Source organism: Aestuariimicrobium kwangyangense DSM 21549 (assembly GCF_000421525.1).
GTDB lineage: Bacteria > Actinomycetota > Actinomycetes > Propionibacteriales > Propionibacteriaceae > Aestuariimicrobium > Aestuariimicrobium kwangyangense.
Genome location: NZ_ATXE01000001.1, coordinates 227,047 through 1,149,792 on the forward strand (window position 1 = coordinate 227,047; position 922,746 = coordinate 1,149,792).

General features: G+C 68.8%; 777 protein-coding genes, 14 tRNA genes, 2 other RNA genes, 6 pseudogenes and 8 riboswitches (2 of these 807 cut by a window edge). Of the genes and pseudogenes, 406 read left to right on the forward strand and 393 right to left on the reverse strand.

The window, feature by feature from the left end; translation table 11 throughout:
- A protein-coding gene (locus H507_RS0101070; protein WP_157438835.1) for a GNAT family N-acetyltransferase crosses the window boundary here: on the reverse strand, positions 1–477 show its 5' portion. It extends 210 nt beyond the left edge of the window; only the first 477 of its 687 coding nucleotides appear in the window; it begins with the start codon at positions 475–477; the stop codon falls past the left edge of the window.
- Between H507_RS0101070 and H507_RS0101075 the strand changes: the two genes are divergently transcribed.
- The 4 genes from H507_RS0101075 to H507_RS18135 all read left to right on the forward strand — a co-directional run bounded on the left by H507_RS0101075 (position 476) and on the right by H507_RS18135 (position 4,169).
- On the forward strand, positions 476–1,855 hold the full coding sequence (locus tag H507_RS0101075) for an aminotransferase-like domain-containing protein (RefSeq protein ID WP_084707579.1): 1,380 nt from the start codon (positions 476–478) through the stop codon (positions 1,853–1,855). The two genes, H507_RS0101070 and H507_RS0101075, sit on opposite strands and share 2 nt — an antisense overlap.
- Positions 1,856–1,881: 26 nt before the next feature.
- The gene (locus H507_RS0101080; protein ID WP_245558800.1) at positions 1,882–2,847 is read left to right on the forward strand and encodes a D-alanine--D-alanine ligase family protein; all 966 of its coding nucleotides are present in this window, start codon (positions 1,882–1,884) and stop codon (positions 2,845–2,847) included.
- Positions 2,844–3,593: an SURF1 family protein gene (locus tag H507_RS13825; RefSeq protein ID WP_051139593.1), complete on the forward strand. Its 750-nt coding sequence runs from the start codon at positions 2,844–2,846 to the stop codon at positions 3,591–3,593. The genes H507_RS0101080 and H507_RS13825 overlap by 4 nt, the downstream gene beginning before the upstream one ends.
- Before the next feature lie 75 nt (positions 3,594–3,668).
- Positions 3,669–4,169, forward strand: coding sequence for a DUF3817 domain-containing protein (locus H507_RS18135; protein ID WP_245558801.1), 501 nt, complete (start codon positions 3,669–3,671; stop codon positions 4,167–4,169).
- A gap of 65 nt (positions 4,170–4,234) precedes the next feature.
- Here H507_RS18135 and H507_RS0101095 read toward each other — a convergent pair whose 3' ends face one another.
- The 8 genes from H507_RS0101095 to rpmH form a co-directional block, all read right to left on the reverse strand.
- On the reverse strand, positions 4,235–5,164 hold the full coding sequence (locus tag H507_RS0101095) for a ParB/RepB/Spo0J family partition protein (RefSeq protein ID WP_022908876.1): 930 nt from the start codon (positions 5,162–5,164) through the stop codon (positions 4,235–4,237).
- Between the two features lie 28 nt (positions 5,165–5,192).
- Positions 5,193–6,050: a ParA family protein gene (locus H507_RS13835; RefSeq protein ID WP_022908877.1), complete on the reverse strand. Its 858-nt coding sequence runs from the start codon at positions 6,048–6,050 to the stop codon at positions 5,193–5,195.
- A 273-nt stretch (positions 6,051–6,323) separates the two neighbouring features.
- Positions 6,324–6,980 carry a 16S rRNA (guanine(527)-N(7))-methyltransferase RsmG gene (gene rsmG, locus H507_RS0101105; RefSeq protein ID WP_022908878.1) on the reverse strand — a complete coding sequence of 219 codons (657 nt, stop codon included), beginning with the start codon at positions 6,978–6,980 and terminating at the stop codon, positions 6,324–6,326.
- A 37-nt stretch (positions 6,981–7,017) separates the two neighbouring features.
- On the reverse strand, positions 7,018–7,530 hold the full coding sequence (locus tag H507_RS0101110; RefSeq protein ID WP_026377600.1) for a Jag family protein: 513 nt from the start codon (positions 7,528–7,530) through the stop codon (positions 7,018–7,020).
- Between the two features lie 364 nt (positions 7,531–7,894).
- Positions 7,895–8,989 (reverse strand): membrane protein insertase YidC, encoded by a 1,095-nt coding sequence (gene yidC / locus H507_RS0101115; RefSeq protein WP_026377601.1) that lies wholly within the window; start codon positions 8,987–8,989, stop codon positions 7,895–7,897.
- Positions 8,990–8,994: 5 nt separating this feature from the next.
- Positions 8,995–9,405, reverse strand: a complete 411-nt coding sequence (gene yidD / locus H507_RS18400) for a membrane protein insertion efficiency factor YidD (RefSeq protein WP_425393299.1) — start codon at positions 9,403–9,405, stop codon at positions 8,995–8,997.
- Positions 9,406–9,410: 5 nt separating this feature from the next.
- A complete protein-coding gene (gene rnpA, locus H507_RS17550; RefSeq protein WP_022908882.1) occupies positions 9,411–9,791 on the reverse strand; it encodes a ribonuclease P protein component in 381 nt (126 codons plus the stop codon).
- An 8-nt stretch (positions 9,792–9,799) separates the two neighbouring features.
- Positions 9,800–9,937 carry a 50S ribosomal protein L34 gene (rpmH, locus tag H507_RS0101125; protein WP_022908883.1) on the reverse strand — a complete coding sequence of 46 codons (138 nt, stop codon included), beginning with the start codon at positions 9,935–9,937 and terminating at the stop codon, positions 9,800–9,802.
- Positions 9,938–10,435: 498 nt separating this feature from the next.
- Between rpmH and dnaA the strand changes: the two genes are divergently transcribed.
- On the forward strand, positions 10,436–11,896 hold the full coding sequence (dnaA, locus tag H507_RS0101130; RefSeq protein ID WP_022908884.1) for a chromosomal replication initiator protein DnaA: 1,461 nt from the start codon (positions 10,436–10,438) through the stop codon (positions 11,894–11,896).
- Positions 11,897–12,317: 421 nt separating this feature from the next.
- On the opposite strand, the gene H507_RS13845 is transcribed toward dnaA, so the two are convergent.
- Positions 12,318–14,657: a RecQ family ATP-dependent DNA helicase gene (locus tag H507_RS13845; protein ID WP_022908885.1), complete on the reverse strand. Its 2,340-nt coding sequence runs from the start codon at positions 14,655–14,657 to the stop codon at positions 12,318–12,320.
- Between the two features lie 233 nt (positions 14,658–14,890).
- Here H507_RS13845 and dnaN point away from each other — a divergent pair, with 233 nt between their 5' ends.
- From dnaN to H507_RS0101170, 7 genes are all read left to right on the forward strand, one after another.
- Positions 14,891–16,048: a DNA polymerase III subunit beta gene (gene dnaN / locus H507_RS0101140; protein ID WP_022908886.1), complete on the forward strand. Its 1,158-nt coding sequence runs from the start codon at positions 14,891–14,893 to the stop codon at positions 16,046–16,048.
- Positions 16,049–16,202: 154 nt separating this feature from the next.
- Complete coding sequence (gnd, locus tag H507_RS0101145) at positions 16,203–17,114, forward strand: phosphogluconate dehydrogenase (NAD(+)-dependent, decarboxylating) (protein WP_026377602.1); 912 nt, start codon at positions 16,203–16,205, stop codon at positions 17,112–17,114.
- 90 nt (positions 17,115–17,204) lie between these two features.
- On the forward strand, positions 17,205–18,362 hold the full coding sequence (recF, locus tag H507_RS0101150; RefSeq protein WP_022908888.1) for a DNA replication/repair protein RecF: 1,158 nt from the start codon (positions 17,205–17,207) through the stop codon (positions 18,360–18,362).
- Entirely contained in the window at positions 18,359–18,970 is a 612-nt protein-coding gene (locus H507_RS0101155) for a DciA family protein (RefSeq protein WP_022908889.1), read from the forward strand. Before recF ends, H507_RS0101155 begins: the two co-directional genes overlap by 4 nt.
- Positions 18,971–19,040: 70 nt before the next feature.
- Positions 19,041–20,453, forward strand: a complete 1,413-nt coding sequence (locus H507_RS0101160; RefSeq protein ID WP_022908890.1) for a hypothetical protein — start codon at positions 19,041–19,043, stop codon at positions 20,451–20,453.
- Positions 20,450–21,031 (forward strand): hypothetical protein, encoded by a 582-nt coding sequence (locus H507_RS0101165; protein ID WP_022908891.1) that lies wholly within the window; start codon positions 20,450–20,452, stop codon positions 21,029–21,031. The genes H507_RS0101160 and H507_RS0101165 overlap by 4 nt, the downstream gene beginning before the upstream one ends.
- Positions 21,028–21,615 carry a hypothetical protein gene (locus tag H507_RS0101170; RefSeq protein WP_022908892.1) on the forward strand — a complete coding sequence of 196 codons (588 nt, stop codon included), beginning with the start codon at positions 21,028–21,030 and terminating at the stop codon, positions 21,613–21,615. The genes H507_RS0101165 and H507_RS0101170 overlap by 4 nt, the downstream gene beginning before the upstream one ends.
- Before the next feature lie 223 nt (positions 21,616–21,838).
- On the opposite strand, the gene H507_RS0101175 is transcribed toward H507_RS0101170, so the two are convergent.
- A complete protein-coding gene (locus H507_RS0101175; RefSeq protein WP_022908893.1) occupies positions 21,839–22,558 on the reverse strand; it encodes a hypothetical protein in 720 nt (239 codons plus the stop codon).
- 262 nt (positions 22,559–22,820) lie between these two features.
- Between H507_RS0101175 and gyrB the strand changes: the two genes are divergently transcribed.
- The 7 genes from gyrB to H507_RS0101210 all read left to right on the forward strand — a co-directional run bounded on the left by gyrB (position 22,821) and on the right by H507_RS0101210 (position 30,168).
- Positions 22,821–24,806, forward strand: coding sequence for a DNA topoisomerase (ATP-hydrolyzing) subunit B (gyrB, locus tag H507_RS0101180; RefSeq protein ID WP_157438898.1), 1,986 nt, complete (start codon positions 22,821–22,823; stop codon positions 24,804–24,806).
- Between the two features lie 179 nt (positions 24,807–24,985).
- Complete coding sequence (locus H507_RS0101185; RefSeq protein ID WP_022908895.1) at positions 24,986–25,297, forward strand: DUF2853 family protein; 312 nt, start codon at positions 24,986–24,988, stop codon at positions 25,295–25,297.
- A 379-nt stretch (positions 25,298–25,676) separates the two neighbouring features.
- Positions 25,677–28,424, forward strand: coding sequence for a DNA gyrase subunit A (gyrA, locus tag H507_RS13850; protein ID WP_022908896.1), 2,748 nt, complete (start codon positions 25,677–25,679; stop codon positions 28,422–28,424).
- Positions 28,421–29,182: a DUF3566 domain-containing protein gene (locus H507_RS18405; protein WP_022908897.1), complete on the forward strand. Its 762-nt coding sequence runs from the start codon at positions 28,421–28,423 to the stop codon at positions 29,180–29,182. The genes gyrA and H507_RS18405 overlap by 4 nt, the downstream gene beginning before the upstream one ends.
- 135 nt (positions 29,183–29,317) lie before the next feature.
- Positions 29,318–29,391: transfer RNA gene (locus tag H507_RS0101200), tRNA-Ile, on the forward strand.
- Positions 29,392–29,495: 104 nt separating this feature from the next.
- A complete protein-coding gene (locus H507_RS0101205) occupies positions 29,496–29,696 on the forward strand; it encodes a hypothetical protein (RefSeq protein WP_022908898.1) in 201 nt (66 codons plus the stop codon).
- A gap of 1 nt (position 29,697) precedes the next feature.
- Entirely contained in the window at positions 29,698–30,168 is a 471-nt protein-coding gene (locus tag H507_RS0101210) for a hypothetical protein (RefSeq protein ID WP_040437345.1), read from the forward strand.
- Between the two features lie 741 nt (positions 30,169–30,909).
- Here H507_RS0101210 and cobN read toward each other — a convergent pair.
- Positions 30,910–34,524 (reverse strand): cobaltochelatase subunit CobN, encoded by a 3,615-nt coding sequence (gene cobN, locus H507_RS0101225; protein ID WP_022908902.1) that lies wholly within the window; start codon positions 34,522–34,524, stop codon positions 30,910–30,912.
- Between the two features lie 34 nt (positions 34,525–34,558).
- A riboswitch (cobalamin riboswitch) is annotated at positions 34,559–34,669 on the reverse strand.
- 76 nt (positions 34,670–34,745) lie between these two features.
- A riboswitch (cobalamin riboswitch) is annotated at positions 34,746–34,935 on the forward strand.
- A 54-nt stretch (positions 34,936–34,989) separates the two neighbouring features.
- Here cobN and H507_RS0101235 point away from each other — a divergent pair.
- Genes H507_RS0101235 through cobM (H507_RS0101250) form a run of 4 tightly spaced genes read left to right on the forward strand, consistent with a single transcriptional unit; the run spans position 34,990 to position 38,753 of the window.
- Positions 34,990–35,844 carry a nitrite reductase gene (locus H507_RS0101235; protein WP_022908904.1) on the forward strand — a complete coding sequence of 285 codons (855 nt, stop codon included), beginning with the start codon at positions 34,990–34,992 and terminating at the stop codon, positions 35,842–35,844.
- Entirely contained in the window at positions 35,837–36,502 is a 666-nt protein-coding gene (locus tag H507_RS0101240; protein ID WP_022908905.1) for a precorrin-8X methylmutase, read from the forward strand. Before H507_RS0101235 ends, H507_RS0101240 begins: the two co-directional genes overlap by 8 nt.
- Complete coding sequence (locus H507_RS0101245; protein ID WP_022908906.1) at positions 36,499–37,998, forward strand: precorrin-2 C(20)-methyltransferase; 1,500 nt, start codon at positions 36,499–36,501, stop codon at positions 37,996–37,998. The genes H507_RS0101240 and H507_RS0101245 overlap by 4 nt, the downstream gene beginning before the upstream one ends.
- Complete coding sequence (cobM, locus tag H507_RS0101250) at positions 37,995–38,753, forward strand: precorrin-4 C(11)-methyltransferase (protein ID WP_040437348.1); 759 nt, start codon at positions 37,995–37,997, stop codon at positions 38,751–38,753. The genes H507_RS0101245 and cobM (H507_RS0101250) overlap by 4 nt, the downstream gene beginning before the upstream one ends.
- On the opposite strand, the gene H507_RS0101255 is transcribed toward cobM (H507_RS0101250), so the two are convergent.
- A complete protein-coding gene (locus tag H507_RS0101255; RefSeq protein WP_022908908.1) occupies positions 38,737–39,960 on the reverse strand; it encodes a bifunctional cobalt-precorrin-7 (C(5))-methyltransferase/cobalt-precorrin-6B (C(15))-methyltransferase in 1,224 nt (407 codons plus the stop codon). The genes cobM (H507_RS0101250) and H507_RS0101255 overlap by 17 nt on opposite strands.
- A 50-nt stretch (positions 39,961–40,010) precedes the next feature.
- A riboswitch (cobalamin riboswitch) is annotated at positions 40,011–40,146 on the forward strand.
- 25 nt (positions 40,147–40,171) lie between these two features.
- On the opposite strand from H507_RS0101255, the gene H507_RS0101260 reads away from it, so the two are divergent.
- A complete protein-coding gene (locus H507_RS0101260) occupies positions 40,172–42,199 on the forward strand; it encodes a magnesium chelatase subunit D family protein (RefSeq protein ID WP_022908909.1) in 2,028 nt (675 codons plus the stop codon).
- Positions 42,199–42,813 (forward strand): cob(I)yrinic acid a,c-diamide adenosyltransferase, encoded by a 615-nt coding sequence (gene cobO / locus H507_RS0101265; protein WP_022908910.1) that lies wholly within the window; start codon positions 42,199–42,201, stop codon positions 42,811–42,813. The genes H507_RS0101260 and cobO overlap by 1 nt, the downstream gene beginning before the upstream one ends.
- A 28-nt stretch (positions 42,814–42,841) precedes the next feature.
- Here the strand turns inward: cobO and cobT are convergent, their stop codons facing one another.
- The 8 genes and pseudogenes from cobT to H507_RS0101305 all read right to left on the reverse strand — a co-directional run bounded on the left by cobT (position 42,842) and on the right by H507_RS0101305 (position 53,249).
- The gene (cobT, locus tag H507_RS18145; protein WP_084707659.1) at positions 42,842–44,611 is read right to left on the reverse strand and encodes a nicotinate-nucleotide--dimethylbenzimidazole phosphoribosyltransferase; all 1,770 of its coding nucleotides are present in this window, start codon (positions 44,609–44,611) and stop codon (positions 42,842–42,844) included.
- 40 nt (positions 44,612–44,651) lie between these two features.
- Positions 44,652–44,821: riboswitch (cobalamin riboswitch) on the reverse strand.
- A 573-nt stretch (positions 44,822–45,394) separates the two neighbouring features.
- The gene (locus H507_RS13865) at positions 45,395–46,729 is read right to left on the reverse strand and encodes a purine-cytosine permease family protein (protein WP_157438837.1); all 1,335 of its coding nucleotides are present in this window, start codon (positions 46,727–46,729) and stop codon (positions 45,395–45,397) included.
- Positions 46,630–46,854 (reverse strand): annotated as a pseudogene (locus H507_RS18435) (cytosine permease); the annotation flags it as partial. The gene H507_RS13865 and the pseudogene H507_RS18435, both read right to left, overlap by 100 nt.
- A gap of 117 nt (positions 46,855–46,971) precedes the next feature.
- A complete protein-coding gene (locus tag H507_RS0101280) occupies positions 46,972–47,742 on the reverse strand; it encodes an adenosylcobinamide-GDP ribazoletransferase (RefSeq protein ID WP_022908913.1) in 771 nt (256 codons plus the stop codon).
- A gap of 36 nt (positions 47,743–47,778) precedes the next feature.
- A complete protein-coding gene (locus H507_RS17555; RefSeq protein WP_245558803.1) occupies positions 47,779–48,174 on the reverse strand; it encodes a bifunctional adenosylcobinamide kinase/adenosylcobinamide-phosphate guanylyltransferase in 396 nt (131 codons plus the stop codon).
- Between the two features lie 160 nt (positions 48,175–48,334).
- A complete protein-coding gene (gene cobBC / locus H507_RS13870) occupies positions 48,335–50,860 on the reverse strand; it encodes a bifunctional hydrogenobyrinic acid a,c-diamide synthase/histidinol phosphate aminotransferase CobBC (protein WP_022908916.1) in 2,526 nt (841 codons plus the stop codon).
- The gene (locus tag H507_RS0101300; protein WP_022908917.1) at positions 50,857–52,329 is read right to left on the reverse strand and encodes a cobyric acid synthase; all 1,473 of its coding nucleotides are present in this window, start codon (positions 52,327–52,329) and stop codon (positions 50,857–50,859) included. Before H507_RS0101300 ends, cobBC begins: the two co-directional genes overlap by 4 nt.
- Entirely contained in the window at positions 52,326–53,249 is a 924-nt protein-coding gene (locus tag H507_RS0101305; protein ID WP_245558804.1) for a CobD/CbiB family cobalamin biosynthesis protein, read from the reverse strand. Before H507_RS0101305 ends, H507_RS0101300 begins: the two co-directional genes overlap by 4 nt.
- A gap of 45 nt (positions 53,250–53,294) precedes the next feature.
- Between H507_RS0101305 and H507_RS0101310 the strand changes: the two genes are divergently transcribed.
- Positions 53,295–53,870, forward strand: a complete 576-nt coding sequence (locus H507_RS0101310; RefSeq protein WP_026377608.1) for a histidine phosphatase family protein — start codon at positions 53,295–53,297, stop codon at positions 53,868–53,870.
- A 53-nt stretch (positions 53,871–53,923) separates the two neighbouring features.
- Here the strand turns inward: H507_RS0101310 and nicT are convergent, their stop codons facing one another.
- The 8 genes and pseudogenes from nicT to cobI form a co-directional block, all read right to left on the reverse strand.
- A complete protein-coding gene (nicT, locus tag H507_RS13875; protein ID WP_022908920.1) occupies positions 53,924–55,009 on the reverse strand; it encodes a Nickel transporter NicT in 1,086 nt (361 codons plus the stop codon).
- A 259-nt stretch (positions 55,010–55,268) separates the two neighbouring features.
- Complete coding sequence (gene cobA, locus H507_RS13880) at positions 55,269–56,087, reverse strand: uroporphyrinogen-III C-methyltransferase (protein WP_022908921.1); 819 nt, start codon at positions 56,085–56,087, stop codon at positions 55,269–55,271.
- On the reverse strand, positions 56,080–56,727 hold the full coding sequence (locus H507_RS0101325) for a precorrin-8X methylmutase (RefSeq protein ID WP_022908922.1): 648 nt from the start codon (positions 56,725–56,727) through the stop codon (positions 56,080–56,082). Before H507_RS0101325 ends, cobA begins: the two co-directional genes overlap by 8 nt.
- Positions 56,714–57,979, reverse strand: coding sequence for a CbiX/SirB N-terminal domain-containing protein (locus tag H507_RS0101330; protein WP_022908923.1), 1,266 nt, complete (start codon positions 57,977–57,979; stop codon positions 56,714–56,716). The genes H507_RS0101325 and H507_RS0101330 overlap by 14 nt, the downstream gene beginning before the upstream one ends.
- A pseudogene (gene cobJ, locus H507_RS13885) lies at positions 57,976–59,709 on the reverse strand (precorrin-3B C(17)-methyltransferase); the annotation flags it as partial. The pseudogene cobJ and the gene H507_RS0101330, both read right to left, overlap by 4 nt.
- A complete protein-coding gene (locus H507_RS17920; protein WP_022908925.1) occupies positions 59,691–59,834 on the reverse strand; it encodes a hypothetical protein in 144 nt (47 codons plus the stop codon). The pseudogene cobJ and the gene H507_RS17920, both read right to left, overlap by 19 nt.
- Positions 59,831–60,643: a precorrin-4 C(11)-methyltransferase gene (gene cobM / locus H507_RS13890; protein ID WP_022908926.1), complete on the reverse strand. Its 813-nt coding sequence runs from the start codon at positions 60,641–60,643 to the stop codon at positions 59,831–59,833. Before cobM (H507_RS13890) ends, H507_RS17920 begins: the two co-directional genes overlap by 4 nt.
- Positions 60,640–61,377, reverse strand: a complete 738-nt coding sequence (cobI, locus tag H507_RS0101350; protein WP_022908927.1) for a precorrin-2 C(20)-methyltransferase — start codon at positions 61,375–61,377, stop codon at positions 60,640–60,642. Before cobI ends, cobM (H507_RS13890) begins: the two co-directional genes overlap by 4 nt.
- A 53-nt stretch (positions 61,378–61,430) precedes the next feature.
- Positions 61,431–61,547, reverse strand: a riboswitch (cobalamin riboswitch).
- Between the two features lie 43 nt (positions 61,548–61,590).
- On the opposite strand from cobI, the gene H507_RS13895 reads away from it, so the two are divergent.
- On the forward strand, positions 61,591–62,373 hold the full coding sequence (locus tag H507_RS13895; protein WP_022908928.1) for a cobalt-precorrin-6A reductase: 783 nt from the start codon (positions 61,591–61,593) through the stop codon (positions 62,371–62,373).
- A 34-nt stretch (positions 62,374–62,407) separates the two neighbouring features.
- Here H507_RS13895 and cobF read toward each other — a convergent pair whose 3' ends face one another.
- Positions 62,408–63,175: a precorrin-6A synthase (deacetylating) gene (gene cobF, locus H507_RS0101360; protein WP_022908929.1), complete on the reverse strand. Its 768-nt coding sequence runs from the start codon at positions 63,173–63,175 to the stop codon at positions 62,408–62,410.
- Positions 63,176–63,356: 181 nt separating this feature from the next.
- Positions 63,357–64,166 carry a bifunctional hydroxymethylpyrimidine kinase/phosphomethylpyrimidine kinase gene (gene thiD / locus H507_RS0101365; protein ID WP_022908930.1) on the reverse strand — a complete coding sequence of 270 codons (810 nt, stop codon included), beginning with the start codon at positions 64,164–64,166 and terminating at the stop codon, positions 63,357–63,359.
- 82 nt (positions 64,167–64,248) lie between these two features.
- Positions 64,249–64,356, forward strand: a riboswitch (TPP riboswitch).
- Between thiD and thiC the strand changes: the two genes are divergently transcribed.
- The 4 genes from thiC (at position 64,351) to H507_RS0101385 (ending at position 68,871) form a co-directional block, all read left to right on the forward strand.
- The gene (gene thiC, locus H507_RS13900) at positions 64,351–66,075 is read left to right on the forward strand and encodes a phosphomethylpyrimidine synthase ThiC (RefSeq protein WP_022908931.1); all 1,725 of its coding nucleotides are present in this window, start codon (positions 64,351–64,353) and stop codon (positions 66,073–66,075) included. Its footprint overlaps the riboswitch before it by 6 nt.
- Positions 66,072–67,418, forward strand: coding sequence for an MFS transporter (locus tag H507_RS0101375; RefSeq protein ID WP_022908932.1), 1,347 nt, complete (start codon positions 66,072–66,074; stop codon positions 67,416–67,418). The genes thiC and H507_RS0101375 overlap by 4 nt, the downstream gene beginning before the upstream one ends.
- Positions 67,415–68,197 carry a hydroxyethylthiazole kinase gene (gene thiM, locus H507_RS13905; protein ID WP_022908933.1) on the forward strand — a complete coding sequence of 261 codons (783 nt, stop codon included), beginning with the start codon at positions 67,415–67,417 and terminating at the stop codon, positions 68,195–68,197. Before H507_RS0101375 ends, thiM begins: the two co-directional genes overlap by 4 nt.
- A 5-nt stretch (positions 68,198–68,202) precedes the next feature.
- Positions 68,203–68,871, forward strand: coding sequence for a thiamine phosphate synthase (locus H507_RS0101385; RefSeq protein ID WP_022908934.1), 669 nt, complete (start codon positions 68,203–68,205; stop codon positions 68,869–68,871).
- Between the two features lie 663 nt (positions 68,872–69,534).
- Here the strand turns inward: H507_RS0101385 and H507_RS13910 are convergent.
- Complete coding sequence (locus H507_RS13910) at positions 69,535–70,011, reverse strand: COG4705 family protein (RefSeq protein ID WP_169512670.1); 477 nt, start codon at positions 70,009–70,011, stop codon at positions 69,535–69,537.
- A 92-nt stretch (positions 70,012–70,103) separates the two neighbouring features.
- Here H507_RS13910 and H507_RS18025 point away from each other — a divergent pair, with 92 nt between their 5' ends.
- Together H507_RS18025 and H507_RS18030 are read left to right on the forward strand one after the other, a co-directional pair.
- The gene (locus H507_RS18025; RefSeq protein ID WP_211217279.1) at positions 70,104–70,547 is read left to right on the forward strand and encodes a DUF1294 domain-containing protein; all 444 of its coding nucleotides are present in this window, start codon (positions 70,104–70,106) and stop codon (positions 70,545–70,547) included.
- On the forward strand, positions 70,532–70,672 hold the full coding sequence (locus H507_RS18030; protein WP_211217280.1) for a DUF1294 domain-containing protein: 141 nt from the start codon (positions 70,532–70,534) through the stop codon (positions 70,670–70,672). Before H507_RS18025 ends, H507_RS18030 begins: the two co-directional genes overlap by 16 nt.
- 12 nt (positions 70,673–70,684) lie before the next feature.
- Here the strand turns inward: H507_RS18030 and H507_RS0101400 are convergent, their stop codons facing one another.
- Positions 70,685–71,248, reverse strand: a complete 564-nt coding sequence (locus H507_RS0101400) for a dihydrofolate reductase family protein (RefSeq protein WP_022908936.1) — start codon at positions 71,246–71,248, stop codon at positions 70,685–70,687.
- A 113-nt stretch (positions 71,249–71,361) separates the two neighbouring features.
- The gene (locus tag H507_RS0101405) at positions 71,362–72,354 is read right to left on the reverse strand and encodes an aldo/keto reductase (RefSeq protein ID WP_022908937.1); all 993 of its coding nucleotides are present in this window, start codon (positions 72,352–72,354) and stop codon (positions 71,362–71,364) included.
- Positions 72,355–72,536: 182 nt separating this feature from the next.
- On the opposite strand from H507_RS0101405, the gene H507_RS0101410 reads away from it, so the two are divergent.
- Positions 72,537–72,947, forward strand: coding sequence for a (R)-mandelonitrile lyase (locus H507_RS0101410; RefSeq protein WP_022908938.1), 411 nt, complete (start codon positions 72,537–72,539; stop codon positions 72,945–72,947).
- Positions 72,948–72,957: 10 nt separating this feature from the next.
- On the opposite strand, the gene H507_RS13920 is transcribed toward H507_RS0101410, so the two are convergent.
- Both H507_RS13920 and H507_RS13925 read right to left on the reverse strand, forming a co-directional pair.
- On the reverse strand, positions 72,958–73,506 hold the full coding sequence (locus H507_RS13920) for a YceI family protein (RefSeq protein ID WP_022908939.1): 549 nt from the start codon (positions 73,504–73,506) through the stop codon (positions 72,958–72,960).
- Positions 73,503–73,838 carry a hypothetical protein gene (locus tag H507_RS13925; protein ID WP_022908940.1) on the reverse strand — a complete coding sequence of 112 codons (336 nt, stop codon included), beginning with the start codon at positions 73,836–73,838 and terminating at the stop codon, positions 73,503–73,505. Before H507_RS13925 ends, H507_RS13920 begins: the two co-directional genes overlap by 4 nt.
- A 207-nt stretch (positions 73,839–74,045) precedes the next feature.
- On the opposite strand from H507_RS13925, the gene H507_RS0101430 reads away from it, so the two are divergent.
- Both H507_RS0101430 and H507_RS0101435 read left to right on the forward strand, forming a co-directional pair.
- Positions 74,046–76,850, forward strand: a complete 2,805-nt coding sequence (locus H507_RS0101430; RefSeq protein WP_245558827.1) for a helix-turn-helix transcriptional regulator — start codon at positions 74,046–74,048, stop codon at positions 76,848–76,850.
- Between the two features lie 20 nt (positions 76,851–76,870).
- On the forward strand, positions 76,871–77,464 hold the full coding sequence (locus H507_RS0101435) for a YdeI/OmpD-associated family protein (protein ID WP_022908943.1): 594 nt from the start codon (positions 76,871–76,873) through the stop codon (positions 77,462–77,464).
- Between the two features lie 104 nt (positions 77,465–77,568).
- Here the strand turns inward: H507_RS0101435 and H507_RS0101440 are convergent, their stop codons facing one another.
- Together H507_RS0101440 and H507_RS18035 are read right to left on the reverse strand one after the other, a co-directional pair.
- A complete protein-coding gene (locus H507_RS0101440) occupies positions 77,569–78,066 on the reverse strand; it encodes a DUF2231 domain-containing protein (protein ID WP_022908944.1) in 498 nt (165 codons plus the stop codon).
- Between the two features lie 3 nt (positions 78,067–78,069).
- The gene (locus H507_RS18035) at positions 78,070–78,399 is read right to left on the reverse strand and encodes a COG4315 family predicted lipoprotein (protein WP_051139597.1); all 330 of its coding nucleotides are present in this window, start codon (positions 78,397–78,399) and stop codon (positions 78,070–78,072) included.
- 513 nt (positions 78,400–78,912) lie between these two features.
- On the opposite strand from H507_RS18035, the gene H507_RS0101450 reads away from it, so the two are divergent.
- From H507_RS0101450 to H507_RS0101465, 4 genes are all read left to right on the forward strand, one after another.
- Positions 78,913–79,497, forward strand: a complete 585-nt coding sequence (locus tag H507_RS0101450; RefSeq protein ID WP_022908946.1) for an RNA polymerase sigma factor — start codon at positions 78,913–78,915, stop codon at positions 79,495–79,497.
- Positions 79,490–80,194: a zf-HC2 domain-containing protein gene (locus tag H507_RS0101455; RefSeq protein WP_022908947.1), complete on the forward strand. Its 705-nt coding sequence runs from the start codon at positions 79,490–79,492 to the stop codon at positions 80,192–80,194. The genes H507_RS0101450 and H507_RS0101455 overlap by 8 nt, the downstream gene beginning before the upstream one ends.
- A gap of 113 nt (positions 80,195–80,307) precedes the next feature.
- Entirely contained in the window at positions 80,308–80,949 is a 642-nt protein-coding gene (locus H507_RS0101460; protein ID WP_022908948.1) for a dihydrofolate reductase family protein, read from the forward strand.
- Positions 80,950–81,232: 283 nt separating this feature from the next.
- Positions 81,233–81,880: an NADPH-dependent F420 reductase gene (locus H507_RS0101465; RefSeq protein ID WP_022908949.1), complete on the forward strand. Its 648-nt coding sequence runs from the start codon at positions 81,233–81,235 to the stop codon at positions 81,878–81,880.
- Between the two features lie 84 nt (positions 81,881–81,964).
- On the opposite strand, the gene H507_RS17765 is transcribed toward H507_RS0101465, so the two are convergent.
- Entirely contained in the window at positions 81,965–82,621 is a 657-nt protein-coding gene (locus tag H507_RS17765; RefSeq protein WP_157438841.1) for a hypothetical protein, read from the reverse strand.
- Between the two features lie 691 nt (positions 82,622–83,312).
- Between H507_RS17765 and H507_RS0101475 the strand changes: the two genes are divergently transcribed.
- Positions 83,313–84,566, forward strand: coding sequence for an anaerobic sulfatase maturase (locus tag H507_RS0101475; protein WP_022908951.1), 1,254 nt, complete (start codon positions 83,313–83,315; stop codon positions 84,564–84,566).
- A 10-nt stretch (positions 84,567–84,576) separates the two neighbouring features.
- On the opposite strand, the gene H507_RS0101480 is transcribed toward H507_RS0101475, so the two are convergent.
- A complete protein-coding gene (locus tag H507_RS0101480; protein WP_022908952.1) occupies positions 84,577–85,479 on the reverse strand; it encodes an undecaprenyl-diphosphate phosphatase in 903 nt (300 codons plus the stop codon).
- Between the two features lie 146 nt (positions 85,480–85,625).
- Here H507_RS0101480 and H507_RS13935 point away from each other — a divergent pair, with 146 nt between their 5' ends.
- Both H507_RS13935 and H507_RS0101490 read left to right on the forward strand, forming a co-directional pair.
- Positions 85,626–86,867, forward strand: a complete 1,242-nt coding sequence (locus H507_RS13935; protein ID WP_022908953.1) for an MFS transporter — start codon at positions 85,626–85,628, stop codon at positions 86,865–86,867.
- Between the two features lie 52 nt (positions 86,868–86,919).
- Entirely contained in the window at positions 86,920–87,741 is an 822-nt protein-coding gene (locus H507_RS0101490) for an aldo/keto reductase (protein ID WP_022908954.1), read from the forward strand.
- 106 nt (positions 87,742–87,847) lie between these two features.
- Here the strand turns inward: H507_RS0101490 and H507_RS0101495 are convergent, their stop codons facing one another.
- On the reverse strand, positions 87,848–88,723 hold the full coding sequence (locus H507_RS0101495) for an aldo/keto reductase (protein ID WP_022908955.1): 876 nt from the start codon (positions 88,721–88,723) through the stop codon (positions 87,848–87,850).
- A gap of 247 nt (positions 88,724–88,970) precedes the next feature.
- Here H507_RS0101495 and H507_RS0101500 point away from each other — a divergent pair, with 247 nt between their 5' ends.
- Positions 88,971–89,429, forward strand: a complete 459-nt coding sequence (locus H507_RS0101500; protein WP_022908956.1) for an SRPBCC family protein — start codon at positions 88,971–88,973, stop codon at positions 89,427–89,429.
- A 47-nt stretch (positions 89,430–89,476) separates the two neighbouring features.
- Here H507_RS0101500 and H507_RS13940 read toward each other — a convergent pair whose 3' ends face one another.
- On the reverse strand, positions 89,477–90,442 hold the full coding sequence (locus H507_RS13940; protein WP_022908957.1) for a diacylglycerol/lipid kinase family protein: 966 nt from the start codon (positions 90,440–90,442) through the stop codon (positions 89,477–89,479).
- A gap of 104 nt (positions 90,443–90,546) precedes the next feature.
- Here H507_RS13940 and H507_RS0101510 point away from each other — a divergent pair, with 104 nt between their 5' ends.
- The gene (locus H507_RS0101510) at positions 90,547–91,872 is read left to right on the forward strand and encodes an MATE family efflux transporter (protein ID WP_022908958.1); all 1,326 of its coding nucleotides are present in this window, start codon (positions 90,547–90,549) and stop codon (positions 91,870–91,872) included.
- Positions 91,873–91,880: 8 nt separating this feature from the next.
- Here the strand turns inward: H507_RS0101510 and H507_RS0101515 are convergent, their stop codons facing one another.
- Both H507_RS0101515 and H507_RS13945 read right to left on the reverse strand, forming a co-directional pair.
- Positions 91,881–92,387 (reverse strand): glycine cleavage system transcriptional repressor, encoded by a 507-nt coding sequence (locus H507_RS0101515; protein WP_022908959.1) that lies wholly within the window; start codon positions 92,385–92,387, stop codon positions 91,881–91,883.
- A 47-nt stretch (positions 92,388–92,434) separates the two neighbouring features.
- Positions 92,435–93,097: a DedA family protein gene (locus H507_RS13945; RefSeq protein ID WP_022908960.1), complete on the reverse strand. Its 663-nt coding sequence runs from the start codon at positions 93,095–93,097 to the stop codon at positions 92,435–92,437.
- A gap of 162 nt (positions 93,098–93,259) precedes the next feature.
- On the opposite strand from H507_RS13945, the gene H507_RS0101525 reads away from it, so the two are divergent.
- Entirely contained in the window at positions 93,260–94,120 is an 861-nt protein-coding gene (locus H507_RS0101525; protein ID WP_022908961.1) for an inositol oxygenase family protein, read from the forward strand.
- A 147-nt stretch (positions 94,121–94,267) separates the two neighbouring features.
- Positions 94,268–96,064 carry an NAD-dependent malic enzyme gene (locus H507_RS0101530; RefSeq protein ID WP_022908962.1) on the forward strand — a complete coding sequence of 599 codons (1,797 nt, stop codon included), beginning with the start codon at positions 94,268–94,270 and terminating at the stop codon, positions 96,062–96,064.
- Positions 96,065–96,119: 55 nt separating this feature from the next.
- On the opposite strand, the gene H507_RS13950 is transcribed toward H507_RS0101530, so the two are convergent.
- Both H507_RS13950 and H507_RS13955 read right to left on the reverse strand, forming a co-directional pair.
- Positions 96,120–98,492 (reverse strand): sodium-translocating pyrophosphatase, encoded by a 2,373-nt coding sequence (locus tag H507_RS13950; RefSeq protein ID WP_022908963.1) that lies wholly within the window; start codon positions 98,490–98,492, stop codon positions 96,120–96,122.
- Between the two features lie 124 nt (positions 98,493–98,616).
- Positions 98,617–99,672, reverse strand: a complete 1,056-nt coding sequence (locus H507_RS13955) for a DUF2332 domain-containing protein (RefSeq protein ID WP_022908964.1) — start codon at positions 99,670–99,672, stop codon at positions 98,617–98,619.
- 101 nt (positions 99,673–99,773) lie between these two features.
- Here H507_RS13955 and H507_RS13960 point away from each other — a divergent pair, with 101 nt between their 5' ends.
- Positions 99,774–101,072, forward strand: coding sequence for an alpha-L-fucosidase (locus H507_RS13960; protein WP_211217281.1), 1,299 nt, complete (start codon positions 99,774–99,776; stop codon positions 101,070–101,072).
- A 41-nt stretch (positions 101,073–101,113) separates the two neighbouring features.
- Positions 101,114–101,887, forward strand: coding sequence for a sugar phosphate isomerase/epimerase family protein (locus H507_RS0101550; protein WP_022908966.1), 774 nt, complete (start codon positions 101,114–101,116; stop codon positions 101,885–101,887).
- Positions 101,888–101,933: 46 nt separating this feature from the next.
- On the opposite strand, the gene H507_RS0101555 is transcribed toward H507_RS0101550, so the two are convergent.
- Positions 101,934–102,977 carry a LacI family DNA-binding transcriptional regulator gene (locus tag H507_RS0101555; protein WP_022908967.1) on the reverse strand — a complete coding sequence of 348 codons (1,044 nt, stop codon included), beginning with the start codon at positions 102,975–102,977 and terminating at the stop codon, positions 101,934–101,936.
- Between the two features lie 235 nt (positions 102,978–103,212).
- Between H507_RS0101555 and H507_RS0101560 the strand changes: the two genes are divergently transcribed.
- Positions 103,213–104,280 carry a glycoside hydrolase family 43 protein gene (locus H507_RS0101560; RefSeq protein WP_022908968.1) on the forward strand — a complete coding sequence of 356 codons (1,068 nt, stop codon included), beginning with the start codon at positions 103,213–103,215 and terminating at the stop codon, positions 104,278–104,280.
- A gap of 82 nt (positions 104,281–104,362) precedes the next feature.
- Here the strand turns inward: H507_RS0101560 and H507_RS17075 are convergent, their stop codons facing one another.
- Positions 104,363–105,274, reverse strand: coding sequence for an aminoglycoside phosphotransferase family protein (locus H507_RS17075; protein WP_022908969.1), 912 nt, complete (start codon positions 105,272–105,274; stop codon positions 104,363–104,365).
- A 153-nt stretch (positions 105,275–105,427) separates the two neighbouring features.
- On the opposite strand from H507_RS17075, the gene H507_RS0101570 reads away from it, so the two are divergent.
- A complete protein-coding gene (locus H507_RS0101570; RefSeq protein ID WP_022908970.1) occupies positions 105,428–108,955 on the forward strand; it encodes a hypothetical protein in 3,528 nt (1,175 codons plus the stop codon).
- 63 nt (positions 108,956–109,018) lie between these two features.
- Here the strand turns inward: H507_RS0101570 and H507_RS0101575 are convergent, their stop codons facing one another.
- The 5 genes from H507_RS0101575 to H507_RS0101595 all read right to left on the reverse strand — a co-directional run bounded on the left by H507_RS0101575 (position 109,019) and on the right by H507_RS0101595 (position 113,498).
- Positions 109,019–110,221 (reverse strand): TIGR04053 family radical SAM/SPASM domain-containing protein, encoded by a 1,203-nt coding sequence (locus H507_RS0101575; RefSeq protein ID WP_022908971.1) that lies wholly within the window; start codon positions 110,219–110,221, stop codon positions 109,019–109,021.
- 189 nt (positions 110,222–110,410) lie between these two features.
- The gene (locus H507_RS0101580) at positions 110,411–111,178 is read right to left on the reverse strand and encodes an anti-sigma factor (RefSeq protein ID WP_022908972.1); all 768 of its coding nucleotides are present in this window, start codon (positions 111,176–111,178) and stop codon (positions 110,411–110,413) included.
- Positions 111,175–111,771, reverse strand: coding sequence for an ECF RNA polymerase sigma factor SigK (gene sigK / locus H507_RS0101585; protein WP_026377617.1), 597 nt, complete (start codon positions 111,769–111,771; stop codon positions 111,175–111,177). Before sigK ends, H507_RS0101580 begins: the two co-directional genes overlap by 4 nt.
- A gap of 69 nt (positions 111,772–111,840) precedes the next feature.
- The gene (locus H507_RS17575; RefSeq protein WP_022908974.1) at positions 111,841–112,590 is read right to left on the reverse strand and encodes a class F sortase; all 750 of its coding nucleotides are present in this window, start codon (positions 112,588–112,590) and stop codon (positions 111,841–111,843) included.
- 83 nt (positions 112,591–112,673) lie between these two features.
- Positions 112,674–113,498: a hypothetical protein gene (locus H507_RS0101595; protein WP_022908975.1), complete on the reverse strand. Its 825-nt coding sequence runs from the start codon at positions 113,496–113,498 to the stop codon at positions 112,674–112,676.
- Between the two features lie 305 nt (positions 113,499–113,803).
- Here H507_RS0101595 and H507_RS0101600 point away from each other — a divergent pair, with 305 nt between their 5' ends.
- The 9 genes from H507_RS0101600 (at position 113,804) to H507_RS13990 (ending at position 122,439) form a co-directional block, all read left to right on the forward strand.
- Positions 113,804–114,403 (forward strand): SAF domain-containing protein, encoded by a 600-nt coding sequence (locus H507_RS0101600; RefSeq protein ID WP_022908976.1) that lies wholly within the window; start codon positions 113,804–113,806, stop codon positions 114,401–114,403.
- Positions 114,404–114,444: 41 nt separating this feature from the next.
- Entirely contained in the window at positions 114,445–115,254 is an 810-nt protein-coding gene (locus H507_RS13975; protein ID WP_157438843.1) for a hypothetical protein, read from the forward strand.
- 26 nt (positions 115,255–115,280) lie between these two features.
- A complete protein-coding gene (locus H507_RS13980; protein WP_051139665.1) occupies positions 115,281–116,765 on the forward strand; it encodes a TadA family conjugal transfer-associated ATPase in 1,485 nt (494 codons plus the stop codon).
- Complete coding sequence (locus H507_RS0101615; protein ID WP_022908979.1) at positions 116,762–117,628, forward strand: type II secretion system F family protein; 867 nt, start codon at positions 116,762–116,764, stop codon at positions 117,626–117,628. The genes H507_RS13980 and H507_RS0101615 overlap by 4 nt, the downstream gene beginning before the upstream one ends.
- The gene (locus H507_RS0101620) at positions 117,625–118,533 is read left to right on the forward strand and encodes a type II secretion system F family protein (RefSeq protein WP_022908980.1); all 909 of its coding nucleotides are present in this window, start codon (positions 117,625–117,627) and stop codon (positions 118,531–118,533) included. Before H507_RS0101615 ends, H507_RS0101620 begins: the two co-directional genes overlap by 4 nt.
- Positions 118,534–118,636: 103 nt before the next feature.
- The gene (locus tag H507_RS13985) at positions 118,637–118,885 is read left to right on the forward strand and encodes a hypothetical protein (protein ID WP_157438845.1); all 249 of its coding nucleotides are present in this window, start codon (positions 118,637–118,639) and stop codon (positions 118,883–118,885) included.
- A gap of 28 nt (positions 118,886–118,913) precedes the next feature.
- Positions 118,914–119,288: a TadE/TadG family type IV pilus assembly protein gene (locus tag H507_RS0101630; RefSeq protein WP_022908982.1), complete on the forward strand. Its 375-nt coding sequence runs from the start codon at positions 118,914–118,916 to the stop codon at positions 119,286–119,288.
- A complete protein-coding gene (locus tag H507_RS0101635; protein WP_022908983.1) occupies positions 119,285–119,719 on the forward strand; it encodes a TadE/TadG family type IV pilus assembly protein in 435 nt (144 codons plus the stop codon). The genes H507_RS0101630 and H507_RS0101635 overlap by 4 nt, the downstream gene beginning before the upstream one ends.
- A complete protein-coding gene (locus H507_RS13990; RefSeq protein ID WP_022908984.1) occupies positions 119,716–122,439 on the forward strand; it encodes a LysM peptidoglycan-binding domain-containing protein in 2,724 nt (907 codons plus the stop codon). The genes H507_RS0101635 and H507_RS13990 overlap by 4 nt, the downstream gene beginning before the upstream one ends.
- A 103-nt stretch (positions 122,440–122,542) precedes the next feature.
- On the opposite strand, the gene H507_RS13995 is transcribed toward H507_RS13990, so the two are convergent.
- Positions 122,543–123,928 (reverse strand): MFS transporter, encoded by a 1,386-nt coding sequence (locus tag H507_RS13995; RefSeq protein WP_157438847.1) that lies wholly within the window; start codon positions 123,926–123,928, stop codon positions 122,543–122,545.
- A gap of 175 nt (positions 123,929–124,103) precedes the next feature.
- Here H507_RS13995 and H507_RS0101650 point away from each other — a divergent pair, with 175 nt between their 5' ends.
- Positions 124,104–124,493 (forward strand): hypothetical protein, encoded by a 390-nt coding sequence (locus H507_RS0101650; RefSeq protein ID WP_022908986.1) that lies wholly within the window; start codon positions 124,104–124,106, stop codon positions 124,491–124,493.
- Positions 124,494–124,821: 328 nt separating this feature from the next.
- On the opposite strand, the gene H507_RS0101655 is transcribed toward H507_RS0101650, so the two are convergent.
- On the reverse strand, positions 124,822–125,634 hold the full coding sequence (locus H507_RS0101655) for a DUF4397 domain-containing protein (protein ID WP_022908987.1): 813 nt from the start codon (positions 125,632–125,634) through the stop codon (positions 124,822–124,824).
- Positions 125,635–125,842: 208 nt separating this feature from the next.
- Between H507_RS0101655 and H507_RS14000 the strand changes: the two genes are divergently transcribed.
- Positions 125,843–126,685 (forward strand): MerR family transcriptional regulator, encoded by an 843-nt coding sequence (locus H507_RS14000; protein WP_022908988.1) that lies wholly within the window; start codon positions 125,843–125,845, stop codon positions 126,683–126,685.
- Between the two features lie 47 nt (positions 126,686–126,732).
- Here the strand turns inward: H507_RS14000 and H507_RS0101665 are convergent, their stop codons facing one another.
- The 5 genes and pseudogenes from H507_RS0101665 to H507_RS14005 form a co-directional block, all read right to left on the reverse strand.
- Positions 126,733–129,231: an ABC transporter permease gene (locus tag H507_RS0101665; RefSeq protein ID WP_022908989.1), complete on the reverse strand. Its 2,499-nt coding sequence runs from the start codon at positions 129,229–129,231 to the stop codon at positions 126,733–126,735.
- Positions 129,231–130,118 (reverse strand): annotated as a pseudogene (locus H507_RS0101670) (ABC transporter ATP-binding protein); the annotation flags it as partial. The gene H507_RS0101665 and the pseudogene H507_RS0101670, both read right to left, overlap by 1 nt.
- A gap of 162 nt (positions 130,119–130,280) precedes the next feature.
- A complete protein-coding gene (locus tag H507_RS0101675; RefSeq protein WP_022908991.1) occupies positions 130,281–131,432 on the reverse strand; it encodes a Gfo/Idh/MocA family protein in 1,152 nt (383 codons plus the stop codon).
- 143 nt (positions 131,433–131,575) lie between these two features.
- Entirely contained in the window at positions 131,576–132,238 is a 663-nt protein-coding gene (locus H507_RS0101680) for a response regulator transcription factor (RefSeq protein ID WP_022908992.1), read from the reverse strand.
- A complete protein-coding gene (locus H507_RS14005) occupies positions 132,235–133,587 on the reverse strand; it encodes a sensor histidine kinase (RefSeq protein WP_051139603.1) in 1,353 nt (450 codons plus the stop codon). Before H507_RS14005 ends, H507_RS0101680 begins: the two co-directional genes overlap by 4 nt.
- A 212-nt stretch (positions 133,588–133,799) precedes the next feature.
- Here H507_RS14005 and H507_RS0101690 point away from each other — a divergent pair, with 212 nt between their 5' ends.
- Positions 133,800–135,674 carry a hypothetical protein gene (locus tag H507_RS0101690; protein WP_022908993.1) on the forward strand — a complete coding sequence of 625 codons (1,875 nt, stop codon included), beginning with the start codon at positions 133,800–133,802 and terminating at the stop codon, positions 135,672–135,674.
- Between the two features lie 129 nt (positions 135,675–135,803).
- On the opposite strand, the gene H507_RS18040 is transcribed toward H507_RS0101690, so the two are convergent.
- Both H507_RS18040 and galE read right to left on the reverse strand, forming a co-directional pair.
- Positions 135,804–135,932 (reverse strand): DLW-39 family protein, encoded by a 129-nt coding sequence (locus H507_RS18040; protein ID WP_022908994.1) that lies wholly within the window; start codon positions 135,930–135,932, stop codon positions 135,804–135,806.
- Between the two features lie 58 nt (positions 135,933–135,990).
- Positions 135,991–136,980: a UDP-glucose 4-epimerase GalE gene (gene galE / locus H507_RS0101700; RefSeq protein WP_022908995.1), complete on the reverse strand. Its 990-nt coding sequence runs from the start codon at positions 136,978–136,980 to the stop codon at positions 135,991–135,993.
- 164 nt (positions 136,981–137,144) lie between these two features.
- On the opposite strand from galE, the gene H507_RS14010 reads away from it, so the two are divergent.
- The 3 genes from H507_RS14010 (at position 137,145) to H507_RS0101715 (ending at position 140,352) form a co-directional block, all read left to right on the forward strand.
- Positions 137,145–138,155 carry a Gfo/Idh/MocA family protein gene (locus H507_RS14010; RefSeq protein ID WP_040437351.1) on the forward strand — a complete coding sequence of 337 codons (1,011 nt, stop codon included), beginning with the start codon at positions 137,145–137,147 and terminating at the stop codon, positions 138,153–138,155.
- Positions 138,156–138,266: 111 nt separating this feature from the next.
- On the forward strand, positions 138,267–139,451 hold the full coding sequence (locus tag H507_RS0101710; RefSeq protein ID WP_022908997.1) for a Gfo/Idh/MocA family protein: 1,185 nt from the start codon (positions 138,267–138,269) through the stop codon (positions 139,449–139,451).
- A 46-nt stretch (positions 139,452–139,497) separates the two neighbouring features.
- Entirely contained in the window at positions 139,498–140,352 is an 855-nt protein-coding gene (locus tag H507_RS0101715; RefSeq protein WP_022908998.1) for a sugar phosphate isomerase/epimerase family protein, read from the forward strand.
- Positions 140,353–140,434: 82 nt separating this feature from the next.
- Here the strand turns inward: H507_RS0101715 and H507_RS18045 are convergent, their stop codons facing one another.
- Complete coding sequence (locus tag H507_RS18045) at positions 140,435–141,049, reverse strand: TetR/AcrR family transcriptional regulator (protein WP_022908999.1); 615 nt, start codon at positions 141,047–141,049, stop codon at positions 140,435–140,437.
- A gap of 118 nt (positions 141,050–141,167) precedes the next feature.
- Between H507_RS18045 and H507_RS14020 the strand changes: the two genes are divergently transcribed.
- Positions 141,168–144,077, forward strand: coding sequence for an MMPL family transporter (locus tag H507_RS14020; protein ID WP_245558829.1), 2,910 nt, complete (start codon positions 141,168–141,170; stop codon positions 144,075–144,077).
- Complete coding sequence (locus H507_RS0101730) at positions 144,074–146,452, forward strand: YhgE/Pip domain-containing protein (protein WP_022909001.1); 2,379 nt, start codon at positions 144,074–144,076, stop codon at positions 146,450–146,452. The genes H507_RS14020 and H507_RS0101730 overlap by 4 nt, the downstream gene beginning before the upstream one ends.
- Before the next feature lie 40 nt (positions 146,453–146,492).
- On the opposite strand, the gene H507_RS0101735 is transcribed toward H507_RS0101730, so the two are convergent.
- Complete coding sequence (locus H507_RS0101735; RefSeq protein WP_026377622.1) at positions 146,493–149,168, reverse strand: multicopper oxidase domain-containing protein; 2,676 nt, start codon at positions 149,166–149,168, stop codon at positions 146,493–146,495.
- Between the two features lie 183 nt (positions 149,169–149,351).
- Positions 149,352–149,726 (reverse strand): hypothetical protein, encoded by a 375-nt coding sequence (locus tag H507_RS0101740; RefSeq protein ID WP_022909003.1) that lies wholly within the window; start codon positions 149,724–149,726, stop codon positions 149,352–149,354.
- Between the two features lie 148 nt (positions 149,727–149,874).
- Between H507_RS0101740 and H507_RS14025 the strand changes: the two genes are divergently transcribed.
- The 5 genes from H507_RS14025 to H507_RS0101765 all read left to right on the forward strand — a co-directional run bounded on the left by H507_RS14025 (position 149,875) and on the right by H507_RS0101765 (position 154,837).
- Positions 149,875–150,381: a GNAT family N-acetyltransferase gene (locus H507_RS14025; protein WP_022909004.1), complete on the forward strand. Its 507-nt coding sequence runs from the start codon at positions 149,875–149,877 to the stop codon at positions 150,379–150,381.
- Between the two features lie 104 nt (positions 150,382–150,485).
- Positions 150,486–151,865: an alpha-L-fucosidase gene (locus H507_RS0101750; protein ID WP_022909005.1), complete on the forward strand. Its 1,380-nt coding sequence runs from the start codon at positions 150,486–150,488 to the stop codon at positions 151,863–151,865.
- A gap of 257 nt (positions 151,866–152,122) precedes the next feature.
- Positions 152,123–152,347, forward strand: coding sequence for a hypothetical protein (locus tag H507_RS0101755; RefSeq protein WP_022909006.1), 225 nt, complete (start codon positions 152,123–152,125; stop codon positions 152,345–152,347).
- 70 nt (positions 152,348–152,417) lie between these two features.
- Positions 152,418–152,636 (forward strand): hypothetical protein, encoded by a 219-nt coding sequence (locus H507_RS0101760; protein ID WP_022909007.1) that lies wholly within the window; start codon positions 152,418–152,420, stop codon positions 152,634–152,636.
- A 290-nt stretch (positions 152,637–152,926) separates the two neighbouring features.
- Positions 152,927–154,837 (forward strand): glycoside hydrolase family 127 protein, encoded by a 1,911-nt coding sequence (locus H507_RS0101765; RefSeq protein WP_040437581.1) that lies wholly within the window; start codon positions 152,927–152,929, stop codon positions 154,835–154,837.
- A 31-nt stretch (positions 154,838–154,868) separates the two neighbouring features.
- On the opposite strand, the gene H507_RS0101770 is transcribed toward H507_RS0101765, so the two are convergent.
- Positions 154,869–155,828: an aldo/keto reductase gene (locus H507_RS0101770; protein ID WP_022909009.1), complete on the reverse strand. Its 960-nt coding sequence runs from the start codon at positions 155,826–155,828 to the stop codon at positions 154,869–154,871.
- Between the two features lie 168 nt (positions 155,829–155,996).
- Here H507_RS0101770 and H507_RS0101775 point away from each other — a divergent pair, with 168 nt between their 5' ends.
- Positions 155,997–156,986 carry a hypothetical protein gene (locus H507_RS0101775; protein WP_022909010.1) on the forward strand — a complete coding sequence of 330 codons (990 nt, stop codon included), beginning with the start codon at positions 155,997–155,999 and terminating at the stop codon, positions 156,984–156,986.
- Positions 156,987–157,185: 199 nt separating this feature from the next.
- On the opposite strand, the gene H507_RS0101780 is transcribed toward H507_RS0101775, so the two are convergent.
- The 4 genes from H507_RS0101780 to H507_RS0101795 form a co-directional block, all read right to left on the reverse strand.
- Positions 157,186–158,406: a PQQ-dependent sugar dehydrogenase gene (locus tag H507_RS0101780; RefSeq protein WP_022909011.1), complete on the reverse strand. Its 1,221-nt coding sequence runs from the start codon at positions 158,404–158,406 to the stop codon at positions 157,186–157,188.
- Between the two features lie 63 nt (positions 158,407–158,469).
- A complete protein-coding gene (locus H507_RS0101785; RefSeq protein ID WP_022909012.1) occupies positions 158,470–159,492 on the reverse strand; it encodes an L-idonate 5-dehydrogenase in 1,023 nt (340 codons plus the stop codon).
- Positions 159,489–160,958 (reverse strand): mannitol dehydrogenase family protein, encoded by a 1,470-nt coding sequence (locus tag H507_RS0101790; protein WP_022909013.1) that lies wholly within the window; start codon positions 160,956–160,958, stop codon positions 159,489–159,491. The genes H507_RS0101785 and H507_RS0101790 overlap by 4 nt, the downstream gene beginning before the upstream one ends.
- Positions 160,959–161,001: 43 nt before the next feature.
- Positions 161,002–161,829: an SDR family oxidoreductase gene (locus H507_RS0101795; RefSeq protein WP_022909014.1), complete on the reverse strand. Its 828-nt coding sequence runs from the start codon at positions 161,827–161,829 to the stop codon at positions 161,002–161,004.
- An 82-nt stretch (positions 161,830–161,911) separates the two neighbouring features.
- Between H507_RS0101795 and H507_RS0101800 the strand changes: the two genes are divergently transcribed.
- Positions 161,912–162,460 (forward strand): TetR/AcrR family transcriptional regulator, encoded by a 549-nt coding sequence (locus H507_RS0101800; protein ID WP_026377626.1) that lies wholly within the window; start codon positions 161,912–161,914, stop codon positions 162,458–162,460.
- A 240-nt stretch (positions 162,461–162,700) separates the two neighbouring features.
- Positions 162,701–163,135 carry an OsmC family peroxiredoxin gene (locus H507_RS0101805; protein ID WP_022909016.1) on the forward strand — a complete coding sequence of 145 codons (435 nt, stop codon included), beginning with the start codon at positions 162,701–162,703 and terminating at the stop codon, positions 163,133–163,135.
- Positions 163,136–163,191: 56 nt separating this feature from the next.
- Here H507_RS0101805 and H507_RS14030 read toward each other — a convergent pair whose 3' ends face one another.
- Positions 163,192–164,679: a mannitol dehydrogenase family protein gene (locus H507_RS14030; RefSeq protein WP_022909017.1), complete on the reverse strand. Its 1,488-nt coding sequence runs from the start codon at positions 164,677–164,679 to the stop codon at positions 163,192–163,194.
- A 126-nt stretch (positions 164,680–164,805) separates the two neighbouring features.
- Complete coding sequence (locus H507_RS0101815; RefSeq protein WP_022909018.1) at positions 164,806–165,285, reverse strand: MarR family winged helix-turn-helix transcriptional regulator; 480 nt, start codon at positions 165,283–165,285, stop codon at positions 164,806–164,808.
- Between the two features lie 88 nt (positions 165,286–165,373).
- Here H507_RS0101815 and H507_RS0101820 point away from each other — a divergent pair, with 88 nt between their 5' ends.
- Both H507_RS0101820 and H507_RS14035 read left to right on the forward strand, forming a co-directional pair.
- A complete protein-coding gene (locus tag H507_RS0101820) occupies positions 165,374–165,997 on the forward strand; it encodes an NADPH-dependent F420 reductase (protein ID WP_022909019.1) in 624 nt (207 codons plus the stop codon).
- An 87-nt stretch (positions 165,998–166,084) separates the two neighbouring features.
- Positions 166,085–166,381, forward strand: coding sequence for a hypothetical protein (locus H507_RS14035; protein WP_022909020.1), 297 nt, complete (start codon positions 166,085–166,087; stop codon positions 166,379–166,381).
- A gap of 10 nt (positions 166,382–166,391) precedes the next feature.
- Here the strand turns inward: H507_RS14035 and H507_RS14040 are convergent, their stop codons facing one another.
- Together H507_RS14040 and H507_RS0101835 are read right to left on the reverse strand one after the other, a co-directional pair.
- The gene (locus H507_RS14040; protein WP_022909021.1) at positions 166,392–167,558 is read right to left on the reverse strand and encodes a cation diffusion facilitator family transporter; all 1,167 of its coding nucleotides are present in this window, start codon (positions 167,556–167,558) and stop codon (positions 166,392–166,394) included.
- The gene (locus H507_RS0101835) at positions 167,555–167,932 is read right to left on the reverse strand and encodes an ArsR/SmtB family transcription factor (protein WP_211217282.1); all 378 of its coding nucleotides are present in this window, start codon (positions 167,930–167,932) and stop codon (positions 167,555–167,557) included. Before H507_RS0101835 ends, H507_RS14040 begins: the two co-directional genes overlap by 4 nt.
- 122 nt (positions 167,933–168,054) lie before the next feature.
- On the opposite strand from H507_RS0101835, the gene bioB reads away from it, so the two are divergent.
- Entirely contained in the window at positions 168,055–169,146 is a 1,092-nt protein-coding gene (gene bioB / locus H507_RS0101840; RefSeq protein ID WP_022909023.1) for a biotin synthase BioB, read from the forward strand.
- A gap of 112 nt (positions 169,147–169,258) precedes the next feature.
- On the opposite strand, the gene ribH is transcribed toward bioB, so the two are convergent.
- From ribH to ribD, 4 genes are read right to left on the reverse strand one after another with little or no spacing between them, the layout of a single operon-like run.
- The gene (gene ribH / locus H507_RS0101845) at positions 169,259–169,726 is read right to left on the reverse strand and encodes a 6,7-dimethyl-8-ribityllumazine synthase (protein WP_022909024.1); all 468 of its coding nucleotides are present in this window, start codon (positions 169,724–169,726) and stop codon (positions 169,259–169,261) included.
- Positions 169,723–171,000, reverse strand: a complete 1,278-nt coding sequence (locus H507_RS0101850; RefSeq protein ID WP_022909025.1) for a bifunctional 3,4-dihydroxy-2-butanone-4-phosphate synthase/GTP cyclohydrolase II — start codon at positions 170,998–171,000, stop codon at positions 169,723–169,725. Before H507_RS0101850 ends, ribH begins: the two co-directional genes overlap by 4 nt.
- The gene (locus H507_RS0101855; RefSeq protein WP_022909026.1) at positions 170,997–171,605 is read right to left on the reverse strand and encodes a riboflavin synthase; all 609 of its coding nucleotides are present in this window, start codon (positions 171,603–171,605) and stop codon (positions 170,997–170,999) included. The genes H507_RS0101850 and H507_RS0101855 overlap by 4 nt, the downstream gene beginning before the upstream one ends.
- Before the next feature lie 52 nt (positions 171,606–171,657).
- The gene (ribD, locus tag H507_RS14050) at positions 171,658–172,662 is read right to left on the reverse strand and encodes a bifunctional diaminohydroxyphosphoribosylaminopyrimidine deaminase/5-amino-6-(5-phosphoribosylamino)uracil reductase RibD (protein WP_051139667.1); all 1,005 of its coding nucleotides are present in this window, start codon (positions 172,660–172,662) and stop codon (positions 171,658–171,660) included.
- Between the two features lie 173 nt (positions 172,663–172,835).
- A riboswitch (FMN riboswitch) is annotated at positions 172,836–172,963 on the reverse strand.
- Positions 172,964–173,079: 116 nt separating this feature from the next.
- On the opposite strand from ribD, the gene H507_RS0101865 reads away from it, so the two are divergent.
- A complete protein-coding gene (locus tag H507_RS0101865) occupies positions 173,080–174,261 on the forward strand; it encodes an MFS transporter (protein ID WP_026377631.1) in 1,182 nt (393 codons plus the stop codon).
- A 125-nt stretch (positions 174,262–174,386) separates the two neighbouring features.
- On the opposite strand, the gene H507_RS0101870 is transcribed toward H507_RS0101865, so the two are convergent.
- Both H507_RS0101870 and H507_RS0101875 read right to left on the reverse strand, forming a co-directional pair.
- Entirely contained in the window at positions 174,387–174,896 is a 510-nt protein-coding gene (locus H507_RS0101870; protein WP_022909031.1) for a YciE/YciF ferroxidase family protein, read from the reverse strand.
- A 244-nt stretch (positions 174,897–175,140) separates the two neighbouring features.
- Positions 175,141–175,216: transfer RNA gene (locus tag H507_RS0101875), tRNA-Ala, on the reverse strand.
- A gap of 259 nt (positions 175,217–175,475) precedes the next feature.
- Between H507_RS0101875 and H507_RS0101880 the strand changes: the two genes are divergently transcribed.
- The gene (locus H507_RS0101880) at positions 175,476–176,090 is read left to right on the forward strand and encodes an NAD(P)-dependent oxidoreductase (protein ID WP_026377632.1); all 615 of its coding nucleotides are present in this window, start codon (positions 175,476–175,478) and stop codon (positions 176,088–176,090) included.
- A gap of 76 nt (positions 176,091–176,166) precedes the next feature.
- Here H507_RS0101880 and H507_RS0101885 read toward each other — a convergent pair whose 3' ends face one another.
- Positions 176,167–176,781 (reverse strand): LysE/ArgO family amino acid transporter, encoded by a 615-nt coding sequence (locus H507_RS0101885; RefSeq protein ID WP_022909033.1) that lies wholly within the window; start codon positions 176,779–176,781, stop codon positions 176,167–176,169.
- 366 nt (positions 176,782–177,147) lie between these two features.
- Here H507_RS0101885 and H507_RS0101890 point away from each other — a divergent pair, with 366 nt between their 5' ends.
- The 6 genes from H507_RS0101890 to H507_RS14060 all read left to right on the forward strand — a co-directional run bounded on the left by H507_RS0101890 (position 177,148) and on the right by H507_RS14060 (position 184,836).
- Entirely contained in the window at positions 177,148–177,567 is a 420-nt protein-coding gene (locus H507_RS0101890; protein ID WP_026377633.1) for a DUF5318 family protein, read from the forward strand.
- Entirely contained in the window at positions 177,560–179,803 is a 2,244-nt protein-coding gene (locus H507_RS17095) for a transglycosylase domain-containing protein (RefSeq protein ID WP_084707593.1), read from the forward strand. Before H507_RS0101890 ends, H507_RS17095 begins: the two co-directional genes overlap by 8 nt.
- A gap of 87 nt (positions 179,804–179,890) precedes the next feature.
- Positions 179,891–181,159, forward strand: coding sequence for a hypothetical protein (locus H507_RS0101900; RefSeq protein ID WP_022909036.1), 1,269 nt, complete (start codon positions 179,891–179,893; stop codon positions 181,157–181,159).
- Positions 181,156–182,286 carry a glycosyltransferase family protein gene (locus tag H507_RS0101905; protein ID WP_022909037.1) on the forward strand — a complete coding sequence of 377 codons (1,131 nt, stop codon included), beginning with the start codon at positions 181,156–181,158 and terminating at the stop codon, positions 182,284–182,286. The genes H507_RS0101900 and H507_RS0101905 overlap by 4 nt, the downstream gene beginning before the upstream one ends.
- A 33-nt stretch (positions 182,287–182,319) precedes the next feature.
- Positions 182,320–183,417 (forward strand): SLC13 family permease, encoded by a 1,098-nt coding sequence (locus H507_RS0101910; RefSeq protein WP_022909038.1) that lies wholly within the window; start codon positions 182,320–182,322, stop codon positions 183,415–183,417.
- 78 nt (positions 183,418–183,495) lie between these two features.
- Entirely contained in the window at positions 183,496–184,836 is a 1,341-nt protein-coding gene (locus H507_RS14060; RefSeq protein ID WP_022909039.1) for an O-antigen ligase family protein, read from the forward strand.
- Here H507_RS14060 and H507_RS0101920 read toward each other — a convergent pair.
- The gene (locus tag H507_RS0101920) at positions 184,817–185,911 is read right to left on the reverse strand and encodes a glycosyltransferase (RefSeq protein WP_022909040.1); all 1,095 of its coding nucleotides are present in this window, start codon (positions 185,909–185,911) and stop codon (positions 184,817–184,819) included. The two genes, H507_RS14060 and H507_RS0101920, sit on opposite strands and share 20 nt — an antisense overlap.
- Positions 185,912–185,965: 54 nt before the next feature.
- Between H507_RS0101920 and H507_RS0101925 the strand changes: the two genes are divergently transcribed.
- Both H507_RS0101925 and H507_RS0101930 read left to right on the forward strand, forming a co-directional pair.
- Positions 185,966–187,258 (forward strand): glycosyltransferase, encoded by a 1,293-nt coding sequence (locus H507_RS0101925; protein WP_022909041.1) that lies wholly within the window; start codon positions 185,966–185,968, stop codon positions 187,256–187,258.
- Positions 187,255–188,592: a glycosyltransferase gene (locus H507_RS0101930; RefSeq protein WP_022909042.1), complete on the forward strand. Its 1,338-nt coding sequence runs from the start codon at positions 187,255–187,257 to the stop codon at positions 188,590–188,592. The genes H507_RS0101925 and H507_RS0101930 overlap by 4 nt, the downstream gene beginning before the upstream one ends.
- Position 188,593: 1 nt before the next feature.
- On the opposite strand, the gene H507_RS0101935 is transcribed toward H507_RS0101930, so the two are convergent.
- Positions 188,594–190,054: a lipopolysaccharide biosynthesis protein gene (locus H507_RS0101935; RefSeq protein WP_157438849.1), complete on the reverse strand. Its 1,461-nt coding sequence runs from the start codon at positions 190,052–190,054 to the stop codon at positions 188,594–188,596.
- Positions 190,055–190,208: 154 nt separating this feature from the next.
- Here H507_RS0101935 and H507_RS0101940 point away from each other — a divergent pair, with 154 nt between their 5' ends.
- A complete protein-coding gene (locus H507_RS0101940; protein WP_022909044.1) occupies positions 190,209–191,525 on the forward strand; it encodes an O-antigen ligase family protein in 1,317 nt (438 codons plus the stop codon).
- Positions 191,526–191,553: 28 nt separating this feature from the next.
- Here the strand turns inward: H507_RS0101940 and H507_RS0101945 are convergent, their stop codons facing one another.
- Complete coding sequence (locus tag H507_RS0101945; protein ID WP_022909045.1) at positions 191,554–192,375, reverse strand: YveK family protein; 822 nt, start codon at positions 192,373–192,375, stop codon at positions 191,554–191,556.
- 8 nt (positions 192,376–192,383) lie between these two features.
- Here H507_RS0101945 and H507_RS0101950 point away from each other — a divergent pair, with 8 nt between their 5' ends.
- The 4 genes from H507_RS0101950 to H507_RS0101965 all read left to right on the forward strand — a co-directional run bounded on the left by H507_RS0101950 (position 192,384) and on the right by H507_RS0101965 (position 196,608).
- Positions 192,384–193,847 carry an O-antigen ligase family protein gene (locus H507_RS0101950; RefSeq protein WP_022909046.1) on the forward strand — a complete coding sequence of 488 codons (1,464 nt, stop codon included), beginning with the start codon at positions 192,384–192,386 and terminating at the stop codon, positions 193,845–193,847.
- A 61-nt stretch (positions 193,848–193,908) separates the two neighbouring features.
- Positions 193,909–194,514 (forward strand): acyltransferase, encoded by a 606-nt coding sequence (locus tag H507_RS0101955; protein WP_022909047.1) that lies wholly within the window; start codon positions 193,909–193,911, stop codon positions 194,512–194,514.
- Entirely contained in the window at positions 194,514–195,605 is a 1,092-nt protein-coding gene (locus H507_RS0101960; RefSeq protein ID WP_022909048.1) for a DegT/DnrJ/EryC1/StrS family aminotransferase, read from the forward strand. Before H507_RS0101955 ends, H507_RS0101960 begins: the two co-directional genes overlap by 1 nt.
- 1 nt (position 195,606) lies before the next feature.
- Positions 195,607–196,608 carry a Gfo/Idh/MocA family protein gene (locus H507_RS0101965; protein WP_026377637.1) on the forward strand — a complete coding sequence of 334 codons (1,002 nt, stop codon included), beginning with the start codon at positions 195,607–195,609 and terminating at the stop codon, positions 196,606–196,608.
- A 108-nt stretch (positions 196,609–196,716) separates the two neighbouring features.
- Here the strand turns inward: H507_RS0101965 and H507_RS0101970 are convergent, their stop codons facing one another.
- The gene (locus H507_RS0101970) at positions 196,717–198,141 is read right to left on the reverse strand and encodes a ricin-type beta-trefoil lectin domain protein (RefSeq protein WP_084707595.1); all 1,425 of its coding nucleotides are present in this window, start codon (positions 198,139–198,141) and stop codon (positions 196,717–196,719) included.
- A 248-nt stretch (positions 198,142–198,389) separates the two neighbouring features.
- Between H507_RS0101970 and H507_RS0101975 the strand changes: the two genes are divergently transcribed.
- Positions 198,390–200,180, forward strand: a complete 1,791-nt coding sequence (locus H507_RS0101975; protein WP_022909051.1) for a glycoside hydrolase family 2 protein — start codon at positions 198,390–198,392, stop codon at positions 200,178–200,180.
- A gap of 55 nt (positions 200,181–200,235) precedes the next feature.
- Here the strand turns inward: H507_RS0101975 and H507_RS0101980 are convergent, their stop codons facing one another.
- Entirely contained in the window at positions 200,236–201,405 is a 1,170-nt protein-coding gene (locus H507_RS0101980; protein ID WP_022909052.1) for a cation:proton antiporter, read from the reverse strand.
- 86 nt (positions 201,406–201,491) lie between these two features.
- Here H507_RS0101980 and H507_RS0101985 point away from each other — a divergent pair, with 86 nt between their 5' ends.
- Positions 201,492–202,799: a nucleotide sugar dehydrogenase gene (locus H507_RS0101985; RefSeq protein WP_026377639.1), complete on the forward strand. Its 1,308-nt coding sequence runs from the start codon at positions 201,492–201,494 to the stop codon at positions 202,797–202,799.
- A 208-nt stretch (positions 202,800–203,007) separates the two neighbouring features.
- Here the strand turns inward: H507_RS0101985 and H507_RS0101990 are convergent, their stop codons facing one another.
- Positions 203,008–203,862 carry a fumarylacetoacetate hydrolase family protein gene (locus H507_RS0101990; RefSeq protein ID WP_022909054.1) on the reverse strand — a complete coding sequence of 285 codons (855 nt, stop codon included), beginning with the start codon at positions 203,860–203,862 and terminating at the stop codon, positions 203,008–203,010.
- A gap of 119 nt (positions 203,863–203,981) precedes the next feature.
- Complete coding sequence (locus H507_RS17100; protein ID WP_022909055.1) at positions 203,982–205,184, reverse strand: GNAT family N-acetyltransferase; 1,203 nt, start codon at positions 205,182–205,184, stop codon at positions 203,982–203,984.
- Positions 205,185–205,356: 172 nt separating this feature from the next.
- Here H507_RS17100 and wecB point away from each other — a divergent pair, with 172 nt between their 5' ends.
- Positions 205,357–206,424: a non-hydrolyzing UDP-N-acetylglucosamine 2-epimerase gene (gene wecB, locus H507_RS0102000; RefSeq protein WP_022909056.1), complete on the forward strand. Its 1,068-nt coding sequence runs from the start codon at positions 205,357–205,359 to the stop codon at positions 206,422–206,424.
- 4 nt (positions 206,425–206,428) lie between these two features.
- A complete protein-coding gene (locus tag H507_RS0102005) occupies positions 206,429–207,514 on the forward strand; it encodes a glycosyltransferase family 4 protein (protein ID WP_022909057.1) in 1,086 nt (361 codons plus the stop codon).
- Between the two features lie 35 nt (positions 207,515–207,549).
- On the opposite strand, the gene H507_RS0102010 is transcribed toward H507_RS0102005, so the two are convergent.
- The 4 genes from H507_RS0102010 to H507_RS0102025 form a co-directional block, all read right to left on the reverse strand.
- On the reverse strand, positions 207,550–208,899 hold the full coding sequence (locus tag H507_RS0102010) for an exopolysaccharide biosynthesis polyprenyl glycosylphosphotransferase (protein WP_051139668.1): 1,350 nt from the start codon (positions 208,897–208,899) through the stop codon (positions 207,550–207,552).
- Between the two features lie 85 nt (positions 208,900–208,984).
- Complete coding sequence (locus H507_RS0102015; RefSeq protein ID WP_022909059.1) at positions 208,985–210,196, reverse strand: glycosyltransferase family 4 protein; 1,212 nt, start codon at positions 210,194–210,196, stop codon at positions 208,985–208,987.
- Complete coding sequence (locus H507_RS14070) at positions 210,193–211,314, reverse strand: alanine racemase (protein ID WP_022909060.1); 1,122 nt, start codon at positions 211,312–211,314, stop codon at positions 210,193–210,195. The genes H507_RS0102015 and H507_RS14070 overlap by 4 nt, the downstream gene beginning before the upstream one ends.
- Positions 211,311–212,513 (reverse strand): lipid II:glycine glycyltransferase FemX, encoded by a 1,203-nt coding sequence (locus tag H507_RS0102025; RefSeq protein ID WP_022909061.1) that lies wholly within the window; start codon positions 212,511–212,513, stop codon positions 211,311–211,313. Before H507_RS0102025 ends, H507_RS14070 begins: the two co-directional genes overlap by 4 nt.
- Before the next feature lie 206 nt (positions 212,514–212,719).
- On the opposite strand from H507_RS0102025, the gene H507_RS17105 reads away from it, so the two are divergent.
- Positions 212,720–213,523 carry an endonuclease/exonuclease/phosphatase family protein gene (locus H507_RS17105; RefSeq protein WP_157438851.1) on the forward strand — a complete coding sequence of 268 codons (804 nt, stop codon included), beginning with the start codon at positions 212,720–212,722 and terminating at the stop codon, positions 213,521–213,523.
- A gap of 32 nt (positions 213,524–213,555) precedes the next feature.
- Here the strand turns inward: H507_RS17105 and H507_RS14080 are convergent, their stop codons facing one another.
- The 8 genes from H507_RS14080 to H507_RS14095 form a co-directional block, all read right to left on the reverse strand.
- Positions 213,556–214,086 (reverse strand): GyrI-like domain-containing protein, encoded by a 531-nt coding sequence (locus H507_RS14080; RefSeq protein WP_022909063.1) that lies wholly within the window; start codon positions 214,084–214,086, stop codon positions 213,556–213,558.
- A complete protein-coding gene (locus H507_RS14085; protein ID WP_022909064.1) occupies positions 214,083–215,840 on the reverse strand; it encodes an FAD-binding oxidoreductase in 1,758 nt (585 codons plus the stop codon). The genes H507_RS14080 and H507_RS14085 overlap by 4 nt, the downstream gene beginning before the upstream one ends.
- A gap of 11 nt (positions 215,841–215,851) precedes the next feature.
- The gene (locus tag H507_RS14090) at positions 215,852–216,625 is read right to left on the reverse strand and encodes a lysophospholipid acyltransferase family protein (protein ID WP_051139669.1); all 774 of its coding nucleotides are present in this window, start codon (positions 216,623–216,625) and stop codon (positions 215,852–215,854) included.
- A 62-nt stretch (positions 216,626–216,687) separates the two neighbouring features.
- Complete coding sequence (locus H507_RS0102050) at positions 216,688–217,467, reverse strand: SDR family NAD(P)-dependent oxidoreductase (RefSeq protein ID WP_022909066.1); 780 nt, start codon at positions 217,465–217,467, stop codon at positions 216,688–216,690.
- A gap of 123 nt (positions 217,468–217,590) precedes the next feature.
- A complete protein-coding gene (locus tag H507_RS0102055) occupies positions 217,591–218,874 on the reverse strand; it encodes an RNA polymerase sigma factor (RefSeq protein ID WP_026377642.1) in 1,284 nt (427 codons plus the stop codon).
- Positions 218,875–219,104: 230 nt separating this feature from the next.
- Positions 219,105–220,292 (reverse strand): acetate/propionate family kinase, encoded by a 1,188-nt coding sequence (locus H507_RS0102060; protein WP_022909068.1) that lies wholly within the window; start codon positions 220,290–220,292, stop codon positions 219,105–219,107.
- A gap of 56 nt (positions 220,293–220,348) precedes the next feature.
- Positions 220,349–222,436 (reverse strand): phosphate acetyltransferase, encoded by a 2,088-nt coding sequence (gene pta / locus H507_RS0102065; protein WP_022909069.1) that lies wholly within the window; start codon positions 222,434–222,436, stop codon positions 220,349–220,351.
- A 10-nt stretch (positions 222,437–222,446) separates the two neighbouring features.
- Positions 222,447–223,412: a HoxN/HupN/NixA family nickel/cobalt transporter gene (locus H507_RS14095; RefSeq protein ID WP_169512671.1), complete on the reverse strand. Its 966-nt coding sequence runs from the start codon at positions 223,410–223,412 to the stop codon at positions 222,447–222,449.
- Positions 223,413–223,610: 198 nt separating this feature from the next.
- On the opposite strand from H507_RS14095, the gene H507_RS0102075 reads away from it, so the two are divergent.
- Both H507_RS0102075 and H507_RS0102080 read left to right on the forward strand, forming a co-directional pair.
- Positions 223,611–224,411, forward strand: coding sequence for a deoxyribonuclease IV (locus H507_RS0102075; RefSeq protein WP_022909071.1), 801 nt, complete (start codon positions 223,611–223,613; stop codon positions 224,409–224,411).
- A 125-nt stretch (positions 224,412–224,536) separates the two neighbouring features.
- Entirely contained in the window at positions 224,537–226,375 is a 1,839-nt protein-coding gene (locus H507_RS0102080; RefSeq protein WP_022909072.1) for an AMP-dependent synthetase/ligase, read from the forward strand.
- A gap of 54 nt (positions 226,376–226,429) precedes the next feature.
- Here H507_RS0102080 and H507_RS0102085 read toward each other — a convergent pair whose 3' ends face one another.
- The 3 genes from H507_RS0102085 to H507_RS18150 all read right to left on the reverse strand — a co-directional run bounded on the left by H507_RS0102085 (position 226,430) and on the right by H507_RS18150 (position 230,484).
- On the reverse strand, positions 226,430–228,154 hold the full coding sequence (locus H507_RS0102085; RefSeq protein WP_026377645.1) for a glycoside hydrolase family 3 protein: 1,725 nt from the start codon (positions 228,152–228,154) through the stop codon (positions 226,430–226,432).
- A gap of 2 nt (positions 228,155–228,156) precedes the next feature.
- Complete coding sequence (locus H507_RS0102090; RefSeq protein WP_026377646.1) at positions 228,157–229,095, reverse strand: HAD family hydrolase; 939 nt, start codon at positions 229,093–229,095, stop codon at positions 228,157–228,159.
- Between the two features lie 213 nt (positions 229,096–229,308).
- Entirely contained in the window at positions 229,309–230,484 is a 1,176-nt protein-coding gene (locus tag H507_RS18150) for a TM2 domain-containing protein (RefSeq protein ID WP_022909075.1), read from the reverse strand.
- A 116-nt stretch (positions 230,485–230,600) separates the two neighbouring features.
- Between H507_RS18150 and H507_RS0102100 the strand changes: the two genes are divergently transcribed.
- From H507_RS0102100 to H507_RS0102145, 10 genes are all read left to right on the forward strand, one after another.
- Complete coding sequence (locus H507_RS0102100) at positions 230,601–230,981, forward strand: rhodanese-like domain-containing protein (RefSeq protein ID WP_022909076.1); 381 nt, start codon at positions 230,601–230,603, stop codon at positions 230,979–230,981.
- A 60-nt stretch (positions 230,982–231,041) separates the two neighbouring features.
- On the forward strand, positions 231,042–232,469 hold the full coding sequence (thrC, locus tag H507_RS0102105; protein ID WP_022909077.1) for a threonine synthase: 1,428 nt from the start codon (positions 231,042–231,044) through the stop codon (positions 232,467–232,469).
- Positions 232,470–232,595: 126 nt separating this feature from the next.
- The gene (gene rpsF / locus H507_RS0102110) at positions 232,596–232,883 is read left to right on the forward strand and encodes a 30S ribosomal protein S6 (RefSeq protein WP_022909078.1); all 288 of its coding nucleotides are present in this window, start codon (positions 232,596–232,598) and stop codon (positions 232,881–232,883) included.
- A 99-nt stretch (positions 232,884–232,982) separates the two neighbouring features.
- Positions 232,983–233,525, forward strand: coding sequence for a single-stranded DNA-binding protein (locus tag H507_RS0102115; protein WP_022909079.1), 543 nt, complete (start codon positions 232,983–232,985; stop codon positions 233,523–233,525).
- Between the two features lie 132 nt (positions 233,526–233,657).
- Entirely contained in the window at positions 233,658–233,897 is a 240-nt protein-coding gene (gene rpsR / locus H507_RS0102120; RefSeq protein ID WP_022909080.1) for a 30S ribosomal protein S18, read from the forward strand.
- 17 nt (positions 233,898–233,914) lie between these two features.
- Positions 233,915–234,364, forward strand: coding sequence for a 50S ribosomal protein L9 (gene rplI / locus H507_RS0102125; RefSeq protein ID WP_022909081.1), 450 nt, complete (start codon positions 233,915–233,917; stop codon positions 234,362–234,364).
- Between the two features lie 384 nt (positions 234,365–234,748).
- Positions 234,749–236,056 (forward strand): extracellular solute-binding protein, encoded by a 1,308-nt coding sequence (locus H507_RS0102130; protein WP_022909082.1) that lies wholly within the window; start codon positions 234,749–234,751, stop codon positions 236,054–236,056.
- Positions 236,053–236,979, forward strand: a complete 927-nt coding sequence (locus tag H507_RS0102135; protein ID WP_022909083.1) for a carbohydrate ABC transporter permease — start codon at positions 236,053–236,055, stop codon at positions 236,977–236,979. The genes H507_RS0102130 and H507_RS0102135 overlap by 4 nt, the downstream gene beginning before the upstream one ends.
- Positions 236,969–237,931 (forward strand): carbohydrate ABC transporter permease, encoded by a 963-nt coding sequence (locus H507_RS0102140; RefSeq protein WP_022909084.1) that lies wholly within the window; start codon positions 236,969–236,971, stop codon positions 237,929–237,931. The genes H507_RS0102135 and H507_RS0102140 overlap by 11 nt, the downstream gene beginning before the upstream one ends.
- An 85-nt stretch (positions 237,932–238,016) precedes the next feature.
- Positions 238,017–238,727 (forward strand): hypothetical protein, encoded by a 711-nt coding sequence (locus H507_RS0102145; protein ID WP_022909085.1) that lies wholly within the window; start codon positions 238,017–238,019, stop codon positions 238,725–238,727.
- A 9-nt stretch (positions 238,728–238,736) separates the two neighbouring features.
- Here H507_RS0102145 and H507_RS0102150 read toward each other — a convergent pair whose 3' ends face one another.
- Both H507_RS0102150 and H507_RS0102155 read right to left on the reverse strand, forming a co-directional pair.
- Positions 238,737–239,285 carry an NUDIX hydrolase gene (locus H507_RS0102150; protein ID WP_022909086.1) on the reverse strand — a complete coding sequence of 183 codons (549 nt, stop codon included), beginning with the start codon at positions 239,283–239,285 and terminating at the stop codon, positions 238,737–238,739.
- Positions 239,286–239,431: 146 nt separating this feature from the next.
- On the reverse strand, positions 239,432–239,716 hold the full coding sequence (locus H507_RS0102155) for a GNAT family N-acetyltransferase (RefSeq protein ID WP_022909087.1): 285 nt from the start codon (positions 239,714–239,716) through the stop codon (positions 239,432–239,434).
- A gap of 62 nt (positions 239,717–239,778) precedes the next feature.
- Between H507_RS0102155 and H507_RS0102160 the strand changes: the two genes are divergently transcribed.
- Positions 239,779–240,654, forward strand: a complete 876-nt coding sequence (locus H507_RS0102160; protein WP_022909088.1) for a phosphotransferase enzyme family protein — start codon at positions 239,779–239,781, stop codon at positions 240,652–240,654.
- A gap of 50 nt (positions 240,655–240,704) precedes the next feature.
- Here H507_RS0102160 and H507_RS0102165 read toward each other — a convergent pair whose 3' ends face one another.
- Entirely contained in the window at positions 240,705–241,499 is a 795-nt protein-coding gene (locus tag H507_RS0102165; RefSeq protein ID WP_022909089.1) for a siderophore-interacting protein, read from the reverse strand.
- 45 nt (positions 241,500–241,544) lie between these two features.
- On the reverse strand, positions 241,545–243,011 hold the full coding sequence (locus H507_RS14105) for a YibE/F family protein (protein ID WP_051139605.1): 1,467 nt from the start codon (positions 243,009–243,011) through the stop codon (positions 241,545–241,547).
- 91 nt (positions 243,012–243,102) lie between these two features.
- Between H507_RS14105 and H507_RS0102175 the strand changes: the two genes are divergently transcribed.
- On the forward strand, positions 243,103–244,083 hold the full coding sequence (locus H507_RS0102175; protein ID WP_022909091.1) for a DNA-3-methyladenine glycosylase family protein: 981 nt from the start codon (positions 243,103–243,105) through the stop codon (positions 244,081–244,083).
- Between the two features lie 82 nt (positions 244,084–244,165).
- On the opposite strand, the gene H507_RS14110 is transcribed toward H507_RS0102175, so the two are convergent.
- The 4 genes from H507_RS14110 to H507_RS17110 all read right to left on the reverse strand — a co-directional run bounded on the left by H507_RS14110 (position 244,166) and on the right by H507_RS17110 (position 249,827).
- The gene (locus H507_RS14110) at positions 244,166–246,676 is read right to left on the reverse strand and encodes a sodium-translocating pyrophosphatase (RefSeq protein WP_051139606.1); all 2,511 of its coding nucleotides are present in this window, start codon (positions 246,674–246,676) and stop codon (positions 244,166–244,168) included.
- A gap of 117 nt (positions 246,677–246,793) precedes the next feature.
- Positions 246,794–248,137: a sensor histidine kinase gene (locus H507_RS0102185; RefSeq protein ID WP_040437623.1), complete on the reverse strand. Its 1,344-nt coding sequence runs from the start codon at positions 248,135–248,137 to the stop codon at positions 246,794–246,796.
- Between the two features lie 68 nt (positions 248,138–248,205).
- Positions 248,206–248,892: a response regulator transcription factor gene (locus H507_RS0102190; RefSeq protein WP_022909094.1), complete on the reverse strand. Its 687-nt coding sequence runs from the start codon at positions 248,890–248,892 to the stop codon at positions 248,206–248,208.
- Between the two features lie 50 nt (positions 248,893–248,942).
- Positions 248,943–249,827 (reverse strand): Type 1 glutamine amidotransferase-like domain-containing protein, encoded by an 885-nt coding sequence (locus H507_RS17110; protein WP_022909095.1) that lies wholly within the window; start codon positions 249,825–249,827, stop codon positions 248,943–248,945.
- Positions 249,828–250,585: 758 nt separating this feature from the next.
- On the opposite strand from H507_RS17110, the gene H507_RS0102205 reads away from it, so the two are divergent.
- The 7 genes from H507_RS0102205 (at position 250,586) to H507_RS14130 (ending at position 257,685) form a co-directional block, all read left to right on the forward strand.
- On the forward strand, positions 250,586–252,316 hold the full coding sequence (locus H507_RS0102205; protein ID WP_022909097.1) for a nitrite/sulfite reductase: 1,731 nt from the start codon (positions 250,586–250,588) through the stop codon (positions 252,314–252,316).
- Complete coding sequence (locus H507_RS0102210; RefSeq protein WP_022909098.1) at positions 252,313–253,188, forward strand: phosphoadenylyl-sulfate reductase; 876 nt, start codon at positions 252,313–252,315, stop codon at positions 253,186–253,188. Before H507_RS0102205 ends, H507_RS0102210 begins: the two co-directional genes overlap by 4 nt.
- A 123-nt stretch (positions 253,189–253,311) precedes the next feature.
- Positions 253,312–254,166: a sulfate adenylyltransferase subunit CysD gene (cysD, locus tag H507_RS0102215; RefSeq protein WP_245558831.1), complete on the forward strand. Its 855-nt coding sequence runs from the start codon at positions 253,312–253,314 to the stop codon at positions 254,164–254,166.
- A complete protein-coding gene (locus H507_RS14120; RefSeq protein ID WP_022909100.1) occupies positions 254,166–255,512 on the forward strand; it encodes a sulfate adenylyltransferase subunit 1 in 1,347 nt (448 codons plus the stop codon). Before cysD ends, H507_RS14120 begins: the two co-directional genes overlap by 1 nt.
- Positions 255,512–256,045 carry a precorrin-2 dehydrogenase/sirohydrochlorin ferrochelatase family protein gene (locus H507_RS0102225; protein WP_022909101.1) on the forward strand — a complete coding sequence of 178 codons (534 nt, stop codon included), beginning with the start codon at positions 255,512–255,514 and terminating at the stop codon, positions 256,043–256,045. The genes H507_RS14120 and H507_RS0102225 overlap by 1 nt, the downstream gene beginning before the upstream one ends.
- A gap of 39 nt (positions 256,046–256,084) precedes the next feature.
- On the forward strand, positions 256,085–257,029 hold the full coding sequence (locus tag H507_RS14125) for a sulfite exporter TauE/SafE family protein (protein ID WP_022909102.1): 945 nt from the start codon (positions 256,085–256,087) through the stop codon (positions 257,027–257,029).
- Positions 257,029–257,685, forward strand: a complete 657-nt coding sequence (locus H507_RS14130) for a sirohydrochlorin chelatase (RefSeq protein WP_022909103.1) — start codon at positions 257,029–257,031, stop codon at positions 257,683–257,685. Before H507_RS14125 ends, H507_RS14130 begins: the two co-directional genes overlap by 1 nt.
- A 4-nt stretch (positions 257,686–257,689) precedes the next feature.
- Here the strand turns inward: H507_RS14130 and H507_RS0102240 are convergent, their stop codons facing one another.
- From H507_RS0102240 to H507_RS14135, 3 genes are all read right to left on the reverse strand, one after another.
- Positions 257,690–258,619 (reverse strand): LysR family transcriptional regulator, encoded by a 930-nt coding sequence (locus H507_RS0102240; protein ID WP_022909104.1) that lies wholly within the window; start codon positions 258,617–258,619, stop codon positions 257,690–257,692.
- An 85-nt stretch (positions 258,620–258,704) separates the two neighbouring features.
- Positions 258,705–260,150: a sugar porter family MFS transporter gene (locus tag H507_RS0102245; protein ID WP_022909105.1), complete on the reverse strand. Its 1,446-nt coding sequence runs from the start codon at positions 260,148–260,150 to the stop codon at positions 258,705–258,707.
- A 77-nt stretch (positions 260,151–260,227) separates the two neighbouring features.
- Complete coding sequence (locus H507_RS14135; RefSeq protein WP_022909106.1) at positions 260,228–262,894, reverse strand: UvrD-helicase domain-containing protein; 2,667 nt, start codon at positions 262,892–262,894, stop codon at positions 260,228–260,230.
- Between the two features lie 390 nt (positions 262,895–263,284).
- Here H507_RS14135 and H507_RS0102255 point away from each other — a divergent pair, with 390 nt between their 5' ends.
- The 5 genes from H507_RS0102255 to H507_RS0102275 all read left to right on the forward strand — a co-directional run bounded on the left by H507_RS0102255 (position 263,285) and on the right by H507_RS0102275 (position 280,186).
- Positions 263,285–263,986 carry a nuclease-related domain-containing protein gene (locus tag H507_RS0102255; protein WP_245558806.1) on the forward strand — a complete coding sequence of 234 codons (702 nt, stop codon included), beginning with the start codon at positions 263,285–263,287 and terminating at the stop codon, positions 263,984–263,986.
- 112 nt (positions 263,987–264,098) lie between these two features.
- On the forward strand, positions 264,099–266,948 hold the full coding sequence (locus tag H507_RS18410) for a helicase-related protein (protein WP_022909108.1): 2,850 nt from the start codon (positions 264,099–264,101) through the stop codon (positions 266,946–266,948).
- Complete coding sequence (locus H507_RS0102265; RefSeq protein ID WP_022909109.1) at positions 266,945–271,558, forward strand: restriction endonuclease subunit M; 4,614 nt, start codon at positions 266,945–266,947, stop codon at positions 271,556–271,558. The genes H507_RS18410 and H507_RS0102265 overlap by 4 nt, the downstream gene beginning before the upstream one ends.
- Positions 271,559–271,634: 76 nt before the next feature.
- Positions 271,635–277,973, forward strand: coding sequence for a DEAD/DEAH box helicase (locus tag H507_RS0102270; protein WP_022909110.1), 6,339 nt, complete (start codon positions 271,635–271,637; stop codon positions 277,971–277,973).
- Positions 277,973–280,186, forward strand: coding sequence for a 3'-5' exonuclease (locus H507_RS0102275; RefSeq protein ID WP_022909111.1), 2,214 nt, complete (start codon positions 277,973–277,975; stop codon positions 280,184–280,186). Before H507_RS0102270 ends, H507_RS0102275 begins: the two co-directional genes overlap by 1 nt.
- Before the next feature lie 17 nt (positions 280,187–280,203).
- Here H507_RS0102275 and H507_RS0102280 read toward each other — a convergent pair whose 3' ends face one another.
- On the reverse strand, positions 280,204–281,100 hold the full coding sequence (locus H507_RS0102280; RefSeq protein WP_022909112.1) for a GIY-YIG nuclease family protein: 897 nt from the start codon (positions 281,098–281,100) through the stop codon (positions 280,204–280,206).
- A 186-nt stretch (positions 281,101–281,286) separates the two neighbouring features.
- On the opposite strand from H507_RS0102280, the gene H507_RS17115 reads away from it, so the two are divergent.
- Together H507_RS17115 and H507_RS0102295 are read left to right on the forward strand one after the other, a co-directional pair.
- Complete coding sequence (locus tag H507_RS17115) at positions 281,287–284,016, forward strand: sigma-70 family RNA polymerase sigma factor (RefSeq protein WP_051139607.1); 2,730 nt, start codon at positions 281,287–281,289, stop codon at positions 284,014–284,016.
- A gap of 86 nt (positions 284,017–284,102) precedes the next feature.
- Positions 284,103–285,959: a DUF262 domain-containing protein gene (locus H507_RS0102295; RefSeq protein WP_022909113.1), complete on the forward strand. Its 1,857-nt coding sequence runs from the start codon at positions 284,103–284,105 to the stop codon at positions 285,957–285,959.
- 133 nt (positions 285,960–286,092) lie between these two features.
- On the opposite strand, the gene H507_RS0102300 is transcribed toward H507_RS0102295, so the two are convergent.
- Both H507_RS0102300 and H507_RS0102305 read right to left on the reverse strand, forming a co-directional pair.
- Positions 286,093–286,389, reverse strand: a complete 297-nt coding sequence (locus H507_RS0102300) for a HigA family addiction module antitoxin (protein WP_026377654.1) — start codon at positions 286,387–286,389, stop codon at positions 286,093–286,095.
- A gap of 1,259 nt (positions 286,390–287,648) precedes the next feature.
- Positions 287,649–288,026: a phage holin family protein gene (locus H507_RS0102305; protein ID WP_022909115.1), complete on the reverse strand. Its 378-nt coding sequence runs from the start codon at positions 288,024–288,026 to the stop codon at positions 287,649–287,651.
- A gap of 151 nt (positions 288,027–288,177) precedes the next feature.
- On the opposite strand from H507_RS0102305, the gene H507_RS14150 reads away from it, so the two are divergent.
- On the forward strand, positions 288,178–288,492 hold the full coding sequence (locus H507_RS14150) for a putative quinol monooxygenase (protein WP_022909116.1): 315 nt from the start codon (positions 288,178–288,180) through the stop codon (positions 288,490–288,492).
- 16 nt (positions 288,493–288,508) lie between these two features.
- Positions 288,509–289,915, forward strand: coding sequence for a class II fumarate hydratase (gene fumC, locus H507_RS0102315; RefSeq protein WP_022909117.1), 1,407 nt, complete (start codon positions 288,509–288,511; stop codon positions 289,913–289,915).
- Between the two features lie 63 nt (positions 289,916–289,978).
- Here fumC and H507_RS0102320 read toward each other — a convergent pair whose 3' ends face one another.
- Entirely contained in the window at positions 289,979–291,835 is a 1,857-nt protein-coding gene (locus H507_RS0102320; protein ID WP_022909118.1) for a bifunctional metallophosphatase/5'-nucleotidase, read from the reverse strand.
- Positions 291,836–292,077: 242 nt separating this feature from the next.
- Between H507_RS0102320 and argF the strand changes: the two genes are divergently transcribed.
- The 3 genes from argF to H507_RS0102335 all read left to right on the forward strand — a co-directional run bounded on the left by argF (position 292,078) and on the right by H507_RS0102335 (position 297,221).
- Positions 292,078–293,073 carry an ornithine carbamoyltransferase gene (argF, locus tag H507_RS0102325; protein ID WP_022909119.1) on the forward strand — a complete coding sequence of 332 codons (996 nt, stop codon included), beginning with the start codon at positions 292,078–292,080 and terminating at the stop codon, positions 293,071–293,073.
- Positions 293,074–293,316: 243 nt separating this feature from the next.
- On the forward strand, positions 293,317–295,281 hold the full coding sequence (locus tag H507_RS14155) for an ABC transporter ATP-binding protein (RefSeq protein WP_022909120.1): 1,965 nt from the start codon (positions 293,317–293,319) through the stop codon (positions 295,279–295,281).
- Positions 295,278–297,221 carry an ABC transporter ATP-binding protein gene (locus tag H507_RS0102335; protein ID WP_022909121.1) on the forward strand — a complete coding sequence of 648 codons (1,944 nt, stop codon included), beginning with the start codon at positions 295,278–295,280 and terminating at the stop codon, positions 297,219–297,221. Before H507_RS14155 ends, H507_RS0102335 begins: the two co-directional genes overlap by 4 nt.
- Here the strand turns inward: H507_RS0102335 and H507_RS0102340 are convergent.
- The 5 genes from H507_RS0102340 to H507_RS0102360 form a co-directional block, all read right to left on the reverse strand.
- Positions 297,194–298,267 carry a MauE/DoxX family redox-associated membrane protein gene (locus H507_RS0102340; RefSeq protein ID WP_026377656.1) on the reverse strand — a complete coding sequence of 358 codons (1,074 nt, stop codon included), beginning with the start codon at positions 298,265–298,267 and terminating at the stop codon, positions 297,194–297,196. The two genes, H507_RS0102335 and H507_RS0102340, sit on opposite strands and share 28 nt — an antisense overlap.
- A 100-nt stretch (positions 298,268–298,367) precedes the next feature.
- Positions 298,368–301,142: a 5'-nucleotidase C-terminal domain-containing protein gene (locus H507_RS14160; protein ID WP_022909123.1), complete on the reverse strand. Its 2,775-nt coding sequence runs from the start codon at positions 301,140–301,142 to the stop codon at positions 298,368–298,370.
- Positions 301,143–301,473: 331 nt separating this feature from the next.
- Complete coding sequence (locus tag H507_RS14165) at positions 301,474–302,070, reverse strand: HAD family hydrolase (protein WP_022909124.1); 597 nt, start codon at positions 302,068–302,070, stop codon at positions 301,474–301,476.
- Positions 302,067–303,554 carry a protoporphyrinogen oxidase gene (hemG, locus tag H507_RS0102355; RefSeq protein WP_022909125.1) on the reverse strand — a complete coding sequence of 496 codons (1,488 nt, stop codon included), beginning with the start codon at positions 303,552–303,554 and terminating at the stop codon, positions 302,067–302,069. The genes H507_RS14165 and hemG overlap by 4 nt, the downstream gene beginning before the upstream one ends.
- 66 nt (positions 303,555–303,620) lie before the next feature.
- Positions 303,621–304,316: a response regulator transcription factor gene (locus H507_RS0102360; RefSeq protein ID WP_026377657.1), complete on the reverse strand. Its 696-nt coding sequence runs from the start codon at positions 304,314–304,316 to the stop codon at positions 303,621–303,623.
- Between the two features lie 182 nt (positions 304,317–304,498).
- Between H507_RS0102360 and pdhA the strand changes: the two genes are divergently transcribed.
- The 3 genes from pdhA to H507_RS0102375 are packed head-to-tail and all read left to right on the forward strand — an operon-like array spanning position 304,499 to position 308,219.
- Complete coding sequence (gene pdhA, locus H507_RS14170; protein ID WP_022909127.1) at positions 304,499–305,635, forward strand: pyruvate dehydrogenase (acetyl-transferring) E1 component subunit alpha; 1,137 nt, start codon at positions 304,499–304,501, stop codon at positions 305,633–305,635.
- Positions 305,605–306,612 carry an alpha-ketoacid dehydrogenase subunit beta gene (locus H507_RS0102370; protein ID WP_425393300.1) on the forward strand — a complete coding sequence of 336 codons (1,008 nt, stop codon included), beginning with the start codon at positions 305,605–305,607 and terminating at the stop codon, positions 306,610–306,612. The genes pdhA and H507_RS0102370 overlap by 31 nt, the downstream gene beginning before the upstream one ends.
- Before the next feature lie 41 nt (positions 306,613–306,653).
- Positions 306,654–308,219 (forward strand): dihydrolipoamide acetyltransferase family protein, encoded by a 1,566-nt coding sequence (locus tag H507_RS0102375; protein ID WP_022909129.1) that lies wholly within the window; start codon positions 306,654–306,656, stop codon positions 308,217–308,219.
- Positions 308,220–308,231: 12 nt separating this feature from the next.
- Here H507_RS0102375 and H507_RS0102380 read toward each other — a convergent pair whose 3' ends face one another.
- From H507_RS0102380 to H507_RS0102390, 3 genes are read right to left on the reverse strand one after another with little or no spacing between them, the layout of a single operon-like run.
- A complete protein-coding gene (locus H507_RS0102380; protein ID WP_022909130.1) occupies positions 308,232–308,996 on the reverse strand; it encodes a DUF4282 domain-containing protein in 765 nt (254 codons plus the stop codon).
- Positions 308,997–309,000: 4 nt separating this feature from the next.
- The gene (gene alr / locus H507_RS0102385) at positions 309,001–310,137 is read right to left on the reverse strand and encodes an alanine racemase (RefSeq protein ID WP_022909131.1); all 1,137 of its coding nucleotides are present in this window, start codon (positions 310,135–310,137) and stop codon (positions 309,001–309,003) included.
- 58 nt (positions 310,138–310,195) lie between these two features.
- Positions 310,196–310,870, reverse strand: coding sequence for an EcsC family protein (locus tag H507_RS0102390; RefSeq protein ID WP_022909132.1), 675 nt, complete (start codon positions 310,868–310,870; stop codon positions 310,196–310,198).
- 172 nt (positions 310,871–311,042) lie between these two features.
- Here H507_RS0102390 and aat point away from each other — a divergent pair, with 172 nt between their 5' ends.
- Both aat and H507_RS0102400 read left to right on the forward strand, forming a co-directional pair.
- Positions 311,043–311,780, forward strand: coding sequence for a leucyl/phenylalanyl-tRNA--protein transferase (gene aat, locus H507_RS14175; protein ID WP_022909133.1), 738 nt, complete (start codon positions 311,043–311,045; stop codon positions 311,778–311,780).
- Complete coding sequence (locus H507_RS0102400; protein ID WP_022909134.1) at positions 311,773–312,636, forward strand: Fpg/Nei family DNA glycosylase; 864 nt, start codon at positions 311,773–311,775, stop codon at positions 312,634–312,636. The genes aat and H507_RS0102400 overlap by 8 nt, the downstream gene beginning before the upstream one ends.
- A 126-nt stretch (positions 312,637–312,762) precedes the next feature.
- Here H507_RS0102400 and H507_RS0102405 read toward each other — a convergent pair whose 3' ends face one another.
- The 3 genes from H507_RS0102405 to eccB form a co-directional block, all read right to left on the reverse strand.
- Positions 312,763–313,053, reverse strand: a complete 291-nt coding sequence (locus H507_RS0102405; RefSeq protein ID WP_022909135.1) for a WXG100 family type VII secretion target — start codon at positions 313,051–313,053, stop codon at positions 312,763–312,765.
- 39 nt (positions 313,054–313,092) lie between these two features.
- Positions 313,093–313,401, reverse strand: coding sequence for a WXG100 family type VII secretion target (locus H507_RS0102410; protein ID WP_022909136.1), 309 nt, complete (start codon positions 313,399–313,401; stop codon positions 313,093–313,095).
- Between the two features lie 219 nt (positions 313,402–313,620).
- Positions 313,621–315,015 carry a type VII secretion protein EccB gene (gene eccB / locus H507_RS0102415; RefSeq protein WP_022909137.1) on the reverse strand — a complete coding sequence of 465 codons (1,395 nt, stop codon included), beginning with the start codon at positions 315,013–315,015 and terminating at the stop codon, positions 313,621–313,623.
- Positions 315,016–315,252: 237 nt separating this feature from the next.
- Between eccB and H507_RS0102420 the strand changes: the two genes are divergently transcribed.
- From H507_RS0102420 to H507_RS0102430, 3 genes are read left to right on the forward strand one after another with little or no spacing between them, the layout of a single operon-like run.
- Positions 315,253–316,416, forward strand: a complete 1,164-nt coding sequence (locus H507_RS0102420; protein ID WP_022909138.1) for a type VII secretion protein EccE — start codon at positions 315,253–315,255, stop codon at positions 316,414–316,416.
- Positions 316,413–317,078: a hypothetical protein gene (locus tag H507_RS0102425; protein WP_022909139.1), complete on the forward strand. Its 666-nt coding sequence runs from the start codon at positions 316,413–316,415 to the stop codon at positions 317,076–317,078. Before H507_RS0102420 ends, H507_RS0102425 begins: the two co-directional genes overlap by 4 nt.
- Before the next feature lie 25 nt (positions 317,079–317,103).
- Positions 317,104–317,832, forward strand: coding sequence for a class I SAM-dependent methyltransferase (locus H507_RS0102430; protein WP_022909140.1), 729 nt, complete (start codon positions 317,104–317,106; stop codon positions 317,830–317,832).
- On the opposite strand, the gene H507_RS18440 is transcribed toward H507_RS0102430, so the two are convergent.
- Positions 317,810–318,367 carry a DUF3995 domain-containing protein gene (locus tag H507_RS18440; protein WP_022909141.1) on the reverse strand — a complete coding sequence of 186 codons (558 nt, stop codon included), beginning with the start codon at positions 318,365–318,367 and terminating at the stop codon, positions 317,810–317,812. The two genes, H507_RS0102430 and H507_RS18440, sit on opposite strands and share 23 nt — an antisense overlap.
- 46 nt (positions 318,368–318,413) lie before the next feature.
- Complete coding sequence (eccD, locus tag H507_RS17125; protein ID WP_169512672.1) at positions 318,414–319,811, reverse strand: type VII secretion integral membrane protein EccD; 1,398 nt, start codon at positions 319,809–319,811, stop codon at positions 318,414–318,416.
- An 82-nt stretch (positions 319,812–319,893) separates the two neighbouring features.
- On the opposite strand from eccD, the gene eccCa reads away from it, so the two are divergent.
- A complete protein-coding gene (gene eccCa, locus H507_RS14200; protein WP_245558807.1) occupies positions 319,894–323,715 on the forward strand; it encodes a type VII secretion protein EccCa in 3,822 nt (1,273 codons plus the stop codon).
- On the forward strand, positions 323,664–324,014 hold the full coding sequence (locus H507_RS17930; protein WP_169512673.1) for a hypothetical protein: 351 nt from the start codon (positions 323,664–323,666) through the stop codon (positions 324,012–324,014). Before eccCa ends, H507_RS17930 begins: the two co-directional genes overlap by 52 nt.
- 7 nt (positions 324,015–324,021) lie before the next feature.
- Here the strand turns inward: H507_RS17930 and H507_RS0102450 are convergent, their stop codons facing one another.
- Complete coding sequence (locus H507_RS0102450) at positions 324,022–325,404, reverse strand: S8 family peptidase (RefSeq protein WP_026377660.1); 1,383 nt, start codon at positions 325,402–325,404, stop codon at positions 324,022–324,024.
- A gap of 92 nt (positions 325,405–325,496) precedes the next feature.
- Here H507_RS0102450 and H507_RS0102455 point away from each other — a divergent pair, with 92 nt between their 5' ends.
- Together H507_RS0102455 and pheA are read left to right on the forward strand one after the other, a co-directional pair.
- Positions 325,497–326,432 carry a DUF2510 domain-containing protein gene (locus H507_RS0102455; protein WP_022909144.1) on the forward strand — a complete coding sequence of 312 codons (936 nt, stop codon included), beginning with the start codon at positions 325,497–325,499 and terminating at the stop codon, positions 326,430–326,432.
- A 65-nt stretch (positions 326,433–326,497) separates the two neighbouring features.
- On the forward strand, positions 326,498–327,400 hold the full coding sequence (gene pheA / locus H507_RS0102460; protein ID WP_022909145.1) for a prephenate dehydratase: 903 nt from the start codon (positions 326,498–326,500) through the stop codon (positions 327,398–327,400).
- 120 nt (positions 327,401–327,520) lie between these two features.
- Here pheA and H507_RS0102465 read toward each other — a convergent pair whose 3' ends face one another.
- Positions 327,521–329,080, reverse strand: coding sequence for a bifunctional phosphatase PAP2/diacylglycerol kinase family protein (locus H507_RS0102465; RefSeq protein WP_022909146.1), 1,560 nt, complete (start codon positions 329,078–329,080; stop codon positions 327,521–327,523).
- A gap of 108 nt (positions 329,081–329,188) precedes the next feature.
- On the opposite strand from H507_RS0102465, the gene H507_RS0102470 reads away from it, so the two are divergent.
- Both H507_RS0102470 and serS read left to right on the forward strand, forming a co-directional pair.
- Complete coding sequence (locus H507_RS0102470; protein WP_022909147.1) at positions 329,189–329,542, forward strand: YciI family protein; 354 nt, start codon at positions 329,189–329,191, stop codon at positions 329,540–329,542.
- A gap of 23 nt (positions 329,543–329,565) precedes the next feature.
- Positions 329,566–330,840 carry a serine--tRNA ligase gene (gene serS / locus H507_RS0102475; protein ID WP_022909148.1) on the forward strand — a complete coding sequence of 425 codons (1,275 nt, stop codon included), beginning with the start codon at positions 329,566–329,568 and terminating at the stop codon, positions 330,838–330,840.
- A 3-nt stretch (positions 330,841–330,843) separates the two neighbouring features.
- On the opposite strand, the gene H507_RS0102480 is transcribed toward serS, so the two are convergent.
- The 3 genes from H507_RS0102480 to H507_RS14205 all read right to left on the reverse strand — a co-directional run bounded on the left by H507_RS0102480 (position 330,844) and on the right by H507_RS14205 (position 337,970).
- Entirely contained in the window at positions 330,844–331,629 is a 786-nt protein-coding gene (locus tag H507_RS0102480) for a Cof-type HAD-IIB family hydrolase (protein ID WP_022909149.1), read from the reverse strand.
- A gap of 97 nt (positions 331,630–331,726) precedes the next feature.
- The gene (locus tag H507_RS0102485; RefSeq protein WP_022909150.1) at positions 331,727–337,282 is read right to left on the reverse strand and encodes an ATP-binding protein; all 5,556 of its coding nucleotides are present in this window, start codon (positions 337,280–337,282) and stop codon (positions 331,727–331,729) included.
- Between the two features lie 124 nt (positions 337,283–337,406).
- Positions 337,407–337,970, reverse strand: a complete 564-nt coding sequence (locus H507_RS14205; RefSeq protein WP_022909151.1) for a WhiB family transcriptional regulator — start codon at positions 337,968–337,970, stop codon at positions 337,407–337,409.
- A 791-nt stretch (positions 337,971–338,761) separates the two neighbouring features.
- Here H507_RS14205 and H507_RS14210 point away from each other — a divergent pair.
- From H507_RS14210 to H507_RS18050, 7 genes are all read left to right on the forward strand, one after another.
- A complete protein-coding gene (locus H507_RS14210; protein WP_084707663.1) occupies positions 338,762–340,879 on the forward strand; it encodes a GxGYxYP domain-containing protein in 2,118 nt (705 codons plus the stop codon).
- A 133-nt stretch (positions 340,880–341,012) separates the two neighbouring features.
- Positions 341,013–342,986 carry an ABC transporter ATP-binding protein gene (locus H507_RS14215; protein ID WP_022909153.1) on the forward strand — a complete coding sequence of 658 codons (1,974 nt, stop codon included), beginning with the start codon at positions 341,013–341,015 and terminating at the stop codon, positions 342,984–342,986.
- The gene (locus H507_RS0102505; RefSeq protein WP_022909154.1) at positions 342,983–344,947 is read left to right on the forward strand and encodes an ABC transporter ATP-binding protein; all 1,965 of its coding nucleotides are present in this window, start codon (positions 342,983–342,985) and stop codon (positions 344,945–344,947) included. Before H507_RS14215 ends, H507_RS0102505 begins: the two co-directional genes overlap by 4 nt.
- Complete coding sequence (locus H507_RS0102510; RefSeq protein WP_022909155.1) at positions 344,935–345,939, forward strand: ABC transporter ATP-binding protein; 1,005 nt, start codon at positions 344,935–344,937, stop codon at positions 345,937–345,939. The genes H507_RS0102505 and H507_RS0102510 overlap by 13 nt, the downstream gene beginning before the upstream one ends.
- A 44-nt stretch (positions 345,940–345,983) precedes the next feature.
- On the forward strand, positions 345,984–346,772 hold the full coding sequence (locus tag H507_RS14220) for an ABC transporter permease (protein ID WP_169512674.1): 789 nt from the start codon (positions 345,984–345,986) through the stop codon (positions 346,770–346,772).
- Positions 346,765–347,568 carry an ABC transporter permease gene (locus tag H507_RS0102520; RefSeq protein WP_022909157.1) on the forward strand — a complete coding sequence of 268 codons (804 nt, stop codon included), beginning with the start codon at positions 346,765–346,767 and terminating at the stop codon, positions 347,566–347,568. Before H507_RS14220 ends, H507_RS0102520 begins: the two co-directional genes overlap by 8 nt.
- Positions 347,569–347,742: 174 nt before the next feature.
- Positions 347,743–348,975 (forward strand): M23 family metallopeptidase, encoded by a 1,233-nt coding sequence (locus H507_RS18050; protein WP_211217284.1) that lies wholly within the window; start codon positions 347,743–347,745, stop codon positions 348,973–348,975.
- Between the two features lie 10 nt (positions 348,976–348,985).
- Here H507_RS18050 and H507_RS14230 read toward each other — a convergent pair whose 3' ends face one another.
- The 4 genes from H507_RS14230 to H507_RS0102545 form a co-directional block, all read right to left on the reverse strand.
- Positions 348,986–350,725, reverse strand: coding sequence for a DUF2264 domain-containing protein (locus tag H507_RS14230; protein WP_051139609.1), 1,740 nt, complete (start codon positions 350,723–350,725; stop codon positions 348,986–348,988).
- A 12-nt stretch (positions 350,726–350,737) separates the two neighbouring features.
- Positions 350,738–352,156, reverse strand: coding sequence for an argininosuccinate synthase (gene argG, locus H507_RS0102535; protein WP_022909159.1), 1,419 nt, complete (start codon positions 352,154–352,156; stop codon positions 350,738–350,740).
- Between the two features lie 93 nt (positions 352,157–352,249).
- Positions 352,250–353,449 (reverse strand): MFS transporter, encoded by a 1,200-nt coding sequence (locus tag H507_RS14235; protein ID WP_022909160.1) that lies wholly within the window; start codon positions 353,447–353,449, stop codon positions 352,250–352,252.
- A 286-nt stretch (positions 353,450–353,735) separates the two neighbouring features.
- Positions 353,736–354,515 carry an HAD-IIA family hydrolase gene (locus H507_RS0102545; RefSeq protein ID WP_022909161.1) on the reverse strand — a complete coding sequence of 260 codons (780 nt, stop codon included), beginning with the start codon at positions 354,513–354,515 and terminating at the stop codon, positions 353,736–353,738.
- A gap of 88 nt (positions 354,516–354,603) precedes the next feature.
- On the opposite strand from H507_RS0102545, the gene H507_RS0102550 reads away from it, so the two are divergent.
- Positions 354,604–355,209 carry a DUF2461 domain-containing protein gene (locus H507_RS0102550; protein WP_022909162.1) on the forward strand — a complete coding sequence of 202 codons (606 nt, stop codon included), beginning with the start codon at positions 354,604–354,606 and terminating at the stop codon, positions 355,207–355,209.
- 68 nt (positions 355,210–355,277) lie between these two features.
- Here H507_RS0102550 and H507_RS0102555 read toward each other — a convergent pair whose 3' ends face one another.
- Entirely contained in the window at positions 355,278–356,294 is a 1,017-nt protein-coding gene (locus tag H507_RS0102555) for an NAD(P)H-quinone oxidoreductase (RefSeq protein WP_022909163.1), read from the reverse strand.
- Positions 356,295–356,348: 54 nt separating this feature from the next.
- Between H507_RS0102555 and H507_RS0102560 the strand changes: the two genes are divergently transcribed.
- Positions 356,349–356,431: transfer RNA gene (locus H507_RS0102560), tRNA-Ser, on the forward strand.
- Between the two features lie 87 nt (positions 356,432–356,518).
- A complete protein-coding gene (locus H507_RS0102565) occupies positions 356,519–356,986 on the forward strand; it encodes a hypothetical protein (protein WP_022909164.1) in 468 nt (155 codons plus the stop codon).
- Positions 356,987–357,101: 115 nt separating this feature from the next.
- Here the strand turns inward: H507_RS0102565 and H507_RS14240 are convergent, their stop codons facing one another.
- Complete coding sequence (locus tag H507_RS14240; RefSeq protein WP_022909165.1) at positions 357,102–359,060, reverse strand: LCP family glycopolymer transferase; 1,959 nt, start codon at positions 359,058–359,060, stop codon at positions 357,102–357,104.
- A gap of 151 nt (positions 359,061–359,211) precedes the next feature.
- Here H507_RS14240 and H507_RS0102575 point away from each other — a divergent pair.
- A tRNA-Ser gene (locus tag H507_RS0102575) sits at positions 359,212–359,304 on the forward strand.
- 47 nt (positions 359,305–359,351) lie between these two features.
- On the opposite strand, the gene H507_RS0102580 is transcribed toward H507_RS0102575, so the two are convergent.
- The gene (locus H507_RS0102580) at positions 359,352–361,265 is read right to left on the reverse strand and encodes a phosphoenolpyruvate carboxykinase (GTP) (RefSeq protein WP_022909166.1); all 1,914 of its coding nucleotides are present in this window, start codon (positions 361,263–361,265) and stop codon (positions 359,352–359,354) included.
- Between the two features lie 245 nt (positions 361,266–361,510).
- On the opposite strand from H507_RS0102580, the gene H507_RS0102590 reads away from it, so the two are divergent.
- From H507_RS0102590 to H507_RS0102610, 5 genes are all read left to right on the forward strand, one after another.
- Positions 361,511–361,583 (forward strand) — tRNA-Arg (locus tag H507_RS0102590).
- Positions 361,584–361,753: 170 nt separating this feature from the next.
- Complete coding sequence (locus H507_RS0102595; protein WP_022909167.1) at positions 361,754–361,999, forward strand: hypothetical protein; 246 nt, start codon at positions 361,754–361,756, stop codon at positions 361,997–361,999.
- A gap of 446 nt (positions 362,000–362,445) precedes the next feature.
- A complete protein-coding gene (locus tag H507_RS17780; protein ID WP_157438861.1) occupies positions 362,446–362,844 on the forward strand; it encodes a DUF4190 domain-containing protein in 399 nt (132 codons plus the stop codon).
- Positions 362,845–363,006: 162 nt separating this feature from the next.
- On the forward strand, positions 363,007–363,225 hold the full coding sequence (locus H507_RS0102605; protein ID WP_022909168.1) for a hypothetical protein: 219 nt from the start codon (positions 363,007–363,009) through the stop codon (positions 363,223–363,225).
- A gap of 97 nt (positions 363,226–363,322) precedes the next feature.
- Positions 363,323–364,045, forward strand: a complete 723-nt coding sequence (locus H507_RS0102610; RefSeq protein ID WP_022909169.1) for a glycerophosphodiester phosphodiesterase — start codon at positions 363,323–363,325, stop codon at positions 364,043–364,045.
- Positions 364,046–364,199: 154 nt separating this feature from the next.
- On the opposite strand, the gene H507_RS14250 is transcribed toward H507_RS0102610, so the two are convergent.
- The 6 genes from H507_RS14250 to H507_RS0102640 form a co-directional block, all read right to left on the reverse strand.
- Positions 364,200–366,260 carry a M3 family metallopeptidase gene (locus tag H507_RS14250; RefSeq protein WP_022909170.1) on the reverse strand — a complete coding sequence of 687 codons (2,061 nt, stop codon included), beginning with the start codon at positions 366,258–366,260 and terminating at the stop codon, positions 364,200–364,202.
- A 108-nt stretch (positions 366,261–366,368) separates the two neighbouring features.
- On the reverse strand, positions 366,369–368,411 hold the full coding sequence (locus tag H507_RS0102620; RefSeq protein WP_022909171.1) for a S9 family peptidase: 2,043 nt from the start codon (positions 368,409–368,411) through the stop codon (positions 366,369–366,371).
- Between the two features lie 9 nt (positions 368,412–368,420).
- Entirely contained in the window at positions 368,421–369,107 is a 687-nt protein-coding gene (locus H507_RS14255; RefSeq protein ID WP_022909172.1) for an ATP-binding cassette domain-containing protein, read from the reverse strand.
- Positions 369,100–369,891 carry an ABC transporter permease gene (locus H507_RS0102630; RefSeq protein ID WP_022909173.1) on the reverse strand — a complete coding sequence of 264 codons (792 nt, stop codon included), beginning with the start codon at positions 369,889–369,891 and terminating at the stop codon, positions 369,100–369,102. The genes H507_RS14255 and H507_RS0102630 overlap by 8 nt, the downstream gene beginning before the upstream one ends.
- Positions 369,884–370,585, reverse strand: a complete 702-nt coding sequence (gene modA / locus H507_RS14260; RefSeq protein ID WP_022909174.1) for a molybdate ABC transporter substrate-binding protein — start codon at positions 370,583–370,585, stop codon at positions 369,884–369,886. The genes H507_RS0102630 and modA overlap by 8 nt, the downstream gene beginning before the upstream one ends.
- 137 nt (positions 370,586–370,722) lie before the next feature.
- A complete protein-coding gene (locus H507_RS0102640; protein ID WP_022909175.1) occupies positions 370,723–371,133 on the reverse strand; it encodes a TOBE domain-containing protein in 411 nt (136 codons plus the stop codon).
- 131 nt (positions 371,134–371,264) lie between these two features.
- Between H507_RS0102640 and H507_RS0102645 the strand changes: the two genes are divergently transcribed.
- Positions 371,265–371,768 carry a MogA/MoaB family molybdenum cofactor biosynthesis protein gene (locus tag H507_RS0102645; protein WP_022909176.1) on the forward strand — a complete coding sequence of 168 codons (504 nt, stop codon included), beginning with the start codon at positions 371,265–371,267 and terminating at the stop codon, positions 371,766–371,768.
- 72 nt (positions 371,769–371,840) lie between these two features.
- Here the strand turns inward: H507_RS0102645 and moaC are convergent, their stop codons facing one another.
- Genes moaC through moaA form a run of 13 tightly spaced genes read right to left on the reverse strand, consistent with a single transcriptional unit; the run spans position 371,841 to position 386,189 of the window.
- Complete coding sequence (moaC, locus tag H507_RS0102650; RefSeq protein ID WP_022909177.1) at positions 371,841–372,326, reverse strand: cyclic pyranopterin monophosphate synthase MoaC; 486 nt, start codon at positions 372,324–372,326, stop codon at positions 371,841–371,843.
- A complete protein-coding gene (locus tag H507_RS0102655; RefSeq protein ID WP_022909178.1) occupies positions 372,323–373,585 on the reverse strand; it encodes a molybdopterin molybdotransferase MoeA in 1,263 nt (420 codons plus the stop codon). Before H507_RS0102655 ends, moaC begins: the two co-directional genes overlap by 4 nt.
- Positions 373,582–374,346: a HesA/MoeB/ThiF family protein gene (locus H507_RS14265; protein ID WP_022909179.1), complete on the reverse strand. Its 765-nt coding sequence runs from the start codon at positions 374,344–374,346 to the stop codon at positions 373,582–373,584. The genes H507_RS0102655 and H507_RS14265 overlap by 4 nt, the downstream gene beginning before the upstream one ends.
- Complete coding sequence (locus H507_RS0102665) at positions 374,337–374,777, reverse strand: molybdenum cofactor biosynthesis protein MoaE (RefSeq protein WP_022909180.1); 441 nt, start codon at positions 374,775–374,777, stop codon at positions 374,337–374,339. The genes H507_RS14265 and H507_RS0102665 overlap by 10 nt, the downstream gene beginning before the upstream one ends.
- On the reverse strand, positions 374,777–376,177 hold the full coding sequence (locus H507_RS0102670) for an MFS transporter (protein ID WP_022909181.1): 1,401 nt from the start codon (positions 376,175–376,177) through the stop codon (positions 374,777–374,779). The genes H507_RS0102665 and H507_RS0102670 overlap by 1 nt, the downstream gene beginning before the upstream one ends.
- Before the next feature lie 34 nt (positions 376,178–376,211).
- Entirely contained in the window at positions 376,212–377,522 is a 1,311-nt protein-coding gene (locus H507_RS14270; protein WP_040437374.1) for an MFS transporter, read from the reverse strand.
- 1 nt (position 377,523) lies between these two features.
- Entirely contained in the window at positions 377,524–378,279 is a 756-nt protein-coding gene (narI, locus tag H507_RS17785) for a respiratory nitrate reductase subunit gamma (RefSeq protein WP_022909183.1), read from the reverse strand.
- A 3-nt stretch (positions 378,280–378,282) separates the two neighbouring features.
- On the reverse strand, positions 378,283–378,933 hold the full coding sequence (narJ, locus tag H507_RS17790) for a nitrate reductase molybdenum cofactor assembly chaperone (protein WP_022909184.1): 651 nt from the start codon (positions 378,931–378,933) through the stop codon (positions 378,283–378,285).
- On the reverse strand, positions 378,933–380,516 hold the full coding sequence (narH, locus tag H507_RS14280) for a nitrate reductase subunit beta (protein WP_022909185.1): 1,584 nt from the start codon (positions 380,514–380,516) through the stop codon (positions 378,933–378,935). Before narH ends, narJ begins: the two co-directional genes overlap by 1 nt.
- A complete protein-coding gene (locus tag H507_RS0102695) occupies positions 380,516–384,226 on the reverse strand; it encodes a nitrate reductase subunit alpha (RefSeq protein WP_022909186.1) in 3,711 nt (1,236 codons plus the stop codon). Before H507_RS0102695 ends, narH begins: the two co-directional genes overlap by 1 nt.
- A 53-nt stretch (positions 384,227–384,279) precedes the next feature.
- Positions 384,280–384,882: a molybdenum cofactor guanylyltransferase gene (gene mobA / locus H507_RS14285; protein ID WP_022909187.1), complete on the reverse strand. Its 603-nt coding sequence runs from the start codon at positions 384,880–384,882 to the stop codon at positions 384,280–384,282.
- A 3-nt stretch (positions 384,883–384,885) separates the two neighbouring features.
- On the reverse strand, positions 384,886–385,140 hold the full coding sequence (locus H507_RS0102705; protein ID WP_022909188.1) for a MoaD/ThiS family protein: 255 nt from the start codon (positions 385,138–385,140) through the stop codon (positions 384,886–384,888).
- 23 nt (positions 385,141–385,163) lie between these two features.
- Positions 385,164–386,189 (reverse strand): GTP 3',8-cyclase MoaA, encoded by a 1,026-nt coding sequence (gene moaA / locus H507_RS0102710; RefSeq protein WP_022909189.1) that lies wholly within the window; start codon positions 386,187–386,189, stop codon positions 385,164–385,166.
- Positions 386,190–386,291: 102 nt separating this feature from the next.
- On the opposite strand from moaA, the gene H507_RS0102715 reads away from it, so the two are divergent.
- Positions 386,292–386,924: a helix-turn-helix transcriptional regulator gene (locus tag H507_RS0102715; RefSeq protein ID WP_022909190.1), complete on the forward strand. Its 633-nt coding sequence runs from the start codon at positions 386,292–386,294 to the stop codon at positions 386,922–386,924.
- A 67-nt stretch (positions 386,925–386,991) separates the two neighbouring features.
- Positions 386,992–387,516, forward strand: coding sequence for a 2'-5' RNA ligase family protein (locus tag H507_RS0102720; RefSeq protein WP_022909191.1), 525 nt, complete (start codon positions 386,992–386,994; stop codon positions 387,514–387,516).
- 21 nt (positions 387,517–387,537) lie between these two features.
- Here the strand turns inward: H507_RS0102720 and H507_RS0102725 are convergent, their stop codons facing one another.
- Positions 387,538–389,538 carry an alpha-amylase family glycosyl hydrolase gene (locus H507_RS0102725; protein WP_245558808.1) on the reverse strand — a complete coding sequence of 667 codons (2,001 nt, stop codon included), beginning with the start codon at positions 389,536–389,538 and terminating at the stop codon, positions 387,538–387,540.
- A 65-nt stretch (positions 389,539–389,603) separates the two neighbouring features.
- Here H507_RS0102725 and H507_RS0102730 point away from each other — a divergent pair, with 65 nt between their 5' ends.
- The 4 genes from H507_RS0102730 to H507_RS0102745 all read left to right on the forward strand — a co-directional run bounded on the left by H507_RS0102730 (position 389,604) and on the right by H507_RS0102745 (position 396,850).
- The gene (locus tag H507_RS0102730; protein WP_245558835.1) at positions 389,604–392,630 is read left to right on the forward strand and encodes a glycine--tRNA ligase; all 3,027 of its coding nucleotides are present in this window, start codon (positions 389,604–389,606) and stop codon (positions 392,628–392,630) included.
- A 66-nt stretch (positions 392,631–392,696) separates the two neighbouring features.
- Complete coding sequence (locus tag H507_RS0102735; protein WP_022909194.1) at positions 392,697–393,632, forward strand: 1,4-dihydroxy-2-naphthoyl-CoA synthase; 936 nt, start codon at positions 392,697–392,699, stop codon at positions 393,630–393,632.
- 291 nt (positions 393,633–393,923) lie between these two features.
- A complete protein-coding gene (locus tag H507_RS0102740) occupies positions 393,924–395,540 on the forward strand; it encodes a molybdopterin-dependent oxidoreductase (RefSeq protein WP_157438862.1) in 1,617 nt (538 codons plus the stop codon).
- Between the two features lie 107 nt (positions 395,541–395,647).
- Positions 395,648–396,850 carry an MFS transporter gene (locus H507_RS0102745; RefSeq protein WP_026377672.1) on the forward strand — a complete coding sequence of 401 codons (1,203 nt, stop codon included), beginning with the start codon at positions 395,648–395,650 and terminating at the stop codon, positions 396,848–396,850.
- A gap of 20 nt (positions 396,851–396,870) precedes the next feature.
- Here the strand turns inward: H507_RS0102745 and H507_RS0102750 are convergent, their stop codons facing one another.
- The 9 genes from H507_RS0102750 to H507_RS0102790 form a co-directional block, all read right to left on the reverse strand.
- Positions 396,871–397,977, reverse strand: a complete 1,107-nt coding sequence (locus tag H507_RS0102750; RefSeq protein WP_022909197.1) for a glycoside hydrolase family 172 protein — start codon at positions 397,975–397,977, stop codon at positions 396,871–396,873.
- Between the two features lie 280 nt (positions 397,978–398,257).
- Complete coding sequence (locus H507_RS0102755; protein WP_022909198.1) at positions 398,258–398,503, reverse strand: DUF6457 domain-containing protein; 246 nt, start codon at positions 398,501–398,503, stop codon at positions 398,258–398,260.
- Positions 398,504–398,542: 39 nt separating this feature from the next.
- Complete coding sequence (locus H507_RS0102760; RefSeq protein WP_022909199.1) at positions 398,543–399,655, reverse strand: uroporphyrinogen-III synthase; 1,113 nt, start codon at positions 399,653–399,655, stop codon at positions 398,543–398,545.
- A gap of 63 nt (positions 399,656–399,718) precedes the next feature.
- Entirely contained in the window at positions 399,719–400,177 is a 459-nt protein-coding gene (locus H507_RS0102765) for a precorrin-2 dehydrogenase/sirohydrochlorin ferrochelatase family protein (protein WP_022909200.1), read from the reverse strand.
- The gene (gene nirD / locus H507_RS14290; RefSeq protein WP_022909201.1) at positions 400,174–400,638 is read right to left on the reverse strand and encodes a nitrite reductase small subunit NirD; all 465 of its coding nucleotides are present in this window, start codon (positions 400,636–400,638) and stop codon (positions 400,174–400,176) included. The genes H507_RS0102765 and nirD overlap by 4 nt, the downstream gene beginning before the upstream one ends.
- Positions 400,635–403,205, reverse strand: coding sequence for a nitrite reductase large subunit NirB (nirB, locus tag H507_RS18165; RefSeq protein WP_022909202.1), 2,571 nt, complete (start codon positions 403,203–403,205; stop codon positions 400,635–400,637). Before nirB ends, nirD begins: the two co-directional genes overlap by 4 nt.
- Before the next feature lie 3 nt (positions 403,206–403,208).
- Complete coding sequence (locus H507_RS18170; RefSeq protein WP_022909203.1) at positions 403,209–404,723, reverse strand: FAD-dependent oxidoreductase; 1,515 nt, start codon at positions 404,721–404,723, stop codon at positions 403,209–403,211.
- Entirely contained in the window at positions 404,720–406,876 is a 2,157-nt protein-coding gene (locus tag H507_RS0102785; RefSeq protein ID WP_022909204.1) for a molybdopterin oxidoreductase family protein, read from the reverse strand. Before H507_RS0102785 ends, H507_RS18170 begins: the two co-directional genes overlap by 4 nt.
- Before the next feature lie 2 nt (positions 406,877–406,878).
- Positions 406,879–408,360, reverse strand: coding sequence for an MFS transporter (locus tag H507_RS0102790; RefSeq protein ID WP_022909205.1), 1,482 nt, complete (start codon positions 408,358–408,360; stop codon positions 406,879–406,881).
- Positions 408,361–408,529: 169 nt separating this feature from the next.
- On the opposite strand from H507_RS0102790, the gene H507_RS0102795 reads away from it, so the two are divergent.
- A complete protein-coding gene (locus tag H507_RS0102795; protein WP_022909206.1) occupies positions 408,530–409,069 on the forward strand; it encodes a YbaK/EbsC family protein in 540 nt (179 codons plus the stop codon).
- Between the two features lie 4 nt (positions 409,070–409,073).
- Complete coding sequence (locus H507_RS0102800; RefSeq protein WP_022909207.1) at positions 409,074–410,615, forward strand: GMC oxidoreductase; 1,542 nt, start codon at positions 409,074–409,076, stop codon at positions 410,613–410,615.
- On the opposite strand, the gene H507_RS14300 is transcribed toward H507_RS0102800, so the two are convergent.
- Positions 410,560–411,261, reverse strand: coding sequence for a GNAT family N-acetyltransferase (locus H507_RS14300; protein WP_022909208.1), 702 nt, complete (start codon positions 411,259–411,261; stop codon positions 410,560–410,562). The genes H507_RS0102800 and H507_RS14300 overlap by 56 nt on opposite strands.
- A gap of 184 nt (positions 411,262–411,445) precedes the next feature.
- On the opposite strand from H507_RS14300, the gene H507_RS0102810 reads away from it, so the two are divergent.
- Complete coding sequence (locus H507_RS0102810) at positions 411,446–412,018, forward strand: CueP family metal-binding protein (RefSeq protein WP_022909209.1); 573 nt, start codon at positions 411,446–411,448, stop codon at positions 412,016–412,018.
- Positions 412,019–412,035: 17 nt separating this feature from the next.
- Here the strand turns inward: H507_RS0102810 and upp are convergent, their stop codons facing one another.
- Positions 412,036–412,662 (reverse strand): uracil phosphoribosyltransferase, encoded by a 627-nt coding sequence (upp, locus tag H507_RS0102815; protein ID WP_026377677.1) that lies wholly within the window; start codon positions 412,660–412,662, stop codon positions 412,036–412,038.
- A 242-nt stretch (positions 412,663–412,904) separates the two neighbouring features.
- On the opposite strand from upp, the gene H507_RS0102820 reads away from it, so the two are divergent.
- The 9 genes from H507_RS0102820 to H507_RS0102865 all read left to right on the forward strand — a co-directional run bounded on the left by H507_RS0102820 (position 412,905) and on the right by H507_RS0102865 (position 426,670).
- On the forward strand, positions 412,905–413,618 hold the full coding sequence (locus tag H507_RS0102820) for a tRNA adenosine deaminase-associated protein (RefSeq protein WP_022909211.1): 714 nt from the start codon (positions 412,905–412,907) through the stop codon (positions 413,616–413,618).
- A gap of 88 nt (positions 413,619–413,706) precedes the next feature.
- The gene (tadA, locus tag H507_RS0102825; protein WP_026377679.1) at positions 413,707–414,141 is read left to right on the forward strand and encodes a tRNA adenosine(34) deaminase TadA; all 435 of its coding nucleotides are present in this window, start codon (positions 413,707–413,709) and stop codon (positions 414,139–414,141) included.
- A 62-nt stretch (positions 414,142–414,203) separates the two neighbouring features.
- Positions 414,204–414,291, forward strand: a tRNA-Ser gene (locus H507_RS0102830).
- Between the two features lie 944 nt (positions 414,292–415,235).
- The gene (locus H507_RS17795; protein WP_022909213.1) at positions 415,236–415,394 is read left to right on the forward strand and encodes a hypothetical protein; all 159 of its coding nucleotides are present in this window, start codon (positions 415,236–415,238) and stop codon (positions 415,392–415,394) included.
- A gap of 631 nt (positions 415,395–416,025) precedes the next feature.
- A complete protein-coding gene (locus H507_RS0102840) occupies positions 416,026–418,071 on the forward strand; it encodes a hypothetical protein (RefSeq protein WP_026377680.1) in 2,046 nt (681 codons plus the stop codon).
- A 322-nt stretch (positions 418,072–418,393) separates the two neighbouring features.
- Positions 418,394–419,914 (forward strand): hypothetical protein, encoded by a 1,521-nt coding sequence (locus H507_RS14310; protein ID WP_157438863.1) that lies wholly within the window; start codon positions 418,394–418,396, stop codon positions 419,912–419,914.
- Between the two features lie 962 nt (positions 419,915–420,876).
- Positions 420,877–422,913 (forward strand): cytochrome c oxidase assembly protein, encoded by a 2,037-nt coding sequence (locus H507_RS0102855; RefSeq protein WP_022909217.1) that lies wholly within the window; start codon positions 420,877–420,879, stop codon positions 422,911–422,913.
- On the forward strand, positions 422,910–425,177 hold the full coding sequence (locus H507_RS0102860; RefSeq protein ID WP_022909218.1) for a heavy metal translocating P-type ATPase: 2,268 nt from the start codon (positions 422,910–422,912) through the stop codon (positions 425,175–425,177). The genes H507_RS0102855 and H507_RS0102860 overlap by 4 nt, the downstream gene beginning before the upstream one ends.
- A complete protein-coding gene (locus H507_RS0102865; RefSeq protein WP_022909219.1) occupies positions 425,174–426,670 on the forward strand; it encodes a potassium/proton antiporter in 1,497 nt (498 codons plus the stop codon). Before H507_RS0102860 ends, H507_RS0102865 begins: the two co-directional genes overlap by 4 nt.
- On the opposite strand, the gene H507_RS0102870 is transcribed toward H507_RS0102865, so the two are convergent.
- Together H507_RS0102870 and H507_RS0102875 are read right to left on the reverse strand one after the other, a co-directional pair.
- Positions 426,667–427,221, reverse strand: coding sequence for a LytR C-terminal domain-containing protein (locus tag H507_RS0102870; RefSeq protein WP_022909220.1), 555 nt, complete (start codon positions 427,219–427,221; stop codon positions 426,667–426,669). The two genes, H507_RS0102865 and H507_RS0102870, sit on opposite strands and share 4 nt — an antisense overlap.
- 28 nt (positions 427,222–427,249) lie before the next feature.
- Complete coding sequence (locus H507_RS0102875; RefSeq protein WP_022909221.1) at positions 427,250–427,543, reverse strand: type II toxin-antitoxin system VapB family antitoxin; 294 nt, start codon at positions 427,541–427,543, stop codon at positions 427,250–427,252.
- A gap of 121 nt (positions 427,544–427,664) precedes the next feature.
- On the opposite strand from H507_RS0102875, the gene H507_RS0102880 reads away from it, so the two are divergent.
- From H507_RS0102880 to H507_RS0102910, 7 genes are all read left to right on the forward strand, one after another.
- Complete coding sequence (locus H507_RS0102880) at positions 427,665–429,359, forward strand: helicase HerA-like domain-containing protein (RefSeq protein ID WP_084707604.1); 1,695 nt, start codon at positions 427,665–427,667, stop codon at positions 429,357–429,359.
- Positions 429,360–429,378: 19 nt separating this feature from the next.
- Positions 429,379–430,608, forward strand: a complete 1,230-nt coding sequence (locus tag H507_RS14320) for a multidrug effflux MFS transporter (RefSeq protein WP_022909224.1) — start codon at positions 429,379–429,381, stop codon at positions 430,606–430,608.
- A complete protein-coding gene (locus H507_RS14325) occupies positions 430,605–431,576 on the forward strand; it encodes an N-acetylglucosamine kinase (RefSeq protein ID WP_022909225.1) in 972 nt (323 codons plus the stop codon). The genes H507_RS14320 and H507_RS14325 overlap by 4 nt, the downstream gene beginning before the upstream one ends.
- 137 nt (positions 431,577–431,713) lie before the next feature.
- Positions 431,714–432,430, forward strand: coding sequence for an EcsC family protein (locus tag H507_RS0102895; RefSeq protein ID WP_022909226.1), 717 nt, complete (start codon positions 431,714–431,716; stop codon positions 432,428–432,430).
- Positions 432,431–432,605: 175 nt separating this feature from the next.
- Positions 432,606–433,751: a LolA family protein gene (locus H507_RS0102900; RefSeq protein ID WP_157438864.1), complete on the forward strand. Its 1,146-nt coding sequence runs from the start codon at positions 432,606–432,608 to the stop codon at positions 433,749–433,751.
- Positions 433,748–434,698: an ABC transporter ATP-binding protein gene (locus H507_RS0102905; RefSeq protein WP_022909228.1), complete on the forward strand. Its 951-nt coding sequence runs from the start codon at positions 433,748–433,750 to the stop codon at positions 434,696–434,698. Before H507_RS0102900 ends, H507_RS0102905 begins: the two co-directional genes overlap by 4 nt.
- A complete protein-coding gene (locus H507_RS0102910) occupies positions 434,688–435,512 on the forward strand; it encodes an ABC transporter permease (RefSeq protein WP_022909229.1) in 825 nt (274 codons plus the stop codon). Before H507_RS0102905 ends, H507_RS0102910 begins: the two co-directional genes overlap by 11 nt.
- A 76-nt stretch (positions 435,513–435,588) precedes the next feature.
- On the opposite strand, the gene H507_RS14330 is transcribed toward H507_RS0102910, so the two are convergent.
- A complete protein-coding gene (locus H507_RS14330; protein ID WP_022909230.1) occupies positions 435,589–436,821 on the reverse strand; it encodes an MFS transporter in 1,233 nt (410 codons plus the stop codon).
- Between the two features lie 166 nt (positions 436,822–436,987).
- Here H507_RS14330 and H507_RS14335 point away from each other — a divergent pair, with 166 nt between their 5' ends.
- From H507_RS14335 to H507_RS0102940, 5 genes are all read left to right on the forward strand, one after another.
- Positions 436,988–437,842 (forward strand): phytanoyl-CoA dioxygenase family protein, encoded by an 855-nt coding sequence (locus H507_RS14335; protein WP_022909231.1) that lies wholly within the window; start codon positions 436,988–436,990, stop codon positions 437,840–437,842.
- Positions 437,839–438,741 (forward strand): helix-turn-helix domain-containing protein, encoded by a 903-nt coding sequence (locus H507_RS0102925; protein ID WP_022909232.1) that lies wholly within the window; start codon positions 437,839–437,841, stop codon positions 438,739–438,741. Before H507_RS14335 ends, H507_RS0102925 begins: the two co-directional genes overlap by 4 nt.
- Positions 438,742–438,843: 102 nt before the next feature.
- Positions 438,844–441,042 carry a sialate O-acetylesterase gene (locus H507_RS0102930; protein WP_022909233.1) on the forward strand — a complete coding sequence of 733 codons (2,199 nt, stop codon included), beginning with the start codon at positions 438,844–438,846 and terminating at the stop codon, positions 441,040–441,042.
- 53 nt (positions 441,043–441,095) lie between these two features.
- Positions 441,096–442,145 (forward strand): Gfo/Idh/MocA family protein, encoded by a 1,050-nt coding sequence (locus H507_RS0102935; protein ID WP_022909234.1) that lies wholly within the window; start codon positions 441,096–441,098, stop codon positions 442,143–442,145.
- Positions 442,146–442,195: 50 nt separating this feature from the next.
- Positions 442,196–443,869, forward strand: coding sequence for a glycoside hydrolase family 13 protein (locus tag H507_RS0102940; protein WP_026377683.1), 1,674 nt, complete (start codon positions 442,196–442,198; stop codon positions 443,867–443,869).
- Between the two features lie 342 nt (positions 443,870–444,211).
- On the opposite strand, the gene H507_RS0102945 is transcribed toward H507_RS0102940, so the two are convergent.
- The 3 genes from H507_RS0102945 to H507_RS0102955 all read right to left on the reverse strand — a co-directional run bounded on the left by H507_RS0102945 (position 444,212) and on the right by H507_RS0102955 (position 444,986).
- A tRNA-Ser gene (locus H507_RS0102945) sits at positions 444,212–444,299 on the reverse strand.
- Positions 444,300–444,360: 61 nt separating this feature from the next.
- Positions 444,361–444,603, reverse strand: a complete 243-nt coding sequence (locus H507_RS0102950; RefSeq protein ID WP_022909236.1) for an SHOCT domain-containing protein — start codon at positions 444,601–444,603, stop codon at positions 444,361–444,363.
- Positions 444,600–444,986: an SHOCT domain-containing protein gene (locus H507_RS0102955; protein ID WP_026377684.1), complete on the reverse strand. Its 387-nt coding sequence runs from the start codon at positions 444,984–444,986 to the stop codon at positions 444,600–444,602. The genes H507_RS0102950 and H507_RS0102955 overlap by 4 nt, the downstream gene beginning before the upstream one ends.
- 154 nt (positions 444,987–445,140) lie before the next feature.
- Between H507_RS0102955 and H507_RS17130 the strand changes: the two genes are divergently transcribed.
- Both H507_RS17130 and H507_RS17135 read left to right on the forward strand, forming a co-directional pair.
- Complete coding sequence (locus H507_RS17130; protein ID WP_022909238.1) at positions 445,141–446,397, forward strand: sensor histidine kinase; 1,257 nt, start codon at positions 445,141–445,143, stop codon at positions 446,395–446,397.
- Positions 446,394–447,050: a response regulator gene (locus H507_RS17135; RefSeq protein WP_022909239.1), complete on the forward strand. Its 657-nt coding sequence runs from the start codon at positions 446,394–446,396 to the stop codon at positions 447,048–447,050. Before H507_RS17130 ends, H507_RS17135 begins: the two co-directional genes overlap by 4 nt.
- A 4-nt stretch (positions 447,051–447,054) precedes the next feature.
- Here H507_RS17135 and H507_RS0102970 read toward each other — a convergent pair whose 3' ends face one another.
- Positions 447,055–447,939 carry an oxygenase MpaB family protein gene (locus H507_RS0102970; protein ID WP_022909240.1) on the reverse strand — a complete coding sequence of 295 codons (885 nt, stop codon included), beginning with the start codon at positions 447,937–447,939 and terminating at the stop codon, positions 447,055–447,057.
- 104 nt (positions 447,940–448,043) lie between these two features.
- Here H507_RS0102970 and ffs point away from each other — a divergent pair.
- From ffs to recR, 5 genes are all read left to right on the forward strand, one after another.
- Positions 448,044–448,134: signal recognition particle sRNA small type (ffs, locus tag H507_RS17595), an RNA gene on the forward strand.
- Between the two features lies 1 nt (position 448,135).
- Positions 448,136–450,832: a DNA polymerase III subunit gamma and tau gene (locus H507_RS0102975; protein ID WP_084707606.1), complete on the forward strand. Its 2,697-nt coding sequence runs from the start codon at positions 448,136–448,138 to the stop codon at positions 450,830–450,832.
- A gap of 23 nt (positions 450,833–450,855) precedes the next feature.
- A complete protein-coding gene (locus tag H507_RS0102980; RefSeq protein WP_022909242.1) occupies positions 450,856–452,943 on the forward strand; it encodes an NAD(+) synthase in 2,088 nt (695 codons plus the stop codon).
- Between the two features lie 85 nt (positions 452,944–453,028).
- Positions 453,029–453,340 carry a YbaB/EbfC family nucleoid-associated protein gene (locus H507_RS0102985; protein WP_022909243.1) on the forward strand — a complete coding sequence of 104 codons (312 nt, stop codon included), beginning with the start codon at positions 453,029–453,031 and terminating at the stop codon, positions 453,338–453,340.
- Position 453,341: 1 nt separating this feature from the next.
- Entirely contained in the window at positions 453,342–453,959 is a 618-nt protein-coding gene (recR, locus tag H507_RS0102990; protein WP_022909244.1) for a recombination mediator RecR, read from the forward strand.
- Between the two features lie 51 nt (positions 453,960–454,010).
- On the opposite strand, the gene H507_RS14355 is transcribed toward recR, so the two are convergent.
- Positions 454,011–455,444 (reverse strand): threonine/serine exporter family protein, encoded by a 1,434-nt coding sequence (locus H507_RS14355; RefSeq protein WP_022909245.1) that lies wholly within the window; start codon positions 455,442–455,444, stop codon positions 454,011–454,013.
- 136 nt (positions 455,445–455,580) lie between these two features.
- On the opposite strand from H507_RS14355, the gene H507_RS0103000 reads away from it, so the two are divergent.
- Entirely contained in the window at positions 455,581–456,357 is a 777-nt protein-coding gene (locus H507_RS0103000) for an alpha/beta hydrolase (RefSeq protein WP_022909246.1), read from the forward strand.
- Positions 456,358–456,474: 117 nt separating this feature from the next.
- Positions 456,475–458,124, forward strand: a complete 1,650-nt coding sequence (locus H507_RS0103005; RefSeq protein WP_022909247.1) for a glycoside hydrolase family 10-like protein — start codon at positions 456,475–456,477, stop codon at positions 458,122–458,124.
- A 131-nt stretch (positions 458,125–458,255) separates the two neighbouring features.
- Here H507_RS0103005 and H507_RS0103010 read toward each other — a convergent pair whose 3' ends face one another.
- The 5 genes from H507_RS0103010 to H507_RS0103030 all read right to left on the reverse strand — a co-directional run bounded on the left by H507_RS0103010 (position 458,256) and on the right by H507_RS0103030 (position 465,179).
- Positions 458,256–460,667, reverse strand: coding sequence for a glycoside hydrolase family 2 TIM barrel-domain containing protein (locus tag H507_RS0103010; RefSeq protein ID WP_022909248.1), 2,412 nt, complete (start codon positions 460,665–460,667; stop codon positions 458,256–458,258).
- On the reverse strand, positions 460,648–461,361 hold the full coding sequence (locus H507_RS0103015) for a YesL family protein (RefSeq protein WP_026377688.1): 714 nt from the start codon (positions 461,359–461,361) through the stop codon (positions 460,648–460,650). Before H507_RS0103015 ends, H507_RS0103010 begins: the two co-directional genes overlap by 20 nt.
- 123 nt (positions 461,362–461,484) lie before the next feature.
- On the reverse strand, positions 461,485–463,056 hold the full coding sequence (locus tag H507_RS14360) for an ABC transporter substrate-binding protein (protein WP_022909250.1): 1,572 nt from the start codon (positions 463,054–463,056) through the stop codon (positions 461,485–461,487).
- A gap of 91 nt (positions 463,057–463,147) precedes the next feature.
- A complete protein-coding gene (locus tag H507_RS0103025; protein ID WP_022909251.1) occupies positions 463,148–464,176 on the reverse strand; it encodes a carbohydrate ABC transporter permease in 1,029 nt (342 codons plus the stop codon).
- Between the two features lie 28 nt (positions 464,177–464,204).
- A complete protein-coding gene (locus tag H507_RS0103030) occupies positions 464,205–465,179 on the reverse strand; it encodes an ABC transporter permease (RefSeq protein ID WP_022909252.1) in 975 nt (324 codons plus the stop codon).
- A gap of 506 nt (positions 465,180–465,685) precedes the next feature.
- Here H507_RS0103030 and H507_RS0103035 point away from each other — a divergent pair.
- Complete coding sequence (locus tag H507_RS0103035; RefSeq protein ID WP_022909253.1) at positions 465,686–465,979, forward strand: DUF2249 domain-containing protein; 294 nt, start codon at positions 465,686–465,688, stop codon at positions 465,977–465,979.
- Positions 465,979–466,464 carry a hemerythrin domain-containing protein gene (locus tag H507_RS14365; RefSeq protein WP_022909254.1) on the forward strand — a complete coding sequence of 162 codons (486 nt, stop codon included), beginning with the start codon at positions 465,979–465,981 and terminating at the stop codon, positions 466,462–466,464. The genes H507_RS0103035 and H507_RS14365 overlap by 1 nt, the downstream gene beginning before the upstream one ends.
- A gap of 117 nt (positions 466,465–466,581) precedes the next feature.
- Here the strand turns inward: H507_RS14365 and H507_RS14370 are convergent, their stop codons facing one another.
- Entirely contained in the window at positions 466,582–467,478 is an 897-nt protein-coding gene (locus H507_RS14370) for a MerR family transcriptional regulator (RefSeq protein WP_022909255.1), read from the reverse strand.
- Between the two features lie 137 nt (positions 467,479–467,615).
- On the opposite strand from H507_RS14370, the gene idi reads away from it, so the two are divergent.
- The 3 genes from idi to H507_RS14375 are packed head-to-tail and all read left to right on the forward strand — an operon-like array spanning position 467,616 to position 471,630.
- Positions 467,616–469,265 (forward strand): isopentenyl-diphosphate Delta-isomerase, encoded by a 1,650-nt coding sequence (idi, locus tag H507_RS0103050; protein ID WP_022909256.1) that lies wholly within the window; start codon positions 467,616–467,618, stop codon positions 469,263–469,265.
- Positions 469,250–470,740: a phytoene desaturase family protein gene (gene crtI / locus H507_RS0103055; RefSeq protein WP_022909257.1), complete on the forward strand. Its 1,491-nt coding sequence runs from the start codon at positions 469,250–469,252 to the stop codon at positions 470,738–470,740. Before idi ends, crtI begins: the two co-directional genes overlap by 16 nt.
- Positions 470,737–471,630: a phytoene/squalene synthase family protein gene (locus H507_RS14375; RefSeq protein WP_022909258.1), complete on the forward strand. Its 894-nt coding sequence runs from the start codon at positions 470,737–470,739 to the stop codon at positions 471,628–471,630. Before crtI ends, H507_RS14375 begins: the two co-directional genes overlap by 4 nt.
- On the opposite strand, the gene H507_RS18340 is transcribed toward H507_RS14375, so the two are convergent.
- The 4 genes from H507_RS18340 to H507_RS14385 are packed head-to-tail and all read right to left on the reverse strand — an operon-like array spanning position 471,583 to position 475,265.
- Positions 471,583–473,277, reverse strand: coding sequence for an FAD-dependent oxidoreductase (locus H507_RS18340; RefSeq protein ID WP_022909259.1), 1,695 nt, complete (start codon positions 473,275–473,277; stop codon positions 471,583–471,585). The two genes, H507_RS14375 and H507_RS18340, sit on opposite strands and share 48 nt — an antisense overlap.
- Complete coding sequence (locus H507_RS0103070) at positions 473,274–473,624, reverse strand: lycopene cyclase domain-containing protein (protein WP_022909260.1); 351 nt, start codon at positions 473,622–473,624, stop codon at positions 473,274–473,276. The genes H507_RS18340 and H507_RS0103070 overlap by 4 nt, the downstream gene beginning before the upstream one ends.
- A complete protein-coding gene (locus H507_RS0103075; RefSeq protein ID WP_022909261.1) occupies positions 473,617–474,003 on the reverse strand; it encodes a lycopene cyclase domain-containing protein in 387 nt (128 codons plus the stop codon). Before H507_RS0103075 ends, H507_RS0103070 begins: the two co-directional genes overlap by 8 nt.
- Complete coding sequence (locus H507_RS14385) at positions 474,000–475,265, reverse strand: cytochrome P450 (protein WP_022909262.1); 1,266 nt, start codon at positions 475,263–475,265, stop codon at positions 474,000–474,002. Before H507_RS14385 ends, H507_RS0103075 begins: the two co-directional genes overlap by 4 nt.
- A 104-nt stretch (positions 475,266–475,369) precedes the next feature.
- On the opposite strand from H507_RS14385, the gene H507_RS0103085 reads away from it, so the two are divergent.
- The 5 genes from H507_RS0103085 (at position 475,370) to ileS (ending at position 482,743) form a co-directional block, all read left to right on the forward strand.
- Positions 475,370–476,785, forward strand: a complete 1,416-nt coding sequence (locus H507_RS0103085; protein WP_245558809.1) for a cryptochrome/photolyase family protein — start codon at positions 475,370–475,372, stop codon at positions 476,783–476,785.
- Positions 476,778–477,539 carry a CPBP family intramembrane glutamic endopeptidase gene (locus H507_RS0103090; protein ID WP_022909264.1) on the forward strand — a complete coding sequence of 254 codons (762 nt, stop codon included), beginning with the start codon at positions 476,778–476,780 and terminating at the stop codon, positions 477,537–477,539. Before H507_RS0103085 ends, H507_RS0103090 begins: the two co-directional genes overlap by 8 nt.
- A gap of 1 nt (position 477,540) precedes the next feature.
- The gene (locus tag H507_RS0103095) at positions 477,541–478,470 is read left to right on the forward strand and encodes an NAD(P)H-binding protein (protein ID WP_026377692.1); all 930 of its coding nucleotides are present in this window, start codon (positions 477,541–477,543) and stop codon (positions 478,468–478,470) included.
- Positions 478,467–479,273, forward strand: coding sequence for a tryptophan-rich sensory protein (locus tag H507_RS14390; protein ID WP_040437388.1), 807 nt, complete (start codon positions 478,467–478,469; stop codon positions 479,271–479,273). Before H507_RS0103095 ends, H507_RS14390 begins: the two co-directional genes overlap by 4 nt.
- A 215-nt stretch (positions 479,274–479,488) precedes the next feature.
- The gene (gene ileS, locus H507_RS0103105; protein WP_022909265.1) at positions 479,489–482,743 is read left to right on the forward strand and encodes an isoleucine--tRNA ligase; all 3,255 of its coding nucleotides are present in this window, start codon (positions 479,489–479,491) and stop codon (positions 482,741–482,743) included.
- Here the strand turns inward: ileS and H507_RS0103110 are convergent.
- Positions 482,724–483,746 carry a Gfo/Idh/MocA family protein gene (locus H507_RS0103110; RefSeq protein WP_169512675.1) on the reverse strand — a complete coding sequence of 341 codons (1,023 nt, stop codon included), beginning with the start codon at positions 483,744–483,746 and terminating at the stop codon, positions 482,724–482,726. The genes ileS and H507_RS0103110 overlap by 20 nt on opposite strands.
- 26 nt (positions 483,747–483,772) lie before the next feature.
- The gene (locus tag H507_RS14395; RefSeq protein WP_022909267.1) at positions 483,773–484,255 is read right to left on the reverse strand and encodes a DUF1707 SHOCT-like domain-containing protein; all 483 of its coding nucleotides are present in this window, start codon (positions 484,253–484,255) and stop codon (positions 483,773–483,775) included.
- Between the two features lie 504 nt (positions 484,256–484,759).
- Between H507_RS14395 and H507_RS0103120 the strand changes: the two genes are divergently transcribed.
- Genes H507_RS0103120 through H507_RS0103130 form a run of 3 tightly spaced genes read left to right on the forward strand, consistent with a single transcriptional unit; the run spans position 484,760 to position 488,796 of the window.
- Positions 484,760–486,040, forward strand: a complete 1,281-nt coding sequence (locus tag H507_RS0103120) for an aspartate kinase (RefSeq protein ID WP_022909268.1) — start codon at positions 484,760–484,762, stop codon at positions 486,038–486,040.
- Positions 486,041–486,094: 54 nt separating this feature from the next.
- Positions 486,095–487,834 (forward strand): murein biosynthesis integral membrane protein MurJ, encoded by a 1,740-nt coding sequence (gene murJ / locus H507_RS14400; protein ID WP_022909269.1) that lies wholly within the window; start codon positions 486,095–486,097, stop codon positions 487,832–487,834.
- Positions 487,834–488,796 (forward strand): DUF1648 domain-containing protein, encoded by a 963-nt coding sequence (locus H507_RS0103130; protein ID WP_022909270.1) that lies wholly within the window; start codon positions 487,834–487,836, stop codon positions 488,794–488,796. Before murJ ends, H507_RS0103130 begins: the two co-directional genes overlap by 1 nt.
- On the opposite strand, the gene H507_RS0103135 is transcribed toward H507_RS0103130, so the two are convergent.
- The 4 genes from H507_RS0103135 to H507_RS0103150 form a co-directional block, all read right to left on the reverse strand.
- The gene (locus H507_RS0103135; RefSeq protein WP_026377695.1) at positions 488,771–490,195 is read right to left on the reverse strand and encodes a sugar nucleotide-binding protein; all 1,425 of its coding nucleotides are present in this window, start codon (positions 490,193–490,195) and stop codon (positions 488,771–488,773) included. The genes H507_RS0103130 and H507_RS0103135 overlap by 26 nt on opposite strands.
- A gap of 165 nt (positions 490,196–490,360) precedes the next feature.
- Positions 490,361–491,017 carry a DUF6320 domain-containing protein gene (locus H507_RS0103140; protein ID WP_022909272.1) on the reverse strand — a complete coding sequence of 219 codons (657 nt, stop codon included), beginning with the start codon at positions 491,015–491,017 and terminating at the stop codon, positions 490,361–490,363.
- Positions 491,014–492,429, reverse strand: coding sequence for a hypothetical protein (locus H507_RS0103145; protein ID WP_022909273.1), 1,416 nt, complete (start codon positions 492,427–492,429; stop codon positions 491,014–491,016). Before H507_RS0103145 ends, H507_RS0103140 begins: the two co-directional genes overlap by 4 nt.
- A complete protein-coding gene (locus tag H507_RS0103150) occupies positions 492,426–493,412 on the reverse strand; it encodes an alpha/beta hydrolase (protein WP_022909274.1) in 987 nt (328 codons plus the stop codon). The genes H507_RS0103145 and H507_RS0103150 overlap by 4 nt, the downstream gene beginning before the upstream one ends.
- A 102-nt stretch (positions 493,413–493,514) precedes the next feature.
- Here H507_RS0103150 and H507_RS0103155 point away from each other — a divergent pair, with 102 nt between their 5' ends.
- The 6 genes from H507_RS0103155 (at position 493,515) to H507_RS0103180 (ending at position 497,940) form a co-directional block, all read left to right on the forward strand.
- Entirely contained in the window at positions 493,515–494,051 is a 537-nt protein-coding gene (locus H507_RS0103155) for a PadR family transcriptional regulator (RefSeq protein WP_022909275.1), read from the forward strand.
- Positions 494,048–495,052, forward strand: a complete 1,005-nt coding sequence (locus H507_RS18185; RefSeq protein WP_026377697.1) for a zinc-binding alcohol dehydrogenase family protein — start codon at positions 494,048–494,050, stop codon at positions 495,050–495,052. The genes H507_RS0103155 and H507_RS18185 overlap by 4 nt, the downstream gene beginning before the upstream one ends.
- On the forward strand, positions 495,049–495,231 hold the full coding sequence (locus H507_RS0103165) for a hypothetical protein (RefSeq protein ID WP_022909277.1): 183 nt from the start codon (positions 495,049–495,051) through the stop codon (positions 495,229–495,231). Before H507_RS18185 ends, H507_RS0103165 begins: the two co-directional genes overlap by 4 nt.
- On the forward strand, positions 495,221–495,880 hold the full coding sequence (locus H507_RS0103170; protein ID WP_022909278.1) for a LamG domain-containing protein: 660 nt from the start codon (positions 495,221–495,223) through the stop codon (positions 495,878–495,880). The genes H507_RS0103165 and H507_RS0103170 overlap by 11 nt, the downstream gene beginning before the upstream one ends.
- Positions 495,881–495,980: 100 nt before the next feature.
- Complete coding sequence (locus H507_RS0103175; protein ID WP_157438866.1) at positions 495,981–496,811, forward strand: hypothetical protein; 831 nt, start codon at positions 495,981–495,983, stop codon at positions 496,809–496,811.
- Positions 496,812–497,205: 394 nt separating this feature from the next.
- Positions 497,206–497,940 carry a DUF72 domain-containing protein gene (locus H507_RS0103180; protein WP_022909280.1) on the forward strand — a complete coding sequence of 245 codons (735 nt, stop codon included), beginning with the start codon at positions 497,206–497,208 and terminating at the stop codon, positions 497,938–497,940.
- 384 nt (positions 497,941–498,324) lie between these two features.
- Here the strand turns inward: H507_RS0103180 and H507_RS0103185 are convergent.
- The 10 genes from H507_RS0103185 to H507_RS0103230 all read right to left on the reverse strand — a co-directional run bounded on the left by H507_RS0103185 (position 498,325) and on the right by H507_RS0103230 (position 507,980).
- Positions 498,325–498,407, reverse strand: a tRNA-Leu gene (locus H507_RS0103185).
- A gap of 90 nt (positions 498,408–498,497) precedes the next feature.
- Positions 498,498–499,127 carry a histidine phosphatase family protein gene (locus H507_RS0103190; protein ID WP_022909281.1) on the reverse strand — a complete coding sequence of 210 codons (630 nt, stop codon included), beginning with the start codon at positions 499,125–499,127 and terminating at the stop codon, positions 498,498–498,500.
- A gap of 68 nt (positions 499,128–499,195) precedes the next feature.
- On the reverse strand, positions 499,196–500,440 hold the full coding sequence (locus H507_RS0103195) for an MFS transporter (protein WP_022909282.1): 1,245 nt from the start codon (positions 500,438–500,440) through the stop codon (positions 499,196–499,198).
- Positions 500,441–500,517: 77 nt separating this feature from the next.
- The gene (locus H507_RS14405; protein ID WP_022909283.1) at positions 500,518–501,585 is read right to left on the reverse strand and encodes an ABC transporter ATP-binding protein; all 1,068 of its coding nucleotides are present in this window, start codon (positions 501,583–501,585) and stop codon (positions 500,518–500,520) included.
- Positions 501,582–502,409 (reverse strand): ABC transporter permease, encoded by an 828-nt coding sequence (locus H507_RS0103205; protein ID WP_022909284.1) that lies wholly within the window; start codon positions 502,407–502,409, stop codon positions 501,582–501,584. The genes H507_RS14405 and H507_RS0103205 overlap by 4 nt, the downstream gene beginning before the upstream one ends.
- Complete coding sequence (locus H507_RS0103210) at positions 502,406–503,326, reverse strand: ABC transporter permease (RefSeq protein WP_022909285.1); 921 nt, start codon at positions 503,324–503,326, stop codon at positions 502,406–502,408. Before H507_RS0103210 ends, H507_RS0103205 begins: the two co-directional genes overlap by 4 nt.
- Positions 503,327–503,343: 17 nt before the next feature.
- A complete protein-coding gene (locus tag H507_RS0103215) occupies positions 503,344–504,513 on the reverse strand; it encodes an extracellular solute-binding protein (RefSeq protein ID WP_022909286.1) in 1,170 nt (389 codons plus the stop codon).
- Positions 504,514–504,584: 71 nt separating this feature from the next.
- The gene (locus H507_RS14410) at positions 504,585–505,805 is read right to left on the reverse strand and encodes a cutinase family protein (protein ID WP_051139615.1); all 1,221 of its coding nucleotides are present in this window, start codon (positions 505,803–505,805) and stop codon (positions 504,585–504,587) included.
- 89 nt (positions 505,806–505,894) lie between these two features.
- Positions 505,895–506,359 (reverse strand): YbhB/YbcL family Raf kinase inhibitor-like protein, encoded by a 465-nt coding sequence (locus H507_RS0103225; protein ID WP_022909288.1) that lies wholly within the window; start codon positions 506,357–506,359, stop codon positions 505,895–505,897.
- Positions 506,360–506,483: 124 nt separating this feature from the next.
- Entirely contained in the window at positions 506,484–507,980 is a 1,497-nt protein-coding gene (locus H507_RS0103230; protein WP_022909289.1) for an aminotransferase-like domain-containing protein, read from the reverse strand.
- Positions 507,981–508,074: 94 nt separating this feature from the next.
- On the opposite strand from H507_RS0103230, the gene pdxS reads away from it, so the two are divergent.
- The 3 genes and pseudogenes from pdxS to H507_RS0103245 all read left to right on the forward strand — a co-directional run bounded on the left by pdxS (position 508,075) and on the right by H507_RS0103245 (position 510,311).
- Positions 508,075–508,980 carry a pyridoxal 5'-phosphate synthase lyase subunit PdxS gene (gene pdxS, locus H507_RS0103235; RefSeq protein ID WP_022909290.1) on the forward strand — a complete coding sequence of 302 codons (906 nt, stop codon included), beginning with the start codon at positions 508,075–508,077 and terminating at the stop codon, positions 508,978–508,980.
- A pseudogene (gene pdxT / locus H507_RS0103240) lies at positions 508,955–509,582 on the forward strand (pyridoxal 5'-phosphate synthase glutaminase subunit PdxT); the annotation flags it as partial. The gene pdxS and the pseudogene pdxT, both read left to right, overlap by 26 nt.
- 81 nt (positions 509,583–509,663) lie before the next feature.
- On the forward strand, positions 509,664–510,311 hold the full coding sequence (locus H507_RS0103245) for a beta/alpha barrel domain-containing protein (RefSeq protein ID WP_022909292.1): 648 nt from the start codon (positions 509,664–509,666) through the stop codon (positions 510,309–510,311).
- Between the two features lie 21 nt (positions 510,312–510,332).
- Here H507_RS0103245 and H507_RS14415 read toward each other — a convergent pair whose 3' ends face one another.
- From H507_RS14415 to H507_RS0103265, 4 genes are all read right to left on the reverse strand, one after another.
- Complete coding sequence (locus H507_RS14415) at positions 510,333–511,418, reverse strand: ABC transporter ATP-binding protein (protein WP_022909293.1); 1,086 nt, start codon at positions 511,416–511,418, stop codon at positions 510,333–510,335.
- On the reverse strand, positions 511,415–512,899 hold the full coding sequence (locus H507_RS0103255; RefSeq protein ID WP_026377704.1) for an ABC transporter permease: 1,485 nt from the start codon (positions 512,897–512,899) through the stop codon (positions 511,415–511,417). Before H507_RS0103255 ends, H507_RS14415 begins: the two co-directional genes overlap by 4 nt.
- A gap of 83 nt (positions 512,900–512,982) precedes the next feature.
- Positions 512,983–514,029, reverse strand: a complete 1,047-nt coding sequence (locus tag H507_RS0103260; RefSeq protein ID WP_022909295.1) for an iron ABC transporter substrate-binding protein — start codon at positions 514,027–514,029, stop codon at positions 512,983–512,985.
- Positions 514,030–514,158: 129 nt separating this feature from the next.
- Positions 514,159–514,965, reverse strand: a complete 807-nt coding sequence (locus tag H507_RS0103265) for a hypothetical protein (protein ID WP_169512676.1) — start codon at positions 514,963–514,965, stop codon at positions 514,159–514,161.
- A 169-nt stretch (positions 514,966–515,134) separates the two neighbouring features.
- Between H507_RS0103265 and H507_RS17140 the strand changes: the two genes are divergently transcribed.
- Together H507_RS17140 and pgi are read left to right on the forward strand one after the other, a co-directional pair.
- On the forward strand, positions 515,135–516,226 hold the full coding sequence (locus tag H507_RS17140) for a VldE C-terminal domain-containing protein (RefSeq protein ID WP_157438867.1): 1,092 nt from the start codon (positions 515,135–515,137) through the stop codon (positions 516,224–516,226).
- A 120-nt stretch (positions 516,227–516,346) separates the two neighbouring features.
- The gene (gene pgi / locus H507_RS0103275) at positions 516,347–518,023 is read left to right on the forward strand and encodes a glucose-6-phosphate isomerase (protein ID WP_022909298.1); all 1,677 of its coding nucleotides are present in this window, start codon (positions 516,347–516,349) and stop codon (positions 518,021–518,023) included.
- 154 nt (positions 518,024–518,177) lie between these two features.
- On the opposite strand, the gene H507_RS0103280 is transcribed toward pgi, so the two are convergent.
- Positions 518,178–518,603 carry a MarR family winged helix-turn-helix transcriptional regulator gene (locus tag H507_RS0103280; protein ID WP_022909299.1) on the reverse strand — a complete coding sequence of 142 codons (426 nt, stop codon included), beginning with the start codon at positions 518,601–518,603 and terminating at the stop codon, positions 518,178–518,180.
- A 125-nt stretch (positions 518,604–518,728) separates the two neighbouring features.
- On the opposite strand from H507_RS0103280, the gene H507_RS0103285 reads away from it, so the two are divergent.
- Entirely contained in the window at positions 518,729–520,561 is a 1,833-nt protein-coding gene (locus H507_RS0103285) for an ABC transporter ATP-binding protein (protein ID WP_026377705.1), read from the forward strand.
- A gap of 66 nt (positions 520,562–520,627) precedes the next feature.
- On the opposite strand, the gene H507_RS0103290 is transcribed toward H507_RS0103285, so the two are convergent.
- From H507_RS0103290 to H507_RS0103300, 3 genes are all read right to left on the reverse strand, one after another.
- Entirely contained in the window at positions 520,628–521,794 is a 1,167-nt protein-coding gene (locus H507_RS0103290; RefSeq protein WP_022909301.1) for a nucleotide sugar dehydrogenase, read from the reverse strand.
- A gap of 47 nt (positions 521,795–521,841) precedes the next feature.
- On the reverse strand, positions 521,842–522,762 hold the full coding sequence (locus H507_RS0103295) for a protein kinase family protein (protein WP_022909302.1): 921 nt from the start codon (positions 522,760–522,762) through the stop codon (positions 521,842–521,844).
- Between the two features lie 105 nt (positions 522,763–522,867).
- Positions 522,868–523,710: an aldo/keto reductase gene (locus H507_RS0103300; RefSeq protein ID WP_026377706.1), complete on the reverse strand. Its 843-nt coding sequence runs from the start codon at positions 523,708–523,710 to the stop codon at positions 522,868–522,870.
- A 121-nt stretch (positions 523,711–523,831) separates the two neighbouring features.
- On the opposite strand from H507_RS0103300, the gene argS reads away from it, so the two are divergent.
- A complete protein-coding gene (argS, locus tag H507_RS0103305) occupies positions 523,832–525,499 on the forward strand; it encodes an arginine--tRNA ligase (protein WP_022909304.1) in 1,668 nt (555 codons plus the stop codon).
- Between the two features lie 109 nt (positions 525,500–525,608).
- Here argS and ppgK read toward each other — a convergent pair.
- From ppgK to H507_RS0103335, 6 genes and pseudogenes are all read right to left on the reverse strand, one after another.
- Positions 525,609–526,501, reverse strand: a pseudogene (gene ppgK / locus H507_RS0103310) (polyphosphate--glucose phosphotransferase).
- A gap of 236 nt (positions 526,502–526,737) precedes the next feature.
- Positions 526,738–528,180 carry a PH domain-containing protein gene (locus tag H507_RS0103315; RefSeq protein ID WP_022909306.1) on the reverse strand — a complete coding sequence of 481 codons (1,443 nt, stop codon included), beginning with the start codon at positions 528,178–528,180 and terminating at the stop codon, positions 526,738–526,740.
- Positions 528,177–528,665 (reverse strand): PH domain-containing protein, encoded by a 489-nt coding sequence (locus tag H507_RS0103320; RefSeq protein WP_022909307.1) that lies wholly within the window; start codon positions 528,663–528,665, stop codon positions 528,177–528,179. Before H507_RS0103320 ends, H507_RS0103315 begins: the two co-directional genes overlap by 4 nt.
- Positions 528,666–528,708: 43 nt before the next feature.
- A complete protein-coding gene (locus H507_RS0103325) occupies positions 528,709–529,440 on the reverse strand; it encodes a DUF1707 SHOCT-like domain-containing protein (protein ID WP_022909308.1) in 732 nt (243 codons plus the stop codon).
- 124 nt (positions 529,441–529,564) lie between these two features.
- Positions 529,565–531,376, reverse strand: coding sequence for a hypothetical protein (locus H507_RS17600; RefSeq protein ID WP_022909309.1), 1,812 nt, complete (start codon positions 531,374–531,376; stop codon positions 529,565–529,567).
- On the reverse strand, positions 531,373–531,924 hold the full coding sequence (locus H507_RS0103335) for a SigE family RNA polymerase sigma factor (RefSeq protein ID WP_040437725.1): 552 nt from the start codon (positions 531,922–531,924) through the stop codon (positions 531,373–531,375). Before H507_RS0103335 ends, H507_RS17600 begins: the two co-directional genes overlap by 4 nt.
- 321 nt (positions 531,925–532,245) lie before the next feature.
- Here H507_RS0103335 and H507_RS0103340 point away from each other — a divergent pair, with 321 nt between their 5' ends.
- From H507_RS0103340 to H507_RS0103350, 3 genes are all read left to right on the forward strand, one after another.
- Positions 532,246–533,859: a PxKF domain-containing protein gene (locus H507_RS0103340; protein ID WP_157438868.1), complete on the forward strand. Its 1,614-nt coding sequence runs from the start codon at positions 532,246–532,248 to the stop codon at positions 533,857–533,859.
- Between the two features lie 377 nt (positions 533,860–534,236).
- Entirely contained in the window at positions 534,237–535,124 is an 888-nt protein-coding gene (locus H507_RS14425) for a serine/threonine-protein kinase (protein ID WP_022909312.1), read from the forward strand.
- Between the two features lie 57 nt (positions 535,125–535,181).
- Positions 535,182–535,667: a MarR family winged helix-turn-helix transcriptional regulator gene (locus H507_RS0103350; protein ID WP_022909313.1), complete on the forward strand. Its 486-nt coding sequence runs from the start codon at positions 535,182–535,184 to the stop codon at positions 535,665–535,667.
- A gap of 1 nt (position 535,668) precedes the next feature.
- Here H507_RS0103350 and H507_RS14430 read toward each other — a convergent pair whose 3' ends face one another.
- Entirely contained in the window at positions 535,669–535,983 is a 315-nt protein-coding gene (locus H507_RS14430; protein WP_022909314.1) for a hypothetical protein, read from the reverse strand.
- Positions 535,980–536,996: an SDR family oxidoreductase gene (locus tag H507_RS0103360; protein ID WP_022909315.1), complete on the reverse strand. Its 1,017-nt coding sequence runs from the start codon at positions 536,994–536,996 to the stop codon at positions 535,980–535,982. Before H507_RS0103360 ends, H507_RS14430 begins: the two co-directional genes overlap by 4 nt.
- A 128-nt stretch (positions 536,997–537,124) precedes the next feature.
- Between H507_RS0103360 and H507_RS14435 the strand changes: the two genes are divergently transcribed.
- Positions 537,125–538,891, forward strand: coding sequence for a glycoside hydrolase family 15 protein (locus H507_RS14435; RefSeq protein WP_022909316.1), 1,767 nt, complete (start codon positions 537,125–537,127; stop codon positions 538,889–538,891).
- A 570-nt stretch (positions 538,892–539,461) separates the two neighbouring features.
- Here H507_RS14435 and H507_RS0103370 read toward each other — a convergent pair.
- From H507_RS0103370 to H507_RS14455, 11 genes are all read right to left on the reverse strand, one after another.
- On the reverse strand, positions 539,462–541,726 hold the full coding sequence (locus H507_RS0103370; RefSeq protein ID WP_169512677.1) for an Ig-like domain-containing protein: 2,265 nt from the start codon (positions 541,724–541,726) through the stop codon (positions 539,462–539,464).
- A gap of 723 nt (positions 541,727–542,449) precedes the next feature.
- Positions 542,450–542,520 (reverse strand) — tRNA-Gly (locus H507_RS0103380).
- Positions 542,521–542,585: 65 nt separating this feature from the next.
- A complete protein-coding gene (locus H507_RS14440) occupies positions 542,586–543,185 on the reverse strand; it encodes a type II toxin-antitoxin system PemK/MazF family toxin (protein WP_022909318.1) in 600 nt (199 codons plus the stop codon).
- Between the two features lie 39 nt (positions 543,186–543,224).
- Positions 543,225–543,911: a hypothetical protein gene (locus H507_RS14445; protein WP_022909319.1), complete on the reverse strand. Its 687-nt coding sequence runs from the start codon at positions 543,909–543,911 to the stop codon at positions 543,225–543,227.
- A 203-nt stretch (positions 543,912–544,114) separates the two neighbouring features.
- Positions 544,115–544,783 carry an MFS transporter gene (locus tag H507_RS18190; protein WP_342662651.1) on the reverse strand — a complete coding sequence of 223 codons (669 nt, stop codon included), beginning with the start codon at positions 544,781–544,783 and terminating at the stop codon, positions 544,115–544,117.
- Complete coding sequence (locus tag H507_RS18195; protein WP_245558810.1) at positions 544,732–545,427, reverse strand: MFS transporter; 696 nt, start codon at positions 545,425–545,427, stop codon at positions 544,732–544,734. Before H507_RS18195 ends, H507_RS18190 begins: the two co-directional genes overlap by 52 nt.
- A gap of 49 nt (positions 545,428–545,476) precedes the next feature.
- Positions 545,477–546,694 carry a M20 metallopeptidase family protein gene (locus tag H507_RS0103400; protein ID WP_022909320.1) on the reverse strand — a complete coding sequence of 406 codons (1,218 nt, stop codon included), beginning with the start codon at positions 546,692–546,694 and terminating at the stop codon, positions 545,477–545,479.
- A 184-nt stretch (positions 546,695–546,878) separates the two neighbouring features.
- Positions 546,879–548,393, reverse strand: coding sequence for a succinyl-CoA:acetate CoA-transferase ScpC (scpC, locus tag H507_RS0103405; protein WP_022909321.1), 1,515 nt, complete (start codon positions 548,391–548,393; stop codon positions 546,879–546,881).
- A 278-nt stretch (positions 548,394–548,671) separates the two neighbouring features.
- Positions 548,672–549,502, reverse strand: a complete 831-nt coding sequence (locus H507_RS0103410) for an aldose epimerase family protein (protein WP_022909322.1) — start codon at positions 549,500–549,502, stop codon at positions 548,672–548,674.
- Between the two features lie 41 nt (positions 549,503–549,543).
- A complete protein-coding gene (serB, locus tag H507_RS0103415) occupies positions 549,544–550,458 on the reverse strand; it encodes a phosphoserine phosphatase SerB (RefSeq protein WP_245558811.1) in 915 nt (304 codons plus the stop codon).
- Between the two features lie 2 nt (positions 550,459–550,460).
- The gene (locus H507_RS14455; protein WP_022909324.1) at positions 550,461–551,579 is read right to left on the reverse strand and encodes a class I SAM-dependent methyltransferase; all 1,119 of its coding nucleotides are present in this window, start codon (positions 551,577–551,579) and stop codon (positions 550,461–550,463) included.
- A gap of 164 nt (positions 551,580–551,743) precedes the next feature.
- Between H507_RS14455 and H507_RS17145 the strand changes: the two genes are divergently transcribed.
- The 6 genes from H507_RS17145 to H507_RS17150 all read left to right on the forward strand — a co-directional run bounded on the left by H507_RS17145 (position 551,744) and on the right by H507_RS17150 (position 565,422).
- A complete protein-coding gene (locus tag H507_RS17145; RefSeq protein ID WP_022909325.1) occupies positions 551,744–553,168 on the forward strand; it encodes an FHA domain-containing protein in 1,425 nt (474 codons plus the stop codon).
- Positions 553,169–553,194: 26 nt separating this feature from the next.
- On the forward strand, positions 553,195–559,332 hold the full coding sequence (locus tag H507_RS0103430; RefSeq protein WP_022909326.1) for an Ig-like domain-containing protein: 6,138 nt from the start codon (positions 553,195–553,197) through the stop codon (positions 559,330–559,332).
- Between the two features lie 73 nt (positions 559,333–559,405).
- On the forward strand, positions 559,406–560,377 hold the full coding sequence (locus H507_RS0103435) for an AAA family ATPase (protein WP_022909327.1): 972 nt from the start codon (positions 559,406–559,408) through the stop codon (positions 560,375–560,377).
- A 5-nt stretch (positions 560,378–560,382) separates the two neighbouring features.
- Positions 560,383–561,702, forward strand: a complete 1,320-nt coding sequence (locus H507_RS0103440) for a DUF58 domain-containing protein (protein WP_022909328.1) — start codon at positions 560,383–560,385, stop codon at positions 561,700–561,702.
- On the forward strand, positions 561,699–564,062 hold the full coding sequence (locus tag H507_RS0103445) for a transglutaminase TgpA family protein (protein WP_026377712.1): 2,364 nt from the start codon (positions 561,699–561,701) through the stop codon (positions 564,060–564,062). Before H507_RS0103440 ends, H507_RS0103445 begins: the two co-directional genes overlap by 4 nt.
- Positions 564,063–564,168: 106 nt before the next feature.
- The gene (locus H507_RS17150) at positions 564,169–565,422 is read left to right on the forward strand and encodes an RDD family protein (protein WP_022909331.1); all 1,254 of its coding nucleotides are present in this window, start codon (positions 564,169–564,171) and stop codon (positions 565,420–565,422) included.
- A gap of 62 nt (positions 565,423–565,484) precedes the next feature.
- Here the strand turns inward: H507_RS17150 and nifJ are convergent, their stop codons facing one another.
- The 8 genes from nifJ to H507_RS0103495 form a co-directional block, all read right to left on the reverse strand.
- Entirely contained in the window at positions 565,485–569,054 is a 3,570-nt protein-coding gene (nifJ, locus tag H507_RS0103460; protein ID WP_022909332.1) for a pyruvate:ferredoxin (flavodoxin) oxidoreductase, read from the reverse strand.
- A gap of 12 nt (positions 569,055–569,066) precedes the next feature.
- On the reverse strand, positions 569,067–570,713 hold the full coding sequence (locus H507_RS14470; RefSeq protein ID WP_022909333.1) for an NAD(P)-binding protein: 1,647 nt from the start codon (positions 570,711–570,713) through the stop codon (positions 569,067–569,069).
- Positions 570,714–570,803: 90 nt separating this feature from the next.
- The gene (dcd, locus tag H507_RS0103470; protein WP_022909334.1) at positions 570,804–571,379 is read right to left on the reverse strand and encodes a dCTP deaminase; all 576 of its coding nucleotides are present in this window, start codon (positions 571,377–571,379) and stop codon (positions 570,804–570,806) included.
- Positions 571,380–571,388: 9 nt separating this feature from the next.
- Complete coding sequence (gene deoC, locus H507_RS0103475) at positions 571,389–572,072, reverse strand: deoxyribose-phosphate aldolase (protein ID WP_022909335.1); 684 nt, start codon at positions 572,070–572,072, stop codon at positions 571,389–571,391.
- 105 nt (positions 572,073–572,177) lie between these two features.
- A complete protein-coding gene (locus H507_RS17155; protein ID WP_051139616.1) occupies positions 572,178–573,242 on the reverse strand; it encodes a glucosaminidase domain-containing protein in 1,065 nt (354 codons plus the stop codon).
- Positions 573,243–573,542: 300 nt separating this feature from the next.
- Positions 573,543–574,934, reverse strand: coding sequence for a sensor histidine kinase (locus tag H507_RS0103485; protein ID WP_245558812.1), 1,392 nt, complete (start codon positions 574,932–574,934; stop codon positions 573,543–573,545).
- Positions 574,935–575,074: 140 nt separating this feature from the next.
- The gene (locus tag H507_RS0103490) at positions 575,075–575,797 is read right to left on the reverse strand and encodes a response regulator transcription factor (protein ID WP_022909338.1); all 723 of its coding nucleotides are present in this window, start codon (positions 575,795–575,797) and stop codon (positions 575,075–575,077) included.
- Positions 575,798–575,883: 86 nt separating this feature from the next.
- Positions 575,884–576,339 (reverse strand): DoxX family protein, encoded by a 456-nt coding sequence (locus H507_RS0103495; RefSeq protein ID WP_022909339.1) that lies wholly within the window; start codon positions 576,337–576,339, stop codon positions 575,884–575,886.
- A gap of 227 nt (positions 576,340–576,566) precedes the next feature.
- On the opposite strand from H507_RS0103495, the gene H507_RS14480 reads away from it, so the two are divergent.
- A complete protein-coding gene (locus tag H507_RS14480; RefSeq protein ID WP_022909340.1) occupies positions 576,567–577,298 on the forward strand; it encodes a YaaA family protein in 732 nt (243 codons plus the stop codon).
- A 25-nt stretch (positions 577,299–577,323) separates the two neighbouring features.
- On the opposite strand, the gene H507_RS0103505 is transcribed toward H507_RS14480, so the two are convergent.
- The 5 genes from H507_RS0103505 to H507_RS0103525 all read right to left on the reverse strand — a co-directional run bounded on the left by H507_RS0103505 (position 577,324) and on the right by H507_RS0103525 (position 584,170).
- On the reverse strand, positions 577,324–578,232 hold the full coding sequence (locus H507_RS0103505; protein ID WP_022909341.1) for a siderophore-interacting protein: 909 nt from the start codon (positions 578,230–578,232) through the stop codon (positions 577,324–577,326).
- A gap of 46 nt (positions 578,233–578,278) precedes the next feature.
- On the reverse strand, positions 578,279–580,336 hold the full coding sequence (locus H507_RS14485) for an iron ABC transporter permease (protein WP_051139617.1): 2,058 nt from the start codon (positions 580,334–580,336) through the stop codon (positions 578,279–578,281).
- A gap of 21 nt (positions 580,337–580,357) precedes the next feature.
- Positions 580,358–581,377: an ABC transporter substrate-binding protein gene (locus H507_RS14490; RefSeq protein ID WP_022909343.1), complete on the reverse strand. Its 1,020-nt coding sequence runs from the start codon at positions 581,375–581,377 to the stop codon at positions 580,358–580,360.
- Between the two features lie 55 nt (positions 581,378–581,432).
- Complete coding sequence (locus tag H507_RS0103520; RefSeq protein ID WP_022909344.1) at positions 581,433–582,329, reverse strand: ABC transporter ATP-binding protein; 897 nt, start codon at positions 582,327–582,329, stop codon at positions 581,433–581,435.
- 155 nt (positions 582,330–582,484) lie between these two features.
- Positions 582,485–584,170: an FAD-dependent oxidoreductase gene (locus tag H507_RS0103525; protein WP_040437397.1), complete on the reverse strand. Its 1,686-nt coding sequence runs from the start codon at positions 584,168–584,170 to the stop codon at positions 582,485–582,487.
- Between the two features lie 300 nt (positions 584,171–584,470).
- Here H507_RS0103525 and H507_RS0103535 point away from each other — a divergent pair, with 300 nt between their 5' ends.
- The 8 genes from H507_RS0103535 (at position 584,471) to H507_RS0103570 (ending at position 592,388) form a co-directional block, all read left to right on the forward strand.
- Positions 584,471–584,737, forward strand: coding sequence for a metal-sensitive transcriptional regulator (locus H507_RS0103535; protein ID WP_022909347.1), 267 nt, complete (start codon positions 584,471–584,473; stop codon positions 584,735–584,737).
- A 34-nt stretch (positions 584,738–584,771) separates the two neighbouring features.
- Positions 584,772–585,644 carry an aldo/keto reductase gene (locus H507_RS0103540; RefSeq protein WP_022909348.1) on the forward strand — a complete coding sequence of 291 codons (873 nt, stop codon included), beginning with the start codon at positions 584,772–584,774 and terminating at the stop codon, positions 585,642–585,644.
- Positions 585,645–585,845: 201 nt separating this feature from the next.
- Positions 585,846–587,708 (forward strand): molecular chaperone DnaK, encoded by a 1,863-nt coding sequence (gene dnaK / locus H507_RS0103545; protein ID WP_022909349.1) that lies wholly within the window; start codon positions 585,846–585,848, stop codon positions 587,706–587,708.
- 319 nt (positions 587,709–588,027) lie between these two features.
- Positions 588,028–588,489: a nucleotide exchange factor GrpE gene (gene grpE / locus H507_RS14500; protein ID WP_084707671.1), complete on the forward strand. Its 462-nt coding sequence runs from the start codon at positions 588,028–588,030 to the stop codon at positions 588,487–588,489.
- Positions 588,490–588,520: 31 nt separating this feature from the next.
- Positions 588,521–589,678: a molecular chaperone DnaJ gene (gene dnaJ / locus H507_RS0103555; protein ID WP_022909351.1), complete on the forward strand. Its 1,158-nt coding sequence runs from the start codon at positions 588,521–588,523 to the stop codon at positions 589,676–589,678.
- Between the two features lies 1 nt (position 589,679).
- On the forward strand, positions 589,680–590,099 hold the full coding sequence (locus H507_RS0103560) for a heat shock protein transcriptional repressor HspR (RefSeq protein ID WP_022909352.1): 420 nt from the start codon (positions 589,680–589,682) through the stop codon (positions 590,097–590,099).
- Between the two features lie 272 nt (positions 590,100–590,371).
- Entirely contained in the window at positions 590,372–591,622 is a 1,251-nt protein-coding gene (locus H507_RS0103565; protein WP_211217286.1) for a prolyl oligopeptidase family serine peptidase, read from the forward strand.
- Positions 591,623–591,776: 154 nt separating this feature from the next.
- Positions 591,777–592,388 (forward strand): DUF1349 domain-containing protein, encoded by a 612-nt coding sequence (locus tag H507_RS0103570; RefSeq protein WP_026377717.1) that lies wholly within the window; start codon positions 591,777–591,779, stop codon positions 592,386–592,388.
- Positions 592,389–592,392: 4 nt separating this feature from the next.
- Here H507_RS0103570 and H507_RS0103575 read toward each other — a convergent pair whose 3' ends face one another.
- Together H507_RS0103575 and H507_RS0103580 are read right to left on the reverse strand one after the other, a co-directional pair.
- Positions 592,393–592,620 (reverse strand): RNA-binding S4 domain-containing protein, encoded by a 228-nt coding sequence (locus tag H507_RS0103575; protein ID WP_022909355.1) that lies wholly within the window; start codon positions 592,618–592,620, stop codon positions 592,393–592,395.
- Between the two features lie 44 nt (positions 592,621–592,664).
- On the reverse strand, positions 592,665–593,084 hold the full coding sequence (locus H507_RS0103580) for a CBS domain-containing protein (protein WP_022909356.1): 420 nt from the start codon (positions 593,082–593,084) through the stop codon (positions 592,665–592,667).
- A 129-nt stretch (positions 593,085–593,213) separates the two neighbouring features.
- Between H507_RS0103580 and H507_RS0103585 the strand changes: the two genes are divergently transcribed.
- On the forward strand, positions 593,214–594,260 hold the full coding sequence (locus H507_RS0103585) for an LLM class flavin-dependent oxidoreductase (protein WP_022909357.1): 1,047 nt from the start codon (positions 593,214–593,216) through the stop codon (positions 594,258–594,260).
- Between the two features lie 191 nt (positions 594,261–594,451).
- Positions 594,452–594,973 (forward strand): dihydrofolate reductase family protein, encoded by a 522-nt coding sequence (locus tag H507_RS0103590; RefSeq protein WP_022909358.1) that lies wholly within the window; start codon positions 594,452–594,454, stop codon positions 594,971–594,973.
- 6 nt (positions 594,974–594,979) lie between these two features.
- On the opposite strand, the gene H507_RS0103595 is transcribed toward H507_RS0103590, so the two are convergent.
- From H507_RS0103595 to dgoD, 3 genes are read right to left on the reverse strand one after another with little or no spacing between them, the layout of a single operon-like run.
- Positions 594,980–595,909, reverse strand: coding sequence for a sugar kinase (locus tag H507_RS0103595; protein ID WP_022909359.1), 930 nt, complete (start codon positions 595,907–595,909; stop codon positions 594,980–594,982).
- The gene (locus tag H507_RS0103600; protein ID WP_040437743.1) at positions 595,906–596,529 is read right to left on the reverse strand and encodes a bifunctional 4-hydroxy-2-oxoglutarate aldolase/2-dehydro-3-deoxy-phosphogluconate aldolase; all 624 of its coding nucleotides are present in this window, start codon (positions 596,527–596,529) and stop codon (positions 595,906–595,908) included. Before H507_RS0103600 ends, H507_RS0103595 begins: the two co-directional genes overlap by 4 nt.
- A gap of 2 nt (positions 596,530–596,531) precedes the next feature.
- The gene (gene dgoD, locus H507_RS0103605) at positions 596,532–597,683 is read right to left on the reverse strand and encodes a galactonate dehydratase (RefSeq protein ID WP_022909361.1); all 1,152 of its coding nucleotides are present in this window, start codon (positions 597,681–597,683) and stop codon (positions 596,532–596,534) included.
- Positions 597,684–597,850: 167 nt separating this feature from the next.
- Here dgoD and H507_RS0103610 point away from each other — a divergent pair, with 167 nt between their 5' ends.
- Positions 597,851–598,879: a LacI family DNA-binding transcriptional regulator gene (locus tag H507_RS0103610; protein ID WP_026377720.1), complete on the forward strand. Its 1,029-nt coding sequence runs from the start codon at positions 597,851–597,853 to the stop codon at positions 598,877–598,879.
- Between the two features lie 36 nt (positions 598,880–598,915).
- Positions 598,916–599,842, forward strand: a complete 927-nt coding sequence (locus tag H507_RS0103615) for a carbohydrate kinase family protein (RefSeq protein WP_026377721.1) — start codon at positions 598,916–598,918, stop codon at positions 599,840–599,842.
- A 31-nt stretch (positions 599,843–599,873) separates the two neighbouring features.
- On the opposite strand, the gene H507_RS0103620 is transcribed toward H507_RS0103615, so the two are convergent.
- Complete coding sequence (locus tag H507_RS0103620; protein WP_022909364.1) at positions 599,874–600,644, reverse strand: VOC family protein; 771 nt, start codon at positions 600,642–600,644, stop codon at positions 599,874–599,876.
- Positions 600,645–600,830: 186 nt separating this feature from the next.
- Between H507_RS0103620 and H507_RS0103625 the strand changes: the two genes are divergently transcribed.
- Positions 600,831–602,498, forward strand: a complete 1,668-nt coding sequence (locus H507_RS0103625; RefSeq protein ID WP_022909365.1) for a sensor histidine kinase — start codon at positions 600,831–600,833, stop codon at positions 602,496–602,498.
- Positions 602,495–604,330 carry a glycosyltransferase gene (locus H507_RS0103630; RefSeq protein ID WP_051139618.1) on the forward strand — a complete coding sequence of 612 codons (1,836 nt, stop codon included), beginning with the start codon at positions 602,495–602,497 and terminating at the stop codon, positions 604,328–604,330. Before H507_RS0103625 ends, H507_RS0103630 begins: the two co-directional genes overlap by 4 nt.
- 46 nt (positions 604,331–604,376) lie before the next feature.
- Here H507_RS0103630 and H507_RS14505 read toward each other — a convergent pair whose 3' ends face one another.
- Complete coding sequence (locus H507_RS14505; protein WP_040437401.1) at positions 604,377–604,775, reverse strand: response regulator transcription factor; 399 nt, start codon at positions 604,773–604,775, stop codon at positions 604,377–604,379.
- A 278-nt stretch (positions 604,776–605,053) separates the two neighbouring features.
- Between H507_RS14505 and clpB the strand changes: the two genes are divergently transcribed.
- Entirely contained in the window at positions 605,054–607,654 is a 2,601-nt protein-coding gene (gene clpB / locus H507_RS14510) for an ATP-dependent chaperone ClpB (RefSeq protein WP_425393301.1), read from the forward strand.
- Between the two features lie 78 nt (positions 607,655–607,732).
- Here clpB and H507_RS14515 read toward each other — a convergent pair whose 3' ends face one another.
- The gene (locus tag H507_RS14515) at positions 607,733–608,584 is read right to left on the reverse strand and encodes a DUF4097 family beta strand repeat-containing protein (RefSeq protein WP_022909367.1); all 852 of its coding nucleotides are present in this window, start codon (positions 608,582–608,584) and stop codon (positions 607,733–607,735) included.
- A gap of 11 nt (positions 608,585–608,595) precedes the next feature.
- The gene (locus tag H507_RS14520) at positions 608,596–609,048 is read right to left on the reverse strand and encodes a toxin-antitoxin system HicB family antitoxin (protein ID WP_022909368.1); all 453 of its coding nucleotides are present in this window, start codon (positions 609,046–609,048) and stop codon (positions 608,596–608,598) included.
- 139 nt (positions 609,049–609,187) lie between these two features.
- On the opposite strand from H507_RS14520, the gene H507_RS0103655 reads away from it, so the two are divergent.
- A complete protein-coding gene (locus H507_RS0103655) occupies positions 609,188–609,940 on the forward strand; it encodes a spermidine synthase (RefSeq protein WP_051139686.1) in 753 nt (250 codons plus the stop codon).
- Positions 609,941–610,069: 129 nt separating this feature from the next.
- Positions 610,070–610,705, forward strand: a complete 636-nt coding sequence (locus H507_RS0103660) for a class E sortase (protein ID WP_051139619.1) — start codon at positions 610,070–610,072, stop codon at positions 610,703–610,705.
- 4 nt (positions 610,706–610,709) lie between these two features.
- On the opposite strand, the gene pyrE is transcribed toward H507_RS0103660, so the two are convergent.
- On the reverse strand, positions 610,710–611,240 hold the full coding sequence (pyrE, locus tag H507_RS0103665) for an orotate phosphoribosyltransferase (RefSeq protein ID WP_022909371.1): 531 nt from the start codon (positions 611,238–611,240) through the stop codon (positions 610,710–610,712).
- 118 nt (positions 611,241–611,358) lie between these two features.
- On the opposite strand from pyrE, the gene H507_RS0103670 reads away from it, so the two are divergent.
- On the forward strand, positions 611,359–612,195 hold the full coding sequence (locus H507_RS0103670) for a LemA family protein (RefSeq protein ID WP_026377723.1): 837 nt from the start codon (positions 611,359–611,361) through the stop codon (positions 612,193–612,195).
- Positions 612,196–612,259: 64 nt separating this feature from the next.
- On the opposite strand, the gene H507_RS0103675 is transcribed toward H507_RS0103670, so the two are convergent.
- A complete protein-coding gene (locus H507_RS0103675; RefSeq protein ID WP_425393304.1) occupies positions 612,260–612,952 on the reverse strand; it encodes a DedA family protein in 693 nt (230 codons plus the stop codon).
- 98 nt (positions 612,953–613,050) lie between these two features.
- Between H507_RS0103675 and H507_RS0103680 the strand changes: the two genes are divergently transcribed.
- The 6 genes from H507_RS0103680 to H507_RS0103705 all read left to right on the forward strand — a co-directional run bounded on the left by H507_RS0103680 (position 613,051) and on the right by H507_RS0103705 (position 619,655).
- A complete protein-coding gene (locus H507_RS0103680) occupies positions 613,051–613,641 on the forward strand; it encodes a TrmH family RNA methyltransferase (protein WP_211217307.1) in 591 nt (196 codons plus the stop codon).
- Positions 613,642–613,679: 38 nt separating this feature from the next.
- Positions 613,680–614,222, forward strand: coding sequence for a hypothetical protein (locus H507_RS0103685; RefSeq protein ID WP_022909374.1), 543 nt, complete (start codon positions 613,680–613,682; stop codon positions 614,220–614,222).
- 149 nt (positions 614,223–614,371) lie between these two features.
- Positions 614,372–615,397, forward strand: coding sequence for a class II fructose-bisphosphate aldolase (fbaA, locus tag H507_RS0103690; protein WP_022909375.1), 1,026 nt, complete (start codon positions 614,372–614,374; stop codon positions 615,395–615,397).
- 206 nt (positions 615,398–615,603) lie between these two features.
- Complete coding sequence (locus H507_RS18345; protein WP_022909376.1) at positions 615,604–617,652, forward strand: glycosyltransferase family 39 protein; 2,049 nt, start codon at positions 615,604–615,606, stop codon at positions 617,650–617,652.
- Positions 617,653–617,878: 226 nt separating this feature from the next.
- The gene (locus H507_RS0103700) at positions 617,879–618,622 is read left to right on the forward strand and encodes a dienelactone hydrolase family protein (RefSeq protein ID WP_022909377.1); all 744 of its coding nucleotides are present in this window, start codon (positions 617,879–617,881) and stop codon (positions 618,620–618,622) included.
- Positions 618,623–618,716: 94 nt separating this feature from the next.
- The gene (locus H507_RS0103705) at positions 618,717–619,655 is read left to right on the forward strand and encodes an aminoglycoside phosphotransferase family protein (protein ID WP_040437404.1); all 939 of its coding nucleotides are present in this window, start codon (positions 618,717–618,719) and stop codon (positions 619,653–619,655) included.
- A 54-nt stretch (positions 619,656–619,709) separates the two neighbouring features.
- Here the strand turns inward: H507_RS0103705 and H507_RS0103710 are convergent, their stop codons facing one another.
- The 10 genes from H507_RS0103710 to H507_RS0103755 all read right to left on the reverse strand — a co-directional run bounded on the left by H507_RS0103710 (position 619,710) and on the right by H507_RS0103755 (position 634,928).
- Positions 619,710–619,925, reverse strand: coding sequence for a hypothetical protein (locus tag H507_RS0103710; RefSeq protein ID WP_022909379.1), 216 nt, complete (start codon positions 619,923–619,925; stop codon positions 619,710–619,712).
- 12 nt (positions 619,926–619,937) lie between these two features.
- The gene (locus H507_RS0103715) at positions 619,938–621,803 is read right to left on the reverse strand and encodes a gamma-glutamyltransferase family protein (protein WP_022909380.1); all 1,866 of its coding nucleotides are present in this window, start codon (positions 621,801–621,803) and stop codon (positions 619,938–619,940) included.
- A 163-nt stretch (positions 621,804–621,966) separates the two neighbouring features.
- Entirely contained in the window at positions 621,967–623,697 is a 1,731-nt protein-coding gene (locus H507_RS18350; RefSeq protein WP_022909381.1) for a peptidoglycan-binding protein, read from the reverse strand.
- 110 nt (positions 623,698–623,807) lie between these two features.
- Entirely contained in the window at positions 623,808–626,438 is a 2,631-nt protein-coding gene (locus H507_RS0103725; protein ID WP_026377727.1) for a hypothetical protein, read from the reverse strand.
- Positions 626,439–626,446: 8 nt separating this feature from the next.
- The gene (locus tag H507_RS14530) at positions 626,447–628,687 is read right to left on the reverse strand and encodes a hypothetical protein (protein ID WP_022909383.1); all 2,241 of its coding nucleotides are present in this window, start codon (positions 628,685–628,687) and stop codon (positions 626,447–626,449) included.
- A 217-nt stretch (positions 628,688–628,904) separates the two neighbouring features.
- Complete coding sequence (locus tag H507_RS0103735; RefSeq protein WP_022909384.1) at positions 628,905–631,331, reverse strand: CHAT domain-containing protein; 2,427 nt, start codon at positions 631,329–631,331, stop codon at positions 628,905–628,907.
- Positions 631,332–631,814, reverse strand: coding sequence for a hypothetical protein (locus H507_RS17160; protein WP_022909385.1), 483 nt, complete (start codon positions 631,812–631,814; stop codon positions 631,332–631,334).
- Positions 631,815–631,818: 4 nt separating this feature from the next.
- Positions 631,819–632,388: an RNA polymerase sigma factor gene (locus tag H507_RS14540; protein WP_022909386.1), complete on the reverse strand. Its 570-nt coding sequence runs from the start codon at positions 632,386–632,388 to the stop codon at positions 631,819–631,821.
- The gene (locus H507_RS14545; protein ID WP_022909387.1) at positions 632,385–634,043 is read right to left on the reverse strand and encodes a S8 family serine peptidase; all 1,659 of its coding nucleotides are present in this window, start codon (positions 634,041–634,043) and stop codon (positions 632,385–632,387) included. The genes H507_RS14540 and H507_RS14545 overlap by 4 nt, the downstream gene beginning before the upstream one ends.
- A 177-nt stretch (positions 634,044–634,220) precedes the next feature.
- Positions 634,221–634,928, reverse strand: a complete 708-nt coding sequence (locus H507_RS0103755; protein ID WP_022909388.1) for an N-acetylmannosamine-6-phosphate 2-epimerase — start codon at positions 634,926–634,928, stop codon at positions 634,221–634,223.
- A 118-nt stretch (positions 634,929–635,046) separates the two neighbouring features.
- Between H507_RS0103755 and H507_RS0103760 the strand changes: the two genes are divergently transcribed.
- From H507_RS0103760 to H507_RS0103775, 4 genes are all read left to right on the forward strand, one after another.
- A complete protein-coding gene (locus H507_RS0103760; protein WP_022909389.1) occupies positions 635,047–636,540 on the forward strand; it encodes a methylmalonyl-CoA carboxytransferase subunit 5S in 1,494 nt (497 codons plus the stop codon).
- 64 nt (positions 636,541–636,604) lie between these two features.
- On the forward strand, positions 636,605–638,152 hold the full coding sequence (locus H507_RS0103765; RefSeq protein ID WP_022909390.1) for an acyl-CoA carboxylase subunit beta: 1,548 nt from the start codon (positions 636,605–636,607) through the stop codon (positions 638,150–638,152).
- A gap of 13 nt (positions 638,153–638,165) precedes the next feature.
- Positions 638,166–638,489, forward strand: a complete 324-nt coding sequence (locus tag H507_RS17165; RefSeq protein ID WP_051139622.1) for a hypothetical protein — start codon at positions 638,166–638,168, stop codon at positions 638,487–638,489.
- A gap of 26 nt (positions 638,490–638,515) precedes the next feature.
- Complete coding sequence (locus tag H507_RS0103775; RefSeq protein ID WP_022909392.1) at positions 638,516–638,878, forward strand: biotin/lipoyl-containing protein; 363 nt, start codon at positions 638,516–638,518, stop codon at positions 638,876–638,878.
- A gap of 274 nt (positions 638,879–639,152) precedes the next feature.
- Here H507_RS0103775 and H507_RS0103780 read toward each other — a convergent pair whose 3' ends face one another.
- The 4 genes from H507_RS0103780 to H507_RS0103795 all read right to left on the reverse strand — a co-directional run bounded on the left by H507_RS0103780 (position 639,153) and on the right by H507_RS0103795 (position 645,937).
- Positions 639,153–641,168, reverse strand: coding sequence for a PhoX family protein (locus H507_RS0103780; RefSeq protein WP_026377729.1), 2,016 nt, complete (start codon positions 641,166–641,168; stop codon positions 639,153–639,155).
- Positions 641,169–641,479: 311 nt separating this feature from the next.
- On the reverse strand, positions 641,480–643,153 hold the full coding sequence (locus H507_RS14560; protein WP_022909394.1) for an NAD(P)/FAD-dependent oxidoreductase: 1,674 nt from the start codon (positions 643,151–643,153) through the stop codon (positions 641,480–641,482).
- A gap of 75 nt (positions 643,154–643,228) precedes the next feature.
- The gene (locus H507_RS0103790) at positions 643,229–645,091 is read right to left on the reverse strand and encodes a Na+/H+ antiporter (RefSeq protein ID WP_022909395.1); all 1,863 of its coding nucleotides are present in this window, start codon (positions 645,089–645,091) and stop codon (positions 643,229–643,231) included.
- A gap of 75 nt (positions 645,092–645,166) precedes the next feature.
- The gene (locus H507_RS0103795) at positions 645,167–645,937 is read right to left on the reverse strand and encodes an SDR family NAD(P)-dependent oxidoreductase (RefSeq protein WP_022909396.1); all 771 of its coding nucleotides are present in this window, start codon (positions 645,935–645,937) and stop codon (positions 645,167–645,169) included.
- Between the two features lie 45 nt (positions 645,938–645,982).
- On the opposite strand from H507_RS0103795, the gene H507_RS0103800 reads away from it, so the two are divergent.
- Complete coding sequence (locus tag H507_RS0103800) at positions 645,983–646,285, forward strand: Dabb family protein (RefSeq protein ID WP_022909397.1); 303 nt, start codon at positions 645,983–645,985, stop codon at positions 646,283–646,285.
- Between the two features lie 64 nt (positions 646,286–646,349).
- Positions 646,350–647,099, forward strand: a complete 750-nt coding sequence (locus H507_RS0103805; protein WP_022909398.1) for a phosphoglyceromutase — start codon at positions 646,350–646,352, stop codon at positions 647,097–647,099.
- 167 nt (positions 647,100–647,266) lie between these two features.
- Here the strand turns inward: H507_RS0103805 and phoU are convergent, their stop codons facing one another.
- On the reverse strand, positions 647,267–647,935 hold the full coding sequence (gene phoU, locus H507_RS0103810; RefSeq protein ID WP_022909399.1) for a phosphate signaling complex protein PhoU: 669 nt from the start codon (positions 647,933–647,935) through the stop codon (positions 647,267–647,269).
- A gap of 302 nt (positions 647,936–648,237) precedes the next feature.
- Between phoU and H507_RS14565 the strand changes: the two genes are divergently transcribed.
- Entirely contained in the window at positions 648,238–649,407 is a 1,170-nt protein-coding gene (locus tag H507_RS14565; RefSeq protein WP_084707673.1) for a sensor histidine kinase, read from the forward strand.
- A gap of 3 nt (positions 649,408–649,410) precedes the next feature.
- Entirely contained in the window at positions 649,411–650,088 is a 678-nt protein-coding gene (locus tag H507_RS0103820; RefSeq protein ID WP_022909401.1) for a response regulator transcription factor, read from the forward strand.
- Between the two features lie 107 nt (positions 650,089–650,195).
- On the opposite strand, the gene H507_RS0103825 is transcribed toward H507_RS0103820, so the two are convergent.
- The gene (locus H507_RS0103825) at positions 650,196–650,684 is read right to left on the reverse strand and encodes a hypothetical protein (RefSeq protein WP_022909402.1); all 489 of its coding nucleotides are present in this window, start codon (positions 650,682–650,684) and stop codon (positions 650,196–650,198) included.
- 246 nt (positions 650,685–650,930) lie between these two features.
- Between H507_RS0103825 and H507_RS0103830 the strand changes: the two genes are divergently transcribed.
- The 3 genes from H507_RS0103830 to ispF are packed head-to-tail and all read left to right on the forward strand — an operon-like array spanning position 650,931 to position 652,622.
- Positions 650,931–651,416 carry a CarD family transcriptional regulator gene (locus tag H507_RS0103830; RefSeq protein ID WP_022909403.1) on the forward strand — a complete coding sequence of 162 codons (486 nt, stop codon included), beginning with the start codon at positions 650,931–650,933 and terminating at the stop codon, positions 651,414–651,416.
- 13 nt (positions 651,417–651,429) lie between these two features.
- Positions 651,430–652,152, forward strand: coding sequence for a 2-C-methyl-D-erythritol 4-phosphate cytidylyltransferase (gene ispD, locus H507_RS0103835; protein ID WP_022909404.1), 723 nt, complete (start codon positions 651,430–651,432; stop codon positions 652,150–652,152).
- Positions 652,149–652,622 carry a 2-C-methyl-D-erythritol 2,4-cyclodiphosphate synthase gene (gene ispF / locus H507_RS0103840; RefSeq protein WP_022909405.1) on the forward strand — a complete coding sequence of 158 codons (474 nt, stop codon included), beginning with the start codon at positions 652,149–652,151 and terminating at the stop codon, positions 652,620–652,622. The genes ispD and ispF overlap by 4 nt, the downstream gene beginning before the upstream one ends.
- Before the next feature lie 55 nt (positions 652,623–652,677).
- Here the strand turns inward: ispF and H507_RS0103845 are convergent, their stop codons facing one another.
- Positions 652,678–653,820, reverse strand: coding sequence for a neutral zinc metallopeptidase (locus tag H507_RS0103845; RefSeq protein ID WP_157438871.1), 1,143 nt, complete (start codon positions 653,818–653,820; stop codon positions 652,678–652,680).
- A 159-nt stretch (positions 653,821–653,979) separates the two neighbouring features.
- On the opposite strand from H507_RS0103845, the gene H507_RS17170 reads away from it, so the two are divergent.
- Entirely contained in the window at positions 653,980–655,740 is a 1,761-nt protein-coding gene (locus H507_RS17170; RefSeq protein WP_157438872.1) for a DUF2207 domain-containing protein, read from the forward strand.
- 63 nt (positions 655,741–655,803) lie between these two features.
- Here the strand turns inward: H507_RS17170 and H507_RS0103855 are convergent, their stop codons facing one another.
- Positions 655,804–657,243: a glycine hydroxymethyltransferase gene (locus H507_RS0103855; RefSeq protein WP_022909408.1), complete on the reverse strand. Its 1,440-nt coding sequence runs from the start codon at positions 657,241–657,243 to the stop codon at positions 655,804–655,806.
- 279 nt (positions 657,244–657,522) lie between these two features.
- Here H507_RS0103855 and H507_RS17175 point away from each other — a divergent pair, with 279 nt between their 5' ends.
- On the forward strand, positions 657,523–658,365 hold the full coding sequence (locus H507_RS17175) for a DUF559 domain-containing protein (protein WP_022909409.1): 843 nt from the start codon (positions 657,523–657,525) through the stop codon (positions 658,363–658,365).
- Positions 658,366–658,482: 117 nt separating this feature from the next.
- Here H507_RS17175 and rlmB read toward each other — a convergent pair whose 3' ends face one another.
- Positions 658,483–659,427: a 23S rRNA (guanosine(2251)-2'-O)-methyltransferase RlmB gene (rlmB, locus tag H507_RS0103865; RefSeq protein WP_022909410.1), complete on the reverse strand. Its 945-nt coding sequence runs from the start codon at positions 659,425–659,427 to the stop codon at positions 658,483–658,485.
- Positions 659,427–660,905 (reverse strand): cysteine--tRNA ligase, encoded by a 1,479-nt coding sequence (cysS, locus tag H507_RS0103870; RefSeq protein ID WP_022909411.1) that lies wholly within the window; start codon positions 660,903–660,905, stop codon positions 659,427–659,429. The genes rlmB and cysS overlap by 1 nt, the downstream gene beginning before the upstream one ends.
- Positions 660,906–661,017: 112 nt before the next feature.
- Between cysS and H507_RS0103875 the strand changes: the two genes are divergently transcribed.
- Positions 661,018–661,458, forward strand: a complete 441-nt coding sequence (locus H507_RS0103875; RefSeq protein ID WP_022909412.1) for an RbsD/FucU family protein — start codon at positions 661,018–661,020, stop codon at positions 661,456–661,458.
- 4 nt (positions 661,459–661,462) lie between these two features.
- Here the strand turns inward: H507_RS0103875 and H507_RS0103880 are convergent, their stop codons facing one another.
- The gene (locus tag H507_RS0103880; RefSeq protein WP_425393302.1) at positions 661,463–662,872 is read right to left on the reverse strand and encodes a DUF4032 domain-containing protein; all 1,410 of its coding nucleotides are present in this window, start codon (positions 662,870–662,872) and stop codon (positions 661,463–661,465) included.
- 14 nt (positions 662,873–662,886) lie between these two features.
- Complete coding sequence (locus tag H507_RS0103885; RefSeq protein ID WP_022909414.1) at positions 662,887–664,053, reverse strand: trans-sulfuration enzyme family protein; 1,167 nt, start codon at positions 664,051–664,053, stop codon at positions 662,887–662,889.
- A gap of 179 nt (positions 664,054–664,232) precedes the next feature.
- On the opposite strand from H507_RS0103885, the gene H507_RS0103890 reads away from it, so the two are divergent.
- Positions 664,233–664,814: a GNAT family N-acetyltransferase gene (locus H507_RS0103890; protein WP_022909415.1), complete on the forward strand. Its 582-nt coding sequence runs from the start codon at positions 664,233–664,235 to the stop codon at positions 664,812–664,814.
- A gap of 130 nt (positions 664,815–664,944) precedes the next feature.
- Here H507_RS0103890 and H507_RS0103895 read toward each other — a convergent pair whose 3' ends face one another.
- Both H507_RS0103895 and H507_RS0103900 read right to left on the reverse strand, forming a co-directional pair.
- Positions 664,945–666,060 (reverse strand): ABC transporter ATP-binding protein, encoded by a 1,116-nt coding sequence (locus H507_RS0103895; protein WP_022909416.1) that lies wholly within the window; start codon positions 666,058–666,060, stop codon positions 664,945–664,947.
- Between the two features lie 225 nt (positions 666,061–666,285).
- Positions 666,286–667,731 carry an L-serine ammonia-lyase gene (locus tag H507_RS0103900; protein WP_084707615.1) on the reverse strand — a complete coding sequence of 482 codons (1,446 nt, stop codon included), beginning with the start codon at positions 667,729–667,731 and terminating at the stop codon, positions 666,286–666,288.
- A gap of 119 nt (positions 667,732–667,850) precedes the next feature.
- Here H507_RS0103900 and tdh point away from each other — a divergent pair, with 119 nt between their 5' ends.
- The 7 genes from tdh (at position 667,851) to H507_RS14585 (ending at position 677,874) form a co-directional block, all read left to right on the forward strand.
- The gene (gene tdh, locus H507_RS0103905) at positions 667,851–668,879 is read left to right on the forward strand and encodes an L-threonine 3-dehydrogenase (RefSeq protein WP_022909418.1); all 1,029 of its coding nucleotides are present in this window, start codon (positions 667,851–667,853) and stop codon (positions 668,877–668,879) included.
- Between the two features lie 2 nt (positions 668,880–668,881).
- Complete coding sequence (locus H507_RS0103910; RefSeq protein WP_022909419.1) at positions 668,882–670,114, forward strand: glycine C-acetyltransferase; 1,233 nt, start codon at positions 668,882–668,884, stop codon at positions 670,112–670,114.
- Positions 670,115–670,343: 229 nt separating this feature from the next.
- On the forward strand, positions 670,344–671,705 hold the full coding sequence (locus tag H507_RS14580; RefSeq protein WP_022909420.1) for a hemolysin family protein: 1,362 nt from the start codon (positions 670,344–670,346) through the stop codon (positions 671,703–671,705).
- Positions 671,698–672,753 (forward strand): hemolysin family protein, encoded by a 1,056-nt coding sequence (locus H507_RS0103920; protein WP_022909421.1) that lies wholly within the window; start codon positions 671,698–671,700, stop codon positions 672,751–672,753. The genes H507_RS14580 and H507_RS0103920 overlap by 8 nt, the downstream gene beginning before the upstream one ends.
- Before the next feature lie 100 nt (positions 672,754–672,853).
- Positions 672,854–673,077: riboswitch (cobalamin riboswitch) on the forward strand.
- A 119-nt stretch (positions 673,078–673,196) separates the two neighbouring features.
- Positions 673,197–675,815: a ribonucleoside-diphosphate reductase subunit alpha gene (locus H507_RS0103925; RefSeq protein ID WP_022909422.1), complete on the forward strand. Its 2,619-nt coding sequence runs from the start codon at positions 673,197–673,199 to the stop codon at positions 675,813–675,815.
- A 44-nt stretch (positions 675,816–675,859) separates the two neighbouring features.
- Positions 675,860–677,008, forward strand: a complete 1,149-nt coding sequence (locus H507_RS0103930; RefSeq protein WP_084707674.1) for a ribonucleotide-diphosphate reductase subunit beta — start codon at positions 675,860–675,862, stop codon at positions 677,006–677,008.
- Between the two features lie 89 nt (positions 677,009–677,097).
- Entirely contained in the window at positions 677,098–677,874 is a 777-nt protein-coding gene (locus H507_RS14585; RefSeq protein WP_022909424.1) for a DedA family protein, read from the forward strand.
- Positions 677,875–677,900: 26 nt separating this feature from the next.
- Here the strand turns inward: H507_RS14585 and H507_RS0103940 are convergent, their stop codons facing one another.
- Entirely contained in the window at positions 677,901–678,797 is an 897-nt protein-coding gene (locus tag H507_RS0103940) for an ABC transporter permease (RefSeq protein WP_022909425.1), read from the reverse strand.
- Positions 678,794–679,516, reverse strand: coding sequence for an ABC transporter ATP-binding protein (locus H507_RS0103945; protein WP_040437771.1), 723 nt, complete (start codon positions 679,514–679,516; stop codon positions 678,794–678,796). The genes H507_RS0103940 and H507_RS0103945 overlap by 4 nt, the downstream gene beginning before the upstream one ends.
- Positions 679,517–679,689: 173 nt before the next feature.
- On the opposite strand from H507_RS0103945, the gene H507_RS0103950 reads away from it, so the two are divergent.
- Together H507_RS0103950 and H507_RS0103955 are read left to right on the forward strand one after the other, a co-directional pair.
- Positions 679,690–680,925 (forward strand): sensor histidine kinase, encoded by a 1,236-nt coding sequence (locus tag H507_RS0103950; protein ID WP_026377737.1) that lies wholly within the window; start codon positions 679,690–679,692, stop codon positions 680,923–680,925.
- Entirely contained in the window at positions 680,919–681,584 is a 666-nt protein-coding gene (locus H507_RS0103955) for a response regulator (protein WP_022909428.1), read from the forward strand. The genes H507_RS0103950 and H507_RS0103955 overlap by 7 nt, the downstream gene beginning before the upstream one ends.
- 110 nt (positions 681,585–681,694) lie before the next feature.
- On the opposite strand, the gene H507_RS14590 is transcribed toward H507_RS0103955, so the two are convergent.
- The 7 genes from H507_RS14590 to H507_RS0103990 form a co-directional block, all read right to left on the reverse strand.
- Entirely contained in the window at positions 681,695–682,771 is a 1,077-nt protein-coding gene (locus tag H507_RS14590; RefSeq protein WP_245558813.1) for an ABC transporter ATP-binding protein, read from the reverse strand.
- The gene (locus tag H507_RS14595) at positions 682,758–683,777 is read right to left on the reverse strand and encodes an ABC transporter ATP-binding protein (RefSeq protein WP_051139623.1); all 1,020 of its coding nucleotides are present in this window, start codon (positions 683,775–683,777) and stop codon (positions 682,758–682,760) included. The genes H507_RS14590 and H507_RS14595 overlap by 14 nt, the downstream gene beginning before the upstream one ends.
- Entirely contained in the window at positions 683,774–684,694 is a 921-nt protein-coding gene (locus H507_RS0103970; RefSeq protein WP_026377739.1) for an ABC transporter permease, read from the reverse strand. Before H507_RS0103970 ends, H507_RS14595 begins: the two co-directional genes overlap by 4 nt.
- A 10-nt stretch (positions 684,695–684,704) precedes the next feature.
- Positions 684,705–685,691: an ABC transporter permease gene (locus H507_RS0103975; RefSeq protein ID WP_022909430.1), complete on the reverse strand. Its 987-nt coding sequence runs from the start codon at positions 685,689–685,691 to the stop codon at positions 684,705–684,707.
- Positions 685,692–685,738: 47 nt separating this feature from the next.
- Complete coding sequence (locus H507_RS0103980) at positions 685,739–687,385, reverse strand: ABC transporter substrate-binding protein (protein WP_026377740.1); 1,647 nt, start codon at positions 687,383–687,385, stop codon at positions 685,739–685,741.
- 49 nt (positions 687,386–687,434) lie between these two features.
- Positions 687,435–688,580, reverse strand: a complete 1,146-nt coding sequence (locus H507_RS0103985) for an ROK family transcriptional regulator (RefSeq protein WP_026377741.1) — start codon at positions 688,578–688,580, stop codon at positions 687,435–687,437.
- 146 nt (positions 688,581–688,726) lie between these two features.
- Positions 688,727–689,311, reverse strand: coding sequence for a class I SAM-dependent methyltransferase (locus H507_RS0103990; protein ID WP_026377742.1), 585 nt, complete (start codon positions 689,309–689,311; stop codon positions 688,727–688,729).
- A 381-nt stretch (positions 689,312–689,692) separates the two neighbouring features.
- Here H507_RS0103990 and H507_RS0103995 point away from each other — a divergent pair.
- Positions 689,693–689,765, forward strand: a tRNA-Thr gene (locus H507_RS0103995).
- Between the two features lie 518 nt (positions 689,766–690,283).
- On the opposite strand, the gene manA is transcribed toward H507_RS0103995, so the two are convergent.
- Together manA and H507_RS0104005 are read right to left on the reverse strand one after the other, a co-directional pair.
- A complete protein-coding gene (gene manA, locus H507_RS0104000) occupies positions 690,284–691,468 on the reverse strand; it encodes a mannose-6-phosphate isomerase, class I (RefSeq protein WP_026377743.1) in 1,185 nt (394 codons plus the stop codon).
- On the reverse strand, positions 691,465–692,529 hold the full coding sequence (locus tag H507_RS0104005) for a Gfo/Idh/MocA family protein (RefSeq protein WP_022909434.1): 1,065 nt from the start codon (positions 692,527–692,529) through the stop codon (positions 691,465–691,467). Before H507_RS0104005 ends, manA begins: the two co-directional genes overlap by 4 nt.
- Positions 692,530–692,694: 165 nt before the next feature.
- Here H507_RS0104005 and H507_RS0104010 point away from each other — a divergent pair, with 165 nt between their 5' ends.
- Positions 692,695–692,988 (forward strand): DUF3263 domain-containing protein, encoded by a 294-nt coding sequence (locus H507_RS0104010; protein ID WP_022909435.1) that lies wholly within the window; start codon positions 692,695–692,697, stop codon positions 692,986–692,988.
- Here H507_RS0104010 and H507_RS17610 read toward each other — a convergent pair.
- Complete coding sequence (locus tag H507_RS17610) at positions 692,915–693,466, reverse strand: hypothetical protein (RefSeq protein ID WP_211217287.1); 552 nt, start codon at positions 693,464–693,466, stop codon at positions 692,915–692,917. The two genes, H507_RS0104010 and H507_RS17610, sit on opposite strands and share 74 nt — an antisense overlap.
- Positions 693,467–693,679: 213 nt before the next feature.
- Here H507_RS17610 and groL point away from each other — a divergent pair, with 213 nt between their 5' ends.
- A complete protein-coding gene (gene groL / locus H507_RS0104015) occupies positions 693,680–695,305 on the forward strand; it encodes a chaperonin GroEL (protein ID WP_022909436.1) in 1,626 nt (541 codons plus the stop codon).
- 138 nt (positions 695,306–695,443) lie between these two features.
- On the forward strand, positions 695,444–696,145 hold the full coding sequence (locus H507_RS0104020; protein WP_022909437.1) for a copper homeostasis protein CutC: 702 nt from the start codon (positions 695,444–695,446) through the stop codon (positions 696,143–696,145).
- A gap of 185 nt (positions 696,146–696,330) precedes the next feature.
- On the opposite strand, the gene H507_RS14600 is transcribed toward H507_RS0104020, so the two are convergent.
- Positions 696,331–697,476 carry a glycoside hydrolase family 27 protein gene (locus tag H507_RS14600; RefSeq protein WP_022909438.1) on the reverse strand — a complete coding sequence of 382 codons (1,146 nt, stop codon included), beginning with the start codon at positions 697,474–697,476 and terminating at the stop codon, positions 696,331–696,333.
- Positions 697,477–697,543: 67 nt separating this feature from the next.
- On the opposite strand from H507_RS14600, the gene H507_RS0104030 reads away from it, so the two are divergent.
- Positions 697,544–698,485 (forward strand): aminoglycoside phosphotransferase family protein, encoded by a 942-nt coding sequence (locus H507_RS0104030; protein ID WP_026377746.1) that lies wholly within the window; start codon positions 697,544–697,546, stop codon positions 698,483–698,485.
- Here H507_RS0104030 and H507_RS0104035 read toward each other — a convergent pair.
- From H507_RS0104035 to H507_RS0104045, 3 genes are all read right to left on the reverse strand, one after another.
- Positions 698,463–699,377, reverse strand: coding sequence for an oxidoreductase (locus H507_RS0104035; protein WP_022909440.1), 915 nt, complete (start codon positions 699,375–699,377; stop codon positions 698,463–698,465). The two genes, H507_RS0104030 and H507_RS0104035, sit on opposite strands and share 23 nt — an antisense overlap.
- Positions 699,378–699,553: 176 nt before the next feature.
- On the reverse strand, positions 699,554–701,644 hold the full coding sequence (locus H507_RS0104040) for a HelD family protein (RefSeq protein ID WP_022909441.1): 2,091 nt from the start codon (positions 701,642–701,644) through the stop codon (positions 699,554–699,556).
- Positions 701,645–701,833: 189 nt separating this feature from the next.
- Positions 701,834–704,023 (reverse strand): beta-galactosidase, encoded by a 2,190-nt coding sequence (locus H507_RS0104045; RefSeq protein ID WP_022909442.1) that lies wholly within the window; start codon positions 704,021–704,023, stop codon positions 701,834–701,836.
- A gap of 257 nt (positions 704,024–704,280) precedes the next feature.
- On the opposite strand from H507_RS0104045, the gene H507_RS0104050 reads away from it, so the two are divergent.
- Positions 704,281–705,540, forward strand: a complete 1,260-nt coding sequence (locus H507_RS0104050) for an MFS transporter (RefSeq protein WP_022909443.1) — start codon at positions 704,281–704,283, stop codon at positions 705,538–705,540.
- Between the two features lie 40 nt (positions 705,541–705,580).
- Here the strand turns inward: H507_RS0104050 and H507_RS0104055 are convergent, their stop codons facing one another.
- The 3 genes from H507_RS0104055 to H507_RS0104065 form a co-directional block, all read right to left on the reverse strand.
- Entirely contained in the window at positions 705,581–707,245 is a 1,665-nt protein-coding gene (locus H507_RS0104055; protein ID WP_022909444.1) for a DNA repair helicase XPB, read from the reverse strand.
- 96 nt (positions 707,246–707,341) lie between these two features.
- Positions 707,342–709,435, reverse strand: a complete 2,094-nt coding sequence (locus H507_RS14605) for a helicase-associated domain-containing protein (protein ID WP_022909445.1) — start codon at positions 709,433–709,435, stop codon at positions 707,342–707,344.
- Positions 709,436–709,482: 47 nt separating this feature from the next.
- On the reverse strand, positions 709,483–710,370 hold the full coding sequence (locus tag H507_RS0104065; protein WP_157438873.1) for a hypothetical protein: 888 nt from the start codon (positions 710,368–710,370) through the stop codon (positions 709,483–709,485).
- Between the two features lie 118 nt (positions 710,371–710,488).
- Between H507_RS0104065 and nagB the strand changes: the two genes are divergently transcribed.
- Positions 710,489–711,280: a glucosamine-6-phosphate deaminase gene (gene nagB / locus H507_RS0104070; RefSeq protein ID WP_022909447.1), complete on the forward strand. Its 792-nt coding sequence runs from the start codon at positions 710,489–710,491 to the stop codon at positions 711,278–711,280.
- Positions 711,281–711,369: 89 nt separating this feature from the next.
- On the opposite strand, the gene H507_RS0104075 is transcribed toward nagB, so the two are convergent.
- Positions 711,370–712,761 (reverse strand): MFS transporter, encoded by a 1,392-nt coding sequence (locus tag H507_RS0104075; RefSeq protein ID WP_022909448.1) that lies wholly within the window; start codon positions 712,759–712,761, stop codon positions 711,370–711,372.
- Positions 712,762–712,993: 232 nt separating this feature from the next.
- Between H507_RS0104075 and H507_RS0104080 the strand changes: the two genes are divergently transcribed.
- Both H507_RS0104080 and H507_RS0104085 read left to right on the forward strand, forming a co-directional pair.
- Positions 712,994–713,377, forward strand: a complete 384-nt coding sequence (locus H507_RS0104080; RefSeq protein ID WP_022909449.1) for a cold-shock protein — start codon at positions 712,994–712,996, stop codon at positions 713,375–713,377.
- An 8-nt stretch (positions 713,378–713,385) separates the two neighbouring features.
- Complete coding sequence (locus tag H507_RS0104085; RefSeq protein ID WP_026377750.1) at positions 713,386–714,204, forward strand: DUF3027 domain-containing protein; 819 nt, start codon at positions 713,386–713,388, stop codon at positions 714,202–714,204.
- Here the strand turns inward: H507_RS0104085 and H507_RS0104090 are convergent.
- Positions 714,186–714,488, reverse strand: coding sequence for a DUF2530 domain-containing protein (locus tag H507_RS0104090; protein WP_157438875.1), 303 nt, complete (start codon positions 714,486–714,488; stop codon positions 714,186–714,188). The genes H507_RS0104085 and H507_RS0104090 overlap by 19 nt on opposite strands.
- 202 nt (positions 714,489–714,690) lie before the next feature.
- Here H507_RS0104090 and H507_RS0104095 point away from each other — a divergent pair, with 202 nt between their 5' ends.
- Entirely contained in the window at positions 714,691–716,088 is a 1,398-nt protein-coding gene (locus H507_RS0104095) for an NCS2 family permease (RefSeq protein ID WP_026377751.1), read from the forward strand.
- A gap of 269 nt (positions 716,089–716,357) precedes the next feature.
- Positions 716,358–719,759, forward strand: a complete 3,402-nt coding sequence (locus H507_RS0104100; RefSeq protein WP_022909453.1) for a pyruvate carboxylase — start codon at positions 716,358–716,360, stop codon at positions 719,757–719,759.
- A gap of 22 nt (positions 719,760–719,781) precedes the next feature.
- Here H507_RS0104100 and H507_RS0104105 read toward each other — a convergent pair whose 3' ends face one another.
- Positions 719,782–720,462, reverse strand: a complete 681-nt coding sequence (locus H507_RS0104105) for a hypothetical protein (RefSeq protein ID WP_022909454.1) — start codon at positions 720,460–720,462, stop codon at positions 719,782–719,784.
- Between the two features lie 126 nt (positions 720,463–720,588).
- Between H507_RS0104105 and H507_RS0104115 the strand changes: the two genes are divergently transcribed.
- The gene (locus H507_RS0104115; protein WP_022909455.1) at positions 720,589–721,644 is read left to right on the forward strand and encodes a hypothetical protein; all 1,056 of its coding nucleotides are present in this window, start codon (positions 720,589–720,591) and stop codon (positions 721,642–721,644) included.
- 40 nt (positions 721,645–721,684) lie between these two features.
- On the opposite strand, the gene serC is transcribed toward H507_RS0104115, so the two are convergent.
- The gene (serC, locus tag H507_RS0104120) at positions 721,685–722,800 is read right to left on the reverse strand and encodes a phosphoserine transaminase (protein ID WP_022909456.1); all 1,116 of its coding nucleotides are present in this window, start codon (positions 722,798–722,800) and stop codon (positions 721,685–721,687) included.
- A 64-nt stretch (positions 722,801–722,864) separates the two neighbouring features.
- Between serC and pdxH the strand changes: the two genes are divergently transcribed.
- The gene (gene pdxH / locus H507_RS14610) at positions 722,865–723,617 is read left to right on the forward strand and encodes a pyridoxamine 5'-phosphate oxidase (RefSeq protein ID WP_022909457.1); all 753 of its coding nucleotides are present in this window, start codon (positions 722,865–722,867) and stop codon (positions 723,615–723,617) included.
- Between the two features lie 174 nt (positions 723,618–723,791).
- Here pdxH and H507_RS17180 read toward each other — a convergent pair whose 3' ends face one another.
- Both H507_RS17180 and H507_RS0104135 read right to left on the reverse strand, forming a co-directional pair.
- A complete protein-coding gene (locus H507_RS17180) occupies positions 723,792–724,709 on the reverse strand; it encodes an endonuclease domain-containing protein (RefSeq protein WP_022909458.1) in 918 nt (305 codons plus the stop codon).
- Positions 724,710–724,993: 284 nt separating this feature from the next.
- The gene (locus tag H507_RS0104135; RefSeq protein WP_026377752.1) at positions 724,994–725,626 is read right to left on the reverse strand and encodes an acVLRF1 family peptidyl-tRNA hydrolase; all 633 of its coding nucleotides are present in this window, start codon (positions 725,624–725,626) and stop codon (positions 724,994–724,996) included.
- 125 nt (positions 725,627–725,751) lie between these two features.
- On the opposite strand from H507_RS0104135, the gene H507_RS14620 reads away from it, so the two are divergent.
- The 3 genes from H507_RS14620 to trxA all read left to right on the forward strand — a co-directional run bounded on the left by H507_RS14620 (position 725,752) and on the right by trxA (position 728,086).
- A complete protein-coding gene (locus H507_RS14620; RefSeq protein WP_022909460.1) occupies positions 725,752–726,930 on the forward strand; it encodes an N-acetylglucosamine-6-phosphate deacetylase in 1,179 nt (392 codons plus the stop codon).
- Entirely contained in the window at positions 726,927–727,616 is a 690-nt protein-coding gene (locus H507_RS0104145; RefSeq protein WP_022909461.1) for an iron-dependent transcriptional repressor DtxR, read from the forward strand. The genes H507_RS14620 and H507_RS0104145 overlap by 4 nt, the downstream gene beginning before the upstream one ends.
- Positions 727,617–727,717: 101 nt before the next feature.
- Positions 727,718–728,086, forward strand: coding sequence for a thioredoxin (gene trxA / locus H507_RS0104150; RefSeq protein ID WP_022909462.1), 369 nt, complete (start codon positions 727,718–727,720; stop codon positions 728,084–728,086).
- Positions 728,087–728,183: 97 nt separating this feature from the next.
- Here the strand turns inward: trxA and H507_RS0104155 are convergent.
- Positions 728,184–728,256 (reverse strand) — tRNA-Arg (locus H507_RS0104155).
- Positions 728,257–728,383: 127 nt separating this feature from the next.
- Here H507_RS0104155 and H507_RS0104160 point away from each other — a divergent pair.
- On the forward strand, positions 728,384–729,772 hold the full coding sequence (locus H507_RS0104160) for a UTP--glucose-1-phosphate uridylyltransferase (RefSeq protein WP_022909463.1): 1,389 nt from the start codon (positions 728,384–728,386) through the stop codon (positions 729,770–729,772).
- Entirely contained in the window at positions 729,769–730,161 is a 393-nt protein-coding gene (locus H507_RS0104165) for a hypothetical protein (RefSeq protein WP_022909464.1), read from the forward strand. The genes H507_RS0104160 and H507_RS0104165 overlap by 4 nt, the downstream gene beginning before the upstream one ends.
- A gap of 408 nt (positions 730,162–730,569) precedes the next feature.
- Here H507_RS0104165 and H507_RS0104170 read toward each other — a convergent pair whose 3' ends face one another.
- The 4 genes from H507_RS0104170 to H507_RS0104185 all read right to left on the reverse strand — a co-directional run bounded on the left by H507_RS0104170 (position 730,570) and on the right by H507_RS0104185 (position 732,996).
- Positions 730,570–730,935 (reverse strand): MscL family protein, encoded by a 366-nt coding sequence (locus H507_RS0104170; protein ID WP_022909465.1) that lies wholly within the window; start codon positions 730,933–730,935, stop codon positions 730,570–730,572.
- A 186-nt stretch (positions 730,936–731,121) separates the two neighbouring features.
- On the reverse strand, positions 731,122–731,772 hold the full coding sequence (locus H507_RS14625; RefSeq protein WP_022909466.1) for an SAF domain-containing protein: 651 nt from the start codon (positions 731,770–731,772) through the stop codon (positions 731,122–731,124).
- A gap of 58 nt (positions 731,773–731,830) precedes the next feature.
- Positions 731,831–732,217 carry an FmdB family zinc ribbon protein gene (locus H507_RS0104180; protein ID WP_022909467.1) on the reverse strand — a complete coding sequence of 129 codons (387 nt, stop codon included), beginning with the start codon at positions 732,215–732,217 and terminating at the stop codon, positions 731,831–731,833.
- Positions 732,218–732,369: 152 nt separating this feature from the next.
- Positions 732,370–732,996, reverse strand: coding sequence for a 5-formyltetrahydrofolate cyclo-ligase (locus tag H507_RS0104185; RefSeq protein WP_051139625.1), 627 nt, complete (start codon positions 732,994–732,996; stop codon positions 732,370–732,372).
- A gap of 18 nt (positions 732,997–733,014) precedes the next feature.
- On the opposite strand from H507_RS0104185, the gene H507_RS0104190 reads away from it, so the two are divergent.
- The 4 genes from H507_RS0104190 (at position 733,015) to H507_RS14635 (ending at position 736,336) form a co-directional block, all read left to right on the forward strand.
- On the forward strand, positions 733,015–734,307 hold the full coding sequence (locus H507_RS0104190; RefSeq protein ID WP_026377755.1) for a molybdopterin molybdotransferase MoeA: 1,293 nt from the start codon (positions 733,015–733,017) through the stop codon (positions 734,305–734,307).
- A 132-nt stretch (positions 734,308–734,439) separates the two neighbouring features.
- A complete protein-coding gene (locus H507_RS17185) occupies positions 734,440–735,207 on the forward strand; it encodes a hypothetical protein (RefSeq protein WP_022909470.1) in 768 nt (255 codons plus the stop codon).
- Positions 735,208–735,346: 139 nt separating this feature from the next.
- Positions 735,347–736,114, forward strand: a complete 768-nt coding sequence (locus tag H507_RS0104200; RefSeq protein WP_022909471.1) for a COG4280 domain-containing protein — start codon at positions 735,347–735,349, stop codon at positions 736,112–736,114.
- A gap of 12 nt (positions 736,115–736,126) precedes the next feature.
- Positions 736,127–736,336 carry a hypothetical protein gene (locus H507_RS14635; protein WP_022909472.1) on the forward strand — a complete coding sequence of 70 codons (210 nt, stop codon included), beginning with the start codon at positions 736,127–736,129 and terminating at the stop codon, positions 736,334–736,336.
- A gap of 53 nt (positions 736,337–736,389) precedes the next feature.
- Here H507_RS14635 and H507_RS0104210 read toward each other — a convergent pair whose 3' ends face one another.
- From H507_RS0104210 to H507_RS0104240, 7 genes are all read right to left on the reverse strand, one after another.
- On the reverse strand, positions 736,390–736,752 hold the full coding sequence (locus tag H507_RS0104210; RefSeq protein ID WP_022909473.1) for a cupin domain-containing protein: 363 nt from the start codon (positions 736,750–736,752) through the stop codon (positions 736,390–736,392).
- 58 nt (positions 736,753–736,810) lie between these two features.
- Positions 736,811–737,581 (reverse strand): IclR family transcriptional regulator, encoded by a 771-nt coding sequence (locus H507_RS0104215; RefSeq protein ID WP_022909474.1) that lies wholly within the window; start codon positions 737,579–737,581, stop codon positions 736,811–736,813.
- Positions 737,578–739,308: a glycoside hydrolase family 36 protein gene (locus H507_RS14640; RefSeq protein WP_051139627.1), complete on the reverse strand. Its 1,731-nt coding sequence runs from the start codon at positions 739,306–739,308 to the stop codon at positions 737,578–737,580. The genes H507_RS0104215 and H507_RS14640 overlap by 4 nt, the downstream gene beginning before the upstream one ends.
- Before the next feature lie 16 nt (positions 739,309–739,324).
- Entirely contained in the window at positions 739,325–740,665 is a 1,341-nt protein-coding gene (locus tag H507_RS0104225; protein ID WP_022909476.1) for an ABC transporter substrate-binding protein, read from the reverse strand.
- Between the two features lie 20 nt (positions 740,666–740,685).
- A complete protein-coding gene (locus H507_RS14645) occupies positions 740,686–741,531 on the reverse strand; it encodes a carbohydrate ABC transporter permease (RefSeq protein WP_022909477.1) in 846 nt (281 codons plus the stop codon).
- A complete protein-coding gene (locus H507_RS0104235) occupies positions 741,531–742,379 on the reverse strand; it encodes a carbohydrate ABC transporter permease (RefSeq protein WP_051139628.1) in 849 nt (282 codons plus the stop codon). The genes H507_RS14645 and H507_RS0104235 overlap by 1 nt, the downstream gene beginning before the upstream one ends.
- Positions 742,380–742,561: 182 nt before the next feature.
- Entirely contained in the window at positions 742,562–743,338 is a 777-nt protein-coding gene (locus tag H507_RS0104240) for an SDR family NAD(P)-dependent oxidoreductase (protein WP_022909479.1), read from the reverse strand.
- Between the two features lie 94 nt (positions 743,339–743,432).
- Between H507_RS0104240 and H507_RS0104245 the strand changes: the two genes are divergently transcribed.
- From H507_RS0104245 to H507_RS0104255, 3 genes are read left to right on the forward strand one after another with little or no spacing between them, the layout of a single operon-like run.
- Positions 743,433–744,392, forward strand: coding sequence for an aldose epimerase family protein (locus tag H507_RS0104245; RefSeq protein WP_022909480.1), 960 nt, complete (start codon positions 743,433–743,435; stop codon positions 744,390–744,392).
- On the forward strand, positions 744,389–745,576 hold the full coding sequence (locus tag H507_RS0104250) for a mandelate racemase/muconate lactonizing enzyme family protein (protein ID WP_022909481.1): 1,188 nt from the start codon (positions 744,389–744,391) through the stop codon (positions 745,574–745,576). The genes H507_RS0104245 and H507_RS0104250 overlap by 4 nt, the downstream gene beginning before the upstream one ends.
- Before the next feature lie 11 nt (positions 745,577–745,587).
- A complete protein-coding gene (locus H507_RS0104255) occupies positions 745,588–746,265 on the forward strand; it encodes an SDR family NAD(P)-dependent oxidoreductase (RefSeq protein WP_022909482.1) in 678 nt (225 codons plus the stop codon).
- Between the two features lie 36 nt (positions 746,266–746,301).
- On the opposite strand, the gene H507_RS0104260 is transcribed toward H507_RS0104255, so the two are convergent.
- Positions 746,302–748,548 (reverse strand): heavy metal translocating P-type ATPase, encoded by a 2,247-nt coding sequence (locus tag H507_RS0104260; protein ID WP_022909483.1) that lies wholly within the window; start codon positions 748,546–748,548, stop codon positions 746,302–746,304.
- An 86-nt stretch (positions 748,549–748,634) separates the two neighbouring features.
- Here H507_RS0104260 and H507_RS0104265 point away from each other — a divergent pair, with 86 nt between their 5' ends.
- Positions 748,635–749,000 carry a UBP-type zinc finger domain-containing protein gene (locus H507_RS0104265; protein WP_022909484.1) on the forward strand — a complete coding sequence of 122 codons (366 nt, stop codon included), beginning with the start codon at positions 748,635–748,637 and terminating at the stop codon, positions 748,998–749,000.
- 60 nt (positions 749,001–749,060) lie between these two features.
- Here the strand turns inward: H507_RS0104265 and H507_RS17190 are convergent, their stop codons facing one another.
- The 4 genes from H507_RS17190 to H507_RS0104285 form a co-directional block, all read right to left on the reverse strand.
- Positions 749,061–750,023, reverse strand: coding sequence for a polysaccharide deacetylase family protein (locus tag H507_RS17190; RefSeq protein WP_022909485.1), 963 nt, complete (start codon positions 750,021–750,023; stop codon positions 749,061–749,063).
- A 177-nt stretch (positions 750,024–750,200) separates the two neighbouring features.
- A tRNA-Ala gene (locus H507_RS0104275) sits at positions 750,201–750,273 on the reverse strand.
- A gap of 69 nt (positions 750,274–750,342) precedes the next feature.
- Positions 750,343–750,801, reverse strand: a complete 459-nt coding sequence (locus tag H507_RS0104280) for a VOC family protein (RefSeq protein ID WP_022909486.1) — start codon at positions 750,799–750,801, stop codon at positions 750,343–750,345.
- A 17-nt stretch (positions 750,802–750,818) separates the two neighbouring features.
- Positions 750,819–751,436: a DNA-3-methyladenine glycosylase I gene (locus H507_RS0104285; RefSeq protein WP_022909487.1), complete on the reverse strand. Its 618-nt coding sequence runs from the start codon at positions 751,434–751,436 to the stop codon at positions 750,819–750,821.
- Between the two features lie 194 nt (positions 751,437–751,630).
- Between H507_RS0104285 and H507_RS0104290 the strand changes: the two genes are divergently transcribed.
- Together H507_RS0104290 and H507_RS14655 are read left to right on the forward strand one after the other, a co-directional pair.
- A complete protein-coding gene (locus tag H507_RS0104290; RefSeq protein ID WP_022909488.1) occupies positions 751,631–752,227 on the forward strand; it encodes a mycothiol transferase in 597 nt (198 codons plus the stop codon).
- Between the two features lie 77 nt (positions 752,228–752,304).
- Positions 752,305–753,582, forward strand: a complete 1,278-nt coding sequence (locus H507_RS14655) for a serine/threonine-protein kinase (RefSeq protein ID WP_169512678.1) — start codon at positions 752,305–752,307, stop codon at positions 753,580–753,582.
- A gap of 49 nt (positions 753,583–753,631) precedes the next feature.
- On the opposite strand, the gene H507_RS0104300 is transcribed toward H507_RS14655, so the two are convergent.
- Positions 753,632–755,107 carry a uracil-xanthine permease family protein gene (locus H507_RS0104300; protein WP_022909490.1) on the reverse strand — a complete coding sequence of 492 codons (1,476 nt, stop codon included), beginning with the start codon at positions 755,105–755,107 and terminating at the stop codon, positions 753,632–753,634.
- A 306-nt stretch (positions 755,108–755,413) separates the two neighbouring features.
- A complete protein-coding gene (locus H507_RS0104305; RefSeq protein ID WP_026377760.1) occupies positions 755,414–756,970 on the reverse strand; it encodes a dolichyl-phosphate-mannose--protein mannosyltransferase in 1,557 nt (518 codons plus the stop codon).
- Between the two features lie 270 nt (positions 756,971–757,240).
- Between H507_RS0104305 and rsmI the strand changes: the two genes are divergently transcribed.
- Genes rsmI through H507_RS0104330 form a run of 5 tightly spaced genes read left to right on the forward strand, consistent with a single transcriptional unit; the run spans position 757,241 to position 761,380 of the window.
- On the forward strand, positions 757,241–758,137 hold the full coding sequence (gene rsmI / locus H507_RS0104310; protein WP_051139692.1) for a 16S rRNA (cytidine(1402)-2'-O)-methyltransferase: 897 nt from the start codon (positions 757,241–757,243) through the stop codon (positions 758,135–758,137).
- Entirely contained in the window at positions 758,134–759,009 is an 876-nt protein-coding gene (locus tag H507_RS0104315; RefSeq protein WP_022909493.1) for a TatD family hydrolase, read from the forward strand. Before rsmI ends, H507_RS0104315 begins: the two co-directional genes overlap by 4 nt.
- Positions 759,006–759,893: a 16S rRNA (adenine(1518)-N(6)/adenine(1519)-N(6))-dimethyltransferase RsmA gene (rsmA, locus tag H507_RS0104320; protein WP_022909494.1), complete on the forward strand. Its 888-nt coding sequence runs from the start codon at positions 759,006–759,008 to the stop codon at positions 759,891–759,893. The genes H507_RS0104315 and rsmA overlap by 4 nt, the downstream gene beginning before the upstream one ends.
- A complete protein-coding gene (locus tag H507_RS0104325; protein WP_022909495.1) occupies positions 759,890–760,837 on the forward strand; it encodes a 4-(cytidine 5'-diphospho)-2-C-methyl-D-erythritol kinase in 948 nt (315 codons plus the stop codon). The genes rsmA and H507_RS0104325 overlap by 4 nt, the downstream gene beginning before the upstream one ends.
- Positions 760,838–760,894: 57 nt before the next feature.
- Positions 760,895–761,380 (forward strand): MarR family winged helix-turn-helix transcriptional regulator, encoded by a 486-nt coding sequence (locus tag H507_RS0104330; protein WP_026377765.1) that lies wholly within the window; start codon positions 760,895–760,897, stop codon positions 761,378–761,380.
- Between the two features lie 27 nt (positions 761,381–761,407).
- On the opposite strand, the gene H507_RS0104335 is transcribed toward H507_RS0104330, so the two are convergent.
- A complete protein-coding gene (locus H507_RS0104335) occupies positions 761,408–762,046 on the reverse strand; it encodes a TetR/AcrR family transcriptional regulator (protein ID WP_051139629.1) in 639 nt (212 codons plus the stop codon).
- 194 nt (positions 762,047–762,240) lie between these two features.
- On the opposite strand from H507_RS0104335, the gene H507_RS0104340 reads away from it, so the two are divergent.
- Positions 762,241–762,319, forward strand: a tRNA-Gln gene (locus tag H507_RS0104340).
- Positions 762,320–762,421: 102 nt separating this feature from the next.
- Here the strand turns inward: H507_RS0104340 and H507_RS0104345 are convergent.
- The 3 genes from H507_RS0104345 to H507_RS17935 form a co-directional block, all read right to left on the reverse strand.
- A complete protein-coding gene (locus H507_RS0104345; protein WP_245558814.1) occupies positions 762,422–763,279 on the reverse strand; it encodes an aldo/keto reductase in 858 nt (285 codons plus the stop codon).
- 213 nt (positions 763,280–763,492) lie between these two features.
- The gene (locus H507_RS14660) at positions 763,493–765,022 is read right to left on the reverse strand and encodes a CYTH and CHAD domain-containing protein (protein ID WP_022909497.1); all 1,530 of its coding nucleotides are present in this window, start codon (positions 765,020–765,022) and stop codon (positions 763,493–763,495) included.
- A gap of 76 nt (positions 765,023–765,098) precedes the next feature.
- Complete coding sequence (locus tag H507_RS17935; RefSeq protein WP_281166928.1) at positions 765,099–765,611, reverse strand: DUF4232 domain-containing protein; 513 nt, start codon at positions 765,609–765,611, stop codon at positions 765,099–765,101.
- On the opposite strand from H507_RS17935, the gene H507_RS17940 reads away from it, so the two are divergent.
- Positions 765,532–765,741: a hypothetical protein gene (locus H507_RS17940; RefSeq protein WP_026377768.1), complete on the forward strand. Its 210-nt coding sequence runs from the start codon at positions 765,532–765,534 to the stop codon at positions 765,739–765,741. The two genes, H507_RS17935 and H507_RS17940, sit on opposite strands and share 80 nt — an antisense overlap.
- A gap of 229 nt (positions 765,742–765,970) precedes the next feature.
- Here the strand turns inward: H507_RS17940 and H507_RS14670 are convergent, their stop codons facing one another.
- Entirely contained in the window at positions 765,971–766,540 is a 570-nt protein-coding gene (locus H507_RS14670) for a SigE family RNA polymerase sigma factor (RefSeq protein ID WP_245558815.1), read from the reverse strand.
- A gap of 203 nt (positions 766,541–766,743) precedes the next feature.
- On the opposite strand from H507_RS14670, the gene H507_RS0104370 reads away from it, so the two are divergent.
- Positions 766,744–767,100, forward strand: a complete 357-nt coding sequence (locus H507_RS0104370) for a VOC family protein (RefSeq protein WP_022909500.1) — start codon at positions 766,744–766,746, stop codon at positions 767,098–767,100.
- A gap of 114 nt (positions 767,101–767,214) precedes the next feature.
- Here H507_RS0104370 and H507_RS14675 read toward each other — a convergent pair whose 3' ends face one another.
- Positions 767,215–767,874: a LysM peptidoglycan-binding domain-containing protein gene (locus H507_RS14675; protein WP_022909501.1), complete on the reverse strand. Its 660-nt coding sequence runs from the start codon at positions 767,872–767,874 to the stop codon at positions 767,215–767,217.
- Positions 767,875–768,242: 368 nt separating this feature from the next.
- Between H507_RS14675 and H507_RS0104390 the strand changes: the two genes are divergently transcribed.
- The 16 genes from H507_RS0104390 to H507_RS0104465 all read left to right on the forward strand — a co-directional run bounded on the left by H507_RS0104390 (position 768,243) and on the right by H507_RS0104465 (position 787,208).
- Positions 768,243–769,709 (forward strand): D-glucuronyl C5-epimerase family protein, encoded by a 1,467-nt coding sequence (locus H507_RS0104390; protein WP_022909502.1) that lies wholly within the window; start codon positions 768,243–768,245, stop codon positions 769,707–769,709.
- A 9-nt stretch (positions 769,710–769,718) separates the two neighbouring features.
- Positions 769,719–771,953 carry an FG-GAP-like repeat-containing protein gene (locus H507_RS0104395; protein WP_022909503.1) on the forward strand — a complete coding sequence of 745 codons (2,235 nt, stop codon included), beginning with the start codon at positions 769,719–769,721 and terminating at the stop codon, positions 771,951–771,953.
- Positions 771,954–772,043: 90 nt separating this feature from the next.
- The gene (gene glmU, locus H507_RS14680; protein ID WP_022909504.1) at positions 772,044–773,561 is read left to right on the forward strand and encodes a bifunctional UDP-N-acetylglucosamine diphosphorylase/glucosamine-1-phosphate N-acetyltransferase GlmU; all 1,518 of its coding nucleotides are present in this window, start codon (positions 772,044–772,046) and stop codon (positions 773,559–773,561) included.
- Positions 773,558–774,535 carry a ribose-phosphate diphosphokinase gene (locus tag H507_RS0104405; RefSeq protein WP_022909505.1) on the forward strand — a complete coding sequence of 326 codons (978 nt, stop codon included), beginning with the start codon at positions 773,558–773,560 and terminating at the stop codon, positions 774,533–774,535. The genes glmU and H507_RS0104405 overlap by 4 nt, the downstream gene beginning before the upstream one ends.
- Before the next feature lie 124 nt (positions 774,536–774,659).
- Complete coding sequence (locus H507_RS0104410; RefSeq protein WP_022909506.1) at positions 774,660–775,721, forward strand: glycoside hydrolase family 130 protein; 1,062 nt, start codon at positions 774,660–774,662, stop codon at positions 775,719–775,721.
- A gap of 252 nt (positions 775,722–775,973) precedes the next feature.
- The gene (locus tag H507_RS0104415) at positions 775,974–776,639 is read left to right on the forward strand and encodes a 50S ribosomal protein L25/general stress protein Ctc (RefSeq protein ID WP_026377772.1); all 666 of its coding nucleotides are present in this window, start codon (positions 775,974–775,976) and stop codon (positions 776,637–776,639) included.
- 38 nt (positions 776,640–776,677) lie between these two features.
- Entirely contained in the window at positions 776,678–777,283 is a 606-nt protein-coding gene (gene pth, locus H507_RS0104420; protein WP_022909508.1) for an aminoacyl-tRNA hydrolase, read from the forward strand.
- Between the two features lie 28 nt (positions 777,284–777,311).
- Positions 777,312–780,971, forward strand: a complete 3,660-nt coding sequence (mfd, locus tag H507_RS14685; RefSeq protein WP_022909509.1) for a transcription-repair coupling factor — start codon at positions 777,312–777,314, stop codon at positions 780,969–780,971.
- Between the two features lie 82 nt (positions 780,972–781,053).
- Positions 781,054–781,587, forward strand: a complete 534-nt coding sequence (locus tag H507_RS0104430) for a hypothetical protein (RefSeq protein ID WP_169512680.1) — start codon at positions 781,054–781,056, stop codon at positions 781,585–781,587.
- A gap of 13 nt (positions 781,588–781,600) precedes the next feature.
- On the forward strand, positions 781,601–782,224 hold the full coding sequence (locus tag H507_RS0104435; RefSeq protein WP_022909511.1) for a nucleoside triphosphate pyrophosphohydrolase: 624 nt from the start codon (positions 781,601–781,603) through the stop codon (positions 782,222–782,224).
- A gap of 61 nt (positions 782,225–782,285) precedes the next feature.
- Positions 782,286–783,296, forward strand: coding sequence for an LLM class flavin-dependent oxidoreductase (locus H507_RS0104440; protein WP_022909512.1), 1,011 nt, complete (start codon positions 782,286–782,288; stop codon positions 783,294–783,296).
- Positions 783,297–783,392: 96 nt separating this feature from the next.
- On the forward strand, positions 783,393–784,673 hold the full coding sequence (gene eno, locus H507_RS0104445; protein ID WP_022909513.1) for a phosphopyruvate hydratase: 1,281 nt from the start codon (positions 783,393–783,395) through the stop codon (positions 784,671–784,673).
- Positions 784,674–784,903: 230 nt separating this feature from the next.
- The gene (locus H507_RS0104450; protein WP_169512681.1) at positions 784,904–785,587 is read left to right on the forward strand and encodes an FtsB family cell division protein; all 684 of its coding nucleotides are present in this window, start codon (positions 784,904–784,906) and stop codon (positions 785,585–785,587) included.
- Between the two features lie 87 nt (positions 785,588–785,674).
- Positions 785,675–786,217: a DUF501 domain-containing protein gene (locus tag H507_RS14690; protein WP_051139693.1), complete on the forward strand. Its 543-nt coding sequence runs from the start codon at positions 785,675–785,677 to the stop codon at positions 786,215–786,217.
- On the forward strand, positions 786,214–787,122 hold the full coding sequence (locus H507_RS0104460) for a Ppx/GppA phosphatase family protein (RefSeq protein ID WP_022909516.1): 909 nt from the start codon (positions 786,214–786,216) through the stop codon (positions 787,120–787,122). Before H507_RS14690 ends, H507_RS0104460 begins: the two co-directional genes overlap by 4 nt.
- 12 nt (positions 787,123–787,134) lie before the next feature.
- Positions 787,135–787,208 (forward strand) — tRNA-Leu (locus tag H507_RS0104465).
- A gap of 43 nt (positions 787,209–787,251) precedes the next feature.
- Here H507_RS0104465 and H507_RS0104470 read toward each other — a convergent pair.
- Complete coding sequence (locus H507_RS0104470; protein ID WP_022909517.1) at positions 787,252–787,857, reverse strand: TetR/AcrR family transcriptional regulator; 606 nt, start codon at positions 787,855–787,857, stop codon at positions 787,252–787,254.
- A gap of 245 nt (positions 787,858–788,102) precedes the next feature.
- Between H507_RS0104470 and H507_RS0104475 the strand changes: the two genes are divergently transcribed.
- Both H507_RS0104475 and H507_RS0104480 read left to right on the forward strand, forming a co-directional pair.
- Positions 788,103–789,125 (forward strand): NADP-dependent oxidoreductase, encoded by a 1,023-nt coding sequence (locus H507_RS0104475; protein ID WP_022909518.1) that lies wholly within the window; start codon positions 788,103–788,105, stop codon positions 789,123–789,125.
- A gap of 218 nt (positions 789,126–789,343) precedes the next feature.
- Positions 789,344–790,231 (forward strand): Bax inhibitor-1/YccA family protein, encoded by an 888-nt coding sequence (locus H507_RS0104480; protein WP_022909519.1) that lies wholly within the window; start codon positions 789,344–789,346, stop codon positions 790,229–790,231.
- 71 nt (positions 790,232–790,302) lie between these two features.
- Here the strand turns inward: H507_RS0104480 and H507_RS0104485 are convergent, their stop codons facing one another.
- Both H507_RS0104485 and H507_RS17620 read right to left on the reverse strand, forming a co-directional pair.
- Positions 790,303–790,665, reverse strand: coding sequence for an iron chaperone (locus H507_RS0104485; RefSeq protein WP_022909520.1), 363 nt, complete (start codon positions 790,663–790,665; stop codon positions 790,303–790,305).
- A 21-nt stretch (positions 790,666–790,686) separates the two neighbouring features.
- Positions 790,687–791,316, reverse strand: a complete 630-nt coding sequence (locus H507_RS17620; RefSeq protein WP_084707682.1) for an NUDIX hydrolase — start codon at positions 791,314–791,316, stop codon at positions 790,687–790,689.
- Positions 791,317–791,587: 271 nt separating this feature from the next.
- On the opposite strand from H507_RS17620, the gene ypfJ reads away from it, so the two are divergent.
- Positions 791,588–792,451, forward strand: coding sequence for a KPN_02809 family neutral zinc metallopeptidase (ypfJ, locus tag H507_RS0104500; RefSeq protein WP_022909522.1), 864 nt, complete (start codon positions 791,588–791,590; stop codon positions 792,449–792,451).
- A gap of 344 nt (positions 792,452–792,795) precedes the next feature.
- On the opposite strand, the gene H507_RS0104505 is transcribed toward ypfJ, so the two are convergent.
- Positions 792,796–793,770, reverse strand: coding sequence for a hypothetical protein (locus H507_RS0104505; RefSeq protein WP_022909523.1), 975 nt, complete (start codon positions 793,768–793,770; stop codon positions 792,796–792,798).
- Between the two features lie 336 nt (positions 793,771–794,106).
- Here H507_RS0104505 and H507_RS0104510 point away from each other — a divergent pair, with 336 nt between their 5' ends.
- Complete coding sequence (locus H507_RS0104510) at positions 794,107–795,351, forward strand: FAD-binding protein (RefSeq protein WP_022909524.1); 1,245 nt, start codon at positions 794,107–794,109, stop codon at positions 795,349–795,351.
- Positions 795,352–795,517: 166 nt separating this feature from the next.
- Here H507_RS0104510 and gndA read toward each other — a convergent pair whose 3' ends face one another.
- Positions 795,518–796,963 carry an NADP-dependent phosphogluconate dehydrogenase gene (gene gndA / locus H507_RS0104515; protein ID WP_022909525.1) on the reverse strand — a complete coding sequence of 482 codons (1,446 nt, stop codon included), beginning with the start codon at positions 796,961–796,963 and terminating at the stop codon, positions 795,518–795,520.
- A gap of 226 nt (positions 796,964–797,189) precedes the next feature.
- Here gndA and H507_RS14700 point away from each other — a divergent pair, with 226 nt between their 5' ends.
- The 4 genes from H507_RS14700 (at position 797,190) to H507_RS0104535 (ending at position 801,176) form a co-directional block, all read left to right on the forward strand.
- Positions 797,190–798,656, forward strand: a complete 1,467-nt coding sequence (locus H507_RS14700; RefSeq protein WP_245558816.1) for a mannitol dehydrogenase family protein — start codon at positions 797,190–797,192, stop codon at positions 798,654–798,656.
- Between the two features lie 70 nt (positions 798,657–798,726).
- Positions 798,727–799,455: an ABC transporter ATP-binding protein gene (locus H507_RS0104525; protein ID WP_022909527.1), complete on the forward strand. Its 729-nt coding sequence runs from the start codon at positions 798,727–798,729 to the stop codon at positions 799,453–799,455.
- Entirely contained in the window at positions 799,452–800,189 is a 738-nt protein-coding gene (locus tag H507_RS0104530; RefSeq protein ID WP_022909528.1) for an ABC transporter permease, read from the forward strand. The genes H507_RS0104525 and H507_RS0104530 overlap by 4 nt, the downstream gene beginning before the upstream one ends.
- A gap of 87 nt (positions 800,190–800,276) precedes the next feature.
- Entirely contained in the window at positions 800,277–801,176 is a 900-nt protein-coding gene (locus H507_RS0104535; protein ID WP_022909529.1) for a TolB family protein, read from the forward strand.
- On the opposite strand, the gene H507_RS14705 is transcribed toward H507_RS0104535, so the two are convergent.
- Together H507_RS14705 and msrA are read right to left on the reverse strand one after the other, a co-directional pair.
- Positions 801,161–801,592: a VOC family protein gene (locus H507_RS14705; RefSeq protein WP_022909530.1), complete on the reverse strand. Its 432-nt coding sequence runs from the start codon at positions 801,590–801,592 to the stop codon at positions 801,161–801,163. The genes H507_RS0104535 and H507_RS14705 overlap by 16 nt on opposite strands.
- An 84-nt stretch (positions 801,593–801,676) precedes the next feature.
- Positions 801,677–802,309, reverse strand: a complete 633-nt coding sequence (msrA, locus tag H507_RS0104545; protein WP_022909531.1) for a peptide-methionine (S)-S-oxide reductase MsrA — start codon at positions 802,307–802,309, stop codon at positions 801,677–801,679.
- A gap of 151 nt (positions 802,310–802,460) precedes the next feature.
- Between msrA and H507_RS14710 the strand changes: the two are divergent.
- Positions 802,461–802,916 (forward strand): annotated as a pseudogene (locus tag H507_RS14710) (GtrA family protein); the annotation flags it as partial.
- Positions 802,917–802,978: 62 nt separating this feature from the next.
- Here the strand turns inward: H507_RS14710 and H507_RS17625 are convergent.
- Positions 802,979–803,695, reverse strand: coding sequence for a uracil-DNA glycosylase (locus tag H507_RS17625; RefSeq protein WP_022909533.1), 717 nt, complete (start codon positions 803,693–803,695; stop codon positions 802,979–802,981).
- Positions 803,696–803,803: 108 nt separating this feature from the next.
- Here H507_RS17625 and H507_RS0104555 point away from each other — a divergent pair, with 108 nt between their 5' ends.
- Positions 803,804–804,817 (forward strand): prolipoprotein diacylglyceryl transferase, encoded by a 1,014-nt coding sequence (locus tag H507_RS0104555; RefSeq protein WP_022909534.1) that lies wholly within the window; start codon positions 803,804–803,806, stop codon positions 804,815–804,817.
- Between the two features lie 2 nt (positions 804,818–804,819).
- Positions 804,820–805,260: a DUF2089 domain-containing protein gene (locus tag H507_RS0104560; RefSeq protein ID WP_245558817.1), complete on the forward strand. Its 441-nt coding sequence runs from the start codon at positions 804,820–804,822 to the stop codon at positions 805,258–805,260.
- Between the two features lie 80 nt (positions 805,261–805,340).
- Here H507_RS0104560 and greA read toward each other — a convergent pair whose 3' ends face one another.
- Together greA and H507_RS0104570 are read right to left on the reverse strand one after the other, a co-directional pair.
- On the reverse strand, positions 805,341–805,853 hold the full coding sequence (gene greA / locus H507_RS0104565) for a transcription elongation factor GreA (protein WP_022909536.1): 513 nt from the start codon (positions 805,851–805,853) through the stop codon (positions 805,341–805,343).
- A gap of 40 nt (positions 805,854–805,893) precedes the next feature.
- Positions 805,894–806,328 (reverse strand): DUF4307 domain-containing protein, encoded by a 435-nt coding sequence (locus H507_RS0104570; RefSeq protein WP_022909537.1) that lies wholly within the window; start codon positions 806,326–806,328, stop codon positions 805,894–805,896.
- A 96-nt stretch (positions 806,329–806,424) separates the two neighbouring features.
- On the opposite strand from H507_RS0104570, the gene mca reads away from it, so the two are divergent.
- Positions 806,425–807,333, forward strand: a complete 909-nt coding sequence (mca, locus tag H507_RS14715) for a mycothiol conjugate amidase Mca (protein WP_022909538.1) — start codon at positions 806,425–806,427, stop codon at positions 807,331–807,333.
- Between the two features lie 18 nt (positions 807,334–807,351).
- A complete protein-coding gene (locus H507_RS14720) occupies positions 807,352–807,543 on the forward strand; it encodes a hypothetical protein (protein ID WP_022909539.1) in 192 nt (63 codons plus the stop codon).
- Here the strand turns inward: H507_RS14720 and H507_RS14725 are convergent.
- Positions 807,518–808,471 carry a phosphotransferase gene (locus H507_RS14725; protein ID WP_022909540.1) on the reverse strand — a complete coding sequence of 318 codons (954 nt, stop codon included), beginning with the start codon at positions 808,469–808,471 and terminating at the stop codon, positions 807,518–807,520. The two genes, H507_RS14720 and H507_RS14725, sit on opposite strands and share 26 nt — an antisense overlap.
- 214 nt (positions 808,472–808,685) lie before the next feature.
- Here H507_RS14725 and H507_RS0104590 point away from each other — a divergent pair, with 214 nt between their 5' ends.
- The 5 genes from H507_RS0104590 (at position 808,686) to H507_RS0104610 (ending at position 814,919) form a co-directional block, all read left to right on the forward strand.
- Positions 808,686–809,015, forward strand: coding sequence for a rhodanese-like domain-containing protein (locus H507_RS0104590; RefSeq protein WP_022909541.1), 330 nt, complete (start codon positions 808,686–808,688; stop codon positions 809,013–809,015).
- Positions 809,016–809,075: 60 nt separating this feature from the next.
- Positions 809,076–810,485: an MBL fold metallo-hydrolase gene (locus H507_RS14730; protein ID WP_022909542.1), complete on the forward strand. Its 1,410-nt coding sequence runs from the start codon at positions 809,076–809,078 to the stop codon at positions 810,483–810,485.
- Positions 810,482–811,315, forward strand: coding sequence for a sulfite exporter TauE/SafE family protein (locus H507_RS0104600; protein ID WP_022909543.1), 834 nt, complete (start codon positions 810,482–810,484; stop codon positions 811,313–811,315). Before H507_RS14730 ends, H507_RS0104600 begins: the two co-directional genes overlap by 4 nt.
- A gap of 27 nt (positions 811,316–811,342) precedes the next feature.
- Positions 811,343–812,662, forward strand: a complete 1,320-nt coding sequence (locus tag H507_RS14735) for an MFS transporter (RefSeq protein ID WP_022909544.1) — start codon at positions 811,343–811,345, stop codon at positions 812,660–812,662.
- Positions 812,663–812,888: 226 nt separating this feature from the next.
- Positions 812,889–814,919: a thioredoxin domain-containing protein gene (locus H507_RS0104610; RefSeq protein ID WP_022909545.1), complete on the forward strand. Its 2,031-nt coding sequence runs from the start codon at positions 812,889–812,891 to the stop codon at positions 814,917–814,919.
- Positions 814,920–814,958: 39 nt separating this feature from the next.
- On the opposite strand, the gene H507_RS0104615 is transcribed toward H507_RS0104610, so the two are convergent.
- A complete protein-coding gene (locus H507_RS0104615) occupies positions 814,959–815,768 on the reverse strand; it encodes an isoprenyl transferase (protein WP_022909546.1) in 810 nt (269 codons plus the stop codon).
- A 117-nt stretch (positions 815,769–815,885) separates the two neighbouring features.
- On the opposite strand from H507_RS0104615, the gene trhA reads away from it, so the two are divergent.
- The 4 genes from trhA to H507_RS0104635 all read left to right on the forward strand — a co-directional run bounded on the left by trhA (position 815,886) and on the right by H507_RS0104635 (position 819,391).
- Positions 815,886–816,620 (forward strand): PAQR family membrane homeostasis protein TrhA, encoded by a 735-nt coding sequence (gene trhA, locus H507_RS0104620; RefSeq protein WP_022909547.1) that lies wholly within the window; start codon positions 815,886–815,888, stop codon positions 816,618–816,620.
- A gap of 386 nt (positions 816,621–817,006) precedes the next feature.
- Positions 817,007–818,311 carry an RNA 5'-3' helicase PhoH2 gene (phoH2, locus tag H507_RS0104625; RefSeq protein WP_026377778.1) on the forward strand — a complete coding sequence of 435 codons (1,305 nt, stop codon included), beginning with the start codon at positions 817,007–817,009 and terminating at the stop codon, positions 818,309–818,311.
- A 96-nt stretch (positions 818,312–818,407) separates the two neighbouring features.
- Complete coding sequence (locus tag H507_RS0104630; RefSeq protein ID WP_022909549.1) at positions 818,408–818,761, forward strand: metallopeptidase family protein; 354 nt, start codon at positions 818,408–818,410, stop codon at positions 818,759–818,761.
- A 90-nt stretch (positions 818,762–818,851) separates the two neighbouring features.
- Positions 818,852–819,391 (forward strand): DUF4245 domain-containing protein, encoded by a 540-nt coding sequence (locus H507_RS0104635; RefSeq protein WP_051139631.1) that lies wholly within the window; start codon positions 818,852–818,854, stop codon positions 819,389–819,391.
- Positions 819,392–819,458: 67 nt separating this feature from the next.
- Here H507_RS0104635 and H507_RS0104640 read toward each other — a convergent pair whose 3' ends face one another.
- The gene (locus H507_RS0104640) at positions 819,459–819,707 is read right to left on the reverse strand and encodes an exodeoxyribonuclease VII small subunit (RefSeq protein ID WP_022909551.1); all 249 of its coding nucleotides are present in this window, start codon (positions 819,705–819,707) and stop codon (positions 819,459–819,461) included.
- Complete coding sequence (gene xseA, locus H507_RS14740; protein WP_022909552.1) at positions 819,700–820,977, reverse strand: exodeoxyribonuclease VII large subunit; 1,278 nt, start codon at positions 820,975–820,977, stop codon at positions 819,700–819,702. Before xseA ends, H507_RS0104640 begins: the two co-directional genes overlap by 8 nt.
- A 51-nt stretch (positions 820,978–821,028) precedes the next feature.
- Here xseA and H507_RS14745 point away from each other — a divergent pair, with 51 nt between their 5' ends.
- Entirely contained in the window at positions 821,029–822,045 is a 1,017-nt protein-coding gene (locus H507_RS14745) for a 4-hydroxy-3-methylbut-2-enyl diphosphate reductase (RefSeq protein WP_022909553.1), read from the forward strand.
- Between the two features lie 59 nt (positions 822,046–822,104).
- On the opposite strand, the gene ilvA is transcribed toward H507_RS14745, so the two are convergent.
- Both ilvA and H507_RS14750 read right to left on the reverse strand, forming a co-directional pair.
- Positions 822,105–823,385 carry a threonine ammonia-lyase IlvA gene (gene ilvA / locus H507_RS0104655; protein WP_022909554.1) on the reverse strand — a complete coding sequence of 427 codons (1,281 nt, stop codon included), beginning with the start codon at positions 823,383–823,385 and terminating at the stop codon, positions 822,105–822,107.
- 100 nt (positions 823,386–823,485) lie between these two features.
- Positions 823,486–825,135 (reverse strand): DNA recombination protein RmuC, encoded by a 1,650-nt coding sequence (locus H507_RS14750; protein WP_022909555.1) that lies wholly within the window; start codon positions 825,133–825,135, stop codon positions 823,486–823,488.
- Between the two features lie 93 nt (positions 825,136–825,228).
- On the opposite strand from H507_RS14750, the gene H507_RS0104665 reads away from it, so the two are divergent.
- Entirely contained in the window at positions 825,229–826,494 is a 1,266-nt protein-coding gene (locus H507_RS0104665) for a M18 family aminopeptidase (protein ID WP_022909556.1), read from the forward strand.
- 80 nt (positions 826,495–826,574) lie between these two features.
- Here H507_RS0104665 and H507_RS0104670 read toward each other — a convergent pair whose 3' ends face one another.
- A complete protein-coding gene (locus tag H507_RS0104670) occupies positions 826,575–826,877 on the reverse strand; it encodes a hypothetical protein (RefSeq protein WP_022909557.1) in 303 nt (100 codons plus the stop codon).
- 162 nt (positions 826,878–827,039) lie between these two features.
- Here H507_RS0104670 and ychF point away from each other — a divergent pair, with 162 nt between their 5' ends.
- On the forward strand, positions 827,040–828,113 hold the full coding sequence (ychF, locus tag H507_RS0104675; RefSeq protein WP_022909558.1) for a redox-regulated ATPase YchF: 1,074 nt from the start codon (positions 827,040–827,042) through the stop codon (positions 828,111–828,113).
- A gap of 216 nt (positions 828,114–828,329) precedes the next feature.
- Here ychF and H507_RS0104680 read toward each other — a convergent pair whose 3' ends face one another.
- Positions 828,330–828,596, reverse strand: coding sequence for a hypothetical protein (locus H507_RS0104680; RefSeq protein ID WP_157438876.1), 267 nt, complete (start codon positions 828,594–828,596; stop codon positions 828,330–828,332).
- 343 nt (positions 828,597–828,939) lie between these two features.
- Between H507_RS0104680 and H507_RS0104685 the strand changes: the two genes are divergently transcribed.
- Positions 828,940–829,914: a phosphotransferase family protein gene (locus tag H507_RS0104685; protein ID WP_245558818.1), complete on the forward strand. Its 975-nt coding sequence runs from the start codon at positions 828,940–828,942 to the stop codon at positions 829,912–829,914.
- Between the two features lie 139 nt (positions 829,915–830,053).
- Here H507_RS0104685 and H507_RS14755 read toward each other — a convergent pair whose 3' ends face one another.
- Entirely contained in the window at positions 830,054–831,241 is a 1,188-nt protein-coding gene (locus tag H507_RS14755; protein WP_022909561.1) for a glycoside hydrolase family 26 protein, read from the reverse strand.
- Between the two features lie 120 nt (positions 831,242–831,361).
- Here H507_RS14755 and H507_RS0104695 point away from each other — a divergent pair, with 120 nt between their 5' ends.
- Positions 831,362–831,775, forward strand: a complete 414-nt coding sequence (locus tag H507_RS0104695; protein ID WP_040437425.1) for a hypothetical protein — start codon at positions 831,362–831,364, stop codon at positions 831,773–831,775.
- Between the two features lie 88 nt (positions 831,776–831,863).
- Here the strand turns inward: H507_RS0104695 and H507_RS17945 are convergent, their stop codons facing one another.
- Positions 831,864–832,037, reverse strand: coding sequence for a hypothetical protein (locus H507_RS17945; protein WP_022909563.1), 174 nt, complete (start codon positions 832,035–832,037; stop codon positions 831,864–831,866).
- 147 nt (positions 832,038–832,184) lie between these two features.
- On the opposite strand from H507_RS17945, the gene H507_RS0104705 reads away from it, so the two are divergent.
- The gene (locus H507_RS0104705; protein ID WP_022909564.1) at positions 832,185–832,583 is read left to right on the forward strand and encodes a YchJ family protein; all 399 of its coding nucleotides are present in this window, start codon (positions 832,185–832,187) and stop codon (positions 832,581–832,583) included.
- A 39-nt stretch (positions 832,584–832,622) separates the two neighbouring features.
- A complete protein-coding gene (locus tag H507_RS0104710; protein ID WP_022909565.1) occupies positions 832,623–833,015 on the forward strand; it encodes an SRPBCC family protein in 393 nt (130 codons plus the stop codon).
- Between the two features lie 138 nt (positions 833,016–833,153).
- Here the strand turns inward: H507_RS0104710 and H507_RS0104715 are convergent, their stop codons facing one another.
- Positions 833,154–834,185, reverse strand: a complete 1,032-nt coding sequence (locus tag H507_RS0104715; RefSeq protein ID WP_022909566.1) for an aldo/keto reductase — start codon at positions 834,183–834,185, stop codon at positions 833,154–833,156.
- A 130-nt stretch (positions 834,186–834,315) separates the two neighbouring features.
- Here H507_RS0104715 and H507_RS0104720 point away from each other — a divergent pair, with 130 nt between their 5' ends.
- Positions 834,316–834,675 carry a GatB/YqeY domain-containing protein gene (locus H507_RS0104720; RefSeq protein ID WP_022909567.1) on the forward strand — a complete coding sequence of 120 codons (360 nt, stop codon included), beginning with the start codon at positions 834,316–834,318 and terminating at the stop codon, positions 834,673–834,675.
- Between the two features lie 57 nt (positions 834,676–834,732).
- Here H507_RS0104720 and ppk2 read toward each other — a convergent pair whose 3' ends face one another.
- The gene (gene ppk2 / locus H507_RS0104725; RefSeq protein WP_026377782.1) at positions 834,733–835,629 is read right to left on the reverse strand and encodes a polyphosphate kinase 2; all 897 of its coding nucleotides are present in this window, start codon (positions 835,627–835,629) and stop codon (positions 834,733–834,735) included.
- 226 nt (positions 835,630–835,855) lie between these two features.
- On the opposite strand from ppk2, the gene H507_RS14760 reads away from it, so the two are divergent.
- Positions 835,856–838,381 (forward strand): glycogen/starch/alpha-glucan phosphorylase, encoded by a 2,526-nt coding sequence (locus H507_RS14760; protein WP_022909569.1) that lies wholly within the window; start codon positions 835,856–835,858, stop codon positions 838,379–838,381.
- A 149-nt stretch (positions 838,382–838,530) separates the two neighbouring features.
- On the opposite strand, the gene trpB is transcribed toward H507_RS14760, so the two are convergent.
- Complete coding sequence (trpB, locus tag H507_RS0104735; RefSeq protein ID WP_022909570.1) at positions 838,531–839,733, reverse strand: tryptophan synthase subunit beta; 1,203 nt, start codon at positions 839,731–839,733, stop codon at positions 838,531–838,533.
- 181 nt (positions 839,734–839,914) lie between these two features.
- On the opposite strand from trpB, the gene H507_RS14765 reads away from it, so the two are divergent.
- Complete coding sequence (locus tag H507_RS14765; protein ID WP_051139633.1) at positions 839,915–840,910, forward strand: alpha/beta hydrolase; 996 nt, start codon at positions 839,915–839,917, stop codon at positions 840,908–840,910.
- A gap of 9 nt (positions 840,911–840,919) precedes the next feature.
- Here H507_RS14765 and H507_RS0104745 read toward each other — a convergent pair whose 3' ends face one another.
- Positions 840,920–841,834, reverse strand: a complete 915-nt coding sequence (locus H507_RS0104745; RefSeq protein WP_022909572.1) for a helix-turn-helix domain-containing protein — start codon at positions 841,832–841,834, stop codon at positions 840,920–840,922.
- Positions 841,835–841,925: 91 nt separating this feature from the next.
- On the opposite strand from H507_RS0104745, the gene melA reads away from it, so the two are divergent.
- On the forward strand, positions 841,926–843,314 hold the full coding sequence (gene melA / locus H507_RS0104750; RefSeq protein WP_022909573.1) for an alpha-galactosidase: 1,389 nt from the start codon (positions 841,926–841,928) through the stop codon (positions 843,312–843,314).
- 240 nt (positions 843,315–843,554) lie between these two features.
- On the opposite strand, the gene H507_RS0104755 is transcribed toward melA, so the two are convergent.
- From H507_RS0104755 to H507_RS0104770, 4 genes are all read right to left on the reverse strand, one after another.
- Positions 843,555–844,463 carry a metal ABC transporter permease gene (locus H507_RS0104755; RefSeq protein ID WP_022909574.1) on the reverse strand — a complete coding sequence of 303 codons (909 nt, stop codon included), beginning with the start codon at positions 844,461–844,463 and terminating at the stop codon, positions 843,555–843,557.
- Positions 844,460–845,305, reverse strand: a complete 846-nt coding sequence (locus tag H507_RS0104760) for a metal ABC transporter ATP-binding protein (protein ID WP_022909575.1) — start codon at positions 845,303–845,305, stop codon at positions 844,460–844,462. The genes H507_RS0104755 and H507_RS0104760 overlap by 4 nt, the downstream gene beginning before the upstream one ends.
- Positions 845,302–846,186, reverse strand: a complete 885-nt coding sequence (locus H507_RS0104765; RefSeq protein ID WP_022909576.1) for a metal ABC transporter solute-binding protein, Zn/Mn family — start codon at positions 846,184–846,186, stop codon at positions 845,302–845,304. The genes H507_RS0104760 and H507_RS0104765 overlap by 4 nt, the downstream gene beginning before the upstream one ends.
- 101 nt (positions 846,187–846,287) lie before the next feature.
- Complete coding sequence (locus tag H507_RS0104770; protein WP_022909577.1) at positions 846,288–847,058, reverse strand: sulfite exporter TauE/SafE family protein; 771 nt, start codon at positions 847,056–847,058, stop codon at positions 846,288–846,290.
- A 71-nt stretch (positions 847,059–847,129) separates the two neighbouring features.
- Here H507_RS0104770 and H507_RS14770 point away from each other — a divergent pair, with 71 nt between their 5' ends.
- The gene (locus H507_RS14770) at positions 847,130–847,906 is read left to right on the forward strand and encodes a gamma-glutamyl-gamma-aminobutyrate hydrolase family protein (RefSeq protein WP_022909578.1); all 777 of its coding nucleotides are present in this window, start codon (positions 847,130–847,132) and stop codon (positions 847,904–847,906) included.
- Positions 847,907–847,947: 41 nt separating this feature from the next.
- Here the strand turns inward: H507_RS14770 and H507_RS0104780 are convergent, their stop codons facing one another.
- The 3 genes from H507_RS0104780 to H507_RS0104790 form a co-directional block, all read right to left on the reverse strand.
- Positions 847,948–848,481 carry a cysteine hydrolase family protein gene (locus H507_RS0104780; RefSeq protein ID WP_022909579.1) on the reverse strand — a complete coding sequence of 178 codons (534 nt, stop codon included), beginning with the start codon at positions 848,479–848,481 and terminating at the stop codon, positions 847,948–847,950.
- Complete coding sequence (locus H507_RS14775) at positions 848,478–850,109, reverse strand: purine-cytosine permease family protein (RefSeq protein WP_022909580.1); 1,632 nt, start codon at positions 850,107–850,109, stop codon at positions 848,478–848,480. Before H507_RS14775 ends, H507_RS0104780 begins: the two co-directional genes overlap by 4 nt.
- An 88-nt stretch (positions 850,110–850,197) precedes the next feature.
- Positions 850,198–850,710 (reverse strand): GNAT family N-acetyltransferase, encoded by a 513-nt coding sequence (locus H507_RS0104790; RefSeq protein WP_022909581.1) that lies wholly within the window; start codon positions 850,708–850,710, stop codon positions 850,198–850,200.
- A 140-nt stretch (positions 850,711–850,850) separates the two neighbouring features.
- Between H507_RS0104790 and H507_RS0104795 the strand changes: the two genes are divergently transcribed.
- The 4 genes from H507_RS0104795 to H507_RS0104810 all read left to right on the forward strand — a co-directional run bounded on the left by H507_RS0104795 (position 850,851) and on the right by H507_RS0104810 (position 855,940).
- The gene (locus H507_RS0104795; protein WP_022909582.1) at positions 850,851–852,182 is read left to right on the forward strand and encodes an MFS transporter; all 1,332 of its coding nucleotides are present in this window, start codon (positions 850,851–850,853) and stop codon (positions 852,180–852,182) included.
- 201 nt (positions 852,183–852,383) lie between these two features.
- A complete protein-coding gene (gene tkt, locus H507_RS0104800) occupies positions 852,384–854,447 on the forward strand; it encodes a transketolase (RefSeq protein ID WP_022909583.1) in 2,064 nt (687 codons plus the stop codon).
- A 53-nt stretch (positions 854,448–854,500) separates the two neighbouring features.
- Positions 854,501–855,361 carry an EamA family transporter RarD gene (gene rarD, locus H507_RS14780; RefSeq protein ID WP_040437428.1) on the forward strand — a complete coding sequence of 287 codons (861 nt, stop codon included), beginning with the start codon at positions 854,501–854,503 and terminating at the stop codon, positions 855,359–855,361.
- 186 nt (positions 855,362–855,547) lie between these two features.
- Complete coding sequence (locus tag H507_RS0104810; protein WP_022909585.1) at positions 855,548–855,940, forward strand: hypothetical protein; 393 nt, start codon at positions 855,548–855,550, stop codon at positions 855,938–855,940.
- A 56-nt stretch (positions 855,941–855,996) separates the two neighbouring features.
- Here the strand turns inward: H507_RS0104810 and H507_RS0104815 are convergent, their stop codons facing one another.
- Positions 855,997–857,289: an anthranilate synthase component I family protein gene (locus H507_RS0104815; RefSeq protein WP_022909586.1), complete on the reverse strand. Its 1,293-nt coding sequence runs from the start codon at positions 857,287–857,289 to the stop codon at positions 855,997–855,999.
- Positions 857,290–857,301: 12 nt separating this feature from the next.
- Between H507_RS0104815 and H507_RS14785 the strand changes: the two genes are divergently transcribed.
- From H507_RS14785 to sppA, 3 genes are all read left to right on the forward strand, one after another.
- Entirely contained in the window at positions 857,302–858,015 is a 714-nt protein-coding gene (locus H507_RS14785; RefSeq protein WP_022909587.1) for an aminotransferase class IV, read from the forward strand.
- Positions 858,016–858,136: 121 nt separating this feature from the next.
- Positions 858,137–859,459, forward strand: coding sequence for an MFS transporter (locus H507_RS14790; RefSeq protein WP_022909588.1), 1,323 nt, complete (start codon positions 858,137–858,139; stop codon positions 859,457–859,459).
- Between the two features lie 90 nt (positions 859,460–859,549).
- Positions 859,550–861,265, forward strand: a complete 1,716-nt coding sequence (gene sppA, locus H507_RS14795) for a signal peptide peptidase SppA (RefSeq protein ID WP_022909589.1) — start codon at positions 859,550–859,552, stop codon at positions 861,263–861,265.
- 39 nt (positions 861,266–861,304) lie between these two features.
- Here sppA and H507_RS0104835 read toward each other — a convergent pair whose 3' ends face one another.
- The gene (locus H507_RS0104835) at positions 861,305–862,654 is read right to left on the reverse strand and encodes a 6-phospho-beta-glucosidase (protein ID WP_022909590.1); all 1,350 of its coding nucleotides are present in this window, start codon (positions 862,652–862,654) and stop codon (positions 861,305–861,307) included.
- Positions 862,655–862,754: 100 nt separating this feature from the next.
- Between H507_RS0104835 and H507_RS14800 the strand changes: the two genes are divergently transcribed.
- The gene (locus H507_RS14800) at positions 862,755–863,756 is read left to right on the forward strand and encodes a carbohydrate kinase family protein (protein WP_022909591.1); all 1,002 of its coding nucleotides are present in this window, start codon (positions 862,755–862,757) and stop codon (positions 863,754–863,756) included.
- Between the two features lie 92 nt (positions 863,757–863,848).
- On the opposite strand, the gene H507_RS0104845 is transcribed toward H507_RS14800, so the two are convergent.
- Complete coding sequence (locus H507_RS0104845; RefSeq protein WP_022909592.1) at positions 863,849–865,054, reverse strand: GNAT family N-acetyltransferase; 1,206 nt, start codon at positions 865,052–865,054, stop codon at positions 863,849–863,851.
- A gap of 128 nt (positions 865,055–865,182) precedes the next feature.
- Here H507_RS0104845 and H507_RS14805 point away from each other — a divergent pair, with 128 nt between their 5' ends.
- The 3 genes from H507_RS14805 to dapC all read left to right on the forward strand — a co-directional run bounded on the left by H507_RS14805 (position 865,183) and on the right by dapC (position 868,469).
- A complete protein-coding gene (locus H507_RS14805) occupies positions 865,183–866,928 on the forward strand; it encodes a VanW family protein (protein ID WP_157438878.1) in 1,746 nt (581 codons plus the stop codon).
- Between the two features lie 96 nt (positions 866,929–867,024).
- Complete coding sequence (gene fdxA / locus H507_RS0104855) at positions 867,025–867,345, forward strand: ferredoxin (RefSeq protein ID WP_022909594.1); 321 nt, start codon at positions 867,025–867,027, stop codon at positions 867,343–867,345.
- Positions 867,342–868,469, forward strand: a complete 1,128-nt coding sequence (dapC, locus tag H507_RS0104860) for a succinyldiaminopimelate transaminase (RefSeq protein WP_022909595.1) — start codon at positions 867,342–867,344, stop codon at positions 868,467–868,469. Before fdxA ends, dapC begins: the two co-directional genes overlap by 4 nt.
- 102 nt (positions 868,470–868,571) lie before the next feature.
- Here the strand turns inward: dapC and H507_RS0104865 are convergent, their stop codons facing one another.
- The 4 genes from H507_RS0104865 to dapD all read right to left on the reverse strand — a co-directional run bounded on the left by H507_RS0104865 (position 868,572) and on the right by dapD (position 872,728).
- Positions 868,572–869,702 carry a Gfo/Idh/MocA family protein gene (locus tag H507_RS0104865; RefSeq protein ID WP_022909596.1) on the reverse strand — a complete coding sequence of 377 codons (1,131 nt, stop codon included), beginning with the start codon at positions 869,700–869,702 and terminating at the stop codon, positions 868,572–868,574.
- On the reverse strand, positions 869,699–870,712 hold the full coding sequence (locus tag H507_RS0104870; RefSeq protein WP_022909597.1) for a Gfo/Idh/MocA family protein: 1,014 nt from the start codon (positions 870,710–870,712) through the stop codon (positions 869,699–869,701). The genes H507_RS0104865 and H507_RS0104870 overlap by 4 nt, the downstream gene beginning before the upstream one ends.
- A gap of 121 nt (positions 870,713–870,833) precedes the next feature.
- Positions 870,834–871,769, reverse strand: coding sequence for a hypothetical protein (locus H507_RS14810; RefSeq protein WP_022909598.1), 936 nt, complete (start codon positions 871,767–871,769; stop codon positions 870,834–870,836).
- Complete coding sequence (dapD, locus tag H507_RS0104880) at positions 871,769–872,728, reverse strand: 2,3,4,5-tetrahydropyridine-2,6-dicarboxylate N-succinyltransferase (protein ID WP_026377792.1); 960 nt, start codon at positions 872,726–872,728, stop codon at positions 871,769–871,771. The genes H507_RS14810 and dapD overlap by 1 nt, the downstream gene beginning before the upstream one ends.
- A 55-nt stretch (positions 872,729–872,783) precedes the next feature.
- Here dapD and dapE point away from each other — a divergent pair, with 55 nt between their 5' ends.
- From dapE to H507_RS17630, 4 genes are read left to right on the forward strand one after another with little or no spacing between them, the layout of a single operon-like run.
- Positions 872,784–873,917: a succinyl-diaminopimelate desuccinylase gene (dapE, locus tag H507_RS0104885; protein WP_022909600.1), complete on the forward strand. Its 1,134-nt coding sequence runs from the start codon at positions 872,784–872,786 to the stop codon at positions 873,915–873,917.
- Positions 873,914–874,693, forward strand: a complete 780-nt coding sequence (locus tag H507_RS0104890; protein ID WP_026377794.1) for an LOG family protein — start codon at positions 873,914–873,916, stop codon at positions 874,691–874,693. Before dapE ends, H507_RS0104890 begins: the two co-directional genes overlap by 4 nt.
- Positions 874,693–875,184, forward strand: coding sequence for a DivIVA domain-containing protein (locus H507_RS17195; RefSeq protein ID WP_022909602.1), 492 nt, complete (start codon positions 874,693–874,695; stop codon positions 875,182–875,184). Before H507_RS0104890 ends, H507_RS17195 begins: the two co-directional genes overlap by 1 nt.
- The gene (locus H507_RS17630; protein WP_022909603.1) at positions 875,172–875,339 is read left to right on the forward strand and encodes a DUF3117 domain-containing protein; all 168 of its coding nucleotides are present in this window, start codon (positions 875,172–875,174) and stop codon (positions 875,337–875,339) included. Before H507_RS17195 ends, H507_RS17630 begins: the two co-directional genes overlap by 13 nt.
- A 179-nt stretch (positions 875,340–875,518) precedes the next feature.
- On the opposite strand, the gene glgA is transcribed toward H507_RS17630, so the two are convergent.
- On the reverse strand, positions 875,519–876,712 hold the full coding sequence (glgA, locus tag H507_RS0104905) for a glycogen synthase (protein WP_022909604.1): 1,194 nt from the start codon (positions 876,710–876,712) through the stop codon (positions 875,519–875,521).
- A 118-nt stretch (positions 876,713–876,830) separates the two neighbouring features.
- On the opposite strand from glgA, the gene glgC reads away from it, so the two are divergent.
- Positions 876,831–878,063 (forward strand): glucose-1-phosphate adenylyltransferase, encoded by a 1,233-nt coding sequence (glgC, locus tag H507_RS0104910; protein WP_022909605.1) that lies wholly within the window; start codon positions 876,831–876,833, stop codon positions 878,061–878,063.
- Between the two features lie 42 nt (positions 878,064–878,105).
- On the opposite strand, the gene H507_RS0104915 is transcribed toward glgC, so the two are convergent.
- Positions 878,106–878,765, reverse strand: a complete 660-nt coding sequence (locus tag H507_RS0104915; RefSeq protein ID WP_022909606.1) for an O-methyltransferase — start codon at positions 878,763–878,765, stop codon at positions 878,106–878,108.
- 28 nt (positions 878,766–878,793) lie between these two features.
- On the opposite strand from H507_RS0104915, the gene dapA reads away from it, so the two are divergent.
- The 4 genes from dapA (at position 878,794) to H507_RS14825 (ending at position 882,621) form a co-directional block, all read left to right on the forward strand.
- Positions 878,794–879,702, forward strand: coding sequence for a 4-hydroxy-tetrahydrodipicolinate synthase (gene dapA, locus H507_RS0104920; RefSeq protein ID WP_022909607.1), 909 nt, complete (start codon positions 878,794–878,796; stop codon positions 879,700–879,702).
- A 174-nt stretch (positions 879,703–879,876) separates the two neighbouring features.
- Positions 879,877–880,716 (forward strand): sigma-70 family RNA polymerase sigma factor, encoded by an 840-nt coding sequence (locus H507_RS18355; protein WP_022909608.1) that lies wholly within the window; start codon positions 879,877–879,879, stop codon positions 880,714–880,716.
- Entirely contained in the window at positions 880,713–882,143 is a 1,431-nt protein-coding gene (locus H507_RS0104930; protein WP_022909609.1) for a zf-HC2 domain-containing protein, read from the forward strand. Before H507_RS18355 ends, H507_RS0104930 begins: the two co-directional genes overlap by 4 nt.
- A gap of 55 nt (positions 882,144–882,198) precedes the next feature.
- Positions 882,199–882,621 (forward strand): sec-independent translocase, encoded by a 423-nt coding sequence (locus H507_RS14825; protein ID WP_022909610.1) that lies wholly within the window; start codon positions 882,199–882,201, stop codon positions 882,619–882,621.
- Between the two features lie 24 nt (positions 882,622–882,645).
- Here the strand turns inward: H507_RS14825 and H507_RS0104940 are convergent, their stop codons facing one another.
- Genes H507_RS0104940 through H507_RS14830 form a run of 4 tightly spaced genes read right to left on the reverse strand, consistent with a single transcriptional unit; the run spans position 882,646 to position 887,536 of the window.
- The gene (locus H507_RS0104940) at positions 882,646–883,803 is read right to left on the reverse strand and encodes an Mrp/NBP35 family ATP-binding protein (protein WP_022909611.1); all 1,158 of its coding nucleotides are present in this window, start codon (positions 883,801–883,803) and stop codon (positions 882,646–882,648) included.
- Complete coding sequence (locus H507_RS0104945; RefSeq protein ID WP_022909612.1) at positions 883,800–885,698, reverse strand: heavy metal translocating P-type ATPase; 1,899 nt, start codon at positions 885,696–885,698, stop codon at positions 883,800–883,802. Before H507_RS0104945 ends, H507_RS0104940 begins: the two co-directional genes overlap by 4 nt.
- 28 nt (positions 885,699–885,726) lie before the next feature.
- On the reverse strand, positions 885,727–886,233 hold the full coding sequence (locus tag H507_RS0104950) for a DUF1003 domain-containing protein (RefSeq protein WP_022909613.1): 507 nt from the start codon (positions 886,231–886,233) through the stop codon (positions 885,727–885,729).
- Positions 886,226–887,536: a magnesium transporter MgtE N-terminal domain-containing protein gene (locus tag H507_RS14830; protein WP_022909614.1), complete on the reverse strand. Its 1,311-nt coding sequence runs from the start codon at positions 887,534–887,536 to the stop codon at positions 886,226–886,228. Before H507_RS14830 ends, H507_RS0104950 begins: the two co-directional genes overlap by 8 nt.
- Before the next feature lie 99 nt (positions 887,537–887,635).
- On the opposite strand from H507_RS14830, the gene H507_RS0104960 reads away from it, so the two are divergent.
- From H507_RS0104960 to H507_RS0104970, 3 genes are read left to right on the forward strand one after another with little or no spacing between them, the layout of a single operon-like run.
- Positions 887,636–888,136, forward strand: a complete 501-nt coding sequence (locus tag H507_RS0104960) for a YflT domain-containing protein (protein WP_022909615.1) — start codon at positions 887,636–887,638, stop codon at positions 888,134–888,136.
- A gap of 7 nt (positions 888,137–888,143) precedes the next feature.
- On the forward strand, positions 888,144–888,773 hold the full coding sequence (locus H507_RS0104965) for an SAM-dependent methyltransferase (protein WP_022909616.1): 630 nt from the start codon (positions 888,144–888,146) through the stop codon (positions 888,771–888,773).
- Between the two features lie 53 nt (positions 888,774–888,826).
- Positions 888,827–889,315: a hypothetical protein gene (locus tag H507_RS0104970; protein ID WP_026377796.1), complete on the forward strand. Its 489-nt coding sequence runs from the start codon at positions 888,827–888,829 to the stop codon at positions 889,313–889,315.
- Positions 889,316–889,412: 97 nt separating this feature from the next.
- Here H507_RS0104970 and corA read toward each other — a convergent pair whose 3' ends face one another.
- Positions 889,413–890,396 (reverse strand): magnesium/cobalt transporter CorA, encoded by a 984-nt coding sequence (corA, locus tag H507_RS0104975; RefSeq protein WP_022909618.1) that lies wholly within the window; start codon positions 890,394–890,396, stop codon positions 889,413–889,415.
- A 193-nt stretch (positions 890,397–890,589) separates the two neighbouring features.
- Entirely contained in the window at positions 890,590–892,062 is a 1,473-nt protein-coding gene (locus H507_RS0104980; protein WP_026377798.1) for an aminopeptidase P family protein, read from the reverse strand.
- 101 nt (positions 892,063–892,163) lie between these two features.
- Here H507_RS0104980 and H507_RS17200 point away from each other — a divergent pair, with 101 nt between their 5' ends.
- Positions 892,164–893,132, forward strand: coding sequence for an acyltransferase domain-containing protein (locus tag H507_RS17200; protein WP_051139635.1), 969 nt, complete (start codon positions 892,164–892,166; stop codon positions 893,130–893,132).
- Positions 893,133–893,185: 53 nt separating this feature from the next.
- Here the strand turns inward: H507_RS17200 and H507_RS0104990 are convergent, their stop codons facing one another.
- Both H507_RS0104990 and H507_RS14840 read right to left on the reverse strand, forming a co-directional pair.
- Positions 893,186–895,072, reverse strand: coding sequence for an alpha-amylase family protein (locus tag H507_RS0104990; protein WP_026377799.1), 1,887 nt, complete (start codon positions 895,070–895,072; stop codon positions 893,186–893,188).
- 98 nt (positions 895,073–895,170) lie between these two features.
- Complete coding sequence (locus H507_RS14840) at positions 895,171–896,466, reverse strand: MFS transporter (RefSeq protein WP_022909622.1); 1,296 nt, start codon at positions 896,464–896,466, stop codon at positions 895,171–895,173.
- 125 nt (positions 896,467–896,591) lie between these two features.
- Between H507_RS14840 and H507_RS0105000 the strand changes: the two genes are divergently transcribed.
- The 4 genes from H507_RS0105000 (at position 896,592) to rnpB (ending at position 900,841) form a co-directional block, all read left to right on the forward strand.
- The gene (locus H507_RS0105000) at positions 896,592–897,332 is read left to right on the forward strand and encodes a zinc ribbon domain-containing protein (RefSeq protein ID WP_022909623.1); all 741 of its coding nucleotides are present in this window, start codon (positions 896,592–896,594) and stop codon (positions 897,330–897,332) included.
- A gap of 374 nt (positions 897,333–897,706) precedes the next feature.
- Positions 897,707–898,678, forward strand: coding sequence for an endonuclease domain-containing protein (locus H507_RS0105005; protein ID WP_157438879.1), 972 nt, complete (start codon positions 897,707–897,709; stop codon positions 898,676–898,678).
- Between the two features lie 252 nt (positions 898,679–898,930).
- Positions 898,931–900,376 (forward strand): RNB domain-containing ribonuclease, encoded by a 1,446-nt coding sequence (locus H507_RS0105010; protein WP_022909626.1) that lies wholly within the window; start codon positions 898,931–898,933, stop codon positions 900,374–900,376.
- Positions 900,377–900,481: 105 nt separating this feature from the next.
- Positions 900,482–900,841: RNase P RNA component class A (gene rnpB / locus H507_RS17260), an RNA gene on the forward strand.
- Positions 900,842–901,185: 344 nt separating this feature from the next.
- Here the strand turns inward: rnpB and map are convergent.
- The gene (gene map / locus H507_RS14845) at positions 901,186–902,082 is read right to left on the reverse strand and encodes a type I methionyl aminopeptidase (protein WP_084707628.1); all 897 of its coding nucleotides are present in this window, start codon (positions 902,080–902,082) and stop codon (positions 901,186–901,188) included.
- A 53-nt stretch (positions 902,083–902,135) separates the two neighbouring features.
- Between map and H507_RS0105020 the strand changes: the two genes are divergently transcribed.
- Positions 902,136–902,360 (forward strand): hypothetical protein, encoded by a 225-nt coding sequence (locus H507_RS0105020; protein ID WP_022909628.1) that lies wholly within the window; start codon positions 902,136–902,138, stop codon positions 902,358–902,360.
- A 50-nt stretch (positions 902,361–902,410) separates the two neighbouring features.
- On the opposite strand, the gene H507_RS18065 is transcribed toward H507_RS0105020, so the two are convergent.
- A complete protein-coding gene (locus H507_RS18065) occupies positions 902,411–903,292 on the reverse strand; it encodes a DUF2510 domain-containing protein (protein WP_022909629.1) in 882 nt (293 codons plus the stop codon).
- Between the two features lie 35 nt (positions 903,293–903,327).
- Entirely contained in the window at positions 903,328–904,221 is an 894-nt protein-coding gene (locus tag H507_RS0105030; RefSeq protein ID WP_022909630.1) for a DUF2510 domain-containing protein, read from the reverse strand.
- Positions 904,222–904,362: 141 nt separating this feature from the next.
- Between H507_RS0105030 and H507_RS0105035 the strand changes: the two genes are divergently transcribed.
- On the forward strand, positions 904,363–905,664 hold the full coding sequence (locus tag H507_RS0105035) for a glutamine synthetase family protein (protein WP_026377802.1): 1,302 nt from the start codon (positions 904,363–904,365) through the stop codon (positions 905,662–905,664).
- A 15-nt stretch (positions 905,665–905,679) separates the two neighbouring features.
- Here the strand turns inward: H507_RS0105035 and H507_RS0105040 are convergent, their stop codons facing one another.
- Positions 905,680–906,462, reverse strand: coding sequence for a sterol carrier family protein (locus H507_RS0105040; RefSeq protein WP_157438880.1), 783 nt, complete (start codon positions 906,460–906,462; stop codon positions 905,680–905,682).
- Between the two features lie 103 nt (positions 906,463–906,565).
- Here H507_RS0105040 and H507_RS0105045 point away from each other — a divergent pair, with 103 nt between their 5' ends.
- Positions 906,566–909,529 (forward strand): bifunctional [glutamine synthetase] adenylyltransferase/[glutamine synthetase]-adenylyl-L-tyrosine phosphorylase, encoded by a 2,964-nt coding sequence (locus H507_RS0105045; protein ID WP_022909633.1) that lies wholly within the window; start codon positions 906,566–906,568, stop codon positions 909,527–909,529.
- A gap of 250 nt (positions 909,530–909,779) precedes the next feature.
- Here H507_RS0105045 and H507_RS0105050 read toward each other — a convergent pair whose 3' ends face one another.
- The 4 genes from H507_RS0105050 to H507_RS14855 form a co-directional block, all read right to left on the reverse strand.
- On the reverse strand, positions 909,780–911,654 hold the full coding sequence (locus H507_RS0105050) for a patatin-like phospholipase domain-containing protein (protein ID WP_022909634.1): 1,875 nt from the start codon (positions 911,652–911,654) through the stop codon (positions 909,780–909,782).
- Positions 911,651–912,544, reverse strand: coding sequence for an HNH endonuclease family protein (locus H507_RS17205; protein WP_157438881.1), 894 nt, complete (start codon positions 912,542–912,544; stop codon positions 911,651–911,653). The genes H507_RS0105050 and H507_RS17205 overlap by 4 nt, the downstream gene beginning before the upstream one ends.
- Positions 912,541–914,637 carry an AAA family ATPase gene (locus H507_RS0105060; RefSeq protein ID WP_022909636.1) on the reverse strand — a complete coding sequence of 699 codons (2,097 nt, stop codon included), beginning with the start codon at positions 914,635–914,637 and terminating at the stop codon, positions 912,541–912,543. Before H507_RS0105060 ends, H507_RS17205 begins: the two co-directional genes overlap by 4 nt.
- Before the next feature lie 141 nt (positions 914,638–914,778).
- Positions 914,779–918,060: a GH92 family glycosyl hydrolase gene (locus H507_RS14855; RefSeq protein WP_022909637.1), complete on the reverse strand. Its 3,282-nt coding sequence runs from the start codon at positions 918,058–918,060 to the stop codon at positions 914,779–914,781.
- A gap of 37 nt (positions 918,061–918,097) precedes the next feature.
- Here H507_RS14855 and H507_RS0105070 point away from each other — a divergent pair, with 37 nt between their 5' ends.
- Entirely contained in the window at positions 918,098–918,817 is a 720-nt protein-coding gene (locus H507_RS0105070; protein WP_026377803.1) for a class I SAM-dependent DNA methyltransferase, read from the forward strand.
- Positions 918,818–918,844: 27 nt separating this feature from the next.
- Here H507_RS0105070 and larB read toward each other — a convergent pair whose 3' ends face one another.
- Genes larB through larC form a run of 3 tightly spaced genes read right to left on the reverse strand, consistent with a single transcriptional unit; the run spans position 918,845 to position 921,931 of the window.
- Positions 918,845–919,543 carry a nickel pincer cofactor biosynthesis protein LarB gene (gene larB / locus H507_RS0105075; RefSeq protein WP_022909639.1) on the reverse strand — a complete coding sequence of 233 codons (699 nt, stop codon included), beginning with the start codon at positions 919,541–919,543 and terminating at the stop codon, positions 918,845–918,847.
- On the reverse strand, positions 919,536–920,375 hold the full coding sequence (gene larE, locus H507_RS14860; RefSeq protein ID WP_022909640.1) for an ATP-dependent sacrificial sulfur transferase LarE: 840 nt from the start codon (positions 920,373–920,375) through the stop codon (positions 919,536–919,538). Before larE ends, larB begins: the two co-directional genes overlap by 8 nt.
- Positions 920,372–921,931, reverse strand: coding sequence for a nickel pincer cofactor biosynthesis protein LarC (gene larC / locus H507_RS14865; protein ID WP_022909641.1), 1,560 nt, complete (start codon positions 921,929–921,931; stop codon positions 920,372–920,374). The genes larE and larC overlap by 4 nt, the downstream gene beginning before the upstream one ends.
- Before the next feature lie 100 nt (positions 921,932–922,031).
- Between larC and H507_RS0105090 the strand changes: the two genes are divergently transcribed.
- Entirely contained in the window at positions 922,032–922,712 is a 681-nt protein-coding gene (locus H507_RS0105090) for a maleylpyruvate isomerase family mycothiol-dependent enzyme (RefSeq protein WP_022909642.1), read from the forward strand.
- A 4-nt stretch (positions 922,713–922,716) separates the two neighbouring features.
- Here the strand turns inward: H507_RS0105090 and H507_RS0105095 are convergent, their stop codons facing one another.
- A protein-coding gene (locus tag H507_RS0105095; protein WP_022909643.1) for a hypothetical protein crosses the window boundary here: on the reverse strand, positions 922,717–922,746 show its final stretch. Its footprint extends 399 nt past the window's final position; 30 of the gene's 429 nt are visible here — the last part of the coding sequence; the start codon falls outside the window, past its right edge — the gene reads right to left on this strand; it ends in the stop codon at positions 922,717–922,719.

Sequence of the window (922,746 nt, forward strand, 5' to 3'; positions counted from 1 at the left end):
ACAGGTGGGCGCCGTGCGTGCCGCGGACGCCTCGATGCAACGCACCTGCCCGGTCAGGCGCGCGGTCAGCGCCTGCACCAGGTGCCGTCCCCAGCCCAGCCGCGCATAGGAGTCGTCCACCCACAGCGCCAACAACGCCGCCGCGTCGGCAGTGCGGGGCGGAGCCGCCAGGGGATGACCCTCGGGGACGGCGAAACTGGGAGCCACCAGGGCATACGCGACCACCTCACCCGACTGGTGGGCTGCCACCCCGCACATGCCCAACCGATCCATCGCCAGCCGGGGCCAGCTGAGCTCCGCCACGGTCACGTCGAGGTGATCACCCGGGCACGAGGGGAGATCGGCCAGATCTGCGGGTGTGAGCGTGCTGATCCGCCTGACCATGTGCCTCCCGTTCCAACCATCTGCGGGCCCCTCCGACGGCGGGACGGTTCCTCGTCCCAAGCCCGCGAGGCCCATCGTATGTCGCTCACTCATGCGGCAGAGTGGACATGTGACTGACGACGACCTGACGACCCTGCCCGCGTCGACCCCTCGTGGGGGCGCCGCCGCAGCCGCCGGGCGTCGCCAGGACACCCGTCTCGACAACTATGTCGACAAGTACGCCGACCGCACCCACAGCATGCAGGCCTCGGCCGTCAGGGCCCTGTTCGCCGTCGCCAACCGCCCCGAGGTGGTCTCGCTGGCCGGGGGGATGCCCAACATCGCAGACCTGCCCCTCGACGTGGTGGCACGCTCGATGTCGAACCTGGTCATGACCAAGGGCGCCCAGGCCATGCAGTACGGCTCAGGGCAGGGTGAGCCCGTCATCCGTGAGGCGATCACCGAGGTGATGGCGCTGGAGGGAATCCGCGCCCATCCCGACGACGTGGTGGTGACCTGCGGCTCCCAGCAGGCCCTCGACCTGGTGACGAGGATCTTCTGCAACCCCGGAGACGTTGTCATCGTCGAGGCACCCAGCTACGTGGGGGCACTGACCACCTTCCGCAGTTACCAGGTCGAGGTCGTGCATGTCGCGATGGACGACGACGGTCTGCAGCCCGACGCCCTCGAGGCGGCGGTCGCGAGTGTGCGGGCCGCGGGCAAGGAGCCGAAGTTCCTCTACACGATCCCCAACTACAACAACCCCTCGGGCATCACCCAGACCTGGGAGCGTCGCACGGAACTGGTCGACCTCGCCCGGCGACTCGACCTGCTGATCGTGGAGGACAACCCCTACGGCCTGCTGTCACTCGACGCGGAGCCGATCCCCGCCATCCGGTCCATCGAGGACGAGCGGGTGCTCTACCTCGGCTCGTTCTCCAAGACCTTCGCACCGGGCTTCCGCGTGGGCTGGGTGCTCGCTCCCCATGCGGTCCGCGAGAAGATCACCCTCGCCCAGGAGTCGGCGACGCTGTGCCCGCCGGTGTTCAGCCAGTTGGCCATCGCGGCCTACCTGAACGACCATGACTGGCAACAGCAGATCGTCAGCTTCAAGGACATGTACCGCGCCCGGCGGGACGCCCTGCTCGCTGCGCTGGAGGAGTACATGCCCGAGGGCACCTCGTGGACGCACCCGGCCGGAGGGTTCTTCGTCTGGGTGACCCTGCCCGATGGTCTCGACTCGCAGGCGATGCTGCCGCGGGCGGTCACCGCGAGGGTGGCCTACACACCGGGAACCGCGTTCTACGCCGACGGGTTCGGGTCGGGTCACATGCGCCTGTCGTTCTGCTACCCGACCCCGGCCGACATCCGCGAGGGGGTGCGCCGCCTCGCCGAGGTGATGAACCGTGAACTCGACCTGCAGCGCACGTTCGGCGTCCATCGCCCGGCGCGGCACGGCATCGATCCCGGTCCGGCACCGGACCTCGCGTGAGCGACCACCAACCGTCAGGAAGCACCATGAGTGGAGGAACCATGACCGATCGTCCCGATGTGATCGTGTTGGCCGGCGGACTGAGCCACGAACGGGACGTCTCGCAGCGGTCGGGGCGTCGGGTCGCGATCGCGCTGCGCCAAGCCGGTCACACGGTGATCGAGTCCGACGTCAACGCCGGGGTGGTCGACCTGGTGCGCTCACACCCGGGCGCCGTGGTCTTCCCCCTGCTGCACGGCGGTGTCGGTGAGGACGGGGCCCTGCGCGAGGTCTTCCAGCTGCTGGGGGTGCCGTTCGTCGGAGCCACGGCCTCCTCATCCCGGGTGACGTTCGACAAGTCGATCGCCACCCCCGTGGTTGCAGCACACGGCGTTCGGACCCCGCGCCAGGTGGCCCTCCCCCACGAGATCTTCCGGGAACTCGGCGCCGCTGCCCTGGTCGACGCCATCGGCGAGACCTTGGGCCTCCCGGTGATGGTGAAGCCCGCTCGCAGCGGGTCCGCCCTGGGCGCTTCCAAGGTCGAGCTGATCGACGACCTGCCCTCGGCGATGGTGTCGGCCTATGCCTACGGCTCGGTCGCCGTCGTCGAGGAGTTCATCGAGGGAACCGAGGTGACCGTGACCGTGCTCGGAGAGGGCGACGAGGCGGAGGCGCTGCCTGCCGTCGAGATCCGTCCGGACTCGGGTGTCTATGACTACGCCTCGCGCTACACGGCCGGGTCGACCCGCTTCGTCACACCTGCCGAGGTGCCGGACGAGGTGGCAGCTGCCTGCGCGGAGCTCGCCCTGTCGGCGTACCGGGCCCTCGGGCTTCGTGATCTTGGTCGCATCGACATCATGATCAACTCCGCTGGCGAGCCCGTCTTCATCGAGGGCAATGTGGCTCCCGGCATGACCGAGACCTCTGCCGTGCCACTGGCTCTGAGCGCCGCTGGACGAGACCTGGGCGAGGTGTGCAGCGCGCTCGTCCGAGGTGCGGCGGCGCGCGGATGAGCGCGGTGGTCCCGTCAACCGGCGTGTCGACGCTCCTCAAGCGGACCATGATCATCCTGGTGGGGCTGGTGGTCGCCGGGGTGATGGTGGTGTTGGGGGTCTGGCAGATGGACACTGCCCGGCTCCACGGCAAGCAGGCGCTCGAGGCCCGCGCCGCGCAACCGGCGGTACCCCTGGAGAGCGAGGCCACCGGCACCAACGTCGACGCGCTCTACGGACGGCAGGTCACCCTGACCGGCTCGTACGTGCCCTCGTTGCAGGTCTACGTCGGGACGAAGTACCCGCTGCGCGTCCTGACGGCCTTCAAGACCTCCGACGGCCGCATCGTGGCCGTGGCCCGGGGTTCCGTGGCCTCGCCCTCGATGGTCGTTCCTGCGCCCCCGACGGGGACCATCAAGCAGACGGGCCTCGTCCTTCCCTCCGAATCCGCGGTGAGAGGGTCGTTGCCCCTGCAGGACGCACGCCACTCCCCCATCGTCGCCGCCGTCCGTGTTCCAGACCTCGTGCAGACCTGGCCCACCCCGATGGTCAACGGCTTCGTGAGCCTCGGAGAAGCCGACGCACGCCTCAACGGCCTACCCACCCCCGCGGTCACGCTGCCGGATGGTGAGGAGTCGACCCGAAACGCCGGCTACGCGCTGCAGTGGTGGGTGTTCGCTGGAGTCGCTGTGATCGGCTCAGTGGTGATCGCACGTTCGGTCGATCGTGCCCCCGCGAAGGCCGGAGCCCGCCGTACGGGCCTCTGATCGGCGCGTCCCTCGCGTGTCGTGGCCACGGATGAGCCTCCAGCCCGCTTCGTCTGGCTGGGTACGCTGTCGGACGTGAGCAATCCTTCGCACGAAGCCCCCGACCAGATCGAAGAGCAGTTGCAGACCCACACCGGTGACGAGGACTTCGTCCCCGGTTCGGCCTCCTCCGGGGGGCGGGCGGTCTACGTGGACGACCTGGACGACGACTCCATCCACCCGGACGACGTCTCGGCGATCAGGAAGTCGCTGCTCTTCTACCGAGTGATGGCCTACGTCGTCGGTGTGTTGTTGGTCGTGCTCGTCTGTGTGGGTGTTCCGCTGAAGTACCTGGCCGACGACGCCCGCGTGGTGACCTGGACCGGGGTGCCCCATGGGTGGCTGTACATGATCCTGATCATCTCCGCCGTGAATGTCGGCCGCCGCGTTCGTTGGTCGTGGACCCGTCTCATCCTGATCGCCCTGGCGGGCACGGTGCCGTTCCTGTCGTTCGTCGCAGAGCACTACGCGACCAAGAACGTTCGGGCAAAGCTGGCGCTGGTCCCACGGAGCGACGGGCTGAACGCGCTCGATTGATCGGCTTGTCATCCAACCGGTAAAGCACTAAGTGTTTTTGTCGACATGAAGACGAGTCGCTTCCCTCAGTCGCGTTCGATGATTCGCATGACCCGCTCCAAGTCATCCTCGCTCGCGAACTCGATGGTGATCTTCCCGCGGTTCTTGCCGATGTCGACCTTCACCCGGGTGTCGAAGTGATCGCTCAGCTCACGCGACAGCTCAAGCGCCTTCGCAGACGGTTCGCGTGATCCTCGCGGACGGCTCGACCTGGTGCCCTTGCCCTCCCCCACAGTCACCAATTCCTCGGTGCTGCGCACAGACAGCCCCTCCGAGACGATGCGCTGGGCCAGCCTCTCCTGGGTTGACGCGTCGTCCACCATCAGCAGAGCGCGGGCATGACCCGCGGAGAGCACACCCGCCGCCACTCGGCGCTGCACTCCTGACGGGAGCCTCAGCAAACGGATCGTGTTGGAGATCTGCGGGCGAGATCGTTTGATGCGGCGGGAGAGCTCATCCTGGGTGCAATTGAAGTCCTCCAGCATCTGCTGGTAGGCGGCAGCCTCTTCGAGCGGGTTCAGCTGTGCACGATGGAGGTTCTCCAGGAGAGCGTCTCGCAGCAGGTCCGTGTCGTCGGTCCCGCGAACGATGACCGGGATCGACTCCCGCCCGGCAAGCTTCGATGCCCGCAGGCGTCGCTCCCCCATGATCAGCTCGTAGCCGTCTCCCACGTGGCGGACGACGACTGGCTGCAGCACGCCGACCTCTCCGATCGAGTCGGCCAACTCGCGCAACATCTCCTCGTCGAAGACGCTGCGCGGCTGCTTGGGATTGGGAACGATCGACTCGATCGGAACCTCCAGGTACCGCGAACCGTCCGCCAGCGCCGCGCTCTCGCCGTTCTCTCCGGTATCAGTGACCCTGTCGCCGCGCGTTTCACGTGAAACAGCGTCGTCAGTGGGGCGGAACAACTCCCCCAGGCCCCGTCCGAGGCCTGTCTGCTTGGGCTTCGCCATGGTGGTCTCCTCGTGTGGTTGGTCGCCGTCAGGCGGAAAGACGTTCTGCCAGCTCGCGCGCAGCGCGCTTGTACGCTTCCGCGCCCGCGGAGCTCGGATCATAGGTGAGCACCGAACTGCCGAAGCTCGGCGCCTCCGCGACCCGAACCGAGCGCGGAATCGGAGTGTGAATGATCTGCTCCCCGAAGTGCTTCATGACTTCATCCGCGACCTGCTGCGAGAGTTTCGTACGGGAGTCGTACATCGTGAGCAGCACGGCCCCCAGGCGGAGATGGTCGTTCAGACCCAACTTGACCCGCTCGATGGTCCTCATCAACTGGGTCAGACCCTCGAGTGCGTAGTACTCCGTCTGGATGGGGACGATGATCTGGTCCGCTGCCACCAACGCGTTCAGCGTGAGCAGACCGAGCGACGGCGGGCAGTCGAAGAAGACCACATCGATCTCATGCGTCGCCAGGTAGGCATCGAGAGCGCGCTTCAGGCGGCGTTCCCGACCGTGCAGGTTGACCAGTTCCAGTTCGGCCGCGGCGAGGTCGATGGTGGCCGGGATGACCATGAGGTGGCCCTCCTCGGTCGAGGGGACCGCATGCGAGGCGATGTCGTCGCCGTCCAGCAGTACTTCGTATGTTCCCGGTGTCCCGGAGGAGTGCTCAACGCCCAGAGCCGTGGACGCGTTGCCCTGGGGGTCCACGTCGATCACCAGGACGCGCAATCCGCCGGCCGCGAAGGCCGATGCGAGGTTCACCGTCGTGGTGGTCTTCCCGACTCCGCCCTTCTGGTTGGCGACCACGAACCGCACGGTCTTGGTGGGGCGGGGGAGTGGTGCATGTTCAACCGGGAGGGCGCGGCGTGGGGTCGTGGTTTCACGTGAAACATCAGCGGACACGCGACAACTCCTGCGATAGGGAAGGGGGCCCACCCAGACTAGCGTGATCGTGCAGAGGTTCCGTGGACCGCAACCCCGACAGGCGAAGGGCAACGCGCCTCAGGAAGTCGGCTTGCGCAATCCGCCACGCTTGGTGGAGCGGACAGCCACGGAGTGGCTCGAGACCGAGGGTCTCGACACGCGCCCCGTTCCTCGCCACTACTCAACCCACGTGCAACAGCACGTCGCTGGAAGGGCGAGCGCGCGAGCGTGTCGAGACCACGCCGCGTGACGTCAGCGGTGGACGACCAGCGCCGTCGTTGATTCGGCTGCGGGATGGGCCCGCACATCCAGCACCTCTGCTGTCAGGTGCAGGCGCTCGAGCAGTCGGCTGGCCTCATCCACCTCGTCTGCGACCGAGGATCCCTTGAGCGCGACCAGGCGGCCCTGGGGGAGCCAGAGATGTTTCGTCCAGGCCAACAGCTTCGGTAGGGGAGCGACGGCCCTGCAGGTGACGACGTCGACGGTCACCTTCCAGTCCTCGGCCCGGCTGCGCACAACCGTGACCCTGTCGCGAAGGCCCAGTTCGTCCACGGCCAGTTCGAGGAAGTTCGCTCGTCTCAGGAGCGACTCCACGAGGACGACCTCAAGGTCGGGGCGCAAGATGGCCAAGGGGATGCCGGGCAGCCCAGCCCCGGACCCGACATCCGCCATGGACACACCTTGGGCGATCACCGAACTCAGCGCCGCAGAATTGAGCACATGCCGGTCCCAGAGGCGGTCGACCTCACGCGGACCCAGCAGCCCCCACTCGATTCCACGACTTCTCAATATGTCTACATAAAGCTTTATGTATTTGTATCGATCTCCGAACACGGACTGCGCCACTTGCTCAGCAGACAGCCCCGACGCTGACGCATCGGGGCTGCTGCCATCGAACTGCTCGCTCATCGCAGGCTGGTCCGGGAACGCTGCACGAGGGTCCGTCTCACGCTGGCTGGATGACGACGCAGCGCTTGGGCTCGACGCCCTCGGACTCGCTGGTCAGACCGGCGGCCGCCACGGCGTCGTGCACCACCTTGCGTTCGAACGGGTTCATCGGCTGGAGACGCACCTTCTCACCGCTCTGCTTCACCTCGGCGATGGCGTCCTGGGCAATGTCATTGAGCTGCTTGACTCGCTTCTCGCGGTGCCCCGCAATGTCGAGCATCAGGCGTGAACGGTGACCGGTCTCGGTCATGACCGCCAAGCGTGAGAGCTCCTGGAGAGCCGCCAGCACCTCTCCGTCCTTGCCGACCAGCACCTCGGCCTCGGTCACGATCGACACGTGGGCGCGACCGCCCTCGGTGTAGGTGTCGATGTCACCGTCCAGATCGGCGATGTCGAGCAGCTCCTCGAGGTAATCGGCGGCGATGTCGCCCTCCTGGTCGAGTTCATCGCCCGACTCCTCGTCGTCCTCGTCCTCGTCCCCGTCCCCGTCCTTGTCCCCAGGAGCGGCCACTGCGGCTTCCTGGCCGACAACGGCCTCGTCCGCTTGGTCATCCCCTTGGGCACGGTCAGCGGCGTCCGGGTCGGCGTCGGTGGTCTGGGCGACAGCGTCCTCGTCCGGGACTGGGGCAGAGTCAGGGGACGCGGGCGAGTCAGGGGACGCGGGCGAGTCAGGGGACGCGGGCGAGTCAGGGGACGCGGGCGAAGCCGGCGACTCCACCGGCTCGGCGGACCCCGCCTCGACGGGCTCGACCCGATCACTCTCGAACGGGCTCGGCTGCTCTGTCATGTGGTTCTCCTGTTCAGCACCTCGGCCGACTGTCCGTGGCCTCGGAAGGATCCTCGACACGGACGGCCCGTGTCGGTGGGGGAGTGGTTCAGTTCTTGCGCTTCGAGCGCGAAGCGCGGTTCGGCTGCTGGCGGGTGACGACGGTTCGTCCCTGACCGTCGGTGCGGGTCGTCTGACGCACAGTCTGACGCGTCACACCCTGGCGTGCCACCGCTGCCGTCTCGGTTCCGTCCTCGCCGACCTTGATGGCCATGTCGGCCACCTTGGGCTTGCCGAGACGCTTCTCACGGCGCTCACGCTCGATCTGGTCGGGGTCGAGCCCCTTGGCGCGCATGCGCTCCTGCCAGTCGACGTAGGCGGGCGTGTTCGGGGAGGGGTTGCGGTGGATCAGCAGCCACTGCTGCACGTAGGTCCACAGGTTGCTCGTCAACCAGTAGATGAGCACGCCGATCGGGATGTAGACACCACCGAAGGCGTACATCACCGGGAACATGTAGAGCATCATTCGCTGCTGTTGCGCCATCGGACCGGTGAGGGCCTCGGGCGGCATGTTCTTGCGCATGAGCTGCAGCTGGGTGAGGAAGAGCACGGCGGTCATCGCCACGATCAGCACCAGGCAGAGGATCTGGGTGGCGCCGAACCCGTTGCTGATCGGCCAGAACCGGCCAGCCAACTGGGCGCCAAAGATGTTGGCGTGCTGCAGCGAGTCCATCAGACCGGGGTTGTCGCGGAAGAACTGACCGCGAGGGACGCCGCGGGAGGCGCCGTCGAGCACGCGGAACAGTGCGAGGAAGATGGGCATCTGCAACAGCAGCGGCAGGCAGGAGGCGGCGGGGTTGATGCCCTCCTCCTTGTACAGCTTCATCATCTCCTGGCCGGCACGCTCGCGGTCGTTGCCGTACTTCTCCTGGAGCGCCTTCACCTTGGGCTGGATCAGCTGCATGTTGCGGGAGGAGTTGATCTGGCGCACGAACAGGGGGATCAGCGCCAGTCTGATCACCACGGTCAGGCTGATGATGGCGAGCGTCCAGGCCCAGCCCTCGTGCTGGCCGACGACCGGGAGCCACAGGCGATGGAACAGGGTCACCAGACCCGACACGGCCCAGTAGAGGGGCTGCATCATGGCGCTGATGATGTCGCGCAGGCTGCTCCAGATCGAGAGCAGAATCACCATGTTGATCAACGACGTCACAGAGTCACCTCAGGTTGTGCAGTGGTGGTGGGGCGTGGTGCCCCTGATGGTTCGGTGGTGGGCTCGGCGTCCGAGTGCCCTGGGATCGTGGCTTCAGCGGGTTCGCGCGATGCTTCGGCGGGGTGCGGCGTCGGGCCGTGGTCGGCCTTCTGCTGCTGTTCAAGATTCCATTGTGCCGCCTCAGGAGTGCCCGGCACGGGGTCGTATCCCCCCGCCGACCACGGATTGCACCGCAGCAGGCGCCAGATGATGAGGCCTGACCCCTTCAGGACACCGTGCACCTCGACGGCCCTCAACCCGTAGGCCGAGCACGACGGGTGGTACTTGCAGACATTGCCGTAGAGCGGCGAGATGAGCAGCCGCCACAGCTTGATGAAGCCGAGCAGCAACCAGGTGATCGGCCGCACGCGCCTCACGGTGCCGTCCCCCGCGCGGGCGTTGAGGTGGAGAGTCGTCTCACGGTGGCCTGCCAGGCGCCGGCGAGGTCTGAGGCGAGAGTGTCGGACGAAGCGGATGCGGCTGCCGGGAGCGCCCGCACCACGACGTGCAGATCGCTCGACGACTCGACGAGAGGACGACTCAGGTGCCTCAGTCGGCGCTTGACGCGATTGCGGACCACGGCCCCGCCCACGGACTTGGACACAACAAAGCCCACCTGGGTCGAAGGAACTCCAGGAGGGCTGTGATGCGTGCGTGCATGCACGACAAGCGTGGGACGCGCGACCCGAACACCTTGGCGCACCGTGCGGCGGAAGTCGTCCGACGCCCGCAGGCGCGCGGCAACCGCCAACACCGGACGACTCAGGCGGACAGTTCGGCGCGGCCCTTGCGGCGGCGAGCGGCCAGGATGGCGCGGCCGGCACGAGTCCGCATCCGGGTGCGGAAGCCGTGGGTGCGGCTGCGGCGACGGTTGCTGGGCTGGAAGGTGCGCTTGCTCACGGGATTGCTCCGTAGGTGTGTCGTGGAACCTCGCCCGGACGGGCGCAGGGGGAAGAGGCCGCTGCTCGGCAGCGACTGGTCAACGATACGCAATCGGCTGGGCGCGGAGCAAACCGACCGGACCACCTCGAACCACCAGCAAAGAATTACACGCATGTAGTCCAGTCGACACGCCGTGGAAACGGGAAATGTTCGCGTCTCGCCTTGCAGCCGGGCAGTCCAGTCACTAGCGTTCACGGAACCAGCCCGTGTCTGCCATGGGCTCAACCCCCAGGTGCGACCGAGTGTGTACTCGCCAGCGCCTTCAAGGGTCACAACCACGGGTGTGACAGATCACCCCGCAGTTGTGGACAATGTCTGTGGACAACGTGTGGTGACCCCTCTGATCCGATGGGGTGACCGCGGGTCCCCAGTTGTTGTCCGCAGGCCGCGCACCCCCCGGGCGGTCGGTACGCAACGTGACAGCGGTCCGAACCGCGGAAGGAGTCACCCGTGTCAATGGAGGCGCGTTTCGGTCTGGACGACACGCCTCCGCAGGCACCGACTCTCGACAGTGCCTGGGCCGCCATCCTGGCCGGCTTCGACAAGGGTGGGCGGGCGTGGCTTCGCAGCGCGAAACCCCTGACCATTCACGATTCAACTGTCGTCATCGCCGTCCCCAGCGAGTTCCTGCGCGAGCGGCTCGAGTCGAACTACCGCTCCCAACTGGAGGAGAACCTCTCCGACCAGTTCCGGCGCGAGATGCGCATCGCCGTCACCATCGAACCCGACCTTGAGCTGAGCCTGGAGCCCGCCGAGGTCGACACCGGTGACGGTGACGTCGAGGTGACTCCCGGGATCGATGCGGAGCCTCGTCCACAGGCAACCGAGGCTGGGGACAGCCTTGTGGACAAGCAGGTGTTCGGGCCCTCGTCCTCGGGGGAGGAACTGCGGCTGAATCCCAAGTACACCTTCGAGACCTTCGTGATCGGGCCCTCGAACCGATTCGCCCACGCCGCCGCCGCCGCCGTGGCCGAGGCGCCGGGCAAGTCGTACAACCCGCTGATGATCTACGGCGAGTCAGGGCTGGGCAAGACGCACCTGCTGCATGCGATCGGGCACTACGTCAGCAAGTACTACCAACGCGTGCGGGTGAAGTACGTCAGCACCGAGGAGTTGACCAACGACTTCATCAACGCGATTGCCGAGAACCGCGGCTCACAGTTCCGCCGCACCTACCGCGACGTCGACGTGTTGCTGATCGACGACATCCAGTTCCTGCAATCGAAGATCCAGACGCAGGAGGAGTTCTTCCACACGTTCAACACCCTGCACAACGCGCAGAAGCAGATCGTGATGACCTCCGACCGTCCGCCGAAGCTGCTGGACGCCCTGGAGCCACGCCTGCGCAGCCGGTTCGAGTGGGGCCTGATCACCGACATCCAGCCCCCGGACCTGGAGACCCGCTACGCCATCCTCAAGAAGAAGGCGGCGGCAGAGGGTTTGATGGCACCCGGCGAGGTGCTCGAACTGATCGCATCCCGGGTCACTACCAACATCCGTGAACTCGAGGGTGCCCTGATCCGCGTCACCGCGTTCGCGAGCCTGAACCGGCAGAAGGTCGACCTGCCCTTGGCCGAGAAGGTCCTGTCTGACCTGATCCCCGAGGGAGGGGAGGGCCAGGTGACCCCGGATCTGATCATGTCGGAGTCCGCCGCGTACTTCGGTGTCAGCGTCGAGGAACTGATGGGCACCTCTCGCACCCAGGCGCTCGTGACCGCCCGCCAGATCGCCATGTACCTGTGCCGCGAGCTGACCGACCTGTCGTTGCCCAAGATCGGGGCTCAGTTCGGTGGCAAGGACCACACCACCGTGATGCATGCGGAGCGCAAGATCCGCGAACTCCTCTCGGAGCGTCGCGCCGTGTACAACCAGGTGACGGAGCTCACCAACCGCATCAAGTCCGCCGGGGCTCGCTGACTCCTGCCCTCGTCCCGCCCTTCCTGCCCTCGTCCCGCCCTTCCTGCCCTCGTCCCGCGCAGTTGCCCTGGGACTGGGGTGGGGCAGGTGCGCCCCATGCGGGCAACTGGTGCCGGACTGGGGCAACCGTGCTGCGTCGGGACGAGCTTGCCGAGAGATTCCAGTTGTCCACACCCTCGCGCACCCCAACTGTGGATGGCGGGGGACACGCGTCCCCATGCGGCCGCCCTCCACAGGTCAGGGCTCGTCGTCCCGTGCTCGTCCACAGGCCACCAACAGGACGAAACCCCGTCCGGTCACGCCGAACGGGGGTTGTCCACAGGTTCCACAGCAGAGAAGACGAAGACGACAACACATACATCTCCATCTGGAGTAAAGGTCAGTGGGCGGGTGGATGTGGGAAACCGCAGCGATGCACCGATCAGCCGACCGCAGCCAAGGCCAGGGGGAGCACCGCATCTGCTCCGGCCCGCCGCAGCAGTCGTCCGGCGATGGTGAGCGTCCAGCGCGAGTCGACCAGGTCGTCCACCAACAACACCGGACCATCGAGCGTCGCCAACTCCCGGGCCATCGCCTCAGGAACCGAGAACCGATCCCAGAGGTCCCGCACCCGGTAGGCGGAGTTGGTCGAGCCGCGCAACGCCTCGGCGTGCGGGGACAGCTCCAGCGGCCCGAGCAGTCGGAGCCGTCCGGCCTGGGCCACACCCTCCGCCAGCGACTGCACCAGACGCGGACGAGTCACGCTGGGGACCCAGACCACGGCGACGGGACGTTCGTCCCACTCCCATCCCGCCAGCACCCGGATGACCCCCTTGGCGAGTTCGGGCGGAACCTGGGCGTCCAGGGGTCGTCCGTCGGCGTCGGTCGCGAAGACCTCACGCAATCGAGCGCCCCAGCCGAGGTCGGACAGCCGGGCCACCACTCGTCCCGGTGCAACCTGGTCATCGGGGGAGAGCTTGCCCTTGACCGGCTTGCCCCCCTCCCTCACGCCCAGGCTGTCCAAGCCCGTCGGCCACAGGGCTCGGGGCGCCAGTTCGACCCCGACCCGGTCCAAGGAGTCCTGCGCCCGCTCGAGGGTCGGAACGGTGATTTCCGTGGGGTACCAGGGACCGGCGCACAGATCGCATCGTCCACACGGTTGGGTGTGGGGGTCATCCAGTTGGCCGGTGATGAACGCCATCCGACAACCAGGTTCCACGTCGGGACGAAGATCCTCGTAGGCCAGCATCGCGTCCTGCTCGGCGACCCTCGCTGCCGCGATCCGGTCGTAGCGTTCGGCGTCATAGGTCCACGGGTGACCCGTCGTCGTCCACCCACCCGTGACGTTCTCGACGGCCCCGTCGACAGCCAGCACCTTGAGCAACAGTTCGAGGGGACCGCGTTTGAGGTCGACCCTTGCCTCGAGGGCAGCGACCGACAGCGGACGACCGGCGTCGGCGAGGGCCCCGACCACCGCGTCGGCCTTGGCCTGGGTGGGCATGGCGTTGGTGGCGAACCAGTGCCAGATCTCGCGATCCTCCACACCGGGTAGGAGCAGCACGTCGGCGCTCTCGGTGGCGCGGCCGGCTCGTCCGACCTGCTGGTAGTAGGCGACCGGCGAACTCGGGGCTCCGAGGTGGACGACGAAACCGAGGTCAGGCTTGTCGAAACCCATCCCGAGTGCCGACGTGGCCACGAGCGCCTTCACCTCGTTGGCCTTGAGCGCCGCTTCGGCGGCCTCCCGTTCGGCCCCGTCGGTGCGGCCGGTGTAGGCGAGTACCCGGTGACCGCGTTCAGCCAGGAACTGCGCGGTCTCCTCTGCGGCAGCGACAGTGAGGCAGTACACGATCCCGCTACCGGGCAGTGCCTCGAGGTGCTCGGCCAGCCACGCCAGGCGTCGAGCCGGCAGACCCACATCGAGCACCCCGAGCCGCAGTGACTGGCGAGCCAGGGCGCCGCGCAGGGTGAAGACCTCGTGCCCACCCGCCGCCATCTGCTCGGCCACGTCGGCCACGACCCGTTCGTTGGCGGTCGCGGTCGTGGCCAGGATGGGAACCTCGGAGGGGAGCGCCGCGATCAGGTCTCGGATGCGCCGGTAGTCGGGACGGAAATCGTGTCCCCAGTCGCTGATGCAGTGGGCCTCGTCGATGACGAGCAGTCCGCAGCCGGCCACCAGACGGGGGAGTTGCTCGTCCCGGAAACGTGGGTTGACCAGCCGCTCGGGGGAGACGAAGAGCACGTCGACCTCGTCGGCGTCGAGCGCCCGCTCGACCTGGGACCACTCGGTGGTGTTGGCCGAGTTGATCATCGCCGCCCGCACACCTGCGCGCTCGGCCGCTGCCACCTGGTCGCGCATGAGGGCCAACAGGGGCGACACGATCAGCGCCGGGCCGGCACCTGCCCGCCTCTGCAGCAGGGCCGAGATGAAGTACACCGCCGACTTCCCCCAGCCGGTGCGCTGCACCACCAGGGCCCTGCGGTGGTCGGCAACCAATGCCTCGATCGCCTCGAACTGCCCGGGGTGGAAGTGGGCATCCGCGCGGCCGGTGAGTGCAGCGAGCGCCGCTCGGGCCTCGTCGGCGAGACCCTGCCTCCCGCGCTGGGCGACCCGCGGTGATGGTGTCGCCCTGTTCGTCGAACGGGAGCGTCCCGGTGCGGGTACGGCCAGTTGCCAGTCCTCCGGCGGCGTGGTGTCGCCGAATTCGTCCGGTGGGGCGTCGAAGGGTTCGTCCGGTGGCGTCGGGAAGTCCAGGGGCTGGTCGTTCCCGTTCGTCGGAGTCATGGCCCCACTCTGACAGCCGACCCTGACATTTCCGGGCGAGCCTTCGGTCCGACCTGCCCGAGCACGTGCCGGAGCCTCCGTCTGCCACCAGAGCTCGACCCTCAGGTACCACTGGAGCGGCGAGTCGTGCCCGACCCACCCGGCTCGATATGCTCGGACGGCGCCTCTGGGCGCTCTCCTCCGTGGCACGGCTCTCCACAGCAGCAGGCCACTTCCACCGCTAAGGGGTTGCAGTGAAGATTCGACTGGATCGCGATGTCATGGCCGAGGCCGTCGCGTGGGCTGCGCGCAGCCTGCCGTCTCGTCCGTCCGCCCCGATTCTCGCCGGCCTGCTGATCAAGGCCGAGTCGTCCGGTGTGACCATGTCGAGCTTCGACACCGAGACCTCGGCGCAGATCCAGGTGAAGGCCAACGTCGTCGAGGAGGGTGAGGCGCTCGTCTCGGGCAAGTTGCTCGCCGACATCGCCCGCTCGCTGCCCAACAAGCCGGTCGAGCTGACCGCCGAGGGTTCCCGGATGGAACTCGTGTGCGGGTCTGCTCGGTTCACCCTGCAGACGCTGCCCGTGGCCGACTACCCCAATCTTCCCGAGATGCCCGCCGCCACCGGGAACGTCGAGTCGGACGTCTTCAGTCAGGCCGTCGGCCAGGTGGTCGTCGCTGCCGGCCGCGACGAACTGCTGCCCGTCTTCACGGGGGTGCGCGTCGAGATCGAGGGCGAGACCCTGTCGCTGCTCGCCACCGACCGCTACCGGATGGCGCTCAAGGAGCTGCCGTGGAGCCCGGTGGGGTCGACCGCCGACGGCGCCGCGCTGGTTCCTGCGAAGGTGCTGGCCGAGACCTCCAAGTCGATGACCTCCGGCGAGTCGGTGACCCTGTCCCTTGCGAACTCCGGAGTCGGCGACGGCATGATCGGGTTCGAGGGCGACGGAGCAGGCGGCACCCGCCAGATCACCACCCGCCTGCTGAACGGCGAGTTCCCCAAGGTGCGCCACCTGATGAACGTCAACGCTGCGGTGAGCGTGCGTGCGACCACCGCCGACGTGATCGCCTCGGTCAAGCGCGTCGCCCTGGTGGCGGAGCGGAACACCCCGCTGCGGATGATCATCGGCGACGGTCAGATCGCGCTGGATGCGGCCACTGGTGACCAGGCCCAAGCCACTGAGGCCATCGAGGCCGTCGTCGAGAACCATGCCGGCGGCGAGATGATGGCCGCGGTCGGGTTCAACCCGCAGTACCTGGCCGATGCCCTGGGCGCGCTCGACACCCCCTACGTGTACTTCGCCTTCACCGCCCCGGCGAAGCCCTGCCTCATCCAGGGCCTGGAGCAGTTGGACGGTGACCCCTTGGGCGACTACCGCCACGTCATCATGTTGATGCGCCTGCCCAACTGATCCTCGGCGTCCCCCGGTCAGGAACGATGCCCAGCGGGGCACCGACGCAACTCCGGTCGCCGTCCGGACCGTGTGGAACACTGAACAGGGCAGTGCAGCCCAGGGGCGCCAGCGCTCCTGAGTGCTCGACTCGTGACGACTGGAGGTCGTGGACATGCAACTCGGACTGATTGGCCTGGGCAAGATGGGCGGCAACATGCGCGACCGCCTGCGCGAGAAGGGTCACACGGTGGTCGGGTACGACCGCAACCAGGACCTGTCCGACTCCAAGGACCTCGCCGACCTGGTCGGTCAACTGACCGAGTCGCCCAAGGTGATCTGGGTGATGGTGCCCGAGCAGGTGGTGAAGTCGGTCGTCACCGAGCTGAAGCCGCTGCTGGGTGAGGGTGACATCGTCATCGACGGCGGCAACTCCAAGTGGCTCAACGACAAGGTGCACGGCGCCGACCTGGCCGAGTCCGGCATCCATTACCTCGACGTCGGTGTCTCCGGAGGTGTGTGGGGCAAGCAGAACGGCTACGCCCTGATGGTCGGCGGCGAGAAGGCCGATGTCGACCACGTGATGCCCATCTTCGAGGCCCTCAAGCCCGACGGGGAGTACGGCTTCGTCCATGCCGGAACGCTGGGTGCCGGCCACTTCACGAAGATGGTGCACAACGGCATCGAGTACGCCATCATGCAGGCCTACGCCGAGGGCTGGGAGGTGCTCCGCAAGGCCGAGGAGGTCACCGACGTCAACGCTGCCTTCGAGTCGTGGAAGGAGGGCACCGTCATCCGTTCGTGGCTGCTCGACCTGATGGTCAACGCGCTCAAGGCCGACCCCAACCTCGACGACATCGCCGGTGTCGCCCACGACTCGGGCGAGGGACGCTGGACCGTGCAGGCCGCCATCGACCTGGGGGTTCCCACGCCCGCCATCTCGGCCGCCCTCTACGCCCGTTTCGTCTCCCAGCAGGACGACTCGCCAGCCATGAAGGCTGTGGCCGCCATGCGCAACCAGTTCGGTGGCCACGCCGTCGAGCAGGGACGACCCACCCAGACCAAGCCGACCCCGCCGACCCAGTGAACGACCCGGTGGACGATCCGGCACTTGGGCCGTCCCCCGCACCCGTCGTGGAGATCACGCGGTCGGCACAGTAGAGACCCGGGAGGGGAGATGTACGTCGAGCACCTCTCCCTCGCCGACTTCCGCAGCTACACCTCCGCCGAGGTCCCGCTCGCTCCCGGTGTGACCGTCTTCGTCGGCGCGAACGGCCAGGGCAAGACCAATCTGGTCGAGGCCGTGGAGTACCTGAGCAGGCTGGGGTCGCACCGGGTTTCGTCCGACGCCCCGCTGGTCAGGCTGGATGCCGAACAGGCCATCGTCCGGGGGCGCGTGAAGGCCGGTCCTGCCGACGGACGCAGCCTGCTGCTCGAGGTCGAGATCAACCCCGGACGAGCCAACCGCGCCCGCATCAACAAGGCCCCCCTGGCCCGCACCCGGGAGTTGTTGGGGGTGCTGCGGACCGTCGTCTTCTCACCCGAGGACCTGGCGATCGTCAAGGGGGACCCCAGTGATCGTCGGGCCTTCATCGATGCGGTGGTGACCACTCGTTGGCCGCGGATGGCGGGTGTACGGGCCGACTACGACCGGGTCGTGAAACAGCGCAACAGCCTGCTGAAGGCGATGTCGGGCAGGTCGTTGCACCAGGCGGACGCCGAGGCGGTGGCGACCCTTGAGATCTGGGACGACCAGGTCGCCACCATCGGTGCTGAGTTGCTGCTGGCCAGGCTCGACACCCTGGCCGAACTGATGCCCATCGCGACCGAGGCCTACGCCGACATCGCGCCCCAGAACAACGTGGTCACGGCCGACTACAAGACCGCGCTCGACCTCAGCCGCCCCGAGGGGGTCGACGTGCTCACCCGGGACAACCTGGCCGACCGCCTGCGGCAGGCGATGGCCGAACGGCGCCGTGACGAGATCGCCCGCGGGGTCTCGTTGGTCGGACCGCACCGCGACGACGTCGTGTTCAACATCGGACGGCTGCCCGCCAAGGGGTACGCCAGCCACGGTGAGTCCTGGTCGCTGGCGCTGGCCCTTCGCCTGGGGACGTTCGGACTGCTGCAGGCCGATGGCATCGAACCCGTGCTGGTGCTCGATGACGTCTTCGCCGAACTGGATGCCACCCGCCGTGAGCGGTTGGCCGAGTCGGTGTTGCGCGCCGAACAGGTGCTGGTCACAGCTGCGGTCGGCGCCGACGTCCCGGAGGCCCTGGCCGGACGACGGTTCCGCGTCCGACACGGACTGGTAGAACCCGAGGACGAGTCATGACCGACCTGCCCGATCCCGGCCTCGAACCGGACCTCGATCCCGACGTGGTGGCCGAACGCCGGGCCGAACAGGCAGCCGAGGACGAACAGGCGTGGCGTGAGCACGACGAGCTCGGAACCGACCTGGCCAGCCAGATCGCCCATCGGGTCGCCGCCGGGGGAGCGGTGAACCTGCCTCCCAGCCGCGGCATCCGCAAACGCCGCCGACGCGCCGACCCCGTCAACCTGCGCTCCGGCTCCCACCCGGACGACCGCGACCCCCAGGAGGTGGGAGCCCTGCTGGGCCACCTGGTGAAGCAGCGTGGGTGGGGCAAACAACTGAGCGTCCGCACGCTGCTGACCAGCTGGCCGGCCCTGGTGGGCGAGGTCAACGCGGCCCACTCCGCCCCCGAGGGCTATGACGCGGGGGTGCTCACGGTGCGGGCGGAGTCGTCCACCTGGGCCACGTCCCTGCGTTCGATCGCCCCCCAACTGGTGGCCGAACTGAACCGACGACTCGGCGACGGGACCGTCGTCCGCATCACCGTCGTCGGCCCGACCGCGCCCAGCTGGAAGCACGGGCCCCGAGCCGTGCGCGACGGACGAGGGCCTCGCGACACCTACGGCTGAGCCGCCGGGGGAGTGCGGGGGACTGGATCGTGGGCGAAGGGGTGGCACGCGCGCTGGCTACGATGCCCGCATGAAGGACGTCGCCGCGTGGGGGAACCATGTCAGCGCGATGGTCTTCGGTGCCCTGCGGGTCTGGTGGACCCTGCTGCCCCAACTGTTGGCCGTCAACGCCCTGGGCTATCTCGGCCTCGAGGCGGCGCTGGTGGTGGCACCGTCCATCTCGAGCCAGCACGCCTGGTTGGCGGTGGTCGTGCTCGCGTTCGGTCTGGTGCTGCAGTTGTCGGCGGTGATCGTCTCGTTGCGGCTGATCGGTCGGGCCCTGAACGTCAGCGCCCTGCTGCCGGACGACGCGGTCACCGACGACAGGGACACGTCTGCGGCGCACCTGCTGGCCATCACCCTGCTGCCCTTCCTCGGCATCTACTCGGTCTTCGGACGAGTGCAGGACGTCGTCAACTCGCTGATCGCCAATGAGGTGGTGATCCGAGGACTGGGCGAGCGCTCCGTGATGTCGACCCTCAGCCCGCGCACGGCCCACCAGTTGATGGTGGTCTCGATCGTGGTCGTGGTCGCCTACGTGGTACGCCGCGGAGTCGACCTGCTGCACGAGAAGACGGACTTCCGCCCCCTGGGGCTGCTCGCGGCGATGATCGAGGCCTTCTTCATGCTGGTCTTCCTGCTGTCGGGCACGAGCCTGCTGCTGCGGCTGTGGTCGTGGTTGGGCGACCGGGTCTTCGCCGCGTGGTGGCGCACGGTGGCCGAGGGGTGGCGCACCTCCGCAGCCGAGGTCTCGCACCTGCTGCCCAGGGTTGTCTCGTGGCTGTGGCACCAACTGGTCGACCTGCTGTGGCCGCTGTTCAAGTCGGGGCTGGCCGAGCCGCTGCTGTGGCTGGCCGTGGCAGCCCTGGTCTACGGCAGTCACGTGCTCAGCCTCGCTGAGGTGTGGCGCCAAGGCGAGCCCCTGAGTGCCCATCTCGACCGGGAACACCGCATCGACCTGCGCCGACGCGCCAAGCGGGAACACGTGCAGGGATCCAACCTGGCCCGCCGCACGTGGCTCGAGGTGCAGGAGGCGTTCTTCGGCGACGTCGACGACAAGTACCTGCCCACCTTCCAGTCACTGCGGCTGGTGCTCGGCACCGGCCTGCCCTTCCTGGGGGCCTACGTGCTCTGCTATGCCCTGTTCAACTCCGTGGAGGAATCGCTGCTCCGGCTGGTGCTGGGCTGGATCGGCACCCGCGACAGCGTGTTCTGGGTGGCCTGGCTGAGCCTGATCAACCTGTTCACCAGTGTGGTGGGCGACTCGCTCAAGTACGCGCTGCTGGGCGTTGCCTTCGTCCGCACGCTGCAGGCCTTCCGGACCCGCGCCGATCCCAGCGCCCTCTCGGGTGACCCCGAGGTGGGGGTCCCGGTCGAGCAGGAGCAGCGGCCGGTTGCTGCGGGCTCGGTGGGTGCGCCGGCTGCCGTCGGGGGCCGATCATGAGGACCGGACGACGTGTCTCCCTGCTGGGGCTGGTCGTGGTGTTGGCGGCACTCCTGGCCGCTGGCTGGATCACCCAGTGGACGAAGCAGGACCCGCCGGTGGAGCAGCTCACGGCTCGTCCCGACCAGGAGGTGGTGATCAACGCCGACGGTCAGTCGGTGCGTTTCATGGAACTCACCGTCGGCCAGCTCTACAGCGACGGACGACGGGCCCAGGCCACCGGGGCCCGCTACCTGCTCGTGACCGTGCGGCTGACCACGCCCAGGCAGCGCTCGATGATCTCGTTCGACTGTGAGGCCCAGCAGGGCGGCGACAAGTACCGGCCGATCGGGCTCGGCCGCACCAACTTCCCCGAACCGGGGCAGCGCACCTCGTCGGCGATTGCCTTCGAGTTCGACCCCGATCGTGCCGCCGAGCTGCGCATCGTCTGCAAGGAGAGCACCACGATCATCTTCCGCGACAGCACCGTCACCTTCGACCCCGGCCTGGGACGGGAGTCCGGACGAGCGCTGCTGCGGGCCTCGTCCGGGCGAGTCGTCGAAGAGGTCGACGCCACCACGGAGCCGATCCGCCCATGAGCCATTTCCCGCCCCCGGACCAGTTCCCGCCCCCCGAGCAGGTCTCGTCGTGGGCGCCGCCGGCCCCACTCCCCGCGGTGCGCCGGTTCCGGGACTGGTGCTTCGCCGTTGCCGTGCTGACCGTGGCTGCCGTGCTGTGCACCGGCTGGGCGGTCTGGGTCGAGACCCGCACGGGCACCTATCCGGTCGGCGTGCAGCAGGGCGGCACCTTCACCGACCAGACCACAGGCATGGAGTTGTCGGTGCTGTCCTGGCGGGTCAGCCGATGGCTGCCGGACGGCGACAAGGTGCAGGTGGCACCGCAGGGCATGGTCTACCTGACGGTCGTGGCCCGGTGGCGTTCGGTGGGGGGCGAGGGTGGCTGTTCACTCGATGTGGTCGGTCGAGGGCAGGAGACCTGGGACGAGACCGAGTACGTCGACGACCTTCCCTACTCGTGCACCAGCGAGGAACGGGCGCTCGGTTCGGGTGTCGTCTACCAGAACTTCGTGCTGCCCGAGGCGAAGCTGGGTGAGGTGCGCGGAGTGCGGGCGCCGCAGTCGATGCGCGGGAACCAGGGTCCGCTGCTTCGTCCCCCCGCCTGAGATTCCTCCGGCTGAGATTCCCCCGCCTGGCAGTCCACCGAACTGAGAGTCCCCGGCCTGTAAGTCCCCTACAGCGGCGCTTGCTGCAGTCGTCCGATCCGAAGCCGTGCGCTGGCGCAGGATCTGGCTCGCCACGGGCCACAATCGGCGTGGAGGAACGGTTCTGGATCGCGAGGGTCCCGCGACGACAGCCGTCGACCACGCGCGAGGTGGCCCGGACGGGTCAGGGGTCGGTCGTCTTCGGGTCGCGGACGACAGCGGGCACGCGCATGACGGTGGTGCGGGTGCCGAGCTTCCATCCGGACCCTCCCTGCTGGCTGAGGTCCTCGGCGCGGTAGCGCAGGTCGGCGACCAGCAGCACCACCTCCGACTCCACCGGTGTGCCGGGGTCGTCGAACTCGAAGCTCAGGAAGCACGGGACCGGCGGTGCTCCCGGGGTCAGCGAGGAGTACTGCGTGGACGAACCCAACTGCCTGGCCTCGCCGAAGTAGACCAGCGTCTGGGTACTGACCTGTCGGGTGTTGGGGCGTGCGGCGAGGATCGCGTCGTCCAGTTCGTGGCCGGCGGTCTCGGGAGCGTTGACGACGGGGGAGTGGTGGCACGACCCCGAGATGGCCAGCTTCCACACCTTGCCGTACCTGTCGTTGCTCCACTCGGCGAAGCGTGGCGTGATGGCGACGGTGCCGGTGGTGATGGTGCTGCCGAAGGCCACGCGGGTCTGGGTGTCGCGTGCCTCGTCGAACCCGTGCAGCGACCACACGAGCGCCACGACGATCGTCAGGGCCAGCACCGGGGCGACCACCTTCACCCACCTGGGTGCCAGGCTCCACGATCGTGGAGGTCGCCAGTCGGGGTCGAGGTCGTCCGGATCGGCCCAGATGCTGCCGTCGACCACGGGGGACGAGGCGCCCGCTGCCGCCCGCGACCACTCGTCCTCGTCCATGCGCGGCAGTCTAGGTCGCGACCGTGCCATCGACCCCCTGCACGGGCCTCTGGCTTCGATGTTCGGGCGTGTGAGTGGGGTAGAATGGACGAGTTGTGCGATGCGCCGTCAGGCACTCCCTGAGCGGCGCTCGCTGTGCCAAGCAGAGGAGCACGTGCGCGTGAGCCAGAACCATCAGTTCGATGCCAACATCGATGAGGCCGCACTCAAGGCCCAGCTCGACACTGACGAGCAGCCCATCGAACTCGACGACACCGAACGGATGGAGGGGCTCATCGAGCACGGTGACACCTCGGTCGCCGCGGGCTCCTACGACGCCTCGTCCATCCAGGTGCTGGAGGGTCTCGAGGCGGTGCGCAAGCGTCCGGGCATGTACATCGGATCCACCGGTGAGCGCGGTCTGCACCACCTGGTCAGCGAGATCGTCGACAACGCCGTCGATGAGTTCATGGCCGGCTACGGGGACCGGATTCGGGTCGAACTGCTCGACGGCGGAGGTATCCGGGTCGTCGACAACGGGCGCGGTATCCCGGTCGACGTGCACCCCATCGAGGGCATCCCCACCGTCACCCTCGTCCTCACCAAGCTCCATGCCGGTGGCAAGTTCGGTTCCGGCGGCTACAAGGTCTCCGGCGGTCTGCACGGCGTCGGTTCGTCCGTCGTGAACGCGCTCTCGTCGACGCTGACCGTCGAGGTCGAGCGTGACGGGTCCCGCTACGCCCAGACCTTCCACCTGGGTGTGCCCGAGGCGCCGCTGGAGAAGGTGGGCACCTCGGACGCGACCGGCACCACGGTCACGTTCTACGCGAGCGATGAGATCTTCGAGACCACCCAGTACTCCTACGAGACGCTGGCCACCAGGTTCCGCGAGATGGCCTTCCTGAACAAGGGGCTGGCCATCGAGATCATCGACCTGCGCGAGGGCCACGTCGACGACCAGGGCGCCCCGATCCGCGAGGAGTTCCTCTACCTCAACGGGCTGATCGACTACGTCACCTACCTGACCGGCAAGAAGGACGTCGTGCACCCGTCGGTGATCGCCGTCGAGGCGCACAAGCCCGAGGCGGGCATGGGCGTCGAAGTGGCACTGCAGTGGAACACCTCGTTCCAGAACTCGGTGCACACCTTCGCCAACGCCATCAACACTCACGAGGGCGGTACCCACGAAGAGGGCTTCCGCGCCGCGCTGACCAACACGGTCAACAAGTGGGGCGAGGCCTGGGGAATGATCAAGAAGCGCGAGGACCGCGTCTCGGGTGACGACGTGCGCGAGGGCCTGACCGCCATCGTGTCGATCAAGCTGTCCGAGCCCCAGTTCGAGGGCCAGACCAAGACCAAGCTGGGCAACACCGAGGCCCGGTCCTTCGTCCAGCGTGTCGTGAACGACCGTCTGGGCGACTGGTTCGAGCGCAACCCGGCCGAGGGACGAGAGATCGTCCGCAAGTCGCAGGCCGCGGCGCTGGCCCGCATCGCCGCCCGCAAGGCCCGCGACATGGCCCGCAACCGCAAGGGGCTGCTCGGTGGTGGGGGACTGCCCGGCAAGTTGGCCGACTGCTCCTCGACCAATCCGGCCGAGTGTGAGGTCTTCATCGTCGAGGGTGACTCCGCCGGCGGTTCCGCCAAGGGTGGACGCGACCCGCGCACCCAGGCGATCCTGCCGATCCGCGGGAAGATCCTGAACGTCGAGAAGGCTCGACTCGACCGCATCCTGCAGAACAAGGAGGTCGAGGCGATCATCAACGCCCTCGGCACCGGTGTGCAGGAGGACTTCGACCTGGCCAAGCTCCGCTACCACAAGATCGTGCTGATGGCCGATGCGGACGTCGACGGGTCGCACATCCGCACCCTGCTGCTGACGCTGCTGTTCCGGTTCATGAGCCCGCTGATCGATGCCGGCCACGTCTACCTGGCCCAGCCGCCGCTGTTCCGGTTGCGCTGGACGAACTCGCCCCACGAGTTGGCCTACACCGACCACGAACGTGACGTGCTGCGCGAGGCGGGCATCGCCGCCGGCAAGAAGTTGCCGACCGTGAACCCGATCCAGCGCTACAAGGGTCTGGGTGAGATGGACGCCTCCGACCTGTGGGAGACCACCATGGATCCCGACGGTCGCATCCTGCTTCAGGTGACCCTCGAGGACGCTGCCCGCGCCTCGGAGATGTTCGCGATCCTGATGGGTGAGGACGTCGAGTCGCGGCGCGCGTTCATCCAGCGAAACGCTCGCGACGTGCGCTTCCTCGACATCTGAGGCCTGTTCAGCAGCCGCCAACGCGGCCGGCTGTGCTTTGCGAGCTGACAACCCCGGACGCCATCGTCCGGGGTTGTCCGTCTCGTTGTCGAATGTTGCCCGAACCGGTCACATGGACGACGAATTCGGCCGAAGATGGGGGTGCGTCCAACGAGGGGCGCACACCTGAAAGGTCTTCGATGGACTACCTGGCAGACATCAAGAAGTACTCCGCGCAGGCGAACGAGGCAGTGGTGGCGAAGATGGCGCGCACCTACGCCCTGGCGCTGCAGAAGCAGGACTCCCGCACGGTGTCGTTCTCCGACCCGGCCGAGCTCGAGCGGGTGCGCACCAACTACGTCAAGAAGAAGTTGGGAGTCGCCGACTCGGACGAGTCCATCGATGCCGCCATCAAGAAGGTCGGGGCGGGCATCCATGGCCAGAAGAACCGGCTGACGGTGTACTACCTGCTGGCCGAGCACTACGGGAAGCTGTCGGTCTTCGGGGGCTGAGGCTCGTCCGGGGCTGCCCGCGTTCGTCCCAGTTGCCCTCATCAGGCGCACCTGCCCTACCCCTGAACGGGGGCAACGGCGCCGAACGAGGGCAGCTGGTCGCTTGCGGGGGGCAACCGGACGACGGTGGCCGCCAGCACCGCGCCGGACGTGGGCAGCTGGCCCGGTATGGGAGCAACGCCATGAGTGGCCAGCCGGCACAGGCGGCACCCACGGCCAGCGCTGACCATCGTCCGACCACACCCCCTACTACGCGCGGGCGCGCGCGGAACAAGGTGTCGTCACGGGGGGTGCGGTAGGCTGGACGAGATCAGCGCGCCCGGGCCTTTCGCCATTGGTGGGCGCGCATTCGTCCAACACGTGAGGACCTCCCACCCACATGACTGACACTCCCGACGAGCCCACCCCCGGCACCGACGACATCCGCGACGAGGCGTCAGGCACCGCACCGGGGCAGGCAGCCGAGACGCAGTCCTTGGTCGATGACATCGAGGCCCCCAACCACGGCCGCATCGAGCCGATCGACCTGCGCGACGAGATCCAGAAGAGCTACCTCGACTACGCGATGAGCGTGATCGTGGGACGAGCGCTGCCCGACGTCCGCGACGGTCTCAAGCCCGTGCACCGCCGCGTGCTCTACGCGATGTACGACGGCGGCTACCGTCCCGACCGCGGGTGGAACAAGTGCTCCCGCGTCGTCGGTGAGGTGATGGGTCTCTACCACCCCCACGGTGACTCGGCGATCTACGACACCTTGGTGCGCCTGGCGCAGCCGTGGGTGATGCGCGCGCCGCTGGTCTCGGGGCAGGGCAACTTCGGTTCGCCCGGCAACGACAAGGCCGCCGCCATGCGGTACACCGAGTGCAAGATGGCTCCGCTCGCCATGGAGATGGTGCGCGACATCGACCAGCAGACGGTCGACTTCAAGCCCAACTACGACAACCGCGAGCAGGAACCCACCGTGCTCCCGGCACGGTTCCCCAACCTGCTGGTCAACGGGTCGACGGGCATCGCGGTCGGCATGGCCACGAACATCCCCACCCACAACCTGCGTGAGGTGTCCGAGGCCGTGCTCTGGTCGCTGGCCCACCCCGAGGCCAGCGAGGAGGAACTGCTCGAGGCCGCCATGGCCCGCATCCAGGGCCCCGACTTCCCCCAGGGCGCCCTGATCGTCGGCCGCAAGGGCATCGAGGACGCCTACCGCACCGGCCGGGGCCTGGTCACCATGCGCGCGGTGATCAAGGTCGAGGAGGACAAGAACGGACGACAGCTCCTGGTCGTCACCGAGCTGCCCTACATGTGCAACCCCGACAACCTGGCGCTGAAGATCGCCGAGCTGGTCAACGCCGGCAAGCTGTCGGGCATCGCCAACCTGGTGGACGAGACCTCCGCTCGCACCGGCCAGCGGCTCGTGATCGTGCTCAAGCGGGACGCCCAGCCCCGCGTGGTGATGAACAACCTGTTCAAGCACACCCAGCTGCAGGACACCTTCGGCTGCAACATGCTGGCCCTGGTCGACGACGTGCCCCGCACGCTGCGGCTCGACCAGTTCATCAGCCACTGGGTGACCCACCAGCTCGAGGTCATCCGCCGCCGCACCGCCTTCCAGCTGCAGGAGGCCGAGGCTCGCGCCCACATCCAGCGCGGTCTGGTGAAGGCGCTCGACAAGCTGGACGACGTCATCGCCCTGATCCGGGCGTCCCGCACCACCGAGGCCGCCCGTGAGGGCCTGAAGGACCTGCTCGACATCGACGATGACCAGGCCAACGCCATCCTCGAGATGCAGCTGCGCCGCCTGGCCGCCCTGGAGCGGGAGCGCATCGTCTCCCGCCTGGCCGAGCTCGAGGCCCAGATCGCCGACCTGGCCGACATCCTCGCCCGCGAGGAGCGCCAGCGCGAGATCATCTCGACCGAGCTGACCGAGATCGTCGACAAGTACGGCGACGAGCGCCGCACCCAGATCGTCGCGGCCGACGGCGACTTCTCCGACGAGGACTTCATCCCCGACGAGGACGTGGTCATCACCCTCACCCGCGGCGGCTACATCAAGCGCACCAACACCGACCAGTACCGCGTGCAGCGTCGCGGTGGCAAGGGAGTCCGCGGAGCGAAGCTGCGCGCCGAGGACGAGGTCGACGCCGTCTTCACCACCACCAACCACCACTGGATCCTGTTCTTCACCACCATGGGTCGGGTCTACCGGATCAAGGCGTGGCAGGTGCCCGAGGGTGGCCGTGACGCCAAGGGCGGACACGTCGCAGGACTGCTGAGCTTCCTGCCCGACGAGCGGATCGCCCAGGGCATCCAGATCCGCACCTACGACGACGCCCAGTACCTGCTGCTGGCCACCCGGAAGGGTCTGGTCAAGAAGACCGAACTGGCCGCGTACGACACCCCGCGCCAGGCCGGCGTCATCGCCATCAACTTCCGCGACGAGGACGACGAACTGATCGGTGCCGACATCGTCGGCCCTGAGGACGACGTGCTGCTCATCTCGAAGAAGGGCCAGGCGATCCGTTTCTCGGCGGCGGACGACCAGGTTCGTCCGATGGGGCGTGCGACCTCCGGCGTGACCGGCATGAAGTTCCGCTCCGACGACGAGTTGTTGTCGATGGCGGTGATCCGCTCCGACGCCGACGAGGACTCGCTGTTCGTCTTCACGGTCACCGACGGTGGCTTCGCCAAGCGGACCGCTGTCTCGGAGTATCGCCGCCAAGGTCGCGGCGGCCTGGGCATCAAGGCCATGCGCCTCAACGAGGACCGCGGGTCGCTGGTCGGTGGCCTGGTGCTGGGTGAGACCGACGAGGTGATCGCCATCAAGCAGTCCGGGCAGATCACCCGGTCGTCGGTCAGCGAGGTCGCGGCGAAGGGCCGCGACACCATGGGCGTGAAGTTCGTCGGTGTGCGGGGCGAGGATTCCGTCATCGCGATCGCGCTCAACCCGGAGGCACGCGCCAACCAGGCGTTGGGTGTCACCGAGGTCGACGATTCGGACGAGGGTCTGACCGAGGATGGCGGAGAGTCGGAGTCCACGGAGGCTGTGGACGACGATGCTGCCGGTAGCGTGGGCACGACGGAGACCGCTGACCCGGAGCCCGAGGGCGCCGACCAGGAGGATGAGCAGTGAGCGACAACACCCGCCCCGGCGGCCAGCCGCCCTCCTTCGGTCAACCCCCGGCCCAGCCCGCCCGACGGGGCGGCGCCAGCGTCCCGGGGACGAACGCGGACGGCCGGCCCGGCTTCTCGGCCCCCGTCCAGGGGAGCACCGTGACCCCGGGTGGCCGAGCATCGGCGGACCCGGGTGAGCCCAGCTTCGGCGAACGGGCTGCTGACCGGGCCAAGGATGTGTTCGGCTCGGCCCGTGGTGCCATGTCGAGCGCCGCCACCTCGGTGTCATCGGCCGCCTCGACCGCGGTGTCGTCAGTCGCCTCGACCGTCAGTGGTGACACCGACCGGGCCAAGGACGCGGTGCCAGGTGCACCGGCGGTCGCGGCCCGTGCTGGGTCGTCGCGGCGGACCCGCAAGGCGCGCCTTCGGTTGTCGCGGATCGATCCGTGGTCGGTGATGAAGACCGCGTTCCTGTTCGGGATCGCCGGCGGCATCATCTTCTTCATCAGCATCTGGGTGCTGTGGGGCGTCATCGTGGCCTCAGGGGTGTTCGAGAGCGTCAACCGAGCGGTGAACGACCTGCTCAACACTCCTGGTGCTGCCGACCGCTTCCACCTCGAGGACTACCTGAACGGCAACCGGGTGCTCGGCTTCGCGGCCATGATCGGTGCGGCCGACGTGGTGATCTTCACGGCTCTGGCCACGCTGTTCTCGTTCCTGTACAACCTTGCCGCCACCGTGATGGGTGGCCTCGAGGTCACCCTCGCCGAGGACTGACGGGCTGCTCCCGACGTCGGTTGAGTTGGGCGAGGGACGAGCCCAGGGCGAAACCCCTCCGACGTGCTCCTGGATTTGGGCCGACGCCGACGGATCCGCTAGAGTTTCCACTTGCGTGACCGCCTTGGCGGTGACGGGCCTATAGCTCAGTCGGTTAGAGCGCTGCCCTGATAAGGCAGAGGTCACTGGTTCAAGTCCAGTTAGGCCCACCCTTTGCAACCCGCCCCTGACAAGGGGCGTTGTTGTTTCTGGGGGCGACGGGGTCTCCTAGGGGTCTTAGGTCTCGGTTCTCTCGCTGGAGACCGGAGTCACCATGCCCACTACCCTTCACCTCACCCTCGAGCGGCTGTTGGCCGTCGAGGTTCTTCCTACCCTTGACGGGGTCGACGTCGACCACGACCGGCTCGTGACCGCGCTCGCAGAGGTGGAGCCAGACGAGGTCGCGAACCTTGATCTCGCCTGCCAGGCACTGGCACATGTCGGACTCTCGGTCGAGGGGGTCGAGCTGGTGTGACGTGGCTGGGCCGTGCGACGTGACGGACGGTGGCACCGTCCTTCACGCCCGGATCGTCGCGCGCGCCGAGCGGTTCGACGTTGAGTTGCACGCCTGCGACAAACCGACCGGTGAGCGCACCGATGTCGGCGTCTACGCGTGGCCCGACATCGACACGCCCATGACGGCGACCGAGGCACGGGCCTTGGCGGCTGCACCCATCGAGGCTGCCGACCTGCTCGAGGGGTCCGGGCATGAGCACCAGCGCAGCGGCCAGCACGGCCCGGACGGTCGCCCCAGCTTCACCCAGGAGCGCGACGGCGAAAGGGCGGCGGGTCAAGCACCTGTACTGGGTCGAGGACAGGCGGGTGGCCCTCGAGATGGGGGTGACGGAGGTTCCCTGTTGCGTCATGGGCGGGGAGCTCTCGCCCGCCGTATCGGGTCGCAGGCACGGTGTTCGGCGCTCTTTCCCCCAGATTTCTTTCCACCCTGAACCGAGGGTGCCCGATGGCCACGGCCCCTCGCCAAGATTTCAGGTCTGCGGACTGCGAGTCACCTCCACAAGGCAGGTCAGGCAGGGTGCTCCTTGGGCTCCCCCCTCTCCCTCAAAGGGGGTGGGCCTATCCCCAACCGACCCCCTCCTGACCAGCGTTGGTGAGGTGAAAAAAGCCCGGGGAGGGTTCAAAGATTTGAGGATCGCCAGAGGGCGCAGAACCCAACAGACCCCGCCCGGGGTTGTGCCCGGTCGGGGTCTCTGATGGCGTTCACCAAACGCTGGTTCCAGTCTAGCCGGGTCGGTTACTTCGCGGCTGGTGCCTTGGTGCGGGACTGTTCCTGCTGGGCCTCGATCGCAGCCCAAGTGGGAGCCCAGGACTCGCGCGCTGCTTCGGCTCGGGCGGCCTGTCGGGCGGCGTTGACGTCGACGGCGCTCCCACGGACGGTCACGGCCTCGGCGGGGGGTTCAGCTTGAGCTTGAACCCGGCACGGGCGAGGTTGGCCAGTGCCTTGCCCGTGCCCAGTGCGCGCCTTGCGCGTCGGCAAGGTTCGCAGTCCAGGTGGCGGCCTCCCGCTCGGACTCCCCCAGGTACTGCCCCAAGGTGACCCGGGCGACCCGGATCGGGTCGAGGGTGTGCAGGGCGTCGGTCAGTCGCTCGCTGGCAGCGACCACAGCTGAGCCGGCCCGGGCGAGCTGTTCAAGGTTTGGCGTCTCGGGTCGACCAGAGGAGCGCACCTCTCAGCCCCGGTCCTCGAGGTCGCCTTCGATGTCCAGGTAAAGCTGCCGCATCGTGGCAAGCGTGTGGGGGTCTGGCTCTTCCCAGAGGCCACGCTCGGCCGCCTCGTGCAGTCGTTCGACTATCCCGCGGAGCGCCCATGGATTGGACTGGCGCATGAACTGCTGCGTGGTCTCGTCAAGGACGTATTCGCGGGCGAGCTTTTCGTACATCCAGTCATGGAGAACGCCTACGGTGGCGTCGAAGCCGAAGAGGTAGTCGACGGTCGCCGCGAGTTCGAAGGCACCCTTGTAGCCGTGGCGTCGCATGGCGGCGATCCAGCGGGGGTTGACCACGCGTGAGCGGAAGACTCGGGCGGTTTCCTCGGCGAGGCTGCGGGTGCGGATTGCGTCCGGGGCGGTGGAATCACCGACATATGCCTTCGGCTCAGAGCCGGTGAGCGCACGGACCGTGGCGATCATTCCGCCGTGATACTGGAAATAGTCGTCGGAGTCGGCGATGTCGTGCTCGGCGGAGTCCAAGTTCTTGGCTGCCACGGCGATCCGTCGATAGTTGGCACGCATGTCGTCAGCCGCCTGGACGCCATCGAGGCCCCGCCCGTAGGCGAAGCCTCCCCAGACGGTGTAGACCTCGGCGAGGTCGGCGTCGTTGCGCCACGAGCCGGACTCGATGACCTCCAGCATGCCGGCCCCGTACGCGCCAGGCTTGGACCCGAAGATGCGGGTGGTGGCCCGCCGTAGGTCGCCGTGTGCGGCGAGGTCGGCCTGCGTATGCGCGCGGACGAAGTTCCTGTCGACCGGCTCGTCCAGGCCCGCCACCATCGCGACCGCGTCGTCCAGCATCGCGACCACGTGCGGGAAAGCGTCTCGGAAGAACCCGGAGATGCGCACGGTGACGTCGATGCGCGGGCGCCCCAACTCCTCCAGTGAAACGACAGAGAGTTTGAACACGCGTCGGGACTGCTCGTCCCATTCGGGACGGACGCCAAGGAGAGCGAGCACCTCGGCCACGTCATCCCCGCCGGTACGCATCGCGCTGGTGCCCCACACCGACAGGCCGACGGACGCCGGATGGGCGCCAGTCTCGGCGAGGTATCTCTCGATGAGGGAGTCCGCCATGGCCTGGCCCGTCTGCCACGCGAGGCGCGAGGGCACGGCCCGGGGGTCGACCGTGTAGAAGTTGCGACCGGTGGGCAGCACGTTGACCAGGCCCCGCAGCGGTGAGCCGGACGGACCGGCTGGGACGAAGCCTCCGTCGAGCGCGTGGATGATGGCGTCCAGCTCGTCGCTGGTGCGGGCGAGGCGGGGTACGACCTGCTCGGCAGCGAAGGCGAGCACCTCCTGAACCTCAGGATCCTGGTGAAGATCCGGAATCATCGCCGTCTCCCAGCCGGCCGCTTCCATCCGCTCGACGAGCCCGCGGGCGCGGGCCTCCGCGTCGTCGATCGCCTTGAGGTCGGCGTCTTCGGTCAGGCCCAGTGCGGTGCGCAGGCCGGGGACGGCGTTGCCGACCCCTCCCCACACCTGGGTCGCACGGAGGATCGCCAGCACCAGGTTGACCCGCGCCTCACCCGTGGGTGGGGCACCGAGGACGTGGAGCCCGTCGCGGATCTGGGCGTCCTTGATCTCGCACAGCCAGCCGTCGACGTGGAGCAGGAAGTCATCGAATTCGGCGTCCTCGGGTCGTTCGTCGAGTCCGAGGTCTCGGTGCATCTCGGCCGAACGCATGAGCTGCCAGATCTCTCCACGGATTGCGGGCAGCTTGGCCGGGTCCATGGACGCGACGTTCGCGTGCTCGTCGAGCAGCTGCTCGAGTCGGGCGATGTCGCCGTACGACTCTGCACGAGCCATCGGCGGCACGAGGTGGTCGACGATCGTGGCGTGAGCCCGACGCTTGGCCTGAGCGCCCTCTCCCGGATCGTTCACGAGGAACGGGTAGATCATCGGCAGGCTGCCGATGGCGGCGTCCGGGCCGCATGAGGCCGACATCGCCGCCCTCTTGCCCGGCAGCCACTCCATCGAGCCGTGCTTTCCGAGGTGGAGGACCGCGTCCGCCTCGAAGCCCCGCTCGATCCAGCGGTAGGCGGCCAGGTAGTGGTGGCTGGGAGGCAGGTCGGGGTCATGGTAGATCGCCACCGGGTTCTCGCCGAAGCCGCGCGGAGGCTGGATCAGCAGTACGACATTCCCGGCGCGCAGGGTCGCGAGGACCAATTCCTGGTCGTCGTTCACGAACAGCCGCCCGGGAGACTCTCCCCAGGCTGCGATCACCGCCGCACGGAGTCCGTCGGTCAGGTCGGCAGTCCAGGCGTCATAGTCCGGCTTCGAAATCCGCACGTGCGCCTCGGTCAGCTGGCCCGAGGTGAGCCATTCCTCGTCCTGTCCTCCCGCCGCGATGAGCGCGTGAATCAGGGCGTCACCCGCGGCGGTCTGGTCCTCCATGTCGAGCAGGGCATGGATCGAAAAGTCCGAGACGCGATCGTCGGGTCCGAGATCGTAGCCCTCCTCGCGCAACCGGCGCAGCAGCCGAATGGCCGACAGGGGGGTGTCGAGCCCCACCGCGTTGCCGATCCTGGCGTGCTTGGTTGGGTAGGCCGACAGGACGAGGGCGAGGCGCTTGTCATGATTGGGCTTGCGTCGCAGGCGAGCGTGGTTGACCGCGATGGTCGCGACGCGAGCGGCGCGTTCAGGATCGGCCACGTAGGTGGGCAGCCCGTCCTCGTCGATCTCCTTGAAGGAGAACGGCACGGTGATGATCCGCCCGTCGAACTCGGGGATGGCGATCTGGTTGGCGGAATCGAGGGGAACCACTCCGTCCTCGGAGGCCTCCCACTCGGCCCGGCTCGTGGTCAGACAGAGGCCCTGCAGCACAGGGATGTCGAGGGAGGACATGCGCTCCACATCCCACGCCTCGTCGTCACCCCCGGCGCCGGCGGACGCGGGCACGGAACCGCCCGCGGCGAGCACCGTCACCACGACGGCGTCCAGGCTACCGAGCGCGGCGTACAGCTCATCTGGGGCGGAGCGGAGCGATCCGGCGTAGATCGGCACGCCCCGCGCCTGTCCGGTCGCATCGATCGCGTCGGCCAGGGCATGTGCGAACCCGTTGTTCCCGCTCGTCTCGTGAGCCCGGTAGTAGAGGACTCCGACGCGGGGAAGCCGGTGGTCGGCGCGCCTCGGCCGCTCGGCGTACCCCCACGACGGGATGACCGTGGGAGGCTCGAAGCCCGCGCCGGTCAACAGGACGAGGTCGGACAGGAAAGCGTGCAGTTGTGCGAGGTTGGCCGGCCCGCCCTCCGCCAGGTACCGATGTGCCTGCGCTGCGACACCGATCGGGACAGTGGAAAGGCCCATCAACTCCGCGCTCGGCTGCTGCTCGCCGCTCAGGATGACCAGTGGCGTGCCCCGCTCGCGCACGGCAGCGAGCCCGGGCCAGAGGTCGTGGCGACTGCCGAGGACGCGCACGATCACGAGCTCCGCATCGGCGAGCGTTGCGGCGAGTTCAGCGTCACGGGCCCGGCTCGGGTTCGCCCACGTGTACGCCGACCCGCTCGAGCGGGCGGTGAGCAGGTCGGTGTCGGATGTGGACAGGAGCGCGATCCGCGCGGACGACTCCACCATCGGGTTTCCTCCTCCGGGGTTCTCGCCCCGTCGATCGGTACGGAAACCCGTGGCCAGTGTCTGGCTGCGTCATCGACATGACTCACAGTGGCGGAACCGCCCCGGATTCACACCGGGTTCCCGAACCACGGGCACGGCCTGAGCCTACGGCACCACACGCGGTGCCGGGCGGACCTGGCTGTGCCGCCGAGATGTGCACGGTCTGTGTCGGTGGCGCGCGGTAGTCTGTCCGCTGCCAGTCGTACTCCACGTGTGGGGTCAGGGAACCCGGTGGAAGTCCGGGGCTGACGCGCAGCGGTGAGGGTGACGGGCGAGGCAAGCCACCACGCAGCCACTGGACCCCGGTCCGGGAAGGCGCCTCGTCCCGGGTGATCCCGAGTCCGAAGACCTGCTGGCCCTCGCGGCAACCGCTGCCAGGTCCCACCCGGACCCCGCGTAAGGGTCTCAGACCGTGAAGGCTCGTCCGTGACAATCATCCGTGATCGCCGGGACCGGTGCCCCGGCGCGCTGCGCCCCTGGCCGGCCGAGGACGGTCTGCTGGTGCGTCTCCGGCTCATCGGCGGCCGGGTCAGCGCTCGCTCGCTCAGGTCCTTGGCCGAGGTGTCGGAGCGGTTCGGGGACGGACACGTGCACGTCACCAGCCGGGCGAACCTCCAGCTGCGCGCACTCCCGGGGGTCGACGGCGGCTGGCTCACCGACGACGTGCTGGCCGCCCTGGAGGCCACAGGGCTGCTGCCGAACCGGAGCCATGAGCTGGTCCGCAACGTGATGGTCTCGCCCCTGAGCGGATTGTCCGGAGGGCGCTCCGACCTTCGGCTCGTGGCCACCGAGCTGGACGGTCTTCTCTGCGCGAGCCCGGCCCTGGCCGGGCTCCCGGCGCGATTCCTGTTCGTGCTCGACGACGGCCGGGGGGACCTTCTCGACCGCTCCTGCGACCTGGGCCTCGTGGCACTGGACGGGCTGCTGGGCCAACTGCGCGTCGGGGACGCGTGGGGTGAGGTGATTCCGCTGGCGTCGGCGGCGTCCCGCCTCGCCCGCCTCGCCGAGACGTTCCTGAGCGTTCGGGGCGACGGGCCGACAGCACCGTGGCACGTCGTCGAACTCGCCGACCCGCTCGCGTCCGTCCGGGTCCCCGACCCACGTCTGCCCGCGCCGACCGCGGCCGTGCCCTTCGGAGTGGTTCCCGGGGGCGAGCACCTCCGGGTGCCCGAGGCCGGCCTGGATCTCGGCACGGTCACCGCCCTCACCGCGAGGGCCGACACCCTGGTGGTGACGCCGTGGCGCGGCATCCTCATCCCAGACGAAGGAAGACATGTCTGAGCCGTCGCGTCCCACCCGGCGCTTTCAGTACATCGACCAGGGCGACGCCATCTACGTCGAGTCGTTCGCGACGATCAGACGCGAGGCCGACCTGAGCGCGCTTCCCGTGGACGCGGACAGGCTCGCGGTCCGCATGATCCACGGCAGCGGTCAGGTCGACCTCGCCCGGGACCTCGTCGTCCACCCGAGGATGGTCGCCGCGTCTCGCGCCGCCCTCGAGGCCGGTGCCCCGATCCTGTGCGACACGACCATGGTTGCCACCGGCGTCAGTCGTGGCCGTCTGCCCCACGACAACGAGGTCCGCTGCTTGCTCACCGACGAGCGGGTGCCTTCCCTGGCCGCGGCGTGGGGCACCACCCGCGCGGCAGCCGCGGTGTCGCTGTGGGAACCCGTCCTCGGTGGCTCGGTGGTGGCTATCGGAAACGCCCCGACCGCCCTGTTCCACTTGCTGGAGCTGATCCTCGACGGCGCTCCCCGGCCGGCCGCCATCGTCGGCTGCCCGGTCGGCTTCATCGGCGCCTCCGAATCGAAGGAGGCCCTCATCGGGTTCAACGCCGAGTACGGGATCGACATCCCCTACGTCACCGTCAAGGGACGCCGCGGCGGCTCGGCGATGACGTCGTCGGCACTCAACGCACTCGCGCAGGAGAACGAATGACCGGCCGCTTCTACGGCGTCGGCGTCGGCCCCGGCGACCCGGAACTGATCACGCGGAAGGCTGCGCGACTGATCGGATCGGCCGACGTCGTTGCCTACCACGCGGCCGGGGGCAAGGAATCCAACGCGCGTCGAATCGCCGCCGACCTCGTGCCCGACACCGCGATCGACGAGGAGCTCACCTATCCGGTGACCACGGGCAGCACCGATCACCCGGGTGGCTACGCCGGGGCGATCGCCGACTTCTACGAGGAGGCCGCGGCCCGTCTTGCGGCGCACCTCGACGCCGGGCTCGATGTGGTCCTCCTCGCCGAAGGCGATCCCCTCTTCTACGGCTCGTACATGTACATGCACGACCGGCTGTCGCAGCGCTACGTGACCGAGGTGGTGCCAGGGGTTCCGGCGTTCGCGGCGGCGGCAGCCGCAGTCGCCAGCCCGCTCGTGCGGCAGACCGACGTGCTCACGGTCCTCCCGGGCACCCTGCCCGAGCCGGAGTTGGCCCGTCGTCTCGCCGACACCGACGGTGCGATCATCATGAAACTCGGGCGCACCTTCCCGGCCGTGCGCCGGGCCCTGGAGGCGGCCGGCCGGCTCGATCATGCTCTGTACGTCGAGCGCGCCTCGATGCCCGAGCAGCGGTGGCTGACCGTCGACCAGGTTGACGCCGACACGGTGCCCTACTTCTCCTTGATCGTGGTTACCGGCGACTCCCTCAACGGAGACCGCACCCGCGACCCGCAGCCGGCCACGCCGGCCAAACCGGCCGCGGGGCCCGAAGTACTCGTCATCGGCCTGGGCCCCGGCCCCGATGCCTGGCTGACACCCGAGGCGTCCGACGCCCTCGCCGACGTCAGCCACGTCGTCGGCTACGGTCCTTACGTCGAGCGGGTACCCCAGCGAGCGGGTCTCACCCGCCACGCGTCGGGCAACACCGTGGAGGTCGAGCGGGCGCGGTTCGCCCTGGAGCTGGCCACGGCGGGCGAGAAGGTCGCGGTCGTCTCCGGCGGGGACGCGGGCATCTTCGGCATGGCGGCGGCCGTGTTCGAGGCCGCCGAGGACCCCGCCTACGCCGGCGTGAGGATCCGAGTGCTGCCGGGGATCAGTGCGGTGCAGGCCGTGGCCGCGCGCGCCGGCGCGCCGATCGGCGCGGACTTCGCGGTCGTCAGCCTCTCCGACCGGTTGAAGCCCTGGGCGGTGGTGGAGCGGCGGCTGCGTGCGATCGCCGAGGCGGACCTCGTCCTCGCCATCTACAACCCCGCCTCGCGAACCCGCACCGAGCAGGTCGGCCTGGCCCAGCGGATCCTCCTCGAGCACCGCAGGGCCGACACCGTGGTGATCGTCGGCCGCGACGTCGGGCGCCCCGGGGAGAGCCTGACGGTCACCACCTTGGCAGAGCTCACCCCCGAGACGATCGACATGAAGTGCCTCCTCATCGTCGGAGCCGACGGCACCCGCCGCGGCGCGGGAGGCGTGTGGACACCGAGGTTCGTGCGATGACGGTCCATTTCGTCGGCGCCGGCCCGGGGGCGGCCGATCTCCTCACCGTGCGCGCCACCCGCCTGTTGGCCCAAGCCGACGTCGTCCTCTATCCGGGCACCTACATCGACCCCGGCATGCTGACTCACGTCAGCCCCTCGGCAACCCTCGTGGACACCCAGGACCTCGACCTCGAGCAGATCGTCGAACGTCTCGAGGCGGCGCACCGCGACGGCCAGGACGTCGTCCGCCTCGCCTCGGGCGACCTGTCGATCTACTCCGCCCTGTTCGAGCAGACCCGACGCCTGGACGCCGCAGGGGTCCCGTGGGATGTCACCCCGGGCGTGCCCGCGTACGCGGCCGCGGCGGCACTCATCGGGCGCGAACTGACGGTTCCCGAGGTGGCGCAGTCGGTCGTCCTCACCCGCACCCGGACGCGGTCAACCAGGATGCCAGAGTCGGAGTCCCTCGCCGCCTTCGCGGCCACAACGGCGAGCCTCGTCCTCCATCTCGCCATCACCAGGACCCGGACCCTGATGGCCGAACTCGAACCCCACTACGGTGCGGACTGCCCCGTCGTGGTGGTCTACCGGGCCAGTCAACCGGGCGAACTCGTGGTCCGCGGAACGGTCGGATCGATCGCCGACGCGGTCGAGCAAGCCGGCCTCAGACAGGCCGCCGTCATCCTCGTCGGGCGGGCCCTCGCGCCGGAGAACGGTGGAGAGTCGTACCTCTACGACGCCGGCAGGGATCGCTCGGTCAAACGTCCAGGGTGAACGCCCACTGAGTGACGGCGCGCGCGGGCTTCCAGCCCGTGTACGAGCCGATCGGTGACGCCGTCTCCACCGAGATACGGGTCAGCTCCCCACCGTGAACGGAGTGCAACTCACCCAGAAGCCGTTCGGTCTCCAGGGTGACCCCGTGGACGACCAGCCGGCCGGACGTCCCCAGGGCCGCCATGCACGCGTCGACGACTCCGGGGGTGGCCCCGCCGCCGACGAACACGGCGTCCGGACGCCGGAGGCCCTGGAGCGCCTCGGGGGCCGCTTGCCCCACGACCCGAAGACCAGGCACCCCCAGGCGAAGGGCGTTGCGCCCGATCCGCTCGGCCCGCTCCCGCTGGGCCTCGATCGCTGTCGCCGTGCACGAGGGGTGCGCCCTCATCCACTCGATCCCGATCGAGCCCGCACCGGCACCAACGTCCCACAGATGCTCCCCCGGCGTGGGGGCAAGCCGCGCCAGGGCGGACGCGCGCAGGTCCCGTTTGGTGAGTTGCCCGTCATGCTCGAACAGCCTGTCGGGCAGCCCAGCCACCCAGCCACCCAGACGCGGCCCGCTGAGCTCGATGGCCATGATATTGAGCCGCGGCGCCACCTCGGACCACCTGTCGGCACTCGCATCGGTCCGCGAGAAGTCCTCCCCGCCCAGGTTGCCCAGCACATGTATCACGCTCTCGCCATACCCAGCTTGGGACAGCAGTTCCGCCACCTCCTGGGGCGTCGTCTCGTCCGCCGACAACGCGATGACGCGACGACCAGGAGCCAGTTCCCGAAGAATGCGCGAAGCCTCCCGGCTGACAAGACTGACCACGGCGCACGACTCCGCCGGCCACCCCATCTCCGCGCGGGCCAGCGCGACCGAGGACACCGACGGGTGGATCCGGACGCGATCCGGACCCAGGACGCTGATGAGCGTCGAGCCGATACCCGACACGAGCGGGTCCCCTGAGGCGAGCGCGACCACCGGTCCCTCCACCTGACTGTTGACCAGGTCAGCGAGCTGCGGACGCAGAGGCGTGGGCCAGGTGATCCGCCGTTGCGCGGGCCGGACGGGCACCAGGCCGAGGTGCCGCTCGCCGCCGAGCACGACACGTGCTTTGAGAACCACCTCCCGCAGGTGCGCCGGCAGTCCCCGCCACCCATCCGCGCCGATCCCCACGACGGTGACTGTCGGCAGGCCACGGGACGGATGAGGGCTGGACACGAGGCCTCACGCTATCGTGACACCAGGCACGAGGTGCCTCGGGGGCCCAGCGATCGGAACGGTGGTCGGGGCCGATGAGGAGAATCAGGGAAGCCGGTGAGACTCCGGCACAGGCCCGCTGCGGTGAATCCGGCCCCTTGGGGGGACCCGACAAGTCCGAGGACCGGCCTCGCGCCCGTCCATATCGATGGCGAACGAGCGGGAGCCTCACATGCCACTGCACTACCCCTTTTCCGCCGTCGTCGGCTGCGAGCCCGACCTGATGGACAACATGGGTCTCGCACTCGTGCTGGCCACCATCTCCCCCGAGATCGGCGGCGTCTTGGTGCGTGGCGAGAAGGGAACCGCGAAATCGACAACCGTGCGCGCCCTCACCGCCGTGCTGCCGGCGATTGACGTGTACGCCGACGACCGCTTTTCGGTTGACCCCGCCGACCCCACGACGACGTCTCCCGACGGCCCCTTCGACGCGCGGGCGCAGACGCTGAGCCGCCCCGTGCGCCTGGTTGAGCTTCCCGTGGGTGCGACCGAGGACCGCGTGATGGGGTCCATCCACCTCGAACGCGCCCTGTCACAGGGCAAGGTAGAATACGAGCCGGGACTCTTGGCGCGCGCCCACCGCGGCGTCCTGTACGTCGACGAGGTCAACCTGCTGCACGACCACCTGGTCGACCTGCTGCTCGACGCCGCCGCCATGGGCCGGGCCACCGTCGAGCGCGACGGGGTCTCCCTCGAACACCCGGCCCGGTTCGTTCTCATCGGCACGATGAATCCCGAGGAGGGAGAGCTCCGGCCACAGTTCCTCGACCGGTTCGGACTTGCCGTCGAGGTCGCCGCACCGCGCGACCCCAACCTGCGCGCAGAGGTCGTGCGCCGCCGGATGGCCCACGACGCGGACCCGGCAGCCTTCGCCGAACGCCACCGCGATGCCGAGCTCGTCCTCACCGAACGGATCCGGACGGCCCAGGAGCGACTGGACGTCGTTCGGCTCAGCGACGTGGCACTTCTCAAGATCGCCACGATCTGCGCCGCGTTCGAGGTGGACGGCCTGCGAGCGGACCTGGTGACTGCCCGCACCGCGGTCGCCCACGCTGCCTGGCAGGGCCGCGACCAGGTCACCAGGGCCGACATCCGCCGAGCAGCCCTCCTCGCCCTGCCACACCGCCGCCGCCGCAACCCCTTCGACGCCCCGGGCCTGGACGAGGACCTGCTCGATCAGCTCCTGGGAGACGACGAACTACCTCCCGAGCCGCCACCCGCCCCCGACGACGGGACGCCGGCCCCCCCGGAGCCGAGCGACGACGGCGTCCCCGAGGGCGAACCCGACCGGTCGAACGAGAACGACCCCGGTCAGCCCGAGGCCGGGGGCGCGTCGTCGCCAGCCCCCCCGGCTGGACAGGGCGGAGCGGGCGAATCCCAAGTGAGCGCGGGGGACCCGTACCGCTCGAGGCTGTTCACCGTCCACGGGCTTGGCGAGGGCACCGAGGGCCGTCGCAGCCGCGCGGTCGCCAGCAGGGGGCACCGCGTCGGCGCACGCCGCCCCGCCAGCGGTGGCGGGCCACTACACCTGGTCGAAACCCTCCTCGCCGCGGCGAGTCAACAGCCGGCTCGGGGACGCCGAGGAGGCCGGCTTGACGTGCGTCCGGAGGACATCCGGATGGCCGTTCGCGAGGGGCGCGAGGCCAATCTGATCCTGTTCTGCGTCGACGCGTCCGGGTCGATGGCAGCCCGCAAGCGGATGGCCCAGGTGAAGACCGCGATTCTCTCCCTGCTGCTGGATGCCTACCGACGCCGCGACAAGGTTGCTCTGATCACCTTCCGCGGCACCACCGCGGAACTGACCCTGCCGCCCACGCGCTCGGTGGATATCGCCGCGACTCGCCTCAACAACCTCCCTGCGGGCGGGAGGACACCGCTGGCAGATGGCCTGCTGGAAGTGGCGAGGGTGGTCCAACGCCATCGGGTGAGCGATCCCCGTCTTCGCCCGCTGCTGATCCTCGTCACGGACGGCCGTGCCACGGGCGGCGAGAACGCTGTCGCCCGCTCCCAGGAGGCCGCCGCCCACCTCGCCGGCATGGGCGTGGCCACGGTGGTCGTCGACGGCGAGACCGGTCCACTGAGGCTCGGGCTCGCCTGGAGACTCGCGGTGCTGCTCCGCGGCCAGCATGTGCCCGTCGCGGAGATCACGGCCGAAGCGCTCACCACAAGCGTCCGCACTCACGTGAAGGGTGTCGCCTGATGCCGAAGGGGCTGCCAGCTTCCGTCCCCGACGACGGCCTCAGCACCAGACAGCGGCGGAACCGGCCGCTCGTCATGGTGCACACGGGTGACGGCAAGGGGAAGTCGACCGCCGCTTTCGGCCTGGCCCTGCGCGGGTGGAACCAGGGGTGGAACATCGGCGTCTTCCAGTTCGTGAAGTCGGCCAAGTGGCGGATCGGCGAACAGGAGGTACTGGAACGCCTTGGCCGTCTGCACCGCCAGACGGGCGAGGGCGGCCCGGTGGAGTGGCACAAAATGGGGTCCGGGTGGTCGTGGAGTCGCAAGCAGGGCGACGTCGACGACCACGCCGCGGCGGCCCGTGAGGGCTGGAACGAGGTCGCTCGGCGGCTCATGGCGCAAACCCACGATCTTGTGATCCTCGACGAGTTCACCTACCCGATGAAGTGGGGCTGGGTCGACGTGGACGAGGTCGTGACCGCCCTCGCCGACCGTCCGGGCTACCAGCACGTGGTCATCACCGGACGCGACGCCGACCCCAAGTTGATCGCGGTCGCCGACCTGGTCACCGAGATGACCAAGGTGAAGCACCCGATGGATGCGGGTCAGAAGGGTCAGAAGGGCATCGAGTGGTGAGCCCCCGTGTTCGCCGTCTTGGGGCCACTTACTCCTTCTCTGACACCCCCGCCGTGTCGAAGGTTGCCACGTCGCGGAGGACCTGAGCGGCCGCAACCACAATCGGGTGGGCGAGCACGGCGCCAGACCCCTCACCGAGCCGCATCCCGAGGTCAAGCAGGGGGACCAGGCCGAGGTGGTCCAAGGCCACCCGGGCGCCCGGCTCCTCAGAGAGGTGCCCGGCGAATAGCCAGTCGACGGACTCCGGGGCCAGAGCCGCCGCGACAAGCGCGGCTGCTGCCGAGATCACCCCGTCGAGGACGACCGGAATGTGCAGTGCGGCGCTCCCGAGGATCAGCCCGACAGTGGCGGCGTGCTCCAGGCCGCCCACCGCGGTGAGAACTCCGACGGGGTCGGCCGAGTCGGGACGATGCAGGGCGAGGGCTCTGTCGATGACGGCCACCTTGCGCGTCCATGTCTCCTCATCGATGCCCGTCCCGTGACCCGTCACCGCCGCGGGTTCACCTCCGGTGAACACCGAGATGAGGGCCGCCGACGCGGTCGTGTTGGCGATCCCCATGTCGCCGGCGAGCAGGCAGCGGTTGCCGGCGCCGACCATGTCTCGCGCCAGTTCGATCCCCGTTTCAACGGCGCGGATCGCGTCACCCCTCGTCATGGAGGGTTCGACCGTCATGTCGGCGGTGCCGAGCCGCACCTTACGGGACAGCAGGCCGGGGGCTGGCGGCACGTCGGCCGCGACACCTATGTCGACAAAACAGACCTCGACCCCGGCCCGAGAGGCCAGCGTGTTGACCACGGCACCGCCGGTGAGGAAGTTGCCGACCATCTGCGCCGTGACCTCCTGCGGCCACGGGCTCACGCCCTGGGCATGAACACCGTGATCGGCCGCGAACACCAGCACAACCGCCGGTTCTGGCAGAGGCGGCGGGCACGACCCTGCCATCCCGGCCAGTTTGACGGACACCTCCTCGAGCACGCCGAGCGAGCCCGGCGGCTTGGTGAGCAGCCGTTGACGCTCCCGTGCCGCGTCCGCAGCCTGGCTGTCCAGGGGTCCGATCGCCCGCAGGGTCTCCTCGAGAAGGCTGCTGTGCTCGTCACCCGGCATGCCTCGCTGCCCCCAGACTTCGTGGTGAATCGCCCAACTCAAGGGCCTCCGCCTGGCCCAACCGGTCGTCTCCAGCCCTGGAGCGTCCGGGAAGCTCGTCACGTAGCCCAAGCACAGGTAGGCGACAAGATCGAGATGGGCCGGCAGACCCAGCAGGCCGGAGATCTCGCACTCGTCGAAGAAACTGACCCAACCCACTCCCACCCCCTCCGCCCGGGCGGCAAGCCACAGGTTCTGCACCGCGCACGCAGTCGAGAACGCGGACATCTGCGGGGCACCATGCCGGCCGATGACGTGACGTCCCCCGCGGGTCCGGTCGGAGGTGACAGCGATGTTGATCGGGGTGTCGAGGATCGCCTCGATCTTCAAGTCCCGGAACGCCCTACCCCGCGCTCCGGGAAGCTGGCTCGCGAAGCGTCCCCTCTGCAGGTAGGCGAGATCGCGGACCTTGGCCCTGGTCTCCGGGTCACGGAGCAACAGGAAGTCCCACGGCTGGGAGAATCCCACGCTAGGACCTGCATGCGCGGCCTCGAGAAGCCGGGTCAGGACGTCCTCGGGGATCTGATCGGGGAGAAAGCCGCTTCGCAGGTCACGCCGCTCGCGAATGACCCGATGCACTGCAGACCGCTCATCTTGGGGGAACGGGCGGGCCGCTGCGAGCGGCCGCCCCGAGTGGGAGTCGTCAGTCGGCATGGAGGACCAAGCCTTCCTCGGGGTGTCCACGCCCCGCGTCGAAGGGACGACGGCGTGAGTGTCCTGACTCCCGGATCAACGTCGCCCCGGCCTTCCCACCGCGCAGCGGTCGTGGCCCCGTCAGGGTCTCTCCCCGGTCACAGTGGCGGGACCGTGCCGGATTCCCACCGGCTTCCTCCACTGCCGTCGAAGTGCACAGCCAGTAAATCACAGCGCCCCGGATACTGCGGTACTGCCCCCGCAGAAGACCCTCTGCCTGCAACTACCGAGCCGAACGTGTCACCGGTCAGACCAACAACGAGTCGGGCGAGGTGGACCCGCCGTCCCCACCCACGCCGGCGAGGACCACCAGGGTGGTCGTGAAGGCGACGCTCCCACGCGGGCCCTGCGTGAGGGATCCGCCGGTTGAAGCCACTCCGGTCAACGCGGGGGGGGGGGGGGGGGGTGGACGCCAGGCGCCGCGACCCCTGACGTCGGCGACTGGAGCTCCCTACCACCCCGGACAGCCGGTCCCTCACCCACCAGTGCCAAAAGCCTGCGAGATCACACCCTGGAGCGAGCCCCGCCACGCCTCCCACCAGTGATGTTCCTATGAACTCAGATCTACCGGAAGAGCCCTGCCGGTGGGCCAAGGGCCCACGTCCTGGGGTCCCGGTGATCACCACATTCGCTGGTCCTGCTGGGGGCGGTGGCTGCCCCGGCTGACGTCACCGACCTGGCGGCCGCCGACCCGGGCCGTGGGCTCACTCATCGACGAGCCCCTGCTCTGCGGACTCCAAAGGTTCACCGACCTGACGCGCCGCACCCGGACCCAGGATTCCCAGGGCCCAGAACATGCCGGCGGCACTCGTTCCGGCGATCAGCCAACCGAGGGCGTTCTGACGCGAACCACGTGCCGGACAGTGCCCCCGAGAACCACACCACGTCGCCGACCTGCACCCGGGTGAACTGAAGGGCGACCACGATCGCCACGATCCATGCCGTCAGGGCCGTCCAGCGGACGCCGCCCTGATACCAGTATGTGCTACCGGCGCGGGTGTCGACGATGCCGGCCTGATCGAAGTGTCGGCGGTGGGTCATGTCGACAAGGACGACGCCTGCCCACGCCGTGAGCGGGACGGCGAGCAACGTGAGGAACGTCATGAATGGCCCGTAGAAGTCGTGGGTGATGACGGTCATGTACAGCCCGCCCACGGTGATCAGGACGGCGTCGACCGCGAGGGCCGTCGCGCGACGCACCTTGATGCCCCCCGTGATGAGATTCAGACCGGAGGAATACATGGACAGGTCCGCCGCCGCGACGAGGCCGAACACGGCGGTGATGAGATACGGAATGACCATCCAGCCGGGAAGCGAAGCACCGATGGCGCCCACGGGATCACTCGCCGACGCCAGATCCTTCTTAGTCAGGGCCATGAGCGCGCCCAGGCTGATGAGCGCGACGAGGGGCAGGGAGGCCCCGGCCACAGTCGCAGCGACCACGTTGCGCGACGGCACACGCCTGGGCAGGTAGCGAACGTAATCGGCCCCGGCCGACAACCACCCCAGGCCCGTTCCAGCAGCGATGAACCCCAGCCCGCCCATCACCGCAGGGAATGGGGCGGCAGGAGTGGCGAGAACTGCCGACCAGTGGACCTTGACGGCGAGGAAGACCCCGATGGTCAAGGTCAGGGCCCCGAACACCCAGGTGAGCCATTTCTGGATCCACATGATGGTGGCATGGCCGAACACCCCGATACCCGCGGACACCGCAACCACAGCGAGCAGGCAGATCACCGTCGCGATCGGGCCGGTGGATAGGCCGAGGAGGTGGATCGTGGCCAAGAGCGCATAGGCGGCCGTGGTGCACATGATCGTTTCCCAGCCGACGAAGGACAACCACGAGACCAGCGTCGGCGCCCAGTTACCTCGGACGCCGAACACGGCGCGGGACAGGGTGAGGGCGGGCGCACCGCCGGTCTTCCCCACCGTGCCGAGGAGCCCGACCAGAAGAAACGACCCGACCGACCGACCACCGCGACCACGATCGACTGGAGCACGCTCAACCCGGTGAAGGTCACGAGCACGGCACCCAGGGTGATGCCGAGGACTCCCATGTTGGCCCCGAACCAGGTCCAGAAGAGTTCGAGCGCTCCGCCGTATCGTTCGCAGTCGGGCACAGGCTCGATTCCTCGCGTCTCGACCACCCCGACTCGGGGAAGTTCGTTCGTCATCGATTCACTCATCGGTTCTCCTTGATCCATCGGGCTCCGGCCCGCTTCCTCGTCGATGTCACACTCGTTGGCCGTCCCTCACACCCTGCGGCTGGGGACCGCCACCCCGCGCTCAGCACTGACCGCGTGCCGCGTCCTACTCCACGCCTACAGCAGTGCGGCCATGACCCAGAACACCGCTTGGGTCGTTTCGATCAGGGAGCCGAAGGTGTCTCCCGTAAGACCGCCCAGACGCCGGGTCAGATGGGATCGCCACCCGCCCGAGACCGCCAGCGCGATCACTGATGCGGACCCGTACCCCAGCGCCCCGTGAACGCCGCCCACCAGCCATCCGCCGCCCGTCGCGACAGCGGTGACGGCCAGCGCGGAGAACAGAGCCGCGAATGCCCCGGTCACGCCCACGAACAGGGCGCCGAATCCGCCCTCTCGGGCCCCGGGCACACCTCGACGGGTCGCGATCACCACGGCGCAGCGCCCGACGGCGGGTCCGACCATCAGGGCGACCGCAGGTCCCCCGGGACCATGCGTCGACGCCAGCGCCGCGACGTCGAGCAACAGCGCGGCCACGATGCTCGCGACACCCATCGGGCCGATGTCAGACCTGCGCATGATCGCGAGTGCCTCGGACGCCGGGCGGCGCGATCCGAGCCCGTCCGCGGTGTCCGCCAGCCCGTCCAGGTGCATGGCGCCGGTGAGCCTCTGCAGCACCAGCAACCCGCAGACCGCCGCGAAAGCGTCAGACCCGGTGCGCCACCGGACACCGAACCCGAGCGCGCCGGCGATCACGCCCAAGCCGAGTCCAAGGAGGGGGAACACCCGGATCGCCCTAGCGGCCAGCCCTCGGTCGATCCGCGCGGTGAACGGGGCGGGGACGATCGTGAACAGGCCCAAGGCGGCGGTCAGCCCCCGCTCAGACATCGCGGCTCCCGCCCTTGACCAGGACGGGGATGCCGCTCACGCACAAGCACATCTCGTCGCATTCGGCCGCGACCCGCGCGTTGAGCAGTCCCAGCATGTCCCTGAAGACCCCCCGGATCTGTGGTCGGGGACAACTCCCCAGCCGACCTCGTTGGTCACGAGGACGACGTCGCGCGCTGTCGTCCGCACGGCTGCAACCAGGCCGTCGATGTCCCCGCCCAGCCGCGGGGTCGGGCCGACCCAGGCGCCGTGCCGGTCCATCACCCGGGTCAGCCACAGCGAGAGGCAGTCGACCAGGACGGCCCACTCGGGATCCTCCGGCGAGGGCGGAAAACCGGTCGCGACATAGTCGGTGTCTCGGCCGCCGAGCAGGGATTCGGCGGCGCGTGACTTGCCGGACCGGCTGCTCCCGGTGACCAGGACGCGGGTCATTCCCCGGACTGCCCGTCGGTGCGATCGCGCGTCCCGGCCTCGTAGACGGTCGCCATGCCGCGCCGGATGGCGGCGGATCTGCTGGCCGGGCGGCCAGCTGAGGCCGGGCCCGGGGCGGTCTCGTCGACGGGTTCGATAGCGGATATCAACTCCGTGGTCGTCATCGGGTCTCCTCGTGGTCGGATGATCCGTGGGTGGAGGCCGTGGATCCGGTGGGGGCGGGGTCCGGAGGTCGGCCGGATAAGAGGACGTCCCGGATGGCACTGACAAAGGCCTTGGAGGTGTCGGGGTCTCGCACCGCGACGCGGATCCAGCCATCGCCGAGCCCGGGGAACGTGTCGCCGCGCCTGACGGCGAATCCACGCGTGACCAGCCGGTCGCGGATGCCGACACCGGTGTTCACCAGCACGAACGGTGCCTGAGACGGGACGACTCTCAGCCCCGCCTCCTCCAGCAGTCCCACGAGCTCGGATCGATCGGACGCCGTCCGCCGCGCGAGGTCGGCCGCATCGGCCCGGGCCTCGGGACTGAGGCAGGCGGTGATCGCATCCAATGCCGGCGTCGAGACACCCCAGTGGGCCTGCTGCGCCCTGAGCCGGGCGATGAGCTCGGGGTCGCCCACGACATACCCGGCTCGGATCCCCGCGAGCCCCCACGTCTTGGTGATCGACCGCAGGACAAGGGTCCGGGTAAGGTCCACGCCGGGGGCGAGCAGACTCTCCCCGGCACCCGGCACAGCGTCCATGAATGCTTCGTCGACCACCAGAACCGCGCCCGGATTCCGGATCACCTGCAGGCGCGATGCGGGATGCAGCACCCCGCTCGGATTGGTCGGGTTTCCAACGAAGACGGCCTGCGTGTCCGCGCTCGCCAGCCGGGTGGCTGCCCGGTGGTCCAGGACGAACGGGGCGGGAAGGATGAGGTGTCGGACGGGCGCCCCGACGGCCCGCAGCGCCTCGTCGGGTCCGGAGAACTGTGGGTGCACGACGATCGAACGGGGTTGGAGCGCCCTGGCGATCAGAGTGAAGGCCTCCATCCCGCCGGCCGACGGCAAGACGGCCTCGAGCGGGACTCCGTGTGCCGCGGCGATGGCCTCCCGGGCCGGGGTGTCGTCAGGGTAGTGGAGCCAGCGCGCGGGGTTGGCGACGAGCCGGTCGACCAGCCACGCAGGTGCCTCCCGACGTACGTTCACCGCGAGGTCGATGAGCCCGGGCACCGCGTCGAGGTCGCCGTGATGCAGGAATGCGGTGCCGCTGCCGGGAGCGACGAGGACTGGTTCGGGTTCAGGTTCAGTCCGCTCCCATCCCCGCCCGGAGGCCGCGAACGCCGCGGCCGCGTCCGCGAGCCGTTGAGCGAACAGCGGGAAGCCCGCCCAGTGCACGTGCTGGTAGCTGGCGAGCAGGCTCGGGACGCCGCTGGTGGACCGGGTGAAGCCGTCGCCGCGCTCCCCCACCCGCCAGGCCGGCTGATTCGGCGCCGACAACAGGCGGGTGTGGTGGAACTCGTGGGCGTGCACCCGCTCCCCGGCCCGAGCGACCAGCGAGTCGGCCGTGGCCACCACTTCGTGGTAGCCCAGTGTCAGGCGCGGGGACATCACGGCGTCCACCGGCAGTGCGCCGGCCATCGGAGCTCCATCGAGGCTGCGGGACAGGTAAAGCAGCCCAGCGCACTCGGCTACGGTCGGAACGCCGGCCGCAACCGCGGCGGCCACATCGGCCCTGAGACGGGCGTTGGCGCTGAGCCGGTCGGTGAACACCTCGGGGAACCCGCCCCCGATGTAGATCCCTGTCGTACCGGCCGGCAGCCCCGGGTCGCTCAAGGGGTCGAACGTCACAACCCGGCAGCCTGCGGCCGCGAGCAACTCCGCATGTTCCGGATAGCCGAACGTGAAGGCCCGCCCGGTGGCGACGGCGATCACCGGGGTCCCGGACACCGGGCGGACCTCAGCCGCGGGGCACCAGTCCGTGTCGCCCAGGGGTGGCGCGGACTCCGCAACCTCGCGCAGCAGGTCGAGGTCGACGTGGGCACCGACCAGGTCGACAGCCGCGGCGACCATGTGCTGGGCCGAGTCCAACTCGGCCGCGGGCACCAGTCCGAGGTGGCGTGAGGGAACCTCCACCCCGGTGGCGCGCGGGATGGACCCGAGGACCGGCACCCCGAGGCCTTCGATGCTGGCTCTCAGCTCGGTGAGGGTGCGACCGCCGTACGACCGGTTGAGGATCACCCCCGCGACCCGCACGTCCGGGTCGAAGCGGGTGAGCCCCAGCACGGTCGCGGCCACCGTGGTGCTCGCCCGGGACACGTCGACGACAAGCACCACCGGGGTCCCGGTGAGCCGGGCGACGTGCGCGCTGGACCCGAGGCCGTTGCTGCATGTTCGCCCGTCGAACAGGCCCATGACCCCCTCGATGAGGGCCAGGTCGGCGGGGCGCGGGGCATGGAACCCGTGCCGCAGCAGGGGGACGATGCGCTGCTCGCCGCACAAATGAGGGTCGAGGTTACGGCACACCCGGCCGGCCGCCACGGCGTGGAAGCCGGGATCGATATAGTCCGGCCCCACCTTGAACGGCGCGACCTCGCGGCCCTGGCCCCGGAGGGCCCCGATGAGTCCCATGGTCACGGTCGTCTTGCCCTGGCCCGAGGAGGGCGCCGCGATCAACACCCGCGGGATCGGCGTAGGGCTCACCGGTCGCTGCCTGCGATCGCGATGATCCGGTTCAGGTCGAGGTGCGTCTCAACGGCGTCGGCGAGCGTGTCGATCATCCGCTCCCGGCGTTCCGCGAAACCGGGCGAGGCGGGGTCAGGACGCCACCGGCGTCCGGTATGACGTGCGGCGTGGGTGAGCCACGCCCTGCGGAAGCGGTCGTTCTCGAAGATCCCGTGCCACAGCGTTCCCCAGGTCGCTCCCACCCGGCATCCGTCCAGGAACTCCTCGGCCGCCGACTGCACGTCGCAGCGCCCGTGGTGGATCTCGTAGCCGACCACCGGCAGGCCCTCCCACTCGCCCCCAGGGGTGGCAAGCACCTTCTCGGCGGCGAACACGACCTCCACCGGCAGCAACCCGAGGCCCGCGACTTCACCCGGCGCTCCCTCCACTCCCGTCGCGTCGACGATCCGGGTCGCCAGCATCTGGTATCCGCCGCAGATGCCGATCGTGGTGCGCCCCGCCGCGTGCCGCGAGGTGAGAGCACGGGCCAGACCGGTCCGGCGGAGCCACTCGAGGTCGGCCATGGTGGAGCGGGTGCCCGGCACCACCACGACGTCGGCGTCCTGCACCACGGCAGCGTCATGGGTCACGGAGACGACGACGCCCGGCTCGTGGGCCAACGCGTCGACGTCGGTGGCGTTGGACACCCTGGGCAGGGCGATCACCGCCACCCTGAGGACGTCCCTGGATTGGCTCGGAGCCAGGCCCCACCTCCCGAGATCGAGCGAGTCCTCACCATCGAGAGCGACGCCGTGCAGCCAGGGCAGCACCCCCAGACACGGCATGCCCGTGCGGGCGGTGAGCTCGACGAGCCCCGGCTCCAGGACATCGGGGTCGCCGCGGAACTTGTTGATGACGTAACCGGCCAGGCGCGCCCGGTCGGCGGCGTCAACGATGCCCCAGGTGCCGTAGAGCGAGGCGAGGACGCCGCCCCGGTCGATGTCACCCACAACGATGACCGGCAGGTCGAAGCGGGCCGCCAGGCCGAGGTTGACGTAGTCGCGGGCGCGCAGATTGATCTCAGCGGGGGAGCCGGCCCCCTCACAGACCACCAGATCGTGGGCGTCGGCGAGGTCCTCGAAGGCTGCGAAGGCCGACGCCGCGAGCTCCCCCCGCCCAGTGGCGTACTCCCCCGACCGGAGCGTGCCGAACGGGAGCCCCCGCAGCACGACATGACTGGTGCGATCACCGCCCGGTTTGAGCAGCACCGGGTTCATCGCGGTCGTCGGAGTCAGCCCGGCGGCCTGTGCCTGCAGGACCTGGGCTCGTCCGATCTCTCCGGCCGGCCCTGAACCGTCGGGCGGTACGACCCAGGAATTGTTCGACATGTTCTGGGCCTTGAACGGTGCGACGTCCAAGCCGCGGCGGTGCAGCGCGCGACACAGCCCCGTCACGACCAGCGACTTCCCGGCGTCCGAGCTCGTGCCCGCGACGAGCAGCCCGGTCACCGGCGTCGCCCGACCAACAGGGCGGCGACGACGGCCGTGGCCGTCAGCGTCGCGGCGTCGACCAGTCGAGCCGCCCGTCGCACGTCGGTCGTGGTGCACGCCCGGTTCTCCCTGCCCATAACTGGACGATCCTCCACCCTGCCACCCGGGTAGACGTTCCGCCCGCCCAGTCGCACGCCGAGCGCACCCGCCATCGCCGCCTCACACCATCCCCCATTGGGACTCGGGTGGCGTGAATGGTCTCGAACAAGAACCCGCCAGGCGACGCAAGCGTTCCCACCCACAAGGGGTGCCAGACCCGCGAACAGGACGCCGGTGGCCCGCGCCGGCAGCAGGTTCAGGAGGTCGTCGAGCCGCGCCGAGGAGGTCCCGAACCTGGCGTAGCGGGCGCTACGGTGCCCGACCATCGCGTCCAAGGTGTTCGCGCCACGGTGCAGCACCAACCCGGGGATGCCGAGGACGCCACCCCAGACCAGGGATCCGGTGACGGCGTCACTGGTGTTCTCGGCCAGGGACTCGACCGTCGCGCGCGCCAGCTCAGATGCGTCCAGCCCTTGAGGAAGCCGACCGCACAGGTGCGGGAGCAGGGCGCGGGCCCCGTCCAGATCCCCCACCTCGAGCAGATCGGCCATCTGCCGGCCGGTCTCAGCGAGTTGACGGCCTCCCACCACGGTCCACGCCACCAGAGCGACTGGTACCGCGGCAATCAGCCCACGGGAAAGGCCCCCGCGCGTCATCCGGCTCGACGCCCGTTCCGCGCCAGCAGCGACACCCACGACCGGGGCGAGGGCGGCCACGGCGAACACTGTGCCGGCCAGGCGCGAGTCACGCCACGCCCTGCCCTCCAGCCATGCGGCCCAATGACCGAAGCCGGCGACTGGATGCCAGCGCTGCGGATCGCTCAGTGTCCGGTCGAGCATGATCCCGACGCTCAGTCCCACGGCGCGCGCGATTAGGTTGGGCCCGTGCTGTTCTTGGTCCGTCATGGTGAATCCACCTGGAATGTTGAGGGTCGTCTGCAGGGACAGACCATGGGCGTGCCCCTGACTGTTCGGGGGCGCCGGCAGGCGCGCGAAGCCGCCGACCTGCTGGTTCGGGCGGGGATGCGTCGCCCCGTCCGGTTGTTCTCCAGTGACCAGGCACGGGCAGCCGAGACGGCCGCCATCATCGCCGCCCGGGTCGCAGTCCCCGTCGCCTTCACACCGGAACTGCGCGAGCAGTCCCTGGGGAGCCTGGAGGGCCGGCTGGCCCGGGGCCTCAGCGCGCAACCGATCCCAGAGGGCGCCCACGTGTCGGAGATCGCCTGGGGAGGTGGTGAGACGATCGAACAGGTGTGGGTGCGGATTGCGAGCTTCACGCAAACCCACCTCCTGCCCTGCCCGGACGACGATGTCATCCTCGTCACGCATGGCACGCTGCTCCAGGTGTTCCTGTCGTACCTCGAGGGACGCAGCCACCGCGACGTCGACTGGGACGTCCTGCCCCGGAATGGGCAGGTGATCATCCGAGCTCTTCCCGCGTTCCCGGTTCCTCGGCCCTGATCGGAACGAGATCCTGCCCGGGCCACCGCCGGGGGGCATCAGGCAGCGCGCCATCATCCTGATCCGTCCACGTCGGAAAGCTGGTTTGCAGTCCAGCGTTCTTCGACCCGCAGCAGTCGCCACGAGACCACGGCGAGCGCCCACGTGACCGCGAAGAGACCGGCGATGATGAAGCCCACCTCGTTCATCCGGATGCCGCTGATCCAGTCGCTCACCGGGTTGCGCCAGCCGCCTTGATCGTGCAGCACGGCGACGAACTCGATGGACCCGATCACCAAGGCGACGGCGACCGAGAGGCCGGTGATAGACAGGTTGTAGTAGATCTTGCGCACCGGGTTGAGGAATGCCCAGTCGTAGGCGACGCTCATGAACATGCCGTCGAGGCTGTCGAGCAGGCTCATCCCCGCCGCGAACAGCAGGGGAAGAGTCATGACTGCGATCCACGGAAGCCGCTGCGCCGCCCCGCTTCCCGCGAGAACCAGCAGGCTGACTTCGGTGGCAGTGTCGAAGCCCAGCCCGAACAGCAGCCCGACAAGGTACATCTGCCAGGGTCTGGTCACTGTGCGGTTCAGACGTGCCAGCAGGCGTGTGACCAGGCCGGCCGCTGTCAGTCCGGCCTCGAGCTCCTGTTCGGACAGGGCGCCGGTGCCAACCCTCCGAAGCATTCGGGCGACTCGCGCCAATGCCACCAGGTTGAGCACGCCGATGAGATAGAGGAAGCCGCCTGACAGGCTTCTGCTGACCAGTCCGAGCACATGGTCGACCGAACTTCTGCCCCCGGTGAGCGTCGCCGCCAGCCCGGCTCCACTCGCGACCAGCGCGGCCAGGACCCCCACGATCGTCGAGTGCCCCATGGCGAACCAGAAACCTACCGAGGTGGCCCGGCCACCGTCGCCCCGCAACCTCCGCGTGGTGTTGTCGATCGCGGCGATGTGATCCGCGTCGAAGGCGTGACGCAATCCGTAGGTGTAGGCCGTCAGGCCCAGCCCGACTCCGAACACCCCGTCTCCGACCCGGTGGTGGAGGGGCACATCGACCCCGATCAGGAGACCGAAGGCGGCCACGTGCAGGAGGAGCACGATCGTCAGCACGCCCGACGCGTCGAGCCAGTCCGCGCGGTGCCACGCTGCCAAGCGCACGCGGAACCGGCCATTCCGGGACCCTGGCGCTCTGCTGACAGGGGCGGGTCGCATGGACACCTCCTGTGGGATCTCGCGTCCCGATCAGTGGGGGTTCCCGGGGCGTCAGGGTCTGGCTTCCAGTCCGAGGACTGGTCACAGTGGCGCGACCGCGCCGGGTTCTCACCGGCTTCCTGTCCGCCCGGGAGGGGCGGGTGCAACACTATCCCCTCGGCCACGGCGGACGCGCTGGTGGTCATGAGGTCCACGGCTGACGGCGTCATAGCTCGTCGACGGGCGAACTCGGGCTAGTCGGAGTGGTTCCCGACGTACCCGGGGTCAGTGATCCGAGGTCCATCCCGGCGACGTGCCCGATCACGGTGAGCGCGGGCTGTCGGAGTTGATGTTCCAGGGACATGGCGGCGATGGTGGCCGCGGTTCCCCGCACCATGCGTTGCTCACTGGTGGTCGCCTTACTGACGACCGCAGCGGGGACGTCGGGGTCGAGCCCTCGAACGATGAGGCCGTCGCAGATCTCGGCGAGGTGGGTCAGGCCCATCATGATCACGATCGTGCCTGACTGCTGAGCAAGGGCGTCCCAGTTCACGCTGGATGCTGGATGGTTGGGTCCGACGTGTCCCGACACCACCGTGAACCCCTGGCTGACGCCGCGGTGCGTCACCGGGATCCCGGCGAGTTCCGGCCCCGCGATGGCCGAGGACACACCGGGGATGATCCGCACGGGTATGCCGGCCTCGGCGCAAGCTAGCCACTCCTCGCCGCCTCGCCCGAACACGAACGGGTCGCCTCCCTTGAATCGCACCACCCGGGCGCCGGAACGGGCGTAGTCGATCAACAACTCGTTGATCGTCTCCTGCCCGGTCTGAGGCCCGTGAGGAATCTTGCCCACGTCGACGAGGACCGCGTCGGGACGGACCTCCACGAGGCAGGCCAGTGGTGCGAGGTGGTCGTACAGCACCACGTCGGCCTGCCGTAGCGCGCGGAGACCTCCCACGGTGAGCAGGTCGGGGTCCCCTGGACCAGCTCCGACCAGAACCACCTCGCCCGCTGTCCTGTCGGACTTCTCGTCCTCAGCCACCTGTCGCTCCATCCCTTCCGCACAGTGCGTTGACCGCCGCTGCTGTGACGGCGCTCCCCCCGCGACGGCCGTGGACCACCAGATAGTCCAGGCCGAGATCGTTGCCGGCCAGCGCCCGCTTGGACTCCGCGGCGCCGACGAATCCCACGGGGATGCCTACGACGGCGGCCGGCAGCAGCGATGGGTCACCGGCCAGGACCTCGAGCAGGTGGAACACGGCGGTGGGAGAGTTGCCGATCGCGATCACCGCACCCTTCAGGTCGGGTGCCCACAAGTCGACTGCGGCGGCGGTCTTGGTGGTTCCCAGGCTGGCCGCCAATCCGGGTAGGCGCGGATCGTCGAGGCTGCAGATGATCCGGTTGTCACGGGGAAGCCGGGACCGGATGATGCCGCTGGCGACCATTCGCGAATCACACAGGATCGGAGCGCCCCGGCGCAGCGCGTTCGAGGCCGCCTCGACGAATCCGGTGGACCAGGCCATGTCGTCGGCCAGGTCGACCTGGCCGCTGGCATGGATCATCCGGGTCACGACAGGCCGGAGCGCTTCCGGGCAACGGGTGAGGTCGGCCTCGGCCTCGATGGTGGCGAAGGATTGCCGATAGATCTCCGCGGCGTTCTTCTCGTAGTCAAATCGACTCATCGGCCACCCCCAGGCACTTGATGATCTGATCGCGAAGGCTTGCCGACCGTTTCGGATCCCGGTCGGACAGGACGGCGATGGTCGCTCCGCCGATCGCTCCGGTCGCGGGCGTCCACGCCGATCCGAGGGTCGCGCGGTCGGCGCGGACGCAGAACGTGTGCAGCTTGTCCGCGGACGCGGCCACGGCAGCGTTGAGTTCGTGGTCGTCGGTAGCTGCCAGGACGTACCACGCGTCCTCCACGTCCGAGGCCCGGAACCCCCGGGGATGCCACCTGATCCGCCGGTCCGTGACCAGCGGCTGCAGGGCCGGGTGCAGGTCGGGTGCCACGAGTGTCACGTCGGCGCCGGCTGCCAGCAGGGCGGGGATTCGGCGGTGGGCGACCGTCCCGCCACCGACGACGACCACCGGCCGTCCTCGCAGCAACAGGCCAGCGAGATAGGCGGGCGCCGGTGGTAGTGGCTCGAGCGTTCGAGCACTCTCCCGGTAGCGGGTGACGACCAGGTCGGCCAGTTCGGGACTGTCACCGATCGGGTCCGCCACGCGCACGTGAGCGTGGGGGTGATCGAGGGCCCATTCGGAGGCGGCGTCCCGCACCCAGGTGGTGAGGCGGCCCGGGAAGAGGTAGTGCGGCATGACGACGAGTTTGCGGTGGCCGACGGCGTGCGCCATGTCCAGGGCCTCGGCCACGCTGGGCAGGGTGACCTGAATGAATGCCGGCGTGGCGTGGGCGTATCCGCCGGACTCCTGCAGCAGCCGGGTCAGCCGCACGTGGTCGGCGTTGGCGTCGGTGACGCTGCAGCCACGGCCCACGACGACAAGACCGACTTCGCTCACGTCCCAGTCGCCCCGCGCACGCTCGATCCGCTGGAGTGCCGCGGAGACCAGGGGCGCCGGTGCTCCCAGGTGCCGGGAACACACCACCCGGGCCTGCCCGTGGCCGCGACGACCGGCCTCGATCGCCTCGGGAATGTCGGCACGGACGTGGCCCCCCGCGCCGATCATCAACGGCACGACGACGACTCCGTCGGCGCCGTCGTCGAGCACGGAGGCGAGGGCGCTTTCGATGGTGGGTGGGGTGAGTTCGACGAAGGCCGCCTCGACCCGCACCCCGGGCAACAGCGATCGAACTCTGTCGGCCAAGGCCAGGCACTCGACGACGCCTGCCCGGTCACGGGTCCCATGCCCGGCGAGGACCAGCGGGATCGATGGCGACTCGGGAGGGGTGGCCGGGTCCGTGGGGTCGAGGGTCACTTCGGCATCCAGTGGTAGTCGCGGGGGGTCACCATCACGGTTCGCCCGTCACCCGCGGGAAGATAGCGAGTGGTCGACGAGCCGACGATCACCAACGAGTTCATGTTCACGACCTCCGGATTGAAATCGCGCAGCGTGGCCAAGGTCACTGCCTGATCGGGACGATCGGCCTCCTCGACGACCGCGACCGGTGTCGAGAGCGGGCGATGCTGGGCGAAGATGGCCAACGCGTCCGGGAGATGATGCAGGCGGGTGCGGCTACGCGGGTTGTACAGCACGGTCACAAGGTCCGCCTCAGCAGCCGCGCGGATGCGGGTGAGGATCGTGTCCCAGTCAGTGTGCAAGTCGGATAGCGAGATGGTGGCGTGGTCGTGACCCAGGGGCGCGCCCAGGATCGCGGACGCCGCGAGGCTGGCGGTGACACCGGGGATGACCTCGACCTCGATCCCGTCGGTCCCCTGTTCCAACGTGGGCGAGGCCATCGCGTAGATGGCCGGGTCACCCGAGCAGACCAGTGCCACGTTGTGGCCTTGGCGCGCGAGGGCGATTGCGCTCGCAGTGCGTTCCTCTTCCTTCCCCATGGGCGTGCTGACGATCCGGGCTCCCGGGCGGATGAGGTCGCTCACCTGAGCGATGTAGGGGCGATAGCCCACCACGATCGACGACGCGCTGATCGCCCGCTGCGCCCGGGGGGTGGTGAGATCACGCGCCCCGGGCCCTAGGCCGACGATGACCAGACGTCCTCGCGGGGGGATGCGTCCGATCGCGCAGGTGGCCTCCCGCGTCCGCTGTTTGTCCACCACGAGGTGGGCGCCGTGCGCGAGCACCGACGCTTCGGCGACGCTGGACGTGCCGACGACCGCTAGCGGCGCGTCGCTGGGATTGGGGACCTTCTGGACACCGAGGACTTCGGCCGGGTAGGTGATCAAGGGCACGCCCAACTCCGCGGCCAGATCCAGCAGCCCTGGTTCGTCGGCCTTGGCGTCCACTGACGTGATCGCGGCGACGGACGCTGAGGCGAGACCGGCCCCGCCCAGTGACTGGTCGAGCAGGGCCCGCAGGCTCGACCCCGACGTCCCCCTGTTGCAGCCCATCCCGACAACCAGGCTCTGCGGGTTGAGAACAACCATCGGGACATCCCCCGGGTCGGCGACGATCCGATCGGACACCAGGACGCGGGCCAGGGCGCCCGGGTGGAGGGCGTCCCCAGGCTCGAGCACGGCGACATTGTGCGGGAGGGGCGGCAACGGCCAGCGGCTCGTCCGAACGAGGTCGACGGGTTCCCCGTCGAGGATGCAGCGCGACACCGCGGCCACGTCGCCGGTCCAACGCCAGCCGAGTGTGTCGAGCGCGGGGACGCCCAGGGAGTCCGTGGCAGTGGTCACCACCGCGACCGCCCCGAGACCCTCCGCCACCCGTCGAGCCAGCTCGTTTGCCCCCCGCCCGTGCCCACCGACGAGGGGAACGACGAACCTGCCGGCATCGTCGACGACCACCACGCCCGGGTCGGTTCGCTTCGACTGAAGCAGAGGGGCGATGATCCGGGTCGTAGCACCCACAGCGAGGTGGCTGATGATGACATCGCACTCAGTCCAGGCGCGCGGGAGGCCGGCGACGGCGCCGTCACCATAGCGGCGGCTGGGTTCGCCGAGGATCCGATCGATGTCATCGGCACGGGCCCTGCTGGCCGAGCCGTTGGTCACTTGACCGATCATGCGGAGACTCCCGTCATCAGGTCGAGGGACGCGGCCTCTGCTCTCAGCCGCCCCTCCCCCAGCCATTCGTCGGGGCTCGGGTGCCCGGCCACCGTGCAGACGCGGCCGGCGAGGGCCACCAACACGGGGGCTGCGATCATGGCTCACCTCGGGTACTGAGGGGCGTTCCGTCGGACCCGCGGAACGCGTGCCGGAAGCCGGGATGGTAAAGGTGACTGCGCGTCGTGCCCTGCTCGGCCAATGCGGGGCCGACAAGGACGACGGTGTGCTTCCAGAGCTTGCGGGCCTTCATGCTCGCGGACAACTCGTCGAGCCGACACCGCAGCATCACCTCGTCGGGCCAGCTGACCCGAAAACCCACGATGCAGGGAGTCTCCGGCGGATACCCCCCGGCCAACAACTCCTCCTGCAGCATCCTGTTGCGGGCCGCGGACAGGTAGAGGGCCATCGTCACCCCGTGTGCCGCGAATCCCCGGACAGTCTCCCGGGAGGGCATCGGCGTGCGGCCGCCCTCGAGACGGGTGAGGATCATTGTCTGACTCACCTCGGGAACGGTGACCTCCGCATCCATCCGGGCAGTGGCCGCGGAGAAGGCCGACACCCCGGGAATGGTCCGGTGGCCGATGCCGAGGCGGTCGCACAGCCTCCGCTGTTCCGCGATGGCGCCGTAGATCGAGGGGTCACCGGTGTGAATGCGCGCGACGAGCAGGCCCTCATCCCTCGCCCGCTCGTAAAGCGGTGCCAGGTCCTCCAAGGACGCTGAGGCCGAGTCGATCACCAGCGCGTCGGGACGCACCCCGGCGATGACGGCGGGGTCGACGAGGCTGGACGCCCAGATCACGATGTCAGCCTCCGCGATCACCCGAGCACCGCGGAGCGTGATCAGATCGGGGGCGCCCGGGCCGGCGCCGACGAAAACCACCTCACCCAGCGCGGCCGTCGAGCTCACAGTCGACCTCCGGTCGCCGTCCGCCGCGGTGTGACCAGCAACGTTGAGAAGTAGGGCGCTTGGTCGGCGTCCACCTGGGACACGGGGGTGATCATCTGCCCCTCCAGGCCGATGTTCACCCCGAGCACCCCGTCGCGCCCATGGCGCTTGATCAGGGCGACCAAGTCAGCGAGTCGGCGTCCACCCTTGTAATACACGACCGCATCGGACGCATCCAGCGCCGCTGCGACCACCTCGTCGCCGGCGGTGGCCGGGATCAACGCCAACGTCTCCTGGCCCTCCACGAGAGGAATCAGACTTTCAGCGGCAAGTGCCTGCATAGCGGTAATTCCCGGCACCACCTCAAAGGCGATGCCCGGCACCGCGGCTCGCACGTGATCGGCGAGGTAGGAGAACGTCGAGTACACGCTGGGGTCCCCGACTGTTGCGAAGACCACCAGGCCGGCGCCAGCTTGGAAGGCGTCGATCGTCGCCTGGGCGGACGCGGCCCAGGACTTGCGGCGTTCGGCGCCGACCCCCCGCCGCTCCGCCATGCTGAACGGGATCCGCCGGATCCTTCCGACCACCGCGGGACACCCGGCCACGACGATGCGCTCCGCATGCCCGGGCCCATCACCACTCGACTCGGTCGCGGGAACGAGGATCACGTCTGCACACTCCAAGACGTGAACCGCCTTACGGGTGAGCAGTTCAGGGTCACCGGGACCCACGCCGACCCCGATCAGGGTCGGCATCGTTCGGGCAGGGCAAATCACGGAGCCTCCTCAGGTGTCCACGCCTGACGCACAACGCTCTGCAGCGAGGCGAGTTCCTGGCTCCCGGAAAACCGGTCACAGTGGCGGGACCGCCCCGGATTCACCTCTCGGCTCACCGGAGTTCCTCGACCTCTCGCTGCCCCGCCAGTCTGGCACACTCGGTTCCAGGCCCTGACCCCGGGAGGGACAAACGTGGATCGCACGACGACGGGCCCCGCCGACCACGGGCCTGTTCTCGTTCTCGGGGGCACCACCGACGGCCGGGAACTCGCCACACTGCTGGTGGCTGCCGGTATCCCCGTCACCTCATCGCTCGCCGGCCGGGTGACCCAGCCGAACCTGCCGCCAGGCGGCGTCCGAATCGGAGGGTTCGGTGGCACCACCGGCCTGATAGACTTCCTCCGGAGCCACGCGATCACGGCCGTCGTGGACGCCACCCACCCGTTCGCCGAACACATCACCGCGCACGCGGCGCTCGCCTGCAACCACACCGGGACACCCCTGCTGCGGCTGGCCCGCCCCAGTTGGTCAACGCGCGCCCAAGCAGCCACATGGCACTGGGCCGACGGCCTCACCGAGGCTCGCATCGTCGCCGAGGGCCTCGGCTCCCGCATCTTCCTCGCGATCGGTCGACAAGACCTCCACCGGTTCGCGTCCTGGGAACACCGGTACGTGCTGACCCGCGTCATCACCGCACCCGAGTCAGCCCTGCCCGAGTCATGGGAAGTGATCTCGGCTCGCGGGCCCTTCCGTTGTGACGACGAGCAGGACCTGATGCGGAGCCGGAACATCCAGGTGCTCGTCACGAAGGACTCCGGCGGACCCACTACGGCCAAACTCGATGCCGCGACCGTGCTCAACATTCCAGTCGTGATCGTCCGGCGACCTGCCCTTCCGGCGGGTCTCGCGACCGTGTCCTCGCCACGAGAGGCGTTCTCGTGGGCGGCCCGCATTCGTGGCAACGCCCGACGCTGACCCGGACGCGACCCCGGCCCGGAAGTGGCTCAGATCAGCGCCGCCTGAGCAGATACGTGTCGAACACCCAGCCCTTGCGGGCGACAGCCTCGGCCCTCGCCCGCACGATGTCGTCCCTCACCTGCGCCAGAGGCCCACGGATGAGGATCTCGTCGTCAGTACCGAGGTAGGCCCCCCAATAAATGTCGACGCCGGCGGGGTCGATCTCGGTGAACGTCTGGTGCGCGTCGAGCATCACAACAACGTCATCGACCCCATCCGGCAACCCGTCACGGACCAGGCGCGCCGGAGTGATCTCGACGGAACGGCCCTGCCTGTTCAGAGGAATGCCATGGCGCGCCGTGAGCGCGGACACGCTGCTGATTCCCGGGATCACTCGAAGCCTGATCGGCGACTCGCTGTCGGCGGCCTCGTCCGCCAGTTCCCGCGCGATGGTCACGGTGCTGTCATACAGACCAGGATCGCCCCACACCAGGAATCCCCCGCACTGGCCATCGTCCAAGTGGGCATCGATCGCCGCGCCCCACTGGACGAGGCGTTCGGCCCGCCATTCAGCCACCGCCACGTCATAGTCCGAGGCGCTGCGCCACGGACGGGGCGGGTCCCTCAATTCGACCGTTCGAAGCGGTGTCTGGCGATGCCGAGCGATCACGGCACGTCGCGCCTCCACCAGATCGTCGAGCGACTCCTCCTTACGGACCACGAACAGCACGTCCAGAGACGTGATCAGCCGAGCCGCTTCCACCGTGACCCAGTCTGGGTCTCCGGCTCCGATACCGATCAGAGCAAGTTCACGGCTCACGATGCCCGCACCGAATCGTTGCCCGAGTCGACCACATACCCACCATGGCGGGACCTCCCCCATCGATTGACGCTTCACACTACGGGTCGTCCCGTCCTCACCGCATCCAGCCACCAGCCCCGCGCCATCCTCACGGGGTTCGCCAAGGCCAGAGGTGGGAGAGTGGGGGCCCCATCACCACTCAGCGCCGAGCCCTGAGGCGGACGCCGTGATCGAGAGGCCCGTTACCGTTCCCCACGTTCAGATCGTCGGCGCCACGGATGGTGTCCGTCAGCCACGTCTTGGCGTCCCTCACCGCCTCTTTCCAGCTGGGACGCTGTGGCCGAAGGGCCGCGATGGCGGAACTGAGCGTGCAGCCCGTCCCGTGGGTGTGTCGGGTGGGGATCCGCGGCGACTCGAGCAGTCGGGGTGCGGACTCGTCCCACCACACGTCGACGGCGGCCGACTCCTGGGACAGGTGGCCGCCTTTGACCAGCACCCGACGGGCTCCCAGGGCGGCCACCTGCTCGGCCTGGTTGATCATCTCGGACACGGTGCGCGCCACTGGTGTCCCGGTGAGGGCGGCGGCCTCGTCCAGGTTCGGTGTTACGACATCGACGAGTGGGAGCAACTCGCGCATGGCGCTGACCGGGTCGGTCAGCAGCCGCGCTCCCGAGCTCGAGACCATCACCGGGTCGAAGACGCTCGGCGTCCCGGCCAGAGGTCCGGCGAGGCGCTCGGCAACCATGGACGCCGTCTCTTCCGATCCCAGCATGCCCACCTTCACGGCGTCCGGGCAGATGTCGACGAGCAGCGTGTCGAGTTGCTCGGCCACGAGCCCGGTGTCCAGCGGGTGGGAGGCGGCGACCCCCCGGGTCGACTGGGCGGTGATGGCGGTGATGACCGCCATGCCGTAGGTGTCGAGCGCGAGGAACGTCTTCAGATCGGCCTGGATCCCGGCTCCCCCGGAGGGGTCGGAACCGGCGATGGTCAGCAGGCGGGGGATGCTCATCCACCGATTGTCGCGCCCGGTCCGCCCCCTTCCACAGTCGAGCTCGGGACTTGGCCGGCGCCCAGGCGAGGGCTTAGGCTGAAGTCGATCCCACGGGAGCCCCAGCAGGGGCTGAGATCAGGCTGAAGCTGCCTGGACCGTTTGAACCTGTCCGGGTCATGCCGGCGAAGGAAGAGAGACGTCCATGGCAGAAGTCCATCCTCAACACCGTGCCCAACTTCTGACCGACGGTCAGATCGAGGTCCCCGTCACCGCGATCAGCCTTGCGGATTCCCCCGACGGCACCACCAATGACGACATCCTCGTGTACCGCACCTCCGGGCCGGGCTCGGTCCCAGAGGTGGGTCTCCAACCTCTGCGCGAGGGCTGGATCGCCGAGCGCGGCGACACGGAGTCCTACTCCGGGCGCGGGCGCCACCTCACCGACGACGGCACGTCCGCGGTGCGCCGGGGTGAGGCGTCCGCGGCGTGGTGCGGGGAGCAGCACGCAACCCGGCGGGCACGTCCCGGCTCGACCGTGACGCAGATGCACTACGCACGCCAGGGGATCGTCACCACCGAGATGCGCTACGTGGCCCTGCGGGAGAACATGGCGGTCGAGCGGGTGGTGAGCGAGGTGGCGTCGGGTCGGGCGATCATCCCGGCGAACATCAACCACCCCGAATGCGAGCCGATGATCATCGGACGTGCGTTCCTCACCAAGGTCAACGCGAACATCGGGAACTCGGCGGTGACGAGCAGCATCGCCGAGGAGGTCGAGAAACTCTCGTGGGCCACCCGGTGGGGCGCCGACACCGTGATGGACCTGTCGACCGGAGACGACATCCACACCACGAGGGAGTGGATCCTGCGCAACAGCCCGGTGCCCATCGGCACGGTGCCGATCTACCAGGCTCTGGAGAAGGTCAACGGCCGGGCCGAGCTGCTCACCTGGGAGGTCTTCCGCGACACCGTCATCGAACAGGCCGAGCAGGGCGTCGACTACATGACCATCCACGCGGGCGTCCTGTTGCGCTACGTGCCGCTCACCGCGCACCGGGTCACCGGCATCGTCAGCCGCGGCGGCTCAATCATGGCCGCCTGGATGCTGGCCCATCATCAGGAGTCGTTCCTCTACGAGCACTTCGACGAACTCTGCGAGATCTTCGCCCGCTACGACATCTCGTTCTCGTTGGGCGACGGGTTGCGTCCGGGGTCCATCGCCGACGCGAACGACGAGGCGCAGTTGTCGGAACTGCGGACGCTGGCGGAGCTCACCGAGCGGGCCTGGGCCCACGACGTGCAGGTGATGGTCGAGGGCCCGGGTCACGTGCCGCTCAACCTGGTGGCCGAGAACGTCGAGTTGGAGCAGGACTGGTGCCATGGCGCCCCGTTCTACACACTCGGTCCGCTGGTCACCGACATCGCGCCTGGCTACGACCACATCACCTCGGCGATCGGCGCGGCCGTCATCGCGATGCACGGGACGGCGATGCTCTGCTACGTGACCCCCAAGGAACACCTTGGCCTGCCCAACCGTGACGACGTCAAGACCGGCGTCATCACCTACAAGATCGCCGCTCACTCCGCCGATGTGGGCAAGGGCCACCCGGGGGCGCGGGACCGCGACGACGCGATGAGCAAGGCCCGGTTCGAGTTCCGGTGGCGTGACCAGTTCGCGCTGGCTCTCGACCCGGAGACCGCCGAGGCCTTTCACGACGAAACCCTTCCGGCGGAGCCTGCCAAGACCGCGCACTTCTGCTCCATGTGCGGGCCGAAGTTCTGTTCCATGCGGATCAGCCAGGACATCCGCGACACCTACGCCTTGGACGGGATGCGGCAGAAGTCGGCCCAGTTCGTGGCCCTCGGGTCGGAGCTGTACGTGGACGCCGACGTGCAGGGCGCTGGCCTGGCCGAGGGCCAGGGATGAGCACGGTTGCACAGGGGACGGTCGCCGCTGCGGATACCGGCGTTCGTCCGCAGCGGGCACGGAGGGCGGCGCTCCGGGGTGGGATCGCGGGCAACTTCGTCGACCAAATGCACATCTTCCTGCCGGTGACCACCTTGGGTCCGGCCCTCCCGGTGCTCGCGGGTGACTCGGCGGTGGTGTCGAGTGTCGCTTACGTGGTCATGGCCACGCTGATCGGGCGACCGGTCGGGGCGATGATCTTCGGCCCCATCGCTGACACCCTCGGCCGGGTGAGGACCACCCGCATCGCGATCGCGGGAACCGCTATCTCGACCGGCGTCATCGCCCTCCTGCCCACTCACCAGGTGCTTGGCGTGTGGACGATGGTGCTTGTCATCGCGCTGCGGTTCCTGGGCGGGGTCTTCCTCGCCGGGGAATACACCTCGGCCATCCCGCTCGCGATGGAGTGGTCCCGGCCTCGCCAGCGCGGCCTCGTGTCCGGTCTCGTCATGTCGATGTCCCCCTGGGCGCAGGCGAGCGTCGCCTTCGTCACCGTCGGACTGCTCCTCGGCCTGGGTCGCGGGGAGTACGCCGCATGGGGCTGGCGCATCCCCTTCGCAGTGGGCGCGCTGGCGTCGGTGCTGATGCTCGTCTACTACACGCGCCGCGTGGTGGACGCCAACAACTTCACACCCGCCAGATTCCGCGCCGACCGTCCGGGACTGCGCGATGTACTCTCCGGCCGCTGGGCTCGCTCGTTCTGGCAGGTGTTCTCCCTCATGACAGGGCTGTGGCTGATGACGAACATGGCCGTCATCCTGATGGCCCAACGACTCTCCACGGACGGCCATCTCGACTCGACCGGTGTGGCCCTGATCATGGGTGCCGCCGCGGTCGTCCAGGCCCTGGTGATGGTCGCCTCGGGACACCTCTCCACCGTCCTTGGACGCCGCAGACTGCTCGTCCTCTGGGCCGCCGTCGCCCTGGTGGCCTCGCCGCCGCTGTGGCTGTGGGTGACCAGCGCCTCGTCCGGGCTGCTGGACGTGGGGCTGGGGGTGGCGGCACTGCAGGCCGTGACCGTCTGCGCCTACGGGCCGATGGGCGCCTACCTCACCGAGCGCTTCCCGACGCCCGTGCGAGCGACGGCCTACGGGACGGCCTACTCCCTGTCGATCGTCGTCCCGGCCCTCTACCCGTACTACCTGCCGGGGCTGGCGCGGATCGCCGGGCATCAGGGCGCCCCGATCGGCTTGCTCGTCCTCGGAGCTGCGCTGGTGCTCGTGGCCAGCGCACTCGGCCCCCGACTCTCACCCTCCGACCTGGACGGCGATGTCGATTCGGTGGCCGCAGGGGTCGCGAGATGACCGAGTTCGCGGACGTCGTCGACCGGGTCCGTGACCAGTCTCCACTGGTGCACTGCATCACCGGGAGCGCGTCGATCAACTACGTCGCCAATGCACTCCTGGCGGCGGGAGCGCGCCCAATGATGACCGATACCGGTGACGATGCGCCCCACGCGGTCAGGTCGGCGGCGGCACTGCTCGTGAACCTGGGCACCCTTTCCTCGGACGCCGCAACGGCGATTCTGCCGACCCTCGAGGCCGCGCACGCCCTGGCCCTGCCGTGGGTGCTCGACCCGGTGGGCATCGGGAGTCTCCCGACGCGCACGGCCCTCGCCCGGCAGCTGGCGTCACTGCGCCCCACGGCCATCCGCTGCAATCCGTCGGAGGCCCTGGTCCTCGCCGGAGACGGGCAGGGTGGTTCCGGCCCCGACAACACTGCTCCCTTCGAGGACGCAGTGCGGGCGGCTCGGCCACTGGCGAGTCGCCTGGGTGCTGTGCTCGCGATCTCGGGGCCCGGCGACCTGGTCACGGACGGGTGCCGTAGTCAGCAGATCTCCTCAGGACATGCCCTGCTGCAGCGGGTCACGGGCACCGGCTGCGCCCTCGGGGCGCTCGTCGCCGCCTGCTGCGCCGTCGCCGACCCGTTCCTCGCGACAGTCACCGCACACGCGTGGCTCGGGTCGGCCGCCGAACTCGCCGCCGCCGAGGCGTCCGGCCCCGGCGACTTCGCCTGGCGCCTGCTCAACGCGCTCGACTCCGTCCTACCCGAAGCGGTCGCGGCCACCGCCTCCCGTCGATGACCGCCGTGGGCGTCGACTTCCGGCTGTACGCACTGACCTCGGGTACCGACCGGCGCGCGGTTCAGGTTGCCGCACAGGTGGCTGCGGGCGGCGCCGGGGTCGTCCAGGTGCGAGCGAAGGATGCCACCACCAGACAACTACTCAGCCTCACCATCGAGGTGGCGCGGGCGGTGGCCTCCGCCAACCCTCGGACTCGGGTGCTGGTCAACGACCGCGCCGACGTCGCCTGGGCCGCGCGCCGGGCCGGAGCAACGGTGCACGGCGTCCATCTCGGAGCCGACGACCTGCCGCCCCCCGACGCACGGGCCCTTCTCGGACCCGAGGCCCTCATCGGCGCCACTGCGGGGTCGCTGTCGGCCGTCGCCGCCGCGAACAGCCTGGCCGGGGTCGTCGACTACCTGGGGTGCGGTCCGCTGCGTCACACACCCACCAAGGACACCGGCCGGACTCCCCTCGGCATCGAGGGATACTTCCACCTGGTGGGTGCGACCGAACTACCAATCATCGCCATAGGGGACGTCCAGAGCGACGACATCTCGTTACTCGCCGCAGCAGGCGTCAAAGGAGTCGCCATGCTCCGGGCCCTCAACGACGCACCGGACCCGGGGGCCGTCGCGCGCTCGGTGCTGGCCGCCTGGAGCGCGCAGGCCCGTGAAATTGCTCGTGGCGTTTGAAGTACCCAGCTTGCGCCGGATCGCGGTACGGCCGCTCCCGGGTCAGCATGTCACAGGTGATCCCGGCCACTGCCTGCAGCCCGGTGCGAGTGCATCGCTAGGCCGTCGGCCGAAGTCGATTTCGCCGACGGGGGCGAACTCGACCGAAGGTCTCATCCCCAGCGAGACGTCAGACTGCGACACCCCCGCAGGTGACCTGCCTGGGGAGGACGACGTAACCCAGGCTAGGTAGCCCCCGGACCTCGTGCCAGCGCTTGACGGCCGGCCTTGTACAACAGCGAGCGACTGATGCCGGTGGCGTTCGCACAAGCCACTGACCTCGCCATGCTCAGCATCATCAGCCCAGTTCGTGATCACTGTCCGCCCGGTCGGGACCGCGCTGATGGGCAAACTCGATGACCCGACCACGGTCGTCGACCCCTCACTGCGCGTCAAGGGCATCGAAGGTCGCCGACGCCTCGGTCATGCCCAGCCTCATCCGAGGACACACGATGGCCCCATCAGTGTTCATCGGCTACCGCGGCCCAGCTCATCGCGAAGGAGACCACGCCGAGCGGAGGCTGCACATCGCGTCCGCTGACGCTCGAGTACGAGAGAACCCGACGATCAGAGCGCCGAGGACTAGCGTCACCTGCCCGTCGCCAAACCCCCCACCCCCGAGGCTCACCGGCTTGGCGAGCCAGTCCGCGACCGACGCACCCAAGGGACGGTGCCAATGTAGGCGAACCAGAACGAAAACACCGGTTTCCAGCCGTAGCGCGTGTAACCCACGGCGGGCACGAGGATCAGCGCGGCGAGCAGGACGACCGACGCGAAGAAGCCCAGGTGTGCGGTGTACGCGGTGAACTCGCCCAGTGCGGTGCCCATGGCGAACGTCGCCGCGACAGCCGCCCAATAGAACAGTTTTCGGCGCACAGTGTCGACGAGGTGGATGGACAGGGTCCCCCCAACCCGGCGCCAGGGGAGGAATACCGCGGCCAGCCCCACGGCGTACAACCCGGACGAGACCGTGTAGGGGACGCCGAACCCGACGTGCAGCACGTCCGCGGCCATCGTCCCGAACATGCCGACCATGACCACGGCCAGCCAGTAGGCCCACGCGACGTAGCGTCCCCGACGGACCTGCACGATCAACGCCACGCAGAAGCTGAGTGGCGCGGCACTAAGCTCGCTAGCGCGGCCGCTATTGTCGCCCATTCACGCCCGGAGGCAGGGTGAGGCAACACGGTGTCGTGACCCGCTGGAATGACGAGCGGGGCTTTGGCTTCATCACCCCTACCGCAGGTGGTTCCCAGGTCTTCGTCCACGTCAGCGAACTACCCACGGGTCCTCGTCCGGTGGTGGGAACAGCCGTCACCTACAGCGCCCAGACCGAGGATCGTGGGCGGCTTCGGGCCACGCAGGTCGACTGCGGAGGACGTCCGGGCCAAGCCCGCCGAGGAAGACATGGCGTGGGCGCTGCCGCGGCCCTGTCCGTCACCTTCCTGGCCGTGGTGGGCGCTCTCGCCGCCGTGAAGGTGCTCCCGATCGCAGCCTTGCTCGCCACTTTGCTGATGAGCCTCGTCGCCGTCGTCCTGTACCGCCGGGACAAGTCGGCTGCACTTCGAGGCGCGTGGAGAACGCCCGAGTCGACGCTGCACGTGGTTTCTGTACTGGGCGGATGGCCCGCGCGCTGATCGCCCAGAGGCTCTACCGACACAAGACCAGCAAGAGACCGTTCCAGATCGTGTTCTGGTGCACGGTCGTGGCCAACGGCGCATTGCTGGCCTGGCTTGCCTTCCCGCCGCCCGTCGACCTCTGAGCAGTCGAACAATCAGTCCGAGCGGACCGCGTACCGCACGTAGACGACCCCGTTGTCGAACCGCCGCTCGTCCAAGAGGGCGAGGTTGAGTCGCAGACCGCGCGGTAGGGCCGGCTTCCCACCACCCACCGCCACCGGGCAGAGCAGCAGTACGCACTCGTCGACCAGGCCGTGCCGGAAAGCCTCCGCGGCAATCCCCGCGCCACCGATGCTCAGATCCGAATCGCTGCGTTCCTTGAGAAGCCGCACGCCCTCCGGGTCGAAGTGATTCTCGATGAGGGTCCGCGCGGTCGACACCTCGGTCAGGGTCGAGGAGTAGACGACCTTGTCGGAGGCACGCCAAATCTGCGCGTATTCACGCACGACCTCTGGCTCGTCCGCCAGCCAGTCGTCGTCCTCCCAGACGCGCATCGTCTCGTACATGCGCCGTCCGTAGAGGGACGTTCCGATACGGCGTTCGTGGTCGTTCCAGAACGCGTGCACCTGCTCATCCGGCACCGACCAGTCGAAGGCTCCGTTCTCGTCCTCGAGGTACCCGTCGAGTGAGACGTTGGCCGCATAGATCAACTTGCCCATGACACCTCCGCGAGATCAGGGCTCAAGCTTGCAGCGTTCAGCGTCCCCCGACAAGGGCGACCACGACAGCCACCCCCGGCGGCACACATGTCCCCAGTGGTCCGCCGTTGCGGTCAGAGGTTGGTCTGCGCCTCCAGGAATTCGGGGTAGCGCCCGCCCTCGATCTCGATCGCATCAGAGGCTGCCGTGAGAGCGTCCACCTCGGCCGCCGTCAGCTCGACATCGGCCGCGCCGGCGTTCTCCGCCAAGCGGTGGGGCTTGGTCGTGCCGGGAATCGGCACGATCCACGGCTTCTGGGCGAGCAGCCAGGCCAGCGCAACCTGTCCCGGGGTGGCTCCCTTCGCTTCGGCGACAGACGTGACCACCTCGACGAGGGCGAGGTTCTTGGCGAGTGCCTCGGGAGCGAACCGGGGAATCTGGGCGCGAAGGTCCGTGCCCTGCTCGAACGTTGTCGAGGCGGCGACAGTTCCGGTCAGGAAGCCCTTGCCGAGCGGACTGAACGGGACGAACCCGATGCCGAGCTCCGCGCAGGCGGCCAGCACACCTTCCTCGGGGCGCCGCCACCACAGTGAGTACTCGCTCTGGATGGCCGTCACCGGGGTGACGGCGTGGGCGCGGCGGATGGTGGCCTCGGCGGCCTCCGACATGCCCCAGTGCTTGATCTTGCCGGCTCGGATGAGCTCTCCCAACGCGCCCGCGAACTCCTCGATCGGCACCTCGGGATTCACCCGGTGCTGGTAGTAGAGATCGATGACGTCGACACCGAGCCGCTGCAGCGAACCATCGACGGCCGAGGCCACCTCGTCCGGGAGCAGCATGCGTCCGGTGGGTCGGCGTTCGGCCGGATCGATGTGCTGGGCGAACTTGGTGGCGATCACCACCTGGTCGCGGACGGGTGCCAGCGCCTCACCGACCAGTTCCTCGTTCGCGTGCGGGCCGTAGATCTCCGCGGTGTCGAAGAAGGTGACTCCCAGGTCGAGGGCACCGCGGATCATCGTGATCATCTCGCCGCGGTCAGGTGACTGGCCGTAGCCGCCGGTCGTGGTCATGCAGCCCAAACCGATGGCTGAGACCTCGAGGCCTTGTCCGAGTGTGCGCTGGTGCATGAGGTCATTCCTTCGTTGTTGTCAGCACATCCCGAGCCACTGCTCGGTGCTCCTTGCTGCCCACCGTAGGTCGCGGCTTGGCCCTGAGGCAGTCCCTGCCAGTACACCCCTGCCAGGACACCCTTGGCGGTAGGCATGGTGGTGACAGACTCCGTGACAGGCCACAGCGAAGGGAAGCCACCATGCAGATCACTCCCAGCTCCATCGACACGGTCAAGGGACCGGACGACTGGTTCACCGGCGACGTCTACATCGACACCGTCGCCGATGCGCCCGCCCCGTCACGGCTCTCGGCAAAGCTCGTCCACTTCACGCCCTCGGCCCGCACCCACTGGCATCGTCACCCCCTGAGCCAAACCGTCTTCGTCACCGAGGGTGTGGGCCTGTGCCAACGTCGCGGGGGGCCGATCGAGGTGATCCGGCCCGGTGACAGGGTGCTGTTCGAGGCGGACGAAGAGCATTGGCATGGCGCTGCTCCCAACCGGTTCATGGTTCATCTCGCCATCAACGAGGCGGACGCCGACCATGCCGTCGTCCACTGGCTCGAACCCGTCACCGATGCTGAATACGGCGCAGCGCCGCCCATCCGCTGAGCCTCAGGTCTCAACCGCCCGTCGACGTGCCCGTGCGTTCGAAGAGCGCGGCCACGTCGATGTCGACGAGGCGGCCGATGATGAAGGTCGGCACCCGCATACCCAGTCCCGTGCGATCGAGCCGGGCGGTCACGTGTACCTGCGCGTGGTCCTGGTCGGTGGTCGTCCCGCTCACGTGCAATTCGAGCGGGCAGGACGCCCCACGCGCCGACAGAGTCGCCGGCACCGTCCACTGCGTCACCTGGGGTGTCGTCGGGCCGGTGTGCACGCTGATGACCGGATGGCCCACGCCATCGAGCAACGATGGCTTCTGCAGGTCGCGGTCACGGTGGGCATTGCCGGTGTCCACCCTCGTCAGGTCGAGGTCGACCCGGGATGACACCACGGATCCATCCGCGTCGGTGACGACCCGACCAGCGGTGATCGGTAGGGTGCCCCGGGTGGTGGCGACCAGCTTGTCCCGCACCGAGAAGGTGGCCGTCGAGGACTCGGGCACGACCGTCCACCTGGAGTTCTCGCTCGGCACCGACGTCAGGTCGGGCCCGGACGGGGCGTTCATCGCGCGCCAGCCCGATCAGCGACGAACGCCTCGGCAACGGTGTATCGCTCCACCCGGGAGGGTCCCGGCAGCAGCGCAGGGTCCTCACCGGGCACCAGCTGCGAGGTCATCACCACCTCGGCGAGCAGGTCGAGTGTCGACTCCGAACCGGTGACCAGCAGGATCGCCCGGCCACCGTCGGCCTGGCGCAGGTCGTAGCGAGCCACGATGTCGTCACGCAGTCGCTGGTTCGCATCGATCAGCGGTCTGATGCGTTGGGTGTCGGCGAGTTCGGCGGCCGCGAGCAGCTCGGGCGATTGCGGTCCATCGAAGATCATGAGTTGGGCGTGCATGGCGACTCCTTCGGGTTCACCGGTGGTGGGAATGCCTCCACGGTGCGCCGCGAACGCCCCGCACGCCTCAGTGCTGCCACCGAATTCGCCACTGAGATCTCCGCCCCGCCCTGGTCATCAGGGATGGGACACGTGATCGGGTCCCGGGACGAATGAATTCGGGCGTCGCCCGGCATCCCGCGGCGTGACAATGGTCACGTGGTCGCGATGGTGGGTCGCTCCGCCCAGCTTGCTGTCATCGACGACGCGGTCGCCGCCGCGTCGGCCGGTCGAGGCGGGCTCGTGCTGGTCACCGGAGAGGCCGGGATCGGCAAGACGATGCTGGGCCTGGCGGGCATCGAGAGGGCCGCCGCCGTGGGTCTGCGCACCGCCCATGGCTTCGCCGTGGACGACACGGGGGCCCCGGCTCTGTGGCCGTGGAGTCGGCTCGCGCGACAACTGCCCGAACTCGACACGGTGGTCGCCGCCGTGAAGCAGGCCGATCTCGACAACGACGCCGGACGCTTCGGGGTGGCAGAGGCGGTCGTCGATGCCCTGACCCATGCCGCCGAGCCGTCCGGTCTGCTGGTGCTGCTCGAGGATCTGCACTGGGCGGACTCCCTGTCGGTGGCGGTCCTTCGTCACGTCGCCTTCGACCTGCCCCATTCGCGGGTTGTCGTGCTGGCCACCGCCCGGGATGACGCGGCGACCGCGTTCGGGCGCGCCCTTCCCGATCTGCTGCGTGGTGGCGGATCGGTGCTCGTCCGGTTGACGGGACTCGACCCCGGGGCCGTGGCCCAGTGGCTGTCGAGCGACCCGTCGCTGACGGGCTGGGGTGCTCTGGTCCACGAACTGGTGCGCCGTTCGGACGGGAATCCCTTCTTCATCCACGCCGTCACCTCCCAGGCGCCGCCCGCGTCGGGTGACCTCGACGACGTGCTGGCTGAGCGGCAGGACATCAGGGGCCTGCTCGCGGCGCCGCTGCTGCAGCTCACCGACGAGGCGCGTGACACCCTGATCACCGCTGCCCTGATGTCGGAGCGGCTCTCACCGACCCTGCTCGCCGCGGCGTGCGGGCGCACGGTCGCACAGGTCACCGACCACATCGCCCAAGGTTGTCGGGCCGGACTGTTGCAGCACCGCGCCACCGGACTGTCGTTCACCCACGCGCTGGTGCGTGACGCCGTCATCGCCGACACCGAAGCCCACCATCGCTCTGCCAGGGAGGCCTCGATAGCGGCGGCCATGCAGTCCAGTGGGGACGAGCTGTTGGTGGGTCCCAGCGCGGTTCACTGGGATCGGGCCGAGGGACATGCAGCCTCGGTCAACTGCCGCGACGCCGCCCGAGCGGCCGCCGCCCGGGCCGCGGCCGTCCACGCCCACGAGGAGGCGGTGGCGTTCTCGCGGATGTGCGTCCGACACACCCGTCGACTCGACCACGACGACGCCGAGCTTGCCGAGTGTCTGGTGGAGTTGGCCGGTTACGAATGGCTGGCGAACCAGGTCCCGGCAGCCGTCGACTCCTGTGTGGAGGCTGTCGACGTGGCGGAGGCGGCCGATCGTCCCGACCTGATGGCGCGCGCCGCCCTCGTCCCGCAGGGCATCGGCTCGCGTGAGGTGGCGCGTGTCGTCGCCGGTCTGTGTCGGCGAGCCCTGTCCCGGGTGCCTCCGGAGGACCTCACGACCAGGGCCCGGCTGAGCAGTCAGATGGCCGTCGCTGCGGCCGAGGACGCCGTCGATGCGAGTGCCGACGCCTTGTCTGTCGCGGCACTGACCTTGGCTCGCCGTTCGTATTCGCCCACCGCAGAGCTGGAGGCCATCGCGGCTCGGCATCTCGTGCTCTCCTACCCCCAGGCCATCGACGAACGAGTGCCGCTGGCCGAACGAGCCGTCGAACTGGGGCGCTCGTCCACGACGGCGATGGGAACCCTCTGGGGCCACCTGTGGCAGGCCGACATCGCGTTGCAGCGGGGCGACCTGGTCGCTCTCGACGACGCCATCGTGCAGATCGCACGCGTCGCCGCCCGACGTTCCTCACCGGTGGCCCGCTGGCACGAGCATCGGTTGAGGGGGTTGGTCGCTGCCGTGTTGGGAGACTTCGACGGGGCCAGAACCCAGGCCGGGGCCGGCCTCCGGATCGCCGATCGAACCGGGGATCGGTCCCTGATCGGGATGTACCACATCGTCTGCGTCCAACTGGCCCTGCTCCGGGGTGACCCGGGCGAGATCACCGAGCCGGGGCTGCGCGTGCTCGAGGAGGCCACGGGCATCCCGCTGGTGCGCGCCAGTCTGGCCCGCGCCCTCGCCCTGGCAGGCGATCGCGGCCGGGCGGTCGCACTGCTGGCCACCCTGGCGGACCTTCCCGAGCGTGTTCCGGTGGGGCCGCGGTGGATGGGCACCTTGGGGCAGATCGGTCTGGCCGCCGCTGCGCTGGACGACCCTGACCTGGCCCGCAGGTGCCACGCCCTGCTCGCCCCCACCGCGCCTTGGTACGGCGCTGATGGTGGTGGGACACCGTTCTACTCGGGATCGAACGAGTTCCCGCTCGGGGTGATCGCGGTGGCTGCGGGTCAGCGGGACGTCGCCGCCGACCACTTCACACGAGCCATCACCGCGAACCAGCGGATCGGGGCTCGTCCCTATGTCGCACTGGCCCGGCTCGGGCTCGCGGAATGCCTGGAACACGATCCCGCACCGTCCGCCGGACATCGGTCGGGGACACCGACCGTGCGGGAGCTGGCCGCGGCCGCCGCTGAGGAGTTCCGGCTGCTCGACATGCCCGGCCCCCTCCTGGGCGCGGAGCGGCTGCTGGCCCGTCCCGCTCCGACCGACGCTCCCGTGCTCACCACGCGGGAACTCCAGGTGGCGCGGTTGGTGGGCCAGGCGCGCACCAACCGGCAGATCGCCGACCAACTCGTCGTGTCGGTGCGCACCGTCGAGTCCCATGTGCGCAGCGCGCTGGCGAAACTGGGGTTCAGTACGCGCACCGAACTCGCCCTGTGGGTGCGAGCGCGATCGGACGGCCGACCCTGAACTCCGGTTAGCCTGCCGCCATGGCTGAACTGGAGGAGCTGGTGCTCGCCGATTCCGAGGAGCTCCACGCCTGGCTGCTCGCCCACCACGACACGTCCCCGGGCGTCTGGCTGGCGTTGACCCGGAAGGGCGGCACCGTCACGACCCTGACCTGGCAGCTCGCCGTGGACGAGGCGCTCTGCTTCGGCTGGATCGACGGGCAGGCCCGCAGCCGCGACCAGGAGAGTTCCTGGATTCGGTTCACGCCTCGCCGACCACGAAGCATCTGGTCGCGTCGCAACGTCGAACACGTCGCCCGGCTCGAGGCTGAGGGAAGGATGCTCCCCGCCGGCCGCGCCGCCGTCGAGGCCGCGAAGGCCGATGGCAGGTGGGCAGCCGCGTACCCACCACCCTCGGAAGCGGAGGTGCCGGACGACCTACTGGCCGCCATCGAGGCGGTGCCTGAAGCCCGGGCCATGTTCGAGGTGCTCACCAAGTCCAACCGCTTCTCGATCATCCATCGCGTGAATGCGGTCAAGCGGGCCGAGACCCGTGAGCGAAAGATCAGGGAGTTCGTGGCCATGCTCGCCCGCCACGAGACGCCCTACCCCCAGAAGGCCAAGCCGGCGGAGTAGTGGCGCGCCATTCATCGGCCAACGCGCCCGTCCCTCGCCCGGACCCGTGGGGTTCGTCCGGACGAGGGCGGGGGGCTGCGGGCCACGCATCGCAGGTTCTGGGATCAGCGACCTCCCCACACCAGGGTGGCGCCCGAGTGGCCGACCAGGGTGACCAGCACCAGCGAGGCCAGCGCACTCACCACGACGACCACCGTCGAGGCCAGACGGAGCGTCCGGCGATCCTGCGGTGGTCCGACGCCAAGGGTTCGTCGTCCCGACCGTCCGCCGGCGATCGCGGTGCCGCTGTCGGACCACACCAGAGCGGCGAGCGAGAGGGCCAACACCAAGGCGGGCCACGGTGCCCACAGGCCCCACATGCGGTGCGTCGCGAACTGGGGGCTCGAGCCGATCCCGATCTGGGACGCGAGCGCTGGACCGGTGAGCCTGGCCGCCAGCGCCCCTGCCGCGCCCGCCGCCGCGAAGGCCACCGTCAGCCAACCGAACCGGGCGCGGAGCCCCGGACGCCAGCTCAGGACCAACCCTCCCAACGCCGACAGCGGCACCAGCACCACCGCGACGTGCACGATCAGCGGGTGCAGCGGAAGTCCACCGATGTTCATCGTCTACTTCTTGATCGGGTTGCCGTCGCGGTCGAGCACGAACCAGACCGAGCCGACATTCTGCCCGGTGGTGTCGCCCTTGGCCTTGTCGTTGAACCAGTAGTAGAGCGGCCAGCCGTTGTAGGTGGCCTGCTCACGACCGTCCTTGCGGGTGAACGAGCCCAACTTGGAGTCGTCGACCCCGGCCCCGGCCTTCGGCTTGCCCAGCAGGGGCGGCCACTTGACCAGGCAGTCGCCCTCGCAGGCGCTGGTGTTGGAGGCGTCCTTGGTGAACATGTAGAGCGTCATCCCGGCACCGTCGACCACGATCGAGCCCAGCGGGGTGTCTGACATGGCGAGCGTCAGCCTGTCACCCATGGGAGCCGACGAGCTGGGAGCCGAAGAACTGGGGGCCGAACTGCTCGACCCGTACTGACCGTCAGCGGCGGCGCTCGACGACTGCATCGACGAACTCGAGCTGGGCACCGTGTTTCCTGCGGACGGGGTCGCTGCCGGTGAACTGCAGGCCGCCATCGCGAGCACGACGACGGCACTTCCGGCGAGCACCCGGATGCGGGACGCTGTGCTCGTGGGGAACGGACGCCCCATCACGCGAGGCGCCCGGTGTGGACCAGCGGCCCGGATGAGGGGTGACTCTGTGGGAGCTGAGTGGGTGAGAGGTGAGTGGGTGGAGCGATTTGTTCGGGTGAAGAGAGCGGACACCATTCCTCCTGAGAATCGTCGGCCCGGTGTTCACCGTGGCCGCTGCCGTTCCCAGTGATACGGATGCAGCGTCCGCAGGGATTGCGCCGACGACAGATTGGTCTCCGCGCAATCCCTGGGACGGGTTCATCCGTAGATCAGCATGTGACCCTCTTCTCGCTCGCCGATCGGGCGCCGGACGCTGCCCTCGTGGCTGGTCTGGTGGTCAACGACGACGCGGCCGCGGCAGCATTCGTCCGACGGTTCGAGGGACGCGTGTTCGGACTGGCGCTGTCGATCACCCGCGACCGGGGGCTGGCCGAGGAGGTCAGCCAGGAGGCCTTCCTGCGGGCCTGGCGGGCGGCCGCAGTGTATGACCAGCGGCGGGCCTCGGTGCTCACCTGGTTGTTGGCGATCACCCGCAACGCCGCGATCGACACGATCCGAACCCAACGCTCGACCCCGATCGACGGCGAGGTGATGGAGCGTCTGATCTCGACCACGCTGAGCGGCAACCCCGACCAGTCCGGTGCTCGGGTGGAGCACCTGGACGCCGCCGAGCGGCTGCGGGCCCTCCCGCCGGAGCAGGCACGAGCGGTGGTGCTGGCGGTCATCGCCGGACACACGGCCCAGCAGGTGGCCGACCTGGAGGGGATCCCCTTGGGCACCGCGAAGACGAGGATCCGCACCGGACTACGGCGTATGCGTGCCACCGTGGTGGCTGAACATTCTGAGGTGGACGATGACTGAGCGGCATCCCGACGACGACGCGCTGGTCGATCTGGTTCTGCAGACCCCGGAGCCGGACGAACGCGCCCGGCTGAGCGCCCACCTGGCTTCCTGTGACGCCTGCCGCTCCCGCTACGCCGAGATCTCGGACGGAGCCCAGCAGGTGCTGGCCGCCGTTCCCTCGATCGCACCCCCGGCGGGATTCTCCGGACGAGTGCTGCAGGCCATGCAGTTGGGCGAGGAACCCGTTGCAGCGGTCGCCCCAACCCGCGCCCTTCGGGTAACGCGACCTCGCTGGACGAGGGGGGTGCTCGCGGTGGCTGCCGCCCTCGTGGTCGGCCTGGGGGTCGGGATCGGCGGCACGATCGTCGTCCACGACCGGCAGCAGCCGGCTGCCGTCAGTCCCACAGCGGTGCGGTCAGCGGCGGCGTTGGTGACGGCCGATGGCACCAGCGTCGGCACGGTGGGACTGACCACCATTGCGGGACGACAGGTGCTGGTGGTGACCGTCACCCGCGCGAAGCCCGGCAAGAGCTACGACTGCGTGGTGGTCGGTGGCGATGGCAGGCGCCGCACCGTCGGGTCGTGGACGCTGACCTCGACCTACGGGTCGGAGACGGCCGCTGGCACCTGGGCGGTGGATGTTCCGGCTGGTGGGGTGCAGGGCGTGGAGTTGGTGACCAGTGAGGGCAGGGTGTGGTCGCAGGCGGCCTTCTAGACCGTCAATCCCCGAGTGGCTGGGACGACAACCCGGCAGGCTCGGCGAGCGCCGCGTGGTTGTTCGTCTACGGCATGATCACCGCTGCACCACCTGAGGTGTAGGAACTTCCCATGGCCATCACCAGGATCCACAACTTCTCCATCTCACTCGATGGCTTCGCCACCGGCGAGCCCCAGTCGCTGGAGGCTCCGTTCGGGCACGCCGGGCACAAACTGCACGAGTGGATGTTCGCGACCCGGTCGTGGTCCCCGAAGGGAGCCATGGGCGCCGACAACGCGTTCGCCGAGCGCCACGGTCCGGGGATCGGCGCCGAGATCATGGGCGCCAACAAGTTCGGCCCGCCCGGATGGCAGGACGACCCGGAGTGGCGCGGATGGTGGGGCGAGAACCCGCCCTTCCACACGCCGACCTTCGTGCTCACGCACCGGCCGCTGCCGCCCATGCCCATGGAGGGTGGCACCACCTTCCACTTCCTCGAAGCGTCACCGCAGGAGGCGCTGGCGGTTGCCATGGATGCCGCTGAGGGTCAGGACGTGCGCATCGGGGGCGGGGCGAGCGTGGTGAAGGACTTCCTTGCTGCAGGCCTGGTCGACCACATGCACCTCGTTCAGGTGCCGATCACTCTGGGACGAGGCGTTCGGCTCTGGGACGGTCTGGAGGGGCTGGAGCAGGACTACTCGATCGAGGCGGTCTCCACTCCGAGCGGGGTCACCCACTTCACCTTCTCCAGGAAGGCGCCTGTCGCTGACTGACGAGCACCTGCCGGCGGCGCAGCAGGTTGCGCCAAGACAGATCAAGACCCGCGAGGTGCGTCGCCAATGCCGATCTTGAGGCAACCTGCTGCGGAATCGGCCGCCTCGGGCGCCTCGCAGGAGGAATGGCCACCGAGAAGCAGGGTCAGATGGGGCGCCTCGCCGATCAGTGCGCCGGTCCACAGGACCGCTGGCGCCGGCCATCAACAGTCGCGCCGAGGCGCCGCTTCCTGATCTTCAGGCGTCACCCGGAATGCTCGATCACCACCGCGGTTGACCAGACATGACAACAATCGGATTGATCGGTGCCGGACACATCGGCTCACAGGTGGCACGACTCGCAGTGGCCAGCGGCTACGACGTGGTGATCAGCAACTCCAGGGGTCCCGAGACCCTCGCGGATCTGGTCGCCGAACTCGGACCCCAGGCACGCGCCGCCACCCCCGTCGAGGCCGCGAAGGCTGCCGACATCGCCGTCGTGACGGTGCCGCTGAAGGTGATCGACACCATTCCCGTCGACGAGCTGGCCGGCAAGATCGTCATCGACACCAACAACTACTACCCGCAGCGTGACGGGCAGATCGCCGAGCTCGACGACGAGTCCACCACCACGGCAGAGCTGCTGCAGAGGCACCTGCCGACCTCGAAGGTCGTCAAGGCGTTCAACCACATCTACTCCGCCGAACTGACCACGCACGGTCTGCCCGCGGGCACTCCTGATCGACGGGCGCTCGCCCTGTTCGGGGACGACGCCGAAGCAGTCGCCACGGTCGGCAAGCTGCTCGACCAGTTCGGCTTCGACGCCGTCGAGGTCACGCCGCTCTCGGAGGGATGGCGCATTCAGCGCGACACCCCTGGTTACGGACCCCGCCTCAACCGCGAGGGACTGACCGAGGCCTTGGCGCAGGCACGCCGCTACCGCGACATGTGAGCGGACGGGTTCGTCCCGGGCGGGCGCCGGGTTCTCGACACGGCGCTCGTCCCCCTCGCTCCTACTCGACCGAGGGCACGCAGTTCAGGCCGGAGTGAGCCGGGCCACCGTGCAGGAGTTCGCCCTCACCTTGGCCGGCAGGTCGGCGAAGGTCTGCTCACACCACGAGGTGACCTCCGCTGAGCTGGTGAAGCCGCCGTCGAAGACCGTGACGTAGTAGGGCCGTCCGTCACGGGTGGTGATGCCGCGCCCGAAGCTGGTCGACAACACCAGGCGCACGCTGCCGCTGAACCGTAGGTCGTCACGCAGCTGCATGTGCTGGTCGTAGATGTCGGGCCAGGTCCAGGCTGCCGCCCCACTCGGCGGGGGATCCAGCGGGTCGACCGTGCCCAAGGCCTTCGACGCCAACTGCGCCACGTAGTGACCGTCGAACGAGACCTCCGGCGCGTCACTGCGCACCAGGTCGTCCAGACCCTGCTTGGCCAACTGATCGGCGCTCAGGGTCGGCGTCGGAGTCGGGGTGGGAGGCGGTGCGGACGAGGCCGCCTCGGTGGGTGTGGGTGTGACCACGGCTGAGGTCTCTTGCGCGGTCGCGGGCGAGGCCTCGGTGGCCACCGCGCTCGTGACCACGGGACTCTGGCTCGCCGCCGCCACCGAGGGCCTGCTCGCCCCCCCACGCCTGAGGAAGATGATCACACCGATGGACGCGATCAGCGCCACGGCGAGTACCGCGGCCACCACCACGAGCAGGGGAGTGGCCCGTCCACGAGACGGTGGTGCGGAGGCGTACCCGACCCCCGGGCCCGGCTGCCTCGGCCCGAAACCTGACGGTTGCGGGTAGCCCGGGCCGGGCGCCGGGTAATGCTGGGCAGACCCCGGTTGGCCGGGTCCGTAGCCCTGGGGACCAGGGCCGTACCCCTGCGGCGGCGGGGGATAGCCGTGTTGGCCCCCGTATCCCGGTTGGCTCCCGTATCCCGGTTGGCCCCCGTGTCCCGGTTGGGCCCCGTATCCCGGTTGACTTCCCTGTCCCGGCTGACCGTAGCCCTGACCAGGTCCGGCGGGCGGACCCTGGGGACGAGTGGGATCGCCCCAGGCCTGGCGGTTCGGATCCGCGGGCCATCCGGCCCCTTCGTTCTGATTGCCCTCGTTGCTCACGGACAGACCCCTAACGGCCCCGTCGGCCTCGATCGGCGCCCTCAGCGCCGAGCCGAACGCCACGATGCTAGCGCCGGGCGCTGCGGCGGGAACCAGCCACCCCGGCCCGCGAACCAACACGCGCGGGAATAGCCTGAATGGGCCCGAACAGCCGAGGAGAGGGCCCGTGAGCACCGCCGCCACACCCGTTCCACCACCAGTTCCGCGACCACCCGCTCTTCAGGGACCACGCGCTCTTCTGCGACCAGACCTCGCTCCACGAGCGTCCACCAGCGGGATGCCGATCCCGACCGAGTCGCGTCGGCGTCGTCCGTTCTCGTTGCTGGCCAAACCGACCGGGGCGGCGTGCAACCTCGATTGTTCGTACTGCTTCTTCCTCTCCAAGGAGGTGCTGTGGGCGGGCTCCGACCAGCGGATGTCCCACGAAACCCTGCTCACCTACCTCTCGGCCTACCTCGACTCCCAACCGGACGGCCCGGTGACCGTGGCCTGGCAAGGAGGGGAGCCGACGCTGCGCGGACTGGGCTTCTTCCGTGAGGCGGTGCGCCTGACCGAGGAGTTGGCCCGTCCGGGGCAGCGGGTGGAGCACGCGCTTCAGACCAACGGCACCCTGCTCGACGACGAGTGGGGCGAGTTCCTCGCCGAGCACCGCGTGCTGGTCGGCATCAGCATCGACGGGCCCGAGCACCTGCACGACACCTACCGGGTCAACAAGGCCGCCCGCGGAACCCACGCCCAGGTCGTCCGTGGCTGGCGGGTGCTGCAGCGCCACGGCGTCGACACCAACGTGTTGTGCACGGTGAACTCGGCCAACGCTGACCACCCGCTCGACGTGTACCGCCACTTCCGTGACGAACTGGGAGCGCGGTTCCTGCAGTTCATCCCGATCGTCGAGCGGGTCGCCCAGGGAGAGGACGAGGTGGCCGAGGCCGGGTGGCGCGACTCCTCGGGCGAGCACGTGCTCTACCGCCAGCACGGCGAGGGCGTCACCTCGCGCAGCGTGCGTCCGGTGCAGTGGGGCACCTTCATGTGCACGATCTTCGACGAGTGGCTGAGCCGCGACGTGGGTGAGGTGTTCGTGCAACACGTCGACGCCGCGCTGGGAGCCATGTTCGGGCGCTACTCCCTGTGCGTGCACGCTCCCGAGTGCGGGGGAGCGCTCGCCGTCGAGCACACCGGCGACGTGTACTCCTGCGACCACTACGTCGAACCCGAGCACCTGCTGGGCAACGTGCACCGCGACCGCCTCGTCGACCTGGTCACCTCGCCCCGGCAGCGAGACTTCGGACGATCCAAGCGCACCGCCCTACCCCAGCAGTGCCTGGACTGCCGGGTGCGGTGGGCCTGCCACGGAGGATGTCCCAAGGACAGGTTCGACCTCACCCACGACGGGGAACCCGGCCTCAACCACCTGTGCGAGGGCTACCGGATGTTCTTCGGGCATACCGAACCCCACCTGCAGGTGATGGCACGGCTGATCCAGCGCGGACGACCTGCCGCCGACGTGATGGCGGGGCCGATGCCGCGGTGATCGGGCCGCCTCAGCGCGCCAGGAACCAGACCAAGCTGCCGAGACCGGCGACCAGGCAGTAGAAACCGAACGGACGAAGCGATCGCTTCGAGACGTAGCGCGTGAAGAAGGCAACGGCCACGTAGGCGCCGATGCCGGCCAGTACCGCGCCCAGCAGGGCTTGCCAGCGGATGCCGTCCCCCAGCGGGCTGAACAGGTCGGGCAGCTTGAGCACACCGGCGGCGAGGATGACCGGGGTGGCCAGCAGGAACGAGAAGCGGGCCGCATCCTCCTTCTTGAGCCCTTTCAGCAGCCCCGCGCACAGGGCCGCCCCGGAGCGCGAGATGCCGGGAGCCAGCGCCAGGATCTGCGAGGAACCGATCAGCAGGGTCTGCCCCCACGTGAGGTTGGCCAGCCGGGCATCGGACTCGGGACCGCTGACCCGCTCGTCCACGTAGTCGGGCTCCACGTCGCCACGACGCCGGACGATGGCGTCGACCAGCAGGATGATCAATCCGTTGACGGCCAGGAATGCGGCGGTCGGCAGGGGGCGCCCCAGGTTCGTCCGCAGCCAGTGCTCGAAGAGCAGACCCACCAGCCCCACCGGGATGGTGCCTACGATCAGGCGCCAGATCAGCTTCTCGTCCGGGGTCTGCATGCGTCGGTGGGCGATGCTCGTGAAGAACCCTCGGATGAGGCGCACCCAGTCACGTCGGAAGTAGAGCAGCAGGGCGATCGCGGTGGCCACGTGGGTGGCGACGATGAAGGCGAGGTAGGTGGACTCGGGGGCGGAGACGTCCATGTCGCGGTGCCAGTGGCCGCCCACCCAGGCCGGCAGCAGCACGCTGTGGCCCAGGCTCGAGACGGGGAAGAGTTCGGTCACTCCCTGCAGGAGTCCGATGATGGCGGCTTCGAGCCAACTCAGGTGATTCACAGCCGCCAGAGTGCCACCCGATGCTGTGGATCAGGTGCGCCACTCCGCGGACCTCCCCTCACGCGCCCCGCGGATTTCACCCGCACCCGATGCGCATCCATGAATACTTGATGCCCATTCAGTTCGCTCGGGCCTAGGCTTCTGCGGTGAGCACCCCCCAACTCGATCGCCACGCCCTGGTCAACTGGCGCAACGCGATCATCACCGCCTTCGCCCTCGGCGGCGTCGCGAGCGCGGCCTTCGGGGCCCGTCTCCCGAGCATCCAGGCCGACCTGGGTGTCTCCAAGGGCACCTTGGGCACCATGCTGATCGGCACCACCGTCGGTGCCCTGGCCGGACTCGCGTCGTCCGCGTGGATCCACCGCACGTTCGGTGCCCGCAAGGGCATTCGCACCAGCCTGTTCATCGTCGCTGCCGGCGTGGCCCTGATCGGTCTCGGCGCCGGCGCGCTGCACTCGCCGGTGATGGTGATCCTCGCGCTCGCCCTCACGGGCTACGGCATCGGCTCGCTCGACGTGATGATCAACGTCGAGGGATCGATGGTCGAACGACAGTTCCGCAAGACCCTGATGCCGCTGATGCATGCCGCCTGGTCGGCGGGAGTGATCGTGGGAGCCGGCATCGGGGCCGGCAGCGCTGCTCTCGGACTGCCGGTCGAGTACCAACTGCCGCTGCAGGGTGCGTTGGTCGCGGCCGGTGGGTGGGTGTTGTCGTGGGGCGTCCCCTCGCACGAGGCACCCGAGACCCCGGCCGAGAAGGTCACGTGGGGAGAGCGCGCCCGCGGCATTCTCGCCTCGGTCAAGGACGTGCGTCTGGTGCTGATCGGTCTGGTCATGCTGGGCTCGGAACTGGGCGAGGGCTCGGCCAACAACTGGCTCACGCTCGCGGTGCGCACCGAACACCACCAGCCCGAGGCCATCGCCGGCCTGTTCCTGGTGCTGTTCGCCGCCTCCGAGACCTTGGCCCGTGCCTTGGGCGGCCCGGTCGTCGACCGGATCGGACGAGCCCGGGCCGTCCGTGTCACGAGCGTGCTGGGGCTGGCCGGGATCGCGTTGTTCATCCTCACCGACCACTGGCTCCTGGTCGCCGTGGGCGTGCTGCTGTGGGCGTTCGGTGTCTCGATGGGGTTCCCGCTGGGCATGAGCGCAGCCGCCGACTCGGGCCCGAACCCGGCCGCCCGGGTGAGCTTCGTCGCGGTCATCGGGTACGCCGCCAACCTGACCGGCCCTCCCGCCATCGGCAACCTGGCCGATGACGTGGGACTGCTGAAGGCGCTGTGGGTGATCGCGGCGCTGTTCGCGGTGGCCGTGCTGTGTGCGTCGGCGGTGCGCAAGGAGCCCGAGCCGGTGCATCCGGCGGACGACCAGTTCCGGCTCGCTGCCAGCTGAGCGTCCCAGCCGATACCTCCCACGGGAGGCTCGTCCGTGGTGCGATGGAGGCATGGAACTGACTTCATCGCTACCCCTGAACGACGGCACCAGCATTCCCACCATCGGCTTCGGCACCTGGCTGCTCGAGGAGGGGGACGAGTGCTACACCTCGGTCTCGGCGGCCCTGCGCCTCGGCTACCGCCACATCGACACGGCCCGGGCCTACCAGAACGAGGCATCGGTCGGCCGCGCCATTCGTGACTCCGGGATCCCCCGGGACCAGATCTATGTGACCTCGAAGATTCCCGCGGAGGCCAAGAGCCACGAGGCGGCCGTGGCGGCGTTCGAGACCACCATGCGTGAACTCGACATCGACCAGCTCGACCTGCTGCTGATCCACGCTCCGTGGCCGTGGGACGAGATCGGCAAGGACTGCCGAGAGGAGAACAAGCAGGTCTGGAAGGCGATGGAGGACTTCGTCGCCGACGGACGGGTGCGCTCGATCGGGGTCTCGAACTTCGGGCCGGACGACCTTGAGAGCCTGCTGCCGGCGTGCACCATCACGCCCGCGGTCAACCAGATCCGCTGGTTCATCGGGCTCGACCCCTCCGACACCGTCGCCGCCTGCAAGCAGCACGACATCGTGGTCGAGGCCTACTCACCGTTCGCGCACGGGCTGATCGTCAACCATCCCGAGATCAGTGACATCGCCGCCCGCTACGGGGTGAGTGCGCCCCAGTTGTGCATCCGCTACCTGCTGCAGATGGGTGCTGTGGTGCTGCCGAAGGCCACTTCGTCCGACCACATCGCGCAGAATGCCGAACTCGACTTCGAGATCTCGGACGACGACATGGCAACACTGACCGCCATGCGCGACACCGACAAGGGCTGAGCCGCACCAGGGCCCGAACAGGACTCAGGGTCGGCGGTGGTCACCTGACCGCCGCCGACCCTTGGTCGTCCACCTCCTCGACCGAGCGCCGGCGAGGTGATCGGACTCAGCCGAGCGAGTCCCAGCCCTCGTCCGCGGTTTGCCAGCGCTGGGCGACGTGGGCCAACACGTCGTCGGGCAGCGGGCCCTTCTCGACGATGGCCAGGTTGTGGCTGAACCGCTCGGGCTTGATGGTGCCCACGATCGAGACCGAGACCGCCGGTGCGTATGCGGTGAACCGCAGGGCGAACTCGTCCATCGGCAGGTCGACCTCGTAGGCGAGCTTGGCCAGCCGGTCCCAGTAGTCCTCGTGGTACGAGCCCACTGGGCGCTCCGTGTCACGCCAGGCGGCGTTGGCGATCGGACGCTTCGCGATCACCCCGGGGGAGTTGGTGGCCGCAGGCAGGATCTCGCGCAGGTTGCGTTGGTCTGCGATGTTGACCGAGCACTCGACCACGTCGCAGCGTCCGCTGGCGAGCCCCCACGCCAGGCTGTCGCCGTCGTTCGAGATGCCGGTGAACCGCACCTTGCCCTCGGCCTTGAGGGCGTCGAGTTCGTCGAGCAGTGAGGCCTGCTGGTCGCCGAACGGACGCGGTCCGTGCAGCAGCACCACGTCGAGGTGGTCGGTGCGGAGCCGGTGCAGCGACTCCTCGACACCTGCCCGGGTGGCGGCGGGGGTCCAGTCGTCCACGCCGGCGATCTTGTGGCCGGTCTTGCTGACGAGCACGTACTCGTCGCGGCGGTGGGAGAGGTGCGTGCCGATCTTGTTCTCGGAGTCGCCGTAGCAGTGGGCCGTGTCGATCAGCGTGATGCCGGAGTCGAGCAGGCCGTTGAGCAGGGTCGAGACCTCCTGGTCGGTGAGGGACTTGGCGCGCAGTTCGCTGCCGCCGAAGCCGAGGACGGAGGTGGTGAGGCCGGTGCCGCCGAGGGGTCGTTGTTCCATTTCCTCAACCTAGCCGCGTTGTCCTCGAGGGGGATGGATGCCCACCGCTCGCTCCGATCCACTGGTCACACTGGGCAATCGTGCCGATCGTGCGTTCTGGCGGCGAAAGTCACGGCCGGGGAGCAACAATCGCTGTCAGCCGACACGATCGGCACGATTGCCTCACGAGCTTGGCTGGGGAGTTTGGGTGGAGGGAGCTTGGCTGGGGCTCGCCTCGGCGACCGGGCGCCGTGGAACAATCGGACCCATGGGAAAGCCTTGGGCGGTGGCGCGATCGATCATCATTGCGGCCGATGTGGCGCGGGTGCACGCACTGGTCAACGACTTCCAGCACTGGGCCACCTGGTCACCGTGGGAAGATCTCGACCCCTCCTTGGAACGCACCTACCGCGGGCCGGCGAGCGGAACCGGGGCCGAGTATGAGTGGTCAGGAAACACCCAGGCCGGCACGGGACGCATGAAGATCACCAATGTCACCGACGAGGCCATCGCCATCGATCTGGCCTTCCTCAAGCCGTTCCCGGCGACCTCGACGGTGCGCTTCAGCTTCGTCCGGGTGCAGGGCGGTACGAAGGTGACGTGGGCGATGCAGGGTGAACTGAACACCGTGATGCGGGTGCTGTCGAAGATCCGCTCGATGGACGCCATCATCGGCCCCGACGTAGAGAAGGGTCTGGCCCAGCTCAAGGCTGAGGCGGAGGCCTGAGCGGGGTGCAGCCCGGGGTCTCGAGACTCTCGACCGCGCAGCCCCGATCAGTCCGCCTGGTTCTCGATGATCTCGTCGGTGGGGTAGTGCTCCTCCTCCGGTGCGGCCACCCGTACCACCAGCGAACCGGCGTTCATGCGTGCCTCGAACCGCGTCACCTCGTCGATGGAGTCACCGTCGACCTCGGCAGGGGTGGGTTCCGAGACCTCGACCACGACCTCGGTCCCGGCCCATTCCTGCACTCGTCCATGACCCTTGCGGTGACCGGTGATCATGTCGGCGACCACGGACGCCCACCCGAACACTCCCTTGGGCGAGACCATCACGGTGGCGAACTCGCCGTCGTCAATGGCCCCGTCGGCGGCGAGATCGATGCCGCCGCCGATGGAGGGTGAGTTGCACACCATCACCATCCGCGAGTGGGTCGCAGGACGCTTCGTGCCATCCACCGTCACGGTCGCCTCGAAACCACGCTTGGCCAGCGCCTTCACCCCGCTGGCGACATAGGCGGCGCGGCCGACCTTGGCCTTCAGGTCTTCGTCCGTCTCGGCCATGATGTCGGCATCGAGCCCGATGCCGGCGGCGATGACGAAGGGTTCCTCCTTGGAGGAATCGCCGAAGGTCGCCCAGCCGATGTCCATGGTGTGGTCGTCGCCGCTGAGGGCGATGGTGAGGCACTGGTCCATGTCGTCCACCGGCAGGCCGAGGTTGCGGGCGAGCAGGTTGCCGGTGCCGGCGGGCAACAGTCCGAGCACGACGGCGGTGCCGCTGAGCACTCCGGCGACGTGGCGGACGGTGCCGTCCCCGCCCATCGCGCAGACGAGTTCCGCGCCCTTGTCGACCGCCTCCTGGGCCATGGACGCCCCCGGATCCTCCTCGGTGGTGGTGATCCAGAGCGGTTCGGGCCAGTTGAGGTCGGCGGCAACCTCAGTGAGGTGCTGCTGCACGGTCTCGAGGTCGTCGAACTTGGTCGGGTTGTACACGATGGCCCAAGTCCTGGTGGCGTCAGTCATGCGCCAACAGTAGGGCTGGCGAACCGGCCCCCGCGACGGTGACGCGCGCATCCACAGGTGGCGGTCGTCCCCAGGCGACGCCGGGGGGCTGCTTGAATGACGCCGTGAGTGAGACCACCGGCAGCCCACGCCAGATCCTGTCGCTTGCGGTTCCGGCGCTCGCCACCCTGGTCGCCGAACCGCTGTTCCTGCTCGCGGACACCGCCATGGTCGGGCACCTCGGCACACCCGCCCTCGCTGGGCTGGGAGTCGCGGGCGCCGCCCTGTCGACGGCGGTCAGCATCTTCGTCTTCCTGGCCTACGTCACCACGGCGGTCGTGGCCAGGCAGCGTGGCGCGGGACGACCCGACCGGGCGTTGGCCGCCGGCCTCGACGGTCTCTGGCTCGCCCTGGGTCTCGGACTGCTGGTCGCGGTACCCACCGCCGTGTTCGCCCCCACCGTCAGCGGATGGTTCGGGGCAGGACCCGACGCCGTGGCCGCCGCCACCACCTACCTGCGCATCTCGACCTTGGGCATCCCGGCGATGTTGGCGGTGCTCGCGTGTTCTGGCACCCTGCGCGGGTTCCTCGACATCCGCACCCCGCTGGTCACCGCCGTGTTCGGCTTCGGCGCCAACATCGTGCTCAACTACCTGCTCATCTTCGTCGCCGGTCTCGGCATCGCGGGCTCGGCGTGGGGCACCGTCATCGCCCAGAACGCCATGGCTGCGGCGCTGGTGACGGTGGTCGTCCGTCGGGCCATCGAGGCCAGGGCCACGCTTCGTCCCCATCTCGGACGAGTCTGGCGCGCGGCTCTCGGCGGGGTGCCGTTGCTCGTCCGCACCATGGCGCTGCGGGTCGCGATGCTGGCCACGACCTGGGCGGCGGCAGGCTTCGGTGACCAGACGCTCGCGGCCCACCAGGTCGTCTTCACCATGTTCGGCATGTTGGCGCTGATGCTGGACGCGCTCGCGATCGCTGCCCAGGCCCTGACGGGGACGGCCCTGGGGGCCGGTGATTCCGAGGGTGCCGTGCGGTTGACCAGGCGACTGACCTGGTGGGGAGTGTGGGGCGGCCTCGGGCTCTCTGCCCTGCTGGCGGCGACCCACCGGCTGCTGCCGGGGCTGTTCACCACCGATGCGCAGGTGCGCGAGCGGATCGCGGCGGGGTTGCTGACACTGGCCATCTACCAAGCGGTCGCGGGGGTGGTTTTCGTGCTTGACGGGGTGCTGATCGGCGCCGGTGACGGACGAGCGCTCGCGTGGCTGCAGGTGATCGTGCTCGCCGTCTACCTGCCTGTGCTGGTGTGGTTGCACGCCGGGGCCGAGTCGATGATCGGGAGCCGCGGCATCGTCGCGCTGTGGCTGGCCTTCGGCTGGTTCCTGGTGGCGAGGATGGTCGGGTTGCTGCTGCGGGCCAGGTCGAGGGCGTGGGTGCGGCTGGGCGCGTGAGCGAGCGCTCAGCGCAGGTCGAGGTCGACCATCAGTTCGCCGGCGAGCTTCTGCAGGGCCGCCACGGCGGCCTCGGCGTGGGTGGCGTCGTCGACGTGGGCGGTGACGGTGGCGCGGAAGAGGCGTCCACCCGCCATCGGGGCATCGACGATGGCCGACTCGAACCGGTCGATGGAGACCTGGTGGTCGCGCAGCACGCCGGTCACCTCCTGCACCAGACCCGGACGATCGTTGCCGACCAGTTCGAAGCCGATGGCCTCGCGCGGCGCGGAAGGTGCGGGGCTTCCCGTGTGGACGGCCACGTCGAGCAGACCTTGTAGCGGGGCCAGTGCTTCGGCGAGTTCGGACGAGCGGGCATCGTCCACCTCGATCTCGACGATGCCGGCGAACTTGCCCGACAGTTCGGCCAATTGACTGCGTGACCAATTGCCGCCGTGGCTCGACACCACGTCGGCGAGGGCCTTGACCAGACCTGCGCGGTCGTCGCCGATGACGGTGAGCACGAGAGTTGCCATGTGAGCGATCCTAGGCTGCCGGCCGGCGCTTCCGCGGCCATGGCTTATCAGTCGACAGCGGCGGACTCCTCGGCCCTCACGACCTCGTGGTCGGACCGCCGGTCCCTGCGCCGACGGTGGCGCAGCCGGGTCACGACGAACCACCCGATCAGCAGCGCGATCACCACGTAGACCACGGTCGAGAAGACTCCCATGTAGTTCTCGACGATGTGCCAGCGTTGTCCCAGCAGGTATCCGGCGATGACGAGCAGGGCGTTCCAGACCGCGCTGCCGAGCAGCGTGTAGAAGCAGAACTGCAGCAGCGGCATCCGCTGGATGCCGGCGGGGATCGAGATGAGGCTGCGCACCCCGGGTACCAAGCGTCCGACCAGCACGGCACGGCGCCCGTTCCTGGCGAACCAGTCGACGGATCGGGTCACGTCCCTGCCCTCGACCAGCGGCAGTCGGTCGAAGGCACGGGTGAGGCGTTCCTCGCCCCAGGCCCGACCCAGGTAGTAGAGGGTGAGTGCCCCGACCATCGACCCTGCGGTGGCCCACAGGATGGCTTCGACCGGTCCGTACCTGCCCTGACTGGCTGCGAAACCGGCGAGCGGCAGCACCACCTCCGAGGGGATCGGGGGGAAGACCGTCTCGGCCGCCGTCGCGACCCCGACTCCCGGTGCACCGATGGCCGCCATCACGGCCAGAACTGCATCAACGATCCTCTGCATCGGGCGATTCTACCTGCAGGACGCGTTTGGGCTTGTCGAGCGCACATCGGTTCCTCTCGGCGTCCGGACTTGCGCCCTCATGTGCGGCCCGCGCTCACCGGAAGTGGTCGCCATTGTGTGGGATTTCTTCCATCTGGTGGGCGGCCGACCTAGCGTTGGTGCATGACCACCACCAGCACGGGCCCACTCTCGGCCGACATGGAGGAATGGGACGACGACCTGCACGACCGGTACCCCACACAGGAGTCGGCCGGCGAGCACAAGTTCCGTGACTACGCAGCCGAGGTGCGCCCCTCGGTGAGGGAGTTCTACCGCCTCAACCACATCAACCAGACCTACGACTTCGCGCGTGGCAAGGTCGAGCAGTACGGCGGCCTCAACCACAAGCGGATGGGCGTCTGGGAGGCGATGGAGTACCTCAACGAGTTGGTGGACGACTCCGACCCCGACACGGATGCCACCCAGATCGAGCACCTGCTGCAGACCTCCGAGGCGATCCGCGCCGATGGTCACCCGCGCTGGTTCGTGGCCACCGGAGCGATCCATGACCTCGGCAAGATCCTGTGCCTGTGGGGCGAACCGCAGTGGGCTGTCGTGGGCGACACCTACGTGCTGGGGCACCCGTTCTCCGACAAGATCGTGTTCAGCGAGTTCTTCGCCGACAACCCCGACTCGAACAAGCCGGAGTTCCAGACTCCGACCGGTATCTACGAGCCGGGCTGCGGTCTCGAGAACGTGCAGATGACCTGGGGTCACGACGAGTACATCTACCGGGTCGCCCGCAAGTACCTGCCGGTCGAGGCGCAGTACATGCTGCGGTTCCACTCGTTCTACCCGTGGCACCGCGAGGGCGCCTATCAGCACCTCACCAACGAGCAGGACCGCGAGATGATGCGCTGGGTGCTGGAGTTCAACAAGTACGACCTCTACACGAAGACGGACGTCCGTCCTGATCCGAAGGCACTCAAGCCCTACTACGAGGACTTGTTCGCGGAGTTCTTCCCCGCCGTCATCGACTGGTGATCGAGCCCCATCGCCGCAGACTCTCATTCCGGGACACACTGCACGCGTCTGACGCGAGAGTCTGTGCCGACGGTGAGAGTTTGCGTGTCGGACGAGGCCTGCTCCCCCGGTGGTGCCGGAGCGTTCCGCTGGGACTAGGGTCGTGCCATGAACGAGGCACCGACGCCCAGCGGTTCACCCGACGCGCCTGATTCACCCGACGCGCCCGATTCACCCGACACCCAGGAACCGGGCGACCTGCCCACCCCTCGCAACTTCCTGCTGGTGCGCACCCCCACCGGTGAGAAGGTGCGCATCGCGGCCCGAGGACGAGGCCTGCTGGGGATTCCCATGATCAACCGGGGCACCGCGTTCACCTACGAGGAGCGCTCCCAGTTGGGGCTGACCGGGCTGCTGCCCTCGCGGGTCAGTTCGATCGAGACCCAGGTGCGGCGGGTGTACAAGCAGTACCAGATGGCACCCGGCGACCTCGGCAAGTACCTGATGCTCGAGGCCTTGCAGGAACGCAACCTGGTGCTGTACTACCGGCTGCTGGCCGAGCACATCGAGGAGATGCTGCCGATCATCTACACCCCCACGGTGGGGCGGGCGATCCAGGAGTTCAGCCGCTGGTACTCCAAGCCCAAGGGCATCTTCCTCAGCATCGACAAGCCCGACGACATCGAGGAGTCCCTGGGCGCCTGGAGCCACCGGGCCGACGACGTCGACCTGATCGTGGTCACCGACTCCGAGGGCATCCTGGGCATCGGCGACCAGGGTGTCGGCGGGGTGGCCATCACCGTCGGCAAACTGGCCGTCTACACCGCTGCCGCTGGCATCCACCCGCACCGTGTGCTGCCGGTGGTGCTCGACACGGGCACCGACAACCTCGACCTGCTGGCCGACGAGAACTACCTGGGCGAGCGGCACGGCCGCGTCCGGGGTGAACGTTACGACGAGTTCATCGAGAAGTTCGTGACGACGGCCACCCGCATGTACCCCAAGGCGCTGCTGCACTGGGAGGACTTCTCGGCCGACAACGCCCACCGCATCCTGACCCGCTACCGCGACCAGGTGTGCACGTTCAACGACGACATCCAGGGCACGGCCGCCGTGGTCGTCGCCGCGGCCCTCGCGGCCTGCCGTCGCTCCCGGACGAAGCTGTCGGACCACCGGATCGTCATCCACGGGGCCGGCACCGCCGGCATCGGGGTGGCTGACCTGATGGTCGACATCATGGTCTCGGAGGGGACCAGTCCCGACGAGGCCCGCGCCAAGTTCTGGGGGCTCGGGTCACGGGGACTGCTGCGCGAGGGCACCAAGTTGCGTGACTTCCAGGAACGGTTCGCTCGTCCGGCCTCGGAGGTCGCTGAGTGGACGGGAACCGGCGAGTTCGATCTCGCCGACGTCGTCACGACGGTGCGGCCCACCATGTTGATCGGCACCTCGGCGCAGGCGGGTGCGTTCACCCAGGAGGTCGTCACCACGATGGCCGCCCATTGCGACCAGCCCGTGATCATGCCCTTGTCGAACCCCACCTCGAAGGCCGAGGCGCAACCGGTCGACCTGTTGAGGTGGACGAACGGCCGCGCCCTGATCGCCACCGGATCACCGTTCGGCGACGTCGAGCACAACGGCGTGGTGCATGAGATCGCGCAGGCCAACAACGCCCTGGTGTTCCCGGGGCTCGGGCTGGGGGTGGTGGTGTCGCGGGCGACCAAGGTCACCGATCACATGATCGCCGCCGCGGCCCGGGCGGCGGCGTCCGCTGTGACCAGACGCACCCCGGGCTCGCCGATCCTGCCCAGCGTGGCGAACCTCCGGGCCGTCTCGGCGAAGGTCGCCCTCGAGGTGGCCGCCGCGGCCGCCGAGGAGGGGATCGCCACCGTCGAGCTGACCGACCCGGTGCAGGACGTGCTGCAGCACATGTGGATGCCCGACTACCCGACCATCGAGGTCATCTGACCCGGGCGTCTGCCCGCACGCCCTCGCGCTCCGGACACGCAGAGGCGGACGAGCCTCAGTCGGTCTTGGGAGCGACCGGGGAGATGTGGTGCGGCAACTGGTGCTCCGCCTCCCAGCCGTGGTTGCCGGGGAGCCCGTCCAGTCCCGGATGCGGTTCCTCGGTGCCCTTGAGCGCCGTGCCCCGCTTCGAGGCGATCACCACGGCACCGATGCCGATGACGGCCGCCAGCACGGCGATCACGTAACGCCAGGTGCTGGGGGTGCCGTTCAGGTCTGACATGGCGACCGTGGCCGGGGCGATCAGCACCGCGACCAGGTTCATCACCTTGATCAGCGGGTTGATGGCGGGTCCGGCGGTGTCCTTGAACGGGTCACCGACCGTGTCACCGATCACGGTGGCGGCGTGGGCATCGGACCCCTTGCCACCGTGGTGACCGTCCTCGACCAGCTTCTTGGCGTTGTCCCAGGCGCCACCGGAGTTGGCCAGGAAGACGGCCATCAGCGTGCCGCAGGCGATGGCGCCGGCCAGGTACCCGGCCAGAGCCGGCGCTCCCAGCCCGAACCCGACGGCGACAGGGGCGGCGATGGCCAGAATCCCGGGGGTGGCCAGTTCACGCAGCGAGTCGCGGGTGCAGATGTCGACGACCTTGCCGTACTCGGGACGGCCCGAGCCGTCCATGATGCCGACGATCTCCTTGAACTGGCGCCGCACCTCGAACACCACTGCACCGGCGGCTCGTCCGACGGCCTGGATCAGCAGGCCGCTGAACAGGAAGACGACCGACGCGCCGATGATCAACCCGACCAGCACGGCGGGGGAGAACACCACGGACTGCAGCTCGAACTCGCGGTACCTGGCAGCACCGTCCAGTGCCTTCGCGATGGCATCGGTGAAGGATCCGAACAGGGCGGTCGCGGCCAGCACCGCGGTGGCGATGGCGATGCCCTTGGTGATGGCCTTGGTGGTGTTGCCGACGGCGTCGAGCTCGGTGAGGATCTGCGCGCCCTCACCGTCGACGTCACCCGACATCTCGGCGATGCCCTGGGCGTTGTCGGAGACCGGGCCGAAGGTGTCCATGGCGACGATCACGCCGACGGTGGTGAGCAGGCCGCAGCCGGCCAGCGCGATCGCGAAGAGTCCGACCACTCCGCCGCCGCCCAGCAGGTAGGCGGCGAAGACGGCGAACGCGATGATCACCGCGGTGAACACACTCGACTCGAGCCCGAGCGCGATGCCCGACAGGATGACGGTGGCCGCGCCGGTGACGGAGGTGTTCCCGACGTCCTGCACGGGCTTGTCCTCGGTGCCGGTGTAGAACCCGGTGAGCGCCAGGATGATGGCGGCCAGCACGATCCCGACGGCGACCGAGCCGAGAGCGACCAGTCGGGGGTCGTCCAACCCACCGCTGTGGTCGACGCCCATGGCCTGGAAGGTCGAGGGCAGGTAGGCGTACGAGGCGATGGCCGAGAGCACCAGCGAGATCCCGGCCGACAGGTAGAACGCGCGGTTGATCGTCCGCAGACCGTTCTCACCGACCTTCGGACGGGTCAGGTAGACACCGACCACCGCGGTGATCACTCCGACGGCCGGGATGATCAGCGGGAAGACGAGGCCGTACTCGCCGAAGGCGGCCCGCCCCAGGATGAGCGAGGCGACCAGGGTGACCGCGTACGACTCGAACAGGTCTGCCGCCATGCCGGCGCAGTCGCCCACGTTGTCACCGACGTTGTCGGCGATGGTGGCGGCGTTGCGGGGGTCGTCCTCGGGGATGTGCTGCTCGACCTTGCCGACCAGGTCGGCGCCGACGTCAGCGGCCTTGGTGAAGATGCCACCGCCGACGCGCATGAACATGGCGAGCATGGCGGCGCCGAAGCCGAATCCCTCGAGGATGGTCGGGGCGTCATTGCGGAAGATGAGCACCACCAGCGCCGCACCCAGCAGTCCGAACCCGATGGTGGCCATTCCGACGGCCGCGCCGGTGCGGAAGGCGATCTTCATGGCCGGGTTGCGGCCCTGGCTGCGTGCCGCGGCGGCCACTCGGACATTGGCGCGGACGGCCAGCCACATGCCGAGCCAGCCGATCAGGGCAGAGAACGAGGCACCGACGACGAAGGCGATCGAGCGGGCGATGCGCAGCAGCCACGGGTTCCCGTCACCATGGGCCGGCAGCGCCAGCAGGGCCAGGAAGGCAAGGGCCGCGAACCACCCGAGCGTCCGGAACTGGCGACCAAGATAGGCGGCGGCACCCTCCTGCACGGCCTTGGCGATGGTCTGCATGCCCACGGTGCCCTCGTCGGCGCGCAGCACCTCGGCGCGGAACTTCAGCGACATGCCGATGGCCACGGCCGCCAGTGCAGCGATCACGACGACGATGGTCAGGTTTCCGGTGCTGAGTCCGAGTTCGAGCGGGACGAGACCAAGGCGCATGGGGTGAGACCTCCAAGGACGGGACAGCTGGTGCTGCGGCGCCCGACCACGTCGTGCGGGCGGTGTGAGCCTAACAGCCAACCCTCGTGGCGGACACAAGCGGCGATGACGTCATGTGACGCGGTCACAGTATCCAGCCAGCGTGTCCATCCCCTTGGTATTGGGGCACGCCGTCGAGGGCGATCACGAAAGCTCCCTTGCGCAGACCCTCGCGGAATTCGGTGGTGAAGGCGTCGGCGATCTGGGGTACCACCTGCTGTCCCTCGTTCGAGATCCAGTGGCAACGGTGCTCGGCGACGGCCGCCAGCATGCGGTCGGCGAACGCGGCACGCTCGTCCTCCTCGAGGTAGGCGAGCACGGCCGAGTGCACGATCACCGGTTCGACGTCGCGGGGGACGAGCCTGAGCACCTCGTCCAGCACGCCCGGGCGGGTGATGTCACGGGGGAGGACGCGCACCGGATTGCGTCGGAAGGCCTCGAGGGCGGCGTCCAGCCGGGCCAGCCGATCCACCTGGCCGGGCCAGATCAGGGTGCGCAGCCAGTGCACGTCGTCGGGATTGAACGGCTGCAACGGGTTGATGTCGACCCCCAGCCGCCATCCGATCTGTGGAAAACCCTGGGGACAAGCTGTGGACCCCAGGCAGCGGACGGTGACCTCACCGACCGGAGTGGGCACGCGGTCGTGGCTGAGCGTGGCCAACGGTTGCCCTGCGCGATTCACGTAGTGGATTCGGAACTGTTCAGGGTTGAGGACCAGCCCCGCCGAGGCGCCGAACTCGATCAGCGCGACGGGTTTTCCACAGTTCTGGACGACCTTGTCCACAGCCGGTAGCAGGACCGCAGCCCTGGCTGCCTCGTTGGTCTGGGTGTGGTGGCTCCCCATCACCGCGACGACCTCCGGCCAGTGCGCGTGCAGGCTGTCACGGAATCGTCCGTACTCGTCGGGGCGTGGCTCGGTCTGGTCGGCGGGCACCAGTGCGGGGTCGACGAAACGCGCGGCTGCGAACACCAGGTTGGGCTGGCGCTCGCGCGGCGGCCGGGTCGAGATCAGGGCGCAGGTCTCGGGGTCGGAGCTCAGTCCCAGGGCCCAGGCGGTGTAGACGGCGGAGTGGCGTGTGGTCTCCTGCTCGGCGAAGCGGGCCGAACGGGCGGCGACGTCGAGGGTTGCGGCTGGCTCCATGGCAGCAGTCTGCCGCGAGCAGCGGTGGACCTGCGCAGGGGCCTCGTCCGTTTCCCTGACCGGTGGACCGGTCACGCGGGTGCTTCGTCAGGATGGAACCCGTGCCTCCTGCGAACCTCCAGCCCCTGCCCCAGCGGCCCATCGAGCAACGGCCGACCCCCCAACAGCGGCCGACCCCCCAGCAACTCGCCTGGCAGCGCGACGGCATGGGCGTGTTCATCCACGTCGGACTCAACACCTTCCACGACCTCGAGTGGAGCGACGGCACCCTGCCGGCGGCCTCGTTCAACCCGACCGCGCTGGACGCCGACCAATGGGTGCGCACGGCCAAGCTCGCCGGTGCCCGGTACGTCGTGCTGACCGCCAAGCACCACGACGGCTTCTGCCTGTGGCCCACCCGCACCACCGAGTACTCGGTGAAGAACTCGCCGTGGCGCGGGGGCGAGGGCAACCTGGTGGCCGAGGTGCGCGCGGCCTGCGACCGGCACGGGCTGGCGTACGGGCTCTACCTGTCGCCGTGGGACCGCAACGCCGACTGCTACGGCGACGAGGCGGCCTACGACGAGTTCTACCTGGCCCAACTCACCGAACTGCTCTCGGGCTACGGAGACCTGCACGAGATCTGGTTCGACGGGGCCGGGTCCGACGGGCACACCTACGACTGGGCCCGGATCATGGCCGTGGTCGACGACCTGCAGCCGAACGCGATGGTGTTCAACATGGGCCGGCCCACCATCCGCTGGGTGGGCAACGAGGACGGGGTCGCCGCCGACCCGGTCGTCTACGTCGCCCGCGGAACGGCCCTGTCGAACTACACCGACGCCGCCCTCGACCTCGACGCCGACGTCTACCTGCCACCGGAGTGCGACGTGTCGATCCGTCCGGGCTGGTTCTGGCACGCCGACGAACGACCCAGGTCGCTGGCCGACCTGATGTACATCCACGATCGTTCGTTGGGGCTCGGGGCGGGTCTGCTGCTCAACCTTCCGCCGGACGACCGCGGGCTGATCCCCGACGAGGACGTCACCCGGGTGCAGGAGTGGACCGATGCACTCCAGCGGCGGTTCGCCGATCGGTTCGATGCGACCGTCACCCCGGTCGACGGAGGAACGATGCTGACCTTCCCGTCACCGGTCACCATCGACGCCCTCTGGTTGCACGAACAACTTGAGGATGGCCAGCAGATCTTCGAGCACCGCGTCTGGGCGTGGGACGGGGTCGCGGCCACTCAGGGGGTCACCCAGCGGGCCGTCCTCGCCGCGGAGGGGCGTGAACTCGCACACGGCGGCACGGTCGGCGTCCGACGGTTGCACCAGTTCGACCCGGTGACGGTCAGCCAGGTGGTGGTGCGCCACGAGGCGGGGACGATCGAGTCGGCTTCGGGCCATCTTTCGCGCTGAACACCTCCCGGGTGAGCCGGGCCGCCTGATTGAATCGTTTCATGGCTTCACTCGGTTGCGTGATCAACCCGTCCATGGTTCTGCCCGACACCCTCGACGCCGATTTCGTCGAGCCCTGCCTGATGGGTCGTTTCGTCGGATCCGAGAATGGACGGACCGTGGTGCTCCCGCGCGCCACCGACGGGCTGGGCGGGTTGCCGGTGAAGGGTGCGGCGGTGCTCTTTCCCGGCGACCTGGCCCTGGCCGATCCTGCGACCCCCCTGGAGCACATCACCCAGCACCTCGACCGCGTCGCTGAATCCTTGGCGGCGGTCAGCGACGGAGGCTGGGTCGTGCTGGGCAGTGGTGCCAGCCGGACGATCCCGGCCCACGTCGAGCGTGAGGTGGGGCTGGCCCGGCTGGCAGAGGTGGTGGGCGAGGCCACCCAGCGGTTCGCCGCCGTCGGGTTCGAGGTGCTCCTCGAGCCGCTGCGGAAGTCCGAGTCGAACGTCTTCAACAACCTCGGCGAGACCGCCGAGTACCTCGACGAGCACGGACTCGGCAACCGGATGGTGTGCGACACGTACCACCTGTTCAGCGAGGGTCTGACCTCCCCGCATGCCGTCGCCCAGGTCGGACGCATCGGACACGTGCACCTGTCGGGGCACGACCGGCTGCCGGTGCACCGCGACGCCGACGCGGTGTTCGAAGTGTCCGACGCCCTGGTCGCGGCCGGCTACCAGGGACGCTTCTCACTCGAGTGCGCGTGGCCCAATGGTGTGGACGACCTGATCGCCGACCTCGCCGTCTGCCGGGAGCGCCTCCCCGTCGCCTGAGCCGGCCTGGCAGCCGTCGGTTCACACGGCACGGAGATTGATCGGATCAGTCGCCGGACCCGGTCCGGGCCGCCGCACCGACGGTCGACTCGCGCTCCTCGAGGCTCCAGGGGACGTGCACCCGAGCGCCGTGGTCGCGCGCGACGGTGCCGTTGATGCGAGGGATGAGTTCGTCCAGCACCGCCGCCACCAGGGCGTCCATGTCGGGGGCGATCGTGGTCAGGGTGGGCACGGAGAATCGTCCCTCGGGGATGTTGTCGAACCCGGCGATGGCGATGTCCTCGGGGATGCGGCGGCCATGCTCATGGCAGGCTCGGATGGCGCCCATCGCCATCAGGTCGTTGAAGCAGAAGACGGCGTCGGGGGGTTCGTCCATGGCGAGCAGTTGCTGCATGGCCCGGTAGCCGTCGCGCCGGGAGTACTCGCTGACACCGACCACGAGGCTGTCGACGAGCGGCAGCCCCGCCTCGGTCAGCGCCTGCGAGTAGCCACGCAGGCGAACCGACGAGGTGGCCTGTCCCTGCGGGTCGAGCACCTCGCGCCCGATGGCGGCGATCCGGCGGCGTCCCAACCCGATCAAGTGGTCGGTCATGGCTCGGGACGCCCGCACCGAGTCGACGCTGACCAGCGGCACCCCCGCAGGCACGGCCCGCTCACCGAGCAGGGCCATCGGTGTCTGGGTGGCGCGCTCCTCGATGGTGGCCGCGTCGACCACCAGGGGTGAGAAGACGATGCCGTCGACGGCGAGCCGGGGGAGCCCGCGCAAAATGGTCTCCTCTGAGTTCAGCGACCCGTGGGTGGTCTCGAAGAGGGTGAAGAACCCGCGTTCACTGGCGGCAGCGCTGAACTTGGCGCCGAGGTCGGCGAAGTAGGGCGACTGGATCTCGGGCACCACGAGCGCGAGGAAACCGGATCGTCCGTTCTTCAACTGCCGGGCCGACAGGTTGGGACGATAGCCCAGTTCGGCGATGGCGGCCTCGACCCGCTCGCGGGTGGCCGCACGGATGTGGGGCTGGTTGTTGACGACGTTCGACACCGTCTTCACCGAGACGCCGGCCAGCTCGGCCACGTCCCTCAATCGAGCCGCCATGGTGCTGACTTTAGCCTTCTGACCGTGAACCTTCTGATCGAGTGCTTCACACCCGATGGGGGTGAAGAGGGAGCCGGTTCCGGGTCGCGGCGGTGGGCGCACGCGACCTTTCACCCGGTTCGGCAGTTCCGGTGGCCGGCGCCCGATCTCGGCCGATCCGCTGACAGGTGACCCCGGCGCATTGCACAGTGGCCCCAGCATTGCAGCGCTGCACCTCAGCTCCCGAGGAGCACCCATGTTCCAGAACCTCATGCCGGTGTCGCGCGGGCTGGCCGCGCGAGCGATCGCACTGGCGGCCTGCCTCGTGCTGGCAGCATGCGGGTCGCCATCGGGGGGCGCCACCATCACCGAACCGCCACCACCGGCGACCACCGCACCGAGCCGGGAGGCCACCATGGGATTCACCAACCCCGTCCACGCGTTCAACTTCCCCGACCCGCAGGTGCTCCGCGACGGCGACCACTGGCTGGCCATCGCCACCAACGGGGCGGGCATGAACGTGCAGACCATCACCAGCCCCGACCTCGTCAGCTGGGAGCAGGGGGACGATGCCCTGCCGCGGGTGGCCGAGTGGTCGTCCTCGGGCAAGGTGTGGGCCCCCGAGATCATCGCCTGGCCCGGTGGTGGCTACCGGCTCTACTACACGACCAAGTCACCCGATCCCGCGCTGCAGTGCCTGTCGGTCGCCTCGTCGGCCACCCTTGCCGGCCCGTACACCGACGTGTCGACGGCGCCGATCATCTGCGAGACCACTGAGGGCGGATCGATAGACGCCTCGCCGTTCATCGACGACGACGGCAGCGCCTGGCTCTACTGGAAGAACGACGGCAACGCGATCAGCGCCGACACCTGGATGAAGGTGCAGGCGCTGTCGAAGGACGGGCTGCACGTGGTCGGCACACCCACGAGGCTGTTCAAGCAGGACCAGGCCTGGGAGGGTCCGCTGGTGGAGGGACCAGCGGTCGTCAAGGTCGACGGTGTCTACCACCTCTTCTATTCCGGCAACGGCTTCTGGAGCGACAAGTACGGGGTCGGGCACGCCGTCTCCGACAAGCCGACCGGGCCGTTCACCAAGGACCCCGACCCCCTGCTGACGTCCAACGACGTCGCCGCGGGCCCTGGTCACAACCAGTTGTTCAAGGTGGGCGACCAGTGGTGGACGGCCTATCACGCCTGGCCGCCGGGATCGGTGGGCGACGAGACCGTGGGGCGCCAGTTGTGGCTGGGGCGGGTGACCTTCGACGGACGAAAGGCCTCGATCGAACCTCCCACGGTCGACATGCCCGTCAGGCCCGGCGCCTGAGACGGTCTGGGGGGACTGTCCACAGGCTGGGGGCATTCGTCCACAGGCGCTGTGGGCAACTCCGAAAGACCGCTGCGAGTCCTCAGTTCCCACCACGGGGGTTCGGCTCACCCCTGACCGCGGCTCGGAAGTCCGCGAGGAAGCCGTGATCGGGGTCGCCTGCCGGTTCGCCCACCCCCTGTTGAACGGTCCCCTTCTCCGCGATCCCCAGTTCCCCCATCCCCTGTTCCGCCAACCACAGGGCAACGGAAAGCGAGATCCGCGCCGCGTACCAGTAGAGCTTCGTCCGGCACTGCTCATCGAACTCGATCCCCATCGCCGCCAAGACCTCCGCCCACTGCTGTTCGGGCAGGTACCACCACAGCAGCGGTCCGGCGTCGCGGCAGGCGTCCGCCAGCACGATGTCGTCCCAGTCGAGCAGCCACAGACGGTCGTCGCACACGAGCATGTTCGAGGTGTTGGGTTCGTCATGGGTCGGCACCAGTGGACCGTCCACCAGCTGCGCCGCCCGGTCGAGGAAGAGCGCTGCGGACGACAACACCTCCTCGGTGTTGAGCCATGGTTCGCTGCGTCTCGCGAGGCGAGCCCGCAGTTGAGCGGCCTCCGAGGCGGCGGTCGGGCGTCGTCCGCGAAAGCCGTTGTCAGCAACGATCTCCCGCAACATGGCGTCACCATGGACGAGTCCGTACAGGGTTCCCAGCTGGTCGACGTGGCGACCCAACCAGGCGCGGTCGGGGGAATGTCCGTCGATCCACTCCTGGGCCAGCCACGAGCGGCCTACGATCTGCCCATGCGCAGTGATGCGTGGTGTCACCCCCAGCTCCGCCAACCGTCTCAGGGGAGCGACGGGGACGTCGAACGCCACGAACAGGCTGCGCTCGGCGGAGCGCGCGACCCAGCACTCCTTGCGCCAACCCTGACCGGGTCGCTCGATCGAAAACCTCTCGCCTGACCAGCTCTGGGCCAGGGCAGCCCTCGCATCGTCCTCGGACATGGCTCACCTCACGTCGTGTGCCCACCTTGGGTCACCACCCAAGACTCGCCCACGTCCCCGCCACGAGCACGGCACACGCCCCTTCGGCGTGTATCACGGGCGACCCCCCGTGCTCCTCCCCTCCAAGCGCCACCAACGTGTCAGGAGAAGCTCATGCTCACCATCGTCGCGACCCTTCCCGGCATCAGTGCCACAGCGGTCGACAACCATCGCGGCCTGATCTGGGTCGCCCAAGCAGACAACACCCTCAGCACCGTCGACTTCGCCGGCAGCCACGCCCCCGCGGTCGCCCTCTCCGGACCGGCCACTGGGCTCGCGCTCGGCGACCACCTGTACGGATCGAGGGCCGACGGTGTCCTGTTCAGGCTCGACCCCGATGACCCGGCGTCGGGTGACCAGACCGTGGTCGACACCCGCGACGGCTACGACCAGCTGGCGCTCAGCCCCCTGGGACGAGCCGCCCTGGTGGTCACCCCGACCACGGCGGCGCCGCTGCGACCACCCCTTCGTCCGCCGGTGCCCGGCCCGTGGGGCAGGCCCGGATGGGGACGACCGGGCTGGGGACGCTTCGGCCCGCTCGACCCGGGCTGGCTCAACGTCCGGCTGCGCGGACGCGGCACCCTCACCCAGGTCGACCTCGACAACGCCACCAGCAGCAACCTCGGGTTCGCCGGAGTGGTGGGAGTGGCCCAGTCGTCCGGTGTCACCTACGTCGCCACGAACCCGCTGGTGATCGGTGGCGGTCAGGTCAGCACCCTGGCAGGAGCCACGCTGACCCCGATCGCCACCGGACTGCCGCGCGTCGGACGGCTGGGCGTCTCGGAGGACGGCTCCGTGGTCGCGGTGACGCACCCGGCCTCGTCCGAGATCAGTACCGTCACCCCCGCGACCGGCACCGTGGAACGCTTCACCTCCGCCACGCTCCCGGGCACGCTGCTCGAAGTGCAGGGACGCAGTGGTGGCGGCTGGTGGGTCGTCACCACCGAGGTGATCGCCGCCGTCGACGCCCTCGCCGACCTGAAGGCCGATCCCACCATCGTGGCTCCGTCCGAACCCATCTTCGTGGGCTCGTGGGTGAAGCTCGACTTCGACCTGGGCACCAGTGGGTTGACCCCGCACGAGGTGCGCTTCGAGGTGCCGGACGGACCCGACGCGGGCATCGTCTCGCACACCCGACAGGACGGCGCCGCCGAGCCGACCCCGCTGCTGGTGGTCGGTGGCGCGCTGGGCGTGCACAAGGTCGTGATGATCGAGATCGCCACCGGCACCGAACTCGCCCACGCCGAGTTCGAGATCACCGACCTCTGGGAGCACGCCGATCACGGACCGGCCGGGTTCGTCAACATCGCCAGCAGTTTCGGCGGTGACTCCGGGTGGGGTGGTGGCCCTGGTACTCCCCAGAACATCAACACCCGTCCCCACACCGGCACGTGGCGCTCACTGGTGCTGATGGTCGACACCTCCAGCGGACGATGGCCGACCACCGACCCGGCGCTGGCCGACAACCGGACGAGCATCCTGCAGCACGTCAGCACCGGGTTCGCCACCGGCACCGCGACCCGCTCGGCGCGAGACTACTACGAGGAGAACTCCAACTTCGGCGGTGCCGTGGGCATGACGCTGGGAGTGCACAACTCGCAGACCTACGGCCCCATCAACCTGCCGAACGCCTGGGGCAGTTACTTCGTGCAGACCACGAACTCGGCCGGTGTGGTCACCGACAATCGGTTCACCTCGATCGGCACCACCCTGCAGTCGATCGTCACCCGCGGCATCACCGACGGCGTCATCACGCGGGCCGACCTGTTCGCCGTCGACGTGCTGATCGTGGTGGTCGCCTCGCCGGACGCCGCCGGAGGCCCGCCCGCGCGATTCGTGTGGCCGCACGCCAACGACCACGCCACCCTGCTGTGCGGCACCAATGTCACCACTGACATGCGCGACCTGGCGTTCGCCTACGTGCCGCTCGACTTCGCGGCCCATGACGGACGACACATGCACAGCACCCTGTCGCACGAACTCGGGCACACCCTGGGGCTGCCCGACCTGTACTCCTTCCCGGAGTACTCCGCCGACATCGACGGTCGCCTCACCAGCGACTGGGACATGATGGCCGGCTCCCGCAACCACCTGCCGCACTACACCATCTCGAACAAGATGCGGATGGGCTGGGTCGACCCGGCACACCTCAAGCTGTACAACTTCCAGGGCTCGAGCGCGGTCGCCGAGAACGTCACCCTGCACGCGGCCGAGTTGGGTGCCCCTCCCGCAGGACGGGTGCGTGCCATCGAGATCAGGTTGGGCGACGGCTGGAACTACTACGTCGAGTACCGGGCCATCCAGGCCGGCGCCGATTCGGACGCCCTGCTCACCGATCGTCGGGTGGTGATCACCGACGTCACCTCCGACAGCTTCACGGCGCCGATGGCCCGTCCGCCGATCGTGTTCGTGCGCAAGGACCTCGACGGTGACGGACCGCTGCTGGGCAACGGGGCCGACCTCGAGGAGAAGGACCCCGGCACCCAGATGGACCTCAAGGTCGAGGTGGTCTCGACCGATGTCGACAATGCGGTGGTCAAGGTCTCCTACGGCTCCAACGGCAAACCTGAACCCGGGATTCGTCCGTGGACCGGTGACCCCGACTGGCAGAGCCCCGACATCGAGGTGCGCAACGCCAAGACCGCCGCCGACCCGGCCCAGTTCAACGTGCCGTGGCTGGGTCACGACAACACGGTGGTGGCGAAGGTGCGCAATTCTGGCGACCTGCTGGCACGCGGCGTCGTGGTCGACTTCTTCGTCACCGAGTACACGACCGGGGACGGCCCGTGGGTGCCGCTGGGATCCGACACCCGCGACATCGGTCCCAACGCCGTCGTGGAGTTCACCGCACCGTGGGCACCGGCCGCGGCGGACGGACGCCACTACTGCGTGATCGTGCGCATCCGGCTCTACCAGGACCCGGGCAACCTGGCCATCGTCGACAACAACATCTTCAACAACGAGGCCAGGTCGAACTACACGCGGTTCGTCTCGTCGTCGGCCTCGCCGTCGTCGAGGGTTGGCGCGGAGGTGCTGCTGGCCAACCCGTTCTCCGACAGCACGAGGGTCTTCGCCCGGGTGCAGCAGACCCACCCGCAGCACCGCATCTTCATCGACCACACGTGGGTGCAGGTGCCGGCCAACGGCCAGGCTCCCATCAAGGTCTGGGACGAGGCGCTGTGGGGCCACCCGGACTGGTGGACCCAGGGCGGGGACGACCACCAGCAGGAGCGGACGCCGGGGCGGCTCTACAAGGAGCCCAACCGGGTCAGCATCTCGGGCTGGGCGGCGCGTCCGTTCGAGTCGGACTGCGGTGGGCTCACCCTGACCGGTGGGGTCGGCATGCGTGTCGACGCCGGCCGGGAGACGAGGGTGGTGCCGGGTCGGGTGGGGGTGCACTACACCACCGGGCAGGTGGTCTACGTCGACGACAAGTCCGGGGTGACCAGCGGTGGGGTGGTGCTGATCGAGGTGGTGTCGAACGGCGGCAAGTCGTTCACCGTGAAGACCGAGGTCGGTGACTCCGGGCAGTTCGGGGTCGACTACGCCAACGACTTCGACAACGACACCAGCCACGTGGTGGTGCACTACCTCGGCTCGTACGGGGCGGCGGCCTGCGAGTCGGAGAGACTTCCCGTCTGAGTTCCAGCGCGGGGGGCCAGGGCGGTGCGACGTCGGGGGATCGTCGCACCGCCCGCTCGCGCGTCAGCGGGTCGCTGGACCTGCGACGGGGCGCCGGTTTGCCTGATGGACGCCCTCACGCAGCTGGGGTGGCACGTGGGCGCAGAAGGGTTCCTCGGCGAGGTGGTCCCCGGTCATCGCGTAGGCCCGGGCACGGGAGCCACCGCAGGCGTCGCGGAACCCGCACACCCCGCACTTGCCCTTGAGCAGGGTGCGGTCGCGCAGCTCACGGAAGATCGGTGCGGTGCGGTAGATGTCGATGATGTCGTCCTCGCGGATGTTGCCGGCCTTCACGGGCAGGAAACCGGACGGGTACACGTCGCCGGTGTGGCTGATGAAGATGAACCCGTCGCCGTCATTGACGTTGCGGGCGCGTCCGATGCCGTCGGACTGGGAGTAGTGCATGCCCCGGGTCATCACCTCACGCACGTCCTCGTCGGCACCGGCTCGCACCTCGGCGCGCTTGCGTTGCATCACCACCCGCGAGTACTGCGGGGCGGCGGTGGCCTTGATGTCGAAGGGGGCTGTCTTGCTGAGGTCGTAGAGCTGGTTGAAGACCTGCTCGAACTCCTCGGCCGAGGCGACGTCATCGGCCTTGGCTCGTCCCATCGGCACCAGGAAGAAGACCTCCCAGAAGACCACTCCCAAGGTGGTCATCAGCTCGGTCATGGCGTCCATGTCGGCGATGTTGGCCTTGCGGATGACCGTGTTCACCTGGGTGGTCAGACCGACCTCCTGGGCTTGTCGGAGCAGCCTCAGGCCGTGATCGAAGGACCCGTCGACCCGGCGGAACTCGTCGTGCAGACCGGCGTTCGACCCGTCGAGGGAGACCGCCAGTCGGGTGAGACCGACGTCCTTGAGTTCGCGGAGCAGCTCCGGGGTGGCGATGGCGGTGGTGGCCGGCGTGATGCCCATCCGCATGCCCAGCTCGGCCCCATAGCCGACCAACTCGACGATGTCGGGACGCTTGAAGCAGTCGCCTCCCGAGAACACGAAGACGATCTGCCCGAACTCGCGCAGTCGGCGCATCATGGCCTTGGCCTCGTCCGTCGTCAGTTCGAGGGGGTGGCGCAGGGGTTGGGCCATGGCGCGGCAGTGCTTGCAGGCCAGGTCGCAGGCCTGCGTGGTCTCCCAGATCGCGATGAACGGTGCCTGGTCGAAGTCGAGGTGGCGCCGCGGAGGGGCGGCCGGGTGCAGACGCTCGGGGGGTGCGGTGAGCTGGGCCATGGGGGTGAATCTACGACGTCGCGTCGTAGTGGACGAGGCCGGGCGCGGCTATGGGGTGGCCACCCGTAAAGGCTTCAGGGACCGGTCCCGCAGGACCGATCCCTCCCGAAGCACAGCCCCCCAACCGCTCCCCCCCAGGAACGATCACCCCACAGCACAGGTCCCCCCGACCGGTCCCTCCCAGGACCGTCAGAGTTTCGCCAGCGCCTGAGGCGTGGTGGTCGGTTGTTCCGAACCGCTGGCTGGCTCGTCGGTGACGGCGATCGCCTGTGCGCCGGGAATCCCCTCAATCCACACCTGCGTCCGGCCGCCGGAGCCAACCAGCCCGGCCGACTTCGGGGTGCCGTCGTGCATCGTCCAGATCTGCCAGGCGCGCCCCTGCTTGGGGGCCGGCAGACCGGAGGCGACGAGCACGCCCTTGCCCAGTTCTCCCGAGACCACGTAGGTCAGCGGGGAACCGTCGCTGAGTTGGGTGCGGTGAACCCGTACATCGTCCGCGGCAAGCAGCAGCGTCAGATCGCGCTCGCTTGCCTGCGTCCGTTCCAGTTGTGACTGGTGTTGTTGCTGCTGGACGACCACTCCGGTGCCCAGCAGGATGCTTGCGACCATGGCCGCCGCGGCCACCAGCCAGGCCAGCCTCGCGGACGACCGGCGGCGTCCGATGGGCGTCACCGTCGCACCCGACTCACCGTGGCGCACCGCCGGCGATGACTGCTGGTCGATGCCGGGAGTCGCCGTGTTCGGCACGCCCGAGATGCCCGCCAGCACGGACGCCCGCAGGTCGGGCGGGGGAGCGGTCGCCACCGCGTCCGCCATCGTCGCCAGGCTCTCGCGGAACTCGCCCACCTCACGGCGGCACGACTCGCAGCCGAGCAAGTGGTCCTCGAACTGGGCGTGCTCCTCGGGTTCGATGGCGTCGACGACATAGGCGCCGACCCAGGAATGGATGTCGGTCATGTCTGCACCCCCAAGGTGTCCCGTAGTCGGATCAGGCCGTCGCGGATTCTGCTCTTCGTCGTCCCCAAGGGTAGGTCGAGGGCGGTGGCGATCTGGGTCTGGCTGTACCCCCGGTAGTAGGCCAGGGTGAGGGCTTCGCGTTGGCCCTCGGGCAGTTGCTCCAAGCCCTTGCGCACCCGCTCGACGTCGAGATTGCGCTCGACGTCCGACCACACCTCGTCCACCTCGTCGGAATCGCTGAGGCGGTGCCAGCGCTGGTCGCGATCGGTCTGCTTCTGCACCGACCGCACCCGGTCGACGGCTCGCCGGTGGGCGATCGTGCACATCCAGGCCATCACAGATCCCGATTCGTCTCGATATTCGGCCGCCCGGCGCCAGATCTCCAGGTAGACCTCCTGCACCACCTCAGCCGCCAGGTCGGGGCCGCGCAGCACCCGCAGCACCAAGCCGTAGAGCCGCGAACTGGTGAGGTCGTACAACTCCGCGAAGGCCGCCTCGTTGCCACTGCTCGACCGCTGCACCAGGTCGCGAAGCACCGCCGAATCACCGCTCGGCGTGGACTCGTGGTGCGCTTCGGCTCCCGGCACTGTCACCGCCTTGGTGTGTTCGCGTGGTCCGGATCCGTTCGGATCCTTGGGTCGTGGCTTGGCCTTCTCCTCCCGTCATGTCGACGAGGTGAGGTCGGCCCACACGATCACATTGGAGTCGTACGTGTGCTGCGACCGATCGTACTGTCCACCACACGTGATCAGGATGAGCCGTGGCGTGGGGTCGGCCGAATACACCTCCTGGGCGGGGAAGCTGTTCTTGGGAAAGGTGCCGATCCTGCGCACGGTGAAGGTGGCGGTGGTGCCGTCGGCGCGGCTGACCGACACCTGCGTGCCGACCTTGACCTCGCCCAGCCGGTAGAAGACGGTCGGACGACGGTTCCAGGTCACGTGCCCCGCCACCACCGCCGTGCCCGGTCCCCCGGGGGTGTGTGCCCCGGTGAACCAGCCCGCCAGGTCGGGGTTGTCGGGGGTCTGCATGGCGCCCCCGTCGAGCCCCAGTGACACCAGCGACGACGAGACGCCGATGCTGCCGATGGTGAGGCGTTGGGGGATCGACTCCGTGAGCCGGGCAGTCTGGGGAGACGAGGACGGCCCCACCGTGGGTGCACTGCTCCCGGTGGTGGAGCCGGAACGCGAGCTGGTCGCCCGAGAACTTGGGCCTGAGCTGGTCGGACCCATCGACGTCGGGGGAGCCGACGCGGTGACGACCGGCCCCTCGGCGGCCACCGGAGCCGGGGGCCCCGGCTCCTGACCGGTCAGGGCGACCGCGACTGCGGTGACCCCGGCCAGAGCCATGACCGCCACCGCCGCCGCCCAGCGTGCGGGGGTTCCGACGAGGAGACGACGACGGGGTGGGGTCATGGCTCTGGACCTTTCAGGACGGACGTTCTGGGGTGCTGCTCGGGTGGTGTTCCAGCGCGGAGCGGGGGCCCGGAGGCACCGGCTCAGGACTGGCGGTTGGCGGAACGCGAGGCGCGGCGTCCGAGGGCGACGGTGGTGCCGGCGCCGGCCAGCAGCAGTCCACCGAAGGCCAGCAGGCCCTGGTGCTCGACGCCGACCCCAGCCTCACCGCCGGTGTTGACGCCGGTGGGGACGGGCATCCCGCAGGTGGCACCGTCCGTGGCCTCCTCGGGGATCCCGGACACACCCAGCGACTTCGCGAAGGACGACTCGCCGAGCCCGTCCATGTCGTACTTGTCGTTGCCGTTGGCGTCGACTCCGTGCTGCACGATGTGCAGCATCGACAGGTGCTCGAGCGTGCCGGCGGGCAGTTCGGCTGCGGTCAGGGTGCGGGTGTAGCGCAGGTTGCCCTGGGCGTCGGCCACCGGCATGCGGTCGACCGCGAGACCGCTCTTGGGCGAGGTGTCGCCCTTGGTGGTCAGCGAGATGTGGATGCCGCCGTACATGGGCAGACCCTCCTCGACGCTGATGTAGCCGTTGTTGTTGCTGTCGGCGTCCGGGCCGGGGCAGGTGAAGTGCTTGCCCGACAGGTCACCGTGGATGTGCTGGGCGTGCGGCATGCCCGGGGTCATGCCGTGGTCGTTGATCTGCACCTTGAGCCCGCCGTCGGCGGTGGGGGTCAGGACCGCGGTGCCGCTGGCGTTACTGCCCTTCAGCGGGTCGAGGCGGATCGTGACGGCCTCGTGGGAGTGGCCGGGGTGGGCGTAGGCCGGGGTGGAGAGGCCGGCGGCCAGCGGGACGGCGAACGCCGCACCCACGGCGAGGCCGGCGGCGAGGGTGGTGGTCTTCTTTGACTTGAGAACTGACATGGTGTGTCCCTCCATCGGTGCCGCGGCTCTCCCGCGACGGTCTGATGGGGATTCGGAGCCGTCTGCGGATCGGATGGGACGGTTCGTGACTTTTCTCACCGAACTTCTCCGGACGACGGAATCTGTGGACAACTCGTGGAGGTCGCGGCAGTTGTCCACAGGTTCGCCTTCTCGCCGGATTCTTGACCCCATCGATTCGTAGCTTTCCGGTCATGGGGCAGAGCCGAGCCAGACCCACATCACCGTCACAGCGGACGGAAGACCCGTTCACGCCCTCCCCGGCGGCCGTCGGGCAGCCGGGTGCGGTGTTACGGCCGCGCCGGAGCCCCCGACTGATCGTGATCGGGGTGTTGGTGGCCTGTCTGGGCGCCCTGGGAGGAGCGGTGGCGTTCACCCAGACGACACATGCGCAGCCCGTGGTGGTGATGGTCGCCGACGTCGCCCGTGGTGAGGTCGTGGAGCGGGGAGACCTCGGGGTGGCCGAGGTCGGTGTCCCGCCGGGGGTCGAGTCGTTCTCCGCCGATCGCATCAGCGAACTCGTGGGTCGGCACGCGCTGGTCGACCTGCCGGCCGGGGTGCTGGTGGGGTCCACCTCGATCGGCACACCTGTCGCCGAGGAGGGGATGAGCCAGCTGGGCCTCAAGCTGGGCGCCGGACGACTGCCCACCTCTCCGCTGCCAGCCGGAACCACGGTGCTGCTGGTACCGGTGCCCACCAAGGATGACGGTGGGTCGGCGGGGCCGATGCCGAATGAGGGCATCCCAGCGACGGTCGTCTCACAGCCGACAGTCCTTCCCGACGGTGCCACGTGGGTGGTCGACGTGGCGGTGGCGGACGAACAGGCGGTCAGGGTGGCCCAGCTCGCAGCCGGTGACGCCCTGGTCGTGGTGAGGCAGGAGCGCTGATGGCCCTGGTCTTGCTCGCGTCGGCAACGGGATCGCCGGGCGTGACCACGTCCAGTTTGTTGCTGGCGCTCACCTGGCCGCGCGACGTCGTGCTGGTCGACGCCGACCGAATCCCGAGTCAGGCCATCGAGTCCGGCTACCTCCGAGACCGCGGTTCGTCCTCGCCCGGGCTGATCACGCTGGCCCAGGAGCGCCGCTCCCGCGTCACCCTCACCCGTGCCGTCTGGGAGCAATCGGTGCGCCTCACCGACGGGGACCAACCGAACCGCCGCTTCCTTCCCGGGTTCACCCACCCCGGGGCTTCCGACCTGTTCGCCCCAGCGTGGGAGGACTTCGCGGCGACCCTGGCCGACCTGGAGTCCGCCGGTGTCGACGTGGTCGTCGATGCGGGTCGGATTGGCTCCGGGCTGCCGACGGGCCTCGTGCGCCACGCGGATTTGGTGATGATTGCCACTCGGACGAGCCTGCGGGCGCTGGCCGCCACTCGGCTGAGCCTTCCTTCGGTCATGGAGCCGGTGGGCGAGACTGCTGCGCAGGCTGAATTCGGACTGCTGATCATCGGACCGGGCCAGCCCTACGGCGAATCCGAGGTGGCCCACCAGTTCGGGGTGCCCGTGCTCGGATCGCTGCCGCATGACGCGGCGGCTGCTGGCTTCCTCAGCGATGGCGACGGCACGGCCCGAAAGTTCGACAGATCGGCACTGCTGCGGGCTGGGATCGCGGTCTCCCAGCGGCTCGCGCAGCGGGTGGGACGTCGATCTCGGGTGCTGGGCGATGGTGAACCGCGCCCGGCGGGCACGGGTTGGGGTCTCCCGGCTGACACCGCTGACGTGGGTGGGGTGCCACGGTGAGCCCCGACCTCAGCGAACCGACGCGACTGGCCCTTGACCAGGCGTTGCGACGACTGCAGTCGCCCTCGGCACCCCGTCCACCGACGACTGTGGTGACCGGACCAGGGGTCGGGGCGCCACCGGCAACCCACCTCGGTGTGTCAGGCGTCACGGCTGGTCGGGCGGCTCCGACGCCCGTCCGGGGAAAGGTGGCGTGGGCCGAGACCGTGGAACTGCGCCGCCGAGCCTCGGACGAGATCACGCGCCTGCTCGAGTCCGACCGCGAGTCGTCCCAGAGATTGTCCGACGAGGATCGCAGGGCACGAGGACGATCGGTGATCCGACAGGTCGTGCACCGCAGGGCCGAGGAGTTGGCGGCGCAGGGACGCGAACTGTGGGACGCCGACCGGGAGCAGGCCCACGTCCAGGCGGTGCACGATGCGATCTACGGGTACGGCCGACTCCAGCCCGTCTTCGAGATCGCCGAGGCCGAGAACATCGAGATCCACGGCTACGACTCGGTGATGGCTCAGTTCGGTGACGGGCACCGGGAACAACTGGAGCCGGTGGCCGACTCCGACGAAGAACTGGTCGACGCCATCAGGTTCCTGGGAGAGCTGGCCTCACCCCCTCGTCCGTTCGACGACGCGCACCCCATGATGACGATCGCGGTGGGGGAGAGGTTTCGACTGCACGCCATCGGCTTTGGGCTGAGTCATCGTCCGTCGGTGATCATCCGGCAACACATCCTCACCGACGTGACCTTGGCCGAACTCTCAGACGGCGGCATGATGCCCGAGCACGTCGCTCGCCTGCTGCGTGCAGCCGTGCGCGGCCGGTTGTCGATGGTGGTCTCGGGCGATCAGGGGGCAGGCAAGACCACCTTGTTGCGCGCCCTCATCGACGCCATCCCGCAGACGGAACGTTTCGGGACGATCGAGACCGACTACGAACTGCTCACCCACCTGCAACCTCGTCGCCGCAACATGCTGGCGCTGCAGGCTCGGGTCGGCCTCGGCGAGACCCAGGACGGACGGACAGTGGGTTCCTGGTCGGTCGCCGACCTGATCCCGGAGGCGCTCCGGCAGAACCTGTCCCGCCTCGTGGTCGGCGAGGTGCGTGGCAGCGAGGCCGGAGCCATGTTCGAGGCGATGATGTCCGGTGCCGGCACCTTGTCGACGACCCACGCGCACTCCGCGGCGTCCACCCTGGACAGGTTGGCGAGCAGGGTGGCCCAGGGCGGCACGGTGACGATCCCCGAGGCCTATCGCCAGATCGCGCACAACATCGGGCTGGTCATCCACGTCAGTCTGGTCGATGACACGTGGCGAGGGGGCGTGCGACGACGCCACATCAGCGAGATCCGGTCGCTGACCGGCGCCATCGAGGGCGATCGTCCGGTGACCCATCTCGTCTACCGGGCCGCAGAACCCGGTCAGCCCGAGATCTTCCACCCCGAACCGGAACTGGTCGAACGCCTGAGCCCGTTCGACACTGATTGGTCCCCACGCCGCGATGGGTCGGGCAGGTGAACACCCTGGCAGTCGTGCTGTCGGGTGGCCTGTGCGCTGGGGGCCTGACCATGGTGGTGATGGGCCTGCTCAAGGTCCATCCGCCCTCGGTGCGGGCCGCTGCCGACGCTCCTCTGAGCCGAGCCCGACACTGGCTGAAGGGAGTGTCGCGACGAACCTGGATCGCCTCCGGTCTGGGGTTGTTGGCTGGACTCGTGGCGGCCATGGTCACCACGTGGCCGCTGATGATCGTGGTCGGACCCTTCGCTGCGGTTGGCATCCCGTGGCTCCTGACTGCACCACCCAACCGTGAACTCGAGCTGCTGGTCGCTCTTGACCGCTGGATCCGGGGGCTGGCCTCGTCCATGCCGACGGGGAAGTCGATCGCCGATGCTGTGCGAGCCACTCGTCGTCAGGTTCCCGCGACCATCGCTGAGCAGGTTGCTGTCGCAGTGTTGCGGATGGACGCTCGCTGGAGCGCGTCTGATGCCCTGAGGGCCATGGCCGACGACCTCGACTCGCCCCATGCCGATGCCTGCCTGGCTGCTCTCGCGCTGGCCTCCGAACGTGGTGGCACGGGCGCCACCGCGACCCTGAACTCGCTCGTCGACTCGATGCAGGCACGCCTTCGAGCGCTTCGTGAGATCGAGGCCGAGCGTGCCAAACCCAGGGTGGTGGTCAGGCAGGTGACCCTCATCACCATGGCCGTGATGGGAGCAGCCCTCGTCTTCGGTGGGAGCTTCTTCGAACCCTATTCGACCCCCCTCGGCCAAGCCGTCCTCGCCTTGTTGTTGCTCGCCTACGTCGGTTCGCTGGTCATGCTTCGACAGAGGACGATGCCTCCGCGCCGCGAGCGCATCCTCATGCGGGAGGGGCAGCGATGAGCGGCTGGGGGCAGTTGCCGTGGCTGGTCGTGGTGGCCTCGGGTGCTTTGGTCGCCCTCGGACTCTGCTTGGCGCTGATCGGGTTGCTGAGGAGGCCCGTTCGGCTGGGGGACGCCCTGGCCGTCTTGGACGGGGCCCCGACCTCGCGCCCCTGGGTTCCCCCGGTCAGCAGTGGTGTGGATCGCGGCGACCGGCTGGGCCACTGGGTCCTCACCCGACTGCGGGTACCGGTGTCCGAACCCACCCGGCGACTGCTCACCCTCAAGAACAGAAGTCTGAGTGACTATGCGGCCGAGAAGGCGGCACTCTCGGCGATCGGCTTCCTCGGCCCCGTGGTGTTCGGGACGGTGGCCCTGGGCCTGAGGCTCGGAGTGGGGTGGACGCCGTTCTGGGTCGCCCTCGCAGGCGCAGCGATCGGCTGGTTCGTCCCCGATGTTCGCCTCCGTTCCCAAGCAGCCCAGACCTCGTCGGACGCCTCGGAGGCCATCTGCACCTTCGTCGACCTCGTCACCTTGGAGCGGCTGGCCAACCAGTCGTCCAGCCAGGCGCTGCAGCGAGCGGCATCGGTTTCGCAGACACCCCTGTTCAGGGCCCTGCAGGCCGCCCTCGAGCGTGCCCGCCTCGAGCAGCGGCCAGCGTGGCAGGCACTCGCCCAGGTGGGGCGCGACCTGGACCTGCAACAACTCGCCGACCTCGCAGACGTGATCCGGCTCGACGAGCAGGGTGCAGCCCTCAGTGGAGTACTGCGCGCCAGGGCAGAGGAGCTTCGCGACGCCCAGTTGCTCAACGACAAGGTCCACGCCCAGGAAGTCTCGGAGTCGTTGACCATCTGGATGGTGATCCCGGCGATGGTGTTCGGGCTGATCTTCCTGGTCCCACCCCTGATGAGGTTGGTGGCGTCGTGACGTCGGACAACACCCGGACAACACCTTCGCCTGTGGATAACTGCCTGTCCGCCCCCGCCGCGTGTTCGACTGGATGCGCAGCACCACCCGAGAGGAATGCGCCATGACACTCACCACCGCCCTGTTCTGGACCATCGGACTGATGGGACAGGTCCTGACGACTGGCACCCAGGCGATGTCCACCCGCCACCCGGCGGTGCATGAGCGCCCGTCTGGCCCGGGCCGCCGGCCCGACGAACGTGGTCTCTCGCAGTCGACCGAGAACGCCATTCTGCTGGCCGGCGCCGTAGCAGTCGCGGGCATCGTGGTGGCGGTGATCACGGTCTACGTGCGCAACAAGTTGCCCCAGTGATCCCTTCCTGACCACCTCACCGCCGCTGATGCCTCACCTGTTTCCCGAGCGTGACCACCGCGGGCTGTCCGAGTCCGTGCAGTGGGCCCTGCTCGCGCCCCTGGTGCTTCTCGTCGTACTGGGACTGATCCAGACAGGGGTGCTCCTCAACGCGCGCAACACCGCGCATCACGCCGCGATGGCTGCCGCGGAGACGGAGTCGCTGCTGGGAGCACAAGCAGGGGACGGACGAACCGTCGCCGACCGCATTCTGGCGCCAGTGGGTCTGCGCGACTCCTCGACGACCATCACCCGCTCGAATGAGAGCGTCACGGTGGTGATCAGCGGCAACGCGCCCCTGTTCTTCGACATCGGGCTGGGCAGGGTCGAGGCCCGCGCGGTGATGCCCGTGGAGCGTCCATGAACGGGCGCTCGCGACTGGCTCGCGATCGTGGGATGTCGCTGACCGTCGAGACGGTGTTGCTGGTGCCGGTGTTCGTGCTGGTCCTGATGGCGATGGTGGCCGGGTGGCGGATCTGGTCGGTTCGTGCCGAGGTGCGCCACGCCGCTGCCGCTTCCGCTCGGGCCGCAAGCCTGCAGCCTGCAGGTGCATCAGCGCGCTCAGCTTCCGAGCGGGTGGCGGAGTCGCAGCTGGCTTCGTCCTGCGAGAACCCCGTCATCCTCGTCGACACCAGCCAGTTCGGGCGTCGAGGGGGCACTCCCGCGGAGGTCACCGTCAGGATCAGCTGTCGAGTTCGGTTGGACGACCTCCTGGTTCCCGGGTTACCGGGCTCCTTCGAAGCCACCGCCAGCGCCCACTCCAGCCTCGACCGGTTCCGGGAGCGACGACCATGAGGCTGCTGCGCGCCCTGGGCGCCCTGGTTGCCCTCACCGCCCTCCTCCTCGGAGTGCCCGCGGCCCTGTTCGCGTGGGGTGACCTCGGCGCACTGGCGCCCTCCCGCTGGGGCACGCTCTGGTCGGGTGCGGCCACCGCGGGAACGGTGATTGCCGTGGTCACGCTCGTGGGATGGGCGTGTTGGGTGTTGCTGATGGTCAGCACCGTGGCAGAGGTGGTCGCCACACTGTCCGGGGATCGAGTGCGCTGGCGAGTGCCCCTGACGGGCTGGGTGCAGCCGATCGTCGCTGGGCTGCTGGCGGCCGTCGTGGCAGGACTCCCAGGGGTGTCGTCGATGGAGCGCTTCGGCGAGCACGAGCCGATGACACCACCGTCGATCGCCGTCCCCAGCTCCGTGGCTGAATCGGACGTTGCGGCGGCCCCCGGTTCGATCCGGAGCAGTGACGCCGAACCTTCCTTGAGCAGCTCGCGAAGCGTCCACGTGGTCGCCGACGGTGAGGAATTGTGGACGATCGCCGAAAATCGCTACGGGGACGGCCAACGCTGGCAGCAGATCGCCGAAGCGAACGGACTCACCCTCGATTCCCCGATCCTTCCCGGGATGCGACTGGTGCTCCCGGGCGTTCCTCAGGCTCAGGCGGTGGCTGGTCCGGGAGCCCCTCCCCAGTCGGCACCGGACCGGGTCGTCGTCCGGGCTGGTGACAGCCTCTGGACCATCGCCGAGGAGCACCTCGGTGATCCCGAGCGTTGGCCCGAGATCGCAGACCTGAACCGCACCCTGATCATCGACCCGGATGAGATCGAGGTCGGCTGGACGATCGTTCTTCCCCACGCCGAAGAAGAGGACCCACCGAGCCCCGCCCCGATTCCGGAGGACTCCGAGCAGGACCCGTGGCAAGCTGAGCCGACAGGTACGCCTGCAGACCCATCCGCGACGTCGACCCCCACCACCACGGCTTCCCCTGACGCGACCGGCGCCGGTCAGCCACCATCGGGGAACACGGCGGCTCCAGCAACGTCGCCCGCGCCGCCGCCAACCCAGGTCGGGCCGCCCTCGGCTCGTCCGCACTCCGATACCGACGATGCCCCCTTGTTCACGCGCGAGCCTCTCCGCCTGCTCGCCGGTGGCCTCACTGCTGCCTTGGCGGCGGCGGTGAGCGCTGGTCTCGTGGTGCGGCACCGCATCCAGAGTGACCAGCGTGATCTGGGACGACGCCCGGTGCCCGCGGGGGAGTCGAGCCGTCGTCTCGAGGCAGTGTGGGCCGCCCAGGCCGACGAGGCCACCGAGCCCAGCGGCGTCACGGGGACCACTGTCATCGTCGGCGAAACCCTCGACGAGCAGCAGCCCGTCACCTTTGACCTGACCGGCGTCACGGTCGTCCGCGGACCGGAAGCACTCACTCGTGACCTGCTGGGCGCGGTGTGCACGTGTCTGGCGTCAGCCGAGTGGAGTGCCACCACCGAGGTGGTCGTGGTCGGACGAGGTCTGGCCTGGACGACCGCGCTCGACAGCCCCATGCTCCGGTACGCCCCCGAAGCTGCCGTGGAACTCCGTGCGGCGGCCGAACGCGCCCACCACCGACGCGTCGCGGCCGACGAACTGGATGCGGACCTGGCCGAGGTCGTCGTCTTCGCCGACCTCCTGGAGGCCGACGAACGCGACCTGCTCATCGAGGTGTTCGAGGACGCTCCCGGGATGGCCGCCGTCGTGATCGACAACCCCGGACGGACCCCGTGGACGCGACACGGATGCGTCATTCGGGTCGACGACGAAGCGACTGCGCGCGTGGGTGAGGGTGCACCGTTCGTCCCCTGTCTGGTCGGCGCCCCGGCGCGCCGGGCCCTGATCGACCTGCACGCCAGCGCCACGACCACGGAGACGACGCGGGCGCCGTGGTGGGCCGATGATCCGCCGCCGGGCGTGAGCACCATTCACAACCCGCCCGACATCCTGGAGGAGGCCAGCATGACCGCCGTCGACGCACATCGCGACAGACCGACGTTGCTGCTGCTCGGCCCCATCCAGCTGGTCGGGACGCGTGGCACCCGACCGTCTCGCGCGGTGAAGGCCTGCGAGGAGTACTGCGGGTGGCTTCTCGAGAACCCGGGCCAGTCCAGCCAGAAGATGGCCCAGTCGCTGATGGTGGCCGAAGCAACCAGAAGGTCAAACATGAGCCGTCTCCGCGTCTGGCTGGGCGCCGATGAACGTGGTCAACAGTTTCTGCCGGAGGCCTACACGGGGCGCATCCAGCTTCATCCCGGCGTCTCGTCCGATTGGGACGAGCTGCAACTCCTGATTCAGGCCGGGGTGAACCGCACCCCCAGCCAGGCGTTGGTGCAGGCACTGCAACTGGTGAGGGGTGAGCCTCTGGCCGACGCCGCTCCCGGGTTGTGGCACTGGGCCGAGCAGTGGCGACGCGACATGATCGCCACCCTGCGCGACATCGCGTTGGTGCTGGGGCAACGCAGCCTCGACAGTGACGACCTCGAGGTGGCCAGGTGGGCGCTCAAGCGAGGGCTGGCGTGCGCACCGACCGATGAGTTGCTGTTGAGCATGATGATCCGCGTGGAACACCGGTTGGGGAACCGCGGTGAGGCGGAGCGGCTCGTGATGTTGGTGACCCGTCTGGCCCGGACCCGCGGTTACGACCTGCGAGTCGACACCGTGATGCTGATCCAGGAGGTCATGGAGGGGCGGATCCGGACCCGGAAGGCCTGAGCCGTTCCGTCGCAGACTCTCGCCTTCGGGACAGACTTCACCGCTACAACCGGGCAGTTTGTCCCAAAGGTGAGAGTCTCCCGGTGGGGAGGGCGATCCGGCTTCAGGCCGGCTCGGCCCTGGGCTCCTCCGCCACGGTCACCACGGGCGCAACCTCGTCCTCGATCGCCTGCTGTTCCCCAACCAGGCTGCCCGACCCGTGCTGACCGACGTCAAAGGCCTCGCGGCCACCGGTTCGTCCGGTCTGCCACCAGAACCAGACCGCAAGCAGCAGGTAGGCGACACCAGTGCCGATGAACACCAGGTGGCTGAACCCGCCGGCGGGCAACACGAGGATCGCCAATGCTGCGGCCGCCACGATCGCGGCGTTGAAGAGCATGTCGTAGATCACGAAGACGCGACCCTTGTAGTTGTCATCCACATGGATCTGGCAGACGGTGTCGACCACGATCTTGATCGACTGCGCGAACAACCCGATGCCGAAGGCGGCGATCAGCAGTGTCGTCCGGTGAAAGATGGATCCCGGAATGGCCTGCATCACGGCGGTGCCGAGCAGCAGCATCATCAAGGTGGTGCGCAGCCCGAACCGGTGGGCCAGCGGCGGCACCAACACGGCGGACAGGACGAAGCCGACGCCGGTGAACGCACCCCACAGGCCGATGTCGGCCATGGCCGCGTTGACCTGCTTCACCGTGTGGAAGTAGTTGCGGTACCCGAGGATGACGCCGACCGAGATCAGTCCGAAGCACATGCGGGCGACGAAGATGGTGGTCAGTCCGATGCCGATGGGGGCCTGGTGGCGGATCACCGAGAGGGCTTCGCGTAGGTCGGGCAGCACCCGTTTGACGCTCGGACGGGACTGCCCCGGTTCGGGTCCGAGTTCGTGTTTGCCGAAGCCGAAGGCCAGGGCCACCGAGGTGCAGAACATCAGCGCGGCCACGACGAAGACGATGGCATCGGCCTGGTGGGTCTGCATGTAGCGGGGGGCCAGGGCGACCCGAAGCCCGCCGGCGATGGCACCACCGATCAGCACCCCGGTGGGGCCGATGGTGGGCATGATCGAACTGGCGGTGAGGTACTCCGACTTGTTCACGGTGTACGGCAGGCCCGCGGTCAACCCGGCCAGCAGGAAGCGGTTGGCGCTCATCGCCACCAGCAGCAGCCCGAACATCACCGCCTGGATCCGGAACGATCGATCGCCGGTGAACACCAACGCGGCCAGGCTCAGGGCGATGGTGGCGCGCAGCGCGTCGGTCCAGACCACCACCCGCTGGCGCGACCAGCGGTCGAGCACCACCGAGGCGAAGGGACCCAGGAACGAGAAGGGCAGCAGGGTGATGGCCAACACCGCGGCGATCGCGACCGCGTTGGGTTGCGACTGGGGGCTGAAGAGCACGTAGCTGGCCATGCCCACCTGCAGGGTTCCGTCGGAGGCCTGGGTGGCGATGCGCACCGCCAGCAACCGCTTGAACTTGGGGTGCCTCGCCATGCGCTGGATGCTGCGCCAGAAGTGCACGGGCTTCCTCGGGTGTGAAGGGTGGGCAGGGGTCGATCTGGCGCCAGCCTAGCCGCGCTCCAGACCCCACCCGGCCCCGCGCGTGAGCTCAGCGGAAGGTGCAGGGGTTTCCCGGGGGAGGCTCGGCCCACGCCGGTAGGCTCGGGGCATGAACCAGCGCCGGGAGGATGCGAAGCTCCGCTTCGAACTCAGCCAGGGCCAGGCCCGCAGCGAGGCGGTGGCCGCCCAGAAGTTGATCGACGACTTCGTGGCCACCTGCGTCGAACGTGGCATCGCTCCCGAACCGTTGAAGGCCCGGCTGATGACCGGGCAGGTGGTGAAGACCGACCGCAAGGGTTGGTACATCCGCGCCAACAAGTCGCTGGCCATCGGCGACGGCGGGGAGTTCTACCAACTCACCGTGCCCGGGTCGATGCTCGAGCGACTTCGTGGGGTGAATCTGGAGCCCACCCAGCCTGTGCTGGTGGTCAATCGAGGCGGACGAGACGGTGATGCCGGCGACCTCGCCGACTTCCTGGCCTGGCGGCTCGCCACCTGAGGCTCGCCACCTGAGGCTCGCCACCTGGGCCTCTTCACTGGTGGACCAACTCGTCCCAGGGCATGCACCGGGGGACTGCTGGTCACCCCCAACAGCCCCCCGGGCGTCTGTGCAGCCTGTCAAGGAGTCACTGCACCGTGTCTCACTTCAAGCTTGTGACAATGATGCATGTGGTCTCAGCTTGCGTCAAGGATTGCGGCAGTGTTGCCCGCCACGACTTCACCGGTTCTGCGTCTGCGACAAGCCATTTCCCTCACGGTCAGGGCTTTCACGCGGCGAAGCCGTGACTGAGTTATTCTCAGCCACGGCCTCGCCGGGGGGCGACCTGTCAGTTGCGGACGGCCGAACGGGTGCGACGCAGGGCGAGTGCTCCGACGAACGCGACCATCGCGGCCGAGGCGACGATCGGCAGCACGTTGCTGGTGGGCTCGTCCGCCACACCGGTGTGGGGAAGTCCGCCGCCCATCAACGTCACCTGCTGCACGGCCAGCGCCAGGTTCTTGCCTTCGGCCGAACCCCACGCGTACACGATGGTGTTGTGGCCCTGGCTCAGCTTCACGTCGGACGGGCCGATGGCCACGGTGTCGGTTCCGGCGAGCACGACATCGGCCGAGACGGTGCCGGGAGCGAGGTCGAGGGCGGCCTGCTTCGGGTTGGCCAGTCCGGGTACGACGACCTTGCCGCCTGCACGAACGTCGACGGCCGGGGCGGCTGCGACGTGACGCACCGTCAGCCGGGCACCCTTCGACGAGGCGCTGGTGTCGTTCGCGAAGGCGGTGAGCACCGGCTTGCCCATGGCGTCGAGGTGGGCGACGAGGGTGAGGTTGGCTCCGGCGGGAACCTGCAGGCCCTTGGCCTCGATCACCGCTGCGGCGGTGGCGGGATCGCCGGCCTTGACGATCTTGATGTCGTAGCTGCCGGCGGGCATCGCCTGCGGCTCGGTCAGGGTGCCGGGCTTGAAGTTGGTGAGCAACGGCTTGCCGTTGGCCCACACGTCGACGGTGGCACCCGGCACGGCGTGCAGCACGCTGACCTGCGAGGTCTGGGGTGCGGAGTGGGCCGCCGGTGAGGTGAGTGCCATCCCCAGGATGGCGAGCAGGGTGGCGCTGATGGCCGCCGCGACTCGTCGAATGGTGTGCATGGGAGTCTCCTTGGAAATCTTCTGGGTGGGTCGGTGTGGGTGGATCGATCTGGCGAGGGGTCTGGTCCTCCTCGACCGCTTCCCCGTGTCGTCCATGTTGCGCAGACCTCGACAACAAATCTAGACAAGCTGAGGTTTTGTCTAGCTTTTGGTGCTGGTGACCCTAGGCTTCGGGGTGGGCCGGGGTTCAGCCGGCGGAAGGACCACCATGGACGCACCCCACTCCATCGGCGACGTGGCTCGGGTGACCGGGCTGCCGATCGCCACCCTGCGCGCCTGGGAGACCCGCTACCGCGTGGTGGAGCCGCACCGCCACGACAGCGGCATCCGTCGCTATGACGACGAACAGGTCGCGCGCCTGCGTCGCATGCGCGACCTGGTCGAGGCCGGTATCCCTCCCCGCAAGGCGGCCCAGTTGCTCGACACGACCAGCGGCACCATCCCGCCTTCTGCGCTGCTCGACCACGAGGCGCTGCTGCGCTCACCCCGCGACCCCCAGACCCTCGAGGCACTCATCGACCAGCAGTTCGCCCAGGGCAAGGTCGAGACGGTCATCGACCAGTGGCTGATGCCCTCCTTGCGCCGGGTGGGGGAGGCCTGGTCTGCCGGTGACCTCGACGTGGCCACCGAGCACCTGATCAGCGCGGCCGTGATGCATCGGCTGGCCGCCTTCTACGCTGCCGCCCGCGCCTCGGGCCCCAGGGTGGCGGTGGGGCTCCCCGCGAAGGCGCGCCACGAACTGCCCGCCCTGGCGCTCGCCCTGTGCCTGCGCCGCCTCGACGTCAACGTCATCTACCTCGGGGCCGACGTGCCCGCGCAGAGTTGGCAGGTGGTGGCCCACCGCTATCGTCCTGCCGCCGCGGTGGTGGGCGTCGCGACCGTCGCCGACGTCGACTCGGGCGAGCAGGCGGTGCGCGCGTGTCACGCAGCCGGACTGCGGCACGTCTTCGTCGGTGGACGAGCCGCCGCCGGCGTGGACGAGGCCATCACCCTGCCCGGCACGCTCTCGGACGCGGCCGCCGCCATCGCGGCGACGGTGGCCAAGGCCTGAGCCCTGACCACCGCCCGCTTGCTGTCCCTGATGGGAGTCGACTCCGATCAGTCGGCCGCCAGCGCCTGCGTGGGAGCAGCGTTCGCGGCACGTCGTCCGGGAAGGATCGATGCCAACGAGGCAGCCACCACGGCGATGGCGATCAGGGCGAGCGTCTGCCACGGGTCGATCGCGAAGTCGAGCCGGCCGGCGTCGACGCCCGCGGCGCGGAAGATCGACCCCACCCCGAGCCACGCGAAGAAGCTGCCCGCCAGGATGCCCACCACCACACCGACCAGCGCCAGCGCCACCGCCTCGAGCCACAGCATCAGTCGCAGCTTGGCCTTGTGCATGCCCAGCGCTCGCAGCAGGGCCGACTCGCGGGTGCGTTCGATCACCGAGAGTCCCAACGTGTTGGCCACGCCCACCAGTGCGATCAGCACCGCCACCCCCAACAGCGCGGTGGCGATCGTCAGCAGCACGTTCAGCACGCGGTTGATCACGTAGGCCTCCATGGCCCCACCGCTCAACGACAGGTACTGGCCCTCGGACTGCGGCAGCGTCTGCAGTTGCAGCATGGTGCGGGCGAAGTTGTCGCGGTCGACGAGCTTGATCCACGTGGTCATCGGCTTCGCGTTGGGCATCAGCTGGGTCAGCGTCGATTCGCTGACGACCAGCATCATCGGGCCCGCCGCGTTGTTCTTCTGCACCTTGAGCGTGACCGTCCGACCGCCGACGGTGAAGGTGCCGGTGTCACCACCGAACTCGTCCTTCACTTGGGCGAGGGTGCTGTTGTCGACCAGCGCGGTGCCCGCCGGGATGCTCGCGGGCAGGGTGCTGGCCACTTGGCCGGCGTCGGAGTTGGCCCCCACCACCATGAACATGTTGCCGTTCTGGGTGGCGATGGGCCCCCCCTTCAGGACGGCGGCGTGGCTCACCCCCGGGAGGGCACCCAGCTTGTCCTGCACCTCGGTGCTCAGACCCTCGGGTGAGGTGGCGCTGACCTGCAGGTCGACCGGGTAGCGCTGGTCGATCTGGTTGATGGCGGTCGTCCGGACGCTGGCCGTGGCGACCTGCAGGGTGACGATCAGTCCCATCGCCAGCATCAGCGCGACGGCGGTGGCCGCGGCCCGGTTCGGGTTGCGGGACGCGTTCATGGTCGCCATCCGCGCCGTCGGGCCGGTGAGTCCCGTCAGCTTGCCCAGCCCCCGGATCAGCCACGACACGTACAGCGGGGCGGCCGCGAGCACCGCGACCGCGATGAACGCGGCGGCAGCCACGGCATAGGCGACGGTCGTGATCGCCTGGGTCGTGTCGGTGTCGGTGTTGACGCCCTGGCTGAGTGAGAGCGCCATGAAGCCGATCCCGATCAGCAACAGCACGCCACAGATGACGGCCCGCACGATCGACACCTTCTTCACCGCGTCGGCCGTGAGCACGGGCTGCAGGGCCTCGAGGGGCTTGACCCGTGAGGTCTTCCAGACCGGCACCAGCGCGGCCAGCACGGTGATCAGCACCCCGACGCCGACCTCGATCAGCAGTTCGACGGGCGGGAACCGCAGCCCCCAGTAGAGGGAGCCCGTGAACGCCGCCCCGGCTGCCGCCAGCCCGGCGCCGGCGGCGACACCGACGACCGATCCCACCAGCCCGGTGACGAGTGCCTCCGCCAGCAACTGGCGTCGCACCTGGCCGGTGCTGGCGCCGACGGCCCGCAGTAGGCCGATCTGACGTCGTCGTTGGGTGATCAGGATGGTGAACGTGTTCGAGATGATGATCATGCCGACGACCAGCGCGATACCCGCGAACACCATCAGGAAGGTGCGAATCGCGTCGACGCCCTGGGTGAGCTGGGTCAACTGGTCATCCATGTAGGCCTGCTTGGTCACGACGTGGTCGCGCACCTCGCTCGGCACGGCGGCCTTGACCCGTTCGGCGACCTGATCGGCCGAGGAGCCCGGGTCGGTCTTCACCAGGACCATCGACGGGTAGGCGTTCAGGGCGGTGGCCGCGGCCGGCGCCAGGTAGCCCAGCGGCATCAGCAGGCTCTTGGGGTCGTCGGTGATGCCCACCAGGGTCAGCTTCTGCTGGCCGTTGAAGGTCACCGTGCCACCGACGGAGAGCCCGAGCTTCCTGGCGATGTCGTGGGGCAGGGCCAGTTCGGTGGCCGACTGCGGCCATCGTCCCTCATCGATCTTCGCCCAGCGGAAGTCGGGGCCGGTGAGCACCAGCAGTTGCAGGTAGGCCACCGTCTCGCCGTTGTCGAGGGTGCCTCCGGTGGAACTGACCGGCTCGGCCGCCTTCACGCCCTTGACACCCGCGACCGTGGTCGCCAGTGCCTTCGCGGGGGCAGCGGGGTCGGTTCCCTCCGCCTCGGGGGGCGGCACATAGCTGATGACCACGTCGGAGGCCGTCACCTGGCGGTTCAGTTGGCCGCCCAGACCGTTCTTCTCGGTGGCCAGGTAGATCGAGGTGCCAGCCATGAACGCCACCGAGATCGCGATCGCGATCAGGGTGGCCACCATGCGGCCGGGGTGCTGCCGGATCTCGGCCAGCGCGTTGCGGAACATCAGCGCTCCAGGGTGGCCAGCGCGTGGGTGACCTGGTCGACGTCGGGGTCGGTCAGGTCGTCGACGATGTGCCCGTCGAGCAGCACCAGCACCCGGTCGGCGTAGGCCGCCGCCTTCGGGTCGTGGGTGACCATGATGATTGACTGCCCCAGGTCGTCGACGGAGCGGCGCAGGTAGTTGAGCAGGGCCGTGCCCGTCTTCGAGTCGAGGGCACCGGTCGGTTCGTCGGCGAAGATCACGTCGGGACGAGTGACCATGGCCCGGGCAATCGCCACCCGCTGCTGCTGACCGCCGGAGAGTTCGGACGGACGGTGGGTGAGGCGGTCGGTCAGGCCGAGCGACTCCGCGAGTTGGGTCACCCATGCCTCGTCCGGTTTGCGGCCGGCCAGGTCGAGGGGGAGCACGATGTTCTGCCGTGCCGTCAGCGTCGGCAGCAGGTTGAAGCTCTGGAAGACGAATCCCAGCCGGTCGCGGCGCACATTGGTCAGCTTGGAGTCGGGCAGCCGGTTGAGTTCCTCACCGGCCAGGAAGACCTGCCCGGCGGTGATGCGGTCGAGCCCCGCCAGGCAGTGCATCAGGGTCGACTTGCCCGAACCGGAGGGACCCATGATCGCGGTGAACGACCCCCGCTGGAAGCTCACCGACACCCGGTCGAGGGCCACCACCTGGGTCTTGTCGGTGCCGTAGACCTTCACCAGGTCGCGGGCCTCGGCCACCACCGAAGGGGTGAGGGATGACCGGGCTCCCTGCTGGCCCGCCACGGGGCCGAGGCCCGGGGCGGGGCTGGGACCAGTCGTGGGGACGGGGCTGAGGGTGGGGGACATCGCCCGGCGGGCGGGGGACTGCTCCTGGGTCACGGGTGTGCCTCTCTCTGGCTGGTGGCACCCGTCAGCCTAGGTGGCGGCCGTGGCAGCTCGACAGCCACCGGGGGTGGTCTCGTGCCAAGTCAGGTCTACGACCGGGGTCCTACGACCCCCCGGGACCAACCCGGTCAGCCCCGATCCCGAGCCCCGAGCCGAGCCACTCGGCGCACACCGATCTCGGGCGCGTCAGCCCTTCGCCGGCTGCACGTCGACCGGCACACCGTCGTGGCGCATCGACCAGGCAGCCGCCACGCCGGTGGCGACGGCATTGCGGGCCGCGGCCGACGGCACCCGGGTGTGATCGATGCGTCCGTAGGCGTAGTCGAGGAACTCGGAGATGATCTTCTCGTCGGCGTCCAGGTGCCCCCCGAAGTCGCCCGTGATCGGGAACTCCTCATCGGCCTCGTAGGCCATGTTCACCCGCCGGTTCCACAGCTTCACGACCCCGCCCTCGCCGTCGCCGAAGTTCTCGATGCGTCCGAGGTCACCGATCACGGTGTAGTTGCGCCAGTAGTCGGGGGTGAAGTGGCACTGCTGGTAGCTGGCCAGGATGCCGTTGTCGAGCATCATGTTGACCTGCGCCAGGTCTTCCATGTCGAGGTCGGCATTGAGTCCGGTCAGTTCACGCGGGGGCCAGTTCGTCATGGGACGACGGTCGACCCAGTCGAGCCCGTGCGAGGGTTCGCGGTCGACGGTGTCGCCGAAGACCGCCAGACGCCCGAAGGCCTGCACGCGGCGGGTGTAGCCGCCGGCCAGGTAGTGGATCACGTCGATGTCGTGGGCGCCCTTCTGCAGCAGCAGGGTGTTGCCGTACCGCTGCTCGGCGTGCCAGTCACGGAAGTAGGCGTCGCCGCCGAAACCGACGAAGTGACGGCACCAGATCGCCTGCACCGCACCGATCCGACCCTCGTCGATCAGCTTCTTGAGGATGCCGATCACCCCCATGAAGCGCATGTTGTGACCCACGAACAGCCGGGTGCCGGTCTCGTCCGCCAGTCGCAGCAGGGCGTCGGCGTCCTCGGTCTGGATCGACATCGGCTTCTCGAGGTAGGTGGTGACCCCCGCCTTGAGCAGGGCGGACGCGTGCTCGAAGTGAACCGCGTCGGGGGAGGTGACCAGGGCTCCGTCGAGAGGGGTGCCCAGCTGCTGGCGGGTGGCCAGCAGGTCGGCGATCGTGTCGTGCACCCGCACCTGGTCGCCGAACATCTCGCGGGCGCGCCGCTTGCCCGACTCGAACGGGTCGACCACGTCGCTGACCACCGAACGTGGGTCGACCTTGGAGATCACCTGCCCCAGGTATGACCTGTCGCCGGCCCCGATGATCGCGAACTCACCCACGGTGTGACTCCTTCTCGCTGCGTTTCCCTCAGCCGATCACACCGCAGCGGCGCTGACAACCACTCGCTCAGGGCCATCGGTGTCGCGGGCCGGTCGCGGTTGCGGGTGGCGCATCGACATCGCCCTGGCTCCGACACTCCGGCTCAGTGGGCCAGCCCCACCTCGAAGGCGAACAGCACCAGGCCCACCCGGTCACGGCACTGCAGTTTGCTCAGCAGTCGTCCGATGTGGGTCTTGACGGTGCCCTCGGCCATGTAGAGGTGCTGCCCGATCTCGGTGTTGGTCGCGCCCTTGGCGATCTCGACGAGCACCTCCCGCTCCCGATCGGTGAGCAGTCCGAGGCGTTCGTCGGTCTGGCCTGGGGCGCTCGGCAGGCCGGGCACCACCTGTTCCAGCAGCCGCTTGGTGGCGCTGGGTGCGACCACGGCGTCGCCGGCAGCGACGTTGCGGATCGCGTTCAAAAGGTCGTGCGGGTGGGCGTCCTTGAGCAGGAAGCCCGACGCCCCGGCCTTGAGGGCCGAGAACACGTACTCGTCCAGGTCGAAGGTGGTCAGCACCAGCACCTTGGTCGGCAGGGGTGAGGCTGCAATCCGCTTGGTGGCCTCGACACCGTCGAGTTGGGGCATGCGGATGTCCATCAGCACCACGTCGACCGGGGTGGTGCGCAGCAGTTGCAGCGCCTCGAGGCCGTTGCTGGCCTCGCCGACCACCTCCATGTCGTCCTCTGACTCGATCAGCATGCGAAAGCCGCTGCGCACCAGCGCCTGGTCGTCGGCCAGCAGCACACGGATGGGGGCGGCGGTCATGGGTTGCTCCTGGGGTGGGGAGGGGTCGGGTTGTCGTGGATCGAATGAGCAGGGTGGTTGAAACGTGGCGGCGCGCTCTGGGGCGGGAAGGGGTGCTCGTCGGGCAGACGGTGCCCGGGCATCGGGAACAGGGCACGCACCATGAACCCGCCCTGCGAGCGTGGACGAGCCACCAGCCTTCCACCCATCGATGCCACCCGCTCGTGCATGCCGCGCAGGCCGTGACCCTTGCCGTCGGACGAGGTGTGCCCCGGCCCGTCGTCGACCACCTGAACCACGATCAGTTCGGGCAGGTAGGTCAACGAGACCTCGGCACTGGCCTCGGGCCCGGCGTGCTTGAGCACATTGGTGACCGCTTCCTGGGCCACCCGGTAGACGGTCAGCCCCAACGTCTCGGGAACCACCGGCTCGGGGCCGGACACGGCCAGACTGATCCGATCACCCGCCCGCTCGACCATCTCGGGGATGTCACCCAGACCGGGGCTGGGGGCGTAGTCGGCGTTGTCGTCGTCGGTTCCGCGCAGCACCCCCACGATGCGGCGCATCTCGCCGAGGGCGTCCCGTCCGGTCGACGCGATGGTGTCGAGCACCTCCGCCGCCTTCTCGGGACGCTTGGCGGCCACGGCTCGTCCGCCCTCGGCCTGCACGATCATCACCGACAGCGAGTGGGCCACGATGTCGTGCAGTTCACGTGCGATCTGGGCCCTGGCGCGGGCCTCGGCCATGCGCCCGGCGGCCTCCCGCTGGTTGATGGCGGCCTGGTATCGCTGCACCTCGGCCTGCCGCGCCTGCTCCTGGCTGACCACCGACTCACGGATGCGGCGTCCGATCGCGTAGGGGGTGATCACCAGACCGGCGCAGACCATGACGGTGATCGCGTAGAAGATGGCCAGGCTCACCAGACTGGTCGAGCCGGCATCCATCGGGTTCTCGTAGCCGACCAGCCCCGGCATCCAGCTGATCGGGCCGAGCACCGAGGCGGCCGCCCCCAGCGGGAGGATGAGTCGCGAGCGGCGGCCGTCGGTCCAACGGGCGAACGAGTAGGCGGCCAACGGGATCACCACCACCGAGGTGGTGGGGTAGCGCAGCAGCAACAACTGGACGACCCCCGCGAAGGTGACCACACCGAGCATGAGGGTGGGGTTGCTGCGCCGCCAGATCATCGCGACGGTCATCATGGCCGTGGTCAGCAGCGGCAGCATGACGTGCATCGAGCCCACCACGATCGTGCGCAACCCGAACATCAGGTAGGGGCCGCAAAGGGCGGCGGTGAGCACCGCCGCGAGCACGACGTCACCCGCGCGGGGTTGCTCCCGCTGCGCGTGGGGCGGGGATGACACGAAAGACATGGTCGCTCCAGCCTAGGCGGGTGCTCGCGGTCAGGCATCGGACGGGGGTGCCGAGTTGTCGGGCGCCGCCCGCGACCGTGGTCGTCCCGGGTGGCCGAGGGGGCCTGCTGAACACGGGCACCCGATGGCCGCCGGATGGGCCGTACGGGGCTAGCGTGGTGCAATCGGTTCCGCAGACCAGGCGGTGCCGGGCAACGACCTGAGGGGGTGACATGGTCGACGACCCTTATCGTGTCGCTGCGCAGGCGCTGGCCTCGGGTTCGTCCGATGCCTGGGTCCGACGCCTGCTGGGCCCGGTGAAGCGGCGCCTCGATCTCGCGGACCACCGCCTGCTGGTGGTGTTGCAGCTCCGGCTCGGGGCGGGCGACCTGCTCCCCGACGCGTTGCGTGACGAGATCGATTCGACGCTGGCGGGATTCAAGTACTCGTTCACCGAGCCGGGCGACGACTCCATGTGCACGTGGAGCGAGAACCACCAGGCCCTGTCGTTCACCTGTGAGTACCTCGCCGGCCGACTGCTCGGCAACCGCGTCTTCACCAACGACGGACGCACCGGCAACGCCCATGCCGACAGTGCGCGGCTTCACCTGCTCGACTGGCTCGAGGACCGGTTCCGGTGGGGATTCTCGGAGTGGCTGTCGGGCACCTACTACGAACTCGACGCGGTGGCACTGACGATGCTGGTCGACCACGCGGACGAGGAACTGGCCCTGCGCGCGTCGATGGTGCTCGACCTGCTGCTGCTCGACCTCGCGCTGCACCACTTCGACGGACGACTGCACGGCTCCCAGGGACGCGCGTACCGACGGCAGAAGGTCGACCCGTCCCACCAGGAGGTGGCGGCGATCGTGGCCGACGCCTTCGGCAAGCCCCCCTCATTCCACGTCGACCAGCTCTCGGGCATCTTCGGGGCGCGGCAGCGTTACCGGGTGCCCCAGGCGATCCTCGACATCGCCCACCAGGGGGGAGCACACCGCATCCACGTCAGCCACGGTCGCACCATCGAGGAGACCATCGCCCACGCGGAGGCACGGGAACTGAGTCGTAACCCCGACGCCACGCCGGGCCAGTTGTCGCTCGCCCGGGTGCGCGCCTGCTGGGCCATGCAGGCGATCACCGATCCCGAGGTGATCGGCGACACCATCAGCGTGCTCAACCGCCAACAGATGTGGACCAACTCGTTCTTTGCGGGGCTTCGTCCGTTCCGCAAGTTCAACCCCGGCCTCGGCCCACTGCTGGTGCGCGGGATCAACCCCATCACCATCGGCATGCAACTGGGTCGCGCCGACATCACCACGTTCCGCACTCCCAACCTGTTCCTGTCGAGTGCGCAGCACTACCGGTCGGGGCAGTTCGGCGACCAGCAGCACCTCTGGGAGGCGGTGCTGCCCGGTGGTCTGGTGGTGTTCTCGACCCATCCCGGGTCGGTGGGTGCCAAGGCACAGTCTCGGCCGGCCACCCCCTCAGACTGGATCGGCAACGGGATCAATCCCGACATCGCCCAGGCCGACAACGTCGCCCTGGTGCTGCACGACACCCGCGGACGCCGCGGCTACCTGGAGGGTCGCCGACCCGAACTGTCACACCTGCACTTCCCGATCGCCAAGTTCGACGAGACCCGGCTCACCGAGCGACGACTCCTGGGCCGCAAGGGTGACTCATACCTGGCGGTGCTGTCGTCCCACCCCTACGAGGTCGTCTCCGACCACGAGGTGTTGCAGCGTGGGCCCGTGACGGGTTGGGCGGTCGTCCTCAGCGACCGCAGCGAGTTCCCCAGTTTCCAGCAGTTCGTCGACGCGGCCTCGGCCTGGCGACTGGAACTGGGACGAGAGGGGCTGCAGCTGACCGCCCGCCACGTCATCGGCTTCGGTCGGGCGGCCTCGGAGCATGTCTACGAGTTGGGCTGGGACTCCGAGTTCACCGTGAACCGGGTCGTCCAGCGCAGTGACCACCCGCGCTACGAGACCGAGTGGGTCGAGATGCCGCGTGGGGGCACCCACTGTCTGATCCGGGGCACGTCGTCGACGCTGCGACTCGACTGGTCGGCCGGTCTGCGTGAGGAGACCGGGCCGGGCCTCGGGTCCTGACCCCGGCTCGGCTCCTGTCGCGTGCTTGGGCGTGAGTCCGGGCTGCACGAGTGCCCGTGCTGGGCGAGCGCCCGCGCCGGACGAGGACCCGCGCCGGACGAGAACCCCGATGGACCGGGGCGCGTGCGGTCAGTCGAGGGGGTCGGTCGCCTCGGCCCACAGGGCCGCCTCGTTCTCGGCGTCGCGCACCCGGCGCTTGGCCGCGAGGAAGGCGATCACGGCGGCGAGCACACCGACCAGCAACAGGGGCTTGTTCATGCCGCCAGCGTACGCACCCGGCGCGGGCCCGATGCGTCCACGGCGCGCCGTCCGCCCGTCAGTACCCCAGCAGCTTCTTGCGCTGCGGCAGCCACGCGATGGCGTCGCGCACCCCGTCGGCCTCGGTGAACTGCGGCTTCCAGTCCAGCAGTTCGGTCGCACGGTTCGAGATCGTGTAGGCGCCGGCCACGTCACCGGGACGAGCGGGGCCGAACTCCACCTTGAGGGGCTCACCGGTGCCGGCCTCGAAGGCGCGCACCAGTTCCTTGACCGTGACACCATTGCCGGTGCCGACGTTGATCACCTGGTAGTTGTCGTCCGAGGTGATGTCGTCGAGCCGTTCGACGGCGGCGACGTGGGCCTTGGCCAGGTCCCAGACGTGGATGTAGTCACGGATGCCCGAGCCGTCGCGGGTCGGCCAGTCGACCCCGGTGACGGTGAAGGTGTCGTGGTTGACCCAGGCCTCGATCATCTTGCCGAGCACGTGGCTGGGCTTCTCGATCTGCTGACCGGTGCGCAACTGCGGGTCGGTGCCGATCGGGTTGAAGTAGCGCAGGCTCAACACGTGCAGGTCACTGGCATGGGCCACGTCACGCAGGATCATCTCGACCATGAACTTCGTGGTCGCGTAGGGCGACTGCGGGTCGAGCGCCGACGACTCGGTGACCTGGAAGTTCTCGTCGGTGGCGTAGATCGAGGCCGACGAACTGAACAGGATGCGGTTGACCCCGTGGTCACGCATGGCGCTGAGCAGGTCGAGGGTCTTGCCGACGTTGTTCTCGTAGTAGGCCAACGGCTGGGCGACCGACTCCGGCACCAGAATCTTGGCCGCGCAGTGGATGACCGCATCGATCTGCTGCTCGGTGAAGACCCGGTCGAGCAGCTCGCGGTCGGCGAAGTCACCCTGGTACAGGGTGCGGTCGAGCAGGAACTCGGGTCGTCCGGTCGAGAAGTCATCGAGCACGACCACCTGGTGGCCGGCGTCCTCGCAGGCCGAACCAACCGTTGACCCGATGTAGCCGGCACCGCCGGTGATCAAGATGCGCATGGGGCCAGCCTAGTGAAACGGGCTCGCCCGGACGGCCCGAACCCCCCAGTGGGCAAGTGTTGGCAACCCATGCGGCGGCGCTCGGGCCGCTGCCTAGGGTGAGGAAATCCCCAGCTCGGGATCCCCACCCCCTCATGCAGCGCAGCGGACAGGCACCAGTTCACATGATCAAGGCAGCACTCGTCGGCGTCGGAGACGTCTCGGTCGTCCACCTCGATGCCATCGGCGCGATCGAGGACGCCGAACTGGTTGCCCTCGTCGAGACCGACCCCGAACGCGCCGTCCAGGCCCGCGACCTCGGTGTGCCCGTGTTCGACGACCACCTCGAGATGTACCGCAGCATCCGTCCCGACGTGGTGCACGTCACCACCCCGCACCACCAGCACGCGCCGGTCGCCGTCGACCTGCTCGAGGCGGGCGCGAACGTGCTGCTCGAGAAGCCGCTGGCCAACTCCCGCTCCGCCGCCGACGCCATCATCGCCGCCGCAGACAAGGCCACCGGCAAGCTCGGCGTCTGCTTCCAGAACCGCTACAACGCCTCGTCGGTGCAGTTGAAGAAGCTCATCGACAGCGGCGAACTCGGCGACATCAAGGGGGCCTGGGCCAACGTCGTCTGGACCCGCACCGCCGAGTACTACGCCCGTCGTCCCTGGCGGGGCAAGCTCGCCGAGGCTGGGTCGGGCGTCCTGATCAACCAGTCGATCCACACCCTCGACCTGCTGCAGTGGCTGCTCGGCGACGTCGTCTCGGTGGCCGGCGACGGCACCACCACCAAGTTCGCCGACGTGATCGAGGTGGAGGACACGGCCACCGCCTACATCCGCCACGCCGGTGGAGCGGAGTCGACCTTCTTCGCCACGCTCAACACCCCGGTGCATCGTCCGGTCGAGATCGAGATCTGGGGCTCCGATGCCCAGGCGCGCATCTCGGAGGGACTGACGGTCACCTTCTTCGACACCGGACGAACCGAGTTCACCCCCGACCAGACCTCACCCACCGCTGGGCGCTCGTACTGGGGCTACAGCCACGAGCTGCTGATCCGCGACTTCTACTCCCAGCTCGAGACCGACGAACCCTTCTGGATCTCGGCCAGGGAGGCCGACGCGACCATGCACATCATCGGCGAGGTGTTCCGCTCCGGCGGTCACCTCGACCACCCGCTGGTCGTCGGCTGACCCTCGTCCAGCCTGACCATCACCTGCACTGCCCATCACAAGCACTGCCCCGCTCGCCTTCTGAACAGCTTTGGGGGTCCGCGCCTGCCGGCCCTCCACGAAAGGACAACCATGACCGACAACTCCACCGAAACCCGCCAGGTGCGCCTGGGCATCATCGGCCTGGGTGCCGAGGGTGGCATGTACACCCGTCTGCTCGAGGAGGGGAAGATCGAGCGGATGGTGCTCGGCGCCATCTGCGACATCGACGAGTCGAAGCGGGCCCGGGCCGAGGAGCTGGGCGTGCCCTTCCACACCAGCTTCGAGGAGCTGATCAACTCCGGTGAGGTCGACGCCGTCGTCACCACCGTGCCGCACTACCTGCACCCCGAGATGGGCATCAAGGCCCTCGACGCCGGTCTGCACGCGCTGCTCGAGAAGCCCGTCGGGGTCTACACCAAGCAGGCCCGTGAGGTGATCGACCACGCTGCCACCAAGCCAGACCAGGTTTTCGGGGTGTTCTTCAACCAGCGCACCAACCCCCTCTACAAGGACCTGAAGGCGCTGCTCGACTCCGGCGAGCTCGGCGCGCTGCGCCACACCAGCTGGATCATCACCACCTGGTGGCGTCCCCAGGGTTACTACGACCAGTCCGCCTGGCGCGCCACCTGGGGTGGCGAGGGCGGCGGTGTGCTCGTCAACCAGGCGCCCCACCAGCTCGACCTGTGGCAGTGGCTGTGCGGTGTGCCCAAGAGCGTCTTCGCCAAGTGCGCGTTCGGGTACAAGCGCGACATCGCCGTCGAGGACGAGGTCAACGCCCTCGTCGACTTCGGGGGCGGGGCGACCGGGCACTTCATGACCGCCACCCACGACATCGCCGGCACCGACCGCCTCGAGATCCTCTGTGACAAGGGCAAGATCGTGGTCGACAACTCCCGCACCGTGACCATCACCCGGCTCACCGAGCCGGAGCAGGAACTCAGCAAGTCGATGTCTATGGAGGACGTCTCGAAGCTCTTCCGCGGGCAGCTGGACAGCTCGAAGTGGCTGTCGACCGAGACCAAGGACTACTCCTCGGTGTGGGGCCAGCAGCACGCCACGGTGCTGCAGAACTTCACCGACGCGGTGCTCGACGGTGCCGAGCTGGTCGCCCCGGGTGCCGACGGCATCCATGGCGTCCGGCTGGCCAATGCCATCCATCTGTCCAGCTGGCAGGGTCGCGAGGTCTCGATCGAGAACTTCGACGAGTCGGCCTACTTGGACGAGCTGAACCAGCGCATCGTGGCCGAGGGCGGCGACTGGCCGACCCGCTCCTGAGCGCGCGCACCCACCCGAATCCCGCACGACAACGAAAGGAACGCGCATGGCAATCATCGGCGTACAGATGATGATGGTGAAGGAGCAGGTCGCCGAACAGGGCATGTTCGAGGTGCTCACTCGCATCAAGGACCTGGGCTACGAGGCCGTCGAGGTCTCCCAGATCCCGATGGACGAGAAGAACACCGCCGACCTCGAGCGTGGGGTCAAGGAACTGGGACTGCTGGTGGGTGCCCTCTCGGTGGCCCTGAAGGGCGGGCCCACCGCCACCGGTGACAATCTCGAGGACCACTACGACAAGATCGTGGACGACTGCCACCGCCTGGGTGCCACCCACGTGCGCATCGGCATGATGCCGTTCACGGCGATGGCCTCGAAGCAGGCCTGCGAGGACTGGGCGGCCGAGTGTGAGCTCGCGGCCCAGCGGCTCAAGGCCGACGGTGTGCAGCTGTGCTACCACAACCACCACGTCGACCTCGCGAAGTTCGACGGCGAGACGCTGTTCGACATCGTCCGTCGGGTGGCCCCCACGCTGCACTTCGAGGTCGACCTGCACTGGGTGCAGCGCGGTGGCATGAACCCGGTCGACATGCTCGAGCGGTACACCGGCGTGTGCGACCTGATCCACCTCAAGGACTACCGGGTGCGCACCCTGCCGCCGGAGTCGCTCGAGCTGCTGGCCGATCCGGAGCGTCGCGGCGAGTTCTTCAACATCTTCCGCAACGACGTCGTGCAGTTCGCCGAGGTCGGTCAGGGGACGATGAACTGGCCCGCCATCATCCCGGCCGCGGAGAAGTCGGGTGCCGCCTACTTCTTCGTGGAGCAGGACGACACCTACGGTCGCGATCCCTTCGACTGCCTCAAGGACTCCAAGGAGTACCTGGCCGGCATCGGGTACTGACGGACGGGCGGGCGGGCCGTCCGTCCGTCCGCCCTGAGGGTTTGCTGCTTCGTGGGGACGAGGCCTGCTCGGCTCCCGAGCCCTACTGGGCGACCACCAGAGCCGTCAGCACGGTGTGGATCACGTCGACCAGACCCTCGAGGTCGGGCTCCCGTCCCTCGCTGAGCTGGTCGAGCAGGTACTTGTTCGAGGCGCCCTCGAGCACCTGCATCGCCGTCGCACCGTCGAGTGACAGGCGCAGGTTGTGGCCAGCCAGTGCCGACGAGATCATGTCGGCCTTGGCCTGTTGGCTCGCCACCCTGGCGCGGGTGAAGGCCTCACGGATGCTGGGCTCCCTCACGGCGTGGGTCTGCAGTTCGCTCATCAGCACCACCACCCACGGCGCGATCACTCCCGAGTCCACGAACTCGTGGATGGCCCGCGAGATGACGGCGTTCAGGTCACAGTCCTCGTTGATCTGCGAACGCTCGATGACCTGGCGGGCCATGTCGTTGATGCGGCTGCCGTGGTGGTCGAGCAGGGCGACCAGCAGGTCGTCCTTCGACTCGAAGTTGGAGTAGAAGGCGCCGCGGGTGAACCCGGCCTCCTCGCAGATGTCCTCGACCGTGGCGGCCCCGACCCCCTTGCGGACGACGACCCGCGAGGCCCCGTCGAGCAACTTGCTCCGGGTGGCGGCGCGGCGGGCGGTCACGGTCATGGCTCGGAATCCTAACCCAGCGACTCGCGCTTTGGATACACGGGTGTATTGAATACACTTCTGCATCGGGTGCGTTGGGCGCCCATTCCTCCGGCCAAGGAGTGCTCGCGTGTCGACCATGCTCTATGACCTGGGTCGCTGGTGCTTCCGGCACCGCCGCCGCGTGCTCCTGCTCTGGCTCGCTGCCCTGATCGTGGTCGGTGGGGTGGCCGCGCTGGTCGCCAAGCCCTACAACGACGACTTCAACATTCCCGGCGCCGCCTCGCAGGATGCGCTGGTGCAACTGAAGGCCACCTTCCCCCAGGCCGCCTCTCTGACGGCCACCGCCATCGTCGTGGTGCCGCAGGGCTCGTCCGTCAATGATCCCGCCGTGAAGGCCGCCGTCGAGAAGATCGCCAAGGGCTACGAGGCCAACCCGAAGGTCGAGTCGGTCACCACCCCCTACGGCAGCATCGTCACCGGTCTGGTCAGCAAGGACGGGCGGGCCGGGCTGCTGCAACTCAACCTCAAGGGCACCACCGCCGACATCACCGACGCCCAGCGCACCAGCCTGCAGGACCTCACCCACCGACTGCAGGCCGAGTTGCCGCAGGGCTCGACCCTCAACCTCGGCGGTGAGGCCTTCTCGATCGAGGTGCCCGCCTTGAGCGTGGTCGAGGGCCTCGGCGTCGTGATCGCCCTGGTCGTGCTGCTGATCACCCTCGGCTCCCTGGTGGCGGCGGGACTGCCCCTGGCCACGGCCCTGCTCGGGGTCGGCTTCGGCATGCTGGCCATCACCCTCGCGACCGCGCTCGGCTCGATCAACTCCACCACCCCGATGCTCGCGGTGATGCTCGGGTTGGCCGTCGGCATCGACTATGCGCTGTTCGTGGTGAGCCGGCACCGTGACCAACTGGCGGCGGGCATGGCCGTCGAGGAGTCGGCCTCCCGCTCGATCGCCACCGCCGGCTCGGCCGTCGTCTTCGCTGGCCTGACCGTGGTGATCGCACTGGTCGGACTCGCGATCGCCAACATCCCCTTCCTGACGGTGATGGGCGCGTTCGCCGCCGTCACGGTCGCGTTCGCCGTGCTGATCGCGCTCACCTTGCTGCCCGCCCTTCTCGGCTTCGCCGGCGAGCGGCTTCGTCCCCGGGTTCGCCCCCCCAAGATCGGACGAACCCGTGCCCAGGCCCCGAACCGGGGCGGAATCTTCGGCTGGTGGGTGCGGGTGGCCACCAAGGTCCCGCTGCTGACCGTGATCCTGGTGGTGGTCGGCCTGGGAGCGTTGAGCTTCCCGGCCAAGGACCTCTGGTACGCCCTGCCCAACCCGGGCCAGCACGCAGCCGGCCAACCCGACCGGGTGACCTATGACCTGGTCAGTGACCACTTCGGGCCCGGCTTCAACGGTCCCCTCATCATCACGGTCGACCTGCTGCCGACCACCGACCCGCTGAAGGTGATGGCCGACCTCAAGGCCGACGTCGAGGCGCTGCCGGGGGTGGCGTCGGTGCCGATCTCGACCCCGAACCAGAACGCCGACACCGGTTTCGTCCAAGTGGTGCCGACCACTGCTCCCGACGACCCCAGCACCGCAGACCTGGTGCGAAGCATCCGGGCCCACCACGACCAGTGGCTGGCGCAGGAGGGGGTGGAGACCAATGTCACCGGGTCCACCGCGATCCAGCTCGACATCTCCCAGCGTCTGGGACGAGCGCTGCTGCCGTTCGGCATCTTCGTCGTCGGCCTCTCGCTGGTGCTGCTGACGATGGTGTTCCGGTCGATCGCGGTGCCGTTGAAGGCCACCATCGGTTACGCGCTCTCGGTGGGTGCGGCGTTCGGCGCCACCACCCTCGTCTTCAACGAAGGCATCGGCCGACAGATCATCAACCTCGACAAGCCCGGACCCGTGATCAGCTTCCTGCCCATCATCGTGATGGGCATCCTGTTCGGGTTGGCCATGGACTACGAGGTCTTCCTGGTCAGCCGCATGCGCGAGGACCACGTGCACGGCACCCCGGCCAGGAGGGCGGTGCACACCGGCTTCATCGCCTCAGGCAAGGTGGTCTCGGCCGCCGCCGTGATCATGTTCTCGGTGTTCGCCTTCTTCGTGCCCGAGGGCATGGGACCCATCAAGCAGATCGGCTTCGCCCTGGCCGTCGGTGTCGCCGTCGACGCCTTCCTGATCCGCATGACCCTGGTTCCGGCGGTGCTGGCGCTGCTCGGTGAGAAGGCATGGTGGCTGCCCGGCTGGCTCGACCGCCTGCTGCCCAGCTTCGACGTCGAGGGTGAGTCGCTCACCCGTCAGTTGGCGTTGACCGACTGGCCCAGCACCCCCGACGCATCCGGCCGCCGTCCCGAGGTCGCGCACCTCGAGGGCTTCGCGGTCGACCACCTCTTCGAACCGGTCGACCTCACCCTGCTGCCCGCCGAGGTGGCCCTCGTCGTCGGCCCGCCGCGCTCCCGGTCGGCCCTGCTCCTCGCCCTCTCCGGGCGACTGCCCGCCGACTCCGGCCGGGCCAGGGTCGTCGACGAGCTGCTGCCCGACCAGCCCGCCAAGGTGCGCCGCCGGGTGCGCTGGATCGACGCAGTCAATGCCGAGGTCAGGCCGGCGCTGGCCGCGCTCGACCGGCCCACGGGCAAGCCCGGTCGACCCACGGAGCGGCTGGTTGTGGTCGACGGTGTCGACTCACTCACCAAGGACGAGGACGTCGCCGCCGTCGCCGCACTCGTCGACCGTGCCCGCACCACCGATGGGTTCGCCGTGGTGCTGGGGGTCTCGGACGCGGAGCAGGCCCGCCACTGGCCGGCCGACCGGCTCGTCGAGGTACGGGTCCCTCGTCCGTCACCCTCGGCGGTCGACCCTGCTGACGACGAAGGCCCTGACGACGAAGGCCTTGACGACGAAGGCCTTGACGACGAAGGCCCTGACAACGAAGGCCCTGGCAACGACACCAACGGCGACACCGACGGCGAGATCTGGGAACCCATGATCGACCCGGACGACTCCACCCTGATCCGCGATCGCGTGAGCGAAGGAGAACTGCGATGAAGAACCTCTCCGGATGGTGGAAACTCGCCGCCGCCGTGCTCGTGCCGCTGCTCGTGGCGGCAGCCTTCCTGGCCGGGTCGTGGAACGCCGAGCACCGCACCGCCAACGTGCAGGCCGCGATCGTCAACAACGACCAGGCCGTCACCCTCAACGGGCAGATCGTGCCGCTGGGTCGCCAACTCGCCGTCGCCATGGCCGAACGAAAGGGCGAGAACGTCACCTGGACGCTCACCGACACCTCCGGGGCGCAGCAGGGACTGACGTCCGGCGACTTCGCCGCAGTGGTGACCATCCCGAAGAACTTCTCGACCGCGGCCACGGGCTTCTCGAGGAACGGCGACTCCGGCCAACAGGCCACCATCGACGTGCGGACGAGCCCGGCCGCCGGGGTCAGTGACGCAGCCGTCGCCCAACAGATCGCCGCCATCGCAGCCGACACCCTCAACCGCCAGCTGACCAGCACCTACCTCACCAACATCTACGTCGGCTTCAACGAGATGGGCAGCCAGTTCGTCACCCTCGCCGACGGCGCGAAGCAGCTCGACACCGGCGCCACCGCCCTCTCCTCCGGAACCACGCAGGCCTCCGACGGGGTCAACCAGCTCAACACCGGTGTGCAGCAGCTCAACTCCGGTGCCAACCAGCTCGGTGCCGGCGTGCAACCACTCAAGGACGGTGGCGCCCAGCTCACCGCGGGTGGCGCGCAGCTGGTGCAGGGCGGCAGCCAGCTGACCAGCGGTTCGTCCCAGCTCAGCGGCGGCGCCCAACAGCTCGCCACCGGGGTCAGGCAGTACGCCGACGGCACCAGCCGCTACGTCGACGGGGTCAGCCAGCTCTCCGGTGGACTCACGCAGCTGCAGCAGGGTCTCGCGAAGAGCTCCTCGTCGGAACTGTCGACCCAGCTCGACCAATTGGCCGCGGGCGGCGACAGTCTGGCCACCGGCGCCCAGCAGCTCTCCGGCGGCATCCAGACCTACCAGGCCGCACTCGGGAAGCTCAAGCAACAGCCCGCGCCCGTGCCCACGACCATCCCGGGGTCCGACCAGGTGCTGGCGGGGTGTCTGGCACAGGGTGGCACGGAGACCACCTGTGCCCCGGTCGTCGCCGCCTACGAACAGGGGTTCACCGCTGGCATGACCGGAGGCTGGCAGGCCGGGCTGACCGCCGCCGAGCAGGGAGTGACGGGAGCGGGTGACCCCTCGGCCTCGTTGGTCGGCGGTGCTGCAGGTCTGGCAACCGGGGCCGGGAAGCTCTCGACGGGGCTCGACCAGTTGGCCACCCAACTTCCCCAGCAACTGGCCGCCCAGCAGGGCCAGCTGACCACGGCGGTCGACCAGTTGGCCTCCGGTGCCCAGCAACTGTCGAGCTCGGGTCAAGGCCTCAAGAGCGGCGGGACGAAGCTCGCTGCCGGGGCCGACCAGCTCTCGTCCGGTGCGGGCAGCTACACCACGGGAGTGGCCCAGTACACGACCGGCGTCGGCACCTACGTCACCGGCGTGGGCACCTATGCCGACGGTGTCGACCAGTTCGCGGACGGCACCTCGAAGGTCGTCGCGGGCGTCAACCAGGTGGCCGCCAACACCCCTGCGCTGGCCTCGGGCATGAGCCAGCTCTCGTCTGGGGCTGACAAGCTCGCCGAAGGTGTGGGGGCGTTCTCCGACGGCATCAACGCCGGCAAGGCCAAGGTGCCCAGCTACTCGCCACAGCAGCGGGAGAACCTGTCGACCGTCGCCACCCGTCCCGTGCAGAACCCCACCGAGGGGCCGGTGGGAGCCTCGGTCGTGCCGCTGACCATCGCGGTGGTGGCGATCGGTCTGTGGTTGGGTGCACTGGTGCTGAGCTGGGTGCGGGCCACACCCCCCACCCTCGGTTCGGGCGGTGCGCTCGGGTCGACGCGTTCGAGTGCGATCCTGCTGGGCCGCGCGCTGCTCCCGGGCCTGCTCTTCGCCGCCGTCGAGGCGGTGGTGCTGGGCGCCCTCGGGGCGAGCGTGATGCATCTGTCGTGGACGACCTCGCTGAGGTGGACCGCACTGGTGGGTCTGGTGGCCGTGGCGTTCGTCCTCGTCAACCACGCACTGGGTGCGTGGCTCGGTGTGCTCGGCCGTGTGCTGGCCATCGTGGCGGTCACCGCCGCGGCGGCTGTGTCGGTGACGGCCGCCGTGCCCGGCGTCTTCAGCTGGGTGCACGGTGTCACCCCGCTCGCACCCGCCCTGACGGGACTGCGTGACGTGGTGGCCGGTGAGTCGCCGGTCGCCGCGGTGGGGGCCCTGCTGGCCTGGGGACTGGTCGCGTTCGTCGCCAGCTTCCTGGCTGTGGCCCGGCAACGTTCGTTGACGGTCAAGCAGTACCTGGCGCTGCACCCGGCGGCCGCCTGACCGACGTCTTGCCCCGTCTGACCGACCCCGACCGACGTCGTCAGGTCACGTCGATGAAGCCGCGGGCACCGCGCTCGGCGTCGACGAAGGCGTGGCTGACGAAGGTGTAGCGCCCCGGTTCGGGGAACACCAGTTCCACGAACCCACCCTGGGCGGCAGACAGGTCGAGTGCCTGAGCTCCACCCCCGGCCGACGTCGAGGGACGCAGCAGGTAGGCGCCCTCCTTGTAGACGGTGTCGAACTGGCCGCCGACCACATGGAAGCTGATGCCCCGGCTGGGGCCCGCCGCCAGCAACCACAACCGGACGCGCTGCCCGGTGCGGGCGGTGAGGGGTGCATGCACGTACTGGTTCGCGTGCCCGTTCCACAGCACCAGGCTCGGCTGCTCGGAGGCGATGGCGTCGGTCGAGACGTCACGGATGCCCTCGGCATCGGGGCCGGTCAGATAGGTCTCGCTGGCCACCAACAGGTACTCCAGGTCGGCGGGGGCGAGATCGTCCGGGGGGACGATGACCGCGCCGAACATGCCCGAGGCCAGGTGAAGGCTCATCGGCATGGTCGAGCAGTGGTACAGCCAGATGCCGTGGCGTTGCAGCGTGAAGGGGTAGTCGAGGGACGCGCCCGGGGCGATGGTGCGCATCACCTGGTTGGGCGCGATCGTGCCCGCGTGGAAGTCGATCGAATGGCCCATCGAGCCGCGGTTCACCAGGTGCACGCGCATCTGGTCGCCACGGGACGCGTGGATCGTCGGCCCCATCATCCGACCCTTCTGCCCGGGCTCGGAGTAGGTCATGGCCCGTACCCTCACCTTCGGCGCCACCTCGATCACCGGTTCGGTCACCTCGAGCGTGAGCGGGTGCACGTGCCCGGCGGGGCGGGCGGCCAACCGCGGGTCCCGGGTGACGAACCCGGCTCCCGGGGCCAGGGTCAGGTCGAACCTCTCCGACGACGACGTGGTGCCTCCGGCAGGGGCGGCGGACGATGAACCGTTCACCACCAGGTGGAAGACCATCCCCATGGCCCGGTGGCCGGCGACGGTGCACCAGCCCTCCACCGTCTCGGCGCCCACGACCGTCTCGAGGGTGCCGCTCTGGTGGGGGCCCAGTCGTCCGGTCGACTCACCGGTGGCCAGCGCGAGGTCGTGCACCGTCGAGTCGTCGTGGTTGGTGAGTCGGACGACCACCCGGTCGCCCGCGTGTGCCGTCACGGTGTCGGGCACGAACCGCATGCCGACGGCCCGCACGGCGACGGTGACGGTGCGTCCCGTGGGCACGACGTTCGAGGTGTCGCGGGTGGTCAGGGCCGGGATCACCACGGCGGCGGCGATGGCGCCCAGACCGACGGTGGCCTCGAGCAGGTCGCGCCGTGCCAGGTCGGACGAGGGGGTGCCGGTGGCGGGGTCCCGGTCGCTCTTGTCGGGGCCGGCTGCCTTCGGGCCGGCGGTGGGCTTCTGGGTGCTGGCCGCCGACTGCTTGCGGGCGGCGACGTGCGCGCGCACCATGCCGGTCAGCACCGGAAGGAACAGGGCCAGCCCGAGCACGGTCAGCGCCGCTGCCGCGCGGCGGGTGCCGCTGGTGGCCGGCGCGACCAACCAGACGACCAATCCGGCGTTCACCAGCGCCCAGCGCAGACCCGACCAGCGGTTCGCCGCCGACGTGCTGGCGCGCACCACCGCCGGCCCGCCTCCCATCACGGTGGGCATCAGGTAGGTCATGGCCCCGAGCAGCAGTTGGGCGCCGAAGCCGACAACGATCACCAGGGTGACCCGCTGCAGGTCATGGGTGCTGCCGGGGTTGACCGCGGCATTCACCGCCAGCGCCACGTCTGCGGCGATCAGCCACAGGAAGGCTGATCCCATCGCGTATCCCGGGTAGTCGCGGGGCGGCTTGCGGAGCGCGGCCGTGGCCAGGGGCAGCCCCACCAACAGCAGCGCCGCCAGGTGCACGGCGAGACCGAGCACCGCGACCGCGGGGTGAACGAACGACCCGCCTGCGGTCAGCAGCACGCCGGTGCACAGCATCGGCAGGGCGATCCGGGCGGCCCGTTCGGTGCCCTCGGCCATGGGGGTGCGCAGGACGGTGGGCCACAGGGTGATCAGGGTCGCGACCGCCGTGGTCGCGACGAAACCGAGCACGTTGAACGCCAGGTGGGCGAGCAGGATCCGCCCTGCCCAGGGCTCCGCGAACCCGAACGCCAGCGTTGCCCCGGCCGCCGTGCCGAGCACCATCAGCACGCACGCGGTGGCGTACCAGCGCACGACCGTGGTGAAGCGAGCCGGCAGCGAGACCTTGATCTGGCGGACGAGGGAGATCCCGTGGTCGAGCACGGCACCGGCCACTGCCAGCGCCCCGACCAGGGTGACCAGCGGAGCCCAGGAGAGCAGGCCACCGAGCAGCATGCCCACCATGGCGATGGCGATGCCTGCGTTCAGCACCCCCAGCCGCGCCAGTTGTCGTCCCCGTTGGCTGTCGGGCACACGCCGCCGCAGCAGGGCCTCGGCGAAGTGCTGGCCCCACACCACGATCGAGTTGGTGACCAGGCCCAGGGTGACCATGTGCACCAGCAGCCAGCGCAGGTCGAAGAACTGGTCGACCACCAGGGCAACCAGCAGCAGTGACATCCAGATGCTGACGGGACGACCCGCTCGGCGGTGCCAACTGCGTCGATCCCCCGCGTCGCTCGGACGACCCCCCGGTCCTCCGCCGGGGCCGGGCAGGAGGGACGCGCGCGCGTCGGGAGGGGGTGGGGCGGTGGGGGTTGTCACCGGTCGAGTGTAGGAACTCACGGCTGCGGCTGACCGGCCGGGGTCGGGATTCGGTCACGGCCCAGTGCCTCCGGTGGCGGGTGCGGCGCTCGGGTGAACTGGGGTACCGGGGACGGCGTCCTCGCTCCGACGGCCTCAGCCGAGGAGTTGTTGGGCGATGAAGCCTGCGGCGACCGCCACAGCGGTGGCACCGGCGGCGACCAGGGGTGCGGCCGAGCGGCGGGCGACGGCTCGTCCGACCATGAACGGCACCAGGCAGAGCACCAGCGCCAGCACCACCAGTACGGCACCGCCGGTGGGGTCGGGGTTGGGTTCCTCGGCCAGGAACTGTGACGAGGCTCGGGTCAACTCGTGCGATCGGACGATCATGGCGGCCACCGACGCGGCGGTGATCGCGGCGGCGACCGCCGTGGCCAGCACCGTCGTGCCCCGCAGCACCGGGCCGGTGGCGGGAGCGGGGTCCTCGGACGACACCGGCGCGATGGTGAGGGGGTCGAGGGTGGCGGTCATGGTTCGATCCCACCAAACCGGTCGTGCCCGGGGCCACCGTCGCGGCCCCCAACCGGCCCCCAGGGGAACCGTGTTCATCCCTGGGTGTGAGCCGTGCACCGGTGAGCCAGACTGGGGTCTGGATGCGTGTGGAGAAGGGAAGAGGGGCATGAGCGGGAACGAGAAGCCGATTCGGTTCGGCCGGTTGACCGAAGTTCCCCTTGAGGAGGTGTCCGCGCTGCTGAACGAACCGCGCAATGCCAGGCACATGCCGCTCGCTCATCGGCTCAGTGAAGGTGAGGTCGCCGCCTGGGTGCGCGGCAAGGACGCGCAGTGGTCGAGCGAGCCGTACGGACCGTGGGCGATCTGGGTGGGCGACCGGTTCGCCGGCTGGGGTGGATTCCAGCGAGAGGACGAGGACGCAGACTTCGCCCTGGTGCTGCTCCCCGCGTTCTGGGGGTGGGGGAGCGTGATCACTGCCGCGGCACTCGACCAGGGCTTCGACGAACTGGGCCTCGACTCGGTCACCATCTCGTTGCCGGCCTCCAGGAATCCCGATCAGGCGGTCGCCAGGTTCGGTTTCGTCCCCGACGGGGTGGTCTCCTACGACGGCACGTCCTTCCGCAGGTTCCGGTTGTCGAGGTCGGTCTGGAGGGCGGCCACCGGTTCGTCCTGACGGCGCCCGGTGCCACGGTCACTCGGTGCTGGGTTGGCCACGGTGATTGCGCGGGTCGCGACCGCCCCGCCCCCCAAGCGGTCCGCTGTGGTTAGCGTTGAGCCATGAGTTCGAGCGCCCCCGCCTCCCCGACGCACGCCCCCACCTCGTCCGTGGCCGCCTTCGATGCCCGCTACCACGAGCGCTTCGCCCGGTCGCAGTGGTGGCGTGATGCCCGCTTCGGCATGTTCATCCACTGGGGGGCGTACGCGGTTCCCGCACGAGGTGAGTGGGTGCGATCGATCGAGCGCATCTCGAAGGAGGACTACGAGGCCTCCATCGACGCCTTCACCCCCGACGGCGTCGACTTCGGAGCCTGGGCCGACCTCGCCAAGGCCGCCGGCATGCATTACGCGGTGATGACGGCCAAGCACCACGACGGCTATGCCCTGTTCGACTCCGCGGTCAGCGACTACACCACGGCCAAGCGCGGGCCCCGACGCGACTTCGTCCGCGAGTACCTGGACGCCTTCCGCAGCCGAGGCCTGAAGGTGGGGCTCTACTTCTCCGTGATCGACTGGTACCGCTCGGACTTCCCGCACTTCGGCGATCGGCAGCACCCCGAGCGCGACAACGAGGACTTCCGCGACCACCAGCCCGACCTGGAGAGCTACCGCCAGTTCATGCACGCGCAGATCCGGGAGCTGTGCGCGAACTACGGCCGCCTCGACGTGATGTGGTTCGACTTCTCGTACCCGGGCATGACCGGCGAGCAGTGGGGGGCCGAGGAACTGGTCGCGATGGTGCGTGAGTTGCAGCCCGACATCATCCTCGACAACCGGCTCGAGGTCTCCGGCGAGGGCAAGGGGACGATTGTCACCGATCACCCCTCGAGCTACGCGGGCGACTTCGTCTCGCCCGAGCAGATCGTGCCGCCGACCGGGATGACCTGCGACGACGGCACGCTCGTGCCCTGGGAGAGCTGCCTGACCCTCAACAACAACTGGGGCTTCCACGCCGACGACCACGACTGGAAGTCGTCGACCACGGTGGTTCGGCAGTTGGTCGAGTGCGTCGCGAAGAACGGCAACCTGTTGCTGAACGTCGGCCCCGATGCCGAAGGGACGATCCCCGCAGAGTCGCAGCGGATCCTGCGTGAGGTGGGGGAGTGGATGGACGTCAACGCCGAGTCGGTGCGCGGCTGCGGGTCGGCTGACCTGCCGAAGCCCGACTGGGGTTGGTACACCCGCAACCACGCCGACGGACGAGTCTTCGCGCACGTGCTCGAGCAGCCGATCGGCCCGGTCGCCCTGACCGGGATCGCGCCGGCGGCGGTGGCTGGCGTCAGGGTGCCCGCGACGGGGGAGGAGCGGGGACTGTCGAAGTCCTGGACGACCTCGAACTACCCCGACGTGTCCTTCGTCTCGCTGCGGGACCCCGAGGAGCACACGTTCCCCCTCCCCGACCCGAAGGACACGGTGCTGGAGGTCCGGCTCAAGGACTGACGCAGGCCCGTCGGTCGACCGGTGAGCGGAGCGCCCGTGGCGAAGGCACACTCGCCACTCCACCTCGTTGACTACCCAGTTCGTCTCCGGGCTGAACATGGCAAACGTTTGCTCATCGGCCCGACAACCGATGTTGCCGAATCTTGCCAACTTGGTGCATAATGGATGCAGGTTCACAGCAAGGCTGCTCGTCCGAGCAGCGCACGCTGAGAACGGACGAGAGAGCGGCTGATCGTCCGATCGAAAGGGAACCTGCCATGTATGACCTCCACGCCGCCCACACCATCGCCCGCTGGGAGAACCAGCAGTCCTCGTCCCACGAGGCCGAGGCGCGTGACGACCTCAACCTCACCGCGCTGACCAGCCAGGTCGGCCGCCGTCGGGGAAGCCGTGGTCGCTCGACCGCCACCTCGATCACCCTCGACGCCGCCCGCAAGGGTTTCGCGCAGCTGCTCGGCCAGCGCGCCCGCGTCGCCCACTGACCCCATCCGGCCCACGCCCCCTCGGGCGAACCTGCCAACCGGCAGCGGGCCACCCGAAAGGAAATGCAGCATGACCCCTCAGTACAGCGCCATCGCCCTCGCCAACGCCGAGGCCCGCGTCCCTTCGATGAACGATCGTCTCGTCACCGAAGACCTCAACCTCAACGGCTACGACGAGACCCGTCTCGGCCTGACCAGCGGTGCGTTCCTGCCCGCGCAACCCGACTTCTCGTTCGACTTCAGCTGGCTGGCGGGGCTGTTCACCCGTCGCCAGGTGCGTCACGCCTGATCGAGGCCTGAACCCGAGCCCGTGGGGGCCGTCACCCGTTCCGGGTGGCGGCCCCTTTCGCCGTCCCGGGGACCATGCTCGCTCTCCCCGAGCGGTGACGGGGGCCAGGATCACCACCGTGGCTCGACCAACCCTCGAAAACGGGAGGTTGGTCGAGCCACGGTGGTGATCTTGGCGGGGATCGGGAATTTGAACGATCCAAACAGGGCGGCGGCAGCGGGGTAGCGTGGGTTGCGCCCGCCCGCCCGACGGGCCCTCGACGTCCTCCCCTGGAGAGTCCCGTGACATCGGTGTCCATCCTTGCCCCGGCGGCCACGCGCAGCGACCGCACCCGCCTTCGTCCCCTCGACATCCGCAACGTGCGGCTCGACCCGTCGGGTCTGCTCGGACGACGGCAGCGGGTGAACGGTGAGGCCACCATCCCCCATCTGGTCGAGCAGCTCGAGCGCACCGGGGCGGTCGACAACTTCCGCCGCCTCGCCGGCACCAGCGAGGCCGACTTCCGCGGTCTGCTGTTCTCCGACTCCGACGTCTACAAGACCATCGAGGCGATCGCCTGGGAGATGGGTCGCACCGGCACCACCGCCTTCGACGCCTGGCTGGACGAGGTGATCGGCCTGATGGCCGCCGTGCAGCAGCCCGACGGCTACCTCAACACGTGGATCCAGGGCGTGCACCCCGAACTGAAGCTCCAGGTACTGGCCTGGAACCACGAGATGTACATGCTGGGTCACTGGCTGCAGGCCGCGATCACCTTCGACCGGGCCACCGGACGCCGTGACCTGCTGGATCTCGCCGAGAAGTTCGTCACCCTGATCGACCGCACCTTCGGCCCCGGCGGCGAGCGCGACGGCATCCCCGGTCACGAGGAGATCGAGACCGCGCTGGTCGAGCTCCACCGTCACACCGGCGAGGAGCGGCACCTGCGGTTGGCGCAACACCTGGTCGACCAGCGCGGCAAGGGCATCCTCGACGGCGGCAACATGAGGCAGCGCTACTTCCAGGACCACGCCCCCGTTCGCGAGTCCTTCGACCCCACCGGGCACGCCGTCCGCCAGCTCTACCTCAACGCCGGGGTCACCGACCTGGTGATCGAGGGTGCCGACGAGGCTCTCGCCGAGGCCATGCGTCAGCAGTGGGAACGCACCCACGAGCGGAAGATGTACATCACCGGCGCCTTCGGCTCACGTCACCGGGACGAGGCCTTCGGCAATGACTACGAGCTGCCCAGCGACCGCGCCTACGCCGAGACCTGCGCCACCATCGCCGACCTGCAGTGGACCTGGCGGATGTCGCTGATCGAGGACGACCCCCGGCACGCCGACGTGATCGAGCGCGAACTGCACAACGCGCTCCCAGCCTCGCTCGACGACACCGGTACCCGCTTCTTCTACTCGAACCCGGTGCAGCGGCGCCCCGACCGGTTCAGTGAGGGCAGTGCCCCCGCCGAGCGGGTGGAGTGGTACGAGTGCCCCTGCTGCCCGCCCAACATCGCCCGGGTGATCGCACAACTGTCGGGCTACGTCGCCGCGACGAGGCCAGACGGCGGCTTCGAACTGCTGCAGTACGCGTCCTGCGAGATCGACCTGTCCGCTGGCACGCTGCGCGTCGAGACCGACTATCCGCGCTCGGGCCTCGTCCGTCTCTCGATCGAGGGGGATGCACCCGAGGCTGCTGTCGGGTTGCGGGTGCCGGGGTGGGTGACCTCGGGCCGGGTGCGGATCGCCGGTCGCGACCGTGCGATCACGGCCGACGAGCTCGCCGCGGGACGGGTCGAGTTGTCGGGCAGCGACGCGGACGGGGCCGAGATCGAGTTCGACCTGCGGCCCCGGTGGACGGCCTCGCACCCCAGGGTCGACGCCACCCGCGGCTGCGTCGCCCTGGAGCGCGGTCCCGTCGTCTACTGCGTGGAGCAGGTCGACCTGGGTGAATCGGCCCAGGTGGACGACCTGAGGATCGACCCCACCGTCGCAGTCAACGAACAGGCCGACCAGCCTGCCGGCGAGGACGCGATCGCGCCCCCGCTCGCCGTCTCCGCCACGGCGTGGACCGATGCTCGTCCGTTGTTGCGCGATGCGCTCGCTGAGGAGGAACGATCGGACGAGCACCAGGTCGATGTCAGGTTGGTGCCGTTCGCGACCTGGGGCAACCGTGGCCCCGGGGCGATGCGCATCTGGCTGCCTCGCCTGTCGGAGCACTGATCGGTCGTCCCCAACGGGGCCAGCAGTCGGGTCAGCGGTTGATCATCTGCTGCATCTGCGGGGCGTAGCGCACCGAGTCGACCTGGAACTGCCTCGAGGTCTCGTCGAGCCGGGCCAGGTCATCGGCGTCGAGCTCCACCGAGGCCGCGTTGGAGTTCTCGGCGGCGCGCTCGGGCTTGCTGGTTCCAGGGATCGGAGCCGCGTACGAGCGGGTCGTGATGATCCAGGCCAGCGCCACCTGGCCGGGGGTGCAGTGGTGCTTGTCGGCGACCTCGGTGACCACGTTGACCAATCCTTGGTGCTGCTTCATGGTCTCGTCCTGGAACCGGGGGAACATTCCCTTGCGTCGGTCGTCCACCTGGTCGGGGCTGGTGAGCTTGCCGGTCAGGAAGCCCTTGCCGAGCGGACTGAAGGGCACGAAACCGATGCCGAGTTCCTCCAGCGCCGGCAGGATCTCGTTCTCGGGCTCGCGCCACCACAGCGAGTACTCCGACTGCAGGGCAGTGACGGGCTGCACGGCGTGGGCGCGGCGGATGATCTCGAAACCCACCTCTGACAAGCCGAAATGCCCCACCTTGCCGGCGTCGATCAACTCCTTGACGGCACCCGCCGATTCCTCGATGGGCACGGCCGGGTCGAGGCGGTGCTGGTAGAGCAGGTCGATGTGGTCGACCCGCAGCCGCTGCAGCGAACCGTCCACGACCCCCTTGATGTGATCGGGTCGGGAGTTCAGCCCGTCGAGTCCGTTGTTGACGTTGAAGCCGTACTTGGTGGCGATCTTCACCCGGTCGCGCACGGGTGCGAGCACCTCGCCGACCATCTTCTCGTTCTCCCACGCGCCGTAGACCTCGGCCGTGTCGAAGAAGGTGACGCCTGCGTCGAGGGCGGCGGGGATGACTGCCTTGGCCTGGTCGAGGGAGGTCAGGCTCATGCAACCGAAGCCGATGTCTGACACCTGCAGGTCGGATCGTCCGAGGAAACGCTGGTGCATCTGGGTTCCTTTCGTGGGTCTTCCTCCACGCTAATCCTGCGGGCGAGGCTGTGAGAGGCCTTGTCGCTACCCCCTTGACCTAGGCGACGGCGATGCCGAGCAACGCTGGCGGACACGATGGGACGCCGTCGGTTCCGCGACTTCGTCGGGGCGCGCACACTTGTGCCCATGAGTCGCGACACCGGGCAGCCCCCCGACGAGCCGATCGCCCGTCCGCGGGCACTGCGCTGGGCGGGGTGGCTGACCTTGGCGGCGACAGTCGTGTTGGTGTCGGTGCTGGTGGTTCCTGCCTGGGTCGGGCACGGGCGACGGGCCCTGGGCGACCCTTCTCCATCCCGGACGTCCTCCTCGCCGACACCCTCCCGTCGAGCAGGGAACGGGGACCCCTTCGACGCCGGCCCGCTGGTGGCGGGCCCCGGGGACCGGCTGATCTCGGGCGGGCAGGTGTTCGAGGACCCCTCCAACGGGCGCGGGCTGCAGTTCTGCGTGGGCAACATCGCCGCGAAGTACCCCCCGACCTGTACGGGCTGGACGACCCGTGGCCTGACCTGGGCGCACGTGGAGTCACGCGGGGTCGATGTCACGACCGACCGCGGGATCCGCTGGGCGCAGGCGGTGCTCGTCGGCACCCTCCAGGACAAGACGTTCACGGTCCAACAGGTCTACCCCGACGATGACAGTGCACCGTGGCCACCCGGGCGTGACATGGGCGGCGGATTCAACTTCAACGCCTTCTGCGCACCGGCCCGCACCACCGTCGAACGCGGTTCCGCCACCGCCGCCCAGCGCGCGGCCGAGAGTCGTCCCGACTACCAGATGCTCTACGTCGACGGATCGATCATCAACGTGGTGGTGACCGAGGACGTCGAAGGGGCCAGGGAGGCGATCGAGAAGGTCTACCTCGGCCCGCTCTGCGTCGGGTTGGGTCGTGGGCTGACCCATCGCCGGCTCGCCCAGGCCCAGGCCGCGGTGACTGCACTGATGACACCGTCGAGCGGGATCAACGCCGTCGGCATCCGTCCCGAGGGGCAGGGGGCTGCCCTCGAGGTGTCGGTCGACGTGCTCACCCAGGATCTCTACGACCAGATCGTCGGGGCGGTCGGACCTGACGTGGCCCAGTGGCTCGTCATCCGCCCCAGGATGCTGCCGATCCCCTAGTGGGGCCGGCGTTGGGTCGTCCATCAGGATGACATCCCCGGCAGGAAGCGGCGTGGTGGCCCCGCCTAGGCTCGGGGGTCCGACCACGAAAGGGATGCCCATGCGCCGCCGCGGCCTCGGGTTGGGGCTCCGCTTCACCTGCCGGTTCCGTCACGGCGTCGGAAGCCACGACCCCTGCTTCGGTCTGAGTCGGGCGGCCTCAGCCGCTCGGCGGATGGGCGGGATCGATCCTGAGGATGCGGTCGTCGCCCGGGCGCGGGCTGCCGCGACCGTCGGTGTTGTTGGTGAGCACCCACAGGTGCCCGTCGGGAGCAACCACCACATCGCGCAGACGCCCGAACTCGCCCACAAGCATCTCGGACGACCGACCCGGATCCCGGACCGGGACCCGTCGCAGCCGATTCCCCTTGAGGTTGGCGATCCAGATGGCAGCGCCCCTGTCGGTGTCGTCGCTGCCTGAGTCGCCGGTGATCGCGATGCCACTGGGACTGGCCTGGTCGGGGGTCCATTGCTGCACGGGATCGACCAGTCCGGACCGGTGCGCGATTCCCTCGACGGTCGGCCATCCATAGTTGGCACCCGGCCGGATGATGTTCAGTTCGTCCCAGGTGTTCTGTCCGAACTCGCTGGCGAACAGGGTGCCGTCGGGCGCCCAGGCCAGGCCTTGGGGGTTGCGATGGCCGAAGGAGTAGACCAGCGACCCGGGGAACGGGTTGTCGTCCGGGACCTCGCCGTCGGGTGTCATCCGCAGGATCTTGCCGTTCAGTGCGCCCCGGTCCTGGGCGCTGGCACGAGCACCGGCGTCACCCACCGTGGCGTAGAGCATGCCGTCCGGGCCGAACGCGATCCGGCCGCCGTTGTGGGTGAACGCCTTCCGGATGCCCGCCAGGATCACGGTGGGATTTGACAGGGAGAGCGACGGGCCCGTGCCGGTCAGGGAGTACCGGACGATGCGGTTGTCGTCGGCGGCGGTGAAGTAGGCGTAGAGGGCGTCCTGGCGCACGGCGAGGCCGAGCAGTCCTCCCTCACCGGCGTGGACGACTCCGGTGACGGTCCCGATCTGCCGTGGGGCGACGGGCGTGCCTGGGGTGGCGTCAACGGCGAGGGGAACTGCGGAGATCGCGAGCACGCGACCGCTGTCGCGCTCGCTGACCAGGGCGGTGGTGCCGTGGAAGGTGATCGACCACGGGGCACTCAGGCCCGTGGCGACCTCGGTGATGGTGGGCGACTGCGAGGAGGTGGCCGGTGGACGCGCGGTCCCGCCCGGCGTGGCGGTGGTGGCACTGCCAGCGGTGGAGGTGCTTCCCGAGGGTGTGGGGGCTGGGGTGCTGGGCGAGGTTCGGGCGGTGTCCTTGGTGCAGGCACCCAGACCGGACACCAACAGAGCGGCGAGGATGACGCTGCGTCGGTTCGGGTCCATGAGCAAGCTCCTGTCTGGTGCCCCGATGCTACGTGCCGGGCGGGAGCGGGGTGGGGCACGACCTCAGCCCAGCCGCACCAACACCTTGCCGGAGGCCTCGGAATCCCGTGCCACCTCGAAGGCCTGAGCCACCTGGCCCAGCCCGAAGCAGTGGGTGACGACGGCGGCGATCTCGGGACGACCGTCGAGCAGGACGATGGCGTCATCGATCTCGTCGATGAAGCGGAAGTTCGTGCGCACCGTGACCTCCTTGCTGATCAGCCGGGAGAGTTCGAGTGACTGCGGCCCGGCTGGGACCATGCCCACCTGCACCACCGTTCCCCCTCGTCGCACCGCACGCCAGGCGCTGTTGACCCCGGACGCCGTTCCGGAGCACTCGAACACCACCTCGAACCCCTCGGGGAGTTCCTCCCCTCCTGCGGCCCCCACCCAGTAGGCGCTGTCGGCCCCGACCTCCTGGGCGCGCGCCAAGGGTCCACGGGCGACATCGGATGCCGCCACCGTGGCGGCACCGCCGGCGCGCAGGGCCGCGACCTGCAGCAACCCGATGGGGCCGGCACCCACCACCAGGGTGCGCGCACGCGCGACCGGTCCCGCCTGCGACAGGGCATGCAGCGCGACGGCCAAGGGTTCGGCGAGGGCTGCTCTGTCCAGCGGAAGGGAGTCGGGCAGCACCCGCACCATGGTGCGGTCGACCACCACGAACTCGGCCATCGCCCCCTGGGTGTGGGGCCAGGTGGCGGCGCTGCCCAGGTAACTGCCCCCGGGCCACAGGTGCGGACTCGATCCGAGGCCAGGCTGGGACACACCGAAACGGGCCGGGTGCACGGTCACCGGGGTTCCCGGCCGGAGCGTGCCCGACGGGTCGAGGTCGACGCGGCCGGACAGTTCGTGCCCCGGCACCAGCGGCTCCCGCACCACGAAGTCGCCGTTGGCGCCGTCGTACCAGTAGTGCAGGTCCGACCCGCAGATGCCCACGTGGCTGATGCGCAGGCGTACCTGGTGCTCGTCCGGTTCAGGGATGGGGAGCCTCTCGACACGCAGGTCACCGGCTCCCCAGATGCGGACTGCCGCCATGGTGGTCATGCCTGGCTCCAGCCGCCGGTGGCCTCCGTGGCCGCCTGTTCGATCCCGTCGGCGGTGATGACGCCGACGAGTTCGGTGACCCGGTCGATGAATGGCTCCTGGTCGACCAGACCGGGCATCACCGCCGCCACCACGGATCGGGTGCGGTCTGAGCCGAGTCGCCCATGGGTGAGCGAGAGCAGTTCGGCGCGGCGCGGTTCGTCCATCTGGTCGGCAATCGCGCCCGGACGGAATCGGTCGGGTGGGCAGACGCAGCAGATCCAGGCGGCCGTGGTGAGGGCCATCACGTGGGGAACCTCCCCTCGATCCAGGGCTCCTAGCGCTGGTCGGGGAAGGCGTTGGGGGAGTTTGGACGACCCGTCAGACCCCACCCTCGCGATGCTGTCACCCAGGGCCGTGTTCGACCAGCGCTCGTACAGCCGGCCCACGTGGGTCTCCACATCGAAGCCCGAGGGTGCCGTGATCACGGGCAGGCACTCACGATTGATCGCGGTGATGACCGCTTCGCGCACGAACTCGTGCCCCCAGGCCTCCGGGATGGTCGCGCAGCCGGCGAGCGCGCCCGCGTAGCTGATGAGCGAATGCATGGCATTGAGCAGCAGGAGCTTCAATTCCTCGAAGCGGTCGACCTGGTCGGAGAAGACGACGCCGGCCGACTCCCAGGCCGGACGACCAGCCGGGAAGGAGTCCTCGAGCACCCACATCGAGAAGCGTTCTGCGGGCACGGGCACGCGGTCGTCGACCCCCAACAGGTGCTCCACCCGCGCACGGGTGAGGTCGCTCGTGGCCGGCACGATGCGATCGACCATCGTGTTCGGGAAGCTCACGTGCTGAGCAATGTGCTCGATCACGGACGACTTCACGCCCGCCAGGTCGAGGTAGTCGAGCACCGCGGCTCGGGTGGTGGCGCCGTTGGACGAGACGTTGTCGCAGGAGACCACCGCGATCGGGGACTGGTCGTGGGCGCGGCGTTCGAGCCCTCGGGCGAGCAGTCCGATCATGGTGCGGGGTTGAGCGCAGGCGAGGTCGGCGCTGATGGCGCCCCGGTCGGGACCTGCAGCACCCGACGCCCCCGGCATGCGCAGGTAACCCTTCTCGGTCAGCGTGAGCGTGACCACGCGGTGTCGGGGATCGGCGATCCGGTTGATCACGGCCTCCGGTTGGGTGGCGGCGACGAGGGTCTCGCGGTGCACGTCGACCACATCGGCCCGATCTTCGGCCGGGTCGAGTTGGAGCACCGCGTAGAGGTGGTCCTGCTCGGCCATGGCCCGAGCGATGGCCGGGGAGCGGTGGGCGACACCGACGATGCCCCAGTCACCCGGCTCGGCGGCGATAGCCAGGGCGGTGTCCACGGCTTGGTGGGCGCGGTGGAACTGTCCCAGTCCGAGGTGGACGATGCCCGTCGCCTCGGGCGCGGCGGCACCGATCCGAGCGGAAATGGGGAGGCTGGCTCGGCTGAGGCGCATGGTGTCATCCTCTCGCCAGCGACGTGGGCCCCGCTGGCGTCCTCTACTTCCAGCCCCCGAGACGGGCGGCCAACGCGTCCCCCGCACGGGTCGGCAGCACCTGACCCATCGCCACCATCGCCGCCGCCTGGACTCCCGCGGCGTACCTGGCGCGCGGACGGGGTGCGGTCAGGGCGCGTTCGACGGTGCGGGCGACCACGTCGGGGGAGACGGTGCGGGGTCGCAGCATCCCGACCAGCTTTCGCATGCCGGCCAGGTGCGCGGCGTAGAGCTCCCGGTGGTGCGGGGACAGCTTCGCCTCCATGTCGTCGAGTGCCCCGTCGATCGTCCGCCAGGCGGAGGTGTCGGTGGGGCCCGGTTCCACGACGACCACGTCGATCTCCCACGGCCGCAACTCCACGCGGAGCACGTCGGCGAGGCCTTCGATGGCGAACTTCGAGGAGCAGTAGGCGCCCTCCATGGTCACCGCAGTTCGTCCGCCGGTGGACGAGATGAAGACGATCCGACCGGCTGCCTCGCGGATCTTGGGGAGCACCGCCTGGGTGACGGCGACCTGGCCGAACACGTTGACCTCGAACTGGCGGCGGAAGTCTTCGATGGAGATGGCCTCAACGGGTCCGAGCACCCCGATGCCCGCGTTGTTGACGACGGCGTCGAGTCGGTGCGGCAGCCGGTCGAGGAGTGCTTCGACCTGGCGGCTCTCCGTGACGTCGAGTTCGACGGGGGTGATGAGCGTGTTCCTCGCGGCGAGCCGTTCGCCTTCCGCTGCGGCGCGCACCCCTGCGAAGACCGTCCAGCCGGAGGCCGCCAGACGTAGTGCGACCGCCTCACCGATACCGCGACCCGCGCCGGTGACCAGTGCTGTGGGCATGTGTGTCCTCCCTTTGCTGCATCCGCTCGAGCCAGACACTACATCTGTAGTACACAGGTGTCACGACCTCTATGGTGTCCAAGTGACTTCACAGCGAGAACGAGTGCTGGACGCCGCCATCGAGGTGCTCGGCACCCAGGGGCTCAGGGCCCTCACTCATCGCCGGGTCGACCTGCAGGCGGGGCTGGCGGCTGGTTCGACCTCCAACCATTTCCGCACCCGCGAGGCGTTGGTCATGGGCGTCTCCGAGGCGATTCCCGAGCGGGAACTGCGCGGGTTCGAGGACGCTGTCGCTCCAGGCTCGGTGGAGGAGTTGGTCGACCTGCTGGTGGCCCTCATTGACCACGCGACAGATGGGAATCGGACGATGACCGCTGCCCGACTGGCGCTGTTCATGGAGGCCAACCATCATCAGGCCCTGCGCGAGTCCATCTGGCGCGGCCGTCAGACGATGACGGCCTTCCTGGAGCCAGTCATGATGGGGCTCGGGGCGATCGAGCCGATCGTCTCTGCGGGGGCGCTGATGGCCTGCGCTGAGGGTGTGATCCTGCATCGGATCGCGCGCGGCGACGACTCGGACGCCAAACCGCTGCTCGACGTGGTGGTGAGGGGGTCCTTCCGCGCGAGCTGAGCGCGGGGCGCGGGACCCAATCGTGCCGATCGTGTGCTCTGGTGGCGATTGTTGCCCTCCCAGCAGCACTTTCGGCGCCAGCGCACGCGATCCGCACGATTGCCCCACGTGACGCCTGCGGCGGGCGGTTCAAGGGGCGGGCAGTTGCCTCGTTTGCCTTGGGCAGCGTGCCGACGATGTCTATCGTGGGGATTCCAGCGGGGCCAGCATCCGGCCTACCGCGCGAACGAAGGGACCTCCATGCCCACACCCATCACCAGCAGCGCGTCCGCCACCTGGAACGGTGACCTGTTCTCCGGATCCGGCTCCGTCTCCCTCGACACCTCGGGCTCGGGCTCGTTCCCGACCGGCTGGAAGTCGCGCGCCGAGGAGGCCGGCTCCACCACCACCCCCGAGGAGCTGATCGCCGCGGCTCACTCCACCTGTTTCTCGATGGCCTTCTCGAACGGCCTCGCCAAGAACGGAACCCCGCCCACCCAGCTCGACACCAAGGCCGACGTCGTCTTCGTCGCCGGTCAGGGCATCACCAGCATCGCCCTCGACGTCACGGGTCAGGTCGAGGGTCTCTCGGAGGAGGACTTCGTGAAGCTCGCCGAGGAGGCGAAGAAGAACTGCCCCGTTTCGGTGGCCCTGGCAGGTGTCCCCGAGATCACGGTGACGGCGCGACTGGCCTGACCGGTCCAGCTGCCGATCCCAGGCGGATCACGCTCCGGCCGCCGGGGAGGTGACGGTCACTCCCCGGCGACCAGCTCGCGCATGACCGCCCGCGCACCACGACCGCGAATGGCGTGCAGGGCGCCGACGAATGCTTCGGCGAAGACCGGGTCGTCCGCGAGGGAGCCGAAGACCACCCCGTCGCGGATGAAGGCCAGCTCGTCCCCGGCTCGCTGGAGTTGGGCAGCGGCTGTGAGTTCCGCGCCACGCTTGTCGTCCACCGCGATCGTCGATCCGTCCTCGGCGACGCCCTCGTCACCCAGCGCCCACGCGGCGACCATGGCAGCACCCAGTGTGACCGGCCGTCCCCCGGCGAGGTTGTCGCGCACCGTCGCCAGGACGAGATTGGGCATGCGGTCCGAGGCATCCTGGGCGAGCCGCGCGGTGGTGTCGGCGATGGCGGAATTGCTGAAGCGCTGGAACAGGGTGTCGATGTACTGGGGCAGGTCGATGCCGGGCACCGGACGCAGCGTTGGCAAGGCCTCGCGCTGCACGTAGGCCCGAGTGACGGCCGCGATGTCGGGGTCCGAGGCGGCTGCGTCAGCGCGATCGACGTGGAGCAGTCGTCCCCAGTGGGCCAGCGACTGGTGTGAGGCGTTGAGCAGGCGCAGCTTCATCAACTCGTAGGGCACGACGTCGTCGACCAACTGCACCCCCACCCGTTCCAAGGGCGGACGACCCAGGGTGAAATCGTCCTCCAGCACCCACTGGGTGAAGGGCTCGCAGGTCACCGGCCACCGGTCCTCGATGCCCCAGGTGTCGGCGACCAGGGTGACGTCGGCCGGGGTGGTGACGGGCGTGATGCGGTCGACCATGCAGTTGGGGAAGGCCACCTCGGCCTCGATCCACGCTGCGAGCTCGGGGTCGGACATGCCGGCCTGGCCGACGACGGCCGTGCGGGCGATGTGACCGTTGCCGGGCAGGTTGTCGCAGGACATGACGGTGAAGGGTGGGATCCCGCTCTCGCGCCTGCGCCGGAGTGCCTCGACGATGAACCCGAAGGTCGTGGTGGGGGACTGCGGTTGCCTCGAGTCGTGGACGGCCCCCTCGGCTTCGGTGCGGAAGGTGCCGGTCTCGTCGTCGATGTTGTAGCCGCCCTCGGTCACGGTCAGCGAGACGATGCGGGTGGTCGGTGCGGTGAGTACGTCGAGGACGGCAGCGGGGTCGTCCGGTGCGAAGAGGTAGTCGTGGATCGACCCGATGACCCGGGGTTCCAGCGTTCCGTCGGGATGTTTGAGGACAAGCGTGTAGAGGCCCTCCTGAGCGCTCAGCACATCGCGCATGCGCGCATCTGACGGCATCACCCCCACCCCGCAGATTCCCCAGTCGAGGGCCAATCCCTCGCTCATCAGCCGGTCGAGGTACATCGCCTCGTGGGCCCGGTGGAAGTTGCCCACTCCGAAGTGGACGATCCCCGGGCTGACCAAGGAGCGGTCGTACCCGGGGGCGAACGGAGCGGAGGCAGGGTGCGAGGTCGGACGGTGGGGGTGGGCCGGGCTGCTCATGGGTGCGTGGTCTCCGTGCTGGGGCCGAGGAAGTGGTCCCCCCATTCTGGTGGCGTCTCGGCCCTGACGGGCGGAGGGGGCCCAGTGGCGCGCGGAACTGCAGGGGCTTGCTGGCACGGCCCGGTGTCAGGCGACCACCTCGTCCTTGCACGGCTGCAGGTTGGCGTTCACGCGTTCGAGCAGGGCCGCCAGCTGAGCGAGTTCGTCCGCGCTCAGACCCCCCATGATCGTTTCGCGGGCGAGCGCCACGTGGGGCTTGGTGGCCTTGAGCCAGGTTCCTCGTCCCTCACGGGTGAGGACCACGTTGATCGAGCGTCGGTCGGTCGGGCAGGCGACACGCTGGACGAGTCCGCGGCTCTCGAGCCGGTTGACGGCCTTCGACAGCCGCGGCGCCGGCGAACTTGTCACCGCGGCCAGGTCACCCATCCGGAGCAGGTTCTCGGGAGCAGCCATCAACGCGCCGAGGATGGCGTACTCGAAGTTGATGACTCCGGCGTCGGTCGACAACTGCTGGTCGAGCGCGGCAGGCAGCACCTGGGCCGTGGTGACGAGGGCGAGCCAGGCGCGGGCCTGGGTGGGGTTCATTCGGGCGACGGTGGGCTGCATGAGTCCAGTGTGCCAAACAACTTGCCTGAGCAACGAATCCGGTCTACTGTTGTTGAACAGGCAACTACTTCATCATCCAGGAGACACCATGAGCACCATCACCATCATCGGTTCGGGCAACGTCGGTTCCGCCGTCGCCGCAGTCGTCGCCAAGGGCGGCGCCAGCGTGCAGGTGCTGGGTCGCGATCTCGACAAGGCCGCCGCCCTCGCCAGTCAGGTCGGAGGCACCTCCGGCTCCGTGGGTGACGCCATCACGGGCGACATCGTGGTGCTGACGGTTCCCTACGCCGCACTCTCGGAGCTCGCTGACCTCTACGGGTCGCAGCTCGATGGCAAGGCCGTCGTGGACGTGACCAACCCTCTCGACTTCTCGACCTTCGACTCCCTCACCGTGGCAGCCGGCTCGTCCGCCGCCGACGAGTTGCAGGCCAAGCTGCCGAACGCCAAGGTGCTCAAGGCCTTCAACACCGTGTTCGCCGGCGCACTCGCGGCCGGCAAGGCTGGCGACGCCCCCGTCACCGTGCTGGTCGCCGGTGATGACGCCACTGCCAAGCAGGCCCTGATCGATGCCGTCACTGCCGGAGGCGTGGCCGCCGTCGACGCCGGTTCGCTCAAGCGGGCCCACGAACTCGAGGCCCTGGGCTTCCTGCAGCTGACCCTGGCCGCGGGCGAGACCATCGGCTGGACCGGTGGCTTCACGCTCAACAAGTGACGCCGGGGCCCGCGCCCGGCCGGGCAGCCTCGGGTGATCGTGGCGCCATGGGGTACGGCCGAGGTCTCCGAGGATGATGATGGCGGCATGAACATCCTGACAATGGTGACGGCTGAGGTGGACCAGGACCGAGCCGTCGACCTGATCGCGGCCTTCGAGGCCATGCTTGCCGAGGGGCTGCCCGACGGGTTGCTCGAGAGTCGGCTCCTCGGCGATGGCGAGGGCCACTGGGCGATCCATTCACTGTGGAGGGACCGCGGGGCCCTGGACGCCATGCGCGCCGCTCCCGAGCCGCCGGCTGCGCCCACCCTGTTCCGCCGGTTCGGTGGTGATCCGAGCCTGGTGGTGTTGCCCGTCCTCGCCGCCAGCCAGCAGCCCCAGTGAGCCAGCAGAGTCAGTGCGTCGAAGCGATTGTGCGGATCGTCATGGCATCGACGTTCGGCAGATGCGCCTTCACGGCTGCACAGGCCTCGTCCTCGATCTGGTTGGCCTCGGCGAGGGTCACGGCGTCCACCCCGACCACGGCCTCGCCGCGGAGTCGGTGACCCACCCAGCGCAGTTGGACGACCCTGATCGAGGTGATCGCCGCCACGTGCTCGAGAGCATGGTGGACGCGGTCGACCAGGTCGGGGTCGATCCCGTCCATCAGGCGGGTACCGACCGAACGGATGGTCCCGACCAGCAGCACCACGATCATGGCCGAGATGAGCAGTCCGACAATGGGGTCGGCCAGGGGGAATCCCAGGAGCACGCCCACCCCGCCGATCACGACGGCCAGTGAGGTGAAGCCGTCGGTGCGGGCGTGCACCCCGTCCGCGACGAGGGCGGCCGAGCCGATCCTTCGTCCGACCCGAATGCGGTAGAGCGCCACGGCCTCATTGCCCAGGAAGCCCACGATCCCTGCTGCGATCACCCAGCCGACGTTTGCCATGGGAGCCGGGTTGATGATGCGGCCCACCGCTTCCCACGCCGCAACCACGGCCGAGAAGGCGATCATCGCGACGATGAAGAGCCCCGCCAAGTCCTCGGCCCGGTTGTAGCCGTAGGTGAAGCGCTTCGTTGCCGCGCGGCGCGAGAGCACGAATGCGATCCACAGCGGGACGGCCGTGAGGGCATCGGAGAAGTTGTGGATGGTGTCGGCCAGCAGCGCGACCGAGCCCGACATGGCGACGATCACCGCCTGGGCGAAGGCTGTTGCGAGCATGATCACGAGACTGATCTTGAGCGCGCGCACCCCGGCGCCTGTGGCCGTCAGGGCGTCGTCGATGGAGTCCGCTGGGTCGTGCGAGTGCGGGACGAAGATCTCGTGCAGCACTCCTTTGAGGCCGGTGGGGTGTGAGTGCCCGTGGTCCCCATGCCCGTGATGGTCGCGTCCCTCGTGGTCCTGGGGGTGGCCGTGGCTCTGGTGGTCGTCATGGGGGCGGCCGTGGTCGTGGTGCCCCTGAGCTTGGTGGCCGTGGGGGTGCCCGTGCTCGTGGTGCTCGTGACCCTGGTGGTCGTGGCTCTGCCGTGCCACCTGCTCGTCCATGGGGTCGGTTGTGTCGTCCGCGCGAGTGCTCATGCCTGCTCCTTGACCGGGTCGTGATGGCGGGGATCATCGAGGGAGTGCTCGGCCTGGTGGATGGCATCGCGGACGAGTTGCGACGCATGCTCATTGCTGAGCCGGTAGAAGACGCGCTGCCCCACCTGTCGTGTCGCGACGATGCGCGCCATCCGCAGCTTCGCCAGATGCTGGGAGACGGCAGCCGATGACTTGTCGACGAGATCCGCCAGATGATTGACCGACAGTTCGTCGTGGCTCGTCAGCGCGAGAATGATGCGGACGCGGGTGGCGTCGGCCAACATCCCGAAGATCTCGACGGCCAGTTCCACGAACTGCGTGTCCGACTCGATGGGCGAAGCACCGTCCAACCGCACCTGCGTATCTGCATCCATGCGCAGATACTTTCACAGTTGTGAGGCGTGCGCTCATTGGACGATCACGAGGGGCTCCCAAATCTCCTCCGCGCCATACTGAACACCGTTCAAATGAACACCGTTCAATTCTTAGGAGCGTCATGGCCCCCTACGACCGACTCGCCGACCACGTCTTGGCAGGCACGCCTGCCGAACCCGACGAGGCGCTGGGCGTGCTGCGCTCCGGCGACGAGGACCTTCTGCCCGTCGTCAGCGCCGCAGCCCGCCTCCGTCGTGCCCACTTCGGCAACTCGGTGAAGGTGAACTATCTCGTCAACCTGAAGTCGGGGCTGTGCGCCGAGGACTGCAGCTATTGCTCACAGCGGCTGGGATCCACGGCAGACATCCTGCGCTACACCTGGCTCAAGCCCGACGAGGTGATCGGACAGGCGACGGCTGGCCTCCGCGGCGGGGCGTCGCGGGTCTGCCTGGTCGCGAGTGGACGCGGACCGACCGATCGCGACGTCGATCGGGTGGCCGGTATGGTCGGCGAACTCAAGCAGCAGCACCCCGACGTCGAGGTGTGCGCCTGTCTGGGACTGCTCAAGGAGGGACAGGCCGAACGCTTGCGTGAGGCCGGGGTCGATGCCTACAACCACAACCTCAACACCGCCGAGTCGCACCATGACACCATCGTGACCACCCACGGCTGGGGCGACCGTGTGGAGACCGTCGAGAAGGTGAAATCGGCGGGCTTGTCGCCCTGCTCCGGTCTGATCGCCGGACTGGGGGAGAGCGATGAACAGCTGGTGGAGGCGATGTTCGCTCTGAGGGAGCTGGACTCCGACTCGATCCCGATCAACTTCCTGATGCCGTTCGACGGCACCCCGCTGCAGGGCACCTGGGAGCTCACCCCTTCACGCTGCCTGAGGATCTTGGCGATGGCACGTTTCGTCTGCCCTGACAAGGAGATCCGCATCGCCGCCGGCCGCGAGCTCCATCTGCGATCCCTGCAGGGGCTGGCCCTGCACGTGGCCAACTCCATCTTCCTGGGTGACTACCTCACCTCCGAGGGGCAGGCGGCTCAGGCAGACCTGGAACTCATCCGTGACAACGGCTTCGTGGTGCTGGGCGCACAGGAGGTCGCTCCCACGTCGACGGGACGCACCCCACAAGGGGGCCGCTCGGCGGAATCCCAAGGGCCTGCGGTTCGGCGGCGGGGAGCAGGGACTCGCGTCGCTCCGAATGCCTGAACCCAATCGTGCGGATCGTGCGCTCTGGCGACGATTGTTGCTCTGCAGGAGGGCGATGGCGCACCAGGACACACGATCCGCACGATTCCGCGCTCGCCCCCCGGGGCACGGATCACCCGCGCAGGGCAACCAGGGTGGCGACCGCCGCTTCGGCGGCCTCGGCTCCCTTGTCCTCCATCGACGAGGGAAGCCCGGCCCGGTCGAGGGCCTGCTGCTCGTCGTCGCAGGTCAACAGTCCGAACCCGACCGGCTTGCCGGTGGTCAGGGCCACGTCCATGAGTCCCTGGGTCGCCGCCTGGCAGACGTATTCGAAGTGCGGGGTTCCGCCGCGGATCACGACCCCGAGGGCGACGACGGCGTCCGTGTCCTCGTCCCTGGCCGCGTGGAGCGCGCCGATCGGGAGTTCGAACGACCCCGGCACGCGCACGAGGGTGACCGACTCGACACCGCTCGCGGCGAGGGCCCGCTGGGCTCCGTCGATCAGTCCGTTCATGACGGTGTCGTGCCAGCTGGCGGCGACGATGGTGACGTGCAGTCCTGCGCCGTCGCTGTGGATGGTGGGTGCTCCGGATCGGCTCATGAGGGGTTCCTGTCATTGAGGTAGTCGGACGGTATGAGGTGGCCCATGGCGTCGGCCTTGGTGCGCAGGTACGGGGTGTTGGCGGCGGTTCGTCCCACCAGCAACGGGGTCGAGTGCTCCACGGTGATGCCGTGCTCGGCCAGGGCGGCCCCCTTGTCGGGATTGTTGGTGAGCAGGTCGATGCGGGTCAGCCCGAGATCGTGCAGGATCGCAGCCGCAGCACCGTACTCGCGCAGGTCGGGCGCCCACCCCAGTTCGAGGTTGGCGGTGACGGTGTCCCGCCCACGGTCCTGCAGGTCGTAGGCCGCCAGCTTCTCGAGCAGCCCGATCCCTCGTCCCTCGTGCCCGCGCAGGTACACGACGGCGCCGCCGTGTTCCGCGATCAGCTCGAGGGCGGCGTCCAGTTGGGGTCCGCACTCGCAGCGTTCCGAACCGAGCGCCTCGCCGGTCAGGCACTCCGAGTGGACCCTGACGGTCACCGGCGCGTCGGGGTCGGGCGGGGTGGTGCTCACGACGGCAAGGTGCTCGGCGCCGGTGGCATGGTCGCGGTAGCCGTGCACGGTGAAGGCGCCGTGCCGGGTCGGGAGTTGGGCGCTCCCGGTGTGGGTCACGCGCTGGGCGACAGTGGTGGGCACCTCCACGCTGGGCAGCGCCTCGAGCAGTTGCTCGATGGTGATCACCACGAGCCCGTGTTCACGCGCGAGCGGTTGGGCATCGGCCAGCCGCATCACCTCACCGGCGTCGTGCACGAGTTCGGCGATCATCGCCACGGGTGAGAGCCCCGCAGCCCGGCACAGCTCGACGGCCGCCTCGGTGTGCCCGGGGCGTTGGCTGACACCACCCGGCAGGGCGCGCAGCGGCAACAGGTGCCCCGGCCGGATCAGGTCGGACGGCCCACTGGCAGGGTCGGCGAGCGCATGCAGCGTGCGGGCGCGGTCGGCGGCGGAGATGCCCGTGGTCACTCCCCGGGCAGCATCGACGCTGATCGTGTACGCGGTCCGCAGGCTGTCCTGGGTGCGCGGCACCATCAGGGGCAGGTCGAGCCTGTCGGCGACCTCGGGAGGCATGGGGGCGCACAGGTATCCCGACGTGTGTCGGACCGTCCAGCCGACCCACTCCGGGGTCGCCAGTTCGGCGGCCAGCACGACGTCGACCTCGTTCTCGCGGTCGGTCGAATCGGCCACCAACACGGGCCGTCCCGCCCGCAGTTCTTCCAGTGCATGGGCGAGCAGATCGTGTGAGGGACGAGGCACCGACGCGCCATCGCTGCTCATCGCACGCCCTCCCCGGTCTGCAGGAGCCGGGCGACGTGCCGGGCCAGCACGTCGACCTCGAGGTTCACGGCAGTGCCCTCCCGCGCCTCCCCGAGAGTGGTCGCGGCCAGCGTGGTCGGGATCAGCGACACCCCGAAGGTGTCGTCGGTGACCGTGGTGACGGTCAGGGAGGTGCCGGACACGCAGATCGCGCCCTTCTCGGCCACTAGCGGCGCCAACTCTCGGGGAAGGGCGAAGACGAGGTCGACCCATCGTCCGCCGTCATGGCGCGACACGACGGTGCCGACGCCGTCGACGTGACCCTGCACGATGTGACCGCCGAGGCGGGAGTCCGCTCGCAGCGAGCGCTCGAGGTTGACCTTGTCGCCCACCGCCAAGCCGCCCAGGGTGGTCCGGCTGAGGGTTTCGGGAACCGCCTCGACGGCGAAGGTGCCGTCCCCGGGAAGGTCGACGACGGTGAGGCACACGCCGGCGACGGCGATGGAGTCGCCCAGATGTGCGTCCGAGACGACGAGAGGGCCCTGCAGGCGAAGCCGCGTCTCGCCCCCGGGCAGTGGCTCGACCGAGGCGAGGGTGCCGATCTCTTCGATGATTCCTGTGAACATGGCTTCTTCCTGGTGGTGGGTCCGCACGAGGGTGCGGTTCGGTGGGTGGGAGTCAGTCGGCAGTGGCGACCACGAGAACGTCGTCGCCGAGTCGCTCGATGGATCGGGTGTGCCAGCGGTGGGCGTCGCCCAGGGTGGTCGTGCCCAGGTCGTCGACCACGGACCGTCCCGACCCGAGCAACAGGGGCGCGAGGTAGGCGTGGATCTCGTTGACGATGCCGGCACGCAGGAAGGCCGTCGCGAGCGTGGGTCCGCCCTCGACGACGACGTGCCTGACGCCTCGGGATAGCAACTCGTCGAGCACCTGCTGGGGGTCGTGGCTGCGGACCCGGACCAGTCGCCCGTCACCGCGGTCGACGGCGGCTCCCACCGGAATCGGACGATGCCCCACCACGACCCGTAGCGGCTGGTGAGGGCTTTCGACCCCCCACGGCCGGGCGGTGAGTGAGGGATTGTCGGCCAGCACCGTGCCGGTTCCGACCACGAGGGCGTCGGTGTGGGCACGGACGGCGTGGGCGTGGGCACGGGCCTGGCGGCCGGTGATCCATTGGCTGCTGCCGTCAGTGGCGGCGATACGGCCGTCCAGAGTGGCCGCGGTCTTGAGGATGACCCGCAGAACACCCGAAGGTTCTGGCTCGCTCCGAATCGTCCCCAGCCAGTCGGCGATCAGCGCAGAGGCTCGGTCGGCCTCGAGCCCCGGGACGACGTCGATTCCGGCACCTCTGAGGGCCTCGCCGCCACCACCGGAGGCAGCCCCCGGATCGTCCACTGCGTACACGACGCGGACGATCCCGGCGGCGAGCAGAGCGACGGAGCAGGCTCCGGTGCGCCCGGTGTGACGGCACGGTTCGAGCGTGACGACGGCTGTGGCGCCTCGGGCGCTGTGACCCCTGGCGCGCAGATCGGCCAGGGCGGCCGCCTCGGCGTGCGGGGTGCCGGCACCCCGGTGGAAACCCTCAGCCAGGACGGTGCCGTCGGGTGCCAGGATGACGCAGCCGACCCGAGGGTTCGGGTCGTGCTCGGGACCCAGGGCGGCCAGTTCGATGGCTCGGAGCATGGCCCGGTGCTCGTCCGGCGTCGTGACGGACTCACTGCTGCCGACGGGCTCGGACGCCTGCGGGTCTGGTGCGGTGGGCACGCTCTGTCCTCCCCGGATGACGGACCGGGGTGATGGCGCGCAGCGACAGGCGGCCCCCACGAGACGCCCTCAGGGGGCGCGCGAAGGAGTCGCCACATCTCCTCCCATCCGGACTTTCACCGTCGGTCCCGGAGTTCCACCAGGTCAACCGGCTCCCGAAGGAGCCGGGTCGCGGACTGTCACCGCCGGCTCAGAGTTTCACTGACCCCGGAGAATGTGGTTCATTCACGTCGAAAGTACCACTCGCGACGCGGGTGGACGATGCCGGTCCGGTCCAGGCTGCCCCCGTCGGTCGAGCAGGGCGGGACTGTCGGCGCCGCTGACTAGGCTGCAGAGGTGAAACAAGACCGCCAGCCCATGGCACCCGAACTGTGGGTGCTGGTGGGATCGGCGTTCCTGATCGCCATCGGGTTCGGCATCGTCGCCCCGGTACTGCCTCAGTTCGCGAAGTCCTTCGACGTCGGCATCGCGGCCGCCTCTGCCATCGTGAGCGTGTTCGCGCTGGTCAGGCTCGTGTTCGCCCCGGCAGGTGGGTGGCTCATCAACCGTTTCGGTGAACGGCGCACCTACCTCGTGGGGCTGGTCGTGGTGGTCGTGTCGACGGCCCTGTGCGGGTTCGCCTCCGACTACTGGTCGTTGCTGCTGTTCCGCGGGTTGGGCGGCATCGGATCGGTGATGTTCACCGTCTCGTCGATGGGGCTGTTGGTGCGGTTGGCGCCCCCGGAGCAGCGGGGGAGAACCTCGTCCCTGTACGGGTCGTCCTTCCTGCTGGGCAACATCGCCGGCCCGATCGTGGGTTCGGCCCTGTCAGGTCTGGGTCTGCGGGTGCCGTTCTTCATCTACGCGACGCTGGTGGCGCTTGCGCTCGTCTTCGTCCTGGTCTTCATGCGCCGCGACCCGGGAGCGGTGGGAGCGGCGGACGAGCGCCGTCGGATGACTCTTGCCGAGGCCCTGTCCAGCCCCGGCTACCGGCCGTTGTTGCTGACCGGCGCGGCCAATGGCTGGGCCAACTTCGGTGTGCGGGTGGCGTTGCTGCCGCTGATGGCGGCCGCCGTGCCCGCCATCGGTGTGCCCGCGGCGGGTATCGCGTTGACGTTGTTCGCCGCCGGCAACGCGGTGGCGCAGCAGGTCACCGGTCGTCTGGCCGATCGGGTCGGACGAGTGCCCCTGCTGGTGGTGGGGCTACTGTTCTCGTCCCTCGTGACAGTGTTCTTCGGCTGGTCGGCCACCCTGTGGGTGTTCCTCGCACTGTCGGCGGTGGCGGGCGTGGGCGCGGCCTTCATCGTGCCCTCGAGCCAAGCCCTGCTCGCCGACATCATCGGCACCCAGCGCAGTGGCGGGCAGGCCCTGTCGACCTACTCGATGGCCCAGGACCTCGGGGCCATCACCGGAACGCTGCTGGCCGGGGTGGTGGCGCAGTCGTTCGGGTTCGGGTGGGCGTTTGCCATCACCGCGGGAGTGTTGGCCGCTGCCGCCGTGCCGTGGCTGGTGGGGCGTCGGCCGAGCATGGCCAGCTAGGCGATTCCGGCCCTCTTCGCAGCTCAGCAGATGGGCGTCGTCCACGAGTTCGGAATGGCTGGGGGCTCCATGTCCAGACACGACCAGGCGCCGATCCCCGAGGGGGACCGGCGCCCGATCATGGCTCAGGAAGTCTTCTTGACCTGGGCGGCCTTGGCGTTCGCCTCGGTGTCAGCCAACTTGGTCAGCGCCTCGTCGGTGGCGGACTCCTCCTCCAGCGACTGCGTCAGCAAGTCGTAGGCGTTGCCGATCGTGAGCATCTTCGCCCAGCGTCGCAGCGTCCCGTAGCGGGTGATCTCGTAGTGCTCGACCGCCTGTGCGGAGGAGATGAGGCCGGCGTCGAGGGCTGTGGTCCCCGCGTAGTCCTCCAGCAGGCCGTCACCCTCCTTGATGATCCCGTCGATGGCCTCGCACTTCTTGCTCATCGGCTTGCGGTCGATCAGCGCGAACACCTCCTCGAGTCGCGCGACCTGTCCCTCGGTCTCACCCAGGTGCTTGCGGAAGGCCGCCTTCAACTCATCGGACGAAGCGGCCTGCTCCAGCTTGGGCAGGGTCTTGAGGATGTTGCGCTCCGCGTAGTAGATGTCTCGCAGCGTGTCGTGGAACAGGTGCTCGAGTCCCTTGTCGTCAGCCATGTCGTGACCTCCTGTGGTCGGGTGCATGAACGGTGATGTGCTCCGACGCTAGAGCGCGAGTCGCCGACGGGAGGGAACGGTGCCTCGCTTCCACCCCGAGGGGTGGAGCGCGTCTCCACGAACAGGGGCAGACGGACGCGGTCCTCGGCCGGGCATGACGGCGTGGTCTGATGATGTCGCTTCATCTGCTGGGACTTGCACCTGGGGCTGGTCCGCGGATCGCCCCGGATGACCTCGGTGATGGTGGTGGAGCTAAGGGGACTCGAACCCCTAACCCCCTGCTTGCAAAGCAGGTGCGCTACCAATTGCGCCATAGCCCCGTGGTCTGATGACCGGCGCCCCAGTCTACTCGGCCACCCCGGCTCTCGCCAACACGACGCCGTGCCCCGGGAGGGGCCCACGGCGGCGCCGCGGACCCCGGATCGCCGGTGGTAGAGCGCCAGGATCACCACCGTGGCTCGACCAACCGCCGAAAACCGAGGGTCGGTCGAGCCAGTGTGGTGATCTTGGCAGCCACCGTGGGGAACATCCTGCCGACCCGATTCGTTCCACCGGTGCAACCCCTTGAGAGGACCCCACATGTCTATGCGCATCGCCGTCATCGGCGCCACCGGCTACCTCGGTCAGCACCTCGTGGACGAGGCCACTGCCCGCGGCCACCAGGTCACCAGCGTCAGCCGCTCCAGCGGCGCTGACTTCACCTCGTCCGACGTCGCCCAGCAGGTCGTGGCCGACCACGTCGTGGTGCTCGTCGCCGTCGCCCCCCGCGGCGACATGGAGGGCAAGGTCCGGCCAGCGATTGCCCAACTGGCTGGCTTCGCCTCCGACGGTGGCACCCGCCTGGGAGTTGTCGGCGGGGCCGGTTCGTTGAACGTCGCCGGCGGCGGTCCTCGTCTGGTCGACACCCCCGAGTTCCCGGAGGCCTACAAGGCCGAGTCGCTCGAGATGGCCGACGTGCTCGATGACCTGCGCGCCAACGAGACCAAGCTCGACTGGTTCTACATCAGCCCCGCTGCCGGATTCGGTGGCTTCGCGCCCGGCGAGAAGACGGGTTCGTACCGTCTGGGTGGCGACGTGCTGCTGGCGGACGAGAAGGGTGAGTCCTTCATCTCCGGTGCCGACTTCGCGCTCGCGATCCTGGACGAGGTGGAGAACCGCAAGCACGTCAACCAGCGCTTCACGGCCGCCTACTGAGCCGAACGGCCGGACGACCGGGGGGCTCACCCGCCCACCGACGTCGGGTGGTCTACCCGGTGGGCCGCGAACCAGATCAGAAGGCCGACACCAGCAGTGATCCGGCCAGAGCGAACATGACCAGGCCGATCACCACGTCGAGCACCTGCCACGTGCGCTCCCGGGCGAACCAGCGGGCTGCCAGCCCCGCTCCGTAACCCAGCCCCGCGAACCACAGGATGCTGCCCATTCCCGCGCCGAGGCCGAACCACCATCGACCGGTGGCTCCGTGGGAGGCGGCGAGGTTGCCGAGCAGCAGCACCGTGTCGAGGTAGACGTGTGGATTCAGCCAGGTGAGGGCCAAGGCGGTGGCCACGACGGAACCACGGGGGCTCGGCCCTCCCGGCAGTAGGGCCTCGGGATGCCTCGCGGACAGCAGCGAGCGCACCCCGAACCAGGTGAGGTAGGCGGCCCCCACCACGGCAATCGCCTTCAGGGCGACCGGATGCCCCTGCACCACGGCCCCGACACCGGCCACGCCAGCGGCGATCAGCACCAGGTCGCTCACCGCGCAGATGGCGACCACGACGCCGACGTGACGCTTCGCCACTCCCTGCCTGAGGACAAAGGCGTTCTGCGCCCCGATCGCGACGATCAGCGAAAGGCCGGAGAGCAGACCGCTGACCACGGCGGCGAGGATTGAGGTGTTCATCGCGGTCGACGCTAGGCCACAAGTGCGACCGCAGCCAGCCATCGACGCCGCGGTGGACCCTCCCACATCGGCGAGCCCTCGACTCGCGCTGGACGCTGAAAGCTCTGCAGGATGTGCAGCTGAACGGGCCATCGCAGCCCGTATGGGACGCGATGGTCCGTTCAGATGCACTCCCCTGCAGATCGAGGACTGCGCGACCCCTCGCCGTGTGCGAGACCCAACCCGCATCAGCCCCCGTGACCCGGCCCGGGGAATCCCGGCAACACGAGCGTCCGACCCGAACGACGACCCGTGACAGGCCCGCCGATCACATCACCACTCGCGCGAATCCCCTACCCCCACCGACAGCCGCCTACTCTTGTTCCCATGTGGTCGCGCCGTAACTACATCTCCCACGCCCTGCAGCGCCGAGCAACGCTCGAAGCGCTCCGCAGGCCTGCGCTGAGCCTCGATGCCCCCGAGGCCTGCGATGCCGACCCGTTGTTGGTCAGCTCCGCGCTGCACCACGGCGAGCTCGCCGACACCCCGTGCCCCATCTGTGAGCGTCAGCACCTGATCACCCTGAACTACACCTTCGGTGACCAGTTGGGCATGTACTCGGGCCGCATCAAGTCGACCGAGGAGCTCGAGGAGATGGAGAACAACGTGGGCGAGTTCACCGTCCGCGTGGTCGAGGTCTGCCCTGACTGCCGCTGGAACCACCTGATCGAGACCTACACCCTGGGTGACGGACGCAAACGGCGTCGTCCCCGTCGAGAAGAAACCGTTGAGGACATCTATGGCTGAGCCCCGAACCCGCACCGCGTCCCCCGCCGGTCGCGGTGCACCCAGGCGCAAGCCTAAGCTCACCTGGAAGCGGGTGGTCGGACGCATTGCCGTGGTCACCACGGTCGGCGCCCTCGTGCTGGCGCTGGTGGCGGCGATCGCGGGGTTGATGTTCTACCAGCGCACCACGCTGCCCGACCCCAACAAGGACTTCAACACCAACACCACGTTCGTGAACTACCGCGACGGCAAGACCCGCATCGGCAGCTTCGCGGTGCAGAACCGCACGAGCATCCCGTACGCGCAGATGAGCGACAACATCAAGGACGCTGTGGTCGCGGCCGAGAACCGGACCTTCTGGACCGACCGCGGCATCAGCCCCTCGGGCATCGCGCGCAGCATCGTGCAGATCATCCGCGGTGGTGAGATCCAGGGCGGCGGTTCGACCATCACCCAGCAGTACATCAAGATCTACTACCTCACCAGCGACCGCACCATGAGCCGCAAGTTCCGCGAACTGGCGTTGGCGGTGAAGCTGGGCAAGGAGCGCAGCAAGCAGGAGATCCTGCGCGACTACCTCAACACCATCTACTTCGGACGAGGCGCGTACGGCATCCAGGCCGCCAGCCGCGCGTACTTCAACATCGACGCCAAGGACCTCAGCCTCGACCAGGCGGCGGTGTTGGCGAGTGTGCTCAACAACCCGAGCCTGTTCGATCCCAGTGAGGGTCCGAACAACTCCAAGCGCCTGCTCGACCGCTATCGCTACGTACTCGACGGCATGCTCGAGATGGGCAAGATCACCAAGGCCGAACATGACAAGGCCTACCAGCAGCTGCCCTCCTTCCCCGAGGTGCCGCTGAACACGCGCTACGGGGGCACCAAGGGCTACCTGCTCACCGCCGTCCGCAAGGAACTGCTCAACAACGGCTTCACCGATGCCCAGATCTCGGGTGGCGGTCTGAACGTCACCACCACCTTCGACGCCACCATGCAGGCCCAGGCCGTGAAGGTCGGTCAGGCCTACCGCACCTCGGTCGCGAAGGCGGCGAGCCCGAAGCAGGACCCCGACAAGCTGCACATCGCCATCGCCTCGGTGCAGGTGGGAACCGGTGAGGTGTTGGCCATGTATGGCGGCGACGACTACGTGAAGAACTCCCGCAACTGGGCGACGACCGACCGGGCGGCCGCCTCGACCTTCAAGCCGTACGCCACGGTGGCCGGGCTGCGGAACGGGTTCTCGCTGCGCTCCCGACTCAACGGCGACACGTTCACCCCCAACGGTGACAGTTCGCCGATCCGCAACGAGTTCAACCACCAGTACGGGCAGGTGAGCCTGCTGAAGGCCACCGAGGAATCGATCAACACCGCCTTCGTCGACCTCACCGAGCAGATCCCGAACGGGCCGACTGCCGTGATCAAGGCCGCGACCGATGCCGGTGTGCCGAAGGGTTCCGGGTGGGACAACAACAACCGCATCGCCCTGGGCACGGCCGAGGTCAGCCCGCTCGAGCAGGCAGGTGGATACGCCACCTTCGCCAATGACGGCAAGCAGGTCGGCAACCACGTGGTCACGAAGGTGACCGACATCGACGGGAAGACCCTCTACGAGAACAAGCCCAAGGCCCAACAGAAGATCGAGGCCGACATCTCGAAGGACGTCACCTATTCACTGCAGTCGGTCGTGAAGCAGGGCACCGGTGGACGAGTGGCCGACCTCGGCTACGACGTCGCCGGCAAGACGGGCACCTCCGGTGTCGGCACGGCCATCACCTCGGCCTGGTTCGTGGCCTACACCAAGCAGATCTCGACCTCGGTGATGTTCGTGGCGGGTGACGGCGGCAACGGCGACCTCGACCCGTACAAGCGTCCCGGTGACGGCACCTTCTTCGGCGGCACCTATCCCGCGATGGTATGGGCCGACTACATGAAGGTGGCGATGAAGGGGCAGAAGAACATCCCCTTCGCCCCGCCGGTCTGGGTGAACAGCGGGTCGAAGAAGGACTCCACGGTGAACCCGTCCAGCCCCTCACCGCCCCCCAGTTCGGCCACTCCCTCGGTCAGTACGCCGCCGCCCAGCTCGGCGACCCCGAGTGTGGCCACCTCGTCGCAGGTGCCCTCGTCCCAGGTGCCGTCACAGCCTGTGCCGTCCGCCCCTGCGCCGAGCCAGCTCCCGACGAGCGTCGCGCCGACTGTGCAGCCCTCGGTGTCGGTGGCGCCGACTGCGGGGGCCAGTTCCGCGTCCGCCACACCCTGAACGCCTTGTCCGGTCGCAGTCGTGGGCGGCACTCCTGCGGCCCGGGCGGTTTGTCGTCCTCGCACGGTGACATGACACGATTCGTCCATGGCAGACAGGTGGGGTGACGCGGGCCGCCACGGCACCGGCGGTCAGCACCTGTTCAGTCCCACACCCGGATGGTTGGTCACCGGGGTCGTCGTGTGGTTGGCCGCCATGGCCCACCAGCGCACCTGCGAGACCCGGGTCGCCGGACAGAACGTCAACGCCCTGCTGCGGCTGTGCTACTCCGACCTGCCGATCACGTTCCAGAACCAACTCGCCGCCGGGCACTCGCCCTACGCGGGCACCAGTCCCGTAGACCAGCCACCCCTGGTGGCGCTGGTGATGGTTGTCCTGCGGGCAGTGGTCGGCCTCGTCCACCCCGTGGGGGCGGGGGTCACGGGCCAGCAGGCACTCGACGGCGCCAACCTGTTCACGATGGTGGCCGCCGTCCTGTTCGGGGCCTGCTTCCTGGTGGTGCTGTTCGCACAACTGGCCATCCGTGGACGGCTGGCCCCGGGACGACGGGCGAGCGGCTGGGTGCTCGCCGCCCTGTGCCTGACCGCCTTCACCGTCGGCATCGTGAATTGGCAACTGCTCGCAGCCGCCCTGCTGATGGGATCACTCTGGTCGTGGCACACCCGCCGCTGGATCTCCTCGGGGCTGTTGGCCGGCCTCGCCGTCAGCGCCAGCGGACACCTGCTTGCGTTGATCCCGGTGCTGGCGGTGCTCTGCCTGCGCGATCTCGACTGGTCCCGCCTGCTGCGCACCGCGGGGGTGGCCAGCCTGGTGACCGTGGTCGTCAACCTGCCTGCCGTGCTGCTGTGGCCCTCGGGCTGGACGACCTGGGTGACCTCGCAACTGTTGCCTCCGGTCGGCCTCGGTGGCCTGTGGCAGGAGCTGCTGCCCGACGGTCCGGTGCAGGTGGTCGTGGCCCGGGTGCTGGTGGCCCTCACCGTGCTGGGCATCGTCGCGGTTCTGCTGCTCACCCTGCTCGGCCACCTGACCCCCCGTCCCGAGCAACTGCTGTTGGTGACCCTGGGTCTGACCTTCACCCTCGCCCCCGGCTACTCACCACAACTTGCGCTGCTGCTCGTGCCGCTGGTGGCGTTGGGCCGACCTGCCGGCTGGACGGCCGTGCTCGCGGCCAGCGAGGCCCTCTACTGGGCGGCAGTGTTCGCCTTCCTCAACGGGTCGCTCCGGTTCGGGGAGCGCGGCGGCGAGACGCCTTACGCACTCGCCGTGGTCGTCCGTCTCACGGTGCTGCTGGTCGTGACCCTGTCGGTGCTCGCTGAGACGTGGACCGCACGCCCCGAGCGAGGACCGGCGCCATGAGCCGCACCATCAGGCGCGAGGGCGCTCCGGAGCCCTTGTTCTGGCAGGTGTGGGCAGCCTCGCGAGTGTTGTTGGCCGTGGTGCTGATGGTGGTGATCGTCCGTGACCGGCGACGGTTCAGCGATGCCCTCGGCAACTGGGACGTGCAGCACTACCTGACCGTGGCCCGCGACGGCTACGCGAACCCGCAGGAGATGGCCTTCTTCCCCGGACTTCCCGCCGTGCTGCGACTGGTGGCACAGGTCGGCGTCCCGATGTGGCTCGCGGGTGCCCTGTTCGCGCTGGCCTGTTCTGCCCTGGCGGCATGGGCGCTCTATCGGATGGGTGGGCTGGTGCCCGCGGCGCTGTGGCTGGTCGCGCCCACGGCCGTGTTCACCGTCGTCGGCTACACCGAGGCGCCGTTCTGCGCGGCCGCGTTCTGGGCGTGGGAGCGGGCCCGGCGTGGTCACTGGTTCGCGGCCGCGCTGCTCGCGACCGTCGCCTGCAGCTTCCGGGTCTCGGGACTCTTCCTGGTGGGTGCCTTGGTGGTGCTGGCGCTCGTGGGTGACGGGCCCGAGGGAGGGCGGCGGCGCCGGCCCAGTCGTCAGCCGCTGCAGGCGTGGTGGATGGTGCTGCCGGCGGCAGCGCTGGTCGCCTTCTCCTGGTACCTGCATTCGCTCACCGGGTCGTGGACGGCATGGTTCGACGCCCAGAAGGCCGGGTGGGGACGCGGTGTCCACACCCCTCGGGAATCGTTCGAGGCGACGTGGCGAGCCGCCCAGACCGTGGCCTGGCCGGATCGTCCCCGGGTGGCATGGGTGTTCCGGGCCGAACTGGTCGCGATGGCCACCGGACTGGCCACCACGCTGGCGTGCCTGGTCAGGAAGCGCTGGGCATCCGCCGCCTATGTGGCCGTGATGCTGGTCGCCTTCGGTACCTCGGTGTGGTGGATGTCGATCAGCAGGGCGGTTTTGCTGTGGTTCCCTCTCTTCCTGCTCGTCGGCGAGCTGGCGGCCAGGGCGGATCGGCAACGAGACTTCTGGCGGGGAACCGTGGTCAGGGCCGCTGTCGTCTGCGTCTTCGTGGCCTGCATCATTGCCGACGTGGTCTGGGCCTGGCTGTACTTCCACGGTGACTGGGCCAGCTGATGCCGGGCCAACCGATGACTGGGGAGGGCCTCCATGCCTGATCTCGTGATGCTCGTCGAGCGAACCGGCCCGGTGCTGGGCTTCCTGCTCGCCCTCACCATCGTCGCCGAGATCGCCGACCGGGCCGGGGTGTTCGACATCGCCGGCCACTGGTGCGCCCGCGCCGCCCACGGCAGCGTCCTCCGCCTGTGGCTGCTGGTGGTCGCTCTGGCGACCCTGGCCACCATCGTCCTCTCGCTCGACACGACGGCGGTGCTGCTGACCCCGGTGGTGTTGGCCATCGCCAAGGTCGCCGGTCTCGAGAGGCGCGTGTTCGCCCTGACCACGGTGTGGTTGGCCAACACCGCCTCACTGCTGCTGCCGGTCTCGAACCTCACCAACCTGTTGGCCCTGCACCACGTGAGCCGGCTGCATCAGCAGGGCGGGCCGACGGGCGGGCCGTCCTACCTGGGGCTGATGTGGCGACCGGCGATCGCGGCCGTGCTGGCCACGATCGTGGTCACCTGGCTGCTGCACCGTCGCACCCTGCGCGGACGGTTCGAGACCACCGAACCGGCCCACCAGCACGATCCCGTGCTGGTGCGGGTCTCGGCGCTGGTGTGCATCGCGCTGGGACCGCTGTTCGTGAGCGGGATCACCCCCGTCATCCCCGCCGCGGTGGCCGCTGTCGTGTTGCTGGCCGTGCTCGCCTGGCGGGACCGTGAGGGATTCTCGACCCTGCACCTGCCCGGGCTCACCATCCTCGCCGTGGTGGTGCTGTTCGTGCTGGTCGACATCGCCGGACGAGCCGGGCTCACCGCCCTGCTGCTGCAGGTCGCCGGTCGTGGGTCCGGTGTGGGTGACCTGCTGCGGCTCGCCGCGGTGTCTGCGGGGCTGGCGAACCTGGGGAACAACCTGCCGAGCTACCTGGCCCTCGAGCCCGTGGCCGGGTCGGCACACCGCATCGCGGCCGTACTGGTCGGGGTCAATGCCGGTTCGATCGTCACCCCGTGGGGCTCGGTGGCGACGCTGCTCTGGGCCGGACGGTGCCGCCGCGCCGATGCCCCCGTGAACTGGGGCGTGCACCTGTGGCAGAGCGCGGTCGTGGCGGTGGCGTGCGTGCTCGCCGCCACCGTGGCCATCGTCCTGTGAGCCGCGTGCTGTGAGCTGCGTGCTGTGACCTGCGTGCTGTGAGCTGCGCCCGCGGACGCGGGGCATAGGCTCGGGCCCGTGGCCGACACCCCTGTTCCCCTCGCCGACCGACTGCGGACGATCGCCAGCTGGGCCGTCGTGCCGGCGCTGCTCGCGATGCAGCTGTTCGACCTGCGTCGTGCTCTGGTCGGACCCGGATGGATCTGGAGCACCTTCCTGCTCGGATTCACCCTGTCATCGGTGCTGCTGGCCGTGCTGGCATGGCCGCGACTGCGGCAGTTCGGCGGAGGAGGCTGGCGGACCCAGCAGCCGGCGCTCACCGTCGTCGTGGCTGGCTTCACCCTGTTGCTGGGCTACGCGCTGGTGAGCGCCCTGGTCTCGGGAACGCCCTACCCGACTTCACGAACAGCTCCCGATGCGGTACCGCCCGACACGTTCGCGTTCGCCCCGATGATCTACCGACTGGTGCCGTTGGTGACCGCGTTCGTCACCATGACCACTGCGGTGCTGGCCGTACTCGTGACCGATCCGGTCCGCCGCCTGCAGCGGCTCTGGTGGGCCGCCGTGGTCGTGGTGGTGAGCTGTTATGCCTTGTGGCCCAGGGGCGTGCTGGTGCACCGATCGTTCCGGATGGCGACCGGAATGGCGGGGTCGGCCACCCTTCACCTGGTGCTGCTGCTCGCCTGTGGGGTGCTGCTGGGTGCCGCCGTGTCCGGCCACCGGCGGGTGCTGAGCGCCATCGGTGCGGGCCTGGCCGCGGTCGGAGTGGTGCTGACCGGATCACGCTCGGGTCTGCTCAGCCTGGCGGTCTTCATCGTGCTTGTGGGGCTGTGGTTCCTGGGCCGGGTCTCGGCGCGGCTCGTCGTCGCGCTGGCCGTCGGGGGAGTGGTGGCGGCAGGGTTGCTCGTCGCCTTCGTGCCCTACCTGCAGCGACTGCTCTCCTTCTCCGACGAGGGCCGCTCCGCCAACCTGCACACCTCCCTGCGCATCCTGGGACACGGCTGGCGCCAGTGGGTCTTCGGTGCGGGCTCGGGACGGGTGTGGCCGTGGTACGCCTTCGATGCCCGCTACTGGATCCAGCCGTGGCGGTCGATGGTCAACAGCTCCCAGGGACGACTGCTGACCAACCCGCACTCGGTACTGCTGGGAGTGGGCGTCGAACTCGGCCTGGTCGGCCTGGTCCTGCTCGCCCTGGTCCTCGTCCCCCTGGTGATCGTTCTCGTCAGACGCTGGACGAGGGCCCGTCGCTCCGGGGTGACGGAGGCCTCCGACCTGGCCCTGCTGGCGGTCGTGGCCGGGCTGGTGGCGTTCCTGTTCGACTACTACCTGCTCAAGAACTTCGCGGTGTCGTTCTGGTGGTGGTTCGTCGTGGCGGCAGCCCTGACCTCACCGCCCGAGGTCAGCCGCGACGGCTCCTGAGCACCTCGACCACCTGCTCGGCGCGCTGCAACCACCCGTGCCTCGTCCTCACCTCGAGCACTCGCTGTCTGGCTCGGGCCACCACCTCCGGATCCTCCGAAAGCTCGCGCAGCAGCCTGGCGAAGTCGTCCGAGCGGTAGGGCTCGGTCCAGCCGATCTGGTTCCGACGCACGAAGTCACCGGCGAGGGAGCCCGCCGAAGCGATCTGTGGCAGCCCGTTGCCCAGGTACTCATACATCTTCAGCGGTGCCGCGAACCTCCAGTAGGGCTGCGGCTCGGTGGCGGTGACGCCGACGTGCGCCGCGGCGAAGAGGGGGGCGAGGTTCTCGGCAGAGGCGTGCACCAGGGTCAGGTTGTCGCCCGTGACCGGCCTGTAACGGTCCCGGACCGCCTCCCATTCATTGGCCCGCGTGCACAGCGTCAGCCGCACCCCAGCGGTCTGGTGCACCGCGCGCAGGAACTCGTCCACCCGGTAGTTGGGCCCCAGCCCACCCACGTAGAACAACTCGAGGCGGTCGGAGACCGGCACCGGGGGCACCTCGCCGACCTCGTGGCCGGGGGGAAGGGCGGCCACCTCCACGTCGGGCAGCGGGAATTCGTCCGCCATCTCGAGTGAGGGCAGGAAGAGCACGTCGAGCACGCGGGCGTAGGCGGCCAGGTCGTAGCGGTACATGGCCAGCGCGGCTGCCTTGCGCACCGGATCCATGCCCTGGCCATACATCGGGAACCGCCACTGGATGTCGCGGTAGAACAGGCCCACGGGAATCCCGTGACCCCGCAGGAACCTGAAGAAGCTGAAGTCGAGCAGCGGATGGGTGGGCAGGTGGTGGGGTTCGGTGAGTGCGGTCGGCATGGTCGATGACTCGGAGTAGCACAGGTCGAACCGCTCCCCGGCGTTGACCCGCGCTCGAACCCCAGCCATCAGCCGCTTGCGCTGGGCGGCGTTGCCCTCGATGACGACCACCTCGCCCAACTGCTGGAAGGCGCGCAGCATGCGGGTCGGACGAACGGCCCCTCCCTTGGGATTCTCGTGTTCCAGGGGGTAGGGCACGTGGAAGATGACCCGCAGACTCATGCCTGAGATCGTAGCGAGCGGCCACCCGGCGGCCCCGGCCCTACGCTGGGGGGCGTGACCCGAGTGCTGATCATGCTCACCAACGTGTTCCCCTTCGCCACCGGCGAGGAGTTCGTCGAGGCCGAGCTCCCCCACCTGGCTGCCGCGTTCGATCGCGTCGTCGTGGTGGCCACCAAGACCCGCCCGGGGGTCGAGATCACCCGCGCGGTGCCGGCCAACGTCGAGGTCATCCGAGCCGGACGAGACCTGCCCACTGACCGACGCGGACGCCTGCTGCAGGCCGCCAAGGGTCTGCCTCGTCTGCGCCCCGGCAACATCCGCGAGGCCGAGCGCCACCTGCGCCGGCTCGGGCTCGACGCCAGCTACGCCTCGCTGGCCGCAGGGACCGTCCGTGACCTGCGCCGCCAGCTCGAGCAGCACTGGCACGACTGGCAGCTCGACACGGCCCGCACCACGGTCTACTCCTACTGGCTGCACACCCCGGCGCTGGCGGCCGGCGCCATCGCCCGCTGGCTGCGCGGCAGAGGGGCCCAGGTCGACGGAGTCCTCTCCCGGGCCCACAGCTACGACATCTACCGCCACGCCCACCGCGACCACTACGTGCCCCAGCGGGCCGCGACCCTGGCCGGCGTCGACCGGATCCACGTGATCAGCGAGAACGGCCGAGCCGCCATCCTCGCCGACAATCCCGAGGTGGCCGACAAGCTTGTGGTCAGCCACCTCGCCACCCCCGACCCCGGTCCGGTCGTACCGCCGTCGCGGCACCCCTTCCACGTGGTCACCTGCGCATTCGTCAGCCCCATCAAGAGGCTCGACCGGCTTCCCGGCATCCTGGCGATCCTTCGGCGTCGCGGCATCGACGCCCGCTGGACCCACATCGGCCCCGGACCACAGCTACCCGAGCTGGAGCGGTTGGCCTCCGACCTCCTCGGCACCACCGACGGCGGCACCCACCCCGTGGCCACCTTCGTGGGGTACGTACCGAACTCGCAGTTGGTCGAGACCTACCGGCAGCTTCGTCCGACGGTCCTGCTCAGCCTGTCGGTGCGCGAAGGGCTCCCCGTCACCCTGATGGAGGGGGCCTCACTGGGCATCGCGGTGGTCGCGACCGATGTGGGCGGGGTCGGTGAGATCGTGCACCCCGACACCGGTGTGCTGCTCCCCGCCGAGTTCACCGACGAGGGGGTCGCCGATGAACTGGCACGGCTGGCCGAGCTGCCCGACGAGCAGTTCGCAGCGCTGGGACGCCGCTCCCGCCAGATCTGGGACGAGGGCTTCAACGAGGCCACCGTGTATCCCGCCTTCGTCCATGACCTGCTGACGCTCGGCGAGAGGAAACCTCGATGACCACACCCCCGGCCTCCGACCGCACCGCACGACCCAGCGTGCTGATCTTCTTCACCCACCTGTACCCCTACGCAAAGGGTGAGGAGTTCATCGAGATCGAACTGCCGCACCTGGCCCGGGCCTGGGACCGCGTCATCGTGGTCGCGACCAAGACCCGTGACGGTGACGAGGTCACCCGGCAGGTGCCCGAGGGGGTCACCGTGCTGCGGGCCGGGCGACAGCTGGACGACGGTCGGCTGTCCGAACTGAGGGCCGCGGCCAGAGGAGTGAGGGCCGCGGTGGCCAACTCCTCGAGCCCGGCGGCACTGCTGGGACGCAAGCTCGACCTGCTGCGACAGACCGGCGGGCACCCCATGAAGGTGGCGATGGAACTGGCCTTCGTCGGCGTCGCCGACGAGGTGACCACCGACCTCGTGGCACAGTTGCGCGACCACTGGGACGACTGGGACCTCGGCCGTGCCGAGATCGACCTGTACGCCTACTGGCTGCACTCCTCGGCGACCGCCCTACTGGGAACGGCCGCGTGGCTGAGGTCGCGTGGCGCCACGGTCGGCGCCAAGGTGGCACGCGGGCACCGCTACGAGATCTTCCGCGAGATCGCCACCCTCGGGCACCTGCCCCAACGCCCCCAGCTGCTGGCCGGACTCGACGGCGTCTACGTGGTCAGCGAGATGGGAGCCAGGCGGGTCCGGGACGAGAACCCGGGATTCGCCGGCAAGGTGCACTGCCAGCACCTCGGCACCCGCGACCCCGGGCCCGTCCTGAGCCTGGGCAGGGAGCCGTTCACCGTGGTGAGTTGCGCACTGATGACGCCGGTCAAGCGCCTCGATCGGATCCCGGGGATCGTGCGTCGGTTGCGCGATCGTGGCATCGACGCGCGCTGGACGCACATCGGCTCGGGACCCGAGGAGGACGCCGTCCGAGCGCTGGGCAGGGATCTGCTCGGCGAGCACGCGAGCTTCCCCGGTTACGTGCCGAACGCCGACCTGGTCGACTTCTACCGACGACTCAACCCCTCGGTCCTGGTCAACCTGTCGTCCTCGGAGGGGCTGCCGGTCAACCTGATGGACGGTGCCTCGCTGGGTCTGCCACTGGTGGCCACCAACGTCGGCGGCTGTGCCGAGATCGTCCACAACCGCGACAACGGATTCCTGCTCGATGCCGACTTCACCGACGACGACGCCGTGGCAGCGCTGACCGTGCTGGCGACCGAGCCGGACGAGGCCTACCGCGCCCGCGGTGCCAGGAGTCGTCAGCTCTGGGCCGAGGGTTTCGACGAGGCAGTCGTCTATCCCCAGTTCATCGAGCAGGTGCGGGCGCTGGCCGCCCGCTGACTCAGGACCGGTCGCCGCGCTCGTCAGCGGCCACGTCCTCGGCCTCCTCGGCTGCGAGATCGCCCTCCGCCTCGGCGTCGTCGTCCGGATCGACGGGGGAGCGGTCGTAGCCGCGGGCCACGTACAGGGCCAGACCCGTGAAGACGATGAGCAGTGCCGTCATCGACCATGCGACCCAGGTGATGGTCTGCTCGAGGTTGCCGTCGGTTCGCCACAGCAGGGTGAGCGGCACGGCTGCGAAGAAGATGGCGTAGACCAGCATCAGGCCCTGCCGCCTCGCCACCACGAACACCGTCGAGATGGGCGAGGTGATGAAGTTGAGGAACAGCCACGGCACCAGACTGCGCGCGATCCGTCCGGCCGGCGTCCACTTGTCACCCAGGACGAAGGGCAGCAGCCACGGCGCCAGCAGCCAGATCAGCCCGAACGGCACCAACCCGATCAGGAAGGAACGCACCACCGACACCTTCATGAGGGCGTACATCCGGCCTCTCTGGGTGACGGAGATCTTCTGGAAGTAGATCTGGCTGATGGCGCCGTTGATCAGCGCGATGGGTGCCTGCAGCAGCCGCCAGGCGAGGCTGAACTGGCCCAGCGCGGCGCTCGAGAACTGGTTGGCGATCAGCAACGGGATGCCCTGCAGGCGGGCCGAGTCGACCAGCGCGTTGGGGCCGTTGAGCAGCGGCATCTTGCGGTACTCGCGGGCCAGGTCCCGGAAGCTCGCGGTGGGCTCGTCGGGATCGAGCCGGAACTGTCCACGGGTACGGCGCAGCACATTCACCAGGGCCAGACCCTGCCCCAGCACGGTGGCCAGCAGCAGCCCGGGTACCCCGGCCTTGAGCAGTCCCGCAGCGATCTGGGTACCCGACAGCGCCACCGCGTAGGTGATCTTGTTCTCGCTGACGGTGCGGTAGTTCTTCGTCCGGGTCAGCCAGTAGGTGAGCAGCGCCACCTGGGCCAGCAGCCACGTCATCGGGCCGACCAGCCACAACAGCCACTGGTCGCCCGCGGGGACTCCCAACCAGGTGCCCAACGGATGCGCCGCGACCAGCATCACCAGCGTCGAGGCGACCGCCACGCCGGTGTTGATCCAAGTGGCCAGCCGCACCAGTTGCCGCGCGTCGTTGGCCCGCTTGGGCAGCACGATCGCCATGTCATAGCGCAGGGCAGCCAGCGGCAGGATGGCCTGCGAGACCGACAGCACCGCGGTGTACACCCCGAACTGGCTGGGCGAGAACAGCCGGCCGACCAGCAACATGCCCACGATCTGCAGCACCTGGGCTGCCCCGGTGCCGGTGATCAGGGTGAGGAAGTGACGGGCGAACTCCCGCTGGGCCAACTGCGCCCGCACTCGTCCCCTGATCCCGCCCGCCGCGGGTGCCGTGGCTGGGTTCGGGGTGCCCGGGTCGGCGCCGTCGACATCTGCTGAGGCGGGCTGGCGCTCGTCCGCTGGTGGGTTCACGAGGACGAAGCTTACGCGCGGGCGCCCTCCGAGCCCGACCACGGGGCCGTCCGGGCAGGTGGCGCGCGAGGGTTGCACGACCCCCACCCGGAGCGCCTCGTATGATCGAGCACGGTCTCGCGATCACCGCGAGCCAGCGTTGATGGGAGACCCGATGAGCGACGCCCCACAGGTCGTGCACCCGGTCGCACCGTCAGGCACGCTGGACCGTGGTCTGCTGGTGGCCGCCAGGCGCGGACGATCGAGGGTGGTGCGCTACTCCCGCAGTCGCGGAGTGACCCGGCTGCTGTGGATCGTCGCTGCGGGACTGGTGCTGCGGACCCCCCTGTCGGTGGTGCTGGCGGCGCTCATCCCCCTGTTCATCCTGCTGGTGAAGGGGCTGCGCTGGCCCACCAAGCTCTCGGCCCCGATGTGGATCTTCCTGCTGGTCGCGCTCGGCACGTCAGGGCTGGCCTGGATCAACAACCCCGATCTGGCACTGATCAACAACTTCACCCTGATGGCCACCATGACCTTGGTCTGCGCCGCCGTCACGCTCACCCGCCACACCGTGGCGGCCGTCCGCTGGCTGATGGCCGGTACCGTCGCGGGGCTGTGGATCTGCCTGTTGACGGGAGTCTTCGAGGCCGTCAGCGGCATCAAGGTGCTGCCGCTGCTCTACCCCGACGCCAACACCGCGGCAGCGGTCGCCTCGAACCGATTCGTGGTGGCCGGTTTCTTCCCCAACTTCAACGACTTCGCCGTGGCGATGGCCATGTTCGGCACCATCCTCACCGCGCAACTGCTGCTCGGGGCCGGGGTCGGACCGCTGAAGAAGATGACGAGGGCCGCCGGCCTGATGGGTTGCATGTTCTTCATCGTGGTGATCGGGGCACGAGGAGCCCTGGTCGGTCTCGCCCTCGGCATGGTGTTGGTGGTGATCACGGGGGCACGCCTCCTCAACCGGCGGCTGGTGAGCGTGCCCACCCTGGTTGCCGTGCTGTCCGTCGCCGTGTTCGTGGCCGCAGCCCTGCTGACCACTCCGTACGTGCAGGACAACTCGGCGCTGCAGCGGGTGCGCATCATCCACGACAGCATCGCCATGACCCCCGCCTCCGAGGGCCACTTCTGGTACGGCTACGGTTCCATGACGTGGTTCCGGCAGGTGGCCGAGGAGGTCTACGGCCCGGTGCTGATGGACCCGCACAACCTGCTGCTCGAGTTCTTCACCATGTTCGGGCTGCCCACCCTGATCGCCTACATCGGGCTGTGGTTCCACATCGCCCATCGCGGACTGTGGCGACTCAAGATGGGTCCGGGCTGGCGCGAGACCTCGGTGGTGGTGCTCTCGGCGCTGATGCCCGTGCTCGGAATCGTGCCCTCGTCGACCCTGCGCTACTACCTCATCTACCTGTTCATCGCGGCGTCGATCGGGGTCTTCCAGACCGAGGCGATGCGTCGCCGGCAGATGGCACTGGCCGACCACGGCTGAGCCGGCCCCGTGGGCCAAGACGCGACGGTCAGGCGCGAGGGCTCTTCGTCCGCAGACGTGAGATGACGTCGAGGGCCACAGCGGTGCCGAAGCCGAGGGCGAGAGCGGCCACCACGGCGAGGACGGCGAACTGCAGCCTGACCGACGGGTCTGCCTCCAGGGGCAGCACAGCGCGGTCGACCACCTTGGCCGTCATCGACACGTTCTGCTCGCCGCCCGGCGAGAAACTGGGCACGGCCGCGACGAACTCGTCGGCGACCAGGTTCGTCAGCTTCTGGGCCTCCTCGGCGCTGGAGGCCTTGCCGCTGATGCTCAGCACGAACGAGTTGGCGGGGTTGCCGGTGGTGATCGAACCCTTCAAGGACTGGGCCGTCTTGGTGGGGTCGCCGAGCTTGTCGGCCACACGCTGGAGCACCAGCGGTTGGTTGACCATGTAGACGTAGGACTTCGTGACGAACGGCAGCATCGCCGCCTGCTGCGTCGCCTCGGCATCGGACTGCACCTTCTGGGGGGCGAACAGCACCACCGCGTCACCGGTGTAGGAGGGGGCGCGTGTGAAGGCGAACACCAGCCCGGCGACGAGCACCACGGCGGCCACGATGAGCGCCGGCAGGCGGTAGCGGCCCAAGGTGCGCACGTAGGCGATGACGTCGAGCGCCCGGTCGTCCTCGTAGAGGGAACTCGAGGCGAGCACCACAGGGGTGCCGGGAACGGTCAGTGTCCCGGACGAAGGGGCCTGGTCGGCACCGGCCGGTGATGAGGGAATCGTCGAGTCTGCCACCTGCACATCGTAGCCACGGGCGCCACCCATCAACCGCGACACCTGCGCCAGTCCGAGCGCGACTAGCATGGCTGCTCATGACGACGGTGGCCCCTCCCCGCGAGGAGACCTTGCATCCCGGGTCACCTCCACACCTGTGGGCCGTGCGCCTCTACGACTGGGCGCTGCTCGGGCTGGTCGTGATGATGAGCCTGTTCAACACCCTCGGCCCCTGGCCGGGGACGGCCCGACTGCCGCTCTACCTGGTGCTGATGGGCGGTTACGTGGCGATCGGGCTCGGCCTCGCCGTGTGGTGCGCCCTACGCGGGCAGCGCTGGTGGAAGCTGCCGACCGGGGCCTGGGTGACCCTGGCCGCGGGGACGGCCCTGTTCGTCTACGCGTTGGTCTCGACCACCTTCAACCGCCAGGTGATCTGGGTCGGCAAGGCCAGGCGGGTCACCGAGGTGCCCCACGACATCACCACCACCCCCCTGCTCTGCGCCCTGGTGACCCTGTGGGCCGCCTTCCTCGTGGTGGTGCTGACCCAGCCCCAGGACAGGTTCCCGCTGCTGTGGCGGCTCTCGGTGCTGGTGGCCCCCCTCTCCGTGGTCGGCTGGGCGCGCGTCTGGTTGGACGACCACTCCCAGCGCCTGTGGACGCAGATGGGGGGCAGCGCCGTCTATCCGGTCGTGCTCCTGCTCGCCGGCGCCATCGCAGCTGCTGGCGTGGTCCGGCCCTACCGTCCGCGGGCCTCGCTGTGGCTGGTGGTGACGCACCTGATCCTGCTGATGCTGACCGGATCGCGGGCGGCGTTGGTGATGCTGGCCGCCGTGGCCGTCCTGCTCGTGGTCCGGCTCGGCCGCACCCACAAGGGTCTGGGGGAGCGCCTCGCCCGACTTCCCAAGCGGGTCTTCGTGCTCGCGGGGGGTGCGCTCGTGGCCGGTACCCTGCTCTCGCCCGTGCTGGGACGACTCGACCAACGCTCTCTGGGACGTGTGCAGACCTGGCTGGTCGGCTGGGTCGCCATCAAGTCCCACTGGGAAAGGGTCGTCTTCGGCCTCGGCAGCGGCACCATCTGGCCGTGGTTCGCCTACGAGTCGGGGTGGCAGCCACTGCCGTGGCGCAGCCGCCTCACCGGTCCGTTCGGCTACACCCTCTATCACTCGCACTCGGTCTACCTCGAGGTGATGGCCGAACTCGGGCTGGTCGGGCTCGCCCTGCTGGCCCTGGTCATCTCACCCGTGGTCATCCAGTGGATCCGCGGCGGTCCCGCTGCCTCGGTCGCGATGTCGTCGGGTCTGGTCGCCACCGGCATCGGGTTCGCCGTCGACACCTATCTGTTCAAGAACTACCCGATCTCCCTGGTCTGGTGGCTGGTGGTCTTCGTGGTGCTCACCACCTATCCCAACGGCTACCCCGCCGGTGCGGAGGATCCCCCACCGCTCGCGACCCCGGTGGTGGGCGTGCCCGTGGTCGAACCCGAGCCGGTCCATTCCCCGCTGACCAGCCAAATCGCCACAACGCCCGCCCCGGTCCCGGTCGCACCCGAACCGGAGCGGTAGGCTCGTCCTGCACTGCCAGCGGGGGCGCACCCTGCTGGCCGTCCTGATTCAGGAGGCTTCCTTGTCCAATGCGCGCATCCAGCCCTCCGCCGATCTCGATGACGGCGTGACGATCGGGGACGGATCCTCTGTCTGGCACCTCGCGCAGGTGCGCGGTGGGGCCGAACTCGGTGAGAACGTGATCGTCGGACGAGGGGCCTACATCGGCTCGGGCGTGCACGTCGGCGACAACTGCAAGATCCAGAACTACGCCTTGGTCTACGAGCCGGCCCTGCTCGAGGACGGCGTCTTCGTCGGCCCGGCCGCGGTACTGACCAATGACACCTTCCCGCGGGCCATCAACCCCGACGGCACCGCGAAGAGCGCCCACGACTGGGAGCCGGTCGGGGTCACCCTGAAGCAGGGCTGCTCGATCGGTGCCCGCGCGGTGTGCGTGGCGCCGGTCACCGTCGGCCGGTGGGCCACGGTCGCGGCGGGCTCCGTGGTGGTCAAGGACGTGCCAGATTTCGCGCTCGTGGCCGGGGTGCCGGCCAAGCGCATCAAGTGGGTGGGACGCTCCGGCTTCCCACTCGAACCGGCCGGTGACCGACGTTTCGTCGACCCCAGGACCGGCGACCAGTTCGTCGAAAACGACGAGGTCCTGACTCTCGTGGAGGAGAACAACTGATGACTGCTGAGTTCATCCCGCCGGCGAAGCCGCTGATCGGCGACGAGGAGCGTGCTGCGGTCGACCGCGTGTTGCGTTCGGGCATGATCGCCCAGGGCCCCGAGGTGGCAGCCTTCGAGGCCGAGTTCTCCGAGCACTTCAAGCTGGGACGCGCCTGCGTGGCCGTCAACTCCGGCACCTCAGGTCTGCACCTGGGTCTGCTGAGCTGCGGTATCGGTGCTGGCGACGAGGTCATCGTCCCCTCGTTCACGTTCGCGGCGACCGCCAACTCGGTCGCCCTGACCGGCGCCACCCCGGTGTTCGCCGACATCGAGCGGGGCTCGTTCTGCCTCGATCCCGCCTCCGTCGAGGCCTCGATCACCGAGCGGACCAAGGCCATCATGCCGGTGCACCTGTACGGTCACCCGGCCAACATGGTCGCCCTGCGCGAGATCGCCGACAAGCACGGGCTCAAGCTCTTCGAGGACGCTGCGCAGGCCCACGGTGCCTCGCTGAACGGCATCCCGGTGGGCGCCTTCGGCGAGTTCGGGATGTTCTCCCTCTACCCGACCAAGAACATGACCTCGGGTGAGGGTGGCATGGTCACGGCCGCCGACGACACCATCGAGCGCAACCTCCGCCTCTACCGCAACCAGGGCATGTTGCAGCAGTACCACAACGAGGTCGTCGGGCTGAACAACCGCATGACCGACATCCACGCCGCCATCGGTCGCGTGCAGTTGACCAAGGTCGACGCGTGGACGAAGACCCGTCAGCAGAACGCCGACTACCTCTCGTCCCACCTGGAGGGGGTCACCGCCCCGCCGGTGGCCGAGGGTGCGGTGCACGTCTACCACCAGTACACGATCCGCGTGGCCGACGACCGCGACGGCCTGGCCAAGGCGCTGAAGGACGAGTACAACGTCGGCTCGGGGATGTTCTACCCCGTGCCGAACCACCGACTGAAGCCCTTCCAGTCACCGGTCGAGCTGCCCGAGACCGAGCGCGCCGCCCTCGAGTGCCTGTCGCTCCCGGTGCACCCCTCGGTCACCCAGGAGCACCTCGAGCGCATCGTCACCGCGGTGAACACCCTGGCCAAGGCGGGTGCCTGAGATGGCGAACCTGCGTGCCGGGCTGATCGGCATCGGGTCGATGGGCAAGAACCACGCCCGCAACCTGAAGGCCATCGACGGGGTCGACCTCGTCGCCGTCGCCGACGCGTCGGGCAAGGACCCCTTCGGGGTTGCCGACGACCTGCCCGTGCTGCCCGACATCGACGCCCTGCTCGAGACCCCCGACCTCGACTACGTGGTGGTGGCCGCCCCGACGTTCACCCATGAGGAGATCGGGATCAAGCTGGCAGAGGCCGGCGTGCACGCCCTGATCGAGAAGCCGCTGGCTGCCTCCGCCGAGGCCGCCCGCAGGCTGGCCGACGCCTTCGAGGCCAAGGGCCTGATCGGTGCCGTCGGTCACATCGAGCGGTTCAACCCGGCGCTGCAGAGCCTGCGCAAGCGGCTCGAGAACGGTGACCTGGGTGACCTCTACCAGATCGTCACCCGGCGCCAGGGCCCCTTCCCCAACCGGATCGCCGATGTCGGTGTGATCAAGGACCTGGCCAGCCACGACATCGACCTGACCGCCTGGGTGACCCAGCGCAAGTACGAGTGGGTGGCTGCCCGCTCGATGTTCAAGTCGGGTCGTCAGTACGAGGACATGGTCTCGGCCACCTGCACGCTGTCGGGTGGGCTGATGTCGAACCACCTCGTCAACTGGCTCTCGCCGACCAAGGAGCGGCTGACCATGGTGACCGGCGAGAAGGGCATGTTCATCGCGGACACCCTCACCGCCGACCTCACCTTCTACGCCAACGGCACGGTCGCGACCACCTGGGACGACATCGCCAACTTCCGCGGTGTCGCCGAGGGTGACATGACCCGCTTCGCCATCCCGAAGCCCGAGCCCCTGCGCACCGAGCACGAGAACTTCCGTGATGCGGTGCTCGGCAAGGAGGGCGCCAGCATCGTGACCCTGGACGAGGGCGCCAGGGTGGTCGAGGTGTGCGAGGCCATGATCGAGTCGTCCAAGACCAACCAGTTCCTCAAGATCGAGGGCTGAGCCCGGTCCAGAGTCTCACCCCGGAGTACGAGCGAGGAACGAGCGAGGTGTCGAGATCACGCGCACGTGATCTCGACACCTCGCTTCGCTGTTGCACCACCCACGCGGTCAGGCGCGGCTCCACTGCTGGTTGGAGGCGCCCGTGCAGGCAGCGGCCACGACGGCCGCCCCGTTGCCCGGACCGGTGGCGGTCAGGCACAGGCCCGTGCCCGAGACGACCGTGGAGTCCGGCCGGATCGTCCAGTGCTGGTTCGCGGCACCGGTGCACCTGTCGGCGGTGGCGGCGCCCTCTCCAGCGGTCAGGCACAGGCTGGCGTAGACGGTCAGTTCACCGGCGTCGGTGAGGTGCCAGGACTGGTTCCCGCCACCGTTGCAGTCCCACAGGTCGAGGGCCACCCCGGGTGTCGTCGACCACCCCGGCACGTCGAGACAGCGTCCGCCGTCGGCCACCCGCAACGGGTCACCGGGCGGGGAGGCGGGGTCGGTGTTGACCGGCTCCTGCTTGAGCAGTCCCCAGCCCCACTGCAGTTGGGCCAGCCCGCTGGCCGAGTTGACCTCCAGGTCGGACTCGCCCACGAGGGTGGTCATCGAGTACGAGTCACCGTTGCGCAGACCGGGCCAGTAGACCAGCCCCATCTGGTGTTCGCGCACGTACTGGGTGAGGGCGCCCAGGTAGGCTGTCGAGACGTTGCCCTCGTGGTTGCCGTAGTTGAGGCCGATCGTCATGGGGGAACCGGCCTCGTCCACGATGGTGCGGGACTCGCAGCCCTGCAGGCGGGGGGTCAGGTTCTCGAGCCACTTCTGCTCGGTGGTGTCGTTGCCCCAGAAGCCGTAGAAGTGCAGGGACAGCAGTGTGCCCGACAGTTCCGGTGCGGCGCAGACGCCCTGGACGCTGTCGTTGTACCCGGTTCCGGAGACGACGATGCGCGAGCGGGGGACCGTGGGGTGGTCGGCGATGAACTGCGCGTTGATGTCCACCCACTCGGCGAGGCTGTAGCCGTGCGGTTCGTTCATGGCCTCGAAGAGGACCTTGGGGTTCTTGGCATAGGCGGCGCCAACGGTGCGCCACATCTGGGCCCAGGCGACCGGGTCGTCGATCCGGCCGTCCTTGGAGGTGTCGGCCTCCCAGTAGCTCAGGATCACGGTGAACCCCGAATCAGTGGCAGCGTTGATGGCTGCCCGGTACTTCGTCCACCAGTCGGTGCCGACGCTGGACGGGTTGATCGGCAGGCGGACGGTGTTGGCGCGCAGTTCCTTGCGGAACTCGCCGATGATGCCGCTGGCGATCCGGTAGTTGGTCGCGTAGTCGGCCTGTGGGTCGAGGCCGGAGGGGACGACGGCGTCGTGGGCGTAGTTGTCGCGAGGATCGGCCCAGTTCACGCCCCGGAAGGCCGAGGTGTTCTTGGGCAGCGGTGGTGCGGCGTCGCTGGGGGCCGAGGGCAGCGCGCAGGCCGCGACGGCCAGCGCGGCCACGAGCAGAACCCTGGCTGCGTTGCGCCACCTCGTGGGGGAATGGGGGGAGAATCTGGTCACGGGAGGTCCTTCGGTTCGTCGCTGAACTGGCCGCTCCCCGGCAGCTCGGGGGAGCTGGAGCGGCTGGCCGCCACTCTGCCACACGATGTTTGCGCAATCATGGATCGTTACAGATTCCGTGGGCGGGTTGTGCGGACGTGTTCTCCGACCTCATGTGGCCGGGGTGCCTGTGCGATTCCCCGGCTCCCGGTAAACTGCCGTTTACAACGTTGTAACTCACCGAGTCGTCAGTATCTGAAAGGTGTTCCATGTCCCTCCGGATCGATCATCCCCGCCCACGACTGCGGCGCGACCGCTTCACCAGCCTCGACGGGCCCTGGGACTTCGTCCGCGACCCCGAGAACCGGGGTCTCACCGAGGGCTGGCACCACGTCTGGCCGGTGGCTCCGGACCAGGCAACCATCACCGTTCCCTTCGCCCCGGAGTGGGAGGCGTCCGGTGTCACCGGCCACCAGCACACTCCCGTGGTCTGGTACCACCGGGCCGTCGCCCTCCCCGACGACGCCCGCGAGGGTGAGCACGTCATGCTGCACTTCGGGGCCGTCGACCACACGGCCGACGTCTGGATCGACGGCGAGCACGTCGCCCACCACTCGGGCGGCTACACCCCCTTCCGCACCGAGGTCTCGCGACTCCTCGCCCGTGAGGGCGAGCACCACCTCGTCGTTCGCGTCGTCGACGACAACACCCGCATGGACCAGCCCAGGGGCAAGCAGCACTGGTACGGCGTCAACGAGTCCATCTGGTACACGCCGACCACAGGCATCTGGCAGTCGGTCTGGCTCGAGCCGGTCGCCCCGTCCCACGTGGTCGACCTGGTCAGCACCCCCGACATCGGACGAGGCCTGCTGCACGTCGAGGCGGTGCTGCCCGAGCCCCTCACCGAGGCGGGTTCAGGTGACGTCACGGTCGAGGTCAGCGCCTCCTTCGAGGGTGCCCCGGTCGCCTGGGGTGCGGCACGGATCGACCGACGTGGCCGGGCAGCCATCACCCTGAGCCTGCGCGAGCAGCACGCCGGACTGCGTGGTGACGACCTGATCGATGCAGGCGGGGTGAAGTTGTGGAGCCCCGATCGTCCGAACCTCTACCAGCTCGAGGTCGTCGTCAAGCAGGGCGGTGAGGTGGTCGACACCGTCAGCAGCCACGCCGGCATGCGCGAGATCCAGGTGATCGACGGTCGCCTCTGCCTCAACCGTCGCCCCTACCCCCAGCGGCTGGTGCTCGACCAGGGCTACTGGCCCGAGACCGGGCTCACCCCGCCGAGCGCAGAGGCGCTCGTCCGCGACATCGAACTCTCCAAGGAACTCGGCTTCAACGGTGCCCGCAAGCACCAGAAGATCGAGGATCCGAGGTTCATGTACGCCGCCGACGTGCTCGGCTTCCTCGTCTGGGACGAACTGCCCTCGGCCTACTCGTTCACGCCGAACTCGGTGGCCGAACTCTCGACGATGCTGACCGAGTTGATCGCCCGCGATCGTTCCCACCCCAGCGTGGTGACCTGGGTGCCCATGAACGAGTCGTGGGGCATGAACGACCTGACCAGCCCGCTGCAGCAGCACCTGCAGGCGACCCTGTACCACCTGGCCCACGCCATCGACGGCAGTCGTCCCGTGGTCGGCAACGACGGGTGGGAGCAGGTCGCCACCGACATCATGGCGGTGCATGACTACCGCACCCCCGACCAGGTCGCCACCGGGTTCGAGGAGGACGATGCGTGGGCCGTCCGCCCGCCGGCAGGGCGTCGGCTCGTCGTCGGCGACGAGGTGACCGAGGACGCACCGTGGCTGATGACGGAGTTCGGTGGACTGTCACTCTCCGACGACGACGGGTGGGGCTACCACTCCGTCAAGAACGGGGACGAGTTGCTCGCCGAGACCGCTGCCCTGATCGAGGCGCTCAAGCAGGGTCCGTGGCAGGGCTACTGCTGGACCCAGCTCACCGACGTCGGCACCGAACTCAACGGGATGCTCACCTTCGACCGGAAGCACAAGCTCGACGCGGCACGGCTGAAGGCGGTGCAGGAGGACTTCCGCCCCTGAGTCGGTGACCCGAACGCCCGCGTTCACGGTGACGGGGCTTCGCGATGACCGGACTTCACGATGACGGGGCCGGGGGTTCCTGGCTGACCAACCGCACCACGCGGGGCATCACCAGCGACACCCCGGCCATCGTCACGAGCGCCCCCAGCAGCAACGCCGCGGGTTCCCCGGCCGCCAGCGGGCTGGCCGAGGACGAGGCCTCCCGCTGCGCGATCAGCGCGGCCGCGGCCACCGGTACGCCCAGTTGTGAGGCGGTGGTCACGGCGAGCGGCCACGGCTGTCGGGTGAGGGTCCCCACACCGTGGACGACCACCGCCCCCACTCCCAGACAGGCTCCGAGCGCGATCGCCGTGGGGTGCTGGGCCAGGGCCCGCAGGTCGAGGGATGCTCCCAGCCAGACGAAGAACATGGGGGCGAAGAAGCCCTCGGTGAGGGCGAACATCTGGTGCGCGACCCGGCGGGGTTCACCGATCGCGGCCACCACGAGTCCGGAGGCGAAGCCGGCCAGCATGACCGACACATGGGTGGCGGTCGCCAGGGCAGCCAGGGTGAACAGCACCACCAGGGTCACGCGCAACTCGATCGCGAGCCCGCGTTGTTCGCTGAGGTCGTGCACGCGGCGGCGGCGTCCGTGGTCGGTGAGCTTCTTCAGCACCATGAAGGCCCCTGCGGCCGCCACGACCACCGTCACCGTGCCGACGGCCGCTCGTCCCGCCCTGGATGGTTCGATCACGAGGGGGAGCGCGATGATGCAGGCGGTGTCGGCCACGACCAGTTGGGCGAGCATCTCGAGGCCCGGCCGGCTGGTCACCTCGGTCGATCCCAGCGCGGGGAGAACGAGGGCAGCCGAGGACGAGGCCAGCAGCACCGCGTAGAGGGCAGCATGTCCGGTGCCGAACGCCGTCGCCAGACCCCATCCCGTCGGGACGGCCAGCAGGCCAACGAGCACGGCGCGCATGGCCCCGCGTCCCAGACCCGACAACAGTCCGGGACTGCGCAGCGGTACATGGGTTCCCGTGATGAACATCACCATCGCGAAGCCGACGTTGGCCAGGAACGAGAACGTGGAGTCGTGGGGGCGCAGCAGCCCGAATCCGGTCACGCCCAGCACCACGCCGACCGCCAGTTCCGAGATGACGACCGGCAGCCGCAGCCGGCGGGTGAGCGCCAGGGCGGGGCCCAGCAGCGCGACCACGCAGATCAGGGCGAGGGTTGCGAACGACATCGTGAGCCTGATTCTCGCAGGCACCCGTCCGCGTGACCACGACGTGTCCCGGTAGGATCGCAGACGACTTCCACGAAGGGATACCCATGTTGATTTCGGTCGTCGCGCTGGGCAAGATCGGCCTGCCGCTCGCGGTGCAATTCGCCAGTTCGGGTCACGATGTGGTCGGCATCGATGTGCAGCAGCGCGTCGTCGACCTGGTCAACCAGGGACGCGAGCCGTTCCCCGGGGAGGCGCACCTGCAGGACAAGCTGGCCGAGTTGGTACCCGCCGGCAAGCTGCGCGCCACCACCGACTACTCCGACGCGATCCCCGGGTCCGACGCCATCGTGATCGTGGTCCCGCTGTTCGTCAACGATGACACCTGGCAGCCCGATTTCGGTTGGATGGAGGCTGCCACCCGCTCCTTCGCCGAACACCTGCAGCCCGGCGCAGGCACGCTGATCAGCTACGAGACCACCCTGCCCGTGGGCACCACCCGCAACCGCTGGAAGCCACTGATCGAGGAGGTCTCCGGACTCAAGGAGGGCGTCGACTTCCATCTGGTGTTCTCGCCGGAGCGTGTGCTCACCGGCCGCGTCTTCGAAGACCTGCGCAAGTACCCCAAGCTGGTCGGAGGACTGTCGGCCGAGGGCACCGAGAAGGCCATCGACTTCTACCAGCAGGTGCTCCAGTTCGACGACCGCCCCGACCTCGCCCCCAAGACCAATGGTGTCTGGGACATGGGGTCGGCCGAGGCCGCCGAGATGGCGAAGCTGGCCGAGACCACCTACCGTGACGTCAACATCGGCCTGGCCAACCAGTTCGCGAAGTTCGCCGAGAAGAACGGCATCGACGTCTTCAAGGTGATCGCCGCCTCGAACTCGCAACCCTTCTCGCACATCCACCTCCCCGGCATCGCCGTGGGTGGCCACTGCATCCCGGTCTACCCGCGGCTGTACCTGTACACCGATCCCGACGCGACCATCGTCCGGACGGCACGCGAGGCGAACATGACCATGCCCGAGCACGCCGTCTCGGCCGCCGAGGGCGCCCTGGGTGGGCTGGCGGGCAAGACGGTGCTGATCCTGGGCGCCAGCTACCGCGGCAAGGTGAAGGAGACGGCCTTCTCGGGTGTCTTCCCGACCTTCGCGGCCCTGCAGGCCCGCGGCGCGGTGGCCCTGGTCGATGACCCGATGTACACCGCCGAGGAGTTGTCGGCCCACCACCTCGACCCGTACACCCCGGGCACCCCGGTCGACGCGGTCATCATCCAGGCCGACCACCCCGAGTACGCCGACGTCACGGCAGCCGACTACCCCGGGGTCAAGGTCCTGGTCGACGGTCGCCACTCGTCCAAGGCCGAGAACTGGGCCGGGGTCACCCGCATCGTGATCGGTGACGGCGAGGCCTGAGCGCCACACCCCGCAGCACCCGGAAGCCCCCGCGATCCTCGAGATCGCGGGGGCTTTCCACGACGGCTGTGTGCGGCTCGAGCTGCGGCAGCCCTGCGGGTGCCGGGCCCGAGGCGACCCGATCGGGCTTCTGGATCACCAGACGGGCCCGAACAGGGTCGTCAGGCGGGTCGGGAAGCCGGAACGGGTCAGCCCGACCGGCGCACGGTCAGCGTGGCGGCAGCACCCGCTGGCGTTGCTCGCCCAAACCGTCGATGCCGAGCCGCATCACCTCTCCGCCGTGCAGGTACTGCGGGGGCTTCATGCCCAGGCCCACTCCCGGGGGGGTGCCGGTGTTGATCAGGTCGCCGGGCTCCAGCACCAGGAACTGGCTGAGGTAGTGGACGATGAACAGCGGGTCGAAGATCATGGTCGCCGTCGAGCCGTTCTGCATGCGACGGTCGTCGACGTCGAGCCACATGCCCAGGCCCTTCACGTCGGCGATCTCGTCGGGGGTGACCAGCCACGGACCTGCGGGATTGAACGTCTCGCACGACTTGCCCTTCGACCACTGGCCGCCACGCTCGGTCTGGAACTCCCGCTCCGAGACGTCGTTGACCACGCAGTAGCCGGCGATGTGGTCCGCGGCCTCCTCGACGGTGTCGAGGTAACTGGTGCGGCGACCGATCACGATGCCCAACTCCACCTCCCAGTCGGTCTTGACCGAGTTGCGGGGAATCCGCACGTCATCGTTGGGTCCGATCAACGTGTTGGGGGACTTCGTGAACAGGATCGGCTCGGCCGGCACCTTCTGCCCGGTCTCGGCCGCATGGTCGGAGTAGTTGAGACCGATGCACAAGATCTGGTGTGGACGGGCGATCGGCGCGCCGATGCGCTGGTCGCCGATCGGACGAGCGTCCCCCACCCGTTCAGCGATCACCGACGGCAGGGTCTCGAGGCCCCCTCGTCCGAAGAACTCCTCGTTGAAATCGGGCACCACGTCGGACAGGTCGACGTAGGCGTCGTCACCGACCAACGCAGCCGGCTTCTCGGCCCCGGCGGGTCCGATGCGCAGCAGTTTCATGGGGCTCCTTCGTCCAGGAATCGGGTGGTGCTTGCGAGCATCTCCACTCTAGGGACGGGCCACCCGCCCGGAGCGCCGCGACCGCGATCCGTGCGTCACTGCTGGTCGCTGGTCACTGGTCACTGGTCACTGGCGGCCCGGATCAACTCCGCGATCCGCGGATGCCCCGTTGCCACCGCCCATCCCAGTGGGGTGCCGTGGAACTGCGAGTCACGGGCTGTGAGGTCGGCACCGGCGCCGAGCAGCACGACCGTGAGCCCCTCGTTCCCCGAGGCCGCCGCGTGGTGCAGGGGACGGGCATCCCACGGTTGGGTGACCAGTTCCCGAGCCCTCGGGTCGTCTGCAGCGGCGGTGGCCTCTTGGGTGAGGCCGAGGCTCCACATCGCGACCAGGTCGGGCACCTGACCGCGCCGCACCAGGGCGTGCAGTACCTCTGGTTGTCCGAAGCGGGCCGCCAACTGCTGGCCCGACAGGCCGCACCAGAAGAGCTCCGGCACGTCAGCCGGCAACCTGTCGATCGCCCCCGACCCGATGGCGCGCACCCCAGCCTGTTCGTGCTCGGGTGGGTCGGCGAGCAACCGGTTCGTCGAGCGCAGCCAGGTCTGGCCGACCCCGACCTGGCGGAATCCCGCGGTCTCGTAGACATGCTTGGCCATCGGGGTGCTGTTGAGTCCCATCATGGTGGCGCCACCATCACGAGCCGTGCGCACCGCGGCCTCGGTCAGCGCCTCACCGATTCCCCGGCGGCGGTACTGGTCGGCGACGCCGACGTTGAACAACCCCGCCCAGCCATGGTCGTCGAGGTGGACGACCGCCTGCCCGACGGCGCGACCGTCCTCGTCCGCCACGAGCCAGTGGATGTCGTCAGTCTGCCGCGCGAACTGCTCCAACTGGGGCGCGGAGGCGTAGGGAACCGCCGCCGCGAGCAGCGGCGCGATGTCATCGGGCCGGCCCAGGCGGACGACGCCCGGCCACGCGGGCGAGCAGGAATCAGGATCAGCAGGGACGGCGTCCGTTCGCAGGTCGGCCACCATCCACCACGGCTCGAACCCGACCCGCCAGCCACCCGCCAGCAGGGTGAGGTCCAGTCCTGGGTCGGGGGTGTGCGACCACACGATCGCGTCGAGAGCACCCATCCTGCGCACCCAGTCGATGGCCGCCCCGAGGTGGGCGACCGTCTCGTCCGCACTGTCGGGCAGCATCAGGTGGGCGAACGTGCCGGTGACGCCGGCCCGTAGCGTGCCGAACCCACGCACCCGATCGGGCGGGGTGAGTCGCTCCTGCCATCGGATCTGGTTGTTGAAGAAGGGTGCGGACGACATGGCATCTCCTGTGGTTCACGCACGGTGGCGAGGGGTTCCCCCACCATCCCAGAGCATCTGGGGGCCACGCGCCCCTGCGACCACACAGTGCGGCGGTGAACGGGCCCCCTCTCGCTAGAGTGGGCCCGTCTGGTCAGCGGTTCCGCTGGCACCCCGCCGCAAAGGAGTCCTGGTGCGCGTCGTCAGCATCGTGGGAGCCCGTCCTCAGTTCGTGAAGCTCGCCCCCGTGGCCAAGGCGTTCGCCGAAGCCGGGATAGACCACAAGATCGTCCACACCGGGCAGCACTATGACGTCAACATGTCGGACTCGTTCTTCGTGGAGTTGGGCATCCCCGCCCCCGACGTGCACCTGGGTGTCGGCGGCGGCACCCACGGCGCCATGACCGGACGCATGCTCGAGGGGCTCGACCCCATCCTCACCGACCTCGCCCCCGACTGGGTGCTGGTCTACGGCGACACCAATTCGACCATCGCCGGCACCTTGTCGGCGGTGAAGATGCACATGAAGGTGGCCCACCTGGAGGCCGGACTGCGGTCCTTCAACCGGCGCATGCCCGAGGAGCACAACCGCGTGATGACCGACCACGCGGCCGACCTGTGCCTCGCCCCGACCAAACTCGCCATGCAGCACCTGGCCGACGAAGGTCTGGCCGGGCGTTCGGTGCTGGTCGGCGACGTCATGACCGATGTCTGCCTGCAGGTGCGTGACGCGGTGCTGGCCCAACCCCGTCCCGTCCCGGGCATCCCGGACGACCGACCGTTCATCCTCGCGACCATCCACCGCGCCGACAACACCGACGACCCCGAGCGCCTCACCGCCGTGCTCAATGCACTCGGCGCCCTCGACCGCGACGTCTACCTGCCCGTGCACCCGCGGGTGAAGGCGCGAGCCGAGTCGCAGGGCATCGCACTCGAACGCGGCAACCTGCACGTGATCGAGCCGCTGGCCTATCCCGACATGGTCAACGCTGTCGTCCACGCCGACGGGGTGGTCACCGACTCCGGCGGTCTGCAGAAGGAGGCCTTCCTGCTCGGCACCGTCTGCACCACCGTGCGTACCGAGACCGAGTGGAGCGAGACCGTGGACAACGGTTGGAACATCCTCGACCCCGAACTCACGCAACTGGCCACCTCGGCCGCTCGCCCCGCCCCCGCAGCGGACCCCTCGGCCCCTTACGGCGACGGCCGCGCGGCAGCCGAGGTGGCCCGCGTCCTGCTGGCGCAGCCCGGTCAGGACTGACACCTTGCGCATCGTCCACCTGTCGACGGTCCACCACGACTGGGACAACCGGATCGTCAACAAGGAATGTCGGGCACTCGCCGAGGCCGGGCATGAGGTGCATCTGGTCATCTCCGCGGACGAGGACAGGGTCACCCACGGCGTCCACGTGCACGCCATCCAGCGCCGTTCGCGCGCGAGGCGACTGCTCGGCTCGCAATGGGAGGGCTGGCGCAAGGTCGCGGAGCTGAAGCCCGACCTCGTGCACATCCACGACCCCGAACTGATCCCCATGGGGGTCACGTTCGCCCGAACCCGGGGCGTGCCGCTCATCTACGACGCCCACGAGGACCTCGTCAAGCAACTGACCACCAAGCCGTGGCTCGGTCCGCGCACGGCCAGGCTGATCAACCCCGTGGCGCGGCAACTGCTGCACCTCGCGGACGCCAACTGTGCCGCGATCGTCACGGCCACCGATGACATCGCCGCCTCGTTCTCACCCACCCGCGGGGGCCGGGACCGTCCGGTCGTGACCGTGCGCAACCTGCCGTGGGGTCGGGACTTCACCGTCGTCGATGTCGCCCGCAACCCCCGCACCGCCGTCTACACCGGCGACCTGACCCAGGAGCGCGGGGCGTCACTGATGGTTCACGCGATCGAACAGGCACCGGAGGCGACCCTGGTGCTCGCCGGACGACTGCTCGTCCCGGAGTCAGAGATCGAGCGTCCCCAGGTGGACTACCGGGGACTGGTGCCCCCGTCCGAACTCCCCGGGATCATCGCCGGAGCCCGGGTGGGGCTGATCTTCCTGAAGAGGTTGCCCAACTACGAGAACTCGATCCCCACCAAGGTCTTCGAGTACATGGCATCGGGGGTCCCCTTCCTGGCCACCGACTTCGCCTCGTGGAAGCAACTGTTCGGGGGCTGTGAGGGTGGTGTCTTCGTCGACTCCGACGATCCCGAGGCGGTCGTCCGCGAACTGAAGTCGCTGCTGGACGATCCCGAGCGCTGCGCCGAACTCGGTCGTCGGGGTCGACGGGCCGTGGAGCAGGAGTTCAGCTTCGAGGCCGAGGCCACCAAGCTGGTGGGACTGGTCGAGACACTGGGCTGATCCGGTTCGGCGTGGTCTCGACCGTCACGGCGAGTTCAGTGCAGCACCACGGTGCCCGCGGGCAGCGTGATGCCCTCGACCGCCTGCTCCTCGTCGGCACCGGCCGAGGACACCTTGTCGAACAGGATCTTGACGGTCTGCAGCATGATCTTGAGGTCGAGCACCGGTGAGTAGCGCTTGATGTAGAGCAGGTCGAAGTTGAGCTTCGACTCGAAGTCGCTGGCGTACTTGCCGTACACCTGCGCATAGCCCGTGACCCCGGCACGCACGTTGTGCCGCAACGGGTAGTGGCGGTTCAGTTCGGTGAACTGCTCGACGAAGAACGGACGCTCCGGCCGCGGCCCCACCAGCGACATGTCACCCTTGAGCACGTTGATCAGCTGCGGGAGTTCGTCGATCCGCATCGAGCGCAGGTACTTGCCGATGCCGGTGACCCGAGCATCGTTGCCGGTGGCCAGCACCGGTCCCGACTGCTTCTCGGCGTCCGCGGTCATCGACCTGAACTTGAGGATGTCGAATCGACGGTTGTTCTTGGTGATCCGCACCTGCCGGTAGAACACGGGACCGGGCGAGGTGGCCTTCACCAGCAGCGCCGTCACCACCAGGATCGGAGAGGTCAGCACGACCCCGACCAGGGCCACCAGGAAGTCCCCGGCGCGCTTGAGCAGTTCGTACTCAGCGGGGATCTTGAAGGGGGTCACCAACACGATCGACTCGTCCTCGATCGACATGATGTTGGGGTTGATCATCAGCAGCCGGTTGAAGTCGGCGGTGAAGAAGACCTCCTTGCGCTGTCCCAACAGGTAGTCGACGATGGCCCCTCGGGTGCCGGCGTCGATCAGGTCCGAGACGTGCACGGAGTCGTACTCGTCGAGGTGGCGCTGGAGGTGCTCGACGTAGTTGCCGTCGACGACGTGGGTGAGGCGGTGTCGGCTGGCTCGGTTCGAGGTGAGGTTGCGGACGGCCCTCGACGCGTGGTCGGGGATGGTGAGCACCATCACCCGCTTGTTGCCGCGCACCTTGCGGTAGATCGCGTAGACCAGCACCCGCCAGATCGAGAGCACCACGAAGCCCAGCACCAGGTTGATGACGATCACACCGCGCGGGAACGCGAAGAAGTTGCCGAAGAAGGTGGTGACGCCGATCAGGCCCGAGACGATGATCTGGTTGATCAGCGTGATGATCACCAGGTCGAGCGGGGTCTTGTTGTAGAGCACGTAGATGCCCGAGAACGCGCTCACCACGACGAACGCCACCAGCGCAAAGCTGAACGTCGAGGTGATGGCATCGAGGTTGCGGGCGGGCACGGGGTTGCGCAGCCCGAACCGCAGCACGGCCGAGAAGAACAGCACCGCCGTGAAGATCGCCGCCTCTGCGACCACCATCAGCAGCTTCTGTGCCTTGGCGAAGTTGTCCTCGCGCGTCAAGGTTCCTCCGCGGTGTTGGGGAAGTGTCGTCGGCTGAGTCTACTCAGTGCCCGGCGAAGGCCTTGTCGAGCACCGCCTCGAGCTTGTCGGCGGCCGCCTGCAGGCTGAACCGCTCCACCATCAACTGCCGCGACCGCTCCCGCCAGCGCCGGTGGGTGGACTCGTCGGCGTCCCGAACCCGTTCGATGGCCGAGACGAGGTCGTTCGGCTCGACGACGGCACCGACCTCGTCGTCCTGGATCACGTCACGCAGGGGGACCCGCGCATTCGACACCACGGTCAGACCGGCCGCCATGTAGTCGAACAACTTGTTGGGGCTCATGCCCTTGTCGAAGACCGACTGGGGGCTGACCGTGTGCAGCCCGGCGTCGCCCGCGCGCAGCACCCGCACCATGCGGTCCTTGGGCATCTGGTCGAGGAAGCGGACGTTGGTCAGCCCCTTCGCCTCGACGGAATCGATGGCTGCCTGCTTGCCCGACCCGGAACCGATCAGCACGAAGTCGACGTCGGGCAGGTGCTCGGCGGCGTCCACGATCAGGTCGAGCCCCACGTAGGGGGAGTGTGAACCCGAGAAGATGCACGTGAAGTGGGTGAACCCGAACTCCTCGCGCAGTTGGTCCTTGGTCTCGGAGCCCTCGAACTCGGCGAGGTCGGCCCCGTTCGAGATGACGTTGACCTTGTCGACGTCGATGCCGAGGGCCTCGAAGTGGTCCTCCCAGCCCTTGGTGACGACCACGATCTGGTCGGCGTGCCGGTAGAGGCGCCGCTCCACCTCGACCAGCACGCGGTGCATCGTCGAGCCGCGCTCGAGGGCACCGCCGGCGACCAGCGACTCGGGCCACAGGTCGCGCACCTCGAGCACGAAGGGCACCCGCGACAACCACGAGACCAGTGCCGCCGACACTGCGGCCAACAACTGCGGGGACGAGCCGAACACCAACCTCGGACGCTTCGCGAGTCCCACCGCGAAGGCCTCCGCAGCGAACACCCCCCAGCCGACCAGCCGGGCGGCACCGTTGCCGGAGTAGGCGGGCACGGGCATGAGGGTGAACCGGTCGTCCACGGCCGTCATGGTCTCGCCGGTGAGGTGGTGGCGGCTGGTCGCGACGATCGCAGGCGTCCACTTCTTCAGCCGGGTGAACATGTCGAAGTTGCGGGTGATGCCGCCGTACTCGCGGGGGAAGGCGTACTGGTTGATCACCAGCACGAGACGCTTCTCGTCAGTCGTCTGTGAGGCCTCACGTGGGTCGGTCACCGGTTCTCCTCCGGGGTCTGCTGGTCGGGCCTGTTGGACGAGTCCGGTCTGTCGGACGAGTCCGGTCTGTCGGACGAGTCCGGTCTGTCGGACGAGTCGATGATCCGGTCGACCATCACGGTCGTGAGCCGCGTCTCGACCGGCACCTCGTCACCGATGGCCACGGCTCCCGCCCCGGGCAGGAAGACGAGCGAGGACTGCATGTGCGGGGGTTCGACGAAGAACCGCTTGCGGCCCGCCAGGGTGTAGGGCGACAGGGCTCGTCCGGTCGCGTCGACCCCTCCGAGGATCACCGCCTGGGCGCGCTGTCTCAGGGTCGCGCCGGCGGACGGTGCCGTCATCGCCACCCCGTTGGCGGTTCCGCCGGAGACGACCACCACCCAGCCATCGGTCAACACCCGGTGCTGCCAGTACCCGACCTTGTCGCCGCGACTCACGGGGTGCAGGTCGAGCACGGTGGCCGTGACCCTGCGGGTCTGGGGTGCGCCCAGCCAGAGCTTCGTCCCCAACCGCAGTCGGGTCTCGACCCCCAACTCGCCGTTGAGGGTGTCGTAGTCGCGCGGGCTGAGGTGCGAGAGCCAGACCGGCCCGGTCGCCACGGCCAGGGCCGACGTGGCCAGCCGACGTGCCTCGTCGAGGGTGGGTCCGACCATCGGCAGGTGGATCGTCCAGCCCTCGAAGGTCAGCTCACGCAACAGGTCGGCGACCCGCGGGAGTTCTGCCGGCTCGAGGCCGAAGCGCTGCATCGAGGTGCGCACCTCCACCACCACCCGGGCACCGGGGTGCTCGCGGACGATCGTGCGCAGGTCATCGAGGCGACCCACGGTGCTGATCACGCCCGGGTCGTCGAGCAGTTCGGTTGCGACCGGGTCGTGGGACGCCCACGGGGTGAGCACGACGATGTCACCCGACCAGTCGTCCCGAACGGTGGCGACCTCGTCGGCGACCCCGACGGCCAACGTGGCGACCCCCAACCGGGTCGCCTCCCGAGCCAGTCGGGGAAGGCCGAACCCGTAGCCATTGCCCTTCGCCACCGGCACCAGGCCGGGGGTGCGGCTGGCGACGGACGACAGGTGGTCCCGCCACGCCGCCGTGTCGAGGTGCAGGGTGAGGCTCATGCGGTCGGCTTCTTCCCGGCGCGTCGCTCCATGTAGAGGGTGAAGGCCCGGTGCACGGGCCAGATCAGCGGGAGGTCCCACTCGCCGACGTAGCTGACGGCCTGACCGCCGGTGCCCACCTTGAACTGGATCAGCCCGATCTCGGGGTCGTCCTCGGCCACACCCTCGGTGATCCCGCGCAGGTCGTAGACCTCCCCGCCGGCGGCGAGGGAGTCCTGGATCATCTGCCACTGGATGGCGTTGGAGCCGCGCACCTCACGCTTGGCGTTGGTCGAGGCGCCGTAGGAGTACCAGCAGTGCCGTCCGACGCGGACCCACGTCGTGGCCGCCACCAGCTCGCCCTCGTGGCGGGCCAGGTAGACACGCATCCGGTCGGGGTCCTCGGCGGTGAGGGCATCCCACATGGTCTGGAAGTACGACAACGGACGACCCGTGAACCCGTCCCGCGCGGCGGTCTCGAGATAGGCGGTGTGGAACGCGGCCAGGTCGTCGCGGGTGCCGCGGGTGACCTCGACACCTGACTTGTCGGCCTTCTTGATGTTGCGGCGCCAGAGCTGGTTCATGCCCTTGAGCAGTTCGTCGGGGGTCTTCTGGCGCCGCTCGCCGCTCTCCTCGTCGACCACGGTGAGGGGCAGCTGGAAGTTGAACTTGGGCTGGCCGGCCTGGAACCCCTCGCCGTCCTTGGGCGCCTTCCACCCCAGTGAGCGCAACTGGTTGGCGAGCCGGGTCGCCGCGTGGTCGGTGTGGTCGGCGGTTGCCTGCGAGAGCATGGTGATCGCAGGGTCGGCGATCGCTGCCTTGATGGTCTCCGGCCCCCAGCTCTGGTGCGGCAGGGTGGGGCCGATCCGGAGCCCGAAGGCCCCCCGCTTGCGGGCGTGCTTCGCCAGTGCCGTCAGCAGTTCGGGCACATCGGGACGGGTCCAGTCGAGAACGGGACCCTCGGGCAGGTAGGCGAGCGAACTCCTCAGTCCCAACCGGCTGACGTGCGGCAACAGCCGGTACAGCACCAGCCCGACACCAATCAGCTCGGTCCCCTCGAACCACCCCAGCGACTCCGACGTCCACTCAGGCTTGACCTTCGCCCAGGCCGGTGTCTGCAGGAAGCTCACTGTGGTCGGGAACGTCGACCCCGGTGCGGACACCTCACGGATGAAGCCGAGGTGCTCGTCGGGGGTGATCCGGCGCAGATGAATGCTCACGCGCCCAATCTATCGGGCGGGCACCGTGGCCCGGGGACCGGCGGCGCGAGGGCCCAGCTGCAGCAGGTGCACCCGAGCGGCCCATCGCAGCCCGATCGGGACGCGATGGGCTGTTCAGGTGCACACGCTGCAGCTGCTGCCGCGCTGCGGTGCTCGGCTTCTCGGACGACGCCACCCCCGGTCCCGGCCTGCGCAAGGCTGGACCCATGGCGACCACCCTCGACGTGATGACCTTCAACCTGCGCACTCCCGTCCGAACCGCGCAGCCGGGCGATCCGGACCATTGGCCCACCCGACTCGTGGCCACGACCGAGTTGTTGCGGCAGCGTCGTCCGGCGGTGGTCGGCACCCAGGAGGGCTGCGACCCGCAGTGGGAGCGGCTGTTGCCCGCGTTGCCGCACTACCAGCGGCTCGGCTCCGGACGGGAACTCGGTCAGCGGGGCGAGTACTCGGCGATCCTGGTCGACACCGCCCTGCTCGAGGTCGACGGCTGGCAACAGTTCACGCTGTCCGAGACGCCGGACGAGCTGGGCTCCCGCAGCTGGGACAGTGCGTGCACCCGGGTGGCCGTGGTCGCCGACCTCGTGGTGCGGGCGACCGGCGACAGGTTCACCGTGGCCAACACCCACCTCGACCACGCCAGCGAGCGTGCGCGGGTGGAGGGGGCGCGGCTGCTGAGGTCACGTGTTGGGCGGACGGCGACCGTCGTCACCGGGGACTTCAACAGCCGGGCCGGGGTGTCGCGGGCGTGGCACGAGTCGATCCAGGACGGCTTCGTCGACACCTGGCTGGCGAGCCACCCCGACGGGGCGTCCATCGACACCTTCAACGGCTATCGCGAACCGGGGGTGGGTGGTGACGAGCCTGGTCGCATCGACTGGATCCTGGCCACCCCGGACATTGCGGTCGCCTCGTCCGAGATCATCACCGATCGTCCACGTTTGGGGGAACACCGGCGGGTGTGGCCCAGCGACCACTGGCCGGTGGTGGCGGCGCTGCGGGTGGGATGACGGCGCAACGAGCGTGCGGAGGGGGTGCCTGCTCAACCGGCGTGTGGACGGGCCGGCTGGCCCGTCGGCGTGTCGAGGGAACCCTGGTAGCCCTCGATCGGGAAGGCCACGTCGCAGACCAGCTCGTCCATGCGGGCGGTGGAGAAGTCGGCGAAGTAGACCTCCCGCGGTGAGTCCGAGACGACCACCCGGCGACGGTTCACCCATTCGTCCACCGCACCGTAGGCACCCATGATCTCGGGGTAGTCGGTCTCGGCCTTGGTGATGGTGACGTAGGCCTCGACATGTTCGGGCTCGACCCGGGCCACCACCTCGTCCCTCACCGGCATGCCGACCAATGACCGAACCGGTTGGCAGACCTCGACGGGGTTGGCCGTCACCTCGGAGACCTCACCGTGGTACAGCACGAACACCGGCGCCACAGGCTCGGCGAGTTCGCCCAGGATCTGCGAGGCGCGTTCGATGTGCTCGTCGATCTGCCCCACCCGCACCGTACGGGTGAGGCTCACCACCTGCTGCTCAGGAACCTTTCGCACCCTGACCTGCACGACGTCCTCCGTCACTCGCCCTTCGCGCCCCGGCGGGCGGCCAGCTTGGCCTTGGACTCCTGCTCCGGCAGCGAGTTGGACGACCATCCGGGCACCCCGTCATGCACGATCTTGCCGGGGTTGAGGTTGCCCTGGGGGTCGATGCCGTCGAACAGGGTGCGCTGGATGTGCACGCCGGCCTCCGAGATGTCCTCGGCCATCCACGGGCTGTGCTCCTCGCCGACACCGTGGTGGTGCGAGACGGTGCCGCCATGCTCCATGAAGGACGACTGCACCGCGCGCTTGACGAGGTCGTAGCTCTCGAGGTTGGTCTCGCTCCCGTCGGCCACCGCGAACGTGAAGTACTGGCAGGCACCGCCGTGGTAGCTGTGCGAGACGTGGCACATGATGTAGCCGCGGTGACCCGAGGCGGCGAAGGCCTCCTCGGCCCGCTTCACGGTCTCGTCGTGCACCGTCTGTGCCTTCGACCACGGGGTGGCGGTCTCACTGACGTCGGCGGGGATGCCCGTCGACAGCAGGAAGTCACGGATCTGGGGCACGTCGTACTTCTTCTGGTCGTACATGGCGCCGGGACCCTTCCCGACCCCCATGCCGTTGTGCGTCGCCACGATCTTGTTGACGATGGACTTGGTGTAGCGCACGTGCGTGGCCGAGCCCTCGAAACCGATGAAGCTCAGGCAGATCTTGCCCAGGTCCCAGCCCTTGCGCACCATCAGCTTCTCGATCACCTGACTGCCCAGGTGCGAGATCTTGCCGGAGGGCTTCGCGGTCGACATCGAGAACTGGGTCTCGTTGTTGTCGCTGACGCGCACCAGGAAGGGAGCGGCATCGGAGTGGCAGATCTCCTCGGCGGCGCGCAGGCCGTCGGCGTAGGTGGCGAAGAAGTACGCCTGGATCTCCCGCACCTCGGGCTTGCGGTGCACGTTCATCCACGCCTCGGTGATGATGCCGAGGCGTCCTTCCGACCCGATCACCATCTCGCGAACCGACGGGCCCGACGAGGTCGAGGGGAGCGGACGAAGCTGCAGCACCCGGCCCTCGGGCATCACCATGCGCAGTCCCCGGGTGATGTCGGCGATGTCGCCGTACTTGTCGGACTGCATGCCCGAGCTGCGGGTCGCGATCCACCCACCGACCGTCGACCAGATGAAGGAGTCGGGGAAGTGGCCCATCGTCCAGCCGCGGGCGTTCAGCTGGGCCTCCATGTCGGGGCCGAGGGCGCCGGCCTGGATGCGCGCGAGGCCCGACTGCTCGTCGATCTCGAGCACCTTGTTCATCCGGCCCATGTCGACGCTCAGCACCTGGCGGGTCTCGTCGGGCAGGGCCTCGAGGGCAGCCACGATGTTGGAGCCGCCGCCGTAGGGGATCACCACGGCATTCGCCTCGAGGGCGGCGGCCACCAGGGCGATCACCTGGGCCTCGTCGGAGGGGTAGAGCACGGCGTCGGGGACTCGTCCCAGTTCACCGCGACGAACCCTGACCAGGTCGCGAATTCCCTTGCCGTAGGCGTGGGCGACTCGGCACTCGTCGTCGAGCACCACGAACTTCTCGCCGCCGAGCGCCTCGACGAGGCGGGCCCGCAGGTCGTCCGACAACTGGCTCGCCGGCACGTCCAGGTCGCGGAAGTCGGGGGCCACGGGGTTCATCGTGGTGATGTCGACGCCGAGCTTGTCCATGACGAAGCCGGGGAACTTGGGCTTGTTGTCGTAGGTGAAACCCTTGCCCTCGTCGCCCCAGCCCCACCACTTCTGGTTCTTGACGCCCAGCATGTGAACTCCGTTCAGTTCTTGGTTGTGTTGTCGTCGTGAGGCGCACGCGTGCGGTCGACCTCGACCCTCGCCTGCGACTTCTCGATGGCCACCGTACGCGCATACTCGGCCAGCGTCTTCATGCCGTAGGCGCGGGCGGTGGTGTCGTGCAGTTCGATCACCTTGCGGCGCACCCGCTCGTTGAAGGCGTGCGCAATCTCACCGGGCACGGGGAACATCGGTTCGCCGAAGACGACGTGCACCGGCGGACGGCCCTTGGGCAGGTGGTTCTGGTGGTGGGGCCACGCGGCGTAGGCGCCCACCAGGGCAACCGGGACGATGGGGACGTTGCGGCTGATCGCCAGCGCTGCGGCACCGGGCTTGAACGCTCCCATGGCGCCGGTGCGCGACCTGGTGCCCTCGGCGAACAGCAGGATCGGGACGCCGTCGGAGAGCAGGGCGGCCGCGAGGCCTCGCCTGGAACTCTTCTTCTGGTCGTCGGAGGTCGACTTCGACCCCCGCTCGATGGGGAAGGCGTTGAACAGCAGCGAGGTGTAGGCGGCGGTGTACCACTTGGTGAAGAAGTAGTCGGCGGCGGCGCCGGTGGACAGGTACTTCGACATCCGCCCGGGCAGTGCGCCGAAGATCAGGGGGGCGTCCAGGTGGGAGGAGTGGTTGCCGACGACCACGAACGTGTCGGGGGAGTTGGCGAGCCGATCGACACCGTGCACGCGGACGTCGAGCAGGCGCCAGACGAAGGGCTTGAGCAGCAGCAGTCGTGTGGCCGACCTCGCGGCGCGCTGCATCGGCGAGGTGTAGCGGCTGCGTCCGTCCGACTTGTCGGGCTTCGGCCTGGGAGACCTGGGCGTCACTTCTTCTTCTGTCTGCTCGAACTCAGAGCGCGCGAGACGAGGCGCATCGACCAGCGGGGGGCGTGCTGGGCGATCTGGATGGCGGCCTTCCACTTCAGCGTCGGGACCGAGATGACCTTGCCGGCCTCGGCATCGTCGAGAGCGGACTGCACGAGGGTGTCGACGTCGACCCAGACGATGTCGGGCAGGGTGCCGGCGTTGATGCCGGCCCGGTCGTGGAACTCGGTGTGCACCCAACCGGGGCACAGTGCCGACACCTTCACCCCCGTGCCGTGCAACTCGTTGGCGAGTCCCTGGGTGAAGCTGAGGCACCAGGCCTTGACCGCTGAGTAGTTGCCGCTCATGATCCAAGCGCTGGTCGAGGCAACGTTGATGATGGTGCCCCGGCCGCGGGCCTTCATGGCGCGTCCGGCGGCGGTGGAGAGTTCGAGCACCGCCCAGCACATGACGTCCATGGCCCGGCGCTGGAGCCCGAGTTCGTCCTTGTCGAGCAGCTTGGCGTGCAGCCCGAAGCCGGCGTTGTTCACGACCAGGTCGACCGGACGATCCGCATCCTCGACCCGCTCGGCCACCCGGGTGACGTCAGCGGCCACCGAGAGGTCGGCCGGCAACACCTCGACCTCGGCCCCGTAGGCCTGGTGGAGTTCTGTGGCGAGGGTGTTCATGCGATCGACGTCACGGGCAACGATGACCAGGTCGTACCCACGGGCCGCGAGATGTCGGCAGAACGCGTTGCCGATCCCTGCGGTGCCGCCGGTCACCAGTGCTGTCGCCATGCCGCCCAACTTACCGTGTATCAGCGGTGGTCATGGTGGCTCTTGGTCGGTGGGGGATTCGCGAGCTCCCGGGCCGCAGGGGTGACGACCTGTGCGGCCCGGTGAATCCACCGGGGCGACCGATCAGTCGCGACCGAGCTCGCCCAGACGCCGTGACAGGTGCGCCCTCTCCGCGCTGTTGGTGGCGAGTTCGAGAGCCCTGGAGTAGGACGTGCGGGCTCCCCTGCCGTCGCCGATCCGCCTCAGCAGTTCGGCCCTGACGACGTGGAACGGGTGGTAGCCGGAGAGCGCCTCCTCGAGTGGGAGGATCTCAGCCAGGGCCACCCTGGGCCCGTCGAGTTCGGCCACCGCGACGGCCCGGTTGAGCGCCACGATCGGGGAGGGGTCCACCCGCCTCAACTGGTCGTACAGCGTCACGATCTGCTCCCAGTCGGTGTCGCGCGCCTCTGCTGCCGACGTGTGCACCGCGTTGATGGCGGCCAGCAGTTGGTAGCGACCTGGTGGCACACCGGTGGCGATCCGCTGCCTGACCAAGGCCTGGCCCTCGGTGATCGCGGCCCGGTCCCAGCAGCCGCGATCCTGTTCGTCCAGGGTGACCAACTCACCGGACGAACTGACCCGCGCCCGATGGCGGGACCCGATCAACAGCATCAGCGCGAGCAGTCCGGTCACCTCACCCTCGTCGGGCAGCAGCACGTGCAGCAGCCGTGCGAGCCGAGTGGCCTCTTGGCAGAGGTCGACGCGGACCGGTGAGGAGTCGGGTGAGGAGGCCAGGTATCCCTCGTTGAAGATCAGGAACAGGGCGGCCAGCACCCCCTCAAGGCGCACCGGCAGGTCTTCGGCCGTCGGCACGCGGTAGGGGATCCCCGCCTCGGCGATCTTGCGCTTCGCCCGGCTGATCCGCTGCCCCATCGTGGTGTCCCGGACGAGGAAGGCGCTGGCGATCTCGGGGACGGTCAGGCCACCGACCATCCGCAGGGTCAGCGCCACCCGAGCCTCCATCGACAAGGCGGGATGGGCGCAGGTGAAGATCAGGCGGAGCCGGTCGTCGGACAGGGCCGTTCCGGGATCGTCGTCCGCTGAGGCAAGCGGGTCGGCGAAGGGGTCGCCCGAGAGCGAAGGGTTGATGAGGGACTCGCCCATGGCGACCTCCTCGAGCTTGCGTCGACCGAGCTGGTCACGGCGGATCCGATCGATCGCCTTACGGGTGGCGGTGGTGGTCAACCAACCGCCGGGCTGGGGTGGCAGACCCTCTCGTCGCCAGTGCTCCACGGCGGTGGCGAAGGCCTCGGCCGTGGCCTCCTCGGCGATGTCGAGGCTGCCGACGCGACGGGTGAGTGAGGCCACCACCCGCGCCCACTCGGCGCGGTGGATGCGGGTGATGGCCTCGTCGATGCCCGTGGTGATGGCTGTCTCCCTTCGGGTGGCGCGCCCGGGAGGGGCGCACTCACCAGAACCACGACCAGCCTCGTCCGGTTTCGACACCGGCGGTGGCTGCTGGTGGGAATTCCCGGGGCACGGGTGATCCGTGTTGCCGGGAATGGGCGCACGTAGCTGCTGTTCTTCCTCATGGCTGCTGCTGTGGACGCCAGCCACGTGCAAGAACGCCAGCCACGTGTGTGGTGCGGTGCACGACCTCAGTCCAGCAGGGCCAACGTCTCCCGGGCCATCGCCAACTCCTCGTTGGTCGGCACCACGAGCACCGTCACCCTGGATTCCGGGCTGGAGATCACCCGCGGATTCTTCGAGCGGACCGCGTTGGCCTCCTCGTCCAGGACCACCCCGAAGGGTGCGAGACGCCCGACGACGGCGGCCCGCACCCAGGCGGCGTTCTCGCCGACGCCGGCGGTGAAGACGAGCACGTCCAACCCGCCGAGCAGGGCGGTGTAGGAGCCGATGTAGCTGACCAGCCGGTGCACGTACACGTCACGTCCGAGGATGGCATCGAAGTCACCCTGCTCGATCAGGGCCAGCACGTCGCGCATGTCCGTCTTGCCGGTGAGACCGAACATGCCCGACTGCTTGTTGAGGAAGTTGTCGGTCTCGGCCACGTCCCAGCCGTACTTGCGCTGCAGGTAGGCGAACAGCCCGGGGTCGACGTCGCCACAGCGGGTGCCCATCACCAGTCCCTGCAGCGGGGTGAGTCCCATGGAGGTCTCGATCGGTTCGCCCCCGTCGATCGCCGAGGCGGAGGCGCCGTTGCCCAGGTGCAGGACGATCTGCTTGAGCGATCCCAGGTCTCGTCCGAGGAATTCGGCGGTCTTCTTCGACACGTAGCTGTGGGAGGTGCCGTGGAAGCCGTACTTGCGGATGTTCAGCGCGTCGGCCACCTCGTGCTTGATGGCGTAGGTGGTGGCCTCGTCGGGCAGGTTCGCGAAGAAGGCAGTGTCGAAGACCGCGACATGGGGCACGTCCGGCAGGGCCGCGCGGGCCGCCTCGATGCCGGCCACGGCCGGCGGGTTGTGCAGCGGCGCGAGTCCGTAGAGCTCCTTGAGCTTGGTCACCATCGCGTCATTGATCATGGTCGTCTGCTGGAACATCCGGCCGCCGTGCACGGTTCGGTGGGCCACCGCGATCACCGGCTCGAGTGAGGGCCCGTGCTCGGCGAACGCGGCGACCACGGCCTCGAGGCCGGCGGTGTGGTCGGGGTAGACGTCATCGCTGTGGAACTCCTGCCCGTCCACCTCGTGGTCGAGGGTGCCGCCGGCGGTGTCGCCGACCTTCTGCAGCAGCCCCACCGCCAGCACCTGTTCGGTGTCGCCGTCGATCATCTGGTACTTGATCGAGGAGGAGCCGCAGTTCAGTACCAGGATCGGACGAGCCATGTCATTCCTTGTCGGGGGTTGTTTCGAGAGGTGGAGGGGTCGGGCGGGTGAGCGCCTCAATCGGACGGGGCCCGCTCGGCCTGTGCCTGGATGGCCGTGATGGCCACGGTGTTGACGATGTCGTCGACCAAGGCCCCGCGGGACAGGTCGTTGACGGGCTTGTTCAGCCCCTGCAGCACCGGCCCGACCGCGACGGCGCCGGAGGTGCGCTGCACCGCCTTGTAGGTGTTGTTGCCCGTGTTGAGGTCGGGGAAGATGAACACGGTCGCCTGCCCGGCCACCTCGCTGCCCGGCATCTTCTTGCGGCCCACGGCGGGATCGACCGCCGCGTCGAACTGGATCGGTCCCTCGACCTTCAGATCGGGACGACGCTGCCGCACCAGGTCGGTGGCCTCGCGCACCTTGTCGACGTCGGCACCCGACCCGGAGGTACCCGTCGAGTACGACAACATCGCCACCCGCGGTTCGATGCCGAATGCCTCGGCCGTCTGCGCGGACGAGATCGCGATGTCGGCCAACTGTTCGGCGGTGGGGTCGGGGTTGACCGCGCAGTCGGCGTAGACCAGCACCCGATCGGGCATGCACATCAGGAAACTCGACGACACGATCGTGACCCCGGGCTTGGTCTTGATGAACTCCAGGCTCGGACGAATGGTGTTGGCCGTGGTGTTGACCGCCCCCGAGACCATGCCGTCGGCCATGCCGAGGTGCACCATCATCGTGGCGAAGTACGAGAGGTCCTTGAAGGTCTCGCGGGCCCGTTGCAGCGTCATCCCCTTGTGGGCCCGCAGGCGGGTGTACTCCTCGGCGAACTGTTCGAGGAGTTCCGGGTCCTGCGGGTTGACGATGCGGGCGCGGTGCACGTCGAAGCCCAGTTCGAAGGAGCGCTGCTTGATCTCGGTCTCGTCCCCGAGCAGCACGAGATGGGCCACTCCACGCGACAGCAGGATGCTGGCCGACTCGATGATCCGGTCATCGGCTGCCTCGGGCAGCACGATCGTCCGCTGGTCGGATCGCGCCTGCTGCATCAACTGGTACTCGAACATCAGCGGGGTGCGGATGTCGGGGCGCTGCAGGTCGAGGGCGGAGATCAGGGACTCGTGGTCGACGTGCTCGTTGAACAGGCGTCGGGCGACCTCGATCTTGCGTGGTGAGTTCGTCATCGTCCCGCCCAGGCCGAACAACCTCTCGGCGGTGCGGAAGGTGCCGGACTCGACCAGGGCGATCGGGATCTCGACCTTGGTGCCCTCCAGCAGTCGCCGGATGGTGGGCGGTACCTCGTAGCCTCCCACGAGGAAGATCGCGGCGAGGTTGGGGAAGGTGCCCGAGTTGTGGGCCATCAACAGACCCGGCAGCAGGTCGAGTCGGTCGGACGGTGCAACCAGCGTGAACTCGTTCTCGAGCCGGTCGAGCAGGTTGGGCAGGGTCATCGACCCGACCAGCACGCCGAGGGACTCACGATCCAACATCCGCTCGTTGCCCATCCACAGGGTGGCCTGGGTGGCCTCGAACTGTTGCTTGACGGTGGGCGCCCCCAAGACAGGGTGGTCGGGGATGACGGCGGTGACCAAGGGCTCGTCCGAGGTCGAGAACTCGGCCAGTTCGGCTCGCAACTGGTCTGCGATGTCGGGGTTGACGCGGTTGGCGATCAGTCCGATGACGTCGTTGTGCACGGCGGTGAACTCGGTCATCGCGAGCCGCATCGAGGCCTTGATCTCGTCGACGTCGTGGCGGGGTCCACCCGCGACGATCACCACGGGGGAGTTGAGGTGGGCCGCAACGAGCGCGTTGAACTTCATCTCGGTGGGGGCCTGCACGTCGGAGTAGTCGGAGCCGACGATGACGATCGCGTCGTAGTGGTCGCGGATCGCCCCGAACTTGTTGACGATGGTGGCCATCGCCTCCTCGGGGTCGCGGCCCACCTCGTCGTAGCTGACGCCGAACGCCTCGTCGTAGCTCTGCTCGATCGTGGGCAGGTTCACCAGGGTGTCGGTGACCTCGTCCTGGTGAGCCCCGCTGCGCACCACCGGACGGAAGACCCCAACCCGTTTCACCTCGCGCGTGAACGACTCGATCAGGCCCAGGGCGATCGCGGACTTGCCGACCCGGCCCTCAGGAGACGCGATGAAGATGCTCTTGGTCACGTTCGGCAGCCTATCGGGGAGGCTGCGGGCCCGAGCCCGTGGGGTGTGACCGACCTCTCAGGCCGACCACCCACAGCCCACCAGCGAGGGCCACGGCCGCCAGCGCCCAGCCCCACCTGCTGGTGTCGGGGACCGGCAGAGGACGTCCCGCCAGGGATCCGATCAGTTCAACCGCTGTCACCGACGCCACCGCGACGGCAGACCCGATCGAGAGCACCAGCAGGGCGATGTTGACCCGCCGACGGCCTCGGGTGTCCGCGGCTGTGTAGACGCGCAGCATCAGGTGGGCGTTGACCGAGTCGCCCAGGGTCATGGCGGCGGCGAAGGCAATCGGGAACGCGAGCAGGGTCACGGCCGGGGCTCCCGCCAGCGACAGCCCTGCGGTCAGCATCAGCACCGCAATCGTGGAGGCCGTGTCGAATCCGAGCCCGAACAACAGCCCGAACAGGTAGACATGCCCCGCGTGGCGCACCCGCGACAGCGGCGCCGACAGCGCGCGCGACCACCATCCCGACAGAGCCGCCTGAGGGTGGCTGTGACCGGGGTGGTCGTCGCTGCCGGTGGCCGGGTGAGGCTCCCGGGCACTCAGGGCGCGGACGAGGAGCGGGACGTTGGCGGCCGCGACTGCGACCAGGTACAGGGACGAGACGCCCGCACCGATCGACCCGAGCACCATCGCCAGGATCGTCCGTTCGTCGACGGCCGAGCGCACCCAGTGTGAACCGAGCACCACGGCGACCCCGGCAACCATCACCACCGTGGAGTGACCGAGGCTGAACGCCAGGCCCACCCCGCGGGGGTTGCGGCCCTCGCCGAGCAGTTTGCGGGTCGAGCCGTCGATCATCGAGAGGTGGTCGGCGTCGATGGCGTGCAGCAGTCCCCGTGTCCAGGCGAAGACCACGCCGCCCAGGGCCAGTCCACCGGCCAGATGGCCTGCCACCACCAGCGCGAGGGCAAGCAGGTGCAGGCCGCCCACGATGCACACCGTCAGGCAGCGGACCCTTCCCGGGCCCGGCCCCACGAGGCGCGTCCTCCCGCGGGAGCGACCGGGACGGGCCCCGGAAGGGTCCGACCGCTGGGTCACCTGCTGACGTCTCACCCGTCCACGGTATGCCGGTCGACCCTCGCGCACACCGCCGTCCGTCGTGTCGGTGCGCTGTTCTAGGCTGGCGGCATGCCCACACCCATCCGCATCGGAGCCCATGTCGACAACCTCGATCCCGTGGCCGAGGCGCAGGCCCGCGGAGCGCAACTGTCCCAGTTCTTCCTGGGTGACCCGCAGAGTTGGCGTGCCCCGAAGCTCGCCTTCCCGGCCGGGGCGGTGGCGCTGAAGCAGTCGGCCCAGGAGGCCGGGGTCGAGTTGTTCGTGCACGCCCCCTACGTGATGAACGTGGCGTCGACGAACAACCGCATCCGCATCCCCTCGCGCAAACTGCTGCAGCAGACGGTGACCGGGGCCGCCGAGGTGGGGGCCACCGGTGTCATCGTGCACGGCGGGCACGTCACCGCAGCCGAGGAGCCCGAGGTCGGCTTCGAGAACTGGCGCAAGTGCATCGACGGTCTCGACCTGCCGATCCCGATCTTCATCGAGAACACGGCCGGCGGCGGCAATGCGATGGCCCGCAAACTGGAACGCATCGACCAGCTCTGGTCTGCCATCGAAGGCTCGGCCAACGCCGATCGGGTCGGATTCTGCCTCGACACCTGCCACGCCCACGCCGGCGGCGAGCAGCTGGTGGGCCTGGTCGAGCGGGTGCTGGCCATCACGGGACGCATCGATCTCGTGCACTGCAACGACTCCCGCGACGCCTTCGACTCGGGAGCCGACCGCCACACCAACCTGGGCGCCGGCCACGCCGACGCCGAGGGGATCGCTGAGGTGGTACGGCTGGCGCAGGCGCCGGTGGTGCTCGAGACGCCCGGTGGGGCCGACCAGCACCTGCTCGACATCGCCTGGCTGCTCGAACGGCTCTGAGGGGCGCTGCACCCCTGACGGACTGGTCTCGTCCCATCGGGTGAGAACGTCGACAACAATGCCCTGACTAGGCGACCCGCGCCGCCGTGGCCCCAGTAGGCTGGCTGCAGACCCAAGGAGGAGCCTTGACCAGCGCGCTCGACCTGATCACCACCGATCACCTGTGGCAGTTGTTCGACACAGCGGCCGACCAGCATGCGGATCGTCTCGCGACCCGCGTGAAGCGGGGAGGGGTCTGGGACGACCTCACCTACGGCCAGTTGCGCGACCTCGCCCGCTCGGTGGCACGGGCGCTCGTCAGGCAGGGCATCGGGGTGGGTGACCGGGTCGCCCTGTTCGCCCCCAACCTGCCGGAGTGGACGGCCATCGATCTCGCCGTGAACCTGGCCGGGGCAGTGCTGGTGCCGCTCTATGCGACCTCGACCCCTGAGCAGATCAGCCACATCGTGGGGGACTCAGGTGCCCGTCTGATGGTCATCGGCGGTGAGAAGGAGGCCGGCCGGGTGCTCGCCTCGCGCGACCAGATCAACGCCGAGTGGCCGGTGATCAGCATCGACGGCCAGGTGCGAGACGGCATCATCGGCCTGCGCGGGTGGCTCGACGCCGAGACCCCGGACGAACGAACCGAGGGCGACGCCGAACTCGACCGGCGGGTGGCCGAGGCCAGGGCCGATGACCTGACCGCCATCGTCTACACCTCGGGCACCACGGGCGACCCCAAGGGGGTCATGCTCACCCACGGGGGAATGGTGGCCCAGTGCCGGGCAGTGGGCGACCTGTTCGAGTTCAGCCCCGAGGACCACTCCTTGTCCTTCCTGCCCCTGAGCCATGCGTTGGAACGCGCGTGGCAGTTCATCGTGATCGCGTACGGCTGCCGCAACACCTACTGCCCGAACCCACGCGAGGTCGCCGGCATGCTGACCGAGGTTCGTCCGACCCTGCTGGTCAGCGTGCCCAAGTTGTACGAGACCGTCTACCGCGTGGCGCACGAGAAGGCCGACGTCTCGCCTGTGAAGCAGACCGTCTTCTCGTGGGCCGTGCGGGTGGGCGGACAGATGCAGCACTCCTACCGCAAGGGCCGCCGGCCCTCGATCGTGTGGCGGGCCCAGCTGGGGCTGGCCGACAAGCTGGTGCTCAAGAACATCCGAGACGCGATGGGCGGCACCAAGACGGTGCTGGCCTGTGGGGGCGCTCCGTTGCGCCGTGAGGTCGAGGAGTTCTTCTCGGCCGCCGGCATGCCGATCTTCACCGGGTACGGGCTGACCGAGGCGTCGCCGCTGGTCAGCTTCAACTCCCCGAGCGCCTTCAAGGTGTCGTCGGCCGGCCGCGTGATGGGCGGCGGGGAGTTGCGCATCGGCGCCGAGTCGGAGGTGCTCTACCGGGGACCCAACCTGATGGCCGGGTACTGGAACCAGCCCGAGGCCACCGCGCAGGTGATCGACGAAGCGGGCTGGCTGCACACCGGTGACGCCGGCTATGTCGACGGTGACGGATTCCTGTTCATCACCGACCGCATCAAGGACATCATCGTCACGCTGGGCGGCAAGAACGTCGCCCCCCAGCCGATCGAGGGTCTGGTGCTGGCCGACCCGCTGTTCGAGCACGCCGTGCTGATCGGTGAGGGACGACCCACCCTGACCATGCTGGTGCGGCCGTCACTGCCCCACCTGGAGGAACTGGCCGAGAAGTTGCAGCTGCCGAAAGGCAGCCCCGCCGACCTGGTCAACCACCCTGCGGTGGTCGAGGAGTTCAAGGCGAGGGTGGCGGCCCTGACCGCCAAGCTGCCCAGCCATGAGCAGATCCGCGACCTGCGCGCCTCCATCGAGGAGTTCACCATGGACAACGGGCTGCTGACCCCCACCCTGAAGGTGCGCCGCCGCGAGGTCGAGAAGAAGTTCTCGAATCTGATCGACGAGATGTACGCCAGGATCGCCGAGTTCCGCAAGCACCGCTCCGTCGAGTGACCCCACGGCTCGTCCCGACGGGGGACGAGCCACGGACGCCCCGGCACGCTCAGCTCAGAGCTTGGCCTGCCACTTCTCGGTCCACACGAGATCGTTCGGCGTGCCCTTGAACTGCGATCTGCCCTCGAGCTTGTCGAGCGTGGCCCGGACATTCGCCTCGTTGGGGTGGTAGGCGTTGATGTAGGCCTTCACCATGGTCGCGTCGTGAAGGTGGGTGGTGAAGTTGTGACTCACCATGAACGTCGGCACCTCCCACACGTACCAGGGGCACTCGTTGCTCATCGCCGTCTTCCACTGGATGCGGTAGTTGTTCTGCGCCCCGTAACCGATCACCTCGGCCAGGATCAGGGCCGCGTCCACCTCGTCGCGATACTTCAGGGTCGGACCCTTCACCCGGGTGGTGCCGTCGTTGATGGTCACCTCGTACCCGCGCTCGGTCAGCAGGCGCACGTAGAGGTCGAGCATGTCGGCCTCGCCACCCCCGGTGATGCCCCCGACCTCACCGGTCAGGTGGTAGATGCGCACCCGCCTGTGGTCGGTGGGGTTGAGCGGTAGCTGGTCGAGGGTGTTCTTGACCAGGGTGATGCCGAGGTCCGCCGCCTCTGCCTGCATCCGCAGGTGCTCCTCGCAGCCCACCACCTCGAGGTCAGCCGGGGTGCGCAGCAGGGTGCCGGAGGCCTTCTTCTCGTGCAGGCGCAGCTTGGCCTTCAGCCCCAGAATGCGCCGGTTGGCGTCATCCAGTCGCTCCTGGGTGATCACACCCTTCTCGACCCCCGCCTTCATGAAGGCGAAGTCCTCCTCGAGGTTGTTGAAGAACAGGAAGGCGTCACAGCCGGCCGCGATCGACAGCGGGACGTAGTCCTCGCGACGCATCGCCGAGGTCATGCCGAGCATGTGCGAGGCATCGGTGATGACGGCCCCGTTGAAACCCAGCTGGGTCTTGAGCAGCCCGGTGAGCAGTTCCGGCGCGAGCGTGGCCGGCATGATCTCGGCATCGCTCAACGCGGGGTTCAGCTTCTGCGAGTAGTACGGCAGCGCGATGTGGCCCGCCATGACCATCTCGACACCGTTGGCGATGTGGGCCTGGTAGACGCGACCGAAGGTCTCGTCCCAACGCTCGGGTGACAGTTCGTTGACACCGAGGACGAGGTGCTGGTCGCGCTCCTCGGTGCCGTCGCCGGGGAAGTGCTTGATCGCGGTGAGGATGCCCGACTCGCGCTGGCCCTCGACGAAGGGGATCGTGTACCGGATGACGTCGTCGGCGGTGGTGCCGTAGGCGCGGGTGTTCACGATCGTGTTGCGCCAGTTCTCGAGGATGTCGACGCACGGATCGAAGTTCAGGTTGGCGCCGATCGCGTGCATCTCCCGTCCGGACACGTAGCCGGCATTGCGGGCCACCTCGACCGAACCGGTGGCCTCGGTCTGCGCTCCGGAGGCGATGTAGGTGCCATCCTTCATCGCCCCGTTGCCGCCCGAGTCACAGTTGGCGGCGATCAGCAGCGGCACCTTGGAGGCCTGCTGCAGGCGGTTCAGCAGCGCCTGCACCTGGTCGGAGGTACCGCCGTGATACCGGGCGATGCCCACGTGGAACTTCTCGATGATCTGTTCGGCGGTGTAGGGATTGCCCGAGAAGGCGTCCTCGCCGAAGAAGAACAGGTTGGTGAACAGTTGACCGACCTGCTCGTCCAGGCTGAGGCCGGCCAGGGTCTCCTCCACCCAGGCGACCTGGTCCTCGTCCAGGCTGTAGGGGGCGGCTTTGAGGTCGACGAGTTCGGCCATGATCACTTCACTTTCGGCATTGGTACGGTCCGGTTGCCGGAGATGGTCTCCCACGGCACGTGGTCGGGCAGCTTGCTGGTGAACTCCGCGATCAGCTGCCGCTGGTAGTCGCCGGCGTAGGTACCGGCGAGGAATCGGGGCAGGGCCTCGGCGGTGAACCGGGCCCAGGACTGCTTCTCGTCGCCGGGAAGGATGGGGTAGTAGAGACAGCCGACCTTGTCGGCGGCGTCGCGGTCACCGGGGGCGTCGCCGATGAGCAGGATCTTGTCGTCGTCGTACTTGCCCTTGGCCGCGTACTCCACGTGGTCGGCCTTCGAACCCATCTCCTGGCCCGCGATGACCTTCACGTACTGGGCGATGCCGTGGGCGTTCCACTCGTACTCGAGGGCATGCAGGGGTGTCGCAGAGACGGTCATGCAGTCGACCTCGGCCTGCATGGCGAGCATGGCTTCACGCACCCCGGGAAAGGGGCCACACCCGTGCACCATGTCGGCGATGGCGGCGTTGACCGCGTTGCCCCAGGTGACGGCCCGGTCGATGGTCTCGGAGGGCTGGTCGGCCTGGTACCTGAGGATGCCGGTGTCGGAGAGGGGGTACCCCTCGGCCTCGATGAAGTCGGTGAGTTCTGGGTAGTGGGGGATCGTGACCCCACGCTCGGCCACCTCGACGCGGTCGCGCAGCAGGTCGAGCACCTGCTTGAGCGCCAGCCAGCGGTTCAGCCCGCGGGTGACCGAACCGAGGTTGACGAACAGGGCCGTCTCGCGCGCCAGCGTCGAGACGGGCTGCAGGTCCCAGTGCTTGATGTAGCAGGGGGTGAAACACTCCTGGTGCTTGATGTCCATGGCGTCCATGGCGCACCCGTCGGAGTCGATCCCCACGAAGAACCGGCGCGTGGGGACGAAGTCGACGAGCGGCTGGGCGGCCTCCGGATGCTGGCTCACGAGTCCTCCGTGTCGTCGGATGGTGGATGAGTCCATCGTCGTCCCGACACCCCGTGCGCGGGCATGTTTGCCAAGGTTTGCCAGGGGCACCAGCCGTCCGCTCCCGGACCAACCGGCCGGGGACGACACCGCGCCCCCCGCTCGGAGCGGGGGGCGCGGTGGATGGGCCAGGGTGAGGGCCAGTCGACGTGTCAGGGAGCCTGACGGTCCGGGTCAGCGAAGGGGACGTCCCTGTGCGTCCTTGGGGTTGCCCGTCAACATCAGGATGCCGTCGACCAGACCCCAGATCGCCCCGATGCCGAAGGTGACGATGGTGACGGCCAACTGCGCGATGCCCAGGCCGGTGTGGCCGGTGTAGAAGCGGCCGACACCGAGCCAACCGAGCAGGATCTGCAGGATGCCGGCGGTGGTCTTCTGCTTGTCGGAGAACGGCAGACCCGAGACCGGATCGATGCCGTAGGGGGCGTTGGGGTTGGTGCCGTAGGGCACCATCCCGCCCTGCTGGTAGCCGTAGGCCGCGTACGGGTCGGCGGAGTAGCCGCCCTGGGCCGGGTTGGTGTCGCCGTACACGTAGTTCTGGGCGCTCTGCTGGGAGGTCGGGTCGGCGTACTGGTTCTGCGAGTACTGATCCTGCCCGTACTGGCCCTGCCCGTACTGGCCCTGCGAGTACTGGCCCTGCGAGTACTGGCCCTGCGAGTACTGGCCCTGCCGCCCGTACTGGCCCTGCCCGTACTGAGCCTGACTGGGGTACTGGGCTTGGCCGTACTGGTTCTGGCCGTACTGGTTCTGGCCGTACTGGTTCTGGGGATCGGCGCTGGACTGGGGGTAGGGGTTCGCGCTGGACTGGGGGTAGGGGTTCGCGCTGGCCTGCGGGTAAGGATCACCAGCGGGCTGCGCATACGTCTGCTGATAGCCCGACTGACCCCATCCGGACTCGCCCGTGGCGGAGGGCTGGCTGCTGGCAGACGGCTGCGTCCAGGGCTGGGAGGCTGATGGCTGGCTGCTGGCCGACGGCTGCGTCCAGGGTTGGGAGGCGGAGGGCTGGCTGCTTGCGGAAGGCTGCGTCCAGGGCTGCGAGGCGGAGGGCTGGCTGCTGGCGGACGGCTGAGTCCAGGGCTGGTCCGCCGGTGCCGCGGGGGCAGGAGTGGGCTGAGGGGCGGACGGCTGCCACGGCTGGTCGGTCTGCGGAGCGGAGGGAGCACTGTGTGCTGCGTCACTGGGGGCGGACTGCTGATCCGCGTCCGAGGTGGTGCTCTCGGCCGCGCTGTCGTCGGTCGCGGGCTCGTCCACCTGGTTCAGTGAGGACCCGTTCCAGAGGCTCTCGTCCGAGGTCTGGGGCGCCCAAGGATTGGGTTCCCCCTGCTGCTGGTTCTGCCAGTCGTTGCTCATCGTCTGCCCTTTCACTGAGCTGTCGCGCCAAGCCTAGGGCCGAGCGCGGTCCAGGGGCAGGGGCAATCCCTGCTGTCAAGGGTGCGCTCGGGACCTTCCCCTGCTGTGATGGGCACATGGGACTTCGGGACTTCCTGGCCAACAAGGTGATGCCACAGGGTGGCGTCACCGTTGACGAGGCATTGGCCCTGCTCAGCAAGGGCGGGGTGCTCGTCGACGTGCGCACCCTCGACGAGTACGTCGCCGGTCACGCTCCCGGAGCCAAGCTGGTCGACCCCAAGGAGTTGGCCGCCGACGCGTTCGGTGCCGTGCATGCAGGCAATCCACTGGCAGAGCCCGAGGGCACGTTCGTGCTCATCTGCGACTCGGGGCTGCGCTCGGGACACCTGGTGGCGAAGGTACGCGAGCAGGGGCTGAACGCGGAGTTCGTCGAGGGTGGCCTGAGGGCCTGGCGTGCTGCTGGGCAGTTCCTGCTCCCGGGACCTCCTCGCCGCTGAGCGCTGACTGCCCCGTGGGAGCGGGCCGCCCCCTGCTCGGCGCGCAACTAGGCTTGTCGCGTGCGCTACCTCTCCACCCGTGACACCGACATCCGGGCCAGCTTCTGCGACATCCTGCTCGAGGGTCTCGCGGCCGGAGGTGGGCTGTACCTTCCGGAGAGCTACCCCCAGTTGACCCGTGAGGACCTCTCCGGTCTGCGTCGGCTGCTCGCCGAGGGTGGGTATGCCGCCGTCGGCCACCGGGTGCTCTCGCTGTTCATCGACGACATCCCCTGGGACGACCTGCTGGCCATCTGCCAGCGCGCCTGGAACGGACAGGTGTTCTCGTCCGACGAGGTGGTGCCGGTCACCGAACTGGGGGACGGGCTGTGGCTGGCGCACCTCTCGGAGGGCCCCACCGCCGCCTTCAAGGACCTGGCCATGCAGTTGCTGGGCCAGCTGTTCGAGTACGAACTCGACCGCCGGAACCAGACCCTCACCATTCTCGGCGCCACCAGCGGCGACACCGGGTCGGCCGCGGAGTACGCAATGAGCGGCCGTCACGGCATCGAGACGTTCATGCTCACCCCGGCCGGTCGCATGACCCCGTTCCAGCAGGCGCAGATGTTCTCGCTGGACGACCCGTCGGTGCACAACCTCGCCGTCGAGGGGGTGTTCGACGACTGCCAGGACCTGGTCAAGGCCGTCATGGGTGATGCCACGTTCAAGCGCGAGCACCGCATCGGCGCCGTGAACTCGATCAACTGGGCCCGCCTCGTCGCTCAGGTCGTCTACTACGTGGTGGCGTGGCTGCGCACGACAACCTCCGACGACCAACAGGTCTCGTTCACGGTCCCCACCGGCAACTTCGGCAACATCTGCGCCGGGCACGTGGCCAGGCAGATGGGGCTGCCGATCGCCCGTCTGGTGGTGGCGACCAACGAGAATGACGTGCTCGACGAGTTCTTCCGCACGGGGGTCTACCGCCCCCGCACCCCGGCGGAGACGCCGGCCACCAGCTCCCCCTCCATGGACATCTCGAAGGCGTCCAACGTCGAGCGGTTCGTCTTCGACCTGGTCGGACGCGACGCCGCGCGGGTGCGTCAGTTGTTCGCCGCTGACCTGCCCGAGCAGGGCTTCTTCGACCTGTCGGAGGTGATCGGACGGGTGCACGAGCAGTTCGGGTTCTCGTCGGGTTCCTCCACCCACGCCGACCGGGTGGCGACCATTCGGCGGGTCCACGAGCAGTGGGGTGTCACTGTCGACCCGCACACGGCCGACGGCGTGAAGGTCGCCCTTGACCAGCGGGGGAGTGAGCCCATGGTGGTGCTCGAGACCGCCCTGCCGGTGAAGTTCGCCGAGACCATCCGGGAGGCACTGGGCGAGGAGCCAGAGCTTCCCGAACGGTTCGCCGGACTGCTCGACGCCCCCCGTCACGTCGATGAGCTGACCAATTCGCCGGAGGCGCTCAAGGACTACATCCGCGGGCATCGGAACCCGATTTCGTGACCGGACGAACCCGCGCGTAGACTTCTCGCCGGTGCACTCCGCCCCCTGTGGGGTGTGCCAGGCATTCGCCCTCCTGCCACGGGAACGACTCGTGGCCGCTGAGACCAGAGGAGGTGGAGTTCGCGCATGCGTAAGTACGAAGTCATGGTCATCATCGACCCAGACGTCGACGACCGTCAGGTTTCTCCCCTTGTTGAGAAGCACACCGCCGTCATCACCAACGCCCAGGGCACGATCGACAACGTCGACGTGTGGGGCCGCCGTCGGTTCTCCTACGACATCAACAAGAAGTCGGAAGGTTCCTACGTCGTCATCACCCTGACCGCCGAGCCCGCAGCTGTGAAGGAGATGGACCGTCTCATGTCCATCGACGAGCAGGTCATGCGAACCAAGGTTCAGCGGCTCGACGCCTGAGTAGTTGTCCACAGCCTTGGGTCGGGGCCTTCACTCTGTCAGTGCTCACTGGCAGGCTGAGGTCGACAGCCCAAGCTCACGTCCGATTCGGAGACCCACATGGCAGGCGACACGCCCATCACCATCATCGGCAACCTCACCGCCGACCCAGAACTGCGCTTCACCCCGTCGGGTGCGGCCGTGGCCAGCTTCACCGTGGCCTCGACCCCGCGCACGTTCGACCGTCAGTCCGGTGAGTGGAAAGACGGTGACGCCATGTTCCTCAACTGTTCGGTGTGGCGTCAGGCGGCCGAGAACGTGACCGAGTCCCTCACCAAGGGCATGCGCGTCATCGTGAACGGTCGACTGAAGTCACGCAGCTACGAGACCCGCGAGGGTGAGCGGCGCACCGTGTTCGAGGTCGAGGTCGAAGAGGTCGGTCCCTCCCTGCGCTACGCCAACGCCAAGGTCAACCGGAACCCCAGCGGTGCCGGTGGTGGCCAGGGCGGTGGCGGCGGCTGGCAACAGCAGCAGTCGCAGGGCGGCGGTCAGGGTGGTTCAGGCCAGGGCGGCTGGAACAACTCGGGCAGCCAGGGTGGCGACAACCGCGGCGGCGGCACCGATCCCTGGGCCTCGGCCCAAGCCGAGGAGCCCCCGTTCTGATGAAGCGCCCCTGATCGGGAGACCGATCGGATTCGGGTCGTCAACTGACCACCCACCCGTTCCCGGCGGCTCGTCCGCCATCCACGACAGGCCCTTCCGGCGAGAGCCGGGCCCACACGAAGGAGCACCACAATGGCCGGTCCACAGCGCAAGCCTGTGAACAAGAAGAAGATTGTCCCGGTGAAGGCGGTTCGCATCGCCAACGTCGACTACAAGGACACCGCAACCCTGCGCAAGTTCATCTCCGAGCGCGGGAAGATCCGCGCCCGCCGCGTCACGGGCCTCTCGGTCCAGGACCAGCGCAAGGTCGCCATCGCGATCAAGAACGCGCGTGAGATGGCTCTGCTGCCCTACGCCTCGACCGCTCGCTGAGAAAGGGATTTGAATAGATGAAGCTCATTCTCACCGCCCCGATCGCCAAGCTCGGCATCGCCGGCGACATCGTCGAGGTCAAGGACGGCTACGGCCGCAACTACCTGCTCCCGCAGGGCAAGGCGATCGCCTGGACCCGCGGCGCAGACAAGCAGATCGAGGGCCTCAAGCGCGCTCGGGACGCCCGCGAGGTGCGCGACCTCGGCCACGCCAACGAACTGCGCCAGCAGATCGAGGGTCTGACCATCGAACTGCCGGCTCGTTCCGGTGGCGAGGGCAGGCTGTTCGGTGCGGTCACCGCCGCCGACCTGGCCCTGGCCGTCAAGAAGGCCGGTGGCCCGGCCGTCGACAAGCGGTCCATCCAGATCGCCAAGCCGATCAAGACCGTGGGCAGCCACACCATCGGCATCAAGCTGCACGAGGGCGTCACCGCCCACGTCGCAGTGTCGGTCGTCGCCGCCAACTGATTCATCCACGGCGCGGTTGCGCGTCCGTGACGACAGGGGCTCGGATCCTTCGGGATCCGGGCCCCTGTCGCGTCTGGTCCCCTGATCCGACCCAGGCCGATGAGCCGGACCTGGTCATCGCTCATCCCTGCGCACCTTCCCGCCCGTCGTCCCGCCCGCTCCTCGCGCCCCGCCGAGGGAAGGGATGCGCCGCCACCGGGCTGGTCCGAGCAAGGCAAGTCTTGGCAACCACGAGGAGGTGGTCGAGTGGACACGATTGGATCACGGCACTGGGCAAGCGCTTTCCCTGCGCGTAGAGTGCCGGAAACGGACCTACCCCACCGGTGGACAGTCCACCTTCGTCAACGTCGATGAAACCGGCCGTTCGCGGCCGAAGGAGGAAACATGCTCAACCGTCGTCAGCTGCTCGGCGCCGCCGGCGCCGCCGGTCTCGGACTGGCCGCATCCGCCTGTGGCACCACCTCGACCACAAGCGGCTCGAAAACCCCCGCGAAGGCCAACTCCAGCGCCGAGCTCAAGGGCACGATCAACCTGTTGACCCCGGAGTTCGCCGGTGCTGAGGGCAAGGCCGCGCTCGAGGGCAAGGTGCTCAAGGGCTTCACCGACAAGCACCCCGGCGTGAAGTTCCAGGTCGACTACACCCCCTGGGACAAGCTCAACGAGAAGCTCTCGACGCAGATCGCCGGCGGCAGCCCGTCCGACGTGATCATGTTCGGCATGGGGTGGACGCAGCCGTTCGCCCACAAGAAGATCGTGGCCGAGATCGACAAGTCGGCCATCGGCGCCGACGACGTCGTGCCCAACCTGCTCGAGAACGCCTCGTACAACGGCAAGCTCTACTCGGTGCCGATGCACCTGGAGTCTCGTCCGTTCATCTACCGCAAGGACCTGCTGGGCAAGGCGGGCATCGGCGAGGACGCCATGAACGTCGAGACCGTCGACCAGTTCACCAGCCTGCTGAAGGAGATCAAGGCCAAGACCGGCAAGACCCCGCTCGACATGTTGGCGTCGAGCCTTCGTCAGGCCTGGGGACAGATGATCTTCGCCTTCGGTGGCACCCAGTTCGCTCCCGACGGCATGAGCATCACCTTCGACCAGGAGCCCGGGGTCAAGGCGCTGCAGTGGCTCGTCGACCTGCAGAAGGAAGGCCTGTCGGACTTCAACCAGCGTGTGGCCACCGGTCAGCCCGGGGCGTACCAGACCGGCAAGGCGATGATCGGCTGGCAGTCGTCGGGTGTCTGGCCCACCTTCGCCAAGCAGGCGCCCGACCTGCTCAAGGACGAGAACCTGGGCATCATGCTGTGCCCCGGCACCTCGGCCGACAAGAAGGTCATCTACCAGGGCGGCACCCTCGCGGCCCTCTCGACCCGCTCCAAGAACCCCGAAGCCGCCATCGCGGTCATCGAGTACATGATGAGCGACTACGGCCTCACCGAGCAGGTGCGTTTCACCGGCAAGGTGCCCGCCCGCAAGCTGCCCCCGGATCCCGAGCTGGACGCCAACAAGTTGGCCGCCTTCTCGTCGGAGAACCTCAAGTACTCGGTGACCGATGGTGGCACCCCGGCGTGGATGGAGATCCGAGGGAAGATGGACCCGGTCATGGAGGCCGCGATCCTCGGCAAGAAGTCGGTGAGTGACACGATCGCCGAACTCAAGAAGTTGGCCGAGGACGCGATCGGCCGCGTGAAGTGACCGCTACGGTCACCGCGGCGCCTGCGGGGGCCACCAGCCCCCGCAGACGGTCGTCGCAGCGCTCCGAGAAGCTGTGGGGCTGGCTGCTCACGCTCCCGGCGTTCGTGCACACCCTGTTGTGGGTCGGCGGCCCGGTGATCGCCGCCATCGTGCTGAGCTTCACCGACTTCGACGTGGTCAACCCGCCGGTGTTCAACGGTGGCGTCAACTACTCCGAGATCATGGGCGACGACGTCTTCTGGCGGGCGCTGTGGCACAACCTGATCATGGTGGCCATCGGCGTGCCCATCTCGATGTTCATCGCGCTGGTGCTGGCCGTCGCCCTCAACCAGGGTCTGAAGGGGCAGTCATGGTTCCGCACCATGATCTTCATGCCCCACGTCACCGCGACGGTTGCCATCGCCATGATCTGGTTGTGGATCTACGCCCCCAACGCCGGCGGTCTGGGGAACGTGATGCTGGGCTTCGTGGGCATCACCCCGCAGTCGTGGCTCACCAACTCCAACCTGGCGTTGCCAGCCGTGATCATCGTCACCATCTGGCAGGGAATCGGCCTGAAGATGCTGATCTACCTGGCTGCCCTCCAAGGGGTGTCCCAGGAGCTCTACGAGGCCGCCGACGTCGACGGGGCCTCGACCATCAAGAAGTTCGTCCACATCACGGTGCCGATGCTTCGTCCGGCGACCTTCTTCGTGCTGGTCACCTCGATCATCGGCAACTTCCAGACCTTCGACCTGATCTTCAACCTGACCAACGGTGGCCCTGCCAATGCCACCACGGTGATCACCTACCAGATCTATGTGGCTGCCTTCCAGCAGTTCCGCATGGGCTACGCGACCGCCCAGTCGGTGGTGCTGTTGCTGGTGCTGATCGTGATCACCCTGATCTCACGCAAGGTGGTGGGTGGTACCGATGGCGACTGACCTGCACATCCCCGGTGACGTCACTGACGACACCATCGAGGAGATCAGACCGGCTGAGGTCTCCCACACCGTCAAGGGGGTCTCACAACGCAAGCGCCGACGGCTCAGGCGCACCATCCTGTGGATCGTCCTGCTGATCGTGTCGCTCGGCATGGTGCTGCCGTTCGTGTGGATGTTCTTCACCGCCGTCCGCTCACCCGCCGAGATCGGTATGGAGCGGCCACCCTTCATCCCACAGGAGTGGCACTTCGAGAACTTCGGACGAGCGCTTCGGGCCGCCCCGTTCGGGATCTATGCCCGCAACAGCTTCATCATCGGCGCCTTCAACGTGGTGTCGACGCTGGTGCTGGGCAGTGCCGCCGGGTACGCGCTGGCCAAACTGAGGTTCAAGGCGGCCCCGTTCATCTTCGCCTGGTTCCTGGCGACGATGATGATCCCGTTCTATGCGACCGTGATCCCCGCCTTCCTGATGGTGCGCTTCATGCCCCTGTTCGGCGGCAACAACATCCTGGGTCAGGGGGGTCAGGGCTGGATCGACTCCTGGTGGGGTCTGCTGGTGCCCGGCATGGTGTCGACCTTCTCGATCTTCCTGCTGCGCCAGTTCTACGTGACCACGCCCTCGGAACTGATCGAGGCGGCCCGTCTCGACGGACTGTCGGAACCCCGCATCTGGCTGCAGATCATGACTCCGCTGATCAAGCCGGGGCTGCTCACCGTGGGCCTGCTGGCCTTCGAGGCCGGCTGGAACAACTTCCTGTGGCCCCTGCTGGTGACCTCGAGTGAGAACCTGCGGGTGATCCAGTTGGGTCTGTCGGTCTTCAGGCAGGAGTCGGTGACCGAGTGGGAACTGCTGATGGCGGCGACCACCATGGCTGCTGTGCCGATGATCGTGCTGTTCCTGATCTTCCAGCGCTACTTCGTGAACGGGTTCGTGAACTCGGGCATCAAGTGACGCTGCCCCCCAGGAAGCCGACGGCCCGGGTGTCCGATCACCCGGGCGGTTCGGTCATCGGGCACTGATCGGCCACACTCGACCCATGGCGAAACGTTCACCCACCCCCCGCACCGGCCCCGACCGCACCCAGCGGTTCATGGGCTTCCTACGGAGGCCCACCGCGTTCCTGGCTTCCAACTGGGCGGGAATCATCGCCGTCGTGAGCGTGCTCCTGTCGGTGCCTGGTCTGGCCGGTGTCACCCGGGTCGTCACCTCGCTCAACCGGCACGCGGACGACGCCTGGACCACCGTGTGGAGGCAGGTGGCGAGCACGTGGCGGCGCGACCTCCCCGTCTCGCTGTTGCTGTGGATCGTGACCTGGGGCTCACTGGCCAATCTCTGGGCCGCGGCGCAGGTCGACTCGAGCACCCGCGTCCTGGTGATCGGTGTACTGGCACCGGTGGTCTGGGCACTGACCGTGCTCCTGGCCGCCTACACGCTGGCCGCCTCGGCGAGACCGGTGACGGCCACGCGCACCGAGGTGCTGCAACTGGCCGCGATGGTGATGAAGCAACGCCCCGTGCGTGCCTGGCTGACCCCGCTCGTGCTGGTGGTCTGCCTGCCGGTCGTGCTCTTCCCGCCCCTCACCGTGGCGGTGGGGTTGAGCGTCCCCGCCTGGTTGGTGGGTGACTGGTGGGGCATCAGGGCCTGGCGCGAGCAGCTCGACACGCACGTGGAGGACGGTCCTGCCGTCGATCCCCCCGACCTCGAACGGCGATGGCGGGCGATGCTGCAGCAATCGGACGAGGGATGAGTCCCGACCTCAGCTGATCGACTCCTGGTGCAGCGGGAACTCGCCGCGCTCCAGATCGTCCACCCAGTGGCGCAGGGTCAGCCGCACCGTGCGGAAGGCCAACTTCTCCCACGGTATGTCGGCGACGTCGAACAGCCTGTTCTCGATCGTCTCGATGCCGGGTGACAGGTCCAGGTCGGCAAGGCTCGCCCGGAAGAAGAGGTGCACCTGCCCGGCGCGGAGCACGTCGATGGCTGTGTACAGCCCGTGCATCGTGACCCGGGCACCAGCCTCCTCGCGGGTCTCGCGCTCGGCCCCCGCCGCGATCGTCTCGCCCAGTTCCAGGAAGCCACCGGGCAGCGTCCAGAAGTACTTGCGAGGCTCGATGTTGCGGCGACACAGCAGCACGCTTCGTCCGTCGTCCCAGGTCGGCACCGTGCCGACGACATTGATCGGGTTGACGTAGTCGATGTATCCACACGCCGGGCAGACCGGTCGCGGCCGGTCCTCCATCGGCGGTACCTGCTGCTGCATGGGTGTTCCGCACAGACGGCAGAAGCGGATGTCGGGGGCGGTCACGGGTTCACCCTAGCCGCGCGGGTGGTACGGCTGGTGGCACGTCGACCCAACCCCGGGACGACCACGGCGTAATTACACGCTTGTGGTTTTCCACACTGTGGACAACCCCTGTGGACAACTCTCACCGAGGGGTGCGCCCCAGCTGGTCAGGCGGCCAGCAGGTCGGCGTAGTCGTCGTGCTTGTCGATGTAGGAGGCGATGAACGGGCAGGTCGGAATGACCGTCTGCTCGGCTTGCCGGATCTGGTCGAGGGCACCGCGGACGAGCTTGGCCCCGACGCCCTGGCCACCGAACTGGGGGAACACCTCGGTGTGGGTGAGGTCGAGTACGTCTCCCGCGGCCTCGTAGTCGATGAACCCTGCGAGTTCACCGTCGAGATGCGCCTCGAAGCGGGAGGAGTCGGGCTGCTGGGTCACGGTCAGGTCTGCCATGCGTCCAGTGTGCCTCGGCCGGCGTGCTCAGGGGGAACTGTCGTGACCACTACGCTGGCGCGATGGACGACGTGATCCTCGAGGGCTGGCCCGATCATGGCTGGTTGACCCAGCACTGGCCCCAGTTGGCGCACATCACCCTGACCGAGGTCAACGGCGGCGGGCTGCGGATGCTCACCGAGCACGGCGCTGTGCACGTCAAGAAGCGGCCGCGCCAGAGCGTGGGCGCGGAGGTGTGGATCCTCGATGAGCTCACGGCCCGCGGAGTGCCCGTCACCCAGCTGTTGCCCAGTGTCACGGGTGCCAAGCACCAGATGCACGGCAATGACGCGATCCTGGTCTACAGCGAGATCGACGGGCATGCGTGGCACGACTACACCCTGCCGGGCACCGATGATCGGGTCCGGTTGGTCGGTGGGGCCGCCGCCAGTCTCCACGCCGCGATGGCCGACATCGACATCACCGAGGCGATCGCCCGTGGTCTGCACGTGCGCCGCCGACGTCGTGGCACCGAGGGCCTGCCGCTGCAGATCATCCATCGTGACTTCCACGCGGGCAACGTCCTGTTCGTTGGCGAGCAGGTCAGCGGCTACATCGACTTCGACCACCTCGAACTCGGACCCCGCTGGGTCGACCCGCTGTACGGGTCACTGTCGGTGATGGCCCGATTGTTCGAGGCGGGACGCGAGGACGAGTGGTTGCCGCTGCTCGAGTCGATGGTGCGCGGCTATCACGCCGTCAGCCCCATCACCGACCTGGAAGTCGCACGCACGGTCGAGCTGATGATCGGCATCGAGGAGGACTTCCTCGCGTGGTTCCTGCCTGAACAGGACGAGGCCAACGCGCTGCTGACGGTGTTGATGATCGAACGTGTCCACCGGCTGCGCCGACCCATCCTCGACCTCGTCGGTGACATCGCGAGATCTGCACCTCGCTGAGATCTGGGTCTGGGGTCAGATCTGGGCCTGGGTGAGATCTGGGCCTGGGATCAGATCTCGGCCTGGGACTGCCTGACGAAGTCCTTCTTCACCGAGCGCCACTGCTCGTCGTCCAGGCCACGTCGCCAGTACGGGGAGCACGACAGCAGTTCGCGGTCGACCCGTCCTTGTCGAAGGACCACCCGCCGGGCCAGCCTGGTCTCCATGGCCTCACCGTGCACGAACGCGCTGACCCTGCCCTGCTGGTGAGGTAGGGACGCGATCGCGTTCGCCAGCAGTCTGTCGGGGTCGTCCACCCCTGCACGGTGCACCCAGACGATGGTCAGGTCGCCGGGTGAGCTGAGGTCGAGTTCGCCGTCGGCCGAGTCGACCTCGGCCACCACCGTGACCGGACGACCGGCCGGCACCCGCTCGCAGGCGACGGAGATCGCGGGCAGGGCGGACTCGTCACCGACGAAGAGGTAGGCATCCGCCTCGGGGTGGGGCGTGTACTCGCCCCCGGGGCCCTTCAACTGCAGCAGGTCACCCGCAGCGGCGGTCCTGGCCCAGACCCCGGCGTGACCGACGTCTCCGTGGGCGACGAAGTCGAGGGTGAGCTGACGGGAGTCCTCGTCCCAGTGCCTGACCGTGATCCGCCTCGGGAAGGGGCGCTGCTCCCGCGGCAGGTCCTTCACCTGATCGGTCTCGAAGGGCACCCCGTACGGTGCTCCCTCCGGGATGAAGGAACAGTTGACGTAGGAGTCCGCGAACTCGCTGGGCACGAACTCGGACAATCCCTCACCGCCGAGCACGACCCGCCACAGGTCACCGCCGAGTCGCTGGGTCGAGATCACGCTGCCGTACATGGCGCTCCTGTCGTGGGTGCGGAGTGGCTGGGTCTGGTGGGCATGTCACGGAGTGGGACGGCGGTAGGCCCGGTCGTCATTGAACTCCTGGGCCGCCGAGGGGGGCGACTCGTCCACCGATCGGGCCCCCGCCGGGTCGCCCTGCAGCGGGCCGGGCCGGGCCGGCATCGGCTCGTCCAGGGGTACCGGCTGGTCGAGTGCCGGGGCATCGTCCACGGGCCGGCGCTCCGGGACCTCCAACGGCGGCTGGTGCGGGGCATGGTCGTCGGTTGCCGGATCGGTGGCCGTGAATGGGGCCCGGTGTCGACCCAGCCCGATGGCGGCAACACCGACCGCAGTGGTGACGGGCACGGCCAGCACCAGCCCGATCGAGGCGATCGTGGTGCGCAACACCTCGGCCGCGAACACCTCCGAGGTGAGGGCCTCACCGACGGGCCTCTGCAGCACCGACAACAGCAGCAGCACCGGGAGCGCCGCCCCCGCCGCCGCGAAGGCGATGGTGTAGACCGTCGATGCGATGTGGTCCCGACCGATGCGCATGGCGCTGGAGAACAGCCTGCGCCGGTCGGTGACGGTGTCGGCCAACTCCCAGACGGCAGACGCCTGGGTGATGGTCACGTCGTTGAGCGCCCCCATGGCCGCCACGATCACCGCGCAGATCACCACCGAGGTCAGCTTCAGGTCGGGGGAGGCCGCCGAGAGACTGAAGTCGTCCTCGCCGCCGATGCCCGTCAGGTGGGCCCAGCGCACGCCCACCGCGCCCAGGACGGCCGTCAACAGCAGCCCGAACAGCGTGCCGACCAGGGCCGTCGTGGTGCGAAGGGTGAAGCCGTGGGCGAAGTAGAGCACCACGAACATGATCGCCGCGCTGCCCACCACGCCCACCAGCACCGGGTCCTTGCCCTCGATCAGGGCGGGCAGCATGAACCGGGCAATCATGAAGAAGGCGAACCCGAGTCCGACGATCGCGAGCAGTCCTCGAAGCCTCGCCACGGCCACCACGGCAACGGCGAACGCCACCGCGAACACCGTCAGGGGGATCGTGCGCTCGAAGTCACGGAAGGAGTAGATGACCTCGGTGGGGCTCGTCCCCGCCAGCGGGATGCGATAGACCGAGACCTTGTCGCCGACGCTGACCCCCGAGCGCAGATGCGCATTCGTGAGGGTGAACGACTGGCTGGTGCCACGGTCGGGGCCGTCGTCGATGCGGACGTCGATGGCGACACACTCCGAGTCGGCGCCGGGCACGGCACCCGCCTGACCGTTGCAGCCGACGCTCTGGGTGGCGGTGATCGTGCCCACCTGGGTTGTCGCCCCGGGGACGACCTGCTCGATGCCGGTCGTGTCGATGTGCTTGGTGACGTCGTCGGGCCACAGCGCGACCAGGCCGATCAGGGTCGCCACCGCCAGTGGGATCAGGGCACCGACCAGCCAGGCCAAGGCCGAGCGGCGGTGCTCCCGCTGCGTCGGCGTGAGGTCGACCTCGGTCGAGCCGTGGTGGTGGTGTGACACCCGCACCCCCTTCGTCGCGGTCGATGCGGCCCTCGGTCGTCCGCGTGGTCGAGGGCGGTGCCCGTCGATGGCGCCACACTACAGTGACCCCATGCAGCGCAAGGGCCCCGTCGGGCGGGTGGTTCCGGGGCTCGCGCCCTGCCTCGACTCGAACCTCGCGCGACACCAGCGAGGCCACGGGGACCCCACGCATCGGCACCGTCACGGAACCTGGTGGCGTGCCTCGACCACTCCCGAGGGGCCGGCTCTCACGGAGTTCACCGCGCGGGGTGAGGACGTCGACGTGCGGGCCTGGGGCCCCGGCGCCGGCTGGGCGCTGGCCTCGGCGCCACGGCTGCTGGGCTCCGACGACCGCCTGGACGTGATCGCGGAGGACCATCCCCTGCGCACCCACCCGGTCGTCGGCCCCCTCGCGCGGGCACACCTGCAGCCCATCGGCCGCAGCGAGTTGGTCGCCGAGTCACTCGCGCCCACGGTGATCGAGCAGAAGGTCACCGGCGCCGAGGCCTTTGCTGCCCTGCGCACCCTGATCCGCCAGTACGGGACGGCGGTCACGTGGGTGGACCAGGGCCATCCCGCGGCGGGCATGGTGTGCCCACCGTCGGCCGAACAGTGGGTCGCCATCCCGAGTTGGGCGTTCGTACTGGCCGGGGTCGACCCCCGACGCGCGCGCACCCTGGTCGCAGCGCTGGCTCGGGTGCCCGCGCTGCAACGGATCCTCGACCGTCAGGGGTACGACGACGCCGTGGCTGCCGGCGAGGCGCTGGCGGTCGCGCTGCAGTCACTGCCAGGGATAGGTCCGTGGACGGCCGCCAGGGTTCGGCAGGCCGCCGTCGGTGATCCCGATGCCTGGAGTGTGGACGACTACCACGTGCCCGGGGCCATCAGTCACGCGCTGACCGGTACCCGGTCGTCCCTCGAACCGGGCGACTCGAGGCACGCGACAGTCCTTCTGGTGCCGTTTCGTGGCCACCGCTACCGAGTTGAACTGTTGCTGGCGAGGGCACCTCGTGCCGAGCGCCGGGGTCCACGGCGCAGCCTGCCGACCCATCTTCCGACGCGCTCCTGGTGATCCGGCGGCCGGGACGCACCTGAGCCGGGACCCTGGTGAGGGGTCCCGGCTCAGCTGGGGGAGGTGGCGCTGTCTGCGCGGGTCAGGAGGCTTCGGCCACGTCGACGGCCGGTTCTACTTTGAGGTCCTCCAGTTCTTCCCCGATGCGCATCGAGTAGAAGGAGCGGCGGACGAAGACCAGCGAGGCGAGCAGGAAGACGGCAGCAAGGACACCGGTCAACACGCCACCGAAGTCGTGGCGCAGCAGCACGGCCAGTTCGACGGCCAGCAGTCCGAACAGGGTCGTGAACTTGATCACCGGGTTGAGCGCCACCGACGAGGTGTCCTTGTAGGGGTCACCCACCGTGTCGCCGACGATGGTGGCCTCGTGCAGGGCAGTTCCCTTGCGACCGAGGTCGACCTCGACGAGCTTCTTGGCGTTGTCCCAGGCGCCGCCGGCGTTGGCCATGAAGATCGCCTGGTAGAGACCGAACATCGCCAACGAGATCAGGTAACCGATGAAGAAGTACGGGTCGACGAAGGCGAAGGCCAAGGTGGCGAAGAAGACACCGAGGAAGATGTTGAACATCCCTCGCTGGGCGTACCTGGTGCAGATCTCGACGACCTTCGACGAGTCCTCGGCACTGGCGCGGGTGTTGTCACCCTTGAGGTCGATCGTGGCGCTGATGAACTCCACCGCTCGGTAGGCACCGGTGGTGACGGCCTGGATCGAGGCGCCCGTGAACCAGTAGATGACGGCGCCACCCATCAGCAGGCCGAGCAGGAAGGGGGCGTGCAGCAGCGACAGGTTGGCCACGTCATGGGTCAGACCGTCGGTGAGACCCATCATGATCGAGAAGATCATGGTGGTCGCGCCCACCACCGCGGTGCCGATCAACACCGGCTTGGCGGTGGCCTTGAACGTGTTGCCGGCACCGTCATTGGCCTCCAGCAGCAACTTGGCCTGCTCGAAGTCGGGACGGCGACCGAACTCCGCCTCCAGTTCGTCCTCGACCCCCAACTGCTCGATGGTCGACAGTTCGAAGACCGACTGGGCGTTGTCGGTGACCGGTCCGTAGCTGTCGACGGCGATCGTCACCGGTCCCATGCCGAGGAAGCCGAAGGCGACCAAGCCGAACGCGAACACGGCAGGTGCGGTCATGAATTGCCCCAGCCCGGTGGTCGACATCCAGTACGCGACCGCCATCAGCGCGGTGATGGCGCCCCCGATCCAGTAGGCCGAGAAGTTGCCGGCGACCAGGCCCGACAGCACGTTCAGCGATGCCCCGCCCTTGCTGGACGAGACCACCACCTCGCGGACGTGCCGGGACTTGACCGACGTGAACACCTTGACCAGCTCGGGGATGAGCGCACCGGCAAGCGTCCCGCAGGAGACGATCAGCGACAACTTCCACCACAGTCCGTCCCCGAGGCCACTGATCAGCAGCCACGAGGTGCCGAAGGTGGCGGCGAGGCAGACCACCGAGGTGAGCCACACCAGACTGGTGAGCGGCTTCTCGAAGTCCATGGTCACGGCATCGGACCAGCGGGCGTTCGTGATGGCGGCATTGAGGTAGTACGACGCGGCTGAGGCCACCATCATCACGGCGCGGATGACGAACAACCAGACGAGCAGCTGCACCTGCAACTGCTGCTGGTGCACGCCCAGCAGGATGAAGGTGATCAGGGCCACGCCGGTGACACCGTAGGTCTCGAACCCGTCGGCCGAGGGACCGACCGAGTCGCCGGCGTTGTCGCCGGTGCAGTCGGCGATGACGCCGGGGTTGCGGGCGTCGTCCTCCTTGATGCCGAAGGCGATCTTCATGAGGTCGGCACCGATGTCGGCGATCTTGGTGAAGATGCCGCCGGCGATGCGCAGGGCCGACGCGCCCAGGGACTCACCGATCGCGAACCCGATGAAGCAGGCGCCGGCGATCTCACCGGGCAGGAAGACGAGGATGATCAGCATCATGGCCAGCTCGACCGAGATCAGCACCATGCCGATGCTCATGCCCGAGCGCAGCGGGATGTCGTGGACCGGAAGGGCCTTGCCGCTGAGAGAGGCATGGGCGGTGCGCGAGTTGGCCAGGGTGTTGACCCGGATGCCGTACCAGGCGACACCGTAGGAGCCAGCCATGCCGATCAGCGAGAAGGCGATCACCACGGCGGTGCGGCCGACACCGAAACCGAGCCACAGGTAGTAGCCGATGATGATGGCCGCGATGAAGGCCCACAGCATCAACAGGAACTGGCCCTGCTTGCGCAGGTAGGCCTTGCAGGTGGTGTAGATCAGTTCCGAGATCTCCCGCATGGAGGAGTGGGCGGGCATCGCCTTGAGCTGACGGTAGGTGAGCAGCCCGAAGCCGAGGCCGAGGGCGCACACGATCAGGCCGAGCCCCAGCAGCAGGTTGCCGGGCAGACCCAGGAATTCGACGCTGCCCAGGTCGGGCAACTGCAGACTGGCCTCACCCCCCACCCGCGTCCCTGACGGGCCGGAGCACCCGGCCAGCAGTGCGGTCAACCCGATCGCGACCATGGCGCCGCGAGCGCGGCGACCCAGGAATCTGGACGGGCTGGATGGTTGGGGAGTGACTCTGGGCCGCGTGACCTTCATCGGTGACAGCTTTCCTGCGCTGGGCTGGTGGGGCGGCGTCGAAAGCGCCGTCAACTAGATACTACGACGCGTAGTATTGGACGATTCGGGGGGTGCGCTAAGCAGTGGGGGAAGGCCTCAGGGCTCGTCGAGAGGGCGCTGGCTACCGGGCAGGATCACGGTGAACTCGGCACCACCCTCGGCCGAGTGCCCCGCGCGGACCGTGCCGCCGTGGGCCTCGACGGTGTGTGCGACGATCGACAGGCCCAGCCCGGTGCCCGGGGTGTTGCGCGCGCGGTCGGAGCGGAAGAAGCGGTCGAAGACATGGGGGAGGTCTTCCTCGGCGATGCCCGGGCCCTGGTCGGAGATGCGCAACCGGTCGCCCTCGAGGTGGACCCGGATGGTGCCCCCCGGCGGGGAGAACTTCACCGCGTTGTCGAGCAGGTTGGTGACGGCTCGCTCCAGGTTGTCCGACTCCCCGAGCAGGTAGAGGGGGTTGAGTTCCACGTCGAAGACGAGCCCCGGCCCCCGACGTCGAGCCCGGACGATGGCCGAACGCACCACCTCGGCGAAGTCGATGGGCTCGCGCGAGATCGCCACCCGGTCGTCACGGCTCAACTGCACCAGGTCGCCGACCAGCGAGGTGAACTCGCCCAGCGACCCGGCCACGTCGTGCAGGATCTCGGCCCTGGCCCCCGGTGGCAGCATGCCGGTCTTGTCGTCGGCGATGAGGAGTTCGACGTTGGTGCGCATCGAGGTGAGCGGGGTGCGCAGCTCGTGCCCGGCGTCGGCGATCAACCTCTTCTGGCGCTCGCGGGAACTGGCGAGCGAGTTGAGCATGGTGTTGAACGATTCCGTCAGATTGCCCAGGTCGTCCGACTGCGCGATCTGCACCGGACGAAGGTCGTCGGTCTCGGTGATCCTGGCCACGGCGTTGGCCAACTGGCGCAGGGGCTTCACCGCCGATCGTCCCAGCGCCCAGCCCAGCAGGCCGAGCCCTACCACGCCGGCGGCGCCCACGAGCACCAGCACCACGGTCAACCGGCTCAGGGTCTCGTCGGTGGGGGCCAGGGGTTGCGCGACCACCAGGGCATAGGACTGACCGTCGATCACCAGCGGTGTGGCGAGCACCCGCAACCGTTGCCCCCGCAGGAGTTGGGTATGCGCGGGGCTGGCGTGTTGGGTGCGGGCCACGGTCAGCTCGTCCGGACCCGGGGTGAGCACCGTCTCGGCTCCCGGCAGTCCGGTCACCTGGCCGTCGGCGCGCACCAGCACGAGGCTGGTCTGGGTGGGGGCAAGAGCCTCCGCAGAGAGTCCACCCATGTTCTCGAGGTCACCCTGGATGGGCGCGGAGAACTGACCACTCATGGCCACCAGTTCGTTGTCGAGCTGGTGGTACAGCGACCAGCGGGTACTGGCCCAAGCTGCGCCTCCCACGAGCAGCACGGCCACCACCAGCCCGACCACCAGCATCGACACCATCCGCCGGCCCAGCGGGGCCGGCTCCGGGGACGACCACGAAGGGGTCAGTCGTCGGGTCAACCAGTCGATCACGGGGGGGTTTCGCGCAGCACGTAGCCGATCCCACGCACGGTGTGGATCAGGCGCGACTCACCCTCACCCTCGGTCTTGCGGCGCAGGTAGCCGATGTAGACCTCCAGCGAGTTGGCCGTGGTGGGGAAGTCGAACCCCCACACCTCGTTCAACAGCCAGCCGCGCTCGAGCACGCGCCGCGGGTGCTCCATGAACACGTGGAGCAGGGCGAACTCGGTGCGGGTGAGGCTGATCCGGCGACCGTTGCGGGTCACCTCGCGGGTCTGGGGGTCGAGGTGCAGGTCCTCGAAGCTGAGCGTCTCGGAGTTCTGCTCCGGTTCGGGACGACTGCGCCGGGTGAGCGCGCGCAGCCGGGCGAGCAGTTCATCGAGGGCGAAGGGCTTGACCATGTAGTCGTCGGCGCCCGCGTCGAGCCCGTCCACCCGGTCGCCGACGGCGTCACGGGCGGTGAGGATCAGGATCGGCACGTCGTTGCCGCCGCCGCGCAGCATGCGGGTGGTCTCGAGTCCGTCGAGTCGAGGCATCATGACGTCCATCACGACCGCGTCGGGACGCACGGCCGACAGCTTGGCCATCGCCTCCAGACCGTCCTGGGCGGTGGCGACCTCGTAGCCGGAGTACTGCAGCGATCGCGCCAGCGAGTCGCGCACGGCTTGGTCGTCGTCCACCACCAGAATCTGCATGAGGCTACCTTGCCATGTCGAGGATCGATCGTGGCACCGGACCCGGGGCGTCAGCCCTCGTCGCTCGTTCGCACTGGTTCCTCGGTGTGGACGAGAACGCCGTGGCTCTCCTTCGAGAACCAGCGCAGGCGACCTCGTCCGAGTCGGGTGGTGCGTCCCGACGCCGGCTCGACCACCAAGGCGGTGCCCTCGTCGATGGCAACCGCGTGGCCCGCGAGGTTTCGCTCGATCGCCGAGATGACGATGCCCTCGTTCGACCACTCATCGGTGTGCACCTGCACGAGCGCGCTCACCAGGGCGAGGCCGTCGACCACGGTCAACTCGCGCAGGTCCTCGGCCGCGAACTCCTGCTGAACCCGGATGCCGTCGGCGAACTGTCCGCCCACCAGCGCGTGCCGAGCGGCGATCGAGGCCCCCGCGGAGAAGCCGAGATAGGGCAGGTCGCGACGCACAGCCCGGGCGATCTGGTCGCGGTGCGGGAGCAGGCAGTGCAGATATCCCGGCGTCCAGCCGCCCCCCACCACCAGACCGGCGGCCTGCGAGAGATCGGGCAGGGTCGGGGCTGGGGGTTCGGTGACCGGTTCAGGGGTGGACGACGGTTCGGTGGCGTCCTGGGCGGGGGTGGCTTGGTCGGGGGTGGCGTCGTCGGGGCTGGGTGTGGACGACCCGAACGTCGGGTCTGCCAGGAAGGCCTCGGTCGGGCGAAGGGTCACCAGTTCGATCGGCGCCTCTGGCCAGCGGGCCAGGATCGGGTCGGTGTAGCCAGCGGTCCACTCGGGCGACAGCCCACCGTCCTCGGGGAGTTCCAGCAGGCAGACCACGATCGGACGAGTCCCATCGCCGCCCGAGCGTCGCTTGGCCTCGGCGACGAAGGAGTCCCACACCCCGTCGAGCCCCTCGACCTGTGCACCACTGCCCACCAGATGGATCGTCATGGTCCCGATGCTAGTGGGCCCGGTCGGGGCCGGGCTGGTCACTCTTCCGGGTTGGGGGACGGTGGAGGTCGGCGGGACCAGGACCGACACCTCCGGCCCGGTCGAGGTGAGGGGGGGTGCGGGCGGCGTTGTGGTCCATTCTGTGACCCGATCCTCGGGCGACGGCGGCGCCGGAGGAGCGCAGTTGGTGCGGCACCTCAGGTTGTGATGCAGCAGGTTGCATCAGGATGGCCCGCACAGCCGCATTCGGGGCCGCGGTCGTGGTCGTGGCGCAACCTGCTGTCCCAGTCCACGCTGTTCGTCCCCTTCCCCGGGTCCCTCTCGCCGGAGCCTGCGCGTCTGACGCGCCCGTCACTCTGCGCACTTGCCTGCTCTGCGCGCCTGCCTGCTCTGCGCACTTGCCTACTCTGGGCGCCCGCCACTACTTCGGTTCCGCCCCCTTGGTGGTGCCCTCCGTCCCGGTTCGCCGCCAGGTGCCCTCATCCCGCCCAGTTTGCCCCCGTTGGGACCGCTTGCCCTGCCCTGGAACGAGGGCAACTGCGCCGGACGAGGGCAGCTGGCTCGGAACGCGGGCATCTGGTTCGGGGCGCCCGGCACCCGCCGCGGACCCGAGCGAGGGACCCCCGCCACATGCGCCAGGCACGCACACAGTCCGCCGACGCTGGAAGTCGTCCTCGTTCCACCTAGTCGGTGGCAGCTCGTCCCACGATGCGGTCGCTCACTATTCGTCTTCCGTATGACATCAATAACATGTGCTTATGACCCAAGCCCCCTCCGCGCCCCAGACGGCTCCAGCCGAGCACACGGGCGCCCGCACCCGTGGCCCGCGCGCCGGCACCAACAACGGCCAGTGGCTCGTCAGCGGTCGTGAGCCCCTGAATGCGAACGAGGTCTTCAAGGCGGAGTCCGATGTGCTCGAGGTGCGCGACCGCATCATCTCGACTTACGCAAGGGACGGCTTCGACTCCATCGACGGGGACGACCTGCACGGCCGCTTCCGCTGGTGGGGCCTGTACACCCAGCGCAAGCCCGGTATCGACGGGGGCCGGACCGCCCAACTCGAGGCGCACGAGTTGGAGGACAAGTTCTTCATGATGCGGGTGCGCCTCGACGGCGGCGCCCTCACCCAGCAGCAGGTGCAGACCCTCGCCGACATCTCGCGCGACCACGCACGCGGCACCGGGGACATCAGCGACCGCCAGAACCTGCAGTACCACTGGATCTCCATCGAGGACGTCCCCACCATCTGGGACAAGCTCGAGGCCGCGGGCATGCGCACCGTCGAGGCCTGCGGTGACTGCCCCCGCGTCATCCTCGGTTCCCCCGTGGCCGGCGTCGCGGTCGACGAACTGATCGACCCCACCCCGGTGATCGACGAGATCCTCCACCGCTACATCGGCGACCCGGAACTGGCGAACCTGCCTCGCAAGTTCAAGTCGGCCATCACGGGGCATCCGAGCCACGACGTCGTCCACGAGATCAACGACATCTCCCTGGTGGCGGTCGAGCACCCCGAACTGGGCATCGGCTACGACCTGTGGGTCGGCGGTGCACTGTCGACGGCGCCCAGGTTGGCCGAGCGGCTCGGTGCGTTCGTCCGACCCGAGGAGGCGGCCGAGGTCTGGTACGGGGTCACCCGCATCTTCCGTGACTACGGCTACCGCCGGCTGCGCAACAAGGCCCGACTGAAGTTCCTGCTCAACGACTGGGGTACCGAGAAGTTCCGTCAGGTGCTGGAGCAGGAGTACCTGGGCCGGGCGCTGCCCGACGGCCCCGAGGCCCGCCCCGACGGGTCCGCCTCCGACCACATCGGTGTGCACGCCCAGAAGGACGGCAACCACTACATCGGGGCCGCCCCGGTGGTGGGTCGCATGGGTGCCGACACCCTGCAGGGTCTGGCCGACCTGATGACCAGCGTCGGCTCCGACCGGGCGAGGTTCACCCCCCACCAGAAGGTGCTGCTGCTCGACGTCGCTCCCGACCACCTCGACGCGGCTGTCGCCGGGCTCGATGCCCTCGGGTTGCAGACCCGACCCAGCGCTTTCCGCCGCGGCACCATGGCCTGCACGGGCATCGAGTTCTGCAAGCTCGCCATCGTCGACACCAAGGACACGGCGACCGCCGCGATCCGCGAGTTGGACGATCGCCTGGCCGATCTCGAACTGACCGATCCGCTGACCCTGCACCTGAACGGCTGCCCCAACTCCTGCGCCCGCATCCAGACCGCCGACATCGGCCTCAAGGGGCAACTCGTCCTGGGCGACGACGGCGAACAGGTCCCCGGCTTCCAGGTGCACCTGGGCGGAGGCCTGGCCACCCACGGTCGTCCGGAGGCGGGACTGGGTCGCACCGTGCGCGGCCTCAAGGTGACCGCCGACAACCTCACCGACTACGTCGAGCGGGTCGTGCGGCGGTGGCACGGCGAGCGCACCGACGGCGAGACCTTCGCCGCCTGGGTCCATCGAGCCGAGGACGAGGCACTGGTATGACCCTCAGCCCATTCCGCACCGCCACCCATCCGGCGACCCCACGGGACCGCACCCTGCACCATGTTCCCGCCGACACCACCGCACCGTTGTGGGCGCAACCCCACGCGTTCGAGCACGAGGGCATGTTCGCGGCCCTGCGCACCGTTCCGCGTGAGCGCCAGCGCACCTCGGACGAACTGCGCACTCTCGCCGACGCCGGGAACCGACGCTTCGCCGCACCACCCGCCGATGCCCTGCAGGGTGCGACCGAGGTCATCGCCTGGGCCGCCGAGGCGTTCGGTCACCGCGTCGCGGTGGCCTGCTCGATGGCCGCCGACACGGTGCTCGCCCACCTGGTGAGCTCACGGATCCCCCAGGTCGACACGCTCTTCCTCGACACGGGCTACCACTTCCCCGAGACCCGGGGTCTGCGCGCTGAACTGCCGCTCGCGATGCCCGTGAACGTCGTCGATGTGCTGCCCTTGCAGACCGTCGCCGAACAGGACGCCGAGTACGGGGCCAAGCTGCACGATCGCGACCCGGGCCTGTGCTGCCAGCTGCGCAAGGTCGAACCGCTGGCCCGGGAGTTGAAGGGCTACGAGGCGTGGTTCACCGGGGTCCGCAGGGACGAGGCCCCCACTCGCGCCACCACCGAGTTGGTGACCTTCGACGAGCGGCACGGACTGGTGAAGATCAACCCGCTGGCCCACTGGAGCTTCGACGACGTCATCGACTACGCCGAGGCACACCAGGTGCCCGTCAACCCGCTGCTGGCCGAGGGCTACCCCTCCATCGGTTGCGCCCCCTGCACTCGTCGGGTCGCCCCCGGCGAGGACCCCCGCTCGGGCCGCTGGGCCGGACTGTCCAAGACCGAATGTGGCATCCACCTCTGAGAGGGCACGATGACTGTGACTGAGAAGACCCTGGCCGACGGCCCCGTCGACCCACTCGACGTGCTGCCCATCGCCGACGAACACCGCGTCGTCGACAACCTCGACCTGCTCGAGGCCGAGGCGATGCTGGTGATCCGCGAGGTCGTGGCCGAGCTCGAGCGTCCCGTGATCCTGTTCTCGGGCGGCAAGGACTCCGCCGTGCTGCTTCACGTGGCACTCAAGGCCTACTACCCGGCCAAGCCACCGCTCACCCTGCTGCACGTCGACACCGGGCACAACTTCCCCGAGGTGCTCGAGTACCGCGACAGGCAGGTCGGCAGGTACGGTCTGCGGCTCGAGGTCGCCCGGGTGCAGGACTACCTCGACGACGGACGGCTCAGCGAGCGCGCCGACGGCACCCGCAACCCGCTGCAGACCCTGCCGCTGCTCGACGCCATCGCCGAGCACCGCTTCGACGGTGTCTTCGGTGGCGCCCGCCGCGACGAGGAGAAGGCCCGCGCCAAGGAGCGCATCGTCAGCCTGCGCAACGAGTTCGGTCAGTGGGATCCCCGCGGTCAGCGCCCCGAACTGTGGAGCCTGTTCAACCCCCGGCATCGTCCGGGTGAGCACGTACGCGTGTTCCCCCTGTCGAACTGGACCGAGCTCGACATCTGGCGCTACATCGAGCGCGAGCAGATCGACCTGCCCAGCCTCTACTTCGCCCACGAGCGCGAGGTCTTCCAGCGCGACGGCATGTGGCTGGCCGTCGGCGAGCACAACACGGTGCGCGCCAACGAGACCGTCGAGACCCGCACCGTCCGCTACCGCACCGTCGGCGACATGTCGTGCACGGGGGCCGTCGTGTCCGACGCCGCCGCCGTCGACGACATCGTCCGAGAAACCGCCCTCAGCACCGTCTCCGAGCGGGGCGCCACGCGCGCCGACGACCGGATCACCGAGGCTGCCATGGAAGACCGCAAGAAGGAGGGGTACTTCTGATGAGCACCTCAACCCTGCTCCGCCTGGCCACTGCAGGCAGTGTCGACGACGGCAAGTCCACGCTCGTTGGCCGGCTGCTGCACGACTCGAAGTCGGTGATGGCCGACCAGTTGGAGGCCGTGGAGCGGGCCAGCCGTGACCGTGGCCTGACCGCCGCCGACCTCGCCCTGCTCACCGACGGTCTGCGGGCCGAGCGTGAACAAGGCATCACCATCGACGTGGCCTACCGCTACTTCGCGACCGCCCAGCGCTCCTTCGTGCTGGCCGACTGCCCCGGGCACGTGCAGTACACCCGCAACACCGTCACCGGTTCGTCGACGGCTGACGTGGTCGTACTGCTGGCCGACGTGCGCCACGGCGTGGTCGAGCAGACCCGCCGGCACCTCGCCGTCGCAGCCCTGCTGCGGGTGCCGCACGTGATCGTCGCCGTCAACAAGATCGACCTGGTCGACTACGACGCCGACAAGTACGCGGCGGTCGATGCCTCGGTGCGCCAGCTGGCCGACCAGTTGGGTGTCGTCGACGTGCACACCATCCCGGTGTCGGCACTGGCTGGTGACAATGTCGTGGACGAGTCGAACCGCACTCCCTGGTACGAGGGTCCCTCGCTGTTGCACCTGCTCGAGCAGTTGCCGATCGAGGCCGAGGAACTGGCCGCCGACCGGCAGGTGCGGTTGCCCGTGCAGACGGTTCTTCGTCCCCAGCAGGCAGCCCGTGATCCCCGTTTCGTCGAGTACCGCGGCTACGCCGGCCCGGTCGTGCAGGGCACCATCACTGTCGGCGACCCCATCACCGTGCTGCCCTCGGGGTTGCGCTCCACCGTCACCGGTATCACCATCGGCGACCGTGAGGTGAGCCGAGCCAGCGCGCCCCTGTCGGTGGCGGTCGAACTCGCCGATGACATCGACATCGCGCGCGGCGACGTCATCGTCGGCGGTGACCAGCAGCCCGTGAACGCCCGCGACCTCGACGCCACCGTGTGCTGGCTGTCGGAGCGTCCCCTGCGTCCCCGGGCCAGGCTGCTTCTCAAGCACCTGACCCGCACCACCCAGGTGATCGTCGACGACATCTCGGGGGTGCTCGACCTGCACAGCCTGGTCGCGCAGCCGGCCGAGACCCTCGGACTCAACGACCTCGGACGAGTCCGGCTGCGGTTGGCGAACCCGATCGTGGCCGAGCCCTACAGCACGTCACGGCGCACCGGGGCCTTCCTGCTGATCGACCCCAGCGACGGTTCGACGCTGGCGGCCGGCATGATCCGTGAGGCCCGCGACCCCGACTCCGCCGAATCGGCCGAGAGGGACCTCGAGGCCCGCAGCCAGGCCTCCCAGGACTGGATCATCTGATGGGCACACCGGGGGACGAGGCGCTCGCACCGCTCTGGCTCGACCTGTCGGGCCGTCGGGTGACCCTGGTCGGGGGCGGACCCGTGGCTGCCCGCCGCGCCCGCACCTTCCTGGCCGACGGTGCACGCGTGCTTGTGATCTCTCCCGAACTGGACGACGACCTGTCGGCCCTCGTCGGGCAGGGGCTCGTCCGGTGGGTCGAGCGCGAGTACCGCGGCCCCGGTGACCTCGACGGTGCCTGGCTGGTGCACGCGGCCACCGGCAACCTCGACGTCGACCTCGCGGTGGCCGACGACGCCGACGACCTGCAGAAGTTCTGCATCGTCGCCTCCCGAGCCGTGCTGGGGTCGGCCGCCGTGGCGGCCCGCACCTCGGCGGACACCCCGACGGGGAGGGTGCAGGTCGCCGTCCACGGTGGCGGGGACCCTCGACGGTCGGTGGCGGTACGCGACGCCGTCGCCCGCCTGCTCTGTACGGGGGGGGCTGACCTCAGCCCCAGGCGCGACGCGTCGCCCAGCCGGCACGTCGCCTGACCCCGTCCACCTCGATTCGCTCCCGGAAGGAGCCCACCCATGCGCAAACTCATCGGTCTGGCCATCGTCGGACTCATCGCCCAACTCGTCGACGGTGCCCTCGGTATGGGCTACGGCGTCACCTCGACCTCACTGTTGCTGATCGCGGGCCTGACGCCCGCAGCAGCCTCCGCCTCGGTGCACCTGGCCGAACTCGGCACCACCCTCGTGTCGGGCATCTCCCACCACAAGTTCGGCAATGTGGACTGGGGGCTGACCATCCGGCTCGGCATCCCCGGGGCCGTCGGCGCCTTCCTGGGGGCGACCCTGCTGTCGCGGTTGTCGACCGAGAGCGCCACACCGGTGATGGCCGGACTGCTGTTCGTGCTGGGCGCCTTCCTGCTGACCCGGTTCGTCCGGGTGGCGGGCCATGCCCAGGTGCTGAAGCCGGGCAAGCTGCCCACCGGCTTCCTCACCCCGTTGGGGCTCGTCGGTGGATTCGTCGACGCCACCGGGGGAGGTGGCTGGGGTCCGGTCTCCACGACCACCCTGCTGGTCGTGGGACGCACGAAGCCGCGCACCGTCGTGGGTTCGGTCGACACCTCTGAATTCCTGGTCACGATCTTCGCGTCGTTGGGCTTCCTGCTGGGTCTCGGCACCGCCGGCATCAACCTCGGCTTCGTCGCAGCCCTGTTGCTCGGAGGACTGGTCGCCGCTCCCATCGCTGCCTGGCTGGTGAGCCGACTGCCGTCCGCGGTGCTCGGAACCGGCGCTGGGGCGCTGATCGTCGTCACCAACCTGCGCACCCTGCTGAAGAACTTCGGCGTCTCCGCCGACGTGCGCGCCACGGTGCTGGCGACGGTCGGTGCCACCGGTGCCCTGCTGGTGGCCATCGCGGTGCAACGCCACCGGGCCCGGGTGCTGCGCGAACGCCGCGACGAAGCGTTGCTGGCCGGTAGCCTCGACTCCCTCACTGCTCCCGAACAGGCAGGAACCCCCGCCTGATGTCGCGCCCGATCGTCGTCGCCGCCCACGGCACCCGTTCCCAGTTGGGTCAACGGACGATCACCCGCGCCGCCGAACTGTTGGCGTCGGCGACCGGGGCGGCGGTGACGGTCGGGTGGATCGACGTGCTGGAACCGACGGTGGACGAGGTGGTGGCCGGTCTCGACTCACCGGTGGTCGTCCCGTGGCTGGTGGGCGGGGGTTTCCACCTGCTGGTCGACGTGAAGAGGGCCGCGGCGGCCAACCCCGGAGCGACGGTGCTGGCGCCCGTCGGCGACTCGCCGGGCCTGGTCGATGCGCTGGTGGAGCGGCTGGGCGACCAGGCTTCCGACGCCGCCACCCCCGTGGCCCTGCTGTGGGCCGGTTCCCGGATGCCCGTGGCCCAGGAGCGGGTCGCCGAGATCGCGCGCCGCCTGGGGGAGCGGGTCGGTCGTCCGGTCACCCCGGTTGCCCTGGCTGCGTCCGCGGTGCCTGCGGACGAGGCGGTGAGTGCCCTGCGCGAGGGTTCGGACGAGCCTGCTGCCGTCAGTCTCCTGCTGGCTCCCGGCTACTTCCATGACCTGGCCCGGGAGGTCGCCGCAGTCACCCACCCCATCGGCACCCATCCGGCCCTGATCGCGGCGGTGGCGCGCGACTACGCCCACCTGGACGACTGAGGCCTCAGCCCACGGGTTGGTCGTCCGGTACGGCCTTGCAGGCGTTGGTGCGCAGGGCCTCGAGAGTGGCGGCCACGGCGGGCACCCGCTCGAGGTCCTCGGTGGTGACCACGTGGATCTCGCGAACCGTCCGCTGCGCCAGCCGCTTCACCACCACGTCATCGTTGTGCGTCGAGTGTCTGATCAGGTCGGGGATCATCGCCACCCCCAGTCCGGCTGCCACGAACCCCTGGACGGCGACATAGTCCTCGGTCTCGAACGACAACTTCGGCTGGAAGCCCGCGTCCGCGGCCACCTGCAGCAGGTGTCCCCGACACCGGGGGCAGCCCGCGATCCAGTCCTCGTCGGCCAGGTCGGCCATGTCGACGACCTCGTCGCCGGCCAGGCGATGCGTGGTGGGCAGCGCCACCCTCACCTCCTCGGTGAGCAGGTGGTGGACGACGAAGTCCTCGAGGTCCTCGCCCCGTCCCACGGGCGAGCCGGGGTAGGAGAAGGCAACGGCCAGGTCGCACTCGCCCGCCCGTAGCGCCGCAATCGACTCGGGGGGCTCGGCCTCGGTGAAGGTCACCTGCACGCCGGGGTGCTGGCTGCGGACATGGGCGAGGGCCCTCGGCACCAGGGTCACCGAGCTCGACGGGAAGGCCATCAGGCGCACGCGCCCGCTACGCAGCCCGGTGATCGAGGCGATCTCCTCCTCGGCGGTCGCCAAGGCCGACATCACCGGGACGGCTGCCCGGCTCAGCACCTCGCCGGCCTCGGTGAGGCGCACGTTGCGGCCGACCCGCTCGACCAGGACGGTGCCAAGTCGCTGTTCCAGTCGCTTCACCATCTGCGAGACGGCGGGTTGTGAGTAACCGAGGTGCAACGCGGCGGCCGTGAAGCTCCCGTGTTCATCGATGGCGCGGATCACGCGCAGTCCGGCAGCGTCAATCATGAGCCCAGTGTACAAGCTCACATAAGCGCACGTTATCGAAGTCGCCAGTTTGTATCGCTCAGCGTATGGATCTGAACTGCCTGGCTCAGACGGTCTGGGTCTCGGGCTGGGGCCTGCGGCGGCGGACGGTTGCCTCATCGGTCATGTCCTCCAGTTCGATGCCCTTCGTCTCGGGCACCCTCAGCCACACGAAGACGAACGACAGGGCGGCAAAGGCGGCGTAGAGGCCGTAGGCCAGGGTGAGGCCCACCGCCGAGAGGGCCGGGAAGGTGGTTGAGATCACGAAGTTGGCGACCCACTGGGCGGCGGCGGCCACGGCGAGGGCTCCGGCGCGGATGCGGTTGGGGAACATCTCGCCGAGCAGCACCCACACCAGCGGACCCCAGGTGGCACCGAAGGCGACCACGAAGGCGTTGGCGGCGATCAGCGCGATGGTGGCCCACGGCTGGGGGAGGGACACCTGGTCTCCGGTGCCCTGGCTGAACGAGAAGGCGACGGCCATGGTGCCCAGTGCCACGGCCATGCCGACCGAGCCGACCAGCAGCATGATGCGCCGTCCGACCCGGTCGACCAGCAGGATGGCCACGATCGTCACCACGATGTTGGTGATCGAGGTGATGACGCTGGTGGTGAGGGCCTGCGACTCGTCGAAACCGACCGAACGCCACAGGGTGGTGGAGTAGTAGAAGATCACGTTGATGCCGACGAACTGCTGGAACACCGACAGCAGAATGCCCACCCACACGATCGGCTTCAGACCCAGCGCCGACCCGCGCAGGTCGGAGAACGACTCGCGCTTCTCGCTGGCGATCGACGAGCGGATCTGCTCGATGCGCAGGTTCACGTCGAGCTCGCCGGTGAAGTCGAGCAGCACGGCCGAGGCCTTGTCGACGTCCCCGCGGGCCACCAGGAAGCGGGGGGACTCGGGCAGGCGCAGCGACATCACGCCGTAGACGAGGGCGGGGATGGCGGCGACCATGAACATCCAACGCCAGGCGGGCAGTCCGAGCCACAGCACGTTGGCGGCGCCCCCCGCGACATTGGCCAACAGGGCATTCGACAGCAAGGCGACGAAGATGCCGCTGACGATGGCGAGCTGCTGCAGGGAGCCGAGGCGTCCGCGCACGTGGGCGGGGCTGACCTCGGCGATGTAGGCAGGGGCGATCACCGATGCGGCGCCGATGCCCAGGCCGCCGATGACGCGCCAGACGATCAGGTCGACCACGCTGAACGCGAGCCCCGAGCCGATGGCCGAGATCAGGAAGAGTAGGGCGGCGACCACCATCACGGGGATGCGTCCGCGGCGGTTGGCGATGGGTCCGGCGAACCAGGCGCCGATCGCGCAGCCCAGCAGGGCGGACGAGACCGCGAACCCGGTGAGGGCCGCCGACAGGGTGAACCGATCGCTCAGGGCATTGACGGCACCGTTGATGACGGCGGTGTCGAAGCCGAACAGGAACCCCCCGAGTGCTGCGGCGAGCGCGATGACGATGACGCGTGGATTGACGCGGGCGTGTCCGGTGTCGGCCATGGGGAGTGCCTCCTGGGTTGGGTCCGGCCGTTCACCCTACCCCTGCGCAGATTCTGGCCAGCTGCGAGCGACCCGGATCAGCTCGGGCCGGCGGGACGGCGGTGGCTCACCGCCCGCGGCTGCCCGCGATCGACATGGCGGCAGGCCGGGAAGGTCGAACATCCCAGGAAGGGGCCGTGCTGGCTCGTCCGCGCCACCAACACTCCCTGTCCGCACGCAGGGCATGGGCGTGCTGCGGTTCCGTCGGGGCTCTCGACCCGCACACGCGGATCCGTGAGCAACTCCGCCACGAACGGCGACTCCGACCCGATGACCGTGATCACGGTGACACTGTGCCTGGCTCGGGTGAGCGCCACATAGAAGAGACGCCGTTCCTCCGAATGCGGGAATCCGTCGGACGAAGCCATAGCCAACCCCAGCACCGGGTCGTCGTGGTGCAGGCTGGGGAAGCCTCGTCGTCCGGTGGTGACCCTGGGCAGGATCACATGGTCGGCCTCCAACCCCTTCGAGCGATGGATCGTCCGGTAGGTGACGTCGACCCCCTTGATCGTGGCGCGCGAGAGGTACTTCTGGTCGTCGCGGTAGCGTCCCAGCACCTGCACGGTGACCGGCTCGTCCTCGGGGGACCGTCCCTCACCCAGCTCTTTCAGCCGCTTCCCCACCACCTCGGGAATCGCCCCCTCGTGCGCGACGCGGATGATGGTCACCGGCTGGGCCACGCCGGGGTGCACCGACCGCACCAGTTTGTGGATCTGTGCGGGGTTCCGGCGGACGAAACCCGAGGCCACGTCGCTGATCGACTGGGAGCTGCGGAAGGTCGTCTGCAGGTGCACTGTGGTGGTGGGTCCGAACATGCGGGCGAAGTCGGTCATCACGGACAGGTCGGCGCCGGCGAACCGGTTGATCGACTGCCAGTCGTCGCCGACGGCGAGCAGGGTTCGTCCCGGACCGTGCAGCAGCGCCCGGGTCAGCCGGGCGCGCGCCTGGCTGGCGTCCTGGAACTCGTCGACCATCACCAGTCGGTGGTCGGTCAGGTTGGGACGCTGCTCCAGCAGGTCGGCGGCCTTCACCAGCATGTCGTCGAAGTCGATGCTGTGGTGTTCGCGCAGGTCGGCCTCCCAGCGGTCGTGCACCTGCCAATAGAGCTCCAGGAACCTCAGCGTGCGTGGGGTCGGCTTCTCGGGCAGTCGGGAAGCCACCTGTTCGCGGGTCAGGGAGTTCGACTTCACGTGCGTCATGAAGGTGCGCATCAGTTGCACGATGCGCTTCTGGTCGACCGGGGGCGCTCCCGGAATCGGACGGTCGGCGTCCCACTGCAGCTCGAGCCCGTGGGAGCGCAGCTGGGTGGCGAGCGAGGTGAGCCCGTCCGGCTGCATCACCCCGTGCCAGGTGGTCTCGATCAGCGGGGTTCCGTGCCGCTGGTGGAGTGCCTTCTTCCATCGCATCGATTCGCGGTAGCCGGTGAACTCCCGGGGTGGGCGGCCCTCGGCGTCGAGGGCCCAGTGTTCGTGCCAGACGCCGACGTCGGGGTAGTGGAAGTCGGGACGGTACTGTCCGTGGCGCGAGTCGCTGACGTCGTGGTCATAGGGGTGTTCGTAGGCGTAGTTGACCCCGTGCATGAACAGGAAGTTGGCGATCATGCACTCGCCCTCACTGCGGACGATCTCACCGCGGAACGTGCGGAGCCCGGCGCGGCCACTGGCCTTGTCGTAGCTGTCGGCGGACTTCGATCCCTCGGGAGCGGGGGGAGACCCGAACAACATCCGGAAGACGTCCCACTGCTGGCGGAACCGCGGAGATTCCTGCCGAAGCCGCTCGATGATCCCTGCCAAGTGGGCGAGTTCCTCGCCGTTCTCCACCCATGGCGCGATGCGGGGCTTGCGGCCGGTGGCGAGGCCGATGAGTTCCAGCCCGAAGCCGTGGAACGTGGCGACCTTGACACCTTCGCTGGGGATGCCGAGTGCCGCGCACCGGCTGGTGACGCGTTCGGCGAGTTCGACCGCGGCGTCGTTGTTGAAGGCCATCAGCAGGATCTGCTCGGGCGGCACCAGTCCCCGAGCAAGGGTGTAGGCGGTGCGGGCGACCAGCACGGACGTCTTCCCCGACCCGGCAGCGGCGATCACCCGGATGCGACTGTCCTCACACAACACGACATCGATCTGTTCCTCGGTCAGGGGGCTGCGTTCGACCTTGGCCAGGAAATCGGTCCACGACTGTCGCGTGTGGGCGGTGACCTGCGCATTGGCCCGGGCGACGGCCTGCCAGGGGTTCTGGTCGATGCGGGTGAGCACGGCAATGTCGTCCGACGTCAGCAGCGGCATCACCAACCGCACCTCATCGGGCTTCAGCCTGCCCAACACCGCACCCGACCCCACGTGCCCGGAAATGGCGCTTGCCGCCTCGTCGTGATTGATCCATCGGTGGGTCGCGGCGCGGTCGGACAGAAAGGCATCGAAGGTGCGCCCCCACTGGGCCGCCGACGCCAGCATCGGACGAATCATCGCCAGCGCTAGGTGACACTGAATGGCGCTTCGCACCTCGGCGGCAGCACGGTGGGGCAGTCCGGACAGTTGCAGGTCGGGTCGCCCCTCGACCACCAGGCAGTGCCCCAGCAGTCCGCGACGGACCGAGAGTTTGCGGACGTCGTAGCCGTGGAAGACCTCGGAGCCACGGGCGGTGGTGAGCACGAGACCGCGTTGGTCGTGGTGCAGCGTCCAGCCACGCCCAGCCCAGGATTCCCCCATGAGGCAATTGTGGTGTGGTTTCGGAATGTGCGACAAGCTGTGTCCCAAATACTTCTCCCACAGCGTCGATTGGGCTCGCCGCCCGATACGGTGGGCGCGACAATGCTGAGGGAGTGGGGGATCATGTCGGCAGAACAGGCGGACGAAAATGTGGCGACGGTGCCACGCAGTGACCACGCACCCTTGGGTGAGAAGCGGATGAAGCTGCGATATGCAGGAAATTGCCGCTTGTGTGGCGTGGAATTGCCGGCGAAGGCCGATGCCATCTACGAACGCGACAGCAAGACAGTCCGGTGTGTGGTGTGTTCGTCGGTAGCGGTCGAGGAACCCAGTCCAGAGCCTGTGGCTGAGGTGATCCCGGCGCCGGAGTCGGTGCCCGTGTCTGTGGACGTGGCTGTCGACGTCGCTGTGGCGACGCCCGCGCCCGAGCCGATGCCCGTGGTGGAGGTGGTCGACGACTCCGGGGTGGCCGGGTCGTCGGCACGCCGGGAGTACGAGCGACGCAAGGCCAAGGATGAAGCCCGCACCCGCGAGAAGTGGGGACGATTCGGCGGGTTGGCCGTCGCGCTGTCGGACGAGAAGCAGAGCACCAAGGCCTGGGCGATCGGCGCCGTGGGCGAGGAGAAGCTCGGGGCACGGCTCGATGGTCTGGCGGGCGATCAGATCGCGGTGCTACACGACCGACGGATCCCCAAGTCGCGGGCGAACATCGACCACATCGTCATCACGCGCGGTGGGGTGTGGGTGATCGACGCCAAGCGGTACAAGGGACGACCGCGGCTGGTGATCGAAGGCGGATTCCTGCGGCCACGGGTTGAGAAGGTCTACGTCGGCTCACGCGACGGTACCCCGCTGGTCGACGGGGTGATCAAGCAGGTGGGGTTGGTGCGTGGCGTCGTTCCTGAGGTTCGGGTGAACGGAGTGCTCTGTTTCGTGGAAGCGGATTGGCCGCTCATCGGTGGATCGTTCACCAGCAGGGGAGTGATGGCGCTGTGGCCGAAGAAGCTGATGGCGATGCTGCGAGAGGACGAGGGGACGATCGACGTGGCGTCGACAAGGCAGGTGCTGGCTGGGGTGTTCAAGGCGACATGACCGCAATGACCGGCAGCCGTCTTCCAAGCGACCATGGAGTGCACCTGTTCTCTGTGACAGTCGATAGGTTGACCGTTGTGATGACGAGTGACCAACGCAGGAGTGACCATCGATGAGTCAGGTGGGTGACTCGCTGTTGGCGGCTGGCTCGGTGCTGTTGATTCGGGACGAAGAGTGGCTGGTCACGCGTGCAGAGCGGGCCAGTGACGGTGAGTGGTTCGTCACGGTGCAAGGTCTCTCCGAGTTGGTGAGGGACACATCTGCAACGTTCTCAACAGCCCTCGATGAGATCCAGGTGCTCGACCCGGCCGAGGCTGTCGCCGTCGCTGATGACTCACCAGGGCACCGTCGGTCGCGTCTCTGGCTTGAGGCCATGGCCCGCAAGACTGCCGTGCCCATCACAGACCCTGCCCTGACCGTTGCGGCACAAGGTCTCGCAGACAGCCTCCCGTATCAGCTGGCCGCCGTGCGGAAGGCGCTGTCACCCGACAACCTGAGGCCCCGCATCCTTCTTGCCGACGCTGTCGGCCTCGGCAAGACGCTGGAGATGGGCATGATTCTGTCGGAGCTTGTGCGCCGTGGGCGCGGAGAGCGCATCCTCATCGTGACCCCGCGACATGTTCTTGAGCAGATGCAGTTTGAGATGTGGACCCGGTTCGCACTTCCATTTGTGCGCCTCGATTCCGTTGGTATCCAGCGCATCCGACAGAAGCTGCCGGGTAATCGAAACCCATTCGCGTACTTCAAGCGCGTCATCATCTCCATCGACACGCTCAAGAGCGATCGCTACATCAATCACCTCCGCAAGCAGCACTGGGATGCCGTCGTCATCGATGAGAGCCACAACGTCACCGGGGCATCGCAGAACAACCGACTCGCGCGCCTGCTGTCCAGCCGCACTGACGCCCTGATCCTCGCCTCGGCGACGCCGCACAACGGTCGCAAGGAGTCCTTCGCGGAGCTGATCCGGATGTTGGAGCCGAGTGCTGTCACTCCTGACGGAGACCTTGTCGAGGAAGAGGTGACGCGCCTGGTCATCCGTCGGCATCGCCACAGCGAAGAGGTCGCGAGTTTCGTCGGCGCCGACTGGGCCGAGCGGCTTCCGCCCGACAACCAGATCATCAAGGCGTCCGCGATCGAGAACGAGATTGCTCGAGAGCTCGACGAAGTGTGGCTTCACCCCTCCAGCGGCAAGAGTCCCTACTCAGGGCCGAACTCCTCGCTGTTCCCGTGGACGCTGGTCAAGGCGTTCCTGTCGTCGCCTGCCGCACTGCTCGCCTCGGCCACCGAGCGGCGCAAGCGCCTCGGCCACGATCTGTCTCACGCCGCGCTGATCGAGAAGGCGGCTCTCGAGCGTCTTGAGGTGCTCGCCCAGCGCGGCCTGAAGGAGCCCACCGCGAAATACGACGCCCTCCGTGCACATCTCACGAACATCGGCATTGGCAAGGGCAAGCCGACGCGGGCCGTCGTCTTCGCAGAGCGCGTGCCAACACTGCACTTCCTGCGCGAGAAGCTCTGCAAGGACTTCGGCTTCACCAAGGACGAGGTTCAGGTGTTGCACGGTGGCCTGACCGATACCGATCAGCAGGCTGTGGTCGAGTCGTTCAAGCTTGAGTCCTCACCGATCCGAGTTCTCGTTACGGGTGATGTTGCTTCCGAAGGTGTCAACCTCCACCTGCAGTGCCACAACCTGATTCACTTCGACATCCCCTGGTCGCTCATCCGCATCCAGCAACGCAACGGGCGCGTGGATCGGTACGGGCAGAAGCACTCGCCGCGCATCACGACCCTGTTGCTCGATCCGGACGTCGAGAGCTCCCTGGGTGATCTGCGGGTGCTGACCCGGTTGATGGAGCGAGAGCACGAGGCGCACAAGGCTCTCGGAGACTCCGCATCGCTGATGGGGAAACATGACGTCAAAACCGAAGAGGATGAGATTCGCAAGGTGCTGGCGGGTCAACAACGCTTCGAGGATGCCGTCAAAGAGGTCAACGAGGTGGGTGCAGGCGACAGTTTCGACGATCTGTTCGCTCGGCTCCTCGGTGCAGATGGGGGCGGGACTGTCGAGACGATCAATGACGGCCCGACAGGGGTCTACGACGCGGATCTCGACTTCCTGATGGACACGCTCAATGAGGTGCTGGAGACTCCTGGCCTCCCGTGGCCCGACGGTGTTTCGTGGAAACACGCTCCCAACCATCAGATCGCCGATCTGGCTCCATCGCCGGATCTCCGCAAGCGGTTGGAAGTCCTGCCGCAGTCCTACATCAGGGATCGTCAGGTGACCGAGCAGCTCCGCCTCGCCACGACTCTCGAGCGTGGTCAGGCCTCCTTGGAGGCGGCTCGGGGGGCCGGAGAACACACCCTCTGGCCAGAGGCCCACTACCTTTCGCCGCTCCATCCTGTGCTGGATTGGGCTGCCGACCGCGCACTCGCACGGCTCGGTCGCAACCAGGTGTTCGCGGTCCACGGTTCGGTAGACGAGGTGGCCGTTCTCCTGCATGGCACGTTGAGCAACCGCCGTGGTCAAGTCGTGGCCTCGTCCTTCCTCCTGACGAGGTTTGTGGGCGGCGCCCCCGACAAGTTCGCCCTGACCGAGCCACATCCGAGCCTTCGCAGCGCACTGGAGGCTCTGGGCATGGCCGGCAAGAGCGTCAACTCTGGGTCACCTGAAGACTTGGAGAGTCTGACGACGTATGTCGCACCCGCCGTTCGACAGGCTCGGGAGACTCTTTCCACTGTCGTGGATGCAGCCGAGAACGACACACGTGCTCGGGTGGAGGCATGGGCCAACCGGGTCAACAGGTGGGACGACGAGTCCCATGCTCTCGTGCAGCGGTCAGAGATTCGTGATCGCCGGTCGGGCGTGTTGGGGGAGAAGGAGATCGCTGAATCACTGCTCCCAGATCAACGGTTGGTCCGTCCGCTGCTGATTGTTGTTCCACAGGAGGGTGTGAAGTGAGCGCAAGCGACGCGATTCTGATCGGTGAGGACTGGATCAGCGAGCACTACTTCACGACCGACGCGACCAGCCAGTCCTTCAAGGCTCAGGTGCTTGCCCGGCGCAAGGGGTGGGATGAGCAGACTGAGGGTGAGTCGGTACGGTCCCGATTCACGGGGGCACGGGGTTCGCTGCTGGCCCGGTTGGCCTCCCTTTCGGACGCCCCCGACCTCGCTGGTGAGATCCGCAGTGACCTGATTCGCATCCTGGGCTACACCGCCCTCGGGCTGGTCAGCACAGTCACAGGCCCGGTGACCCTTGTGCGGCAGGTGAGCCTTCCCGACGGCCCGGCTGTCGCACTCATTTCCGCCACGCCCGTCGAAACGGCGGAAGACCTGCTGGAGAAGGATGTGGCGACGCTGATCGAGCCATACGTCGTGGACGACTCCACCCAGATCCTGTCCGTCTCTCGATTGCTCTCGGCCATGTTCGTCGAGGACGACGCGCCCGATTTCGCCCTCGTGTTTGCCGGCAGAATCGCATTGGTCGCCGAGCGCGAACGCTGGCCCGAGGGCCGTTACCTTGCCGTCGACCTGCAACTCGTCACCGAGCGAAGCGACGACAAGAAGGGCGGCGAGACTGACACAGCTCTGGCCTGCGTGGCAGCCGAGTCACTGGCGCCGGATGCCGAAGGCAACATCTGGTGGCACCGTGTGCTCGAGGAGTCGATCAACCACACCGTCGGGGTCTCCCAGGATCTTCGCGAAGGCGTCCGCCTGTCCATCGAGATCATCGCCAACGACGTGGTGACGAGACGCGCCGCACGCGGCTTTCCTCCGCTGCCGCAGAGTGAGGCCCAACCACTCGCGAAGCAGTCCTTGCGCTTCCTGTACCGGATCCTCTTCCTGTTGTATGCGGAGGCCTCACCACAACTGGGGGTGCTCCCCACCGGTGCGCCCGAATACGAGCAGGGCTACAGCCTTGACCGATTGCGCGATCTCATCCAGACCCCCTTGACATCTCCGCGCGCCGAGGCCGGATCGCACCTCTACGAGTCGTTGTCGGTTCTCTTCAGGCTTGTCGACGAGGGCTACGTACCTGCGGAGGAGCAGCGGGATGAGGGGCTGGTGCAGGCCCTCACCTTCCGGTCGCTTCGGGCGGACCTCTTCCGTCCCGAAGCCACTGCCCTCATCGACGAGGTCAAGTTGAGCAACGTCGAGCTCCAGCGTGTGCTTCAGAACTTGCTGCTCAGCAAGGAGAAGCGAGGGAGCGACCGAGGCTTCATCTCCTATGCCGAACTGGGCATCAACCAGCTCGGTGCCGTGTATGAGGGCCTGATGTCGTACACCGGGCGGTTCGCCGAGACCGACCTCTATGAGGTGGCCAAGGGCGGGGACGGTTCCAAGGGTTCGTGGTTGGTTCCCTTCGACCGGGCGGGCAGCGTCGATGACAAGGACTTCATTCGCTACGAAGACCCGATCACCGGCGAGCGCAAGCCAGTGCTCCACAAGAACGGTTCGTTCGTCTTCCGGCTTGCCGGACGTGAGCGCCAACAGTCGGCGTCGTACTACACCCCTGAGGTGCTGACCAGGTTCACCGTCGGCCAAGCGCTCGAGGAGCTGCTCGACCAGGGCGGCGAAGCAACCCCGGCCAAGGACGTGCTCTCGATGACCGTCTGTGAGCCTGCCCTGGGATCAGGTGCGTTCGCCATTGAAGCTGTTCGTCAATTGGCAGCCGAGTACCTCGCGCGTCGGCAGGACGAGTTGGGGGAGCGGATCGACCCAGAGGAGTATCCGAAGGAACTCCAGAAGGTCAAGGCGTACCTCGCCCTCCACAACGTCTACGGCGTTGACCTCAACTCCACGGCTGTCGAGCTGGCTGAGATCTCGCTCTGGCTCGACACCATGATGGAGGGGCTGCAAGCTCCGTGGTTCGGCCTGCACCTGCGTCGCGGCAATTCACTGATTGGCGCACGACGCGCCGTCTATGCACGCCATCAGGTGGAGAAGAAGCGGGCGTGGTTGAAAGATGTTCCCAGGGATGTTCCGCTCACCGGCATCCCCGACGCCGAAGGTCGTCTCGGTGCAGCGAGCGGCGGAGTTCACCACTTCCTGCTCCCGGCAGAGGGCTGGGGGTCAGCGATCAATGCCAAGGAGGCCAAGGAAATCGCTCCTGAGGCACTGGAGAGGCTGAAGCAGTGGCGCAAGCAGGTTCTTGTTCAGCCGACGAAGGCACAGGTCGAGACACTCGTCGGTCTTGGACGTCGAGTGGAGACTCTCTGGCAACTCGCATGGCGTCGTCTCTCGATCGCTGAGAGCGAGATCCGCCGCTCGATCGACGTGTGGGGTGCTGACGACCTGCCAGTGGGTGGTGCCGTCACCCGCGACCAGATCGAAGAAAATCTCGCGAACCCGAATGGCGCCTACCGCCGCCTACGTCGGGTGATGGATGCCTGGTGCGCCCTGTGGTTCTGGCCATTGACAGAGGAGACCGCGCCGCCGTCCATTGATGAGTGGATAGAGACGCTCCAGAAACTCCTCGGTCGAGTCGGGAACGTGAAGAAGCAGCACGTGGGTCAGTTGTCATTGGCCTCTGCGGCGGCCTGGGACGACCTCGGTGTTGCCGAAGAGAGCGACCTTGGTTTCGCGATGGTCAGCGACGTCGCAAAGGTCCTCGACGAGCACCCATGGCTGGCTGCCGCAGAGCGCGTCGCCGCGCAACAGGGCTTCTTTCACTGGGAGCTTGACTTCGCCCCGGTCTTCTCGCGGGGCGGATTTGACCTCCAGATCGGAAACCCTCCGTGGGTCAGACCTGACTGGGATGAGGCGGCCATTCTTGCTGAGTTTGATCCAAGGTGGAGCCTTGAGGGCAAGGTCGAAGCGAAGCTCGCCCCGGTGCGTCGGGACGAGACCCTTGGTTCCACGACGGCTCAGAACTACTACCTCGATGCTTTGGTGGGTCAGGTGGCTGTGCGCGAAGCCGTGTCGCATGAAACGAGGTTCCCGCACCTGGTCGGCCTACGGCCAGACCTCTATCGATGCTTCATGGAGCAAAGCTGGCGGCACGCCAAACCAACAGGTTCGGTGGGTCTCATCCATCCTGAGACGCACTTCACCGACGAACGTGCCGGGCTTCTTCGTGCGGCGACCTACCGGCGCCTTCGAAGGCACTGGCAGTTCATCAACGAACTGTCACTCTTCGAGGTGCATCACCTCGTGAGTTACGGCGTCCACGTCTACGGCGCGGCACGCGACGAGGTTTCCTTCCTCCAAGCGACGTCGCTCTATCACCCGGACACGGTCGAGCGGTCGCTCAAACATGATGGTTCAGGAACTGAGCCTGGCCTAAAGGACGACGACGGCCACTGGGACTTACGACCACACGCAGGCCGGATCACGAAGGTCGGCCTGGATGGACTCCGATCCTGGAACTCAATTCTTGGAGAGAGTGGGAGCCCAGCCCTGCACACCGCGATGGTCTACGAGGTGAACAGGACTGCCGCTTCTGTCCTTGCGAAGCTTGGGGCATCGCCACGAGTTGCCAGCAGCGACCTACGATTCAGCCCCGGGCTGATCGAGACCGATGCTCGCAAGAAGCACTTGATCGAGTCCCGATGGGGTGAGCCGTCGACGGCCACCAACGTGGTCTTGCTGGGGCCGAATCTGCACGTCAACAACCCGTTCTACAAGAGCCCCAACCCGACGATGCGGAACAACCTTGACTGGTCGTTGGTGGACACCGAGCGCCTCCCAGTTCACGCCTTGCCGGTCACCTCGTACAAGCCACTTGCGACGGAAGGTCTCTTTGAGAATTCTCACCAGCAATGGGATGGCGTGCCGAGCGTACGCCTTCCTCGCGTCGCGTGGCGCGGCATGGCTGCGAATACTGGTGAGCGAACGCTGATCCCGACTCTTCTGCCGAGTGGCTTCACTCATGTGAACGCGGTCTTCTCGGCCGGCAGCCCAAGAGCGAGCGTCCGTGACCTAGCCTTGGTCCTCGCTTCGATGAGCAGCCTTCTGGGCGACTTCGTGATTCGCAGCGCACCGAAGAGCGGCATCTACATGACCGCCATGACGAGGATTCCACTCCCCAGCGACCGGCGTCTTCTAGACTTCGCCTTGCTCCGGGTCCTGAGGTTGAACTGTCTCACAGAGGCATACAGGGAGTTCTGGGACGGGACACACCTCGAGCGGGTTGCCGAGGACTACTGGACTGGCGGGATCGAGTACGAAGGCCGTCCAGCTCTCGGTGATGTGCCACCGCGGTGGTCGGGATCCGTGCCGCTGCGAAGGTCATCCGATAGGCGTCAGGCTCAGTTGGAAGTCGACGCGCTCATGGCGCTTGAAACGGGGGTGACGATCGAGGAGCTGATCACGATCTATCGCACGCAGTTCCCTGTTCTCCGAGGTTACGACCAGCGAACTTACGTCTTCGACGCGAACGGCAGGCAAGTGCCGTCGTCGCTGCTGCCCGAGATCCGTAAGCATGGGGACGGTCTCCCCGTAGAGCTCAGATCGGTTGTTCACCCGCAGAGCGGTCACACGTATACGTATGAACCCCCTTATCGGACGCTAGACCGCGAGGCAGACCTTAGGCGGGCGTACACGGAGTTCCAGAGCCGACTGATCTGAGAGCTCACGGGGACTTAAGCGGCCCAATGTGACGCGGGCGTCCAATGTGGCGGCCATCACCAATAGAGTCTGTGGAGTGAGTGAACTCCTTCCCGGTGTCCAAGCGCCAGCGATCCAAGACGGCATCTTGGATTACCTGTCGACGACGTTCGCGCTCGCTGACCAAGAAGCTCGCGTGGCCCTCGTGGAGTTCCTTGCTGACCGTACCAACGGCATCTTCAAGGGGCCATACCTGCGTGCGCGGCTGCCGTTCAAGGCCGCAGATGAGGGATGGCGTGACAGTCTGGAATGGTATGAGGGGTTCCCGCCGTACGGTCATCAGGCCAAGGCGTTCGAGCGTCTGAGCAGCCTCGGCGTCGGCGAGTCGAAGCCGAGGCCCCTGCCGACCTTGGTGACGACCGGCACCGGTTCGGGAAAGACGGAGGCATTCCTTTTCCCCATCATCGACCATGTGCTGCGAGCGAAGCGGCGGGGTCAGACCGGGATGAAAGCGCTCATCCTCTATCCGATGAACGCTCTCGCCAACGACCAGGCTCAGCGGCTCGCGTCCATCCTCACGTCCTCTGAGGCCCTCGCGGGGGTGACGGCAGCGATCTACACCGGAGAGCGTGGGGCTGAGCGCTCGAAGGTGTCCAAGGACGGCCTGATCACGCGTCGCGACGTCATCCGCAGTGACCCGCCGGACATCCTGCTCACCAACTACAAGATGCTCGACCAGATGCTGCTTCGCGAGCTCGATGCCCAGATCTGGGCCAAGAGCGCCACAAGTCTGCAGTACCTCGTCCTCGACGAGTTCCACACCTACGACGGAGCCCAAGGCACGGACGTGTCGATGCTTCTTCGACGGCTCGGCCTCGCCTTGAAGTCATACTGGCCGGCTGACGCCTTCACTGAGGCCGAGCGTGCGCGCCCGCTTGGTGTCATTACGCCCGTTGCGACCTCTGCGACGTTGGGAGACAAGGGCGATCCGTCCGCGATGTTGGAGTTCGCGAGGACGGTGTTCGGCGAAGAGTTCGACGAGTCCGCCGTCGTGATGGAGTCACGTCTGAGTGTGGAGGAGTGGGCCGAGGGTGCGGTGTCGCTCGATGCCCGGACCGACCGCGAAGCCATCGAGAATGCCGTCGCTCGCTCTCAGGGCCTCACGGACGGTCGAGCAATCGCTGAAGCGGTGCTGAGCCGGCTGTTCGTCACTGTCACCGGCGGGTCGCCAGTGTTGACCCGGGCCACACCCGAAGTTCTGCTTTCACTCGTCAAGGCCCATCCGTTCACCTTGAAACTTGCCGCGCTCGCCGAGCGGGCACAGCCTCTCGACGTCCTGATCGACGAGATGTTGCCCGGTTTCTCGGCAGATGAACGGAGTCGGGAGACAGCCGAGTCGTTCCTGCTCCTTTTCTCCGCTGCCCTCAGCCATGTGCGCAAGGTCGCCGGACGCGACGCTCTTTCTATTGACCTGCATCTCTGGGTGCGTGAACTCACCCGCATCGACCGCGTGGCCCTCGGTTCGCCGCAGTACCTCTGGTCGGATGACACCCACCTCGGTGGCGCGGGAATCGATGGCGAGGGTTCAAGTGCCCCAGCGTTCCCTGCGGTGTTCTGCCGACACTGCGGTAGATCTGGCTGGGCTGTGATGCGTGCCCCGATCGGCGGCTTCGACCTCACCGCTGATGAGGCCAGCGAGATTCGCCTGGGTCGCCTCACCAACAACGAAGAGTTCAGAGTCCTCATTCATGCCCCGGGAGAGGCCGAGAGTCGGAATCCGTCCGATGCGCCAGCGAAGCTGGACCCCGACGAGCCTCGACTCATGTGGTTCCACACCACAGAACGGCGCGTGGTTGCCCAGCGCCCCGAGGAGGACGCAGAGTCGGCGGCGAGCCGAGTGCTGCCTGTCCTCGTGCATGCCGGGCCCAAGGCGGGGGAGTTCTCCACTAGTGACACCTGCCCGTCATGCATGCAGAGGGATGGGATCCGCTTTCTGGGCTCGGCGATCGCCACCCTGCTGTCGGTCGGCCTCTCGACCATCTTCGGGAGCGACGACCTCGACAAGATCGAGAAGAAGGCTCTCGTCTTCACCGACAGTGTCCAGGATGCTGCCCACCGCGCCGGATTCGTCCAGAGCCGATCCCACAGCCTCACGTTGCGTGCGGTGCTGCGGGGGGCCGTGCAGGATGCCCCGGTCAGCTTGGACCTCCTGGTTGATCGCGCGATGCAGCAAGCCGGTGATGATGCGCACCTGCGTTACCGCCTCATCCCTCCGGACTTCGCCGACCGCAAGGAGTTCGAGGACTACTGGCGGCGGCCCAAGCAAAGTCAGGTGCCCGCGAAAGTCCGCACCCGCGTCAAGCGCCGGCTTTTGCTGGACACGGTTCTCGAATTCGGTTTGCAAGCGCGACTGGGTCGCACACTCGAGCTCACCGGAAGCCTCGCCGCGGAGGTCGACATCACCCCTGAGGTGATGCTCAAGGCCGCTCGCGAGGTCGAGGAGGCAGTTGGTCCGCAAGCCTTCGAAGGCATGGGCGTCACCGACCAGCAACGCATTGGCTGGGTACGGGGCGTGCTCGAGCGAATGCGCACCGACGGTGCCATCGAGCACGAGTGGTTCCGCACCTACCAACGCGAGGACGGGAATCGATTTTCGATCTGGGGCGGGCGTCCCCGCTCTGACGGCATGCCAGCCTTCCCCCGCGGGCGGGGAGCCCCCGCGTATCCGAGAGTTGGAGGTGCTGGAGGCGCCCGAGACAGTGACCTTGTCTCCGCCGGATCCCCCAAGAGTTGGTACGCCGTCTGGACCTCACGGGTGCTCGCATGTACCCCGAGCGAGGGCGCATCCCTCGCCCTGGCGCTTCTTGACCGACTGGCGTCGTTGGACGTCATCAATGTCGTCAACACCAACTCTGGCGCGAAACTGTACGAGCTCCCCCAGCGCGGAATCTTGGTTGTACCCGTGGAGGATGACGGATACAGGGACGGAAGCTACCTCCTTGCCTGTGACGTGTGCCGATCGCCGGTACCCGGAACCAGGCGGGTCGTTCACGAACTCGAGAACCAACCCTGCTTCGTCGTCCGTTGCACAGGGTCGCTGGTGCGAACCAGCGGTCGGCCGGAGAACTTCTACCGGCGTCTCTACCAGGCCGCCGATGTCACTCGCGTGGTGGCTCGTGAACACACCAGCCTGTTGGATGACGCGATCCGGTTGGAGTACGAGAACCAGTTCAAATCCAGTTCGGAGAACCCCCAGGCCCCGAATGTGCTGGTGGCGACGCCGACCCTGGAAATGGGTATCGACATCGGGGACTTGTCCACCGTCATGCTTGCCTCGCTTCCCAAGAGCGTCGCTTCCTACCTGCAGCGCGTCGGCCGCGCAGGCCGATTGACGGGCAGCGCGCTCAATCTCGCATTCGTCTCCGGCAGGGGGGAGCAGCTGCCGCGCCTCGGGGACCCACTCTCCGTCATCAACGGTCAGGTGCGTCCACCGGCCACCTACATCGATGCCGAGGAAATTCTCCGCCGCCAATACCTCGCGTCGGTCGCGGATCGACTGGCGCGACGCGTTGACGCACCGCATCCTGCGACGGCATCCCAAGCCATCGGCGCGGTCGAACCCGGCAGCTACCTGCACGCCATCATCGAATCGGCCGAGACGACCGAAAGCTTGGACACCTTCCTCTCATCATTCGACTCCCTGACCGATCGGTCACAGGAACGCCTCAAGCAATGGGCGACCCCTTCGTCAGGGTCACTCACGAGTCAGCTCTCGGTTCACCTGCATGAGTGTCGACATCAGTGGGCAAGCCAGGTCGAGACCCTCAGGCACCGGATCCAAGAGGTGCAGAAGAGTCTTCCTGAGCTCCAAGAACGAGCTGACCTACCAGCAGCCACGGAGGACGACCATGTTGCACTGCGCACGGCGAAGGCGGCTCTCGGCCTCGCGAGGAAGCAGTTGGGCGATCTCCAGGGCGACTACTGGATCGGTGTGCTCGAAGAACACGGCGTCCTGCCCAATTACACGCTCCTTGACGATTCCGTCACGCTCGACGTGACCATGAGCTGGATCGACCCGGACACGCAGGAGTACATGAGCGAACCGGCCACCTTCAACCGGGGGGCGTCCGCCGCGCTCAGGGAGTTCGCCCCGGGGGCCACGTTCTACGCCCGCGGTTTCAAGGTCCAGATCGATGCAGTCGATCTTGGGTCCGACGGGGACGCTGTCAGGCCCTGGGCCTTCTGTCCCTCATGCGGCTATGGCCAGCTACTTGAAGGCGCCAAGGCCCCTGCGGCATGTCCTCGTTGCGGTGACACGGCGATCTCGGATCTCAATCAGGTACTTCACGTGGTTGAGCTGGAACGGGTGTCTTCAGCCATGAGGCGCGAGGAGGCCACGATCGACGATGGCCGGGATGAGCGTGAGCGAGTCACCTTCCAAGTCGTCACCGCGGCTGATGTGGGCGCGCCTCGCCATCAGTGGTTCGTTCAGGACTACGAGTCGGGTTCGTTCGGTCTCAAGCACCTGACTGACATGACGATTCGATGGCTCAACATCGGGAGGGTCTCCGACGTGGGGTCGGGCCACCGCTCGCTTTCGGGTGAGGAGTACGTTGCCCCGCTGTTCCGCGTGTGCTCGGGCTGCGGCAAGCTCGATGGTCGCACGGGCAAGAACAATCCGAGCGAGCATCGTCCGTGGTGCATGTACCGCAATGCAGCGCAGGAGAGCGTGCGCCAGATTGCTCTGTCACGCACCCTGAAGACGGAGGCGGTCGTCATTCAGGTGCCCGCGGCGATCTCGGTGGGAGATCGTTTCGCCCTGCCGAGCCTCATCGCGGCACTGCAACTTGGTCTCCGGGAGCATCTGGGTGGAGCTCCAGACCATCTGGCATTCGAGCGGATCATCGACCCCTACCTCAGCGACGGCTCTGAAAACCGCGAAGCGGTCCTGATCCACGACACCGTGCCAGGTGGTACGGGGTACCTCGCTGAGTTGGCCAGCCCCGCGAAGATGTACGCCCTGCTTCGCCGAGCATGGGTTCTGGTTCGAGACTGCCCGTGCAGAGATGAAGGTCGCGCTTCGTGCCACCGTTGCCTGTCGCCGTTCATCAACAGCTTCACCCAGAAGTACGTCTCGAGAGCCGCCGCAGAGAGGCATCTCAAGACCCTTCTGATCTCAGGGAGATCCGAAGGGGAGCCGAGCTTGGATCTGGGATGGCAGGTCACTGTGGAGGAAACTGTTCCCTCCGACCAGGAGACCCACATCGAGCAGAAGTTCCGGAAGATCCTCTTCGACCGGCTCACCAAGGGCTTGGGCGCCAGCGTGCACGAGCAGCCCGGGCCGAGCGGGAATCGCTGGAGGATCAACCCAGGGGGTAGTCGAACCTGGGTGATGGAGCCTCAACTCGCGCTCGGGGGGATGCAACCGGATTTCGTGTTCTACAGCAGTGACCCCAACATTCCTCGCCTTGCCGTGTTCTGCGACGGTTGGCGATTCCACGCCAGCCCGGGCATCAATCGGCTCAAGGATGACGCGAGGAAGCGTGCGGCGCTGAGAGACCAGGGCTATCTCGTCCTCGGCCTGACATGGCAAGACCTCATTGACGCAGAAGAGAGCAGCACGACACCACCGTCGTGGTTCGCCGACGCCCGATGGACGGCGGCCATGATGGCGGCAGGCGGAAAGCTCAAGCCGGGACACTTCGACCTCGTCAAGGGTGGGCCCATCGACTTCCTGGTGCGCTGGATCGCTCATCCCGACTCGGCTGGGATCGAAGCACTCTCCGAAGCGCTGCCCTTGCTCCTCGTCGGGGCAGGTGCCCACGGCAAGGCGGGAGACTCGGTGAGCCTGTTGGACCTGAGCAGGGCGTTCCATGACGGGAATCCGCTCCCGACCGACGGTGACCGTCAGGTGTGGGGTTGGCAATGCGACACCCTGACGGTGCTGGCAAGGCGGGTCGGCGCCCGGGGCCACCAGACGGAGGTGGCGGTTCTACTTGATGACCGCAGTGATCGGCTGGGGCCGGCACACAAGGATGCGTGGCGCGAGTGGCTACGGATGGCCAATCTGCTCAACCTTCGACTCCAGTCGGCACACATCACGACTCACTCGCTCGCTGAGAAGTCGCAGGTGAAGGCGACCCCCCAGGGGGTCGAGTTGCCTGAGCCATGGGCATCTCTGTACCACGGCGCGGTGAGCGAAGTGGAGAAGATGCTGATCGCACTGCTTGCAGAGTCGGGTGTGCCCGTCCCGTCCCTCGGCCACGAGACAGCCGGGGGACTGCCCATCCCCGTCTCCTGGCCGGACCGCCACATCGCCGTGGACATCGACCTTGCCGACCCGGACCGCGACGAACTGATGGACGATGGGTGGAAGCTCATTCCCCCGGACCTGGCCGCCATTCTGTCCACCTTCAACACCACCGGAGCTCCCTGATGCCCCAAATCATCCTCGGACCCCAGCAGTACGCGCCCAAGAAGCAGGTGGACGGATCAGTCCGTGGCAAGGCGTACAGCTTCCTGGCCAAGCTCGCTGAAGACGACAGTCTTCCGGGGCTGCACATCGAGCCGATCGTGAACTCCATCGATCCACGAGTGCGAACCGGACGAGTCGACGACTTCTGGCGCGCGGTGCTCTTCAAGGTCCAAGGACACGAGCAGGAGGCAATCTACGTCTACCTGGGCGTGTGGCCGCACGACGCTGCGTCAGCATTCGCCATGCGGGCCCAACTCAAGGTCAATCCCGTCAACGGCATCGCCGAGCTACTGCTTGCCGACGAGCCTGTGGTTTTGTCGCCACCGATCCGTCCCGTCACCCCGGAGCAAACACAGCCTGTCGAACCGCTGCTCGTCCGTCTTGGTCTCACCCTCGCGGCGCTGACCGACGATCTTGGTCTTGACCACGAAGTGGCTGAGTTGGCGCTGGAGTGTCTTGAGGCCGAGGACATCGTGGAACTCGCGGCGCTCGTCACCGGCTGGCAAGGCGTCGCGCTCATCGACCTCAGCGCGGGGCGTTCCATTGAGGCGGTGAAGGAGGCGCTGGCGATCGATGTGGCAGAGGCTCCCGCCTCGGTCGAAGACGCGGATGTCGCTCTGGCCGCAGCGCTCAGCCACCCAGCTGCTCGTCTTCAGTTCGCGTTCATCGAGGACAACGAGGAACTCCGGCGGGCCATCGAAGACGCCGACTTCGCGGCGTGGAGGGTCTTCCTTCACCCCGAGCAGCGCAAGTACGCGGAACGCTCGTGGAAGGGCTCGTTCAGACTGTCCGGCGGCGCTGGCACTGGGAAAACGGTGGTTTTGCTGCATCGGGCGAGGAACCTGGCTCGGAAGAATCCGCAGGCTCGCATCGTGCTCACGACATACAACAAGACCCTCGCGGACTCGTTGCTCCGAGACCTGAGGGTGCTCGACCCGACGCTGACCATCGCCGACAAGCTGGGGGAGCCAGGTGTCTTGGTTCGAGGCGTCGACGCGGCTGCCCGCTCCGTCATTCAGTCAGGTTCACCGGCGCTCGACTCAGCAGTCAGCCGCGTCCTCGGTTCGCGAACCAGCCAAATCGGCAAGGTGACTGACCGAAACGCTTGGCGAGACGCCATTGACTCGGATGGTTCTGGGCTGTCGGCCAATCTCAGGAGCCCAGCTTTCTTCCAAGCCGAATACGAACTCGTCTTGCTGCCCAACCGCGTGAAGACGTTGGAGGAGTACGCCAAGGTCCGCCGGCCGGGGCGTGGCGTGCCTCTCGACCGCAATGCGCGCGCTGCTGTCTGGGCTGTCATCAACTCCTACCGACTCAGCGCAGGTATCCACGGGAGTGCCGACTTCCCGGAAGTGGCGGCCATCGCCGCTGAGGTGCTCAACGCATCAGGCGCTCGGCCCGCAGATCACGTGCTCGTTGATGAGGGGCAGGATCTCAGTCCAACCCAGTGGCAGTTCCTGCGTGCCTTGGCCGAAGAGGGCCCTGACGATCTCTTCAGCGCGGAGGACTCGCACCAACGCATCTACGGCAATCACGTCGTCCTCGGTCGCTGTGGCATCAAGATCGTCGGTAGGTCCCAGCGATTGCGCCTCAACTACCGCACGACGGCGCAGAATCTCCGCTACGCCGTCAGCGTGCTCACCGGCACAGAATTCGTCGACCTCGAAGAAGGGAAGGAGGACGCGAGCGAGTACCGCTCCGCCCGTAGTGGACCCCTTCCCCGACTCATCCCGGCAGCGAATCTCACGGACGAGCTTGACCGAGCGGCGACGGTGGTTCGCACCTGGTTGGATGAACTCAAGGAGGGCGAAGGGCCTGAGACCATTGGGCTCCTGGTGCGAACCGAGAAGGTCGGGGAGCAGCTCGTGCGCGCTCTGGAAGAGCGCCACGTGCCGTCTCGATTCGTCTCAGAAAAGTCCGTCCCCGTCGGGAAGCCTGTCGTCATGACGATGCATCGCGCCAAAGGCATGGAGTTCGCACGTGTGCTGATCTTCGGGGTGGATTCCTCCGCGCTCCCTGCGCCTTTCACTCTCAAGGACGTGCCCGAGGCAGACAAGGCGGACATTCTCCAGCGCGAGACCTCTCTCCTCTACGTGGCAGCGACCCGGGCGCGGGACGAGTTGGTCATCACGTGGGCAGGGGATCCCAGCACGATCCTGCCAACCATGGTCTAGAGCTCGTTGGGCCGCTGCTACTGAACCCCTCGACTCTCCCAGGCGCCGAACATCGTTCCGTCGGCCCCGATCCATTCCCTTCGTCCATTGCACGACCGCCCGAGGCAGATCGCTCCCGCCGTCGAGGGCGACCCGAACACGACGTCACGGGTGAAGACGCCGACTCCGTCGACCGCTGAGATCGAGCCCTCGGCCACCAGCCGTTCATGCTCGGCGCGATACGACGCGTAGGCCTTGATCGTGCTCGGAGCTTTTCCCGTTCCGTGCCACGTCGCCACGCACTTGGATCCTGCCAGAACGGTGAACTCGCCATCGACTTGCTGGGCCTGGGCCTCCACGCCCAGTTTGGGTTGTCGCAGGTGGAACACCGGCGAGACCAGCTCTTCCCTACGGGTGGGCAGGATGGTGTCCAGCTCACGAGCGCGGATCGCGTCGACACCCAGCACCGGAAGCACAATCTGCAGTTGTCCGACGAAGTAATCCATGTCGGAGCTGTGAGCTTCGGGCAGAGGCTGTGGGGGCGGGGTCGTCCCGTTCTCCAACACCACGCGACCAGCCTGTTGAGCGAGAGTGATGAGCCGCGACTCGAGGTATCTTCCGTGGGCTTTGGTGAGATTCGCGTCCTTCGAGGTCACCACGACCACGCGGCGCCAGAACTCCTTGTTGGCGTCGTGGTATCGCAGCCGAGACTTGAAGTCATCCGTTTCACCGATGTAGCAGCGCGTCCCACCGCCCTCGTCGGGGCCGAGCAGAAGGTACACGCATGTACCGGCGAGCTCGGTGCGTGCGACCAAGGTGCTCATCTCGGAACGCGGCGCGCTCAGAACTTGCCCCGTCCAGTTCAGGATTTCCGCAGTGGTCAGACCACCAGGAGTTCCATCCACGAGGAACAGTTCAATGTGCTTGCCCGCCATGGCTGCATTGTGTCGTGAACCTCCGACACTACGGGCGGTCAGGGGTGACTCTGGGGCGGGCCACCGTCGTGGCTGTCGGTCCGACACTGTCGACGGACAACGTTTCCCGCGACGTCGCAGAAATGTCAGAGGCTTACTCCATTATCGATCCAAGGGCACTGGAGCCCAGCGGACTGAGGGGGACACATGAGAATCGTCGACGAGCGTGACCAGTCGTTCGAGTCCGTCACTCGGTCGCTGCCCGCGCTCTCGCTCTATCGCTGGCAGGAAGAGGCGCTGAGCGAGTGGCGGCAGGCCTGGCACCGAGGAGTCGTGCAGGCCGTCACGGGGGCTGGCAAGACGCGAGTCGGTCTGGCCGCCATCGAGCTCGCCCATCAGCGTGGCCGTCAAGCGGTGGTGCTGGTGCCGTCGTTGGCCCTCGCGAAACAGTGGGTCGTCAATCTCCGGACGCACCTCCCTCAGATGAAGGTGAGGACTGATCTGAACTCGTCGGTCCCTTGGGATGTCACCGTCACCACGGTGCAGTCGGCCATGAATCGTGCGTCGCTCACCGCTGTGGGTGGCCTGCTCGTCGCGGACGAGTGTCACCGCTACGGCGCAGAGAGCTTCGCGTTGGCTCTCAGCCCCGCATACACCTGGCGCCTTGGGCTCAGCGCCACCTTCCAACGCAATGATCTGGGCGATGAAGTACTTCGGGACTACTTCGCAGGCGTGTGCTTCGACTTGGGGTACCAACGAGCAACAGCCGACAGGCTCATTTCTCCGTTCAAGGTGGCCTTCGCTTCTGTTCCGCTCAGTTCGAAGGAACGGACAAGGTACGTCGAAGTCGATGCCGAACTGAAGCACCTTCGTCAGGTGTTGGTGCAGCGTTTCGAGGTGGTGAGTGATCCGGTGGGCGAGTTCCTCAAAGGGGTCTCCGCCCTCGCAGAAGACCGGGACCCGTCGTCAGGTGGCGGGGTGGCCCGGCGCTACATGGCTCGCTTCTCCGAGCGGAAGTCGTTGCTCGCCGAGACCCAGATGAAGTACATGGCGCTCGCCGGTGTCTCACCCGCCGTGCACGGTGCTGCGGGGACGATTGTCTTCACCCACACCCAGAAGTCGGCCGAGGAGGCCGCAGAGGTTCTTGGGTCCACGGGATGCTCTGCGGCCGCGGTGCATGCCGAGCATCCCATCGACGAGCGAGAGTCCCGGGTCGAGATGCTCAGGACGGGTGAAATCACTGCCCTCACAGCTCCGCGGGTGCTCGATGAAGGCATCGATGTACCCGACGCCGACCTCGGCATCATCCTTGCCTCCAACCGCAGCCGTCGCCAGATGATCCAGCGCCTCGGACGAGTGCTGCGACGCCGCGATCAGAAGCTCGCCCGGTTCCTCATCCTCTATGCGGAGGGAACGGTCGAAGATCCCTTCGCGTCCGGAGCCATCCCAGACTTCTACGACGAATGTCTGCCCTTCGCCGTGGCCGAGCGCCGCTTCGATCTTGGAGCGAACCAGTTGCCGCAGCTGCTGGAGTTCTTGGGTGTCAGTGCGGACGCCACGAGCGCGCGGGTCGGCAACGAGATTGTCGAGGCGAGTGGGGAACGTGCCTCCGGGCCCGCTGCGGACGAGGACGCGCGGCTGGCAGAGACAGAACCGGTCGCGGTGATTCAACCAACTCCCGAGGTTGTCACCCCGTTCTCCCGGTTCCTGCTTGCTCCTCCAGCGATGTTCGCTCGCTGCACCGCCGACGTGATCCACGACTACCTGCACACCTTGAGGCAGTACCCGCTTCTGTCAGCCGAGGAAGAGGTGCATCTGTCCAAGGCCATCGAGGTGGGGCTCTATGCGCGGCATCTGCTCGAGACAGGGGGCTCATCCCATATCGAGGTCACGCTCGAACAACTTTGGCGCGAGGGTGAGTTGGCCTTCCAGTGGATGGTGGTGTCGAACCTCCGGCTGGTGGTGAACATAACCAAGGGGTACGTGGGGCAGGGCCTCGACTTCGAAGACCTCATCCAGGCTGGCACTGAGGGACTCGTCCGGGCTGTCCACAAGTTCGACTTCACCCGAGGACTCAAGTTCTCCACCTATGCGACCTGGTGGATCAAGCAGTCGGTGACCCGGACTCTCGCGGACGAGGGAAGGCTCGTCCGGCTGCCCGTCCACTTCGTCGAGAAGCTCCGACCTGTGGACGGGCTGCGACGGCGGAACGACCAGACCTGGGCGCAGTTCCTTCTTGCCCATCCCGAGGGGCTTACTGACCTTGAGGTCAGCGGTCAGGATTTGAGGCGCATGGCGACTCTGTCTCGATCCTGGTTGAGTACGGAGTGGTTGACGGAAGAGGTTGCCGACTCGTGGGTTGCTTCCCCAGTGGGAGGGGCGGATGGGGATTCCGCGATTGAGGCCTGCGTCGACATCGTTGCGAATCATGCTCAGGTGCACCAGATCTTGGCCGAGCTCACCGAGACCTTCCCCGTGGGTGTGTTCGTGCTGAAGGCCCGTCATGGCCTGCTGACAGGGGAACCCGAGACCTTGGACACGATCGGCCGGATGCGCGGCGTCACCCGTGAGCGAATTCGGCAGATCGAGAAGCAGGCGCTGGAGCTCTTGACCCATCACCGGGTCGTACCTGCGACCCCACCCGAGCAGAAGTCGTCGGCGAAGCAGAAGGCGAAGGGGAAGATCAAGGCGACCGTCAACAAGGGGGCGGCCACAAGGGGGAAGTCCATCCCAGTCGTCCGGCCAGCGGCACTTTCGAAGAGCGTCCCCACGCCCCAAAGAGAACGTCGGCCCGGCTTGCTCTCGGCCAAGTTCCAGAAGCAGCTCGCCCTGAACAGCCAGGGCCCGGCGGCCCCGCGCCGTGCGCTGCACACATCGGCTTCAGAGGCGTGGCCGACAGTCGGAGCGGCGCCCCGACGTGCACTCCTGGAGCCTTGATGTCACGGAATGCCGACCAGCTCGTCGGCAACGTCGAACCGTCGTGACACGATCAAGCCCACGCATCACCGGAGAGAAGGCAGCACATGCCCGGAGGCTACGAGAAGGCCATCACGATCGAGTCGGCGATGAGGAGCATCGCCGAGCGGCGCTACCTGCTGCCGTCCATCCAGCGCAAGTTCACCTGGGACATGGATCAGGTGTGTCGCCTCTTCGACTCGATCATGCGGCACTACCCGATCAACAGTTTGATGCTCTGGAAGGTCGATGCCGCTGAAATTCGCACGGGGTTTCGGTTCTACGAGTTCCTGACCAAGTACGCCGAACGCTATGCCGAGAACAATCCGGACTTCGACACCAAGGGACACGGTGAGTTCTTTGCAGTCATCGACGGTCAGCAGAGGCTGACGTCGCTGTATATCGGCCTGAAGGGCACCTATGCAGTGAAAAGGCCGCGCGCCTGGTGGCCCAAGGCGTATGACCCCGCCATCCTGCCGCCGCGGACGCTGCATCTGAACCTCGCCAAGCCTCTCGATCCGGAGCAGAACGACGACCAGCTCACCTTTGAGTTCCAGTTCCTCACCGTCGATGCGCTGGCGAAGAAGCCGAAGGACTCTGAGAATCTCTGGTTCGAAGTGGGTGAGATCCTCCAGTTCCCGGCGGTGGAGACGGACGATGAGATCCTCGACCACGTCATGGAGTACCTCGATCGAGCAGGCCACGGCACCAACAGCTTCGCCAGGAAGACGCTCCTGCGCCTCTATTTCGCCATTCGTCGGGAAGCAACGCTGAACTACTTCGTCGAGGAGAGTCAGGACATCGGAAGAGTCCTCGACATCTTCATCAGGACCAACGAGGGTGGCACCCCCCTACGCTTCTCCGATCTGCTCATGTCGATCATGTCGGCCAACTGGGAAGACGCACGTGACCGGGTGGACGAAGTGGTCAATCTCGTCCGCGTGGAGTTCGGTTTCTCCATCGACCGTGACCTCATCATGAAGGCAGCAGTCATGATCACCGACGCTGACGTCCACTTCCAGGCGCGGAACTTCGACGCTGGCAATGTTGACAGGATCAAGGGCTCCTGGGATGACATCCGCGACGCTGTCGTGGCGACGTTCAGGCTGATCGCGTCGTTCGGCCTCAACGACGCATCCCTCCGATCGAAGAACGCCGTCTTGCCCATCGCCTACTACCTCTTCCACAAGGGACGAGACAGCACGACCGGGGCCCGTGGCCGTTTCGGGACGATCAACACCCCAACCGCGCACCGCGGGGATCGCATGACGATCCGTACGTGGCTGATGATGTCGCTGCTCCGAGGCGTATTTGGACGATCTGCGGACTCACTGCTCATCGGACTGCGGAGGATCATTCGCGACAACATCAACGATCCAGAGGGGTTCCCGCTCGACCAAATCGTTGCCGAGTATCTGGGTCGCCCGCGCGACCTGACTTTCGACGATGGCTTCGTCGATCGGCTGCTAACCACGCAGAAGGACGACCCGACCTGCTACTCGATCCTCGCCCTGCTCCAGCCGGATGTCGACATACAGCAGCAGCTCCATGCCGATCACCTTCACCCGGCAGCTGACTTTCGGGCCGAGCGCCTGGACAAGCGCAGCTTCCTTGAGGGCGACTTGGAACTGCGGGCCTTCTACGAGAACCGATCCAACTGGAACGGAATCTGCAACCTGTGGCTGCTCACGGAGAACGAAAACACCTCGAAGCAGGACAAGCCGCTCCAGGACTGGCTTGAGCCACGTCTGGGCAGGACCACTCTCGATCCATTGATCCCGCCCGGCGCAAGCCTCGATTTCGCCGACTTCAAGGACTTCGTCGAGAGACGTCGGGCGCTCCTGAAGCGCAAGCTCCAAGCTCTCGTCGGCGACGAGGTCGTCGGAGTGGCAGCGGCTCGACCTGATCTCGGGGACGAAGACTGAGAGACAACTGTCAGAGTCCCTGCTGCTGAAGATCACGTCCGAGGGCGACTCCCTCGGATTGTCCCGATCAGGTGAGGGCCAGATCAGATCGCATCATCGAACGGTCACAGGGTTCGAAGCATTTCTCGCGCTATCACACCGCCACCAGCACTGCCACCTTGGCCAGCTCGTCCGCGCGGAGTTCTCGTGCCACCTCGAGGTCGTAGTCGGTCTGGATGTTGATCCAGAAGCGTTCGTCGACGCCGAGGGCTGTGGACAGACGCAACGCGGTGTCGATGGTGATGGCCCGCTTGCCTCGCACGATCTCGCTGATGCGGGTCTGCGGGAGACCCGTGGCCTGTGCCAGACGGTACTGCGAGATGCCGAGCGGCTCCAGGAACTCGGTCAGCAGGATCTCGCCGGGAGTGATGGGGTCGTGTGCCTTGGTCATGGTGGGTCTCCTCTCAGTGGTGATCGGTGATCTCGTCATCGTCTGCTCCGTTGTCGGTCCATGCAGTTCGGGTCCAAGGGATCGAACACGCTCGCGGTGCCAGACCTTCTCGGTGTCGATGTTCTTGAAGGACCGGATCACCCTGCCATGCTAACGCGCAACGATACTAACGGCAAGCGTGACTACTGGGGTGGTCGCAGGCGTCGTCCAACTCCGGGTCGCTCACTGTCGGACGGGCTCGACAGCAAGTCGGGCGTGAGCTGCGCCTGGGCCCGATGCTCCTCTGGCAAGGCCTGTCGGGGAGCATGATTCGCTCTCGCTGGTGACGACGTCGACCTTGGAGTTGGCGCGCACGAATCGGTGTGCGCTGCGGTTGCGCTCATCGATGCTGGGCTGGAAGTGGTACCCGAGGGCCTCCAGAGCAGTAGCAACTGCGTTCGGGGTGCCGCGGTGAGTCTCGATGTGGAGCACGATGTCGACGTCTGCGGTCGGGCGCACCACGCCAAGGCCATGGTGCACAGCATGCAGTTGCGTCATCAGCCCGCCCACCAGAGTCCAACTACCAGCGGGGAGGGCGTCGGCGAGTTCGGCCAGGTTGGGCCACGGACCAACCCCCTGCGGCGGCGGTCACCTCGATGGTCGGTCGCTCGCCGCTCATCGGTAGGCCTCCAACAGATGGCCAAACGCGCGCCGCCCAGTCCCGCACTCGGGGATCGGTGCTGCTGGCGGCGTCCAAAGCCGCCACGGTCTTGGTCTTCACAAGGTGGCGAACGTGCTCGAAGTCAAAGGCCGTGGTGCGCACCACGGCGCTGCCACGCACTGACCGGCGTAGGCCAAGGGTGCGGACAGCGTGATCCAGAGAGGCGGAAGCCAAGTAACCGTCAACCCCGGCGTCGACGGTGTCGGTGAGGCCCAACAATGCAGGTTGGCGGCGACCACCTGTTCGCGCAGACGGGGGAGTGCGGCGCGGTGGGCCTCGAAGGTGTGCACGCGGGAGCGGTTCCTCGTCCGGGTCAACAGGTCATCGACCTGGGTGATCTCACGCCGCGTCTTGCGAAGTCGCCAGAGCTGCGTGCTCCCGAGCCAGTCTTCATCCTGTCCCGACAGCAGCGCGACCGTACCCCATGCTGTGTGCTCAGCCCAGGAGCGTGTGCGGCTCTGAGTCTGCAGGTACAGATATCGGTCAACCGAATGCCGGTCGACCAGTCCCCGGGCGATCTGGGCGAGAACGTCAGGCGGAACCCCTGTAGACCCTCGAATCAGCGCCGCGAGTGCCCGTCCCCCTTGAACACCAACCCAGCCAGCCAACTGGCCACGCCCACGATCACCGCACCCCACGCGGCCGACCCCCACGACCCGACGTGGAACCCGAGCCCCACCTGGCCGGCGACCCAGCCGGTGAGCTTGAGCATGGCCGCGTTGATGACGATGGCGAACAGGCCCAGGGTGAGAATCAGGAAGGGCAGCGAGATCACGGTCAGCACCGGCTTGATCAGCGCGTTCACGATACCGAACACGACCGCCACCACGGCGACTGCTATCACCTGGTGCTGGGTGTCGCCGGTGAGCCAGATGCCCCCGACCAGCCAGACAGCGGCCAGCAGGGCGACGACGTTGATGAGGAAGCGCGCGAACATGGCTCCACGGTAGGCGCGTCACCGTGCCGACCGGCAGTCGGAGCGTCCCGGAACCTTCCCTGAGCCCTCGTCCCTGAACGCCCCGAGCCCAGTTCTGCCCAGATTCCCGAGCCACGGACCACGGCCCATCGGGCTACGGAAGAATCGAGCCATGACGATCAACGTTCTCTGCATCTTCCACGCCATCCCCGAGCACCGCGACGAACTCAAGCGCCGACTCGAGGTGATGGCCGCCGCCACCCAGCAGGAGGAGGGCTGCCTGCTGTACGCGCTGCAGGAGGGGGTCGATGACGAGAACTTGCTCGGCTTCGTCGAGAAGTGGGAGTCGGACGAGGCGCTGGCCCGTCACCTGCAGCAGCCCCACGTCGTTGACGGTGGCGACGAGCGCCGGGCGATGATGTCGCAGCCCGGCATCGTCGTGAAGACCCGTAACTCTGACCACGCTGCTTGGCCCGTCGGGCTCTGAGCCTAGGCTGGGGGACATGACTGAACAGGTGCGTGCCGAGTCCGATTCGATGGGGACGATCGAGGTCGCCGCCGACCGCTATTGGGGGGCCCAGACCCAACGAAGCATCGGCAACTTCCCGATCGGACGAGACACCTTCATCTGGGGGCGGACGATGATCCGCGCCCTGGGCGTGCTGAAGTTGGCGGCCGCTCAGGCCAACGCCGACCTCGTACAATTGCCGCTGAGCGGGGTCGAGATCGCCGCGCTGGAGCAGGCCGCCACCGAGGTGATGGACGGCGAGCTCGACGACCACTTCCCACTGGTGGTGTTCCAGACCGGCAGCGGCACCCAGTCGAACATGAACGCCAACGAGGTCATCTCGAACCGTGCGATCGAGATCCTCGGTGGAAACCTGGGCTCGAAGTCGCCCGTCCACCCCAACGACCACGTCAACCGTGGCCAGTCGAGCAATGACACCTTCCCCACCGCCATGCACATCGCGATCGTGCTCGAGTTGCACGACCGCCTCTACAACCAGGTGCAGGGTCTGCGCGAGGTGCTGGCGGCCAAGGCCGAGCAGTTCGCCGGAGTGGTCAAGGTGGGCCGCACCCACCTGCAGGACGCCACCCCCATCACCCTCGGTCAGGAGATCGGCGGCTGGGTGGCCCAACTCGACTTCGCGCTCGAGCAGGTGCGCCACGCCGAGCAGGGTCTGGGCGACCTCGCCATCGGTGGCACCGCCGTCGGCACCGGCCTGAACGCCCACCCCGATTTCGGGACGACCACCGCGCGTCGCATCTCGGAGTTGACCGGCCACGAGTTCCGGCAGGCGTCCAACCTGTTCGCGGCCCTGTCCGCCCACGACGCGCTGGTCAACATCTCGGGTGCCCTGCGGGTGCTGGCGATGGCGGCCATGAAGATCGCCAACGACGTGCGCTGGTTGGCCTCCGGTCCCCGCAACGGCATCGGCGAGATCACCATCCCCGAGAACGAGCCGGGCAGTTCGATCATGCCGGGCAAGGTGAACCCGACCCAGTGCGAGGCCCTGACCATGGTGGCCACCCGGGTGTTCGGCAACGACGCCACCGTCGGGTTCGCCGGCAGCCAGGGCAACTTCCAGCTGAACGTCTACAAGCCGGTGATGGCCCACGCCGTGCTCGAGTCGATCAGGCTGCTGGGTGATTCCTGTCAGGCCTTCACCGACAACTGCGCGGTCGGCATCGAGCCCAACCATGCGCGCATCGAGGCGAATCTGGCCAGCAATCTGATGCAGGTCACCGCCCTCAACCGCCACATCGGGTACGACAAGGCGGCAGCCATCGCGAAGAAGGCCCACAAGGAGGGCACCTCGCTGCGTGAGGCGGCCCTCGCCTCGGGGCATGTCACCGGCGAGGAGTTCGACGCCTGGGTCGTCCCGATCGACATGACCCACCCCAGCTGAGACTCCCCACAGTGCGCACGAGACCCGGCGCCGGCGACCAGCCGGGCCGGGTCTCGTCCGTTGTCAGGCGGTGACGGTGATCGGGGTGGTGCCCCAGACCAGCTTCCAGTCGACCCGGTGGAACTGGGCCGGGTCGATCACCTGGTGGGCGGTGACCCAGTCGATGATCAGCTGCCGGATCTCGTTCTGGCGGTTGTAGACGACCTCGGCGGTGGTGACACCGGGGAAGTTGCCGCCACCGGACTGGCGGTAGTTGTTGATGGCGATGACGAAACGCTTCTCGTCGGCCACCGGGGTGCCGTCGTAGGCGAGGTTGCGGATCCGGTCTCCGGCGTGCGCCGACAGGTCGATGTCATAGGTGAGGGCCGCGTCGAGCCCACCCATGACGTCGTAGTTGTAGTCGGGAGTCCCGTTGGGGGCCGACGAGGTGACCGCATTGGTGACCTGCGACGCGGGCAGCGGCCCGGCCGAGGACACCTGCTTGAAGTAGCTGGCCGACTTCTCGAGGTACGCCTTGACCTGCGCCCCCGTCATGGCGATCCCGAACAGGGTGTTGTCGTAGATGTACAGCCCGGCGACGTCGCGGACGGTGACCTCCCCCGCGGGGATCACCGCGGTCCGCGAGAACGGGGCCGCGATCGACAGCACCGGGGTCGTCTCGTCGGCGGTGCCCACCAGTCCCGCCTTGACGGCCTGGGCCTGCACGTAGTTGATGAAGTCGACGGCCGCCGAGTCCTCCCAGCAGGCGGTGGCGCCCGTCATGTCGGCGAGGCTTCGTCCGATCACCGAGTTGACGTAGGCGAGCACCGTGCGGTGGGCGGGCTCGATGACGGCAGCCACCTCGGGGTCCTCATCGACGGTGTTCGCGTTCAGCAGGGTCGCCGACGACGAGGTCACCTGCCACTTGCCCTTGACCATGGTCAGGTTGAGGTCCATCACGCTGACCCGCATGCCCCAGTAGAGGGGTTCGGAGAGCAGCACCTGGCGTCCGGTGGCCTGGTTGGTGACGAATCGCTGCGGCACCTCGAGGTGGGCGTGGCCCACCAGGATGGCGTCGATGCCGGGCACCTGCTCGGCGAGCACGGTCGAGGCGTTCTCGGGCCAGGGGAGCGCGTCACCCCAGGACGACGAGGTGGTGGCGCCCGAATGGCACGACACGATGACGACGTCGGCGCCGGCGCGCTTCACCTGCGGGATGAGCACCTTGGCCTGCTCGACGATGCCGTTGAACCACAGCCTGCCCTCGACATTGCTCTTGTCCCAGATCGAGACGCCGGGGGTGACCAGACCGACGAGGCCGACCGTGATCGGCTGCTGCCCCTTCAGCTTGATCGTCTTGAGCGTGTGGGTCGGGTAGGCCGGACGATCGGTGTTCCGCCCGTCGACCACCTGCAGGGCGTTGCCGCACAGGAGCGGGTGGTCGAGCTGGTCGGCGAAGGCCGCGAGCGTGTCGAGCCCGTAGTTGAACTCGTGGTTTCCCATGGCCGCGGCGTCGTAGCCGATGGCGTTCATGGCCAGGGCCATGGGGTGCTTGGACCCCTGGGTGATGGGGTCGATCTTGGCGTAGTAGTACGCCAGTGGGGTGCCCTGGATGGTGTCGCCGGCGTCGAGGGTGATGCAGGTGTCGGCTCCACGTTCAGCGCGCAGGTGCTTGATCAGGGTGGCGCACTTCGCGACTCCGATCTGGTTGCCCTTGCCGTCGGAGTAGGCGGCGTTCGAGAAGTAGTTCCAGTTGTGCACGTTGCCGTGCAGATCGGTGGTGCCGAGCACCGTGAGCCGCACGGTCTTGCCGGCCGCTGCTTCGGCTGTGGGATCGGTCGGACGCGCCTGGGCCTCGGGTGACAGGGGGCCGGCGAACAGTCCGGCACCGCCGACGACGGCTCCGGTCAGCAACTGGCGACGCTTCAGGGTGGGGTTCATGGGTTCTCCAGGATTCCTCGGGTACGGGTCAACCGCGCTGACGCTAACGCCACCGGGGTGGTGCGCGGGGCCATCGGGGGAACAGTTCATCCACATGTCACGGGGTCGTCGTCCGGGGGAGCGGTGCGGCCAGGTCGGTTCGGGGGCATGGGAGGTCTCGTGCGGCTCAGGCTGCGGACGATGGGGTGTTCGAGATGCGGAGCCGCCGGGGCGTGCAGGACCCGACCCCGTAGCGTGAGCCCATGACGAACCTGACCGGACGGCACTTCCTCAAGGAGCTGGATTTCACCCCCACCGAGTGGCGCTCGCTGGTGGAGCTCAGCCGGGAACTGAAGCTGGCCAAGCGCGAGCGCCGCGAGCAGCGGCGTCTCGAGGGTCTGAACTTCGCCATGATCTTCGAGAAGACCTCCACCCGTACCCGCTGCGCGTTCGAGGTGGCTGCCCATGACCAGGGCGCCCACGTCACCTACCTCGACCCCGCCGGATCCCAGATCGGGCACAAGGAGTCGGTCGCCGACACCGCCCGCGTCCTCGGGCGGATGTTCGACGGCATCGAGTACCGCGGCAATGGCCAGCACACGGTCGAGGAGCTGGCCCGTCACGCCGGCGTCCCCGTCTGGAACGGGCTCACGGACGAGTGGCACCCCACCCAGATGCTGGCCGACCAGTTGACCATGCTCGAACACTCCGACAAGCCACTCGAGCAGATCAGCTATGCCTACGTCGGCGACGCCCGCAACAACGTCGGCAACTCACTGCTCGTCTCCGGGGCCATGATGGGCATGGACGTGCGGATGGTCGCCCCGGCCGCACTCCAGAACTCGTCCGAGGTGATCGCTCGGGCCCAGCGACTGGCTGCCGACAACGGTGGACGAGTGACCGTCACCGATTCGGTCGAGGAGGGCGTGAAGGGCGTCGACTTCGTCTACACCGACGTGTGGGTGTCGATGGGCGAGCCGAAGGAGAAGTGGGCCGAGCGCATCGAGTTGCTGCTGCCCTACCAGGTGAACGCCTCGCTGATGGCTGCCACCGGCAATCCCTCGGCCAAGTTCATGCACTGCCTGCCCGCCTACCACGACCGCCTGACCACGATCGGCGAGCAGATCCACGCCCAGTACGGGCTGGACGGGGTCGAGGTCTCGAACGAGGTCTTCGAGTCCGAGGCCACGGTCGCCTTCGACCAGGCCGAGAACCGGATGCACACGGCCAAGGCCGTCATGGTGGCCACCCTGACCTGAGGGCGCACCCGCCTCACCCCAGCCGCCGCGAGCCCCAGGCACCACGCCGCGCAAGCCCCCGAATTACGCGGTGAGCGATCGTCCGACCACAAAGATGGTTAGTCGGGCTAATCAATGGACAAGCCCCCACGGGCGTGCCTAGGCTGGATGAAGCGCCTGCGTCCTGCCTTGGGTTTACCACGTTGCAAGGATGTCGCCCGCGTCTCCTTCCTGCCCCACGCACACACGAACGTTGCCACCGCTGTGAGTTCATACGCACCGTCCACACCCCGCTCCGACACCCCCACCAGCGCGCCCGGCGCATCAGTCGACCACCAGGCCGACGAGGCCCTGGCCAGCGTTGCCCCGCACATTCGCCGTCACTACGCGGACGCCCTCACGCGTCCCGCCTTCCTCGCACCGCCGACCGCCAAGCCGTGGCCCAAGCAGGTCTCGGGCCTCGCCGCCCTGTGGCGCATGCGCAGCTACATCGGCCCCTACTCCTTCCGCTTCTGGGCGATGATCGCCCTCGCCGTCGCGACCGTGCTGCTGTCGGTCGTCACCCCGCTGATCACTCGCCGCATGATCGACGGTCCGATCGCCACCGGTGACCGCACCGGTCTGTGGGTGCTCGGGTCGATCGCGCTGTTCGTCGGTGTGATCGAGGCGCTCATGCAGTTGGGACGACGCTGGGTCACCGGCGCCACCACCCTGTCGATGGAGACCGGCGTACGCCTCGACTTCTACGCCAAGCTGCAGCGTCTTCCTATGAGCTTCCACTCGCGCTGGCAGTCGGGGCAGTTGCTCAGCCGCATGATGAGCGACCTGTCGACGGTTCGCCGGTTCATGAGCTTCGGGTTCACGTTCCTGATCGTCAACATCGTGCAGATCGCCGTGGTCACCGCACTGCTGCTGCGCATGTACTGGCCGATGGGCACCGTGGTGCTGATCTCGGTGATCCCGATCGTCTGGCTGTGCCTGGTCAACGAGCGGGTCTACACGAAGCTGTCCCGCCGCATCCAGGACCAGACCGGTGACGTCGCCAGTTCGGTCGAGGAATCGATCCAGGGACTGCGCGTCATCAAGGCCTTCGGCCGTACAGCGCACGTCTACCGCCGCTTCGACGAGCGCGCCCGCGCCCTGCTCGAGACCAACCTGCGGCGGGTCGAGAACACCTCGCGCTTCTGGACCTTCCTCGAGGTGGTCCCCACCATCACCCTGATCATCGTGCTCGGCATCGGCGCGATGGCCGCCGCCGGTGGCCACCTCACCCTGGGCACCCTGGTCGCGTTCATCACGCTGATGCTGTCGCTGATCTGGCCGATCGCAGCCCTCGGCTTCCTGCTGTCGATGACCCAGGACGCCATGACCGCTGCCGACCGCATCTGTGAGGTCTTCGACGCCCCCGAGACCATCTCGGACGGCCCGGACGAGGTGACCGAGCCCCGCGGTGCACTCGTCTTCGAACATGTCGACTACCGCTTCCCCGACTCCGACGAGGACGTGTTGCACGATCTCAACCTGACCATCCACCCCGGCGAGACCATCGCCGTGGTCGGCGGCACCGGATCGGGCAAGTCGACCCTGACGGCGCTCGTCCCACGACTGGCCGACGTCACCGGCGGTCGGATCACCCTCGACGGCCACGACCTTCGTGACCTCAAGGTGGCGAACCTGCGCCGCCTGGTCGCGACCGCCTTCGAGGACCCCACCCTGTTCTCGATGTCGGTGAGGGAGAACCTCACCCTCGGACGCCCCGAGGCCACCGACGACGAGATCGCCGAGGCCATCGAGGTGGCCCAGGCCGGCTTCGTCCACGACCTGCCCTGGGGGCTCGACACCCGCATCGGCGAGCAGGGCATGAGCCTGTCCGGCGGCCAACGACAGCGGCTGGCCCTGGCCCGGGCGGTGCTCGTGCGACCCACGGTGCTGGTGCTCGACGACACCCTCTCGGCTCTCGACATCCACACCGAGGCGCTGGTCGAGGAGGCGCTGAAGCGGGTGCTGGTCGGTGTCACCGGAATCGTGGTGGCCCATCGGGCCTCGACGGTGCTGCTGGCCGATCGGGTGGCGCTCCTGCAGGACGGGACCATCACCCACGTCGGCACCCACTCCGAACTGCTGGCCACCACCCCTGAGTACCGGGAACTGCTGTCGGCGGAGTTCGACACCGAGACCCGCCTCGACGAATACGAACGTGCCCACCCCCAGCCCGAGGTCGTCCGATGACTGACACCCAACAACAACGCAAGCAGCGAGACCGTCGTGGCCGGACCGACGGGCGCGACCGCACCGACGGGCGCGACCGGGCCCTCGACCTCAACCAGGAACTCGACCACGACACCGACTTCGACTGGCGCGGGGTGATGGACGAGGCGTCCGACGACCCCCGCGACACCCCTGGGCGTCGGTCCCTCAAGATCCAGGAGTCGGCCAGGGCCCTGCTGTGGGACCTGATGCGTCCCTATGTGAAGTTCCTGCCGCTGCTGGTGGTGGCGGTGCTGGTCGAGAACGTGGCCCGTCTGTCGTCGCCGTGGCTGGTCAGCCGCGGTATCGACCGCGGAGTGCCGCCGCTGATGCACGAGGGATCGGCCACCGTGCTGATCGAGGTGCTGGTCGCCATGGGCGTGGCCGTACTGTTGCAGGCCGCCAGCCGCATCATCTTCCTGCGGCTGTCGGGCCGCTTCGGCCAGAACATGCTGCTCGAGCTGCGCCGCCGCGTCTTCCGGCACTTCCAGAAGCTCGACGTCGGCTTCCACGACAAGTACACCTCGGGTCGAGCGGTGAGCCGCATGACCTCAGACATGGATGCCATCGCCGAACTGCTGGCCGGCGGCTTCGACGGTCTGGTCACGGCGGTGCTGACCATGATCGGCGTCTCGATCATGCTGCTGGTGCTCGACTGGAAGCTGGGCCTGATCTGCCTGACCAGCCTGGTGTTCGTCTCGGTGCTGGTGCGCTGGTTCTCGGTCGCCAGCCGGCGCACCTACCGGTTCGTCCGCGAGGCGTCGGCGATGACCATCGTGCAGTTCGTCGAGTCGATGACCGGCATCAAGGCCGTGCAGGCCTACCGCCGCGAGCCCCGCAACCAGCAACTGTTCACCCAGCTCAGCGACCGCTACCGCAAGGTCAACACCGACGCCTTCCGCAATGTCGCCATCTTCATGCCGGGCATCCGGCTGATCGGCAACGTGGCCGTCGGGGTGGTGCTGCTGGTGGGTGGCTACTTCGTCATGCACGGCGAGATGACCGTCGGTGTGCTGGCGGCCTTCCTGCTGTACCTGCGCCAGTTCTTCGAACCCATGCAGGAGATCAGCCAGTTCTACAACACCTTCCAGTCGGCGAACTCGGCGCTGGAGAAGTTGTCGGGGGTGCTCGACGAGCAGCCCCGGGTGCGCGAACCCCAGCGTCCCACCGCCCTGGCGGCGGCACGGGGTGAGCTCGACCTCGACCACGTGGCCTTCCACTACGTCGAGGGAGTGCCGGTCATCCCCGACCTCGACCTGCACGTTCCCGCAGGCCAGACGATCGCCCTGGTCGGCACCACCGGCGCCGGCAAGACGACCATCGCGAAGCTGGTCAGCCGGTTCTACGACCCGACCGGCGGTCGGGTGCGCCTCGACGGTGTCGACCTGCGTGAGCTGGGAGACCGTGACCTGCGCAGGGCGGTGACGATGGTCACCCAGGAGAACTTCATGTTCGACGGCACCATCGCCGACAACATCGGGTTCGGACGGCCCGAGGCCACCCGCGAGCAGGTGGTCGAGGCCGCCAAGGCGGTGGGTGCGCACGGATTCATCACGGCCATGCCGAAGGGCTATGACACCGATGTCGAGAAGCGAGGCGGACGACTGTCGGCCGGCCAGCGCCAACTGGTGGCGTTCGCACGGGCCTTCCTGGCCGATCCCGCGGTGCTGATCCTCGACGAGGCGACCAGTTCGCTCGACATCCCCTCGGAGCGGCTGGTGCAGCAGGCACTGCAGACGATCCTCGCCGACCGCACCGCGATCATCATCGCCCACCGCCTGTCGACGGTGGAGATCGCCGACCGGGTGCTCGTCCTCGAACACGGACGGGTGCTGGAGGACGGCTCACCCGAGCAACTGACCGACACCTCGGGCGGTCGCTACGCGGCCCTGCATCATGCCTGGGTGGAGTCGCTGGCCTGAGTTCGGTCGAGCTGGTCGACGATCCCGTCGACCAGCTCGACCACCTCTCGGGATCCGCTCACCGGGCCGGCAGCCAGCCTGCCGTCGGTGCCGAGCAGCACCGCCCCGGGCAGTCCACGCACCAGGTTCAACTGCGACCACAACTGGCGCTGGTGGTCGAGCAACAGGTCATCGGGCGGCAGGTCGAAGGCACGCCTCAGCAGCACCGGTTCGGTCGGCGTGAACACCATGATCCGCAGCGGAGCGAGCCGCTGCCGCCACTCGGGCAACAGCACAGCCACCTCGGCCACCGACGCGCAGGTGCAGTCCATGCCCAGCAGGAGCACCGCAGATTCGCGGGTCAGGTCGGCCAGGGAACGCGGACGACCGTCGTGGGTCAGCAGGGTCGCCGGCGGGAACGTGGTGCCCAGGTGGGGGAGCGGTTCCTCGTCCACCCCACCGGTCGGGGGGAGGTCCCACGGGTCAGCCCCTGCCCGCCCTCGCACGCGCCCGCGCTCCCGAGCCCGGTCCTCGTCCCGCTCCTCACCTCCAGGAGCAGGCAGGGCGACCAGCACGAGCACTGCCGCGCCGAGGAGGGCAGCGAGCAGCCACCACCCCTCGTCCCGATTCAACGAACCCAGTGCACCCGGCACCCAGAAGCCGCGCGCCGTGGCGACCACCAGCCAGCCGGCCAGCACCACCAGCAACAGGTTCCGCACGAGGGTCTTGGCCGAGACCCGCTGGTCACCGATGCGTCCGAAGCACCCGCAGGTCGGCCGCACGGGGAAGGTCAGGGCGCGGCCGATCACGGCCAGATAGCAGACGAACAGCACCGCCGCGGCAACGGCGGGCACCACGGCCAGCGGGCGGGGAGTGACCAGCACCAGCGCCGCCAGCACCAGTTCGCCGATCGGCAGAGCCGTCGTGAACCAGCCGGCCGCCAGGAATCGGGGCAGGCGAAGCATCCGGATCGACGACAGCGTCGCCCCTCGGTCACGCAGCTTGGCGACGCCGCTGAGCGCCAGCACCCCGCTGAGCACCATGGCCACGAGCATGGACGCGTTCATGGCCGCAATCTATCGTCGGCGGGCTCCGGGGCGACACGGCACGACCCCCGGACGAGGGTCTCGTCCGGGGGTCGTGGACCCGGTGGTGCTGATGCTCGGATCAGGCCAGTTCGTCGGTGGCGTTGAAGCCAGTCGCGACCTTGACGGCCGGACCCCAGGAGGTGTGGCCGGTGTTGGTGTAGCTGTACAGCTCACCGGAGCCGTTGACGCCGAGCAGGTCGAGGCGACCGTCGCCGTTCACGTCGCCAGCCGACAGGGCATGGGTGAACCCGTTCCAGTGCTGCCCGACCTGACGGTTCAGGCTCAGCTGCCCGGTCTTGCCGGAGGTGTACAGGAACAGCGCGTAGTCGCCCTTGCGCACGGCCAGCACGTCAGGCAGTCCGTCGCCGCTGAAGTCGCCGACGGTGAAGACGTGCTCCATGCCGTTCCAGTTCTGACCCATCTTGGTGGTGCCGGTCAGCGCCTTCGCGGTGAGCAGGAAGCGGTAGAGCGTGCCGTCGACATGACGACCCACCAGGTACTGGCTGGACGAACCGCCCAGGCCCTGGATCGCGAACATCTGCGAGATGGCACCGAAGCCGCGTCCGACCTGCACCTGCTGGTCGAGCCCACCCTTGGCGTTGCCGGTGTGCAGCCACATGGTGTTGTCGGCGTGACGCACGATGGCGTCGGGACGACGGTCACCGTTCACGTCTGCGATCTTCACCACGGCCGTGGCACCGGCGATCGACCCGACACTGTCACCGACACGGCTGAACGAGAAGCTCGACCCCTCCCACAGGGCGAGGCTGCCGTCGGCCTGCAGCTGCCACAGATCGGCCTGACCGTCACCGGTCACGTCGCCGTAGACACCGGAGGCGGGGAACCCGGCCGGGCTCGGCACGGTCAGGGCGACGCTGAGACGAGCCTTCGTCCCCGTGGCGGACGAGACGAGCCGCAACTCGCCGGTTCCCGAGGTGTACCCGGCGTTCTTGGGCACCGTGATCGACACGGTGGCCTTGCCGTCGGTCACGGTGGCGGTGCCGACCTTCACCTGCCGGTCGTCCTTGGCGAACCAGACGTCCAGGGTGGTGTTGGCGACGGCGCCCGGGGTCATGAAGTCGAGCGTGTCGGGGTCGACACCATCGGTCTTCGGCACACCCACGGTCAGGGTCGCGGCGGTACCAGCGGTCAGGCTGGTGGGGGCGTCGGTCACCGAGACGGCCTGCTTGGCGAAGCTGGGCGAGATGGTGCCCTTCGACTTGAGCCAGTTCACCCAGGCCTCGAGGTCGATCCGGCCCGAGTCGGTGCGGGTGTCGGGGTGGGCGGCCATGGTGCGGAAGTTGTCGCCGCCCGCGACCAGGAACGATCCGGAGCCGACCGTGTAGGTGGCTGCCGGGTTGATCGGGGATCCGTTCACGAAGATGCCGGTGATGCGGTCACCCTCGGGGCGGGTCTCGTCGTAGGTGTAGGTGACGTTCTTCGACAGGCCGAGCTGCAGGTACGGACGACTGGGCACGTTGCCATTGGCGTCTCGTTGCCACTGCTCCTCGAGCACCTTCTTGACCTCGGCACCGGAGAGTTTGGTGGTCATCAGGGTGTTGGCGAAGGGGAGGACGAGGGCGGCCTCCTCGTAGGTGATCGGGCCGGCATTGAGGTCGGCGCGGGTTCCCCCGGGGTTCTGGATGCCGATGAAGGTCGGATCGCCCTTGCCCAGGGTTTCCGCGAACATCTGGGCGACCAGGTTGTTCAGGGCGCCCTCGTTGTTGCGGGCGCCCGCGCTGCCGTCGGAACCGTAGCCACGGGTGACCGCTGCCGAGGCGTTGCCGATCTGCACCGAGCCGATCTGGGAGGCCTTGGTGGCCGCGTCGTCGTTGATCTGCTTGATCGTGGCGATCGCCGGAAGGCTGGTGTCGGCGGTCACCTTGGTGACGTCGATCATCGTCGGGAGGCTGCTGCACAGGGTGTTGGTGGTGGTGTCGACCTTGAGGTCGAGCTGCAGCAACTTCTCGCCGTACGAACCGGCCTGTGCAAGCGGACGACCGTCGGCGGTCGTCCACAGGTAGGTCTGGTGGGTGTGCGCGTTCAGCACGATGTCGGCCTTGGGTGTCACCCCCTGGTAGATCGGCCCGAAGTTGTTGGGGGAGGCGGCGGCATTCGCGGCCGCCGTGCTGGTCCCGTCGGCGGCCCCCTCGTGGAGGGCCATGATGACGATGTCGGCCTCGCCGTTGTTCGGGTCGCCGTCCTTGAGCTGGTCGGCAACCTTGTTGGCGGCGGCCACCGGCTCCTCGATGGTCAGCCCGGTCAGTCCGTCGGGTGAGACCAGCGATGGCAGGTCGCCGGTGACCGCGCCCACGATGCCGATGGTGAGACCACCCTTGGTGACCGTCGTGTATGCCTTCAGCGGTGCGGGCACGGCGCCGGTGCCGTCGACCACATTCGCGGCCAGGTAGGGGAAGACGGACGCGACGTCGGGGACGACGCGGTCCCGGAGGTCGGACCAACCCTTGTCGAACTCGTGGTTGCCTGCGGCGGCGGCCTCGACCTTGGCCGCCTTCAGGACGTCGAGGGTGGGCTGGTCGTCCTGCGAGGCCGAGACGAAGGTGGAGCCACCGATGTTGTCGCCGGCGCTGAGCAGCAGCACGTGGTCGCTGCCCTGGGCGACGCGCGCCTTCTCGACGGGCGTGAACAGCGCTGCGGCCGCGTTGACGCGTCCGTGGAAGTCGTTGAAGTCGAACACCGAGATGGTGTCGTTGGGCGTGCAGGTGGCGGCCGGGGCGAGGGGCCCCTGCGGCTGCTGCGGCGCTGCGGTGGCCGTCAGGCTGGCCGTCGAGAGCAGAATGGCCGAGGCCAGACCTCCCACGGCGAGCCGACGTGCGCGGGCACTGTCAACCATGTTGTCTCCAGGAAGTGAGCTGAACGGGCGACCGTGCGCCCCGAGCGGCCAGACATCGGCCGCTCCCACCCAATCAGGCCACGGTGTCGCACGGGCAGCCCTCGTGACGAGGTTTCACGAACTGTTCACGTGCTGTCATCCGGGTGTCCGGCCCTTGCCCGTCCCTCCACCGAGAGCACCAGCCCAAGCGCCAGCCCCAGCGCAAACCCTCACCCTCTGGTCAAACTGCTGCGTCAGAACGCGCGCGAGTTCGTCCCAACGGTGAGAGTTCGCGGGCTTCACCGGGCCCGAGGGCCGGACGGCGGGTGCGCGGGCGAAAGGACGACCGCACTCAGCCTCGGGGCAGCGCGCCGATCGCCTCGAGCCAGGCACGGGTGTCATCGTCCGAGGTCCAGTGGTGGGCGTGCCAACCCGAGGCGATGGCACCGTGCACGTTGAGCAGCTTGTCGTCGATGAACCACAGGTCACCCGGGTCGAGGTCGAGGGTGCGGGCCACGTGGGCGAAGATCTCGAGCTCGGGCTTGGCGACCCCGAGCACTCCGGAGACGAACAGCGGGCCCACCAGGTCGCGCCACTCGGCGCGGTCGATCGCCTCGTACATGTCGACGGGGGCGTTCGACAGGATCGCCGTGGGCACGCCGGCGGCGTGCAGGTCGGCCAGGATCTGGCGGGCACTGGGGCGGATCCGGGCCCACGCGTCGGAGTCAGCGGTGCCGAGCCGGTCCGCCAGCTCGGGCGAGACCTCCACCCCGAGGGCGGCGCCCACCCTGGTCCAGTACTCCAGGTTTCCGGAGCCCTCGTCGTAGGCCTGCCGGTGGGCCCAGTACGGGCCGATCAGCGCCTCCACGTCGACGCCGAGCAGCTGGGCGGTGTCGAGTTCCTTGTGGTCGGGTTCGGCCAACACCCCGCCGAGGTCAAAGACGATCATGCCGTCATCCTTGCAAACTCGAGGACCTCGTCGGCGACCGCTCGACCGGCCTTCACCGTCGAGCCGATCCCGAGACCGTCGACCGCCGATCCGGCCAGGTGCACGCCCGGGGCGGCGTCGGCCAGCGAGGCACGCGCCCGGGCGATGCGTCCCAGGTGTCCGGGGCCGAGCTGAGGCATGCCCTGCGGGTAGCGCGCCACCGCCGAGAACGAGGGATGTGCCGTCAGACCTGTGAGGGCGGCCAGTTCGCTGGTGCACCGGGCGACCAGTTCCTCGTCCGAGAGTGAGGTGGCGAGCTGGTGGGTCGATCGTCCGACCGAGACCCTCACCAGGTGGTGCTCGGCCTCGTCGAGGGTCGGCCACTTGCGGCCGAGGTTGGTCATGGCCTTCGCCGTGATCGTCTGGGCGGGGCTCAGCATGAGGCCGTTGTACCGCGTCAACACGTCATTGGTCGCCGCGTCGGCGCGGTCATAGCCCAGCACGACGGTGGCAACGGAGGCCCGTCGCACCCAGGCCATCGCCAGCCCGACCTCGCGGCACAGGGTCCTGGTCAGGTCATGGGTGACGCCAGCAGGGGTGGCCAGCACGACTTGGTCGGCGGGGAACACCTCGTCCCCCGAGCGGACGAGCCAACCGTCCCCGTCCCGCTCGAGGGCGGTGGCGGGGGTGTTGGTCCGTACCGTGAACCCAGCCCCCGACACGAGCGCGTCCACCAGCGTGGTCAGCCCGCCCGGCAGGGACGCGAACAGGGGCAGCGCCGAAGCTGCGGGCCGATCGCCGGCCGCACCCGCATGCGGTCCCCGCAGCCGGGAACGCTTCCGCCAGGACGTCCGCAGCGCCTGCAGCAGCAGCGATCGTCCCTGGGTCACCACCGGCACCAACTGGGGCGCCGTCTCAGCGACACCCAGCCCGTGCACGTTGCCCGAGTGCAGATTGCCGAGCAGCGGTTCGACGAAGCGCTCGACGACCTCGACCCCGAAGCGGTGGCCGATGAAGGCGCCGACCGAGATGTTGCCGGTGATGCGACGCCGCGCCTTGATCGGTTCCAGACCGGCTCGAAGCAGACCGCGGGTCGACATCACGCCTGACTTCACCACGGGCCAGACCTGGGTGGGTCCTGCTGGTCCGACACCGGCGGGCAGCGGGACGAGTCGTCCGCGGCTCAACAGGGCCGAGGTGCCCGGACGAGCACCGACGACCTCGTCGGCCAGGCCGAGTTCACGCACGAGTGCAGCCACGTGTGGTGCTCCCAGGTGCATCGATTCGGCGCCGACGTCGACCCTGACGGTGCCGCCACCACGGCGGGGTGCCTCGATCGCCTCGAGCTGCCCGCCCACCCGGTCGGCGGCCTCGAGCACGGTCACCTGACAGGTGGCGGCGAGTTGGCGGGCGGCCACCAGCCCGGTCAGACCTCCGCCGACGATCACCACCCGAGGGCGCGAGTTCAGGGTGGACAGGTCGCCGGCTTCGGGGGAGGGGTGCACCCTCGGAACTCTAGTCGGCCGTGTCGGTGCGGTGGCAGGCCGGGGTGGCCCCAGCCGGCGCCCGGATCAGTCGCCGGCCGGGCCGGCGGGCCGGTAGTGGCGCTGGGTGCGGTTCGGCACCATGCCGTGCTCCATCCCCCACGCCACCGCCTGTGAGCGGCGGACGACGCCGATCTTGCGGTAGGCGGAGCGGATGTAGGACTTCACCGAGTTGGGGCTGAGGAACACCGATCGCGCGATGTCGGCGTTCGTGTGCCCCTGGGTGATCAGCGCGATCATCTCGGCCTCGCGCTGGGTCAGGCCCGCATCGGCGCCCGGCCACCGAGCCGGATCGGCCGGCAACTCGTCATCGGGGCCCTGGGCGAAGACCTCCGGGTCACTGACGACGGTCTCGCCGGCGTGCACGGCCTCGATCGCCTCGACCAGCGCCTCGCCACTGATGGTCTTCGAGATCACTCCGCGCACACCCGAGTCGAGTGCCTTGCTGACCAGGCCGGGGTCGGCCTTCCAGGTGTAGAGGACGGCACGGACCCCGCGGTTGTCGTGGGCCACCTCGGCCGCCGTCCGCAGTCCGGACAGGTCTCGTCCGAAGCTGTCGTAGAGGGCCACGTCGACATCGGGGGACACCTCCGTGTCCTGGATCACCATTTCGACGACGTTCACCCTCGACTGGAAGGGGGCGAGCATGGCGCGGAGCCCTTCGACGACCAGCGGGTAGTCGTTGACCAGGGCGACTCTGATGGGGGAGACAGCTTCGGACACGCGCATATCATCCCACGTCGGAGCCGAATCGCACGCTCAGGGACGCACTGTCAGGCATTGTTGGATCACCACAATCAGGATCGGCTGGATTGGTGACTTCCCGACACTCCCCGGGCAATTACCTACGCTAGCGTAGGTAACCAGCTGATCACGGCGTGACTGACTTGTCGGAAGGATGGGACATGTCCCAACTGGGTGCGGATCACCACTCCCGAGGACTCGAACGAGACCCCAGTGACATGGTGCAGCTGCTCACTCCCGAGGGTGAACGGGTGGAACACCCCGACTTCTCGTGGCACGGCACCGAGGACGACCTGCGGCGCATGTATCGGGACATGGTCATCGCTCGCCGCTACGACCTTGAGGGCACGGCGCTGCAGCGTCACGGCGAGCTGGGCCTGTGGCCGCCGCTGCAGGGGCAGGAGGCCGCGCAGGTGGGTGCCTCGCACGCGTTGAACGACCGTGACTACATCTTCCCCACCTACCGTGAGCACGCCGTCGCCCTGCACCGCGGGGTCGACCCGGCTGACATGTTGGCGTTGTGGCGCGGCACCACGATGGGTGTCTGGGACACCAAGGGCACCGGCTTCTTCCAGTACGGCATCGTGATCGGGTCGCAGACCCTGCACGCCACCGGCTACGCGATGGGCATGCAACTCGACGGCATGGTCGGAAACCCCGACCCCGACCACAACGGGGCCGTGCTCGCGTTCCACGGCGACGGTGCCTCGAGCCAGGGTGACGTCAACGAGGCCTACGTGTTCGCCGCGAGCTACAACTCACCCGTGGTCTTCTTCTGCCAGAACAACCAGTGGGCGATCTCGGAGCCGATCTCCCGCCAGACCCGCATCCCCCTCTACCAGCGTGCTCAGGGTTTCGGCTTCCCCGGCATCCGGGTCGACGGCAACGACGTGCTCGCCGTGAACGCCGTGACCGCCTGGGCCATGGAGCGGGCCAGGCAGGGGCAGGGGCCGGCCTTCATCGAGGCCTTCACCTATCGCATGGGCGCCCACACCACCTCGGACGACCCGTCGAAGTACCGCCTCGCCGAGGAGACCGAGCACTGGCGGCTCAAGGACCCGATCGAGCGCCTCAGGGTCCACTTGACCCGCAACGGGCTGATCGACGACGACTGGCTGCACGCGCTGGAGCAGGAGGCGGACGAGTTCGGTGCCAGCGTGCGGGCCGCCTGTCACGGGCTCACCAATCCCGACCTGGAGCAGATCTTCGCCCAGACCTACGCCGACATCACCCCACCGCTGGTGGCCCAACGGGCCGAGCACGTGGCGTGGGTGTCGAGCTTCGAAGGAGGCAAGTGATGGCCGCCACCATGACGCTCGCGAAGGCGCTCAACGCAGGGCTGCGCCGCGCCCTGGACGCCGACCCGAAGGTGCTGCTCGCCGGGGAGGACATCGGCAAGCTCGGCGGGGTGTTCCGCATCACCGAGGGGCTGCAGAAGGACTTCGGCGAGGACCGGGTGATCGACTCGCCGCTGGCCGAGTCGGGCATCGTCGGTACTGCCGTGGGGTTGGCTCTGCGCGGTTACCGTCCGGTGGTCGAGATCCAGTTCGACGGGTTCGTCTTCCCGGCGTTCGACCAGATCGTCACCCAGGTCGCCAAGATGCACTTCCGCACCCACGGCCAGCACCCGATGCCGATGGTGATCCGGATCCCCTACGGCGGCGGCATCGGCGGTATCGAGCACCACTCCGAGTCGCCTGAGGCCTACTTCGCCCACACCCCGGGCCTGAAGGTGGTCACCCCCGCCAACGCCAACGACGGGTACTGGATGATCCAGCAGGCCGTGGCCAGCAATGACCCGGTCATCTTCCTCGAACCCAAGCGTCGCTACCACCAGAAGGGCGAGGTCGACGAGACCTCGACCCCGATGCCGTTGCACCAGGCGCGGGTCGTTCGTCCCGGACGTGCCGTGACGCTGTTCACCTACGGTCCGATGGTCAAGACCTGCCTCGACGCGGCTGCCATCGCGGCCGACGAGGGCCAGGAACTCGAGGTCGTCGACCTGCGGTCGGTGTCGCCCATCGACTGGGTGACCGTCTTCGACTCCGTGCGCCGCACCAAGCGGGCCATCGTCGTGCACGAGGCCCAGCGCAGCGGTGGGATCGGCGCCGAGGTGGTCGCCCGGCTGCACGAGGAACTCTTCTACGTGATGGAATCGCCGGTGTTGCGTGTGACCGGGTTCGACACCCCCTACCCGATGAGTCGGGTCGAGGAGGACTACCTGCCCAACCTCGACCGCTTGCTCGACGCGGTCGATGAGTCCCTCAGCCACTGAGACGCGCCACCCGACAAGTCAGCAGTACCAAGGAGTCAGCGATGAAGCAGTTCAAGCTCCCCGATCCCGGTGAGGGCCTGGTCGAGGCCGAGATCATCACCTGGCACGTCAAGGTGGGCGACCAGGTCAAGATCAACGACATCCTGCTCGAGATCGAGACCTCGAAGTCGCTGGTCGAACTCCCCAGCCCCTACGCCGGCACCGTCACGGCCCTGCTGGTCGAGGAGGGACAGACCGTCGAGGTCGGCACCCCCATCATCACCATCGACGACGGGGTGGACGACGCCCCGGCCCCGGCGCCCGCCGCACCGGGTCGTCCGACCACTCAGGACGCGGTGACCCAGGACTCGGGGGACCAGGATTCCGTCGCCGGTGACGTGCAGGACGATGCCGCTCCCGGTCCGATGCTGGTCGGGTACGGCCCCAAGGGTGACTCCGGGCAGCGTCGCCGTCGACGTGCGTCCTCGGCCGAGGAACCCTCCGCCGGGCAACAGTTGGCGGACTCCTACCGACAGGCGGTGCCCTCGCGTCGGGCCGACGATGTCACCCCGCCCCACACCATCACCGCCGAGGCCCACGGAGACCCCCTGCCCGAACCCGGTGAGGCACCCCACGGCACCGACATGGTGCTGGTGGGCGTCGACGGGCCGATCCTGGCCAAGCCCCCGGTGCGCAAGTACGCCAAGACCCTCGGGGTCGACCTGTCGACGGTGACCGGAACGGGACCCGGCGGGGTGATCACCCGCGGCGACGTCGAGGCGGCGGCTGCCCTGCAGCAGTTGTGGCAGCAGGAGGCGCAGCGTCCCCGCAATTCCTGGGTCGGCGAGCCCGGCGAACCCCACGTGCAGGACCCCCAGACCTCGTCCACCCATGGCGGCAGCGGCCCGCGGCTGCGTGGCGGCGAGAAGCGGGTGCCGTTCAAGGGCGTCCGCAAGGTGACGGCCGAGGCGGTGGCCGAGTCGATCGTCAACCACGTGCACGTGACCGAGTGGATCACCGTCGACGTGACGGCGACCATGCAGATGGTCGAGCGGCTGCGTTCGCGGCGTGACTTCGCCCACCTGCGCGTCTCGCCGCTGCTGGTCTATGCCAAGGCGGTGTGCCTGGCGATGGCCAACACACCGATCATCAACTCGTCGTACGACGCCGAGACGAACGAGATCGTCCTCCACGACGACGTCAACCTCGGCATCGCGGCCGCCACCCCCCGCGGACTGATGGTGCCCAACATCAAGGGCGCCTCGCGCATGAGCCTGCTCGAACTGTGTGAGTCGATCAACTCGCTCGTGCAGGTCGCCAAGGAAGGACGACTGCAACCGGCCGACTATTCAGGCGGCACCTTCACGATCACCAATGTGGGCGTCTTCGGCATCGACTCGGGCACTCCGATCATCAATCGGGACGAGTCGGCCATCCTGTGCATGGGATCGATCGAACGCCGCCCCTGGGTCGTCGGCAGCGGAGCCGACGAGCGGATCGAGCCGCGGTGGGTGACCACCGTCTCGATCACCTTCGACCACAAGCTGATCGACGGCGAGCAGGGGTCACGGTTCCTGGCCGAGGTGGCCGGCATCCTCAACGATCCGCAGTTGGCCCTGCTCTACTGAGGGCAGCCCGGGCTAGCGGGCCTGGCCACTCTCGTTGAGGGTCTCGTCCGCGGTTACGTCGTCCTCGCCGGCGGAGGCCTTGCGCAGCACCCGCACGTCCTCGGACGACCGCACCAGTGCCAGCATGGCCTCGAGCCCGACCCGGACCATCCCGACGAAGAACAGCGCCGGGATCCAGCCGAGCACCAGCATCAGGAACCCCAGCGTCATGGCACCGGAGGCGGCGCCACCGTAGGAGTTGGCGCCGGTGACGAAGAAGAACAGGAACGAACCGACCCAGGCCAGCCCGGCCAGGGCCAGCGAGAGCGCCTGGAGCACCGGGACGATGGTCGGGGCGCTCGTCCGCTCGATCCCCAGGTCGAACAGGCTGCGCAGGAAGCCACCCAGGTCGAGCTTCTTCTTCGCGATGGTGTGCTGCTGCACCGTCTGGCCGGGCTGGTTCTGGGACCACCCGCCGGTCTGCATCCAGGGGGCACCCGGGCCGGTCTGCGGGGACTGACCCGCGGACTGGGGGCCGGCCATCGGCTGACCCTGTCCGGGCTGGGGGTACGGCATCGGCTGCCCCTGGGGAGTGGGCTGGGAGTAGGGGCCCGGCTGCGCGTAGGGGGTCGCTTGACCCTGGGGCGAGGCCCATGGGTCGCTCGGGCCCTGCTGGGCGTTCGCGTCGGAGGGTCCCGCCTGCCAGCCCTGGCTCACGGGCGGCTGCCAGCCCGTGTCCTCCCACGGCTGGTGCGGGGGGTTGGCGGAGCTCCACTGCTTGCTCGGGTCATTCGACATGGCTTCATTCTTGCCCACTCGCGGTCACCACCCGGGGAACCCGCTCACCCACCAGACAGAGCACCTCGTAGCTGATGGTTCCCATCAGGTCTGCGACCTCGTCGGCGGTGCGTACGAGGTCACCGCTTCGTCCGATGATCACGACCGGCTCGCCCACCCCCACGTCGGGACGGTCGGGGCCGAAGTTGATCATGGTCTGGTCCATGCAGACCCGACCGACTACCGGCACCATGCGCCCTGCGACCAAGACGACGCCCCGGTTGCTGTTGAGCCTGGAGAACCCGTCCCCGTAGCCCACGGCGATCGTCCCGATCCAGCTGTCCTCCGGCGCCGTCCACGTGCGCCCGTAGCCGATGGTGGTGCCGGCCCTGACGTGCTTGAGGAAGGTCAGGCGGGTCGTCCATCCCAGGACCGGATGAAGGTCGGGCTCGGGCATCGCGATCGGGTCGGGGGAGTAGCCGTAGACCATGATTCCCGGCCGCACCATGGTCATCCAGTCGCGGTGCCGACGCAGGGTGGCCGCCGAGTTGGAGGCGTGCACGTGGCGCACCGGGCCGCGGGCCGAGGCGATCGCCTCGACCGCCGCACCGAAGGCGTCCAACTCGTCTTCGGTGAAGCCCCCGTCGTCGGGCTGGTCGGCGATGGGCAGGTGGGTGAAGACCCCCTCGAGCCGCAGGTGCGGGCTGGCGTCGATGGCCAGCGCCAGGCGGGTGGCGTCGGTCAGGGGGCTACCGATGCGGCCCATGCCGCTGTCGAGTTTCAGGTGGACGACCTGCTCCACCCCGGCGCGTTCGGCGGCAGCCTCCGCCTCCGTGATGGTCTGGTCGTCGACCACCGTGAGCCACATGCCGACCGCAACGGCCTCGTCCAGTTCCCCCGGAAGGCAGTGGCTGAACTTGAGGATCGGGAGGGTGATCCCGTGCGAGCGGAGTTCGTGGGCCTCGGCGACCAGCGCGACCCCGAGGGCGTCCACCAGACCACTGCTCTCAAGGGTGCGGGCGATCACCGGGGCACCGTGCCCGTAGGCATTGGCCTTCACCGCCACCAGTACGTCGGCCCCGGCCGCCCGCTCGCGGGCGATCGCGACATTGTGCCTCAGGGCGTCGAGGTCGAGGGTCGCGACGGTGATGGGCTCGGGCATGGCGTCATCATTCCACTCGGCCACCGGCGACGGCCGGGTGGCGGGTGGGGCAGACCGCTCAGCCGCGTCGGCGGTCGATGAACTGTTCCGAGGCGTAGCGGCCGATCTGGTAGGTCGACCAGCCGTCGGTTCCGGCACCCACGAACCCGCCGAGCAGCGGCACCCGCTTCGAGAACAGGACTCCCACCTTCTTGCCACCCAGGCCGGTGAGCAACACGCCCAGCACCGCCTCCGAGATCTGCTGCTCCAACGCCTTGTCAAAGACCGGAGCTGTGGCGATGGTCAGGGGGTTGCCCGGCAGGGTGCCGTTGCCCATCAGCTTGGTGACGGCCTCATGGCCCAGCAGGCACATCATGATCGCCGATCGCACGCGGGCGTCGTCCACGTCGTAGCCGCGCAGGTGGGCGATGCTCGCCACCATGCGGCTCTGCACCACCATCACCCCGGCGAGGTTGGCCGGGATCGACACCGCCAGCAGTGCGATGCCCCCCAGGTTGGTGACGAACCCCTGGGCTCCTGCGAGGCCGACGTGCTGCATCGCGATCGCGTCGATGGCCGCGTCGCGGTCCTGTCTCCTGGCCAGATGTCCGGCCGCGACCTCGCGGGCGCCGGGCAGCCCGGTGTAGCCGTCGATGGCCAGATCGAGCACCCGCCTCAGCGCGGCCCCGGCGACTCCGGGAGCCTTCCTGGGGCCCTGCACGATCGACTTGCCGATGTCACTGGGGTTGACCATGGTTCCTCCTTCTGGCCTCTCCACCCTACGGGGCGTCGGCGGCCCAGCCCACGGACGAGACCCTGAATCCTCCCCCGGTCAGCTGGACGAGCGCCCGCCCGTCCCCTGCTCGACTGTCAGGGCCTCGACTGTCAGGGCCTCGACTGTCAGGGCTGGGTGCCAGACTGGCCACGTGCTGCTGCAGGCCTTCGGGCCGGAGTCGGAGTGGCCCGACCAGGACCTGGTGGGTTTCTCCGACGAATTCGACCCCATGCTCACCCTCGCTGCCTACCAGTCGGGGGTCTTCCCCATGCCCTTGGGCGAGGTCGGGGGCGGAGTCGCCGGGCCGGACGCGATGGGGTGGTGGTCGCCCGTCCACCGCGGCATCCTTCCGCTCGACCGGCTGCGGGTGAGCCGGAGCCTGCGCAAGTCGGCCCGTCGCTACACCACCAGCGTCGACCGCGCCTTCGACGAGGTGATGGAGCGGTGCGCCGCGCCGACCCGCACCGGGGGATGGATCGATGCCCGGGTGCAGCAGGTGTTCAGCGATCTGCACCGCGCGGGTTGGGTGCACTCGATCGAGGTCTGGGACGACCGGGACCGGCTCGTCGGTGGTCTCTACGGGGTGTCGATGGGTGGCCTGTTCGCCGGCGAGAGCATGTTCCATGACGAGGAGTTCGGCCGTGACGCATCGAAGGTGGCGCTGGTGCGGTTGGTCGAGGAACTGCACCGCGGCATCACCACCGAGGGCCGTCTGCTCGACGTGCAGTGGGTGACGCCCCATCTGGCCTCACTGGGGGCGGTCGAGGTGCCTCGACGTCGCTACCTGGCGATGGTCGCGCACGCCGTCGAGCAACCGATGCCGGCCTGGCCTGCGCCCGAGGGGTCGACGCGGCCGGTGCTGCTGGTTCAGGATGGAAGCCATGCCTGAGATGCCCGAGGTCGAGGCCCTGCGAGGGTTCCTCGAGGAACGTGTGGTCGGACGAGCCATCGCCCGCGTCTGGCTGGTCGCCTTCTCGGCCCTGAAGACCCACACCCCGCCGCTGGACGCGCTGAGTGGACTCGAGGTGACCTCGGTGAGCAGGCACGGCAAGTGGATCGACCTCGACGCCCAAGGCGTGCACCTGATCTTCCACCTCGCCCGCGCCGGCTGGCTGCAGTGGCGTGACGAGATGCCGGCGGCACCCCCTCGTCCCAGCAAGAACCCCCTGGCCCTGCGAGTGGTGCTCGACGACAATTCCGGCTTCGACCTGACCGAGGCAGGCACGCAGAAGCACCTGGCGGTGCACGTGGCCACCGATCCCGCCGACGTGGCCATGATCTCGTCTCTCGGGCCCGACCCTATGGGGCCGGAGTTCGGTCAGGCGGAGTTCGACGCGATCCTCGCCAAGGCCGGACGGGCCCAGCTCAAGGGGGTTCTTCGCGACCAGCGCGTGTTGGCGGGCATCGGCAACGCCTACTCCGACGAGATCCTGCACGCCGCCCGGCTCAGCCCGTTCACTCCTGCCTCCTCGCTGGACGAAGCAGCACGGGCCCACCTGCTCGCCACCCTGCGGCAGGTGCTGACCGACGCGCTCGCCCACACCGCGGGCCTGGGTGCCAACCAGTTGAAGGACTCCAAGCGATCCTCGATGGCCGTCCACGGACGAACCGGTCTGCCCTGCCCGGTCTGCGGTGACACGGTGCGTGAGGTGTCGTTCGCCGACTCCTCCTTGCAGTACTGCCCGACCTGCCAGACCGGTGGCAAGCTGCTGGCTGACCGTCGGCTGTCCAAGCTGCTGAAGTGAGCCCACACGCCAGCAGGGGCCCGACCTGATGGTCGGACCCCTGCTGTCATCTGCACATGAGTGCGCGGGTGTTGCCTCAGTGCGTGCGGCCCGCGAGGGCTTCGATCAGCCCCTCACGGCCGTGGCTCAGGACCAGTTGCCCTGGATCGTGCGCTCGTTGTCGTCGTAACCCTGCGAGATCTGGCCGAGAACCAGGGTCATCTTGTTGGTGATGTCGGCCATCTTCTGCGCCGAGGCATCCCACTGTCGCTGAACGTCGGCGTAGGCCTGCCGGGCGGCGCCGTCCCACTGGGCCAGTGACTGGTTGAGTTCGCCCTTGAGTCGTTCCAGGTTGTCGGTGAGGCCCTTGTGGGCCTGTCCGAGATCCTGGATGCCGGTCTGCATGGCGGCCGCGTTGACCTGGGTCAGATCGCTCATCGTGTGCTCCTTCGAAATCGTGTGCGGTGGGTGGGTGGGTCAGAGCATCTGGGCGATGGGGTTCGCCGCAGCCTTCTGCTCTTCCTCGTTGCGGGTGTAACGCATCTGCGAGTCGACGAGCTTGGAGTGGATCTCCTCCAGGCCGGCCTTGACCTTCTGGAACTCATCGTCGAACTGGGAGTAGGCGCGGTAGAACGCGTCGGAGGCCTGACCGGTCCAGCCCGCGCGGAGTTCGTTGATCTGGTTCGACAGCGTCGTCTGGAGCTGGTGAATGCCCTGGTGTGAAGCGTCGATCTGGTCCGCAGCCTTCTTCATTTCTGCGCGGTCGACCTGCTGGTTGCCAGCCATGACTTCCCTTTCATGAGAAGGCGACGGGTCGGTCCCGACGCCTGGAGGGTTCCCCGCACGAGGCACCCGGGGGGCTCATGGGGTCGTTGTCCTGCTGTCGAAAACACTAGGAGAGGGCGGGGTCACCTGTGCCTCCGTTCCACCGGCCTGGGAGGCATCAGCCCAAGTCAGAGGGATTCGACGGGGCAAAGTTGAGCACGATTACTCAGGACGACCAGGTCAGGAGGTGACGCGGATCTGGGTGGCGCTCAACGACACACCGGCTGGCAGCCCGTCCTCGAACAGGGCCATCACCCCACCGGGCACCCGCATCAGCGTGGTGTTGCCGGAGGTGTAGCCCAGAGCCCGACGCGAGGCAGGGTCGGGGATGCCGTAGATCTTCTGGTTGACCACCAGGAACGAAGCCGTCTCGGTGCCCTTCAAAGCCCGGTTCATCAGCAGTGCGCCGCCCTGGTTGGGCATCTCGACCACATCGGCCTTGTTGCCACGCGGTGTGGTCGCGTTGACCGGCAACGCCGGGGTGGGCAGGTCGACGTCGAGTCGGGGGTGGTCGGGGTCACTGCGGGTGTACGTCGCGCACACCGAGACCTGCTGCATCGACACCTGCAGTGAGGGCCCCACGGGGCGTTCGTAGGGCAACCCCGGGGTGCCGACGTCGGTGAGGGTCGCCACGGAGGCGTAGTCGGCCTCCGAGATCGACACGGGCTCTCCGACGTTGAGGGTCGAGACGGCCAGCTTCATGTCGAGGTAGGTGATCCGGGCGAGGCCCTCGTCCAGTTGCACGTAGTAGCGCACCCGGGGCGAGTTCTCGTCCCCGACGCGTGCGAGGTCGCCCACCCTCAGGTTCTTCAACCCCTTGGACGGCATGGAGCCGCGCCCCTCGATGGCCAGCGGCTCGATGGGCGAGCCGACGGGCAGTGCGGCCAACCATGCGTCGCTGACGCGGGCCACGGGCAGGCCCTCGATCAGGGGAGAACTGCCGCCCCCGGGGGTCGAGAGTTGGTGCGAGGTGCCTCGCATGATCACGTACTGGGTTCCGTCGGGCGTCTGCACCGCCAACGACGAGTCCTTGCCGGCGGGTTGCTGGCCGCCGATCTGCACGGTCAGGAATCTCTCGGAGCGCACATTCTCGGCGGTCATGCACGCGCGCAAGGGGTACGGGTCGATGTCGCTGGGGTCGGGGAGTTCGTAGGGCGCGGAGGGGATGCCCAGGCGGCTCAGTCGGCGCACGTCCTTGATCAGGCTGCTGCGCACCTGCACCGTCGCCGGCGTGGTCGAGGTGTCACCGGCGCCGGCTCGCAGCCGCGCCGAGGTGATGTCCGCCATCGGGTAGAGCGCCTGCTGCTTCTCGTCGTAGACGAACAGGGAGCCCGAGTCCATGTCCTGCACCACCACATTGGGGTTGCGCCAATCCGTGGCCAGTCCGGGCCTCAGTTTGCCGAGCAGCAGGAACCCTCCGAGGGCAACCACGCCGATCAGCACCGAGACGAAGGTGGCAGTGGTGATGCGTCCCAGGGGTGACTTCGGGGCGTCGGGATCGCGGTCGACCAGCGCCGACACGAGCCGTTGGGTGACGAACGAATGGGCCTTCAGCAGGTCCTTGCGCTCCGCCATCGCTGCCGTTCCCCATCCTTGTCCTGCACACCGGTCGCGGCCCATTCTTGCCCGAGCGGGGGCCAGCACGGCAATCGCGTGAACGATGCACAGGTCTCGGGGCCGGCCGCCACACTGGGTGCTGGCCCTCGGGCTGCCTAGAGTGTTGGCGATCGCGGGCTCTCATGGCCGCCCGCCCACACCACGAACCCAGCATGACGCCCACGAGCGAGGCAAGCACAGAAGGGAAGCCGAGCGATGACCGGTGGACCCCCCTCGCGGCAGGCGCAACGTGCCTGGACCCTTCCACTGCCGACGGCGCTGCGCTGGGAGGTTGCCCTGCTGGTGCCAGTGACAGTGGCCCTGGTGGGTCGAACGACCGGCTGGCTGGTCGTCGCTGGTGTGCTGGCCCTCGCCGTGGTCGTGCTGGGCATCCCCTGGAGCGGGCGGAGCCTGCTGGGGACGGTGCTCAGCCGTCTGCGTTTCGGACGGCGCCGAGCCCGCCGGGTCGAGCATCCCGACCTGCCCGTCGACCTGGTACCGCTGGCGCAATGGCTTCCGGGGCTGCAGGTGACGCAGACCCGCTCGGCCTCGGGCACCGACGTCGGGGTGGTCACCGATGGCGAGTCATGGACGGCCATCCTCGCCCTGAACTCCGACGACCTGATGATGGCCGACGCGGGGGAGCGAATCGATCTCGATTCCCTCTCTGGCCTGACCCGGCAGGACGACATCATCTTCGCCGGCCTGCAACTGGTCACCTACACCGTCCCGGCGCCCGTCACGGCACTCCTGCATCCCGGCAGCCCGGCGGCCAGGGCGTACCTCGAGATCTCGGACGAACTCCCGCCGGCCATTCGGCGAACGTGGTTGTGCGTGCGGCTCGACCCGCGCCTGTGCCTGGAGGCCGTCGCCCGTCGCGGTGCATCCACCGAGGGCATCCACGGCACGCTTCGCTTCGGTCTGCACCGGGTGCAGGCGGCGCTCAAGAGACAGGGCCTGAGCACTCGGGTGCTGAGCCCCGTCGAGATCCACGAGGTGCTGGGACTCACCGCCGGCTCGACCCCGGACCATCCCGAGCAGCGTTCGGTGGAGTCGTGGACCTCATGGGACTGCGATGGCCTGGTGCACCTGGGGGCCCGGGTGAGGGCTGGCGGGGACGCGTCGCTCGCCCATCAGTCGCTGCTCAGTGCCCTCGACCGGGCGCCTGTGCTGTTCGCCGTCACCAGCTACACCATCGACGACCGCAACCGCCCCAGCGGTGCGGTGAGAGTCGCCGCGCCGAACCGACAACTGGCTGAGCAGGCGTTCGAGCAGTTGCGTCGGCAGTTGCCTCGGCACGTCACGTTGTCGGCCCGGGGAGGCGTGCAGGTTCCCGCTGTGCTGGGCACGGTTCCCCTCGGACGGGCGGTGCTCGGATGAGCCAGACGGCGCCGGCTGGTTGGCAGCTGCCCCCGGCCGAGGAGTCCGGCAAGGCGGCGGTGGTGCGCACCGGGCCGTCCGGTCTGGTTCTGGGACGAAGCGCGCGAGGGGCTCAGGTGGCGATTCGCCTGTTCCGCCCCCAGGGAACCCGGATCCTGCTCGACCTGCCTGCCTACGCCACCTGGCTGGTGGCCTTCCGGGCGATGTGCCTGGGCGCGCACCTGTCGGTGATCAGCGAGGACCATCGTGGCTGGCGAGGGCTCGCCAAGGTGGTCGGTGAGGCCGGGGGCACCATCGACCTGTTGCGCCGTGCCGAGAACCTGCCGGCTCAGGGGCGGCCGTATCGTCCCAGCCTGGTGATCGACGATGCCGAGAGCTTCGACGGCATCCAGGCCCCGATGGGGGCATGGCAGGCGATGGCGACGATCACCTCGACCTCGTCGAGTTCGGCGGTTCACGCTCTGCGGAACTGTGACCTGGCGCTGATCGGGCAGACGAGCGGCAAGTCCGTCGACCACCTGCGGAGGGCCTATCTGCTCAGCCCCCAGCACACGGCCCTGTTCGATGACCTGGGTTCGGCGGTGGTTCTGGCGATGCCGCGCAGGGCGGTCCGAGTGGAGTTCCCACCCACCCAGACCGAGTACGAATTGCTGTTCGCATGACGTGCTGGACCGTGGGCGGTGAGGCGTGACCTCCGAAACGCCGATCCAGGAGCAGCCCCCGGATCACTACGACGCCTTCGCGGATGCCTACGCGACGGCGAACGAGAACGGCCTGTTCAACCGGTGGTACGCGCGGCCAGCAGTCCTTGACCTGCTGGGTGACGTCACCGGACGCCGGATCCTCGACGCCGGCTGTGGGTCGGGGCCGCTGCTGGGAGATCTGAGGGAACGGGGAGCGAGCGTCGCTGGCTTCGACGCGAGCCCCGAGATGATCCGGCTGGCACAGCAGCGGCTCGGCGACGACGCGGCACTTCAGGTGGCCGACCTCAGCCAGTCGCTGCCGTACGGGGACGAGTCCTTCGACGATGCACTGGCGGTGCTGGTGCTGCACTACCTCGAGGACTGGTCGGGGCCGCTGCAGGAACTGCGCCGGGTGCTGAAGCCCGGTGGGCGCCTGGTTGTCGTGGTCAATCACCCGGCCATACCGCTGGTCATGTACCCGGAGGTCAACTACTTCGCGACGGTCGCCCATGAGGAGGAGTACGACTTCGGCGGGGTCTCGGCGACGCTGACCATCTGGTACCGATCGCTGGGCGCCATGTCGGAGTCGTTCACTGCGGCGGGATTCAGGATCGCGGCGATCCGCGAGCCAGCCGTGTCGCCTGGGACGCCGCCCGAGCTGCTGCCGTCGAGCGCAGCGGACCGGCGTCGTTTCATCGGGTTCCTCTTCTTCACCCTCGAGGCGATCGCGTAGGCAGCTCCTCTGTTGGGGCGGTCGCTGTCGTGTTCTCGTCAGCGTCGGGGCTCACGCGCCTGCGAGTGGCGAAGAGCCCTGTCGCCACGGCCGCACCCCAGAGCAGGAAGAGCGGATCCCACAACCACGCGTGACCGATCATGCCGGGCCGGTCGAAGCCCGACTGAGGCTCGATGGCACCTGCGAGAACCAAGTTGGCCACGACGGTGTTCAGACCGCCCCAGACGATGAGGACCGAAGCGCCGAGCCAGCACGCCGACCGCGTGAGTCGCCGAGCCGGCCAGCCCCAGAGGGCGAGCGCCATCGGAGCCACGGCCGCGATCACCTTGATCGCCCCAATGGGCGCGAGGAGCCACTCTCGCCCGTGGAAGCTTTTCACCAGGTCGCTGCCCAGCGACCACGCCAGAGCCGTCCCACCTGCCGCCCAGTAGAAGCTGAACCCGGCGTGGATGCCGCCCAGTACTGTCGCCGCAACCAGCCAACGGCTTGGCCCGGGGAGACCCGCGCCCTTGGACGCGCGAGTGTTCCGACTCACTCGCCGGCGACGCGGGGAGAGTTCACCCCGGCCCCACTCAGTCGCCTCATCCGCCCAGACCCCGCACGCGCACGTAGAGGTCGAGGACGCCCAACAACAGCGGCACCATCGTCAACAGCGAGACCCACTCGAGAATGTCCCCGGCCCGTCCCCAGGTGGGGGCGACGATGGTGTTGTACATGCTGGTCGCGAAGATCGCCAGCAGCAGCACGGCACCCACCAGCACCAGCCCGCTCACCAACGCCTGCCACACCGGTGGCAGCCGTACCAGCGACAGGCCGAGGGCCCCCATCAGCACGAAAGCTCCCGACAGCAGCAGGGCCAGGCGTTGCTGCAGGCCGACGAACGCTCGTCCGCGCAGGGCGAGGGCCAGACCGACGGCGGCGGTGAACCCCAGGGCCCACCACGATCCCGACAGCACCAGGGGGACGGCGAGCACGCTGACCACCAGGCAGGTGGCGACCAGCAGGGCGGCCACCAGACGGTCTGCCAACAGGGCACGCGACACGATGTCGGACTGCACGGGCGTCTCGTCGGCCATCATCGCCTGGGCGTCGGGAGGAACGGCGGGCAGGGCGATCCGGGCGATCCGGTAACTCCACGTCGGGAGGACAGAGGTGGTGGCGACCATGACGGCGATGGTGACGGCGGCCACCGAGGTGACCCAGGTGGGCTGCACCACCATCACTGTCGAGGCCACGAGCAGCACCGCCGCCGTGACGGCCGCGGTGAACAGTCCCATCACCTGCACCCCGGCCGCCAACGCACAGGCCGCAGCCACGACGAGCACCGCCGCCGCAGCCACCGTCACCCGCAGGGGCAGGGCCGAACCCGTCGGCAACACACCGAAACCCGCGAGCGCGGCGAGCGCCACGGCCGTCCACGAGAAGGCTGAGGCGACGCGGTACTCCCCGGCCGCACGTGACACCGAGACGGCAGCGATCGCGCAGCCGAGGGCGAGCACGCCGGCGGCCGCCGCCGCCCACGCCGCGATGTCTCGGAGCCCGGGTTCTCGCAGGGGTTGCACGACCATCAGCAGGGGCAGCCCGACCAGCAGGGCGACCATCACGCCGAGCGCCAGGCGCTGGGAGTGGCGGGGTGCCCAGGAAGGACGGCGCTCGGTCGAGGTCGCGACAGCGTCCACCACGTCATCGAAAGCGGCATCGGGCAGGGCGTTCTCGCGCTGCCTCAGGTGCAGCGTCTCGCCGTCGTTGAGCCCCAACTGCGAGACCAGCTGATGGGGGTCGAGCGGATCCTCCCCGAGTCGCTGCAGCACCCACGAGTGCACCGCATCGGAGGTCGTGTTCGACTCAAGACCTGCGAACCTGACCACACTGGGCAGCACCTCACCCAGGGTCACCTGACCCGGCAGGGCCAGGTCGACCCGCCGGTTCGGCGAGATGACGGTGACCCGGGCGATGTCTTCGTCGGTGGGGGTGCTCACGAAGACGCAGACTAGTGCCCGCAGGGGGCGTGAGCCGTTCGCCGACGCGACGGCTGAGCCTGACCACCGGCATGATGAGCGGGTGGCGACGATCACTTTCAACCGTCCGCGGCGTGCGACCCCACCGGTCATGCCGCGGGGTGACCTGTTGCTCGAACCGCCGCCCGAGATCCCGCCTCCGCAGAGCGCCAAGATGTTCACGCGCCTGCTGCAACTGCTTCCGATGGGTGCCGGCGCGGTCGCGATGGGTCTGATGATGATGGGCGGCAGCGGGGCGCGCGGTCCGATGGCGGGGGTCATCGGCGGCATGTACGCGGTGTCGATGCTGGGCATGATGCTGAGCCAGGGCGGGCGTGGCCAGGACGAGCAGGCCCAGCAACTCGACGCCGGACGACGCGAGTACTTCCGCTACCTCGGGCAGACGCGCAAGCAGGTCAGGGCCGCCGCCGACCAGCAGCGTGCGGCCGTCGCCTACCGCCACCCGGACCCCGAGACCTTGTGGACCGTCGTCGGCAACAAGCGCATGTGGGAACGGCGCCGCGACCACGACGACTTCGCCTCTATCAGGGTCTCGGTGGGCCCGCAGCAGTTCGCCAAGAAGCTCACCCCACCCGAGGCCCAGCCACTGGAAGACCTCGAGCCGCTGACCACCGGGGCACTGCGCCGGTTCATCCGCACCCACCGACTGGTGCAGGGTGTGCCGCTGGCCATGAACCTCGACGGATTCCGTGAGATCAGGCTGGTCGGTGACGTGCAGGCCTGCCGCCAGCTGGCCTGGTCGATGGTCGCGCAGATGGCCACGTGGCACGCCCCCCAGGACGTGCGGTTGATGGTCTGCGCCGACCCCTCGGTGCAGCACCAGTGGCAGTGGGTGAAGTGGTTGCCGCACCTGCAGCACCCCGCCAAGGTCGACGGCGTGGGCAGGGCACGCCTGTTCGCCACCAACGCCGACGACCTGGTCGAGCTGTCGCTGGGCGGTCCGGGCCTCGAACAGCCACCCGCGCAGATCGTGGTGGTCGTCGACGGGGTCGATGAGGTGGCCGCCGGACAGTTCCAGACCGGCACGTCGCACGCCATCGGGCTTCACGTGACGGGTGAGACCACGGTGCCGGCACGCCTGCTCGACCAGGTGGCCGTGCTCGAAGTGCGTGACCAGACGGTCACGCTGCACCGGCGCACCTCGCGTGGGGTGATGGCAAGGACGCCGCTGGGTCGTCCCGATGCCGTTCCCATGGCCTACATGGAGATGCTGGCGCGGGCCATGGCCCCCTATCGGCTGCCCGTGTCGAGCGCCACCGGAAGTGAGGACGACGAGTCGTCCGAGGTCGTCTTCGAGCCTCCCCAGGACTACCCGGCCATGCTCGGGGTGGGTGATCCGCTCACCCTCGACGTGCGGCAGGCGTGGAAGCTCCGGCCCCTGCGGCAGCACCTGCGCATCCCCTTCGGCACCGCCGAGGACGGTCGTCCGGTCGAGCTCGACATCAAGGAGGCGGCCCAGGGCGGTATGGGGCCGCACGGCATCTGCATCGGCGCCACCGGGTCGGGCAAGTCGGAGTTCCTGCGCACCCTGGTGCTCGGGCTCGCCATGACCCATTCGACCGAACAACTGAACTTCGTGCTGGTCGACTTCAAGGGCGGCGCCACGTTCCTCGGGCTGGACGACCTGCCCCACGTCAGTGCCGTGATCACCAACCTCGAGGGCGAGGCCAGCCTGGTCGAACGCATGCAGGACGCCATCGGCGGCGAACTCGACCGCCGCATGGAGGTGTTGCGCGCAGCCGGCAACTTCAAGAACCGCGAGGACTACGAGCACGCCCGTCAGGCTGGCGCCGACCTGCCCCCGATGCCCCACCTGTTCATCGTGGTCGACGAGTTCTCGGAACTGCTCACGGCTCGTCCTGAGTTCATCGACCTGTTCCTGCAGATCGGACGGGTCGGCCGCTCCATCGCCGTGCACCAACTGCTCGCCTCCCAGCGTCTGGAAGAGGGCAAGCTCAAGGGCCTCGACACCTTCCTCTCCTACCGGATCGCGTTGCGCACCTTCTCACCGTCGGAGTCGCGCACGGTGATCGGGGTACCGGACGCCTACGAACTGCCACCGGGCCCCGGGAACGGTTACCTCAAGTTCGACACGGTGGGCATGACCCGGTTCAAGGCCGCCTACGTCTCGGGACCGTGGCACGGCAACGCCGCCACGCCCGCGGCCAGCGGGGTGGCCGGTGAACTCGGGGCCTCGGTGATCGAGCGGCGGTGGGTACCGCCGGTGCTGGAGTTCCTGGCCGAACCCGTCCCCGTCGTGCAGGCACCGCCAGCGGAGGACCCACGCCCCCAGGCCGTCCGGGCCGGGGTGGAGGGTGCCTCCGTGACCGACCCCATGGCTCAACCCGCCGACTCGGCTGCCCCGAAAGCCGATGCCGACCCCGAGGACGACGAGGAGACGATGCTCTCCATCGCGGTCAACCGGATGAAGGGTCACGGTTGGCCGGCGCACCGGGTGTGGCTGCCGCCGCTGGACGACCCGCCGACGATGGACCTGTTGCTGGGTGCCCCGGTTGCGGTCGCCGGACGAGGCCTCACCGCTCCCGACCCGTCGACGCACGGTCAGTTGCGCGCCCCCATCGCCCTGGTCGATCGTCCTCGTCACCAGCGACGCGACCCCTGGTGGCTCGACTTCTCGGGCTCCGGCGGCAACATGGCCGTGGTCGGGGGCCCCCAGTCGGGCAAGTCCATGGCCCTGCGCGCCACCATCGCCGGTCTGGCCCTGACCCACACCCCGCGGGAGGTGGGCTTCTACGTGCTCGACTTCGGCGGCGGGGCGCTCACCTCGATGCGCGAACTCGTCCACGTCGGCTCGGTCTGTGGACGACTCGACGTCGACCGGGTGCGCCGGACCATCGCCGAACTGACGAGCCTGCGCACCAGCCGTGAGGTGTTCTTCGCCGAGCACGGCATCGACTCGATGGCCACCTATCGGCGCGGTCGCCGGGACGGGACCATCCCGGCGGACCGGTTCCCCACCGATGTCTTCCTGGTGGTCGACGGGTGGGGCACGGTCCGGCAGGAGTTCGAGGCGCAGGAGCAGGTGATCACGAACCTGGCGAACGGCGGCCTCGGATTCGGCATCCACGTGGTGCTCGCCGCGTCCAAATGGTCGGAGATGCGCTCCACCATCCGCGACAACCTGCAGACCCGGGTCGAACTCAAGCTCGGTGACCCATTCGAGTCCGAGGTCAACCGCAAGGTGCAGGCGCTGGTGCCGGCAGGTCGTCCGGGTCGGGGGGTGCAGGCCGAGGGGCTGCACACGCTCATCGCCCTTCCTCGCATCGACTCCGTCGAGAACGCCGACGACGTGCAGCGCGGGCAACGCGACCTCATCGCCCGCATCAACCAGGCCTGGGACGGGCCCCGGGCCGCCGAGGTGCGCCTGCTGCCGCTCAGCCTGCCGCCGCAGACGCTGCCGGCCATCGGGTACGACGGCACGGACCGCCGTATTCCCTACGCCATCGACGAACTCGAGTTGGCGCCGGTCTGGTTCGACCCGACCGCTGATCCGCACCTGGTCGCGTTCGGCGCTCCCGAGACGGGCAAGTCCAACCTGGTGAAGCTGATCCTGCGTGGCATCACCGAGCGGTACACGCCGAAGGAGGCCAAGATCGTCCTGATCGACTACCGCCGCTCGCAACTGGGCTTCGTCGAGACCGAACACCTGATCGGCTACGCCCCGTCGGCCGGGGCCGCCGGCGAGATGCTCAGGAACTCCGCGGACGCGGTGCGAGCCCGGCTGCCCGGGCACGACGTCACCCAGCAGCAACTGCGGGGGATCGGTCGTGGTGGACCGGCGCCGACCTGTTCGTGGTCGTCGACGACTACGACCTCGTCGCCACGTCGATGGGAAACCCGCTGACACCCTTCGCCGACCTGGTCAACCAGTCCCAGGACATCGGGCTGCACCTGGTGATCGTCCGCTCAATGGGTGGTGCGGGACGCACCGTCTTCTCCGACCCGATCGTCGCCCGCATGAAGGACGCCCAGATGCCGGCACTGATCATGAGCGGCACCAAGGACGAGGGGGCACTGTTCTCGGACGTGAAGCCCTCACCGCTGCCGCCTGGACGGGCGACCCTGGTGAACCGCTCGGGCAAGGTGATGGTGCAGATGGCCCACCTCGACCACGGACGGGACCCGGGCCAGCAGCCCGACTGAGACGAGGTCAGCCGCGCCGCGGCCGAGCCGCCCGGAACCCTCGCCGGGCCGCGGCCGGAACGACCAGCCGCAGCACCAGACCGGCACCCGCGAGGGTGAGGGCAACCGCGGCCACCGCCAGGGCCAGCCACATCGGACCGCGGTCGATCGTGACCGACTCGCGTGGTGGCACCGGCGGGGGAGTGGGGCTGGACGAGGGGTGGCCCGAGGTCGGCGCGGCCGGTCCGGTGAGCGCCCGCAGTGGGTTCACCACACCGCTGCCCAGGTAGGGGTCGGGCACCGATGCCACGGGCGGGTCCGCCGTCTCGACCAGCCGCTGCTTCACCTGGGCCGGCGTCAACCCGGGATGGCGTTGCAGCATGAGCGCCACCACCCCGCTGACGATCGGGGTCGCGAAGCTCGTGCCGCTCACCTGCGCGTACGCCTGGTTGGCCAGCTTCGCCTCGACACCCGACCCCTTGCCTGACGGAAGGGGCTGGCTGGGGGAGAGCGCGAGGATGCCCGCGCCGGGGGCGGCCACCGTCACCCGCATGGCGGAGTTCTGGTAGGCCTCCGCGGGTACCGCCTGGTCTTGTGGGTTGGTCATGCCCACCGCGATCACACCCGGGTAGGAGGCGGGGAAGGCCGGCCCCTGCAGTCCTTGGGCGGCGTTCCCGGCGGAGGCGACCACCACGACCCCGTGGTCGATGGCGTTGCGGACGGCCGCCGCGTACTCATCGGTGCCGAAACTCATGGCCTGCGAGATGTTGATGACGTCGACCCCCATGGCCACCGCGTCGTTGATGGCGGCGATCGTGGCGCTGGGGTCCTCCTTCTGGGCCGAACCCTGGTCGTCCGCCTGGTTCGTGAGGGCACGCATGGCGATCACCTTCGCCCCCGGGGCGACACCGGAGTAGCTGGTGCGCGGGTCTACACCGGGCTCGCCGACGATGATCGAGGTCACATTGGTGCCGTGGGTGCAATTGATGCCCTGCTCGGTGTCGCCCGGACCGCGCGGCCGCAACCTTTCCTTGTCGTCAAGGGGGAGGTAGTTGCGGGTGGAGATGCGTCGAGGGTCGAGCAGGGCAGAGTTGAGGTTCGAGACCCCGGTGTCGATCACTGCGATCGTCACCCCCGAGCCGTCGGCCAACTGCCACGCGCGGGTCAGGTCGAGTCGCTCCAGGTGCCACAACTTGGGAATGGCCGCCCCCGGTGTGGGCGAGACCGTCTGACACAGCGAAGCGTCCAGCCCAACGCCTTCGGCGCGGGCCGGGACGGGTGCCTGCGTGACCAGCAGCGACACCAGCGCACCGACGACGGCCGCCTGTCCCAGGCGGGAGCGAGGGGCCAGGCGGGGGCGGGGAGCCACGGTGGAGTGGGGGGCCAGTCGTGGTTCTCGGGGGCTGGTCACGCTGATCAGGCTAATGGGCCCCGGTGGCAGCGTCTGCGCCGTCGCCAGCACGCAGCGGCCGGGTGACATCACCCGCGGCTAGGGTGTCGGCCATGGTCGGCAAGCGTGGACTGCCCCTCGGCAAGGGTCCTCGGGCGGGGTGGTACCCCGACCCGGACGTGTCCGCGCGGTTCCGCTGGTGGGACGGCGGCCGGTGGACGACCTGGTTGTCGTCGACCAGGGAGCAGACCTTCCCGCCGCCCGGCGGAGCCACCGTGGTGCCCGTGCCCACCCGTCGCGACCGGGTGACCCGCGCCCTCTGGCTGGTGCTCGCGGTGCTCGTGCTGGCGATGGCCGTGATGGCTGCCGTCGGCATGGTCGTCAACCAGAGACGTGCAGAGGCTCGTCCACAGGTGTCGTGGGCACGGTCGGTCGCGCCGGCCCCCACACTCACCCCGGCAGGCCAGTACGGCACCATGCGCATCGACGGGTCGGGACTGGTGACCTTGGACGGCTACCTCACCGTGCGAGCCCCGCACGGCAGCGGGTGGACCGTGGGGAACGATGGGGGGACCACATCGTTGTCACCCTTCCTCGACCCGGCGCTGACCGTCGCTCATGCGTCGTCGGTCGACCCCAAGGGGTCCAATGGCACGTTCCTGGTGGGTCTCCCCGAACAGGCGCTGATCCCCGAGACGATCGACCAGACCGGGCCGGCGACGACACGCGCGCTGATCGAGGCGGCCTGGGGGGCCGACGAGAAGGAGCCCACCCGGGTCTCGATCCGCTCCTCCCGCAAGGCACCGGCGATCGGCCAACCGCAGGGCACGACCGGTGCCGGGACCTCGCTGAGCGCGTGGCGGGTGACCGCCGACTTCGTCACGGGGCCCCGCTCGTCCGAGAAGGCCATGGTGCTCGACCTGACCTTCCTGCAGGTCACCCCCGGACAGTGGGTGATCATCGGCATGGCCATGGGACGCGCCGTCGAATCCGAGTTGATGCCGCAGCTCGACGCGGCGCTCGCCTCGGCTGCGACGGCCCAGCGCTGACCGACGCAGCCATCCGGACGAGACCCCGGGCGAAGGGGGCGGGTGGTCGTCCTAGAGTGACAGCCATGCTCGGATACTTCGGCCCCGCCGGAACCTTCACCCATCAGGCGCTGCTGAGCCTCGACCAGGGTGATGGCATTCCCTTCGCGACCGTGGGGGCAGCCCTCGACGCCGCCGCGGTCGGTGAGGTGTCAGCGGCGCTGGTGCCCATCGAGAACTCGGTCGAGGGAGGGGTGTCGGCCACCCTCGACACGCTTGCCTCCATCGGCTCGCTGTGGATCGTCCGTGAGGTGCTGCTGCCCGTTCAGTTCGGGCTGTTCGTCCGTCCGGGCACCCCGCTGACGGAGGTGCGGCGGGTGCTCACCCACCCCCACGCCGCGGCCCAGTGCCGCGACTGGTTGCGGACGAACCTGCCCGGGGCCATCGTCACCGAGGGCGGCTCGACTGCCGGTGCGGCCCAGGAGGTGTCGGATCCCTCGTCCAAGTACGACGCCGCCGTGTGCGCGCACGTCGCGGGCGAGATGTACGGGCTCGAGCTGGCCGCCGACGCCATCGCCGACAACACCTCGGCGGTGACCCGGTTCGTGCTGGTGGCCCGCCGCGGGCAGGTGCAGGAACGCACGGGCGCCGACAAGACGACCCTGGTGGCCTACATGCACGAGGACCACCCGGGCGCCCTGCTCGAGATCCTCGAACAGTTCGCCACCCGCGGCATCAACCTCTCGCGCATCGAGTCGAGGCCCACCAAGACCACGCTCGGCTCGTACTGCTTCTCGATCGACGCCGACGGCCACCTGAGGGACGCACGCATGTCCGAGGCCCTGCTCGGGTTGAAGCGGGTGTGCAAGGACGTCATCTTCCTCGGTTCGTACCCGCGTGCCGACCGTGCCCAGCCTTCGCTGGCGCGGGGCACCTCGGACGCCGAGCACGAGGCCGCCAAGGCCTGGCTGGAGGGTCTGGGCGCCTGACCCCACCGCCGGCAAACTCACCTCTTGGTCACACTGCATGGCCATGAGCGTGAAGTTTGCGCGAGAGGGTGAAGTTTGCGGCCGCGGACACACCCGCGGGCCACGGGGCCGCCGAGACGATCAGGGGCGAACGATCAGCAGACAGCCAGGCTCGATCCGGGCCTCGAAGCTGCGTGCCTGGTCGATGGTGTCGCCGTCGAGTTCGTAGGGCAGGGGTTCGGCCACGTCGAAACGCAGGTGGCGCCCTTGGCGCATCAGCACCTTGTGCCGTCTCCTGAGCAGCACACCCACCCCGTAGGCGAACCACTCACCGACGTTGCGGGGCGCCGTCACGACCACGTCGAGCAGGCCGTCGGACGGGTCCGCCTCGGGGAACAGCGACAGCCCCGACTGCACCTCGCCGACGTTGCCGACCAGCATCAGGGTGGCCGGCCCCTCGTGGATGACGTGCCCATCGAGGGTGACCGTGGCCTGGACCGGCGGGGTCAGCAGGTTCTGGGCGATGGCGACGGCATAGGCGACCGATTTCACGGTGCGCTTGAGGCGCGGATCGGTGGAGGCCATCACCAGTCCGTCGATGCCGAGCCCGGCCATGACAGCGACGTGCTCGGACTGCCCGGCTCGTCCGTCAACGGTGACCTTCAGCAGGTCGATGGCGCTGGGACGACCGTCCAGGGCCAGGGCGAGGGCGGCGTCCAGGTCGGTGGGGACCCCGAGGTTGTGGGCCAGCAGGTTCGCCGTGCCACTGGGGATGAGGGCGAGCGGCACCCCACTGCCCGCGAGTTCCCCGGCGACGATCCGGACGGTGCCGTCGCCGCCGGCCGCCAGCACCAGGTCAGCCTTCGCCGCGATGGCGTCGCGCGCCATCTGGTGACCCGGGTCGGCCACCGACGTCTCGAACCACAGCGGTTCGGCCCAGCCTCGGGCAGCGAGTTCTCGGGTGAGCACCCTGCGGAAGGTGGCCAGGTCGAGCACCTTGGCGGGATTGACGATCACCGCGCACCGCGGCATCGGCCCCTCGACCGCCGGTGGTGCCAGCGCCCAGCGAGGGTCGACGTGAACCCCGCAGACCCACAGCGACAGCGAGGTCAGACAGGCGCCCAACAACACCGCGCCCACCAGGTCGGTGGTGTGGTGCGCAGCGAGCAGCCAACGGTTGACTCCGATCGCCACCACGGTGAGCACCGCCAGCACCCGCACCAGCACCTGGGTGCGTCGCTTGCGGCGGGCGATGGTGACCGCCACCGAGACCAGGATGGCCGCGACGGTGAAGGCGAGCACGTGCCCGGACGGATAGGCCCAGCCCCGGTCGGTCGACAACTCGGAGAAGTCGTTGGGCGGACGAGGTCGGTGCAGCACCCGTTTGAAGAGTTGGTCCACCAGCCAGCCCACGGAGGCCGCCACCACCACGGCGGTGCCGAACCGACGCAGATTGGCCCGCAGGGCCCACCAGCCGAGGGCGATCGTGAGCAGCGGCATCACCACGACCGGCTGGGTGACGAACGCGATCGCGGTTGCGGCCTCGGCCCACCAGGTTCCTGGTTGCACGGTGAAGTGGTCGGCGTCCAAGGGGGCCAGCACGGTGGTGCGCAGGGTCAACCACGTGAAGACGGCGAAGGCGACGCCGAACCCCAGACTCGTCCACGCAGCGAGTCGCACGGGGTGGGGACGCGGTGCCATGGCGCGAGCCTAGCGAGAGCGCACCCGCCAACGGTGTCGAATGGGTGCCACCCCATCCGTGGACCAGGTGAGGCGGCACCCGGCCGTCGCACACGAGAGGAACCTGTCATGCCCCAGTACCTGATCGCGTTCAATGACGAGTGGGTGCCCCCGCACACGCACGACCAGCTCATCGACAAGCGCGACCGGTCCCTGGCCGTGCTCGACGAGATGGAGCAGGCGGGGGTGTTCGTGTTCGGCAACGGAGGCATCGACGCCTCCACTGCCCTGTTCTCGGTCGAGGCCCGCGAGGGCCAACCGGTCTTCACCGACGGCCCCTTCGTCGAGACCAAGGAGCACCTGGGCGGGTTCACGGTCATCGACGTCCCCGATGACGAGGCCGCCCGAGACTGGGCCGGACGACTGGCCGTCGCCCTCGACTGGCCGCAGGAGGTGCACCGTTTTCCGGGCATGCCCGAGTGAGCGGTGGCCGATAGGCTGAGGCCATGATCGACCCGAAGCTGCTGCGCACCGACCCCGACCGCATCCGTCGCTCCCAGATCGCCCGCGGCGAGTCGGTCGAGATCGTTGACGAGCTGATCGACGCGGACGAGGGACGCCGTGCTGGTATCGGTGCGTTCGAGGCACTGCGTGCCGAACAGAAGGACCTCGGCAAGCAGGTCGCTCGCGCCTCCGGCGACGAGAAGGCCGCCCTCCTGGCGCGAACCAGGCAACTGGCCGGCGAGGTCAAGCAGGCGCAGGTCGACGCCGACCTTGCCGGAGCCCGATATGACGAACTCATCCGCCAGGTCGGCAACCTGGTGATCGACGGCGTTCCGATCGGGGGGGAGGACGACGGCGTACTGCTCGAGACCGTCGGCACTCCCCGTGACTTCGCCGCCGAGGGCTTCGAGCCCGAGGACCACCTCGCCATCGGCGAGCGGCTCAAGGCCATCGACATGGAGCGGGGTGCCAAGGTCTCCGGCAGCCGCTTCTACTTCCTGACCGGGGTGGGCGCCCAGTTGGAGTTGGCCCTGCTCAACCTGGCCATGCAGAAGGCCGCGGAATGGGGCTTCACGCCGATGATCCCGCCGGCCCTGGTGAAGCCCGAGGCGATGGAGGGCACCGGGTTCCTGGGGCAGGCCGCCCAGGACGTGTACCGGCTCGAGGCGGACGACCTGTACCTGGTCGGTACGTCCGAGGTGGCCCTGGCCGCCTACCACTCCGACGAGATCCTCGACCGGGGCTCGCTGCCGCTGCAGTACGTGGCCTTCAGCCCCTGTTACCGGCGCGAAGCCGGTTCCTACGGCAAGGACACCCGTGGCATCTTCCGGGTGCACTGGTTCGACAAGGTGGAGATGTTCGTCCACTGCCGGCCCGAGGACGCCGAGGAGTGGCACCAGAAGTTGCTGGGGTTCGAGAAGGAGTTCATCCAGCTGCTCGAGATCCCCTTCCAGGTGCTGGACGTAGCCGCCGGGGACCTGGGGTTGTCGGCTGCCCGCAAGTACGACTGCTATGGCTGGGTGCCGAGCCAGAACCGCTACCGCGAGATCACCTCGGCCTCCAACTGCACCGACTTCCAGGCCCGCCGGCTCAACATCCGCTCCCGGGACGAGCACGGGGTGGGGCCGGTGGCCACGCTCAACGGCACGCTGTGCTCGATGGCTCGTCCGATCATCATGATCCTCGAGAACCACCAACAGGCCGACGGTTCGGTGCGGGTGCCGCAGGCTCTTCGTCCGTACTTCGGTGGCAAGGAATTCCTGACGCCCCCGAACTGAGCGTCAGCCGAACCAGCGATCGAGTTCTGCGGCGGTGCCGTGGTCGTCGAAGTCGCCGGTGACGTCGTCGGCGACCTCGTGCACGCCGGTGGGGGCGTTGCCCATGGCGACCCCGCGCCCGGCCCACTGCAGCATCTCGAGGTCGTTGAACCCGTCACCGATGGCGAGCACGTCTGCGCGGTCGACACCCAGGTCGTCGGCCACCTGCGCCAGGCCCGAGGCCTTGTTGACGCCCAGCGGCGCGATGTCGAGCCAGGTCGACCAGCCGATGGCGTAGCTGACCCCGTGCAGGCCCACGTGTTGGGCCAACTCCTCGAACTCCTCGATGGGGGCATCGGGGTCGCGGATCACCACGCGGCTGGCGGGCTCGGCGCACAGCTGCTCCACCGACTCGATGATCATCTCGCCCTGCAGGTCCCCGTCGGGAAAGGGCTTGGTGATGCGGTAACCGGTGCCGATCACCTCGACGGCGATGGCCGCGTTGGGCGCCAGTTCGTTGACCCGCCGGATCACGGGCCCCGGGTCGAAGGTCTGCACGACGCGCAGGTCGAAGGGTGGGTAGTGCACGACCACCGCCCCGTTGGAACTGACGTGGACGCCGCGGGGGAGCCCGAGTTGGTGGACGACCGGCTCGGTCGAGAACCAGCCTCGTCCGGTGGCGAGCACGACGGGAACGCCGGCGTCGACCACGCGCCCGACCGCCTCCCTGACCGGGTCGGGCAGCACACCGTCATGGGACAGCAGGGTGCCGTCGATGTCGAGGGCGACAAGGCGGGGGCGGAAGCTCATGGACCCAGCCTGCCAGTCGTTGCGGCATGCACCACATCGGCCCGTGTGGCCCGGACCCGAACTTTCGGTGACACGCCCATGTCAACGCTCCGCGCGACTACCGGCCAGCCGCCTTCTTGGCGGCCGCCCGCAGGATCTCGATGATCCGGGGACGAAGCCTCGCCACCGACACGATCTCGTCGACCGAGCCGACCTGCACGGCTCGCTCGATGGAGTGCACCGCGTCGAACTCCTGACCGACGATCGAGATCATGTCGGCCCGCACCGTCTGGCGCAGTTCGCTGAGCTCGGCCTGCAGCAGGGAGCGCTCCTCGTCGCGGGCGCACTCGAGCCGGGTGCGCAGGTCGACGATGCGGGGATCGTCCTCGACCCGCTTGGCGACGTCACGGGAGAAGACGACGGCTGCGGCCGGGGCGCCACCGAGCACCGACGCGTAGGAACCCTCGAGCGCCAACACCGTCATGTTGGGGTTGAGCGCCTTCGAGAAGACCACGAAGGCCCCACCGTGGTATCGGGAGATGACCACGAAGATGATCGGTCCACGGAAGTTGACCATCGCCCGGCCGATCTCGGCGCCGTACTCCAACTGCAGGTGGCGCAGGCTCTCGGGCGACCCGTCGAAGCCCGACAGGTTCGCCAACACGACCAACGGACGATTGCCCGAGGCCGAGTTGATGGCCCGTGCGGTCTTCTTCGAGGACTGCGGGAACAGGGTGCCGGCCGTGAACTGGTCGGGACCGTCGGCAGGGAGGAAGCCAGCGCGGGGGATCGCCTTGGACTCGATGCCGACCAACTGCACCGGCATGCCGCCGATGGTGGTGTCGTGCACCACTGCGGTGTCGGCGTCGGCCATGCCGGCCCACCGCTCCAGGGGTTCGTGGTCGCTGTCGGCCAAGGCCCTCATCACCGTGCGGATGTCGAACGGCTTCTTGCGCTGCGCGTTCTTCTCCACCGAGAAGATCTCGCCGACGGTGGCGAAGTCGCTGCCCTCCAGTTCGTGGGGGGTCGACGAGATGTCGCGGTCGTCCGGGTCGCTGGTCTCGATCACCCGGGGCCCCGGTTCGCCGGGTGCGACCCAAGCGTGTTCGTGGTGGCGCATCAGCACGCTCTGCGCTGCCGCCAGGTCGGGCGCCCAGTACTGCGCCTCACCGTTGGGGCCCATGATCCGGTCATAGCCGCCCAGCCCGAAGTTGTCCTCGGCGCTGACGCCACCGGAGAAGTCGAGCGACTGCTTGCCCGTCAGCACCATGGCCGAGTCGGGGGTCATCACCAGGATGCCCTTGGTGTGCATCAGCATGGTGGCCTCGGCGTTCCAGTACGGCTGGGCGCCGACGTTGATGCCGGCCACGACCACGTTGATCTCGCCGCCGTCCTGGGTGAACTCCACGATCCGCTTGAGGGCGAAGGCCACCGCGTCCATGTTCTCGGTGCCGGAATCCATCGAGATCCGCGCCCCCGAACTGAGCGTGAACCAGTCGACGGGTACCTGCAACTGCTCGGCGAGGTCGAGGGCAGCGACGATCCGGTCGGCCTCGGGTGCGCTGATCGATCCCAACGACTTCAGCGGGTCGCCGAACAGTACGATCCGACGCACACCATCCGGGTGTACGGCGGTCGGCGTCGAGACGTCGGCGACGACGATGCCCGCGGTGTTCCGTCCGGGTGCGCGGTCAACGGGGACGAGGCGACCCGACTCGTCCAGGTCGAGTTCGACGGCGCGGCCGCGTGAGCTGGCGACCAACCCGAACAACTCGTAGGGGTAGACCAGGCCACGGCGGCGGGCCCGGAGCACCAGCTCGTCGTAGCGGCTGATCTCGGCGACCGGGTCGGTGGTGGGGTCCTCGATCTGGAACCGCACCCCGAAACCGGGCTGGTGCGAGAAGCGGACGACCGTGGGCACCGGTTCGCTGGAACCGGGGCGGGTCACCAGCGACTGGATGCGTACCTCGGTGATGCCGGCGTCGGCGGTCAACGGTGCGAGCTGTTGTTCGATGCGACCGAGGTTGCGCAGGTCGACGTCGAACTCGCCCCACACGTGGATCCACACGTGGTTGTGGTCGAGTTGCTTGGGAGCCAGGTCGGCGCGGGCGCGGCGGATGGCCTCGACTGCGGTGATCAGGGCTCGCTCCAGGTGGGGGAGTGCAGAGATCTGACCGTCCTCGTCGCGCACCAGCGACAACCGGCGCACCTGGGTGAGGGCGAACAGGCGCTCGTCGGCGGGGTTCGACTTGGCGACGGCGTCGAGCAGCAGCAGGTTGCCGGGGGTCTCGATGCGGGTCAGGTCGAAGTTCGACAGTCGCCACAGGTTGAGTCGACGGGCGACCATCGGGTGCACCCCGCGCTCGAGGCGGTCCTCGACCACCTCACCCGGCTCGTCCGGGCTGCCCGAGGAGCTCAACCGGAACGTGTACGAGCCCACCTGGCCGCTGCGCATGGGCAGTACCGCGATGGCGATGCGGCGCAGGTCGCGCATGACGGGCAGGTCGGCCAGTGTCGCCCGCAGTTGGTCGGCGAGGGGGTCGCCGTCGTCGCCACGTTCGCAGGTGAGATACAGGTCGACGACGGCCTGGTGACCGGCCGGACGGGCCGCCACCTCGGCAGCCAGCAGGTCGGCCAACTCACCGTCGGGGGTCAACTCGTCGAGCGTCGCCACCATCGAGACGAGCCAGATCGGGTCGCCGTCAGCCACGAAGCTGGCGGTGGCGACCGCGTGCATCTGCACGACCTTCTCGTTGAGGTCGGTGAGCTGCATGGCGTTGTAGTGGCGCAGGGCCAGGATGCCGAGCAGGGGCTGTTCGGCCGTCACCCGCTGTGCCGGGTCGGTGGTCAGGAAGCCCACCAGTCGGTCGGGGGCGGCCACCAGTTCGTCGGCCACGACCCTGCGGGCAGGGCCGTGAGGCAGGGCGTCGAGGTGTCCCAGGAGTTCGGGCACCTGGGCCAGCGCCGCCGACTGCTCGGCGTCGACCATCGGCTTGTCGAACCAGCGGAAGCGGATGGAGCGGGCCAGGTCACCGATGGCGGGGAAGCGAACCTGGGTGGCCAGCACCAGTCGGTCGAGGGTCGCCCTGGTCGAGGGACGGGGTCGGTTCGAGCGGCTCCAGGCGCGCAGGATGCCGGTGGCCACGGCCAGTGCCGGTGACCAACGCTGCTGCACGAGGAACAGTCGGAAGACGGCCTCGCTGAGCTCGTCGCTCTGCTCGAGGTCGTCGACCCCGTAGTGGGCGAGCACCGTCGAGAGTCGGCGGGCGAAGGTGCCGGGCAACTTCTCCCGCTCGACGTCGAGGCTGCGCAGGTAGCGCTGGAAGAACTCCCGCGAGGTGTGCACCCGGGAGTCCGAGAAGGCCTCCTGGTCGCGCTCGTCGGTGGCACGTCCGTTGCTCGGCTTGTTGCGGTGCAGTTCCGCCACGTCGGCGAACACCTCGAGCAGCACGGCCTCACGGGCCAACGTCTCGGGGTCGTCGGTGCGACCGTCCAGGTAGGTGCGCAGCAGGGTTCCGGGGTCGCCCTGGTCGGCGTCGTACCCCAGCACCACGTTGCGCAGGGAGTCGAGCAACTGGTCCTGGCTGGCCTGTTGGGCAGCCTCGGGGAGTTCCAGGTCGATGCTGGACTCCTCCTCGTCGGCCTCCGGCTGGTCCTGCAACGGCTCGAGGCGAGCCAAGGGGGCACCGGTCTCGACCTGGGTGCCGGCGCGCACCATCACCTCACGCACGCGGGCAGCGAAGGGGGCCGCGATGATCGTCTCCATCTTCATCGACTCGAGCACCAGCACGCGGTCGCCGGCAGCGACCAGGTCTCCCTCCTGGACGGGGGTGGCCACGACCAGGGCCGGCGCCTGCGAGCGCAACACGCCGCCCTCGTCCCGGCTGACCCGGTGGGTCTGGCCGTCGATCTCGATCATCTGCACCGGACCGGGTGCGCCCAGCAGCACCCGGTGCACCCGGTCGCCGAGCGTGAGCCGGGCGTTGAACTCGTCGAGCCGGTCGAAACGGGCCAGCACCGATTGGGCCGCCGCGTCGGTTCCGATGGTCACCTGGAACTCGTGCCGTCCGACCCGCAGCGCACGGACCACATGGGTGACCCCGCGCAGCTTCAGTTCGATTGGGCGTTCCAGGTCGTGGTTGGCCAACGGACGACCCCGTCGCGCCGTGTCGAGGAAGCGGGCCCGCTCGATCTCCTCGGCGGCCAGGTAGGCCTCGATGGTGGCCACCACGAGGGCGGCCCCGGAGTGGGCGGTCTGCTGCAGACCACCCTCGGCGCGCACCCGGTCGATCCAGCCGGTGTCGGCCCAGCCCTCGGGGCCTGACCCGTCGGTCACCTCGGGGTGGCGCAGCAGGTCGAGCACGAAACTCTTGTTGGTGGTGCCTCCGTCGATCACCACGGAGGTGTCGGCCATTGCGCGGCGCAAACGGGCCAGCGCCTCACGGCGGGACGATCCGTAGGCGATCACCTTGGCGATCATCGAGTCGAAGTCTGCCGGGATCGTGTCGCCCTGCTCGACTCCCGAGTCGACCCGGATGCCCGGGCCCTGGGGCAGGTGCAGGTGTTGGATGCGTCCCGGGGCGGGCGCGAAGTCGCGGTCGGGGTCCTCGGCGTTGAGGCGGGCCTCGACGGCATGGCCGAGTTCGGCGGGACGATCGCCTTCGAGACGCCCGCCCTGGGCGACGTGGATCTGCAACTTCACCAGGTCGGTGCCCGTGGTCAGCTCGGTGATCGGGTGCTCCACCTGCAGGCGGGTGTTGACCTCGAGGAAGGCGAAGGCGTCCTGGTCGGGTTGGTAGAGGAACTCGACGGTGCAGGCGCCGCGGTAGCCGACCCGCAGGGCGAGTCGCTCGGCGCTGGTCTTGACGTCGGCGACACGCGCACCGCTCAGCAGGGGCGAGGACGACTCCTCGATGATCTTCTGGTTGCGCCGCTGCACGGTGCAGTCGCGCACCCCCAGCGCCCAGGCGGTCTCGCCGTCGCTGATCACCTGCACCTCGACGTGGCGGGCGCCGTTCACCAGGCTCTCGAGGAAGACCACCCCCGAACCGAAGGCCCGCTCGGCCTCTCCCCGAACCCGGTCGAAGACGTCGCTCAGGCTCGCGTCGTCGACCACCTTCTGGATACCGCGACCACCGCCGCCGGCGGTCGCCTTGAGCATCAGCGGGTAACCGATCCGGTGGGCGACATCCAGAGCCTCGTCGAGGGTGTGCACCTCGCCGCGGCTCCAAGGCGCGACCGGGACACCGACCTCCTCGGCGATGAGCTTGGAGCCGATCTTGTCGCCCAGTTGCCGCATGGCGGCCCCGCTCGGGCCGATGAAGGTCACGCCCAGTCGTTCGCACAGTTCAGCGAAGGCAGGGTCCTCGGCGACGAATCCCCAGCCCACCCAGACTGCGTCCGCGCCGGTGGCGAGCAGTGCCTGCTCGAGCAGTGCGTGGTTCAGGTAGGGGCGCTCCGAGGCCGGTCCCAGGTTGTAGGAGACGTCGCTCTCGCGGACGAACATGGCGTTCGACTCGCCCTCGGTGTGCAGGGCGATCACCTGGATGGGTGCCTCGTCCAACCGGTCGGCGTTCAGGTCGCGTACCGCACGGATGAGGCGGACCGCCGCTTCTCCACGGTTGACGACGGCGATGCGACGAAGCCGCGTGGGCGAGGCAGGGGTCGAGGCCATGGGTACGTCCTGAGGATGGGCGAATGGGTCACCCTGACGCTACGGCCAAGTGGGTGTCGGGGGTGGGATGCTCGCTCAGGACTTCACCGACGGATTTTGTGGGGTTCCCACAAATCCGGCTCGGTCAGGCGGCGGATCGCTCGCGCCGGTTCGAGCGCTCCACGACGTCACGGTGGGCTTGGAGCACCTGCTCGACCGAGGGCCTCACCGACTGCAGCGTGGCTGTCGGCTCGGGCGCGTCGGCGGCGCGAGCCTTGCGCAGGTGCCGCTTGACCGTGGAGAGCGAGCAGCCGAGTCGACGCGCGATCGAGTCGAGCGATTCGTACGGGTTGGCATTGCGGAGCCGGATGACCTCTTCGTGGTCGATCTGCCGATTGGGGGTGGTGACGCCGGCCAGGGTGTCGAGGTCCTGGGCTGCCACTCGGACGCCGAGTCGGGCACGGATCTCTGCCCGCTGCCGTTGGGTGGTGCCGGCGACGAACCCGGCCACATCGTGGTCGACGACTGCTGTGTAGAGGCAGTCGGCCATCAGGGGGCAAGCCGCGCAGGCACGTTCCGCCCGGCGGATCAGCAGGTTCTGCTGCTTGCGGGCCTCGGCCCCGGTGACGGTCCCGTCCTCGAGGAGGGGGTGCTGGAAGACCTTGGGCATGGTCGCGCAGGCGGGGGCGGTGATCGCGGTGGTGCTCATCAGTGGTCCAACTTTCTTTCCCTGACCTGACCCCAGCGTGGGCGATGCTCAGTGGGACAGATCCTTCTTCCATGGGCGTTCAATGCCTCGTGTGACGAATCCATTGGCCCTCCGGTTCCCCCGGAAAGTGCCCGGGTTCAACCCTTGCAGAGGGCGCCCGAACCGGCCATGGCTAGCGGTGACGTGCGTGACTCAACTTCTCTGTGCGCCCTTGCCCAGACCGTCTGAGTAGGTGCACAAGTGGCACTGAGTACCGCTACCTATATTGCTTCAATGCTGAATTCTGCAGCCGTGAACCAATGGCGTGGAGGTGCGGCCAGGACTCGGTCGGCATGAATGCTGCATGAACGGACGGCTCTGTTTGATCGCGTTGAACGACTGCCCTTCTGCTACGTCTTGTCGTAGACGTCTGACGCGCGACACGATTCAGGGCCAGACCTCCATGTTCGTGGGCTTTGACGGGCGGCGGACGGCCCCGGCATGGGCTCGGACGTGCTGCCCACGGGCAGTTCTTCCCCATCGCTTGACAGTCCCCGCGGTGCGGGTGAGGGTGAGGGAATGCATTCCCAACAATGAACTGGCGTGGAAATCTCGGTTCCGTTCAGAATCGCGCGGATCGTCGAGACCCATACCGTCATTGTGTCCTTGGGGGGAGGGTCTGACGCCGTCGTCGTGTGCTCCTCTGCCGCGGTGGCGACCTCTGGATGCTGGTCGGCGACGTCGCCGAGGGGCGACGTCACACCGATGTGATGTCAACCACGGACCATCCCACCACCACAGGAGAAACATCCATGCAGGTTCATCGCCGCTCCATTCTTTCCGCGGGAATTGGTGCCACAGCACTGTCGCTCGCCGGTCACATTGCCGGTGCCCCACCCGCCCATGCGGGTCCACAGCCGTCCACCGGCATCAGCTGGCCGCAGGGTCAGGTGTTCCCCACCTTCGCCAAGGCGAAGAAGGTCGTGATCGCAGACGCCACCAGACTGGACGGGTTCGACCGGTTGCTGCTGACGAGCCTGCAGGGGGTCATCAACGCCCGGGTACCCGAGATCTACCTGATCGTCGACCCGGTGGACCGCACCTGGGTGGCGAACCTGCCCGTGACCACGTCCTCCGTCGCTGATCCCATGTCACTGGTGTCCCGCTACCGCGACCGGGTGAACGGTGCGATCGTGTACGACCTCGCTGCTCCGGACACCATCAACCTCGCCACCACCATGGCTGGACTCAAGGGTTGCGTGGTGGCGTCGGCGGCACAGGCAGAGGCCCACCAGTTGCCGATCGTCACCGACCTGCGGGGTCAGTTCGCCGATGACCCAGCGGCCATCCATGAGTGGCAGATGGCCAATCTGTGGCCGCAGTGCACCCACCGCGTCCTGGTCGGGTTGCCGCCCGCCACCACCGTTGAGGTCGCCGATGTCACCTGGACGGAGGTGGCGCGGGAGGGAAACGAAGTGCGCGACTCCTCGAATCGGAAGGTGTACACGTTCGACCTCTCTGCCCATTTGTCGGGCAGTGAACTGTTCGTGAAGTTCTCGGACTCGTTCCCGACAGACGGATGGGGAGCCTCCGTCCACAGTGTGACAGCGCTCGCGAACGGCGCCACCATCGCATCCTTCACCCCCGGGTCGGATGAGGAGGCGAGTCATCTCTTCGATGGTGCGCACAGCCAACTGGGGGGCAGCAGCAATCGCTTTGCCGATGGCAACAATTACTTCATCTACCGATTCGCGATTCCTGCCGGCACGACGTCGTTCGTTCTCGAGGTCGACCTCGAGAACGAGTACGTCGTCTCCACCACGGCGACAGCGCCGACCCGACTCGAGCCGTTCGCGCAGTTCCGCGACTTCGCCGTCGCCACCAAGGCCCTGGTGTCGTGGCTGCCACCGTCGGGCGACAGTGGTTCACAGTTCGCGGACCTGCTCAACCGCGTCGAGCCCGGCAGTGCCTACGCGGGGTGGTTCTCCAACGACGTCTCGGGCGAGTGGTCGGGAGTCCAACTCTGCAGTGAGCACGGCGTCGTCGTGGTGGCAGCGGACTTCTATGCCAACGCCAGCGTGCTGTCAGGAATCCAGGTCAGCACGAAGGCGTCCCCGTCCAGGCGCACCACCCCGTCGGTGCGCAACACCACCTATCTGACGCTCACCATCGGGGAGGGCGACAACGTCCAGTACTGCCAGCGCCGCATGCGTGACCTTTGGGACGACCCGGGGCGCGGTCGCGCGCCCATGAACTGGACGGTCTCACCCCTGTTGGCCGAGATCGGTCCGGCCCTGCTCCGCCACTACCAGCAGACGGCGACGACCAGTGACCTGCTGGTGTGTGGCCCCTCCGGGGCCGGCTACACCTACGGTGACTCGTGGCCACAGGACGCGCTGGACACCTACACGACCATGTCGGGACGCTCCATGGCGGCGACCGGGCTCGACATCGTCTACGCCTACTCCACGCCGAACTCGTCGGGCTTCCCGAAGCTGCCCGACTGGGTCGTCCAGTCCTATGCGCGCAACACCAACCTGCGCGGAATCATCCAGACCGACGAGCACGGCCGCTACAGCGAGCCGGGCGCGTCCGTGCCCCTGATCGGCACCCTGTGGCCGCAGGGGAGCCCCGCCGACTACAAGCAGGGGCTGCTGGACCATATCTCGGCCATGGGCGGCACCAGCGATCAACCCCTGTTCATCGCGGGCCTGGTCAACGCCTGGCAGTGGACGCCCTACGACATCTGGACCCTCGTGCGGTCGCTGCCCTCGTCCATCGAGGTCGTGCTCGCCGACCGCTTCTTCGACCTGTTCGCCCAGACCCGCCAGCGGGCGACCACTCCGGCCGCCCAGAAGGTGACGGTGACCTCGTCGGCCAAACCCCACGGCTCGTCCAGCGCGGCGCCGACACCCGGCCCCAAGCGCTGAGGAAGTCGGCACCGCATCGACGACCCATCGCGGCCGGTGGCTGCCAGCTTCGCCACCGGCCGCACTGGGGCCGTCACCCCCACCGAAAACCGGTTTAGTGGGAGGTCCTCCCGCCCTTAGGCTTGACCCCGTCATGGAGACCTTCCCGCCGCGGATTCACGCGTATGGGCTGCCCTCGGTCGCAGCCAACCCCACCCCTCGTCCCCTTCCCACAGCGGATGAGCGCCCCGACGTCCGCTCACCCCTGCGATTCCTGCTCTGGTTCCTGGGCAGGCAGTGGAAGATCCTCGTCCTGTCGGCGCTCAGCTCGGTGCTGTGGTTCGGTTCGTCCGCCATCACCCCGTGGATGTTCGGACGAGCCGTCGACACCGGTATCGGCCAGCGTGACCTCCCAGCTGCGCTCGGCTGGGCAGGCTGGATGCTGCTGGCCGTCTCGATCGGCGTGTTCTTCGGTGTCTTCGGGCACACCATCGTGGTGGCTGGTTGGGTCGTGTCCATCTACCGCACCGTCGGGCTGATCAGCCGACGTGCACTGTCGATGGGTCACGTGCTGCCCCGGCGCACCCCCACCGGGGAGGTGCTCTCGGTGGCCGGCGGTGACGCCGACACCTTCGGTGCCACCCAGGAAGTGCTCACCCGCGCCATCGGGGCAGTCTCCGCCTTCATCTTCGTGACCGTGCTGGTGTTGGGGGAGTCCCCCAAGCTGGGTCTGGTCGTGCTGGTCGCAGCGCCGCTGCTGGTGGGCGCCGCAGCACCCTTCCTGCGCCCCCTGCAGGCGGCCCGCACCAAGGAGCGCACCCGCTCGTCGGAGCTCACCGGCATGGCCACCGACATCGTCGCGGGACTGCGCATCCTGCGCGGTATCGGCGGCGAGAAGACCTTCGGCGACAACTACGTGCGCCAGTCGCAGCACGTGCGTCGGGCCGGCGTCGAGGCCGGCGCCTGGCAGTCGGCCGTCGACGCGCTGGCCACCCTGCTGGGTGGACTGCTGCTGGTGCTGTTGACCTGGCTGGGCGTGCGGGAGGTGCTGGCCGGAGCGTTGTCGGTGGGCCAGCTGATCAGCTTCTTCGGCTACGCCGTCTATCTCGTGTGGCCCGTCTACACCATGTACGAGTTCGTGCAGAAGTGGGTACAGGGTCTGGTCGCTGCCAAGAAGACCGTCGTGGTGCTCGGCCAGAGCGCCCCGTGGAAGGCAGGCACCGACACCGTCGAACTGCCCCGCGATGCGGTCATCAAGGACGAACAGTCGACCTTCCTGGCCCAGCCGGGACAGTTGACCGTGGTCGTCTCGTCGCTGCCCGACGACTCCGCTGCCCTGGCCGACCGGATCGGTCGCTACCTCACCGGCAGTGAGGACCCCGTCAGCCACGAGATCGACGAGAACCTCAAGGGACGAGCCGCCAAGCGCGCCCGGGCCGAGAAGGCCGCCGAACTGGCGGCCCTTGCCCAGGCCGACGAGGAGCGGGCCAATCGTCCGTGGGGAGTGACCTACGACGGCATCGACGTCTCGCGCTTCGACCTCGCCGAGTTCCGCCGCCGCGTGTTGGTGAGCGACACCTCCGCGATGATCTTCGCCGGCACCCTGCAGCAACTGGTCGACCCGCTGGGGCGAGCGACCCGCGAGCAGGCGGAGGAAGCCCTGCGCGTGGCATCGGCCGAGGACGTCTACGACCTGGTTCCCGGCGGCTGGCAGGGCCGCATCGACGAGCGGGGACGAGGCCTCTCCGGTGGCCAGCGCCAGCGGCTGGTGCTGGCCCGCGCACTGCTCGCCGACCCCGAGGTGCTCGTGATGGTCGAGCCCACCTCGGCCGTCGACGCGCACACCGAGGCCCGGATCGCCACCCGCCTGGCAGAGGCCCGCCGCGGTCGCACCACGATCATCACCACGGTGTCGCCGCTGGTGCTGCACGTGGCCGACGAGGTGGTCTTCATGGTGGACGGGGTCTGTGTCGAACGTGGCACCCACCACGACCTGATGCAGCACTCCCCGGCCTACCGCAGCGTCGTCGAGCGGGGCATCGACGACGACCCGGCCGCCATCGAGCACCCCCTCCGCGACCACGCCCTTCTCCCGACCCCTTCCGGGGCAGTGCAGGACCACTCATGACCGCCACCGACAACCTCGTGATCGAGGGCCTCGCCGTGACCACCTTGGTCGACTCCGCAGAGACCTGGCTCGACCACACCGGCGACGACACCCGGGTCGACCCCTCACTCGACACCGACCACCGCGGGGCCGCGGTCGAGCGGTTGACGGCCTGGCGTGCCCGCCACCGGATGCGTCGCCAGTTGGCCGAGGCGGTGCTGGCCCGCCAGCGCAACCCCGAGCGCGGCCTGCCCGTGGCCAGCAACGAGCGGGTCTTCGCCTTCCTGCGCACCCTGGTCGCCAGCCGCAGACGGACGATCATCGCCCTGATCACGTTCTCCCTGCTCGCCGCAGTGGCCGGGCTGATCGTCCCCCGCATCCTGGGTGGTGTGGTCGACCGTGTCACCGGCGGCGACCCGACCCTGGCCTCGTCCCTGAACGGCATCTGCCTGGCGGCTGCCGGAGTCGTGCTCGTGCAGGGAGTGCTCACCTACCTCACTCGCCTGATCACCACCGTGTTCGGCCAGGACCTGCTCTCGTCGGCCCGCGAGGAGGTCGTGCGCACCGTGCTCCGCCTGCCGTTGTCGCGCGTGGAGACCGCCGGCACCGGTGACCTGGTCACCCGAGTCACCCGGGACGTGTCGGCGATGGCCTCGGCGGCGCAGTGGGCCCTTCCGCAGTTCGTGACCACCGTCGGCCTGGTCGGACTGACCCTGGTCGCCCTGTTCCTGAACTCACCGTTGCTGACCATCCCCACCCTGCTGGGCATGGCCCTGCTGTTCTTCACGGTGCGCACCTACCTCAAGCACGCCCTGGCGGGCTACATCGCCGAGGGCGACTCGTACTCGACCATCAACTCCACCCTCACCGAGTCGGTGGAGGGCGCGCGGACGGCCGAGGCTCTGGGCCTGCAGCGTCAGCGTGCCCGCCAGACCGACCTCGACGTCGAGGTATCGGCGCAGACCGAGCGCTACACCATGAGCCTGCGCAACCTGATGTTCCTCACCATGGACTATGCCTTCCAGGGTCCGCTCATCCTGGTCGTCGTGCTCGGCGCCGTCGGCTACACCCAGGGCTGGGTGACGCTGGGGCAGGTGACGGTGGCCGCCCTCTACCTGCAGCAACTGATCGGGCCCATGGACGTGCTGGTGCAGACCCTCGACCGGGCCCAGGTGGGCATGGCCTCGACCACCCGACTGCTGGGCATCGCGGAGGTGCCGCAGGACCGCACCCCCTCCGGTGAGGAACCTCGTGACTCCCACCTGGTGGGCCGCGACCTGCGGTTCGCCTACCGCGAGGGTCATGACGTGTTGCACGGTGTCGACCTCGATCTGGTGCCCGGTGAACGGCTCGCGATCGTCGGGCCGTCCGGGTCGGGGAAGTCAACGTTGGGACGACTGCTGGCCGGCATCAACGGACCGCGCACCGGCGAGGTGACCGTGGGTGGGGCGAGCCTGATGGGGCTGCCGCTCGACCGGTTGCGCACCGAGGTGGCCCTGGTCACCCAGGAGCACCACGTCTTCGTCGGGACGATTCGCGACAACATCGTGCTGGCCCGCGAGACCACCGCCACCGAGGACGAGGTGCGCGAGGCGCTCGCTGCCGTCGACGCCCTCGAATGGGTGGAGCGGATGCCCCTCGGCATCACCACCAAGGTGGGGTCGGGCAACACCAGGCTCACCCCGGCCCAGGCCCAGCAGGTGGCGTTGGCCCGCCTGGTGATCGCCGACCCGCACACGCTGGTGCTCGACGAGGCCACCTCGCTGATCGACCCCCAGACCGCTCGTCACCTCGAGGGTTCGATGTCCTCGCTGCTGACCGGACGAACCGTGGTCGCCATCGCCCACCGTCTGCACACCGCACACGACGCCGATCGGATCGCGGTGGTCATCGACGGGAACATTGCCGAACTGGGTTCCCATGATGAGTTGATGGCCCTGGACGGGGAGTACGCCAAGCTCTGGCGGGCGTGGACGAGTTGAGCTCGCCGGCCATGATCGAGGTCGACGCGCTGGTCAAGGAGTTCCGGACCGCCGGCAGCGTCGACGGTCGTCTCGCCGGGCTCAGACGCCTGTGGGCGCCCAGTCGGCTCGTCCGCGCCGTCGACGGCGTCTCGTTCACGATCCAGCGGGGTGAGGTGGTCGGCTACCTGGGCGCGAACGGTGCCGGGAAGTCGACCACGATCAAGATGCTGACCGGGATCGTGCGTCCCACCTCGGGCACGGTGCGGGTGAACGGAGTCGTGCCGTGGCAGAACCGGCGGGCCCATGCCCACAACATCGGGGTCGTCTTCGGCCAGAAGTCGCAACTCTGGTACGACCTGCCCCTTCGGGTGTCGCTGGAGACGATCCGTGACCTCTACCGGGTCGAGGACCGCGACTACCGTGCCCGGCTGGCCGAGTTCGACGAGGTGCTGGGTGTGCGCGACTTCCTGGACACCCCGATCAGGTCGCTGTCGTTGGGTCAGCGCATGCGCGGCGACTTGGTCGGGGCGATGCTCTACCGGCCCGAGGTCTTGTACCTCGACGAACCCACCGTCGGTCTCGACGTGGTGGCGAAGCAGGCGCTCCGGGAGTTCATCGCCGCCCAGAACCAGCAGTACGGCACCACCGTGGTGATCACCACCCACGACATGGACGACATCGAACAGTTGTGCCGCAGGATCGTCATGATCGACCACGGATCGGTCGTCTACGACGGGGACCTGCCGGTGCTCAAGAAGCGCTACCTTCCGTTCAGGGATGTGGTGATCACGCCCGCGGACGACTCCGATGCGGCCCTGATCCGCGCCGACCACAGCGAACGGATCGAGGGCGAGGACGGCACCATCACCCTGCGCTTCGACCCCGACGTCACCACGGCGCCAGCGGTGATCGCCCAGGCTGCGTCCGCCACCGGGATCGACGACCTGAAGGTGATCGAGCCCGACCTGGAGGACGTCGTCAGGCTGATCTACGCGGAGGCGGGCCGGTGACCGCAGGAGCCCGGCCGTCGGGCGCCCGTGGTGTGCATGACACCGTGGGCAGGGCATGGGCGATGGTGCGCCTGGGTGCCGCCAACGCGCTCGTGTTCCGGGCCAACGTGGTGGTCTCGATGCTCAGCGTCGCCCTGCAGACAGTGCTGCTGGTCACCGTCTGGAGGGCCGTCTACTCGGGTCGCCATTCCGTCGCCGGCGTGACCGGTGATCGTGCGGTCTCGTACGCGGTGCTGGGGCTGGTGCTCGGGCACCTGGCCCTTCCGTGGCGGCTCTCGTCCCTGCCCGAACGGGTGCGTGAAGGGACGGTCGCCACCGACATCATCCGCCCCGTGGGAGTGGTGGGGCAGAGTCTGCTGCAGTCCATCGGTGCTGCCGTCGGTGCCCTCCCGGGGGTGGCCACGGCGCTGCTGCTCGGCGCACTCCTGGGAGGGCTGACCATGCCCGCCACCGTGTCGGCCGCGTTCGGCTTCATGCTGACAGCCGCCCTCGGCTGGCTGATCGCGACCCTGCTGAACCTGATGGTGTCGATGGTCGCCTTCTGGACGACCGACACCAGAGGCCCCTTCTATGTCTACCGCGCCGTCGCCAGCTTCGCCTCGGGAGCCCTGGTGCCGTTGTGGTTCATGCCCGACTGGCTGCGCCCCACGCTCGAGGCGCTCCCGTTCGCGCTGCAGGTCTTCGCACCGCTCCAACTGTGGTTCTCGGAGCAGCCCCTGGGCGGGGTCGGGGGAGTGGTGCTGGCACAGGTGGGATGGCTGGTGGTGGCCGCGCTGCTCACCGCCCTCGTGTCGTGGCGTGCCCTGCGAACGGTGGTGATCAACGGTGGTTGAGCTGGCCAAGGACTTCCGGACCCTGCTGCGGGTGGCCTGGCTGACCGAGATGGAGTACCGGGCGAACTTCCTGATCTCCATCGTCGGTGCGCTCGCCTACAACGCCAGCCAGTTGCTGTTCATCTCGGTGTTGTTGCACGCCTTCGGAGGGGTCGCGGGCTGGACGGGCCCCCAGGTCTTCGTCCTGTTCGGCATCCGCATGGCCAGCCACAGTGTCTGCGCCTTCTTCTTCCGCCGGATGACCGACCTCGACACCGTGGTGCACACCGGCGAGTTCGACCGCTACCTGCTCCGTCCGGTCAGCCTGTTCCTGCAGTTGTTGATGCGTCGGTTCAACCTGCAGCAGTTCGGCGACGTCGTGATCGCCGCCGCCGTCCTCGGCTTCGCGCTGCCCCGGGCAGCCATCGACTGGACACCGGCCAAGGCCCTGTGGCTGGTCGCTGCGGTGGCGGCCGGGGGCATGTTGGAGGCAGGGCTCCAACTCGTCCGGGGGGCGCTCAGTTTCCGGTGGACGAACACCGAGTCGATGACGGGACTGATCGAGACCGTCTTCGGCACCTTCGGGAACTTCCCCCTGCAGGTGTTCGGCGGGGTGGGTGCCGTCTTCTTCACCCTGGTGCTGCCGCTCGCCTTCGTCGGCTGGATTCCCGCCGCCATGTTGCTGGGTCGGCAGGACTCCTTGTGGTTCCCCGGCTGGCTCGGCTGGTGGAGTCCCCTGGTGGGGGTCGGCTGCTTCGCTCTGGCCATCGTGTTCTTCGGCCGCCAGTCGCGCCACTACGCGAGCCCCGGCAGCTGACGCGGTGGGGTCGGGGCGCCGACTCCTCTCAGGTCTCGCCGGCGGGCATCGGGATCCGGCGGGATGGGCTGCAACTCGGGGCGCCCCCGCCCATGGATTTCGCTCACTCGCCCCCTATCCATTCGGGCGAAACCATGCTCTGATGGGTCCGTCGAGCTGACGGGGGGAGGCACGATGCGACGCCGCGCCGTGTACGGGCACAGGTACGCCACCATCGTGGTGGCGTCGCTCGGGTTGGTCGCGTTCGTGGGCGCCCATGCCGCCTCCCTGGGTGGAGGCACGGCCTACTTGGCGGTGCCGGTGGAGGAGCCATCGTCCGTCGTCCTGCAGGCAGTCACCCGGTCGGCACCATCCCAGCGACCCGAGGGTGGTGCCGTGCTTCGCGTGGACGAGGAGGCGCTGCCCTGGGTTTCGCTGCCCACCGACCCTGGCCATCTCGTGGACGAGGGGGTCGCAGTCGACCTGAAGCCGCCGCGGGTGATTCCCACCCGCGTGGCTCCGGCGGTGGTCTCCACGACCGGTGCCTTGCTGTCGCGGCCGGTGATGGGGCCGATCACGTCGCCGTTCGGCATGCGGGTGCACCCGATCACGCACATCTACAAGTTGCACACGGGCACCGACTTCGGGGTCCCGTACGGCACCCCGGTCGGTGCCGCCGCCGCCGGAACCGTGCTGTCGGCCGGCTGGGGCGGTGCCTACGGCATCCGGGTCACCATCGACCACGGCATGCTCGCTGGCCACCGGGTGGTGACCACCTACAACCACCTGTCCTCCTTGGCGGTGCGCGCCGGTGATCGGGTGAGTGTGCACCAGGGGGTCGGGCGAGTCGGCAGCACCGGTTACTCGACCGCGGCCCACCTGCACTTCGAGGTGATCGCGGACGGGCAGTTCACGGACCCGGTGCCGTGGCTGGACGGTCGTCCCGTGGTCGTCGACCTGAATGCGGCGGAGTATCGGACGGGTGGTCTGACACCTGTGCGCCCTCCCGCAGGGGCGCTGGCTTCCAGTCCTTCGGCCACCAGTTCGCCGCAGCCCACCCCCACGCCGAGCCCAACACTCACGCCGAGCCCAACACCCACCGTGGCCCTGACCCCCACGCCGAGCCCGACACCCACGGGCGGGGCATCGCCCGAGGCCAGCCCCGACCCGACCGGCTCGCACTCGCCGACCGCGTCTCCCACGCCCACGCCGACTCCCAGCCCCACTCCCACGCCGAGCCCGACACCGACGCCGAGCCCGACACCGACGCCGAGCCCGATGCGCACGCCGAGCGCGATGCCGAGCGCCACGCAGCCACCCCCCGAACCCAGCCCGGTGCCGACCAGTCCGGCCGCGTCCAGCCCAGTCCCGACCAGCCCAGTCCCGACCACTCCGGTCCCGACCACTCCACTCCCGACCACTGGGTGATCGTCCGCGGTCAGTCCTGAGCCCTCAGCCTCACCCTGACGACGATCCACTCCCCGGCGGCCACCTCGAACTCGACGCCCGCCACCGTGACCGCCGCAGCCATGGGCTGATCGGCGTGGGTGGCGACCACCCGGCGCCGCACCTGCCCGCGCACCGGGTCGATGGTTGTCTCGAGGTCGGGGCCGACGGCCCAGCCGCTGAGGGTCACGAGCCCGGGTCGGTCGAGGCGGACGGCGCGCAGTTCACCTCCGTCGACGACGGTGGCCAGCGCCGTCACCACGGGGGCGTCGGCGGCTGTGCCAGTGCGGTTGCCCGTGCTCCAGCGGCTGAGGGCGACCGGTCGTCCGCGTCGGGTGTGCCGCATGTCGCAGTCGGTGAGCAGTCGCTGTGACCAACGGCGACCTGCGGCGTCGACGACCGCCACCTGGTTGTCGACGAGCGATTCGGGGTCGTCGGTCTCGACGGGGGCGGTGGCGGTCGAGTAGGCCAGCCGGTCGTAGAGCGGGTCGCTGGTGCCACTCGGCGAGGCGTGGTCGACACCGTGGTTGAGCACGCGGACGATGCCGTCATCACCGGGGTCGATGATCCAGCCAACTGCGCCCACAGCCATGGGCTCCGACGGGTGGTCGGCGGGACCAAGGGGCGGCAGGGTTCGGTCGATGTGGGCCGGGTCGGGGGTTGGCGTGGTCGTCCACACCGGATGGTCGACGGGCAGCGCCAGACCGGCGAACCCGTGCAGGGCCCAGTACGGCGAGCCGGGCCCTGAGTAGGGCTGCCGGAGGCGCTCGTGGGCACCGAACCAGCCCAGGCTCAACAGTCCGTCGGGCTCGGTGAAGCAGCCATGGCCCACGAAATGCTGCATCGTCCGCCCGGCGATCCTGCGCACACGGGCCGGATCGGGGCCCACACCGCTGGCCGCCGCGTCCCACAGGCCGGCCAGCACGCCGAATCGGTAGGTGAGCGACCGGCCCTGGTGGAGGGGGGCGCCGTCGTCCCCGAAGAGATGGACGGCCTGTTCGGCCCAGTCCCCCAGGCGCTGCTTCCACAGGGGAGCGAGGCGTGCGGTGGTCGGCTGGTCGGGGGCCATACTCGCCTGGTGGTGGAACAGGTGATGGATGACCCAGGAGTTGTACCAGTCGACCTGGGGTCGTCCGGCGTCGAGGGCGGCGTCGGAGTACCAACCGTCCCCGAGGTGACAGGAGGTCATGAACTCCAGGTGCTCGGCCACCCGGCCGTCGTCGCCCCCGGCACCCACCGAGGCGAGGAAGGCCTGGGTGACGGTGTGGAAGAGCACCCAGTTGCAGCGCGGGTAGTCCACGGAAGCCGAGTCGGCCAACCAGTCGACCAGGTGTTGCTGGGTGCGCCCGGGCAGCCGCTCCCAGATCTGGTCGCGGGTCTGGTGCAGGGCGACCGCCAGTGCGGCAGCCTCCACCCGGGGCTGCCCCTGCTCGGTCAAGGTCGGCCAGCGCTCGGGGGATGCTGGATCGACCCCCGCCGAGATGCCCGCGGCATACCACTCGGCGAACCCGTCCGGGTCGTCCGCCTGCCCGGCGAGCAGGTTGCCGACCCCGATGAACGAGCGGGCGAAGGCCTCGAGCGCGTCGGAGTCACGGCCCGATGAGGAGGTGGGACCGGGCAGGTCGAACCGTGCCCGGCCAGGCGAGGCGAACGGACGAAGCGCCAGCAGCGCTCGGGTGAGGACCTGTGCGTGCTCGGCTCGTCCCCAGCCGGGCTCAGACTCGGCGTGCACGGTGGCGGCGGATCAGTCGACGCCCGACTCGATGGCCGCCCGGTCGAGCGACTCCTCGTCGTCGGTCGTGGTGAGGCCCAGGCTCGGGATCGTTCCCGCCTGTCCCTGCTCGAGTTCGCCCACCAGCTTCGCCTGGGCACCCCCCAGCTGCCCCTGGGCGGCGTAGAGCTCGAGCTTCTCGCGGGTGTCGGCGATGTCGAGGTTTCGCATGGTCAACTGGCCGATGCGATCGGTGGGACCGAAGGCGGCGTTCTCGACGCGCTCCATCGACAACCGATCGGGGTGGTAGCTGAGGTAGGGACCGGTGGTGTCGAGGATCGTCCAGTCCTCACCGCGGCGTAGTCGCACCGTCACTTCGCCCGTGACCGCTGAGGCCACCCAGCGGATGATCGACTCGCGCAGCATCAGCGACTGCGGGTCGAGCCAGCGTCCCTCGTAGAGCAGCCGACCCAGCCGCAGGCCCTGGGAGTGGTAGTTGGCGAGCGTGTCCTCGTTGTGGATCGCGTTGAGCAGACGTTCGTAGGTGATGAACAGCAGGGCCATGCCCGGCGCCTCGTAGATACCGCGGCTCTTGGCCTCGATGATGCGGTTCTCGATCTGGTCCGACATGCCCAGGCCGTGGCGTCCGCCGATGGTGTTGGCCTCCATCACCAGGTCGACGGGTGAGGCGAAGGTCTGGCCGTTGATGGCCACGGGGCGTCCCTGGTCGAAGCGCACGGTGACGTCCTCGGTCTCGATGACCACGCTGGGGTCCCAGTACTTGACCCCCATGATCGGCTCGACGGTCTCGAGCGAGACGCTGAGGTGCTCCAGGGTCTTGGCCTCGTGGGTCGCACCCCACAGGTTGGCGTCGGTGGAGTAGGCCTTCTCCTGCGAGTCGCGGTACGGGAGCTCGCGTTCGGTGAGCCAGGCGCTCATCTCGTGGCGGCCGCCGAGCTCGCGGACGAAGTCCTCGTCGAGCCACGGCTTGTAGATGCGCAGGGCCGGGTTGGCGAGCAGCCCGTAGCGGTAGAAACGCTCGATGTCATTGCCCTTGAAGGTCGACCCGTCCCCCCAGATGTTGACGCCGTCCTCATGCATGGCCCGCACCAGCAGGGTGCCGGTGACCGCTCGTCCCAACGGGGTGGTGTTGAAGTAGGCGCGCCCGCCGGAGCGGATGTGGAAGGCGCCGCAGGCCAGGGCCGACAGGCCTTCCTCGACCAGCGCCTCGCGGCAGTCGACCAGCCGTGACAGCTCGGCGCCGTACTGCATCGCGCGCCCGGGCACCGACTCGATGTCGGGCTCGTCGTACTGCCCGATGTGGGCGGTGTAGGTGCACGGGACGGCACCGTTCTCGCGCATCCAGGCGACGGCGACGGAGGTGTCGAGACCACCGGAGAAGGCGATGCCGACCTTCTCGCCGGCGGGGAGCGATGTGAGGACCTTGGACATGCCCTCGAGCCTACCGCATAAGTATTCCGTCCTCCGAATAAGTATTCCGTCCTGAGATCGGGGGGGCTGAGCAACGCACTGACGGCCGGGCGATCAGGGGGTCGGTGCCGCCAGTCGTCGACGGCGCAGGCCTTGGAGGGCCATCAGTGCCAGAGCGAGGACAAGACCGACCCCGCCCGCGAGGATGAAGCCGGCGTGCCATCCGCGCAGGTCCATCGCCAGACCGACGGCGGGTGGGGCGAGGGTGTTGCCGGCGGTCATGAAGGATCCCTGCCAGCCGAGCAGCTGGCCACGCTCGCGCGGGGAGACGATCTGCTGGAGTTGGTCCTGGGCAGCAACCAGGGTGGGAGCGCAGAAGGCCCCGGCGACCAACAGCAGCAGGTTGAGGGTGAACACACCCGTGGCCAACGAGACCAGGGCGGTCGACGCACCCAGTCCCAGCACCAGCCAGACGACGGGGACTGCCCGGTGGAGGCCGCCGTAGGCCAGACCCGCGACCGCCGACCCCAGCCCCCACACGGCCAGGGTGAGTCCGATCAGTTGCGGGGCCCCCAGTTGGCGCAGGGCAGCCACGACACCGATGTCGGTGCCGGCGAGGATGAACCCCGCCACTGCGCTGGCAGCGAGGATTCCCAACACCTGCGGGGTCGCCCAAGTGAGTCGGCGGCGGCCGGGCTCGGGCTCCTCCGAGCGGTGACCTGCCTCGTCCGGGCTGACGATCGCGACATTCACGAGGGTGAGAACCAGGGCGCCCAGGACGGTCATCATGCCGAAGATCAGCAGCGCCCAGGTGGTGCTCCACATGGTGCCGATCCAGATTCCGAGGGCGGGGCCGACCATGAAGCAGACCTCGACGATGGTCGAGTCGAGCGAGATTGACGTCCGTCGCATGGCCGGCGGGGTCGCGGCCAGTACCGCCTGCCGGATGACCGAGAACGAGGGGAACATGACCAGGCCGAGGACGGCCGCCAGCACCAGCAGCAACCAGTACTGGCGCACGAAGGGCAACAGGATGAACACCGGGGTGAGCACCACGAGCGAGGGCACCATGGTGCGACGCAAGCCGATGCGGTCGAGCAGGGATCCCCGCCAAGGGGCGCTGATGGCCAGGCCGATCGTCCACACCGCCGAGACGATGCCGGCTCGCGAGTAGGGCAGGTGCAGGGCCTCGACCAGATGCACCGTCAGCAACACTCCGAAGCCGAACTGCCCGATCCGGGAGATGGTGCCGAGGATGATGATGGTTCGCACGCTCGCCAGGGCCAACACTTCTCGATACGCGCCGAACTTCACCGGACGATCATAGGGCCCGGGCCGGGTGGGGCTCCGGGGGGTTTCGCCGGGGTTGCCGGGATCGGTTGGGTGCCTCTGCCGATGCCTGGTTGGGCGCGGTTGCCCTTGTTCAGCGCGGATGCCCGCGTGAGGAGCACTTGCCCTCGTTCCTGCCCAGTTGCCCTCGTGAGGCGCACTTGCCCTGCCCCTGACCGGGGGCAACTGCACCGGACGAGGGCAGGTGGTGCGTTACGAGGGCAGGTGCGAGCGGGACGTGGGCAGGTGCGAGCCGACGCCGCCCCCAACCTCAGAGCATGTCGCGCAACTCGGCGACCGACTCCACCACCAGGCTGGGCTGGTAGGGGAAACGCTCGAGGTCGTCCCGGCTGGTGATGCCGGTCAGCACCAGCACCGTGAACAGCCCTGCCTCCATGCCAGCAACGATGTCGGTGTCCATCCGGTCGCCGATCATCGCGGTGGTCTCGGAGTGGGCCTCGATCTTGTTGAGGGCCGAGCGGAACATCATCGGGTTGGGCTTGCCCACGATGTAGGGACGACGGTTGGTCGCCGTGGTTATCATGGCCGCCACGGCGCCGGTCGCCGGCAGCAGTCCCTCGGGGCTGGGGCCGGTGGCGTCCGGGTTGGTGCAGATGAACTTCGCACCCTTCGAGATCAACCGGACGGCGGTGGTGATCTGCTCGAAGGAATAGGTGCGCGTCTCGCCGAGCACGACGTAGTCGACGTCCACCTCGGTGAGGATGAATCCCGCCGAGTGCAGGGCGGTGGTGAGACCAGCCTCACCGATGGCGTAGAGGCGGGCCCCCGGGTGTTGGTCGCGCAGGAAGGCGGCGGTGGCCAGGGCGGAGGTCCACAGTGTCTCCTCCGGCACCGACAAGCCGCTCCGCTCCAGCCGCGCGGCCAGGTCGCGCGGGGTGAAGATGGAGTTGTTGGTGAGCACCAGGAACCGGTGCGAGGTGTCGACCCACAGTCTCAACAGGTCGGCCGCCCCTGGGATGGCGGCGTTCTCGTGCACGAGCACGCCATCCATGTCGGTCAACCAGCATTCGATGTCGCGAGGTGTGCGCATGTCGGCAGTGTAGGCGGGCCATGTTGCGCTCCGATGACAGCTCCGATGACAGGGGTCGACGCGGCGATCCCGACCTAGAATCGGACGGGTGAGCTTCTCGCAGGCGACCTTCGACTTCTACCGCGACCTCGAGGTCGACAACTCCCGGGAGTTCTGGACGGCCCGCCGCCAGGACTGGGAGGAACACGTGCGCCAACCGATGCTCGAACTGGTCGAAGCGCTCGCCGGTGAGTTCGGGGAGGCCAAGATCTTTCGTCCCAACCGCGACGTGCGGTTCGCCAAGGACAAGTCGCCCTACAAGACGCACCAGGGCGCTTGGGTGCCGGTAGGACCTGCGATGGGCTGGTACGTGCAGGTCTCGGCCGACGGCCTGATGACCGGCGGAGGCTTCTACCACGCCGAACCGGCGGTGCTGAAGAGCTTCAGGGAGGCCGTCAACGGCGACGGCGGCACCTTGCAGAGGCGGCTGGACGAACTACCGCGGGCCTTCGAGGTGGCGGGGGACCGGCTGGTGCGCGTCCCGAGGGGTTACGACCCTGAGCACCCCCGGGCCGAGCTGTTGCGGCACACCACGCTGACGGTCGGCAGGCGCTACCCGACCCTTCCGGCCAACGTCGTCTCCCAGGTCCGTCGCGACTGGCGTGCCCTGCTTCCGGTGATCGACTGGCTGGACGAGGCGCTGGCCGACGTCTGAGCGATGGCTCGGCCGTTTACGGGCCTTCGGATGCCGGCCTTCGGATGCGGGCCATGGACCAGGGGCCGTCAGTGCACCAGCACGAGCTTGCCGCTGACCTCACCCGACTCGAGCCGGGCATGCGCGGCGGCGACCTCGGTGATCGGGAACCGCTCCACGGGAGCGGGACGGATCGCACCCGATTCGACCAGGGGCCAGACCACTTCTGCGACGCGCCTGCAGATGGCCGACTTCTGTTCCACCGGCCGGAAGCGCAGGGAGGTCGCCGTCACCGTTGCCCGCTTGGCCAGCAACGAGGCGATGTCGAGGGTGCCCTTGGTGCCTCCCTGCATGCCGATGATGACGCAGCGGCCATCGGTCGCCAGGGCCTCGACGTTCTGCTCGAGGTACTTGGCGCCCATGATGTCGAGGACGACGTCGGCACCGTGGCCGTCGGTGGCCTCCTTCAGCCCGGCCAGCCAGTCGTCGTGGTAGTCGAGCGCGATGTCGGCGCCCAGGTCACGGCAGTACTGCAGCTTCGCTTCGCTGCCTGCGGTGACGGCGACCCGGCAGCCGAGGTGCTTGGCGTACTGGATCGCGAACGAACCGATGCCGCCCGCGCCGCCGTGCACGAGGAACGTCTCCCCGTCGGCGAGGTGCACGTGATCGGCGTTGGAGACCACGGTGGCCGCCACCTCCATCAGCGTCCCTGCTGTGACCAGGTCGACACCCGCCGGTGCCCGCACCACCTGACCGGCCGGCACCACGAAGAACTCGCCGTATCCGCCACCCGACAGCAACGCCACCACCTCGTCGCCCACCGACCAGCCCCCGACCTCCGAGCCCACCTGTGCGACCACGCCGCTGGCCTCGAGGCCGATGACATCGGTGATCCCGGGCGGCGGCGGGTACAAGCCCTGGCGTTGCAGCAGATCGGCTCGGTTCACCCCCGAGGCGACGGTGCGCACCAGCAGTTCGTCCGATGCAGGGGTGGGTCGGTCGACCTCCACCAGCCGAAGCCGGTCGGCGCGCGGACGGACGGGTCGTCCCTTCTGGTCGAGGGGTGCCTCACCGGCGGGGTAGGGCTCAACGCTCACGGCTCGCATGCCCCCAGCCTGCCATGGACGCTACGATGACGCTCGAGCAGGGCAACCTGCTCTGGCGAGGTCGCATAGTGGACTAGTGCAGCCGCCTTGAAAGCGGCCGAGGGCAACCTCCGTGGGTTCGAATCCCACCCTCGCCGCGTACCCAACAATGGCCAGCTCCGGGACTCGCCGGCACTCTGTGTCGCAGGCGCCAGGTGTTGCCGGGACCAGGCAGGGAGGCCACCGTGGCGGAATACGTGCTCCGACCCCGTCCGGCGATCCGCGCGTTCGCCGTGGCGGCCGCGCTGAGTGTCATCGGCGCCGTCATGGTGGTGGGCGGCCAACTGGCGAGCGCGACGACCTGGGTGACCGTCACCGGTGTGGTCGTGCTGGTTCTCGCCGTGGCCTTGGTGGCGCTTGCATGGCTCGCGAGCCGGACGAACGCGGTCACCGTGCAGCTCGACGCCGATGGTTATCGCGTGCTCGGGCCGAAGCTCTCGCGGGGCGGCGGTGGGGACAGGCACGGACGGTGGTCGGAGGTGACCAAGGTCGGGGCCTCCGAGGACGGCTCGCACCTGGTGATCAGCCACGGCGAGGTCGAGCGGGTGCACATCTGGTCACCCTTGGGCGGCTCCGACCCGCAGATGCTGGGGCTGCAGGCCGAGATCGTCGAACGGCTCGACGCCGACCGCGGTTACACCCACTTCGGCTGAGGCTCGTCCCGCGCTCGGACGTTGGGTCGAGCGGTGAGCGAAAAGACCGTCTCGGGTCCGGGTCTGGACACGGGGCTCGTTCCACGTCCCTGCTCGATCGCCGAGTGGGGGCAGATCAGCGACGAGGGGTGGCCGACGGACTCGCCGTCGAAGTCGGGTCCCAGGCGCAGGCGTCGACCAGGCTCTCGGCCGGTGCCGGCGTCGCCGAGGTCGATCCGGCGGGGGCGCTGGGCGTGGCCGAACTCGCTGGTCCGCTGGGAGTGACCGAGCTCGGCACGGCGCTGGGAGTACCGGACGGCTGCTCGTCCACGGCCTTGATCGCGGCGGCGACCCGGGCGCGCATCATCGCGTAGTCGGGGTCGTAGGTGATGAATCCGTCCTTCTGATGGACGAAGAGCACCCGCGCCTGCCGGCCGTTCTTCACGCGCACGGCCAATTCCAGCAGTGCCGGCAACAGGTCTTGCGGGATGTCGGTCTCGACCATCTTCTCGGACGCCTTGGCGATCGCCTCGTAGCGGGTGAGCATGGTGGCCGGGTCAGCCTGGTCGAGCACTCCCTTGATCACGCAGGTCTGGCGGCCCATGCGTGAGAAGTCGCCGCCGTCGAGACCGTGCCGGGCCCGGGCGTACCACATGGCGTAATAGCCGTTCAGCAGCTTGTTCTGGCCGGGCTCGATGTAGCCGACCGGGCCGCGGACGTCATTGCCGCCGATCGGGATGCGCTGGTTGACGTTGAGGCGGACGCCGCCCATGGCGTCGATCAGGGCCATCAGCCCGTCGATGTTGAGGGCGACGAAGTAGTCGATCTTGAGGCCCAGGGCACCCTCGAGCCCGTACTTGAGGGCGTCGGCACCCGGGTAGTCGGTGTTCTTGAACAGATCGGGCTGCTCAGCGGGCAGGTGGCCCCAGATGGCGTTGGCGAAGTAGTTGGAGTTGTCGGCGTTCTTGCCGTCGTACCAGCCACGCGGGTACCGCTTCGACAGCTCACTGCCGGTCGGGAAGGGGACCCGGGCCATGTTCCGCGGTACCTGGGTGATCACCATGTTCCCCGTGGAGGTCTCGATCGAGGCAACCATCATGGTGTCGGTCGAGACGTCGACGTCGGAGTAGTGGCGTGCCGCGGTGTTGTCGAGACCCACGAGCAGGATGTTCAGACGGGGCTTCTTCGCCCACACGTCCGCGGCCTTGCCCTTCGTGTCGATGGTGGGGCGGGTCTGCGACTTCTTCTGGTCGCTGCTCGAGAAGACACCCTCGACCAGACCGGCCTGGGTGGCGGAGTAACGGCTGGCGACTGCCATCGGTGCCGCGATGGCGAAACTCAGGCCGCCCACCACGAGCGCCCCAACGATCGACTGGGCCCGGGTGCGGTGCGCCGGACGGGTGATCAGGTGCGTGCCCACGATGACGACCACCCACAGCAGTGCCACCACGACCAGGACGATCGACAAGGGGTGCAGCACGGAGGGCTTGACGGCGGTGGCGGCGGCCGCCACCGGGTCGCTGAGGGCCCATCCGCCGATCACGATCACGGCGAGCAGCACGGCCCCGGTCAGCGTGACGCCCAGCCAACGTGCCCGGGAACGGATCAGGCCCAGCCCCGGGATGACGGCCGAGGCCAAGGTCTTGACCAACGAGCGGGTGAACGGGTGGTGCCGGTCGAACTCACCCACCTGGGGACCTCCCGGCGACTCCTCCGGCGGCTGGTCGGGGCGCGGCGCACCGGCCGCGAAGGCCTGGTCCCAAGAGGCGGGGAAGTCAGAGGCGGGGAAGTCAGAGGCAGGGACGTCAGAGGCAGGGAAGTCAGAGGCAGGGACGTCGGAGGCCGGGGAGGGACCGAACGCGTCGACCCGTTTGGGGCTGTAGCCACCCGTCTGGGGGTTCACCACCGCCTCGGGGTGTCCGTCGTCGGGAGCCGCCCGTCGCCGGCTGCGCCGGAAGAGGGTGTCGTCGGTGAGCTCGTCCCCGAACTTCGAGACCGGACGAGTCCACATGCCCTCGCCCTCGGTGCCGCCACGGAACAGCCCGTCGGGCAGGCGCGAGCCATCGTCGGGCTCTCCCGACTGGTCGTCGCTCATCCTGCTCCCTCCGCAGCGCTGCCAAGCAATCATAGGCACGCCGATCCATCGCAGCGGAGTCGCCTGCGTTGGCGGCATGCTCGGGCGTCGGATAGTCTGAGCCGTCGATGCCAGCCACGTGCTGGTGTCATGGAGCCCCACGGGGCACCACGGAGGCGTCGCCTAGTCCGGTCTATGGCGCCCGCCTGCTAAGCGGGAGCGGTCTACAAGCCGCACGCGGGTTCAAATCCCGCCGCCTCCGCCAGACCGGACAGGACCCCCGGCCCACCAGGGCCGGGGGTGCTGTCGTCCTCAACCGAGACGTGCCTCGACCTCGTCGACCTGTCGGTGCAGTGCCGCCGGCACTCGCTCACCCAAGGACGCGAGCCAGGCCCGGATGCGCGGCACCTCGGCCCGCCACTCGTCCGGGTCGACCCTGAGCGCCTCGCTCACCTGTTCCACGGCTAGCTCGAGCCCGGTCAGGTCGAGCGCGTCCACCGTCGGGACGACCCCGATCGGGGTCTCAATGCCGGTGGCGGTGCCCTCGAGGCGGCCGATCATCCACGCCAGTACCCGGCTGTTGTCGCCGAACCCCGGCCACAGGAAGCCGTCCTGGTTGCGTCGGAACCAGTTCACCTGGAAGATCCGCGGCAGCTGGCGTCCCGGGGCGTCCTGCGCGAGCCAGTGGGCGAAGTAGTCGGCCACGTGGTAGCCGATGAACGGCAGCATGGCCATCGGGTCTCGGCGCAGCACGCCCACCTCGCCGGCTGCCGCGGCCGTGGTCTCCGACGAGAGCGTCGCTCCCAGGAAGACCCCGTGCGTCCAGTCACGTGCCTCACTGACCAGTGGCACGGTGGTCGCCCGTCGTCCGCCGAAGATGATCAGGTCGACCGGCACCCCGGCAGGGTCGTCCCAGTCGGGATGCAGCGTCGGGCACTGTTCGAGCGGGGTGCAGAAGCGACTGTTGGGGTGGGCCGCCTTCTCGGGTGAGTCGGGGGTCCAGTCACGTCCGCGCCAGTCGATCAGGTGCCCGGGACGGTCTGGGGTCATGCCCTCCCACCAGACGTCACCGTCATCGGTCAGGGCCACATTCGTGAACAGCGACTGCCCGGGCTCGAGGGTGCGCATGGCAATCGGGTTGGTCGCCATCCCGGTGCCCGGTGCCACCCCGAAGAACCCGAACTCGGGGTTGATCGCCCTCAGCCGCCCCTGGTCGTCCCAGCGCAGCCAGGCGATGTCGTCGCCCAGGGTCTGCACCGTCCAACCGGGCAGCGTCGGTTCGAGCATGGCCAGGTTCGTCTTGCCACAGGCCGAGGGGAACGCGGCGATGGCGTGGTGGGAGCGTCCCTCCGGGCTGGTGAGACGGATCACCAGCATGTGCTCTGCGAGCCATCCCTCGTCTCGTCCCATCACCGAGGCGATGCGCAGGGCGTAGCACTTCTTGCCGAGCAGGGAGTTGCCGCCGTAGCCCGATCCGAAGCTCCAGACGCTGCGTTCCTCGGGGAAGTGCGCGATCCAGATGTCGGGGTTGCAGGGCCAGGCGACATCGTCGGAGCCCGGCTCGAGTGGGGAGCCGACCGAGTGCAGGCATTCGACGAACTCGACCTGATGGGCATCCATCACCTGCTGCACGGCGGAGCCCATCCGGGTCATCACCCGCATCGACAGCACCACATAGGCCGAGTCGGAGACCTCGACACCGAACTTGGCCCCGGGGGTCACAGGGCCCATGCAGAACGGCATCACGTACATCGTCCGGCCGCGCATCGACCCCCGGAAGAGGGGACGCAGGTGCTCCTTCATGAGGTTCGGGGCCATCCAGTTGTTGGTGGGCCCGGCGTCGGCCTCGTCCACGGAGCAGATGAAGGTGCGGTCCTCGACCCGGGCGACGTCGCGAGGGTCGGTGCGCGCGAGGTAGGAGTTCGGACGACGGCGCTCGTCCAGCCTGATGAAGGTGCCCACGTCGACGAGATGGTCGGCGAGGCGATCTGCCTCCTGCCGGGATCCGTCGCAGAAGTGCACGGCGGCCGGTTCGACGAGTTGGACGACCTCGCGCAACCAGGCCAGCATGCGGGTGTGCGTCGGCAGGGCTCCGGTGGCGGGGACACCCTCGAACAGGTCGTCGGTCGCCTTCTGCTGCGTATCGGCGAGGGGTTCGGTGGCGGGGGGTATGGCGGCGCGGGGCTCGGTGGCCAGGTCGGTGTGGGAACGGTCGGTGAGGGTCATGACACGGTCTCCTGTACGGCGGTGTACAACAGCGAATCGGATGGCCACCGACGGTGGTGGGCTGGGCGGACCTCGTCGTCCGGCAGTTCCGCGACATCGTCGGCAACCTGTCTGATGTCCACGGTACGAAGCTGGAGGGCGCGGACGAAATCGCCGCACGCGGTGTGGGGTGCTTCGGTTTGGCGACTCGCGCGCGGCTGGTCTAGAGTGGGGGACTGCCCAACGATGTTCCGCATCGGGGCAAAGCGCTCGTGGCTCAACGGATAGAGCATCTGACTACGGATCAGAAGGTTGGGGGTTCGAATCCCTCCGAGCGCGCAGCTGGCCCCGCAGAGAGATCTGCGGGGCCGTTTGCGTTCCATAGCCGAGCGCTGAGTGGTCGTTCAGTACGAACGGGCTGGTGGGAGCGCGATTCCTCTCGGGGATGTGGGATGAATCACACCGGACGCAGGGCCCGACCCGACCCTGCGGTTACCTACCATCGACCCATGGCTGGAACGGGATTGTTGGTGCTGGCGCTGCTCGCCGGCCTCGGGGTACTGCTGGTACTCGGTGTGGTGCTGGGGGTGGTGACCCTGACCCGTCGGCGGGAGCCCGAGTCGTACGGGGAGCCGAGCACGTACGAGGACGTTGCGGCCCACCCGCAGCCCCCGTCATACGGCGATCAGGCTGGCATTTCCGGCGAACCGGGGGCGACCCGTCAGAACCTGATGGATGACCCCACCGAGCGCTGAGGCCTTTCGCACATTCTGCGTGGAGTTCCAGCGGGTTGGCCCCAGGGGTGGGTGGATGTGGATGGCGCGAAGTGATGGGTCACCGGTCCGGCGCACCCGCGACCAGGCGACGGGGGCCATGGCCCCAATACGCTTGGAGTCCCGGCGTCTCTTCATCCGGTGAAAGCCGTTCGACCTGATGGTTGATGACGAGGGTCATCCTCGTGCAACGAATAGCACCCACCTGCCTGTTCGGCGGAGGGGGCACGCGATAGCGTTCGGTCATGCCCCAGTTTCCGGTGAATGACGAGGGACCGCGTCCCCCGCTGAATGAGCCACTTGGCGACCCTTTCCCCGCCCCTCAGGGGTCCGGTGTTCAGAGCGCGCCGCCCGGTTACGGGTGGGGGTACGGGCAGGGGCAACAGACTTGGCCGGAGCCCGGGCCGTCTGCTCCCCCTGGTCCCACAGTGGCCGGATGGGCCAATCAGCGGTATGCAAGTGCCGGTCCGGGTCCTTATCCCCCGCAGGGGCAAGCTCCTGGGCAGTTCACACCTGGCGTCTACGTCCTTCCACAGGGATTCGCACCGGTTCCCATCGAGATCGGCCGCGCCAATGGGCGGGCGCTCACGTCGCTGATCCTAGGCATCGTCTCTGTTGTCACGTTCCTCATCCCGTGGCTGTACCTGATCACGTCGTTGGTCGGCGGCATCGTGGCGATCGTGCTGGGCAATGACGCGGCGAACTCGCTAGAGCGTGCTCCAGCGCCCAACCGTCGCAGCATGGCCGTGGCAGGCAGGATTCTTGGAATCATTGGCACATCCTTGGCGGTGTTGAGCGCAATTGTCGGAATGCTTCTCTACAGCTGAGTCCGCGATTCGCTCTCCCCGGGCATTCGGCACCCGGTGGGTGATCTCGCCACCATCAGGATCGACCACAACACGCGACGGCATCCCGAATGAATACCCGACGGTGCCGATCTGGACAATGAGGCTCCGATCGTCGGAGTCCTCCATCGAAGGAGGTTTGCTATGGGTCTGGGTCTTCCTGAACTTCTGATCCTTCTGGTCGTTCTGGGCGTCGTCGCCGTGCCGGTTGTAGCGGTCGTGCTGATCGTGATGTTCGCGAAGAAGGCGAAGGCGACCCCCCAGTACGTACAGCCTCCTCCGGTCGGGCCGCCATCATTCCGGGGGCAGAACGCCGGCCCTCATCCCGATGGCTTCAGCGACCAGATCCATCGCAACGGGTGACGACTGATTCTCGGCAGCAGGGTGGTCGGGCGCCGAGGAGGGCGAGTGTCTCGCAGGGCCAGTCCTGGGGGCAGCGCTGACGGGTAACGTCAGGACCATGACGAAGATCCTCGCGCATCGAGGCGCCAGCGCCTACGCACCCGAGAACACCATGCCCGCCTTCGAACTCGCCCTCGAGCAGGGAGCGGACGGCTTCGAGCTCGATGTGCACCTCACCAAGGACGGCCAGATCGTCGTCATCCACGACGAGACCGTCGAGCGCACGAGCAATGGCGAGGGCCGCATCGTCGACCTGACCCTTGAGGAGCTGCGCGCGTTCGACTTCTCGGCGGGGATGGGTGGCTATGCCAACTCGACGATTCCCACCCTGCGTGAGGTGCTCGACCTCGTGGTCGGTACAGACGCCCTGGTCAACATCGAGCTGAAGAACACCATCGAGCCCTACCCCGACCTGGCCCAGGACCTCGACGCGTTGGTCGCCGGCATGAACCTCGCGGGTCAGGTGATCTACTCCACGTTCAACCACTACTCGGTGCGCGACATGATCGCAGCGGGCACCCCGGTGCCGGTGGGGGTGCTGCACTCCGACATGCTCGTGGAGCCGTGGGACTACGCCGTCTCACTCGGCGCGCAGGCCCTGCACCCGCACTACGGGCTTGTCGCGGTCAACGGCGACTACGTCCCCAACGCCCACGAGGCCGGACTGCGGGTCAACGTGTGGACGGTCAACGACCCCGGACCCATGGCGATGATGCTGCGCGACGAGGTCGACGCCATCATCACCAACCACCCCGACGTGGCGGTTGCGCTGCGCGGCTGAGGATCGTCCGGTTTCATCTCGCCATTCCGGACGACACCGGAACCCCAGCTCCACCGGATCCCCGCACACTCTCACCGTTCGGGCAAACTCTCGCGCCAGAGCGCGAGAGTTTGCCCCGAAGGTGAGAGTGTGCGCAGGGGGCGGGGTCGGCGGGTCAGGCGTCCAGACCCAACCGGGCGAGCAGGTGGCGCACGTCCGGGTCGGAGCCGCGGAACCGTCGGTACGACTCCTTGGCCTCGATGGAGCCACCGCGTCCGAGCAGTTCCCGGCGGAACCGATCACCGGCGGCGCGGGTCATGCCGCCGGGCTGCTGGTCGTCGGCTTGCTCCCGGAACCAGGCGACGGTGTCGGCGTCCATCACCTCCGACCACAGGTAGGAGTAGTAGCCGGCCGCGTAACCACCGCCGAAGATGTGGCTGAAGTAGGACGACCGGTAGCGCGGCGGGACGAGGCGCGACCAGGCGCCGGTCCGTTCCAGGGCCGCGCGCTCGAACTCCTCGACACCTTCACCGCTGGCGGGCAGTTCGTCCACCGAGGCCTGGTGCCAGGCCTGGTCGAGCAGCATCGCGGCCAGGAGTTCGAAGGTGTGATAGCCCGACTCCTGCCGGTTGGCGACCAGCTGGTCGATCCATTCCTGGGGCACCGGCTCACCCGTCTCGTGGTGGCGCGCATAGCGGGCGATCAACGCCGGCTCCCAGGCCCAGATCTCATTGACCTGGCTGGGGAACTCCACGAAGTCGCGCGGGACGGCCGTGCCGGCCTTCGACGGATAGCGCACCTTCGACAGCAACCCGTGCAGGTCGTGGCCGAACTCGTGGAACAGGGTGATCACGTTGTCCCAGCTCATCAGGCTGGGTGACCCCGTCGCGGGCGGTGGCACATTGCAGGTGTTGGTCACCACCGGCAGGTCGCCGAGCAGGTCGGACTGGTCGACGATCGAGGTCATCCAGGCACCGCCCTTCTTGGTGGGCCGGGTGTAGGGGTCGAGCACCACGGCGCCCAGAGCACTGCCGTCGCTCTCACGCACCTCGAAGACCCGCGCTTGGTCGGTGTACCCCACCAGCTCGGGACGCTCCACGAAGGTGATGCCGTACAGAGCGGTGGCCGCAGCGAACACACCCTCGTGCAGCACCCGCTCGAACTCGAGGTAGGGCTTCAACTGGTCGGTGTCGAAGGCTGTCTCGGCCGCCTGCTGGGTCGCCAGGAACTGCCAGTCCCAAGGCTCCAGTGTTGCTCCCGGTTCGATCGCGTGCAGACGTTCCTGCAGCTGGTCGGCTTCCCGCTCCACGATGCTGGCGACCCCCGGCGTGAGCTGGGCGAGGATCTGGTTGACGGTCGCGGTGTCGCCCGCGCACGTGACCTCGTGGGCCCACGAGGCATGGTGGGGGTGGCCGAGCAGTTGGGCACGTTCGGCCCTCAGCCGGGCGATCCGCACGAGCGTCTCGCGGGAGTCGTGCTCCCCCGACAGGTTGCGGGTGACGGAGGCCTCGTGGACGCGACGGCGCAGTTCTCGGTTCTCGAGGGAGTCGAGCACCGGCTGCCCCGAGGTGTTGACGATCGGGATGAGCCACCCCTCCAGGCCGCGGGCGGCCGCATTCTCGGCGAGGGCTTGACGTTCCGCGTCGTCCAACCCGGCCAGTTCCGCCTCGTCGGTGACGTGCACGGCCGCCTCGTTGCGCCCGGCAGTCAGCTGGGTGTCGAACGTGGTCGACAGGCTCGCCAGTTCGGAGTTGAGCGCACGCAGCCGGTCCTGCTGGTCGGCCGGCAGTCCGATGCCCGAGCGGTCATAGTCACGCAACCGATCGGTGAGCAGCCACCTGTCCTGCTCGTCAGCCTCGACCTCACCGTCATCCACACGCGCCTGCAGGGCCAGCAGGCGCTGGTGCAGGCGGGAGTCGAGGGCGATGGTGTCGCTGTGCGCGGCCAGCAGCGGCGATGCCCAGGCCATCAGTTCGTCCCGATCGGGGGTGGAGTGCGCCGACCGCGCCACCCAGAAGGCGTTCAGCGAACGCTCCAGGGTGGCCCCCGAGCGCTCCCAGGTGGCCAGCACGTTGTCGAGGGTGGCGGGTGTCTCGTCAGTCGCCACCTGCTCGAGTGCGGCCAACTGCTCGGCCATGCCGACCTCGATGCCCTCCCGGTACTGCTCGGTGGTCAGGGTGGCGTAGTCGGGCAGCTTGAACGGCAGCGTCGAGGGGGAGAGCAGGGGATTGGTCATGGGTGTCCTGTCGTCATGGTTGCTGGGTCGTCATCGTTGCTGGGTCGTCATGGTTGTTGGGTCGTCATGGTTGCTGGGTCGTGAGGGGCGAGGCGCTGCGTTCGGGAGTCAGGCCTTGACGGGGAGGTGCCTGCCCCAGAACTCCAGGATCTTCTCGAAGCGCTGGCGACGGTGCCACGGGCTGCCCGACCGGGTCAGTTCGTGGTTCTCGCCCGGGAAGACCAGCAACTCGGCGTCAACCCCCGCCTGCTTCAGTCGTCCGTAGTAGTTCAGGCCCTGCGCGATCGGGCAGCGCAGGTCGAGTTCGGAGTGCAACACCAGTGTCGGGGTGGTCACCTGGTCGGTGAGCCACATCGGTGACTGGCGGTTCATCTCCTCGGCTGAATGGCCTTGGTACTCGCCGGCGAAGAACCAGCCGATGTCGGACGATCCCACGAAGGTCGCCCCGTCGAGGAAGCCGCGTTCCACGATGGCACCGGCCCAGCGGTGGTCGTGACCGATGATCCAAGCCGTCATGTAGCCGCCGTAGGAGCCACCCATGATGCCGACCCGGTCGGCGTCCAGGTCGGGGTTGGCTGCCAGCGCCCCGTCGAGGAAGGTGAGGATGTCAGCCATGTCGAGATTCCCGAAGTCGCCCTTGATGGCCTGACCGTGCTCGGCTCCGTAACCCATCGCACCGCGGGGGTTGCAGGCGACCACGGCGTACCCGGCCTCGAGGTAGGCCTGGAACTCGTCGAAATAGGTCTCGTGGTAAGCGGCATAGGGCCCGCCATGGATGTTGAGCAGGACCGGGGTGCGTCCCTTGCCCCGGCGGGTCGGCTTCAGCACCCAGCCGTGCACGGGGTAGCCGTCGGCACCGGTGGTCTCGAACTCGATGGGGTCGACGATGCTCGTCTGCTGCTGCAGGGCCGCCGAGAAGTCGGTCAGCACCGTGACCGATCCGTCGCGGACGAGGGCGACCTCGCCCATCGTCCGTGAACCGGCCACGGTCGCGACCACGGTGTCACCCACTGCGGCGGCGGCCTGGGCCATCAGCGCACCGTCGAAGACCACCTCGACCTTGCCCTTCGCTGTGGCCGTGAGGACCCGTCCCGACCCTCGGTGGTCGTCGGTGAAGATGACCCCGTCGGCCCCGAAGGGTCGGGGCTGGCTGGCCACGGTGATGGAGGCATCGGTGACGATGGTGGGCTTGCCCTTGACGCCCTTCTCGGTCGTGGCAGGCAGCACGTACACCTGCGCGTGGTGCCCGATGAAGTCGAGACCCGTCTCACCCAGGGGCTGCCCCACGAAGAAGAGGTGCTTGCCGTCGGACGAGTGCACCGGGGCAGCGGCGCCGATCCACTGCTTGGGCTTGCCGGTGTTGGTGAGCCGGGTGAGCTGGCCGGACCTCTTGCCCTGCAGTTCGAGGCGGTAGAGATCGTCAACCAGGTCGTTCTCGCGGCCGTCATGGGCCTCACCGGAGACGATCAACGCAGCACCGTCGGGAGTGAAGGTGGGGTTGGACCAGTCGACCTGGTCGTCGGTGACCCGGGTCGCCCTCGGAACCAGCGTGACGGCCTCGGGGTCGTCCTTCTCGCCCGAGGGCGCCGGCTTGGCCCGCCCGATGGGCTTCAGTGTCGGTTCGCCATCCAGGGCCGGCACCGCCAGGGTGAATACCTGCAGCGGCCGACCGTTGAGCCAGCCCAAGCCGTTCATCTGCAGCTTGTTGCCGGTGAAGTGGCGGGGGTCCTCAAGGGCGGCGGGAATGTCGTCGTCGGTGCCGTAACGCCCCGCCTCGGGCACACGGGCGGTGAAGGCGATGGTTGAGCCGTCGGGTGAGAAGCAGAACTCACGCACCCCCAACTTCTGGTCGGTCACGGCCAACGGCTCCCCGCCGGTTGCCTCCATCAGGTGCAGTTGGGGTTTGCCGTCGACGGCGCGCAGGAAGGCCAGCACCGTGCCATCAGGGCTGAACCGGGCGCCGGAGTCGGCTCGTCCGCGGGTGATCCGCCGGGGCTGGCCCGACCCGTCGAGAGGGATGCGCCACAACTGGCCGACGTACCCGTCGACCTCGAAGCTGGGGCGGCTGGTCGAGACGACGGCCCAGGTCGCGGAGGGGTGGATCTCGGGTTCCGAGACGGTGGTCAGCAGGTCAAGTTGGTCGGGGCGCATGGGCCCAACTTACCCAGCCGAGAAGTCACGCATGAATGAGGTGGCCTCGGTCGCCACCCTGCCGTCGGCCAGTTCGAGCAGGTGGTGCGCGAGCACCCGGACGTCCTCGGGGTCGTGCGTCACGAGCACTGCCGTGCAGCTGGCCAGACGTGCCCGGAGCACCGATCTCAGCTCCGGCAGAGCGGTGGCGTCGACGCCGGCGAAGGGCTCGTCGAGGAGCACCAGTCTCGGGTCGACGGCCAGCGCCCGGGCGATCGCCACCCGCTTGGCCTCGCCCCCACTCAACTGCCGGGGACGACGGTCGGCCAGACCGGACAAGCCGAGCGAGTCGAGTTCGGCCCTGGCCCGGTCGCGGGCGAACCGTCGGGAATGTCGGTGGGCGAGGGGGCCGTAGGCGACGTTGTCGAGCACTGAGAGGTGGGGGAACAGTCCTGTCGTCTGGCCCACCACCGCACAGCCCCGACGTTCGGGGGGCACCCACAGTCGTCGTCCCTGACCGATGCGCACCCAGCGACGCTCACCGAGCGCGATCTCCCCCTCGTCGGGCACGACCGAGCCCTGCAACAACTGCACGAGGGTCGACTTGCCGGCCCCATTGGGCCCGACCACGGCGGTGGTGAGCCCCGCCGGCAGGGTGAGGTCGAGCGCGACCCCTCGTGCGTTCACCACGGCCCGCACCCGCGCCGCGTCAGCCACGGTTCCCGCTCCAGCGGGAGGTGGCGACCACCAGCACCGCGGCCACGACCAGCAGCACCAGCGAGAGGGCAAGGGAGAGATCGGAATCGGACTCACGGAGCAGGTAGATCTCCAGCGGCAGGGTGCGGGTGACCCCCGGCAGGGAACCGGCGAAGGTGAGCGTGGCGCCGAACTCTCCCAGGGCGCGGGCGAAGGCCAGTGCCGCCGCGGCGCCGATGGAGGGGGCAGCCATCGGCACCGTGACCGTCAGGAACACCCGGAGGGGATTAGCTCCCAGACCCGCAGCCACGACCTCGTGGTGGGTGCCGGACGTCCGGAGCGCCGCCTCGAGCGAACCGATCATGAACGGCAGCGAGACGAACACCTGCGAGATGACCACTGCCGTGGTGGTGAACCCGATCTCGATCCCTGCGTGGGAGAGCGGACGGCCCACCACGCCCCAGCGGCCGAAGGTGGCCAGCAGGGCGAGTCCGGCGACCACCGGCGGCAGCACCATCGGCAGGCTGAAGAGGGTACGGGCCACCTGCACCCAGCGCCCGGTGGATCGGGCCAGCACCAGCGAGGTCGGTACTCCCAGCACCACCACGACCGCGGTGCTGACCAGGCAGGTGCCCAGACTCAGCCCGAGCGCCTGCTGTGCCTCGTGACCGGCCAGCAGTGAGGGCAGGCGCGCCCACGGGGCACGCACCACGAGCCCCAGCAGGGGCAGCCCGATCAGGGCAGCCGCGAGGCTGAACGCCAGCCAGGCGGTGCGGGGTGGTGGGGTGACGAGCGGTTCAGCCACCAGTGCCGAACCCCCGTTGGCGCAGCAGGGTCTGGCCCGTCGTGCCGGTGACGGCGGAGATGAACGCGTCCGCGACCGCAGGGTGGGGGGAGTCGGTGACGACGGCGATCCACAGGGTGGTGAGGTGTCGTTCCGCGCCGGGCAGGGGGACGACGCTCACCCGGTCGGTGCCGTCGGTGGTGTAGGCCAGCCCGGCATCGGCCTCGCCGGAGGCGACCTTGCCGACCACGTCGGCCACCTTGAGTTCCTGGGAGACGGGGCGGAGCGGGATCGACCGGTCGGCGGCGATCTGGGCGGCGGCTCGTCCGCAGGGAACCTCGGGCGCGCAGACGACGAGTTTGCGTCCCGTCAGGTCGGTGAGGTCCGTGATGGACAGGGGGTTGCCGCGGGCGACCACGATGGCCAACCGGTTGGTGGCGAACTGACGGGGTGTGCCGACCAGACCAGCCTTGACCGCGCGATCCATGGTGGTGCGGTCGGCCGTCGCGAGCACGTCGGCCGGGGCCCCGCCGGCGAGTTGGTCGACCAGACCCGAGGATCCGTCGAAGCTGAAGGTCGCGGGGGCCTGGGCTGCGTCCGAGATCTGCGGGAAGACGGTGGCCAACGACGACGCCGCGAAGACCGTGGCGGTGTTGGTCGTGGTAATGCCGCACCCCGCCAGGGTGACCGTGGCCAGCGCGAGCGCCGCCAGCACTGCGCCGCCCCTGCTGGTGTGGCGTGGTGCACGCGATCCAGAACCGTTCCGGGGCGAGGAATGCTGCCCACCCCGGGCAACATCGGCGTCCAGGGAGCGGCTTTGGATCGCCACGCCCGGCGCGCGGTCGGGGCGACTCACTCCGGTGCTCCTTCGAGCCCGACGTTGGTGGCCTTGATGACGGCGGTGGCGACGGACCCGACCTGCAGACCCAACTCTTTGACGGCCTCGGTCGAGATCAGGGAGACCACCCGGTTGGCGCCACACTGCAGTTCGACCTGGCTCATGACGGGGTCGCTCACCACCCGGGTGACGATCCCGGTGAGGTGGTTGCGGGCGGACCGCCGGTGGCTACCCGGGTCGAGGCCGTCCCGATCGAGGTCGGCAGCCAGGTCCTGGGCCAGTCGCGCCACGTCCGCCCCGTCGGCGACCAGTCGATTGGCCTCGTCGCGGTGGGCAGGCAGGCGGTCCTGGTCGACCCAGCGACGCACCGTGTCATCGCTGACGCCCAGCAGCGTCGCCACCTGTGAGATCCGAAGGTGCGGCATGAATGAAAGGTACCAGCCGCACCTGCGGAGGGAATGCGCGCCGCAAGCTGATCCGGCCGAGCCGCGGGTGGAGCCGGTGACCGCGCCTCCCTGCCCCGTGGCCGGTGCTGGCTCATCACTAGGATGAGTCCATGAGTCGAGCCCTCGTGATCACCTGCTCCGACCGCGCCCATGCCCAGGTCTACGAGGACAGGTCGGGGCCGATCCTGCGCGACGGGTTGCTCGGCCTGGGGTTCGAGGTCGACGCGGCGGTGATCGTGCCTGACGAGGTCGAGGCGATCAGGCAGGCCATCATCGACGGTGTCGAGTCCGGCGCCCGCGTGGTGATCACGACCGGAGGCACCGGCGTGGGACCGCGTGACGTGACGGTGCGGGCCACGCGCGACCTGCTCGACCAGGAGATCCCCGGTATCAGCGAGGCGATTCGCGCCGCCGGTGCCCACAAGACCCCGCAGGCGTGGTTGTCGAGCGGTCTGGCCGGAGTGGCTCGACGAGAGGGACGAGCGCCGGCGCTGGTGGTCAACGTTCCCGGCAGCCGGGGTGGTGCCCGTGATGCACTGACCGTGCTCGGTCCACTGCTGGGCCACGTGGTCGACCAACTCGACGGCGGCGACCACCCAGTGGACCCCGTCTGACAGTGGACCCCGTCTGACAGTGGACCCCGTCTGACCCGGAACCGCTCTGGCGCAACCCGTCCCGTCGGCCCGCTACTGGGAGGACGTGGCCGGTCGCTCCCAGTCGCCTGACTTGCCACCGGTCTTGGCGACCACCATCGCCCCGGTGATCTCGGTGAACCTGTCGACGCCCTTGACCATGTCGACCACCGCCAGCGCGGCCACCGTGGCGGCCGTGAGGGCCTCCATCTCGACGCCCGTGCGATCGGCCGTGCGCACGGTCGACCGCACCGACACGCCCTCGTCGGTCACCTCGAGGTCGACCACCACCCCGTGCACACCGATGACGTGGGCGAGCGGCAGCAGGTCGGGCACCCGCTTGGCGGCGGCGATCCCGGCCACGCGGGCCACGGCGAGCACGTCGCCCTTCGGAACCGTGCCGTCACGCAGGGCTGCCACCACTGCGGGCGAGGTGCGGACGAAGGCGACAGCCGTGGCGCTGCGCACGGTCGGTTGCTTGCCCGTGACGTCGACCATGCGCGCCTGGCCGCTGGCGTCGAGGTGGCTGAACTCGCTCATGGGCCCACCCTAGGACCGTGCAGAGGGAGCACCCCGACCAGGTCGCCGGCCTTCACCTCGGTCACCTGCTCGTCGACCACAACCAAGCAGTCTGCCAGGGCGAGGGAGGCCACCAGGTGCGACCCGGAGCCCAACCGGTGCACCGGCTCCACGCCCGAGTTGACGCGTCGGGCCGGCAGGTACTGGCGGCGGCCCGGTGGGCTGCGCCAGCCCTCGCTCGCCGGTAGGTCCACCCCGGGACGATCCCGCAGCCCGTCACCGGGCCAATCCGCAGGCCACCCACCGAGCTTGGCCACCAGGGGGCGGACGAACAACCAACTCGACACGAACACACTCACCGGGTTCCCGGGAAGACCGAGGAGGGGGACGCGTCGTCCGTCCGGCGCGGTGACCAGGCCGCAGGCCTGCGGCTTGCCCGGTTGCATGGCCACTCCGGTGAACGTGACCTCACCCTCGACCACCTGTCGGACCACCTCGAAGGCGCCCACGGAGACCCCGCCCGTGGTGACGACCAGGTCGCTGGCGGCGGTCGCCTCTGCCAGCGCGGCCCGCAGGGCCTGTGGGTCGTCGCCCACCCGCAGGACGGGGCCGAGGTCGGCGCCGAACGACGACAGCAGACCGGCGACCAGCGAGCTGTTGGAGTCCGGGATCTGCCCCGGGCCGAGGCGGTGGCCGGGTGCGACCAGCTCCGACCCGGTGGCGATGACCGACACCCGTGGGCGGGCCACCAGCCGAACCTGGCCATGACCCAGCGAGGCCGCGGACGAGGCTGCGCCGGGGGTCCAGCGCAGGCCGGCGGGGAGCACCACCTCGTTGACCTCGACGTCCTCTCCTCGCTGGCGCACGTGGCGGCCGGCGGGGACCGTCTCGTGCACGACGACGAAGGCCGGCAACGCCACATCACCCCAGGGCTGGTCGGTGAGTTCGACCGGCACCACGCAGTCGGCGCCGGGGGGCATCGGCGCACCGGTCATGATTCGTGCGGCCTCTCCCGGCCCGATCGACGACCACGACGTGGCCCCGGCGGGAATGTCACCCACCACCCTCAGCCGGGCTCCGGTGACCAGGTCGCACGAACGGACCGCGAAACCGTCCATCGCCGAGTTGTCGAAGGGAGGAACGGCCACCCGGGCCGAGACGTCATCGGCGAGCACCCGTCCCAGACCCTCGTCGATGGGGCACCACTGGGGAGGTAGCCGTTGGCCGAGGGCGAGCACCTGCTCGAGGTGGTCCTCGACGCTGAGCAGGGGGCTGCTCAACGCTGTCCCCTCGAGCGGAGCGGCAGTACGGACCAGCGGGCCGTCAATGCGTCGAGCACCATCACCCTCCCGACGAGCGGCTGGCCGACCCCGGCGAGCAGTTTGATCGCCTCGGTGGCCTGCAGTGACCCGATCTGGCCGACCATGGCGCCCAGCACGCCGATCTCGGTGGCGCGAGGGTAGTCGTCGGGGTGTGGCTCCTCGGGAATCAGGTCACGCAACCACAGCCGGTCGCCGTGCCTGTCGGGCACCCCGAACACCGAGCACTGGCCCTGCATGCCCACGGCGGTCGCCCAGACCAGCGGCCGACCCGCCCGGCGACAGGCATCGCTGATCATGAACTTGGCGTCGAAGGTGTCGCAGCAGTCGACCACCAGGTCGTAGCCGGCGAACAGGTCGGGGGCCTGATCGGCGCTCAGGTACTGCTCGAGCGCCTCGACCCGCACGTCGGGGTTCAGCAGTCGCAGCCGCTCGGCGGCCGATTCCGCCTTGTTGCGTCCCAGGTCGGTGTGCAGCACCTGCCGCTGCATGTTCTTGAGTTCGACGACGTCCCCGTCGACGATGCCGATCCGGCCCACGCCGGCGGCCGCGAGGTAGGGGAGGGCCGCCGAGCCCAGTCCTCCGGCGCCGATCACCAGGACGGACGAGGCCAACAGTCGCAGTTGCCCCGGCTCGCCGAGCCCGACCACTGAGGTGTTGCGCAGGTAACGCTCCCGCTGCACCTCGTCCAGCCCCGCCACCGGCGCCCCGTTCACGGGCATTCGGACCACTCGTGGCTACCGTCGGCCAGGTACTGCTTCTTCCAGATCGGCAGCCGGGCCTTCACCTCGTCGACCAGTTCACTGACCGCGGCGAACGCCTGCCCGCGGTGGGAGGCGGCGACGGCCACGTAGAGCGCCACGTCGCCCACCACCAGCGAACCCACGCGGTGCTCGGCCGAGATGGCGTGCACCCCTTGGCGACCGGCGAACTCGGCGACCACCTGGGCCATCACGTCGGACGCGGTGGGGTGGCCCAGGTAGTCGATCGAGGTGACGGCTCGTCCGTGGTCGTGGTTGCGGACGATGCCCGCGAACGTGGCCACCGCGCCCGCAGCCGGGTCGTCCACCTCGGCCAGCAGCCGGGCGGTGTCGATGGGGTGGTCGGTGACGCCGGACGAGCCGATGCGTGCCGTGGTGGGGGCCGCTGCCATCAGCTCGGCTTCGGGGCGTGCTTGCGGGCGTAGCGCCACCACGTGATCCCGATGCAGGCAACGGCCCAGCAGGCGCCGATGACGTAGAAGGCGGTGGCAGACATGATCGTCAAACCTACCCCGAACAGGAAGGGGCCGAACGCTGCGATCGCGGCGGTCCAGCCGATCACCCCGCCGGCCTGCCGGCGCTCGAAGATCATCGGCATCTGCTTGAAGGTCGAGGCGTTGCCGATGCCCGCGAACAGGAAGATGGCCAGCATGCCGCCCAGGAACAGGTTGAACCCGCTCTGCAGGCTCGCGGCCGACGAGGTGTCGGGGGTGAGGGAGGGAATGGTGACGATGATCGACACCAGGATTCCCAGTCCCGAGATGAGCGTCCAGATGGCACCGCCCATGCGGTCGGTGAGGGGTGAGAAGATCACGCGGGCGGCGGCACCGACCAGTGGCCCGAGGAAGACGAACTTCACGGGGTCGGGCACGTGGTAGCCCTCGATCAGCACCCGGGCGGCCGCGCCGGTTCCCTGGACGATGGCGGAGTTGCCACTGCCGTAGAGGTTGGCCATCAGCAGTCCGAACTGGGCCGACAGGCCCGAGAAGGTGCCGAAGGTCATGATGTAGAGCACCGTCATCCACCAGGTGTCCTGGTTGCGGAAGATGTCGAACTGCTGGCGGATGCTGGCCTTCACCGGCACGGACCGCAGCACGATCCACGCCCAGATGGCCACGCACACGATCAGCGGCACGTAGAAGAAGGCTGCGTTCTGGTACCAGACGTCGACCGGCTGTTGGCCGGGGCGCTTCATCGCCTGCGAGGCACCCAGGAAGCCGACCATCGAGAAGCCGATCATCCACGGGGTCAGCAGCTGCACGAGCGAGACACCGAAGTTGCCGATCCCGGCCTGCAGGCCCAGGGCGGTGCCCTGCATGCGCCGCGGGAAGAAGAACGAGGTCGAGGGCATGAATCCCGAGAAGGCGCCACCGCCGATACCGGCGAGGAAGCTCAGCGCGAGGAACTTCCAGTAGGGGGTCTGTCCGATGTGCTGCACCTCGACTCCCCAGCCCAGCATCGGCAGCAACAGCAGCAGGGTGGTGGCGGCCACCATCTTGCGGGTGCCGATCTTGGGTGGCAGCACCATCCAGAACAGGCGCAGCAGACCGGCCGACAGTCCCGGCATCGAGGCGAGCCAGTAGAGCTGTGACTTGGTGAACCCGAAGCCCAGCGCGTTCAGCTTCGGGATGATGGCGCTCGGCAGGAACCAGGCGACGAAGCAGAGGGTGAGGCTGACGGTGGTGACGATCAGGGTCTGCCAGGCGAGCGGCTTGTTCCAGCGCTGCTCGTCCTCCGGGTCCCAACTGGTCAGCCAGTCCCCCTGGGTGGCGGGTCGTGTGGTGGTGGTCATGGTGATGTCCTCGATTGTTCTCGTGAGGGGTTTCTCAGGTGGGTTCGATCTGGCCGGCAAGTTCGGGGGCTGCCCGGTGCAACATGCCGTGGATCGTCCACTGCATCCAGGCGCCGCAGCTCACGACCAGCACGAAGATGCAGAAGAAGGTGGACGAGGGAAAGCCTGACCACTGCTTGGAGTAGGCGAACAGGGGCGGCAGCACGAACCCGCCCAGGCCGCCGAGCATGCCGACCAGCCCTCCGACCGAGCCGACGTTGTCGGGGAAGTACTCGGGGATGTGCTTGAACACCGCCGCCTTGCCCAGACCCATCGCGCAGCCGAGCACGAAGACCAGGGCCACGAACGCCGGCAGCGCCATCCGGTAGGCGAGGTGTTCGGTCTGGGTGCCGTCGGGGTGGGCGATCACGATGTGCCCGTTCGGCATCATCAGGATCCCGGAGGTGATCGCCATCAGCACGAAGGTCAGGTACATCACGCGTCTGGCCCCGAAGCGGTCGGACAGCCACCCGCCGACCGGACGCAGCAGGCTGGCGGGGAAGATGAAGGTGGCGCTCAACAGTCCGGCGACGGTGAGCGACACGTCGAAGTTGTCGACGTAGTACTTCGGGAGCCAGGCCGACAGGGCGACGTAGACCCCGAACACGGCCACGTAGTAGAGGCTGAACCGCCACACCCGCACGTGCCTGAGCGGTTGCAGCATCTCGCGCACCGGCTTCGATCGGCCGGGCACGTGGTCGTGACGGGGCACGACCAGCAGGGTGATGATCCCGACGACGACCAGCAGCCCGGAGTAGATCACCGGCACCAGCCGCCAACCACCCTGGATGCCGAAGGCGAAGGTGGTGCCGGCGGTCGCGAGGATGAGCGGGGGTCCGATGAACTTGGTCACCGACGCGCCGACATTGCCGGCCCCGAAGACGCCCAGGGCCAGTCCCTTGCGCTCCTTGCCGAACCAGGCGGAGTTCCACGCGGTGCCGACCGAGAACAGGTTGCCGGCGAAGCCGACCAGGAAGGCGAGGACGAGCACGGCCCCGTAGCTCTCTGCCCGCGACACCAGGAAGGCCGGGACGGCGGTGGCGAAGATCAGCACCAGCGTGACCACGCGTCCGCCGAAGCGGTCGGCGAGGATGCCGGCTGGCAGTCGCCACAGCGAGCCGTTGAGCACGGCCAACGCAGAGATCCAGCTCAGTTGTTCGTCCGAGAGGCCCAGTTCCTTCTGGATGGGGATGCCGAGGATGCCGAACATCAGCCAGACGGCGAACATCAGCGTGAACGCGATGCTCGACATGGCCAGCACGCGGCCGGCCCCCCGCTGGGTGGGGACCACGGTTGCCTCGCTCATGTCAGCGGCGACGGTTGTCGGGCGTGCCGATCGGGTCCCAGCCACGGCCCTTGACGGTGGCCGACCGGCGGGCGCCGACCGCGTCACGGGAGCGGTAGACGATGTAGGGCCTGAACAGGTAGTGCACCGGGGCCGAGAAGGCGTGCACCAGCCGGGTGAACGGGATGCCCGCGATCAGCAGCAGGGCGATCACGACGTGAGCCTGGAACTGCCACGTCGAGGCGGCCATGGCGTCGACGTCAGGCTGGAAGGTGAACAGCGAGCGGAACCACACCGAGACGGTCTCGCGGTAGTTGTGCTCGGCTCCCGAGGGGGTGCGGCCACCGGTCAGGGTCGCGAACAGTCCGAGCCCGACGACCAGCGCCAGCACCAGGTACATGATCTTGTCGTTCCAGGTGGTGGCCCGGAACACGGCCGGCGTGCGGCGTCGCCGCCAGACGAGCAGCGCGAGGCCGAGCACCAGGCCCAGACCCGCCAGGCCGCCGCCGTAGAGGGCCCCGGCGTGGTAGTTGTGCTGGCTCAGCCCGATCCAGTCGGTGAACGACTTGGGCACCATCAACCCGACGACGTGTCCGCCGAAGACGGCCAGCAGTGAGAAGTGGAAGACGGGTGAGGCGATGCGCAGCAACTTCGACTCGTACAACTGGGACGACCGGGTCGTCCAGCCGAAGGCGTCGTACTGGCGCCTCCAGATGAGACCACCGACGAGCATCAGCAGCGTCAGGTAGGGCAGCACGCCCCACAGCAGCACCTTCACGGATCAGCTCCTCACGCTGGGATAGGGCAACAGCACGGGTTCGACGCCGACGCTCTCGGCGGGGGGCCCGGCCATCAGGGTGCGAACCTGCTCGCGGGTCTGCGGCGACTCCCCGCCGAGCTCATGGCAGATGGCGGCCACCAGGCCGGCGTGGGGGAGGGAGTCCTTCTCGAGGCCGATGCGCAGCAGTTCGAGACTGGCGCGGTAGCGGTTGAGGATGGCCCGTCCCAGCTCGGGGTGTCCGGTGGCGGCGAACTCCAGCACCATCGGCAGGTGGTCGGGGAGTTCACCGTCGAGGTCGACCAGCAGTCCGGAGTCGCGGTAGGTCTGCTTGATGCTGGCCAACACCTCGCCGCGGCGACGGGTGTCCCCGTCGGTCCAGTAGGTCAGGTGCAGGGCGTGACGGCGGGAGAGGTCGAACTCCTGCACGTGCCACGACTGCAGTTCCATCAGCGGCAGCCGACGCAGGTGGGCCAGCGTCTCGGCGAAGAACTCGCGTGCCCCCACCTCGGTGACCGCCTCGTCGATCAGGTCGAGGTTGTCGATCATGGCCTGGTCGGGGTAGTCGAGCAGCAGGCCAGCGGCCCGGAACACGACAGCGCTGCGGCGTTGGGCGTCGATGGGTGAGTGCTGGCTCGTGGCGGACTTCGCCATCACGCCCCGCTCTCGTCGCGCTGGCGCGCCTTGGCGTCGGCGTACGACTCGATCGCGACCGGCACCACCCGACCGGACGAGGACCCGAACGGCCCCTCACCACCCGAACCGGGACCGCCCTCGAAGTCGAGCGAGCAGCCCATCTCCTCGAGGTTGTGGGCCTGTTCGCGGTGGGCCTTGGGAATGACGTAACGGTCCTCGTACTTGGCGATGGCCAGCAGTCGGTACATCTGTTCCATGGCAGCGGGCTCCATGCCCACGGCCCGCGCCAGTTCCGGCTGGCGATCACGCCCGAGGGTGACGTCGCGCATGTAGGAACGCATCGCCGCCAACTTCTGCAGCACCCCGCGGACGACCTCGACGTCACCGGCCGAGAACAGTTCGGCCAGGTACTCCAGCGGGATCCGCAACGAATCGATGGCCCCGAACAAGTTGCCCCCGGCCTCGGAGTCGTGACCCTGCGCCTTCAGCAGGTCGACGACCGGCGACAGCGGCGGCACGTACCAGACCATCGGCATCGTCCGGTACTCGGGGTGCAGCGGGAGGGCGACCTTGAAGTGCTTGATCAGTGCGTAGACCGGGGAGCGCTGGGCGGCCCGGATCCAGTCCGTGGGCACGTCGTTGGCCTGGGCGTCGGCGATCACCTGCGGGTCGTTGGGGTCGAGCATCAGCTCGAGTTGTGCCTCGTAGAGGTCCTTGTCGTCGGCCAGGGCGGCCTCGGTGACGCGGTCGGCGTCGTAGAGGATGATGCCGATGTAACGCAGTCGTCCCACGCAGGTCTCGGAACAGACCGTCGGCAGACCCACCTCGAGGCGGGGGTAGCAGAAGGTGCACTTCTCTGCCTTGCCCGAGCGGTGGTTGAAGTAGATCTTCTTGTAGGGGCAGCCGGTGATGCACTGGCGCCAACCGCGGCACTTGTCCTGGTCGACGAGCACGATGCCGTCCTCGGCGCGCTTGTAGATGGCGCCCGAGGGGCAGGAGGCCATGCACGAGGGGTTGAGGCAGTGCTCGCAGATGCGCGGCACGTAGAACATGAAGGTCTTCTCGTACTCGAGCTTGATCTGCAGGTTCGCCTCGTCGCGAAGCTTCCTCAGGATCGGGTCGGACTCGGCGGTGGCGCCGACGCCGCCCAGCGCGTCGTCCCAGTTTGCCGAGGCCTTGATCTGCAGGTCGTCGCCGGTGATCAACGACTTGGGACGGGCCACCGGGAAGTCGTCGCCCAGCGGTGCCTGCACCAGGTTCTCGTAGTCGTAGGTCCACGGCTCGTAGTAGTCACTGATCTCGGGCTGCACCGGTGAGGCGAAGATGCTGATCAGCTTCTTGAACCGCCCTCCGGAGCGCAGCTTGAGGCGTCCCGAGCGGGTCCGGACCCAGCCCCCCTGCCACTTGTCCTGGTCCTCGTAGCTGCGCGGATACCCCTGCCCGGGTCGGGTCTCGACGTTGTTGAACCAGACGTACTCGGTGCCGGCCCGGTTCGTCCAGGCCTGCTTGCAGGTGACCGAGCAGGTGTGGCACCCGATGCACTTGTCGAGGTTCATCACCATGGCCACCTGGGCCATCACGCGACGTGGCTTGGTCGCCATCAGTACTGAACCTCCTGGGAGCGGCGGCGCACGGTCGAGACGATGTCTCGCTGCACGCCGGTGGGGCCGATGTAGTTGAAGGCATAGGCCTGGTGGGCGTAGCCGCCGATGAGGTGGGTGGGCTTGAGCAGGATGCGGGTCACCGAGTTGTGGATGCCCCCGCGTCGGCCCGTCGCCTCGGACTTGGGCACGTCGATCGTCCGCTCCTGGGCGTGTTGCACGTAGCAGATGCCGTCGGGCAGTTTCGAGGTGACGACCGCGCGGGCGACGAACACGCCGTTGGCATTGGTGAGCTCGATCCAGTCGTTGTCGGCCACCCCGATCGAGGCGGCGTCGGCGACGCTCAGCCACGCCTGGGGGCCCCCTCGTCCGAGGCTCAGCATGAACAGGTTGTCCTGGTACTCGGAGTGGATCGACCACTTGTTGTGCACCGTCAGGTAACGCACGGTGATCGCCTTCTCACCGGTCGGGCCCAGCTCGGGTTCCCCGTAGGCCCGCCGCATGTCCAGGGGTGGACGGAAGATCGGCAACTGTTCGCCTGCGTCGATCATCCAGTCGTGGTCGAGGAAGAAGTGCATCCGGCCCGACAGGGTGTGCCACGGCTTGAGCCGCTCGGTGTTGATGGTGAAGGCGGCGTAGCGGCGTCCACCGGTCTCCGACCCCGACCACTCCGGTGAGGTGATCACCGGCTGGGGGCTGGCCTGGGTCTGGGCGAAGGTGATCAGCTTCTCCTCCGAGCCCGCGGCCAGGTCGACCAGGGATCGTCCGGTCTTGTGTTCGAGGGTGCGGAACCCCTGGGTGGCCAGTTCGCCGTTGGTGGTGCCCGAGAAGGTCAGGATGGCCTCGGCCAGCCGCTGGTCGGTGTTGATGGCCGGACGACCCGCCGCAGGTCCCGACGGGTACACGCCGTGGAGCTTGCCCAGTCGCTGCACCTGGTGGGTGACGTCGTAGGTGATGTTCTTGGTGGTGAACCCGAGCTTCTCGGCCAGCGGTCCGACCGTGAGCAGCTTGTCGGCGATCGCGGTGTAGTCACGTTCGACGACCTGCAGCACCGGCAGGTTCTTCCCGGGGACGGCCGGCAGGTCGGTGTCGAGCCATTCGGGCACCCGACCGCCGGGTTGGGCGATCTGGCCGGGGGTGTCGTGCTGCAGTGCGACCGCCACCAGGTCGCGGCGGGTGTCGAGCCGTCCCTTGGCCAGTTCGGACAGCTTGAGGGCCAGTTCGGTGAAGACGTCGAAGTCGCTCTTGGTCTCCCACGGCGGGTCGATGGCCGGGGTGAAGGCGTGCACGAACGGGTGCATGTCGGTCGACGAGAGGTCGTGCTTCTCGTACCAGGTGGCGGCCGGCAACACGATGTCGCTGAGCAGGGTCGAGCTGGTCATGCGGAAGTCGGCGGTGATCAGCAGGTCGAGCTTGCCCTCGGGCGCCTCGTCGTGCCAGACGACGTGCTCGGGTCGCAGGTCTGCTCCGTAACCGTTCTCCATCACGTTGTTGTGGGTGCCGAGCAGGTGCTTGAGGAAGTACTCGTTGCCCTTGGCCGAGCTGCCGAACAGGTTCGAGCGCCACAGGATCATGGTGCGTGGCCAGTTCTGGGGGGCGTCCACGTCCTCGACCGAACTGCGCAGCGTTCGGTTCTTCAGCTGTGCGGCCACCCACGCCTGCGGGGTCTCTGCCTCGCCGCGTTCGACGGCCGCGGCGGCCTCGTCGGCGAGGTCGAGGGGGTTGCGGTCGAACTGGGGGTAGAAGGGCATCCATCCCAGCCGGTGCGACAGCGCCACGGCATCGGCGGTGTGCAGCCCGTCGAGCTTGCCGGTCGACAACGGCGACTTCACCGAGTCGGACGAGAACCCGTCGGTGCGCCACTGGTCGGTGTGCATGTACCAGTAGGCGGTGCCGATCATGGTGCGCGGGGGCCTGCTCCAGTCGAGTGCGTTGGCCATGTTGAACCAGCCGGTCATGGGTCGGCACTTCTCCTGGCCGACGTAGTGGGCCCAGCCGCCACCGTTGCGACCGATGCAGCCGGTCATCATCAACAGGGCGATGATGGCCCGGTAGGTGACGTCGGCGTGGAACCAGTGGCAGATGCCCGCACCGATGATGATCATGGTGCGCCCCTTCGACTCGGCCGAGTTGGCGGCGAACTCGCGGGCGATGCGCAGGCAGGCCTCGGCGGGCACCGAGGTGATCTCGGCCTGCCAGGCCGGGGTGTAGGGCACCGATGCGTCGTCGTAGTCGGCGGGCCAGACACCGGGAAGGCCGGGGCGTCCCACCCCGTACTGGGCGAGCATCAGGTCGAACACGGTCGTGACCAACTGGCCGTCGATGACGGTGGCGGGCACCCCACGACGGATGATCGTGCCCTCACCCTTGGCGTCCTCGAAACAGGGCAGGGCGATCTCGACGGCGCGTGTGTCGGGTTGGTCGATCAGGCTGAGGGCCGGCTGCAGGTCGCCGAGCTCGAGGTTCCACTGGCCCGCACCGTCCTCGGAGTAGCGGTCGCCCATGGTGCCGTTCGGCACCACCGGTGAGTGGCGGGCGGTGTCGTACATGACCGTGCGGAAGGAGGCATCGCTGCGGTGTGCCTCGGCGGGCAGGTCGGCAGCGGTCAGGAACTTGCCGGCCGTCAGCCCATGGCCCTCGGGGTGTTCGACGAGGGTCACCAGCATGCCGAGGTCGGTGTACTGCTTGACGTAGTCGGTGAAGTAGTCGACCGACCCGTCGACGAAGTTCTCCTTGAGGATGACGTGCCCCATGGCCATCGCCAGGGCCGCGTCGGTACCGGCCTGGGCGGGCAGCCACTCGTCGGCGAACTTCACGTTGTCGGCGTAGTCGGGGCTGACGGCGACCACCTTGGTGCCGCGGTAGCGCACCTCGGCCATCCAGTGGGCGTCGGGCGTGCGCGTGACCGGGACGTTGGAGCCCCACATCATCAGGTAGGTGGCGTCCCACCAGTCACCCGACTCGGGTACGTCGGTCTGGTCACCGAAGACCTGCGGGCTGGCCACCGGAAGGTCGGCGTACCAGTCGTAGAAGCTGGTCATGGCCCCACCGATCAGGTGGGTGAAGCGGGTGCCGATGGCGTGGCTGACCATGCTCATGGCCGGGATCGGCGAGAACGAGACGCAGCGGTCGGGTCCGTAGTTCTTGATGGTGTTGACATAGCTTGCGGCCGCGATCTCGACGGCCTCCTGCCAGCTGATGCGCACCAGTCCGCCCTTGCCGCGGGCTCGCTGGTAGCGGCGACGCTTCTCGGGGTCGGTCGAGACCTCGCGGAAGGCCTCGACGGGGTCGCCGAGGCGGGCCTTCGCCTCGCGGTACATCTCGATCAGCACCCCGCGGCCGTAGGGGTAGCGCACCCGGGTCGGGGAGTAGGTGTACCACGAGAAGGCGGCCCCGCGGGGGCAGCCGCGGGGCTCGTACTCGGGACGATCGGGACCGTTGGTGGGGTAGTCGGTCTGCTGCGACTCCCAGGTGATGATCCCGTCCTTGACGTAGACCTTCCAGGAGCATGATCCGGTGCAGTTCACCCCGTGGGTCGAGCGGACCACCTTGTCGTGGCTCCACCGGTCGCGGTAGAAGACGTCACCGGCTCGGCCGCCCTCGCGGAAGACGGCCCGACCGTCGTCCGTCTCGTCCCAACGACTGAAGAACCTGCCCAGTTTCAGCAGGGCATCCGAGGCAGGTCCGTCGATCCGGGCGGGTGAACTCATGCCGAGATTCAAGCATGCCCGCTCAGGTTTCCACCGGCGGAGGGGGTAAATTCCTACAACGTGTCGTAGACCCCTGCCTCACGAGCCTGCTCGGGCGTGTCGAGATCGGCGACCGCGCTCGTCGGGGCGGGAATCAGCCTGAGGCGCAGTGGCTGCAGTGCCCGGTGCACGCCGCGGTTGCGGGCATGCTCCGGGGTCCCGACCAGGGCCGCGAGCGGTCGCCGCAGGTAGCGCGCCGCGAGGAACTGCGTGAATCCCTCCGCATCGACAAGGGCCGCACCGTCGAGAGGCGGCTCACCGGGGTTGGGCAGAGGGTCGGTCAGCAGGTCGACGGTCTCGTCAGGATGGGCCAGGTCTGCGGCCAGTACCAGCACCTGGTCGACCTTTGGCGGCAGGACAGCGAGCGCCGCAGCCAGACCGGCCAGGGGTCCGCCCAGGGGAGGGTCCTCGGCGACGAAACCGACCGACCGCCCCAACCCTTCGCGGGACGGCCCCGCCACCAGGACCTGATCGCTCACCCGCTGGGCGGCGTCAACCGCGCGCTGCAGCAGGCTTCGGCCCTCGAGGGTGAGGGCCAGTTTGTCGGTGCCCATCCGTTGCGAGGTGCCCCCGGCCAGGATGATCGCCGCGGTGGTGGAGCGGTCGACCGGGGCCATCTGTCAGCCCCCGGCGAAGGGCGGCAGCACGTCGAGTTGGGCCACCCCGCGCAACGAGAGGGACGGGTCGTCCACCCTCACCCCGTCGGCCAGCAGACTGCTCACGCGCAGCACCTTGGCGAGTCGTTCGGGGTCGTGGTCGGGCAGGTGGGCGGGCAGTTCGCTGAGCAGCCCCGTCACCGTGAGGTCGTCGGCCAGCAAGCGGGTCTCCTCGGTGCCGGCAGCCTCGGCGGCACCGGCGAAGAAGCGGATCAGCATGGTCCTCCTGGGCTCGGGCGGCGTCAGCCGCCGATGGCGCTCATGGTACGCAACGGGGGCAGGAAGGTGGGCTCATCGATGCCGTGGCCGGCGGGCTTGGAGGCGTGGGCGCCGACCCACGCCGCGGCCAGGTCGTCGTCGGATCCTCCCGAGCGCAGGATCGTCCTCAAGTCGGTCTCGGTGCGGCTGAACAGGCAGGTGCGCACCTGCCCGTCGGCGGTGATGCGGGAGCGGTCGCAGGCCGCGCAGAAGGGGTGGGTCACCGAGGCGATCACCCCGATGGTTCCCCCGGCGTGCGCGATGCCCGGGCGGGTGTCGGGCTCGACCCGCCACAGTTCGGCCGGGGCATGGCCGCGTGGCTCGTCGACGGGGGTCAGGGTGTGGTGCTGGTGGAGCACGTCGAGGATCTCGGCCTGGGTGACCATCGCGGAGCGCACCCATTCGTGGCGCGGACCCAGGGGCATCTGTTCGATGAAGCGCAGCTGCAGGCCGCGCTCGAGGCAGAACTGGGCCAACGGGGCGATCGCCTGTTCGTTCTCGCCGCGCATGATGACCGCGTTGATCTTGATCGGACGAAGCGGTGAGGCGATCACCGCGTCGATCGCGGTGAGCACGTCGGGCAGGCGGTCGCGTCGACTGAGCCGGGCGTAGGTGGCGCGGTCGAGGGAGTCGAGGGAGATGTTGACCCGGTCGAGGCCCGCGGCCACCAGGTCGTCCAGCCGCTTGTCGAGACCCAGTCCGTTGGTGGTCAGCGAGGTCTCGGGGGGTCGGCCGTCGGCGGTTCGCAGTTCCTTCGAGGCGGCGATGATGCGGGCAAGTCCTGGCCTGAGCAGGGGCTCGCCGCCGGTGAATCGCAGCTTGGTGATTCCCAGACGTTCGACGGCGACCGTCAGGACGCGTACCACCTCGGCGTCGGTGAGTGCCTCCTCGCTGGGCAGCCACGGCAGGCCATCGGCGGGCATGCAGTAGGTGCAGCGCAGGTTGCAGCGGTCGGTCAGCGAGACCCTCAGGTCCGTGGCCACCCGGCCGTGGCGATCGCCCAGTTGCATGGGGCGAGACTACGCGGACGCCCCCCGGTCACCACAATGGCCCGGGCGCCGAGAGGCCGCCCCAGGGACGGCCCCGCGGGGTGCGAGTGGCACAATGTGCCCGTGACCGGTGAGCGTGCCCCCCTCGGGGCAACCCGCAGCGAGGTGCTGCGCGTGGTGCAGTCCGCTGGGTCGCCCGTGGGAGTGTCCTGGGTGGCCAGCGTCCTCGACCTGCACACCAACTCGGCCCGCAACCACCTCGAAGAACTGGTGGCCGCCGGGTTCCTCCATCGGGCCGTTCAGCCCAGCGGTGCGCATGGTCGTCCCCCCGCCGTCTACGCCGCCACCGCCGACGCTCCCACGCTGGGGCAGACCCATCTGGTCGAACTCGCACAGGTGCTGATCGACGCCTTCGTGCTCCCGCTGGACGGATCGGAGCAGCGGTTGGTCGAAGCGGGCCGTGCCTGGGGACGAGGAGCAGAGCCGCAGGTCGACTCGGGAGACGACCTCACGGCCGTGGCTCGCATCTTCGGTGAACGCGGGTTCTCGGCCCTGGCGGGCGATCGGCTGGTCACCTTCGTCAAGTGCCCGTTCCGTGAGGTGCTGGACGGGTCCCAGTTGCCTGCCGCCTGTGCCCTGCACCGCGGGTTCATCGACGGGGTGCTCGAGCGACGCGGCAGCCGGGATCGGCTGGCCACCCTCCACGTGGGGGAGCGGGAGTGCCTGGCCCGGGTCGAGGACGTCCCCGCCCTCTGAGGGTCGGGCCCGTTGAGGTTGCCCGTGAGGTTCGGCTCCGTGCTGTTCGGTCTGTCAGGGTTGACCCGTGAATGAGTGGCCCGGGCATGCGGTGTTGCAGGTGCCGTGCCCGCCGCTTGAGTCATGGGTGCGGGCGCGCTACCGGCACTACGACGCCAGCTTGGTCTCGTCCGATCCGCGGCACGTGCACGCCCATGTCACCCTGCTGGGTCCGGTACCGGCCGAGTTGAGTTCTGCGCAGTCGGCCGCGGTGGAGTCGATCTGCAGCAGGCATGACAGGTTCGAGGTGGGACTCGACCGGGTGGCGACCTTCCCCAACGGGGTGGTGCACGTCGTCCCCGAGCCGCTCGACCCGTTCCGCCGCATGACGGACGAACTGGTCGCCGCCTTCCCCGACTGGCCCGCCTACGGCGGCACGTTCACGCCCACCCCGCACATCACCCTCGATGCCCTCTCGGAGCAGGTCAGCGAGTCGTCCGTGGCGGCGGAGGTGGCGCACCTGATGGGGCGACCGTGGCGACCCGATCGGGTGGACCTGGTCTGGTACCGCGCCCACGAGGTGAGGGTGTTGCGCACCTGGCCGCTCGGCTGAGTCAACCGGTGCAGCGGGCGCTCAGGCCCGTCCGAACACCAGCACCGAGTAGGCGCCGATCGAGATGGCCGCCGACGCCGGCTGGCCGTCCTGGTCGACGGAGTCGTCGGCCGTCACGTCGGTGGCCGGCTGGTCACCGAACGTGTCGGAGTAGATCTTGGCATCGGAGTTGAGCAGCAACTTCCACTCGCCGGCGGCGGGGAAGCCGATGCGGTACTCGTCCCACGCGTGGTTGCGCAGGTTCACCACGACCACCACGTCATCGCCGGGACCACCGTTCATGGACCGGTGATAGGCGAACACCTTGTTCTCGTCGTTGGCGTGCATCACAGCCGTGTGCTGGCCCATCAGACCCAGTGAGGTGCCGTGCGCGTTGAGCCGCAGCCGAACCAGGTCGCGGTAGAGGCGAGCGATGCCGACGAAATCGTCGAGCAGGTCCCAGTCGAGCGGGATGTCGTCGGAGAACCAACCACCCTGCAGGAACTCCTGCCCCTGGAACAGCATGGGCACGCCCGGGCTGGTCAGGGTGAGGGCCGCCCCGAGGGTTGACCGCTTGGTGGCGAACCAGCCCTGCGGATCGTCGGGATCGACCTCCTGGTTCACCCGGGCCTTGCCGTTGGCGACCTCGTCGTGGCTCTCGGTGTAGATGGTCCGCTCGTAGGCGTCGCCGTAGCTGAAGGTGACCGCGTTGGCGACGGCGGCGATCGAACGGGAGTTGTCGTCCAAGGTGGTGAGCTGGGCGCGCACGGGGTGCACGAAGTGCTGGTCCCACTGCGAATGGAAGCCGGCGCCGCCGTCCTCGATGGAGGTCACGTCGGCCTCGCCGTGCAGGTCCTCGGCGATGGTGATGGCGCCCGGGTGCAGGCGGCGAACCTCGTCATTGATGAACCGGCAGACGTCCCAACCCTCGGGGATCGCCCGGTCGAAGCCGGAGACCGAACGCATGTACGGGGTCATGTCGAAGCGCAGGCCCTGCAGGTGGTAGTCCCTCAGCCACATCAGCGCGTTGTCGCGCAGGAACTGGCGCACCTCCGGTCGTCCGTAGTCGGGGCGGGTGTCGCCCCACGGGGTCTCCGAGCGCCAGTCGTTGAAGAAGTAGATGCCGCCCTTGTCGTTCTCGCTCCACCCGTCGAACTGCCACAGGTCGAGGTCGGAGGGTCCGAAGTGGTTGTAGACCACGTCGACCAGCACCGAGATGCCGCGCTTGTGCGCCTCGCGGACGAAGACCTTGAGGGCGTTGGGGCCGCCGTAGCTCGACTCGACGGCGAAGATGTGGGCGGGGTTGTAGCCCCAGGACTGGTCGCCGGCGAACTCCATCAGGGGCATCAACTCGATGCAGTTGATGCCGAGCCGGTCGAGGTGGTCGAGCTGCTTGGTGACGGCCTGCAGGTCACCGGTGCCGTCGGGTCCCTGGGCGAACGAGCCCACGTGCATCTCGTAGATGACCAGGTTGTTCAGGTGGGGGGTCTCGAAGGTGTCGCCCTGCCAGTCGAAGCTCGAGTGGTCGACGATGACGCCGTTGCCGACCGAGTTCGTGACCTCGTATGCGTACGGGTCGATCCTCCACAGTTCCTGGTCGCCGTTGCGGAGCACGAACTGGTACTCCTGGCCGGCCTTGGCGCCGGGCACGTCGGTGTACCAGTACCCGTCCTGTTCGTGGTCGAGCGGGTGGGCGTCCTTGTCCCAGTCGTTGAACTGACCCACCACGGTGACGCTCTGGGCGTTGGGTGCCCACACGCGGAAGGCCACCCCTCCGTCGTGGACGATGGCGCCCATCCCGGTCTGCACCTCGGGCTCGCTGCGTCGGGCGGGGACGGAGGGTGCCTCGTCCGGTTCGTCATCGGTGTCGGCAGGGACGACGGTGGTCTGGTTCGCGCGCCGGGGGGCACCGGCCGGGGTCACCTCGGCGTCGTCCCACCGGGCGTCGTCGTTGTCCGACGGGAAAGGCGTCGAAGTGGGCAAGGTGACCTCCGTCTTCCGTCCCGAGATGGAGTCGCGAATGCGGGACCACACATTGTTCATGGGGCCACAGTATCGGCCGGTCGGTAGGCGCCCGGCCGCAGCACTAGGCTGGCCCGGTGCTGACCATGCAAGACGCCCTGACCAAGCTGTCCGAGTACTGGACCTCGCGTGGCTGCCTGATCTGGCAGCCGTTCAACACCGAGGTGGGTGCGGGAACCATGAACCCCGCCACCGTGTTGAGGGTGCTTGGACCGGAACCGTGGGACGTCGCCTACGTGGAGCCCTCGGTGCGTCCGGACGACTCCCGCTACGGGGAGAACCCGAACCGTCTGCAGACGCACACCCAGTTCCAGGTGATCCTGAAGCCTGAGCCGGGTGACCCCCAGGAGCTGTACCTCGGCTCGCTCGAGGCCATCGGCATCGACCTGTCGAAGCACGACGTCCGCTTCGTCGAGGACAACTGGCGTCAGCCCGCCATCGGGGCGTGGGGGCTGGGCTGGGAGGTGTGGCTCGACGGCATGGAGATCACCCAGTTCACCTACTTCCAGCAGGTGGGCGGGGTGAACCTCGACCCGATCCCGGTCGAGCTGACCTATGGCATCGAGCGCATCCTGATGAACCTGCAGGGGGTGACCCACTTCAAGGACATCGCCTACGCCACCGCAGCCGATGGCCGCATCGTCACCTACGGCGAGGCCTACGGCCAGCAGGAGTACGAGATGAGCCGCTACTACCTCGACGACGCCGACGTCGAGGCGAACCGCACCCTCTACGAGACCTACGTGGGTGAGGCGACCCGCATGGTCGAGGCCCGGCTGCCCGTGCCGGCCCACAACTACATCCTGAAGAGCTCGCATGCGTTCAACGTGCTCGACGCCCGCGGAGCCATCTCGACCACGGAACGCGCCAAGGCCTTCGCCACCATGCGCCGCCTGATGCGCGACACCGCCAATCTGTGGATCGAACGTCGCCAGGAACTGGGTTTCCCGCTGATGCGAGAAGCCGAGCAGGAGCCAGCCGCTCCCGAGGCGACCGATCCCGCCAGCCTGCCCACCGAGGCCCAGACCTTCGTCCTCGAGATCGGCCTGGAGGAACTGCCCCCGCACGAGGTGCCCGCCCAGGTGGCTGCGGTCCGTGGGGCACTCACCCAGGCCCTCGCCGGCACTCGCCTCGAGCACGGCGAGATCCGGGTGGACGGCACTCCCCGTCGGTTGGTCGCCGTCGTCGACGCCGTTGCGGCCCACGAACCCGATGCCGAACTGCTGCGCAAGGGCCCCAAGTGGTCAGCCGCCTTCGACGGCGACGGCAACCCCACCAAGCCGCTCCAGGGCTTCCTGCGCGGGCAGGGGGTGAGCATCGACCAGGTCGAGAAGGCCGACTTCAACGGCACCGAGCACGTCGCCGTCCGCTCCAGCCAGGAGGGACGTCCGGCGCTCGAGGTGTTGGCCGCGATCGTCGAGGGCCTGCTGCCGGGGCTTCGCGCCGAGAAGAACATGCGCTGGAACGATCCCAAGTTGTCCTACTCCCGCGCCATCCGCTGGCTGGTCGCCCTGTGGGGACCGGCCGTCGTGCCGGCGCGGGTGTCGTCCGTCGTCGCGGGACGTACGACCCGACTGCAGCGCGAGGTGACCGGCCACAGCGATGGCCGGGTGCGCGGCGAACTGGCCCTCGAACGGGCGGACGACCTACTGCCGGCCCTGGCGGCGAACGGCATCGTGCTGAGTTCGGACGAGCGCCGCGCCTCCGTGGTCGAGCAGGCCCAGCGGCTCGCCTCGAGCGTCGGGGGGACCATCGACGTCGAGGCCGAGGCCTCCCTGATCGACGAGATCACCAACCTGGTCGAGGAACCCCACGGGGTGCTCGGTGCGTTCGAGCAGAAGTACCTCGACCTGCCCGCGCGCATCCTGACCACCGTGATGCGCAAGCACCAGCGCTACCTGCCCGTCAACGGACCCGACGGTGCCCTGCTGCCGCACTTCGTGACCATGGCCAACGGCACCTGCGACGACGACCTCGTGGCAGCCGGCAACGCTTCGGTGGTGCGCGCCCGCTACGAGGACGCCCAGTTCTTCTGGAACTCCGACCTCAAGGCGACCAGGGCCGACGAGTTCGTGCCCGGGCTCGAGCAACTGACCTTCGAGGACCGGCTCGGCTCCGTCGGGCTGCGCGCCCGCCGCATCGCCGACGTGGCCGGCAAGCTCGCCGACCGGGTGGGCCTGAACGGTGACGACCGGGCCACGCTCGAGCGTGCGGGGCAGTTGGCGAAGTTCGACCTGTCGAGCCAGATGGTCGTCGAGATGAGCTCCCTGGCCGGGTTCGTGGCCCGTGAGTACGCGGTCCGGCTGGGCGAGTCCCAGGCCGTTGCCGACGCCCTCTACGAGATGGAGCAGCCGCACACCTCCGCCGACGCCGTGCCCGCCTCGGTGCCCGGGGCTTTGTTGGCCCTGGCCGACCGGTTCGACCTGCTCGCTGGGCTCTTCGCCCTGGGCGCCAAGCCCACGGGCTCGTCCGACCAGTTCGGTCTGCGCCGGGCTGCCCTCGGTGTGGTGCGCATCCTGCGCGAGAAGCCCGAACTGGCCGCCATCACCGTGCGCGACGGCATCGTCGACGCGGTCGCCCGGGTGCGCTCGCAGGGGGTCGAGGTGGCGGACGACGCCGTCGAGGCAGCCGTCGAGTTCACCGTCGCCAGGTACGCCCAGTTGTTGCGGGACGAAGGGGTGTCAGCCGATCTGGTGGGCGCCGTGCAGCCCGCGGCGGAGGCTCCCGGGGTCGCGCAGGCTTTGTTGTCGCAGGTGCAGTCGCGGCTGGGCTCGGATCACCTGCGTGGTCTCGTCGCCGCTCTGGTGCGCATCGGACGGATCCTGCCGGCCGGCGTGGCCGCTGATTACGACGAGTCGGCGCTGTCGGAGCCTGCCGAGAGGGACCTGGCTTCGGTGGTCGGTCATTCGGTCGGTCACGGGGAGTTCGGCTCGTTCGTGGACGGGTCGTCCGATCTGGTCGCCAAGACGCAGGCCTTCTTCGACCAGATCCTGGTGATGGCCGAGGACCCCGCGGTGCGGGCAGCCCGGCTGGGGCTCTTGGCCTCGGTGCTCGCGTCGGCCCCGGCCGGCATCGACTGGCGCTCTCTCGATCTGGCCCTGGGTCAGAACTGAGTCCGATCGTCGGTTGAGCAGCGAGGAATGATCCGGCCAACGTCGGTTGAGTAGCGAGGAACGAGCGTGTCGAAACCATCCCAGCCCTTCAACCCCGACCTGTGGGACGAGATCACCGGCGACCAGGTCGACGGGGGCGCCGCCTTCACCGACATCACCTACCACCGCGCCAAGCGGGTGCCGGCGGTCAGGATCGCCATCGACCGGCCCGAGGTGCGCAACGCCTTTCGTCCGCACACCGTGGACGAGCTGTACCGCGCCCTCGACCACGCCCGCCGTTCGGCCGATGTGGGCTGCGTGCTGCTGACCGGCAACGGGCCGTCCGAGAAGGATGGCGGGTGGGCCTTCTGCTCCGGTGGTGACCAGCGCATTCGCGGACGATCCGGTTACCAGTACGCCGAGGGTGAGACCGCCTCGACCGTCGACGCCAGGCGAGCGGCCGCCGAGGGAGGACGGCTGCACATCCTCGAGGTGCAGCGGTTGATCCGGTTCATGCCGAAGGTGGTGATCGCGCTCGTCAACGGATGGGCCGCCGGTGGCGGTCACTCGCTGCACGTGGTCTGCGACCTGACCCTTGCCTCGGCCGAGCACGCCCGCTTCAAGCAGACCGATGCCGATGTCGGCTCGTTCGATGCCGGGTTCGGCTCGGCGTACCTCGCGCGGCAGGTGGGGCAGAAGGTCGCTCGCGAGATCTTCTTCCTGGGTGAGACCTACGACGCGCAGCGGGCCTACGAGATGGGCACGGTCAACAAGGTGGTGCCGCACGACGGCCTCGAGACGGTCGGTCTGGAGTGGGCGGCGAAGGTGTGCGGCAAGTCGCCGACTGCCCAGCGGATGTTGAAGTTCGCGTTCAACGCCATCGATGACGGGCTGATCGGGCAGCAGGTGTTCGCGGGGGAGACCACGCGGTTGGCGTACATGACGGACGAGGCGGTGGAGGGGCGGGACTCGTTCCTGGAGAAGCGTCCGCCGGACTGGTCGGCCTTCCCGTACTACTACTGACGGGCGATCGGGCGCCGCTCGCGGTTTCGACACGGTCGCTTCGCTCCCCACTCAACCGGGGGAACTCGGGTCGCTCGTGCTCGAGATTGGTGGTCCCACCTGCCCGCGTTGCGTCCCACCTGCCCGCCTTCGGAGCACCTGCCCTCTCCCTGTCCATGGGCAACTGCGCCGAACGTGGGCAACCGCCCCCGTACGCGGGCAAATGCGCCGGTCGCGGGCAACTGCGCCGGACGAGGGCAACCGCCCCCGTCCGCCCTTGGTTCCTGCCCGCGACGAGGGGACGATGGGGATGTGAACTCCGTCACCAGCCCTGCGGACGCTGCCGCTGATCCGTCCGGCCATCAGCCGCCGCCGAAACAGGCCAGGACACCGCCGCCTCGTCCGGCCACCTCGCCGCGGCTGGCGGGGTTGTGCGGCGTGGTGGCGACCGGAACGGGGTTGGCCGCGGCCGCGCTGGTCGCGCAGGCGACCGGTCCCGGGTCGGCGCCCGTGACCGCCATCGGGAATCGGCTGATCGACCTGATGCCAGCCCCGCTCGTCAACTGGGGCAAGGAGACACTCGGCCACGCCGACAAGCCCGTGTTGCTCGTGATCGTCACCTTGGTCGCGCTGGCCCTCGGCGCCCTGGCCGGTCTCCTGGCGGCCAGACGAAGACACCTCGGCTGGGTCGTGATCGCCCCCTTGGCCGCGCTGTCCCTGCTCGCGGCTTCAACCGACCCGGCTGCCTCCTTCCCGTCCTCGCTCGTCCCCACCCTGGTGGCACTGGTGGTGGCGGTACCGCTGCTGTCGGCCCTGGTCGAGAGAGCGCACTCACGCACCTTCGCCGACGGCACTCCCGACACCGAGGCACGCCGCCGGTTCTTGACCCTGCTCGGGGGAGCGACCACCGCTGCCGTGGTCGGAGTCGGTGCCGAGCGCGTGATCGACGCCCGCGTGGGAGCGGGCTCCGACGCCGGACTGCCCCCACTGCCGACCCCCTCAGCGACCGAGGCCGTACCCGCCGGCGCAGAGTTGGGCATCGCCGGGCTCAGTCCCTACGTGACCCCGGCCAAGGACTTCTACCGCATCGACACAGCCCTGGTGGTTCCCCGCGTCTCCGCCACGAAGTGGACGCTCTCGATCGTCGGCCAGGTGCGCAAGCCCGTCACCATCGACTACGCCACCCTGCTGTCGCGCGGTCTCGTGGAGCACGTGACCACCCTGACCTGCGTGTCGAACGAGGTCGGCGGCAACCTCGCCGGGAACGCCGTGTGGCTGGGCCTGCCGGTGCGCGAACTGCTGGCCGAGGCCGAGCCCCTCCCTGGTGCCGACATGGTGCTCTCGCGGTCGGCCGACGGGTGGACCGCTGGCACCCCGTTGGAGGCCCTCACCGACCCCCACCGCCAGGCGCTCCTCGCCGTCGGCATGAACGGCAAACCGCTGCCTCGTGAGCACGGCTACCCCGTGCGGATGGTCGTCCCCGGTCTCTACGGCTACGTCTCGGCGACCAAGTGGGTGGTCGAGTTGAAGGTGACCTCCTTCGCGGCCGACCAGGGGTACTGGACGCCGCTGGGCTGGTCCGCCAAGGGCCCCATCAAGCTGGCCTCTCGCATCGATGTCCCCGTCAACAGCGGCACGGTGCCCTCGGGGGACGTGGTCGTGGCAGGCGTCGCGTGGGCCCAACACACCGGGGTTCGCGCCGTCGAGGTGAGAGTGGACGAAGGGCCTTGGCAGCCAGCCACCCTGGCCGAGGTGACCTCCGCCGACACGTGGCGGCAGTGGCACTGGACGTGGCCGTCCACCCGGGGCAGGCACCTGCTGCAGTGCCGCGCGCAGGACGCCACCGGGGCTTGGCAGACCGAGGACCAGGCGCCCCCAGCGCCCGACGGGGCAACCGGCCTCCACAGTGTCGACGTGGTGGTCGGCTGATCACCTTGGGGTGGGCAGCTGCGCGCTGGACCCTCACGGGCACGCGGCACTGACGGCAGGGCTGCAACCACCTCCCGTGCGCCCCCCGGTACCCCTACAGTGACGGCGTGTCATCCCTCAGGTCGGGTACTTACCGGTGGTGGCTGGTCTCCGACTCCTCCGGCGTGGTCGGAGGCTCACTTCGCGGTTTCGCCGTGCCCCTGGTCGTCTACCTGCTGAGCGGGTCGCCGGTGTGGGCGGGCGCGGTTGGCACCTCGGCAGCCGTCATCACCACCATCGTCTCCCTGCCCGGCGGGGTGATCGTCGACCGGTACGACCGCGGACGACTCGTCCGCCTGTACGCGCTGGGGTGCGTCGTGATCTGGGGCAGCGTCACCGGGCTGGGGATCGCGGGTCTGCTGACCTGGCCCATCGTCTTCGCGGCCGCCGTGGTCGGAGCCGTGCTCGCCGCCCTGTTCGGATCGGCCACCGATGCCGCCCTGCGCAGCGTGGTCGACGTGGAGGACTTCCCCGGCGCCATGGCCGTCAACCAAGGGCGCGACGCGGGCATCCGACTGGCGGCCGGACCCTTGGGCGGCCTGCTGCTGGGGCTCACGACCTGGCTGCCGTTCGCCGGCACTGCCGTGGCGCACCTGATCCAGGGGATCACCATCTCCCGCGTGACCACCGATCTCGCGCCCCCCACCCGTGAACCGAAATCGGTGCTGCACGACCTGCTCGAAGGTCTGCGATGGATGCGTGGCCAACGGGTGATCATCGACATCTCACTGATCGCGATCCTCACCAACTTCGGGTTCGGCGGCGCCTTGTTCACCTTCAACCTGGTGCTGCTGGCCAACGGCCACACTCCCTTCGAGGTGGGCATCCTCGACGCGGCCTCGGCCGTCGCGGCACTGATCGGCTCACTGTTCGCCGCCCGCCTCGTCAGCCGCCTGCCCACCGGGGTGCTGGTGATCGGTGCGATCGGTGTCGACACGCTGCTGTTCGTGCCCGCAGTCGTCTGGCAGACCTACCCCGTGCTGATCGCCGTGGTCACGGCGGTGAGCTTCGTCGTCCCAGCCCTCAACGCTTCCGCGCTGGGGTACCTGTTCGGGCGAACCCCGGTCGAACTGCAGGGGCGCATGCAGTCGGTGCTGGGCGTCGTGTCGATGGGACTGGGGTCTCTCGCTCCCGGGTTGGCCGGGTTGCTGTTGCACTCCAGGAGCGCCGGTCTCACCATCGGTGTGTTCGTCGCGGTGATGGTCCTGGCCACGGTGATGACGGCGTCCTCCCGAGCCGTGCGGACGATCCCCCGGCCGGCCCAGTGGTGAGTCCTTGGTGGCCCGCAGGCCTAGACCACCTCGAGGTGGTCGACGCCGCCCAACCCGGGGAAGGGGGCGTGCGGCTCGGACTGGTACCAGAAGGCCGTTGAGGCGATGTCGTCGCGCAGGGGGAGGTAGCGTCCCTCGCCGTCGCGCTCCGACCCCCAACCAAGGGCCTGGATCGTGACCCTCAGGTCGGAGCTGAACCTGATCGGGTCGGGCACGTGCCAGCGGTACATGCCGAACCGCTGGTTCATGCGGTAGAGGCCATCGGGCTGGATCACCTGGTGCAGTCCCAACCACGGCGTGGAGTAGACGCCGTACTGGCCCTGCGGCTGTTCGAAGTTCCACGCGCCGCCGAAGTAGTCCTCGGTGCCGGTGCCACAGATGGTCGGCCACTCGTCCCCGTCGAGGTGGAACTTGATCTCGCCCTCGCCCCACCACCCGTTGTTGTTGGCCTGCCAGGCCAGGTAGGTGCCGACGTAGTGGCCCTGACCGCTGACCCCGTCGAGCAGGGTGTGCACCTCGCCACGGCCGAGTGGCGCCGACCGACGCCATTGGGCGTGGAAGTACGCGGCATCGTCCGGCACCCAGGACAGCGCGTAGGTCGCCTGGTAGTAGAAGCCCTGGCAGACGTCGCCGACCAGGTTCTCGATCGTGATCCGGGCGCGCTGGCGGAAGGGCATCTGCCAGTAGGAGTTGAACCCGCCCGCCGGGTTCACCGCGATCGGCATCGACGCGACATTCGCCCGTTCGCACCATCCGTTGGCGAAGAAGTCACCCAGCGGGGTCTCGACCGAGGGGGTGTCCTCGTCGTCCCAGTACATGCGCAGCACGAGGCGGCGCCACCAACTCGGGTGCACCGTCAGCCAGAGGTGCTGCAGGCAGCCCGGGCCCTCGATGTCGGCCAATGTCACCGTCTCGTGACCGCCGATGTCGATGGATGGCGAGATCTTCCAGCCCTGCCCGAGTTCTCGTCCGACGACGGCGCCCGTGCCCTCGGTCGCGCGACCGCCGGCTCCCTTGGCGCCGGTCGGGTTCTCGGCCGAGATGGATCGGGTCTGGGCCGGTGAGAGCAGCGCGAGGTTCCCCAGGTGAGTACCGAGACCATTGAACGAGTACGGGTGCGAGGTCATGACTCGACGCTTTCACCGGTCGACGCCCGATGGGCGCTATCGCGGCAAATCTGGCGCAGGTTCCGCGCGAATCGGGGCACGTGAGGGGCCTTGTCGTCACGTGGCGTGACGAGCAGGCCGCTCACCTGCCTGATCTTGCGTGGAAATCGGGCGCGAGACCACCGGCAGGCGAGGACTCCGAGCCGCGGCCCGGACGTCCCCGACGCCGCGGAAGTCCCCTCCGGCCCGGGCGCCCCCGGACCCGGAAGTCCCCGGAGCCCCGACCCCCCGGCGGGCCACCTCAGGCGCCCTGGGCCCACTCGCTGGTGAGTCGGGTGGCCCGGGCGATCGCCTCGTCGACGGGCATCCCGCGCCCGACCGCGACCCCCACCAGGAAGGTCGTCAGCGGGGCTGCGGGTCGCATCACGGCGTGGGCCGCGTCGCGTGCCAGGTCGAGCACCCCGTCGACATCGCAGCAGCCGCGGTCGATCCCCAGGTCGGCGCACACGGCTGTCGCCCAGTACTGCAATTCCTGACCGGTCGCCATCACCGGACCACCGACGCCGTCACCGCACCACCGACGCTGTCACCGGACCACCGACAGGGCGTACCCGCGCTTGACCACGGTGCGGACGATGTCCCGGTTCCCGGCTGACTCCCGCAACCGGTTGATGGCAGCATCCAGGGCGTGCGAACCGGCCCGGTCACCGGGCAGGAGGTCGCTCAGGTGCTCGCGGGGGAGCACGCCACCGCGAGCCTCAGCCAGGGTTCGCAGCAGATCGAGCCCCGTCGGTGACAGGGGCAGCACCTGCCCGTCGAGCACCGCGGCGTTCGCCCTCATCACCAGCCGTCCCGCCGAGGTCGGGACACCTGCGGTGGGGTCGGAGTAGTGCTGCACCACCCACCGCACCAGCGCGCCCAGCCTCCACCGGTCGGGGTGGTGCACCTCGAGGCCCTCCTCCTGGAGCGGGGCGGCCGTCACGGGACCGACGGCTGCCAGCAGCACGTCACCGGCCACCGATCGTGACCGGATGGCATCGACCAGGCCCGCCGACCGGGCCGTGTCGAGCCAGGACCGCGAACCGGGGGCCGAGGTGAACAGCACCGCATCGGCCCGTCCGGCGGCGACCCGCTCGATCCACCGGTGGTGCGCGTCGGGGTCCGGAGGCGGGCCCCAGCCGTAGACGACCACGGGAACGACGTCGGCGCCGACCGCAGTGAAGGCCTCGTCCAGTCCGTCGGAGCCGTTGCCGTGGTGCTGCACGGCGACCCGCAGTCCGGCCAGCCCCTCGGCCACCAGGTGGTCGCGCAGTTCGGCGGCCGTCTCCGACTCGGCGACCCAGTCGGCCTCCAGCCCCGCGGCCTGGATGGCACCCCGTGCCTTGGGGCCGCGCGCGACCAGTCTGGCTCCGCGCATCGCCGCGATCAGGGCATCGGCGAGCCCGGCTGCGTCCGCCGCCTCGATCCACCCGCGGAACCCGATACCGGTGGTGGCGACCACCACCTGTGGGGGATGGGCGATCAACTCGCGGCTGCGTGAGACCAGCTGGGCATCGTCCAGGTGGGGGATGGTGCTCAGGCTCGGCGCGTGGGCGACGGTGGCACCGCGTCGCTCGAGAGCCGACGCCAGTTCTCGTTTGCGCCGGTCGGCGGTGATCACGACGGTGCACCCCACCAGCGCTGTGCCCTCCTCGGACATGGTGACCCTCCCTCGCTCTGACCAGCGCTTTCGACGCTAGACGTGAGATGTTTCACTGCTGTTTCAGGCAGGCAACGAGCCCGAGCCGAACAGGTCGGCGATGGCATCGCGGATCGCCATGCTCCGTCGTGGGTCAGGGGCACCGGACGAGACCACCCCCACGGTCACCGGGCCGTGGGTGGTGCTGGCGGCCTGCTTGGCCGATCCCGACCCCGATCGGGAGCCGTTGATGCACCATGCCCGGCGCTCGTCCGCCCAGCCGGCGACCCGCTCGTCGACCTCGGGGGAGTCTGTGGCCGCCACCACGAACCACACCCCGTCCAGGTCGTCCTCGCACACCTCACGCCGGACGAGCGCGACCACTCCCTCCTCGACCAGGCGTTGCAGGTCGGGGCACACCCGCGGCGAGACGACGGTGATCCGCGCCCCGTCGGCGAGAAGGCAGCCGACCCGTCGGGTGGCGATCCGTCCACCGCCCACCACCAGCACCCGTCGCTCGGCGAGGTCGAGTTCGAGCATCATGGTCGCGAGTCCCCGGGAAGGGCACGCCCCGCCAGCGGGCCGGTACTTCCCAGGAGCCCGTGCCCTCCCAGGACGGCATCGAGGGGAACCTCGACCACCACCCGAGCGCCGTCGAGGGTGACTGGGTAGACCGCCAGGTCACGACCGAGTCCGGGGCGTGGCTGTTTGTCGAGATCGGCGAGGCATCGCCCGTCGAGCAGCGAGAAGACCTGCTTGTACAGCGGTGATGCGACGGTTGGTTCCCCACCCCGAGACCCGGTGATCCCCCGGCTCATCACCGAGGCCCCCGAGAACGGGCACAGGTTCTGCACGGCGTGCACGCTGCCGTCGTCCAGTCGGAACACCGCCACCTGCAGGGCGCCGGCGAGGGCGGCCACCCCCAACTCGGGAGTGAGCAGGTCGTACTCGCACACGGTCACCAGGGTGGTGACCGGGGTCTCCACGTCCACGGTCGGGTTCATCGACGCACCTCCAGGGTTGAGCCGGCGATCAGCACGGCGGGGTCCCGTTCCTCGGTCGTCGCCGGACGACGCTGGCCCCGCTGCTCGACGTAGGCCAGCGTGGGGTCCGGTTGGTCCGGGGCGTTGATGAAACTGGTGAACTGACGCAGCCGTTCGGGGTCGTTGAGCACCGCCTTCCATTCGTCCTCGTAGGAGTCGATGTGGCGCGCCATGTGGGCGTCCAGGTCGGCGCAGATGCCGAGGGAGTCGTCGATGATCACCGCCCGGATGGCGTCGAGACCGCCCTCGTGCTCCTCCTGCCAGGCCGCTGTGCGTTGCAGCCGGTCGGCGGTGCGGATGTAGAACATCAGGTACCGGTCGATCACCCGCAGCAGGGTCTCGTCGTCCACGTCCTCGACCAGCAGCTGTGCATGCCGAGGGGTGAACCCACCGTTGCCGCCGACGTAGACATTCCAGCCCCGGTCGGTGGCGATCACGCCGACGTCCTTGCCGCGGGCCTCGGCGCACTCCCGGGCGCACCCGGAGACGCCGAGCTTGAGCTTGTGGGGGCTGCGGAGTCCGCGGTAGCGGAGTTCCAGGGCGATGGCCATGCCGACGGAGTCCTGCACCCCGTATCGGCACCAGGTCGAGCCGACGCACGACTTCACGGTGCGCAGGGATTTGCCGTAGGCATGCCCCGACTCCATGCCGGCATCAACGAGCCGCTTCCAGATCTGCGGCAACTGTTCGAGGCGCGCACCGAACAGGTCGATCCGTTGGCCACCGGTGATCTTGGTGTACAGCCCGTGGTCCTGGGCGATCTGGCCGATCAGGATCAGGTGCTCCGGCAGGATCTCACCGCCCGGCACCCGCGGCACCACGGAGTAGGTGCCGTCCTTCTGCATGTTGGCCATCACGCGGTCATTGGTGTCCTGCAGGGCCGCCCGGTCGTCCGCCAGCACGTGCTCGTTCCACAACGAGGCGAGGATCGAGGCGACGGTCGGCTTGCAGATGTCGCAGCCACGGCCGCTGCCGAATCGCTGCAGGATCTGCGAGAAGGTCGTCAACCCGGCCACCTGGACCGCCTCGAACAACTGCGCCCGCGAGAGGGGGAAGTGTTCGCACAAGGCGTTCGACACCTGGATGCCCGCCCGGGCGAGTTCGTTGCCCATGATCTTCTTCACCAGCGGCAGGCATGACCCGCACGAGGTGCCGGCGCGGGTGCACGCCTTCACGCCGGCCAGGTCGGTGCACTGTTGCTGGCAGACCGCCTCACGGATGGTGCCCGCCGTGACGTTGTTGCAGGAGCAGACCGTCGCGGCGTCGGGCAGTTCGACCGACGGGCGTTCCACGGCTCCCTCGGGCAACAGCCAGCCAGCGGGGTCGACGCCCAGGTTCGACCCGACCAGCGGACGCAGGGCCGAGTACGCCGAGGCGTCCCCGACCAGGATGCCACCCAGCAGGGTGCGGGCGTCGTCGGTGAGCACGAGCTTCTTGTAGACCCCGGCGACGGGGTCGGAGTAGACGAGTTCCAGGGCCCCGGGGGTGGTGGCGAAGGCGTCACCGAAGGAGGCGACGTCGACACCCAGCAACTTCAACTTTGCCGCCGTGTCCGCCCCCGGGAAGGTGGCGCGCCCACCGAGCAGACGGTCCACGGTGATCTCGGCCATGGTGTAGCCGGGGCCCACCAGTCCGATGCAGGCGCCCTGGATGCAGGCCACCTCACCGATCGCGGAGATCCCCGGGTCGGCCGTGAGGCAGGTCTCGTCGACCACCACGCCGCCGCGCTCGCCGATCGGCAGACCCGCGGCTCGCGCGAGGTCGTCGCGCGGCCGCACACCGGTGGCGAAGATGACCACGTCGACCTTGAGGTCGTCCCCGTCGGTGAACGTCAGGCGGGCGGCTCGTCCACGATCGTCGGCCCGCACGGCCTTGGTGGCGGTGTTGCAGCGCACCGTCACCCCGAGGTTCTCGATCAGCCGGGCCAGCGCGTTGCCGCCGCCCTCGTCGACCTGCAGGTTCATCAACCGGTCGGCGAACTGGATCACCGTCGAGGTTGCCCCCAACTCCTGGAGGGCTCCGGCGGCCTCCAGCCCGAGCAGTCCGCCACCGATCACCGCCCCGTGCACGGGGCGTCCCAGCTCCTCGGCGCGCTGCACGACCCAGGCATTGAGCGCGGCCACGTCGTCGATGGTGCGGTAGACGAAACAGCCGGGCAGGGTGGCCCCGTCCATCGGCGGGGTCCACGCGTACGATCCGGTCGCCAGCACCAGGTGGTCCCAGGCGAAGACCCGTCCGTGGCGGTCGGTGGCCGTGCGCGCCTGCCGGTCGATGGCGACCACCCGCGACTCCCGCTGCAGGCTTACCAGCGGGTCGTGCCACAGCCCGGCGTCCCCCAGGGAGAGTTCCTTGGGGTCGCGTCCCGTGAAATAGGTGGTGAGGGCCACCCGGTCGTAGGGCGCGCGCGGCTCCTCGGCGAGCACCGTGACGTGGAAGCGTCCCTCGGTGTCGCGGGAACGCAGGGCCTCGACGAAGCGGTGGGCGACCATGCCGCCCCCCACCACGACGATCTTCTCGGTTGTGATCATGGTTCATCCCTCCGATCGGCCCGCGAGTGCGGGAATCCGGTTGGCGTTGCCCGTCGGGCAGTCGCGAATGATGTCGCCCACGAGCCGGGCGCAGTCCCCGCAGCCGGTGCTCGCGCGGGTGGCCCGGCTGACCCCGTCGACCGTGGTGCAGCCCTCGTTGACGGCGCGCACGATGCGCGCCTTGGTGACGCTGTTGCAGCGGCAGACTGTGTCGTCGTCGGTCAGGTCGGCAGCGGTGGCCGAACTCGCCCGGACGGTGGCCAGCGGGCGGACGATCAGGTGGGCCGGGTCGCGGGGCACCGGCAGCATGCGGGTGTAGAGGGCCGACAGTTCCGAGGCGCACTGCTGGTCGCCGACGACGGTGGCCCCCACCAGCAGTCCCTGGCTCACCACCACCTCGACGTGACGTCCGATGGCAGGGTCGGAGAGGCGGACGGTGCGCACCTCGCGCTCGCCGTGGTCGACCTGACCCGACAGGCCCATCGTCACCAGGTCGAGGCCGGGGGCCTTCACCCGCACCACGTCGGTCAGGTCGGGCGTTTCACTGCCGGACGGTTCACCGGCGGACGGTTCACCGGCGGACGGGGCGACCGTCGCGGGGTGGCCGGTGAGCAGTTCGACCAACCGGGACGACTGCCGCCACCCTTGGGCGACCAGACCGGTCGCCCCCTCGGGCGGCTGAGCACAGTCGCCGATGGCGAAGACGTCATCGGCGGCGGGTGAGCGGAGGTCGTCGCCGACCAGGATGCCCCGGTCGCAGGGCAGTCCCGCGCTGCGGGCCAGGGTGGTCTCGGGGATCGTGCCGGCGCACATCACCAGCAGCTCGCACGGTAGGTGGGTGCCGTCGGTCAGGGTGAGGCCGGTGAGCGCCCCGCGACGGTCGGTGACGGCGGCGACAGAGGTGTTGGTGACCACCCGCACCCCCAGTTCCCTGAGGCGCGAGGTGGCGACCTGCGCCGCGGCTGCCCCGAGTTGGCGCTCCATCACCCGACCCGAGTGGTGCACGACGGTCACCCCCAGCCCCCGCGAGGCGAGCCCCGTGGCCACTTCGAGCCCGAGCACGCCCGCACCCAGCACCACGGCCTGCCGGGACCTCGGCAGCGCCGCCATGATGCGGTGGGCGTCGTCCAAGTCCTTGAGCACGCAGATGCCGGGCAGCAGGCCACGGGGGTTGGCGATGCCGTGGATGTCGGGGATGCGAGCCTGCGATCCCGTGGCGAGGACGAGTCTGTGCCACGGGTGCACCTCGCCGTTGGCGTCGGTGACGGTGTGCCCGTCGAGGTCGATGCGGCCGGCAGGCACCCCGGTCAGCACGCGGGCCCGTTGGGACTCGACCTGGGGCAGCGCCAGAGTCGACGGGTCGGTGCGTCCCGAGACGACACTCGACAACAGCACCCGGTTGTAGGGGGCATGTGGCTCTCGGGCCAGCACGGTGAGGTGCGCCGACGGATGCTGTTCGACCAGGTCGGCGGCGAATCGGGACCCGACCATGCCGTGACCGATGACGACGACCCTCATGCGCTGATCACCCCGTCCGGTGCGCCCGCGGGTTCGATCCTGACGGCGGTCACCTTGAACTCGGGCATGCCGCTGATCGGGTCGGTGGCGTCCTGGGTGAGCCGGTTCGCGCTGCCGAGACCGGGCCAGTGGAAGGGCATGAAGACGGTGTCGGGGCGGATCCCGTCGCTGAGCCGCACCTCGGCGATCGCCTGGCCGCGACGCGTCGTGAGCACGGCGTCCTCGCCCTCGACGAGCCCGAGGCGGTCGGCCAGCACGGGGTGCACCTCGACGAAGGGCCCGGGTTGGGCGGCGTTGAGTTCGGCCACCCGGCGGGTCTGTGCTCCCGACTGGTACTGCTGCAGCACGCGGCCGGTGACCAGGTGCAGGGGTGCGTCGGCGCGCACGTCATCGGCCGGGCCGTGATGCCGCACGGCGATCATCCTCGCCCGCCCATCGGGGGTGGGGAAGCGCTCCAGGAAGGCCCGCGGGGTGCCGGGGTGGTCGTCCTCCCCGTCGCCGGTGGCCGGGCAGGGCCAGTGCACCTGCTCGCCGGCATCGAGTCGCTCCCAGGTGATGCCCGAGTAGTCGGCGACCCCACCCGCGGACGCCCGGGCCAGTTCCTCGAAGATGGATCGGGGATCGTCCGGGAAGCCCGTGGTGACACCCAGGCGGCGGGCGAGCTCGCGCAGCAGCCACAGTTCGGAACGGGCGCCGGCGGGGGGATCGACGGCGGCACGCCGCCGGAGCACCCGCCCCTCGAGGTTGGTCATGGTGCCCTCCTCCTCGGCCCACTGGGTGACCGGCAGGATCACGTCTGCGAGCAGCGCTGTCTCCGACGGCACGAAGTCGGCGACGACCAGCAGGTCGAGCCGCCCCAACGCCGCCCGGACCGCGGTGGCGTTCGGCGCCGAGACGATGACATTGCTGCCGTGCACCAGCAGCGCCCGAGGGCCCCGGGGTTCCCCGATCAGTTCGAACAGGCGTACGGCGGGTACTCCCGGGCCGGGCAGGGTGTCGGGGTCGACCCCCCACACGGCGGCGACGTGGGCCCTCGCGGCCGGGTCGCTGATGGAGCGGTACCCGGGCAGTTGGTCGCACTTCTGGCCGTGCTCGCGGCCACCTTGGCCGTTGCCCTGCCCGGTGAGGGGTCCGAACCCAGACCCCGGACGACCGACCAGTCCCAGGGCCAGTGAGAGGTTGATGGCCGCCTGCACGGTGGCGGTGCCCTGGGTCAACTGCTCAACCCCACGACCGGTGAGCACGTACGCGCCCGCACCGCCACGGTTCGGGGAGGCGGCCGCCAGCAGGCGGGCAGTGCGCCGCAGGTCGTCCGCGGCCACGCCACACAGCGACTCGGCTCGTTCGGGCCACCACTCGGCGACCGAGCGGGCCACCTCGTCGATTCCGGTGGTCCGGCCGGTCAGGTATGCCTGATCGGCCAGTCCCTCGGCCAGCACCACGTGGGTGAGGGCCAGCAGCACCACCAGGTCACTGCCGGGTACCGGAGCGAGGTGGATCCCCTGGCCGTCCCGCGTGAGCGAGGCGGTGGCGGACTCGCGGGGGTCGACCACCACCAGCCCACCGCGGGACCTGACCCCCGCCAGGTGCTGCACGAAGGGAGGCATGGTGACCGCCACGTTCGAACCGAGCAGCAGCACGGCGTCCGCGCCGTTGAGGTCGGTCAGCGGGAAGGGCAGACCGCGGTCCATGCCCAGACCGCGATTGGATGCCGCGGCCGCCGATGACATGCAGAACCTGCCGTTGTAGTCGATGAACCGGGTGCCCAACACCACCCGTGCGAACTTGCCCAGGGCGTAGACCTTCTCGTTGGTGAGTCCGCCGCCGCCGAAGACCGCCACCGCATCGGGGCCGTGCTGACGGCGCAGGTGACGGAGGCGATCGGCCACCAGGTCGAGTGCCTCGTCCCAGTCGGCCTCGCGGAAACCACCGTCGGCGGTGCGCAGCAGCGGGGTGGTGATCCGGTCGCTGGCCCGCAGCACCTCGGCCGAGGTCCAGCCCTTCTGGCAGAGCCCACCCCGGTTGGTGGGGAAGTCTCGTCCGTCCACCTCGACGGGCAACCTGTCGCCGGGGGTGGGGGTGAGGGTCTGGGCGCACTGCAGGGCGCAGTAGGGGCAGTGCGTGGCGACACCGGGCGGCGTGGGCGCGGTCACGGTCAGACCTTCCGCATCAGGGTGCCGCGTCGCAGGAAGAACAGCCAGGTGAGCGCGGCCAGCACCAGGAAGACACCGACGTAGACCTGCAGGGCCGGCACGATCGACCCGCCGAAGCTCTCCCGCGACCACTTGTAGACGAAGGGGATCGCGAACCCGCCCAGGGCGCCGACGGCCGAGATGATTCCGACCGCACCGGCGCTCTGCCGCTTTAACTCGAGGCTGACCTCGGACGAGGTGTCGGGGTCGAGTGCCCGCAGCCGTCCGAAGATGGCGGGGATCATGCGGTAGGTCGAGCCGTTGCCGACACCGGTCACGGCGAACAGGGCGACGAAGCTGGCGAAGAACAGTCCGATGCTGTGGGTGCGCACCCCCACCACCGCGATGCAGCCCGCGGCCGCCATCAGCACGAAGGAGGTGAGGGTGATGATCGATCCGCCGAACCGGTCGGCCAACCTGCCGCCGAACGGACGGGCCAGTGAGCCCACCAGGGCACCGGCGAAGCCCCAGCCGAGTGCGAGGTCGGGTCGCCGGAAGACGACGGTCAACAGGGTGGGGAAGGCCGCCGAGTAGCCGATGAATGATCCGAAGGTGCCGATGTACAGCAGCGCCATCAGCCACACGTGGGGGTGACGGACGGCCCGCAGGGTGGGCGCCGGGTCGGCCTTCGCCTCACGCAGGTTGTCCATCAGCAGGAAGGCGCAGACGGCGGCAGCGATCGCCAGTGGGGCGTACACCAGCCCGGCGGCGGCCAGTCCCACCCCACCCAGTCCCACGACGAACGGCACCACCTTCTGTGCCACGGCGACCCCGATGTTGCCCCCGGCCGCGTTCAGTCCCAGTGCCCAGCCCTTCTGCCTGTCGGGGTAGAAGAACGAGATGTTGGCCATCGACGAGGCGAAGTTGCCCCCACCCAGACCCGCGGTGGCCGCAATCGCCACCAGCACGCCGAACGAGGTCTCGGGGTGGCTGACGGCCCAGGAGAGTCCGAGCGTGGGAACCAGCAGCAGCAGCGCCGAGACGACGGTCCAGTTGCGTCCGCCGAAGATCGGAACCATGAACGTGTAGGGCACCCGCAACACCGCTCCGACCCCGGAGGCGACCGCCAGCAGGGTGAGTCCCTGCCCGGCGGTGAGCGCCCAACCGTTGACGCCGGGCTCCACCAACGTCCCGGCCGAGTCGTAGGTGCCGTACATCGTGACGACGACGATCGACCACAGCATCCACACCGAGAACCCGATGTGTTCGGCGACGATCGAGAAGATGAGGTTGCGCCGCGCCACGGCCTTGCCGTGGGAGGCCCAGAAGGTGGGGTTCTCGGGGTCCCAGTGCTCGATCCAGCGACCGGTGGCGAGCCGCGAGGGGGACTCGGGGGCGATCTCGCCCGAGAGCGTCCCGGCGCTACCCGCGGCCTCGGTGCTGGCGTCGGCCTCGGTGCTGGAGTGGGCTCTGGGGGGGCTGGTGGTGACGTCCTGCGTGGTCATCGGGCACTCCTGGTGTGATCAGCGGGGATGTGGTTCCACGCTAGGGAGCCCATGTTTCGGACGATCAGCCGCATGTGACGCACCCGCGAACACCTGCTCACAGCCGCCGGGCCGTCCGGTGTGAGGTCCTCGGAGGGACCCCGCCCGCGGCCCCTCTACCGTGGAGCCCATGGATGCCCTCCCCCCTCATTTCTCCGTCCTCGGTGCCGTGCCCGCCTCCGGACGTCCCGACCTGCTCGCCGAGCCGGTGGCGGCGGCCATCGCGCGGTTGCCGGAGGCGTTGGTCTTCGAGATCGACCCGGCCCTGGCCGACACCGCGGCGCTGAACGCCGCGTTGAACCTGCCCGCCGACTCCGCCGCCAACTGCGTCATCGTCACCGGCAGACGCGCGGGGGATGAACGGACCGTCGCCTGCCTGGCCCTGGCCACCACGCGGGTCGACGTCAACCGCACCGTGAAGCAGAAGCTGGACGTGCGCAAGGCGAGCTTCGCCCCGATGGAGCACGCCACCGAGGTGTCGGGCATGGAGTACGGCGGTATCACCCCGGTGGGCTTGCCGGCGGGGTGGCCGATCTGGATCGACGCAGCGGTCGACGCCCAGCCGTGGGTGTGCATCGGTGCCGGCACCAGGGCGGCGAAGTTGCTCGTGCCCGGGTCGTCCCTCAAGCACCTTCCTGGTGCCGAGGTGGTCGAAGGACTGGCAGGCTGATCCCATGACTGAACCCGTCAACGACGCTGTCGACGTCCTCATCATCGGTTCCGGGCCAGTGGGCTCCACGTGGGCGCGCACCCTCGGTGAGGCCGACCCGCAGCTGTCGATCCTGATGGTCGAGGTCGGCCCTCCCACCCACGGCGAGGGCATCCCCGGACCCCGGGGGAACCACACCCGCAACCTCGACCCGCACCATCGCCACGCCGTCGAACTGCTCACCCAGGGACCCGACCGGGGCATCGTCCGCGCCGATGCGCTCGACGACATCGCTCCCGGGCTCGACCCGAGCCTGGAGTTCCGACTGACCATCCTGCCCGGGCTGTTCTTCCTCGACCCCCGACCCGAGCGGGCCGACGACGAGGTGGGCCTGCCTGCCGCCAGCATGGCCTCGGGGGTGGGAGGCATGGGCATCCACTGGGGCACCTCGTGCCCTCGTCCCCACCAGTCGGAACGCATCAGCTTCATCCCGGCCGAGGAGTTGGACGAGGCGCTGGATGCCGCCGAGCAGTTGCTGCAGGTCACCACACCACCGGTGCCGGGGCACGGCCTGGCCGAGGCGGTGCGGACGGCCATGGCCGAGGTCTTCGACGGCCCCGGTCTGGCGCCGGCCCAGTTCATGCCCACCGCCACCCATTGGGAGCAGGTGGAGGGCCAGCCCGACAGGCTGGTCTTCTCGGGGGCCGGCACGATCCTCGGTGACCTCGAGTCGCATGTGCCCGGGTTCCAGTTGCTGACCGAAACCCTGGCCAAGCGGGTGATCATCGAGAACGGACGGGCGGTCGGTGCGCTGCTCGAGGACCGTCGCACCGGTGCGACCCGCGAGGTGCGTGCCGGCCGGGTGATCGTGTGCGCCGACGGGCTGCGCACCCCCCAGGTGCTGTTCGCCTCGGGTGTGCGCCCCCCGATGCTCGGGCGCACCCTGAACGAGCACTTCCAGGTGAACACCTTCGTGCAACTGTCGGACGAGTTCGATCCCGACCACTTCGAGCACGGCCCCCGCGACATCGTGCAGCCGATCGTCCCCTTCTCCGATGACCGACCCATGCAGGGGGGCGCCATCCTGCTGGCCAACTCGGCCTTCGCCGACGCCGACGACCAGCACGAGCACTCCAAATTCGCGCTGCTCGCCTGGTACGGCGCCAAGGACCTGCGCGAGCAGGACGCCGTGGAGTTCTCCGAGGAGGAGACCGACTTCTACGGGATGCCCAGGATGCGGATCCGCTACGGCCACTCGGAGGTCGACCGGCAGACCCTGGCCGAGATGAAGGCCAACTCCGTGCGGATGGGTGAGCGCATCGGAACGATCACCATGCAGCCGACCGAGGCGGCGGGCGGTTCATCCCTGCACTACCAGGGGACGGTGCGGATGGGCGAGACGGACGACGGAACGTCGGTGTGCGACCCGTGGCTGCGGGTGTGGGGAGTCGAAGGGCTGTACGTCGGCGGGAACGGGGTGATCCCGACGTCCACCGCCTGCAACCCCACGCTCACCTCGGTGGCGTTGGCGTGGCGAGCGGCCCGAAAGCTGGCCCAGGAGTTGTGAGTCCGATGAAGGCGCGGAAGGCTTCCACCCCCGCGTACTCGATGGGCTGGTCAGGGCGGACGAACCCCTGCGGGTCCAGCCGGAGCGTGTGATGGGTCTGCCAGCCCTGCTCGTCGGCTCGCGCCTCACGGGTCGTGTCGACGATCTCGTAACCCACCTTCCGGCTCACTCCGAGCGAGCGGGCGTTGTCGCTGAACGCTCCCGAGCGGCACTCGACGGCGCCCAGGTGGTCGAAGGCCAACGCGCAGACGAGTTGCCTCATCAGGGTGCCCACGCCGCGTCCCTGGAACTCACGGCCCAGCCAGCTGCCGGTCGACGCGGTACGGGTGGCCACGAAGTGCTTGCCGGCCAGTTCCTGGATGCCAGCGATCCGACCGCCGACGAACACCCCGAACGTCAGGTTCCAGTCCTCCGGGGTGATGGCGGCCCGCCTGGACCACAGGAAACGAAGGGTGTTGGTCGGCAGTTCGTCGCGCGGGGCCAATGTCCATGGCGACTCGAAGGGCATGTAGTCCTCGTCGTGCACACCGCGCAGCGCCACCTCGACGAGGCCGGGCAGGTCGTCGTCCGACAACCAACCGAGACGCAGGTCGCCGCAGCGCACCTCGACTCCGGCGGGTGGGAACATCTGGGCCAGAGGGGTCATGCAGCCATCCAATCACTGGGCCCCCTCACTGCGCCCTCTCGATCACTGGGCCCTCTCGATCACTGGGCCCTCGCAATCACGGGGGACCCTCAATCAGGGGCTGCTTGCCCCGACGGAGCGCCACCGTGTTCCCAATATGGCACCCCCAATGCGAGGGGTACGTGGGCAACGGAAGAGTGTCGCCATGATCACACGTCGTCAGCTGGCCATCGGTGGGCTGGGTGTGGGTGCCGTCGTCGGCCTCGGCGCGTGGGCGCGTGGTGCTGCGGACGGGGACGACTCGGCCCGGGTGCTGCTCGAGAAGTACGGCCTCGCGCAGCTGACACCCGAACAGGTCATCGACACCCTCGACGCCGACGGCCGCGCCCGACCCCTGCCCCTGTCCGGTTCGGTGCGCGCCCGCGAGGTGATCCTCTCCGACGGTGAGACCCGGGCCTCGGTCGCGCTCACGGGCGACCGGTTCTACCTGGCCGTCATGCCCTTTCGCAGCCGGACCCACGAGTGCTTCTTCCACGACGTGGGTCGCTGCTCGGGGGAGTACGCGCGGCAGGCCGTGCACCTGACCATCACGGACTCCTCCGGTGCCGTGCTGGTCGACGAGGACGCGGTCACCGGGGCCAACGCCTTCGTCGGTCGCTGGCTCCCGCGCAACCGCACGGGCACCGTCACTGTCACCGCCGAGGGTCTGCGCGGGGAGGCCGCCTTCTCGTCCAAGGACGATGCCGCCACCTGCCTGACCACACTGCAGCTGGTCTGACCAGCCTGCCGGCGGGCTTACTCGGCCAACCCGTAGAGCCGGTCGCCGGCGTCACCCAGTCCCGGCACGATGTAGCCGTGCTCGTTGAGTCGCTCGTCGACGGCGGACACCACCAGGGTGCAGGGCACCTCGAGGTCGGCGACCAGCTTCTCGAAGTTGGCGATGCCCTCCGGTGCCGCCAACAGGCAGATGCAGGTGATGTGGTCGGCGCCTCGGTCGACCAGGAACTTCACGGTTCCACCCAGTGACCCACCGGTGGCGAGCATCGGATCGAGCACGTAGCACTGGCGCCCCGTCAGGTCGTGCGGCAGGCGCTCGGCGTAGGTGACGGGCTGCAGGGTCTCCTCGTTGCGGGCCATGCCGACGAAACCCACCTCTGCGGTGGGGACCAGCTTCATCATTCCCTCGAGCATGCCCAGACCCGCGCGCAGGATGGGTACGACCAAGGGGGCAGGGCGCGACAACCGCACGCCCATCGTCGGCGCCACAGGAGTCTCGATCGGGTGTTGCTCGACCCGCACCTGTCTGGTCGCCTCGTAGGCGAGCAGGGTGACGAGCTCCTCGACCAGTTGCCGGAAGGTCGTCGAGTCGGTCTCACGCTTGCGCAGCAAGGTCAGCTTGTGATCGACGAGCGGGTGTTCCACGACTCTCAGTTCCACGGCCCCACTGTCCCACACGCCCATCGGGGCGCACACGTCGGGCTGGCATGGCACGATGGGGACGTCGTCGCGATTGCACTGAGCGCTCGAGGCGGCACTGGGACGTGGAGATCGCACTGGGTTGTCGAGATCGCACTGGGTTGTCGAGATCGCACTGGGTTGTCGAGATTGCACTGGGTTGTCGAGATTGCACTGGGTTATCGGATTGCACTGTGGAGGAGGCCGCGATGACCGCATACGGTGATGACGTGAACACCCACACTCGTGCTGACGAGGACCTCCTTCCCGATGCCCCCGACCTGGACGACGATGCTGCTGACCTCGATGACGACGCCGTCGTCGACGGGGATGTCGACGTCGATGATGATGACGACGATGACGACGATGACTCCGACGACGAGGATGACGACGACTCGGACGACGACGACTCGGACGACGAGGACGACGACGACCTCGAGGACGCCACGGCCGAGGACATCGACTGCGTGGTCGCCCTGTACCGCGAGGACGGCCTGCCGGTGGGACAGGCCTTGGCCTTCGAGCTCGCCAACGACCTCGACGAACTGATCGACCAGTTGCGCCGACTGCCCGGTGACGCCGGAGCCCTCGGTGCGGTCTCGATCGCGGGTGAGTTCTTCGTCCTGGTCAGGGTGCGCGGTCGCAACGTGCAGACGATGCTGTCGGACTCGCTGTCGGCCAACGACTGGCCCCTCGCACGCGACGTGGTCGAGTTCCTCGGCCTGGACGTGCCCGACGAGGACGAGGACGACTCCGAGCTGGTCGGTGACCTCGACATGCTGGCCGATCTCGGCATCAGCGAGTTCGATCTCGAGAACCTGGTCGAGGACCTCGACGAGTCCTCCGACGACCAACTGGCGGGCATCGCCAAGCGGCTCAAGTTCGGGCCCCAGTTCCAGCGCGCCATCCAGTCGCAGCGCTGACGGGGTCCTGGCGTATGGGCGATTGCCGTCCGAGGTTCACTGCCGTCAGCCGGTCGGCGGTGTGAGGGTGTCGAAGTGGGACGACGCGATGGGACTCGCACTGGCCGAGGCCGCCCTGGCCCCCGGGCACGGCGACGTGCCCATCGGTGCCGTCATCCTCGACGAACACGGAACCGTGATCGCGCAGGGCCACAACGAACGCGAACTCACGGGTGACCCCACCGCCCACGCGGAAGTGTTGGCGCTCAGGCGCGCGGCCGAACGGGTGGGCCACTGGCGACTGTCGGGGTGCACCCTCGTCGTCACCCTCGAGCCCTGCACCATGTGCGCCGGTGCGCTGGTGCTCTCCCGCGTCGACCGGCTCGTGATGGGGGCGTTCGACCCGAAGGCGGGGGCGGTGGCGTCGCTCTTCGACGTCGTCCGTGACCCTCGGCTCAACCACCGGGTCGAGGTCGTGACCGGAGTGCTGGCCCAGGAGTGCTCCCTTCCCCTGCTCGAGTTCTTCGCCGGACACCGTCAGTGACTGCGTAGGGAGGCCTGAGGGCGATTGGCGGCCGACGGCCGGCTCGCGGTATGGTTTTCGGCGGTGACGTGTCTGAGCGGCCGAAAGAGCTCGCCTCGAAAGCGAGTGTGGTGCAAGCCACCGAGGGTTCAAATCCCTCCGTCACCGCCACGGGCCGAACACGATCTCGATCGGGTTCGGCCACGAATTGAGTAGGGATGCCGGTTCCACCCCCGTTGGGGGCGGTGGGACCGGCGTTCTGCTCGTCACGGGCGGAACAGGCGGTGCGCCTAAGGCGCTTCCAGACGACCGCCGCGCTGCCCGCGTGTCGGTCGTCAGTGTCAGGCACGCCTCTGGCCAGGACCTGGTGGGGGCCGGGTGTCAGTGAGGCGTGGGGTGTCCTGTTGGGTTCTGCTGATCGCCGCTCCGAGACGGTGGGCTCCTCGGGTGCCGATCGCAAGAGCAGCGGGTGCCGAGCGGAAGACCGGACCGGGCACGGAGATTCTTCCGTTCAGTGCGCTTTACGAAGTAGTCTCCGTCGTCGTCGTCGATCTGGGGACGTTCGAAGATCAACCTGATGCGCCGCAGGTTGGGCGCTGCCATCAGGAACCCACCATCACCTGCCGGGCGGCCTTGGTGCGCACCGGTCGGCGTCCAGCCAGCGCGAGCCCCTCCCAAGCTTCGTCCTTGGCGTACCCGTTCGGCCTTCGTGCGGCTGCCGCAACCGGTTGTAGAGGTCGGTGTGCGCATCGCCAATGGGCAGGTCCTGCCGGACTTCGCGAGATCGCTTGGACCTGGCAGATGGTAGGCGGCTGCCGATTGGTCAGCGCTGTGTCGGGCAGGACGATGGTGCGCCGGTTGTCGGCGTGGTTGCAGTCGCGGTCGGGGGTGAGGCGTTCCGTCATCGAGGCGGGCTTGTGAGGGCACCTGACGGTGAGCGACCACCCCGCACGGGAAGCGCGCGACGGCACCCGCTGGTGCGCGTGCGGCCACACCCTCGACCCACACTCCAGAACCCGTCGCTGCGACTCCAGCGCCGCCTTCCGCGACCGCATCAGGCACCAGACCGTCGGCGACGCATTTCGCTATCTCCGTCCGAAGTCATCAACGGGCTTATGGCCGCCGCCAGCGACTGCCAAGAACTCGTCGGACGCCTCCACGCCAAGTTCGTGCTCCACCAAGACCTCACCACCGACGAACTCACCGACCTGTTCAGCGCCGCGATCGCGAACAAGGTGATCGCCCGACTTGCCGAGGAGTACCTCGCCAAGTGACACGTTCCTGCCGGGACTTGTCACGCCTGCGCTAGCCCCTAGGCCCCCTAAGGTGAGGTCTGAACATTGCCGGGGTGTATGCGGCCTTGCGCGGGCCTCTTTCCGGTAGGGCGATCCGCCACTCCTGCCGATGTCGACGCGGATCAGCAGGAAATGACGAGCACTAGAGGCGGCTACCGGTGAAGTTGACCCAGAACGAGTTGGAATCCCGATTGGGGGAGCCGCGAACGCGCTTCGCGCACCGGTCGACCCGGCAGACTTCAAGACCTATGTCTTCCCCAGGCTGTTCTGGAAGCGGATCAGCGACACCTGGCAGCATGAGCACGACCTCGCCTTCGACAAGTGGGGCGACAATCTTGACGAGGTCGCGTTGATCATCGACCGCAACATCGGGGCGCCGACCCAGAGCGTGGACGAGCACAAGCCCGAAGGCCCACCGGTCGTCGTCGAAGATCTCCCCCTACGACATCGACGCGATCGTCAAGCAGCGCTTCACCGGCTGGAACCAGAACAATTCCGACGGAGACAAACTCGTCCGCCGCAACATCCGCGACGTGCTCGGCTCCTGCGGACTCCCGCCCACGGGTCCCCTGTTCGACAACACCTACGTCTACGTCAGCGAGAAATACCAATGACTAACGAACCACACGACAGCACTCTGCTTTCGTCTGAAGTGACCACCGACGGCCTGCTCACCAGCCTTGCCATCTTGAACGTCAACTGGGACACCGACCGAAGAAGTTACCTCGACAATTTCTTGCCCTTCGTCTACGAGGCGATGCGGCGGAAGGCGTCCGACGCCCATAGACCGGCTGGTGTCCGGGCGCACGTCGTGGATCTCTTTGGGTTGGACCTTCCCGTTCACGTCGTCAACCAACTCCTGGAGCGAGGGGTCAAGAGCGGCGCATTGGAGACGGGCAGCGCCGGACGAGGCTGCTACAAGTTCAAGAATGGTGCCGCTGAAGCGGAGCCCTCTGGCATGGATAGGCAGCAGGCGAACTTGAGGCGACAGCAGGCGCACCTTATTGACAATCTCCGTTCCTACGTCTATGAGAAGTTTGACCTGACCTGGCGCTCCGAAGAGGCCGAACAGGCACTGCTCTCACATGTTGAAGCGCACGCAGCCCCGCTCCTGGAGAGCGCCCAGCACGGAAGTCCGTACGGCAGGGGCACCAGTGGCGCTTCCGAGAGCCGTGACTTCGTGGTCAGCAGTTTCGTGGTGCATGCCTTCGAGAGAGACGCCGAGTCCTTTGCGGAACTGGAAACGATGGTCAAGGGGTGCATGCTCGCGTCAGCGCTCTATCTGGGCACGCCAGCGAACGTAGCCCGCGACTTCCAGAACACGACCCTGTACCTCGATACCCCGATTTGCCTGAAGGCTCTCGGGCATGAGGGGGATGAGGCCCGCGATGCGGTCCAGCAGACGCTTGAGTTGGCGGTCCAGCACGGAGCCACCCTCGCGTGCTTTTCGCACACGGTCTCCGAGACAGATGGAGTGCTAGAGAAGGTCCAGAACCAACTCGCGGGTCGCACCGTGATAGACGCACGCGCCCAAGGTGTACTCAAGCACTACCTCGCCACCGGGCTCCGTGAGACCGACGCCATCCTCGCCCGCGAGAACCTGGAGGAGGCCGTAGCAGCGCTCGGAGTCCATGTCCACGACAAGCCTTCCCATCGCCGCGCCGTCAGCGTCGATGAAGCAGCGTTCGAAGAACAACTCCAGTCCACGGTCGGCTACCACTCACGCAACACCTTGCTGATGGACCTCGACAGCCTCACCGCGATTCACCGACTCCGAGATGGGCGCAGCAGCAACCGGCTCGAAACGTGCCGTGCGGTACTAATCACCGACAACCACAAACTCGTCCGCGCCTCTCGGCAGTTCTTCAACAGCGGTCAGCACCGCTGGCCCCTCGCGATGGTTGACCATGAATTGGCAGCACTTGTCTGGATCAAGCGCCCAGCGCAAGCACCGGATCTACCCCGCAGGCAGATCATCGCTGACTGCTACGCGGCGCTGGACCCGAGCGACGCCTACTGGAATCGGGTGAGCGAGGAAATCAGCGCCTTGCGTGAGAGCAACCGGTTGTCAGCCGACGAGGTCACGATCCTGATGGGCTCTCACGAAGCGCAGCGGTCCATCATGGAGGTCACCCTCGGCGACCCCCGCAGGATCGACGAGAGGGCACTCCAGCGCGCCCTTGGCAAGGCAATCGAGGACCTACGCAAGCCCGTGGTGGATGAGGCCGAGGCAGCGATAACACGGGCCCAGGAAGCCGAAAGCGCCGAGGTGACGGCCCGCTTCGAGGCGACCGAACGGCAAGGCGAGGTCGAAGAACTCCGACAGCGACTGTCGAAACTCGAAGAGCAGCAACTGAAGGCTGACGAGAATGACCGTCTAAGAGCTCGAAGGACAGCCAAGGTGCTCGGCGGGCTCACCTTGATCGCGCTCTCCGTCGTGGCCACGGCAGGCACCTCCCTCGTGGCGACGCAGATCGCGCCGCACGTTCCTTCACCCTGGTTGTGGACCTTGCGCGCCGCCGAAGTGATCACCTTCGTGGCGACGCTCGCGATCCTGATGTTCGGAGGAAGCCTCAAGACCTGGTCCGATAAGGCCGAGGAGTACGTCTACCAGCGCCTGCATCGACGCAGTCTTCGGGCGCGCGGTCAAGCCTGATTCGGGCAATGTGCCGAGCCGCCTGTAACAGCGGCTCGCGCCACCCGGTCGGCCCGGTTCGCCGCGTACCCCACCGGAGTAGGTGGACAAGCCTGTCAAATCCACTCGAATCCACGAACCGGGAGTCCAGTGCGCTTGGTCACGGCGAATCGAGCCACCTCACTGGTCGATATTCTGCGCTTGGCCGTCGGGAAGCACTAGCGGCTGAAGTGTCGGACCGCGTGCCGATACTTATCGCAGGATGCGGACGAGGATGGATGAGGGTGGGCTGATGTCTCGTGGGTCAAGCCGTGCCAGCCGACCGGATGGTGTGAGCGGGGCGGTGTCCGACTACATGGGCATGGTGGCCGGGCAGCCGACATGGCCGACTGCGCCCGCGCGCAGGGAGAGGGTCCTGTTCAAGGAGTTCCGGCAGATCGTCAGACGCTACCGGCCCTCGGACCTCCTGCCCGCTCTCGCAGAACTCTCGCTTGCTGGCGGAGAGCCGCCATACGAGGGAAAGGTCCTCGCGACCGTTCCGCCCTGGGCGACGGCGCTGGCGGCGCGCGAGTCCGCTCTTTGGGGCAACAAGTATCGCGACACCGAAGTGACCGGCGACAGCCTGCGCGTCATCATCAACGCTCACAACAACATCTACGAAGAGGACCCGTCGCCCGACGCAAGGGGCGTCCTCGACATCATGACCCGTCTGGCCTACGAGCAGTTCCCCTACCAGGAGTCGATTTTCGAGGAGGTGAGCCGGTCCCACGCACTAATGTTCGAGGGGGCTGCAGAGATTCCCGTCGAGGTCCTCAATGACGAGGCATGGCACCGCCTCCTTGGGGCACCGCTCGGTGAGATTGTCGGCGCGACGTTCTTCCTCCAGGTTGCCGCCATCAGCAACAAGGGGTGGTTCGACGACGCCGTCCTTGATCGAGACGGCCTGCAAGCGATCTACGACCGGTGGCCCAGAGCGGTCATCCGAGAGCGCGCGGCGCAACTCTCATCATCTTTCGAAGAGTTCAAGGCGGCGTACGAGGCCGTGCCCCATCCTCCTGCCGGGTACGAGCGCTACGCCTACAACCCGCTGATCAAGCGGCCGTTCCTCCGGATGCCCGACGGGAGGCTACTTGCCCCGCAGCCCCGACTGATCCTCCGCACCGTCAGCCCTGGGGCGCTGTACTACCGGGGCGTAGAAGAGTTCGGTGAGTCGTTCTCCCGTGACCTCGGCCACCTCACCGAGCACTACGTCGGCAAGCAACTACGCGCCATCACCCCCTCGCCTGACCTCCACCCCGAGATCGTCTACCGCGAGGGCAAGGCCGAGAAGAAGAGCATCGACTGGTTTCTGGTACTGCCCTCGGCGGTCATCATGTTCGAGGTCAAGTCGGCTCGGTTCGGGCTTCTGGAGCGGGCTGCCTTCGGGGGATACCAGGACAAGGTCAAGACGCTCCTGAACAAGGCAACCGAGCAACTCGAACGTACCGCCAAGGCGCTGGACGAGAACAATCCGCACTTCGGTCATATCCCGAACAACCTGCCCCGCGTCGGCGTCATCGTCACCGGAGAGCCGTACTACATGGCGAACAGTCCATTGGTGCGCGACCTGCTCAACGAAGCACCCTTCCCCACGCTTACGGCCTCCCTGCGCGAAATCGAGTTCCTCGCCGGGCTTCCCCTCGACGAAGTCGAGCGCCAGCTCGTGCACATCGCCAACGATCCTGAGCGCTCCACGTGGAGTCTGAGCAACGCCCTCGACAAGGCTTCCGGCACGCGGAGTCCCGTCCTGCAGCGTGCCTGGGACGCCTACCCCTGGCCCGAAGACCTCGATTCCGACGACGAAATCCCGGGCAACAACGACTGACGTGGGCGCACCGCAGCGGTGTCGTCAACACGGCCCCTGTCCGATCCAGTGCTGCCGCGTACAGGTGCACCGGCCCACCGCCGACGACCCGCATGACTGAAGATGTGCAAGAGGGGCTTCGCGCGGAGATGCTCCCGCTCGTAGAGGCGCACCGCCCCTACGCAGACCGCCTCCACAAGCCAGCGCGCATGGCGTACGCGGTTGCCGAGCGGTATTGGCGTCAACACCGTCGCCACTGAAGAACTAGATGACGCGACGGTCGCCTTTTCGGACTACCTCCAGACAAAGAACCACTCTTCGACCCTGCTGGTCGACAGGGTGACGACTTGGTGCGCGCCTGCATCGCCGGCTTGGCGCATCACTGTGACTCCGAGGCCTCACCTGCACGGCGACCAAACTGCTGCAGGGGTTCCTCGACGAGGGGCGGCGAATACCTGACCCGACGATCTGCCCTCGAAGTACTCGACACTCCCAGGGCGGCCCACTCCTTCGCTGTCTGTGACAAGTGAGGTTATTGCCGGGCTCCACCCTCATTGCTGAGGAAGCGGCCCATGTGGCTGAGGCTGTGTGCCGTGAGCAAGGTTGGTGGGCGGAGCGCTTCCCCACGATGGCGGTCCTCCCCGGTCGCACTGAGTGGGTGGTCCGGCATCCGTCGGACGCGTCGAATGGAGCAGCCACCGTGCGGGTCTCGATGATGACCGGCGAGGTGGCCTTCTCTCGCCCGCACAACCTCGGATAGAGCGGCACCGGCGCGAAAAAGGGGAATTCGGGTGACCCGGCCGGGGTGACCGCATCACGGACTGCCGACAAAGCAGGTCAGCGGCTTTCGCGTCCAGCCCGCCACGCAATGAGCAGCCCTCGAACCTCGCGGTTCGGGGGCTGCTCGGCGTCAGGGCCCAGATGGCCATCCGATAGAGTCGGCCCACAGAGTCACAGCTCGATGGAGTCACCGCCTCGAGATCGTGACAGCACCGCTCGAACACGAGGTGAGCACCATGCCGGACGAGGCCCTGACCCGCGAGCCCACCGGTCGAGGTGCGCAGGCAGTGAGCCTGCTGCTGGTGGTGCTGGTCACGGTGGCTGCGGTGATGGTGCCGGTGCAGGCCACGTTGGCCGGGGGTGAACAGGCCTACCGCAGGATCGGGCTCACCCACCCCGGCGCTCTGACCGGTTCGATCACGGCCGCCCTGCGCGGACTCGCGGACCTCGCCTCGGCCACCACGGTCGGCGCTCTGGTCTGGCTGCTCCTGCTGGGGCGCACCCGCAGCCGCAGGGCTGAGCACGGACGCTGCCTCGAACCAGATGACCGACTCGTCCAATCCGTGCTGCGTCATGCCGCGGGGTGGTGGCTGGCCACGGCAGCCGGCTCGGTGCTGTTCACGGCGGCCGACAGCAACGGCCTGCCCGTCGAGACCCTCAGCGACACCACCGCCTTGAGGTTCGCCCTCTTCTCCGGCGACCTTCCCCGCGCCTGGATGGTCAGCGTCGAGGCCTCGTTCGTGATCGTGCTGCTGGCCAGCCTGGCACGCGGGTGGACCCCCCACCTGGTCGCCCTCTGGGCGGCGCTGGTCGGATCCCTCGCGCCGGTGGTCGTGGGTCAGGTGTTGGTCGGTCCCAACCATGACTTCGGGGGCGACGCCGCCGTCGTCCAGACGGTGGTGGGGCAGGCGCTGCTGGGTGTCGCCCTCGTGATGGTGCTGAGGCTGGCCACCGGACAGGTCCCAGGGTGGCGCACGGGCGGGCTCCCGGCTGGGTGGATCCGGGCCGCCTGGGTGGGCTGGTTCCTCCTGGTGGCCACCGAAGTGGTCGTGACCTGGTTCAAACTGGCCGGCAGCGGTCCCACCTCGAGCCCCACGGGCATGCTGGCGCTCGTCCGGTTCGGCGCGCTGGTGCTGCTGGGTGTCGCGTTGGCTGTGATCGGTCGTCGACCCGCCGTCGGCACTCTCGTCGGCGGACTTGCCGCGGGGGCGACGGTGGTGGTCGGCGCTGCGATGACCCGCATCTCGCCACCGCTGTTCTTCGTGCCCACCAGCATCAGCCAGACCCTGCTCGGGTTCGACGTGCCCGACGCCCCCAGTCTTCGCGTGCTGCTCACCCAGTGGCGACCCAACCTGCTGTTCTGCACCCTGGTCGCGACCGCCCTGGTCGCCTACGGCTGGGGTCTGTGGCGGCTGCGCCTGCGCCGCGAGGGCTGGCCTGCGATGAGGACGCTGGCGTGGGTGCTGGGCTGGCTGGTCGTGCTGATCGCGACCAGTTCCGGCTTCGGCAAGTACTCGGCGCCGGACTTCGCCGTGCACATGGGGGTGCACATGACGCTCAACATGCTGGCACCGGTGCTGATCGTGCTGGGCGCCCCCATCACCTTGGCCCTGCGGGCCCTGAGGCCCTCGTCCGAACCCGACCAGGTGGGTGTCAGGGAGAAGCTGGTGGCCCTGCTGCCGTCGCGACTGTTGGCCTTCGTCTACCATCCCCTGCTCGTGTTCGCCCTCTACATCGGTTCGTACTACGGCCTCTACCTCACGGGGCTGTTCGGCGCCTTGATGCGGTTCCACTGGGCGCACCAGCTGATGAATCTGCACTTCCTGATCGTCGGGGCCCTCTACTTCGGGCTGGTGATCGGTGTCGACCCCAACCCTCGGCGCCTGCCCCACCTCGCCAAACTGGGCATCCTGATGGCGGCCATGCCGTTCCATGCGTTCTTCGGGGTGATCCTGATGGACTCGACCCGGATCGTCGCCGAGACCTTCTACCGCTACCTCGCCCTGCCGTGGGCCCACGACCTCGCCGCCATCCAGCGGGTAGCCGGGGGAGTGGCATGGGCCGGGAGCGAGTTGCCCCTGCTGGTGGTGGTGTTGGCGCTCGGTGCCCAGTGGGCCCGACAGGACGACAAGGAGGCCAAACGCATCGATCGTCACCTCGACACCGGTCTGGACGACTCCCACGAGGCCTACAACGTCATGCTGCAGAGGCTCGCCTCCGAAGGTGAGGCACGCCCGTGAGCACCGATCAGTCCGAGGTCGTCGAACTCAACATCGGCGGCATGACCTGTGCCGCCTGCGCCACCCGTGTGCAGAAGGCACTCAACAAGCTCGACGGCGTGCAGGCGAGTGTCAACTACGCCACCGAGCGTGCCGTCATCACCGGACCTCCGAGCAGCGACGACGGCACCCTCGTCGAACGCAGTCTGGCGGCCGTGGTCCGCGCCGGGTACGAGGCCCAGCAGCGTGCCGACGAGAGCGACGACTGGTTGCATGACGTCTCGAGCCAGCGGATCACCTCGTTGCGGCGCCGACTCATCGTCTCGACCCTGCTGGCGGTGCCGTTGATGGACGCCACCATCATCCTGGCCCTGTCACCCAGCCTGCGATTCGCCGGCTGGGAGTTGGTGTGCCTGCTGCTGGCGCTGCCGATCGTCAGTTGGGCCGCCTGGCCCTTCCACCGCACGACGGTCCGGAACCTGCGCCACGGTGCCGTCAGCATGGACACCCTGGTCTCGCTCGGCATTGTGGTCTCGTTCGGGTGGGCCGTACTCACCCTGCTGTGGCCCGCTCTGGCGCAGGGACAGAACCGTGGCTTCTGGTTCGGCTACGGGCGGGTGCCCGAGGGCGCCAGCAGCGTGTACCTCGACGTGGCTGCCGGCATGACCGTGTTCCAACTGGCCGGTCGCTACTTCGAGACCCGATCACGGCGACGTGCCGCCGACGTGTTCAACGCGATCGGCAACCTCGCCGCGCCCACCACCCGGCTGCTGGTCGACGGCGCCGAGATCGAGGTTCCCACCCTGCAGGTGCGCGCCGGTGACGTGGCCGTGGTTCGTCCGGGGGAGATCATCCCCGTCGACGGCACCGTGGTCGAAGGGACCGCCTCGGTCGACACCAGCATGGTCACCGGCGAGGCCCAACCTCGTACCGTGGCCGTCGCCCAGGCCGTGGTCGGCGGCACGATCTCGACCGACGGACGACTCGTCATCACCGCCACTGCGGTGGGCGCACACACCCAACTGGCCCAGATGGCCGCCTTGGCCGAACAGGCCCAGGACCGCAAGGCGCGGGTGCAGCACACGGTCGACCAGGTGATCAGCTGGTTCGTGCCAGCCGTGATCGTCTGCGCGCTGCTGGTGGCAGCTGGCTGGCTGGTGGCAGGATCCTCGGCCGCCACCGCCGTCGGCATCGGCGTCTCGGTGCTGATCATCGCCTGTCCCTGCGCCCTGGGTCTGGCCACGCCGACCGCCCTGATGGTGGGCATCGGGCGAGGTGCCAGTCTGGGCATCCTGATCAAGGGCCACGACGCCCTTGAGGCCAGCGGCGCCATCGACACGGTGGTGCTCGACAAGACCGGAACCCTCACCACCGGCCAGTTGCAGGTGACCGACGTTGTCGTCACCGACGGCGAGTTCACGCACGGGGACGACGAGCCACTGCTCGGCTGGGCGGCAGCGCTGGAACGCGGCTCGGAACATCCGGTGGCACGTGCCATCACCTCGTTCGTGGACGAGGGCACCGCCGGGGCCTTCACGGTGGAGCAGTTCGAGGTGATGCCCGGCCTGGGCGTCAGCGGTCGCGTGGACGGTCACCACGTGGTGGTCGGCAACCGCGCCCTGTTGACCGGTCACGACATCGACCACGCAGCCGCCTCGACGACCCTGGCGGACACGGCCGGGCCCCTGGCCCTGGTGGCCGTCGACGGCACCCTGCGTGCGGTCGTCCGGATGCGCGACGAGCTGCGACCCGGTGCCCACGAGGCAGTCGCGGCGCTGCGTCGGCAAGGTCTGCGCACGGTCCTGCTGACCGGGGACGAGCAGGCCGCGGCCGACCACATCGCCGCTGAACTGGGGATCGACGAGTCGTTGGCCGGGGTGCTACCCACCGAGAAGGTGGCGGTGCTGGCACGCATCCAGGGCGACGGTCACAAGGTCGCCATGGTCGGCGACGGCATCAATGACGCCGCCGCGCTGTCGACCGCCGACCTGGGCATCGCGCTGATCTCGGGCACCGACATCGCCCTGAAGTCCGCAGACATCATCCTCGTCCGCGAGCACCTGGCGGTGCTGCCCGACTCCATCGCCCTGGCCCGACGCACGCTGCGGACGATCCGGGGCAACCTGGTCTGGGCGTTCGGCTACAACGTCGCCGCCATCCCCATCGCCGCCGCCGGGCTGCTCAACCCACTGGTCGCCGCAGGCGCGATGGCGGCCTCGTCGCTGCTCGTCACCTGGAACAGCCTGCGCCTCAACTCGTTCGCGGGAGCGGGACGCCGCCCGTGAGCCTTGACCTCTCCCTGCTGCTGGCCGCCGCGGTCACCCTGGTGGCGATCGGTGCGGCCCGGCTCTCGGCGCGGGTGGGGTTGCCGGCCCTGCTGCTCTTCCTGGGGGTGGGCATGTTGCTGGGGGACTCCGGGTTGGGCATCTCGTTCTCCGACCCCCAACTGGCCGCCAAGCTCGGGTTCGCCGCCCTGGTCATCATCCTGGCCGAGGGGGGACTGACCACCAAGTGGTCGGAGATCAGGCCAGCCGTCGGGGTCGCCATGCTGCTGGCCACCGCGAGCGTCGGCGTCAGCGTGGCCGTCGTGGCGCTCTTCGCGCACTACGTCTTCGGCCTCACACCCGCGGTGGCCGTCGTGCTCGGTGGCATCGTGGCCTCGACCGACGCGGCGGCCGTGTTCGCCGTGCTGCGCAACGTGGCGATCCCCGGGCGGCTGCGCGCAACCCTCGAGGCGGAATCCGGTCTCAACGACGCGCCCACCGTGTTGATCGTCACGATGGCCACCTCGGTGGCGCTGCATCGGGCGCCCGAGGGCGGCACCTGGGTGGCGGTCGGGCTGGTGGTCATCGAACTGCTCGCCGGTCAGGCCCTCGGTCTGGGGGTCGGACTGGTGGCCGCCTGGCTGATGCGGCGGGTGCAACTGCCCTCATCGGGTCTGTACGCCATCGCCGCGGTGGCCTGGGCCTTCGGAGTCTATGAACTGGCCGGCGTGCTGCACGTCTCCGGGTTCGCCGCTGCCTACGTGGCCTCGGTCGTCCTCGGCAACTCCCAACTGCCGCACCGTCAGTCGGTGCGAGCCTTCGCGGAGGGACTCGGCTGGATCGCCCAGATCGGCTTGTTCGTGATGCTGGGACTGCTGGCCAGCCCCTCCCGCATCACCTGGGGAGTGGTGGGCGCCGGCCTGGTGCTGGGTCTGTTCCTGCTGCTGGTGGCCCGCCCCTTGTCGGTGGTGCTGGTCGCTGCCGGTTTCCGCCTCCCCTGGCGGGAGCAGGCCTTCATGAGCTGGGCCGGGCTGCGCGGGGCGGTGCCCATCATCTTGTGCACCATCCCGATGGCAGCAAGGCTGCCCGGTGCCGAGCGGCTGTTCGACATGGTGTTGGTGCTGGTGATCGCCTTCACCTTCCTGCAGGGCCCCACGCTTCCGTGGCTGGGGCAGCGCCTGGGGCTGGTCGACCCGCACGGACCTCGCGACGTCGACATCGAGGCAGCTCCCCTCGACCGGCTGCGGGCCGAACTGCTGCAGGTGCGGGTGCCCGACGGGTCGAAACTGGCAGGAGTCAGCGTGCGCGAGCTGCGTCTGCCCAAGGACACCGTCGTCTCGTTGATCATCCGTGACGAGACACCCTTCGCTCCCACCGGCCGTGACCGGCTCGAGGTCGGCGACGAGATGATGATCATGACGCCCACCCAGCACCGGGCGAAGGTCGAGGTGCGGCTGACCGAGATCGGACGAGGCGGACGCCTGGCCCGATGGAACGGTGTGCGGGCCGACTAGCGCTTGGGCGTCACCGAGGGGGCCGGGGTGCCCGAGGACGAACCCGACGGGGTCGGGGTGGCCGAGGTGGGCAGGCAGACGGCTCCGCCGGGCACGGCGATCGAGGTGGCGGCCTTGGCGTTCATGCCCGCGTAGGCGGTGCCGATCATCACGTCGACCGTGTGGTCGGGACGATCGTCGGCCTTCACCGTGGCGCCCTTGAAGTGTCCGGCCACCAGCTTGACCTCGGGGTTGGTGGCCGCGGCCCCGACGATCACCGTCTGCTTGATGCGCTGGTCGGTGTTGTCGACGTGCTTGATGATGAAGCCCTTGGCCTTGAGGGCCTTGGCGACGGTGTTGGCCTGACCCGCGACGTAGCCGCCGTTGTAGACGCTGACGGTGACCTTGTTCGCCTGCAGGGTCTGGCCGACGCTCTGCGTCACGCACGGGTCGGGCAGGTGAGCTGGAACAGGTGCCATCACGTTCCGGTATCCCCACCACGCGCCCCAGGTCAGGAAGCCCAACAGGGCCAGCAACAGCACAGGGGTGGCGATCATCCGCACGATGCGCATCTGGCTCCTTCGTCCCCTGCTCGCGGGATCAGTTGAGGTCGAGCACGCGCGCGTGCATGGTCTGGCGCTGCTGCAGTGCGGCGCGCAGGGCTCGGTGCAGTCCGTCCTCGAGGTACAGCTCGCCGCGGTAGCTCACCACGTGCGCGAACAGGTCACCGTAGAACGTGCTGTCGTCCTCGAGCAGCGCCTCCAGGTCGAGGGTGCGCTTGGTGGTCACCAACTCGTCCAGTCGCACCTGGTGAGGAGCAATGGCCGCCCACTGCTTCTGAACGTACCCGTGGTCCGGGTAGGGCCGGGTGTCACCCACACGCTTGAAGATCACCCCGCCACTCTAGCCAGCAGTGGGTGCCGACCGCCCCATCAGCCTCAAGCCGTGCTGAAGCCGTGACCAAGTCTTTGGCGAACTGTCAGGCTGGTCTCAGGCGGTGGCATAGATTCTGGCCATGAGCGATCCGGCCGCCGATCCCGCCACCCAGAACCCCAGCGCCCAGAGCCCCAGCGCCCAGAGCCCCAGCACCCAGAGCCCCAGCACCCAGACCTCCAGCGCGCAGACGTCGGTGATCACGAAGGGCTACACCTTCGACGAGCCGAGCATCGAACTGGGGGTGCTGGTGCAGGACGACGTTCCGGTGCCCGGGGCGAAGATCCGCATCCCGTTGAGCATGCTGAACCGGCACGGCCTGGTCGCGGGTGCGACCGGCACCGGCAAGACCAAGACCCTGCAACTGATGGCCGAACAGGTCTCGGCGGCGGGGGGGCCGGGCTTCGCAGCCGACATCAAGGGCGACCTGTCGGGCCTGGCCTCACCGGGGCAGCCCAGCCCCAAGCTGCTGGAACGCACCCAGAAGATCGGTCAGGACTGGCAGCCGTCGGCCGCACCCGTGGAGTTCTACGCCTTGGGCGGCGAGGGCATCGGCGTCCCGCTGAGGGCGACCATGTCGTCCTTCGGTCCCATCCTGCTGTCGAAGGTGCTGGAGCTCAACGACACCCAGGAGTCGACTCTTGGCCTGGTCTTCCACTACGCCGACCAGGCCGGGCTGCCGCTGCTGGACCTGTCCGACCTGAGGGCCGTGCTCACCCACCTGACCTCGGACGAGGGCAAGCAGGAACTGAAGAACCTCGGCGGGGTGTCCGCGTCGACGGCCGGCGTGATCCTGCGCTCGCTGATCACCCTGTCGGACCAGGGAGCCGACGCCTTCTTCGGCGAGCCGGAGTTCGACACCGCCGATCTGCTGCACGTCACCGCCGACGGACGAGGCGTGATCTCGCTGCTGGAGCTGCCGAACCTGCAATCGCGTCCGGCGATCTTCTCCACCTTCCTGATGTGGCTGCTCGCCGACCTCTTCCACGACCTGCCCGAGGTCGGCGACGTCGAGAAGCCCAAGTTGGTCTTCTTCTTCGATGAGGCCCACCTGCTGTTCGACGGGGCGTCCAAGGCCTTCCTCGACGCCATCGCGCAGACGGTGCGCCTGATCCGTTCGAAGGGTGTGGGTGTCTTCTTCGTCACCCAGACCCCCAAGGACGTGCCCGATGACGTGCTGGCCCAGTTGGGTTCGCGGGTGCAGCACCAGTTGCGCGCCCACACCCCCAACGACGCCAAGGCCCTGAAGCAGACCGTGCAGACGTTCCCGACCTCGGACTACGACCTCGCCCAGGTGCTGCAGCAACTGGGCATCGGTGAGGCGATCGTCACGGTGATGGACCCCGACGGGGCCCCGACACCGGTGGCGTGGACGAGGATGCGTGCCCCCCAGACGCTGATGGCCCCCACACCCGAGGACGCCATGCGCTCCGGGGTCGCCCAGTCGCAGATGCAGGCGAAGTACGGCCAGCCGATCGACCGCGACTCGGCCCGCGAGATCCTCGCCCGCAAGCTCGAGCAGGGTGCCGCGGATGCCCGGGCCGAGCAGGGCAGGGCCCAACAGGACACGCCCCAGCGGGACAGGTATGACCAGACCCAGCAGGACGGGTATGACCAGCCCCAGCCCCGCCCCGAGCGCAGTTCGACCCGCACCACCCGGCAGCAGAAGTCGGCGGTCGAGAACGTCATGACCAACCCCGTGGTCAAGTCGTTCATCCGCACCGCGGGCAATGAGATCATCCGCTCCATCTTCGGCACGGCTCGCCGTCGTCGGTGAGGGCTGCTTGGATGAGCCGGTGACTCCACCAGAACACCGGCACCACGTCGGCACCACGATCATCATCGCGATGCTCGGCATGATCGGCCCGTTCACCATCGACTCGATGTTCCCGGCGTTCGCCCAGATCGGGCGTGAGTTCAGCGTCGACACGGTGGCCCTGCAGCAGTTGACCAGCGTGTACCTGGTCTCGTTCGCGGTGATGTCGCTCTTCCACGGCCCCATCTCTGACGCCGTGGGCCGCAAGCCGGTGATGATCACCGGCCTGCTGGTCTACGCCCTGGCGTCGGTGGGGGCCGCACTGGCACCCAGCTTCGGTGTCCTGCTGGTCTTCCGCGCCATGCAGGGACTGTCTGCCGGTGCCGGCCAGATCATCTCGAGAGCCCTCATCCGCGACCTGTTCCATGGAGCCGCTGCCCAGCGACTGATGGCGCAGGTGTCGATGATCTTCGCCATCTCCCCGGCCCTGGCACCGGTGGTGGGCGGCTGGATCCTGCTGGTCGGCAACTGGCGACTCACGTTCTGGTTCCTGGTCGCCTTCGGTCTGTTGCTGTGCGTGCTGGTGAGGTTCGGCCTGCCCGAGACCCACCCCCACCAACGCCGGGTGCCCCTGCGGGTCGGCACCCTGCTGAGGGGGTTGGCGCAGGTGATGGGGAACCGGGTCTTCCTGCGGCTGGGGTTCGCGTCCGCCTTCGCGTTCGCCGCCCAGTTCCTCTACATCTCGGCGGCACCCATCTTCATCGTCGACCTGTTGGGCAAGGGGGAGCAGGACTTCTGGATCTTCTTCGTGCCCATGATCGCCGGCATGATGACGGGTTTCTTCCTCAATGCCCGCCTCGCCGAGCGGGTGCCGGGACGCCGTCTGGCCACCATCGGCTACGTGGTCGCCATCTCGGCTGGGCTGGTGAACGTCGCCCTCTCGGCCCTGCCCAGCGCCCCGCAACTGCCGTGGGCGGTGGTGGGTCCCATGCTGATCGCCTTCGGGGTGGCCCTCAGCTTCCCGGTGGTCAACCTCGTCATGCTCGACCTGTTCCCCAGCCTGCGTGGTTCGGCCGCCTCGGGCCAGTCGTTCATGCAACTGATGCTCAACGCCGCCCTGGCCGGACTGGTCGCACCCATGGTGACCGGGTCGGTGCTGCAACTGGCGCTGGGGGCGGCCTGCTTCTCGCTGGCCGGGTTCGGGATGTGGGTGTGGCACCTACGAGCGGTTCCCGCTGACGCCACTGCGGGCCAGGTGGTGGTCGCGTGATCGTCGTGGGCGTCGATGCCGGCGGTACCTCCACCCGTGCGCTGGCCTGGGACGACACCGTCCGGGTGGTGGTGGGGGTGGGACGATCCGGCCCCGGCAATCCGAACTCCACGGGGCACGACCTGGCCAGGCAGAACGTGCTGCGGGCCGTGCTCGATGCCGTCGGCGACCGGGCCGATGAGGTCACCCGCCTCGCCGTGACCATGGCAGGGGGATCGGCCACCGGAGGAGCCCTCGACGGACTGGCCGCGGCCGCCGCCGCTGCGGGACTGGCGTGTCCGATCGACATCGAGCCCGATCTGCTCGGAGCATGGTTCTCGGGCTGCTCCGAGGAGCAGGGGGTGGTTCTGATCGCGGGCACCGGTGCCGTGGCCGCCACCATCGTGGGCGGACGCATCAACCGTCTGGTCGACGGCGCCGGCTGGCTGCTGGGTGACGACGGAGCCGGGTTCTGGATCGGGCGACGGGCGGTGCACGACGTGCTGGCTGCCATCGACGGACGAGGCCCCGACACCGCCCTGACCGACCTCGTGCTGGCCCGCACGCCGCAGTTGGCGAGTCATCGCGATCGCCCCGGCGACCCCCGCAGGGTCGCCCTGATCGAGCACTGCTACGGGCTTCGTCCGGTGCAACTGGCCGGCTTCGCCCCGCTGGTGGTGCAGTCGGTGGGTGACCCCGTGGCTGACCGCATCCTGGCAGATGCCGCAGACCTGATCGAGAGCACGGCCAGGGCTGCGCTGGTCGGGGTGCACGAGAGCAGTCCCGTGGTGCTGGCGGGTTCCGTGGCCGGGCTCGACTCGGTCATCCGCGACCGGCTGGTCAGCCTGCTGGGCGACCGGGCCAGACTGGCCTCGGACGGGGTGGTCGGGGCCACCATGGTGGCGCTGAGGGCAGCCGGCCGACCGGCGGACGAGGCCACCCGGGTGGCGATGGGGGTGCCACCCGAAAGGGTTCAGGGGCAACCCTGAGCCCACCCGCGCGGGCCCTCGCTGTCGGCAGAAATGCCGCTGACTGCGACTTTCCCATGCCACTGTTGGGGATGGGTCAGGCTCACGCCGCCCCCGGGAGCCGGATCAGTCGGCCCCGCGCACCACAGGAGGACACCATGGGACTGTTCGACATGTTTGACAAGTCCAAGGACACCAAGGCCCCCCAGCGCCCTGCCATGGATGCCGCGACCGACGGCTCGGGGGACGACGTCGCCACCAAGCTGATCGAGCAGCTGATCTCGGTGGGCATCGACGGCAGGGGGCCCGCCAAGAGCGCCCAGGTCGTCGCCGACAGGGCGCTCGCGGATGCCAACGGCGATGTCGAGAAGGCGATCAACAAGCTCTCGGCGGCCTACCTGCGCACCGCGGCCGGCGCCGGGTTCCTGACCGGACTGGGTGGCTTCGTCACGATGCCGGTGGCCCTGCCGGCCAACATCCTCGAGTTCTACGTCGTCGCCACCCGCATGGTCGCCGGCATCGCGCACCTGCGCGGTTATGACTTGAACAAGCCTCAGGTGCGCACGGCCGTGCTGTTGACCCTGTCGGGTTCGGGCGGCTACGACGTGCTGCAGAAGGTGGGCGTCAACCCCGTCACCGGCAAGGCGACCGCCGTTGCCCTGGAACGGCTGCCCCAGGCGGCGTTGATGATGGTCAACAAGGGGATCGGCTTCCGGTTGATCCGGCAGCTGACCACCAAGAGCCTGTCGAAGCTCGGAAAGCTCGTTCCCTTCGCAGGCGGAGTGATCGGCGGCGGACTCGACCTGTACCTGATGAACCGGATCGCCGACAACGCCCGCAAGGAGTTCCCGCTGGTGGTCGGCTCGACCCTCTGAGCCCTGACGGCTCGGGCACACCTCGGTCGGACGATGCGGGCCTTCGGGCCCCGGCATCGTCCGACCGTTGTGTCCGGGCCGGTTCGATCACACAGGCCGCGGTCATGGACCCTGGTGTGACAGGTCGCGACCTTGGTCTGATGGCCCGTTTCGTGCACGCGCGCAGAATGGGTGCATGAGGAATCTGGCAGCTCTCACCCGTGCGCGCCGAACCCGCGCAGCTCTGGCCGGGGCAACCCGAGCTGGGGCAGCCCGAACCCGGGCAGCATGGATCGCCCCCGTGGCCGTCCTGGGCGTCGCACTTGCCGTGCCGGCGCTGGTCCAGACCACCGCCAAGGCTGACCCGACCCTGCCCCCGATCACTGCCCAGCAGTTGGTCGCCGACGTGATCGCGGCCAAGCCGGTGGCGATGCAGGGTGAACTCACCCAGACCATGGACATCGGACTCCCCGAGGTGCCGGGTGGGGTGCAGAAGCCCTCGACCCTCGACCCGTTGAACCTGCTGCAGGGCAGCCACACGTGGCGGGTCTGGTACGACGGCAAGCAGTCGGCGCGAGTCGCCCTGGTGGACGGCACCAGCGAGGCAGCCGTGATCACCAACCCCACCGACACCTGGGTGTGGAGTTCGTCCACCCGGGAGGCCGTGCACTCCAAGACCCCCGAGACCTCGGGAGCGGGCCCGAGGGAGGAGCTGAACCTCACCCCGGCCGAGGCCGCCAGGAAGCTGCTCACCACCGCTGACCAGTCGACCACCGTCAGCGTCGCGGGCACCACGACAGTCGCCGGGCACGCCGCCTACGACCTCACCCTGACACCCAAGTCGGGCACGACCTTGGTGAAGAAGGTGTCCATCGCCGTCGAGGCCACCACCAAGCAGCCGCTGCGCGTGCAGGTCTACTCCACCCGCAGCTCCGACCCGGCGGTGAACATCGGCTTCACCCAGCTGAGCTTCGCCCAGCCCGACCCTGCGATGTTCCGGTTCACCACCCCGCCCGGCACGAAGGTGACCGAGAAGTCGGCCGACACGACCGGGGCGAACGACCACCCGTCGATGCCCACCAAGGTCGACCCGAAGTCCGGTCACAAGCCCACCGTCACCGGTCAGGGCTGGGGCACCGTGGTCGTCGCCGACCAGTTGTCCGACCTGAGCGGGCTGCCCGCCGAACTGCAGGGGGTGCTCTCCAGCTTCCCCAAGGTCTCGGGTACGTGGGGGAGTGGACGCATCTTCGAAGGCACCCTGTTCACGGTCGTCGTGACCGACCAGGGCAAGGTCGCCGCCGGTGCGGTGCCCGCCGGCACGCTGTTCGCGGCCCTGGGATGAGTGAGGGTGGCGCCGCCGTCGTCACCTCGGGACTGACCAAGACCTTCGGCCACCAGACGGCGGTCGACGATCTTGCCCTCGAGGTGCCCACGGGCTCTGTGTACGGATTCCTCGGCCCCAACGGTTCGGGCAAGACCACGACCATCCGCATGCTGCTCGGCCTGGTGCACCCGACCGCCGGTCACGTGAGGCTGCTGGACGAACCCATGCCGGCTCACGCCAACCGGGTGCTCCCCAGGGTCGGTGCGCTGGTCGAAGGTCCCGCGTTCCACCTGCACCTCAACGGACGAGACAACCTGCGCCGCCTCGATGCCGCTGACGCGACCGCCGAGGCGCGCACCTCGTCCGCCCGGATCGGAGCCGCGCTGGAGCGGGTCGGACTGACCGCGGCGGCCAGGAAGCGCGTCAAGAACTACTCCTTGGGCATGAAGCAGCGCCTCGGTATCGCAGCCGCTCTGCTGCAGCCGCACGACCTGCTGGTGCTGGACGAGCCCACCAACGGGCTCGACCCGCAGGGCACCCGTGAGGTGCGGCACCTGGTCGCGGGCCTCGCCCACGACGGCACCACCGTGCTGGTGTCGAGCCACCTGCTGGCCGAGGTCGAACAGATGTGCAGCCATGTCGGGGTGATGAGCCGCGGACGACTCGTCGCCCAGGACTCACTGGCCGGACTTCGCCGTGCCCACGGGGTGCGCGTGCGGGTGACCACCCCCGACCTCGCGCAGGCCACCGACGCGCTCACGGTGCTCGGGTTGGACGAGGTCGCGTCGTCCGCCGGTGAGGGTGCCTCGGGTCAGGTGACAGCGGCCCTGGGAGACCATGCGGTCGAGGCCGTGGTGCCCGCGCTGGTGTCGGCGGGGGTGCGGGTGCTCGGCTTCAGTGCTGACTCCGCCAGCCTCGAGGAGCGTTTCGTCGAGCTGACCGGGGAGGGCTTCGATGTCCGTTGAGGCACGACCGGTTCGTCCGTTCGCGTTCTGGCGACTGGTCGGCAGCGAGATCTCACTGATGCTGTCGCGGCGCCGCAACCAGTTGGGGCTGGTGATCCTGGCGGCGGTTCCCGTGGTCATGGCCGTCGCCATCAAGACCTCCGGTGACACCGGGCTGATGGTCTCGGTGGCCAATGGCACCGTGCTCCCGATGTTGGCGCTGATGATGGAGTCGGCCTTCTTCCTCCCGCTCGCCATGTCGCTGTTGGCGGGTGACGCCATCGCGGGGGAGGCCCACGGCGGCACCCTGCGCTACCTGCTCGTCACCCCTGTGGGACGGGCCCGGTTGTTGGCGGTGAAGTTCGCCGGCCTGCTGGTGGGCGCGTTCTTCGGCACCTTCCTGATCGCCGTGGTCGGGCTGGTCGCCGGTGTGATGGTGTTCGGGTCGGGTGCGTCCATGACCCTCTCGGGCACCGCGATCACGTTCACGGAGTCCTTGGGGCGACTGGCCCTGATGGCCTTGTTCCTGGCGCTGATGATGACGGCCGTCGGCACCATGGGGTTGTTCCTGTCGACCCTGGTCGACCAGCCGCTGGCGGTGACGGTCGGGTGCATGGTGGTGGTGATCCTCAGCTGGCTGACCGAGGCGACGAGCCAACTGGCGTGGCTGCAGCCCTACCTGCTCACCCACTGGTTCCTGCAGTTCGCCGACGTGTTGCGCGATCCTCCGCTGTGGTCGCGTGCCGTGAAGGGGCTGGGCGTCGCAGCCGCCTGGATGGCTGTCACCGGAGCGGCCGCCTGGGCCAGGTTCACCAGCAAGGACATCGGCAGCTGAGACCCGGGTCGTGGGGTCCCTCCCACCCGTCAGGTCCTGCTCACGCCCGGCCGGGGGTCCACCTGCCGGCAAACTCTCAGGCTGTAGCGCGCGAGTTCGTCCCGGAAGGTGAAGTTTGTGCGGGGGGGCCGGGGGCTGCGGGAGCGGTGGGAGCGGAGCCCGCCCCACCGTTGGCCGACCGCGCAGCCACCCCGACCAGCACCAGTCCGATGAAGGCCGTGGGCACCGCCAGGTAGAACACCCCCGGGTAGTTCCAGGTCTGGTTGGCCCCCAGCGCGATCAGGGCCCCGGAGACGATGGCCCCCACCTTCGAGGCATTGTTGAACAGGCCCGAGGCGAGACCCGGTCGCGCGATCACGGCCTGGAACAGGGTCAGCCCCACCCCGGTCATGGTGGCGAACCCCCAGGACTTCAGGGCCTGCAGCGGCAGCAGCAGCCATGGGTCCCTGACCAGCGACATGCCGGTGTAGTAGGCCATGAAGCTCACCGCTCCCGAGGCCACCAGTGCGAAGGAGGAGAACCGTCGGTTGAGTCGTCCCAGCACCAACAGGGCAGGGATCTCGAGTCCGGCAGCCAGCCCCAACGCGATGCCGGCCCAGATGACGGGCAGTCCGCGGTAGTCGTGGACGAGCAACTGGGTGACCGCGACGGTGCCACTGTTGGCGGCGCTGAGCGCGACGAAGGCACCGAAGATGGCCACCAGCGACAGCCGTGAGATGTGAAGTTCTGGTTCCTCGCGGCGATGGGCGGCATGGTCCTCGGCGGTGACCCGGGGACGGGTCAGTTGCAGGCCGACGGTCACGGCGCAGACCAGCACCGAGGTGCCCAGGATGAGCCACAGCACCGAGCGGGCGCCCCAGGCGCCGATCGAGAAGGTCGCCAGCGGCTGACCGGCGATCCAGGCGAAGGACACCCAGGCGCGCACACTCAACACGTCCGAGGCGGTGAATCCGGCGTGGCGCATGTGCGCGAACAGCAGGGTCATGCCCACGGTCGCCGGCGCCGCCAGGAGCAGCAGGGCACCGAACGCCACCACCAACGAATGCGTCATCAGCAGGGCCGCGCACCAGGCGGCCGCAGCGATCCCGCACACCAGCATCGGCCGCAGGTAGTTGCCGTGTCGGTCGGCCCAGGCCGGGATCAGCAGTGAGACCACCAGCCCCAGGCCGTTGTAGATGCCCAGGATCCAGCCGACCTGCTGCGGGGTCGCCCTGAACAGTTCGGTGAGGATCAACGCCAGGGTTGGCCCCAGGAAGCTGAACAGCAGTCCCCAGAGCAGGGCCGAACTCGAGACCAGGAATCGCTGCACCCGCTCACCTTGGCAGGTGTTCAGTTCGGGTGCGAGGGTGCCCGCGGATTCGCTCAGTGGTCACCGGACGATGGCGGGATCGCCCCCGGTACCCGGCTGTCGGCCCCGTTGTCGTCCCTCCTGCCCGGGCCTAGCGTCGAGACATCGACCCGACAGGAGAGACCCCATGACCATCACTGCCACCCAGCAGCGTGACCTGACAGCGCCGTCCTCGGTGTACGACCCCGACCAACTGGCCGACTACGCCCGCCAGTACAACGAGCAGGGCTTCGTGCGAGTGCGGGGGCTGCTGAGCAAGGACGAGGCCGCCGCCTACCGCGCCGAGACCCACCGGCTGTTGGCGGCCCTCAACCGCGGCGACGACCCCACCTGGGCATCGGCCGCCGGTGTCGCGGGAGGCCAGAAGACCTCGCTGCAGCACCTGCATGACGCGCAGTTCTACTCGTCCGCCTTCACCCGGTTGCTGGTCGACCCCCGGTTCACCGAGGTGGCGACCGCCGCACTCGGCACCCCCAACCTGCAGTTGCACCACACGAAGGCGTTCGTGAAGCCGCCGGCCAACGGCTCGCCCTTCCCCTTCCACCAGGACCACCCGTTCTTCCCGCACCGCGACCACAAGGTGGGGGCCGTCATCTTCCACTTCGATGACGCCCCCGTGGTCAAGGGCTGCGTCAGGGTCGTGCCCGGCAGCCATCTCGCTGGCCCGCTGGAGCACGACCCCGAGGGCAGCTTCCACCTCAACGACATCGACCCGACGACAGCAGTCGACATCGAGTGCGAGGCGGGGGACGCCATCTTCTTCCCCTACCTGACGGTGCACGCGTCCGGGGTCAACGTCTCCGACGAGGCCCGTACGACCTGGCTCGTCCAGTTCCGTGACCCGGCCGACCGTCCCACGGTGAAGACCCATGACCACTCGTTGGGGCAGGGGCTCATCCTGGCCGGGGTCGACCCGACCGGACGCTCCGGTGGCGAACCCCCGGCCCCCGCCGCCGGTGCGCCCGCCATGATGGGTGGATGAGCGAAGACCGTGACGTCTCCGGCTTGATCGGACGCCTCACCGCCACCCGGGTCGAGGGCTTCGAGGTCGACTTCACCGACTGGGGGTACTTCCCCGGAGCCGACCTGGGTGGCGTGTGGTGGCGGAACCACTGGCACCGGCACACCTACCTCGAGGTCTGCCTGGCCAACTCCGGAAGTGGCGTGTTCCGCCACGGTGACGAGAGCTTCTCCGTCGCGGCCGGGGACCTCTTCCTCGCCCGTCGTGGGGTGCTGCACGAGATCGAGTCCCACCATGATGACCCCTTGGGGATCAGCTTCTGGGGCTTCGACCTGACGCCGGGGCGGCGAGCCCCGCGCGTGGGGGAGGGCGGTTGGTGGTCGGGACTCTTCCGCGGCGCGGTCGTCTCGCGCCGGGTGGGGCAGGTGCCCGCGCTGCTGCAGGCGTTGGCCGCCGAGGCGGGCTCCTTCCGCTCGGGCCACCGGCCGGTCACCCGGGCGCTGGGCGCGGCCCTCGTGGTCGAGACCGGACGGGCCTTCAGCGAGGCCGAGGAACTGGTGACCGAGCCGCCGGCCCTCGACCGGAGCGAGCAGTCGTATGCCGTGATGCACCGCTTCCTGCAGGACAACCTGGCCCAGCCGGTGAGTGTGCGCGACGTCGCCTCGGCTGCGCACCTGTCCGACCGGCAGGCCGAACGACTCTTCCACCGGCACGGCGGCGCGTCGATGATGACCGTGCTGAGGCGGTTGCGGATCGAACGCGCAGCCAGGCTGCTGCGCGCGGACGACGCCGTGGTCGGTGGCGTCGCAGCCGAGGTGGGCTACACCGACCTGCCCTCGTTCCGCGCCGCCTTCAAGGCCGTCACGGGGCAGTCCCCACGTGACTTCCGCCGGACCAACGGCACCGTGCACCTGGGCTGAACCGGACGGTGTCGCTGGTCAGCGGGTTTGGCCAGCCTCCTCCAGCGCGGGAGGATGGGCGGAGCCCGAGGAGCCCCCGGGTGAGCCGGAACGGGAGGACGCATGCCACGCCGACATCGTCCGTTGCCCGTTCCCGCCTGGGTGTTGGTGAGCCTGGTGACGGCCTTGGCCCTCGCCGTGGCTGCGGCCGGAGTGCTGGCACAGCGACTCGCCCGCGATCGGGCCCCTGAACCCCGTCCCGTGGTGTCGACGGGCGCCGACGGCCTTCCCTCGACGAGCTGTGACAAGCAGGCGAGGGCCGAAGGGCTGGTGCCGATGCGGGTGCTCGACGTGCCCGAACGAGCGAGTTGGACGAGCACGCCACCGGTCTGGTCCTACGACCGGGTGCCCGAGGGATTCGTGCCGGACAGGGTCGGCTACTGCCTCGAACTCGGCGGCCCGTCCTCGTCCGGTGGGCCTCAAGCGGGCGAGGGCACGACGAAGGGGAGCAGCCAGGCGCCCCGGTGGGCGTTCGCCTCGATGCTGCCCACGGGCAAGGCCTCTGACCTGGCCATGCCGGTGAGGGTGGGTGAGATCACCCGACAGTCCGCGCGTGACCTCACGGTGTCCAGCAACGACCCTGCGGTCACGGCAGTGCAGCACGGGCAGGGGTGGCTCGAGATGTGGCCCAATTCCTACGTCGCCACCGCCTCCCGGCAGGTTCCGGGCCCGTACACGGGCGACGACTACCCGTCCGACCACAGCTACGACTCCGACGACACCCCCAGTGGTGGGGAGTACGGCTCATTCCAGGTGCACGAGGTCGACACCACAGCGCGCACCCCGGGGGCCGGGGCCTCCCGCACGGTGCTGGCGCTCAACGGGTGGGCTGGCAGAGGCGGCATCGACGTCGGGATCGGCACCGCCCCGGCTCCGGGCAGCCCCGACTGGACCTTCTCCCAGGACGCCGGCCAGTACTCGATGCGCAGGCTCACCTTCTTCGCCCGACAGGCGACGGCGGTCGTCGAGAACGGTCCCCGCCCGATGCAACTCCTGGCTCGCGCACCGGGTGCCACCCAGGTCGTGACCACGATTTCGGGACGTGTCACCGACCCTCGCGCCACGGTCGCCCTGGTCACCAGCCGGGCGGGTCGATCGTCCACCCAGCAGCTGAAGCTGACCCAAGGACGATTCACGGTGCGGGTGCAGGTGCCTGTTGCGTTGGTCGGCACCACCTTCGAGGTGCGCTCGACCCTGGACGGCGTGACCCGGCTGGCGTGGCGGGCCGAGGACGTGCTCGCCGGTGACGCGCTGCTCGTGCAGGGACAGTCCAACGCGGTGGCGGCGCAGGTGCAGGGCTCCGCGCACGCCGTGGAATCGGAGTTCGTGCGCAGTTTCGGGTCGCAGACCCCTCTGACCTCGGTCAGCCTCGCCGACGACCAGTGGAACCGCGGCATCGCCGACACCTTGGGCAATGCGGGCTCCATCGGCCAGTGGGCGGCAGAACTGGGCCACCGCATCGTCACCCAGCAACGGGTGCCGGTCGCCATCATCAACGGGGGCGAGGGTGGTCGTCCGGTCGCGTTCTTCCAACGCTCGCCCGATGGGGCGGCCGATCCTGACACGAACTACGGGCGGACGATCCTCAGGTTGCGCGGGGCAGGAGTCCAGTCGCAGCTGTCGGCGGTGCTCTGGTACCAGGGTGAGGGCGACCACGACCAGGCCGACGTGTACGCGGCCGGCTTCACCCAGCTGGTCAGCGACTGGCGCGACGACCTCGACGGCCCACGCATCTACCAGCACCAGGTGCGGGTCTCGCCGTGCGACTCGGCCACCGCCATCAATCTGCGCGAGCGCCAGCGTGAACTGGGGCAGCAGCTCGACGTGCGGGTGCTCACCACCCAGGGACTGACGGCCCAGATCGGCTGCCACTTCGCGTTCGAGAACGGGTACCGCACCCTGGGCGACTGGAACCACCGGGTGTTGGCGGCCGATCTGTACGGCGGCAGCAGACGCGGAGTCCTCGCCCCCGACGTCACCGGCGCCCGACTCGATCCGTCCGACCCGCGGGTGGTGTGGCTGAGCCTGCGCGCGACCGACCCGTTGACCGTGGAACCGGGGGTGGAGCAGGACTTCCGGGTCGACGGGGTGACGCCGACCTCCGTGGCCTTCGAGTCTGGACGGCTCCGCCTGACCAGTGCGACGGCTGTTCCCACCGGCGCAGAAGTGCGCTACCTCGGACACGTGGGGGCCGGCGCCTTCGTCCGCACCGGCGACGGGGCCGGCATGCTCGCGTTCGCCGGGGTGCGGGTGCGGGGCTGACAACCTTTGGCAAGCCGGGGGGCCCGTCCGGGCCCCTTCCTAGGGTGGGGACCATGAGCCCTGCACCCTTCCGCTTCGCCGCCATCGGTCTCGACCACGCCCACATCTTCGGGCAGGTCAAGGGCCTGCTCGAACAGGGGGGTGAGCTGGTCGGTCTGTGGACGGGTGACCCCTCGTCCGCTGTCGCCCAGACGGTGAAGCAGACCTGGCCCCAGTTCCCCTGGGTCGAGAATGCAGACGACCTGTACGACGACGCGACCATCGACCTGGTCGTGACCGCTGCAGTGCCCGGGGACCGCTCCGAGATCACCGTCAAGGCACTGCGCACCGGGCACCACGTCGTCACCGACAAGCCGGGTGCCATCTCGACGGAGCAACTGGACGAGATCGAGCGGGCCGTCCAGGAGTCGGGCAAGTTCTGGTCGGTCACGTTCTCGGAGCGATTCGAGGTGCCGAGTGTCACGAAGGCTGGCCAGTTGGTGCGTGAGGGGCGGATCGGCACCGTCGTCCAGACCTTGGGCCTCGGCCCCCACCGTGAGATCGACCGCGTGCACCTGGGCACGGGGGCGACGGGGCGTCCCGACTGGTTCTACGACGACTCGCGCTTCGGGGGCATCCTCTGCGACATTGCCTCACATCAGATCGACCAGTTCCTGTGGTTCACGGGGAATTCCGACGGTGAGGTCGTGCATTCAGCCGTCGGCAATTTCGCCCACCCCGACACCCCGAAGATGCAGGACTTCGGCGAGATCCTGCTCAAGGCCGGCGATGCCCAGGGCTACATTCGCGTGGACTGGTTCACCCCGCAGGGCCTGCCCACCTGGGGCGACGGGCGACTGATCATCCTCGGCACCAAGGGCTACATCGAGCTGCGCAAGTATGTCGACATCGCCGGGCGTGAGGGCAGCGACCACCTGTTCGTCGTCGACGACAACGGCACCGAGTACCTCAATTGTGAGGACGTCGCCCTCGACTACTACCCCGACCTGGTGCGGGCACTGTCGCACGGACTGGATGCGGCCGAGCAGCAGCAGATGTTCACGGTGATGCGGTTGGCGATCACGGCCCAGCAGAAGGCCGAGAAGCGCGGGTTCGCTGTCTGACTCGCATCCACCGCCGGTCAGGCGGGACGTGCCTCCACTAGATTCCGTGCATGGCAGTGATGCGTGCTGGCGGGTTCCCATTCCTCCGTGAAGGGGTCGACTGGTGGCGGTCGGCGGTGGTCTACCAGATCTATCCGCGCAGCTTCGCGGACTCCGACGGCGACGGCATCGGGGACCTGCCGGGCATCACCTCCCGGGTCTGGCATCTCGCCGCCCTGGGGGTGGACGCAGTCTGGCTGAGCCCCTTCTACCCCTCGGCCCTGGCCGACGGCGGCTACGACGTCGACGACCACCGCGACGTCGACCCCCGCCTGGGAACGCTGGCTGACTTCGACGACATGGTGGCCGCGCTGCACGGGGCCGGGCTGCGGATCATCGCCGACATCGTGCCCAACCACACCTCCGACCGTCACCCATGGTTCCGGGAGGCGTTGGCCAGCGGACGAGGGGCTCCGGAGCGGGAGCGCTACATCTTCCGCGACGGCAGGGGGCCCGGCGGCGCCGAGCCGCCCAACGACTGGCAGTCGGGATTCGGGGGACCGGCGTGGGAGCCGGTCGGCGACGGTCAGTGGTACTTCCACTACTTCGCCAAGGAACAGCCCGACCTCAACTGGGACGACCCCGGCGTGCGTGAGGACTTCCGCACCACCCTGCGGTTCTGGTCGGACCGAGGCGTTGACGGATTCCGGATCGACGTGGCCCATGGGCTGGTGAAGGACCTCTCGGAGCCGTTCGCCCCGTGGTCGGAGGTGGCCGAGGTGACCCGCGCCGACGGCACCCACCCCCTGTGGGACCGCGAGGGCGTGCACGAGATCTACGCCGACTGGCGCAGGGTGTTCGACGAGTACGACCCGCCCCGGTTCGCGGTCGCCGAAGCAGCGGTCCATCCCACCCGGCGCGCCCGCTACGCCTCCCCTGAGGGGCTCGGGCAGGCCTTCAACTTCCAGATGCAGGAGGCGGGCTTCCAACCGGACGAGTTCCGGGCGGTGATCGACGCCGGTCTTGCCGACATGCGAGTCAGCGGGTCGACCACCACCTGGCTGCTCGGTTGTCATGACACGCTGCGGGTGGCCACCCGCTACGGACTGCCCCGTGACCCCGACCTGAACTCCCATCAGGTGGGCCAGCGGTGGTTGCTGACCAACGGGGCGGAGCCCGTGGCCGACCTGGCCCTGGGTGAGCGCCGCGCCCGCGCCGCAGCCCTGGTGCTGCTGGCACTGCCCGGCGCCACCTACGTCTACCAGGGAGACGAATTGGGCCTGCACGAGGTGCCCGACCTGCCGCCCGAATCCCTGCAGGACCCGATCGCGACGCGCTCGCGTGGCACCGCCAAGGGACGCGACGGCTGCCGCGTTCCCCTGCCCTGGACGCCCGACGGGCCGTCCTTCGGTTTCGGACCGGGTGGTGCGCAACCGCCCCAGCCCGCCTGGTTCGGGCGCTACGCGGTCAGCGTCGAGGCGGACGACCCGGACTCCACCCTGTCGATGTACCGACGGGCATTGTCGTTGCGGCGTTCGCTGACCAGCGAGGAGGAGTTCGCCTGGGTGTCCGATCCGGACGAGTCGGTGCTCCACTTCGTCCGGCCGGGTGGCTGGCACTGTGTGTCGAACTTCGGGGGCGCTCCAGTTGAACTGCCCCACGGGACGGTGGCGGTGAGCAGTGTTCGGTTGGAGGACGGACGACTGCCCAGGGACGCGACGGCCTGGGTGCTGGTGGAGGACTGACGTTGTCGGGGCTGGGGGTGCTGCCCCGGAGCTGCAGCAGCTGCCCTCGTTTCGCCCCAGCTGCCCTCGTTCGTTGCAGTTGCCCCCGTCCAGGGGTAGGGCAGGTGCACCGCGAGGGGGCAGGTGGTGCGCGATGAGGGCAGGTGCGCCGGACGCGGGCAGGTGGTGCGCGATGAGGGCAGGTGCGCCGGACGCGGGCAGGTGGACGAGCGGTCGGCACCTGCGGCACCGATCCAACCCCCGGCTCCAACCACCCCGGCAGCACGACGCCCCGCCCGGCTCGAGGCCGGACGGGGCGTTTCCCTGATCCACAACTGGTCGGAAATCCCAGCTGTTCAGGGCTGGCGGAGGATACGGGATTTGAACCCGTGAGGGCTTGCACCCAACCCGCTTTCCAAGCGAGCGCCATAGGCCACTAGGCGAATCCTCCGCCGGGCAGCTTACAGGCTCCCGCTCGTCCGGCGCGAACCGGCGCGAACCGGCGGTGACCGTCAGCGCTCGTGCATCAGGGCGGAGCGCTCAAGGTACTCGTCAGGGGTGATCTCACCGTCGGCGAGGCGCCCAGCCAGCACTTCGGAGGGAGACGGCTTCTCCGGTGCCGACGGACGAGCACCCAGCATCCGTGGGTGTGACTGGCCCGCGAGGTGTTCCCGGCCCGCCCAGGTGAGGGGTCCCACTCGTCCCCGCGTGTACAGCAGCACGACCAGCAGCACGACGGCTGCGCCGACGATCACTGGTCTGCCTTCGGCGGAGGGGTGGTTCCGGAGGGGCTGCGGAGCACGGAACTGCGCTCGAGGAACTCCTCAGGAGTGATGTCGCCCGTGGCCAGACGCATCTTCAGCGTCTCGAAGGCCTGGTCCTCGGCGGCCCTCGCCGACGTCCAGCCCGAACCCGGTCCGGGGGTCGAGCCGTTGCGGGTGCGGTCGAGCCGGATCGGCCCGACCCGTCCCTTCGTCAACAGGAGCACGACGACGACGATCAGGGCGAGCACCAGCAGCAGGCCCGGCAGGAATCCGAGGAATCCGAATCCGTATCCGTGGTGGCCCCCCATGGGGCCACGGTTCATGTGCATCTCGAGCAGCGGCAGCTGGAGTGCAGGAAGCAGTGTGGTCAACATGCATCCAGTGAACTCCGCGCCGGCCGCGCGCACATCGGTCACGGTGTTGATCTTTGAACCACGAGACCTACGTCAACTGACGTAGTCGAATCTCGTCCCGACAACCGATGTCATCGCCGCCCCGGCCTCGTAGGCTCAAGATGTGACCACAGGGATGCCCGCACTGACCGAGCGCACCCGCGCGCACGGGTGGAGGTGGCTGCTCGACGTGGCCCTCGCCGTCGCAGTCGGGTGGGTGATGTCGATCGCGTGGGTGGCCGTTGCCACCCCCGACCGCATGGGCATGGGCATGGGTCGGGGCCGGATGCGTCCCGAGGTCGAGCTGACCTGGTCGCCCATCGTCCAGCTTGCGGTCGCGACCGTCGCCGTCGCGGTGGTGCTCGGTCGCGTGCTGCCCCGCACCGGTTGGGTGCTGGGGCTGGTCGGCGTGGCCGGCTACCTCGCGGCGGGTGGATCCCCGGTCGCCGCCGTGGTGGCAGCGATCGTCCTCGGGGTCCGGTTGCTGATCCTCTCGTCCGTTCCCGTGACCACGCCCGGGAGCGCGGAGTCGGACCGCCACCCTTCACACCTCGCCCCCGCCCGGCTGTGGCCCTGGCTGGTGGCGCTGGTGCCCGCCTACCTCGCCAACGGTCTGGGCGACGGTCACCCGTGGGTCTCGGTGTTCACCACCGCGACCATGCTGGTGTGGACGACCCTCCCCCTGGTCGCCGCCGCGGCCTTCCTGGCCCGCCGGGGGCAACGGGTGAGGGAACGAGCCCTGGAACTCGAGGGGGTGGCACGGGCCGAACGGTTGCGCCTGGCCCGAGACATCCACGACGTCGTCGGGCACTCCCTGTCGCTGATCTCGCTGCAGTCGGGAGTCGCGCTGCGAGTGCTCGACACCGACCCGACCCAGGCGAGACGCAGTCTCGAGGCGATCCGGCAGACCTCGAAGGAAGCGCTCGCCGAGGTGCGCACCACCTTGGGCGTCTTCCGCGAGTCCGATGAGGCACCGCTCGCTCCCACCCCCGGTCTGGTCGCCATCGAACGTCTGGTGCGGCAGGTGGCCTCGTCCGGTGTCTCCGTCACGTTGACTGAACTCCGGGATCCGGCGGAGGTTCCCGCCGTGGTGCAGTCGGTGGCGCACCGCGTCGTCCAGGAGTCCGTCACCAATGCCCTGCGCCACGCCCCCGGCTCACCGATCACCGTCGTGGCGGTCGTCGTGGGCCGCGACCTGAGGGTGCGGGTCGCCGACACCGGTGCTCCGTCCCTCCCGATCCGCGAGGGCAATGGTCTGACAGGCATGCGTGAGCGGGTGCGCGCGATCGGGGGGACGATGACCATCGACGCCGGGCCGACGGGGTTCGCGGTCATGGCCACCCTGCCGCTCGAACCGCCACCCGGTGTCGTCCCGGCCGGGACTGACACATGATCAGCGTGCTGCTGGTGGACGACCAACCGCTCGTCCGGATGGGGTTGCGCGCGCTGCTCGATGCGGAGGGCGACATCGAGGTGGTGGCCGAGGGCGGCGACGGGGCCGAGGCCCTCCCCCTGGTGCGCGTCCAACACCCCGACGTGGTGCTGATGGACATCCGCATGCCCGGTCTCGACGGTCTGACGGCGTTGCGGCAGATCGTCGAGGATCCCTCACTGTCGGGCTCGAAGGTGGTGATGCTGACGACCTTCGAGTTGGACGAGTACGTCTTCGCCGCGCTCGAGGCCGGTGCCTCGGGTTTCGTGATCAAGGACGCCGAGCCCGACGAGATCGTCCGTGCGGTGCGCGCTGCCGCAGCCGGAGAGGGGATGCTCTCGCCCACGGTGACCAAGCGGGTGATCGGCCGTTTCGCCTCACCCGCTGGCCACGGACGACGGGCACGCCCCCACCCGGGTCTCAACCAACTCACCGAGCGGGAGAAGGAGGTGCTGGGGCTGGTGGCCGAGGGCCTGAACAATGACGAGATCGCCGGCCGACTGGTGATCTCCAAGGCCACAGCGCGCACCCACGTCGGCAACATCCTCGGCAAGCTGGGGGCCAGGGATCGCGCCCAGTTGGTGGTGATCGCCTACCAATCGGGGTTGGCCTGAGGGCTCACTCGGTCGGTCCGGGCACCCTGCTCCCGTGCACTCCGGCCAGGCCCCAGCGCACCGCTGCCACCCCGATCCGTCCGCGGGCTCGTCCGCCACGGGGCTGGCGCAGTCCGAGCATCTGCGCGGCCCAGGGCTGGAGGATCGCCAGTCCGCCGGCGGCCAGCAGCCCGTAGGCGGGACGAGCCCACCACTGCAGGGGCGGGTCCTCGAGCAGGAAGTGGGCGGTCTCCACCGCGGCGGGCGAGACCTCGAGTTCGGGGCGGAAGGAGTCGATGGCCGCCTCGAGTCCGGCGACCGTGGTGGGCGGGTCGAGCACCCCCAACTTGGCTGCGGCGTGGCCACTCTCTTCGACGTAGCGGTCCTGCTCCGTGGGAGTGAGCGGGTCGACGCCGTAGGCGCGGTGACCGGCGAGGAATGACCAGATCTCGGCCACGTGCACCCACTCGAGCAACCGTGGGTCGCCGGCCCGGTAGGGGCGTCCGCGGAAGTCCTTGCCGCGTACGCGGTCGTGCACGGACCGCACCCGCGCGATCATCGCCTCGGCGTCGTCGATGGTGCCGAAGGTGGTGCGCCCGATGTAGTCACTGGTGCGTTGCAATCGGCCCCACGGGTCGGACTTGTAGCCCGAGTGGCCCGCGACCCCGGCCATCGCCAACGGGTGCAGCGACTGCAGCAGCAGCGCCGTCACGCCGCTGGAGAACATGGCGGCGTCATCGTGCACCCGCCAGACGGGGTCGGTGCTCGTGAACCATCGGGGACCGGGCTTGTCGACCGTGTCCGACCTGCGTCCCAGCGCATCGTCACCGCCGACCCGACCCACCACCGCCAGTCCCACCCGGTACTGCAACGCGGAGAGGGGCTGCAGGGGGGCGGGGGCACGGGTCATGTCGTCCAGCCTAGTCGGGGCGGGCGAACCCCCCGGGGGCGACGACCCGGGCGGTGAACACCGGGGAGTTGGGGGTGCGGGCGGGCACCGGATAGACTTCTGGGCAACCCCCGTGCGGCGGCACCTCGCCCAACTCCCCCAGGGTCGGAAGACAGCAAGGGTAAGTGAGCTCTGTCGGGTGCGCGGGGGCCCTTTCATGCCTCCGTCCGGAAGGTCCGCCGGGGAGTGCTCCGGTCGTCCGGTTCGGGTGGAAGTGTCGGGAGCCTTCTCTAGAGTGGGTCCCGTGACTGACGACAATGACGACGACGCCCTGGATTTCGATCTCGACCAGGACGTGACGGAGCAGGACGGGCCCGGCCTGTTCGACTTCGACGAGTCGTCAGACCTCGACACCGCCGGTGAGGATGTCGGCTCGGCTGATGCACCCGATGACCCAGCCACGAGCATCGAGCGGGACGAGGCCTGGGCCGACCAGGTCGCCACCGCGGACGCCGAGGGCCCCTCAGTCGCCGAGGTCGGCGCCGCATCCCCCGGTCTGGCCCCTCCGGCCGCGCCGGTGCGCGCCCCTCGTGCCCAGACTCCCGACGCCCCGCTGGCCCTCTACCGCCGCTACCGCCCTGACACCTTCGCGGACGTGATCGGCCAGGAGCACGTCACCGAGCCGCTGCAGCGAGCCCTGGCCAACAACAAGGTGAACCACGCCTATCTGTTCTCGGGGCCTCGAGGCTGCGGCAAGACCACCTCGGCGCGCATCCTGGCCCGCGCCCTCAACTGCGAGCAGGGTCCGACCCCGACGCCGTGCGGGGAATGCCTGTCGTGTCGGGAACTGGCTCGCGGTGGCTCCGGTTCGATCGACGTGATCGAGATCGATGCGGCCTCCCACGGTGGCGTGGACGACGCCCGAGACCTGCGTGAGCGGGCATTCTTCGCGCCCGTCAACAGCCGCTACAAGATCTACATCGTCGACGAGGCGCACATGGTGACGTCGGCCGGTTTCAACGCCCTGCTGAAGTTGGTCGAGGAGCCGCCGCCCCACGTGAAGTTCATCTTCGCCACCACCGAGCCCGAGAAGGTGATCGGCACGATCCGGTCGCGCACGCACCACTACCCGTTCCGGCTGGTGCCGCCGAAGGTGCTCTCCGGCTATCTCGGACGACTGTGCGAGGCCGAGGGGGTGCCCGTCGACGACGCGGTGCTGCCACTGGTGGTGCGCGCCGGCGCCGGTTCGGTGCGTGACTCGTTGTCGGTCCTCGACCAGTTGTTGGGTGGCGCCGGCGAGGGGGGTGTCAGTTACGACCAGGCCGCCAGCCTGCTGGGGTTCACCCCGGACACCCTGCTCGACGAGATCATGGACGCGTTCGCTGCCGGTGACGCCAAGGGTGTCTTCGCCACCATCGACAAGGTCATCGAGGTGGGTCAGGACCCGCGCCGGTTCGCGGAGGACCTGTTGCGCCGTCTGCGTGACCTGGTGATCGTGGCCGCGGTGCCCGACGCGATGTCGTCCGGCCTCATCGACGTCGCCGGCGACCAGGCCGACCGACTGACGGTGCAGGCCCAAGGCTTGGGGGCCGGGGAACTGACCCGCGCGGCCGAGGTGATCGCACAGGGTCTCACCGACATGCGGGGCACGACGGCCCCGCGGCTGCACCTCGAGCTGATGTGCGCGCGCGTGCTGCTCCCCGGCGCCGACGTCGACGGACGAGGTGTGCACGCCCGCCTCGACCGTCTCGAGCGACGCCTCGCCGACACCGGCGTGCCGGTCGACCGCCAAGGGGCCGCCACGCAGCCGGAGCCCCTCGAGCCCAAGGTGTGGCCCGACCAGGAGCGGGTGCACCAGGGTCGCCCCGACTACCCCGTCCCCGCCGGCCACGCAGCCGCGACGGAACCGGTGGGACCTCCCACCCCTGGGCAGGAGCGGCCGGTCGAGCAACCCCCATCGCCGGCGAGCCGGGCCCACCAGTCGCAGTCGGACGAGCGCCCGGCGGATCAGCCCCCGAAAAGTCCCACGGCCGGGGAGCAGCCGCGCTCCCTCCAGCGAGCCCCCGGTCCGCGCGCCGCCACCCCGCCGCCGACGGACGAGTCGACGAAGCGGTCGCAGGCCCAGGTGCCGCCGGGCACCATCGATGTCACCCGCCTGCGTGCCGAGTGGCCACGGGTGCTCGAGGAGGTGCGCTCCCGACGACGGTTCTCGTGGATCCTGCTCAGCCAGAACGCCCAAGTGTTGGATGTGACCGATGGAGTGCTCACCCTCGGGTTCGCCAACCCGGGTGCCCGTGACAACTACACCCAGGGGGGCACGCCGGACGTGCTCCTGGACTCGCTGGTCGAGGTGCTCGGAGCCAACCTGCACGTGAACGCCGTGGTCGACGGCACCGAGCGCAGTCACGCGGCCCGCGGCGGCCAGCCCACCCACCCCAGCCAGCAGCCCTCGGGCAGGACGGCGCCTGAGGCGGGACGCCAGCAGGAGTCGGCGCGCCACCTGCACGCGGTGCCCGACACCGCGCACCCGTCCGCTGTGGGGCACGACCTGCCCGCCGAGCCACCGCACGACCCCGACGAGGACCCCGACCCGGCCGGTGGCCCGTTCCCTCCTGACCGGACCTCACCGGCCCAAGCCAACGACCCCGCTCTCCCGAACAACGCCCGGAGCAACCGCCCGAGCAGCCAGCCGGGGGCGTCCGAGGACAGCCGACGCGAGCACGTGCGCCGCGCGAAGGAGGCGATTCGTCCGATGGCCCGGGCGAGTTCCACGGCTGGCTCACCCACCACACCCCAGGACGACGCCGACGAGGACGTCTTGGCCGAGGACGACGACCCGGTGATCGACTCGGGGGAGTCGGCGCACGAACTGATTGCCAAGCACCTGGGTGGCACGGTCATCGAGGAGGGGTGAGCAGCCCCACTAGGCTCACGGGCATGGACTTCCGCAACAGCTACGCCCAGGGGTTCGCACGCGTCGCCGCCTGCACCGTGCCCGTCGCGGACTTCGACGCTGCCACCAACGTCGAGCGCATCCTGGAGCAGGCCGCCGTCCTGCACGACCAGCACGTGGCGGTGGCCGTGTTCCCCGAACTCGGTGTGTCGGGCTATGCCATCGACGACCTGTTGCTGAACGACTCCCTGCTCGACGCCGTGCACGCCGGGATCACCGAGATCGTCCACGCCTCCCGTGAGCTGATGCCGATCCTGGTGGTCGGTGCACCGTTGTCGGTCGGCAACCGTCTGTACAACTGCGCGGTGGTCGTCCACCGCGGCGAGGTTCTGGGGATCGTCCCCAAGACCTACCTGCCCAACTACCGCGAGTTCTACGAGAAGCGTCACTTCGCCTCGGGCGCCAGCCTCGAGATCGACGAGATCGAGCGTCCCGAGTGGGTGCGTCCCGGATCCGACCCGTGGGTTCCGGTGGGTGCGCGGCTGCTCTTCCAGGTGGACGACGTGCCGGGTCTCACCATCCACGTCGAGGTCTGTGAGGACATGTGGGTTCCCGTGCCGCCGAGCGCGCACGCGGCCCTGCACGGCGCCACTGTGTTGCTCAACCTCTCGGCCTCGCCCATCACCATCGGCCGCGCCGCCGACCGCCACCTGCTGGCGCGGAGCGCCTCGTCCCGCGACAACGCCGTCTACGCCTACGCCGCCGCCATGTTCGGGGAATCGACCACCGACCTGTCCTGGGACGGCATGACCATGGTCTACGAACTGGGCACGCTGCTGGGGGAGACCGAGCGATTCCCCCAGCAGGCGCAGGCAACGGTCGTCGACGTCGACCTGGACCGTCTGCGGCAGGAACGCCTCCGGCAGGGCTCCTTCGACGACAACCGGGCTGCGCTGACCTCCCAGGGCTGGGACGAGACCTACACGGTCGTCCACACCGAACTCCAGCCGCCCTCCGGCGACCTGGGTCTGTTGCGCAAGGTCGACCGGTTCCCCTTCGTACCGGACGACGCAGCCCGCCTCGCCCAGGACTGTTACGAGGGCTACAACATCCAGGTCTCGGGCCTCGAGCGCCGGATGCTGGCCATCGGCGGGGGCAACCCCGAGAAGGCGCCGAAGATCTGCATCGGTGTCTCGGGTGGGCTCGACTCCACCCATGCCCTGATCGTCGCTGCCAAGGCCTGCGACCGACTGGGGTTGCCGCGCACCCACATCCTCGCCTACACGATGCCCGGTTTCGCGACCACGGCCCACACCAAGTCCAACGCCCAAGCTTTGTCGGAGGCACTGGGGGTCACCTTCGAGGAGGTCGACATCCGGCCCTTGGCGACCCAGTTGCTGAAGGACCTCAAGCACCCCTTCGGCGACGGCCACGAGGTCTACGACATCACCTTCGAGAACGTGCAGGCGGGGGTCCGCTACGACTTCCTCTTCCGGGCCGCCAACCATCACGGTGGCATCGTGCTGGGTACCGGAGACCTCTCGGAACTGGCCCTGGGCTGGTGCACCTACGGGGTCGGTGACCAGATGAGCCACTACGGGGTGAACACCGGTGTGCCGAAGACCTTGATGCAGCACCTGATCAGGTGGGTGGTCTCGTCTCGTCAGTTCGGGGACGACGTCAACGGCCTGCTGACCAGCATCCTCGACACCGAGATCACCCCGGAGTTGATTCCCACGAAGGAGGGCGAGACACCCCAGTCGACGGAGGCCTCGGTCGGTCCCTACGCGCTGCAGGACTTCACGCTCCACCACCTGCTGCGCCACGGCATGCGTCCCCGTCGGATCGCGTACCTCGCCTGGGTGGCCTGGCATGACGAGTCGCTGGGGGAGTGGCCCGAAGGGTTCCCCGACGACCAGCGGGTCGCGTACGACCTGGCAGCGGTTCGGGCCTGGCTGGTGGTGTTCGTGAAGAGGTTCGCCACCAACCAGTTCAAGCGCTCGGCCCTGCCCAACGGCCCCAAGGTGATCGCCGGCGGAACGCTCAGTCCGCGCGGGGACTGGCGGATGCCCTCGGACGTGTCGGCCAAGCTGTGGCTCGACGAGATCGAGCGCGACGTGCCGTCCGCATAAGCTGGACCGGTATTGCGGCTCGACACCCCACTCAACCAACCCGGGGTTGAGCCACCCACTCGACATCCCAGACAGAGGAGACGCCATGTTCGGTGAAGGCATGGACATGAACGCCCTGCTCGCCCAGGCGCAGGCGATGCAGTCGCAGTTGCAGACGGCCCAGGAGGAACTGGCCGCCAGCGAGTTCACCGGATCGGCAGGCGGCGACCTGGTCGTCGCCACCGTGCTGGGCACCGGCGAACTGACCCACCTGGTCATCAAGCCGGAAGCCATCGACCCGGACGACGCCGAGGGTTTGGCTGATCTCGTGCTCGCAGCCGTCCGTTCGGCCAACTCACAGCTCCAGGCCAAGGCCGCCGCCGTCATGCCGCAGCTGCCCGGCGGGCTCGGCTTCTGAGGTGTACGAGGGAGCACTGCAAGAACTGATCGACGCCCTCGGCACGTTGCCGGGCATCGGTCCGCGCTCAGCCCAACGGATCGCGTTCCACCTGCTCGACGCGCCCACCGAGGACGTGAACCACCTCGCGGACGCCCTGCGCGAGCTGAAGTTGCGCGCCAAGTTCTGCGAGGTCTGCTTCAACGTCTCGACGGAGGACAAGTGCGCCATCTGTCGTGACCCGCGCCGTGACCACAGCTACCTGTGCGTGGTCGAGGAGTCCAAGGACGTGATGGCGATCGAGCGCACCCGCGAGTTCCGGGGGCTCTACCACGTGTTGGGTGGAACCATCTCGCCGATCGACGGGCGGGGCCCCAGCGACCTGCACATCCGGGAACTGTTCGTCCGGTTGCAGGATCCCGCGATCAGCGAGGTGATCCTCGCCACCGACCCCACTGTCGACGGTGAGGCGACGGCCACGTACCTCACCCGCCAGTTGGCACCGACCGGGGTGACCGTCTCCCGGCTGGCCAGTGGACTCCCCGTGGGTGGTGACCTGGAGTACGCCGACGAGGTCACCCTCGGACGAGCCTTCGAGGGTCGCCGCGTGGTCGCGTCCCCGCCTGCAGCGCAGGTCTGAGGCCGGACGAGGGCAGCTGGTGCGGCCACTGGCGCCGACGAGCCTCGAGACTCAGCGGCGTCGCGAGGCCTCGGGCACGTTCCGTCGCCACGCCTTCAACAGCGAGCGCCGCTGTTGCGGGTCGTCCGGCAGTCCGAACGGACGAGCAACCATCGCCCCGAACGCCGATCCGGCTGCCAACCAGACCGCCGTCAACACGGCCGTGAGCAGGAGCCGGGGCGACTCCGAGGCCAGCACCGTCTGGCCCTGGTTGAGCTGGACGGTGGCGAGCAGACCTCGATAGGTGACCATGCCCGGCAGCAACGACACCACCCCCGCCGAGAGCAGGGCCAGCTGGGACACTCGCCACCGGCGGGTGCCCAACTGGGCGATGAACGACACGGCGAACGCCCCAAGACCGGCCGCGGCGGCCGTCCCGACCTGGCTGGTCAGCAGTCTCGACACGGCGACTCCCAGCCCACCCAGGGCGGCGCTGAGGGGGAGCGACCGCGGCCCGAGGTGGCAGACGACGGCGAATGACACCGAGATCACCATGGCGGCGGGCACCTGCACCAGCAGGGGTGTGAGTGCTCCCACCTGCGGGGTGAGGTAGGCGGGAACGCCGAACCGCAGCCCGACCCACAGGGTCGTCAGCAGACCGAAGATGATGCCGCCTGTCTGCAGCAGCACCTCGACCATCCGAGCGCCCGAGGTCACGTAGTACCCGTCGATGGCGTCGCGTGCGGCGGTCATCAGGGCGAGGCCCGAGAGCATCGCCACCATGCCGGCCGAGACCACCATGGACGGTGACACCGACAGCGGCACCCAGGGTGTGGAACGTCCCAGCATGATCGCGATCGCGACCAGTCCCAGGGCGGAGGCCCCGGCGATCTGCTGGAAGAAGCCCGGCATCCGGCTGCGCGCGACCCACCCCTGCACCCGTTCGATCAGGCCGCACACCAAGGCAGCGAGCACGATCTCGAGCCCGTTGGCGCCGATCAGCCACGCGACCGCACCCCCCAGCGCGCCGGTGGCCGTCGAGACGAGCCAGCGGCGGTAGGTCCGGGGGCTGTGGGACTCGTCCAGTACGGCTTGGCGGGCATCATCGAGTGCCAGTCGTCCCGAGGCGATGTCGGCGCCGATCCCTTCGAGGCGAGCGAGCCGCTGGTAGTCGGTCTCCCGCGAACGGACGGTGCGCAGCAGCGTGATGGGGTCCTCGTCGTAACCGCGCTGGTGGGTCATGGTGACCGAGGTGAAGGTGACGTCGACATGGGCGGGAACGTGGTGGTGGTCGGCCACCAACAGCGCGATCGCGGTGGCGTCCGCGGCCGAGGCACCCGCACCCAGTGACAACGAGGCGAGGCGGGTGGCGATGTCGAGCACCATCCGAGCCTGTCTGGCCTCCATCTGTCGCAGCGTCTCGTCGTCGCTGCGAGCGGGCGTCTGGTCGCGCCCGGCTTGCCAGACGGCGCGAGCCCGGTCACGCCAGCCACGTGGGTCGCCCATCGTCGCTCTCCTGTGGTCTGGGGATCGTGGCATCTGTGGCACGATCGGCCCACGTCGTGGACGGGGCCGGTGCGAGCCTGATGCTAGTGGTGCACCCCTTCGAGCGCATCGGCGGCCCGCACCCTAGGGTCGAGTCATGATTCATTCCCGCCTCGAATTGTTCAGCGAATCCCTCGGCATGTGCACCTCGGTGACGGTGCTGCTGCCCCAGCGCACGAGCGGTCAGATCGGCATGGCGGGGGCGACCGCTGCCGGCCCGCCACCGGTGCTGTGGCTGCTGCACGGTGCCAGTGACGACGACACCATCTGGCTGCGGCGCACCTCGATCGAGCGCTACGCCGCCGAGTACGGCCTGGCGGTGGTCATGCCCCATGCCGGTCTCAGCTTCTACTGCGACGAGGCGCGGGGGCAGAAGTGGTGGACCTGGATCTCGCAGGAACTGCCAGCGGTTCTCGACGACACCTTCAAGCTGGCCACCGAGCGTGACCAGACCTTCGTCGCGGGGCTGTCGATGGGCGGGTTCGGAGCCTTCAAACTCGCCCTCAACCAGCCCGGACGATTCGCCGCCGCCGCCTCGCTGTCGGGGGCCCTGTGGAAGGCGAGCCCGGATCTGCGCGAGCGCCTCGGCGAGTGGTACGACCGCATCTGGGGCGAGGCGGGTCTGCAGGTGGGCGGGGTGGACGACCTGGCTGGGCTGTTGGGATCGGCCGACAAGAACTCCCTGCCGAAGCTGTGGACGACCTGCGGCACCGAGGACTTCCTCTACCAGGACAACCTGGACTTCGAGGCCGCTGCCGCCGCCGCCGGGGTGCCGCTCGAGATCGAACACCGGCCCGGTGGGCACGAGTGGGGGTACTGGGACCAAGCCATCCAGGACGTGCTCGCGTGGTTGCCCATCGAGAAGCTCGCCTGAACACGCCCCTGTGACCGGGCGAGCGAATCCGCCGAATCGGGGGCCCATGGCCCCCCGGCGTGTTTCGCTGGGCGAATCCGCTCCGCAGGGAGCGGTCCGACTCCCGGAAGGTTCGCCATGTCCCCCCACGGTTCCCTGCCGTCCCGAGATCCTCTGCTGCCCGGCTCCGCACTGTCGCGGCGCTCGCTCATCAGCGCCGCCGCGGTCGGTGCCGCGGCCAGTTCCCTCGCTCTCAGCCAGACTCGGACGGCGGCAGCAGCTCCGCCGTCCGATCCGGCCGCCGTCACCCCGGGTGACCCCTACGGCGCCGGCACCGACCCCCACCTGCGCAAGTTCGACCTGCGCGCGATGTGGGTCGCGACCGTCGCCAACATCGACTTCCCCTCCAAGCGGGGCCTCTCCGCCGACCAGATGAAGGCGGAACTGGTGGCCTGGCTCGACCTGGCCCGAGCCTCGAACCACAACGCTGTGGTCTACCAGGTTCGTCCCACGGCCGACACCTTCTGGCCCAGCGCCCTGGAGCCGTGGTCACACTGGCTGACGGGCACCCAGGGGGTCGATCCCGGCTTCGACCCCCTGCAGTTCTGCATCGACGAGGCTCATGCGCGGGGCCTCGAGGTCCACGCCTGGTACAACCCCTTCCGGGTCGCCATGGACGAGGCCGGTTCGGCGCTCATCCCCAGCCACCCGGCGAGGGTGCATCCGGAGTGGACCATTCCCTACGGCGGCAAGCTCTACTACAACCCGGGGGTGCCCGAGGCGCGGCAGCACACCATCGACGTGATCATGGAGTCCGTCGCGGCCTACGACATCGACGCCGTGCACTTCGACGACTACTTCTACCCCTACCCGGTGGCGGGCAAGGTCTTCCACGACGAGGAGCAGTACGACCGGTACGGCGACGGCCTGAGCCTGGCGGATTGGCGCCGATCGAACATCGACGACCTGGTCGTGCGGCTGGGCTGGGCCATCAAGGCCGTCAAGCCCACGGTGCAGTTCGGCATCTCGCCGTTCGCGGTGTGGCGCAATGTCGGGACCGACCCCGAGGGCTCGGACACCACGGCAGGTGCCCAGACCTATGACGACCTCTACGCCGACACCCGTCGCTGGGTGCGTGAGGAACTGATCGACTACATCGCCCCGCAGATCTACTGGTCCCTCACCCTGGCGGCGGCCGAGTACGACAAGGTCGCCGAGTGGTGGCTCGAGCAGTGCGAGGGCAGGAACGTGCACCTCTACATCGGGCAGGCGACCTACAAGGTCGGGGTCAACTTCGACCCGCCGTGGAAGGACCCGCTCGAACTCAACCGGCACCTCGAGTGGAATGCCCAGTACGGGTCGCGGATCGGCGGGAACATGTACTTCTCCGCCAAGGACGTGCGCGCCAACCGGCTGGACGCCACCGGCATCGTCAACCGCACCTGGTACTCCAAGCCGGCGCTGACCCCACGTTCACCCTGGCTGGACGCCGTGGCCCCGCCGACCCCCCAGCGCGCCTGGTTGTTGCCGGGCGGCCGGATGAACGTGCTGTACGGGTCACCCGAGGCGACATCCGTGCTCGTGTACCGGCTGCCGGAGGGGGTGGCGGCCACGCCGACCACCCTCGCGGACACCCAGTACCTCGCAGCCGTCGTGCCCGCGGTGCCGAACACACCGGACGAGCGGCTGCAGACCATCACCCTGCCGCCCTCGTCGACCGGTGACCGCTGGTGGGTCAGCGTCGCCGATCGCTGCAGCAACGAGTCCGCGGCCGTACCTGCCAGCTGACCGAACCCGGAAACTCGTCGCCAGTCGACGTCCGAATCCCCAGAGGGGGTCAGGGACGAACGGGCGACGAGTTTCCGGCTCCTGGGTCCATCTGCGTGGTTCTTGGGGCCTGTCTGCGTGGCCCAAGTCGCTCACTGTCCGACCGTGACCGTCACCACCTGGTCCAGAGCGTTGAGACGGACGGTCCCGGCGCCGCGCACGTACACCGCGAGGCGTCCGTGGTGTGTCCGACGCCACGGCTCCCGGTAGGCCGTCGTGTCGGACAGGTTGCCGCTGTCGAGACCGAGCAGCTCAGCACCCTCGACCTCCACGGTCACCACCGGCTCGTGATCCTCGGAGGGGTCGGAGGGCCCTGACCCCGCGCCCGTGACGGCTGGGCGGCCCTGGTCGTCAATCACCTCGCACAACAACTGGTGCACGTCCGAGACCCCGGCCACGTCGGCGACGAGCGGGGCGAGGTCGTCCGGTGCTGACCACGTCGTCACCCGCAGGGAGGCCGGAGCCCCGGCCGACACCAGTTCGTCGGTCAGCTCCTCGTCACCGGCCACATCCCCCCCAGTGGCTCGCGCCACCACGCGCAGCGCTCCCGATGCGGGCACGGCGCGCCCGAGATGGTGCCCACGGGTCTCGTCGAAGACCAGCTCGACCGGTTCACCACCGCAGGTCACCTCGATCGAGTCCGCATTGGTGAAGACGGCCACCTCGACCTCGTCGGTGCCGACCCAGTCACGCCCGAAGGGACGCTGCCAGTCCTCCCCGTCAGCGATCGGGCGTGAGGCCAGGCGGACGACGGGCTGCTCACTCCACCAGCTGCGACGCAGGTGCCACCGCTCCTTGGGGAAGCCGGCGGTCGTCATCAGGCCGGCGGGGGAGCCGTGGCTCGGCCAGCCGTGGGTCTCACCCAGGTAGTCGATGCCGGTCCACAGGAACTGTCCGGCCACGAACTCCTGGTCGACGACGGCCCGCCACTCCGCCCATCCGTGCCCGTTCTCGGAACCGACCAACGGTTGGTCTGGGAAGCGCGGGTGGTCGTCGGCGTAGAGATGTTCCTTGTAGTTGTAGCCGATCAGGTCGAGCCGATCGAGCAGCCCCGTGCGGCTGGAGAGTTCCGGGAACGCCGCCGCCAGGGTCACCGGTCGCGAAGGATCGGTGCGGCGCACGATGTCGATGAGCTCGTTGGCCAGCGTGGTGAGTCGGCGGGTGTCGGGCCGGCTGGGGTCGTACGCCCGCTCGGCGGCCGGCTTGTTGGCGTCGTTGTTGCCCGTCATCTCGGCGAACAGCGGGTTCGCGTAGGGGTCATTGGGGTAGTCGATCTCGTTGCCGATGCTCCAGGCGATCACCGAGGGGTGCAGCTTGTTGACCTCGATCATCGCCACCAGGTCACGCTCGTGCCAGGCCGGGTAGTCGTGGGCATAGCCCTCGTGCTTGGGCGGGTACACGTTGTGTCCCTGCCACCACTTGTTCTTCGGGTTCTCCCACTCGTCGAAGGCCTCGTCGATCACGAAGAACCCGAGCAGGTCGCACAGGTCGTACAGCTCGGGGGCGTGGGGGTTGTGCGCCATTCGCACGGCATTGCAGCCTGCCTCGCGCAACGTCAGCAGGCGCCGCAGCCACACCTCGGTGGGCACGGCGACGCCCAGGTTGCCGGCGTCCTCGTGCAGGCAGACCCCCTTGAGCAGGCGCGGCTCACCGTTGATCGAGAAACCGTGGTCGGGGTCGAAGGCAAAGGTGCGCAGGCCCACCACCTCGACCCGCCGGTCGATTTCAACCCCGTCGGCCGAGGTCACGGTGGTGGTCCAGCGGTGCAGGTGCGGGTGCTCGTCCGACCACAACCGCGGCTCGCCGACCCGCTCGGTGCTGGTCAGTTCGGCCCGCTCGCCGGCGGCCAGGTCGAGTCGGTGTTCGCGGCTCGCGACCGTTCGGCCCTCGGCCGTGGTCAGGGTGTGCGCGACGACCACCCGCTGCGGCTGCAGGGAGTGGTTGACGACCGTCTGCATGAGGTCGACCACCGCGACGCCGGAGTCGGTGCTGGTGGTGGTGAGCATCGAGCCGTGCTCGGCCACCGAGACGGCGCCGTGTGCCTCGAGGGTCACCCGGCGCGTGATACCGGTGCCGTTGTACCAGCGGCAGTCGGCCAGGTCGCGGCGGTCAACACGCACCGCGATGACCAGGTCGTCATCGGGGGCGTACCCCAGGATCTCGGTGAGGTCGAACGAGAACTCGACCCAGCCGTTCGGACGACCGCCCAGGTGGTAGCCGTTCACCCAGACGTCGGCGTTCTTGTAGACCCCGCTGAAGACCAGGCGCAGGTGCTCCACCCCTGCGACCCCGAGCTGCGCGAGGGAGACGTGCGCGCGGTACCAGCCGATGCCGCCGGGCAGGTACCCGGTGCCGCTGGAGGCGGTGGGGTCGAAGTCCAGTTCGACGGCCCAGTCGTGGGGCACGCGGACGGGTCGGAACGCTGACTCGTCGGCATTCTTGCGGCTGGCCGCTGGGTCGTCACCGAGCAGGAAGAGCCAGTTCTCAACGGGGAGGGTGTGCATGCGGGAGGTCCTTGGGAGGGTGGCGGGGGTCGGGGACGGACTCGAAGGTGTCGGGCCCCGGTTCGGGGAAGGCGCCGTAGCGGCGGAAGACCTGGACGAAGGTGATCGAGTTGAGGAACGCCACGGCGGCGAACCCGAAGGCCAGCCACGCGATGCCCCAACCCACGACGATCGGGTACCAGATCGAGACCATCACGGCGAGCACCGTGACCAAGGCCACGGTGAGGGACGAGATGGGGTGCCTCGCCGACAGACGGCGAGAGGTGTTGAGCACCTCGAGAGGGGTGTTCTCGAAGGTGGCCTGGTAGGGAAAGATGAACATCACCGTCGAGATCACCCGCACCCCGAACAGGATGACGGCGACCCACAGCGCCACCCGCACGGGGGTGGAGACGTTGAGGTTCTCGGCCACGACCCACCAGGCACCCACCACCGCGAGCAGACCCAGGCAGGCGAGGCCCAGGATCGTCCCCTGCTTGAGGTTCGCCCGGAACGTGTCGAGGTAGCGCTTCGAGACGGAGTCACACTCATCGGTGACCAGCCTCATGGCCGTGTCGTGCAGGGCCGTCAGGGAGGCGCCGAGGGTGACGATCGGCAGCGAGGTGGCGATGAACAACAGGTTGAGGATCATCAGGTCGGCGAGCTTGCCGAGGAACCGCGAGAGCGGCGAGTACGGGCTGAACAGTGAGCTCACGGGCATCCGTCAGTCGGTGTGGACGAGGGGAGGTGACGAGACGAACCCGGGTGCGGGCCCCCGTCCAGCAAGGGGGAGGGCGCCGCACCCGGGTTCGGTCACGTCAGGCGGCGGGCAGGGGGCTCACTTGAGCTTCTTGTCGGTGGCCCACTTGTCCATGTCGGCCTGGATGGACTTCTTGGCGTCCTCGTAGCCGGCCTGCTTCAGCTTGTCGCGCATCTCGTTGATCGCCTTCTCGGGGTCGGCGAACTTGCCGTACTGCAGCTGCGGGATGTACTGCGAGAACACCGAACCCATGGCTGCCAGGGTCGACTCGATCTGGGTCTTGTCGAAGATCAGCGTCGAGTACGGGTAGTCCTTGGCCATGCCGTCGAGTTCCTTGAACAGGGCCTCCTTGTTGGCGGGCTGGTTCACGCGCGGCAGCTCGAACTCGTCCATGCGACCGGCCCAGAAGTTGGTGCCGAGACCGTCCTTGGCGGGGTCGAACCCCTTGGGCTGGTCGATCTTCTTGTCGCTGGTCAGCACGTAGTCGGAGCCCTCGATGCCGAAGTTCATGAGGCGGTAGCACTCCTCGTCGTTGCGGATCAGGTCGTAGACCTTCAGCGCACGCTCGGGGTGCTTGGAGTTCGCCGCGACCGCCATGGCGCCGTGGGTCTTGATGTCACGGAAGATGTTCTTGTTCTCCTGACCGAACCAGAACATCTTCGGGTTGGCATCGGGCTGGCGCGTGGCCATGGTGGTCTCGACGCCGAGGAAGGTCTGGGTGTGGTGCTGGTCGGCACCCGACAGACCGGCGAAGAACTCCTCGCGGGTGTCGCCGTCGTAGTTGAGGGCGTCCTCACGCCAGACGCCGATCTCGGCCCACTGCTTGGCGATCTTGGCGGCGGCGAGCAGTTCGTCCGACTCGGCGTACCAGGAACCGACGGTGTAGGGGTCGGCAGCGGTCGTCTGGAAGGGGTAGTAGTTCCCGGCGCTGAGCTGCTGGATGGTCTGACCATCGGTGTGGCCCTGCAGGTAGCCGGTGAGCGGGGTCTCGTTCGCCCCGGCGACGTCCCACGGGAAGGCCTTCTTCTGGTTCTGCTTGACCCAGGTGAAGTAGGTGGTGAGCTCGTCCCACTTGGTGATGGTGCCGTCGGGGATGCCGGCCGCCTTGGCCCAGTCGCCACGGTAGAAGTAACCGTGGTTCGTCCACTGGGTGTAGTTGTCCTCGGGCATGAAGTAGATCTTCCCGTCGGGAAGCTTGCACAGGTCCCAGTCGCCCTTCTTGTTGACCTGCTCCCAGGTCTTGGGCGCATTGGCCTTGAGGATCTCTTCGTCGAGCGCGTAGAAGGCACCCTTCTGGGCGTTCTCCCAGCCGAACAGCCAGTCGGTGGCGGTCGTGATCAGGTCGATCTTCGAGTCGCCCGACAGCAGCTGGACGTTGTACTGGGTCTGCCAGTCGGCCCACTCGACGTAGTAGAGGTCGAGGGTGGCGTTGGCCTTCTTGGTCAGGATCGGGTTCAGCTTGGCCAGCATCTTCTGGTAGCGGCCGTTGGTGGGCTTGTCGCCGAGCACCAGCATGGTGATCTTGACGGGAGCGCCACCGGTCGGGTCTGAGCTGGCGGTGTCCTTGCTGCAAGCGGCCAGGCCGGCGGCTGCGGCGACAGCGGCGACCGAACCGAGCACGGCCCGGCGAGAGAGTGCGGAGTTGAACATGTGGGTTCCCTTGGGGGTAGTGGTGGTTGGGTCGGTTGGTGGTCGGGACGGACGGGGACGAGCGGGTGGTGCGAGGTGAACGGCGTTTCGGTCAGCCCTTGACGGCGCCGACGGTGATGCCGCTGACGAAGTACTTCTGGACGAACGGGTAGAGCAGGATGATCGGACCGGTGGCGACGACGGCACTGGCCATCTTGAGGGTGTTGCTGGGCAGGTCTGTGATGGTGACGTTGGCGCCCGCCACCGAGGTGCGCAGGGCATTGGCGGTGTTGATGATGTTGTAGAGGTAGTACTGCAGTGGCTTGAACTCGACAGTGCTGCCGAGGTAGAGCGAGGACAGGTACCACTCGTTCCAGTAGCCCAGGGCCAGGAAGAGGCCGATGGTGGCCAGGGCGGGCTTGAGCATCGGCAACACCAACTGCGCGAAGATGCGGAAGTCACCGGCGCCGTCGATCTTGCCTGACTCGATCACCTCGTAGGGCACCGAGCGGGCGAAGTTCTTCATCAGGATGATCAGCCACGGCGACAGCAGCAGTTGCAGGAACACCGCGAGGTAGTTGCCGCGAAGCCCCAGCGTGACCGCCACCCACAGGTAGGTCGGGGCCAGGCCCGCCGAGAAGAGGGTGGTGAAGTAGATGAAGAACGAGATGTGGTTGCGCAGCGGGAAGTCCTTGCGCTGCAGCGCGTAGCCGGTCATCGCCGTGATCGCCAGGCCCAGGGCCGAACCGGCGACCGTCATGATCACGGTCACGGCGTACGACCCGAGGATCTGCCGCGGCGAGCGGAAGATCAGTTGGTAGGCCTCGGTGGAGAACCCACGGGGGAGCAGGCTGAAGCCGTGCTCCATGATCTTCGACTCCTGCGAGAACGAGGCCGACACGATCAGCAGGAAGGGCAGGGCGCACAGCAGGGCGAACACCCCCACGACGGCGTACGAGATGGATCGCAGCGCCACCTCTGAGTTGTCGAGCTTCATCTTGCGCGGCGCGCCGGGAAGGGTCGTCCCGGTGAGATCGGGGGTCTCCAGGCTCGGTCCCCCGGGGACTGCCCCGGCGGCTGCGGGAACTCCGGCCCCGGGCAGGGCACCTCCGGTCGCTGGACCGGTCACGTTGGTGGTCATCGCTTGCTCCTCAGTTCCTGGTTCCCGCTCAGAAGAGGGCGTAGTCGGAGTTGATGCGGCGGACGATCCAGTTGACCGTCATCACCAGCGCGAAGCCGAACAGCGACTGGTAGAGGCCGACCGCGGTCGAGGTGGTGAAGTTGTTCTGCGAGGTGAGCATGCGGTACACCGAGGTCTCGATGATGTCGGTGGTCTGGAAGAGCTGGGCGTTGTTGCCCACGAGGTTCCAGAACAGGCCGAAGTTGCCGCGCATGATGCCGCCCAGTGAGAACAGCAGCAGGATCACGAAGGTCGGCTTCAGGCTCGGCAGGATGATGTAGCGGATGCGCTGCCAGGCCGACGCCCCGTCGATCGCGGCCGCCTCGAACATCGACGTGTCGAGCCCCATGATGGCCGCGAAGTAGACGATGGAGCCGTAGCCGGTGCTCTGCCACAGGTGGGCGATCACGATGATGAACGGCCACAGACCCGCTTCGGAGTAGATCTTCACCGGGTTGCCACCGGTCGAGATGATCAGGGCGTTCAGCGCGCCGGTGTCGTAGTTGAGCAGGTTGAACGCGATCACGCCGATCAGCACCACCGACACGAAGTAGGGCAGGAACATCAGCGTCTGGCTGACCTTCTTGAAGTACTTCGAGCGGATCTCGTTCAGCATCAGGGCCAGGGCGATCTGCAGCACGTTGCCGATCACGATGAAGGCGACGTTGTAGAGCACCGTGTTCTTGGTCAGCAGCCACAGTTGGCCCGACTTGACCAGGAACTCGAAGTTCCGCAGGCCCACGAACGGGCTGCCGAAGATGCCGTCGCGGTAGTTGAAGTTGGTGAACGCGATGTAGGCACCGGGCATCGGGCCGTAGGCGAAGACCAGGAAGAAGACGATGGCCGGCAGGCACATCACCAACAACACCTTGCTGTGCCGCATGGACTTCCAGAAGCTGGCGCTGCCCGAGCGGGTCGCAGCCGGGGTGGAAATGGCGGGTGGTTCGGTGGTTCGGGCTGCCACGTACCGGTCCTCACTGTCGGTGGGGGGGCTGGTCGACCATCGGTTTCGCGCCTGTGCGGGCAATGGTCGGGGGCCGCCCCGGGTTGTCGTCCTTGACTGGTTGTCGTCCTTGACTGGGTCGTCCTGGACTGGGAGGGTCTCGCCGACGTTGACGGCCCCTCGGTGAATGGAACGATACAAATCGCTTCGCGCGAGTGTCAAGGGAAATCATGGTTGCGTTGCCATTTCGTGATCTTGCTTGTCACGGGGTGGTCGGTCGCCGGGGTGGGAGTGGGGCTGCTGGGGCGGCGGGTGGGCTCTCGTCCGGCGCAAACCTCACCTCCTGCGCAGACTCTCGCCGCCGAACGCGAGAGTTCGTCCCCGAAGGCGAGAGTGTGCGCCCGACTGGTCGGGTGGGACCAGGTGGCGGGGTGAGGGGGTCCACGTCGACCCGGTCCGGGGCGAGCAGGCGTCCCAATGGCGACCCCCGCTGTTTTCCACAACGAGGGTGTAGTAAATATGGACCCATGACCGAAGAGCGCCCCACCCTGACCCTGACCGAGACCCACCACTGCGCCTGCGGGGAGCATGACTCCGAGCTTCCCGAACTCGACGCGCGCACCATCCCGCATGCCATCCGCCACGGGGCCATCCTCGGCGCCCTGGGTCAGCTGAGCCCCGGATCCGGCCTGGTGCTGGTCGCCCCCCATGACCCACAGCCGCTGTTGCGTCAGATCGACGAACTGTTCGGCGATGCCGTCACCATCAGCTACGACCAGCGCGGCCCGGAGGCCTGGAAGCTGCGGATGGTGCGCTCCTGATGTGCAGCTACTGCGGCTGCGACTCGATCGACGTGATCGGCAGGTTCATGAGTGAGCACGTCGAGATCATCAATGCCACCGGCGACCTGCGCCGGGCGGTCGAGGCGGACGAGCCCCCACTCGTCCACCAGCGGGTCGCGGAGGTCGCCGGGCTGCTCGGCCCGCACACCGGTGCCGAGGAGGTGGGCCTGTTCAGCGTGATGAAGCGCCAGGACGAGTTCACCGACTACATCGGCCAGCTGTGCGGCGAGCACGTCACCCTGGACGACCTGCTCGAGCGGGTGGCCGAGGCCACCGATCCAGCGGTGCGACAGCACTTGTTCGAGGCCTTCGAGCAGGCGTTCCGCACCCACATCGACCGGGAGGACAATGCACTCTTCCCCGCCGCTGCGGTCTCGTTGGTGGGGCCGGACTGGGACGAGGTCGACTCCCTCACCCACGACCACGACCACACCACGGGCCGCCCGCACGCCCATCAGCACTGACCGGTCCGGATTCGGTCCGGGACCGGGGAGCAACGGTTCGGGCGCGCGTCTGCGCTCGAGGCGAGGCCCGTGTCGAGGAGGGCCGCGCCGAGCACTGCTCGTCGCCCTGCGGTCGGCTCAGGCGCGTCCGCCGAGCAGTGCCCGGTGCAGGTGGTGGGCCGCCTCGACGACGTCGTCGGGAAGTGGTGATGCCCCCGTCACCTGTCGTGCCGCGGAACCTCCCGACCACACCGGGACGAGCGGTGACAGGTCGGCCAGGGCCGCGGCCACCTCTGTGGCGCCCGCGGCATCGGTACCGCAGTGGGCGCCCACCACCGCCACCCTGGCCTGACTCCTGATCGCCGCTGCGCGCCAGTCGTCCGGTGGCAGGTCGGCCCCCAGGTAGATGACCCGAGATCCCAGTCGACGCAGACACGTGGCGAAGGCCAGCAGCGCCAACTCGTGACGCGCGCCCGGTGGGAGTCCCACCAGCGCCGTTGGCCCACCCCGGTCGGGGGCCTCATGGAACAGGTGCGAGAGAGCGCGCATCAGCTCGGCGGTGATCTGGTGCTCCTGGGCGACCGAGATCTCACCCCTGGCCCACGCCTGCCCGATCCGGTGCAACTGAGGCATCAGCCAGGTCCTGACCACCTGCTCGAACTCGCGGGAGTCGAGCGCGCCGTCGACGGTGTCGGCGAGGCGTCTGGGATCGAGGGAGACCACCGCCTCGACCAGGTCGAACGCGACCCGATCGTGGCCATCCGCGTGATCGTCACCGTCAGGCCGACCCACGTGTCCGCCAACCTGTCTGCCGTCGAGTGAGGCTCCGGCCAGGCTCGCCGCGGCCTGGGCCGCCCGCATGCCTCCCTCCACCCGCGCCGCCATCTCGCGCAGCAGGGCCACCTGGCCCGCGTCGTAGAGGCGATAGCCACCCTCGGTCCGGGAGGGGTGGATGATGCCGTAGCGCCGCTCCCAGGCGCGCAGGGTGCTCTTGGAGACACCGGACAGTGCTGCAGCCTGGCTGACTGTGTACACCCTTCCCCCTCCTGTTCCCCGTCCCGGGCGAGCCCGACAAAGATGGCACGGATTGCTTGCGCCGACCGATCGGCCCAGCTACGTTGGTACAACATTAGACAAACATTCGACAGCTTCGTCGACTTGAGGGGGACGACATGTCGCAAACTTCCACCCAGGGGGGCTCTCCCTCGGGCGATGACGTGGTGTTGCTCGACGACGCGGCCCGACCCATCGGCAAGGCCGACCGGTTGACGGTGCACTCGTCGACCACTCCGCTGCACCTGGCCTTCTCGACCTACCTGTTCAACGCGCACGGCGACGTGCTGCTGACCCGCCGGGCCGTCACCAAGGCCACCTGGCCAGGGGTGTGGACGAACTCGGCGTGCGGGCACCCTCGTCCGGGAGAAGACCTGGAGTCCGCCGCCCGGCGCCGGATCAAGGAGGAGTTGGGACTGACCGTGGGGCCCCTGGTGCCTCTGCTGCCCGACTTCCGCTACCGCGCCACCGATGCCTCGGGGGTGGTGGAGAACGAGGTCTGCCCGGTCTACGCAGGCTTCGTGACCGATGACGACCCGACCCCAGACCCCGACGAGGTGGCCGAGTGGGTCTGGGTGCCTTGGCGCAGCCTGACCACCGCCGTCGCTGCCGTCCCGCAGGCCTACAGCCCGTGGGCCGTGCTGCAGGTGCCCCAGGTCGACCGCGCCCTCTCGGCGGGCATGGCCGGGGGTCTGACCGTCACCCCGGACCTCGCCGCCGCGAAGCGGGAGGTCGACCAGTTGTTGCGCGAGACCCTGGTCACGCTCGGCGCCCAGTGGGCCGTGCACACCGAGGGCCTGGGGGTCGACGTGCTCGCCGAAGACCTGCCGGACTGGTTGCTCGGCCTGCTCGCCAACGGAGGCAAGCGGCTGCGCACCACGATGGTCTACTGGGGATTCATCGCCGCCGGCGGTGTGCAGGACGGTCAGGGGCACCGGCACATGGTGCGTGCCGCTGCCGCCATCGAACTGCTGCACCTGTTCGCATTGATCCACGACGACGTGATGGACGAGTCCGACCAGCGCCGCGGTCACCCCTCCGCGCACGTCCGTGCCACCCGCTGGCACCTCGCACACGGGGCGCGGGGCGACAGCGACGTGTTCGGACGCAACCTCGCGATCCTGCTGGGCGATCTCGCCCATGCCCTCGCCGACGGCCTGGTCGACAGCCTGCCCGAGTCGATGCGCCGCATCTGGCGGGAGTTGTCGGTGGAACTGATCGCCGGACAACGTGCCGACCTCACGGGGGCCGCGGCCGGGCGCCTCGACCGCCCCCACGCCGAGCACGTGGCGCGCACCAAGTCGGGGCGGTACACGGTCACGCGGCCGCTGCAGTTGGGGGCGGCCGCGGCTGGCGCCCAAGACCGGGTGCTCGACTGCCTGACCACCTGCGGAGACCATCTCGGACGAGCCTTCGCCCTTCGGGACGACCTGCTCGGGGTCTGGGGCGACCCGGCCCAGACCGGCAAGCCCGCCGGCGATGACCTGTTCGAGGGCAAGGCCACGGTGCTGCTCTCGCTGGCCAGGGAGAACCTGACCGGGGAATCGGCCGCCCTGCTGGCCAGGGTGGGCACGCCCGCGTTCACCCATGAGGACGTGCCCGTCCTGGCCGATCTGATGCGAGAAGCGGGGGTGGAGTCGATGGTGGAGTCCATGATCACCGATGCGGTCGACGACGCCATGGCGTGCCTGTCCGGCGCACCACTGGCCCGCGCCGGCGTCAACGGTCTGACCGAGGCGGCGCAGGTGCTGGCATGGCGCTCCGCATGACGGGCCGCCACACCGTCGTGGTCGGGGCCGGGCTGTCGGGGCTCGCGGCCGCGATGCACCTGGCCGGTGCGGGAGAGCGGGTGACCTTGCTGGAGCGGGAGGACCAGCCCGGCGGCCGCAACGGTTCCCTGGAGCAGGACGGGTTCCGCTTCGACACCGGCCCCACCGTCTTCACCATGGTCTCGCTGCTGCAGGAGGCCTTCTCAGCGGTGGGCCGACGGGTCGAGGACTACGTCGGCATGACCCTGCTCGACCCTGCCTACCACGCGTTCTTCGCCGACGGCTCGCGACTGCTGGTTCGCCCGGGACACGAGAAGATGCGTGAGGTGATCGCCCAGGAGTGCGGGGAGCACGATGCGCGGGCCTTCGACGACTTCGTCGTCTGGTTGCGTCGGCTGAACGACGTCGAGGTGCCCCATTTCATCGACACGAACTTCGACTCCCCGTTGGGTCTGGTCCGATCCCCAAGGGCGGTGGCCGAGTTGCTGCGCCTGGGCGCGTTCCGCAGTCTGGGACCGGAGGTGGCCAGGCGCTTCCGCGACGAGCGACTGCACCGGGTGTTCAGCTTCCAGGCCATGTACGCGGGCCTGGCGCCGCGGCAGGCCCGCGCCCTCTACGCCGTGATCACGTACATGGACTCCATCGAAGGGGTCTGGTTCCCCGAGGGTGGCATGCACGCGGTCCCGCGGGCCATGGCACGGGCGGCCACGGATGCCGGGGTCGAGATTCGCTATTCGTCCCCGGTCGAGCGCGTGGTGAGGCGACAGGACGGTTCGGCTGGGGGCGTGGAACTCGAGTCGGGGGAACGGATCTCGTCCGATGCGGTCGTGGTGACGGCAGACCTACCGGTGGCCTACGAACGACTGCTTCCCGACCTGCGGGGGCCACGGGTGGCCCGACGAGGACGGTTCTCGCCCAGCGCCGTGGTCTGGCACCTGGGGGTCCGGGGTGGGGCTCCCTCGGGTCACGGACACCACAACATCCACTTCGGACGGGCCTGGGACTCCGCCTTCGACGACCTGTTGGTGCGCGGCCGGGCCATGCGCGACCCGTCGCGGTTCGTGGCCATGCCGTCCTTGGACGACCCGACCGCAGCCCCCGCGGGGAGCAACACCCTCTACGTGCTCGAGCCGGTTCCGAACCTCGAGGTGGGCAGGCTCGACTGGACGACGGAGGGTCCACGACTGCGGGAGCGGATGCTCGCCTTCCTGGCCGGCGCCGGCTACCCCACCGACATCGTCACCGAGCAGCTGGTCACCCCGGCCGACTGGAAGCAGCAGGGGATGGCGGCCGGGACCCCCTTTGCACTGGCCCACACCATCGCCCAGACCGGCCCCTTCCGACCCAGCAACGTCGACAAGCGAGTTCCGGGCCTGGTGTTCGCGGGCTCTGGCACCACACCCGGGGTGGGAATCCCGATGGTGCTGATCTCGGGCAAACTGGCCGCCCAGCGGGTGAGGGAGATGACCCGGTGAACCAGCTCGAGCTCGGCTACCGGCGCTGCGGTGAGCTCACCCGCCAGTACGGCACCACCTACTACTGGGGGGCACGGCTGTTGCCGCCGGCCCAGCGCAGGGACGTGTTCACCGTCTACGCGCTCTGCCGCCTGGCCGACGACATCGTGGACGAGCCGGACCGGGTCGACCTGGCCGTGCCCCAGCAGGGCACCTCGGCCGAGCGGCTGGCCGCCTTCCGCGCCCAGTTCTTCGAGGCCCTCGCCGTGGGCGGGTCGCAGGAACCCGTGATGGCCGCCATCGTCGACAGCATCAACCGCCGTGGCACCGACCCCGAGTGTTTCGAGCGCTTCTTCGCAGCAATGGCCGCCGACCTCGACCGCACCACGTGGGAGACCTGGGACGAGCTCCGCGAGGTCTACATGGAGGGCTCGGCCGCCGTCATCGGCGAGATGATGCTGCCGGTGCTTGAGCCCTACACACCTGAGGCCAAGGGCCCGGCCCGGGCACTGGGCAACGCCTTCCAGCTCACCAACTTCCTGAGGGACGTGGCGGAGGATCTCGACCGCGGACGCGTCTACCTGCCGCAGGCCGATCTGCGGCGCCACCACGCCGATCCTTGGCTGCGCGAGGTGACCCCGCAGTGGCGGGCCATGATGACCGAACAGATCGCCAGGAACCGGGGGCTCTACGCGGAGGGTCAGCGTGGCCTGGCGATGCTTCCCCCCGCCTCCCGACGCTGCGTCGGTACCGCGTTGGTGCTCTACAGCCGCATCCTCGACCGGATCGAGCGCGCCGACCATGACGTCTTCTCCGGGCGGATCAGGGTGCCCGACTCCGAGAAGCTTGCGGTACTGGTGCGTTCACTCGTGGTGGGAGTCCCGCGGGTCGACTTCGGCGCTCGGGGCTGATTCCCGGGATCGGCGTCCACCAGCGTCCACCCTGGGGGCGAGCAGTCCACGCAACGGCACCGTCCAGACGTCGACCCCCTGCACCCCCCACCCCTGCAGCAGCTGGTTGGCCGCCTGGAAGCCGGTGGTCGCCGCCCGCTCCATCAGGGCCACGGGTTGGTCACAGCGCACCCAGTCGCCGGCCAGCACCAGCCGGGGGGAGGGAGTCGCCACCCCGGGACGCTCGTCCCACGGGTCGGGGGTGATCAGCCCGCAGTCGTCCCGCACGAGCACCTCCCGGTGCAGGACCGCCGACGTGGCCGTCTCGGGGTAGGCGCGATGCAGCTCTGACTCCAACGCACTCACGATCGCATCGGCCGCGGCGGGATCGTCCATCACGTTCGCCGGGCAGGCGTAGGCATGCAGTTCGACCACGGATCCACCATGCTCACTGGCCCAGGTCGCCGCGCCGGCCTCGAACCGTTCGAGCACGGAGATGTTGTCCAGCGGGCCGTAGCCCGCCGTCCCGAGGAAGGGGGCACGGTCGGGGGACACTGGCGTCCCCAGCCACAACCTGACCACCACGAAGGGCGGGGCGTTGCGGGTGCCTGCCACCCGCCCGGCCCATGCGGGATCGACACCGGGCATCCCTGCCACCAACTCACGGGCCGTTCGCGGGTCGGTCGCCAGTACGCAGGCGTCGGCCTCGAGGACGACGTCCGTGAGGTGCACGCGGACACCGCGACCCCCAAGATCGGTGGAGGCAGAATCGGTGGGGGCAGGTTCGGTGTGGGCAGGATCGGTGGGGGCAGAATCGGTGGGGGCAGGATCGGTGTGGGCCCCCTCCGATGGTCCGACGTCGATCCGGGTCACCGGCGACCCCGTCAGCACCCTCACGCCCAGATCGCTCAGGTGGCGCCCCAGCGGCGCCCAGAGGCGGGTGTCGTAGTCGTCGTCGGGCACGTCGAAGAGCAGGCCCTCGGCCGACCCCATGAAGTAGGTGTGGAACATGGCGACCAGTTCGCCGGCCCCGAACTCGCGTGGGTCGGCGAAGAACGACCGGGCGAACACCTCCAGCGCCAGGTCACGGGCGGGCTGGGGGAACCGGAGCCGGTCGAGGAAGTCGGCCGCGGACTGACCGTCATAGGCGGCGTGCGTGCCGGGGAACCGAGTGCTCAGCAGTTCAAGGGCTGCGGGCAGGTTCACCCGGCTCAGCGAGCGCAGCGTGAACGCAGGGCTGCGCATCACGAACCGCAGCACCGACCACGGCGGGGTGGTGGGCAGGCCGGCGAACGAGTCCCGCATGCCGTCGGGGCGCTGCAGCGGGTAGTCCTCGATCGGACGAAGGAAGTCCAGCCGGGGATCGACCCGCTTCAGCAGGGCCCGCAGGTTGTAGTACTGACGGAAGAAGGCATGGAAGCCGCGGCTCATGGTTCGCCCGTCCGGCAGACGCCATGCCGCCACTCGGCCGCCCAGGCGGTCGGTCGCCTCGAGCAGGGTCACCCCGACGCCGGCCTCCGCCAACACGGTGGCGGCCGCCAGTCCGGCGATGCCCCCTCCGACCACGACGACGTGCCGCGACCCGTCCGCGCGCGGGCTCCCGGAGGGCCCGGGGTGACGGACGGCCCGTCGGTCGCGACCGGGGAGTTGCCGGTCCACGGAGCTCATCGTGCTTCCTCCTGCAGGGCGCGGCGCGGGCGTGCCCCCTGGTCGTCCCGGCTGCCCAGGCGGCACCACACGAGCAGCGTCAGGGTCACCATGGCCCAGCCGAAACCGAAGTCCTCCACCGGGATGTCCCACGGCGCCCGAAGCCCCAGGTGTTCCTCGGGGGAGTAGAGCACGATCGGGTTGCTGAGCTTGGTGAGCCACCCGTCGACCGGAACCTGGAAGGCGAAGACGATGGCCATGGCGAGCCAGTACTGCAGGCACCGGAACAGGCCGGTCCGCAGCCACACCACCTCGACCAGGGCGACGGCCACCACCGCGAACACCGTCAGGGCCGTGTACTCAGGCATGGTCGGTCCCCCTCGGTGCTCCGACCCGCTCTCGTCGCAGCAGACCTCGCCCAGCCCTGTCCGGTCGGACGCGGTCGAGCACGGTGCCCACCGCCTCATAGGTCAGCAGGCCGCAGATCGGGATGACGATGAAGAAGACGAGTTCCTCGAGCGGCATCGGGCCGATCATCAGCCCGCTGGAGAAACGAGGGCTGTAACTCCAGTGGTCGCGGATGATGCCCAAGACGTCCCAGGCGACGAACACCGCCACGGTGGGCAGCAGCGACACCAGCAGCCGTAGCGGTCGGCGATAGACGCGGGCGCGCAGCACGAACTCCAAGGGCAGGGTCAGGACCAGGCAGGCTGCCATCAGACCCAGGTACTGCAAGTGGTCATTCACTCCACACCTCCTGGTGGTGGGGTACGGCCGGGGGCGGCCTCGACACGGTTCAGGCTCACTCGCAGCCCGCGCAGCACGTATCCCTCGATCAGGTCGACCCACCCGATCTCGGGTTCGGAGACCACGACGGGGTGCAGCTCCAGCAACCTGCTCAGCAACACTTCCGCCTCGACGATCGCCAGCGGCTGCCCGGGGCAACGGTGTGCGCCGTCTCCGAAGGTGAGCCCGGTGGCATTCACCCCCGTGGGCATGGCACGTCCGGGGCACAGGTCCATGGCGTCGGCCCCGACGGAACGCGGATCAGTGTTGGTCTGCCTCACCGAGACGTCGACCAGTTCGCCGGCTGGGATGGTCCACCTCTGCTCACCCTCGACCAGGTCGACAGGTTCTGTGGTGCGGCGGTAGAGGTGCCCGACCACCGGTTCGAGGCGCAGGATCTCGGCAAGGATCGTCCGCCTGCCCTCACCGTCGGCGGCACGGTAGCGGTCGGCGAGTTCGGCGTCGGTGAGCAGGTGCCAGGCAGCCATGGTGATGAACTCCCGGGTGGTCACCATGCCGGCTGTGCCGTAGGTGACGCACTCGACGAGGATGTCGGTGTCGGTGTACCCCTCGGCGATCAGGTGACTGATGATGTCATCCTGGGGGTGTGCCCGGCGCTCCCGGATCGCCGGGCGGACGTCCGCGACATGGAAGCGGAGGATCGGCAGCAGCCCGTTCACCGCGGCCATCGCCCACTGTCGTCCGGTGCGCCCCAGGCGTGGTTTCGACAGGTCGAGAGGCGGCTGGCGGAAGAAGGTGGTCAGTCGTCGGGCCATCGCCGGAGTGCTGGAGTGGGTCAGTCCCACCACCGCCCCGGTAACCTCGACGCTGAAGTGGAGAGCCAGCAGGTCGAGGTCGAAAGGAGCGGTCCAGGCGACCTCGGCCAGCATGCGGTCGGCCGTGCCCTCCATTGACTCGAGGTAGCGCTGCTCGATCACGGTCGGGGCGAAGAAGCGGGCCACCTTCGAGCGCTGGGCATCGTGCACGGGCCCGTCGGACAGCAGGATCGGGTGGTTCCTGAGCCAGGTCTTCGGGATCCATTCGGCGGTGAACCCGGCCTGGGTGGTCTGGTGTCTCGCCCGCAACGCCTGGCGGGCGACCATCAGCGACCGGATCCGCCAGATGCCCTGCTCGTACGCGACCCGCGGTTCGGTCGATTCCCCGCGACGAACCGCCCGGCGCCGGGAGCGCGCCGAACCCGGTGCGCCTGCATCGTCGCCCATCCGTCCCCCTCAAGCCTGGATCCCTGCATCCACCCTAGTGGGTCGATCACCGGTTTTGTGCACTGTTTGTTCAACGTTGAGCACGAGTCGGTCTAGGCTGACCCATGAGCAGGGGCGAAACGTCCGTCGGACCAGCGGGGAGGATCGCGATGACGGCCATGGTGTGGCTGCGCAGGGATCTGCGTCGCGCTGACCTGCCGTTGCTGGCGGCCGCCCACGAGCACTCCGGCGGTGCGCCGGTGAAGGTGGTCTTCGTGCTCGACCCTGTCTTCCTGGAGGGAGCAGGCGCCGCCCGAACGGCATGGCTGGCCGCCACCCTGCTCGCGCTGCGACAGAGCTACGAGGGAAGGCTGACCCTGCTCGAGGGCGATGCCACCGAGGTGATCCCCCGAGTGGCGTCGGCCGGGGGAATCACCTCCGTCCACGTCTCGACGGAGACGGAACCGGGCGGTGCCGACCGTGACCGGCAGGTGGCTCGTGCCCTCGGCCGCGTCGGCGTGGAGTGGGTCGAGACCGGCAGCCCCTACGCCGTCACCCCGGGCCGGGTGCGCACCAAGGCCGGCGGCCCCCACGGAACCTTCTCGAGCTTCGCCCGCACCTGGGTCGAACACGGCTGGCGCGCCCCGGCCGAGGAGCCCGCCGACCTCGCTCTCGCCCCGGACGCGTCCGACCAGGGCGCGTGGGCACGGGTCGAGCGGCTACTGCGGGCACCCGGCGCGCCGGAACTGCCTCCCGCCGGCGAAGTGGCTGCCCACGAGCGCTGGTCGCAGTTCCTCGCCGATGACCTCGACGGGTACTCCACCCAGCGCGACAGAGCCGACCTGGCCGCCACCTCGCAGTTGTCACCCCATCTCAAGTTCGGGGTGCTGCACCCGAGGACCCTGCTGGCCGACCTCGCTCCTCGTCCGGGGCAGGGCGCCGAGCGGTTCCGCACCGAACTGGCGTGGCGTGAGTTCTACGCCGACGTTCTCCACCATCACCCCGGGAGCCTGACCGGAGACCTTCGTCCCGCACTCGCCGGCATGGCCTATGACCCGGATGGCGACCATGTCGAGGCGTGGCGCCGGGGGCGCACGGGATTCCCGCTCGTCGACGCAGGCATGCGCCAACTGTTGGCCACCGGCTGGATGCACAACCGGGTGCGGATGGTCACCGCCAGCTTCCTGACCAAGGACCTGCACGTCTGGTGGCCGATCGGCGCCCAGTGGTTCCTCGACCACCTGGTCGACGGCGACCTTGCCTCGAACACCCACGGCTGGCAATGGGTGGCGGGCACCGGAACCGACGCGGCCCCCTACTTCCGCGTCTTCAATCCCGTCAAGCAGGGGCTCACCCACGACCCGCAGGGCGACTACGTGAGGCGCTGGGTGCCGGAGTTGGCCCATCTCGCCGGTGACCTGGTGCACCAGCCGTGGGAGGCGTCCGACGGCTACGCCCACGGGTACCCCACCCGCATCATCGACCACGCGGACGAGCGCCGAGAGGCCCTGGCCCGACTGGAGATGGCCCGACATGCCTGAGGTGACCACGCACCGGACGAGCCGGCTGGGACTCGGCCGAGGGGTCTCGGAACTGCGGGCCTTCGTCGAAGCGGCCCTGCTCGACCCGGTGGACGAACCACCGATGCAGACCGGTCGACAACTCCTGCGCCGCCGGATCGTCGTCGTGGTCACCATCGCCGTCGGCGCCGTTGCCCTCGGGCTCGCCCTCGACATCGCCCCCGGTGACGTCAGCTTCTACCCCGCCGCCCTCGGTGTCGCCGCGTTGTGGATGGTGGGGGCCGTCGCCTCCGGGCCGCTGCACCTGGGGCGTGGCCGTACCCGCTCGGGTGGCGGCAGCCGCGGCGTGCTGCAGGGATTCCTGCTCGGGCTTGGTCTGCTGGTGGTGTTCCTGCTCGGTGCCGTCGTCGTCGGCCGCATCCCTGTGCTGCGTCGACCGGTGGACGACCTGCTCGCCCACGCGGCCCACGGCTCGCTGCCCATCGTGGCCGCCATCACGTTCGTCAACGGTGTCGCCGAGGAACTCTTCTTCCGCGGCGCCGTCTACAGTTCGTCCCCCCGCCGGTGGGCGATCCCCGTCTCGACGCTGTGCTACGCGGCGTCGACCCTGTGGTCGGGAGTGCCACTGCTGACCTTCGGCGCGCTCTGCCTGGGTCTGCTCACCTCCGCCCAGCGGCGGGTGACCGGCGGTGTCGCCGGCCCCATCGCCGCCCATCTGACCTGGTCGCTCGGCATGCTCCTGCTGCTCGGCCCCGCCCTTTCCCTGGGAGATTGAGATGACCTCGACCGTGCTCGTCACCGGCGCCACCGGCGCCATCGGGACACCGCTGGTGTCCTCGCTGCTCGATGCCGGCTGGCACGTGCGCGTGCTCGCCCGGCACCCCGAGCGGATCGATGCGCACTGGCGCGACCGGGTGGAGGTGGTGGTCGGCGACATCTCCGACGCCTCGGTGCTGGACGAGGCACTGTCCGGCTGTCGGGTGGCCTACTACCTGGTGCACTCCATGAGCGCCGGTCACGACTTCGTGAGCCGTGACCGCGAGTTGGCCACGTCGTTCGCCGAAAGGGCGAAGGCCGCGGGGGTGGAACGCATCGTGTACCTCAGCGGACTGCACCCGCGGGGCAAGCTGTCGCACCACCTCGGATCGCGCGTCGAGGTGGGCGACATCTTGCTGCGGTCCGGGGTCCCGACCGCCGTGCTGCAGGCGGGGGTGGTGCTCGGCGCCCAGTCCGCCTCGTTCGAGATGTTGCGCTACCTCACCGAGCGGCTGCCGGTGATGGTTGGACCCAAGTGGCTGCGCAACCGCATCCAGCCGATCGCCCTCGACGACGTCATCCACTACCTCACCGCAGCCGCCTCGCTGCCCCCCGACGTCAACCGCACCATCGACATCGCCATGCCCGACGTGATGACCTACACCGAGATGATGCAGCGGTACGCCCGTGTCACCGGCAGGCGTCGCCGGATCGTGGTCACCCTGCCCGTGCTGACGCCGTGGCTCGCCTCCCACTGGGTGGGCCTGGTGACGCCCGTCGACCCGGACGTGGCCAAGCCCCTGGTGGGCAGCCTCATCCATGAGGCCGTGGCGCACGAGGACGACGCGGACTCCCTGCTGGGAGCGCCCCCGGGCGGGATCTTGGGATTCGACGATGCCGTCAGGCGAGCGCTGGACGAGAGCCACTCCGGGAAGAAGGACGAGCAATGAACACGACGCGTCGACTGGTCGACACCGCAGCCCTGCTGCTGATGATGGTCGGAACCCTGTGGGGCTTCGGGCTGCTGGGCAGCCCGGTCAACCAGACCAATGGGGGAGCGCTGTCGGCCGAGGCGACCCTGCTGGCGCCGTCGACCACCGCGTTCTCGATCTGGTCGGTGATCTACCTGCTGCTGGTGGCCTACGTCGTCTGGGTGTGGACCCCCAGTGGTGGCCGGTCCCGCCGGGCGGCGAGCCTGGGCTGGTTGCCCGCGGCGTCCATGGTGCTGAACGGGGCCTGGCTGGCCATCACCCAGGCGGGTGGGCTCTGGCTCAGTGTGGTCGACATCGCCGCGTTGGCCCTGGTCCTGGGACTGCTGATGCGCAGACTCATGGTGCGTCGTCCCGCGGGAACCCTCGAGGCATTGCTGCTCGACGGAACCTTCGGGCTGTACCTGGGGTGGGTCACCGTGGCCACGTGCGCCAATGTCACCGCCGCGGCCGTCGCCTCCGGCGCGAATCTGGGCCGGGTCGGAAACACGGTGGCCGCGGTCGTGGTGCTGGTCGTCGCCGCAGCCCTCGGTGTCACCTTCTCGCGCGTCTACCGGGGTGCCGGCGGGGTCGCTGCCGCCATGGTCTGGGGGCTGGGCTGGATCGCCCACGGACGACTGGCCGTCGGCCCCCACAACACGGTCGTGGGGGTCGTCGCGGCCCTCAGTGCGCTGGTGGTGCTCGCCGCCTTCCTGCGCCTGTGGTGGCGCGCCGAGTCGCTGCGCGGTTCAAACGAGTTGGATGGCGCCGTCGCGGCGAACTAGAATCTGTCCGTCCACACGGCTGGGATGGGGCCATCACCCCGGAGCCGCCGGAAGAACGGGCCCTCCTGCGGGAGTGCCTCACTAGAACCGGCAGTGGCGGCGATGAGTGGGTGCGTGACCTCGTGCAGACGGGGAGCGCGCCAAGGAGGGTGGTACCGCGGGGTCCGCGTGAGCGGGTTCTCGTCCCTTCGTCCGTGAACACAGACGAGGGAACCATGAGCACCGAGACCTCCCCGGCCGCGCCGAGCGACGCCCAGCAGCAGGGCGGCACCACCTACCGCCCCGTGCCAGCCAGCGTCGACCTGCCCGAGATCGACCGGCAGGTGCTCGAGCTGTGGTCACGACAGGGCACCTTCGACGAGTCGCTCGCGCAGACCGCGCAGGGTCCCGCCTGGACCTTCTACGAGGGACCCCCCACCGCCAACGGCCAGCCCGGTACCCACCACGTCGAGGCGCGTGTCTTCAAGGACGTCTTCCCCCGCTTCAAGACCATGCAGGGATTCCACGTCGAGCGCCGTGCCGGCTGGGACTGCCACGGGCTCCCCGTCGAACTCGCAGTCGAGAAGGAACTGGGATTCGACGGCCGCGCCGACATCGAGACCTACGGCATCGAGGCCTTCAACCAGAGGTGTCGCGAGTCCGTCGGCCGTCACGTCGGTGAGTTCGCCAAGCTGACCCAGCGGATGGGCTACTGGGTCAACATGGACCAGGCCTACTGGACGATGTCTCCCGAGTACGTGCAGAGCGTCTGGTGGGCCCTCAAGCAGATCTTCGAGTCGGGGCTGCTGGTCGAGGACTTCCGGGTGGCGCCGTGGTGCCCACGCGACGAGACCACGTTGTCCGACCACGAACTGGCGCAGGGCTACGAGGATGTCGTCGACCCCTCGGTCTACGTCACCATGCCCCTGACGTCGGGCCCGTTGGCCGGTCAGGCGTCGCTGCTGGTGTGGACCACCACCCCCTGGACGCTGCCCTCCAACACCGCCGTGGCGGTGCATCCCGGGGTGACCTACGTCGCCGCCACGAACGGTGAGCAGACCTTGGTGGTCGCCGAGCCGCTGTTCGAGAAGAACCTGGGCACGGTCGCCGAGGGGGAACCCTGGCAGGTCACCCAGCGTTTCCTCGGCTCCGAGATGGAGTACTGGACCTACGACCGCGTCTTCGACCTGGTCGAGTTCCCCGAGAGCGACCTGGTCGGCCCGCCCGGACGCGAGGCGGTCGGCACCCGCAGCCACTTCGTCGTGCTGGCCGACTACGTCACCACCGAGGACGGCACCGGTCTGGTGCACCAGTCGCCGGCCTTCGGAGCCGACGACATGGCCGTCTGCCGCGCCTACGGATTGCCGATGGTCAACCCGGTTCGTCCCGACGGGACCTTCGAGGCCGGCATGCCGGTGGTCGGTGGGGTGTTCTTCAAGACCGCCGACCCGTTGCTGGTCACCGACCTGGCCGAGCGCGGTCGTCTGTTCAAGAAGGTCGACTACGAGCACAGCTACCCCCACTGCTGGCGCTGCCACACGGCCCTGCTCTACTACGCACAGCCGTCCTGGTACATCCGCACCACCCAGCGCCGCGAGGAGTTGCTGCGCGAGAACGAGAAGACCACCTGGTACCCCGACAACATCAAGCACGGCCGCTACGGTGACTGGCTCGACAACAACATCGACTGGGCCCTGTCCCGCAACCGGTACTGGGGCACCCCGCTGCCGATCTGGCGCAACGATGCCGACCCGTCGAAGCTGGTCTGTGTCGGCTCCCTGGCCGAACTGTCGGAGCTGACCGGCCTCGACCAGTCGGGGCTCGACCCGCACCGTCCCTTCGTGGACGACGTCACGTTCACCAAGCCGGGGGAGCCGGGCACCTATCGTCGGGTGCCCGAGGTGATCGACGCCTGGTTCGACTCCGGGTCGATGCCCTTCGCCCAGTTGGGCTACCCGCACGCGACCGGTTCGGTCGAGGCCTTCCAGAAGGCCTACCCCGCCGACTTCATCTGCGAGGCCATCGACCAGACCCGCGGCTGGTTCTACACGCTGATGGCGATCGGAACCCTCGTGTTCGACGAGAGCTCCTACAAGAACGTGCTGTGCCTGGGTCACATCCTCGCCGAGGACGGCAAGAAGATGTCGAAGCACCTGGGCAACATCCTGCTGCCCATCCCACTGATGGACGAGCACGGTGCCGACGCGGTGCGCTGGTTCATGGCAGCCTCCGGGTCACCGTGGGGGGCCCGCCGGGTCGGTCACACCGCCCTGCAGGAGGTCGTCCGCAAGGTGCTGTTGACCTACTGGAACACGGTTGCCTTCCAGGCCCTGTACGCCCGCGCCAACCACTGGTCACCGGCCGACGGCCTGGTCGAACCGACCCATGTGCTCGACCGGTGGTTGACCTCCTCGCTGAACCAGTTGGTCGGAGAGGTCACCGCCCGACTCGAGGACTTCGACACCCAGGGTGCCGGCGCAGCCCTGTCGGAGTTCATCGACGTGCTGTCGAACTGGTACGTCCGCCGCTCCCGCCGCCGCTTCTGGGACGGCGAACCGGGTGCGCTGTCGACCCTGCACCGGGTGCTGGTGACGCTCACCCAGCTGATGGCACCGATGATGCCGTTCGTGACCGAGCGGGTCTGGCAGGACCTGGTGGTGGCCACCGACCCGTCGGCGCCCGCCTCGGTGCACCTGTCGACGTGGCCCGTCGCCGACCCGGGCCTGGTCGACGAGTCCCTCGACCGTGCCATGCTGACCACCCGCAGGATGGTCGAGTTGGGCCGGTCGGCGCGAGCCGAGTCGAAGATGAAGACCCGCCAGCCGTTGTCGCGGATCCTGATCCCCTCGCAGGCGCATCGTCACCTCGACGAAGCCCTGCTCGCTGAGATCAAGGCCGAACTGAACGTGCAGGCGGTCGAGTCCTTCGCCTCGGCCGGAGACCTGGTCGACCACTCGGCCAAGGGCAACTTCCGCGCCCTCGGCAAGAGGTTCGGCAAGCAGACCCCGCAGGTGGCCCAGGCCATCGCGGACGCCGACGCGGCTGCCCTGGCGGCTGCCCTGGCCGCCGATGGGGTGGCCACCGTCGACTACGCCGGAGGCACCCAGGTCACAAGCGAGGAGGTGCTGATCTCCGAGCGTCCGCGCGAAGGGTGGTCGGTCGTCAACGAACAGGGCGAGACCGTCGCGCTCGACCTCGTGCTGACCCCCGCCCTGGTGGCGGCGGGACTGGCCCGCGAGGTCGTCCGCTTCGTGCAGGAGACCCGCAAGTCCTCGGGACTCGACGTCTCCGACAGGATCTCGCTGGACTGGGCGGCATCCTCGGACGACCTGGCCGCTGCCGTGCGCGAGCACCAGGCGATGATCGCCGACGAGGTGCTCGCGACCAGCATCACCGAGGTGGACGAGCCGTCCTTGGCCGAGGTCGGCAAGGAGTGGGCCCGGGAGCCCGATCTCGGCCTGACGGTTCGCGTCAGTCGTCGCGCTGGGTGACGCCCAGGTCGTCCAGCGCCCGTTGCATCAGCGACTGCACGTGCAGGGTGTCGACCACCGGCACCCGGTCGACCTCGGTGCGGCCGGCGCGGACGGCCTCGGTGGCCGCGATGAACTCGTGGGTGTAGCCCTTGCCGATCAGACCCTCCGCCGGGAACTCGCGGCTGGGCTCACCGGGGCGGTTGAGCACCAGCCCGGGTGAGTGGTGGAAGCGGGGCAGGATCTCGATGAAGCCGCGGGTGCCGCACAGGATCACCCGTCCGGGGCCGGCCGCAGCCAGGGAGATCATCAGGGACGAGTGCCGTCCGTTGCCGTGGTCGAGCACCATGGTGGCCTGCCCCTCGACACCATTGGGCAGCTTCGATCCCCAGGTGTGGATCGACTCGGCATGGCCCAGGAAGTCGGTGGCCACGTGCAGGGCGTACGGACCGAGGTCGAGCATGGCCCCGCCCCCCAGTTCTGGCTTGAACAGTCGGTCGTCGGCGTCGAACTCCCGCAGCGCGTAGAGGTCGCCCTGGATGCTGCGCAGTTCGCCGATGTCGCCGGCGTCGATGAGGGCGTGGGCCTGCATGATCACCGGATGGAAGCGGGTCCACATCGCCTCCATGCAGAACACCCCTGCACTCTGGGCCGACTGGACGACCTCCTCGGCACCGGCGAAGGTGGCCGCGAACGCCTTCTCGACGACCACCCCGGCACCAGCCGCGATGGCCTCGAGGGCCGCCCGTCGGTGGCCCGGATGGGGGGTGCCGATGTAGACCACGTCGACATCGGGGTCCGACGCCAACGCGGTGACGGAGTCGCAGGCCTGGGGCAGGTCGTGTTCGTCGGCGAAGGCCTGGGCACGGTCAAGGCTGCGCGAGGCCACCCCCACCACTCGCACGCCGGGGACCAGGCGAAGGTCGCTCAGCACTGTGGCACTCACGCGCCCCGGGCCGACGATGCCCCAACCGATCTCCCGCTGCTCGGTATTCGGCTGTTCGGCATTCGGCTGCTCAGTCACGCGGTTGCCCGTCCCTCGATCATCAGTCACTCGGATTCCTCCCTACGCCGATCCCGGCCCAACTCTCGCTGTTCCGCCTGACGTTGCCGACGCTGCCGCCCGGACTCGAGCCCGACGGCGTTCAGGATCGCGGGCGCCGCGAAGGCGGGAACGATGAACAGCCACCACCACTCCCACCCGAAGGCGAAGTTGATGACCAGCGCCAGCGGCCACATCAGCCCCACCACCACCTTGGCCGCACGCTGCAGCGAGGTCTCGGCAGACCTGGCCACCGGGGCCGGTGCTCCGGAGGGAGCACTCGGCACGGCGAGGGTCCGGGCGGAGAATTCGGTGCTCGGCAGGTCTCGGAACAAGGGGACCAGGTCAGCGTTCGTGCGGGCCTGGAGGGCTGCCTGCATGCGCTCGTCGAACTCCGCGAGATCGAGTCGACCCGCCGCGTGGTGGGCCTGCAACTCCTGCACGGCCCGATCACGCTCGGCATCGCCGATTCGCTGCGGCACGTCTGACATGAGTGCAGCCTAGTCACCTGCGTCGTTCGGCAGCGCACGGGCACCTGCTCGGGGACGGCTCGGGGACGCGCGTGACGGGTTGGCGTCCGTCTGCTCCCCAGCCGTGGCCGACCACCTGCTCCATCTGGTGCACCTGCCCTCATCCGGTGCAATTGCCCCCTCGCCGCACCAGTTGCCCTCGTCCGGTCCAGGTGCCCCCTCGCCGCACCAGTTGCCCTCGTACGGTGCAGGTGCCCCCTCACCGGACCAGTTGCCCTCGCCCGGTGCAGTTGCCCCCGTTCAGGGATAGGGCAAGTGGCGCGAACGAGGGCAGCTGGAGCGGAACGAGGGCACCTGGGAACGGAGCGAGGGCAGCTGGGGCCGTCGGGACAGGGTGCGCCGACAAACGACGACCGAACGAGCACACCCTGACGGCCGGACCTTCGCCGAGGTCGTACCGCAGGCGGACTCCGCACCTGTCACCGTGCGGCGATGACTACAGTGGTCGGCGACCCAGGAGGTGTGATGGCTCGAGTCGTCCAGAAGTTCGGTGGATCGTCTGTCGCGGACGCGGAATCGATCAAGCGCGTGGCCCGGCGCATCAGCGCGACCAAGCGTGCCGGCAACGAGGTCGTCATCGTCATCTCGGCCATGGGCGACACCACCGACGAGCTGATGGACCTCGCCCTGCAGGTGTCGCCGCAGCCGCATCCCCGCGAGCTCGACATGTTGCTGACCACCGGGGAGAGGCAGTCGGCCGCGTTGTTGGCGATGGCGCTGTCCGATCTGGGCATGAAGGCGAAGAGCTACACCGGTTCCCAGGCCGGTGTGATCACCACCGGCACGCACGGCGATGCCCGCATCACCAAGATCACCCCCGGCCGCATCGAGGACGCTCTCGTCGACGACAACATCGTCATCGTGGCCGGCTTCCAGGGTGTCAGCCAGGACTCGAAGGACGTCACCACTCTCGGACGAGGCGCATCCGACACCACGGCGGTCGCACTCGCCGCTGCGCTGCAGGCCCAGTACTGCGAGATCTACTCCGACGTCGACGGCGTGTTCACGGCCGACCCGCGCATCGTCAAGGGCGCCCAGCGCATCCCCGAGATCAGCTACGAGGAGATGCTCGAGATGGCCGCGAACGGTGCCAAGATCCTGCATCTTCGGTGCGTGGAGTACGCGCGCCGCGAGAACGTGCCGGTGCACGTCCGCTCGTCCTTCTCGGACAAGCCGGGAACCTGGGTCAAGGACGCCAACGACATCAAGAAGGACGAGGACAACGCCATGGAGCAGACCATCATCTCGGGTGTCGCGCATGACCGCAGCGAGGCCAAGATCACCGTCGTGGGTGTGCCCGACCAGGTGGGTCAGGCAGCCCGCATCTTCGACGTGATCGCCCGCGCGAACATCAACGTCGACATGATCGTGCAGAACGTCTCGGACATCTCGTCGAACCGCACCGAGGTCTCGTTCACCCTTCCCTCCAATGACGGTCGCAAGGCCATCGATGCCCTGCGCGCCGCCCAGTCCGAGATCGACTTCACCGACGTGTTGTTCGACGACGGCATCGGCAAGGTCTCGGTGATCGGCGTCGGCATGCGCTCCAACCCCGGCGTGACGGCCCGGTTCTTCTCGGCCCTGGCCGCCGAGGGCATCAACATCCAGATGATCTCCACCTCCGAGATCCGCATCTCGGTGGTCGTGGCCGCCGAACGGGTCGACGACGCCGTGCGCGCCGCCCACACCGCGTTCGGTCTGGACGCCGACGGCGAGGCCGTGGTCTACGCCGGCACCGGTCGCTGAGCCCGACCGCCTTCGACGTCTCGGTGGGTGCAGCGCGACCGCTAGCCTTGCGGCATGTCTGATCCAGGGGTCGAAGCGGGTGCTCGTCCTCAGCGTGGTTTCGAGCTGCCGGACGCGGCCCCCGAGGTGAGTGGTGAGACCGGAGCGGCGCCTCTTCGCGGAGCCGAACCGGCGGCACCCGAGGAGCCCTCGATCGGACGTAGCTCCGCGCTGATGGCGGCGGGCACCCTGGTCAGCAGGGTGCTGGGCATGGTCAGGGCCTCGCTGTTGGCCGCGTGCGTGGGCATCTCACTGGGCGCCGACGCCTTCGCCATCGCCAACACCCTGCCCAACTACATCTACATCCTGCTGTCGGCGGGCGTGCTGAACGCCGTGCTGATCCCGCAGATCACCAAGGCGATGAAGAACCCCGACGGTGGACGCGACTTCGTCGACCGCCTGATCACCGCCTCGCTGTTGTTGGTGGTGGCGGCCGCCGTGGTCGCGACCGCTCTGACCCCGCTGTTGGTGCGCGCCACCTCGAACCTTCCCCCCGAGCAGTACCGGTTGGCGGTCATGTTCGGGTTCGTCTGTCTGCCACAGATCGCCTTCTACGGCCTGTACGCCGTGCTCGGCCAGGTGCTCAACGCCCGGAACCAATTCGCTGCCTTCATGTGGACACCCGTGCTCGCGAACGTGGTGCAGATCGGCGGGCTGGTCTACTTCCTCGCGGTGTGGGGCAGGCAGGGGAGCAACGCCGCCTGGACCTGGCCGATGGTCGGCGTGCTGGCCGGCACCACCACCCTGGGCATCGTGGTGCAGGGGCTCGCGCTCATCCCACCGCTGGTCCGTGGTGGCTTCCGGTACCGTCCCCGCTTCGGCGTGCGCGGACGAGGATTCGGATCCGCGTCCAAGATGCTCGGGTGGACCTTCACCGCACTCGTGCTCGCGCAACTGGGCGGGTTCGTCGTGCAGTGGGTGATCACCACGGTGCGCGGCGACAACGGCGGCGTGCCGGGTGTGATCGCACGCGACAACGCCTTCCTGATCTTCATGCTGCCCCACAGTTTCGTCACCACCTCGATCCTGACGGCCCTGTTCCCCCGCATGACCAGGGCCCACCAGGCCGACGACCTGACCGCACAGCGACGTCTGGTGCGCCAAGGGCTCGAACTTCCCGCGGTCGCCGTGCTGCCGATGAGCGCCGGCATGATCGCCCTCGCCCTGCCGATCTTCCGGGTGCTCTTCCCCCGGTTGACGCCGGGGGAGGCGCAACAGGAGGCGTGGATCCTGACCGCGATGGCGATCGGGACGATGGCCTTCGGGGTGACGACCCTGCAGCAGCGGTACTGCTTCGCCCGCGAGGAGGGACGCAAGAACCTGTGGCTGCAGGCCCTGCTCACGACCGTTCAGGTGGGCTTCGCCGCCGCCGCCTTCCTGGTGCCGGTCGGCTGGGCCGTGGCGGTGACGGGACTCGGCATGTCGGTCGCCAACATCGTCACCGGACTGGTGTTCGTGCTGGTGGCCCGGCGTGACCTCGGCCACCTCGGCCTGGCCGAGACCCTGCGGCTCTACGTCAGGGTCGGGTTCGTCTCCGCCTGCGCTGGGCTGATGTGTTGGGGAGTGTCGACGGCCTTGGGGGTGCTGGGCAGTGGGTTGCTGGTCCAGGGCCTGCGCCTGGCCGTGGCGGGGCTGGTCTTCGTCCTGGCCTACCTGGCATTGGCCAGGCTCTTCCACATCACCGAGGTCGACGACTTCGTTCGTCCCGTGCTGCGGCGCCTCCCGTTCATTCGCCCTTCTTCCCAGGAGTCCTGATGTCTGCAACCGCCCGCCCGGGCGGGGCCGCCCTCGCGGTGGCCGTCCCCGTGGTCACCGCACTGCTGGTGCTCGGCGTCACCAGCGCGTGGGCCTGGTCGGTGCGCGACTCATTGGGTGACCGGGTGGCGGTGCACTGGGGAGTGGCCGGACGACCTGATCGTTGGACCTCGCTGACGTCGGCCCTGGTCACCACCGCGGTGCTGACCGGGGTGATGACCGCCCTGCTGGTCGGACTCGCGGTGGTGATGCGCGACCGCATCGCCGTGCCGTCGGCGGCCAGCGGGATGGCCGTGTTCCTGGCCGGGTCGGGCAACGGGCTGCTGGTCACCCAGGCCGGTGACCCCAACCACAGGCTGGGCTTCGAGCTGGTGTTCGCGTTGGTGGCGGGACTGGTGGTGGGGGTGCTGGTGGCCGTGGTGCTGCGCGCACTGGACCGGCGCCGACCCCACCCCGTGGCGGCTCGCCCGACCCCAGCAGCCGGGGACGCCAGCGTCCACCCCATGCCCTGGTCGGGACTCACGCGTACCGGTACGGCCGTCTACGTGCTGCCGTTGGTTGGCATGGCTCCCACCGCGGTGCTGCTCGCCTACGCCGCTGTCTACCGCGTCTGGGGACTGGTGGTGTTCATGCTCATCCTGATGCTGGTGATGGGGCTGCTGTTGACCATGCTGAAGTGCGAGGTCACCGTCGACGAGCGGGGGCTGCGCGCCACGGGCGGGCGCCTGACCTGGCTGAACGTGCCCCTGGAGCAGATCGAGTCGGCCGAGGTCGACCACGTGGAGCCCATGCGCGACTTCGGCGGCTGGGGCATCCGCTTCGGGGCTCGTGGCCTGGGTCTGGTCACCTCCCGCGGAGCCGCGGTCTGGGTGCAACGAGCCGGTGGACGGCCCGTCTGCGTCACCGTCACCGAGCCGGAGGCCTGCGCGGCGGCAGTCAACTCCTGGGTGCGGGTGGGCTGATCCGTTCGAGGTGCTCCACGAGGCGGGAGTCGGCCGACACAGGCATGAACCCGGTCGCACTGAGGCGTTCGAGCGACAGCGTGCTGTGGGTGGGGCGTGGCGCCGCCCCCGTGCCGGCGGTGTACTCCTCGGTGCTGACGCCGGTGACGTCCTTCGGGTCCCGTCCACACAGTTCGAACACCCGGGCGGCGATCTGGGCCCAACTGGTCACGGGGCCGGAGTTGGTCAGGTGGTAGGTCCCCGGCTCTGCCTGTGAGGTGAGCAGGTGGACGATCCCGGCTGCCAGGTCGGTGGCGAAGGTGAGTCGTCCGAACTGGTCGTCGACCACCCGGGGGCTCACTCCGCGTGCGGCCAGCGAGGCCATGGTGTCGACGAAGTTCCGGCCCTCCCCGATCACCCAGCTGGTGCGCACGATCCAGTGCCGGTCGACGGTGGCGGCCAGCAGGTCACCCGCGGCCTTGGTCTGCCCGTACACCCCCAGGGGAGCGAAGGGTTCGTCCACCTCGTGCACCTCGTGGGTGCCGTCGAAGACGTAGTCGGACGACACCTGGACGAACCCGAGCCGGTGCCGACGGCACAATCCGGCGAGGTGGGCCACGGCTGTCGCGTTGAGGGCCCAGGCGGTGCGGCGTCCGGTGGTGGTCTCGGCATCGTCGACGGCGGTGTGGGCTGCCGCGTTGATGATGGTGTCGACCCCGGTGACGTCGAAGGCGTCGATCGCGGCCGGGTCGAGCAGGTCGAGGTCATCGCGGGTGAGGGCGGTGGCGTGGGGGAGCAGCCGCACCAGCGCTCGTCCGACCTGACCGTCGGCACCCAGGATGACGGTGGACCGGCTGTCGACGGCTGGGGGTGCCATCGGGGTGACCTCGGCCAGCGGCGGATGGTTGGCATCCGCGGCCGAGACCTCGCACTGCTCGCGGGGGATCGGCCAGTTGATGCCGAGGTCGGGGTCGAACAGGTTGACGTAGGTGTAGCGCTCGCGTGCCTCGGCGCTCCAGTGGTCGTTGACCAGGTAGGCGTAGGTGGTTGCGTCCTCGAGGGCCTGGTAGGAGTTGCCCACGCCGCGCGGCACGAAGATCGCGGTCTCGGGGCCCAGTTCCACCGTCACCGTGGTGCCGAACTGGTCGCCGGGGCGCAGGTCGACCCAGGCGCCGAAGACCCGACCGGTGGCGACACTGACCAACTTGTCCCACGGTTCGGCGTGCACACCGCGGGTGGCGCCCCGGGAGGCATTGAACGACACGTTCTGCTGCACCGGGCCGAAGTCGGGCAGCCCGAGTGCGGTCATCTTCTGCCGCTGCCAGTTCTCCTTGAACCAGCCGCGGGCGTCACCGTGCACGGGCAGGTTCACCACCAGCAGCCCCGGGATCGCGGTCGGGTCGATGGTCAACTGGGTCACCACTGTCGCCTGTTCCTTCGGGTCACTGGGATGGGTGCTGGATGGTCTGCTCGCACTCGGCCGGGTCAGCCCACCTTCAGGGGATCCTACGGCCTGTGCGGGCGGGTGCGGGCCGGGCGCCGTGGGTGAGCGACGGCCAGCATCCCTGCCCGGGCCCGGACGGGGTCACACGTGCAGGCGCTTGCGCACCTCGTGCTGGATGTCTGCCCCGTGGAAGACCTGCATCCACACCAGCATCAGGAATCCCATGGCGACCGAGATCCACGAGGGCAGGGTGTGGTGCACCCAGCCGAAGGCGAGGAAGAGGGCGGGCACCACGCTGAACAGCAGTGTCAGCCACGAGTACACGAGGTAGTCCGCCGGGCGCATCCTGGCGATCCGGACGGCCACGAGCAGGGCGATGATCGAGACCGCGCAGATGATCGGGATGACGAAGGTGGTCGACCAGGCGCGCCACCCGCTCATGAAGTCGGCGTAGACGCACAGGCCACAGGCAGCAACCACCAGGTAGACGATCGTCTTGGCGACGTTGCGTCGTTTGCGCACCGTGATCAGGGCAACCAGCCACAGGGCGGCGAGGCCCATGACCATCAGCCGCACCCACGGCACGGGGATGAACACGACCGTGCCCAGGGTGCCCGCGATGACGACCAACGAGACCAGCCCGACCACCTTCAACCACACCCGCCTGTCGAAGCGCAGCGGCACGTCCGGCCACGGGGCGGGTGCCGGGGCACCCTCGCCGACGATCGGTCCGCGGCAGAGCGGGCAGGTCGTCCACCCACCCCTCACGTCGACCCGGCAGGCGGGGCAGCGGCTCATGGGGCCACCGCGGCCAGTTCATCGGCGGTGACCTTCACCGCTGCCACGGTCACCTGCACCCCGCGCTCGGTCAGTTCGCGGACGAAGGCTGTCTGGTGCGCGGTCTCGGTGAAGGGCGAGGTGAAGTCGACCGTCAGCAGGTCGCCGTGACTCGCCATCGAGAACTGCGGACGGGCCGCCGACACCGCCAGGTGCACGGCACCCACGTGGGCGTCGACGGGGTCGGGGAAGCTGACCCGTCCGATGTTGGTCATCGCCACCGTCAGGTTGCGGTTGTTGAGCCGGTTCACCGCTCCCAACACCAGGTCCTTGAGGGGGCGCGGCAGCACTCGTCCGATCGGATGGTGTTCGAACCCGATCAGCTTGCGCAGCTTCGCCTCGAGCGCGGCGGGCGTGGTCTGCTCGGCGAGTTGGCGGGCGAGCGAGGTGCACATGGCGTCGAAGCTGTCATCACTCTGGCAGTGCTCCAGCCGGGTGGTGGCGAAGAAGTTGCGCGCCGACCGCGACCCGAAGCGTTGGCGCAGGTCGACCGGCACCGACACGGCCATCGTCCGACCGGCCGCCGTCTCGGCGTCCACGTCTCGGATGGCGTGCAGGAACAGGGCCGTCAGGTAGACCGTCAGCGACACCCCCTGGGCTCGGGCCAGGGGCAGCACCTGGCCGACGGGCATGGTGAGTTCGATGATGCGGGTGCGGTGGTCGGGGTTGAGGTGCCCGCGCACCCGATGGACCCGTCGACGACCGCGGCGAAAGAGGTCATGGGCCACCAGGTGGCGCGGTGGCGTGGCGGCGGCGACCGCGGCCGGGGCGGAACCCTCGACCGCGCCCTCGGCCTGCAGTGGGGCGGGTTCGGCTGCGACGGCGAACTGCCGGGGTTGGCGCGGGTGGAAGGCGCCGAAGCTGTCGGGGTCGAGGCCGTGCTTCACGCGGGTGGGCAGGGCCGGCGCTCCGGGCTGCGCGCCGTCGAGCGGGCTCTCGCCCCATTCCTCGGGGTGTCGCAGCCGTACGTACTCGCAGACCAGGTCGTGCAGCACCCAGGAGGCGCCGGTGCCGTCGGTGAGGGCGTGCAGCACCTCGAGGATGATCCGCCGGTCGTGGTGCATCACCCGGAACAGCAGGTTGTGACGGTCGAAGTGGTACAGGTGGTCGCAGGGTGGCAGGACGTCGTCGGTGACCTCGGGGCGCAGTTCACTCTCCTCGAGGTAGTACCAGAACACGCCTCGCCGCAGCACGGAGTGGTAGAGCACGTACTGGTCGTAGACGATCTCGAGGGCCTGCTGCAGCAGCGCCGGGTCGACGACGTCGTCGAGTTCAGCGCTGACCCGGAAGACCTTCGTGTCGACATCGCTCATGGCGGCCAGGAAGATGTTCGAGGCGTTGTCGAGACGCACCCACGCGCGACGATCACTCACGGCACGCTCCGGTGCTCGGTGACGCGGGGAGCGTGGTCGGTCTCGTCGAGGAACTCGTTGACCAGTTCGTGCAGCCGCACGACCGGACGGGCGAACCGCGGCAGTGTCATGAACCCGTGCAGGGCACCCGGGAGCCGTTCGAGTCGGACGAAGGTGCCGGCCTCCTGAAGGCGCTGGGCGTAGGCCTCGCCCTCATCCCGCAGCAGGTCGAGTTCGGCCGTCACCACCAGGGTGGACGGTTGCCCGCTCAGGTCGCTGGCCAGCAGGGGAGCGATCAGCGGGGTGCGGCGGGCCTCTGGGTCGGGTTGGTACAGGGCCATGTAGTCGTGCAGTTCGGTCGAGGTGAGGCGAAGCCCGCTGCCGTAGGTGCGCACCGACTCGTAGGGTGAGGTGAGCGGGTCGTGGTCGTACCAGGTCGCCGGGTACAACAGGATCTGGCGGCTGGGCATCGGGCACCCGCGCTCCGCCAACCGCAGGCTGACGGCCGCCGCGAGGTTGCCGCCCGCGGAGTCGCCGATCAGCGTGATGCCGCCGGCGTCGTCAAGATCGAGGGTCTGGGGTGAACGAGCCAGCACGTCGGTCACGCGGAGGCAGTCCTCGAACCCGTGCGGGAAGGGGTGTTCGGGGGCGAGTCGGTAGTCAACCGAGAGCACCAGCCGCCCGGTCGCATCGGCCAGGGCCGCACAGGCGGGGGTGTAGCTGTCGATGTTGCCGACCACCCAACCGCCCCCGTGGAAGAAGACGAGCACGTCATCGTGGGTGCGCTGCTTGGGCAGGAACACCCGCACCGGGATCTCGTGGCCGTCTGTGGCCCGGATGGACTGGTCGAGGGTGTGGAACCGTCCCGTCGGCCCGGCCGCCAGTCGCTGGACGAGCCGCACGCGGCGGTAGTCCTCACGCATGTTGAGCCGCGGGGCGGCGAAGAGTCCCAGGACGGCGCTGACCACCGGGTTGATCGGTGGGTCGGGCTCGTCGGTGGGCATGACGCCACCCTACGAGGTGGGTGCTCGCTCGTACGTCGGGCGCGGCGGGAGGGAGGCCCCCCTGGCTCCGAAATGCATCGATTCGAGGTATAGGATGCGACCGTGATCGAGTTGATGATCCTCGGGTTCCTCGCCGAGGGCCCGCTTCACGGCTACCGGTTGCGGGAGCGGATGGAGCAGTTGCACGGGCACGCCCGCGCGATCAGTGACGGCACCCTGTATCCCGCCATCTCAAGACTGGTGGCCCAGGGACTCGTCCGATCCGACTCCGCTCCCGGTCGGGCCGGCGCTGCCAAGCGGATGTTGAGCCTGACCGAGGTGGGACGCGACTCCCTGCAGCAACGGCTGCGGGAAGCCGACGGCCACGACATCACCGACGGACACCGCTTCATGGTGGTGCTCGCCTTCCTGTCACTGCTGCCCGAGCCCACCGAACGCGACGAGGTGCTGCGCCGCCGGCTGCAATTCCTGTCCGAGCCCGCTGGCTTCTTCTACGACGGGGATCATCCTCTCCGGGCCGACGAACTCGACGACCCGTACCGGCGGGGGATCCTGGTCTCTGCCCGGGCCACCAGCCGCGCCGAACGCGCGTGGCTCACCGAGATGCTGGAGGGATCCAGCGGAAGGGTCGCCCCTTGAACGAGTTGATGCGAGCAGTCGTGCTCACCGCCCCCGGGCCGGTGTCGAACCTTGAGGTGCGCGACCTCCCGATCCCCTCCCCGCGGGCCGGTGAGGTGCTGATCCGGGTGATGGCCTTCGGGCTCAACCGCTCCGAACTGTTGACCCGGCTCGGCTTCTCGGGGGACGCGGTCACCTACCCCCGGGTGCTGGGCATCGAGGCCACCGGAGTCGTGGCGGCCGCTCCCGGTGGGGAGTTCAGACCGGGCCAGCAGGTGGTCACCATGATGGGCGGAATGGGCCGGACGATCGACGGGGGCTACGCCGAGTACACCTGCGTCCCTGTCTCCCAGGTGATCGGCTTCTCATCCTCCCTGCCGTGGTCGGTGCTGGGCGCTGTCCCCGAGATGCTGCAGACCGCCCATGGCTCCTTGACGGTGGGTGTCGACGCGCGTCCGGGCCAGACCCTGCTGGTGCGGGGCGGCACGTCCTCGGTGGGGATGGCCGCGGCCGTACTGGCCCACCGGTGGGGGCTGACGGTGATCGCGACCACCCGCGACCCGGGCAAGGCCGAGTCGCTCACCCGCTTGGGGGTCGACCACGTGCTGGTGGACGATGGCCACGTCTCCGACCAGGTTCGCCGGATCATTCCGGCGGGGGTCGACGGAGCCATCGAGCTGGTGGGGACCGGGACTTTGCCCGACACCCTCCGGGCGACCGCAGTGCACGGGACGGTCTGCTTCACCGGCATGCTCTCCCACCAGTGGACGGTGCCCGACTTCTACCCCATCGACTACCTGCCGGCGGGGGTGCGGCTCACCGCCTACTCCGGCGACGCGGCCGACCTGCCCGCAGAGGTGTTGCAGGACTTCCTGGACGATGTCGCCGACGGTCGGGTGCGGCTTCCCCTCGGGCAGGTGTTCGGTCTCGACGAGATCAGGCGGGCCCACGAGGTGATGGAGGCCAATCAGGCCCGCGGCAAACTCGTGGTCGTCACCCGGACCGAGGACCTGCCCCGATGAGCCTCGACGTCGTCCCGGCCGGCCACCGGGCACAGGTGGGTCTGGTGCCGGTCACCGCCACACTGATCGGCACCATCGCCCTACACACGGCCGTACCTCCGTTCGCCACCGACATGTACACCCCTCGTGTGGCCAGCTTCACGCTCCTGACTCGGAGGACGAGCAACCATGACCAGTGAATTCGTCCACCGCCTCGACGGTGTGCCCAAGGGTGCCCGCGCGCACTCAGTCTCAGCCGTCGCCGCGACCGTGGAGGGACGCGGCGCCTTGCGGATCTCGTTGACGGATGAGGTCTCCCTGCACGGAGTGCCTGGCAGGGACTACATCGATGCCCCGACCTTCCTGGAATTGCCGGTAGCTTTCGCCGACGGCACCATTGAGGTCGACATTCGCAGTGGTCTCCATCGGTTGGCCCCCGACTATGCGAGAGGTTTCGCAGGTGTCGCCTACCGGATCAGTCCGCGGCGTGATCACTTCGACTGTGTCTACGTGCGACCGCTCAACGGTCTGCGGACGAACCCACCCCCGCCTCGGGACCGTCGCGCCGTGCAGCACTTCAGCTACCCCGAATGGACCTTCGACAGGCTGCGCGAGGCCTACCCCGACGGCCGTTACGAGGCCGGGGCCGAGATCGGACCGGACCAGTGGCTGCACCTGAGGCTGGACGTGCAAGGCGAGCGGTGTCGGGTGACCGTTGACGGGGTCCCCGTGCTCGAGGTCACGACGCATGGGAGTTGGGGGATGGGCGCAGTGGGGCTGTTCGTCGACATCGGCACCGAGGCCTACTTCGCGGACCTGAGAGTGGTCAGTGGCTCGGTGCTCGATTGATGGAGAGCAAAGCGGTCGCATCGGGACCACCTACCGCCACGGCCGCGACAATGCCGGGGGTGCCCACAGCGCCCGGGACCGGCCGGATAGCGTGACGCGCATGACCCCCAGCGTTGGGCGCAGACCACGACCCGTGGTGTGGACCTCAGTGATCGTCCCTCTCGTGCTTCTCGCCAGCCTGATGGGCTTGTTCCACCCAGCTCCCTACGCGGATGAGACCCGCAACTGGGCGCTGCAGGCGAAGGGGCAGGACGTCGGGAACCTCATCGCCGTGGTGGTCCTGCTGGCGGCGGCACTTCGCCATCACCGCCGGGCGTCCGCGAGGGCTGCGTCGATCTGGCTCGGAGCCATGCTCTACCTGATCTACGCGTACATGGTCTATGGCTTCGCGGTTCACCTGAACGCGCTGTTCCTCGTCTACGTGGCGATCCTGGGTGTGTGCTCGTGGGGGGTCATCGTCACCGTGCCGGGACTTGGGGGCGACACGGTCCTCCCGAGCCGCGGACGACGGAGTTTCCCCGCTGTCACCCTGATCGCGATCGGGGTGGTCTTCGCGTTGCTGTGGCTCAGCGACCTGGTGCCAGCACTGCTGTCGGGGACGGTGCCGGCAACGCTCCAGGAGGCAGGCCTGATGGTGAACCCTGTTCACGTCATCGACCTCTCCGTGGTTCTGCCCGCCCTGGTCGTCGCAGGAGTCGCGACCCTTCAAGGGCGTCACCACGGACTCTTCTGGGCGGCGCCCTGGCTGTGCTTCTCGGCGCTCATGGGCGCCAGCATCGTCGCCGCCATGGGATGGATGGCCGCGGCGGGCTTCCCGTCCGTGCTGGCCCCCGCGCTGATGGTGTCGGTGGTCGTGCTCGTGAGCCTCGCGGCACTCGCGTGGTTGCTCGGGAGCAAGCCGTCCTCGTCGGAGTCGATGTCCCTCGCGTGATCGCAGGGGACGCGGCGGTGCGGGGCTGCCCTCGAAACACACACCTACCCTCGTCCTGCGCTGCCTGCCCGCGAAGCGCACACCTGCCCCAGTCCTGCACTACCTGCCCGCGAAGCGCACACCTGCCCCCAACCAGGAGCAGGGCAACTGCGCCGGACGCGGGCAACACGCACGGGACGAGGGCACGTGCGCGGCAGCCCGTCACTGCGGGTGGGTCAACCGCAGCTGCGTGGCGGCCGCCATTCGCGCCGCCCGTCCAGCCCGACCTGGCCCGCCGTGAGGACACCGGCCATACGATCGTGCTGGGACGAGAGGCCGTGCCCGGGAACCGAACCGGCCGCCGAGCGCCAAGGGCATTCTGGATCGTGGCGACTGTGGGAAGGGGTGGCTGCCCATGGGCACGTGGATCGGGACATCCGGGTGGTCGTACGACCACTGGCAGGACGTCCTCTATCACGGCTGTTCTCCCGCCGACCGACTCTCGCGCTACGCCGCGGAGTTCGACACCGTCGAGCTGAACGCGAGTTTCTACCGATGGCCCCGGGACGCGACCTTCAGCTCCTGGCAGCGTCGCCTCCCGGAGGGCTTCCGGATGTCGGTGAAGGCGCCGCGTGCGCTCACCCACGCCCGCAAGCTCTACTCACCTGAGTACTGGACGGGGCGGATCTCAGCCGCCTGGGATCGGCTGTATGACAAGCGGGGACAGTTGCTCGTCCAGTTGCCGCCCGGGATGGAGCGCGACGACGCCAGGCTCGAGTACTTCCTCGGACTGCTCCCGTGGTGGGTGCCTTCAGCCGTGGAGTTCCGCCACCCCTCGTGGGTGTGTGACGAGGTGTTCGCGCTGCTGGAGCGACACCAGTCGGCCTATGTGGTGATGTCGGGTGCCGGTCTGCCGTGCATTCTGCGGGCCACGGCCCCGACGGTCTACGTGCGATTGCATGGTCCGCACGAGCACGCGCTCTACGGGGGGTCCTACTCCGACGATGACCTGAGGTGGTGGGCCGAGCGCATCGCCGAGTGGGAGTCCCAAGGTCGGGACGTCTACGCCTACTTCAACAACGACGGGGGCGGGAACGCGGTCCGGAACGCTCGCACGCTCCGATCGCTGGTGTCGGGGAATCGGGGCTAGGTCGTCCCAGGCATCGACGCGGCGGCATGTTGAGCCGCTGGACCTTCCCGACGGTGGACGGCCATCGCCACACTTGTCCGTCCGATCGGCTGCTTTGGGTGACCCGCCACCCCAGACCGTCGGGAGGCCGTGTCTGCCCCCATGTCGTCCCATCTGCCCCGGGACGGCTCACTTGCCCCATCCCTGGACGAGGGCAACTGCGCGGCGCGAGGGCAACTCGGACGGTACGCGGGCAACCGCGCGGAAGGCGCGCAACTCCCACGGTGCTGGGGCAACCGCGCGGGACGGGGGCGACGTGGCCTCTACGCCGGCGCCCGGCAGGGGTTGCGCAGGGCCAATAAACGAAGAATGGCCCTGACCACTACGTAGTCAGAGCCATGTTCGTGCGCGAGAGAGGAGTTGAACCTCCACGTCCCAAGGGACACTGGCACCTGAAGCCAGCGCGTCTGCCATTCCGCCACTCGCGCATCGCCGGATCGCTCCAGCCCGAGAAGACTAGCACGGGCAACTTGGACGACGCACATCGAGCAGAGCTCCCCAGCAGAGGCCTCGCCCAGTCACTCGCTCTGGCTCGCCTCGGCCAGCGGCAGCCAGTTCCAGTGCAGGATCGCCGGGTTGTGGCGCTCGTAGCCGAGCACGCACAGCCCGCCGGCGTCCAGGATCAGCTGCGCTCCGAAGCGCGGCTCGGTCCGCAACCACACCGAGGCCAGCACCCGCAGCAGGTGACCGTGGGCCACCAGGGCCACGTCACCGTCCTGCAGCGCCGGCAGCACCCGGTCGATCACCGAGCGGGCGCGGGCCGAGACCTGTTCGATCGTCTCGCCGGGCGTCTCGCCCGTGACCACGCCGTCGTCCCACACGTTCCAGTCGTAACCGAGCTCCTCGCGGATCTCGGCAGTCGTCCGTCCTTCATAGCCGCCGTAGTCCCACTCAACGAGGTTCTGGTCGACCTCGTTGTCGCCCAATCCGGCCAGTTCGGCCGTCCTGCGAGCCCTCTGCAGGGGAGAGGTGAGCACCATCGAGAACTCGAAACCACCCAACTGGGGGGCGATCTCGGCGGCCAAACGCTCGCCCTTGGGCAGGAGCGGCACATCGGTCAGGCCGGTGTGCTTCATGGCCTCCGACCACTCGGTCTTGCCATGGCGAATCAGCACCAGTCGGTGCTGGGGAGTCGGTCGGGCGCTCATGGCACTACTCAAGCAGGTGCGCCCCGCGGACGTGCCCGAACGTCACGCCGCGGGGCCCGGGCGCCAGCTCAGATGGGGACGGAGGCCTCACCGACACCGTCGAGTTCGACGCCCTTGCGTTCGGGGACGAGAGCCAGCGTGACCACCAAATCGATCACGTAGATGGCGGCCAACATGGCGATCGCGAACGCAAAGCCGCGCCAGCCCACCACGAGACCGATCAGCCACGGCGCGAACCCGCCGATGCCTCGTCCCACGTTGAACAGCAGGTTCTGCGCCGTGCCGCGGGCGTGGGTGGGGAACAGTTCGGCGGTCAGGGCTCCGTAGCCACCCATCATGCCGTTGACGAAGGCGCCCATCACGGCACCGCCAATGAGCATCGCGATCGGGTCGTCGAGGCGGCTGAACACGACTACCGAGACGGCCGCGCCGACCTGGTAGGCGAGGAACATGGGGCGTCGTCCGACCCGGTCGGCCAGCACGCCGAAGATGAGGATGCCGATGATCATCCCGAGCACCGTGACGGCCGTCCACAGGGCCGACTTGTTGATCGAGAAGCCGTGCTGCTTGGACAGGTAGCTCGGCAGCCACAGCATCAGTCCGTAGTAGCCGAAGTTCTGCACCGAGGTGAGCACCATCACGGCCACCGAATGCTTGATGCGCGTGGGGGTCGAGAACAGTTCGCGCACGGGGTTCTTCGACCGCTCCATGCGGGTGAACATCTCGGGCTCGTCGATGTGACGGCGGGTGAAGAACGCCAACACGGCCGGGATCGCGCCGATCAGGAACAGTCCGCGCCAGCCGATCGAGGGGTGGCTGAGGGCCCACGCCGAGACCCCGGCCGCGAGCAGCACCCCCACCTGCCAGCCGACGGCGACGAAGGACGCCGCCCGGGCGCGCCACTTGGAGGGCCATGCCTCGGTCGCCAGGGTCATGCCGACCCCGTACTCGGCGCCCAGACCCACACCGGCCAGGAAGCGGAAGAACAGCAGCCATCCGTGGCTCGGCGACAGGCCAGTGGCGGCGGTGAAGACGGCGAACACGAGGATCGAGACGGTCAGCACCCTGACCCTGCCGATCCGGTCGGAGAGCACGCCGCCGATCGCACCGCCGAGCACGGCACCGATCAGGGTGACGGTCGCCAACATGCCCGATTCACCCGGCGACAGGGTGAAGTGTGCGGCGATGGCACCCAGCGAGAAGCTGAGGATGAGCAGGTCGAACCCGTCCATGGCGTAGCCGACGCTTGAGGCGAGCAGGGCCTTGAGGGCGTAACGGTTGGGTCTGGTCTCGACCGGCGCTTCGATGGTCATGCGGTCTCCGTGGGGGTGGGGAGCGGACAAAATCGCCGCTCACCCTAGCCGGAAAACGTGTGCCCACCCGACACCGGTCACTCCACGCGCTCACCCTCGCGGAAGTACCAGACCTCGCCAAGTTCGACGCCGACCCGGTCGTCCACCTCGGGAGCGGCCCCGGTGACGTATGACACCAGGTCGACGCCCTCGTCGAGGCTGACCCGCACCTCGGTGAAGTGCCCGTGTGGTGTGACCCGCGTCACCCGCGCCGGACGTCCGCCGTCGGCGTCCAGCCGCACCGACTCAGGACGCACCGCCGAGGTCAGTCCGTCGTCGGCGCTCAGGGTGGACGGGGTGAGTCGCCCCGGGACCTTGTTGACCGAGCCCACGAAGCTGGCGACGAACTCCGTGCGCGGGTTCGAGTAGAGCTCGCGGGGTGCCGAGACCTGCTCGATGCGGCCGTCGTTCATGACCGCGACCCTGTCCGACATGGCCATGGCCTCGTCCTGGTCGTGGGTGACCATGACGGTGGTGATGCCGAGTCGCTGCTGGATCTCGCGGATGTCCTCCCGCACCCGCACCCGCAGCTTGGCGTCGAGGTTCGACAGCGGCTCGTCGAGCAGTAGCACCGCGGGTTCCTGGACGAGGGCACGCGCCAGGGCGGTGCGTTGCTGCTCGCCGCCCGAGATGCGTCCGGGGCGTGAGTCCTTGTGGTGCAGCAGGTTGACCAACTGCAGCACCCGGTCGACACGCTCGTTGACCTCGGAGCGGGGACGCTTCGCCAACTTCAGTGGGAAGGCCACATTCTTCGCCACTGTCATGTGCGGCCACAGGGCGTAGTTCTGGAAGACCATCGCCGAGGGACGACGCTCGGGCGGCAGGTGCGTGACGTCTCGGCCGCTGACCACCACCGCTCCCCGGTCGGGTTCGAGGAAGCCGGCGATCATGCGCAGGGTGGTGGTCTTGCCGCAGCCCGAGGGGCCGAGCAGGCAGACCAATTCGCCGGCGGCGACGTGAAGGCTCAGGTCGTCGACGATGGTGCGACCGCCCAGTTCCTTGTGCAGACCGTCAAGCCGCAGACCGTCGGCCTGCATCGGGTCTGCCTGCACAGCGTCGGGGTGGGGCGCCGCGGCCGCGGTTGGATCGTTCAGGGGGATGGTCACTTGATCTGGAACCCTTCGGCAAGCTGGCCGCCCATGATCTGCTTGCGCACCAGCAACAGCAGACCCACCGACGGGATCGTCAACAGGATCGAGAAGACGGCCGACACCTGCTTGGGGTAGTTCAACACCAAGGAGTACATCTGCGTCGGCATCGTCATGTAGTCGGGTGCGCCGACCAGGTAGGTGCCCTGGGCCTCGTCCCAACTGGAGATGAAGCTCATGATGGCGGCCACCAGGATGGCGGGCAGCGCCATCGGCAGCGTCACCGACCAGAACACGCGCAGCGGTCTGGCTCCGGCGTCGCGGGCGGCCTCCTCGAGTGATCGAGGCACCGACGAGAACGCCGCGGCCGGGATCCAGGTCATGAAGACCACCGTGCCCAAGACGTGCACGATCAGCACCCCGAGGATGGTCTGCATCAGCTGCAGCGCGTAGAACAGGCTCGCGATGGCGACGAACAGTCCCATCTTCGGGAAGGCGTTCACGGCGAACAGCGCCACCAGCATCACCCGGCGTCCGGGGAACTGGTAGCGACTGAACGCGTAGGCGGCCGGCAGACACACCACCGCCGAGATGAGTACGGTCAACACCGCGAACGTCACCGAGTTCTGCAGGGCGATGTTCATCATCGGGTCGTTGACCACCACCTTCCACCAGCGCAGGGTGAACCCCTCGGGCCACAAGTGCGGATACACCCACTCGGTGGCGAAGGCGCGGGCCGCCAGCCAGACCAGAGGTCCGAGGATGAACACGCCCAGAGCCAGCATGAAGAGGCTCACTCCGACCTTGCCCACCATCGAGCCGACGGAGCGTCGCGGACTCATGCCCCCGCCTCCTTGCTCGAGCGGAAGTTGGCCCAGATGTAGGCCAGCGCGATCAGCGACGCAGCTCCGAACACCACCACCGCCATCACGATCGACTGCTGGGGCATGTTGTAGGCCGTGAAGTAGTTCGCCATGTCGACGCCCAACATGGTGGGCGCGTTCGGGCCCGTGAAGTAGGGCACCGTGAACGAGCCGATGATGCCGATGCCGGTGAACGTCGCGGCGATCACGATCGGCACGAAGGCCATCGGCAGGATCACCGAGAAGGTGGTGCGGACGAGCCCTGCACCCGCATCTCGGGCGGCGTCGATCAGGGCGTCGGGAACGGCCTGCACCCCCGAGGCGCACATCAGCACCGCGAACGGCAAGGAGCACCACACCTGCGCGATCACCACCCCGCTCACGGTGTAGCCGAAGGTGGGTCCCTCGAGGCCGGCCTGGGCGAACACCGACCGCAGGAAGCCGTCAGGCGCATAGAACATCAGCACCGACCATGAGGCGATCACCACCGGGATGAACTGCGGCACGATGGCCAGCACCGTCAGCAGTTTCGCCGCCCAGCCGCCGGTCAGGCGCAGGTACAGAGCGATGATCAGCGCCAGCACCAGCACGATGGACGTCGACACCACCGTCACCATCACCGTCACACCCAGGTCTCGACGGAACCGGGGGTTGGTGAGTACCTCGCGGTAGGCACCCAAGGTGCCCCACCACTCGTCGGTGATGTGCTGGTGCTGGGCGATCAGTGCCGTCGTCTGGTTGAGCCCTCCGGTGTGCCCCAGTGAGTAGGCCACCGCGAGCACGATCGGGAACCCGGTGAACGCAGCCACCAGCAGCAGGGGTGGTGAGGCCATCAACAGTCCGCGCAGCGACCGCGAACGGGGTCGCCGGATGCGCCGCCGTGCGGTGACCGTCATCGAAGGTGCGCCCGCGCTCACTTGCCGGGAACCAACTGGTCCCACTGAGCCGACATGTCGTTGCCGACCTTGTCGAGGTAACCCGGACGAAGCACGTCAGGGTGGGCCTCCTTGAAGATCTTCTGGGTCTCGTCGGGCAGCTTCTCGAGCGGGATGACGGGGAAGCCGGCGATCTGGTTGGCGATCAGGACCTGGGCGTCGGACGACAGCACGAAGTTGGCAAGCTTGAGCGCATGCTCCTTCTTGGCACTCGCCTTGGGGACTCCCAGGTAGGCGGCGCCGCCGGTGAAGCTGGGGTTCGAGATCTGGGTGGCCTTGATCTTGTCGGGAACCAGTCCGGTCTTCTGACCCGAGATGAACTGGTCGCTCCACACCGTGCACATCGAGATCTGGCCGCTGGCCAGCAGCTCCAGCACCTGCGAGTTGCCGTTGGGGTAGACCCCCTTCTGGTAGATGGACGGTCCGAGCCCCTTGAGCTCGGCGAAGCCCTTGCTCCAGCCCTTCATGGCCTCCTGGTCGTAGGTGGTGCGCAGCTTCTCGGCGGCGGTCGGATCCAGGTACTTGTCGAGCACGGTGGTCACCCAGGCGCCACCGGAACCGCCCGACTTCGGCGGGCAGTAGGTGAACTGGCCGGGGTTGGCCTTGATCCAGGCCAGCACCTCGTCGAGGGTGGTGGGCACCTTCGTCACCTTGGCGGGGTCATAGGCCAGCAGCACCGACGACCCTCGGTAGGGAATGCCGCCGCCCTTGCCGGCGGTCACGACGTCGGCCGGTACCCCATCGAGGTTGGGCACGTTGCTGGTCGAGATCGGCTCCATGATCCCGGCCTCGGCCAGACCCGTGACGAACCCGGCGTCGATCAGGTCGAGGCCCGAGTCCTTTCCCTGCGACTGGGCGGCGGTGAGCTTGGCCTTGGTCTGGGCATCGTGTTCGCCGTGCAGGTCGAGTTGCACCTTCACCGAGTAGCCGGGGTTGGCCTTGACGAAGGCAGGGATCAGGGCCTTCTCCCACAGCTCCTGCATGTTGGTGTCGCCGGAGAGGAAGACGGTGAGGTTGGCGCCACCCGACGAGCCACTGGCCGACCCCTGCGGGGCGGTCGCGTCGGTGGACTTCTTGGCGCACCCCGCGACGGTGGCGGCGCCGGCGAGTGCGGTGAGGGTGAGCAGTGAACGGCGGGCGAGGGCCATGGGGGTAGCTCCTGTCGATCTCCGAGAGGTCGCGGGTGTCGCGAACCCCTCCGACCTTAGGCATCGGGGGATCACTTGGGGGTCGGGTCGGCAACCTCTGCTGACTCTTCGGCTGAACTTTCGGTGACGTCCGACATCTTCCGCCCTCGTCCCCGCCGGTGGCCCATCAGGTAGGCGACCACCAGCAGCGGCAGGGCGCTGCCCACCGCCACCCCCACCAGTCCCCACTGTCGATCGACCGTGGTGGTCCTCACCGGGGTCGGCTCCTGACCGTTCGGATGCCGGCCGTCGTCGGGCGCGGACGCCGAGGAACTGGGCGCGGGTACGGCGAGGGGTGGGAGCTCAGCGATGGCGACACTGGCCTGGGCGAGCGTCGCCTCCAGCACCTGCGGTGTGTAGCCCGAGTGGATCGGTCGGGTGCGGCTGATCTCGGAGTCGAGGGTCGTGTTCTGCAGCATCACCTGCGCCATCGAGGGACCTGCGTCGCACACGAGGTCGCCGCTCTGGCACACCGAATAGGTTGCCTGGTAGGCGCCGGGCGGGATCTCGGCCTGCTGGCCCACCATGGCGGCCCGGATCGCGGCCGTGTCGATCTTGCCCTCGTAGAGGTTGATGGTGGTCTGGATGAGATTCCGCACCGCCTGGTCGCGGTTGGTCTCGCCACCGCGACGGGCCTGTTCGCGCAGCAGGGCGAGCATCGCTCCAAGACCGATGGCGTTCTGTGACGCCGACCCAGACAGTTCGCGGACGCTCTGCCCCGGATAGTGACTCGGGTTGCCGATCAGGATCGCCGCCGCCAACCTCGACGGGGCCTGGGGGACTGCATCCAGCGCCGAGGTGATCACCTGGGCTCCCTGCGAGTAGCCGGCCAGGATCGTCCTCTCGGCGGGGCAGCGGTTGGCGGAATCGGCCAGCACCGTCGCCAAGTTCTTCGCACCCGTCTCGGCCGAGGTGAAGTACTCGGTGGTGGGCATCGGCTGGTCGAGCAGCAGCGACTGCATCGGTACGTTCGCCAAGGTGTGGGGGTCGCTCGCCGGGTACTCGAGCCACAGTTGGCGCACGGTTCCCTTCGTCCATCGGGACGCCAAACCGTCACGCACGCGGGTGACGGTCGGGCCGTAGCCGGGGGACTCGCCCGAACCCCTCACCCCGATGAACACGAAGTCGGCGCAGGCCTGCTGGCCGGCAGCGGACGAGGGCTGGACCCGGTCGGTCCACGCGGTGGGCACTGCGTGCGCAGGTGTGGCGCCGACCACACCGGTCGCGAGCGAGAACAGACAGGCCAGCACCACCAGGCAACCGTGGACCGCCGCACGCCGGCAGGCGACGAACCACACCGCCCCGACTGGCGGCGGGGCGGTGGGGGTGGCGGAACCCGACCTCACTCGGGCTGGGCGAAGGTGGCCGTGAAGCTGGCCTGGTCGAGCGCTTGCGCGAGGATCGTGAACCGCACCTGCGCCGAGGTGGCACCGTCGGGAACGTCGAGGTGCGCCGTCGGCAGGGCGTACACCGTGTGCACGTAGCGGTGCGCCGGTCCGGGTGGGGGACAGGCCCCTCCGTACCCCACGTAGCCGTAGTCGTTGACCCAGGCCCGGGCTCCGGCAGGCAGCGGCCCACCCTCGTCGATGCCGCTCAGCGTGCCGGGAATGTCGACGACCACCCAGTGCCACCACCCGGAACCGGTGGGGGCGTCCGGGTCGTAGATGGTCACGGCGAACGACTCGGTGCCGTCGGGTGCCTCGCTCCAGCGCAGGTCGGGAATGACGTTCTGTCCGCCGGCTCCCTGCTCGGCGTACTTCAGCTGGATGGCCGTGTCGGCCGGGATGGCGGTCGATTCGAGTTTCATGGTCTCCCCCTGTCGTGGGCAACGGCTGGTCGGTGGTGGTCACGTGTCCTGCCTCGAGGCTATCCCCGCGCGGGAAGCCGTGGGCGAGGTCGGGTGCCCCGGTCGTCCTGAGTGCTGTCGACAGTCATCGCGACGAGGCGGCTCGAGCGATCTCGGTGAGCGCCCTGGTCAGCTCGTCCTCGTCGAGTGCGCCGAAGCCGAACACGAGCCCCGAGCGGTTCCCTCCCCCCGACCAGTACTCCGAGAGGGGGCTGACCTTGACCCCGGCTTGGACCAGCTGCGCCACCACTTCGGCCTCGGGACGAGCGGTCTCGACGACCGCGTGGAGTCCGCCGTCCATCGGGTAGACCGTCACACCCGGCAGCTTCGACAGCGCGGCAACGACCTGGGTGCGCCGGCTGCGGTACCGGCGTCGCATGCGCTGGGTGTGCTGCCGCAGGGCCCCCGATGTGAGGTAGTTCGCCAGTGCGCGTTGGGTCACCAGGCTGACCGGTTGGCCGAGGTCGAGCCGGGCCTCGAGGACCGGTTCCAACAGTCGGGTCGGCAGGGCCAGGAAGCCCAACGCCAAGGTGGGGGTGAGGGTCTTCGAGAGGGTGCTGAGCAGGACCACGGTGCCGTCGTCCGGGTCGTCGAGGGAGGCCAGGGCGGGCAGGGGTTCGGAGGTGTAGCGCAGTTCGGAGTCATAGTCGTCCTCGACCACCACGACCTGTTCGGCCCTGGCCCAGTCGAGCAGTCGCTGCCGCCGGTCGATCGGCAGTGAGCCGCCCAGCGGGTACTGGTGACTGGGGGTGACCACCAGCACGTCCGGGGCGGCGGTGCCGGTGGGGAGGTCGGTGGTGACCAGCCCGTTCTCGTCGACCGGCAGGCCGACCAGCTCGGCCCCCAGTCGCGCCGGCACTCGGCGCAGGGAGGGGTAGCCCGGCTCCTCGACGGCCACCCGCAGCGGTCGTCCACTCCGTGGGCCAGTGGTGGACGAGCCCGCCGCCGGTGAAGCCGACCCCGACGATCCCGGCGACTGCGACCCCGGCTTCAGTGACCCCAGGTTGAGCGCCCCGAGCGACAGCAGCAGCAGGGCCAGACCCTCGCGGCCGCCGCCGGTGACCACGACGTGGCCGGGGTCCCGGACGACGGCCCGCATCCGCCGCAGGTGCTCCGACCAGGCCTGTCTCAGCTCTGGCAGCCCCAAGGCCGGAACCGATGCCAGCACCGGGGCGGTCGAGGCCTGTCGCCACGCCGAGGTCCACGCCCGCCCCACCACCTCACCGGGCCACGGCCTGCCGGGGGTGAGGTCCAGGGCGGGGGGAGCAGGTTCCTGGCCCTGCCTGCGGCCGGCCGCCAGCGAGGGGCGCACGCGGCGCAGCTGTGGGTTCACCACCGTGGCGCTCCCGGCCGCGGCGCTCACGTACCCCTCGGCCATCAGCTGCTCGTAGGCCGCGACGACCGTGCCCCGTGACGTGCCGATCCGGGCCGCGAGGGACCGGGTCGACGGCAGGGGATCTCCCGGGACCAGCACCCCTTGGCCCAGCAGTTGGCGCAGCTGGCGGGCCAGCTGGGCGGGCAGTGGCTCGACGTCAGTCCGGTCGAGGACCAGCGGAAGGCTCACCTCGCGGGTCGTGCGCATGGGCACCAGATTACTGGCGCACGCAATACTGGTCCACCAACATGGATCACTTCTGGATCTGGTGATGGTCCACTTTCGCGGGGATGATCGGTCCATGAACTCCATGCAGACCGTCACCGGCTCACCTCTCGTCAAGCGCGGCCTCGCCGACATGCTCAAGGGGGGCGTCATCATGGACGTCGTCACCCCCGACCAGGCGCGTATCGCCGAGGACGCCGGCGCCGTCGCAGTGATGGCCCTCGAGCGCGTGCCGGCCGACATCCGCGCGCAGGGTGGGGTGGCCAGGATGAGCGACCCCGATCTGGTGGAGGCGATCGTCGAGGCCGTGTCCATCCCGGTGATGGCCAAGGTGAGGATCGGGCACACCGTCGAGGCGCAGGTGCTGCAACACCTCGAGGTCGACTACATCGACGAGTCGGAGGTGCTCTCGCCGGCCGACTACGCCCACCACATCGACAAGCACGCCTTCACCGTGCCGTTCGTCTGTGGCGCCACCAATCTGGGCGAGGCGCTGCGCAGGATCGCTGAGGGAGCGGCGATGATCCGGTCCAAGGGCGAGGCCGGCACGGGCGACGTGTCGGAGGCGACCAAGCACATCCGCACCATCCGTCGCGAGATCGCCGAGTTGAAGGCGCTCGCCGAGACCGCCCCCGAGGAGCTGTACCTGGCGGCGAAGAACCTGCAGGCGCCGATCGACCTCGTCCGTGAGGTGGCCTCATCCGGACGCCTGCCGGTGGTGCTGTTCACCGCCGGGGGAGTGGCCACCCCCGCCGATGCCGCGCTGATGATGCAGCTGGGCGCCGACGGGGTGTTCGTGGGATCGGGCATCTTCAAGTCGGGCAACCCGGCTGCGCGTGCGGCCGCCATCGTCAAGGCGACTGCCTTCTTCGACGACGCCGCGGTGGTCACCGAGGCCTCCCGCGGACTGGGCGAGGCCATGGTCGGCATCAACGTCGCCGACCTGCCCGCACCCCACCGCCTGGCCGAGCGGGGTTGGTGACGGTCGTGACGACCGTCGGGGTGCTGGCCCTGCAGGGCGGGGTGCGCGAGCACCGTCTGCTGCTGGAACACCTGGGTGCCACCACCGTGCCGATCCGATCCGAGCGCGACCTGAGGGGTGCGGACGGCCCGCGGGTCGACAGCTTGGTGCTGCCCGGTGGGGAGTCGTCGACCATCGACCGGCTGCTCCGCCTGTATGACCTGGCCGAACCCCTGCGCGAGACCATCGCCGCGGGAGTGCCGACCCTGGGCACCTGCGCCGGATTGGTGCTGCTCGCTGACGAGGTGCTCGACCCCGCGCCGGGGCAGCAATCCCTGGGGCTGCTCGACGTGAGCGTGCGTCGCAATGCGCTGGGGCGACAGGTCGACTCGGCAGAGGTCGACCTCGACACGGCGCTGGGTACGGTGCGGGTGGCCTTCATCCGCGCCCCCGTCGTCGTCCGCGTGGGTGGCGGAGTGGAGGTACTGGCTCGGCGCGACGAGTCGGTGGTCGGGGTGCGGGCCGGGGCGATCACCGGCGTCTCTTTCCATCCCGAACTCACCGGCGACGAGACCTTCCACCGAGCCCTGCTGCAGTCATCGCCTGCGGCCATCAGCAGATAGGGGGCGCGCACCCACCACTGGGCCGCGCCCACCCCGTCAGCGGCGTTCGGGACGCTGGATGCCCACTGGCATGATGGGCGCATGAACGCGTTGCCCGCCTGCTTGGCCGAGCCGCGGCTGGTTGCCGCCCTTCCCCTGCGACCGGCTGAGGCCTCGTCCCTGCCGCGGGTGGGTGCCGTGCTCGAGATCCTCGCCCAACGCGGTTTCCGGACGGTGTCGTTGCACCACGGCAACCGGGACTGGCTCGCCGAACTGGTGCCCGTCTTCGGTGCCCGGCTCGCGTTCGGGCTGCACGGTGTGGTCTCCCCGGACGAACTGGAGCCCGCCCTGGCGCAGACTCCGGCGTTCGTGCTGGCCAACAATGCCAACCCCGCACTGGTGCGCACCGGTATCGATGCGGGGGTGACGGTGCTGCCCGCGGCCCTGACCCCGAACGAGTTGCTGGCGGCCAGTGACCTCGGCGCCCCGGCGGTGCAGGTGCTGCCCGCCGACGTGATGGGTGGTGCCTACGGCGAGTCGCTCCAGCACGTGCTGCCGCCTTCGGTGCAGTTGGTGCCCCGTGGTGGTCTCGGGGCGTGGGCCCTGGGCCGTTGGTACAAGGTCGGTGCTGCCTGCTGCGTCGCCGACGACACCCTGTTCGCGGACGCCTTCGACCCGGACGGTCACCTCGGACAGTTGCGTGAGCGGTGCGGCAGCTTCGTCGAGCAGGTGCCCGAACCCCTCGGCTGACTCGGCGGGTCGCCTCGCTCCCTACTCAACCGAAGCTGCGTGGTGGCCGCTGTCCGGAACCACCAGGGCTCGCCCGATCAGCGAGATCGACATCCGGTCGCCCACCCGCACGGGCTGGTCGGTCGACACCGTGAACGTGGCGCCGCCCTCGGGCTGGCCGTGGACGACCGAGCCATCGGCCGAGCCCAGGGTCAGTCGACGGTGGTCACCGTGGAACGCCAATTGGCGCACCACCCATCGTCCGCGAATGTCGAGTCGGGCGGACACCTGATGGGGCCGGGCGATGACCGTGGCGCGCCCCTCGTCCACCCCCAGTGCCGGTACCGGCCCGATCACGGTCTGGGCGATGCCGCCCGAGACGATGGCATCCAGTTCGAGGGTTGAGCCGAGCAGACGGGCCGTGGCGAGGTCGACGGGGCGTTCGTAGACCACCTGCGGTGCCCCGACCTGGCGCAGTTCGCCGCCGTCGAGCACGGCGACCAGGTCGGCGAACGCCAAGGCCTCCTCCTGGTCGTGGGTCACCAACAGGGTGGTGACCCCGGCCCCCCGCAGCACCTCGCCGACCAGATCACGGGTGGCCTCGCGCAGGTGGGTGTCGAGCGACGAGAACGGTTCGTCCAGCAGCATCACGGCGGGTCGCCGGGCCAACGCCCGCGCCAACGAGACCCGCTGCTGCTGGCCACCCGACAACTGGTCGGGACGACGTGACGCCAGGTCGGCGGAGAGGTTGACCTTCGCCAGCAGGTCAGCGATCCGGTCGGTCGTCCGCTCGTGGCGGGGCAACCCGAAACCGACGTTCGCGCCGACGCTCAGGTGAGGGAAGAGGGCGCCGTCCTGCGAGACATAGCCGATCGAGCGCTTGTGCGGCGGCACCCATAGAGGGCCGCAGACGGGAGTGCCCTGGATGCGGACCTCACCGGCAGTGGGTGGCTCGAACCCTCCGATGCACCGCAGCAGGGTGGTCTTCCCGCTGCCGGAGGGTCCGACGACCGCCAGCACTGCCCCCGTGGGCACCGACAGGTCAACCCCGTGCAGCACCTCGGTGGGACCGTAGGCGGCGCGTACCCCGCGCACCTCGAGCGCCGCCGTCGTTGACGCTTCGCTCACGGTCGGTCTCCTCCGGTCTGGCGGAACAAGATGATGGTCATCGGCACCGACAACGCGATCAGCAACAGCGCGTACGGGGCGCTGGCAGGGTAGTCCAGTTCGCTCGACAGCGACCAGAATCGCGTCGCCAGCGTGCTGGTGCCGGTGGGCGACAGCAGCAAAGTGGCGGTCAGTTCACCGGCAATGCCCAGGAAGGCCATTGACGCGGCGGCGCCGAAGGCCGGGGCCAGCAGCGGGATCGAGACGCGCACCAGCGACCTCACGGGACCCTGGCCGAGCGAACGCGCCGCCTCGCCCAGCCCCACCGGCACCTGCGCCATTCCCGCCCGGAGGCTGGCGACCGCGCGCGGCAGGAAGAGCACCACGTAGGCGGCGATCAGCAACGCGGCGGTCTGGTAGAGCGGCTGCACCCAGCGGATCGCGACCGTGACGAAGGCGAGGCCGACGACGATGCCGGGCAGGGACGAGCACACGAAGGCCAGCCCCTCGAGGGCGCGCGACCAGCGCGCCGGACGACGAACCGACAGCCAGGCGATCGGTCCGGCGGCGAGACAGGTCGCCAGCGCGCCGACGAGGGCCAACCCGAGGGTGCTGCCCAGCGCGCTCACGATGGCCGGGTCGAGGGCCACCCCCACCGACAACCAGTGACCGAGCGACCAGACGGGAACGCCGAGTGCGGCGATGAGCAGGGCCGCCACTGCGATGGTCACGGGCAGGGCCCACCAGCCGAGCACGATCCGTCGTTGTCGGCGCGCCACGCCCGACCCGATGCGGGCGTGACGCTGTCGTCCCCGGACGGCTGACTCGCCGCCCAGCACCAGCAGGCAGAGCAGCACCAGCACTCCGGCGAGCATCGACGCCGCGGGAGCCGCGAAGGTCGAACGGAACTGGTCGTAGATGGCGGTGGTGAAGGTGTCGTAGCGGACGAACGCGAACGCGCCGTACTCCGCGAGCAGGTGCAGGGCAACGAGCAGCGCACCGCCCAGCACGGGGAGGCGGAGTTGGGGCAGGACGACCCGGCGCAGAACTCCGCTCGGGGTGAGCCCAAGGGCCCGTCCGGACTCCTCGAGAGAGGGGTCGAGCCTTCGCAGGGTGGCGAGCACCGGCAGGTACACGAAGGGGAAGTAGCTGAGGGTGGCGATCAGGGACGCACCGGCGAGACCGGCGATGGAGGGCCACACCGTCGCCCAGGCGTAGCTCATCACGAAGGCCGGCACGGCGAGCGGGGCCACGAAGGCCGCCGACAACCAGCCCGGCACCCCAGTCCGCTCCACCAGCAGCGCCGCTCCGACCCCGATCAGCACCGTGGCGGGCACGACGACGACCATCAGCGAGAGCGTGTTGACCAGCAACTCACCGATCCGAGGGCGCCAGACCAGGCGGCGTACGAGGGCGGGCCCCGCGTCCACGGTGGCGGCGACGACGAACCCCAGCGGCACCAGGCACAACGCGACCACGAGCACCGCGGCAGCAATGGTCACCGGTTGGTGGTCCATCGGCCGCGATGCCCGGGTCGCGTGGGGGTCGGGTGCGCCGGTCGACGGCGCCAGCACCGGGGTGGTGGTCAGAGCAGTCCTGCCTCTTGCATGAGTTCGACGACCTTGGGACTGTTCAACGTCGCGGGGTCGATGGTCGGGGCATCCAGCTCCGACAGCGGCTTCAGTTTCTCATTGGCGGCCACCTTCGAGGCAACCGGGTACTCGAACGAGGTGCCGTCGCGCAGCACCGCCTGGCCGTCCTTGCCAGTGACGTAGGCCAGGAACTTCTGCGCCGCCTCCTGGTTCTTCGAACTCTTCAGCACACCGCCGCCCGAGATCGAGACGAAGGCACCGGGGTCCTGGTGGCCGAAGTAGTGCATGCCCACCTTGGCGCTGTTCTGGCCGCCCTTGGCCTGGTCACCGAAGTAGTAGTAGTGGTAGATGACGCCGCCCTCGAACTCGCCGGCGTTGACGGCCTTCATCACCGCCGAGTTGCCCTTGATCGCGGTCGAGTTCTGCTTCATCGCCTTCAGCCAGGACAGGGTCTCGTCCTCGCCCTTGAGCTGAAGGATGGCGGTGATGATGGCCTGGAAGTCAGCGCCCGAGGGGGAGGCCGCCCAACGGCCCTTCCACTCCGGCTTGGCGAGATCCATCAGCGAGGCGGGCAGGTCGGCCTGCTTCAGCTTGTCGGTGTTGTACACGAAGACGGTCGAGCGGGCCGCGATGCCGGTCCAGGCGTTGGTGCTGGGACGGTACTGGCTGGGAACCTGACCCCGGATCTCCTCCGAGGTGGCCGCGAGCAGGCCCGCGTTCTCCACCAGGGTCATGGCCGGTGAGTTCTCGGTCAGGAAGACATCGGCGGGGGAGTTCGCCCCCTCGGCGACCAGCTGGTTGGCCATCTCGGTGTCGTCGCCCTGGCGGTGGGTCACCTTGATGCCGGTGGCCTTGGTGAAGCCGTCCATCCATTCCTGGGCGAGTGTTTCGTGCTGGGCGTTGTAGATGGTCAACGTGGCCCCATCGGCGCTTCCGGGGGTGGACGTCGACCCCGGCTTGGAGCACGCGGCCAGTGCCGCGGCTGAGATGGTCGTGGCAGCAGCGCCGATCAGGGCGCGACGGGTGATGCGAAGGCTCATGTGAGTAAGGGTTGCCTAACTACTGGCAATTAGGCAACTCGTCGGTTGTGAAATCTGACATGTGGACCGGTCCGGGGGTGGGAACGGTTTCTCGACCGGGCCGGGGCCGGGCTGGCCGACAGGGGTCGGTCAGCCGTCGATGAAGGAGTCAGTGGGCTCCTCGTCGTCCCCGCGGCCCCGGTTGAGCACCAGCCATCCGACCGACACCACCACTCCGGCCCCCACCAGCAGCCCGAAGACGAGCAGGACGACGCCGGGGGTGCCCCCGCCGCTGGAACCGGCTGGCGGGGCAGGGCTCATCGAGGGTGTCACGGGAGTCGCGGCGATCGTTGGTGTCGAAGGTGTGGCGCTGGGCGTGGGCGGTGCAGAAGTGGAGGGTGCTCGCTTGGGACTGGGAGCAGGTGTGGTCGTGGCCCGGGGTAGCACGATCGCCTTGGGCACCGTGATCCGAAGCCACGTCTCGCTCGCCGCGTATTCCGGGGTGCCTGCGAATCTGACCACCACCTTCATCACCTCGGGGGCATCCATCGGGGCCAGCAGCACGAGGGACCAGCGGCCAGCGGTGTCGGTGGACGAGATCAGACCCACCGGCCGCCCTCCCATGGACGCGCTGAGCTCGGCCTGAGGAACAGGCGATCCCGAGCTGGCGCGCAGCTTCCCGGTGAGCTCGACGGTGGTGCCGCGTGGGGCGACGACGGTGGGCAGGTCAGCGGTGAGGCGGGTGGCCTGCACCGGCAGCGGCTGGATGACCGCGGGCACGTCCCCCTCGGCCGGGGGATCATCGGCCAGGGCGGGCGGTGAGGTGGTCATGGCCACGGCCGCGCAGAGACAGAGGGTCCACCACAGCCGACGGGACAGCCGCTGTGGCCAGCGTGCCGCGGCGGCGTCGGGCTCCCGGGTCGAGCACGCGGAAGCGCCCTCAGGTCGTGCCCACACCACGCTCGTCCCTTCGCTCGGATTGCCACACGATAGCCACCACCACACCCCTGAGGGGGTGGATTCCTCCCCAGTCGCTTGGTTTTCCTGAGAAAATGTTGGAAAATACTCAGGTGGCCCGGAGGTGAGAGACCGGGCAATCCCCCCCGATCTCGACCCAGAGGACGCGATGAAGAAGGCAGAATCTGCCGCCCCGCGCCGCGGCATGGCCGTCGATGAGGGTTCGCGGAACTCCAGGGATCGGGCCCCGGGCACCGTCCCTGCCCGTCATGCGCAACTCGATCTCTCCCTCACCTCTGGGCTGGCCATCCCCTCGTCGCGGAGGCACGGCGTGTCGGCTGCTGCCGTGGCGATCGCGGCCCTGGCCGCCGCGTCGCTGACGGCCTTCGCCAGCGGTCCACCGCGCATCGAGGCGGCAGTCCCGCCCCCGTCCTGGGCATCGAGCCAGTCGGCTGCCACGACCACCGCTCTGCCAGCCCGCCAGACCGACCAGGTCGACCGCTCCAATCGGCGCGCTCCCCTGATCGGTTCGAGCGAGGTCGCCCGGACGAGCGCCACCGCCTCCTCGACGAGTCCCGCTCCCAGCCCCACCCGGGCCAAGGTGAAGGTGACCCAGCCCACGAAGAAGCCCTCTGCGGCAAGCCAGCCTGGCTACCCCCGGGCTCTGTGGAGGGTCACCGGCACGCGCTTCGCCACCACTGGCCTGAACCTCAGGACGATCCCCGTGGCCGGGTCGCCGGTGGTGACGGTCGTCGGGGCCGGACAAGCGCTCAAGGTCACCGACGCCACCTTCGGGTCCTTCCGGCAGGTCAGCTGGAACGGCCGGCCCGTGTGGGTCAGCAAGGCCCATCTCGCATCGTCCAAGCCGGTGGTCACGTCCTCCTCGACGAGCGACAGGTCCGCGACGCCGACCGGCTCCTGCTCCAAGCAGATGCCCGCTGGGGTCACTGCGGCAGCCAGGACGGTGGCATGGGAGGCCTGCGCCCGGTTCCCGGCGATCTCGTCCTTCGGTGGTTACCGTGCAGGTGACAGCGGAGCCCACGGGTCGGGCAGGGCCGTCGACATGATGATCAGCGGCGATCCGGGCTGGCAGGTCGCCTTCTGGGCGCGTGCGAACGCCGGTCGCCTCGGCATCACCGAGGTGATCTACGCCCAGAAGATCTGGACGGCGCAACGCTCGTCCGATGGATGGCGCCCCATGTCTGACCGCGGCGGGACCACGGCGAACCACTACGACCACGTGCACGTGACGGTGGGCTGAACCACACCTCCGGGGTGCCCGTCGGGGCGGCCCGAGCCATGCAGCGCGCTGCTGTGCCCCCGGCGGAGTTCCCCCGGGCACAGGGCGCGTTGCAAGGAGCCGGTGTCTAGGCTGTGGCCCATGACTGCTCCGGTTGATCCCACCACCACCCAGGCCTGGCAGAAGCTGGCCGACCTCGCCGATGACTTCACGCCCGACCTGCGCGGGTGGTTCGCCGGGGACGCCGACCGCGCCGATCGCTTCACCCTTGACGCCGGCGACCTGCACGTCGACCTGTCGAAGAACTGGATCAGCGACGAGGTCCGCGACCAGTTGCTGGCGCTGGCTGACGAGGTCGGTCTGGCCGGACGACGCGCCGCGATGGTCGCCGGGGAACACATCAACAGCACCGAGGACCGCGCCGTCCTGCACACCGCACTGCGGTTGCCCCGTGACGCCGCCCTCACCGTCGACGGGCAGGACGTCGTCGCGGACGTGCACGCCACCCTCGACAAGGTCTACGCGTTCGCCGACCAGGTTCGCTCGGGCGAATGGGTCGGGGTCACGGGCAAGCGCATCGAGACGGTCGTCAACATCGGGATCGGTGGCTCCGACCTGGGCCCGGTGATGGTCTACGAGGCACTGCTGCCGTACAAGCAGGAGGGACTGGCCTGCCGCTTCGTGTCGAACATCGACCCGACCGACATCGCCGAGAAGACTTCCGACCTCGACCCCGAGACCACCCTGTTCATCGTCTGCTCGAAGACCTTCACCACCCTCGAGACGCTCACGAATGCGAGGCTCGCCAAGGCCTGGCTCCTCGGTCGACTCGAGTCCGCAGGCCTCATCGAGGGATCGGACGAGGCCCGTGCCGAGGCGGTCGCCAAGCATTTCGTGGCGGTCTCGACCGCCCTCGACAAGGTGGCCGACTTCGGGATCGACCCCGCCAACGCCTTCGGGTTCTGGGACTGGGTGGGAGGCCGTTACTCGGTCGACTCGGCGGTTGGCACCGCCGTGGCCGTGGCCATCGGCAAGGAGAACTTCGCCGACTTCCTCGCCGGCTTCCACGCCATGGACGAGCACTTCCTCACGGCCGAGCCCGCGAAGAACGTGCCGCTGCTGATGGGGCTGCTGAACGTCTGGTACGTCAACTTCCACGGAGCGGCCAGCCATGCCGTGCTGCCCTATGCGCAGTACCTGCACCGTTTCCCCGCCTACCTGCAGCAACTCACCATGGAGTCGAACGGGAAGTCGGTGCGCTGGGACGGGTCCGAGGTCACCACCGACACGGGGGAGGTGTTCTGGGGGGAGCCCGGCACCAACGGGCAGCACGCCTTCTACCAGCTGATCCACCAGGGCACCCGGCTGATCCCGGCCGACTTCATCGCCGTCGCCAACCCGGCCCACGCACTGCGGGACGGTGACGCCGACGTGCACGAGCTGTTCCTGTCGAACTTCTTCGCCCAGACGGCTGCACTTGCCTTCGGCAAGACCGCCGACGAGGTGCGGGCCGAGGGCACCGCCGAGGCGATCGTGCCGGCCAGGGTGTTCGAGGGCAATCGTCCGACCACCTCGATCATGGCCTCCGCACTCACCCCCTCGGTGGTGGGCCAGTTGATCGCCCTCTACGAGCACATCACGTTCACGCAGGGCATCGTGTGGGGCATCGACTCCTTCGACCAGTGGGGGGTGGAGCTGGGCAAGAAGCTGGCGCTGCAGATCGCACCCGCCGTGTCGGGCGACGACCAGGCCCTCTCGCACCAGGACGGGTCCACCCAGTCCTTGGTCCGCTGGTACCGGGCCGAGCGACGCCACTGACCGAACGAGCCGCCCCGGGCGGCGGGTCAGGCATCGGCGACCCGCCCCATGGGCTGGACCTGTCTGCAGCATGTGCACCTGAAACGGCCATCGCATCCCATTGGGGCTGCGATGGCCGTTTCGGGTGCGGGTGCTGCACGTCCTCTGCGATCCCTCAGTCGGACGAGGTCTCGATCACCCGCCGCAGGAGTGCCCCCAACTGCTGGCGCTCCTGCGGAGTGAGGCCCCGAAGGTGTGCCTCGTGACTCTCCCGGCGGGCGCGTTGGCCGGTGGCGAGCACCTCTCGTCCGCGGTCGGTGAGCAGCACCCGGACGGCCCGGCGGTCGGTGGGATCGGGCTCGCGCAGCACCAACCCCATCAGCTCGAGTGAGTCGACCACTTCGGTGGCCGAGCGCGGATTGATCCGCAGTTCTTGGGCCACCACCCCCACCCGGGGACTCTCGGCCTGGTCGATGGCGACGAGCGCCCGGAACTCATGAGGAGAAACCCCGACCGGCTCCAACGCCTCGAGCCAGCGGCGGCGCATGCCTCGCGTGGCCCGCATCAGCAGACCGCCGAGGTCGTCCGGCTGTTCGATCACCCAGCCATCATAGCGACCATTGACCCCATGCCACAATGTGAGGTAACCTCATAATTACATCGGCTAAGTGGGACCCCCGTGCGAGTGGACCACGAGAGCCGACCCTGCAACGAAAGGAGGCATCCATGACTGCGATGCCACCCCCCGAAGGACGAGGCGGAGGTGGGGGCTGGAGCCCCCGCAGGATCGATCCGGCCGACCGACGCCAACTGGCCGAGTCGCCGGTCTCGCTGCGTCGGATCGCCCGTCTCTTCTCGCCGTGGAAAGGGCAGGTGGTGGTCGTGATGGTGCTGCTGGTGGGGGCCTCGCTGCTGGGCATCGTGCCTCCTTTCCTGACCCGCGAGATCATCGACCGAGCGCTGCCCTCGCGCGATGTCCACCTGCTGGTGGCCTGCACCGTCGGCATGGTGGCGGTGGCGGCACTGGCGGCAATCTTCAACGTGCTGCAGACCTGGTTGTCGACCGTCATCGGGCAGAAGATCATGCACCGGCTCAGGGCCGATGTGTTCAGCCACCTGCAACGCCAGTCCGTGGGCTTCTTCACCCGTACCCGCGCCGGCGAGGTGCAGTCGCGCATCACCAATGACATCGGTGGAATGCAGTCCGTCGTCACCGACACGGTCACCTCGGTGGCCTCCAACCTGACCACTGTCATCGCCATGGCCGCGGCGATGGTGATGCTCGACTGGCGGCTGTCACTGGTCTCGCTGGTGGTGCTGCCGCTGGCCGTGTTCTTCTCCCGCCAGGTGGCGATGCTCCGACGTGAGATCACCTCCCGGCAACAGCGCACGCTGGCCGACCTGCTCAGTCAGGTGGGTGAGGGGCTCTCGGTCTCGGGCATCCGGCTGACCAAGACCATGGGGGCGCAACGGCAGGTGACCGACCACTTCGTCGACACCTCGCGCCAACTGATCGACCTCGAGGTGCGCTCCCAGCTCGCCGGACGCTGGCGGATGGCCACGATGAGCATCGTCTTCGCCGCCATTCCCGCGGTGCTGTACCTGGCCGCCGGTCTGCCGGGGGTGCGCAACGGCATCACCATCGGCACGTTGGTGGCGTTCATCGCGATCCAGGGCGGCATCTTCCGCCCCGTGATGGGGCTGCTCAACACGGGGGTGTCGGTGGTCTCGTCCATGGCCCTCTTCAGCCGCATCTTCGGCTACCTCGACCTGCCCGTCGAGGTGGACGACCCGGCCGACCCGGTCGAGCTCGACCTGGCCGCCGTGCGTGGCGAGTTGGGCTTCGACAAGGTCAGTTACCACTATCCGGGGGCCCAGGACCCTGCCGTCGATGACGTCTCGCTGGAGGTGCCGGCGGGTTCGTCCCTGGCCCTGACCGGTGAGACGGGATCGGGCAAGAGCACGCTCGCCTCACTGGTGGCTCGGCTCGCCGACCCCACTTCGGGGCGGATCACCATCGACGGCGTCGACATCCGTCGGCTGAGGTTGTCCGACCTCGCCCAGATCGTCGGCGTGGTCAGCCAGGAGACCTATCTGTTCCACGCCACCATCCGCGAGAACCTGCTGTTCGCCAAGACCTCCGCGACGGACGATGAGCTGTGGCAGGCGCTCAGGGCGGCGCAGATATCGAGCCTCATCGAGTCGCTGCCCCAGGGACTCGACACGATCGTGGGGGAGCGAGGGCAGCGGTTCTCGGGGGGCGAGCAGCAACGCCTGGCGATTGCCCGGGTCGTGCTGCGCAACCCGCGCATCATCGTACTGGACGAGGCCACCTCGGCCCTCGACAACGACACCGAACGTGAGGTGCAACGGGCTCTCGACGCGCTCGCCGTCGGACGGACCTCGGTCACCATCGCGCACCGGCTGTCGACCGTTCGGGACGCCGACCAGATCGCTGTGCTCGACCATGGGCGGGTGATCGAGATCGGACCCCATGACGACCTGGTGCTCGCGGGCGGACGCTATGCCAGCCTCGCCCGGGTGCCGCTGGTCGCCTGACCCCGTCCCGCCCAAACTGCCCCAGCCCAACCCGCCTACTCTTCCTTCCTGGACGGTTTGGTGTCCTCAGTCGGAGCCGAACAGGTCCCTCGTGTAGACCTTGTCGGCCACGTCCGCCAGGGCGTCGGACTGCCGGTTGGCGACGATGACGTCTGCCGTCCGCTTGAACTCCTCGAGGTCGTTCACCACCCGGGAGTGGAAGAACTCGGCCTCCTCCAGCGCCGGCTCATAGACGATCACCTCGACGCCCTTGGCCTTGATCCGCTTCATGATCCCCTGGATGGACGATGACCGGAAGTTGTCGGAGCCCGCCTTCATGGTGAGGCGATGGATGCCGACCACCTTCGGGTTGCGGGCGAGGATGTCGCGGGCGATGAAGTCCTTGCGGGTGCTGTTGGAGTCGACGATCGCCTGGATCAGGGTCTGTGGCACGTCCGAGTAGTTGGCCAGCAACTGCTTGGTGTCCTTGGGCAGGCAGTAGCCGCCGTAGCCGAAGCTCGGGTTGTTGTAGTGCGAACCGATGCGGGGGTCGAGCCCGACCCCGCCGATGATCTGACGGGTGTCGAGCCCGTGCGTCGCTGCGTAGGTGTCGAGTTCGTTGAAGTACGAGACCCGCATGGCCAGGTAGGTGTTGGCGAACAACTTGATGGCCTCAGCCTCGGTCGAACCGGTCAGCAGCACGGGGATGTCGTCGTCCTCGGCTCCTTCGACCAGCAGGTCGGCGAACCTGCGGGCAGCCTCCGTCTGGGATCCCACCACGATCCGCGACGGGTGTAGGTTGTCGTGGAGTGCGCGCCCCTCGCGCAGGAACTCGGGTGAGAAGAAGATGCTGTGCCCGGGGTGCTGCTCGCGCAGCGACGCGGTGTAGCCCACCGGGATGGTCGACTTGATGACGATGGACGCCTCCGGGGCCAGCTCCACCGCTTGGCCGACGACCGCGTCGACGGTGCTGGTGTTGAAGAAGTTGCGGTCGGGGTCGTAGTCGGTCGGGGTTGCCACCACGATGTAGTCGGCGCCCCGGTAGGCATCGGACGGATCGGTGGTCGCCCGCAGGTTGAGCTGCCGACTGGCCAGGTGGTGCTCCAACTCGTCATCGGCCACCGTGGAGCGGCGGCGGTTGACCAGCTCGACGCGCTCGGGGTTGATGTCGACGGCCACCACCTCGTGATGTTCGGCCAGCAACACGGCCAGCGACATTCCGACATAGCCCAGACCCGCCACGGCAATCTTCATGGCGTCACCCTATCGGCGCTCCTGCACCGGCCCAGGAACGACCCCGCTCAGCGCAGCCCTGACAGGTCGTGGCTGACCTGCTCGACCACGCCAGGCAGGCGCGACGCCAATGTCGGCTCAGACACGAGCCACGGCAGGGTCTCAACCGCGACCACGATGCGGGTGGTGAGGAACTCCCTCCAGTGGTCGTCGGCCTCACCACCCACCTCGGCGGCCGCGCACCATCGCTCGAACAGGGAGCGTTCCGCCTCCCCAACCAGGCCCGACACCTCCCGCAGCAGCGTCGCCGGGTCGGTGAACCGCGCCCGGGGGAAGCAGGTCTCCAGGTCGACCATCACCAATTCTCCCTGTGAGGTTCGTCCGATGTGCTGAAGGGCGAATTCGCCATGGCTCAGCGCCCGCGGGAACCCCGCGAGGGCGGTCCCGGCCGTTCGGTAGGCCAGAAGCCAAGCGGCTGGGTCCACCGCGAACCCCTCCTCGGTGAGGGCACCCAGAGTGCGGGCAACCATCCCCTCGAACACTGTCTGGTCCATCCCCGGCTGGTGGGGGAAGACGCTCTGGTCGACATCGGTGACCCGGGCCAGGCTGGCCGACAGCTCGAGCACGGAGTCGACCTCCGCGCTCGAGCCTGGAGTCATGGACGCGGCATCGGGTCCGGTCCGGGGCAGGTGCTCCAGCACCATCACCTCGGCCTCGTCCCGCTCGACGACGCCCAACAGCTTCGGGAGCGGGACCCGGCCGGCCAGCGCACGGTGTCGGTTGGCCTCCCGGCGCAGCCGGTCCGCGGTTCTCTTGACGAAGACCGAACGGCGCTGGCCGTCCAACGAGAGGACGCTGATGACGGCGGTGTTGCCGCCGCCGGTCAGCGGGCCACGCCGTCCCACGGTCACGTCGAGTCGTTCACCCTCCTGGGGTGACATCCAGGGCAGGTCGGCCGGGACGAGACCGAAGGGAAGTGTCGTGGTCACCAGATGTCCGCCCTCCCAGAACGTCGCCCCAGAACCCCGAACCAGAACCCCCGGCCCGAGGACCCCCGCCCCAGGAACCCTGCCCCAGAACCCGGGATCCCGGCCTCAGAATCCCGCAGTCACCGGGTCGGCGCCCTGGCGGAACCCGCGATCCAGGCCGTTCAGCACCGCCATCTGGTCGTCGGACAACTCGAAGTCGAACACGTCGAAGTTCTCGGAGATGCGGGTAGGTGTCACCGACTTCGGGAAGACGACCAGGCCCTGCTGCAGGTGCCAGCGCAGCACCACCTGCGCGGGGGTCTTGCCGACGGCCTCCGCGAGCGCAGTCACCTCGGGCAGGGTGATGTCGCCCGGCTGCGACTGGGTGCCGAGCGGCGTGTAGACCTCGGTGGTGATGCCCCGCGAGGTGTTCAGCTCACGCAGTTCGCGCTGCTGGAAGGTGGGGTGCACCTCGATCTGGTTCACGCTGGGGGTGGTGCCCTGCAACTTGTCGAGGTGCTGCTGCACGAAGTTCGAGACGCCGATCGAGCGCACGAGCCCTTCGGCCTTGAACTGCTGCATCGAGTCCCAGGCCTCGATGTAGGCGTCGCCGTACTTGACGGTCGCCGGCCAGTGGATGAGGTACAGGTCGAGGTGGTCGAGGCCCAGCTTCTCGAGCGAGGTCTCGATGGCGCGACGGGCATCGTCGGCCTTGTGGTCGCTGTTCCACAACTTGGTGGTCACGAAGAGCTCTTCGCGTGCGATGCCCGACTCTGCGATCGCCTTGCCGACGCCGTCCTCGTTGCCGTAGGCGGCGGCGGTGTCGAGGTGGCGGTAGCCGGCCTCGAGAGCGGTCGCGACGGCGGGCACGATCTCGTCGGCACCGACCTGCCACACGCCGAACCCGAGCTGCGGGATCACGACGCCGTCGTTCAGGGTGATGCTGGGAACGTTCGTGGGAACACTCATGGAGGAGAAGTCCTTCAACTGGAGGCCAATGGTCGCCATCGACCCTACCGACGCCGGAGCGTTCACCCCCAGCCCCGAAGGGGTGCACGTCGCCCATTTCGCGCGTGGAAGAATGACCCCCATGTCGCATGAGCCCGCTGCCCTCGTCGCCCCGGAGGAATCCCTCGTCACCATCCTGACCTCACGATTCGCCGCCGCCGTCGGGTCCGACCCGGAGCTGCGACCGGCCAGCAAGCCCCAGTTCGGCCACTTCCAGTGCAACGTGGCGATGCGGCTGGCCAAGCAGCAAGGACGAAACCCGCGCGAGGTGGCCGCCGACATCATCGCCGCCGCACAGGTGGACGACCTCTGTGAGCCGCTCGAGATCGCCGGACCGGGCTTCATCAACATCCGGCTGAAGCCCTCGGTCCTGGCCGCCGAGGCGGCCCGGGTGCTCGCCGACCCCCACGCCGGTGTCGCTGCCGCGAGCAACCGGCAACGGGTGGTGATCGACTACTCCGCCCCCAACGTGGCCAAGCAGATGCATGTCGGCCACCTTCGCACCACGATCATCGGCGACTGCTTCAACCGGGTGCTGACCGCCGTTGGCCACACCGTCATCCCGCAGAACCACATCGGCGACTGGGGCACCCAGTTCGGCATGTTGATCGAACAGATCCTGGACGAGGGTCTCGACGCCTCGACGCTCACCCTCGCTGACGCGGATGCGCTCTACAAGCGTGCCGCCGCCCACTTCAAGGACGACGTCGAGTTCGCCACCCGGGCCCGTGCCCGAGTTTCGATCTTCCAGGGCGGTGACGAGCAGTCTTTGGCCATCTGGCGGCAGCTGATCGAGGTGTCGAAGCAGGGATTCAACCAGGCCTACGAGCGTCTCAACGTGAAGCTGGTCGACGCCGACCTGGCGGGCGAGTCCACCTACAACGATGATCTGCCGGTGCTCGTCCGCGAACTGGAGGAGTCCGGTGTCGCTGTGGTCGACCAGGGCGCCCTGTGTGTCTTCGTCGAGGGCATCGAGGCACCGCTCATCGTCCGCAAGTCGGACGGGGGCTACGGCTACGCCACCACCGACCTGGCCGCGATCCGCCGCCGGGTGAACCACCTGCACGCCGACCGCATCATCTATGTCACCGACGCCCGGCAGGGAGGTCACTTCGCCCAGGTCTTCGCCGCCGCCCGCAAGGCCGGCTTCCTGCCCGACGGCGTCGAGGTCGAGCACGTCGGCTACGGCATGGTGCTCGGCGACGACAACAAACCACTGAAGTCGCGGGACGGGTCGGCGGCGAAGCTGGTCGACCTGCTCGATGCCGCCGAGGAGGTGTCGGCCCCGTCCATCGCGCTCGCGGCGATCAAGTACGCCGACCTGTCGTCCGGCCTGCAGAAGGACTACGTCTTCGACCCGGCCCGTATGACCCAGACCACCGGCAACACTGGCCCCTACCTGCAGTACGCCCACGCCCGCTGCCAACAGATCCTGCGACGGGCCGAGGCCGAACAGTTGCCGGTCGGTCCGTTGACCCTCACCGAGGAGGTCGCCGAGCAGACCCTGGCCCTGATGCTGTCCAGGTTTGGCGACGTGGTGGCCGAGGTGGCCGAGACCTTGCAGCCCCACAAACTCTGCACCCACCTGTACGAGACGGCGGTGGCGTACGCGACCTTCTACGAGCAGTGCCCGGTGCTGCGCAGCGAGGGCGAGGTGCGTGCCTCGCGGTTGGCGCTGTGCGAGGCGACCGCCAAGGTTCTGGCGGCCGGACTCGACCTGCTGGGGATCGAGGCTCCCGACCGGATGTGACGGTCGAGGGCCCCCGCGTCAAAGAAGCACGCGTCAAGGAGGCCTGCGTCAAGGGCCCACGATCGGGCGCGTGGCGGAGCCAGCGCCCGACCATGGGCGAGCCGGTGGCTCAGTCCTCGTCGACGACCCTGTTCTCGGCGTGCGGCAGCACCGGTGCGGTGTCGGGATGCTCCACCCGCTGCTGGGCGAGCGTGGCCGCCCCGATGATGCCCGCCTTGTTGCGCAACACGGCCGGGATCATGGGGGTGCGCAGCTTGAGCAGGGGAATGAACTTCTCATGGTCCTTCGAGACCCCGCCGCCGACGACGAACAGGTCGGGCCACATGAGCGCCTCGACGACCTCGTAGTAACGCTGCAGGCGCTCGGTGGCCCACTTGCGGTACGAGAGGCCCTCCTTGTCCTTGATGGACGCCGCGGCGCGCGACTCGGCATCGTGGCCGTCGATCTCGAGGTGGCCGAACTCGGAGTTCGGGATGAGGATGCCGTTGTTGATGATGGCCGAGCCGATGCCCGTGCCCTGGGTGGTGAGGATGACCAGACCCTGCACGCCCTTGGCGGCACCGTGGTGCACCTCAGCGACGCCGGCGGCGTCGGCGTCGTTGACGACGGTGATCGGACGACCCAACCGCTCGGCGAAGAAGGTCTCGGCCTCGAGTCCCTTCCAGTCCTGGTGCAGGTTGGCGATCATCGGGATGTGGCCGTGCACGACCGGGGCGGGCACGGTGAGTCCGATCGGTGCGTCGCCGATCTGGTCGGCGAAGTGATCGACGATCTGCGCCACCACGTCGGCCACATTGCCCGGGGTCGATTTGGCCGGTGTGTCGATGCGCAGGCGGTCGGCGGCGAAGTCGCCGGTCTCGAGGTCGACGGGCGCGCCCTTGATGCCCGAACCACCGATGTCAATGCCAAGAACGATGCTCATGGGCTCAGCCTAGGGGGTGGGTGTCGAGGTCGACCGGTGCGGGCCGCGTGTCGCTCGCGGCAGGTCGGCGGACGGACCACCGAGCCCTCATGACGCGCTGTTCCGGCTGGCGGCCACGGCGTGCCCGATGACCCCAGGAGGCGTGCCGTCCGAGCAGCGGAAGCGGGGCCGCGGTGGGGCTCGGAACTCGCTCAAACGCTCATTCAGCCGAGAGGAAACCTGAAGTTTTCACCCATCAAGCAGAAAACCTTTGCATTTGAAGGAAACACCCGTAACCCTGTTACGGAGGGCATCGATCGGGATGCGATCACTGTCCTCATGACTGTCGCTGGGGGGCGGCAGACAGGGCTGGGTCCGCGCAGGACCCGACCGGTCGGGATGCTGGGTCAAACAGTGTCCTGGAGGTCAGAGCAGCGCGGACCCACCCTGAAAAACTCTCAGCGAACGCCCGAGCCACTGTCGGTTCCACACCGGTCACGTTGAGAGCCACCACATGACCACTGATCTGAACCGAGAACCCGCTCAGTCCGAGCCGCCTCTCGAGTGGCCCCTGCTGCACTGCCCACGACTGGGCACGGGCGGGCGCCACCAGGCTGATGCGACGGTTCAGTCGTCCGGACCGGTCGGCCACCACCTGCGGGTTGACGGCCCAGCCGCGCTGGCGCCAGTCGAGAGGGTGCAGCCACCGGGCGCGCGGGGGCAACGCCTGCCACTGCAGTGAGCCCAGGTCTATGCCTGGCCAGACGGCCGACAGGGCCGCCTCGACCTCGGCCCACGAGCCGACGGGGAGCAGGACCGTGCTTCCCCCCTCGTCGGCGTCGTCGCCGCGATACCCCAACACGGTGAACCGCACCCGCCACCAGCCGAATCGTCGCCACAGCCATGACTGGGTCAGCTCGAACCCCTGTACGCGCTCGACGGGCACGGTCTGGCTGACGGTGTCGGTGAGGCCACGAGCCACCCTGACCACGCCCCGCGCAGGCGCGTGGAGGCGGTAGTCCCACTCCTTCACCACCCGGTTGACCACCAGCGCTCCCAGCCCCCAGACGGCGGGCACCAGGAGCCCGGCCAGCACGAACTGTCGGGTCAGGATCGATGGCAGGAGTGCGACCAGTGCGAACACGATCGAGCCGAGGAACTCACCACTGGTCACCACAGCTGCCACCAAACGTGCCGGCGGCACGCTCACCACCACGTCGTCGGACCGGAACAGGGCACCCCGCTGCTGCGGCACGGCACGAGCGTCGTCGGTGCGAACGGAGGTCGCTGCCCCGGCCATGGGGGTGCCGCCCCGACCGGCGTCCCGGACGAGAGCCGCGCGCCGTGCCAGTTCGTCCCTGACGCGTTCGGCCCTGGCCCGCCCCAGGTACTCCAACTTGTGCGGGGCGCCGCTGCCGACGTCGATGCGCAGGCTGCACACCCCGACCAGTCGCGCGGCAAGCGGCGAGACGATGTCGATCGACTGCACCTTGGAGTAGTTGATGACCGTCGAGGTGTTCCAGATGAAACGGGTGGCGAGGCGCAGCGCGTCGTCGTCCAGTCGGAAGGTGGTGGCACGCCAGCTCGCTAACCCGAGCAGCACGGAGCCGACCATGGCGGCCAGCAGGATCCACACCCACCAGGTGACGTGGTCGACGTCGAAGCGGCCCCCGTTCTCGAGCCATGAGCGACCCACGAAGAAGACGATGGCCAACAGCCCCACCCACCCCTTCACGAAGGGGGTCAGGGGGTGGAGCCGTTCGGGTGGTAGTTGGTTCACAGACCCATCCCGCGGGCCTCGGCGGCTGCGGTGAGACGGTCGCGCAGCTCACTGGCGGCCTCGGCTGACAGTCCGGGAATGGTGGCGTCGGACTGGTCGGCGGCCGTCACCAGCTGCACGGTGGCCAGTCCGAAGGCCCGCTCCACCGGACCGGAGCTGATGTTCACCGCCTGCATACGGCCGTAGGGGATGATCGACAGCGACCGCCAGAACAGGCCGTGGGTGAGGTACAGGTCGTCGTCCCTCTCGGCATAGCCCCAGCTGGCAACCCATCGCGCGATGCGCATGAACCGCCACACCATCACTCCCGCCAGGGCCACGCCGGCGAGGGCGGCAACCCACCAGGGCGCCCAGATCGCCGACGGCACCACGGCCAGCACGATCAGCACACCCCACGTGGCCAGGACCATCCGCCTCTTCAGGCGCAGGAAGTTCGGCGAGAGGCGCTGCCAGGTCTCGCGCGGTGGGGCGAACAACTCGTCCATGCTCGCGACCCTATCCAGTCGCAGCCTGAACCGGGTGGTGGGGTCAGTGGTGCCGCATGGCCCGGCGGTGGGCCTTCCGTAGTGTCTTGGCGAAGGAGGTGTGGTCGGGGCCCATCACCTTGATGTCACCCAGCACGACCACGCCGGTGATGGTGATGGTCGGGCCTTCGCCTGGCTTGGGGCGGGTGCCCATGACCTTGGAGTCGCCCAGGATGTTGGTGACCCGATCGATCACCTGCACGCCGGCGGGAACGATCAGCTTGAGGTCGCCCAACCCGATCATCACCTCGATCTCGACGTGAGGACTCTCCATCACCCCTTGGGTGAGGTCGATGATGGCGTCGCCGAGCCCCACGAGCACGCTGGTCTTGCGATGCATCCGCCAACCCGGCGCGCTCCGGCGTGCCGTACCGAGCAGCCCGAACAGGTTGTCGGTGTCGGGTGACTGGTGCGAGGGGTCGACCACCACCAGTGCGTCGACGTCGGCCGGACGCGGTGAGGGCAGGGGACTGGAGTACTCCTTGACGGGGGCGCTCGGCATCAGGTCGGCGGTCACCGGAGCCAGGTCGTTGAACGTCTTGGCCATCAGCACGGCAGTGCTGCGCTCGTCGAACTCCTCACGGGTGATCCGCCCCTCGGCGTACGCCGTGGTGAGCACGGTCGTCACCAGTTCGCGGTCCCCGTCGGAGATGCGCAGGTGCCCCCCGGGAAGCACCTCGAGGGGCTGCTGGCCCATCGCGTCGGGATCGTTCGTGGGGGAGTTCGGCGCCGTCATGGCGCCCACGGTAGGCCGCTCGGCGGCTGCTGGCGAGACCGTGGGGCGAGGTTCCGGGAGGGTTCGGGGTCGCCCCCGATCCGCCCTGGCGCGGGAGCGGATCACCTCCAGCTGTGCCGGTGGGTCAGCGGGGCTGCAGGGCTTCGAGGATCGCTGCTGAGGCGGCGTCCGGCGTCCACTGCATGGGTTGTCCGGCGGAGTCCGTCCAAGTGAGGGCGGTTGTGGAGCTGGGCATCGCACGAACCCAGATCAGCTCACCGTTGGTCCGCAGCAGCGCGAGCACCACTCGTCCGGTGTTGACCCCGGGTGCCGTGGTCTGGGGGGCGGAGGGTGCGGTGGACCCCGAGGGGGACGAATGCGTGGCCAGGTCGTCGAGCAGGGTTTGCGCGTCCGTGGGCTTCAGTACCAGTCCAGCCACCCTCGAGCCGTCGTCCTGGGTGACCTTCGACAGGTCACAGAAGCGAACCTGGGTGACGTCCTGCAGGCGGACGGGCATCAGCGTCTGCCAGCTGTCCCACGCGCACAGTTTCTGTGGTGGTGCCACGACCGTGGGCGTCCACCCCGGGGCCGAGCGCTGCTCGGTCATCAGCCGGACGAACGTGGTGACGGCCCGGGGCTGCGGATGACACGCGCCAGCTGGCATTCGCAACTTCACGGCGGTGCCATCGGGGTACACGGCCACGAAGGACTCGTCCTGGGGGTTGGCCAGGCAGGGTTCGATGCCACCACCGGTGCTGGCGAGGAACTCATCGAGGTGGGTGTCCAGGGGCTCCGCGGGACCGAAGCGCCAATTCGAGCAGAACCAGACCTTGGTCGCTCCGCTGGGCAGCCCCGACGCTGGGGCGAGGGAGGCGGGCAGCGAGCAGGCCGGCACCGTTCCCTCGCTGGGGATCGTGGGCGACGCAGGGGGAACAGGGGTGATGGCCGATGGGGTCGTGGGAGTGGACGCCTGCGCGATGGCAACCCGGCTGGCCTCGTCCGGCGACCAGGAACGCTGGGCGCCGTCGAGGCTGAAGGTCCAGACCCCGCTGCTGAGACTGAAGGTGAGCACCAGCATCTCCCCATTGGCCTGCAGCAGCTGCATCGTCGGGCCGTCTGCGATGATCCCGTCGCCGGCGGATCGGTGATGGTGCCGGAGGTCGGCGAGCAGTGCCGGCAACGAAGAGCTTGCCACCTCCTTCGCGGTAGGTGTGGGGTAGCCCTCGCAGACCACCGCGCCGGTGATCCACTCCAGTCTCGCCGGGATGGTCGAGCCGTGGGCGGCGCACGGTTGGGACGACTCGGCGGGCGGCGCCTGGTTGCCGAACATCGAGGTGCGCTGTGCAGTGAGGGCGTCGATGGTGCGAGTGCGCATCGCCTCGAATCCTCCGCGTCCGCCGATGGTGCCGCAGCCGGCCCGCATGCCAGCCACCATCCGGGTGGTGCCGTCGGCGTAGGTGAGCAGGGCAGCGCCCGGGATCGACCAGTCTGCCGTGCATGCCGCGTCGCGCGGCAGCTTGGGCAGCGCGTTGAAGGCGGTCACCCACGCGTCGAGCCCCCGGGTGAGGGGTTCGGGTGGGGGGTACTCACTCAACATGGCGTCGCCGCCCCCGGTGCACCACCGCAGCGAGACAGCTCCCAGGGGCAGGGTGATGGTGGTGCCGTCGACGTAGTCCGACGCCTCGCGCGGACACGGGGCAGCGACGGGGCCGGTCGATCCTGCAGGCAGGGGAGTGGCTGGGATGCGGCCGTCGGCGTTCTGGCCGTCACCGATGCCTGGCAGGTACTGGGTGGCGAGTACGGCGGCGAGGGCCACGACCGCTGCCGCTGCGGCGCTGGCAGCCACGTTGCGGGTGCGGCGGCGGGCTCGTCCGGTGGTGGCCGCTCGGGCAGCCCAGTCGTCGGTCGACGGTGGACGAGGGGTGAGGCCGTGCAGGCGGTCGCGGAAACTGGTCATGGTTGCTCCATGGGGTCGGTGGGCAGCACGGCCCGGTCGGCTTCGGCGAGGTGGGGGGAGCGGCGCAGGTTGGCCAGGGCGCGGTGCGCGTGCTGCTTCACGGTCCCGACGCTGACACCCAGCAGGTCAGCCGTCTGCGCCTCGGTGAGGTCGTCGTAGTAGCGCAGGACGATCACGGCTCGCTGCTGGCGGGGAAGTCCAGCCAAGGCGCGGGCGAGGTCACCCTCGTCGGACGAGGCCAACGGAACCTCGGGCCTGAGGTCGGCGGTGTCATCGAGTTCACGGGTGCGCTCACGCCAGGTTCCGCGACGCCACCAGCCCAGGTGGGCGTTGAAGATGGCCTTGCGCACGTAGGCCTCGTAGTTGTCGTCGGCGGTGTTGAGGCGGTCGAACTTCGACCAGCACCGGGCCAACGCGTCCTGCACGAGGTCCTCGGCTCGTTGGCGGTCACCGGTGAGCAGCCAGGCCGACCTCCACAGCGCCGGACCGCGGAGTTGCACGAACTCGTCGAAGCTCGACCAGTCCCGGCCCGTACGGGTCTGCACCATGGTGGTCATTCTCCCCCCCTCACCCGGTAGAAGTCGGGTGGATGCCAAAGGGTTGACCCGCGCGGCGGCCGTGATCAAATCGTGACGTCGTTGGCTGGGGCGGGCGATCTGGGGAGTTTGGCCGGGTGAAGAAGTGCGCCCATTACGCGCAGCAGCCCTTGGTTTTCTGAGCACGTGCTGTGGGGCGACGGGAACCGGAAATATCCCAGGCGTTTTTGGGACTCCCTCTTGCGCTCGATCAATGGTGTCGTGCAATGATTCATTCTGCGCACAGGTGCGGTTAATGGGGACCGCGGCGCACCGTTTGAGTTGGGGGACTCCGTGACAAAACTTCGCAATGCCCTGCGCCGCTGTGCGGTCGCTGGATCTGCCGCCGCTCTGCTGCTGGTGGCACCGCTGGGCGCACATGCCGACAACGCTGTCATCGACGGTGACGGGATCACCACGGTCAACGGCGTCAGCTCGATCGATCTGGGATCGGTGTGCGTGGGTGCCACCGGCACCAAGAACGTCGGGATAGCGGCCGAGCGCAACGGCACCAAAGACGGCAACTCGCAGATCTGGGCCAACAGCGCCCTGCTGACCGCCAAGACGACCTCTCCCGGCGCGAGCGTCGACCCGAACCATGGTTCGATCAAGCTGCCGGAGAAGTGGCTCACCATCGGGAACAACGCGACCAGTGACGTTGCCGTGGTCACGGTGTCCGCCACGCCCGCGAGTGCGGGGTCGCTGACCGGCACCGTGACCATCGCGCTGGTTGGCGCGTCATCAGTGGGTGGGACCACCACCCGGACCGCGGACCTCACCTGGACCGCCACCGGCGTGGACTGCGCTCCCGCGAAGGACACGACTCCACCCACCATCACCCTGGTCAGCAGGACACCCGTCGCCAACGCCCAGGGCTGGAACAACAGCCCCGTGACGGTGACCTGGTCGTGTGAGGATGCGGGAGGCGTTGTCGCGCCCACCGCCAGCCAGACGCTCTCGTCCGAGGGAGCCAACCAGTCGGCCACGGGAATCTGTACCGATGCGGCCGGCAACACGGCCTCCGACACGGTGAGCGGCATCAACATCGACCTGACCGCTCCGACCATCGGTGGGAGCCGCTCGCCGGCGGCGAATGGCAACGGTTGGAACAACGGCGCCGTGACCGTGACATGGACGTGCTCGGACAGCCTGAGCGGTGCCCTCAACGACACCGTGACCAAGGTGCTCAGCGCTGAAGGCGCGGGCCAGTCGGAGACCGCGACCTGTGCGGACAAGGCGGGCAACACCGCTGATGACACGGTGGGTGGCATCAACATCGACCTGACGGCGCCCAGCCTCAACATCAGCGGTCCCGCATCCGCCACCTCGATCGACCTCTGCACCGCCGGGGCCTTGGATCGTCCGTCGTTCGCCCCTTCGGATGCACTGTCGGGTCTGGCCACCTCGAACGACTCGTGGTCACAGCCCACCACCGGCTCGGGTGTCGGCAGCTACACCTACAGCGCCTGGGCCACCGACAAGGCCGACAACAGCACCGCCGAGTCGCGCAACTACACCGTCAGGTACGGAGCAGCGTTCGGTGGTTTCTCCCAGCCGATCAATGCCGATGGCACAAGCCGCTTCAAGCTGGGCAGCACCATCCCGGTGAAGTTCCAGCTCACCTGCAACGGAACGCCGATCTCGACCGCGGTGGCCAAGCTCAACGTGAGATTCGGCGCTGGCACCACTGATGGCGGCGTCAACGAGGCCATCTCGACCTCTGCCGCCACGTCGGGCAACCTGTTCCGATTCAGCGACTCGCAGTACATCTTCAACCTGAGCACGAAGGCCGGGTACACCAACCCGGGCAGCAGCACCACCACCGCCTTCACTGCTGGAAAGTGGACGTTGACGGTTGCCTTGGATGACGGCACCACCCGCTCGGTCGTCGTCGAGCTCGTCAAGTAGTTCATCGGCGGGGTCACCTGCTTGGGTCATCCCGCTCGCTCTTTCGCCAAGGGCCCGGCCATTCGGCCGGGCCCTTTGGTGTGCCCGAGGCGAGTTCTTCTGGTGTGACGAATCACACAACGCTGCTTGTGGAATGCACGGCGCAGCAGCGGAGTCAACCCCCTTTTGGGGTGCATCGACGCGTGGCCGTCACTTGCGAGGGTGGACGAGCCGTGCGTGCGCAGCCGCTTGCGGCGCTAGTCGTGGCTCTGCGGCTGAACGAGTATCGTGAGCAGTGACGCATGAGGATGAGTTCCTGACCGCATTGTTTCGGCCGTCGGCCCAGCCGGCAGCGACGAGCGCACGGCCACGGTGGTGAGGGTTGATCGGAGTAGGAAATGCAGCGACTGCGTCCAGGTTTGGTGCTCTCGGAGCGCTACCGACTGGTCCGTCACGTGGCGTCGGGAGGCATGGGTCAGGTCTGGGAGGCGCTGGACGACACCTTGGGCCGTCGAGTGGCGCTCAAGATCATGCATCCGAACAGCCCGGACGAGGCCGTCCTCGCCGACCGTTTTCGCGACGAGGCCAGGTTTGCCGCCCAGCTGTCGCACCCCAACATCGTGACCATCCATGACTTCGTCGACTTCGAAGGTCTCTCGTACCTGGTGATGGAGTTCGTCGACGGCCCCACGCTCTCGCGGGTGTTGTCGCTCGGCCCGATGGGGCCGGAGGCGGTGCGTACCGTACTCGCCGAGCTGGCCTCAGCCCTCGTCCAGGCCCACGAGGCGGGCATCATCCACCGAGACATCAAGCCGGCCAACGTCCTGATGGCCGAGGGGGGCGCCAAGCTGACCGACTTCGGCATCGCTCGCCCCGTCGGCGGGGAGTCGCGGACCATGACGGGCCAGGTGCTCGGAACGGCGCACTACCTCAGCCCCGAACAGGCGCTCGGGCAGACGGTCAGCACCGCGACCGACATCTACAGCCTGGGTGTGCTCGCGCACGAGATGCTGACCGCCTCCAAGCCCTTCGACAAGGGAACTCCGATCGCCACGGCGCTCTCGCACGTGCAGGACCCGCCACCTCCGGTGCCCCCGGGCACCCCGGCAGACCTGGAGGCGACGATCACGGCGTGCCTGGAGAAGGAGCCGGGGGACCGCCCGACGGCTGCAGCCCTGTGCGTCCTGCTCGAGGCTCAGTCGGCCCCGGTGGACGACCGGGAGCCGGTCGACCCTGAGGCGACTGTCGCCATGGCCGTGCTGCCACGCCGCATGGCCGCCAGCTGACACCTCTGGCCCCACGCAAGGGTTGCGCGAGCGCAAAAGCTGTGGGGATACTGTGCCGTGGAGCATCCCGAGCTGAGCAGCCGACCGGCACAGGTCGAGGCCGTGATGAGGGCCGCCGATGTGCTGTTGCGGGTTGCGGCCCGATCGGTCATCGAGGTGGAGGATCGAGTCACCTCCCCCCAGCTGCGGGTGTTGGTGCTGATCGCCCTCCACGGTCCGCAGAATCTCGGTGCGGTGGCGCGCGAACTGGGCGTGCACGCGTCCAATGCCACACGAACCTGCGATCGCCTGGTCGCGGCTGATCTGTTGAGCCGCCGGCAGGAACCGACTGACCGCCGCTACCTCAAGCTCGACCTGACCGCCCAGGGTCGGGCCCTGGTCGATTCGGTGCTCGGGCACCGCCGCACGGCCATCGCCGACGTGATCGAACGCATCCCCTCCCCGGAGCAGGAGTCGGTTGCTCGTGCCATGCAGGTGTTCGCCGATGCAGGCGGTGGGGAAGGGTCCGAGGACGGCCGGTTCGCACTCGGCCCGGCACGCTGATTCAGCGAAGCTCTGCCCAGGCGAACCCAAGTGCCGTGGCGGCATTCGCCGCAGCCGCAGTTCGGCGCGCCGGATCGGCCGTCGCCACCACGATCATGCTGATGGCGTGCAGGACGTCCACGATCCCTCCCAGCCGGCGCACACCATGCCCTCCGACCGCCCCGACTGCGGCCTGGACGACGTGGCGTGCCCCCAGCACTCGCAGCGCCGTCCGCCCCCGCGCGTCGTCCGTGGGGAGCAGTCGACCCTCGAGGAGCCGAGGGGCCGCAAGCTCGGCCAGCCCGTACCCGAGCCGCAGCGCGTCCTGTGCTCTCATCGTGATCCCTTGCGGGAGAGGATTCGGGCCGTGATGGACACTCCCAGCAGGGCCCCGGCCGCCGCGACCATCGCCCCATGGTGCTGGGAGCCCCAGAGCTGGTGGCTGCGCGAGGTCGACCGCGCGTCGAAGATGCCGTGGGTGCCGAAGTCGCGTTCGGAGTCCGCCGGTTCCCACAGGTTGGCGGGTTGGTCGGCCGGCTTCGGGTCGGGGGCCTGCTGGGACGAGAACCCGGTCTTCGCCAGGTACCGGTCGAGCAGGCCGGGCACCACGGCGTTGGCGATCAGGGTGGCCGCGGTGCTCCCGCCCACCCAGTACTCGCGCCGCTGGGGATGGGCCGCGGCGAACAGCACCGCGTCGGCGGCCACTTCGGGCTGGTAGATCGGCGGCACGGGCTGGGCCTGCCGTGGCAGCCGCGACAGCACCCACGAGAACTGGGGTGTGTTCACCGCGGGCATCTGCACCATGGTCGTGTGGATGCGGCTGTGCTCGTGCATCAACTCGGTGCGCAGTGATTCGTTGAACCCCTGGATCGCGTGCTTCGCGCCGCAGTAGGCCGACTGCAACGGGATGCCCCGGTAGGCGAGGGCTGAGCCGACCTGCACGATGGTTCCCCGGTCGCGCGGCCGCATGTGGGAGAGGGCCGCCATGGTGCCGTAGACGTAACCGAGGTAACTCACCTCGGTGACACGCTTGAACTCCTCGGGGGTGATCTGGTCGAACCGCGAGAACACGGAGGTGAAGGCGACATTCACCCACACGTCGATCGGACCAAGCTCGTTCTCGACCCGGTCGGCGGCGGCCTGGACGGCCGCATGATCGGCCATGTCGACCGGGATCGCCACGGCGCGTCCGCCCGCTCGCTCGACGTCGGCAGCCGCCCCGGCCAGGCCTGCCTCCCCACGAGCGAGCAGGACGACGGTGGCCCCCTGCCTGCCGAACGCGACGGCGGTCGCGCGACCGATTCCCCCGGTCGACCCGGTCACGACGATGATGCGCTGATCAGTGCCCATCTGGACTGCTCCTTCGGTTGTCAGCTGGTGGTCGTCGACCGCTGCGCACGAATCGCAGCACCCGAACCGTTTCCATCGACGCTAACGCAACGATTGCGTGCACGCAATGGTCGACCTAGGGTGGTGCCATGGCCCCATCCGACCAGTTCCCGCCACACGTCCTTCGCGAATACGCGTTGCTCGCCGACGGGGAACGCGGCGCACTGATCGGCCCCGGCGGGGACATCGCCTGGATGTGCGCCCCCCAGTGGCACGACGACGCCGTCTTCTCCGGGCTGCTGGGTGGGCGGGGCGGCTTCGCCGTGACCCCGACGGATCCGCGCTACGTGTGGGGTGGCAAGTACGAGGACGGGACCCTGATCTGGGTGAGCCGGTGGATCACCAGCACCGGGATCGTGGAATGCCGTGAGGCCCTGGCCTATCCCGGCGACAAACATCGATCCGTCCTGCTGCGGAGGGTGCAGGCGGTCATGGGGGAAGCCGAGATCCGGGTGGTGTTGAACGTGAGGGCCGGCTTCGGACGGCATGCCATGGGCCACCTGCGCCAGCACGGTGACGTCTGGCTGGCGCGGAGCGGACCACTGAGGGTCCGGTTGGGTGGTGCCGCCGAGGCCGGCGTGCGAGACGGCGAACTCCTGCTCGACCTGCGGCTGCGTGAGGGGGAACAGCACGACCTCGTCCTCGAGATCTCTGACGAGGCGCTCCCGGACGAGCCCGCCGATCCCGACCAGGCCTGGAGCGCCACCGAGTACAACTGGCATCGCGAGGTGCCCCAGTTCGACAACACGATCGCACCGGACGACTGCCGCCAGTCCTACGCCGTGTTGCGGGGCATGACCGGGGGCGGTGGCGCGATGGTCGCGGCCGCCACCATGGGACTGCCCGAGCGGGCGCAGGAGAAGCGCAACTACGACTACCGCTACGCCTGGATCCGCGACCAGTGCTTCGTCGGGGTCGCTGTCGCGGCCTGCGAGGAGTTCGCCCTGCTCGACGACGCGGTCGGTTTCGTCTCGTCCCGGCTGCTGGACGACGGTGCCCAGATGCGCCCCGCCTACACCGTGCAGGGCGGCCCGGTGCCCGATGAGTACGACACGGGACTACCGGGCTATCCGGGTGGGTCGGGCAGGGCAGGCAACTGGGTGAACCAGCAGTTCCAACTCGATGCCTTCGGCGAAGCCCTGTTGTTGTTCGCCGCGGCCGCCGAGAACGACCGCCTCGATCTGGAGCAGTGGAAGGCCGCGGAGATCGCAGCGGACGCCATCGCCCGGCGGTACCAGCAGGCCGACGCGGGCATGTGGGAGTTGCAGGACGCCCACTGGACGCACTCCCGCCTCATCTGCGCCGCGGGGCTGCGCTCGATCGGCCGTCACGCCCCCGGCCCGCAGGGCGCCATGTGGAGTTCGCAGGCCGACCAACTCGTCGCCGACGTCACCCGCGACTGTCTTCATCCTTCGGGACGCTGGCAGCGGTCACCCGATGACCCCCGGGTCGACGCCTCCCTGCTGCGGCCGATGCTGCGCGGGGCGCTGGCCCCGCAGGACCCCCGCTCGATCGCGACGCTCCGGGCGATCCAGGAAGACCTGGCCAGGGAGGAGTACCTGTACCGGTTTCGGCAGGACGAGGGTCCACTGGCGCAATCGGAGGGTGCGTTCCTGTTGTGCGGGTTCGACATGGCGATGGCCCTCCACCAGGGCAACCGTCCCCTGGAGGCGGCCCGCTGGTTCGAACGCAACCGCGCCGCCTGCGGCTCACCGGGTCTGTTCACGGAGGAGTACGACGTCGAGCAGCGGCAGTTGCGGGGAAACCTGCCCCAGGCCTTCGTCCACGCCGCGCTGCTGGAGTCGGCTCGTCGCCTCGCGAGCGAGCCACCACCTTGGGGCGGCCTGCGGAGCTGAGGGATGCCGGGCATTGAGCCACCCGGACGCAGGAGAGCGGGCGACGGGAATCGACCCGCGTGTCCAGCTTGGGAAGCTGGCTCGGTCCACAAGTGACCGCACCGCCGCGAACACCCCTACGCGCGGGTAGGTGGCTCGGGGAGCGAATGAGAGTGCAGTCGCATGTGTCATGACGCGAGCCGTCCCGCCGCGATGCTCAAGGGTGATCAGCGCCCGCCAGAGGACTTGAACTCGGACGAACTGTTAATAGCGGAGGCTCGCCTTCCAAAGCGCCGAACGGCTATGGGTTCGGAGACATCGCCACCGGGCCGCGGCAAGCAAACCCCGATTTGGAGGCGATTCGCTCCGCTACTGGCCAGATACGTCCGTGACACTTCTGGGTGAGTGTGGTCCTTCTATGGCGCGCTGGCCCCCGGTCGGCGCTCAATCGCAGTCTCGCGGGTCTGTAGGTCGGGGTAGGGTCTAGGCGCTCCGTACCATGTGAGGGCCCCGACAAGCCGTGACTTGTCGGGGCCCTCAATGCCTGTCTCCGGTCATGGGATATGAGAGCTGTGCTGGGAACTGCCGTGGTCAGGCGAGGATGCGGTAACCCGAGAAGCCACTTGGCGCGAATTGGCCCATGCTGGAGAACCCGGTGGCGGTGTTCCTGTATGCCCACATCGATCCGTCGTTTCGCTGTCCGATCAGGTCCAGACGCTTGTCGCCATTCAGGTCACCAGGAACGAACGCGTTGGTCATGGACTGCCACCCATGCCCGATCTGCCCCACACTCACAAGGCCACCGTCGACCGTCCTGTAGCCATACATCAGACCGTCCTTGCGGATGCCCACCACGTCCCAGGCAGCATCGCCGTACATGTTTCCGGGGGCGATCATAATTCGCATGCCGTTCCAGTTGCGGCCCACCTGCGTGCCGTTGGACAGACCCTTGGACGAAAGACTGTAGCGCCACAGCGAACCATCCGATCCCCGACGCGCGAGGACGTACTGCTGGGGGGACCCGGAGACCATCTGACCGGCGTAGAAGATCTGGTCCATCCCGCCCCAGTTCTGGCCAACCTTGATGCCGTCCTTCAGATACCCGTTGCCCAGGTTGTAGGCGAAGTGCAAGGACTGGTCGCGCGAGTCCCGGTAGAAGAGGTCCGCGCGGTTGTCATCGTTCTGATCGGTGATCGCACCCAGATAACTGATGTGTGTCAGGTTGGTGCCGCGGATCCCGACCTTCGAGATATCCGTCGGAGTCTTCTTGAAGAAGTCGAGCGTGCCTGTGCCAGTAATTCCCCACACATCCGCGATCGCATCACCCGTCGCCTCACCAACACGGCCGGTCGCCTCGGGACGAGCTCCTGCGAAGGGGGAGAACTCACCAAGAGGTGCAGTCACCATCACAATAGCGGTCGCGACCCTCTGCCCACCCACCGTGCCAGCCACACTGAACGTTCCCGGCTGGGCGTACGACATGGCAGGGACCGGATCCCACACCACAGCTTGGCTCGAGGTCGACCTATCCGACCACGTCACCATCACATTCGCCGGGAGCTTCGGCGCTAGACCCACCAGCGTCGAAACCGTGGCAGGAACAACCGACACCAGCGCCGGAGCAGCCACCGTCACGGTCGCTCTGGCAATCTGTTCGCCCCTGACCGTGCCCGACACGGTGAACGTCCCCGCCTTGGCGTAAGCGTCGGCCGCAATAGTGGACCAGCTGACGGTCTCACTGGTGGTGGTCTTGTCGGACCAGACCACGGAGATGTTGGCGGGCATCGTGGGTGCGATGCCGGCTGGAGTCGAGACGCTGACCGTGGCAGAGCGCATGATGGGTTGTGTCACGGTGATGGTGGCTTGGGCGATCCTCTGGCCCCGTACCGTTCCTGCAACAATGAAGCTTCCGGGCTTGGCGTAAGAGGTAGCGGCGATCGGGTCCCAGGTAACGGCCTCCGAGGTGGTACCAGTCGACCAGACAAGGCGCACGGAAGCAGGCATCTGAGGTGCGAGCCCGGCAGGCGACCCGACACTGACAGGCGTCACTGACTTGAGTCCGACCAATTCCTTCGTCGGGTGCTCGAAGAAGCCGGTGACGGTGCCGTTGTCAGTGGTGTTTCCCAGGAGGTCCCTGACGGGATAGAGGGTCATCGTCCACGCGCCAGGAGCCGCGGTTGTGGGGACCTTGATGGTGTGACTCCACGTGCCGTCGGTTGTCGTACCTTGGGTGAGAATCATGTTGTTGGGTGAGAACCCGAGGGATTGATCGGTGGTGTCGGAGAAGAGTGCGACGGTGGGCGTTTTGACTCCGCTGGGGTCTGTGACGTGCACGCTGACGGTGACGGTCTTCTCGCCCGTGGTCAGGTCGACGGTCTTGGGCGTGAAGTCGAAGGCGCTTACCACCGGACCGCTGACGTCGGCTGGGGCGTTGATCACGGTCAGCTTGGTGGTGTGCTCGAAGAATCCGGTGACGGTGCCGTTGTCAGTGGTGTTTCCCAGGAGGTCCCTGACGGGATAGAGGGTCATGGTCCACGCGCCAGGAGCCGCGGTTGTGGGGACCTTGATGGTGTGACTCCACGTGCCGTCGGTTGTCGTACCTTGGGTGAGAATCATGTTGTTGGGTGAGAACCCGAGGGATTGATCGGTGGTGTCGGAGAAGAGTGCGACGGTGGGCGTTTTGACTCCGCTGGGGTCTGTGACGTGCACGCTGACGGTGACGGTCTTCTCGCCCGTGGTCAGGTCGACGGTCTTGGGCGTGAAGTCGAAGGCGCTGACCATCGGACCAGTGATATCCGCGGCGAGAGCCTGGGGGGCGGCGAGAAACAGCGACGCAATCGCCATCGCGAGGGCCACGACAAGTGCTCCGCGCGCTGTGGGCTTGAGTTTAGGAACCATAGAGAGTCTCCTCCAAGAGCCCTGCACCGAATTGCAGGTCAACTGCTCCGCAATATAGCGGCTAGGGTAACCGAACCAGCGAACGGATATCCCTGTTGCCAACTGTGCCCATCAACTCGCTGCGTGTCGTCGTGCGCTACTTGGTCTGAACGGGCGCCTGACTGACGTTAGGTCTTCGCATGTGGGCGCCCGCAACCCGCGACGCAAAGGCGTCCTCAACAGTCGGCAAGTCACTCAACATCTGTCTCGCCATTGTCCCATTCAGGGGCAGTGGCCGCCTGCGGTAGCCGTTAGCGTCACGGGTGAGGCGATTGGGCAGGGCCGGTCCGCCCTGACATGAATGATCGAGAAGCTTCGCATTCCTCAACCGAGTTCTGCTATACGGGCAGTAACGATAGTGGTGGCGTGGCGGGCCACGCGAGCGCCTCTGTCCTGATGGTGGTGGACGGAACGGTGAACTCACGTGGCTCGAGGCGACGACCGCCCGGTAGTTCGTAAGCGAAGCAGCGGGAGCGTTCCCAAGCGGTTGGGCCCCGGCGGATCACGCATGGCTTGAGAAGTCCTCCGGGGGACCGTGCGCACCTGTGGAGATGGCAGGAGTGCACGCAACAGGGCGTTTCTTGGCTTGCCTATCGGGAAGCGGCATCACCAAAGTGGCTCTGGCACAGCCCAATACAGGAGAGCGGGCGACGGGAATCGAACCCGCGTGTCCAGCTTGGGAAGCTGGCGCTCTACCATTGAGCTACGCCCGCGAACCGGCCTCACAGCCGGACGATGGTCGAGTCTAGCGGCTCTTGTCCGCGGCTCCCACTCGGGCTCACCGGTGTCGACGAACCTCGTCCGCCACCTTCTGGAAGACCCCTTCGTCCAGCCTGATTCCCGCGGTCCGGCAGGCCGCCGGATCGACCCTGATGATCCGGTCGACCCTGGCTTCGCTCTGCCGTCCACGCTTGTCCCACGTGCCGGTGCCTATGTCGATCCAGTGGCGCCCTGCCCTGGCCTCCTGCTCGACGTCCCGGTCGTGGTCCTTGCTCGTCAGGGGAAGCGCCAAGAGCCAGTCACCGTCTCGCCCGATCAGCAGGACCGGACGATCCTTCCCCGCACGGTGGTCTTCCTCGTAGGGCACCCACGTCCACACCACCTCGCCGGGGTCGGGCAGGTCACCGGGGTTGGGGGCATAGGTGATCGACAGGTCACCTTGGTAGTCGCCGGGATAGGCGCTGGTGTCCGCTGCGTCCTCGTGGGTACGTGCGCCTGGGGGTCGTGCGCCTGGCGCCTGGGGAGGCTTCCTCGTTGTCGGCCGGCGGCGGGTGGTCGTCCGCTTCGATCCCGCCTGCTTGCGCAACTGGTCGCGCAGGGTGCTGCGGGTAGCGCGAGCGAGAGCGTCGGCAATGATGCGGCCCCAGGAGTTCGCCATGGCGGCGACTCTAGCGGCCGCGCTCCGACCGGGAGGGGCTCAGAGGTAGCGCGGCTCGGGTCCGTAGTGCACGTTGCTGAGGTCGCGGGGGTATCGCTCCTCGGGAGTGCGGAACGCCTGCCAATGGCCGAAGTAGCGACTGACCGGCGGGAGCCACAGCACGGCGGCGCCGATGGCCGACAGCGGGATGGCCGCGTAGGACCAGTCGTTCAACAGGATGGAGAGCAGCGTCAGCGCCACGGCCGCGATGGCGGCGATCCTGCTCCAGCGGTATCCGTTCCAGGCATTGAAGCCGGCGATCGCGGGAGCGGCGACCATGGTGGCCCCTGCCGCGGCAGCCGCCACGGCCAACAGGACCGCCGTGAGTGACCAGGAGTCTGGCTTCGCCCACTCGACCATCCGGATCGAGGTGGGGAAGGTGTGGAGGTGGATCATGTCCCACCACACCTTCACCAAGGCCACCGCCGACACGATCGAGGACGCATAGAGGAAGCCGATGCCGACCAGCATCACGGGATCACGCCGGGGTTGCCCCGTGGCCTCCGAGACGGGGATGCCGGGTTGGATCTCGTCCAACGGGGGCAGGGTCAGGATCGGTTTGGGGGCAGGGGCCGGTTGGGGCTCCTCGGGTTGGCTGCGCCGCGGACGAATCTGGGTGGCATCCAGGTCCTCACGTTCGTCCCACGCGGGCACGGACCGTGCGCCCATCTCGGGGTTCTCGCCCACGATGCCCTCCTGACCTGGAACTGACCTGACCGAACCACCGTTCGGCTCCCCAGCCTAGCGGCCGGGCGGGCGAGACCCCGAGGCCATCGATGTGCAGTGACGCGTCTCCCTGCGGGCACTGCCGCGCGTGCCGGCACGCGGAAGCCCGGGTCTCGAGCACGTGCAACGAGACCCGGGCTTCCCGGGGACATCCGATCAGTGGGTCACCGGTCGGTGACTGCCTCGCCGAGGTGCTTGCCGCGACTCTCCTTCAACGTGAGGATCGTCGCCGCGGAGATCAGCAACGCCACGATGGCGTAGCCGGCGAAGTGCCACCGGCTGTAACCCGACAACCAGGTGTTGATGTAGGGCGCGGTGCCTCCGAAGGCTGCAATGGCGATCGAGTAGGGGAGCCCGAAACCGGTGGCCCGCACGTGGGTCGGGAACATCTCGGCGTACGCCGCGGGGGCGATCGCCAGGAAGGCGCCGAGCAGGATCAGCATCACGCAGATGGCGACCAGCAACTGCCAGAACTGACCACGGACGAGCATGAGCATCGGCACGTAGGCAATGGCTGCCCCCACCATCGCGATCAGCATGGCGGGCTTTCGTCCGTACCGGTCGGAGAACATGCCCCAGAAAGGCAGCACCGCGATGAACACGATGTTGCCGATCAGGGAAGCCTCGAAGGCCTGTTCGGCGGAGTAGCCCAACGACTTCTGCGCGACGGCGGCGATCGACACACTCCAGATGTAGTACGTGATGGTCAGACCGACGGTCATGCCGATCACCTGGAGCGCCGGCTTCCAATGGGCGGCCAGGTCTCGCCAGACCGAGACCTTCATCGCCGCCGCGTCCGACTTGCCTGACTCGAACACCTCCGACTCGTCCATGCGGGAGCGGATGAACAGGGCGAACAGGCCCAGCACGGCACCGACCACGAAGGGGATGCGCCAGCCGAAGTCACCCATCTGTTCCTTGGTGAGCACCGCCTGCAGCAACAGGCCCAGACCCAGACCGACCAGCAGTCCAGCGTTCCCGTCATGTAGATCGCCGAGGCCCACAGGCCACGTCTGGCTGCCGGAGCCTGCTCCGAGAGGTAGGTCTGCGCGCTGGGCAACTCACCGCCGTGGGCGAGTCCCTGGATCAGCCGGGCGACGAGCAACAGGGCCGACGACCACGCGCCCCAACTGGCGTAGCTCGGTGTCAAACCGATCAGCAGCGAGCCGAGGGAGGCGAAGATGACGGCCAGCGCCAGCGAGTGCTTGCGCCCGATCTTGTCGGCGATCCAGCCGAACACCAGCCCTCCGAACGGACGAGCCACGAACCCGACCGCGAACACGGCGAGCGTCTTCAGGAAGGCCGACTGGGGGTTGTCCGTCGAGAACAGGGCGGCTGCGAGGTACACCGAGAAGGTCGCGTAGACATTCCAGTCGTACCACTCCAGGGCATTGCCGACACCCGTGCCGAAGAGTGTCTTGAGGGCACTCTGGCGGGGTCGGACGGTGCCGGGGGTGGGCAGGGTGGACGTGCTCATGGGGAGTCTCCTGGGGGCAGGGGGCAGGGGGTTTGGGGTCGCGGAGCGGTCAGGCGTTGAGCTTGGCGAACGTCCGTACGGCCAGTTCGGCCAGCAGCGCCGCGCCGTCGGCGATGACGCCGTCGTCGAAGGTGGCCTGCGGGGCGTGGTTGTAGGTGGCTGTCGCGGGGTCGACGTCCCCCGGCACGGCCGACAGGGCCACGTAGCAGCCCGGCACCTCGAGCAGGACGCGGCTGAAGTCCTCCGACCCGGTCAACGGGTTGGCCCATTCGGTGAAGCGGTCGTCGCCGAACACGTCGCGAACCGTCTGCGCGGTGAAGGCTGCGCAGTCGGGGTCATTGAGGGTGACGGGGTACGACTCGGTGTAGGTGGCGTCGACCTCGAGTCCGTGGGCCGAGGCGATCCCCTCGGCGAGGCGCACCAGCGTCGTCCCGAGCTTCTTGGTGTTCTCCTGCGAGTAGCAGCGAACGGTGGCCTCGAACATGCCCTCGGCGGGGATGACGTTCTCGGCGGTGCCGGCGGCGAGCTTGCCGACCGTGACCACCACGGGGTCGAAGGGGCTGTACTCGCGGGTGACCATGGCGTGGGTGGCCGTGACCAACTCCGCCAGCGCCGGTACCGGGTCCTTGGCCATCCACGGGGCCGACCCGTGGCCGCCCTTGCCCTTCATCGTCACCTTGAACTTGTTGGTCGCCGCCATGATGGCGCCGGGACGAGTGGCGAAGGTGCCGTACGGCTCCAGGGCTGAGAAGACGTGGATGGCGAAGGCGGCGTCGGCCTTCTTGCCGGCGGCGGTGAGGATGCCCTCGTCGATCATGGACTGGGCACCGTCCATGCCTTCCTCGCCGGGCTGGAACATGAACACCACGTCACCGGTCAGGTCGTCCTTCACGTGGCACAACGTGCGGACAGCACCGATCAGCAGGCTCATGTGCAGGTCGTGACCGCAGGCGTGCATCGCGCCGTTGGTGCTGGCGAAGTCGAGGCCGGTCTGCTCGGTGACGGGCAGCGCGTCCATGTCGCCGCGCAGCAGGACGACGGGCCGGTCGGCCACCCGCTCGGGCGCCTTGCCGCCGCGCAGCACCGCGGTGATGGAACTCACCTGCTCGCCGGTGCTGATCTCGAGGGGGAGACCCTCGAGTTCGCGCAGCAACACTGCTTGGGTGGCGGGAACCTGCAGTCCGATCTCGGGGATCTGGTGCAACTCGCGGCGAAGCCGCACGAGGTCGTCCTGCAGCGTTGAGGCGTGGTCACGAAGGTTTGACAAGGGGCTTCCTTTGGTCGAGGGGTCCAGGATTCCTGTCGACCGTAGACCCGTTGCGGGCCCTGGGGCAGCCAATGACGCGGAAGTGGAAACCCCCATGACGTGGAACGGAGGACGAATCCCCGAGGGGTTCGTCCTCCGTCTCGCGGCCAGTCTGCGTGGCACACTGCCGTGGGCTGGGGCCAGGTCAGGCCTTCATGGTGCCGTCCTGCAGGAACTTGACGTGCCAGCTCAGGGCGGTCGCCAGGTCGTGCGGGGTGTGCAGCCCGTTGGCCTTCTTCTCGGCCTGCGCGACGTAGTCGAGCAGTTGCTCCTTGTAGTCGGGGTGGGCCACCTTCTCGATGATCACCTTCGCGCGCTTGCGCGGGGCCAGCCCACGCAGGTCGGCCAGACCCTGCTCGGTGATGATCACGTCGGTGTCGTGCTCGGTGTGGTCGACGTGGTTGACCATGGGCACGATGCACGAGATGGCCCCGCCCTTGGCCGTCGAGGGGGTCACGAAGGCGGAGATGTAGCCGTTGCGGGTGAAGTCCCCCGAGCCGCCGATGCCGTTCTGCATGCGCGAACCCATGACGTGGGTCGAGTTCACGTTGCCGTAGATGTCGGCCTCGATCATGCCGTTGCAGGCGATGACACCTTGTCGCCGGATCAACTCGGGGTGGTTCGACACGTCCTGGGGGCGAAGGATGATCAGGTCGCGGTACTTCTTCGCGTTGTCGTTCACCTTCGCCGCGGCTTCGGGCGACAGCGAGAAGGCGGTGGCTGAGGCGACTGTCAGCTTGCCCGAGTCGAGCAGGTCGACCATGCCGTCCTGGATCACCTCGGTGTACGAGGTGAGGTTCTCGAACGGACCTTCGAGCAGACCGGCCAGCACCGCGTTGGCGATGTTGCCCACCCCCGACTGCAGGGGCAGCAGGTTCTCGGGGAGTCGTCCGGCCTTGACCTCGACGTCGAAGAAGTCCAGCAGGTTGCTGGCGATCGCCTTCGAGTCCTCGTCGAGCGGCTTGAAGGGGCTGTTCCGGTCGGGACCGTGGGTGACGACGACCGCGGCCACCTTGTCGGGATCGACGTGAAGCGTCTTGCCACCGATGCGGTCAGAGGGCTTCGTCAGGGGAATCGGGACCCGATTCGGGGGCAGCGCGGCGATGTCGTAGTAGATGTCGTGCATGCCGAAGAGGTCTTCGGACTGCCACTCGTTGACCTCGAGGATGACCTTCTCGGCGGCATCGAGGTAGGTGCGGTTGAGGCCCACCGAGGAGGAGGGGATGAGCTCACCGTCAGCGGTGATGCCGCTGATCTCGATGACGGCCACGTGCAGCTTGCCGAAGAAGCCCTGCGAGACGTAGGTGGCGGCGTGCGAGAGGTGGATGTCGGAGTAGTAGGCCGACCCGGCGTTGATCTTCGACCGCATGGAGGGGTCGGACTGGTACGGCATGCGCCAGTCGACGGCGTCGGCCTCGGCCAGGGCACCGTCGAGCTCGGGGGCGGTCGAGGCGCCGGTCCAGACGCCGATCTTGAACTCCTCGCCCTTGCTGTGCGCGGCCTTGGCCCGCTCAGCGATGGCCATCGGCACATCCTTGGGGTAGCCCGAACCGGTGAAGCCCGAGAAACCGACACTCATGCCGTGGTGGACGATCGCGGCAGCCTCGTCGGCGGTCATCACCTTTTGGCGAAAACCCTCGTTGGCGATGCGGTTGGACATCTTTCCTCCTCGAAAGTTCTGCGGGTCGTGACCCATCTGGGGTCACGCTACCGGAGGGGCTTTCGCGATCGGGCCGCGGGTCGAGAGATCGCTGGCGCCCGACGATCGATGACCACCGACTCCGGCGGGGCCGGCGACGGGAGTGGCGGGGTGGGCCCGGTGCTCGACCTGCAGCCTGTGCACCTGGAACGGCCTTCGCGTCCCGAATGGGCCGCGATGGCTCGTTCAGCTGCACTGCCTGCAGTGGATGGGTCATCCCGCACCCCGCCCGGGGCTGGTCACTGGGTCGGGGTGACCGTCAATCGGGTGACGAGACGGTGGGTGGCTCCGGGGGCGAGGGGGAGCGCATGCTCGCGGCACAGGGCCGACTCGATGCAGACGAATTCGCGCCAGTGGTCGTTGGTGACCCCCAGCCCGGGGTCGACCGCGGGCCGGGAGTTCCACACCACGACCTGGGGTGACCCCTCGCGCTCCACGGTGATGCTGCGACCCCATCCAGGGTCGCCCAGCCTGACCACGCCGGTCGTGTCGATCACGGCATCGGTGCGCGGATGGATGCTCACCGGGCCTGGTGGGATGACATCGCGGCGGTCGCGGGCCGCATCCCAGTACGGCGCGCCGGCGAGCCCGTCGATGCTCACGCGGGTCACGTCCGAGACGGCCAGGTAGGTGTGGTGGGCAGCCTCGACCCGCTGCTCGTCGGGGCTGTTGTTGGTGAACTCGAGCACCAGTTCGAGCGAATCGGGGGCCATCGTGACCGTGTGGAACGCCTCCAACTGGTCATGGATCAGCCAGTGCCTCACCCGCAGCGTTGCGCCGTCGTCGGACCAGTCCTCGTCGAGCCGTTCCCAGACCTGCCTGCGCGCGAGCCCGTGCGCCGGTGTGCCGCCGGTGCCGAACCAGGGGAAACAGATCGGCACCCCGCCGCGCAGGTAGGCGCCGTCCTGGTCGTCGAGGGCTGACTCCCACAAGGATTCCGGTGCGTGCCACAGCACCGGGTGATCCGACGCCGCCGACTGCCACGCCATCGCGTGGGATCCGTGGTCGGCCACCCACCAGCTGCCGTCGTCGGCCCCGACACCCTCGAGTGCGGTCAGTTCTGCTCCCATGCCCCCACAGTAGTGAGGGCATGCCGGGGGCGCCCCCGGGTTCAGTCCTGATGCACCATCGGGTCGACGACCAGCGCCATCACCGCGTCGAGTCGGGGGAACGAGATGGACGCGTCTGCCCGCTCGGCGGTGAGGGGTTTGGCGCAGTAGGCGATCCCCAGGCCGGCGGCGTCGAGCAGGTCGAGGTCATTGGCGCCGTCGCCGACGGCCACCGTCAGGTCGAGCGGAATGTCGCGTTCGGACGCCCAGGCGCGCAGCTGGTCGGCCTTGAAGGCGCGGTCGACCACCGGGCCGCGGGTGCGTCCGGTGAGTCGTCCATCCACGACCTCGAGCACATTGGCCGCCGAGAGGTCGATGGCGAGGTCGTCCACCAGCGGGTCGACCAAGGCCGTGAAACCCCCACTGACCACGCCGAACAGTGCTCCCAGGGCGTGCACCTGCTGCACCAGTTCACGCGCGCCCTCACTCAGCCGGACGCTGCCGAACACCTCGTCCAGCACCGTGGACGGCAATCCCTCGAGCGTGGCCACCCGCTCGGTGAGGCTGGCCGCGAAGTCCAGTTCGCCGCGCATCGCCCGCTCGGTGATCGCAGCCACCTTCCCACCCATGCCGGCGGCCTCGGCCAGCAGGTCGATCGCCTCGGTGGTGGTCAGGGTCGAGTCGACGTCGGTGACCACGAGCCGCGGGGGCCGGGTCGCCAGACGCCCGGTCACCACCGCGTGGTCGCAGCCGTGCTCGCCGGCGAGCGTGCGAAGGCGGGCGGCCGTCGTCCGCACCTTCTCGTCGGACGAGGGCGCCAGCGCCGCGACGCACCAGCCCCAGTCGCCACGTCGGATCTCGATCTCGAAGTCCTGGTCGGTGATGGTGGCATCGTCGAACAGGTCGAGCAGGTGGTCGCCGACCGAATCATCGAGGGTTCCGGGGCCGAACAGGACGTGTCGCACGGGCTGGGTCACGCTCACAGCCTAGGCATGCGCCGCACGGTGCTGGGACTGCTGGACGCCTCGGTGGTGGGGGCGGGCACCCGAATCACCGAGAAGTGGCGGTCCTGCGCCAACCGCTCGGCACCCGGGTGTCGCTGGCGCAGCAGCGGAAGCCACGGCAGGTGGGTGTTGTGGACGAGCCAGAAGGCCCCTCCGGGCGCGAGGTGCGATGGGGCCTCGTCCAGTAGATCTCGGGCGAAGGCGGAGTCCTTGGCCACACCCTGGTGGAACGGCGGGTTGCTGACGATCAGGTCGAACGGGTCACTCTCGCGCAGCACCTCGATGCCGTCTGCCCACAGCACCCGTGGCTGCGGTTGCCCCGGCGCCACGTTGGCCCGCAGGGTCTCGCGGGTGGCCGCTGCGCCCGCCCACGACAGGTCGACGGCGGTGACCTCGCACGAGGGCAGTGCGCGCATCAGCACCGCGGCGATGGTGCCGTTGCCCGACCCGACGTCGAGCACCCGCAGCGGCCGCGACCGGTCGGCTGCGTCGACCAGGATCTCGTCGAGTTGGGCGAGCAGCAGGCGCGTACCGGCGTCGAGCCTCGTCGTGCCGAACGTGCCTCCGTGGGCGACGATGGTGAGGCCGTCCCGGAGCGCCCGACGGGGCCATCGCGCCTCCGCGGGAACCCGCGGCTGGGAATGGGGCAACGAGGCGTGCAGCACGCGGTGCTTGTTGCGACCACGCGAGGCGTGCACCTCGCCGAACCATCGGCCGAGCACGTCGTTGAGCCGGTGGACGAGGTCTTTCTCGCGGCCCACCGCGGCGATCTGCTGGACCCCGCAGTCCCAGGCCCAACCCACGTACTCGTCCCACTGGTCGAGCGAGGTGGGCAGGCGCAGCAGGGCGACCGAGGCGTCCACGGGCATCCCGGGCTCGACGCGCGCGACCCCCGCCGGCAGACAGGCGTGCAGGTCGCCGCGGTCACAGAAGGCCGACACCTGATGGTCGGGGCTGAGCTGATCGGCGAGCAGTGGTTCATCGACGACCAGCACGCTGGACTGTGGGGGGAGCTCGACCTCGTCGAGGAGCAAGCGGGTGCCATGGTCGAGGGCGGGGGGGTCAGCGGGTGGGCGTGCGGGGTCGAGGGCCATGCGGCCGAACGTACCGGTCGCTCTCGAGGGCGTCCGCCCGGACGGACCCGCGACCGGCTGCGGCCCCGGGAATCGTGACTGATCAGAGACCCACGTGGCACTGTGGCACGACACAATGGTTCCGCCCGTGGCCCGGGAGGAGCCGCAAGCCTGGAGGAGACCGTATGCCGCAGCGTCACGCAGCCTGGCGAGCCACGTACACCCCGGGTCGCTGGGTGGTCCTGGCGGGTCCGAGCGCCCTGGTGATCCTGCAGCCCGCCCCGGCGCGCGTGTCGAACCTGCTCAACAGCATCTGGGACTCGGTGGTCGACGCATCGTCCATCGACGACCTCGTCACCCGCATGGCCAGCTTCGGTATCGAACGGATGGGACATTTCGCGGCCTTCAGCTGGGACGAGAACGGCATGCACTCGCTGTGCCGGGGCAAGATCTCCGTGATCGACCCCCGCACCGGTGACCTGCTCAACACGGGCGAGGGGATGGTCACCTGGCGTGAGGTCGGCATCTCGGTCGACCTCGTGCGTGTCGACATGGAGCCGGTCGACCAGGAGTCCGAACTCCAGCTGCCGCTCATGGTCGGGGCCGTGACTGCGTCGGCGATCGTCCTGGACGCAACCGGCACCGTGCGGGCGAGGTTCCCGTCGGTGGTGTCCCCCGAGCAGCAGCCGGTTCCCGAGGCAGAACCCGAGCCAGAACCTCAGCCCGAACCCGAGCGCGCACCCGAGCCAGAATCTGCACCTGAGCCAGAACCCCAGCCCGAGCCAGAACCAGAACCGCGCCCCGATCCGCCGACACCCTTCGGCCAGCAGGCCCAGCCGCGTCCGTTCGGTGCCCCGGCGCCCTTCCCCGCGCCACCGACTGCACCGCTGCCCGCCGTTGTTCCTGCAGCACCCGCCACGGCGGCCCCTGTGCCGGAGCCGACCGTCGCGCTGGACGTGGCAAGCCTGGGCGAGGCAACCGGGCCGACGGAACCAACCGCGCCGGTGGAGTCAGCTCCGGCGGCGCCAGCACCGGTGGGGGCCGGCTGGGCCCCGCGGATCGGGCACGCCGAGGAGGACTCCCAGGACGGCGACACCATCTTCGTCACCGGCATCGCGGCCACCCACAAACCCGGTGCCGGCACCCGCGGTGACGAGGGCCTGGTGCTGGCCTCGGTGTGCGCGGCCGGTCACCCCAACCCGCCCGGTAGCCAGCGCTGCCGTCTCTGCCCTGCCCCCGTGGCCCCCCAGAACCAGCGCCTGGTGAGTCGTCCCAGTCTCGCGACGTTGGTCTCGTCCGCCGGTGACCGCCTCGAGGTGGTCGGGGCCGTCGTGATCGGACGAGCACCGTCCACGGCCGGGCACGAGGCTGGTGCGACCACCCTGAGGGTCCCGTCCCCCTCGAGCGACATCAGCCGCAACCACCTGCTGGTCGCGCCTCGTGAGTGGAACCTGGTGGCCACCGACCTGCACTCCACCAACGGCACCATCGTCCGGCACGGTCACGACGCCCCGATTCGTCTGAACCCGGGGGAGGGTGTGACGATCGGGGTGGGAGATCTGCTCGACCTGGGTGACGGAGTGAGCATCCGAGTCGAACCCCCGACCTGAACCGATGTCGACCGCAGCGAGACGCCATGGCCGCCCATGACCGCACCCTGATCGACTCCCGGCTGCTCCGCCGAGCGGCCCGGGGGTTCCGTCGTGTGTGGGGTGCGCTGCTGGTCCTGGTGCTCGCCCTGGGGATCAGCATCGCTGCGTGGCTCCTGCCGGGGCTGAAGATCCGCGACCTGCATCTCAACGAGGGTTCGATCTTCGCGGTCAACACCTCCCAGTCGTTGGTGGGCAACCTCAACCTGCAGTCGGACGACCTGACCAACGCCGCACCCGTGGGGGCGGCCAACTACCAGGTGATGCAGGACGAGACCACGGTCATCGTCCGCTCGACCAGCCCGAACCAGCTGTCGGCCTACGACCCGGCGCGCAACCAGATCGGCAGCCCCGTGACGCTGCCGCCGAACTCCGTGGTCGCCTATGGTGCGCGCGTGCTGGCCGTTGCCAACCCCGACAACGGCAGGGTCTGGTACGGCAGCGTCGACGAGATGCTGCAGACCGACTTCCAGCAGGCCAAGGCCCAACTCGAGGTGGGCGACCAGGGCACGGCCACGGTCACCGCCACCGGGCATGTGATCGGACTGTCGGTGGCCTCCTCCCGGTTGGTGCGCCCCGACCGGACCACGGTGCAGCTGCCGTGGACGCTCGACCCTGCCGCCGACGTGCAGCTCAGCGCCGTGGGCGAGAAGGCGGTCGTGCTCGACCGCACCAGCCAGCAGATCTGGGTCGAGGGCACCGACCGCCCGCGTGCCGTCGACGCCGGTTCGACGGCCCAGTTGCCGCGCCCCACCGCCGACCTCTCCGGGTTCGACGGTGCCGAAGCGGTCTACGCCACCCGCGCGGGTCTGATCGCCCTCACCAGGAACGGTGCCCGCTCGCTCTCGGGGCTGGTCAACCAGGCCCCGATCGTGCCGGTGGTCGTGGGCTCGTGCGTGCACGGGGTGTTCGGGTCGCAGTACGTCCGTCGATGCATGGGTGACCCCCGACCCACGGTGCGGACGATCCCCGAACTGCCCTCGGGAGCAGACCTGAGTCTGCTCGACAACCGCGGGGCAACGGTGCTCAACGACTCGGCCACGGGCTACATCTGGCTGGTCGACAAGGACCTGAAGCTGATCAAGGACTGGACGAGGGTGGCGCCCCCCGACAAGCGCTCCGACCAGGACTCCGACCAACTCGAGCAGATCGTCAACCTCGACCGCAGCAAGCCCAACCAGCCACCGATCGCACGCAACGACCTGGGCCTGACTGCCCGGGTCGGCCGCTCGACGGTGCTGCCCCTGCTCGACAACGACTCCGACCCTGACGGCGACATCCTCACCATCCTCGGACCACCCAAGGTGTCCGGGGCCTCACTGGAGCTGATCCAGGGCGGTACCGGCATCCAGGTCACGCTGCCTGCCGGGGCCACCCAGCCGGTCGAGTTCAACTACACGATCTCGGACGGACGAGGCAAGACCGCCACCGCCCGGGCGCAGGTGAAGCCCATCCCGGCCGACCAGAGCGTCTCGAACCAACTGCCCCAGCACTTCCGGCCCACGGTGAAGTTGCGGGTCAACTCCGGCCAGAGCGCCACCAAGCGGGTGCTGCTGGACTGGCGCGACCCCGATGGGGACGACATGATCCTGCTGGGCGCCAAGGTCGAGGGTCTCGACGACGAGGTGACGTTCACCTCCGACGGCACCGTCACGTTCCAGGACGCGGGCAAGACCACCGGTCTGAAGAAGATCGAACTGACGGTGTCCGACGGCAATCCTGCGGGCAGGACCACGGTCTCGGAACTCCTGGTCGAGGTGATCAAGGACAAGATCGTCCCGCCCATCGCCAACGGCGACCAGGTGGCCACCCGGGTGGGCAACGAGATCACCGTCGACCCGCTGGCCAATGACGTGGGCAACAACCTCACGCTGCGCGAGCCGACCCTGGAGGGCTCGTCCAAGAACGCCACCCTGACGCCCAACCACCAGGACAACACGTTCAGGTTCAAGGCCTCGGTCGAGGGCACCTACTACGTGCAGTACAAGGCCAGCAACGGACCCTTCGACACCGGCCTGGTGCGGATCGACGTGGCGGGCGCGACCAGTCAGAACTCGCGCCCGGTCGCCGCCCGTGATGTCGTCCTGCTGCCTCCGGGAGGTTCGGCGCTCGTCGACCCCCTGCTGAACGACTCGGACGCCGACGGCGACGTGTTGGTGCTGCAGACGGTCTCGTCCGATCCCGACCTGAAGATCGTGATGGAGCAGCGCCGCTACCTGACCGTCACTGCGGAGCGCACCCCCGACAAGCCCGTCACCCTCACCTACCGGGTCTCGGACGGAACCTTCACCGCCGACGGCACCATCGTGGTGATCCCCACCAAGCTGGTGGGCAGCCAGAAGCCGCAGGCCGAACGCGACCGGGTCAAGGCCAGGGCAGGCTCGATCGTCACCATCAACCCGCTCGACAACGACTCGTCCCCGATCGGGCTGCCGTTGAGCGTCGACAAGATCGTCGAGGGTCCACGCGGGCGGGCCTGGGTGGACGGCGACAAGATCCGGGTGTCGGTTCCCCCCACCTCGACCGGTGTGGGGCTGACCTACCAGATCAAGGACTCCGACGGCCAGACGGCTTCGTCGACGATCGAGATCTCCGTGGTCTCGACCGACGCCCAGAACGAGGCACCCCAACCCGTGTCGGTCGAGGCCAGGGTGCTGGCCGGCACGTCGAATCGCATCCTGATCCCGCTCGACGGCATCGACAACAACGGTGATCCGGTGCGCCTGCTCGGGCTCGATGCGGGGCCCCGGCTGGGCCGGGTGACCGCCGTGGGTGACCACTACCTCACCTATCAGGCCTTCCCGACCTCGCAGGGCACCGACGCGTTCCGCTACAGCGTGGTCGACTCCTACGGGGCGGTCGGGGTCGGCGAGGTGCGAGTGGGGGTCGCTCCGTCGGTGGGCGCCAATGCCCAACCGGTCGGCACCGACGACTCCATCACCGTGCGCCCGGGGCGTCCCGTGCACCTGCTGCTGCTCGGCAACGACTACGACCCAGACGGCGACAACTTCGGGTTCGCGGCTCGCAACCCGATCGACCTGCGCATCCCCACGAAGGTCGTCAACCGCAACGCCATCACCTTCACCGCACCGAAGCAGGTGGGCCAGGTGCCCGGCAAGTACTACCTGCAGGATGCCCGCGGGGCCACGGGTTCGGGCACCATCACCGTCGACGTGCGCTCCGATGCCCGCAACCTGCAGCCGGTGGCCGTCGATGACCAGGTCGACGTGGCCGAGATCATCGACAAGGACTACATCGAGGCTGCCGTCCTCAAGAACGACTACGACCCCGACGGGTCGGCCAACCGCCTCACCGTGACGGTGCCGCCCCAGGAGGGTGTCGAGGCGACCGCGACGCCCGGCCGCCAGACGATCCGGGTCAAGGTGGCCGACAACGCCCAACAGGTTCGCTACACCATCACCGATGCCGAGGGGGCGGCCGCGACAGCCATCGTCAACGTCCCCGGACGAAACGACGTCGTCCCGCGGCTCAAGGACCCCAGCACCGCCCTGCAGGTGGTCGCCGGCCAGCGCACGACGCTCGACCTGAACGGTCTGGTCAAGGGGACCAACGGACGACGGGTGCGGCTCACCTCGGTCGACCGGGTCTACCGCACCAACGGCGAGGTCATCCCCTCGGTCGACACGATCGACTGGACACCGGCGATCGAGTACGCCGGTCCAGCCGCCATCGTGTTCGAGGTGATGGACGACGTGCCCGCCGGTGACAAGAGCGCCAAGCGTGCGGTCATCTCGATCCCGGTGACCGTCAAGCCGGCCCCGAACCTGTCGGAGACCGACCGCAAGAAGCAGCAGCGGCTGGAGCAGCCACCACAACTGCGGGGGGAACCGCCGGTGCTGGAGGTCGGCCAGGGCGAACCCGAGGAACGCATCGACCTGGCTGGGTTCTGGGTCGACCCCAACGGTCAGGACTTCCACTTCGAGAACTGGCGGGTCGCCTCCGGGTCGGGCATCAGCTGGCGAGCGGACGAGTCACGGTCGAGCATCTACGCTGCCGCTCCCGTGCAGACCAAACCGGGCACGTCGATGAAACTGCGTGGCACCGTCGTCGATGCCGCGGGCTCGACGGTCGGCGCTGAACTCACCATCCGCGTGATCGGGTCGACCCGTCCTCGGCCCACGGCCGCCAATGACGTGGTCGACGACGCGAACGCCGGGCAGGAGCGCGCCGTCTCGGTGCTCGCCAACGACAAGTCGAACCTGCTCAACAACACCAGCCTGAAGCTGGTCAGCACCGCGGTCGAGGCCGGGCAGGGCACGGCCCGGGTGAGCGGTGACCAGGTGCTCGTGAGACCCGCTGACGGATTCGTCGGCACCATGACGGTGCGCTACACCATCGTCGATGCCACGGATGACCCCTCGCGGCAGTCGGACGGCCGCATCAGGCTGACCGTGCGGGCGGCACCCGGGGAACCGGGCACGCCGCGTGGGGACTCGGTCGGTGACGGCAAGGTGGTGCTGGTCTGGACCGACGGTGCGGCGAACGGGCTTCCCATCGACAAGCGAGTGGTCCACGGGTCCGCGCCCGGCGGTGCGGCGGTGGAACAGTCCTGCGGTGCCAACACCTGCACCGTCACCGGGCTCACCAACGGTCGCGACTACACCTTCACCGTCACCCAGTACAACCAACTGGGGTCGGCCACCTCGCGGCCGTCGGCCACCCTTCGGCCGGACGTGAAGCCCGAGACGATGAGCCCGCCGCAGGTGCAGTTCGACGACCGGGCACTCAAGCTGAACTGGGCAACCGGGGTCACCCGGGGTTCGCCCATCGTCGAGTACCGCGTGACCCTGCTGGGCACCACCCAGACCATGACCACCAAGGGCACCTCGCTGACCTGGCCCAACCTCGAGAACGGCAAGGACTACCAGTTCACGGTGGCCGCCTCGAACCGCCGCGCCGATGCCGGCCCCGCAGACCCCACGGGGTGGTCGGACGAATCCGAGGCCTCGACCCCCGAACACCCCACGGGTGCACCACCGGCTCCGACAGCGGTGGTCGCCCGCGACACCGGCTCGGCGACCGGCGGCGAGGTCGAGGTCAGCTGGCAGGCGCCCGACGTGCCCTCACCGGCCAACCGCGACGCGGTGCAATACCTCGTCTACGCCAACGGCAAGCTGATCAGCGGGGCCGACCCGATCAACGGCACCAGCCTGTTGTTCCGCGAGGCCCAGAACGGCACCGGCTACACGTTCACGGTGCGCGGCAAGACCCGCTACCAGCAGCCCGGCCCCGAGAGTGCCCCGTCGGAGTCGGTCACCCCCTTCGGCAGGCCGGGACGACTCGTCGGCGCCAACATCGTCGGCCACGACCGCTACGTCACCGTGGTGTTGCCGAACTCCCTGCCCGAGAACGGCAGACCGATCGACCGGGTCTTCGGTGAACTGACCGACCTCGGGGGGCGCTATGACTCGGTTCCGTTCGATCTCAAGGTCGTCAACGGCCAGGTGCAGGGGTCCATCCGGACGCCCAAGAACGGCCCGCTGTACTACCTGGTCATCTCGGCGTCCGCCGGTGGCAAGGACTCCGTCGAGCCGGGAGGCACGAACTCGGTGCGCACCGTGGGCTCGCCCCTGTCACCGGCGGTGATCTCCCGTGGGGTGGTCCAGGGTGACCAGAACCTGCCGACGATCTCGGTCGAGGTCTCGGTGCCCTATGACTTCGCCGACAGTACGGGTCGCTACAGCAACGGCAACCTGGTCAACGACCTGACCGTCAGGGTCACCAGCGTCAACGGTCCGGGCACCCAGGCCGGCAACGAAGTCAGGCGCTGGACGAAGACCTACGGCAATGACCCGGGCACGGTGACGGCGTCGATCGTGAACACCGACGTGTCGACGACCAAGACCTTCCAGCCCCCCATCCACTATGTCGAGAAGGCCGACTCGCTCGACGTCAGCGTGGTCGGCTGGCTCGGCGGGGGAGCCACCTGCTCGGTGCGCGACGGCTACCTCGGCCTCGAACACATCAGCAACGACGGCACGGTGACCTACCAGCGTGCTCCGACCCCACCGGGCCAGACGGCGCCACCGACCGCCGGCCCCTTCAGCATCCGCTGCAGCGAGGACGGCTTCGGCACCGTGGTGGCCCAACTGAACGGCCCCTGACCACGTCCCCTCGTGACGGCACCCCACGACCCCTCCGACGACCCCCACCGAGCAGCAGAGCAAGGACACCCCCATGGCCATCACCCCCGACCAGGTCGCCTGGTTCTCCGAGACCTTCGGCAACGTCGTCCACAACGTCGAGCGCGTCATCATCGGCAAGACAGAGGCGATCAGGCTGGCCGTGACCTGCATGATCGCGGAGGGCCACCTGCTGCTCGAGGACTACCCGGGCACCGGCAAGACGACCTTGGCCCGGGCCCTGGCCCAGTCGGTCGAGGGCACGTCCAGCCGCATCCAGTTCACTCCCGACCTGCTGCCCTCCGATGTCACCGGCGTCACGATCTACGACCAGAAGTCGGGGGAGTTCGAGTTCCACCAGGGGCCCATCTTCGCCTCGGTGGTGCTGGCCGACGAGATCAACCGGGCCTCGCCCAAGACCCAGTCGGCGCTCCTCGAGGTGATGGAGGAGAGCAGGGTCACCGTCGACGGCAAGACCTACTCGGCGGGGAGCCCGTTCATGGTGATCGCCACCCAGAACCCCATCGAACAGGCTGGTACCTACCGGTTGCCCGAGGCCCAGCTCGACCGGTTCCTGATGAAGACAACCCTCGGCTACCCCGACCGCGAGGGCACCCTGCGCATCCTCGCCCAGGGAGGAACCCGGCCCAGGTCGGCGGCCCTGTCTGCGGTCATCACCTCGCAGGCGGTGGCGGAACTGAGCCAACTCGCGGCAGCGGTGCACATCGAGCCCTCGGTGCTCGACTACATCGCCCGTCTGGTCGAGGAGACCAGGCACACCGCCGACGTACGGCTGGGTGTCTCGATCCGCGGGGCGCTCGCGCTGGTGCGCACCTCCCGGGTGTGGGCCGCCTCGCAGGGTCGCCACTTCGTGGTGCCCGACGACGTCAAGATGCTGGCGGTGCCCTGCCTCAGCCACCGCATCATCCTCGACCCGGAGAGCGAGTTCAACGGGGTCACCGCCGCCGACGTGATGGCGCGCGTGATCGGTACCGTCCAGCCGCCCACCGAGCGCGCCTCGGCCTGAACCGCATGACCCAGACACAGGTGACCGCTGCACCCACCGTCACACCGACGGCCGGGGTGCTCGGTGCGCCCGAATTGCCAGGGGTCCCGGGGGAGTCCCCGGCGTCCGGGTGGCAGCTGCCCGACAGCGTCGAACCGCCCAGCCTGGCAGGGGTGCGCGGGGCCATCCGGCGGACCAGCGACCTGGTCGGTCTCACCCCCGCTGGCTGGACGGCGCTCGTGGTGGTGCTCGTGGCCGCGAGTCTTGGCCTGGTGCTGCACTGGCAGGAACTGGTCTTGGTGGCAGTGATGGTGCTCGTCCTGGTCGTGGTGGCGGTGGCCTTCACCATCGGACGCCCCCGGTTCGCGGTGCGCCTCGACCTCGAGTCGAGCCGGGTGCGGGTCGGCGAGACCGCCCACGGCGCTCTGGCCGTGCGCAACCAGGCGGTCCGAAGGAGCCTGCCGTCGCGGCTCGACCTGCCGGTGGGCGAACAGGTCGCCAGTTTCGGCGTCCCCACCCTGGCAGCCGGGGCCGAGCACGAGGAGCAGTTCGTCGTGCCCACCGACCGGCGCGGGGTGATCCTCCTGGGGCCGGTGCAATCAGTGCAGGGCGACCCTTTCGCCCTGGCCGGTCGAGCCACCCGCTGGACCCAGGTCGCCGAGTTGTTCGTGCACCCGCTGACCGTCGACCTGCCGGGACGCCACACCGGGTTCGTCCACGACCTCGAGGGCCACGCCTCGAACCAGTTGACCAATTCCGACATGAGTTTCCATGCCCTGAGGGAGTACGTGCCGGGTGACGACCGACGCCACATCCACTGGCGTTCGAGCGCGCGCACCGGCCAGCTGATGGTGCGCCAGTTCGAGGAGAGTCGCCAGTCGAGGGTGGCGGTCGCCCTCGACACCAGCCCGCAGTCCTACCTCACCGACGAGGAGTTCGAACTGGCCGTGAGTGCCGTCGGCTCGGTTGCCCTGCAGTGCGTGCGCGAGGACAACCCGTTCGCCGTGATGACCCAGACGGCAAGCCTGCCGGCCGTGGGGGCGTTGCGGGTGCTGGACGAACTGGCGCGGGTTGAGCAGTCCTCGCGAGGGGGCGTGCTTGCCCTGGTGCGAGCCGTGCAGAACCGGGAACCCGGGGCGTCCATCGTGGTGCTGGTGACCGGGTCGGGGCAGGGCCTCGAGAGCCTGCGGCGGGCCGTGCGCGCCTTCGACGTCGACACCCGCGTGATCGCCCTCGCAACCCAACCCGATGCAGAGTTGTCGGTGCGCACCGTCGCGAACACGACGGTGGTGCGGCTGGACGACCTGGCGAACCTGCCCCGCGCGATGCGGAGGGCGATGGCATGAGCGAATCCCAGAACCGGCCACGCCGGGCCATGGCCGACGCTGACCGACGTTCCCCGCGCCGGCTCTCGGCGAAGGCGCGCACCCGGGTCGATGCGAGGGTGCCGTTCGAGCGGATGCGTGGTTCGGCCCGGTGGTGGTGGCTGGGCGTCGACCTGGGCGTGCTGATGCTGCTCGCCGGATTGCAGGTGGTGGCCTGGCTGCCCACCTTCGGCTGGGGTTGGGTTGCCGTGACCGTGCTCGGCGGGTCGGCGATCGGACTGGTGATCGCCTGGCTGGGTTGGCGGTTCCGCTGGAACAGCGCGGGGGTACTCGCGGCAGGATTGGTCGGCTGGTTCGCGCTCGGTGGCGTGCTGGCCATGCCCTCGTCCACCATCGCGGGCGTGGTGCCGACGATGCGCACGCTGGTCGGACTGGCCACCGGCCCGGTGACCGCCCCCAAGGCGGTGCTCACCCTGGAACCGCCCATCGGTGAGACCTGGAACCTGTTGACGTTGCCGCTGCTGGTGGCGTTGGTGTCTGCCGCCGCCGGACTGTCGATCAGCCTGCGCTCGCGTCGTCCGGCTCTGGCCTGGGTGCCCTCGACCGTCGCCCTGATGGTCAGTTGGGCCCTGGGCACGGCGGTCACGCACCTGCCCGCTGCGGTGGCCATCGCCACCGTGGTGATCGTGCTGGTGTGGACGAGCACCCGGCGTCGCATGATCCGCGAGACGCTGGTCGGCCAACGCCGTCGCTCGGCCTGGCTGACCCCCCTGATCGGCGCCCTGGTGCTCGCCTTCGCCGGTGGACTCACGTGGGTCGTTGCGACCCCGCTCACCCCGACCGCGGCCCGGGCGATCGCCCGCCACCAGGTGGAGCCCCCACTCGAGATCAACCGCTATGCCTCCCCGCTGCAACAGTTCAGGGGTGAGATCACGATGGACGAGACGACGGCACTGCTCTCGGTCTCGGGCATGCCGCGTGGTGCGGCGATCCGTGTGGCGACGCTCGACACCTACGACGGCCTCACCTACAACGTCAGCAATGCCGACACCGGTGACCACGACGGCGGAGTCTTCACCCGGGTGGGTGCCCGCATCGTCGATCAGACCCCTGGCACGAGGGTCGAGGCGACGGTCACGGTCCTCGGTTACGACAATCCGTGGGTGCCGACGGTCGGTCGGACGACGGCGGTGCGGTTCGAGGGCGCACGAGGCGTCGCCCTGACCGACTCCTTCCACTACAACCGGTCGTCGGGCACCGGGATCGCCACGGCTGGGCTGCGTCAGGGCGACACCTACACGGTGCACGCGATCGTGCCCCAGCGCCCCAGCGACTCGCGCATCTCGCAGGCGGGGGCAGGGGACGCCGACCTTCCCGCTCCCCAGAACGTGCCCGACTCCGTCAAGGACCTGGCCCTGAGGTGGACGGCCGGTTCGGCGACCAAGGGTGAGGCGGCGCTGAAGCTGGAGAGGGCCCTTCAACAGGGCTGGTTCAGCCACGGGCAGGACGACGAGGTGCGCTCGTTGTCGGGCCACAGCTATGACCGCCTGCAGGCATTGTTGGCCAACCCCCAGCAGATGGTCGGCGATGAGGAGCAGTTCGCGGTGGCCATGGCGTTGATGGCGAGGCAACTGGGGATCCCGGCGCGGGTCGTCTACGGCTTCCGGGCCCAGAGCGCGTCGGGTGAGGTGCGCGGGCAAGACGTCAGGGCCTGGACCGAGGTGCAGTTGGAGGGACTGGGGTGGGTGATGTTCAACCCCACCCCCGACCACGACCGGGTCCTGAAGAAGGTCAGCGAGGAGACGCCCCCTCGACCCCGACCCCACGTCGACAACCCGCCACCGGTGCCCAGGAAGCCCCAGGCTCCCCCGGGCGACAACAACCTCGAGGTCGAGGCCGCACCCCCGCCCGAGGCGCAGGCACCCATCGACTGGCGCCGGGTCGGAACCGTGGCCGCCGTGGTGGGACTGCCCGCCGTCACCGTCGTCGGTCCGCTCGTTCTCGTGCTGGGGCTGAAGACCCGACGCCGGCTGCAACGGCGCCACCACCCGGTGGTCGCCAACCGGGTCGCCGGCGCGTGGTCGGAACTGGTCGACACGGCACGAGACCTCGGACGAAGCCCAGCCCCGACCGCCACCCGGTCGGAACAGGCCGAAGCGATGGTCGTGCAGTTCCCGCGGATGATCGAACTGGCCGATCCGATCGCGCTGGCCAAGCGCGCCGACGCGGTCGTCTTCAGCGCCGACGACATCTCCGAGGAACACGCTGCGGGCTACTGGATGACGCTCGGAGAGGCAGAGAAGGGGGTGCGGCGCTCGGTGCCCTGGTGGCGTTGGGTGCGCTCCCGCCTCTCGACCCGATCGTTCAGGAGCTACCGATGAGCCCGAAGCCCCTGATGAACCCGAAGCAACCGATGAACCCGAAGCAACCGATGAACCGGGTCGGTTGGCAGACTGTCGCCGTGACCGATCGGGTGGAGGAGGGCTGATGGCTGCGAACATGCCTGCAGGCGTGCAGGTGGCGTCCTTGGGACGAAGGCTCGTGGCCCACGTGATCGACTCGCTCGTGCCGGCGGTGCTCGTGGCCGGATTCGTGCTGCTGAGGCCGCACCTCGACAGCGCCACCCTGCTGGTGGCCTCCCTGCTGTTCGGCATCGCTGGGCTGGGTTGGTTCCTCGTGCTGTGGTGGTCCTACGGCACCCGCGCCACGGGTCCTGGCTTCGCTGCGACAGGGCTCAGGCTGGTCGGGCTGCAGGACGGCCGTCCGATCGGCTGGGGACGCTGGCTCGTCCGCCAGATCGTGTTCGCGGCGATCAGTGGCACGGGTGTGGGGTGGATCGCGCTGCTGGTCTTCCTCGTCATCCAGGAGCGGCGGCAGGGTTGGCATGACCTGGCATCCGGTGCCGTCGTGATCCAGCTCGCGAACGATCAGGTCAAGGCGCAGGCCCGTCCGGCCGCTCCGGTCCGGCAGCATCCGACGACGGTCGCGTTGCCTCCGCACCTGGTCGCGGCCGCGTTCGATGGGTCCGGCTCGGGTCAGGCCGGGTCGTACGGCCCACCTTCGAACCAGGAGTACAACGCTTACGGGCAGCAGGCCCCCATGGGTCAGCAGGTCGCGAGTGCACCGCCGGATCAGACCCCGTGGGCTGCCGGTGGCCACGAGACCGACTCGGGCGGAGGATGGCGGCCCCCCGCTGGTCCGGTTCCTCGCCAGGCCGGGGCGGCTCCCCAGACGGCATCCCCGGGTTCGTCCATCTGGCCGCCCTCGACCCGTGATCCGGAACCTGAACGAGCTGCCCGAGTCGTCCAGCGCGAGGCTCCCGTCGACGAGGAGGACTACGGCACCCGGCTGATCCCCACCCGCGCCAACCTCCCGGCGCGCCCGGCCGACGAGGGCTGGTACGTGCAGATCGATGACGGACGCCGCGTGCCCGTCGAGGGCACCGTCGTGATCGGACGACGACCCAGCCAGCCCACCGACGGACCCACGGCGACCCTCGTCGAGGTGGGCGAGGGGGGTCAGGCCGTCTCGAAGACGCACCTGGCCGTGGGCGTCGACGCCCGTGGTGTGTACGTCACCGATCTCGGATCGACCAATGGCACAGCGCTGGTCAACGGATCAGGCGAACTCGACCCCTGCCAGCCCGGGGTCGCGGTTCGGGTGCGGGAGGGGCAGTCGGTCAGCTTCGGCGATCGCGCCCTGGTCGTGATGCGCCACCCACCAGCAAGCGCGACCCAGTAGTCCCTCGCTCCCCACCCGACCGGCGTCGATCGAGGAGGGGGCGAGGGGAGGCCTCAGGATGGCTAGTCCTTGGCGTCGGCCGCGAACTCCGTGGCGGTGCGGTTCGACATCTGCTCGTAGTCGCGCCAGCGCCGATTGACCTGGTTCTGACCGACCGCGAGCATCCGCTCAGCGCCCTCGGGGTCGGAACGGCTGAGCATCCGGAAGCGCAGTTCGTTCTCGTGGTAGGTGCGCAGCGGCACCCTCGGACGAGGGGAGTCGAGCAGGAACGGGTTCTTCCCGGCCTCCCTGAGCACCGGGTTGAAGCGCATCAGCGGCCAGTGGCCGGAGTGCACCGCCAGGTACTGCTGGTCGAGTCCCTTGGTCATGTCGATGCCGTGGGCGATGCAGTGGCTGTAGGCGAGGATCAGCGAGGGGCCGTCGTAGGCCTCGGCCTCACGGAAGGCCTTCAAGGTCTGCTCGGGATCCGCACCCATGGCCACGCGGGCCACGTAGACGTTGCCGTAGGCGATCGCCTGCAGCGCCAGGTCCTTGCTGATGGTCTCCTTGCCGCCGGAGGCGAACTTGGCGACCGCGCCCATCGGGGTCGCCTTGGAGGCCTGACCGCCGGTGTTGGAGTACACCTCGGTGTCGAGCACCAGCACGTTGACGTTGCGACCCGAGGCCAGCACGTGGTCGAGCCCGCCCGACCCGATGTCGTAGGCCCATCCGTCCCCGCCGACGATCCACACCGAGCGCCGCATCAGGTGATCGGCCACCGACCTCAGGTCGGCGGCGCGCGGACCCTCGACGCGGTCGAGCAGGTACTTCAGTTCCTCGACCGCCCGGAACTGGTTCGACAGGTCCGACTCGTACAACTGGTCGTTCTCGAGGATGGCGTCGACGAGGGCGTCGTCACCGATCTCGGGACGAAGCTGCTCGAGCCTGGTGCGGGCCAGGTTCGTCTGCAGGTCGGCGGCCAGCCGCAGGCCGAGACCGAACTCGGCATTGTCCTCGAACAGCGAGTTCGACCAGGCGGGTCCTCGTCCGTACTTGTTGCTCGCCCACGGGGTGGTCGGCAGGTTGCCGCCGTAGATCGAGCTGCAGCCGGTGGCGTTGGCGATGGACGCACGACCGCCGAACAATTGGCTCAGCAACTTCAGGTAGGGGGTCTCGCCACAGCCGGTGCAGGCACCGGAGAACTCGAACAGCGGCTGCAGGTACTGCACCCCCCGCACCGTGCCGAAGTCGACCCGGCTCCGCATGTTGACGGGCAGCTTCTCGAAGTGGGCGATGTTGGCGCGGGTGGTCTCCCGTTCGGGAGCCGGGGCCAGGTTGATGGCCTTGCGGCCCCCGCCGTCGGGGACCGTCACGGGGCAGGCCTCCACGCACAGCGAACAACCGGTGCAGTCCTCGGCGTACACCTGCAGGGTGTAGCGAGCCCCCGGCAGCCCGGCAGCGTTCAGGTCGGCGCTCTGGAAACTCTCCGGGGCACCCTCGAGACCGCTCTCGGGGTAGTACTTCGCCCGCAGTACGGCGTGCGGGCACACGAACGCGCAGTTGCCGCACTGGATGCAGGCCTGCGGATCCCACAGCGCGACGATGTCGGAGATGTTGCGCTTCTCGTACTGGGTGGTGCCCGACGGGTAGGTGCCGTCGACGGGAAGGGCGGAGACCGGCAGGTCGTCCCCTTGGTCGAGCAGCATCTGGCTGGTGACGTCACGGACGAAGGTGGGCGCGTCCAGCGGTACCGGGGCGACCATGGCCACGTGCGAGGCGGGCTCGGCTGGCACCTCCACCCGGTGGAGGTGCGCGAGGGCTGCGTCGACCGCGGCCTCGTTGCGGGCCACCACATCGGGTCCGCGCTTGCCGTAGGTCTTCTGGATGGACTTCTTGACCTCGGCGATGGCCTCCTCGCGGGGCAGCACCCGCGAGATCGCGAAGTAGCAGGTCTGCAGCACCGTGTTGGTGCGGTTGCCCATGCCCGCCGCCCGCGCCACGGCGAAGGCATCCACCGTCCACAGTTCGCAGCCGAGTTCGATCAGCCGCTCCTGCATCGGCCGGGGCAATCGGGCGAACAACTCGTCCGGTGGGTAGGGCGCGTTGACCAACACGACGGTGCCGCGGCGGGCGTACCGCAACACGTCGACCCGCTCCAGGATCGACCAGTGGTGCACGCCGATGAAGTCAGCGGCCGAGACCAGGTAGGGCGCCGTGATCGGCTGGGGACCGAACCGCAGGTGCGAGACCGTTCGTGAACCCGACTTCTTCGAGTCGTAGACGAAGTAGCCCTGCGCGTGGATGCCCTCGCGCTGGCCCAGGATCTTGATGGTGTTCTTGTTGGCGCCGACTGTGCCGTCGGAGCCGATGCCGTAGAAGACGGCGCGCTGCGTGTCGGGCGACTCGACGTCGAGGTCGGTGGGGTAGTCGAGGCTGAGCCTCGACACGTCGTCGTTGATGCCCACCGTGAAGCGTGGACGAGGGTGCTGGCGCGCCAACTCGTCGAAGACGCCGACGACCATGCCGGGCGTGAACTCCTTGCTCGACAGGCCGTAGCGACCGCCGATGACGCGGGGAAGGTGCTGGCGGACCCCGGTGGCCACGGCCTCGGCCAGAGCGCTGGTCACGTCGAGGAACAGCGGTTCGCCGCCGGCGCCCGGTTCCTTCGTCCGGTCCATCACCGCGACCCGGGTGGCGGTCGCGGGCAGGGCGGCGAGCAGGGCCTCGACGGGGAACGGACGGTAGAGCCGCACGTGCACGACCCCCACCTTGGCGCCGGCAGCGTTGAGGTGGTCGACGGTCTGCGCAACGGTCTGGGCGCCCGAACCCATGATGACCAGCACCCGGTCGGCGTCCGGGGCCCCGTGGTAGTCGACCAGGCCGTAGCCGCGACCGGTGAGTGCGCGGAACTCGTCCATCGCCTGGGTGACGATGCCGGGCACCCGGTCGTAGTAGGGGTTGACGGTCTCCCGTGACTGGAAGTAGGTGTCGGGGTTCTGGGCCGTGCCACGGATGTAGGGGTGCTCGGGCGACAGGGCACGCCGCCGGTGCTCGAGGATGAGGCTCTCGGGCACGTAGGCGCGCAGGTCGTCGTCGCTCAGCAGGTGCACGGTGTTCAGTTCGTGACTGGTGCGGAAGCCGTCGAAGAAGTGCAGGAATGGCACGCGGCTGCGCAGGGTCGCCAGTTGGGCGATGGCGGCGAAGTCGTGGGCCTCCTGCACGGAGGCGGAACTCAGCAGCGCGAACCCGGTCTGGCGCACGGCCATGACGTCCTGGTGGTCGCCGAAGATCGAGAGCCCCTGCGCCGCGAGGCTTCGGGCAGCGACGTGGAAGACGGTGGAGGTCAGCTCGCCCGCGATCCGGTACATGTTCGGGATCATCAGCAAGAGGCCTTGTGAGGCCGTGAAGGTCGTGCTGAGCGCCCCTCCTTGGAGGGCTCCGTGCAGAGCTCCCGCCGCGCCGCCCTCGGACTGCATCTCGATGACGGTGGGCTTCACCCCGAAGACACTCAGCCGCCCGTGGGAGGCCCATTCGTCCGCGAGTTCGGCCATCGTCGACGATGGCGTGATCGGATAGATCGAGCAGAGCTCGTTGAGTCGGTAGGCGACCGAGACTGCCGCCTCGTTGCCGTCGATGATCGCGATCTGGTTCATTCCGGTGGCCTCTCAGCGCTCGGGGATCATCTCGATGGCGTGGACGGGGCACTGCTCGTAGCAGGTCCCGCAGCCCGTGCATTTGGTGTAGTCGTAGCGGTATCGCAGACCCTCGCCGAGTTTCAGCACGGCATCCTCGGGGCATGACCCCAGACAGCCGTCGCACTCGATGCAGTTGCCGCAGCTCAGGCAGCGCCACGCCTCGGTTCGCGCGTCCTCCTGGCTCAGACCCCCGACCACCTCGTCGAAGCTCTGCCGTCGGGCCACGTCGAGTTCCGGCTGGTCGTGGCGGCGGTCGTCGTCGCCCCAGTACCAGACGTTCAGCTTGTCGAAGCTGGCCAGGTCGTGCTTGGGCGACTCGACGATGGGCCGACTCGACAGCCACTGGTCGATCACGCGGGCGGCCTTCTTGCCGTGGCCGACGCCGATGGTGACGGTGCGGTCGGACGGCACGGCGTCACCGCCGGCGAAGATGCCGGGCACGTCGGTCATCAGGGTGCTGGGGTTGACCTGGACGACATCACCGTCGAACCGGAGCCCGGGGATCTGGCGCAGGAACCCCGAGTCGGCCTCCTGGCCGAGGGCGAGGATGACCGTGTCGGCCTCGAGGGTCTCGAAGCGTCCGGTGCCGACTGCCTTGCCGTTCTCGTCGATCTCCATCACCTCGACCTGCACCTGGCCCTCGTCCACGAAGTTGATGGTGCGCAGCCAGTTCATCTTCACGCCCTCACGCACCGCCTCGGCATGCTCGTCGGCGTGCGCGGGCATGTGGTCCTGGGTGCGCCGGTAGACGACGATGGACTCCTCGGCGCCGAGGCGCCGCGCCACGCGGGCGGCGTCCATCGCGGTGTTGCCGCCGCCGTAGACGGCGACCCGTCGTCCGATCACGGGACGATCACCGGAGGCGACCCCGCGCAGGAAGCTGACGGCATCGACGATGCGGCCGGCGTCGCGGGTGGGGATGTCGACCCGCTTCGAGAGGTGGGCACCGATGGCGACGAAGACGGCGTCGAAGTTGCCCTTCTGCTGCTCCTCGAGCAGGTCGTTGACGGTGTGGTTCTGCACGAAGGTGACGCCCAGCGCGCGAACCCGCTCGATCTCGAGGTCGAGCACGTCGCGAGGGAGTCGGTACTCGGGGATGCCGTAGCGCATCATGCCGCCCGGCAGGTCGGACGAGTCATGCACCTCGACCTCGTGGCCGAGCATCGCCAGGTGGTAGGCCGCGCTCAGCCCGGACGGTCCGGCACCGATGACGAGCACCCGTCGTCCGGATCGGTGGGTCGGCGGGGTGAACTGCCAGCCGTTCTCGAGGGCCAGGTCGCCCAGATAGCGCTCCACGGAGTGGATGGAGACCGAGCCGTCGAGTTCGATGCGGTTGCAGGCGGTCTCACAGGGGTGGTAGCAGACGCGTCCGTGGATGGCGGGGAACGGATTGTTGCGGGTCAGTTCCCGCCAGGCTCCGAGGTCGTCCTTGGCCTTGACCAGCCGCAGCCACTCCTGGATGTTCTCGCCGGCGGGACAGGCGTTGTTGCACGGGGGCAGCAGGTCAACGTAGATGGGCATGCGCAGCCGGGTGGGACCGACCCGCCCGGTGGATGCCTCGAGATCAGGCAGGTGGGTCAGGTTGCGATCCACTGCCCCGATGGGCTGTTCAGCCATGCTGCACCTCCGTTGGTAGCTGCTCGAAACACTACGCCGTGTAGTAGATCGCTCAACTGTCAGGGGAGGCTTTGGCCGGGTGGGGCCGACTCAGATCGCGGTGCGGTGGAAGTTCAGGTGTGAACGGCTCGCCGTCGGACCTCGCTGCCCCTGGTAACGGGACAGGTGTGCACCCTGGCCGTAGGGCTGCTCGGCCGGGGAGCTGAGCTGGAAGAAGCAGAGCTGGCCGATCTTCATGCCCGGGTAGAGCTTGATCGGCAGCGTGGCCACGTTCGACAACTCCAGGGTGACGTGGCCGGTGAAGCCGGGGTCGATGAAACCGGCCGTCGAATGGGTGAGCAACCCCAGCCGGCCCAAGGACGACTTGCCCTCCAGTCGGGCCGCGATGTCGTCGGGCAGGGTGACCAGTTCCAGGGTGGCACCCAGCACGAACTCCCCGGGGTGCAGGACGAAGGGGTCGTCCCCCTCGGGCTCGACCAGTCGGGTGAGCTCGGCCTGCTCCACCGCCGGGTCGATCACGGGGTAGCGGTGGTTCTCGAAGATGCGGAAGAAGCGGTCGAGGCGCACGTCGATGCTCGAGGGCTGCACCATCTCGGGGTCCCAGGGGTCGAGTCGTACTCGTCCATCCTCGATCTGGGTACGGATGTCACGGTCTGACAGCAGCATGGTGGTTCCTCAGTAGGACGAGTCGCCGGTGGCGGGGGAGCCGTCGAGCACGGCGCGTGTGCCCGACAGGCCGAGCCGGGTGGCCCCGGCCTCGATCATGGCCAGCGCGGTGGCGTGGTCGCGGATGCCGCCGGAGGCCTTGACGCCGAGGCGCCCACCGACGGTCTGCGACATCAGCTGCACGGCGTGCACCGAGGCGCCGCCGGCGGGGTGGAAGCCGGTGGAGGTCTTCACGAAATCGGCGCCGGCGGCCTCGGCCGCGCGGCAGGCGGCCACGATCTCGTCGTCGTCCAGCGCCGCCGACTCGATGATCACCTTCAGGACCCTGGGGGCCGGGATCTCGGCCCGGACGGCGGCGATCTCGGCCTCGACCGCGTCGACGTTGCCCGCCTTCAGCAGTCCGATGTCGATCACCATGTCGACCTCGTCCACACCCGCGGCGACCGACTCCTTGGCCTCTGCGGCCTTGACGGCCGCGGTGTGCTTGCCCGAGGGGAAGCCACAGACGACCGCCACCTTCACCGCTCCCAGATCGACCTGCACCGGCAGCATGTTCGGCGAGACGCAGATCGAGTACGTGCCCAGCAGCTTGGCCTCCTCGGCCAGGGCGGTGACGTCAGCCGGGGTGGCATCGGTCTTCAGCAGGGTGTGGTCGACGTACTGCGCGAGCTCGGCTCGAGACAGGGAGGGCATGGTGCTCCTTCGGCGGGTGCCACGGTGGTGGACGCGACCCACTCTAGGGACTCGTGGACGCGCGGGGGAGTCGAGGTCGGCTCGATGTGGCGGACGACCGTGCCCTCAGTCCCCGGTCGAGGGCAAACCGATCGGACGACTGGTCCGCTGGGGTGCGGTCGTCGCTCCGCCAGCGGCCGCCGGGCGATCGGCAGGATCGGTGGACGGCGTCCGGTTCGAGGGTGTCGAGGGCGTGGGGGCTGAGTCCACACCCTGGGGGAGCGCGTGGATCATCGCCGGATGCACGATCTGGGGATCCTGGGGCTGCTGACGGGCCAGTGGGGGCTTCTCGAGGACGATGCCCGCGGTGGTCGAGGTCGTGCTGGCCGAAGGCCCCGCGCTGGTCGAAGCGGACGGGGTGGTGTCGGACTGTGCGGAGCTGGGGGTGGCCGTGCTCGGTCGGGTCGATTGCACTGGGGTCGACTGGACGGGGGTCGATTGCACTGGGGTCGATTGCACTGGGGCCGACTGCACGGGGGTCGACTGCGACTGGGTCGGCACACTGAGTCGGCCCACCATGGTCGCGCTCGGACGGATGGCTTGGCCGATCCGGGTTCCCTGGTCGTACTGGAAGAGGTTGTTCGAGACCATGATCCGGTACAGCAGGTAGGCGTAGTTGGGGTCGGTCGCGTAGCCGCCACGCTGGATCTCCTGGGCGAACAGGCGCGGGTCGGCGTTCACCGTGAAGGCGGCGTTGTAGATGCCGCGGTTCTTGAGGTAGTAGCCGTGGTCGGCCAGCGAGTCGGTGGCGCTGGCGTAGCTGCGGAAGTAGGCGGTCACCGTCGTCCAGGAGCCGTAGACGTACTCCTGGGTCTGCATGCCGACGCAGCCGGACTGGTACGGGCTCACCGACCCGCCCGGCACGCACTTGATGCCGAAGTAGGCGTTGTACTGCTTGGACAGTTGGGAGCCACCCCAGCCGCTCTCGAGGATGGCCTGCGAGATGGTCACCGAGACCGGCACCCCGAACTCCTGCCAGCCCTGCACGGCACCGGGCAGCATCTCCTGGATGAAGGCCTGCTGTTCAGCGGCGGTGGCACCCTGGGCCGGACGAGCCGACTGCCAGACGGCCAGGGTCATGGCCGCGACAAGGCTCGCCAGCAGCACGACGACCACTCGGCGAAGGGGCATCCCGACGGCGCGAACGCCAGAGGTGGGGAAACCAGAGGAGGGGAGACCAGACGACTGGAAACGGAGGGGGGATCCATTCACCCGCTCATCCTCAGGCGGCGCGGGTCGCCTTGTCACACCCAGAATCAAGTTGAGGTTGAGCCTCGTGGCACCGTGCACCCCTCGGGTCAGCCCGGCTCCCTGACCCGATCCGGCTTTCCGATGACCTCACGGGCCCCGGAGAGGCCCGGCACCCCGTCGGGAAGCCGGATCGGCGCACCGGTCGCCGGGCACGGCACCGCCGCAGCGGTCGCTGGCGAGTCAGTCCTGGGCAGGGGCGGCGGGGAAGCGCAGCTGGAACCTGGTGTCGCCGGGGTGGCTGGACACCGTCGCCGTGCCGCCGTGGGCGGCCATGACGGCCTCCACGATCGCCAGCCCCAACCCGGTGGACGGCTCCGCGGAGTGGGCCCTGGCCACGTCGGCGCGCGCGAATCGCTCGAACACCTGACCCGACACCGCCTCGGGGATTCCGGGACCGGTGTCGGCCACCTCGATCAGCACCCAGCCGGGCTCACTGCGCACCGACGCGGTCACCACGGTGCCCGCGGGTGTGTGCTTGCGCGCGTTCGACAACAGGTTCACCACCACCTGCACCAGCCGGTGGCGGTCGGCCATCGCCAGCACCTCGTGACTGGGCAGGTCGACCTGCCAGCGCTGCCCACCGCCCGCGGCACGGGCGTCCGAGACCGCGTTCAGCACCACCTCGACGCAGTCGACGGGCTCGGGCTGAAGATTGGGGTCACTGTCGAGACGGGCGAGCAGCAGCAGGTCCTCGACGAGGCTCGACATGCGGCTCGACTCCGACTCGATGCGCTGCATCGCGAATTGCGACTGGTCGGGCAGGGCCTCGCGGCCACGGCGGGTGAGCTCGGCGTAACCCCGGATCGAGGCCAGCGGGTTGCGCAACTCGTGCGAGGCGTCCGCCACGAACCGCCGCACCTTGGTCTCGGACTCCTGCCGAGCCGCCAGGGCCGACTCGACGTTGTCGAGCATCTGGTTGAAGGCCCGCCCCACCTGGCCGACCTCGTTGCCGGGATCGGTGTCCAGGGCCCTCATGGGCAGTGCGACCTCACCGGTGCGCAGGTCGAGCTGGCCCACCTGGTGTGCTGTCTCGGCCAGCCGATGCAGGGGACGAAGGCTCCGGTGCACCAGCGGTCGGGTCACCATGACGGCCACGGCGATCGCCACCAGCGTGAGGGCCGACATGAACAACAGCACCCTCATCGTCATCTGGTTCACCTGCTTCAACGGCAGGGCAGCAACATAGGTGCCGTCACCACGGGTCACGCTGATCACCCGGTAGGAGCCGAAGTCGTCGAGCACGAGGGTGCGGATCTCGCCGTCGTCCGGCAGGTTGAGCAGGTCGGCGATGACGTCGCCGCTGGGAACCACGAGCGCGCCCTCGGAGACAACCCGTGCGCTGGCGAAGCTGCCGTGTTGCTCGACGATGATGGTGCCAATGGGGTTGCCGAGTTCGGTGGCTCCGCGGGGCGCCTGTTGGTCACCGTCCGGGGTCTCCGAGCGTGCCTGCCGGGCCGCCACCGCGTGCAGTTGCACGTCCATCTGGTCGACCAGCACCTGTCGCACCGCCAACAGTGCAACCAGGGTGGTCAGCATGAGCACCGCCGCCACCACGAGGCTGACCCGCACCACCAGCTGATGGCTCAGCGACGCCCCGCCACGTCGAGGTCGTCTCCGCGACGTGGCGGACGGGGTCTTCCGCTCGTGGTTCGTGCTGATCACCCCCGGAGAGGAGGGCGGTGCGGGGGGTTCGTCCGAACGAGGGGACGAGGTCACTGCGGCGCCTTCAACACGTAACCGGCGCCGCGCATCGTGTGGATCATGGGTTCACGCTGCGCGTCGATCTTCTTGCGCAGATAGCTGATGTAGAGCTCGACCACATTGGCCTGACCGCCGAAGTCGTAGTTCCACACCCGGTCGAGGATCTGGGCCTTCGACAGCACCCGGCGCGGATTGCGCATCAGGTAGCGCAACAGTTCGAACTCCGTCGCGGTCAGCGAGATGGGCTCGCCACCCCGGGTCACCTCGTGGGAGTCCTCGTCGAGGGTGAGGTCACCGACCACCAGGGTGGTGTCGGTGCGCGCCTCCGTGGCGCCGCTGCGGCGGAGGAGGGCCCGCAGCCGGGCGACCATCTCCTCGAGCGAGAAAGGCTTGGTGACGTAGTCGTCGCCACCGGCGGTCAGGCCCTGGATGCGATCGGAGACCGCGTCCTTGGCGGTGAGGAAAATGACCGGCACGTCGGGCTGCTCGGCCCGGATCCGCCTCATCACCTCGAGCCCGTCGAAGTCGGGCAGCATCATGTCGAGGATGATCACGTCGGGTCGCACAGCGCGGGCCACCTTGACCGCCGACAGCCCACTGTCGGCCGTACTGACCTGCCACCCCTCGTAGCGCAGCGCCAGCGCCAACAGGTCGGTGATGCTGGGCTCATCATCGACGGCCAGCACCTGGATCGGTGAGCCGTCGGGCTTGGTGAGGGGCGGGGCGGTGCTCATGGTGCAACTGTGACACCCGGGTCACCGATTCGGCTGTGTGAATCCTGTGGGAAGCCTGTGAACACCGCAGCCCAAGGGACGACCGTTCAGGCCGGGTCCGCGTCGTCGATGTAGCGGGCATCCGGGCCGTCAGGGGCGCGCCGGAACAGCGCGTCGACCCCTGCCCGTCCGGCGCCGAAGGTGAGGAAGACGAGCGCGAGGCTCGCCAACGCGACGTTGTACTCATAGCCGTTGTTGGCCAGGTGGGGTCCGAGTCGCCACTTCGCGAACGCGACGATCATCACCTGCTCGACCAGGAGCACACCGCCGAGCAGTGGGGTGAGCAGCCCGAACACCAACAGCGCGCCGCCGATCACCTCGAAGGCGATGGCTCCCCAGGCGAACACCTCCGGGTAGGGCACGTGGGCTGCCGTCAGGATCTGCACCTGCTTGGGCACTCCGTCCTGCCATCTGGTCCAGCCGTGCACCATCATGATGGCGCCGGTGGCGATGCGGGCGATCATCAGGGCGAGGTCCTGACAGACGCGGATGAATCCCTTCATGGGGGTCTCCTGTGCTGTGGGTGGTGGCCCGATCGTGCCAAACCCGCCGGGGCATGTCCACGCACCGGGCCGTCACCCGTCCCCCCAGCGCCGCCCTGGCCCAGGACCCGGAAACTCGTTGCCAGTCGACCTGACCGCCCCTACGGGGTGCCCCACCCGCTGCTGGCGACGAGTTTCCAGGTTTGGGTGCAGCAGATGCGGGGGAGGGGGGCCGTTAGGGTGACGGGGTGCTGATCCTGCTGCCGCCCTCCGAAGGCAAGGCGACCCGCCGCCGAGGGGCGCCGATGAGGCTTGATCGGTTGGGTCTGGCCGGCCTGAACGCGGCTCGGGAGGCTGCCATGGCTGCCTTGGCGCAGGCCAGTGCACGCCCCGACGCGCTCGAGGTGCTCGGTGTCGGCGCCAGTCTGGCCGATGAGGTGAGGGCCAACACCCGGCTCGAGTCCGCGCCGGCGCTGCGTGCCAGCGAGCTCTACACCGGGGTGTTGTACGAAGCGCTCGCCCTGGGGCAGCTCGACCCAGCCTCCAGCCGCCGGGCCGCCCGGCAGGTGCGCATCTTCTCCGCGCTGCACGGGGTGCTCAGCCTCGGCGACCGGTTGTCCCCGTACCGGCTCTCCGCAGGGGTGACCCTGCCCGGGCTCGGCAACGTGACCAGCCACTGGCGTGAGTCGTTGTCACTGCTCGACGCCGAGTGGGCGGACGAGCTCCTGGTGGACTGTCGCAGCGGTCCCTACCGATCGATGTGGAGACCGGTTGATCGGTCCCGATGGGTGACGGTCGACGTGCCCGCGGCGAGCCACTTCGCCAAGCACACGCGAGGACTGGTGGCGCGCGCCCTCGTGCAGCACGGAGGGCGATTCAGTCGTCCCCAGCAGTTGCTCGAGGCGCTCGACGGTTTCTCACCGTCGCTGTCGGGCAGCGGGGCCGGGGGCTGGCAGTTGACCGTCGTCGCGCCGCAATGACCATCGCCGCCACGGTGGTGCCGGCTCAGCTGCCGGTCACCCCACGCCTCCAATAGCCCATGAACGACACCTCGTCCTTCGGCACGCCGGCGGCCCTGGCTTCCGCGCGCAGGGCTCGCACCCACCCGGCTTCCCCCGCGATCCACGCCTGACGTGTGGCCCCGGGACGCCTGCCTGCGGCAGCCTCGTCCCACAGCAGCGGTTCGTCGTCCGATGGGCGCTCGGCCGATGCCCCCTCGTCCGATGAGCCCTCGTCGGGCGTGGCCGGAGCCCGGTCGAACACGCGCGGCATCCGCTCCCCCCGGTCGCGAACCACCCACTCGATCGTGACCCCGACGGGCAGGGGGACCTCACGCACGTCGTCGGCATGGGGCACCTCGAGCACCACTCGTCCGTGGGTGTGCGAGGGCAGGCTGGCGACGATGTTGAGCACGGCGGGCAGGGCTGTCTCGTCGCCCACCAGCACGACCTCGTCGCTCACGGGGGGCCGCCACGCGACACCGACGGTGTCATGGCCGGGGACGGTGCGATCCCCCGCCACCAGCACCGTGCGTGCACCCAGCGGGGCGTCGAGGGCGAACCTCATGCCCGGCGCCTCCTGGTGTTCGTCCACGGGGTGCACGGCGACGTCGATGTCCACCTCGCCAGAGGTGCCCGGATCTTCCGACGAGGGTCGCACCGCCACCAGGGTGTAGGTGCGCAGCGCAGGGCGCTGATCGCCGGCGGCGAGCAGCGCGGCGTACCAGTCCTCCCCGCTGGTCAGCATGAGGTCGAGCGCAGCCTCATCGCCGAAGAGCAACTTCACCCGCTGGTCGAGCAGGGTGGGGGAGCAGTCACCCAGGTCGTCCCCCGCGAGCGTGATGCGCACGAACGAGGACGACACCCGGGTGCGAGCGGCGAGCCTGGTTGAGTAGGTCCTGTACGGGGTGGTCATGGGGAACTCCTTGGTCGGGCGGGGTGGGGCCGGAGCGAGGGTCGCATCAGCGCAGCGCCCGGTTGCGGTACAGCAGCCACCAGAAGACCGGCGCCCCCACGAGGGAGCAGACCAGTCCGACGGGCAACTGCGCCGGGGCCAGCACGGTGCGTCCGAGGGTGTCGGCCGCGAGCACCACCAACCCACCGAGGGCCACGGCCAGGGGGGTCTGGCGGCGATGGTCGGGCCCGACCATGAGTCGGGCAAGATGTGGGGCGATCAGGCCGACGAAGCCGATCACGCCGATGGCGGCCGTCGCCGCCCCGGTCAGCAGCACCGCGGCCAGCAGCGCCCCACCCCTGATCCGGGTGTGGCGTACTCCCAGCAGCCTGGGGGTGTCGGGGTCGAGTTGCACCAGGTCGAGGTCACTCCGGAAGGCCCAGACCCCCACCATCACCAGCACCACGAGCAGGCCCACCGGTGGCAGGTTCGAGGCGACCGTCGAATAGGTCGAACCGCCCAACCAGGTGATGGCGCGGGTCTGGTTCCATGGGTCGGTCGACACCACCAGCAGCGTGCAGAGCGCTTGGAAGCCGGCTGCGAGACCGAGTCCGACCATCACCAGTCGGGTGGGGTCGAAACCCCCGCGGGAACTCAGCGCGATCAACAGGCCGCCGGCAACCAGGGCCCCGACCAGGGCGAAGGTGTTGATCGAGGCCACGCTCAGCGGAACCGCCAGCGCCCTCGCCCCCACGATGACGGTGAGTGCCCCCGCACCGGCTCCGGCCGAGACTCCCAACAGTCCGGGGTCGGCGAGTGGGTTGCGGGTGACGGCCTGCGTGAGGGTGCCGGCCAGGGCGAGACCCATGCCCGCGAGCACGGCCGCGGCGACCCTGGGCCACCGGGTGTCGAGCATGAAGCTGATCCGCCCCGAGGCCTCCCCCTGCAGCCAGTTCCAGACGTCGCCCATCAACAGCCCACCGTCCCCGAACAGCAGTGCCACCCCGCCGCCCACCACCACGAAGAGGAACGCAACCAGCACCACCATCGGTGCGAGCCGGCCGAGGGGCGGTCGCCCGTGGCCCACCATCGCGGTGGCATCGACCCGACCGGTCCGCATGCCCTGGCTCAGCACCACCAGGAAGACGGCGCCGACCAGGGTGGTGATCACGCCGGTGGGAATCCTGGCGGCGTCGGCGGCTCCGATCACGGACCGCAGGGCGACGTCAGACCCGACCACGAGCATCGCCCCGACCAGTGCGGCGCTCGGCACCAGCCAGCGGTGCCGGTGCAGACCGGGCAGCCAGCGGGTCGACAACCGGACGATCGCCGGCGCACACAGCCCCACGAAACCCAGCGGCCCTGCCAGCGCGACCGCCGTCGCGGCCAGCAGCACCGCCAGCACCACGACCACCAGCCGGGTGCGCACCACATTGAGACCCAGGGTGCGGGCCTGGTCATCGCCCAGGGTGAGCAGGTCGAGGCGGCCACCCATCGCGACCAGCGCCAGCAGGGCCAGACCGATGACGACGGTTGCCCGCACGGCTGCGCCGGGATCGGCTTGGCTGAGCGAGCCGGCTCCCCAGGCGAACAGGCCCTGGGTCTCCTGGCTGAAGATCAGCATCAGGGCCGAGGTCACGCTCATCAGTGCCATCGTCAGCACCGATCCGCCCAGCACCAGACGCACCGCGTCACCGGACGCCCCGGTCAGCAGGAAGGCGAGGCCGGCCGCCGCGAGCCCTCCGGCGAGAGCGACACCCGTTCCCCCCAGCAGTCCGAGGTGCAGGCCGAAGGCCGAGACCACGGCCAGCGTCAGGTAGGCGCCGGCGTTGATGGCCAGGGTGTCGGGTGATGCCAGTGGGTTGCGGGCCACCGATTGCAGGGCGGCGCCGGATCCACCGAGAGCCAACCCGACCAGCAGCCCGGCCGCCAGACGTGGCAGCCGCGATGCCAGCACCACGTCGGCCGTCTGCCCACCGGCTCGGCCGATGGCCCACTGCCAGACGTCAGCGGCGCCGACGCCAGCGGTGCCCTGGGTGAGGTGCAGCAGTGACAGGGCAGCGAGCGCCACCAGCCCCACGACCATCCAGCCGAAGAGGGGTCGGGTGGCGCGGGTGTGGCTCATGGGGGAACCCACGGTGGTGGGTCAGGCGGCCAGCAGGGTGACGAGTTCGTCCACCCACTGGGTCAGGGAGGCGGGACCCCCGTAGACCCAGATCCCGTTGGCGGCGGCCTTCACCCGGCCGTCCCTGACGAACGGCAGGCCCTTCCAGACCGCGTTGCCGGCCAGAGCCTTGGTCGGGTCGGTGGTGCCATTGGCCCAGTTGAGGAAGGTCAGGGAGGGGTCGAGCGTGGTCAGTCCCTCGAGGTCGAGCGATCCGATGCCCCAGGCCTCGTCCCCCGGTTCGGTGTACGCGTTGGTGAGACCCAACTTCTTGGCCACGGCACCGGGCACCGAACGGTCGGAGTGCATGCGCACGTCAACGGACGACCCCTGCACGTTGACGTAGCTGAAGACATAGGGCGACGTCACCGAGGCGAGCTTCGCGGCCGAGTCGGCGAGATGGGTCTCGAACTCCGACCAGATCCTCTCAGCCTCGGCGCTCCTGCCGAGCAGCAGCGCGGTGTCGGTGAAGTTTCGGCGCACCTGCCCCAAGGGATCACTGGCCTTGGCCCCGGTGAGCAGCACGACGGGTGCGATCTTCTCGGCCTGCGCCAGCGCGGTGTCGGGAACCGATCCCTCGACCCCCAGGATGAGGTCGGGTTCGGCCCTGGCGATGGACTCCAGGCTGGGCTCGGAACGCATGCCGACGTCGATGGGAGCCGCTGAGAGCTTCTGACTCGACACCCAGGAGCCGAACCCCTTCACATCGGCCACTCCGACTGGCTGCACACCCAGGGTCAGCACGTCCTCGGTGGGCCCCCACTCCAACGTGACCACGCGGGTGGCCGGCTTCGCCAAGGTGATGGTCCTGCCGCGCGAGTCGATCACGGTGATGGCCCGGGCCGTCGCCGCCGAGGAAGAGCCCGAGGAGGCTGCGGACGAGCCCCCCGAACTCGCGGACGTGCGCGGCTGTGCGGCCTCGGTGGTGCCGCAGGCAGCGAGCAGGGCGGTGGCGGAGAGGCCAGCGGACGCCCCGAAAAGGGCGCGACGGGTCAACGACATGGCGGGTTCTTCCTGTGGTGGGGGATGGAGCGGGTGAGAGTGGGCTGGTGAGGTGTCAGGCGATGAGCTCACCGAGGCGTTGTCGGGTGGCGCATCGCGGCAACGGACGAACCTGCAGCAGCCCGGCACTGTCGATCACCTCGATGGGCGTCTGGTAGGCCCGGGTGAGGGCTTGCTCGGTGAGCACGTCAGTCGGGGTTCCCTCCGCGACGATCGCCCCGTCGACGAGCAGGACGACCCGGTCGGCCACGGTGGCCGCCTGGTTCAGGTCGTGCAGCACGACCCCGATGGCGACGCCGTGGTCGTCGGCCAGGTCGCGGATCAGGTCGAGCAGTTCGGACTGGTAGCGCAGGTCGAGGTGATTGGTGGGCTCGTCGAGCAGCAGCACAGGAGTCTGCTGGGCGAGGCAGCTGGCGAGCCAGACCCGTTGCACCTGACCTCCGGAGAGTTCGTCGATGGATCGTTCGGCCAGCTCGTCGACCCCGGTGAGCGCCATCGCTCGCCGCACCGCCTCGAGTCCGGCGGGGTCGGCACCCGTCCAGCGCGACCGGTGGGGGTGCCGTCCGAGACCGACGATCTCTCGCACGGACATGCCGGCAGGGGTCGGACGATGCTGGGTCAGCATGGCGAGTCGGGTCGCGAACCGACGGGGGCTCAGGGTCAGGCAGTCGACGGGGTCGCCGCAGTCGACGGAGTCGACGGGGCCGCCATCGTCCTGGGCCGCGTCGGAGCCGCCAGTGGCGAGATGGAGTGCACCCGAGGAGAGCCCGTGCAGCCGGGCCATCCCGCGCAGCAGGGTCGACTTGCCCGAGCCGTTCGGGCCCACCAGGGCGAGCACCTCACCGGCACGCACCTGAAGGCTTGCCTCGTGGACGACAGTGTGGCTGCCATAGGCGAGTCGCAGCTTGCTGGCCGTCAGCGCGGGCGGGGGAGCCGCCTCAGTCCGGATCATGAGGAAAGGTTAGGCTCACCTAACTCAATATGGCAAATGTCCCGTGCGGTAAATCACGCCGCGCGGTGCCGTGGTCCAGGCCAGCCTGCCCCCGGCGGGCCGGGGCAGGCTGTTGTTGGCGGAGTGCCTCCAGGCGTGCTCCCGGACCTCGCGAGTCAGCTGGCGAGGGCGATGGAGGTGGCTGCGGGGGACACGACCCACGTCTTGTAGCCACCATCGAGGTTGCGCGACTCGCGGCCGTGCTCGGCCAACAGACGTGCGCCCGCGTGCCCGCGCACCCCGACTGCGCAGTGCACCACCAGAGGGCCCTCGGGAAGTTCGGTCAGGCGCTCGCGCAGTTCATCGAGGGGCAGGTTGATCGCCCCCGGAATGGCGCCGGCGGCGAATTCGCCCTCGGTGCGCACGTCGATGACCGCCTCCCCGGCAGCCATGGCATCGGCGAGTTCGTGCCACTGGATGGAGCGGGTGAGCCCCGTGGCGAGGTTCTGGTCGACGTAGCCGAGCATGTTGACCGGGTCCTTGGCCGAGCCGTAGGGCGGTGCATAGGCCAGTTCGAGATCGGCCAGGTCAGAGGCGGTGAGTCCACCTGCGATCGCCGTGGCGATCACGTCGATCCGCTTGTCGACCCCGTCCCCTCCGACCGCCTGGGCGCCCAGGATCGCATCGGTGTCGGGGTCGACCAGCAGCTTGATCGACATCGTCTCCGCGCCGGGGTAGTAGGAGGCGTGCGAGGCGGGGTGGGTGTGGATCACGCGCACCGGACGGCCCGCCGCCCGCAGGCGCTTCTCGTTGAGGCCGGTCACCGCGACGGTCAGCCCGAACACCGAGACGATCGCAGTGCCCAAGGTCGGACGATCCTTGCCGGATCGCCCGCAGAGCACGTCCGCAAGCACCCGCCCCTGCCGGTTCGCGGTGTTGGCGAGCGGCACCAAGGTGTGCTCGGCGGTCAGCCCGTCGATCTTCTCGACGGCGTCGCCGATGGCCCAGACGTGCTCGACATTGGTGGCGAAGTGCTCGTCGACGGCGATGCCGCCCCGGGGGCCGAGTGCGACCCCGGCCGCGGTCGCCAAGGCCGTCTCGGGTCGGACCCCGATCGCTGCCACCACGAGGTCGGCAGGCAGGCTGGCGCCGGAGGCAAGTTCGACCCGGTGCTCGCTGATGGAGGTGACGGCGTCCGACAGGTGCAGGTCGACGCCCTGGTCGCGCAGGCGGGCGTGCACGATGGCCGCCATTTCGGGGTCGAGGGGGGCCATCACCTGGTCGGTCGCCTCGACGAGGCTGACCCGCATACCGCGATGGGCCAGGTTCTCGGCCACCTCGAGTCCGATGAAGCCGCCTCCGATGACGACCGCCGTGGCCGGACCCGCCGTCGCGCCCGTGGCCAGTGCGACCGCGGACGAGAGGCGGTCGGTGTCCTCGACCGAGCGCAGCGCCAAGGCGCGCTCGATGCCCGGGATGGGGGGTACCACCGGACGCGCGCCGGGGGAGAGCACCAGCTCGTCGTATCCGAGGGTTGACTCGACCCCATCGGTGATCGCGCGGAGGGTGACGACTCGCTGGTCGGGGTCGATGGCGGTCACCTCCGTGGCGACGCGCACGTCGAGGCGAAAGCGTGCCCCCAGCGATGCGGGGGTCTGCAGCAGCAGGGACTGGCGCTCGGTGATGACACCGCCCACGTAGTAGGGCAGCCCACAGTTGGCGTACGAGACGTGGTTGGTGCGTTCGACCACCACGATGTCGAGGGACTCGTCCAAGCGGCGCAGGCGGGTGGCCGCGGACATCCCGCCGGCCACTCCGCCGATGATCACGATGCGACGGGGGGGAGTGGAAGGTAAGGTCATGTCAGGAATGGTAGATACCCCCCAGGGTGTTTGACAAATACCCCCCGGGGTATCTAGTTTTGGAGTGTCGCCCTCGCAAGGGGGCTTCATGACCATCACGATTGACGATCAACAAGGAGACGACATGTGTCGTGCAGTCAGCTGCAGGGTTTGTGGCAAGACCACGTGGGCCGGATGTGGCCAACACGTCGACCAGGTGAAGCGCCAGGTGCCGGCCGGCCAGTGGTGCAATGGCCACGCTGACCAGCAGAAGTCCGGGTCGGGCCTCTTCGGTCGTCTGCTGGGGCGTTGAGGCGCGCCATGCAGATGGACACGACCGAGCTCGGTGCGGTGCTGAAGCGCCTGCGCCGGGCCCAGGGTCAGATCGGCGGGGTGATCAAGATGATCGAAGAGGGGCGTGACTGTCGTGAGATCGTCACCCAGCTCGCCGCCGTCAGCAAGGCGCTCGACCGGGCGGGGTTCGCCGTCATCGCAACCGGGCTGCGCCAGTGCGTGACCGCTGTCGACGTCGAGGACCCCGAGCTCGACGTTGCCGAGCTGGAGAAGCTCTTCCTGGCACTCGCCTGAGCAGCACCCACCGCGGGTGGGGTGGAATGGGGGCATGACCGATCCGGTTCCTGCCCCCTTTCCATCCCCCACGGTGCGCCTGTCATCGGGCGGGGCCCTCCCGCAGTTCGGCTTCGGTACCTACAAGGTGCCGGCGGACGAGACCGAGGCCCTCGTCCGCACTGCCCTCGAGGTCGGTCACCGCCATCTCGACACCGCCACCATGTACGGCAACGAACGGGGTGTGGGTCGAGCTCTCGCGGCCAGCGGCCTGCCTCGTGACGACGTCTTCGTCACCACCAAGCTCGACAACCCCGACCACGAGCCGGCGGCGGCCCGGGCCGCCTTCGCCCGTTCGCTCGACCTGCTCGGTCTCGAGTGGGTCGACCTCTATCTGATCCACTGGCCGATGCCACGCACCACGGACTTCGTCGCGACCTGGCGCACGCTCACCGAGTTCGTCCAGGACGGACGAGCCCGCGCCATCGGGGTCTCGAACTTCCAGCCCGATCAGCTCCGGGCGATCATCGACGCGACCGGGGTCGTGCCCGCGGTCAACCAGATCGAGGTCACCCCGTACCTGACCCAGGAACCGCTGCGAGCCCTGCACGCGGAACTCGGCATCGTGACCGAGGCGTGGTCGCCACTCGCGCGCGGCCGGGTGCTCACCGAGCCGGTCGTCGTCGACGCGGCTCGCCGGTTGGGCTGCACCCCCGCCCAGCTGGTGCTCGCCTGGCACCTGCAGCGCGGTGACGTGGTCTTCCCCAAGAGTTCGACCCGTGAACGCATGCGCGAGAACGCCGGGGCCCTCGACCTCGTCCGGTCGGGGCAGGTGGACGAGGCCACCATGGCCGCGATCAGCGGCCTCAACCGTGATCGGCGGGTGGGCTCCAGCCCCGATGCGGTCGAGCTGGACGTGCAGCGCTGACCCAGTCCTCGATCTGCAGCGCCGGCTCCGCACGGGTGGGCCCACCAGTGATCCCGCCGCCCCGGTCGGTAACAACCCTGAGGCGACCATGATTGAGTCAGGTGCACTCAACTCTGACTTGATCCGGATCAACGGTCGTCCTAAGGTTGAGCCAGCAAGACTCAAGTACGTCTTCATTTCCAATCACCTGGAGGAATCCCCATGGCTCGTGCAGTCGGTATCGACCTCGGAACCACCAACTCGGTGGTCGCCGTGCTGGAAGGTGGAGAGCCCACCGTCATCCCCAACGCCGAAGGTGCCCGCACCACCCCGTCGGTCGTCGCGTTCGCCAAGGGCGGCGAGGTGCTGGTCGGCGAGGTTGCCAAGCGGCAGGCCGTCACGAACGTCGACCGCACCATCCGCTCGGTCAAGCGCCACATGGGCACGGACTGGTCGATCGAGATCGACTCCAAGTCGTACAAGCCCCAGCAGATCTCGGCCTTCGTGCTGCAGAAGCTGAAGCGCGACGCCGAGGCCTACCTCGGTGAACCCGTCACCAACGCGGTCATCACGGTGCCCGCCTACTTCTCCGACGCCGAGCGTCAGGCGACCAAGGAGGCCGGTGAGATCGCAGGTCTGACCGTCGACCGCATCATCAACGAGCCCACCGCCGCCGCGCTGGCCTACGGCCTCGACAAGGGCGACACCGAGCAGACCATCCTGGTCTTCGACCTCGGTGGTGGCACCTTCGACGTGTCGCTGCTCGAGATCTCCGACGGTGTCTTCGAGGTCAAGGCGACCAAGGGTGACAACCGCCTCGGCGGTGACGACTGGGACCAGCGGATCGTCGACTGGCTCGCCACCCAGTTCAAGAACAAGTTCGGGGTCGACCTGTCGAAGGACAAGATGGCCCGTCAGCGCCTGCAGGAGGCCGCTGAGCGCGCCAAGATCGAGCTCAGCTCCGCGCAGGACACCGCCATCAACCTGCCGTACATCACTGCCGGCGCCGAGGGCCCGATGCACCTGGACGAGAAGCTCACCCGCGCCGAGTTCCAGCGCCTCACCCAGGACCTGCTGGATCGCTGCCGTGCCCCGTTCAACGCCGTGCTCTCCGACGCCAAGCTGTCGGTCGGACAGGTCGACCAGGTGATCCTGGTCGGTGGCTCGACCCGCATGCCCGCTGTCACCGAACTGGTCAAGGAACTCTCGGGCAAGGACCCCCACAAGGGTGTCAACCCCGATGAGGTCGTGGCGCTGGGTGCCTCGCTGCAGGCCGGTGTGCTGAAGGGCGAGGTGAAGGACGTGCTGCTGCTGGACGTCACCCCGCTGAGCCTCGGCATCGAGACCAAGGGCGGTGTGATGACCAAGATCATCGAGCGCAACACCACCATCCCGACCAAGCGGTCCGAGGTCTTCACCACGGCCGAGGACAACCAGCCCTCGGTGATGATCCAGGTCTTCCAGGGTGAGCGTGACTTCGCCCGCGACAACAAGTCGCTCGGCAACTTCGAGCTCACGGGTCTGATGCCGGCCCCCCGCGGCCTGCCCCAGATCGAGGTCACCTTCGACATCGACGCCAACGGCATCGTGCACGTGTCGGCCAAGGACATGGCCACCGGCAAGGAGCAGTCGATGACGGTGACCGGCGGCTCGGCCCTGGGCAAGGAGGACATCGACCGCATGGTCCGGGAGGCCGAGGCCCACGCCGACGAGGACAAGAAGCGTCGTGAGGCCGTCGAGCGCCGCAACGAGGCCGACGCCCTCGCGTTCCGCACCGAGAAGTTGCTCAGCGAGAACGCCGACAAGATCTCCGACGACGTGCGCAAGCCTGCCGAGGAGTCGCTCGAGACGTTGAAGGAGGCCCTGAAGGGCACCGACAACGACGAGGCCGTCAAGACCGCCATGGACGACCTGAACACCAAGGCCTCGGCCATGGGTCAGGCCATGTACGCGGCCGCTCAGGCCGAGGCGCAGGCCGCCGAGGCCTCGTCCGAAGGTGGTCAGGCGAGCGAGGAGCAGACCGGGTCGGACGATGACGTGGTCGACGCCGAGATCGTCGATGAGGACAAGCCGAAGAACGACTGAGTCAGACCGACTCGAGCGCGACCGGGGGTGGGGGTTCGCCCTCACCCCCGGTCGCGTGCCACTACCGCCCCGGCTCCGGGACCAAGGAGCGTCAGTGGCGGTATGGGGCACACTCGAGGTGGGTGCCACAGGTGAGTCCAGAGGCTGTGAGGAGAACGAAGTGAGTGACGAGAACGTGCGCGAGGAGCAGGTCGACCCGGCCGCCTCCCAGCAGAACCAGAACGACCAGAACCAGAACGACCAGGACCAGAACGACGTCGAGAATCGAGCGGCGTCCGACCCGGGCGTGCAGACCCCCGACGAGAGGGAGTTCGAGCAGATGCTCGTGGAGGAGAAGGACCAGACGGATCGACGGGAGCAGGAACTGCAGGCTCTCGTCAGTGAGCGCACGGCCGACCTGCAGCGTCTGCAGGCCGAGTACGTGAACTACAAGAAGCGGGTCGACCGCGACCGTGCGCATGCCCGCCAGGCCGGTGTCGAGAGTGTGGTCACCGAACTTCTCCCCGTGCTCGACTCGATCGACATGGCCCGCCAGCACGACGACCTGGGTGATGGCTTCAAGTTGGTGGCCGAGGCGCTCGAGAAGCTGGCCGGCAAGCACGGACTCCACGGCTTCGGTGAGGTCGGCGACCCGTTCGACCCGAAGCGCCACGACGCCCTCATGCAGGTTCCGATGGACGGGGTCGAGGTGACGACCTGCTCCCAGGTCATGCAGCGCGGCTACGAGTTGCACGGACGGGTCATTCGTCCGGCCCGGGTGGCCGTCGCGGAACCGAACTGAACCAGACGAGTGAGGCCGGAAGGAGGCACGAATGAGTACCAAGGATTGGATCGAGAAGGACTACTACAAGGTGCTGGGTGTCTCCAAGGACGCCAAGCCCGACGAGATCAAGAAGGCGTTCCGCAAGATCGCCCGTGAGAACCACCCTGACCAGAACCCGGACGACAAGGACCGCGAGAAGCGGTTCAAGGAGGCCTCGGAGGCCAACGCCGTGCTCTCGGACGCCAAGAAGCGTAAGGAGTACGACGAGGCTCGTTCGCTGTTCGGCGGTGGGGGCTTCCGTTTCCCCCGGGGCGGTGCGTCCGGTCCGGGCACGGGCGGGGTCGACGACCTGTTCCGCCATGCCACCGGCCAGGGCGAGAGCTTCAGCGACCTGTTCGGTGGGCTGTTCGGCCAGTCAGGCTCGGCCGGGCGTCGTCCCAGTGGCCGGGGTCCGCGCCGAGGAGCCGACGTCGAGGGCGAGGTGACGATCAGCTTCGACGAGGCGATCGACGGCACCACCGTCGGCGTCCAGATGGTCTCCGAGCAGGCCTGCGAGGCCTGTCGTGGCACCGGCGCGAAGGCCGGGACGGTGCCGCGGGTCTGCCCCACCTGCCACGGTTCGGGCATGACCGCCACACAGTCCGGTGGTGTCTTCTCGGTCTCGGAACCCTGCCGCGACTGCAAGGGTCGAGGACTCGTGGTCGATGACCCCTGCGAGGTATGCCACGGCTCCGGTCGTGGCCGTTCCACCCGCACCATGCAGGTACGCATCCCCGCCGGTGTCTCCGACGGGCAGCGGATCCGGATCAAGGGCAAGGGCTCTCCCGGCGAGAACGGTGGGGCCGCGGGTGATCTGTACGTGCTGGTGCACGTGCGCGCCCACAAGTTGTTCGGACGAAGCGGTGACAACCTCACCATCGACGTGCCCGTGACCTTCTCCGAGGCATCGCTGGGCGCGACCATCGAGGTACCCACCCTCGGAGGCCCCGCCGTCAAGCTGAAGGTGCCCGAGGGAACCCCCAACCGCCGCACCTTCCGCGTGCGCGGCAAGGGCGTGGGCAGGGCCGACGGCACCAAGGGTGACCTGCTGGTGACCGTCGACGTGCAGGTTCCCACCGAACTGTCGGACGAGGCCAAGCAGGCCCTGGCCGACTACCAGAAGGTGGCCGGGGGCTCGAACCCCCGCGGCAGCCTGTTCGGGGTCTGACATGTCCGCCCAGGTGCCACAGGTGATGGACCGCGACGCCCCGATCTTCGCGATCGGGGTGGCCGCGCATCTGGCTGGCATGCACCCGCAGACGCTGCGTGGCTACGACAAGCTCGGGCTCGTCCAACCCCGCCGGGCCAAGGGACGAGGCCGCCGTTACTCCCTGCGGGACGTGCAGCGGTTGCGGCTGATCCAGCACCTCTCCCAGACCGAGGGCATCAACCTGACCGGCATCCAGCGCATCCTCGACATGGAGGCTGAGATCGAGCGCCTGCGCGCTGCCGTGCAGCGGGTGAGTACCCAGCGCGACGAGTTGGCGCAGCAACTGGCCGCCGGGGGACGGGTCTTCACCGCCGAGACCTCGGGTGCGGTGCACCTGGGACGAGTGATCCACGGCCAGAGGGCGCTCCCGGGACGCTGACCCCAGGCCGCACTGGGGCACAAGGACGGGGCTGTGGTCCCCGGAGCGGCGCGAAATTCTTCTAACCTATTGCCCGTTAAGCGTTCAGTATGGTTCGCTCGTCCCAGAGCGCTCATGAAGATCGGCCCCCCGCACCGGAGCGGGATGGCCGCCCCCGTCGCCGAGACCGGTCACGGGTACCCACTGCCTCGGCAGTCTCGCCCACCCCTGCCATCTCGTCCGTCGACCCGTCGGCCGACGCGGTGGAGTACATCCAGACGAAGGAGTCTGTCTTGTCCGCCATCATCCCTCCCCTCAGCCGTCGCTCCATCCTGGGCGCGGTAGCCGCCGTCCCGGTGGTCGCCGCCGGAGCCACGACCGCCTTCGCCGACACCGGCACGGCCGTCCGATTCACTCTCCATGCCACCGTGCTCGACGGTGGCGAACAGGTCAGCGCGGTCTCGTTCGATGCGAGCTCGCTCGGACCGATCGACCCCGTCAGCCTGACGGCGAGCACCTTCACGGTGCACGCCAAGGCCACCAGCCCGGTGCCGCTCAACGGCAGTCCCATCTTCTCGGAGTACGACCTCGACAGGGTCGTGGCCGCGGCCACGATCGACGAACGGCGGGTGATCACCCTGCACCTGTCGACGGCCGAGGGGCAGCCCGGCGGTGGCACGCTCGGATACATCCTCGCCACCGGGCGCAATGTCGAGCTCGACCTCGTCTACACCATCACCCAGGCAAGGCCGCTGCGGTTGAGGAACGGCCGCAACGCCACCATCTCGTCCTTCGAACAGGGCAGGCTGGTCAGCCCCGAGGTCGACGCCTTCTCGTACGGCACCTCCAAGGGGGGCATGAACTACCGCCTCTTCACCCCCAAGCGGGCCAGGAACAACGGCGAGGGCAAGAAGTTCCCCCTCATCGTCTGGCTGCACGGTGGTGGCGAGGGCGGCATGGGCGACCGACAGACCAACGAGGCGCAGTTGCGCGCCAACCGGGGTGCCCTCGGATTCGCGACCGACGAGGCCCAGTCGATCTTCGGTGGCGCCTACGTCGTGGCTCCGCAGTGCGTGTCCGCCTGGATGGCCAATGGCAAGGTGTTCTCACCCCAGGTGAAGGCTCTGATCGACGAACTGGTCGACAGCGAGCACATCGACACCTCGCGCATCCACGTGCTGGGGTGCTCGAACGGCGGTTACATGACACTGCGCCTGCAGTCTGACTACCCGACCTTCTTCGCCACGGGTGTGCCCATCTGCTGCGGGGCGACGCCGAACTTCTTCACCGACGAGGAACTGATCCGGGTTCGTTCCACACCCACCTGGCTGGTGGCCTCCAAGGACGACACCACCCTGCCCTACCTGCCCAATTCGGGCCGGGTGAAGGCGCTCGTGCCCGAGGCGCGCACCTCGTTCTACGACCACGTCATCTGGGACGGCTACCAGTTCCCGGGTCACTGGTCATGGATCTACGTCGCCCACAACGACCCGAGCCATCAGGGTGAGCACGTGTGGCAGTGGATGTCGGCCGCGCGGCGCTGACCTCGACACTGGTGATCGCTGACCGGAGCTGAGCAGGTCACGACAGCGGACACCACCTCCCGCCGGCATCGGCGCGGGGTGGTGTTCGTCGTGACAGACTCGCGATGAGACCACCGGCGATCACGTCGTGGAACGAACAGCAGGAGAGATGATCATGACTCAGATCAGCGTGCCGGGTGTGCCCTTCGCACTGGAGCAGTCCGAGCCGTGGCCCTGGCAGGTCAACGAGAGCGGGGTCGCCGTGACCGCGAAGCCGACCAGCGACCTGTTCGTCGATCCCCGCGGTGAGGAGACCGGCGACTCCCATTCCGCGATGAACGCGGTCACCCTGCTGGGCACCCCGCCCGACGGCGACTTCACCCTGACCGCACGGGTGCGGGTCGATTTCCTGGACACCTTCGACGCCGGCGTCCTCCTGGCCTGGGCGGACGAGGCCCACTGGGCCAAGTTGTGCTTCGAGTACTCGCCCCAGGGTCAGCCCATGGTCGTCTCGGTCGTCACGCGCGGGGTCAGTGACGACGCCAACTCCTCGCTGGTCGACGGGAACGTCGTCTGGTTGCGCCTCTCCCGGCTCGGTCGCGTGCTCGCCCTTCACTCGTCCACCGACGGCCAGACCTTCTCGTTCGTGCGCGTCTTCCACCTGGGGGACGCGCCGATCCGGGTCGGGTTCGAGGCCCAGAGCCCCACGGGACGGGGCTGTGCCGTGGAGTTCACCGAGGTGTCCTTCACGAGCCGGACCCTGGACGACCTGCGCGACGGTTCCTGACCGCTCAGGAGAAGGGGTCGTACTCCTCGCCGACCACGGCTCGGCGCGTGGTGCCCTGAGGGAGGGTCACCTCGACCACCATGCCGTCGGCGAGTTGTCGTCCACGACGCGTCTCGACGTCACCGTCGACGGTCACCTTGCCGGCCTGGATCCACTCCCGCGCCTCCCCGCCGGTGTCGGCCAGGCCGGTGAACTTCAGGAATTGCCCCAGCCGGATCGGTTCGTCGCTCATGGGGTGAGGCTATCCCTGCCGCATGGACGACCGCTCCCACCCGCTCAGCTGGTGAGGTAGTGCTCGAGGTGGTCACGCTCGGCCTGCAACTCGTCGAGACGGATCTTGACGACGTCCCCGATGCTGACGACGCCGCGCAACCGGCCGTCGACGACGACCGGAACGTGGCGGAAGCGCCCCGCGGTCATGGTCTCGGCCAGCGCCCGGGTGTCGTCGTCGGGTGAGCAGGTGACCACGTCGGCGGTCATCATGGTGGCGATCGGGTCGTCGGGGGACGCTCCCTGCCGGAAGTGCCGCACCACGTCTCGTTCACTGGCAATGCCCACCACCCGGTCGTCATCGACCACCACCACCGCGCCGACCCGGTGATCGGCGAGGACGGCGAGCAGATCGGTGACCGACGCGCTCGACGGCAGGGTCAGCACCGCCGATCCCTTGGCGGAGAGGATGTCATGGACTCGCATGCCACATCTGACCACGGGGAGACGCTCCGGCGCCATGGCCGGGTCAGCCCGTGACCCGAGTCGTCTCATCGTCCGGCCGTCGGCGCCGAGAGCCGGGAATATCGCGTGGTGGCTGGCGTTGCGAGAGGTGTGAAGGCTTTCGGATTCCTCAGTTTCGGCCACTACGCCGCCAAGGGCTATGACGCGCGGGCCATGTTGCAGCAGGCCGTGGTCCTGGCCCACGGTGCCGACCAGCTCGGCGTCAACGGCGCCTACTTCCGGGTGCACCACTTCGCTCGGCAGGCCGCCTCGCCCATGCCGCTTCTGAGCGCCATCGCCGCCGTCACCGACAGGATCGAGGTGGGCACGGGCGTCATCGACATGCGGTACGAGAACCCCCTGCAGCTGGCCGAGGAGGCCGGGGCCCTCGACCTGCTGAGTGACGGACGAGTGGCCCTCGGCGTCTCACGCGGATCGCCCGAACCGGCCCTGCGGGGCTGGGAGGCGTTCGGCTACACCGGCTCGTCGGATCCTCGCGGAGCCGACATCGCGCGGCCCAAGTTCGAGCAGTTCATGCGCGCCGTCCGCGGCGAGACCGTGGTGGACGCCGATCCACGCCAGTTCGGCCCGGGGCAGCGCCTGCGCGTGGAACCCCACTCGCCCGACCTGGCTCGCCACATCTGGTGGGGGGCCGGCACCCGCGAGACAGCCGAGTGGGCGGCACACCAGGGGGTGAACCTGATGAGTTCGACCCTGCTCACCGAGGCCACCGGCCAGGCTTTCGGCGACCTGCAGGCCGAGCAGATCGACCGGTACCGCGAAGCCTGGAGGTCCGCCGGACACGACTGGACCCCGAGGGTGTCCGTGAGCCGTTCCATCGTGCCCGTGGTGACCGACGAGGACCGCGAACTCATCGGCATGGGGCTGGGGGGCGGAGCGTCCGACCAGGTCGGTGTCATCGACGGGTTCAGGTCGACGTTCGGCAAGACCTACACGGGCGAGCCCCACGAGCTGGTCGAGGCGCTCAAGCAGGACGCCGCCGTGATGACGGCGGACACGCTGATGATCACGATCCCGGCCCAGTTGGGGGTGGCCTACAACCTGCACCTGCTGGAGTCGTTCGCGACCCACGTCGCTCCCGAGCTGGGTTGGCAGCCCAACGACCGGGGACCCGTCGAGGGATACCCGCTCGCCTGAGCTCGCCTCACCGCGCACCCACCACGCTGTGCCCTAGCTCAATCGTGCCGATCGTGTGCTCTGGCGGCCAAGAGTGCTCCTCCGGAGCAACATCTGGCCCCACAGCACACGATCGGCACGATTGGCCCCTGGGACCCCGCCCTGGCGACGACTCCCGTCGAGTCGGCCCGCCCGCTCCCTAGGATCGGGTGATGGCCACGCACTACTACACCGCGAGCAGTCTCGACGGCTTCATCGCGACGTCCGAGCACTCCCTGGACTGGCTCTTCGCCCACGACATCGACCTCGATGGGCCGATGGCCTACCCGGGGTTCGTGTCCCGGGTCGGCGCTCTGCTGATGGGCGCCTCCACCTATGAGTGGTTGCGTCGCCACGAGGAGCACTGGGGCTATCAGCAGCCGACCTGGGTGCTGACCCATCGTGATCTGGACACCCCCATGGGCGCGGAGGTCAGGCTGGCCAGCGGGGAGGTACGCGAGGTGCACGCACTGGCTGCCGCGGCGGCCGGTGACAAGCACGTCTGGATCGTCGGCGGCGGTGAGGTCGCGGGGCAGTTCGCCGACGCGGGTCTGCTGGACGAGGTCTGGGTGCAGTACGCCCCCGTCACCCTCGGTTCAGGCCAACCGCTGCTTCCCCGCACCCTCGACCTCGAGCTGCTCGAGGTGGAGCGCAATCGCGACTTCGTCTGCGCCCGCTACCGGGTTCCCAACTGAGGCCGGTCAGCGGGTCACGTCGGACGAGCCCATCCCGCGTTCGGCGGCATCGAGCTCGAAGCGGCGAGGGAGCCCTTCCCAGTCGCCGCGATGGCCCACGCAGGCGGCGCCCATCAGGTTGGCGCGCGCCAGCAGCCGCTCGGGGGAGAGCCTGTCGATCAGCGAGCTCACGACTCCCGCGGTGAAGGCGTCCCCCGCCCCCACCGGGTCGACCACGTCGACGGAGGTGGTCGGACCCGGCAGCGACCCTTCCCGGGAGACCAGTCGGGCACCGGCCGCCCCCAGCTTCTCGATCACCATCGTCGGGCCCAGGTCGAGGGCCGATTCGGCCGTGGGAGCCACGAGCCCGATCTCGTCCGGTGAGCCGACCAGCACGTCGACCGCCTCGACGAGGCGGGAGAGCACGCGCGAGGCCTGCTCGGGTGACCACAGCCTCGTCCGGTGGTTGGCGTCGAGGACGACGGTGGCCCCCAACTGTCGGGCGCGGGCCGCGACCTCGAGGGTTGCCCGCCGGGGTCCTTCGCCCAGAGCCGGCGTGATGCCAGAGAGCACGACCACGCCTGGCCCCGTCGCATCGAGATCGGCGACGGCGAGGTCGGGGTCGAGCGCCGAGGCGGCCGATCCGGAGCGGTGGTAGTCCACCGCCGAGGCGAAGCTGGTCGGGGTGAGGAACAGGTGTCCGGTCGGACGGCCCGGATCAACCGTCGCGGCCACGTCGACGCCCTCGGCGCGCAGTTCGCGCACGATCAGACGCCCGAATTCGTCATCTCCGACGCGACTGACCCACCGCACGGTGTGACCCAGTCGGGCGAGCCCGACGGCCACGTTCGACTCCGCTCCGGCGACGTGGGTCGTCCATCGGGGGGACGAGCCCACGGGTGCATCGGCGCGCAGGCTGATCATGGTCTCGCCCATCGTCCAGACGCCGGTGATCATGGTCGGCAGGCCTCGACGAACCTGGTGGCACGCACGGCCAGGTCGTCCAGCGAACCCCCGGTGGCGGCGTCACCGATCAGGGGTGAACCGATGCCCACCGCGAGGGCTCCGGCCGCCCGGTAGGAGGTCACGTCGACGAGGCTCACCCCACCGACCGCCACCAGGGGAACCTGCGGCAAAGGCTCACGCACCGCCTTGAGATGTCCCGGCCCACCCGAACTCGCCGGGAAGACCTTGACGGCCGTGGCGCCGGCCAGGTGCGCAGCCAACACCTCGCTGGGGGTCCAGGCTCCCGCCAGCACCGGCACCCCCGCGTCGATCGATGCGCTGACCGCCTCGCATGCAGCCGGGGTCACCGTGAAGCGCGCGCCCACCGCGACCACTGACTGCAGGTCCTGGCGGGTCAGCACGGTGCCGGCGCCGACCCAGGCCCGGTCATGGTCGCGAGAGGCGATGGCGGTGAGTTGCTCGATGGCCTCGATGGCGTCGGGGGTGGTCAGGGAGACCTCGAGCACCTCGACGCCGTTGGCGAGCAGGGTTCGTCCGATGTCGGCGGCGAAACCCGCCTGCGGGCAGCGGATGATGGCGCACAGTCCGGTGCGGGCCAGTGTCTCGAGCATGCTCACCACTCCGCGAACGAGCCGTCGAGGTGGCGCCAGATCGGACCGCGCCAGCCGTGCGGGGTGCGGTCGGCGAGACGGACGGCGGCCTCGTCCAACTCGATACCGAGCCCGGGGGAGTCCCAACGCTCGACGTGGCCATTCGCCGCCGAGAGGGGCGCGGTGTCGACCAGGAGGTCGAGCAGGTCGGCATCGCGGTTGTAGTGGATGCCGAGCGACTGCTCCTGGATGACGTGGTTGGGGGTGGCGAAGCCCACCTGCAGACAGGCGGCCAGGGCGATGGGACCGAGGGGGCAGTGCGGTGCGAGCAACGCCCCGTGGGCCTCCGCCAGCGAGGCGATCTTGCGGGTCTCGGTGATCCCTCCGGCGTGGCTCAGGTCGGGTTGCACCACGGCGACTCCGGCGGCCAGCACGGGCAGGAACTCCTGACGCGAGTAGAGCCGCTCACCCGTCGCGATCGGGAGGTGGGTGTGCGCCACGAGGTCGCCGAAGAGATGGCTGTTCTCCGGTACCACCGGTTCCTCGATGAACATCGGACGGACCGGCTCGAGGGCCTTGACCAACAGCCGCGCGGCCGGGAACGAGACCCGACCGTGGAAGTCGATCGCGATGTCACCGTCATCGCCCATGGCCTCGCGGGCAGCCTCGGCGCGCGCCACCGCCTCGTTCAGGTCGCGGGTGCTCGGCAAACCCCCCAACACGCCGGTGGCGTTCATCTTGATGGCCGACAGACCAGCCCCCCGCGCAGCCGAGGCGGCCTCGGCGACACCGGCCGGCTCGTCACCACCTATCCATCCGTAGATGCGGATGCGGTCACGGACCGCCCCACCCAGCAACTGGTGCACCGGGACCCCCAGTCGCTTGCCCAGGATGTCCCACAGGGCCTGGTCGATGCCCGACACGGCGCTGGCCAGGATCGGTCCACCGCGGTAGAAGGACCCCTTCGTCATCACCTGCCACAGGTCCTCGATGCGTCCCGGGTCGGTGCCGATCGCCACCTCGGCGAGTTGCTCGACCGCGACGCGCACTGTCTCCGAGCGTCCCTCACAGGTCGCCTCGCCCCACCCCACCAACCCCTCACGGGTCTCCACCCGCACCAACAACCACCGCGGTGCGACGAGAAAGGTCTCGATGCGGGAGATGGTGTCGCTCATGGGCAGCCCTTCGATGCGCCGGAAACGGGGGTGGCGCCTGCGTACAGGGCCACGGGGGGAGGGGAAGTGGTGGGACAGGTCCCAGTCAACCAGCGTTGCCGCTGCGATGTCGCGGGGAAGGACACCCCGTTCGTGTCGGGCCCACCGGAGGTTCTATCGTCGTGGTCATGAGCAGGAGTCCTGCCCGCGGACGTCGCGAGGCCTCGCTGGCCGATGTGGCCCAGGTTGCGGGAGTGTCAGCGCAGACGGTGTCGCGGGTGGCGATGGGCAAGGAGCAGGTGCGACCCGAGACCCGAGAACGCGTGATCGAGGCCATGCGTGAGCTCGGCTATCGTCCCAACGGTGCTGCCCGGGCCCTGAAGTACGGACGGTTCCGCACCATCGGGGTGATCATGTTCACCTTGGCGACCTACGGCAACATGCGCACCCTCGGTGCCATCTCGGACGAGGCGACCCGCGCGGGTTACTCGCTGACCCTGATCTCGCTGGAGGCGGCCACCCAGGCCTCGGTGTCGGGGGCCTTCGCGCAGCTGTCGGAGCAGGCCGTCGACGGGGTCGTGCTCGTGGTTCCCGCCGACATCGCCCGCGGTCGCGGGGTGATGATCCCACCGGGACTGCCGGTGGTCGTGATCGACTCGAGCCCGGACGAGACCCACCCCTTCGTCGACCATGACCAGGCTCAGGGTGCCAGGCTCGCGACCGAGCACCTGCTCGACCTGGGTCACCGCACGGTCTGGCACGTGGCCGGTCCGACCGGTTCGTGGTCGGCGAAACGGCGTCGTGAGTCGTGGGCCGACGTGTTGGCAGAGCGCGGGTGCGAGCTGCTCGAACCCTTCGTGGGTGACTGGTCGGCCGATTCCGGCTGGGCGGCCGGCCAACGCTTGGCCGAACTGCCGCAGGTGACGGCCGTGTTCGCGGCGAACGACCAGATGGCGCTGGGCCTGATGCGGGCGCTGCACGAGGCGGGGCGGTCCGTGCCTGCCGAGATCAGCGTGGTGGGCTTCGACGACACCCCCGACTCCGGCAACTACTGGCCGCCCCTGACCACGGTGCACCAGCACTTCGAGCTGGTGGGTCGGGAAGCGCTGCAGGCCTTGGTCGGCCAGATCGAGCAACAGCCGGTCGCGGAGCTCCCGCTGGTGGCGACCGAGTTGGTGCTGCGCGCGAGCACCGCGCCGCCACCGAAGCTGCCTTGAGCACCCGCGTCCTCCCGAACCCCTATCGTGATCGCCATGCAGAAGCGTGTACTGGTGCTCGGTGAGGCGCTCATCGATGTCGTGGTGCGACCCGGGGTCGAACCGGTCGAGCACCCCGGCGGATCACCGCTGAACGTGGCCGTCGGCCTGGCCAGGCTCGACCACGGCGTCGACCTCGCCACGTGGTTCGGTCGTGACGACCGTGGCGACCGCCTGCACGAACTGATCGAGTCCTCGGGGGTCGGTCTGGTCAAGGGCAGCGACGACGCGGTGGCCACGCCGATCGCGCTGGCGAACGTCGACGACGAGGGACGAGCCAGCTACGTCTTCGAGTTGGAGTGGCGGCTGCCCGAGCTGGACGCGGAGCAACTCGCCGCCTACGGTCACCTCCACACCGGGTCGTTCGCGGCCACTCTTGCTCCCGGGGCCGATGAGGTGGCCCGGGCCGTGGCGGTGGCCCGCGACCACGCCACCTTCAGCTACGACCCGAACATCCGTCCCGCCCTGATGGGCGCCCCCGGCCTGGTGCGTGATCGTGTGGAACAACTGGTCGCGGCTGCCGACGTGGTGAAGGTCTCCGACGAGGACCTCGCCTGGCTCTACCCCGACACCATCGAGGACAACGTCATCCGCGACTGGGCCGGCAGCGGCCCGGCGCTGGTGGTCGTCACCCGCGGACCCGAACCGGTGAAGGCCATGCTCGCCCGCGATGGCGAGCTGCGGCTGGTGGAGCGTCCACCGGTCGAGGTGGCCGACACGGTGGGCGCGGGCGACTCGTTCATGGCGGGTCTGGTCTCGGCCCTGCTCGACGCCGGTCATCTCGGGTCTCGTGAGGCGGCGGCCGCCCTCAGGGCCGCGTCGTGGGACCAGCTCTCGTCCGCGGTCGAGCAGGGGATCGCCACCTCCGGCATCACCGTCGGCCAGGCCGGCGCCTACGCGCCGACCCGGCTCGAACTGGTGTGAGACTCACCCCGTCTGTGTCACTGCGTCTGTGTCATTGGGGCTGCTGCGCGGGGGTGATGATCTGGAACATCGCGCCCTGGTCATCGGCGACCGTGGCGAGCCGGCCGAAGGGTGAGTCCATCGGACCGTCGACCACCCTGCCGCCGAGTGGGACCAACGTCTCGATCGTCTGGTCGACGTCGGGCACGTTGACGTAGATCCGCCAGTACGAGGGCATCGGGTCCTTCAGCCATTCCGAGGCGTCGCAGATGCCGGCGACGGCGTCGCGGCCCTGGCCGATCGTGGAGTACGCCCACTGGTCGGTCTGCTCGCCCATCGGGACGACGGTGGCGCCGAAGGCCTTGGGGTAGAACTCGATCGCCGCAGGGTAGGCATTGGTCATCAGCTCGTACCAGCCGCTCTGGAACATGCCCAGCTTTGCCATGCCGACCCGGGTGCCACCCTGCCAGGCGCCGACGGCGGCACCCGCCGCGTCCTGGTAGAAGGCCATGGATCCCTGGGTGCCGACCGCCATCGGCTCGACGAGCACCCTTCCGCCGGCCTCTCGCACCGCCGTGGTGGTGGCGTCGATGTCGGTGGTGCTGAGGTACAGCGCGAACGTGTCAGGCATCTCGCCCCATTCGGCCTGCTTGACCATGGCGCCGCCGATCTCGGAATCGCCCTGACTGATGATCTGGTAGTGACCGAATTCCTCGCCCTGGTCGTGGAACGACCAGCCGAAGAGTTCGCCGTAGAAGGTGTGGGCCTTGGACGCATCGCTGGTGGTGAGTTCCATCCACACGGGTTCTCCAGGGATCGGCATGTCCCAACTCCTCTCATCGTCGGGGCGCTCACCCAGACCAGTCCACGATATGACGGGCCCCTGACAAACTCGCCCGCAGCGCTCGAAGTTTGTGGTCCAACCCCGCCAGTGGCTTAGCATGAGGCGCACGCCACGATGTGGATGGCGACGTGACAAGGACCAACGGTGCTACGCAGCCTGTGGGCGATGGCCTATCTCTCCAACGATGGCAGGACCCGTCATCTCGCCCAACAGGGATTCATCGTGGGCCTCGCCGGCACGATCTCGGTCGTCTTCGGCATTTTCCGAGGGGACGACTTCATGGCCCCGGCCATGTGGATCGGCAGGGTGTTGCTGGGGATCGCCACCCTCTCGGTGGTGCTGGTCCCCTGGCGGCGTCTGCCGCCGCTGGCCTCCGCACTTCCGCCCCTGGTGGACATGCTCGCGATCGGGTTGATGCGCATCGGCCTGCCGCTGGACGGCGTCAGCATCGCCTACCTGACCTTCCTGCCAGCCGTGTGGCTTGCCATCTCGCACCGCATGCGAGGGGTACGTCTGGCCGTGCTCGGCTCGGCGCTGCTGGTGGCCGTCCCGGGGCTGCTCGCCCAGATCTTCCTCGCTCGGCCGGCGCCGCCGCCGGGTGGTCAGCCCGACGTCGCCCTGGTCATCAGGTACCTGGTCCTGCCGGTCGTCGTCGGTGTGGTGGCCATCATGCTGGAAGGACTCCACGGTCGACTCCAGCGCGCCGTGGAACTCCAGCACCACTTCGCCATGCAGGTCGAGTCGGAGAGCCAGCAGGCGAGCCATACTGCCGACCTGCTGGAGGCCGTCGGCCAGAGCCTCCCCGTGGGAGTGGTCGTGCTCGACCGGGATGGCCACGACCTCATGCACAACCGCATGAAGGACACCTTCGACTCCTTCATCAAGGGCCCCACGGGAGACGGTGACTTCGTGCACCACCCCGACGGGGTCACGAGGATGCCCGAGGAGTCACGACCGTCGGTGCTGGCGATGGCGGGGGAGACCTTCGACGGGCGGGTGATCGTGATCGGCGAGCCCGGAACGGCCCAGCGGACGATCTCGGTGAGCGCGCGCCCCATCCTGGTCGACGGCGACCTTCCCGATGGGAGCGTCCTGGTCCTCAGTGACATCACCGACCTGAGGAACGCCATTCGGGCGCGCGAGGAGTTCCTGGCCAAGGCCTCACACGAATTGCGTACTCCCTTGACGTCGATCGTCGGTTACCTCGACCTCGTCAGTGAGGAAGTGGTGAAGGACCAACCCGATCTGGGGCTGGTGGGTGAGTACCTGCTGACTGCGACCCGCAATGGCGACCAACTGATGACCCTGGTGCAGGACCTCCTTCTGGAACAGCAGAGCGTCATCGGTGTGCTGAACGTGGTTCCCAAACGCGCCCGAATCACCCAGTTGGTGCAGGAGACCCTCGATTCCGCCCGTCCGCTGGCCGAGGCGAAGGACATCACGTTGTCAGGCGACCTGGATGTCACCCCGGTGATGGTCGTCGACCCCGCCAGACTTCGACAGGTCTTTGACAATCTGGTGTCGAATGCGATCAAGTACACGCAGCCCGGGGGAGAGGTGTCGGTCATGGTCCGGATCTCGCGCGGATCCGTCGAGATCTCGGTGGTCGACAATGGCCCGGGACTTTCGCAGGAGGATGCCGACCAATTGTTCACTCCATTCTTCCGTGCCGGGGGCGGACTACCCGGCGTGGGCGGCGTCGGTCTGGGGCTCACCATCGCCAAGACACTGACCGAGGCACACCACGGATTCATCTCGGTCGACTCGCGACTCGGGCACGGAACCACCGTGCGCGTGACCATCCCCCTGAGCGCACTCGGGGAGCAGGAGTGAGCGCGACCTCGGGTGGCAGACGACCTGTCACGGCGCGCGGCGCCCTGTTCGCAGCCCTGTACGGCGTCGCCGCGTCGTACATCTTCTGCTTCTCGGGTGCCTACGGCTCCGTCGGCAGGGTCTGGTGGCGCGACGTGCTGCTGGTCGTGGTGTCGGTGACCGCTGCCGCTGCCCTGACCTACATCGCCCTGCTGGTGACGGCCTTCCTGCGGGGCAGCGCCGTGGAACCAGGCGATGTCCGGGCGTTGAGCTGGCACCTGCTGGTGCCCTGTCGTGACGAGGAGAGCGTGATCGCAGCCACCGTCTCGGCCGCGAGGACCTCGTTCCCGGACGCGAACGTGTGGGTGATCGACGACGGTTCCGACGATGCCACGGCCTCGATCGTGCAAGGCCTGATGGACTTCGACCCTCGCGTGCACCTGGTGTCACGTCGGCGCCCCCACGCGCGCACGGGCAAGGGCGATGCGCTGAACACGGCCTACGCCGAGGTGTCGGCCGCCATCGGGGGTGACCCCGTGCTTCGCACCCGCTCCGTGATCGGCGTGCTCGACGCCGACGGCTACCTGTCGGAGAACGCGTTGGCCCTGTTGGCCGGGCCCGAGGGATTCGCCAACCCGTCGGTGGGAGCCGTGCAACTCGAGGTTCGGATGAAGAACCGCAATGACCGGCGTCCCCTGCCGCGCGAGGGCCGGCTCAAGAACCTCATGGCGCGGTTCCTCGTCCGGATGCAGGACATGGAGTTCCGGACCTCCAACTCCGCGATGCAACTGGTCCGGATCGGCACCGGAACCGTGGGTATGGGAGGCAACGGCCAATTCACCCGACTCACCGTTCTCGACGCGCTCGCCGAACGTCAGGGCACGCCTTGGGGCAGGAAGCTTGCCGAGGACTACGAACTCGGACTCAACATCCTCAGCCTGGGTTTCACGAACCATTACCTGCGCGACGCCCATGTCTCCCAGGAGGCCCTGCCCCGATTCGGGGCGCTGGTCCGACAGCGAACCCGCTGGGCCCAGGGAAATCTTGAGTGCACCGAACTGCTGAAACTGCTGCGAAGCTCGGGCCAGTTGTCGCGTGCGGGCCTCGTGGAGATCCACTACTTCATGGCGCAACCGTGGATCCTTATGGTGAACCTTCTCGGGGTACCGCTGCTGGCCTACCTGGCATTCCGCGACGGTTCGCTGGATCTCACCCATCAGGTGCTGGCGGTGGCGGGGGTGCTGTTCCTGATCGCCCCCTATGTGATGTGGGGTCCCTTGTACCGAATGCGTGGTGGCGAACGCATCGGAGCCGTGACCTCGGTGGCACTGGGGCTGGGCTATCTGGTGTACGTGTACTTCACCTACGTCTACTACCCCCTCGCCGTGACGCGTCTGATCACGGGTCAGAGCTCATGGATGAAGACCGCACGCAACGCCGACGGTCGAACCCTGAGCACCGCACTCCCCTCAGAACTTGAGCGGGTGCCGGTGCTCGAGGTCGAGCGTGTGCACGAACTGGCCGACGAACTGGGCGGTAGCGAGCAACACGCGATGGAGGTCGTGGCGGCCTACGCGGTCATCTGGCCCAGGCGACTGGCCCAACTCGAACAGTCGGTCAGCGCCGAGGATCGTCGGGCTTCGCGGGACGCCGCGGCGAGCATCCGGGCGGCTTCGTTGATGGTGGGCGCCGAGCGACTGGCCCAGACGGCGCAGACCGTGACCAGTTTGGTCGACGGGGCCGACTTCGACGGCGCTCGCGAGTCCTTGGACGTCGTGACGGTGGTCGGCTCCTCGACGGTTGAGGCACTGAGAGGCCAGTTCCTGCGGAACGGAGCCCCCGGGAATCACTGACGACTTCCGGCGTGAGAGCCCCGTCACAACTCGGTGTGGGGCTCCGTCACAACTCGGTGTGGGGCTCCGTCAGGAGTTCCTCCAGTGCCGTGCGCAGCTTGCTGGGTCGGAAGGGCTTCGTGAAGTACGCATCGGCGCCGGCTTCGAGCCCCTTGGACTGTTCCGAGGCCGAGGAGCGGGCGCTGATCATGACGACCCGACCGTGGCGAGCGTTCATCCGCTCGTCGGTGCGCAGCCGGCGGACCACCTCGGTCCCGTCGATGTCAGGCAGTCCGGCGTCCACCGTGATCAAGTCGTAGCGAGCCCCTTGGCCCGCCAGGTCGAGACCACCGGCGCCCGTACCGGCGGTGCTGACGAGGAATCCGCTTCCCTGCAGCACGATCTCGAGCAGGCGTCGGATGTCGTCGTCGTCCTCAATGACCAGCGCGGCTCGCTGGGTGGTCATGATGCCTCCGGGGGCGGATCGTGAGCGGGGGGTGTCGGCCACTGGCCCGGCGCGGTGGGGCGCGGTCGTCCGGCGGCCTGCAGCCGATGCTATCCAAACCACGATGTCACCGAGAGGTGCCCGAGCGCTGGCCGAACCTGCTTCCGGGCACGGAATATTGACCCGAGGCGTAGAGTTGAGTCAGGTACGCTCAAGTTTGCGCGAACCCCTTCGAAACGCCTCTCCCACGAGAACGTTGTGAACCAGGAGACCTTGTGAACACTGACAAGCTGACCACGATGAGTCGTGACGCCGTCTCGACGGCGGTCCGCACTGCCCTCACCCAGGGCAACCCCCAGGCCGAGCCCAGCCACCTGCTGCATGCCCTGTTGCTGGCACCCGACAACACCGTCGGCGCGCTGCTGCAGGCGGTCAAGGTCGACCCCCAGGTCGTGAAGGCGGCCGCCCAGGGAGCCATGGCGAAGTTGCCGTCGGCCCAGGGCTCGTCCGTCTCACAACCGACCCTGTCCGGCCCGCTGGCTCGCGTGCTGGCCGATGCCGAGACCCGCGCGCAGTCGCTCGGCGACTCCTTCGTCTCCAGCGAGCACCTGCTGATCGCGCTGGCGGCCATCACCTCCGATGCGAGCGCCATCCTCACCCAGTTGGGGGCCACCGCCAAGAAGCTCACCGACGCCTTCCAGGCCAACCGTGGCGACAAGCGGGTCACCTCGGCCGAGAGCGAGGGCGGTGAGTCGGCGCTCGACAAGTACTCCGTCGACCTCACCCAGCGCGCCCGCGACGGCAAGCTCGATCCCGTGATCGGGCGGGACGCCGAGATCCGCCGCGTCGTGCAGGTGCTGGCCCGACGCACCAAGAACAACCCCGTGCTGATCGGCGAGCCCGGCGTCGGCAAGACCGCCGTCGTCGAGGGTCTGGCACAACGGGTGATCGCCGGTGACGTGCCCGACTCGCTCACGGGACGACGGGTCGTCTCGCTCGACCTGGCGTCGATGGTGGCCGGGTCGAAGTACCGCGGCGAGTTCGAGGAGCGGCTGAAGGCCGTCCTCAACGAGATCCGCGACGCCGAGGGCCAGATCATCACCTTCATCGACGAGTTGCACACCGTGGTCGGTGCGGGATCGACGGGTGACAGTTCGATGGACGCCGGCAACATGTTGAAGCCGATGCTGGCCCGCGGTGAGCTGCGGATGATCGGTGCGACCACCCTCGACGAGTACCGCGAGCGGATCGAGAAGGATCCCGCACTGGAACGGCGCTTCCAGCAGGTCTACGTCGGCGAGCCCTCGGTCGAGGACACCATCGCCATCCTGCGTGGGTTGCGGGAGCGCTATGAGGCCCACCACAAGGTGCGCATCACCGACGGGGCGCTGGTCGCCGCTGCCTCGTTGTCGAGCCGCTACATCACCTCTCGTCAACTGCCCGACAAGGCCATCGACCTGATCGACGAGGCGGCATCGAGGTTGCGGATGGAGATCGACTCCTCGCCGGAGGAGATCGACGCGCTGCGCCGCAGCGTCGACCGGATGTCGATGGAGGTGTTCGCCCTCGAGAAGGAGGAGGATGCCGGATCGAAGGCCAGGCTGCAGCGACTGCAGGCCGACCTGGCGGACGCCAAGGAGCAACTGCGCGGGCTCGAGGCACGGTGGGAGCAGGAGAAGTCGGGCCTCAACAAGGTGGGTGAGATCAAGGAGGAGATCGACAAGCTCCGCACCGAGGCCGACCGGTTGATGCGTCAGGGCGACCTGGCGAAGGCGGCCGAGATCCAGTACGGACGGATCCCCGAGCTCGAGAAGCAACTCGAGGCAGCCTCCCAGGCCGAGGAGACCGCTCCCCGGATGGTGTCGGAGGAGGTCGGCTCGCACGACATCGCCGACGTGGTGTCGGCCTGGACCGGGATCCCGGTCGGGAAGATGTTGCAGGGCGAGTCCGAGAAGTTGCTGTCGATGGAGGCACACATCGGTGAACGGCTGATCGGCCAGAAGAAGGCCGTCACCGCGGTCTCCGATGCGGTGCGTCGTTCGCGGGCCGGAATCTCCGACCCGAATCGTCCGACCGGGTCCTTCCTCTTCCTGGGGCCGACCGGTGTCGGCAAGACCGAACTGGCGAAGTCGTTGGCCGAATTCCTCTTCGACGACGAGAGCGCCATCGTCCGCATCGACATGAGCGAGTACTCCGAGAAGCACTCCGTCTCGCGCCTGGTCGGGGCTCCTCCCGGCTACGTGGGCTACGAGGAGGGTGGCCAGCTCACCGAGGCGGTGCGCCGTCGTCCGTACTCGGTCGTGCTGCTCGACGAGGTCGAGAAGGCACACCCCGACCTGTTCAACATCTTGTTGCAGGTGCTGGACGACGGTCGGCTCACCGACGGGCAGGGGCGCACGGTCGACTTCCGCAACACCATCCTGATCATGACCTCCAACCTGGGATCGCAGTTCCTGGCAGACCAGAACCTCGAACCGCAGACCAAGCGTGATGCGGTCATGGGGGTGGTGCGGCAGAACTTCCGGCCCGAGTTCCTGAACCGGCTCGACGACATCGTCTTCTTCGACCCGTTGACCACCGAGGACCTGACGCGCATCGTCGACACCAACCTGGTCAAGGTCAACAAGCGCCTTGCCGAGCGTCGGATCACCATCGACGTCACCCGCGGTGCCAAGGACTGGCTCGCTGCGACCGGTTTCGACCCGGTCTACGGTGCTCGTCCACTGCGACGTCTGATCCAGACGACGCTTGAGGACCAGCTGGCCCGCGAACTGCTCGGCGGTCAGGTCACCGACGGTGACACGGTGGTGGTCGACGTGAACGACACCTTCGACGGGCTCGCAGTACACCGGTCAGACCGGGTTGGCGATGCCGTCGGCGAGCGCGCCTCGCTCTCCTGAGCGCTCCGCACTGGGTGATCCCCGCAGATGATCCTGAAGGGGCCGGGGGCGGGTGGAGGCACCGCCCCCGGCCTGGGGTCAGCCGACCCGTGAGACCTCGCGCAGCGAGATGTCGCCGGTGACGGTGCTGGCCCTGATCTCCAGGTGGGCGTCACCCTCCCGGGGCTGTCCGGCGCCCTGGAGGTCGGACGAGACCCGTCCGGTCAGCGTGTTCACGTCGGTCCACACCGGGATGCCCGCTCGGACGCCGATGGTGATGTCACCGGCGGCAGTGTTGCACTGGAGCGACCCGCCGGCGAGTTCGCGGACGCTGATGTCGCCCGACCCGGTGCTGACCCGAACGAGACCGTGCACGGTGGCGATCGAGATGTCGCCCGAACCACTGTTGAGGGTGCCCTCCTCGACGACGGACGACACGGTGAGGTCACCGCTGCCGGTGCGGGCCCTGACGGTCGAGTTGTTCTCATGGACGGTGATGTCACCCGACCCCGTCGAGACGTCGAGCGGGCCGAGCACCCGATGGGCCGAGACGTCACCCGAGCCGCTGCGCGCCGTCAGCGTCGCGGCCTCGTGCACCGAGATGTCGCCATGACCCGTGGTCAGGTGGCCGTCGTTGATCCGACCCTCGGCGCTGACATCCCCGTGGCCGGTGTCGACCCGGAGATCGGACCCCGCCGGCGCCTCGAGGCGGATGGTGACAGGGAAGCTGTGCCCACCGTTGAGCCGGTCGGCATGCGCCAGGTCGACCACCAACTGCCCGTCCGAGAAGGTCGGCGCCACCGGCTCCAGGTCGATCGGGTGGCGGGTGTCGAGCGTGACACCGACGGTGCCCGCGTTCTCGACGAGGTCGATGATGACGTCACCGTGCTGGTTGCGCACGACGGCGCGGATCGGGGCGGTGCAGTCGAAGGTGCGGTCCAAGCTGGTCATGGTTCTTCCTTTCAGACCCAGCCGGTCAGGCGACGACCGGGCTGGTGGGAGGGGCGGGTGCTGAGTGCCTGCCGGACGGCCTCGGTGATCCAGGTGTTGAGCGACTGGCCCTGACGACCGGCGGCCTCGTCGGCGCGCGATTTCAGGGATTCCGGCAGTCGGACGGTGATACGGGTGAGCGAGGAGTCATCGTCCTCGAGCACCTGGGTGGGTTCCTCGGCGCCGGTGCGGGTGACCGCGAAGTGCGGGTCCCGTCCGGCCATGCGCACCTCGATGAGCGTGTCACCGAGGGTCGACGTGAGCTCGGCGGCAGCTGTCGACAGGAGGTCGACCAGTGTCAGTCGCAGCGAGGGGTCGAGCGCGAGCAGCAGGCGGTGGGCCGCTGCCCTGGCTTCGCCGTCACCCAGGGCGGCGGCGTTGGTGAGGTCGCGGCGGACCGCCTCGACGTGGGGTGCAAGTTCCATGACATCAGTCTGACGTCTCCATGACGTCATGTCAAGCAATCTATGACGTCATTCTGTGTCACTCACTGCGTGGGACGATGGGCGGGTGACATTCGAGGTGCTTCCTGATCCCGCGCAGGCCGGGAACTGGCTGGTCAGGATGGGGACGACTGACCAGTCCCACGTGAACCCCGACGACCCGACCCACCTCGAGTTCGACTACATGCAGCGCATCGCCGTGCATCTCGACCACCATGCGCCAGCCGGTGAGCGCTACCGGGTGGTGCACCTCGGCGGTGCGGGGCTGACGCTCGCCCGCTACCTCGCGCACACTCGTCCGACCTCACCGCAGATCGTCTGCGAACCCAACGAGGCCCTCACGGCGGCGGTCCGTGAACACATCCCGCTCCCCAGGAACTCCGGCATCAAGGTGCGCCCGGTCGACGGACGATCCGGGGTGGCGGTCATGCCGGACGACTATGCGGACGTGGTCATCATCGACGCCTTCGCCGGGGCCAGGGTGCCGGCTGACCTGGTCACCGCCGAGTTCTTCGCCGACGTCAGGCGGATCTGTCGCCCCACCGCCCAGGTGCTGATGAACGTCACCGACACCCACCCCTTCACCTGGACCAGACGCGTGGTTGCGGGTTTGCGGCTCTACTTCAGCGAGGTGAGCCTGTCGACCGAGTCGGCCACGTTGAAGGGCCGCCGGTTCGGCAACGTCGTGATCGGCGCGTCCCGGGTGCCGCTGCCGATCGAGGCGCTCAACCGGGCGGCTGCCGGTGCACCCTTCCCCTACCGCGTGGTGGTGGGCGAGCATCTCGACACCTTGGTCGCGGGGGCCCAACCGTTCCACGACGGCGCCTCGGAGCAGTCACCGCTCCCACCCTCGGGACGGCTCGCCTTCCTCTGAACGACTCGACCCGGGTTGCGCCCCCGGAACTCGTCCCCAGATCCGGTGGGGAGGCCCCGGGGAGTGGTCGAGCACCGACTGGCGACGTGTTTCCGGGATCAGGCGACGGCGACGGGCAGAATGGCTGCCATGCCTTCCGCCCGTCCCCGCCCCCGAAGCACGCGCGGTGGGGGTGTGGTGCGCGGGCTGCTGCTCGGGATGGTGATCGCGGTCGTCACCGCCGGGCTGACGCTGGGGTGGATCGGGTGGGGATCCGATCTCGTGGCGAGGCGGCGAGCCAGGGACGCGATGGCTGCCTTCGGGGCCTCGGCACCCGCCAGCGTCGGCGAGGCGAGGGCCCACCCGGGGGCCACGATCGCGATCGTGTCGATCCCGCGCCTGGGACTCACCTGGCCCCTCGTCTCGGGCACCGACCACCTCGACCGCGGTCTGGGGTGGGTGCCGACGACCAGCTTTCCCGGCGAGACCGGGAACGCTGCAGTGACCGGGACGCGCCTGACCGACGGCTCGCCCCTGCGCCACTTCGGTGACCTGCGGGTCGGCGACGACATCGTCGTTCGCACCAGCGCCCGATCGTTCACATACCGGGTCGTCGTGCCGCCGTCCTCGCTCACCGTCGACCGGGACGACACCTGGGTGCTCGACGGCGTTCCCGGTCACCCCGGTGTGGTGCCGACCGCATCGGTGCTGACCATCATCTCGAGCCAGGACCTGCTGGCCTCGAGGGAGCGATCGGTCTGCTTCGCCGTGCTCAGTGGAGGCTGACGCCTCAGGCGGTCTGTGCCGCGTCGAGGTCGGCGCGGGTGAGCACCGAGACAACCCGTAGCCCGACATCCGCGAGCGGGTTCTCGTCCGCAGGGGAGCGGTCGATGGCGCACACCACCGTCTCGACGATCGCACCCTCGGCGCGCAGTGCGCGGGTGGCATCGCGGACGGCCCCGCCGGTGGTGATGACGTCCTCGATCAGGGTGACGCGGCGGCCCTGGATGTCGGGCCCCTCGGCGAGTTTGCAGGTTCCGTACTGCTTGGCCTGTTTGCGCACGAACAGGGCGGGCGTGCCCGTCTTGGCGCTCACCATGGTGGCGATCGGGATCCCGCCGAGTTCCAGGCCGCCCAGCAGTTCGGTACCCTCCGGCAGCAGGGCGACCATGGCGGTGGCCACCCGGTCGAGCAGGGCGGGCCGGCACTCGAAGAGGTACTTGTCGAAGTAGGTGTCGGCCACCTGTCCGGAGCGCAGCGTGAAGCTGCCGGTGAGTCGGCAGACCTCGTTGATGTCATGGGCGAGAGTGGGGTCGGACATGGCTGAGACTCTAGTGCCGTACCCTCCCGACGACGCCCGTGAGGTCCGTCGGCGCCACCGGGTGTGACCCCCGCCGGGAACCCGTGGGGGGAACCGCCCGGGCGCTAGGGTTGCTGCCATGGAATGGGTCATCCTCATCGTCGTGGTCGCACTGATCGCACTCGCCCTGCTGCTCTTCGTGGCTCCCTACAACAGCTTCGTCCGGCTCCGGAACACCATCCAGGAATCGTGGCGGCAGGTCGACGTCGAACTGAACCGACGCTACGAACTGATCCCCAACCTCGTCGAGACGGTGCGCGCCTACGCCGCGCACGAGCGGAACACCCTCGAGGAGGTGACCCGCCTGCGCAACCAGGCAGCGACCCTCGCCCACCAAGGAGGCGGAGACGTGCCCTCGGAGCAGCGGGCACAGCTCGAGGGCGCCCTCTCGGGTGCCGTGCGCAACCTGATGGTCTCGGTCGAGGCCTACCCCGATCTCAAGTCGAACCAGAACTTCCTCGAGCTGCAGCGTGAGCTGACCGACACCGAGGACCGGATCGCGGCCGGCCGCCGGTTCTACAACGCCAACGTGCGCGCGTACAACACCAAGGTCGAACAGGTGCCGAGCAACATCGTCGCCAACCTGTTCCACTTCGAGAAGGCCACCTACTTCGAGGTCAACGACCAGGCGGTCCGGCAGGCCCCCGACGTGAACTTCGGCGAGATCTCCTACCGCGCCGGTGACCCACAGTCGCAGCAGACTCCCGCCCTGCCCCAGCAGACCAGCCAGCCGACGTGGGACCAGCAGTCTCCCCAGCAGAACCAGGTTCCCCAGCAGTACCAGCAGCCGGCTCAGCCCCAGTACCAGCCGCCCCAGTACCAGCAGCCGGGTCAGAACCAGCAGCCGGCTCAGCCGCAGCAGCAACCCGACCAGCCCCAGCAGGGCTACCAGCCGCCCACCTACGGGCAGCACTGATCCAGCACCGGTCCCGGATCCGATACCGGGAGACCCGTCGCGGGCCAGGACGACCGAAGGCCGCTCAGGATGTCTGGGCGGCCTTCCGCCGTGCCATCAGGTATTCGATGCCCATCGGAACCAGCGAGACGAACACGATCGCGATCAGCACCGTCTCGATGTGGTTGTGGATGAACGGCACCTGCCCGAGGAAGTAGCCCAACGTGGTCACCCCACAGGCCCACAGCACGCCGCCCAGGGCGGTGTACGAGATGAACTTGCGGAAGTCCATGCGCGCGACGCCCGCGACCAGGGTCACGAAGGTGCGCACGAGCGGGACGAAACGGGCCAGCACGAGTGCCCTCGCGCCGTACTTGTCGTAGAAGGCCTGGGTGCGCTCGACATGGCGCGGGTCGAACAACTTGCCCATCAGTCCCTTGCGCGGTTTGAACAGGGGCGGGCCCACCAGTCGTCCGAGGTGGTAGCCGGCGACATTGCCGAGCACGGCGAAGAAGGTCAGCACCACGCACGCGATCACGAGGGTCTGTACCGGTGAGCCCATGGCAATGGCTGGGGCAGCGGTTCCGGCACCCGCGATCAGCATGCCCACCGTGAACAGCAGCGAGTCGCCGGGCAGCAGGGAGAACAGGCCGCACTCGGCGAAGATGATGGCTGCGACCACCCACAGGGCCCATGGACCGGCAGCGGCGATGATCTTCTCGGGATCGAACCACGAGGGGAGCAACATCGGCACCAGGGTCGGGAACGACGAGAGCAAGGTGGGAATCAGCACGAGCCAACGGTAGCTTCTCGACTGTGACAGACCCCGCTTCCGTGCAGGAGCCCGACCTCTCGTCCCCCAGCCTGGGCGCCGGCATCGGCGTGGGGCCGCACCCCCAGCCGTGGCCGGTCGGACCCCAGTACGACCCCGAACTGCTGGCCGGGGGTGACCGCCGCAACGTGGTCGACGGCTACCGCTACTGGACGATCGAGGCGATCGTCGCCGATCTCGACCGCTCCCGGGCACCCCTGCACGTCGCCATCCAGAACTGGGAACACGACTTCAACATCGGTTCCATCGTGCGCACCGCGAACGCGTTCAACGTTGCCGGGGTGCACATCCTCGGACGGCGCCGCTGGAACCGGCGGGGGGCCATGGTCACCGACCGCTACCTGCACGTGCACCACCACGCCAGCGTCAACGACTTCCTCGACTGGTTGGCCGAGCACGACGTCGTCCCGGTCGGGATCGACAACCTGCCGGGATCGGTGCCCTTGGAGACAGCACGGCTGCCCGAGAACTGCTGCCTCGTGTTCGGTTCGGAGGGTCCGGGGTTGACCGACGAGATGGTGGCCGCCTGCAGCCAGGTGGTCGAGATCAGCCAGTACGGGTCGACCCGCTCCATCAACGCTGGGGCGGCGGCCGCCATCGCCATGTGGGCATGGGGTCAGCAGCACCCACGCTGACCCGGTTGCGGCGAGGGCGACCCCCTAGCATGGGGCTCATGCAGACTCCCGAGGCCTTCGTCGTCGGCTTCAACCCGGTGGCGAGCGCGACGCGCGTGGCCAAGGCTCAGTCCCAATTGAAGTGGTCGCTGTGGATGGCGCTGCCCTATGCCGGTCTGGGGGTCGTCTACTACTGGCTCGGCTCGGGACCGGGGCGCATGACCACCGTCATCTCGGCCTTGGCGGTCAGCTTCGTGATCTGGGCCGGCTTCCTGGTCTGGCGGATCGTGAACCTTCGGAGCGCCAGGTCTGCCCTGGCGAAGGTCGGCGCCGGCGAGGCCTTTCGCATCTCCCACTCCGGGTTGACCCTCGCCGACACCTCCGAGCAGATCGCCTGGCACGACATCTCCGAACTCAAGGCCGTTGGACGACCCGCTGGCGCGGGCCCGGAACTGCAGGTGCGGCATCGGGGCGGCACCTATCAGGTGCCGCTGAGCTTCCTCGACGCGATGCCCGGATCCATCGACTCGGCCCTGCGTGCCTATTCCGGTGGACGACGCGGTCTCGACCTGGGCGAACTGGACTCGGTCTTCTCGCAGTAGGGCCGTGGCCCGAGCCGGCACCCCACCCGGGGGCGCCTCCCCGATCCCGCAGCGCTCCCAGCCAAGATCCGACCCGGGTGCGTGGGGCCGCCCCCGGTTTGCCAGAATGGGGGACGACCGCAGAGTCCGCGAAGTAGAAAGAGGCAGACATGCCCATTGCAACTCCCGAGGTTTACGCCGAGATGATCGATCGGGCCAAGGAAGGCAAGTTCGCCTACCCGGCCATCAACATCACCTCGTCGTCGACCATCACCGCTGCCATCCAGGGCTTCGCCGAGGCCGGCTCCGACGGCATCATCCAGGTCTCGACCGGTGGCGCCGAGTACGGCTCGGGCGCGACCATCAAGGACATGGTCACCGGTGCGACCGCCCTGGCCGCCTACGCTCGCGAGGTCGCCAAGAACTACTCGGTGAACATCGCCCTGCACACCGACCACTGCCCCAAGAACAAGCTGGACGGTTTCGTGCGTCCCCTGCTGGCCATCTCGGAGGAGCGTGTCGCCCGCGGCGAGGACCCCCTGTTCAACTCGCACATGTGGGACGGCTCGGCCGTCGAACTGGGCGAGAACCTCGACATCGCCTCCGAACTGCTCGAGCGCACCTCGAAGGCCAAGATCATCCTCGAGATCGAGGTGGGCGTCGTCGGTGGTGAGGAGGACGGCGTCGTCGGCGAGATCAACGACAAGCTGTACACGACCGTTGCCGACGGCATGGCCACCATCGAGAAGCTGGGCCTGGGCGAGAAGGGCCGCTACCTGACGGCCCTCACCTTCGGCAACGTGCACGGCGTCTACAAGCCGGGCGCGGTCAAGCTTCGTCCCGAGGTGCTGAAGGAGATCCAGGACGCCGTCGGCGCGAAGTACGGCAAGGAACGCCCCTTCGACCTCGTGTTCCACGGTGGCTCGGGCTCGTCCCCGGAGGAGATCGCTGCCGCGGTCGACTACGGAGTCGTGAAGATGAACATCGACACCGACACCCAGTACGCCTACACGCGCCCCGTGGTGGAGCACATGTTCCGCAACTACGACGGTGTGCTGAAGATCGACGGAGAGGTCGGCAACAAGAAGCAGTACGACCCCCGCGCCTGGGGCAAGCTGGCCGAGGCCGGCATGGCCAAGCGCGTCGTCGAGGCCTGCGAGTACCTGCGGAGCTCGGGCACCACGCTCGGCAAGTGACCGACCGTCTGGGTTGAACCAGTTGGGTTGAACCAATTGTGGTGAACCACCGGCGGGTTTGAGCGGGCCATCCCCGCACCGACACGGGCCGTCTCCCTCGTGGGGGCGGCCCTTCGTCGTCCACGTGGCAACGCTGAGCCCGTGCTCACAGTCTGTGCACAGGGACGCCACAGCGCAGCCATCACCGGCGTCGATGGAGTGTCGCCATGACGACCAGCGCCTTCGACGCCACGCTCCCTTCTCGACAGGAACTGCCCCTGCAGGCGCCGGTGGTGGGAGTAGAACCGTCCCGCCGTTCGAAAGCATGGGTGTGGGTGGCGCTGGCCGCCTTGGTGCTCGCCGCGGGAGTGCTCTATGGGACCGGCATCAAGCTCGGTATGGTGCACAACTTCTACAACCCCGCCGTGCACTCGATGAGCGTCTCGTGGCGGGCCTTCTTCTGGATGGGCTATGACCCAGCCGCGTCGATCACCCTCGACAAGCTGCCGCTCAGCTTCCAGGTCGAGGCACTCTCGGCCAGGGTGTTCGGGTTCAGCACCTGGTCGGTGCTCCTTCCCCAGGTGGTCGAGGCCTGCCTCACGATCGTGGCCATGTTCTGGGTGGTGCGGCGCTGGATGGGCGCCCGCTCCGGACTGGTCGCCGCCGCCATGTACGCGACCACGCCGATCGTCGCGGCTCTGGCCCACGCCCAGATCACCGACACCTTGTTGGTGCTCCTGCTCGTCATCGCCACCCACTTCCTGCTCAAGGCCGTCACCACCGGCCGCTGGACGTGGTTGCTGCTCGCCGGGGTCTTCGTGGGGTTGGCGTTCCAGGCGAAGATGGCGCAGGCCTGGGGGGTCCTGCCCGCCTTCGCGCTGGTGTACTTCATGGCCGCACCACCGCGCTGGACGAAGCGGTTGCTGCAGTTGGCCGTGACGGCCGTGGTCACCGTGGCGGTCTCGGTCTGGTGGCTCGTGGCGGTCAGTCTGGTGCCCGCCTCGCAGCGTCCGTGGATCGACGGGTCGCGGACCAATTCAGCGTGGGACATGGTCTTCGTCTACAACCTGTTGGGGCGCTACGAGTCCGGCCAGGGAGTGCAGTCTCCCGGGGGCGGCGTGGGGCAGGGCTGGCGGTACATGGTCTCGAACGCGATCACCACGCAGGTCGGTTGGTTCTACCCCTTGGCCACCCTCGGGCTGCTGCTCGGGCTGGTGTGGCGGTGGCGTCGTCCTCGCACCGACCCGGTGCGCGCCGGGATCGTGCTGTTCGCTGTCTGGTTCATCGTGCACGCCGTTGCCTTCAGCCTTGGCCGGGTCGCCCACTCCTTCTACGTGGTGGCTGTGGCCCCGGCCGTGGTCGGTCTGGCCGTGGTCGCGGTGAAGATGGCGGCCCTCGCCTGGCGGGCAGGTGGTTGGCGGCGCGGGCTGGCGCCATCCGCGCTGGGTCTGCAGATCGGATGGGCGGTCTGGTTGCAGCACCAGTTCCCCGATTTCCGCGCTTGGTCGATCCCGCTGACGATCGGTCTCGGGGCGGGGGCCTTGGTCCTGCTCGCCCTCTCGTGGGGCGTCGCGCGGCGGGCGAGAGGTTTGGCTCGATGGCTGCAGGGAGTAGCGGCAGTCGTCTCGGTGGGAGCCGTGCTGGCCATCCCGGCGACGTGGGCGGCCTCGACCATCGAGCAGGGCTACTCCGGTTCCACCATCGGTCCCGCCGCGGGCCCGAGCCAGGGTGGCGGAGGCTTCGGTGGCGCCGGTGGCGGCCAGTCCGGCCAGGGCACGGCGCAGACGCCCACCCGCGACGACGGCCAGCGGCCACCGTTCGGCCAAGCTCCCAGTGGTGTCGCCGGGTCGCCCGACCAAGTGGGTGGCGGCTCGGCGACGGGTTCGGCCGCTCGCGTCGGGGAGGGAGCCGGCGGGGGAGGTGTGGGCGGCTCGGTCGACAGCACGGTGGCCGAGTGGCTGCAGAGCCACGAACCCGGGTCGAAGTATCTGGTCGCCATCCCCGGATCGCAGGCTGCGGGACCGTGGTTGCTGGCTGGCTACGACGTGCTGCCGATGGGTGGGTTCACCGGATCCATCGGCTACCCCAGCGTCCCTGAGCTGCAGAAGCTGATCAGCGCGGACGACCTTCGCTACGTGATGCTCGGCGGGGGGATGGGGGGTGGTGCCATGGGGTCGTCCGGCGCCTCGGCCCTGAACACCTGGGTGCAGGCGAACTGCACAGAGGTCACCGACTCGGCCGTCTCTTCGGCTCAGATCTACGACTGCCAAGCCTGAGGGCTCAGGCGACTCAGCAGCGGTTGGGGCGACGGGCGCGCGTGCGGCGACTCAGCCAATCGTGCGGATCGTGTGCTCTCACGCCAGGAGTTCCGTCCAGCGAGCAACCATTGCTGTCAGCGCGCACGATTCGCACGATTGCCGTCAGCGACCCGCCCCAGCGCTCGGCCCGCGCCGAAGCGACAGCCCGGGACCTGCCCCGCGTCGGCTGCAGTAGCGTCGGGGTATGGCGCAACTGATCAGCATCGATGTCGATGGCCACCCGGTCGAGGCGTGGTTCTCGGCCCAGGCCGAGCCCCGGCCCGGCGTCCTCCTGTTCATGGACGCCCTCGGGCTCCGTCCCCAGATCGGTCGCATGTGTGACCGCATCTCGTCCTGGGGCTACACGGTGCTCGCCCCGAACCTGTTCTGGCGCTCCGGCACGGCGCGCGAGACCTCGCCCACGGCCGACCTGACCATCGCTGAGAACCGAGCTGCCTTCTTCGAGCACGCCGGACCCCGAGTCCAGGGGCTCACCGCTGGGATCGCCGCCCATGACATCCCGTACTACCTCGCCGCGCTGCGCTCCCTGCCCGCCACCGCCGGGGACGAGGTGGGAGTCACCGGCTACTGCATGGGGGCTCGGTTCTCGGTGCGCGCGGCCGGTCTCGACGACCAGGTGGTCGCCGTCGGTGGCTTCCATGGTGGCGGCCTGGTCACCGAGGAACCCGACAGCCCCCACCTCGCGCTGGCCACGGCGAAGGCGGAGTTCCTCTTCGGCCACGCCGATCAGGACCGTTCCATGACCCCGGAGAACGTCGGGGCCCTGGGCCGGGCCCTGTCCGAGGCCCACCTGAACTCCTCCAACCAGATCTACCCCGGATCACCCCACGGCTACACCATGAGCGACTCGTCCACCTATGACGAGGCCGGCGCCGAGCGCCACTACCGGGAACTGAAGGACCTGCTCGATCGCACCCTGACGTCCTGAGGGAGTCGTCCCCGGTCCTGAGCAGATGGGTCGAGCCCGTGCCGTGACGAAAGTCGCGTGCGTCGCGAGCCGCCCGGCTGGCAGAGTGCCACAGGTGTTCACCCCCCGGATCTCCTGGCCCGACCTGCCCGCCCCCGTCCGCGACGAGGTGCAGGGAGCCATGGGCTCGTCCGTCGTGTCGTGGCAAGGACAGACGGGCGGGTTCTCCCCGGGGACGGCCGACCGGTTGACCCTCGCCGACGGCCGCAGGGTCTTCTGCAAGGCGGTGGGCGCCTCGCTGAACGAGGTCTCCCTCGACCTGTTGCGCATGGAACTGCGTGTGAACCGGCTGCTGCCCAGCGGTCTCCCGGCCCCGGCGTTGATGCACGGCTCTGAACTCAGCGTCGGCGACGACCCCTGGGCTGTGCTGCTCTTCGACGACCTCGAGGGGCGTCACCCCCACACCCCGTGGCAGATCGACGAACTGACCGCCGCTCTGGCCTCGGTGGCCGAGGTGCCTCGCCTCGTCCCCGTGGCTCCCGCAGAGCTGCCCACGGTGGACGAGTTGTTCGGCCCCGACCTCGCGCACTGGGACGACGTCGTCGCCGACCCGCCCGACAGCCTGGACCCGTGGCTCGCCGAGCGCCTCGACGACCTGCGCGCCAGGGGTGCGCGGGCCCGAGCTGCCCTGGTCGGGGAGGCGCTCTGCCAACTCGACACCCGGTCAGACAACATGGTGGTGGACGCGACCGGAACCGTGTGGCTGGTCGACTGGCCCTACGCCTGCCGCGGGCCGGCCTGGATCGACACCGTGCTGCTGGGAGCCACCGCGTCCGTTCCGGGATGGACCCCCGCCCACGAAGGAGCGGTCGAGGCAGCAGCGGCCAGGCTCGGCTGTGACGCCGATCTGCTCGACGACGTCTGGGCCGGTTTCCTCGGCTACTTCGTCTGGGTCGCCGAGAAGCCTGCCCCGGACAACCTCCCGACCATCCGCGCCTTCCAGGCCCGCTCCCGCGATGCCCTGCTGGGCGTGCTGAAGCGCCGCCTTGCCTGATCCGCGGCCGTTCTCACACCCGCCGTGTCTGCGGGCACGGGTCGGGTCCGATCGTCACCAGGGGCTGGTGGCGATCGGATGAGCCGCCCGCTCGGCAGCCACCTCGGGGCTCAGCTCGCCGTCGGCGTTGCGCGGGGTCCACGTCTGGTCGTGGGTCCACTCGGAGTCACATGAGGAACAGGTGAAGACCTCCATGTGGTCGATCTGGTCACCGGAGGGTCCCCAGTTGCACGTGCCCTGGCAGTCGCCGGACCTCAGTTCTCGTCCCATGCCTGAAGTGTGTCAGCGACCGGCGGCGTATCCCTGCATTCCGCGCGGATTCGCCCCCGCCAGCAACTGCCCGGTGTGCGGGTGACGCGCGACCACACACAGTCGTCCCTCGCTCCACGCCGGTCCGACCTGCACGATGTGCCCGCGCCGGTGCAGCCCTCCGACCACCGCCGGGTCGGTGTTCCCCTCGACGGCGATGGTGTTGGGGATCCACCCCCGCGGATAGAACGAGCCGACCACGTGTTCGGTGTGCCAGTTCGGGGCATCGAGCGCCGTCTGCAGGTCGAGCCTGGCCCGTCCCCCGCGCAGGCTCGTCTCGAAGTCGTGTGCGATGCGGCAGAACAGGTGGAACGACCACTGGTCCTGCTGGTCGCCGCCGGGAGTGCCGAAGGCCAGGGTCGGACGACCCTCGTACTGCGCGATCGAGGGGGTCAGGGTGGTGCGGGGCCGCTTGCCCGGGGTGAGGGTGTTCGGCAGGTCCTCGTCCAGCCAGGCCATCTGCAGCCGCGAGCCGAGCGGGAATCCCAGTTCGGGGATGACCGGGTTCGACTGCAACCAGCCGCCCGAGGGGGTGGCGGCGACCATGGTTCCCCACCGGTCGACGACGTCGATGTGACAGGTGTCGCCCAGGGTCTCGCCGCGGCGGGTGACATAGGGGTCGGTGGGCTGCTGGTGTTGCACGGTCGGTTCGCCCAGACCGGACGCCGCGGCGGCGACCCGGTCGCCACGCAGCAGTCCCGTGATGTGGCTGGCCACGTGTGCCGGGATGCCCTCGAAGGGCTCGCCGGGAACCCAACCGAGCGAGGCGACCTCGCGGATCAATGACCGGCGAACCGCGGTGTAGCCACCGTCGAGCAGCAGGTCGAGTGGGGTGGGGCGGGCGTCGCCGTACCAGGCGTCCCGGTCGGCGAATGCGAGCTTGGCCCCTTCGACAAGCCGGTGCACGGTGGCCGCGTCGAAGTCACCCGAATCGGTGGTGGTGAGGTCAGCGGGGGTGAGGTCATCGAGCAGGGCGAGTTGCTGCAGGAAGACTGGTCCTTGGGTCCACTGGTCGGCCTTGTGCACCGTCCAGTCCCCCCAGCTGTGGCTCACGGTCGGTTCCCAGGTGGGCTCCCAACGGAGTTGCTCGTCCGGTTCCCAGCTGGCGGCATGCTCGGTGCCGGTGGCGTCGAGGGTGGGGGTGTTCGCAGCCCGGACGAGGGCCTCCGCGATGAATCCTTGGCGCCACACCTGCCTGGCTCGCTCGATGCGGGTCTCCCGGTCTCCACCGCCGGCCTCGGACTCGGCGAGCCAACGCTTCCAGGTGGCGGCGAGCGCGGGGTTGGTGAGCCGCTCGTCGGGACTGGGTGACCTGCCGTCGCGCAGGTAGACGTCGGCGGAGGTCGTCCAGTGGTCGGTGAACAGTGAACGGACCGATTCGACGGTGCGGCCGATCTGGGCGATCGGGAAGTGGCCGCGCTCGGCCAGTGCGATCGCGTGTTCGAGCACACCTTCGAGCCCCCAGGTGCCCTTGTCGCGCAGCAGTACCAGCCAGGCGTCGACCGCTCCGGGCACGGCGGCGGCGAGCGGCCCCGAACCCGGGACGAGGTCGAGCCCCATGGCGCGGTAGGCCTGCGCGGACGCGTGGCTCGGGGCGGGTCCCTGGCCACCCAGTACCTGGGGCTCGCCGTCGCTGGCCGTCCACAGGATGGGGGCGTCGCCACCCGGTCCATTGAGGTGCGGTTCGACCACGTGCAGGGCGAAGGCCGCGGCGCAGGCGGCATCGGCCGCGTTGCCGCCGCGCTCGAGCACGCTCATGCCGGCGGCGGTGGCCAGCCAGTGGGTGGTGGAAACCATCGCGAAGTCGCCGGACAGGGTGGGGCGGGTGGTGAAGGCCATGACGCGAAACTACCGCTCAAGGGCGAACGGGTGCTCGGATCCGCCGCCGCGCTCACCCCTCGTGGAACTCGCAGCGCCATGGGTCGACCAGGATCACGACCGTGGCTCGACCAACCCTCGGAAATCGGGGGTTGGTCGAGCCACGGTGGTGATCCTGGCGGGCTCAGCCGAGGGCAGCCCAGGTGTCGGGTCCCACCACGCCGTCGGCCGTGAGGCCGTTGCCGCGCTGGAAGGAGCGGACGGCCGACTCGGTGGCCGGACCGAACTGGCCATCGGTCGAGAGCGAATAACCGTTCTCGTTGAGCCGCTGCTGCAGGTACACCACGTCGGGTCCCTTCGATCCCCGCCGAATCGTCGCCCTGGCCGGTTGCTCCCCGGTGCCGGTGTCACTGTTCCCCGGGTCGGAGTTGCCGGGGTCGCTGTTGCCGGGGTCGCTGTTGCCGGGGTCGCTGTTGCCGGGGTCGGTGTTCCCTGGATCGTTGTTGCCGGGGTCGCTGTTGCCGGGGTCGGTGTTCCCGGGGTCGGTGTTCCCTGGATCGTTGTTGCCGGGATCGCCCCATCCGGACCCGGTGTTGCCGGGGTCAGAGTTGCCCGGGTCCGAGTTGCCTGGGTCCGAGTTGCCCGGGTCCGAATTGCCGGGGTCCGAGTTGCCCGGGTCCGAATAGCCGGGGTCGGTGTTCCCTGGATCGGAACCGTTGCCCTGACCCTCGCCGAGGGCCGCCCAGGTGTCGGGTCCCACGATGCCGTCGGCCGTGAGCCCCTGGCTCTGCTGGAAGGAGCGGACGGTCCGAGCGGTGCCCGGGCCGAACTGGCCATCGACCGTCAGCCAGTAGCCGAGATCGCTGAGTCGTTGCTGCAGGAAGGTCACGTCGGGCCCCGAGGAACCCTGGCGAAGGGTGGGGCGTCCCGAACCCTGCCCGCCGGAACTCTGCCCGCCGGAACTCTGCCCGCCGGAACCCTGCCCGCCGGAACTCTGACCGCCACTCTGGCCTCCGGAACCCTGCCCACCGGAACCCTGCCCTCCGCTGGGAGGAGCCACGGTGAACGGTTCCTGCGCCTGGTAGGCCGCGGTCATCGCTCCGGTGGGGTAGTAGTTCGGCACCTGGTCGGCGGGCATCCGGTTGACGATGGCCGAGTGGAAGCTGTGGTAGTCACCCACGAAGCCCCCGTCAGCCCAGACGGCCTTCAACGCCTCGGTGAACACCCCGTTGCCGTCCCCGTCGCCCGAGAGTTGCGAGTCCTGACAGCCCGAGATCAGCAGCACCTGGGCACAGATGTCGGTGCCACGGGTCTTGCCCGCCAGCGCCTGGACGCTGCGGTACACGTCCTGGCGGCGGTGGAAGTCCGCCAACGAGTCGCTGAGCGGCAGGGCTCGCGGCCTGAACGACTCCACCCTCACTCCTTGCGGCCACAGTTCGCGGCCCAGTGGGTTGCGGACCAGGGCCTCGCGGGTGGCGATCGCCAGCACGGCGCGGGTCACGGTGCCCGAGTGACAGGAGTCGGAGAAGACCAGCACCCGCACCCCGGGCGCGAACTGGGCGTACATGCGCGACAGTTCGTCGTCCACGACCTGGCGGTCGTAGAGGCACCAGGTCTCGTCCATGCCGTCCTCCTCGTCACCGTTGGTGTCGGGCATCTGGCCGCCGTGCCCGGAGTAGCTGATCAGCACGATGTCGTCGGCGGTGGCCTGTTGGGCGAGATCAGACATGGCGGTGAGAACGGCCGTGGAGGTGGCCTGGCCATCGACCAGTCGGCGGGTCTGGAACCCGCAGTTGCGGGCAATGGTCTGCATGTCATTGGCGTCGTTGATGCAGCCCGCGAGCACGGGTGCGGTGATGCCATAGGCCTGGTTGTCGATGACGTTGAGGCCGATGTGCAAGGAGTAGCCGGTCATGGGAGTGGTTCCTTTCGCTGGGTCGGTGGGTTGGTGATGGCTGGGTGGCTGGGTGATGGCTGGGTCGCTGGGTGATGGCTGGGTGAATGGTCGCCCGACGCGGCAGTGCGTCAGGGGTGAGGGATCGCGATCAGGGCGCCGTCGCTGTGCACGTGCCAGTCGACGGGGGGCGCCGAGGTGCGGCTGCCGTCGGTGGCGATGGTGGTGACCGTGTAGTGCAGCACCGGGTCGGCGGCGTAGACGGTGAGCGGGAGCACGAACTGCACGTCCCCCTGCGGATGGGCGGCCGACAACTCGACGGGTGCGGGTTGGTGGCCGAGCAGTTCGGTGGCCACCTCGAGCCCCACGATGTCGGTCAGGTTGCCCGTGGCGATGAACGAGAGCCCGAGGTTCAGGTCATCGATGTAGCTGCGGTCCTCGTCCAGGGCCTCCGACCCGGGTTCGAGCTGCCAGTCCAGGGCGAGGTCGCTGCCGGTGCCCGCCGGCAGGTCGACGACGGACGAGCCCCGCGGGTCGATGGTCGTCGCCGGTGTGGCGACCGGCTGACCCGCCACCAGCACGGACGCGACCGACACCCGTCGTCCGGCCTTGTTGGTGAGCGTGAGTTGGTCGCCGGACCGGCTGACCGAGATCGGCCCGTCGGGCGGCCCGACCACCTGGTTGAGGGCCAGCCGCAGGGTGCACTGGGGATGGTCTCCCCCCGGCAACGTGTAACTGGCGGAACCCATCAGTGACGAGGCGGTCAGGATGCTCTGCAGCAGCAGCACGCCCGGGATGTCTGTCGTGAGCAGCAGCGTGAATCCCGTCGCGATCGGCATCGAGGCCACCGTCATGTTCAGCGGCACCGCCCAACTGATGGTCGGCACCAGGCCCGCATCCCAGGGGTTGACCAGTTCGACCGGTCGGCCCGCCCTGGCGCTCAGCTCCGCCGCCAGCCTCGCCCGTTGGGCGGTGGTGACGGGTGACTCGAGTGCGGCGACCAGCACGCAGCGGATGTTGGTGGGGTTCTCGGTGTCGAGCACCGTCGACAGCAGCAGCGTCGGTGCGAGGGGTTCCTCGGTGTCGTCGAGCCGGTGTCGTCCGACGTCGTAGGTGTTGGGCAGCAGCAGGTAGCGGCCGGGTTGGGTGAGGGAGCGGAAGACCTGCACGCCGGCCACGGAGGTGACCGTCTCCCGTTGCCACGTGCGGTACTCGGCCTGTCCGAGGCTGAGCGCCGGTTGGCAGCCGATGGCCTGCCAACCGTCGGTTCCCGACTGCCGGTAGAGCTGGCCGTCATCGGCGCACGGGAACAGCGCCGGCAGGTTCGTGGTCGCGGCGGTCTGGATCCACGTGTAGCTGGCCACCGTGACGGTGGTGAAGTCGGGGTCGTCGACCACCTGCAGGGGCGGACGGATCTGCAGCCGCGCCTTGGCCATCGCCGACCAGTTGACTCCCATGCCACGGTCGATCCGGTCGTGGATCCGATCGAGCATGATCTGGTGGCGTTCGGCCAGACTGGGGATCCTGGTCAGCCGCGGGTCTGCACGCCAGCCCGAGTGGGCCAGGGTGATCTGCAGTTGGGCCGGGTTGGGTTGGAAGCCGGGTGTGGAGAGCGCGCCGTAGGCCAGGCGGGCCCACGAGTCGGAGACGGCGAAGGTCAGGGTTGCGGTCGATCCGGCCTCACCGAAGTTCGCTGGCAGCGCCACCGAGGTGGCGGACACCACGTCGACCTGGTTGGCCGAGGTCTCGTCGCGGAACGGGATGGACAGTCCGGCCTGCACGGCGCAGGGGATCGGCTTCATGGCCGGTTGCCCGGCTGCCTCCCACGCCGCGGTGGTGGCGGCCGAAGGGCCGGCGGCGATCGTCAGGGTGATGGTGGCCTCCAACCCGGGTGTGCCGTCGGCCTGGTGCCCGACGGTCTGCAGGTCGAAGCGGAAGGGCGAGGTCTCGGCATCCACGCCGGGTGCCGGTGCCACCAGGGTGACCTCAGGCAGGTACCAGCGCGTGCCGTCGCCACGGTCGGTCATCAGCGGGCTGCCGTCGAGCACGGGTCCGGTCTCAACGGGCTGGATCGGGATCATCATCAGCCCGGGGTCATACCTCAGCCGGGTGGCGATCTCGATCGGGGTGACGCGGGTCTGCGCCGGTTCGATCGCGGTCGCGATCGCGGGTGGACGGATCGGGGCGACCGCCACCTGCAGGGGCACCATCGCCCCGCCCATGCGGCGCATGATCGGCAGTTCGAGGTCGAAGGCACGTCGTCGGCTCACTTGGGTGGGCCGAAAGACCTGCTCCCATCCGGCGCCGTTGACGGCGACCAGGTGGACGATGTCGGTGCGTTCGGACACCACCGGTGCCAGCACGGTGGCCAGCGGCACCCGCCAGGAGCGGGTGAGGCCGTCCACCCGTCGTGCCTCGATGCGCAGCAGCGGATCGTCGGGTCCCGGTTGCCCGTCCGTTGCCCCCGACAGGCCGGCGAGCAGGAGTCGGGCCTGGTCACCCGAGAGGGTGCCTTGCAGGGCGGCGGTACCGAACGGACCGTGGGCCTCCACCGAGGCCCACCCGTCGGGCCGGGCGAGGTCCACGAGTGTGAACCTCACCCAGCTCAACCGGTCCAGCGGACAGACGAGCTCGAGGGTGACGGTGGCCGACCTGACCAGCTCAGCGATGGCCTCGTGAGGGGCTGGTGAACGGTCGAGCAGCACTGTCACGTTCGCCAGGGGAGTCCCCTTGGCGTCTCTGCGGACGTCGACTCTGGACATGGCCCGACTCACAACTTGTAGCCGAGGAAGGTGGCGGGGGCCTTCGCCGGAGCCTTGGCACCGAACAGGTCCCTGCTCGCCGGGGCCTTCGTCCCGGCTGCCGCAGCGGTGACGGGCTGACCGGTGGCCGGCTTGCCGGCCGACGAGGAGCCGGTGTCGCTCCCGGTGCCGAGCTGGTCGGGATCGGGCGGCAGTCCACGGCTGAGCTGCCGCAACTGGTGCACCCGGTCGTCCACCAGGCCACGGGTGGTGACACCCGGATCGTCCGGCATCGGAACCTGCACGATCATCGGGCCGTTGCCGTTGGCCGTGACCCAGGGCCCCGTCCACGACTGGCCCTTGCGGAACAGCGTCCCCTTGACGGTGGCGGTCACTTGGTAGCGGTAGAACGGCAGCATTGCCGGGTCACCGGAGAAGACCGTCCAGGTGCGGTCGGTGTCGAGGTCGTCGACGCCGAACCGGAACCTCACCGGAGCCATGCCCAGCGACTGGTAGTTCTCGTCGGTGGCCTCCATCACCACCTCGACCGCCTGGCTCTTGTCCTCCAGCATCGCCCCCAGTGAGATCGGTCCCACTGCGATCCGGCCCGCGTTGTCGGCACGCACCTCGAGGGTGGTGTCGTTGAGCAGGGTGCCGTTGGGTTCGGGGTCGAGATCGATCACGTTCTTCTCGATCTGCACGCGGTGGAAGGGGTCGAGCACCTCGCTGGGCGGCTCTGCCAGGAAGACCTTGCGCTTGACGTAGGTCTTGTCAGGGGTCCAGTCCGAGGGCGCGTTCGAGACGTCGCTGGCCACCTTCTGGGTGGTGGCGAACTTCCAGGTCGGGTCGGCACCGTCGGAGGAGGAGAAGCTGTGACCTTCCCAGTTGAGCTCGCCGGCGGTGTTCGGGTAGCCGATCTGCACCGACATGAACTGCACCGTGTGGTCGTCCCAGCTGGCCACCGGACGAACCACCCGGGCCAGCTTGCGTGGCCAGTCGTCGAGGTAGACGGTCAGGAAGTACTTGCGCTCGGCGTCGGGGTCGGCCTTGATGTCGTCGGCCATGCCGGCCAGCGAGGACGAGACGGTGTGGTCCTGCAGGTAGGCGAACTGCTTGGTCTCCTCGTAGTGCAGGTCGAGGTGCGATTCGTCGCGGCGGTACTTCAGCGCGACCGAGACTCCCCACGGCGAGAAGATGCTGCCGGAGCCGGAGTCGGCCTTGGCGGCGTCCACCTTGGGTGCGGGCGGGTCGAAGATCACCTTCTGGGCCATCTCCATGAACTTGTTGAACACCAGGTCGGAGCGCTCGTCCATCTTCTTGGCGATCTCGTCGGCACCCGGCAACGTGGTGTCGACCTTGATGTCGACCTTGATGTCGCCCGACTTGCGCATGTTGTTGAACTCGGCCTGGATGTCGACCTTGGCCCACAGGTAATGGGCAGAGGCGGCGGCGGAGAAGTGGGTGAAGATCGAGTCCCAGTTGCCGTCGATCTTGATGGTGCAGACCGGCGACCAGACCTTCAGCTTGTAGTTCTGGATCACGATCAGCGGGCTGGCCGCGCCGTGGAATCCTGCCCACGCGATCGAGGTGGGGTAGGTGCCCAGCAATCCCGAGAAGGCGTGGGTGCCGGTGGGGTCGATCGAACCCGCTCCCTGGCCCTGCAGCACGCAGTACCACGGGTCGAGGTTGTTGTCGGGGGCGGTGGGCTCAGCGTCGCGGGTCAGGGCCTTCGCGCGCGGCATGCCGATGGTGCGGAAGCCACCGTTCGCGAGGCTTCGGTTGCCGCCGGCGGGGTCCTGCGTGGGGAACCCGGTGGGGGTGGGTGCGAGGTTCGACACGCTCGTGGTGGTCTCGCAGATGATCGCCGGCCGGAACATCGGTGGTTTCTGGTGGCCCCTGAGTCCCCAGAAGGCGTCATCGGAGTCGGCGAACATGGCCGTGATCTGGCCCTCCGCCTGACTTCGGGTCGCCTCGGGCAGGGCGCCGGTGACCGAGAAGGTGAGCATGCCGCCCGCCACCTCGCCACCCCCGCCGACCACGCCCTCGCCGCCGGTACCGGAGAAGCGCAGCAGGTTGAACAGGTAGTCGCCGGAATCGGGGCCGTTCTTGCGGGCCATGCGCACCTGGTTGGGGATGTAGTAGAAGACGGGTGCTTCGCCGGCAGCGATCAGCTCGCGGTTGCACACGTCTGGCAGGTACAGGACGGCGTACCCGTCCTTGACGATCGGTTGGGTTCCGCCGGCGTAGGTCGGACCCATTGCCTGGACCATGGTTTCGCCTTTCCTCATGGGATGGGTGGGGACGAGGGTGTCCTCACTTCTTCCAAGAGGCGCAGCGCGGGCATGGTGATACGTGCGCAGGGAAGTGTTGCGTTGAATCCTGGGACCGATCGATTCGTCGCCGGCTGGCTTCGGGGAACCATGATCGCGAAAGGTGCTCTTCGCCCGATGAATCCCGTGAATGAGAGTGCGGTGAAGGGCGGAGCCCTCAGCTCGCGCGCCAGGTCGACCCGAAGCAGGTCCAGGCGCCCGCGGCCGGGCTGATCGCGGTCGCTTGGGCGAGGGCGCTGGCGGAGTCGTGGCCGTCGGCCAACAGGGCGTGGTAGTCGTCCATCACCTGTGCTGCCAGTGCATCGGGGATCGGTGCCACCGGCGCCACCACGCAGCTGACGCCGCAACTGAGCAGTGTGTGGGTGAACCCGAGCGGCTGGTCGCCGGGACGATGGGTGGCCCGTCCGACCTCGCAGGCGGACAGCACGACGTGGCTGGCCCGGATGGCAGCCCCCTCGAGCTCGTGGGCCCAGACCGGGCCTTCGGAGGTGAGCAGGTTCGAGAACAGGGGGTTGTCACCACGATGCTCCCCGTGGGCTGCCACGTGGGCCACGTCGGCGTCGGTGAGGGCTCTCACCAGTCCGGTCACGGGGGTGCCCGGCCAGTGACGCTGCACCGCCGCGGCTTCGGCGGGAGCAGCGGGCAGTTCAGGACCGACCACGCACGCCACCCGAGGGGCAACGACCTCGCGCTGGGTCAGGGCCCACGACGACGCGGTCGGCGCGACGGTGACCGGGCGCCCGACCCACGGCGGCAGTGCTCCCCAGGGAAGACCCGACAGCACACGCGAGGGGACGATCACCAGGGGACCAGCGATGCTGCCCAAGGGCTCGACCACCTGCGCCGCGAGTTGCCCCAGGCGCGCTTCCAGGGAGGCCCGTACCGGCCCCGACAAGGGGTGTGACGCTCCCAGTCGGGCGTGGGCCGACAGGTCGGCCCGGGTGGCGTCGACCAGCTCGACGGCCCGGCTGGCAGATCCCAGCTCGACCAGGCGCGTCGGCGACGATGACACCACGATCGCCGCCAAATCGTCCCCCCGGCGTACGGCGACCACCAGGGTCGCGTCGCGCTCGATCGCGGCCCGCCGGAGCTGGGCGTGGCTGAGGGGGGTGACCTGGTCGGGAAGTTGCTGCACCCGCATCCAGGTGTGCTCGCGCAGGCCCCGCTCCAGCTCCGCGATCTGGCGGACCATCTCCCGGTCGCCGGGCTGCAGTCCGGAGCGCAACACCCTCAGCTGGGAGGCCATACGGGCCAGTTCGGGGTCGTCGGCGGGGCGTTGCTGGGGGGTGCCACGGGTCGCCGCGCGCCACCGCTCGCTGACCTCGAGCAGTGCGACCGGGCCCCGCTCGGCCGCGAGATCGAGGTCGAGTTGGGCCGCCGCCTCCCCGTGCACCGCCAGGGCCGTGCGCAGGTCGATGCTGGCAAGGCCCAGTTGCGCCCTGACCAACCGGCGGCTGGCTGCCCGTAGCACTTCCCTGGCCTTCTCGGGGCGACCGCTCGCCACCCATTGGCGCGCCTGCCCCAGTCGTGCCGAGGTCTGCTGTGACAGGGCGGGCCCCCTGGCCAGTGCCGACAGGTCACGGGCCAGGTCGCGGCCGAGTGGCGTCCCGACCGCCACCACGCCCGGGTTGGGCAGGGGCGCGCGCAGGGCCACCTCGGCGGACTGGCGCGCGATCTGCGGGTCGTCCAACTCCCGTGCCGTCGTGCGCAGGGCCAGTGCTGCCTCAAGACTGGGACGAGAGGCGATGGCCAGCAGCCGGGCCCGTCGCTCCCAGAATCCCTCGTCACGTGCCCCGAACGCGACCGCGGCGCTCTGGGCGGCAGCGTGGCCGGCCTCGTGGTCGCCCAGCAGCAGGTGGCACTGGGCCAGCGCCAGGTCGATCTCTGCCAGCAGCTGGTCACCCTCGGCGTGCTGCCTGGTCTCGGAGAGTCCGTCACGGGCATCGGCGAGCAGCCCCGACTCGAGCAGCACCTTGGCCCGATCCAGCCGCAGCACCGACCGGTCCATGTCGACCGGCATCTCGTCGGCGGCCTGCATCGCGGCCAGCGCGGCAGGGGTGTCGCCCCTGAGGAACTGCACCCAACCGAGGTTGTGGCGGGCCATGAACTCCAGCGGGGCGAGACCTTCGGCCCGAGCGAGGTCGGCAGCCGAGGTGAGGTCGGCGACGGCCTCGGGGTAGCGGGCCACCTGCGAGGCGATCGTCCCCCGGTTGAGCAGCACCCTCATCCGGTCGGCGGGTGGCAGGGCTGCTGCGTCGACCCTGTGCAGGGCCCGCCATGCCCCCGGTAGGTCACCGGAGCGAGCGAGCAGGATGCCGATCTGGCTTCGCGCCGACGCCTCCACGGCTGGCAGTCTTGTCCGCTGGGCGTCGGCCACCACGGCCGTCAGGGCTTGTCGGGCCGGTGTCGGGCCGTCCCTCTCGAAACCCACCCAGGCCTGGGAGATGCGAATGCGAAGCCCCAACTCCACGGCCCAGGGCGGGCACGCGGCCACCGCGCGCTGCAGCAGCACCGCCGCCTCGTCGGTGCGGTGCTCGGTGAGGGCCACGCGGGCCTGCTCGTAGAGCCGGTCGGCGTCGTCCACTCACACCTCGACGACGGGGGTGGCCACCAGTCGCGCACCGGCGCGACCGGGGTGGATGAGGAAATGGATGCTGCCGTGGGGAACGTCGGTCCACACCATCCGGCCGGTGGCGTCCGAGGTGCGCGGCCAGGTGCCGAAGTCGCCGACCAGGTCGATCTGCAGGCCACCTCCGGTGACCCAGCCGTCGATCCGGACGACGGTGTCCTCCTCCGCGATCATCACCGTCAGGCTGATCGTCGAACTGGTGAAGGTGATGGTGTCGGCCTTCGTCGACCCGCCCCGGGCGAACGCGAGGTCCTGGTCGGCGATGGTCGCGAGTTCGGCCTCCATGGCCTGCAGGGCGATGCGGAAGTGGATGCGCTCGAGCATGCCCTCGGGCATGGGGTCGTTGGCCTCCTGCGCGGCCTGCAGGCGGGTCAACAGCAGCAGGTCGTCGTCGGTGAGGGGAGCGTCCGCGCCGGGCACGGGAATGGTCTCGGGCATGTCGTCACCAACTCCAGCTGGGATCGGCGGCCAATGAGGTGCGCAGTGCTGCCAGGCAACGGCCGCGGGTGGGACCGATCGAGCCCACGGGCATGCCGAGGGCTGCGGAGATGCCGGCGTAGTCGGGTGTCTGGGCGTGGGCGACCACCCGCAGCAGGGCCTGGCAGCGCGGGCTGAGCCGTTGCACGTGTCCCCACAGGGTGCGGCCGGTGTCACGCTCGACGGCCTCGTTCTCGGGGTCGTCGGTGGCCACCAGGAACTCGGGTTCGGGGGCGGTGGCGCGCTGCTGGCGGCGAGCGCGCCAGGCGTCCCGACGCACCGTGGTGAGCAGCCAGGCCAACACGGTCTGCGGGTCTCGGATCGAGGCGGACGACTGCACCAGCTTGAGCCACGCGTTCTGCACGGTGTCCTCGGCCTCGGCCGGCGAGAGCCCCGCCGATCGCGCCACGGCCCACAGGGCGGGGGTGACCAGGTCGACCAGGTCACCCATCCGTTCGGGACGTCCCGCGAGGTGGTCGCGGAACGCCGCGGCCGCCGCATCGGCGAGCGAGGTGCTGGGCACGGTGGCGGTCATGGCTTCCACCCCACCGTCTGTTCGATGGCCGACCAACCACGCCTCAGCTGGTGGTCGCAGCCGCGTTCGGCCAGTGAGTCGTCAGCGGCGAGACAGGCCGCGATCTCGCCGGCCAGCACGGGACCTGCGAAGGAGGTGCCCGACCAGGTGGCGAACCCGCCGGCGAAGTTCTCCGGGTCGATGGTGGATCGGCGCAGGGGCCCGTCGCTCAGTCCGGCCGCTGCTTGCAACTCGCCGTCCAGGGTCTGCGGCACGGTGCTGACCAGGGCCGCCCCCGACCGGTGGGCACTGACCCAGGGGCCGGCGTTGCTGAAGTAGGCCACGGTCGACCGGTCGGGGTTGAGCGCCGCCACGCAGGCCATCGGAACCTGCCCGGGATCGAGCACCGTGCCCGGCGGCGGTGCGAATGCGGCCGGGAACAGGGGTTCGGTGGTCGACTGGTTGCCCGCCGAGGTCACGACGGCGACGCCCGCTCGTCCGAACTGGTCGAGCACCTGGCGCAGCGGGGCGTCCTCGAGCAGGTCGCTGGGGTCCTCGTGGTAGTAGCCCAACGAGAGCGAGAGCACGTCGATGATGTCGTCGTCGGGCCCGTGGTCGAGGGCGTCGAGGTGGCGGACGAGCAGCAGCGACAGCACCTGGATGAGCACCCCCTCCGGCATGCGGCCGGCGTCGTCGAGCAGGGGCACCACCTGCACCCTTGCCTCGGGGCACAGTTGGCGGATGATGCCGGTGATGAACGTGGCGTGACCAGCGTCGGACGGAACCGAGCCGTCCAGCCTGTCCCGCGGGGGCGGGGGTGGCACGTTGGGCACGTCGCCGCCCAGCCCGAGCCGCAACCCCAACGCGTGCACCTCGTCGGTGGCGAAGGCCGGGTCGGTGAACCATGCGTGGCTGCCCAGAGCGGTGTCGGGCACCACGACCAGTGGGTGCCGTCTGAGGCTGCGGCGGCGCAACGCCGGGTCGGGGAGCACGACCGAGACGGGTGCTCGTCCGCCGCTACCCGGCTGGCTGTACTGGGCGGCGGGGGGAGCACCGGCGGGCATCGACACGTAGTACGGCATCGAGACGTAATAGGGCATCGACACGTAGTACGGCATCGAGACGTAGTAGGGCATGCCCTGGTAGTCGGGCGAGGAAGCCTGCATCAGGTGGTCGAGGGCCAAGCCCCGGGCCACCTGGGGGTCGCGCCGACGGGCCTCCTGCAGGATGGGCCACGCGTCCACCGGGGCGGAGTCGGACACCAGACGCACCCGGGTCACCCAGCACCGATCCAGCTGTTCCGCGTGGTTCTTGGTGAGCGTGGCCAGCACCTCCGCGCCCCGCGGTGCGGACCGTCGTGAGTGCGTCAGGTCGCGCAGTCGTCCGGCGATGCCCTCACCGATTCCTCGGACGAACGGTCCCCGGGCGGCGTCGTTCGGCGCGCCGGTCTCGGAAGCGGGCACCCGCCGGTCGGCCACGAAGTTCTCGGGCTCGACCCGCAACCCGTGCTCGGCCGCGACCTGCTCGAGCAGGGCCAGCGGTGCGTCCTGCGCCAGACCCGGCAACCCACGCACCAGCAACACGTCCCCGAGGTGAACCGTCGGGTGCGGCGGTGCCCCCGACGGGAGCGGGGCCGAGGTGAGGGGATCGATCAGTCGGGGCAACGAGGCGGGCACGGGTTCCTCCGGTGGAGTCGCAGGGTTCGTTGCTGGTGAGGAGGAGTGCGGTGGTGCTCCTGATACATCCCGGTGCGGGTGACGACGACGTGGGCCGATGGGGTCGGCCACAGCACCCATTCCACACCTTGGAGGCACTCAACGGAAGGCCCTGTCGTTGCCCGGGTGGGACGGCCCTCAGGCGCCGCGGACCGCCTCGTTGAACCAGCCGGTGATCGAGGTGGGATGGGTGATGGCCGTACCCACCACCACGGCGAACGCCCCGGCCCGGCGACACTGCCGGGCCTGCTCGGTGGTGTGGACTCGTCCCTCGGCCACCACCACGTGGTCGGGGAGGGCCTGGACCAGCTGCACCAGCAGGTCGAGGTCAGGCCCGTCGGTCGTCGGACGAGCACCCGTGTACCCGGCCAGGGTGGTCCCGATGATCTCGGCCCCGGCCTCGGCGGCGGCCAGACCGGCCTCGAGGGAGTCGCAGTCGGCCATCACCGGTGCGTCGGTGTGCTGGTGGAGCCGGCGGATGGTCTCGCCGAGCGAGAGGCCGTCGGGACGAGGCCGCTGGGTACCGTCGAGCGCCACGATGTCGGCGCCGGCATCAGCCACGGCGACGGCGTGCGCAAGGGTGGGCGTGATGAAGACCCCGTCATGGCCGTCCTTCCAGATGCCGATGACCGGCACCGCGACCGACTGCTTCACCAGTTCGATGTCACGAATCCCCTGGGCGCGGACGGCGCTGGCTCCGCCCCGTTCCACGCCAGCCGCCATCTGGGCCATGGTCTCGGGATGACGCATGGGTTCGCCGGGGTAGGCCTGGCACGAGACGATCAGGCTGCCCTCAAGGCCGGCGAGCAGGGGGTGCCGGCGAGGGGCGGCAGTGGGAGGGGGCACTCCGCGAGCATGACACGGACGATGCCCGGCCGGGGTGACGCACGCATAGCACGTGCGTCCGGGGAGCAATCGCCACCCCACCCCCACCAGAGCCCCGCCCGCTTCGTAGGGTGAAGCCATGAGCCAGCGAAAGATCGGCGTGACCGAGGTCGCGTTGCGTGATGCCCACCAGAGCCTGATGGCGACCCGGATGGCCATGGAGGACATGGTCGACGCCTGTGCAGACATCGATGCCGCCGGTTACTGGTCGGTGGAGTGCTGGGGCGGGGCCACCTTCGACTCCTGCATCCGGTTCCTCAACGAGGACCCGTGGGAGCGGCTGCGCACCTTCCGCGAGTTGCTGCCCAACTCGCGCCTGCAGATGCTGCTGCGCGGGCAGAACCTGCTCGGTTACCGCCACTACGAAGACATGGTGGTCGACACCTTCGTGCAGAAGTCCGCCGAGAACGGCATGGACGTCTTCCGTGTCTTCGACGCGCTGAACGACCCCCGCAACATGGAGCGGGCGATGAGGGCGGTCACGAAGACCGGCAAGCACGCCCAGGGCACCATCTGCTACACGATCAGTCCGCTGCACACCGTCGAGGGCTACGTGAAGCTCGCCGGCCAGCTGATCGACATGGGCGCCGAGTCGATCGCGCTGAAGGACATGGCGGCACTGCTCAAGCCACAGCCGGCCTACGACATCGTCCGCGGTATCAAGGAGACCTACGGCGACGTGCAGGTCAACGTGCACTGCCACGCCACGACTGGTGTCACCCTGGTCAGCCTGATGAAGGCCATCGAGGCCGGTGCCGACGTGGTCGACACCGCCATCTCGTCGATGAGCCTCGGCCCCGGACACAACCCCACCGAGTCCCTGGTCGAGATGCTGGAGGGCACCGAATACACCACCGGGCTCGACATGGCCCGCCTCGAGAAGATCCGCGACCACTTCGCTGCGGTTCGTCCCAAGTACGCGGAATTCGAGTCGGCGACCCTGGTCGACACCGACATCTTCTCGTCCCAGATCCCCGGCGGCATGCTCTCGAACATGGAGTCACAGCTGCGCGCCCAGGGAGCCGGTGACCGCATCCGCGAGGTGATGGCCGAGGTTCCGGTGGTCAAGAAGGACGCCGGCTACCCGCCCCTGGTCACCCCCTCGAGCCAGATCGTCGGCACCCAGGCCGTGTTCAACGTGCTGATGGGCCGCTACAAGGTGATGACCGGCGAGTTCGCCGACCTGATGCTCGGGTACTACGGCGAGTGCATGGGCGAGCGCAACCCCGAGGTGGTCGAGATCGCACACGCGCAGACCAAGAAGGAACCCATCACCGAGCGCCCGGCCAACCTGCTCGAGCCCGAGTGGGAGAAGCTGCACGCCGATGCCGAGGCGCTGCCCGGTTTCAACGGCTCCGAGGAGGACGTGCTCACCAACGCCATGTTCCCCGGGGTCGCACCGAAGTTCTTCAGCACCCGCGCAGACGGCCCCAAGAGCGTCGGCAAGACCACCGAGCAGTTGGCCAACGAGAAGGCCGCGGCCGACACCTCGTCCAAGGCAGTGCGCGGCCCGATCACCTACAACGTGACCCTCGCCGGTCGCACCCACGCGATCAAGGTCGAGCCGGCCTGAGGCCGCTCGTCCCACCCGCCCACCTCCCCAATTCGACCCACCTCTCCACCTCGAAGGGACGACGATGGCTGACACGATGGCCAAGCTGCTCACCCAGCTGGACGAACACCGAGCCCAGGTTGCGCTCGGCGGCGGCAAGGCCCGCCTCGACAAGCAGCGCGCGCAGGGCAAGCTGACCGCACGCGAGCGGATCGACGCCCTGCTCGACCGGGGCAGCTTCCAGGAGATCGGAGCCTTCCGTCGCAACCGCACCACCGCGTTCGGCATGGACACCGCAGACATGCCGGCCGACGGGGTGGTCACCGGTTCGGGTGCCGTGCTCGGTCGACCGGTCAACGTCGCCAGCCAGGACTTCACCGTCGCCGGTGGTTCGGCAGGTGAGACCCACTCGATCAAGGTCGCCCAGGCGCTGCGCGAGTCGCTCAAGAACGGCGCGCCCTTCGTCTTCATCAACGACTCGGGTGGCGCGCGGGTGCAGGAGGGCATCGACTCCCTGTCGGGATACGGGCAGGTCTTCTACGCCAACGTGCTGCTGTCGGGTGCGGTGCCGCAGATCTCAATCATCGCCGGCCCCTGCGCTGGTGGTGCCGCCTACTCACCGGCGCTGACGGACTTCATCATCCAGACCCGCAAGGCCCACATGTTCATCACGGGCCCCAACGTCATCAAGCAGGTCACCGGCGAGGAGGTCACCGCCGACGCCCTGGGCGGTGCCGATGCGCAGATGGCATCAGGCGTGGTCTCGTTCGTGGCCGACGACGACGAGCAGGCGATCATGATCGCCAAGAAGCTGCTCAGCTTCCTGCCGCAGAACAACTCCGAGGAGCCCCCGGTCGTCGACCCGGACGATGGCGTCGACCCCCAGCCCGCCCTGCGCGACATCATCCCCGACGACTCCCGCAAGGGCTACGACGTGCGTGAGGTGATCCGCCACATCGTCGACCGTGAGGACTTCCTCGAGGTGCAGGCCGGTTTCGCCGCCAACCTGGTGGTCGGTTTCGGACGCATCGTGGGCCAGAGCGTCGGCTTCATCGCGAACCAGCCCTCGGTGATGTCGGGTGTGCTCGACATCAACTCCTCCGACAAGGGCTCGAAGTTCATCCGCTTCTGCAACGCGTTCAACATCCCTGTCGTGAACCTCGTCGACGTGCCCGGCTTCCTGCCCGGTGTCGCCCAGGAGACGGGCGGCATCATCCGCCACGGCGCCAAGATGCTCTACGCCTACTCCGCCGCCACCGTGCCGAAGATCACCGTCGTGATGCGCAAGGCCTACGGGGGCTCCTACCTGGCGATGTGCTCCAAGGACCTGGGCGCCGACCGCGTGTTCGCGTGGCCCACCGCTGAGATCGCCGTGATGGGTGCCGACGGTGCCGCCGCGGTGGTCTTCAAGAAGGAGATCGCCGAGGCCGACGACCCCAAGGCTCGTCGCGCCGAACTCGTCGAGGAGTACCGCAGCACCTTCTCGTCGCCCTACATGGCGGCCGCCCACGGCCTGGTCGACGACATCATCGACCCGGCCGAGACCCGGTACCAGATCGCCACAGCGCTGGCGCAGCTGGTCAACAAGCGCGAACTTCGTCCGGCCAAGAAGCACGGCCTCGGCCCGGCCTGACCAGGAGCCTGACATGACTGACACAGCTGGCATGAGCCCCACTGGGACGGGTGGCCACCTTGCCTCGGACCAGGTCGAACTGTCCGAACTGAAGGCCCTGCTGCTCGAGCTGAACGGACGAATCGCCTCGCTCGAGGGCGACGTCGCCCACCTCAAGGCACAGCAGGCCGAGGCCATGCAGACGTTGCCCGACGACGTCGTGATGGCGATCAGTGCAGCCGTCGCAGCGTTCCTGGGCCACAAGGCAAAGGTCCGCGCCATCCACCTGTCCGGCGAACATCGCTGGGCATCCGAAACCCGCACCCGCATCCACGACCGCTCGGTCGGGCGCCGCTGACAACCCTTGAAAACGGGAGACAACTGATGAAGCTCAAGGTGACGATCAACGGAACCGAGTACCTGGTCGACGTCGAGGTCGAGGAGGAGGAGCGTCCCACGCTCGGCCCCATCGTGATCGGTGGCGGTTCGACCGGGGCGCAGATGCCCACCACCGCCTCGGTGCCTGCCGCCAGCGCCAATGCGGTCGTGGCACCGCTGGCCGGGTCGGTGGCCCGGGTGCTGGTGAAGGAGGGTGACGCGATCGAGGCAGGCGCCGTGCTGCTGGTGCTCGAGGCCATGAAGATGGAGACCGAGATCACCGCACCCCAGGCCGGCACCGTCGACCGGGTGATGGTCGCGGCCGGGGACGCCGTGCAGGGTGGGCAGGCCCTGATCCGGCTGGCCTGACACAGCCCCACAGTCGGTGCATCTGGCGGACGGATGCACCCGGGTCGGTCGTGTTGTCTGGCACGGCCTGCCTTCGGACTGGTCTCGAGAGCAACGGCTGTTGACCGCAAGGGAGCGTGCTGCGGTCGTCTCGGGGCCAGTCTTCTGCCACATGGACGAGGAACGACCCCGCGCACGTACTGCGCGGGGTCGCCTTTTTTGCGGGTCGCCCTGGTTGAGGGTCGCCCTGTTTGCGGGTCGCGAGTCGGCGGCTGTGCCGTCGGGGCGCGACCGGTCAGGCCAGGATGGCCTGCACCACGGCCGGACGCGGCTGGCTGCCGGTGTAGGGGAACCTCGAGGCGACGTTGTCTGGGCTGGCCCCGTCGACCTCACCGGGGTGCTGCACCGCCACCAGCAGCGAAAACTCGTCGTCCATGATCCAGGGACCGCAGGTCTCGGCGCCGAAGGGAACCGACAGGAACTGGCGGAGCTTGCCCTTCTCGGGTCCTGCGACCGGCATGACGAAGAGACCATCGCAGTGGTTCAGGGTCCCGGGCTGGCCGTCGGTGGCGATCCACAGGTTCCCGGCCTTGTCGAAGGTGACGTTGTCGGGGCAGCTGATCGGGGTCACTGCCGACTTGTCGTAGCCATCGAAGTAGGTGCTGGGATCGTCCGGGTTCCCGGCGATCAGCACCAGCTTCCAGGTGAACGTGGCGGTCCCGTGGCGGCCGTTGCCCGGCGTCAGCTCGACGATGTGGCCGTGCTTGTTGTTGGCCCGCGGGTTGACCTCGTCGACCTGGCTCGGGACTCGCTTGGTGTTGTTGGTCATCACCATGTAGAGCCGGTTGTTGACGGGGCTCACCTCGACGTCCTCGGGGCGGTCCATGGCCGTCGCGCCCACCTTGTCGGCGGCGATCCGGCTGAAGACGAGCACCTCGGCTGCAGACATGCCGGCCACCTTCGATTCCCCACCGACGACCAGCGGCAACCAGGTGCCGATGCCGTCGTGCTCCCCGTCCGCAGCTCCGTCACCGGTGAACGAGGCGACGTATAGGTCACCCTCCTCGAGCAGGGTCAGGTTGTGGGCCTTGGCCCGGGGGCTTCCCGAGCCGTCGAACTTCTTCGATGACACGAACTTGTAGACGTACTCGAAGCGGGAGTCGTCACCGGAGTAGACGACCACGGTGCCGTCGGGATCGACGGCGACAGCTGCACCCTCGTGCTTGAAGCGCCCCAGCGCCGTGTGCTTGCGCGGGGTGGACGTCGGGTCATCGGGGTCGATCTCGACCACCCAGTTGAAGCGGTGCGGTTCGTGCGGTTCGACGGCCACGGCGAAGCGGTCATCGGCGCGTTCCCAGCCCCGTCCACCCGAGGTGACGGTGTACCGGGCCAGGGTCTCCAGTTGGTCTGCCGGTGCACCGGTGGCATTGAAGTACTGGTCGACGTTCTCCTCGCCCGACAGCACGGTGCCCCACGGGGTGACCCCGCCGGCGCAGTTGTTGAGCGTCCCCAGCACCCTGGTGCCCGAGGGATCAGCGGCAGTGACCAGAAGCGCGTGCCCTGCGGCGGGGCCGGTCAGCCTGAACTCGCTGTGGGTGTGGATGCGACGGTTGCGCTTGCCCGAGACGACCGGCTTCCAGGTCTTCATGGGATTGCCGCGCTCGACCTCGACCACCGTCATGCCATGGGCGGCCATGATGGTGCGCAACTGGTCGGTGGTCAGGTCGGCCGAGCTCGAGATGTCGCGGAACATCAACTCGTCGTCGGTGTACTCGTGGTTCGAGACCAAGGTCGCCTGCGTGGCGCCACGCGACAGGATCGCGAGGTAGTCATTGTTGTAGCCGAACTGCTTCAGCTGTGCGTCGGCGGTCTGGTTGTCGAAGTCGAAGGCGGGCGCGCCGGGCAGCACAGCGTCGCCCCAGGCGATGACCGGTTCCCAGCGCCAACCCGCGGGCACGACCAGGGCGTCAGTGGTGGCGGGCTGGGGAGCGATACCGGTGAACCTGTCGATCACCAGCGCGGCCCCGCGCTGGGCATGGGGGCTGGGCTTCCCTGAGCCGTTGCCGTTGCCGTTGCCGTGGCCGTGGCTCTGGGCGAAGGCGGGGGCGGCGATGCCGGCGACACCCAGGCCGACCAAGCCGGCGAGCGCGCTGCGACGCGACACCGAGGCGGCGACGACGTCGCCGAAGTAGGGGTTGGAGGAGGTGTTGGCGTCAGGCTTGGAGCAGGCGTCGCCACACTTGTAGTGGCAGGTCATGGCCGTGCGTCCGCCCTCGTGGGAGCGGGTCAGCAGGGGCAGGAGTGAACGCATCAAGGTTCCCTTCGGTGTGATGTCGGCCGACGAACGGCCCGGCACCGCCTGGGGCGGGTGCTCCTGAACCTAGGCAGCGCAATGGCCCGGGCAGCGGCGCTGGGGTGAACTCCCGGTGACCATTGGGTGGGGTGCTCAATACATGCGCTGCGTCTTGCGAAAAGAGCGGTTGCCCATGACCGCGGAAGGTGCCGCCGGCCAATCGTGCGGATCGTGTGCTGTGGCGGCGATGGTTGCTGCCCCAGTGCAACAGGTGGCGTCAGGGCACACGATTCGCACGATTCGTCCGCAAGACCCGGGCCAGGTGGCGCTCAGGTGGTCAGGTCAGCCAGGTACTGGTGCACCAGGGCCACCACCGCGGCCCCCTCACCCGTGGCGGAGGCAACCCGCTTCATCGAGCCTGCCCGCACGTCGCCCGCGCAGAAGACACCGGGGACGCAGGTCGCCAGGGCGGCGGGTGGAACGTCATCGGGCCAGCGGTCGGCGGGCACCTCCGCTCCCGTCTGCACGTACCCCCGCTCGTCGACGCATACCTCATCCGGCAACCAGTCAGTACGCGGGTCGGCGCCGATCAGCAGACACAGCGCCCGGGCCGGGAACAGCTCGTCCTCGCCGTTGTCGTCATGGTGGGCGATCACCCCGGCGAGCATTCCCTCGGCGTCGGTGGTGGCCCCCACCACCCGGGTGTTACCGCGCACGGTCACCCGGGGGTTCCACGTCAGTTCATCGATCAGGTACCTCGACATGGTGGCCGTCAGGTCGGGCCGTCGCACCAACACGGTCACGCTTCGGGCGAACCGTGCCAGGTGGATCGCCGCCTGTCCGGCCGAGTTCCCCCCGCCGACCACGACCACGTCCTGGTCCTCCAGCTCGGCCGCGACCGTCATGGCCGAGCCCTGGTGCACGCCGTGGCCGACCAGGTCGTCCAACGCGGGGACCCCGAGCCGGCGATAGGTCACCCCGGTGGCGAGCACCACGGCGCGGGCCCGCACGCCGCCGCCATCGGTGTGCACGCGGTGCGGCTGATCGAGGCCCATGCCCAGGGTGATCCGGGTCACCGGCCAGCCGGTGAAGAACCGGGTCCCGAACCTGATCGCCTGACTGCGCGCGCGCTGGGTGAGCCGCATGCCCGAGATTCCCCGGGGGAAGCCGAGGTAGTTGCGGATCATCGAACTGGACCCAGCCTGCCCCCCGATCACCTCTGCCTCGAGCACCACGGTCGACAGTCCCTCGCTCGAGGCGTAGACGGCCGCGGCCAGACCCGCCGGACCGCCACCCACGATGACCACGTCCACGACCTTGTCGACGTCAATGTCGTCGGGTCTTCCGTACAACTTCTCCGCCACCTGGCGCACCGAGGTGCAGGCCGCGACCTCGCCCTCGGTCGAGACGATCAGTGGCCACTGGCCGTCGAGGTCGGGCCTGGTCGCCAAGGCCCTTCGTCCGACCTCCGAGTCCGGCGGGTGCACCCCGTACGGCGTGCCCGCGCGCAGCAGGAAGTCGCCCAGCTTGCGGGTGAGCGGGTCGCGCGTGGGGGTGACGATGCTGATCGACTCGACCAGGCTCTGGCGGGTCGAGGCCCAGTCGTTGAGTAGTTCGCCGATGGCCGAGTGGAACTCCTCGTCGCGGGGGCCCCGGGGCAGCAGCAGGTAGGCGTCCGCCTTGCCCTTGGCGACCACGGCGCGAAGGGTCGGCGCGACGGCCAGGAACCTGTCCCAGGGCACCACGATGGCGCGACGGGTGTTGGCCGAGACCGTGCGCATGGCATGGATGGCCTCGAAGCAGGGGGCGTCGCTCAGTTGGTCCTCGACGACGAGCAGCGCCACCACCCTGCCGTCGTCGAGCACCCGGCGGGTGACTGACTTGGCCTCAGCCGCCGTGGTGCACACCCTGACGTCGTACTCGTGGGCGTAGCGCTGGAACTGGTCGGCCATGACGTCGGCGTTGTGGCTCGACAGGCAGACGATGGTGGGGTCGTTCGGCACGGGTTCCTCCCCTCGCTGGGCGGCTGGCTGATCGGTGCTGGCTGATTTGCGGGAGTGGCCCGTTGGACCGAGACGTCAGGACGTGCGGGAGTGCACGTAGCACCATCGCCAGTGTTCACCGGGCTCGGCCGACTCCATCACCGGGTGCCCCGTCGCACGGAAGTGCTTGGTGGCGTGGCGCCCCTTCGACGAGTCGCAGCAGCCGATGTGTCCACAGGTGAGGCACTGTCTCAGGGCCACCGGGGTCAGCCCCTGTTCGATGCAACTGCGGCAGACCGGGTGCTCGTCGGTGTCGACGGCGGGGTAGCTGCGAAGGTCTTCGCAGTCCCCTCCCTCCGACCCGAGGCTGGCGTCCGGGCCGGACGCGCGGATGGTGGCGCGCTCGCTCCGGGCGTTGTCGATCATCGACTCCTCGAGGTCCAGCATCCCCAGCACCTCGCGCACCACGTCGGAGGGAGTGTTCCCCGAATTCCTGATCTCGAGCACTCGGGCCCGTTCCGCCTCCAGCATGGCCAGGCGGGCTCGTGCGTACTGCTCGCTGGGCGCCTCGTCCGCTCCTTGGGTCGACAGTCGCTCCCAGGCGGCGAAGGTGCGTTGGTCGAGTCGATTGCGCAGCGTCGACGCCATGCCGTGGGTGTTGTCGAGGTCGAGTTCGTCCAGACGCACCAGGGCAGCCTCACCGGCCTGCTGCAGCAGGGTTGCGCGGGCCAGGGCGTCGACGGCGGGGTCAGGCGGACGAACCTTGAGGGCTCGGGTGATGATCGGCAGGGTGAGGCCCTGGCCGAAGAGGGTGCCGAGCACCACCACCAGCGCCAGCAGGATGAGCAGCGGTCGCTGGGGGGTGTCCTCAGGCAGGATCAACGCAGCCGCGAGTGTGACAACGCCACGCATGCCTGCCCAGCCGATGACCACGGCGTGCCTGGGAGGCATCCGGTCGTCGCTGGTGCGCAGCCGGTTGGCCAAGGCCTGCGTGGCGAGCACGAACACCATGCGCACGAGGATCACGCAGGCCAGGGTCGCCGCGCACACGGCCAGCACGATCGGCCATGGCACGACCGATTCGGCGACCTGTCCGAGGATCTCGCGGGCCTGCAGGCCGATCAGCAGGAAGACGGCGTTCTCGAGCAGGAACGAGATGGTGCGCCACGTGAGTGTCTCGTTCAGCCGCGACTGTGCCGACTGGATCGTGGCGGCCTTGTGACCGAGCAGGATCCCCGCGACCACCACCGCGATCACCCCGGACGCGTGCACCTGCTCGGCCACCAGGTAGGCCGTGAAGGGGGTGATGAACGACACCGACGTGTCGAGCAGGGGAGAGGTGAGCAGTTTGCGAACCTTCGCCACCACGATGAACACCAGCAGCCCGACCAGCACACCACCGCCGGCGGCGACGACGAAGTCGAGGCCCACGCGCTGCCATGAGACCGCCGCGGCCATGGCCACGATGGCGGTCCTCAGCGCCACCAGGGCGGTGGCGTCGTTCAGCAGTGACTCGGCCTCGAGGATCGAGACCACATCGCGGGGCAGGCCGATCCGGCGGGCGACGGCGGTCGCGGCGACAGCGTCGGGTGGGGCGACCACGGCTCCGATGGCCAGGGCGACCGGCCAACCCACATCGGGCACGAGCAGCATCACCACTGCGGCCACCGTTGCGGTGGTGAGCAGGACCAACAGCACCGAGAGTTGCACGACGGTCCTGAAGTTCGCCCGCAGGTCGATGATCGAGGTCTGGATGGCGGTGGCGTACAGCAGCGGCGGCAACAGCCCCAGCAGCACGACCTCGGGTTGAAGGTGCACCTGCGGCACGTGGGGCACGTACGAGACGGCGATGCCCAGGGCGATCAACAGCATGGGGGCAGCGATGCGCAGCCGATCGGCGAGGGCGGTGCCTGCGATCACGACCACGGCGATGCCCAGCAGCACGATCAGGGTTGTCACGGCGTCATTCTTGCGCGTGCGGACTGCCCCGTGAACAGGTTCCGCTGTCCGCGAGCGACGGGCCTCGGCAGTGGGTCAGTTCTGGCGGTGCACCTTGTGGTTGGCGGCCTGGGCGCGCGGACGAACCACCAGCCGGTCGATGTTCACATGTGCCGGTCGCTCGGCGACCCAGCCGATCACCTCGGCGATGTCCTCGGCCAGGAGGGGTTCGGCCACTCCCGCGTAGACCTGGTCGGCCTTCTGCTGGTCACCGCCGAATCGGGTGAGCGAGAACTCCTCGGTGTGCACCATGCCCGGTGCGACCTCGCAGACCCGGATGGGTTCGGCCACCAACTCCAACCGCAGGGCCCCGACCATGGATCGCTCGGCAGCCTTCACCCCGCAGTACCCGCCGCCACCCTCGTAGGCAGCCTCGGCAGCGGTGGAGGTGACGAACACCACCGTGCCCTCGGCCACGCGCACCGCGGGCAGCAGCGCCTGGGTCACCCGGGCGGCGCCGAGCACGTTCGAGTCGTACATCCGTCGCCACAGCTCCAGGTCCGTCTCGGCCAAGGGCTCCTGGCCGAGCGCCCCGCCGGCGTTGTTCACCAACAGGTCGACGCGACCACCCCACTCGTCCACCACAGCCTTGAGGGCGGCGACCTGTTCGGCGTCGGAGACATCGCAGCTGACCGCATGTCCGCCGATCTCGGCGGCGAGGGCCTCGATCCGATCGGTGCGACGGGCCACGCAGAGCACCCGCCAGCCGTGCGCAGCGAGCCAGCGGGCGGTGGCTGCACCGATGCCGGACGAGGCTCCGGTGACGACTGCGGTGCGGGTGGTGGGCCTGGCGTCGTGGCTGCTCATGAGACGATTCAACCAGTCCCGGACCCCCCACTAGCGTTGCGGTCCATGAGTGACCAACCCATCCAGCACACCGTCAGCTTCCGACTCGTCCATGCCCCGGGTTCGGACCAGGAGCGGGACTTCCTCGACGTGGCCAGCGGCCTCGCCGACATCCCCGGGGTGCAGAACTTCCGGCAGTTGCGGCAGGTGAGCCCCAAGTCGGACCACACGTTCTGGTTCACCATGGAGTTCGCCGACCAGACGGCCTACGACGCGTACACCAACCACCCGGTCCACGTCGCGTTCGTCCGTGACCGGTGGGAGCGAGAGGTGACCAGCTTCCAGGAGCTCGACTTCGTGGCCCTGTGAGGTCGTCGCCCGACTTCGTGGGCCCGTGACGTCGGCGTGGAGGCCCGCCGATAGACTCGCGGCCATGAGCTACAACCTTGTGCTGCTCCGCCACGGCGAGAGCGAATGGAACGCCAAGAACCTGTTCACCGGCTGGGTGGACGTCGACATCAACGAGAAGGGTGTCGGCGAGGCCAAGAAGGCCGCCGAGCTGCTCAAGGCCGAAGGGTTGCTGCCCGACGTGCTGCACACCTCGGTGCTGCGCCGCGCGATCCACACCGCGTACCTGGCTCTCGACGGCTGTGACCGGCACTGGATCCCGGTCAAGCGCAGTTGGCGACTCAACGAGCGCCACTACGGCAAGCTCCAGGGTTTGAACAAGACCGAGATCCGCGACCAGTTCGGTGACGAGCAGTTCATGCAGTGGCGCCGCTCCTATGACGTGCCGCCGCCCCCGATCGAGGTCGACAACGAGTTCTCCCAGTTCAACGACCCCCGCTATGCCGACATCCCGGCAGACCAGCGTCCTTTGACCGAGTGCCTCAAGGATGTCGTCGCACGCATGCTGCCCTACTGGGAGTCGGACGTGAAGCCCGACCTCGCCCAGGGCAGGACGGTGCTGATCACCGCTCACGGGAACTCGCTGCGGGCCCTGGTGAAGCACCTCGACCAGATCTCGGACGACGAGATCGCCGGCCTCAACATCCCCACCGGTATCCCGCTCTACTACGAGCTGGACGAGAACTTCGCCCCCGTCACCCGCGGTGGTCGCTACCTCGACCCCGAGGCGGCTGCCGAGTCGATCAAGGCCGTGGCCAACCAGGGCAAGAAGTGATCCTGGCCTGACTTGCGCCCGCTCGCTGAGCACGCTGGGCCCCATTGGGCCCGGACGTACGAACGCGCGGCACCCTCGCTGGGTGCCGCGCGTTCGTCGTCCGTGCTGCTTCCGATGGGGCGTTGCCCGGACCGTCAGGTCGGTCTGGGCCAACACGGATCGGTCGATCAGTAGGTGGTCGGCCAGTTCTCGCCCTCGGGAACGTCGCCGGTCAGCACCAGGATGATGCGGCGGCCCATGGCGACGGCATGGTCGGCGATGCGCTCGTAGTAGCGGCCCAGCAGCGCCACGTCGACGGCCTTCTCGACACCGTGGTTCCAGTCGTCCCCGAGCAGCAGCTTGAACTGGTCGCGACGCAGGGAGTCCATCTCCTCGTCCTTCTCGGCCAGTTCGCGAGCCGCGTGCGCATCGCGGCTCTCCAGCGTCGAGCAGGCAACCGTGATCATCTCGTCGGCCACCTCGGCCATGCGCGCGAAGTTCGCCTCGAGGTCGGACGGTACGGCCTTCTCGGGGAAGCGCATCCGGGAGATCTTGGCGACGTGAGCCGCGAGGTCACCCATGCGGCTCAGTTCGAAGGTCATCCGCAGCACGGCGACGACGGTGCGCAACTCACCGGCAACCGGTGACTGGCGGGCCAGCAGGTTGAACGCCCGATTCTCGAGGGTCTCGGCCTGGTCGTCGATGCGGACGTCGTCGGCGATGACGCGCTCCGCGATGGCCTGGTCGGCGGTGAGCAGGGCGGCGGTGGCGTCCTTCAGCGCGACCTGGCTGTCGCGGGCCATGGCCACGAGGTCGGTGATGAGGCCGTCGAGTTCGGCATGGTAGCTCTCGCGCACGGTAGCTCCTGAAAGTGGCGGTGGGTACGTCTGATGCCATCAGCCTAGTCAGCCGACAGGAGCAAAGTCCTGTCCCGGTCATCGACAGCGCCCACCTGCGGCGAGCGTCGGCATCGGCCTCGACAGTAGGGGGCCCGATGGGGCACCGGCGGGCCAGTCGCTGAATCGCCGGTGAACACTGCCTGAACGTCCGGGGTGGGCCGGGCGCAGGGGTGGCCACTGCACCGGGGGGAGGCGTCCCGCCGCTGGCTCCCACCCTATGATCAGGCGTTGTGAACCCTTGGCTCGTGCTGGCGCTCGGCATGGTGCTCGGCGCCGCCGCGACGACGGCACTGTTCGTCGCGCTCCGGGTCCGCGAGCGTCGCCGCGCCGCGCTCAGGCACGAGGTCACCGAGATCCATCCGCAGTTGGGCATGGTGCTCGCCGTGCTCAGGAGCGCCGGCATGATCGTCGGTTCCCATGACGAGGTGGCGCACTCCAATGTGCTGGCGCGCACCTGGGGACTGGTCCGCGGCGACCGGCTGTCGCTGCCCCCGGTGCTCGATGCGGTCCGGGAGGCCCGCCGCACCGATCGGGCCGTCACCCGCGAGGTCGAACTCAAGCGCGGCACCGGCACCCCCGTCATGCACCTGACCGTGCGCGTGGCGCCGCTCGAGAACGGCACCATGATCGTGCTGGCCGACGACCGCACGCCCCTGCTGCGGGTGGACGAGACCAGGCGCGACTTCGTCGCCAACGTGTCGCACGAACTGAAGACCCCCATCGGGGCGATCTCACTGCTGGCCGAAGCCCTGCTCGAAGCCGCGGACGATCCCGAGGGTGTCGTCCACTTCGCCCAACGCATGCAGTTCGAGGCGGCCCGACTCTCGGAGTTGGTCAAGCAGATCATCATGCTGTCGAGGCTGCAGTCGGACGACCCCATGCTGGCCGCCGAACCCGTGCGGGTCGGCGAGTTGTCGCGCATCGCCGTCGACCGGTGCCAGGCCCTGGCCCTGAAGAAGAACATCAGGGTGCTCACCTTCGGTGACGGTGACCTCGAGGTACTGGGTGACGTCGACCAACTCGCGGAGGCGGTCACCAATCTGTTGCAGAACGCCATCGCCTACTCCGATGACCACTCCCGGGTGGTGATCACCCATCGTCTGTCGAGCGAGCCCGATGGTGACATGGTCGAGATCGCGGTGGCCGACAACGGCATCGGCATCAGGCCCGACGAGCAGGAACGCATCTTCGAACGCTTCTACCGGGTCGACTACGGCCGGAGCCGTGACCAGGGTGGCACTGGGCTGGGGCTGAGCATCGTCAAGCACATCGCGTCGGTGCATGCCGGTACGGTCGACGTGTGGAGCCAACCCGGCCAGGGCTCGACGTTCACGCTCCGTTTCCCGGTGGCCACCGAGGGTGCCGACGGCGTGCCGCCGCTGACAGCGCACGCCCCCACCGACGCCCAGGCGTCCCTGACCGAAAGGTGATTGATGACCCGCATCCTGATCGTCGAGGACGAGCAGTCCTACCGTGAGGCCACGGCCTACATGCTGCGGCGGGAGGGCTTCGAGGTCGCCGAGGCGGCGGACGGTGATGGGGGACTGGCAGAGTTCGACCGGTCCGGGGCCGACCTGGTGCTGCTCGACCTGATGATGCCCGGTATGCCCGGCACGGAGGTGTGCCGCCAGTTGCGTCGGCGGGGGAACGTGCCGGTGATCATGGTGACCGCGCGCGACTCAGAGGTCGACAAGGTGGTGGGGCTCGAACTGGGGGCCGACGACTACGTCACCAAGCCCTTCAGCCACCGAGAACTGGTGGCTCGCATCCGGGCGGTCCTCAGGCGCGGCCAGGACGTCGACCTGGCTCCTGACGTCATCGAGGGCGCGGGGGTGCGCGTTGACGTGGAACGCCACGAGGTGAGCGTCAACGGGGCACCGGTGAGGCTGGCCCTGAAGGAGTTCGAACTGCTCGAGATGTTGCTGCGCAACGCGGGGCGGGTGATGACCCGGGGCCAACTGATCGACCGCATCTGGGGAGCTGACTACGTCGGCGACACCAAGACCCTCGATGTGCACGTGAAGAGGCTGCGCTCGAAGATCGAGGCCGATCCGGCCAATCCCGTGTTGGTGGTCACCGTGCGGGGTTTGGGCTACAAGTTCGAGGCCTGAGTTCCCGAGGGCCCCTGCCCAGTGAGCCCGCCCAGTTGCCCCGGATTCAGTTGCCCCGGATCCAGTTCTCCTCGACTCAGGCCCGTCTGATCCGGGCCCGCTCGGACTCAGGCCCGCGGCACGCTGGAGTAGTCGGGGGACGAGGCGTCCACCACCGGAACCAGCGTCGTCACCTCACCGGCCTTGGCGAAGGTGAAGGTGATCCGGGCGTAGAGGCCGGGCTGCAGCTTGTCGGAGTTGAGTGCGACCTTCTGCTGGGTGAGGCTCACGAGCTTGCCGGCAGGCAGTTCGACGTTGACCGAGCCGACTGTCAGGGCTCCGGTGTCCTCGAAGTTCGAGCCTGTCGCCTGGCCCGCGACGCCCGTCAGGGTGTCGCCGGTCGGGCTGTCGACCGACCCGGCCAGCACGCCCGCTCCATCCTTGGCGACGACGGTGATCGCGCGCAGGTGCACGCCCGGGGCTTGGGCGTCGACCCCGACGCCGGGAGTGTAGGGCTGGGCCACCTCGGTCGAGACGCAGCCCGCGAGCACGACGACGGCGAGGGCCGATGCGACCATGCCGAGGCGGACGAAGCGGCGGCGGGGAGCGGGGCTCATGTCATTCCTCCACAGGCGATCAGGGGTGACGGTCTCGCGAGTGCAGACGACCCGTCGGCGACAGCCTAGCGAAAACCGAGACGTTGCGTTTGGGCAAGTCAGGGCCAAGATCTGCCGTCCCGGCACACATCTGACCCCTTGTCAAGGGTGTGAATGGGCCCCGATTGCGCCTCTGGCTAGGACGAACACCTGTGAGGTCACCCTCATGCCGTGCTAGACTGGGCTTTGCGAAAGGGGTTGCAACTCATGACTTTTACGGTCGGCGAAACGGTGGTCTATCCCAATCATGGGGCGGCTGTCATTGAAGACATCGAAACCCGTCAGATCAAGGGCGAGGACAAGCTCTACCTCGTGTTGAGGATCATCGGTCAGAACGACCTCGTGGTGAGGGTGCCGGCGTGCAACCTTGACCTCGTGGGCGTGCGTGACGTGGTCGACGCGGCTGGGCTCGAACGAGTGTTCGGGGTCCTGCGTGCGCCACACACCGAGGAACCGACCAACTGGTCGCGGCGCTACAAGGCCAACCTCGAGAAGCTGCACAGCGGCAACGTGATGAAGGTGGCGGAGGTCGTCCGCGACCTGTGGCGTCGCGAGCGTGAGCGCGGTCTCTCGGCCGGCGAGAAGAGGATGCTGGCCAAGGCGCGGCAGATCCTCGTGTCGGAACTCGCCCTGGCTGAGAAGGTCGAGGAGGACCGGGCCGAGGTGTTGCTGGACGAGGTTCTCGCGTCCTGACAGACTGACAGACATGCAAGAGCCGGTCGTCGCCCTCGTGGTGGCGGCCGGCTCTGGCGTTCGCTTCGGGGCCTCCGTCCCGAAGGCGCTCGTGGAACTGGGGGGACGAGCCCTGGTGGCCCACTCGGTCGACGCGCTGGCTGCCGGCGGAGTCTCCCGGGTCGTGGTCGTCGTACCGGCCGACCATCGTCCCGATTTCGAGCGAGCCCTCGCCGATGCCCCCGTTCCGGTCGAACTCGTGGCGGGCGGACGGCGTCGCCAGGATTCCGTCCGGCAGGGGTTGGAGGCACTGGCCATCGACCTGGGAGCCGCTGACTCGGCCATCGTCCTCGTGCACGATGCCGCCCGGCCCCTCGTCCCCGCCGAGGTCGTCGAACGGGTCCGTGATGCGGTCACCGCCGGCGCCACCGCTGTCGTGCCCGCTGTGCCGGTCGTCGACTCGATCCGCTCCATCTCGCACCAGGGCCAGGACGAGGCATCGTCCGTCGTCGATCGGTCAGGCCTGCGCGCGGTGCAGACCCCTCAGGGGTTCTCGTTCGCGGCACTGCTGGCCGCCCACCGGGCGGTTGCCGACACAACGGAGGAACTCACCGACGATGCCGCCGTGGCCGAGCGCGCGGGGCACCGCGTCGTGCTCGTGCCGGGCAGCCGGGACTCGATCAAGATCACCGAACCCCTCGACCTGGTTCTCGCCGAGGCGCTGCTGGCAGGCCGCCGGACGGGGAATACCAGATGAACCTTCGCACCGGCATCGGCACCGACGTGCACCGACTCGTCGAGGGTGAGTCGATGCACTGCGCGGGCCTGTCCTTCCCGGACGAGACGTATGGTCTTGCCGGTCACTCCGACGGTGACGTCGCCGCCCACGCCCTGTGTGATGCCCTGCTGTCGGCGGCGGGCCTGGGTGACCTGGGGTCGAACTATGGAACCTCGGCGCCCGAATGGGCCGGTGCGAGCGGCGTCGCGTTCGTCCGGGAGACCGCTCGCCGGGTCCGCGAGGCTGGTTGGCGCGTCGCCAACGCCTCGGTGCAGGTGATCGGCAATCGGCCCAGGATGGCAGCCCGCCGGGTCGAGGCCGAGGGCGTGCTCACCGAGGCGCTGGGTGCCCCGGTGAGTGTGTCGGCGACCACCACCGACGGACTGGGTCTGACCGGCCGCGGAGAGGGTGTGGCGGCCATCGCCACGGCCCTGCTCACCGGCGACTGAGGTCAGCGGCCGGACACCAGGGCCGGGACCGGTCCCCGGCTGGGCTCGCAGCGGATCACTTCACGAGGGTGGCGGGAGCCACGAAGGTGTTGCACGCCCCGACCTTGGTCGACGCCAGACCCATCTCGGCCCAGTACTGGCGTGAACTGCCGTGCCCGTGGTTCCCGACGACGGCCGGCTTGCCGCTGAGGGTGTCATCGCCGATCGCCACCATCAGGGTGCGGATGTTGGCCAGGTCGGTCTGCGACATGCCCCGCGACTGGGCCACCGATTCGAGGAAGAGCCCCGCGAAGCAGTCGGCCTGCACCTCGAGGCGCCGGTTGACCTCCAGTGACTCGGCCTTGGGCAGGTTCTGGATCTCGTACGACGCGGCGGCACCGATACCTGTGCGGTACTGCACGGCGTGGCCCACCTCATGGGCGATGACGGTCTCGACGACGAAGCGTCCCCCGGCGACCTCGGGCGGGAGCACCTGGTTCAGGGTGGTCGACAGGTAGATCTGCTGGTTGGCGGCGCAGTAGACCGCGTTGCCCGCCGGGATCTTGCCGCAGGGGCTCTGGATGGAGGTCGAGTAGACGTTCGAGACGGGGCGGACGAAGGTCAGCCCGGCCTGCTCCAGTGTGGGGTCCCACACCCGGGAGAGGCAGGCGGTCAGTTCGTCCATCGACTTCTTGATCTGAGTCTTGGTGGCGGTACCGAGCTTGATCTCGGTCATCTCGCAGCGGGTCGGGGACGGCACGGTGGAGTCGTAGACCTTGTTCTGCTTCGTGAGCCTGTCGAGATCGGCCTCAACCTTGGGCAACGGCAACTCCGGGGGGTTCGCCTCGGGGGGCGGTACCTGGTAGTCCTCCTGCTGGTACTGGGTGGTCTGGCCCTGGGCCCTCTGACCGCCGACGAGGTCGGTCACGACATTGGCGATCAACGCGACGGCGATGATGCCGACGATGGCCGCGACCACGACCTTGAGAACAGGGTTGCCGCGCTGCGGCGGACGAGGGGTGGGCAGCGGCGACGAGGGTTGCTGCCACTGGCCTCCCCACGGTCCACCTGCACCCGGGGCCTGGGAGGGTGGCCCCCACGGTCCGGCCTGGAGACGGCTGGACGGTTGGGGTGCGACGGGGCGTTGACCCGTCGGCGGACCCCACTGGCCGCCCCCGAATCCCTGCTGGCCCTGTCGGCCCCACTGCTGCTGCGTCACTGCGCCAGACTAACTCGCGCCAGTGGCAGGGGGGTTGGTCGATCGGTTGCTCGTGCCCATGGGCGACGGCCTCGGGCTGTGCCATAGTCGACCGTGTGGGCCCCGCACGGCCCGCACGGCCCTGTGGGCCCGTGTGATCGAAGACAGAAAGGCCCCGCGTTGACCGGCCCCTGGAACCTCGTACGATCGACCTCCCCACGATCGACCCCCTCGCGATCGATGGTCGGACGACGGCTCGCCACCGCCGCGCTCGCCTCCGCCGCGCTGGTGGCCGGACCTCTCGCCGGTGCCGCGCATGCCCAGGGGGAGGCCGTCAGCTACGTCGTCGACGGGTCCGTCGACGCCCACGGCGTGCTCAACCTCAGCGAGACCATCACCCTCGGCGACTCCGCACCCGATCAGCTCACCCAGCGGATCGCGACGTCGGCACCAGCTGAGCACAAGATGGAGTACCACTACACGATCGGCGGTCTGAAGGCCACGGCGGGCGGCGCCGATCTCGGCGCCCAGGTCAGCGACGACGCCGGCTACAAGGTGATCCGTATCGACACCGCCAAGGCCAAGGGCAAACCCATCGTCATCAGCTACACCGTCAGCGGCGCCACCCATGCCGATCCGGCAGTGTCGGGTCGTCCGGCGACCACCACGATGGACTACCGCGTGCTGCAGGGACTCTCGGTGGGTGTCGACGAGGTCAGCGGCACCATCAAGGCACCCAGCCTGGTGAGTCAGGTCGACTGCAAGGCGGGGCCGCCCGTCAACCCTGTCGCCTGCAACTCGTGGACCGGCGGCACCGGCGAGGAGCCCAACCCCACCTTCACCGACGGTCCCCGCGGCGCGGGGGAGGTCGTGCAGGTCTCGTTCACCACCCAGGCACAGGGCATGGCGGCCAGCGAGTCGATCGACCACCAGTGGAGCCTCGACCGTGCCTTCGAGCCCAGTGCCACCTCGTTGTTGCTGGCCCTGGCGACCCTCGTGCTGGGTGCGCTCGGGCTGTGGGCTCTGCATCGACGCACGGGCCGCGACGTGGCTGCGGCCAGTCGTCCTACCCTGATCGCTGAGTTCGTGCCCGTCGGCGCCGGAGAGGAGGAGTTCCACCTGGTCGAGGACATTCGTCCGGGGCAGATCGGCACCGTCGCCGACGAGAGCGTCGACCCGATCGACGTGACCGCGACCCTGCTCGACCTGGCCGTACGGGGGCACCTCCGCATCCGTGAGCTGGGACCCGAGTCGCAGCACAAGCCCATGGACTGGTCGTTCGAGCGTCGCGAGGGTGGACGCGGTCAGCTGCGTCCGTACGAGCAGGTGCTGCTCGACGCGGTCGCGCCCCTCGATGGCCGCGTCGTCAAGGTCTCGGGGATCGCCTCGGCGATCGGTGACGTGATCCCGCAGGTGCAGGACGAACTGTACGAGGACGTCGTTCGCCAGGGCTGGTTCGACAAACGACCGGACGAGGCTCGCAACGGCTGGATGCTGCTCGGTTGGATCTCGCTGACCCTGGCGGTCCTGGTGGCCGGCCTGCTGGTCGCCTTCACCACGCTGGGGCTGTGGGGGCTGGCCCTGATTGCGATCGCCGCCGGGGTGGTCTTCCTGGCACCGAGGATGCCGCGCCGATCGGCGCGCGGATCACAGCTGCTGGCCGGTCTGCACGTGTTGGCCCACGACCTGCAGAACCATCGCACCGACCAGATGCCGCGGGGGCAGGAGTTGCGCGAACTCTCCGAACTGCTGCCCTACGCCGTGGTGCTGGGCGGACGAGGACGATGGCTCGAAGCCTTCGCGGACGCCGATGACGACGCCACCCCCGACCCCACCGACCTCGACTGGTACCACGCTCCCGACACCTGGCACCTCGCCGACCTGCCCGACTCGGTGACGGCGTTCATCACCTCGGTGCAGGGGCACCTGTTCGGGCGCTGATCCGTACCGCAGCGCCGGCGTGCTCGCGAGACTTCGCGAGCACGCCGGTGTCGTGCTCCCTGCTCAGAGTTCCAGTCCGGGGTACAGCGGGTGCGCCGTCAGCATCTCGCCAGCGGCGGCCTTGGTGCGTTCGGCCACACCGTCGGCAATCGTGTACTTGGCCTTGCCCGGGGCTCCGGATGCGGTCGGGTTCGCAGACGTGTTGGTGAGCACGTCGACGATCAGTTCGGCGACCCGGTCGAAGTCCTCCGCGCCGAAACCGCGCGAGGTCAGCGCGGGCGTGCCCAGCCGGACGCCGGTGGTGTACCAGGCACCGTTGGGATCCTGCGGCACCGAGTTGCGGTTCGACACCACGCCGGCGTCGAGCAGGGCAGATTCGGCCTGGCGTCCCGTGAGGCCGTACTGGCCGACGTCGAGCAACACCAGGTGGTTGTCGGTGCCGCCCGTCACCAGCTTCTGGCCACGCTTGAGGAATCCTTCGGCCAGCGCCTTCGCGTTGTCGGCCACGTTCTGGGCGTAGGTCTGGAACTCCTGGGTGCGGGCCTCGGCCAGGGCCACGGCCTTGGCGGCCATCATGTGCGACAACGGACCGCCGAGCACCATCGGGCAGCCACGGTCGACTGCGCCGGCGAACTCCTGCTTGGCCAGCACCATGCCGCCACGGGGTCCGCGGAGGGACTTGTGGGTGGTGGTGGTGACCACGTGGGCGTGGGGCACCGGGTCTTCGTCGCCGGTGAAGACCTTGCCGGCGACCAGTCCCGCGAAGTGGGCCATGTCGACCAGCAGGGTGGCGCCCACCTCGTCGGCGATCTCGCGCATGGTGGCGAAGTTCACGCGGCGGGGATAGGCCGAGTAGCCGGCGATCAGGATGAGCGGCTTGAACTCCCGGGCATCGGCCCGCAACTTGTCGTAGTCGATCAGCTGGGTCTCGGGATCGGTGCCGTAGGAGCGTTGGTGGAACATCTTGCCCGAGATGTTGTGGCGGAAGCCGTGGGTGAGGTGACCGCCGGCGTCGAGCGACATGCCCATCACGCGCTGCTCACCGAAGGTCTTGCGCAGGGTCTCCCAGTCGGCCTCGCTGAGGTCGTTCACGGTCTTGGCGCCCAGCTTCTCCAGGGCAGGTGACTCGATGCGCTGGGCCAGGATCGCCCAGTAGGCGACCAGGTTGGCGTCGATGCCCGAGTGGGGCTGCACGTACGCGTACTCGGCTCCGAACAGTGCGCGGGCGTGCTCGGCGGCCACCGACTCGACGGTGTCGACGTTCTGGCAGGCGGCGTAGAAGCGGTGGCCGACCGTGCCCTCGGCGTACTTGTCCGAGAACCAGGTCCCCATGGTTGCCAGCACCGGCAGCGAGGCGTAGTTCTCGCTCGCGATCAGCTTCAGCGACTCACGCTGGTCGACCAGTTCCTGCCGGGTGGCCTCGGCGATCCTCGGCTCCACCTTTTCGATCACGGAAAGGATCGTCTGGTAGGCGCTGGCGAGTTCGGCGTTCGCATTGGACACGGGCGTGCTCCTCGGAGATCGGTGTGGTCGTCAATCTACCGCGAGGGGCCCGGGGGAGTTCCGCGCTTCCATGGGCCGCGCCACGGTGGTGCTGGGGGCCGTCAGTGCAGCGGGTTGCTTCGAGATCGGCCCTGACCGCCGACATCAGCCCGGCGACACCGTCCTGCAGCAATCTGCTGTCTGCGCGGCGAATGGCTGCAATCTGTGGACAGATTCTTGGTCCACGGCTGGTGCTGTGGACATCCCCGGAACGACCGTCCATGGCCGTGCACTGAAGTCATGGACAACTCCGTCATCATCCGTCAACAGCTCCCCTCGGACCAGCGCAGCCGGCTTGACCAGAAGGTGCGCCACGGGAATCTGACCCGCATCCTCCCGGGCGCCTACACGGCCGATGAGTCCGGCTCGTGGATCCACCGAGTGCTCGCAGTGCAGGGCTTGCGGCCGAGCGCTGTGCTGTCGCGGACGACCGCAGCCCGCCTGGACTTCTGGCCCGACCTGCCCAGCGACGACGTCCATGTCGACGGGGCCCGGTTCCGGGGGGCTCCGGAGTGGCTGCACCCGACCGCGCGCGCCATCCCCGGAGGCTTGGTCATGCGTTGGGGCGAGCTGAGACTCACCGCAACCCCGCTGACAGTGCTCGACTTGGTGGACGACGTGGGTGGGCGAGCGATCGACGAGGGCCTGCGCCGTCGGGTTGTCACGCTGCCGCTCCTGCACCAGACCATGGATGAGTTCAACTGGCGCCGTGGCAACACCCTGCGCCGCAGACTCCTGCACGAATCCCGGGACCAGCCCTGGTCAGAGCTCGAGCGTGACGGGCACAACCTGATGCGGCGCCACCGCATCAAGGGGTGGCACGCCAACCATCGCGTCCGGATCAAGGGCCACGTCTTCTACATCGACATGGCCATCCCGGCTCTCGGGCTGGCCATCGAACTCGACGGCTGGTCGTTCCACCGCACCCGGGAAGACCTCGAGCGTGACGCCGCCCGCCACAACTGGCTGCAGTACGCCGGCTGGACGGTCCTGAGGTTCACCTCGACAACGCTCGAGGAGATACCCACCTGGGTGCACCGGTTCCGGACCCTCAGAGCGCGGGTGACGCAGCAGGTTGCGTGAGGACGGCCGCGCCCGTGTCGGGGGAGGCCCTCTGTCCGATCCTGGAGCAACCTGCTGCCACGAGGGCGCCGGGGGAGTCGAGGAGCAGCCGCGTCCATGAAACGAGAGCAGGGAGGCTCAGCCCCGGCAGCGCATCACTTCGTAGAGCGCGATCGAGGCGGCCACGGAGGCGTTCAGCGATTCGGTGTCGCTCCCGATCGGGATGCGGGCCAGCACGTCACAGTGCTCCCTCACCAACCGGGCCAGACCTTCACCCTCGGAACCGACCACGAGCACCACCGGGCCGTCGACCCCGGGCACACCGGAGATGTCGGTCTCGCCGTCGCCCGCCAGCCCGATGATGGTGAAGCCCGCCTTGGTGAAGGTCTCGAGCGCACGGTTCAGGTTGGTCGCCCGAGCCACCGGGATGCGTGCCGCGGCCCCGGCGGAGGTCTTCCACGCGGCGGCCGACATCTGCGCGGAGCGCCGCTCGGGGATGAGCACCCCGTGGGCGCCGAACGCTGCGGCCGAGCGCACGATCGCGCCAAGGTTCCGCGGGTCGGTGACGCCGTCGAGTGCGACCACCAGGCCGGGCTCGTCCGACTCGACGGTCTGGGCCAACAGGTCGTCGGGGTGCAGGTACTCGAAGGTGGGAAGCTGCACCGCCACGCCTTGGTGCACCAGACCCCCGGTCATGCGGTCGAGCTCGGCCCGGGTCACCTGCAGCATCGGGATCGAGTGCTCGGCGGTGAACTTCAGGATCTCGCGCATGCGGTCGTCGCGTTCGGCGCCCTCGGCGATGTAGGCCCGCCTGACGGGTAGTCCCGCCTCCAGCGCCTCGAAGACGGGGTTGCGTCCGATCACCCAGTCGGCGGCGGTGGCCGCCTTGGGCACGTTGCCCCGCGAGGACGGCTGCCTGCGGGCGGCGGCCTGCTTGGCCTTGTACGCCTTGTGGTAGGTGCGGTCCTCGGCCTTGGGGGTGGGCCCCTTGCCCTCGAGGGACCGGCGGATGCGTCCTCCGGAGCCGGCAGTCTTGTTCTTGCCCTTGGTGGTCGCGCCGCGACGCGATGAATTGCCGGCCATCAGTTCTTCTCCAGTTCCTTGGGGTCCAGCTGCCAGGTCGCACCCTGGGGGGTGTCGGTGATCCTGAGACCCACATGGGCCAGCGTGTCACGGATGGCGTCGGCCGCGGCCCAGTCCTTGCGGGCCCGCGCCACACCACGCTGCTCGAGCAGGGCCTGCACCAACCCGTCGACGACCGGCTCGAGCCCGTCATCGGACGCCGACCGCAGGTGCGCCCACTCCGGCCTCGCGGGGTCGAGACCCAGCACGTCGAGCATGCGGTGAACGGCGAGGTCATGGTCGATGATCGCCTGCAGGTCCGACGCGGCGATCGCCTTGTTCCCCTCGGTGACGGCGTTGAAGAGGGCCGCCACCGCACCCGGGGTGCCCAGGTCATCGTCCATCGAGGCCGAGAAGGCCTCCCATTCGGGGGTTCCGTCACTGGTCACGCCGACGGCACCGGCCCCGAAGTGCCCCGCCAGTGCCTCGGACGAACGAGCCAGGTAGGAGTCGATCCGATCGATGGCCCGGGCGGCCTCGTCCAGTGAGCCGCGGGTGCCCTCGTCCGAGGCCGAGAACTCGATCATCGAGCGGTAATGGGGCGCGAGCAGGAAGAACCTGACGGCGCGGGGGTTGTGCACCCGTGTGACCTCGGAGACCCGGGCGGTGTTGCCGAGCGACTTCGACATCTTCTCGCCAGCCATGGTCACCCACGCGTTGTGCATCCAGTACTGGGCAAAACCGCGCCCGGCGGCAGCCGACTGCGCCAGTTCGTTCTCGTGGTGGGGGAAGCGAAGATCGATCCCGCCACCGTGGATGTCGAAGGTGTCGCCGAGGTACTTGCCGGCCATCGCCGAACACTCGATGTGCCACCCCGGACGACCGCGACCCCACGGGCTCGGCCAGGAAGCGGTGCTGGGCTCGTCCGGCTTGTGGCCCTTCCACAGGGCGAAGTCACGAGGATCACGCTTGCCGCGTTGGTCGGCGTCCTCGGCGGGCTCCATCTCGTCGACCCGCTGGCCGGACAACGAGCCGTAGGCCGGCCAGGACTGGACGTCGAAGTAGACGTCTCCGGAGCCGTCGGCGGCCGGGTAGGCATGATTGCGCTCGATCAGGGCCTCGATCAGCTCGATCATCTCGGGGATGTGCCCGGTCGCCCGCGGCTCATAGGTGGGTGGCAGGCAGCCCAGGGAGCGGTAGGCCTCGTGCAGTTCGTTCTCGAACTCGTAGGCGTGGGCCCACCACGGCACCCCGCGTTCCGCCGACTTGGCCAGGATCTTGTCGTCGATGTCGGTCACATTGGCCACCACGGTCACCTCATAGCCCGAATGGGTGAGCCAACGACGCAACACGTCGAAGACCACCTCCTTGCGGATGTGGCCGAGGTGGGGGCTGGACTGCACGGTCAGGCCGCAGTGGTAGATCGAGACCGCGCCCTCGACGAGGGGCTCGAAGTCACGAATGCCACGGGAGGCGGTGTCGTACAGGCGCAAGCTCACCCGAGGATTCTAGGTGCAAGCCCCGACCGTGCGCATGACGAGGCCTGCCCGTTCCCGTTCGACACCGGGAGGCCCCTCCCGCGCTCGGGCCACGCCCGGTTAGTGTCGTGCCATGCTTCGCACCGAGATCCTTCATCCCGACCTGCTCGCCGGTCTGGCCCGCGCCGGGCACGGCTCCCAGATACTGGTCGCCGACGCCCTCTTCCCGCACGCCACGGGCGCTGCCCCCGGCGTCCCGAGGGTTCAGCTCAACCTCACCCCTGGCATGGTGCCCGCCGCCGAAGTGGTGCGGCTGATCGCGGGTGCCTGCCCGATCGAGGCGGCCTCGTTCATGGTCGACCCGGGCGCGGACGACGGCCGTTCCCCGGCCGTGGTCGACTTCGCCTCACTGCTGGCCGACCAGCACCATGCCGGCGGACGGCCCGTCGACTGGTCGGGGATCGAGCGGATGGCCTTCTACGAGGCCTGCTGGTCGAGGGACGTGGCGCTGGTGGTCGCCACCGGTGAGGTTCGCCCGTACGCGAACCTGCTGCTCACCATCGGCGTTCCCTGAGCCTTCAGGCCTTCTTGGCCTTGGCGCGCAGGGCGTTGATGTCGAGCCGCGAGGCGGCGGCCAGGTCGACGTTCTCGGCCTCCTGCTCCCACGGGTCGACCGGACGCTCGTAGTCGGGGTCGGCGAAACCCTCCGAGGGGTCGAACGGGTTGTGCAGCTTGAGTGGGCTGCCGTCGGCGAGCTGGATCATGGAGTCCTGGCTCATCGCCTCGTCCGGCAGTGTGGAGAGCACATCCCTCACGTAGCCACCCGCTGCCTCGAGCAGGGGCACCTCACGGTTCTGGTGCTGCCCCTCGTACCACCGGTAGTCGAGCACCTCATGGAAGATCTGGGCGTTGTCGCGCTTGCCCTTGAGGTCGTGCGGAACCTGGTCGAGCACCGGCTCGAACACCTGGGTGAGCCACTGGTGGGCGACGACGGCCTCGTCCATGTGCTTCTGTCCGGTGCGGGCACGGTAGGTGTCGAGGTCGTTCAGCAGGCGCCGGGCCTGGTTCTCCTCGGTGTCGAGCCCCGTCAGTCGCAGCAGCCGACGTGAGTGGTGGCCGGCGTCGACGACCTTGGGCTGGATGCTGATCCGGTCACCCGAGGCGGAGGTGTTGATGGCCAGTTCGGCGACGTCGAACCCGAGCGCGTTCAGCCGGCGCACCCGACCCTCGACACGGTCGATCTCCGAGCCGGGGAACTCCTCGACGTCGGTCAGCTCGGCCCACAGTTCGCGGTAACGGGTCTCGATGGTGTCGACCAGGGCGAGCGGGTCGAGGGACTCCGACAGCAGTCCGCCGGCCTCCAGGTCGCAGAACTCTCCGAAGATGTTGGTGCGAGCGATTTGCAGGTCGTGTTCCCGCTGACCCTTGGTGAGCACCTCGTGCAGTTCGCCGGTCTCGGCGTCGACCAGATGGGCCGCGAACTCCTCGGCGTCGCGACGGAAGAGCACGTTCGACAGCGAGATGTCGCCCCACAGGAAGCCCAGCAGGTGCAGCCGCGCGATCAGCACCACCAGCGCGTCGATCAGCCGGATGACGGTGTCATGGCGCACCCCGGAGTGGAACAGCGAGCGGTAGGGGAGCGCGAAGGTGAGGTGTCGGGTGATCAGCACGGGGTCGAGTGCCTGACCCTCGGAGTCGACTCGTCCGGTGACCACGCCGACCGGTTCGACGCCGGGGGCTCCCAACCGCTTCAGGTCGTGCAGCAGCCGGTACTCGTGGATGGCGAGGTGCTCGATCACCTCCTTGGCGGCGTAGACCGAGTCACCCACCTTGATGAACCGGACGACGTGCCGCGAAATGCCTCGTGGCAGCGCCACCAGTCGCTCGACCGGCCACTCCGCGAGGGGGGTGCCCCACGGCAGCGGCACGAGTCGCGTGTCGGGACGAGCGGAGAGGAATCGAGGCACGTCGTCCATTCTGGCATCCACGGCCAGTGGGACGCTCAGATCTGGTCGAGGGCGTGACGCAGGTCGGCGAGCAGGTCGGCCACCGGTTCGATGCCAACGCTCAGGCGCAGCAACCCCGGGGTGATCCCGGCGGCAGCCTGCACCTCCGGGGGCATCGCCGCGTGCGTCATGGACGAGGGGTGGGCCACGAGCGACTCGACCCCGCCGAGCGATTCGGCCAGGTCGAAGCAGTGCAGGTTGCGCACCACGGTCGAGGCGGCGTCTCGTCCAGCGTGCAGGTCGAGGCTGACCAGCGACCCGAAACCCGACTGCTGGCGCACCGCGACCTCATGGCCGGGGTGTTCAACCTGACTGGGGTGGTGCACGGCGCTGACGGCCGGGTGCTGGCGCAGCAGGTCGACCACCGCCAGGGCGTTCTGCTCGTGCACCCGCTGCCGCACCTCGAGGGTGCGCAGTCCGCGCAGGGTGAGCCAGGCGTCGAACGAGCTGCCCGTGACCCCGAGGGTGTTCGCCCAGGCCGACAGGTCGTCGTGCAGGGCCACGTCGCGGGACACCAGGGCGCCCGCGATCACGTCGGAGTGGCCGTTGATGAACTTGGTCGCGGAGTGCATCACCAGGTCGGCGCCGAGGTCGAGGGGCTGCTGCAGCAAGGGGGAGCAGAAGGTGTTGTCGACCAGCACCGTGGCGCCGGCCGCGTGCCCGAGGTCGGCCAGGGCGCGGACGTCGCTGATCCGCAGCAAGGGGTTGGAGGGGGTCTCGACCCAGAGCAGGTCGACCGGCCGCTGCAGCGCGGCGCCGGCCAGGTCGAGGTCGGTCAGGTCGACGAAGTCCACCGTGAGCCGTGACTGGTCACTGAACCGTTCGAGCAGTCGCCAGGTGCCGCCGTAGAGATCGTGGGTGGCCACCACTCGTCCGCCCGTGGGGACGAGCGCGAGCACTGCCAGCGAGGCCGCCGACATGCCCGACGAGGTGAACACGCAACCGGCACCCCCCTCGAGCGTGGCCAGCGCCTCGGCGACCAGTGACCGCGTCGGGTTGTTGGTGCGGCCGTAGTCGTAGTCGCCCCCCGGCTGGCCGAGGTCGTCGAAGGAGTAGTTGGTCGACGGGTACCACGGGGGCACGATCGCGCGCTGACCGGTATCGGTGCCCAGACCGTGACGCAGTCCGCGGGTGAGCCGTGAGATCGCAGGTGGTTCGCTCATGGGACGAGGGTAGTGCCGCAGCCTGCGGCCGACCCCTGGTGGCCACGGTGGGGGCGGAGCTGGGCGTCAGCGGGACGCCGCGCCCGGGGGACGCAGCGGGGTGACGCAGCGGGGAAGCGAGGCGGTCGCGGAGCGAGTGACGGCGGGACCGGAGGCATCTGTGGCACCGTGGGTGAACCATGAGTGATGACCTGCTGCTGCGCCCCTGGACGCATGCCGACGCGCCCGCCCTGCTGCGGCTGTACCGGAGCACCCCCGATCTCGGGCCGCAGTCGCCCGACCTGACCGACCTTGCCGCTGCGCGTGACTGGATCTCGTGGACCCAGCTGCCGGGCAACGCCATCTTCGCCCTGACCGAGCGTGGCGTGGCCATCGGATCGGTGGGTCTGAGTGCGATCGACCAGCACCACTCCACGGGTTGGTTCCACTACTGGATGGGCCAACCAGGGCGCGGGCGGGGGCTGATGTGCCGGGCGGCGGCAACGGTCGCCACCTGGGCCCTGAGCCCGATGGCAGGCCCGGGACCGAGCCCGCACGCAGACCCGGACCAGGCGCCCGGTCTCGGGCTCCACCGACTTGAACTCGGCCATCGGGTCAACAACCCCGCCTCGGGTCGGGTCGCCCGCGCGGCCGGGTTCGTGCAGGAGGGACTGCAGCGGGACAAGCTCACCCACGGCGACCAGCGCTTCGACGTGGTGGCGATGGCCAGATTGGTCACCGATCCCCGGCCGTCGCTGACGCCCATCCGCCTGCAGACCTGAGGGGCCCTGACGCGAGCCGACCGCTGGCCGGTGACGGTGAGCCGGGTCACCAACGGACGAGGGCCCCGTCGCCTGCAGTTGCAGGGGACGGGGCCCTCGTCCGACGTGGTCCTCGTGCGAGGAGCACGGATCAGGAGTGACGGTGCTCCGAGATGCGGTCCTGGGTCTCGTTCGAGAACACGTGCACGTGCTCCGGGTCGACGGTCAGGCGGACCTTGGCGCCACGCTGCGGTGGGCGACGGCTCGAGATGCGGGCCACGATCTGCTGGGCGGTGATCTTCTGGTCCTCCGACAGGCCAGACAGGGTGCCGTAGAGGTAGGCGTCGGCACCGAGTTCCTCGACCACCACCACGTCGACGCCGATGCCGTCCTGGCCCTCATCGGCCAGGTTGAAGACCTCGGGACGGATGCCAACGGTCAGCGACTTCTCGCCCTTGGCCCGCTCGAGGGTCTCGCGCGAGACGGGAACGACGTAGTCGCCGATCTTGATACCGCCCTCGGTGGGAGAACCTTCCATCAGGTTCATGGCGGGCGAACCGATGAAGCCGGCCACGAACAGGTTGCGCGGGGTGTCGTAGAGGGCCAGCGGGGTGTCGACCTGCTGCAGCACGCCGTCCTTCATCACCGCGACGCGGTCACCCATCGTCATGGCCTCGACCTGGTCGTGGGTCACGTAGACGGTGGTGACGCCCAAGCGGCTCTGCAGGGCGGCGATCTGGGTACGGGTCTGCACGCGCAGCTTGGCGTCGAGGTTCGACAGCGGCTCGTCCATCAGGAAGACCTGCGGGTTGCGGACGATGGCACGACCCATGGCGACGCGCTGACGCTGACCACCCGAGAGCGCCTTCGGCTTGCGGTTGAGAAGTTCCTCCAGGCCCAGCAGCTTGGCGGCCTCGAGCACGCGGGTCTGACGCTCCGCCTTGTTGACGTTCTGCATCTTCAGCGCGAAGCCCATGTTGTCGGCCACGCTCATGTGCGGGTACAGCGCGTAGTTCTGGAAGACCATGGCGATGTCGCGGTCCTTCGGGGGAAGGTCGGTGACGTCGCGGTCACCGATGAAGATGCCGCCAGCGTTCACCTCTTCCAGACCGGCGAGCATGCGCAGGGAGGTGGACTTGCCACAGCCCGAGGGGCCGACGAGCACCATGAACTCGCCGTCACCGACCTCGAGGCTCAACTTGTCGACGGCGGCCCGCTCGGCCCCGGGGTAGACGCGCGTGGCGTCCTTGAAACTCACAGTTGCCATTTCTGACAATCCTTTCCACGGGCAGGTACGTGCCCGACGATCCGTAGTGGAATCACGGCACCCCGGTGGGGCGCTTGAGTTGTGGACCCCTTCCCCGCAACGGAGCGGGCTGGTGTCTGGGATGGAGTCTGCCACAGCAGGGTTCGCATGGGCAGGGTGGTTGCCCATTGGGTCAAATCGAGACCTCGGCGTGACCTTTCACGCTCAGCCGACCCGGCAAGGGTGTCAGCACTCGACGATGTTGACCGCGAGCCCGCCCCTGGCGGTCTCCTTGTACTTGGTCTTCATGTCCTGACCGGTCTGCATCATCGTCTTGATGACCTGGTCGAGGCTGACCACCTGGTTGCCGTCGCCGGCGAGGGCCAACCGTGAGGCCGTCACCGCCTTGATGGCGCCGACGGCGTTGCGTTCGATGCAGGGGATCTGCACCAGCCCGCCGACCGGGTCGCAGGTGAGTCCCAGGTGGTGCTCCAGCCCGATCTCGGCGGCGTTGCACACCTGCTGGGTCGTCCCACCGCGTACTTGGGTGAGCCCGGCGGCGGCCATCGAGCAGGCCACACCCACCTCACCCTGGCACCCCACCTCGGCGCCCGAGATGGAGGCCGTCTGTTGGTAGATCGAGCCGATGGCACCGGCGGTCAGCAGGAAGTCCAGGACGGCCTGCTCGTCATCGCGCAGGAAATGGTGCACGTAGCTGAGCACCGAGGGGATGATGCCGGCGGCACCGTTGGTGGGCGCCGTCACCACCCGCCCGCCCGCAGCGTTCTCCTCGTTGACCGCCAGCGCCCACAGGGTGAGCCAGTCCATGCCGGCCAGTGGGTCCGGCCTCTGGCCGGGAAGCCCCGACTGGGCCTCCAGGTCGCGAAGCATCTTCGCCGCCCGGCGCCGCACCTTGAGCCCCCCCGGCAACACCCCGGTGGTCGAGGTGCCGTGGTCGATGCACTCGGTCATCACCCGCCAGATCTCGAGCAGGCCCGCGCGCACCTCATCGGCGGCGGTGGCGGGATCGGGGCGACGGGACAGTTCGTTGGCCCACATCAGTTCGGGGATCGAGAGCCGATGGTCCCGGCAGACCGCCAGCAGGTCGGTGCCGCTGCGGAACGGATGGGGCACCACGGTGGGGTCGGGTGCCAGCCGCAACCCACCCTCGGGGGCACCCTCGAGCACGAACCCACCCCCGATGGAGAAATACGTTCGGCGTGCCACCACCTCCTCACCCGCCCAGGCGGTGAAGACCATGCCGTTGGGGTGGCCGGGGAGGGCGCGATTCCGCCACATCACCAGGTCGTCGTCGTCGAAGCGGAGGTCTCGTCCGCCGCCTTCGAGGGCGCCTCCCAGTCGTAGCGATCGGTGCTCCTTGATGGCGGCCACCCGCTGGGCGGTGCTCGAGGTGTCGACCGACTCGGGCCGCTCGCCCTCCAGGCCCAGCAGCACGGCCGCCTCGGAGCCGTGTCCGTGGCCGGTGGCACCCAGCGAGCCGAACAGCTCGGCCTTCACCCGGGTGACGGCGGGCAAGGCGGAAGACCCGGCCACCACTTCGGCGAACGAGCGGGCCGCGCGCATCGGTCCGACCGTGTGCGACGAACTCGGCCCGATGCCGATCTTGAACATGTCGAAGACGCTGACCACCACGATCGCCAGTCTGCCCGAGAACCCGCCCCTACATGGCATCGCGCAGGGCCGGTGCTCTGTCCGCCCCCTGAGATGACAGGCCGGGAACCGGTGTGGTGGTGTGGTCACCACCGCGAGACCGGCAACCGCCGGGCGTGAAGACCGCAAAGGGGAGAACGTTGAAGGCGCTCGTCAAGACTCAGGCCGCACCAGGACTCGAGTTGGTCGAGATGCCCATGCCCCGGGTCGGGCCCAACGACGTGCTTGTCAAGGTGCGCCGCACGGGCATCTGCGGCACCGACCTGCACATCGAGTCGTGGGACGGCTGGGCCCAGGCGAACATCCGCACCCCTCTCGTCGTGGGCCACGAGTTCTGCGGTGACATCGTCGAACTGGGGTCAGCGGTCACCGATCTCGAGGTGGGCGAGTTCGTCTCGGCCGAGGGTCACTTCGTCTGCGGACGCTGCCGGGCGTGCCTGGCGGGCAAGCGCCACCTGTGCATCAACACCCGTGGCATCGGGGTGCAGATCGACGGTGCGTTTGCCGAGTTCATCGCCATCCCCGCCGGGAACATCTGGGTGCACCGGTACCCGGTCGACCCCGACGTGGCTGCCATCTTCGACCCCTTCGGCAATGCCGTGCACACGGCCCTGCAGTTCAACCCCCTGGGCGAGGACGTCCTGGTCTCGGGAGCTGGTCCGATCGGAATCATGGCGGCCCTGGTGGCCAAGCACGCCGGGGCCCGGCACGTGGTCATCACTGACCTCTCGGACGAGCGGCTCGAGCTCGCGAAGGGACTGGGCATCGACACCACCATCAACGTCGGCCGCGAGCGGGTCACCGACGTCTGGGACTCGATCAACCTGCGTGAGGGGTTCGACATCGGTCTCGAGATGTCCGGGGCCGGTCCTGCGCTGACCGAGATGATCGCCAACATGACCCATGGTGGCCGCATCGCGATGCTCGGCATCCCCTCGAAGGAGATCTCGATCGACTTCTCGAAGCTCGTCTTCTCGATGCTCACCCTGCAGGGTGTCTACGGCCGCGAGATCTTCGAGACCTGGTACTCGATGGCCGTCCTGTTGCAGTCGGGCCTGGACATCTCCGGGGTCATCACCGACCGCTTCAGCCACCGCGAGCACGAGGCAGCCTTCGCGGCAGCGCGCTCGGGCGGTTCGGGCAAGATCGTCATGAACTGGGAGGACTGACCATGCACGCGCCAGCCGAGCGTCTGCTCGCCGATCTCGAAGCCCAGCTCACGCAGCTGCGCACCGACGGTCTCTACAAGGATGAGGCCCCGCTGACCACCCCGCAGTCGGCCCACATCGGGGTCGGTGCCAGCCCGGCCGGGCCCGGGGGGCAGGCGATCAACCTCTGCGCCAACAACTACCTGGGCCTGGCCGACTCGTCCGTGCTGATCGACGCCGCGAAGTCGGCGCTGGACCGGTGGGGATTCGGGATGGCCTCGGTGCGCTTCATCTGCGGTACCCAGACCCAGCACTCGGAGTTGGAGCGCGCGATCGCGAGGTTCGTCTACGGGCCCGGGCACGCCGACCATGCCGGGGGACGCGACACCATCCTCTACTCGAGTTGTTTCGATGCCAACGGCGGACTGTTCGAGGTGCTCTGCGGAGCTCAGGACGCGATCATCTCCGACGAGCTCAACCACGCCTCGATCATCGACGGTGTCCGACTGTCGAAGGCCGCCAGGTACCGCTACCGCAACCGCGACATGGCCGACCTCGAGGCCCAACTGGTCGCGGCGAAGGATGCCCGCTACCGGCTGATCGCCACCGACGGGGTGTTCTCGATGGACGGGTACGTGGCCCCCCTTGACGAGATCTGCGCCCTCGCCGACGCCCATGACGCGCTCGTGATGGTGGACGACTCACACGCCGTCGGTTTCGTGGGGCCGACCGGTGCCGGCACCCCCGAGAAGTTCGGGGTGCAGGACCGCGTCGACATCGTCACCGGCACCCTCGGCAAGGCACTCGGTGGGGCGTCGGGCGGCTACACCACTGCCCGCGCCGGGATCGTCGAGATGCTGCGACAGCGGTCTCGTCCGTATCTCTTCTCGAACTCACTGGCGCCCGCCATCACGGCCGCTTCACTGGCCGTGCTGGAACTGCTCGGCACCTCGTCGGGGCTGCTCGACCGGTTGAACGAGAACACGGCCTGGTTCCGTGCCGAGATGACCAGTCGCGGGTTCGAGATCCCGAGCTCCGACCACGCCATCGTCCCGGTGATGATCGGTGACGCGGTGAAGGCCGCCCGGATGGCCGACCTGATCCTGGCCGAAGGGGTCTATGTGCGAGCGTTCAGCTATCCGGTCGTGCCCCAGGGCAAGGCGAGGATCCGCACCCAGATGTCGGCGGGGCACACCCGTGATGACCTGGAGCGGGCGGTGGCAGCCTTCGAGCTGGCGCGCGAGCGGGTCGGCTGAGGCTCTCCGCCCCGGCTGCTGCGGGGGCAGCGCCGCTACAGTGGAGACGACCTCGTAGCCCAGTCGAAGGTGGATGACCCCCGATGGAGTCCCACAGTCCGGAGCCTCCCAGTCCGGATTCACCCAGGCCGGATCCAGCCAGTCCGGAGCCTGTCGGTCCTGAGCCTCCCTCAGGGAGGGCCGGCAGTCCCGGGCGTCGTGGGCCCGGCGGCACCCGCGTGGGGTGCCCATGACCGCCTGGATCCTGCTCGGGCTGTCAGCGGTGCTGGTCGTGCTCTGTGGTCTCTTCGTCGCGGCCGAGTTCTCGCTGGTGACCGTCGACCGTTCGGGGGTCGAGCGCGCGGCCAACGCCGGTGACGCCGGCGCCGGCTCGGTCCTCACGGCCCTGCGCTCGCTGTCGACGCAGCTCTCCGGCGCCCAGGTCGGGATCACCCTCACCAACCTCGCCATCGGTTTCCTGGCCGAACCGGCCATCGCGGTGATCGTCGGCCCTTGGCTGCTCGGCTGGGGCGTGCCCGCAGCAGCCACCCACCCGACCGCGATCGTCGTGGCGATGGTGCTCAGCACGGCCGGCACCATGATCTTCGGTGAACTGGTACCCAAGAACCTGGCCATCGCGCGTCCCCTCGCCACGGCGAAGGCGACGGTCGGCCCACAGCGGATCTTCACCTCGGTCATGCGAGGCCCGATCAACCTGCTCAACGGCTCGGCCAACTGGGTCGTCCGCAGGTTGGGCATCGAGCCCCAGGAGGAACTGCGCTCAGCCCGCACCAGTGCCGAACTGGCCTCGCTCATCCACCACTCGGCCCACGAGGGCACCCTCGACGAGGACACCGCCGACCTGATGGAGCGATCGGTCGAGTTCGGCAGCCGAACGGCGGGCGAGATCATGACCCCTCGGGTGCGGGTGCGCTGGTTGGCCAGCACCGCCCCGGCCGCCGAGGTGATCGACCTGGCCCGACAGAGCGGCCACAGCCGATTCCCCGTGGTCGACGAGGCCGAGGAGGTGGTCGGCACCGTGCACGTCAAGCATGCCGTGGTGCTCCCCGTGGCCGATCGCAGCTCGGTCACCGTGGACCGGGTGATGGCCCCGCCCATCCTCGTGCCGGACTCATTGAGACTCGATCCGCTGCTCGAACTGTTGCGGCGCGACGGCTTCCAGATGGCCGTGGTGCTGGACGAGTACGGCGGCCACGCCGGCATCGTGACCCTCGAGGACGTCGTCGAGGAGATCGTGGGCGACATCGCCGACGAGCACGACCGGATCGGTGCTCGGGGGAATCGCCGCCCCGATGGCAGTTGGTCGTTGTCGGGGCTGCTGCGCCCGGACGAGGTCGACGACCTCACCGGGGTGGCCCTGCCCGAACACGACGAGTACGACACGGTGGCCGGCCTGGTGCTCCGCCGACTCGGACGAGTGCCTGCGGCGGGGGACTCCGTCGAGGTGGTGCTGGCGGCCCGGCTCGACGACCACGGTGCCGAACTGCCCCGCACGGTGGCCACCCTGCGGGTCGATCGAATGGAGGGCAACCGGATCGACCGGGTCACTCTCTCCACCCGTGGGGCGACCGGGGAGGACCGTGATGAATGAGTGGGTGGCGTTGGGGGTGGCCGTGGTGCTGCTCGCGTTGAATGCCTTCTTCGTCGGCGCCGAGTTCGCCCTGATCTCGGCCCGGCGCACCCAGATCGAGCCCCTGGCGTTGACCGGGTCGGTGCGCGCCCGGGCGACGCTGCGCGCCATGGAGAACATCTCGGTGGTGATGGCGGGTGCGCAGCTGGGCATCACCATCTGCTCGCTCGGGCTGGGTGCCGTGGCGGAACCCGCGCTCGCCCAGCTGCTGGAACCGGTCTTCCATGCTGTCGGGGTGCCGGGTGAACTCGTCCACCCGGTCTCGTTCGTGCTCGCGCTGATGGTGGTCGTCTACCTGCACGTGGTGCTGGGTGAGATGGTGCCGAAGAACATCGCCATCGCCGGTCCCGACCGCGCGGCGCTGGCGCTGGCCCTGCCCATGGTGGGGATCGTCACGGTGCTCCGTCCCCTGATCGTCGTGGTGAACGCATGTGCGAACGTGGTGCTTCGAGCGCTCAGGATCGAGCCCAAGGACGAGGTGTCGTCCGCGTTCACCCGGGAAGAGGTGGCAGGTCTGGTCGAGGAGTCCCGCGGTGAGGGACTGCTCGCCGACAACGAGTACGACCGACTCTCGGGTGCCCTCGGCTTCACCGAGCAGACCGTGGCGACGGTGTTGCTGCCGGTGGCCCAGTTGGCGACCGTCCACCGTGGTTGCACCCTCGACGAGGTCGAGGCGCTGTGCGCCGAGACCGGGTTCAGTCGGTTTCCCGTGCGTGACAACGGCGAGTTGGTGGGTTACCTGCACATCAAGGACGTGCTCGAGGTCGACCCGGAACGGCGCGGGAGGGTCGTGGACGACAAGTGGATCCGCCCCTTCGCCGCGGTGAGGCCCACCGACGTGCTGCACGACGCGCTGGCGACCCTCCAGCGCAAGCGTGCCCATGTGGCTCGGGTGGTGGATGCCGAGGGGACGACGTTGGGGCTGGCCACCATGGAGGACGTGCTCGAGGAACTGGTCGGTGAGATCCGGGACGCTGCCCACACCGCGGAGGGCCCGACCGAGAGGTAGGGGAGCGTGGCGGGTACGCTCAGGCGCCGCGCGGACAGCATTGCCCAGCGCGACAGGTCACCACTAGATGTTGTGGGTGACATCATCGCCATTCACTGTATATGGTGTGCTTGTTGCTGGTTCGCCTTCCCGTGAAGGAGAGGCGAGGCAAGAGGGAATCCGGTGTGACACCGGGACTGCCCCGCAGCGGTGAGTGGGAACGACCGCCGTCACCAAGCACTGGGAGCCTGCTCCTGGGAAGCGACGGCCAGTAGGACCGGCCACGTCGTCCGTCGACTGGCCCTGCCCGCGAGTCCGAAGACCTGCCAGCAGCGGCCCCGCGCCGCGGGGTCGTGGTCCCGGCTCCGTGGGAGGGCCTGCCATCGTCCGTCCCCGTGTGGGACCGGACGGTCCGTGCACCCTGCCCGCCGTGACCCGTCAGTCACGTACCGAGGGAAACGCACATGACCCACATCCCACCCACCCCTGAGTCCACGGCCCAAGCCAACGCTGACACGAGCAGTGGATCCGGCGCACCCGGCCACTCGCCGACCATCCGGGTGCGCAAGCGTGACGGCGACCTCGCCCCCTACGACGGTGCCGAGATCGCCCGCTCCATCGAGCAGGCCTCGGTGGGGCTCGACCAGTCCGTCACCCGCACCGTTCAACTGCTGAGCGAACTCGACATCGTCATCTTCGACCAGATGACCTCCGAGCAACTGGACGAGGCGGTCATCCAGGTGGCCCTGCAGAACGTCAAGGACGACCCCGCCTTCGACACCATCGCCTGCAGGCTGCTGGTCAAGCAGATCCACAAGACAGTCTTCGGTGACACCTGGGACCTGTTCGGCGACGCCCAGCCCGAGACCATTCGGGCGCTGCACCGGGAACGGTTTCCCGACCATGTGCACGACCTGGTGGGGTCAGGACTGGGCGACCCACGACTGGTCGAACTGTTCGACCTCGAGGTGCTGGCCGCCGCGCTCGATCCCCGGCGTGACGACCTTCTGGACCACGTCGGTGTGCAGACCATGCGCACCCGCTACCTGCTGACCGGGGCCGACGGTCGTCCGGTGGAGACCCCCCAGTTCTTCTGGATGAGGGTCTCGATGGGCTTGGCCCTGAACGAGGCAGACCCGACGACGGTCGCGCTCGACTTCTACGCCCGCATGAGTCGACTGGAGTACCTCTCGGCCGGGTCGACCCTGGTCAACGCCGGAACCGCCCACCCGCAGCTGTCGAACTGCTTCGTCATGCAACTCGAGGACGAGATCGAGCACATCGGCACGAGCCTGCGCGACGTGATGTGGATCACCAAGGGCACGGGGGGCATCGGCCTGTCGGTGACCAAGCTGCGCGCCGAGGGGTCGCCGATCCGCTCGAACAACACGGCCTCGACCGGGCCCATCCCGTTCATGCACACCATCGACTCGACCCTTCGGGCCGTCAGCCGCGGTGGCAAGAAGTTCGGTGCCCTGTGCTTCTACCTCGAGAACTGGCACCTCGACTTCGACCAGTTCCTCGACCTGCGCCAGAACTCCGGCGATCCCTACCGACGCACCCGCACCGCCAACACCGCAGTCTGGATCTCGGACGAGTTCATGAAGCGCGTGCACTCCGACCAGGACTGGTACCTGTTCGATCCCCTGGACGTTCCCGAACTGGTCGAGCTGACCGGTGCCGCCTTCTCGACCCGGTACCGGGAACTGGTCGACGAAGCCGAGGCGGGACGGATCGTCCGGTGGCGCAAGGTGCGTGCGCGCGAGCAGTTCCGGGCCATGCTCGTCTCGCTGCAGACGACCTCGCACCCGTGGCTGACGTGGAAGGACACGATCAACACCCGGGCGTTGAACGACAACACCGGCACCATCCACCTGTCGAACCTGTGCACCGAGATCTGCCTGCCTCAGGATCGCGACAACATCGCCGTCTGCAACCTCGCCTCGGTCAACCTGGCAGCCCACCTCGTCGACGGGACGATCGACTGGCCCCTGCTGGCGGCGTCGACCCGCTCGGCCGTGCGCCAACTCGACAACCTGATCGACATCACCCTCTCGGCAGTTCCCGAGTCGGAGGCGTCGAACCGGGCCAACCGGGCCATCGGTCTGGGCATGCTCGGGTTCACCGACGTGCTGGAACGGCTCGGACTGGCCTATGACAGCGCCGAGGCCGGCGACCTCGTCGACCAGATCAGCGAGTTCATCAGTTGGCACGCCATCGACGCCTCGGCGGAGTTGGCTCGGGAGCGAGGCAGCTACCCCAACTTCGCAGGATCGGGGTGGTCGCGCGGCCTGGTGCCGATCGACACCCTCGACCGGCTGGACTCCGACCGAGGGCAGCCGGTCGAGGTGGACCGGACGGTGCGCCTCGACTGGGAGTTCCTGCGCGACAAGGTCGCAGCCGGGATGCGCCATGCCACAGTGATGGCCGTCGCTCCCACCGCCTCGATCGGTCTGGTGGCGGGAACGACCCCTGGACTGGACCCGCGCTTCAGTCAGTTGTTCAGTCGGGCCACCGCCTCGGGCAAGTTCCTCGAGGTGAACCGCAACCTGGTCACCGCCCTGAAGGAGCGCGGGCTGTGGGAGCAGGTGCGCGGACAGCTGCTGCGACACCAGGGTGACCTGCAGCCGATCGACGGTGTGCCCGACGAGATCAAGCAGGTCTACCGCACCAGCTTCCAGCTCGACCCGGCAGCCTTCGTCCGTGTCGCCGCCCGGGCCCAGAAGTGGATCGACCAGGCGATCAGTCGCAACATCTACCTGGCCAGCCGCGACATCGGGGCCATGGTCGACCTCTACAGCCTGGCGTGGCGGATGGGGGTGAAGACCACCTACTACCTGCACATGATGCCCCGGCACACGGCCGAGCAGTCGACGGTTCGGGTGAACAAGGCCGAGCAGGTGCGTGCCCCGGGGAACCGCCGGGCGGGATTCGGCCGGGCCGGTTCGGGGCTGGGCGCGGGCCCGGTTCGTCCGGTGCTGGTCGCCGTCGAGCTCTCGAACGAGCCGGACGAGCCCGAGGTGGTGCCCGAGGCCTGCCCCACCGATCCGATGGAGCGGCTCCAGTGCGACAGCTGCCAGTGAGTTCCCAGGCCGTCACCCACCCCACCGAAGCGAACGGAAGCACCATGGACGAGACCTCTCCCGTCGACCCCCCGACCAGCAGCGCCCAGACCAGCAGCGCCCAGACCAGCAGCGCCCAGACCAGCAGCGCCCAGACCAGCAGTGCCCCGACCAGCAGTCTCCCGAGCGCGAGGACCGGAACTGTGGCCGTGCCCCACACCTCCCCGCGTCCCGGGATCCTGGGCACCGGTATCCAGGAAGGGCTGCTGCTCAAACCGCTCACCCATCCCTGGGCGATGGACCTCTACCAGCAGGCCGTGGCCAACACCTGGTTCCCCCACGAGGTGCAACTGGGGGAGGACCTCGCCGACTTCGGACGCATGTCCGCCGGCGAGCGTCACGCGGTCAGCCACCTGATGAGCTACTTCAACCCCAACGAGTTGCTGGTCAACAAGGCGCTGGCGTTCGGGGTCTACCCCTACCTCAACGCGGCCGAGTGCCACCTGTACCTGGCCAAGCAGATGTGGGAGGAGGCCAACCACTGCATGGCCTTCGAGTACGTGCTCGAGACCTTCCCGATCGATCGGGACGAGGCGTACTCGGCGCACGTCACCGTGCCGTCCATGGTCGCGAAGGAGGAGTTCGAGGTGCGCTACATCCGGCGCATGACCGAGCAGACCCTCGATATCAGCACGGTGGCCGGCAAACAGGACTTCATCCGAAACCTGGTCGCCTACAACGTCATCCTCGAGGGCATCTGGTTCTACTCCGGGTTCATGGTGGCGCTGTCGTTCCGCCAGCGGAACCTGTTGCGCAACTTCGGGTCGCTGATCGACTGGATCGTGCGTGACGAGAGCCTCCACCTGAAGTTCGGCATCAACCTCGTGCTGACGGTGTTGGACGAGAATCCCGAGATCGCCACCGAGGAGTTCTCCGACGAGATCCGCCAGATGGTGATCGATGCGGTCGCGATGGAGGAGGCCTACAACCACGACCTGCTGCCGACGGGAGTCAGCGGACTGAACGCCGACTACGTGAACCAGTACGTGCGCCACCTGGCCGATCGTCGCCTCGAGGAGCTGGGTTTCGAGCCCCATTTCGGCGACGCGAACCCGGCCAAGTGGATGGCAACGGCCAACGACACCCTGCAACTGGTCAACTTCTTCGAATCGATCAACACCTCCTACGAGGTGGATGCCAGGGCAGACAGCTGATCGGGCGTCCACGGGCGCAAGCCGGAGCAGGTTGCGCCCGTGGACCGGGGTCACCCGGGTGGGAGGGCGATGGCAGGTAGCCTTGCGGCGTGACCGAGCCCAGCGACCTGTCGAAGCTCCCCCCGCCAGCCGTGGCCGCGGTGGAGGAGAAGGTCGGTGCCGTAACGGGCGGGGCCGGTGCCGAGCAGGAGTGGTGGCAGGCGGAGGGAATGCCGTGGAAGCAGCAGCCCACCCGCGCCGACAAGTGGTGCATGGGCTGGATCGTGTTCATGGGATTGTTCGGGCTCGCCCAGCTGCCCCTGCGTGGGTGGCTGTTGGGGCTGGACCCGCCGCTGCTGTTGGCGCTGACCGGGTCGCGGACCGGTGCGGCCGCCACCGGGGCACTGGCCTCCCAGCACCTGGCCCCCGGCTGGTGGCCGATCGCCGGGGTGCTCGGGTCGCTGATGAGCATCAAGTTCGACTGGGTGTTCTGGTGGGCCGGCAAGCTCTGGGGTCGCGGCATGATCGACATCTGGGCCGGTCGCAGCCAGCGCGCCGCCCGCCACTACGCGCGGGCGGAACGCTGGGCCGGGAAGCTCGGCTGGCTCGGCATGTTCGTGGCCTACGTGCCCATCCCGTTGCCGTTGATGCAGGTCATCTTCGTGCTGTTCGGGGCCTCGGGCATGAGCTGGAGGAAGTTCATGCTGCTCGACTTCCTCGCCTCGACCCTGTGGCTGGGTGTCTACTTCGGATTCGGCTGGATGGTCGGCGAGCCCGCGGTCGCGCTGCTCAAGACCTACGCCAAGTACGCCAACTGGGTCGCGATCGCCCTGGTGGTCTTCGTCGTGTTCACCACCTTCCGCAACGGTGCCAAGCAGAAGCTCTGAGCAGGCAGGAGCCCGGGATCAGTGCCTCACTTGGCCTCGCGGCGAAGGTTGCGCACCACCCCGATCACGATCGGGACGACCACCCACAGCACCACGGCGGTGGTCAGCTTCCACCAGCCCAGGTGCACCGGCTGGTCGGAGTAGAGCACCAGGGCGGCGCGGTTGAGGTCGATCCAGTTCATCACCGACTGGGCGTTGCTCCCCAGCAGTCCGACCGCACCCAGCAGGTTCGGCAACGCCATGTAGGTGACGATCGCCGCGGGAGTGTTCATCAGCAGCAACCCGAACCCGGCGGCCATCGCGTTCGACAGCACGAACGTGGCGGCGAGCCCGAGCAGGGTGGTGGCATCGTTCGTCCAGTCGACGGTCTGCTGGGTCAGGGCTGCTCCGGCAGCCGAGCTGACCACCGACAGCCCTTGGGTGAGCAACCAGCCCACCACGGTGATCGCGAGGGCGACAGCCCCCTTGGCCGCGAGGATTCGTCCGCGGCGTGGCTCGATGGCGAAGGTGGTCAGCGTGGTGCGCTGCCCCCATTCCTGGGTGAAGAGCAGGATCACCATCACCGGCACCAGCAGGTTGATCGGCAGGGCGATGAACGAGGACGGCGTCGACCAGACGGTGTTGCCCATCACGTCGGAGAACTGACGGTAGAAGATGGCCAGTGCGACTGCGACGGCGAGGGCACCGAGCAGCGCGATCCCCAGCAGGAACATCCCCGCCCGGGTGTCGAGGAACTTGCGCAGTTCCACCGGCACGAGGCGGCCGAACCCGATCCGGTCGGCGACGGCAACGGGGGCCAGGGTGCGGATGGAGTGGGAGGCCTGCTGGGTCGACGCCTGGAACGACGGGGCCGGCGCAGTGGGCTCCGACGGCTGGCCCGGCAACGAGGGCGCGGAGGACGAGGAGGGCTGGGTGGTGGTCATGCTGCGTACCCTTCGCGGGAGGTGGACATGGTGCGTTCGAGGAACATCTGCTCGAGGTCCTGGCCCTCGCTGAGCAGTTCCTGGATGGAGCCGTCGGCGACGATTCGGCCGAGGCCGATCATCACGATCCGGTCGGCCACCTGCTGCACCTCGTGCAACAGGTGGGAGCTGAGCAGTACCGTGCCGCCCCGGTCGGCGAACCCGCGCAGCAGTCCCCGCATCCAGTGGATGCCGTGGGGGTCAAGTCCATTGGCCGGTTCGTCGAGGATCAGCACCTCGGGATTGCCGAGCAGTGCGTGCCCGATGCCCAGTCGCTGGCGCATGCCGAGCGAGTACTGCCCCACGCGCATCTTCGCCTCCTTGGTGGTGAGGCCCACCAGGTCGAGCACGTCGTCGACCCGGTGCTTGTCGATGCCCATGGCGAGCGCCCCGAGGGCCAGCACCTCACGCCCGGTCCGTCCGGCGTGCTGGGCGGACGCGTCGAGCAGGATGCCGACGTGGGCGGCCGGATTGCTGATGGCCGCGTAGGGCCGTCCCAGCACGGTCACCTCGCCTGCGGTCGGACGGGTGAGCCCCACGGCGCACCTCATCAGGGTCGACTTGCCCGCCCCGTTCGGGCCGAGGAACCCGGTGACGAGGCCGGGCTGGGCGATGAACGAGACATTGTCGAGCGCTGTGACGGTGCCATAGCGTTTCGTGAGGTTCGTGACGGTGATCATGGGCACCACTGTGCTCAGGCCGAGTGGTCGGTGACCACGGGCGAAGGGCTGGTTGCGAGCCGACCTCCGGCCGCGGTGCATCGTCCAACTGCGAGGGCAGCATCGACCAAAGTCGTCGAGGCGTCGACCTGGGCGGCGCCGACCCGGGCGCCGACGCCCCTAGGCTGGCGAGCATGTCGTCCCTCACCGCTCCACCCCCTCCCCGATTGCGCGGGTGGGACCTGGTGTGGCGCTACGGGATCTGCATCGCCATGTACGTGGTGACCCTCGTGGTCACCGTCACCGTCCGCGGGGACTCGCCCGAGTTCCACCTGCCCTGGTGGCTCTTCGCCGTCAACGCCGTGCTCGGCCTGGTGGCCCTGGGCATCATCAGGTTCCGCCACCGACACCCGGTCGCGATCGCCGTCGTCCTGGTCGTGATGAGTGTCGCGGGCAGCACGCTGACTACCGTGACGGCCTGGGCCCTGGTCCACCTGGCCATGAGGCGACGGTGGCGCGAGATCGTCCCGATCACCGCACTCGGACTGCTGATGGGCGTGGTCGCCGTCTCCCTGCAGGTGGACGTCTTCCGGACCGTCGACCCGGTGGGCATCCCGCGGTGGCTCGTCTATGCGCAGGCGCTGATGTGGGTGGTGCTGGGCATGGCCGTTGAGGTCTCCATCGGTGTCTACCTGGGCGCGCGCAGAGCCCTGATCCAGTCGCTGCGCGATCGTGCCGAGCATGCCGAGCGCAACCAGGAACTGCGCGTGCTGCAGGGGCAGGCGGCCGAGCGCAACCGCATCGCCCGCGAGATGCACGACGTGCTGGCCCATCGCATCTCCCTGGTCAGCATGCACGCCGGGGTGTTGGCCTACCGCACCGATCTGAGCGCCGACCAGACCCGTGAGATCGCGACGCTGATCCAGGAGAACGCGCACCAGTCCCTCGCGGAGTTGAGGGCCGTGCTCGGCTCGCTGCGCGAGGACAGGGTCGGTGACACCCAGGCCACCTCCGGGGCCCCGTCGGGCGACACCATCGAGAAGCCGCAGCCGACCCTGGCCGACATCCCCGACCTCGTCGATGACGCCCGGGCCGCCGGGGAGAGGATCGACGTCGTGAGTGAGGTGGAGCACCCCGAACTGCTGCCGACGCTCGTGGGCCGCCACGCGTACCGGGTGGTGCAGGAGGCGCTCACCAACGCCCGCAAGCATGCGCCCCACGCGCGGGTGACCCTCAGTCTGAGCGGTCGCCCCGGTGAAGGGCTGCTGATCCGTTGCGCCAATCCGCTGGTGCTGACCGACTCCGGGGTGCCCGGCGCCGGGGTGGGACTGCTGGGGTTGGCGGAGCGGGCGCAGGTGACCGGCGGACGGATCTCGTACCGCGAGACCGACGACCGACGATTCGAGCTGGAGGTGTGGTTGCCATGGTGAACGAAGCGACGATCCGGGTGCTGCTGGTCGACGACGACCCATTGGTGCGTGCAGGTCTGCGGCTGATCCTGGGTGGCAGTCCCGACATCGAGGTGGTGGCCGAGGGCGCCGACGGCTCCGAGGCCGGGCCGCTGGTGGCCCAACACCGTCCCGACGTCGTGCTGATGGACATCCGGATGCCGCGCCTCGACGGACTGGTCGCCACCGAGCAGCTGCTCGCTCGTCCCGACGCCCCCAAGGTCGTCATCCTGACCACCTTCGACGCCGACTCGATGGTGCTTCGGGCCCTGGCGGTCGGGGCGTCCGGGTTCCTGCTCAAGGACACACCACCGGCACGCATGGTCGAGGCGATCAGGCAGGTCGCGGCGGGGGAGCACAGCCTCTCGCCGACCGTCACCGCCCAGGTGATCGCGGCAGCCACCCACGGTCAGGTGTCGTCCCGCAAGGACGAGGCCCAGGCCTCCCTGTCGCTGTTGACCGAGCGGGAGCACGAGGTCGCGCTGGCGATCGGACAGGGGATGACAAACGCCGAGATCGCGCGCAGCCAGTACATGTCGATCGCCACCGTCAAGGCGCACGTCACCAAGATCCTCGAGAAACTGGGCGCCAGCAACCGGGTGCAGGTGGCGATCCGGGTGCACGACGCCGGCCTCTCCTGAGGCGGCTGTCCTCGACCCCTGAACCGCAGACTCTCGCCTCCGGGGCCAAACTCTCGCCCCAGAACGCGAGAGTTCGTCCCGGAGGTGAGAGTGTGCGGGGCGGGCGGGGCTCAGCCGACCGCGGCCATCGACTCCTCCCCGCGCCCCTCCTGCTCGGCGGCGACGTGGCAGGCGACCTCCACCCCCGGCACGAGTTCGAGCAGCGGTGGGGTGGTCGTCCGGCACACCGGCAGCGCCAGGGGACAGCGGTCGGCGAAGCGACAACCGGGGCCGGGATCGATGACCTTGGGAGGTTCACCCTTGGCCATCTCGGCGGTGACGGTGAGTTCGGCGCGCGGGTCGGGCACCGCCGCCACCAGCAGCTGGGTGTACGGATGACGAGGGGTGCCGAGCACCTCGTCCACCGGCCCTGACTCCACGATCCGGCCGGCATACATCACCATCATCCGGTCGGCGACGTAGCGTGCGCTGGCGATGTCATGGGTGATGTAGAGCAGCGAGACGCCCTGCTCGTCCCTCAACGCGGCCATCACGTTCAGCAGCCCGATCCGGATGGAGATGTCGAGCATCGAGACGGGCTCGTCGGCCAGGATCACCTGGGGACGGTAGGCGAGGGCCTGGGCGAAACCGATCCGCTGGCGTTGGCCGCCCGACAGCTCGTGCGGGTAGCGACGCAGGATCTGTGCCGCCGGTGACAGTCCGACGGCGGTCAGCACCCGGGCCGCTTCCTCCTCCCTCTGGGAGGCCGGGATGTCGGGCCGGTGCAGGCTCATGCCACGCAGGATCGCGTGTGAGACGGGGTAGGCGGGGTTGAGGGAGCTGAACGGGTCCTGGAAGACCATCGGCACCGCCGCCCGGTAGCGGAGCACGTCGGCGCGTGAGCGCAGCCGTGACAGGGGCTCGCCGTCGAAGAAGATCTCCCCACTGGTGGGCGGGTGCACCCGGGCCAGAAGCCGGGCGATGGTGCTCTTGCCGCTGCCGCTCTCGCCGACCAGGGCGAGGATCTCGGAGCGTCCGATGCCGAAGGTCGCGTCGTCGACGGCGTGCAGGTGTCGGCGTCGGCGAAGCCCTCCGCCGACCCGGAAGGTGCGGGTGAGGGCGCGTCCCTCCAGCAGCCACCGGGGTTCCGTGGCGGCCGGGGGTTCCGTGCGGGTCTGGGTCGAGAGCTGTGCCTCAGGTTCGGTCAACGTCGTCACCCTCTCTGCTGGTCGTGGGTGTGGTCGCGTGGGACGAGTACGCCGGGTCGTGCAGCAGGCAGCGCGAGAGCACACCGTCCACGTCGTACAGCGGGGGGCGCGTGGTCGCGCACTCCGCGAAGGAGACCGGACAACGTGGCTCGAACCTGCACCCTGGCGGCAGGGCCGACAGGCTGGGCGGGGTTCCCGGGATGCCGACCAGGGCCTTGCGCTCCCCACGGATGGAGGGGAAGGCGTCGAGCAGTCCTTGGCTGTACGGGTGGGCCGGGTGGTCGAAGACCTGCCTCGTCGACCCGAACTCCACCACCTCGCCGGCGTACATCACCATCAGCCGGTCGGAGAAGTGGCTGACCAGCGACATGTCGTGGGTGACGAACAGCACCGCGAAGCCCAGTTGCTGCTGCAGTTCCTTGATCTGCAGCATCAGTGACCGCTGCGCCACGACGTCAAGGGCCGAGGTGGGTTCGTCCATGATCACCAACTCGGGGGTGAACAGCAGGGCCATGGCGATCATGGCTCGTTGGCGCATGCCGCCGGAGAGTTGGTGGGGGTAACTGGCCAGGTGGGCACGGTCGATGCCGACCAGTTCCAGCACCTGCTCCGATCGCTCCCGGATGGCCGCCTTGTCGCGTACCCCGTGGGCCTGCATGGTGTCGGCGAACTGTGCGCTGAGTCGGGCGACCGGGTTGAGGGCGTTCATGGCGCTCTGCATGACCACCGACAGGTTGCGCCACCGCGTCGGGGCCAGGGCCCGAGCCGACATGGTCACCATGTCCTGGCCACGGAACACCACGGACCCCCCGGTGGTGCGGGCCGGTGCCCGCAACAGTTGGGCGATCGCGAAGAGCAGGGTCGACTTGCCACACCCGGACTCGCCCACGATGCCGAGGAACTCGCCGGGGGCCACGGCCAGGTTGACGTGGTCGACCGCGGTCACCGGGCCGTTGGGGGTGTCGTAGGCCACCGACAGGTCGGTGACCTCAAGCAGGGTGCTCATGCGCGTCCTCTCCGACGCCGTACCGGTCGCAGGGCGGGGTTGCTGATCTCGTCGAAGGCATAGTTGAGCAGGGCGAACGAGGCGCCCAGCAGGGCGATGCACAGTCCTGGTGCGATCACCCACCACTGCTGGCCCGTCTGCAGGGCCTCGTTGCTCTGCGCCCAGTGCAGCATGGTGCCCCAGCTGACCGACGAGGAGTTGCCCAGCCCGATGAACTGCAGACCTGCCGCGGTCAGGAGGGCGTAGAGGGCGGCGCCGAGGAAGTTGGCCGCGATCAGCGAGACCATCGTGGGCAGCATCTCGAAGATGATGATGTAGGACGACCGTTCACCCCGTACCCGGGCCGACTCGAGGAAGTCACGGTTGCGCAGCGACATCGCCTGCGCCCTCAACTGGCGAGCCCCGTACGACCAGCCCGTGAGCACCAGCACGCCGATCACGACAGCCATGTTGCCCCCGCCGGCGTAGGCGGCGATGACGATGATGAGGGGGAACGCGGGGATGACCAGGAACACGTCGGTCAGCAGCGAGAGCAGGTCGTCCGCCCAGCCACCGAGATAGGCGGCGGAGACGCCCACGATCACCGACAGCACGCTGGCGAGGGCGCCGGCCACGACGGCGACGAACAGTGACAACCGCGTGCCGTAGACCAACTGCGACCAGATGTCCTGGCCGAAGGCGGTCGTCCCGAGCGGGTGCCCCGGACCGGGCGGAAGCATCAGTTCGAAGCGTTGGTTCGGGTTGTGGATGGTCGTGAAGACCTGCGGCACCACCGCGGCCACGACGAAGACCAGCAACAGGACGGCCCCGACCAGGGCCTTCGGGTTGCCGAGGATGGCCCGCACGATGCCGGAGCCGGTCCGGGCACGGGTGGGCAGGGCCGGGTCGACCGGCGTTGCCACACTGACACTGCTCACGTGTTCCTCCTCAGCTCGCGGTCCGGACGCGGGGGTCGAGCCACGCGGTGAGGAAGTCGCTGATCAGCACCGCCACCAGCACGGTCACCGTGATCAGCACGAAGAGCGCCTGCATCAGCGGGTAGTCCTGGTTGTTGACGGCGCTGAGCAGCATGTACCCCACTCCCGGGTAGTTGAAGGTGTACTCGACCAGGATGGAACCGCTGACGACGAACCCCAGCGACATCGCGAACCCCGACAGGTTGGGCAGCACGGCGTTGCGCGCGGCGTAGTGGATCATGATCTTCCGGTCGGGTATCCCCTTGGCCCGGGCCATGGTGATGTAGTCCTCGGCCAGGGTGGTGACGACGTTGTTGCGCATGGTGAGGATCCAGCCGCCGATCGAGATCAGCAGGATGCTGACCGAGGGCAGGACCGCGTGTTTGAGCACGTCGACGATGAAGGCTCCGTTCCAGCCCGCGTCGAGGATGGGGTCGTAGCCGCCGTCATTGGGCAGTGCACCGTTGGTGCCCAACGAGAAGACCAGGATCAGGATCAACCCCACCCAGAAGTAGGGCAGTGCCGAGGTGATCACGAACACCGGCGGCAGGATGCTGTCGACGATACCGTTGCGTCGCCAGCCACCGATGGTGCCGATCAGCGTGCCGACGACGAAGGCGATCACCGTGGTCAGTCCCACCAGGCCCAGCGTCCACGGCAGGGCTTGGAGCACCACCTTCCCGACCTGGGTCGGGAAGAAGGTCAGCGAGATCCCGAAGTGGCCGGTCAGGGTGTTGCCCAGGTATTCCACGTACTGCACCAGGAGGGGCTTCTGGGTGTCCAGGCCGAAGGCGACCTCCAACGCCTTCAACGCCTCGGGGTTCACTCGTCCCTTGTAACGGGCCATCATGGCCTCGGCTGGATTGCCGGGCATCAGCCGGGGGACGAAGAAGTTCACCGTCAGGGCCACCCAGAGGGTGACCACGAAGAACCCCAGTCTCCGAAGGATGAATCTCATCGGACCCTCCTGGTGCAGTGCGCATCAGACATGTCGTGCGAACTCCCTCACGCCTTGGGCTTCAGCTTCAACAACACCTGCTCGACATCGGGGACCGCATACGGCGCGGGCAGCGCGTAGGGGTCCTCGGCCGTCGGCCAGCCGGTGAAGTCCTTGGTGTTGTACTGGAACCAGCTCACGCTCTCCAGCACCGGGATGACGGGAACCTGGGAGAGCATGACCTCCTGCAGTTGGTTCACGATCTCGTGCTGGCGCTTGTCGTCGGCTCCCGGGTACTCGTTGAAGAGCGCGTCGGTCGCCTTGTCGGAGTATCGCGAGTAGTTGGTCGACGCGTTCTCGCCCAGTGGTGCGGTGTTGCCGCTGTAGAGGTTCTGGCGCAGCTCGTAGTACGGGGCGGGGCCACCGGTCTGCGACCCGTAGGCCAGCTGGAAGTCACCCTTGTACAACTTGGTGTTGTAGGTCTGACCAGCGATGTTCTGCACGTCGAGGGCAATCCCCATGGGCTCGAGCTGCGACTTGATCTCCTGCAGTTCGGCCTCCCAGTCGGTGTAGCCGGCCACGCTGATGATGCTCAGCTTGAGCGGCTTGTCGGTGGAGTAGCCGGCCTTGGCCAGCAGTCCCTTGACCTTCTCGGAGTCCTGCTTGTAGCCGTACTTGTCGGCCGCGGCCTGGTCGAACCAGTCCTTGTGGGTGGGCAGCACGATGCCGGCCTGGTTGGACGAGGGCAGCTGCCCGCCGACACCGATCTTCGAGACCTGGTCCTTGTCGATGGCGTAGGCCAAGGCCTGCCGGACGGCCAGGTCGGTCGTCGGACCCTTCTTCAGGTTGAGGAAGATCTGCACGTTGGCGACCGGCGGGTACCAGTAGTGGTTGTTGGCCTTGTCCTTGTCGACGTAGTAGCGGTCGACGCTGGGGATGTACTGGCCGCCCCACTGTGCCTTGCCGGTGGCCAGGTCGAGGTTGGCCGGGCTGTTGTCGGTGTAGGACGGGTAGTTGATCGTCTTGACCGCAGGCTTGCCCTGCTGCCAGAACTTCTCGTTCGCCTGGTAGCGGATGTTCTGGGGCTTGCAGTCCGACACGGTGTAGGGGCCGCTGCCGATCGGCTTGGCGTCCGCGAACTGCACCGGGTCCTTGGCGGGCTCACCGGTGCTCCACACGTGCTTGGGCACGATCGGGGTCTGGTCGGCGATGTAGTAGAAGTACGGCTTCGAGGGTGTCGAGAACTTCATCGTCACCTTGTTGCCGCTGGCCTCCACCGAGGTCAGGCCCGACGACCAGAGGGCGTTCAGGTCGAGGCCCTTGTTGGCCTTCAGCAGGTTGAACGTGAACGCGACGTCGTCGGCGGTCAATGCCTGGCCGTCGCTCCACTTCACCCCGTCGCGGATGGTGAAGGTGAGGGTCTTGCTGTCAGCACTCCACTCCGAGGACTCCGCCACCATGGGCGTCTCCTTGGAGTTCTGCAAGGGGTTGACGTAGACCAGCGGCTCGTAGACGAAGCCGATGCTCAGCCCGCTGACGGAGGGGTTGAAGGGGTTGAACCCGCAGGTCCAGGTCGTTCCGCCGACGTTGGCGATGGTCAGGGAGGTCGACGAACCGCTCTTCTTCGTGTTGTTCGACCCACCACCCCCACTGGCGCAACTTGCGATCAGGCTGAGGATCGCGATCACCGCGATGACCAGCGTTGTGCGCTTCATCATCTGTTCCTCTCGTTGTTCGAGTGCGCCCGGCCGGCGACCTGGTCGTTCACCCGAAGATCTCTTCCTGCATCTGCCGCACGGCCGCGTCAACGGCGCCGTGTCGGACGGCGTCCGCTCGTCCGGTGGCCGGGGTGACCTCGGGACGGTTGTCGACCAACCCGTGCAGCGAGGTGGTCACCAGTCCGGCGAGTCGGTCCCCACCGGCGACGCCGATGTCGCCGGCGAGCACGACCAGTTGGGGGTCGAGCAGCGACACGGGGATCACCAGCGTCTGCGCGATGCGCGCGGCCAGTTCTGTGAGGAACCTCGCCGCTGCCGTGGACGCGTCGGTCCCGTCGTCCTCAGCGGTCGTCGCCGCGCGGACGGCGGCGCTGGCCTCGGTCGCGGCCACGCCGCTCGCGGAGGCCAGTGCCAGCACCCCCACGGAGTCGACGAGGCGACCGAGGATGACGCCGTCGGGCCCGATCGGTGCGGCATCGATCTCACCGGCCGCGCCGCGGGCGCCGCGGTGCACGCGTCCCCCCACGATGATTGCGGCGGCCACGCCTTGGTCCATCCAGAGCAACAGGACGTCGTCGCGGCCCCGCGCGCAGCCGTGCATGAACTCGTCGACCACGACCAGGTTGACGTCGTTCTCGACCGTCACCGGGATGCCGAGCGCCTCGCTCAACCGGGCCGGAACGTCGAACCCGAGCCACTGGGGCATGTGTTCGGCGTGGGCCAGCAGTCCAGTGGCGGGATCGATCGAACCCGAGATGCCGACCACCGCGCAGCTGAGCTCGGAGACCTGGAGGTCGAGGGTGGCGGCGCCCTCGAGCACCGCCCGGCGAAGGTCGGCGATCGGGTCGTCCGTGGTTCCCGTCAGCGTGGTCTCGAACACCGTGGCGCCGGTCAGGTCGACGATGGCGAGGTCGATCGAGGTGGTGGTGACGTCGACGCCGACGGCGTGGCCCCGGTTCTCGTTCACCCGCCACAGGCGGGCATTGGGTCCCGGGCCGCCGTGCTCCTGGTGGCCGTCGGGACGAACCAGCTGTGCCTGCTCCAGCCGACGCAGCAGCTCAGCTGCCGCGGGCCGGGAGACGCCGATCTCGTCGGCGAGTTCGGTTCGTGACATGGGGCCGCGCAGGGCCAAGGCCTGCAGGGACGCTCGGTCGTTCATGGCCCTCAGGGCGCGGGGACCACCGATGCGCATGCCGTCCCCTCTCGCCCCAGAGCTGGCCGCCGTCGTCGGCGATCAATCATCTGGAAAGTTTCCAGATGGCTAGAGCATTCGCCCCGAGGGGGGCATCGTCAAGGGTTCCGAGTGAGATTGTTCACGCAGGCTGCACGAGATCTTTCTCACCCCCGTCCGAAGACCGCCACCAGGAAGGTGGACTCCTCCTCGAAGGGCTTGAGGTCCCAGGTGCTCAACCCCAGTTGCAGGCGGAGACCTGCCTCGTGTGCGTCGCGGATGAAGTCAGCGAACTCGTATCCCCTGCCCTGGCCGAAGCCGATGACTGCTCGTCCGCCGGGTGCGAGGTGCCGGGCGAACGCGCGCAACACGCCCACCCGGGTCGAGGCCGCCAGAAAGGTCATCACGTTGCCGGCGCACACGATCGCGTCGAATCCCTCGTTGATGCCGACGGCGGGGAGGTCGAGCAGGGCCAGGTCGGAGACCACCCAGGTCGCCTCGGGGTTCACCCGTCGCGCCTCGTTGATGAGCACGGGGTCGACGTCGACCCCCACCACCCGGTGGCCACGTCGCTGCAGTTCGCCACCCACGCGACCCGGACCGCAGCCCGCGTCGAGGATGTGCGCGTTGCGCTGAACCATCGCGTCGATCATGCGGGTCTCGCCGTGCAGGTCGGCGCCGTTGGAGGCCATCGTCTTGAAGCGCTGGATGTAGCGGTGGCTGTGGTCGGGATCGGCGGATGTGATCCGCACCCACTGGCTCGGTTCGGGGCTTCCCGGCTCGGGCTGGGCCTGGCTGGGCCGGCGCTCGGTCGGCTGTATCGATGTCGGCTGCGTCGATGTTGGCTGGTTGGGGGGATTCTGTTCGGCTGCCACCCGGTGATTCTTGCAGGGCTCGCTCCGGGGCAACGCCCAGGGGTGGACTTGGCTCGACCGGGTGACCCGATCCAGCAGCCCGTTCCCGCTGTGACCGGTATGGGGTGCCGGAAGGCCATCGGCAAGCCAGTTCGGAGCGGAATGCGTCGGAGACTGTCGGTACGGACCTTCCGTGGCGGCTGCGGCGGTCGGGTCGCGGCCACTGGCCGCGGTGGGCCACAATGGTGCGAGCCCGCGCCGGGTCACCGGTGGGGCAGCGCCTCCTTAGCTCAGCGGCCAGAGCACCTGTCTTGTAAACAGGGGGTCGCGGGTTCGACTCCCGCAGGGGGCTCTCGTCGTGGGTGGGCGCCGATGCGGTTGCCCTCGTCCGGTGCGGTTGCCCCATTTGCGCACCGGTTGCCCTCGTCCCGTGCGGTTGCCCCTGTTGCGCACCGCTTGCCCCATTTGCGCACCAGTTGCCCTCGTCCGGCGCAGTTGCCCTGTACTACTCCGAGGGCAAGTGATCCTTGGGAGGGCAGCTGGCGCGGAACGCGGGCAAACGGTCCGGGACGAGGGCAAACGGCATTGGAAGAAGCGCAGACGCGGTCTCAGAGGAGCACGCCGCACACTGCCAGGGAAGAATACGGCGGGTCACCCTTGCACTCGTCCCAGGTTGGAGCCTCGGTTCGGCCGGGGGTTGAGGCGTCCAGCACTCGGGGGGAGTGGGGCGATGAGTTGAAGGGTGACCCGCACTTCGAACGCTACAGTCGAAGCGGTTCGCATGGGGGGCGGGCCCCTCAATTTCTCCAAGACATTTACTGAGAAAAGCCCAGCATCACGGGCTGCCCCGGGCCACGGGCCACCCGGGCCTCAGACCCCAGCGGCAGCCAGGAATGCCGAACAGTTCCCGTCGACCTGCACCTGTTCACCGGCCGGGACGAAGACCGCCTTGCCCTGCACCAGTTCGATGGTCTCGCCCACGGTGGCCACGGCGGCGTGCCCCGCCACCACCAGCAGGATGCGGGCGCTCCCGAGAGCGGGAAGCATCACCGAGTGGTCGGCATGGGTGTCCAACTGCCAGAGGGCGAACTCGGGTGCCGGGGTGCGGAAGCGCAGCAGCCCGTCGGACTCTGGCTCGGCCCGGAGCACCTCGACAGGTCCGGCGGTGAAGTCGACCACCTGGACAAGGGCATCGACGTCGATGCGCTTGCTGGTGAGGCCGCCACGCAACACGTTGTCGGAGTTCGCCATGATCTCCACCCCGGTGCCCCTGAGGTAGGCGTGCATGTTGCCGGCCGGCAGGAAGATCGCCTCGCCCGGTTGCAGCTGGATCCGGTTCATCAGCAGCGCCGCGAGGATCCCGGGTGAGGAGGGGTGGAAGGCGTCCAGCTCGACGGCGGTACGCGCGAACTGCCCAACCTCGCCCTCGTCGCCGACGTGATTGACGGCGGCGGCGACCACCTCATTCACCAGATGCACCCGACCGTCGTCGAGGCTGAGTACGTCGAGGAAGGTCTCCGCGAGGCCGGCGTCGCCGGAGCGTTGGGTGAGCGGACCGATCACCTGCTCGAGACCCGGGATGGGGCCGATCCGGTCGAACAGGTCTGCGGTCTCGCGCGGGTCGCGGAAGCCGCAGAGCGCCTCCATCTCGGTGAGCGCCACGATCATCTCGGGCTTGGGCCAGTCATCGGCATAGGTGCGCTGGTGCGAACCCAGGGGAATGCCGGCCTCGTTCTCGGCCGCGAAGCCCGCTTCGGCCTGCTCGCGAGAGGGGTGCGCCTGCAGGCTGAGCGGTTGCTCGGCGGCCAGGATCTTCAGCAGATAGGGGAGCCGGTCACCGAAGTGATCCCGACTGCTGGCGCCCAGGGCCTCAGGGTGGTCGGCAAGCCAGGAGTCGAGGGTGCCGTCACCCTCGACCACGGCCGGTCCGGCCAGGTGCGCGCCGAGCCAGTACTCGGCCTGGGGTTCCCCGGTCGGCTCGGTGTGCAGCAGCGTGGGGATCGAGTCGGTCGACCCCCAGGCGTAGTCCTTGACCACACCGGTGATGAGCTTCATCGGCCCACCGTCCCGGTGCCCACGCCGGCGCGCCACTGGTCGAGCAGTGCGGCCACGTCGAGCGAGGACTGCCAGGGCACCGCGGACGATTCCGCCTTGCCTGCTCGCAGGCATCGATGCACCTCCTGCACCTGCCAGAGGAAGCCGGCGTCCTGGGTGACGAACTTCTGTGGCTCCCCACCCTCGGGTGTGAAGGTCATCTCGAGGGGGGCGAGGAAGTTCTCCAGCACCAACTGGCCCTTCGTCCCGAAGACGCTCAGCCGCTGGTCGCCCCGTGCATCGATGGAGCTGACCAAGGTGCCGAAGGTGGTGCCACCGGGCTTGTCCCACGTCAGGTGGGCCACCGAGGTGGCGTCCACCCCCGTCCGCGGGTGTTCGGTGCCCTCAGCGGTGATGCCGGTGGGGGCGCCCAGCAGGACGTGGGCTGCGTGCATGGGGTAGACGCCCAGGTCGAGGATCGCCCCACCGGCGAGCTCGGGGTCGAGCAGGCGGTGGCTGTCGTCCCCGTCGAAACGGAAGGCGAAGGTGCACCACATGAACCGGGGATCGCCCAGCGCGCCGTCGGCGATCAATTGCCGCGCCTGCATCACCAACGGGTTGCAGCGGGTCCACATCGCCTCCATGCAGAAGACCCCCTGCTCCGCGGCGGTCTCGATGATGGAGCGTGACGAGTGAAGGCTCTCCGACAGCGGCTTCTCGACCAGCACGTGCTTGCCCGCGCGCATCGCCAACTCGGCCTGCTCGCCGTGCAGGTTGTGTGGCGAGGCCACGTAGACCACGTCGAGGTCGTCCCGGGCCACCAGTTCGGCGTAGGAACCGTGGGAGTGCGGGATGCCCCAGCGTCCCGCGAAGTCTGCAGCCCGTTCGGCAGAACGGGAACCCACGGCCACCAGCTCGGCCTCGTCCGGCAGGGAGGTGACTGCCTTGGCGAACTTCTCGGCGATGTGCCCCGGGGCGATGATCCCCCAGCGGACCTTCTCGCCGGTCACGGGCGTGATCGGACCGGGCGCGGGGGCCACGGGTGGGGCCGCGAGGGAAACGTTCGCTGGGGTGTCGCTCATGGGCCCATCCAAGCACGGGGCGGCGGTCACCGGCGCCCGGATCGTCCGGTTGTGGGACGGCTGCGCGCGGCCGGCTGGTGCTCCGCCCGCCCCCGCGATGGCTGGATCAAGAGGGTGCACGTGGTGCTAATGACAGTCATGTGATTCCGACCTAGAATGACGTCCATGTCAGCCGCCGCACCCGAGCCCCGCACCGCACTCGACGCCTCCGCCCTGAGCGAGCGAGACACCGCGATCCTGGACTTCGAGGACTCGTGGTGGGCTGCACCCCGCGGCAAGGACGCCGAGGTCATGGAGCGATTCGGGATCACCTCGACCGTCTACCACCAGATCCTCAACCGACTGCTGGACGACCCGGCCGCGCTGGCCCACAAGCCGCTGCTGGTCAAGCGCCTGCGTCGTCTGCGCGCCGCCCGCCGTGACCACCGTTCGGCCGGGCGCCTGAAGTCCGTGCGCTGAGCCCCACCAGTCGGCGTACCCCGTCGGCGAGGGATATGCGCGGCCGCTCGACGTAGCCGCCCAGCGCGAGGTCGGCCGCCCGTTCGAAGGCGTTCGCCGAGGAGCGGTCACCAGTGCGTAGCCACGACCACCCCATGGCCGCGGTGTACAGGGGGAGGAAGGGTGCACCCAGGCACAGCGTCCACTGCCACGTGTGTGCCTCCTCGTGTTCCAGGGTGCCGGGCCATGCCGCCTCGGCGGCGGCCCAGGTCGGATGGGCGGTGATCACCACGCTGCCCACCGTGAAGGCGCCAGCCATGGGGAAACCGAGTCGGTACCCCTCTGCCAGGGTGAGCCCCCGCGGGCCGCGGACGATCCGGCTTCCCCCGGCCCGGGCGATCGCCAGTCCCAGCGGGGTGGAGAGGTTGGCCCAGTTGCCGACGTTGCGCACCCGTTCCATCGCCGAGGGGCGGGTGCGGGTGGAGGAGGTGGGGTTCACGACCTCCATGCTGCCAGCGCACCACCCGCGACGGTGCGGGTGCGCGTCCACAGGACGCGAGAATCCTTTGCACTCGCATGGGGAGAGTGCTAAAAATGAGTTGGCACTCGATGCGTCCGAGTGCCACCGACAGGTCTGGTGAGGTCCCCATGGGCCGTCCGTCGCGGGCACCATGCCTGACGCACACGTATCCGACGCTGGAGGACTTACCCCATGGCAAAGCTCATTGAGTTCAACATTGAGGCCCGCCGCGGTCTTGAGCGGGGCATGAACACCCTGGCTGACGCGGTCAAGGTCACCCTCGGCCCCAAGGGCCGCAACGTCGTCCTGGAGAAGAAGTGGGGCGCCCCCACGATCACCAACGACGGTGTGTCGATCGCCAAGGAGATCGAGCTCGAGGATCCCTACGAGAAGATCGGCGCCGAGCTGGTCAAGGAAGTTGCCAAGAAGACCGATGACGTCGCTGGCGACGGCACCACCACGGCGACCGTGCTGGCCCAGGCGCTCGTCCGCGAGGGTCTGCGCAACGTCACCGCCGGCGCGAACCCCATCGAGCTCAAGAAGGGCATCGAGACCGCTGTCAAGGCGATCACCGACGAGCTGCTCAAGCAGGCCAAGCCCATCGAGACCCGTGAGCAGATCGCTGCCACCGCCTCGATCTCGGCCGCTGACCCCGGTGTCGGGGATGTCATCGCCGAGGCGATGGACAAGGTCGGCAAGGAAGGCGTCATCACCGTCGAGGAGTCGAACACCTTCGGCATCGACCTCGAACTGACCGAGGGCATGCGCTTCGACAAGGGCTACATCTCGCCCTACTTCGTCACCGACGCCGAGCGCATGGAGGCCGAGCTCGACGACCCCTACGTGCTGATCGTCAACTCCAAGGTCTCGAGCCTGAAGGACCTGCTGCCCGTGCTCGAGAAGGTCATGCAGTCGGGCAAGCCGCTGCTGGTCATCGCCGAGGACGTGGACGGTGAGGCCCTGGCCGGTCTGATCGTGAACAAGATCCGAGGCACCTTCAAGTCGATCGCCGTCAAGGCTCCCGGCTTCGGGGATCGCCGCAAGGCCATGCTGACCGACATCGCCATCCTCACCGGCGCCCAAGTGATCTCGGAGGAGGTCGGCCTGTCGCTCGACGGTGTCACCCTCGAACTGCTGGGCAAGGCCCGCTCCGTGGTCGTCACCAAGGACGAGTGCACCATCGTCGACGGCGCCGGCGATGCCGACCAGCTCGCTGGCCGCGTCTCGCAGATCCGCAAGGAGATCGAGAACTCCGACTCCGACTACGACCGCGAGAAGCTGCAGGAGCGACTGGCCAAGCTGGCCGGTGGCGTGGCCGTGATCAAGGTCGGCGCTGCCACCGAGGTCGAGCTCAAGGAGCGCAAGCACCGCATCGAGGACGCCGTCCGCAATGCGAAGGCTGCCGTCGAGGAGGGGATCGTCGCCGGTGGTGGCGTGGCCCTGCTCCAGGCCGCCAAGGCCGCCAACGTCGACGGGCTCACCGGCGACGAGGCGACCGGTGCCCAGATCGTGTTCTCGGCCGCTGGCGCCCCGCTGCGCCAGATCGCTGTCAACGCAGGTCTTGAGGGTGGCGTCGTGGTCGAGAAGGTCGGCTCGCTCGAGGCCGGCCACGGTCTGAACGCTGCCACCGGCGAGTACGTCGACATGATCGCCTCCGGCATCATCGACCCCGCCAAGGTGACCCGTTCGGCACTGCAGAACGCCGCGTCGATCGCCGCGCTGTTCCTCACCACCGAAGCCGTGATCGCTGACAAGCCCGAGAAGGCTGCGCCCGTCCCGGGCGGCGGTGACGGTGGCATGGGCGGCATGGACTTCTGATCCAGCCGTCCCGGGGCTGAGCCCCACCCGTACGAACGCCGGTGGGCGACCCTCCTTGTGGGGGTCGCCCAGCGGTGTTTTTCTGCGCCTTCGGGCGAGGCTTCGGGCGTGGAGGAGGAGTTCCACCAGACTGGTGCCATGTCAGCACTGTTGGAAGTGATCGCGCTCCACGAGAACGATGCCCGTCGCGCCGAGGAGGGTGGCGCCGACCGGGTCGAGTTGCTCGGGTCCATGGACCACGAGGGCATGGCCCCGGAGCCCGCACTGGTCGAACGCACCCGAGCCGCCACCTCGATCCAGATTCGTCCGATGGTGAGGCTGCGGGAGGGCTGGTCGACCGATGGAGGCGAGGCCACCCGCCTGAAAGGTCTGATCGGTGCCTACGTCGACGCCGGCGCCGACGGTGTAGTGCTGGGCTTCCTCAACGGTCTGGGCGAGGTCGACACCGAGGTGGTCACCAGCCTGACCGAGGGCATCGGCGTGCCGTGGACCTTCCATCGCGCCATCGACTGGGCCTTCGACTACCGCAAGGCCTGGGCTGCCCTGCGTGGCTTCGCGGGGTTCGACCAGGTACTGACCGCCGGTTCCTCGCGCGGTCTCGAACACGGGCTGGACGAGGTGCTGGCGGTGGCCAGGGACGAACCCGGTGCGGCGCAGGTGATCATGGCCGGCGGCGGACTGCGAGCCGAACACGTGCCGTGGCTGGTGCGAGCGGGGGTCCGCGCGTTCCACATCGGCACACCCGCCCGACCCGACCGCTCGTACAAGGCGTGGGTCGACTCCGGTCTGGTGCGTAGTTGGCGCACGCTGATCGACACCGAGGTGCGCCACCTGGGCTGAGGCCCTCGGCCCCTTGGGTGTCGCCGGCGGGGGTCAGCCGAGCCAATCGTGCGGATCGTGTGCCATGGCGCGAGAGATTGCGGCCGGGGTGCAACAAGTCCCGTCAGACGACACGATCGGCACGATTGCCCGGTCGTACCCGACCGGGCCGGGGCGCGGGGGAGCGGATGAGCCCCCGGCAGCGCTCAACCGATGGTGAACAGGGCGAGGTCGCGAGCGCCGATGGCGACCTCAGAGGTCGCCTCGCCCGACCAGACCTCGGTGACGGGTCCGTCGTGCCCGATCTCGATGACGTTCTCGGTGCCGTTGTCGACACGGACCAGACCATCGCCCACCTGGACGCGCAGCGGCTGGGTCGTGGGCTCCGAGGCACGCTCGCCGGAACCGAGCACCCCGACGGCCACTCGTCCGCCGGAGAGTTCGCGCAGCCACACGTCGAATCGGAACTCTCGCTGGATGCGGCGACCCTGTCGCCCCAGCGGGTCCTGGTCGATGGCCACCAGCCGCGGATTGGTGAGCACTTGGGCCACCGATCGGTTCATGGTGCGGATGTCGTTGCCGGCCATCAGGGGCGCCGCGAGGAGGGCCCACAGACCCAGGTGGGCGCGGCACTCGGCGAGGGTGAGCCCGGGGTTGCCGACCTGCAGCATGTCCGGGTCGTTCCACGCTCCCGGACGCGACCACCGCTCCAGGCCACGCTGGGCGTCGGCGATCCCCCGGACGGAGCTGAAGCTCGGGTCGATGTCGGGCGTCGTCCGCCACAGGTTCGCCAAGCCGGGCGCCCACTCCCACGGGTTCGTCCGACCGTACTCACTGATCGAGTACACGAACTCCCGCGGGGAGTCCGCGATGAGCTGGCCCATCTTCTCGAAGGCGCCCCGGTAACTCAGCCCGGTGTCATCGCGGCAGGCCTCGCACCAGTCGTACTTCAGGTAGTCCACACCCCACTCCGCATACGCGGCGAGGTCGTCGGCCTCATGACCGAAGCTGCCCAGCCCCTCGCCGGGGTAGGCGTCGTAGATCATGGCGCAGGTCGCGCGACCCGGTGCGAGATACATGCCGAGCTTGAGCCCGCGCTGGTGCACCTGGTCGGCCAACCAGTCGATGCCCTGGCCGAATCGCGCCGGGTCGGGCTGAAGGTTGCCACCGGACGAGCGCCGCGGAGCCTGCCAGCCGTCGTCCACGACCAGGTACTGGTAGCCAGCGTCACGCAGACCAGTCGAGACGATCACGTCGGCCATCGACACGATCTGCTGCTCGTCGATGCGCGTGCGGAACGCGTTCCAGGAGTTCCAGCCCATGGGAGGGGTGGGGCAGGCGGCGAGTGGCATGTGGTCTCCCGGGAGGCTGGCAATGATGGGCGCGAACGCTCGTCCTGCACGGTAGCGTCAGTCGGCGATGCATGACACGAGCCGCTCGGATCCGCGCGCGTTGGCTGCCGCGATCGCCGCACGCCACGGCCTCGAAGGGCCCCTCGACCACCTGACGGAGGGCCAGACCAACCACGTGTTCGGCACCCCCGAGGCGGTCATCCGTTTCTCCCGCGACCCCCTGCGCGGAACCGTCACCGACGTGGACGAGTTCGCGAAGGAAGCGTGGTGCTCCCGGGCAGCCGAGGCTGCCGGAGTGGTCACTCCCCGGGTGCTCGCGGTCGGCCAGTTCCAGACGGAGGGGTCGGGGTCAGGCGCGGCCGGGGCAGACCCGCTGTCGGTGCCCTACCAGCTTCAGGAACGCATGCGGGGCGAGCACCCGGACGAGGCGACGCCCCGGCTGTGGCAACGGCTCGGCGACTGCGCGGCTGCGCTGGCGCGGATTCCGCTGGACGACGCCCCGGGGCAGCTCTTCACCCGATTCGGTCGTGACCTCGCCGAAGCCTGGGCTCAGCACGTGCACCACAACCTCGTTGCCCTAGGTGACGACGATCCGCTGTTCGAGTTGGGCGTCTACCGCGCCAGCGACCTCGAGTGGCTGACGGACTGGGTCTCGGCCACGAAGCCGGTGGGTCAGCAACACGGGCTGTTCCACGGTGACCTGAACCCCGGGAACGTGCTGGTCGCGCCGGATGGCGAACTGGTGCTGCTCGACTGGGGATCGGCCGCCACCGGCCCCGTTCCCTGGGGTGACCTCGTTCACCTGCAGCGGGGGCGGTTCCCGCACCTCGCGGAGGACTTCGCCGCCGGGTTCGGCATCGACCCCGAGGAGGTGGCTCGCGGGTTGCCGAGGCTGGAACTGCTGCAGGCGCTCGACCTCGTCCGTTGGGCGATCGACCGTCGACCAGACCTGCTCGACCACTACCGCACGACCGCGACGCAGACCGTCAGGCGACTCGCGCCCCGGTGAGCTGCTCCGAGACGGCCCACAACCGTGCGGCCACCACGTCGTCCCGCATCCGCGCGTTCAGGCTGGCCGGCCCGGCAGCACCTCGCATTCCGAAGGCCCCCGTGGGGCCGAAGTAGTCCCCGGACGACGCGGTGGGTGAGGTGGCGGCCATCAGCAGGGGCTGGGCCCCCATCTCGGCCGACTGCCCGAACCGGGCGCCCACCGACGTGATCCGCTCCATCAGTCTGCTGCCCTCACCCAGGCTGGCGCCGGAGGTCTGCAGGTTGGTGAGGGCGTAACCGGGGTGTGCACCGACACTGCGCAGCGCCCAGCCGCGACGGCCGGCGATGGCCGCCAGCTGTCGGTACAGGTGGACGTCGGCCAGTTTCGACTGGGCGTAGGCCTGTTCGGGACGGTACCGCCGGCGAGTCCAGTGGAGGTCACCGAAGTCGATGCGGCCGATGCGGGCGATCCCGCTGGCCATCGTGGCCACCCGGGGCGCGGGGGACTCACGCAGCACCGGCAGCAAGCCCACCGTGAGGGCGAACGGACCGAAGAAGTTGCTGCCCATCTGCAGTTCGAACCCGTCCTCGGTCTCGATCCGTTGCGGCGGCGTCATCACCCCTGCGTTGTTGACCAGCAGGTCGAGGTGGTCATGGTCCTCGGTGAAGGACTCGACGAAGGCGCGGACGGAGGCGAGGCTCGCCAGGTCGACGATCCGCAGTTCCAGGTCGGCGTCCGGCAGGGCTTGCCGGATCTCGTCCAGCGCCTGCTGACCCCGCTCGACGTTGCGGCAGGCGAGCACCACTGTGGCCCCGGCCGCGGCCAGCCCCTTGGCTGTGTGGAAACCTGTGCCTGAGTTGGCTCCGGTGACGACGGCGGTGAGTCCGGACTGAACGGGTACGGCGAACATGGCGCCCAGTCAACACCCTGCCCTCAACCTCGCGACCCCTCGACCTCCCGGGCCGCTCACCGACCTCGACGTTGAGGTCTCGTCGCGGCCGTCGCCCGGGGATGGGCGGCTCCAGACACCGATCGCGACTGCTGGCAGGTGTCCCCCGGCTGCCCACAAGTCCGCGACCCACAGCCTCATCCCAACTGCCGTGGCAGGGGCTGCGCGTGGACGATCGCCAGACTGGTCACCGCTCGTGTCAGACAGACGTAGAGCCTGCGCAGCCCGGTCAGTTCGTCGGACTCTCCCGCCACGATCCCGGCCGGTTCGGCCAGCACGACGTGGTCGAACTCGAGACCCTTGGCCAGACTGGCCGGCACGACCTCTACCGGCACCTGTCGGGCGGCCTCCACCTGCCGGGCCTCGGCCTCGTCCGGTTCACTCGTGCGGGGGGCGTCATCGCGGCCCAGCACCACGTGCTCCACCCTGAGGGCGGACGACACCGGGTCGACCAGCGCGTCGGGCACGATCACGCCGATCATCCCCTCACGAGCCGCCACCTGCTGAACCCGCGCGGCGAGGGCCGCGAGCAGGTCATCGGTGAGCTCGAAGACCAATTCACCCCGCGCATGCCGGATCGAACGCGGTGGTGTGAGCCCGGGCGCGATGGCCGGAAGCAGGCGGGCCGCGTAGTCGATGACGTCACCCGGCACCCGGAAGCCCTCGACCAGTTCGTTGACCAGTGCCTCGGGATGCCCCACGTGGGTCAGGGCCTCGTCCCAACTGGTCGAGCCCCAACTGGTGGTGGCCTGGGCGAGGTCGCCCAGCAGCGTGACCGATCCCGTGGAGGCGCGCCTCCCGACGGCTCGCAGCATCATGGCCGACAGGTCCTGGGCCTCGTCGATGATGACGTGGCCGAGGCTGGGGGTTCGTTCGAGCAGGTCGACGATCTCGTCGAGGCAGACCACCTCGGCCAGCGTCCACGACCGACCGGCGGGGGACTTGCGGGGCATCCGGTCGAGCAGCACGGTCTGCTCCTCTGCCGAGAACAGGCCGTCGGCGAGCGTGGCGAGCAACTCGGGATCGGTGAACAGGCGGTGCAACAACGCCGTCGGCTTGAGCTGGGGCCACACCTGTTTCACCATCGCCTTCACCGCGGGGGAGCGTGCGATCTGGTTCTGCAGCCGGTCGTCGGTGGTCTCGCCCTGCAGTTCGAGGCGTAGCAGCACCTGGTGGGCGAGCCTCTGGGGCAGCATCACCCGCCCCGCCTCGTAGCGGACGCCGCGGCTGAGCACCCCCTCGACGGCCTGCGCGAGGTGGGGAGCCGGCACCCTGAGCACGCGGTGCCCGACCTTGACGGCGAGTAGGTCAGTGGGCAGGCAGACGTGACTCCACACGGCCCGGTGCAGGAGTTCGGCCATCCGGACATCGCCCAGGAGCAGGCCGCGCACCGATTCGTCCGTGGTGACCGCCCGTACTCCCGACGACGCCTCGCACAGGCTCTGCACCGTCTGCTGGTCGGTGTCGATCTCACCCAGTGCCGGCAGCACGTCGCCGATGTAGCTGAGGAACGACGCATTGGGCCCCACCACCAGCACCCCTGACCGGGACAACTGGGTGCGGAAGGCGTAGAGCAGGAAGGCCGCGCGGTGCAGTCCGACGGCCGTCTTCCCGGTGCCGGGCGCGCCCTGGATCGCCATCGACTGGTCCAGCGAGGTGCGCACCAGCAGGTCCTGGTCGGGCTGGATGGTTGCCACGATGTCGCGCATGGGGCCGGTTCGGGGGCGTTCGATCTCGTCCTGCAGGATCTGCGAGGTGCCCGTGGCAGCCCCGGCGGTGAGCGGTTCGTCCTCGAAGGCGGTGATCTGCCCGTCGCGGAAGCCGAACCGTCGGCGCAGCGAGCACTGCATCGGGTCGACGGACGAGGCCCGGTAGAAGGGCAGCGCCATCGGTGCCCGCCAGTCCATCACCAGCGGGTCCTCGCCGAGCCCGGCCGAGACGTGTCGTCGGCCGACGTGCACCACTTCGTCGCGTTCGGCGCCCAGGGAGGCGGCGTAGTCGATGCGCCCGAAGAAGAGGGGCACCGCCGGGTTGTCGACCAGTGACTCCGCCCGGCGGTACAGCATCTGCTTGAGGTACTGGGTGCTGACGTGGTTGGCGCCGGTGACGGTGCGCCAGTCGCTGGTCTGGGTCCTCATCTGGGCCAGTGCCTCGCGGGCACGGGCGAGGTGGGTGCGTTCGGCGGCCAGGTCAGGGTTGGCGTCGCTGGGTGGTGTGGGGGCAGACATGCGGGGTCCTCCGGTCGACGGACGGTGAGCATGTCCGGCGGGACCACCCGACGGACGACCCGCGTCGGCACCCAGGGCGCCCGCGAGTTCTGGAGCAGACGCGACATTCTACTCCAGCGCCCGCGACGGACGGGCGGGCGGGGCAACGGACCGGGCGTCCGGTGGCGTGGATGCCCTCCGGGGGTGGGCTCAGCCGCGCGGCTCTCCCAGCACCCGTACTGCCCACGGTCCGAGCACGAGCTCGTCACCCGCCGTGAGGGTGCTCCCGTCGGCGAGGTCGGTGACCTCCTCGAGATCGGTAGGCAGGCTGAGGGTCACCTCGTCCCACGACCAGTTGTGGACGAACCAGATCCGCTGGTGGGTGGTGCTGGTGCCGGAGGTGACCGTGATCTGGCTGGGAGCGTGCCATGCCTCGGCGATCGGTGAGGGCTGGGCGAACCGGGCGACCTTCGCGCCCAGCGCCAGATCGGGGATGGTGCCGACCACCGTGATCCTGCCGCGTCCGTGTTCGCGGGTCGTGACCGCCGCGAAGCTGCCCAGGAAGGGATGCTGGTAGCCGGCCAGCACCTCGGCCGACTCGCCCTCGAGCCCCGTGGGTGCGCCGGGCAGCAGACCGTCGGCCCACTTGGTGGCTCGCCCGAGGGTGGTCTCGGTGCCTGCCTGGTCATCCCAGGTCCCGGTCACCGCCACCGGCTCGGGCAGGGTGGAGTACTCCTCGTACCAGACCCCTGCGGCCTGCCAGAGGCGGTCGGGCGCCACGGCCTGACGGGCACGCGCCAACTCGTCCGCGTACCCGGTACGGGGTCCCACGACCAGGTGGCCGCCTGCCTCGGCGTAGCGGCGGAGCCGGTCGAGCAGGTCGTCGTCGGCGACGTAGACGGCCGGGGCGAACAGCACCGGGTAACGCTCCACCCACTGCGAGGGGTCGGTGGCGACGAACTGGCGATCGTGGAGGAAGGTCAGCTGCAGTCCGGCTGCCCGAGCGCCGTCGACGAAGCCGTTGACGATGCGTTCGTAGGCTCGGCGGTCGGGATGGGTGAACCCGTCGACCCCACCAGTGCTGACCAGGGGTCCGGCGAACTCGAAGGTCCACTTGGAGTCCGTCGACCAGATGACGGCCGCGTCGGCGTCGGGACGGTAACCCTCGAGCGCGGGGCCGAGCCTGCCCAGCAGTCGTCCCAACTCCGCGACCTCGCGGTACACACGACCGGGTCGTCCGCTGTGGGGGATCACTCCGCCCCAGTAGGTCTCGGCGCCGAAGTGCAGGGTGTGCCAGTGCCAGTACTCCACCATCCGGGCGCCACGGGCGACCAGGGCCGTGCCGGCCTGCAGCAGTTGACCGGGATAGGGCGGGTACTGGTCGGCGTGGCCGCCGATCGACTGGGCATCGGTCTCGGTCACCAGGAACGGTGCCTGGGCCGACGACCACAGACGGTCGGCCTGGGTGAACAGGGCGGACGGTCCATTGGTCCACCAGCCGGCATCCGCAGCATGGTCGACGGCCGACGACAGGCCGTCCTGCACGCGGTAGTAGGGGTTGCCGGCCGTGACGTCGAGTCGCTCGACCAGTTGGTCATCGCTGATGCCGGGTCGGGGGTACGAGATGCACGTGGTGACGAACTGGTCGGGCCGGGCGTGTTCGCGCACCAGGTCGGCCTGCCACCCGATGAACTCGGTGACCAGCTCGGCGGAGTAGCGGCGCCACTCCAGGTCATGCTGGGGCTGGGCATTGCCCGCCGGTGCCCACAGGTCGGCCCACTCACTGAGCCGGTGCGACCAGTAGACGAGACCCCACGCCTCGTTGAGTGCCTCGACGGTGCCGTACCTGCCGCGCAGCCACTCACGGAAGCCCTCGATCACGTGGGCGTTGTGCGGCAACTGTTGGCTGGGCTCGTTGTCGACCTGCCAGCCGATCACGGCCGGGTGGTCAGCCCAACGGGCGGCGATGGCGCGGACGACCCGTTCGGCGTACCGGCGGAACGTGGGGTGGGAGTAGTCCATCTCCTGACGGGCACCCCAGGCGGCGCGGGTGCCATCACGATGGACCGCGGCGATCTCGGGGTGCAGCCGGGCCAACCACGGCGGGACGGCGTAGGTGGGGGTGCCGAGGATGACACTGATGCCGCGGGCATGGGCCCCGTCGAGAACGGGCTGCAACCAGTCGAGGTCGAACTCACCCGGACGAGGCTCCCAGGTCGACCACACCGATTCGCCGACTCGGATGACCGTGAAACCGGCCTCGACCATCAGGTCGAGATCACGGTCGACAGCCGCGGCGATGCCCTGGGGCTGGTACTCGGCGTAGTAGGCCGCCCCGAACAGGATGCGGCCCTCGAGATGGCTCAGGGGGGTGGGCGAGGCGGGGGGCGTCGTTGCCATGCGGGTCTCCAGGTGGGCGTGCCAGATGCGTTTGTAACCATACAAGCTGACGCTCGCCCGGGGTGACGCGACGCCGGACCGCTCATGCGCCGCTCGAGGATGCTCACTAGAGTTCGCACGGGCGAGAACCTGCAGGATGTGCAGCTGAACAGCCCATCGCGTCCCGATCGGGACGCGATCGGCCGTTCACGTGCACGTCCCACAGGTCGAGGCTGGAGCCCTCGCCCGCCACCCTGATCATGCCGAGGAGGCACCCCGTGACCGGCACCACCGCCCTCCAGGAGCAGGCAGCGGTCGAACCCGTCGACCCGGCCTTCGGAGCCAACCAGTGGCGGCTCGCGCTGGCCCAACTGCTCTCGGGTGTCGGCATCGCGTCCGGGGTGGCGGTGGGCGCGGTGCTGGTCGAGGAGACCTCGGGGAGCACCCAGTTGGCCGGTTTCGCGCAGACCGCCACCGTCATCGGTGCCGGACTGCTTGCCTTCCCGCTGTCACGCCTCGCTCGTCTGCGTGGACGACGCGTGGCACTGGGGCTCGGTTTCGGTCTGGGCGCCCTCGGGGCCGTGCTCATCCTGACCGGGGTGCAGATCGGGCAGCCGGTGCTGTTGTTCCTCGGGTTGACGCTGTTCGGCTCCGCCACGGCCTCGGGCCTGCAGTCCCGCTACGCAGCCACCGACCTCGCCCCGGAGCACATGCGCGCCCGGGCCATGTCTGTCGTGGTGTGGGCCACCACCGTGGGATCGGTGGCGGGGCCCCAGTTGTCGGCACCCGGGGCGGCGTTGGGCCGGGCCCTCGGGCTGAACCATCTGGTGGGTCCCTACCTCTTCTCGGTGACGGCCTTCGTGCTCGCGGCCCTGGTCACGGTGAGCATGCGCAAACCGCAGCGTCCCCTGCACCAGCCCGGGGTGCACCGCAACGTCTCGATGAAGGAGTGCCTGCTGGTGGCGTGGCGCCATCCCGTCGTGCTGCTCGGCATGGTGGCGGTGATCACCGGTCAGATGATGATGACCGTGGTCATGGTGATGACCCCGTTGCACATGTACCACCACGCGATGGGCCTGGAGATCGTCGGCATCGTGATCTCGAGTCACATCCTGGGCATGTACGGACTCTCCCCGTTGGTGGGATGGCTGGTCGACCGGTGGGGGGCCCAGCGGGTGATCGTGCTCGGCATGGGCATCTTCCTGGTCGCCTTCGCCGTCGGCATCCTCGACGCGCTGGGGCAGTCCCACCTGGTGCGGCTCATCCCCGCCCTGACGCTGCTGGGCATCGGCTGGTCGTGCACGCTGATCGCCGGGTCGACGCTGGTCGCCCAGACCGTCGAGCCAGAACTGAAGGTGCCGATGCAAGGCACCGTCGACACGTTCATGAACTTCGGGGCCGCAGCCATCACGGCCTCGGCAGGCACCGTGCTGGCGTGGCAGGGATTCGTCGGCATCAACCTGCTCGCGACCTGCGTGCTGGTGCTGCTGGTCGTGGTGGCCGTCCGGGCCAAGCGGGTACCCGTCGCGGTCCACTGACGGGCCCCGTCCTGGCGGGACCTCGTGCTCCTGGAGAGCGTCAGTCGGACAACTGGTCGAGCTGGTCGAGGTCCTCGGCGTCGACGATCCGGTAGCTGTAGCCCTGCTCGGCCAGGAACCGCTGCCGGTGCTGGGCGAACTCGGCGTCGACGGTGTCCCGGCTGACCAGCGCGTAGAACCTGGCCACCAGCCCGTCCTTGGGACGAAGGATCCGTCCCAGCCGTTGGGCCTCCTCCTGCCGTGACCCGAAGGCGCCCGACACCTGGATGGCGACCTCCGCGGTGGGCAGGTCGACGGAGAAGTTGGCGACCTTCGAGACGATCAGCAGGCCGATCTCGCCGTCGCGGAACTGCTGGTAGAGCACCTCGCGTTGCTTGTTGGAGGTCTCGCCGGTGATGACGGGCGCGTCGAGCTTCTCGGCCAGGTCGTGCAGCTGGTCGACGTACTGGCCGATCACCAGCGTCGGCTGGCCGCGGTGCCGTTCGACCAGGTCGATCACCGCGTGGGTCTTCGACTCGGCGGTGGAGGCCAGCCGGTAGCGGACGTCGGGATCGGCCGTCGCGCACAGCAGACGCTCCTCCTCGGTCAGTGTCACCCGCACCTCGACACAGTCCGCCGGTGCGATCCAGCCCTGGGCCTCGATGTCCTTCCACGGGGCGTCGTAACGCTTGGGGCCGATCAGCGAGAACACGTCACCCTCACGCCCGTCCTCGCGGACCAGGGTCGCGGTCAACCCCAATCGGCGACGGGCCTGCAGATCGGCGGTCATCCGGAACACGGGCGCCGGCAGCAGGTGCACCTCGTCGTAGATGATCAGTCCCCAGTCGCGGGCCGAGAAGAGCTCCAGATGGGGGTTCTGGCCCTTCCGTTTCGTCGAGATCACCTGGTAGGTGGCGATCGTCACAGGACGGATCTGCTTGACCGCCCCCGAGTACTCGCCGATCTCGTCAGCGGTCAGGGTGGTGCGCCTCAACAGCTCGTCGCGCCACTGCCGGGCGGCAACGGTGTTGGTGACCAGGATCAGGGTGGTGGCCTTGGCCAGCGCCATCGAGGCGGCGCCCACGACGGTCTTTCCGGCCCCGCAGGGGAGCACCACGACCCCCGAGCCGCCGTGGTGGAACGACTCGGCCGCCTGGGTCTGATAGGGCCTGATGTGCCACTCGCCCTCGGCCAGCGAGATCTCGTGGGCCTCGCCGTCGACGTAACCCGCGAAGTCCTCGGCCGGCCACCCCAGCGTCAACAGCACCTGCTTGAGGTGACCCCGCTCCGAGGGGTGCACGACCACGGAGTCGTCATCGATGCGTGCCCCGACCAGGCCCTTCACCTTCGCCGAGCGCAACACCTCGGCCAGCACCGCCTTGTCGGTCGAGACCAGCACGAGACCGTGGGTGGGGTGCTTCTCGATGCGCAGGCGGCCGAATCGTCCGATCGTCTCGGTCAGGTCGATCAGCAGCGAACTGGGCACCGGGTAGCGCGACCAGGTGAGCAGGGCATCGACGACCTGTTCGGCGTCATGGCCGGCGGCGCGGGCGTTCCACAGCCCCAGCGGGGTGATCCGGTAGGTGTGCACGTGCTCGGGGGCACGCTCCAGTTCCGCGAACGGTGCGATCGCGATCCGGCAGGCATGGGCATCGGGGTGATCGATCTCCAACAGCAGGGTGCGGTCGGACTGGACGATCAGGGGGCCATTGGTGGGTGTCGACATCGCCGTCCATTATCCCCGCGCCGCTTGGCCGCACCCCCCTGTCACGTTCTCCCTTGGCACAATGGGCACCTCGTCGGACACTGCGCGGCGGCGCGGTCAGGGCTCGACGCGCACGATCCTCGACAGCGCCACCAACGACTGCCCCTTGCCGGGTTCCACCAGTCGGGCCTGCCCCGAGGCCACTGCCAGCACTTTCGCCCGCATCCGGCCACGGCGGCCGGAGTCGTCCACCCTGGTCAGGTTCACCCAGGTGCCCGCAGTCTGTGCCTCCAGCAGGGCCGCCACCATCGCCTCGGCGTCGACCGCGGCCTGCACCGACGTGCTGGGTGCCAGCAGTTCGGCTGACAGTTGTCGCAGTTGGTCGGAGGAGGGCACCGGCTGCCTGGTCGACCTGGGTACGGCGACCTGCTTGAGGCGTCTCGCTGGGGGGGTGGGCACGACAGCGCCACGCTCGTCCTCGGCGACGGGGGCGTGGCCCAGTTCACGCAGCACCTCGACCACCTCGGCCGCCTCCGCGCGGGCGGCGACCAGCGAGGGTGCCACCTGCCGCAGACCCAGTGATGCCGCCTGCGGGTGTCGCAACAGCGCCTGCATGGTCGCCTCGTCGGCGATGGTCAGGAGGGCGCCGACGCTGGCCACCCGGATCGCCCCGTGCAGCCTGGCCACGTCACCGACGAGGTAGCGCAGAGGCTGGGGGATCGGGGTGGCGGAGTGCGCGGTGAGCCAATCCAGCAGCGCGTCGCCCGTCCACCCCGCATCGAGGCCCCTGCGCACCGACGAGGAGGTGAATCGGTGCACGGTCGCTGGTCCGGGTGACTCCCGGTCGGCCACCAGGTCGAGTTGGCGGAGCACGTCGATCCGCAGCGGGCCGGGGGCCACGGCCGTCAGGTCGGACTGCACCAGGAACCCATCGGTGGCCTCGGGGAAGCCGGGGTCCTCGGTCACCTCCCACAGGCTGGTGCGGCGTCCCATGGCCACCAGCCCCAGTTCGGCGGCCTCGGCCAGGGTCTGCTCCGCTGCGTGGTCGACCTCCACCCGCGACCACGTGGGGTGGTGCCAGGCCAACCGTTCCGCGAGTCGATCGATGGTCACCTCTGCCCCGGACGGCGCCGACCGTAGTTCGCGGGCGGCGGCGATCCGGCCACGTTCGGGACTGGTCACCTCGTCGCGACCCGCCTGGGCACCGGGCTCGAGTGGCCACCCGGCCAGGTCGAGCCAGGCCTTCACCAGCCCCTGCCACCGGACGAACGGACCCGTGCCCAGCCACTGGTCGAACGTCACCGTGGGCAGCCACGCCGTGCCGCCGCGTCCCACCAGGCCCAGACGGTGGGCCAGCTGGAGCAGCAGGACCACCGCGTCGCCGGTGCCGGTCGCCCGAGCGAGGTTCTGCTGGTCACGGCGGCTGAAGGCACCGGTGGCCAGGGGTCGCGGGCTCGTCCGCTCGACCTCGTCGATCACGGCGGCCACGGAGTGCACCAGTGACTGCGCCGTGCCGAGACCGGCCGCCTCGACCACCCGTGACTCCTGGGCGGCGGGCCATCCGGGTACCTGGGTGGCGACGGGTTGGCGGAAGAGTCTTCCCCCGCGCAGCCTCAGGGACACCTCCCGGGGCAGCACCACCGTCTCGGCGTCGACCGGTCGCAGGAGTTTCAGCGCCAACAACCGTTCGGTGGGGCTGTTTGCCTGCTCGAGCCGTACCGGCCGGTCGGCGCCGCTGACCCGTCCGACAGGACTGTTCCAGAGCAGCTGGTCGAGCACCGGCTCGGCCTCGGGTCCGGCCTCACGCACCAACCGGTCGATCTCTGCGTCGGGAAGAGGTGAAGGGCTCGGTTGGGCCAGACCCGCCGGATGGGTGCCGAAGCACGACCGGACTGCCTGGGTCACGCGCAGGTGGTTGTCGTCCCCCCAGGCCAGGGCGCGGTCGCGTAGCGCAGCCACCGCGTGCTCGACCGCACCCCGGTCGCCGCCCAACAACGCCGCCAGTTGGCGCACCGAGATGAGATCGGGTGAGGCGGCCAGCGCGTGGCAGACGCGCCGTTGCCACGTGTCCAGGGCATCGATGGCCGCGCGCGTCGAGGCATGGGTGGACGCCCGTTCGACCACCTCGGCGACGCTGTCGGGCCTGGGCAGCGCCAGATCCGGCCGCAGCCGCAGCAGGGTCGTCAACTGGTTCTGGTCGAGGGAACGCACGACATCGGCGATCGACCTCGGAGCGGTGGCGCTCGCGGGCGGGGGCGTCAGGTCCTGGCCTTCCCGAGGTACTTCCAGACGACGTAGAGGTCAGCGCCCAGCACCACGAAGCAGGCGAACTGCGCCCACTCGAAGACCGCGTCGATGGTGTCCCGGTCACCGGGAACCAGCAGCCCCAGCACCAGCGCGGCCGCCGCGCCGATCGCCCCGACCCGCACCAGGGTCTGCTTGGCCACCGGCGCCATCGCCGAGAGCGCGACCGCCGACAGCAGCAGCACGAACGAGAGCGGACGAATCAGCATGCCGGCGAGCAGCACGATCACCAGGGCGTAGCCAGCAGTCTTCACCACGGTCATCAGCCCGTTGCCCGCAGCGGGCGGTCGGGACTGGGGTTCCCATTGCAGCGGGAGCGGACCGTGTGTGGGGTACGAGCCGGAGGGGGAGAACTGGCTGGTGGCGGCCGATGGGCCGTTCGTCGGGAACTGCTGGCTGACAGCGTTCCCGGGAGGGGGGTACTGGGTGGTCGGGTCAGGCGGGGCCCAGGCCTGCCCCGGCGTGCCGGAGGGCACGTGGGGCGATGATCCCGACAGCGGCCCGAAGTTGTGGCTGGTGACCATCGGCTGGGTCGGGTCCCAGGCCCGGTCGGTCCTCCCGGGCGCAGCATGGGCCGATCCCCAGGCCGACCCCTCGTGGATGCTCATGCCCGAGCCGAACGGCAGGTGCGGGTCACGCTTGGGTGCGCTGGAGGGAACCAAGGCATCGAGCGGTGGGGTGGGGGCCGGAGCGGGCTCGAACGCCTCCGGCCCTTGGGCGGGCAGGCCGTCCGCCAGGTGTGGGGGCTCCGGGGCGACGCTCAGCGGAGGGGTGCGCGGGGTAGCGAACCCGTCGGGGCGCTCCCGGGGCGCATATTCCGCGCCGTCTCGCCAGTCAGCCATGTCGAAGAGTCTAGTGGGGCAGCGTTCATCGTCCCTGCGCGCTTGCCCTGCCGGGGAGGCACCCGTGGCGGGCCCACTGCCATGCTGGGTCGCGTCAAGCTCGCCCTGAGGAGGTGCGATGGAAGTCATCATCTGTGCCGACGCCGACGTGGTGGCGCGTACCGCCACGGGACGGATCGTGGGAGCGCTGGCGAAGCGTCCCCAGCCGGTACTGGGACTGGCCACGGGCAGCTCCCCGTTGCGGATCTACGACCAGTTGGCGGCGCTGAACCGCGCGGGACGGATCGATCTGTCCGGCACCAGGGCCTTCGCGCTGGACGAGTACGTGGGCCTGCCGCCCTCGCACCCACAGAGCTACGCCGAGACCATCCGCACCACGGTGACGGTGCCCTGTGGGATGAACCCCGACCTGGTGCACGTGCCCGACGGCATGGCCACCGACATCGAAGCCGCCTGTCAGCGGTACGAGGACGAGATCGTCGCCGCCGGGGGCATCGACGTGCAGATCCTCGGGATCGGCTCCAACGGACACATCGGCTTCAACGAGCCCACCTCGTCGCTGCAGTCACGGACCCGCATCAAGACCCTCACGGCCCGCACCCGGCAGGACAACGAGCGCTTCTTCAGCCATGACGTGAAGGTGCCGACCCACTGCGTCACCCAGGGACTGGGCACCATCATGGACGCGCGCCGTCTGGTGCTCGTGGCCACCGGCACCAAGAAGGCCGACGCCATCGCCGCCGCTGTCGAGGGACCGGTGACCAGCATGTGCCCGGCCTCGGTGATGCAATTCCACCGCAATGCAGTGGTGGTGGTCGACGAGGCGGCCGCGTCCAAGCTCACCTTCGACGGCTACTACCGCGACATCTTCGAGCACCTGCCCGAGTGGCAGCAGGTTCCCGGGCTCTGACCAGCCCGCGCTGAACAACCCCGGCTGACCAACCCCCCACTGATCGGCCCCCCGATGGGGACCGGTCCGGCGACTGCGGCCCTCCGGCCTCAGGCGGGTGGTTCGTGGTCGGTCACCTTCGGCAACGGACGAAGCGGTGCCCGCTCGGCCCGCTCGACCGTCTGCCCGGCCCGTTCGACCGCGACCGAGGCGTCACGCAGTGCCATCCGGACGAACCGGGGCACCTCCGGATCCTGGATCCGCAGCCCCCGCCGGCTGACCCGCACCGTCTGACCGGTGAATCGTCCGATGGCGAGCGACGACAGGACGGTGCCCACGGCGAGCAGTCCTGCCAGCACCAACTGGGCCAGGCGCGGACCGACGCCGTCGACCAGCAGGCCCACCAGGGGCTGCGACAGGCTCATGCCGCCGAAGGCGATCAACAGGTACAGGCCCATCACCCGGCCGCGGGCCGACGGGTCGACGCTCATCTGCACCAGGGCATTGCTGAGCAACTGGAAGCAGGTGATGGTCACCGAGTGCACCACGATCACCGCGGCATAGAGCAGGGGTGAGGGAGCGACGGCGCCGATCGCGAGGAAGCAGGCTGAGATCCACAGCAGGCCGACCAAATGGCGCAGTCGTGCCTTGCCACGGGTTCGTCCCGCGAGCAGGGAACCGACGATGCAGCCGGCGGCCATCACGGAGTTGAACACCGAGTACCCGGGGATGCCGCTGTGGAACACCTCGTTCGCCATCCCGGCGAAGACCAGGGGCATCGCCAGGGCCAGCAGGGAGACGCTGGCCAGCAGCACCATCGTCCAACCGATCTCGGTGGTCTCGCGCATGGTGCGCAGGCCCTCGCGCAGCGTGATCCGCTCGTCCTCGCGCGGTCCGGGATCCGCGGTCGGCGCCCGAAACAGCAGCACAGCGGTGATGCAGCAACCCAGGCCGTTCATCCAGAACGCGAAGCCCGGGCCGATCGCCGCCACCATGGCGGCCGACATCGGCGGACTCCAGAAGCCGGCGGCCTGGAAGGCGATGGAGTTCATCGACAGGCCTTGTGCGATGTGTCGTCCCGACAACTGCACGATCATCGACGAGCGGGCCGGTTGTTCGACCACCGCGGACAGGCCCGTGATCGTGGCGGCGGCGTAGATGTGCCAGGGCTCGACCAGGTGGAGCAGGGCCAGGGTGCCGACCGCGAAGGCCCCGGCCGCCTGCATCAGTTGGGCGCCGGCGATCAGCCCGCGCACGTTGAACTTGTCGGCGAGCACCCCACCCCACAGGCCGAACAGCAGGATCGGGCCGAACTGGAGGGCGGCAGCCGTACCGACGGCGGTGACGTCACCGGTCAGCTTCAACAGCAGCCAGTCCTGGGCGATGCGGGCGATCCAGTAGCCGGTTGCCCCCTGCAGCATGGCTGTCAGGTAGCGAGCGAAACCCGGTTCGCCGAGGGCGCCGCGACGAAAGAGGGGAAGGGTGGGGACAGCAGTGGTCATGAGGCACACAGAGGGGGGGAGGAAGCGGTCCCGACGTCGCCTGGTGGCGCGGGCTGACACCAGACTAGAACCCCTGCGGGGATGACGTGAACGGGTGCTCACTTTGAGGCGTGAACGGTTCGCAGGGCGCTCAACGGCGGTGCGCACAATCGGGTGGGCGAGGTCAACGGCTGCGGGGTAGGATGAGCGTTCAGTTGACCGCCGGGGGACCGGCCAGAGCAGGAGTTTCGACGTGGCCATCGGCAAGGTGCGCTTCTACGACGCCGAGAAGGGTTTCGGCTTCATCACCAAGGACGAGGGCGGCGACGTCCACTTCCGCAGCAGTGTGCTGCCCTCGGGGGTGACCATCGTGAAGCCGGGGCAGAAGGTCGAGGTGTCGGTCGCCGAGGGGCGCCGAGGTGAGCAGGCCCTGTCCTTGCGCCTGATCGATGCACCGCCGTCGCTGTCGAAGCAGCAGCGCAAGAAGCCCGAGGACCTCGCTCGTCTCACCGAAGACCTGATCAAGCTGCTCGACGGCTTGGGGAACGGCTACCGTCACGGTCGCCACCCCGACGCCAAGGCAGCCGCCAAGACCGCCGCGTTGCTGCGGGCGGTCGCCGACGAACTGGAGCTGTGAGCGTGTCCGTGACCCCTGTCGCCACCCGAACCCCGGCAGCGCGTTCCGCTGCCTCCAAGTCCGCCAAGCCGAAGCTGGACGCGGTCGCCGCGGCCGCCATCGAGGTGGCTCGGGTCGCCGCCGAGGAGGAAGCAGGGGACTTCGGCGTCGGGGAGCACCTGGGTGTCGTGGCCGACGGTGAGCGGGTGGTGACGCACCTGTTCGAGTGCACCCACCCTGCCTACCGGACGTGGCGGTGGGCGGTCACCGTGGTGCGTGCCTCCCGGGCACGCGTGGCCACCGTCAACGAGGTGGTGCTGCTGCCGACCGCCGACTCGCACCGCGCCCCCGCGTGGGTGCCGTGGGGCGATCGGATCCTCGCCGGTGACGTCGTGCCCGGCATGCTTCTTCCGACCCCTGACAACGACCCCCGCCTCGAGCCCGGTTTCACCGGCGGTGAGCAGGCAGCCGATGCCGACCCGGTCGAGTGGTCGATCACCCGTTCGGTGGTGGCCGAACTCGGACTGGGCCGCGAACGGGTGCTGACGTCGTTCGGTCGTGACCTGGCGGCCGAGCGGTGGCTGTCGGGCGACGCCGGAGCCGACAACCAGTTGAGTCGTCAGGCCCCCGCTGAGTGCGTCAGCTGCGGCTACCTCGTCCGCCTGCAGGGTGGGCTCGGAACCATGTTCGGTGTCTGCACCAACGAGTTCTCCCCCTCGGACGCCCACGTCGTCTCGATGGACCACGGCTGTGGCGGCCACTCCTCCGTCGTCGCCGAGGAGCGGGGGGTCGAACTCCCGCTGCCCATGTTCGACACCGTGACGATCGATCAGTCCCTGTTCGACTGATCCAGCGCGAGCCGACGGGCGCGACGACGCGTCCACCACAGCCCGACCAGACCGATCACGGTTCCGGCGAGTGCCACACCGAGCCACCAGCCTCGCCCGTCCTCGTCCATTCGGTTCCTCAGCGCGAACAGCACCACCGTCGCCACCGCGAAGGCGAGTGTGCCCGCGCGGAAGGCGCCGACCCCACTGTCGTCGACCGGCTCGATCGGGGCCTGGAGGAGACCGCGGGGGCGCTGCCGGGCCGTGGGCACCTCGGAGTTAGGCGGAGCGGACGAGTTCGACATGCGTCCGAGTTTACGAACGCCGGAGCCCCACCTCTACCATGCGTGCATGGTCACCAACTCCCCCAAGGCCGCGCGTCGGCCAGACAGCCACACAACTGACGTCCGACAAGGCCGTGGAGCACTCGATCGGTGGTTCCAGATCACCCGTCGCGGTTCGACCACCGCCACCGAGGTGCGCGGCGGTCTGGTGACCTTCTTCACCATGGCCTACATCCTCGCCCTGAACCCCCTGATCATCGGCACGGCCGCCGACCGGAATGGCAACCTGATCAACGGGGCCCCCAAGTTCCTCGACGCCGCCAAGTCGCAGCTCAATGACGCAGCGCTGACCGAGTCGAAGCTGATGGTGGCCGCGGCGACAGCGCTGATCGCGGGACTGCTGACCATCCTGATGGGTGTCTGGGGACGGTTCCCCCTGGCGCTGGCCACGGGTCTGGGACTGAACGCCCTGCTGGCCTACAGCATCGCCCCGCAGATGACCTGGCCGCAGGCCATGGGCCTGGTGGTGTGGGAGGGCACCCTGATCACCCTGCTGGTGCTCACCGGCATCCGCAAGGCGATCTTCACCGCCGTGCCTCCCAGCCTGCGTGCGGCCATCTCGGTCGGTATCGGACTGTTCATCACGCTCGTCGGTCTGGCTGACTCCGGGCTGGTCCGACCGGGCAACCCACTGGTGCAACTGGGTGTCAACGGCACCTTGCAGGGCTGGCCGATCGCCGTCGCGGTGTTCGCCTTCCTGTTGCTGGTGCTGCTGCACGTACGCAAGGTGAAGGGCGCCATGCTGATCGCGATCGCGGCCGCCTCAGTGGTGGCGCTCGTGCTCGAGGCCGCCTTCAAGGTGGGACCCCGCATCGGTGAGAACGTGACCGGCTGGTCGCTCAACGTGCCGAAGCTGCCCTCCGGGTCTGACTTCGTCAGCCCCAACCTCGGCCTGATCGGGCGGGTCGACCTGCTCGGAGGCTTCCTCAAGGCCGACGGCAGCTTCTCGATCGGCGTCTTCCTCGGCGTGCTGCTGCTGGTGTTCTCGCTACTGCTGGCCGACTTCTTCGACACCGTGGGCACCGTCGTGGCCGTCGGTTCCGAGGCGGGCCTGCTCGCCAAGGACGGGAACCCGCCGCACCTGCAGGAGATCCTGATGGTCGACTCGATCGCAGCCATGGCTGGTGGCCTCGGCTCGGTGTCGTCCAACACCTCCTACATCGAGTCGACCGCCGGTGTCGGCGAGGGTGCCCGCACCGGTCTGGCCTCAGTGGTCACCGGTCTGGCCTTCCTGGTGGCGATCTTCCTCGCCCCGATCGTGAACATGATCCCCTCCGAGGCAGCCGGGCCGGTGCTGGTCTTCGTGGGGTTCCTGATGATCGGGCAGGTGCTGCAGGTCAAGTGGGACGAGGCCGAGGAGGGCATCCCCGCCTTCCTGACCATCGTGCTGATGCCCTTCACCTACTCGATCACCGCCGGTATCGGTGCCGGGGTGATCTTCTGGGCCGCCATCAAGGCGATCAAGGGCAAGGCCAAGCTCGTCCACCCGCTGCTGTGGGCCGTCGTCGTGCTGTTCGTCATCTACTTCGCCCAGGGTCTGCTCTCGAGCCTGCTCAGCTGAGTCGAGTCGCGCCGACCGGCACCGGCGTGACGACCCCTCATCCACTGCCACCGGGGCGCCACGATCACCACGCGGGCTCGACCAACCTTCGGTTTCCGGGGGTTGGTCGAGCCCGCGTGGTGATCCTGGCGGGAGGAACGCTCGTCCCGGCACAAGGAGGAGCGGCCGGCAGGCGCCGCGGCCAGCGCTTCCCAGGCCCTCGATGGGCCGTGATCCAGCGCCGTGAGAAGCCTCCGGGGGCCTCTGGTGCCTTCTGTATTGTCAGCAGCATGTTCTCCAAGGTTCTGGTCGCCAACCGTGGCGAGATCGCAGTCCGTGCATTCCGCGCCGCCTACGAGCTCGGCCTCAAGACGGTCGCCGTCTTCCCCCTCGAAGACCGCAACGCCGAGCACCGCATCAAGGCGGACGAGGCCTACCAGATCGGCGAGCCCGGCCACCCGGTGCGCGCCTACCTCGACATCGACGAGATGATCCGGGCCGCCAAGGAGGCCGGGGCTGACGCCATCTACCCCGGTTACGGCTTCCTCTCCGAGAATCCCGGCCTGGCCGAGGCATGCGCCCAGAACGACATCATCTTCGTCGGCCCCCCGGCCGATGTGCTCGAGCTCGCCGGCAACAAGGTGCGCGCCCTCAAGGCCGCCCGCAAGGCGGGAATCCCCGTGCTCGCCTCCTGTGAGCCCTCGACCGACGTCGAGGAGCTCAGCCGCGCCGCCGACGAGATCGGTTTCCCCGTCTTCGTGAAGGCGGTCGCCGGCGGTGGCGGACGAGGGATGCGCCGGGTCGATCGTCCCGAAGACCTGCGGGAGTCGTTGGGTGCTGCCATGCGCGAGGCCGAGTCGGCCTTCGGCGATGCCACCGTGTTCATCGAGCAGGCCGTCGCTCGTCCGCGTCACATCGAGGTGCAGATCCTCGCTGACCAGCACGGCAACGTCATGCACCTGTTCGAGCGGGACTGCTCGATCCAGCGGCGCCACCAGAAGGTGATCGAGATCGCCCCCGCTCCTCACATCTCGGACGAGCTGCGCGCTGCCCTGACCCGTGACGCCGTGGCCTTCGCCGAGTCGATCAACTACTGCTGCGCCGGCACCGTCGAGTTCCTCGTCGAGACCGAGGGCGAGCGCGCCGGACGCCACGTGTTCATCGAGATGAACCCTCGCATCCAGGTCGAGCACACCGTCACCGAGGAGATCACCGACGTCGACCTCGTGCAGGCGCAGATGCGGATCGCCTCGGGCGAGACCCTGGCCGACCTGGGCCTCAGTCAGGACAGCGTCGCCATCCGCGGCACCGCCATGCAGTGCCGGATCACCACCGAGGACCCCGCCAACGGGTTCCGTCCCGACACGGGCATGATCACCACCTACCGTTCCGCCTCCGGCGCCGGTATTCGCCTGGACGGCGGCACCGTCGGCACGGGCGTCGAGATCTCGGGCCATTTCGACTCCATGCTGGTCAAGATGACCGCTCGTGGGCGCGACTTCCAGATGGCCTGCGCGCGCGCCCGCCGGGCCCTGGCGGAGTTCCGCATCCGTGGCGTCAGCACCAACATCCCGTTCCTGCGGGCAGTGCTGGACGACCCCGACTTCCAGGCCGGCGACATCTCCACCAACTTCATCGACGAACGCCCCTACCTGCTCACGGCGCGCACCCCCGCCGACCGTGGGACGAAGATGATGAGGTGGCTGGCGGACGTGACCGTCAACCGTCCCAACGGTGAGGCCCTCACCAGCCTCGACCCGTCGGCGAAGCTGCCCCAGGTCTCCCTCAAGGACGCCCCGGTGGACGGGTCGCGCCAACGCCTGCTCGAGCTCGGCCCCGCCGGGTTCGCGAAGTGGCTGCGCGAGTCCGACCACGTCGAGGTCACCGACACCACCTTCCGCGACGCCCACCAGTCGCTGCTGGCGACCCGGGTACGCACCCGCGACCTCACCTCGGTCGCCCCCTACATCGCCAAGATGCTGCCCGAGTTGCTGAGCGTGGAGTGCTGGGGCGGGGCCACCTACGACGTGGCCCTGCGCTTCCTCGGCGAGGACCCCTGGGAGAGGTTGGCGCAGTTGCGGGCCGACCTGCCCAACCAGGCGCTGCAGATGCTGCTGCGCGGACGCAACACCGTCGGCTACACCCCTTACCCCACGGAGGTGACCCGCGCCTTCGTCGCCGAGGCGGCGGACACCGGGGTCGACATCTTCCGCATCTTCGACGCCCTCAACGACGTCGAGCAGATGCGTCCTGCCATCGACGCCGTGCTCGAGACCGGTACCACCGTGGCCGAGGTGGCCCTGTGCTACACCTCCGACCTGTCGGACCCCGACGAGAAGATCTACACGCTGGACTTCTACCTTCGTCTCGCCGAGAAGATCGTCGAGGCGGGCGCCCACGTGCTGGCCATCAAGGACATGGCGGGACTGCTTCGTCCGCCGGCCGCCTTCACGCTGGTGACGGCACTGCGCGAGCGGTTCGACCTGCCCGTGCACCTGCACACCCACGACACTGCCGGTGGCCAGCTGGCCACCCTGCTGCGTGCCGTCGATGCCGGTGTCGACGCGGTCGACGTCGCCTCGGCGCCGATGGCCGGCACCACCTCTCAGCCACCTGCGTCGGCGCTGGTGATGGCCCTGCAGCACGGCAAGCGGCAGACCCGCCTCAACCCCAAGGCGGTGGCCGACCTCGAGCCGTACTGGGAGGCCGTCCGCCGGGTGTACGCACCCTTCGAGTCGGGGCTGCCCAGCCCGACCGGTCGTGTGTACACCCACGAGATCCCCGGCGGCCAGCTGTCGAACCTTCGCCAGCAGGCGAAGGCACTGGGGCTGGGCGACCGGTTCGAGCAGATCGAGTCGATGTACGCGGCGGCTGACAAGATTCTCGGACGACCCACCAAGGTCACTCCCTCGTCGAAGGTCGTCGGGGACCTCGCCCTGCACCTGGTCGCGGTCAACGCCGACCCGCAGGAGTTCGAGGCCGACCCGCAGAAGTTCGACATCCCCGATTCGGTGATCGGCTTCCTCAGCGGCGAGCTCGGCACTCCTGCCGGTGGCTGGCCCGAGCCGTTCCGCTCGAAGGCGCTGGCCGGACGCAAGACCCCGGTCCGCCAGACCGAGGTCGACGCGGACGACCTGGCCAAGCTCGCCATCCCCGGACGCACGCGGCAGGAGACGCTCAACCGTCTGCTGTTCCCCGGTCCCACCCGGGAGTTCGAGGAGTACCGCGAGACCTACGGTGACCTCTCGGCCGTGCCGACCATTCCGTACCTCTACGGGCTGAAGCCCGACACCGAGCACGTCATCACCCTGTCGCAGGGAGTGTCGCTGATCGCCAGTCTCGAGGCGATCGGTGAGGTGGACAAGCGAGGCAAGCGCACGGTGATGTGCCTGCTCAACGGGCAACTTCGTCCGGTGCGGGTGCGCGACCTCTCCGTCAAGCCCGAGGTGGCCGCTGCCGAGCGTGCCGACTCGTCCAACCCCGGTCACGTGGCCGCCCCGTTCGCCGGGGCCGTCACCGTGCAGGTCGAGGAGGGCGAGAAGGTCGTCGTCGGGCAGTCGGTTGCGACCATCGAGGCCATGAAGATGGAGGCCTCGATCACCGCGCCGATCGCGGGTGTGGTGCAGCGGCTCGCCGTGCAGGGGACGCGTCAGAGCGAAGGTGGCGACCTGCTGCTGGTGATCCGTCCCTGAGCCCCGCCTGCATGGTCAGCGCTCAGCTGCCGAGCTGCTCACGTGGGGTCTCCCACCAGACCAGGAACAGGTCGGGGCCGGGGCGTCCGGCTCCCCGGGCCTGCTCGGCCAGTCCCGGGAAGAGTGACAAGAAGGCGTGCAGGCTGCGCGCCCGGGCGAGGTTCTCCTCGCCCTCGACCCGGTCGAGCACCGCTCCCAACTCGGCAGCAGTGGCGGTGACGTGCCCCGACTTCGAGTAGCCGATCCGCATGCCGTTCGCGGCTCGCAAAGGCAGTTGCGGATCGTCCGCCATCAACTTGCGCAGCCCGAATCGGCTGGGCAGGCCGGCCTTGGTGAGGGCGAAGTCGAGGTCATCCAGCTGTCGGGAACCGAGGTCGGCGTGCCAGGTCTGCCAGTCGAGGGCATCGACCCACGCGTCGACCACCTTCCACGACACCTCGAGCCGTTCGGGGGCGACGTAGTGACCACGGATCAGGGTCTCCCAGTCCGAGGGCAGCGGCGTGCCATCGGGCACGACCGGCCCGGGATTGGACCGGAACACCGGTCCGAGCTTGCCCAACAGGCCTCGCGGGCGCTGCTCCGCGGCTGGCACCCGGAACGTGTCGGAGGCGATCGCGCGCAGCCGGCCGGCCAGTTCGGCGTCGGCGCCGAACATGTCGCGCACCTCGTGGATCGACAACGCGTGCATCCGCAACTCGCCCATGGGCCAACGGTAACCAATGGGTGCGGGCTTTACTCTGGTCAGCGTGAACCCACGCTCCCGCCGCCTGATCGTCACCAGTGTGCTGGTCGTGCTGGTGATCATCGTGGTCGTGGGAGCATTGCTGTCATGACTGTTGCCGGTCGCCACCACGGACGACGCCCCGATCGTCGGCCCACCACCCGGGTCACGCGTCGACTGGTCCACGCCGCGGTCGCGGGGGCCCTGCTCGCCTCGTCCCAGGTGATGGGCGTGCTGCTGGCAGGTGCCGACGACGGCGTGCTGAAGCTTGAGGGAACCCCGGCGCTGACGGGTCTGGCCGGGGACGCCGAGCGGTCGGTGTTCTGGATGGTCAGCAACCCCACGGCCAACGAGGTCACAGCCGTCGGCGAGACGGGTGCCACGGTGAGCACGGTCAGTTGGCCCGCGCCCAAGGTGACCGACGTGCAGGCGCTGGCCTGGCGTGACGGTGTGCTCTACGTGGGCGACATCGGTGACCGCGAGGCCACCCGCAGCTCGATCCAGGTGCTGCGCATCGCCGAGCCACGTGGTGGGTCACGCAATCCCCAGGTGTTCACCCTCACCTACCCCGACGGGGCGCGCGACGCGGCGGCCTTGCTGGTGAGCCCGAAGGGCAATCTCTACGTGGTCACGAGGGGCCAGGACCCCGGCATCTACCGACCTGCCCAACAGCCCACCGCTGGGACGACGGTCGCGCTGCGACGGGTGGGGAGCGCGCCGGCTGACGTCTCGGACGGAACCTTCACCGCCGACGGCCAGCAGATGGCGTTGCGTAGTCCGCTCGGGGTCACCCTCGTCAACGCCTACACGTTCGCGACCGTGGCCCGGGGTCCGATCGAGGGCTGGCCCGCTGGGGAGTCGATCACCACCGGCATCGCCGGGGCACCGCTGATGGTCGGGGTCACGGGGAGCCCCAGCACGGTCGTGCCGATGAGCCTGCCGACCGGCATCTCCACTGCCACCCCGCCGGCCCCGACGCCCACCCCGTCGGCCTCGGCCACCCCCTCGTCCGGCAGCAGCCAGTCGGCGCAGCCCAGTGCGCAGCCGACCAAGGCGCCCAGCATCTGGCAGAGTCAGACCAGCGGCACGGTGCTCGCCATCGGGATCGCCCTGGTGGTCGCGATCCTCGCCGGCGCCGTCACCCTGATCGGGCGTCGCCGCTGACCTTCGGACGACCCCGCCCGGCTCCCGGGGCGGGCCGCTGTCAGGCCTTGAGGTCTGGTTGCTCCAGCAGCCAGTCGATGCACCGGGTGAGCTGGGCGACGTCCTCGGGATCGATCGAGGTGAAGCAGGCGATCCTCAACTGGTTGCGACCCAACTTGCGGTACGGCTCGACGTCCACGATGCCGTTCGCCCTCAACTGCCTGGCCAGCGCGGCCGCGTCGACCTCGTCGGAGAAGTCGATCGTGCACACCACCTGGCTGCGGAGGGCGGGGTCGGTCACGAAGGGCGTCGCCAACTCATGACCCTCGGCCCACTCGTAGACCGTCTGGGACGATGCCCGGGTGCGGCCGGCCGCGAACGACATGCCGCCCTGGTCGAGCATCCAGCGCAACTGCTGGTCGAGCAGGAAGAGCGTGCCCAGCGCCGGGGTGTTCAGCGTCTGATCGGCGGCCGAGTTGGTGGCCGCCACCGTGAGGTTGAGCGTGTCGGGCACCCAACGCTCGGCGGTGATCCGCGCGGAGCGTTCCAGCGCCGCCGGCGAGACGAAGGCCAGCCAGAGACCGCCGTCGGAGGAGTAGTTCTTCTGCGGTGCGAAGTAGTAGACGTCGGTCTGCGACAGGTCAGCCTCCATGCCGCCCGCCGCCGACGTGGCGTCCACCACCACGAGGGCACCCTCGGTGCCGTTGGGGCGGACGACCGGGGCCGCGGCCCCCGTGGAGGTCTCGTTCTGCGCCCAGGCGTACACGTCCGCATCCGTGGCCGTGGGCAGGGCGATGGATCCCGGCTCGGCCTCGCTGATGGCCGGGGATGCCAGGAAGGGAGCCCGTGCCGCAGCGGTGGCGAACTTGCGACTGAACTCCCCGTAGACACCGTGGGCACTGCGCTGGTCGATCAGCGAGCTGACCGCCGCGTCCCAGAAGAGGGTGGAGCCCCCGTTCCCGAGCACCACCTCGTAGCCCTCGGGGGCACCATGCAGGGCGATCAGTTGTTCCTTGATCCGCCGCACGAGGGATTTCACTGGGGCCTGCCGGTGGCTGGTGCCCATCAGGTCGTTGGCCCGTCCCAGGGCCTCGAGAGCCTCGCGCCGGATCTTGGTCGGACCGCTGCCGAACCGTCCGTCGGCGGGCAGCAGTTGGGCGGGCAGTCGCAGGGTCATGGGCCGATTGTGTCAAAGCCGCCGCTGGCGGGAGCCGGTGGTCTGTGGGGTGAACAATGGGGCCATGGCTGATCGCATGCCCGTACTCGGCAAACCTGGAGACACCGGCGATCCGCGCGAGGCCGGGAACGTCCACGACACCCGCAACCTCCACGACACCCGCAATCTCCACGACCAGCGCGTCGACTACCACGGCGACCTGCTGCCGCTCGATCTCACCGAGTTCGACCCGTGGGGCTGTTTCGGGGCGTGGTTCGAGCAGGCGACGGCCGAGAAGCAGGCCGGACGCCTCGACGAGCCCAACGCGATGGTCGTGAGCACCGTCGACCTGACACCGGCCGGTCCGCAGCCCACCAGCAGGGTGGTGCTGCTGAAGGAGTGGGACGAGCGTGGCCTTGTCTTCTTCACCCACGCGACCTCCCGCAAGGGGCGCAACATCTCCGACCACCCGCTGGTGAGCGTGCTGTTCTGGTGGCCGTCGTTGATGCGGCAGGTGCGCATCGAGGGCGCGGCGACGGCGGTGGACCGGGCCGAGACCGAGGCGTACTTCGCGACGCGTCCCCGCGGGTCGCAGCTTGGGGCCTGGGCCTCGCACCAGAGTGAGCCCCTCGCGGGTCGGGACGACCTCGACCGCGCCCTCGCCGAGGTCACCGCACGGTTCGACGGAGTCGAGGTGCCGTGCCCGCCCGGCTGGGGCGGCTATCGGGTGCGACCGAGCCGCTTCGAGTTCTGGCAGGGGCAGCCGAGCCGGCTGCACGACCGGGTGGCCTCGACCCTGCTGGATGGTGACTGGAGCAGCACCCGCCTCAACCCCTGATCGCCTTGGAACGTTGCCGACCTGGGCCGAGCCCCGCTAGTTCGCAGGTGAGGAGCGCCCGACACGTTCACGCCAACTGCAGCGAGCGCCCCTGAACGGGCAATCGCGTGCCGATCGGGCTGCGATGGGCGTTTCGGGTGCACATCCTGCAGACCCAGGACGGGTAGGACCACCTCAGGCGGCCGGGGCGCGCCGCTCTTGTGGCCTCTCGGGGAGCATTTCTCGCTGGTGCAGCAGCTGCCGGATGCGTGCGATGGCGCGCCCGGGCTGGGTGGCGATCTCGGTCGGGGTCAGGTTGAGCACCTTCCAGCCGTGGCTCGTGAACAGGTTTCGGCGCTCGTTGTCACGGATCCGCGCCACCGGGCCCCCATGGTGCTGCTCGGAGTCGACCTCGACGATCGTCCGTGATGCGACGAACCGGGCGTCAGGGAACACCACCCTCCCGTCGAGCACCATGCGTGGGTTGCCCTCCCAGCCGATGAGGCGTGCAGCCCTGAAGAAGTCGTGGAGGTCGACCTCGGCCACCGACCACGGGTTGCGCCGGGCGCGAGCGGCCGCGGCGCGCCAGCCGGGTCCTTCGGCCCGTGGTGCCAGGGCGGCTGTCCTCATCAGGGTGGCTGGGGTCACATCGCCGCGCCGCCGGAGGGTCGTGCACAACGGGTCCCAGTCCCCGCGTGCGGCACTCCACAGGGCCGCGGCCGGCGGGGTCAGCAGCAGGTGACCATGGCGCTCCGTCACCAGTTCACCGGGGTACTGAGCGCGGAACACCCGGAGCCCCAGCACGGTTCGGGTGGGTCGTCCGCTGATGGCGATGGAGACCTCCTCGCAGGAAAGTTCCGGGCACCAGTCGACAGCGATCGCCGCCCGCCCGAGCAGCACCGCGTCTGGCTGCCACTCACGCACGATCTCCAGGGAGGTCTCGAGCTGGCCCAGCATGGAGGCTGCTGCCACCAACCCTGGTGCCGGCCTCACCAGCACCCCTTGTGCGACCAAACTCGTCACGGCCGCTCGCAGGTGTGGGTGCGAGGACGCCCTGATCACGCCGTGGGAGCGGCGCAGCAGGTGGCCGATCTCGTCATCGTGCTTGCCCATGCCCCAACCATGGACCGCCGGAGGACGACCTCCGTACAGCCTGTGGACAACTCGGCTTCGTGACGGGTTGAACGTGATGGAGCCGGGGCGGCGGGGCTGGGAGCACGGGGACGCAGCCGGAGCAGCCCAGCTGCCGAGCTGCAGCCCGAGCACCTGACTCGGCAATCACGTCCCGATCGGGCTGCGATGTGCCGTTCAGGTGCACGATTCGCAGCTCCAGGGCCGAGCAGATCCCAGGGCGCCCCGTGTCGAGGTGCCCCAGGCCGGGCCGCCGTGACTGCCGCTCAGGCCAACTCGTTGAGGGTGATGGTGGCGGACCTGGCCAGGTCGACCACCTCGATCAGGGTCACCCGCCGGGGTTCCGGCGCGGGGAGCACCCCGTGGCCCGACAGCAGCGGTCGCAGTGGGGCGAGGCGGGGGTCCTGCAGGATGGTGGCGATCGCCTGGTGATCGCCACCGCAGACCACGGCCTCGAGGCTCTCGAGCACGGGCAGCAGGATGCGGGCAGCCTCGTCCGCCGCCTCGTGAGATGCCTTGTCGGCCTGGTTCTGCCGTCGGCGAGCGTAGCGTTGCTGCGACCAGCCCCCCGCCTTGGTGCGACCCTGCACGTAGTGGGTGTCGACCTTGCTGACCCGCAGCTCCCGGCCCTCGAACTCGGCCACCGCGTGGGCTCCCTTGCGGGCGACCACCACCCCGATGGTGCGTTCGGTCAGGAACCACGCGCTCAGGTCCTCTACCTCCACCAGCTCCGGCAGGGCGCCCCAGCCGGACGACACCATTGCCTCGGCGCCGTCGGCCGCGTGCGCGATCACGTGGCCCTCGTCCCAGATCAAGGAGAAGCCACCATGGCGGGCGCCGAAGTTCTCGAACCAGCGGCGCACCCGCTCGGCGGCCACGATGACGCGGCGCTGTTCCATGACTGCAGTCTGGCCCACGCCCCAGGTGTCGGTCTGCCGCGGTCGCCACAGTGCCCATCTGACAGACTGGCCCCACCCCCTCAGACCCAGGTCGCGTCCCACGCGCTACTAGCAGGAGTCCATGCATGCCCGCCATCGCCGCCCACCACGTCGTCACCGGAGTCGACACCGGTCAGGGCCGCGCCCACGCGCAGGCGGCCACGGTGCATGTGGAGGGCGATCGCATCGTGTCAGTGACGCCCGGCATCGACCCTGATGCTGAATTCGTCGAGGGCTGGCTCGTGCCCGGGTTCGTCGACGTGCACGGCCACGGCGCGGCGGGCCACAGCTACTCCGATCCCTATCCCGAGAACGTGCTGACGGCGGTCAGGTACCACCGCGCCCACGGAACCACCAGCCTCTTCACCTCGACGGTGACCGAGCACCTCGACGACCTGGTCGCCCAGGTGGCCGGTCTTCGGAGGTTGGTCGAGGCCGGTGAGGTCGACGGGATCCACCTCGAGGGACCCTTCCTCTCACACGCCCACAAGGGCGCCCATGACGAGACCCTGCTGATCGACCCGACTCCCGAAGCGGTGGGACGACTGCTGGCAGCCGGCGGCGAGGCGATCGCCATGGTCACGCTCGCCCCCGAACTCCCGGGCGGAATGGATGCCGTCAAGCAGTTCACCAAGGCGGGTGTCGCAGTCGCCTTCGGCCACACCGACGGGCTGGGGGACGAGGCGCGCACCTCCATCGAGGCAGGCGTGACCACCGTGACGCACCTGTTCAACGCCATGACCGGCATCCACCACCGCAAGCCGGGGCCCATCCCGTGGCTGCTGACCGACGAACGGGTGTCGGTGGAACTGATCTGCGACGGGATCCACCTGCACGCTGACACGGTGCGGATGGCCATCGAGGCGGCCGGCATCGACCGCGTGCTGGTGGTCACCGACGCCATGGCTGCCACGGGACAAGCCGATGGGCGCTACGTACTGGGCAGCCTGCAGGTCGACGTGCTCGACGGGGTCGCCCGCATCGTGGTGGCGGGCGATGCCCCCGGACCGATCGCGGGCTCGACCCTGACCATGGACCAGGCAGTCACCTTCCTCGTCGACGAGGTGGGTGTCGGGATCGGTGAGGCGGCAGTGATGGCTTCGACCTCACCCGCGCGCTGGCACCATCTCGACGAGGTGGGGGAATTGTCACCGGGAAGGCTGGCGAACCTCTGCGTGTTGGACGATGGTGCACATCTGCGGCGGGTGATGCGCCGCGGTCGCTGGCTGACGGCGGCCGGCACGACCGAGGGGGAGCAACCATGAGTGAGTTGATCGACACAACCGAGATGTACCTGCGGACGGTCTACGAACTGATCGAGGAGGGGATCCCACCGCTGCGGGCCAGGATCGCCGAGCGGCTGCACCAGAGTGGGCCCACCGTGTCGCAGACGGTCGCGCGGATGGAACGCGACGGGCTGCTCCACGTCGCGGACGACCGACGGATCCTGCTGTCGGAGCAGGGGCATCACCTCGCCGTGGCCGTGATGCGCAAGCACCGACTGGCCGAGCGCCTGCTCACCGATGTGATCGGTCTCGACTGGCAACTCGTCCACGACGAGGCCTGTCGCTGGGAGCACGTGATCTCCGACGAGGTCGAGGCCCGGCTCGTGTCGATGCTCGGTGACCTCACCGAGTCTCCCTACGGCAACCCGATCCCCGGACTGGTCGACCTGGGTCTTACCAGCACCCCGGAGGACTTCCGCGAGGACAACGTGCCGCTGCATGAACTCGTCCCCTCCTCCGGTGAGGTGAAGGTCAGGCTGGTGCGGATGAGTGAACACGTGCAGGCCGAGGCAGAGGTGCTCTCGCACCTGGCGGAGGCCGGGGTGCGCCCCGGGGTGACGATGACGGTGCGCCTGGCCCCCTACGGCTACACGTTGCTCGTCGGTGAGCACGAGTGCGAGGTGGCGCCGACCGTGGCCGAGGGATTGTTCGTCCGCCCGGTGTGAGCCCGGGCAGATTCGTGGCCGGGAATAGTGCGAACCCGCAGGGGCGTTCCACTACGTGACCGTGCCCGTCACCAAGAGGCGGGCTGACGAGAGGACAAGACATGGCCACCGTTGCCGTGAACAAGGACAACTTCGCCAGCACCATCGACGGATCCGACGTGGTGCTGATGGACTTCTGGGCGAGCTGGTGTGGCCCGTGCATGCGTTTCGGCCCGATCTACGAGGACGCTTCGAACCGCCACGAGGACGTCACCTTCGCCAAGCTCGACACCGAGGCGGAGCGCGATGTCGCTGCCGCGCTGGAGATCAGCTCGATCCCGACGATCATGGCCTTCCGCGAGGGGCAGCTCGTCTTCCGCCAGGCCGGCCTGCTCAATGGCCGCCAGCTGGACGACCTGATTGGCCAGATCAAGGCGATCCCCGCAGAGGAGCTCGCCAAGGCCAAGGCGTCCGAGGGTGCCGAGGCCTGAGCCTCCACTGACCGACTGGGCGCAACCCGCGCGGTCTGACCGCAGCAGCTGAATGGAGAACCCCGCCGTCATGGACGGCGGGGTTCTTCACGTCTTGCGGCCCTGATAGGAGTCGAACCTACGACACAAGGTTTAGGAAACCTCTGCTCTATCCACTGAGCTACAGGGCCATGGGCTCCGGTCCTGAGCCGAGGTCCAGGAATGCAGAAGTCCAAGGATCAGCCTAGATGGAGCGACGGGGTTGGCCACAATCCCGCCCCGCCTCTGTCGGTGTCCGCGCGTCCCTAGACTGGCCCCATGAGTGTTGAGGGACTGGCCAAGGCCCAGCAGAAGATGCGTGATGCCGGTGTCGCGGATGCCGCGATCGAGGTGTTCAGCCACTACTACCGGCAGCTCGAGACGGGAGCATCGGGGCTGATCCTCGAGGAGAGCATCGAGCCGATGCTCGAGGTGCCGATGCTCGACCAGGTGGACGTCACCGACGAGGATGCGGACGCCGCGCTCGACCGCACCGTGATGATCAAGCTCAATGGCGGCTTGGCCACCTCGATGGGTCTCGACCGGGCGAAGACCCTGCTCGAGGTTCGCGACGGAAAGACCTTCCTCGACCTGATCGTTGGCCAGGTGCTCACAGCCCGCGAACGCTACGGGGCGCGGCTCCCGCTGATCCTGATGAACTCCTTCCGCACCCGGCAGGACTCCCTGGCAGCGCTGGCTGCCCACCCCGACCTGCCCGTCGAGGGTCTGCCCTTGGACTTCCTGCAGAACCAGGAGCCCAAGCTCACCGCCGACACCCTCGAACCCGTCGAGTGGCCGGCCGATCCCACGCTCGAATGGTGCCCGCCCGGTCACGGCGATCTGTACACGGCTCTGGAGGCATCAGGGCTGCTCGACCAGTTGCTCGAGGCCGGATTCCGCTACGCGTCCGTCTCCAACGGTGACAATCTCGGTGCGGCTCCCGACCCCCGCATCGCGGGTTGGTTCGCCTCGTCCGGAGCGCCGTATGCCGCGGAGGTCTGCCACCGAACCGTCAACGACCGCAAGGGTGGACACCTGGCCATCCGCAAGGCCGACGGACAGCTGATCCTGCGTGACACCGCCCAGACGGCTGATGACGAGATGCACTTCTTCACCGACGAACACCGCCACCCCTTCTTCCACACCAACAACCTGTGGTTCGACCTGCAGGCGCTGCGCGACACCTTGGCCGAGCGCGACTCCGTGCTCGGGCTCCCGCTGATCAAGAACGCCAAGACGGTCGACCCGGCCGACAAGTCGACACCGAAGGTCATCCAGATCGAGTCGGCCATGGGCGCCGCCATCGAGGTCTTCGAGGGCGCCACGGCCATCTGCGTCGATCGGTCACGGTTCCTGCCGGTGAAGACCACGAACGAGCTACTGCTGGTTCGCTCCGACTGCTACCGGTTGGACGACCTGGGACGACTCGTCGCCACCGGCGATTCGACCCCGCTGGTCGATCTCGACGGCGACCACTACAAGGTGATCAAGGACTTCGACCGCAGGGTGCCCGATGCACCCTCGCTCAGCCGGGCCAGTGCGCTGCGTGTGAAGGGCGACTTCACCTTCGGCAGGGATGTCTCCGTTGTGGGCGACGTGTCCCTGACCACGGACGAACCCCGGACGATTCCCGACGGCACCACGGTGGACGAGGGCTGGACCCCGTGACGGATCCGGCCCCGCTCGGCGATCCGTGGCTGCGGGCCGTCCGACTGGCCCTCACGGGACAGGATCCCGCTGAGGACGTGGCGGACGAGGAGCCGGGCCCGGATCCGGAGGCGTTGGTGGCAGCTCTGGCCTCGTCCGGGTGGGACAGGGACCGGCTGCGCGAGCACCGAATGCAGTGCCAGCAAGCCGAACAAGCGTGGCCGCACCCGTTGCCGGCCGACCTGGTACGGACGCTGGGTGCTGGACAGCTCCACGCCGTTCTTGCCTCGGTGCGGAGGTTGACGGGGCTGACGGGCCTCCACCGCACCCACCGCGTCGGGCCCGCGGTGCTCGGCCCTGCCGAACAGCGGCTACTGGCCGACCGGCCGCCTCACCACGGCAACGTCTGACTAGGCGCGGGACGGGGGGAACCCCTGCGCACCGTGGACAGGTCCCGCGCAGGGGGACGGTGATCGGCGGGTGCGGCGCGGGTGCGTGCCAACCAACCTGCCCGCTTCCCGCGCAACCTGCCCCCGGAACGTGCACCTGCCCTACCCCCGGTCGGGGGCAACTGCGCCGAGGCGAGGCAGGTGGTGCGAAGAGGCGGCAACCGGGGCGGCATCGGGGCACCGGCTCCGGGCACCGGCTCCGGCACTCGTCGGGGAGCCTGTCCCCGGACGAGACGTCCCGACCGGTCAGGCCGCCGGGAACCCCGCCGACACCACAGCCATGGAAGAACCCCCCGCCACTCCGTTGTGACGAGGGGTTCTTCGATGTGGCCCCACCCGCCGCGTGTGCGAGGCGGTGAAGCCCTGGGGTCAGACGCGAGGAGCGCTGAGCAGGTCGCGAATCTCGGTGAGCAGCACGGCCTCGGGGGAGGCCACCTCGACCACCTCCGGGTCCTTGGCGAAACGAGCCTTGGCGGCTTCGTAGGGCTTGACGATGCCGAAGTACACCACGGCCGCGAGGATCAGGAATGCCACCAGTGCGGTCAGGAAGACGCCCACAGGAATGCCACCCGGGGCGTACTTGTCGAAGTTCGGGGTGCCACCGAGCTTGCCCAGCAGGGCGAGGATGATGGCGGTGAAGGTCTTGACGACCTCCGCGAACGACGTGGCGATGATGAAGGCGACGGCCAGCTCGACGAGATTGCCGCGCATGACGAAGTCCTTGAACCCCTTCATGGGATCTCCTTTCTGTTGTCGAAGTGGCAGCCCCAGGCAGGGACTGACGGACCCACTTCGAGGCGAGAGCCTACTCACGGCGCTGAGGCGTGGCGTGCAGGCAGGGCCGGAGGGCGCAGGATGTTGAGCCAATTGTCAGCCCAGGTGTTGACACGCCCCGGTGCACCAGGTGGGCGTGGATGGACCTCACGAGGGCGCTCCCAGCGTGACCGACAGTCCCTCGGACGAGGACGCTGCCGCCACCCGCTCGGCCGTGGCTGGATCGGTCGCGATCACCACCACCCCTTCGTCGGAGGCCGTCACGCCCCCGCCCAAGGGGCCAGTTGCCGCCGCGTCGGCCACCAGCGCGCTCACCCGGGCAGAGGTGGCGATCGTCCGGGCCTCCCCGTCGGCCGACTGGGCGACCACATTGACGACGTCTCCGACCCGCAGCAGGCTGGCCACCGCGGGGTCGGACAGTCTGAAGGGAACCAGCACCTGCCCCGCACCGGCCGAGCGCTCACCCAGCGTTGCGCCCGGGATCAGCGCGGTACCGCGGGGAAGGGCAATCACCAGCACCCGCCCCGCAACCTGGTCGACGGAGGTCGGTGCACCGGGAGGGGCAGCGACGTCGGGCCACTCCACCAGCCGCAGGTCACCGCGCGACAGGTGCGTGCCAGCAGGCAGGTCACGGGCTGAGACCACCACTCTGGTGGTCGGGGGAGGGTCGGGTCGCAGCACCGAGAGTGCACTCAGGACGGCGAGTCCGACGGCCAGCGCTGCCAAGGTTCGGCGGTGCCAGCGCAGGGCGGCCACGAAGGAGTCGCGGGTGCGGGCCAGGTCGGGGAGGCGGGTCACACCTCAGTTGTGCGGTGCAGAGACCACTGCTGCACCACTCGTGCACAGATCGGCGAGGTCAGCTGGCCTTGGCTGTGGATTGCGAAGAAGTGCTTGACGCAGAGACCTTCGTCGTGCCGTTGGCAGCAGAGGAGGACCCCGTCGAAGCTGCGGCGGGACTGGGGGAAGCGGACTCGCCCCCACCGGCGACGCTGTTGCCACCAGAACCACTGGACCCAGCACCATTGGACCCCGCGCCGCTGGCTGCAGGCGACGAGGCGCTCTTCGAGCCTCGGGAATCGGTCTTGTAGAAGCCCGATCCCTTGAAGACCACGCCCACCGCGTTGAACACCTTGCGCAGGTCGCCGCCGCACTCCGGGCACTCGGTGAGGGCGGAGTCGGTGAACTTCTGGACGACCTCGAGGTCGGCCCCGCACTCGGTGCAGCGGTACTGATAGGTGGGCATCGGCATCTCTTCTGGAGTCTGGACTACCTGCGTGGGGGTTGCCCCCGGGGCAGTTTAGCCGCGCCGCTGCTCGGACGAAGAACCGTGCCACCACGCCCTCGGCGAACCGGGTTGCAGGTGCGAGCCAGTCGAGCGTCGACCGCGGACAGAGGTCACCAGCAGGTGATCGTCCGATTCTCGGTGACGATGTGTCGAACCCGACGGTCGTGGCGTTCGAGGGGGAGGTCGGTGCACACCTCGGCATCGTGCAGCAGCAACACGATGTCGGCATCCGGCCGGGCGTGGCTCAGGGCACGGTCGAACCATCCGCCGCCGACCCCGAGGCGGGCCCCGTCGGCGGTACCGGCCAGGCCCGAGACCACGATGGTGTCGGCGTGGGTCAGCGCGTCCGCAGCCAACGGAGCGCCGTTCGGCTCGGGAATTCCCAGGGGGCCGGGCCGCAACTGGGCCATCGCCGAGAGCAGCGCCCACGTCGGGTCGGCGGCTCGTCCTGTGAGCAGGGGAGCCAGGACGGGTCGTCCGGCCTCGGTGAGCACCTTCGCCAGCGCCAGGGTGTCGGGTTCGGGCGGGCGCGACAGGTACATCGCCACGCGACCGGTGGGAGTCAGCAACTGCCACAGCCGTCGGCTCCGGGCGCGGTCGGACTCCGCGCGGTGCTCGTCCGACAGTGAACCCCGGCGCACCAGCGAGGCCTGCCTCAGCAGTTGTTTGGTCCGTTTCACCGAATCCAGCTCGGGTGCGTGCGCGGCCGGTGCGGGCGGCGTCTGGGGATCGGTCATTCGCCTATCGTAAGGAGCATGCCGCTGTTCGGACGCAAGAAGAAGGAGCCCATCGTCGAGGTGGAGCCCCCCAAGCCGACCCTTCCCCAGGGCCCCCAGGTCGATCAGCACGGATTGCGGGCCTTCGTGGCGCACCGCGACTACCTGCTCTCGCTGGTCGAGCCGCTGCCACCCTTCGGCATGCAGTTGCTTGACGCCCTCGGTCTCGCCCTCTGCGAGGAGATCACGGCCCACTCCGACCTGCCTCGCGCCGCCTTGGCGACCGAAGCCGGCTACGCGGTGCGCGCCGACGACGTGGCGGCTGCCAGCAATGACGAGCCGATCACCTTGGCCGTGGCCGACGCCGCGGGCGAACTCTCCCAGGGTGCTGCGGTGCGGGTCGACGCCCACACGGCACTGCCCGACGGCGCCGACGCGGTCCTGCCCCTGCCCTTCACCGATCGTGGTGACAGGGAGGTCAAGGTCTTCGAATCGGTTCGGGCCGGCGAGTACGTGCGCCAGCGCGGTGAGGATGTCACCGACGGAGACGTGCTCGCCCGCGAGGGCCAGGTGCTGGACGAACGGACCGCAGGCCTGTTGGCTGCGCTGGGCTTCGACAAGGTGCTGGCGCGTCCTCGTCCCCGAGTGGTCGTCGTGTCCGTGGGCGACTCGCTCGTCGAACCGGGACGCCGGCTGAGCCATCCCACCCAGGTGCACGACGCCAACGGGTTCATGATCGCCGCGGCCGCCAAGCGTGCCGGCTGCCAGGTCTGGCGGGTGGGTGTGGTCAGCAACGACCCCGAGGTGATTCGGGAGACCATCTCGGACCAGCTGATCCGGGCCGACCTGATCATCTCGACCGGCGGTGTGGCCGACGGGTCGGACGACCTGGTGCGGGCCGTCATGCCCGAGTTGGGGCTCACCGATTTCGCGGAGTTGGCCCTCCGTCCCGGACGACAGCAGGGATTCGGGCTGATCGGCGACGACAAGGTGCCGATGCTGATGCTGCCGGCTCGTCCGCTCAGCGCCTTCGTGAGTTTCGAACTGTTCGCCCGTCCCATCGTCCGCACCCTGATGGGTGCCGACCCGGCCGTTCAGCCCATGGTTCGGGCGATCACCCCCACTGTTCTGCGATCCCCGGCGGGAGTGACCACGGTGGTGCCGGCCGTGGTGCGCGACGAGACGGGTGTGCACCGGGTCGAGGTCTTCGCCGGTGGCGACTCACAGAATCTCAGCGACCTGGCGAGGGCGAACGCCCTGGTGGTGATCGGCGCCGACACCGAAGTGGTGACCGCCGGCTCTTCGGTGAGGTGCGTCCTGTTGGGCGACTGAGCCCTCCGGCGCGGCGGCGGCGCGACTCGGGGGCTGCGAAGAACACACCACACTCGAGCTGGTGTCAATCGATTCCCGACACACCGTCGAGCTTGGGTCGAGGGTCGAGCGGGTCGCCGTACGGTGTTCCGCATGGGTACCGGCATCATCTTCGCGCTTGTGGTGATCGCTGGTCTCGCCTACCTGATTCCGTGGTACGCCTCCCGCCGTTCTGGCTCGACGATCGAGGACGAGGACGAGTCGTTCGCCGATTCCATGACCTTGATCCGCCGGGCCGGCGCGTTGGTCGATCCCGCTGCCGGCGAGTGCGAGGTCTCCACGCCGATGACCCGCAGGGCGGGTCTGTACGAGGTGCAGCAGGCCCACCGTGCCGCCGCAGTGCGACGCCGTCGCGTCATGCTCACGCTGCTGGTCCTGACGGTCGTCACGGCAGCCCTGCCGTTCGCCCTGCGTGGGGCGCCGGGCTGGGTGCCGTCCGTGCCCGTGTGGGGGGCAGCGATCCCCGGTGGACTGCTGGTGTTGTTCGTCGCGGTCGCTCGTTACTCGGTCGTCTCGCTCAACGAGCGGCTCGATCGGCGGGTGGAACAGATCCACGCGGGGTGGGAGAACGACACCATCAGCTTCGCGGTACCCGCGGAACTGCGTGAGGCGGCTGAGGCCGAACTCTCCGTGGAACTGAGCGTGCCGATCACGGGCACCGGTTCGCTGTGGGACCCGATTCCCGTCACCACTCCTACCTACGTCTCGAAGCCCTTGGTGCCCCGCACCGTACGGACCATCGACCTGTCGGCACCTGCGCCGCTGTCACCCCGCGTGCCCGTGACCAACGACACCCAAGAGGTCCCCGTCGTCGACGAATCGGACGAGGTCGGTTCTCGTCGCCGCGCCGTCGGGGAATGATCCGGGCACGCCCCGGGCGACCAGGTCGGATGGGGCATTCCTGACACGGGCTCGTGGCTTCGTCCCGGAGTGGTGAAATGGGGGCTGCGGCCGCCCGGGCCGTCGGGAGTCAGCTCCCGAGCAAGCGAAGGATCGCCGCGTGACCGGTGTCGCCCTGTTCCTGGCCGTCTTCCTGGCATGCGTGGTCGAGGCGGTGGAAGCGCTCACCATCGTGCTCGCCGTCGGCACCACCCGCGGGTGGTCGTCCGCCTTGAAGGGGATGTCGGTGGCTCTGCTGGCCCTCGCCGTGATCATCGCCGCCCTTGGCCCGGCCGTGGCCTCCCTGCCGCTCGGGGTGCTGCGCCTGGTGGTGGGTGGACTGCTGCTCGTGTTCGGGTTGGGCTGGCTGCGCAAGGCGATTCTCCGCGCCAGTGGCAACAAGGCCCTGCATGACGAGGACGCTGCCTTCCAGCGCGAGGTGTTGGCCGCCCGGTCCGCCTCGGATGAGCGCCGCCCCTGGGTGGGCGACTGGTACGCCTTCACGCTCGCCTTCAAGGGGGTGCTGCTGGAGGGGCTGGAGGTGGTCTTCATCGCCTTGACCTTCGGCAGCAACCAGCACAACCTGCCCCTGGCCGCTGTCGGTGCCGGGCTCGCCGTGGTGGTGGTGGCCGCGGTCGGCATGGCCGTGAGAGCGCCGCTGTCGAGAGTGCCCGAGAACACGCTCAAGTTCGGGGTCGGAGTGATGCTCACCTCGTTCGGGCTGTTCTGGGGGGCGGAGGGCGCCGGGGCCCACTGGCCCGGAGCCGATGCCGCACTGCTGGTGCTGATCCCCCTGGTGCTGGTCTTCGCGCTGCTGCTCGTCCGGGTGTTCCGGCGGACGAACGCGGCACCGACGGTGTCGGGCGATCACGTGCCGGCGAAGGTATGAGAGGTGTTTGACATGCGCATGCTGAGGTCGTTCGGGGCATTCTGGTGGGACTTCATCGTCGGCGATGACTGGCTCGTGGCCGCAGCCGTCGTCGTGGGGCTGGTGGCCACCTGGCTGGTCAGCCATCACACCCGTCTGGAGGCGTGGTGGGTCATGCCGGTCATGGTGGTGCTCGTGCTGCCGCTGAGCGTGAGGCGGCTCACCTCGAAGGCCAACTCCTGATCGACGACCGTCGGACCGGTGTCGCCACCGAACCCCCGACGCGGGGGCCCGACTCAGGTGCGCAGGTCGACGATGTCGATGGAAACCTCGACAGCAGGCACACGTCCTCGGTTCTCGAGCCAGTGCTCGGTCGTGTGGTCCTCGGGCCAACCCAGACCCGGCCCGTAGTCCGTGGCGCTGCCGTCGCGGAGGTCGGTGATCGTCCCCTCGAGCACGTAGACCACGCCCGGACGGCCAACGTGGTCGTGGATCGGGCCGAAGATCGCCCCCGGGGCCATGGTCACCCGTCGCAGCCTCAGTTGAAGGCCGTCCATCCCCTCGACCTCGGGGCCGAGATCGATGTCGCTGAGGGTCTCGACGCTCACCCCGGTGGTGGGGGAGTGTCGGTGGTCGGAAGGTTCGGTCGGGGTGGACATGCTCGCATCATGCGCCTGCCCGGGGTCGATGTCGATGGCTGGCGGTCATCGGTCGGGCCTAACCGCCGGCGATCACCTGCTTGATCTCGTCCACGCGTGCGATCAATCCCGACAGGGGGGTGCGGAACACCACCCCCGAGACGCTGACGGCACCCGACGGACGAGTGGGGGAGTTCAGGTAGGCGGCGACCGCCACGCAGTTGATGCCCACCTCGTTCTCCTGGTCATCGGTGGCGTACCCGAGGTCGCGCACCTCCTCCAGGGCCTCGTGCAGTCTCAGTGGATCGGTGATGGAGTGCGGGGTGCGTCCTTCGAGGGGCGCGGCCCCGACCCAGCGGAACAGTTGCTCGCGGGTGGTCACCTGATGGGCCAAAAGCAGTTTGCCGACAGCGGTCAGGTGGGCGGGGTTGCGTCCGCCGATGGCCGAGGTCAGGCGGACCCCACCGCGTGGGGGGTCGGCCTTCGACCGGTAGACGACCGATCGTCCGTCGAGCACCGCGTAGTGGGCCGTCTCCCCGAACCGTGACGCCAACTCGGTCAGGATCGGACGAACCCGGAGGTGGTCGGGACGGGCCTCCTGGTGCTGGAACGCGAGCCTGAGGTACTCGTCGCCCAACAGGTAGTGCCCATGACCGGTGGTGGTGGCGAAGCCGACCCGGCGCAGGGTGGTGAGGGCGCGGTGGACCGTCGACTTGGGGCTGTCGAGTTGGGTGGCGAGATCGTCGAGTGAGACGCCGTCGGGTTGCTCGGCGAGCAGCACGAGCACAGCGAGCACGCGCTCTGCCCCCACCACCTTCTCCTGCTTGTCGGCGGGTGTCGTATCGCTCACGGGAACCATTCCACCAGCCACAGGGCCGAGTCGTGCTCGCGGGGTGGCAGCGGGAGCCCCGTACGGGTCAGTTCGTCCGAGGTCAGCTCCACCGGCTCGCCGGATCCCCGAGGGAGCGGTGTCACCCGGTGGCGGCCCTTCTGCAGCCCCTGGGGTACCACCGGTTCCCACTCCCACGCCGGAGGGAGCCTGAACCCGACAACCAGTCGGGTGGCTCCGTCCACGAGCTGGAAGGCTGGGGTCCGATGTCCCTGTTCGTCCATCAACGGTTGGGGAGTGATCGCGCTGAGACTCCCGTTCTCGAGCAGCGGCCTGACCCATTCCTTCCACACGGCCACGTGGGCGGCGAGGCGCTCCTTGAGGTCGGGTCGCATCTCGGTCAGTCGCGCACTGACCCCGAACCGGTGCAGCAGTGCCGCCCGCACCTTCGTGTCGAAGGCCGTTGACCGGAGCAGGGTGCCCGAGTAGTCGACCTTCTGGAACCTGTGCTCGCCCCTCCACTCGCTCTGCATCCAGTGCAGGATCTGTCTGGCGGGCAGCAGTTGGCTGGCGCCCCACAGCACGGCCAGGTGGTGTTCGGTCCAGTCGGGGTCGGAGAGGAAGAACGCGTCGACGTGCTCGGCGAGGCCCGCATCGATGCGCAGGCCACCCGAGGCGCAGGCCTCCCACACCGTGTCGGGGAAGAGCTCATGCAACTCGTCGAAGAGCCGGTAGAGCGCCAGGTAGTGCTGGACGAGACCGTCCTCGGACCCGTGGCCGTGGTCGGTACGTCGACACCCCCGCCCCGGGTCGAGGTTGAAGTCCCACTTGATCCAGCGGGCCCGGGTGGTCGTCGCGAGTTGGACGACCTGGTTCCTCACCCGCTCCAAACCCGCCGCCGACCCCAGACAGACGTTCCCGAGGGAGGTGCCGTGCTCGTCGCGGGCGACGATCTCGGGCAGCTCGATGCTGACGGCGGCGTCCTCTCCGAGGGCCTCGGCCTCGATCCACACCCCGAAGTCGATGCCCAGGTCACGGGTGCGGTCGGCCAACCAGGCCAGGCCGTGGGGGAAGCGGGCGTTGTTGACCAGGTGCCAGTCACCCCTGACCCGGTACCACTCCGTGTCACCGTCGGCCCCGAACCAGCCGGCGTCGAGCACGGCCACCTCGAGCCCCAGTTCGGCGGCGACGGCGGCGTTGGCGAGGAAGACGTCCTCATTGATCTCCGCGTCCTCGTAGGGCCACCAGTGGTTCCACTCCGTCAACAGCGGCGCCCGCCGTGGCGCGGCGCCCATCAGCGCCCCCGTCAGGCACACTCCCGCTGACCCGCGGGTCGCGCCGTGGGCGATGGTCAGGGCCGGGCTCGCTGCCCCGGCCCCCACGTGGTCGGGGAAGGTGATGGTGACCAGGCACCCGTCCGCAGTGCGTGCGGCCGTGGCTGCCCAGTTGCCGCTCCAGTGCCAGGTCAGCGTCCACCACCCTTCGTCGGTCTCGATCCCCAGCCACGGGACCGCTCCCTGGCTCGATCGTCCGGATTCGACCCCGAGCGTGAGTTCTCGCTCGCCGCCCACGGGTCGGAACTCCAGTCCCCAGGAGGAGGTGAAGCCATGCACTGCCCGCACGGTGGCGGGCAGCGTCACCTCCACGGAGGCGACACGGTCGTCGGTGGTCACTCGGTAGGCCCCGTCGAGAGGCTCGACCCGCCACGGGGCAGCCACCCGGGGACCGGGTCGGGTTGAGGTGTTCATCGTGTGCGGTTCCGGCTCACAGCTTCGCCGTCGCCATCTCCTGAATCTTCTGGGCCACCTGTTCGGGAGTCTTGCGGTTGAAGTAGAGGTCGTCGAGGTTGACGCCGAAGACCTGGTTGAAGATCTCCTGCATGTTGGCGGTGTAGATGTCGCCGATCTTCGCGTTCTCGATGTCCTTGAAGGCGCTCGCGAAACCTGCCGGCATGCCAGCCAGCATGTCCTTGGAATTCCTGGCCTCGTTGCTGATCGGGATCCAGTCGTGGTTCTTGGCCATCTGCGGCTGGAAGGTGGTCGCGCTCCACGTGGCGAAGGTCTCGGCCGCGGTCTTGGCCGCCGTCTTCTTCGGGATCACCCATCCACCCAACCAGTAGGGGGCGACCCGCTTGCCCTTCCACAGCGGAATGGCGGTCATGTCCCACTTCGCCTTCATCTGCTGGTAACCCGAAATGGCCCACGTGCCATCACACATCATCGAGATGGCACCGGACGAGAAGTTGGCGCCCGCCTGGTTGAGGGCGTTGCGCTCCTCGGGCCGAGGAGCGATGTGCTTGTCCCACATCAGGTCCTGGGTGAACTTCATCGCCTCGATCGTGGCGGGGTCGGTCATCTGGAACTTGGTGGGTTCGAGGGCCTTGTCGACCCACGACGAACCCGCGGCCCAGCTCAGCGACTGCAGGCCCCACCAGACTCCGAGGGTTCCGATGTCGAGTCCCCACTGGGTCACCTTGCTCCCGGAGGTCTTCTTCAACTTGCCTGCGGCCGTGACGACGTCGTCCCAGCTCCAGGTCTCGTCGGGGTACTTGAGCCCGGCGGCGTCGAAGTGGTCCTTGTTGTAGAACAACGACATCGACTGGATGTTCTCGGGCACGGCGTAGAGGTTCTTGCCGTCGAAGCGCCACGGGTCGAACAGGGCACTGGGGAACTTCGTGGTGTCGGCGAGGGCGGTGGTGTTGATCACCGGCTGCACGTTCTCGACCAGGTTCTTCTTGTAGTGGGCGTAGGCCTGCACATCCCAGTAGTAGATGTCGAAGGGTTTGCCGGCCGCGTACTGCAACTGCGCCTTCTGCCAGTACTGGTCATAGGGCAGGAAGTTCATCTTGGCCGTGAACCGACCCTTGTACTGCTCGTTGAACAGGGCGACGCGCTTCTTGAAGTTGTCGTCGATCGTGGGTCCGTTCGACCAGCAGTAGACGGTGAGTTCCTTCGCCCCCTCGATCGGCTGGTTGCTGGATCCCGGCGAGACGGTCGGGGTGGACTGGGAGGAACCGTTGTCGTTCGAGCACCCCACCAGTCCGGCGGTGGCGCCGATGCCGAGGCCGCCGAGGACGGCACGGCGGGAGATCTCCGAGATGGTCATGATGGGACCTTTCGCACTAGTCACTTGTTGACCCCACTGAGCACGATGCCGCGGACGAAGTACCGCTGCGCCAGTAGGAAGACGACGATGGATGGGAGCGCCGCGATGGTCGTCGCCGCCATCATCAGGTGCATCTGAGGGCCGATTCGTGGTGAACCGCTGAAGTAGGAGAGGGCGACCGCGATGGTCTGCTTGCTCTCGTCGGTGAGGTAGATGACGGGGCCGAAGAAGTCGTTGTAGGCACCCACGAACGTGAACACCGTCACGGTGGCGATGACGGGAAACGACAGGGGCACGAACATGCTCCACCAGATGCGCAGGTAACTGGCGCCGTCGATACGCGCAGCCTCTTCGACCTCGCGCGGGATGGACAGGTAGAACTGGCGGAACAGGAAGATGAAGAAGGCCGATCCGAAGAAGGCGGGCACCACCAGGGGGGCGAAGGTGTTCAACCAGCCGAGTTTGTTGAACATGATGTAGGTGGGCACCAGGGTGACGGTGCTCGGCAACATCAGGGTGGCCATGAGCAGGGTGAACCAGAACTTCTTGCCGGGGGCCCTGAGGCGTGCGAACCCGTAGGCGGCGAAGGAGCACGACAGCAGAGTTCCCAACACGGTGAGGCCGACGATGGTCGCGGTGTTGAGGATGAACCGCTGGAAGGGCACCAGGCGCATGACCTCCGCGTAGTTGCCCCACTGGGGGCTGAACAGCCACACGGGCGGTGTCTTGAAGACCTCGTCGGCCGACTTCAGGGAGGTCAGGGCCATCCAGATCACGGGCAACAGGACGAAGAAACACCCCACCGAGAGCAGTGCCACCCGAAACGTGGAATTGAGCAGGTGTCTGGTGCGCTTGGTCGCCGGCATCAGTTCTCACCCGCCTCGGTGTGCACCCACACGGGCGTCGACTTGAACACGAGCAGGGTGAGCACCATCACGAGGGCGAAGGCGACCCAGGCGATGGCCGCGGCATAGCCCATCTTCAAGTAGGTGAAGGCGTTCTGGTACAGGTACAGGGGCAACAACATGGTCGAGTTGTTGGGGCCGCCGTTGGTGAGGACGAAGGGTTCAGCGAACACCTGCAGGCTGCCGATGATGCCCATCACGAGGTTGAAGAAGGTGACGTTCGACAGCATCGGCAACGTGATGTACCACTGCTGGCGAAGGGTGCTGGCCCCGTCGACGCGGGCGGCCTCGTACAGGTCGGTGGGCAGGCTCTGGAGGCCCGCGAGATAGATCAGCATGGTGCCGCCGAAACCCCACACGCTCATGAAGATGAGGCTTCGCAGGGCCCATCGTTCGTCCGTGAGCCATGCCGGTCCGTCGATGCCCAACCATCCCAGGACGACGTTGATCAGGCCGTACTCGCCGTTGTACATCCACCGCCAGACCATGGCGACTGCGACGCCACTGATGACACTGGGCAGGTAGTAGGCCGAGCGGAAGAATCCCATCACGGGAAGCTTGCTGTTCAACAACATCGCCAACAGCAGGGCCACCACCATGGTGATCGGCACGCTGATGACGGAGTAGGTGAGGGAGACCCTCAGCGACTTGAGGAACAGCGGGTCCCTGACGAGGGTGGCGTAGTTGTCACCGCCCACCCAGGTCGGGGACGAGAGCATGTCGTACTGGGTGAAGCTGAGCACCAGCGAGGCGACCATGGGGCCCAGCGAGAACAACAGGAGCCCGATGATGGCCGGCGACATGAACATGTACGCGGCTGCCGCCTCACGTCTTCTGGTCGTGCTCGACCGGGCCCTCGTCGACCTCACTGTCGCCTCGTCTCATTCCGATTGATGGAACTAAGTGCTGGGATGCGGAATATCGGCACTATGGCACGGGCTCGATGCGGTGGTCAACGGTTTGGGCCACATCCTGATCCGGTGCCGACCGTTCAGTCGTGCGGGGGGTAGGCGAACACCCGGGCGGATGCTCCTCCGTCGACTCCGAGGCTCTGGCCGTTGACCATGGCGCTGTCGGGCCCGAGCAGGAAGGCGACCACGGTTCCGACCTCCCGCGGATCGACCAGGCGTCCTTGTGGGTGGAGGGCTGCGTATTCGGCGAGCAGCGCCTCCGGGTCGTCCGAGGCGTCCAGGAAGGTCCGGGTCAACGGGGTCATGACAGCACCGGGCCGGACGGCGTTGGTGCGGATGCCGTGGGCTCCCTCGTCCACGGCGAGTTGGCGGGTGAGGGCATCGATGCCTCCCTTGGTCGCGGCGTAGACGAACGAATCGGGAAACCCGGCGCCTGCGTGGATGCTCGAGATGTTCACGATCGACCCCCGCTCCCTGCCGGGCGCCACATCGTGGGCCAGGAACTGCTCCACGGCCACGGCGCAGCCGCGTAGCGTGCCGCCCAGGTTCACGGCAACGATGCGTTCCAGTGCGGCCTCGTCCAGACTGCGCGCCGAGGTGGGCTGCTCGACCCCGGCGTTGTTGACCCACCCGCGCAGCGGCGCCAGTTCGAGCGCGCGAGTCGCAGCCCGGGTCAGGTCGACCCGTGACCTGACGTCGCCCACCACGGCGGTGATGCCCAGGTCCGAGGCGGTGGCCGACAGGGCGCCGCCCTCGACGTCGAGGCCGACGACGGACCACCCCTGATCGACCAGGACTGCAGCGATCCCGCGTCCGATGCCCTGGGCGGCGCCGGTGACCACCACGCTTCGATTCATCCCAACTCCTTGAAGGTTGTTCCAACTACCTGCATTCTGTCGTCATGACAGTGACACGGGAAGTGGTCGAGTCACGCTGCCTCGCCGAGCCGCGATGACCATCATCGACGAACACCTGTCGGTCCACGGGCTGGAGGCCATTGAACTCGACAACGGACGGCTGCGGGTGCTGGTGCTGCCCACGGCCGGAGGACGGGTGTGGCAGGTGCAGTGCCTGCGGACGGGCCGGCGACTGTTGTGGAACAACCCCAGAATCGCGCCTGGCAGACTGCCGATCGGGAGCCGGTTCGATGACACCTTCTCGGGAGGCTGGGACGAGTTGTTCCCCAATGACCTCCCCGAGACCCTCGCCGGTGAGGACTTCCCCGACCACGGCGAGCTGTGGACCGCCTCCTGGGCATGGCGGACGCAGCTGGACGAGCACGGCGATGCCTCGGTTGAGCTCACCCTGGAGACCCCCATCAGCCAGTGCCGGTTCCGCAAGCTCATTCGGCTCAGATCGGGCTCCGACCGTCTCGAGGTCGAGGAGGAGGTCACCAATGTCGGACCGCGCGACCTGCCGGCCCTGTGGAAGCAGCACCTGGCGCTGGCCGTGGCAGAGGGTGACCACATCGAGTTGCCCGGTGGCCGAGCAGAACTCGCCGACTGGGGGAGTCCGCGGGCCGGTGTGCCGGGGGTCGTCTACGACTGGCCCACCTTGGAGGGGCACGACCTGAGCAGCGTGCCGGCGGCCGGCCCGGCCGTGGAGTTCCAGTACGTCACCCAGCTTCCTGAGACCTGGTGTGGCCTGCGCCATCGCGGCGGTGGAGGACTGCGCCTCCAATGGTGCTCCGACCAGGTCGACTCGGTCTGGTTGTTCGCGAGCCACGGGGGATGGCGTGGGATCAGGACCGTCGTGCTCGAACCGTGCACCGGCTGGCCGCTGTCGGTCTCGGCGGGCGTCGAGGCGGGCACGCACCGCGTGCTCCACCCCGGTGAGACCTGGAAGCTGACCATGCGCCTGGGCGTCCACGAGGACGAGATGCCCACCACCCCTCCGAAGGACCATCCATGACCACGACCATCGAGGCCGTCGACCTCTTCTACCTCTCGATGCCTGAGGTGCTCGACATCGGCGACGGCAGCCAGGACATGTGCCTCGTGCGGGTGCGGGCCGGCGGACACACCGGGTGGGGGGAGTGTGAGGCGGCGCCCCTGCCGACGATCGCGGCGCTCATCTGCCCGCTGTCACACTCCGCTTGCCATCCCGTGATCGACTCCGTGGTCGGCGCGAGGCTCGACGACCCGTCCGACATCGCCGCCATTGGTGTCTCGGTGCGCGCCAACAGCCTCGACCTGCTGCAGGCCGACCACACCTGGTCGGGGATCGAGATCGCGCTGTGGGACCTGCTGGGACGCCGTTTCGAGGAGCCGGTGCACCACCTTCTGGGTGCCAGGAACAACCACCCCAAACGTCCGTACGCCTCCGTCCTGTTCGGCGACACCCCCGAGGAGACCTTCGCCAAGGCCCGCGACTTGGCGGGGGAGGGCTGGACGGCCGCCAAGTTCGGCTGGGGCCCGTTCGGTCGTGGCTCGGTGCAGGCCGATGCCGATCTCGTCGTCGCCGCCCGCGAGGGTCTGGGGACCGACGCCGATCTGCTGATCGATGCCGGGACCGTCTTCGGGGCCGATGTCGAAGCAGCCACGGCCCGGCTGCCCGCCCTCGAGGCTGCTGCGGTCACCTGGCTCGAGGAACCGTTCGTCACCGGAGCGCTGGACTCGTACGGACGCCTCGCCACCCGGGCGACGATTGTGCGGCTCGCTGGGGGTGAGGGCGCCCACCAGCCTCATCAGGCGCGGTTGTTGATCGACCACGGTGCCGTGGGCTTCATCCAGGTCGACACCGGCCGCATCGGTGGCATCCAGGACGCTCGCGAGGTCGCCCTGCACGCCGCCTCGAGGGGGGTGCGGTACGTCAACCACACCTTCACCTCGCACCTGGCCCTGTCCGCATCGATCCAGCCGTACGTCGACCTCGGGGATCACGAGCTGTGTGAGTACCCCGCCGAACCCAAGGCCTTGGCCACCGACTGCACCCGCACCCACCTCGTCCCCGGGTCGGACGGACTGGTGAGGGCGCCAGAGGCGCCCGGGCTGGGCCTCGAGGTCGATGTCGAGGCACTGCGCCCCTACCTCGTCGACGTCGACATCACTGTGGGCGGCAGGGTGCTGTACCGCACCCCGGCGCTGGAAGCCTGAAGGAGAACGACATGCCCAGAACAGCACTGGTCACCGGCGGCCTGAGTGGCCTCGGTCTGGCGAGCGTCGAGCGGTTGCGCGCCGACGGGCTGGAGGTGCTCGTGCTCGACGTCGAGCCCGGGGGTGACTTCGTGGTCGACGTGACCGACGTGGAGGCTGTCGAAAGGGCGGTCACACAGGCCGGGCCCATCGACGTGTTGATCAACTCCGCGGGAGTCGTCGGACCGCAGGCTCCGCTCTGGGAACTGGGGGTCGCGGCCTGGCGCCACACCTTCGACGTGAACGTGCACGGCACCTTCCATCTGTGCCGGGCCGTCGTGCCCCAGATGAGGGAACGGGGGTGGGGGCGCATCGTCAACTTCGCCAGCATCGCGGGCAAGGAGGGCAACCCCACCATGGCTGCCTATTCGGCGTCCAAGGCTGCGGTGATCGCGCTCACCAAGTCGCTCGGCAAGGAGTTGGCCACGAGCGGGGTGCTCGTCAACGCCGTCGTCCCGGCCCTCATCGCGACCCCCATGAATGCTGACACCGAACCCGACGTGCTGGCCCGGCTGGCCAGCCTGATCCCCATGAAGCGGGTCGGTGAGGCCTCGGAGGTGGCCGAGCTGGTGGCGTGGTTGGCCTCGGACAAGGTGTCCTTCTCGACCGGCGCCACCTATGACGTCACCGGTGGGCGAGCCACCTACTGACCGCATCTGCGAGCCACCTACTGCGCTTCGCCGGGATCAGCCCGCGAGCGCCCGCTGGGCGCTGCTCTCGGGAGCCAGGTCGAGCCGGCGGAGCAGTTGGGCGTTGAGCGCCACCACCACGGTCGACAGCGACATCAGGATGGCCCCGACCGACATGGGCATCACGAACCCGATGGGCGCCAGAACCCCCGCTGCCAGCGGAACCGAGATCAGGTTGTACCCGGCCGCCCACCACAGGTTCTGCTTCATCTTGCGGTAGGCCGCGCGCGACAGCTCGATCACCGACAGCACCGAACGAGGATCGGAACTGGCCAGGATCACCCCGGCCGAGGCGATCGCGACGTCGGTGCCCGCGCCGATCGCGATGCCGACATCGGCCTGTGCCAGGGCCGGCGCGTCGTTCACGCCGTCACCCACCATGGCCACCCTTCGTCCTTCGTGCTGCAGTTCCTGCACCTTGGCCGCCTTGTGCTCGGGGCGCACCCCGGCGAACACCCGGTCGATGCCGAGTTCGCGGCCCACGGCGTGCGCGACTGCCTCGGCGTCGCCGGTGATCATGACCACCTGGACTCCCCGTCGGTGAAGCGCGTCGATCGCCTCCCGCGACTCCTCGCGCACCTCGTCCGCCAAACGGATGCCGCCCACGACCCCCCCGTCGCGCACGACGTGCAGGATGATGGCACCCTCGCGTCGCCAGTCGTCCGCCTGCGAGATCTCGGACAGGTCCTCCTCGTCGAGCATGGCCGGACCGCCCACGCGCACGACGGTGTCGGCGACGGTGGCGGTGACGCCCACTGCGGGCGATGACGAGAAGCCGGAGGCAGGGGGCAGGTGCAGGCCGGCCTCGTTCGCAGCCCGGACGATGGCCCGGGCCAGGGGGTGCTCGCTGTCGGACTCGGCGGCGCCGGCCAGTGCCAGCAGTTCGTCGGCATCGATGCCGCCGGAGGGCACCACTGCCGTCACCGTGGGTTCCCCGCGGGTCAGGGTGCCGGTCTTGTCGAACAGCACCGTGTCCACGGTGCGCATGCTCTCGAGAGCGAGGCGGTCCTTGATCAGGACCCCACCGCGGGCTGCTCGCTCGGTGGCGATGGACACCACGAGTGGGATGGCCAGGCCGAGGGCGTGGGGGCAGGCAATGACCAGCACGGTGATGGCGCGGACGACGGCGCTGTCGGGCATGCCCAGCAGGGACCACACGAGTCCTGTGATCACGGCGGTGCCGAGAGCGAACCAGAACAGGAGCGCTGCGGCGCGGTCAGCGATGCGCTGGGCCCGCGAGGTGGAGTTCTGTGCCTCGGTCACCAGGCGCTGGATGCCGGCCAGGGCCGTGTCGTCGCCGGTGGCGGTGACACGGACGCGCAGGCTGGAGTCGGTGGCGACGGTGCCCGCGGTCACGTGGTCGTCGGCACCTCGGGTCACCGGTCGCGACTCGCCGGTCACCATTGACTCGTCCATCGCGGCGGTGCCCTCGACGATCACGCCGTCGGCCGGCACGCTCGCGCCCGGCCGGACGAGCACGAGGTCTCCCACCTGCAGATCGGCGGGGGAGACCTTCTCCACCTGCTCGCCATCGATGCGTTCGGCCTCGTCGGGCAGGAGCGCAGCGAGGGAGTCGAGGGCAGAGGTGGTCTGCGCGAGCGAGCGCATCTCGATCCAGTGACCCAGCAGCATGATGACGATCAGCAGCGCCAGCTCCCACCAGAACTCCAACTGGTGGTCGAGCAGAGTGAGGGTCGCGCCCCATGAGGCGATGAAGGCGACCGTGATCGCCAAGGCGATCAGCAACATCATTCCGGGCCTGCGCGAGCGGAGCTCGGCGACCGCGCCGGTGAGGAAGGGCTTGCCGCCCCAGACGTACATCAGGGTGCCGAGGAGCGGCGGGATGACGCGCGCCCACGTGGGCGGCTGATAGCCCAACAGCATCGCGAACATTGGGGAGAGCAGCACCACCGGTACCGCGATCACCAGGTTGATCCAGAACAGTTGGCGGAACTGGCCGACGTGGTCCCCATGACCGGCGTGGGCGTCGTGGCCGGCGTGGGGTTCGTGCGCACCATGGCCGGCGTGGCCGGCGTGGCCGGCGTGGGCGTCGTGGCCGGCGTGGCCGGCGTGGGCGTCGTGCTCCGCCTGGGCTTCGCGGACCCCGAGTTCGGCTGGTCGGGACGGGTCAGGGACGACGGTCTGGGCAGTATCCGCCCCGTAAGGGCGGTCGTTGCGTGTTTGGTCCGTCTCGGGATCGTGCCCCGTGGCGTGGTCGTGAGGGTGCTGGTGAGGCGTGCTCATGCGGTGACCATATACCCCCCTAGGGTATATTCCAAGGGTCCAGTGAAGTATCGGTGGCGACCGCCGCTCGGGGTTACTGTGAGCCCATGGCGAACCAGAACGAGCTGGACCTCAACCACGTCGACACCGCCGCGAAGCCGAGCGGGACCGGCTGCGCCGAATGTCTTGCGAACGGCGGCTGGTGGTTCCACCTCAGGCGCTGCGCTGCCTGCGGACACATCGGCTGCTGCGACTCGTCCCCCTCGCAGCACGCGACGGCCCATTTCCGACAGACGGGTCACCGCTACATCACCAGCTTCGAACCCGGTGAGAACTGGTGGTGGGACTACACGACTGACCAAGCCGTGCGCGGAGTGACATTGCCGCCGCCGGATGCGCGACCTGTCGACCAGGAACCCCCGGCGCCCCGCGACCGGGTTCCCGAGACGTGGCAGGACGAACTCCACTCCTGATGGAGGTCTGACCGCTGGGTCCGGAAGCGCGGGCTCAGCGCAGGGCGGCTGACCGGTCAGTCAGCACCGGAAGACCGGGTACTGCGTGGTCGCGCCCAAGTTGCGACAGACGTAGAGACCGCGCTTGGCCAGTCCGGACTTCATCTGCGAGATCGCGCTCGCGTTGAAGCCATTCCAGCCCATGTGCATCAAGACCGTGTTGTTGGCCCGGGCGTAGGTGACGACGTACCAGACCACCTGCGACTGGGTCTTGCCGCGCCAGTCATTGGTATCGACGTTCCACGTCCAGATGCGCATGACGCGTCGGGCGTAGGCATTGCGGACCGTGATGGTGTTGTAGGCGCCGTACGGCGGTCGTCCGTAGTTGGTCACCACGCCGGGTGAACCCAACTGGGTGTAGGCGCCGTGGTAACTGAGCGTCGTCAGGTCGGGGTGGCTGATGGTGTGGTTGAACACGTAGTGGCCGTTCGCACGGGCGTAGGCCACGTCGAATCGTCCGGTTGCCAGGCAGTTACCGGTGGGGAACAGCACGAGGGCGACGCCGAGATTCTTCGCGCCGACCACGGCCGCCCTGAACTGGCTGAGGCTGTTGGGGCAGTCATCGAAGCTCAGCACCACACGTGAGGTGGTGTTGGGTCCCGAAGCGACCGGGTAACGCGCGTAGTTGTTCAGCACCATCGACGACCACGTCGAGGTGGCCACCACGCCGTTGATCGGCAAGGAGCGATACGAGGCCTGGTACCTGCGGACGGCGTTGTCGGTGCCCGATCCGAAGTAGCCGGTGGCGTACGTGGCGCCAATGTTGTAGCCCTTCGCCAAGAGCAGCTTCTGCAGGACCGTGACGCATGAACCCGTGTCTCCGTACCTGAGTGTCGGACGAGCCGACACTGGAGTGGACGAGGTGCACGCGTAGGAAGCGGCTGCAGCGGTCGACGGAGCCCCCATCACCATGGGGATGAGCAGGCCCAGCAGGGCCCACACGGCGAGTGTCGCCCGCCTGGTGCGACGTGCCCGCGTGGACATCGGAATGCCTTCTCACAAGCAGGGGGACGGCCCGGTCGCCGCGGATCTCATGCCTGATTCCAGTACACATGCGTTGAGGGACGTGAGCGCTGAGAGGAGTCGAAACCTTCCCGAAGGGCGGTGCGGCGCGGTGGGAAATGAAGAAGGACATTCCGCTGCGGGATGTCCTTCGTGCGGTGGAGCTAAGGGGATTCGAACCCCTGGCCTTCTCATTGCGAACGAGACGCGCTACCAACTGCGCCATAGCCCCATGCCGACCTCAATCGGCACCCGACAGCGTAGCACCGGGCGCGGCCCGACCCCAAAGTCGGCGGCCTGGTCAGTCGAGGCAGAACTCGTTGCCCTCGGGGTCGGCCATCACGATGAAGCCGAACTCCAGCGGACCGGGCTCGAAACGCTCTCGCCGGGTGGCGCCGAGCGCCACCAGTCGCTCCGCCTCGTGCTCCAGGGTCGCCATCCGCTCGTCCCCTTGCTGTCCTTCGGCGGAACGGACGTCGATGTGCAGTCGGTTCTTCGCCGTCTTGGGTTCTGGGACCGCCTGGAAGAACAGCCGGGGGCCCTTCCTCTCGGGGTCGATGATGGCGAACCGTCCGGTCCGCTGGTCCTCGGGCACACCACGGTCGTCCAGGAAGGTCTCCCACGCGGCCAGGGTCTCGTCGACCGAACCGATCTCCCCTCCGGGCGGTGGGTCGACGGCGTAGCCCAGCACCTCGACCCAGAACAGGCCGAGGGCCTCCGCGTCGCGGGCGTCAAACGTGAGCTGGATGGCCTTGGCCATGGTTCCTCCTGGTGTCGTCAGTGCCAGATGCCGCTGGACCCCCGCCGGTGGGAGCCCAACAAGTGGGTGTCCACAATTCCGATCGCCTCCATCAAGGCAAACATGGTCGTCGGCCCGACGTGCCGAAAACCGCGCTTCTTTAGTGCTCGTGACAAAGCCACCGACTCCGGTGACTGGCTCGGCACCTCGGCGTACGAGGTCGGTCGGGGGGTGTGCTCCGGCTGGAAACTCCACACGAAGGTGCCCAGCCCGCCGTCCTCCCTCAGCGCCACGGTGGCACGGGCGTTCGCGATGGTTGCCTCGACCTTGCGAAGGTTGCGGACGATGCCAACATCGGCCATCAGCCGTTCCACGTCGCGTTCGTCGAAGGCCGCGACGGCGTCTGCCTCGAAGTTGGCGAAGGCGCGCCTGAAGTTCTCGCGTTTGCGCAGGATGGTGGCCCAACTCAGCCCGGACTGGAAGGCCTCGAGGCTCAACCGCTCGAACACGCCCCGCTCGTCGCGCACCGGCATGCCCCACTCGGTGTCGTAGTACTGCTGCATCAGTTCGTCGTTCGCGGCCCAACCCGGCCGAGCGAGGCCGTCCTCGCCGACCACCACGTCCGCCCCCACCTCGTCAAGATTCACAGTCGCCATGCTCGCACCGACCTGCGACAGTTTCGTCGACGAGGGCCAAGGCCGGGGCAGGGGTGAGGGCGCGCCGCGGTTCGGGTGACGCCTGAATCGCTTCAGCAGAAATTGTCGGAACCGCGACCTAACGTGAACCCAACACCCCGGGCTTCCGACTCGAGTGGCCCGCACCGCAGCAGCAACACCGCACAGGAGCAGTGATGACCAGCGAGCAGAATGGCAGCCCGTCCAATCCCGATCCCGTCTGGGAGCCACCGCTGGCCGGCACCGACGTGCAGCACCTGGTGGGTTCCCTCGAGCGCATGCGTGCGACCTTCTCGTGGAAGGCCTGGGACCTCACCGACGAGCAGCTCGTCCAAACCGTCGGTGCGTCCAACCTGTCAATGGCAGGCCTGCTCAAGCACCTGGCCTGCGTCGAGGACGAGATGTTCGGGTGGAAGTTCCACGGTGAGCGCCCCGAGAACTTCGTGCGGTTCAATGCGGGTCACGAGGACGACGACGATGACCTGTGGATGTTCACCCTTGACCCCGGCCAGACGGGATCCGAGGTCTATCAGGCCTGGTCGCAGGGGGTGGGACGGTCCCGTGCCCGCCTCCAGCGGGTCATCGACGAGGGCGGCTTCGATCGCCCCGCCCATCTGGCTTGGGGGGACGAGCACGTCAGCTTCCGGCGGCTGATGCACGACGTCATCGAGGAGTACTCCAGGCACACGGGTCACGCCGACCTGCTACGCGAAGCCATTGACGGCCGCGTGGGGGAGGATCCGCCCCGCACGTGGCTGACACCCGCTTCGTGAAGTACACCGCCGGGACCCTGGGACCTCCCACGACTCCACAAGGCACGGCGGCCCGCTGAGATGGCATGCTGACCGGAATGGGTGAAGTCTTTGGTGGTCGCTATGAACTGGTCGATCCGCTCGCAAGCGGTGGCTCCGGTGTGGTCTGGCGCGTGTGGGACCTGCGGGAGTCCACGTTCCGGGCGGCCAAGGTGCTCAAGCAGTCCGACTCCGCGTCGCTGCTGAGGTTCATGCGCGAGACCGGGTGGCGCATCAGCCATCCGCACGTGGTCACGCCCCTGGGCTGGGTCGGTGAGGACGACCGGATGATGTTCACCATGCCCCTGGTTCGCGGCGGATCAGTGTCGGGACTATTCAAGCGCCGCGGTCCGCTTCCCCCTGGGTTCGCCGCTGCTGTCACTGACCAACTGCTCGACGCGCTCGAGAAGGTGCATGCCCAAGGTCTGGTTCACCGCGACGTGAAGCCGGCCAATCTGCTGCTCAACCCCGTCAGCGCCCACCAACCGCCTGAGGCGATGCTCACCGACTTCGGCATTGCCGCTCCGGTCGGCGAGCCGCGCATGACCCGGGTCACCGAGGTGATCGGCACCCCCGGATACATGTCACCCGAAGCAGCCGTGGGTGTGGACCCCGAACCGAAGCAGGACCTCTACTCGGTGGGCGTCGTCCTGCTCGAGATGCTCACGGGTCAGCGACCCCCGCAGACGGGCAAACCCGTCATCCCGACGGCGGCTGAGCAGGTGCCCTTGGGCCGATTCATCGCACGACTGCTGGCGGACGAGGACACGCGCATCGCAACCGCCACCGAGGCCCGTACGGCCCTCGCCGAGATCGACCTGCCCACGCAGCGCCAAGGCGTGGAGGTGCCGGATCTGATCCCCGCCCTGCCCGAGGGTTGGACCGATCAAGGCCCCCTGCCGTCCCGTCCCGCGCATGCACCCACCCAGGTGCGCTCGGAAGGATTCACCCCCACGCAGATGCGGGACTCCCAGCGCTCGAGCCGGCCCGCACCCGCACACCCCATGTCGGGCCAGTCCGCACCCGGTCAGTTCGGGACGGGCCAGTTCGGGCAGGGCCCGACTGCCCCCGGCCCATTCCAGACAGGCCAGTTTGCGCAGCCGCCACTCCCCGCGAACCAGTTCCAGTCCGGACCCCCGACGACACAGTTCCCCACGACAACGCAGGCGCCGACGACTCAGTTCCCGGCTGCGAACCTGCCGACTACCCCGGTGATGACGGCGCCGACAGGAGAGTCGGTGGCCGACTGGTTCCGCTCGCTCACCCCTGTGGCGTGGGCGCTCCTGGCAGCCACGGTGGTGGTGTTCATCATCGTGATCGTGCTGTTGATCGGGTGACCTCCGGGTCACCTCGGGCGACAGCGCGGCGCCCCTGACGCCGAGGGGGTCAGCGGACGCGGCGTCCCAGCTGTGGCGTCTCCTCGCGCGGATCCCGGACAGCGGGTTCGTCGTCCTCGGTGTAGATGCCCGGGGCATCGAAGACCAGATTGGCCCCAGCGTCGTCCGGGGGAGTGGCCGGCGCCAACAGGCGTGCCACGTGGTAGCCGATGACGGTGACCAAGGTGCCCAGGGCGATGCCACCCAGCGAGAAGGTGGGGCTGAAGGTCAGGGTCACGTTGCCGATCCCGATGATGATGCCCGCGGCCAACGGAACCAGGTTGACGGGGTTGCCGAAGTCGACGCGGTTCTCCTTCCAGATCTTCGCGCCGAGCAGGCCGATCATGCCGTAGAGCACCACCGTGATGCCGCCGAGCACGCCCGGGGGAGTCGCCGAGACCACCGCACCGAACTTGGGCGAGAAGCCGAACAGGATCGCAACGACGGCGGCGACGACATAGGCAGCAGTCGAGTAGACACGGGTGGAGGCCATCACGCCGATGTTCTCGGCGTAGGTGGTGGTGGGACCGGCGCCCACCGCCGAGGCCAGGGTCGAGGCGAGACCGTCGGCGGCGACGGCTCGTCCCATGTCGCCGTCAAGGTTCTTGCCGGTCATCTCGGCGACGGCCTTCACGTGGCCGGTGTTCTCCGCGATCAGCGCGATCACGACCGGAAGTGCGACGAGCGCGAAGGCGAAGCTGAACTGGGGGGTGTGGAAGCCGACGACGTTCGTGGTGGCACCGAACTTCCAGTGGGCGAGGTCGGTGATCGGGGGCAGCCCGACCCAGTCGGCGGACCGCACCCCGTGCCATGCGATCCGATACGCCGAGGACGAGGACCCGTCCGCGGCGGTGGTGGTGATCGGTCCCAGCACGCGGTCAAGGACGGCGCTGAGGGCATAGCCGAAGACCAGCGACAGGAAGATGGCGATTCGTCCGAGGTAGCCGCGCAACCCCACCGACAGCACGATGACGACGACCATCACGATGGCGGCCGTGAGCTGGTCCTTGGGCCAGTAGACCCCGGCCACGACCGGGGCGAGATTGAAGCCGATCAGCATGACCACGGCACCGGTCACGGCCGGGGGCAGCACGGCGTGCACGAGCCGGGCGCCGACCAGGTGGATGATGATGCCGATCACCAGCAGTGCCACCGACGTGATCAGCAGCGCCCCGGTGACGGACGCGGGGTTGCCGCCCTGGGCGTAGATCGCAGCCGCGACACCGGTGAACGATGCGGACGAGCCGAGGTAACTCGGAACGCGATTCCTGGTCAGGACGATGAACAGCAGGGTCGCGATGCCCGACATCATGACGGCGAGCTGCGGATTGAGCCCCATGAGCAGGGGGAAGACGAAGGTGGCCCCGAACATGGCGACGACGTGCTGGGCGCCGAGCCCGACGGTCTTGCCCCAACTGAGTCTCTCGTCGGGGGCGACGACGGCGCCCGGCTCGAGATGTCCGTTGCCGTGCAGCTTCCAGATCATGGCTCCCTTTCGCGGACGACCCCGCGGCCGCCTGCGAGCATCGTAGGGGTGGCGGTCGCCGCCGTGGAGTCCGGCCCTCTGGGTGGGCGCGATCCTGCCCTCGTCCCGTCCCACCGCCCTGCCTCCGGGCGGCCGCTTGCCCTCGTTGCGTCCCACCTGCCCTTGGTCGGCCCACTTGCCCTATCCCTGACCGGGGGCAACTGCGCTGGACGGGGGCAGCTGGTCCGGAACGCGGGCAACTGCGCCCACTGAGGGCGGCTCGACCGCGCGTAACGTGGGCACCCGCCACCCCCCAACCAAGGACCCCTAGATCCAGGAGTTGAACCACATCCGCCACAGCCACTGCCGGCGGGTCATCAGCTGGTCGGTCAGGATCGGGTAGATGAACGCGAAGTTGGCCACGATGAGCGCAACGATCGCCCCCACCAGCAGCGACCTGGACCGTCGCTGGGGTGAACCGACGGGTCCGATCACCTTGGCCAGGCACATCGCGAGGATGATGACGGTGAACGGGACGATGCAGATCGCGTAGAAGTAGAACAGCGGACGATCGGCGTACTTGAACCACGGCAGCCACGTCGACAGCAGCGCCACGAGCGGAACGCTGAAACGCCAGTCCCGCTTGGCGAACCAGAAGTACAGCCCTGCGACGATGGCGATCGCCCCCAACCACCACAGCAAGGGGGTGCCCATACCGCTGATCACCCGCAGGCAGGTGTCAGACCCCGTGGCCGTGCACCCGTCCACCCCGGGCTTGATGTCGTTGACGGCGTCGATGCCGATCGTCCGCTGCACCACCAGCCAACCGGCCGGGTTGGCCTCGTAGGTGTGGGTCTGGTGGGCCATGTAGTCGCCGGTGTGGAAGTTGTAGATCTCGTGGTGGTAGTGCAGCAGGGAGGCCAACGGTGCGCCGAACCACTTCACAGTGCGCGCGTCGGGGTTGTCGGCTCCCCACTGACGGAAGTAGCCGCCCTGGGTCTGCAACCAGCGCACCCACGTGCTCAGGTAGACGGCGGCCGCCAGCACGACCATCGACACGAACGCGGGCAGGCCATCAGCGATCAAGGCGAACCATGCCCGCCGTCTCGCGCCGGCGAGGGCGCGCGCCGACACGTCCCAGAGCACGCTCATCACGCCCGTGGTGGCCAGCACGAACATCGAGTTCCACTTCACCGCGATGGCGCAGCCGAACATCACCCCGGCAGCGATCCGCCACGGCCGGATCCAGAACCTCGGGCCGAACGACCCGTCCAGGTCGGCCAGGTCGCGCGCGACCAGATGGGCCGCCAACCGGTGTCGGAACCAGTCGCGGTCCTTCACGACGCACAGCACCGCGGCGACCAGGAAGGTGGCCTGGAAGATGTCGAGCAGCCCGGTGCGGCTCATCACGAACTGCAGACCGTCGACCGTCAGCAGGAAACCGGCGAGGGCACCGATGAACATGCTGCGTGACAGCCGTCGTCCCAGCCGGATGACCAGCACGATCATCACGGTTCCGAAGACCAGCGAGGGAATGCGCCAGCCGAACGAGTTCATGCCGAACAGCCATTCGCCTGAGGCGATCAGCCACTTGCCCAGGGGCGGGTGTACGACGTAGGCGGCCTCGCCGTTCTTGAACAGGTTGCCCAGCTTCCCGTCGCGGATCAGGTCGTTGGCGCCGTCGACGTAGTTGGCCTCGTAGCCGTAGCGCAGCAGGGCCCACGCGTCCTTGGGGTAGTACGTCTCGTCGAACACCAGGTTCTTGGGACGAGCCAGGTACGGCAGCCGGATCATGAAGGCCAGCGCCGCGATCGCGAAGGTGACGACCCATCCCTGCCAGGTGGCCCGCGGCGGGCCGTCCTGCAGCCGCTCGACCGCCGTCAGCGAACGCGTGACCGGGGGCGGGAACCAGTCCTCGGGCGAGGAGATCTCGTCCACGACGGGCCCATAGGTCACCGCCGGTCGGGTCGCCTCGGACTCGAGGAGGGGGCGTTCGCTCACGCGGGCCATCCTAGGGGCGCGGGGGTAACCCGCCTTGGCTGCTCGTGGACGCCACCCGCAGGAGGGAGGTGCCGACCCCTCCGACGGTAAGCAGGCATGATGGGGGCCATGACCGACCTCGACGACGCCGCCATCCCCGGCGGCTGGACCCCCATGCCGGAGGTCGACGTCCCGGGCGCCGCATCGGTGTCGAGCCCCCGCGACGGTCGCGGTCGGGTCATCCTGGCCGGGACGCCCATCGGCGACCGGCACGATGCCTCGGACGCGCTGCGCGAGACACTCACCAGCGCCACGATCATCGCCGCCGAGGACACCCGCCGGTTCCACACGCTGCTGTTGCGGCTGGGGATTCGCACGCAGGCCAAGGTGATCAGCTACTTCGAGGGCAACGAGAGCTCACGCACCCCCGAACTCATCGCCCTGCTGCAGCAGGGCCACGACGTGGTCGTCGTCACCGACGCCGGCATGCCCTCGGTCTCCGACCCCGGCTACCGGCTGGTGCGCGCTGCCCTGGACGCCGGCCTGTCGGTCACCGCGGTCCCCGGCCCCTCCGCGGTGCTCACCGCGTTGGCGCTGTCGGGGTTGCCAGTGGACCGGTTCTGCTTCGAGGGGTTCCTGCCCCGCAAGTCCGAGGCCCGCAGCCGTCGACTCGCCGAACTGCGCACCGAACCACGCACCATGGTGTTCTTCGAGGCCCCCCATCGGTTGGCCGATTTCCTGGACGACGCAGCGGCGGTGCTCGGGGTCGGTCGTCCGGCGGCGGTCTGCCGGGAACTGACCAAGACCCATGAAGAGGTCAGACGCGCCACCTTGGGGGACCTCGCGGACTGGTCGCGCGACCACGCACGGGGCGAGATCACCGTCGTGGTGCAGGGTGCCGAGGCGATCGAGACCAGCCCCGCCGATGCCCTCGACTTGGTGCAGGCGCGCATCTCATCGGGGGAGAAGCTCTCGGCCGCGGTGGCGGAGGTGGCCCAGCTCACCGGGGTCAACAAGAAAGAGTTGTACGCCGCCGCCGTGGCGGCCAAGACCAACCAAGGCAGCCGATGACCACCCAGATCCAGTCCGCGACCCAGTTCGAGGCCTCGAACCTCCCGCCCCTGCCGGAGCCGCTTCCGAGGCCGGTGATCGACTCCCACACCCACGCCGACTCCACCGAACAGTTCTCCGGCCTGGGGGTCGCGCTGAATCTTGACCTGGCCGCGTCGGTCGGGGTCAGCCGCATCGTGCAGGTCGGCTGCGACGTGGCCTCCAGCGAGTTCGCCGTGAACCTCGCTGCCCGCGACCCAAGGGTCGTGGCGGCGGTCGCCATCCATCCCAATGAGGCGGCCAGGGCCGGCGACGACCTCGACGCCATGCTGCTGCGCATCGAGGAGTTGGCGAGCTCGGGCCCTCATGTGCGGGCTGTCGGTGAGACCGGCCTTGACCACTACCGCACCCGTGACGAGGCCGGGCAAGGGCTGCAGGTGAACTCGTTCGCCGGCCACATCGAGATCGCCCACACCTACGACAAGACCCTCGTCATCCACGACCGTGACGCCCACCTGCCCGTGCTGCAGGTGCTCGACGAGGTGGGCGTGCCCGCACGCGTCGTCATGCACTGCTTCTCGGGCGATGCCACGTTCGCACGCGAGTGCCTCGATCGCGGTGCCTGGTTGAGCTTTCCCGGGGTGGTGACCTTCTCGTCCGCGAACGACTTGCGCGATGCCCTCGAGGTGGTGCCCCGCGACCGGTTGCTGGTCGAGACCGACGCCCCCTACCTGACCCCCGTGCCCACCCGCGGCAAACCGAACGCCCCCTACCTGCTCCCGCACACCGTGCGCTTCATCGCCAAGCAGTGGCGCATGGACCTCGCCCAACTCTGCGACCAGCTCACCGCCAACACCGAGGCTGCCTTCGGCGGCCCGTGGGGGACCGCATGACTGACTCCCGCAGCGACGCCCACGGCCTGCTCGGTGCTGCGGCCATCCGGCAGCTGGCTGACCAGGTCGGGCTTCGTCCCACCAAGCAGCGCGGCCAGAACTTCGTCATCGACGCCAACACCGTCCGTCGGATCGTTGCCTTGTCGGGCGTGGGCCCCGACGACACCGTGATCGAGGTCGGCCCCGGCCTGGGTTCCCTGACGCTCGGACTGCTCGAGCAGACCGCCGGTGTGACAGCCGTCGAGATCGAACCCGTGCTCGCCGAGCTGTTGCCCCACACCGTTGCTGCCCGGCTGCCCGAGGCCGCGGATCGGCTGCGGGTGGTGCTCCGAGATGCCCTGCAGGTGAGCGAGCTGCCCGGCCCGGAGCCGACAGCCCTGGTGGCGAACCTGCCCTACAACGTCTCGGTGCCCGTGCTGATCCACCTGCTCGAGACCTTTCCCGGCTGGACGAACGGACTCGTGATGGTGCAGCTGGAGGTTGCCGACCGCATCGCCGCACCACCGGGCTCCAAGGTGTACGGGGTGCCGAGCGCCAAGATCGCGTGGTTCTGCCAGACGACCCGCGTCGGCACCGTGCCACCCAAGGTGTTCTGGCCCGTGCCGAATGTCGAATCAGGTCTGGTCCGGCTCACCCGACGGGAGCCCCCCGCCACCACGGCCAGCCGGGAACAGGTCTTCCGGGTCGTCGACGAAGCCTTCCGGCAACGCCGCAAGATGCTGCGTTCTGCCTTGTCGGGGCTGGCTGGTTCGTCCACGCAGGCATCGGTGGCGATCGAGGCGGCAGGCATCGATCCGCAGTCCCGGGGCGAGGTGCTGGGCATCACCGAGTTCGCCCGGATCGCCGAACAGCTGCAGCTGGCTTCGCTAGGTTCGCAGACGTGACCCAACGCCGCTCGCCCACCGTGCCCCTGGCCGAGGTGCGCGTGCGCGTGCCCGCCAAACTGAACCTGGCGTTGTGCGTGGGCGCCCTCGGGGACGACGGCTACCACCCCCTCGGCACGGTCTTCCACGCCGTCTCGCTGCTCGACGAGGTGACCGCCAGACGCACGGAGAACCCGGGTGTCACCCTGGTCGCGAAGGGAGAGGGTGCCGACCAGCTACCGGACGACGCCCGCAACCTGGCAGTGCGTGCGGCCGAGTTGCTGATCGAGCGCTTCGAACTCGACCGAGCCGGCGTGGCCCTCGAGATTCGCAAACAGATTCCGGTCGCCGGCGGGATGGCCGGTGGTTCGGCCGACGGGGCCGCTGCACTGCTCGCCTGCTCGATGCTGTGGGACCTCGACACCGACCCCGCCGAGTTGCACGACCTCGCGGCCGAACTTGGCAGCGACGTGCCGTTCGCGCTGACCGGCGGCAATGCGGTCGGTACGGGACGAGGCACCGAACTGGTGCCCCTGCTCAGCCGCGGTTCCTTCCACTGGGTGCTCGCCCTGGCCCACGAGGGGCTCTCGACGCCAGCCGTCTTCCGCCGTTTCGACGAGTTGGCCGAGCAGCGGGGGACCCCGCCCAGCACCGATCTCGAGGTGCCCCAGGAACTGCTCAACGCACTCACCACCGGTGATGTGCGCGGAGTGGCCCGTCATCTGCGCAACGACCTGGAGGCCGCCGCCATCGACCTGCGCCCTGAACTGGGGGAGGTGCTCGAACACGGCGTCCACGCCGGAGCGCTGGCCTCGGTGCTGTCGGGATCGGGGCCGACCTGCGCCTTCCTGTGCGAGTCGGAGACCAAGGCCATGGACGTGGCAGCCGCGTTGAGTCACCACCCCGCCGTTCGCGCCGTGCGACGCGCTCGAGGACCGGTGCCGGGGGCTCGTCCCACCGCCTGAGGTGAACCGCTGGCCGTGCACCCACCCCACAACGGTCTGGGATGTCACACTGGTGGCGTGCAGGACGAGGTGGATGCGCTGATCAGCGCCTGGGGTCGGGAGCGGCCTGACCTCGCCACCGAACCGATGGCCATCTGGTCTCGGATCAAACGGCTCGACCAGCACCTGGACGCCTCCCGTCGCCACGCCTACGCCGAGCACGGGATCGATGTGCACGAGTTCGACGTGCTGGCGGCCCTGCGCCGCGGGGGAGCGCCCTACCGGCTGAGCCCCGGACAGTTGGTGGCCGCCACCCACGTCACCTCGGGCACCATGACCCATCGCATCGACCGCCTGGTGAGCCGCGGGTTCGTGGAGCGCGAGTCACACCCCGACGACGGACGAGCGGTGCTCGTCCGACTCACCGAACAGGGGAGAGGGGTCGTCGACGCGGCCCTGTCGAGCCTGTTGGCCGCGGAGGAGGCGTTGCTGGGGTCGCTGTCGACCGAGGCGCGACAGCGCCTCGCGGACGACCTGCGGACGCTGCTGGTGCTGCAGGACTGAGCTCTCCCTCGTGGGAGAGGCGCTCCCTCAGGAGGGACGCGCCCGCCTCGGGACCTCATGGGGTCGGGCGTCGGCCAGGAGCGTCGGCTCCTCCTCGAGGTTGCGCATGCCATTCCAGGCGAGGTTCACCAGGTGGGCCGCGACCACCTCCTTCGGCGGCTCCCGGTTGTCGAGCCACGACTGGCCGGCCATCGCCACCAGCCCGACCAACGCCTGCGCGTAGAGACCAGCGAAGTTGGAGTTGTACCCGTGCCGCTCGAAGGGCTCGGCCAGCAGGTCCTCGACCTTGGCGGCGATGTCGGAGAGGATGCTGGCGAACGAGCCGGCGGACGCACCGACGCTGGAGTCGCGGGCCAGGATCTGGAACCCGTCGGGCTCGGAGTCGATGTAGTCGAGCAACGCGAGTGCGCCGCGTTCGATCAGCTGTCGACTGCTGGCACCCGGCTGGGTCAAGGAGGTGCGGATGGCGTCGGTGAGTCGGCGTGACTCGCGGTCGACCACCACCGCGTAGAGGCCCTCCTTGCCGCCGAAGTGCTCGTAGACGACCGGTTTCGAGACCTGCGCCGTCTGGGCGATCATCTCGACCGAGGTGCCCTCGAATCCGTGGGTCGCGAACAGGGCGCGGGCGACGTCGATCAGTTGCTCGCGACGGTCAGACGAACTCATCCGCACCCGGGCCCGCCTCGTGCGTACAGCCGGTGGCAACGTCTCGTCCGGCTCGCCCACGGGGGACGGCTCGGCGGGACGGGACTGCGGCATGGGATCAGTGTGCCACCCGCCTCGAGGTGCGGCGAAGGTGCGTCCCGCGAGCGCTCAAGGGTAGGCTGAGCGGGTCGTTCGGCAGGGATGTCGGGCGACGTTCCCCGGTTGGTCTGCCGGTAGGGCCCGCCTGACTTTGAATCAGGACAAGCGACGTAGGTTCGACTCCTACCCGGGGAGCTTGGTCGGCGCGAAGGTGTCACCACACGACGCGAGGCCGGTCCCCCGTTCGGGGGCCGGCCTCAGTCGTTCGTGGTCACGAACTCAGGTCACGAACTCAGCTCAGGAACGGGCGCCGAGTCGCTTCTTCGCCTCGGCGTACACGTCATCGGGCAACGTTCCGCGCGCAGCGGCCGCGATGTTGTCCTTGAGGTGTGCCACGCTCTTCGTGCCGACGATGTTGGTGTCCATCCCGGGATGGCTGTTGGTGAACCGCAGCAGGAACGCCGTCCGGCTCTCGCCCTCCTCGCGGAGGTCGTCCAGCCCCGCCGCCTCCCAGGCGGCCCACCGGTCCTCGGCGCCCAGCCCCGAGCCGGGTTCGCCGCGGGCCACACCGCCGCGCACGATGACGCCGGCACCCGAGTCAGAAGCCTTCTGGATCAGTTCCTCGTGCTCCCTCTCCAGCGCGGAGTAGGGGATCTGGAAGCTGTCGAAAACCCCCGACTCGATGAAGGTCTCGAGGTGCGGGTTGGTGGACGAGATGCCGATCCAGCGGACCTTGCCCTGCTGCTTCATCTCCTGCAGGGCCTCGACCAAGCCGCCCTCCTCGACCTGCTCCACGCTCGGGTTGTGCAGCTGCATCAGGTCGACGTGGTCGGTCTTCATCCGCTCCAAGCTCTCGTGCAGACCGCGGAAGAGGTTGTCCTTGGTCCACACGTGAGGGGTGTCGTCGGTGGTCTCGTCCTTGTGCACCACCGTGCATCCGCACTTGGTGGCGAGGACGAACTCGTCGCGGCGGTGGGAGAGGTAGCGGCCGATGTACTCCTCGCTGCGGCCGTAGTCATTGGCGGTGTCGATGAAGGTGATGCCCTCGTCGACGACAGCGTTGAGGATGGTCTCCGCCTCGCTGTCCTCGATCGGTCGTCCACCCCAGATCCGGGAACCACGAACCTCCATGGCCCCGTACCCGAGCTTGGTCACGTCCAGTCCTGTTCGGCCCAATGGGCCATGCGGCAAGGTGCTCATGTCACGAACCTACGCCGAACCTGCGCCCCATCGTGCGGTTGCTGGCCATACTGCCCGACGCGGGTGCGTGCGGTGCTGGGGGCCAGAACGTCCCGCCCGCTGTGGCATCGGGAAGGCAAGGTTCGCAGCGGTGTCCTGATGACCGCGGCCCCTCCGGCGGCAGGTGGCTCAGTGCAGTGGCTTGGGCCTGAAGTGCTTCCATCGGCGGACGAAGATCGCCCGATCGTCAGCGCCACGCCGTTCCTCCCGCGCATGCAGCCGTCCGAGAGCGAACGCGTCTTCCGGGGTCAGTGACGGGCTGCGCGCCAGACTGCGCAGCAGTTCACGGGTGACCACGGTGTCCTGGTGATCGCCCAGCAGGTCCTGGATCCGCTCGGCCGCCACGGCCAGCTTCCGCGCCCGCTTCCCGTGGACCACCACGGCGGACTCGGCGCTGTAGCGCAATCGCTTGGCGCACTTGCGTACCTCATGCAGGCTGGCGGCATCGTTGTCCGCGGCCCGTGAACGGCGGACAGCCTTGCGCAACCGTTCGAGGTCAGCGGTGACCAGCGTGGCCACGGTGGGGGCAGCGCGGCGACCCGCCCGGCGCCTCAGCGGGGGAGAGGCGAGCAGGTCGTCCACCTCGTCGAGCAGGCGCCGGTAGCGGTCGCCGTCGAGAGCGGCCAGTCCTGCCGTCCGGGCCTGTCGGGACTGCTCGTCGAGTGCGTCGTCGACGTGGCGCGACAAGGCGGCCGGCGCGAGGCCCTCCGGTTCGCCGGCGATCAGGTCGTGGAGACGCTCGCGGGACACCTCGAGGTCACGCGCGCGCCCCACCTCGCCGGCCAGCCACTTCAGCCCCGCTCGCAGATGGTCGCCCCGGCCTCGGTCGATGAGCGGACGGTACGTCGCCAACGCTGACCGCAGGCTGCGGGCTGCCACCCGCAGTTGGTGGACGGCGTCGGGCTCGTCGTCACGGACCGCTGGGTCCATCGCCTTGATGGTGTCCACCTGCTGACGCAGGTAGTCGAGCATCACCGCGGACGCCGGTCCCTTGCGATGGGGGGCCTGGTGCTGGGGGTAGGACGAGCCCAGAGCGCGGGCGAACTTGGACGGATGCGCCGCGACACGGGCCCCGGTCGCCAGCAGCGCCTTCTCGGCGGCCTTGAGGAAGGGGCCACCCGCGTCGGCCAGTTCGACCTCCCACTCCCGCCACGCCTGCGAGGTTCCCGCCCCGACGTACGACTCGGCGGCCACCAGGTCATCGCTGACCTCTGCGAGCACCGACCCGTCTCCGGTGCGCAACGTGCGGCTCGTGCGGTGCGTGGTGAGCTTGGCCACGGGCATCAGGGTGGCGTCGCGGACCCATGCCCGAACCAGGTGCTGCAGGCTTCCGGGCGCATCCTCGTCACCAGCGCCGAGGGGGGCCGTCAGTTCGTCGCGCCTGTCGACTCCGTGAGGAAGTTTGAGGGTCCAGCCCGCGTCCACGCCGCCGGTGCGTCGACGCAGCGTCACCCCGCTCGCAGCCAGCGCGAGTTCAGGCGTGTCGAGATGGATGGCCTCGAGCTTGTGCACCACCGGGGGATCAACGCAGGCGACCCCCGGCCAGCGGGTCAGGTCGGGCAGCGGCGTCTCCTCGTCGACGTCGTACTTGCGTTCAACCTCGACGTGGAGCTGTGGGGCCGCAGCCGGCGGCATCGGTTCCCCCCAGGAATCGGCCATGCTCCACGCTACGCCGCCCCCATTCGTCCGCGCAGGGCATGTGAAAGTGGCGCGGGTCGTGTCCTGACGCCTCGTGTCAGGGTGCCCCGAAGGGCTTGACCTGCATCAGCCTGATCGAGGTCTCGGGGCAGCCGCTCACCGACACGGCGACCACGGACGAGTCGGTGCGTCCGGGCAGGTAGACCCTCAGTCCGGCCGCCTGCACCAGGGTGCAGGTGGGGTAGTTGGCGGCCTGGGTGACGTCCAACCAGGCGACGGATGACCGCCCGGGCCTGAGGGTGATGGCCGACCAGCTCGCGGGGGTGCGGTCAGCTGCCGCCCCGATCTGCTGGCCCTTGCCCTCAACCATCGAGACCCCTGGGTAGCCAGCGAGCAGGCAGCTGCTGGTGCCCCGGTTCGTCACCACCAGCCGATGGTAGACGTGCCCCATGCCAGCGCCGTCCACGGTCACGGCCAGCGACGTGGATGATGGGGCGCAGGTGGCCACGAGGGCGGACGACGGGTGACTGGTGGGTGCGGCCGGCGTCGAGGTGACCGGCTGGGAGGGGGTGTTCGAGGGCGGCGGGGAACTGGGCGGCAGCGGGCTCATCGACGTGGGCCTTGAGGGCGACCGGGTGGCTGACCCGGTCGTGGTCGGCGAAGTGGTCGTGCCGGGGGAGGACGGCCGGCTGGTGGACGTCGACGCGATGGGACCCTGTGACTCGGGCCTCAACACCTGAGCGGCCGCGACCCCGCCGGCGGCCAGCGCCAGAACGGTCAGACTGGCGCCAATGGTGCGTCGCCTGGCCTGCACGGTTGCCGCTCGTGCGAAGGCAGCTTCGGCCATGTCGGGGGTACGCCTGCCTGAGACGTGGCCCCGAAGCGCGGTGGCCAGTTCTTCTGATTCCTCTTGGCCGGATGGCTCGCTCCCGAGTCCTCCGGGGACGATGTCTCGTCCGTCGTCGTGGGTCATGTCGCCTCCTCCGGTTCCGTTCGTGTCTGGTCTGTTCGTGTCTGGTGGTTGGTTCGTGCCGGGTCTGGTGGTGACTGGTCGGGGTGGAGGTGCAGTCGCAGAGTGGCCATGGCCTTGGAGGTCTGGCTCTTCACTGTTCCTTCGCTGCACCCGAGCAGCCGGGCTGTCTCGGCTACGTCGGCGTCCTCGATGAAGCGCAGTGCGACGACGGCCCGCTGGCGCGGGGGCAGGTTCGCCACCGCCCGCCACAGTTGCTCGTCCGGTGGGTCGGGATCTGTCCGGCCCCGTTCGGGCATCTCGTCGGTCGGGCGTTCGTGGCGGCGGAACGCTCGTCGCCACCAACTGTTGTTCTCGTTGACGATGATGCGGCGCACGTAGGCGTCGGCATCCTGGTCGTCCCTCGACAGGTGGTTCCAGCGCAACCAGGCCTTGGCGAGGGCGTTCTGCACCAGGTCCTCGGCCGTGGGGCGGTTGCCGCACAGCGCCTCGGCGAATCCGACGAGGCGGCGCTGCCTGGACTGCACCCACCCCGTGAACGATGCTGCGGCGATGTCCGCGGAGGTCACGGCATGATCATGCACGCCGACCGTGAGAACAGCCACATGGCGCCTCCTTCCAGATTCCCCAGCGGCCGGCTCTCGACCCTCACCCGCACAACGCTGCGGGTGCATCGTCGGGTTGCCTCGGGTCAGACCAGCCGTCGCCAGGGCCACCACCAGGGTTTCTCGCCGACCGCCGTGACGGCACCCGGGCGGGGTTAGCGTTGACCATGGCCATCGCCCAGTACCCCGTGACCGTCATCGACTGCCCCGACCCGCTCGCCCTCGCCACCTTCTACGGAGACCTGCTCGGCTGGTCCGTCAGCGGTGACCAGGAGTGGGCCGAGGCCAAGTCGGACTACGGACAGATGCTCTGCTTCCAGGCCGTGGAGAACTACCGCGCCCCGCAGTGGCCCGACCAGCAGGTGCCCCAGCAGACGCACCTCGACCTGTCGGTCGCCGACCTCGACCATGCCGAACAGCAGGTGCTCGACCTCGGTGCCACCAAGCACGAGGTGCAGCCCGGGGAGACCTTCCGCGTCTTCCTCGACCCGGCCGGTCACCCCTTCTGTCTCTGCGTCAGCTGAACAGTCCGCCCCACTCAGACACACACCCGACGGCGTGGAACACCCCCGCCCGATCCCGGTGAGGGACGGACGGGGGTGTGTCTCTGCCCTGAGCTGAGGGTCAGGGATCCAGGATCAGGAGAGCGTCAGCTGCTGCCCGACGAAGATCAGGTTGGGGTTCTTGACGATGTCGTCGTTCAGGGCGAACAGGCGCTCCCAGCCACCCTTGACCTGGTGGGCGGAGGCCAGCTTGGCGAGCGTGTCACCCGACTTCACGGTGACGGTGGCCCCACCCTTGGTGTGGCGGGTGGGCGCGGTCACCTCGGTGCGCTCGGAGGAGCGGTTCACCGTGGTGGACCGCTCGTTGGTCGACCTCTGGGTCGTCGTCCGCTGGGTGGCGGTGGACTTCTGGGTGGTCGACTTGGTCACGGTGACGGCTCCGCTGCCGTTGGAACTGGTCAGCCCTGCGCGCACCGAGCACACGGGCCAAGCGCCCGGACCCTGGCTGGCGAGAACCTTCTGGGCGGTGGCGATCTGGGCCGACTTGCTGGCGAGGTCAGCGCGGGCGGCGTACTGCGTGCCGCCGTAGGCCTGCCAGGTGGACTGCGTGAATTGCAGTCCGCCGTAGAAGCCGTTGCCGGTGTTGATCGACCAGTTCCCGCTGGATTCGCAGGCGGCCACGCGGTCCCACACGCCGGTGTCTGCCGAGGCGTGTCCGGCGGTGGCGGTCATGGCGATGCCCGCGCCGACCACGGAGGCGGCGGTGAGGGCGGCGATACGGGTGAACTTCTTCATGAAACGTGGGGCCCTTCCGGTCCGGTCGTGCTCCTGCGGATGTCCGCCACCATGACGTCGGGACGTTCCCGCTCTCGTCCGGCTGGTGGCTCAGGAGCACACCGGACGCGCCGACCGCAGCAACGTTCGTCACCACGGGACCTCCGAGGAGGCGCCCTCCACCGTAAGCACATGCTGAGCGATTCTCAACTTCTTCTCAGAAATTCTGTGACACAGCCTCGCTGTGGAGGCCGGCCCCTACCGAGCGATTCAGACGATGCGCCGCCTGGTCTCGCGGGCGATGCGTGGGGTGGCCTCCGAGTGTGACTCCGCCGCCCCATACAGTGTCCCGACAAGCACGCTCGCCCACTGATGAGCCGAGGGGTTCCATGACACGAGACGGATGGAGGGCCGACACAGCCCTCACCCGCCGCGCACTGCTCGCCGCCGCGGGTGGGATCGGACTGGCCACCGCCGGAGGATGGGCCACCCCCGCAGCTGGCGACAATGCCTTCTTCAAGTCCTTCGGCGGAACCGTGAGTGAGATCCCCGGCGACTGGCCCAAACCTGGCACTCCCACCCTGCTCACCGAGGGCTACCTGGGCTCGCTGCGCTTGGGCACCGAGCATGACGTGCCCCTCACCGAGCTCAAGGGGTCATGGGTCATCCACATCACCGTGTTGGGCAACTACCTCAATTCCCTGCTCGACTCGTACGAGACGTCGGGGCGTCGGCAGCCGGTCAACCTCGCTCGCGTGGTCACCACGATGGACGCTCTGCTGGCGAGAGCTTCGCGCCGGCGCGGCGGCGTCTTCCTCAAGTACGAGTTTCCTTGGCACAGCTATCAAGGTGATCTGCCCGACCCTTGGTACTCCAGCTTTGGCCAGAGCAAGTTCCCCCTCGTCACGCAACGCCTCTACGAGTACACCGGCGAGCGCAGGTGGCTGCAGGCGACGTCAGAACTTGTGACCGCCTTCTTCCAGGCTCCACAGATCGGCCAGACCGACTTGCCCTGGATCGCCACCGTGGATCCCAACCACTACCTGTGGCTGGACGAGTACCCGCAACCCGACGGTCGAGCGTCCGCGGTGTTCAATGGCCACTACTACGCCATGGTGGGGCTACTGAGGTACCAGGCAAGGACCGGGGACGCCCGGGCCAAGAAGCTCGTCCAAGGGGCTGCCGAGACCATGGCGGCCTACCGCAACCTCTGCCGACATCCCGGAACCTTCAGTCACTACTACGCCAGCAACTCCGCCCACGTGGCGAGCTATCACTACGTCAACGCCTCGTGCTACCTCAACATGTACAACCACACGGGTTGGTCCCCGTTCGCCCACACCGTCGACCAGATGATCGGGGACTGGCGGGTGAGTTCGGTGCCCACCACGGTGTTCGCCAAGGGTGGCTACCCGCATTCCGTCCGCCCCGTCACAGGGAGTGCGGGGGTGAATGCAGGGGCAGCGACGGTGTGGCGCCCCAGTCGCGACGTGGTGGTCTCGAGTGGCACACGCTCGCAGTGGAGCGCGTTCCCGGGCGTGTGGTCGCGGATGGACTCGGGGCCCATGAAGGGTTACTGGATCCGGGAGACCGTGTACGGCTACCCGGAGGGCTTCCACGTCGACCGCGCCGAGTACCGCTTCCCCCGCGATGTGTGGTTCGAGCCGGGCACGAGCGTCAGTTTCGTGGCTGATTCCCGCGGCCACCTCTCCTCGCCCAGGTACTCCGTCTTCAAGACACGCAGCCGAGCCCAGTCGACGCTGCGCGCCAAGTTGGGCGGCTCGCACTACGCACGCATTGACAACGGCGGACTCGCCGGACGCTGGGCACGACTGTCATCGGTCACCCACTACTGAAGGCACGGCATGTCGCGTACACGCATCCTGACACCCCTGCTCATCGTCGGTCTGACCGCCGGACTGGTGATCGTGCCCCAACCGGCGGACGCCTCGCCCGAGTCGGCGACACCGGTGGTCACGGGGGTCAATGCCGTGGTCACATCGACCGATGGCGGCGAGAAGCTGACCATCTCGGGCACGGGATTCACCGCCGACAGCATGGTGACGGTGCAGTCGCGGCCCGCCCGAGTCGTCACCCGGACGGGTACCAGCTTGGTCGTGATCGCCCCGCCCGGCGACGAGGGCCCGGCCGAGGTCCGGGTCACCTCAGGGTCGCGAACGTCCCATCACTCCGCCGCGTCATCGCTTCGCTACGCCAGCATCGTCTCATCAGGCCACTCGAGGGTGAAGGTGTCGACGACCACGACCAAGGTGGCGCCGCAGGCCGCGAGCACTGGAATCCTCGACCCGAACCTCGCCCTCTGCGTCAACGACCATCTCGGGCTGGCTCCCACCGACGTGCCCACGTCCGGACAGCTCTACCAACTCACGGAACTGTTCTGCACCCATCGCACGGTGGTCAGCCTGGTGGGCATCGACGCGCTGCCCAACCTGACCACGCTCGACCTCGGGGGCAACCGCATCTCCGACCTCACCCCCTTGGTGGGTATGGGTCAGTTGGTCGATCTGGGACTGCAGGAGAACCAGGTCAGCGATCTCTCACCCCTGGCCTCGCTCACCACCCTGAGGCGGCTCGACCTCTGGAGCAATCCGTTCAGGAATCTCACCCCTGTCTCCGGACTACGACAGCTGACCAGACTGACCGTGGACGACACCGGGGTGACGACCTTGGCCCCGCTGGCGCCGCTGTCGGGCATGCGCATGCTGGGCGTGAGCCGCACTGCAGTGGTGAGTCTCGACCCCCTGCAGGGCATGACGGCGCTGATGGAGCTGCAAGCGCGCTCGACGCTGGTCGGCTCGCTGACGCCTTTGGCCGGGCTGACCAACCTCAGGGTGCTCGACGTCTCGCAGACCCGGGTCTCGAGCCTCGCTCCACTGGCCAACCTGCGTCAGCTCACCGGATTGGCGGTGGCAGGAGGCATGGTCAGCGACCTGACACCTCTGCGGACCATCACCAGCTTGACCAGCCTCGACCTCAGCCAGAACAGGGTGAGCGCCGTCACCTCCCTCTCGCAGATGACCGCACTGCAGTGGCTGTTCCTGACCGACAACCGAGTGGCCGATCTCTCTCCGCTCTCGAGGGTGCCAGCCAATGCCATCGAGGCCCAGGGCCAGCGTGTTGCCAGCCCTGTGGCGACCTCGTCCACCTTGGCCTACAGGCTCGTCGACCGGCGAGGAGCATGGGTGCCCCCGACATCGACGGGCGCGGTCCGTTGGTCGGCCGGCACCCTGACCCACAGCCGCGCCGGAACGTCGGTGCTGACCTTCTCCACGACGGACGAGACGTTCAGTGGCACCTTGGTGGCATCGTCCACGATGAACAGTGTCGAGGCTCCCGGCGATGGAACCGGCGACCGGGTTGCTGACATCTATGCCATCGGTCCGACGGGGGATCTGGGATTCCTGCGCGGCTCGACCACGACCGGCCTCACCCGGTTGCCCGCTCCCTGGCCCGACGCTGGTACGTCGACCTCACTGGCCCAGCTGCCGGACGCCACCGGCGACCGTCGCTCCGACGTGTTGGTCCGTGACCCCTCGGGGGCGCTGGTACTGCACGCGGCGCTCGGGAACGGCTACCTGCGCCGTCAGGCGGTGGTCGGGCGCAACTGGAACGGCATGAGCGTGATCACCCCGGTCGGCCATCTCAGTGGTTCCAGTGCCAGCTACGTCATCGCCCGCCAGACCTCAACCGGACGGCTGTACCGCTACACGCTCACTCCGTCCGGCCTCACCGGAACCACCCAGATCGGGCAGGGATGGGGAGGCTTCCGCACCCTCATCGGTATCCCCGACTGGAATGGAGACGGTCGGGCCGATGTGCTGGGGATCCGCACTGACGGAACGCTGTGGGTCTACACCGGGACTCCCTCGGCCACTCTCGGGGCAGGCAAGCAGGTCGGTCGCGGGTGGGGAGGGTTCAACGGCGCCATCGCACCCGGTGACCTGTCCGGCGACGGTCGACCTGACCTGGTCGGGCTTCGCTCGGACGGAGTGGTGTTCTGCTACACCAACCGAGGCACGGGGTGGTCGCCTCCCCGAGAGATCGGACGAGGTTTGACGGGGTACCGACTACTCGGCTGAGGCGCCAATTCTGCGCCCCAGCCCGCGACTCAATAGGCTGGGGCCGATGGCAGCCCTGCCCGGGGCTCCCGAGCAGTGGAGGAGTGAACGTTGACCACCCACGACCCTGCCCCCGACACCACCGAGGCCGACGGTTCCGTCGCCGCAGTGGTCGTCCTCGCCGCCGGTGGCGGCACCCGCATGAAGTCAAGAACCTCGAAGTTGCTGCACGAGGTGTCGGGCAAGACCATGCTCAGCTACGCCGTCACCGCGGCCCAGCACCTCGCACCCCAGCACCTCGTCGTCGTCGTCGGTCATGAGCGGGAACAGGTGCTGGCCCACCTCGACGAGATCGCCCCCCATGTGCAGACCGCCGTGCAGGAGGAGCAGAACGGCACCGGCCACGCGGTGCAGTGCGGTCTTGCCGATCTGGGAGAACTCACCGGCGAGGTGGTGGTCACCTACGGCGACGTGCCGATGCTCACCGGCGAGACCCTCGCCGAACTGGTGGGCACCCATCGCGCCCTCAGCCACCAGGTCACCGTGTTGACGGCGCGGGTGCCCGACCCCACCGGCTACGGCCGCATCATCCGCGAGGGCGACCAGGTGGTTCGCATCGTCGAGCAGAAGGACGCCAGCGATGAGGAGGCCGCCGTCGACGAGATCAACTCCGGTATCTACGTCTTCGATGCTGCGACCTTGCGGCACGGGCTCGACAACCTCACCACCGACAACGCCCAGGGTGAGCTCTATCTGACCGACGTGATCCGGATCGCCAACGAACGTGGCGAACGGGTCGGCGTCCACCAGATCACCGACCTGTGGCAGACCGAGGGAGTCAACGACCGGGTGCAGCTGGCGGCGATGAACCGCGAGATGAACCGCCGCATCGTCGAGAAGTGGCAGCGTGCCGGCGTGACCGTGCTCGACCCGAACACCACCTGGATCCACGACGACGTCACGCTCGAACGCGACGTGGTGCTCAAGCCCAACACCTCCCTCGAGGGCGCCACCAGTGTCGGTGAGGGTGCCTTGATCGGACCGGACACCACGCTGGTCGACGTCGAGGTCGGCGCCGGGGCGCATGTGGTGCGAACCCACGGCTCGCTCGCAGTGATCGGTGAGAACGCGGAGGTAGGGCCGTTCGCCTACCTTCGTCCGGGCACCGAACTGGGGGCCAAGGCCAAGATCGGCACCTTCGTCGAGACCAAGAACGCCAAGATCTCGGGGGGCGCCAAGGTGCCCCACCTCACCTACGCCGGTGATGCGTACATCGACGAGGGCGCCAACATCGGCGCTGGCACGATCTTCGCCAACTACGACGGAGTCAACAAGTCGCCCACCCACGTCGGCCGCAATGCCTTCGTGGGTTCGAACTCGGTGCTGGTGGCACCGGTCGACATCGCCGACGGCGCTTTCGTGGCGGCTGGGTCCGCCATCACCGAGGACGTCCCCGCCGGTGACCTGGCGGTCGCCCGTGGACGCCAGCACAACTCGTCCAACTGGATCGGACGAACCCGCCCCGGCTCGAAGTGGGACGAGGCCGCCCAGGCATCGTCCGGCGAAGTGCACGAGGCGATCCAGAACAAGCGCAACGAACTCAACCAGAGCATGGAAGGCCGGGCATGAGCGGATCCATCCGTCCCAACGACAAGAAGTTGATGTTGTTCGCGGGACGGGCCTACCCCGAACTCGCGGAGGAGATCGCGAGCATCGCCGGCCTCGGGCTCACTCCCACCAAGGCGGTCACGTACGCCAACTCCGAGATCTACGTGCGCTTCGAGGAATCGGTGCGAGGTACGGACGCGTTCGTCATCCAATCGCACTGCGCGCCGGTCAACGAGGCCATGATGGAGCAGTTGATCATGGTCGACGCGCTCAAGCGGGCTTCGGCCAAGCGGATCACCGTGGTATCGCCCTTCTATCCCTATGCCCGTCAGGACAAGAAGCACCTCGGACGCGAACCCATCTCGGCCCGCCTGATGGCCGACCTGTACCGCGCCGCCGGTGCCGACCGGATCATGTCGGTCGACCTGCACGCCGCCCAGATCCAGGGCTTCTTCGACGGTCCCGTCGACCACCTCTGGGGCATGCCCGTGCTGGCCGACTACGTGGTCGACAAGTACGGCAAGGACGACATGGTGGTGGTCTCGCCGGACGCCGGCCGGGTGCGGCTGGCCGACATGTGGACCGACAAGCTCGACTGCCCGCTGGCGATCATCCACAAGCGACGCGACCCCAACCAGGCCAATACCGTGGCCGTGCACGAGGTCGTCGGCGACGTCTCGGGCAAGACCTGCTTGCTGGTCGACGACATGATCGACACCGCTGGCACCATCTGTCTGGCCGCCGAGGCGCTGATCGAGCACGGAGCCTCCCGGGTGATCGCCGCGGCCACCCACCCCGTGCTGTCGGGCCCGGCCGGCGACCGGCTGCGCGCGTCCCGCTTCGACGAGGTGATCGTGACCAACACGCTGCCCATCCCGGAATCAGCGAAGTCCGACAAGCTGACCGTGCTCTCCATCGCCCCGCTCATCGCCAAGGCGATCCAGGAGGTCTTCGCCGACGGTTCGGTGACGAGCCTCTTCGGAGACCTGCACTGACCCCTGCCTGCTCGTCGAGTGGGGGTGCGGAACGAGTGATCCACCCACCGCTCGTCGAGTGGGAGCGAGGAACGAGCGACGTGTCGAAACGCGAATCCCAACCCCCAACACCGAGGACTCGACCATGAACGACTTCCCCTACCGCCTGGAGCGGGTCGGCATCATCATGCGACCCGACCTCACCGACCCCCATCAGGTCGAGGGAGTGCTCAATCCCGCGGCCGCTGTCCACCCCGACGGACGAGTGCTGATGTACCCACGATTGGTGGCCGCGGGCAACCGCTCCCGCATCGGGGTGGGCGAGGTGACGATCACCGACGGGCTGCCCACCGGCTTCGAGTTGGACGACATCCTGCTCGCCGCCGACCAGGGGTGGGAGCACGGCTCCGACCATGGGGGAGTCGAGGACCCCAGGCTCACCTTCATCGAACCGCTCGGACTGTGGGTGATGACCTATGTCGCCTACGGACCGCTCGGGCCTCGTCCGGCCTTGCTGGTCTCCCGTGACCTCGACTCCTGGGAACGCTGGGGGCCGATCCAGTTCGTCTGGGAGGAGTCCCTGGGCACCGACCTGAACCTCTTCCCCAACAAGGACATCGTCTGGTTCCCCGAGTCGGTGCCGGGGCCCGACGGGCGCGAATGCCTCGCCCTGGTGCATCGTCCGATGTGGGAGATCGAGGGGCAGGAACCCGACCTGCCCACTGGCATCACCGATGAACGCGCTGCCATCTGGATCAGCTACGTCTCCTTGGAGGACGCCCTGCGCGACCCGCGCGCCCTGCTGCGGCCCTGGGGTCACCGGCAGCTCGCCGCGAGCGAGTACGACTGGGAGGTGCTCAAGGTCGGGGGCGGTCCGCCCCCGGTGCGGGTGCCCGAAGGCTGGTTGTTCCTGCACCACGGTGTCTCGGGGACGATCGCGGGATCGAGTTTCGACCAGCAGAAGAACGTCTTCTACGCCGCCGGGGCCATGATCCTGTCGGCGGACGATCCCGGCGTCGTCCTCGCCCGCACGTCCGAGCCGCTGCTGGCACCCGAGACGGACGAGGAGCGGGTCGGCATCGTCGGCAACGTCGTCTTCCCGACCGCCATCGTCGAGACGACGGGCGCCCAGGGTGGGCTCTACTGCTTCTACGGCATGGCCGACGAGGCCATCGGCGTGGCGAGGATCGTCCGTTCTGCTGGCTGAGACCGGCTGGCTGGCCCCGGTCAGACACCCGCCGAGCCCGCGCGACCGCGCTGTCGTCCGTCCGCGCGGAGGCCGTCGGGTTGGCCGAGGGCAGCGCTTCGGGGTAAGCTCTCCAAGCTGCTTGGCGAGGGACGCTGGCGTCCGTGATCGACTTGTGCATGCTGATGCATGGCGCTGACCTCCCTTGCTGCCGAGATCCACGGGCGACCGTTGCTGGGTGCCCATCACGTTGCACAGGTTGAGGAGACCACCATGGCTGAGTTCAAGCTCGCGGCCGAGAGCCGTTCCGAGTTCGGTAAGGGCGCATCGCGCCGTCTGCGTCGCGCCGGGAAGGTGCCCGCGGTCATCTACGGGCACGGTACCGATCCCGTCCACATCTCGTTGCCCGGCCACGAGTCGCTGCTGGCCCTGCGCACCGCGAACGCACTGCTCGACATCTCCATCGACGGTGGCAAGCACCAGCTCGCGCTGCCCAAGCAGGTGCAGCGTGACCCGATCCGTGGCTTCCTCGAGCACGTCGACCTGGTCATCGTGAAGCGCGGCGAGAAGGTCACCGTCGACGTGGCCGTCGTCACCCACGGTGAGGCCGCCCCCGAGACCCTGGTCGTCGTCGACCTGACCTCGCTGGCCGTCGAGGCCGAGGCGACCCACATCCCCACTGAGCTGACCGTCGACATCGAGGGTCTGGCCGCCGGAACCCAGATCCTGGTCCGCGACCTGAAGCTCCCCTCGGGTGTCACCACGCACGTCGACCCCGAGGCTCTCGTGGTCAATGTCACCCAGCAGGTCTCGCAGGAGGCCCTGGACGCCGAGCTGGCCGAGTCCGAGGAGGCCACCGGGGCTGCGACGACCGAGGCCGACTCCGAGGCTGAGTCGACCGAGGGCGACGCCGACTCCGAGGCCGGCGAGGACGCCTGAGGGTTCGTCCCTCACGATCCACCGATCCCTCCACTTCGGTGAGCACCAACACCTGGCTCCTGGTCGGGCTCGGGAATCCGGGCCCGACCTACGCCAACACCCGGCACAACGTGGGCTTCTTCGTCATCGACGAGATCGCCCGCGTCGGCCGGGTGTCGCTGTCCTCAGCCCGGGGCATGCACGCCGACGTCGGCACCACCCGGCTGTCGGCGGGAGGCTGGGGGGTGCCCGGGTCCGAGGCCTCGTCCGTCGTGCTGGCCAAACCGCGCACGTTCATGAACGACTCCGGCAAGGCCGTGCGCAAGCTGGCGGACTTCCACAAGGTCGCGCCCGACCACATCGTCGTCGTGCACGACGAGCTCGACCTCGACTTCGGCACCCTGCGCATGAAGTTCGGGGGCGGCGACAACGGCCACAACGGGCTCAAGTCCATCCGCGCCCACCTCAGCACCGGGGACTACTTCCGGGTGCGGTACGGCATCGGACGACCACCGGGCCAGCAACCCACCGCCGACTACGTGCTCTCACCGATCCCGGCGAAGCTGCGTGAGGACTACGCGGTCGAGACCGCCCGCGTGGTGGACGCCGTCGAGGCGTTGCTGACCCAAGGCCTCGAGCGGGCCCAGAACCTCTTCAATCGCTGAGCACCGACGCGCGCGGTAGGCTCTTCCGGTGACTCTGCACGGGCTGGTTGACCTTCTCGCTTCAGATCCGGGGCTCTCTCGCGCCCTCGATCGGGCACGCCGTCGCACCCGCCCGTCAGGGGAAGGGACGCGTGCAGGTCAACGGGGGAGCACCCTCGACCTCACCACCCCGCCCTCCTCGCGGCCGGCGATCGCCGCCCTCCTGGCCAGCCAGACCGACCGGATGATCCTGCTGGTGACGTCGACCTTCCGGGAGGCCGAGGAACTGGTGACCACCCTCGGTTCCTGGCTGAGCGAGGACGAGATCGCCTACTTCCCCGCCTGGGAGACCCTGCCCCACGAGCGACTGAGCCCCCGCTCCGACACGGTCGGCCGACGACTCGAGGTGCTGCGTCGCATCAGCGGCGCCGGGGGAGGGGAACGAGGGGAGTTGCCGCCGCCGAAGGTGGTCGTGGCGCCCATCCGCTCGGTGCTTCAACCCCAGACCAAGGGGCTGGCCGAGTTGGCACCCGTGACACTCGAGGTGGGTGCCGACGTCGAGATCGGCGAGCTGGTCCAAGCCCTCGTGAACGCCGCGTACAACCGGGTCGACCTCGTGGAGCGCCGAGGCGAATTCGCCGTCAGGGGTGGCATCGTCGACATCTTCCCGCCCCGCGCCGAACACCCCGTGCGCGTCGACTTCTTCGGCGACACCATCGAGGAGATCCGTTCGTTCACGGTCGCCGACCAGCGTTCCTCGGACAAGACCCACCAGTCCATCCAGGCCGATCCCTGCCGCGAACTCCTGCTGACCCCCGAGGTGAGGGCGCGGGCGAAGGCGCTCATTCCGGATCATCCGGAGCTCTCCGAACTGCTCGAGAAGATCTCCGAGGGCCACTACGTCGAAGGCATGGAGGCGCTCACCCCGGCGCTGGTCGACGGGCTCGAACTGTTGGTCGAGGTGTTGCCCGCCGATGCCATGGTGCTGGTCAGCGACCCCGAACTGGTGCGCACCCGAGCCGTCGAACTGGTCAAGACCAGCCGGGAGTTCCTCAACGCTGGCTGGTCGGCGGCCGCCGGCGGTGGGCGCGCCCCGATCGACCTGGGCTCGTCCGCCTACCGCGCCCTGAGTGAGGTTCGCCGGGTGGCCTTGGATCGCGGGCAGTCGTGGTGGTCCTTGTCGCCGTTCGCGTCGGGGCCCGCCGAGGAGGCTGAGCCCTACTACGCCGAGGACGGCAGCGTCGTCGACTTCTCCGCCGCCCTGGACTCGTCCGAACTGGGCCCCGACCACGTCGAGTCGATGACGCTCGACTTCGAGGCGATCGACCCTTGGCGCGGAGACGTCGAGGGTGCGGTGCTGGCCATGAAGCACACCGTGGGCGAGGGCTGGCGGGTCGTGCTCACCGTCGAGGGTCATGGCCTGGGGCAACGCATGGCCGAGGTGCTGCGTGAGCACGAACTCGCGGCAACCGTGGTCGAATCGTTGGACGAGGAACCGCCCGCCGGGTTGGTCACGATCGTGCCGGGACAGCAGCGCCACGGTTTCCGCGCCACGGCACTCAAGCTGGCGCTGTTCACGACCGGTGACCTGGCCGCCCAGCAGGTGGCCGACAAGTCCCAGCGGCGGATGCCGAGCCGGCGCAAGAACCAGATCGAGCCACTCGAGCTGCGGGCCGGAGACCCGATCGTTCACGAGCAGCACGGCGTCGGTCGCTATGTCGAGATGGTGACCCGCACCGCTGGCGGGTCGACGCGCGAGTACCTGGTCATCGAGTACGCGCCATCGAAGCGCGGCCAGCCCGGCGACCGTCTCTACGTGCCCATGGACCAGCTCGATCTCGTCACCCGATATGTCGGTGGGGAGGCTCCCGCCCTCGACCGGATGGGCGGCGCCGACTGGCGTGCCCGCAAGACGCGCGCGCGGAAGGCGGTCCGTGAGATCGCCGCAGAGCTGATCAAGCTCTACGCCGCCCGTCAGGCGAGCAGGGGGTTCGCGTTCTCGGCCGACACCCAGTGGCAGCGCGAGCTGGAGGACAACTTCGCCTACGTCGAGACACCGGACCAGCTGGGCACCCTCGCCGAGGTCAAGACCGACATGGAGCGGATCGTGCCCATGGACCGGCTGGTCTGCGGCGACGTCGGTTACGGCAAGACCGAGATCGCGGTGCGCGCAGCGTTCAAGGCGGTGCAGGACGGCAAGCAGGTCGCGGTCCTGGTGCCGACCACGCTGCTGGTCACCCAGCACACCCAGACCTTCACCGATCGCTATGCGGGATTCCCCGTGAACGTGCAGGCCTTGTCAAGGTTCCAGTCCGACACGGAGGCGAAGGTCGTCCGCGAAGGACTGAAGTCGGGCAAGGTCGACGTCGTGGTGGGCACCCACCGCCTTCTCGGTTCCGAGATCGAGTTCAAGGACCTCGGGCTGGTGATCATCGACGAGGAGCAGCGCTTCGGGGTCGAGCACAAGGAGGCGCTGAAGAAGCTGCGGCTCAACGTCGACGTGCTGTCGATGTCGGCCACGCCGATCCCGCGAACCCTCGAGATGTCGATCACCGGACTACGGGAGATGAGCGTCATCGCCACCCCGCCCGAGGAGCGGCACCCGGTGCTCACCTTCGCCGGCCCTTACGACGAGGGCCAGGTGGTCGCTGCGATCAGGCGCGAACTGGCACGCGAGGGGCAGGTCTTCTTCCTGCACAACCGGGTGCAGTCCATCGAGAAGACCGCCAAGCGCATCCGCGAACTCGTGCCCGAGGCCAGGGTTGCCACCGCCCACGGTCAGATGGGTGAGGCGAGACTCGAGCAGGTGATGCAGGACTTCTGGGAGCGTCGCGCCGATGTGCTCGTCTGCACCACCATCGTCGAGGCGGGACTCGACATCTCGTCGGCGAACACCCTGATCATCGACCGCTCCGACCTGATGGGTCTCTCCCAGCTCCACCAGATCCGTGGACGAGTGGGCCGCTCCCGCGAACGCGGCTACGCCTACTTCCTCTATCCCCCCGACAAGCCACTCACCGAGGCGGCCCACGACCGGCTGTCGACGATGGCGGCGCACACCGATCTGGGGGCAGGCATGGCGATCGCCATGAAGGACCTCGAGATCCGTGGGGCCGGCAACCTGCTCGGCGGCGAGCAGTCGGGTCACATCGCCGACGTCGGCTTCGACCTCTACATCAGGCTGGTCGGCGAGGCGGTCTCGATGTTCCGAGGTGAGGACGTCGCCGACGAGGTCGAGATGCGCATCGAACTGCCCATCGACGCCCACCTGCCCACCGACTACGTCGAGTCGGAGCGGCTCAGGCTCGAGATGTACAAGCGGCTGGCCGAGGTCTCGTCCGAGAACGACATCGCCGAGGTCAGCGCCGAACTCGTCGATCGCTACGGCGAGTTCGGGGCGCCGGTGCAGGCGCTGCTCGAGGTGGCGCGGTTCCGGTTGCAGTGCCAGGCGGCCGGGGTCACCGAGGTCGTCGCCCAAGGGCCGTACATCCGGTTCAGCCCGGCCGCCATCCTGGACTCGCGCCTCGTGCGGCTCCAGCGGATGTACCCCGGGGCGAAGTACAAGCCCGACCAGAACGTGATCCTGGTGCCGCGGCCTCGCACCGAGGCCGTCACCGGCGCGTACATCGAGGACCGCGACCTGCTCGAGTGGGCCTCCACCTTCGTTGACCTGATCTACGCGCCCGCCCCGGCCGCCAGCTCAGCCTGACCGCGCGGCTCGGGTCGGTTCGGGCACTTCGCCGGCCTCGGTAGGGTGGCGGGCGACAGTTGGTCGAGACGATGGGATGACGATGGAACGAAACCGAGTGCGGTCGTGGGTGCGGGTCGGAGCAGCGGCGGCGGCCGGGGTGGCGCTGCTGGGGGCGTGCTCCTCGCAGCCCTCGGTGGCCATGAAGGTCGGCGACAACCAGATCTCGGTGCGCCAGGTGGACGATGCCGCCGACGCCTGCGCCTCGGCCTTCCCCAATGACCCCATCGGCGACATCCGCTCGGTCGTCGCCAACGGCCTCTACGGGGCTGCCCTCTCCGACGTCCTGTCGGCGAGCGGCACGACCGTGGCCGATGCCGACGTGAACGCCAGCCTGGACAGCCTCGGGGCCAAGAACCTCGACCCGGAGTGCCGCAACACGTTGAAGGGTGTGCTGCAGGCCCGCATGCTGGTCGAGAAGCTGGGTGCCGAGAAGACCGCCTCCCTGCTCCAGCACGTCGACATCACCGTCAACCCGGCCATCGGGGACGTGAACTCCTCCCGCACCGAGATCCAGGCCACGTCGGGCTCGTTGTCCTCCCTGGGCCGGGTCTTCGGGCAGCCCACCGGCCAGTGAGCAGGCACGGCCAGTGAGCGGGGAGGCCGGCTCGTCCCAACTGCTGCGCCTGGTCGAGGTGATGGTACGCCTGCGTCGGGACTGCCCGTGGGACGCCCAGCAGACCCACCGGAGCCTGGTCACCTACCTCGTGGAGGAGACCGGCGAGGTGGTCGACGCCATCGAGACCGGCGATGACGCCGATCTGGTCGAGGAACTGGGTGACCTGCTGCTGCAGGTCTACTTCCACGCCCAGATCGCCTCGGGGGAGGGACGCTTCACCCTCGAGGACGTCGCCCGAGGCATCAGCGACAAGTTGGTGCAGCGCCACCCGCACGTCTTCGGTGACGACGAGGTGCCGGCCGACCTGCACGCCACCTGGGAGGCGCGGAAGAAGGCCGAGAAGGGACGAACCTCAGCCCTCGACGGCATCGCCGACTCGCTCTCGGTGATCGCCCGCACCACCAAGGTCGCCTCCCGGACGAGGAACCATCACGTGCCGATCGACCTGCCCACCGAACCCGTCACGTCGGACGAGGTGGGTACCGCCATCGTCGACCTCGTGCTGCGAGCACAGGCATCGGGTGTGGACGCCGACCAGGCCACCAGGGATGCCCTGAGAGCTCTCGAGGCGAGGGTCCGCGCGGCCGAGGCCTGAGACACCACGCTCTGCGCGAACCGGTGCCGACTCCCGTCCCGCCCGCGGATAGCGTCGAGCCATGACCGCCGTGCCTCTCTCCGTCCTCGACCTCGCCGGGGTCTCCACCGGCCAGACCAGCGCCGACGCGCTCCACGGTTCCATCCGGGTGGCACAAGCGGTCGACGATGCCGGCTTCGACCGCTTCTGGGTGGCCGAGCACCACAACACGCTGACGGTGGCCTCGACCAGTCCGCCGGTGTTGATGGCGACCCTGGCCGAGCGCACCTCCCGCATCCGGATCGGTTCCGGCGGTGTGATGCTGCCCAACCACGCTCCCTTGGTGGTGGCCGAGCAGTTCGCACTGCTCGAGGCCCTGCACCCGGGACGCATCGACCTGGGCATCGGACGAGCCCCCGGAACGGACCAGTTCACCGCCCAGGCGTTGCGCCGCAGCCCCGACGGGCTCTCGGTCGAGGACTTCCCCACCCACGTGCTCCAGGTGATGGCCTGGCTGGGTGACAACAGGCTCAAGGATGACCCGTTGGTCAGCCGCCTGGTCGCGACCCCTTCGCTGTCCACCTCGCCCGAGGTGTGGCTGCTGGGGTCGTCCGGCTACTCGGCCCAACTGGCGGGCATGGTGGGGCTGCGTTACTGCTACGCCCACCATTTCGGTGGCATGGACCCGGTCACCGTCTTCGAGCTCTACAGGTCGCGTTTCGAGGCCTCCCCGGCGCTCGCCGAGCCCCACGCGATGCTGGCCACCTCGGTGCTGACCGCCGACGATGCGGAGACGGCCGACTACCTGGCAGGCCCGGCGCGGGTGATGTGGCAGGGCATCCGGACGAACCGTCGCGAACCGATCGTCTCGCCCGAGGAGGCGGCCCGGCGCGACAGCACGCAGCTGGACGAACTGCTGCTCTCGCAGATGCCGGCCGTGAAGTTCATCGGCACCCATGACGACGTGGTGGAGCGGGTCAGGGAACTGGTCAAGGTCACCGGGGTGCAGGAACTGATGCTGACGGCCACCACCTTCGACCCGCAGACCAAGATCGACAGCTTCACCGCCTTCGCCGAGCGGTGGCGCGCATGAACTGTGCGTGACCAACTGCCACACCCCGGCACGGCGGTCGAGCGCCCGGCGGTAGGCTCAGCACCGACCACACCATCAGTGAAAGGTTGAGCCCACATGGCGCTTATCGAATTCGTCCACGCTCGCGAGATCCTCGACTCGCGTGGCAACCCGACCGTCGAGGTCGAGGTCATCCTTGAAGACGGCGCGCAGGGGCGTGCCGCTGTTCCGTCCGGTGCATCGACCGGTGCCTTCGAGGCCGCCGAACTGCGTGACGGCGACAAGAAGCGCTACCTCGGCAAGGGTGCCACCAAGGCCGTCGAGAACGTCGTCGAGACCCTGGCCGAAGAGGTGCTCGGCTTCGACGCCGCTGACCAGCGCAGCCTCGACCAAGCCATGATCGAGCTCGACGGCACCGACAACAAGTCCAAGCTCGGCGCCAACGCCATCCTCGGCGTCTCGCTGGCCGTGGCCCACGCCGCCGCCGACTCCGCCGACCTGCCGCTCTACAAGTACCTGGGCGGGCCCACCGCCAACGTGCTGCCCGTGCCGATGATGAACATCCTCAACGGTGGCTCCCACGCCGACTCCAATGTCGACATCCAGGAGTTCATGATCGCCCCTATCGGCGCCGAGACCTTCGCCGAGGCCGTCCGCATCGGCGCCGAGGTCTACCACAACCTCAAGAGCGTGCTGAAGTCGAAGGGCCTGGCCACCGGTCTGGGCGACGAGGGCGGTTTCGCCCCCAACCTCGACTCCAACCGCGCCGCCCTCGACCTGATCGTCGAGGCCATCAAGGGCGCCGGCTACACCCCCGGCAAGGAGGTCGCGCTCGCGCTCGACGTCGCCGCCTCGGAATTCTACGAGAACGGCTCCTACACCTTCGAGCGCGCCGCCAAGTCGTCCGACGAGATGATCGCCTACTACTCCGAACTGGTCGACGCGTACCCGCTGGTCTCGATCGAGGACCCGCTGAACGAGGAGGACTGGGAGGGCTGGGCCAAGATGAACGCGGCCCTCGGCGAGAAGGTGCAGCTGGTCGGCGACGACCTGTTCGTCACCAACGTCACCCGCCTGCAGCGCGGTATCGACGAGAAGGCCGCGAACTCGATGCTGGTGAAGGTCAACCAGATCGGTTCGCTCACCGAGACCATCGACGCCGTCAGCCTCGCCCACCGCAGCGGCTTCACCACCATGATGAGCCACCGTTCCGGTGAGACCGAGGACGTCACCATCGCCGACCTGGTCGTGGCGCTGGGCTGTGGCCAGATCAAGTCCGGTGCCCCCGCCCGCACCGAGCGTGTGGCCAAGTACAACCAGCTCATGCGCATCGAGGAAGACCTGGACGACGCCGCCACCTACGCCGGCGCCAAGGCCTTCCCTCGCTTCAAGGGCTGAGGGTTCCAAGGGCTGAGGGTTCAAGCCTGATGGTTCAAGGTTGGGGGCCTCCAGGCTTGGGGCCTCCAAGCCTGAGACCTGAACGCCCATGACAGGGGACGAGACCGCAAGGTCTCGTCCCCTTCGTCCTTCCCCCGTCGTGGGCCCGGAGCCAAACGGCCGCGGCACAATCGGGCCGTCCCCGGTGGGGGCTGACCGGTTGGCCCCGCAACGTGGGGCAGACTGGCCCGGTGAGCCCTTCCCCCTCCCATCGTTCGTCGCGCGCCTCCGGCACGGGGCGTGGGAGCGACACGCCGCGCGCCAGGGCGGCGGTCCGGCGCGGTCAACGGGCCATCAGCGGTCAACCCAGGTCTCCCAGCAGCGCGCCTCGTCCCGACACCCGCGAGATGTCCCGTCCACGGGAGCCGCAGCCCCGTGCCGCCCAGACCGCACGTCGTCTGGTGGGACTGGGATGGCTGCAACGGCTGGCGGCGGTGCTCGTGGTGATGGGCATGCTCGCCATCCCGTACGGGTCGAGCCTGAGCGTGTACCTGCGTCAGGAACGCGAGATGGTGCAGGCCCGGCAGCAGATCGCCGAGAGCCAGGCCAGCATCGGTTCCCTGCAGGACGAGATCGACCGCTGGAACGACCCCAACTATGTCAAGGCGCAGGCCAGGAGTCGGCTCGGATGGGTGGTTCCCGGTGAGACGGGCTACCGCGTGATCGGCGCCGACGGCAAGCCACTGGGCACGGACACGCAGATCGACAAGGAGGGCGCGCTACCCTCCGACGAGCACCACCAGGTGTGGTGGGAGCGCCTGTCGGGCTCGATGAAGGCCGCTGACCAGCCGGCTCCCAAGGACGGTGAGGCGACCCCGTCTGCGCCCATCACGATCAAGCCGACCGACAGCCCCTCGCCCACGCCGAAACGCTGACCCGGACCGGTGCGGCAGAATGACCCCGTGCCAGATCCTCGATCCACCGCTCTCACCACGCCAGTCGACGGCCTCACCGTCGAGCCCATGACCGATGCCGACCTGGCCTCGATCACCGAGCAACTCGGACGAGAGCCCCGTGGAGTGGTCGGCATCGCGTGGCGGTGCACCTGCGGTCGTCCGGGCGTGGTGGTCACCGAACCACGCCTTCCCAACGGCACACCGTTCCCGACCACCTACTACCTCACCTGCTCGAGGCTGGCATCGGCGATCGGCACCCTCGAGGCGAGCGGGCTGATGGCCGAGATGAGCGAGCGACTGCTGGCCGACGAGGCTCTGGCTGCGAACTACCGGTCGGCCCACGAGTCCTACCTGGCCGACCGGGACGCCGTGGCGGAACGGTCCGGACTGGGCGAGGTCCCCGAGATCCGCGGCATCTCCGCCGGTGGCATGCCCACCCGGGTCAAGTGCTTGCACGTGCTGGCCGCGCACTCCCTGGCCAAGGGTGAGGGGGTCAACCTGCTGGGCGACGAGACCGTCGTCCGGTTGGCGGACTTCTTCGCCCGGCACACGGCGGACGACACCGACCAGTCCCGGTCGTTGGGTGCGACCGCGGAGGACCGCTCATGAGGGTGGGGGCCATCGACTGCGGTACCAACTCCATCCGCCTGCTCGTGCTCGAGTCCGATGGCGGTGAGGTGGCCGAACTTGCACGCCGCACCACCATGGTGAGGCTGGGGCAGGGCGTGGACGCCACCGGTGAGTTCCACGCCGATGCGCTCGCTCGAACGTTCGCAGCCTGCGAGGACTACGCCGCGATCATCTCCGAACTGGGTGGGGTCGAGCGCCTCCGTTTCGTCGCCACCTCCGCCGCGCGAGATGCCCACAATCGCGAACTGTTCTTCGCCGGGGTCGAGCAGCGCCTCGGGGTGCGTCCCGAGATCGCCTCCGGCGACGAGGAGGCCCGACTGAGTTACACCGGAGCCGCCGCCGGCATCCCGGACGCGGTCGATCCCGTGCTGGTGATCGACATCGGCGGGGGATCGACCGAGCTGATCCGTGGTTCCGGGGGGCGAATCGAGGCCGGGCAGTCACTCGACATGGGCGCGGTGCGGCTGCGGGAGCGGTTCCTGCGCGACGACCCGCCCACGTCGGCTCAGATCGACGAGGCCGGTGCCTACGTGAATTCGCTGCTGGACGACTGCCACGTCGACCTGCGGGGAATCCGGACGTGGGTGGGGGTGGCCGGCACGGTCACCACCATGGCCGGCGTGCACCTGGGACTGCCCCGCTACGACCGACGGCTCGTCCATCACTCCGTGCTCGACCGGGACACCATCGACGAGGTGGCCGAGCGGTGGCTCACCTCGACCGTCGAGCAGGTGCGAGCCGAGCCCTCGATGCACCCGCAGCGGGCCGAGATCATCTGCGCCGGGGGGCTCATCCTGCGCGAGATCAGCCACCGGGTGGGGGTGTCGCTGGTGGTGAGTGAGTCTGACATTCTTGACGGGATCGCGGCCAGCTTGTTGGCCTGAGCCGCGCGCCACGCCCCCGTGGCCCAACTGGCAGAGGCAGGCGGCTTAAACCCGCCAGAGTGCGGGTTCGAATCCCGCCGGGGGCACCGGACACACGACGCCCCCACCGCGCCCGGGAGGGCGGGCCGGTCAGGCAGGCGCGACCTGTTCGGCGGCTTGGGCAGCGATGAGTCCCCGCGCGGAGTCGAGCGCACCGGCGGCGTACTCGGGGTTGATGCGGACGAGGGCGAAGGCCGTGATGACGTGGCTGGTGCAGGCGTCGGCCAAACTCGCCTGGGCGGAGGGGGACAGGTGCGGGAATCGCGCCCGGATGCCTGCCGTGAGCGCGGACCGCAGTTCGGCGGTGTAGGCGCTGATGGTCTGCGAGACGGCGTCGTCGTGGGCGATCGGGGCGCTTGCGGTGTTGACGAGCAGACAGCCACTGGTGGCGGGAAGGGTCCCCGCCCGCAGCAGTGCGGCGCGGAGTCCGACCAGGTACTCGTCGAGCGCTTCGGGTGCGACTGCGGCGCCGGTCAGCGGCTGGAGTCGCGGGCGGACGACTTCGTCCAGGTAACTCTCGACTGCCGCGTCGAACAGGCCGCGCTTGGAGCCGAAGGCGTGGTAGATGCTCGATCGGCTCAACCCGGTGGCGCGCTCGAGGTCGGGCAGCGATGCGCCCTCGTACCCGTGTTGCCAGAACACCCCGCGGGCGGCGCGGATCGCCTCGGCGGTGTCGAATGTCTGCCTGCGTCCCATGCCATCCTCCGGTTTGCGTACTGACCGTTCCAGTATATTCTGGATCAGTCAGTCCGCAATCCGCGGTGTGCTCGTCTCGCCGGTGTCGCTCGCTGGTCGCCGCCTCAGTCGTCCTGCTGCTCTCCAGCCCCGGCACGGCCTCCGCCCCGCTGAAGCAGGGGGGTCATCCCCGCGCTCGGCGTGCTGGCCCTGGCCCTCGGCCTCGCCCTCTGACAGACACACCTCATCGATTCAGGAAGCCCCACATGTCACAGACCACCAGTACCCAGATCCAACTCATCGCCCGGCCGCAGGGCTGGCCCACGCACGAGGACTTCCGCACCGTCACGGTCGAGTACGGTGACCTGCAACCCGGCCAGGTGATGGTGCGCAACGCCTTCGTCTCCGTCGACCCCTACATGCGGGGGCGGATGAACGACGTCAGGAGCTACACGCCACCGTTCGCGCTCGGCGAGACCATGACCGGTGGCGCGATCGGACATGTCATCGAGTCCGCCGCAGACGCCCTGCCGGTCGGAACCCTCGTGCAGCACGACCTGGGCTGGCGTGACATCGCCCAGGCCGATGCCGGGGCCTTCCGCGCCGTGCCCGACCTGCCCGGGGTGCCGCTCTCGCTGCGGCTCGGGATCCTCGGCATGACAGGCCTGACCGGCTACGTCGGTCTCACCGCGATCGCCGGGATGAAGGAGGGGGACGCCGTGTTCGTCTCCGGTGCTGCGGGTGCGGTCGGCACCGCCGCTGGGCAGATCGCTCGGCTGCTCGGAGCCAGGCGCGTGATCGGATCGGCCGGTTCTCCCGAGAAGGTCGCGCTGTTGACCGGGAAGTACGGCTACGACGCCGCGTTCAACTACAAGGACGGCCCGGTGCGCCAGCAGCTGCCCGCCCTCGCCCCCGAGGGGGTGGACGTCTACTTCGACAACGTCGGAGGGGAGCACCTGGAAGCCGCCCTGGACGTCATGAACGACGGCGGCAGGGTCGCGCTCTGCGGAGTGATCAGCACCCTCAACACCGCCGACAAGGCGGCCGGCCCCGACAACATGTCGAACATCATCACCCGCGGGCTGACCCTCAAGGGCTTCACCCTCGGTGGCTACCTGAACCTTGCCCCGGAGTTCTCCCAGCGCATGACCGACTGGTTCAGCGCAGGAAAGATCGCCCACGACGAGACCATCGTCGAGGGCATCGAGAACGCTGTTGATGCCTTCCTCGACATGATGCGCGGCGCCAACACCGGAAAGATGCTCGTCCGTATCGCTCCGGAGGCCTGACCCTCCTCCTGGTACACACGGGCTCCCGTGCGCCGAGGCGTCCGGTCCTGACCGCTGCGGTCAGCGGCCGGGCGCCACGCCGGGAGGGTCATCAGGGCACGGGGTTGTCAGGGCTCGGGATTGTCAGTTCAGGGGATCAGGGTCGAGTCAGGGTGAGCCGCGGCAGGGGCAATGCCGTGCTGGCTACACTGGGAGCGGATCACCTTCAGGAGGCGACAATGGGCAATCCCATCTTCAACCGCTCTGGCTTCTTCAACGGCCAGCAGCCTGCACCAGTGCCGGTGCAGCCCCAGCAGTACGGGCAGAACCCCTATCCCCAGCAGTACAGCCAGCAGCAGTACGGCCAGCAGTCCTACGGGCAGCAGCCCTACGGGCAGAACCCCTACCAGCAGCAGTACGGCCAGCAGCCGAACCAGTACGAGCAGTTCCAGCCGCAGGCGCAGGCCGGCACCAAGCTGATGACGCTGGACGACGTCATCACCAAGACGGCGATCTCGCTGATCATGGTGGCTGGGGTGGCCGCCGTCGCCTACCTGATGCTGCCCTTGGCCTTCGTCTTCCCGGCCCTGATCGCCTCGAGCCTGCTGGGTCTGGTGACGGTGTTCATCGTCAGCGCCCGGCGCACGGTCAGCCCGGTGGGGTTGTTCGTCTACGCCATCGTCGAGGGCGTCTTCGTGGGTGCCTTCACCAAGGTGTTCGAGTACCAGTACCCCGGTATCGCCACCCAGGCCGTGCTCGCCACCTTCGTGGTGGCCGGTGTCACCCTGGCTGCGTACAAGTTCTTCAACATCCGGGTGACGCCGAAGTTCCGTCGCATGGTCTTCATCGCCACCGCCGCGTTCGCGGTGCTGATGCTGGGCAACTTCGTCTTCAGCCTGATCAGCGGTTCGGCCGGCATGCGCGGAGGGGCCCTGGGGCTGCTCGTGGCCGTCGTCGCGTGTGGGCTCGCCGTGATGAACCTGGTCACCGACTTCGACTACGTCGAGCGTGGCATCGCGAGCCGGGCCCCGGCGTCCGAGTCGTGGCGCGCAGCGCTGGGCATCACCGTCACCATGGTCTGGCTCTACACCGAACTGCTGCGCATCCTGTCGTACTTCCGCCGCTGAACCTGCCCTCGGGCACTCCGCACGGACGATCCGGCCCCCACCCCTCCAGGGTGGGGGCCGTTGTCGTCCGATCAGGCGGCGCCAAGTTCGGCGACCACGCGACGCAGCAGGTCGGTGGGCAGGGTGTCGTCCAACCCGAACCACAAGGTGCCCTTGCCGCGCACGTAGGGGGCAACCTCGCCGGCCAGGGCGTCGCTGTGCGGAACCGGATAGAGGGCCACGTGGTCCTTCCATCCCGAGACGAACACCCGGGCGCGCTTGCCGGGGATCGTCCGGTAGCCGACGATGCCGTAGGTCAGACACTCCTCGGCGTCGGGCAGCAGGTCACGCACCAACGACCTCAACTCGTCGAAGCGTGGACGAGCCCCGGGTGGCACCGACGCCACGTATTCGTCGACCGTCGTCGGCGCCTCGGACGACTCCGTGCTGCGCATGCCACGACCCTAGGACCAATCTCAGTTGGTCGGAACCCCTGCGGCGTACTTGTCGAGGATGGAGCGCGATCCCGCCGTCCACGGCAGTCGGCGCCAGCGCCACAGCGGCACCCACTCCGCTCGTTCGGTGGTGCCGTCGATGTCGATCACCTGGGGGTCGGTGGGGCTCTCGCAGGTGGCGGAGTAGAAGATGCGCAGGGCGTGGAAGTCCTCGAGCTGGCCGCTGGGGGCGCGTCCGATCCAGTGGTCGGACTGCAGGTCGAGCAGGTGGTTGATCCGCACCTCCTGGCCGGCTTCCTCCATCACTTCACGCACCAGCGCCTCGGCCGGCGACTCGCCTTCGTCGAGGCCCCCTCCGGGCAGCTGCCACAGTCCCGGGATCGCGGTGCGGTCGCTGCACTCGGTTCCCAGGATGCCGCGGTGGGAACGCACCACTGCGTAGGCGGCGATGCGCTGCCGAGGCACGGGCACCTCGTCCGGGGAGGTCCTCAGGTCGGGGTCAGCCGTGCGGTGCTTGACCTTGGGCGGACGAGACCGGGGTCCGCGCCTGGTGACCCGTCCGGTGATGACCACCTCGCCACCCACCACCTGGGCTGAGAAGAGGTTCTGCAGCACCCAGCCCTGGCGCCAGAGCACCTGACGGGGGTGCATGCCGTGGCCGATCTCGAGGCGCACCAGTTCCGGGGAACCTGGATTGGCAACGCCCACAATCTGCATCGATCCATCATGGCATCCCCGCAAGGGCGCTGGACGCACCACCATCGGCCGGGCGGGCCGCCGCAGACTCACCTGGCCCCCAGCACCAGCTGAATGCCCCGATCGCGGTCTGTTGGGAGCCGGAGGCCCTACGATGCTGACCTGTACGGCGTTGTCACACCGACCGACCCGGTCGGGAACAGGGCGCCCGCTCAGGAGGAGACCGATGGACTTCAAGTCGGATGCCAGGATCGACTCCGGTTCGGTTGGGGGTGCCAGTGGCGGCGGACGTGGCGGCGGTATCGCCGTCGGCGGAATCGGTGGCCTGATCATCGTGGTCATCGCCCTGTTCCTCGGCATCGACCCCAGCGCGATCCTGGGCGGTGGCTCGGGTCAGACCCAGCCGCAGGCCAGTTCCACCAACCAGTGCTCGACCGGCGCCGACGTGCAGCGGGACGCTGACTGCCGCTGGCCGGCGTACATGACCTCCCTGAACCAGTACTGGGGCAAGGCGGCGGGCGGCAACTTCCAGCCGCCGACGATGCTGAAGTTCTCCGGCTCCGTGAACACCGCCTGCGGGCAGGCCTCGTCCCAGGTCGGGCCGTTCTACTGCCCCGGTGACCAGAAGATCTACATCGACACCTCGTTCGTGCAGCAGTTGCTCGACCAGTTGGGAGCCCAGGGTGGCCCGGCCGCGGAGGCCTACATCGTGGCCCACGAGTACGGGCACCACATCGAGAACGTCACCGGCGTGCTCGAGAAGGCCCAGCACGACAAGTCGACCGGACCCACCTCGTCCGGGGTGAGGGTCGAGCTGATGGCTGACTGTTACGCGGGTGTCTGGTTCAACTTCGCCAACAAGGACGCCACCGACATCATCGAGAACATCACTCAGGACGACCTGAACCGCGTCGTCGACGCGGCCCGAGCCGTCGGCGACGACCACATCCAGTCGCAACAGGGTGGCGTGAACCCCGATGCCTGGACCCACGGCTCGTCCAAGATGCGCCAGTACTGGGTGCAGAAGGGGTTCCAGTCCGGAGACCCCAACCAGTGCGACACCTTCGCCACGGACAACCTGGGGCAGTGATCGCGGGCCGGTGAGGGGTGCCGTCGGGTGCCTTCACCGGCGCCTTTGGCCCGTGGCCGGAGGATCGAGTGCCTTGTTCCCCGTCGCACCTGCCCTCGTCCGACGCAGTTGCCCTCGTCCGGCGCAGTTGCCCTCGTCCGGCGCAGTTGGCGCAGCTGCCCTCCCTCCGCACCATCTGCCCTCGTTCGACGCACCTGCCCCATGCCTGTCCGGGGGCAACTGCGCGGAATGGGGGCAACTGGCACCCTTCGCGGCAACTGGCACCCTTCGTGGGCAACTGGGACGAACCCGAGCAGCCGGACGGCAGCGGGTCAACGGGCACGGGTCCACCCGACGCCCTCGGCTCAGCGATTCACCTCGGCGGTGATGTCGACCCCTTCGAGGTCGGTGATCACCGCCTGACCCCCCACCACCCATCGGATCGCGGGCAACGAGCGCCGGTCGCGCATGTCGATGGTGTAGCTGATGTCGGCGTCCACGGGCTTGTCGTAGCGGGCGGGTAGGTCGGCGATGATGGTCGCCAGGATGTCGGCGGTGACGTCGCTGGCAGCGAACATCGGCCAGTCGGAGGTCTCCTTCTTCGACGAGGTCCACACCGGTAGCTTCGAGGCCCTGGTACGTCTCACCATCACACCGGGGTCGTTCGGGTCCGGGGCGTCAACCCAGAGCCCCATGCCCTTCTGGTACCCGAGTTGGTGCAGTTGGGTCCGGCCGCCCAGGGCGTCCTGCAGTCCCTCGGCGATGCCCTGCTTCGACCGGTAGTCGAGTTCGTGGATGGGGGAGGCGTCCGGCCTGAAGAAGACCGGACGCGACTCGGGCCGCGTGCTGACCACCATCAGTACCTGACCCGGGTTGTACTCGACGATCTGGAGTTCCTGGTTCGAGGTCGACCCCGACAGTGCGCCGGCGATGCCGAAGATCATGGTCAGGTCGTCGAACTGGAACGAACTCGGGTCGAAGGTGGCCTGCTTGATGTACTCGATGTCGCTGGTCACCTCCTGCACGGTGGCGGCCTCCCACGCCCAACTCTTGACCTTCGATCCGTCCAGCACCGACAGCACCGCCCTGGTGGCCGTCAGGTCGACCTTCAACACCGGCAACTCACCCGAGGCGCGGCGCAACTGGTTGACGGCCGAGCGTGCGTGTCCCTTGTCGGTGAGGGGTCGCGGGGTGGCCGAGGCGCTCGGTGTCAGGCTCGAACCCGGCCAAGAACTGGACGACCCGCTGGGGCCGGGGGACGCCTTCGAACCCGGGCGTGTGCACGAACCCACGAGGGCCACGGCCGGGACCAGGAGCAGAAGGCGGCGACTGACTGGCACACCCTTCAGGGTACCCAGTCGGTCCAGACGCCGCGCCCTCAGACCGCCCGAGCTGCCAAGCCCCTCCGGACCTGCGTTCACCCGCGGGAAAAAGGGGTTGAGCCCAGACCGCCGCCGACCTACCGTTGAGCCACACAGGAAAGGAGGTGGTCCAGCGATGTATTCGACTCGACCTTGTGAGGTGGTCTGCCGCTGAGGCAGCCGCTTGAGGCACTGCCTCAGCGAATCAACCCAGACCATCGGAACCCGCGAGGTCGGCCCTGGTCGAGCCGACAGCCCCTGAGGGACACTCGCGGGTTCTCCCATGCCCGGCGTCCATCCGACAGACTGGTCGCCATGAGCGAGAACCTTGACTGGCCGGGCACGAACTGGTGCGGCAACGTCGACTACACACCCGCCCAGCTGGCTCGTCCCCGCAGCGTCGAGGAACTGCAGCGACTGGTCGCAGCCTCCCGCTCCATCAGGGGAGCAGGGTCCGGACACACCTTCAATGCCATCGCCGACGCCGAGGTGATGGTCACCACCGCCGATCTCGGTGGTCGGATCGAACTCGAGGGTGACCGGGTCTGGGTTTCGGCGCACACCCGCTACGCCGACTTGTGCCCCCTGCTGGACGAGGCCGGGTGGGCGCTCCCGGCCCTCGCGTCCCTGCCGCACATCAGCGTCGCCGGTTCGGTCGCGACCGGCACCCACGGCACCGGCGACCGTACCGGCAATCTGGCCACTCAGGTCACCGCCCTCGAACTGGTCACGGCCTCGGGCGACCTGCTGCACCTCGACAGCGACCACCCTGACTTCGCGGGCTCGGTCGTCAACGTCGGTGCGCTCGGTGTGGTGACCAGACTGCAACTGCAACTGGAACCCCGCTTCGACGTGGCGCAGCGCGTGTTCACCGGCCTGAGTTGGGAGGTGCTCGAGAACCACTTCGACGAGATCACCTCCGCGGCCACGGCCGTCAGCCTGTTCACGCTCTACGGCGACGTGGTCGAGGAGGTGTGGCTCAAGCAGCGCCTCGACCGTGGCCCCTTGGCCACCGAACTGTTCGACGCCCCGGCTGCCACCGAGACCCTGCACCCGATCGTGGGGCTTGCCCCCGACAATGTCACCGAGCAGTTGGGTGTGCCCGGCCCGTGGTACACCCGCTGGCCGCACTTCATCCCCGAGAAGGCCCCCGCCAGCGGCAAGGAGATCCAGTCGGAGTTCTTCGTCCGACGTGACCGGGCCGTCGAGGCGATTGCGGCGATGCGTCGACTACGGCCAGTGCTGGCCGAGGTGCTGATGATCTCGGAGATCCGCACCATTGCGGCGGACGACCTGTGGCTGAGTCCGGCACAGGGGCAGGACGTGGTCGCGCTCCACTTCACCTGGCAGCCTCGCCCGGGCGCCATCGTGCCCGTGTTGGCACAGGTCGAACAAGCGTTGGCACCGCTCGCTCCGCGCGTGCACTGGGGCAAATTGCTGGTCGACGATCGCGGGATCGCCGACCGATTCCCGCTGGCGGGGCAGTTCCGGGAGTTGGCGGCGCGTCTCGACCCCGAGGGCAAGTTCGTCAATCCGTGGTTCACTCGCGTCTTCGGCTGACTGGATCGGCCTCACAAGCACAGACCCCGACAAGCACAAGGGCCCCGTCCATGGGACGGGGCCCTCAGCCGTCGTGGTGCATGCCTGAGTTGGTGGTCCCCCCGAACCCCTCCTCGGCCACCACGCGTTCAGGTCCACCCGGTGCGGCACCGGGTGGCGGGACAGCTCAGTGGCTGTCCTCGGCTCTGACCTCAGACCTGTCACCCGACCACAGCGTGTGGAAGGAACCGTCGTCGTCAATGCGCTTGTAGGTGTGCGCCCCGAAATTGTCCCGCAGCCCCTGGGTGAGGGCCGCGTTGAGTCGCGGTGCGCGTGCTTGGTCATAGTGTGCCAGAGCCGCTGAAAACCCGGGAACCGGGACACCCGCATGAACCGCCTCGGCGATCACGCGCCGCCACGAGTCCTGGGCGTCGGCCAGCCCTGCCTTGATGGAAGGTGCCTCGAGCAGGGTCACCAGCTGGTTGGCGGCGTACTCGTTCGAGATGCGGTCGAGCAACTTGGCGCGGATGATGCACCCGGCCCGCCAGATCCGGGCCACGGCCGCGACGTCGATCTTCCAGCCGTACTCCTGGGCTGCCATCCGGATCTCGTCCAACCCCTGGGCGTAGGCGATCACCTTGGACGACCACAGGGCCTTCCGCACGTCCTCGACGAAGGCGGTCCTGTCCTCGACCTGGACGGTGCGGTCCGGTCCCTCGAGCGATGCCTGGGCGGCTGCGCGCAGTTCGGGGTGGCTCGAGACCGCGCGTGAGAACACGCTCTCCGCGATGGTGTTGACCGGCGTACCCAGGTTGAGGGCCGACTGCACCGTCCACGTACCGGTGCCCTTCATGCCCGCCTGGTCGAGGATGACGTCGACCAACGGCTTTCCCGTGCGCGCGTCGGTCTGGCGCAGCACCTCGGCGGTGATCTCGATCAGGAACGAGTCGAGGTCGCCGGTGTTCCACTGGGCGAAGATGTCCGCCGCCTCGTCGGTCGAGAAGCCGGCGCCCTTCAGCAGTTCGTAGGCCTCGCCGATGAACTGCATGTCGGCGTACTCGATGCCGTTGTGCACCATCTTGACGAAGTGGCCAGCGCCATCGGTGCCGATGTAGGTGCAGCAGGGCTCGTCACCGACGTGGGCTGAGATCTTCTCCAGGATCGGTCCGAGTGCCTCGTAGGACTCCTTCGATCCCCCGGGCATGATGGACGGCCCTTCCAGCGCCCCGACCTCACCGCCGGAGATGCCCGCCCCGACGAAGTGGAAGCCCAACTCGCGCAACTTGGCCTCACGGCGGCGGGTGTCCTCGTAGAAGGCGTTGCCTCCGTCGACGACGATGTCACCGGCTTCGAGGTGGGGGATCAGCGAGTCGATGGTGGCATCGGTGCCCTTGCCCGCCTGCACCATGATGACGATGCGGCGGGGCTGCTCGAGCGAGGCCACGAACTGCTCGACCGTCTCGGCGGGCAGGAAGGTGCCCTCGGAGCCGTGCTGGTCGATGACGTGCTGGGTCTTGGCCAGCGTGCGGTTGAAGATGGCCACGCGGTAGCCCTTGTGGGCCATGTTGCGGGCCAGCGACGACCCCATCACGGCCATGCCGATGACGCCGACCTCTGCGAGCTGTTCTGACATGTGCTGCACTCCTGTTGTCGATCCATCCGAGCGGGACGCGGGGCGCCGCTGCGGCGCAACGCCGATCCCCTTGTTCCTACGCTCCCACACGTTGTTTCTACGCTCCCACAAGGCTGGGCTGCCAAGGGTTGCCATTCATTGCCCATACCCCCGCGGGCTCGTCCGGTGCCGGCCCGGCAACCGGGGTGCGGACGGGACACCACTCGAAACAACACTGGGCAACACCATGCCTGAGCCCATGCTCGGGAGTTGGCTGGATACGTCCACGGCTCGCGACCGAGCCCGTCCCGACCAGGAGGCCGGCATGACCAGGCACCTCGCCCGTTCGACCGATTCCCGTGCCGCGGCGCCGGTGCGCATCGTGCACCTGGGCGTCGGCAACTTCTTCCGGGCCCACCAGGCCTGGTACACCGAACAGGCCCACGACGCGGGGGAGTGGGGTATTGCCGCCTTCACCGGGCGTTCGGCCGCGATTGCCGACGAACTGGCCCCCCAGGAGGGGCTGTACACCCTGGTCACCCAGCATCCCGAGGGCAACCAGTACTCGGTGATCGGGTCGCTGTCGGCCGTTCATCCGGCAGCCGACCTGCAGGCGCTGCGGGGCTACTTCGCATCGTCCGACCTGGCCATCGTCACCTCGACGGTCACCGAGGCGGGGTACCGACGGTCGGCCGACGGGTCCCTCGACACCGCCGACCCCGAGGTGTCGGCCGACATCCGGGCCCTGCGCCAGGACCCGCTGAACGGCACGGTCACCACTGCCCCCGGCAAGTTCGTGGCCGGACTGCTGGCCCGACGTGCGTCCGAGCCGGAGGCGACGCTCACCTTCGTGCCCTGCGACAACATCTCGGGCAACGGAGAGATGGTGCGGCGGGTCGTCACCGAACTGGCCGCCGCGGTCGACCCGAGCCTGGTCGACCACATCGCCGAGCGGGTCAGCTTCGTCACCACCATGGTCGATCGCATCACCCCTCGGCCGACGGTGGACGACCTGGCCGCAGTGGTGGCTGACACCGGTGTCGACGACCCGGCCGCCGTGGTCACCGAGCCCTTCTCCGAATGGGTGCTCGAGGGCACGTTCCCGGCGGGGCGTCCCGCATGGGAAGACGCCGGGGCCAGGTTCGTCGACGACATCGAACCGTTCGAGACCCGCAAGCTCTACCTGCTCAACGGATCCCACACCCTGATGGCCTACGCCGGCTCGATCCTCGGCTTCCAGACGGTCAACGAGGCCATCCATGACGACCGGATACTCGACTGGGTGAACCAGTGGTGGGACGTGGCCGCCCGCCACCTGACGCTCGGTACCCGCGAGGTGGACGAGTACCGGGCGGCCCTGCTGGAGCGCTACCGCAACCCCAAGATCCGCCACCTGCTGGCCCAGATCGCCGGCGACGGGTCACAGAAGGTCCCGATCCGACTCGTGCCAACGATCAAGGGTGATCGGACGAAGGGCGTCCTGCCCACTGGTGCCCTGCGCGCGGTCGCTGCCTGGACCCTGCACCTGCGAGGACTCGGTGCCCCCGTCAACGACGCGCGAGCCGCTGAGGTGGCACCCCTGGCCGACGGATCGCTGGAACAGTCGGTGCAGCACGTGCTGGAGTGGCTGGGTCTCGGCGGTGACGCCGAGGTGAACGCCGAGACGTTGCGCCTGGCGCGGGAACTCGAGTCCTTGGCGGGCCCCTCCCACTGACACGGGCAACCGTCACCTCGGGCGGCCACACCACTAGGCTGGAGCCACACGAGGAAGTGAGGGGGCGAGCGTGCCCAAGCACGGTCAGGCCGCCGTGGTCGTCGAGAACCTGGTGGTGCGCCGTGGGCGCCTGGAGGTGCTCCACGGCCTGAGCTGCGAGCTGCCGCCGGGGCAGGTGACGGGGCTGCTCGGGCCCTCCGGTGGTGGCAAGACGACCCTGATGCGTTCCATCGTCGGTGTGCAGCGGGTCGTCTCCGGACGAGTGACGGTGCTCGGCGAACCGGCCGGGTCGAGGGACCTGCGGCATCGGCTGGGCTACGTCACCCAGGCGCCCAGCATCTACGGCGACGCGACGGTCCTCCAGAACGTCAGCTACTTCGCACAACTGGCGGGGGCCAGCCGTGCTCGGGTCGCGGAGGTGATCTCACAGGTGGGGCTCGACTCACACGCGTCGGCGCTGGCCACCCGCCTCTCGGGTGGGCAGGCGAGCCGCGCCTCGTTGGCGTGTGCGCTCGTGGGCGACCCTGAACTGCTGGTGCTCGACGAGCCCACCGTGGGACTCGACCCGCTGTTGCGGGAGGACCTGTGGCGTCTCTTCCACGAGTTGTCGGATGCCGGGCACACCCTGCTGGTCTCGAGCCACGTCATGGACGAGGCCCGGCGGTGCGACCGGCTGCTGTTGCTGCGCGAGGGACGACTGGTCGCCGACGCCACCCCCGGCGAGTTGGCCGAGCGAACCGGCACCGACGACCTCGAGCAGGCCTTCCTCCGACTCATCCGCGCCGAGGAAGTCGCATGAACCCCCGACTCGGGCTGGCGACCGCCCACCGCTGTCTGCGGCAACTCGCCCATGACCGTCGCACCGTGGCCCTGATCGTCCTCGTGCCTCCGATGCTGCTGTTCCTGCTGCACGCCCTGCTCAACGGCAACGAGCGCATCTTCAACTCCATCGGGCTGATCATGCTCGGCGTCTTCCCGTTCATCATCATGTTCCTGGTGACCAGCATCGCGATGCTGCGGGAGCGCACGTCGGGAACCCTGGAACGGCTGCTGACCACGCCCATCCACCGCACCGACCTGCTGGCCGGTTACGGGATCGCGTTCGGCTTGATGGCCGCCCTGCAGGCCGTGATCGCGGTGGCGGTCGCCTACTGGCTGTTCGACCTCACCACGGCGGGGTCGGCCGGCTGGGTGGTCGGGATCGCCGTGCTCAACGCCGAGTTGGGTGTCGCGCTGGGGTTGTTCGCTAGCGCGTTCGCCGCGACGGAGTTCCAGGCCGTGCAGTTCATGCCGCTGATCGTGTTCCCGCAACTGCTGTCAGCAGGATTGTTCATGCCCCGGGACCAGATGGCCACGTGGCTGCGCGCGCTCAGTACCGCCTTTCCGCTGACCTACGCGGTCGAGGCGTTGCAGCAGGTGGGCGCCCATGCCGACCCGACGAGTACCTTGTGGAAGGACCTGGCGGTGGTGGCAGGGGTGTTGGTCGTCTGCATCGTGCTCGCCTCCCTGACTCTTCGCCGCCGGACCCCCTGAGCGACCCGCACCTGCCCATCCGCCCGCACACCTGGGCGACCCCGACCCCCGAGCGACGACATCCGACCACACGAAAGAGGGACGCACATGGCACCCCGTGAACTACTGCCGGGCCAGCGGGCCGAGATCTGGATCATCGATGTCGACAGCGGCGAGCGGAGGCTGCGCTGGGCGTCGTCCGAGGTCCTGGTCGAGGCACCCAACTGGCATGCCGACGGTCGACTGATCGTGAACGCCAACGGTCAGTTGTTCTCCCTCGAGGCCGACGGCGACGACGCGCCCTCCCCGCTGCCGATCCATGGACTCGACGACCTGAACAACGACCATGTGCTCGACCCCGACGGTCGGCACATCTTCGTGTCCGACTCCGGTACCCGCCACATCCACCGCGCCGACCTGACCACTGGCGAACAGGTGCAGGTCACCGGTGACGACGGCGGGCTGTGGCACTTCCTGCACGGCGTCTCACCCGACGGCCGCGAGATCGCCTGGGTGGGCCTCACCTTCTCGGAGGACGACGGCGTGCGCACGAACCTGTTCACCAGCCTGGCCGTGCAGGCCGAGGGCCTCGCGGCCTCGCCGGGACGTCACCAGCTCACCGATGACGCCTTCCCCGACGACGGTCCCGAGTACTCACCCGACGGCCAGTGGATCTGGTTCAACTCCGAGCGGGGCAGCGCCGAGCCGGGTCACGCGCAGGTCTTCCGCATGCCCGCCAAGGGAGGCCACCCCACCCAGTTGACCTTCGACGAGCGGGTGAACTGGTTCCCGCACGTGTCACCCAGTGGCTGCAAACTCGTCTACCTGAGCTTCCCCACCGGCACGGAGGGACACCCCGAGAACCGTGACGTGATCCTGCGCGAGCTGTACTTCGACTCCGGGTACCGCGATCTGGTGGCGTTGCCCGGTGGTCAGGGGACGATCAACGTGAACTCGTGGTCGCCGGACTCGACGCGGATCGCCTACGTCGCCTATCCGTTCGACTGATCGACGCCGGTGACGGGGCGGTGCTGCGACGCTGCGTCCAGCGCCGCGAGTTGGTCACCCTCCCACGCCCCGCCCTCGTCCGCGACGAAGCAGAACTCGTTGCCGGACGGGTCCGACAGCACCGCGAAACCTGCCCGGGGCCGCCCTTGGAGGGGTGTCACGATGCGCGCGCCCAACTCGAGGGCCACGCGGGTCGCCTCCTCGATGTCCTCGACCTCTAGGTCAAGGTGCAGCCGGTTCTTGGCAACCTTGGCCTCTGGCACCTGCTGGAACGCCAGTCGCACGGGCTTGGATTCGACGACGGCCCAGCCCTCGCCCATCGCAGCCCAGCGGGCGCCGAAGATCGCCCCCCAGAACGCCGCCAGCTCGGCTGGCACCGCGCAGTCGACCACCACTTCTTGCACCCGAACAGCCACGGCCGCTCCTTCCCGGATGCGCCGCACAGTATCCCGACCGGCTGACCGGCTCACCAGCGGGTCACGCTTGCGCCGGCGCGGAGGTCAGCTCGCCCGGCAGGTGACCCCGGTGGCATGCACCGGGCAGTAGCCGTTCGGGTTCGCCTCCAGGTACTGCTGGTGGTAGTCCTCGGCCAGGTAGAACTCACCCGCCGGAGCGATCTCGGTGGTGATCCGCGAGAAGCCCGCACGGCTGAAGGCCTGCTGGTACTCGTCACGGACGCGCTCCGCGACGGCAGCCTGCTCGTCGTCGACGGTGTAGATGGCGGAGCGGTACTGGGATCCGACGTCATTGCCCTGGCGGTCGCCCTGGGTGGGGTCGTGGTTCTCGAAGAAGATCCCCAGGAGGTCGGCGAAGCTGACCACCGTCGGGTCGAAGGTGACGCGGACCACCTCCGCGTGACCAGTCCTTCCCGAACAGACCTCACGGTAGGTGGGGTTGGGGGTGAATCCACCCTGGTAGCCGACGGCCGTCGACAGCACACCCTCGGTCTGCCAGTAGAGCTTCTCGGCCCCCCAGAAGCAGCCCAGCGCCAAGTAGGCGGTCTGGGCGCCGGGGAAGTCGCGATCGAGCTTGTCTCCGAAGATGCGGTGGAACGGCGCCTGGGTCAGCACCGGTTCGGCTCGTCCCGGCAGGGCAGTCTCGGCTGTGACGGGGGCCTGGTTGAATCCGAACATGTCCCCAGCCTAGGCGGCCCGGCCCGGCGGGCGACATTGTGATCGCCCACGGCTGAGAATCACGCTCGACGCGCCGGAGGGGAGCGCACGCCAGGCGTCCAATCTCGACGCCACTGTTGGCTGCCGGAGCCACTGCAAGCACAATGGACGAATGACACCGAGCACCCGCCTGGGCAACGCCGCCCAAGTCTTCGAGCGCTTCACCGGCGCGGTGCACGCGGTACTTCCCGGGCCGCTCAAGCGGCTGCCCGAGACCTTCATCGGGTACGCCGTGATCAACGGCTCGTCGTTCGCACTCGACCTGCTGCTGTTGAGCCTGTTCTTCGGTCACCTGCACCTGCCGTACCCGGTGGCGGTCTCGCTGGGCTATGGCACGGCCTGCGTCTACTCATTCGTGATCAACCGCTGGCTCAACTTCCGCTCCCACGGACACGTCGGGGCCCAGTCGGCCCGCTACGTCGTGACCATGACCTCGAACTACGTGATCTGGATCCTCGGGTTCTCGTGGTTGATGGAACACCTGGGTGTGCAGTTCCAGTTGGCCCGGTTCATGGCGGCCTGCATCGAGGGCATCTACGTCTATGTCCTGCTGCGGTGGTGGGTCTTCCGCAATGTGCGGGAGGTGGCGCCGGCTGCACATCCGGCTGCCGCTCCGAGCCAGAGCAGTCTTCAGTCCTCGTCGCCCTTGGCGGCCGTGGAGTCGACGGGCAGCCTCCAGTCGACGGGTCCTGAGCCGGCGGCCTCCAGCATCTGATTGGCCCGGCTGAACGGGCGCGAACCGAAGAAGCCCGACCGAGCCGACAGCGGCGAGGGGTGGGCGGACTCGATCACCGGCACGCCAGCCGATGACAGGGTGGGGGCCAGGCTGCGCGCGTCCCTGCCCCAGAGCATGGCGACCAGTGGGCCGCCGCGCTGGGCGAGCACGTCGATGGCGTGGCCCGTGACCTGTTCCCAGCCCTGGTTGCGGTGCGATCCGGGAGCCCCCGGGCGTACGGTCAGCACCCGGTTGAGCAGCAGCACGCCCCGCTCGAACCACGCCGTCAGGTCTCCGTGCTCGGCCGGCTCGATGCCCAGGTCGTCACGCAGTTCGGTGTAGATGTTGACCAGGCTCCGCGGCAGGGGGCGAACCTGCGGCTCGACCGAGAAACTCAGTCCGACCGCATGCCCGGGGGTGGGGTAGGGGTCCTGGCCGACGACCAGCACGCGCACATCTGCCAGCGGGCGCGAGAAGGCCCTCAGCACTCGATCGCCGGAGGGGAGGTAACTCCTGCCCGCGGCCACCTCTGCCCGCAGGAAGTCCCCGGCCCGACGAATCGCCGGTTCCACGGGCCGCATGGCCTCGGCCCAGTCGGGGGCCATCAACTCCGCCATCGGACGAGCACTCATGGGTCCACGCTAGCGATCAGCGTTCCGGTCTGCGGCGACCCCGGCTCCTCCCTGAAGTGCCAAGGGCTCCCTGTCAGATTGGCAAGGCGGCCTTGTAGTTTGGGCGCCATGAGCGACATCACCTCCATCCTCGAAGACCTCGCCGCGGGTCGGATCGACGCCGCCGAGGCTGCCCACCGCATCGAAGCGGCGAAGGCCGCCTCACCCACCGTGCCCGACCCCGATGTGCTGCCCCCTCAGGAGCCCTCGCGACGCGGCTCCTACGACGAACTCGATGGCGGACGGCCGCAGTTCGCCTCACATGCGCGGGAGAGCTTCCGCCGGTCCGAGCCTGACGACTCGTCCGGGCAGCAGCCTTCGCGTGATCAGGAACCATCCGCTCGTCGGCAGTCCTCGTCGGCGCAGCAGGCCGCCCCCGAGGTCAACCTCGACGAGGTTCCCGAGTCGGCCGCGGCCGAACCGGGTGCTCGTCCGGCGGGTTCGAAGGGTGTCGACCGGGTCGTGGTCCGTGCCACCGGTCGGAGGGTGCGGATCATCGGTGACCCCAAGGTGGCCACCCTGTCGGCCGACGGACCCCACGTCCTGCGACGCACCGGTCGCGTGCTCGAGGTGACCAGCGACGGAGACCTCGGGCCCTCCCTCGACGGGTTCTCGATCGTCCGACCGCCGAAGTCGCTGGACGACCTGCGCTCGGTCGGGCTGGGCAAGGCCCTCACGTTGCGGGTCAACCCCGCCATCGCCGTCGACGCAGAGGTGACCGCCGGCAGTCTCAAGGTGGTCGGTGTGCCAGTGCTCGGAAAGATCCGGGTGACGGCCGGCTCGGCCAGTGTCACCGATGTCGTCGAGGTCAACGACGCGCTCGTCCAAGCCGGATCGGCCTCGGTGGAAGGGCCCCTCAAGCAGGGACGATCGAGGGTGCGGGTCGAATCGGGCTCGCTGTCGGTCAAGCTCACCGAGGGCGCCAACGTCACCATCAAGGCCGACGCCCACCTCGGCAAGGTCGCATGGCCGGTCGAGGGACAGGTGGACGAGTACGTCGTCGGCAACGGTTCGGCTCGGCTCGACATCGGTGTCGTGATGGGGCACGCCTCCATCAAGGTCGACGAGACCGACGGGAACTGACGATGCCTCGTGCACACGGACTGGTGCGGGCAATGGCGGACCGCACCAGGCGGCGCCAACTGGCCGAACCCAAGCACCGCGCGCCGGGGGAGTGCCCCGTCTGCGGCGAGACGTTGCTGACCATCCGGCTCGGCTGTCCCGGTTGCGGCACCGAGATCGTCGGCGAGTTCGACCCGTGCGAGTTCTGTGCCCTGGATGACGCCGAACTGCACCTGCTGCGGCTCTTCCTGGCGGCCAGGGGCAACCTCAAGGAGGTCGAGAAGCATCTGGGGGTGAGCTACCCGACCGCACGGTTGCGGCTCACCGGGTTGCTCGCCAAGTTGGGGCTCAGCGGTGAGGCGGACGAGGATCCGGGCCTCACCGCCGAGCAGGTGTTGAAGGAGGTCGCCCAAGGAGCGCTGACGCCCATCGAGGGCGCCAGGCTGATCGAGAGCCTGGGCTGAGTCGGACCCTGCCCCGACCAAAACATCAGCGCCTGTCCCCGACCGGGAACAGGCGCTGATGCTTGTCTGCAGGGTCTGGGTCAGGGTGCGAAGATCTCCACCTTGGTGACGGTGACATCGATCTTCTTGCCGTTGGGTGCCTCGTAACTCACCTTGGCACCCACCGGCTGGCCGGTCACGGCCGCTCCGAGGGGGGACTGGGGTGAGTACACCTGCACCTGCTCCACGGACTCGTCCAGCCCGAGCAGTTCGCGGCTGCCGAGCAGGAAGGTGTCGGTGTCGTCCTCGTCGCCGAAGTAGGCGACGGTGACGAGCATGCCCGGGCCGGCCTGGTTGGTGTTGCGGGGGGCTTCCTCGACCTTGGCCTTGCGCAGGACGGCCTCCAGTTGGCGGATACGCGCCTCCTGTTGCCCCTGCTCCTCACGGGCGGCGTGGTAGCCACCGTTCTCGGAGAGGTCACCCTCGCTGCGGGCCTCGGCGATCTTGGCGGTAACAGCCGTGCGGCCTTCACCCTTGAGGTATTCGAGCTCATCGCGGAGCTTGTCGTAGGCCTCTTGGGTCAGCCACACGGTTTCATCAGTGTTTGCAGACATTTCGCCAGCATACTCAAGGGCCCCGTCATTGGCCCGTTCATCAGGTGCGTTGGCACCCGACGAGGATGGCTGTCGTGGCCCTCAGCGAGGTGTGGAGCGTCACTTCCTGGGTCGTGTCCTGAGTGCTCCCCGAGACCGGGAAGGTCCTTTCGCCCACCACTTCACCGCTGATCGCCTGAGCCTGCACGGTGCAGGTCGCCGCGACGCCGGGATCGGGGCGGTGCACCTTCACGGTGGTGACCACGGTCTGGTCGTCCACGACTCGGTAGCCGTGGAGTTGCCCCGAGACGCCCGGGGTGGCCCGCTCCAGACCTGCCCACACCATCCACCCGCCCAGCAACACGGCGATGACGAGGGCTGCTGCCACCCAGCTGCCGCGGCGGCCTCGGGGGTACCGTGCGCGGATGCGCTGCCGGTCCTCCTCGGTCAGCTCAACACCACGGGCGAGGTTGGGGTCAGCGTCGGGTGAGGGCACTCGTCCATTCTGCCCGGTCAGCATCGTGGCACGAACACCGCCCCGTGCTTGCTGGGCGGGATGTCGGCGGGGCGAAGGTTGGGCACAATGGGGCGCATGTCTTCCGACCTTCGCCTGCTGAACGTGCACGCCCACCCCGATGACGAGTCGAGCAAGGGGGCGGCCACGACGGCTCGCTACGTCAGCGAGGGCGTGCGGGTGATGGTCGCGACGTGCACCGGTGGTGAGCGCGGCTCGGTGCTCAACCCCAAACTCGACCGCCCCGAGGTGTGGGAACACATCGCCGAGATCCGTCGTGGAGAGATGGACCGTGCCCGCGAGATCCTCGGCATCGAGCAGGCCTGGCTGGGATTCGTCGACTCGGGACTGCCCGAGGGGGACCCCCTGCCGCCGCTGCCCGAGGGCTGCTTCGGGTTGACCGACCCGACCGTCTCGTGCGGGCCGCTGGTCAAGCTGATCAGGGAGTTCAGGCCCCAGGTGATGACCACCTACGACGAACGGGGCGGCTACCCCCACCCCGACCACATCATGTGCCACAACATCAGCGTCGAGGCCTTCCACCAGGCAGCCGACCCCGAGGCCTGGCCCGAGCACGGCCCCGCCTGGCAAGTGAGCAAGTTGTACTACCACATGGGCATGCACCGGTTGCGGTTGGCTGCGCTCGACGCAGCCATGCACGAGGCGGGCATGGACTCCCCGTACCGGGAGCGCCTGGCGCAGTGGGACGACATGCACTACGAGACCAGGATCACCACGCGGGTCGACTGCGGCGACTGGTTCGAGGTGCGTGACAACGCACTTCGGGCCCACGCCACCCAGGTCGACCCGGACGGCTTCTGGTTCCAGGTGCCGCGTGAGATCCAGCTGAGGGTCTGGCCCACCGAGGACTACCAGTTGGTCGAGTCGATGGTCGACACCGAACTGCCCGAGGACGACCTGTTCGCCGGGCTGCGCGTGACCCCGCACCCGTCGGCCCACGCCCGGGGTGAGGACTTCACCATCTGAGCGGAGTAGCCTCGAGCCATGGTTCCCGCGTTCGCCATCGGCTCCGGCCCGCTCACCCTGCTCGTCTTCGTGGCGCTCGGCGCGTTCGTGGTGCTGGGCTGGTACAGCCTGCGGCGCAACCTGAGGGGCATCGACTTCAACGACCGGGGGTCCCGCGCCAGCGGTGAGCCCGGTCCCACCCCGGTCAGCCCGGACGAACGTTCGTCCTGAGCGCACTGTCGAGGTAGGCGCATCCCTCCTCGTCATGCCCGAGTCGGCGCAGGTAGAGGCCGGTCGTGACCCGCTCGATCCCCGCCCAGGCGAGGATGGCTGGTGCATCACATCCGGTCTGTTGGGCCAGTTCGGACGCCTTCGCCCTCAGCATGCCCCGCGGGTCGTCGGCGGCGAGCAGTTCCGTCGTCCAACTGCGCAGCACCACGCCCAAGTCGTACTCGGGTTCGCAGCCCCCGGTGCCGTCGGCATCGACCAGGACCGGCTCACCGTCGTCGCGCACCATCAGGTTGCCGGCATGGGGGTCCCCGTGCGAGCAGACCAGCCGATCGGGGCGGTAGGCCCTGAGTCGCCCGCGGGCAAGGTCGCGCGCCGCTTCGACGGCCGGACGATGTCGGGGTTCGGCGAGGTGGCCGAGCTCGTCCAGCAGGCCGAGCAGGCCCTCCGCCTTGTGTCGCGCCGGGGGCACCGCAAGCGACGCGGTGGCCTGCCAGAACTTCAGGAGTGCCCCTGCGATGAGGCCGGGGGAGGTGTCCCACGACTCAGCCGGCCCGGGCCGAAGGCGCTCCATCAGTAGCGCACCCCGGTCGACGTCGGAGGCGAGCACCCGGACACAACCCCGCCCAGCAGCCTCGTCGAGCACTCGGAACTGGGCGGCGGTGTACTCGTCGGGAAGTACCAGTTTGAGGACGCATTCCCCGGGCCACCCGCCGGTGGCCCGAGCGCCGCTGGCCGGCAGGACGAGTGACCAGGCGCCGCCCTCGTAGGGATCTCCCACGGTGAGCCCCCAGCGTTCGCACAGGTCGCTCACCAGCGCCGGCAGGCGGGTCGCCCAGGCACGGGCCTCGGGCCCGGCGTGGGTGAGGGTGGTCGTCAATCGGGCGGGCAGCCTCAGCGGTGCAGGGAGGTCGGGAGGGGCGGCGGTCATGGGTCCATCCTGCCGTGGCGGTGGGCGATCCATCTTCGTCCTTCGGGGGAACACCTCGTCCGGAGCGAGCAACTCTTCGCGGCCCTGCACGGTTCTGGATCGCCCGCTCGCCAGAGCCTGCCAGACCTGATTCCTGGAATACCCCCCGGGGTGTTATGGTTACGAACTGTGATACCCCCCCGGGTATCCATTTCACCCCAGGACAGGAGCCAGCATGAGCAGGAACACCCCCGAGATCACCGTCGACCAACTCGCGACCGTGTTGCGTGACGGCGCCAATGTGATCGACGTGCGCGAGCCGGGTGAGTACGTGGAGGGCCATGTACCGGGTGCACAGCTGATCCCGATGGGCCAGTTGGCCAACCGGATGCGTGAGCTCGACAAGTCCGCCCCTCTGTACGTCGTGTGCGCCTCGGGCAACCGCAGCGCCTCGATGACCGACCTGCTGGTCGCCACCGGCTTCGACGCCTATTCCGTCGCGGGTGGCACCTCGGGCTGGATCCGGTCCGGCCGTGAGGTCGTCACCGGAACGCAGCTCCGCTGAGCGCACCTGAGCCGTCCGACCCCATCCCCGGCCCCACCACACCGATTCTCGGAGGAAACCATGAGTACCGACACCACCCCCGACCTCACGATCATCCCCATCGAGACCCCGACCCTGGGCGACCGCTCCTATCTCGTGCATGACGGCGAGGTTGCATTCGTGATCGATCCTCAACGCGACATCGACCGCGTGCTCGACCTGCTCGAGGAACAGGACGTCCGGTTGACGCACGTGTTCGAGACCCACATCCACAATGACTACGTGACCGGTGGACTGGCGCTCTCGCGCCGCACGGGCGCGGTCTACCTGGTCAACGGCGCCGACCACGTCTCGTTCGACCGCACCCCGATCAGCGGTGACGAAGTCATCGAGGTGGGTGCGCGGATGAGGGTCACCGCCCTGGCCACGCCCGGTCACACGTTCACCCACCTGTCCTACGCCCTGGCCGATGCGCTCACCGGCGAGGACGTGGCCGTCTTCACGGGCGGCTCCTTGTTGTACGGCGCCACGGGCCGTCCCGACCTGCTCGGTGAGGAGTTCACCGACGAACTGGTGCGTGCCCAGCACGCCTCCGCGCATCGGCTGGCGGAGACCCTGCCCGATGATGCAGAGGTCTTCCCCACCCATGGGTTCGGGTCGTTCTGCTCGGCCACCCAGTCGGACGCCACGTCGTCGACCATCGGTCAGGAGAAGCGATCGAACCCGGCGCTCACCCAGGACGAGGAGACCTACGTCCGGGTGCTGCTCGCAGGCCTGTCGGACTACCCCGCGTACTACGCCAAGATGGCCCCGGCCAACAGCGCTGGTCCCTCCGAGCCTGACCTGTCCGAGCCGGCCCAAGCCGATCCGGTCGAACTGCGCCGCCGGATCGAGGCCGGTGAGTGGGTCGTGGACCTGCGCAACCGCACCTACTTCGCCGCCGGTCACGTGCCCGGCTCGCTGAACTTCGGCCTCGACGGCGGCTTCGCGACCTACTTGGGCTGGCTGATCGCGTGGGGCACGCCGGTGACGCTGCTCGGGGAGACTCCGGAGGACGTCGCCACCGCCCAGCGCGAGCTGGTGCGAATCGGCATCGACCGACCTGCCGCGGCCGCCACCGGCGGACCGGCCGACTGGGTGGCTGGAACGGGCGTCGAACTCGGAACCTTCAAGACCGCCACCTTCGCCGACCTTGCCCAGGTGCGCCACCACCGTCAGGTCACCGTCCTCGACGTGCGTCGGGCCGACGAGCATGCCGGCGCCCACATCGAAGGAGCGCTCAACATCCCGCTGCACGAACTGCCCACGCGACTGGGCGACGTGCCAGCCGGCGAGGTCTGGGTGCACTGTGCCGCAGGCTACCGAGCCTCGATCGCTGCCTCCTTCCTGGCCGCGGCCGGGCTTCCGCTGGTGGCCATCGACGACTCCTTCGACAATGCCCGGGCTGTGGGTCTGCAGCTGGTGGACCCCGACCCGACCACGGCGGCGTGAGCCCCGCACTGCTGACCGTCGCCGCTGTCGCGGGGCTGCTGATCGGGCTCAGCCTGGGAGCGCTCGGCGGCGGCGGGTCGGTGCTGGCCGTCCCCGTGCTGGTCTATGCCCTGGGTGAGAGCCCGGGGCAGGCCACCACCGGATCCTTGGTGGTGGTCGGCCTGACCTCCCTCATCGGGGCCATCACTGCCCATCGCGCCGGCAACCTGCTGCTGGGACGAGGAGTCGCCTTCGGTGTGATGGCCATCGCCGGCGCAGCCGTGGGCTCCAAGGCGTCCAGTCTGGTGCCCGGGCCGGTGCTGATGAGCGCCTTCGCAGTACTGCTGGTGGTGGTGGCCGCAGTGATGGTGACGCGGCAGGTCAAGGCCCGCGCTCGATCCCGGGAGAAGGCGCCCAGCCCTCGGACCCATCTCGACGAGCCCATCGTGACCCTCAGGCCTTTCAGCTGTGCGTGGGGGCGAGCCGCGAAGGTGGTGGTCACCGCCACCGTCGTCGGGCTGCTCACCGGTTTCCTCGGTGTGGGTGGGGGGTTCCTGATCGTGCCCGCCCTGGTGCTCGCGCTGGGACTTCCGATGGGCAAGGCCGCCGGCACTTCCCTGGTGGCCATCACCATCACCTCCGCTGCGGCCCTGGTCGTCCGGGCCGGAACAGCGGTCCAGCCCGACTGGGCCCTGGTGGGCCTGCTCACGCTGCTGGCGGTCATCGGCGGCTGGCTCGGTGCCAGGCTGGCGACCCGGGTGCACACGGACCGCCTGCAGACGGCCTTCACCGGGCTCCTGCTGCTGGTCGCCGCCTACACCGCGGTCCAGGCCGTTCCCGCCATTATCTGATTCCACGCACCAGGAGAAGCCACCGCCATGTCATGGACACCGACCGTCAGCACTGAGCCAGGCGCAGTCACCCCGCGCCTTGGGCTGGCCGTCAACGCCGCCCAGTTCACCTTGCTGGTCGCCGTCAACGCCTTGGTCGGCGGCATGCTCGGGCAGGAACGCACGGTGGTGCCGCTGCTGGGGGAGCAGGTCTTCGGCCTGCGCGGCTACACAGCTGGGCTGATGTTCATCCTGGTCTTCGGGCTGTCGAAGGCGGTCACGAACTACTTCGCGGGCACGTGGTCGGACCGCTTCGGCCGCAAGCCGGTGCTCGTCGCCGGCTGGTTGGTCGCGCTGCCGGTGCCCTTGGTGCTGATCTGGGCCCCCAGCTGGGGCTGGGTGCTGGCAGCGAACGTGCTGCTCGGCATCAGCCAAGGGTTGACCTGGTCGACCACCGTGGTGATGAAGATCGACCTCGTTGGCCCAGCCCGTCGAGGTCTGGCCATGGGACTCAACGAGGCAGCCGGGTACGCCGCCGTCGCGGTCACCGCGCTGTCGACGGGCTACCTGGCCGAAGCCCATGGTTTGCGGCCGGCGCCGTTCCTGCTGGGGATCGCCTTCGCTGCCGTCGGCCTGGGGCTTTCCACCTTGGCGGTGAAGGAGACGCGTGGCCACGCCCACCTGGAGGCCGCCCAATCCGCCTCGCGCGCCGGCCCTCGTCCGGGCCTCGCCCCAGCGCCGTCGGCGTCGCCGTCGGCCCAGCTCACCGATCGGGAAGTGCTGACTCTGACCAGCTTTCGCGAGCCGGCGTTGTCGTCGGCGAGTCAGGCGGGCTTGGTCAACAACCTCAACGACGGCTTGGCCTGGGGCCTGTTCCCGGTGCTGTTCACTGCCGCGGGGCTGTCCATGAGCCAGGTGGGTGTCCTGGCGGCGTTGTACCCGGGTGTGTGGGGGGTCGGGCAGTTGTTCACCGGAGCCCTGTCGGACCGATGGGGACGCAAGCGCTTGATCGTGGCCGGGATGTGGCTCCAGGCCATCGCCCTCGCGACGTTCGCCTCGGTGCACGCGTTCCTGCCCTGGGCTGGGGCAGCGGTGCTGCTCGGGGCTGGCACGGCGATGGTCTATCCCACCCTGCTGGCCTCGATCGGCGATGTGGCCCACCCGTCGTGGCGAGCTCGCTCCGTGGGTGTGTACCGGCTGTGGCGGGACGGTGGCTTCGCCGCGGGTGCCGTCCTGGCCGGGGTCGTCGCAGATGCCCTGGGTGTCGCGTCCGCCATCTGGGTGGTCGCGGCGTTGACGGCCGTGTCCGGAACCGTGGTGGCCGTCCGCATGTACGAGACCCACCGGACGGCACCATCGACCGGCTGATCCGCTGGCAGTTCCAGCGTCGGCCGATCCGTATCCGTCGTGGGGCGACGAATGTTGCACGCCACGTGCAGACTTCGCCACCACAGCACGGATGAGGATCGCCCTGCGCTGGTGACTCCACGACCCCGGCAGCCCCGCGACCCCGGCAGCCCAGTGGCCCAGGGACCCCAGTGGCCCCGGGACCCCCAGGACAGGACCTCGAGCGGCGGCCCCTTAGGGTTGAGTCATGCCGAATCGCCTCGCCGACTCCACCAGCCCGTACCTGCAGCAGCACGCCCACCAGCCGGTGGACTGGCAGCCCTGGGACGAGGCGGCCTTCGCCGAGGCACGCGAACGTCAGGTGCCGGTCTTCCTCTCCGTGGGCTACGCGGCCTGCCACTGGTGCCACGTCATGGCCCACGAGTCCTTCGACGACCCCGAGATCGCCGCCCTGCTCAACGAGAACTTCGTCGCGATCAAGGTCGACCGCGAGGAGCACCCCGACGTCGACGCCGTGCACATGTTCGCCACCCAGGCACTCACCGGACGCGGTGGCTGGCCGATGTCGGCCTTCCTCACTCCCGAGGGCGACCCGTTCTTCGCGGGCACCTATTTCCCCCCTGAGCCCGCCCATGGTCTGCCGAGCTTCCGGCAGGTGGTCGAGGCGCTCAGCCAGGCCTGGACAGAACGCCGTGACGAGGTGCTGTCGTCCGCGTCGACCGTGCGTGGCGAACTGGCGAAGCTGGGGGCCGCGACGCAGCCCAACGACGCCCTCCCCGGCTCCCGGGAGACCCTGGAACTTCTGGGCAAGGACTACGACCTGATCCACGGTGGATTCGGTGGGGCGCCCAAGTTCCCGCCGCCCACCGTGCTCGACGCGCTGCTGGTCAAGGGCGACCCGACCAGTCTCGACATGGCCCAGCTGACCTGTGAGGCGATGGCGCGAGGCGGTGTGCACGACCAACTCGGCGGGGGCTTCCACCGCTACTCCGTCGACGCCGGTTGGGCCGTGCCCCACTTCGAGAAGATGCTGTACGACAACGCTCTGCTGCTCGGCACCTACTGCCGGGCCTGGCGGCGCACGGCCGACCACGACCCCGACAAGCGAGCCCTGTTCGAGCGTGTCATCTACGGCACCGTCGAGTTCCTGGTCGACGAGCTCCGCACCGAGCAGGGGGGCTTCGCGGCCTCGCTCGACGCCGACTCCTGCGACATCCGCGGCGCAGTGCACGAGGGCATCTACTACGTATGGAACCGCGATCTGCTGGTCGATGCGTTGGGCTCCGAGGACGCCGAGTGGGCGGCCGACGTCTTCCACGTGACCGTGCCCGGCACCTTCGAGCACGGGCTGTCGACACTGCAGCTGCGCAAGCGCGTTGACTGGGCCCGGCTCGAGCCGATCATGGCAACCCTCAAGAAGGTTCGCGACGAGCGCTTCCGTCCGGCCCGTGATGACAAGGTCGTCGCTGCGTGGAACGGGTTGCTGATCGACTCGTTGGTCACTGCCGCCCTGATGTTCGACGAGCCGGAATGGCTCGAGGTGGCGCGCGCCTGCGCCGAGATGGTCTGGTCGACCCACGTGGTCGATGGACGACTGGTGCGCACCTCCCGCGACGGGGTCGCCGGTCGCGCTCCCGGTGTGACGGAGGACCATGCTGCCCTCGCCCTTGGCTTCGGCCAATTGGCTGGTGCCACCGGCGACGGGGTCTGGCTCGAACGGGCCACTTGGCTGCTCGACCGCGCCGAGGAACTCTTCGCCGCCGAGGACGGTGGCTGGTTCGACGCCGAGCAGCAGCCGACGCTGCCTTCTCGTCCGCGTGAACTGACCGACAACCCCACGCCTTCGGCGACGGCGACCATGGTGCACGCGCTGCGCCTGGTCGGGCTGTTGTCGGGCGACGATCGCCTCCTGGACAGGTCGGAGCGGGGCGCGGCCACCACCTGGGCCACGGTCGCCGCCACCCCGCGATTCGCCGGGTGGAGCCTGGCCGACGCCTTGGTGCGCGAGGAGGCCCGGCGCGGATTGCGGCCCGGGGTGGCCGTGATCGTGGACGAGGCAGGCGACCCGTTCAACGAACTCACCCGCGCCGCGTGGCGGATGGCCCCCGCCGGAACCGCCATCGTGACGGGGCGCCCGGGCACAGTCGGGTTCGGTGACAACTTCGAGGACCGGGGCTCCGGTGGACGCTCACGGGCCTACGTGTGCCGCGGCACCGTCTGCTTCGACCCGGTGGACCAGTACACCGAACTCAAGACACCCCTGTGGTCTCGCTGCTGAGCGGGCTCGTCGCCGAGCGGTCTCGCTGCTGAAGGGTGGTCAGCGGCCGTACCGGCGCTCCCGCTGGGTGTAGGTGCGCAGCGCTCGGACGAAGTCGACCTTGCGGAAATCGGGCCACAGGGCCTCGTGGAAGTAGAACTCCGAGTGGGCGCTCTGCCAGATCAGGAATCCCGACAGGCGCTGCTCACCCGAGGTGCGGATGACCAGGTCGGGATCGGGCTGCCCCTTGGTGTAGAGGTGGTCGGCGATCTGGTCGATCTCCAAGGTCTCGGCGAGCGACTCCAGGGTGGTGCCCTTGGCTGCCTCGGCGGCCAGCAGTGAGCGGACGGCGTCCCGCAACTCGTGGCGGCCGCCGTAACTGACGGCCACGTTGACGTGCATGCCGGTGCGCGACTCGGTGCTGACGGCCGCCTTGCGGATCCGCTCGGCCACCTGGGGTGGCAGCAGGCTGAGGTCTCCCACGGGCTGCACCCGCCACCGGTGGTGCGCGGCCAGGTCCTCGAGCAGTTCGGCGATCACGTCGAGCAGGGGGAGCAGTTCGTCGTCGTCGTCGCGGCGCAGGTTCTCGGTGCTCAGCACCCAGATGGTCACCACGCCGATGCCGGCCTCGTCGCACCAGTCGCAGAAGTCCCTGAGCTTGGCAGCCCCGGCGCGATAGCCCGCGACCAGAGGTTGGCCCGGGGCGTTCATCCGGGCCCAGCGCCGGTTGCCGTCGGCCATCACGGCGACGTGTCGGGGGAGCTTGTCGTGGTCGAGTTCGGCGAGCAGTCGTCCCTCGTAGGTGGCGTACAGGAGGTTGGAGGGGTGCAGGCGATCGATCGCCTCGCCCACCCAGTGCCGCCACGTCATGGGCTCACTCTAGCCAGACCACCCGGCCCGCCCCGGATCGGTGGGAGGGGGTCGCCGACGTCGATACCTACGGTAGCGTAGGTTACGCATTGGCCAGCTGTGAGGAAAGGTCGCACCATGCCGTTGGACGAGGAGTCCCGAGCCCACCGCGGTCACACCACCGAGCCCGCAACGGCCGGGGCCGTCGGCGATGAGCAGGGCGCCGTCGACAGGGCGGTGGCCGCCGTGAAGCCTCGGCTGCGTGGCTGGCTGCACACGGTGATGGCCCCCTTGGCGTTCGTGGGTGGGCTCGTCCTGCTCGTCCTCACCCCGTCCGTGGCGGGACGACTCGCCGCGGCGGTCTACCTCACCTCGTCGCTGGCGCTGTTCGGCAACTCGGCGGTCTACCACCGCGGTCACTGGACCGAGCGGGTGCAGGCGACCTTGCGGCGGGTCGACCACGCCAACATCTTCCTGTTCATCGCCGGCACCTACACGCCTCTGGCCACCCAGATGCTCGCCGGCGGCAGCCGGGTGGCGCTGCTGACCCTGGTCTGGATCGCGGCAGGGCTCGGTGTCGCCTTCCGGGTGCTGTGGCTGTCGGCTCCTCGATGGCTGTACACCGCGCTGTACGTGTTGATGGGGTGGGCCGCCGTCGGGTGGCTGCCGAGCTTCTGGCGCAACGGTGGGGCGGCGGTGGTCGTCCTCGTCATCGCTGGCGGGCTTGTCTACTCGGCAGGCGCCCTCGTCTACGCGCGCAAGCGGCCCAATCCCTCACCGGTCTGGTTCGGGTTCCACGAGATCTTCCACGCCTGCACCGTGGTGGCCGCCCTCCTGCACTTCGCAGCCATCGTGCTGGCAACCTTCGGCTGACCTGCTCACTGGCGCCGGGTCGGTGCGGTGGCACGTCGACGCGGGCGGGTGAACACAGGCGAACAATGGGAAGACGTGCGGCGTGGCGTGCGTGATGCAAGGGGCTGGAAGCTTACGTTCCAGTCACGGAGCAATTGACCCCTCGTCGAAGTGGAGAGCTCCCCACGGAGTGATCCATCCAGCGATCGGGCGCCTTCCCCCGGTGGCTTCGGGCATGTTGTCAGACCGCGGCGTGTGACCCGCACGACGCGCCCACCAGTGCCATGGGCACTGGGTGCCAGTCGTCTGCTCGGCGTCCGGCACCAGGTGCTCTGGGAAGGATTACCGTGCTCAACAGCCCCACCGATCAGATCACCCACTCGAGCGGGGCCCCGGCTCCCGCCCCGATGGTCGGCACCCAGCAGCGCACCCTGACCTACGTCCTCGACACCTCGGTGCTGCTCAGCGATCCGCGCGCCCTGCTGCGCTTCGCCGAGCACTCCATCGTGTTGCCGATCGTGGTGATCACCGAGCTCGAGGGCAAGCGCCACCACCCCGAACTGGGCTTCTTCGCCCGCTCGGCCCTGCGCCTGCTCGATGACCTGCGCATCCGCCATGGACGCCTTGACCTGCCGGTGCCGGTCAACGACCAGGGGGGCCTGCTGCACGTTGAGCTCAACCACACCGACCAGAGCCGGTTGCCTTTCGGTTTCCAGCTGGGCGACAACGACACACGCATCCTGGCGGTTGCCCTCAACTTCCAGCACGAGGGCCATGACGTGGTGCTGGTGTCGAAGGACCTGCCGATGCGGGTGAAGGCCTCGGCTGTGGGTCTTGCGGCGCAGGAGTACCGCGCCGAGCTGGCTGTCGAGACCGGATGGACCGGTATGGCGACCCTCGAGGTCGGCAACCAGGTGGTCGACGACCTCTACGCCACCGGGGTGGCCGAGTGCCAGGAGGCCGACGCCCTGCCGGTGCACACCGGTGTGGTGGTGCACTCGCCCTCGGGAACCGCCTTGGCGCGCCGTGACGCCGCCGGGGAGTTGCGACTGGTGAAGTCTGACCGAGAGGCCTTCGGTCTGCACGGACGCTCGGCCGAACAGCGGGTGGCGCTCGACATCCTGCTCGACGACACCGTCGGCATCGTGTCACTCGGTGGACGAGCGGGCACCGGCAAGTCGGCACTGGCCCTGTGCGCCGGCCTGGAACTGGTGATGGAGCGCCGCCAGTACTCGAAGGTGATGGTCTTTCGTCCGCTCTACGCCGTCGGCGGGCAGGATCTCGGCTACCTGCCGGGGAACGAGAACGAGAAGATGGCACCGTGGGGGCAGGCCGTCTACGACACCCTCTCGGCGCATGCCAACAAGTTCGTGATCGACGAGATCATGGCGCAGAACATGCTCGAGGTGCTGCCGCTGACCCACATCCGTGGGCGGTCGCTGCACGACGCCTTCGTGATCGTGGACGAGGCGCAGTCGCTGGAGCGCAACGTCCTGCTCACCGTGCTCAGCCGACTGGGGACGAACTCCCGGGTCGTCCTGACTCACGATGTGGCGCAGCGCGACAACCTGCGGGTGGGGCGTCACGACGGGGTCGCCGCTGTCGTCGAGAAGCTGAAGGGGAACCCGCTGTTCGCCCACGTCACGCTGACCCGGTCGGAGCGCTCGCCCATCGCGGCCCTGGTGACCGAGATGTTGGAGGACGCGCTCTGAGGCCGGCTCGCTGAGCGTCTCGCGTCTTCGGCACCCCACAAGGGGAAGCATGGGCGCGGGGGAGGGTGCGGAGCGACCGTGGCTAGGCTGGCTGGCATGCCGACAACGGTCAGTGCCGAGGAGTTCGACGCAGCCGTGGAGCGCGCGCTCGAGGAGGTTCCCTCGGCGCTGCTCGACCTGCTCGACAACTGCGTGGTGTTGGTTGAGGACGAACCGGATGCCGACGACCCTGACCTGCTGGGCTATTACGACGGCACCCCGCTCACTGAGCGCGACACCCAGTACTCCGGGGTCCTGCCCGACCGCATCGTCATCTTCCGTGGTCCGCTGCAGCGGATGTGCGAGAGCACCGAGGAGTTGGTGGACGAGATCACGGTGACCGTCGTGCACGAGATCGCGCATTTCTTCGGCATCGACGACCGCCGGCTGCACGACCTGGGATGGGACTGACGGTTCGCGCGCCCCTTCGGGCTGGGGACCACTGGATCCGCAGCGCTGCCCAGATTGGGAGGGCTGGGCCGTGGCTGGAAGACTGGCAGCGTGAGTGGACGAAACCCGAAGGCCGGCGCCCGCGACATGGTGCTGACCATGGCGGTGCTGATGGTCCCCGTGCTGCTGATCGTGTGGTTCTTCCAGCGCACCCCCGATGAGCCCCCGCTGCCGAGTGCCGACTGGCAGGCCACCGTCGCCCAAGCGCGGGCCAAGGCAGACTTCCACGTGCTCGCGCCCCAGAAGCTGCCGGAGGGCTGGCGCGCCACCCAGGCCCAATTCGAGCCGTGGGGGCAGGGGTCGTCCGGCGGTGACGAGTTCCGGCTGGTGTTGCTCGACGCCGACAACGTCAACCTGCAGCTGATGCAGGTCTCGGCCGCCGATCCCAGACGGTTCATCAGCCAGCAGACCCGCGACGGGTACGAGTCGGGAGCACAGAAGGTGGGCGACGCTGTCTGGAAGCAGTACACCTCCGCGGACGGGCGCACCGTCTACCTGCTGGGGGAGCGGACGGACTCGCTCGTGCTCGTGCAGGGAGACACCAGCGCCGAGGCGCTGGCGTCCTTCGCCGGCCTACTCGTGGCTGGCTGAATCCCGGCCTGAGGACTCGTCAGCGGGGGGACTCGTCAGCCGGGGGACTCGTCCGTCGGGGGACTCGTCAGTCGGAGGACTCGCCCCGACCCTCGGCGGCCGCACGGGATGCCTGCACCTTGGCCTTGGCACCGTCGAGCCAGCGCTGACAGATGGCCGCGAGTTCCTCACCGCGCTCCCACAGCTTCATTGAGTCGTTCAGGGAGGCGCCCCCCGACTCGAGTTGCCGCACGATGTCGGAGAGTTGTGCGCGCGCCTCCTCGTAGCTGAGTTGCTCGTCGCTGGCCCCTCCAGGGGGCGTCTGCCTGTCAGCCATGGTCGGCCTCTCTCTCCAGGGGTCCGGACGACCCCTCCCGTGCCTGATTCGGTACGCGCCCCTCGTGCACGCCGCGCGCTTCGAGGATGAGGGTGCCGTCGGCCACATAGGCCAACAGGTCGTCGCCCTCGTCGATGTCGTGGACTGAGGTGATCGATCGGTCCTCGCCGTCCACGAGGATGGCGTAGCCACGCTCGAGGGTCGCCTTGGGCGACATCGACCGCACCCGCTGCAGTTGGTGGTCGACGGTGCGTGACTCGTCGGCGAGCGCACGCCCGATGGTGGTGGTGAGTCGTCGCCGCCACTGAGCCAACTGGTCGACGTGCACGGCGAAGCTGGCGATGGGGTCGCGCATCACCGGGCGGGTGGTGAGCGAGTCCAGGTCAGCCTGCGCTCGACCGAGTCTCAGCAGCAATGACTGCCTCAGCCGCGCCAGGTCGGCAGTCACTGCCTGGCGTTGCTCCGAGACGTCCGGCACCACGGCCTTGGCGGCGGCGGTCGGGGTGGCGGCGCGGAAGTCGGCGACGAGGTCGACGATCGGGGTGTCCGGTTCGTGACCGATGGCTGAGATCACGGGGGTTCGGCATGCGGCCACGGCGCGGACGAGGCCTTCGTCCGAGAAGGGGAGCAGGTCTTCGAGTGAGCCCCCACCCCTGGCGATGATGATGACGTCGACGCCGGGATGTCGATCCAGTTCAGCCAGTCGTTGCATCACCTGGCCAGCGGCATCGGGCCCTTGGACGAGGCTGTGGCGCACCTCGACGTGCGCGTCGGGCCAGCGGGCCGCGATGGTGGCGAGCACGTCCCGTTCTGCGGCCGAGCCCTCGCCGGTGACCAGCCCGATGGCGCGCGGAAGGAACGGCAGGCGGCGCTTGTGGTGTGACTCGAACAGACCCTCGGCCCGCAACTTCGCCTTCAACTGCTCGAGTTGGGCCAGGAGTCGTCCGACCCCCACGACCCGTAGTTCGAGCACCTCGAGGCTGAACTTGGCGCTCTTGGGCCACATCCGTGGCTTCACCCTGGCCGCCACCGTCGTGCCGTCGGTGAGCGGCCCCACCTGGTCGAGCACCAGTCGGGAGCAGGTGCCGTCGGCGGTCACCGACCCGTTCTTGTCGCGCAATGTCAGGAACTGGGTCGCGCCCTGGTAGCGCTTGATCTGCACGACCTCCGCCTCGACCCAGATCTCCCCGAGGCGGTTGACCCACTCGGCAGCCGCCGCGATCACCCGGCCCAAGGGCTGGGGCTGCTCGGGCGAACTGGGGAGGGGCACGTCAGCCAGCCTAGGGGTGGGCCCCGACAAATCCACACGTAGACTCGAGTCATGACCGAGCAGACTTCTACCAGCCCTGCCACGACCCCTGAAGCACCTGCCACCCCGCGACCCAAGCGGGTCGTCGTGGCTGCCCCCCGCGGTTACTGCGCGGGTGTCGACCGGGCCGTGATCACCGTTGAGAAGGCGCTCGAGACCTACGGGGCACCCGTCTACGTGCGCAAACAGATCGTGCACAACAAGCACGTGGTCGAGAACCTCTCGGAGCGCGGCGCCATCTTCGTCGAGGAACTGAGTGAGGTGCCCGAGGGCGCCACCGTCGTGTTCTCGGCCCATGGGGTCTCGCCCGCCGTGCACGCCGAGGCTGGGCAGCGCCACCTCAAGACCATCGACGCGACCTGCCCGCTGGTCACCAAGGTGCACCACGAGGCCAAGCGGTTCGCCAAGCAGGACGTCGAGATCCTGCTGATCGGGCACGCGGGCCACGAGGAGGTCGAGGGCACCACCGGGGAGGCCCCCGAGCACATCACCTTGGTGCAGTCGCCCGACGACGTCGCCGACGTCGAGGTGAAGGACCCCTCGAAGGTGGCGTGGCTCTCGCAGACCACCCTGTCGGTCGACGAGACCCTGGCCACCGTGCACAAGCTGCGCGAGAAGTACCCGAACCTGATCGACCCTCCGTCCGATGACATCTGTTACGCCACCTCGAACCGGCAGGCCGCCATCAAGCAGATCGCCGGCCACTCCGACCTGGTGATCGTGGTCGGGTCGCGCAACTCGTCCAACTCGGTGCGCCTGGTCGAGGTCGCCCTCGAGGCGGGGGCCAAGGCCGCCTACCGCGTCGACAACGCCTCCGAGGTTGACCCCGCATGGCTCGAAGGCGTGGCGTCGGTGGGCGTGACCTCGGGCGCCTCGGTGCCCGACGAGCTGGTCGAAGGGGTGCTGCAGTTCCTAGAGGGCCGCGGCTTCCCCAAGGCCACCGAGGAGCGACTCACCGAGGAGAGCCTGGTGTTCGCCCTGCCCCCCGAACTGCGCAAGGACCTGCCCAAGCACGCCATTCGGCACTGAGTCTCACGTGCTCCTCCCGGTGGCCCGTCGCCCGACGGGCTCCGGGATCGGCCGCGGCCTCAGATGAGGTAGCGGTGCAGGGCTGAGTCCGGCGGCACGACCTCGTACTCGACGGGACCGCGATTGAGCCGCTCGATCAGCACGGGGTAGCTGTACGGGTCACCCAGCTCGATGCCCACCAACGCCGGGCCGACATCGCGGTTCGAGCGCTTCACGTATTCGAAGTGGGCGATGTCGTCCTCGGGGCCCAGCACCTCGTCGAGGAACCGCCGCAGGGCTCCGGGCTCCTGCGGGAACTGCACCAGGAAGTAGTGCTTGCGTCCCTCGTGGATGAGCGATCGCTCGACGATCTCGGCATAGCGGGACACGTCGTTGTTGCCGCCCGACAGGATCGCCACGACGGTCGAGCCCGGTTCGATGGTGAAGTCGGCGTCGCGTGCGTGGGTCTTGATGGCGGACGATGCGAGTGCCCCGGCCGGCTCGGCGATGATGCCGTCGGACTGGTACAGGTCGAGCATCTCGGAGCAGATCTGCCCTTCGGGCACGACCACCAGCTCGGACTTGCCCTCGGCGACCAGCCGGTGGGTGAGCTCTCCGGCCCGGGAGACCGCGGCACCGTCCGCGAACGTGTCGATGTGGGCGAGGGTGACCGGACGGCCTGCGGCCAGCGCCGCCGACATGCAGGCGGCGCCTGCAGGTTCGACACCCACGACGCGGGTCCTGGGGTGGTGGGTGCGGAACCAGGCGAGACAGCCCGAGAGCATGCCGCCGCCTCCGACCGGGACGAGCAGCACGTCGGGGGCATCGCCCAGCTGCTCGACGATCTCTGGCCCGACGGTGCCTTGACCCGCGATGGTGCGGGGATCGTTGAACGCGGGAACGGGGATGGCGCCGGTCTCTCGCGCATGCGCACGGGAGGCCATGGCGGCCTCGTCGTAGGTCTCGCCGCCGACCACCAGGGTGACCCGGCCTCGTCCGAGTTCCCGCATCCGGTCGCGTTTCTGCCGAGGGGTGGTGCCAGGGACGAAGATGCGGGCATCGATGCCGAGTTCGGCGCAGCTCCACGCGACGCCTTGGCCGTGGTTGCCGGCGGAGGCGCACACGACCCCGTGGGCGCGTTCCTCGGCGGTGAGTTGGCTGATCAGGTTGTAGGCACCGCGCAGCTTGTAGCTACGGACCGGTTGCAGGTCTTCCCGCTTGAGCAGCACGGTGGCGTCGGCCTGAGCGCTGAGACGCTCATTGGGCTGCAGCGGGGTGAGCAGGGTGACCCCCCGCAGGCGTTCCTGTGCTGCCTCGATCTGCTCGGCCAGCCGGGCCAGGGTCACGTCCTCGGAAGTCACGGCTCCATCATGGCCCCCGTGCTGCTCCGCGTCACGCCGGGGTCGAGTACCGCTGGGCCGATCGTGCTGGGCCGATCGTGCTGGGCCGATCCTGCTGGGTTCAGCTGGGTTCGCGGCGGCGCAGTTCGATCATCCGCGGCTGGGTCGACTCGACCAACGCATCGGTGGAGGGATCGGAGCGCTCGAACAGGTCGTCCTGGCCCTCGGAGTGGCCGCCATGGTTGGACTGGCTGGTCGTGTCCCGTCGTCCCGTTTCGAGGCGGCCGCCCTCGAGTCGCCGTTCGCGACCCGCCAGCTGCGCCACCTGCTCGGCGCTGTCGACCAGTTCAGGTGCGGTCAGCTGGCGCGGGCTGAGCTCCACCTCCCTGAGGACGGCCAGTTCCTGATGGGTGACGTCAAGGTCGGCGAGCTTGCGGGCCTGCGGGAACACCCGCCCTTCGAGGGAGCCGACGGTCTCGTTGTAGGCCTTCACCGATGAGTTGAGCTGGCGCCCGAGCTTGTCGAAGTTGGCGCCCATGGTGGCCAGCCGGGAGTGCAGTTCACGTCCGAGCTGGAACACCTCGGCAGCACTCTCGGCCAACTTGGCCTGCTTCCACGAGAAGGCCATGGTGCGCAGGGTGGCGATCAGCGACGACGGGCTGGTCAGGACGACGTTGCGCTTGCTCGCGTAGTCGTGCAGGTCGGGGCTCTGGGTCAGGGCCTCGGCGAACAGGGCATCGGAGGGCACGAACAGCACCACGAACTCGGGGGTGCCGGCGTCGGAGGTCCAGTAGTGCTTGCCCGAGAGCTGGTCGACGTGGGTGCGGACGTTCTTCGCGAAGGTCTTGAGATGACGCTGGCGCTCCGCTTCGTCGGTGGCCTTCTGGGCATCGAGGAAGGCGACCATCGGCACCTTCGAGTCGACCCAGACGAACTTTCCCTCGCCGAAGTGCACCTTCATGTCGGGTCGGATGGTGTTGTCGTCGGAGTTGACGGTGGTGGCCTGGAGCTCGAAATCACAGTGGGCCAGCATGCCCGCCGACTCGGCCACCCTCTTCAGCTGGGCCTCACCCCACAGCCCGCGGGTCTGAGGGGTGCGCAGCGCCGTCGACAGCGCGTTCGTCTCGCGGCGCAGGTCTTCACCGGTGCGGGCCACCTGCTGCACGTGGGCGCGCATCTCCGCCTGGACGGCTGCCCGCTCCTTCTCGACCTCGGCGATGCGGCCCTGCAGGTCCTTAAGCAGGTCGGTGACGGGGGCCATGACCTCTTGGGTGGCCTTGAGTCGATCGCTGGCGACGGCATCGGCCTTGGCGCCCTGCGCCTCGAGGGCCTTCGCAGCCAGCAGTTCGAAGGTCTGTTGCATGCGCTCACCGTCGGCCTTGAAGGCGTCGAGTTGGGCCAACGCACTGTCGCGCTGGGCGATCGCGGAGGCGAGTTCGCCACCGATCCGCTCGCGCTCGGCCACAGCCTCGGCCCGGTCGGTGTGCGCGTCCGACAGCTGCGCCCTCAGCTCGGCATCGCGGGTGCCGCCCTCTGCCGCGCGAGCCCTCGCCTCGGAGGCCTCCAGTCGTGCCTGTGAGGCCTCGGCCTTGGCCCGCTCGGCCTCGCTGCGTGCGCGGTCGAGTTCGGCCTGTCGCTGTGCCTCGCCGGTTCGTTCGTCCGCGGCCGTGCGGGCGAGTCGTGACGCAACGATCTGCCAGGCGGCGACGGCCCCCACGACGACGCCGACCAGCAGGCCGACGACCAACAGCACGACGTGGGAAGCACTCATGCCTGACACTCTGCCAACCAGCTCCGACAATTCCTTCCGCCCACTCCGGGGGAGCGGGATTCAGCCCCTTCGGGCCATGGTTGACTGGCCGTCATGCACAGTTCTGCGCGCGAGCACCTGTCGGACTTCCAGGCGTTCATCGAGTCGTCCCCGTCGAGCTACCACGCGGCGGCGGAGGTGGCCCGACAGCTCGAAGCGGCGGGGTTCACCCGACTGGACGAACGACAGCCCTGGCAGCGGGCCCACGGCGGGCAGTTCATCGTCCGCGATGGTGCCGTGATCGCGTGGTTGGTGCCGGACACCGTCAACCAGCTCACCGGGTTCAGGATCGTGGGTTCCCACACGGACTCGCCCGGGTTCAAACTGAAGCCGCACCCCACCTCGTCCACCCACGGGTGGCAGCAGGCCGGCGTCGAGGTCTTCGGCGGTCCGCTGCTCAACTCCTGGCTCGACCGCGACCTGGGCCTGGCCGGGCGGCTGACCACCTTCGACGGCCAGACCCACCTCGTGCGCACGGGGGCGTGGCTCCGCATCCCGCAGTTGGCCCCCCACCTCGACCGCAGTGTCAACGACAACCTGCACCTGGACAAGCAGCAACACCTGCACCCGGTCTGGGCCGTCGACAGCGACACCGACCTGCAGACGATGCTGTGCGAGCAGGCAGGCATCGACCCCGACGAACTCGCGTTCTGCGAGGTGCTGACCTACGCCACCGAGCGTCCCGGCCTGTTGGGGGCACACGAGCAGTTCTTCGCGGCGGGACGGATGGACAACCTGTCGTCGGTCCACGCCAGCCTGGTGGCCCTCAAGGACGCTGCCCTGGGCGACGACATCGCCGTGCTGGCGGCGTTCGACCATGAGGAGGTGGGTTCCTCGACCCGTTCGGGCGCCTGCGGTCCGATCCTCGAGGACGTGCTCACGAGGGTGGCCGCCGGGCACGACATCACCGGCGACGGGTTCCGGGCGATGTTGGCGCGGTCGACGTGCATCTCGTCCGACGCCGGTCACGCGGTGCACCCCAACTATGCCCACATGCACGACCCCGGCAATCGTCCGGTGGTGAATCGTGGCCCGCTGCTGAAGATCAACGCGAACCAGCGCTACGCCACCGACGCGGTGGGAGCCGCGCTGTGGAAGCGGGCGTGCGAGGCGGCCGAGGTGCCCACCCAGGACTTCGTGTCGAACAATGCGGTGCCGTGCGGTTCGACCATCGGGCCGCTCACGGCGACGCGGCTCGGCATCACCGTGGTCGACGTGGGCATTCCGCTGCTGTCGATGCACTCGGCCCGTGAACTGTGCGGGGTGGACGACCCGTGGTACCTCTCCCGGGCACTTGAGGCCTACTGGGCCGGCGCCTGAATCGGGCACCATGCAGAGGAGCCGTCGTCCCAAGTGGGACGACGGCTCCTCTGGCTGATGTTCGCCAGTCGCGACGCTGGTCAGGAGCCGCTGGCTGCGAGCACTCCGCTGAGGACAACGAGGAGGATGGTGAGTACGAACCCGACAATGGCGACGATGCTCAGCACCTTGCCGATGATGTAGCCAGTCTTGAGGTTTCCCTCGAAGGCGTAGGGAGCGCCCGCCGCGATTTCTTTCTTCGCCTTGCCGCCCATGTACCACGCGATGAACTGGGTGATCCCGGTGATGAAGCCAAGAACTGCGAGGATGAGGACTGCGGTCCCCTGAGGGTGCTCGGCCCTGGCGCCGTAGGCCTGCTGCTGGGGAACGTAATTCTGGGACATGGAAGCTCCTGAAATGATCAATGCCCGGATGGACGTCACGAGTATGGCAGCGCGCCGGGTCAGCATTGTGGCTCGCCACAGCGTGTTTTGGATACCGGGGGTACAGGCGCGGACGAGGGGGTCGGCGCCTAGTGAGGGTGTGGGCCGGTAGGATTGCCCGACGTGGCACTCACCATCGGCATCGTCGGGCTCCCCAACGCGGGCAAGTCCACCCTCTTCAATGCGCTCACCCGCAACAACGTGCTCGCCGCGAACTACCCGTTCGCCACGATCGAGCCCAACGTCGGGGTGGTGGGCGTTCCGGACTCGCGGCTGGCCGACCTGGCGAAGATGTTCCATTCGGCGCAGATCCTGCCCGCGACCGTCAGCTTCGTCGACATCGCCGGAATCGTGAAGGGCGCCTCGCAGGGCGAGGGGATGGGCAACGCGTTCCTGGCGAACATTCGCGAGGCCGACGCCATCTGCCAGGTCACCCGCGTCTTCCGTGACGCCGACGTGACGCACGTGGACGGGGCGGTCAACCCGAGCAGCGACATCGAGACGGTGACCACCGAACTGATCCTCGCCGACCTGCAGACCCTCGAGAAGGCCATGCCGCGGCTCGAGAAGGAGGCGCGCATCAAGAAGGAGTCCCAGCCCAAGCTCGCCGCGTGGCAGCAGGCGATGGACTCGCTCAACGCCGGGGTCGGTGTGTACGCGGCTGGGCTCGACCTGGAACCGCTGCGCGACCTGTTCCTGTTGACTGCGAAGCCCTTCCTCTACGTCTTCAACTGCGATTCGGACGAACTCGGCGACGAGGACCTCAAGCGGCGCATGCGCGAGATCGTAGCTCCGGCCGAAGCCATCTTCCTCGACGCCAAGATCGAGTCGGAGATGGTCGACATGGAACCCGACGAGGTGCGCGAGTTTCTCTCCGACATGGGGGTGGACGAGCCGGGCCTCGACATGCTTGCTCGCGTCGGTTACGAGACCCTGGGGCTGCAGAGCTACCTCACGGCCGGTCCCAAGGAGGCCCGGGCGTGGACGATCCACCGCGGGTGGACGGCTCCTCAGGCGGCGGGGGTCATCCACACCGACTTCGAGAAGGGCTTCATCAAGGCGCAGGTGGTCAGCTTCGAGGACCTGATGGCCGCGGGGTCGGAGCAGGCCGCGAAGGCCGCTGGGAAGATGCGGCTCGAGGGCAAGGACTACGTCATGCAGGATGGCGACGTGGTGGAGTTCCGCTTCAACGTGTAGGAGTCCAGCCTTTCCGCCTAGCTGGGCTGCGGGACTGGTACGACTCTGCGGCAGGGCGGGCGTTCAACCGATCGTTCCCCATGCTCAATCTCATAGACGCACTCGCCACAGTCTCCGTGGCGGTCACTGTCGATGCCGGAGCCTGCATGTTAGCTCCAGGGTGGCTGCATGAGTCGCAATCCCCTAGAGCGCGCAGTGCTTTGAATCTGCGCCGACTTAGACGACCGTGGCTTGATGCTCGTCTCCCTGATCGAAGAACGCGTGGACGTAGTCATCGATCCCGAGTGGGCTGTCGCGCATGAGAGAGAACACCTCAGCGCCCTGCATCCGCTTGGGAAACGGGCCGGTCATCTCGTATGACTGGTAGAGGTCGCAGTCGGTGCCGTGCAGCTCATCGGCATATTCGCGGCTTGCCGATTCACACTTGGCGATCGCGTCTCGGTGACTCTCGGCTCGCCAGAGGGTGACTCGCTCCTCGTACACGTATGACCCGTTGTCGCTCTCGAACCGAGTGAGCGACCTCACGCCGTAGTGGTTCATCGGTATGCCTCCCGCTGGTGAGATTGTCAGCAAGGCTAGCGGTCGGTGACCCTCTGTCCATGGGTCATCTGGCATGCGGAAATGCCTATCGGCAGCGTCATGCGGTGGAGTTCCGCTTCAACGTGTCATGGCGGGCCGCAGGACGCATCCCACTGGTCCCGAAGGATCGTCCGTCAGACGCTTCGCAGGGTTGTCGCCCTGCCGAAGTGGTGGCGGCCTTGGACGATGCCTCCCGGGATCGGACACGTGCAAGGCTGGTGTCGTGTGTGACCGCCCGGCATCCCCAGTGAATGAGTCGTCCAATGATCCGGCACTACGCAGGGTCCTCGCGGCAGCGGGTCTGCCGTTGGAAGGACACTTCGTTGCGAAGGCCGGCTGGGTGAGTCAGGCCTGGGTTGGCGACGAGTACGTGGTGCGGGTCAGCGAGGGACGCTTCCGCGATGCGTACGACCACGAGGCGGCTGTCGTCGGGATGCTCGAAGGCAGTCACGTCCCTCACGCCCGTCACATCGCTCATGGGCACGGCCCTGACGGCCCCTGGTACATCTCCGAACGACTGCCGGGTCGGACCCTGCACGACGTCTGGCCATCGGCGGACCAGGGCACCCGCCGGTCCATGATCGAAAGCATCGGTTTCGCACTGCAGGCTCTCCACCGCGTTCCTGTCCCGGCCGATCTGCTCCCTCCTTGGCTCCGGGACGCGCTCGCTGGCAAGCCATGGCCCGCGTTCCACCCGCCCGTCGTGGGCGCGGCGCTCCAGCAGGTTGAGGCTGCACCGCACCGACCCGGTCACGACATGCGTCTGCTCGCAGACGTCGCTGCATGGATCCAGGAGCGGCTCGCTCTGTTCCTTGCCGATGAGCACGTCCTCGTCCATGGGGATCTCCATGGATCCAACGTGATGGTCGACGACGGGCGAGTCACTGGCATTGTCGACTTCGCGGAGGCATTGTCCCAGCCGGCAGATGCCGAGCTGGACACCCTGCTTCGCTGGTGCGCCAGAGCGGAAGAGTTCCCGCCCACGCCTCTCCTACGAGGCCTCGATCCAAGCTCTCTGGCCGAGGTCCCGGGATGGCTGCGCCATGCCTATCCAGAGCTGTTCGAACGCGACCGGCTCCGAGAACGGCTGGACTTCTACGACATGTACATGGAACTGGCCCTGTACGCCCATCACCCGCAGCTCGACATGCGTCAAGCGGCGGGTGCCCGCATCTCGCGCCTTCTCCTCGGTCACAACCACATTGATCGACTCGTCTGGTAGGTCTTCGTCCTCCACGCCCACCCAGCGACGACCAAGCTGGCACGACGATCACGTTCCAGCGGCAGATGGCGGGTCCGGGCGCGTTGTTTCCATGACGCGCATCACCGACGGACGATGCAGGGGGAGTCACACCGCGGGGTTACTCAGTGTGGAGCGGCCCATACCGGAGCCAGGCCGGCAAGTCCTTGACGAAGGCCGTCCGCACATCTGGGTCCTGGGCGACCGTCCAGTCGACCCGCGCCCTGACCTCGGCCTCGTACTTGTCCCACTCGAACCAGTTGACCATCCTCAAGGCCGGGAACCGTGTGGGGATGTCGGCTGCGAGCACCTGCTGCCACCACTCCTGCTTGATCGCCAGGGCGTTCGACGCGTCCCGCTCGGTGTTGACCAAGGCCGCTGTCTCGACGATGGCCAGGGGCTTGGAATGTCCGACGGCGTACTCCGCGTAGAAGTCCGGGACGGCGAGATCATTGCCCCCGGCCCCGTTGTAGGTGCCGGTGAGTTGCCGGACGAACTTGTCCCGCTCCGGGACCACGTTCGCCCCCCAGGGGTAGGTGTTGCCCCAGTGGTACAGGGACATGCCCACCCAGTCGACCGCTGCGTCGCCGGGGTAGTACGGGGCGTAGGGGTCGTCGGTCCCGTCCACGATCCCGTCATGGTTGGTGTCGAGGGCGTCGAAGTCGGCAGTGCCCTTCGTGGCGACGTATCGGCCGCCAGTGAAGGGGTAGCCGCCGCCATAGTTGGGAGCCCACATGGTCGCGCTCGACGGCGTCGAGTGCACCGCAGCGGCCAGCGTGCGGAACGCTTCAACGTAGGCAGTCGGCTGCTGACCCCACGCGTACCAGGATCCGTTCATCTCCTTCCCGAACCGGACGATCACGCCCACCCCCGACTCGTTGATCCTCGTCAGCAGCGCCACCAGGTCGCTCAGGGCTTCTTCCGTTCTGGCCGCTGGAAGTCCTTCGTTCGGCTCGAGGGTGAGCAGCAGGACGGCTCCCTGGCGGCGAACCTGACCCGCTGCGGCTTCAACGTTCGTGCGGTCGGTGTCGGTCAACGGGAAGCCTGAGAAGTTCACCGCCACCGCCGGGTTGTGGCCCAGGTGGCTGGCGTACTCGGCGAGTTGCTCGCGGGACCAGTCGAGGCTGACCCCGAACATCACGCCGGTGCCTGAGCCGACGGGTCGCTCGGGGGCTTGTGGAATGGGGGTGGACGGGGCGGGAACAGTGGACGTGGGGGCAGCGGCCCGGTCGCTCGATGAGCACGACGTCACCGCGAGGAAGGCTGCGAGGCCCGCGGCTGCCGTCAGGGCCCGTCGCGTCGTCTGCACCGCAGCACTCTAGTCCGACGATCGTGTGGCCTTTGGCAGCAGGGAGGCAGCCCGACTGGACCGCACCGAAACGCTGCCCCTGTAGCTTCAGGGCATGAATCCACAGCGCTGGAGGTGCGTGTGACCGCACATGTGGCCAACGAGTTGCTGTCGCGGTTGTTGGGCGAGCGAATGTACTCCGTCGAGTTCGTCCTCAATGACTACGTGCAACTGCGATTCGACGGCGACCCGGGCGCAGGCAATCCCGTGATCCTCAACAGCTACGTGTGGCCGCAGGTCGAGTCGCAGGGCCGTCGGTGGAACGAGTCCGACCTCGGGTACGCCGATGCCCTGCGAAAACTGGTTCCCGGGACGGTCATGTCGACGAGCGAGGCCACCGGTCAGGGGATCCGAATCGGTCTGGACACCGGTGCCGTGGTCATCCATCCCACCCGGGACGAGGTCTTCGTCGAGATCGCCGAGGTGATGGGCTTTCGAGACGGCGCCGGAATGGTGTGGCGACCCGGCGAGGACAGCTTCGAAGACGTCATCTGACCCCCTCTGATCGCGGCGCGTGTCGGACGCGCCTCGCCCACCCGACCCCACCGGCGAGGAGGGGCAAAGCACGCGGGTGAGGTAGCTGTCAGGGGGCCGTCCGACCCACGTACCGGAACCAGAAGGCAGCGAACAGCAACACAAGCGCCACGTTCGCGGCGAGCCGGGGCAAGAAGTGCCCGCGGAAGAAGGCCAGGTCGACGCCCACCACGGTCACCACCAGCGCCAACCCGTAGAGCAGGGAGACCAATGATCTGGACATGGGTTGCCTCGAATCCTGAAGGATGAACGGTCCGGCCTTGGGCGGACGGCATCGTCGTTCGAGGAAGGTCTGTACCCATTCTCCTCCTCCGACCAACGGCGTCCTGCCTGGGACGCCTCCATCGGCCCGACCGCTACGCTCACCGCCATGGCCAACCCAGCTGAGCGCGACCTCGCGGGAGCGTCGTCCCTCGCCCGCGAGTGCCCCTGCGGCGGCGGTGACTACGGTCGATGCTGCGGTCCCATCCATCTGGGAACGCCTGCGGAGACCGCCGAGGAGTTGATGAGGTCCCGCTATTCGGCGTTCGTGCTGGGGCTAGGGGAGTACCTGGTCACCACGTGGCACCCGCGCACTCGTCCCGATCACGTCGACACATCGGGGGTCGTGTGGACCGGAATCGACATCGTCGACGTGGTCGACGGTGGCGCGCAGGACTCCCGGGGCGTGGTGGAGTTCGTGGCCCACCACACGGGGGGTGACCTGCACGAGCGATCGCGCTTCGAGCGCCGAGCCGGACGATGGTTCTACCTCGATGGAACGTCCTGATCCTGCGCCCGGCGGCCCGATCGCGACGACACTGGTGACATGCAGAGCCGACATGTGAGCCGCGTCATCGCGGCCCCCTTCGCCACCGTCCACGACTACGTCCGCGAACCGGATCACCTGCCGCTGTGGGCCGAGGGCCTGGCCCAGGCCGAGGTGTCGCGAGAAGGGGACGACCTGGTCATCGCCTCACCGATGGGGCAGGTGCGGGTGCGCTTCGTCCCCCCAAACGACTTCGGAGTGGTCGACCACGACGTCACGATGCCCAACGGGGTCACCCAGAACAATCCGATGCGGGTGCTGGTGCACCCCGAGGGAAGTGAAGTGGTCGTCAGCGTGCGCCAACTCGACCTCACCGACGAGGAGTTCGAGCGCGATTGCGCGCAGATGGCCGCTGACCTCGACCGGTTGGCGGAGTTGCTGGAGCGGTCCTGAGGGGTGTCGTGGGAGCGGACGTGATCTCGACACGCGGCTCGTTCCTCACCCCTACTCGATCGACGGTGGAGGTCGGCCCCTCCTCGATCGACGTTCCTCGGCCCGACCTGATCGGCCGGGCCGAGGACTCGTCCGTGATCAGCGCCCGAAGGAGAGCTCCCGGCTGCGCTGGCCAACTCCACGCTCGCCGTAGGGGTAGTCCGGAAGCACCGGGCGCGACACCTCGTCCAGCGCCTTGGTGTGGGCCTCGTCGAGATGCACGTCGGCCATCTTGAGGGCCTCGTCCAGTTGCTCGGTCGTGCGGTTGCCGAGGATCGGTGCGGTCACCATCGGACGATCCGCCACCCACGCCAGCGCCACCTGGGCCATCGTCAGCCCGGTCTCGTCGGCGACGCGGCGGACCACGTCGAGGATGTCCCAGGCCTTGTCATCGGACTGCTTGTCGGCGTAGTTCTCCATGCCGCGGTTGGGGTCCTCGCCCAGCCGGGTGGCGCCGGTCGGGGCCTGCTCGCGGGAGTACTTGCCGGTCAGCCAGCCGCCGCCCAGCGGGCTCCACGGGATCAGACCGATGCCGTACTGCTCACAGGCGGGCACGATCTCGAGCTCGATGTAGCGGGTCAGCAGGTTGTACTGGGGCTGCAGGAGCACGGGGTGCACCATGCCGCTGGCACCAGCCAGTTCACTGATGGCCGCGATCTGCCAACCGATGAAGTTGCTCAGCCCGAAGTAGTGGATCTTGCCCTGGCGCATGGCGTCGTCCATGAACCTCAGCACCTCGTCCAGCGGGGTGAAGGGGTCGAACGCGTGCACCTGGTAGAGGTCGATGGTGTCGACCCCCAAGCGGCGCAGGCTCGCGTCGAGTGCCGAGGTCAGGTGCTTGCGGGAGAGCCCGACACCGTTGGGGTGCTGGCCGGTGGGGAAGCGTCCCTTGGTCGCGAGCACCACCTCATCGGCGCGGCCGTCCTTCTGCCCGAGCCAGCGCCCGATGATCTCCTCCGACACCCCGCCGTTGTAGACGTCGGCGGTGTCGATGAAGGTGCCGCCAGCCTCCACGAACGCGTCCAACTGTGCGTGCGCGCCACGCTCGTCGGTCTCCTTGCCGAAGGTCATCGTGCCCAGACAGAGCCTCGAGACGCTGACCCCGGTGCTGCCCATCGTGCGGTATTCCATGGTGGTTCCTCACTCCTCGAACAAGAAATAATGACCTGCCAATTCTGTCAGCCGAACCCGCGGCCGGCAGGGGTTGCCGGTCAGGCGCGCAAGGAACTGCGCGTGGCCCGCCGTGTGGTGAGGTGGGACCATGACGATTCGCGACCAGATCCAGTCCGCTCTCACCGAAGCGATGAAGGCCCAGGACACCGTGGCCGTGGGCGCCCTCCGCAGCGCCCTGTCGGCCATCGGCAACGCGGAGGCGCTGCCGGTGAGCATCGTGCCCTCGGCCGGTGCCATCGAATCGGCGGTCGCGTTCGGGTCGGGGGAGTCCGATCGGCTGTTGCTCGACGACGACCAGCAGCGCGAGGTGGTGGAGAAGGAGGTCGCCGAGCGCGAGGCCGCCATCACCCACTACGACGAACTCGGACGATCCGACGCCTCCGAGAAGCTGCGCGCCGAGGTGGCGACCCTGCGAGACCTACTGGCCGGCAGGCCCCACGAGGCCTGACCGAGCCCGGCTCGGGCAGAGTCCAGTCCTGACCGAGCCCGTCCAACCGCAGAGGGGTCAGTCGCCCTGGCTGTGCTTGGCCCGTCGGACGATCTTGTCGTCGGGCGCATAGACCACCGAGTTGTCACGCCCCTCGTAGTCGAACTGGTACAGGAACGAGCGCATGGCGTTGATGCGGGCGCGCTTCTTGTCGTTCGACTTCACCGTGGTCCAAGGGGCGAGCTTCTTGTCGGTGCGCAGCAGCATCGCCTCCTTCGCCTCGGTGTAGTCCTCCCACTTGTCGAGCGACTCCAGGTCCATCGGCGACAGCTTCCACTGGCGAACCGGATCGAGCTGGCGCAGCGCGAACCGGGTGCGCTGCTCGTCCTGGGTGACCGAGAACCAGAACTTGGTGAGCGAGATGCCCGAGTCGACGAGCATCCGCTCGAACAGCGGCGCCTGCCCCATGAAGATCTCGTACTCATCCGGCGTGCAGAAACCCATCACCTTCTCGACGCCTGCCCGGTTGTACCAGGACCGGTCGAACATGACGATCTCGCCAGCGGTGGGCAGGTGCTCGGCGTACCGCTGGAAGTACCACTGGCCCTTCTCGCGTTCGGTCGGCGTGTTCAACGCAACCACGTGTGCCGCACGGGGGTTGAGGTGCTCGGTGAACCGCTTGATCGTGCCCCCCTTGCCGGCCGCATCCCGTCCCTCGAAGACGATCACGTGCTTGGCGCCGGTGTCCTGGCTCCAGTACTGGAACTTCAGCAGTTCGATCTGCAGCGCGTACTTCTCCCGTTCGTACTCGGGACGCGACATCAGCTCGTCATAGGGGTAGTCATGGCGCCAGGTCTCGGATGCCTTGCCGTCGGGGGAGATCAGCTGCGGGTCCTCAGCCTCGGCGCCGACGATCCGGTACCCCTCGTCCTTGAGATGGTCGATGTACTCCCGCATGTTCATGCGCTGCTTCATGGGCCCAGCATTCCGTACACGGGTGACAAATCGGTGAACCACGCCTCGCCCCGAGACCCAGCCGCCGGGCCCCCGGTTGCCGGGTCGTCCTCGGGAAGGGGGTCCGGACGAGCCGGGCACAGGGAGGGTCGGGCCGGCGGCCCGTGAGGTTCTTTCACACGGCTGTGACCAAAGCGATACCGGCCGGTTCGGGCCCCCTGGCGACCACCCATTAGGGTGTCGTTCCATGGTGCCTCCTCAGACTCCGGTCGGACCCCAGAAGCCCGTCACCCATCCGCTCGGCCTGGCCCCGGTGGCCTCGCCGGCGCACACCTCCGACGGCCTCGTCCGGACCTTCCTGTACGAGCTGAACACCGAACAAGGGCGAACGCTGTCGCGATCGACGGCTCACGACCAGTACCTGGCCCTGGCGCGCACGGTGCGGTACTACCTGATGGCCCGCTGGCTGGAGACCAACCGCAAGCAGCGTGAGTCCGGCAGCAAGATGGTCGGCTACCTGTCCGCGGAGTACCTGCTGGGACGACAGCTCAGCAACGCGCTGCTGGCGGCCGACCTCAACGACGTCGCCCGCGAGGCCATGGAGTCGCTGGGTCTCGACCTCAACCAGCTCAAGGAACTCGAGGTGGAGCCCGGGCTCGGCAACGGTGGCCTGGGGCGTCTCGCCGCCTGCTTCATCGACTCGGCCGCCACCAAGAACGTGCCCACCATCGGTTACGGCATCCGCTACGAGTACGGCATCTTCCGCCAGACCTTCGTCGACGGCGCACAGGTGGAACAGCCCGACACCTGGCTCGAGCTCGGCAACCCGTGGGAGTTCCCTGACCCGGAATCGTCCGTCGTGGTGAACTTCGGCGGCCAGACCGAGAAGTACGTCGACGACGCCGGTGTCGAGCGCACCCGCTGGGTGCCCGCCTGGAACGTCAAGGGCGTGCCCTACAACTACATGGTTCCCGGCTACCGCAACGGCCGGGTGAACACGCTGCGGCTGTGGAGCTCGGTGGCCACCAACGCGTTCGACCTGGCGATCTTCAACTCCGGCGACTACGCTCAGGCGGTCCGCGCCCAGACCTTCGCCGAGAACATCACCAAGGTGCTCTACCCGGAGGACTCCACTCCCCAGGGCAAGGAACTGCGGCTGCAGCAGCAGTACTTCTTCGTCACCTGCTCGCTCTACGACTTCCTCGACAACGAACTCGGTCCCGACTTCGACCTGCACCGGCTGCCCGAGCGGATCATCTTCCAGCTCAACGACACCCACCCGGTGATCGCGGTGCCGGAACTGATGCGCATCCTCGTCGACGAGCGTGGGCTCGAGTGGGACGAGGCCTGGCAGATCACCCAGAAGTGTTTCGCCTACACCTGTCACACGCTGCTGCCCGAGGCGCTCGAGGTCTGGTCGACCGAACTGCTCGGACGCCTGCTGCCGCGCCACCTCGAGATCATCTACCGGATCAACGAGGAGTTCCTCAAGACGGTGCGCGAGAAGTTCGGCCCCGACGAGTGGCGCGTCCGGCGCATGTCGATCGTTGCCGACCACCCCGCCCAGTCGGTTCGGATGGCGAACCTCGCCTCGGTCGCCGGCGTCAAGATCAACGGCGTCGCCGAACTGCACTCCCAATTGCTGCGTGACAAGGTGCTGCCCGACTTCAACGAGCTGTGGCCCGAGAAGTTCACCAACGTCACCAACGGTGTCACCCCGCGTCGGTTCATCAAGATCGCCAACCCCGGCCTGTCGTCGCTGATCACCAGCGCCATCGGACGAGGCTGGCTGACCGACCTCGAGCGACTCGGTGAACTCGAGCCCTTCGCCGAGGACGAGCAGTTCCGCCAGCAGTTCCGCGAGGTCAAGCAGGCCAACAAGGCGCGTCTGGTCGCGCTGCTGGAACGCCGCGACGGCATGCACCTGCCCCACAGCGAGTCGGGCCAGGGCCACCTGCTCGACGTCATGGTCAAGCGACTGCACGAGTACAAGCGCCAGTCGATGAAGCTGTTGCACGTGGTCTCGACCTACGAGCAGGTCATCCACGGCCACGTCGACCCGACGACCCTGACCCCCCGCACCGTGGTCTTCGGGGCGAAGGCCGCCCCCGGCTACCGCGTCGCCAAGGAGACCATCCGGCTGATCAACCGGGTGGCCCACGTGGTCAACAACGACTCCCGCATGCAGGGCATGCTGCACATCGCCTACCCGCCGAACTACAACGTCACCCTGGCCGAGACCCTGATCCCGGCGGCCGACCTGTCGGAACAGATCTCGCTGGCAGGGCAGGAGGCATCAGGCACCGGCAACATGAAGTTCGCCCTCAATGGTGCCCTCACCGTCGGCACCGACGACGGCGCGAATGTCGAGATCCGCAAGCTCGTGGGCGACGACAACTTCTTCCTGTTCGGCATGGACGAGCCTCAGGTCGCCGAACGCCAACGCCAGGGCTACCGGCCATCCGAGGTCTACGAGTCCGACCCGCAGTTGAAGGCCGCCATCGACCTGATCGCCTCGGGCACCTTCTCCGACGGGGACCCCCGCGGGTTCGACTCGATCGTGTCGAACCTTCTCTCCGAGGACCGGTTCATGGCCCTGGCCGACTTCCGCTCCTACGTCGACGTGCAGAAGAAGATCGAAGAGAAGTACGCCGACACCGAGGTGTGGACGAAGGCGGCCATCCTGAACGTGGCCCGCAGCGGTTTCTTCTCGTCCGATCGTTCGATCAGGGACTACCTGCAGCGCATCTGGGGCGTCGTTCCCGAGATCTGATCGGCCTCCCGGCTGGACCTTGCCGGTCCAAGTGGATCCATAACCGTCCCGTGGGGCGACATGTGGCCCGTGGTGGGCAACATTCGCCGCCAGGGGACGATTCTGGATCGCCCCGGGCCGGTGTCTGGTCGTGCGGCCCGGGGCGAAGGTCAGTTCCTCGAGCGCTGGGCCAGGACCTCGGCGACGTAGTCGACGTCCTTGTCGCCGCGTCCCGACAGGTTCACGATGATGACCTTGTCGGGACCCAGTTCGGGGGCCAACTTGAGAGCGTGCGCCACGGCGTGGCTCGACTCCAGGGCAGGGATGATCCCCTCGAGGCGGCTGAGCAGGCTGAACGCGTCGAGGGTCTCGTCGTCGGTGGCCGAGACGTAGGTGACCCGCCCCGTCGACCGCAGGTGGGCGTGCTGGGGGCCCACCCCCGGGTAGTCGAGACCCGAGGCGATCGAGTGCACGGGCGAGGGGTTGCCCTCGTCGTCCTGCAGCACGATCGTCTGCATGCCGTGCAGCATGCCGGGGGTGCCCTTGCTCATGGTGGCGGCGTGGCGGGGGGTCTCCAGCCCCTCTCCGGCGGGTTCGACCCCGTAGATGGCGACCTCCGGATCGTCGAGGAACGCGGTGAACAGTCCGAGGGCGTTCGAACCGCCACCGACCGCGCCGACGAGGGCGTCGGGCAGCCGTCCCTCCTCGTCGAGGATCTGCTGCCTGGCCTCCCGCCCGACCACGGACTGGAAGTCGCGCACCATGGTGGGGTAGGGATCGGGTCCGACCACCGAACCGATGCCGAAGAAGACCTCGTGGTAGTCGTTGGCGAAGGTGGTGAAGGCCGAGTCGACGGCCTCCTTCAGCGAGCGGCCTCCCTCGGTGACCTCGACGACGGTGGCACCCAGCAGTTGCATGCGGACGACGTTGGGGTGCTGCTTGGCGACGTCGATGGCGCCCATGTGGATCTCGCACTCGAGCCCGAGGAGCGCTGCTGCCGTGGCCAGTGCGACACCGTGCTGACCGGCGCCGGTCTCGGCGATCAGCTTCTTCTTGCCCATCCGCTTGGCGAGCAGTGCCTCGCCGATGCAGTGGTTGATCTTGTGGGCACCGGTGTGGTTGAGGTCCTCGCGCTTGAGGTAGATGCGCGCCCCTCCGGCGTGCTCGGTGAGCCGTTCGGCCAGGAACAGCGGGCTGGGGCGTCCGACGTACTTCTTCAGCAGTCGTTCGTACTCCGCCTGGAAGGCCGGGTCGGCCTTCGCCTCCTGGTAGGCCTGCTTCACCTCGGCGATCGGGGTGACCAGGTGCGGGGGCAGGAAGCTGCCTCCGAACTCTCCGAAGAAGCCGTTGTCGTCGGCGTGGAAGTCGCTCATGGGGATCCTCTCTGGGCGTCGTCGCCACTCGTCCCCGAGGCTATCGAGGGCCGCTGCGGTCGGTCGTCCCGGGTCACCACTCGGATGCACCCACGATGCCCCCGGCGGAGGGTCCACAAGGTGCCCTGCGCCAGATGACCAGAACCGGTCTGCCAGATGCTCGGTGCCTAGAGTGGGCACCATGAAGGCGACCCAATTCGACCTCGAGGTCAACGGAACGCGGCTGGGGGGCCGCTCGTGGCTGCCCGACGCCCAGGACACGCCAGATGGTCGCGCTCGTGCCGCGCTGGTGATCGTGCACGGGGTGGCGGAGCACGGCGGACGATATGCGGCCTTCGCCACGACCGCCGCGGAGCAGGGGATCGCCGTCTTCGCCGTCGACCATCGCGGTCACGGCCTCACGGCGGGGACGGTGTCACGCGCCGGTCACGTCGCCGACCGTGGCGGGTGGCAACTGATCGTCGACGACCTGCGGGCCGTCGTCCGGCATGTCAGGTTCCGGCACCCCGATGTGCCGGTGGTGCTGCTCGGCCACTCGATGGGTTCGCTGGTGGCGCGTGAACTGGTCACCCAGCCGCCCCTGCTGGTCGACGGGATGGTGCTGATCGGACCGCCCGGCCATCCGGGGGCCAAGGCTGCCGGGGCGGTGCTGGCGTCTGCCATCGTGCGCACCCGAGGGGCCGAGCACCGCTCCAAGCTGCTGGACCGACTCACCTTCGCCGGTCACAACGCTGCCTTCTCGCCCGCCCGCACCGATCGGGACTGGTTGTCGGGGGTGCCCGAGCAGGTGGACTCCTACCTGGCCGACGAGTGGTGCGGTTTCGTCTGCTCGGCCAGTTTCATGCGTGACTTGGCCAGGGCCGCGGTCAGGGTCAACAGCCCCGAGAACGCCGCCTCGACCCCGCACGACCTGCCCATCCTGCTGTTGGCAGGTTCGGACGACCCGGTCAGCAACTCTGGCGTCGCCGCCCAGCGCGCTGCGGTCGCCTACGAGGCGGCGGGGGTCAAGCGGGTCGAGGTGAACATCTACCCGGGCGGGCGCCACGAGTTGCTCAACGACGTGATGGCCGCCGAGGTCACCCACGACATCCTTGCCTTCGTGGACACGTTGGCGTTCGGCGACAACCCCGAACCCGGCACCAGCACAGGCACGGGCACCGGCACCGCCACCGACTGAGCGGGCCCCTCAGCGGGAGCGCCGACGGAACTCCCTCGGCGAGCAGCCGGTGGCTCGTCCGAGGTGCACGTGGAAACTCGACAACGATCCGAAGCCGCTGGCATGGGCGATCTCGGCGACCGGACGATCGGTGGTCACCAGCAGTCGCTCGGCCTCCGAGACCCGGCACATGGTCAGGTACTCGCCGATCGTCACCCCCACAGCCGCCCGGAAGATCGCCATCGCGTGCGAGGCGGACAGGTGGGCCGAGGCCGCGATCTCGTCGACGGTCAGCGGGGAGCGGTGGTGCTCCATGACGAAGCGGGCGAGCTGGGTGACCTGGTCGAGACGGCTGGCCTGGCCGGTGAGGTGGGTCGGCCTCGACGGGGGACGACCTGCGGCCGAGAGCAGTCGGCGGACCGCGGCCTGGATCTCGAGCACCGCGGGCTCGCGATCGTCCTCGTCGTCGAAGTCCTCACACCACCCACCGACGAGTCCGGCGAGGCGGGCGTGCAGGGTGGGGGAGTCCACCACCACGGGTTCGGGGCGCAGCAGGCGAGCCAGGTCGTCCTCGGGCAGACCCCACCCCAGCACAGTCGGGAGTGGGACGTGAACCCAGCAGGCGCTCCCGGGCAACGACTCGACCAACCCGTGGGGAGGGATCGCCCAGAACAGGGCCACCTGCCCTGCCCGGAGCACCCACGGTCGTCCTGCGAACAGGTAGTGGAGTTCACCACGGACCACGATGTTGAGCTCGAGGTCGTTGTGGGAGTGCATCGCCTCCATCCGCGGCGGTTCACCGACCCGTGCCCAGAGGCAGCTGGACTCGCTGATGACGTCGGCTGCCACGGCGCGCGGCGACGGGGTGCCGGCGCCGGGCTGGGCGCCGGGGTGGGTGGTGGGGCGAGCTCGCGAGTCGGGACGGCGTGTGGCGGCGGTGGTCACCAGGTCACCGTAGCGCTGGCATCAGAGGATACTGGAAGAACCAGACTGTATCGCGGCAGACATCCGGGCTCGGCGTTCCTAGCCTTGACGCATGACCCGGTTCATCACTCGTCCGACCATCACCATCATCGGCGCCGGGGGACACGTGTTCCCCTTCCGGTTGATCGGCGACATCCTCAGCTTCGAGGCCCTGCGCGACTCGACCCTTCGCCTGATGGACGTCAACCCCGACAAGCTCGGGCCCGTGGCCGAGGCGGCTCGCGCGCTGGTCGCCCACCACGGTCTGTCGACCGTCGTCGAGCAGACCACGGATCGCCGCGCCGCCCTCGACGGGGCCGACGTCGTGATCATCACCTTCCAGGTGGGAGGGGTGGAGTCCTACCGCCACGACGTCGAGATCCCGCGCCGCCACGGCATCGACCAGACGGTCGGCGACACGGTCGGCCCCGGCGGTGTGTTCCGGTTCCTGCGTTCGGTCAACGCCTACGACCAGATCATCGAGGACGCCCTCGAGGTCTGCCCCCAGGCCCAGTTCATCAACTACGCCAACCCGATGGCCATGGCCACGGCCTACCTGAACGCGCGCGGCCTGAAGACCATCGGTCTGTGCCACAGCGTGCAGGGCACCACCCGCATGCTGGCCCGCACGCTCGAGGTTCCCTACGACGAGGTGAGCTATCGCTGCGCAGGCATCAACCACCAGGCGTGGGTGCTCGAGTTCATGCACGGCACCGTCGACCTCTACCCCCGGCTGCGCGAGGTGATGGCGGCACGCCACCAGCGCGGACGAGCCGCCTCCGAGCTGGTCGGCGACCAGGGCGACCACTCCGACGCGGCACTCGCGGCCAGCACCTACGAGGGTGGCAACGAGCAGGTGCGCACCGCCATCATGAAGGCCTTCGGCTACTTCCAGACTGAGTCGAGCCACCATGCGTCGGAGTACCTGCCCTACTTCCGCAAGAACCCCGAGATGGTCAACTCATGGATCCCCGAGCGCTGGGACTACTACGAGATCTGCGCCTCGCACGACGACCAGGGCGACATCAACGGCCAGTTGGGCCGGCTCAAGGACGAACTCGCCCCGTCCGTCGAGTACGGCGCCACCATCATCAACTCGATCGTCACCGGCACCCCCAGCGTGGTGCACGGCAACGTGCCCAACCGAGGTGCGCTGATCACCAACCTGCCGGACGACGCCTGCGTCGAGGTGCCCTGCCTGATCGACGCTCGAGGCGTGCAGCCCACCTCGATCGGAGACCTGCCGCCGCAACTGGCGGCGCTCAACCGGACCAACGTCAACGTGCAGACCTTGGCGGTGCTGGCGGCGCTCACCGGTGACCGCGAGCACGTGCACCATGCGGTGGCCATGGACCCGCTGACGGCGGCACTCCTGACCCTGGAGGAGGCGCACGCCATGACCGAGGAGCTGATCGACGCGCACGCCGACGTGTTGCCGGCCTCCATCGTGGGCCGCCTCTGACGGGGGTTGCGCATCGGGTCTGGTCCGAGGCGTGCTCTTCTGGCGTCCAGCCGCACAGTTGCCCGCGTCCCGTCCCAGTTGCCCGCCTACGGCGCAGTTGCCCCCGGGGAGGGATGGGGCAACTGCGCGGAAGTGGGGCAGGTGGTGCGGGACGAGGGCAGGCGCGAGGGACCGCGTCGGCGGGGCCGGCCAGGGTCCCCAGCAGGCCCAGCGCTCCACCGAATCAGCGTCTGTGCAGTCTCAGTGCGTGTGCAGGGCGTCCGCGTGGGGATGATGACCGACCTCAGGACGCTGGTTCCACCCGCGCCGCTCCCGCACGCGTCCGATGACCAAGCAGACCAGGAAGATGAGGAACGACACGGTGGTCACGTAGGGACTGATGGGCAGACCGGGGCCCAGCGAGAGCACGATCCCGCCGACGGCACTGGTGACGGCGAAGGCCACGCTCAGCACCGACAGCATGAACGGACGGACCGTGAGCCGCGCGGCTGCGGCCGTCGGCGTGATCAGCAGCGAGAGCACCAGCAGGGCGCCGACCAGTTGCACCGTCATGGCCACGGCCAGCCCCAGCACCACCATGAAGGCCATCGACAGGGCCCTGACCGGAACCCCCCGCGCCTGGGCCACCTCGGGGTCGACGGAGGCGAAGAACAGGGGGCGCCAGATCGGCACCAGCACGGCCGCGATCACCGCCGCAACCACCGCCAGGCTGACCAGTTGGGTCGACTGCACCGCCACGATCTGACCGGCGAGCAGGCCGAACTTGTTGGACGACCGACCGGTGTACAGGGCCAGGAAGAGCACCCCGATGCCCAGTCCGAACGGCAGCAGGATGCCGATGGTGGCGTTGCGATGGCGGGCCTTGACGCCCAGCCACCCGAGCACGAGGGCCGCGGCCAGCGAGCCCGCGATCGCCCCGAGGTTCACCGAGACACCGAAGAAGAGCGCGGCTGCTGCCCCTGCGAACGACAACTCCGAGGTGCCGTGCACGGCGAAGGCGAGGTCTCGGGCGTGGATCATCGGCCCGATGGCGCCGGCGATCAGGCCGAGGATCACCCCGGCGACCAGGGACCCCCACACCAGCGGCAGCAACTGCCCGAGGTTGTCGAAGTTCAGGAAGGTGTGGATGCCGAATTGCAGGCCGATCATGCGTCGCCCTCCTGGTCGGGCTCAGGGTGGTGGGCGTGGTCGTCGGCGCCGAAGACGAGCAGTTGTCCGTCGTGGCGCAGCACCTCGACCCGGCGTCCGTACAACTCCGACAGCGTCTGGGTCGTCATCACCTCGTCGGGGGTGCCGATCAGCGCCTGCCCATTGGCGAAGTAGATGATCCGGTCGACCAGCGGCAGCACGGGGTTGATCTCGTGGGTGACGAACAGCACGGCGATGTTGTGCTCCCGACGGGTGCGGTCGATCAGGTCGGTGACGGCCAGTTGGTGGAAGATGTCGAGGCTCAGCAGGGGCTCATCGCACAGCAGCACCGAGGGATCGGTCACCAGCGCCTGGGCGATCCGCAGGCGCTGTTGTTCGCCACCCGAGAGCATCGACAGGGGGGCGTCGGCGTAGGCGAGTGCGCCGACGGCGTCGAGGGCCCAGTCGATCTTCTCGCGCCGTTGCCGGGTCGGCCAGGTGATGCCCCATCGGTCCCCGTCGAGCCCCAGGGCGACCAGGTCTCGTCCTCGGATCACCGCGGTCGAGTCGATGCTCTTCTGCTGGGGCACGTAGCCGATCCGCCGCGAGCCGCGCTGCACGGGGTTGCCATCGATCCTCACCTGGCCGTGCGTGAGGTGGTGCTGGCCCAGCAGCACGCGCAGCAGGGTCGTCTTGCCTGCCCCATTGGGCCCGAGCACGGCCACGAACTCCCCGGGCGCGATGTCGAGGTCGACGTGGTCCCACAGCACCCGCTCGCCGAAGGCGACGCAGGCGTTGTTGAGGCAGATGGCGGGCTCGGCGGCGCCGAGTGCCTCCATGGCCGGGGTGGTGGTGATGCTCATTGGCTGAGTGCCTTCGAGAGGGAGGTGAGGGCTGCGGCGAGGAAGTCGGTGTAGCTCATGGTGGCGTCGGGCAGGATCTCGTAGACGTCGAAGGTGGGGACCTTCGCTGCCTTGGCCGAGGCCACCAACCTGTCCGAGACGGGGTCGGAGGTCTGGGGGTTGACCGCCAGGGCGCGCACCCTTCCGGAGGTCATCAGACTCTCGGTCTGGTTGACGGCCGACACCGAGGGACCCGCATCGGACTCCGAACCGGTGACATAGGCCTCGGGGGTCACGTCCTTGACGCCGACCCATGCGAACAGGTGTGCTCCCACCGGTTCGGTCGACACGATGCCCGCACCCGTGTTCTTGGCGGCGATCTGTTGCGCCCGTGCCTCGAGGGCTGTGATTGTCGAGGTGAAGGCGGTGAGGTTCTGGCGATAGGCGGCAGCGTTGGCGGCGTCGGCCTTGGCCAGTCCGTCGGCCACTCGGGTGGCGACCTGGACCGCTGCGGTGGGGGAGTACCAGACGTGCTCGTTGAAACCGTCCTCACCGGCTCCCGGCAGCCCCGAGACCTCGACAGCATTCACGACGGTGGACGAGGACGAGGCCAGCTTGGTGGCCCAGTCGTCGTAGCCGCCCCCGTTGACCACGGTCACGGTGGCCCGGGAGAAGGCCAGCTTGTCCTGGGCGTTGGCCTCGTAGTCGTGCGGGTCCTGCTGGGGACTGTCGAGGATGGCGCTGACGTCGGCATGGCCGCCCGCGACCTGTCGGGCCACGGCCGCCCAGACGCTGGTGGAGGCGACGACGCTCGGCTTCCCGGACGAACTCTTCGCATCGGTCGAGCAGGCCGCCGTGAGGGCGAGCAGGGCCACGGTGAGGACGGCGATCAGGCGGCGCACGGGATCACTTCTTTCGGTCGTCTCAGGAGAGCACTAATGAGAACGATTATCGCCTGCAATTGCGCCCTGCGCAACTCCCCCCGGTCTCGGTGCCACCCGTCTCACTTCAACAGCAGGCTCACCGCCCCGATCGCCGAGGCCAGGATCGCGACGTTCTCGAAGACCTTCTGGGGCATCACGGCCAGCAGCCTCGAACCGAACCAGGTGCCCACCAGCACGACGGGTGCCAACACCAGATCGGTGACGAGGGTGTGGCGGGTGAACAGCCCCAGCCCTGCCGAGAACGGCACCTTCGTGAGGTTGATGATCAGGAAGTACCAGGCGCCCGTACCGACGAACCGCAGCTTGTCGATGCGAGCGGCCAACAGGTAGAGCGTCATCACGGGTCCGGCAGCATTGGCGGTCATGGTGGTGAAGCCCGCCAGGATTCCCGCGCCGCCAGCCGCGAGCTTGGTCTGGGCCCACGACTGGTGCTCGGGTGCGTCGACACCGGGCGGGGTCCCTGCATTCCTCCGCCTCGCCCCCGGTCCCCAGCGGGTGACCAACTGGATCGCCAGCATCACCAGCAGCATGGCGCCGATCGCACGGGTCAGCACGTGGTCGTCCACGGCGCGCAGGAACAGGGCGCCGAGTGCCAACCCCGGCAGCACCCAGGGCAGCAGCTTGACCAGCAGTTTCCAGTCGGCGTGTGACCGATACCTCAGCACCGCGACGATGTCGCCGACGATCAGCAACAACAACACCGCGGCCGTGGATTCCTTCGTCGGCATGACGAGGGCGAACAGTGCCACGCTGACCGATCCCAGCCCGCCGACCGAGGTCTTCGAGACACCGATGAGCAGCGCGGCGACGACGAGGGTGAACCAGAGCATGGGCCTCACCCTCTCACCCGCAGCGTGGGCAGCCCGCCGCGCGCCACGTCATGGTCGCTAGGCTCCCGGCCATGTCACGACCCCGTATCGGCATCTCGACCACCACCGGCCACGAACTGTCGGGTCCGCTGCCGGGCTACCCGCGGACGAACGTGGCCGTCGACTACCCGGAGGTCGTGCTCGCCACCGGCGGTCTGCCGGTGTTGCTGCCGTTGTTCGACCCGGCCGAGCACCCCGACCTGGTGACGGAGCAGGTGCGCGATCTCGACGCGCTCATCCTCACCGGCGGGCACGACGTCGACCCTGCCAGCTACGGCCAGCCCACTCGTCCCGTCTGCGGCGACACCCTTCCCCATCGCGACGCGTGGGACCTGGCGTTGGTCGACGCGGCCCTCGCACGCGGCATTCCCGTGCTCGGCATCTGCCGGGGCATGCAGGTGTTGAACGTGCGCTTCGGTGGCACCCTGCACCAGGACCTGCCCACCGATCGTCCCGGTGACGTGGCCCACTGGCAGAGCCTGCCCCCGGACGTGACCAGCCACCCGGTGGTGCTCGCCGAGTCGGGCGTGCTGCGTGAGGCCATCGGTGCCGACGAGGTGATGGTCACCTCCTTCCACCACCAGGGCATCGACACCCTGGGCCGGGGCCTGGTGGTCGAGGCCACGGCACCCGACGGTCTGGTGGAGGCGTTCAGTCTCGATCCCTCGCACGGGGGATGGGTGGTGGGGGTGCAGTGGCACCCCGAGATGTCGCACCGACGCGATGAGGCCGGACGCGCCGTCGTGCGGGCGCTCGTCCGGGTCGCCGACGAGGTGCGGGACTGCCCCTGCTGCAACCCCGAGGACTGAGCGGGTCGGACTGACCCGGTGAGGTCGGGCCGAGCGCCGCGTCAGCGGACGGTGATCTGGGGGGAGTAGAGGCCCATCACCTGGAGGGCAGCAGCCTGGTTCTCGGCGGACGACCCGGCGCAGGCCGCTCCCACCACCTCGACGGTTGCTCCCGCATCGGCGGCGGCGAGTGCCGTCGAGATGACGCAACAGTCGGTGGCCACCCCGCTCAGCACCAGGTGTGGTTCGGGGCCCGTGATGGCCAGCAGGGAGGCGCCGAACTTGCCGAACGTCGAGACATCCAGGGTCACCCCGCCTCGTTCAGCGGCCCAGGGCAGGGCCGGGTCGACCAGGTCGAACATGGCATCCTCGTTCGGACGGTCCGCGAACGACCACTTCTCGAAGTAGGCCGCCCACGAGCCACGCCGGTTGTCGCCGGGCAACCAGCGGGTGACGATCGTTCGCTCGCCGTGTTCGGCGACCAGTGCGTCCACCGGTCCCACGATCGAGGCGAAGTCAGGGGCGCACCACTGCGAGGCGGGGTCGGCGAAGATGCGCTGCGGGTCGATCACGAGCAGCCACGGGCGTGAGCTCATCGGCGCTCACCGGCCTCCAGCTCTGCCGTGATGTCGGCAGAGGTGGCGTTCTCGTCGGCTTCGGTCTGGGTCGACTCCTGTCGACGGACGAGACCGCGGCGTGCCACCAGGGTCACCAGGAAGCTGATGACCAACGAGACCAGCACGCCGAGGTTGGCCCAGGGCCAGCTGCCGTCCCACGACTGCACGCCCTGGTCGTCGACGACCCGGGCACCCAGGCCGAGCGGCTCCAGCAGGTAGCCCTGCCAGTTGTTCCAGCTGGCGTCGGCGGCGAACTGGTTGACGACCAGACCCCAGCCGATCACCGATGAGACCACCAGGGTGATGATCGAGACCCAGTCGAACCGGCCGTAGCGTCCGTTCGGCTTGAACAGGCTGACCGTGTCGTAGGCGCGGCGACGCAGCGCCAGGTCGGAGCAGAAGATTCCCGCCCACGCCGCCAGCGGCACCCCGAGGGTGATCAGGAAGGACTGGAACGGGCCGAGGAAGTCGGTGGCGAAGAAGACCACGAAGATCGTGCCGGCGGTGAGGATGCTGCCGTCGATCAGGGCCGCCACCGGGCGGGAGACCTTCACGCCGAGGGAGAGCAGGGTGAGTCCCGAGGAGTAGATGCCCAGCACCGCTCCCGAGATCAGGCTGAGCACCGCGACCAGCAGGAAGGGCAGCAGGATCCAGGTGGGGAGCAGGTCGGCCAGCGCCCCGATGGGATCGCCGGCGACGTGCCCGGCGTAGTCCTTGTTCGAGACGCTGAGCAGCAGCCCGAAGATGACCAGCACGATCGGGGCCACCGAACCGCCGAAGGTGTTCCAGAAGACGATCGAGCCCGAGGAGGCGCTGCGACGCTGGTAGCGCGACCAGTCGGCGGCCACGTTCGTCCACCCCAGTCCGAAACCGGTCATCACCATCACCAGGGCGCCCACCATCTGCGCGGCTGAACCGGCGGGCAGCGACGAGACGGCCGCCCAGTCGATCTTGGGAACGGTGATCGCCATGATGATGACGGTGGCGATGCCGGTCACCCAGGTGAGCACCGACTGCAGCTTCATGATCACGTGGTAGCCGAGCACCGACGCGGCCACGATGGTGCCGGCGATCACGACGGTGGCCAGGATCTTGACCGCCGTGCCGTGGGCCCAGCCGACCTTGTCGAAGATCGTCACGGTGGCCAACGTCGCCAGGATGGTGAGGGTGGTCTCCCAGCCGATCGAGGTGAGCCAGCCGAGCGCTCCCGGCAGCTTCTGCCCGTCCACGCCGAACGCGGCCCGGCTCAACACCATGGTGGGCACCGAACCGCGCTTGCCGGCGATGGCGATGATCCCGCAGATCAGGAAGCTGAAGACGACACCGACCAGCGACACGACGGTGGCCTGCCAGAACGAGATGCCGAAGCCGAGCACGAACGAGCCGTAGCTCATGCCGAAGACACTCACGTTGGCCGCGAACCACGGCATGAACAGGTCACGCGGACGAGCGGTGCGTGCCGGTTCGTCGATGACGTCGATGCCCTGCAGTTCGATCAGCCCCCGACGTTCGCTCGCGCCGGTGGGGGCGCCCGGGTTCTCCCCAGAGGCCGTGGGTCGGTCGGGACCCTGCTTGCTCGGGCCCTGCTTCACTGCGGAGTCAGACATGACGTGCTCTCTTCGGGAGGAATGGTGAGGATGCCGGGAGCGAGTTGCTCAGGCACATGGTTGCGGGCTGGGGCGGGTCGATCAACGATCAACGCACGTCGGGACCATCGAAGGTGAGTTGCATCATCACGATGTCGAGCCAGCGCCCGAACTTGCGACCGACCTCTGGCATCCGCGCCACTTCGACGAAGCCCATCCGCTCGTGGAAGTTGATGCTCGTCTCGTTGCTGGCATCGAGCACCCCGATCATCACGTGGACGCCGTGGCCCTTGGCATAGTCGATCAGGGCGGTCATCAGCATCCGGCCCACCCCTGCTGCGCGGTGACCCGACTTGACGTACACCGAGTGCTCGACCGTGTAGTTGTAGCCCGCCTTGTCGCGAAAGGTGCCGTAGCTGGCGAAGCCGATCGTCTCGCCGTCGATCAGCGCCACCAGGGTGGGGTGTCCGCGACGCTGCTTGTCCTGCAGCACGGCCGCACGCTCCGCGACCGTCACCGGTGCCAGGTCGTAGCTGGCCGTGGTGCCGACCCCCGCCTCGTTGTAGATATCGGTGATGGCCGGCAGGTCAGCTGTGGTCGCGGGACGAATGGTCAGCGGCATGCGCCCAGCCTAGGGCTCACCGAGGGGGACAGCGTTGCCCTCCCAACCCGCGCGTCGATGTCGATGTGTGGTCATGCCAGCGCAGGGCCCCGGGGGGCCGATATCGTCCCCGGCAGTCATCCCCAACCGACGGCAGGCCCATGACCACTCAGCAGCTCACTCGCACCGACCGCCTCGACCGGTTGCCGTTCAACCGCCGCCACGCGAAGTTGTTGGTGGGTTCGGGGCTCGGGTGGGCCCTGGATGCGATGGATGTCGGGTTGATCTCGTTCGTGATGGTGGCGCTGGCGGCTGAGTGGAAGCTCAGCCCGGGCCAGCTGAGCTGGGTCGCGAGCATCGGTTTCGTCGGCATGGCCATCGGCGCCTCCCTGGGTGGGCTGCTCGCCGACAAGCTCGGACGACGCCAGGTCTTCGCCATCACCCTGCTCGTCTACGGGGTGGCCACCGGTGCCTCGGCGCTGGCGTGGTCGCTGGCGGCGCTGATCGTTCTCCGTTTCGTGGTGGGACTGGGGCTCGGGGCCGAACTGCCGGTCGCGTCCACCCTGGTCAGTGAGTACGCCCCCAAGCGCATCCGTGGACGCGTGGTCGTCGCCCTCGAGGCCTTCTGGGCCATCGGTTGGATCGCCGCCGCGCTGATCGGTTACCTGGTCATCCCCAACCTGACGCACGGCTGGCGATGGGCCCTGCTGGTGGGCATCGTGCCCGCCGCCTATGCCCTGGTGGTGCGGTTCGGACTGCCCGAATCCGTGCGCTTCCTCGAATCGAAGGGACGAGACGCCGAGGCCGAGGCTGCCGTGCGCCGCTACGAGGAGGTCTCCGGACTGCGGGCGCCGTCGTCCGATCGGGTGACTGAGGTCAGCGTGGTCAAGCCTGAGGACTTCGACGACCGGACGATCTGGTCGCCGGGTCTGCGCGGACGAACCGTCGCGCTGTGGGTCGTCTGGTTCTGCATCAACCTGTCGTACTACGGGGCGTTCATCTGGCTGCCCAGCCTGCTGGTGCGCTCCGGCCACACGGTGGTGAAGTCGTTCGAGTACACCGTGATCATCACGCTGGCCCAGTTGCCCGGCTACGCCGTCGCCGCATGGCTGATCGAGGTCTGGGGACGACGGGCGACCCTTGCCACCTTCCTCGCCGGTTCGGCCATCGCAGCCGGTGCCTTCGGATTCGCTGACTCGACGGCGGCGATCCTGGTCGCGGGTTGCGCGTTGTCGTTCTTCAACCTCGGCGCCTGGGGTGCCCTGTACGCCGTCGGCCCGGAGCTGTACCCCACCCGGCTGCGCGGCGCTGGCACCGGTGCGGCGGCCGCGTTCGGGCGGATCGCGGCGATGGTCGCCCCGCTGAGCGTGCCCGTACTGCTGGCGCGCGGAGGCACACCGGTCGTCTTCGTCGTGTTCGCGGCCGCCTTCGTGATCGCAGCCGGTGCTGCGCTCGCGCTGCCCGAGTACCGCAACCGCGACCTGACCGAGTGAGCAGCACGGCGACCTGACCGGGTGTGCAGCGCGCTGCGCAGCGAGGGGTTGGCCGAGAGAACGACTGGCACAGGACAACAACTGGCCCGGGACAACGACTGGCCCGGGACAACAACTGGCACAGGGCCGCCCCATGGCAAGGGTTGACTAAGCTCGTCGGTGAACTGCTACCTCGCTTCGGCGAGAGATGAGGACTCCTTCATGGCATCCCTGGAATGGACTGAACAAGACGAACGGGCGGTCGACACCGCCCGCATCCTGGCAGCGGACGCCGTCGAGAAGGTGGGCAACGGCCACCCCGGTACCGCGATCTCGCTGGCTCCGGCCGCCTACCTGCTGTTCCAGCGCATCATGAACTGGGACGTCAATGACGACCAGTGGCTGGGCCGCGACCGGTTCGTGCTCTCCGCGGGACACGCCTCCCTCACCCAGTACTGCCAGCTCTACCTGGCCAACGCCGGTCTGACCCTCGACGACCTCAAGTCGCTGCGCACCTGGGGCTCCAAGACCCCCGGGCACCCCGAGTACCACCACACCAAGTTCGTCGAGACCACCACCGGCCCCTTGGGAGCCGGCGTCTCGAACGCGGTCGGCTTCGCCATGGCTGCACGCCGTGAACGTGGCATGTTCGATCCGGACGCCCCCGCGGGTGAGTCGGTCTTCGACCGCCAGATCTACGCCATCGCGGGCGACGGGTGCATGCAGGAGGGCATCTCGTCCGAGGCGAGCTCGCTGGCGGCCACCCAGGACCTGGGCAACCTCACCTTGATCTACGACGACAACCGCATCTCGATCGAGGGCGACACCAAGATTGCCTTCTCCGAGGACGTCGCGGCCCGCTACGCGGCCTACGGCTGGCACGTGCAGCACGTCGACTGGACCCACGGCGGTACCGAGTACCACGAGGACGTGCAGGCCCTGTACGACGCCATCGAGGCGGCCAAGGCCGTCACCGACAGGCCGTCGTTCATCCGTCTGACCACCATCATCGGCTGGCCCCTGCCCAACAAGGCGGGCTCCCACGACGTGCACGGGTCCAAGTTGGGTGCCGACGAGATCTCGGGCCTCAAGCAGGAACTCGGCTTCACCGACGAGCCCTTCGCGGTCGACCAGGCCGCCGTGCAGCACGCCGTCGACCACGCGGCGGCCCGTTCGAAGCAGGTTCGCGCGGCATGGGACGAGAAGTTCGCGGCCTGGCAGCAGGCCAACCCCGAGAGGGCCGCGCTGCTCACCCGCATCCGCAACCACGAACTCCCCGAGATCACCCTCGCCGAGTTCCCGGCCGGCAAGAAGAAGGCAACCCGCGCGGCGTCGGGCGAGGTGCTCAACCAGCTGGCCTCGCAGGTTCCGGAGCTGTGGGGCGGTTCCGCGGACCTGGCCAGTTCGAACAACACCACCATGAAGGGGGAGGAGTCGTTCCTCCCGGTGGAGCGCGCCAGCAAGCAGTTCCCCGGCAACCCCTACGGCCGCACGCTGCACTTCGGCATCCGTGAACACGCCATGGGCGGCATCGTCAACGGCATCGCCCTGTCGGGGCTGACCCGCCCCTACGGCGGCACCTTCCTGGTCTTCTCCGACTACATGCGACCGGCCGTCCGTCTGGCCGCGCTGATGGGCGCTCCCTCCATCTTCGTGTGGACCCACGACTCGGTGGGTGTCGGTGGGGACGGCCCCACGCACCAGCCGATCGAGCACGTGGCCTCGCTGCGGCTCATCCCGGGGCTCGACGTGGTTCGTCCGGGTGACGCCAACGAGGTGTCCGTGGCCTGGAAGCAGGCGTTGGAGCACCGGGATCGTCCGACGGCGCTCATCCTGTCCCGCCAGGACCTGGCGGTGTTCGACCGCACGCAGGAGGGCTTCGCTCCGGCTGACCAGGCCGCCCGCGGCGCCTACGTGCTGAAGGAGGCTTCGGCGGCCCCGCAGCTGATCCTGATCGCCACCGGCTCCGAGGTCGAGCTGGCGGTGGGTGCCGCTGATTCGCTCGAGGGCCAGGGAATCCCGACCCGTGTCGTCTCGATGCCCTGTCAGGAATGGTTCGACGGCCAGGACGAGGAGTACCGCGAGTCGGTGCTGCCCAGCGGTGTCACCGCCCGCCTCTCGATCGAGGCCGGCGTCGGCAACGGGTGGCAGAAGTACGTGGGCGCCCACGGTGCCTCGCTCTCGATCGAGAGCTTCGGGGCCTCGGCCGACGGCGCCAAGATCTTCGAGGAACTCGGCTTCACCGTCGAGAACGTCGTGACCCTTGCGCAGAGCCTGCTGAGCTGACCACGTCCACCAGCACTGTCCAGCCGCCCCGGTCGAGAGCACTCTCGGCCGGGGTGGCTGCCTACGTCCTGTGGGGCGTGTTCCCCCTGTTCTGGGCGCTGTTGGGCGCGGCCAACCCGATCGAGACCCTGGCGGAGCGATTCGTCTGGTCGGCGGTCTGGACGGCGCTGTGCCTGGTCGTGCTGAGGCAGGGGTTCGGCTGGGTTCGTCCGGCGCTGGCCGGCGGCCAGTGGGTGCCGCTGCTGCTGGCCTCCATCGTGATCGCCGTCAACTGGGGCATGTTCATCTTCGCCGTGCAGACCGGCCACACGGTGGAGAGTTCACTGGGGTACTTCATCAACCCGCTGCTCAACCTCGTGTTCGGGCGCATCTTCTTCTCGGAGCGGCTCGACCGGTGGGGGTGGGGCGGGGCGCTGACGGCGTTGGTCGGCGTGGTCGTCATCAGTTGGGGCAGCTGGCACACGGTGTGGATCTCGTTGCTTCTGGCGACCTCGTTCGGCATCTACGGGGTGTTGAAGAAGAAGGCCCAACTGCCGGCGCTGCAGGGGTTGTTCCTCGAGTCGGTGTTCATGACCCCGCTGGCGCTCGTGGTGCTGGTGGTCATGGGCGTCATGGGTCTGGGGCACTTCGGACTCGGGTGGTCGATCACGGCGCTCTTCGTGGTCTCGGGCCTGGTGACCGCTGTCCCGCTGTGGCTGTTCGCCCAGGCCGCCCGTGGCCTGCCACTGGGACTGCTCGGCATGTTGCAGTTCATCGGGCCGACGCTGCAGTTGCTGATCGGGCTGCTGGTGTTCCACCAGAAGATCTCCTGGGTCTGGTGGGTCGGCCTTCCCCTGGTGTGGTTGGGATGCGCGCTCTACCTGGTGGGGGTGCTGGGGCGCGGCCGACGCTCCCGGGGCCCGGCTGGCGGCTGACCGCCCGAGGTTCCGCGCCAATCGGGGCAGGCAGCAAGGCTTGTCGCCACGCCAGGTGACGGGAGGGCCGCTCAGGTGCCCCTTTCTGCGTGGATGTTCGGCGAATGATCTCCCGGTTGGCGCACTCCCGCGGTCGAGGGCGTCTACGGGTCTTCCTTCGCGACGATGCGCGGCGGACAATGGAGCATGGCGGTGTGGCGCGCGGACGAGCGCCTGGGGGCCCTCGTCGACACAGAACTTGCCGCAGCGCTCGACGAGGCTGCGGCCCAGAATCGTGCGCGTCTGGTCGCCTCGTGGCTTCGGGTCCTGGGACTGGTGCAGGCGCGGGGGACCCCGCTGCGGGCGGTGACCCGCTTCGACACCGATATCGCGCGTCTGCAGTTCGCCGACCACAGCGCAGTGCTGGTTGATTGCAGCGGCCCGCACACCCGGGTGGGGGAGATCGCCGTGGCTGTGGCCCGCCAACTCGCGGTCGTGGTCACCGACGTGAGGGTCGAGGGTGACGGGGTGACCGCCCGTCTTGCCTGGGGCAGACATGCGGTTGAGGTGCACCTGCTCGGTGGCGACCAGGCCCGGTGACGCCCCTCAGCGCACCTTCCGCTCAGCGCATCGGTCCCGTCAGCGCCCGAGCCCCCTCAGCGCACCAGGCAGTCCACCAGCGCGGCCGCCTTCAGGTGCATCTCGTCCAACTCCTCGTGCGCCACGCTGAGCGCGGTGATCCCGGCCCCGACCCCGATCCAGGCCGCGTCCTCGTCCGAGACCACGCTGCGGATGACCATCGCCGCCTCGCAGTGCTGGCCCGTGAAGATGCCGAAACATCCCGAGTAGATGCCCCGCGGCCAGCTCTCCAACTCGCGCAGGATCTCCACCGCCCGACGCTTGGGTGCCCCGGTCATCGACCCCGCCGGGAACAGCGCCCTCACTGCGTCCACCGGGCCGAGGCCCTCACGCAACTGTCCCGACACGGTCGAGACGAGTTGGTGCACGCTGGCATACCCCCTCACCGAGAACAGTTCCTCCACCTGCACCGACCCCGGGCGACAGATGCGGCCCAGGTCATTGCGGCACAGGTCGACGATCATCAGGTTCTCGGCACGCTCCTTCTCCGACGCCGCCAACTCCTCAGCCAGCGCGAGGTCGACCTCCGGGTCGGGATCTCGGCGCCGGGTGCCCTTGATCGGGGACGTGGTGGCGATGCCGTCGTGGACGCGGAGGAAGGTCTCCATCGACGCCGAACTCAGCACCGTCCCGTTGATGCGCAGCAGGCCGCCGTGGGGAACGGGGCTTGACCGCCGCAGCCGCAGATGGGAGGCGAAGGCGTCGATGGGGCTGTCGGTCCACAGGGTGGTTGTGAGGCACAGCACCCAGGCATCCCCGGCGCGGATGTGCTCGATGCACCTGTCGATGGCGGCCAGGAGTTCCTCGTCCGAGTCGCCCGCGAGCACGCTGACGCCCTCCGTCCCGGTGGGCAATGAACCGGCAGCCATGGGAGGGGGCTCGTCGACCGGTGGCAACGTGTCGGGCAGTGCCCAGGCCTGCTCGTCGATGGCGGCGTGCAGCGTGGTGCTGCCGTCGGCCTCGATCACCGCCCAGCGCGACAGCCGCACCAGCGAGATCGGTGGATGCCTGGGACTTTCACCGCGGGACAGCCCCAGCAGCTCGGATCCTGCCTCGTATCCGATCCACCCGACCCAGGCCTCGTCCGAGTCGCGCACCACGGCCTCGAACGAGTCGAAGTCCGGAGCGAGCAGGCTCATGCCGCCGACGCCCACCAGGTGGGCACCCCCGTCGGAGGAGTCGAGCCAGACGACGTCCTGCGCGGGGTCCGACCACCAATGGGCGGCCAGGGCGGCCGGTTCGAGTGAGGGATGTGGTGCGGACCACCCGCTGGTCAGCCAGCCGAAGGATCCAGCGTGGGAGCCAGCCATAGGCTGGAGTCTATGAGTGCCGACACCGTGGTGGCCGATTCGTTCCTGGTCGACCACGGCCGGGTGCTGTTGCTCGGGGCCCATGCCGACCGGTTCGCGCGTGACGCGGGAGCAGTGGGCTTCCCCGCGGACGAAGCGCGCCGCGCCCTGCTGGACCTGGCCCGCTCGGTCCCGGAGGCAGGACGGTGGTTCCCGCGGATCGATCTGCTGTCCGACCTGACCCTTCGTCCTCTGCTGCGACCTGCCCCACCCCGTGGCGGCGAGGTGCGGGTGGCGACCGCCGACCACGACCCGCGTACCTGCCCCGCCGTGAAGGGCCCCGACCTCGCGGCCCTGTCCGAGCAGCGTGCGCGTGCGCAGCGGAGCGGGGCGGACGAGGCGCTCCTCCTGGTCGACGGCCTCGTCTGCGACGGGGCGCTGAGCGCTGTGGTGTGGTGGCGCGACGACGTCCTGCACCTGCCCCACCCCGCGTTGGCGAGGGTCGACTCCGTCACCACCCGCTGGCTGGTGGCGCAGGCCCGCGTGCGAGGGGTGGAGGTGCGACGGGTCCGGGCTCGTCCGGATGATTTGGCGGGTGCGGAGCTCTGGCTGCTGAGTGCGCTGCACGGGATCCGACCGGTCGTGGGGTGGCTCGACGGACCCACGGTGGCCATGCCCGGTGGTCACCAGCGGTGGTGGCAGCAGCGCCTCGAGCGCGCGCGGGAGCCGGTCTCGTCCCTGGCATGAGGGTGGCCCTCGGTCGGCCCGGGCCCCGGCTGATGGGATGTCCACCATGCGCGAATCCAGTTGCTTACCCAAACTAACCATCTAGACTGGTGGACGACCCCACCCCCACCAGAGGATCTCCATGGCAGACCGCGTACGCACCTTCGCGAGTTTTGCCCTGTTCAACTATCGGCTCTTCTGGCTCGGCGCGCTGGTCAGCAACGTGGGCGGGTGGATGGCGCGGGTGGCCCAGGACTGGCTGGTGCTGACCCAACTGACCGATCACTCCGCCCAGGCGCTGGGCCTGGTGACGGCCCTCCAGTTCCTGCCGATCCCGCTGATCGCCCCGATGGCCGGAGCCCTCGCGGATCGCTATTCCAAGCGGCGGTTGCTGATGGTCACCCAGGCGGCGCTGGGGGCGACGGCCTTCGGCCTGTGGATCCTGGTCGCGACCGGCACGGTGCAGTTGTGGCACGCCTTCCTGTTCGCCTTCCTGCAGGGAGTTGCATCGGCCTTCGACATGCCGGTCCGCCAAGCCTTCGTCTCGGAGATGGTGCCGCAACGGCTCGTCTCGAACGCCATCGGCCTCAACTCGGCGCAGTTCAACGGCGCCCGACTGCTCGGCCCGGGTCTGGCCGGACTGCTGATCGCCTGGGTCGGCATCGCCCCGGCCCTGCTGGTCAATGCGCTGAGCTTCGTCGCAGTGATCGGCGCCCTGTGGTTCATGCGCACCGACCAACTCATGCCTCGTCCGAAACGGGTCGGCACCGGCACTGTGCGTGAGGGCATTGCCTATGTGCGCACGCGCCCCGACATCCTGCTCATCCTCGGCATCATCTTCGTCTTCTCCACGTTCGGCATGAACTTCCAGATCACCAACGCCCTGATGGCGACGACGGTCTTCGGCAAGGGCGCGAGCGAGTACGGCATGCTCGGTTCCGTCATGGCGATCGGCACCCTGGCGGCCGCCTTCATGGCGGCTCGGCGGGTGCGTCCCCGCCTGCGTTGGCTTCTTCTGGGGGTGCTCGGGTTCGCCGTGTTCACCGCCGGGGCGGCGCTGGCGCCGACCTACCTGTTCTTCGCCGTCATGCTGGTCGGTGTGGGGGTGTGTTCCCTGACGGTGATGACCTCGTGCAACGCCACCGTGCAGTTGGCCTCCGACCCAGCGCTGCGAGGTCGCGTGATGGCGGTCTACATGGCGGTCAACATGGGCGGTACCCCGATCGGGTCGCCGGTGATCGGCTGGATCGGTGACCACTGGGGAGCCCGCTGGACCCTCGGCGTCGGAGCCGTCGCCACGTTCGCCGTGTGCGTTGCAGCGAGCCTCTACGTGATGGTCCACGACCGGGTACGTGTACGGCTCGAGGGGGTCTGGCCGCCGCGGTTGCTGGTTGATCGACTGGACGATTCGGCACTGGCCCCGGGAGCCATGGCCGATCCGGATCCCCAAGCACGCGTGGCCTGAGCGGAATCACCCCGTTCCGGCACCCTGACTCGCCCCGGTTTCGTCCGACCTCACTCCGGTTTGTCGCCGTGGCCTTCCTAGACTCGCAGCATGGACCTGATCGCAGCTGCCCGTGACTTCCGAGCCCGCACCACCGGACCCGTCATCCTCGAGATCGACCTGGCTCGCGGGATCACCGTGGCCCCGCCCGACAATCCACTCGCCGCCCTGAAGGCGCTCAACTCAGCCACGATGGGTGCGGTACGTGAGGGACTCCGCCAAGGAGCGACCGACCCCCGCGTGAAGGGGCTCATCGTGCACGTGGCCCCGTCGGGACTCGGACTGGCCGACCTGCAGAACCTGGGCGACATGATCGCTGAGTTCGGTGGGCACAAGCCGACCACCGCGTGGACGCAGACCTTCGGCGAGATGGGCAATGCCCTCCCGCTGGTCGCCCTGGCCACCCGGGCCAGGACCGTGTGGGTGCAGCCGTCGGGACTCGTCTTCCTGGGCGGACTGCACCTGTCGATCACCCTGCTGCGCGGACTCTTCGAGAAGGTCGGCCTGACGCCGGAGTTCGGTCAGCGCAAGGAGTACAAGTCGGCCGCAGAGCAGTACGCGGGCACCGAGATCAGCGAGGCCAATCGCGAGATGATGCAGCGCCTGGCCGACTCCGTCGTCGAGCAGTGCCTCGCCCAGATCGCGGCCGGCCGAGGCCTCGAGGTCGAGGCCGTGCGCGCCGCCATGGACGAGAGCCCCGTCACCGTTGAGCGGGCCGTCGAACTGGGACTGGTCGACAAGGTCGGCTACCGCGACCAGGTCTACGACGACGTCTACGCGGCACTGGGGCTCGACCGGCACGCCCTGCAGTTCGTGCACCGCTACGACGCCAAGGTGCAGCGCCGTGAGCTGAAGCGCCAGCTCGTCGACCGACACGCACCGCAGGTGGGCATCGTCACCCTGCGCGGCCCGATCGTCACCGGACGGGGCGCTCCCGGCGGACCTGGTGGGCAACAGGCCGGCGGTGACGCCGTCGCCGATCACCTGCGCGCCGCTGCCCGGGACGACAAGGTGAAGGCGGTCGTCCTGCGGATCGACTCACCCGGGGGGTCGGCAGTGGCCTCCGACACCATCTGGCGCGAGGTGCACCGGGTGCGTGAGTCGGGTCGTCCGGTGGTGGCGCTGATGGGCAATGTCGCGGCCTCGGGCGGCTACTACGCCGCCATGGGTGCCGACGAGATCGTGGCCGCGCCGTCCACCCTGACGGGGTCGATCGGCGTGCTGGCGGGCAAGGTCGTCACCTTGGGACTGCTGGACAAGCTGGCGCTCAAGCATGAGGGCATCAACTCCGGCCCGAAGGCCGACCTGTTCGCCGCCGACCACCACTTCACGGCCGAGGACTGGGCCGTGCTGGACGCCTGGCTCGATGCCATCTACGAACAGTTCACGGCAAAGGCGGCAGCCGACCGCAAGCTGAGCCGCGAGGACCTCGAGAAGGTCGCCAAGGGTCGGGTGTGGACCGGCGCCGACGCCCTCGAACGGGGGCTCGTCGACCACCTCGGCAACCTCGAACTGGCCGTCCAGCGAGCGTGCGCGCTGGCGGAGGTCGATCGCGACCAGGCGGTGCTGCGCACGGTGCCGGCCTTCGGCATGCTCGAGCAGTTCATCCCCGCCGACTCAACCGAGTCCTCCGGTCGTCCTCAGGTGTCCGTCGCGGACGGCCCCGAGGCGTTGTTGCCGAAGGCGATCCGGGCTCTCGGCCTGGGTGGGGAGTGGGCCCAGATCAGCGGCCCGCTGGCCCTTCCCTGGCGGTTCGACCTGCGCTGACCGCGATCCCGGGTTACGGGCCCGGGGTCCGGCCCGGGCTCAGCTCAGGTACTGCAGCCCGTCGACCTCGGCGAGGAAGTCGTCGAGGATGCTGCGGGCGACCGCGACCGAGTCGACCAGTGGGTGCTGGGCGATGGCCCGCCAGGCCAACGCCCGGCTCCCGCTGCGGGATGCCTCGATGGTGGCCCGTTCGACCTGCTTGACCTGGGTCACCAGACCGACCCCGTGGCGGGGGAGGGGTCCCGTGGGCAGCGGGTGCACCCCTGCGGCGTCGACCCGGCAGGGTGCCTCGATCACGGCGTCGGCGTCGAGTTCGGCCACCCGGTCACCGTTGGGCCGGTTCACGATCAGGGTCGCGGGACGATCGTGGGCGATGGCGTGCATGATGGCCAGCGCGACCCGGTCGTAGCCCCCGCTGACCAGGTCGTCCGGGTCGCGTTCGAAGTGCCCGGCGGCCTCGCGATTGGACGCCATGTAGGTGGTCTCGCGGGCGAGGCGGCAGTCGTCCCACCGCCGTAGTGCCCCCGGAGCAGTGGGGTCCGGGACGCCGTAGAACTCCCGCTGCTGGGCCTCGATCACCTGCGCCCGCGTGCGGGTGGCCGCGCGGTCCGCAGCCAGCGCCTCGCGCGTGAAGTAGTAGTGGTGCAGGTACTCGTTGGGCAGATGGCCCAGGTTCTGCAGCCAGTCGGAGCCGAACAGGCGGCCCTCCTCGAACGACTCGAGTGCCGCAGGGTCGGCCATCAACCGCGGCAACTGGTCGCTGCCGTCCAGGACGAGGGATCGGATCCAGCCGAGGTGGTTGAGCCCCACGTAGCCGATCTCGGCCCGCGACCGGTCGGCGGGCGCGACGCCCAGGGCGCCGAGCGCACGTCGGGCCAGACCGACGGGGGAGTCGCAGATACCGATCACCCGATCGCCCAGCACGTCGACCAGTGACTCGGTGACCATGCCGGCCGGGTTGGTGAACGAGATCACCCAGGCCTCGGGGGCCAGGGCGGCGATCCTCTCCGCCATGCCGCGGACGACGGGCAGGGTGCGCAGGGCGTACGCGACGCCCCCGGCCCCGACTGTCTCCTGCCCGATCACCCCATGCCTGAGCGGGATGGTCTCGTCACAGGTACGCCCGGCAAGACCACCGACTCGGATCGCGGAGAACACGAAGTCGGTGCCCCGTACGGCGTCATCCAACTCGGTGTGCAGCGACACCACGGGAGGGTGGGGGTGCCCGGAGGACTGCTCGCCCAGCACGGCGGCGATCGAACGGAGGCGATGCGCATCCGAGTCGAACAGCCTCAACTCGGTGACCCGCCCCGGCTCGCGGTCGTCCAACAACGCCTGGTGCACGAGCGGCACCCGGAACCCTCCGCCCCCCAGGATCGACAGAATCATGGCGTCCTTCCTTCCCACCTGACGGTAGGGCGCAAGAATGATCAGAGGCAAGCATGATCGACCGTCCGGCCAGGGTGACGTGGCGGTCAGGGAGCGACCAATGACCTCACCGACGACGACCCCCTACGACCTCCTGGCCTGTGGGCTGGTGTTCACCGACCTCATCTTCCACGGCATCCCCGATGAGGGTCCCGCCTTCGGTACAGAGGTGCGCACCCCCGACTACCGCGAGGTTCCCGGCGGCATCGCCAATGCCTCCATCGCCGGTAGTCGGCTCGGCCTTCGGGTGGGCATGGTCGCCGACGTCGGCGACGACCTGGTGGGGCAGGGCAGTCTCGCCCGACTGCGGGACGAGGGAATCGACACCTCGGGTTGCCTCGTGCACGCCGGTTGGCAGACGCCCTTGACCATCGTGCTGAACTACGCCGGCGACCGCACCATGGTGACGGCCGAGACCCCCCACCCCGGGCGCTGCGTGCTGCGCGCCGCCTCTTCGCCGCCCGCCAGGGTGGTGGTGGCCCACCTGCAGCCCTTCCCGATGCCGTGGCTGTCCAGTGCGGCCCAGCGCGGCGCCCTGGTGATCGGTGACATCGGCTGGGACGAGAGCGGCCGCTGGGACCTCTCGGCGCTGCCCGACCTACCGCACTGCCACGCGTTCACGCCCAACCTCACCGAGGCGCTGCACTACACCCGGACGACGACCGTTGACGAGGCACTCACGGCCCTCTCCGAGCACGTCCGACTGCCGGTGGTGACCATGGGCGCCGACGGGGTGTCGGCCCTCGACCGCGACACCGGTGAACGGGTGCACGTGGCAGCGGTCCCCGGGCCCGTCGTCGACACCGGGGGAGCGGGGGACGTCTTCTCGGCCGGGCTGGCGGCGGGGCTGCTGGCGCGGTGGCCGCTCGTCCAGTCGCTACGGTTCGCGGTGCTGGTCAGCGGTCTGACGGTGCGTGAACCCGGGGCCGGCACCACCGCACCCACCCTCGCCGACATGCGCCGCTGGCACGCCGACCTGGACCGTGGCGACCCCCTCGTCGAGGAGTACGCCTTCCTGACCGAGATCCCCACCCACGGCCCCTGGAGCCAGCCCGCTCCGTGAGCCCGGCATCGCCGGACCAGCGACGCCCGGCCCACCAACGGTGCGGCGCAGCCCGCCCCAATCCCTGAGCGCCAGAAGTCGGGCGGCTGGGATCAGAAGTAGTCGCGGATGTGGTTCTGGCGACCACCGAAAGCGGCCGACCAGGTGGGATAGGTGTTGGTCGCCCCGCCCGCGGCGAGTCCGGCCCCGACGATGTTCCACATCGATTGGGAACCCGAGAACAGCAGTGACAGTCCGCGCTGGCTGAACTCGACCGGGTTGAGCCGCTTCGAGTGGGCACCCAGTCTCCCGATCCGGGTGACGGTGGCGTGGCCGTCCTCCAGCCGCAGCTTCCAGTCACCGGTGATGGTGTCGATGCTGTCATCGGTGACCCGGAACGGCAGTTCGCAGTCCAACCCCTCCGGCCAGACGCGGGGCACCAGCGCGGCGCGGAGGTTCAGCACCTTCACCATGTACGGGAACCTCTCGACCACGTGCCAGGTCGCCGCCGGGTGCACCAGTCTCAAGCCGTCGTCGCCGGAGGTGCGGAAGACGGTGTGGGGCAGCACCGGGGAGTTCGTCCCGAACATCGCCAGCAGGGCCTGGGTGGCCAGCGATGACAGCGAGACGAACTCCCGGACCGACAGTTCGGCACCTTCGCCGTACCCGTGGCCACGGTTCCACGAGGCGTAGGCGGCCACCTGGCCGTCGATGCGCGCCACGGTGATGCCGGTGTGCGCCTTCACCCGCTTGGCGGGCTTCGACTCGTACAGGGGGCCGGTGCGGTTGACCGGCCCGTTCTGCTGGATCGCCCAGCGGTGGTACAGGTCGTCGAGGGCGGGGACGTCGTCCTCGGTGGCCCGACCCAGGGTCACACCTTCGGGTGGGGTGAGCGTGCCCAGCTCGATGGTGGGCACCTTGACGCGGGTGAGTTCGGCTGCGAGTTCGAACCCGAATCTGCGATAGATGGCGTTCGCGGTGGGGAAGAGGGTTGCCACCACCGCCCCTCGCTCGCGCGCGTCCGCAAGGGCCTGCAGCAGCAGCGGGCTCAGCACACCCCGGCCGCGGTGTTCCTGTGCGGTGGTGACGCTCATCACTCCTGCGGTCGCCAGTTCGGTGCCGCCCCAGAAGGAGGAGATGTCACGCACCCCTGCCCGGCCCACCTGGCGGTCGTCGTCGAAGGCCCCCAACCAGTAGGAGGGTGGCTTCGAGATCTGGGCTGTGTTCTTCTTCGACAGGGGGGAGCCGAAGGCCTCGTGGCGCAGCAGTTGGGTGGCCTCGGCATCGTCATCGGTCAACGGACGCACGGTGATCGCCATGTCAGTCAGTCAACCAGAATTCCCCGATTCTGGACTGACGCCATCGCCACGTAGAATCTGGCCACGAGTCGTGGGTGCCGTCGTTGGGGCGCTGGACGACGTCCCATACCCCGCAGCAGAGGTGCCTCTTGTCACAGAACCATGTCTCCCGTGCCGGTCGAACCCCAGGAGCGCGCCGTCGCCGTCCGCACGCCGTGGTGGGAGCCTCCGTCGTCGGGGGGCTCGTGGTCATCGCAGGAGCGGCCTACGCCGTCGGATACGTGATGGCCGGGGACAACACCCCCAAGAACGCCTCGGTACAGGGAATCCCGATCGGCGGCATGCCTGCCCAGGAGGCCGAGCGGAAGCTGCAGAAGCAGATCGCCCCCAAGGCTGAGGCCGCGATCATTCTGAAGGGGCCCGACAAGCAGGCCTCGATCAAGCCCGCGGCTGCCGGCCTGTCGGTCGACTACGCCGCCACCGTTCGGGCTGCAGGGGCCGGACGATCCTGGAGCCCGCTGCACATCGTGAACGTGCTGCGCGGCGGTGGCTCCCTCGATCTGGTCACCACCTCCGACCCGGCCAAGCTGAAGGCGGCCGTGACGGCTGTGGCCCCGCAGTTCGCGGTCGAGCCGCGGGACGCCTCCTTGGCCGTGGTGGGCGGGAAGGCCAAGATCACCGAGGCGGTGCAGGGTCAGTCCCTCGACGTCGACAAGGCAACGGCCGAGGTGCGGCAGGCCTGGCTGGAACGCACCAGCGTCGACGCCCCCCTGACCACCAGCGACCCGCAGATCACCACCGAGGCGGTCACCTCCGTGGCCGAGCAGCAGCTGTCGCCGGTGCTGTCCGGTCCGATCCCGCTGAAGACCAGGGACGGCAAGGCCTTCGAGGTGCCGCAGCAGGCCCTGGTGGCCAGCACCACGGTGAAGCAGACGGGCACCACGTTCACGGTTTCGACCGACATGAAGAAGCTGTTCGCCGGTTCGCAGGACTCGATCGCGACCCTCAAGTACCCCCAGGGACGCAACGCCAGCATCCAGTTGCAGGGTGGCAAGCCGGTGGTCGTCCCCTCCATCGACGGTCGCGGGGTCACCGAGGCGAACTTCATCAAGGCCGTGCAGCCGGTGCTGGCGCGGACGGGCGCCGAACGCACCGCTGTCGTCGAGGTGACCAAGGTGCCGGCCTCCTACACCACTGCGGACGCCCAGAAGGCGGGCGTCAAGGAGGTCACCGGGGAGTTCACCACGCAGTTCCCCTACGCGGAGTACCGCAACAACAACCTCTCCCATGCTGCCGCCGGCATCAACAACACCTACCTCAAGCCCGGCGACACGTTCAGCCTCAACCGGGTGCTGGGCGAGCGGACCGCCGGCAACGGCTACATCGACGGCTACGTCATCGAGGGTGGGGTGCTCAAGAAGGAGGTCGGCGGCGGCGTCTCGCAGTCGGCGACCACCACCTACAACGCCGCCTTCTTTGCCGGTCTCGAGGACGTGGAGCACCATCCGCACTCCCTCTACTTCCCGCGCTACCCCGCGGGGCGTGAGGCGACCGTCTACTACGGGTCACTCGACCTGAAGTTCCGCAACAACACCAACTACGGCGTGCTGGTGCAGGCGTACGTGAACAAGGCCGCCCCAGGGGGCATGGGCTCGATCACGGTGCGCATCTGGTCGACCAAGATCTACACGGTCAAGTCGTCCGACCTGGTCAAGTCCAACTTCACCACGGGCAAGGTGATCACCAGCAAGGACCCCAAGTGTGAGTACCAGGCACCCATCCGGGGCTTCGACGTGCACTACAGCCGGCTCTTCTACCAGGGCGGATCGCTGGTGCGCACCGAGAAGTTCTTCTGGCGCTACAGCCCCGGCGACGAGATCAAGTGCGCCAGCTGACCGCGGCTGGTTCACAGGCCGGAACGGCGACTGCCCCCCGGGTTGTCGGAGCGGTACAGTCGTGAACCACGGAGCACGTAACGAAAGGGAACCCTCGTGACCTACATCATTGGCGCCGCCTGCGTTGACATCAAGGATCGCGCCTGCGTCGAGGAGTGTCCGGTCGACTGCATCTACGAGGGCAACCGCATGCTCTACATCCACCCGGAGGAGTGCGTCGACTGCGGTGCCTGTGAGCCGGTCTGCCCCGTCGAGGCCATCTACTACGAGGACGACGTCCCCGCCGAGCAGAAGCAGTTCTACGACGTGAACGTGCAGTTCTTCGACGACCTCGGTTCCCCCGGCGGCGCCTCCAAGCTGGGACCCCTCGACAAGGACCACCCGGTCGTCGAGGCCATGCCGCCCCAGGGCGAGTGACCGCCGACGCGGTGACCGGTCGGGGGGCCTTGTCGGCGCAGTTGCCCGACTTCCCGTGGGACACGATCGCTGCCGCCAGGCGGCGGGCCGAGCAACACCCCGGCGGCATCGTCGACCTCTCGGTCGGCACCCCCGTCGATCCGACCCCAGCCGTGGCCAGGGATGCCCTGACCGCAGCCTCGGACGCGCACGGCTACCCCCAGGTCTGGGGCACCCCCGCCGTGAGGCAGGCCATCATCGGCCACCTGCGCGAACGCTGGAACGCGGCTGAGTTGGCGCAGACGCAGGTGATGCCCGTCATCGGCACCAAGTGGTTGGTGGCATGGCTTCCCACCCTGCTGAACCTGGGGGAGGGCGACGTCGTGGTCATCCCCACGACGGCCTACCCCACCTACCGGGTGGGCGCCGAACTGGTCGGGGCGACGGTCGTCGAGTGCGACGACCCGAAGGGGCTGCCCGCCAACACCCGACTGGTGTGGATCAACTCACCGGCCAACCCCCACGGCGCGATCCTCGGCCCCGACGACCTGCGCGCCTGGATCGACGCGACCCGCGCATCAGGAGCAGTGCTGGCCTCGGACGAGTGCTACGGCGAGTTCGCCTGGGACGCCCCTGCCCACTCCGTGCTCGACACCTCGATCAACCACGGATCGACCCGAGGGTTGCTGGCGGTCATGTCGACCTCCAAGGAGTCCAACCTCGCGGGCTACCGGGCTGGCTTCGTGGCCGGGGACGAGGCCATCGTCCGTGAACTGCTGGCCTTGGGCAAGCACACCGGCATGATGCTGCCCACCCCCGTGTTGGCGGCCATGCAGGCCGTGCTGACCGACCGTGCCCACGTCGCCGAGCAACGGGCCCGTTACCTCGCCAGGCGAGCTCTGCTGCGACCGGCGCTGGAGCGAGTCGGCTTCCGCATCGACCACTCCGAGGGCTCGCTCTACCTGTGGGCCACCCGGGGGGAGAACTGCCGCACGACGCTCGACTGGCTGTCCGAACGAGGCATCCTGGCGGCCCCCGGCGACTTCTACGGTGAGGCCGGGCGCCAGCACGTGCGGATCGCCCTGACCGCCACCGACGAGCGGATCGCCGCGGCCGTCGAGCGGTTGGGTGCCGACTTCCGCTGAGGCGTCTTCACACCGCCAACCCGGAAGCTCGTCACCAGATCGCCCCGCCATCCCCGATCCGGGCCAGCGGGGCCGTCTGGCGACGAGTTCCCGGGTTGGGGCTCAGGCGAGCTCCGAGATCTGCACCACGCGGTGCTTGCGGGCCGAGACCTGCGCTGCCTCCACGATCTGGGCGGTCCGCAGGCCGACGTGACCGTCGGGCGACGGCCACTCCACAGCCTCACCGGCACGTCGAGCCTGCACCGCATCGATGAAGGTGCGCAGCAGTCCGTCGTCCAGGTTGGCGCCGTAGGGCAGCCAGAAGTCACGCCCACCCGCGTTGCCGTCCCAACCACCGACCCGTTGGGCGAAGGGATTGATCTCGAGCACCCCGTTGGTCCCGGCCAGTTCGAGGGTGACCCCACCCCAGGTGGGGGCTCCCTTGGGCACGCTCCAGGAGCAGTCGATGGTGGCGACCAGGCCCTGCTCATAGGTGATGGTGACCAGACCACCCGTCTCGCACAGGACCCCATCGAGGTCGGCGTGCATGATCTGGTTCTTGACGGCGTGGACCGAGGCCGGACGATCACCGGTCAGCCAGTCGAGCAGCTCGGCCACGTGCACGGTGTGGTCGACCAGGGCACCGCCTCCCGACCATTCGGGATTCAGGAACCAGCGCCGGGCCCCGACGGGGCAGTAGCCGTTGTTGGTACCGACGGCGCCGATCAGCTGCCCGAGCGTTCCCTCGGCGATCGCCTGCTTCGCGGCCGTCACCGCGGGCGAGAAGTGCACGGGGTAGGCGGTCATCAACAGCACACCGGCGCGCTCGCAGGCATCGATCATCGCGCGCGCGTCCGCGGCCGTCACGGCGAGGGGCTTCTCGCAGAGCACGTGCACGCCGTGCGCGGCGGCGAGCTCGGTGTCCTGGCGGTGGCGGGTGTTCTCGGAGCAGATGACCACGGCGTCCGGCGCCCACGCGAACAGTTCCTCGTAGGTGTCGACGTGGGCCACTCCGAGCTGGGCGGCGAGGTCCGCGCCGCGCACCTCGTGGTCGGCCGACGAGACCCGGTCCGGATCGCACGCCAGCACGTCCACCCCCGCCTGCTGCAGCAGGTGCACGTAGCCGGCGGCATGGGGGTGCGCGAAGGACATCACGGCGACCTTGAGTCGGCGCTGGTCGGTGTGGTCGCCCTGCATCGAGGTGGACTCCTGCTCGTCGGCCTGCCGGGTGGTCTGCTGCTGGGTCTGGGTCATGCCTGGGATCCCTTCAGGAACGTGGGGAAGTCGACGGGGGCGCCGGTCTCGGCACTGAGCTCGGCCGCTTCGGCGAGCGCGACGGCGACCAGTCCGTCCTCCGCGCTCACCTTCGCCGGTTCGCCCGTGCGCCACGCGCGGACGAAGTCGGCGATCTCGGCCGAGTAGGGATCTCCTGCCAGGGCGACGGTGCTCGGACTCGGTCGTGGCGGGTCGTCCGGTGACGTGGTGAGGGTGTAGCCCACCTCGTCGCGCGAGTCGTAGCGCAGCTGTCCGGTGGTTCCCGAGACGGAGAACGTGTACCAGAAGGGTGCCTTGGGGACGGTCCACAGACCTCGGCAGTGGCTGATGGCGCCGGAGGTGTGGGTGAGCACCACGTGGGCGGTCTCGGTGGGATGGGGCTCGGAGGCCGTCCGACGCTGGGCGTACACCGTGGCCACCGGGCCCGCCATCCACAGGGCCTCGTCGAGGTCATGGATCATCAGGTCCATGGTGATGCCGCCGGACTGCACCGGGTCGGAGTACCACCCGCGGTCGAACGGGTAGGGCACGGCACGGGTGAACCGCAGCACCGCCAGGTCGCCCAGTCCCCCCGCGGCCACCGTCTGCTGCGCGGCCGCATACTGCGGGAACCAGCGCACGACGTGGGCGGGGAACAGGCGTCGTCCGGTCTCGGCGGCCACACCGACGAGGTGCCTGGCGTCGTCGGTGGTGCGGGCCAACGGCTTCTCACAGACCACGTCCTTGCCCGCGCGCAGTGCCCGTTCGACCAGAGCAGCGTGGCTCGGGGTCGGCGTGATGACGCAGATCAGGTCCGAGGTGGCGATCAGTTCGTCGAAGCTGTCGACCCGGGTGGCCCCGTGGGTGTCGGCGAACCGGTCCGCCCCTTCGAGGGAGTACACCCGCATGGCGGCACCGACGGCCTTCCACGCTGCGGCATGGGCCGGCGAGATGCCGCCTGCACCCACCAGGCCGACCGTCAACCCTGGCATCTCGGACTTCTGGGTCATGTGCACACTCCTGGGTGTTGGGGTTCGACTCGCGTCCATCCAACTACGCCGAGGTAGGCCTGTCTCGCCCCGATCGCCCTGTGGTCGGGGTTCGCTCAGCCCGATTGGGCGGCACCCCGGGTCAGGACTGGCTGGCGGAGGGCTGTGGTGTGCTGCCGGTCACGGTGAGGGTCGCCGTACCGGCGGCCGGGGTCGGCGAGGCCGTGGCCTGTGACCAGACGGCCAGGTGGTCGGGGTCATGCTGCCAGGTGCGCCCCGCGACGGTGATCGAGCCGATCGGGGTCTCGTCGATGGTGGCCAGGCTGAGGTTCACTGCCGCCCACAGGTCCTGGGGGTTCTTGGCGGTGATCGTCCACCGGTCCCCTGAACGCTTCAGGCTGGCCCTGCCCTTCAGGCCGGTGCCGAAGACCTGGGTGATGACCACGGGTTCGGGTGTCTCGGGGGAGTCCCGGTTCAGGCAGGTGAGCGCGCCGGGGGAGTGCCCCGTGAGTGCGCTGGCCAGTGCCTTCGCGTTCTCGACGTGCTTGCGGTACCCGTCGGGCACCCCCGAGCGCTGGACGGACTGGGCCACGTCGTTGATGTCACCGGTCTGCCAGTTGGCCACCTTGACCAGGTGCTCGTAGAACTTCCCCGACGCGTACCACGGGTCCATGATCTGGTCGACACTGCCCCATCCCTGCGACGGGCGCTGCTGGAACAGCCCCACCGAGTCCCGGTCGCCGTGGTCGAGGTTTCGCAGACCCGACTCCTGCATCGCCGTGGCCAACGCGATCGAGGCGGCCCGGGCGGGCAGCCCACGCCTGATCGACTCCGCGACGATCACCGACGCCCACTTGGCCTGCTCCGGCGACATCGAGTAGGTCACGGGACCCACCGTGACCACGCACTGGTTGGCAGGAGGTACCACCTGCGGCATCTCCTGGCGCCGGAGCCACTGGAACACGGCGAAGACCAGCACGGCCACCACCACCAGGATGACCCCGCAGCCCAGCAGCGGGGCGAGGGTCGAGTTCCGTCCGGTGGGGGCCGCTGGTGGTCGTCCGTCGTGGTCAGGCATCAGTTCTGGTGGAGCGCCGCGTTGAGTTGCACGGCGCCCCCGCTGCGGGGCAGCACCTCCACCGCGCCGGTCAGGGAGTTGCGGCGGAACAGGAGGTCGGACTGGCCGCTGAGCTGCGAGGCCTTCACCTGGGTTCCGTCGGGGGTGGTGAGCTTGGTGCCGGCGGTGACGTAGAGCCCCGCTTCGACGACGCAGTGGTCGCCCAGCGAGATGCCCAGACCCGATTCGGCTCCGAGCAGGCACCCCTTTCCGATGGAGATCACCTGGGTGCCGCCGCCCGACAGGGTGCCCATGATCGAGGCGCCGCCGCCGACATCACTGCCGTCTCCGACGACCACCCCGGCGCTCACGCGTCCCTCGATCATCGAGTGACCCAGCGTGCCGGCGTTGAAGTTGACGAACCCCTCGTGCATCACGGTCGTCCCCTCCGCCAGGTGGGCGCCCAGTCGCACCCGGTCGGCGTCGGCGATGCGGACGCCGCGCGGAGTGACGTAGTCGACCAGGCGGGGGAACTTGTCGATCCCGAACACCGTCACGTGCCCGTGTACGGCGCGCAGAGTCGCCCGGGTCTGTTCGAACCCGTCGACGGCGCAGGGGCCCTGTGAGGTCCAGACGACGTTGGGCAGGACCGCGAAGATCCCGTCAAGGTTGAGCCCGTGGGGTGGCACCAGCGTGTGGCTCAACAGGTGCAGTCTCAGGTAGGCGTCCGCGGTGGTGGCGGGTGCCTCGTCCAGGACGATCCTGGTCAGCACCACCTCGAGCCGTACCCCACGGTCCTCGTCCAGCAGTTCGAGGTCGGTCAGCCACTGGGGGGCGGCCGCAGCGGGTTCGCCCCCGAGGACGGGTTCGGGGTACCACGTGTCGAGCACCTGGTCGGAGGAGTCGTGGACGGTGGCGAGGCCCCAGGCCCAGGCGGTGCGGCCCGGGGTCGAGGAAGCGGCGGCGGGTGCGTCGGTCATGGCGGCCATGCTATCCGGGCGTGCTGCGGACATCTGTCGCACTAGGCTCGGCAGCATGCCCGACACCGCCCCACCCCGCCCGACCGATCCCCTCGTGGACGACCCCACGGCAGCCGCCGCGGGGCCGTTGCTCGACCCCTCGTGCGATCTCGTCACCCTGCTACGGGCGCTGGTCGACATCGAGTCCGTCAGTGGCAACGAGCGCAGGATCGCCGACGAGGTCGAGCGCGCGCTCAGCGGTCACGCGCACCTCGAGGTGATCCGCGACGGGGATGCCGTGGTGGCCCGTACGCAGTTGGGCCGGTCGGAACGGGTGGTCGTCGCCGGACACCTCGACACGGTGCCCGTCGCCGGCAACCTGCCGAGCCAGCTCGAAGGCGACCGGGTGGTCGGCCGGGGCACCTGCGACATGAAGGGCGGCGTGGCCGTGGCCCTCAAGGCTGCCTGCGAGCTCACCGAGCCGGTGCGGGACGTGACCTGGATCTTCTACGACAACGAGGAGGTCGAGTCGGCGAGGAACGGTCTGGGACGACTCGGCCGCAACCGCCCCGACCTGCTCACCGCGGACTTCGCCGTGCTGATGGAACCCACCGGCGCCGTCGTCGAGGGCGGCTGCCAGGGCACGATGCGGTTCACGATCCGCACCCGCGGCGTGGCCGCCCATTCGGCTCGGTCCTGGCTGGGTCACAACGCCATCCACGACCTGACCCGGGTGCTCGACCGAATCAACACGTTCGATGCCCGTGAGATCGAGGTGGACGGGTTGCTCTACCACGAGGGTCTGAACGCCGTCGCAGTCCGTGGCGGGATCGCGGGCAACGTCGTGCCCGACTGGGCCGAGGTCGACGTCAACTACCGGTTCGCCCCCGACAAGACCCCCGAGGAGGCCGACGGGCTGATGCGGCACCTCTTCGAGGGTCTCGACTACCGCTGTGATGACTTGGCCCCAGGTGCCCGCCCCGGGCTCCGGGCACCGGCCGCGGCTGCGTTCATCACGGCAGTGGGCGGCACGCCGCGGGCCAAGTACGGCTGGACCGACGTCGCCCGGTTCGCCGAACTGGGTGTGCCAGCGGTCAACTTCGGCCCGGCCGACCCCGGCAAGGCCCACGCCGACGACGAGTTCTGCCCCGTGGCCGACCTCGAGACCTGCCACGCCGCCCTGACGCGGTGGCTGGGGGCGCGGGCATGAGTGATTCCGTCTCACGCGACCGTGGACTGGTCGACAACGCGCCCGGACGGGGCCGTTCGGTCATCCAAGGCCCCGTCATCCGTCGTAACGAGCAGGTGCAGCACTCCACCACCGACCAGCGCCTGCTGCGGTCGGGGCAGGGATCGGACTGGTTGCACGCCGACCCCTGGCGGGTCATGCGCATCCAGGCCGAGTTCGTCGAGGGGTTCGGCACCCTGGCCGACCTGGGGCCTGCCATCTCGGTGTTCGGCAGCGCCCGCACCCAGCCCAACCACCCCACGTACCAGGCCGCTGAGCGGATGGGTTCCGAACTGGTGAAGGCGGGCTACGCCGTCATCACCGGTGGGGGGCCGGGGATCATGGAGGCCGCCAACAAGGGCGCGCTGGCTGCCAGGGGCACCTCCGTCGGCCTGGGCATCGAGCTCCCCTTCGAGTCGAGCCTCAACGACCACGTCTCCCTGGGCATCAACTTCCGCTATTTCTTCGCTCGCAAGGTGATGTTCCTCAAGTACTCCCAAGGATTTGTGGTGATGCCCGGAGGAATGGGCACCTTCGACGAATTGTTCGAGGCCATCACTTTGGTGCAGACCCAGAAGATCGAACATTTCCCCATCGTGCTGTTCGGGTCGGACTACTGGACCGGACTGCTGGACTGGCTGCGTGACCACACGATGGCCGATGGGTACATCTCGCCGCCCGACCTCGATCTGGTGAGGGTCACCGATGACGTCGAGGACGCTGTCCGCCACGTCACCACCTGGTCGCGGGAGCCCTGATGGCCTGGGCGATCCTCGGACTGGTGCTGGTGGTCGGTGTCATCAGTTGGCTGCTGGGCAACGGCCACTTCGGGAGCCAACCCGACGTGGTGGACGACCGTCCCGTGCCACGGCTGCCGGAGGGGGACTTCACCGCCGCCGACGTGCGGGCCCTGCACTTCGCGACCGTTCCCCGCGGCTACCACCCCCGCCAGGTACGCGCCCTGCTGACCAGAGTGGCGCGATGCCTCGACGCCCCCGACGAGACGCCCGCTCAGGCCTCCGACGAGCCCATCGAGGAGGCAGTGAGGGTGACCGCACGTGAGGTGGCCGAGTCGAGCTTCTCCCTGGTGGCCTTCGGGGTGTCCACCTCGCAGGTCGACGAGGTGCTCGCACGGTTGTCATGGCAGCTCTCCGAGCGCCCCGTGGGCGCGGAGGCACCCCGATACGGCAGAATGGGCGACGAACACCTGCCCGGAACGAGTGAGGAAGTGCACACATGGCAGCAATGAAGCCCCGCACTGGCGACGGACCCATGGAGGTCACGAAGGAAGGCCGAGGCATCGTCATGCGTGTACCGGTCGATGGTGGCGGTCGCCTGGTGGTGGAACTCAACCAGACCGAGGCGACCGATCTGCTGAACTGCCTCAAGGAGGTCGTGGGCTGAGCCCACGAGACCTTCCGACGGTCTGAATCCCTCCACGAGCCGAATGCCCCGCGGGGGCATTCCCGAGGGGAGAAACCGGCGCGACCCACCACGGGTCGTGCCGGTTTTTGCGCATCGGGGCCGGCTGCGGGCCCCAGCTTTCGGGCCAGCAGCGAGGGTGGCCCTGCGATGTGGCCCTGCTACGGGGTTCGCAGGCGCTCGTGTCGCGCCTGTGCCGCCTCGTAGACCGCCACCGTCTGGCGAGCGATGGTCTCCCAGCTGAACTCGTCGATGCAGCGCTGCCGCCCGGCTCGTCCCATCGCCCGGGCGCGGTCGGGGTCGGCGGTCAGTTCGTTCACCCGGTCGGCGAACCGGGACTCGAACTCGGCGATGAAGGCGGGATCGTCGGCGCGGCTCGGGTCGTAGGGCACGAGCAGGCCTGTCTCCCCGTCGACGACGACCTCCGGAATGCCTCCCACCGCCGAGCCCACGACCGCCGTCTCGCAGGCCATGGCCTCGAGGTTGACGATGCCCAGCGGCTCATAGATGGAGGGGCAGGCGAACACCGTGGCGTGCGACAACACCTGCCGCACGTCGGCCCGGGGCAGCATCTCCTGCACCCACACGACGCCTCCCCGCTCGGACTTGAGCACCCCGAAGGCCTCGTTGAACTCGGCGGCGATCTCGGGGGTGTCGGGTGCGCCGGCGAGCAGGATCAGTTGGGTGTCGGGGTGGAACCGGCGGGCGGCCCGCACCAGGTGCACCAGCCCCTTCTGACGGGTGATGCGACCGACGAAGACGACGCTGGGTCGGTTCACGTCCATGCCGATCCGGGCGCACACGTCGGACTCGTCCACCGGGTGGAACTCATCGGTGTCGATGCCGTTCTTCACCACATGGATGCGTTCGGGCTCGACGAAGGGATAGGCATTGCGGATGTTGGTGATCATCGCCGACGAGACAGCGATCACGGCGTCGGCGTTCTCGTAGGCGGTCCGCTCGATCCAGGACGAGACCCGGTAGCCGCCTGCCAGCTGCTCCACCTTCCAGGGGCGGTCAGGCTCCAGCGAGTGCGCGGTCACCACCAAGGGGATGTCCTGGTACTTCGACGCGATGATGCCGGCGAACTGGGCGTACCAGGTGTGGGCGTGTACGACGTCGACCTCAGGCACTGCCGCGGCCATGGACACGTCGGCGCCCAACGTGCGGATGGCACCGTTGGCCCCTTCGGGGAAGGTCTCGGGATGGGCGGTCGCCCCTTCACGCGGCTCACCCATGCACTGCACGTCGACGTCGACCAGACGTGCGAGTTGGGGCACCAACTGGGCGACATGAACACCGGCGCCGCCGTAGATGGTGGGTGGGTATTCGCGGGTGAGGATCGAGACCTTCATGGCCTGATCTCAGCACACCAGCTCGGGGGTGCAGGCTGGTGCGTGGAAATCCGCCAGAGTCTGGGCAATAGCTGGCAAAGTCCTTGTCGGGGGTACCGCTGGGAACTAGGTTCAGGCCATGACCATGAAGCGGCCCAACGTGCTCTCCATCGTTTTGGCAGGTGGCGAGGGCAAGCGCCTGATGCCCCTCACCGCTGACCGCGCCAAGCCCGCCGTTCCCTTTGGTGGCACCTACCGACTCATCGACTTCGTGCTGTCGAACCTGGTCAATTCCGAGCTCCGGCAGGTGGCCGTGCTCACCCAGTACAAGTCCCACTCGCTCGACCGACACATCTCACTGACGTGGCGCATGTCGACCATGCTGGGCAACTACGTCACAGCCGTACCCGCCCAGCAGCGCACCGGGCCCCAGTGGTTCCAGGGATCGGCTGACGCGATCTTCCAGTCGATGAACCTGATCCGCGACGAGAACCCCGACTACGTGGTCGTCTTCGGTGCCGACAACATCTACCGCATGGACGTCTCGCAGATGCTGCAGGCCCACATCGACTCGGGGCTGGACTGCACCGTGGCGGGCATTCGGGTGCCGCGCAGCGAAGCCTCCGCCTTCGGCATCATCGACGCTGCCACTGACTCGAAGATCATCGAGTTCCTCGAGAAGCCGGCCGACCCGCCCGGCCTCCCGGACAGCCCGGACGAGTCGTTCGCGTCGATGGGCAACTACGTCTTCTCCGCCGACGCCCTGGTGGCGATGCTGCACAGCGATGCGACCGACGCGAATTCCCGTCATGACATGGGCGGGAACATCATCCCCGCCTTCGTCGCGAAGGGGCAGGCGCAGGTCTACGACTTCACGCAGAACATCGTCCCGGGGTCCACCGACAAGGACCGCAACTACTGGCGCGACGTGGGCACCATCGACGCCTACCATGAGGCCCACATGGACCTGGTCAGTGTCGATCCCGAGTTCAACCTCTACAACCCCGAGTGGCCCATCTGGTCACACCAGGTGCAGGCCCCCGGTGCCAAGTTCACCCTGCGCGGCACGGCCGAGGACTCCATCGTCAGCCACGGGTGCATCATCTCGGGCGGCGACGTCGACCACTCGGTGCTGAGCCCCAACGTCTACATCCACAAGTGGGCGAAGGTCGACGGTTCGATCCTGATGAACGGTGTTCACATCGGACGAGGAGCCCGGGTGCAGCGCGCCATCATCGACAAGAACGTGGTGGTTCCCGACAACGTCGAGATCGGCTTCGACCACGAGGCCGACCGTGCCCGCGGGTTCACCATCTCTGACAACGGCATCACCGTCGTCGAGAAGGGGATGGTGATCCCACCCGCTCGGTGACGCGCGGCCCGTGGGGCGCGTTCGGGCCTTCGTGGGGCGGGGTCAGGCCTTGATGGCGGCGAGCAGCCCGCCGCCCACCGGCAGCAGCACCGGGGTGAACTCCTCCGTGTCGAGCACGGAGGCCAACGCCTCACGGATGATCACGGTCTCGTCGTCCTCGTTGGACGAGTGGGCCACCAGCCCACGCCACAGCGCGTCGTTCACCACGACCATGCCGCCGTGGCGCAACAGGCGCAGGGCCTGGGCGACGTACTCGACATACTCGAGCTTGTCGCCGTCGATGAAGACGAGGTCGTAGGCACCGTCGCGCAGCTTGGGCAGCACCTCGAGCGGCACCCCGGCGATCAGGCGGAAGCGGTTGCTGGCGATCTTCGCCGACGTGAACACCTGGCGGGCGGCCGATTGGCGGTCGCCCTCGGTGTCGATGGAGGTGATGATGCCGTCGTGGGTCATTCCGGCGAACAGAGCCAGACCGGCCGAGCCCGACCCCGTGCCGACCTGCACGACGTGCTTGGCGCGGATCGCGGTGGCGAGGAAGGTCAGTGCCGTCGTCACGCCGTTCGACAGGGTCTCGACACCCAGGTCGGAACCGGCCAGGGTGGCCTGGCGGAGTTCGTCCGAGGGCTCGACGTAGTCCTCGGCGTACCCCCATGACAGGGCGTCGATACCGCTGGATCCATCCCACTGCTGGTTGCGAGTCACCCGGTCAGCCTAGCGTTAGCATGACGCCATGATCCATGTCGGGAGAGCAGAGTCCGCCACCCCACGGTTCGGTCGTGTGCTGACCGCCATGGTCACCCCTTTCGCCGATGGTGGGGCACTCGATCTCGACTCCGCGCGGGCCTTGGCGCGCCGCCTGGTCGACGATGAGGGCAACGACGGTCTGGTCGTCAATGGCACCACGGGGGAGTCCCCGACCACCACCGATGCCGAGAAGGCCGACCTGCTGCGGGTCGTCGTCGACGAGGTCGGTGACCGGGCCAGTGTGGTGGCGGGGGTGGGCACGTTCTCGACCGATCACACCTGCGAGCTCGCCCGCCAGGCTGCCGACTGCGGCGTCGACGGACTGCTGGTGGTGACCCCCTATTACTCCCGGCCGCCCCAGGCCGGCCTGCTGGCCCACTTCGAGGTGGTCGCCGCCGCCACGGACCTGCCGATCATGGTCTACGACATCCCACATCGGTCCGGGGTGGCGATCGAGACCGCAACGATGGTGCGTCTGGCCGACCTGCCCACCGTGGTGGCCGTGAAGGATGCCAAGGGTGACCTGGGGGCTTCGTCCATGGTGATGTCGCTCAGCGACCTCGACTACTACAGCGGGGACGACCCGCTCACCCTGCCCCTGCTGTCCATCGGTGCGGTGGGCGTGGTCGGCACCTCCACGCATTTCTCCGCCCCGGCCATGAAGGCGATGGTGGGCGCCTACCTCTCCGGTGACGTAGCCCTGGCACGCCAGCTGCACCAGCAGTGGCTGCCGGTCTTCACCGGTGTCTTCGCCGCACAAGGGGTGACCATGGTGAAGGCCGCCCTGACGGCCCTCGGGCAGTCGGCCGGCCCGCTGCGCCTGCCGATGGTGCCGCCCGCTGAGGAACTCGTCTCCGGGTTCCTGGCCGCGCTCGAGGTCGCTCGCGCCCACTGAGGCCCGACCGGCTGGCTGTGAATTGGCTGTCAGCTGAACTCCCCGTGCAACCTTTCTGCCTCCCCGGGCGTTGTTTCAGGTGAGTCTCCTGTGGGTGGCACTGGGGAGTTGCCACTCACAGGAGGCTCACAGGTTCGTCTGTCAGGCTGGTCGCGTCCGGCGGAGAGGGGACGAGTGTTCGGCAGGGCTCGCAAGGCGGTCGACGCCGTACTCGGGTTGCGCGAAGAGGCACCCGAGGACGACCCGCTGCGCCTCCAGCCGATCCCTGTCCGGGGAGCCACCCAGACCGAAGGCGCCGCCCCGGGGAACGATCAGGCGCCCCCGGCTCCCGGCCCCGAGACCCCCACCTGGGAGCAACTGGTCCGGGACCACTCGGACATGGTCTACCGGGTTGCGTTCCGCCTCACCGGCAACCAGCACGACGCTGAGGACCTGACCCAGGACGTCTTCGTCCGTGCCTTCAAGTCGATCCACGCCTTCGAGCCGGGCACGTTGACGGGCTGGCTGCACCGCATCACCACGAACTTGTTCATCGACCAGACCCGGCGTCGGCAGAAGATTCGCATCGACCCGATGGCTGAGGCGCAGGAGCGGGTCACCGCGACCGGAGAGGCGCCCGACCACGACCTCGACCACGACATCACGCGAGCTCTGGCCGAGCTCACCCCGGAGCACCGCGTGGCCGTCGTGCTGTGCGACATCGAAGGACTCAGCTACGACGAGATCGCCTCGATCCTCGACGTCTCGGTCACGACGGTGCGCAGTCGCATCCACCGGGGGCGCGAGAAGTTGCGCACCAGCCTCGCCCATCGTCGTCCGACCGCGGGCAACACCCGCGTGCAGGGAGCTCCCGACGAACAGCCGGGGCAGGCCCGTGAGCTGGACGACGTGCTCGACCTGGGACCGATCGACAGGTCTGCCCTCGAGTTCGTCCCCCACGACCGGGTTGGCCAGGACAGGACGGCCACCGGCCGGACGGTGCAGTCCCGGGACAGGTCGAGGGGACCGGCGTGATCATCAGCCAGCCGCACCCCACCTCCAGCGAACTCGCCGGCTACGCCGATCGCACCCTGGCTCCGAGACCCACCGCCCAGGTTCGTCGTCATCTGCGTTGCTGCGCCAGGTGCCGAGCCGACATCGAGGCCCAGCGCCAGGTGCGCTCGGTGCTGGCCGCCCGGCCCCAGGAATCGTCGGTGCCGACCCAACTGAGTGACCGACTCACCTCGATCGCAGGTGGGCAGGCGGACACCCCGCTGTGGCTCGCACCGACCCGCACGGGCGTGCTGCCGAGCCCTCGGGCGGTGCGCCGCACCCGGGCGTTGTCGGGCAGCGCGACGATGCTGGTCGCCTGCGTCATCCTGCTGGGTCTGGGATACCTCGTCGCTCCTGAACTGCCGATCGTGCGCGACGCCCGGCAGCAGGCCAGTCGCGAGTACGACCTCTCCACGGGCACGGGTGCCGTGGCCTATGCCATGACCGCGGTCCAGGCGGCGCCGACCGGCCGGCTCGACACCCGTCCCACCGTGCGGTCGCCGCACCCGCTGTCGTCGCTGGAGTGGACGCCTGTCTCGCCGGCCACGGCGAGGCTGCTGCTGACCGACCGTGACTCGCTGGGCTACACCGGCTCGCAACGGGTGATGCTGGGCAGCGGTACCTCGTTCGTCCAGGCCAACGTCCGCGTGGTGCACCAGCCCGGTGAACCGCTCCACCTCGACGTGCTCGATCGTCGGGGTGGGGTGGTCTCGTCGGGACTGGTGGTCGATCCGACGCCGAACGAGGTGACCCTGCTGCCCATGGGCGCGGCCAGTTTCAGAGTGTCGGAGGGTGGCCAGATCGCCGGCCAGACGACCACCCTGCTCGAGGCGCGACGGGGTGACGGATCCCTGCTGGTGCGTTGGTGGGTCGCCGAGGCGCTGGGGGTGGTGATGTGGGCCGAGGCCTTCGACCCCGACCAGACGCTGATCCGTTCGGCAGGCTTCACCAGCTTCACCCCGTCGACGCTGGTCGAGCAGCCCCAGCCCAACGACCAACTGCAATTGTCGCTGGCCCCGGCAACCGTCGCCAGCGCCACCAGCCAGATGTGCGGCGACGGGTTCAGTTGCGCCCCAGAACTGGCTGGGCTGCCGCTGCTGCAGATCTCGACCGACTCGCCGAATCGTCCCAGCGTGGTGCACGCGATCTACGGGCGTGGGGACCTGCGGGTGAGCGTCATGCAGCAACTCGGTCGGTGGAACGACGACGACTCGGTCACCTATGGGGTGACCCAGGACCGGGTGCTGATGTCCTGGCAGTCCGATCGGGTGGTCTACACCGTGACCACCAACGGCGGCCACCAACTCGCCGCGCGGGCAGCCGAGCAGTTGCCCCACGCCGGCCCCGCTCGCACGGGTGTCTGGCAGCGCGCCAGTGCAGGGCTGAAGCGGCTGTTCGGGGGACGGTGACGCCGAGGGGCGGGCGCGGTGGTGCCAGTTGGGTCGGCGCTATAGCCTGTGAGGCGTGCTGGACATTGGGGCCCCCGAATTCATCCTCCTGGTGGTGCTCGCCATCGTCATGTTCGGGCCCGAGCGGATCCCCGACATGGCCAGGAAGGCGGCCAAGGTCGTCCATTTCCTGCGCAACATCGCCAACGGGGCGACCGCCCAGCTCAAGGCCGAACTGGGGCCCGAGTACGCCGACCTGACACCGGCCGACCTGAACCCGAAGACGTTCATCCAGAAGCACCTGCTCGACCAGATCCAGGACGAGGTCGACTACATCAAGAAGGACGTCGAGAGCATCAAGGAAGACCTCAAGGACGACGCCGACGAGTTGAAGGCGATCACCTCGGAGGTCGAGTCGGCGGTCCGGTCGGACGGGTCGTCATCGTCCGGTGAACTCGCTCTCGCGTCGGTGGCCCCGTACGACTCCGAGGCCACCTGACCCGAGTGCCCGGTCAGCCGCTGATCAGTTGCTGACCGACAGTCCCAACGGAACGCCCACCAGTCCACGCGGACGAGCGTCGAGGGTCGCCGCCAGGGCAGCCAGCGCCTGCGCCGCACCGGTCTCGGGATGCGCCACGACCACCGGGTCACCCTCGTCGCCCCCGATGCGGACCGTCTCGTCCATGGGCACCTGCGCCAGCAGCGGCACCTCGTAGCCGAGGCGGGTGGTCAGGCTGGACGCCACCTTCTCGCCACCGCCCTCGCCGAACAGTCTCACGGGGTGGCTCTGGCCACAGTGGGGGCACTGCACGTCGAGCCATGACATGTTCTCGACCACGCCGATGACCCGCTGCTGCATGATGGCGGCCATCGTGCCGGCTCGTTCCGCCACCTCGGTGGCCGCCTGCTGCGGTGTGGTGACAACGATCACCTCGCTGGTGGGGAGCTTCTGTCCCAGACTCATGGCCACGTCACCGGTGCCGGGGGGCAGGTCGACGATCAGGTAGTCGAGGTCACCCCAGTACACGTCGGCGAGCAACTGGGTGAGGGCCCGGTCGAGCAGCGGCCCACGCCAGGCGACCACGTCCTCGCGGCGTGGCTTGAACATGCCCGCCGAGACCACCTTCAGCCCCAGCACCGGCACCGGCATGATCATGCCCTCGACCGGGGTGGGCCGGGTGTCACCCAGTCCGAGCATGTCGGGCACCGAGTGGCCGTAGATGTCGGCGTCGATCACGCCCACCGAGCGTCCCCGTTCCGCCAGAGCCAGCGCGAGGTTGACGGTGACGGACGACTTGCCGACACCTCCCTTGCCGGAGGCGACGGCGATCACCTTGGTCAGGTTGCCCGGCTGGGCGAAGGGGATCTGCTTCTCGGGGATGCCCCCGCGCAGCAGCTGGCGGAGCGCCGCGCGCTGGTCGTCGTCCATCACGCCCAGTTCGACGTGCACCCCACTGACGCCCTCGACCGAGGCAGTCGCAGCGGTGACGTCACGCTCCAGCGTCGACTTCAGCGGGCAGCCGGAGACGGTGAGCAGGATCACCACGGTCGCGCGACCGTCCCCGTCGACGTCGATCGAGTCGACCATGCCCAGCTCGGTGATGGGGCGTTTGATCTCGGGATCGTTCACCTCGTGCAGGGCAGCGCGGATCTTGGGCAGCAACGGGTGTTCGACGGTCATGGTGCCAGCCTAGCGACTGCCCCGTGGGGGACCGCAGGCGGTCCCGGCGCCGCGACCAGTGAGGCCGGCATCGACCCGCGGGTGGCGCGCAGGGCCCACAGGATCGCGACCGCGTCGACGCCCTCCTGCAGCCAGGCACCCACGATCGCCGGCAAGAGCCCGACGGTCGCGACCAGCATCAGGGCGACGCTCAACCCCATGCCCACCCAGATGCTCTGCAGGGCGACCCCGACGGTCTGGTGTCCCACGACGAGGGCGCGCGCGGCCGACGAGATGTCGTCGCGGAGCAGGACGACATCGGCCGAGTCGCTGGCCGCGGTGGCCCCGCGAGCGCCCATGGCGATGCCGACGTCGGCGGCGGCGAGCACCGGGGCGTCGTTCACCCCGTCGCCCACCATCACGACGGGACGCTGCGTGATGCCCGAGACGGCGCTCACCTTGTCGGCGGGCAGGCAGTTGGCGCGCACGTCGTCGATGTCGAGTTCTGCGGCGATGTGTTGGGCGGTGGCCTGGTCGTCGCCGGTCAGCATCAGCACGCGGATGCCCCGTTCGCGCAGGGCATCGACGGTGCTGCGTGCGTTGGGCCTGACCTCGTCGCGGAACACGAGGGCACCGGCATGGCGTCCGTCGACGGCGATGTGCACCGCCAGTTCGCCTGCCTGCAGGGCGACCACGGGCGCCTGTCCGGCGATCGCGGTCCCGATGAACGAGCGTTTGCCCACGACCACCCGGTGCCCGTCGATGGTGGCGCTGACACCGTTGGCGGTCGACTCCTCGGCGTCGTCGGAGCCACTGAGCTCCAGTCCCCGGTCGTGGGCGGCCGCGATCACGGCCGCGGCAAGCACATGGCTTGAGAACTGCTCGGCCGAGGCGGCGAACCGCAGCAGCACGTCGGGGTCTGCTTCCCCGGTCGTGCGTACCGCGACCAGACCGGGTTCACCCCGGGTGAGCGTGCCGGTCTTGTCGAAGGTGAAGGTACGTGCCCGTCTGAAGGCTTCCAGGGTGGCGCTGGTCTTGATGATGACCCCGTCACGGGCTGCCCTGCTCATGCCGGCCATGAACGCCACGGGGGCGGCGATGATCAGGGGACAGGGGGTCGCCACCACGAGCACCTCGGCGAAGCGGGTCGCCTCGCCGGAGACCGCCCACGCGGCACCAGCCAGCACCAGGGCGAGAAGGGTGAACGGGACGGCGAACCGGTCCGCCAGCCGAACGATCGGTGAGCGACTGGCGGTGGCCTGCTCCACCAGCGTGACGATCTGTTGGTACTGGCTGTCGCGCGCGGCCCGGGTCACCGTCAGCACGACGGCCGCTGCCCCGTTGACCCCACCGCTGAGCACCTCGTCGCCGGCCACCTTCTCGACGGGCAGACTCTCCCCGCTCAGGGAGGACTCGTCGAAGCTGCCGGTCTCGCTGGTGAGGGTTCCGTCGACGGGGACGATCTCGCCGGGGCGAACCACCACCAGGTCACCTGGGACGATCTCCGCGATGGGCACGTCAACGGTGGTGCCGTCGTCCAGCTGCCGGTGCCCGCTGTGGGGAGCACGTGACAGCAGGGCAGTCAGGTCACGCTTGGCGCGATGGGCCGCGTACTCCTCGAGCGCCTCGCCGCCGGTGAGCATCAGCACGATCACCAGCGCGGCCCACAGTTCCCCGACCGCCACCGCCGCCCCGATCGCGGTGACGGCGAGGATGTCGACACCGAAGGTTCCCGAGCGCAGTTCGGCCAACATGCGCCAGGCGGACCGGCCCGCCACGAGCAATGCGAAGGCGGCCAGCAGCCAGGACGACCACCGTGCGGCCGGGGTCAGCAGCAGGATCCCGGCGAGCGCGCCGACCAGGAACGTGGCCAGCACATAGGGGTAGCGGCGGGCGACTTGTGCCAGACGCGTCATGACCTCTCCCTCGGGTGCGAGCTGCCGATCAGGGCTTCTCGGTGGACTCTTCCAACTGCTCCAGCAGGTTGCGCAGTTCAGCGCGGATCTCGGAGCGGATGTAGTCGCGGGTGGCCAACTCGCCCACGCTCGTCCGGATGCTCGCGATCTCACGGGCCAAGTAGTCCATCGAGTCGCGCGACTGGGCAGCGACGCGACGGTCCTCGTCCAGAGCCAGGCGGTCGCGCTGTTCCTGTCGGTTCTGGGCCAACAGGATCAGCGGTGCCGAGTACGAGGCCTGGGTCGAGAAGAACAGGTTGAGCAGGATGAACGGGTACGGATCCCACTTGAGCCCCCACAACCCCACGACGTTGAGGGTGACCCATGCGATCACCACCAGCGTCATCCAGCCCAGGAACTGGGCGGTACCCATCGATTTGGCGACCCACTCGGCGAATCGTCCGAACGAGTCGGAGTTGAGGTTGAGCACGTCCCTGGCGTTCCAGCGGGTGCGGATGGCGCGCGGGGTGTCGAGGTCTTCCGAACGCTCAGCCACGGCTCACCCCGGGCTGGGTCGCGTGCGGCTCGTCCTCGCGGGTGCCCTCGGTCGCCTCCAGCCCGGTGAACTGGTCGCCGCGCCAGTCCTCGGGCAGCAGGTGGTCCAGCACGTCGTCGACCGTGACCGCCCCGATCAGGCGCTGGTCGGCGTCGACGACCGGTGCCACGACCAGGTTGTACGTGGCGAAGTAACGGCTGACCTCGGCCAGGCTGGCCTCGGGTCGGATCGGTTCCAGCCCCGAGTCGACCAGACCAGCAGCCATCACCATGGGTGGCTCGCGCAGCAAGCGCTGCACGTGGACGGCCCCCAGATAGCGCCCCGAAGGGGTGTCGAGGGGTGCTCGGCAGATGAAGACCATCGAGGCCAGCGCGGGGCTGAGGTCTTCGTTGCGCACGCGGGCGAGACCGTCGGCGACGGTGGCGTCGACCGCCAGGATCACGGGCTCCGGGGTCATCATGGCGCCGGCGGTGAACTCCTCGTAGTTGAGCAGCGCCCGCACGTCCCTGGCCTCCTCGGGCTCCATGCGCTGCAGCAGGTCCTCGGCCATCGGCTCCGGCAGTTCCTTGATCAGGTCGGCGGCGTCGTCGGGGTCCATCTCCTCGAGCACGTCCACGGCGCGCTCGGTGTCGAGCGACTGGATCAGTTCGACCTGTTCCTCCTCGGGCAGTTCCTCGATGGCGTTGGCCAGTTGCTCGTCATCAAGGGCTTGGGCCACCTCGGCCCGTCGTCCGGGGTCCATGTCGTGCAGCTCACGGGCGACGTCGGCCGGTTTCATGTCCGCCATCTGTGCGACCAGGTGTTCGGTCGACTGGGAACCCTTGAGCAACAGTTCGGGCAGGTCACGCCACGACACCTGGACGACGTTGCCGCCACGTCCCAACCGGAACCGGCCACCCGGCAACCGTTCGCGGAGCGCAACCTCGGCCAGTTCCCACTCCCGTGAACGGACCTGGTGCATCGACACGTCATGCACCACCGCCGGCGGCTGGCCGGGACGCGTCACCTCGCGGTCGAAGAGGTCGTCGATCACCAACGACTCCACCTCGCGGCGCTGGAAGGGACGGGTGTCGAGCACGCCCTGGATCGAGACCTGGCTGGCGTCGATGGCGTGCACCCTGGCCATGGGCAGGAAGATCTTGCGGCGGGCGAACAGTTCGACCACCAAGCCGCGGCAGCGGGGGGCTCGTCCGCCCACCCGCAGTTGGATGACGACGTCGCGCACCCGTCCCACCTGGTCTCCCGAGGCATCGAGCACGGGCACGCCACGCAGGCGCGAGATGAAGACTGCCGAGGTGCTCACCCGGCCATCGTATGGGTCGGGCTGCGTCGGGGCGACGTCGACGCAGCCGCCACGCCCGCGGACCGCTCGCGGGCGTCGTCCACGGTTAGGCTGGGACACATGAGCGTGAATCCTCGTCCCACCCTGGGCGCCCTGCTGACCCTGCAGCATCCCCAGTCGCTGGCCACCTATGAGACGTACGAGGAGGCGCAGCGCGCCGTCGACTTCCTCTCGGACCAGAAGTTCGACGTGCAGAACCTGTGCATCGTCGGTACCGACCTGAAGATCGTGGAGCGGGTCACCGGGCGACGCACGTGGAGCACGGTGCTGGGCCAGGGCGCGACCTCGGGACTGTTCATGGGTGCCTTCGTGGGGCTGGTGTTCTCGCTGTTCTCGGGAGGCTCGTCGTGGCTGGCCACCCTGCTCATCTGCGCCGGGCTGGGCATCATCTTCGGCATGATCTCGGCGGCCATCTCGTACGGCATGACCGGCGGGCACCGTGACTTCGACTCGGTGCGCCAGACCGTCGCCGGACGCTACGAGGTGCTGGGCGAACACACGGTCGCCGAGCAGGCGCGCCAACTGCTGAGCCGCCTGCCGGGCACCCCGTCGCAGCTGTGAGCCCCCGGTGACGGCCGAGCACTGGGACGCACGCTACGACGATCCCCGCTACCTGTTCGGGGAGCGACCCAATGACTTCCTGGTCGAAGCGGAGGTGATGATCCCGCGTCGGTCCCGTGAGGACGGCGGACGGGTGCTGGTGCTCGCCGACGGTGAGGGGCGCAACGGGGTCTGGTTGGCCAAGCGGGGTCACCGGGTCACCACGGTCGACTTCTCGGCGGTGGCCGTCGGAAAGGCCCTCGCGCTGGCCCAGCGTGCCGGTGTCACCATCGAGGCCCACGTGGCCGACCTTGCCGATTTCGTCGACAGCGACGCGGCTTCGGGTGAATGGGACGCCCTCGTGCTCATCTTCGTCCACCTGCCGGAGGGGTTGCGGCGCACCGTGGCCCACGCGCTGTCACCGCGCCTGAGCGAGCGCGGGGTGATGATCCTGGAGGGGTTCACGCCCGCGCAGGTGTCGATGGGGACCGGCGGCCCCAGCGACGAGTCGCTGCTGTACACCCGCGAGCGGGTGCTCGCCGACTGGCCGGAGTTGCACCTCGACGTCAGGCTCACCGAACGGCGTGTCTTCGAGGGCCCCGGGCACCGCGGCCTCTCGTCCGTGGTCCAGGTGCTGGGTCGACGGCGTCCTTCATGAGCCAGGCTTTCGGGCCCGGTCACGGGTTCGGTCGGGCACCTGGGGTTCGTCCGGTGTCGACGACGACCGACCGGGCGGCGTCCTGGCTGTGGATGGCGTTCCTCGCCGGCGCCATCGTGATCGCCCTCAACCTTGCCGGCGACATCAGCGGACGCCGCTGGTCCGAGGCATTCATCTCGGTGGTGGTGATGCTGCTGCTGGCCGTGCAGGCGGGACTGTGGCGGGGTGCTCGGCAGGCCACGTTGGCCGTCTCCGACGGCGGCTTGGTCCGGTTGGCGGGCGGACCCTTCGCGGCGGCGACCGGATGGCAGGTCTCCTGGGCCGAGGTGACCCACGCCCAGGTGTTCGACACCGGGGCGGGTCCGATGCTGGTGGTCCAGGTCGCCCATTCGCCCCGCCGGCACCTGTCCCGGTGGTGGGTCACGGGGGTCCCACGGACGATCCGCCGTCACTCCTACTGCTGCCAGCTCGAGCCGGCGGCGGTGGGCACGATCAGGGTGCTGCTGCAGGGCCATGGCATCCCCGAACCGGTCAGCGCCTGAATCCCCCGGCTGCTTGAATCGCCCGGCAGCCTGAATAGCCCGGCAAGCCTGAACTGCCCAGTAAGCCTGAATTCCAGGCGGCGGATCGCTGCCGACCTCAGATCCACTTGTTGTGACGGAAGAAGGCGAAGGCGGCGATCATGCTGGTGATCATCACCGCCAACACGACGAAGTAGCCGTACTGGGTGTGCAACTCGGGCATGTTGTCGAAGTTCATGCCGTAGATGGCGCCGATGGTGGTGGGGATGGCGAACAGTGCCACCGCCGCCGAGATCTTGCGCATGTCCTGGTTGTCGGTCACCGAGGCCCGCGCGAGGGCTGCCTGCAGCAGGGTGGTGAGCACGTCGTCGAACGAGGCGATCGACTCACGCGCCTCGGTCAGGTGGTCGGCAACCTCCCGGAAGTACGCTCGTCCGGCCACCGGCACCACCGGCAGGTCGCGCGTGGCGAGGGCCTGCAGGGGCTGGGCGAGCGGCGAGACGCTCCGGCGGAACTCGATCAGTTCTCGCTTGAGTTGGTACACCCGATCGATGTCGCCGCTGCCATTGCGGTCGAAGACGTCCTCCTCGATGTCGTCGATGTCCTCCTCGATGTCGGCCACCACCTGCACGTAGTCGTCGACCACCGTGTCGAGGATGCGGTAGAGGACGTAGTAGGAACCCCGGGCGAGGCGGCGGGGATCGGCCTCGAGGGTGGCGCGGAGGGTCCTCAGTGAGGTGTTCTGGCCCCGCCGCACCGTCATCACGAAGTTGTCCCCGACGAAGACCATGATCTGACCCGTGTCGACCACCTCGCTGGTCTCGGTCAGCTGGTCGTGCTCCACGTACGAGACGGTCGAGATGACGGCGAAGAGGGTCTGCCCGAACACATCGAGCTTCGAACGGGTGTGGCCTTCGACCGCATCCTCGATGGCGAGGGTGTGCAGGTCGAACTGATGGGCGAAGCCAGCCATGTCGCCATCGGTGGGGTCACGCAGTCCCAGCCACACGAAACCGACTCCGGCCTTGGCCCGGTCGGAGGCGAACTGCAGGTCGGTGCAGTCCTGGCGCACCCCGTCCACGTACCAGGCCCACGCGACCACCGAGTCGGGGGTGGTGGCCCACCGGCGTGGATCGCGCCGACTGCCCTCGGTCGGCCTCTTGGGGGTCGGTCTCCTGGGCGTCGCTCGCTGGGATCGAAGGGGAGTCCCCAGCGCGTTCAGCGGACCGGGCAGCACGCGGCCGTGGCCAGGGGGATTGGCCCGCGACGGCGGACGGGACGGCTGCTCTGCCATCTCAGTCCCGCCGCCCCAGCAGTCCGGCCATCCAGGCCTCCACGTCGTCGGCGGTGCGGGGCAGCATGCCCGACAGGTTCTCGTTGCCGTCCTCGGTGATCAGGATGTCGTCCTCGATGCGCACCCCGATGCCCCGCAGTTCCTCGGGCACCAGCAGGTCGGTGGCCTTGAGGTAGATGCCGGGTTCGACCGTGATCACCATGCCCGGCCTGAGCACTCCCTCGCGGTAGTTCTCGGTCCGCGCCTGGGCGCAGTCGTGCACATCGATGCCGAGGTGGTGCGAGGTGCCGTGCACCATCCAGCGGCGGTGGTGTCCGCCCTCGTCCCCCAGGGACTCCTGGGCGGTCACCGGCAGCAGGCCCCACTGCTCGAGGTACTTCGCGACCACGGCGATGGCTGCCTTGTGGACGTCACCGAAGGTGGCTCCCGGCTGCGCCGCAGCGATGCCTGCCTCCTGTGCCTCGAGGACGGCGTCGTAGACCCGCCGTTGGGCGGGGCTGAACCGTCCGTTGATGGGAAGTGTGCGCGTGATGTCGGCGGTGTAGAGGCTGTCGAGTTCGACGCCTGCGTCGAGCAGCAGCAGGTCACCGTCGGCGACATCACCGTCGTTGCCGATCCAGTGCAGGGTGTTGGCGTGGTCGCCGGCCGCGGCGATGGTGTCGTAGCCGACGGCGTTGCCCTGGTGGCGTGCGTGCAGCCCGAAGATGCCCTCGACCCAGCGTTCCCCCCGCCCCCGCCTGACCGCCTCGGGCAGGTCGCGGACGACGGCCTCGAAGCCGACCGCGGTCGCGGCGCAGGCCGCCCTCATCTGGTCGGCCTCGTAGGCGTCCTTGACCAGCCGCAACTCCGACAGGGCGACGCTGAGTTCCTCGTCCAGGGTGGTCGCCTCTGCCACCGTGCCGCGGATCTGGTCGACCTGCGCGGTCACCTGTGAGTCGGCCTCGCGCAGCACCCTGATCTGGGTGGTGTCCGCGTTCTTCTCCAGGTGGGTGGTCAACTCCGAGATCGGGGCGCAGTGCAGACCCGTGAGCGCGGCCATCTCGTCCAGGGAGTCACGCTGGCCGACCCACATCTCCCCGTAGCGGGCGTCGGCGTAGAACTGGCGGTCGGTGCGCGGGGCACGGGGCTGGAAGAACAAGGTGGCCTCGTGGCCGGCGTCCGAGGGCTCCAGCACGAGCACTGCGTCGGGCTCGCGATCGGTGCCCAGCCCGGTCAGGTGGGCGAATCCGGAGTGGGGGCGGTAGCGGTAGTCGGTGTCGTTGGACCGCACCTTGAGGCCACCCGCCGGGATCACGAGCCGCGCGTCGGGGAACTGTTCCCCCAGCGCCTCCCGGCGGGCCTTCGCCCACTCGGCCGCTGGCAAGGGGTCCGGCAGGTCGGTGGGGTAGGGCTCCCACGACTCGGGGATGAACGCCTTGAACGACTCCGAGAAGGGGGACTGTCGGTTGGGGAGCTTCTGCTGGGGTTCGCTCATGTCATCTCTCTCGTCGTCATCGATCACCCGGGATGTTCAGGCATGTCGGGCCCATCCTAGGACGCCCCACCGTCGGGTCCGGTGGCGGTAGGTTCGGGCCCATGGATGTTGCCTCCCGCTTGGCCCAGATCGATCTGGACGAACGCCTGACCCAACTCGGCGTGCACGACAAGGACCGCGCCGGGATCGCCGCGATGGTGCGGCACGTCCAGGCTGACGCCGACGATCGTGCGACGGTGCAGTCCCTGGTCGACGAGGTGTTGCTGCCGCAGATCGGGCACTGGTTCGACTACGACCAGGGCCCCGGCTTCCCCGACTCGACCAAGCAGCACCCGCTGGGTGCGGGCGCGCTGCCTGCCGTGGCGCTGATCGCCGTCTCCGACGACGTGCACACCGCCCATCTGGCCCGAGGCATCGACCCGGCCCTGTCGTGGCGTTCACTCAGTGACTTCGGGCACCAAGTGGCCAAGCACCGCTGGGTGTATGGCCAGGTGGGGCTGCACAACCAGAACTGGTTGCGCAACATCTTCTGCGACGGTTTCCTGTGGCTCGACCGGCTGGAGTTCGAACTCAGCCGCTGGACGGTCGACGGCAAGCCCGAGGCGATCGTCAACGTGCACATCCCCGACGCCGGGCCGCTCAATCCCGCCGTCGTCGCCAGCGACTTCGCGCGGGCGGGTGCCCTGTTCGAGAAGTACTACCCCGAAGTCGGACCGCTGCGGCTGTACGGATGCCACTCGTGGTTGCTCGACCCGGTGCTCCCCACCCTGGTGCCCGGCTCGAACATCGCTGCCTTCCAGTCGCTGTGGGACCTGGGCGAGACCAGCCCGGGCGACCGCGACGCCTACTACTTCGCCTTCAACATCGAGCCCGAGTCGGGCCGCGAGTTGCCCTACGGGCTGGACGAGCTGCCGACTGAGTCGCGTCTGCACCGGGCGATGGTCGACCACTGGCGATCCGGTGGCCACTTCACCGACGTGAGGGGAACGACTCCCATCGCCCGCTACGCACAGCCCGAGGACGAGGCCAGCGACGCCGGGCACGGCGGTGGTGCCGCCGTCAGCGACTGAGGGTTCGCCCCAGCCCCGACGGGCCGGGGAGGTGCCGGCCGGGGGTGTCCGGTCTACCGATCGGCGACCCACCACAAGGGCTGGTAGGGCTGGATGGACACCCGATCGGTCGCCAGGTTCCAGCGGTGCCCACTGATCAGGTCGACGGCGGCGGGGCCCAGCGCATCGGCGAAGGGCTGGGCATCGACCCAGACGGTCTCCTCCGAGAAGTTGTAGACCTGCACCATGGCACCCACGGGGTGGTCGCGGCGCAGCACCAGCAGGCGCGGGTCGGGGGATGGCACGACCCGCGACTCGACCGAGGCATGCAGGTGAGGAGTGAGTCGGCGCACCCCGATCAGGTGCCGCATCCCCACCAGGATGCGACCGTGGGGGCTCGCGTGGTCGGCCTCGGCTGCGGCCAGCAGGTCCCAGTCCATGCGTGGGCGGTGCACCCATCGGTTGTCGTCCTCGTGGCCGGCTTCGGTGGCCCAGTCGGCATCGTTCAGCATGCCCAGTTCGTCGCCCATGTAGAGCAGGGGTACGCCGCCGAAACCCATCACCACGGCGTGCAGCATGAGGTGGCGCGCCACGGCGTCGGTGATCCGGCCCTCGTCCTCGCTGGTCAGCGCGGTCTCGAGGCCGGCGAGGCTGGCGCACGAGCCGCTGATGCGGCGGTCACCGGTGGCCGGGTTGTGCTGGAAGACCAGTCCCCGCGCGAAGGAACCCGGGGCCAGGCCAGCATAGAAGTCCGAGAGGAAGGCACGGTGCGCGAACCCGTCGAGTCCCGCTGCTGCGGCGTCCGCATCGGTGACCGCCCACCCGATGTCGTCGTGACAACGCACGTAGGTGCCCCACGTGGTGGTCGTGGGTTTGGCGGCGAACCGGTCGAGCGCCACCTCGGTGAGCCGGGTGTCGCGGGCGGCCAAGGAACTCCACAGCTGCACCATCAGCGAGTTGTGGTACGCCATGTCGCTGACCAGACCGTGGTGCTCACCGGCGCCGAGGTAGGCGATCAGGTCGTCGGGGCTGACGATGGCCTCGGCCTTGAAGGCGACGGCCGGGGCGGCGATGCGGACGGCCTGCCGCAGGGCCTGGGTCAGCTGGTGCACCTCGGGCTGGTTCTGGCAGGTGGTTCCCAGCCGTTTCCAGATGAAGGCGATGGCGTCGAGTCGGAACACCTCCACCCCACGGTTCGCCAATGTGCAGATGATGTCGAGGAACTCGCAGAAGACGTCGGGGTTGGCCCAGTTCAGGTCCCACTGGTAGGCGTTGAAGGTCGTCCAGACCCAACGGCCCATCCGCTCGTTCCAGGTGAAGTTGCCCGGGGCGAAGTCGGGGAAGACCTCGGGCAGGGTCCGCTCCCACGCATCGGGTTCGGTGCGGTCGGGGTAGGTGATGAAGTAGTCGCGGTACTTCGGGTCGCCGGCGATGGCGCGCTCGGCCCACTCGTGTTCGACGGCGACGTGGTTGACCACCAGGTCGAGCACCAACGACATGCCGCGCTCACGCAGCCGCGCGGCGAGGGCGGACAGGTCGTCCATGGTGCCCAGACCGGGGCGGACGCTGCGGTGGTCGGCCACCGCATAGCCGCCGTCGTTCGACCCCTCGCGGGGACGCAGCAGGGGCATCAGGTGCAGGTAGCTGACGCCCAGCGAGGTGAGGTGGTCGAGCCTCTCACCGACCCCGGTGAGGGTGCCGGCGTACCGTTCGGTGTAGGCGACATAGCCCATCATCGAAGGATCCTGCAGCCAGTCGGGACGCAGCAGTCGGGCCTCGTCCAGTTCCCGCAGGTCGTCGGGACGAGCCGCGGCCGCGCTCCTCAGGATCGTCTCGACCCTGGCCAGCACCTCGTCGACGCGATCGTGGTGGACCGCGGCCAGGCCACTGCGGATGTCGGGTGACCAGCGCTCCCAGCGCAGTCGGAACGTGCGGTCCGCGGCGGACTCCATCGATGCCATGCGCGCATGATGTCACGCGGCTCTCGGTCTTCGCTGCCGGGGGACCTCCGTCACCGGGCAGGGCTGGTCGGGCCACGATCGGGAGACCGGCGGTGGGCTCAGGACTCCTCGGGAACCCGCTCGGCGAGGATCGGGTCGGGTTGGTAGTCGGGTTGGCGTCCGTGCCAGCCGGGGGCGTAGCGCGGCAGCACCGCGAACAACCACGCCCCACCGGCCAGGGTGAGGCCACCGGTGGCGGCGGCGGCCACCAGCACCCCGGCGGCAGCAGTCACCGCCGCCACGACGGCGGGGCCCAGCAGTACGCCGGCGCCGGTGATCGAGTTGTAGAGGCCCATGTGGGCTGCCCGGCGGAACGCCGGGGTGAGGTCGACCGAGAGGGTCTTGACGATGCCCGAGCCCAGCGAGTTGCCGAACGAGATCACCAACCGAGCGATCACGTACCAGGCGACCGCTCCCCACACGATGGCCCCGAGGCTGTCGACCAGCGCAATGAGCACGAACCCCACGCCCAACCCCAGGCAGCACAGACCACCCATCACCGCCCGTCCCCAGCGGTCGAGCAGCACGCCCGCCGGCAGGAACAGCACGATCTCCAGGGCCATGCCGAGGGCGAAGACCAAGGAGATGTCGCGAGGGTTCAGGCCGATGTGTTGGCCCACCAGGGGCAGCAGCACCGAGACGTTGAGCCGGGCGATGATCAGTCCCGTCAGGCCGACGCCGACGATCAGGATGGCCCGGACGACATGCCCGTACAGCCCGCCCTTGGTACCGGTGACAGCGGTGGTGGGCACCGCCCGTCGTCCGCTGGAGGGAACGAGGAAGACCAGCACCATGGCTGCTGCGGTGGCCATCAGCACGATCCGCAGCGCGTACGAGCCCTGGAAGCCGGCGATGGCGTAGGCGCCAGCACCCAGCGAGGGGCCGACCACACCGCCGACGCGCATCATGCCGCCGAAGAAGTTCATGGCCCGTCCGCGCAGGTGGTGGGGGAGTTCGGCGCCGAGGTAGGTCTGGCGCCCGAGATCCCACACCTCACCGGCGATGCCGTCGACCACCAGCAGCAGCACCAACAGGCTGCGAGTGGCGGCGCTCGGGCCCGCATCCAGGATGGCGATGCCCGCCAGCGACGAGGCGATCACCAGCACCGCCGCCAGGATCATGGCGGGCCGCTCGCCCGTGCGCTCCATCATCACCCCGAGCGGGATGGGGCCGACGATCGCCATCAGCCCGATGATCGAGATGAGCAGCGCCGAGGCAGCGGGGGAGTAGCCGAGCTGGATGGCGATCAGCGGCAACATCGGCATCAGTGCCTGACCACCGGCGGCCGACAACATGCTGGGCACGTACACCGGAAGGGCCAGTCGCTTGAGCAACGGGCCTGCGGGGTCTGCCATGGGCACCATCCTTGCACGAGGGCGCAGATGTCTTGACGTCAAGACAAGCGTGACGGACGAGGGCAGCGCGCGGTCGCGGTACAGTCGTCCGACACCTCAAGATTGCCGCGGAAGGACCCCCTGAGATGCTCGCCGACCCCGCTGACCAGCTGCGCCTGCTCGACCTCGCCGCGATCGATGCGCAGGTGCTGCAGAACGAGCACCGCCGCGCGCACCTGCCAGAACTGGCCCAACTCAACGAGCTCGCCGTCGAACGCCGCTCGGTGGACGAGGAACTGGTGGCCGCGGAGGCCCGCCTCTCCGACGCCGAGGCCGACCAGGAGCGGGTCGAGGGTGATCTCAACCCGGCCCGCCAGCGACTCGAGCGCAACCAGCAACGCATCGACTCCGGTGCCATCACCGATCCGAAGGCCCTGCGTGGCCTCGTCGACGAGACCGAGCACCTCAAGGGACGCATCGCCAAGCTCGAGGACGACGAGCTCGAGGTGATGCAGATGATCGAGGACCTCACCTCTGAACGTGACGCCATCGCCGCCCGCAAGGAGCAGGTGAACGGCCGCGCTCGCCTCGTGATCGGCAAGCGGAACGCCGCCATGGCACAACTGGACGACCAGCGCTCGGCCCTGACCGCCGAGCGCGAGAACCAGGCGCGTGTCATCCCCGATGCGCTGCTCGCCGAGTACGACCTGCTGCGCGCCAAGCACGGCAGTGGGGCGGCCGCGCTCGAGCGGGGTCGCTGCACCGGTTGCCGCCTCGAGATCAATGAGGCCGACCTGCGGTCCTTCCGCAAGGCCGCACCCGATCAGGTGCTGCACTGCGAGGAATGTGGACGCATCCTGGTGCGGACGGGTCAGTCCTTCTCCTGAGTTTCTGGCCGCTGGGTTCGGCTGCCCTCGGCGTTTCGATGCCTCGGGTCTCGGTCGGCAATCGTGCGGATCGTGTCGTCTGGTGCCAGAAGTGGTGCCGTGGGCGCAACAATCGCCGCCACGGCACACGATCGGCACGATTCGGCCGGGGCAGTGATCGGGTCCGGGCGGTCCGGCTGGATACCCGCGCCAAGCCTCGGCCGTGGCTGCGCCGGGCCAGGCTGGGTACCGCGCTCGGCGGCTGCGCCAAGGCCTCGCCCACAGCGGCGAGCGCACGGTGAGGTTTTCCACAGCCGTTCGCGATGGCGCAAGAGTTGTCCACAGGTCGGCGGAAGGCCGGGCGCCATGCCCGCATCTGCAGCCATCGTCGATCCGTGCGCCCACGATCACCAGACCTCGACCACGTACTCCGGCAGGAACACGGCTGTCTCCGGGTGCGTGACCATCCCGCGCTGAGGGGCCAGGTCGCGCGTGCCGTCGCCCGGGGCGAACTCCTCCGAGTGTTCCCCGGCGTGGTGCTGGCGGCCGGGATCGCCCATGACCCGGAGCACGTGATGGTCGCGCTCCGCCTGTGGGAACCGAGGGCGGTCCTGCTCGGGCGCAGCGCCGCCCACCTCTTCCGTCCGGGACTGGTGGGGCTCACCGGCGTCGGTGCCTCGGTCGTCAGGCTGCCTCGCCACGCTGCCCCGCCGGAGGTCACGCTCCACGCGATCCAGTGGCCCGACCCACTGGTGTGGGGTGCCGGGCCCTGGTGGTTCCAGACACCGGCAGCGGCCGCACTGTGGGCGGCCCAGCACGGCGACTGGGCTCTGCTGACCGAAGGACTCAGGACCAATGCCTTCTCGGTGCCCCGCCTGTTGGAGGCGCGTGACCTGGCCCCGTTAGGCCTGCGCAAGGCGTGGAGGCAGGTGATGGTGCGTGCCGGGCGCGGGCCGTGGTCGCCCGCCGAACTCGACCTGCACGACTTCTACCGGCGTGCCGGACTGCGAGGCTGGAAGGCCAATCATCGCCTCGACTTCCCGACCGGGGGCCACTGCTTCCTCGACTCGGCCTTTGTCGAATCACGGGTGGGCGTCGAGGTCGACAGCCGGGAACACCACTCCGCTCCGGCCGCGGTCGAGGCGGGCTGGATCCGCCACAACCGGGTTGAGTCGACGGGGTGGCGACTGCTGCACGTCTCCCCACGCCGCATCCTCAGCGATCCGGAGGGAATCCTGGCCGAACTCATCCCGCTCCTCAGCCCCAGAGAACTCGGACGACTGGGGGTAGCACGCCGGCGGAGGGCGGGGACCGGCCCAGCCCAACCGCTGCGGCGCCCCCTCGGATGGGGTGACCTCACGGCGTGACCCATGATCTCGCCCCGCCAATCGTGCGGATCGTGTGCGCTGATGGCGATTGTTGCTCGCCAGTGGCCACCATTGCCACCACAGCACACATCTCGCACGATTGGGTGCCGAGCCATTCGCCGAGGGTGCACGGCGGGCGACCCGGCCGCCCCGGATTGGCACGGTTGCTCCCCGTGCGAGCCCCGGGCGCGCAAGACTGGCCGAGGGGTCCGCGGCTGCGGGCACCGGACGACCAGTGACCAGGAGGGCTTCATGCCGGTTCGCCACTTGCGTGCGGACGAGGGATTCCCCGCCGCCATCAAGACAGGCTTCGATCGACTCTGTGACGAGATCGGGGCGCCCCTGGAGTTCCCCGCCGAGGTGGTCGCCGAGGCCGAGCGGGTGGCGTCGGCCGGCTACGACTCCAGCCGCACCTACGACGACCTGACCGACGTGCCCTTCGTCACCATCGACCCGGAAGGGTCGATGGACCTCGACCAGGCCATGTACATCGAGAAGGCGAAGCAGGGCTACACGGTGCTCTACGCCATCGCCGACGTCGCCGCCTGGGTGGCTCCGGGCGGGCCGATCGACGCCGAGGCCCACCGTCGAGGGCAGACCCTGTACGCGCCCAACCGACGGTTCCCCCTGCATCCACCCGTGCTGAGCGAGGCGGCCGCATCGCTGCTCGCCGACGGCAGACCCCGCCCGGCCATCGTGTGGCGGCTCGACCTCGACGCCCACGGTCAGGTCACCGCCACGGCAGTGACCCGGGCACTCGTGGTCAGCCGGGAGCGACTGGACTATCCCACCGAGCAGGCCAAGCTCGACAACGGCCAGGCCGGGCCCGTGATGCAGTTGCTGCGAGAGGTGGGTGATCTGCGTCAGCAGTTGGAGGTCGAGCGCGGCGGTGTCTCCCTCAATCTGCCCGAGCAGGTCGTCGACACCTCCCAGTCGGGCGGCTGGCGACTCACGCACCGCTCCAGCCTGCCCAACGAGAACTGGAACGCGCAGATCTCACTGATGACGGGGATGGCCGCCGCCCAGGTGATGCTCGAGGCCGGGGTCGGCATCCTGCGCACACTGCCGCCGCCCGACCGCGAGGTCGTCCGCCAGCTCCGGGCCGTCGCGCACACCCTCAAGCTGCCCTGGCCCGAGTCGATGTCCTATGCGGAGTTCGTCGGCGCGCTCGACGTCACCAACCCGGTGGCGCAGGCGATGATGATGAGCTGCGTCCGGTTGTTCCGCGGCGCCGGTTACACCGTCATCAAGGACGGCCTGGCGGCCGACCAACTCGTCCACGGGGCGCTGGCGGCCAACTATGCCCACACCACCGCACCCCTGCGACGGCTCGTCGACCGTTACGTGCTCGAGGTCTGCGTGGCCCTCTCGGCGGGCCAGCCCGTGCCCGAGTGGGCGCTGGCGGCACTGCCGTCCCTGCCGGACGAGATGGCCGAGTCTGATCGTCGGGCCAAGGCCTTCGAGCGCGGCATCACCGATCTGGTCGAGGCCCTCGTGCTCTCCGACAAGGTCGGGCAGGTGTTCACGGGAGTGGTGATCCAGGTGGATGACAAGCGCGAGGACCAAGGCATCGTCTCGATCGTCGAGCCGGCCATCGAGGCTCGTGTCAGCGGCGATCTCGAACTGGGTGACGAGGCGCGGGTGCGGCTGGTCAAGGCCGATCCGGTGGAGGGCAAGGTCGGCTTCGAGGTGGCCTGACCGTCAGCGGTGCTGACCACCGGTGCACCCGAGCGCCAGCGGGACTGACCCCACAGTCGGCCCGAGCGCCAGCGGGCGTCACCGGCACTACACTGGTGCGACGGACGAGTTGGCCGGGTGATCGCGGCAGGAAACTGTCGAGGAAAGTCCGGGCTCCTCAGAGCAGGGTGGTGGGTAACACCCACCCGGGGTGACCCGCGGGACAGTGCCACAGAGAACAGACCGCCAACTTCGGTTGGTCAGGGTGAAACGGTGGTGTAAGAGACCACCAGCACTCCAGGTGACTGGAGTGGCTCGGTAAACCCCACCCGGAGCAAGACCAGACAGAACGTGTTCGAGGGCTGCTCGCCCGAGCGTTCGGGTAGGTTGCACCACTTCGGTGGAAGGCGGTTGGCAACAGCCGTCGCAGATGGATGATCACCGCGCTTCGGCGTACAGAACCCGGCTTACAGGCCAACTCGTCCCCATCATCCCCAGCGCCACGCGGGGCCAGCGCGCTCGCGGGGCGACCGGGAACGAATTCGCCTCACCCTCGGTCGAGGGTGAGGCGGTGTGGCGGGTCACTCTTCTCACTCGTCCCAGCGAGACCGTCTCAGTACAACGGGGGAGGTCGGTCCCTTGCTCGGGGGGAACGGGACGATGCCTGAAGAGTGACCCGCAGATGGAACGCTACTGGTGGCCCAGCCGGGGCGCTCGCGACCCTCCCACCGACACACGGCGATTTCGATGTGCAGTTCGTCACATCACGCCGACCCCGGCAAGAGCATCGCGGTTCCTCGCAGGAGGGGTGACGCGCGCCTCCCCCGAACTCAGGGCAGCACGGGCGCGGGCCCGTTGGGGGCCGGGGTCATCCCCTCCATCGGGAGCGTCAGCACCTCGGCTCCGTCCGGGGTGACCACGATCGTCTGTTCGAACTGCGCCACCCTCGAGCCGTCGTTGGTGACGACGGTCCAGTTGTCGTCCCACTGGTGGTTCTTGGCCGACCCCATCGCCAGCATCGGCTCGATGGTGAACGTCATCCCCACCTCGATGGGGGTGTCGAGGCGCGGTTCGTCGTAGTGGAGCACCACCAGACCCGAGTGGAAGGCCGTGTGCACTCCGTGGCCGGTGTACTCACGCACTGATTCGTAGCCGAAGCGCGAGGCGTAGGACTCGATCACCCGTCCGATCACCGACAACGGACGACCGGGCTTGACCGCGCGGATACCGCGGTTCATGGCCTCCTGCGTGCGCTCGGTCAGGAGGCGGGAGGCCTCGTCCACCTCACCGCAGTAGAAGGTGGCGCAGTTGTCGCCGTGCACACCGTTCTTGTAGGCCGTGACGTCGATCTTCACCAAGTCGCCGTCCTCGAGCGGACGGGCGTCGGGGATGCCATGACAGATCACCTCGTTGACCGAGGTGCACGAGGACTTGGGGAAACCCCGGTAGCCCAGGGTCGAGGGGTAGGCGCCGTGGTCGAGCATGAACTCATGGGCCACCTTGTCGAGTTGGTCGGTGGTCACCCCGGGGGCGATCGCCTTGGCCGCCTCGTGCATGGCCTGGCACGCGATCCGCGATGACTCCCGCATGAGTTCGATCGTCTCCGCCGACTGCACATGGCTACCCGTGTACGGTGAAGGAGCCCGTTTGCCCACGTAGTGGGGGCGTGCAATCGAACCGGGAACGGGTCGCTCAGAACTGATCGGGTGGGCCACAACAGGATTCACCCGCCCGATTCTACGACCCCGGCCCGAGCCCGTGCCGAGCAAGGAGTCGTGAGGTGTCCGACCAGTACTACTACTGTCTGGTGCACAAGACCGTCGAGGTGGCCGAGGGCTGCAAGGCCGAGGACCGGCTCGGCCCCTACCCGTCGCGGGCCGAGGCCCAGCAGGCGCTCGCCCACGTGGCCGAACGCAACGAGGCCTGGGACAACGACCCTCGCTGGAACGACGACGAGGACGACGACGGCGACGACAAACAGGGTTGGGGCCCGTTCAAGTCCTGACCATCCGGTCGACCACCCGCTGACATCGGCGTCGAAAGGTGGTCTGACGATCAGTCGACCTTGATGCTGGCCATCGAACGGTCGACCTCGGCCTGGGTGGCGGAGTCGTCGATGGTCGCCGAGTTGACGTAGACCCCGACCGACTCCGGGTTGCCCGTGTCGACGACGACGACGTCGACCACGTCACCCTTGATGTCGGGGCCCTGGTCGCCGACGAAGATCTCGGAGCGCAGGTGGTAGGCCTGATGGCCGTCGATGGTGATGGCCTCGCTGACCACGTCGGTGCGTCCGGTGAACCCGCGGTAGTAGCCCGAGCTGGCGAAGCAGCTCATCATCACCCGGGCGGCCGGCTCGGGGGCCTCGAAACCGTCCGCCACGCGCAGGGCACCGACGGCGTTCACGCTCACCCACGTGCTGGTGATCTGCTTGAGTTCCGATGAGGTGTCATACATCCACGGCAGGCTGAAACCGCCCGACTCCCAGCCGAGCGACACCACCGAGATGCTGCCGCCGGTCAGTCGTCCGTTCTGGGCACTCTTGCCGCTGTCGCCGCCGCCCTCGGGGCAGGCGACGTCCACGCCACCCGACGACTCCGGGTTGGTGGGTGAGGGGGTCTGGGTGGGGGTGGAGGTCTCGTCCCACTGCGAGACGGTGGGCGTGGACGAATTGGTGTCCTCGGCGATGGTGGTGTTGCGTCCGCCCAGGCCGCGGACCACGAGGAAACCCACCAGGGCCACGACCAGCACTCCCACGACCAGCAGCACCCACCGTCCGGCACCCCCCGACCGACGTGGCGGGGGCGCCTGCCCACCGCCTGGTGGCGGGGTCTGGGCGGGGTTGGCGGTCGTCTGCTGGCTCCATTGCGCGCCGTCCCAGAAGCGGAACTGGCCGGGTTGTCCGGACGGATCTGGGTACCAGCCTGGCTGCGACATGCGCCCAGTCTAGGAGGCGGTCGGGATCAGGCCCGTCACCCCACGACCCGGATCGTGGTCGCCGCCAGGTCGACGGGCTGCTGGAACTCAGGGCGATCGATGGGGGCCATTCCCCGGAAGAAGGCCAGCTTCCCGGGTCGTCCGACGTCGAGCACGATGATGTCGAGGGTGTCGCCCTTCACCTCGGCGTAGTAGTCGTCGCGCACCTCGCCGCGCAGTCGCCACCCGGAGCGTCCGTCGACCGTGATCGCCTGCTGGCTGAGCACGGTGTGCCCGAGGTAGCCCGGGTAGTACTGGGACGAGGCCTCGCAGCTGAGGATGCGTGCGGCGGCCGTGCGCGGATCGTCACTGAAATCGGCCGTGTCGACCTGCCCGATGGTGATCCCGGCGATCCAGGACTTGAACACCGGCACCGTCTGCCCGGCTTGGTCGTCGGCCCAGTCCACGCTCGGCCGGGTCGTGACGGTCCAGCCTTGGACCGGCACGTACGAGATGCCACCGCCGGTGAGGCGTCCGGCCTCGACTCCGCTCTGGTTGGCTTCGAGCACGACCGGGCAGGTGCGCTGGGTGCCGCCCGAGCCGTCGGGTCGTGAGGGCTCGGCCGTCGGGGTCGAGGTCTCGTCCCACTGCGAGATGGTGGGGGTGGACGAGTTGGTGTCCTCCTCCACCCGGTCGGAACGGGACCACCCCCGGACCACCAGGGCCAGGGACACGCCCACGACGACCACACCGACCAGCAGGAACCATGCCCACCGCCGGGGAGGACGACCCTGCGGCGGACCTCCCGGGGTGGTGCGGGTCGGGCCCTGCCCGCCCGGGTTCGGCGTCCCCGAGGACGGGACGGTGTCACCCGCCCACGCCGACCCGTCCCACCAGCGCAGGTGACCGGGTCGTCCCGACGGGTCTGGATACCATCCCGGTTGCGCCATGGGCACAGTGTAGGCAGCGGGTACGGGTATGCCCTGGGTGCCGGACCAGCCGTCGTGGGGCGGCGGACCGTAACGCAGTTGTTACACGCGAGAGGGCAGACTGAGGCCATGGACAGGCAGACCGAGTTCGTGCTGCGCGCTATGGAGGAGCGGGACATCCGCTTCGTGCGCCTGTGGTTCACCGACGTGCTGGGCTCGCTCAAGTCCGTCGCGATCGCCCCGGCCGAACTCGAGGGAGCCTTCGCCGACGGGATCGGCTTCGACGGCTCGGCGATCGAGGGCTACGCCCGGGTCTACGAGTCCGACATGACGGCCAAGCCCGACGCGAGCACCTTCACTCACCTGCCGTGGCGCCAGCAGCGCCGGGGCACCGCCCGCATGTTCTGCGACATCGCCCTGCCCGACGGATCCCCGAGCTACGCCGACCCGAGGTATGTGCTGAAGCGGGCCATGAAGAAGGCCTCCGACATGGGGTTCAGCTTCTACACCCATCCTGAGATCGAGTTCTTCCTGCTCAAGGACACCGCCCCCGGCGAGCCGATCGAGCCACTCGACATGGGCGGCTACTTCGACCACACCACCCTGGGACGAGGAACCGACTTCCGCCGCGACGTCATCGAGATGCTCGAGCAGATGGGGATCTCGGTCGAGTTCAGCCACCACGAGGCCGCGCCCGGGCAGCACGAGATCGACCTGCGCTACGCCGACGCGCTCACCATGGCCGACAACATCATGACCTTCCGCACCGTGGTCCGTGAGGTGGCCGTCGCCTCGGGCATCCGCGCCACCTTCATGCCCAAGCCCTTCTCGGACCACGCCGGCTCGGGCATGCACACCCACCTGAGCCTGTTCGAGGGTGACACCAACGCCTTCTACGACGCCGCCGACGAGGCGCGACTGTCGAAGACCGGACGACACTTCGTCGCCGGCCTGCTGCACCACGCCAAGGAGATCACCGCGATCACCAACCAGTGGGTGAACTCCTACAAGCGCCTGGTCGGTGGATCCGAGGCACCCAGCTACGTGTGCTGGGGACGAAGCAACCGGTCCGCGCTGGTGCGGGTGCCGATGTTCAACCAGGAGAAGCCGTCGTCGGCCCGGGTGGAACTGCGTTCCCTCGATTCTGCCTGCAACCCCTACCTCGCCTACGCGCTGATCCTGGCGGCCGGACTGTCGGGCATCGAGAACGAGTTCGAACTGCCCGACGAGGCCGCCGACGACGTCTGGCAGCTCACCGACCGGGAGCGGTCCGCGATGGGCATCGATGAACTGCCCCGCAATCTCGACGAGGCCATCCGCGCCATGGAGCAGTCCGAACTGGTCGCCGACACGCTCGGCAGCCACGTCTTCGACTTCTTCCTGCGCAACAAGCGGGCGGAGTTCGAGGAGTACCGCAGCCAGGTCACCCCGTTCGAAGTGGCCAAATACCTGCCCCTGCTCTGAGCGCGTGGGGCCGACTCAGAGCAGCTGACGTCGTCCGAGGTCGATGACCGGCAACATCGCTTCGAAGGCGTTGACGTGGGCGCCCGACGCGTAGGTCTCGGCCACCCGCTCGTCCCAGCGACGTAGTCCCGTGGTCAACTCGAGGAACAGTTCGACCGGCAGTTCGATCACGTTCGGCGGGGTGCCCCGTGTGTGCACCGGACCCTCGCCGAGGGCGTCCAGTTGCACGGCAGCGGCGGGTGGCACCCTCACCTCGAGAGTGGCCCCCGGGTGCCGTTCCCCGAGCGCGATCGCGAGCGCACGGGTCGCCTCCGTCAGGGCGATGGCTGGGGCGGGGCAGCCGTGGCGCAACGACACCGAGACGGCGTCGACGAGCGAGCCGCGCAGGTAGTCGATCAGCCGGGCGACGCCGAACAGGGTGTCGACCGCGGCCGGCAGCTTGGGATGGTCGAGTTCTGTGACGACATCGGCGAGCAGTCGTCGCGCCTGATGGGTCAGGCTGGCGGCCGAGTCGCGTCCCAGCACCGACTCCGAGACCTCGGCGAGGGCCTGCTCGGCCAGGGCGCGGTGACGGAGGTGGGTGCCCCAGCTCTCGGGACGGGTGGTGGTGGGGGACCCGAGGGTCTGCAGGGCATCGGTCAGCAGCACCATCCCGCGACCGGCGCGGTCACGCAGGTGGCGTTCGTCGCTCGCCGCCGACCGCGTGGTGACCTCCTTGGTCTGCGGGACGAGGGCCTCGAGTTCGGCCACGAAGGCAGAGATGACCCGCCGCAGGGCCTGGTCCTGTCTTGCTGCCACGATGGTCACCTCGACGACACTAGGAGGCGCGGGTGGCCCGAAGTTGTCTCACGGGTTACCGGCACCCAAACGACTGCCAACCGCTTGAGCATAGGCTCTTGACGTGACCCGCCTCTCGACCACACCAGGCGAGCTGGCACGCCGGGGCTTCCTCGACGCCACCCGCTCCGCGAAACTCGTCCGGTCGCTGACCGAACTGATCGGGCACCAGCCGCCGGTCTGGCTGGCAGACGGACGGTGGCTCGACCTGTTCGACCGGGTGGCCGATCCCGACCTCGCGCTGGAGGAACTGACCCGGCTGCTGCCGGCCGCCCCCGAGCTGCGACCGCGACTCGCCCAGAACCAGGAGTGGGCGCAGCGGTTGGTGCTGGTGCTCGGGGGAAGCAGCGCCCTGGCCCAACACCTCGTCCAACACCCCGAGGACGTCGAGGTGCTGGAGCCCACCCCCGAACGGGTGCCCGCGCCCGACATCGCCGCCGACCTGATGGAACGGTGCACCGTCGAGGGATGGAGCCAGCTCGAAGCGGTCGACGCGCTGAAGCGGGCGAACAAGCGCCACCTGCTGCGCATCAGCGCCCGCGACCTCGCCCACCCCGACCCGCAGGGCGTGCTGCCCGACATCGCGGCCGAACTGGCCGACCTCGCCGACGCCGTGCTGCAGGCAACCCTGGTGCTCGCCCAGCGGGAGGTGCCGGGCCACGAGGCCACCCGGATGGCCGTGATCGGGCTGGGCAAGGCCGGGGCCCAGGAACTCAACTACATCTCCGACGTCGACGTGCTCTTCGTGGCCGAACCGGGTGTCGACCCGGCGACCGGTGAACCCGCAACCAGCGACCAGGCCGTCCAACTGGCGACCAGGGTCGCGGCTGCGATGACCCGGATCTGTTCGTCCCACACGGCAGCCGGCTCGATCTGGCAGTTGGACGCGGGGCTTCGTCCCGAGGGCAAGGCCGGGGCACTCGTGCGCACGCTGGGGTCGATGCGCAGCTACTACGAGAAGTGGGCCTCCAACTGGGAGTTCCAGGCCATGTTGAAGGCACGCGTGGTCGCCGGCGACGCCGAGGTCGGGCAGGGGTTCCTCGACATCGTGCAGCCGCTGGTGTGGCGGGCCGCCGAACGCGAACACTTCCTCGCCGAGACCCAGGCGATGCGACAGCGGGTGATCCGCACCATCCCGGCCAAGGAGGCAGACCGGGAGATCAAGCTGTCGTCGGGAGGGCTGCGCGACACCGAGTTCACCGTGCAATTGCTGCAGTTGGTGCACGGACGAGCCGACGACCGGCTGCGCGCCCGAGCGACGCTCACTGCCCTGCAGGAACTGGTCGACCACGGCTACATCGGACGCCGCGACGGTGTCGAACTGGGCACGGCCTACCGATTCCAGAGGCTCCTCGAGCACCGGGTGCAGCTGTTCAGGATGCGCCGCACCCACCTCCTGCCCAGCGATCCCGATGGTCTGCGACGGCTGGGGCGGGGCATCGGGCTGCGCGGCGGCGACGAGGTGATGACCCAGTTCAGGCAGTCTGCCCAGAAGGTGCTGAGGCTGCACCAGCGCATCTTCTACTCCCCCCTGGTCGAGGCCGCCACCCGGATCAGTTCGCAGGAGTTGGCACTCACCCCCCAGGCGGCGCGTGACCGGCTGCGGGTGCTCGGGTTCTCCGACCCCGACGCCGCCCTGCGCCACATCCAGGCACTGACCAGTGGGTTGAACCGTGGCGCCGAGATCCAGCGGCAGTTGATGCCGGCGATGTTGGGCTGGTTCGCCGAGGCTCCCTCCCCGGACGCCGGCATGCTGGCGTTCAGGCAGGTGAGCGAGTCCTTGGGCAACACTCCCTGGTACCTGCGCACCCTCCGCGACTCGGGGCAGACCGCCCATCGGCTGGCCACCATCCTGTCGAGTTCCCGCTACGTGGTCGACCTGCTGAAGCGGGACCCCGAGGCCGTGCAGATCATGGCCTCCGATGCCGAACTGGTGCCCCGTGACCTGGCGCAGGTGCGCGCCTCGATGCGCGCTGCCGTCCAGCGACATGACCAGGTCGACGGTGCCGTCAGGGCGGTGCGCGCCCAGCGTCGGCGGGAACTCTTCCGCATCTGCGTGGCCGACCTGCTCGGCCGGATCGACCTGGCCACGCTCGGTCGCGCGCTCAGTGAGCTCACCAGCGCCACCATCGACGTCACCCTCGAGGCCATCGCCCGCGACGTGCCCGAGGCACCCACCCTGGGCGTGATCGCCATGGGACGGTGGGGCGGGCGGGAGCAGAGCTACGGCTCGGATGCCGACGCCATCTTCGTCCACGCCGACTCCGACGACCCCGAGGCGGGCTCGAAGGCGACCGCCATGGTGGCGCGGTTGCGTCAGGCGCTCGGGTCGGCTGGTCCCGACCCTGCCCTGCCCATCGATGCCGACCTGCGTCCGGAGGGCAAGGGGGGCCCGATGGTGAGGTCGGTCTCGTCGACGATCGCCTACTACGGACGATGGGCCGACACCTGGGAGGCGCAGGCACTCCTGCGAGCCGACCACGGCGCCGGCGATCCCGCGGCGGTGGCCGCGGTGCTCGACTCGGTGGCTGGCCTGCGTTGGCCCGAGGGTGGCCTGAACCGCCTGCAGTTGGCGGAGATCCGGAAACTCAAGGCGCGCATGGAGACCGAACGCATGCCGCGGGGACAGGATCCCGGCCGCAACGTGAAACTCGGCCGTGGCGGACTCAGCGACGTGGAGTGGACCGTGCAGGTGTTGCAGTTGCAGCACGCCCACGAGTGCCCCGACCTGCGCACGACCTCGACGGTGGCTGCCCTCGACCGGTTGTCGCAGCTGCGCATCCTCGATCCGTTGGACTCTCAGAAGCTGCTGCAGAGCTGGGAACTCGCCAGCCGCCTGCGCAACGCCATCGTGCTGACCAAGGCGCGCCGCAGCGACGCCATCCCCACCGATGCACGTGACCTGGCCGCCATGTCGCACCTGCTGGGGAGGGGATTCGGCCAGGCCTCGGAGTTGTTGGAGGAGTGGAGCCGGGCCTCTCGACGCTCGGCTCGGGTCACGGATCGGCTGTTCTGGGGGCGCGGTTAGGCGGGACCGGCCCGATGACCCGCATGACCGGAGGGTGAATCGTGCCGATCGTGTCGGCTGACGGCGATTGTTGCTGCCACAGCCGCACGACTGGTGCCAGAGCACACAATCGGCACGATTGAGCCCCGAGCTCTGAGCCTCTGAGCCCGGTTCTGGGTGACCCGAGGATTCGGCCAGCGCCGGGGTGTCGGACGCGCCAGACCCAAGGTGAACCCGGGAATCGGATGCCCCAGGCTCCGGATGACCCAGGTCAGGTGCGGAGCACGTGCCGCAGGCGAGGCACCGGGCGCGGATTCCCCTCACCGGTGGCCGGATAGTTGTCGGCCCGCCACGCGCGGGCCAGTGCCACCAGCTGGTCGAACTCCTCACGGGTGAGCGTCTCCTGCCGGTGGGAGGAGAACTTGTAGCTCCCCTGCCAGGGGTCGGGCAGCGGGTCGTGGGGCTGCTGCAGTTGTTCGAGTACCTCCGACAGGGAGCTCATGGCGGTGCGGAACCTGATCCAGCGGTGGGCCTCCAGGTCGAACTCGAGCAGCCGCCGCCCCGCCTCGTCACCGCGCGACGACAGCGCGGCGATGATCTCGGCCGGCATGGCCAGGTTGAGGCCCCCCTCGCCCTGGTGCATGGCCACCTCGACGATCCGGTCACGGAACCCTGGCACCTCGGTCTGCAGCTGGTCCGACCAGTCCTGCCAGGTGCGCTTCATGCCCGCGAACAGACCGATCACCGAGGTGATCGGCAGACTGCGCACCAGCCGCTGACCGGTCTGGGGCATCTGGTAGACGTCGGAGTCGGGGAAGTCCGGGTGCTCGTTGGCGAGGTTGATGCCGAAGGTGGGTCGGCGCGGCATCAGCCGGTCGAAGAACTGCATGGGGAAGTTGTTGGCGATGCCACCGTCGGAGAACCACCCCACCACCAACGACCGCTTGCCCTCGGCGCGGGCGAAGTCGATGTAGTGCAGCGGCACCGCGCAGATCAGCACCGGGAAGCTCAGCGAGAGCCGTGCCAGCATCACCACGGGCAGGTCGGGGGAGTCCGGCAACTTCAGCACCTGGGTGCCCGGATGTCGCGGGCATTCCATCGGGATGGGACCAGGCCCTTGGGGAACCTGCGAGGCCGGCCGAGCCGTGGCGCGCAGGTGCTTGGTGACCGAGACCGGGAAGTACTCGGCGAGGCAGTCGGGGCAGAAGTGGAAGATGTCGCTGGTGAAGGGCAACTGGTAGGGCCTGCCCTGGTCGAGGCAGGTGGTGGTGGTGGTCAGCGTCACCCGCGGGTCGAAGGCGCTCCACTCGGCCGGGCTGGCGTTCGGTTTGTCGCGCAGGCTCCGGTGCACCTCCACGGCTTCCGGCCCCCACAGGTCGCCCAGGGTGAGCGGACGACCATCCGCGGGTAGCCCGGCCGTCTGGTTGATGGTGCGGGTCATCCAGTCGGTCAGCGGCAGGGTCTGCCCGCTGGGGTCGTGGCCGTTCACCAGCCCGAACCCGCTGCGATTCATCACCCTCGCCGTGTCACGCACCATCCGCCACACGGCCAGACCGATCCCGACCAGCACCACGACCGCGAGCACCACCAGCGCCAGCAGCAGGGGCGAGAGCCACGACCAGACGCCGCCCCTCTCGCCGGTGAGCACTCCCGACGAGGCGAGCACGAGCAGCACGGCTGCCACCAGCGTGGCGAGGACCGGAACCCAGAACCACCTGCGGTTCGCGGCAATGGCAGCCTTCACGCTGTGCTGCACCTTGCCGGAGGTGGTGGGTTGGGCCAGCGCCCCCAGCACCAGCTCGAAGGCGGCCCGGGTGCTGGGCATCGGCTGGAACAGTCCGAGCAGGTGGCCGCCGAGGAAGTCGGGCAGTTGCGCCAGCCTCGGGAACCCGGCGTCTGTACTCGTCAGCTGTGAGGGGGCGGTCGATCGTCCGTGTTCGGCGGCGGCGGCCAGGGCGGCCGCGATCGCCCCTGCCGAGGAACCGCCCAGTTGCCGCAGTCGGTGCCGGGTCGCCAATCGGCAGGCGGCCAAGGGGTAGACCACGCCAGAGGTGATGCCGCCCTTCATGATGATGTCGCATTCACGATCGGGCGCCGAGTAGGCGGCGGGGTCGCTCAGGTCGGTCGGCACGGGCTGCTGGGTCATGGTGACTCCTCGAGGTGGGTCCGCTTGAACTCGTCGACGACTTGCCGGCACATGGCCGAGTAGGGGGCGGTCGGGGCGCAGAAGGCCTCGAGTTCGCCCAGTTCGTGGGTGAACCTGTCCCTCAACGAGGCAGTGAGGCCCTGGGTCGAGATGTCCTCGAGCAGCCAGCGGATGGTGACGAGGTGGCTCCGCAGCAGTCGCAGCTGGGCCGCCCTCGCGGCCACCAGGCCCTGCCGCTGCAGCGCATAGACCTCGATCGAGGCGACCCCCATGGCGCTCGGTCCCGGACCGATGGTCGACGGCCTGGCCTCGACCTCGCCGTCACGGATCGAGCCGGGCGCCTCCACGAAGTGGAGGTGCTGAGGGGGATCGTCCAGGTAGGGGTGCAGCAGCAGGCGGGGCTCGGCGTCCTCCTGGCCGGGCGCCGTGGCGCGCTTGGACTCGTCCGCCACGGGGAACTGGTTGGCCTTGCCGGCCGTGGCCCGCAGACCCAGGGGCAGTTCCTGCCTGCGGGGCCGGTTGCAGTCCGAGCAGGAGGGCAGCAGGTTCATCCAGGTGGACGCCAACCACCAGTACCCGGGAGCCTCGAGCTTGCGCACCGTGTGGCCGTCGACGATCCGCTCACGCACGACCTTCCCCTTGGGGCGGAAGTGCTCCACGTCGAGCGGTTGGGTGGCCCCGAAGTAGCTCTCGCAGTAGGCGCACTTGGCCGAGAAGGCCCCGGTCAGTTCGGCCCTGACGTCGTCACCCTTGTAGGCCGCGAAGGTGCCCGGCCAAGGCGTCGTCCCATGGGTCGGATCGGTGTACCAGGCCACCAACGAGTCCCGTTCCCGCTGGGTGCTGGCACTCGACAGACTGGCCGGGGCGGGAGGGCAGACGAGTCGGATCATGCCCCACCGCCGGGGGCGGCGGGGGTGGTCGGGGGCAGGGCCGATTCCCACAGGGAACGCAGTTGCGCCTTCACCTCACCGCGCAGGGCGACCTTGTCACCATTGGCCCGCCGCTCGGCGATGAACGAGTCGGCTGCCTGCAACACGAGTCGCTCCCGTTCACTGGTGCCGAGCTGGCGCAGCGACACCAGTTCGGAGTCGATGGCCGCCAGGGCGGCGTCCTGGTCGGGGGTGCGCGCCGGCACGGCCCGCAGCGCGTAGTACCTGCTGAACAACTCGTCGACGTGCGGGTCGCGGGTCGATCCCAGCCCGAAATGTTCGGAGGTGAGCAGTTGTTCGACGCTCAGACCCTTGACCGACGGCAGGTCGGTGATGGTGACGACGTCGCCGTCGGGATTGCGCAGGATGACGCTCACCTCTCCGTCGCCCAGTCCGCGCAGGCAGAGGGGGTCGTGGGTGCTGACCAGGAACTGCATCCGCGGCAGCACCCGGCGAAGACCGTCGACGACCCGCATCCGCCACCGTGGGTGCAGGTGGGTTCCCAGTTCGTCGACGATCACGATGCCCTCGGCGGTCGAGGGTGAGGTCCACACCGAGAAGGCGGTGTCGAGGATGTCGCAGGCCAGCACCAGCATGCTCTGGAACCCGTCACTGAGCTCCTCGAAGGGTTCGCGGCTGCGGCCGAACCGCATCCACAGGGTGCCGTGGCGGTGATTGCGCTCCAACGAGGTCTGGTCATCGAGGGCGAGCAGCAACCGCATCGAGTCGGCGACCGCGGCAAAGGTGGCGTCGTCCAGCGCCGTCAGCCACGGACCGGGGTCGACGAGGTCGTGGTTGGGGTCGAACAGGTTTGCCACGTTGCCGACCGACGAGGCCCGCTGCGCGCCTCCCCGGCCCCGCAAGCGCATCGCCCCGTAGGCGAGCACCACCACCTGGGGCTCCGGTGTTCCGCCGAACTCCGCCTCGCGGCTCGAGAAGGTCAACGTCACCGGCTCGGGCAGTCCCGTCAGCCACACCTTCACGTACCCGCTGCGGCAGCCCCGGCGGAGCATCGAGCTGGGGGAGATGCCCAGGGTGCGTTCCAACTCCCGTCGCTGGTCGGCGCCGACCAGGGTGAGGGCGACGGCCTTCAGGATGCTGGACTTGCCCGATCCGTTGTCGCCCAGCAACACCTCCCAGGGGGCCGTGGTGGTGCTCGAAGCGGTCAGGTCGAGTTCCAGATGTTTGATGGGACGCACGTTGTGCAGCTCGATGTGTTCCATCCAGCGGGTGGCGCTGTAGTAGTTCGACGGGGCCGAGTCGGGCGAGGCGACCACCTGCGCCACCGGCAGCGCGGAGGCCTGCCGGGCCGTCTGGGTCAGGTCGAATCCCACCCGGGCCTGCTGGCGCGTGCGGGTGTCGTCATTGACCAGCTGGATGCGCATGGCATGGAAGCTCTCGCCGTCATCGGGTACGTAGCCCACGGTGGCCAGTCCGGCGGTCACCTCGTTCCACACCTGGGCGCGGGCGGTGACCAGTGCCGACCTGTTCAGCCCCAGCACCTCGATGGTGGCGATCCCTCGCTCATCGGTGCTGGCGACCACACCGTCGGGTTGGAACACCAACACCTGTGAGGGGTTCTCGAGGTGGTCGCGGGGATTGATCAGCAGTGCGGCCTCGTCGGCCGGGGAGCCGCCCGGCTCCATCCGCGGACCGCGTACGGGGAACCTGGCGCCCTTGTGCTTGATGCAGTCGGTGCAGGCCAGCACGAGGTTGGTCCACTCGTAGGCCAGCCACCAGTAGTGGCGGGGACTGGTGAGGCCGTCACTGCCGAGCGCGTCGCGCGGTGGCCGCAGGTGGTCGACGTTGTCGATGCCTGCCGTGCCCAGCAGCGACTCGCAGTAGCCACACTTGCCCCGGAACATCCGCACCAGTTCGTCCAGCACCTCAGGCGCCGCGAACAAGGTGGGGTCGGCTGCCGGACGAACCGCTGTGGCCGCAGAGCCCGACCGTCCCGAGGAGACCGACGGGTCGAGCAGGGCCGAGGCTTCGCGGACGCGCGCCGAAGTCGGGTCGAGGATCGGCGGTGCCGTCCCTGACTCAGCGAGAATCATGACCCCTCCCCACCCCTAGGGATGCTCGCAGTCTGTGCTCAGGCTGGGGGACTGTCAAGGGGTTGGGCCTGTCAAGGGGGTGGGCCGGTGGGGCCCCGCCAGCCCCGTGAGTGGGTCCGCGGGGGAGCGGTGTGCGGTGGCTCAGTAGACCTCGAGTTGACGCAGCCGCGTGTCGGCGAGGGCGGTCACCCTGACTCCGCGGACCCCCACGTGTCGGAACAGATGGGCCTGGGTCTGGTTGGCCCACAGGGCTGCCCGCGGACGAACGGGTGTCTCGGCCCAAGCGGGGTGGGAACCGTCGGCCTCGGTGAGTACCTCGACGGCGAGGGGACAGGCCGTGAGGTCCTCGGTGGTGAACGTGATCACCTGTGTCGAGACGGGGTCGTCCCAGGTGATCTCGATGACGTCGCCCGCGGAGAGTTCCTCCACTTGGCCGCGATCATCGGTGAGGTCGGTGCCGAGGTCCCAGTCCTGCCCCGTGCGATGGCGGGAGACCCTGGCCCGGGCCGTCAGGTCGCCGGTCCATGCCTCGGGGAACCCGTCAGTGGTGCTGATCGATCGCGGCCGCGACCCTGCCGCCCACTGCGAAGGGTCGGCGCCCAGCTCGACCTCGACCAGCAGGTCGTGGTCGAACAGTGACAGCGGCAGGGTGACCTCGTCCCAGGGTTGGCCGTTCACCCGCACCGACTGGATGTGACGGTGCTCGACCCCGGACGCCCGCACCTCGATGCGCCGACCGTTGTCGCGGGTGAACGCCATCCGCCGGAACAGGGGGGCTGTGATCACGAACTCACCTGACCCCACCTGCAGCGGGTAGAAGCCGAAGGCGGCGAACAGCCACCACGCCGACATCTCGCCGTTGTCCTCGTCACCGGGGTAGCCCTGCCCGATCTCGGAACCGACGAACAGCCGCTCGAGGATCTCGCGGGTGAGCCACTGGGTGCGGTGGTGGTGGCCCGTGTGGGCGTACATGAAAGGCGAGTGATGGGCGGGCTGGTTCGACATGGCGATCATGCCGAGCCGCAGCGCGCGGGCCTCGACGCGTTCGTGCATGGTGGCCGGGTAGGAGCCAGCGGTCGCCTCGGAGGCCGTCTCGACGGTGGCCAACGCCTGGTCGAGCTTGGCCGCGAGACGCGCCTCGCCACCCAGGGCCGAGGCCAGCCCGGCCCCGTCGTGGGGCACCGAGAAGGCCATCCCCCAGCCATTGGTCTCGGTGTAGTCGTCCCCCCAGCGCTCGGGGTCGTAGTCGGTGGGCGCCCAGCGCCACGACCCGTCGGGTCTGCGTCCCTGCAGGAAACCGGTGCGGTCGTCGAACAAGGTCCGCCAGCCTAGGCTGCGGTGTGCGAACCAGACGGCGTTGGCCTCGAACTCCGCGCGCCGCTCGGGCAGGGACTCGTCCGCGGCAAGTCGCCTTGACCAGAGCGCCAGCGCGGCATCGCAGTTCGCGTTCTCCATCGACCAGCTGAATCCCTCGTCGGTGTCGGTGTCGACGTGCCCCACGAAGCGGCCGCGGTCGATGCCGACGCGACCCACGATCGTCCGTTCGCTGGCACAGGTCGCGTTGCGCAGGGCGGAGTCGTAGGCGGCCAGTTCGTCCTGGTCGATCGAGTGCGCGGCGGCATCGGCGAAGATGGCGTCGGACGAGGTGCCGACCATGCAGTCGACGTAGCCGGGGGCGCACCAGCGGGGCATCCAGCCCCCCTCGCGGTAGTGGGCCACCTGACCCTCGAGCAGGTCCTGCGCACGGGTGGGGGTGAACAGGTGGTAGGCGGGCCAGCAGGTGCGGTAGGTGTCCCAGTAGCCGTTGTTGACGTACATGCGACCCCGGACGACGGCCGCCCCGGTGCGATCGGGCAGGTGCCGGTGCAGGTGTTGCTTGACCGGCGAGGCGTGGGCCCACACGGGGGCCTGTGCGGTGCCGACGTTCTCGTGGTGCTCGTTGGGCCAGGCGTACAGCCGGGCCAGGTTCGACCAGGCGCTGGTGCGCTGGTCGAGGGTGCCGCCGTCGATCTCGAGCCGTCCGAGCAGGTCGGCCCACTGGGCGTGGGCCTGATCGAGGATCTCGTCGAAGCCCTGACCACCGATCTCGAGCGCCAGGTTGTGGCGAGCCTGCGCGGTCGAGATGAAGCTCATGGCCACCACCACCTCGAGTTCGTCACCATCGGTCAGGGTGAGCACCCGTGACTGGGGGCGGGGCAGGGGTACCCGCAGCGAGGTCGGGAAGGCTCGGGTGATCCGGCGACCCAGGATGGTGGGCAGTTCGGGCAGGCCCTCTCGTGACCACTGGCCCCGATGGGTCACGGGTTGCCTGGTCTCCCCGTAGACGTATCCCCTCAGGCCGGGCTCGGCGGGGTGGCGCAGGTCGATGTCGGAGTCGATGGCCGCGGTGAACGAGACCCGTCCGTCGGGCAGTTGCACGACGTCGAGGCGGCCCGATCCGGGCAGGTCGAGCACGACTCCGCGCGGGCCTTTGCCCTGGAACCGGAAGCGGAAGGCACCGGCGTGTGAGGTGGGGGTCATCTCAGCCCGGATCGACCCCTGGCCGGCAGCTGAACCGCTGGGGGCGGGGTCGAGGTCGACGCGGTAGTGGTGGGGTCGGTCGAGTTCGTTCTCGTGGGCGAATCGCCGCTGGCGCTGGAAGGGGTTGACGTGTGCCTGGCCCTGCCAGGGCATCAGTTGGAAACCGAATCGGTCGGCGATCCACGGGCTGGGCTGGTGGCTGAAGCTGAGGGCCTGCAGCGCCGGACGAGGGTCGTCGTCGTAGTCGGACCCGGTCCAGCCGTACAACCAACGGGTGGTGCGGGCGTCGGTCACAGGGGTGAGGAAGTTGAACCCGTGCGGCACGCAGGTCAGGGGGAAGGTGTTGCCACGGCTCAAGGACTCGCCCGATCGTCCATGGGTGCCGCGGGTGGTGCGCACCCGGGCGACGACGTCCGGTGACTCGACCGGTGTCGGCACCGGACCCACCACCTGCAGCCAGCCGCGACCCCCCGATCGCTCGCCGGCCACCAGGTCGAGGCGTACGGTACGCCCGGCCAGCGGAGACAGGTCCAGGTCGACCAGGTTCCACTGGTCGCTCCACAGCACACCTTCGTCATCGGGGACGAAGGGGAGTCCGTGCTGGTCGACGAGCCAGGTCTGCTCGCCGGCGTCGTCCAGGGCGCGCACTCCCACCAGCGTGGCCCGGTGCAGGGGGACGGGTTTGTCGTCGGGGGTGAAGCCGAGCTCGGGGTGCACCCCGATCCGGAAGACGGTGTCGCCGACCACGTCGAGGGCCTCGACCAGCGTCACACTGGTGCCAGGTCGGGGTTCGTAGCGGTGCACCTCGACCCCGGGGAAGAGCCCGGCGCGTGGTGGTGAACTGGCCGGGCGCTCGGGCCCCCGGTCGGGCGAGAAGGGGAGGGTCGCTTCGGTGCTGCTCACCGGGGTGAGTCTAGGGGGCGTGAACTACGGTCGGACCATGCCCGACCCGATCTTTGCCGACACCCGGCTGGCCCGTCTGTATGACGCCTTCGACGGTTCGCGGATCGACCTCAACGCCTACCTGGCGATCATCCACGACCTCGGGGTTGGCACGCTGCTCGACGTCGGCTGCGGCACCGGCACCCTCGCGTTGCTCGCGACAGCCGTCGGTGTGACGGTGACGGGTGTCGACCCCGCTGCCGCTTCGGTCGAGGTCGCCCGCTCGAAGCCTCGCGCCGACGAGGTCCGCTGGCACGTGGGCACCGCGGTCGACGCGCCCACCGAACAGGTCGACCTGGCCACCATGACCGGCAACGCCGCCCAGGTCTTCCTGACCGACGAGGCCTGGCTCGAGACCCTGGTCGCCATCCGCGAGCGGCTGCGCCCCGGCGGCTGGTTCGTGTTCGAGACGCGCCGTCCGGAGGCCAGGGCGTGGGAGCAGTGGGCGGAGCCGCACGAGGCGGGTCAGACCTTTCCCGGCCTCGGGCTGGTGGTGGAGCGGCGGACCTTCGTCCGGGTCGACCTCCCCCTGGTCACGTTCGGTGGCGAATACGAGTTCCCGGACGGCAGCACCGTACCCTCGGAGTCCACCCTGAGGTTCCGCGACGATGCCGAGAACAGGTCGCTGCTCGACCGGGCCGGCTTCGTGGTCGACGAGCTGCGTCAGGCCCCCGACCGCCCCGGTCTGGAGTTCGTGTACCTGTGTCGGCCACGCTGAACGCTGGGGACCCTCAGCGGACGACGATCAGCGCGGGCGGGTGATCTGGGCCGCCAGGTGACCGGCCCCGTAGCCGTTGTCGATGTTGACCACGCCCACTCCTGGAGCGCACGCGTTCAGCATCGTCAGCAGGGGAGCGAGGCCACCGAAGGCGGCGCCGTACCCCACCGAGGTGGGGACCGCGACCACGGGTGCCTCGACCAGTCCGGCGACCAGCCCGGGCAGGGCTCCGTCCATACCGGCGACCACCACCACGCAGCCGGCCGAGCGCAACTGGTCGGTGCGGGCCAGGGTGCGGTGCACACCGGCGATGCCGATGTCGACGATCAGCTGGGTGGGTCGTCCCAGGTAGCGGGCCGTGAGTTCGGCCTCACGTGCCACCGGCAGGTCGGAGGTGCCCGCGCAGGCCACGACCACCACCTCGCCGCTGGGTTCCGGGGGCTGGGCGGGCCAGGCCAGCAATTGCGCGACCGGGTCGTGGTGGGCGTCGGGCAGCACCTCGAGGATGGCCGCCGCCCGTGCCTCGTCCGCGCGGGTGAACAGTGTGACGTGGTCGGGATGGGAGGCGATCTCGCTGGCGATCACCCGCACCTGGTCGGGTGACTTGCCCGAGCAGTAGACGGCCTCGGGGTAGCCACGGCGGCGAGCCCGGTCGTGGTCGAGGGTGGCGATGGCGTCGATCCCGCTGGTCGCGTCGTCGAGGGCGGTGGCGTTGGACTCAGGCATGGACGGCTCCGCGGGTGGTCAGCAGCTGCAGGGTGAAGGCCCCCGAGCGGATCCCGCCCAGGTCGACGGTCACCTGTCGGAAACCGAGCGCCTTCAGTTCCCGCTCGACGTGGGCGCGCAGGTCGTCGTCGGCGAAGCGGGCGATCTCGGCCGAGGGCACCTCGATGCGTGCCAGGTCACCGTGGTGGCGCAGGCGGCAATCGCTGAACCCCGCCTCGCGAAGGATCGTCTCGGCCCGGTCGATCTGCTGCAACTTCTCGGCGGTGACGGGCTGTCCGTGCGGGATGCGGCTCGACAGGCAGGGCGACGCGGGCTTGTCGGCCACCTCGAGCCCGTAGTGGCGGGCGATCTCACGCACCTGCTGCTTGCCCAGACCGGCCACGGCGAGCGGACGAAGCACCCGGTGGTTGGTGGCGGCCTGGGCCCCGGGGCGGTCGGGCCTGGTGGCATCGTCCGCGTTCTCTCCGTAGGCAACCGCCTCCAGCCCGTGACTGTCGACGACCTCGTCATCGATCGTGGTGAACAACTCGTCCTTGCAGAAGAAGCAGCGGTCGACGTCGTTCTTGGCGTAGTCGGGATTGGCGAGCTCGTCGGTCTCGAGTTCGATGACCCTGACACCGAGGTCGTTCGCGACCCGATGGGCGATCTCGCGTTCGCGGGTGGCCAACGACGCGGAGACCGCCAGCAGGGCGACCACCCGGTCGGTGCCCAGGGCCTCGGCAGCGATCGCCAGCAGCGTCGCGGAGTCGACCCCGCCGGAGTACGCGATGCCGAGTTTGGTGATCCCGGTCAGCTGGCGGGCGACGGCGTGGATGTCGGTGTCGACGCTCATGGTCGACCCTCCTTCTCGATGACAGTGACGATTGGGACAGTGACGATGGGGACAGTGACGGTGGTGGTGACAGAGGGGCTGGTGGGGGTGTCGGGGTCGTGGTCCTCGGCCGGGGGTCGCCAGTCAGGAACCGTGGATGCGACCAACCTCGCGCAGGCTGCACTGGCCAACGAGGCGATCTCGTACTCGCTGCGACCGGTGGCCCGCGAGATGGACGCCAGGTCGGCGAACTCGGGGGTGGCGTGCACCACCACGTTCCCCCGCACGGCGAGCTTGACGCGGCAGGGGTGTCCCAACACCTCGACGGAGCGGTGTTCGCGCGACAGCATCGATCGGACGAGGCTGTGCTCGCGCACCCCCAGGGTCGAGGTGTGGCTGAGGATCGTGTCGACCATGGCACCCCGGTCGTCCGCGTGGGCCAGCACGTGCAGGGTGTGCGCCGGTCGCCCCTTCTTCATCAGGATCGGGACGAGCCACGCGTCGCGCGCTCCGCGCGCCAACAAGGTGTCGAGCACCCCCGGCCACAGCCGTGGGTCGAGGTCGTCGATGTTGGCCTGCAGTTCGATCACCCGGTCGTGATCGAGGTCGTCATCGCTGCCGACCTGTTCGCCGATCACCAGTCGAACCACATTGGGGTGGTCGGGGAAGTCCTTGCCACCGGCTCCGACACCGACCGCGCGGACCGTGGTCGCGGGCAACGAGGTGCAGCGCCTCGCCAGCGCTCGGACGATGGCCACGCCCGTCGGGGTCGCGAGTTCGCCGACCTGCCCGGGGGTGGTGACCGTCGCGGGGCGGTCGTGGGCCGGTAGCTGGTCGTGTCCACCATGGTCGTGGTCCTGCTCAGCACCGTGGTCGTCCGCACCGTGGTCGTCCCCACCGTGATGGTGCCCCGCGCCGTGGTGGTGGTCATGGTCGTGATGGTGGTCGTGACCATGGTGGTGGCCGTGCGAGTCGTGGTCGTGCGGGTGGCCTTGGTCGGCGGGGTCGGCGAGCGGCCGACCCCCCGGAACCGGTGAGACCTGCCAGCCGATCATCAACTGCGCGACCGCGGGAACGGGCACCGGGATGTCACCGTGGGCAGCGCGGACCCGTCCGGCGCCGACGGCGATGGGGGAGGCGTCGATCTCGGTCACCCCGAGGTCGGTGAGGGCCGCGCAGAAGCCGACCACATCAGCGATCGAGTCGAGGGCACCGACCTCGTGGAAGTGCACCTCGTCGATCGCGATGCCGTGCACGGTTGCCTCCGCCTCGGCCAGCCGTCCGAAGACGTGGTTCGCCCGCTCCCGGGTCCGCACGTCCAGGTCGGCCTCGGCGAGCATGGTCCGGATCGACGACCACTGCCGGTGCGGCGGGTTGTCGACCAGGACGTCCACATGGAGTTTCGTGCCCCGTTGCCCGCCGCGGACGACCCGGCTGGTGCGCAACCTGACCGCTCCCGGGATCACGGCATCCACTGCTGCCTGTACCGCCGCCGGGTCCGCCCCGGCGTCGAGCGCCGCCCCCAGCAGCATGTCGCCGGCGACCCCGGCCGTTGCATCAATCCATGCGCTCGTCACCCGTCCACCCTAGGCGGTCACGGCCGGTGACGCCGGGCACGCTCAGTCGGGATGGTTCCTCGTCCCCCGTGGCCCACCCGGGGTGGGGTTGTATGGACCCATGGACCGAGCAGCGATCTGGACCACCATCCACGACGAGCGCCGCGCCCTCGCGCGTGATCTCGACATCATCACCGACGAGGACTGGAACCGGGAGTCGTGGGCCCACGGCTGGACGATCGCCGACGTCGTCGCCCACCTGGTCGACTCGAACCGGACGTCCGCACTGGGTCACCTCCAGCGGATCCTCGCTGCCCGCGGCGACACCGATCGCGTCAACCAGGTCGGGGTCGAGCGCGAACGCCGGTTCCGGCACCAGGACCTCCTGGGTGCCTACCGCTCCACCATCCCGTTGAAGGCCTCGCCCGCGGGCGACCTGCGCTCCCGACTGGTCGAGGAGATCGCTCACGGCGAGGACATCCGGCGCGCCCTCGGGATCGTCCGGGACTACCCGCTGGCGGCCACCCTGCCGGCCCTTCAGTACCTCGCGCACACGCGATCGGCCCGCACCGGGTCGGCCCACCGGTCGGCCCACACAGGATCGGTCCGGGGTGGGGGCAAGGGTCTCGCCCGCGGACTCAGACTGGTCGCGAGCGATGCCGGCCTGAGCCACGGCCGCGGACCGGAGGTGCGGGGGTCAGCGCTGTCCTTGATGGTGGCCCTGTCGGGTCGTCGGGTGCACGAGACGGAGCTCTCCGGACCCGGACGCGCAGCACTGCTGGCACGGATCACACCCCGCTGAGGGATCAGTCGCAGGTGTCGCAGGTGCTGCTGGC

Excerpts from the sequence above, each read along its gene's own strand:
- H507_RS0102190 (WP_022909094.1), bottom strand. The coding sequence starts at position 248,892 with ATGCAGATTCTGGTGGTGGACGACGACCAAGCCGTGCGCGACTCGCTG.
- nirB (WP_022909202.1), bottom strand. The coding sequence starts at position 403,205 with ATGATCACAACCGAGAAGATCGTCGTGGTGGGGGGCGGCATGGTCGCC.
- H507_RS17155 (WP_051139616.1), bottom strand. The coding sequence starts at position 573,242 with ATGCCCCTTCGCCGAGTGGTCGTCGTGCTGCTGGCGAGCCTTGTCGCG.
- H507_RS0102470 (WP_022909147.1), top strand. The coding sequence starts at position 329,189 with ATGCCCCAGTACCTGATCGCGTTCAATGACGAGTGGGTGCCCCCGCAC.
- H507_RS0104555 (WP_022909534.1), top strand. The coding sequence starts at position 803,804 with ATGAGCGACATCACCTCCATCCTCGAAGACCTCGCCGCGGGTCGGATC.
- nifJ (WP_022909332.1), bottom strand. The coding sequence starts at position 569,054 with ATGAACCAGATCGCGATCATCGACGGCAACGAGGCGGCAGTCTCGGTC.
- H507_RS0104135 (WP_026377752.1), bottom strand. The coding sequence starts at position 725,626 with ATGGAACAGCGCCGCGTCATCGTGGCCGCCGAGCGGGTGCGCCGCTGG.
- H507_RS14150 (WP_022909116.1), top strand. The coding sequence starts at position 288,178 with ATGACGATCAACGTTCTCTGCATCTTCCACGCCATCCCCGAGCACCGC.
- H507_RS14505 (WP_040437401.1), bottom strand. The coding sequence starts at position 604,775 with ATGACCACCCAGCGAGCCGCGCTGGTCATTGAGGACGACGACGACATC.
- H507_RS0102050 (WP_022909066.1), bottom strand. The coding sequence starts at position 217,467 with ATGGCGACAGCACTGGTGACCGGCGGCACCGCAGGGATCGGCAACGCG.
- H507_RS18030 (WP_211217280.1), top strand. The coding sequence starts at position 70,532 with ATGGCCCGCGCGCTGATCGCCCAGAGGCTCTACCGACACAAGACCAGC.
- pgi (WP_022909298.1), top strand. The coding sequence starts at position 516,347 with ATGACTGCTCCGGTTGATCCCACCACCACCCAGGCCTGGCAGAAGCTG.
- H507_RS0101910 (WP_022909038.1), top strand. The coding sequence starts at position 182,320 with ATGCCTGATCTCGTGATGCTCGTCGAGCGAACCGGCCCGGTGCTGGGC.
- H507_RS18195 (WP_245558810.1), bottom strand. The coding sequence starts at position 545,427 with ATGAGCACGTCCACCCTGCCCACCCCCGGCACCGTCCGACCCCGCCAG.
- H507_RS0103180 (WP_022909280.1), top strand. The coding sequence starts at position 497,206 with ATGGGCACGTGGATCGGGACATCCGGGTGGTCGTACGACCACTGGCAG.
- H507_RS14270 (WP_040437374.1), bottom strand. The coding sequence starts at position 377,522 with ATGAGCGAGGCAACCGTGGTCCCCACCCAGCGGGGGGCCGGCCGCGTG.
- H507_RS18190 (WP_342662651.1), bottom strand. The coding sequence starts at position 544,783 with ATGGACGAGTCGGAGGTGTTCGAGTCAGGCAAGTCGGACGCGGCGGCG.
- H507_RS14435 (WP_022909316.1), top strand. The coding sequence starts at position 537,125 with ATGGCCCCATCCGACCAGTTCCCGCCACACGTCCTTCGCGAATACGCG.
- H507_RS0102305 (WP_022909115.1), bottom strand. The coding sequence starts at position 288,026 with ATGTTCGCGCGCTTCCTCATCAACGTCGTCGCCCTGCTGGCCGCTGTC.
- gndA (WP_022909525.1), bottom strand. The coding sequence starts at position 796,963 with ATGTCAGAACAGCTCGCAGAGGTCGGCGTCATCGGCATGGCCGTGATG.
- H507_RS0101455 (WP_022908947.1), top strand. The coding sequence starts at position 79,490 with ATGACTGAGCGGCATCCCGACGACGACGCGCTGGTCGATCTGGTTCTG.
- H507_RS14210 (WP_084707663.1), top strand. The coding sequence starts at position 338,762 with ATGCAGGTTCATCGCCGCTCCATTCTTTCCGCGGGAATTGGTGCCACA.
- groL (WP_022909436.1), top strand. The coding sequence starts at position 693,680 with ATGGCAAAGCTCATTGAGTTCAACATTGAGGCCCGCCGCGGTCTTGAG.
- ispD (WP_022909404.1), top strand. The coding sequence starts at position 651,430 with ATGCAAGAGCCGGTCGTCGCCCTCGTGGTGGCGGCCGGCTCTGGCGTT.
- H507_RS0102340 (WP_026377656.1), bottom strand. The coding sequence starts at position 298,267 with ATGAACGCGTCCATGCTCGTGGCCATGGTGCTCAGCGGGGTGCTGGCG.
- H507_RS14810 (WP_022909598.1), bottom strand. The coding sequence starts at position 871,769 with ATGCCTGACCACGACGGACGACCACCAGCGGCCCCCACCGGACGGAAC.
- H507_RS0104035 (WP_022909440.1), bottom strand. The coding sequence starts at position 699,377 with ATGTTCGCCGTACCCGTTCAGTCCGGACTCACCGCCGTCGTCACCGGA.
- rsmG (WP_022908878.1), bottom strand. The coding sequence starts at position 6,980 with ATGAGCGAGCAGTTCGATGGCAGCAGCCCCGATGCGTCAGCGTCGGGG.
- H507_RS14205 (WP_022909151.1), bottom strand. The coding sequence starts at position 337,970 with ATGAGCACCACCGCGATCACCGCCCCCGCCTGCGCGACCATGCCCAAG.
- H507_RS0102425 (WP_022909139.1), top strand. The coding sequence starts at position 316,413 with ATGAGCCAGACGGCGCCGGCTGGTTGGCAGCTGCCCCCGGCCGAGGAG.
- H507_RS0102130 (WP_022909082.1), top strand. The coding sequence starts at position 234,749 with ATGCTCAACCGTCGTCAGCTGCTCGGCGCCGCCGGCGCCGCCGGTCTC.
- H507_RS17945 (WP_022909563.1), bottom strand. The coding sequence starts at position 832,037 with ATGTCCAGATCATTGGTCTCCCTGCTCTACGGGTTGGCGCTGGTGGTG.
- fumC (WP_022909117.1), top strand. The coding sequence starts at position 288,509 with ATGACTGAACAGGTGCGTGCCGAGTCCGATTCGATGGGGACGATCGAG.
- H507_RS0101525 (WP_022908961.1), top strand. The coding sequence starts at position 93,260 with ATGACCACCACCAGCACGGGCCCACTCTCGGCCGACATGGAGGAATGG.
- H507_RS0101570 (WP_022908970.1), top strand. The coding sequence starts at position 105,428 with ATGCTCACCATCGTCGCGACCCTTCCCGGCATCAGTGCCACAGCGGTC.
- H507_RS0103780 (WP_026377729.1), bottom strand. The coding sequence starts at position 641,168 with ATGCGTTCACTCCTGCCCCTGCTGACCCGCTCCCACGAGGGCGGACGC.
- H507_RS0102210 (WP_022909098.1), top strand. The coding sequence starts at position 252,313 with ATGACCCTCAGCCCATTCCGCACCGCCACCCATCCGGCGACCCCACGG.
- H507_RS0101905 (WP_022909037.1), top strand. The coding sequence starts at position 181,156 with ATGAGCCGCACCATCAGGCGCGAGGGCGCTCCGGAGCCCTTGTTCTGG.
- H507_RS0102900 (WP_157438864.1), top strand. The coding sequence starts at position 432,606 with ATGAGGAATCTGGCAGCTCTCACCCGTGCGCGCCGAACCCGCGCAGCT.
- H507_RS0101185 (WP_022908895.1), top strand. The coding sequence starts at position 24,986 with ATGGACTACCTGGCAGACATCAAGAAGTACTCCGCGCAGGCGAACGAG.
- H507_RS0104100 (WP_022909453.1), top strand. The coding sequence starts at position 716,358 with ATGTTCTCCAAGGTTCTGGTCGCCAACCGTGGCGAGATCGCAGTCCGT.
- H507_RS0103090 (WP_022909264.1), top strand. The coding sequence starts at position 476,778 with ATGCCTGAGGTGACCACGCACCGGACGAGCCGGCTGGGACTCGGCCGA.
- H507_RS0103520 (WP_022909344.1), bottom strand. The coding sequence starts at position 582,329 with ATGATCCGGACTGAGGCGGCTCCCCCGCCCGCGCTGACGGCCAGCAAG.
- H507_RS0102245 (WP_022909105.1), bottom strand. The coding sequence starts at position 260,150 with ATGGCCGACACCGGACACGCCCGCGTCAATCCACGCGTCATCGTCATC.
- H507_RS0103660 (WP_051139619.1), top strand. The coding sequence starts at position 610,070 with ATGCCTTCCGCCCGTCCCCGCCCCCGAAGCACGCGCGGTGGGGGTGTG.
- H507_RS0103245 (WP_022909292.1), top strand. The coding sequence starts at position 509,664 with ATGAACGCGTTGCCCGCCTGCTTGGCCGAGCCGCGGCTGGTTGCCGCC.
- H507_RS0101755 (WP_022909006.1), top strand. The coding sequence starts at position 152,123 with ATGTATGACCTCCACGCCGCCCACACCATCGCCCGCTGGGAGAACCAG.
- H507_RS0103505 (WP_022909341.1), bottom strand. The coding sequence starts at position 578,232 with ATGACCACCCCGTACAGGACCTACTCAACCAGGCTCGCCGCTCGCACC.
- H507_RS0101945 (WP_022909045.1), bottom strand. The coding sequence starts at position 192,375 with ATGCTAGTCGCGCTCGGACTGGCGCAGGTGTCGCGGTTGATGGGTGGC.
- H507_RS17105 (WP_157438851.1), top strand. The coding sequence starts at position 212,720 with ATGGCGACCACCCTCGACGTGATGACCTTCAACCTGCGCACTCCCGTC.
- H507_RS13940 (WP_022908957.1), bottom strand. The coding sequence starts at position 90,442 with ATGACTGACGCCACCAGGACTTGGGCCATCGTGTACAACCCGACCAAG.
- H507_RS0103215 (WP_022909286.1), bottom strand. The coding sequence starts at position 504,513 with ATGGCCCTCGCCCGCCGTTCACTGCTCACCCTCACCGCACTCGCCGGC.
- H507_RS14565 (WP_084707673.1), top strand. The coding sequence starts at position 648,238 with ATGGTGCTCGGCGCCGCCGCGACGACGGCACTGTTCGTCGCGCTCCGG.
- H507_RS0103225 (WP_022909288.1), bottom strand. The coding sequence starts at position 506,359 with ATGAAACTCGAATCGACCGCCATCCCGGCCGACACGGCCATCCAGCTG.
- H507_RS0102240 (WP_022909104.1), bottom strand. The coding sequence starts at position 258,619 with ATGATTGACGCTGCCGGACTGCGCGTGATCCGCGCCATCGATGAACAC.
- H507_RS0102320 (WP_022909118.1), bottom strand. The coding sequence starts at position 291,835 with ATGAACCCCACCCTGAAGCGTCGCCAGTTGCTGACCGGAGCCGTCGTC.
- H507_RS0103165 (WP_022909277.1), top strand. The coding sequence starts at position 495,049 with ATGAGCCTCGACGTCGTCCCGGCCGGCCACCGGGCACAGGTGGGTCTG.
- serS (WP_022909148.1), top strand. The coding sequence starts at position 329,566 with ATGATCGACCCGAAGCTGCTGCGCACCGACCCCGACCGCATCCGTCGC.
- H507_RS0104960 (WP_022909615.1), top strand. The coding sequence starts at position 887,636 with ATGAGCGTGAATCCTCGTCCCACCCTGGGCGCCCTGCTGACCCTGCAG.
- H507_RS0101790 (WP_022909013.1), bottom strand. The coding sequence starts at position 160,958 with ATGCGCCTCAGCCGAGCCAGCCTCCCCATTTCCGCTCGGATCGGTGCC.
- H507_RS0102795 (WP_022909206.1), top strand. The coding sequence starts at position 408,530 with ATGGATGCCCTCCCCCCTCATTTCTCCGTCCTCGGTGCCGTGCCCGCC.
- H507_RS14355 (WP_022909245.1), bottom strand. The coding sequence starts at position 455,444 with ATGGGCGACCCACGTGGCTGGCGTGACCGGGCTCGCGCCGTCTGGCAA.
- H507_RS0103655 (WP_051139686.1), top strand. The coding sequence starts at position 609,188 with ATGGGGACGACTGACCAGTCCCACGTGAACCCCGACGACCCGACCCAC.
- H507_RS17190 (WP_022909485.1), bottom strand. The coding sequence starts at position 750,023 with ATGTCCACGCGGGCACGTCGCACCAGGCGGGCGACACTCGCCGTGTGG.
- H507_RS17100 (WP_022909055.1), bottom strand. The coding sequence starts at position 205,184 with ATGTCGTCCGCACCCTTCTTCAACAACCAGATCCGATGGCAGGAGCGA.
- H507_RS0103595 (WP_022909359.1), bottom strand. The coding sequence starts at position 595,909 with ATGATCACCGGCGTCTGGACGATGGGCGAGACCATGATCAGCCTGCGC.
- rlmB (WP_022909410.1), bottom strand. The coding sequence starts at position 659,427 with ATGGCCGGCAATTCATCGCGTCGCGGCGCGACCACCAAGGGCAAGAAC.
- H507_RS0102335 (WP_022909121.1), top strand. The coding sequence starts at position 295,278 with ATGACTGACACCCAACAACAACGCAAGCAGCGAGACCGTCGTGGCCGG.
- H507_RS0102165 (WP_022909089.1), bottom strand. The coding sequence starts at position 241,499 with ATGTACGGCAGCGTGATCTCGACCCAGCGACTCGGCGGTGACCTGTGG.
- H507_RS0102400 (WP_022909134.1), top strand. The coding sequence starts at position 311,773 with ATGCCTGAGATGCCCGAGGTCGAGGCCCTGCGAGGGTTCCTCGAGGAA.
- H507_RS17185 (WP_022909470.1), top strand. The coding sequence starts at position 734,440 with ATGGGTACCGGCATCATCTTCGCGCTTGTGGTGATCGCTGGTCTCGCC.
- H507_RS0102790 (WP_022909205.1), bottom strand. The coding sequence starts at position 408,360 with ATGACCACGCAGGACGTCACCACCAGCCCCCCCAGAGCCCACTCCAGC.
- H507_RS0102975 (WP_084707606.1), top strand. The coding sequence starts at position 448,136 with ATGCCTCCGTCCGGAAGGTCCGCCGGGGAGTGCTCCGGTCGTCCGGTT.
- H507_RS0102300 (WP_026377654.1), bottom strand. The coding sequence starts at position 286,389 with ATGACCAAGGCACACGACCCCATCACTCCCGGCGAGATCCTGCTGACC.
- moaA (WP_022909189.1), bottom strand. The coding sequence starts at position 386,189 with ATGCAACTGGGCGATCGCCACGGCCGGGTGGCCACGGACCTGAGGGTC.
- H507_RS14530 (WP_022909383.1), bottom strand. The coding sequence starts at position 628,687 with ATGGTCCAGGCAATGGGTCCGACCTACGCCGGCGGAACCCAACCGATC.
- H507_RS0104790 (WP_022909581.1), bottom strand. The coding sequence starts at position 850,710 with ATGCCGCTGACCATTCGTCCCGCGACCACAGCTGACCTGCCGGCCATC.
- H507_RS0103540 (WP_022909348.1), top strand. The coding sequence starts at position 584,772 with ATGACCGATCCGGTTCCTGCCCCCTTTCCATCCCCCACGGTGCGCCTG.
- H507_RS0104065 (WP_157438873.1), bottom strand. The coding sequence starts at position 710,370 with ATGGCTGACTGGCGAGACGGCGCGGAATATGCGCCCCGGGAGCGCCCC.
- H507_RS0102465 (WP_022909146.1), bottom strand. The coding sequence starts at position 329,080 with ATGGCACCGCGTCCCCACCCCGTGCGACTCGCTGCGTGGACGAGTCTG.
- H507_RS0103670 (WP_026377723.1), top strand. The coding sequence starts at position 611,359 with ATGGAATGGGTCATCCTCATCGTCGTGGTCGCACTGATCGCACTCGCC.
- pdxH (WP_022909457.1), top strand. The coding sequence starts at position 722,865 with ATGGCTGATCGCATGCCCGTACTCGGCAAACCTGGAGACACCGGCGAT.
- H507_RS0103000 (WP_022909246.1), top strand. The coding sequence starts at position 455,581 with ATGATTCATTCCCGCCTCGAATTGTTCAGCGAATCCCTCGGCATGTGC.
- H507_RS0103435 (WP_022909327.1), top strand. The coding sequence starts at position 559,406 with ATGGCCATCACCCCCGACCAGGTCGCCTGGTTCTCCGAGACCTTCGGC.
- H507_RS13945 (WP_022908960.1), bottom strand. The coding sequence starts at position 93,097 with ATGCAGAGGATCGTTGATGCAGTTCTGGCCGTGATGGCGGCCATCGGT.
- H507_RS0104665 (WP_022909556.1), top strand. The coding sequence starts at position 825,229 with ATGCACAGTTCTGCGCGCGAGCACCTGTCGGACTTCCAGGCGTTCATC.
- H507_RS0101530 (WP_022908962.1), top strand. The coding sequence starts at position 94,268 with ATGAACGAGGCACCGACGCCCAGCGGTTCACCCGACGCGCCTGATTCA.
- H507_RS0104780 (WP_022909579.1), bottom strand. The coding sequence starts at position 848,481 with ATGAGCTCACGCCCGTGGCTGCTCGTGATCGACCCGCAGCGCATCTTC.
- nirD (WP_022909201.1), bottom strand. The coding sequence starts at position 400,638 with ATGAACCCGACCGTGGACGTGGAGACCCCGGTCACCACCCTGGTGACC.
- H507_RS0104090 (WP_157438875.1), bottom strand. The coding sequence starts at position 714,488 with ATGTCGAACTCGTCCGCTCCGCCTAACTCCGAGGTGCCCACGGCCCGG.
- H507_RS0101280 (WP_022908913.1), bottom strand. The coding sequence starts at position 47,742 with ATGTCTGAGCGGGGGCTGACCGCCGCCTTGGGCCTGTTCACGATCGTC.
- H507_RS13990 (WP_022908984.1), top strand. The coding sequence starts at position 119,716 with ATGAGGCTGCTGCGCGCCCTGGGCGCCCTGGTTGCCCTCACCGCCCTC.
- deoC (WP_022909335.1), bottom strand. The coding sequence starts at position 572,072 with ATGCCCTCCCTGTCTCGAGCCGAGCTCGCGCAGTACGTCGACCACACC.
- H507_RS0104630 (WP_022909549.1), top strand. The coding sequence starts at position 818,408 with ATGCCGACAACGGTCAGTGCCGAGGAGTTCGACGCAGCCGTGGAGCGC.
- H507_RS14620 (WP_022909460.1), top strand. The coding sequence starts at position 725,752 with ATGCCCGCCATCGCCGCCCACCACGTCGTCACCGGAGTCGACACCGGT.
- eno (WP_022909513.1), top strand. The coding sequence starts at position 783,393 with ATGGCGCTTATCGAATTCGTCCACGCTCGCGAGATCCTCGACTCGCGT.
- H507_RS0101555 (WP_022908967.1), bottom strand. The coding sequence starts at position 102,977 with ATGGCGGCTCGATTGAGGGACGTGGCCGAGCTGGCCGGCGTCTCGGTG.
- H507_RS18050 (WP_211217284.1), top strand. The coding sequence starts at position 347,743 with ATGCGACGCCGCGCCGTGTACGGGCACAGGTACGCCACCATCGTGGTG.
- H507_RS0104280 (WP_022909486.1), bottom strand. The coding sequence starts at position 750,801 with ATGGCCAAGGCCATCCAGCTCACGTTTGACGCCCGCGACGCGGAGGCC.
- H507_RS0102670 (WP_022909181.1), bottom strand. The coding sequence starts at position 376,177 with ATGACCACCACCACACGACCCGCCACCCAGGGGGACTGGCTGACCAGT.
- H507_RS14785 (WP_022909587.1), top strand. The coding sequence starts at position 857,302 with ATGAGTGCCGACACCGTGGTGGCCGATTCGTTCCTGGTCGACCACGGC.
- H507_RS18040 (WP_022908994.1), bottom strand. The coding sequence starts at position 135,932 with ATGAACAAGCCCCTGTTGCTGGTCGGTGTGCTCGCCGCCGTGATCGCC.
- gnd (WP_026377602.1), top strand. The coding sequence starts at position 16,203 with ATGCAACTCGGACTGATTGGCCTGGGCAAGATGGGCGGCAACATGCGC.
- H507_RS0103085 (WP_245558809.1), top strand. The coding sequence starts at position 475,370 with ATGAGCAGGGGCGAAACGTCCGTCGGACCAGCGGGGAGGATCGCGATG.
- H507_RS17140 (WP_157438867.1), top strand. The coding sequence starts at position 515,135 with ATGAAGAAGGCAGAATCTGCCGCCCCGCGCCGCGGCATGGCCGTCGAT.
- idi (WP_022909256.1), top strand. The coding sequence starts at position 467,616 with ATGTCGCAAACTTCCACCCAGGGGGGCTCTCCCTCGGGCGATGACGTG.
- H507_RS0105070 (WP_026377803.1), top strand. The coding sequence starts at position 918,098 with ATGCCCGACCCGATCTTTGCCGACACCCGGCTGGCCCGTCTGTATGAC.
- H507_RS0101690 (WP_022908993.1), top strand. The coding sequence starts at position 133,800 with ATGGTCGACGACCCTTATCGTGTCGCTGCGCAGGCGCTGGCCTCGGGT.
- H507_RS0101655 (WP_022908987.1), bottom strand. The coding sequence starts at position 125,634 with ATGCACACCATTCGACGAGTCGCGGCGGCCATCAGCGCCACCCTGCTC.
- thiC (WP_022908931.1), top strand. The coding sequence starts at position 64,351 with ATGGCAGAAGTCCATCCTCAACACCGTGCCCAACTTCTGACCGACGGT.
- H507_RS14395 (WP_022909267.1), bottom strand. The coding sequence starts at position 484,255 with ATGTCAGACGTGCCGCAGCGAATCGGCGATGCCGAGCGTGATCGGGCC.
- H507_RS0105050 (WP_022909634.1), bottom strand. The coding sequence starts at position 911,654 with ATGACCCAGCAGCCCGTGCCGACCGACCTGAGCGACCCCGCCGCCTAC.
- msrA (WP_022909531.1), bottom strand. The coding sequence starts at position 802,309 with ATGTTCGGATTCAACCAGGCCCCCGTCACAGCCGAGACTGCCCTGCCG.
- gyrA (WP_022908896.1), top strand. The coding sequence starts at position 25,677 with ATGACTGACACTCCCGACGAGCCCACCCCCGGCACCGACGACATCCGC.
- H507_RS0103620 (WP_022909364.1), bottom strand. The coding sequence starts at position 600,644 with ATGCCGATCCCTGGAGAACCCGTGTGGATGGAACTCACCACCAGCGAT.
- H507_RS0102905 (WP_022909228.1), top strand. The coding sequence starts at position 433,748 with ATGAGTGAGGGTGGCGCCGCCGTCGTCACCTCGGGACTGACCAAGACC.
- larB (WP_022909639.1), bottom strand. The coding sequence starts at position 919,543 with ATGCCTGAGTCCAACGCCACCGCCCTCGACGACGCGACCAGCGGGATC.
- ribH (WP_022909024.1), bottom strand. The coding sequence starts at position 169,726 with ATGAGCCGATCCGGAGCACCCACCATCCACAGCGACGGCGCAGGACTG.
- ispF (WP_022909405.1), top strand. The coding sequence starts at position 652,149 with ATGAACCTTCGCACCGGCATCGGCACCGACGTGCACCGACTCGTCGAG.
- H507_RS18170 (WP_022909203.1), bottom strand. The coding sequence starts at position 404,723 with ATGAGGGTCGTCGTCATCGGTCACGGCATGGTCGGGTCCCGATTCGCC.
- H507_RS14265 (WP_022909179.1), bottom strand. The coding sequence starts at position 374,346 with ATGCCCGTGAACGGGGCGCCGGTGGCGGGGCTGGACGAGGTGCAGCGG.
- H507_RS0101630 (WP_022908982.1), top strand. The coding sequence starts at position 118,914 with ATGCCTCACCTGTTTCCCGAGCGTGACCACCGCGGGCTGTCCGAGTCC.
- H507_RS0101775 (WP_022909010.1), top strand. The coding sequence starts at position 155,997 with ATGAGTCGCGACACCGGGCAGCCCCCCGACGAGCCGATCGCCCGTCCG.
- H507_RS14725 (WP_022909540.1), bottom strand. The coding sequence starts at position 808,471 with ATGACCGCCGCCCCTCCCGACCTCCCTGCACCGCTGAGGCTGCCCGCC.
- H507_RS14720 (WP_022909539.1), top strand. The coding sequence starts at position 807,352 with ATGGTTCCCGCGTTCGCCATCGGCTCCGGCCCGCTCACCCTGCTCGTC.
- H507_RS0101890 (WP_026377633.1), top strand. The coding sequence starts at position 177,148 with ATGTGGTCGCGCCGTAACTACATCTCCCACGCCCTGCAGCGCCGAGCA.
- H507_RS0104405 (WP_022909505.1), top strand. The coding sequence starts at position 773,558 with ATGAGCGGATCCATCCGTCCCAACGACAAGAAGTTGATGTTGTTCGCG.
- H507_RS0102935 (WP_022909234.1), top strand. The coding sequence starts at position 441,096 with ATGAGCCCTGCACCCTTCCGCTTCGCCGCCATCGGTCTCGACCACGCC.
- H507_RS14085 (WP_022909064.1), bottom strand. The coding sequence starts at position 215,840 with ATGCTGGGCGTCAAGAACCAGAAGTGGTGGGGCTGGGGCGACGAGGGC.
- H507_RS17935 (WP_281166928.1), bottom strand. The coding sequence starts at position 765,611 with ATGAGCCCGCTGCCGCCCAGTTCCCCGCCGCCCTCGAACACCCCCTCC.
- H507_RS0101095 (WP_022908876.1), bottom strand. The coding sequence starts at position 5,164 with ATGGCGAAGCCCAAGCAGACAGGCCTCGGACGGGGCCTGGGGGAGTTG.
- H507_RS0102580 (WP_022909166.1), bottom strand. The coding sequence starts at position 361,265 with ATGACCCTCACCGACCGTTCCCACACCGACCTGGCCACCGAGCCCCGC.
- H507_RS0101375 (WP_022908932.1), top strand. The coding sequence starts at position 66,072 with ATGAGCACGGTTGCACAGGGGACGGTCGCCGCTGCGGATACCGGCGTT.
- H507_RS0104610 (WP_022909545.1), top strand. The coding sequence starts at position 812,889 with ATGCCGAATCGCCTCGCCGACTCCACCAGCCCGTACCTGCAGCAGCAC.
- H507_RS0102640 (WP_022909175.1), bottom strand. The coding sequence starts at position 371,133 with ATGCCGCACCTTCGGATCTCACAGGTGGCGACGCTGCTGGGCGTCAGC.
- H507_RS14520 (WP_022909368.1), bottom strand. The coding sequence starts at position 609,048 with ATGGAACTTGCACCCCACGTCGAGGCGGTCCGCCGCGACCTCACCAAC.
- H507_RS14040 (WP_022909021.1), bottom strand. The coding sequence starts at position 167,558 with ATGAGCACTCGCGCGGACGACACAACCGACCCCATGGACGAGCAGGTG.
- H507_RS14490 (WP_022909343.1), bottom strand. The coding sequence starts at position 581,377 with ATGTCGTTGACCCGTCGCGCCCTTTTCGGGGCGTCCGCTGGCCTCTCC.
- H507_RS0102225 (WP_022909101.1), top strand. The coding sequence starts at position 255,512 with ATGGGCACACCGGGGGACGAGGCGCTCGCACCGCTCTGGCTCGACCTG.
- H507_RS17195 (WP_022909602.1), top strand. The coding sequence starts at position 874,693 with ATGGCCTGGGCGATCCTCGGACTGGTGCTGGTGGTCGGTGTCATCAGT.
- H507_RS0101260 (WP_022908909.1), top strand. The coding sequence starts at position 40,172 with ATGCCACTGCACTACCCCTTTTCCGCCGTCGTCGGCTGCGAGCCCGAC.
- H507_RS0104260 (WP_022909483.1), bottom strand. The coding sequence starts at position 748,548 with ATGAGCACGCCTCACCAGCACCCTCACGACCACGCCACGGGGCACGAT.
- H507_RS17145 (WP_022909325.1), top strand. The coding sequence starts at position 551,744 with ATGCCGCAGCGTCACGCAGCCTGGCGAGCCACGTACACCCCGGGTCGC.
- H507_RS0104415 (WP_026377772.1), top strand. The coding sequence starts at position 775,974 with ATGGCTGAGTTCAAGCTCGCGGCCGAGAGCCGTTCCGAGTTCGGTAAG.
- H507_RS0103335 (WP_040437725.1), bottom strand. The coding sequence starts at position 531,924 with ATGGTGCAGACCCGTACGGGCCGGGACTGGTCGAGCTTCGACGAGTTC.
- H507_RS0104480 (WP_022909519.1), top strand. The coding sequence starts at position 789,344 with ATGGGCAATCCCATCTTCAACCGCTCTGGCTTCTTCAACGGCCAGCAG.
- cobN (WP_022908902.1), bottom strand. The coding sequence starts at position 34,524 with ATGGTGGAGTCGTCCGCGCGGATCGCGCTCCTGTCCACATCCGACACC.
- H507_RS14385 (WP_022909262.1), bottom strand. The coding sequence starts at position 475,265 with ATGGGCGACGATGCAGGCGCACCGGGTTCGGCGCGCTCCCGGCGCCGG.
- H507_RS0101715 (WP_022908998.1), top strand. The coding sequence starts at position 139,498 with ATGGCAATCATCGGCGTACAGATGATGATGGTGAAGGAGCAGGTCGCC.
- H507_RS17630 (WP_022909603.1), top strand. The coding sequence starts at position 875,172 with ATGGCAGCAATGAAGCCCCGCACTGGCGACGGACCCATGGAGGTCACG.
- H507_RS0104440 (WP_022909512.1), top strand. The coding sequence starts at position 782,286 with ATGACCGCCGTGCCTCTCTCCGTCCTCGACCTCGCCGGGGTCTCCACC.
- H507_RS17200 (WP_051139635.1), top strand. The coding sequence starts at position 892,164 with ATGGATGTTGCCTCCCGCTTGGCCCAGATCGATCTGGACGAACGCCTG.
- H507_RS18350 (WP_022909381.1), bottom strand. The coding sequence starts at position 623,697 with ATGACCGGCTACTCCTTGCACATCGGCCTCAACGTCATCGACAACCAG.
- mobA (WP_022909187.1), bottom strand. The coding sequence starts at position 384,882 with ATGGCCCCGGTCGACCGCTCCACCACCGCGGCGATCATCCTGGCCGGG.
- H507_RS14645 (WP_022909477.1), bottom strand. The coding sequence starts at position 741,531 with ATGCCGGCGACCAAGCGCACCAGACACCTGCTCAATTCCACGTTTCGG.
- recF (WP_022908888.1), top strand. The coding sequence starts at position 17,205 with ATGTACGTCGAGCACCTCTCCCTCGCCGACTTCCGCAGCTACACCTCC.
- argS (WP_022909304.1), top strand. The coding sequence starts at position 523,832 with ATGTCGCATGAGCCCGCTGCCCTCGTCGCCCCGGAGGAATCCCTCGTC.
- H507_RS0102895 (WP_022909226.1), top strand. The coding sequence starts at position 431,714 with ATGGGACTGTTCGACATGTTTGACAAGTCCAAGGACACCAAGGCCCCC.
- H507_RS0103920 (WP_022909421.1), top strand. The coding sequence starts at position 671,698 with ATGAATGAGTGGGTGGCGTTGGGGGTGGCCGTGGTGCTGCTCGCGTTG.
- H507_RS14160 (WP_022909123.1), bottom strand. The coding sequence starts at position 301,142 with ATGGTTGACAGTGCCCGCGCACGTCGGCTCGCCGTGGGAGGTCTGGCC.
- H507_RS0103760 (WP_022909389.1), top strand. The coding sequence starts at position 635,047 with ATGAGCCAGCGAAAGATCGGCGTGACCGAGGTCGCGTTGCGTGATGCC.
- H507_RS0103940 (WP_022909425.1), bottom strand. The coding sequence starts at position 678,797 with ATGACCACCACCCAGCCCTCCTCGTCCTCCGCGCCCTCGTTGCCGGGC.
- galE (WP_022908995.1), bottom strand. The coding sequence starts at position 136,980 with ATGCGCATCTTGATCACCGGCGGTGCCGGCTACATCGGGTCAACGGTT.
- H507_RS0104510 (WP_022909524.1), top strand. The coding sequence starts at position 794,107 with ATGAGCGAGAACCTTGACTGGCCGGGCACGAACTGGTGCGGCAACGTC.
- H507_RS0101740 (WP_022909003.1), bottom strand. The coding sequence starts at position 149,726 with ATGACCGCCACCCTCGACCCCCTCACCATCGCGCCGGTGTCGTCCGAG.
- H507_RS0102610 (WP_022909169.1), top strand. The coding sequence starts at position 363,323 with ATGACGAAGATCCTCGCGCATCGAGGCGCCAGCGCCTACGCACCCGAG.
- H507_RS0102075 (WP_022909071.1), top strand. The coding sequence starts at position 223,611 with ATGCCCACACCCATCCGCATCGGAGCCCATGTCGACAACCTCGATCCC.
- H507_RS0101165 (WP_022908891.1), top strand. The coding sequence starts at position 20,450 with ATGAGGACCGGACGACGTGTCTCCCTGCTGGGGCTGGTCGTGGTGTTG.
- H507_RS0101460 (WP_022908948.1), top strand. The coding sequence starts at position 80,308 with ATGGCCATCACCAGGATCCACAACTTCTCCATCTCACTCGATGGCTTC.
- H507_RS0101475 (WP_022908951.1), top strand. The coding sequence starts at position 83,313 with ATGCCGATCCCGACCGAGTCGCGTCGGCGTCGTCCGTTCTCGTTGCTG.
- sppA (WP_022909589.1), top strand. The coding sequence starts at position 859,550 with ATGGACCTGATCGCAGCTGCCCGTGACTTCCGAGCCCGCACCACCGGA.
- H507_RS17625 (WP_022909533.1), bottom strand. The coding sequence starts at position 803,695 with ATGAGTGCTCGTCCGATGGCGGAGTTGATGGCCCCCGACTGGGCCGAG.
- trhA (WP_022909547.1), top strand. The coding sequence starts at position 815,886 with ATGCCGTTGGACGAGGAGTCCCGAGCCCACCGCGGTCACACCACCGAG.
- tkt (WP_022909583.1), top strand. The coding sequence starts at position 852,384 with ATGGCATCCCTGGAATGGACTGAACAAGACGAACGGGCGGTCGACACC.
- H507_RS0104535 (WP_022909529.1), top strand. The coding sequence starts at position 800,277 with ATGGCACCCCGTGAACTACTGCCGGGCCAGCGGGCCGAGATCTGGATC.
- H507_RS0102140 (WP_022909084.1), top strand. The coding sequence starts at position 236,969 with ATGGCGACTGACCTGCACATCCCCGGTGACGTCACTGACGACACCATC.
- H507_RS17110 (WP_022909095.1), bottom strand. The coding sequence starts at position 249,827 with ATGACGATCCATCTGGTGGGCAGTGGTGCACAGGTCGAGGGGCTCGAC.
- H507_RS0103925 (WP_022909422.1), top strand. The coding sequence starts at position 673,197 with ATGACCCACATCCCACCCACCCCTGAGTCCACGGCCCAAGCCAACGCT.
- H507_RS0102665 (WP_022909180.1), bottom strand. The coding sequence starts at position 374,777 with ATGGCAGCGGCCCCCACCACGGCACGCATCGGCTCGTCCGGCGTCACC.
- H507_RS17555 (WP_245558803.1), bottom strand. The coding sequence starts at position 48,174 with ATGACCCGCGTCCTGGTCACCGGGAGCAGCCGGTCCGGCAAGTCACGC.
- H507_RS0104560 (WP_245558817.1), top strand. The coding sequence starts at position 804,820 with ATGCCTCGTGCACACGGACTGGTGCGGGCAATGGCGGACCGCACCAGG.
- H507_RS0102940 (WP_026377683.1), top strand. The coding sequence starts at position 442,196 with ATGGCAGTGATGCGTGCTGGCGGGTTCCCATTCCTCCGTGAAGGGGTC.
- H507_RS0103130 (WP_022909270.1), top strand. The coding sequence starts at position 487,834 with ATGTCTGCAACCGCCCGCCCGGGCGGGGCCGCCCTCGCGGTGGCCGTC.
- H507_RS0104255 (WP_022909482.1), top strand. The coding sequence starts at position 745,588 with ATGCCCAGAACAGCACTGGTCACCGGCGGCCTGAGTGGCCTCGGTCTG.
- H507_RS0104075 (WP_022909448.1), bottom strand. The coding sequence starts at position 712,761 with ATGACCACTGCTGTCCCCACCCTTCCCCTCTTTCGTCGCGGCGCCCTC.
- H507_RS14690 (WP_051139693.1), top strand. The coding sequence starts at position 785,675 with ATGACCGATGCCGACCTGGCCTCGATCACCGAGCAACTCGGACGAGAG.
- H507_RS18410 (WP_022909108.1), top strand. The coding sequence starts at position 264,099 with ATGAGTCAGGTGGGTGACTCGCTGTTGGCGGCTGGCTCGGTGCTGTTG.
- H507_RS0101850 (WP_022909025.1), bottom strand. The coding sequence starts at position 171,000 with ATGAGCAGCGATGGCGCGTCGGTGCCTCGTCCCTCACACGATCTGCTC.
- ileS (WP_022909265.1), top strand. The coding sequence starts at position 479,489 with ATGAGCACCGAGACCTCCCCGGCCGCGCCGAGCGACGCCCAGCAGCAG.
- grpE (WP_084707671.1), top strand. The coding sequence starts at position 588,028 with ATGCTCGTGGAGGAGAAGGACCAGACGGATCGACGGGAGCAGGAACTG.
- melA (WP_022909573.1), top strand. The coding sequence starts at position 841,926 with ATGACCCGGTTCATCACTCGTCCGACCATCACCATCATCGGCGCCGGG.
- H507_RS0101560 (WP_022908968.1), top strand. The coding sequence starts at position 103,213 with ATGTTCCAGAACCTCATGCCGGTGTCGCGCGGGCTGGCCGCGCGAGCG.
- H507_RS0103945 (WP_040437771.1), bottom strand. The coding sequence starts at position 679,516 with ATGATCACCGTCACGAACCTCACGAAACGCTATGGCACCGTCACAGCG.
- H507_RS14750 (WP_022909555.1), bottom strand. The coding sequence starts at position 825,135 with ATGAGTGCTTCCCACGTCGTGCTGTTGGTCGTCGGCCTGCTGGTCGGC.
- H507_RS14335 (WP_022909231.1), top strand. The coding sequence starts at position 436,988 with ATGACCATCACTGCCACCCAGCAGCGTGACCTGACAGCGCCGTCCTCG.
- H507_RS0103025 (WP_022909251.1), bottom strand. The coding sequence starts at position 464,176 with ATGACCACCAACGTGACCGGTCCAGCGACCGGAGGTGCCCTGCCCGGG.
- H507_RS0101750 (WP_022909005.1), top strand. The coding sequence starts at position 150,486 with ATGAGTTCGAGCGCCCCCGCCTCCCCGACGCACGCCCCCACCTCGTCC.
- H507_RS0103805 (WP_022909398.1), top strand. The coding sequence starts at position 646,350 with ATGAGCTACAACCTTGTGCTGCTCCGCCACGGCGAGAGCGAATGGAAC.
- phoH2 (WP_026377778.1), top strand. The coding sequence starts at position 817,007 with ATGGTCGGCACCCAGCAGCGCACCCTGACCTACGTCCTCGACACCTCG.
- H507_RS0104945 (WP_022909612.1), bottom strand. The coding sequence starts at position 885,698 with ATGACGCGTCTGGCACAAGTCGCCCGCCGCTACCCCTATGTGCTGGCC.
- H507_RS0104235 (WP_051139628.1), bottom strand. The coding sequence starts at position 742,379 with ATGTTCATGTCGCCGGCCATCATCGGGCTCCTGTTGTTCTCGCTGGGC.
- H507_RS0102185 (WP_040437623.1), bottom strand. The coding sequence starts at position 248,137 with ATGGTGTCGATGCTGGTGGTCGGGCTGGTGGTGGCCGTGCTGCTCGTG.
- H507_RS0101990 (WP_022909054.1), bottom strand. The coding sequence starts at position 203,862 with ATGAAACTGCTGCGCATCGGACCCGCCGGGGCCGAGAAGCCGGCTGCG.
- eccB (WP_022909137.1), bottom strand. The coding sequence starts at position 315,015 with ATGGCGGAGCGCAAGGACCTGCTGAAGGCCCATTCGTTCGTCACCCAA.
- H507_RS0104870 (WP_022909597.1), bottom strand. The coding sequence starts at position 870,712 with ATGACCCAGAAGTCCGAGATGCCAGGGTTGACGGTCGGCCTGGTGGGT.
- H507_RS0105030 (WP_022909630.1), bottom strand. The coding sequence starts at position 904,221 with ATGGCGCAACCGGGATGGTATCCAGACCCGTCGGGACGACCCGGTCAC.
- H507_RS0103600 (WP_040437743.1), bottom strand. The coding sequence starts at position 596,529 with ATGCTCGAGACACTGGCCCGCACCGGACTGTGCGCCATCATCCGCTGC.
- H507_RS0101155 (WP_022908889.1), top strand. The coding sequence starts at position 18,359 with ATGACCGACCTGCCCGATCCCGGCCTCGAACCGGACCTCGATCCCGAC.
- H507_RS0102545 (WP_022909161.1), bottom strand. The coding sequence starts at position 354,515 with ATGCGCACACCTCGCGACATCGAATGCTGGTTGACCGACATGGATGGC.
- H507_RS0104615 (WP_022909546.1), bottom strand. The coding sequence starts at position 815,768 with ATGACGTGGCGGCACTGGGTGGGCGAGGCGATCGATCGCCTGCACCCC.
- H507_RS0102085 (WP_026377645.1), bottom strand. The coding sequence starts at position 228,154 with ATGGCCGAACTCGTCGACCTCAAAGCCGCCCCCTACAGCCTGGACGAG.
- H507_RS14030 (WP_022909017.1), bottom strand. The coding sequence starts at position 164,679 with ATGAGCAGCCCGGCCCACCCCCACCGTCCGACCTCGCACCCTGCCTCC.
- H507_RS0103930 (WP_084707674.1), top strand. The coding sequence starts at position 675,860 with ATGGACGAGACCTCTCCCGTCGACCCCCCGACCAGCAGCGCCCAGACC.
- H507_RS14700 (WP_245558816.1), top strand. The coding sequence starts at position 797,190 with ATGCCTGAGCCCATGCTCGGGAGTTGGCTGGATACGTCCACGGCTCGC.
- H507_RS0101500 (WP_022908956.1), top strand. The coding sequence starts at position 88,971 with ATGGGAAAGCCTTGGGCGGTGGCGCGATCGATCATCATTGCGGCCGAT.
- H507_RS14640 (WP_051139627.1), bottom strand. The coding sequence starts at position 739,308 with ATGAACACCTCAACCCGACCCGGTCCCCGGGTGGCTGCCCCGTGGCGG.
- rsmI (WP_051139692.1), top strand. The coding sequence starts at position 757,241 with ATGCCGGAGGTCGACGTCCCGGGCGCCGCATCGGTGTCGAGCCCCCGC.
- H507_RS14540 (WP_022909386.1), bottom strand. The coding sequence starts at position 632,388 with ATGACCGCCACCGTGCCCAGCACCTCGCTCGCCGATGCGGCGGCCGCG.
- H507_RS0102145 (WP_022909085.1), top strand. The coding sequence starts at position 238,017 with ATGGCGAAACGTTCACCCACCCCCCGCACCGGCCCCGACCGCACCCAG.
- H507_RS0102645 (WP_022909176.1), top strand. The coding sequence starts at position 371,265 with ATGAGTCGAGCCCTCGTGATCACCTGCTCCGACCGCGCCCATGCCCAG.
- H507_RS0103885 (WP_022909414.1), bottom strand. The coding sequence starts at position 664,053 with ATGAGCGAACCACCTGCGATCTCACGGCTCACCCGCGGACTGCGTCAC.
- H507_RS0104810 (WP_022909585.1), top strand. The coding sequence starts at position 855,548 with ATGGCGGTGTGGCGCGCGGACGAGCGCCTGGGGGCCCTCGTCGACACA.
- H507_RS0102695 (WP_022909186.1), bottom strand. The coding sequence starts at position 384,226 with ATGAGTTCACCCGCCCGGATCGACGGACCTGCCTCGGATGCCCTGCTG.
- H507_RS13985 (WP_157438845.1), top strand. The coding sequence starts at position 118,637 with ATGACACTCACCACCGCCCTGTTCTGGACCATCGGACTGATGGGACAG.
- H507_RS0104020 (WP_022909437.1), top strand. The coding sequence starts at position 695,444 with ATGTCAGCACTGTTGGAAGTGATCGCGCTCCACGAGAACGATGCCCGT.
- H507_RS0101795 (WP_022909014.1), bottom strand. The coding sequence starts at position 161,829 with ATGCCCACAGCACTGGTCACCGGCGCGGGTCGCGGTATCGGTGAGGCG.
- pdxS (WP_022909290.1), top strand. The coding sequence starts at position 508,075 with ATGAACTCCATGCAGACCGTCACCGGCTCACCTCTCGTCAAGCGCGGC.
- H507_RS0101465 (WP_022908949.1), top strand. The coding sequence starts at position 81,233 with ATGACAACAATCGGATTGATCGGTGCCGGACACATCGGCTCACAGGTG.
- pyrE (WP_022909371.1), bottom strand. The coding sequence starts at position 611,240 with ATGTCCGACCCCACTCTCGCCCATGACATCAACGAGGTCTGCCGACTC.
- H507_RS0101940 (WP_022909044.1), top strand. The coding sequence starts at position 190,209 with ATGAGCGACGCCCCACAGGTCGTGCACCCGGTCGCACCGTCAGGCACG.
- H507_RS0101785 (WP_022909012.1), bottom strand. The coding sequence starts at position 159,492 with ATGACCACCATGGCGGCAGTCCGCATCTGGGGAGCCGGTGACCTGCGT.
- H507_RS0103560 (WP_022909352.1), top strand. The coding sequence starts at position 589,680 with ATGTCCGCCCAGGTGCCACAGGTGATGGACCGCGACGCCCCGATCTTC.
- H507_RS17600 (WP_022909309.1), bottom strand. The coding sequence starts at position 531,376 with ATGACCAGTTTCCGCGACCGCCTGCACGGCCTCACCCCTCGTCCACCG.
- H507_RS0103525 (WP_040437397.1), bottom strand. The coding sequence starts at position 584,170 with ATGACCTTACCTTCCACTCCCCCCCGTCGCATCGTGATCATCGGCGGA.
- trpB (WP_022909570.1), bottom strand. The coding sequence starts at position 839,733 with ATGAGCGACTTCCACGCCGACGACAACGGCTTCTTCGGAGAGTTCGGA.
- H507_RS0104250 (WP_022909481.1), top strand. The coding sequence starts at position 744,389 with ATGACCACGACCATCGAGGCCGTCGACCTCTTCTACCTCTCGATGCCT.
- H507_RS0103535 (WP_022909347.1), top strand. The coding sequence starts at position 584,471 with ATGCAGATGGACACGACCGAGCTCGGTGCGGTGCTGAAGCGCCTGCGC.
- H507_RS17135 (WP_022909239.1), top strand. The coding sequence starts at position 446,394 with ATGATCAGCGTGCTGCTGGTGGACGACCAACCGCTCGTCCGGATGGGG.
- H507_RS0101930 (WP_022909042.1), top strand. The coding sequence starts at position 187,255 with ATGACCACACCCCCGGCCTCCGACCGCACCGCACGACCCAGCGTGCTG.
- H507_RS14135 (WP_022909106.1), bottom strand. The coding sequence starts at position 262,894 with ATGGGGGAATCCTGGGCTGGGCGTGGCTGGACGCTGCACCACGACCAA.
- H507_RS0102595 (WP_022909167.1), top strand. The coding sequence starts at position 361,754 with ATGGCTGGAACGGGATTGTTGGTGCTGGCGCTGCTCGCCGGCCTCGGG.
- H507_RS17175 (WP_022909409.1), top strand. The coding sequence starts at position 657,523 with ATGGACAACTCCGTCATCATCCGTCAACAGCTCCCCTCGGACCAGCGC.
- H507_RS0101430 (WP_245558827.1), top strand. The coding sequence starts at position 74,046 with ATGGTGGGTCGCTCCGCCCAGCTTGCTGTCATCGACGACGCGGTCGCC.
- H507_RS0103830 (WP_022909403.1), top strand. The coding sequence starts at position 650,931 with ATGACTTTTACGGTCGGCGAAACGGTGGTCTATCCCAATCATGGGGCG.
- H507_RS0101490 (WP_022908954.1), top strand. The coding sequence starts at position 86,920 with ATGGAACTGACTTCATCGCTACCCCTGAACGACGGCACCAGCATTCCC.
- H507_RS14125 (WP_022909102.1), top strand. The coding sequence starts at position 256,085 with ATGCGCAAACTCATCGGTCTGGCCATCGTCGGACTCATCGCCCAACTC.
- H507_RS0101780 (WP_022909011.1), bottom strand. The coding sequence starts at position 158,406 with ATGGACCCGAACCGACGCAGCGTCATCCTCGCCGCTCTGTTGGTGTCC.
- H507_RS0102820 (WP_022909211.1), top strand. The coding sequence starts at position 412,905 with ATGACCGCATACGGTGATGACGTGAACACCCACACTCGTGCTGACGAG.
- H507_RS17620 (WP_084707682.1), bottom strand. The coding sequence starts at position 791,316 with ATGCACCCCCGTCAGGTGCTCTGGCGCCAGGGCTGGGTGCTGCAGAAC.
- trxA (WP_022909462.1), top strand. The coding sequence starts at position 727,718 with ATGGCCACCGTTGCCGTGAACAAGGACAACTTCGCCAGCACCATCGAC.
- H507_RS0104430 (WP_169512680.1), top strand. The coding sequence starts at position 781,054 with ATGGAACGAAACCGAGTGCGGTCGTGGGTGCGGGTCGGAGCAGCGGCG.
- H507_RS0101820 (WP_022909019.1), top strand. The coding sequence starts at position 165,374 with ATGAGCACCATCACCATCATCGGTTCGGGCAACGTCGGTTCCGCCGTC.
- H507_RS0101160 (WP_022908890.1), top strand. The coding sequence starts at position 19,041 with ATGAAGGACGTCGCCGCGTGGGGGAACCATGTCAGCGCGATGGTCTTC.
- H507_RS0101325 (WP_022908922.1), bottom strand. The coding sequence starts at position 56,727 with ATGAGTCGATTTGACTACGAGAAGAACGCCGCGGAGATCTATCGGCAA.
- H507_RS0103190 (WP_022909281.1), bottom strand. The coding sequence starts at position 499,127 with ATGAGCGCCCGACCGACTCCCCAGCACCGACTGGTGCTGATTCGCCAT.
- glgA (WP_022909604.1), bottom strand. The coding sequence starts at position 876,712 with ATGAAGGTCTCGATCCTCACCCGCGAATACCCACCCACCATCTACGGC.
- H507_RS0101405 (WP_022908937.1), bottom strand. The coding sequence starts at position 72,354 with ATGCACCAGCGCACACTCGGACAAGGCCTCGAGGTCTCAGCCATCGGT.
- H507_RS0101805 (WP_022909016.1), top strand. The coding sequence starts at position 162,701 with ATGCCCACACCCATCACCAGCAGCGCGTCCGCCACCTGGAACGGTGAC.
- dnaJ (WP_022909351.1), top strand. The coding sequence starts at position 588,521 with ATGAGTACCAAGGATTGGATCGAGAAGGACTACTACAAGGTGCTGGGT.
- H507_RS0103070 (WP_022909260.1), bottom strand. The coding sequence starts at position 473,624 with ATGCCTGAGTACACGGCCCTGACGGTGTTCGCGGTGGTGGCCGTCGCC.
- H507_RS0104530 (WP_022909528.1), top strand. The coding sequence starts at position 799,452 with ATGAACCCCCGACTCGGGCTGGCGACCGCCCACCGCTGTCTGCGGCAA.
- H507_RS0105000 (WP_022909623.1), top strand. The coding sequence starts at position 896,592 with ATGCTCGCCGACCCCGCTGACCAGCTGCGCCTGCTCGACCTCGCCGCG.
- H507_RS0104045 (WP_022909442.1), bottom strand. The coding sequence starts at position 704,023 with ATGGCAACGACGCCCCCCGCCTCGCCCACCCCCCTGAGCCATCTCGAG.
- narJ (WP_022909184.1), bottom strand. The coding sequence starts at position 378,933 with ATGGCGAAGTCCGCCACGAGCCAGCACTCACCCATCGACGCCCAACGC.
- H507_RS0103095 (WP_026377692.1), top strand. The coding sequence starts at position 477,541 with ATGACCTCGACCGTGCTCGTCACCGGCGCCACCGGCGCCATCGGGACA.
- H507_RS14360 (WP_022909250.1), bottom strand. The coding sequence starts at position 463,056 with ATGTTCAACTCCGCACTCTCTCGCCGGGCCGTGCTCGGTTCGGTCGCC.
- dgoD (WP_022909361.1), bottom strand. The coding sequence starts at position 597,683 with ATGAGCGACACCATCTCCCGCATCGAGACCTTTCTCGTCGCACCGCGG.
- H507_RS0103955 (WP_022909428.1), top strand. The coding sequence starts at position 680,919 with ATGGTGAACGAAGCGACGATCCGGGTGCTGCTGGTCGACGACGACCCA.
- H507_RS0102765 (WP_022909200.1), bottom strand. The coding sequence starts at position 400,177 with ATGATGCTCGAACTCGACCTCGCCGAGCGACGGGTGCTGGTGGTGGGC.
- H507_RS0101080 (WP_245558800.1), top strand. The coding sequence starts at position 1,882 with ATGAGTGGAGGAACCATGACCGATCGTCCCGATGTGATCGTGTTGGCC.
- H507_RS0103035 (WP_022909253.1), top strand. The coding sequence starts at position 465,686 with ATGACCGAAGAGCGCCCCACCCTGACCCTGACCGAGACCCACCACTGC.
- H507_RS0103615 (WP_026377721.1), top strand. The coding sequence starts at position 598,916 with ATGCAGAAGCGTGTACTGGTGCTCGGTGAGGCGCTCATCGATGTCGTG.
- H507_RS0104845 (WP_022909592.1), bottom strand. The coding sequence starts at position 865,054 with ATGGCGATCACCGTGCGTCCGTTGACCGATGACGATGCCGAGGCCACC.
- H507_RS14600 (WP_022909438.1), bottom strand. The coding sequence starts at position 697,476 with ATGCCACTCGCCGCCTGCCCCACCCCTCCCATGGGCTGGAACTCCTGG.
- H507_RS14390 (WP_040437388.1), top strand. The coding sequence starts at position 478,467 with ATGAACACGACGCGTCGACTGGTCGACACCGCAGCCCTGCTGCTGATG.
- H507_RS0103985 (WP_026377741.1), bottom strand. The coding sequence starts at position 688,580 with ATGCGCATCGGTGGTCCCCGCGCCCTGAGGGCCATGAACGACCGAGCG.
- H507_RS0104160 (WP_022909463.1), top strand. The coding sequence starts at position 728,384 with ATGAGTGTTGAGGGACTGGCCAAGGCCCAGCAGAAGATGCGTGATGCC.
- H507_RS0101985 (WP_026377639.1), top strand. The coding sequence starts at position 201,492 with ATGTTGATTTCGGTCGTCGCGCTGGGCAAGATCGGCCTGCCGCTCGCG.
- H507_RS13920 (WP_022908939.1), bottom strand. The coding sequence starts at position 73,506 with ATGAACGCCCCGTCCGGGCCCGACCTGACGTCGGTGCCGAGCGAGAAC.
- larE (WP_022909640.1), bottom strand. The coding sequence starts at position 920,375 with ATGAGCGTCGACACCGACATCCACGCCGTCGCCCGCCAGCTGACCGGG.
- H507_RS0101950 (WP_022909046.1), top strand. The coding sequence starts at position 192,384 with ATGACGACGGTGGCCCCTCCCCGCGAGGAGACCTTGCATCCCGGGTCA.
- H507_RS0101635 (WP_022908983.1), top strand. The coding sequence starts at position 119,285 with ATGAACGGGCGCTCGCGACTGGCTCGCGATCGTGGGATGTCGCTGACC.
- pdhA (WP_022909127.1), top strand. The coding sequence starts at position 304,499 with ATGTCCCAACTGGGTGCGGATCACCACTCCCGAGGACTCGAACGAGAC.
- H507_RS18340 (WP_022909259.1), bottom strand. The coding sequence starts at position 473,277 with ATGAGCTCCGTGGACCGGCAACTCCCCGGTCGCGACCGACGGGCCGTC.
- H507_RS13925 (WP_022908940.1), bottom strand. The coding sequence starts at position 73,838 with ATGCACGCCCAACTCATGATCTTCGATGGACCGCAATCGCCCGAGCTG.
- H507_RS0102420 (WP_022909138.1), top strand. The coding sequence starts at position 315,253 with ATGACCGGTGGACCCCCCTCGCGGCAGGCGCAACGTGCCTGGACCCTT.
- H507_RS0104245 (WP_022909480.1), top strand. The coding sequence starts at position 743,433 with ATGACCATCATCGACGAACACCTGTCGGTCCACGGGCTGGAGGCCATT.
- H507_RS0104285 (WP_022909487.1), bottom strand. The coding sequence starts at position 751,436 with ATGGCGACTGTGAATCTTGACGAGGTGGGGGCGGACGTGGTGGTCGGC.
- H507_RS0102280 (WP_022909112.1), bottom strand. The coding sequence starts at position 281,100 with ATGGCGGGCAAGCACATTGAACTGTTCCTCGTGGATGGAACTCCTGGT.
- H507_RS0103010 (WP_022909248.1), bottom strand. The coding sequence starts at position 460,667 with ATGCACACCCTCCCCGTTGAGAACTGGCTCTTCCTGCTCGGTGACGAC.
- H507_RS0102910 (WP_022909229.1), top strand. The coding sequence starts at position 434,688 with ATGTCCGTTGAGGCACGACCGGTTCGTCCGTTCGCGTTCTGGCGACTG.
- H507_RS0102295 (WP_022909113.1), top strand. The coding sequence starts at position 284,103 with ATGCCCGGAGGCTACGAGAAGGCCATCACGATCGAGTCGGCGATGAGG.
- H507_RS17160 (WP_022909385.1), bottom strand. The coding sequence starts at position 631,814 with ATGCCCGAGACCATTCCCGTGCCCGGCGCGGACGCTCCCCTCACCGAC.
- H507_RS0103765 (WP_022909390.1), top strand. The coding sequence starts at position 636,605 with ATGGCTGACACGATGGCCAAGCTGCTCACCCAGCTGGACGAACACCGA.
- H507_RS0102725 (WP_245558808.1), bottom strand. The coding sequence starts at position 389,538 with ATGAACAATGTGTGGTCCCGCATTCGCGACTCCATCTCGGGACGGAAG.
- H507_RS18150 (WP_022909075.1), bottom strand. The coding sequence starts at position 230,484 with ATGAGCAACGACTGGCAGAACCAGCAGCAGGGGGAACCCAATCCTTGG.
- H507_RS14760 (WP_022909569.1), top strand. The coding sequence starts at position 835,856 with ATGGTGCCTCCTCAGACTCCGGTCGGACCCCAGAAGCCCGTCACCCAT.
- H507_RS13825 (WP_051139593.1), top strand. The coding sequence starts at position 2,844 with ATGAGCGCGGTGGTCCCGTCAACCGGCGTGTCGACGCTCCTCAAGCGG.
- alr (WP_022909131.1), bottom strand. The coding sequence starts at position 310,137 with ATGCCCGAGCCCATCACCGTCGCGACCCTCGACCTCGACGCCCTGAGG.
- serC (WP_022909456.1), bottom strand. The coding sequence starts at position 722,800 with ATGACCCTGCGACTGCCCGCCCAACTGCTGCCCGCCGACGGACGGTTC.
- H507_RS0104980 (WP_026377798.1), bottom strand. The coding sequence starts at position 892,062 with ATGAGCGAACCCCAGCAGAAGCTCCCCAACCGACAGTCCCCCTTCTCG.
- H507_RS0101440 (WP_022908944.1), bottom strand. The coding sequence starts at position 78,066 with ATGAACATCGGTGGACTTCCGCTGCACCCGCTGATCGTGCACGTCGCG.
- H507_RS0101650 (WP_022908986.1), top strand. The coding sequence starts at position 124,104 with ATGAACCAGCGCCGGGAGGATGCGAAGCTCCGCTTCGAACTCAGCCAG.
- H507_RS0103900 (WP_084707615.1), bottom strand. The coding sequence starts at position 667,731 with ATGCCATGTAGGGGCGGGTTCTCGGGCAGACTGGCGATCGTGGTGGTC.
- H507_RS13845 (WP_022908885.1), bottom strand. The coding sequence starts at position 14,657 with ATGACTCCGACGAACGGGAACGACCAGCCCCTGGACTTCCCGACGCCA.
- H507_RS0104770 (WP_022909577.1), bottom strand. The coding sequence starts at position 847,058 with ATGCTCTGGTTCACCCTCGTCGTCGCCGCGCTGCTCATCGGTGTCTCG.
- mca (WP_022909538.1), top strand. The coding sequence starts at position 806,425 with ATGTCTTCCGACCTTCGCCTGCTGAACGTGCACGCCCACCCCGATGAC.
- H507_RS13950 (WP_022908963.1), bottom strand. The coding sequence starts at position 98,492 with ATGCGCCTTGGTCTCGTCCCGCTCGAACTCGGACTCAGCACCGGAAAC.
- H507_RS17920 (WP_022908925.1), bottom strand. The coding sequence starts at position 59,834 with ATGATCGCAGCCCCCGTGTTGGTGGCCCTCGCCGGCCGCGTCTGCACG.
- argF (WP_022909119.1), top strand. The coding sequence starts at position 292,078 with ATGACGAACCTGACCGGACGGCACTTCCTCAAGGAGCTGGATTTCACC.
- rpsF (WP_022909078.1), top strand. The coding sequence starts at position 232,596 with ATGCGTAAGTACGAAGTCATGGTCATCATCGACCCAGACGTCGACGAC.
- pheA (WP_022909145.1), top strand. The coding sequence starts at position 326,498 with ATGCTCGGATACTTCGGCCCCGCCGGAACCTTCACCCATCAGGCGCTG.
- H507_RS17075 (WP_022908969.1), bottom strand. The coding sequence starts at position 105,274 with ATGTCCGAGGACGATGCGAGGGCTGCCCTGGCCCAGAGCTGGTCAGGC.
- H507_RS0104640 (WP_022909551.1), bottom strand. The coding sequence starts at position 819,707 with ATGGCTGACAGGCAGACGCCCCCTGGAGGGGCCAGCGACGAGCAACTC.
- H507_RS0103430 (WP_022909326.1), top strand. The coding sequence starts at position 553,195 with ATGGCCGCCCATGACCGCACCCTGATCGACTCCCGGCTGCTCCGCCGA.
- H507_RS14430 (WP_022909314.1), bottom strand. The coding sequence starts at position 535,983 with ATGAGAGCACAGGACGCGCTGCGGCTCGGGTACGGGCTGGCCGAGCTT.
- H507_RS0102160 (WP_022909088.1), top strand. The coding sequence starts at position 239,779 with ATGGACGACGTGATCCTCGAGGGCTGGCCCGATCATGGCTGGTTGACC.
- H507_RS14000 (WP_022908988.1), top strand. The coding sequence starts at position 125,843 with ATGGACGCACCCCACTCCATCGGCGACGTGGCTCGGGTGACCGGGCTG.
- H507_RS17130 (WP_022909238.1), top strand. The coding sequence starts at position 445,141 with ATGCCCGCACTGACCGAGCGCACCCGCGCGCACGGGTGGAGGTGGCTG.
- moaC (WP_022909177.1), bottom strand. The coding sequence starts at position 372,326 with ATGAGCGAGTTCAGCCACCTCGACGCCAGCGGCCAGGCGCGCATGGTC.
- H507_RS0101245 (WP_022908906.1), top strand. The coding sequence starts at position 36,499 with ATGACCGGCCGCTTCTACGGCGTCGGCGTCGGCCCCGGCGACCCGGAA.
- H507_RS0104795 (WP_022909582.1), top strand. The coding sequence starts at position 850,851 with ATGACCACTCAGCAGCTCACTCGCACCGACCGCCTCGACCGGTTGCCG.
- H507_RS14635 (WP_022909472.1), top strand. The coding sequence starts at position 736,127 with ATGCGCATGCTGAGGTCGTTCGGGGCATTCTGGTGGGACTTCATCGTC.
- H507_RS0102480 (WP_022909149.1), bottom strand. The coding sequence starts at position 331,629 with ATGAGCTTCCGCCCCCGCCTTGTCGCCCTCGACATCGACGGCACCCTG.
- H507_RS0103005 (WP_022909247.1), top strand. The coding sequence starts at position 456,475 with ATGTCCCCCCACGGTTCCCTGCCGTCCCGAGATCCTCTGCTGCCCGGC.
- H507_RS0102755 (WP_022909198.1), bottom strand. The coding sequence starts at position 398,503 with ATGGCGACCGGTCAGGAATTGCAGTACTGGGCGACAGCCGTGTGCGCC.
- H507_RS0105010 (WP_022909626.1), top strand. The coding sequence starts at position 898,931 with ATGCCGGTTCGCCACTTGCGTGCGGACGAGGGATTCCCCGCCGCCATC.
- H507_RS0102810 (WP_022909209.1), top strand. The coding sequence starts at position 411,446 with ATGATCACACGTCGTCAGCTGGCCATCGGTGGGCTGGGTGTGGGTGCC.
- H507_RS0102485 (WP_022909150.1), bottom strand. The coding sequence starts at position 337,282 with ATGGCCTCGACCCCTGCCTCGCCCACGCGGCTTCGTCGCATCGCCGTC.
- H507_RS0104170 (WP_022909465.1), bottom strand. The coding sequence starts at position 730,935 with ATGAAGGGGTTCAAGGACTTCGTCATGCGCGGCAATCTCGTCGAGCTG.
- H507_RS0101575 (WP_022908971.1), bottom strand. The coding sequence starts at position 110,221 with ATGGCCCAGCTCACCGCACCCCCCGAGCGTCTGCACCCGGCCGCCCCT.
- H507_RS0103140 (WP_022909272.1), bottom strand. The coding sequence starts at position 491,017 with ATGAGCCGCTGCCCCGCCTGCCGGGTCGACGTGAGGGGTGGGTGGACG.
- H507_RS0104395 (WP_022909503.1), top strand. The coding sequence starts at position 769,719 with ATGTCGCGTACACGCATCCTGACACCCCTGCTCATCGTCGGTCTGACC.
- H507_RS0104055 (WP_022909444.1), bottom strand. The coding sequence starts at position 707,245 with ATGTCGACACCCACCAATGGCCCCCTGATCGTCCAGTCCGACCGCACC.
- H507_RS0101760 (WP_022909007.1), top strand. The coding sequence starts at position 152,418 with ATGACCCCTCAGTACAGCGCCATCGCCCTCGCCAACGCCGAGGCCCGC.
- H507_RS0103820 (WP_022909401.1), top strand. The coding sequence starts at position 649,411 with ATGACCCGCATCCTGATCGTCGAGGACGAGCAGTCCTACCGTGAGGCC.
- H507_RS14470 (WP_022909333.1), bottom strand. The coding sequence starts at position 570,713 with ATGGCTGAACAGCCCATCGGGGCAGTGGATCGCAACCTGACCCACCTG.
- H507_RS14110 (WP_051139606.1), bottom strand. The coding sequence starts at position 246,676 with ATGAAGGTCACGCGGCCCAGAGTCACTCCCCAACCATCCAGCCCGTCC.
- H507_RS0104890 (WP_026377794.1), top strand. The coding sequence starts at position 873,914 with ATGAGTGATTCCGTCTCACGCGACCGTGGACTGGTCGACAACGCGCCC.
- H507_RS14790 (WP_022909588.1), top strand. The coding sequence starts at position 858,137 with ATGGCAGACCGCGTACGCACCTTCGCGAGTTTTGCCCTGTTCAACTAT.
- H507_RS14025 (WP_022909004.1), top strand. The coding sequence starts at position 149,875 with ATGAGCGGGAACGAGAAGCCGATTCGGTTCGGCCGGTTGACCGAAGTT.
- H507_RS0104470 (WP_022909517.1), bottom strand. The coding sequence starts at position 787,857 with ATGGGACGCAGGCAGACATTCGACACCGCCGAGGCGATCCGCGCCGCC.
- H507_RS0102100 (WP_022909076.1), top strand. The coding sequence starts at position 230,601 with ATGGGACTTCGGGACTTCCTGGCCAACAAGGTGATGCCACAGGGTGGC.
- H507_RS0101305 (WP_245558804.1), bottom strand. The coding sequence starts at position 53,249 with ATGCTCGACCGGACACTGAGCGATCCGCAGCGCTGGCATCCAGTCGCC.
- H507_RS14840 (WP_022909622.1), bottom strand. The coding sequence starts at position 896,466 with ATGGCAGACCCCGCAGGCCCGTTGCTCAAGCGACTGGCCCTTCCGGTG.
- H507_RS14120 (WP_022909100.1), top strand. The coding sequence starts at position 254,166 with ATGAGCACCTCAACCCTGCTCCGCCTGGCCACTGCAGGCAGTGTCGAC.
- H507_RS14730 (WP_022909542.1), top strand. The coding sequence starts at position 809,076 with ATGAGTACCGACACCACCCCCGACCTCACGATCATCCCCATCGAGACC.
- H507_RS0104485 (WP_022909520.1), bottom strand. The coding sequence starts at position 790,665 with ATGCGCAGCACGGAGTCGTCCGAGGCGCCGACGACGGTCGACGAATAC.
- H507_RS0102705 (WP_022909188.1), bottom strand. The coding sequence starts at position 385,140 with ATGCTGATCCGCTTCTTCGCCGGTGCCGCCGAGGCTGCCGGCACCGAG.
- H507_RS0103120 (WP_022909268.1), top strand. The coding sequence starts at position 484,760 with ATGGCTCGAGTCGTCCAGAAGTTCGGTGGATCGTCTGTCGCGGACGCG.
- H507_RS0103445 (WP_026377712.1), top strand. The coding sequence starts at position 561,699 with ATGAGCGAATCCCAGAACCGGCCACGCCGGGCCATGGCCGACGCTGAC.
- H507_RS14130 (WP_022909103.1), top strand. The coding sequence starts at position 257,029 with ATGTCGCGCCCGATCGTCGTCGCCGCCCACGGCACCCGTTCCCAGTTG.
- H507_RS0102175 (WP_022909091.1), top strand. The coding sequence starts at position 243,103 with ATGCAGCGCAAGGGCCCCGTCGGGCGGGTGGTTCCGGGGCTCGCGCCC.
- H507_RS0104290 (WP_022909488.1), top strand. The coding sequence starts at position 751,631 with ATGACCAGCGAGCAGAATGGCAGCCCGTCCAATCCCGATCCCGTCTGG.
- H507_RS0104390 (WP_022909502.1), top strand. The coding sequence starts at position 768,243 with ATGACACGAGACGGATGGAGGGCCGACACAGCCCTCACCCGCCGCGCA.
- H507_RS0101880 (WP_026377632.1), top strand. The coding sequence starts at position 175,476 with ATGTCTATGCGCATCGCCGTCATCGGCGCCACCGGCTACCTCGGTCAG.
- H507_RS14440 (WP_022909318.1), bottom strand. The coding sequence starts at position 543,185 with ATGGCGAACTCCTGGGGCCGCATCATTGCCGACGCTCTCGCTCGCGCT.
- H507_RS0104225 (WP_022909476.1), bottom strand. The coding sequence starts at position 740,665 with ATGACCATCTCGGAGATCTCCCGCCGTGCCGTCCTCGGCGGCCTCGGC.
- H507_RS0103890 (WP_022909415.1), top strand. The coding sequence starts at position 664,233 with ATGAGTGATGACCTGCTGCTGCGCCCCTGGACGCATGCCGACGCGCCC.
- H507_RS0101870 (WP_022909031.1), bottom strand. The coding sequence starts at position 174,896 with ATGGCTGACGACAAGGGACTCGAGCACCTGTTCCACGACACGCTGCGA.
- H507_RS0103320 (WP_022909307.1), bottom strand. The coding sequence starts at position 528,665 with ATGGACGAGTTGTTCGCCCCACCGCGCGAGACCTGGCAGCGCCTCTCG.
- H507_RS14300 (WP_022909208.1), bottom strand. The coding sequence starts at position 411,261 with ATGACCCCTCTGGCCCAGATGTTCCCACCCGCCGGAGTCGAGGTGCGC.
- H507_RS0104370 (WP_022909500.1), top strand. The coding sequence starts at position 766,744 with ATGGCCATCGCCCAGTACCCCGTGACCGTCATCGACTGCCCCGACCCG.
- H507_RS0103170 (WP_022909278.1), top strand. The coding sequence starts at position 495,221 with ATGACCAGTGAATTCGTCCACCGCCTCGACGGTGTGCCCAAGGGTGCC.
- H507_RS0102930 (WP_022909233.1), top strand. The coding sequence starts at position 438,844 with ATGCCACGCCGACATCGTCCGTTGCCCGTTCCCGCCTGGGTGTTGGTG.
- H507_RS0101175 (WP_022908893.1), bottom strand. The coding sequence starts at position 22,558 with ATGGACGAGGACGAGTGGTCGCGGGCGGCAGCGGGCGCCTCGTCCCCC.
- H507_RS0104815 (WP_022909586.1), bottom strand. The coding sequence starts at position 857,289 with ATGGCTGGCTCCCACGCTGGATCCTTCGGCTGGCTGACCAGCGGGTGG.
- H507_RS14655 (WP_169512678.1), top strand. The coding sequence starts at position 752,305 with ATGGGTGAAGTCTTTGGTGGTCGCTATGAACTGGTCGATCCGCTCGCA.
- H507_RS0101975 (WP_022909051.1), top strand. The coding sequence starts at position 198,390 with ATGTCCCTCCGGATCGATCATCCCCGCCCACGACTGCGGCGCGACCGC.
- H507_RS0102505 (WP_022909154.1), top strand. The coding sequence starts at position 342,983 with ATGACCGCCACCGACAACCTCGTGATCGAGGGCCTCGCCGTGACCACC.
- H507_RS0104590 (WP_022909541.1), top strand. The coding sequence starts at position 808,686 with ATGAGCAGGAACACCCCCGAGATCACCGTCGACCAACTCGCGACCGTG.
- H507_RS14365 (WP_022909254.1), top strand. The coding sequence starts at position 465,979 with ATGTGCAGCTACTGCGGCTGCGACTCGATCGACGTGATCGGCAGGTTC.
- H507_RS14745 (WP_022909553.1), top strand. The coding sequence starts at position 821,029 with ATGACCGAGCAGACTTCTACCAGCCCTGCCACGACCCCTGAAGCACCT.
- H507_RS0101170 (WP_022908892.1), top strand. The coding sequence starts at position 21,028 with ATGAGCCATTTCCCGCCCCCGGACCAGTTCCCGCCCCCCGAGCAGGTC.
- H507_RS0102925 (WP_022909232.1), top strand. The coding sequence starts at position 437,839 with ATGAGCGAAGACCGTGACGTCTCCGGCTTGATCGGACGCCTCACCGCC.
- H507_RS0103950 (WP_026377737.1), top strand. The coding sequence starts at position 679,690 with ATGTCGTCCCTCACCGCTCCACCCCCTCCCCGATTGCGCGGGTGGGAC.
- H507_RS0103715 (WP_022909380.1), bottom strand. The coding sequence starts at position 621,803 with ATGGCCTTCACCACCCGCCCCACCCTGTCCGGCGACTTCGCGATGGTT.
- ribD (WP_051139667.1), bottom strand. The coding sequence starts at position 172,662 with ATGCTCCGAGCCATCGAACTGGCCGCCCTGGGTCCCGAGCACGACCCG.
- H507_RS0103570 (WP_026377717.1), top strand. The coding sequence starts at position 591,777 with ATGACTCAGATCAGCGTGCCGGGTGTGCCCTTCGCACTGGAGCAGTCC.
- H507_RS0101960 (WP_022909048.1), top strand. The coding sequence starts at position 194,514 with ATGACTGCTGAGTTCATCCCGCCGGCGAAGCCGCTGATCGGCGACGAG.
- H507_RS0104940 (WP_022909611.1), bottom strand. The coding sequence starts at position 883,803 with ATGACCGTCGAACACCCGTTGCTGCCCAAGATCCGCGCTGCCCTGCAC.
- H507_RS0101835 (WP_211217282.1), bottom strand. The coding sequence starts at position 167,932 with ATGGATGCAGATACGCAGGTGCGGTTGGACGGTGCTTCGCCCATCGAG.
- H507_RS0101620 (WP_022908980.1), top strand. The coding sequence starts at position 117,625 with ATGAGCGGCTGGGGGCAGTTGCCGTGGCTGGTCGTGGTGGCCTCGGGT.
- H507_RS0103795 (WP_022909396.1), bottom strand. The coding sequence starts at position 645,937 with ATGAGCAGCCACGACGCCAGGCCCACCACCCGCACCGCAGTCGTCACC.
- manA (WP_026377743.1), bottom strand. The coding sequence starts at position 691,468 with ATGAAGCTCATCACCGGTGTGGTCAAGGACTACGCCTGGGGGTCGACC.
- cysD (WP_245558831.1), top strand. The coding sequence starts at position 253,312 with ATGCTGGTGATCCGCGAGGTCGTGGCCGAGCTCGAGCGTCCCGTGATC.
- H507_RS0101205 (WP_022908898.1), top strand. The coding sequence starts at position 29,496 with ATGCCCACTACCCTTCACCTCACCCTCGAGCGGCTGTTGGCCGTCGAG.
- H507_RS0101855 (WP_022909026.1), bottom strand. The coding sequence starts at position 171,605 with ATGTTCACAGGAATCATCGAAGAGATCGGCACCCTCGCCTCGGTCGAG.
- H507_RS14215 (WP_022909153.1), top strand. The coding sequence starts at position 341,013 with ATGGAGACCTTCCCGCCGCGGATTCACGCGTATGGGCTGCCCTCGGTC.
- H507_RS0102555 (WP_022909163.1), bottom strand. The coding sequence starts at position 356,294 with ATGCGAGCCGTGAGCGTTGAGCCCTACCCCGCCGGTGAGGCACCCCTC.
- H507_RS14425 (WP_022909312.1), top strand. The coding sequence starts at position 534,237 with ATGCAGCGACTGCGTCCAGGTTTGGTGCTCTCGGAGCGCTACCGACTG.
- H507_RS17115 (WP_051139607.1), top strand. The coding sequence starts at position 281,287 with ATGAGAATCGTCGACGAGCGTGACCAGTCGTTCGAGTCCGTCACTCGG.
- H507_RS13955 (WP_022908964.1), bottom strand. The coding sequence starts at position 99,672 with ATGGAGCCAGCCGCAACCCTCGACGTCGCCGCCCGTTCGGCCCGCTTC.
- H507_RS0104410 (WP_022909506.1), top strand. The coding sequence starts at position 774,660 with ATGAACGACTTCCCCTACCGCCTGGAGCGGGTCGGCATCATCATGCGA.
- H507_RS0101400 (WP_022908936.1), bottom strand. The coding sequence starts at position 71,248 with ATGGGCAAGTTGATCTATGCGGCCAACGTCTCACTCGACGGGTACCTC.
- H507_RS0101885 (WP_022909033.1), bottom strand. The coding sequence starts at position 176,781 with ATGAACACCTCAATCCTCGCCGCCGTGGTCAGCGGTCTGCTCTCCGGC.
- bioB (WP_022909023.1), top strand. The coding sequence starts at position 168,055 with ATGGCCCCCTACGACCGACTCGCCGACCACGTCTTGGCAGGCACGCCT.
- dnaA (WP_022908884.1), top strand. The coding sequence starts at position 10,436 with ATGGAGGCGCGTTTCGGTCTGGACGACACGCCTCCGCAGGCACCGACT.
- H507_RS0101710 (WP_022908997.1), top strand. The coding sequence starts at position 138,267 with ATGACCGACAACTCCACCGAAACCCGCCAGGTGCGCCTGGGCATCATC.
- H507_RS0102155 (WP_022909087.1), bottom strand. The coding sequence starts at position 239,716 with ATGGCAGACCTGACCGTGACCCAGCAGCCCGACTCCTCCCGCTTCGAG.
- H507_RS0103700 (WP_022909377.1), top strand. The coding sequence starts at position 617,879 with ATGGCGCAACTGATCAGCATCGATGTCGATGGCCACCCGGTCGAGGCG.
- H507_RS0103875 (WP_022909412.1), top strand. The coding sequence starts at position 661,018 with ATGCTTCGCACCGAGATCCTTCATCCCGACCTGCTCGCCGGTCTGGCC.
- H507_RS0104185 (WP_051139625.1), bottom strand. The coding sequence starts at position 732,996 with ATGACCGATCCCCAGACGCCGCCCGCACCGGCCGCGCACGCACCCGAG.
- rpsR (WP_022909080.1), top strand. The coding sequence starts at position 233,658 with ATGGCCGGTCCACAGCGCAAGCCTGTGAACAAGAAGAAGATTGTCCCG.
- H507_RS0102010 (WP_051139668.1), bottom strand. The coding sequence starts at position 208,899 with ATGGTGGTCGCAGAGGCGGCGATCTTCACGGCGGTGCTGTTCTTCTCG.
- dapD (WP_026377792.1), bottom strand. The coding sequence starts at position 872,728 with ATGACCGACGCACCCGCCGCCGCTTCCTCGACCCCGGGCCGCACCGCC.
- H507_RS0104315 (WP_022909493.1), top strand. The coding sequence starts at position 758,134 with ATGACCACCCAGATCCAGTCCGCGACCCAGTTCGAGGCCTCGAACCTC.
- crtI (WP_022909257.1), top strand. The coding sequence starts at position 469,250 with ATGGCGCTCCGCATGACGGGCCGCCACACCGTCGTGGTCGGGGCCGGG.
- H507_RS0102390 (WP_022909132.1), bottom strand. The coding sequence starts at position 310,870 with ATGGTCAACCCCAGTGACATCGGCAAGTCGATCGTGCAGGGCCCCAGG.
- H507_RS0103490 (WP_022909338.1), bottom strand. The coding sequence starts at position 575,797 with ATGAGCACCGCCCCGCCCCTCACCAAGCCCGACGGCTCACCGATCCAG.
- H507_RS0101515 (WP_022908959.1), bottom strand. The coding sequence starts at position 92,387 with ATGGCAACTCTCGTGCTCACCGTCATCGGCGACGACCGCGCAGGTCTG.
- narH (WP_022909185.1), bottom strand. The coding sequence starts at position 380,516 with ATGGCGACCAAGCCACGTCGCGTGATGGCCCAGGTGGCCATGGTGATG.
- H507_RS14250 (WP_022909170.1), bottom strand. The coding sequence starts at position 366,260 with ATGACCAATCCCCTGCTCTCCCCCTCGACGCTGCCGTTCAAGCTGCCC.
- H507_RS0103205 (WP_022909284.1), bottom strand. The coding sequence starts at position 502,409 with ATGAGTCCGCGACGCTCCGTCGGCTCGATGGTGGGCAAGGTCGGAGTG.
- H507_RS14010 (WP_040437351.1), top strand. The coding sequence starts at position 137,145 with ATGATCAAGGCAGCACTCGTCGGCGTCGGAGACGTCTCGGTCGTCCAC.
- H507_RS0102870 (WP_022909220.1), bottom strand. The coding sequence starts at position 427,221 with ATGCGCATCGTGCGGATGATCGCCACCCCTGTGCTGTTGCTGGCCCTG.
- H507_RS0101920 (WP_022909040.1), bottom strand. The coding sequence starts at position 185,911 with ATGAGTCTGCGGGTCATCTTCCACGTGCCCTACCCCCTGGAACACGAG.
- H507_RS0104720 (WP_022909567.1), top strand. The coding sequence starts at position 834,316 with ATGACGATTCGCGACCAGATCCAGTCCGCTCTCACCGAAGCGATGAAG.
- H507_RS0101730 (WP_022909001.1), top strand. The coding sequence starts at position 144,074 with ATGAAGAACCTCTCCGGATGGTGGAAACTCGCCGCCGCCGTGCTCGTG.
- H507_RS18065 (WP_022909629.1), bottom strand. The coding sequence starts at position 903,292 with ATGTCGCAGCCAGGCTGGTACCCAGATCCGTCCGGACAACCCGGCCAG.
- H507_RS17795 (WP_022909213.1), top strand. The coding sequence starts at position 415,236 with ATGGCCGCCGCCAGCGACTGCCAAGAACTCGTCGGACGCCTCCACGCC.
- H507_RS0102605 (WP_022909168.1), top strand. The coding sequence starts at position 363,007 with ATGGGTCTGGGTCTTCCTGAACTTCTGATCCTTCTGGTCGTTCTGGGC.
- H507_RS0104710 (WP_022909565.1), top strand. The coding sequence starts at position 832,623 with ATGCAGAGCCGACATGTGAGCCGCGTCATCGCGGCCCCCTTCGCCACC.
- H507_RS0104005 (WP_022909434.1), bottom strand. The coding sequence starts at position 692,529 with ATGAGCGACACCCCAGCGAACGTTTCCCTCGCGGCCCCACCCGTGGCC.
- H507_RS18045 (WP_022908999.1), bottom strand. The coding sequence starts at position 141,049 with ATGACCGTGACCGCCCGCCGCGCCGCCACCCGGAGCAAGTTGCTCGAC.
- H507_RS0103175 (WP_157438866.1), top strand. The coding sequence starts at position 495,981 with ATGACCCCCAGCGTTGGGCGCAGACCACGACCCGTGGTGTGGACCTCA.
- H507_RS0102840 (WP_026377680.1), top strand. The coding sequence starts at position 416,026 with ATGACTAACGAACCACACGACAGCACTCTGCTTTCGTCTGAAGTGACC.
- H507_RS0101770 (WP_022909009.1), bottom strand. The coding sequence starts at position 155,828 with ATGCACCAGCGTTTCCTCGGACGATCCGACCTGCAGGTGTCAGACATC.
- H507_RS0104715 (WP_022909566.1), bottom strand. The coding sequence starts at position 834,185 with ATGGAATACCGCACGATGGGCAGCACCGGGGTCAGCGTCTCGAGGCTC.
- H507_RS0102620 (WP_022909171.1), bottom strand. The coding sequence starts at position 368,411 with ATGCGCCCCGACCAACTTGACCTGCTGACCACCGTCTCGGAACCCGAG.
- H507_RS0102980 (WP_022909242.1), top strand. The coding sequence starts at position 450,856 with ATGGACTTCCGCAACAGCTACGCCCAGGGGTTCGCACGCGTCGCCGCC.
- H507_RS0104265 (WP_022909484.1), top strand. The coding sequence starts at position 748,635 with ATGGCGAACCAGAACGAGCTGGACCTCAACCACGTCGACACCGCCGCG.
- dapA (WP_022909607.1), top strand. The coding sequence starts at position 878,794 with ATGATCCATGTCGGGAGAGCAGAGTCCGCCACCCCACGGTTCGGTCGT.
- H507_RS17180 (WP_022909458.1), bottom strand. The coding sequence starts at position 724,709 with ATGGGCAAGCACGATGACGAGATCGGCCACCTGCTGCGCCGCTCCCAC.
- H507_RS14800 (WP_022909591.1), top strand. The coding sequence starts at position 862,755 with ATGACCTCACCGACGACGACCCCCTACGACCTCCTGGCCTGTGGGCTG.
- rplI (WP_022909081.1), top strand. The coding sequence starts at position 233,915 with ATGAAGCTCATTCTCACCGCCCCGATCGCCAAGCTCGGCATCGCCGGC.
- H507_RS0103300 (WP_026377706.1), bottom strand. The coding sequence starts at position 523,710 with ATGAGTGTTCCCACGAACGTTCCCAGCATCACCCTGAACGACGGCGTC.
- H507_RS0102205 (WP_022909097.1), top strand. The coding sequence starts at position 250,586 with ATGACCCAAGCCCCCTCCGCGCCCCAGACGGCTCCAGCCGAGCACACG.
- rsmA (WP_022909494.1), top strand. The coding sequence starts at position 759,006 with ATGACTGACTCCCGCAGCGACGCCCACGGCCTGCTCGGTGCTGCGGCC.
- H507_RS0103800 (WP_022909397.1), top strand. The coding sequence starts at position 645,983 with ATGAGTGACCAACCCATCCAGCACACCGTCAGCTTCCGACTCGTCCAT.
- H507_RS0104115 (WP_022909455.1), top strand. The coding sequence starts at position 720,589 with ATGACTGTTGCCGGTCGCCACCACGGACGACGCCCCGATCGTCGGCCC.
- H507_RS0103825 (WP_022909402.1), bottom strand. The coding sequence starts at position 650,684 with ATGAGCCCCGCTCCCCGCCGCCGCTTCGTCCGCCTCGGCATGGTCGCA.
- H507_RS14035 (WP_022909020.1), top strand. The coding sequence starts at position 166,085 with ATGAACATCCTGACAATGGTGACGGCTGAGGTGGACCAGGACCGAGCC.
- H507_RS17095 (WP_084707593.1), top strand. The coding sequence starts at position 177,560 with ATGGCTGAGCCCCGAACCCGCACCGCGTCCCCCGCCGGTCGCGGTGCA.
- ppk2 (WP_026377782.1), bottom strand. The coding sequence starts at position 835,629 with ATGAAGCAGCGCATGAACATGCGGGAGTACATCGACCATCTCAAGGAC.
- ypfJ (WP_022909522.1), top strand. The coding sequence starts at position 791,588 with ATGGACTTCAAGTCGGATGCCAGGATCGACTCCGGTTCGGTTGGGGGT.
- thiD (WP_022908930.1), bottom strand. The coding sequence starts at position 64,166 with ATGAGCATCCCCCGCCTGCTGACCATCGCCGGTTCCGACCCCTCCGGG.
- H507_RS0104040 (WP_022909441.1), bottom strand. The coding sequence starts at position 701,644 with ATGTCTGCCCCCACACCACCCAGCGACGCCAACCCTGACCTGGCCGCC.
- H507_RS14455 (WP_022909324.1), bottom strand. The coding sequence starts at position 551,579 with ATGGCCCTCGACCCCGCACGCCCACCCGCTGACCCCCCCGCCCTCGAC.
- H507_RS14595 (WP_051139623.1), bottom strand. The coding sequence starts at position 683,777 with ATGAGCACCCTGCTTGAGGTCACCGACCTGTCGGTGGCCTACGACACC.
- cobO (WP_022908910.1), top strand. The coding sequence starts at position 42,199 with ATGCCGAAGGGGCTGCCAGCTTCCGTCCCCGACGACGGCCTCAGCACC.
- H507_RS0103210 (WP_022909285.1), bottom strand. The coding sequence starts at position 503,326 with ATGACGGTCACCGCACGGCGGCGCATCCGGCGACCCCGTTCGCGGTCG.
- greA (WP_022909536.1), bottom strand. The coding sequence starts at position 805,853 with ATGTCTGCAAACACTGATGAAACCGTGTGGCTGACCCAAGAGGCCTAC.
- H507_RS0102750 (WP_022909197.1), bottom strand. The coding sequence starts at position 397,977 with ATGACCTCGCACCCGTACTCGTTCAATGGTCTCGGTACTCACCTGGGG.
- dapE (WP_022909600.1), top strand. The coding sequence starts at position 872,784 with ATGCCCGACACCGCCCCACCCCGCCCGACCGATCCCCTCGTGGACGAC.
- tadA (WP_026377679.1), top strand. The coding sequence starts at position 413,707 with ATGGGACTCGCACTGGCCGAGGCCGCCCTGGCCCCCGGGCACGGCGAC.
- H507_RS0104180 (WP_022909467.1), bottom strand. The coding sequence starts at position 732,217 with ATGCCCACCTATCAGTACCGCTGCACCGAGTGCGGGGCCGACCTCGAG.
- H507_RS0101665 (WP_022908989.1), bottom strand. The coding sequence starts at position 129,231 with ATGTTCCGCAACGCGCTGGCCGAGATCCGGCAGCACCCCGGCCGCATG.
- H507_RS14770 (WP_022909578.1), top strand. The coding sequence starts at position 847,130 with ATGTCACGACCCCGTATCGGCATCTCGACCACCACCGGCCACGAACTG.
- argG (WP_022909159.1), bottom strand. The coding sequence starts at position 352,156 with ATGTCCAAGGTCCTCACATCGCTCCCCGCCGGCGAGAAGGTCGGCATC.
- H507_RS0101580 (WP_022908972.1), bottom strand. The coding sequence starts at position 111,178 with ATGACCGACATCCATTCCTGGGTCGGCGCCTATGTCGTCGACGCCATC.
- gyrB (WP_157438898.1), top strand. The coding sequence starts at position 22,821 with ATGGAGGGGCTCATCGAGCACGGTGACACCTCGGTCGCCGCGGGCTCC.
- glgC (WP_022909605.1), top strand. The coding sequence starts at position 876,831 with ATGACCATGAAGCGGCCCAACGTGCTCTCCATCGTTTTGGCAGGTGGC.
- H507_RS0104755 (WP_022909574.1), bottom strand. The coding sequence starts at position 844,463 with ATGATCGGCCTGCAATTCGGCATCCACACCTTCCTGAACTTCGACAAC.
- H507_RS18035 (WP_051139597.1), bottom strand. The coding sequence starts at position 78,399 with ATGTCAGACACCCCGCTGGGCTCGATCGTGGTCGACGGTGCCGGGATG.
- dnaK (WP_022909349.1), top strand. The coding sequence starts at position 585,846 with ATGGCTCGTGCAGTCGGTATCGACCTCGGAACCACCAACTCGGTGGTC.
- H507_RS0103495 (WP_022909339.1), bottom strand. The coding sequence starts at position 576,339 with ATGAAGGGATTCATCCGCGTCTGTCAGGACCTCGCCCTGATGATCGCC.
- H507_RS0103895 (WP_022909416.1), bottom strand. The coding sequence starts at position 666,060 with ATGGCAACTGTGAGTTTCAAGGACGCCACGCGCGTCTACCCCGGGGCC.
- H507_RS0103410 (WP_022909322.1), bottom strand. The coding sequence starts at position 549,502 with ATGGGAGCAGAACTGACCGCACTCGAGGGTGTCGGGGCCGACGACGGC.
- cobM (WP_040437348.1), top strand. The coding sequence starts at position 37,995 with ATGACGGTCCATTTCGTCGGCGCCGGCCCGGGGGCGGCCGATCTCCTC.
- H507_RS0104670 (WP_022909557.1), bottom strand. The coding sequence starts at position 826,877 with ATGTCCCAGAATTACGTTCCCCAGCAGCAGGCCTACGGCGCCAGGGCC.
- H507_RS0102405 (WP_022909135.1), bottom strand. The coding sequence starts at position 313,053 with ATGAGCGATCTGACCCAGGTCAACGCGGCCGCCATGCAGACCGGCATC.
- H507_RS0102730 (WP_245558835.1), top strand. The coding sequence starts at position 389,604 with ATGCAAGACGCCCTGACCAAGCTGTCCGAGTACTGGACCTCGCGTGGC.
- H507_RS0104190 (WP_026377755.1), top strand. The coding sequence starts at position 733,015 with ATGCCGCTGTTCGGACGCAAGAAGAAGGAGCCCATCGTCGAGGTGGAG.
- H507_RS0104095 (WP_026377751.1), top strand. The coding sequence starts at position 714,691 with ATGGCCTACATCCTCGCCCTGAACCCCCTGATCATCGGCACGGCCGCC.
- H507_RS0103910 (WP_022909419.1), top strand. The coding sequence starts at position 668,882 with ATGCACGCGCCAGCCGAGCGTCTGCTCGCCGATCTCGAAGCCCAGCTC.
- H507_RS0101815 (WP_022909018.1), bottom strand. The coding sequence starts at position 165,285 with ATGCAGCCCACCGTCGCCCGAATGAACCCCACCCAGGCCCGCGCCTGG.
- H507_RS0102410 (WP_022909136.1), bottom strand. The coding sequence starts at position 313,401 with ATGGCTGGCAACCAGCAGGTCGACCGCGCAGAAATGAAGAAGGCTGCG.
- H507_RS0104760 (WP_022909575.1), bottom strand. The coding sequence starts at position 845,305 with ATGAGCATCACCACCACCCCGGCCATGGAGGCACTCGGCGCCGCCGAG.
- H507_RS0101495 (WP_022908955.1), bottom strand. The coding sequence starts at position 88,723 with ATGGAACAACGACCCCTCGGCGGCACCGGCCTCACCACCTCCGTCCTC.
- H507_RS14070 (WP_022909060.1), bottom strand. The coding sequence starts at position 211,314 with ATGAGCCTCACCCTGCACCTCGACACGGCGGCGTGGCGGGACCACCTG.
- H507_RS14020 (WP_245558829.1), top strand. The coding sequence starts at position 141,168 with ATGCTCTATGACCTGGGTCGCTGGTGCTTCCGGCACCGCCGCCGCGTG.
- H507_RS0102985 (WP_022909243.1), top strand. The coding sequence starts at position 453,029 with ATGTTCGGTGAAGGCATGGACATGAACGCCCTGCTCGCCCAGGCGCAG.
- H507_RS14005 (WP_051139603.1), bottom strand. The coding sequence starts at position 133,587 with ATGTCTTTCGTGTCATCCCCGCCCCACGCGCAGCGGGAGCAACCCCGC.
- H507_RS0105060 (WP_022909636.1), bottom strand. The coding sequence starts at position 914,637 with ATGATTCTCGCTGAGTCAGGGACGGCACCGCCGATCCTCGACCCGACT.
- cobT (WP_084707659.1), bottom strand. The coding sequence starts at position 44,611 with ATGCCGACTGACGACTCCCACTCGGGGCGGCCGCTCGCAGCGGCCCGC.
- H507_RS0102800 (WP_022909207.1), top strand. The coding sequence starts at position 409,074 with ATGACTGAACCCGTCAACGACGCTGTCGACGTCCTCATCATCGGTTCC.
- H507_RS18345 (WP_022909376.1), top strand. The coding sequence starts at position 615,604 with ATGACGACCAGCGCCTTCGACGCCACGCTCCCTTCTCGACAGGAACTG.
- H507_RS0103325 (WP_022909308.1), bottom strand. The coding sequence starts at position 529,440 with ATGACGGCGCCGAACTCCCCCACGAACGATCCCGACGCGATGGGCCAG.
- H507_RS0104145 (WP_022909461.1), top strand. The coding sequence starts at position 726,927 with ATGAGTGAGTTGATCGACACAACCGAGATGTACCTGCGGACGGTCTAC.
- H507_RS0101900 (WP_022909036.1), top strand. The coding sequence starts at position 179,891 with ATGGCAGACAGGTGGGGTGACGCGGGCCGCCACGGCACCGGCGGTCAG.
- H507_RS14660 (WP_022909497.1), bottom strand. The coding sequence starts at position 765,022 with ATGGCCGATTCCTGGGGGGAACCGATGCCGCCGGCTGCGGCCCCACAG.
- H507_RS0103195 (WP_022909282.1), bottom strand. The coding sequence starts at position 500,440 with ATGACCATCGAAGCGCCGGTCGAGACCAGACCCAACCGTTACGCCCTC.
- H507_RS0101240 (WP_022908905.1), top strand. The coding sequence starts at position 35,837 with ATGTCTGAGCCGTCGCGTCCCACCCGGCGCTTTCAGTACATCGACCAG.
- H507_RS0101965 (WP_026377637.1), top strand. The coding sequence starts at position 195,607 with ATGGCGAACCTGCGTGCCGGGCTGATCGGCATCGGGTCGATGGGCAAG.
- H507_RS0102275 (WP_022909111.1), top strand. The coding sequence starts at position 277,973 with ATGCCCCAAATCATCCTCGGACCCCAGCAGTACGCGCCCAAGAAGCAG.
- H507_RS0103150 (WP_022909274.1), bottom strand. The coding sequence starts at position 493,412 with ATGCCCACCGACGAGCCCGACCCACCGATCAACCCGGTGGTCAGCGCC.
- nagB (WP_022909447.1), top strand. The coding sequence starts at position 710,489 with ATGGAAGTCATCATCTGTGCCGACGCCGACGTGGTGGCGCGTACCGCC.
- H507_RS0101980 (WP_022909052.1), bottom strand. The coding sequence starts at position 201,405 with ATGTCGTTCGCAACCCTCGCCCTGATCTGCGTGGTCGCGCTGCTGGGC.
- murJ (WP_022909269.1), top strand. The coding sequence starts at position 486,095 with ATGTCTGATCCAGGGGTCGAAGCGGGTGCTCGTCCTCAGCGTGGTTTC.
- H507_RS0102115 (WP_022909079.1), top strand. The coding sequence starts at position 232,983 with ATGGCAGGCGACACGCCCATCACCATCATCGGCAACCTCACCGCCGAC.
- H507_RS14765 (WP_051139633.1), top strand. The coding sequence starts at position 839,915 with ATGAAGGCGACCCAATTCGACCTCGAGGTCAACGGAACGCGGCTGGGG.
- H507_RS0103625 (WP_022909365.1), top strand. The coding sequence starts at position 600,831 with ATGGCCTATCTCTCCAACGATGGCAGGACCCGTCATCTCGCCCAACAG.
- H507_RS0103685 (WP_022909374.1), top strand. The coding sequence starts at position 613,680 with ATGCAGACTCCCGAGGCCTTCGTCGTCGGCTTCAACCCGGTGGCGAGC.
- H507_RS0104460 (WP_022909516.1), top strand. The coding sequence starts at position 786,214 with ATGAGGGTGGGGGCCATCGACTGCGGTACCAACTCCATCCGCCTGCTC.
- H507_RS0103440 (WP_022909328.1), top strand. The coding sequence starts at position 560,383 with ATGACCCAGACACAGGTGACCGCTGCACCCACCGTCACACCGACGGCC.
- H507_RS0105090 (WP_022909642.1), top strand. The coding sequence starts at position 922,032 with ATGGACCGAGCAGCGATCTGGACCACCATCCACGACGAGCGCCGCGCC.
- fbaA (WP_022909375.1), top strand. The coding sequence starts at position 614,372 with ATGCCCATTGCAACTCCCGAGGTTTACGCCGAGATGATCGATCGGGCC.
- H507_RS14165 (WP_022909124.1), bottom strand. The coding sequence starts at position 302,070 with ATGATCGTCTTTGACCTCGGCGGGGTGTTGGCCGAACCCGACCACAAG.
- H507_RS0103725 (WP_026377727.1), bottom strand. The coding sequence starts at position 626,438 with ATGTCCAGAGTCGACGTCCGCAGAGACGCCAAGGGGACTCCCCTGGCG.
- H507_RS14485 (WP_051139617.1), bottom strand. The coding sequence starts at position 580,336 with ATGAGCCACACCCGCGCCACCCGACCCCTCTTCGGCTGGATGGTCGTG.
- H507_RS0103290 (WP_022909301.1), bottom strand. The coding sequence starts at position 521,794 with ATGAAGATTGCCGTGGCGGGTCTGGGCTATGTCGGAATGTCGCTGGCC.
- H507_RS17150 (WP_022909331.1), top strand. The coding sequence starts at position 564,169 with ATGGCTGCGAACATGCCTGCAGGCGTGCAGGTGGCGTCCTTGGGACGA.
- H507_RS0102760 (WP_022909199.1), bottom strand. The coding sequence starts at position 399,655 with ATGTCCGAGGAGGGCACAGCGCTGGTGGGGTGCACCGTCGTGATCACC.
- H507_RS14090 (WP_051139669.1), bottom strand. The coding sequence starts at position 216,625 with ATGCAGCGCGCCGCGAGGTCGGCCACACGACTGCTGCTGCTCAAGCCC.
- H507_RS0101595 (WP_022908975.1), bottom strand. The coding sequence starts at position 113,498 with ATGTCAGTTCTCAAGTCAAAGAAGACCACCACCCTCGCCGCCGGCCTC.
- scpC (WP_022909321.1), bottom strand. The coding sequence starts at position 548,393 with ATGTCCAACCGCATCGCCAACGAGGGTTTTCGCCAAAAGGTGATGACC.
- H507_RS0101435 (WP_022908943.1), top strand. The coding sequence starts at position 76,871 with ATGGCTGAACTGGAGGAGCTGGTGCTCGCCGATTCCGAGGAGCTCCAC.
- H507_RS0101410 (WP_022908938.1), top strand. The coding sequence starts at position 72,537 with ATGCAGATCACTCCCAGCTCCATCGACACGGTCAAGGGACCGGACGAC.
- H507_RS17165 (WP_051139622.1), top strand. The coding sequence starts at position 638,166 with ATGACTGACACAGCTGGCATGAGCCCCACTGGGACGGGTGGCCACCTT.
- H507_RS0104705 (WP_022909564.1), top strand. The coding sequence starts at position 832,185 with ATGGCCAACCCAGCTGAGCGCGACCTCGCGGGAGCGTCGTCCCTCGCC.
- H507_RS0104865 (WP_022909596.1), bottom strand. The coding sequence starts at position 869,702 with ATGACCCAGACCCAGCAGCAGACCACCCGGCAGGCCGACGAGCAGGAG.
- H507_RS0103980 (WP_026377740.1), bottom strand. The coding sequence starts at position 687,385 with ATGAAGCGCACAACGCTGGTCATCGCGGTGATCGCGATCCTCAGCCTG.
- H507_RS14240 (WP_022909165.1), bottom strand. The coding sequence starts at position 359,060 with ATGAGCGACGACCAGTCGGGAGAGCCCGACGATGGCTCGCGCCTGCCC.
- H507_RS0103575 (WP_022909355.1), bottom strand. The coding sequence starts at position 592,620 with ATGAGCGACGAACCGATCCGGCTGGGGCAATTCCTGAAGTTCACCGGC.
- H507_RS14775 (WP_022909580.1), bottom strand. The coding sequence starts at position 850,109 with ATGTCTGACTCCGCAGTGAAGCAGGGCCCGAGCAAGCAGGGTCCCGAC.
- H507_RS0103260 (WP_022909295.1), bottom strand. The coding sequence starts at position 514,029 with ATGAGCCTTCGCATCACCCGTCGCGCCCTGATCGGCGCTGCTGCCACG.
- H507_RS0103360 (WP_022909315.1), bottom strand. The coding sequence starts at position 536,996 with ATGGGCACTGATCAGCGCATCATCGTCGTGACCGGGTCGACCGGGGGA.
- H507_RS0101550 (WP_022908966.1), top strand. The coding sequence starts at position 101,114 with ATGGCTTCACTCGGTTGCGTGATCAACCCGTCCATGGTTCTGCCCGAC.
- H507_RS0104300 (WP_022909490.1), bottom strand. The coding sequence starts at position 755,107 with ATGATCTGGAAGCTGCACGGCAACGGACATCTCGAGCCGGGCGCCGTC.
- H507_RS0104990 (WP_026377799.1), bottom strand. The coding sequence starts at position 895,072 with ATGGCATCGATGGAGTCCGCCGCGGACCGCACGTTCCGACTGCGCTGG.
- H507_RS0104105 (WP_022909454.1), bottom strand. The coding sequence starts at position 720,462 with ATGGGCGAGTTGCGGATGCACGCGTTGTCGATCCACGAGGTGCGCGAC.
- H507_RS0104335 (WP_051139629.1), bottom strand. The coding sequence starts at position 762,046 with ATGAGTTCGTCTGACCGTCGCGAGCAACTGATCGACGTCGCCCGCGCC.
- H507_RS17205 (WP_157438881.1), bottom strand. The coding sequence starts at position 912,544 with ATGATCCGACTCGTCTGCCCTCCCGCCCCGGCCAGTCTGTCGAGTGCC.
- H507_RS0103285 (WP_026377705.1), top strand. The coding sequence starts at position 518,729 with ATGACTGCGATGCCACCCCCCGAAGGACGAGGCGGAGGTGGGGGCTGG.
- H507_RS17575 (WP_022908974.1), bottom strand. The coding sequence starts at position 112,590 with ATGACCCCACCCCGTCGTCGTCTCCTCGTCGGAACCCCCGCACGCTGG.
- H507_RS14675 (WP_022909501.1), bottom strand. The coding sequence starts at position 767,874 with ATGAAGAAGTTCACCCGTATCGCCGCCCTCACCGCCGCCTCCGTGGTC.
- H507_RS0102970 (WP_022909240.1), bottom strand. The coding sequence starts at position 447,939 with ATGACCCGTGCCCCCGCCCCCCTGCAGCCCCTCTCCGCGTTGCAGTAC.
- H507_RS0104010 (WP_022909435.1), top strand. The coding sequence starts at position 692,695 with ATGTCAGCCGCCGCACCCGAGCCCCGCACCGCACTCGACGCCTCCGCC.
- H507_RS0104240 (WP_022909479.1), bottom strand. The coding sequence starts at position 743,338 with ATGAATCGAAGCGTGGTGGTCACCGGCGCCGCCCAGGGCATCGGACGC.
- dcd (WP_022909334.1), bottom strand. The coding sequence starts at position 571,379 with ATGCTGCTGTCAGACCGTGACATCCGTACCCAGATCGAGGATGGACGA.
- H507_RS0102060 (WP_022909068.1), bottom strand. The coding sequence starts at position 220,292 with ATGGCTCGTCCGATCCTGGTACTGAACTGCGGCTCCTCCTCGATCAAG.
- H507_RS0104835 (WP_022909590.1), bottom strand. The coding sequence starts at position 862,654 with ATGATTCTGTCGATCCTGGGGGGCGGAGGGTTCCGGGTGCCGCTCGTG.
- H507_RS0102380 (WP_022909130.1), bottom strand. The coding sequence starts at position 308,996 with ATGTCGAATGACCCGAGCAAGCAGTGGAGCTCCGCCAACCCCCCGCAC.
- H507_RS0104475 (WP_022909518.1), top strand. The coding sequence starts at position 788,103 with ATGTCACAGACCACCAGTACCCAGATCCAACTCATCGCCCGGCCGCAG.
- H507_RS0103710 (WP_022909379.1), bottom strand. The coding sequence starts at position 619,925 with ATGGGACGAGAACTGAGGTCCGGCGACTGCCAGGGCACGTGCAACTGG.
- H507_RS0104210 (WP_022909473.1), bottom strand. The coding sequence starts at position 736,752 with ATGTCCACCCCGACCGAACCTTCCGACCACCGACACTCCCCCACCACC.
- H507_RS0102955 (WP_026377684.1), bottom strand. The coding sequence starts at position 444,986 with ATGTTGACCACACTGCTTCCTGCACTCCAGCTGCCGCTGCTCGAGATG.
- thiM (WP_022908933.1), top strand. The coding sequence starts at position 67,415 with ATGACCGAGTTCGCGGACGTCGTCGACCGGGTCCGTGACCAGTCTCCA.
- H507_RS0101680 (WP_022908992.1), bottom strand. The coding sequence starts at position 132,238 with ATGACCGCCGCCCCCATCCGTGTGCTGCTGGCCGACGACCAGGCGCTG.
- H507_RS0103230 (WP_022909289.1), bottom strand. The coding sequence starts at position 507,980 with ATGCGCACGACCCGCGAGGTGAGCCTTCCGCTGGTCCTCGACCGGACT.
- H507_RS0101075 (WP_084707579.1), top strand. The coding sequence starts at position 476 with ATGCGGCAGAGTGGACATGTGACTGACGACGACCTGACGACCCTGCCC.
- cobI (WP_022908927.1), bottom strand. The coding sequence starts at position 61,377 with ATGCCGACCCTGATCGGGGTCGGCGTGGGTCCCGGTGACCCTGAACTG.
- H507_RS0103975 (WP_022909430.1), bottom strand. The coding sequence starts at position 685,691 with ATGAGATTCATCCTTCGGAGACTGGGGTTCTTCGTGGTCACCCTCTGG.
- H507_RS13995 (WP_157438847.1), bottom strand. The coding sequence starts at position 123,928 with ATGGCGAGGCACCCCAAGTTCAAGCGGTTGCTGGCGGTGCGCATCGCC.
- H507_RS0104030 (WP_026377746.1), top strand. The coding sequence starts at position 697,544 with ATGCATGACACGAGCCGCTCGGATCCGCGCGCGTTGGCTGCCGCGATC.
- H507_RS0105035 (WP_026377802.1), top strand. The coding sequence starts at position 904,363 with ATGGAGGAGCGGGACATCCGCTTCGTGCGCCTGTGGTTCACCGACGTG.
- H507_RS0103580 (WP_022909356.1), bottom strand. The coding sequence starts at position 593,084 with ATGCGAGTCCATGACATCCTCTCCGCCAAGGGATCGGCGGTGCTGACC.
- H507_RS0102455 (WP_022909144.1), top strand. The coding sequence starts at position 325,497 with ATGGTCGGCAAGCGTGGACTGCCCCTCGGCAAGGGTCCTCGGGCGGGG.
- H507_RS14515 (WP_022909367.1), bottom strand. The coding sequence starts at position 608,584 with ATGACCAGCTTGGACCGCACCTTCGACTGCACCGCCCCGATCCGCGCC.
- H507_RS0103610 (WP_026377720.1), top strand. The coding sequence starts at position 597,851 with ATGAGCAGGAGTCCTGCCCGCGGACGTCGCGAGGCCTCGCTGGCCGAT.
- clpB (WP_425393301.1), top strand. The coding sequence starts at position 605,054 with ATGAGTCGTGACGCCGTCTCGACGGCGGTCCGCACTGCCCTCACCCAG.
- H507_RS14580 (WP_022909420.1), top strand. The coding sequence starts at position 670,344 with ATGACCGCCTGGATCCTGCTCGGGCTGTCAGCGGTGCTGGTCGTGCTC.
- H507_RS0102880 (WP_084707604.1), top strand. The coding sequence starts at position 427,665 with ATGAGCGATCCGGCCGCCGATCCCGCCACCCAGAACCCCAGCGCCCAG.
- H507_RS0103590 (WP_022909358.1), top strand. The coding sequence starts at position 594,452 with ATGGCCACGCACTACTACACCGCGAGCAGTCTCGACGGCTTCATCGCG.
- H507_RS0103775 (WP_022909392.1), top strand. The coding sequence starts at position 638,516 with ATGAAGCTCAAGGTGACGATCAACGGAACCGAGTACCTGGTCGACGTC.
- H507_RS14735 (WP_022909544.1), top strand. The coding sequence starts at position 811,343 with ATGTCATGGACACCGACCGTCAGCACTGAGCCAGGCGCAGTCACCCCG.
- H507_RS0102375 (WP_022909129.1), top strand. The coding sequence starts at position 306,654 with ATGAAGCAGTTCAAGCTCCCCGATCCCGGTGAGGGCCTGGTCGAGGCC.